This window comes from Roseococcus sp. GW821-FHT12F05 (genome assembly GCF_058806835.1).
The window spans coordinates 54,257-768,086 of sequence record NZ_JBXAQB010000002.1; the positions used below are offsets into that span (position 1 = coordinate 54,257).

At 70.2% G+C, this 713,830-nt stretch carries 692 protein-coding genes, 10 tRNA genes, 1 pseudogene, 1 CRISPR repeat array and 1 riboswitch; of the genes and pseudogenes, 278 read left to right on the forward strand and 425 right to left on the reverse strand.

Features of this window, described 5'->3' with window-relative positions; all coding sequences use genetic code 11:
* Positions 1 to 104 precede the first annotated feature (104 nt).
* Positions 105 to 3,551 carry a transcription-repair coupling factor gene (mfd, locus tag AC1ROY_RS05015; protein WP_493147498.1) on the reverse strand — a complete coding sequence of 1,149 codons (3,447 nt, stop codon included), beginning with the start codon at positions 3,549 to 3,551 and terminating at the stop codon, positions 105 to 107.
* The gene (locus AC1ROY_RS05020; protein WP_493147499.1) at positions 3,548 to 3,805 is read right to left on the reverse strand and encodes an FAD assembly factor SdhE; all 258 of its coding nucleotides are present in this window, start codon (positions 3,803 to 3,805) and stop codon (positions 3,548 to 3,550) included. Before AC1ROY_RS05020 ends, mfd begins: the two co-directional genes overlap by 4 nt.
* A 67-nt stretch (positions 3,806 to 3,872) precedes the next feature.
* Here AC1ROY_RS05020 and recG point away from each other — a divergent pair, with 67 nt between their 5' ends.
* The 8 genes from recG to AC1ROY_RS05060 all read left to right on the forward strand — a co-directional run bounded on the left by recG (position 3,873) and on the right by AC1ROY_RS05060 (position 13,279).
* A complete protein-coding gene (gene recG, locus AC1ROY_RS05025) occupies positions 3,873 to 5,951 on the forward strand; it encodes an ATP-dependent DNA helicase RecG (protein ID WP_493147500.1) in 2,079 nt (692 codons plus the stop codon).
* Between the two features lie 64 nt (positions 5,952 to 6,015).
* Positions 6,016 to 6,741, forward strand: a complete 726-nt coding sequence (locus AC1ROY_RS05030) for an ABC transporter ATP-binding protein (protein WP_493147501.1) — start codon at positions 6,016 to 6,018, stop codon at positions 6,739 to 6,741.
* Positions 6,742 to 6,793: 52 nt separating this feature from the next.
* Entirely contained in the window at positions 6,794 to 7,525 is a 732-nt protein-coding gene (locus AC1ROY_RS05035; protein WP_493147502.1) for an ABC transporter permease, read from the forward strand.
* Between the two features lie 4 nt (positions 7,526 to 7,529).
* Positions 7,530 to 9,449 carry a GldG family protein gene (locus tag AC1ROY_RS05040; protein ID WP_493147503.1) on the forward strand — a complete coding sequence of 640 codons (1,920 nt, stop codon included), beginning with the start codon at positions 7,530 to 7,532 and terminating at the stop codon, positions 9,447 to 9,449.
* Positions 9,446 to 10,507 carry a DUF4340 domain-containing protein gene (locus AC1ROY_RS05045; protein WP_493147504.1) on the forward strand — a complete coding sequence of 354 codons (1,062 nt, stop codon included), beginning with the start codon at positions 9,446 to 9,448 and terminating at the stop codon, positions 10,505 to 10,507. The genes AC1ROY_RS05040 and AC1ROY_RS05045 overlap by 4 nt, the downstream gene beginning before the upstream one ends.
* A complete protein-coding gene (locus tag AC1ROY_RS05050) occupies positions 10,504 to 10,953 on the forward strand; it encodes an NUDIX hydrolase (protein ID WP_493147505.1) in 450 nt (149 codons plus the stop codon). The genes AC1ROY_RS05045 and AC1ROY_RS05050 overlap by 4 nt, the downstream gene beginning before the upstream one ends.
* Before the next feature lie 37 nt (positions 10,954 to 10,990).
* Complete coding sequence (locus tag AC1ROY_RS05055) at positions 10,991 to 11,977, forward strand: Bug family tripartite tricarboxylate transporter substrate binding protein (RefSeq protein ID WP_493147506.1); 987 nt, start codon at positions 10,991 to 10,993, stop codon at positions 11,975 to 11,977.
* A gap of 30 nt (positions 11,978 to 12,007) precedes the next feature.
* Positions 12,008 to 13,279, forward strand: coding sequence for a GTP pyrophosphokinase (locus AC1ROY_RS05060; RefSeq protein ID WP_493147507.1), 1,272 nt, complete (start codon positions 12,008 to 12,010; stop codon positions 13,277 to 13,279).
* Between the two features lie 5 nt (positions 13,280 to 13,284).
* On the opposite strand, the gene panC is transcribed toward AC1ROY_RS05060, so the two are convergent.
* Genes panC through AC1ROY_RS05085 form a run of 5 tightly spaced genes read right to left on the reverse strand, consistent with a single transcriptional unit; the run spans position 13,285 to position 16,943 of the window.
* Entirely contained in the window at positions 13,285 to 14,121 is an 837-nt protein-coding gene (gene panC, locus AC1ROY_RS05065; protein WP_493147508.1) for a pantoate--beta-alanine ligase, read from the reverse strand.
* A 2-nt stretch (positions 14,122 to 14,123) separates the two neighbouring features.
* Positions 14,124 to 15,542: a M20 family metallopeptidase gene (locus tag AC1ROY_RS05070; protein ID WP_493147509.1), complete on the reverse strand. Its 1,419-nt coding sequence runs from the start codon at positions 15,540 to 15,542 to the stop codon at positions 14,124 to 14,126.
* A 2-nt stretch (positions 15,543 to 15,544) separates the two neighbouring features.
* Positions 15,545 to 16,105, reverse strand: a complete 561-nt coding sequence (locus AC1ROY_RS05075; RefSeq protein ID WP_493147510.1) for a glutathione S-transferase family protein — start codon at positions 16,103 to 16,105, stop codon at positions 15,545 to 15,547.
* Positions 16,106 to 16,142: 37 nt separating this feature from the next.
* A complete protein-coding gene (locus AC1ROY_RS05080) occupies positions 16,143 to 16,604 on the reverse strand; it encodes an MmcB family DNA repair protein (protein WP_493147511.1) in 462 nt (153 codons plus the stop codon).
* 57 nt (positions 16,605 to 16,661) lie between these two features.
* Entirely contained in the window at positions 16,662 to 16,943 is a 282-nt protein-coding gene (locus AC1ROY_RS05085) for a 4a-hydroxytetrahydrobiopterin dehydratase (protein ID WP_493147512.1), read from the reverse strand.
* 123 nt (positions 16,944 to 17,066) lie between these two features.
* Here AC1ROY_RS05085 and AC1ROY_RS05090 point away from each other — a divergent pair, with 123 nt between their 5' ends.
* Complete coding sequence (locus AC1ROY_RS05090; protein ID WP_493147513.1) at positions 17,067 to 17,369, forward strand: metallopeptidase family protein; 303 nt, start codon at positions 17,067 to 17,069, stop codon at positions 17,367 to 17,369.
* Positions 17,370 to 17,391: 22 nt separating this feature from the next.
* Here AC1ROY_RS05090 and AC1ROY_RS05095 read toward each other — a convergent pair whose 3' ends face one another.
* From AC1ROY_RS05095 to AC1ROY_RS05125, 7 genes are all read right to left on the reverse strand, one after another.
* Positions 17,392 to 18,345 (reverse strand): Bug family tripartite tricarboxylate transporter substrate binding protein, encoded by a 954-nt coding sequence (locus AC1ROY_RS05095; protein ID WP_493147514.1) that lies wholly within the window; start codon positions 18,343 to 18,345, stop codon positions 17,392 to 17,394.
* Between the two features lie 124 nt (positions 18,346 to 18,469).
* Entirely contained in the window at positions 18,470 to 19,216 is a 747-nt protein-coding gene (locus tag AC1ROY_RS05100; protein WP_493147515.1) for a hypothetical protein, read from the reverse strand.
* 66 nt (positions 19,217 to 19,282) lie between these two features.
* Positions 19,283 to 19,717 carry a YnfA family protein gene (locus tag AC1ROY_RS05105; RefSeq protein WP_493148353.1) on the reverse strand — a complete coding sequence of 145 codons (435 nt, stop codon included), beginning with the start codon at positions 19,715 to 19,717 and terminating at the stop codon, positions 19,283 to 19,285.
* The gene (locus AC1ROY_RS05110) at positions 19,609 to 20,757 is read right to left on the reverse strand and encodes a DegT/DnrJ/EryC1/StrS family aminotransferase (protein ID WP_493147516.1); all 1,149 of its coding nucleotides are present in this window, start codon (positions 20,755 to 20,757) and stop codon (positions 19,609 to 19,611) included. The genes AC1ROY_RS05105 and AC1ROY_RS05110 overlap by 109 nt, the downstream gene beginning before the upstream one ends.
* Before the next feature lie 20 nt (positions 20,758 to 20,777).
* A complete protein-coding gene (locus AC1ROY_RS05115) occupies positions 20,778 to 21,797 on the reverse strand; it encodes an NAD-dependent epimerase/dehydratase family protein (protein ID WP_493148354.1) in 1,020 nt (339 codons plus the stop codon).
* A gap of 94 nt (positions 21,798 to 21,891) precedes the next feature.
* Positions 21,892 to 22,869 carry a potassium channel family protein gene (locus tag AC1ROY_RS05120; RefSeq protein ID WP_493147517.1) on the reverse strand — a complete coding sequence of 326 codons (978 nt, stop codon included), beginning with the start codon at positions 22,867 to 22,869 and terminating at the stop codon, positions 21,892 to 21,894.
* Positions 22,866 to 23,213 (reverse strand): RidA family protein, encoded by a 348-nt coding sequence (locus AC1ROY_RS05125; RefSeq protein WP_493147518.1) that lies wholly within the window; start codon positions 23,211 to 23,213, stop codon positions 22,866 to 22,868. The genes AC1ROY_RS05120 and AC1ROY_RS05125 overlap by 4 nt, the downstream gene beginning before the upstream one ends.
* Before the next feature lie 179 nt (positions 23,214 to 23,392).
* On the opposite strand from AC1ROY_RS05125, the gene AC1ROY_RS05130 reads away from it, so the two are divergent.
* Complete coding sequence (locus tag AC1ROY_RS05130; protein ID WP_493147519.1) at positions 23,393 to 24,511, forward strand: glycosyltransferase family 61 protein; 1,119 nt, start codon at positions 23,393 to 23,395, stop codon at positions 24,509 to 24,511.
* 115 nt (positions 24,512 to 24,626) lie between these two features.
* Here the strand turns inward: AC1ROY_RS05130 and AC1ROY_RS05135 are convergent, their stop codons facing one another.
* Complete coding sequence (locus AC1ROY_RS05135) at positions 24,627 to 25,112, reverse strand: hypothetical protein (RefSeq protein WP_493147520.1); 486 nt, start codon at positions 25,110 to 25,112, stop codon at positions 24,627 to 24,629.
* A gap of 451 nt (positions 25,113 to 25,563) precedes the next feature.
* Here AC1ROY_RS05135 and AC1ROY_RS05140 point away from each other — a divergent pair, with 451 nt between their 5' ends.
* Positions 25,564 to 26,715, forward strand: coding sequence for a hypothetical protein (locus tag AC1ROY_RS05140; RefSeq protein WP_493147521.1), 1,152 nt, complete (start codon positions 25,564 to 25,566; stop codon positions 26,713 to 26,715).
* 1 nt (position 26,716) lies between these two features.
* Here the strand turns inward: AC1ROY_RS05140 and dnaE are convergent, their stop codons facing one another.
* Both dnaE and AC1ROY_RS05150 read right to left on the reverse strand, forming a co-directional pair.
* Positions 26,717 to 30,142 (reverse strand): DNA polymerase III subunit alpha, encoded by a 3,426-nt coding sequence (gene dnaE, locus AC1ROY_RS05145; protein ID WP_493147522.1) that lies wholly within the window; start codon positions 30,140 to 30,142, stop codon positions 26,717 to 26,719.
* Between the two features lie 77 nt (positions 30,143 to 30,219).
* Complete coding sequence (locus AC1ROY_RS05150) at positions 30,220 to 30,840, reverse strand: hypothetical protein (RefSeq protein ID WP_493147523.1); 621 nt, start codon at positions 30,838 to 30,840, stop codon at positions 30,220 to 30,222.
* 174 nt (positions 30,841 to 31,014) lie between these two features.
* Here AC1ROY_RS05150 and AC1ROY_RS05155 point away from each other — a divergent pair, with 174 nt between their 5' ends.
* Positions 31,015 to 32,010, forward strand: a complete 996-nt coding sequence (locus AC1ROY_RS05155; RefSeq protein ID WP_493147524.1) for a DUF4238 domain-containing protein — start codon at positions 31,015 to 31,017, stop codon at positions 32,008 to 32,010.
* Between the two features lie 192 nt (positions 32,011 to 32,202).
* Here AC1ROY_RS05155 and AC1ROY_RS05160 read toward each other — a convergent pair whose 3' ends face one another.
* Positions 32,203 to 33,642: an NAD-dependent succinate-semialdehyde dehydrogenase gene (locus AC1ROY_RS05160; protein ID WP_493147525.1), complete on the reverse strand. Its 1,440-nt coding sequence runs from the start codon at positions 33,640 to 33,642 to the stop codon at positions 32,203 to 32,205.
* Positions 33,643 to 33,708: 66 nt separating this feature from the next.
* Positions 33,709 to 34,101 (reverse strand): VOC family protein, encoded by a 393-nt coding sequence (locus tag AC1ROY_RS05165; RefSeq protein WP_493147526.1) that lies wholly within the window; start codon positions 34,099 to 34,101, stop codon positions 33,709 to 33,711.
* Between the two features lie 124 nt (positions 34,102 to 34,225).
* Here AC1ROY_RS05165 and AC1ROY_RS05170 point away from each other — a divergent pair, with 124 nt between their 5' ends.
* The 4 genes from AC1ROY_RS05170 (at position 34,226) to AC1ROY_RS05185 (ending at position 38,018) form a co-directional block, all read left to right on the forward strand.
* Positions 34,226 to 35,032, forward strand: a complete 807-nt coding sequence (locus AC1ROY_RS05170; protein ID WP_493147527.1) for an arylamine N-acetyltransferase family protein — start codon at positions 34,226 to 34,228, stop codon at positions 35,030 to 35,032.
* A 60-nt stretch (positions 35,033 to 35,092) separates the two neighbouring features.
* Positions 35,093 to 36,067 carry a Bug family tripartite tricarboxylate transporter substrate binding protein gene (locus tag AC1ROY_RS05175; RefSeq protein ID WP_493147528.1) on the forward strand — a complete coding sequence of 325 codons (975 nt, stop codon included), beginning with the start codon at positions 35,093 to 35,095 and terminating at the stop codon, positions 36,065 to 36,067.
* 62 nt (positions 36,068 to 36,129) lie between these two features.
* Positions 36,130 to 37,104, forward strand: coding sequence for a Bug family tripartite tricarboxylate transporter substrate binding protein (locus tag AC1ROY_RS05180; protein ID WP_493147529.1), 975 nt, complete (start codon positions 36,130 to 36,132; stop codon positions 37,102 to 37,104).
* Entirely contained in the window at positions 37,101 to 38,018 is a 918-nt protein-coding gene (locus AC1ROY_RS05185) for a DMT family transporter (RefSeq protein ID WP_493147530.1), read from the forward strand. Before AC1ROY_RS05180 ends, AC1ROY_RS05185 begins: the two co-directional genes overlap by 4 nt.
* Positions 38,019 to 38,024: 6 nt before the next feature.
* On the opposite strand, the gene AC1ROY_RS05190 is transcribed toward AC1ROY_RS05185, so the two are convergent.
* From AC1ROY_RS05190 to AC1ROY_RS05335, 30 genes are all read right to left on the reverse strand, one after another.
* Complete coding sequence (locus tag AC1ROY_RS05190) at positions 38,025 to 38,765, reverse strand: hypothetical protein (RefSeq protein WP_493147531.1); 741 nt, start codon at positions 38,763 to 38,765, stop codon at positions 38,025 to 38,027.
* Positions 38,766 to 38,792: 27 nt separating this feature from the next.
* Positions 38,793 to 39,482: an ABC transporter ATP-binding protein gene (locus AC1ROY_RS05195; protein WP_493147532.1), complete on the reverse strand. Its 690-nt coding sequence runs from the start codon at positions 39,480 to 39,482 to the stop codon at positions 38,793 to 38,795.
* Positions 39,475 to 40,728, reverse strand: coding sequence for a lipoprotein-releasing ABC transporter permease subunit (locus tag AC1ROY_RS05200; protein WP_493147533.1), 1,254 nt, complete (start codon positions 40,726 to 40,728; stop codon positions 39,475 to 39,477). The genes AC1ROY_RS05195 and AC1ROY_RS05200 overlap by 8 nt, the downstream gene beginning before the upstream one ends.
* A complete protein-coding gene (gene proS / locus AC1ROY_RS05205; RefSeq protein WP_493147534.1) occupies positions 40,728 to 42,041 on the reverse strand; it encodes a proline--tRNA ligase in 1,314 nt (437 codons plus the stop codon). Before proS ends, AC1ROY_RS05200 begins: the two co-directional genes overlap by 1 nt.
* A 388-nt stretch (positions 42,042 to 42,429) precedes the next feature.
* Positions 42,430 to 42,690, reverse strand: a complete 261-nt coding sequence (locus AC1ROY_RS05210) for a DUF1467 family protein (protein ID WP_493147535.1) — start codon at positions 42,688 to 42,690, stop codon at positions 42,430 to 42,432.
* Between the two features lie 134 nt (positions 42,691 to 42,824).
* A complete protein-coding gene (locus AC1ROY_RS05215) occupies positions 42,825 to 44,459 on the reverse strand; it encodes a ribonuclease J (RefSeq protein WP_493147536.1) in 1,635 nt (544 codons plus the stop codon).
* A 26-nt stretch (positions 44,460 to 44,485) separates the two neighbouring features.
* Positions 44,486 to 45,280, reverse strand: a complete 795-nt coding sequence (locus AC1ROY_RS05220) for a type III pantothenate kinase (RefSeq protein WP_493147537.1) — start codon at positions 45,278 to 45,280, stop codon at positions 44,486 to 44,488.
* Positions 45,264 to 46,004 (reverse strand): biotin--[acetyl-CoA-carboxylase] ligase, encoded by a 741-nt coding sequence (locus tag AC1ROY_RS05225; RefSeq protein ID WP_493147538.1) that lies wholly within the window; start codon positions 46,002 to 46,004, stop codon positions 45,264 to 45,266. Before AC1ROY_RS05225 ends, AC1ROY_RS05220 begins: the two co-directional genes overlap by 17 nt.
* Positions 46,005 to 46,014: 10 nt before the next feature.
* The gene (nuoN, locus tag AC1ROY_RS05230; RefSeq protein ID WP_493147539.1) at positions 46,015 to 47,436 is read right to left on the reverse strand and encodes an NADH-quinone oxidoreductase subunit NuoN; all 1,422 of its coding nucleotides are present in this window, start codon (positions 47,434 to 47,436) and stop codon (positions 46,015 to 46,017) included.
* Between the two features lies 1 nt (position 47,437).
* Positions 47,438 to 48,952 carry an NADH-quinone oxidoreductase subunit M gene (locus AC1ROY_RS05235; protein WP_493147540.1) on the reverse strand — a complete coding sequence of 505 codons (1,515 nt, stop codon included), beginning with the start codon at positions 48,950 to 48,952 and terminating at the stop codon, positions 47,438 to 47,440.
* A gap of 3 nt (positions 48,953 to 48,955) precedes the next feature.
* Complete coding sequence (gene nuoL / locus AC1ROY_RS05240; protein WP_493147541.1) at positions 48,956 to 50,866, reverse strand: NADH-quinone oxidoreductase subunit L; 1,911 nt, start codon at positions 50,864 to 50,866, stop codon at positions 48,956 to 48,958.
* Between the two features lie 4 nt (positions 50,867 to 50,870).
* The gene (gene nuoK, locus AC1ROY_RS05245) at positions 50,871 to 51,182 is read right to left on the reverse strand and encodes an NADH-quinone oxidoreductase subunit NuoK (RefSeq protein ID WP_493147542.1); all 312 of its coding nucleotides are present in this window, start codon (positions 51,180 to 51,182) and stop codon (positions 50,871 to 50,873) included.
* Positions 51,182 to 51,880, reverse strand: coding sequence for an NADH-quinone oxidoreductase subunit J (locus tag AC1ROY_RS05250; protein WP_493147543.1), 699 nt, complete (start codon positions 51,878 to 51,880; stop codon positions 51,182 to 51,184). Before AC1ROY_RS05250 ends, nuoK begins: the two co-directional genes overlap by 1 nt.
* A 42-nt stretch (positions 51,881 to 51,922) precedes the next feature.
* Positions 51,923 to 52,411: an NADH-quinone oxidoreductase subunit NuoI gene (gene nuoI / locus AC1ROY_RS05255; protein WP_213671469.1), complete on the reverse strand. Its 489-nt coding sequence runs from the start codon at positions 52,409 to 52,411 to the stop codon at positions 51,923 to 51,925.
* The gene (nuoH, locus tag AC1ROY_RS05260) at positions 52,408 to 53,418 is read right to left on the reverse strand and encodes an NADH-quinone oxidoreductase subunit NuoH (protein WP_493147544.1); all 1,011 of its coding nucleotides are present in this window, start codon (positions 53,416 to 53,418) and stop codon (positions 52,408 to 52,410) included. The genes nuoI and nuoH overlap by 4 nt, the downstream gene beginning before the upstream one ends.
* 4 nt (positions 53,419 to 53,422) lie before the next feature.
* Positions 53,423 to 55,456: an NADH-quinone oxidoreductase subunit NuoG gene (gene nuoG / locus AC1ROY_RS05265; RefSeq protein WP_493147545.1), complete on the reverse strand. Its 2,034-nt coding sequence runs from the start codon at positions 55,454 to 55,456 to the stop codon at positions 53,423 to 53,425.
* A 5-nt stretch (positions 55,457 to 55,461) separates the two neighbouring features.
* Positions 55,462 to 56,763 carry an NADH-quinone oxidoreductase subunit NuoF gene (gene nuoF, locus AC1ROY_RS05270; protein ID WP_493147546.1) on the reverse strand — a complete coding sequence of 434 codons (1,302 nt, stop codon included), beginning with the start codon at positions 56,761 to 56,763 and terminating at the stop codon, positions 55,462 to 55,464.
* A 2-nt stretch (positions 56,764 to 56,765) separates the two neighbouring features.
* Positions 56,766 to 57,395 (reverse strand): complex I 24 kDa subunit family protein, encoded by a 630-nt coding sequence (locus AC1ROY_RS05275; protein WP_493147547.1) that lies wholly within the window; start codon positions 57,393 to 57,395, stop codon positions 56,766 to 56,768.
* A complete protein-coding gene (locus AC1ROY_RS05280; RefSeq protein WP_493148355.1) occupies positions 57,392 to 58,567 on the reverse strand; it encodes an NADH-quinone oxidoreductase subunit D in 1,176 nt (391 codons plus the stop codon). Before AC1ROY_RS05280 ends, AC1ROY_RS05275 begins: the two co-directional genes overlap by 4 nt.
* 65 nt (positions 58,568 to 58,632) lie before the next feature.
* Positions 58,633 to 59,256, reverse strand: a complete 624-nt coding sequence (locus AC1ROY_RS05285) for an NADH-quinone oxidoreductase subunit C (protein WP_493148357.1) — start codon at positions 59,254 to 59,256, stop codon at positions 58,633 to 58,635.
* Positions 59,257 to 59,272: 16 nt separating this feature from the next.
* The gene (locus AC1ROY_RS05290; protein WP_493147548.1) at positions 59,273 to 59,818 is read right to left on the reverse strand and encodes a NuoB/complex I 20 kDa subunit family protein; all 546 of its coding nucleotides are present in this window, start codon (positions 59,816 to 59,818) and stop codon (positions 59,273 to 59,275) included.
* 4 nt (positions 59,819 to 59,822) lie between these two features.
* Positions 59,823 to 60,191 (reverse strand): NADH-quinone oxidoreductase subunit A, encoded by a 369-nt coding sequence (locus tag AC1ROY_RS05295; protein ID WP_493147549.1) that lies wholly within the window; start codon positions 60,189 to 60,191, stop codon positions 59,823 to 59,825.
* Positions 60,192 to 60,438: 247 nt separating this feature from the next.
* Positions 60,439 to 60,515: transfer RNA gene (locus AC1ROY_RS05300), tRNA-Asp, on the reverse strand.
* A 66-nt stretch (positions 60,516 to 60,581) separates the two neighbouring features.
* Positions 60,582 to 60,656: transfer RNA gene (locus AC1ROY_RS05305), tRNA-Val, on the reverse strand.
* Positions 60,657 to 61,036: 380 nt separating this feature from the next.
* Positions 61,037 to 61,309, reverse strand: a complete 273-nt coding sequence (locus tag AC1ROY_RS05310) for an HU family DNA-binding protein (protein ID WP_424813972.1) — start codon at positions 61,307 to 61,309, stop codon at positions 61,037 to 61,039.
* A 269-nt stretch (positions 61,310 to 61,578) separates the two neighbouring features.
* A complete protein-coding gene (gene lon, locus AC1ROY_RS05315; RefSeq protein WP_493147550.1) occupies positions 61,579 to 63,975 on the reverse strand; it encodes an endopeptidase La in 2,397 nt (798 codons plus the stop codon).
* 121 nt (positions 63,976 to 64,096) lie between these two features.
* Positions 64,097 to 65,353, reverse strand: coding sequence for an ATP-dependent Clp protease ATP-binding subunit ClpX (gene clpX / locus AC1ROY_RS05320; RefSeq protein WP_493147551.1), 1,257 nt, complete (start codon positions 65,351 to 65,353; stop codon positions 64,097 to 64,099).
* A gap of 161 nt (positions 65,354 to 65,514) precedes the next feature.
* A complete protein-coding gene (gene clpP / locus AC1ROY_RS05325; protein WP_493147552.1) occupies positions 65,515 to 66,159 on the reverse strand; it encodes an ATP-dependent Clp endopeptidase proteolytic subunit ClpP in 645 nt (214 codons plus the stop codon).
* Positions 66,160 to 66,309: 150 nt separating this feature from the next.
* Entirely contained in the window at positions 66,310 to 67,632 is a 1,323-nt protein-coding gene (tig, locus tag AC1ROY_RS05330; protein WP_493147553.1) for a trigger factor, read from the reverse strand.
* A gap of 40 nt (positions 67,633 to 67,672) precedes the next feature.
* Positions 67,673 to 67,757: transfer RNA gene (locus tag AC1ROY_RS05335), tRNA-Leu, on the reverse strand.
* Positions 67,758 to 67,825: 68 nt separating this feature from the next.
* On the opposite strand from AC1ROY_RS05335, the gene AC1ROY_RS05340 reads away from it, so the two are divergent.
* Genes AC1ROY_RS05340 through AC1ROY_RS05350 form a run of 3 tightly spaced genes read left to right on the forward strand, consistent with a single transcriptional unit; the run spans position 67,826 to position 69,076 of the window.
* Positions 67,826 to 68,389 (forward strand): DUF1643 domain-containing protein, encoded by a 564-nt coding sequence (locus AC1ROY_RS05340; RefSeq protein ID WP_493147554.1) that lies wholly within the window; start codon positions 67,826 to 67,828, stop codon positions 68,387 to 68,389.
* 18 nt (positions 68,390 to 68,407) lie between these two features.
* The gene (locus AC1ROY_RS05345; RefSeq protein ID WP_493147555.1) at positions 68,408 to 68,668 is read left to right on the forward strand and encodes a type II toxin-antitoxin system Phd/YefM family antitoxin; all 261 of its coding nucleotides are present in this window, start codon (positions 68,408 to 68,410) and stop codon (positions 68,666 to 68,668) included.
* A gap of 6 nt (positions 68,669 to 68,674) precedes the next feature.
* Positions 68,675 to 69,076 (forward strand): type II toxin-antitoxin system VapC family toxin, encoded by a 402-nt coding sequence (locus AC1ROY_RS05350; protein ID WP_493147556.1) that lies wholly within the window; start codon positions 68,675 to 68,677, stop codon positions 69,074 to 69,076.
* Here AC1ROY_RS05350 and AC1ROY_RS05355 read toward each other — a convergent pair.
* The gene (locus AC1ROY_RS05355) at positions 69,073 to 71,454 is read right to left on the reverse strand and encodes a thiamine pyrophosphate-binding protein (protein ID WP_493147557.1); all 2,382 of its coding nucleotides are present in this window, start codon (positions 71,452 to 71,454) and stop codon (positions 69,073 to 69,075) included. The two genes, AC1ROY_RS05350 and AC1ROY_RS05355, sit on opposite strands and share 4 nt — an antisense overlap.
* A gap of 143 nt (positions 71,455 to 71,597) precedes the next feature.
* On the opposite strand from AC1ROY_RS05355, the gene AC1ROY_RS05360 reads away from it, so the two are divergent.
* Positions 71,598 to 72,587 (forward strand): hydroxyacid dehydrogenase, encoded by a 990-nt coding sequence (locus AC1ROY_RS05360; RefSeq protein WP_493147558.1) that lies wholly within the window; start codon positions 71,598 to 71,600, stop codon positions 72,585 to 72,587.
* 4 nt (positions 72,588 to 72,591) lie between these two features.
* Here AC1ROY_RS05360 and AC1ROY_RS05365 read toward each other — a convergent pair whose 3' ends face one another.
* Both AC1ROY_RS05365 and AC1ROY_RS05370 read right to left on the reverse strand, forming a co-directional pair.
* Entirely contained in the window at positions 72,592 to 73,995 is a 1,404-nt protein-coding gene (locus AC1ROY_RS05365; protein WP_493147559.1) for a malonyl-CoA decarboxylase, read from the reverse strand.
* Positions 73,996 to 74,054: 59 nt separating this feature from the next.
* Entirely contained in the window at positions 74,055 to 75,443 is a 1,389-nt protein-coding gene (locus AC1ROY_RS05370; protein ID WP_493147560.1) for an NAD(P)H-hydrate dehydratase, read from the reverse strand.
* 66 nt (positions 75,444 to 75,509) lie between these two features.
* On the opposite strand from AC1ROY_RS05370, the gene AC1ROY_RS05375 reads away from it, so the two are divergent.
* The 7 genes from AC1ROY_RS05375 (at position 75,510) to AC1ROY_RS05405 (ending at position 79,748) form a co-directional block, all read left to right on the forward strand.
* A complete protein-coding gene (locus tag AC1ROY_RS05375; RefSeq protein WP_493147561.1) occupies positions 75,510 to 76,847 on the forward strand; it encodes a sulfite oxidase in 1,338 nt (445 codons plus the stop codon).
* Positions 76,848 to 76,855: 8 nt separating this feature from the next.
* The gene (locus AC1ROY_RS05380) at positions 76,856 to 77,182 is read left to right on the forward strand and encodes a hypothetical protein (protein ID WP_493147562.1); all 327 of its coding nucleotides are present in this window, start codon (positions 76,856 to 76,858) and stop codon (positions 77,180 to 77,182) included.
* Between the two features lie 7 nt (positions 77,183 to 77,189).
* The gene (locus tag AC1ROY_RS05385) at positions 77,190 to 77,819 is read left to right on the forward strand and encodes an aspartate/glutamate racemase family protein (protein ID WP_493147563.1); all 630 of its coding nucleotides are present in this window, start codon (positions 77,190 to 77,192) and stop codon (positions 77,817 to 77,819) included.
* A 32-nt stretch (positions 77,820 to 77,851) separates the two neighbouring features.
* On the forward strand, positions 77,852 to 78,478 hold the full coding sequence (parA, locus tag AC1ROY_RS05390) for a ParA family partition ATPase (protein WP_493147564.1): 627 nt from the start codon (positions 77,852 to 77,854) through the stop codon (positions 78,476 to 78,478).
* Positions 78,479 to 78,514: 36 nt separating this feature from the next.
* Positions 78,515 to 78,946: a GNAT family N-acetyltransferase gene (locus AC1ROY_RS05395; RefSeq protein ID WP_493147565.1), complete on the forward strand. Its 432-nt coding sequence runs from the start codon at positions 78,515 to 78,517 to the stop codon at positions 78,944 to 78,946.
* Between the two features lie 108 nt (positions 78,947 to 79,054).
* Positions 79,055 to 79,393 (forward strand): Lin0512 family protein, encoded by a 339-nt coding sequence (locus tag AC1ROY_RS05400; RefSeq protein WP_493147566.1) that lies wholly within the window; start codon positions 79,055 to 79,057, stop codon positions 79,391 to 79,393.
* A 13-nt stretch (positions 79,394 to 79,406) separates the two neighbouring features.
* Positions 79,407 to 79,748 carry a Lin0512 family protein gene (locus AC1ROY_RS05405; RefSeq protein ID WP_493147567.1) on the forward strand — a complete coding sequence of 114 codons (342 nt, stop codon included), beginning with the start codon at positions 79,407 to 79,409 and terminating at the stop codon, positions 79,746 to 79,748.
* A gap of 12 nt (positions 79,749 to 79,760) precedes the next feature.
* Here AC1ROY_RS05405 and AC1ROY_RS05410 read toward each other — a convergent pair whose 3' ends face one another.
* Entirely contained in the window at positions 79,761 to 80,192 is a 432-nt protein-coding gene (locus AC1ROY_RS05410) for a cupin domain-containing protein (protein WP_493147568.1), read from the reverse strand.
* Between the two features lie 27 nt (positions 80,193 to 80,219).
* On the opposite strand from AC1ROY_RS05410, the gene AC1ROY_RS05415 reads away from it, so the two are divergent.
* A complete protein-coding gene (locus AC1ROY_RS05415; protein ID WP_493147569.1) occupies positions 80,220 to 82,511 on the forward strand; it encodes a xanthine dehydrogenase family protein molybdopterin-binding subunit in 2,292 nt (763 codons plus the stop codon).
* Positions 82,512 to 82,599: 88 nt separating this feature from the next.
* Positions 82,600 to 83,553, forward strand: a complete 954-nt coding sequence (locus tag AC1ROY_RS05420; RefSeq protein ID WP_493147570.1) for a Bug family tripartite tricarboxylate transporter substrate binding protein — start codon at positions 82,600 to 82,602, stop codon at positions 83,551 to 83,553.
* A gap of 3 nt (positions 83,554 to 83,556) precedes the next feature.
* Here AC1ROY_RS05420 and AC1ROY_RS05425 read toward each other — a convergent pair whose 3' ends face one another.
* Together AC1ROY_RS05425 and AC1ROY_RS05430 are read right to left on the reverse strand one after the other, a co-directional pair.
* Positions 83,557 to 84,867, reverse strand: a complete 1,311-nt coding sequence (locus tag AC1ROY_RS05425; RefSeq protein ID WP_493147571.1) for an NtaA/DmoA family FMN-dependent monooxygenase — start codon at positions 84,865 to 84,867, stop codon at positions 83,557 to 83,559.
* Positions 84,868 to 85,021: 154 nt separating this feature from the next.
* Positions 85,022 to 85,894, reverse strand: a complete 873-nt coding sequence (locus AC1ROY_RS05430) for an amidohydrolase family protein (protein ID WP_493147572.1) — start codon at positions 85,892 to 85,894, stop codon at positions 85,022 to 85,024.
* A 121-nt stretch (positions 85,895 to 86,015) separates the two neighbouring features.
* Between AC1ROY_RS05430 and AC1ROY_RS05435 the strand changes: the two genes are divergently transcribed.
* On the forward strand, positions 86,016 to 86,765 hold the full coding sequence (locus AC1ROY_RS05435) for an SDR family oxidoreductase (RefSeq protein ID WP_493147573.1): 750 nt from the start codon (positions 86,016 to 86,018) through the stop codon (positions 86,763 to 86,765).
* 67 nt (positions 86,766 to 86,832) lie between these two features.
* Here AC1ROY_RS05435 and AC1ROY_RS05440 read toward each other — a convergent pair whose 3' ends face one another.
* The 14 genes from AC1ROY_RS05440 to AC1ROY_RS05505 all read right to left on the reverse strand — a co-directional run bounded on the left by AC1ROY_RS05440 (position 86,833) and on the right by AC1ROY_RS05505 (position 103,331).
* Positions 86,833 to 89,115 (reverse strand): xanthine dehydrogenase family protein molybdopterin-binding subunit, encoded by a 2,283-nt coding sequence (locus AC1ROY_RS05440; protein WP_493147574.1) that lies wholly within the window; start codon positions 89,113 to 89,115, stop codon positions 86,833 to 86,835.
* The gene (locus tag AC1ROY_RS05445; RefSeq protein ID WP_493147575.1) at positions 89,112 to 90,101 is read right to left on the reverse strand and encodes an FAD binding domain-containing protein; all 990 of its coding nucleotides are present in this window, start codon (positions 90,099 to 90,101) and stop codon (positions 89,112 to 89,114) included. Before AC1ROY_RS05445 ends, AC1ROY_RS05440 begins: the two co-directional genes overlap by 4 nt.
* Positions 90,098 to 90,610, reverse strand: a complete 513-nt coding sequence (locus AC1ROY_RS05450; RefSeq protein WP_493147576.1) for a 2Fe-2S iron-sulfur cluster-binding protein — start codon at positions 90,608 to 90,610, stop codon at positions 90,098 to 90,100. Before AC1ROY_RS05450 ends, AC1ROY_RS05445 begins: the two co-directional genes overlap by 4 nt.
* A gap of 106 nt (positions 90,611 to 90,716) precedes the next feature.
* Entirely contained in the window at positions 90,717 to 91,889 is a 1,173-nt protein-coding gene (locus AC1ROY_RS05455) for an NAD(P)/FAD-dependent oxidoreductase (RefSeq protein WP_493147577.1), read from the reverse strand.
* 40 nt (positions 91,890 to 91,929) lie between these two features.
* Positions 91,930 to 92,733 (reverse strand): crotonase/enoyl-CoA hydratase family protein, encoded by an 804-nt coding sequence (locus AC1ROY_RS05460; RefSeq protein WP_493147578.1) that lies wholly within the window; start codon positions 92,731 to 92,733, stop codon positions 91,930 to 91,932.
* The gene (locus AC1ROY_RS05465) at positions 92,734 to 93,735 is read right to left on the reverse strand and encodes an acyl-CoA dehydrogenase family protein (protein ID WP_493147579.1); all 1,002 of its coding nucleotides are present in this window, start codon (positions 93,733 to 93,735) and stop codon (positions 92,734 to 92,736) included.
* Positions 93,735 to 94,871, reverse strand: a complete 1,137-nt coding sequence (locus AC1ROY_RS05470) for an acyl-CoA dehydrogenase family protein (RefSeq protein ID WP_493147580.1) — start codon at positions 94,869 to 94,871, stop codon at positions 93,735 to 93,737. The genes AC1ROY_RS05465 and AC1ROY_RS05470 overlap by 1 nt, the downstream gene beginning before the upstream one ends.
* Before the next feature lie 104 nt (positions 94,872 to 94,975).
* Positions 94,976 to 95,947, reverse strand: a complete 972-nt coding sequence (locus AC1ROY_RS05475) for a Bug family tripartite tricarboxylate transporter substrate binding protein (protein ID WP_493147581.1) — start codon at positions 95,945 to 95,947, stop codon at positions 94,976 to 94,978.
* A 75-nt stretch (positions 95,948 to 96,022) separates the two neighbouring features.
* A complete protein-coding gene (locus AC1ROY_RS05480) occupies positions 96,023 to 96,544 on the reverse strand; it encodes a nucleoside deaminase (RefSeq protein ID WP_493147582.1) in 522 nt (173 codons plus the stop codon).
* Positions 96,545 to 96,546: 2 nt separating this feature from the next.
* On the reverse strand, positions 96,547 to 97,515 hold the full coding sequence (locus tag AC1ROY_RS05485; RefSeq protein WP_493147583.1) for a Bug family tripartite tricarboxylate transporter substrate binding protein: 969 nt from the start codon (positions 97,513 to 97,515) through the stop codon (positions 96,547 to 96,549).
* 100 nt (positions 97,516 to 97,615) lie between these two features.
* On the reverse strand, positions 97,616 to 98,743 hold the full coding sequence (locus AC1ROY_RS05490) for an APC family permease (RefSeq protein WP_493147584.1): 1,128 nt from the start codon (positions 98,741 to 98,743) through the stop codon (positions 97,616 to 97,618).
* Between the two features lie 252 nt (positions 98,744 to 98,995).
* On the reverse strand, positions 98,996 to 99,661 hold the full coding sequence (locus AC1ROY_RS05495) for a maleate cis-trans isomerase family protein (RefSeq protein ID WP_493147585.1): 666 nt from the start codon (positions 99,659 to 99,661) through the stop codon (positions 98,996 to 98,998).
* On the reverse strand, positions 99,658 to 101,046 hold the full coding sequence (locus AC1ROY_RS05500) for an alkaline phosphatase PhoX (protein WP_493147586.1): 1,389 nt from the start codon (positions 101,044 to 101,046) through the stop codon (positions 99,658 to 99,660). Before AC1ROY_RS05500 ends, AC1ROY_RS05495 begins: the two co-directional genes overlap by 4 nt.
* On the reverse strand, positions 101,043 to 103,331 hold the full coding sequence (locus AC1ROY_RS05505) for a molybdopterin-dependent oxidoreductase (protein ID WP_493147587.1): 2,289 nt from the start codon (positions 103,329 to 103,331) through the stop codon (positions 101,043 to 101,045). The genes AC1ROY_RS05500 and AC1ROY_RS05505 overlap by 4 nt, the downstream gene beginning before the upstream one ends.
* 112 nt (positions 103,332 to 103,443) lie before the next feature.
* On the opposite strand from AC1ROY_RS05505, the gene AC1ROY_RS05510 reads away from it, so the two are divergent.
* From AC1ROY_RS05510 to AC1ROY_RS05520, 3 genes are all read left to right on the forward strand, one after another.
* The gene (locus AC1ROY_RS05510) at positions 103,444 to 104,838 is read left to right on the forward strand and encodes an aspartate aminotransferase family protein (protein ID WP_493147588.1); all 1,395 of its coding nucleotides are present in this window, start codon (positions 103,444 to 103,446) and stop codon (positions 104,836 to 104,838) included.
* Positions 104,835 to 106,022, forward strand: a complete 1,188-nt coding sequence (locus AC1ROY_RS05515) for an O-antigen ligase family protein (RefSeq protein WP_493147589.1) — start codon at positions 104,835 to 104,837, stop codon at positions 106,020 to 106,022. The genes AC1ROY_RS05510 and AC1ROY_RS05515 overlap by 4 nt, the downstream gene beginning before the upstream one ends.
* Positions 106,023 to 106,094: 72 nt before the next feature.
* Positions 106,095 to 106,658 (forward strand): hypothetical protein, encoded by a 564-nt coding sequence (locus tag AC1ROY_RS05520; protein ID WP_493147590.1) that lies wholly within the window; start codon positions 106,095 to 106,097, stop codon positions 106,656 to 106,658.
* Between the two features lie 12 nt (positions 106,659 to 106,670).
* Here AC1ROY_RS05520 and AC1ROY_RS05525 read toward each other — a convergent pair whose 3' ends face one another.
* Both AC1ROY_RS05525 and AC1ROY_RS05530 read right to left on the reverse strand, forming a co-directional pair.
* Entirely contained in the window at positions 106,671 to 107,096 is a 426-nt protein-coding gene (locus AC1ROY_RS05525; protein ID WP_493147591.1) for a DUF6691 family protein, read from the reverse strand.
* Positions 107,097 to 107,099: 3 nt separating this feature from the next.
* Entirely contained in the window at positions 107,100 to 107,534 is a 435-nt protein-coding gene (locus AC1ROY_RS05530) for a YeeE/YedE family protein (protein ID WP_493147592.1), read from the reverse strand.
* Positions 107,535 to 107,590: 56 nt separating this feature from the next.
* Here AC1ROY_RS05530 and AC1ROY_RS05535 point away from each other — a divergent pair, with 56 nt between their 5' ends.
* Positions 107,591 to 107,911 carry an ArsR/SmtB family transcription factor gene (locus tag AC1ROY_RS05535; protein WP_493147593.1) on the forward strand — a complete coding sequence of 107 codons (321 nt, stop codon included), beginning with the start codon at positions 107,591 to 107,593 and terminating at the stop codon, positions 107,909 to 107,911.
* A gap of 4 nt (positions 107,912 to 107,915) precedes the next feature.
* On the opposite strand, the gene pyrG is transcribed toward AC1ROY_RS05535, so the two are convergent.
* Together pyrG and secG are read right to left on the reverse strand one after the other, a co-directional pair.
* Positions 107,916 to 109,550, reverse strand: a complete 1,635-nt coding sequence (pyrG, locus tag AC1ROY_RS05540; protein ID WP_493147594.1) for a CTP synthase — start codon at positions 109,548 to 109,550, stop codon at positions 107,916 to 107,918.
* 241 nt (positions 109,551 to 109,791) lie between these two features.
* Positions 109,792 to 110,112: a preprotein translocase subunit SecG gene (secG, locus tag AC1ROY_RS05545; RefSeq protein WP_493147595.1), complete on the reverse strand. Its 321-nt coding sequence runs from the start codon at positions 110,110 to 110,112 to the stop codon at positions 109,792 to 109,794.
* Between the two features lie 69 nt (positions 110,113 to 110,181).
* On the opposite strand from secG, the gene AC1ROY_RS05550 reads away from it, so the two are divergent.
* Complete coding sequence (locus tag AC1ROY_RS05550; RefSeq protein WP_493147596.1) at positions 110,182 to 111,336, forward strand: serine hydrolase domain-containing protein; 1,155 nt, start codon at positions 110,182 to 110,184, stop codon at positions 111,334 to 111,336.
* Between the two features lie 181 nt (positions 111,337 to 111,517).
* Here the strand turns inward: AC1ROY_RS05550 and AC1ROY_RS05555 are convergent, their stop codons facing one another.
* The gene (locus tag AC1ROY_RS05555; protein WP_493147597.1) at positions 111,518 to 112,894 is read right to left on the reverse strand and encodes a carotenoid oxygenase family protein; all 1,377 of its coding nucleotides are present in this window, start codon (positions 112,892 to 112,894) and stop codon (positions 111,518 to 111,520) included.
* Positions 112,895 to 112,973: 79 nt separating this feature from the next.
* Between AC1ROY_RS05555 and AC1ROY_RS05560 the strand changes: the two genes are divergently transcribed.
* Positions 112,974 to 113,546, forward strand: a complete 573-nt coding sequence (locus tag AC1ROY_RS05560; protein WP_493147598.1) for a TetR/AcrR family transcriptional regulator — start codon at positions 112,974 to 112,976, stop codon at positions 113,544 to 113,546.
* A gap of 16 nt (positions 113,547 to 113,562) precedes the next feature.
* Here the strand turns inward: AC1ROY_RS05560 and tpiA are convergent, their stop codons facing one another.
* Positions 113,563 to 114,300, reverse strand: coding sequence for a triose-phosphate isomerase (gene tpiA, locus AC1ROY_RS05565; protein ID WP_493148358.1), 738 nt, complete (start codon positions 114,298 to 114,300; stop codon positions 113,563 to 113,565).
* Positions 114,301 to 114,397: 97 nt separating this feature from the next.
* Between tpiA and AC1ROY_RS05570 the strand changes: the two genes are divergently transcribed.
* The 4 genes from AC1ROY_RS05570 (at position 114,398) to AC1ROY_RS05585 (ending at position 119,656) form a co-directional block, all read left to right on the forward strand.
* Positions 114,398 to 116,293: a peptidylprolyl isomerase gene (locus AC1ROY_RS05570; protein ID WP_493147599.1), complete on the forward strand. Its 1,896-nt coding sequence runs from the start codon at positions 114,398 to 114,400 to the stop codon at positions 116,291 to 116,293.
* Between the two features lies 1 nt (position 116,294).
* A complete protein-coding gene (trpE, locus tag AC1ROY_RS05575; protein ID WP_493147600.1) occupies positions 116,295 to 117,797 on the forward strand; it encodes an anthranilate synthase component I in 1,503 nt (500 codons plus the stop codon).
* Positions 117,797 to 118,603 (forward strand): hypothetical protein, encoded by an 807-nt coding sequence (locus tag AC1ROY_RS05580; RefSeq protein ID WP_493147601.1) that lies wholly within the window; start codon positions 117,797 to 117,799, stop codon positions 118,601 to 118,603. The genes trpE and AC1ROY_RS05580 overlap by 1 nt, the downstream gene beginning before the upstream one ends.
* Before the next feature lie 90 nt (positions 118,604 to 118,693).
* On the forward strand, positions 118,694 to 119,656 hold the full coding sequence (locus AC1ROY_RS05585) for a Bug family tripartite tricarboxylate transporter substrate binding protein (protein ID WP_493147602.1): 963 nt from the start codon (positions 118,694 to 118,696) through the stop codon (positions 119,654 to 119,656).
* Between the two features lie 5 nt (positions 119,657 to 119,661).
* Here AC1ROY_RS05585 and AC1ROY_RS05590 read toward each other — a convergent pair whose 3' ends face one another.
* Positions 119,662 to 120,150 (reverse strand): cupin domain-containing protein, encoded by a 489-nt coding sequence (locus AC1ROY_RS05590; protein ID WP_493147603.1) that lies wholly within the window; start codon positions 120,148 to 120,150, stop codon positions 119,662 to 119,664.
* Positions 120,151 to 120,323: 173 nt separating this feature from the next.
* On the opposite strand from AC1ROY_RS05590, the gene AC1ROY_RS05595 reads away from it, so the two are divergent.
* From AC1ROY_RS05595 to AC1ROY_RS05615, 5 genes are all read left to right on the forward strand, one after another.
* Positions 120,324 to 120,905, forward strand: coding sequence for an anthranilate synthase component II (locus AC1ROY_RS05595; protein ID WP_493147604.1), 582 nt, complete (start codon positions 120,324 to 120,326; stop codon positions 120,903 to 120,905).
* Positions 120,906 to 120,977: 72 nt separating this feature from the next.
* Positions 120,978 to 122,144, forward strand: coding sequence for a M20 aminoacylase family protein (locus tag AC1ROY_RS05600; protein ID WP_493147605.1), 1,167 nt, complete (start codon positions 120,978 to 120,980; stop codon positions 122,142 to 122,144).
* A gap of 67 nt (positions 122,145 to 122,211) precedes the next feature.
* A complete protein-coding gene (locus AC1ROY_RS05605; protein WP_493147606.1) occupies positions 122,212 to 123,768 on the forward strand; it encodes an ABC transporter substrate-binding protein in 1,557 nt (518 codons plus the stop codon).
* Complete coding sequence (locus AC1ROY_RS05610; RefSeq protein ID WP_493147607.1) at positions 123,768 to 125,348, forward strand: GMC family oxidoreductase; 1,581 nt, start codon at positions 123,768 to 123,770, stop codon at positions 125,346 to 125,348. The genes AC1ROY_RS05605 and AC1ROY_RS05610 overlap by 1 nt, the downstream gene beginning before the upstream one ends.
* Before the next feature lie 73 nt (positions 125,349 to 125,421).
* Positions 125,422 to 126,582, forward strand: coding sequence for a GGDEF domain-containing protein (locus AC1ROY_RS05615; RefSeq protein ID WP_493147608.1), 1,161 nt, complete (start codon positions 125,422 to 125,424; stop codon positions 126,580 to 126,582).
* A gap of 99 nt (positions 126,583 to 126,681) precedes the next feature.
* Here the strand turns inward: AC1ROY_RS05615 and AC1ROY_RS05620 are convergent, their stop codons facing one another.
* The 3 genes from AC1ROY_RS05620 to AC1ROY_RS05630 form a co-directional block, all read right to left on the reverse strand.
* Positions 126,682 to 127,368, reverse strand: a complete 687-nt coding sequence (locus tag AC1ROY_RS05620; RefSeq protein ID WP_493147609.1) for a DUF1194 domain-containing protein — start codon at positions 127,366 to 127,368, stop codon at positions 126,682 to 126,684.
* 44 nt (positions 127,369 to 127,412) lie between these two features.
* Entirely contained in the window at positions 127,413 to 128,591 is a 1,179-nt protein-coding gene (locus AC1ROY_RS05625) for a YbfB/YjiJ family MFS transporter (protein ID WP_493147610.1), read from the reverse strand.
* Between the two features lie 92 nt (positions 128,592 to 128,683).
* Entirely contained in the window at positions 128,684 to 129,565 is an 882-nt protein-coding gene (locus tag AC1ROY_RS05630) for a LysR family transcriptional regulator (RefSeq protein WP_493147611.1), read from the reverse strand.
* 105 nt (positions 129,566 to 129,670) lie between these two features.
* Between AC1ROY_RS05630 and AC1ROY_RS05635 the strand changes: the two genes are divergently transcribed.
* On the forward strand, positions 129,671 to 130,456 hold the full coding sequence (locus AC1ROY_RS05635) for an enoyl-CoA hydratase-related protein (protein WP_493147612.1): 786 nt from the start codon (positions 129,671 to 129,673) through the stop codon (positions 130,454 to 130,456).
* A gap of 1 nt (position 130,457) precedes the next feature.
* On the opposite strand, the gene AC1ROY_RS05640 is transcribed toward AC1ROY_RS05635, so the two are convergent.
* From AC1ROY_RS05640 to AC1ROY_RS05655, 4 genes are all read right to left on the reverse strand, one after another.
* Positions 130,458 to 131,573, reverse strand: coding sequence for an OpgC family protein (locus AC1ROY_RS05640; protein WP_493147613.1), 1,116 nt, complete (start codon positions 131,571 to 131,573; stop codon positions 130,458 to 130,460).
* Between the two features lie 2 nt (positions 131,574 to 131,575).
* Positions 131,576 to 132,037 carry a hypothetical protein gene (locus tag AC1ROY_RS05645; protein WP_493147614.1) on the reverse strand — a complete coding sequence of 154 codons (462 nt, stop codon included), beginning with the start codon at positions 132,035 to 132,037 and terminating at the stop codon, positions 131,576 to 131,578.
* A 90-nt stretch (positions 132,038 to 132,127) separates the two neighbouring features.
* A complete protein-coding gene (locus AC1ROY_RS05650) occupies positions 132,128 to 132,667 on the reverse strand; it encodes a nucleoside 2-deoxyribosyltransferase (RefSeq protein ID WP_493147615.1) in 540 nt (179 codons plus the stop codon).
* A 59-nt stretch (positions 132,668 to 132,726) separates the two neighbouring features.
* Complete coding sequence (locus tag AC1ROY_RS05655) at positions 132,727 to 134,304, reverse strand: PAS domain S-box protein (protein WP_493147616.1); 1,578 nt, start codon at positions 134,302 to 134,304, stop codon at positions 132,727 to 132,729.
* Positions 134,305 to 134,467: 163 nt separating this feature from the next.
* Between AC1ROY_RS05655 and AC1ROY_RS05660 the strand changes: the two genes are divergently transcribed.
* The 8 genes from AC1ROY_RS05660 to AC1ROY_RS05695 all read left to right on the forward strand — a co-directional run bounded on the left by AC1ROY_RS05660 (position 134,468) and on the right by AC1ROY_RS05695 (position 141,732).
* The gene (locus AC1ROY_RS05660; protein WP_493147617.1) at positions 134,468 to 135,262 is read left to right on the forward strand and encodes an alpha/beta hydrolase; all 795 of its coding nucleotides are present in this window, start codon (positions 134,468 to 134,470) and stop codon (positions 135,260 to 135,262) included.
* Positions 135,263 to 135,291: 29 nt separating this feature from the next.
* The gene (locus AC1ROY_RS05665; RefSeq protein ID WP_493147618.1) at positions 135,292 to 136,491 is read left to right on the forward strand and encodes an ABC transporter substrate-binding protein; all 1,200 of its coding nucleotides are present in this window, start codon (positions 135,292 to 135,294) and stop codon (positions 136,489 to 136,491) included.
* A 119-nt stretch (positions 136,492 to 136,610) separates the two neighbouring features.
* Positions 136,611 to 137,531 carry a branched-chain amino acid ABC transporter permease gene (locus tag AC1ROY_RS05670; protein WP_493147619.1) on the forward strand — a complete coding sequence of 307 codons (921 nt, stop codon included), beginning with the start codon at positions 136,611 to 136,613 and terminating at the stop codon, positions 137,529 to 137,531.
* Positions 137,528 to 138,451 (forward strand): branched-chain amino acid ABC transporter permease, encoded by a 924-nt coding sequence (locus AC1ROY_RS05675; RefSeq protein ID WP_493147620.1) that lies wholly within the window; start codon positions 137,528 to 137,530, stop codon positions 138,449 to 138,451. Before AC1ROY_RS05670 ends, AC1ROY_RS05675 begins: the two co-directional genes overlap by 4 nt.
* Positions 138,444 to 139,199: an ABC transporter ATP-binding protein gene (locus AC1ROY_RS05680; RefSeq protein WP_493147621.1), complete on the forward strand. Its 756-nt coding sequence runs from the start codon at positions 138,444 to 138,446 to the stop codon at positions 139,197 to 139,199. Before AC1ROY_RS05675 ends, AC1ROY_RS05680 begins: the two co-directional genes overlap by 8 nt.
* 58 nt (positions 139,200 to 139,257) lie before the next feature.
* Positions 139,258 to 139,959: an ABC transporter ATP-binding protein gene (locus AC1ROY_RS05685; protein ID WP_493147622.1), complete on the forward strand. Its 702-nt coding sequence runs from the start codon at positions 139,258 to 139,260 to the stop codon at positions 139,957 to 139,959.
* Positions 139,960 to 140,128: 169 nt separating this feature from the next.
* The gene (locus AC1ROY_RS05690; RefSeq protein WP_493147623.1) at positions 140,129 to 140,569 is read left to right on the forward strand and encodes a cupin domain-containing protein; all 441 of its coding nucleotides are present in this window, start codon (positions 140,129 to 140,131) and stop codon (positions 140,567 to 140,569) included.
* Positions 140,566 to 141,732 carry a Bcr/CflA family multidrug efflux MFS transporter gene (locus AC1ROY_RS05695; protein WP_493147624.1) on the forward strand — a complete coding sequence of 389 codons (1,167 nt, stop codon included), beginning with the start codon at positions 140,566 to 140,568 and terminating at the stop codon, positions 141,730 to 141,732. Before AC1ROY_RS05690 ends, AC1ROY_RS05695 begins: the two co-directional genes overlap by 4 nt.
* Before the next feature lie 78 nt (positions 141,733 to 141,810).
* Here the strand turns inward: AC1ROY_RS05695 and AC1ROY_RS05700 are convergent, their stop codons facing one another.
* The gene (locus AC1ROY_RS05700) at positions 141,811 to 144,150 is read right to left on the reverse strand and encodes a xanthine dehydrogenase family protein molybdopterin-binding subunit (RefSeq protein ID WP_493147625.1); all 2,340 of its coding nucleotides are present in this window, start codon (positions 144,148 to 144,150) and stop codon (positions 141,811 to 141,813) included.
* Positions 144,151 to 144,389: 239 nt separating this feature from the next.
* Between AC1ROY_RS05700 and AC1ROY_RS05705 the strand changes: the two genes are divergently transcribed.
* Both AC1ROY_RS05705 and AC1ROY_RS05710 read left to right on the forward strand, forming a co-directional pair.
* Positions 144,390 to 145,271: a DMT family transporter gene (locus AC1ROY_RS05705; protein ID WP_493147626.1), complete on the forward strand. Its 882-nt coding sequence runs from the start codon at positions 144,390 to 144,392 to the stop codon at positions 145,269 to 145,271.
* Positions 145,268 to 146,113, forward strand: coding sequence for an alpha/beta fold hydrolase (locus tag AC1ROY_RS05710; RefSeq protein WP_493147627.1), 846 nt, complete (start codon positions 145,268 to 145,270; stop codon positions 146,111 to 146,113). The genes AC1ROY_RS05705 and AC1ROY_RS05710 overlap by 4 nt, the downstream gene beginning before the upstream one ends.
* Here the strand turns inward: AC1ROY_RS05710 and AC1ROY_RS05715 are convergent.
* Genes AC1ROY_RS05715 through AC1ROY_RS05735 form a run of 5 tightly spaced genes read right to left on the reverse strand, consistent with a single transcriptional unit; the run spans position 146,058 to position 150,349 of the window.
* On the reverse strand, positions 146,058 to 147,224 hold the full coding sequence (locus AC1ROY_RS05715; protein ID WP_493147628.1) for an MFS transporter: 1,167 nt from the start codon (positions 147,222 to 147,224) through the stop codon (positions 146,058 to 146,060). The genes AC1ROY_RS05710 and AC1ROY_RS05715 overlap by 56 nt on opposite strands.
* Entirely contained in the window at positions 147,221 to 148,138 is a 918-nt protein-coding gene (locus tag AC1ROY_RS05720) for a 3-hydroxyacyl-CoA dehydrogenase family protein (protein ID WP_493147629.1), read from the reverse strand. The genes AC1ROY_RS05715 and AC1ROY_RS05720 overlap by 4 nt, the downstream gene beginning before the upstream one ends.
* Entirely contained in the window at positions 148,135 to 148,671 is a 537-nt protein-coding gene (gene greB, locus AC1ROY_RS05725) for a transcription elongation factor GreB (protein WP_493147630.1), read from the reverse strand. Before greB ends, AC1ROY_RS05720 begins: the two co-directional genes overlap by 4 nt.
* Complete coding sequence (locus AC1ROY_RS05730) at positions 148,668 to 149,420, reverse strand: SDR family NAD(P)-dependent oxidoreductase (RefSeq protein ID WP_493147631.1); 753 nt, start codon at positions 149,418 to 149,420, stop codon at positions 148,668 to 148,670. Before AC1ROY_RS05730 ends, greB begins: the two co-directional genes overlap by 4 nt.
* A complete protein-coding gene (locus AC1ROY_RS05735) occupies positions 149,417 to 150,349 on the reverse strand; it encodes a dihydrodipicolinate synthase family protein (RefSeq protein WP_493147632.1) in 933 nt (310 codons plus the stop codon). Before AC1ROY_RS05735 ends, AC1ROY_RS05730 begins: the two co-directional genes overlap by 4 nt.
* A 61-nt stretch (positions 150,350 to 150,410) precedes the next feature.
* On the opposite strand from AC1ROY_RS05735, the gene AC1ROY_RS05740 reads away from it, so the two are divergent.
* Positions 150,411 to 151,346: a polysaccharide deacetylase family protein gene (locus AC1ROY_RS05740; protein ID WP_493147633.1), complete on the forward strand. Its 936-nt coding sequence runs from the start codon at positions 150,411 to 150,413 to the stop codon at positions 151,344 to 151,346.
* A gap of 21 nt (positions 151,347 to 151,367) precedes the next feature.
* Positions 151,368 to 152,345, forward strand: coding sequence for a glycosyltransferase family 2 protein (locus AC1ROY_RS05745; protein WP_493147634.1), 978 nt, complete (start codon positions 151,368 to 151,370; stop codon positions 152,343 to 152,345).
* Here the strand turns inward: AC1ROY_RS05745 and AC1ROY_RS05750 are convergent.
* Positions 152,304 to 153,848, reverse strand: a complete 1,545-nt coding sequence (locus tag AC1ROY_RS05750) for a DUF6311 domain-containing protein (protein WP_493147635.1) — start codon at positions 153,846 to 153,848, stop codon at positions 152,304 to 152,306. The two genes, AC1ROY_RS05745 and AC1ROY_RS05750, sit on opposite strands and share 42 nt — an antisense overlap.
* Before the next feature lie 231 nt (positions 153,849 to 154,079).
* Between AC1ROY_RS05750 and AC1ROY_RS05755 the strand changes: the two genes are divergently transcribed.
* From AC1ROY_RS05755 to AC1ROY_RS05785, 7 genes are read left to right on the forward strand one after another with little or no spacing between them, the layout of a single operon-like run.
* Positions 154,080 to 154,808, forward strand: a complete 729-nt coding sequence (locus AC1ROY_RS05755; protein ID WP_493147636.1) for a sugar transferase — start codon at positions 154,080 to 154,082, stop codon at positions 154,806 to 154,808.
* Between the two features lie 38 nt (positions 154,809 to 154,846).
* On the forward strand, positions 154,847 to 156,370 hold the full coding sequence (locus AC1ROY_RS05760; RefSeq protein WP_493147637.1) for a flippase: 1,524 nt from the start codon (positions 154,847 to 154,849) through the stop codon (positions 156,368 to 156,370).
* A complete protein-coding gene (locus AC1ROY_RS05765) occupies positions 156,367 to 157,434 on the forward strand; it encodes a glycosyltransferase family 4 protein (RefSeq protein ID WP_493147638.1) in 1,068 nt (355 codons plus the stop codon). The genes AC1ROY_RS05760 and AC1ROY_RS05765 overlap by 4 nt, the downstream gene beginning before the upstream one ends.
* Positions 157,431 to 158,588 (forward strand): glycosyltransferase, encoded by a 1,158-nt coding sequence (locus AC1ROY_RS05770; protein ID WP_493147639.1) that lies wholly within the window; start codon positions 157,431 to 157,433, stop codon positions 158,586 to 158,588. Before AC1ROY_RS05765 ends, AC1ROY_RS05770 begins: the two co-directional genes overlap by 4 nt.
* Entirely contained in the window at positions 158,585 to 159,457 is an 873-nt protein-coding gene (locus tag AC1ROY_RS05775) for a glycosyltransferase family 2 protein (RefSeq protein ID WP_493147640.1), read from the forward strand. Before AC1ROY_RS05770 ends, AC1ROY_RS05775 begins: the two co-directional genes overlap by 4 nt.
* Positions 159,454 to 160,326 carry a glycosyltransferase family 2 protein gene (locus AC1ROY_RS05780; protein ID WP_493147641.1) on the forward strand — a complete coding sequence of 291 codons (873 nt, stop codon included), beginning with the start codon at positions 159,454 to 159,456 and terminating at the stop codon, positions 160,324 to 160,326. Before AC1ROY_RS05775 ends, AC1ROY_RS05780 begins: the two co-directional genes overlap by 4 nt.
* Positions 160,326 to 160,793 carry a GNAT family N-acetyltransferase gene (locus AC1ROY_RS05785; protein WP_493147642.1) on the forward strand — a complete coding sequence of 156 codons (468 nt, stop codon included), beginning with the start codon at positions 160,326 to 160,328 and terminating at the stop codon, positions 160,791 to 160,793. The genes AC1ROY_RS05780 and AC1ROY_RS05785 overlap by 1 nt, the downstream gene beginning before the upstream one ends.
* 351 nt (positions 160,794 to 161,144) lie before the next feature.
* On the opposite strand, the gene AC1ROY_RS05790 is transcribed toward AC1ROY_RS05785, so the two are convergent.
* The 6 genes from AC1ROY_RS05790 to AC1ROY_RS05815 form a co-directional block, all read right to left on the reverse strand.
* Complete coding sequence (locus AC1ROY_RS05790; RefSeq protein ID WP_493147643.1) at positions 161,145 to 161,519, reverse strand: hypothetical protein; 375 nt, start codon at positions 161,517 to 161,519, stop codon at positions 161,145 to 161,147.
* A gap of 72 nt (positions 161,520 to 161,591) precedes the next feature.
* Entirely contained in the window at positions 161,592 to 162,125 is a 534-nt protein-coding gene (locus tag AC1ROY_RS05795) for a flavin reductase family protein (RefSeq protein ID WP_493147644.1), read from the reverse strand.
* Between the two features lie 70 nt (positions 162,126 to 162,195).
* On the reverse strand, positions 162,196 to 162,990 hold the full coding sequence (locus tag AC1ROY_RS05800; protein WP_493147645.1) for a YdcF family protein: 795 nt from the start codon (positions 162,988 to 162,990) through the stop codon (positions 162,196 to 162,198).
* Positions 162,990 to 164,489 (reverse strand): glycosyltransferase family 39 protein, encoded by a 1,500-nt coding sequence (locus AC1ROY_RS05805; protein WP_493147646.1) that lies wholly within the window; start codon positions 164,487 to 164,489, stop codon positions 162,990 to 162,992. Before AC1ROY_RS05805 ends, AC1ROY_RS05800 begins: the two co-directional genes overlap by 1 nt.
* Positions 164,490 to 164,542: 53 nt before the next feature.
* Complete coding sequence (locus AC1ROY_RS05810) at positions 164,543 to 165,262, reverse strand: DUF459 domain-containing protein (RefSeq protein ID WP_493147647.1); 720 nt, start codon at positions 165,260 to 165,262, stop codon at positions 164,543 to 164,545.
* A 101-nt stretch (positions 165,263 to 165,363) separates the two neighbouring features.
* Positions 165,364 to 166,275: a DMT family transporter gene (locus AC1ROY_RS05815; protein ID WP_493147648.1), complete on the reverse strand. Its 912-nt coding sequence runs from the start codon at positions 166,273 to 166,275 to the stop codon at positions 165,364 to 165,366.
* A gap of 49 nt (positions 166,276 to 166,324) precedes the next feature.
* Here AC1ROY_RS05815 and AC1ROY_RS05820 point away from each other — a divergent pair, with 49 nt between their 5' ends.
* The 8 genes from AC1ROY_RS05820 to AC1ROY_RS05855 all read left to right on the forward strand — a co-directional run bounded on the left by AC1ROY_RS05820 (position 166,325) and on the right by AC1ROY_RS05855 (position 175,076).
* Positions 166,325 to 166,969, forward strand: a complete 645-nt coding sequence (locus AC1ROY_RS05820; RefSeq protein ID WP_493147649.1) for an NUDIX domain-containing protein — start codon at positions 166,325 to 166,327, stop codon at positions 166,967 to 166,969.
* Entirely contained in the window at positions 166,966 to 167,685 is a 720-nt protein-coding gene (locus AC1ROY_RS05825; RefSeq protein WP_493147650.1) for an alanyl-tRNA editing protein, read from the forward strand. The genes AC1ROY_RS05820 and AC1ROY_RS05825 overlap by 4 nt, the downstream gene beginning before the upstream one ends.
* Before the next feature lie 3 nt (positions 167,686 to 167,688).
* Positions 167,689 to 168,528, forward strand: a complete 840-nt coding sequence (locus AC1ROY_RS05830; protein ID WP_493147651.1) for a sulfurtransferase — start codon at positions 167,689 to 167,691, stop codon at positions 168,526 to 168,528.
* On the forward strand, positions 168,528 to 169,742 hold the full coding sequence (gene metC, locus AC1ROY_RS05835; RefSeq protein WP_493147652.1) for a cystathionine beta-lyase: 1,215 nt from the start codon (positions 168,528 to 168,530) through the stop codon (positions 169,740 to 169,742). The genes AC1ROY_RS05830 and metC overlap by 1 nt, the downstream gene beginning before the upstream one ends.
* Positions 169,743 to 169,813: 71 nt before the next feature.
* The gene (gene cysK, locus AC1ROY_RS05840) at positions 169,814 to 170,728 is read left to right on the forward strand and encodes a cysteine synthase A (protein WP_493147653.1); all 915 of its coding nucleotides are present in this window, start codon (positions 169,814 to 169,816) and stop codon (positions 170,726 to 170,728) included.
* Positions 170,729 to 170,731: 3 nt separating this feature from the next.
* On the forward strand, positions 170,732 to 173,044 hold the full coding sequence (locus AC1ROY_RS05845; protein WP_493147654.1) for a molybdopterin guanine dinucleotide-containing S/N-oxide reductase: 2,313 nt from the start codon (positions 170,732 to 170,734) through the stop codon (positions 173,042 to 173,044).
* A gap of 58 nt (positions 173,045 to 173,102) precedes the next feature.
* The gene (locus tag AC1ROY_RS05850) at positions 173,103 to 174,119 is read left to right on the forward strand and encodes an amino acid ABC transporter substrate-binding protein (protein WP_493147655.1); all 1,017 of its coding nucleotides are present in this window, start codon (positions 173,103 to 173,105) and stop codon (positions 174,117 to 174,119) included.
* A gap of 63 nt (positions 174,120 to 174,182) precedes the next feature.
* Positions 174,183 to 175,076 (forward strand): dienelactone hydrolase family protein, encoded by an 894-nt coding sequence (locus AC1ROY_RS05855; RefSeq protein ID WP_493147656.1) that lies wholly within the window; start codon positions 174,183 to 174,185, stop codon positions 175,074 to 175,076.
* 4 nt (positions 175,077 to 175,080) lie between these two features.
* Here AC1ROY_RS05855 and AC1ROY_RS05860 read toward each other — a convergent pair whose 3' ends face one another.
* From AC1ROY_RS05860 to AC1ROY_RS05875, 4 genes are all read right to left on the reverse strand, one after another.
* Complete coding sequence (locus tag AC1ROY_RS05860; RefSeq protein WP_493147657.1) at positions 175,081 to 175,461, reverse strand: YraN family protein; 381 nt, start codon at positions 175,459 to 175,461, stop codon at positions 175,081 to 175,083.
* Positions 175,451 to 176,473, reverse strand: coding sequence for a threonine aldolase family protein (locus AC1ROY_RS05865; protein WP_493147658.1), 1,023 nt, complete (start codon positions 176,471 to 176,473; stop codon positions 175,451 to 175,453). The genes AC1ROY_RS05860 and AC1ROY_RS05865 overlap by 11 nt, the downstream gene beginning before the upstream one ends.
* A 158-nt stretch (positions 176,474 to 176,631) precedes the next feature.
* Positions 176,632 to 177,639 carry an amino acid ABC transporter substrate-binding protein gene (locus AC1ROY_RS05870; RefSeq protein WP_493147659.1) on the reverse strand — a complete coding sequence of 336 codons (1,008 nt, stop codon included), beginning with the start codon at positions 177,637 to 177,639 and terminating at the stop codon, positions 176,632 to 176,634.
* A 55-nt stretch (positions 177,640 to 177,694) separates the two neighbouring features.
* Entirely contained in the window at positions 177,695 to 179,011 is a 1,317-nt protein-coding gene (locus AC1ROY_RS05875) for an aspartate aminotransferase family protein (protein ID WP_493147660.1), read from the reverse strand.
* A gap of 106 nt (positions 179,012 to 179,117) precedes the next feature.
* Between AC1ROY_RS05875 and AC1ROY_RS05880 the strand changes: the two genes are divergently transcribed.
* Both AC1ROY_RS05880 and AC1ROY_RS05885 read left to right on the forward strand, forming a co-directional pair.
* Positions 179,118 to 179,972 (forward strand): LysR substrate-binding domain-containing protein, encoded by an 855-nt coding sequence (locus AC1ROY_RS05880; RefSeq protein ID WP_493147661.1) that lies wholly within the window; start codon positions 179,118 to 179,120, stop codon positions 179,970 to 179,972.
* A gap of 64 nt (positions 179,973 to 180,036) precedes the next feature.
* The gene (locus AC1ROY_RS05885; protein ID WP_493147662.1) at positions 180,037 to 180,591 is read left to right on the forward strand and encodes a DUF4337 domain-containing protein; all 555 of its coding nucleotides are present in this window, start codon (positions 180,037 to 180,039) and stop codon (positions 180,589 to 180,591) included.
* Positions 180,592 to 180,666: 75 nt separating this feature from the next.
* On the opposite strand, the gene AC1ROY_RS05890 is transcribed toward AC1ROY_RS05885, so the two are convergent.
* From AC1ROY_RS05890 to eno, 10 genes are all read right to left on the reverse strand, one after another.
* Positions 180,667 to 181,296 carry a glutathione S-transferase family protein gene (locus AC1ROY_RS05890; RefSeq protein WP_493147663.1) on the reverse strand — a complete coding sequence of 210 codons (630 nt, stop codon included), beginning with the start codon at positions 181,294 to 181,296 and terminating at the stop codon, positions 180,667 to 180,669.
* Between the two features lie 57 nt (positions 181,297 to 181,353).
* Positions 181,354 to 181,830, reverse strand: coding sequence for a type II toxin-antitoxin system RatA family toxin (locus tag AC1ROY_RS05895; protein WP_493147664.1), 477 nt, complete (start codon positions 181,828 to 181,830; stop codon positions 181,354 to 181,356).
* A complete protein-coding gene (gene lipA, locus AC1ROY_RS05900) occupies positions 181,830 to 182,804 on the reverse strand; it encodes a lipoyl synthase (RefSeq protein WP_493147665.1) in 975 nt (324 codons plus the stop codon). The genes AC1ROY_RS05895 and lipA overlap by 1 nt, the downstream gene beginning before the upstream one ends.
* Positions 182,805 to 182,886: 82 nt before the next feature.
* On the reverse strand, positions 182,887 to 184,281 hold the full coding sequence (lpdA, locus tag AC1ROY_RS05905) for a dihydrolipoyl dehydrogenase (RefSeq protein WP_493147666.1): 1,395 nt from the start codon (positions 184,279 to 184,281) through the stop codon (positions 182,887 to 182,889).
* Between the two features lie 3 nt (positions 184,282 to 184,284).
* Positions 184,285 to 184,773, reverse strand: coding sequence for a GNAT family N-acetyltransferase (locus AC1ROY_RS05910; RefSeq protein ID WP_493147667.1), 489 nt, complete (start codon positions 184,771 to 184,773; stop codon positions 184,285 to 184,287).
* A gap of 3 nt (positions 184,774 to 184,776) precedes the next feature.
* Positions 184,777 to 186,081, reverse strand: coding sequence for a pyruvate dehydrogenase complex dihydrolipoamide acetyltransferase (locus tag AC1ROY_RS05915; RefSeq protein WP_493147668.1), 1,305 nt, complete (start codon positions 186,079 to 186,081; stop codon positions 184,777 to 184,779).
* A gap of 13 nt (positions 186,082 to 186,094) precedes the next feature.
* A complete protein-coding gene (locus tag AC1ROY_RS05920) occupies positions 186,095 to 187,453 on the reverse strand; it encodes a pyruvate dehydrogenase complex E1 component subunit beta (RefSeq protein ID WP_493147669.1) in 1,359 nt (452 codons plus the stop codon).
* 1 nt (position 187,454) lies between these two features.
* Positions 187,455 to 188,423: a pyruvate dehydrogenase (acetyl-transferring) E1 component subunit alpha gene (pdhA, locus tag AC1ROY_RS05925; RefSeq protein WP_493148360.1), complete on the reverse strand. Its 969-nt coding sequence runs from the start codon at positions 188,421 to 188,423 to the stop codon at positions 187,455 to 187,457.
* A 376-nt stretch (positions 188,424 to 188,799) separates the two neighbouring features.
* Positions 188,800 to 189,129, reverse strand: a complete 330-nt coding sequence (locus AC1ROY_RS05930; protein ID WP_493147670.1) for an FtsB family cell division protein — start codon at positions 189,127 to 189,129, stop codon at positions 188,800 to 188,802.
* 149 nt (positions 189,130 to 189,278) lie between these two features.
* Positions 189,279 to 190,556 (reverse strand): phosphopyruvate hydratase, encoded by a 1,278-nt coding sequence (gene eno, locus AC1ROY_RS05935; RefSeq protein WP_493147671.1) that lies wholly within the window; start codon positions 190,554 to 190,556, stop codon positions 189,279 to 189,281.
* Between the two features lie 108 nt (positions 190,557 to 190,664).
* On the opposite strand from eno, the gene AC1ROY_RS05940 reads away from it, so the two are divergent.
* From AC1ROY_RS05940 to AC1ROY_RS05965, 6 genes are all read left to right on the forward strand, one after another.
* Entirely contained in the window at positions 190,665 to 191,288 is a 624-nt protein-coding gene (locus AC1ROY_RS05940; protein ID WP_493147672.1) for a DUF1826 domain-containing protein, read from the forward strand.
* A complete protein-coding gene (locus AC1ROY_RS05945) occupies positions 191,285 to 192,472 on the forward strand; it encodes a GTP-binding protein (protein ID WP_493147673.1) in 1,188 nt (395 codons plus the stop codon). Before AC1ROY_RS05940 ends, AC1ROY_RS05945 begins: the two co-directional genes overlap by 4 nt.
* 105 nt (positions 192,473 to 192,577) lie before the next feature.
* On the forward strand, positions 192,578 to 192,844 hold the full coding sequence (locus AC1ROY_RS05950) for a DUF3253 domain-containing protein (protein WP_493147674.1): 267 nt from the start codon (positions 192,578 to 192,580) through the stop codon (positions 192,842 to 192,844).
* Positions 192,841 to 193,710 (forward strand): hypothetical protein, encoded by an 870-nt coding sequence (locus tag AC1ROY_RS05955; protein ID WP_493147675.1) that lies wholly within the window; start codon positions 192,841 to 192,843, stop codon positions 193,708 to 193,710. The genes AC1ROY_RS05950 and AC1ROY_RS05955 overlap by 4 nt, the downstream gene beginning before the upstream one ends.
* A complete protein-coding gene (locus AC1ROY_RS05960) occupies positions 193,710 to 195,905 on the forward strand; it encodes a glycosyltransferase (protein WP_493147676.1) in 2,196 nt (731 codons plus the stop codon). Before AC1ROY_RS05955 ends, AC1ROY_RS05960 begins: the two co-directional genes overlap by 1 nt.
* A complete protein-coding gene (locus AC1ROY_RS05965; RefSeq protein ID WP_493147677.1) occupies positions 195,902 to 197,635 on the forward strand; it encodes an ABC transporter ATP-binding protein/permease in 1,734 nt (577 codons plus the stop codon). Before AC1ROY_RS05960 ends, AC1ROY_RS05965 begins: the two co-directional genes overlap by 4 nt.
* A 10-nt stretch (positions 197,636 to 197,645) precedes the next feature.
* On the opposite strand, the gene recQ is transcribed toward AC1ROY_RS05965, so the two are convergent.
* The 4 genes from recQ to cydD form a co-directional block, all read right to left on the reverse strand.
* Complete coding sequence (gene recQ, locus AC1ROY_RS05970) at positions 197,646 to 199,439, reverse strand: DNA helicase RecQ (protein WP_493147678.1); 1,794 nt, start codon at positions 199,437 to 199,439, stop codon at positions 197,646 to 197,648.
* 93 nt (positions 199,440 to 199,532) lie between these two features.
* A complete protein-coding gene (locus AC1ROY_RS05975) occupies positions 199,533 to 199,961 on the reverse strand; it encodes an OmpA family protein (RefSeq protein WP_493147679.1) in 429 nt (142 codons plus the stop codon).
* Positions 199,962 to 200,083: 122 nt separating this feature from the next.
* Positions 200,084 to 201,748: a thiol reductant ABC exporter subunit CydC gene (cydC, locus tag AC1ROY_RS05980; RefSeq protein WP_493147680.1), complete on the reverse strand. Its 1,665-nt coding sequence runs from the start codon at positions 201,746 to 201,748 to the stop codon at positions 200,084 to 200,086.
* Positions 201,738 to 203,396: a thiol reductant ABC exporter subunit CydD gene (cydD, locus tag AC1ROY_RS05985; RefSeq protein ID WP_493147681.1), complete on the reverse strand. Its 1,659-nt coding sequence runs from the start codon at positions 203,394 to 203,396 to the stop codon at positions 201,738 to 201,740. The genes cydC and cydD overlap by 11 nt, the downstream gene beginning before the upstream one ends.
* 201 nt (positions 203,397 to 203,597) lie before the next feature.
* Between cydD and AC1ROY_RS05990 the strand changes: the two genes are divergently transcribed.
* Both AC1ROY_RS05990 and AC1ROY_RS05995 read left to right on the forward strand, forming a co-directional pair.
* The gene (locus AC1ROY_RS05990) at positions 203,598 to 204,485 is read left to right on the forward strand and encodes a polysaccharide deacetylase family protein (protein ID WP_493147682.1); all 888 of its coding nucleotides are present in this window, start codon (positions 203,598 to 203,600) and stop codon (positions 204,483 to 204,485) included.
* Positions 204,482 to 205,009, forward strand: coding sequence for a lipocalin family protein (locus AC1ROY_RS05995; protein ID WP_493147683.1), 528 nt, complete (start codon positions 204,482 to 204,484; stop codon positions 205,007 to 205,009). The genes AC1ROY_RS05990 and AC1ROY_RS05995 overlap by 4 nt, the downstream gene beginning before the upstream one ends.
* 146 nt (positions 205,010 to 205,155) lie before the next feature.
* Here the strand turns inward: AC1ROY_RS05995 and AC1ROY_RS06000 are convergent, their stop codons facing one another.
* The 7 genes from AC1ROY_RS06000 to AC1ROY_RS06030 form a co-directional block, all read right to left on the reverse strand.
* Positions 205,156 to 205,419: a DksA/TraR family C4-type zinc finger protein gene (locus AC1ROY_RS06000; protein ID WP_493147684.1), complete on the reverse strand. Its 264-nt coding sequence runs from the start codon at positions 205,417 to 205,419 to the stop codon at positions 205,156 to 205,158.
* A gap of 37 nt (positions 205,420 to 205,456) precedes the next feature.
* Positions 205,457 to 206,365, reverse strand: a complete 909-nt coding sequence (locus tag AC1ROY_RS06005) for an acetamidase/formamidase family protein (protein ID WP_493147685.1) — start codon at positions 206,363 to 206,365, stop codon at positions 205,457 to 205,459.
* A gap of 444 nt (positions 206,366 to 206,809) precedes the next feature.
* Positions 206,810 to 207,091, reverse strand: a complete 282-nt coding sequence (locus AC1ROY_RS06010) for a hypothetical protein (protein ID WP_493147686.1) — start codon at positions 207,089 to 207,091, stop codon at positions 206,810 to 206,812.
* 12 nt (positions 207,092 to 207,103) lie between these two features.
* Positions 207,104 to 207,442, reverse strand: coding sequence for a DUF6295 family protein (locus AC1ROY_RS06015; protein ID WP_493147687.1), 339 nt, complete (start codon positions 207,440 to 207,442; stop codon positions 207,104 to 207,106).
* Between the two features lie 13 nt (positions 207,443 to 207,455).
* Entirely contained in the window at positions 207,456 to 208,205 is a 750-nt protein-coding gene (locus tag AC1ROY_RS06020; RefSeq protein ID WP_493147688.1) for a dienelactone hydrolase family protein, read from the reverse strand.
* An 80-nt stretch (positions 208,206 to 208,285) separates the two neighbouring features.
* The gene (locus AC1ROY_RS06025; RefSeq protein ID WP_493147689.1) at positions 208,286 to 209,032 is read right to left on the reverse strand and encodes an SDR family NAD(P)-dependent oxidoreductase; all 747 of its coding nucleotides are present in this window, start codon (positions 209,030 to 209,032) and stop codon (positions 208,286 to 208,288) included.
* The gene (locus AC1ROY_RS06030; RefSeq protein WP_493147690.1) at positions 209,029 to 210,387 is read right to left on the reverse strand and encodes a formimidoylglutamate deiminase; all 1,359 of its coding nucleotides are present in this window, start codon (positions 210,385 to 210,387) and stop codon (positions 209,029 to 209,031) included. The genes AC1ROY_RS06025 and AC1ROY_RS06030 overlap by 4 nt, the downstream gene beginning before the upstream one ends.
* Before the next feature lie 106 nt (positions 210,388 to 210,493).
* On the opposite strand from AC1ROY_RS06030, the gene hutH reads away from it, so the two are divergent.
* The 3 genes from hutH to AC1ROY_RS06045 are packed head-to-tail and all read left to right on the forward strand — an operon-like array spanning position 210,494 to position 213,611.
* Positions 210,494 to 212,005: a histidine ammonia-lyase gene (gene hutH / locus AC1ROY_RS06035; protein ID WP_493147691.1), complete on the forward strand. Its 1,512-nt coding sequence runs from the start codon at positions 210,494 to 210,496 to the stop codon at positions 212,003 to 212,005.
* Complete coding sequence (gene hutI, locus AC1ROY_RS06040) at positions 212,002 to 213,201, forward strand: imidazolonepropionase (protein ID WP_493147692.1); 1,200 nt, start codon at positions 212,002 to 212,004, stop codon at positions 213,199 to 213,201. The genes hutH and hutI (AC1ROY_RS06040) overlap by 4 nt, the downstream gene beginning before the upstream one ends.
* Positions 213,198 to 213,611: a PaaI family thioesterase gene (locus AC1ROY_RS06045; protein ID WP_493147693.1), complete on the forward strand. Its 414-nt coding sequence runs from the start codon at positions 213,198 to 213,200 to the stop codon at positions 213,609 to 213,611. Before hutI (AC1ROY_RS06040) ends, AC1ROY_RS06045 begins: the two co-directional genes overlap by 4 nt.
* 71 nt (positions 213,612 to 213,682) lie before the next feature.
* On the opposite strand, the gene AC1ROY_RS06050 is transcribed toward AC1ROY_RS06045, so the two are convergent.
* The 4 genes from AC1ROY_RS06050 to AC1ROY_RS06065 form a co-directional block, all read right to left on the reverse strand.
* Positions 213,683 to 214,576: a DMT family transporter gene (locus tag AC1ROY_RS06050; protein ID WP_493147694.1), complete on the reverse strand. Its 894-nt coding sequence runs from the start codon at positions 214,574 to 214,576 to the stop codon at positions 213,683 to 213,685.
* 123 nt (positions 214,577 to 214,699) lie between these two features.
* Positions 214,700 to 215,197, reverse strand: coding sequence for a cysteine dioxygenase family protein (locus tag AC1ROY_RS06055; RefSeq protein WP_493147695.1), 498 nt, complete (start codon positions 215,195 to 215,197; stop codon positions 214,700 to 214,702).
* Positions 215,198 to 215,199: 2 nt separating this feature from the next.
* Entirely contained in the window at positions 215,200 to 215,883 is a 684-nt protein-coding gene (locus AC1ROY_RS06060; protein ID WP_493147696.1) for a GntR family transcriptional regulator, read from the reverse strand.
* Between the two features lie 110 nt (positions 215,884 to 215,993).
* Complete coding sequence (locus AC1ROY_RS06065; RefSeq protein ID WP_493147697.1) at positions 215,994 to 216,974, reverse strand: Bug family tripartite tricarboxylate transporter substrate binding protein; 981 nt, start codon at positions 216,972 to 216,974, stop codon at positions 215,994 to 215,996.
* 62 nt (positions 216,975 to 217,036) lie between these two features.
* On the opposite strand from AC1ROY_RS06065, the gene AC1ROY_RS06070 reads away from it, so the two are divergent.
* Positions 217,037 to 217,759 (forward strand): aspartate/glutamate racemase family protein, encoded by a 723-nt coding sequence (locus tag AC1ROY_RS06070; RefSeq protein WP_493147698.1) that lies wholly within the window; start codon positions 217,037 to 217,039, stop codon positions 217,757 to 217,759.
* 134 nt (positions 217,760 to 217,893) lie between these two features.
* Here AC1ROY_RS06070 and AC1ROY_RS06075 read toward each other — a convergent pair whose 3' ends face one another.
* The 4 genes from AC1ROY_RS06075 to AC1ROY_RS06090 form a co-directional block, all read right to left on the reverse strand.
* Positions 217,894 to 218,181 carry a hypothetical protein gene (locus tag AC1ROY_RS06075; RefSeq protein ID WP_493147699.1) on the reverse strand — a complete coding sequence of 96 codons (288 nt, stop codon included), beginning with the start codon at positions 218,179 to 218,181 and terminating at the stop codon, positions 217,894 to 217,896.
* A gap of 92 nt (positions 218,182 to 218,273) precedes the next feature.
* On the reverse strand, positions 218,274 to 219,041 hold the full coding sequence (locus tag AC1ROY_RS06080) for a cold-shock protein (RefSeq protein ID WP_493147700.1): 768 nt from the start codon (positions 219,039 to 219,041) through the stop codon (positions 218,274 to 218,276).
* Positions 219,042 to 219,137: 96 nt separating this feature from the next.
* Positions 219,138 to 220,448, reverse strand: coding sequence for an NAD(P)/FAD-dependent oxidoreductase (locus AC1ROY_RS06085; RefSeq protein WP_493147701.1), 1,311 nt, complete (start codon positions 220,446 to 220,448; stop codon positions 219,138 to 219,140).
* The gene (locus tag AC1ROY_RS06090; RefSeq protein WP_493147702.1) at positions 220,445 to 220,840 is read right to left on the reverse strand and encodes an AtzH-like domain-containing protein; all 396 of its coding nucleotides are present in this window, start codon (positions 220,838 to 220,840) and stop codon (positions 220,445 to 220,447) included. The genes AC1ROY_RS06085 and AC1ROY_RS06090 overlap by 4 nt, the downstream gene beginning before the upstream one ends.
* Before the next feature lie 46 nt (positions 220,841 to 220,886).
* Between AC1ROY_RS06090 and AC1ROY_RS06095 the strand changes: the two genes are divergently transcribed.
* Positions 220,887 to 221,297 (forward strand): hypothetical protein, encoded by a 411-nt coding sequence (locus AC1ROY_RS06095; RefSeq protein ID WP_493147703.1) that lies wholly within the window; start codon positions 220,887 to 220,889, stop codon positions 221,295 to 221,297.
* Positions 221,298 to 221,300: 3 nt separating this feature from the next.
* On the opposite strand, the gene AC1ROY_RS06100 is transcribed toward AC1ROY_RS06095, so the two are convergent.
* From AC1ROY_RS06100 to AC1ROY_RS06155, 12 genes are all read right to left on the reverse strand, one after another.
* Positions 221,301 to 222,095: an FAD binding domain-containing protein gene (locus AC1ROY_RS06100; protein WP_493147704.1), complete on the reverse strand. Its 795-nt coding sequence runs from the start codon at positions 222,093 to 222,095 to the stop codon at positions 221,301 to 221,303.
* A 13-nt stretch (positions 222,096 to 222,108) separates the two neighbouring features.
* A complete protein-coding gene (locus tag AC1ROY_RS06105) occupies positions 222,109 to 224,481 on the reverse strand; it encodes a xanthine dehydrogenase family protein molybdopterin-binding subunit (RefSeq protein WP_493147705.1) in 2,373 nt (790 codons plus the stop codon).
* Between the two features lie 137 nt (positions 224,482 to 224,618).
* Complete coding sequence (locus AC1ROY_RS06110) at positions 224,619 to 225,122, reverse strand: (2Fe-2S)-binding protein (RefSeq protein WP_493147706.1); 504 nt, start codon at positions 225,120 to 225,122, stop codon at positions 224,619 to 224,621.
* 132 nt (positions 225,123 to 225,254) lie between these two features.
* Positions 225,255 to 225,557 carry a hypothetical protein gene (locus tag AC1ROY_RS06115; RefSeq protein WP_493147707.1) on the reverse strand — a complete coding sequence of 101 codons (303 nt, stop codon included), beginning with the start codon at positions 225,555 to 225,557 and terminating at the stop codon, positions 225,255 to 225,257.
* A gap of 7 nt (positions 225,558 to 225,564) precedes the next feature.
* Positions 225,565 to 226,605 (reverse strand): ABC transporter ATP-binding protein, encoded by a 1,041-nt coding sequence (locus tag AC1ROY_RS06120; protein ID WP_493147708.1) that lies wholly within the window; start codon positions 226,603 to 226,605, stop codon positions 225,565 to 225,567.
* Between the two features lie 25 nt (positions 226,606 to 226,630).
* Complete coding sequence (locus AC1ROY_RS06125) at positions 226,631 to 227,668, reverse strand: ABC transporter ATP-binding protein (protein WP_493147709.1); 1,038 nt, start codon at positions 227,666 to 227,668, stop codon at positions 226,631 to 226,633.
* Complete coding sequence (locus tag AC1ROY_RS06130; RefSeq protein ID WP_493147710.1) at positions 227,668 to 228,594, reverse strand: ABC transporter permease; 927 nt, start codon at positions 228,592 to 228,594, stop codon at positions 227,668 to 227,670. Before AC1ROY_RS06130 ends, AC1ROY_RS06125 begins: the two co-directional genes overlap by 1 nt.
* Complete coding sequence (locus AC1ROY_RS06135; RefSeq protein WP_493147711.1) at positions 228,591 to 229,532, reverse strand: ABC transporter permease; 942 nt, start codon at positions 229,530 to 229,532, stop codon at positions 228,591 to 228,593. The genes AC1ROY_RS06130 and AC1ROY_RS06135 overlap by 4 nt, the downstream gene beginning before the upstream one ends.
* A gap of 21 nt (positions 229,533 to 229,553) precedes the next feature.
* Positions 229,554 to 231,149 (reverse strand): ABC transporter substrate-binding protein, encoded by a 1,596-nt coding sequence (locus AC1ROY_RS06140; RefSeq protein WP_493147712.1) that lies wholly within the window; start codon positions 231,147 to 231,149, stop codon positions 229,554 to 229,556.
* Positions 231,150 to 231,395: 246 nt separating this feature from the next.
* Positions 231,396 to 232,982, reverse strand: coding sequence for an ABC transporter substrate-binding protein (locus AC1ROY_RS06145; RefSeq protein WP_493147713.1), 1,587 nt, complete (start codon positions 232,980 to 232,982; stop codon positions 231,396 to 231,398).
* A 5-nt stretch (positions 232,983 to 232,987) separates the two neighbouring features.
* Positions 232,988 to 234,568: an ABC transporter substrate-binding protein gene (locus tag AC1ROY_RS06150; RefSeq protein ID WP_493147714.1), complete on the reverse strand. Its 1,581-nt coding sequence runs from the start codon at positions 234,566 to 234,568 to the stop codon at positions 232,988 to 232,990.
* A gap of 142 nt (positions 234,569 to 234,710) precedes the next feature.
* The gene (locus tag AC1ROY_RS06155) at positions 234,711 to 236,291 is read right to left on the reverse strand and encodes an ABC transporter substrate-binding protein (protein ID WP_493147715.1); all 1,581 of its coding nucleotides are present in this window, start codon (positions 236,289 to 236,291) and stop codon (positions 234,711 to 234,713) included.
* 258 nt (positions 236,292 to 236,549) lie between these two features.
* Between AC1ROY_RS06155 and AC1ROY_RS06160 the strand changes: the two genes are divergently transcribed.
* Positions 236,550 to 237,500: a Bug family tripartite tricarboxylate transporter substrate binding protein gene (locus AC1ROY_RS06160; RefSeq protein ID WP_493147716.1), complete on the forward strand. Its 951-nt coding sequence runs from the start codon at positions 236,550 to 236,552 to the stop codon at positions 237,498 to 237,500.
* Positions 237,501 to 237,561: 61 nt separating this feature from the next.
* Positions 237,562 to 237,636, forward strand: a tRNA-Val gene (locus AC1ROY_RS06165).
* Between the two features lie 19 nt (positions 237,637 to 237,655).
* On the opposite strand, the gene AC1ROY_RS06170 is transcribed toward AC1ROY_RS06165, so the two are convergent.
* From AC1ROY_RS06170 to AC1ROY_RS06235, 14 genes are all read right to left on the reverse strand, one after another.
* A complete protein-coding gene (locus AC1ROY_RS06170) occupies positions 237,656 to 237,841 on the reverse strand; it encodes a hypothetical protein (protein ID WP_493147717.1) in 186 nt (61 codons plus the stop codon).
* 241 nt (positions 237,842 to 238,082) lie between these two features.
* On the reverse strand, positions 238,083 to 239,219 hold the full coding sequence (locus AC1ROY_RS06175) for an MFS transporter (protein ID WP_493147718.1): 1,137 nt from the start codon (positions 239,217 to 239,219) through the stop codon (positions 238,083 to 238,085).
* The gene (locus AC1ROY_RS06180; protein ID WP_493147719.1) at positions 239,216 to 240,544 is read right to left on the reverse strand and encodes an HdeD family acid-resistance protein; all 1,329 of its coding nucleotides are present in this window, start codon (positions 240,542 to 240,544) and stop codon (positions 239,216 to 239,218) included. Before AC1ROY_RS06180 ends, AC1ROY_RS06175 begins: the two co-directional genes overlap by 4 nt.
* 35 nt (positions 240,545 to 240,579) lie before the next feature.
* Positions 240,580 to 243,231 (reverse strand): alanine--tRNA ligase, encoded by a 2,652-nt coding sequence (gene alaS / locus AC1ROY_RS06185; RefSeq protein WP_493147720.1) that lies wholly within the window; start codon positions 243,229 to 243,231, stop codon positions 240,580 to 240,582.
* 55 nt (positions 243,232 to 243,286) lie between these two features.
* Entirely contained in the window at positions 243,287 to 243,685 is a 399-nt protein-coding gene (locus tag AC1ROY_RS06190) for an AtzH-like domain-containing protein (protein ID WP_493147721.1), read from the reverse strand.
* Entirely contained in the window at positions 243,682 to 244,848 is a 1,167-nt protein-coding gene (locus AC1ROY_RS06195) for an amidase (RefSeq protein WP_493147722.1), read from the reverse strand. The genes AC1ROY_RS06190 and AC1ROY_RS06195 overlap by 4 nt, the downstream gene beginning before the upstream one ends.
* Before the next feature lie 65 nt (positions 244,849 to 244,913).
* Positions 244,914 to 245,948 carry a recombinase RecA gene (gene recA, locus AC1ROY_RS06200; protein WP_493147723.1) on the reverse strand — a complete coding sequence of 345 codons (1,035 nt, stop codon included), beginning with the start codon at positions 245,946 to 245,948 and terminating at the stop codon, positions 244,914 to 244,916.
* Positions 245,949 to 246,100: 152 nt separating this feature from the next.
* Positions 246,101 to 247,516 (reverse strand): ATP-binding protein, encoded by a 1,416-nt coding sequence (locus tag AC1ROY_RS06205; protein ID WP_493147724.1) that lies wholly within the window; start codon positions 247,514 to 247,516, stop codon positions 246,101 to 246,103.
* Complete coding sequence (locus AC1ROY_RS06210; protein WP_493147725.1) at positions 247,516 to 248,571, reverse strand: EscU/YscU/HrcU family type III secretion system export apparatus switch protein; 1,056 nt, start codon at positions 248,569 to 248,571, stop codon at positions 247,516 to 247,518. The genes AC1ROY_RS06205 and AC1ROY_RS06210 overlap by 1 nt, the downstream gene beginning before the upstream one ends.
* Positions 248,572 to 248,574: 3 nt before the next feature.
* The gene (locus AC1ROY_RS06215) at positions 248,575 to 249,360 is read right to left on the reverse strand and encodes a flagellar biosynthetic protein FliR (protein ID WP_493147726.1); all 786 of its coding nucleotides are present in this window, start codon (positions 249,358 to 249,360) and stop codon (positions 248,575 to 248,577) included.
* Positions 249,357 to 249,632, reverse strand: a complete 276-nt coding sequence (locus AC1ROY_RS06220; protein ID WP_493147727.1) for a flagellar biosynthetic protein FliQ — start codon at positions 249,630 to 249,632, stop codon at positions 249,357 to 249,359. The genes AC1ROY_RS06215 and AC1ROY_RS06220 overlap by 4 nt, the downstream gene beginning before the upstream one ends.
* A gap of 29 nt (positions 249,633 to 249,661) precedes the next feature.
* Positions 249,662 to 249,961, reverse strand: a complete 300-nt coding sequence (gene fliE, locus AC1ROY_RS06225; RefSeq protein ID WP_493147728.1) for a flagellar hook-basal body complex protein FliE — start codon at positions 249,959 to 249,961, stop codon at positions 249,662 to 249,664.
* Positions 249,961 to 250,368 (reverse strand): flagellar basal body rod protein FlgC, encoded by a 408-nt coding sequence (gene flgC / locus AC1ROY_RS06230; protein WP_493147729.1) that lies wholly within the window; start codon positions 250,366 to 250,368, stop codon positions 249,961 to 249,963. Before flgC ends, fliE begins: the two co-directional genes overlap by 1 nt.
* 11 nt (positions 250,369 to 250,379) lie before the next feature.
* A complete protein-coding gene (locus tag AC1ROY_RS06235) occupies positions 250,380 to 250,769 on the reverse strand; it encodes a flagellar basal body protein (protein ID WP_493147730.1) in 390 nt (129 codons plus the stop codon).
* Between the two features lie 97 nt (positions 250,770 to 250,866).
* On the opposite strand from AC1ROY_RS06235, the gene AC1ROY_RS06240 reads away from it, so the two are divergent.
* The 3 genes from AC1ROY_RS06240 to fliP are packed head-to-tail and all read left to right on the forward strand — an operon-like array spanning position 250,867 to position 252,159.
* Positions 250,867 to 251,142 (forward strand): hypothetical protein, encoded by a 276-nt coding sequence (locus AC1ROY_RS06240; protein WP_493147731.1) that lies wholly within the window; start codon positions 250,867 to 250,869, stop codon positions 251,140 to 251,142.
* A gap of 34 nt (positions 251,143 to 251,176) precedes the next feature.
* Positions 251,177 to 251,434: a hypothetical protein gene (locus AC1ROY_RS06245; protein WP_493147732.1), complete on the forward strand. Its 258-nt coding sequence runs from the start codon at positions 251,177 to 251,179 to the stop codon at positions 251,432 to 251,434.
* Positions 251,431 to 252,159 carry a flagellar type III secretion system pore protein FliP gene (fliP, locus tag AC1ROY_RS06250; RefSeq protein ID WP_493147733.1) on the forward strand — a complete coding sequence of 243 codons (729 nt, stop codon included), beginning with the start codon at positions 251,431 to 251,433 and terminating at the stop codon, positions 252,157 to 252,159. Before AC1ROY_RS06245 ends, fliP begins: the two co-directional genes overlap by 4 nt.
* Before the next feature lie 2 nt (positions 252,160 to 252,161).
* On the opposite strand, the gene AC1ROY_RS06255 is transcribed toward fliP, so the two are convergent.
* The gene (locus AC1ROY_RS06255) at positions 252,162 to 254,336 is read right to left on the reverse strand and encodes a ComEC/Rec2 family competence protein (RefSeq protein WP_493147734.1); all 2,175 of its coding nucleotides are present in this window, start codon (positions 254,334 to 254,336) and stop codon (positions 252,162 to 252,164) included.
* Positions 254,337 to 254,419: 83 nt separating this feature from the next.
* Between AC1ROY_RS06255 and gltX the strand changes: the two genes are divergently transcribed.
* From gltX to AC1ROY_RS06270, 3 genes are all read left to right on the forward strand, one after another.
* Complete coding sequence (gene gltX, locus AC1ROY_RS06260) at positions 254,420 to 255,835, forward strand: glutamate--tRNA ligase (protein ID WP_493147735.1); 1,416 nt, start codon at positions 254,420 to 254,422, stop codon at positions 255,833 to 255,835.
* Between the two features lie 67 nt (positions 255,836 to 255,902).
* Positions 255,903 to 257,267, forward strand: coding sequence for an NAD(P)H-dependent oxidoreductase (locus AC1ROY_RS06265; protein ID WP_493147736.1), 1,365 nt, complete (start codon positions 255,903 to 255,905; stop codon positions 257,265 to 257,267).
* A 63-nt stretch (positions 257,268 to 257,330) separates the two neighbouring features.
* Entirely contained in the window at positions 257,331 to 258,116 is a 786-nt protein-coding gene (locus tag AC1ROY_RS06270) for an SDR family NAD(P)-dependent oxidoreductase (protein WP_493147737.1), read from the forward strand.
* Between the two features lie 677 nt (positions 258,117 to 258,793).
* Here AC1ROY_RS06270 and speE read toward each other — a convergent pair.
* The 9 genes from speE to AC1ROY_RS06315 form a co-directional block, all read right to left on the reverse strand.
* On the reverse strand, positions 258,794 to 259,657 hold the full coding sequence (gene speE, locus AC1ROY_RS06275; protein ID WP_493147738.1) for a polyamine aminopropyltransferase: 864 nt from the start codon (positions 259,655 to 259,657) through the stop codon (positions 258,794 to 258,796).
* Positions 259,658 to 259,732: 75 nt separating this feature from the next.
* Entirely contained in the window at positions 259,733 to 260,200 is a 468-nt protein-coding gene (gene speD, locus AC1ROY_RS06280; protein WP_493147739.1) for an adenosylmethionine decarboxylase, read from the reverse strand.
* Positions 260,201 to 260,379: 179 nt separating this feature from the next.
* Complete coding sequence (locus AC1ROY_RS06285) at positions 260,380 to 263,451, reverse strand: ribosomal eL19 family protein (RefSeq protein ID WP_493147740.1); 3,072 nt, start codon at positions 263,449 to 263,451, stop codon at positions 260,380 to 260,382.
* Positions 263,451 to 264,056, reverse strand: a complete 606-nt coding sequence (locus tag AC1ROY_RS06290) for a protein phosphatase CheZ (protein WP_493147741.1) — start codon at positions 264,054 to 264,056, stop codon at positions 263,451 to 263,453. The genes AC1ROY_RS06285 and AC1ROY_RS06290 overlap by 1 nt, the downstream gene beginning before the upstream one ends.
* Entirely contained in the window at positions 264,049 to 264,417 is a 369-nt protein-coding gene (locus AC1ROY_RS06295; protein ID WP_493147742.1) for a chemotaxis response regulator CheY, read from the reverse strand. The genes AC1ROY_RS06290 and AC1ROY_RS06295 overlap by 8 nt, the downstream gene beginning before the upstream one ends.
* A gap of 57 nt (positions 264,418 to 264,474) precedes the next feature.
* Positions 264,475 to 265,086 carry a MotE family protein gene (locus tag AC1ROY_RS06300; RefSeq protein ID WP_493147743.1) on the reverse strand — a complete coding sequence of 204 codons (612 nt, stop codon included), beginning with the start codon at positions 265,084 to 265,086 and terminating at the stop codon, positions 264,475 to 264,477.
* Positions 265,086 to 265,496, reverse strand: coding sequence for a DUF6468 domain-containing protein (locus AC1ROY_RS06305; RefSeq protein WP_493147744.1), 411 nt, complete (start codon positions 265,494 to 265,496; stop codon positions 265,086 to 265,088). Before AC1ROY_RS06305 ends, AC1ROY_RS06300 begins: the two co-directional genes overlap by 1 nt.
* Positions 265,493 to 266,560, reverse strand: coding sequence for a flagellar motor switch protein FliM (fliM, locus tag AC1ROY_RS06310; protein ID WP_493147745.1), 1,068 nt, complete (start codon positions 266,558 to 266,560; stop codon positions 265,493 to 265,495). Before fliM ends, AC1ROY_RS06305 begins: the two co-directional genes overlap by 4 nt.
* Positions 266,557 to 267,066, reverse strand: a complete 510-nt coding sequence (locus tag AC1ROY_RS06315; RefSeq protein ID WP_493147746.1) for a flagellar basal body-associated FliL family protein — start codon at positions 267,064 to 267,066, stop codon at positions 266,557 to 266,559. The genes fliM and AC1ROY_RS06315 overlap by 4 nt, the downstream gene beginning before the upstream one ends.
* A gap of 202 nt (positions 267,067 to 267,268) precedes the next feature.
* On the opposite strand from AC1ROY_RS06315, the gene flgF reads away from it, so the two are divergent.
* Genes flgF through flgH form a run of 4 tightly spaced genes read left to right on the forward strand, consistent with a single transcriptional unit; the run spans position 267,269 to position 270,464 of the window.
* Positions 267,269 to 268,012: a flagellar basal-body rod protein FlgF gene (gene flgF, locus AC1ROY_RS06320; protein ID WP_493147747.1), complete on the forward strand. Its 744-nt coding sequence runs from the start codon at positions 267,269 to 267,271 to the stop codon at positions 268,010 to 268,012.
* A 3-nt stretch (positions 268,013 to 268,015) separates the two neighbouring features.
* The gene (flgG, locus tag AC1ROY_RS06325; RefSeq protein ID WP_493147748.1) at positions 268,016 to 268,801 is read left to right on the forward strand and encodes a flagellar basal-body rod protein FlgG; all 786 of its coding nucleotides are present in this window, start codon (positions 268,016 to 268,018) and stop codon (positions 268,799 to 268,801) included.
* On the forward strand, positions 268,801 to 269,733 hold the full coding sequence (gene flgA, locus AC1ROY_RS06330; protein WP_493147749.1) for a flagellar basal body P-ring formation chaperone FlgA: 933 nt from the start codon (positions 268,801 to 268,803) through the stop codon (positions 269,731 to 269,733). The genes flgG and flgA overlap by 1 nt, the downstream gene beginning before the upstream one ends.
* On the forward strand, positions 269,730 to 270,464 hold the full coding sequence (flgH, locus tag AC1ROY_RS06335; RefSeq protein ID WP_493147750.1) for a flagellar basal body L-ring protein FlgH: 735 nt from the start codon (positions 269,730 to 269,732) through the stop codon (positions 270,462 to 270,464). The genes flgA and flgH overlap by 4 nt, the downstream gene beginning before the upstream one ends.
* A gap of 70 nt (positions 270,465 to 270,534) precedes the next feature.
* On the opposite strand, the gene AC1ROY_RS06340 is transcribed toward flgH, so the two are convergent.
* The gene (locus tag AC1ROY_RS06340) at positions 270,535 to 271,488 is read right to left on the reverse strand and encodes a potassium channel family protein (protein WP_493147751.1); all 954 of its coding nucleotides are present in this window, start codon (positions 271,486 to 271,488) and stop codon (positions 270,535 to 270,537) included.
* Between the two features lie 116 nt (positions 271,489 to 271,604).
* On the opposite strand from AC1ROY_RS06340, the gene AC1ROY_RS06345 reads away from it, so the two are divergent.
* Positions 271,605 to 273,233, forward strand: a complete 1,629-nt coding sequence (locus AC1ROY_RS06345; RefSeq protein WP_493147752.1) for a GMC family oxidoreductase — start codon at positions 271,605 to 271,607, stop codon at positions 273,231 to 273,233.
* A 182-nt stretch (positions 273,234 to 273,415) separates the two neighbouring features.
* On the opposite strand, the gene AC1ROY_RS06350 is transcribed toward AC1ROY_RS06345, so the two are convergent.
* A complete protein-coding gene (locus AC1ROY_RS06350; RefSeq protein WP_493147753.1) occupies positions 273,416 to 274,999 on the reverse strand; it encodes a Na+/H+ antiporter in 1,584 nt (527 codons plus the stop codon).
* Between the two features lie 44 nt (positions 275,000 to 275,043).
* Entirely contained in the window at positions 275,044 to 276,225 is a 1,182-nt protein-coding gene (locus tag AC1ROY_RS06355) for a M20 aminoacylase family protein (protein WP_493147754.1), read from the reverse strand.
* A 98-nt stretch (positions 276,226 to 276,323) separates the two neighbouring features.
* Between AC1ROY_RS06355 and AC1ROY_RS06360 the strand changes: the two genes are divergently transcribed.
* The gene (locus tag AC1ROY_RS06360) at positions 276,324 to 277,076 is read left to right on the forward strand and encodes an IclR family transcriptional regulator (RefSeq protein ID WP_493147755.1); all 753 of its coding nucleotides are present in this window, start codon (positions 276,324 to 276,326) and stop codon (positions 277,074 to 277,076) included.
* Here AC1ROY_RS06360 and AC1ROY_RS06365 read toward each other — a convergent pair.
* Genes AC1ROY_RS06365 through AC1ROY_RS06380 form a run of 4 tightly spaced genes read right to left on the reverse strand, consistent with a single transcriptional unit; the run spans position 277,062 to position 282,427 of the window.
* A complete protein-coding gene (locus AC1ROY_RS06365; protein WP_493147756.1) occupies positions 277,062 to 278,627 on the reverse strand; it encodes a M81 family metallopeptidase in 1,566 nt (521 codons plus the stop codon). The genes AC1ROY_RS06360 and AC1ROY_RS06365 overlap by 15 nt on opposite strands.
* Positions 278,628 to 278,631: 4 nt before the next feature.
* On the reverse strand, positions 278,632 to 279,873 hold the full coding sequence (locus tag AC1ROY_RS06370; protein WP_493147757.1) for a Zn-dependent hydrolase: 1,242 nt from the start codon (positions 279,871 to 279,873) through the stop codon (positions 278,632 to 278,634).
* Positions 279,870 to 281,129: a Zn-dependent hydrolase gene (locus tag AC1ROY_RS06375; RefSeq protein WP_493147758.1), complete on the reverse strand. Its 1,260-nt coding sequence runs from the start codon at positions 281,127 to 281,129 to the stop codon at positions 279,870 to 279,872. The genes AC1ROY_RS06370 and AC1ROY_RS06375 overlap by 4 nt, the downstream gene beginning before the upstream one ends.
* Positions 281,126 to 282,427: an ArgE/DapE family deacylase gene (locus AC1ROY_RS06380; protein ID WP_493147759.1), complete on the reverse strand. Its 1,302-nt coding sequence runs from the start codon at positions 282,425 to 282,427 to the stop codon at positions 281,126 to 281,128. The genes AC1ROY_RS06375 and AC1ROY_RS06380 overlap by 4 nt, the downstream gene beginning before the upstream one ends.
* A gap of 107 nt (positions 282,428 to 282,534) precedes the next feature.
* On the opposite strand from AC1ROY_RS06380, the gene AC1ROY_RS06385 reads away from it, so the two are divergent.
* The 5 genes from AC1ROY_RS06385 (at position 282,535) to AC1ROY_RS06405 (ending at position 286,291) form a co-directional block, all read left to right on the forward strand.
* Entirely contained in the window at positions 282,535 to 283,503 is a 969-nt protein-coding gene (locus AC1ROY_RS06385) for a histone deacetylase family protein (protein WP_493147760.1), read from the forward strand.
* Positions 283,500 to 284,495: a dipeptidase gene (locus tag AC1ROY_RS06390; RefSeq protein ID WP_493147761.1), complete on the forward strand. Its 996-nt coding sequence runs from the start codon at positions 283,500 to 283,502 to the stop codon at positions 284,493 to 284,495. The genes AC1ROY_RS06385 and AC1ROY_RS06390 overlap by 4 nt, the downstream gene beginning before the upstream one ends.
* Before the next feature lie 95 nt (positions 284,496 to 284,590).
* On the forward strand, positions 284,591 to 284,884 hold the full coding sequence (locus AC1ROY_RS06395) for a hypothetical protein (RefSeq protein WP_493147762.1): 294 nt from the start codon (positions 284,591 to 284,593) through the stop codon (positions 284,882 to 284,884).
* A 3-nt stretch (positions 284,885 to 284,887) separates the two neighbouring features.
* Positions 284,888 to 285,235 (forward strand): hypothetical protein, encoded by a 348-nt coding sequence (locus AC1ROY_RS06400; protein ID WP_493147763.1) that lies wholly within the window; start codon positions 284,888 to 284,890, stop codon positions 285,233 to 285,235.
* Positions 285,236 to 285,319: 84 nt separating this feature from the next.
* Positions 285,320 to 286,291 (forward strand): Bug family tripartite tricarboxylate transporter substrate binding protein, encoded by a 972-nt coding sequence (locus tag AC1ROY_RS06405; protein WP_493147764.1) that lies wholly within the window; start codon positions 285,320 to 285,322, stop codon positions 286,289 to 286,291.
* Here the strand turns inward: AC1ROY_RS06405 and AC1ROY_RS06410 are convergent.
* The 7 genes from AC1ROY_RS06410 to minC form a co-directional block, all read right to left on the reverse strand.
* Positions 286,288 to 287,073: an FkbM family methyltransferase gene (locus AC1ROY_RS06410; protein ID WP_493147765.1), complete on the reverse strand. Its 786-nt coding sequence runs from the start codon at positions 287,071 to 287,073 to the stop codon at positions 286,288 to 286,290. The two genes, AC1ROY_RS06405 and AC1ROY_RS06410, sit on opposite strands and share 4 nt — an antisense overlap.
* A 7-nt stretch (positions 287,074 to 287,080) precedes the next feature.
* Positions 287,081 to 288,766 carry a gamma-glutamyltransferase gene (ggt, locus tag AC1ROY_RS06415; RefSeq protein ID WP_493147766.1) on the reverse strand — a complete coding sequence of 562 codons (1,686 nt, stop codon included), beginning with the start codon at positions 288,764 to 288,766 and terminating at the stop codon, positions 287,081 to 287,083.
* A gap of 31 nt (positions 288,767 to 288,797) precedes the next feature.
* On the reverse strand, positions 288,798 to 290,321 hold the full coding sequence (locus AC1ROY_RS06420) for a YifB family Mg chelatase-like AAA ATPase (protein WP_493147767.1): 1,524 nt from the start codon (positions 290,319 to 290,321) through the stop codon (positions 288,798 to 288,800).
* 92 nt (positions 290,322 to 290,413) lie between these two features.
* Positions 290,414 to 291,454, reverse strand: a complete 1,041-nt coding sequence (locus AC1ROY_RS06425) for a serine hydrolase domain-containing protein (protein ID WP_493147768.1) — start codon at positions 291,452 to 291,454, stop codon at positions 290,414 to 290,416.
* Positions 291,455 to 291,561: 107 nt separating this feature from the next.
* Positions 291,562 to 291,843, reverse strand: coding sequence for a cell division topological specificity factor MinE (minE, locus tag AC1ROY_RS06430; RefSeq protein WP_493147769.1), 282 nt, complete (start codon positions 291,841 to 291,843; stop codon positions 291,562 to 291,564).
* Positions 291,840 to 292,661 (reverse strand): septum site-determining protein MinD, encoded by an 822-nt coding sequence (minD, locus tag AC1ROY_RS06435; protein WP_493147770.1) that lies wholly within the window; start codon positions 292,659 to 292,661, stop codon positions 291,840 to 291,842. The genes minE and minD overlap by 4 nt, the downstream gene beginning before the upstream one ends.
* A 30-nt stretch (positions 292,662 to 292,691) precedes the next feature.
* Positions 292,692 to 293,447 (reverse strand): septum site-determining protein MinC, encoded by a 756-nt coding sequence (gene minC / locus AC1ROY_RS06440; RefSeq protein ID WP_493147771.1) that lies wholly within the window; start codon positions 293,445 to 293,447, stop codon positions 292,692 to 292,694.
* A 127-nt stretch (positions 293,448 to 293,574) separates the two neighbouring features.
* On the opposite strand from minC, the gene AC1ROY_RS06445 reads away from it, so the two are divergent.
* The 10 genes from AC1ROY_RS06445 to atzF all read left to right on the forward strand — a co-directional run bounded on the left by AC1ROY_RS06445 (position 293,575) and on the right by atzF (position 303,756).
* Positions 293,575 to 294,474, forward strand: coding sequence for an ABC transporter substrate-binding protein (locus AC1ROY_RS06445; RefSeq protein WP_493147772.1), 900 nt, complete (start codon positions 293,575 to 293,577; stop codon positions 294,472 to 294,474).
* Complete coding sequence (locus AC1ROY_RS06450) at positions 294,471 to 294,905, forward strand: acyl-CoA thioesterase (RefSeq protein WP_493147773.1); 435 nt, start codon at positions 294,471 to 294,473, stop codon at positions 294,903 to 294,905. Before AC1ROY_RS06445 ends, AC1ROY_RS06450 begins: the two co-directional genes overlap by 4 nt.
* On the forward strand, positions 294,902 to 296,704 hold the full coding sequence (locus tag AC1ROY_RS06455; RefSeq protein WP_493147774.1) for a heavy metal translocating P-type ATPase: 1,803 nt from the start codon (positions 294,902 to 294,904) through the stop codon (positions 296,702 to 296,704). The genes AC1ROY_RS06450 and AC1ROY_RS06455 overlap by 4 nt, the downstream gene beginning before the upstream one ends.
* Positions 296,705 to 296,721: 17 nt before the next feature.
* The gene (locus AC1ROY_RS06460; RefSeq protein ID WP_493147775.1) at positions 296,722 to 297,678 is read left to right on the forward strand and encodes a D-2-hydroxyacid dehydrogenase family protein; all 957 of its coding nucleotides are present in this window, start codon (positions 296,722 to 296,724) and stop codon (positions 297,676 to 297,678) included.
* Between the two features lie 147 nt (positions 297,679 to 297,825).
* Positions 297,826 to 298,779 (forward strand): ABC transporter substrate-binding protein, encoded by a 954-nt coding sequence (locus AC1ROY_RS06465; protein ID WP_493147776.1) that lies wholly within the window; start codon positions 297,826 to 297,828, stop codon positions 298,777 to 298,779.
* Positions 298,776 to 299,573, forward strand: coding sequence for an ABC transporter permease (locus AC1ROY_RS06470; protein WP_493147777.1), 798 nt, complete (start codon positions 298,776 to 298,778; stop codon positions 299,571 to 299,573). Before AC1ROY_RS06465 ends, AC1ROY_RS06470 begins: the two co-directional genes overlap by 4 nt.
* Entirely contained in the window at positions 299,566 to 300,324 is a 759-nt protein-coding gene (locus tag AC1ROY_RS06475; RefSeq protein ID WP_493147778.1) for an ABC transporter ATP-binding protein, read from the forward strand. Before AC1ROY_RS06470 ends, AC1ROY_RS06475 begins: the two co-directional genes overlap by 8 nt.
* Complete coding sequence (locus AC1ROY_RS06480) at positions 300,324 to 301,190, forward strand: polysaccharide deacetylase family protein (RefSeq protein ID WP_493147779.1); 867 nt, start codon at positions 300,324 to 300,326, stop codon at positions 301,188 to 301,190. The genes AC1ROY_RS06475 and AC1ROY_RS06480 overlap by 1 nt, the downstream gene beginning before the upstream one ends.
* Positions 301,187 to 302,008 carry an alpha/beta hydrolase gene (locus tag AC1ROY_RS06485; RefSeq protein WP_493147780.1) on the forward strand — a complete coding sequence of 274 codons (822 nt, stop codon included), beginning with the start codon at positions 301,187 to 301,189 and terminating at the stop codon, positions 302,006 to 302,008. The genes AC1ROY_RS06480 and AC1ROY_RS06485 overlap by 4 nt, the downstream gene beginning before the upstream one ends.
* The gene (gene atzF, locus AC1ROY_RS06490) at positions 302,005 to 303,756 is read left to right on the forward strand and encodes an allophanate hydrolase (RefSeq protein WP_493147781.1); all 1,752 of its coding nucleotides are present in this window, start codon (positions 302,005 to 302,007) and stop codon (positions 303,754 to 303,756) included. Before AC1ROY_RS06485 ends, atzF begins: the two co-directional genes overlap by 4 nt.
* On the opposite strand, the gene AC1ROY_RS06495 is transcribed toward atzF, so the two are convergent.
* Positions 303,746 to 304,945 (reverse strand): Zn-dependent hydrolase, encoded by a 1,200-nt coding sequence (locus AC1ROY_RS06495; protein WP_493147782.1) that lies wholly within the window; start codon positions 304,943 to 304,945, stop codon positions 303,746 to 303,748. The genes atzF and AC1ROY_RS06495 overlap by 11 nt on opposite strands.
* Positions 304,938 to 306,137: a Zn-dependent hydrolase gene (locus AC1ROY_RS06500; protein WP_493147783.1), complete on the reverse strand. Its 1,200-nt coding sequence runs from the start codon at positions 306,135 to 306,137 to the stop codon at positions 304,938 to 304,940. The genes AC1ROY_RS06495 and AC1ROY_RS06500 overlap by 8 nt, the downstream gene beginning before the upstream one ends.
* A gap of 62 nt (positions 306,138 to 306,199) precedes the next feature.
* Here AC1ROY_RS06500 and AC1ROY_RS06505 point away from each other — a divergent pair, with 62 nt between their 5' ends.
* Positions 306,200 to 306,589, forward strand: coding sequence for a RidA family protein (locus tag AC1ROY_RS06505; protein WP_493147784.1), 390 nt, complete (start codon positions 306,200 to 306,202; stop codon positions 306,587 to 306,589).
* 53 nt (positions 306,590 to 306,642) lie between these two features.
* On the opposite strand, the gene AC1ROY_RS06510 is transcribed toward AC1ROY_RS06505, so the two are convergent.
* From AC1ROY_RS06510 to htpX, 9 genes are all read right to left on the reverse strand, one after another.
* The gene (locus AC1ROY_RS06510) at positions 306,643 to 307,407 is read right to left on the reverse strand and encodes an SDR family NAD(P)-dependent oxidoreductase (RefSeq protein WP_493147785.1); all 765 of its coding nucleotides are present in this window, start codon (positions 307,405 to 307,407) and stop codon (positions 306,643 to 306,645) included.
* The gene (locus tag AC1ROY_RS06515) at positions 307,404 to 308,381 is read right to left on the reverse strand and encodes a 3-hydroxyacyl-CoA dehydrogenase family protein (protein ID WP_493147786.1); all 978 of its coding nucleotides are present in this window, start codon (positions 308,379 to 308,381) and stop codon (positions 307,404 to 307,406) included. The genes AC1ROY_RS06510 and AC1ROY_RS06515 overlap by 4 nt, the downstream gene beginning before the upstream one ends.
* 54 nt (positions 308,382 to 308,435) lie before the next feature.
* Complete coding sequence (locus AC1ROY_RS06520) at positions 308,436 to 308,912, reverse strand: MaoC family dehydratase (protein WP_493147787.1); 477 nt, start codon at positions 308,910 to 308,912, stop codon at positions 308,436 to 308,438.
* A complete protein-coding gene (locus tag AC1ROY_RS06525; protein ID WP_493147788.1) occupies positions 308,909 to 310,528 on the reverse strand; it encodes a hydantoinase B/oxoprolinase family protein in 1,620 nt (539 codons plus the stop codon). The genes AC1ROY_RS06520 and AC1ROY_RS06525 overlap by 4 nt, the downstream gene beginning before the upstream one ends.
* The gene (locus tag AC1ROY_RS06530; RefSeq protein ID WP_493147789.1) at positions 310,528 to 312,561 is read right to left on the reverse strand and encodes a hydantoinase/oxoprolinase family protein; all 2,034 of its coding nucleotides are present in this window, start codon (positions 312,559 to 312,561) and stop codon (positions 310,528 to 310,530) included. The genes AC1ROY_RS06525 and AC1ROY_RS06530 overlap by 1 nt, the downstream gene beginning before the upstream one ends.
* A gap of 18 nt (positions 312,562 to 312,579) precedes the next feature.
* On the reverse strand, positions 312,580 to 313,944 hold the full coding sequence (locus AC1ROY_RS06535; protein ID WP_493147790.1) for a TRAP transporter large permease: 1,365 nt from the start codon (positions 313,942 to 313,944) through the stop codon (positions 312,580 to 312,582).
* Entirely contained in the window at positions 313,941 to 314,546 is a 606-nt protein-coding gene (locus AC1ROY_RS06540) for a TRAP transporter small permease subunit (RefSeq protein ID WP_493147791.1), read from the reverse strand. Before AC1ROY_RS06540 ends, AC1ROY_RS06535 begins: the two co-directional genes overlap by 4 nt.
* Positions 314,547 to 314,548: 2 nt before the next feature.
* On the reverse strand, positions 314,549 to 315,613 hold the full coding sequence (locus AC1ROY_RS06545) for a TRAP transporter substrate-binding protein (protein WP_493147792.1): 1,065 nt from the start codon (positions 315,611 to 315,613) through the stop codon (positions 314,549 to 314,551).
* Between the two features lie 122 nt (positions 315,614 to 315,735).
* Positions 315,736 to 316,650, reverse strand: coding sequence for a zinc metalloprotease HtpX (htpX, locus tag AC1ROY_RS06550; RefSeq protein WP_493147793.1), 915 nt, complete (start codon positions 316,648 to 316,650; stop codon positions 315,736 to 315,738).
* 36 nt (positions 316,651 to 316,686) lie between these two features.
* On the opposite strand from htpX, the gene AC1ROY_RS06555 reads away from it, so the two are divergent.
* Positions 316,687 to 316,881 carry a DUF1674 domain-containing protein gene (locus tag AC1ROY_RS06555; RefSeq protein ID WP_493147794.1) on the forward strand — a complete coding sequence of 65 codons (195 nt, stop codon included), beginning with the start codon at positions 316,687 to 316,689 and terminating at the stop codon, positions 316,879 to 316,881.
* A gap of 56 nt (positions 316,882 to 316,937) precedes the next feature.
* Entirely contained in the window at positions 316,938 to 317,834 is an 897-nt protein-coding gene (locus tag AC1ROY_RS06560) for an MBL fold metallo-hydrolase (protein ID WP_493147795.1), read from the forward strand.
* A gap of 5 nt (positions 317,835 to 317,839) precedes the next feature.
* Here the strand turns inward: AC1ROY_RS06560 and AC1ROY_RS06565 are convergent, their stop codons facing one another.
* From AC1ROY_RS06565 to AC1ROY_RS06595, 7 genes are all read right to left on the reverse strand, one after another.
* The gene (locus AC1ROY_RS06565) at positions 317,840 to 318,310 is read right to left on the reverse strand and encodes an MgtC/SapB family protein (protein ID WP_493147796.1); all 471 of its coding nucleotides are present in this window, start codon (positions 318,308 to 318,310) and stop codon (positions 317,840 to 317,842) included.
* A 7-nt stretch (positions 318,311 to 318,317) separates the two neighbouring features.
* Positions 318,318 to 319,412, reverse strand: coding sequence for a redox-regulated ATPase YchF (gene ychF / locus AC1ROY_RS06570; RefSeq protein ID WP_493147797.1), 1,095 nt, complete (start codon positions 319,410 to 319,412; stop codon positions 318,318 to 318,320).
* A 12-nt stretch (positions 319,413 to 319,424) separates the two neighbouring features.
* Entirely contained in the window at positions 319,425 to 319,871 is a 447-nt protein-coding gene (locus tag AC1ROY_RS06575; protein ID WP_493147798.1) for a hypothetical protein, read from the reverse strand.
* Entirely contained in the window at positions 319,871 to 320,446 is a 576-nt protein-coding gene (gene pth / locus AC1ROY_RS06580; protein ID WP_493147799.1) for an aminoacyl-tRNA hydrolase, read from the reverse strand. Before pth ends, AC1ROY_RS06575 begins: the two co-directional genes overlap by 1 nt.
* 9 nt (positions 320,447 to 320,455) lie before the next feature.
* On the reverse strand, positions 320,456 to 321,136 hold the full coding sequence (locus AC1ROY_RS06585) for a 50S ribosomal protein L25/general stress protein Ctc (RefSeq protein WP_493147800.1): 681 nt from the start codon (positions 321,134 to 321,136) through the stop codon (positions 320,456 to 320,458).
* A 126-nt stretch (positions 321,137 to 321,262) separates the two neighbouring features.
* Positions 321,263 to 322,156 (reverse strand): hydroxymethylglutaryl-CoA lyase, encoded by an 894-nt coding sequence (locus AC1ROY_RS06590; protein WP_493147801.1) that lies wholly within the window; start codon positions 322,154 to 322,156, stop codon positions 321,263 to 321,265.
* The gene (locus AC1ROY_RS06595; RefSeq protein WP_493147802.1) at positions 322,153 to 323,319 is read right to left on the reverse strand and encodes a CaiB/BaiF CoA transferase family protein; all 1,167 of its coding nucleotides are present in this window, start codon (positions 323,317 to 323,319) and stop codon (positions 322,153 to 322,155) included. The genes AC1ROY_RS06590 and AC1ROY_RS06595 overlap by 4 nt, the downstream gene beginning before the upstream one ends.
* A gap of 282 nt (positions 323,320 to 323,601) precedes the next feature.
* Between AC1ROY_RS06595 and AC1ROY_RS06600 the strand changes: the two genes are divergently transcribed.
* The 4 genes from AC1ROY_RS06600 (at position 323,602) to AC1ROY_RS06615 (ending at position 326,808) form a co-directional block, all read left to right on the forward strand.
* Entirely contained in the window at positions 323,602 to 323,781 is a 180-nt protein-coding gene (locus AC1ROY_RS06600; RefSeq protein ID WP_493147803.1) for a hypothetical protein, read from the forward strand.
* On the forward strand, positions 323,778 to 325,142 hold the full coding sequence (locus AC1ROY_RS06605; RefSeq protein ID WP_493147804.1) for an amidase: 1,365 nt from the start codon (positions 323,778 to 323,780) through the stop codon (positions 325,140 to 325,142). The genes AC1ROY_RS06600 and AC1ROY_RS06605 overlap by 4 nt, the downstream gene beginning before the upstream one ends.
* Entirely contained in the window at positions 325,135 to 325,779 is a 645-nt protein-coding gene (locus AC1ROY_RS06610; protein WP_493147805.1) for a phosphorylase family protein, read from the forward strand. Before AC1ROY_RS06605 ends, AC1ROY_RS06610 begins: the two co-directional genes overlap by 8 nt.
* Positions 325,780 to 325,845: 66 nt before the next feature.
* On the forward strand, positions 325,846 to 326,808 hold the full coding sequence (locus AC1ROY_RS06615) for a Bug family tripartite tricarboxylate transporter substrate binding protein (protein WP_493147806.1): 963 nt from the start codon (positions 325,846 to 325,848) through the stop codon (positions 326,806 to 326,808).
* Between the two features lie 104 nt (positions 326,809 to 326,912).
* Here AC1ROY_RS06615 and AC1ROY_RS06620 read toward each other — a convergent pair.
* The 11 genes from AC1ROY_RS06620 to thrS form a co-directional block, all read right to left on the reverse strand.
* Positions 326,913 to 326,988, reverse strand: a tRNA-Arg gene (locus tag AC1ROY_RS06620).
* A 76-nt stretch (positions 326,989 to 327,064) separates the two neighbouring features.
* Positions 327,065 to 328,177, reverse strand: coding sequence for a 3-isopropylmalate dehydrogenase (gene leuB, locus AC1ROY_RS06625; RefSeq protein ID WP_493147807.1), 1,113 nt, complete (start codon positions 328,175 to 328,177; stop codon positions 327,065 to 327,067).
* 10 nt (positions 328,178 to 328,187) lie between these two features.
* Positions 328,188 to 328,799, reverse strand: coding sequence for a 3-isopropylmalate dehydratase small subunit (gene leuD / locus AC1ROY_RS06630; RefSeq protein WP_493147808.1), 612 nt, complete (start codon positions 328,797 to 328,799; stop codon positions 328,188 to 328,190).
* A 3-nt stretch (positions 328,800 to 328,802) separates the two neighbouring features.
* Positions 328,803 to 330,233: a 3-isopropylmalate dehydratase large subunit gene (leuC, locus tag AC1ROY_RS06635; protein ID WP_493147809.1), complete on the reverse strand. Its 1,431-nt coding sequence runs from the start codon at positions 330,231 to 330,233 to the stop codon at positions 328,803 to 328,805.
* 69 nt (positions 330,234 to 330,302) lie between these two features.
* Entirely contained in the window at positions 330,303 to 330,707 is a 405-nt protein-coding gene (rplS, locus tag AC1ROY_RS06640; protein WP_493147810.1) for a 50S ribosomal protein L19, read from the reverse strand.
* A 26-nt stretch (positions 330,708 to 330,733) separates the two neighbouring features.
* A complete protein-coding gene (gene trmD, locus AC1ROY_RS06645) occupies positions 330,734 to 331,447 on the reverse strand; it encodes a tRNA (guanosine(37)-N1)-methyltransferase TrmD (RefSeq protein ID WP_493147811.1) in 714 nt (237 codons plus the stop codon).
* Positions 331,444 to 331,956 (reverse strand): ribosome maturation factor RimM, encoded by a 513-nt coding sequence (gene rimM, locus AC1ROY_RS06650; RefSeq protein WP_493147812.1) that lies wholly within the window; start codon positions 331,954 to 331,956, stop codon positions 331,444 to 331,446. Before rimM ends, trmD begins: the two co-directional genes overlap by 4 nt.
* A gap of 25 nt (positions 331,957 to 331,981) precedes the next feature.
* The gene (gene rpsP, locus AC1ROY_RS06655) at positions 331,982 to 332,314 is read right to left on the reverse strand and encodes a 30S ribosomal protein S16 (RefSeq protein ID WP_493147813.1); all 333 of its coding nucleotides are present in this window, start codon (positions 332,312 to 332,314) and stop codon (positions 331,982 to 331,984) included.
* Positions 332,315 to 332,360: 46 nt separating this feature from the next.
* Positions 332,361 to 333,734, reverse strand: coding sequence for a signal recognition particle protein (gene ffh / locus AC1ROY_RS06660; protein ID WP_493147814.1), 1,374 nt, complete (start codon positions 333,732 to 333,734; stop codon positions 332,361 to 332,363).
* Positions 333,735 to 334,042: 308 nt separating this feature from the next.
* Complete coding sequence (gene infC, locus AC1ROY_RS06665) at positions 334,043 to 334,567, reverse strand: translation initiation factor IF-3 (protein ID WP_131550110.1); 525 nt, start codon at positions 334,565 to 334,567, stop codon at positions 334,043 to 334,045.
* Between the two features lie 71 nt (positions 334,568 to 334,638).
* Positions 334,639 to 336,597: a threonine--tRNA ligase gene (gene thrS / locus AC1ROY_RS06670; RefSeq protein WP_493147815.1), complete on the reverse strand. Its 1,959-nt coding sequence runs from the start codon at positions 336,595 to 336,597 to the stop codon at positions 334,639 to 334,641.
* Between the two features lie 11 nt (positions 336,598 to 336,608).
* On the opposite strand from thrS, the gene AC1ROY_RS06675 reads away from it, so the two are divergent.
* Positions 336,609 to 337,532, forward strand: a complete 924-nt coding sequence (locus tag AC1ROY_RS06675; protein ID WP_493147816.1) for an NYN domain-containing protein — start codon at positions 336,609 to 336,611, stop codon at positions 337,530 to 337,532.
* Here the strand turns inward: AC1ROY_RS06675 and AC1ROY_RS06680 are convergent.
* Positions 337,514 to 338,419: a glycosyltransferase family 9 protein gene (locus AC1ROY_RS06680; RefSeq protein ID WP_493147817.1), complete on the reverse strand. Its 906-nt coding sequence runs from the start codon at positions 338,417 to 338,419 to the stop codon at positions 337,514 to 337,516. The genes AC1ROY_RS06675 and AC1ROY_RS06680 overlap by 19 nt on opposite strands.
* Positions 338,416 to 339,528 carry a glycosyltransferase family 4 protein gene (locus AC1ROY_RS06685; protein WP_493147818.1) on the reverse strand — a complete coding sequence of 371 codons (1,113 nt, stop codon included), beginning with the start codon at positions 339,526 to 339,528 and terminating at the stop codon, positions 338,416 to 338,418. Before AC1ROY_RS06685 ends, AC1ROY_RS06680 begins: the two co-directional genes overlap by 4 nt.
* Before the next feature lie 23 nt (positions 339,529 to 339,551).
* Between AC1ROY_RS06685 and AC1ROY_RS06690 the strand changes: the two genes are divergently transcribed.
* A complete protein-coding gene (locus AC1ROY_RS06690) occupies positions 339,552 to 340,337 on the forward strand; it encodes an alpha/beta hydrolase (RefSeq protein WP_493147819.1) in 786 nt (261 codons plus the stop codon).
* Here the strand turns inward: AC1ROY_RS06690 and AC1ROY_RS06695 are convergent.
* Positions 340,290 to 341,162, reverse strand: coding sequence for a Rossmann-fold NAD(P)-binding domain-containing protein (locus AC1ROY_RS06695; protein ID WP_493147820.1), 873 nt, complete (start codon positions 341,160 to 341,162; stop codon positions 340,290 to 340,292). The genes AC1ROY_RS06690 and AC1ROY_RS06695 overlap by 48 nt on opposite strands.
* 206 nt (positions 341,163 to 341,368) lie before the next feature.
* Here AC1ROY_RS06695 and lexA point away from each other — a divergent pair, with 206 nt between their 5' ends.
* Positions 341,369 to 342,058 (forward strand): transcriptional repressor LexA, encoded by a 690-nt coding sequence (gene lexA, locus AC1ROY_RS06700; protein WP_493148362.1) that lies wholly within the window; start codon positions 341,369 to 341,371, stop codon positions 342,056 to 342,058.
* A 4-nt stretch (positions 342,059 to 342,062) separates the two neighbouring features.
* Here the strand turns inward: lexA and AC1ROY_RS06705 are convergent, their stop codons facing one another.
* Both AC1ROY_RS06705 and AC1ROY_RS06710 read right to left on the reverse strand, forming a co-directional pair.
* A complete protein-coding gene (locus AC1ROY_RS06705; RefSeq protein WP_493147821.1) occupies positions 342,063 to 342,926 on the reverse strand; it encodes an N-formylglutamate amidohydrolase in 864 nt (287 codons plus the stop codon).
* Positions 342,927 to 342,962: 36 nt separating this feature from the next.
* Positions 342,963 to 343,241: a hypothetical protein gene (locus tag AC1ROY_RS06710; protein WP_493147822.1), complete on the reverse strand. Its 279-nt coding sequence runs from the start codon at positions 343,239 to 343,241 to the stop codon at positions 342,963 to 342,965.
* 78 nt (positions 343,242 to 343,319) lie between these two features.
* Here AC1ROY_RS06710 and AC1ROY_RS06715 point away from each other — a divergent pair, with 78 nt between their 5' ends.
* A complete protein-coding gene (locus AC1ROY_RS06715; RefSeq protein WP_493147823.1) occupies positions 343,320 to 344,126 on the forward strand; it encodes a DUF169 domain-containing protein in 807 nt (268 codons plus the stop codon).
* Here AC1ROY_RS06715 and AC1ROY_RS06720 read toward each other — a convergent pair.
* From AC1ROY_RS06720 to AC1ROY_RS06735, 4 genes are all read right to left on the reverse strand, one after another.
* Positions 344,123 to 344,440: a hypothetical protein gene (locus AC1ROY_RS06720; RefSeq protein ID WP_493147824.1), complete on the reverse strand. Its 318-nt coding sequence runs from the start codon at positions 344,438 to 344,440 to the stop codon at positions 344,123 to 344,125. The two genes, AC1ROY_RS06715 and AC1ROY_RS06720, sit on opposite strands and share 4 nt — an antisense overlap.
* Positions 344,441 to 344,543: 103 nt before the next feature.
* Positions 344,544 to 344,620, reverse strand: a tRNA-Arg gene (locus AC1ROY_RS06725).
* 9 nt (positions 344,621 to 344,629) lie between these two features.
* The gene (locus AC1ROY_RS06730) at positions 344,630 to 344,953 is read right to left on the reverse strand and encodes an ETC complex I subunit (RefSeq protein WP_493147825.1); all 324 of its coding nucleotides are present in this window, start codon (positions 344,951 to 344,953) and stop codon (positions 344,630 to 344,632) included.
* A gap of 45 nt (positions 344,954 to 344,998) precedes the next feature.
* Positions 344,999 to 345,739 carry an SGNH/GDSL hydrolase family protein gene (locus AC1ROY_RS06735; protein ID WP_493147826.1) on the reverse strand — a complete coding sequence of 247 codons (741 nt, stop codon included), beginning with the start codon at positions 345,737 to 345,739 and terminating at the stop codon, positions 344,999 to 345,001.
* Between the two features lie 16 nt (positions 345,740 to 345,755).
* On the opposite strand from AC1ROY_RS06735, the gene AC1ROY_RS06740 reads away from it, so the two are divergent.
* Both AC1ROY_RS06740 and AC1ROY_RS06745 read left to right on the forward strand, forming a co-directional pair.
* A complete protein-coding gene (locus AC1ROY_RS06740; RefSeq protein WP_493147827.1) occupies positions 345,756 to 346,913 on the forward strand; it encodes an OpgC family protein in 1,158 nt (385 codons plus the stop codon).
* A 10-nt stretch (positions 346,914 to 346,923) separates the two neighbouring features.
* On the forward strand, positions 346,924 to 347,673 hold the full coding sequence (locus tag AC1ROY_RS06745) for an SGNH/GDSL hydrolase family protein (RefSeq protein WP_493147828.1): 750 nt from the start codon (positions 346,924 to 346,926) through the stop codon (positions 347,671 to 347,673).
* Positions 347,674 to 347,683: 10 nt separating this feature from the next.
* Here the strand turns inward: AC1ROY_RS06745 and AC1ROY_RS06750 are convergent, their stop codons facing one another.
* Positions 347,684 to 348,760, reverse strand: a complete 1,077-nt coding sequence (locus AC1ROY_RS06750; protein ID WP_493147829.1) for an isocitrate/isopropylmalate dehydrogenase family protein — start codon at positions 348,758 to 348,760, stop codon at positions 347,684 to 347,686.
* Positions 348,761 to 348,839: 79 nt separating this feature from the next.
* Here AC1ROY_RS06750 and AC1ROY_RS06755 point away from each other — a divergent pair, with 79 nt between their 5' ends.
* Complete coding sequence (locus tag AC1ROY_RS06755) at positions 348,840 to 349,811, forward strand: Bug family tripartite tricarboxylate transporter substrate binding protein (RefSeq protein ID WP_493147830.1); 972 nt, start codon at positions 348,840 to 348,842, stop codon at positions 349,809 to 349,811.
* Positions 349,812 to 349,873: 62 nt separating this feature from the next.
* Here the strand turns inward: AC1ROY_RS06755 and gloA are convergent, their stop codons facing one another.
* From gloA to phnN, 16 genes are all read right to left on the reverse strand, one after another.
* Positions 349,874 to 350,269: a lactoylglutathione lyase gene (gloA, locus tag AC1ROY_RS06760; protein ID WP_493147831.1), complete on the reverse strand. Its 396-nt coding sequence runs from the start codon at positions 350,267 to 350,269 to the stop codon at positions 349,874 to 349,876.
* 29 nt (positions 350,270 to 350,298) lie between these two features.
* Complete coding sequence (locus AC1ROY_RS06765) at positions 350,299 to 351,129, reverse strand: LpxI family protein (RefSeq protein WP_493147832.1); 831 nt, start codon at positions 351,127 to 351,129, stop codon at positions 350,299 to 350,301.
* A complete protein-coding gene (gene lpxA / locus AC1ROY_RS06770) occupies positions 351,126 to 351,971 on the reverse strand; it encodes an acyl-ACP--UDP-N-acetylglucosamine O-acyltransferase (RefSeq protein WP_493147833.1) in 846 nt (281 codons plus the stop codon). Before lpxA ends, AC1ROY_RS06765 begins: the two co-directional genes overlap by 4 nt.
* Positions 351,972 to 351,976: 5 nt before the next feature.
* On the reverse strand, positions 351,977 to 352,447 hold the full coding sequence (fabZ, locus tag AC1ROY_RS06775) for a 3-hydroxyacyl-ACP dehydratase FabZ (RefSeq protein ID WP_493147834.1): 471 nt from the start codon (positions 352,445 to 352,447) through the stop codon (positions 351,977 to 351,979).
* Positions 352,448 to 352,452: 5 nt separating this feature from the next.
* Positions 352,453 to 353,496 carry a UDP-3-O-(3-hydroxymyristoyl)glucosamine N-acyltransferase gene (gene lpxD, locus AC1ROY_RS06780; RefSeq protein ID WP_493147835.1) on the reverse strand — a complete coding sequence of 348 codons (1,044 nt, stop codon included), beginning with the start codon at positions 353,494 to 353,496 and terminating at the stop codon, positions 352,453 to 352,455.
* 23 nt (positions 353,497 to 353,519) lie between these two features.
* Complete coding sequence (locus AC1ROY_RS06785) at positions 353,520 to 354,329, reverse strand: OmpH/Skp family outer membrane protein (RefSeq protein ID WP_493147836.1); 810 nt, start codon at positions 354,327 to 354,329, stop codon at positions 353,520 to 353,522.
* A gap of 43 nt (positions 354,330 to 354,372) precedes the next feature.
* A complete protein-coding gene (gene bamA, locus AC1ROY_RS06790; RefSeq protein WP_493147837.1) occupies positions 354,373 to 356,700 on the reverse strand; it encodes an outer membrane protein assembly factor BamA in 2,328 nt (775 codons plus the stop codon).
* An 89-nt stretch (positions 356,701 to 356,789) separates the two neighbouring features.
* On the reverse strand, positions 356,790 to 357,905 hold the full coding sequence (gene rseP / locus AC1ROY_RS06795; RefSeq protein ID WP_493147838.1) for an RIP metalloprotease RseP: 1,116 nt from the start codon (positions 357,903 to 357,905) through the stop codon (positions 356,790 to 356,792).
* A 12-nt stretch (positions 357,906 to 357,917) separates the two neighbouring features.
* Positions 357,918 to 359,096, reverse strand: coding sequence for a 1-deoxy-D-xylulose-5-phosphate reductoisomerase (dxr, locus tag AC1ROY_RS06800; RefSeq protein ID WP_493147839.1), 1,179 nt, complete (start codon positions 359,094 to 359,096; stop codon positions 357,918 to 357,920).
* A gap of 2 nt (positions 359,097 to 359,098) precedes the next feature.
* Positions 359,099 to 359,914 (reverse strand): phosphatidate cytidylyltransferase, encoded by an 816-nt coding sequence (locus tag AC1ROY_RS06805; RefSeq protein WP_493147840.1) that lies wholly within the window; start codon positions 359,912 to 359,914, stop codon positions 359,099 to 359,101.
* A complete protein-coding gene (gene uppS / locus AC1ROY_RS06810) occupies positions 359,915 to 360,655 on the reverse strand; it encodes a polyprenyl diphosphate synthase (RefSeq protein ID WP_493147841.1) in 741 nt (246 codons plus the stop codon).
* Positions 360,655 to 361,227 (reverse strand): ribosome recycling factor, encoded by a 573-nt coding sequence (gene frr, locus AC1ROY_RS06815; RefSeq protein WP_493147842.1) that lies wholly within the window; start codon positions 361,225 to 361,227, stop codon positions 360,655 to 360,657. Before frr ends, uppS begins: the two co-directional genes overlap by 1 nt.
* A 16-nt stretch (positions 361,228 to 361,243) precedes the next feature.
* On the reverse strand, positions 361,244 to 361,969 hold the full coding sequence (gene pyrH, locus AC1ROY_RS06820) for a UMP kinase (RefSeq protein WP_493147843.1): 726 nt from the start codon (positions 361,967 to 361,969) through the stop codon (positions 361,244 to 361,246).
* Positions 361,970 to 362,055: 86 nt separating this feature from the next.
* On the reverse strand, positions 362,056 to 362,967 hold the full coding sequence (tsf, locus tag AC1ROY_RS06825) for a translation elongation factor Ts (RefSeq protein ID WP_493147844.1): 912 nt from the start codon (positions 362,965 to 362,967) through the stop codon (positions 362,056 to 362,058).
* A gap of 39 nt (positions 362,968 to 363,006) precedes the next feature.
* Positions 363,007 to 363,798 (reverse strand): 30S ribosomal protein S2, encoded by a 792-nt coding sequence (gene rpsB / locus AC1ROY_RS06830; protein ID WP_493147845.1) that lies wholly within the window; start codon positions 363,796 to 363,798, stop codon positions 363,007 to 363,009.
* A 138-nt stretch (positions 363,799 to 363,936) separates the two neighbouring features.
* Entirely contained in the window at positions 363,937 to 364,494 is a 558-nt protein-coding gene (gene phnN, locus AC1ROY_RS06835) for a phosphonate metabolism protein/1,5-bisphosphokinase (PRPP-forming) PhnN (protein WP_493147846.1), read from the reverse strand.
* A gap of 66 nt (positions 364,495 to 364,560) precedes the next feature.
* On the opposite strand from phnN, the gene AC1ROY_RS06840 reads away from it, so the two are divergent.
* On the forward strand, positions 364,561 to 366,348 hold the full coding sequence (locus AC1ROY_RS06840; protein ID WP_493147847.1) for a gamma-glutamyltransferase family protein: 1,788 nt from the start codon (positions 364,561 to 364,563) through the stop codon (positions 366,346 to 366,348).
* A 4-nt stretch (positions 366,349 to 366,352) separates the two neighbouring features.
* Here AC1ROY_RS06840 and AC1ROY_RS06845 read toward each other — a convergent pair whose 3' ends face one another.
* Both AC1ROY_RS06845 and AC1ROY_RS06850 read right to left on the reverse strand, forming a co-directional pair.
* Complete coding sequence (locus AC1ROY_RS06845; RefSeq protein ID WP_493147848.1) at positions 366,353 to 367,912, reverse strand: OprO/OprP family phosphate-selective porin; 1,560 nt, start codon at positions 367,910 to 367,912, stop codon at positions 366,353 to 366,355.
* Positions 367,913 to 368,156: 244 nt separating this feature from the next.
* A complete protein-coding gene (locus AC1ROY_RS06850; RefSeq protein WP_493147849.1) occupies positions 368,157 to 368,918 on the reverse strand; it encodes an SDR family oxidoreductase in 762 nt (253 codons plus the stop codon).
* Positions 368,919 to 369,052: 134 nt separating this feature from the next.
* Here AC1ROY_RS06850 and AC1ROY_RS06855 point away from each other — a divergent pair, with 134 nt between their 5' ends.
* Positions 369,053 to 370,096, forward strand: coding sequence for a C-terminal binding protein (locus AC1ROY_RS06855; RefSeq protein WP_493147850.1), 1,044 nt, complete (start codon positions 369,053 to 369,055; stop codon positions 370,094 to 370,096).
* A 169-nt stretch (positions 370,097 to 370,265) separates the two neighbouring features.
* On the opposite strand, the gene AC1ROY_RS06860 is transcribed toward AC1ROY_RS06855, so the two are convergent.
* Positions 370,266 to 371,828 carry an acyl-CoA synthetase gene (locus tag AC1ROY_RS06860; protein ID WP_493147851.1) on the reverse strand — a complete coding sequence of 521 codons (1,563 nt, stop codon included), beginning with the start codon at positions 371,826 to 371,828 and terminating at the stop codon, positions 370,266 to 370,268.
* Positions 371,825 to 372,523 (reverse strand): SDR family NAD(P)-dependent oxidoreductase, encoded by a 699-nt coding sequence (locus AC1ROY_RS06865; protein WP_493147852.1) that lies wholly within the window; start codon positions 372,521 to 372,523, stop codon positions 371,825 to 371,827. The genes AC1ROY_RS06860 and AC1ROY_RS06865 overlap by 4 nt, the downstream gene beginning before the upstream one ends.
* A 109-nt stretch (positions 372,524 to 372,632) precedes the next feature.
* Between AC1ROY_RS06865 and dctP the strand changes: the two genes are divergently transcribed.
* The 7 genes from dctP (at position 372,633) to AC1ROY_RS06900 (ending at position 380,534) form a co-directional block, all read left to right on the forward strand.
* Complete coding sequence (gene dctP / locus AC1ROY_RS06870) at positions 372,633 to 373,676, forward strand: TRAP transporter substrate-binding protein DctP (RefSeq protein ID WP_493147853.1); 1,044 nt, start codon at positions 372,633 to 372,635, stop codon at positions 373,674 to 373,676.
* Positions 373,677 to 373,689: 13 nt separating this feature from the next.
* Positions 373,690 to 374,199 (forward strand): TRAP transporter small permease, encoded by a 510-nt coding sequence (locus tag AC1ROY_RS06875; RefSeq protein ID WP_493147854.1) that lies wholly within the window; start codon positions 373,690 to 373,692, stop codon positions 374,197 to 374,199.
* On the forward strand, positions 374,196 to 375,482 hold the full coding sequence (locus AC1ROY_RS06880; RefSeq protein ID WP_493147855.1) for a TRAP transporter large permease: 1,287 nt from the start codon (positions 374,196 to 374,198) through the stop codon (positions 375,480 to 375,482). The genes AC1ROY_RS06875 and AC1ROY_RS06880 overlap by 4 nt, the downstream gene beginning before the upstream one ends.
* Positions 375,479 to 375,943, forward strand: a complete 465-nt coding sequence (locus AC1ROY_RS06885; RefSeq protein ID WP_493147856.1) for a GAF domain-containing protein — start codon at positions 375,479 to 375,481, stop codon at positions 375,941 to 375,943. Before AC1ROY_RS06880 ends, AC1ROY_RS06885 begins: the two co-directional genes overlap by 4 nt.
* Before the next feature lie 74 nt (positions 375,944 to 376,017).
* Entirely contained in the window at positions 376,018 to 378,153 is a 2,136-nt protein-coding gene (locus tag AC1ROY_RS06890) for an acetate--CoA ligase family protein (protein WP_493147857.1), read from the forward strand.
* Positions 378,154 to 378,242: 89 nt separating this feature from the next.
* Positions 378,243 to 379,064, forward strand: coding sequence for an EipB family protein (locus AC1ROY_RS06895; protein ID WP_493147858.1), 822 nt, complete (start codon positions 378,243 to 378,245; stop codon positions 379,062 to 379,064).
* Positions 379,065 to 379,181: 117 nt separating this feature from the next.
* A complete protein-coding gene (locus AC1ROY_RS06900; RefSeq protein WP_493147860.1) occupies positions 379,182 to 380,534 on the forward strand; it encodes an amidase in 1,353 nt (450 codons plus the stop codon).
* Positions 380,535 to 380,592: 58 nt separating this feature from the next.
* On the opposite strand, the gene AC1ROY_RS06905 is transcribed toward AC1ROY_RS06900, so the two are convergent.
* On the reverse strand, positions 380,593 to 382,266 hold the full coding sequence (locus AC1ROY_RS06905) for a formate--tetrahydrofolate ligase (protein WP_493147862.1): 1,674 nt from the start codon (positions 382,264 to 382,266) through the stop codon (positions 380,593 to 380,595).
* A 102-nt stretch (positions 382,267 to 382,368) separates the two neighbouring features.
* Between AC1ROY_RS06905 and AC1ROY_RS06910 the strand changes: the two genes are divergently transcribed.
* The gene (locus AC1ROY_RS06910; RefSeq protein ID WP_493147863.1) at positions 382,369 to 383,340 is read left to right on the forward strand and encodes a Bug family tripartite tricarboxylate transporter substrate binding protein; all 972 of its coding nucleotides are present in this window, start codon (positions 382,369 to 382,371) and stop codon (positions 383,338 to 383,340) included.
* A gap of 96 nt (positions 383,341 to 383,436) precedes the next feature.
* Positions 383,437 to 384,081 (forward strand): OmpW/AlkL family protein, encoded by a 645-nt coding sequence (locus tag AC1ROY_RS06915; protein WP_493147864.1) that lies wholly within the window; start codon positions 383,437 to 383,439, stop codon positions 384,079 to 384,081.
* 154 nt (positions 384,082 to 384,235) lie between these two features.
* Here AC1ROY_RS06915 and AC1ROY_RS06920 read toward each other — a convergent pair whose 3' ends face one another.
* Positions 384,236 to 385,927, reverse strand: a complete 1,692-nt coding sequence (locus AC1ROY_RS06920; protein ID WP_493147866.1) for an NADPH-dependent assimilatory sulfite reductase hemoprotein subunit — start codon at positions 385,925 to 385,927, stop codon at positions 384,236 to 384,238.
* 78 nt (positions 385,928 to 386,005) lie between these two features.
* On the opposite strand from AC1ROY_RS06920, the gene cobA reads away from it, so the two are divergent.
* Genes cobA through AC1ROY_RS06935 form a run of 3 tightly spaced genes read left to right on the forward strand, consistent with a single transcriptional unit; the run spans position 386,006 to position 387,642 of the window.
* Positions 386,006 to 386,815 (forward strand): uroporphyrinogen-III C-methyltransferase, encoded by an 810-nt coding sequence (cobA, locus tag AC1ROY_RS06925; protein WP_493147868.1) that lies wholly within the window; start codon positions 386,006 to 386,008, stop codon positions 386,813 to 386,815.
* Positions 386,802 to 386,975, forward strand: coding sequence for a hypothetical protein (locus AC1ROY_RS06930; RefSeq protein WP_493147870.1), 174 nt, complete (start codon positions 386,802 to 386,804; stop codon positions 386,973 to 386,975). The genes cobA and AC1ROY_RS06930 overlap by 14 nt, the downstream gene beginning before the upstream one ends.
* Before the next feature lie 34 nt (positions 386,976 to 387,009).
* Entirely contained in the window at positions 387,010 to 387,642 is a 633-nt protein-coding gene (locus AC1ROY_RS06935; RefSeq protein WP_493148363.1) for a peroxiredoxin, read from the forward strand.
* A gap of 74 nt (positions 387,643 to 387,716) precedes the next feature.
* Here AC1ROY_RS06935 and AC1ROY_RS06940 read toward each other — a convergent pair whose 3' ends face one another.
* On the reverse strand, positions 387,717 to 388,820 hold the full coding sequence (locus AC1ROY_RS06940; protein WP_493147872.1) for a 2-aminoethylphosphonate--pyruvate transaminase: 1,104 nt from the start codon (positions 388,818 to 388,820) through the stop codon (positions 387,717 to 387,719).
* Positions 388,821 to 388,919: 99 nt separating this feature from the next.
* On the opposite strand from AC1ROY_RS06940, the gene AC1ROY_RS06945 reads away from it, so the two are divergent.
* The gene (locus AC1ROY_RS06945) at positions 388,920 to 390,425 is read left to right on the forward strand and encodes an MDR family MFS transporter (RefSeq protein WP_493147874.1); all 1,506 of its coding nucleotides are present in this window, start codon (positions 388,920 to 388,922) and stop codon (positions 390,423 to 390,425) included.
* Positions 390,426 to 390,494: 69 nt separating this feature from the next.
* On the opposite strand, the gene AC1ROY_RS06950 is transcribed toward AC1ROY_RS06945, so the two are convergent.
* Positions 390,495 to 393,590, reverse strand: coding sequence for an efflux RND transporter permease subunit (locus tag AC1ROY_RS06950; protein WP_493147876.1), 3,096 nt, complete (start codon positions 393,588 to 393,590; stop codon positions 390,495 to 390,497).
* Positions 393,587 to 394,705 carry an efflux RND transporter periplasmic adaptor subunit gene (locus AC1ROY_RS06955; RefSeq protein ID WP_493147878.1) on the reverse strand — a complete coding sequence of 373 codons (1,119 nt, stop codon included), beginning with the start codon at positions 394,703 to 394,705 and terminating at the stop codon, positions 393,587 to 393,589. The genes AC1ROY_RS06950 and AC1ROY_RS06955 overlap by 4 nt, the downstream gene beginning before the upstream one ends.
* A gap of 182 nt (positions 394,706 to 394,887) precedes the next feature.
* Between AC1ROY_RS06955 and AC1ROY_RS06960 the strand changes: the two genes are divergently transcribed.
* A complete protein-coding gene (locus AC1ROY_RS06960) occupies positions 394,888 to 399,948 on the forward strand; it encodes an alpha-2-macroglobulin family protein (protein WP_493147880.1) in 5,061 nt (1,686 codons plus the stop codon).
* A 128-nt stretch (positions 399,949 to 400,076) separates the two neighbouring features.
* Here AC1ROY_RS06960 and AC1ROY_RS06965 read toward each other — a convergent pair whose 3' ends face one another.
* Entirely contained in the window at positions 400,077 to 402,926 is a 2,850-nt protein-coding gene (locus AC1ROY_RS06965) for a glycosyltransferase (RefSeq protein WP_493147882.1), read from the reverse strand.
* A gap of 2 nt (positions 402,927 to 402,928) precedes the next feature.
* Positions 402,929 to 405,829, reverse strand: a complete 2,901-nt coding sequence (locus tag AC1ROY_RS06970) for a glycosyltransferase (protein WP_493147884.1) — start codon at positions 405,827 to 405,829, stop codon at positions 402,929 to 402,931.
* Positions 405,830 to 406,134: 305 nt separating this feature from the next.
* On the opposite strand from AC1ROY_RS06970, the gene AC1ROY_RS06975 reads away from it, so the two are divergent.
* The 3 genes from AC1ROY_RS06975 to AC1ROY_RS06985 are packed head-to-tail and all read left to right on the forward strand — an operon-like array spanning position 406,135 to position 408,777.
* Positions 406,135 to 406,713, forward strand: a complete 579-nt coding sequence (locus AC1ROY_RS06975) for a MarR family winged helix-turn-helix transcriptional regulator (protein ID WP_493147886.1) — start codon at positions 406,135 to 406,137, stop codon at positions 406,711 to 406,713.
* A gap of 13 nt (positions 406,714 to 406,726) precedes the next feature.
* On the forward strand, positions 406,727 to 407,431 hold the full coding sequence (locus AC1ROY_RS06980) for a response regulator (RefSeq protein ID WP_493147889.1): 705 nt from the start codon (positions 406,727 to 406,729) through the stop codon (positions 407,429 to 407,431).
* Between the two features lie 38 nt (positions 407,432 to 407,469).
* A complete protein-coding gene (locus tag AC1ROY_RS06985; protein WP_493148364.1) occupies positions 407,470 to 408,777 on the forward strand; it encodes an ATP-binding protein in 1,308 nt (435 codons plus the stop codon).
* On the opposite strand, the gene AC1ROY_RS06990 is transcribed toward AC1ROY_RS06985, so the two are convergent.
* Positions 408,749 to 409,180, reverse strand: a complete 432-nt coding sequence (locus tag AC1ROY_RS06990; RefSeq protein ID WP_493147890.1) for a carboxymuconolactone decarboxylase family protein — start codon at positions 409,178 to 409,180, stop codon at positions 408,749 to 408,751. The two genes, AC1ROY_RS06985 and AC1ROY_RS06990, sit on opposite strands and share 29 nt — an antisense overlap.
* Before the next feature lie 14 nt (positions 409,181 to 409,194).
* Complete coding sequence (locus tag AC1ROY_RS06995) at positions 409,195 to 410,427, reverse strand: MFS transporter (RefSeq protein ID WP_493147893.1); 1,233 nt, start codon at positions 410,425 to 410,427, stop codon at positions 409,195 to 409,197.
* A gap of 156 nt (positions 410,428 to 410,583) precedes the next feature.
* On the opposite strand from AC1ROY_RS06995, the gene AC1ROY_RS07000 reads away from it, so the two are divergent.
* The 4 genes from AC1ROY_RS07000 to cydB all read left to right on the forward strand — a co-directional run bounded on the left by AC1ROY_RS07000 (position 410,584) and on the right by cydB (position 414,601).
* A complete protein-coding gene (locus AC1ROY_RS07000; protein WP_493147895.1) occupies positions 410,584 to 411,804 on the forward strand; it encodes a lipase family protein in 1,221 nt (406 codons plus the stop codon).
* A gap of 81 nt (positions 411,805 to 411,885) precedes the next feature.
* Positions 411,886 to 412,068 carry a hypothetical protein gene (locus AC1ROY_RS07005; RefSeq protein ID WP_493147897.1) on the forward strand — a complete coding sequence of 61 codons (183 nt, stop codon included), beginning with the start codon at positions 411,886 to 411,888 and terminating at the stop codon, positions 412,066 to 412,068.
* 131 nt (positions 412,069 to 412,199) lie between these two features.
* Positions 412,200 to 413,597 carry a cytochrome ubiquinol oxidase subunit I gene (locus AC1ROY_RS07010; RefSeq protein WP_493147899.1) on the forward strand — a complete coding sequence of 466 codons (1,398 nt, stop codon included), beginning with the start codon at positions 412,200 to 412,202 and terminating at the stop codon, positions 413,595 to 413,597.
* Positions 413,594 to 414,601 carry a cytochrome d ubiquinol oxidase subunit II gene (gene cydB / locus AC1ROY_RS07015; RefSeq protein WP_493147900.1) on the forward strand — a complete coding sequence of 336 codons (1,008 nt, stop codon included), beginning with the start codon at positions 413,594 to 413,596 and terminating at the stop codon, positions 414,599 to 414,601. Before AC1ROY_RS07010 ends, cydB begins: the two co-directional genes overlap by 4 nt.
* A 16-nt stretch (positions 414,602 to 414,617) precedes the next feature.
* Here cydB and serS read toward each other — a convergent pair whose 3' ends face one another.
* From serS to AC1ROY_RS07040, 5 genes are all read right to left on the reverse strand, one after another.
* Entirely contained in the window at positions 414,618 to 415,886 is a 1,269-nt protein-coding gene (serS, locus tag AC1ROY_RS07020; protein WP_493147901.1) for a serine--tRNA ligase, read from the reverse strand.
* A gap of 33 nt (positions 415,887 to 415,919) precedes the next feature.
* Positions 415,920 to 416,309, reverse strand: a complete 390-nt coding sequence (locus AC1ROY_RS07025) for a hypothetical protein (RefSeq protein ID WP_493147903.1) — start codon at positions 416,307 to 416,309, stop codon at positions 415,920 to 415,922.
* A complete protein-coding gene (tatC, locus tag AC1ROY_RS07030) occupies positions 416,306 to 417,055 on the reverse strand; it encodes a twin-arginine translocase subunit TatC (protein WP_493148365.1) in 750 nt (249 codons plus the stop codon). Before tatC ends, AC1ROY_RS07025 begins: the two co-directional genes overlap by 4 nt.
* A 53-nt stretch (positions 417,056 to 417,108) precedes the next feature.
* On the reverse strand, positions 417,109 to 417,732 hold the full coding sequence (gene tatB, locus AC1ROY_RS07035) for a Sec-independent protein translocase protein TatB (RefSeq protein ID WP_493147905.1): 624 nt from the start codon (positions 417,730 to 417,732) through the stop codon (positions 417,109 to 417,111).
* A gap of 212 nt (positions 417,733 to 417,944) precedes the next feature.
* Positions 417,945 to 419,012, reverse strand: coding sequence for an ABC transporter ATP-binding protein (locus AC1ROY_RS07040; protein WP_493147906.1), 1,068 nt, complete (start codon positions 419,010 to 419,012; stop codon positions 417,945 to 417,947).
* A 407-nt stretch (positions 419,013 to 419,419) separates the two neighbouring features.
* Between AC1ROY_RS07040 and AC1ROY_RS07045 the strand changes: the two genes are divergently transcribed.
* Positions 419,420 to 420,442, forward strand: a complete 1,023-nt coding sequence (locus AC1ROY_RS07045) for a hypothetical protein (protein WP_493147908.1) — start codon at positions 419,420 to 419,422, stop codon at positions 420,440 to 420,442.
* On the forward strand, positions 420,442 to 421,224 hold the full coding sequence (locus tag AC1ROY_RS07050) for a M15 family metallopeptidase (protein WP_493147910.1): 783 nt from the start codon (positions 420,442 to 420,444) through the stop codon (positions 421,222 to 421,224). The genes AC1ROY_RS07045 and AC1ROY_RS07050 overlap by 1 nt, the downstream gene beginning before the upstream one ends.
* 19 nt (positions 421,225 to 421,243) lie before the next feature.
* Here AC1ROY_RS07050 and scpB read toward each other — a convergent pair whose 3' ends face one another.
* The 6 genes from scpB to argS all read right to left on the reverse strand — a co-directional run bounded on the left by scpB (position 421,244) and on the right by argS (position 426,794).
* The gene (gene scpB, locus AC1ROY_RS07055) at positions 421,244 to 421,852 is read right to left on the reverse strand and encodes an SMC-Scp complex subunit ScpB (RefSeq protein WP_493147912.1); all 609 of its coding nucleotides are present in this window, start codon (positions 421,850 to 421,852) and stop codon (positions 421,244 to 421,246) included.
* Positions 421,842 to 422,606 (reverse strand): segregation and condensation protein A, encoded by a 765-nt coding sequence (locus AC1ROY_RS07060; RefSeq protein WP_493147914.1) that lies wholly within the window; start codon positions 422,604 to 422,606, stop codon positions 421,842 to 421,844. The genes scpB and AC1ROY_RS07060 overlap by 11 nt, the downstream gene beginning before the upstream one ends.
* Before the next feature lie 11 nt (positions 422,607 to 422,617).
* Positions 422,618 to 423,313: a site-2 protease family protein gene (locus tag AC1ROY_RS07065; protein WP_493147915.1), complete on the reverse strand. Its 696-nt coding sequence runs from the start codon at positions 423,311 to 423,313 to the stop codon at positions 422,618 to 422,620.
* Positions 423,314 to 423,326: 13 nt separating this feature from the next.
* Positions 423,327 to 424,250 carry a beta-N-acetylhexosaminidase gene (gene nagZ, locus AC1ROY_RS07070; protein WP_493147917.1) on the reverse strand — a complete coding sequence of 308 codons (924 nt, stop codon included), beginning with the start codon at positions 424,248 to 424,250 and terminating at the stop codon, positions 423,327 to 423,329.
* Positions 424,251 to 424,254: 4 nt separating this feature from the next.
* Positions 424,255 to 424,866, reverse strand: a complete 612-nt coding sequence (locus AC1ROY_RS07075) for an SPOR domain-containing protein (RefSeq protein WP_493147918.1) — start codon at positions 424,864 to 424,866, stop codon at positions 424,255 to 424,257.
* 143 nt (positions 424,867 to 425,009) lie between these two features.
* Positions 425,010 to 426,794, reverse strand: coding sequence for an arginine--tRNA ligase (argS, locus tag AC1ROY_RS07080; RefSeq protein ID WP_493147920.1), 1,785 nt, complete (start codon positions 426,792 to 426,794; stop codon positions 425,010 to 425,012).
* Between the two features lie 353 nt (positions 426,795 to 427,147).
* Between argS and AC1ROY_RS07085 the strand changes: the two genes are divergently transcribed.
* Entirely contained in the window at positions 427,148 to 427,861 is a 714-nt protein-coding gene (locus AC1ROY_RS07085) for a hypothetical protein (RefSeq protein WP_493147922.1), read from the forward strand.
* A gap of 248 nt (positions 427,862 to 428,109) precedes the next feature.
* On the opposite strand, the gene AC1ROY_RS07090 is transcribed toward AC1ROY_RS07085, so the two are convergent.
* From AC1ROY_RS07090 to AC1ROY_RS07110, 5 genes are read right to left on the reverse strand one after another with little or no spacing between them, the layout of a single operon-like run.
* A complete protein-coding gene (locus AC1ROY_RS07090; RefSeq protein WP_493147924.1) occupies positions 428,110 to 429,066 on the reverse strand; it encodes an NAD(P)H-dependent flavin oxidoreductase in 957 nt (318 codons plus the stop codon).
* 2 nt (positions 429,067 to 429,068) lie between these two features.
* Positions 429,069 to 430,028 (reverse strand): Bug family tripartite tricarboxylate transporter substrate binding protein, encoded by a 960-nt coding sequence (locus tag AC1ROY_RS07095; protein ID WP_493147926.1) that lies wholly within the window; start codon positions 430,026 to 430,028, stop codon positions 429,069 to 429,071.
* Entirely contained in the window at positions 430,025 to 431,215 is a 1,191-nt protein-coding gene (locus AC1ROY_RS07100) for an acyl-CoA dehydrogenase family protein (RefSeq protein WP_493147928.1), read from the reverse strand. The genes AC1ROY_RS07095 and AC1ROY_RS07100 overlap by 4 nt, the downstream gene beginning before the upstream one ends.
* Before the next feature lie 49 nt (positions 431,216 to 431,264).
* Positions 431,265 to 432,818 (reverse strand): Na/Pi symporter, encoded by a 1,554-nt coding sequence (locus tag AC1ROY_RS07105; RefSeq protein WP_493147929.1) that lies wholly within the window; start codon positions 432,816 to 432,818, stop codon positions 431,265 to 431,267.
* Positions 432,818 to 433,474, reverse strand: coding sequence for a hypothetical protein (locus tag AC1ROY_RS07110; protein WP_493147931.1), 657 nt, complete (start codon positions 433,472 to 433,474; stop codon positions 432,818 to 432,820). The genes AC1ROY_RS07105 and AC1ROY_RS07110 overlap by 1 nt, the downstream gene beginning before the upstream one ends.
* A gap of 141 nt (positions 433,475 to 433,615) precedes the next feature.
* Here AC1ROY_RS07110 and AC1ROY_RS07115 point away from each other — a divergent pair, with 141 nt between their 5' ends.
* The 8 genes from AC1ROY_RS07115 (at position 433,616) to AC1ROY_RS07150 (ending at position 441,190) form a co-directional block, all read left to right on the forward strand.
* The gene (locus AC1ROY_RS07115; RefSeq protein WP_493147933.1) at positions 433,616 to 434,041 is read left to right on the forward strand and encodes an ATP-binding protein; all 426 of its coding nucleotides are present in this window, start codon (positions 433,616 to 433,618) and stop codon (positions 434,039 to 434,041) included.
* Positions 434,042 to 434,279: 238 nt separating this feature from the next.
* Positions 434,280 to 434,603: an STAS domain-containing protein gene (locus AC1ROY_RS07120; protein WP_493147934.1), complete on the forward strand. Its 324-nt coding sequence runs from the start codon at positions 434,280 to 434,282 to the stop codon at positions 434,601 to 434,603.
* Positions 434,604 to 434,650: 47 nt separating this feature from the next.
* Positions 434,651 to 435,394 carry a CheR family methyltransferase gene (locus AC1ROY_RS07125; RefSeq protein ID WP_493147935.1) on the forward strand — a complete coding sequence of 248 codons (744 nt, stop codon included), beginning with the start codon at positions 434,651 to 434,653 and terminating at the stop codon, positions 435,392 to 435,394.
* Positions 435,387 to 436,328, forward strand: coding sequence for a chemotaxis protein CheW (locus AC1ROY_RS07130; protein WP_493147937.1), 942 nt, complete (start codon positions 435,387 to 435,389; stop codon positions 436,326 to 436,328). The genes AC1ROY_RS07125 and AC1ROY_RS07130 overlap by 8 nt, the downstream gene beginning before the upstream one ends.
* Entirely contained in the window at positions 436,328 to 437,344 is a 1,017-nt protein-coding gene (locus tag AC1ROY_RS07135; RefSeq protein ID WP_493147938.1) for a chemotaxis protein CheB, read from the forward strand. Before AC1ROY_RS07130 ends, AC1ROY_RS07135 begins: the two co-directional genes overlap by 1 nt.
* Positions 437,345 to 437,371: 27 nt before the next feature.
* The gene (locus AC1ROY_RS07140; protein WP_493147940.1) at positions 437,372 to 438,040 is read left to right on the forward strand and encodes a response regulator; all 669 of its coding nucleotides are present in this window, start codon (positions 437,372 to 437,374) and stop codon (positions 438,038 to 438,040) included.
* Between the two features lie 228 nt (positions 438,041 to 438,268).
* Complete coding sequence (locus AC1ROY_RS07145; protein ID WP_493147941.1) at positions 438,269 to 440,665, forward strand: ATP-binding protein; 2,397 nt, start codon at positions 438,269 to 438,271, stop codon at positions 440,663 to 440,665.
* 102 nt (positions 440,666 to 440,767) lie between these two features.
* Positions 440,768 to 441,190 carry a cupin domain-containing protein gene (locus AC1ROY_RS07150; protein ID WP_493147942.1) on the forward strand — a complete coding sequence of 141 codons (423 nt, stop codon included), beginning with the start codon at positions 440,768 to 440,770 and terminating at the stop codon, positions 441,188 to 441,190.
* Positions 441,191 to 441,194: 4 nt separating this feature from the next.
* On the opposite strand, the gene AC1ROY_RS07155 is transcribed toward AC1ROY_RS07150, so the two are convergent.
* Together AC1ROY_RS07155 and AC1ROY_RS07160 are read right to left on the reverse strand one after the other, a co-directional pair.
* Positions 441,195 to 442,343 (reverse strand): PP2C family protein-serine/threonine phosphatase, encoded by a 1,149-nt coding sequence (locus tag AC1ROY_RS07155; RefSeq protein ID WP_493147944.1) that lies wholly within the window; start codon positions 442,341 to 442,343, stop codon positions 441,195 to 441,197.
* 178 nt (positions 442,344 to 442,521) lie between these two features.
* The gene (locus tag AC1ROY_RS07160) at positions 442,522 to 444,153 is read right to left on the reverse strand and encodes a methyl-accepting chemotaxis protein (RefSeq protein ID WP_493147946.1); all 1,632 of its coding nucleotides are present in this window, start codon (positions 444,151 to 444,153) and stop codon (positions 442,522 to 442,524) included.
* Between the two features lie 72 nt (positions 444,154 to 444,225).
* Between AC1ROY_RS07160 and AC1ROY_RS07165 the strand changes: the two genes are divergently transcribed.
* The 3 genes from AC1ROY_RS07165 (at position 444,226) to AC1ROY_RS07175 (ending at position 446,193) form a co-directional block, all read left to right on the forward strand.
* Complete coding sequence (locus tag AC1ROY_RS07165; protein WP_493147947.1) at positions 444,226 to 444,897, forward strand: aspartate/glutamate racemase family protein; 672 nt, start codon at positions 444,226 to 444,228, stop codon at positions 444,895 to 444,897.
* 96 nt (positions 444,898 to 444,993) lie between these two features.
* Complete coding sequence (locus tag AC1ROY_RS07170) at positions 444,994 to 445,578, forward strand: TetR/AcrR family transcriptional regulator (RefSeq protein WP_493147950.1); 585 nt, start codon at positions 444,994 to 444,996, stop codon at positions 445,576 to 445,578.
* 126 nt (positions 445,579 to 445,704) lie between these two features.
* On the forward strand, positions 445,705 to 446,193 hold the full coding sequence (locus AC1ROY_RS07175; RefSeq protein WP_493147952.1) for a hypothetical protein: 489 nt from the start codon (positions 445,705 to 445,707) through the stop codon (positions 446,191 to 446,193).
* 40 nt (positions 446,194 to 446,233) lie between these two features.
* Here AC1ROY_RS07175 and AC1ROY_RS07180 read toward each other — a convergent pair whose 3' ends face one another.
* Both AC1ROY_RS07180 and AC1ROY_RS07185 read right to left on the reverse strand, forming a co-directional pair.
* Entirely contained in the window at positions 446,234 to 447,406 is a 1,173-nt protein-coding gene (locus tag AC1ROY_RS07180) for a M20 aminoacylase family protein (protein ID WP_493147953.1), read from the reverse strand.
* Positions 447,407 to 447,522: 116 nt separating this feature from the next.
* Positions 447,523 to 447,990, reverse strand: coding sequence for a hypothetical protein (locus tag AC1ROY_RS07185; RefSeq protein ID WP_493147955.1), 468 nt, complete (start codon positions 447,988 to 447,990; stop codon positions 447,523 to 447,525).
* A 102-nt stretch (positions 447,991 to 448,092) separates the two neighbouring features.
* Here AC1ROY_RS07185 and glpK point away from each other — a divergent pair, with 102 nt between their 5' ends.
* Together glpK and AC1ROY_RS07195 are read left to right on the forward strand one after the other, a co-directional pair.
* Positions 448,093 to 449,589, forward strand: a complete 1,497-nt coding sequence (gene glpK / locus AC1ROY_RS07190) for a glycerol kinase GlpK (protein WP_493147956.1) — start codon at positions 448,093 to 448,095, stop codon at positions 449,587 to 449,589.
* Between the two features lie 79 nt (positions 449,590 to 449,668).
* A complete protein-coding gene (locus tag AC1ROY_RS07195; RefSeq protein ID WP_493147957.1) occupies positions 449,669 to 450,283 on the forward strand; it encodes a hypothetical protein in 615 nt (204 codons plus the stop codon).
* 4 nt (positions 450,284 to 450,287) lie between these two features.
* On the opposite strand, the gene AC1ROY_RS07200 is transcribed toward AC1ROY_RS07195, so the two are convergent.
* Positions 450,288 to 451,046, reverse strand: a complete 759-nt coding sequence (locus tag AC1ROY_RS07200; protein ID WP_493147959.1) for a Crp/Fnr family transcriptional regulator — start codon at positions 451,044 to 451,046, stop codon at positions 450,288 to 450,290.
* Between the two features lie 117 nt (positions 451,047 to 451,163).
* Here AC1ROY_RS07200 and AC1ROY_RS07205 point away from each other — a divergent pair, with 117 nt between their 5' ends.
* The 4 genes from AC1ROY_RS07205 (at position 451,164) to lon (AC1ROY_RS07220) (ending at position 455,760) form a co-directional block, all read left to right on the forward strand.
* Positions 451,164 to 452,552 carry an acyclic terpene utilization AtuA family protein gene (locus tag AC1ROY_RS07205; protein WP_493147960.1) on the forward strand — a complete coding sequence of 463 codons (1,389 nt, stop codon included), beginning with the start codon at positions 451,164 to 451,166 and terminating at the stop codon, positions 452,550 to 452,552.
* A complete protein-coding gene (locus tag AC1ROY_RS07210; protein ID WP_493147962.1) occupies positions 452,549 to 452,872 on the forward strand; it encodes an AtuA-related protein in 324 nt (107 codons plus the stop codon). The genes AC1ROY_RS07205 and AC1ROY_RS07210 overlap by 4 nt, the downstream gene beginning before the upstream one ends.
* Positions 452,873 to 452,972: 100 nt before the next feature.
* A complete protein-coding gene (locus AC1ROY_RS07215; RefSeq protein WP_493147964.1) occupies positions 452,973 to 453,374 on the forward strand; it encodes an Hsp20/alpha crystallin family protein in 402 nt (133 codons plus the stop codon).
* Positions 453,375 to 453,402: 28 nt separating this feature from the next.
* On the forward strand, positions 453,403 to 455,760 hold the full coding sequence (lon, locus tag AC1ROY_RS07220; RefSeq protein ID WP_493147966.1) for an endopeptidase La: 2,358 nt from the start codon (positions 453,403 to 453,405) through the stop codon (positions 455,758 to 455,760).
* Between the two features lie 62 nt (positions 455,761 to 455,822).
* On the opposite strand, the gene AC1ROY_RS07225 is transcribed toward lon (AC1ROY_RS07220), so the two are convergent.
* The 5 genes from AC1ROY_RS07225 to AC1ROY_RS07245 are packed head-to-tail and all read right to left on the reverse strand — an operon-like array spanning position 455,823 to position 460,725.
* Entirely contained in the window at positions 455,823 to 456,515 is a 693-nt protein-coding gene (locus AC1ROY_RS07225) for an MBL fold metallo-hydrolase (RefSeq protein ID WP_493147968.1), read from the reverse strand.
* Positions 456,512 to 457,357, reverse strand: coding sequence for a class I SAM-dependent methyltransferase (locus AC1ROY_RS07230; protein WP_493147969.1), 846 nt, complete (start codon positions 457,355 to 457,357; stop codon positions 456,512 to 456,514). The genes AC1ROY_RS07225 and AC1ROY_RS07230 overlap by 4 nt, the downstream gene beginning before the upstream one ends.
* 7 nt (positions 457,358 to 457,364) lie before the next feature.
* Entirely contained in the window at positions 457,365 to 458,591 is a 1,227-nt protein-coding gene (locus AC1ROY_RS07235; RefSeq protein WP_493147971.1) for an LLM class flavin-dependent oxidoreductase, read from the reverse strand.
* Between the two features lie 55 nt (positions 458,592 to 458,646).
* Positions 458,647 to 459,534 carry a DMT family transporter gene (locus AC1ROY_RS07240; protein WP_493147973.1) on the reverse strand — a complete coding sequence of 296 codons (888 nt, stop codon included), beginning with the start codon at positions 459,532 to 459,534 and terminating at the stop codon, positions 458,647 to 458,649.
* A gap of 45 nt (positions 459,535 to 459,579) precedes the next feature.
* Entirely contained in the window at positions 459,580 to 460,725 is a 1,146-nt protein-coding gene (locus AC1ROY_RS07245) for a beta-propeller fold lactonase family protein (RefSeq protein WP_493147975.1), read from the reverse strand.
* Positions 460,726 to 460,859: 134 nt separating this feature from the next.
* Between AC1ROY_RS07245 and AC1ROY_RS07250 the strand changes: the two genes are divergently transcribed.
* The 4 genes from AC1ROY_RS07250 (at position 460,860) to AC1ROY_RS07265 (ending at position 464,836) form a co-directional block, all read left to right on the forward strand.
* Positions 460,860 to 461,858, forward strand: a complete 999-nt coding sequence (locus AC1ROY_RS07250; protein WP_493147977.1) for a DUF4424 family protein — start codon at positions 460,860 to 460,862, stop codon at positions 461,856 to 461,858.
* A gap of 122 nt (positions 461,859 to 461,980) precedes the next feature.
* On the forward strand, positions 461,981 to 463,024 hold the full coding sequence (locus AC1ROY_RS07255) for a TRAP transporter substrate-binding protein (protein WP_493147978.1): 1,044 nt from the start codon (positions 461,981 to 461,983) through the stop codon (positions 463,022 to 463,024).
* A gap of 1 nt (position 463,025) precedes the next feature.
* Complete coding sequence (locus AC1ROY_RS07260; protein WP_493147979.1) at positions 463,026 to 463,514, forward strand: TRAP transporter small permease; 489 nt, start codon at positions 463,026 to 463,028, stop codon at positions 463,512 to 463,514.
* Positions 463,514 to 464,836 (forward strand): TRAP transporter large permease, encoded by a 1,323-nt coding sequence (locus tag AC1ROY_RS07265; protein ID WP_493147981.1) that lies wholly within the window; start codon positions 463,514 to 463,516, stop codon positions 464,834 to 464,836. The genes AC1ROY_RS07260 and AC1ROY_RS07265 overlap by 1 nt, the downstream gene beginning before the upstream one ends.
* A gap of 38 nt (positions 464,837 to 464,874) precedes the next feature.
* Here AC1ROY_RS07265 and AC1ROY_RS07270 read toward each other — a convergent pair whose 3' ends face one another.
* Entirely contained in the window at positions 464,875 to 465,348 is a 474-nt protein-coding gene (locus AC1ROY_RS07270) for a 6,7-dimethyl-8-ribityllumazine synthase (RefSeq protein WP_493147983.1), read from the reverse strand.
* Between the two features lie 85 nt (positions 465,349 to 465,433).
* A riboswitch (FMN riboswitch) is annotated at positions 465,434 to 465,588 on the reverse strand.
* Between the two features lie 108 nt (positions 465,589 to 465,696).
* Here AC1ROY_RS07270 and pcaH point away from each other — a divergent pair.
* The 9 genes from pcaH to AC1ROY_RS07315 all read left to right on the forward strand — a co-directional run bounded on the left by pcaH (position 465,697) and on the right by AC1ROY_RS07315 (position 472,439).
* A complete protein-coding gene (gene pcaH, locus AC1ROY_RS07275; protein ID WP_493147985.1) occupies positions 465,697 to 466,407 on the forward strand; it encodes a protocatechuate 3,4-dioxygenase subunit beta in 711 nt (236 codons plus the stop codon).
* On the forward strand, positions 466,404 to 466,937 hold the full coding sequence (gene pcaG, locus AC1ROY_RS07280; protein ID WP_493147987.1) for a protocatechuate 3,4-dioxygenase subunit alpha: 534 nt from the start codon (positions 466,404 to 466,406) through the stop codon (positions 466,935 to 466,937). The genes pcaH and pcaG overlap by 4 nt, the downstream gene beginning before the upstream one ends.
* 3 nt (positions 466,938 to 466,940) lie before the next feature.
* Positions 466,941 to 468,287, forward strand: a complete 1,347-nt coding sequence (pcaB, locus tag AC1ROY_RS07285) for a 3-carboxy-cis,cis-muconate cycloisomerase (RefSeq protein ID WP_493147988.1) — start codon at positions 466,941 to 466,943, stop codon at positions 468,285 to 468,287.
* Between the two features lie 71 nt (positions 468,288 to 468,358).
* Positions 468,359 to 468,568 carry a TOBE domain-containing protein gene (locus tag AC1ROY_RS07290; RefSeq protein ID WP_493147990.1) on the forward strand — a complete coding sequence of 70 codons (210 nt, stop codon included), beginning with the start codon at positions 468,359 to 468,361 and terminating at the stop codon, positions 468,566 to 468,568.
* Positions 468,568 to 469,593: an ABC transporter substrate-binding protein gene (locus AC1ROY_RS07295; RefSeq protein WP_493147991.1), complete on the forward strand. Its 1,026-nt coding sequence runs from the start codon at positions 468,568 to 468,570 to the stop codon at positions 469,591 to 469,593. Before AC1ROY_RS07290 ends, AC1ROY_RS07295 begins: the two co-directional genes overlap by 1 nt.
* A 92-nt stretch (positions 469,594 to 469,685) precedes the next feature.
* Complete coding sequence (locus AC1ROY_RS07300; RefSeq protein ID WP_493147993.1) at positions 469,686 to 470,669, forward strand: FecCD family ABC transporter permease; 984 nt, start codon at positions 469,686 to 469,688, stop codon at positions 470,667 to 470,669.
* Positions 470,662 to 471,423: an ABC transporter ATP-binding protein gene (locus AC1ROY_RS07305; RefSeq protein WP_493147995.1), complete on the forward strand. Its 762-nt coding sequence runs from the start codon at positions 470,662 to 470,664 to the stop codon at positions 471,421 to 471,423. The genes AC1ROY_RS07300 and AC1ROY_RS07305 overlap by 8 nt, the downstream gene beginning before the upstream one ends.
* Before the next feature lie 141 nt (positions 471,424 to 471,564).
* A complete protein-coding gene (locus tag AC1ROY_RS07310; RefSeq protein WP_493147997.1) occupies positions 471,565 to 471,906 on the forward strand; it encodes a GCG_CRPN prefix-to-repeats domain-containing protein in 342 nt (113 codons plus the stop codon).
* Between the two features lie 47 nt (positions 471,907 to 471,953).
* On the forward strand, positions 471,954 to 472,439 hold the full coding sequence (locus AC1ROY_RS07315) for a hypothetical protein (RefSeq protein WP_493147998.1): 486 nt from the start codon (positions 471,954 to 471,956) through the stop codon (positions 472,437 to 472,439).
* Positions 472,440 to 472,496: 57 nt separating this feature from the next.
* On the opposite strand, the gene AC1ROY_RS07320 is transcribed toward AC1ROY_RS07315, so the two are convergent.
* The 6 genes from AC1ROY_RS07320 to AC1ROY_RS07345 form a co-directional block, all read right to left on the reverse strand.
* Positions 472,497 to 472,871: a hypothetical protein gene (locus tag AC1ROY_RS07320; protein WP_493148000.1), complete on the reverse strand. Its 375-nt coding sequence runs from the start codon at positions 472,869 to 472,871 to the stop codon at positions 472,497 to 472,499.
* Between the two features lie 11 nt (positions 472,872 to 472,882).
* On the reverse strand, positions 472,883 to 476,014 hold the full coding sequence (locus AC1ROY_RS07325; protein WP_493148001.1) for an efflux RND transporter permease subunit: 3,132 nt from the start codon (positions 476,012 to 476,014) through the stop codon (positions 472,883 to 472,885).
* Positions 476,014 to 477,660 (reverse strand): efflux RND transporter periplasmic adaptor subunit, encoded by a 1,647-nt coding sequence (locus AC1ROY_RS07330; RefSeq protein ID WP_493148002.1) that lies wholly within the window; start codon positions 477,658 to 477,660, stop codon positions 476,014 to 476,016. The genes AC1ROY_RS07325 and AC1ROY_RS07330 overlap by 1 nt, the downstream gene beginning before the upstream one ends.
* Positions 477,661 to 477,715: 55 nt before the next feature.
* Positions 477,716 to 478,003 carry a hypothetical protein gene (locus tag AC1ROY_RS07335; protein ID WP_493148004.1) on the reverse strand — a complete coding sequence of 96 codons (288 nt, stop codon included), beginning with the start codon at positions 478,001 to 478,003 and terminating at the stop codon, positions 477,716 to 477,718.
* Positions 478,004 to 478,110: 107 nt separating this feature from the next.
* A complete protein-coding gene (locus AC1ROY_RS07340) occupies positions 478,111 to 478,539 on the reverse strand; it encodes a hypothetical protein (protein ID WP_493148006.1) in 429 nt (142 codons plus the stop codon).
* A gap of 94 nt (positions 478,540 to 478,633) precedes the next feature.
* Positions 478,634 to 479,407 (reverse strand): LamB/YcsF family protein, encoded by a 774-nt coding sequence (locus tag AC1ROY_RS07345; protein ID WP_493148007.1) that lies wholly within the window; start codon positions 479,405 to 479,407, stop codon positions 478,634 to 478,636.
* On the opposite strand from AC1ROY_RS07345, the gene pxpB reads away from it, so the two are divergent.
* The 7 genes from pxpB to AC1ROY_RS07380 all read left to right on the forward strand — a co-directional run bounded on the left by pxpB (position 479,406) and on the right by AC1ROY_RS07380 (position 485,394).
* Positions 479,406 to 480,212 carry a 5-oxoprolinase subunit PxpB gene (pxpB, locus tag AC1ROY_RS07350; RefSeq protein WP_493148008.1) on the forward strand — a complete coding sequence of 269 codons (807 nt, stop codon included), beginning with the start codon at positions 479,406 to 479,408 and terminating at the stop codon, positions 480,210 to 480,212. The two genes, AC1ROY_RS07345 and pxpB, sit on opposite strands and share 2 nt — an antisense overlap.
* Positions 480,209 to 481,135, forward strand: a complete 927-nt coding sequence (locus AC1ROY_RS07355) for a 5-oxoprolinase subunit C family protein (protein ID WP_493148009.1) — start codon at positions 480,209 to 480,211, stop codon at positions 481,133 to 481,135. Before pxpB ends, AC1ROY_RS07355 begins: the two co-directional genes overlap by 4 nt.
* 83 nt (positions 481,136 to 481,218) lie before the next feature.
* The gene (locus AC1ROY_RS07360; protein WP_493148011.1) at positions 481,219 to 482,268 is read left to right on the forward strand and encodes an LLM class flavin-dependent oxidoreductase; all 1,050 of its coding nucleotides are present in this window, start codon (positions 481,219 to 481,221) and stop codon (positions 482,266 to 482,268) included.
* Positions 482,269 to 482,346: 78 nt separating this feature from the next.
* Entirely contained in the window at positions 482,347 to 483,726 is a 1,380-nt protein-coding gene (locus tag AC1ROY_RS07365) for a YncE family protein (RefSeq protein ID WP_493148012.1), read from the forward strand.
* Positions 483,723 to 484,073 (forward strand): DUF305 domain-containing protein, encoded by a 351-nt coding sequence (locus AC1ROY_RS07370; protein ID WP_493148014.1) that lies wholly within the window; start codon positions 483,723 to 483,725, stop codon positions 484,071 to 484,073. The genes AC1ROY_RS07365 and AC1ROY_RS07370 overlap by 4 nt, the downstream gene beginning before the upstream one ends.
* Positions 484,070 to 484,597, forward strand: coding sequence for an RNA polymerase sigma factor (locus AC1ROY_RS07375; RefSeq protein WP_493148015.1), 528 nt, complete (start codon positions 484,070 to 484,072; stop codon positions 484,595 to 484,597). Before AC1ROY_RS07370 ends, AC1ROY_RS07375 begins: the two co-directional genes overlap by 4 nt.
* The gene (locus tag AC1ROY_RS07380; protein WP_493148018.1) at positions 484,594 to 485,394 is read left to right on the forward strand and encodes an anti-sigma factor family protein; all 801 of its coding nucleotides are present in this window, start codon (positions 484,594 to 484,596) and stop codon (positions 485,392 to 485,394) included. The genes AC1ROY_RS07375 and AC1ROY_RS07380 overlap by 4 nt, the downstream gene beginning before the upstream one ends.
* Before the next feature lie 75 nt (positions 485,395 to 485,469).
* Here AC1ROY_RS07380 and AC1ROY_RS07385 read toward each other — a convergent pair whose 3' ends face one another.
* Both AC1ROY_RS07385 and AC1ROY_RS07390 read right to left on the reverse strand, forming a co-directional pair.
* Positions 485,470 to 486,402, reverse strand: coding sequence for a LysR family transcriptional regulator (locus tag AC1ROY_RS07385; RefSeq protein ID WP_493148019.1), 933 nt, complete (start codon positions 486,400 to 486,402; stop codon positions 485,470 to 485,472).
* A gap of 103 nt (positions 486,403 to 486,505) precedes the next feature.
* Positions 486,506 to 487,492 (reverse strand): Bug family tripartite tricarboxylate transporter substrate binding protein, encoded by a 987-nt coding sequence (locus AC1ROY_RS07390; RefSeq protein WP_493148021.1) that lies wholly within the window; start codon positions 487,490 to 487,492, stop codon positions 486,506 to 486,508.
* A gap of 380 nt (positions 487,493 to 487,872) precedes the next feature.
* Here AC1ROY_RS07390 and AC1ROY_RS07395 point away from each other — a divergent pair, with 380 nt between their 5' ends.
* The 5 genes from AC1ROY_RS07395 to AC1ROY_RS07415 all read left to right on the forward strand — a co-directional run bounded on the left by AC1ROY_RS07395 (position 487,873) and on the right by AC1ROY_RS07415 (position 493,265).
* On the forward strand, positions 487,873 to 488,103 hold the full coding sequence (locus tag AC1ROY_RS07395) for a DUF3311 domain-containing protein (RefSeq protein ID WP_493148023.1): 231 nt from the start codon (positions 487,873 to 487,875) through the stop codon (positions 488,101 to 488,103).
* Between the two features lie 43 nt (positions 488,104 to 488,146).
* Positions 488,147 to 489,673 (forward strand): monocarboxylate uptake permease MctP, encoded by a 1,527-nt coding sequence (gene mctP / locus AC1ROY_RS07400; protein ID WP_493148025.1) that lies wholly within the window; start codon positions 488,147 to 488,149, stop codon positions 489,671 to 489,673.
* Positions 489,674 to 489,683: 10 nt separating this feature from the next.
* The gene (locus tag AC1ROY_RS07405) at positions 489,684 to 490,430 is read left to right on the forward strand and encodes a 3-oxoacyl-ACP reductase family protein (RefSeq protein WP_493148027.1); all 747 of its coding nucleotides are present in this window, start codon (positions 489,684 to 489,686) and stop codon (positions 490,428 to 490,430) included.
* 215 nt (positions 490,431 to 490,645) lie between these two features.
* The gene (locus tag AC1ROY_RS07410; protein WP_493148028.1) at positions 490,646 to 492,079 is read left to right on the forward strand and encodes an amidase; all 1,434 of its coding nucleotides are present in this window, start codon (positions 490,646 to 490,648) and stop codon (positions 492,077 to 492,079) included.
* Between the two features lie 271 nt (positions 492,080 to 492,350).
* Positions 492,351 to 493,265, forward strand: coding sequence for a tripartite tricarboxylate transporter substrate-binding protein (locus AC1ROY_RS07415; RefSeq protein ID WP_493148030.1), 915 nt, complete (start codon positions 492,351 to 492,353; stop codon positions 493,263 to 493,265).
* Positions 493,266 to 493,277: 12 nt separating this feature from the next.
* Here the strand turns inward: AC1ROY_RS07415 and AC1ROY_RS07420 are convergent, their stop codons facing one another.
* The gene (locus tag AC1ROY_RS07420) at positions 493,278 to 494,246 is read right to left on the reverse strand and encodes an MBL fold metallo-hydrolase (protein WP_493148031.1); all 969 of its coding nucleotides are present in this window, start codon (positions 494,244 to 494,246) and stop codon (positions 493,278 to 493,280) included.
* Positions 494,247 to 494,390: 144 nt separating this feature from the next.
* Between AC1ROY_RS07420 and AC1ROY_RS07425 the strand changes: the two genes are divergently transcribed.
* Positions 494,391 to 495,305, forward strand: coding sequence for a LysR family transcriptional regulator (locus AC1ROY_RS07425; protein WP_493148034.1), 915 nt, complete (start codon positions 494,391 to 494,393; stop codon positions 495,303 to 495,305).
* 115 nt (positions 495,306 to 495,420) lie between these two features.
* Here AC1ROY_RS07425 and AC1ROY_RS07430 read toward each other — a convergent pair whose 3' ends face one another.
* A complete protein-coding gene (locus AC1ROY_RS07430) occupies positions 495,421 to 497,019 on the reverse strand; it encodes an FAD-dependent oxidoreductase (protein ID WP_493148036.1) in 1,599 nt (532 codons plus the stop codon).
* On the reverse strand, positions 497,016 to 497,990 hold the full coding sequence (locus tag AC1ROY_RS07435; protein WP_493148037.1) for a Bug family tripartite tricarboxylate transporter substrate binding protein: 975 nt from the start codon (positions 497,988 to 497,990) through the stop codon (positions 497,016 to 497,018). The genes AC1ROY_RS07430 and AC1ROY_RS07435 overlap by 4 nt, the downstream gene beginning before the upstream one ends.
* Positions 497,991 to 498,368: 378 nt before the next feature.
* On the opposite strand from AC1ROY_RS07435, the gene AC1ROY_RS07440 reads away from it, so the two are divergent.
* On the forward strand, positions 498,369 to 499,301 hold the full coding sequence (locus AC1ROY_RS07440; RefSeq protein ID WP_493148039.1) for a DUF3421 domain-containing protein: 933 nt from the start codon (positions 498,369 to 498,371) through the stop codon (positions 499,299 to 499,301).
* 3 nt (positions 499,302 to 499,304) lie between these two features.
* On the opposite strand, the gene AC1ROY_RS07445 is transcribed toward AC1ROY_RS07440, so the two are convergent.
* From AC1ROY_RS07445 to AC1ROY_RS07470, 6 genes are all read right to left on the reverse strand, one after another.
* Positions 499,305 to 499,784: a hypothetical protein gene (locus AC1ROY_RS07445; protein ID WP_493148040.1), complete on the reverse strand. Its 480-nt coding sequence runs from the start codon at positions 499,782 to 499,784 to the stop codon at positions 499,305 to 499,307.
* Positions 499,785 to 499,805: 21 nt separating this feature from the next.
* On the reverse strand, positions 499,806 to 500,594 hold the full coding sequence (locus tag AC1ROY_RS07450) for a hypothetical protein (RefSeq protein ID WP_493148042.1): 789 nt from the start codon (positions 500,592 to 500,594) through the stop codon (positions 499,806 to 499,808).
* A gap of 374 nt (positions 500,595 to 500,968) precedes the next feature.
* Complete coding sequence (locus AC1ROY_RS07455) at positions 500,969 to 502,372, reverse strand: carbohydrate porin (RefSeq protein ID WP_493148044.1); 1,404 nt, start codon at positions 502,370 to 502,372, stop codon at positions 500,969 to 500,971.
* A gap of 148 nt (positions 502,373 to 502,520) precedes the next feature.
* Positions 502,521 to 503,717: a mandelate racemase/muconate lactonizing enzyme family protein gene (locus tag AC1ROY_RS07460; protein WP_493148046.1), complete on the reverse strand. Its 1,197-nt coding sequence runs from the start codon at positions 503,715 to 503,717 to the stop codon at positions 502,521 to 502,523.
* Positions 503,718 to 503,792: 75 nt separating this feature from the next.
* On the reverse strand, positions 503,793 to 504,482 hold the full coding sequence (locus AC1ROY_RS07465; protein ID WP_493148047.1) for an HAD family hydrolase: 690 nt from the start codon (positions 504,480 to 504,482) through the stop codon (positions 503,793 to 503,795).
* A gap of 13 nt (positions 504,483 to 504,495) precedes the next feature.
* Positions 504,496 to 505,203, reverse strand: a complete 708-nt coding sequence (locus AC1ROY_RS07470) for a GntR family transcriptional regulator (RefSeq protein WP_493148049.1) — start codon at positions 505,201 to 505,203, stop codon at positions 504,496 to 504,498.
* 138 nt (positions 505,204 to 505,341) lie between these two features.
* Between AC1ROY_RS07470 and AC1ROY_RS07475 the strand changes: the two genes are divergently transcribed.
* Both AC1ROY_RS07475 and AC1ROY_RS07480 read left to right on the forward strand, forming a co-directional pair.
* On the forward strand, positions 505,342 to 506,310 hold the full coding sequence (locus tag AC1ROY_RS07475) for a Bug family tripartite tricarboxylate transporter substrate binding protein (protein ID WP_493148050.1): 969 nt from the start codon (positions 505,342 to 505,344) through the stop codon (positions 506,308 to 506,310).
* Between the two features lie 29 nt (positions 506,311 to 506,339).
* Positions 506,340 to 506,825, forward strand: a complete 486-nt coding sequence (locus AC1ROY_RS07480) for an SRPBCC family protein (RefSeq protein WP_493148052.1) — start codon at positions 506,340 to 506,342, stop codon at positions 506,823 to 506,825.
* On the opposite strand, the gene AC1ROY_RS07485 is transcribed toward AC1ROY_RS07480, so the two are convergent.
* A complete protein-coding gene (locus AC1ROY_RS07485) occupies positions 506,819 to 507,985 on the reverse strand; it encodes an acyl-CoA dehydrogenase family protein (RefSeq protein ID WP_493148053.1) in 1,167 nt (388 codons plus the stop codon). The two genes, AC1ROY_RS07480 and AC1ROY_RS07485, sit on opposite strands and share 7 nt — an antisense overlap.
* Entirely contained in the window at positions 507,985 to 508,698 is a 714-nt protein-coding gene (locus tag AC1ROY_RS07490; protein ID WP_493148054.1) for a PIG-L deacetylase family protein, read from the reverse strand. Before AC1ROY_RS07490 ends, AC1ROY_RS07485 begins: the two co-directional genes overlap by 1 nt.
* Before the next feature lie 123 nt (positions 508,699 to 508,821).
* On the opposite strand from AC1ROY_RS07490, the gene AC1ROY_RS07495 reads away from it, so the two are divergent.
* On the forward strand, positions 508,822 to 509,868 hold the full coding sequence (locus AC1ROY_RS07495; RefSeq protein ID WP_493148055.1) for a hydroxyacid dehydrogenase: 1,047 nt from the start codon (positions 508,822 to 508,824) through the stop codon (positions 509,866 to 509,868).
* Between the two features lie 56 nt (positions 509,869 to 509,924).
* On the opposite strand, the gene AC1ROY_RS07500 is transcribed toward AC1ROY_RS07495, so the two are convergent.
* Positions 509,925 to 510,269 carry a hypothetical protein gene (locus tag AC1ROY_RS07500; protein ID WP_493148056.1) on the reverse strand — a complete coding sequence of 115 codons (345 nt, stop codon included), beginning with the start codon at positions 510,267 to 510,269 and terminating at the stop codon, positions 509,925 to 509,927.
* A gap of 171 nt (positions 510,270 to 510,440) precedes the next feature.
* Between AC1ROY_RS07500 and AC1ROY_RS07505 the strand changes: the two genes are divergently transcribed.
* On the forward strand, positions 510,441 to 511,088 hold the full coding sequence (locus AC1ROY_RS07505; protein WP_493148057.1) for a hypothetical protein: 648 nt from the start codon (positions 510,441 to 510,443) through the stop codon (positions 511,086 to 511,088).
* A gap of 56 nt (positions 511,089 to 511,144) precedes the next feature.
* On the opposite strand, the gene AC1ROY_RS07510 is transcribed toward AC1ROY_RS07505, so the two are convergent.
* The gene (locus AC1ROY_RS07510; RefSeq protein WP_493148058.1) at positions 511,145 to 511,699 is read right to left on the reverse strand and encodes a gamma-glutamylcyclotransferase; all 555 of its coding nucleotides are present in this window, start codon (positions 511,697 to 511,699) and stop codon (positions 511,145 to 511,147) included.
* Positions 511,700 to 511,763: 64 nt separating this feature from the next.
* Here AC1ROY_RS07510 and AC1ROY_RS07515 point away from each other — a divergent pair, with 64 nt between their 5' ends.
* The 9 genes from AC1ROY_RS07515 to AC1ROY_RS07555 all read left to right on the forward strand — a co-directional run bounded on the left by AC1ROY_RS07515 (position 511,764) and on the right by AC1ROY_RS07555 (position 520,220).
* Positions 511,764 to 512,672 carry a DUF2125 domain-containing protein gene (locus AC1ROY_RS07515; RefSeq protein WP_493148059.1) on the forward strand — a complete coding sequence of 303 codons (909 nt, stop codon included), beginning with the start codon at positions 511,764 to 511,766 and terminating at the stop codon, positions 512,670 to 512,672.
* The gene (locus AC1ROY_RS07520; protein WP_493148060.1) at positions 512,672 to 513,067 is read left to right on the forward strand and encodes a nuclear transport factor 2 family protein; all 396 of its coding nucleotides are present in this window, start codon (positions 512,672 to 512,674) and stop codon (positions 513,065 to 513,067) included. The genes AC1ROY_RS07515 and AC1ROY_RS07520 overlap by 1 nt, the downstream gene beginning before the upstream one ends.
* A 52-nt stretch (positions 513,068 to 513,119) precedes the next feature.
* On the forward strand, positions 513,120 to 514,127 hold the full coding sequence (locus tag AC1ROY_RS07525; protein ID WP_493148061.1) for an NAD-dependent epimerase/dehydratase family protein: 1,008 nt from the start codon (positions 513,120 to 513,122) through the stop codon (positions 514,125 to 514,127).
* A gap of 25 nt (positions 514,128 to 514,152) precedes the next feature.
* Entirely contained in the window at positions 514,153 to 515,103 is a 951-nt protein-coding gene (locus AC1ROY_RS07530) for a tripartite tricarboxylate transporter substrate binding protein (protein ID WP_493148062.1), read from the forward strand.
* Positions 515,103 to 515,933, forward strand: coding sequence for an SDR family NAD(P)-dependent oxidoreductase (locus AC1ROY_RS07535; RefSeq protein WP_493148063.1), 831 nt, complete (start codon positions 515,103 to 515,105; stop codon positions 515,931 to 515,933). The genes AC1ROY_RS07530 and AC1ROY_RS07535 overlap by 1 nt, the downstream gene beginning before the upstream one ends.
* An 86-nt stretch (positions 515,934 to 516,019) precedes the next feature.
* Positions 516,020 to 517,027, forward strand: coding sequence for a hypothetical protein (locus AC1ROY_RS07540; RefSeq protein WP_493148064.1), 1,008 nt, complete (start codon positions 516,020 to 516,022; stop codon positions 517,025 to 517,027).
* A gap of 100 nt (positions 517,028 to 517,127) precedes the next feature.
* Positions 517,128 to 518,216 carry an NAD/NADP octopine/nopaline dehydrogenase family protein gene (locus AC1ROY_RS07545; RefSeq protein WP_493148065.1) on the forward strand — a complete coding sequence of 363 codons (1,089 nt, stop codon included), beginning with the start codon at positions 517,128 to 517,130 and terminating at the stop codon, positions 518,214 to 518,216.
* Positions 518,206 to 519,198 carry a 3-hydroxybutyryl-CoA dehydrogenase gene (locus tag AC1ROY_RS07550; protein WP_493148066.1) on the forward strand — a complete coding sequence of 331 codons (993 nt, stop codon included), beginning with the start codon at positions 518,206 to 518,208 and terminating at the stop codon, positions 519,196 to 519,198. The genes AC1ROY_RS07545 and AC1ROY_RS07550 overlap by 11 nt, the downstream gene beginning before the upstream one ends.
* Positions 519,199 to 519,251: 53 nt before the next feature.
* Positions 519,252 to 520,220: a Bug family tripartite tricarboxylate transporter substrate binding protein gene (locus AC1ROY_RS07555; RefSeq protein ID WP_493148067.1), complete on the forward strand. Its 969-nt coding sequence runs from the start codon at positions 519,252 to 519,254 to the stop codon at positions 520,218 to 520,220.
* 59 nt (positions 520,221 to 520,279) lie between these two features.
* Here AC1ROY_RS07555 and AC1ROY_RS07560 read toward each other — a convergent pair whose 3' ends face one another.
* The 3 genes from AC1ROY_RS07560 to AC1ROY_RS07570 all read right to left on the reverse strand — a co-directional run bounded on the left by AC1ROY_RS07560 (position 520,280) and on the right by AC1ROY_RS07570 (position 522,019).
* On the reverse strand, positions 520,280 to 520,846 hold the full coding sequence (locus AC1ROY_RS07560; RefSeq protein ID WP_493148068.1) for a hypothetical protein: 567 nt from the start codon (positions 520,844 to 520,846) through the stop codon (positions 520,280 to 520,282).
* 82 nt (positions 520,847 to 520,928) lie between these two features.
* Positions 520,929 to 521,441, reverse strand: coding sequence for a DinB family protein (locus AC1ROY_RS07565; protein WP_493148069.1), 513 nt, complete (start codon positions 521,439 to 521,441; stop codon positions 520,929 to 520,931).
* 62 nt (positions 521,442 to 521,503) lie between these two features.
* Entirely contained in the window at positions 521,504 to 522,019 is a 516-nt protein-coding gene (locus AC1ROY_RS07570; RefSeq protein WP_493148070.1) for a DinB family protein, read from the reverse strand.
* A 95-nt stretch (positions 522,020 to 522,114) separates the two neighbouring features.
* Here AC1ROY_RS07570 and AC1ROY_RS07575 point away from each other — a divergent pair, with 95 nt between their 5' ends.
* On the forward strand, positions 522,115 to 523,257 hold the full coding sequence (locus tag AC1ROY_RS07575) for a patatin-like phospholipase family protein (RefSeq protein WP_493148071.1): 1,143 nt from the start codon (positions 522,115 to 522,117) through the stop codon (positions 523,255 to 523,257).
* Here AC1ROY_RS07575 and AC1ROY_RS07580 read toward each other — a convergent pair.
* Positions 523,241 to 524,242: a GNAT family N-acetyltransferase gene (locus AC1ROY_RS07580; protein ID WP_493148073.1), complete on the reverse strand. Its 1,002-nt coding sequence runs from the start codon at positions 524,240 to 524,242 to the stop codon at positions 523,241 to 523,243. The two genes, AC1ROY_RS07575 and AC1ROY_RS07580, sit on opposite strands and share 17 nt — an antisense overlap.
* 182 nt (positions 524,243 to 524,424) lie before the next feature.
* On the reverse strand, positions 524,425 to 525,627 hold the full coding sequence (locus tag AC1ROY_RS07585; RefSeq protein WP_493148074.1) for a pyridoxal phosphate-dependent aminotransferase: 1,203 nt from the start codon (positions 525,625 to 525,627) through the stop codon (positions 524,425 to 524,427).
* A 111-nt stretch (positions 525,628 to 525,738) separates the two neighbouring features.
* On the opposite strand from AC1ROY_RS07585, the gene AC1ROY_RS07590 reads away from it, so the two are divergent.
* The 7 genes from AC1ROY_RS07590 (at position 525,739) to AC1ROY_RS07620 (ending at position 534,037) form a co-directional block, all read left to right on the forward strand.
* A complete protein-coding gene (locus tag AC1ROY_RS07590; RefSeq protein WP_493148076.1) occupies positions 525,739 to 526,695 on the forward strand; it encodes an acetyl-CoA carboxylase carboxyltransferase subunit alpha in 957 nt (318 codons plus the stop codon).
* Between the two features lie 41 nt (positions 526,696 to 526,736).
* The gene (locus AC1ROY_RS07595; RefSeq protein ID WP_493148078.1) at positions 526,737 to 528,203 is read left to right on the forward strand and encodes an MFS transporter; all 1,467 of its coding nucleotides are present in this window, start codon (positions 526,737 to 526,739) and stop codon (positions 528,201 to 528,203) included.
* A 221-nt stretch (positions 528,204 to 528,424) separates the two neighbouring features.
* Entirely contained in the window at positions 528,425 to 530,194 is a 1,770-nt protein-coding gene (locus tag AC1ROY_RS07600) for a putative bifunctional diguanylate cyclase/phosphodiesterase (RefSeq protein WP_493148366.1), read from the forward strand.
* A 309-nt stretch (positions 530,195 to 530,503) separates the two neighbouring features.
* On the forward strand, positions 530,504 to 530,725 hold the full coding sequence (locus AC1ROY_RS07605) for a hypothetical protein (protein WP_493148079.1): 222 nt from the start codon (positions 530,504 to 530,506) through the stop codon (positions 530,723 to 530,725).
* Positions 530,726 to 530,858: 133 nt separating this feature from the next.
* A complete protein-coding gene (locus tag AC1ROY_RS07610; protein ID WP_493148081.1) occupies positions 530,859 to 532,328 on the forward strand; it encodes an Eco57I restriction-modification methylase domain-containing protein in 1,470 nt (489 codons plus the stop codon).
* The gene (locus tag AC1ROY_RS07615; protein ID WP_493148082.1) at positions 532,321 to 533,292 is read left to right on the forward strand and encodes a hypothetical protein; all 972 of its coding nucleotides are present in this window, start codon (positions 532,321 to 532,323) and stop codon (positions 533,290 to 533,292) included. The genes AC1ROY_RS07610 and AC1ROY_RS07615 overlap by 8 nt, the downstream gene beginning before the upstream one ends.
* A gap of 91 nt (positions 533,293 to 533,383) precedes the next feature.
* Entirely contained in the window at positions 533,384 to 534,037 is a 654-nt protein-coding gene (locus AC1ROY_RS07620) for a transposase (RefSeq protein WP_493148084.1), read from the forward strand.
* Positions 534,038 to 534,045: 8 nt separating this feature from the next.
* Here the strand turns inward: AC1ROY_RS07620 and AC1ROY_RS07625 are convergent, their stop codons facing one another.
* A complete protein-coding gene (locus tag AC1ROY_RS07625; RefSeq protein ID WP_493148086.1) occupies positions 534,046 to 535,209 on the reverse strand; it encodes a class I SAM-dependent DNA methyltransferase in 1,164 nt (387 codons plus the stop codon).
* Between the two features lie 138 nt (positions 535,210 to 535,347).
* Between AC1ROY_RS07625 and AC1ROY_RS07630 the strand changes: the two genes are divergently transcribed.
* Positions 535,348 to 536,334 carry a tripartite tricarboxylate transporter substrate binding protein BugD gene (locus tag AC1ROY_RS07630; RefSeq protein WP_493148088.1) on the forward strand — a complete coding sequence of 329 codons (987 nt, stop codon included), beginning with the start codon at positions 535,348 to 535,350 and terminating at the stop codon, positions 536,332 to 536,334.
* Between the two features lie 34 nt (positions 536,335 to 536,368).
* Here the strand turns inward: AC1ROY_RS07630 and AC1ROY_RS07635 are convergent, their stop codons facing one another.
* The 4 genes from AC1ROY_RS07635 to AC1ROY_RS07650 all read right to left on the reverse strand — a co-directional run bounded on the left by AC1ROY_RS07635 (position 536,369) and on the right by AC1ROY_RS07650 (position 539,315).
* Entirely contained in the window at positions 536,369 to 537,004 is a 636-nt protein-coding gene (locus AC1ROY_RS07635; RefSeq protein WP_493148089.1) for a hypothetical protein, read from the reverse strand.
* On the reverse strand, positions 536,979 to 537,647 hold the full coding sequence (locus AC1ROY_RS07640; RefSeq protein WP_493148091.1) for a C39 family peptidase: 669 nt from the start codon (positions 537,645 to 537,647) through the stop codon (positions 536,979 to 536,981). The genes AC1ROY_RS07635 and AC1ROY_RS07640 overlap by 26 nt, the downstream gene beginning before the upstream one ends.
* 5 nt (positions 537,648 to 537,652) lie before the next feature.
* Entirely contained in the window at positions 537,653 to 538,894 is a 1,242-nt protein-coding gene (locus tag AC1ROY_RS07645) for a transporter (RefSeq protein ID WP_493148092.1), read from the reverse strand.
* Between the two features lie 169 nt (positions 538,895 to 539,063).
* A complete protein-coding gene (locus AC1ROY_RS07650) occupies positions 539,064 to 539,315 on the reverse strand; it encodes a hypothetical protein (RefSeq protein WP_493148094.1) in 252 nt (83 codons plus the stop codon).
* Between the two features lie 271 nt (positions 539,316 to 539,586).
* On the opposite strand from AC1ROY_RS07650, the gene AC1ROY_RS07655 reads away from it, so the two are divergent.
* Both AC1ROY_RS07655 and AC1ROY_RS07660 read left to right on the forward strand, forming a co-directional pair.
* Complete coding sequence (locus AC1ROY_RS07655; RefSeq protein WP_493148095.1) at positions 539,587 to 540,165, forward strand: invasion associated locus B family protein; 579 nt, start codon at positions 539,587 to 539,589, stop codon at positions 540,163 to 540,165.
* A 327-nt stretch (positions 540,166 to 540,492) separates the two neighbouring features.
* Positions 540,493 to 543,282: a hybrid sensor histidine kinase/response regulator gene (locus AC1ROY_RS07660; protein WP_493148096.1), complete on the forward strand. Its 2,790-nt coding sequence runs from the start codon at positions 540,493 to 540,495 to the stop codon at positions 543,280 to 543,282.
* A gap of 134 nt (positions 543,283 to 543,416) precedes the next feature.
* Here AC1ROY_RS07660 and hutI (AC1ROY_RS07665) read toward each other — a convergent pair whose 3' ends face one another.
* From hutI (AC1ROY_RS07665) to AC1ROY_RS07680, 4 genes are all read right to left on the reverse strand, one after another.
* Positions 543,417 to 544,607, reverse strand: coding sequence for an imidazolonepropionase (gene hutI / locus AC1ROY_RS07665; protein ID WP_493148098.1), 1,191 nt, complete (start codon positions 544,605 to 544,607; stop codon positions 543,417 to 543,419).
* The gene (locus AC1ROY_RS07670) at positions 544,600 to 545,349 is read right to left on the reverse strand and encodes a RidA family protein (protein ID WP_493148099.1); all 750 of its coding nucleotides are present in this window, start codon (positions 545,347 to 545,349) and stop codon (positions 544,600 to 544,602) included. Before AC1ROY_RS07670 ends, hutI (AC1ROY_RS07665) begins: the two co-directional genes overlap by 8 nt.
* A complete protein-coding gene (locus AC1ROY_RS07675) occupies positions 545,346 to 545,762 on the reverse strand; it encodes a RidA family protein (protein WP_493148101.1) in 417 nt (138 codons plus the stop codon). Before AC1ROY_RS07675 ends, AC1ROY_RS07670 begins: the two co-directional genes overlap by 4 nt.
* Before the next feature lie 71 nt (positions 545,763 to 545,833).
* On the reverse strand, positions 545,834 to 547,405 hold the full coding sequence (locus AC1ROY_RS07680) for an ABC transporter substrate-binding protein (RefSeq protein ID WP_493148103.1): 1,572 nt from the start codon (positions 547,403 to 547,405) through the stop codon (positions 545,834 to 545,836).
* 73 nt (positions 547,406 to 547,478) lie between these two features.
* On the opposite strand from AC1ROY_RS07680, the gene AC1ROY_RS07685 reads away from it, so the two are divergent.
* The gene (locus AC1ROY_RS07685) at positions 547,479 to 548,876 is read left to right on the forward strand and encodes an amidohydrolase family protein (protein ID WP_493148105.1); all 1,398 of its coding nucleotides are present in this window, start codon (positions 547,479 to 547,481) and stop codon (positions 548,874 to 548,876) included.
* 45 nt (positions 548,877 to 548,921) lie between these two features.
* A complete protein-coding gene (locus AC1ROY_RS07690) occupies positions 548,922 to 550,058 on the forward strand; it encodes a DUF2252 family protein (protein ID WP_493148106.1) in 1,137 nt (378 codons plus the stop codon).
* Position 550,059: 1 nt separating this feature from the next.
* Here AC1ROY_RS07690 and AC1ROY_RS07695 read toward each other — a convergent pair whose 3' ends face one another.
* The 5 genes from AC1ROY_RS07695 to AC1ROY_RS07715 form a co-directional block, all read right to left on the reverse strand.
* Entirely contained in the window at positions 550,060 to 552,096 is a 2,037-nt protein-coding gene (locus tag AC1ROY_RS07695) for a dipeptide ABC transporter ATP-binding protein (protein ID WP_493148108.1), read from the reverse strand.
* Positions 552,097 to 552,148: 52 nt separating this feature from the next.
* Positions 552,149 to 552,970, reverse strand: coding sequence for an ABC transporter permease (locus tag AC1ROY_RS07700; RefSeq protein ID WP_493148109.1), 822 nt, complete (start codon positions 552,968 to 552,970; stop codon positions 552,149 to 552,151).
* 145 nt (positions 552,971 to 553,115) lie between these two features.
* On the reverse strand, positions 553,116 to 554,075 hold the full coding sequence (locus AC1ROY_RS07705) for an ABC transporter permease (protein ID WP_493148111.1): 960 nt from the start codon (positions 554,073 to 554,075) through the stop codon (positions 553,116 to 553,118).
* The gene (locus tag AC1ROY_RS07710) at positions 554,075 to 555,589 is read right to left on the reverse strand and encodes an ABC transporter substrate-binding protein (RefSeq protein WP_493148112.1); all 1,515 of its coding nucleotides are present in this window, start codon (positions 555,587 to 555,589) and stop codon (positions 554,075 to 554,077) included. Before AC1ROY_RS07710 ends, AC1ROY_RS07705 begins: the two co-directional genes overlap by 1 nt.
* Positions 555,590 to 555,638: 49 nt before the next feature.
* Positions 555,639 to 556,298, reverse strand: coding sequence for a DUF1028 domain-containing protein (locus AC1ROY_RS07715; protein WP_493148113.1), 660 nt, complete (start codon positions 556,296 to 556,298; stop codon positions 555,639 to 555,641).
* 219 nt (positions 556,299 to 556,517) lie between these two features.
* Between AC1ROY_RS07715 and AC1ROY_RS07720 the strand changes: the two genes are divergently transcribed.
* The 9 genes from AC1ROY_RS07720 (at position 556,518) to AC1ROY_RS07760 (ending at position 566,345) form a co-directional block, all read left to right on the forward strand.
* The gene (locus tag AC1ROY_RS07720) at positions 556,518 to 557,693 is read left to right on the forward strand and encodes a M20/M25/M40 family metallo-hydrolase (RefSeq protein WP_493148115.1); all 1,176 of its coding nucleotides are present in this window, start codon (positions 556,518 to 556,520) and stop codon (positions 557,691 to 557,693) included.
* Between the two features lie 98 nt (positions 557,694 to 557,791).
* Positions 557,792 to 558,379 (forward strand): DUF4189 domain-containing protein, encoded by a 588-nt coding sequence (locus tag AC1ROY_RS07725; RefSeq protein WP_493148117.1) that lies wholly within the window; start codon positions 557,792 to 557,794, stop codon positions 558,377 to 558,379.
* 16 nt (positions 558,380 to 558,395) lie between these two features.
* Positions 558,396 to 558,647 (forward strand): hypothetical protein, encoded by a 252-nt coding sequence (locus tag AC1ROY_RS07730; RefSeq protein ID WP_493148118.1) that lies wholly within the window; start codon positions 558,396 to 558,398, stop codon positions 558,645 to 558,647.
* Between the two features lie 93 nt (positions 558,648 to 558,740).
* Complete coding sequence (locus AC1ROY_RS07735; protein WP_493148120.1) at positions 558,741 to 559,943, forward strand: pyridoxal-phosphate-dependent aminotransferase family protein; 1,203 nt, start codon at positions 558,741 to 558,743, stop codon at positions 559,941 to 559,943.
* 80 nt (positions 559,944 to 560,023) lie between these two features.
* Positions 560,024 to 560,986 (forward strand): Bug family tripartite tricarboxylate transporter substrate binding protein, encoded by a 963-nt coding sequence (locus AC1ROY_RS07740; RefSeq protein WP_493148122.1) that lies wholly within the window; start codon positions 560,024 to 560,026, stop codon positions 560,984 to 560,986.
* A gap of 9 nt (positions 560,987 to 560,995) precedes the next feature.
* Positions 560,996 to 563,083, forward strand: coding sequence for a hydantoinase/oxoprolinase family protein (locus AC1ROY_RS07745; protein ID WP_493148124.1), 2,088 nt, complete (start codon positions 560,996 to 560,998; stop codon positions 563,081 to 563,083).
* The gene (locus AC1ROY_RS07750; RefSeq protein WP_493148126.1) at positions 563,084 to 564,625 is read left to right on the forward strand and encodes a hydantoinase B/oxoprolinase family protein; all 1,542 of its coding nucleotides are present in this window, start codon (positions 563,084 to 563,086) and stop codon (positions 564,623 to 564,625) included.
* Positions 564,622 to 565,722, forward strand: coding sequence for a calcium:cation antiporter (locus AC1ROY_RS07755; protein WP_493148128.1), 1,101 nt, complete (start codon positions 564,622 to 564,624; stop codon positions 565,720 to 565,722). Before AC1ROY_RS07750 ends, AC1ROY_RS07755 begins: the two co-directional genes overlap by 4 nt.
* A gap of 191 nt (positions 565,723 to 565,913) precedes the next feature.
* Positions 565,914 to 566,345 carry a TNT domain-containing protein gene (locus AC1ROY_RS07760; protein WP_493148130.1) on the forward strand — a complete coding sequence of 144 codons (432 nt, stop codon included), beginning with the start codon at positions 565,914 to 565,916 and terminating at the stop codon, positions 566,343 to 566,345.
* A 17-nt stretch (positions 566,346 to 566,362) separates the two neighbouring features.
* Here the strand turns inward: AC1ROY_RS07760 and rnd are convergent, their stop codons facing one another.
* Entirely contained in the window at positions 566,363 to 567,538 is a 1,176-nt protein-coding gene (gene rnd / locus AC1ROY_RS07765) for a ribonuclease D (protein ID WP_493148132.1), read from the reverse strand.
* 106 nt (positions 567,539 to 567,644) lie between these two features.
* Here rnd and aspS point away from each other — a divergent pair, with 106 nt between their 5' ends.
* Positions 567,645 to 569,429: an aspartate--tRNA ligase gene (gene aspS / locus AC1ROY_RS07770; protein WP_493148135.1), complete on the forward strand. Its 1,785-nt coding sequence runs from the start codon at positions 567,645 to 567,647 to the stop codon at positions 569,427 to 569,429.
* Positions 569,430 to 569,434: 5 nt separating this feature from the next.
* Here aspS and AC1ROY_RS07775 read toward each other — a convergent pair whose 3' ends face one another.
* Both AC1ROY_RS07775 and AC1ROY_RS07780 read right to left on the reverse strand, forming a co-directional pair.
* A complete protein-coding gene (locus AC1ROY_RS07775; RefSeq protein WP_493148136.1) occupies positions 569,435 to 570,088 on the reverse strand; it encodes a transposase in 654 nt (217 codons plus the stop codon).
* A 185-nt stretch (positions 570,089 to 570,273) separates the two neighbouring features.
* Positions 570,274 to 571,494, reverse strand: coding sequence for a hypothetical protein (locus AC1ROY_RS07780; protein WP_493148138.1), 1,221 nt, complete (start codon positions 571,492 to 571,494; stop codon positions 570,274 to 570,276).
* A 261-nt stretch (positions 571,495 to 571,755) separates the two neighbouring features.
* Here AC1ROY_RS07780 and AC1ROY_RS07785 point away from each other — a divergent pair, with 261 nt between their 5' ends.
* Together AC1ROY_RS07785 and AC1ROY_RS07790 are read left to right on the forward strand one after the other, a co-directional pair.
* Positions 571,756 to 572,157 carry a MarR family winged helix-turn-helix transcriptional regulator gene (locus AC1ROY_RS07785; protein ID WP_493148141.1) on the forward strand — a complete coding sequence of 134 codons (402 nt, stop codon included), beginning with the start codon at positions 571,756 to 571,758 and terminating at the stop codon, positions 572,155 to 572,157.
* A 47-nt stretch (positions 572,158 to 572,204) separates the two neighbouring features.
* The gene (locus tag AC1ROY_RS07790) at positions 572,205 to 573,479 is read left to right on the forward strand and encodes an MFS transporter (RefSeq protein WP_493148142.1); all 1,275 of its coding nucleotides are present in this window, start codon (positions 572,205 to 572,207) and stop codon (positions 573,477 to 573,479) included.
* A gap of 63 nt (positions 573,480 to 573,542) precedes the next feature.
* Here the strand turns inward: AC1ROY_RS07790 and AC1ROY_RS07795 are convergent, their stop codons facing one another.
* A complete protein-coding gene (locus AC1ROY_RS07795; protein WP_493148144.1) occupies positions 573,543 to 574,511 on the reverse strand; it encodes an SDR family NAD(P)-dependent oxidoreductase in 969 nt (322 codons plus the stop codon).
* A 47-nt stretch (positions 574,512 to 574,558) separates the two neighbouring features.
* Complete coding sequence (locus AC1ROY_RS07800; RefSeq protein ID WP_493148146.1) at positions 574,559 to 575,308, reverse strand: SDR family NAD(P)-dependent oxidoreductase; 750 nt, start codon at positions 575,306 to 575,308, stop codon at positions 574,559 to 574,561.
* 133 nt (positions 575,309 to 575,441) lie between these two features.
* On the opposite strand from AC1ROY_RS07800, the gene AC1ROY_RS07805 reads away from it, so the two are divergent.
* Complete coding sequence (locus AC1ROY_RS07805; RefSeq protein WP_493148148.1) at positions 575,442 to 576,035, forward strand: TetR/AcrR family transcriptional regulator; 594 nt, start codon at positions 575,442 to 575,444, stop codon at positions 576,033 to 576,035.
* Here AC1ROY_RS07805 and AC1ROY_RS07810 read toward each other — a convergent pair.
* A complete protein-coding gene (locus tag AC1ROY_RS07810) occupies positions 576,032 to 577,012 on the reverse strand; it encodes a Bug family tripartite tricarboxylate transporter substrate binding protein (protein ID WP_493148150.1) in 981 nt (326 codons plus the stop codon). The genes AC1ROY_RS07805 and AC1ROY_RS07810 overlap by 4 nt on opposite strands.
* A gap of 102 nt (positions 577,013 to 577,114) precedes the next feature.
* Between AC1ROY_RS07810 and AC1ROY_RS07815 the strand changes: the two genes are divergently transcribed.
* Positions 577,115 to 577,912 (forward strand): hypothetical protein, encoded by a 798-nt coding sequence (locus AC1ROY_RS07815; RefSeq protein WP_493148152.1) that lies wholly within the window; start codon positions 577,115 to 577,117, stop codon positions 577,910 to 577,912.
* Positions 577,913 to 577,925: 13 nt separating this feature from the next.
* On the opposite strand, the gene AC1ROY_RS07820 is transcribed toward AC1ROY_RS07815, so the two are convergent.
* The 4 genes from AC1ROY_RS07820 to AC1ROY_RS07835 form a co-directional block, all read right to left on the reverse strand.
* Complete coding sequence (locus AC1ROY_RS07820) at positions 577,926 to 578,909, reverse strand: formylglycine-generating enzyme family protein (RefSeq protein WP_493148154.1); 984 nt, start codon at positions 578,907 to 578,909, stop codon at positions 577,926 to 577,928.
* A 103-nt stretch (positions 578,910 to 579,012) separates the two neighbouring features.
* On the reverse strand, positions 579,013 to 579,990 hold the full coding sequence (locus tag AC1ROY_RS07825; protein WP_493148156.1) for a Bug family tripartite tricarboxylate transporter substrate binding protein: 978 nt from the start codon (positions 579,988 to 579,990) through the stop codon (positions 579,013 to 579,015).
* Positions 579,991 to 580,146: 156 nt separating this feature from the next.
* Positions 580,147 to 581,511 carry an LLM class flavin-dependent oxidoreductase gene (locus AC1ROY_RS07830; protein WP_493148158.1) on the reverse strand — a complete coding sequence of 455 codons (1,365 nt, stop codon included), beginning with the start codon at positions 581,509 to 581,511 and terminating at the stop codon, positions 580,147 to 580,149.
* A 14-nt stretch (positions 581,512 to 581,525) separates the two neighbouring features.
* A complete protein-coding gene (locus tag AC1ROY_RS07835; protein ID WP_493148160.1) occupies positions 581,526 to 582,938 on the reverse strand; it encodes an MmgE/PrpD family protein in 1,413 nt (470 codons plus the stop codon).
* Between the two features lie 124 nt (positions 582,939 to 583,062).
* Here AC1ROY_RS07835 and AC1ROY_RS07840 point away from each other — a divergent pair, with 124 nt between their 5' ends.
* Positions 583,063 to 583,944 carry an HpcH/HpaI aldolase/citrate lyase family protein gene (locus AC1ROY_RS07840; RefSeq protein WP_493148161.1) on the forward strand — a complete coding sequence of 294 codons (882 nt, stop codon included), beginning with the start codon at positions 583,063 to 583,065 and terminating at the stop codon, positions 583,942 to 583,944.
* A 61-nt stretch (positions 583,945 to 584,005) separates the two neighbouring features.
* On the opposite strand, the gene AC1ROY_RS07845 is transcribed toward AC1ROY_RS07840, so the two are convergent.
* Genes AC1ROY_RS07845 through AC1ROY_RS07860 form a run of 4 tightly spaced genes read right to left on the reverse strand, consistent with a single transcriptional unit; the run spans position 584,006 to position 587,740 of the window.
* On the reverse strand, positions 584,006 to 584,935 hold the full coding sequence (locus AC1ROY_RS07845) for a glucokinase (protein WP_493148162.1): 930 nt from the start codon (positions 584,933 to 584,935) through the stop codon (positions 584,006 to 584,008).
* Between the two features lie 53 nt (positions 584,936 to 584,988).
* The gene (locus tag AC1ROY_RS07850; protein WP_493148164.1) at positions 584,989 to 585,846 is read right to left on the reverse strand and encodes an HpcH/HpaI aldolase/citrate lyase family protein; all 858 of its coding nucleotides are present in this window, start codon (positions 585,844 to 585,846) and stop codon (positions 584,989 to 584,991) included.
* Positions 585,843 to 586,532, reverse strand: coding sequence for a GntR family transcriptional regulator (locus AC1ROY_RS07855; protein WP_493148165.1), 690 nt, complete (start codon positions 586,530 to 586,532; stop codon positions 585,843 to 585,845). Before AC1ROY_RS07855 ends, AC1ROY_RS07850 begins: the two co-directional genes overlap by 4 nt.
* Positions 586,532 to 587,740, reverse strand: coding sequence for a CaiB/BaiF CoA transferase family protein (locus AC1ROY_RS07860; protein ID WP_493148166.1), 1,209 nt, complete (start codon positions 587,738 to 587,740; stop codon positions 586,532 to 586,534). The genes AC1ROY_RS07855 and AC1ROY_RS07860 overlap by 1 nt, the downstream gene beginning before the upstream one ends.
* A 94-nt stretch (positions 587,741 to 587,834) precedes the next feature.
* On the opposite strand from AC1ROY_RS07860, the gene AC1ROY_RS07865 reads away from it, so the two are divergent.
* Complete coding sequence (locus tag AC1ROY_RS07865; RefSeq protein WP_493148167.1) at positions 587,835 to 588,797, forward strand: Bug family tripartite tricarboxylate transporter substrate binding protein; 963 nt, start codon at positions 587,835 to 587,837, stop codon at positions 588,795 to 588,797.
* Here AC1ROY_RS07865 and AC1ROY_RS07870 read toward each other — a convergent pair.
* Positions 588,794 to 589,405: a hypothetical protein gene (locus AC1ROY_RS07870; protein ID WP_493148168.1), complete on the reverse strand. Its 612-nt coding sequence runs from the start codon at positions 589,403 to 589,405 to the stop codon at positions 588,794 to 588,796. The genes AC1ROY_RS07865 and AC1ROY_RS07870 overlap by 4 nt on opposite strands.
* 120 nt (positions 589,406 to 589,525) lie before the next feature.
* Here AC1ROY_RS07870 and AC1ROY_RS07875 point away from each other — a divergent pair, with 120 nt between their 5' ends.
* The 3 genes from AC1ROY_RS07875 (at position 589,526) to AC1ROY_RS07885 (ending at position 593,434) form a co-directional block, all read left to right on the forward strand.
* On the forward strand, positions 589,526 to 591,601 hold the full coding sequence (locus AC1ROY_RS07875) for a methyl-accepting chemotaxis protein (protein ID WP_493148169.1): 2,076 nt from the start codon (positions 589,526 to 589,528) through the stop codon (positions 591,599 to 591,601).
* An 88-nt stretch (positions 591,602 to 591,689) separates the two neighbouring features.
* On the forward strand, positions 591,690 to 592,436 hold the full coding sequence (locus tag AC1ROY_RS07880; protein ID WP_493148170.1) for a GntR family transcriptional regulator: 747 nt from the start codon (positions 591,690 to 591,692) through the stop codon (positions 592,434 to 592,436).
* A gap of 20 nt (positions 592,437 to 592,456) precedes the next feature.
* Entirely contained in the window at positions 592,457 to 593,434 is a 978-nt protein-coding gene (locus tag AC1ROY_RS07885) for an NAD-dependent epimerase/dehydratase family protein (RefSeq protein WP_493148171.1), read from the forward strand.
* On the opposite strand, the gene AC1ROY_RS07890 is transcribed toward AC1ROY_RS07885, so the two are convergent.
* Positions 593,409 to 595,271, reverse strand: coding sequence for an ABC-F family ATP-binding cassette domain-containing protein (locus AC1ROY_RS07890; protein WP_493148172.1), 1,863 nt, complete (start codon positions 595,269 to 595,271; stop codon positions 593,409 to 593,411). The two genes, AC1ROY_RS07885 and AC1ROY_RS07890, sit on opposite strands and share 26 nt — an antisense overlap.
* 137 nt (positions 595,272 to 595,408) lie before the next feature.
* Between AC1ROY_RS07890 and ndk the strand changes: the two genes are divergently transcribed.
* Positions 595,409 to 595,831 (forward strand): nucleoside-diphosphate kinase, encoded by a 423-nt coding sequence (gene ndk / locus AC1ROY_RS07895; RefSeq protein ID WP_493148173.1) that lies wholly within the window; start codon positions 595,409 to 595,411, stop codon positions 595,829 to 595,831.
* A 43-nt stretch (positions 595,832 to 595,874) separates the two neighbouring features.
* Here ndk and AC1ROY_RS07900 read toward each other — a convergent pair whose 3' ends face one another.
* From AC1ROY_RS07900 to purM, 4 genes are read right to left on the reverse strand one after another with little or no spacing between them, the layout of a single operon-like run.
* Positions 595,875 to 596,282: a GFA family protein gene (locus AC1ROY_RS07900; RefSeq protein ID WP_493148174.1), complete on the reverse strand. Its 408-nt coding sequence runs from the start codon at positions 596,280 to 596,282 to the stop codon at positions 595,875 to 595,877.
* Position 596,283: 1 nt separating this feature from the next.
* Positions 596,284 to 596,442, reverse strand: coding sequence for an aa3-type cytochrome c oxidase subunit IV (locus tag AC1ROY_RS07905; protein ID WP_493148175.1), 159 nt, complete (start codon positions 596,440 to 596,442; stop codon positions 596,284 to 596,286).
* 15 nt (positions 596,443 to 596,457) lie between these two features.
* Positions 596,458 to 597,090 carry a phosphoribosylglycinamide formyltransferase gene (gene purN / locus AC1ROY_RS07910; protein ID WP_493148367.1) on the reverse strand — a complete coding sequence of 211 codons (633 nt, stop codon included), beginning with the start codon at positions 597,088 to 597,090 and terminating at the stop codon, positions 596,458 to 596,460.
* Between the two features lie 44 nt (positions 597,091 to 597,134).
* Positions 597,135 to 598,154: a phosphoribosylformylglycinamidine cyclo-ligase gene (gene purM, locus AC1ROY_RS07915; RefSeq protein WP_493148177.1), complete on the reverse strand. Its 1,020-nt coding sequence runs from the start codon at positions 598,152 to 598,154 to the stop codon at positions 597,135 to 597,137.
* Between the two features lie 126 nt (positions 598,155 to 598,280).
* Between purM and AC1ROY_RS07920 the strand changes: the two genes are divergently transcribed.
* From AC1ROY_RS07920 to AC1ROY_RS07955, 8 genes are all read left to right on the forward strand, one after another.
* The gene (locus AC1ROY_RS07920) at positions 598,281 to 598,898 is read left to right on the forward strand and encodes a hypothetical protein (RefSeq protein WP_493148178.1); all 618 of its coding nucleotides are present in this window, start codon (positions 598,281 to 598,283) and stop codon (positions 598,896 to 598,898) included.
* 10 nt (positions 598,899 to 598,908) lie between these two features.
* Positions 598,909 to 599,481: a CDP-alcohol phosphatidyltransferase family protein gene (locus AC1ROY_RS07925; RefSeq protein ID WP_493148180.1), complete on the forward strand. Its 573-nt coding sequence runs from the start codon at positions 598,909 to 598,911 to the stop codon at positions 599,479 to 599,481.
* A 10-nt stretch (positions 599,482 to 599,491) separates the two neighbouring features.
* A complete protein-coding gene (locus AC1ROY_RS07930; protein WP_493148182.1) occupies positions 599,492 to 600,616 on the forward strand; it encodes an AI-2E family transporter in 1,125 nt (374 codons plus the stop codon).
* Between the two features lie 133 nt (positions 600,617 to 600,749).
* Entirely contained in the window at positions 600,750 to 601,472 is a 723-nt protein-coding gene (locus AC1ROY_RS07935) for a chromosomal replication initiator DnaA (RefSeq protein WP_493148184.1), read from the forward strand.
* Between the two features lie 10 nt (positions 601,473 to 601,482).
* Complete coding sequence (locus AC1ROY_RS07940; RefSeq protein ID WP_493148185.1) at positions 601,483 to 603,687, forward strand: RNA degradosome polyphosphate kinase; 2,205 nt, start codon at positions 601,483 to 601,485, stop codon at positions 603,685 to 603,687.
* A gap of 7 nt (positions 603,688 to 603,694) precedes the next feature.
* Positions 603,695 to 605,176 carry a Ppx/GppA phosphatase family protein gene (locus AC1ROY_RS07945; RefSeq protein ID WP_493148187.1) on the forward strand — a complete coding sequence of 494 codons (1,482 nt, stop codon included), beginning with the start codon at positions 603,695 to 603,697 and terminating at the stop codon, positions 605,174 to 605,176.
* Positions 605,177 to 605,390: 214 nt separating this feature from the next.
* A complete protein-coding gene (locus AC1ROY_RS07950) occupies positions 605,391 to 606,065 on the forward strand; it encodes a cysteine hydrolase family protein (RefSeq protein WP_493148189.1) in 675 nt (224 codons plus the stop codon).
* The gene (locus AC1ROY_RS07955) at positions 606,062 to 607,648 is read left to right on the forward strand and encodes a hypothetical protein (RefSeq protein ID WP_493148190.1); all 1,587 of its coding nucleotides are present in this window, start codon (positions 606,062 to 606,064) and stop codon (positions 607,646 to 607,648) included. The genes AC1ROY_RS07950 and AC1ROY_RS07955 overlap by 4 nt, the downstream gene beginning before the upstream one ends.
* On the opposite strand, the gene AC1ROY_RS07960 is transcribed toward AC1ROY_RS07955, so the two are convergent.
* From AC1ROY_RS07960 to AC1ROY_RS07975, 4 genes are all read right to left on the reverse strand, one after another.
* A complete protein-coding gene (locus AC1ROY_RS07960; protein WP_493148192.1) occupies positions 607,602 to 607,907 on the reverse strand; it encodes a hypothetical protein in 306 nt (101 codons plus the stop codon). The two genes, AC1ROY_RS07955 and AC1ROY_RS07960, sit on opposite strands and share 47 nt — an antisense overlap.
* Before the next feature lie 117 nt (positions 607,908 to 608,024).
* Positions 608,025 to 608,960 carry an AEC family transporter gene (locus AC1ROY_RS07965; RefSeq protein ID WP_493148194.1) on the reverse strand — a complete coding sequence of 312 codons (936 nt, stop codon included), beginning with the start codon at positions 608,958 to 608,960 and terminating at the stop codon, positions 608,025 to 608,027.
* A 139-nt stretch (positions 608,961 to 609,099) separates the two neighbouring features.
* The gene (gene gmk, locus AC1ROY_RS07970) at positions 609,100 to 609,738 is read right to left on the reverse strand and encodes a guanylate kinase (RefSeq protein WP_493148196.1); all 639 of its coding nucleotides are present in this window, start codon (positions 609,736 to 609,738) and stop codon (positions 609,100 to 609,102) included.
* Positions 609,728 to 610,630 carry a YicC/YloC family endoribonuclease gene (locus AC1ROY_RS07975; RefSeq protein ID WP_493148197.1) on the reverse strand — a complete coding sequence of 301 codons (903 nt, stop codon included), beginning with the start codon at positions 610,628 to 610,630 and terminating at the stop codon, positions 609,728 to 609,730. The genes gmk and AC1ROY_RS07975 overlap by 11 nt, the downstream gene beginning before the upstream one ends.
* A 38-nt stretch (positions 610,631 to 610,668) precedes the next feature.
* Here AC1ROY_RS07975 and AC1ROY_RS07980 point away from each other — a divergent pair, with 38 nt between their 5' ends.
* Positions 610,669 to 611,451 carry an SDR family NAD(P)-dependent oxidoreductase gene (locus AC1ROY_RS07980; RefSeq protein WP_493148200.1) on the forward strand — a complete coding sequence of 261 codons (783 nt, stop codon included), beginning with the start codon at positions 610,669 to 610,671 and terminating at the stop codon, positions 611,449 to 611,451.
* On the opposite strand, the gene AC1ROY_RS07985 is transcribed toward AC1ROY_RS07980, so the two are convergent.
* On the reverse strand, positions 611,439 to 613,691 hold the full coding sequence (locus AC1ROY_RS07985) for an autotransporter outer membrane beta-barrel domain-containing protein (RefSeq protein WP_493148202.1): 2,253 nt from the start codon (positions 613,689 to 613,691) through the stop codon (positions 611,439 to 611,441). The genes AC1ROY_RS07980 and AC1ROY_RS07985 overlap by 13 nt on opposite strands.
* Before the next feature lie 63 nt (positions 613,692 to 613,754).
* Entirely contained in the window at positions 613,755 to 614,831 is a 1,077-nt protein-coding gene (locus AC1ROY_RS07990) for an autotransporter-associated beta strand repeat-containing protein (protein ID WP_493148203.1), read from the reverse strand.
* A 174-nt stretch (positions 614,832 to 615,005) separates the two neighbouring features.
* Between AC1ROY_RS07990 and AC1ROY_RS07995 the strand changes: the two genes are divergently transcribed.
* Both AC1ROY_RS07995 and AC1ROY_RS08000 read left to right on the forward strand, forming a co-directional pair.
* Entirely contained in the window at positions 615,006 to 615,965 is a 960-nt protein-coding gene (locus AC1ROY_RS07995; protein ID WP_493148205.1) for a Bug family tripartite tricarboxylate transporter substrate binding protein, read from the forward strand.
* Positions 615,958 to 616,386 (forward strand): Ivy family c-type lysozyme inhibitor, encoded by a 429-nt coding sequence (locus tag AC1ROY_RS08000; RefSeq protein ID WP_493148207.1) that lies wholly within the window; start codon positions 615,958 to 615,960, stop codon positions 616,384 to 616,386. Before AC1ROY_RS07995 ends, AC1ROY_RS08000 begins: the two co-directional genes overlap by 8 nt.
* A 9-nt stretch (positions 616,387 to 616,395) precedes the next feature.
* Here the strand turns inward: AC1ROY_RS08000 and AC1ROY_RS08005 are convergent, their stop codons facing one another.
* From AC1ROY_RS08005 to AC1ROY_RS08205, 41 genes are all read right to left on the reverse strand, one after another.
* Positions 616,396 to 616,989 carry a hypothetical protein gene (locus tag AC1ROY_RS08005; RefSeq protein WP_493148208.1) on the reverse strand — a complete coding sequence of 198 codons (594 nt, stop codon included), beginning with the start codon at positions 616,987 to 616,989 and terminating at the stop codon, positions 616,396 to 616,398.
* 104 nt (positions 616,990 to 617,093) lie between these two features.
* Positions 617,094 to 618,371 (reverse strand): RNA polymerase sigma factor, encoded by a 1,278-nt coding sequence (locus AC1ROY_RS08010; protein WP_493148210.1) that lies wholly within the window; start codon positions 618,369 to 618,371, stop codon positions 617,094 to 617,096.
* Positions 618,296 to 618,655 carry a YciI family protein gene (locus tag AC1ROY_RS08015; protein ID WP_493148212.1) on the reverse strand — a complete coding sequence of 120 codons (360 nt, stop codon included), beginning with the start codon at positions 618,653 to 618,655 and terminating at the stop codon, positions 618,296 to 618,298. The genes AC1ROY_RS08010 and AC1ROY_RS08015 overlap by 76 nt, the downstream gene beginning before the upstream one ends.
* An 87-nt stretch (positions 618,656 to 618,742) precedes the next feature.
* On the reverse strand, positions 618,743 to 619,303 hold the full coding sequence (locus AC1ROY_RS08020) for a DUF6973 domain-containing protein (protein WP_493148213.1): 561 nt from the start codon (positions 619,301 to 619,303) through the stop codon (positions 618,743 to 618,745).
* A 141-nt stretch (positions 619,304 to 619,444) separates the two neighbouring features.
* The gene (gene rplQ / locus AC1ROY_RS08025) at positions 619,445 to 619,867 is read right to left on the reverse strand and encodes a 50S ribosomal protein L17 (RefSeq protein WP_493148215.1); all 423 of its coding nucleotides are present in this window, start codon (positions 619,865 to 619,867) and stop codon (positions 619,445 to 619,447) included.
* A 34-nt stretch (positions 619,868 to 619,901) separates the two neighbouring features.
* The gene (locus AC1ROY_RS08030) at positions 619,902 to 620,918 is read right to left on the reverse strand and encodes a DNA-directed RNA polymerase subunit alpha (RefSeq protein ID WP_493148216.1); all 1,017 of its coding nucleotides are present in this window, start codon (positions 620,916 to 620,918) and stop codon (positions 619,902 to 619,904) included.
* Between the two features lie 98 nt (positions 620,919 to 621,016).
* The gene (gene rpsK, locus AC1ROY_RS08035; protein ID WP_421989468.1) at positions 621,017 to 621,415 is read right to left on the reverse strand and encodes a 30S ribosomal protein S11; all 399 of its coding nucleotides are present in this window, start codon (positions 621,413 to 621,415) and stop codon (positions 621,017 to 621,019) included.
* A gap of 1 nt (position 621,416) precedes the next feature.
* Positions 621,417 to 621,794, reverse strand: a complete 378-nt coding sequence (gene rpsM / locus AC1ROY_RS08040; RefSeq protein ID WP_493148219.1) for a 30S ribosomal protein S13 — start codon at positions 621,792 to 621,794, stop codon at positions 621,417 to 621,419.
* A gap of 168 nt (positions 621,795 to 621,962) precedes the next feature.
* Positions 621,963 to 622,616: an adenylate kinase gene (locus AC1ROY_RS08045; RefSeq protein WP_493148220.1), complete on the reverse strand. Its 654-nt coding sequence runs from the start codon at positions 622,614 to 622,616 to the stop codon at positions 621,963 to 621,965.
* Positions 622,617 to 622,628: 12 nt separating this feature from the next.
* A complete protein-coding gene (gene secY, locus AC1ROY_RS08050) occupies positions 622,629 to 623,984 on the reverse strand; it encodes a preprotein translocase subunit SecY (protein WP_493148222.1) in 1,356 nt (451 codons plus the stop codon).
* 94 nt (positions 623,985 to 624,078) lie between these two features.
* Positions 624,079 to 624,561 (reverse strand): 50S ribosomal protein L15, encoded by a 483-nt coding sequence (gene rplO, locus AC1ROY_RS08055; protein WP_493148224.1) that lies wholly within the window; start codon positions 624,559 to 624,561, stop codon positions 624,079 to 624,081.
* A 34-nt stretch (positions 624,562 to 624,595) separates the two neighbouring features.
* Positions 624,596 to 624,784 (reverse strand): 50S ribosomal protein L30, encoded by a 189-nt coding sequence (rpmD, locus tag AC1ROY_RS08060; protein WP_493148225.1) that lies wholly within the window; start codon positions 624,782 to 624,784, stop codon positions 624,596 to 624,598.
* On the reverse strand, positions 624,777 to 625,409 hold the full coding sequence (gene rpsE / locus AC1ROY_RS08065; protein ID WP_493148227.1) for a 30S ribosomal protein S5: 633 nt from the start codon (positions 625,407 to 625,409) through the stop codon (positions 624,777 to 624,779). Before rpsE ends, rpmD begins: the two co-directional genes overlap by 8 nt.
* 18 nt (positions 625,410 to 625,427) lie before the next feature.
* Entirely contained in the window at positions 625,428 to 625,790 is a 363-nt protein-coding gene (gene rplR / locus AC1ROY_RS08070) for a 50S ribosomal protein L18 (RefSeq protein WP_421989481.1), read from the reverse strand.
* The gene (gene rplF / locus AC1ROY_RS08075; RefSeq protein WP_493148229.1) at positions 625,790 to 626,323 is read right to left on the reverse strand and encodes a 50S ribosomal protein L6; all 534 of its coding nucleotides are present in this window, start codon (positions 626,321 to 626,323) and stop codon (positions 625,790 to 625,792) included. Before rplF ends, rplR begins: the two co-directional genes overlap by 1 nt.
* A gap of 13 nt (positions 626,324 to 626,336) precedes the next feature.
* Positions 626,337 to 626,735 carry a 30S ribosomal protein S8 gene (gene rpsH, locus AC1ROY_RS08080; protein WP_493148230.1) on the reverse strand — a complete coding sequence of 133 codons (399 nt, stop codon included), beginning with the start codon at positions 626,733 to 626,735 and terminating at the stop codon, positions 626,337 to 626,339.
* A 12-nt stretch (positions 626,736 to 626,747) separates the two neighbouring features.
* A complete protein-coding gene (rpsN, locus tag AC1ROY_RS08085; RefSeq protein ID WP_493148231.1) occupies positions 626,748 to 627,053 on the reverse strand; it encodes a 30S ribosomal protein S14 in 306 nt (101 codons plus the stop codon).
* 70 nt (positions 627,054 to 627,123) lie between these two features.
* Positions 627,124 to 627,666, reverse strand: a complete 543-nt coding sequence (gene rplE, locus AC1ROY_RS08090; RefSeq protein WP_493148368.1) for a 50S ribosomal protein L5 — start codon at positions 627,664 to 627,666, stop codon at positions 627,124 to 627,126.
* 152 nt (positions 627,667 to 627,818) lie between these two features.
* The gene (gene rplX, locus AC1ROY_RS08095; protein ID WP_493148232.1) at positions 627,819 to 628,139 is read right to left on the reverse strand and encodes a 50S ribosomal protein L24; all 321 of its coding nucleotides are present in this window, start codon (positions 628,137 to 628,139) and stop codon (positions 627,819 to 627,821) included.
* Between the two features lie 2 nt (positions 628,140 to 628,141).
* Complete coding sequence (rplN, locus tag AC1ROY_RS08100) at positions 628,142 to 628,510, reverse strand: 50S ribosomal protein L14 (protein ID WP_493148233.1); 369 nt, start codon at positions 628,508 to 628,510, stop codon at positions 628,142 to 628,144.
* Positions 628,507 to 628,782: a 30S ribosomal protein S17 gene (rpsQ, locus tag AC1ROY_RS08105; RefSeq protein WP_493148234.1), complete on the reverse strand. Its 276-nt coding sequence runs from the start codon at positions 628,780 to 628,782 to the stop codon at positions 628,507 to 628,509. Before rpsQ ends, rplN begins: the two co-directional genes overlap by 4 nt.
* A gap of 14 nt (positions 628,783 to 628,796) precedes the next feature.
* Entirely contained in the window at positions 628,797 to 629,003 is a 207-nt protein-coding gene (gene rpmC / locus AC1ROY_RS08110; protein ID WP_493148235.1) for a 50S ribosomal protein L29, read from the reverse strand.
* 1 nt (position 629,004) lies between these two features.
* Positions 629,005 to 629,427 (reverse strand): 50S ribosomal protein L16, encoded by a 423-nt coding sequence (gene rplP / locus AC1ROY_RS08115; RefSeq protein ID WP_493148236.1) that lies wholly within the window; start codon positions 629,425 to 629,427, stop codon positions 629,005 to 629,007.
* 11 nt (positions 629,428 to 629,438) lie between these two features.
* Positions 629,439 to 630,116, reverse strand: a complete 678-nt coding sequence (gene rpsC, locus AC1ROY_RS08120) for a 30S ribosomal protein S3 (protein ID WP_493148238.1) — start codon at positions 630,114 to 630,116, stop codon at positions 629,439 to 629,441.
* Complete coding sequence (gene rplV, locus AC1ROY_RS08125) at positions 630,116 to 630,520, reverse strand: 50S ribosomal protein L22 (RefSeq protein ID WP_493148240.1); 405 nt, start codon at positions 630,518 to 630,520, stop codon at positions 630,116 to 630,118. The genes rpsC and rplV overlap by 1 nt, the downstream gene beginning before the upstream one ends.
* Before the next feature lie 3 nt (positions 630,521 to 630,523).
* On the reverse strand, positions 630,524 to 630,802 hold the full coding sequence (gene rpsS, locus AC1ROY_RS08130; RefSeq protein ID WP_493148242.1) for a 30S ribosomal protein S19: 279 nt from the start codon (positions 630,800 to 630,802) through the stop codon (positions 630,524 to 630,526).
* Positions 630,803 to 630,807: 5 nt separating this feature from the next.
* Complete coding sequence (rplB, locus tag AC1ROY_RS08135; protein ID WP_493148244.1) at positions 630,808 to 631,644, reverse strand: 50S ribosomal protein L2; 837 nt, start codon at positions 631,642 to 631,644, stop codon at positions 630,808 to 630,810.
* A 3-nt stretch (positions 631,645 to 631,647) separates the two neighbouring features.
* Positions 631,648 to 631,944 carry a 50S ribosomal protein L23 gene (locus tag AC1ROY_RS08140; protein WP_493148369.1) on the reverse strand — a complete coding sequence of 99 codons (297 nt, stop codon included), beginning with the start codon at positions 631,942 to 631,944 and terminating at the stop codon, positions 631,648 to 631,650.
* Positions 631,945 to 631,979: 35 nt separating this feature from the next.
* Entirely contained in the window at positions 631,980 to 632,600 is a 621-nt protein-coding gene (rplD, locus tag AC1ROY_RS08145; protein WP_493148246.1) for a 50S ribosomal protein L4, read from the reverse strand.
* Between the two features lie 10 nt (positions 632,601 to 632,610).
* Positions 632,611 to 633,306, reverse strand: a complete 696-nt coding sequence (gene rplC, locus AC1ROY_RS08150; protein WP_493148248.1) for a 50S ribosomal protein L3 — start codon at positions 633,304 to 633,306, stop codon at positions 632,611 to 632,613.
* Between the two features lie 10 nt (positions 633,307 to 633,316).
* Complete coding sequence (rpsJ, locus tag AC1ROY_RS08155; protein WP_131550998.1) at positions 633,317 to 633,625, reverse strand: 30S ribosomal protein S10; 309 nt, start codon at positions 633,623 to 633,625, stop codon at positions 633,317 to 633,319.
* A gap of 15 nt (positions 633,626 to 633,640) precedes the next feature.
* Positions 633,641 to 634,828 (reverse strand): elongation factor Tu, encoded by a 1,188-nt coding sequence (gene tuf, locus AC1ROY_RS08160; protein WP_493148250.1) that lies wholly within the window; start codon positions 634,826 to 634,828, stop codon positions 633,641 to 633,643.
* Between the two features lie 65 nt (positions 634,829 to 634,893).
* Positions 634,894 to 635,370 carry a 30S ribosomal protein S7 gene (gene rpsG / locus AC1ROY_RS08165; RefSeq protein ID WP_421989513.1) on the reverse strand — a complete coding sequence of 159 codons (477 nt, stop codon included), beginning with the start codon at positions 635,368 to 635,370 and terminating at the stop codon, positions 634,894 to 634,896.
* 11 nt (positions 635,371 to 635,381) lie between these two features.
* Positions 635,382 to 635,753 (reverse strand): 30S ribosomal protein S12, encoded by a 372-nt coding sequence (gene rpsL / locus AC1ROY_RS08170; protein ID WP_131546751.1) that lies wholly within the window; start codon positions 635,751 to 635,753, stop codon positions 635,382 to 635,384.
* Positions 635,754 to 636,041: 288 nt separating this feature from the next.
* Complete coding sequence (gene rpoC / locus AC1ROY_RS08175; protein WP_493148253.1) at positions 636,042 to 640,223, reverse strand: DNA-directed RNA polymerase subunit beta'; 4,182 nt, start codon at positions 640,221 to 640,223, stop codon at positions 636,042 to 636,044.
* 82 nt (positions 640,224 to 640,305) lie between these two features.
* Positions 640,306 to 644,493 carry a DNA-directed RNA polymerase subunit beta gene (gene rpoB, locus AC1ROY_RS08180; RefSeq protein WP_493148254.1) on the reverse strand — a complete coding sequence of 1,396 codons (4,188 nt, stop codon included), beginning with the start codon at positions 644,491 to 644,493 and terminating at the stop codon, positions 640,306 to 640,308.
* Between the two features lie 196 nt (positions 644,494 to 644,689).
* A complete protein-coding gene (gene rplL, locus AC1ROY_RS08185; RefSeq protein ID WP_493148255.1) occupies positions 644,690 to 645,067 on the reverse strand; it encodes a 50S ribosomal protein L7/L12 in 378 nt (125 codons plus the stop codon).
* 149 nt (positions 645,068 to 645,216) lie between these two features.
* Positions 645,217 to 645,732 carry a 50S ribosomal protein L10 gene (rplJ, locus tag AC1ROY_RS08190; protein WP_493148256.1) on the reverse strand — a complete coding sequence of 172 codons (516 nt, stop codon included), beginning with the start codon at positions 645,730 to 645,732 and terminating at the stop codon, positions 645,217 to 645,219.
* A 284-nt stretch (positions 645,733 to 646,016) separates the two neighbouring features.
* Positions 646,017 to 646,712: a 50S ribosomal protein L1 gene (rplA, locus tag AC1ROY_RS08195; RefSeq protein ID WP_493148257.1), complete on the reverse strand. Its 696-nt coding sequence runs from the start codon at positions 646,710 to 646,712 to the stop codon at positions 646,017 to 646,019.
* 4 nt (positions 646,713 to 646,716) lie between these two features.
* The gene (rplK, locus tag AC1ROY_RS08200; RefSeq protein ID WP_493148258.1) at positions 646,717 to 647,151 is read right to left on the reverse strand and encodes a 50S ribosomal protein L11; all 435 of its coding nucleotides are present in this window, start codon (positions 647,149 to 647,151) and stop codon (positions 646,717 to 646,719) included.
* Between the two features lie 214 nt (positions 647,152 to 647,365).
* Complete coding sequence (locus AC1ROY_RS08205; RefSeq protein WP_493148259.1) at positions 647,366 to 649,288, reverse strand: putative bifunctional diguanylate cyclase/phosphodiesterase; 1,923 nt, start codon at positions 649,286 to 649,288, stop codon at positions 647,366 to 647,368.
* 99 nt (positions 649,289 to 649,387) lie between these two features.
* On the opposite strand from AC1ROY_RS08205, the gene AC1ROY_RS08210 reads away from it, so the two are divergent.
* Complete coding sequence (locus AC1ROY_RS08210; RefSeq protein ID WP_493148260.1) at positions 649,388 to 650,278, forward strand: DMT family transporter; 891 nt, start codon at positions 649,388 to 649,390, stop codon at positions 650,276 to 650,278.
* 3 nt (positions 650,279 to 650,281) lie between these two features.
* Here the strand turns inward: AC1ROY_RS08210 and AC1ROY_RS08215 are convergent, their stop codons facing one another.
* The 9 genes from AC1ROY_RS08215 to AC1ROY_RS08255 form a co-directional block, all read right to left on the reverse strand.
* A complete protein-coding gene (locus AC1ROY_RS08215) occupies positions 650,282 to 650,674 on the reverse strand; it encodes a hypothetical protein (protein ID WP_493148262.1) in 393 nt (130 codons plus the stop codon).
* Positions 650,675 to 650,688: 14 nt separating this feature from the next.
* Positions 650,689 to 651,072: a hypothetical protein gene (locus AC1ROY_RS08220; RefSeq protein ID WP_493148264.1), complete on the reverse strand. Its 384-nt coding sequence runs from the start codon at positions 651,070 to 651,072 to the stop codon at positions 650,689 to 650,691.
* 176 nt (positions 651,073 to 651,248) lie between these two features.
* Positions 651,249 to 651,785: a transcription termination/antitermination protein NusG gene (nusG, locus tag AC1ROY_RS08225; RefSeq protein WP_213671930.1), complete on the reverse strand. Its 537-nt coding sequence runs from the start codon at positions 651,783 to 651,785 to the stop codon at positions 651,249 to 651,251.
* A 74-nt stretch (positions 651,786 to 651,859) separates the two neighbouring features.
* Entirely contained in the window at positions 651,860 to 652,051 is a 192-nt protein-coding gene (gene secE, locus AC1ROY_RS08230) for a preprotein translocase subunit SecE (protein ID WP_165585265.1), read from the reverse strand.
* A gap of 153 nt (positions 652,052 to 652,204) precedes the next feature.
* Positions 652,205 to 652,281 (reverse strand) — tRNA-Trp (locus AC1ROY_RS08235).
* Positions 652,282 to 652,406: 125 nt separating this feature from the next.
* Positions 652,407 to 653,594, reverse strand: a complete 1,188-nt coding sequence (tuf, locus tag AC1ROY_RS08240) for an elongation factor Tu (protein WP_493148250.1) — start codon at positions 653,592 to 653,594, stop codon at positions 652,407 to 652,409.
* 89 nt (positions 653,595 to 653,683) lie between these two features.
* Positions 653,684 to 653,754: transfer RNA gene (locus tag AC1ROY_RS08245), tRNA-Gly, on the reverse strand.
* A gap of 135 nt (positions 653,755 to 653,889) precedes the next feature.
* Positions 653,890 to 653,972: transfer RNA gene (locus AC1ROY_RS08250), tRNA-Tyr, on the reverse strand.
* 112 nt (positions 653,973 to 654,084) lie between these two features.
* Positions 654,085 to 655,215, reverse strand: a complete 1,131-nt coding sequence (locus tag AC1ROY_RS08255; protein ID WP_493148266.1) for a phenylacetate--CoA ligase family protein — start codon at positions 655,213 to 655,215, stop codon at positions 654,085 to 654,087.
* Between the two features lie 73 nt (positions 655,216 to 655,288).
* On the opposite strand from AC1ROY_RS08255, the gene AC1ROY_RS08260 reads away from it, so the two are divergent.
* The 5 genes from AC1ROY_RS08260 to AC1ROY_RS08280 all read left to right on the forward strand — a co-directional run bounded on the left by AC1ROY_RS08260 (position 655,289) and on the right by AC1ROY_RS08280 (position 660,519).
* On the forward strand, positions 655,289 to 656,500 hold the full coding sequence (locus AC1ROY_RS08260) for a capsule polysaccharide biogenesis protein (protein WP_493148268.1): 1,212 nt from the start codon (positions 655,289 to 655,291) through the stop codon (positions 656,498 to 656,500).
* Between the two features lie 56 nt (positions 656,501 to 656,556).
* Positions 656,557 to 657,726, forward strand: coding sequence for a glycosyltransferase family 4 protein (locus tag AC1ROY_RS08265; RefSeq protein WP_493148269.1), 1,170 nt, complete (start codon positions 656,557 to 656,559; stop codon positions 657,724 to 657,726).
* Between the two features lie 68 nt (positions 657,727 to 657,794).
* On the forward strand, positions 657,795 to 658,757 hold the full coding sequence (locus AC1ROY_RS08270) for an N-carbamoyl-D-amino-acid hydrolase (RefSeq protein WP_493148271.1): 963 nt from the start codon (positions 657,795 to 657,797) through the stop codon (positions 658,755 to 658,757).
* Entirely contained in the window at positions 658,757 to 659,554 is a 798-nt protein-coding gene (locus AC1ROY_RS08275) for an alpha/beta fold hydrolase (protein ID WP_493148273.1), read from the forward strand. The genes AC1ROY_RS08270 and AC1ROY_RS08275 overlap by 1 nt, the downstream gene beginning before the upstream one ends.
* Complete coding sequence (locus tag AC1ROY_RS08280; RefSeq protein WP_493148275.1) at positions 659,551 to 660,519, forward strand: Bug family tripartite tricarboxylate transporter substrate binding protein; 969 nt, start codon at positions 659,551 to 659,553, stop codon at positions 660,517 to 660,519. Before AC1ROY_RS08275 ends, AC1ROY_RS08280 begins: the two co-directional genes overlap by 4 nt.
* A gap of 95 nt (positions 660,520 to 660,614) precedes the next feature.
* On the opposite strand, the gene AC1ROY_RS08285 is transcribed toward AC1ROY_RS08280, so the two are convergent.
* From AC1ROY_RS08285 to epmA, 5 genes are all read right to left on the reverse strand, one after another.
* Positions 660,615 to 661,367: an aspartate dehydrogenase gene (locus AC1ROY_RS08285; RefSeq protein WP_493148276.1), complete on the reverse strand. Its 753-nt coding sequence runs from the start codon at positions 661,365 to 661,367 to the stop codon at positions 660,615 to 660,617.
* Position 661,368: 1 nt separating this feature from the next.
* The gene (locus AC1ROY_RS08290; RefSeq protein ID WP_493148278.1) at positions 661,369 to 662,334 is read right to left on the reverse strand and encodes a Bug family tripartite tricarboxylate transporter substrate binding protein; all 966 of its coding nucleotides are present in this window, start codon (positions 662,332 to 662,334) and stop codon (positions 661,369 to 661,371) included.
* A gap of 10 nt (positions 662,335 to 662,344) precedes the next feature.
* On the reverse strand, positions 662,345 to 663,355 hold the full coding sequence (locus AC1ROY_RS08295) for an amino acid ABC transporter substrate-binding protein (RefSeq protein ID WP_493148280.1): 1,011 nt from the start codon (positions 663,353 to 663,355) through the stop codon (positions 662,345 to 662,347).
* A 19-nt stretch (positions 663,356 to 663,374) separates the two neighbouring features.
* Complete coding sequence (locus AC1ROY_RS08300; RefSeq protein WP_493148282.1) at positions 663,375 to 664,739, reverse strand: NAD(P)/FAD-dependent oxidoreductase; 1,365 nt, start codon at positions 664,737 to 664,739, stop codon at positions 663,375 to 663,377.
* A 75-nt stretch (positions 664,740 to 664,814) separates the two neighbouring features.
* Positions 664,815 to 665,834 carry an EF-P lysine aminoacylase EpmA gene (gene epmA, locus AC1ROY_RS08305; protein ID WP_493148284.1) on the reverse strand — a complete coding sequence of 340 codons (1,020 nt, stop codon included), beginning with the start codon at positions 665,832 to 665,834 and terminating at the stop codon, positions 664,815 to 664,817.
* Between the two features lie 38 nt (positions 665,835 to 665,872).
* Here epmA and AC1ROY_RS08310 point away from each other — a divergent pair, with 38 nt between their 5' ends.
* Both AC1ROY_RS08310 and AC1ROY_RS08315 read left to right on the forward strand, forming a co-directional pair.
* The gene (locus tag AC1ROY_RS08310) at positions 665,873 to 666,868 is read left to right on the forward strand and encodes a lysine-2,3-aminomutase-like protein (protein ID WP_493148287.1); all 996 of its coding nucleotides are present in this window, start codon (positions 665,873 to 665,875) and stop codon (positions 666,866 to 666,868) included.
* Between the two features lie 15 nt (positions 666,869 to 666,883).
* Positions 666,884 to 666,959: transfer RNA gene (locus AC1ROY_RS08315), tRNA-Lys, on the forward strand.
* A gap of 425 nt (positions 666,960 to 667,384) precedes the next feature.
* Positions 667,385 to 667,779: direct repeats of the CRISPR family, unit length 29 nt; unit sequence CGGTTCATCCCCGCCTGCGCGGGGAACGC.
* 74 nt (positions 667,780 to 667,853) lie between these two features.
* Here AC1ROY_RS08315 and cas2e read toward each other — a convergent pair.
* Positions 667,854 to 668,139: pseudogene (gene cas2e, locus AC1ROY_RS08320) on the reverse strand (type I-E CRISPR-associated endoribonuclease Cas2e).
* 564 nt (positions 668,140 to 668,703) lie between these two features.
* Between cas2e and AC1ROY_RS08325 the strand changes: the two are divergent.
* The 3 genes from AC1ROY_RS08325 to AC1ROY_RS08335 all read left to right on the forward strand — a co-directional run bounded on the left by AC1ROY_RS08325 (position 668,704) and on the right by AC1ROY_RS08335 (position 674,616).
* The gene (locus AC1ROY_RS08325) at positions 668,704 to 672,252 is read left to right on the forward strand and encodes an nSTAND1 domain-containing NTPase (RefSeq protein WP_493148289.1); all 3,549 of its coding nucleotides are present in this window, start codon (positions 668,704 to 668,706) and stop codon (positions 672,250 to 672,252) included.
* Between the two features lie 84 nt (positions 672,253 to 672,336).
* Positions 672,337 to 673,221, forward strand: coding sequence for a deaminase (locus tag AC1ROY_RS08330; protein WP_493148291.1), 885 nt, complete (start codon positions 672,337 to 672,339; stop codon positions 673,219 to 673,221).
* 84 nt (positions 673,222 to 673,305) lie between these two features.
* A complete protein-coding gene (locus AC1ROY_RS08335) occupies positions 673,306 to 674,616 on the forward strand; it encodes an EAL domain-containing protein (RefSeq protein WP_493148292.1) in 1,311 nt (436 codons plus the stop codon).
* Positions 674,617 to 674,636: 20 nt separating this feature from the next.
* Here the strand turns inward: AC1ROY_RS08335 and AC1ROY_RS08340 are convergent, their stop codons facing one another.
* From AC1ROY_RS08340 to AC1ROY_RS08405, 14 genes are all read right to left on the reverse strand, one after another.
* Entirely contained in the window at positions 674,637 to 675,719 is a 1,083-nt protein-coding gene (locus AC1ROY_RS08340; RefSeq protein WP_493148293.1) for a hypothetical protein, read from the reverse strand.
* Between the two features lie 313 nt (positions 675,720 to 676,032).
* Positions 676,033 to 676,437: a hypothetical protein gene (locus AC1ROY_RS08345; RefSeq protein WP_493148294.1), complete on the reverse strand. Its 405-nt coding sequence runs from the start codon at positions 676,435 to 676,437 to the stop codon at positions 676,033 to 676,035.
* Positions 676,438 to 676,607: 170 nt separating this feature from the next.
* Positions 676,608 to 677,630: an aldo/keto reductase gene (locus AC1ROY_RS08350; protein WP_493148295.1), complete on the reverse strand. Its 1,023-nt coding sequence runs from the start codon at positions 677,628 to 677,630 to the stop codon at positions 676,608 to 676,610.
* A 96-nt stretch (positions 677,631 to 677,726) separates the two neighbouring features.
* Positions 677,727 to 679,703: a hypothetical protein gene (locus tag AC1ROY_RS08355; protein ID WP_493148296.1), complete on the reverse strand. Its 1,977-nt coding sequence runs from the start codon at positions 679,701 to 679,703 to the stop codon at positions 677,727 to 677,729.
* Positions 679,700 to 681,649 (reverse strand): hypothetical protein, encoded by a 1,950-nt coding sequence (locus tag AC1ROY_RS08360; protein ID WP_493148298.1) that lies wholly within the window; start codon positions 681,647 to 681,649, stop codon positions 679,700 to 679,702. The genes AC1ROY_RS08355 and AC1ROY_RS08360 overlap by 4 nt, the downstream gene beginning before the upstream one ends.
* 4 nt (positions 681,650 to 681,653) lie before the next feature.
* Entirely contained in the window at positions 681,654 to 682,628 is a 975-nt protein-coding gene (locus tag AC1ROY_RS08365) for a glycosyltransferase family 2 protein (RefSeq protein ID WP_493148300.1), read from the reverse strand.
* A 2-nt stretch (positions 682,629 to 682,630) separates the two neighbouring features.
* A complete protein-coding gene (locus AC1ROY_RS08370) occupies positions 682,631 to 683,344 on the reverse strand; it encodes a class I SAM-dependent methyltransferase (RefSeq protein WP_493148302.1) in 714 nt (237 codons plus the stop codon).
* 53 nt (positions 683,345 to 683,397) lie between these two features.
* Complete coding sequence (locus AC1ROY_RS08375; RefSeq protein WP_493148304.1) at positions 683,398 to 683,787, reverse strand: GtrA family protein; 390 nt, start codon at positions 683,785 to 683,787, stop codon at positions 683,398 to 683,400.
* Positions 683,784 to 684,701 carry an NAD-dependent epimerase/dehydratase family protein gene (locus tag AC1ROY_RS08380; RefSeq protein ID WP_493148306.1) on the reverse strand — a complete coding sequence of 306 codons (918 nt, stop codon included), beginning with the start codon at positions 684,699 to 684,701 and terminating at the stop codon, positions 683,784 to 683,786. The genes AC1ROY_RS08375 and AC1ROY_RS08380 overlap by 4 nt, the downstream gene beginning before the upstream one ends.
* On the reverse strand, positions 684,698 to 685,600 hold the full coding sequence (locus AC1ROY_RS08385; RefSeq protein ID WP_493148308.1) for a transketolase family protein: 903 nt from the start codon (positions 685,598 to 685,600) through the stop codon (positions 684,698 to 684,700). Before AC1ROY_RS08385 ends, AC1ROY_RS08380 begins: the two co-directional genes overlap by 4 nt.
* Positions 685,597 to 686,418, reverse strand: a complete 822-nt coding sequence (locus AC1ROY_RS08390) for a transketolase (protein ID WP_493148309.1) — start codon at positions 686,416 to 686,418, stop codon at positions 685,597 to 685,599. Before AC1ROY_RS08390 ends, AC1ROY_RS08385 begins: the two co-directional genes overlap by 4 nt.
* Positions 686,415 to 687,470, reverse strand: coding sequence for a CDP-glucose 4,6-dehydratase (gene rfbG / locus AC1ROY_RS08395; protein WP_493148311.1), 1,056 nt, complete (start codon positions 687,468 to 687,470; stop codon positions 686,415 to 686,417). Before rfbG ends, AC1ROY_RS08390 begins: the two co-directional genes overlap by 4 nt.
* The gene (rfbF, locus tag AC1ROY_RS08400) at positions 687,470 to 688,237 is read right to left on the reverse strand and encodes a glucose-1-phosphate cytidylyltransferase (protein ID WP_493148312.1); all 768 of its coding nucleotides are present in this window, start codon (positions 688,235 to 688,237) and stop codon (positions 687,470 to 687,472) included. The genes rfbG and rfbF overlap by 1 nt, the downstream gene beginning before the upstream one ends.
* Before the next feature lie 41 nt (positions 688,238 to 688,278).
* Positions 688,279 to 689,214, reverse strand: coding sequence for a LysR substrate-binding domain-containing protein (locus tag AC1ROY_RS08405; RefSeq protein WP_493148314.1), 936 nt, complete (start codon positions 689,212 to 689,214; stop codon positions 688,279 to 688,281).
* 105 nt (positions 689,215 to 689,319) lie between these two features.
* On the opposite strand from AC1ROY_RS08405, the gene AC1ROY_RS08410 reads away from it, so the two are divergent.
* Positions 689,320 to 691,023, forward strand: coding sequence for an acyl-CoA dehydrogenase family protein (locus tag AC1ROY_RS08410; RefSeq protein ID WP_493148316.1), 1,704 nt, complete (start codon positions 689,320 to 689,322; stop codon positions 691,021 to 691,023).
* Positions 691,020 to 691,967 (forward strand): Bug family tripartite tricarboxylate transporter substrate binding protein, encoded by a 948-nt coding sequence (locus AC1ROY_RS08415; RefSeq protein ID WP_493148318.1) that lies wholly within the window; start codon positions 691,020 to 691,022, stop codon positions 691,965 to 691,967. Before AC1ROY_RS08410 ends, AC1ROY_RS08415 begins: the two co-directional genes overlap by 4 nt.
* A 9-nt stretch (positions 691,968 to 691,976) precedes the next feature.
* Here AC1ROY_RS08415 and AC1ROY_RS08420 read toward each other — a convergent pair whose 3' ends face one another.
* From AC1ROY_RS08420 to AC1ROY_RS08440, 5 genes are all read right to left on the reverse strand, one after another.
* The gene (locus AC1ROY_RS08420) at positions 691,977 to 692,939 is read right to left on the reverse strand and encodes a 2-hydroxyacid dehydrogenase (protein WP_493148320.1); all 963 of its coding nucleotides are present in this window, start codon (positions 692,937 to 692,939) and stop codon (positions 691,977 to 691,979) included.
* A gap of 35 nt (positions 692,940 to 692,974) precedes the next feature.
* Positions 692,975 to 693,472: a hypothetical protein gene (locus tag AC1ROY_RS08425; protein WP_493148322.1), complete on the reverse strand. Its 498-nt coding sequence runs from the start codon at positions 693,470 to 693,472 to the stop codon at positions 692,975 to 692,977.
* Between the two features lie 134 nt (positions 693,473 to 693,606).
* Positions 693,607 to 694,584 (reverse strand): N-acetyl-gamma-glutamyl-phosphate reductase, encoded by a 978-nt coding sequence (gene argC / locus AC1ROY_RS08430; RefSeq protein WP_493148324.1) that lies wholly within the window; start codon positions 694,582 to 694,584, stop codon positions 693,607 to 693,609.
* 281 nt (positions 694,585 to 694,865) lie between these two features.
* A complete protein-coding gene (locus AC1ROY_RS08435) occupies positions 694,866 to 695,660 on the reverse strand; it encodes an enoyl-CoA hydratase/isomerase family protein (RefSeq protein WP_493148325.1) in 795 nt (264 codons plus the stop codon).
* Positions 695,661 to 695,680: 20 nt separating this feature from the next.
* Entirely contained in the window at positions 695,681 to 696,364 is a 684-nt protein-coding gene (locus tag AC1ROY_RS08440) for a GntR family transcriptional regulator (RefSeq protein WP_493148327.1), read from the reverse strand.
* Positions 696,365 to 696,518: 154 nt separating this feature from the next.
* Here AC1ROY_RS08440 and AC1ROY_RS08445 point away from each other — a divergent pair, with 154 nt between their 5' ends.
* From AC1ROY_RS08445 to AC1ROY_RS08470, 6 genes are all read left to right on the forward strand, one after another.
* The gene (locus AC1ROY_RS08445; RefSeq protein ID WP_493148328.1) at positions 696,519 to 697,457 is read left to right on the forward strand and encodes an amidohydrolase family protein; all 939 of its coding nucleotides are present in this window, start codon (positions 696,519 to 696,521) and stop codon (positions 697,455 to 697,457) included.
* 40 nt (positions 697,458 to 697,497) lie between these two features.
* On the forward strand, positions 697,498 to 698,667 hold the full coding sequence (locus AC1ROY_RS08450) for a CaiB/BaiF CoA transferase family protein (RefSeq protein WP_493148329.1): 1,170 nt from the start codon (positions 697,498 to 697,500) through the stop codon (positions 698,665 to 698,667).
* Entirely contained in the window at positions 698,667 to 699,632 is a 966-nt protein-coding gene (locus tag AC1ROY_RS08455) for a Bug family tripartite tricarboxylate transporter substrate binding protein (protein WP_493148331.1), read from the forward strand. The genes AC1ROY_RS08450 and AC1ROY_RS08455 overlap by 1 nt, the downstream gene beginning before the upstream one ends.
* A 28-nt stretch (positions 699,633 to 699,660) precedes the next feature.
* The gene (locus AC1ROY_RS08460; protein WP_493148333.1) at positions 699,661 to 700,638 is read left to right on the forward strand and encodes a Bug family tripartite tricarboxylate transporter substrate binding protein; all 978 of its coding nucleotides are present in this window, start codon (positions 699,661 to 699,663) and stop codon (positions 700,636 to 700,638) included.
* 100 nt (positions 700,639 to 700,738) lie between these two features.
* A complete protein-coding gene (locus AC1ROY_RS08465; RefSeq protein ID WP_493148335.1) occupies positions 700,739 to 701,602 on the forward strand; it encodes an isocitrate lyase/PEP mutase family protein in 864 nt (287 codons plus the stop codon).
* Between the two features lie 62 nt (positions 701,603 to 701,664).
* Positions 701,665 to 701,970 carry a hypothetical protein gene (locus tag AC1ROY_RS08470; protein ID WP_493148337.1) on the forward strand — a complete coding sequence of 102 codons (306 nt, stop codon included), beginning with the start codon at positions 701,665 to 701,667 and terminating at the stop codon, positions 701,968 to 701,970.
* A 1-nt stretch (position 701,971) separates the two neighbouring features.
* On the opposite strand, the gene AC1ROY_RS08475 is transcribed toward AC1ROY_RS08470, so the two are convergent.
* From AC1ROY_RS08475 to AC1ROY_RS08495, 5 genes are all read right to left on the reverse strand, one after another.
* Positions 701,972 to 702,892, reverse strand: coding sequence for an amidohydrolase family protein (locus tag AC1ROY_RS08475; RefSeq protein ID WP_493148338.1), 921 nt, complete (start codon positions 702,890 to 702,892; stop codon positions 701,972 to 701,974).
* Positions 702,893 to 702,894: 2 nt separating this feature from the next.
* The gene (locus AC1ROY_RS08480) at positions 702,895 to 703,872 is read right to left on the reverse strand and encodes a Bug family tripartite tricarboxylate transporter substrate binding protein (RefSeq protein WP_493148339.1); all 978 of its coding nucleotides are present in this window, start codon (positions 703,870 to 703,872) and stop codon (positions 702,895 to 702,897) included.
* The gene (locus AC1ROY_RS08485; protein WP_493148341.1) at positions 703,869 to 704,831 is read right to left on the reverse strand and encodes a tripartite tricarboxylate transporter substrate binding protein; all 963 of its coding nucleotides are present in this window, start codon (positions 704,829 to 704,831) and stop codon (positions 703,869 to 703,871) included. Before AC1ROY_RS08485 ends, AC1ROY_RS08480 begins: the two co-directional genes overlap by 4 nt.
* A gap of 4 nt (positions 704,832 to 704,835) precedes the next feature.
* Entirely contained in the window at positions 704,836 to 705,828 is a 993-nt protein-coding gene (locus AC1ROY_RS08490; RefSeq protein ID WP_493148343.1) for a tripartite tricarboxylate transporter substrate binding protein, read from the reverse strand.
* 154 nt (positions 705,829 to 705,982) lie between these two features.
* Positions 705,983 to 708,457: a hybrid sensor histidine kinase/response regulator gene (locus AC1ROY_RS08495; RefSeq protein ID WP_493148344.1), complete on the reverse strand. Its 2,475-nt coding sequence runs from the start codon at positions 708,455 to 708,457 to the stop codon at positions 705,983 to 705,985.
* Positions 708,458 to 708,919: 462 nt separating this feature from the next.
* Here AC1ROY_RS08495 and AC1ROY_RS08500 point away from each other — a divergent pair, with 462 nt between their 5' ends.
* Positions 708,920 to 709,462 (forward strand): MarR family winged helix-turn-helix transcriptional regulator, encoded by a 543-nt coding sequence (locus AC1ROY_RS08500; protein WP_493148345.1) that lies wholly within the window; start codon positions 708,920 to 708,922, stop codon positions 709,460 to 709,462.
* On the opposite strand, the gene AC1ROY_RS08505 is transcribed toward AC1ROY_RS08500, so the two are convergent.
* The 5 genes from AC1ROY_RS08505 to AC1ROY_RS08525 form a co-directional block, all read right to left on the reverse strand.
* Complete coding sequence (locus AC1ROY_RS08505; RefSeq protein WP_493148346.1) at positions 709,459 to 710,139, reverse strand: HpcH/HpaI aldolase/citrate lyase family protein; 681 nt, start codon at positions 710,137 to 710,139, stop codon at positions 709,459 to 709,461. The genes AC1ROY_RS08500 and AC1ROY_RS08505 overlap by 4 nt on opposite strands.
* 10 nt (positions 710,140 to 710,149) lie before the next feature.
* Entirely contained in the window at positions 710,150 to 711,115 is a 966-nt protein-coding gene (locus tag AC1ROY_RS08510; RefSeq protein WP_493148347.1) for a Bug family tripartite tricarboxylate transporter substrate binding protein, read from the reverse strand.
* Positions 711,116 to 711,245: 130 nt separating this feature from the next.
* A complete protein-coding gene (locus tag AC1ROY_RS08515) occupies positions 711,246 to 711,737 on the reverse strand; it encodes a flavin reductase family protein (RefSeq protein WP_493148348.1) in 492 nt (163 codons plus the stop codon).
* A 1-nt stretch (position 711,738) separates the two neighbouring features.
* Positions 711,739 to 712,935, reverse strand: a complete 1,197-nt coding sequence (locus AC1ROY_RS08520) for an amidohydrolase family protein (RefSeq protein WP_493148349.1) — start codon at positions 712,933 to 712,935, stop codon at positions 711,739 to 711,741.
* Between the two features lie 2 nt (positions 712,936 to 712,937).
* Entirely contained in the window at positions 712,938 to 713,519 is a 582-nt protein-coding gene (locus AC1ROY_RS08525; protein ID WP_493148350.1) for an amino acid synthesis family protein, read from the reverse strand.
* Between the last annotated feature and the right edge of the window lie 311 nt (positions 713,520 to 713,830).

Genomic DNA, 713,830 nt, shown 5'->3' on the forward strand with positions numbered 1-713,830 from the left:
AGAAGGGGGGGGGGGGGGGGGGGGGGGGGGGGGGGGGGGGGGCCCCCCCCCCCCCCCCCCCCCCCCCCCCCCCCCGCCAGGGCTTTTGGCCCTGGACCCGAAAACTAGGCCGCCTTCGCCTGGGTCGCGACTTCCAGCAACTTGGATACCAGGCCGCGTGCGGCCTTCACGCGCGCCTCGAAGGGCAGCTCGCGCAGCAAGGCCAGCTTGTGGTCGGGGCGCAGCGAGATGATGCCCTTCTGGCTCGACACCCAGGCCACCAGCCCCGCCGGATTGGCGAAGCGGTTCTTGTGGAAGGCCACCACCACGCCCTTCGGCCCGGCATCCACCTTCTCCACCCCCGCCGCGCGGCATTGCAGCTTCAGCGCCACCACCTGCAGCAGGTTCTCCACCTCCACCGGGATCGGCCCGAAGCGGTCCGCCAGCTCGGCCGCGATCGCCTCCACCTCGGCATCCGTCACCAGCGCGCCGATGCGGCGGTACAGCCCGAGCCGCACCGGCAGTTCCTGCACATAGGTCTCGGGGATCAGCACCGGCAGGCCGAGGTTGATCTGCGGAGTGAAGCTGCCCTCCGCCTCGCGATGCTTGCGCGAGCCGGCCCGCAGGTCGGCCACCGCCTCCTCCAGCATCTCCTGGTAGAGCTCGATGCCGACCTCGCGGATCTGGCCCGACTGCTCCTCGCCCAGCAGGTTGCCGGCGCCGCGGATGTCGAGGTCGTGGCTGGCCAGCGTGAAGCCGGCGCCGAGGTTGTCCAGCGTCTGCATCACCTCCAGCCGCTTCTGCGCCGTGGGCGAGAGGCGGTGGTGCGGCGGCCAGGTCAGGTAGGCATAGCCGCGCTGCTTGCCGCGCCCCACGCGCCCGCGCAGCTGGTAGAGCTGGCCCAGGCCGAACATGTCGGCCCGGTGGATGATGAGCGTGTTCACCGCGGGCATGTCGAGACCGCTCTCGACGATGTTGGTGGCGAGCAGGACGTCGTACTTGCCGTCGCCGAACTCGGTCATGACCTGCTCGAGCTCGGTCGGCGCGAGCCGGCCATGGGCCTGCACGACCCGCGCCTCGGGCGCGACCTCGGCCAGGCGCTCGTACATGCGAGACATGTCCTCGATCCGCGGCACGACGACGAAGATCTGGCCGCCGCGGAAGCGCTCGCGCTGAACGGCCTCGCGCAGGACGAGGCTGTCCCAGGGCATGATAAAGGTGCGGACGGCCAGGCGGTCCACCGGCGGCGTGGCGATCACGCTCATCTCGCGCACGCCGGAGAGCGCCAGCTGCAGGGTGCGCGGGATGGGCGTGGCGGTGAGCGTCAGCACATGGACGCCGGCCTGGAGCTCCTTCAGGCGCTCCTTGTGTTTCACGCCGAAATGCTGCTCCTCGTCCACGATGACGAGGCCGAGATCGGCGAACTGGATCGTCTTGCCCAGCAGCGCATGGGTGCCGACCACGATGTCGACGGAGCCGTCGGCGATGCCGGCCTTCACCGCCGCCGCCTCCTTGCCCGTCACCATGCGGGAAAGCTGCGCCACCTTCACGGGCATGCCGGCGAAGCGCGCGGTGAAGGTGCGATGATGCTGGCGGGCCAGCAGCGTGGTCGGCACGACCACGGCCACCTGCACCCCGGCCATGGCGACGGTGAAGGCGGCGCGCAGGGCCACCTCGGTCTTGCCGAAGCCGACGTCGCCGCAGATGAGGCGGTCCATCGGCTTGCCGGCGGCGAGGTCCTCCAGCACGTCGGCGATGGCGCGTGCCTGGTCCTCCGTCTCGGCATAGGGGAAACGGGCGCAGAACTCGTCCCATGTGCCTTCGGGCGGCGCCATGATGGGCGCCTCGCGGGTCTGGCGCTCGGCGGCGATGCGGATGAGCGCCGAGGCCATGTCGGCGATGCGCTGCTTGGCCTTGGATTTCCGCGCCTGCCAGGAGGCGCCGCCCAGCTTGTCCAGCGCCACGCCGGCAGTCTCGCTGCCGAAGCGGGACAGGATCTCGATGTTCTCGACGGGGACGAAGAGCTTGTCGCCGCCGTCGTAGATCATCCGCAGGCAGTCGTGCGGCGCACCGCTCACCTCGATGGTGGCGAGGCCGTCGTAGCGGCCGATGCCGTGGTCCTGGTGGACCAGCAGGTCGCCGACCTCGATCTGGGTGGCGTCGGCGATGAACTGGTCGGCGCGCTTCTTCCGCCGGGGCGGGCGGGCGATGCGCTCGCCCAGAAGGTCCTGCTCGGCGGTGATGGAGAGGTGCTCGGCGGTGAAGCCGCGCTCCAGGCCGAGGATGCCGACGCCGACCGTTCCGGGCTTGAGCTTCTGGAACGCGTAGAAGTCTTCCACGGGTTCCGCGGTGACGCGGTTTTCCCGCAGGAGCGTGACCAGCCGCTCGCGCGAGCCGCGCGTCCAGGCGGCGAGCATGGGCTGCCGGCCGCGGCCGCGCTCCGTCTCGGCATGCGCGCCATAGGCGGAGAAGAGGTTTTCCCCGGCCTGGCGGATCTCGGTGAAGAGCCGCCCTGCCCGCCCGCCGGCATCGTAGCCCTCGGCGCCCTCGGGCTTGTGGAACGGGGAGAAGTTGAGCCGCTTGCCGCCGGAGAGCATGCGGTCCCAGCCCGCCTGGTCCAGGTAGAGCAGCTTCGGCGGCGCCGGGCGGTAGGGCACCTCGCCCTCGCTGATCCGGGCCGGGATGCGGCGGGCCTCGTAATGGTCCTGGATCATCTCCAGCCGCGCGGCGAGCGCATCCTGCGCCTGGGCGTCGAGGCTGACCGAGGCGCCGGGCAGGTAGTCGAGCAGCGTCTCCATGTGGTCGTGGAAGAGCCCGGCCCAGTGCTCCATGCCCGGATGCCGCCGCCCCGCGCTGATGGAGACGTAGAGCGGGTCCTCGGCGGCCGCATTGCCGAAAAGCTCGCGGTACTGCGCCCGGAAGCGTTCGATCGAGGGCGGATCGAGGAAGACCTCGCCGACCGGACGCAGAGTCAGCCGGTCCAGCGCGGCGCCGCTGCGCTGGGTGCCGGTGTCGAGCCTTCGGATGCTCTCGATCTCGTCGCCGAAGAGGTCGAGCCGCATGGGCTCGCTCTCGCCGGACGGAAACAGGTCCAGGATGCCGCCGCGCACGGCGTATTCGCCCGGCTCCATCACGGTGCCGGTGCGGTTGTAGCCGTTGGAATCGAGGAAGCGCGTGATGTCCTCGATATCCGCCCGGCCGCCCTTGCGCAGCAGCAGGGCCGAGCCCTGGAAGGCGGTGCGGGGCGGCACCTTCTGCACCAGCGCGTTCACCGTGGTCAGCACGATGCGCGGGCCGGTCGCCTTGGTGGTCAGTTCGGCCAGCGTCGCCACGCGCTCGGCCACCAGCTCCGGATTGGGCGAGACGCGGTCATAGGGCAGGCAGTCCCAGGCCGGCAGGCGCAGGATCTCGGCCTCGGGCATGAAGAAGCCCAGCGCGTCGGTGAGCCGCGCCATGCGCGCATCGTCGCGGCAGACATGGATGACCGGCTCCTGGCTCTCGGCCCGGCGCTGGCGGATGAGGAGGGCGTCATAGCCTTCCGGGGCGCCGTAGACGTCGAGACCATTCGTCATCGGAGGTGGTCCGGCAGGCCGGAACCGGGGAGCGCGGCGGCGGTGATGATACGGTCCAGCAGCGGCCCGCGGGCCTCGTCGGGCACCGGCTGGCGGCCGGAAAGCCAATCGGTCAGGTCCACGTCGGGCAGTTCCAGGATGCGGTCCAGCTCGGCCAGTTCTGCCTCGGAGAAGCCCGCGATGTGCCGGCGCACGAAGCCACCGAGCATCAGGTCGCACTCCTTGGTGCCGCGGTGCAGAGCGCGGAACAGCATGCGTCGCTGGCGGGCGGGAAGCTCGGGGGTTTCGTCAGGACTCGTCACGAATGGCATATAGGCCCGCGTGAGCCAGACTGTCAGCCTCTCGGGTCTCCTCGAACCCCTTGATTCCCTTCCCGGCGTCGGTCCCAAGCGGGCCCTGCTGCTGGAAAAGGCCTGCGGCGGCCCGCGCGTGCTCGACCTCCTCTTCCACCTGCCCGACCGTGTGGCCGAGCGGCGGCGGATCGCGCATCCCTCCGAAGCCTTGCCCGACATCGATTCCGTGCTGCGCGTGACCCCGATCTCCTTCCGCTCGGCGATGAGCCGCGCCTCCCGCCGCTATATCGAGGTGCGCACGCAGGAGGAGGTCACGCTGCGCTTCATGCAGTCCAATCTCGGCTGGATCGAGCGCCTGCTGCCGCGCGGCGAGGCCCGCTTCATCTCCGGCCGCATCCGGCCCGAGGGTGAGGCCTGGTCCTGCATCAGCCCGGATGTGGCCGCGGACGAGGAAGCATTGCCTCTGCTGGAGGCGGTCTGGACGCTGACCGAGGGCCTGGCGCGTGGCCACATGGCGCCGGCGATGAAGGCCGCGCTGGCCCGCCTGCCCGACCTGCCGGAATGGCACGACGAGCCGCTGATGCGGCGCGAGGCCTGGCCGCCCTTCGCGGAGGCCTTGCGTGCCCTGCACGCCCCGGTCACCCGTGCGACGGAAAAGCCCTGGGAGCGACTGGCCTATGACGAGATCCTGGCGGGCCAGATCGCGCTCGGCCTGCTGCGCCGCCGGCGCCGCGATGCGCCGGGGCGCTCCTTGATCGGAGATGGAAGTTTGCGTCGCAAGGCGCTGGCATCCTTCGGCTTCGCCCCGACCCGCGACCAGACCCGCACCCTGGCCGAGATCGAGGCCGACCTGGCCGCGCCCCACCGCATGCTGCGCCTGCTGCAGGGCGATGTCGGCTCGGGCAAGACGCTGGTGGCGGTGCTGGCCATGCTGCAGGCGGTGGAGGCCGGAGCCCAGGCCGCGCTCATGGCGCCGACCGAGATCCTGGCCCGTCAGCACGCCCGTACGTTGGAAAAACTCTGCCCCGTCCCGGTCGCCCTGCTGGCCGGCAGCGTGAAGGGCGCCGAGCGCCGCCGCGTCCTGGCCGGCTTCGCCGACGGCTCCATCCCCATCGCCATCGGCACCCATGCCCTCTTCCAGGAGGCGGTGGAGTTTTCCGATCTCGGCCTCGCCGTGGTGGACGAGCAGCACCGCTTCGGCGTGGCCCAGCGGCTGGAGCTCTCGCGCAAGGGCGAGCAGGTGGACATGCTGGTCATGACCGCGACGCCCATCCCCCGGACCCTCCAGCTCACGCAATGGGGCGAGATGCAGGTCAGCCGCATCGCGGAAAAGCCGGCGGGACGGCAGCCCATCGCCACCCGCATCGCGAGCGGCGCCCGGCTGGAGGAGATCGTGGCCCGCATGGCCGCGGCGCTGGAGCGCGGCGAGCGCGCCTATTGGGTCGTCCGCGCCATCACCGGCGGCGAGCACGACGACAGCATCGCCGCCGAGACCCGCTTCGCCGAGCTCTCCGAGCGCTTCCCGGGAAAAGTTGGCCTCGCCCATGGCGAGCTGGATGTGGATGTCCGCGAGAAGGCCCTGGCCGATTTCGCGACCGGCCGGACGCAGATCCTGGTCGCCACCACCGTCATCGAGGTCGGCGTGGACGTGCCGGAAGCCACCATCATCCTCATCGAGCAGGCCGAGCGCTTCGGGCTGTCCGCCCTGCACCAGCTCCGCGGCCGGGTCGGACGAGGCAAAAAACCGTCCTCCTGCCTGCTGGTGCATTCCGAGCACCTGTCCGAGCGCGAAAAGGAACGCCTCCTCATCCTGCGCGACACGGAGGACGGCTTCGTCATCGCCGAGGAGGACCTGCGCCTGCGCGGCGGCGGCGAGGCGCTCGGCACCCGCCAGGCCGGCCAGGTCCAGTTCAAGCTGGGCCTCCGCGGCGAGGAGGACTCGGCCGCCGAGCGCCGCCAGCGCGACCTGATCGAGATGGGCGCCCAGGACGCAGAGGTGCTGCTCCAGCGCGATCCGGACCTCACCTCCCCCCGCGGAAAGGCCGCCCGCGACCTCCTCCGCCTCTTCGACAAGCTCGACGCCGTGGCCATCCTGGCCGCCGGATGAACGCCCCGCGACTTGAAAACCCCCGCACCCCCGCTAAACCGGCGGGCGGATTGGGAGATCTGGATTGACCGCACTCATCGAGATCGAGGGGCTGACGAAAAAATTCGGCAGCTTCACCGCCGTGGACGACGTCGGCTTCTCCGTGGCCAGGGGCGAGGTGGTGGGCTTCCTCGGCCCCAACGGCGCCGGGAAATCCACCACCATGCGCATGCTGGCCGGCTTCATGCTGCCGACCTCCGGCACCGCCCGCATCTGCGGCCACGACATCGTGGACAGCCCCGTGGCCGCCAAGCGTGAGCTGGGCTTCCTGCCCGAGGGCGCCCCCACCTACCCCGAGATGTCCGTCATCGACTTTCTGTCGTTCTGCGCCCGCATCCGCGGCTTCCGGGGCTCGGAGAAGGACGACCGGGTCGCCACCGCCATGGCCCAGACCCAGCTCGAGGGCGTCCGGCTCCAGCCGATCGAGACCCTCTCCAAGGGCTTCAAGCGCCGCGTCGGCCTGGCGCAGGCACTGCTGCACTCGCCGCCGGTGCTGGTCCTCGACGAGCCCACCGACGGGCTCGACCCCAATCAGAAGCACGAGGTGCGCGAGCTGATCCGCACCATGGCGCCGGACAAGGCCATCATCATCTCGACCCATATCCTCGAGGAGGTGGCCGCCGTCTGCACGCGCGCCATCATCATCGCCCGCGGCAAGGTGCTGGCCGATTCCCCGCCGGCCGACCTCGTGTCGGAAGGCCGCTCGATGGACGACGTCTTCCGGATCCTGACCCTCGGAGAAGCACGATAATGGCCGCCGATTCACGCCTTCGGGCCCGCGCCCTCCGGCGATCGGAGGCGACATGAGCGCCGCCATGATCGTCGCGCGGCGCGAATTCGCCGCCTATTTCGCGACGCCCGTCGCCACCGTCTTCATCGTGATCTTCCTGGTGCTGGCCGGGGCGCTGACCTTCACCCTCGGCGGCTTCTTCACCCGCGGACAGGCCGACCTGATCCCCTTCTTCAGCTTCGTCCCCTGGCTCTTCCTCTTCTTGGTGCCCGCGCTGACCATGCGGCTCTGGGCCGAGGAGCGGCGCCTCGGCACCATCGAGCTGCTGCTGACCCTGCCCATCACCGCCGCCCAGGCCGTGGTCGGAAAATTCCTGGCCGCCTGGGCCTTCTGCGCCGTGGCCCTGGCGCTGACCTTCCCGCTCTGGATCACGATCAACCTGCTGGGTCAGCCGGACAACGGCGTGGTGCTGACCGGCTATCTCGGCTGCCTGCTGGTGGCCGGCACCTATCTCGCTGTCGGAGCCGCCATCTCGGCCCTGACGCGCAACCAGGTGATCGCCTTCGTGCTGGCCGTCGCGGCCTGCTTCCTCTTCGCCGCCGCGGGCTCACCGGTCGTGACGGAGTTCCTCTCCGCCAACCTGCCCGTCCTGGCCGACGTGGCGCGGGGCGTCTCCGTCAACGAGCGCTTCGCCGGCTTCACCCGCGGGGTGATCTCGGCGCGCGACTTCATCTTCTTCGCCAGCTTCATCGCCTTCTGGCTCTTCCTGAACGCGGTGATCCTCGAACACAAGAAGGCGGATTGATCCCATGAGGAACCGTCGCCTCACCTATTCGGCCCTCGGCGTCCTGCTGGCGCTGGCGCTGGCCGTGGGCGTGAACCTGCTCGCCGACCGGACGCTCTACGCCGCCCGCGTCGACCTCACGCAGCAGCGCCTCTACACCCTATCCCCCGGCACGCGGCAGGTGCTGGCCGGCCTGCAGGACCCGATCACGCTGCGGCTCTTCTACTCCCGCAAGCTCGGTTCCGAGGTCCCGCAATACGGCACCTATGCCGAGCGCGTGCGCGAGATGCTGCGCGAATACGTCGCGGCCTCCGGCGGCAAGATCCGGCTGGAGTTCTTCGACCCCGAGCCCTTCTCCGACGTCGAGGACCGCGCCATGGCCCTCGGCCTGCAGGGCGTGCCCGTCGATCAGGGCGGCGAGCAGGTCTATTTCGGCCTCTCGGCGGCGAACCTCACCGACGAGGAGCGCAATATCCCCTTCTTCCAGACGGACCGCGAGCGCTTCCTGGAAGCCGACCTGACCCGCCTGATCTTCGAGCTTTCGCACCCCACGCGCCCGGTCCTCGGCGTCATGTCGCCGCTGCCGCTGAACGGCGATCCCCGCGCGATGATGATGCGCCAGCCGCAGCTCGCGCAGCCGCAGGTGGTGATCCGCCAGCTGCGCGAGAGCTTCACCGTCCAGGACGTGCCCATGGACGCGCAGGTGATCCCGCCCGAGGTGCAGATCCTGCTCCTCGCCCATCCGCAGGGCCTGTCGGACGCGGCGCAATACGCCGTGGACCAGTTCGTCATGCGCGGCGGCAAGCTGTTCCTGATGGTGGACCCGCACAGCGAGATGCAGGCCACCCGCCCGGGCCCGACCGGCCGTCCGCCGACGGACACGGCCTCCTCCCTGCCGCGGCTGCTGAACGCCTGGGGCGTCGACGCGCCCTCCGACCAGGTGGTGCTCGACCTGCGCGGCGCCTGGCGCGTCCGCGCCGGGCCCACCGACCGCGTCCAGGCCGTCGACTACATCGCCTGGTTCAACCTGCAGGGCGACAGCATCAACCGCACCGAGGTCGCCACCGCGCAGATCGAGCAGGTGACGGTGGCCTCCGCGGGCTTCCTCGCCCCGCGCGAGGGCGCCGGCATCGAGTTCATCCCCCTGCTGACCAGCTCCTCGCAATCCATGCTGGTGGACGCGGCCAAGGTGCGCACCGAGCCCTCGCCCACCCGCATCCTCGCGGACTTCCGCGCGGACGGGCAGCGCCGGGTGATCGCCGCCCGCATCCGCGGCAACCTGCGCAGCGCCTTCCCCGACGGGCCGCCCGCGCTCGCCGAGGGGCAGACCCGGCCGGAGAATTTTCCCGCCCATCGCGCGGCGACCGAGGGGCCGGCGAACATCGTCGTCGCCAACGACGCCGACATCCTGGAGGACCGCTTCTGGGTCCGCGTGCAGGACTTCTTCGGCCAGCAGGTGGCCCAGCCGTTCTCGGGCAATGGCAGCTTCGTGGCCAATGTCTCCGACACGCTGGCCGGCTCCGACGCCATGATCAGCCTGCGCTCGCGCGGCGAGGGCCAGCGGCCCTTCGAGCTGGTGGACAACATCCGCCGCCAGGCCGACGCGCAGTTCCGCCAGTCCGAGCAGCAGCTCACCGAGCGGCTGACCGCCACGGAGCGGCGCCTGCGCGAGCTGCGGCAGGGCACCGGCGGCGAAGGCGCGAGAAACACCAACCAGACCGTCATCACCCCCGAGCAGCGCGCCGAGATCGACCGCGCCCGCGAGGAGATCGCGGCCACGCGCCGCCAGCTCCGCGGCGTGCAGCTCGAATTGCGGCGCGACATCGAGACGCTGGAGTTCTGGCTCCGCGTCTTCAACATCGCCTTCGTCCCGATCCTGCTGACCATCTTCGCGGTCGCCCTCGCCGTAGTGAGGAGCCGCCGTCGCGCGGCGGCCCGGGCATGATCGGGCGCCGCGGGCTGCTGCTGCTGGGCGGGGCCGCCGTCGTCACCATCGGCGGCGCCTACCTGCTCAAGCCGCAGAACGAGTCCGAGGGCGTCTTCGTCCCGGGCACCCTCGCCTTCCCCGGCCTCGCGCCGCGTCTCGCGAACGCCCAGAAGATCGAGCTGACCCGCCACGGCCAGGCCACCACGCTGAACCGCGACGGCGACACCTGGCGCATCGAGCAGACCGGCGGCTACCCCGCCCGGGGCGAGCGCATCCGCGAGCTGCTGACCGGCCTCACCGAGCTCCGCCTCGTCGAGGAGCGCACCTCCGACCCCGCGCGGCACGCGGATATCGGCGTGGACGACCCCAGCCGCGACGGCAGCACCGCCGCGAAGCTGCGCGTGCTGGACGGCCAGGGCGGCGTGATCGCCGAGCTGATCCTCGGCCGCCGCCGCGTCCGCACCCAGGGCAACGTGCCGGAATCCATCTATGTCCGCCGTCCCTCCGAGCAGAAATCCTGGCTCGCCGAGGGGCGGATGATCGCCGATGCCGACCCGCAGCTCTGGATCAACCGCGACATCGCGGCCCTGGCCCCCGACCGCCTGCGCCGCGCCGAGATCAACCGCTCCGGCGAGAATCCGCTCGTCCTGGCCCGTGCCGGCGAGGTGGACGCGCCGCTGGAGATCGTGACGCCCGCGGACCACCCCGTCGCCGACCGCACCTCGCTCGACGAGGTCGCCCGCTCCTTCGACATGCTGACCTTCATCGAGGTCCGCCGCGCCGCCGAGGCGCCGGGCGAGGCGCTGGGCGAGACGAAGTTCACCTACACCGACGGCCTCACCATCACCGCCTGGCCGCAGCGCGACGGGCAGGTGCTCTGGGTGAAGCTGCGCGCCGAGGGCGACAGCGACGAGACCAAGGGCTTCCAGGCGCGGTGGGAGGGCTGGGCCTACCAGCTCGGCATCTGGAAGGAGAAGGCGATGATCCCGACGCTGGCCGACCTGCTGCCCCAGGCGCCCGCGGCCGCCGACCCCGACGTCGACCCGGCCGCGCGGGCCCCCGCAGCCCGTCCGTGACGACAGACGACCGCGAGTATCCCGACCGTCCCTGGGTCGGCATCGGCGTCGTGCTCTTCCGGGGCGACGAGGTGCTGCTGGTCCAGCGGGGCAAGCCGCCGCGGGTGGGCTCCTGGTCGCTGCCCGGCGGCGCGCAGCACATCGGCGAGACCACCCAGACCGCCGCCCGGCGCGAGCTGCTGGAGGAGACCGGGCTGCAGGCCGGCCCGCTGATCCTGGCCGACGTGATCGACGCCATCTCGCTCGATGCCCGGGGCAAGCCGCGCTACCACTACACCATCGTCGACTACTGCGCGCATTGGCACGCGGGCGAGGCCATCCCCGGCGACGACGTCGCGGCCGTCGCCTGGGCAGGACCGCAGCAACTCGCTGCCTACAAGCTGACCAGGGCCGCGCTGGACGTCATCGCATTGTCGCGCGTGAGGCTTGCCGACGCATCGCAATAACCGTCAACATGGCCGTATCATTAAGGAACACACGGCCATGACGTTGCGACGCAGCATGCTTCTTGGGGCGGCCGCCCTCACTCTTGCCGCCCCGGCGCTGCGCGCGCAGGGCCGCCCGGTGCGGCTCGTCGTCCCCTTCCCGCCCGGCGGCGCGGTGGACCTGCTGGGGCGCATCATGGCCGAGAGGCTGGCCGGCCCGCTCGGCACCTCCGTCGTCATCGAGAACCGCGGCGGCGCGGGCGGGATGATCGGCGCCGACTTTCTCGCCAAGGGCGACAAGGACGGCACGATGATCGGGCTGATCGGCGTCACCACCCTTTGCGCCTTCCCCTTCATGACGAGCCGGCTGCCCTTCAACCCGCGCACGGATTTCGCCCCGGTCTCACAGATCACCGACGGCGCGCTGATGTGCGTGGTGAATGCGGAGAATGCGCGGCGCAACGGCTGGACCGATTTTCGCAAATTGGTGGAGTGGAGCCGCAGCCATCCCGACCAGGTGAAGATGGGCAGCAGCGGCACCGGGACCTCGAGCCACATCAACATCGAGGCAATCAACGCGGCGGCGAATGCGAAGATCCTGCACGTGCCCTATCGCGGCGGCGGGCCGGCCATCACGGACACGCTGTCCGGCACGATCGACATGATGTTCGACGTGATGCCGGCGCTGATGCCGCATGTGACATCAGGGAAATTTCTGGCGTTTGCGGTGAGCTCGCGCGAGCGGCTCTCGATCCTGCCGGACGTGCCGGGGATGAAGGATTTTTCCGACCTCGGCCTGGGGCAGCACAATGTCGTGACCTGGAACGCGGTGATGGCGCCGGGCGGGACGCCAGCCGAGCACGTGAACCGGCTGCATGGGGCGATCAAGGCGATCGCGGCGCAGCAGGACTTCATCGATCGGCTGAAGCCGCTGGGCTACGGGACGGTGGTGAGCGAGACGCCGGCAGCGATGGGCGCGCTGGTGGAGGCGGAGACACCGGTTTGGCAGCGGCTGGTTCAGGTTTCGGGGGCTAGGCTGGAGTAATATTATAACTTTTGGCGCGGAAAAGTGAACATGAATGACAAGCACGCGTCCGACCCGAATCCGGACTTAATTGAGGAATTTATTGCCAATTACATGCGCGAAGTCGATTTTTACAGAGAAGCCGCACGCTTATCTGCTAATAAAATTCAATCTCTTCTTGAGGCCAATGCGATCGCAGCAATGGTGACGTATCGCGAAAAGAATGCTGCTAGTCTAAGAAAAAAAATACAACAAAGATACAAAGAAAAAAACTATAAGACAATGCAGGAAATTCGCGATGATATAGTTGATCTTGCTGGCGTAAGAATTGCTTTATATTTTCCAAATGATAGAGAAAAAGTAGAAAAAATTCTACGCGCTAATTTTGATATTAATGACAATGTTCGAATATTTCCTGCAGCTGACAAGAAAATGCCCAAGGGGAAAAAATTTACCGGCTATCACGCTACACATTTTCGCGCATCCCTTTTGGACGATGGTAAAGATCCTAATATTTCGCGATTTTGTTCGGCAAAATTAGAAATTCAAGTCGGCTCTGTTCTAATGCATGCCTGGGCGGAGGTAGAGCACGACCTGTCTTATAAGCCTTCCAAATCAGATCTATCAGAGGAAGAGCTTGATATTTTAGACGAGCTTAATGGCTTAGTTTTGGCGGGAGAGATAACACTAACTCGCCTTAAACGGGCTATTGAGCGGCGAATTGAACAACAAGATCGGCCTTTTGACAATGAGTTTGAATTAGGAGTCTTTTTACATCATCTGATTAAAGAAAAATTTCCAGAGCATGGCGCCAAGGCTACAATAGGAAGTCTTGAGCATCCATTTAGGATTTTGCGCGGTTATGGCCTTAACAAGCCGGAAGCTATTAGAGCATTGATTAAACATGTCACAGTTATCGGTACCAATATTTCAGTTGCCCCCATTTTAATTGATGCAATAGGGAAAGAATTTCCTGATCTCGAAGGAAAAAAACTTAGGAATGATTTGATTGATTCGTCGCTGAATCAAAAAATGAAAATTGCCATTAGAGAAAAAGCTACTTTTCTCATAACAAAAATATCCGAGCTCGAAAAATATCTTGACTCAATTCTTCCCAAGCGCATTGGCGACTTTTCCTCTTATTCTTTAGCCAACTTTGGATTTTCGAGAAATACTGCTTCAATGATTCGTGATTTATTCAGAGCACGGGCGCGCTTGGTTGATGATCCCCTTCAAATGGGCATCGATCGTTTAGAGAATTACGAACTTATGGCCGATTATGTTAGGATTGAAGCAGAGCAGGTTAAGCAAAAAGGAAGATAATATATCTATGTGCTAATATTGTCGATTAATCTTACTTGCTCAATCCAAGCTGCCCCTAACACCCGCCCAGGCTTATCTAATCTGTCCATATCTTCAAATTGCTGCTCACTCCGTAACGCCACGTAATCTACCTGCCGGAACCCGGCCTCCCGCAGCCGTTCCTCCGCCTCCTCACAGGCCTCCGCGGCCGTAGCCCCTGCCTTCAGCCGCTCCGCCGCATGGATGAGCACCGCATGCAGCGCCACCGCCTTCTCCCGCGCCTCCGGATCCAGGTAGGCGTTGCGCGAGGACAGCGCCAACCCATCCGCCGCCCGCACCGTCGGCACCGTCTCGATCGCGATCGGCAGGGCCAGGTCCTCCACCACGCGGCGGATCACCATCACCTGCTGCCAGTCCTTCTCGCCGAAGACGGCCACATCCGCCCGCGTCAGCCCGAAGATCCGCGTGCAGACCAGCGCCACCCCGCCGAACATCTGCGGCCGGTGCGTCCCCTCCAGCCCCTCGGCCGGCCCCGACATGACGATGCGCGTGGCGAAGCCCGGCGGGTACATCACCTCCACCGGAGGCGCGAAGAGCAGGTCGCACCCCGCCGCCTCCAGCTTCCGTACGTCGCCCGCCTCGTCGCGCGGGTAGCGGCCGAGATCCTCGTGCGGCGCAAATTGCGTCGGGTTGACGAAGATGGTCGCGATCACCCGCGGCGCCAGCTCCCGCGCCCGGGCGACGAGGGCCAGGTGGCCCTCGTGCAGGTAGCCCATGGTGGGCACGACGGCCACGCGCTCGCCGGCCGCGCGCCAGGCGGAGACGGCGGCCGCCAGCGCGGCCGCGTCACGAACGATCCGCATGCTCAGATGGCGAGCGACATGCCGATGGGCGGCTTGGCGTCCTCCGGCAGCGGGCACTGGTAAGGCCCGCCGGCGCGCGCCGCGTGGTCGGCCTTGGCCGCCGCGATGATCGCGGGGTTGGCCAGCGCGTCCACCGCCGTGCCGGCCATCACCTTGGCCACATGCACCATGCCCTTATGGGCATGCGGCAGCTTGCCCTGCGCCGTCGCCTGCCAGGAGTGCAGCGGCGTGCCGATGGCATGCGTGGCGCCACGCGCCTGCACGGTCGGCACCTTCCAGGAGACGTCGCCCACATCGGTGCTGCCCACCATCGGCGCGCGCTTGGAATCGAGCGGCACGATGGCGTCGGTCAGCGGCGATTCGATCACCGGCATGCCCATCTTGCGGAAGGCGGAGGAGATGTCCTCCGGCGAGAGCGTCTCCTGGAACTTCGCGGCGGCCTCGCGGTCCGCGGCGTCGAAGGGCGGCGGGCCGAGGCGGTCGAGATTGTCCTGCATCAGCTTCTCGAGCGGGTCGTTGCCGAGCAGGTTGGAGACGGCGGAGATCACCTGCGTCGTCACCGTCGTGCCCGTCATCAGCGCCGCGCCGTCGGCGATTTTCCGCACGCGCTCGACCAGCGGCTTCAGCGTGGCCACGTCGGCCGCGCGGATGAGGTAGCGCACCTTCGCCTTGGCCTGCACCACGTTGGGCGCCACGCCGCCGGCATCGAGATAGGCGTAGTGGATGCGGCTCTCGGAGGGGATGTGCTCGCGCAGGTAGTTCACGCCGACGGACATGAGCTCCACGGCATCGAGCGCGCTGCGGCCGAGATGGGGCGAGGCCGCGGCATGGCTGGCGCGGCCGTGGAAGGTGAAATCGATGCGCGTGTTGGCGAGGCTGATCGGCTCGTTCACGCCGGCGAAGGAGGCGGGGTGCCAGGAGATGGCGATGTCCACGTCGTCGAAGAGGCCGGCGCGGGCCATGAAGCCTTTCGCCGCGCCGCCCTCTTCCGCGGGGCAGCCGTAGTAGCGCACGCGGCCCTTGAGGCCGTTGGCGGCCAGGTAGTCCTTCACCGCGGTCGCCGCGAGCAGGGAGGCCGCGCCCAGCAGGTTGTGGCCGCAGGCATGGCCGTTGCCGTCGCCGGGGACGGGCTTGTGCTCGGCGACGCCCGCCTCGTTGGAGAGGCCGGGCAGCGCGTCAAACTCGCCGAGGATGGCGATGATGGGGCCGTCCTCGCCCGCCTCGCCCATCATGGCGGTGGGGATGCCGGCAAGGTTTTCGGTGACCCGGAAGCCCTCGGCATTGAGGTAGGCGGTGTGCTCCGCGGCCGAGCGGGTCTCGGCATAGGCGAGCTCGGGCATGCCCCAGACGCGGTCGGAGAGCTCGATGGCGGCGTCCTGCTTGGCCTCGACGTGGCGCCAGACGGGTTCGCTGTTCTGCATGGTCAGATTCCTGAGATGGGCGGAAGCGTGTCCGCGAAAGCCGGCCGCGCGGTGGCGGCGTCGTACCATTGGGCCAGTCTGTCCCGTCCCTCGCGCCAGCGGAAGACGGTGTGGCGGCGCTCGCAATAGCCCAGCGCGCAGGCGAGGGCCACGCCTTCGGGCGTGAAGGGGTCGTAATGCCGGGGGTCGGTGGCGTCGAGGATGCGGGAGGCGCGGGTGTGCTCCAGCGCGTGGAATTTTTGCGAGCGCTCCTCGGGTGGGCGGCGGAGGTCGCGATTCCAGACGGCGATGCCCTCGAGCAGGGAGAGCGCCTGGCCGAGGCGGCCGCGCGCGGGGGCGTCGGCCGGCAGCCAGCCGAGATGGGCGAGGATGAGGGGCACCTCCACCAGCACGTGGTCGCCGTCGCGCAGCGTGGGGACGCGGCCGGGCGGGCTGTGTTCCAGCAAGGGCGAGGCCGGGTCGCGCAGGGGGACCGTGATCTCCTCGACCGGGAAGGCGCGGTCGCGCATCAGGACGCGGATGATCCGGGCGAAGGGGCTGCCCGGCGAGATGTACAGGATCATGCTTCCTCCGGGCGACAGGTTCGCCCGGGGCGGCGCCTCAGTCCAGCCGCAGGGCCGCGCGGCGCTCGGTCAGCCCGACCGGGTCCGTCAGGCCCGCGAGTCGCGTGGCGGCGAGGGTGGCGAAGCGGTGCATCAGCGCCTTGCGCCGGGCCGGGGCGAGCGGATGCGCCGGCGCCTCGCGGATATGGGCGGCCTCCCAGCCGTCGCTGACGATCACGCCGACATCCTCGGGCAGCAGCGCCTGGGGAAAGTCGAGGTCGACGGCGAAGTGCAGCTCGTCCGAGAAGCCGCGGTAGTCCTGCCACTTGGCGTCGCAGAGGTAGTCACGCGCGCAGGACTTCACCTCGATGATGACGAAGCCGCCATCCGGCCGCAGCGCCAGGATGTCGGCGCGGCGCCCGTCGGGCAGCGGCACCTCCGGCAGCGGCGACCAGGCGCGGGCGAGGCAGTAGCGCATGGCGGCGCGGGTGGTGGAGAGCGTGCGTGCGGCGGCGTCCATGGCGCGATGTTCGCGCGGGCCGCCGCCGAGAACAAGAGGGGAACTAGCCCCGGCGGCTCACAGCAGCGAATCGATGGCGGTCGCCAGCTTGATATCCTTGTCCGAGATGCCGCCGACGTCGTGGGTGGTCAGCGTGATCCTGACCCTGTTGTAACTGTTCGACCATTCCGGATGGTGGCCATGCGCTTCCGCCAGGAGCGCAACGCGCGAGATGAAGCCCCAGGCCTGCACGAAATCACGGAAGCGGAACTTGCGTTCGATGACATTCTTGCCGTCGTCGAAGCGCCAATCCGGCAGTTCCTCGGCTACGGCTTGCGCCGCATTGTTCAGTTTTTCCATCCGTTCCTCCCGGCCCCATCTTCAGAGCATGCAATGACATATACAACACCACCCGATCTCGATGACATTCTCAAGATGGCGGAACACGCATTCCGTGCGATTCCGATGGAGCTTCGCAAGAAATTGGACGGAATCACCTTCGCCGTCGAGGAGACGCCGGATGACGCGCTGGTCGAGGAGATGGGCCTGGAAAGCCCATGGGACCTGACCGGCCTCTACCGGGGCACGCCGCTGACCCGAAAATCCGTGCTCGACGCGCCGACCGAGCCGGACACCATCCTCCTCTTCCGCGAGCCCATCCTGCTGGAGTGGATCGAGACGGGCGTGGACCTTTCCCGCCTGGTCCGGAACGTGCTGATCCATGAGATCGGCCATCATTTCGGCTTCTCGGACGAGGACATCGAAAGGCTGGAGAACGAGGGCTGAGGCCGGGAAGGCGGTGCGGCCCCTAGCCCGGCTGGATGCCGGAGAGCAGCGGCCGCCAGCGCGCCACCTCGGTATTGATCATCGCGGTGAACTCCGCGCCCACGCCGCCGAGCGGCACCGTGCCTTGCTGGCTCAGCCGCGCGCGCAGCTCGGGACTCGCCATCGCCGCCCGGAAGGATTCGGCGAGCTTCGCCAGCACCGGATCCGGCGTGCCCCTGGGGGCTACCAGCGCCGAGGTGGAGCCGTTCTCCAGCCCGGGGAGGCCGGCCTCGGCGGCGGTCGGCACCTCCGGCAGCAGCGCCAGCCGCTCCGGCGCCGCCACGGCCAGCGCCTTCAGCGTGCCGGCACGGACATGCTCGATGACGATCGGCGTCGCCTCGGCGGTCAGCGAGACCTGGCCCGCGATCACCGCCTGCACGCTGGCCGCGCCGCTGCGGAAATGCACCGGCAGGAGCTGCACGCGCCCGAGGTGCTGCAGCAGGATCTGCGTGAGATGCGGGCTGCTGCCCGCCCCCGCCGTGCCCCAGCTCAGCGCCTCCGGCCGCGCGCCGGCGGCCGCGAGCATGCCCTTCAGGTCGTTCCCCGGCGTGGAGGCGTGCGCCACGACCACATGCGGCGTGCTGGCCGCCAGCACCACCGGAGCGAAGTCGGTCAGCGGGTCGTAGGTCATCCGCGGATAGATCGCCGGGTTCACGGAAAACATGGCGAGCGAGGCCATCAGCAGCGTGTACCCGTCGGGCGCCGCGCGGGCCGTGTACTCGCCGGCGATGTTGCCGTTGGCGCCCGTGCGATTCTCGACCACGACCGCGGCGCCCAGCTCGGCCGAGGCCCGCTCAGCCAGGATTCGCCCCACGAGATCGGTGATGCCGCCCGCGCCGAACGGAATCACCAGCTTCACCGGCCGCGCGGGAAAGCCCTGCGCCCAGGCCGGAGACGCCGCGAGCGCCCCCAGCATCACCCTTCGTCCCAGTTTCATCGCCGAATTCCCTGATCTCGGCGACCGGATTTCCTCGGAGCAATCTCAACACAACAAACGCGGCAAGGCGAGGCTCCGCCTCGCGCTCCGCCGCGGGTCCGTGGCGGCCCCCCGGCCCCCGCCGTCAATGGGCGCGGTTGGGATACTGCATCGCCAGGACCTCGGCGCCGTCCGCGCCGGCCGACAGGGACAGGGGGGCGTCGTTGGGCGCGACGAAGATCAGGGAGAGCGGCGGCAGATCGCCCTCCGGCCCCGACAGCGCGCCGGCCACGACCATCCAGAACTGCCCGCGGCCGGCCGACGGGTCCGGCCCCGACAGCGCAGCGCCCGGCGGCAGGAAGTGGCGCCAGGCGCCCAGGCCGTCCGCGCGCGGCGCCAGCATCTCCTCCACCCGGGCCGGGGCGAAGCCCGCGCGCACCGCCGGCTCGGTCGTCGTCTGCCAGGGGCGCCGACCCCGCACGGCCTTCAGCTCCGGCGTGGATTCCGGCACGTAGCGCGCGCCGGGATCGTAGCTGTTGCGCAGCGTGAAGTAGTGCAGCCCCTCCTCGCCTGCCGCGATCGGCCCGTAGGCCGTGTGCGCGTTGGTGTAGTGCACCGTCACCGGCTCGACCGCGTGCCGCCCCAGCGTCCCGCCGCCGGCCACCACCACCTGGAACTGGTCCGCCTGATGGAAATGCGCCTGCACCACCGAGCCCGGCGGCTGCTCCACCAGGAAGGCCATGGGGTAGAGCGCGCCCGGCTCCGGCAGGGGCGTGTCCGGCCCGCGCACCATCCAGTTGCTGCCGATGAAGGTCGTCGTGTGGATCGGCACGCCATTGGCGTTCACCGGACGCCGCAAGGGCCGCACGGCCTCGCTCGATGCTGCGATCATGTCCATTCCTCCAGACCCGCAGGCTAGGGGCGCGGAGGACTCGCCGCAAGAATTGTTCCGGACAATTCAGCCGGCGCGCAGCGCGCCCAGCACGATCACACCGGCGCCCACCAGGCAGAGCGCCGCGCCGCCGAGGTCCCAGGCCGTCGGCCGAAACCCTTCAACCGCCATCAGCCAGACCAGCGAGGCCGCGACATAGACGCCGCCATAGGCCGCGAAGGCGCGGCCTGCCGCATCGCCCGGCGCCAGCGTCAGCAGCCAGGCGAAGAGGATCAGCGACACGACGCCCGCGGCCAGCCACCAGACGCTCGCCCCCTGCCGCAGCGCGGCCCAGAAGGCGAAGCACCCCGCGATCTCGGCGGCCGCAGCCAGCGGGAAGACGAGGACCGGAGTCAGAGCTGCCGGAGCGCGAGGCAGACCCGCGCGACCTGCTCGTCGGTCATCTCCGGGAACATCGGAAGGGAAAACACCTCCTGTGCCACCCGCGCCGTCTCCGCGCAGCCCGCCGGGCCGAGCGGCACGCGCCCCTCATAGGCCGGCTGGGTGTGCACCGGCATCGGATAGTGGATGCCCGTGCCGATCCCCAGCGCCTTCAGCTTCGACATGAAGGCGTCGCGCGCGGGATGCCGCAGCACGTAGAGATGGAAGACGTGGTGGCCGCCCTCGCGCCGCGCCGGCTGTGACAGCGAGGTGCCGGAGAGCGCCGCGTCATAGGCGTCGGCGATCTCGCGCCGGCGGTCGTTCTGCCGGTCGAGATGCTGCAGCTTCACGCGCAGGATGGCCGCCTGGACTTCATCCAATCTGGAATTGACGCCCTGCATGTCGCTGATATAGCGCCGCTTCCAGCCATACTGCCGGATCGCCGCGATGCGGGCCGCGAGCTCGGCATCCGGCGTGGCCAGGATGCCGCCATCGCCCAGCGCGCCCAGGTTCTTGGTCGGATAGAGGCTGAAGGCCGCCGCATGGCCGATCGTGCCCAGTTTCCAGCCATCCAGCTCCGCGCCATGGGCCTGTGCGCAATCCTCGATCAGCGCCACGCCGGCCGCATCGCAAGCCTCCTTGATCGGGACCAGATCCACCGGCTGGCCGTAGATATGCACGGGGATCACCGCGCGGATCGGCGGCAGGCCCGGCGGCGGATCGGCCAGCACCGAGGCCAGCTCGTCCGGGTCCATGGTGTAGGTGTCGGGGTCGATGTCGATCAGCAGCGGGGTCGCGCCCGTCATCTCGATGGCGGCGACGGTCGCGACGGCGGTGTGGCTCACCGTGACCACGGTGCTGCCCTCGCCGATGCCCATGCCGCGCAGGATGAGCATGATGGCGTCCGTGCCGTTGGCGCAGCCCACGGCGTGCATCTGCGGCGCGCCGGGCTTGTTGCCGAGCCAGGCAGCGAATTCCTTCTCGAAGGCCTCGCCCTCCTGTCCCAGGATGTACCAGCCCGAGGCCAGTGCGCGCGCCACGGCCGCGTCGATCTCCGGCTGGAGCGCGCGGTAGCCCGCGCCGGGGTCGGCGAAAGGCAGCATGGGGAGGGGTGCGTTCATCTCTCGTATCCTTCCCTGGGTCAGGCCTTCGCGGCCTGATCGAGGTCAACGTAGTCGCTCATGCGCTCGCGATACCAGTCGAGGCTGGCCCGCAGGCCCTCCTCCAGCGAGAAGAGCGGCGCCCAGCCGGTCGCGGCGCGGAAGGCGCCGTCGTCGGCGTGATAGCTGCCGATGTCGATCGGCGCGCGGTCGGCGGGGAATTCCCGGGTGGTGAAGCTGCCCTTCCCGCCATTGGCGAGGATCACCAGCCCGGCCAGGTCGCGCAGCGAGATGGGCGGCGAGCCGCCGAGGTTGAAGACCTGACCGGCCACCGCGGGCTGGCCGGCCTGCTCGGCCGCCACGAGGAAGGCGCGCGTCACGTCGTCCACATAGGTGAGGTCGCGCAGCTGGTCGCCGCCCCAGACCTCGAAGGGATCGCCCTCCAGCAGCCGGCGCATCCAGATGCCGAGGAAGGTCTGCCGCGCGTCGGCGATGCGCAGGCGCGGGCCGTAGCAGTTGGTCAGCCGCAGCGAGACCACGGGGCGGTGCAGCACCCGGTTCTCCAGCATCCAGTACTGCTCGCCCGCCCATTTGGAGACGCCGTTGGCATCGGGCGGGTTCACCGGGTGGAGCTCGTTCACCGGCAGCGCGATCGGCCTTCCGTAGAACTGGCGCGTCGAGGCATGGATCACCGCCGCCTGTGGCGCCGCGGCGCGCATCACCTGCACGAGCCGCACCTGCGCCACCGCATTGATGGCGATGTCGGCCACCGGGTCCTTCTGGCCGCCCATGTGGCTGGTCTGCGCCGCCATGTTGAACAGCACGTCCACCTTGTCGCAGAGGCTGTGCAGCTCGGTGTCCCTGATGTCGCCGCGCACCAGCAGGACGCCGGCGCCCTCGAGATTGGCCGGGTTCGCGCCGCCGTCCGGCAGCATGGCGTCGAGCGCCGTCACGCGCGCGCCGAGCGCGGCCAGCGCGTGGCACAGGTTGCTGCCGAGGAAACCCGCGCCTCCCGTCACCAGCACCCGCTTGCGCCGCCAGAACCCTGGATCACCCAACATCGCCGTCACCGGATATCCCGCCTTTTCGTCATGCTCTTGTCGCCGCGCAATGCGGCGGAATCACGCCAACCCCATGGCTGTCCTGCCTTGGCCGTCAATGCTCCGGCGCGCGGCTGCGCGGCGGATCCAAGCCCTCGCCGGCGCTCGGCCGATCCGGCGCGTGGCTTCGCATGATCTCCGCAAAGCCGAAGAGCAGCAGAAGTTGCCCCAGGATCATCTGGATCGCGGCCAGCAGCCGGATGCCGTCATCCACCGGCTGGATGTCGCCATAGCCCACCGTGGAGAGGGTGACGATGCTGAAATGCAGCGCATCCGAGAAGGAGATCTCGTCCGGCCGGCCCATCAGCAGGAAGATGTGCCGCGCGGAGAAGCCGTCGGCGATGCGGTAGACGCAGCCGAAGGCCACCGCCAGCAGGGCGAAGAGGCTGACATAGGTCGCGATCGGCACCGCGAGCACCTGAACCCGGCGGCTGACCTGGCGCATGATCGCCGAGACGTCCACCAGCAGCCGCACGATGGGCCCGACCGAGGTGGCGGTGAAGACCGCGAGGACCGCCATCGCCGCCAGCAGCACGACCGCCTGCCAGCCGGGCGACGCCCGGTTGACCGGCAGAGAGAGGCAGAGCGCGCCGACCACCGACATCCGCACCATCCAGCGCAGGATGCGCGGGAAATGCCGCAGGTCGGCGCCCTGGTTCGCGGAGGCCACCGCCTGCAGCGCGTGCCGGCGGACCACGCAGGCCAGCACGAAGGCGAGCACCGGCAGCAGGAAGCCCACGCTGCGCGACCAGTCGGGCGCGTCGGGAAAGGCCGCGCGGCCGATCACCACGAAGAGGCAGACATAGATCGCCAGCCCGTTCGCGAGGCCCAGCGCGAAGAGCAGCCCCTGCGGAAACATCACGTGCAGCAGGCCGAGCGCCAGGCTCGCGATCAGCAGGGCCGCCGCCGCGAAGGCCCAGCCCTGGTCCGAGACGCCGAGCGCCACCAGCAGCATGAAGGCGAGGGTCAGCCCCGTGGCCAGAAGCGCCTGCCGGCGGGCGGCGCGCCTCGCGGCTCCCCTGGGCGGGGTCACGGCAAGGCCGCGATGCCCGTGATCTCGACCTTCCAGCTCGGGTCCACCAGCGGCGCCTGGATGGTCATGCGCGCGGGCTTGTTGAAGGGGTCGAGCCACTTGTCCCAGGCACGGTTCATCGCCGGCGCGTCCCGGATATCGGCCAGGATGATCTGGACGCTCAGCAGGTACTCCTTGCTGGTGCCGGCGACGGCCAGCAGCGCGTCGATCTGCCGCAGCACATCCGCCGTCTGCCCCTGGGTGTCCAGGCTCGTGTCGTCCGCGACCTGCCCGGCGAGGTAGACCAGGTTGCCATGCACCACCACGCCGGAGAGACGCTCCTCCTCCGCCAGCCTCAGGATCATCGCCTCGTCTCCCTGTCCCGTCGGCGCGGGCTGCGCCGGAGCTTCCAAAGGGGGCGGAAGCTAACCGACGATTCCCCGCAGGTCAGCCGTCACCTGGCCCCGAAAGCCCGGAAACCGTCGCTTGACAGTCATTCCCCGCGAAACCGAGCATGCAGCATGCGTTTTCACGGCGATCCCCCATGACGGAGTCATCCGTCGCCCAGGTCTTCCAGGCTGCAGAATACGCCGAGATCTGCGAGCGCGTCGCGGCGGAGGAACTGCTGGAGCCCGGCGACCTCTACTACGTCGCCTGCGATCCCTATGCGCTGCCGCTGCGGGAACCCGCCATCTACACCCGGGGGGATAGGCCGGCGGCCGCGACCAAGGCGCGGATGCCCGAGATGCACATCGCCAAGCTGCACGGCACGCTGGTGTGCCCCGGCCAGGTCCTGATCCATTCCGACCGGGAAACCCTGCTGGTGGATTCCTTCCGCCGCGGGGCGCGCCAGAACAACAGCCTCGTCGACCTCGGGCCGAATCGCTACGGCTCGCCCACGGAGCTCAGGCCACGGGAGGTGCTGAGGGGCCGCTACTTCTACCTCGACGGTCGGCATGGCCGGCATTTCGGCCATTTCCTCACCGAGGTGCTGCCGCGGCTCTGGGCCGCCGAGTTCCTCGATCTCGGCGGCATGCAGCTGCTGATGAAGGAGCGGCACTTCCAGCTCTGGATGCTCGAGTACCTGCGCGCCTTCGGCTTCGGCCCGGACCGGCTGACGCTGTTCCGGGATCCCGTGCAATGCGAGGAGCTGGTGATCGCGCGGCAGGGCTGCGTGCTCGGCGGGTACTTCCATCCGCTCGCGCAGCCGCTCTCGCGCCGGCTGGCGGAGTTCCATGGCGGCCCTGCGGACGGACCGAGGCGGATCTACCTCTCGCGGCGGGGCATCACGCAGCGCCGCCTCGTGAACGAGGAGCAGATCGAGGCGATCGCGCAGCGGGCGGGCTTCACGCCGATCCGGCCGGAGACGCTTCCCGTCGGCGAGCAGATCCGCCTCTTCGCCGGCGCGACGCACCTCGTCTGGCCGGTCGGCAGCAACGGCTACAATGCGCTCTTCGCGCGGTGCGACCCGCGGAAGCTCGTGCTGCGGCCGGCCACCTTCCGCAACCGCGTGGACGTGAACCTGAATGCCGCCATCGGCGGGGAAGTCTCCTTCGTCGAGGGTGAGCAGACAGACCCGTCGGAGCTCCCGATGATGGGGAGCTGGCATCTCGATCCCGACTTCTTCGCGGAATCCTTGGCGGACTGGCTGAGCCGGGGCTGAGGTTCAAAGCCGTCCTGCAATAGCCGCAGCGATGAGGCAGCGATGGATTTTTCGTCCTGAAAGCGCGGCCTTGGCTCAGATGTGCCAAATGCCCGCCGAAGGTGGTTATGGGCAGCTACAATCGCGCCAATATCCGCTCGCATGCGGTCAATAGGTTTCCTTGAGAGCGTGCATCGATCAGTTCGATCGCCTGATCTCGTGAAATGCTCCTGCCATATGCCTTGCTAAACCAATCCTGCATGTCCTTGACCTGATCGTTGGCTGGGGTCGGGGCCGGGGATGCTGCCGTTTCCGATTTACCCATTGGAAATGTAGGTTCCGATGCTGAAGCGACCACGGTTGCGAATGCTCCACGGGTATTTTGTTTGATCGCAACCAATTGTTCTCGGATGTCGAGGAACAATGCGAGAATAGCTGCTGCGGGAAGTGCGATCAGGAAGCCCACAATGGCGCCTCCGAGCCCGGCAGCCACGTTGAAATTCCCATATGGCAGGCCCACCGCGCTTCCGGTCAAAATGAAGGCGACGAAAGGAATTCCCAAAACCATCAATCCCAACACGAGGTTGGCGATCGCGATCAAAACCCCCCGGATTCCCGACATGCTTTTCCTCCCGAAAATGGTAACTTTCGGTTAATGTATCAAGCAGAAAAATTTCAGGAAAGAAATTCGATTATCTGTCTTTTGCCCTGAACTTCTCTCCACGCGCCATGCCCGAAAGCAGCTTCATCGCCTGATGCAGGCGAGACGTTCCAGCCGCCCGGCCAGCCGGCTCCAGCACACAAAGATCATTCACCAATATCCAAGTATTTTCAGGCGGCATATTTTAATATATGATGTCGCATTGAAAACGAGAATTTCGGCAGGGCGACGCCTGATGCCGAACCTGGGGAGCGTCGTGAGCGCGATGTCCGAAGAGCGGATATCGCCAGCCTCATCTCCATCGGGCCGTTCGATGCCATGCGCCGGACCAGAGCCGCGCCTCGAAACATTTGCCTTACGCCCTCGCCTTGCCGATGGGGGCCGCCTCAACACCACAGAGAGGATCCTTCCGATGGCGCCTCTACCTCCCATGCCGCTCTTTCCGCCGCCGCCTTCGCTGAAGTTCGCGCAGGACACCAAGCTCCAGGCCGCCGTGAAGGCGGCCGTCGATGCGCTTGCCGCCGCGCGCGGCGGTGCCGCGCCGGCCTTCCGCGTCGCCATCATCGACCTGGGCGACGAGAAGCCCGGCAACACGCTGAACTTCGGCGCCTACAACGGCGACACCGTCGACTTCATCGCGAGCGAGGCCAAGATCATCGCGCTCTATGCCGCCTTCGCGCTGCGCGACATGGTGGAGCGCTTCGCCGCGGGCCTCGCCCTGCGAACGCTGGTCGCACAGGGGATCCAGGCCTTCGGCGGCCGGAAGGCGCCGCCCAGCCCGGACCTCTTCACCGCGCTGCGGACCGAGCTGGACGCGCACATCCTCGCCGCCGCCGATGGGGCCCTCCGCGCGCTCCCCCGCAGCGAGCTCCTGCCGGACTACAAGGCCATGTTCGAGGTGCCGCCCGGCGGCGTGCCGGCCTTCAAGACCTCGTTCCGCGGCGCCATGCGGCAGATGATCGTGCCGAGCAGCAACAGCGGCGCCAGCACCGTGATCATGAGCGTGGGCTACGCCTATATCAGCGGCGCCATGAAGGCGGCCCAGCTCTTCGTGGGCGGCAAGGGACCGTGGCTGTCGGCGGACTTCGCCGGCCACTACCACGCGCTGATCCAGAGCACGAACGACAACGCGGTGGGCCAGGCGGGCACCGCGCTCTCCATGGCGAAGCTCTTCGCGATCCTCATGACCGGAGGCGTCCCCATCCGCGCCGATGCCTTCACCGACATGCAGACGCTCCTGGCGGATGCGGTGGACGGTCCCGATACCCCGCTGCTGACGCGCAGCCCGGCGCAGGGCTTCACGGATCCGGCCGACAGCGATCGGACGAAGTCGCGGCTGCGCATCCTGCGCAAGACGGAGCTCACCCACATCAAGCTCGGGCAGGAATGGCTGAAGCCGAAGAATGGCGGCTTCACCGTGTGGTCGGAGGCCTTCCGGCTCAAGGATCTCTACAAGGCGGGCAAGACCTATGCCGTGTCCTATCAGAACCTGCTGACGGATTTCGTGTCGGTGCCGGACATGGCCTTCGTCATCCGGCGCGCGATCCAGGACTACGAGAAGTAGGTCAGACCTCCTCCACGCTCGCCACGCCGGAGAGCAGCTTCATCGCCTGCATGATGCGCGGCGAGACGTTCCAGCCGCCCGGCAGGGTGATCTCCACCTCCTGCCCCGGCGCCAGCTTCGGCACGAGGCTGACGCGGCCCTTGCCCTTCCCGTCGCGCTCCAGGAGCTTGCGGATATCGGGCACGGCGGTCGCGGCATCGAGGAAGATGCGCATCCCCTGCCCCACGCCGGCCGCCGCCTTCTCCAGGCTCTCGATGTCCTGGGCGGTGAGGCGCAGGGCCTCGCCCTCCAGCCGGGCATCGGCCGTGATGAGCACGGCCGTCCCCTCCTCCATCAGCTCGCGCGAGCGGTTCAGCACCTCGCTGAAGAAGGTCACCTCGAAGCTGCCGGTCTGGTCGGAGAGGCTGAGCCAGGCCATGCGGCTGCCGGTGCGCGTGTTGCGCTCCTTGCGGGCCGTCACCGTGCCGGCGAGCTTCAGGCGCGTGCCGCCGGCCCGGGCGCGCTCGGCGATCAGGGCGGAGGGCGTCGCGTCCAGCCGGCGCAGCGCGCCCTTGTACTCGTCCAGCGGATGGGCGGAGAGGTGGAAGCCCACCGCCTCGGCCTCGAAGGCGAGCTTGTCCAGCGTCGGCCATTCCGGCGCTTCGGGCAGGCGCAGGATGGGCGGGCCCTGCTCGACCGCGCCGAAGAGGCCGATCTGGTTGCTGGCGCGGTCTTCGGCCGTGGCCTGGGCGCGGCGCAGGACGGTCTCCGCACCCAGCGTCAGGCGCGCCCGGTTGCCCTCCAGACTGTCGAAGGCACCCGCCTTGGCAAGGTTCTCCAGCTGCATCTTGTTGAGCAGCCGCGGGTCCACGCGCTCGGCGAAATCGGCGAGGCTCTTGAAAGCGCCGGTCTCGCGTCTGTTGGCGACGAGCTCGCGCATCGCCTGCATGCCGACGCGCTTCACCGCGGCGAGCGCGAAGCGGATGGCCGCGCCGTTCTCCGTCTCCTCGATGGCGAATTCGGCGCCGCTCTTGTTGATGTCGGGCGGCAGCACCTTGATCTTGAGGCGGCTGGCCTCCTGCATGTGCGAGGCGAGCTTGTCGGTCTTGTCGAGGTCGAGCGACATCGACGCCGCGAGGAAGGCCACCGGATGGTTCGCCTTCAGCCAGGCCGTGTGATAGGCGACCAGCGCATAGGCCGCCGCGTGCGACTTGTTGAAGCCGTAGTTGGCGAATTTTTCCATCAGGTCGAAGACCTCGCCGGCCTTCTCGGCGGGCACGCCGTTCTTCGCCGCGCCCTCGCAGAAGATGGCGCGCTGCTGCGCCATCTCGGCCATGTTCTTCTTGCCCATGGCGCGGCGCAGGAGGTCGGCGCCGCCGAGCGAGTACCCCGCCATCACCTGCGAGATCTGCATCACCTGCTCCTGGTAGACCATGATGCCGTAGGTCTCGCCGAGGATGTCCTGGATGGAGGGGTGCGGCGCCTCCCACTTCTCGCCGTGCTTGCGCGCGCAATAGGCGGGGATGTTCTCCATCGGGCCCGGGCGGTAGAGCGAGACGGCGGCGATCAGGTCCTCGAAGCGGTCGGGGCGCATGGAACGCAGGCAGTCGCGCATGCCCTGACCTTCGAACTGGAACACGCCCGCCGCGTCGCCGCGCGCCAGCATCTCGTAGGTTCTCTGGTCGTCGAGCGGGAGCGCGGCGAGATCGATCTCGATGCCCTGCGCCCTGAGCAGCTCCACCGCGCGCTGCAGCACCGTGAGCGTCTTGAGGCCGAGGAAGTCGAACTTCACCAGGCTCGCCTGCTCGACATACTTCATGGAGTACTGGGTGATGAGCGAGGGCGAGCGCGGGTCGCGGTAGATCGAGGTGATGTCGATCAGCGGCCGCCGCCCGATCACCACGCCGGCGGCATGGGTCGAGGCGTTGCGGTACAGCCCCTCCACCTGCAGCGCGACCTCCAGGAGGCGGGCGATGTTCTCGTCGGTCTCCTGCATCTCCTGCAGGCGCGGCTCGCCCTTGATGGCGTCGCCGAGCGAGACGGGATTGGCGGGGTTGTTGGGGATCAGGCTCGCGATCTTGTCGACCTGGCCGTAGGGCATGCCGAGCACGCGGCCCACGTCGCGCACCGCGGCCTTGGCCTGGAGCTTGCCGAAGGTGATGATCTGCGCGACGCGCTCGGCGCCGTATTCGCGGCGGACGTAGTCGATCACCTCGTCGCGGCGGTCCTGGCAGAAGTCGATGTCGAAGTCGGGCATCGAGACGCGCTCGGGGTTGAGGAAGCGCTCGAAGAGCAGGCCGAAGCGCAGCGGGTCGAGGTCGGTGATGGCCAGCGCCCAGGCGGCCACCGAGCCCGCGCCCGAGCCGCGGCCGGGGCCCACCGGGATGCCCTGCTGCTTCGCCCATTGGATGAAGTCGGCGACGATGAGGAAGTAGCCGGAAAAGCCCATCTTATCGATGACGCCGAGCTCGTATTCCAGGCGCTCGGCATGGACCGGCGGCACGCCTTCGGGGAAGCGCTTGGCGAGGCCCTCGCGGGCCATCACGGCGACGGTTTCCGTCTCGGTGCTGCCCGGATGGACCTTGGGGCAGATGGGCAGCTCGGGCTTTTTCGACTCCGCCATGACGGAGCACATGCGCGCGATGGCGAGCGTGTTGTCGCAGGCTTCGGGCAGGTCGGCGAAGAGGGCGCGCATCTCGGCGGCCGGCTTGAACCAGTGATGCGCGGTGACGCGGCGGCGATCGGCCTCGGCGACGAGGCGGCCCTCGGCGATGCAGAGCAGCGCGTCGTGCGCGAGGTGCATTTCCGCCTTCGCGAAGTAGACGTCGTTGGTGGCGACGATGGGCAGCGCGGCCTCGTCGGCGAGGCGCAGCAGGCCGGGCTCGATGGCCTGCTGGCGCTCGGTCTGGTGGCGCATGAGTTCGACGGCGAGGCGGTCGGGGAAGGCCTCGCGGAGGGCGTGGAGGAAGGTTTTTGCGGCGTCGCGCCGGCCCTCGACGATGAGGCGGGAGAGCGGGCCGTGGTCGCCGCCGGTCATGAGGAAGATGCCGGGGGCGTTGTCCAGGAGCTGGCGCAGGGTCAGCGCGGGCTTGCCGGAGATGTCGTCGTTCAGCCAGCCTAGGGAGGAGAGGCGCTGGAGGTTGATCCAGCCCTCGGGGTCCATGGCGAGGGCGGTGACGCAGTCCGCGCCGTTGCGCAGGGCCTCGGGGCGCTCCTCGCCCGTCGCGGCGCGGGAGAGCCAGAGCTGGCAGCCCATGATGGGCTGGACGCCCTTGCCGGAGCAGTACTGCGCGAATTCGAGGGCGCCGAAGAGATTGGCGGTGTCGGTGAGGGCGACGGCGGGCATGCCGGCTTCGAGGGCCAGGGCCGGGAGCTTGTCGGCCTTGATGGCGCCTTCGGAGAGGGAATAGCTGGAGTGGGTGTGGAGGTGGATGAAGGACTCGGGCATCCGCTCATCCTAGCAAAAGGAAGATCGAGGGGCTCTGTCCCCCTGTCCTTCTTCCAACGCGCTTCCCCACATGTCGATCAATGCGCTTGTCCAGCACCAACCAACGATCGTGGATCGGAGGTGAACACCCTCGATGAAAGCAGCAAGGTGGCTGACGAAACGTCGCTCGAAGCAGCCGCCGGACGATGGGCGGGACGTGTCCTTTGCCCTGCGTATTGGAAGTGCAGCATGATCAGGCCAAATATGGCTGCCGCAGCGGCGGCCACGAACCAGGCCCAGGCTTGGCTTCCCGCGCCGGGATAAGGACGGCTTACCGCAGGATTGGCTCGATCGTAGAAAACCTGCGTGCGGGCGTACTGGATCTGCTCGGGCCGAAAAATCTGTGACGATTGCCTATGCGTATAGCGGTAGGTTTCTCCATCCACGGTGTATTCCCAAGTGGCGGAATAGGAGATCGTGGGTGGGCTTGGGATGTGCGTATGACGGTCATCCCCGCCTTGGGCGCTCGAGTGGATGCCTTGAAGCTCCGCCTGATATACAGCGTTTTCCGCGGCGTCGCGCTGACCTACATAGCCTGGGTCCAGAACCTTAGCCTGGATCGGTACAAGGCGGCGCGTGAGACCCCTTTCCCTAAACCAGAGAACAAGTGCTCTGACGAGCAGAGTGAGCGCCAAAAGGAACGAGATGGCGGCACCCATGGGTGATCTCTCCTCGTATGGTTCTGGTGCACGGGGCAAGTAAGAGCATAATTCTCGGGCATTTTTCCGATATATGATCTAGAATGCAACCTGTCATGAAGACCGGAGCGATTCACGGGATCACGGCAGGACCATCACTGCGAGGTTTTCGGCAGCCTGCTAAAGTGTCGGAAGATGACCCATCGGATCACCCTCGACGACCTTCCGGTCTCGCTGCCTTCGGCGCAAAGGAAGGTCCGGCACCACATCATCGGATGCGAGTACCTCTCCGGCTTTTGCACGGGATCGGAGGAAGCACGCGACGTCCGGCGAGATGGCGTCCTCTGGATCCATCACCTTCGTAGCGGAAAGTCGCGCCCCTCGAACCTGGAGGGCGCCCCTATGGAGCGGGACCTCTATACGTTCACTGATGCGGATAGAACTAAGCGAGACGACGTCGAGAACGCCTTCGCGCGCACAGAGGCTGATGCTGGAGAACTGACGCGGCGCCTCGCAGCCGGTGGCGACATTTCGATAGAGGAAAAGTTTCGATACGCGGCGTTCGTGGCAAATATGATCATTCGAACCAAGGCGTTCCACGCTCGGTTGACCGAGACGCTCCGGCACGACTTCGGCCTCACGGCGGTCCGCCCCGAGCACCTCCACTGCTACGCGCTGATGCACATGCTGAAGCTCGGCCAGATCATCTTCCACATGTCCTGGAGCATCATCAGGACGTCCGGCATCGCGAGATTCCTCACCTCCGATAACCCAGTCTCGATCGCCCTGCTCCAGTTGCCGGGCGTCCCGGACTTCAACTGTTCCATCCTCGATCAACGCACGACGCTTACATTGCCCCTCGCGAAAAATGCTTGCCTCGTGGCCGAGTGGCACGACCCGCCTGCTGCGTTTCTGACGTTGGACGCCGATCACCCGCTGATCAGCACGTTAAACCTGAAGCGCATCGCCTCAGCTCACGACAACATCTTCGCGCCGGAACAGTCTGTCTTCCCCAAGCCGGACGACGCAGGGGCCTTGAGGCTTCTTCACCCCCAGCCATCTTTTCTGATTCAGGGCGACATTGAACTCCTTCCGCCACAGGGATTGAGGCTACCAGAAGTCTTCGACCTAATGGTTCAGTTGATGTTTGTGATGCGTGACGCCGATCTCCCTACCGAACCAATCCGGTGATGACCGAAGCGGCAAGACTTGGCGACCTGAGGCGAATGAATAGAGTTCTTCGCTCGCTCGAGAGCGCCAGAAGGCCCCGTTCGCCGGCTCGACCGCATAACGGGCGGCAGGGTCGCCCCATAGTCCAAGGTCCAGGGCCAAAAGCCCTGGCGGGGAGAGTTTGAGAGGGGCAGAGCCCCTCTCAACACAACATCAAAGTCCGAACTGGCTCACGAACTTGGTGTTCAGATAGGCGTCGATCGCCTCGGACCCGCCCTCGGTCCCGTACCCGCTGTCGCGCACGCCGCCGAACGGCACTTCGGGCAGCGCCAGGCCGAGGTGGTTGATCGTCATCATGCCGACCTCCACGCCCGCCGCCAGCGTCTGCGCCGTCTTGCCCGATGTGGTGAAGGCGTAGCTGGCGAGGCCGAAGGGCAGCCGGTTCGCCTCGCCGATGACCTCGTCCATCGTCTTGAACGAGCGCATCAGCGCCACCGGGCCGAAAGGCTCCTCGTTCATCGCGCGCATGTCGGTGGTGGCGCCGGCCACGACCGTCGGCTCGAAGAAGTAGCCCTTGTTGCCGATGCGGTTGCCGCCCGTGGTGATCTCGGCGCCCTTGCTGCGGGCGTCGGCGATCAGCGTCTCCATCACGGGCACGCGGCGCTCATTGGCCATCGGGCCCATGGTCGTGCCCTCGACCAGGCCGTCGCCGACCTTGATGCCCTTGGCATGCGCGGTGAAGCTGGAGACGAACTGGTCGTAGACCTTCTCCTGCACCAGGAAGCGCGTGGGGCTCACGCAGACCTGGCCGGCATTGCGGAACTTCGCCATGGCCAGCGTCTTGGCCGCGAGCTCCACGTCGGCGTCGTCGAAGACCATCGCCGGCGCATGGCCGCCGAGCTCCATGGTGACGCGCTTCATGTGCTGGCCCGCCATCGCCGCCAGCATCTTCCCGACCGGGGTGGAGCCCGTGAAGGTCACCTTCCGGATGGTCGGATGGGCGATGAGGTAGGAGCTGATCTCGCTGGGAACGCCGTAGACGAGGCCGATCACGTCCCCGGGAACGCCCGCATCGAGGAAGCACTTGATGAGCTCGGCCGGCGAGGCCGGCGTCTCCTCGGGCGCCTTCACGATGATGGCGCAGCCGGCCGCGAGCGCCGCGGAGAGCTTGCGCACCACCTGGTTGATCGGGAAGTTCCAGGGCGTGAAGGCCGCGACGACGCCGATCGGCTCCTTGATGGCGAGCTGGTAGATGCCCTCGCCGCGGGCCGGGATCACCTGGCCGTAGGTGCGGCGGGATTCCTCGGCGAACCAGTCGATGACGTCGGCACCCGCGAGCACCTCGCCCTTGGACTGGTCGAGCGGCTTGCCCTGCTCCAGCGTCATCAGGCGGGCGATGGAATCGGCGCGGCTGCGCAGCAGGTCGGCCGCCTTGCGCATGAGCTTGGAGCGGTCATAGGCGCTGACCTTGCGCCACTTGGCGAAGCCGCGCTCCGCGGCCTCCAGCGCCGCGTCCAGGTCCTTGATGGAGGCGTGGGCGACGGTGCCCACCACATCCTCATTCGCGGGGTTGAGCACGTCGATGCGCCTGCCGCCCTCGGCATCGCGCCACTCGCCGGCGATGTGGAGCTGGACGTTGGGGTATTCGGCCATGTGGGGGTTTCTCCGTTCCTCGATGCGAGGGTGGCTCAGGCTGAGATGAGTTGCAATGCGTTCGCATCAAGCCTCGACCGGATCATGGCAGCAGATGCATAGCTTGTTGCCGTCGGGATCGCGGACATAGGCACCGTAATAGTGAGGGTGGTATTGCGGCCGCAGGCCGGGCGCGCCCTCGTCGGCACCGCCGTTCGCGAGCGCCAGGGCGTGGCAGCGGTCGACGGTCGGGCGATCCGGCGCCAGGAGCGCGATCATCGCGCCGTTGCCGGGCGCGGGCGCCTGCCCGTCGAAGGGCCGGCCGACGAGGAAGAGCGGGCGCGGCACGCCCTCGTGGATCCAGCCGGCCCAGTCCTCCTCCCAGAACTTCAGCACCAGGCCGAGCTCCGCCATCAGCGGCCCGTAGAAGGCGACCGCGCGATCCAGGTCGGCGGTGCCGAGATGCGTGTGGGAGATCATGCAGTGCAGCATAGACACATCGCGCCGGCGCCCGACAAACAACCATCGAAGCGCCCCATCTGGCGGGGCAGGCCGGCTTCGTGGTCATCTCCGCCACCCCGCCCACGATAGGAGCCCGACCGAGATGGCGCAGCCCCTGGACCTCGATGCCTACCTCGCCCGCATCGGATACACCGGCCCCCGCGCGCCGACCTACGACACCCTCGCCGGCCTCCTCCGCGCCCACCTGGCCAGCATCCCCTTCGAAGGGTTCGACGTCCTGCTCGGCCGCCCCATCCGCCTCGACCTGGAAGGCCTGCAAGCCAAGATCGTCACCGCCCGCCGCGGCGGATACTGCTTCGAGCATGCGAGCCTCCTGCACGCCGCCCTCGAGGCGATCGGCTTCGCGCCCGTCCGGCACGCCTCCCGCATCCTGCTCTTCGAGCCGCGCCACACGAGCGGGCGCCAGCACCTGTTCCTCACCGTCGCCGTCGGCGGCGCCACCTATGTGATCGATCCCGGCTTCGGCCCCTTCGCGAGCTCCCTCCCCATCCCCGTCGACGGCACGCCCGTCCCGGCGGGCGCGCCCACGCACCGCTTCGTCCGTGAAGGCAGCGACTGGTTCCTCCGGATCCCCCGCGACGGCGAAGAGGTCCCGGGCTGGGTCTCCAGCCTGGAGGAGGAATTTCCGATCGATGTCGAGATGATGAACCACTACGTCGCCACCCATCCGGGCTCCTACTTCGCGCACAATATCCTCGCCAGCGCCGTCACCCCCGAAGGCCGCGTCAGCATCCGGAACCAGGACGTCCACATCCACCGCAACGGCGTGGTCGAGACCCTGCAGCTGGCCGACCGCGCGGCCCTGCGCGCGCTCGTCGCGGAGCATTTCGGCTTCGACCTCCCCGAGCTCGAGACGATGCGCGTGGACGGCGTGCCCGGCTGGCACTAGCGCTGGCGGGCGGCGCCGCTCGGGACTAGCTTCCGGGGCAGAAACGAACGGGGGGATATCATGCTCACACGGAGAGCCGCGCTGCCTGCGCTCCTCGCGGCGCCCTGGCTGGGCCGCGCCGCTGCGCAAGGCGAGGCCGGCGATTTCCCCAACAGGCCCATCCGCGTGATCGTGCCCTATTCCGCCGGCGGCCAGGGGGACACCATCGCGCGCTCGATCCAGCCGCGGATGAGCGAGGCGCTCGGCCAGCCCGTGGTGATCGAGAACCGCACCGGCGCCGGCGGCACCATCGCCGCCGGAATCCTGGCCGCCGCGCCACCCGACGGCCACACGCTGATGCTGGACGCGACCTCCTTCCTGATCGTGCCGCTGGCCGTCCGCGGCCTCGCTTTCGACTACGAGACCGCCTTCGCGCCCGTCGGCATCGTGGCGGAGCAGGCCTATGTGCTGGGCGTGACGGCGGGGCTGGAGGCCGCGAACCTCCAGGGGCTCCTGGCCCTGGTGCGCCGGAGCGGACAGACCATGCCCTATGGCACGCCGGGGATCGGCAGCATCGGGCATCTCGCGGGCGCGCTGCTGGCGAGCCGGTCGGGCCTGCCCTTCGAGCACGCGCCCTATCGCGGCGGCGCCGACGTGTCGCGCGACCTGGCGGCGGGCACGCTGCCGATGGGCATCATCACCTTCAACTCGCTCACGCCGACGCTGCAGAGCGGGCGGGCCCGGGCGCTCGCGGTCACCAGCGGCATAAGGCGCGGTGACCCGAGCGTGCCCACCATCGCCGAGAGCGGCTTTCCCGGCTTCGATCTGACGAGCTGGAACGCCCTCTTCGCCCCGGCCGGGACGCCGCCCGCGGTGATCCGGAAGATCGCCGCGGCTGCGAACCTCGCGACCTCGGATGCCACGGTGCGGCAGCGGCTCGCCATGATCGGCAGCGAGGCCACGGAGCTGCAGGCGGACACCTTCGCCGCCCGGCTGGTGACGGAGCGCGCGGTGGTGAAGAACATCGTGCGCGAGGCGGGAATCGTCTTCTCGTAGCGCCCTGGCCGGTTCGCGCGCGCGGGCCTAGCCTCCCTCCGAAGAAGATGTCGGAGGACACCATGCTCACACGCAGAGCCGCGCTATCAGCGCTCCTCGCCGCCCCCTGGGTGGGCCGCGCCATCGCGCAGGGCGAGGCCGGGGATTTCCCCAACCGGCCCATCCGCGTGATCCTGCCCTATTCGGCCGGCGGCCAGGCGGACACGATCGGCCGCACGATCCAGCCGCGGATGAGCGAGGCGCTCGGCCAGACCGTGGTGATCGAGAACCGCACAGGCGCCGGCGGCTCGATCGGCGCGGGCATCGTCGCGGCCGCGGCGCCCGACGGCTACACGCTGCTGCTGGACTCCGCCGCCTTCCTCATCGTGCCGCTGGCCGTGCGCGGGCTCACTTTCGACTACGAGACGGCCTTCGCGCCGATCGGCTTTGTCGCCGAGCAGCCCTATGTGCTCGCGGTGACGCCGGAGATGGGCGTGTCGGACCTGGCGGGCTTCCTGGCCGCGGTGCGGGCGGGCGGGGAAACGCTGCCCTACGGCACGCCGGGCGTGGGCAGCATCGGGCACCTCGCGGGCGCGCTGCTGGCGAGCCGGGCGGGCGTGCCGCTGGAGCACGTCTCCTACCGCGGCGGTGCCGAGGTGGCGCGCGACCTCGCGGCGGGCACGCTGAAGATGGGGCTCCTCACCTTCAACTCGCTGACGCCGGTCATTCAGAGCGGGCGGGCGAGGGCGCTCGCGGTCACCAGCGGGATCCGGCGCGGCGACCTCAGCGTCCCGACCATCGCGGAGAGCGGCTTTCCCGGATTCGACGTGACGAGCTGGAACGCCCTCTTCGCGCCCACGGGCACGCCGGGGGCGGTGATCCGGAAGCTCGCGGCGGCCTGCAACCATGCGACCAGCGATGCCGGGGTGCGCCATCGGCTGGCCGGGATCAGCAGCGAGCCCAACGAGGCGCAGCCCGACGCCGCCGCGGCGCGGCTCGCGGCGGAGCGCGCGGTGGTGAAGTCGATCGTGCGCGAGGCCCGCATCGTCTTTCAGTGAAGCCGGCCTATCCTGGGACGGACATGTCCGACGCCTCGCCCCAGGCCCGCAGGCTCGGCCTCCTGCTTCTCGTCGTGACCACGACGGGCTGGGCGCTGAACTGGCCCGGCATGAAGATCCTGCTGCGGGAGTGGCCGCCGCTGGCCGCGCGCGGGCTGGCGGGGGTGGTGGCGGCGCTGATCCTGGCGGCGCTGGCGTGGCGCGCGGGGCAGACGATGCGGGTGCCGCGCGAGGCCTGGCCGCGGCTGCTCTTCGCGAGCTTCACCAATGTCGTGGCGTGGATGGGATTCGGGACGCTCTCGATGGTGTGGCTGCGTGTCTCGGAGGGGGCGCTGCTGATCTACACCATGGCGCTCTGGGCGACGCTGCTGGCCTGGCCGATCCTGGGGACGCGGCCGACACTGCGGCAGGTGGCGGCGCTGGTGCTGGGGTTCTCGGGGATCGCGGTGCTGTTCGGTGGGCAGGGGTTTGCGCTGGGGGTGGATAAGCTGCCGGGGGTGGGATTCGCGCTGGGGGCGGCGGTGCTCTTCGCGCTGGGCGCGGTGCTGAACCGGAGGCCGCTGCCGATCTCGCCGCTGGCCTCGGCGGCGTGGCAGGTTGGGCTGGGATGCTTGCCGATGCTGGTCTTCGGGTTCTGGGTGGAGCAGCCGCGGTGGGGGGCGCTCTCGGCGAACGGATGGGCTGTGCTGGTCTATATGACGCTGGTGCCGATGGGGCTCTGCTACGTGGCGTGGTTCGAGACGCTGCGAAGGCTGCCGGGGACGGTGGCGTCGATGGGGACGCTGCTGGTGCCGCTGATTGGGGTGATTTCCGCCAGTCTGATGCTGGGGGAGCCGCTGGGGTGGCGAGAGGGGGTGGCGATAACACTTGTCATTGGAGGGGTAATATTAGCGATAACTTCGCCTCCCGGCTGACACAAGTTAACGTAAAGGTTTGTAATGCTTGTTTATTGTTGTTGGTTTGAATTTCTTGTGATAAAGATCCGATACAAAGTATCCTGCGGCTTTATGAAATTTCCCGAAAAAACCATCTCTCCTCAAAATACGAGACACAAATCTTTCGAACTTTGTCCTCGTTTCCCGCAATCTAACAGAATATTCATCCTCTTCGTATTCATAAGAAAAGCCGAAATATAAATTAGACGATTTGACAAATTTCTTTTCGTCTATTTCTTTTGTTTCAATTTTTTTGATTTCATCAACTGATATATCAAACAAAAGAAGCGAATTCAATTGCATTATTATTTCTTCATATTCATAACCGATATCATAAGGTATTTTAAACCATCTAGTTTCCCCTGTGAATTTAACCTTGGGCAATTCTCCCACATATAGTTCAAAAATTAATAGTTCTTTTTTAAAAGCCTCCAAAGTTTGAAAGCATTTTTGCATTGCCGAAACCGCACTGCCGTGTCTTTTTATGTAATTTTCTTTATTTTCAAATACATACCCGATAGCCGGCATTATTTTTCGTGCATTTTTAATATTGGCATCCAAATCCCATAGCAACATCAGTGTTTTTTCAGCTAATTCAATAGCTCGATTTCCCAACGTTGATCGACGCCAGGCACTAAACGCAACATACGCCGCTATTAAGGCGACAAACGCTGAAATGATTTGGAATCCGCCGGAAATAAGGGCAGCTTTCATTTGCTCGCTCAAGATAGCATCTCCCAAATTATTCCATCGCTAATTTCCACTCGTTTCAACAATAGCACCATGATGGAGAGTCACCACCCGATCCATCCGCGCCGCCAGCGCGGGATTATGAGTCGCAATCAGCGCGGCCAGGCCGCGATCCCGGGCCTCCCGCAATAACTCCCCGAAGACCAGCTCCGCCGTCGCCACATCCAGGTTCCCCGTCGGCTCATCCGCCAGCAGCACCTTCGGCGCATTGGCCAGAGCCCGCGCGATCGCCACCCGCTGCTGCTCGCCGCCCGAGAGCTTGCCCGGCCGATGATCCAGCCGCGCGCCCAGCCCGAACTGGCTCAGCAACTCCCCAGCCCGCGCCTTCGCCTGCGACCGCGACACTCCCGCCGCGAGTTGCGGCAGCACCACATTCTCCAGCGCGGAAAACTCCGGCAGCAGGTGATGAAACTGGTACACGAAGCCGATCGTGTTCCGCCGGATCGCCGTCCTTGCGTCGTCCGAGAGCGTGCCCGCCGCCCGGCCCTCGACGAACACCTCGCCGCCATCCGGCCGCTCCAGCAGACCCGCCAGATGCAGCAGCGTCGACTTGCCCGTCCCCGAGGGCGCCACCAGCGCCACGATCTCGCCGGCCTGCAAGCTCAGATCCGCGCCCTTCAGCACCTCCAGCACCCCGGCCTCGGTCTTGTAGCGCCGCTCGACGCTGCGCAGCTCCAAAGGCGCACTACTCATTGCGCAGCATCTCCACCGGGTCCGTCTTCGCGGCCCGCCAGCTCGGATAGATCGTCGCCAGCAGCGCCAGGGTCAGCGCCAGCGTCACCACCTGCCCCACCTCGTTCCAGTTCAGCACCGCCGGCAGCTGCGTGAGGAAGTAGATCTCCGCGCTGAACAGCTCGGCGCCGATCACCCACTGCACGAATTGCCGGATGTTCTCGATGTTCTCGCAGAACAGCACCCCCACGATGAACCCCGCCAACGTGCCCGACACGCCGATCCACGCCCCGCACATCAGGAAGATCCGCATGATCGACCCGCTCGTGGCGCCCATCGTGCGCAGCACCGCGATGTCCTTGCCCTTGTCCTTCACCAGCATGATCAGCGTGGAGATGATGTTGAAGGCGGCCACGATGATGATCAGCGTCAGGATCAGGAACATCACGTTCCGCTCCACCTGCACCGCCGCGAAGAAGCTGCTGTTGGAATCCTGCCAGTCGATGATGCGCACCGGCTGGCTCAGCGCCCGGCGGATCTCGCCGTTGACCACGCGCACCCGCGTCGGGTCCTGCACGAAGACCTCGATCTGCGTGACCGCGTCGGCCCCCGTCTGGAAATAGACCTGCGCGGCCGGCAGCGGCAGGAAGACGTAGCTGCTGTCGTACTCGTTCATGCCCACTTCGAAGATCGCCACCACCGTATAGGCGCGCAGCCGCGGGATGGTCCCGATCACCGTCGCCCGACCCTGCGGGCTGATCAGCGTGATCTTGTCGCCGATGTTGAGCCCGAGCCGGTAGGCCAGCCGCGTGCCGATGGCCACCGCGTCGTCGCCCTGGAACTGCTCCAGCGAGCCCGCGCGGATATTGCCGGCGACGATGGCCTTGGCCCGCAGGTCCTCCGGCCGGATGCCGCGCGCGAGGCCGCCCGTGGCGGAGTTCCCGGCGCCCGAGAGCAGCACCTGGCCCTCGACCACCGGCGTCGCCGTGACCACGCCGGGCAGGCCGCGGATGGTGCGCGTGATGGCGTCGAAATCGCGCAGGTTACCCTGGCTGGCGGCGTAGATGCCCATATGGCCGTTGAGGCCGAGGATGCGTCCGAGCAGCTCCTGCCGGAACCCGCCCATGACAGACAGCACGATGATGAGCGTGGCCACGCCCAGCATGATGCCCACCAGCGAGAAGGTGCCGATGATGGAGGTGAACCGATCGCTTTTGCGCGACATCAGGTAGCGCATCGCGACGGTGCGCTCGAAGGCCCCGAACATCAGGCGGTGAGCTTGTTGAGGGCTTCCTCGAAGGACAGCTCCTCCCGCTCGCCCGTCATGCGCCGCTTGAGCTCCACCTTGCCAGCGGCCGCGCCGCGCGGGCCCACGATGGCCTGCCAGGGGAAGCCCATCAGGTCCGCATCGGCGAACTTCACGCCGGCGCGCTCGGAGCGGTCGTCATAGATGGCGTCGTCCGGCATGGCCGCGTGCAGCTTCTCGCAGAGCGCGTCGCAGGCGGCGTCGCCGACCTTGAGGTTCAGGATCGAGAGCTTCCAGGGCGCCACCGGATCGGGCCACTTGATGCCGTTCTCGTCGTGGTTCGCCTCGATCAGCGCCGCCACCAGCCGCGAGACGCCGATGCCGTAGCTGCCCATCTGCGGCGCCACCGGATTGCCGTCCGGCCCGGCGACGGAGAGCCCCATCGGCTCGGAATACTTCGTGCCGAAGTGGAAGATGTGGCCGACCTCGATGCCCTTGCCCTCGCGCCGGCTGGCGGCGTCCACGCCGGACCAGGCGGCCTCGTCGTGCATTTCCTCGGTGGCGGCATACATCGACGTCACCTCCTCGAAGAAGCCCTTGAGCGCGGGGACGTCGTCATTCCCGACCTCGGTGCCGGCCCAGTCCAGCCCCTCGAACTTCGAGTCGTAGAAGACGGTGCTCTCGCCGGTCTCGGCCAGGATGATGAACTCGTGCGACAGCTTGCCGCCGATCGGGCCGGTGTCCGCGCGCATCGGCACCGCCTTCAGCCCCATCCGCTGGAAGGTGCGGAGATAGGCCAGGAACATCTGGCGGTAGGAGTGCTCCGAGCCCTCCTTCGTCAGGTCGAAGGAATAGGCGTCCTTCATGAGGAACTCGCGCCCACGCATCACGCCGAAGCGGGGGCGGACCTCGTCCCGGAACTTCCACTGGATGTGGTAGAGGTTGCGCGGCAGGTCGCGGTAGCTGGTCGCATAGGCCCGGAAGATGTCGGTGATCATCTCCTCGTTGGTCGGGCCGAAGAGCATCTCGCGCTCGTGCCGGTCGGTGATGCGCAGCATCTCCTTGCCGTAATCGTCGTATCGTCCGGACTTCTGCCAGAGATCGGCCGGCTGGATGGTCGGCATCAGGATCTCCTGTGCGCCGGCGCGGTCCTGCTCCTCGCGGACGATCTGCTCGACCTTGCGCAGCACCCGAAGCCCCGCCGGCAGCCAGGCATAGATGCCGGCCGAGGTCTGGCGGATCAGGCCAGCCCGCAGCATCAGGCGATGCGAAACGATTTGCGCCTCGGCAGGCGTTTCCTTCAAAGTGGGCAGGAAGGCACGGGTCAGGCGCAAGGCGGTTTCCTCGTCAGGTCAAACGGCTGCGGACCCTAGCCGAGAAACCATCGCACCGAAACGGGCGCCACGGCGACGCAACAATGCTGCGTTGCAGCATCCAGAATTCTTCAAAAATGTCTTGAGTTGTCCGGGCGAAAGCCGTAACAAAAAGAAAGGGCCACCCCCCCATAGGGGAGCGGCCCAAGTTTAGGGAGGAAACGCCAGTCACACGGCAGAAAGAGGAAAGCCCTCTCTCTGAAACCAAGATTGCCGCAAAGCCCCTTCAAGGCTCAACGCCAAAGGGAGCTACAGACGGCGAAAAAAAGAGCGTTCATTCAATGGATGCTCAAAATCGAGGCGGCGATCCGGGGAAGCCCAGATAGCCGCCTTTTCTTTGTGCAGGTGGTCAGTCCGGGATGGCGAGCCAGGCGTCGCGGAAGCTGATCCAGTTGCTCTCGATGAGCAGATAGACGCCCAGCCAGAGAATCGTCGCCACGATGGTCGTTATGATGACCTTCTGCAGGATGCGCGGCTGCTCGGGCGCGCCGCGCCAGCCGCCGGCCTCCGGATCGCCCTTGGAATCAGGGCGGACGCCAATGGGGAGCACGGCGAAAAGGGCCGTCCACCAGATGATGGCGTAGACGACGAGGCTCAGGAACCAACCCATATGCGCGCTCCTTGAGGGGGCTTTGCCCCCTCAAACTCCCCCAGCAAGAACCTCAGGTTCTTGCATCTCCGATCAGTATAAGGGTCCAGGGCCCAAAGCCCTGGCGGGGGTTCCAGGGGGCAGAGCCCCCTGGGCTACACCCTCAGAAGATGCACCTCGACATTCGGGCGCTTCTTCAGCCTGCGTCCGACCGCCTTGCGCAGGACCGTGCGCGCCGCCTCGGTCAGCGCATCGTTCTCGCGGCGCAGCCCCTTCGGCAACTCGCCCACGCCGCGCGCCAGCTCGTCCTCGAGCTGCCCCGATTCGGGACCTTCCGCCTCGAACAGCCCCGGCGCCGAGACGCGCGGCCGGCCGACGATCCGGCCCGCCTCGTCCACCGCCAGGCTCGCCACCACCACGCCGTTGAACAGCATGCGCTTGCGCGCGCCCATCACGCCGCCCTCGAGCGGCAGCAGCCGGTTGCCGTCCACCACGAGCCGGCCGACGGGCACGCTGCCCACCACCTTCGGCTCGTTGCCGGAGAGGCGCAGGATGTCGCCATCCTCGATCACGATCGGATCCGCCCCGCTATCCTCGGCGAGATCGGCATGGGCCGACATGTGCCGCCATTCGCCATGCACGGGGACGGCGAACTTCGGCTTCACCAGGGAATAGAGCCGCTTGAGCTCGTCGCGCGCCGGATGGCCGGAGACATGGACGGCATGGTCGTCGGCCGTCATGACGTGGCAGCCGGCCCGGGTGAGCTCGTCCTGGACCAACAGGATGCCGCGCTCGTTGCCCGGGATCATGCGGCTGGAGAAGATGACCGTGTCGCCCTCGCCCAACGAGATGTTCGGATGGGTGTCGGCGGCGATCTTGGCCAGCGCCGAGCGCGGCTCGCCCTGGCTGCCGGTGCAGATGATCAGCAGATGATCGTCGGAGAGGGTGCCCGCCTCCTCCTCGGAGACGAAGTCCCTGACAGCTTCGAGATAGCCGCACTCCCGTGCGGAGGCGACGGCATTGCGCAGGGAGCGCCCGAAGAGCGCGACCTCGCGCCCCGCCGCCTGCCCGGCCAGCGCGATGGATTCGACGCGCGCGAGGTTGGTGGAGAAGCAGGTCACCGCCACGCGGCCCTTGAGGCCCTTGATGATGGCGTTGAGGTTGCGCCGCACCTCGGCCTCGGAGCCGGAATGCCCCTCGACCATGGCGTTGGTGCTGTCGCAGACCATGGCCAGAACGCCCTCCTCGCCGAGCTTGGCGAAGGCGGCCTCGTCCGTGGGCGGGCCGATGAGCGGGTGCGGGTCCAGCTTCCAGTCGCCGGTGTGCAGCACGGTGCCGTGACGGGTGCGCAGCACGAGCGCGCTGGCCTCGGGCACGGAGTGGGTGACGCGGAGGAATTCGAGGTCGAAGGGCCCGACCTTGCGGCGGCCCGGCAGCGGCACGGTGTCGATCTCGACGTCATGGCCGAGGCCGGCCTCGCCCAGCTTGCGCCGGAGCACCGAGGTCACGAAGGGGCCGCCGATCACCGGGCAGCGCAGGCTGGGCCACAGATGCGCGACGGCGCCGATGTGGTCCTCATGCGCGTGGGTGATGACCAGGGCCAGCAGGTCGTCCCGCCGTTCGGAGAGCCAGGCGGGATCGGGCACCATGACCTCGACGGCCGGGTTGTCCGGGCCGCCGAAGCCGATGCCGCAATCCACCGCCAGCAACTTTCCGTCGCAGCGATAGACATTGAGGTTCATGCCGATCTCGCCCGTGCCACCGAGCGGGATGAAGGCCAAATCGTCCATATGTTCGATGGGAGGTTCTTTGCGGTTCACAAAAGGTCTTTTGCTGAGATGGGGGCGGGGTTGCGCGATGCCAACAGGCGTAGCCCCTCCAGCGTGATATCGGGATCGATTCGTTCGATCAGCGTGGTCCCCTCGGCGAGAAGGGGGGCGAGGCCGCCCGTGGCGATGACCTTCATCTTCGGCAGTTCCGCCTCGTTGCGGATGCGGGAGACGATGCCCTCGATCATCCCGACATAGCCCCAGAAGATGCCGGACTGCATGGCCGAGACGGTGTTCCGCCCGATCGCCGCCTGCGGCCGGCCGATGCCGATGCGCGGCAGGCGGGCGGCGGCGCGATGCAGCGCCTCGATGGAGAGGTTGATGCCCGGGGCGATGACGCCGCCGAGATAGGAGCCCTCGCCGTCCACCACGTCGAAGGTCGTGGCCGTGCCGAAATCGACGACGATCAGCGGGCCCTTGTAGTGGTGGTGCGCGGCGAGCGAGTTCAGCAGGCGGTCGGCGCCCACCTCCTGCGGCTGGTCGACCTTGATCTCGAAGCCCCAGTCCAGGATGGAGCGCGCGATCAGGGGCTCGGCCCCGAACCAGTCGCGGCAGAGGCGGCGCAGGTTGTAGAGCGCCGCGGGCACCACGGTGCCGATGACGCAGCGATGGACATCGGCCGGCTTCAGCCCGGAATGCTGCATCAGAGTGAGCAGCCAGACGGCATATTCGTCGCTGGTGCGGTCGGCGCGGGTGGCGATCCGCCAGCGGCCGCGCCACTCCTCGCCGTCATGCACGGCGAAGACGACGTTGGTGTTGCCGGCGTCAACAGCGAGAAGCATGCCCGTCCCCGATCACCTCGCCCGCGTGGAAGATCCGCGGGCCTTCGGCCGTGGCAAGGCGCAGCCCGCCATCCTCGGCGAGCCCTTCGTAGCGGCCCGCGACAGGGTTGTCGCCCTGCCGGAGGGTCAGGACAGTCCCGCGCGGGGGGCCGCGCTCCTCCCAGGCAGCGCGGACGGTCGCGAAGCCGCTTTCAGCGCGGATCCCGTGCCAATGGGCGAGGCGGGCGATGAGGGTGGCGGCAAATTCCTCCGGCGGGATGGGGCCCAGGCAGGCGACGGCGCGGCCCTCGACTTCCGGCGCATGGGCGAGGTTCACGCCGAAACCCAGCACCAGATGGGCGATGCCGCCGGCGGGGTCCAGCGCGGCCTCGGCCAGGATGCCAGCGAGCTTGGCGCCTTCCTCCATCAGGTCATTGGGCCATTTCAGCCGGAGCGGACGGCCGGGGGCGTGGTGGGTGGCCGCCTCGTGCAACGCCACGGCGGCCAGCAGCGCGTGGCCGGCGATCTCGCGCGCGGGCCCGGCCGGGCGCAGCAGGACGGAAAGATGGAGGTTGCCGGGCTGGGACTGCCAGGCCCGCCCTGCCCTGCCCCGCCCCTGGCTCTGCCGGCGCGCGAGGATGGCGAGCCCGCCCGCCTCGCCCTGCTCCGCCAGCTCGATGGCCAGGGTCTGCGTGCTGGGCAGGCTGTTGTGGACGCGGAGCCGCCAGCCCGCGGGCCCACTCACCCAATATTCCTCAACCGATGATCGCCGCGACCGCGTGCTTCGCCGCATCGAGCAGCATGGCCGGGAAGAGGAAGAAGAAGAGGGTGAAGAGCCCCGTCCCCGCCAGCACGACGGAAACGCCGGCCGGCCGCACGTCGAAGCCCGTCGCCGACGCGTCGAAGTACATCACCTTCACGATGCGCAGGTAGTAGTAGGCCGAGACCACCGAGGAGAGCACGCCGATGACCGCCATGGCCCAGAAGCCCTGCTCGATGGCCGGCAGCAGCACGTAGAGCTTGGCGAAGAAGCCGGCCATCGGCGGGATGCCCGCCATGGAGAACATGAAGATCGCCATGGCCAGCGCCATCGCCGGATCGGACCGGCCGAGCCCGGCCAGGTCGTCCACGCCCTCGACGGCACGGCCGTTGCGCCGCATGGCGACCAGCACCGCGAAGGCGCCGATGTTCATCGCGATATAGATGGCCGTGTAGACCAGCACGCCGCGCAGGCCCGTCTCGCCGCCGACGGCGAGGCTCATCAGGATGAAGCCGACATGGCCGATGGAGGAATAGGCCATCAGCCGCTTCACGTTGCGCTGCCCGATGGCCGCGAAGGCGCCGAGGACCATGGAGAGGATCGCTGTCAGCACGATCACCTGCTGCCACTGGGCGATCACGTCGCCAAAGGGGCCGGAGAGCACGCGCACCAGCAGCGCCACGGTCGCGACCTTGGGCGCCGAGGCGAAGAAGGCGGTGACCGGGGTCGGCGCGCCCTCGTAGACGTCGGGCGTCCACATGTGGAAGGGCACGGCCGCGATCTTGAAGGCCAGCGCCGCGATCACGAAGACGATGCCCACGATCACACCGGCGGAGATGCCGGCCTCGGCCGAGAGCGCGTCGGCCAGCCGGTCGAAATTCGTGGTGCCCGCGAAGCCGTACACGAGCGAGGCGCCGTAGAGCAGCATGCCAGAGGCGAGCGCGCCCAGGACGAAGTACTTCAGGCCGGCCTCGGCCGAGCGCGGGTTGTCGCGGTCGAAGGCGGCGAGGACGTAGAGCGGCAGCGACATCAGCTCGAGCCCGAGATAGAGGCTCATCAGGTCGTTGGCCGAGATCATCCCCATCATGCCGACGGTGGCGAAGAGGACGAGGACCGGGAACTCGAAGCGCGACAGCCCCTCCTTCGCGTTCCAGTCCAGCGCAAGCAGCAGGCCCAGCGCGGCCGCCGCGAGGGCCAGCAGCTTCATGAAGGCCGAGAAGTCGTCGGCGACGTACTGCCCGCCGAAGGCCGTGCCCTCGGCCTGCATGATGACCAGCACGCCCGTCAGCAGGAAGGCGCCGATCACGGCCATGGTGCAAGGGAAGGTCGTGTCCCGCTTCGGGATCACCCCGAAGACGAGGATGGCGAGCCCGCAGACGGACAGCACCAGTTCCGGGAGGGCGAGGGTCCAGTTCATCTCAGAGGCCTGCCAGACGCGACGCGGCCCCGATCGCCGCCTGGTGCTGCTGCACCATCTGCGCGACCGTCACCGAGAAGAAGGAGAGGAAGGACTGCGGATAGATGCCCATCCACAGGGTCAGCGCGATCAGCGGCGCGAAGACCGCGTATTCCCGCGGCTCCATGTCGAGGAGACGGCGGACGTCGTCCTTGGTGATCTTCCCGAAGGCGACGCCGCGGTAGAGCGTGAGCATGTAGGCCGCACCCAGCACCATGCCGGTCGCTGCGCCGAAGGCCACCCAGGGATTCACCGCCCAGGCGCCGAGGATCACCAGGAACTCGCCCGGGAAGCCCGCCAGCCCGGGCAGCGCCACGCTCGCCATGGTGAAGAGCATGAAGACCAGCGCATAGGCCGGCATGACCTTGGCCACCCCGCCGTAGCGCGCGATCTCGCGAGTGTGCAGCCGGTCGTAGAGCACGCCGACGCAGAGGAAGAGCGCGCCGGCGACGATGCCGTGCGAGAGCATGGTGAGGAGCGCGCCCTCGATGCCCTGCTGGTTGAAGGTGAAGATGCCCAGCGTCACGATGCCCATATGGGCGACGGAGGAGTAGGCGATCAGCTTCTTCATGTCCTGCTGCGCCAGCGCCACGAGGCTGGTGTAGACCACCGCGACGATGCTCAGCACATAGACCCAGGGCGCGAAATAGGCGCTGGCCTCCGGCAGCAGCGGGATGGAGAAGCGCAGGAAGCCGTAGGCGCCCATCTTCAGCAGCACGCCGGCCAGGATCACCGAGCCCGCCGTCGGCGCCTCGACGTGGGCGTCGGGCAGCCAGGTGTGGACCGGCCACATCGGCACCTTCACCGAGAAGCTCGCGAAGAAGGCCAGGAAGAGCCAGATCTGCATGGCGAAGGGAATGTCGAACTCGCCGAGCTCGGGGATGCTGGTCGTGCCGGCCTGGTACCAGAGCGCGATGATGGCCAGCAGCATCAGCACCGAGCCGAAGAAGGTGTAGAGGAAGAACTTGTAGGAGGCGTAGACCCGCCGCGGCCCGCCCCAGATGCCGATGATCAGGAACATCGGGATCAGCACGCCCTCGAAGAAGATGTAGAAGAGGATGAGGTCGAGCGCGCAGAACATGCCGACCATCATCGTCTCGAGGACCAGGAAGGCGATCATGTACTCGCGCACCCGGCTCTGCACCGAGTTCCAGGAGGCGAGGATGCAGAGCGGCGTCAGCAGCGTCGAGAGCAGGACGAAGAGGACCGAGATCCCGTCCACGCCCATCGCGTAGCCGATGCCGAAGTCGGGCAGCCAGCTCACCTGCTCCAGGAACTGGTAGTCGGCCGAGGACTTGTCGAACTGCGCCCAGAGGACGAGCGAGAGCACGAAGACGATCAGGCTGGTCCAGAGCGCGGTCCAGCGCGCGTTGCTCGCGACCACGGCCTCGTCGCCGCGGACCATCATGATGATCCCGGCGCCGAGCAGCGGCAGGAAGGTGAGCAGCGAGAGGATCGGGAAACCCGCGGCGTTCATGGCTCAGCGCCCCATCAGGAAGAGAGACACGAAGACCACGAGGCCGATGATCATGGCGAAGGCGTAGTTGGCCACCCTCCCCGTCTGCAGGCGCACCACGCCGCGCGCCGTGCCGGCCGCGAGGCTGGCCGCGCCATTGGGCATGCCGTCGATGATGCGGACGTCGCCCACCTGCCAGAGCTGCTTCGCGAGGCGCTTCGCGGGCTGCACGAAGATCGCGTCGTAGAGCTCGTCGAAGTACCACTTGTTCAGCAGGAAGCGGTACAGGCCGGGCACCGCGGCGGCGATCCTGGCCGGCACCCGCGGGAAGAAGCCGTACAGGATCACGGCGAGCACGATGCCGCTCACCGCCACGGTCAGCACCAGGTTCGGCACCCATTCAGGCACGTGGTGCATGGCTTCCATCATGTGCTTGCCGGGCAGGTTGAAGATCGCGCCATTCCAGAAATGCTCGTACTCGTGGCCGATGAAGTAGGGCGCGAAGATCATGCCGGTCAGCACCGCGCCGGCCGCGAGGAGGATCAGCGGGATCAGCATCACCGCCGGGCTCTCGTGGACATGCTCCATGGTGTGATGGTCGGCCCGCGGCTTGCCGTGGAAGGTCAGGATCAGCAGGCGCCAGGAGTAGAAGGCCGTCAGGAAGGCCGCGATGACGCCGCAGACGAAGGCGTACATGCCGGTGGCGCTGTGCGCGCCGAAGGCGCCCTCGAGGATCGCGTCCTTCGAGTAGAAGCCGGCGAAGATCGGGATGCCGGCCAGGGCCAGCGAGCCGATCCACATGACCACGTAGGTCACGGGGATCTTCTTCCAGATGCCGCCCATCTTGCGGATGTCCTGCTCGTCGGACATCGCATGGATCACCGAGCCCGCGCTGAGGAAGAGCAGCGCCTTGAAGAAGGCGTGGGTGAAGAGATGGAACATGGCCGCCTGATACAGGCCCACGCCGGCGGCGAAGAACATGTAGCCGAGCTGCGAGCAGGTCGAGTAGGCGATGATGCGCTTGATGTCGTTCTGCACGCAGCCGATCGTCGCCGCGAAGAGCGCGGTCGAGGCGCCCACGACCGTCACAACGCCGAGCGCGAAGGGCGCGTATTCCATGATCGGCGACATCCGGCAGACCAGGAAGACGCCGGCCGTCACCATCGTCGCCGCATGGATGAGCGCGGAGACGGGCGTCGGGCCCTCCATGGCGTCCGGTAGCCAGGTGTGCAGGCCCAGCTGCGCCGACTTGCCACAGGCGCCGCCGAAGAGCAGCAGGCCGATCAGCTCCAGCGAGGGGATGCCCATGAAGGTCGCGTCCACCTTGCCCGCGGCGGCCGCGAAGATCGCGTCGAACTCCAGCGTGCCGAAGGTCAGGAAGGTCAGCGCCATGCCGAGCATGAAGAAGACGTCGCCCACGCGGTTCACGATGAAGGCCTTCATCGCCGCAGCGTTGGCGCTCTCCTTCTCGTACCAGTAGCCGATGAGCAGGTAGCTCGCGAGGCCGACGCCTTCCCAGCCGAAGAAGAGCTGCACGAGGTTGTCGGCCGTCACCAGCATCAGCATCATGAAGGTGAAGAGCGAGAGGTAGGCGAAGAAGCGCGGCGGCGTCGCGTCGTGCGACATGTAGCCGACGGAGTAGATGTGGATCAGCGTGGAGATGAAGGTCACCATGCCGACCATGATGGCGCTCAGCGTGTCGTAGCGGAGCGCCCAGGCGAATTCGAGCTCGCCCACATCCATCCAGGTGAAGATAGTGACAGTGGCGGGCTGGCCGCCCATGGCCACCTGCCAGAAGCTCAACGAGCCGCAGATGGCCGCCAGCACCATGCAGACCACCGTGGACCAGATGGAGGCCTTCACGCCGATCCAGCGGTTCAGGAAGCCGCTGATGCAGGAGCCCAGCAGCGGGAAGAAGACTGCGCCGACGAACATCGATCTAACCCTTCAGGGCCGAGATATCCTCGACCTCGATGCTGCCGTGGTTCCGGAAGTAGATGACGACGATGGCCAGCCCGATGGCGGCCTCGGCGGCCGCGACCGTCAGGATGAACATCGCGAAGACCTGTCCGGTCAGGTCGTCCAGCCGGGAGGAGAAGGCCACCAGGTTCAGGTTCACGCTGAGCAGGATGAGCTCGATCGACATCAGGATGACGATGACGTTCTTCCGGTTCAGGAAGATGCCGAAGACGCCGAGCACGAAGAGGATGGCGCCCACCGTCAGGAAATGCGCGAGGCCGATGGTCAGCATCAGTGGTGCCCTCCCCCATGCCCGTGGTCGTCATGCTCGATGGGCGCGGCCACCTCCTTCACCGGCGGCGGCAGCGGGCGGAGGATGTCCGCACGCGTAATGCCCTGGCCGATGACCGGCTGCGCCATCACCAGCTCCGCCGAGCGCGCGACCTGGACGGCGATGACCTGGCGCTTGCTGTCGGCCTGGCGCTCGCGCAGCGTCAGCACGATCGCGCCGATCATGGCGACCAGCAGGACCAGCCCCGAGGCCTGGAAGAGATAGAAGTAGTCCGTGTAGATCAGCCGCCCCAGCGCCTGGGTGTTGGACACGCCCGCCGGCGTCGGCGAGAGCCGCAGCTCCCCGGCATCGGCCGAGAACTGCCAGGCGCCCAGCACGAAGAGCAGCTCCAGGAAGAGGATGCCGCCGACGATGGCGCCGATCGGAGCGTAGCGCTGGAAGCCCTCGCGCAGCTGCACGAAGTCCACGTCGAGCATCATCACGACGAAGAGGAACAGCACCGCGACCGCGCCGACATAGACGATCACCAGGATCATCGCGAGGAACTCCGCCCCCGCGATCAGGAACAGCGCCGCCGCGTTGAAGAAGGCAAGGATCAGGTACAGCACGGAATAGACGGGGTTCCGCGCTGTGACGACCATGACCGCCGAGGCGATCAGGATGAAGGCGAAGAGGTAGAAGGCGAGCGCTGCGATCACGGCGTCGGCCTTTCCTGGAAGAAGGTCATGTCCGGCATCCGTTCAGCGGTAGGGCGCGTCGAGCTCGAGCCGCTTGGCCAGCTCGCTCTCCCACCGGTCGCCATTCGCGAGCAGGCGGTCCTTGTCGTACATCAGCTCCTCGCGCGTCTCCGTCGCGAATTCGGCGTTCGGCCCCTCGACGATGGCGTCGACCGGGCAGGCCTCCTCGCACATGCCGCAGTAGATGCACTTGGTCATGTCGATGTCGTAGCGCGTGGTCCGGCGGGACCCGTCCTCGCGCGGCTCGGCCTCGATGGTGATGGCGAGCGCGGGGCAGACGGCCTCGCAGAGCTTGCAGGCGATGCAGCGCTCTTCCCCGTTGGGGTAGCGGCGCAGCGCGTGCTCGCCCTTGAAGCGCGGCGAGAGCGGCGTCTTCTCGTAGGGGTAGTTGAGCGTCACCTTGCGCCGGAAGAAGTACTTGAGCGTCAGCCACATGCCGCCGGCCAGCTCGGCCAGCAGGAAGGATCGCGCGAAGCGGTCGAGGGTCGTCATGCGGGAAGCATCCCGGTCAGCTTGAGGAAGGCCGCGGTCAGCACCAGCCAGACCAGGCTGAAGGGGAGAAAGACCTTCCAGCCCAGCCGCATCAGCTGATCGTAGCGGTAGCGGGGGAAGGTCGCGCGCACCCAGATGAAGGTGAAGAGGCAGAAGCAGACCTTCAGCGCGAACCAGATCGGGCCGGGGATCCAGGTCAGCGGCTCGATATGGAAGGGCGGATACCAGCCCCCCAGGAAGAGGATGGTGGTCAGCGAGGACATGAGGATCATGTTCGCGTATTCGCCGAGGAAGAAGAGCGCGAAGCTCATCGAGCTGTATTCGACGAAGAAGCCCGCCACCAGCTCGGACTCGCCCTCGGGAAGGTCGAAGGGCGCGCGGTTGGTTTCCGCGAGCGTCGAGATGAAGAAGATGATGAACATCGGAAAGAGCGGCAGGATGAACCAGACGTTCTCCTGCGCCCGCACGATCGCCGTCAGGTTCAGCGAGCCCACGCAGAGCAGCACGGTCACGATGACGAAGCCCATCGAGACCTCGTAGCTGACCATCTGCGCCGCGGAGCGCAGCGCGCCGAGGAAGGCGTATTTCGAGTTGGACGCCCAGCCTGCGATGATCACGCCGTAGACACCGAGCGAGCTGATCGCGAAGAGGTAGAGCACGCCGACATTGATGTCGGCGACCGCCCAGCCGTCATTCACGGGGATCACCGCCCAGCCCAGCATGGCCAGGGTGAAGGTGAGCATGGGCGCGCCGAGGAAGAGGAGCCGCGACGACCCTGAAGGGATGATCGTCTCCTTCATCAGCATCTTCAGCGCGTCGGCGAAGGGCTGCAGCAGGCCGAAGGGGCCGACCACGTTCGGCCCCTTGCGCATCTGCATGGCGGCCAGGACCTTGCGCTCGGCCCAGGTGAGGTAGGCGACGAAGATCAGCACCGGCACCAGCAGCGCCAGGGTCTTCGCGACGGTGAGCGCCAGGATGCCGATGGGCGAGGCGAGGAACTCGTTCATCGCGTCACTCCGCCGCCAGCAGGGGCTGCGGCTTCAGATAGACCGAGGCGCATTCCGCCATGGTCGCGCTGGCGCGCGTGATCGGATCCACCTGCCAGTAGTTGGCGATCGGCAGGGCGAAGGGCTTGCCATTCCCCACGAAGTTAGTGCCGCGCTCCGGCCCGGCATCGTCCGTACAGCCCGGCAGCGGACCCTGGTCCATCCGGCCGAAGACGGGATGCGCCGCCTTCATCTCGGCGCGCAGGGCGTCGAGCGTGTCGAAGGGCAGCGTCACGCCGAGGAATTGCGAGGCGGCGCGGATGATGCGCCAGTCCTCGCGGGCCTCGCCCGGCGGGGTCACCGCGAGGCGGCCGTGCTGCACGCGGCCCTCGGTGTTGACCCAGGTGCCGTCCTTCTCGGTATAGGCCGCGCCCGGCAGGATCACGTCGGCCCGCGCGGCGGCGGCCTCGCCGTGATGGCCCTGGTAGATGACGAAGGTCGAGGCGGGGATGCGCGCGGCGTCGAAGCCGTCCGCGCCCAGCAGCCACAGCGCCTCGACGCCGCCCGCCAGCATCGCATCCACGTCGAGCCCGCCCGGACCCGGCACGAAGCCGAGATCCAGCGCGCCGACCTGGCCGCCGAAGAGATGCAGGAGGTTGAAGCCGTGCCAGTCCTCGCGCAGCGCGCCGGCGGCCTTGGCCAGATCCCAGGCCGCCGCCAGCACCGCCGCGCCGTCCTCGCGCGCCAGGGCGCCACGGCCGAGGATGACCATCGGGTTCTTTGCACCGGCAAGGAACTGAGCCGCAGCGGCAATGTCTTCCGGGCCGATGCCCAGCTGCGTCACCGGATAGGTCAGGTCCATCGCCGGCCCGATCACGCCCACGCGCATCCCGCCCAGCGACCAGCGCTTGCGGATGCGGGCATTGATCACCGGCGCCTCGACGCGCGGGTTGCTGCCGATGACGACGATCGCATCCGCCTGCTCGATGCCGGCGATGCCGCTGTTGAACAGGTAGTAGTCGGGCCGCGAGGTGTCGATCTTCGCCCCGTCCTGCCGGCAGTCCAGGTTCGTGCTGCCCATGGAGGCCAGCATCGCCTTCAACGCGAAGAGGCTTTCCGCCTCGACCGTGTCGCCCGCAATGGCGCCGATCGTCCTGCCGCGCGCGCCCTGCACGATGGCCCCGAAGGCCTCCGCCCAGCTCGCCGGCACCAGCTTGCCGTCGCGCCGCACCCAGGGACGGTCCAGCCGCTTGCGCTTCAGCCCGTCGAAGGCGAAGCGCGAGCGGTCGCCGATCCACTCCTCGTTCACGTCGTCATTCGTGCGCGGCAGGATACGCAGCACCTCGCCGCCGCGCACGTCCACGCGGATCGCGGCGCCCGTGGCGTCCAGCACGTCCACGCTGTCCGTCTTCCGCAGCTCCCAGGGGCGCGAGACGAAGGCGTAGGGCCGCGAGGTCAGCGCGCCCACCGGGCAGAGGTCGATCAGGTTGCCGGAGAGCTCCGAAGTCAGCGCCTTCTCGACGTAGGTGCCGACCTCCATGCTCTCGCCGCGGCCCGTGGCGCCCATCTCCGGCACGCCCGCCACCTCCGCCGCAAAGCGGATGCAGCGCGTGCAGTGGATGCAGCGGTTCATGATCGTCTTGATCAGCGGGCCGACATACTTGTCCTTCACCGACCGCTTCTCTTCGCGGTAGCGGCTGCCGTCCTTGCCGTAGGAGACGGCCTGGTCCTGCAGGTCGCACTCGCCGCCCTGGTCGCAGATCGGACAGTCCAGCGGGTGGTTGATCAGCAGGAATTCCATCACGCCGCGGCGTGCGTTGCGCACCACCGGCGTGTCGGTGAAGACCTTCATGCCGTCGGCGACGGGATAGGCGCAGGAGGCGACCGGCTTCGGCGCCTTCTCGACTTCCACGAGACACATGCGGCAATTGCCAGCGACGCTGAGCCGCTCATGGTAGCAGAAGCGCGGGATCTCCTTGCCCGCAGCCTCGCAGGCCTGGAGCACGGAGGCGCCGTTGGGGACCTCGACCTCGATGCCGTCGACGTTGACCTTGGCCATGCCGGTTACTCCGCCGCCATCGGGAAATGCGCCGCCTTATAGGCCGCGATGCGCTCTTCCATCATCGGCCGGAAGTGCCGGATGAGGCCCTGCACCGGCCAGACGCCGCCATCGGCCAGCGCGCAGATGGTGTGGCCCTCGATCTGGCGCGTCACCTGCTCCAGCACGTCGATCTCGTCGATCTCGGCGCGCCCCTCGACCATGCGCAGCATGACCCGGTTCACCCAGCCCATACCCTCGCGGCAGGGCGTGCACTGGCCGCAGCTCTCGTGCTTGTAGAAGGCGGACAGCCGCTGGATCGCCTTGATGAGGTCGGTGGACTTGTCCATCACGATCACGCCGGCGGTGCCGAGGCCCGTCTTGTGCTCGCGCAGCGCATCGAAATCCATCAGCACATCGTCGCAGATCGACTTGGGCAGCATGGGCGTGGAGGACCCGCCGGGGATCACCGCCAGCAGGTTGTCCCAGCCGCCGCGCACGCCGCCGGCATAGCGCTCGATGAGCTCCCGCATCGGGATGCTCATCTCGGCCTCGACGTTGCAGGGCTTGTTCACGTGGCCCTGGATGCAGAAGATCTTGGTGCCCGAGTTTTTGGGCCGGCCAAAGCCCGCGAACCAGGCCGCGCCGCGCCGCAGGATGGTCGGCACGACCGCGATGGTCTCGACGTTGTTCACCGTGGTCGGGCAGCCGTAGAGGCCGACGGCGGCGGGGAATGGCGGCTTCAGCCGCGGCATGCCCTTCTTGCCCTCGAGGCTCTCGATGAGCGCCGTCTCCTCGCCGCAGATGTAAGCGCCGGCGCCGCGGTGCGAGTAGAGGTCGAAGTCGTAGCCACTGCCCGCAGCGTTCTTGCCGAGCAGGCCTGCCTCATAGGCCTCGTCGATCGCGGCCTGGAGGATGTTGCCCTCGTTGAAGTACTCGCCTCGGTAGTAGATGTAGCCGGCGGTCGCGCCCATCGCCATGCCGGCGAGCAGGCAGCCCTCGATCAGCTTGTGCGGATCGTGCCGCAGGATGTCGCGGTCCTTGCAGGTGCCGGGCTCGGATTCGTCGCTGTTCACGACGAGGTAGACCGGCCGCCCGTCGGCCGGGCGCTCCTTCGGCATGAAGGACCACTTGAGCCCCGTCGGGAAGCCCGCGCCGCCGCGGCCGCGCAGGCCGGACTGCTTCATCTCCTCGACGATCCAGTCGCGGCCCTTGGCCATGATGGCGGCCGTGCCGTCCCAGTCGCCGCGCATGCGCGCCGCTTCCAGGTTCCACGACTGCGTGCCGTAGAGGTTGGTGAAGATGCGATCCTTGTCGGACAGCGCCATGACTATTCCTCCGACCCGGTCAGCACCATCGGTCCGCCCTCGGGCGCGCTGGTCTGCCGGCCGATCACGGAGCCGGGCTTCGGCCGCTCGCCGCGCTTCAGCGCCTCGAGCAGCTTCACCGTGCTCTCGTAGTCCATGTCCTCGTAGTAGTCGTCGTCCACCTGCAGGATCGGCGCGTTCACGCAGCCGCCCAGGCACTCCACCTCGGTCATGGTGAAGAGGCCGTCCTCGCTGGTGTCGCCATAGCCCTTGAGATGGCCCGCCTCCTGGCAGGCGCGCTTCACCTCGTCCGAGCCGCGGAGCCAGCAGGGCGTCGTGCCGCAGACCTGCAGGTGGTACTTCCCGATCGGCTTCGTGTTGAACATGAAGTAGAAGGTCGCGACCTCGTAGACGCGCATCGGCGGCATGGAGAGCCGCGCGGCCACCGCGTCCATCGCCACGCGCGGCACCCAGGCGCTGCCGGTCAGCCGGCCCATCTGCTTCTGGGCGACGTAGAGCGCGGGAATGACGGCACTGGCCTGCCGGCCCTCGGGATAGCGCGCCACGATCTTGGCGATCTGCGCCTCGCTGTCGGCATCGAAGGCGAAGGAGGTCGGCTCGACGTGCCCGTGGTGATCGTGGGGCGCGCTCACCGGTCGATCTCCCCGAAGACGATATCGAGGCTGCCGATGATGGAGACGGCGTCGGCCAGCATGTGGCCCTTGCTCAGCTCCTCCATCGCCTGGAGATGCGCATAGCCCGGCGCGCGGATCTTGCAGCGGTAGGGCTTGTTGGTGCCGTCGGAGACGAGATAGACGCCGAATTCGCCCTTGGGCGCCTCGGTCACGGTGTAGGTGCTGCCCGCCGGCACGTGATAGCCCTCGGTGTAAAGCTTGAAGTGGTGGATCAGCGCTTCCATCGAGCGCTTCATGGTGCCGCGATTCGGCGGCACGATCTTGTTGTCCAGGATCTTGATCGGTCCCGGCTTCATCTGGTCCAGGCACTGGCGGATGATGCGCAGCGACTGCCGCATCTCCTGCATGCGGACCAGGTAGCGGTCGTAGCAGTCGCCGTTGCGGCCGACAGGGATGTCGAACTCCATCCGGTCGTAAACGTCGTAGGGCTGCGACTTGCGGAGGTCCCAGGCCATGCCCGAGGCACGCAGGCAGGGGCCGGAGAAGCCCCACGCCATCGCCTGCTCGGCAGTCATGACGCCGATGTCGACGGTGCGCTGCTTGAAGATGCGGTTGCCCGTCAGCAGCGTCTCGAGCTCGTCGAGGAAGGCCGGGAACTGCGCCATCCAGGCTTCGATCTTCGCGGGCAGCGCGGCCGGGATGTCCTTGGCGACGCCGCCGGGCCGGAAGTAGTTCGCGTGGTAGTGGCTGCCCGAGGTCATCTCGTACATCTCGAGCAGGTGCTCGCGCTGCTCGAAGCCCCAGAGCGCCGGCGTGATGGCGCCGCAGTCCAGCGCGTAGGTCGTGACGTTCAGCAGATGGTTCAGGATGCGCGTGATCTCCGCGAACATCACGCGGATGTACTGCGCGCGCTCCGGGATATCCTGGGTGATGCCCAGCAGCCGCTCCGTCCCGAGCGCGAAGGCGTGCTCCATGCACATGGGCGACACATAGTCGAGCCGGTCGAAATAGGGCAGCGCCTGCAGATAGGTCTTGTACTCGATCAGCTTCTCGGTGCCGCGATGCAGCAGGCCGATATGCGGATCGGCACGCTCCACCACCTCGCCCTTCATCTCCAGGATGAGGCGCAGCACGCCATGCGCGGCCGGGTGCTGCGGGCCGAAGTTGATGGTGTGGCTGTCCACCTCGATGGTGCGGGTGGGCGCCGCCTCGGGGGATCCGACGGGGCTGAGATCTTCGGTCGGGCTGAGCTCGCTCACGGCTTGGCCTCCTCCGTCTTGGCAGGCTCCGGCGGAGGCAGCCGGTTGAGGTGCACCTTCTCGTCGCCCGGCAGCGTGGTCATCGCCTCCCAGGGGCTCATGAAGTCGAACGAACGAAAATCCTGGGTGAGCTTCACGGGCTCCTGCACGACGCGGCCGACCTCCGCGTCGTAGCGGACCTCGACGAAGCCGGTCAGCGGGAAATCCTTGCGCAGCGGATGGCCTTCGAAGCCGTAGTCGGTCAGCAGGCGCCGCAGGTCGGCGAGGCCGGCGAAGACGACGCCGTACATGTCCCAGGTCTCGCGCTCGAACCAGGTCGCGGTCGGCCAGATCGGCGCCACGCTCGGAACCGGCTGCGAGTCGTCCGTCGGCACGATCACGGTGACGCGGGCGTTCCGGGTCAGCGAGAGCAGGTTGTAGACGACGTCGAAGCGCTCGGGACGCTCGGGCCAGTCCACGCCGCAGACGTCCATGAGCTGGGCGAAGTCGAGCGCGGGCGTGTCGCGCAGCAGCAGCATCAGCGGCAGCAGCGATTCGCGCGTCGCATGCAGCACGAGCTCGGCGCCGTAGCGGGCGCGCGCGAACTCGACGGGCAGGCGATCGCCCAGGACCTCGCGGATGTCGTTCTCGAGCGCATCAACCACGGAGGATGGTCCCCGTCCGCCGGATCTTCCGCTGAAGCTGGAGGATGCCATAGACCAGCGCCTCGGCCGTGGGCGGGCAGCCCGGCACGTAGACGTCCACCGGCACGATGCGGTCGCAGCCGCGGACCACGCTGTAGCTGTAGTGGTAGTAGCCGCCGCCATTGGCGCAGCTGCCCATCGAGATGACCCAGCGCGGCTCGGACATCTGGTCGTAGACCTTGCGCAGCGCGGGGGCCATCTTGTTGGTCAGCGTGCCCGCCACGATCATCACGTCCGACTGCCGCGGCGAGCCGCGCGGGATGATGCCGAAGCGGTCGAGGTCGTAGCGCGCCATGTAGGCGTGGATCATCGGCACCGCGCAGCAGGCAAGCCCGAAGGTCATCGGCCAGAGGCTGCCGGTCCGCGCCCAGTTCACCACCTTGTCGAGGTTGGCGACGACGAAGCCCTTCTCCTCCATCTCGCCGGTGACGGCGCGCAGGACCGCATCCTGCTGAGGCCCGGGCGGGGCCGCTTCACGGTTCCAGGCGAGGTCGCTCATGGGCCTACTCCCAGTCCAGGGCGCCCTTGCGCCATTCGTAGATGAAACCCACCGTCAGCACGCCCAGGAAGCCCATCATCGAGCCGAAGCCGAGCCAGCCGATGTCGCCCAGCGTGACCGCCCAAGGGAAGAGGAAGGCGACCTCGAGGTCGAAGATGATGAAGAGGATGGCGACGAGGTAGAAGCGCACGTCGAAGCGGCGGCGCGTGTCGTCGAAGGGGGCGAAGCCGCACTCGTAGGCCGACAGCTTTTCCGCATTTGGCTTCTGGCGCGCAAGGAGCATGCTGCCGCCGACCATGGCGATGGCGATGCCGCCGGCGATGCCCAGGAAGACGAGGATCGGAAAGTACTCGGCGAGCAGGGGCTGCGTCATCGTCGTGCCTTGCGTTTCACAAATCCGCGCCCGGAACGAGCGCCAGCCAGACGGGTGCCCGGGAGCGCCCCTCTGACGCGGCGCACCATACAGCAAGGCCGTGTCAGGTTGCCATAGGGGGGCCCGGGTTAAACCCGCGTCAGGCCAAGGGATTCATTGGGCTTTCTTGCGAATCGTTCGCAACAAGAGGGCCGATGAAGAGGCCGCCCAGAGGGCGATCGAAGCGCTGCGATCTGGAGGAAATATCTGGCGCGAGTGACGGGGCTCGAACCCGCGACCTCCGGCGTGACAGGCCGGCGCTCTAACCGACTGAGCTACACCCGCGTAAGACGTGGGGGGCGTTTACGGCCCCTCCCCCCACCTGTCAACCAACCGACACGAAGGAAAATCTGGTGGGCGCTGACGGGGTCGAACCGCCGACATCCTGCGTGTAAAGCAGGCGCTCTACCTCTGAGCTAAGCGCCCTGATTCACTGCGCCGAAGGTGCGATGAATCAGAATGTTTTTGTGCCCTCAGACGCCGGGCGGCTTCGTGGCAAGCAGCCCCGACCCGCCGCCTTGGCTTCGCCGCGCGACTTTAGCACCAACTTCGCTGTCATGTGGGCGGCGCCGGCCATCGCGCGGCCGGATTCTCAGCAGGCCCGCCGATCCTGGCATGCCACGCTTCCGACAAGTGCGCCGCGCCCAGAGCGTCGGCCTCGATACCCTCGCGAGGCTTAGCCTCGCGAGGGGAACCTGTCCTTCAAGATGAGCACCCGTATGGGGCTCCCTGAGCCGCCGTCTCGCGGCGGCTTGGGCGCCCGACCGGGGCCTCCTCCGCAAAATCACGCAGTGATTTTGTGGGGATTAGTTCACGCTGTCCTTGAGGCCCTTGCCGGCCTTGAACCGGACGGTCGTCGACGCCGGAATCTTGATCTCCTCGCCCGTGCGCGGATTGCGGCCCTTGCCGGCCTTGCGCTTGCTGGTGCTGAACGTGCCGAAGCCCACCAGACGGACCTCCTGCTTCTTCTTCAGCGCCTTCGTGATCGCCTCGAAGACCGAGTCCAGAACGTCGCCGGCCTTGGCCTTCGACAGCTCCCCCGCTTCCGCGACGACCGCAACGAGATCCTGCTTGTTCATGGGATGTCCCCCCTTCTGAACTGACCCAATGGCGAGGACCGATTCCACCGCCGTGATCGATACCGGACACTAAGGGTCGGTTTTCCGGGGCGTCAATCGCCGCATCGCCCGATTCGCGGCGGAAACCCTCGGTTTTCTGGGGATGACACGCGCAAAGCCTTGATATGCAAAGGGGGCGCCGCGACCGCGACGCCCCCTTCCGACTCGATGCAAGCCCTCGGGCACGATCCGCCTAGGCCGAAGGCCGAAGCGATGAATCGTCCCCACCGCTAGTGCGGGCGGACGGCCGTCTCCGACTCGGCCGGCGGCACCGGAGTCTCCTCCGGCTCCACCCAGGTGATGGGCTCCGGCGCGCGCACCAGCGCCTGGCTGATCACCTGGTCGACATGGCTGACCGCCACGATCTTCAGCGCCTTGCGGACGCTGTCGGGGATGTCGGCGAGGTCCTTCTCGTTGTCCTTCGGGATGAAGACCGTGGTGATCCCCGCCCGGAGGGCCGCGAGCAGCTTCTCCTTCAGCCCGCCGATCGGCAGCACCCGGCCGCGCAGCGTGATCTCGCCCGTCATCGCCACGTCGCGCCGCACGGGGATGCCGGTCAGCACGCTGATGATGGAGGTCGCCATCGCCACGCCGGCCGACGGTCCGTCCTTCGGCGTCGCGCCTTCCGGCACGTGCACGTGGATGTCCCGCTTCTCGAACAGCGTCGGCTTGATGCCGAAGGTGATCGAGCGCGACCGCACGTAGGACAGCGCGGCGCTCACGCTCTCCTTCATCACGTCGCCGAGCTGGCCCGTCGGCTTGATGTTGCCCTTGCCGGGCACCACCACGCTCTCGATGGTCAGAATCTCGCCGCCCACCTCGGTCCAGGCCAGGCCGGTCACGACGCCGACCATGTCCTCGCTCTCGGCCTCGCCGTAGCGGTACTTCTTGATGCCCGCATACTTCTCGAGGTTCTTGACGTTGATCGAGACCTTCTTCGCCTTCTTCGAGACGATCTCCTTCACCGCCTTGCGTGCCAGGCCGCCGAGCTCCCGCTCGAGGTTCCGCACGCCGGCCTCGCGCGTGTAGTAGCGCACGAGATCCAGCAGCGCCTCATCGGAGAGCGTCCACTCGCCCGCCTTCAGGCCGTTGGCCTCGGAGACCTTCGAGAACAGGTGCCGCTTGGCGATCTGAACCTTCTCATCCTCGGTGTAGCCGGGGATGCGGATGATCTCCATGCGGTCCAGCAGCGGCTGGGGCATGCGCAGCGAGTTCGCGGTCGTGACGAACATCACGTCCGAGAGGTCGTAGTCGACCTCCAGGTAGTGGTCCGCGAAGGTCGAGTTCTGCTCGGGATCGAGCACCTCCAGTAGGGCCGAGGACGGGTCGCCGCGCCAGTCGGCGCCGAGCTTGTCGATCTCGTCCAGCAGGAAGAGCGGATTCGAGGTCTTCGCCTTCTTCATGCCCTGGATGACCTTGCCCGGCATGGAGCCGATATAGGTCCGCCGGTGACCGCGGATCTCCGCCTCGTCCCGCACGCCGCCCAGCGACATGCGCACGAAGTTGCGGCCCGTGGCCTTGGCGATGGACTTGCCGAGCGAGGTCTTGCCCACGCCGGGCGGACCCACGAGGCACAGGATCGGACCCTTGATCTTCTGGCTGCGCGACTGGACCGCCAGGTACTCGATGATCCGCTCCTTGACCTTCTCGAGGCCGTAGTGGTCGGCGTCGAGCACCTTCTCCGCCGCGATGATGTCCTTGCGGACCGTCGTGCGCTTCTTCCAGGGGATCGACAGGATCCAGTCGAGGTAGTTGCGCACCACCGTCGCCTCGGCCGACATCGGGCTCATGGTGCGCAGCTTCTTCAGCTCGCCCAGGGCCTTCTCGCGCGCCTCCTTCGAGAGCTTGGTCGCCTTGATGCGGGCCTCCAGCTCGGCGGCCTCGTCCTTGCCGTCCTCGCCCTCGCCCAGCTCCTTCTGGATCGCCTTCATCTGCTCGTTGAGGTAGTACTCGCGCTGGGTCTTCTCCATCTGCCGCTTGACGCGGCTGCGGATGCGCTTCTCCACCTGGAGCACGCTCATCTCGCCTTCCATATGGGCGAAGATGCGCTCCAGCCGGCCGCCGACGGAGGCGATCTCCAGCAGCTCCTGCTTCTCGGGAATCTTGATGGAGAGGTGGCTGGCGATGGTGTCGGCGAGCTTGCTGGGGTCGTCGATCTGGTTGATCGAGACCAGCACCTCGGGCGAGATCTTCTTGTTGAGCTTGATGTAGCTCTCGAACTGCGAGACGACGCTGCGCATCAGCGCCTCCACCTCGCGCTTCTCCGAGGGGGCCTCCTCGACGACCTCGGCATAGGCCTCGAAGTAGTTGTCCGTCTCCTTGAACTTCACGATCTTCGCGCGACGGCCGCCTTCGACCAGCACCTTCACGGTGCCGTCGGGCAGCTTCAGCAGCTGCAGCACCGTGGAGACGGTGCCGGTCTCGTAGAGATCGCCGGTGCCGGGATCGTTCTGCTCGGCGTTCTTCTGGGCGACGAGCAGGATCTGCTTGTCGTCGCGCATGACAGCCTCGAGAGCGCGCACGGATTTCTCGCGGCCGACGAAGAGCGGCACGATGAGGTGCGGGAAGACCACGATATCCCGCAGCGGCAATACGGGTAACAAGTCGCCGCGAATCACTTCCGTCATAGGGACCTCACTGGGACAGTCGGCCTGATGGGCGCCCGCATTCGGCACGCCCACCCGTGGCCACGGGTTAGGGTAGGCACTTGGTCATGGGCTGGCGGGGAAACAAGCGGCCCGCCGCCCCTCATGCCGAGCTCTGCTCGGCCGGCTTCTCGCCATAGATGAACAGCGGCTGGGCGCGGACCTCCGCGACCTCGCGGTTCACCACGACTTCCTCGACATCGGCGAGGCCGGGCAGCTCGAACATGGTCGTCAGGAGGATCTGCTCCATGATGGAGCGGAGCCCGCGGGCGCCGGTCTTGCGCTGGATGGCGCGGCTGGCGACCGACTTCAGCGCGTCCTCCGTGAAGGTGAGCTTGGCGCCCTCCATCTCGAAGAGGCGCTGGTACTGCTTGAGCAACGCGTTCTTCGGCCGGGTCAGGATCTCGATGAGCGCCTTCTCGTCCAGGTCCTCGAGGGTCGCGACCACGGGCAGGCGGCCGATGAACTCGGGGATCAGGCCGAACTTCAACAGGTCCTCGGGCTCCACCTCGCGGAGCACGGCGCCCATGCGCCGGTCCTCGGGGCTGCGGACCTCGGCGCCGAAGCCGATGCCCGAGCCCTTGCCGCGGGAGCCGATGATCTTCTCCAGCCCGGAGAAGGCGCCGCCGCAGATGAAGAGGATGTTGGTCGTGTCCACCTGCAGGAATTCCTGCTGCGGGTGCTTCCTGCCGCCCTGCGGCGGCACGGAGGCGACCGTGCCCTCCATGATCTTCAGCAGCGCCTGCTGGACGCCCTCGCCGCTCACGTCGCGCGTGATGGAGGGGTTGTCCGACTTGCGGCTGATCTTGTCGACCTCGTCGATGTAGACGATGCCGCGCTGCGCCCGCTCCACGTTGTAGTCGGCCGATTGCAGCAGCTTGAGGATGATGTTCTCCACATCCTCGCCGACATAGCCGGCCTCGGTCAGCGTGGTCGCGTCGGCCATGGTGAAGGGCACGTCGAGGATACGTGCCAGGGTCTGCGCGAGCAGCGTCTTGCCCGAGCCGGTGGGCCCGATGAGCATGATGTTGCTCTTGGCGATCTCGACGTCGTTGTTCTTCGCGCCCGCGGCCAGCCGCTTGTAGTGGTTGTGGACCGCGACCGAGAGCACCTTCTTCGCGTGGTCCTGCCCGATCACGTAGTCGTCGAGGACCTTGCAGATCTCCTTGGGCGTCGGCACGCCGTCGCGGGTCTTCACGAGGTGCGTCTTGTGCTCCTCGCGGATGATGTCCATGCACAGCTCGACGCACTCGTCGCAGATGAACACCGTCGGACCCGCGATGAGCTTGCGCACCTCGTGCTGCGACTTCCCACAGAAGGAGCAGTATAGGGTGTTCTTGCTGTCGCCAGACTTGCTCATGCCAACTCCTCGCGCCCTGGAAGGTGGAGCCGGTCGCCCATTCCTACAGGTGCGTTGCAAAACCATAGACCCCATGGGGCCCCCGGGGGAAGCATGGCCTCCTTACGGCTTGACCATGCCCCGGAAAACACTAAAGACTCATCAATTCGCCGTCCTGGCCATCAGCCCTTGGGGGTAGCCTCGGGGCCCGCCGGGCGCTTGTCCACCACCTGGTCGATCAGCCCCCAGTCGCGGGCCTCCTCGGCGGACATGTAGCTGTCGCGCTCCAGCTTGGCCTCGATCGCCGCCACGTCCTGGCCGGTATGGGTCACGTAGATCTGGTTGAGCCGCTTGCGCAGCTCCAGGATCTCCTTGGCCTGGATCTCGATGTCCGTCGCCTGGCCCTGGGCGCCGCCGGAGGGCTGGTGGACCATGACGCGGGCGTTCGGCAGGGCGAAGCGCTTGCCCTTGGCGCCGGCGGTCAGCAGCAGGGACCCCATGGAGGCCGCCATGCCGACGCAGACCGTGCTCACGGGGCTGCGGATGTACTGCATCGTGTCGTAGATCGCGAGTCCCGCGCTCACCACGCCGCCCGGGCTGTTGATGTAGAACGAGATGTCCTTGTTCGGGTTCTCGCTCTCAAGAAACAGCAGCTGGGCGCAGATCAGGGCGGACACCTGGTCGTAGACCTGGCCGGTCAGGAAGATGATCCGCTCCTTCAGCAGGCGCGAATAAATGTCATAGGCGCGCTCGCCCCGGCTGGATTGCTCCACCACCATGGGCACGAGGTTGTTGTTGTAGATTTCGACTGGATCGCGGTCCCGCACGTCTTGGTATCCCATCATCTGAGGTCCGCCCCAGGATGGGCACGGCCGGGTTAAGGCCCGGCGAATCGCGCCCGGGCCTCGGTGTCAGAATGCAGCATGTGGGCAGAGACGCGCCCAGGGAAAGGGGGGCCCTTTGCGAGCCCCTCCCCCTCAGGCCTGCTGGGCAGCCTCGGCCAGCTTCTCGGCGGAGACCGTCTCGTCCTCGACCTTGGCCAGCTCCAGCATGAAGTCCACGACCTTCTCCTCGAAGATCGGGCTGCGCAGGTTCTCGATGGCCTGCGGGTTCTTCTGGAAGAAGTCGTAGACCTGCTTCTCCTGGCCCGGATAGCGCTGCACCTCGGCCCGCATGGCCTGGCCCAGCTCCTCGCGGGAGACCTGGATGTTGTTGGTCCGGCCGATCTCGGAGAGCAACAGTCCCAGACGGATCCTGCGCTCGGCGATGGCGCGGTACTCGGCCTTCAGGGTCGCCTCGTCCTTGCCGGCATCCTCGCCGTCCAGCTTGCCGGCCTTGAGGTCGGCCTCCACGCGCTGCCAGATCTGGGCGAACTCGTTGTCCACCATGCCCTCGGGCACGGTGAAACTGGCGCGCTCGGCCAGCGCGTCGAGCAGCTTCCGCTTGATCGCCATGCGGCTGAGGCTGTCGTACTCGCGCTGCAGCGAATCGGTGATGGCCTCGCGCAGCTTCTCCATGCTCTCCAGCCCGAGCTTCTTCGCGAACTCGTCGTCCAGCGCGGGCTTGGCATAGATCTTCAGCGCCTTGGCCGTGACGGTGAACTCGGCATCCTTGCCGGCCAGCTCCGCCGAGCCGTACTCGGCCGGGAAGGTCACTTTCACGAGGCGCTCCTCGCCCGGGGCCATGCCCTCGAGCTGCTCGGTGAAGCCCGGGATGAAGCCGGGGCCGGCGACCTCGATGGGCATGTCGCTGGCCGTGCCGCCCTGGAACTCGACGCCGTCGATGCGGCCGACGAAGTCGCAGATCAGCACCTCGCCCTTGGCGGCGGGGCGGGCCTCGGTCTCCTCGAGGGAGGCCTGGCGGCGGGTGATGTTCTCCAGCGCCTTGGTGATGTCCTCCTCGCCGGGGGCGGCCTTGAGGCGGATCAGGCTGATGCCGGCGAAATCGGGCATCGGGATCTCGGGCAGGACCTCGACGTCCATGCGGAATTCGAGGTCGGCGCCGTCGGCGAAGTTCACCAGCTCGATCTTGGGCTGCAGGGCCGGGCGCAGGTTGTTGTCGGAGACGACCTTGTCCGAGGCCTCCTGCACCGAGGCCTCGAGAACCTCGCCCATCACGGCCTGGCCGTAGCGGGCCTGGACGACCTTCTGGGGCACCTTGCCGGGGCGGAAGCCGGGCAGCTTGATGTCCTTGGCGATCTCCGCCAGGCGCTTGTCCTTCTGGAGCGCGATGCTCGAAGCGGGGACCACGACCGTATAGGCCCGCTTCAGACCCTCATTCGCGACCTCAGTGACCTGCATTGCCCTTGAATCCATTTCAAAAAATCGCTGGATGCGGCGGTGGTGCGGACGGAGGGACTTGAACCCCCACGGCTTGCGCCACTGGAACCTAAATCCAGCGTGTCTGCCAATTCCACCACGCCCGCGTTCCAGCGTTGCCGGGTAGGAAGCGGGGCGTGTAGCGGAAAGGGACGGCCGCGCCAATACTGCCGTGATGCCCGATTCCCATGATCCCGGCGGGAAGGTCCGCCTCAAGCTGGCGTCCGACGTCGTCTCGGCGGCCGCCTTCTCCCCCGACCGGCGCTGGCGCTGGTGGCTGGAACGCCGCTGGGACGGCCGGCCGCTGGGCACGCCGGGCTTTGGCGCAGTCATCGGGATGAACCCCTCGACGGCCGATGTCGACGTGGACGACCCGACCGTGGCGGGCTGCATGTGGCGGGCGCGGTACCGCTGGGGGCTGCCCGGGCTCGTGATGCTGAACGCCTTCAGCTACCGGGCCACGGACAAGAAGCGGCTGCTGGAGGTGGAGGACCCGGTCGGCGAGGAGACCGATGCCACCATCCTGCACTACGCCCGCTCGGCGGCGCTGGTGGTGGTGGCCTGGGGGCAGCCGCCCAAGCCGCTGATGGCGCGGGGGGCGGCGATCGCACGGTTGCTGGCGGCCGCGGGCGTTCACGCGATGTGCTTCGGGGTGAACGGGGATGGGAGCCCGAAGCATCCGCTCTACCAGCGGCGGGATGCGGAGCTGGTGCCATATCCCTTGCCGCCGACTGGTTGACCAACTAGTTTATCGGCCATGGACGGCACCGTAGGGGCCTTCGAGGCCAAGACCCATCTCTCCGCCCTCCTCGACCGCGTGGAGCGCGGCGAGGAGGTCACGATCACGCGGCGCGGGCTGCCGGTGGCGAAGCTCGTGCCGGTGAAGAAGGCGGCCGAGGGCGTGCATCCCCTCAGCGAGAAGCTGCAGGCCCTTCGCCAGAAGATGCGCGAACGGGGCTTCAAGCCTCTGACCGTCGAGGAGATCCTGGAATTCAGGGACGAGGGGCGGAGGTACTGAGCCTCCGTGCCGGAGTTCGTGCTGGATGCCTCGGTCACCGTGGCGCTGCTCCTCGGTGAAAGCGCCGCAGCAGACTTCGCGGGGCTGACCGGTCTTCCCTCCATCTCGCCGGCGATCTGGCGAGTGGAAGTCGCCAACGTGATGCTCGTCTCCTATCGGCGGAAGCGCATCACCGCCGACGAATTAGCGGAGTTGCTGGGGGATATCGCCGAGATGGATGTGGAGCTGGACCTTGCCGGCCTCGACGCCGTCCTGACCCTGGGTGCCGAGCTCGCGGGCCGCCACGGGCTGACCCTCTACGACGCCACCTATCTGGAACTGGCGATCCGCAGCGGCCTTCCGCTCGCTTCCCTCGACAAGCGACTTCGTGCCGCCGCCGCCGCCGAGGGCGTCGCCCTCATCCCCTAACCAATCAGCAGCTGCGCGCAGGCGTCCAGGATCGCCGCCTCGTCCAGCCCGTACTCGGCGTAGAGCGCGGGGATGTCGCCCCCCTGCCCGAATCGGTCCACGCCCAGCGCCGAGATCCGCTGGCCGCGCACGCCGCCCATCCAGTCCAGCGCCGCCGGGTGCCCATCGAGCACCGTCACGATGCCCGCGCCCGGCGCCAGCGGCGCCAGCAGCGTCTCGATATGGGACGGCGCCGAACCCGGCCCGGACCGCGCGCGCTTGCGGCTGTCCAGCCAGCCCTGGTGCAGCCGGTCCGGCGAGGTGATCGCCAGCAGGCCCGCGCCGGGCTCCTCCTCGCGCAACGCCTCGAAGGCCGAGATCGCCTCCGGCGCCACCGGCCCCTGATAGGCGATGGCGATCCGCGCGCCCTGCGCCGGCGGCACCATCCAGTAGCCGCCCGCGATGACCTGCGCCGGATCCAGCTCCCGCTCCGGCTGGACCAGCCCGCGCGTGGACAGCCGCAGCCAGACGCTCGACCCGTTGGGCTCCTGCATATGGGAGAAGGCATGGCGCATCAGGATGGCCAGCTCGTCCGCGAAGGCCGGCTCGAAGGCGGCCAGCCGGTCCTGCGCCATGCCGATCAAGGGCGTGTTCACCGACTGGTGCTGCCCGCCCTCCGGCGCCAGGGTCAGGCCCGACGGCGTCGAGACCAGCAGGAAGCGCGCATCCATGTAGCAGCCGTAGATCAGCGCATCGAGGCCGCGGTTCACGAAGGGGTCGTAGACCGTGCCGATCGGCAGCAGCCGGGCGCCGTAGAGCTTATCTGCGAGCCCGAGCCCCGCCAGCATGAGGAACAGGTTCTGCTCGGCAATGCCCAGCTCCACATGCTGCCCCTGCGGCGACATCCCCCAGCGCTGGGCCGAGGCCAGCTTGGCGTCGCGGAAGACGTCGTTCTTGAGGTGCCGGTCGAAGATGCCGCGCCGGTTCACCCAGGGGCCGAGATTGGTGCTGACCGTCACGTCCGGGCTGGTGGTGACGATGCGGCCGGCCATGGGGCCGTACTCGCCTTCTCCGCGGCCGATGCCGGCGAGGATCTCGCCGAAGGCCATCTGCGTCGCGAGCTTCCGCCCCGCCGGCACCTTCGGCACCGGGAAGGCCGCGGGGATGGGGATCTTCGGCGAGACCAGGCTGCGCCCCTCGGGCGTCAGCTTCTGCGCGAAGGGCACGGAGTCGATGAAGGCCTGCAGTTCGGCCTCGGGCAGGCCCAGCCCTTCGAAGACATCCCATTCATGCCCGGGACGGATCGCCATGAGCTCGCGGAAGGTCTCCATCTGCTCCTTCGTCATGAGCCCGGAATGGTTGTCCTTATGGCCGGCGAAGGGCAGGCCCATGCCCTTGATGGTATAGGCGATGAAGCAGGTCGGCTGGTCACCGGCGGCGTCCTGGGCCCGGAAGGCCTCCATCAGCGTCTCGACGTCGTGCCCGCCGAGGTTGTTCATGAGATCCGCCAGCTCGTCGTCCGAGAGCGGGTCGATGATGGCGCGCACCCCGTCCTCGCGGCCCAGCTCGGCCAGCAGCGCCGAGCGCCAGGCCGCGCCGCCCTGGAAGGTCAGCGCCGAGTAGAGGCTGTTGGGGCAGTCGTCGATGAAGCGGCGCAGCGCCTCGCCGCCCGGCCGCGCGAAGGCCGCCTGCAGCTTTCGCCCGTATTTGATGGTGACCACGTTCCAGCCCATGTCGCGGAACAGGCCCTCGATGCGGCCGAAGAGGCGGTCCTGCACCACGCTGTCGAGGCTCTGGCGGTTGTAGTCCACCACCCACCAGACGTTGCGGATGTCGTGCTTCCAGCCCTCGAGCAGGGCCTCGTAGATATTGCCCTCGTCCAGCTCGGCGTCGCCCACGATGGCGACGTGACGGCCGGCGGGAATCTCGTCGGGCGTCAGCTTCTTCAGGCGCACATAGTCCTGCACGAGGCTGCCAAAGCTGGCGAGCGCCACGCCCAGCCCCACCGAGCCCGTGGAGAAGTCCACCTCCGCCCCGTCCTTGATCCGCGAGGGATAGGGCTGGATGCCCCCGAACTGCCGCAGCGTCGCCATCCGCTCCGGCGTCTGGCGGCCGAGCAGCCGGTTCATCGCGTGGAAGACCGGCCCGGCATGCGGCTTCACCGCCACGCGGTCGGCAGGCTTCAGGATGTCGAAATACAACGCCGTCATGATCGAGATGACCGAAGCGCAGGAGGCCTGGTGCCCGCCCACCTTCAGCCCGTCGCGGTTGGGGCGGATGTGGTTGGCGTTGTGGATCATCCAAGCCGAGAGCCAGAGCAGCTTGCGCTCGACGGCGTTCAGCAGCGCGAGGCGGCGGGCCTCTTCCGGAGCGCGGATCAGGGGCGATTGCTGGTTCATGGCGGCTTGTTCCTCGACTTGACCGGAGCTTAGCCGTCAAAAGCCCCGCCGCGCGAGGGCGCTGCGAATGCGGCCCGCGCATTGCACGCTCCCGCCCGCGCGGCTACGGCTTTCATATCCCTTCCGAACCGAGGAATGCGCCCTTGCCGCTCGTCGCGCTCACCAGCCCCATCGCGCCCGCCGCCGTCGCGCTCTTGGAAGGGGCAGGCCTGCGGGTGGAGCTGCCGCCGACGCGTGGCGCAGAGGGCTTCTACGCCGTCTGCGCCGAGGCCGACGCACTGGTCGTCCGCCTGCCTCTGCCCCGCGACCTGCTGGACCGCAGCCCGAAGCTGCGCCTCGTGGCCCGCGCGGGCGTGGGCTACGACTTCATCCCGGTGGACCGCGCGACGGCGCTCGGCATCCCCGTCACCAACGTGCCCGGCGGCAATGCCGTCTCGGTCGCCGAGCACGTGATCGCGCAGATGATGGTCGCCAGCCGGCGGCTGGAGACGGCCGACCGGGTCTTCCGCACCGAGGGCTGGAAGAAGTCCATCGCCGCTTGGGACCAGGCCGTCGAGCTCTCGGGCCGCACGCTCGGAATCGTGGGGCTGGGCGCCATCGGCCGGCACCTGGCGCGCATCGCTGGGCTGGGCTTCGGCATGCGCGTGCTGGGCATGCGGCGCAGCGGCGGCGCCCTGCCTGAGGGAGTCCAGGCGGCCGATCTCGGGCGCATCTTTTCCGAGTCCGACTTCATCGTCCTCGCCTGCCCGCTCACCGAGGAGACGCGGGGACTGGCCTCGGCCGAAATGATGGGGCGGATGAAGCCCGACGCCTGGCTGATCAACGTGGCCCGCGGCGGCGTGCTGGACGAGCCGGCCCTGCGGCGCCTGCTGCATGACGGCCGCATCGGCGGCGCCGCGCTCGACGTCATGAACGAGGAGCCGCCGCCCCGGGACAGCCCGCTCTTCGAGGCGCCCAATCTGCTGCTGACGCCGCACTGGGCCGGCATGACGCCGGCCTCGGTGGAGCGCACCAACCTCGCCGCCGCCGAGGAGGTGCTGCGCGTGATGCGCGGCGAACGGCCGGTGAATGTCGTGAATCCCGAGGTCTGGGAGCACGCCCGCCATGCTGCGGCCCCTTGGGCGGGCGCCTGAGCCCTCAGCTCTTGGCGAGCTTGCGCACGCTCGTCGCCATGGAACGCTTGCCCTCGCCCGCATAGGCCTCGTGGTTGTCCTCGATGAATTCGAGGTCATAGAGGTAGTTCACCATCATGCCGGCGCTCTCGCGCATACCCTTGGGCGAGGTGTCGGCGCGCCAGTTGATCCGCTCGATCCGCGCGCCGTTGGACAGGTGGAAATGCGCCACCGGATCGGCCGCCCGCTTCTTGTTGCGGCCGGATTCCGTTGCGAGGAAGCGCGCGCACAACCGGATGAGCACGGGCTCCATCACCTTGCGCAGCTCCGGCGTCCATTCCTTGCGCGCGACCAGGAGCTGCAGCGCGGCCAGCGGCGAGGCCTCGGGCGGCACGCCGGCGGCGGCGCGGATCGCGTTGATCTCGTCCGGCGTCAGCAGCGACATGTCGCCCGCCTCCTCGCGCGCCGTCAGCCAGCGGCAGAAGCCGGGAATGGGCGAGAGCGTCGCGAAATGCTTGAGGCCGCGGAACTCCAGCCCCAGCACCTCCACCACGCGCTTGATGAGGAAGTTGCCGAAGGCGATCCCGTCCAGCCCGCGCTGGCAGTTGTTGATCGAGTAGAAGATCGCGGTGTCGGCGCCCGCGGGGTCCATCGCCTCGGTGCGCGGATCGAGCAGCGCCTGCACGGAATCGGCAAGGCCCTTCACCAGCGCGATCTCGACGAAGATCAGCGGCTCGGCCGGCATGCGCGGATGGAAGAAGGCGTAGCAGCGGCGGTCGGAATCCAGGCGGTTCTTGAGATCCTCCCAGGATTCGATGCGGTGCACCGCCTCGTAGCGGATGAGCTTTTCAAGCAGCGCGGCGGGGCTGTTCCAGTCGATCCGGCGGAGTTCGAGAAAACCCACGTCGAACCAGGAGGTCAGCAGCGTCTTGAGGTCGGCCTCCAGCGCCTGCAGCAGCGGGTCGGTCTCGGCCACGCGCAGCAGGTCCTCGCGCAGGTCGACGAGCAGCTTCATCCCGTCGGGGATGCCGGTGAACTGGGAGAGCAGCCGGATGCGCGGGCTTTCCAGCGCGCGGCGCAGCTTGACCTTGGCGGCGGCCTTGCCGGCGCCCTCCGGCGCGTCGAGCCAGGCCTTGATGGCGCCCTCGACGGCCTTGGGATCGGCGTCGAAGCCGGCCAGGGTGCGGAGGAAATGGACGCGCTCGGCCTCGGTGAAGCCGCGATAGGCAGCGGCCAGCTTCGCCGCGCGCGCACGCGCCGAGACCTCGCCGCCGCGGCCGGTGAGGCAGGCCTGCATCTGGGCCGCGACATCCTCGGGCTCGCCGCGGCTGACGACCCGCTCCGCCATGTCGCGCCAGAGGCCGGTGACGCGGCGCAGCGCGCGATCGACCAGGGTTTCAGGCGCTTCGGCAACGAGCGTATCGGCCATTTCGGTCTCCGGATTCAGGTCAGGTTAGCCGGGAAATATTCGGAAACAAAGCGCGATCCCTACATGAGGTCGCGAAAGGCGCCCGCAAGGTCCTCGGCGAGCAGGCTGGGGCCGATTTTCGCCGCCGCGGCGCCCTGAATCCAGGCGGCGGCGCAGGCGGCCTCGAAGGCGGGCATGCCCTGGGCGAGGAGCGAGGCGGCGAGGCCGGCGAGGACGTCGCCGGTACCGCCGGTGGCCAGCCAGGGCGGCGCATTGTGGTTGATGGCGGCGCGGCCGTCGGGGGACGCGATCACCGTGTCGGAGCCCTTGAGCAGGACCACGCCGCCGATGCGCCTCGCCGCCGCGCGGGTGGCGGCGAGCCGGCCCTCGCCGGTAGGGCCAAAGAGGCGCGCGAATTCGGCGGCATGCGGCGTGAGGATGGCGACGCCTTCAAGGCCCTCGGGATCGCCGGCGAAGGCGGTGAGCGCGCCGGCATCGGCGACGACATGCCGCCCGGCGGCGAGGAAGCGCGCCACGGCCTCGCGGGTCGCGGCATCGGGCGGCAGGCCGGGGCCGGCCAGGATGGTGTCGCGCCTGGCATCGGCGAGAATTGTGTCCACCAGCGCGGAGGTGCCGTCCGCCTCGACGACCAGCGCGCCGGGCTCGGCCTGCCGGTGCAGGGCAGCGCTCGCGGCGTCGGAGCAGGCCAGCGTCACGAGGCCGGCCCCGGCCCGCCGCGCTGCACGAGCTGCCAGCAAAGCGGCGCCCGTCATCTCCCGGCCGGAGATGACCGTGACATGGCCACGGCTGTGCTTGTGGCTCGCCGCGCCCGGGCGCGGCAGCGTCCAGAGCGACGGGCCGTTGGCGAAGGTCTGCGGCCGAATCGCCTCCAGCACCGAGGCGGGCAGGCCAATATCGGCCACCACCAGCTCGCCGCAGAGGTCGCGCCCAGGCAGCAGGAGATGCCCAGGCTTGGCGCGGAAGAAGGTGACCGTCAGCGCGGCCTGCGGCGCAAAGCCGCGCACGGCACCCGTCGCGCCGTCCAGGCCGGAGGGCACGTCCACCGCCACGACCGGCGCGCCACAGGCCCGCAGCGCCTCGGCGGCCGGGCCTTCGAAGTCGCGAACCAGGCCAGCGCCAAACACGGCATCCACCACGAGCCCCGCGCGCCCGGTCGCGTCCAGTCCACGCATCGGCCCGCGCCACCGCCTGGCCGCCGGCGCCGCGTCGCTCCCCTCGCGCGGCGGGGCGAGCGCCGCCATCGCCACATCCCAGCCCGCCTGCTCCAGCAGCCGGGCAACCACGTAGCCGTCGCCGCCGTTGTTCCCAGGCCCCACAAGCACCAGCGTGCGGCACGGCCGGAAGCGCTGCCGGATCGCCATCGCCACGGCGCGGCCCGCCGCTTCCATCAAGGCCGGGCCGTTGCCGGCCAGCCGGTCCGCCTCGGCCATGTCGGCGGGCGTCAGCAATTCGGAAAGGATTGCGGAGCGGGGGCGGGTCTGGGCCATATTACCGGAGATTGGGAGGATCACACGATGTCCAACAAGAGGCCCGGCAAGCCGGAGCGCTCGTTGCTTGAGCTGTACCGCGACGATCCGGAGCGCGCCGACGCCCTGGCCTGGGGCCGGCGCGGCGCCCTGCGCGGCACCGCCCTCGCCTCCATGGGCGCGACACTCGGCGCCGCCATCCCCTTTTCCGCCCGCATGCCGGCGGGCACCCTGCCCGAGCTGCTGGCCCGTCCCGCCGCCGCCCAGGGCACGTCGGCCGCCGCGCCCCAGGTCTTCCGGATGGAGGGCAAGAACGAGCTGATCCTGCTGGGCGACCGCCCGCTCGTCGCCGAGACGCCGGAGCACCAGCTCGACGAGCCCGTGACGAGCTTCCGCAACTTCTTCGTCCGCAACAACGGCCAGATGCCGGAGCCCACATCGGATCCGGATTCCTGGATGCTCACCATCGACGGCGAGGTGAACACGCCGCTGACACTGAAGCTGGGCGAGCTGCGCACGCGCTTCCCCAACGTCACGCTGCAGCTCCAGATGGAGTGCGGCGGCAATGGCCGCGGCGCCTACGCGCCGCAGACGCGCGGCAACCAGTGGGGCAACGGCGCCATCGCCAATGCCGAATGGACCGGCGTGCGGCTGCGCGACGTGCTGAACGTGGCCGGCCTCAAGCCCAGCGCCATCTACACCGGCCATTTCGGCGCCGACCCGCATCTCTCCGGCGCCACCGACCGCCAGGCCATCAACCGCGGCATGCGCATCGCCAAGGCGATGGACGAGGACACCATCCTCGCCTTCCGCATGAACGGCGCGGCCATCCCGCACATCCACGGCGCACCGCTCAGGCTCATCACGCCGGGCTGGCCGGGCAGCTTCAGCCAGAAATGGCTCACCCGCATCTGGATCCGCGACAAGGTGCATGACGGCGCGGGCATGGGCGGCACCAGCTACCGTGTGCCGGTGAAGCCCATCATCCCCGGCAGCAACGACAACGGCGCCAGCTTCGCCGAGCTCGAGAGCATGCCGGTGCGCGCCATCCTTTCCTCGCATGCGCATGGCACGCGGCTTCCGGCCGGCACGCGCAGCCTCGACCTGCGCGGCGCCGCCTGGGCGGGCGACCTCACCGCCAAGGCCGTGCATGCCAGCGTCGATTTCGGCGCGACCTGGGTGGAGATGCAGGTCTCCGCCCCCGCGAACTGCCACGCCTGGCAGCGCTGGCAGGGCCGCGTGACCCTGCCCTCGGACGGCTATTTCGAGGTGTGGTACCGCGCCACCGACAGTGAGGGCCGCATGCAGCCGCACGCCGCCGCCAACTGGAACCCGCAGGGCTATTCGGCGAACCCGATCAGCCGCGCCGCGATCCTGGTGGGTTGATGCGGTCCATGCTGCTGGCGCTCGCCATGGCCCTCCCCCTGGCCGGCGGCGCGGCCCTCGCGCAGACCGCGCCCGAGCCGGAGGACCCTTCCATCCTGCCCGCCGGCGACGGGCAGGAGGAGACCTTCTACGCCTGCACCGCCTGCCACAGCACCGCGATCATCCGGCGCAGCGCCTTCAACCGCGAGCAGTGGGACGGGCTCATGGACTGGATGGTCGAGAAGCAGGGCATGAACCCGCTGGAAGCAGCCGAGCGCCGGCAGATCGTGGACTATCTCGCGCAGCATTTCGGCCCGCGCCATCAGCCGCGCGGCCGCAATCCCTTCCTGAACTGAAGCGCGCGTGCCCATCACCATCGCCTGCCTGCACACGGCGGAGAGCAACGCGATGCTCTTCGATTCGGCCGCCGCCGCCCTGCCCGGCGGCGCGCTGCGGCTGACCCACAAGGTCCGCGCCGACCTGCTGCGCGAGCCCACGCCCGAGGTGCTGAACGAGGCCGCCGTGCTGCTGCGCGACCTGGCCTGGCACGCCGATGCCGTGCTGCTCACCTGCTCCACCATCGGCGCCGCGGCCGAGCAGGCGCAGGACGCGCCGAAGCCCGTGATCCGCGCCGACGGCGCGCTGGCCGAGGCCGCGACGCGCGCCGGCGGCACCGTCCACGTCCTCTACGCCGCGCCGACCACGCGCGAGCCCACGCGCCGGCTCTTCGAGGCCTCGGCGAAGGCGCATGGCGCGAGGCTGGTCATGCACATGGTCCATGGCGCCTGGCCGCTCTTCCAGGCCGGCGAGCTCCGCGCCTATCTCGGCCGCATCGCCTCCGCGGCCGAGGGGCTGGAGGGCCGCGTGGTGCTGGCCCAGGCCTCGATGGCGCCGGCCGCGGCGCTGATGCCGGGCCATCCGCCGCTGACGGTGCCGGGCATCGGCGTGATGGCCGCCGCACGAGCGGCCGTACAGGCGCGAAAAGCAGGCTAAGCTCGGCTTTCCGAATCGCAGGAGACCCTGCCTTGGCCGTCATCATCGCCGTCGCGCAGCAAAAGGGCGGCGCGGGAAAGTCCACCCTCGCCGCCAACCTCGCCGTCGCCCTTGGGGCGGGGGGCAAGAAGGTCGTGCTGCTCGACACCGACCCGCAGCAGAGCCTGGTCCGCTGGTACGGGCTGCGAGCCGAGGGCACCGCGCCGATCGGCTTCGAGGCGCCCTCCGGCTGGCGGCTCAGCGGCGCCATCGACCGGCATCGCAAGGACGCCGACTACGTGGTGCTCGACACGCCGCCCCATGCCGACACGGATGCCCGCATCGCCGTGCGCGCGGCCGATCTCGTGCTGATCCCGCTGCAGCCCTCCCTGCCCGACCTCTGGGCCGCCGAGGCCACCATCAAGCTCGCCGAGGACGAGAAGCGGCCCTACCGCATCGTGCTGAACCGGATGCCGCCCACGGGACGGCTGCGCGACGTGGTGACGGCGGAGCTCGCCCGCCGCAAGGCACCGGTCATGAAGGAGACTCTGGGCAACCGCTCCGCCTTCGCGACCGCCTTCGCGCTGGGCCTCGGCGTCACCGAGAGCAGCCCGCGCAGCGCCGCCGCCGAGGAGGTGAAGGCGCTGGCCTCTTCCCTCCGGAAGCTGAAGACCCAATAACTCCTTCATGACTTGTCCCATCAGGAGGCGCGTCGCGTGACGGACGCCCCCAAGCTCACCATCAGCGACGACGACTATCCCGAGCTGGAGGCGGTTGCCGCCATCCAGCGCGGCCTGCACTCCTACAACCAGGAGCGCGGCGGCCCCTACGACCGCGAGCCGGTCACGGTGCTGGCGCGCGACGAGGAGGAGGTGGTGAAGGGCGGGCTGCTGGGGCTGACCTACTGGAACTGGCTCTTCATCGACTGGCTGTGGCTCTCGCCCGGCGTGCGCGGCAAGGGCCTCGGCACGGAGCTGCTGACGCGGGCGGAGGCGATCGCGCGGGGCCGCGGCTGCACGGACGCCTATACCGACACCTTCAGCTTCCACGCGCCGAACTTCTGGCAGCGCAACGGCTGGATCGAGGCGGGACGTCTGGACGGCATGCCGCCGGGGCATTCGCGGATCTGGTACCGGAAGAAGCTGTAGCGCCGATCCGTCCGCATCGGAGCCGGGCGTGACACGGCAGGTCGAGACTCATTACCCTCCGCTCCGGGCCATCTCTCCATGGCTGGCACAGCCTCCGAAGGAACGATCATGGCGCTCAAGCGCATGGTGCTCGAAATTGGCATGGGCACGGATATCCGCGGCACCGACTACACCAAGGCCGCCGTCCGCGCGCTGCGCGACGCGCTCTGGCACAACTCCCTGACGATCGGGGCCGCGGTGGACCAGCCCGTCGACGCGATGCAGGTCGAGGTCCTGATCGGGGTGCCGAAGCCGGACCAGGTCGACAAGGCCGAGATCCTGGCCGTCCTGCCGCACGGCACCGGCACCGTGACCGTCGTCGAAGGCGGGCTGGAGATCCCCAATGACGAAGGCACCAGCATCACCGTCATGGCCAATTGCTGCGCGATCGTGCGGCTCGACATCTGAGGAGCGCCGGATCATGGCCTTGAAGCGCATCATCCTGGAGATGGGCAGCGGCAACGACCTGCATGGCGGGGACTACACCAAGGCGGCGCTGCGCGCGGTGCAGGACGCGCTGCACCACTCGTCCCTGGCCTTCATCCGCACCCTCGGCCTGGATATCCGGACCATGCAGGTGGAAGTCACGATCGGCGTCCAGCGGCCCGACAGGGTCGATATCGAGGCCGTCCGGACATCGCTGCCCTATGGCGTCGTGACCGCCAGGGCGGTGAAGGGCGGCCTGGACGTGCCGCAGGAGGACAACCACGACATGGCCGTGATCGCATCCGCGGCCATCGCCGTCCGCTTCGATCTCCCCTGAACGTCTTCGGCTCTATCGGGGTTTGACGGCCTCGGATCGCTCGGGCGGCATATGGACGGCGAGCCAGACGGTCTCCCGCTCCGGCGTCGTCCAGGCGACCCGATGCCGGCATCCGGCCGGCAGGATCGCGTAGTCCCCCGCCTCCAGGCGGCGCTCGCCGCCATCCGCAAAAGCCAGCACAGCGGCGCCGGAGACCAGCAGCACGAACTCGTCCCAACCCTGCTCGTACCAGAAGTCCGGCGGGCTGCTGGCGCCCCGCGAGAGGATCCGCTCCACCCGCGCGCCTCCAGGCGCGGCCAGAAGGTCGAGGAGGCACTCCTCCCCATCGCCCGGGCGGGGGCCGCCTTCCGCCAGCCGGCCAAAGACAGGTGCTTCCTTCTCGGGGCCGTCGTCCCGGCAGGATTTTGCAGTGCACAACTTGCTCATTCCGTCATCGACCAACATCTTTCTCCTGGTAGCAGGATGACACGAATGGACATGGGTTTCGGGCGCTTCGGCAGCGGACGGGCGGTGCGGCGGGTCGAGGACCGGGCATTGCTTGCCGGCGAAGGCCAGTTCACCGGGGATTTCGCGCCCGAGGGCGAGGTCCATCTGATCTTCCTGCGCTCGCCGCACGCCCATGCCCGGATCGTCTCGATCGACACGGCACCGGCGCTGGAGGTGCCCGGCGTGCTGGCGGTCGTCACCGGCGCGGAGCTGGTGGCAGCCGGCGTGAAGCCGATGACCGCCTCCGTGCCCTTCAAGCGCCCCGACGGATCGCCGCTCCAGGCCGAGCCGCAGACCCTGCTCGCGACCGGCGCGGTCCGCTTCGTGGGCGAGCCCATCGCGGCCGTGATCGCCGAGACCATGGCCGCCGCGCGCGATGGCGCCGACGCCATCTGGGTCGAGTATGACGAGCTGCCTTCGGTCACCGTCATCGCGAAGGCCGCCGGGGACCCGGCCCGTATCGTGGCGCAGACCCGCTACGGCGATGCCGCTACGGCGCAGGCCGGCTTCGATAAGGCCGCGCATGTCGTCTCGGTGGAGATCGCCAACCAGCGCCTGGCGCCAGCGCCGATGGAGCCGCGCGTCGTGCTCGCGGAGAACGACGCCACCACCGGCCGGCTGACGGTGCGGCTGAGCAGCCAGATGCCCTCGACGGCGCGCGACCAGCTGACCGACCTGCTGGGTCTCGAGAAGGGCATCGTGCGCGTGGTCATCGGCGATGTCGGCGGCGGCTTCGGCATGAAGACCAACCTCTATCCCGAGGACGCCGTGGTCGCCTTCGCGGCCCGCAAGCTAGGCCGCCCCGTCAAATGGGCCGCCACCCGCATCGAGGACTTTTTGTCTGCGGTGCACGGCCGCGATGTCGAGAGCCGCGCCGAGATGGCGCTGGATGCCGAGGGCAAGGTGCTGGCGCTGCGCGTCCGGAGCCTCGCCAATGTCGGCGCCTATCCGCGCAATTCCGGGATCGCGATCCAGCTGCTGGTCGGCCCCTGGGTCTCCACCAGCATCTACGACATCCAGACCATCGACTTCAGCTTCACGGCGCTGATGACCAACACCGCCCCCACCGGCGCCTATCGCGGCGCGGGGCGGCCGGAGGCGATCTACATCATCGAGCGGCTGATGGACGTGGCCGCCCGCAGGATGGGGCTGGACCCGGCCGAGCTGCGCCGGCGCAACATGATCAGCCCGGACCAGATGCCCTACCGGAACGCCATGGGGCAGCTCTACGACAGCGGCGCCTTCGCGCAGATGCTGGAGCAGGGACTGAAGCTCGCCGACTGGGACGGCTACGAGGCGCGCGCCGCCGCCTCGGCTGTCAGGGGAAAGCTGCGCGGGCGCGGCATTGCGACCTTCCTGGAATGGACCGGCGGCAACGCGCTGGAGGAGCGGGTGACCGTCGCCGTGAAGGGCGACGGCGGCATCGAGATCTACGCCACCACCCAGCAGATGGGCCAGGGCATCGGCACCTCCTACGCCCAGCTCGCGGTCGATGCCTTCGACGTGCCGATCGAGAAGATCACCGTGATCTTCGGCGATTCCGACCGCGGCACCGGCTTCGGCAGCGCCGGCTCGCGCTCGCTCTTCACCGCGGGCTCGGCGGTCAGCGTGGCCTCGGGCAAGGCGGTGGACCAGGGCAAGGAGCTCGCGGCCGAGGCGATGGAGGTCGCCGCCGCGGACCTGGAGTACCAGGCGGGCGTCTTCCGCGTCGTGGGAACGGACAAGGAGATCGGCCTCTTCGAGGTCGCGGCGCAGCAGCCGGAGGGGCGGATCTTCATCGATTCCACCACCAAGGTGGACGGCCCCACCTGGCCCAACGGCTGCCATGTCTGCGAGGTCGAGATCGATCGCGAGACCGGCGAGATCGACGTCGCCTCCTACGTCTCGGTCAACGATGCCGGGCGCGTGGTGAACCCGATGATCGTCGAGGGCCAGATCCAGGGCGGCGCGCTGCAGGGGCTGGGACAGGCGATCTTCGAGCAGGTGGTCTACGACCCCGAGAGCGGCCAGCCCCTCAGCGCCAGCTTCCAGGACTACTGCATGCCGCGGGCCGACGTGCTGCCGGCCGGCTATGTGACGGCGCTGGACCAGTCGGTGCCGTGCCGGACCAACCCGCTGGGCGTGAAGGGCGTGGGCGAGCTGGGGACCATCGGCGCCACGCCGGCGCTGGTGAACGCCGTCGCCGACGCGCTGGCGCGGCAGGGACGCCTGGGCCAGGCCGACACGCTGCAGATGCCGCTGACGCCGCCGAAGGTCTGGGCGCTGCTGGAGGGGTAGATTCGGCCCCTGCCGCCGACGCCGCATTCGTATAATCTCTCCGCGCGACCGGCCGCAGATGCCGGCGGGAACTGCGGAGGAAACGGCGATGAAGGTCAACAGGCGATGCCTTCTGGCGGGCGTGGCGGCAACGCTGGCCGCGCCGGCGGTGCGGGCGGAAACCTGGCCCAACCGGCCGATCCGCCTCGTCATCCCCTTCCCTCCCGGTGGCGGGACGGACATCTGCGGCCGCATCCTCGGCGCTAAGCTGGGCGAGGTCGTCGGGCAGCCGGTGGTCGTCGACAACCGCGCCGGCGCGGGCAGCATGATCGGCACGCGCGCGGTCGGGCAATCGGCGGCCGACGGCTACACGCTGCTCTTCAACGGAACCTCCTCCATCGTGCGGGACGGCTTCGATCCGCGGTCCGTCGTCCATCACGTCGCGCGGGCCGCGATCACGCACAACATCCTCGTGGTGAACCGGACGATTCCCGTCTCGGATGTGCCGGCGTTCATCGCCTATCTCCGGGCGCGGCCGGGGCAGGTGAATCACGGCACGGCCGGCCCGCTGACATCGCAGCACCTCGCGGCGGTCATGTTCGACCTGCTGGCCGGCACGAGGATGGAGAACGTGCACTATCGCGGCACCGGCCCTTCGATCGCGGGCATCCTGGGGAACGAGGTGCAGGTGATGTTCGGCTCGCTCAGTGCCGTGCTCCCGCTGGTGCAGGAAGGGCAGCTCAAGGCCCTGGCGACGGCTTCCGCACGGAAATCGATCGTCCTGCCGGCCCTGCCGACGATGAGCGAGTTCCTCCCCGGCTACGCGGCCGAGCTGACCTATTCCTTCTGCACGCCGAACGGCACGCCGGCGCCGATCGAGCAGCGTCTGGAGGAGGCGGTGCGGCGTGTCCTGGAGGACGGGAACACGGTCCGCACCATGGCTTCGAATGGATTCGAGCCGTACTTCGAAAGCGGGGAAAGCCTGACCACGTCCATCGACAGCGACATGCGCCGGTGGTCGGAGATCCTGCAGCAGGCCGGGATCCGGCTGGATCAACTGTAGCCCTCAACCGGGGTTGAGGAGGTTCTCCCGGAGCGTCTTCCCCGCATATTCCCGCCGGAAGACGCCGCGGCGCTGCAGCTCCGGCACCACCATCCGGCCGACATCCTCATAGGTCATGGGGAAGGTCGTCGGCGGGATCACGAAGCCGTCGCAGGCGCCGGACTTGAACCAGTCCTCCATCACGTCGGCGATCATCGCAGGCGTGCCGGCGAGCTGGCCGCGCGCCTTGCGCGCCGCCTCGGCGTAGCTGATGCCCTCCGCCTTCGCCCGCTGCGTCATGCGGTCGCGCGAGCCCTGCGAGCCGCTGGCACCCGCCCGCCGATCGGCTTCCTCCGGGCTCGGCACGTCGCTGAGGTCCACGCCCAGCAGGCCGGAATTGGAGGCCATCACCAGCTCCGGATCGACCAGCGATTCCACGAATTCCGCCTTCTCCTTCGCGATGGATTCCGTCTCGCCCACCACGACCGACAGCGTGGGCAGGATGGCGACGTCCGCGCGCGAGCGGCCGTATTTCGCGAGCCGCCGCTCCATGTCGGCACAGAACGCGATGCCGTCCTCCTTGGTCGCGACTGTGCAGAAGATCATCTCCGCCCAGCGCGCCGCGACGTCGCGTCCGCGGGGCGAGGAGCCCGCCTGCAGGATCACCGGCCGCCCCTGCGGCGTGCGCGGGATGGAGAGCGGCCCGCGCGTCTTCACATGCGGCCCGACATAGTCGACGTAGCGGATCTTGTTCGCGTCGGCGAAGACGCCGCTCTCGCGGTCCAGCACCAGCGCGTCCTCGTCCCAGCCGTCCCAGAGGGCGCAGCAAGCGGCCAGCACGTCCTCCGCCCGGTCGTAGCGCAGATCCTTGTCCGGCAGCGCGTCCATGCCGAAGTTGCGCGCCTCGGCCTCGTAGGAGGAGGTGACCACGTTCCAGGCCACGCGCCCCTTGCTGATCAGGTCGAGCGAGCCGAGGCTGCGGGCGAGCTGGTAGGGCTCGTAGAAGGTCGTCGAGAGCGTGGCGCCGAGGCCGAGATGCGTCGTCGCGCGCGCCATCAGCGGCAGCACGATCATGGGGTCGAGCAGGCTCGCCTGGCCGCCGCGGCCGATATAGTCGGCGAAGGTCCGGCGATAGACGTCGGGGATGCCGAGGCCGTCGGCGAAGAAGCCGCAGTCGAAGCGGGCGTATTCCAGCAGCCGGGCCAGGTTCTCCCAGCGCGAAGGCTCCCAGATGTCGTCGAGCGGCGCGGCCGGGTGGCGCCAGCCGCTGGCGAAGCTCGCGGTGGGGCCCGTCTTCAGATAGGCCACGAGATGCATCTTGCCGGGACGGCTCACGCGCAAAGTCTCCTCAGATCCGACGAAGGGTCGCGGGCCCGTGCCTAGCACCGTGCCCGCCGGCGGTCAGGACGGGCGCGGCCCGCCGATCACGCCGCGCGGGACGTGGGTGACCGATCCTTGGGCATGGAGCTGCGCGCTTCCTGAGCGTCGCTCAGAAGCGGTAGAGCTCTGCCGGGTTCGTCACCAGGATCTTTTCCCGGATGGCGGCGTCCGGCACCCAGTCGAAGAGCCAGTCCAGCAGCATGCCGTCGTCGGTCATCTCGGCCTGGGTGGCGAACTGCGTGTGCGGCCAGTCGGTGCCCCAGACGCAGCGCTCGGGCGCGGCGGCCACGAAGCGGCGCGCGACCGGCAGGAGGTCGTCATAGGGGGGCTTGCTGGAGCGGTAGCCGCTGATCTTCACCCAGACCTTGCCCGTCTCCAGCAGGCGCAGCGCGGTCTCCAGCTCCTCGCTCTCCGGCCCGAGGGCCGCGTCGACGCCGGCCATATGGTCCAGCACCAGCGGCACGGGCAGCTTCGCGAGCTCGGGCGCCAGCTGCTTCAGCAGCGGCCCCTTCATGTAGAGCTGCAGGTGCCAGCCGAGGCTCTCCACGCGGCGCGCCATGCTCTCGATCTGCTCCAGCGGCGTACCGTTGCCGCTCACCACGTTGAAACGCATGCCGACGGCGCCCTCGTCGGAAAGGCGCTCCAGCTCGGCCGGCATCACGCCCTCGTCCACCACGACGACGGCGCGGGCCGTGTCGCGGCCGAAGCGCGCGACGGCGTCCATGGTGACGCGGTTGTCGGTGCCGTAGACGCTGGCCTGCACCACCACGCGGCGGTCGAGGCCCAGGGTCTCGGCCATGTCGAGGTAGTGCTCGATCGAGGCCGGCGGCGGCGTGTAGGGCCGCTCATGGCTCATCGGGAAGCGCCCGTAGGGGCCGAAGATGTGGAAGTGGCTGTCGCAGCTTCCGGGCGGCGCCTTGTGGCGGGGCTTGTGCGTCTTCGCGTTGGCGGGGACGCAGGTGTAGGTGAGGTGCGTTTCCATGGGGTGAGATTGCGAGGATCGCGCGCCCGACGCAATCTTGCGCCGCACACGCGCCCGGTCCGATCCGGGCGCCGAATTCGGCGTCCGGTGAATCGGCCCGGCAACAAGTGAGGGACGTTACATGAGCAAAGTAGCTGTCGTGACGGGGGCGAGCACGGGCATCGGGCGGGCTTCCGCGCTGGGCCTGCTGAAGGCGGGCTATCGCGTGGCGCTGGTCGCGCGGCGCCAGGAGGCGCTGGACGAGACGGCGCAGATGGCGGGCGCCAATTCCGGCAATGCCATGCCCGTCGCGACCGACGTGGCCTCGCCGGAGGGCGTGGCGAAGCTCTTCGCGGACGTGAAGTCCAAGTGGGGCCGCTGCGACCTGCTCTTCAACAATGCCGGCATGGGCGTGCAGGGCTTCCTGCTCGAGGACCTGCCGGTGGAGAAGTGGCTGCAGGTGGTGAACGTGAACCTCACGGGCTCCTTCCTCTGCGCGCAGCAGGCCTTCCGGATGATGAAGGAGCAGACGCCGCAGGGCGGGCGCATCATCAACAACGGCTCGATCTCGGCGCACACGCCGCGGCCGGACAGCGTGGCCTATACGGCGACGAAGCACGCGATCACCGGCCTCACCAAGTCGCTGATCCTGGATGGGCGGAAGTACAACATCGTCGCCGGCCAGATCGACATCGGCAATGCGGCGACGAACATGACGGCGCGCATGACCAAGGGCGTGAAGCAGCCCAATGGCGAGATGGTGGTCGAGGCCACGATGGACGTGCAGAACGTGGCGAACGCCATCGTCTTCATGGACAGCGTCACACCGGAGGCGAACGTGCCCTTCCTGACGATCAAGGCCTCGCTGATGCCGTGGGAAGGCCGCGGCTGAGTCTACGGTGGTGCAGGGAACATGAGGTTCCTGCCGGGTAACGCGAGGGGCAGCGCCCATCGCCGGGTCAGAGCAGCTTGTCCAAGGTGATCGGCAGCTCCCTCACCCGCTTCCCGGTCGCGTTGTAGACGGCGTTCGCGACCGCCGCGCCGACTCCCGTGATCCCGATCTCGCCGATCCCGTGCACGCCCATGGGGCTGTGCGGATCGGGGATGTCGTTCCAGATCACGTCGATGACGGGCACGTCGAGATGCACCGGCACGTGATACTCGGCCAGCGACGGGTTCATGATGCGCCCGCTCCGTTCGTCGAACAGCGTCTCCTCGGTCAGCGCCAGGCCGAGGCCCATGATGATGCCGCCGCGGAACTGGCTGGCCGCCGTCTTGGGATTGATGATGCGCCCCGTATCGAAGGAGCCGAGCCAGCGTGACACACGGGTCTCGCCGGTGACGTCATTGACCCGTACCTCGCAGAACTGCGCGGCATAGGAGTGCATGGAGAATTTCATCGACTCCGTGGGCTGGGATGCGGCCGCCTCGGCCGCGATCTCGTCCCGGGCCGCGCGCCGCAGGATGGAGACGTAGCTCTCGCAGCGCGAAGGGTCGTCGCGGCGGCAGAGGCCGCCGTCGCGGAACTCGACCTCCCTGGCCTTGAGGCCGGCCAGCGGGGAATCGTTGCCGGCCAGCTTCAGGAGATCCTTCAGCAGCACCTCGCTCGCCGCGACGACGGCGGCGATGATGGAGGCCGTCTGCGAGGAGCCGCCGGCCATGGTGCCCGGGGGCAGCGCCGTGTCGCCGTATTCGAAGGTGACCTTGTCGAAGGGCAGTCCGAGCCGCTCGGCGGCGTGCTGCGCCTGGGCGGTGGCGGTGCCCATCCCCATCTCGTGGCTCGCCATCTGAACGATGGCATGGCCGTCGGCGGTGATGCGGATCCGCGCCGAGCCGCCGGGCATGCGGTAATAGGGATAGGTGCCGGTGGCGACGCCCATGCCGATGAGCCACTCGCCCTCGCGCCGGGCGCGCGGGGTCGGGTCGCGCCGGTCCCAGCCGAAGGCCTCGGCGCCGCGGCGATAGGCCTCGACCATGTGGCGCGAGGAGAAGGCCAGGCCGGAGGTCGGGTCCTTCCCGGGCTCCAGCCGGCGGCGCAGCTCCACGGGATCCAGAGCGAGCTGCTCGGCGAGCTCGTCGACCGCGCATTCCAGGGCGAAGGTGCCGATGGACTCGCCCGGCGCGCGCATGAAGGTGTTCGCGACCATGTCCAGATCGACGACCTTCTGGGACAGCAGGAAGGACTTCGCCGCGTAGAGGTGGCGCGCGGGAAAGGTGAACTGCTCGGGGCAGTCGTTGTGCGCGGTCATGCCGGCGATGCCGGTGTGGATCAGGGCGGCGAGCGCGCCGTCCTTTGCGGCGCCGAGGGCCACGCGCTGCTCGGTGAGGGTGCGGCCGCCGGTGGCGCGGAAGACGCCCTCGCGCGAGAGGGCCAGGCGGACGGGCCGCCCCACCTCCCGCGCGGCCGCGACGGCCAGAATGTGGTGGCTCCAGACGGCCTTGTTGCCGAAGCCGCCGCCCACGAAGGGGGAGAGGATGCGGATCTTCTCCGCCGCGATGCCGAAGGTCGCGGCAAGCGTCGAGCGCGTCAGCGTCAGCATCTGCGTGGTGTCGTGGACCGTCAGCTCGTCGCCGCTCCAGATGACGGTGACGGCGTGCGGCTCGATGGCGCAGTGGTTGTGGCGGGGCGTGCGGAATTCGCGGTCCACGCGGAATTCCGAGCCGGCCAGCGCCGCCTCGGCGTCGCCAATGGCGATCTTCGCGGGCTCGCCGAGCACGGAGGCGGGTTCGCGGGCCCTGGAGCGGGCCTCGTCGAAGCAGACCTCGGCGCGCGCGGTCTCATAGGTCACCTCGATGAGCGAGGCGGCATGGTCCGCCTGCTCCTGCGTTCCGGCGATCACGATGGCGACGGGCTCGCCGTTCCAGTGGATGCTGTCGTCCTGCATCACCGGCAGCTTGCTGGCAGCAGCGCCCGTGGCATCCATCATCATGACCGGCGGCGGGGACATCCGCGGCGCATTGCGATGGGTCATGACCAGCAGCACGCCCGGCGCGGCCTCGGCCGCCGCGGTGCCGATCTCGGCGATCCGGCCGCGCGCGATGCCGCTGTAGGCCAGCGCCGCATAGGTCATGCCCTCGACGGCGACCTCCGCGGCGAAGCGCGCCCGGCCCATCACCTTCAGCGTGCCGTCGCGACGCGGCAGGGGCTGGCCGACCACGCGATGCGCGTCGATCAGCGCATCGGTCGCCTTGGCCGGCATGAGGCGGATGGCCGCCTTCACGGCGCTCTGGACGATGCTCATCGGGCGTCTCCCCGGGCGAGCTCGCCGAGTGTGGCGGTGATGGTCCGGCAGGCCAGCTCGACCTTGAAGCCGTTATGCGCGAGCGGCGCGGCATCCTCCATCTCGGCCTCGGCCGCCTGGCGGAAGCTGACTTCGGAGGCCGGCTTGCCGCGCAGCGCCGCCTCGGCTTTCCAGGCACGCCACGGCTTGTGCGCCACGCCGCCGAGCGCGAGCCGGACGTCACGAACGAGGCCGTCCCGCACGTCGATCGCCGCGGCGACCGAGACCAGCGCAAAGGCGTAGCTGGAGCGGTCGCGGACCTTGCGGTAGGTCGAGCTCGCGGCGAAGGGCTGCGACGGCAGCTCGATGGCGGTGACGAGCTCGCCAGGCTGCAGCTCCGTCTCGATGTCGGGGCGGCCGCCGGGCAGGCGGTGGAAGTCCACGAGCGGCAGGCTGCGCTTCCCGCCGGGACCTTCGATGTGCACGACGGCATCCAGCGCCGCCAGCGCCACGCACATGTCGGAGGGGTGGGTGGCCACGCAGGCCGGCGAGGCGCCGAGGACCGCATGGATGCGGTTGAGCCCGTCGACGGCGTCGCAGCCGGCGCCCGGCCTGCGCTTGTTGCAGCGCGCGGCGTCGTCGTAGAAATAGTAGCAGCGCGTGCGCTGGAGCAGGTTGCCGCCGACGCTCGCCATGTTGCGGATCTGCCCCGAGGCCCCGGACAGGATGGCCCGCGCCAGCACCGGGAATCGCGCGCGGACCGCGCGGTCATTCGCGACCGCCGTGTTCTTCACGCCGGCGCCGATGAGGATGCCGCCATCCTCCCGCGCCTCGATCCCACGCGACAGGCCTGCGACATCGATCAGCTTCACCGGCCGCTCGATCGTCTCGCGCATCAGGTCGACCAGATTGGTCCCGCCGCCGAGATACTTGGCCTGCGGCGCGGCGCCCGCGAGACGCACGGCTTCGGCGGCGTCGGCGGCGCGTGCATAGCCGAACTCCATCATGCCACGCGCTCCCTCTCCCCGAAGGTGGACAGGATCGCCTCGACGATGCCGTTATGCGCGCCGCAGCGGCAGAGATTGCCGCTCATGCGCTCGCGCAGCTCGTCATGGGTGAGGTCGACGGAGTCGGCGCTCAGGTCGCCGGTGACCGCGCTCGGCAATCCGCGCTCCAGCTCGCCGGCCATGCCGATCGCCGAACAGATCTGCCCGGGCGTACAGTAGCCGCACTGGAAGCCGTCACACGCGATGAAGGCCGTCTGCAGCGGGTGCAGCGCCTGCTCCGTGCCCAGTCCTTCGATGGTGGTGATCGACCGGTCCTCGTACTGCACGGCCAGGGCGAGGCAGGAATTGATCCGCTCGCCCTCCACCAGCACGGTGCAGGCTCCGCAGGCGCCCTGGTTGCAGCCCTTCTTGCTGCCGGTGAGCCCGAGCGTCTCGCGCAGCATGTCGAGCAGCGAGGTTCGCAGATCCAGGGCCAGGTCATGGTCCTGTCCATTGACGATGAAATGCATGGCCGGCGCTCCCCGGGTCGCGACCGGGGAGCGCCGATGCGCCATGCCTCGGTCCTGCGTGGACGGTACGCGGCTCTAACGGCGGAACGGGGGGAAGGTTACGCGGTCAGTAGACCAGCGCCTCATGGATCGGCCGGCCCGCGGGGATGCGCTCGTAGCCCAAGGGGCTGAGGTCGAGCGAGACGTAGCGGCCGTGCAGCAGCAGCTCGGCCACGCCGCGGCCCGTCGCGGGGGAATGCATCACGCCATGGCCGGAGAAGCCGTTGGCGAAGAGGAGGTTCGTGACCTCGGGGTGCGGGCCGATCACGCCGTTGTGGTCGAAGAGGTTCATCTCGTAATGGCCCGCCCAGGCGCTCATCAGGCGCAGGCTTTCCAGGGCGGGGATCCGGTGCGCGAGGGCCGGCCAGACCTTCTCCTCGAAGAGGTAGTGGTCGGGCTCGAAATCCTCGCCCGCATCGGGATCGCGATCCTCGTCGGGGAGCGCGCTGCAGATGAAACCGTCGCCCTCCGGCCGGATGGCGATGCCGGAGCTGTCGAAGACGAAGGGCAGCCCCTTGTTCGGCAGCGGCGCACGGATGACGAACATGGTGCGCTTGCGCGGCCAGACCGGAAGCTCGCAGCCGGCCATCGCGGCGATCCGGCCCGCGGAGGGGCCCGCGGCATTCACGACGCTGCCGCAGGCCCAGACCGCGCCGCTCGCCAGCCGCACGCCCTCGATCCGGCCATGCGTCACGTCGAAGCCGGTGACCTCCTCGTCGATGAATTCGGCACTCATGCGCTTGGCCTGCGCGCGCAGCATGCGGAGCAGCATATAGGCGTCGAACCAGCCCTCGCCGGCGAGGCCGAGCGTTGCGCCCGCCAGATCCTCCACGTTCAGCCAGGGGAAGCGGCGCGCGAGACCCTCCTGGTCCAGCCAGGCGATGTCCGAGCCGAGCTGCCGAAAGGTCGCGTGGCAGCCGCGCAGGTTCTCGACGCGCGCCGCGTCGGCCAGCAGCAGATAGGCGCTGTGCACCAGCGCGATCTCGCCGTCGTCGCCGAAGCGGTCCTTCAGCCCGTCGAGGAAGGCGAAGGAGAATTGCGACATCTGCGTGCTGACCGGCGTAGTGAACTGCTGCCGGATGGAGGCGGCCGAGCGCGCGGTGGAAGCGAACTGGTAGGAGGGGTCCTTCTCGAAGACCACGATGCGGCCGGTGAAACCGAGCTCCCGCAGGAAGAAGGCCGTGGCGCAGCCGATCACGCCGCCGCCCACGATGATGATGTCCGCCACCTGCCGCGCCATCGACGAGCCTTCTGCCTGAAGGCGACAGCCTAGCCAGGGCTCACCGGCCGGTGAAGGTCGCCTGCCGCTTTTCCAGCATCGCGTTGACGGCTTCCTTGTGGTCCGCGGTCTCCTGCGCGATGGCCTGGTAGGCGGCCGACAGCTCCAGCGTCGAGGCCAGCGACATGTGCTGGCCCTCGCGCAACAGGCGCTTGGTCATGCGCAGCACCTGCGGCGGGTTCTTCGTCACGCGCGCGGCCAGCTCCTTCGCGGCGGACATCAGCTCCGCATGCGGCATGACGCGCGAGACAAGGCGCGCGGCCAGCCCCTGCTCGGCATTGAGCGGATCGCCCGTGAAGGACATCTCGGCGGCCATGGCCAGGCCCACCGCGCGCGGCAGCAGCCAAGCGCCGCCGTCGCCTGGGACGATGCCGACGCGCACGAAGCTCTCCGCGAAGATGGCCTTCTCGCTGGCGATGCGCATGTCGCACATGCAGGCGAGGTCGAGGCCGGCGCCGATCGCAGGGCCGTTGATCGCGGCGATGGTCGGCAGGTCCAGCTCCCACAGCGCCAGCGGGATGCGCTGGATGCCGCGGCGATAGTTCTCGCGCATCACGGCGGCGCCGTCGGCCGCCATGATGCCGGTGCGGTCGCGCATGGCCTTGAGGTCGCCGCCGGCGCAGAAGGCGGGGTCCGCGCCGGTGACGATGACGCAGCGGACGGAGTCGTCGCGCGCGATGCGCCGGCAGGCGGCCTCGACCTCGTCGCAATCGGCGAAGCTGGAGATGGCGTTGCGGCGCTCGGGCGCGTTGAGGGTGAGCGTGACGACCGGGCCGTCCTGCTCGATCTTGAGGAAGTCAGCCATCTATTCGGTTCCTTGGGGATCTCGTGCGGTCAAATCGGGCCAGAGCTGCGCGCCGCCGCGGGCGAGCGCCGCCCGGCCGATCTCGGCGGCCCAAAAGCGTTCCGTGCCACCCTCCTCGCGCCAGGACCAGAGCCGGCGGGTGAAGTGGTGCAGCTCGTGCTCCTCGGTGATACCGATGGCGGCGAAGACCTGGTGCGCGGTGGCCGCGCCCAGCGTCGCGGCCTCGCCGGCGATGATCTTCGCGCAGCCGATCTCGAAGGCAGCGCCCGAGAGCCCATGCGCATCCACGGCCCGCGCGGCCTGGCTCACGGCGACGCTGGCGGCGGCGACCTCGCCGGCCATGGCGGCGAGCTGCTGCTGCACCGCCTGGAACTTGCCGATGGGCCGGCCGAACTGCTTTCTCGTGTTCGCCCAGTCCACGGTCAGCGCCAGCACGCGCTCCAGCGCGCCCGCGATCACCGAGGACCGGATCAGCGCCCGGCCGAGCAGCCCGGCGCGCGGCCCGAACTGGTTGGGCAGCAGCGCACGCGCGATGCGCGGGCCGGGGGCCGCCGCGTCACGCGGCTCGCGGCCGATATTCCCGGCAAGGCTGGCCTCGCCGGGCTCGTGCAGCGCGACGGTGCCGCCCTCCAGCAGCACGATCCGCGAGACGTGGCGGCCATAGGGCACCGCCGCGGTGCCGCAGGCGAGGCCGAGCGGCCCCTCCGGCACCTCGATCCCGGCGCTGGCCAGCAGCGCCGCGGCCAGCATGGTCTCGGCGACGGGGGCCGGCGCGCCGTGGCGGCCGAGCACCTGCCAGATCGCGACCGCATCGCCCCAGGTCAGGCCGACGCCGCCGGCCTCCTCGGGCACCAGCCCGAGGGCGAGCCCCTGCGCCTCCAGCCCGGCCCAGAGCTCCGCGGGCCACTCGCCGGCCTCGATCCGGCGCAGCAGCGCGACGCCGCCGGCATCGCCGATGAGGCGGTCCACCTGCTCCGTGAGGATCGAGCGCAGGTTCGTCATCAACGAAGCCCCAGATCGCGCGCGATGATGCCGCGCAGGATCTCGCGCGTGCCGCCGCGCAGGCTGAAGGTGGGCGCGAGCTGGGCCAGCACGCCCAGCATCTCCTGCAGCTCCGGTGGCCTGTCGCCGGGGTCGAGCAGGTTGCGCAGATGCTCGGGCAGCGCCTGCTCGAAGAGGTTGCCGGCATCCTTCACCAGCGCGGCCTCCACCTGCGGCGATTCGCCGCGCTCCAGCATCCCGCCGACCGAGAGCGACATACCGCGCAAGGTCGCGAGACGCGCGACCATGCGGCCGATCGTGACCTCCGCGCCCGGCTGCGGCGCCGCGTTCAGCGCGTCGATGCCGGCGGCGAGCGCCGGGAAGGAGGAGAGGTAGCGGTCCGGCCCGCTGCGCTCGAAGCCGAGCTCGGAGGTGGCCTGGGCCCAGCCGGCGCCCTCCTGTCCCAGCAGGTCGTCGGGCTTCAGGCGCACCTCGTCGAAGGTGACCTCGTTGAAGCTGTCCTCGCCGGCGAGGTCGCGGATCGGGCGGATGGTGATGCCGGGCAGCGTCAGGTCCACCAGGAACTGGGAAAGCCCCGCATGGCGCGAGCCGCCCTCGGGCGCGGGCGAGGTGCGGACGAGGGCGATCATGAAGTCGCTCTTGTGCGCGAAGGTCGTCCAGATCTTCCGGCCGTTCAGCACCCAGCCGTCGGAAGTGCGCTCCGCCCTGGTGCGCAGGCTCGCAAGATCGCTGCCGGAATCCGGCTCGGAGAGGCCGATGCAGAAGGCCAGATCGCCGGCGGCGATGCCGGGCAGGATGCGCATCCGCTGGTCCTCGGTGCCGAGGCGCAGAATCAAAGGCCCCGACTGCCGGTCGCCGATCCAGTGCGCGCCGACGGGGGCGCCGGCCGCCAGCATCTCCTCCAGCACGACGATGCGCTCGAGGCTGCTGCGCTCGTGGCCGCCGTACTGCTTCGGCCAGGTCATGCCGATCCAGCCGCGCTCGCCGACCTGCCGCGAGAATCCGCGGTCGAAGCCCATCCAGGAGCGCGCGCGCGTCGCCGGCGACCAGTCGCGGCCGGCATCGGCCAGGAATTCGCGCAGTTCCCCGCGCAGCGCCTCGGATTCCGGCGGTGTGTCCGGCAGGTCAAATCGCATCCGGCTTCCTCCTGCCGCGCAGGCTAGACGGGCCGCGTTGCCAGGGCGACCCCCCGCCCATGACCCCGCCGCGATGCGAGGAGACGAAGCATGGAGGCGGCGTGCTACTGCAGCGTGATCCTGAGCTGCCGGATCATCCCGCCGATCTCGTTCACGTCGCGCGCCACGAAATCCGTGAACTCCGCCGGCCCCAGGGGCCGCGGCACGATGGCATGCTCCTGCAGCCGCGCCAGCATCTCCGGCGCCCGCAGCGCCGCCATCACCTCGGCGTTCAGCCGCTCCACCACGGCGTCAGGCAGTCCCGCCGGGCCCGACACGCCGAACCAGTTCTCCGCCTGCAGATAGGGGAAGCCCTCCTCGCGCGTGGTCCGCATCCTGGGCGCGGCGTCGCTGCGCTGCCGGCTCGCCACCGCGAGGCCGCGCAGCCGCCCGGCGGCGAACTGCTCGATGTATTGCGGCAGGGTGTCGAAGGCGATCGGGACCTCGCCGCTCAGCAGGTCCGGCAGCAGCGGGATGCTGCCCCGATAGGGGATGTGGTTCAGCCGCAGCCCCGCCTGCCGCTGGAACAGCTCGCCCAGGATATGACCCACCGAGCCGTTGCCCGAGCTGCCGAAGCTCGGCGGCCGCGGCTGCGCATGGGCCCAGGCGATCAGGCCCGCAAGGTCGGTCGCGGGCACGATCCGGGGATTCACCAGGATCACCACCGGCGCGGCGCCGATATAGGTGACATGGGTGAAGCTGGTCAGCGGGTCGTAGCCCGCCTGCGGATAGAGCGGCGGCGAGGTGGTGATCGCCGCCGAATTGGAGAGCATCAGCGTATAGCCGTCGGCCGGCTGCTGCGCGACATGGAGCGCGGCCGGCGTGCCGCCCGCCCCCGCCCGGTTCTCCACGACGAAGCGCTGCCGCAGGGCGAGGGTCAGCTGCTCGGCCAGCACGCGGGCCACGATGTCGGAGGAGCCGCCCGGCGGAAAGGTGACGACGATCCGCACCGGCCGCGTCGGCCATGGCTGGGCGATGGCATGCCCGCCGATCAGGCAGGCCAATGCCACTAGCAGGGGCAAAAGGAACCGATTCACGTTCGAATCCCGGGAAGCCGCTGGGGACCAGCAGGAAACATGCCGAAGAAAGTATGCCGGCGCGGAAAGGTCCGGCTAGACCGGTTTCCGTTGCATGTCGGCGACAGTCGCCGCTCCGGCCGCCCAGCCGTCCAGCACCGCCACGGCCTCCGCCACCAGCGCCTGGCGCGTCGCGATCCGTCCGGCGCCGATCGGCGCGCCGGCCTCGCGACGCAGTTCGGCCACGTCACCGCCGCGGCGGATCGTCTTCGGCACGCCCGCCAGCGCCTCCTCGCTGTCCGCGAGCGAGGCCGCATAGACCACGCGCGAGATGCCGGTGACGTGCATCGCGGCGACGCAGAGCGCACAGGGCTCGCAGGAGCTGAAGACCGTGCAGCCCGTGAGGTCCAGCGTGCCGAGCTTCGCGCAGGCGTCTCGGATCGCCTCGGTCTCGCCATGCGAGGTCGGGTCGAAGCGCACGGCCGAGTGGTTGAACCCCTCGCCCAGGATCACGCCGTCGCGCACCACGACGGCGCCGAAGGGCTCGCAGCCGGGCGTGGCAGCGGCCTCGGCCGAGAGCGCGATGGCGCGGCGCAGAAAATCCTCGTCGGTGGCCATGGTCAGTCGTTGGTGATTCCCATGGAGCGCACCGTAGCACCAACCGTGTTCACCTGGTTCTGCACGAAGGTCACGAAATCCGGCTGGCTCATCTGGCCCGAGACGATGCCGACCGTGGCCAGCCGCTCCTGGAAGGCCGGGGTCTGCAGGACCGCCGTCGTCTCCGCATGCAGCCGCTCGACGATGGCCGGCGGCAGCCGTGCCGGGCCGGTCAGGCCCAGCCAGTTGAGCGCGATCAGGTTGGGCAGCCCGGCCTCCACCGTGGTCGGCACCTCCGGCACGCTGGGCTGGCGCTGGGGCGAGGTCACGGCATAGGGCCGCAGCCGGCCGGCGCGGATGTTCTCCACATTCTCCGGCAGCGTGTCGAAGGAGAGCAGGATGGAGCCGCCCAGGATGTCCGCCTGCATGGGCTGCGAGCCGCGGTAGGGCGCGTGGTTCAACGGTATGCCCGTCTGCTGCGTGAACATGGTGCCCACCACATGGCCGACCGAGCCGATGCCCGAGGTGCCGTAGGTCACCGGCGCGGGCTGGGCGCGCATCCAGGCCATCAGCCCGGCCATGTCGGTGGCGGGCACGGAGAGGTTGGTCACCACCACCATCGGCGTGGAGCCGAGATAGGCGATGTGGGTGAAGGAGGTGACGGGGTCGTAGCCCGGCGCGCGGTAGAGCGGCGGCGAAGTCACGATCGGCGCGGTGTTGGAGAGCATCAGCGTGTAGCCGTCGGCCGGCTGGGTCGCGACGTGCTGCGCGGCCAGCGTGCCGCCGGCGCCGGGCCGGTTGTCCACCACCACGCGCGCGTTGAGCTTCGGCCCGAGCGCATCGGCCAGCACGCGGGCGACGATGTCCGACGAGCCGCCGGGCGGGAAGGTCACGACGATCCGGATGGGCCTCGTGGGCCAGGACTGGGCAGAAGCCTGCCCGCCGATCAGGCAGGCGAATGACGCAACGAGCGGCAACAGGTAACGCAGCATGTCGGACCCTCCCGGAGAGGAGGGGAGCTGAGCAGGAAGCGTGCCGCCCGGACCCATGGACCATTGAGGCGCGTGCGATCGCGGGGAATGCCCGCGGGCCTCACAGCTCGGCCACCACATCGCGCGGCCGGACCACCGCGTAGAGCAGGAGGATGCCGGCCAGGACCGCACCGGCCAGGGCAGGCGCGCGCCAGTCGCCGGTGCCGACCCGGTTCACCAGGAGGGTCAGGCAGACCAGGGCGCCCGAAGCCGGGACCAGCTGCGGAATCTCGAACCCGCCGCGGGGCTCGCCCGGCCGCCGCTGCAGGACCAGCAAGGCGAGGTTGACGCAGGTGAAGACGGCCAGCAGCAGCAGCACCGTCGCCGAGGCCAACTGCGCGATATTCCCCGCCAGCATCAGCACGACCAGCACGACGAACAGCGCCGCGATCGCGATGTGGGGCGTGTGCGTCCTCGGATGGACCCGCCCCAGCGCCTCGGGCAGCAGGCCCTGCCGGGCCATCCCATAGGCGAGGCGCGAGGCGGTGACGTAGTTGAGCAGCGCCGTGTTGGCGACGGCGAAGATCGTGACCGCCACGTAGATCCAGTTGGGCAGCCAGGGTGCGGCCCTGTGCATCACCTCGGCCAGCGGGCCGGACGCCACGGCCAGCTCGCGCCAGGGCACGACCGAGACGGCAACGATCGCGACGGCCATGTACAGGACCGTCGCCACCAGCATCGCGGAGATGATCCCGATGGGGATGGTGCGGTGCGGATCCTGGCATTCCTCGGCGACGTTGAGCGTGTCCTCGAAGCCGATGAAGGCGAAGAAGGTGAGGATCGCGCCCTGGAGCAGCAGGCTGGCCCCGATGCCGTCCGGACCCGGCGTCTCCAGCAGGTCCGCCTGCCCCAGCCAGGGCAGCCCCACGGCGATCACCAGCAGCAGGCCCCCGGCCTCGATCACGGTGCAGAGCATGTTCATCCACATGCTTTCGCGCATGCCGCGCAACACCACCCCGGCGACCAGCAGCAGGAAGCCGAAGGACAGCAGCACCGGCGGGATGCCCGGCAGGTCGACCAGGCGCAGCAGGTTCTCGGCCACCACGCGCGACTGCGTGGCGACCGAGGTGAGCCCCGACGCCATGACGGCCAGGCCCACCATCCAGGTCAGCAGCGGCCGGTGAAAGCTGCGCTGCGTGACGAAGGCCGCACCCCCGGGCCCGCGGGTAGCGCGAGCCGAGCGAGGCATAGGAGAGGCCGGTGAGCAGGGCCGCCACCATGGCCACGGCGAAGCCGAGCCACACCGCCGCGCCCAGCTGCCCCGCCGCCTGGCCGATCAGGCCGTAGATGCCGGCGCCGAGCATGCCGCCGAGCGTATAGGCGAAGAGCTGCATCGGGCCGAGGCTGCGGCGCAGGCCCGGCGGCTCGGTGGCGGGTTGCGTATCGGGCAAGGCGTTTCCTCCGGCTGACGCTTTCCGGCCATCCGGCGATACCGGCGGAGCTACGCCGCCATCATCGCCAGCCCCGCCTGCACGCCCAGCACCGTCGCGTCCCAGACTGGCCTGCCGCCGAACTCCACGCCGATGACGGGCAGCGGATAATTGGTGCACCAGCCGAGCAGCACGTCGCAATGCGGCGCCACGCGCCCGGCCTGGGCCAGGATCTCGGCGCGCGGGACCCCGGCGTAGGAGAGGTTGTCGCTGAGACCGAGATGGTCCTCGGCGCTGATGAGCCAGCCGCGCGAGGCAAAGGCGTCCATCAGCCGGCGCTGGTAGGCGTCGTTGTAGGGCGTGACCAGGCCGAGGCGCACGGGCCTGCGCGCCATCGCCGCCTCCAGCGCGAGACCGGAGGTGGTGGACGGGATGCCCGTCGCCGCCGTGATGCGCGCGCAGAGGTCGCGGTCGTGCTGCAGGCCGATCACGCCGCCTTTGCTGCCGTTCCAAAGGATCAAGTCCGGCCGCGCATGGCTCAGCAGCTCAGCGGCGCGGAGCATGGCTTCCAGGTCGTAGCTGTCGGGAAACGGATCGCGCCCGCCATGGACGGGAATCCGGGAAAAGATGGGCAGCACGTCCAGCCGGTCGCGCAGCAGCGCCTGCGTGACCGCCTCCACCACCGTGTTGCCCGAGGGCGTGATGGTGGCGAGGATCTTTCCGCCGCTGAGGTTCATCCGCGCGCGAGCGAGAGCAGCGCCGAGCGCGGCGGCACGCCCGGCTCGAATTCCGGCCAGCGCGTGGAGGGCCGGTCGAAGGTGGCGCCCCGCTCGGCGCCCGGCCGGCGTGCGACGGTGAAGATGACGCGCCCGTCCGGCGAGGCCGCCGCGCCGCCGATCCCGGCCGCGCGCGGCGCGCCGTAGATCGGGCGCGTGCCGGCATCGTCCATCAGCCAGAGCGTCTGCGCGGTGGGGCCCACCACGCCATCCGTGTCCGTGCCGAGCATCAGCCCGCCGCGCGCATCCACGGACACGGTGCGGACGGCGCCGAGCCGGCTCGTGTCGTGCCGGCGCACGGACATGCTCGCGGCGCCGGGATCGCCGCCGTCCGGCAAGAGCGACATGGCGCCCAGCCCGCCGCAGAAAACCAGCCGGTTGCCGGTCGTGTCCCAGGCGAGGCCGGAGGGCGTGTCGAAGGGCGTGCCGCCGGCCGCGCGCGCGGATTCCGGCGGGTTGGAGGCGTCGGCCAGCGGGACCCAGGTGAGGCTGCCGCCCCGGATCTGCGCGACGGCAAGCGACCCGCCCTCCAGCGGCGCGCCGCCGGCCGCGGGGCCGGAGGAGAGGTAGCGGAAGAGGTAGCCGCCCGAGCCGCGCTCGGCGACGAAGACCACCGCCTGGCCGCTGCGCGCCAGCGCCGCCGCCGAATCGGCCTTGGGGAAGCGGCCGATCGCGGTGTGCTTCACCGGGATGGATTGCGGGTCGAGCGGGTCGAGCTCCACGAGCCAGCCATAGGCCTCGGGATGGCCGAGGCCGAGGCGTTGGATCCAGGGCCTCGGGTCGCCCTCGGTGAGCAGCAGCGAGCCCCAGGGCGTCGCGCAGCCGCCGGTCACGGCGATGAGCCCGCGCAGCGCGCCGCCCGTCTCGGTGGCGAGCGGGCCGCTGGCCCGGCAGAGGTTGGAGGCCGTCAGCCGGCGCGACTGGAAGCCGCCGTCGATCACGATCCAGCGGCCGGCCTGGAGCTCCACGTTGAGCAGCGAGGCGCCCTGCATGGCGCCCGCGACCTCGGGCCGGTCGATCCCGCCGGGGAAGGCCATGGCGGCCTCGACCGTCGGATGCGCAATGGCCAGCACGCCGCGCGGCACGCGGTCGGCGGCGAGCGGCGGGATGACGATGTCGGCGAGGCGCGCATCCCAGCCGAACTGCGCGGCGGCGCCCTCGACATCGACGGTGCGCGGGTCCCAGGGGGGCGCGTCGAAGGTGACGCGGTCGCCCCAGCGCATCAGCACGCCGCGGCGGAAGCCGGGGGCGACGCTGTCGTCCTGCAGGACGGGGAAGGCGGATTGAGCCGACGCCAAGGCCGGAAGCAGCGCGGGCGCGGCGAGGAGGCTGCGACGGGAAATCATGCCGGCATCTCCTCGATGGCGGGCGGGACATGGGCGCGGACGGGCGGCAGCAGCCCCTCCCAGGCCTCGATGCGGACGAGGCAGGATTGCGCGGAGGGGCCCTGGGTCAGCGTCGAGGTGCCGATATCGGCGGTCAGGACGTTGGGGTTGCCATGGACGCAAAGGCTACCAGGCACGCCGGGCTCCAGCGGGTCGAACCAGGCGCCCGTGGCCAGCAGGACCACGCCGCGCGCGAGGCGGTCGTCGCAGCGCACACCGGCGAGGCAGGCGCCGCGCGTGTTGAAGACGCGGACCACCTGGCCGGCTTCCAGCCCGCGCGCCTTCGCGTCCTCGGGGTGGATGATGAGCGGCTCGCGGCCCTGGATCTTGTCGCGGGCCGCGATCGGCCCTGGGTCGAGCTGCGAGTGCAGGCGGGTCGGCGGCTGATAGCTCAGCAGGTGCAGCTCGTCCGGCGCGGCATTGCCGAGGTATTCCCGCGGCGGAATCCAGGTGGGCAGGCCCGGGCAGTCGGCATGGCCGAAGCCGGCGATGGTTTCGGAATAGAGCTCCACCTTGCCCGAAGGCGTGTCGAGCGGATGTGTCTCCGGGTCTTTCTGGAAATCTGCGAATTGCGTGAAGGCCTCGCCCTTCCCGATGGGCGGCATCTCGACGTGGCCGTATTCCCAGAAGGCATCGAAATCCGGCGTCTCGAAGCCCATGCGGGCGCAGGCCTGCTGCCAGCGGCCGTAGAGGTGGCGCAGCCAGGCGCCCTCGTCGCGCTGCTCGGTGAAGCGGTCGCGGAAGCCGCCGGCATCGGCGAGGTCGGCCAGGATGTCGTGGTCGTTGCGGGCGAGGCCCAGGGGCCTGATCGCCTGGTGCATCGCGCGGATGAAGCGGTCGCGCGAGGAATGGCCGATGTCGTTGCGCTCGAGCGTGGTGGTGGCCGGCAGCACGATATCGGCATGGCGGGCCAGCGCGGTCCACCAGGGCTCCTGCACCACGATGGTCTCGGGGCGCGCCCAGGCGCGCAGCAGGCGGTTGAGGTCCTGGTGGTGGTGGAAGGGATTGCCCCCTGCCCACCAGACCATGCGGATGTCGGGCAGCGGCAGCTTGCGGCCGTTGTAGTCGAGCGTGCCGCCGGGCCGCTCCAGCAGCTCGGTGATGCGGCCGACGGGGATGAAGCTGCTAACCGGGTTGCGCGAGGCCGGCAGCGAGATGCCCGGCATCTCCTTCCGCGGATTGCCGATGCCGCCGGAGGAGCCATAGCCGAAGGCCACCCCCTGCCCCGGCTTGCCGATATTGCCGAGCGCGGCCGCCAGCGCGATCAGCGCCCAGTAGGGCTGCTCGCCGTAATCGGCGCGCTGCAGCGACCAGGAGGCGGTGAGCATGGTCGGCTGGGCCAGGCAGCGCTCGGCCAGCTCGCGGATCGTGGCGGCCGGGATGCCGGTGATATCAGCGGCCCATTCGGGCGTCTTGTCCGCCAGCGTCGGCTCCAGCCTGTCCCAGCCCACGCAATGGGTGGCCAGGAAGGCGCGGTCCTCGCGGCCGATTCTCACGATGTGGTTGATCATCGCCAGGATCAGCGCCGTGTCGGTGCTCGGGCGGATGGGCACGAACTCGGCCGCCAGCGCGTCCTCGGTGTCGGCGCGGTAGGGCGAGATGTTCACGATGACAACGCCCGCCGCGACGGCCGCGCGCATGTTCGGCCCGTAGGTGTTGGCCGCGCTGCCCGAGGTCACATAGCCGTTCTTCGCCGCCAGCCCGCCGAAGCAGAGCATCAGCTTCGCGTTCTCGGCGATGGCCGCCCAGTCCGTCATGCGGCCGAGAAAGACCTCGTTGGTGCCCATGAGGTGCGGCATCAGCGCCTGCGCCGTCGCATAGGAATAGGCGTTCACGGAGAAGCTGTAGCCGCCGCCCAGGCCCAGGAAGCGCTGGAGCTGGCTCTTGGCATGGTGGAAGCGCCCCGCGCTCGACCAGCCGTAGGAGCCGCCGTAGATCGCGGCGTCGCCGTGCTCGGCCCGGACGCGGGCGGTCTCCTCGGCGACGAGGCGGATCGCGTGGTCCCAGCTCACGGGAACGAAGGGATCGCCGCCGCGCAGATGGCCGCGGCGCCGGCCTTCGAGCCAGCCCTTGCGGACATAGGGCCGGTCGATCCGCGCCTCGCTATGGACCGTGGCGGGGACGGATTCGATCAGCGTCGCCGGCACCGGGTCCTGCGCGAAGGGGCGGACGCCGACCAGGCGGCCATTCTCGGTGATCGCGTCGAAGAAGCCCCAATGGGCGGCGTGCGGCTTGATCTCGGTCATGCCGGCCAGAATGCCCGGAAATGCGCAGCGCGCGAAGCGGGACACGGTCGGCTTCGGGTTCCAAGACAGGCCCCGGAGGCGTAGGGTGCAAGGATTCTGCAAGGATGGCCCGATGACTCCCCCGCGCAATTCCAATGCCGCCCGCGATATCGCGAATTTCCTGCATCCCATGACGGATGCCCGCGCCCATGAGCAAAACGGTCCGCTGGTGATCACCCGCGGCAAGGGCGTGCGGGTCTTCGACGACCAGGGCAATTCCTACATCGAGACGGTGGCGGGCCTCTGGTGCGCCTCGCTGGGCTTCGACAACGAGCGGCTGGTCGAGGCCGCTACGAAGCAGATGAAGCAGCTGCCCTTCTACCATGCCTTCACCGGCCGCAGCCACGAGCCGGCGATCGACCTCGCGGAGATGCTGATCGAGCGGGCCCCGGTCCCGATGAGCAAGGTGTTCTTCTGCAACTCGGGCTCCGAGGCGAACGACACCGCGATCAAGATGATCTGGTACTTCAACAACGCCGTCGGCCGGCCCGAGAAGAAGAAGATCATCGGCCGCCTCAAGGGCTACCACGGCATCACGGCCGCCGCCGCCTCGGTGACGGGCCTGCCGGCGAACCACAAGCTGTTCGACCTGCCCTTCCCGGGCTTCCTCCACACGATGACGCCGCATTTCTACCGCGAGGGCCTGCCGGGCGAGACCGAGGAGCAGTTCGCCACCCGTTGCGCCGAGGCGCTCGACGCTCTCATCGTGGAGCAGGGGCCGGAGACGGTCGCCGCCTTCTTCGCCGAGCCCGTGATGGGCGCCGGCGGCGTGCTCGTGCCGCCCGCCACCTACTACGAGAAGATCCAGGCCGTGCTGAAGAAGCACGACGTGCTCTTCGTGGCCGACGAGGTCATCTGCGGCTTCGGCCGCACCGGCGAGTACTGGGGCTGCCAGACCATGGGCATCCAGCCGGACATCCTGACCTGCGCCAAGGCGCTCAGCGCCTCGTTCCTGCCGATCTCGGCGGTCATGATCAACGACCGGGTCTACCAGGGCCTGGCCGACGGCTCGCACAGCATCGGCACTTTCGGCCACGGCTTCACCTATTCGGGCCATCCGGTGCCGGCCGCCGTCGCGGTCGAGACGCTGAAGATCTACGACGAGATGGACCTCGTCGGTCACGTGAAGAAGGTGGCGCCGGTCCTGCAGGACGGGCTGCGCAGCCGCTTCGCCGACCATCCGCTGGTGGGCGAGGTCCGCGGCGTTGGCCTGATCGGGGCGATCGAGCTGGTGGCGGACAAGGCCACGAAGAAGAGCTTCGATCCCGCGCAGAAGATCGGGCCGCGCTTCTCGAAGATCGCCGAAGGCCACGGGCTCATCATGCGGGCCCTGCCGGGCGACGGCATCGCCTTCTCGCCGCCGCTGATCATCACGGCGGAGGAGATCGTCGAGATGCTCGACCGGTTCGGCAAGGCGCTGGACGAGCTTTCGGTGCAGCTCCGCCGTGAGAGCCTCGTCGCGGTGTGATCTCGCCGAATTGGGCGCTGGCGGCGGCGCTCGCCGTCGCGCCCTTCGCGGTGGTGCTGCAGAACCGGGTGATGGCGCCGATCGCGCTGGCGGGCATGGCGGGTTGTGTCGTGCTGGGCTGGCTGCGGGGATGGCGGCCCTCCGGCGTGCCGGCGGTGGCCTGGCCGGCGATCGGCCTGCTGGGCTGGATGGCGGTCTCGGCGCTCTGGGCGCCGGATGCGGGGCGCGCGCTGGACGGGATGGCGCGACTGGGCCTTTCCGTCGCGCTCGCGATCCTGGCGGCGGATGCGCTGCGGCACGAGGCGCCCTCGCCGCTTCTGGCCCGCGCCGCGGCGATCGGCGTCGCGGTCGGGATCGCCGCTGCAGGCTTCGACCATTTGAGCGGGAACGCGCTGCGGGGCGCGGTGCGCGGGCTGCCGGCCTGGGACGTCACCCTTTCCTTCGGACTGAAGAACGCGGCGGCCATCCTGGCGCTGCTGCTGCCGCTCGGCGTCTTCGCGCCCCGGCTGCCGGTCTGGCCGCGCGTGGCGCTGGGCGTGATCGGCGGTGCCGTGGTGCTGATGCTGCCGGGCGACAGCGCCAAGATCGCGGTGCTGGCCGGGCTTGCGGCCGGCCTGGCAGGACAGTTTCTCCCGCGCCTGACGCGCCGGGGGCTGGCGATTCTGGCCGTGGCCGTGGTGATCGGGCTGCCCTGGATGGTGCAGGCGGTGCTGCCGCTCGATGCCGGCCGCCTGCCGGAATCGGCCGCGCACCGGCTGCTGATCTGGGACTTCGTCAGCGAGCACATCGCGCAACGCCCGCTGCTCGGCTGGGGCATGGACAGCAGCCGCGCCATCCCCGGCGGCACCGGCCATCCGGATACCGCCATGCTGGCGGCCTTCGGGCTGGCGGCGAAGAGCGACTGGTTCTCCTACGCGCAGCTCCTGCCGCTGCATCCGCACAACCTTGCGCTGCAGGTCTGGCTGGAGCTCGGCACGGTCGGCGCGGTGCTGATGGCCCTGCTGCTGGCGATGGCGGCGCTCCGGGCCGAAGGGGCCGCGGCCTGCGGCGCCTTCGCCGCCGGTCTCGTCATCGCCATGCTCAGCTACGGCGCCTGGCAATACTGGTGGGTCGCCGGCCTTCTACTGGCGGCCGTCGCCGCCCGCGCGATCGGGACTGTCGAGGCCAATACGCACGCGCAATAGTTGCATGCCTTGAAATGCATTTCGAGTATCGATAGCGTCCAGCTCCAGAACATCAGGGAGCCGGATCCTTTCATGACCTATGCCCAGTCCATGCCGCGATCCATTGCGGCCGCGATCGTCCAGGTCGTGGCCGACGACGCGGAATGCCGTCGCTTCATCCCCGAGGTCTCGCCCTTCTTCCTGGCGCAGCGCGGTGCCGGCGGCCTGCGCAACTTCGTGAACATGAGCGCCGAGGGCGCCGCCTGGGTCGGGGTCAAGGCCGTCGAGCTGGTCGGCGCGAAGCCCGATGCCACGAAATACGCCAAGGACTACTGGGAGAAGCAGGGCGTGGAGCAGGCCTGCACCAACATCGCCGCCGTGACCGATGCGGCGATATCAGCGGCCATCCAGCGCAAGCGCATCCCGCAATGGGTGAAGGCGGCGAGGCCCGTGAGCCGCGTCCCCTCGCGCGACAACCACGTGCTCGCCGACCACACCGCCACCGGCATCGATACGGCCGACGGCAAGACCTATGTCTTCGACTGGCACGCGACGCTGATGCTGCGGAACCCGCTCATCAGCCGCAGCCTGGCGGAGTGGGAGCGCGGCGACGACCACTACCGCTCCGCCTTCAGCACCTTCCAGGGCTGGGGCTGAGCGCGGCCCCCCTCAGGCGCGCCGTGCGAGCCAGCGGGCGACGGCCATGCCCGCCAGCATCGCCAGGACGAAGAGCGCGGCCTTCGTCCCGCCGCTGGCCAGGGCCGTGAGGGCCGGCCCGGGACAGAAGCCGGCCAGCCCCCAGCCGATCCCGAAGATCGCCGGCCCCAGGAGGATCCGCGCCTCGATGGCCGTGGCGGCCGGCCAGTGGAAGGCGTCGCCGAAGAGCGGCCGCCGCAGCCGACGGATCATCCGGAAGCCCAGGAAGGCCACGGCGACCGCCCCGGCCATGACGAAGGCCAGGCTCGGATCCCAGCCGCCGGCGGGGATGGCGCCCAGGTCCAGGAAGGCCAGGACCTTGGCCGGATCGGACATGCCGGAGACGATCAGCCCGAGGCCGAAGACGAGGCCCACCAGGAAGGCGGCGAGGGCGGCCATGGCTCAGCCCCCGTGCCGCAGGAGGAAGACGGTCGCCACCGCCGTCGCCATGAAGACGAGCGTCGCGATCAGCGAACGGGCGGACAGCCGCGCCAGCCCGCAGACGCCGTGGCCCGAGGTGCAGCCGTAGCCCCAGACGGAGCCGAAGCCGACTAGCAGCCCGGCGACGACCAGCAGCGCCGGCCCGGCCTCGATGGTCGGTGCCGGCAGGCTTCCGGTCGCGAGCCAGGCCAGGACCGGCGCCAGCACGAGGCCGAGCACGAAGGCGAGCCGGCCGTCGAAGCCGCGATCGCCATAGGGCGGCAGGAGCCGCGACAGGATGCCGCTGATCCCGGCGATGCGGCCGGTGGCGGCCATCAGCAGCACCGCCGCCGCGCCGATCAGCGCGCCGCCGACGAGCGAGGCCAGGGGCGTGAAGCCGGTCGCGACCGGGGTCATGGGGTTCCTCGGAGAATTCCTTCCTTCTTATATTCGCATATTCTAAAATATCAAAGATGAAGACATCCCCCGACGCCCCCGCCGCCGCGATGGCCGCCAAGGCCGAGCAGGTCGCGCGGCTGCTCGCTTCCATGGCCCATGGCAAGCGCCTGCTGGCGCTCTGCCACCTGCGGGAGGGCGAGACCTCGGTGGGCCGGCTGGCGGAACTGGTGGGCCTCGCCCCCTCCGCCCTGTCGCAGCATCTCGCGCGGATGCGCGACCTCGGCCTCGTGGCGACGCGGCGCGAGGGGCAGACCATCCACTACCGGCTTGCCAGCCCGGAGATCACCGCATTGCTGGAGCTGCTCTACCGCCTCTACTGCGCACCCGAGGCCTGACCGCTCAGACCAGCCGCGCCTGCCGCACCGCTGCCCCCACGAAGCCCGCGAAGAGCGGGTGCGGCGCGAAGGGCTTGGACTTCAGCTCCGGATGGAACTGCACGCCGACGAACCAGGGATGGTCCGGATACTCGATGATCTCGGGCAGGATCCCGTCGGGCGACATGCCGGAGAAGCGCAGCCCGGCCTTCTCCAGCCGCTCGCGATAGCCGACATTCACCTCGTAGCGGTGGCGGTGCCGCTCCTCGATGCGGGCGCTGCCGTAGATGCCGCGCACCAGCGAATCCTCGGCCAGTAGCGCGGGATAGGCGCCCAGCCGCATGGTGCCGCCGAGGTCGCCACCCTCGTTGCGCGTCTCGCGCTCGTTGCCGCGCACCCATTCGGTCAGCAGGCCGACCACGGGCTCGGCGCAGGGGCCGAACTCGGTGCTGGAGGCGCCGGGGATGTCGAGCAGGTTCCGCGACGCCTCGATGACCGCCATCTGCATGCCGAAGCAGATCCCGAAGAACGGGATTTTCCGTTCCCGCGCGAACTTCACGGCCTCGATCTTGCCCTGCGTGCCCCGCTCGCCGAAACCGCCGGGCACCAGGATTCCGTGCACGCCGTCGAGCCGGCGGACGACCTCGCCCTGCTCCTTCTCGAAGATCTCGCTGTCCACCCAGTCCAGCTTCACGCGCATGTTGTGCGCGATGCCGCCATGGGCCAGCGCCTCGTTCAGCGACTTGTAGGCATCGAGCAGCCCCGTGTACTTGCCGACCACCGCGATGGTCACCTCGCCCTCGGGCGAGGTGATGCGCTCCATGATGCTATCCCAGCGGGTCATGCCGGGCTCGCCGTAGATGCTGAGATTGAAGTGCCGCAGCACCTCGCGGTCCAGCCCCTCGCGGTGGTAGCTCGTGGGCACGGCGTAGATGCTCTTGGCGTCGTAGGCGGGGATCACGCTCTCGGGCCGCACGTTGCAGAAGAGCGCGATCTTGCGGCGCTCGTTCTCCGGGATCTGGCGGTCGCAGCGGCAGAGCAGGATCTGCGGCTGGATGCCCATGCCCAGCAGCTCCTTCACGGAATGCTGCGTGGGCTTGGTCTTCAGCTCGCCGGCCGAGGGGATGTAGGGCACCAGCGTCAGGTGGATGAAGAGGCTGCGCGTCGGGCCGAGCTCGTTGGCGAGCTGGCGGACGGCCTCGAGAAAGGGCAGCGACTCGATGTCGCCGACGGTGCCGCCGATCTCGACCAGCACGAAGTCGTAGCTGTCGGTGTCGGCGACCACCGCTTCCTTGATCGCGTCGGTGATGTGGGGAATGACCTGGACGGTGGCGCCGAGGTAGTCCCCGCGCCGCTCCTTCGCGATCACCTCGGAATAGAGGCGCCCGGTGGTCCAGTTGTCCGCCTTGTTGGCGTGGACGCCGGTGAAGCGCTCGTAGTGGCCGAGATCGAGGTCGGTTTCCGCCCCGTCATCGGTCACGAAGACCTCGCCATGCTGATACGGGGACATAGTTCCCGGATCGACGTTGAGATAGGGGTCCAGCTTGCGCAGGCGGACGCGGTAGCCGCGTGCCTGCAGAAGGGCCCCGAGGGAAGCCGCTGCGATGCCCTTGCCAAGCGAGGAGACCACGCCGCCGGTGATGAATACGAACCGCGCCATGGGAGTTCGTCATAGCGATACGGACGGCGCCGGAACAACCCCCCTTCGGCGCAACCCTGCCAAAGCGTTTCAGGCCGGACAGGATTCTCCGGCCGAGTCGCTGGAGCCCGTTCGGACAGCCTAGCGGCTGGGGGCCCGGACGGGGAAGCGCCGGCCGGATGCGGGGACACCGGACAAAGCTCCAACGCCGCCGGCGGAAAAGACCGCCGGGACCAACCCGCCAGGCCGCTCGGACGGGCTCCTAGTTGGTGGGAACGGCTGGGAGCGCGGGCACGGCCGGCGCCGTGGGGGCCGGCGGGGGAGCGGTGTCGAGGATCGAGCGGCTCTGCTGCGAGGTGCCGCGGTGCAGCAGCGCCAGCCCCAGGGCCATCACGAAGAAGATCGTGCCCAGGATGGCCGTGGTGCGCGTGAGCAGGTTCGCGGTGCCGCGGCCGCCCATGAAATTGCCCATCCCCTGGGACGAGCCGATGCCGAGGCCGCCGCCCTCGCTGCGCTGCACGAGGATGACCCCGATCAGCGCCAGGGTGACGATCAGGAAGACGATGAGGAGGATGGTGGACATGGTGGCGTCCCTCTACCCCCTCGGCGCGTCCAAGGCCAGAGTGGGAGTTGACAGGGGGATCAGCCAGCCATGACCGAGATCGAAGCCACGCTCCGCGCCGCGGTCGAATCGGGGCGCGTGCCGGGGGTGGTCGCCCTTGCCGCGACGCGGGACGGGCCGGTGTTCGAGGGGGCCTATGGCGTGCGGTCCCTGGGCGATCCGACGCCCATGACCGAGGATACGGTCTTCGCGCTGGCCTCCATGACCAAGGCCGTCACCTCCGTCGCGGCCATGCAGCTGGTGGAGGAGGGCCGCATCGGCCTCGACGACCCCATGGCCGCCATCCTGCCGGAGATGCGCGACCCGCTGGTGCTGGAGGGTTTCGATGCGGCCGGACAGCCGATGCTCCGCCCGGCGCGCGGCGCTGTCACGCTGCGGCACCTCCTGACCCACACCGCCGGCTACGGCTACGACCACTGGGACCCGCTGCTGGACCGCTACATGCGGTTGGCCGGGCTCTCGGGCGGCCCGCGCACGGCGAAGGGCATGCCGCTGATGTTCGATCCGGGGACGCGGTGGCAGTACGGGATCAACACGGATCTCGTCGGCCAGGTGGTGGAGGCGCTCTCCGGCCGCAGCCTCGGGGCGTATTTCCGCGAGCACATTCTGGGGCCGCTCGGGATGGAGGATACCGGATTCGCCGTCCCGGCGACGTGGCGGGGACGGATGGTCGGGCGGCACCAGCGCGGGCCGGATGGGGTGCTCGCGCTGGACCGGGAGTTTTCGCCGCCGGAGCGGGTCGAGGTCGAAGGCGGCGGCGGAGGGCTGTTCGGGACGGGACCGGACTACCTGCGCTTCCTGCGCATGCTGCTGAACGGCGGCTCGCTGGACGGGGTGCGCATCCTGGCGCCGGAGACCGTGGCGGAGATGGGGCGGAACCACATCGGGGCGGTGGAGGTGCAGCCGCTGCCGGCGAGCTCGGTGCCGGGGCGGGCCGATCTGGCGGATTTCTTCCCGGGAATGCGGAAGAAGTGGGGGCTGGGGTTTCTGATGAACACCGAGGCGGTTCCGGGGCGGCGCGCGGCGAACAGCCTGGCCTGGGGCGGGCTGTTCAACACCTATTACTGGATCGACCCGGAATCGGGGGTGACGGGGGCGATCTTCACGCAACTGCTGCCCTTCGCGGATGCGGCCGTGTTGGAGACGTTCCAGGCGTTCGAGGCGGCGGTCTATACAGGGCGGTAAGGCCCCCCCCTCGGAACACGCAGACCGCGGCCCCACCCGTCACGAGCCGGTCCGGTGGCCGGCCACCGGACGGGCCCGGCCTGCCGTCAGGCCAGGACGACGTTCTCACTGGAGGGAAGAGCGCCGCATGCCTCTCCCTGTGGCTCCAGGGGAAGCCCCGGCTTTGGGGCCGGGGTTGGATTCAGGCGACGAGCGGGGCGAGATTGGCATCGGGCGCCCATCCGCCGTGGAAGCCGAAGGGCACGCGCACCGGCAGGCGAATGGTGGCGACAGGGTCGCCGCCGAAATCCTGCGCATCGAGGATGACGACGTCGCTGAGGTTGCGGTTCCCGTCATAGACGTAGGACATGATCCAGCCGTCATCCTCGGCGACGGCGCCCGGCCGCCGCACAAAGACCGGCTCGAGCGTCATCCGGCCCGCACCGTAGTCGTGCACCTCGGTCGTCCCCCGCACCATGTCGTGCTTCATCGCCGGCCCCACACGCAGCTGTTCGCCCCAATGCGCGGTGTAGGCGAAGCGATAGGCCTGCCCGCCGTGGCGCCCGTTGATGCGCGGGAACTCGTTGCCGTGGTCGTCGAGGCCGGTCTCGCTCAGCCGGCCGGCGCGGCGGTCGAGCGTCCAGCGGACGAGCACGGGTGCGCCCTCGTTCGGGCCGTTCTGGTCGAGGTCGAACATGCGGGGGTGCCGCACGAGGTCGACGATCGTGAGGTCGCCCTCGTCATAGGCATTGACGAAATGAAAGACGAAGCAGCGCGGCGCCTCGAACCACTGGATCCGCGCGACGTCGCCGTCCCGCGGCAGCAGGCCGATCCGCGAATCCCGCCGCTCGTCCCAGAGCCAAGGGAAAGCCGTGTGGCCGCGCTCAGGCTGGAAAGAGACCGGCAGGTCCGGCACGACGATGAAGGAGGCGGTGAATGCCACATCATGGATCAGCGGCACATGGGGGAGGTCGATGCGCGCCTTGGTCGTGGCGCGGCCGTCGCGGCCGAGCGAGATATAGCGCACCGGCTGCCCCGGCTCGTAGGTGAGCGCGTGCTGCTCGCCCGTGACCGGATCGAGCTTGGGATGGGCGGTGAAACCGGCCTCCAGCGTCCCGCCGAAATCCGACCGGCCGACGCTTTCCAACTCGTAGTCGAGCTCGACCGGCAGACTGCCCGCCTCGACGATCGCGCAGAGCTTGCCGCCGACGCTGGTGAAGTTGGTGTTGACCGAGCCGTCGCGCGTCCCGAGCCCCGGGCCCGGGATCGCCCCCTGGCCGAGCGCGGCCACGGCGCCGGCGCTCTTCACGAAGCGGCTCCGATACCATTCAGCCTTGCCGTCGCGCAGCCGGAGGCCGTGCGCCATGCCGGTGCCGACGAACCAGTGGTAGTGCCGGGAGTCGGGCGCCTCGGCCGGGTTGGGGCCGATCCGCAGCAGGCGGCCGGTCAGCGCCTCGGGCACGTGGCCAATGACCTCCAGGTCGAAGGCCGTCGTCTCGACCTCGACCGGCGCGAAATTGCCGCTGAGATAGGGCGTTCCCGCCGCGGCGGATTCGCTGGGCTTGCTCGTGATGCTCATGATCGGCTCCTATGTGAATGACCATCACATAAGCCCGCCTTGACCCTCGGTCAACGAAAAAGTTATGCGTCATCACATCATGACAAAAGCCGCCGAGACACCGACGAAGCCGCGCCCGAACTACCACCACGGCGACCTCCGGCGGACGCTGCTCGACGCGGCGCGCGCGGAGATCGGCGCGAACGGCGCGGGGAACCTGTCGCTCGCCTCGCTCGCGCGCCGCGCCGGGGTGGCGCAGTCGGCCCCCTACCGTCACTTCGCGGACCGGGAGGACCTGCTGGCCGCGGTCGCGACGGCGGGCTTCGAGGAGTTCACGGCGGCGCTGCTGGAGGCGGCCGAAGCGGGAGACGGCGCCGGCGCGGTCCGCCGCATGGCCGCCGCCTATTTCGGCTTCGCGGAGAGGAACATCGAGCTCTATCGGCTGATGTTCGCGTCACGCCTCGTGCCGGCTTCGGACAGCGGCAGCGCCCTGCACCGGGCGGCGGAGGCCAGCTTCCAGCCGCTGCTCGAGCGCATCGCGTCGTCCGGCCATGCGCCGGCCAAGGTCCGGGCCCTCGTGGCCTGGGGCCAGCTCCACGGCCTCGTCATGCTCAAGGCCGACGGGTTCCTGCGGGACCCGCTCGAAGAGTTGCTCGAACATCTCGATCTGTGACGCGGCCGGCCGGCTCCTACTCCGGCACCGCCCGCGCGATCGCCAGGAAGTCCTCCGCCACCAGGCTCGCGCCGCCCACCAGCGCCCCGTCCACGTCTTCCAGCGCGAACAGCCCCGCCGCATTCCCCGGCTTCACCGACCCGCCATACAGCAGCCGCGTCGTCTGCGCCGCCGGCCCGAACCGCCCCACCAGCGCCAGCCGCATGGTCCCGTGGATCGCGGCCACCTCCTCCTCGGTCGGCGTCCGTCCCGTCCCGATGGCCCAGACCGGCTCGTAGGCCACGATCCCGCCCGAGGTCACGAAGCCGTAGGGGATGGAGCCCTCCAGCTGCGCCGTCACCACCGTCTCGGCCTGCCCGGCCAGCCGCTCAGCCTCCGTCTCGCCGACGCAGACCACGGGGATGAGCCCCGCGGCCAGCGCTGCCTCGGTCTTGGCCAGCACCACGGCATCCGTCTCGCCATGGTTCTGCCGGCGCTCGGAATGGCCGAGGATCACATGCGTCGCCCCCGTGTCGCGCACCATGGCCGCGCTCACGTCGCCGGTATGGGCGCCTTTGGCCGCCGCGTGGCAGTCCTGCGCGCCCACCGCCACCCGGCTGCCGAGCAGCACCACCGCCACCGGATGCAGGTGCAGGAAGGGCGGGCAGACCAGCAGGTCCACGCCCGCCACCCCCTCGCGCACACCCTCGGCGAGGCGCACGGCCTCGCGCAGGTTTCCATGCATCTTCCAGTTGCCCGCGATCAGCGGTCGGATTCCTGGCGTCATCGGCTCCCTGTCCTTCGGCTCCCGCCGATCAAGCATTCCGCCGCCCCGTTTGGCAACCGCCCGGCAAAGGGCTATGCGCGGAGCCATGCTCACCTGGATGCGCCGGCTGGCCGGCACCTGGTTCGCCAGGGCTCTCTTCATCGTGCTGATCCTCTCCTTCGCGGCCTGGGGGATCGAGGACACGCTGCGCAACATTGGGCGCGACACCGCCGTCGCGCGCGTGGGCAGCGACAGCATCGACGTGGAGGAGGCGCAGGACGCCGCCCGGCGCGAGCTGCAGCGCATCCAGCGGCAGCTCCAGGGCCGCATCGAGATCAACGCCGCCATCCGCCGCGCCGTGGCGGGACAGGCGATCGAGGCGCTGGTGCTCGACCGCGTGATCCGCCAGGAGGCCGAGCGCATGGGGATCGCCGTGCCCGACGACGCCGCGCGGGACTACATCTTCCAGATCCCCGCCTTCCAGGGCCCCGACAACCGCTTCTCGCGCGTCATGTTCGACGCCTTCCTGCGCAACAACGACCTGACCGAGGGGCGCTTCCTCACCCTGCTGCGCGCCGACCTCGCCCGCCAGCAGCTGACCGGCGCCGTCCGCGCCGGCGCCGTGACGCCGGAGGCCCTGGCCAACCGGCTGCTCGGCTGGAACCTGGAGCAGCGCACGGCGACGCTGGTGGAGCTGCCCTTCTCCGCGGCCCCCGAGCCGGAGGCGCCGACCCAGGCGCAGCTCGAGCGCTTCCACGAGAACAACGCCAGCCGCTTCTCCACCCCCGAATACCGCGACGTGGCGGTGGCGACGCTCAACGCCGCACGGATCATGGGCGAGGTTCAGGTCTCCGACCGCGACATCGAGGACGCCTATGCCGCCAACCGCGCCCGCTACGAGACGCCGGAGAAGCGCGAGATCTTCCAGGCCGTGATGCCCGACGAGGCGGCCGCGCTCGCGATCGCCGAGCGCTGGCGCGCCGATCCCGACTTCGCCGCCATCGAGGCTGCGGCCCAGGCGGCGGGCGGCATGGCCTCCACCCTCCCGCTCAGCGCGCGCGCCGACCTGCCGTTGCCCGAACTCGTCGACGCCGCCTTCGCGCTGGCGCCCGGCGTGGTCTCGGCGCCGGTGCGCACGGCCTTCGGCTGGCACGTGCTGAAGCTCGGCCAGGTCGAACCCGGCCACATCCGGACGCTGGACGAGGTGCGCGACGAGCTGCGCCAGGAGATCGCGGCCGAGCGCGCGGCCGACATGGCCTTCGACCGGGTAAGCCAGGTCGAGGACGCGCTGGCTGGGGGCGCCACGCTCTCCGAAGCGGCGCAGCGCTTCTCGCTCGGCTATTTCGAGGGGAAGATCGACGCCACGGGCCGCAATCCCGAGGGCGCCGAAGTGGACCTGCCGGTGGCGGCCGCCGCGAAGACGGCCGCGCTGCGGGCCATCTTCACCGCCGAGCGCGGCGCGGCGCCGCGCATGCAGGAGGGCGAGTGGGGCTTCATGGCCGTCGAGATCCGCGACATCCAGGCCCCGGCGCTGCGCCCGCTCGACACGATCCGCGAGCAGGTGACGCTGGCCTACCTCGCCGATGCGCGCCGGCACTCCCAGGAGGAGCGCGCGGCCGCGCTGCTTGCCGCCACACGCGGCGGGAAGACGCTGGCCGAGGCGGCGACCGAGGCCGGCGTGACCGCCGAGGAGCTCGGCCCCTTCGGCCGCGAGGCCGGCGGCGCCAACCCGATGCCGCGCGATCTGCTCGCCCCGGTCTTCGAGCTGCGCGGGCGTGACGCGACCATGGTCGAGCGGCCGCAATCCTTCGCGGTGATGCAGCTGCTCTCGGTGACGACGCCCGACCTCGCCGGCCAGGCCGAGGCGCTGACCACACTGCGCTCCGAGACGGCCCAGGCCATGGCCGAGGATCTCGAGGCCCAGTACCAGGCGGCGCTGCGCGCGCGCGCCAACGTGCGGATCAACCCGCGTCTGCTCGACCAGATCGCGGGCGGGGAATGACATGACCTCACCGGATTTCGCGAGCTTTCGCGCCACCCTCGAATCGGGTCAGTCGCAGCTGCTGTGGCGCGAGCGCGTGGCCGATCTGGAGACCCCGGTCGGCACCTTCCTGAAGCTTGCCGAGGGCAAGCCCTATGCCTTCCTGCTAGAGAGCGTCGAGGGTGGCGCGGCGCGCGGGCGCCACTCCGCGATCGGTCTCGCGCCCGACCTGATCTGGCGCTGCCGCGATGGGGTGGCGGAGTGCAACCCGCACGCGCTCAGCGCGCCGCACGCCTTCGTGCCGGAGGAAAAGCCGCCGCTGGAGGCGCTGGCCGACCGCATCGCCTCCATCCGCATGCCGCTGCCGGCGGGACTGCCGCCCATCGCGGCGGGGCTCTTCGGCTATCTCGGCTACGACATGGTGCGCCAGATGGAGCGGCTGCCGGCCGACAATCCGGACGTGCTGGGCATCCCCGAGGCGGTGATGATCCGCCCCACCATCGTCGCCGTCTTCGATCATGTGCGCGATGCGTTGACCCTTATCACCCCGGTCTGGGCCGAGAAGGGCCAGGATCCCGACACGGCCTGGGCACTGGCGCAGTCGCGGCTCGACGAGGCGGAGGCCGCGCTGTCGCGCCCCCTGCCCCGGCCCGCGCCGCCCGCGAAGCTGCCGCCGACTCAGGCGCCGCGCTCCAACTTCACGCCCGAGGAGTACATGGCGGCCGTGGAGCGCGCGCGGGAATACATCCGCGCCGGCGACGCCTTCCAGATCGTGCCGAGCCAGCGCTTCTCGACGCCCTTCGCGCTGCCGCCTTTCGCGCTCTACCGCGCGCTCCGGCGGATCAACCCGGCGCCCTACCTGTTCTTCTTCGACTTCGGGAATTTCGCGACCGTCGGCGCCTCGCCCGAGATCCTGGTGAGCGCCAAGGACGGCGAGGTCACCATCCGCCCCCTCGCCGGCACCCGCCGCCGCGGCGCGACGCCAGAGGAGGACGCCGCCCTGGAGGTCGAGCTGCTCGCCGATCCGAAGGAGCGCGCCGAGCACCTCATGCTGCTCGACCTCGGGCGCAACGATGTCGGCCGCGTGGCCGCCATCGGTACGGTGAAGGTGACGGCGCAGTTCCGCATCGAGCGCTACAGCCAGGTCATGCACATCGCCTCCGAGGTTCGGGGAAAACTGCGGCCGGGGCTGACGGCGCTGGACGCGCTGCAGGCGGGCTTCCCGGCCGGCACGCTCTCCGGCGCGCCCAAGGTCCGGGCGATGGAGATCATCGAGGAGCTGGAGCCCTCGCGGCGCGGGCTCTATGCCGGCGGCGTCGGCTATTTCGGCGTGGACGGCAACATGGACGTCTGCATCGCGCTGCGCACGGCGCTGGTGAAGGAGGGCACGCTGCACGTGCAGGCCGGTGCCGGCGTGGTCGCCGACAGCAACCCGCAGGCCGAGCACGAGGAGTGCATCCAGAAGGCCAAGGCGCTGTTCCGCGCGGCCGACGAGGCCGTCCGCTTCGCGGCGGGCGACCGCTGATGCCCTCGCGGCGCGCGCTTCTGGCCGCGCCGCTCCTGATCGCCGCCGCACCCGCCGCCGAGGGCGGCGAGCTCGTGCTGAGCGACACGCCCGCGCTGGCCTCCCACAAGATGGGCGTGCCGGCCGACAACCCCGACCTGATCCTGCGCTGGAACGCCCCGCGCGAAGGTCCGCTCGATCGCGTGCTGCATTTCCACGGCTTCTCCGACATGGATCCGCGGCTGCTCGACCTGCGCGACGTGATGGAGGGCTCAGGCCTCGACCTCGTGCCCATCCCGGAGGCGCGGAGCCGCCTGCCCGGCCGCCCCAGCGCGACGCTGGCGCTGCTGCCGCGCGGCCGCCCCCGGCCCCGCGACCGGCTGCCCGGCCCCTTCGACTGGCCGGCGCTCTCGGCGCCCGGCGGGCTGGCCGCGGCGCTCGAGACCGGCATGCAGGCGATGGCGGCACGCATCGGCCGCCCCGTTCCGCCCCCCGGCCAGCTGATCCTCACCGCGCATTCGGGCGGCGGCGGCGGGCTGATGGGGGCGCTCGACCAGGCGGCACGCGAGGGCATCCGCGTGGACGAGGTCTTCTGCTACGACGCGCTCTATCGCGATCCTGCACCTGTCATCCGCTGGGCCAGGGCGACTCCGGGCAGCGTGCTGGCGGTGATCCACACGCCCGGCGGCCGCAACGCCGAGAATGCGCGCCGCGTGAAGGCCGAGGTGCCCTGGGCCCGCATCCACCAGAGCGAGGCCGACCACGCCGAGATCCCCCGCGCCAATGGCTGGCGGCTGCTGATCACCCCGGACGCCGCGCTCATCTGAAACGGCCTCCACTGAAACGGCATGAGGTTTGCTAGCCCCGGCATGACGCCCGGCGGACCACCGCCGGGCGAAATGTCGATGGAGACTATGATGCTTCGCCGTTCCGTCCTGGCCCTGCCCGGCCTGCTCGCCACCCCCGCCTTGGCCCAGAGCTCCACCTGGAAGCCCTCGGCCCCGGTCCGCTACGTCGTGCCCTTCCCGCCCGGCTCCAGCTTCGACCTCGTGGGCCGCGTGGTGGCGGAGGGCGCGGCGCCGATCCTCGGCCAGACCGTGGTGGTGGAGAACCGGCCAGGCGCCGGCACGCTGGTCGCGGTGCAGGCGGTGAAGATCCTGCCGCCGGACGGTCAGGCCATCATCATGGTGGCCAACAGCTTCACGGTGAACCAGTCGCTGCACCAGCCGAAGCCCTATGACGCGCAGACCGACTTCGACCCGCTGGCGCTGCTGGTGGAGACGCCGCACGTCCTGGTCTGTCACCCCTCGGTCGCCGCGGATTTCGCGGGCTTCCTGGCCAAGGCGAAGCAGCCGGGCCGCGGCCTCTCCTTCGGAAGCAACGGCCAGGGCACGAGCCAGCACATGGGCATGGAGCAGCTCAAGCTCCTGGCCGGGCTGAACGCCGAGCACGTGCCCTATCGCGGCGTCCCGCCCATGCTGACGGACCTCATCGCCGGCCGCGTGGACTACACGCTCGGCAACCTCTCGGACGTGCTGCCGGGCATCCGCGACGGAAGGCTGGTCGCGCTCGGCATCGTGTCGCCCGCGCGCCACCGCCTGCTGCCCGACCTGCCCACCTTCAGCGAGCTCGGCTTCCCGCAGCTCGTCTCCGACACCTGGTACGGCGTGGTGATGCCGGCCGGCGCGCGGCCCGAGGTGAAGGCCGCGCTGACCGCCGCGCTGCTGGACTCCATTGGCCGGCCCGCGACGCGCGCGCGCATGGCCGACATGGGCCTGGACGTGCTGGCACAGGGGCCGGGCCCGCTGACCGAGCGAATCCGGCGCGACACGGCGGCCTATGCCGAGGTGATCCGCACCGCCCGCCTCACGCCCGAGTAGGCCGATTACGCCTTGTGGATCGGATCCACCCAGGCCACGCCCTCCGGCTTCTCCACCGGCTCGATGTCGAGGTTCACCACCACGGCCTCGTTGTCGCTGCGCACCAGCACGCAGGCGAGGGTCTCGGCCTCGCTGGCGTTGATCTCCTGGTGCGGCACGTAGGGCGGCACGAAGATGAAGTCGCCGGGGCCCGCCTCGGCGACGTATTCCAGCTTCTCGCCCCAGCGCATGCGCGCCTTGCCGCTCACCACATAGATCACGCTCTCGAGCGCGCCGTGATGATGCGCGCCGGTCTTGGCACCGGCGTGGATGTGGACGGTGCCCGCCCAGATCTTCTGGGCGCCGACGCGCGCGGCATTGATGGCGGCCGCACGGTTCATGCCCGGCGTCTGCGCCGTGTTGGTGTCGAGCTGGTCGCCGCGGATGACGCGGACGCCGCTGTGCTTCCAGCCGTCGGGCGGAATGTCGTGGCTGTGATGGCCATCATGAGGCATGGCAATTCCTCCAGAATACGATCCAGTCGCGTGGATTATACCCCTATCCCTGGCGATGACCATTCGCCGCCCCCGCATGCCACCTTCCCACATTGTACTTTACCGGAAGGGCAATTCTCCGCTCCAGGCGAAGCGGCTTGACCCTGGGCGCCTCCGGTGCCCATTTTTGCCGTATGCTCCTGCTCATCGACAACTACGACAGCTTCACCTTCAACCTCTACCACTTCCTGGGCGACCTGGGCGTGGAAGCGGTGGTGAAGCGCAACGACGCGCTCTCCGTGCAGGATGTCTTCGCCATGCGGCCGGATGCGGTGGTGCTCTCGCCCGGCCCTTGCACGCCGAACGAAGCCGGCATCTGCCTGCCGCTCATCGCCGCGGCCGCCGAGGCGAAGCTGCCGCTGCTCGGCGTCTGCCTCGGCCATCAGGCGATCGGGCAGCAGTTCGGCGGCCAGGTCATCCGCGCGCCCGTCCCCGTGCATGGCAAGGTCTGGGAGGTGACGCATGAGGGCAAGGGCGTCTTCGCCGGCCTGCCCTCGCCCTTCCACGCCACGCGCTACCATTCGCTCGTCGTCGAGCGGTCGAGCCTGCCGGCCGAGCTGGAGATCACGGCCGAGACGGCTGATGGACTCATCATGGGCCTGCAGCACCGCGAGCTGCCGATCCACGGCGTGCAGTTCCACCCGGAGAGCATCGCCTCCGAGCACGGCCACGCCCTGCTGAAGAATTTTCTGGACACGGCGCGCGTCGCCGCCTGAGCCGGGCGCGGTTGCCCGGCGCCATCGCGGCACCTAGCATCGCGGTTTGCCCCTTCAGGAGCCGCCGCCCGCATGCCCTCCCCGCTCGAGAAGATCAGCCAGTACCACCCCGAGCTGACGGAGCTCCGCCGCGACCTGCACGCCCATCCCGAGCTCGGCATGACCGAGCACCGCACGGCCGAGATTGTCGCGAAGCAGTTGGAATCCTTCGGCGTCGAGGTGCATCGCGGCGTGGGCACGACCGGCGTGGTTGGCGTTCTCAGGGGCCGCCCGGGCAACCGCGCCATCGGGCTGCGCGCCGACATGGACGCGCTGCCGATCGAGGAGGCGAACGACGTCCCCTTCAAGAGCACCAGGAGCGGCGTCATGCATGCCTGCGGCCATGACGGCCACACCACCATGCTGCTGGGTGCGGCGAAGTACCTCGCGGAGACGCGGAACTTCGAGGGCACGGTGAACTTCATCTTCCAGCCCGGCGAGGAAGGCTGCGGCGGCGCGCTCGCCATGCTGCAGGACGACCTGTTCAGCCGCTTCCCCTGCGACGCCATCTACGGGATGCACAACCGACCCGGCATGCCCGTCGGCGAGTACGCGATCAGCGAGGGGCCGGCCATGGCCGGCGGCGCCTTCTTCGACATCACCGTGACCGGCAAGGGCGCGCATGGCGCGCATCCGGATGCCGGGATGGATCCGGTCATCGCGGCCTGCCACATCGCGACGGCCGCGCAGACCATCGTCGCGCGCAACCTGAACCCGGCCGATCCCGCTGTCATCAGCATCACCAAGATCGGCGGCGGCGACGCCTACAACGTCATCCCCGAGACCGCGACCATGTCCGGCACCGCGCGCTTCTTCAGCCGCAAGGTGGGCGAGCAGATCGAGGAGGGGCTGAAGCGCGTGGTGGCGGGCGTGGCGGCGGGCCTGGGCTGCACGGCGGAGCTCGACTGGCGCCTCATCTTCGCGCCGACGGTGAACGCCGCCGAGCACACCGACGCCTATGTCGCGGCGGCCACTGAGCTGGTCGGCGAGGGCAAGGTGCTGCGTGGCAAGCCCCCCTCGATGGGGTCGGAGGACTTCTCCTTCATGATGGAGCAGGTGCCGGGTGCCTATATCCTGGTCGGCAATGGCGACGGCGCCATGCCGCACAACCCCCGCTACATGTTCAACGACGAGGCGATCCCCTTCGGCGCGGCGCTCTATGCGCGGATCGTGGAGCGCGGGCTGAAGTCGGCAGACTGATGGCCGCAGCATTGACATGAGATAATGCTGCATCGCAGCATCCCTGTCACAAAACGGGGTGCTGGCGATGAAGCGTTTGGGGTTCCTCTTGCTGGCTCTGGCCAGCCTCGCCGGGGCGCCGAGGCCCGCCCCGGCCGCGAACCTCACGGTGGTGCTCGAAGCCGAGATCGTCACGCTCGATCCGCACTTCATCGGCGCCTACATCACGCGCACCTTCGGTTATGCGGTCTTCGACACGCTCTACGCGCCGGACAGCAACTTCAACTACCGGCCGCAGATGGTGGCGAGCCACACGGTCTCGCCCGACGGGCTGACCTGGACCTTCACGCTGCGCGACGGGCTGCTCTTCCACGACGGCAGCCCCGTCACCTCGGCCGACGTCGTCGCCTCGCTGCGGCGCTGGGCCACCCGCGCGGCGCTCGGCGGGCGGCTCATGGCCGCCACGGCCAGCCTCGATGCGGTCGACGCGAAGACCTTCCGCCTGGTGCTGAAGGAGCCCTACGGCCTCGTCATCGAGACGCTGGGCACCATGGCCTCGCCCACGCCCTTCATCATGCCCGAGCGCCTCGCCCGCACGCCCGGCACCGAGCGCATCACCGAGATCGTCGGCTCCGGCCCCTTCGTCTATTCGCGCGCCGACCACCGCCCCGGCGACCGCATGCTGCTCCGCCGCAACGCGCGCTACGTCCCGCGCGCCGAGCCCGCGGATTTCCTGGCCGGCGGCAAGCGCGTGATGGTCGACGCGCTCGACATCCGCGTGGTCCCCGATGCCGGCACCGCCGCCGCCGCGCTGCAGTCGGGCGAGGTCGACTACATGCAGTACGCGCCCTTCGACCTGCTGCCGCAATTCGAGCGCAATCGCCGCCTGACCGTGCTGAACTTCACCGGACCGCAGATGTTCACCGGCCACTTCCGGCTGAACCATGCGGCGCCGCCCTTCAATGATCCCGCCATCCGCGCGGTGCTGCTGCGCCTCGTGGACCAGAACGAGGTGATGCAAGGCTTCGGCCTGGATGCGCGCTATGCCCGCTCCTGCCCGGCTTTCTTCACCTGCGGCGGCCCGAATGAATCCGATGTCGGCGTCTCCGCCCTGGCCGATCCCTCCATCGAGGCGGCGCGGACCGCGCTCCGCGCCACCCGCTACAACAACGAGCCCATCGTGCTGATGGTCGCCTCCGACCTCGAGGCCGCGCGGGTCTCGACGGAGATCCTGGCCGACCGCATGCGCCGCGCCGGCTTCAACGTGGACGCGCAGGTGACGGACTGGGCCACGCTGCTCGCCCGCCGCGTCCGGCGCGACGGCTGGCATGCCTATGGCGTGCACGCGCTGAACGTCGACCTCGGCTCGCCGCTGACCAATTCGGTGATCGCCTTCAACTGCCAGGACACCGGCACGGTCGGCTTCATGTGCGTGCCCCGCATGAACGAGCTCTTCGAGGCCTTCGCCCGCGCGCCCACGGCCGAGGCCCGCCGCGCCATCGCCGGCGAGATCCAGGGCATCGTCTACGAGAACGGCATGGCCGTGCCCTGGGGCCAGTTCGCGCAGCCCGCCGCCTATCGCGCGACGCTGCAAAACATGATCCCCTCGGCCATCCCGCTCTTCTGGAATGTCGAGAAGCCCTGATGACCGAATTTGACGTGATCGTGGTCGGCGCCGGTTCCTCCGGCGCCGCCCTGGCCGGCCGGCTCTCCGAGGACCCGAAGCGCAACGTGCTGGTGCTGGAGGCCGGGCGCGACTGGCGCGCTTCCGAGGCGCCGCCCGCGCTGCGCTCCAGCAACATCATCCCCTTCATGCACGACCGGCAGCACCAGCTCGCCTGGCAATGGCCGGAGCTGATGACCCGTCGGTCGCGGGCGCAGGCGGAAAAGTACTACTGGCGCGGCCGGGCGCTCGGCGGCTCCTCCACGGTGAACGCGCAGATCGCCATCTGGGGCGTTGCCGAGGCCTTCGACACCTGGGCCGAATCCGGCTGCGAGGGCTGGTCGGCGAAGGAGGTCATCCCGCTCTTCGCCAAGCTCGAGGACGATCCGGATATGACCGGCGTCCCGCATCACGGCCAGGGCGGACCGATCCCGGTCTACCGAGCGCCGCTCGAGACCTGGGGCCCCGTGGACAAGGCGCTGCGCGAGGCGGCGCTGGCCTGCGGCTATCCCTGGAATCCGGACCTGAACGATCCGGACAAGGAGGGCGTCTCCAACTACCCCATCAACAGCCGCAACTTCGAGCGCGTCACGACCAATGACGGCTATCTGGAGCCGGCCCGCAATCGTCCGAACCTGACCATCCGCGGCGGCGCGCTGGTGGAGAAGATCGTCGTCGAGGACGGCCGCGCGGTGGCCGTGCGCGTGATGCTGGACGGCGAGTGGCAGGAGATCCGCGCGCGGGAGATCGTGCTCTCCTCCGGCGCCATCCATTCGCCGGCGATCCTGCTGCGCTCCGGCCTCGGCCCGGCGGCGGAGCTGTCCGCGCTGGGCATTCCCGTGGTCGCGGACATGCCGCATGTGGGCAAGCACTTCCACGACCATGCGATCTGCCGCACCAACCTCGCGCTGAAGCCGGAATACGTCTCCAAGGACCCGAAGCAGCGGCACACCAATTCCTGCGTCACTTACACCTCCGGCCTCGGCGGCGGCGGCTTCCGGGACATGATCTTCATCGGCTTCAACCATCGCTATCTCGGCCAGGGCGACCTGCCGGGGCCGATGGGCGGCGTCGCGGCGGGCATCTACGACGTCTTCTCACGCGGCGAGCTGACGCTGGCCTCGGCCGATCCGCGCATCGACCCCATCGTCGAGGAGAACATGCTCTCCGACCATCGCGACGTGATCCGCATGCGCGATGCCGTCCGGCGCCTGGCGGAGCTCGCCGCGCAGCCGGCCCTGACACGGATCGCCGACGGGTTCAGCTTCGGGGAATCCGGCCTGCCGATCGCCCAGGTGGCCGCGCTGCCGACCGCCGAGCTGGACGCGCTGATGCTGGATCAGGTCAACGACATGCAGCACGCCGCCGGCACCTGCAAGATGACCGCCTATGAGGACCCGCGCGGCGTGGTCGACCCCGACCTGAAGGTGAAGGGGCTGGAGGGGCTGCGCGTCGCCGACGCCTCCATCATGCCCTACGACTGCCGGGCCAATACCCATTTCACCTGCGTGATGATCGGCGAGTGGCTGGCGCGGAAGATGAAGGAAGAGGCGGCGGCCTGAGCCCGGGCGACAGAATCGGGCGAACTTCCAGCGCCTCTTACACGTTCCGGTTGCATGGTCCATAAAGGGGCTCATGGATTCCCGGACCGCCTACGTCGTCCTGTCGCTCATGATGCTCGCCAATAGCGGCGCGCTGGGCCTGATCCTCCGGGATCTCCCGGCGATCCTCCGCCCGGCGGTCAGGAACTGGCAGGCCGGCACCCTGCTCATCGCCGCCGGCTACGGCTTCTACGCCTTTCCCTGGCTGCCGCTGGCCGCGATGGTTACGCCGGCCAACGGCGTGCTGCTGCTGGGCCTGACGCTCTGCTGGCGGGGCGTGCAGCAGTTCGACGGGCGCTCCCAGAAGGCCTGGCAGTTTCTTCCGGCCGGCCTCGCCACCTTCGCCATCTTCTGGTTCTCCGCCTTCCAGCCGGACACCATGGTCCGGATCTTCGCGGCCTCCCTGGCCTCGACCACGATCCTCGGCGGCTGCGTGGCCAGCCTGGCCATCGGGCATCGCCAGGACCGCTCGCGGAGCCGCCAGATGCTGATGGCGCTCTTCGCCACGACCATGGCGCTCAACGCCGTGAGGGTCGTCTATTTCCTCTGGGCCGGCATTCCCGCCAATTTCAGCATCGCGGACAACGGGAGCGTGGCGAACGTCATCTCGCCCCTCGTGGCCGCCATGCTGCCGGTGATCGGGACGACGGCCTTCATGCTGATGTGCTCCGAGCGCCTGCGCCGGCAATGGGAGCGCGCGGCCTCGACCGACTACCTCACCGGCCTGCCGAACCGCCGCACCCTCACCGAGATGGGCCGGCAGCAGTTCGATCGGCTGCGGAGCCGGAGCGGGCAGGTCGCGATCGCCCTGATCGACATCGACGGCTTCAAGTCGATCAACGACCGCTATGGGCACGAGGCCGGCGATCTCGCGCTGACGCATGTCGCCGCCAGCCTGGAGGCGGCGAAGACGGGATCCTCCGAGATCCTGGCCCGTACCGGCGGCGAGGAGTTCGTCGCGCTGCTTGGGCCGTCGGAACCGCAGCAGGCCCAGCTGGCGGCCGAGCGCCTGCGCCTGGCCGTGCAGCGCCGCCCCTTCACCCTGCGGGGGGCGCGGATCCCGCTCACCGTGTCGGTCGGGATCGCCGTGTCCCAGGAGGGCGACGCGGACTTCGACAGCCTGCTCCGGCGCGCCGATCAGGCGATGTACGCGGCGAAATCGGCCGGGCGGAACCGGGTGGCGCTCGCAGCCTAGATCATGATGAGTTCGCATCCGCTCACGCATCATGATCCAGCCGTTTTTCCATCGCGGGATTCAGACCTCCGGCGCCTTCGCGCCTTCGGTCATCCCGCTTTAGGCCATCTCCCGGACCAGCTTCGCCCGCAGCGCCCGCGCGATGTCCCGCCGGTTCTCCGCCGTGAGGACGAAGGCGCCGGGACCGCCGATCACCTCGCGGCGGTAGGTTTCCTCCAGGCTCTGGCCGAAGCGCGTGACCATGCCCGAGGCCGCGACGGCGAGCGCGTTGATCACCACGCCCCGGCCGACCAGCTCGTCCCGCACCTCGGGCGCGCGGCGCAGGCTGCGCAGGTCGGGCCCGTCGCCGGAAAGGTCGATCACCTGCTGATCGGCGGCGAAGGGCGCCTCGCGCAGCAGGCGGCCGGCATGGTCCAGCGCATCGCCGATGGCGTTGTAGCTCTGGCGCGAGCGGTCGGCCGCGAGCAGCGCATCGGCCAGCGCCTGCGCGGAGGGCGCGTCGGCCACGCGGTGCCAGTCCACGATCCTTTCCGAGGCATCCGGGCTGCCCCATTCCAGGATGGCGATGGCCGTGGCGCCGCGGCGCTTGCTGCGGATGGCCGCGACCACCTGGGGATGGGTCAGCGCCTCGGCATAGCCCTCGCGCTGGAGGCGGAACTCGTCCTCGTCGATGGAGCCCGAGGCGTCCATGGCCAGGACCAGCAGCAGGTCCACCGCCTCCTGCGCGGAGGCGCTGACGGCGAGGAGCGCGGGAGCGGCGAGCAGCGCGCGGCGGGGCGGGTGCATCGGCGATTCGTCGCCCGCCGGCGGCAGGGCTGGCAAGCGGAAAGCTAGCCCTCGCGCGCGGCGAGATCGACGAGGAAGGCCGCCGCGAGCGCCGCCGCGCCCAGCCCGAAGATCAGCAGGTGCGCGCCGCCGGTCAGCGCGAAGAGCCAGGACAGGCCATAAGCGCCCGCCGCCTGCCCCAGCGCGAAGCCGATGGTGGCGAGGCTCCAGGCGGCCTTCTGCCGGTCGGCATCGCCGGCGGTCAGCTCGCGCACGCGGCCCAGCACCAGCGGCACGATGCCCGGCACGAAGGCGCCCACGATGAGGCTGGAGACGGTCAGCGCAAGCGGGCCCTCGCTCCAGACCGGCAGGGCGACGGCCAGGGCCTGGAACAGCAGCGCCCCCCTGAGGGCGAGGCGGAAGCCGATCCTATCGGCGACATGGCCGGCCAGGATCGGCCCCGCCATCGCCGCCAGGCCGAAGAGCACCCAGTACTGCGCGCCCACCGCAATCCCCTGCCCCAGCCCGCGGGCCACGAAATCCACCAGCAGCGTCATGTGCGGCACCAGGCCGACCGCGTTCAGCCCATAGACCAGGCAGATGATCGCCAGCGCCCGCGACGGCCGGACGAAGCGGGGGCGCCTGATCGCCACGGGCTCGGCGGGCGGCCAGCCGCCCCAGGCCAACGCCGTCAGCGCCACGGCCAGCACGCCGAGGCCGAGCCAGGCGCGGACCAGCCCGCCCTGCAGCAGCAGCGGCACCAGCGTGCCGGAGAGCGCGATGCCCGCGCCCACGCCGGCGAAGATCATCCCGCCGGCCAGGCCACGGCGCGCCTCGGGGACATGCGGCAGAACCGTCGGCGCGACCAGCACCATCAGCACGCCGCCCGCGACGCCGGAGAGCACGCGCCAGCCGAAGAACCAGAGGAAGGAGATCGGAAAGGCGCAGGCGAAGAAGCTCGCGGCGGCCACTGCCATCATGGCGCGCATCGCGCCGGTGATGGTCAGCCGGCCCGCCAGTGGCCGCGCCCGCAGCGCGCCCGCGAGGTAGCCCGCAAGGTTGGCGGCACCGAGATAGGCCGCATCCGAGGAGGAGAACCAATGCGCCGCCACGAGCTCCGGCAGCAGTGGCGTATAGGCGAAGCGCGAGATGCCGATGCCGAGCAGGCTGGCGCACATCGCCGACAGGACCATCCGCGCCGGGGTCGCCGCACCATCGGGATGGGTCATGGAGAGCGTTCGCACCTTCATCCTCCTTCGGATGGGGGACAGGTAGGCGCGAATATCTCTCAGTAAAAACGATTAGATCTGATCAACACTATCTGGTCAGGAGATATCTATTCCGCGGCGATGGCCTGCACCGGGCAGGCGCAGTCGAGGAAGGCCGCCAGCGCGCTGGAGACGAAGGCGTCGCGGCGGCGGACAAACAGCGTGTCCACCCGCGCCTCCGCGCGCGGCAGGTCGTGGATCGCCACCCGCCCGTCGCGCTCGGCCATGCGGACGAGGCTGCGCGGCAGCAGCGTGACGCCGAGGCCGGCAGCCACGCAGCCGAGGATGGCCTCGATCGTGCCGAACTCCAGCATCCGCACCTCGCCCACGCCGCGCCGGACCAAAAGCTCCTCCAGCCGCTGGCGGTAGGAGCAGCCGGCCCGCAGCACGACGATCCTGAGGGAGCGCGCGGCGAAGAGCTCGTCGAGGCTGCGCATCAGCGGGCTGGTCAGCACGGCGAGATCCTCGCGGAAGGCAAGCCGCTCCTCCAGCTCCGGATGGTTCACCGGGCCGCAGACGAAGGCGCCCTCGAGCCGATGCTCCAGCACGTCCCGGATCAGCTCGCAGGTCGTGCCGGTCCGCAGCACGAAGTCCACCTCGGGATAGGCGGCGACATAGTCGGAGAGCCGCGCCGAGAGCCGCAGCGCGGCGGTGGTCTCCAGCGCGCCGATGGTCAGCGCACCCCGCGGCCTGCCGTCGTCGCGGAAGGCCCGGCGGGCCTCGTCCAGCAGCTGCCGCGCCCTGATAGCATAGGGCATCAGCCGATGGCCGGCGGCGGTGAGCGTGACGCCGCGCGCGTGCCGCTCGAAGAGCGCGGCGCCCAGCTCCTCCTCCAGCGCCTTCACCCGCGCCGTCACGTTGGACTGCACGGTGTTGAGCTCGGCGGCCGCGCGGTTCATGCCGCCCAGCCGGGCCACGGTCTCGAAGAGACGGAGGTCGGCGATGTCCATGGGCGGCATGCTATCACCCAAACCGATGGATGAGGGAATATCCGATCTCCGCGGCGTCTTGCGCCCGACGCCGCCAGCCCCGACCCTGGCGCCAAGGAGAACGCCATGACCGAATCCCCCGTCTTGATGTCCGTGGACAGCCGCGGCATCGCCACGGCCACGCTGAACCGCCCTGCCCTGGGCAATGCCTATAATGGCGAGATGCTGGATGCGCTGATCGAGGGCATCCCGAAGCTCGCCGCCGATCCCGCCATCCGCGGACTCGTCATCCGCGGCGCCGGAAAGCACTTCCAGGCCGGCGCCGACATCAACTGGCTCAACGCCGCCGCCGCCGCACCGCCGGAGCAGGCCTTCGCCTCGTCGCTGCAGACCACGCGGGCCATGCAGCTGCTGAACGAGTTCCCCAAGCCGAGCTTCGCGATCATCCATGGCGCCTGCTTCGGCGGCGGCACCGGCATCGCCTGCTGCGTAGACGTGGCGCTGGCCACGACGCAGGCCAGCTTCGGCATCACCGAGGTCCGCGTGGGCGTGGCACCGACGCCCATCTCCACACACATGGTCCACGCCATGGGCCTGCGCCACGCGCGCCGCTACGCCATCACCGGCGAGCGCTTCGGGCCGGAGGAGGCCATGCGCATCGGCCTCGTGCACGAGGTCCACACGCCGGAGGCCATCGAGGCCCGGCTGGAGGAGATCATCGCGGCCATGCTGCTCTCCTCGCCGGCCGCGATCGCGGTGACGAAGACCAGCCTGCTGGAATCCAACGGGCTGGTGCTCAGCGCGCATCAGGTGACGCAACTCACCAACGAGAGCTGGATGGTGCGCGCAGGCGCCGAGGGGAAGGAGGGCCTCGCCGCCTTCCGGGAGAAGCGGAAGCCGCGCTGGGCCTGAGCTACCGGGCCGCCCGGCCCGACGCGACCGGGCGCCTTATGCCGTCGCTGAGCACCGCGACGGTCCAGAGCGCCGCCATGCCCGTCAGCACGAGCACCACGCCCAGCATGGGCGCCTCCTCGGGACGGGTCTCCGTCACGCGGGAGACGCCCCAGGCCAGGAACAGCCCCGTGCAGAAGACCCGCAGGCTGTGCCGGCCGATCGCGGCCAGGGCACGGCCCGGCAGCGTCTCCATCCAGCCCGCCTGGCGCGGCACCAGAACTGCCACCAGATAGGCCAGCGAGAGCGCATGGATCAGCCGTGTCGGCGCCAGCACCTCCTTGTGCTGCAGCGCCCAGGCGGCGATGGCCGGCCCCTCGACGAAGCCGTGCTCCACCAGCCGCGCCGCGAAGCCGAGCAGCAGGATCGCGGCGGCCCCCGCCAGCATCCAGGGCGCGCGCGGCAGGGGCTGCTGGTAGAGCGCCCGCCGCCCCATCCAGGCGCCCAGCAGGTACAGGAACTGCCATGCCAGCGGATCGAACTCGATGGTCGAGCCGCCCAGCGCCGGCGTGGCGGTCCAGCCGGAATAGGTCGCGAGATAGACCAGAAGGCTCGGCACCAGCGCCCAGGCGCCGATGCGCGTCGCCGCCAGCAGGAAAGGTCCGAGCAGCAGCATGCCGAAGACAAAGATCGGCAGGATGCCCATGAAGTCCGGCTGGTAGAGCATGCTCGCCGCCGCCGGCAGCGCGGCCCAGGGCATGTCCACCAGGAAGCGCCAGCCGAAGCGGTCCACCGCGAAGGGCATCGGCACGAACATGTCGGCCGCGATCACCATGGCCGCGAACATGAAGAAGACGGTGAGGTGCGTGCGGTACAGACGAAAGGTCCGCGCCAGCATGTCGCGCTGTGCGGCCCTTGGCCCTGAGCGCGCGAGCTTCAGCGAGAAGACCGAGCCCAAAGTGAAGCCCGAGAGCAGGATGAACATCTCGGAGGAATCCGACAGCCCCCAGGCCGCGTGGATGCCCCAGGCCAGCGAAGTGCCGACCACGTGCGAGACGAAGATGGAAAGCTGCATCCAGCCGCGCAGCACGTCGAGCCGCTGGTCGCGCGGCGGTCGGGCGAGAGGAACTGCCTCCATGCTCACGCGGCCTTGAAGGGCAGCCGCGCGGCGAGGCCCGGCGGCAGCATCGCGAGGATTTGCCCACGCCGGATCCAGGCCACCAGCAGCCCCATCACGAAGGTGAAGCAGGCCTCCTTGAAGAGCACGCCGCCGTCGCCGTAGGGGTCGATGCCGAGCGGGCTGACCGTGTGGAAGAAGATCGCGCCCGCCATGATCCCGGCCGCGAAGAGCCCGCCGATCCCCTGGGTCCGCGGGATCAGCACCAGGATAGCGGCGCAGATTTCCATGGTGCCGACGAACAGCCGGAAGGGCTTCTCGCCGCCCGGCGTGCCGAGCCAGTTGGAGAGGATCGTGAAGAGATAGACCGAGCCCTCGTTGCCCGTGAGCTTGTACTGCTCGTACCAAAGCAATTCATAGGCGATCCACAGTGCGGCGGCCCAGGCGACGAGGCTCGGCGCGGTCTTTCTCCAACCGTCCTGCATGACGAAAACTCCTGCGAGGGCGGGATGACCCGCGTTGTCCTTGCTGGTGATTTCGCGCCACGGGAGGGCTCGGTTACCTGGTCGCCCAAATTACAAGTCGGTGAGCCGTCGCGCGGCCTCGGCGACGCAGGCCTCGAAGAGCGAGAGATCGGTCCAGGGCAGCGGCGCGGCCGCACGCAGCAGCACCCCGCCCGAGGCCGCGATGGCGCCCTCCAGCATGAGGTTCTCGGCCAGGCCGAAATCCTCGACCTCCAGGCCTTCCGCGTCGCGCCAGGCCGCGCCGTCCCAGGACGCCTCGACCCGGGCGCGATGATCGCCTGGCGCATGGGTGTAGCCGAAGACCGGCCGGCCCAGGGCGCTGAAGTAGCCGAGCTCGAAGGCCGTGCCGGGATCGGCCCCGACGCCGCGGAAGGGCGTGAGGTTGGCCACCAGCGCGTCGCAGTCGCGCATGTGCATCTCGCAGGCGGCGTGGATGCGCCGCCAGTCGGGCGGGCCCGCAGGCATGGGCGCCGGCGGATCGAGCGGAAAGATCCCGGTCAGCCCGTGCCTGCTGCAGATGGCCTTCTTCGCGGCGCCCAGGGCAGCCGGATCGGGCAGGAAGACCTCGGGGCCGGCCAGGTAGATTCGCATGCGCCATCCTGCCAGGAATGCATGCGACGGACCATGTTCGACCCTTCCGAGACAGGCTCCTAGCCGGTGAGATGCGCCAAGGGGATGCGCAGCCGGATGACGACGCCGCCCGGCAGCCAGTCCCGCTCGATCTCGCCGCCGAGCCCCTGCACCGTGGCGCGCTCAAGCAGGCTGCCGAAGCCCTCCGTCATCTCGCGCAGGGTGACCGCCGGGCCGCCGATCTCCGTCCAGCTCAGCGCCAGCATCTCGTCCTCGATGGCGGCCTGCACCGCGAGCCACCCCGATTCCGTCGAGAGGGCGCCGTACTTGGCGGCATTGGTCGCGAACTCGTGCAACAGCAGCGCCAGCGAGGTCAGCGTCGAGCCGCGCAGCGGCACGTCCGCGCCCGTGATCGCCATGCGCGGCGCATCCGCATCGTCATGCGGCGCGATGATCGCGGCCAGCAGCGCGAAGAGGGTGGTGCCCCGCTCGCCCGTCATGTCGCCGCCAGGATCGGTGCCGCCGAGATCGGGCAGCGTCAGGTCGTGCGCGCGGGAGAGCGCCAGCACGCGCTCGCGCAGCGAGACCGCCAGCTCCTCGGCGCTCCGCGCCGAGTAGGCGCTGACCGAGATGAGCCCGGTCGTGACCGAGAAGAGGTTCTTGACCCGGTGGTTCATCTCACGCAGCAGCAGGCTCTGGCGCTGCTGCGCGCGCCTCCGCTCCGAGATGTCGCGCGCGATCTTGGAGGCGCCGATGATGACTCCCTGCGCGTCGCGCACGGGCGAGACGGTCAGCGAGATGTCGAGCGGGCTGCCGTCCTTGCGGCGGCGCACGGTCTCGTAGTGGTCCACCCGCTCGCCGCGGCGGATGCGGCCGATGATCTCCTCCTCCTCGTGCAGGCGCTCGTCGGGGATGAGGATGGTGATGTGCCGGCCCACGGCCTCGGCCGCCGTGAAGCCAAAGAGCCGCTCGGCGCTGGCGTTCCAGCTGGAGATGATGCCCTCCAGCGACTTGCTGAGGATGGCGTCGTCCGAGCTCTCGACGATGGCGGCGAGCCAGGCATTGGCCTCCTGCACCTGGCGCGTCGCCTCCACCCCGCGGCGCGCGGCCTCGAGCAGCCGGGCGTTGTCGATAGCGATGGCCGCATGGGCCGCGATGGCCTCGACCGTCTGCTCGGCCTCCTCGTCGAAGACGCCCGGCTCGTCATGCGCGAGGAAGAGGCCGCCGAGCACCTCGCCCGTGCGCGACAGGACCGGCACGGCGAGGTAGCTCACCACCGGCAGATGGCCTTCCGGCATGCCGAAATGCGGGTCGTTCCTGCCGAAGCGGGAATCCTGGCGGATGTCGTCGGAACGGACGATGCCGGTGCCGTCGAAGGTCGGGGCGAAGACCTCCGTCTTGCGCGGCATCGGGAAATTCTCGAAGGCCGAGCGCGGGGCGCCGGACAGGGTGTAGAGGCTGTAGGCCTCGCCCGAGGCGTCCGTCACATTGTAGAAGAAGGCGCCGAACTTCCCGCCCGACCACTGGGTGGCGGCGTCGGTGACGATCTGCACCAGCTCGGCCAGCTCGACATCGCCAGCGACGGCCTGGGCGATGTCGGAGAACATGCGCAACCGCTGGAGCTCGCGGGCGGCGGAGGCGGGTCCCTCGCTTCTCATACTACGCGCACTGGCTGTTCCAGGACCTTTTCGCTGTCCCCTGCCCCCGCGAATCCGGGCAGGCGATCGAGAGCCGACGATGGGCCCGGCCCGAAGCGTTTCCTATCAGAATGCCGGAGATGGCGGTAGAGGAAAGGGCTGAGCGTCCAGACCGCGGTGCAGCATGAATTTCGAAGAGAAAGAGTACAACAACCGGGCCCGCGTGCCCGGCCATCCCGCCGTCATCGCGGGCTGGATGCGGGATGCCGAGGCCTTCCGGGCAGGACATCCGCCGGAGGTGCTGGCCTATGGCCCCGGCCCGCGCGAGGCGGTGGATCTCTTCCTGCCGGCGGAGATCCGCGGCGTCGCGATGTTCTTCCACGGCGGCTACTGGCAGGCGCTCGACCGCGCCTCGGCGAGCCATTGCGCGGCGGGGCTGCTGGCCCACGGGATCGCAGTGGGCGTGCCGTCCTACGACCTCTGCCCCTCGGTGCCGCTGGCCCGCATCGTCGGACAGGCGGAGGCCGCGGCGCTGGCGCTGCACGCCCGGCTCGGGCGGCCGATGCTGGTCTCGGGCCATTCGGCGGGCGGGCATCTCTCGGCGATGCTGATGGCGCGGCTGCCGGCGGAGGTGGTGGCCGCGGCGCTGCCCGTCTCGGGCCTCTTCTGGCTGGAGCCGCTGATCCCCACCAGCCTCAATGCGGCGCTCGGCCTCGATGCGGCGACGGCGCGCGATCTCTCGCCGGCGCTGCTCCCCTCGCCCGGGCGCCCGCTGCATTGCGCCGTCGGCGGGGCGGAGAGCGGCGAGTTCCTGCGCCAGAGCCGCGAATTTTCCGAGCTCTGGGGTGGCTCCTGGGAGGCGCTCGATGGTCTCGACCACTTCACCGTCCTCGCCCCCTTGTCCCAGGCCGGCCATCCGCTGACGATGAGGGCCGCGAGGCTTGCATGGCAGGCCTGCGGCACGGTATCGAATATTTGAGGCTTCAAACAATTCGCGGAGAGCACCCCATGGCGTTCCAGGACCAACCGGGCTTCGCCCGCCGCACGCTCCTCGCCGGCAGCGGCGCCGCGGTCCTCGCCGCACCGGCCATCGCGCAGAACGCGCCCATCAAGATCGGCCTCGTCGCCGTGCTGACCGGCCCCGCGGCCTCGCTGGGCACCCATCTGCGCGACGGCTGGATGCTCGGCATGCGGCACCTGGACACCAAGCTCGGCGGCCGCCGCGTCGAGACCCTCGTCATCGACGACGAGCTGCGGCCGGACGTGGCCGTCACCAAGGTCCGCGCCGCGCTGGAGCGCGACAAGGTGGACTTCATCGTGGGTGTGGTCTTCTCCAACATCCTCGGCGCCATCATCCGCCCGGTGACGGATGCGGGGACCTTCCTCATCTCCACCAATGCCGGCCCGTCCACCCTCGCCGGCCGCGGCTGCAGCCCCTACTTCTTCACGACCAGCTACAACAACGACCAGGTCCATTCGGTGATGGGCCAGGTGGCGCAGGACTCCAACTACCGCCGCGTCTTCGTGATGACGCCCAACTACCAGGCCGGCCGCGACGCGGTGGCGGGCTTCAAGTCGAAGTTCCAGGGCACCATCGTGGACGAGGTCTACGTGCCGCTGACGCAGCTCGACTTCTCCGCCGAGCTCGCGCGCATCGCCTCGCTGCGGCCGGATGCGATCTTCACCTTCATGCCGGGCGGGCTCGGCGTGAACCTGGTGAAGCAGTACCGGCAGGCCGGGCTGGCCACGATCCCCTTCCTCTCCACCTTCACGGTGGACGAGGCGACGCTGCCCGCGCAGGGCGAGGCCGCGCTCGGCTTCTACGCCGCAGCGAGCTGGGCGCCGAACATGGACAATCCCGCGAACCAAGCTTTCGTGCGCGACTTCGAGGGCGTCTACAACTACGTGCCCGCGAGCTACGCGGCGCAGAGCTACGACGCGGCCCGGCTGCTCGATTCCGCGGTGAAGAAGGTGGGCGGCAACCTCACCGACAAGAACGCGCTGCGTAACGCCATCGCCGCCGCCGATTTCCAGAGCGTGCGCGGGCCCTTCCGCTTCGGCATCAACCAGTATCCGGTGCAGGATTTCTGGCAGCTCCAGGTCGCGCGCCGGGCGGATGGCCGGTTCCAGACGGAGACGGTGCGCAAGGTGCTCTCCGCCAACATCGACCCCTGGGCGCCCGAGTGCCGCATGCCGGTCCGCATCTAGTTCCCCACGAAATCGCTTCGCGCTTTCGCGGGGGGCCCCGGATTGGCACTTGATCCTGCAATGATGGCTCATCCTGCCGCGGCAAAGCCGCGACAGGGCCCCTGGGGGCGTATTTTCCTGTGAACGCCACGCTCCTCTTCGTGCAGGCGCTGAACGGGCTGCAGTTCGGCATCCTGCTCTTCCTGATCGCCGCGGGCCTCACGCTGGTCTTCGGCGTGATGGACTTCATCAACCTCGCCCACGGCGTGCAGTACATGGTCGGCGCCTATCTGGGCGCCACGCTCGCGGCCTGGACGGGCAGCTTCTGGGTGGGATTGCTGCTGACCCTGCCCGCCACGCTGGGCTTCGGGCTGCTGCTGGAGTTCCTCGTCTTCCGCCACTTCTACGACCGCGACCACCTCTCGCAGGTGCTCGCCACCTTCGGCGTCATCCTCTTCCTGAACGAGGGCATGCGGGTGCTCTTCGGCACCGCGCCGCTGCAGATGCCCCTGCCCGAGGCGCTGAGCGGCGGCGTCACGGTCATGGACGGGCTGCTCTACCCGACCTACCGCATCGCCATCCTGATCGTCGGCCTCGCCGTTGCCGGCCTGCTCTGGTTCCTGGTCGAGCGCACGCGGGCCGGCATGCTGGTCCGCGCCGGTGCCAGCAACGCGCCCATGGTGAGCGCGCTCGGCGTCGACATCCGGCGGCTCTTCATGCTGGTCTTCGGCTTCGGCGCCATGCTCGCGGGCTTCGCCGGCGCGCTGGCGGCGCCCATCCTGTCGGTCGAGCCCGGGATGGGCGACACGCCGCTGATCCTGGCCTTCGTGGTGATCGTGATCGGCGGGATCGGCAGCATCCGCGGGGCCTTCCTCGCGGCGCTGCTGGTGGGCCTGGTGGAGACACTGGGGCGCGGCATGATGCCGGACCTCATGCGCCTCGTCATGGATCCCTCGGCCGCGCGGCAGACGGGCGCGGCGCTGGCCTCCATGCTGGTCTATATCGTGATGGCGGCGATCCTGACGTTTCGCCCCGCTGGCCTCTTCCCGGCCCGCCGATGAAAGGACGGGAATTCGCCGTCCCGCTCGCGATATTCGCGCTGCTGGCCCTCGCCCCCTTCATCGGCTTCGGCCAGGGCCATTCGCTGACCCTGCTGGCGCGCGCGATGATCTTCGGCATGGCGGCGATCTCGCTCTCGCTGATCGTCGGCGGCGCGGGGCTGGTCAGCCTGGGGCACGCGGCGATGCTGGGCGTCGGTGCCTATGCCGTGGTGGTGCTGGACCATGCGCGCATCACCGAGGCCTGGATGGTGGTGCCCATCGCCCTCGCGGCCTCGGCGGGTTTCGCGGCGGTGACGGGGGCGATCGCGATCCGCACCTCCGGCGTGCATTTCATCATGATCACGCTGGCCTTCGGGCAGATGGCTTTCTTCGCGACATCCTCGCTCGCCATCTACGGCGGGGACGACGGCTACACGCTCTACGGCCGCACGGAGCTGTTCGGAACGCGCGCGCTGGAAGGGCGCCTCTTCTTCCACTTCGCCTGCCTCGCGCTGCTGATCCTGTGCTGGGCGCTGGTGCAGGCTCTGCTGCTCAGTCGGTTCGGCCGTGTGCTGCGCGCGGCGCGGGAAAACGAGATCCGCGCGCAGGCGGTGGGCTTCGAGCCCTATCGCTACCGCCTGGTGGCCTATGCCATCGCCGGCGCCATCGGCGGGCTGGCGGGCGTGCTGCTGGCCAATGGGACGGAGTTCGTGGCGCCGGCCTATCTCACCTGGCAGCGCAGCGGCGACTTGCTCTTCATGGTGATCCTGGGCGGCGCGGCCGGGCCGCATGGCGCGCTGATGGGGGCGCTGGCCTTCATCCTCATCGAGGAATGGCTTGCCCATGTCACCGAGCACTGGCGGCTGATCTTCGGACCGCTGCTCATCCTCTGCGTCTACTATATGCGTGGCGGCATCGCCGGGCTGCTGCGCCGTGGCTGAAGCCCTTCTCGAACTGCGGAACCTGCGAAAGAGCTTCGGCGGGCTGGTCGTCACGGACGACGTCTCGCTCGACCTGCGCCAGGGCGAGATCCACGCACTGATCGGCCCGAACGGCGCGGGCAAGACCACGCTGATCCACCAGATCAGCGGCACGCTGGCGCCGGATTCGGGGCAGGTCGTCTTCGCGGGCGAGGACGTGACGCGGCTCTCGCTGGCCCGCCGGGCGCGGCGCGGGCTGGCGCGCAGCTTCCAGATCACCAGCATCGTTCCCGGCTTCTCCGCGATCGAGAACGTGGCGCTGGCCGTGCAGGCGCGCAGCGGCTCCTCCTTCCGCTTCTTCCGGCCAGCCGGCAGCGAAGCCGCGCTGAACGACCAGGCCATGGAGGCCCTGGCCGAGGTCGGGCTGGAGCGCCGCGCCGCCGCCTCCGCCGCCGTGCTCTCGCATGGCGAGAAGCGACAGCTGGAGCTCGCCATCGCGCTCGCCATGCGGCCACGCCTGCTGCTGCTGGACGAGCCCCTCGCCGGCACGGGCGCCGAGGAGGCCGAGCGGCTGATGCGCATCCTGGGCGGCCTGCGCGAGCGTTACGGCATCCTGCTCATCGAGCACGACATGCCCGCCATCTTCGCGCTGGCCGACCGGATCTCGGTCCTGGCGCAGGGTCGCGTGATCGCCACGGGCACCAAGGACGAGATCCGCGCGAATCCCGTCGTCCGCGACGCCTATCTCGGCGAGGAGGAGGAGGCATGATCCGCGCCGCCGATTCACGCCTCCGGGCCTTCGCCCTTCGGCGATTGGAGGCGAGCTGATGCTGTGGGTGGAAGGCCTCGCCGCCGCCTATGGCCAGAGCCAGGCGCTCTCCGACGTCACCCTCAGCGTGGAGGCCGGCGAGGTCGTGACGCTGCTCGGCCGCAACGGCATGGGCAAGACGACGACGATCCGCGCCGTCATGGGCCTGCTCCGCAGCGTCGGCGGGCGCGTCACCGGCGGCGGAATCCGCTTCGGCGATGCGGAGCTGATCGGACAGCCGCCGCATGTCATCGCGCGGCGCGGCATCGGGCTGGTGCCGGAAGGGCGGCAGATCTTCCCGACGCTCTCCGTGGAGGAGAACCTGATCGCCACCTCCCGCCCCGGCCGCTGGAGCCTGGATTCGGTCTACGCCCTCTTCCCGCGCCTGCGCGAGCGGCGCGGCAATTCCGGCCGCAACCTTTCGGGCGGCGAGCAGCAGATGCTGGCCATCGGCCGCGCGCTGATGACCGACCCGAAGCTGCTCATCCTCGACGAGGCCACGGAAGGCCTGGCGCCGCTGATCCGCGCCGAGATCTGGTCGGTGCTGGGACAGCTGAAGTCCGAGGGGCAGGCCATCCTGCTCATCGACAAGAACCTGTCCGCCGTGATGCGCCTCGCCGACCGGCACGTGATCATCGAGCGCGGCCGCACCGTCTGGACCGGCGACAGTGCCGCCCTCGCGGAAGCGCCGCAATTGCGCGAGCAGTACCTTCACGTCTAGCGATACGGGCGAGCGGATGCACGCCTCCGGGCTTTCACCCTTCGGCGATCCGCTGGATACCCATGCGGTGCCGGCAGCCCAGGGACCGCGATGGCGGCCTTGGCCCGGCCACCCAACCGTGCTGCGGTGCAACAAGCGAGTGCCGCCGCGTAACAGAGGAGAGGCATCCATGACTGAAACCGCAGGAATCACCCGCGCCGCCACCGGGCTCGACGGCGTCACCTGGAACATCCTGGGCCAGACCTATCACCCCAAGGCCGCCACCGAGGATTGCTTCGCCTTCGAGGCGCTGTCCCCGCCCGGCACCTTCGTGCCGCCACACATCCACCCGACGCAGGACGAGTACATCCTGATGCTCGAGGGCGAGTGGAAACTGATCCTCGACGGACAGACCCACCACGCCAAGGCCGGCGACCTCGTGCGCATGCCGCGCGGCATCATGCACGGCTATTTCAACGAGAGCGGCAATCCCGGCCGCGCCTTTTTCTGGGTCAGCCCGGCGCGCCGGCTGCACGACCTGTTCAAGGCCATCCACAACGTGCCCGATCCGGCCGAGGTCGTCCGCCTCTCCGCGCTGCACGAAGTGGAATTCCTGCCGCCCCCTGCATGAGTCGTCAGAACCGGCTGGCCCTGCTGCTGGGCCTGCTCACCGCCTTCGCACCCCTGTCGATCGACATGTACCTCTCGTCCCTACCCGATATCGGGACGAGCCTGGGGGTCGGTATCGAAAAGGCGCAGCTCACGCTGGCGGCCTATTTCCTCGGCCTGGGCACGGGGCAGCTCGTGCACGGGCCGCTCGCCGACCGGCTGGGGCGGCGGCCGCCGCTCTTCGTGGGGCTCGTGGTCTATACGATCGCCTCAGCGCTCTGCGCCATGGCCACCAGCATCGACGCGCTGATCCTGCTGAGGCTGTGCCAGGCGCTGGCGGGCTGCGCGGGGATGGTGATCGCCCGCGCGGTGGTGCGAGACGTCGCGCATGAGATCGACCCGATCAAGCTCATGGGCCGGCTGATGCTCATCATGGGCGTGGCGCCGATCCTGGCGCCGCTCATGGGTGGCTATCTGGCCGCGGCGCTGGGGTGGCGCGCGATCTTCTGGTTCCTGTCCGGCGTGGGCGCGGTCGCGCTGATCCTCTGCACTTTCTTCCTGCCGGAGACCCTGGCGCCGGAAAGGCGGCAGCGCGCCTCCTTCCCCACGGTGCTGGGGAGCTACCTGTCGCTGATCCTCGACCGGCGGTTCCTGGCGACCGCGATGGTCTCCGGCCTCACCATGGGCGGGATGTTCGCCTATATCGCCGGCTCGCCCTTCGTCTTCATCTCGATCTACGGCGTGCCGCCGGAGCATTACGGGCTGTTCTTCGGCTCGGGCGCGGCGGGCTTCATCCTGATGTCGCAGTTCGGCGGCCGCCTCGCCGCGCGCTACGGGCGCGACAGGGTGTTCACGATCGGCGTGGCCGGCGTGGCCTGCTGCGGCGTGGCGCTGACGAGCTTCGTGCTGCTGGGTGCGCCCTTCCTCGCGGTCTATGCGTCGATCGTGCTGTACATCGCGCTGCTGGGCGTGGTGGTGCCGATCGGCAGCGTGCTGGCGATCACGCCCTTCCCGCACATCGCAGGCACGGCCTCGGCGCTGCTGGGCACCTTGCAGTTCGGCTTCGGCGCGATCGCGGGCTCGCTGGTCTCGGCGCTGCACAACGGCACGGCGCTGCCGATGGCGATCACGCTCGGTCTCGCGGGCGTTTGCGCGATCGGCGCGCGGCTGCTGCTGCACAGATAGGATCCAGGGACTTGTAGTCCCTGGTGGGTGGGTTGGCCCCGAAGGGGAGACAATGAGGAGGGCGGTGCCCTCCTCAAGTCACCCGTGAATGGCCCGCCAGATCTTCTCGGGCGTCGCCGGCATGTTCATGTGCGTGACGCCCATCGGCCGCAGCGCGTCCACGATCGCGTTCATGACGGCCGGCAGCGACCCGGCGCAGCCCGCCTCGCCGCAGCCCTTGGCGCCGAGCGGGTTGGTCTTGCAGGGCACGGGATGGCTGGCGAACTGGAAGCTCGGCACGTCCTCGGCGCGGGGCAGGCCGTAGTCCTGGAAACTGCCGGAGAGAAGCTGCCCGTCCTCGGAGAAGGCGACGAACTCGTAGATCGCCTGGCCGATGCCCTGGACGATGCCGCCATGCGCCTGGCCCTGGACCAGCAGCGGATTCACGATCACGCCGAAGTCGTTGACCGTGACGTAGTTCACGAACTTCACCGTGCCGACATCGGGATCGATCTCCACCTCGGCGACGTGGCAGCCGTTGGGGAAGGCCATCGGCGCCTCCTGAAAGACATGGGTGACGTCCAGCGTGTCCGGGATATCGTCCTGCTTCGGCATCTCCTTCAGCTTAGCGGCCAGCTCCATGATGCCGATGCTGCGGTCCGTGCCGGCGACGGTGAAGACGCCGTCGTCGAACTCGATGTCGGCGACGGCGGTCTCCATCACATGCGCGGCGACCTGGCGGCCCTTCTCGACGACGATCGCCGAGGCCTCCACGATGGCCGCGCCCGAGGCCATGATCGACTTCGACCCGCCCGTGCCGCCGCCGGCGATGAGCTCGTCGCTGTCGCCCTGGAGCAGGCGCACGGCCTCGAAGGGCACGCCGAGATGCTGGTGCAGCACCTGCGCGAAGGGGCTCCAATGCCCCTGCCCGTAGTCGAGCGTGCCGGTGATGATGGTGACGGTGCCGTCATCGCCGAAGCGGATGCCGCCCTGCTCCTTCTGGGGCGGCGCGGTGCACTCGAGGAAATTGCCGATGCCGATGCCGCGGAGCATCCCGCGTTGCTTCGCCGCGGCGCGGCGCGCCTCGAAGCCCGCGAAATCCGCGGCCTCCAGCGCCTGGTCGAGGATCGCGGAGAAGTCGCCGCCGTCATAGATGCTGCCGCTCGCGGCGGAATAGGGCATTTGCTCGGGCTTGATGTGGTTGAGCTTGCGCAGCTCGATGGGCGATTTCCCCATCGCGCGCGCGGCCTCCTCGATGAGGCGCTCCATGTAGTAGTTGGCCTCCGGCCGGCCGGCGCCGCGATAGGCGGTGACAGGCACGGAGTTGGTGAGGATGCAGCGCGTGTGCACCTCCAGCAGCGGAGTCGCGTAGTTGGCCTGGATGTTCTTCGAGTAGTTGCCCGTGGCCATGTTGGGCCCGACATTGGTCATGTAGGCGCCCATGTTGGCGAAGCTGGTGAGGCGCACCGCCAGGAATTTTCCATCCGCGTCCAGCGCGAGCTCCGCCTCGACCTCGTGGTCGCGCCCATGTGCGTCGGACTGGAAGGAGCCGGAACGCTCGTCCGTCCATTTCACGGGGCGTCCGAGGATCTTCGCGGCGTGCAGCACCGGCAGGTACTCCGGATAGACCGAGGCCTTCATGCCGAAGCTGCCGCCGACATTGCCGGTCAGCACGCGGACCTTGTTCCTGGGCATCTTGAGCACGTCGTCGGCCAGCTGGTTGCGCAGGCCGAAGACGCCCTGGCAGCCGACGCGCAGCACGAAGCGGCCGGTCTCGGCTTCGTACTCGCCGATGGCGCTGCGCGGCTCCATGGCGGCCACCACGATCCGGTTGTTGCGGATGGACAGCTTCTGCACATGCGCCGCGCCGGCGAAGGCCTCGGCCACCTTCTCGGCATTGCCGAAGCGGAAGTCGAGCACCTGGTTGCCGGGGATGTCGTCGTAGAGCTGCGCCGCGTCCGGCGCGGCGGCGGCCGAGGCCTCGGTCGCCGCCGGCAGCGTCTCGACATCCAGGAAGATCATCTCCGCCGCATCCTTGGCCTGGGCCTTGGTATCCGCGACGACGACCGCGACCGGGTCGCCCACGAAGCGCAGCCGGTCCTTGGCCAGCGCCGCGCGCCGCGTCGTGCGCAGCGGCGTGCCGTCGATGCTCTTGAGCGGCATCGCGCAGACCAGCTCGCCGTAGTCGCCGAGGTCGTCGGCCGTGAGGACCATGTGCACACCCGGCGCGGCCTTGGCCTCGCTGATGTCGATGGAATTCAGGGTCGCATGCGCATAGGGGCTGCGCAGGACATGGGCGTAGAGCTGGTTGGGCAGCGACAGGTCGTCCGTGTAGCGCCCCTGCCCCTTGAGGAGCTTCGGGTCCTCCTGCCGGGGCACGGGCTGGCCGATGCCGAACTTCATGCGCGTGGGGTCGAAGGGCAGGCTGGCGTCGGGCATCGCTTCGGTCCTTGAGCAGCTTCCGGCAGGCGGAAGGCGCGGCACAACAAAGCCCGACGCATGAGCGGGATCTTGCGAGACGTTCATGCTTCGGGCTTTGCGAGGATGGTAGGCGCCAAGGACGTTTACGCAAAGACCGGGGGGCTTCCGCAAAGATGCGTGCCGCGTCACGCTGCGAGGCATCCAGGAAAGCCGATGAATTTTTCGCCCGACTGCGCCCCACGAAAGCATCCCATCGCGTGAGCCCGACCATCCTCGGCATGCTCTACGCGGTGGCCGCCGGCATCACCCTTTGCGGCCTCAACGTCGTCCTGCGGCTGCTCTCCGAGGACCTGCCGACCTTCCAGGTGCAGTTCATGCGCTACTTCATGGGGTTGGTGGCCGTGCTGCCCTGGGTGTTCCGCGACGGGCTCGCCGCCTACCGGACGCGCAGCCTCACAGGGCAGCTCGTGCGCGGGGCCGTGCATGCCTCCGGCCTGTTCCTCTGGTTCGCGGCGCTGCCGCTGATCCCCTTCTCCGAGCTCATCGCGATCGGCTTCACGAGCCCGATCTTCATCATGATCGGCGCGGTGATCTGGCTGAAGGAGGAGATGTTCTGGCAGCGCTGGGTCGCGGGCCTGCTGGGCTTTCTGGGCGTGCTGGTGGTGGTCTGGCCGGGGCTGCAGGGCAGCGCGGGCGGCGGCGCGAACTGGGGCTCCCTGATGATGCTGGCCTCCTCGCCGCTCTTCGCCGCCTCCTTCCTGATCACCAAGGCCCTGGCGCGCCGCGATTCGCCGACGGTGATCGTCGCCTGGCAGGCCCTGACCGTGACGCTCTTCACCCTGCCCGTGGCGCTCTACGTCTGGGTCTGGCCGACGCCCTGGCAATGGGCGGTGGCGCTGGTCTGCGGCGCGATGGGCAGCCTCGGGCACTGGTTCCTGACGCATGCCTACCGGCTCGCGGACATCTCCACCACGCAGCCCGTGCGGTTCCTGGACATGATCTGGGCCGCGAGCCTGGGTTACATCTTTCTCTCCGAGATCCCCTCCACCTCGACGCTGCTCGGCGCCGCGGTCATCTTCCTCTCAACCACCTGGATCGCCCGCGTCGAGGCGCGGCGCGGAAGGAGCCTGCCTGCATGACCGCCGAGATCGACGACCTCGAAGCCCGCGCCCAGCTCACCCACACGCCCTGCGGCGACGGGACCATCTCCTGGCGCAGCTGGGGCGACAGGCCCGAGATCCTGGTGCTGCTGCATGGCGGCTCGGGGAGCTGGCGGCACTGGCTGCGCAACATCGACGCGCTGTCCGCGCGTTACCGGGTGGTCGCGGCCGATATCCCCGGCCTCGGCGAGAGCGCCATGCCGCCGGACCCCAAGGACATCTACGACGTCGCGCGGCCGCTGGCCGCGGGGATCGCGACGCTGCTGGGGCCGGCGCGGCGCTACCACCTCGCCGGCTTCTCCTTCGGCGCCAATGTCGGCGGGCACCTGGCCGCGCTGGAGGGCGAGCACATCCGCACGGTGACGGTGGTGGGCGCGGCCTCGCTCGGCCTCCCGCGGCCGCCGCTGGACCTGCTGAAGGTGCGCGACAAGCAGGGGGCGGAGCGCCGCGCGGCGAACGCCGAAAACCTCGCGCGGCTGATGATCCGGGACCGCTCGAAGATCGACGACACCTCGCTCGACATCCAGGAGTACAACACCCAGCACGCGCGCTTCCGCAGCCGCGGCTTCGCCTCGGGCGACAGCCTGAAGGAGGCGCTGAAGCTGGCGAAGGCGCCGATCAACGGCATCTGGGGCGAGATGGACACGGTGGCCTGGCCCAACGTGCCGGCGCGACTCGACGTGCTCAGGGAGATCGACCCGACGCTGCTCTCCCATGTGGTCATGGGCGCCGGGCATTGGGTCGCCTACGAGGCGGCCGAGGAGTTCAACGCGGCGCTTCTTCGGATTCTGGCTGAACGCGAAGCCAGTACAGGCCGATGAAGGCCGCGACCGAGAGGCCGATGGTGAGCCAGAGCGCGGCGACGCCGTAGCCCTCGACAAAGAAGCCGAAGACGGCCGGCGCCAGCGCGGAGAGGAAGCGCCCCGGCGCCACGATCAGCCCCTGCCGCGCGCCATAGCCGGCCGCGCCGAAGACCGCGAGCGGCAGCGTGCCGCGCACGATGGTCAGGATGCCGTTGCCCGCCCCGTGGATCACGGCGAAGCCCATGGCCGCCGGCGCGCCGAAGGCCAGCAGCAGCGCGGCCGCGATCGGATGGCTGATCTGCGCGAGCTTCGCCGAGAGCAGCGGATGCGCCTTGCGCAGCAGCGTGAACTCCAGCACCCGCGCGCCGACCTGGGCCGGCCCGAGCAGCGCGCCGGCGGCGATGGCCGCGGCCGGGGTGGCGCCGGCGGCCAGCAGCAGCGCGGGCAGGTGCGCGCCCAGCGCCGCGGCGGTGAAGGAGCTGACCGAGAAGATCGCGGCCATCAGGATCGCGGAGCGACGCGTCGCCTGCGCCGCGGCCGTCGGGAGCGGCTTGGGTGGCGCCATATCCCTCACCCCGGCACGGGGCAGCAGCAGGTTCAGCGGCAGCGCCACCAGGAGCTGGATGGCGATCCAGCCGAGGCATGCGCCCCGCCAGCCCCATTCTGCCTCCATCGCCGCGGTGAGCGGCCAGCCGACCGTGCTCGCGAAGCCCGCGATGAGGGTGATGCCGGTGATCGCGCTGCGCGCCTCTTTGCCGTAGAGCCGCGCCAGGGTGGCGAAGCCGGCCTCGTAGAGGCCCATGCCCATGGCGATGCCCATCACGAGCCAGCCCGCGAAGAGCAGCACCGGGCCGTTGGCCAGCGAGAGGATCGCAAGCCCCGCCGCGAAGACCAGGTTGGCGGCGGCCAGCACCCCTCGCCCGCCCTGCCGGTCGATGACCGCGCCGACGCGCGGCCCCAGCACGGCCGAGATGAGCATGGCGCAGGAGAAGGCCACGAAGACCGTCGCGGTGGTCACGCCGGTGTCGCGCGCCATGGCCGCGGCGAGGATGGCCGGCAGGTAGTAGCTGCCGGCCCAGGCGAGGGTCTGCGTCGTACCGAGGACCAGGACGACGCGCGATTTCGTCATGCTTCGTCGCGCAGCAGCGGCTGGGCGGCGGCGAGCACCCGCTCGTAGCGGGCGCGCTCGGCGGCGGTCTTCTCCGGCGGCCAGTCGCGATAGCCGCGGCCGGTCTTGGGGCCGAGGCGGTTCTCCGCGACCAGCTTCGCGAGGCCCGGCGAGGGCTCCGGGCTGGTGTTCAGGCTCGGATAGATGGTGGCGGCCGCGGCCAGCTGGGTCTCCAGCCCGGCCAGCTCCTTCTGCAGGATCGGGCCGGCCGCGAGGTAGCGGAAGCCGAAGCAGTAGCGCACGGCGCGGTCCACGTCCTCGGCGGTGGCGAGGCCGGAATCGATGCAGGAGAAGGCCTCGCGCATCAGCGCGTGCTGGATGCGGTTGGCGAGAAAGCCCGGCTCGTCGCGCGAGACGCGGATGGGCATGCGGCCGAGGCTCTCCATGATGGCGAAGAAGCGGTCTACGACCCAGTCCTCGGTCGCCTCGCCCTTCACGACCTCGACGCCGGGGACGAGATGCGCCGGCAGGAAGAAGTGCAGGTTGCACATGCGGGACTTCGTCACGCAGTCCCTGGAGATCTCGGTGATGCGGTAACCCGAGGCGTTGGAGCCGATGGGGATGCCGGCCGGGACCATGCTGTCCAGCGCGCCGAAGACCTGGCGCTTCAGCTCCATCCGCTCCGGCGCGGCCTCGACGACGCAGGCGACTTCGGCGAAGGGCATCTCCCCGATGGCGGCGAAGAGCGTGAGGCACGCCTCCAGCGCCGGATCGGCGCCGAGCTGGGACAGCGAGAGGCGCACACGCTCGCGCTTCGCCGGCCAGGCGTCGGTCGCCGGCTCCTGCGCCACCACCTTCCATCCGCCGGCGAGGAAGATCGCGGAGATGTCGCAGCCCATCAGGCCCATGCCGATGACGGCGGCTGTCTCGCTCATGCTTCCCGCTCCGGATAGAAAATCCTCACCACTTCGATCTCCTCGACGCCCGAAGGCGTGCGCAGCTTGATCAGGTCGCCCTGCCGCTTGCCCAGCAGCGCCCGCGCCACCGGCGAGACCCAGGAGATGCGGCTCAGATTCGCATCCGCCTCCTCCATGCCCACGATGGTCACGGTCACCTCGGAATCATCCTCCCGCGCATAGGTGACGGTGGCGCCGAAGAAGACCTGGTCGCGCCGCTTCTGGTCGCGCGGATCCACCACCTCCGAGCGGGCCAGCCGACGGCGGATGAAGCGCACGCGGCTGTCGATCTGGCGCAGGCGGCGCTTGCCGTACTGGTAGTCGGCGTTCTCGCTGCGGTCGCCAAGCGCCGCAGCCCAGGAGACGATCTCCGTCACCTTGGGGCGCTCACCGTGCCAGAGCTCGTGGAGCTCGGCCTGGAGCGCGGCGTAGCCATCGGGCGTCATGTAGAAGGGCGTGCCGGGAGGGACGCCGGGCGGGCCCTCATCCTCGTCATCATCGTCCTGACTCATGGCATGTAGAGGCCGCCATTCACGTGATAGACCTGCCCGGTGATCCAGCTCGCCTGCTCGGAGGCGAGGAAGCAGGCCATCTCGGCCGTGTCCTCCGGCCGCCCGATGCGCGAGAGGGGGATGGCCTTCACCCGCTCGGCGATCTGCGCCTCGCTGTTGCCGTAGCGCGGCTGCGCCGTGTCCGAGAGGCCGGGCGCGATGGCGTTGATGCGGATGCCCTTCCCCGCCAGCGCGAGCGCGACCGAGCGCGTGACGCCGATCAGCCCGTTCTTGCTCGCGGAGTAGTGCACGCCGCGCGGATCGCCCCGCACCGCCGAGGAGGAGAGCAGAACCGCCGCGCCGGGCTTCCCGGCCGCGACCAGCGCCCGCGCGAAGAGCTGCGTCTGGAAGGCGGCCGCCTTGAGGTTCACGCCCTGGACGGCATCCCACATCTCCTCGGTGAGCTCGAGGAAGTCCGCGCGCGGGAAGATGCCCGCGTTGCAGACGAGGATGTCAGGGGTGCCGAGCAGGCGCTCGGTCTCGGATTGCAGATAGACCCGGCCCTCCGTGGTGCCGATGTCGGCCTGGATGGCCACGGCGCGCCCACCGCATTCGCGCGCCTTGGTGGCGACCGCCTCGCCGGCCTCCTGGTCGTCGAGCCAGTTCACCGCGACATCGGCGCCGTCGCGTGCCATGGCGGCGCAGATCGCCGCGCCGATGCCCTGCTGCGCGCCCGTGACGAGGGCGATGCGTCCCTTGAGCCGGCTCATTCGGCGGCGAGCTTCAGGGCGACGGGATCGCGGCGCGCGAGGCGGGCCAGCATCGCATCCACCTCCGCGCGCGTGGCATCGGAGAGTTTCGGCCCCGGCGCGCGCACCGTCGGATGCGCGATGATCCCGCGTCGCGTCAGCACATATTTGCGCACGGCCAATCCGAGGCCCGGCTGATGCTCGGTGCGAATCAGCGGGAGATGCGCCTCGAAGAGGTCCATCGCTGAATCCTGCTGGCCGGAGGCGAGCAGCGCGCGGATGCGCACCAGCATCTCCGGGAAGGCATAGCCGGTCATGACGCCGTCGCTGCCGCGCATGGTCTCCTCCGGCAGGAAGAGGCCGCCATTGCCACCGTAGATGGCGATGCGGCGCATCTCGCCGGACTTCATCATCCCGGCCAGCGTGGTGATCTTGTCGAGGCCGGGCCAGTCCTCGGCCTTCAGCATCACGCAGCGCGGGTCGGCGGCCAGCGCCGCGATCACACGGGGCGGCAGGACGATGCCGTTGGACTGCGGATAATCCTGCAGCACCCAGGGCGCCGGCGCGACAGCCTCGGCCGCGCCCTGCAGCCAGGCGAGCGCACCGTCGTCGCCGCGCAGGCCCGCAGGCGGCGCGATCATCACGCCCGCGGCCCCCGCCTCCATCGCGCGCTGCGCCAGCGCCCGCATCGGCGCATAGCCCGGCGCCGAGACGCCCACGATCACCGGCAGCCCGCTCGCATGCCTGAGCACGATGCGCACCAGCCGCATCGCCTCCTCCGCATCGAGCTTCGGCGCCTCGCCCATGATGCCGAGGATGGTGAGGCCCGTGGCGCCCGTCGCCGCATAGGCCTCGGTCATGCCGGCCGCGCTCCGCTCGTCCAGCGCGCCGTCGGGCGTGAAGGGCGTCGGGCAGATGACGCAGACGCCGGACGCATCGGATGTGAGCATGGGCTTCTCCTCCTGGATCGGGAAAACTAAACCCGATGTCAGCCGCTGCGAAGGATGGACGATGACGTTGCCTGGTGGAATGCCGCCGACAAGCCGCGATCTTGTCGGCTACGGGCGCAACCCTCCGAATCCCCGCTGGCCGGGCGGCGCGCGGCTGGCGCTCTCCTTCGTGGTGAATGTCGAGGAGGGGGCCGAGCTCTCGCTCGCCAGCGGCGATATCCGCAACGAGAGCGTGCACGAGATCCGCGAGGAGGTGACCGGCCAGCCCGACCCCTGCATGGAGACGCACTACGCCTACGGCGCGCGCGTCGGCATCTGGCGGATCCTGGACGCTTTCGATGCGACGGGCGTGAAGGCGACCTTCTCGGCCTGCGGCCGAGCCGTGGCGGCGAGCCCGCATCTCGCCGCAGCGCCGGCCGAGGCAGGGCACGAGGTCAGCGCCCATGGCTGGCGCTGGGAGAGCCTCGCCAACATGCCCGAGGCACAGGAGCGCGCTGTCATCGCCGGCACCGTCGACGCCATCGAGAAGGCCGCCGGAACGCGGCCGGTGGGGTGGCACACGCGCTCCGCCTCCTCGATGAACACGCGGCGCCTGCTGCTGGAGGAGGGCGGCTTCCTTTACGACAGCGACGTCTACGACGACGATCTGCCGAGACTATTCGCGCCCCACCCCGCGCGCCCCGACGCGCCCGGCCACGTGATCCTGCCCTATTCCTTCGACACCAACGACATGCGCTTCTCGCCCGGCGGCGGCTTCGTGCAACCCGAGGACTTCTCCCGGTATTGTATCGGCGCGATCGACTGGCTGATGCGCGAAGGGAAGACCACGCCGAAGATGCTCTCCATCGGGCTCCATCTTCGGATCATCGGCCGTCCCGGCCGCATGCCGGGACTGGCGGCGCTGCTGGAGCATGTGGCAAGGACGCCCGGCATCTGGGTCGCGCCCCGGCGCGAGATTGCGTCACATTGGCTCGAAATCGCCCAGGAAAGGCCTTGATCGGACGCCATTAGGAACCGCATGTCCCCCGCCCCCGCCATTTCCGTCGTCGTTCCCTGCTACAACGAGCAGGAGGTGCTGCCCGAGTTCCACAACCGCCTCGTGCCGGTGATGGATGCGATCGGCCGGTCCTGGGAGGTCGTCTATGTGAATGACGGCTCGCGCGACACGACGCTCTCGGTGATGACGGGCCTGGCCGCGGCGGATGCGCGGGTGGCGATCGTCAATCTCTCCCGCAACTTCGGCAAGGAGATCGCGCTGACGGCCGGCCTCGACCACGCGCGCGGCAGCGAGGGCGTCGTGGTCATCGACGCCGACCTGCAGGACCCTCCCGAGGTCATCCCGGAACTGGTCGCGGCCGCCCAGCAGGGCTTCGACGTCGCCTATGCCCAGCGGAGCGTCCGGCACGGCGAGAACTTCCTGAAGCGCGCCACGGCGGCCGCCTTCTACCGCGTGATGCAGCGGCTCGGCGGCAAGGTGCAGCTGCCCCGCGACACCGGCGACTTCCGCTACATGTCGCGCCGCTCGCTCGACGCCCTGCTGACGATGCGCGAGCAGCACCGCTTCATGAAGGGGCTCTTCGCCTGGGTGGGCTTTCCCTCCGTCGCCGTGCCCTACGAGCGCGCGCCGCGCGCCGCCGGCGAGACCAAGTGGAACTACTGGAAGCTGTGGAACCTCTCGCTCGAGGGCATCACCAGCTTCACCGTGGGGCCGCTCAAGATCGCGACCTATCTGGGGCTGGCCACCGCCTTCTTCGCCGGCCTCTACCTGCTGCAGCTGGTGGTGCGGACGATCTTCTTCGGCAATCCGACGGCCGGCTATCCGAGCCTGATGGCCGTGGTGCTCTTCCTCGGCGGTGTGCAGCTCATGACGCTCGGCATCATCGGCGAGTATCTCGGCCGCATCTTCAACGAGACCAAGGGGCGGCCGCTCTACCTGGTGGAGCGGCACCTGCCCTCATCGGCAGACCGTGAGGTCTCCCGCCGCCCGGCAGCCTGAGCCGGACAGCGCCGCCTGCGGCAAGCCCACGCGCAATTCGCCGGGCTGCAAGGGTGACGCCGACACCTCCGCATCCGTGCAGCGCGGCGGCGTGCGCCAGCGGGCGGCGTACATGGTGTTCACCGGGCGCGGCGTCTCGCTGGCCAGCAGCAGCAGCTCCAGCGTGCGGATCCGCGCGGCATCGTCGTCGGGGGCGATGCAGGGCCAGGACGGCAGGAAGGTGACGCGCTGCGCCGCGCGGAACAGCGGGCGCAGTTCGTCGGCCTCGACCGTCCAGGGCGCGTGCTCATGGGCCCAGGCGCGCAGCCCGTTGCGCATCGGTCCGGCATCGACGAATTGCAGCAGCCCGCAGGCGAGCAGGATCACGACGCCGCGCGGCCCCCGGCTTGCGAGCAGCACGGCCGCGCCGATCATCAGCGCGTAGCCCACCGGCCAGAAGAAGCGGCCGGAGGCGCGGAACTGCTCCAGGAATCCCGGCGCGGTGCCGAGGTCGAGGATGATCCGCTCGCCCAGCCCGATGCGGAAGGAGACGGCGATCGCCGTCAGGCCCAGCAGCGCCAGCACCAGGCCCAGATGCGCGCGCAGCCCCGGCGCGATGCGGCGCCCGGCCACCAGCGCCCCCGCGATCAGCGCCGCCCAGAGCCCGAGGCCGAGCCAGTTGTAGCCCTCCCAGCCGCCATGGCCGGTCGCGTCCACCTCGGCCTGGACCCAGCCGCCCAGGATCAGGGAGCGGAAGGGCCAGGCCGGCGAGAGCAGGTTCAGCGCATATTGCCCGTAGCCGCCGTCGCCCGAGGCGCCGAAATAGCCGAACGCCGCCATCACGCCGATCATGGCGGCCAGCGCGCAGGCCGCGCCGATCCCCGCGCGGAGGAAGCGCTCGCCCCGCAGCAGCAGCGTCAGCGGGACCGCGGCCAGCAAGGCCAGCGACATCAGCGCGAGATACGGATGGATCAGCAGCGCCACCGCCTGCCAGGGCACGGCGACCCACCACCAGCGCGACGATTCCAGCAGCCTGAAGTAAAGGCCCAGCGAGGCCAGGATCACGAAATGCCCGCAGAGCGCGGCATGGCCGTAGCGCAGGATGAAGGCGGGCATGGCGCTTGCCATGACAGCCACGGCGAGGCCTGGCCAGAAGCCGCGCACCCCTGCCCCGCGCAGCGCCCAGACCGCCGCCGCCGGCTGCAGAGTCCAGGCGATCGCATAGAACAGGCCGATCCCGTGAAAGCCCTCCGGCAGGATCGGGGCCAGGAGCTTCAGCGGCAGGGCCAGCGCCGGAATTCCGTCCAGAAACGCCAAATTCACATTTCCGAGGCTGCCCACATCCAGCGGCGGCCAGCGCCAGGCATCGGCCAGAAAATGCCGCTGGGCGATCGCATGCTGGGCCGCATCGCCCACCGGCCGCCAATCCAGCCCCGTGCGCGGCCAGATGAAATCCAGCCCGAACAGATGGATCGCCAGCAAAGCTCCCAGCAGGCATGAGGCGGGATAGGCGAGACGGGACAAGACGGGCTCCGGGCAATTGCATTCCTCGTGGCATTTCAGCCCCTTGCCGACAAGGTCGCGCTTTTTTGCGCTGCCACAATCCTGCCCCAACCGGGCCCGATTAACGCCAGCGATGGGGGTCAGAACCGCATCGTGGCCAGGGGGCGGATGATCTTCCCCCGCGCCGCAACCGGATCGGTGAGGGCGGCGTTTCGGCCCGGGATCACCGTGAATGAGGCCAGGATGCCTGGGTTGGACGCGTTTACGTCCCTGCAGCGTGAAGTGATCCTCCGCGAGACGCGGATGGGCGGCGAATACCGCGCCCCGAGCGTCATGCTGGCCCCGCCCCACGCCCAATGGCGCGAGGGGCTGCAGCCGGTCCTCAAGCGCGCGATGGACGTCGTCGGCGCCGGCGCCCTGTTGGCGATCCTGGCTCCCTTCATGCTGGCCATCGCCCTGATGATCCGCGCCGATGGCGGCCCGGCCATGTTCGGCCACCGCCGCGTGGGCCGGCACGGCCGCGAGTTCCTCTGCCTCAAGTTCCGCTCGATGGTGACCGACAGCCAGGCCCGCCTCGAGGCGCTGCTGGCCCGCGACCCCGAGGCCCGCGCCGAGTGGGAGGCCACGCACAAGCTCAAGAACGACCCCCGCGTGACGCGGATCGGCCGCTTCCTGCGCGCCACCTCGCTCGACGAGCTGCCGCAGCTCATCAACGTGCTGCTGGGACAGATGAGCCTCGTGGGCCCGCGCCCGGTCATCCAGAGTGAGCTCGACCGCTTCTACGGCGCCGCCGCGGCCCACTACATGAGCGTGCGCCCCGGCCTGACCGGGTTGTGGCAGGTCTCCGGCCGCTCGGACACCAGCTACGCCCAGCGCGTGGCGCTCGACGTGGCCTATGTGGCCCGCCCCTCGCTCTGGCAGGACATCGCCATCCTCCTGCGGACCCCCATGGCGGTGCTGTCGCGCCGCGGCGCCTGCTGAGCTAGGTTCGGCGCCTCCAAACAAGGCGCAGGCACCCAATGAGCCAGACCATCGAGGCGCGGGCCGGCGCGCGCCGCCTCCTCTCCGGCATGTTCTGGAACGCGATGGGGCGGGGCCTGCCCCTGCTCCTCGCTTTGGCCCTGACGCCCATCCTAGTCCAGGAGATGGGGTTGGAGCGCTGGGGCCTCTTCACCCTGGCGCTGGCGATGGTCGGCGTCTTCGGCATCTTCGACCTCGGCATCGGCCCGGCCCTGACCCGCGGGCTCTCGGAGCGCATGGCGGAGGGCGAGGACGCCGAGGCCGGCCGTCTTGTCGGCACCGCCATGCTGGCGCTGGGCGGCTTCGCGACGCTGGGCGCCGCCGTCTTCTGGGCGATCCTGCCCTGGCTCATGGGCCATGCGCTGAACGTACCGCCGGAATTGCAGGAGGAGGCGCTGGTCGCCTTCCGCGTCCTGGCCTGCGCGGCGCCGCTCATCGTGATCAACGCCGCGCTGTGGGGCGTGCTGGCGGCGCATCAGCGCTTCGCCGCCGCCAACCTCGTCACCATCCCCGTGGCGGCGATGTACTACGTCGGGCCGGTGCTGCTGCTGATGGTCTGGCCAAGCCTTGTCGCCGTGATGCTGGCGCTGGTGGCCTGCCGTCTCGCGAACACCCTCTCCTATCTCTGGCTGGCGCGGCCGCTGCTGCCGCGGCTCTCCGTCGGCAATCCGGCGATGGTGCTGCCGCTGCTGCGCATCGGCGGCTGGATGACCTTCGCCTCGCTGCTCAACCAGGCGCTGCTCTACGCAGACCGCTTCCTGATCGGCGCCATGCTGACGCTGGCCGCCGTGGCGCATTACGCGACGCCGCTCGACCTCGTGCTGCGCATGTGGATCCTGCCCATCGCCATTGCCCAGGCGCTGCTGCCGGCCATGGCCTCGGCCTTCCGCACGCTGCCCGAGGTCACCTCGGGCCTGCTGCGCCGCGGCGCCATGCTGATGATCCTGCTGACCTTGCCGCCCTGCCTCGTCCTGGCCGGTGCCGGCGACTGGGCGCTGCGCCTGTGGCTCGGTGCGGATTTCGCCGCGAATGGCGGGATGGTACTGCGCATCCTGGCCGCGGGCATCTTCTTCTCCTGCGCCTCCTTCGCGGCCAATGCGCTGCTCGACGCGATCGGCCGGCCGGATGCGACGGCGAAGCTGATCCTGGCCGAGGTGGTGGTGTTCCTGCCGGTCTCGGCGGTCATGCTCTGGTGGATCGGCATCGAGGGCGCGGCGATCGCCTGGGGCATCCGCGCGACGGCGGATTGCGTGGGAAAATTCTGGCTCGCGGGCTGGCTCTATCCGCCGGCGCGCGCGGCGGCGCAGCGGCTCGCGCTGCCGCTGATCCTCTCCTTCCTGGCCCTGGCGGCGACGGTGCTTGCGCCCGACTGGCGCTGGGCCACGGCCATCGCCCTGCCTGGCTTCCTCCTCGTCGCGCTCGCGACCCTGCGGGTGCTGACGCCGGTGGAGCGCACCACGCTGCGCCCCCTGCTGCGGCGCCCCTGGCAGGCGCGGCGGCTGCTGCAATCGGGCCTCGCATGATCGCGCTGAACGGGCGTTTCCTCACCCAGGGCCTCACCGGCGTGCAGCGCTACGCGCGCGAGATCACGCGGGCGCTGGATGCGCTGGTCGCCGCCGGCGAGGCGCCGCCGATCCGGCTGCTGGCGCCGCCGGGCGCGGAGGGGCTGGAGGCCTTTCCCTTCCTCGCGCCTGGTATCGTCGGCAGCCGCACGGGCCAGCTCTGGGAGCAGCTCGACCTGCCGCGCGCGCTGTCCGGCGATTTCCTGCTGAATCTCGGCAACACCGCGCCGATCCTGGCCGGCGCCAACCAGGCCGTGGTGATCCACGACGCCGGCGTCTTCGACACGCCGGAGAGCTATTCCTGGCAGTTCCGCAGCTGGTACCGGACGATGCAGCGGATCCTGGTGTTCCGGGGCGCGCGGGTCCTCACCGTCTCGGAATTCTCGGCGGAGCGGATCGAGGCGAATCTGGGCGTCGAGGATGTCGACCTCGGCGTCACGTTGGAGGGCGGCGAGCACATCCTGCGCGCGCCGGCCGACACCACGGTCCTGGAGCGTCATGGCCTCGCGCGGCACGGCTATGCGCTGGTGGTGGGCACGGGCGCTGCGCACAAGAACCTCGCCGCACTGCGCGACGCCATCGGCGCCCTGGGCGCGCGCGGGCTGGTGCTGGCCGTGGCCGGCGCGAAGGATGCGGGCGTCTTCCGGCAGGAGGGCGGTGCGGAGCTGGACCAGCACATCCGGCCGCTGGGCCGCGTGAGCGATGCGGAATTGCGCGCGCTCTACGAATCGGCGCTCTGCCTGGTCTTCCCCTCGCGCTACGAGGGTTTCGGCCTGCCGCCGGTCGAGGCCATGTGGTGCGGCTGCCCTGTCGTCGCGAGCCGCATCGGCGCCGTCGCGGAGGTCTGCGGCGACGCGGCGCTGTGGTTCGACGCGGCGCGACCGGAAAGCCTCGGCGAGGCCATCGGAAAGCTCGCCGACGATGCCGGATTCCGCGCCGCGATCGCCGAGGCCGGCCGCCATCGAACCGCCCGGTTTTCATGGGACGCAGCGGCCCGAAGACTGCTGGGATTTCTGCCGCGATGAAGATCGCCATCATCCATGAATGGCTGGACAGCTATGCCGGCTCGGAGCGCGTGGTGGAGCAGATGCTCGCCTGTTTTCCGGAGGCGGATCTCTATGCGCTCTGCGACTTTTTGCCCGACGGCCAGCGCGGATTCCTGGGCGGCAAGGTGCCGCGCACCAGCTTCATCCAGCGTCTGCCCTTCGCGAAAAGGATGTTCCGGAACTACCTGCAGCTCATGCCGCTCGCGATCGAGCAGTTCGACCTGCAGGGCTACGACCTCGTCGTGTCGTCGTCGCACGCCGTGGCCAAGGGCGTCATCACGGGGCCGGGCACGAAGCATGTCTCCTACGTGCACAGCCCGATGCGCTACGCCTGGGACCTGCAGCACCAGTATCTGCGCCAGGCCGGGCTGACTCGCGGCCTCAAGGGCCTCTACACGCGCTGGCTGCTGCACCGCCTGCGCGGCTGGGACCAGCTGAGCTCGGCGCGGCCCGACGTGATCCTCGGCAATTCCAGCTACATCGTGGAGCGCATCCGGAAAGTCTGGCGGCGCGAGGCGGAGGTGCTGCACCCGCCGGTGGATCTCGACGGCTTTCCGCTCAGCACGGCGCCGCGCACGCACTTCCTCGTGGCCTCGCGGCAGGTGCCCTATAAGCGGGTGGAGCTCGTCGCCGAAGCCTTTGCCCGCATGCCCGAGCTGAAGCTGGTCATCGCCGGCGACGGGCCTTCCGCGCCGCTGGTCGCCGAGGCCGCGAAGGGCGCCGATAACATCGAGGTCCGCGGCCGCGTGCCGCAGGCGGAGCTGGTCTCGCTGCTCCAGGGCGCGCGCGCCTTCGTCTTCGCCGCCGAGGAGGATTTCGGCATCGCCATGGTCGAGGCGCAGGCCTGCGGCACGCCGCTCATCGTCTATGGCCGCGGCGGCTCGCGCGACATCGTGGCGGATGGCAGGACGGGCCTCTTCTTCGAGGAGCAGAGCGCCGACGCGATCGTCGCCGCCGTGCGCGCCTTCGTCGCACGCGAGGCGGATTTCACGCCCGGGGCCTGCCACGCCCAGGCGCAGCAGTTCAGCATCGCGGAGTTCCGCCGGAAGCTGCTGGACGTCGTGTCGCGAGATCTGGCGCCGCCGATTCAGCCCTCCGCGCCTGCGGCGCTCCGGCCATCGGAGGCGACGTGATCTCGCTGGTCGTGTCCACGAAGGGCCGCGTCGCCGAGATCGGCGAGCTCTTCGACAGCCTGCTCGCCGATGCCAGCGCCGAATTCGAGGTGCTGCTGGTGGATCAGAACGAGGACGGCCGCCTCGATGCGCTGGTGGAGACCTACGCCCCGCGCCTGAAGCTGCGCCACCTGCGCAGCCCCCGCGCGCATGCCAATGCCGGACGCAACCTCGGCCTGCAGCACGCGCGCGGCGACCTCGTGGGCTTTCCCGACGACGACTGCGTGTTCCCGGCGGGCGTGCTCGGCCAGGTGCGCACGGCCTTCGACGCCGATCCGGCGATCGCCATCCTCACCGGCCCGGCCGCCGCGCCGCAGGGCGGGCTGGGCTCCGGCCGCTGGAACGAGGCGGCGGGCGCGATCACCCTGCAGAACGTCTGGACCAGCGTGATCGAGTTCAACCTCTGGCTCCGGCGCGACATGGCGCTCGCCCTCGGCGGCTTCGACGAGGCGATGGGCCCGGGCGCGCGCTTCGGCTCGGCCGAGGGCAACGACCTCGTCTGCCGTGCCATGGCGAAGGGGCTGGCAGCCCGCTACGCACCGGAGCTGCGCGTGGTCCATCCCGACAAGCGGCTCACGCCGGAGGCCGTCGCGCGCGCGGAGCGCTACGGGCTCGGCCTCGGCTTCGCGCTGCGGCGGCATGGCGTGCCGGCGGCGACCTGGGCGCCGTTCCTGTACCGCCCGCTCGCCGGTGCCGGCCTCTCACTGCTGCGCGGTCGCCTGCTGAACGCGCGCTACTACCTCGCGACCTTCCAGGGCCGGCTGTCCGGTTTCCTGTCCGCCGAATCCCGCGCCCTGCCCCATCCGGCGCCGCTGGAGAGCCTTGCATGAGGATCGCCATCGGCATCGCCACGCGCGGCCGCCCGGCCATCCTCGGCGAGGTGCTGCAGGAGCTCGACCGCCAGACCCGCGCGCCGGACCGCATCGTGGTCTGCCATGTCACCGACAGCGACATCACGGGCCTGAAGGAGCGCTTCCCCGGCGTCGAGTTCCTCACCTCGCCGGCCGGCCTGCCGCGCCAGCGCAACCGCATCCTCGACGCCATCGGCGATTGCGATGCGGTGCTCTTCCTCGACGACGATTTTCTGGCCGGCCCGCGCTGGCTGGAGGCGCTGGAGGGCGTGCTGTCCGCGCATCCCGAATGCGCGGTCGCCACCGGCACGGTCGTCGCCGACGGCGCCAAGGGCCCCGGCATCACGCCGGACGCCGCGCGCGAGGTCCTGGCCGCCGACACGCCGCCCGCCGACCTCCTCGGCTTCCACGATCACTTCAACGGCTATGGCTGCAACATGGCGCTGCGCCTCGCCCCCGTCCGCGCGCACGGGCTGCGCTTCGACGAGAAGCTGCCGCTCTACGGCTGGTACGAGGACCTGGACCTCACGCGCCGGCTGCTGCCCTACGGCAGGATCTACCGCCTGCACGGCGCGCGCGGCGTGCATCTCGGCACCAAGTCCGGCCGCGTGCCGGGCATCAAGCTCGGCTATTCGCAGGTGGTGAACCCCGTCTACCTCGCGCGCAAGGGCAGCTATCCCTGGAGCCATGCGCTGCGCTCGGTCGCGCGGCATTGCGCGATGAACCTGGCGCGCTCGCCGATGCCGGAGCCCGAGGTGGACCGCTGGGGCCGCTTCCGCGGGAACCTGCGCGGGCTGATCGACCTCGCGACCGGCCGCGCCGATCCGGAACGGATCCTCACCCTGTGATGCCAGGCGCCTGGCGAATCGTGCGGATCGCCGACCGGCCGGACCTCATTCCCGTGGTGGCGAACTGGCTCTGGGACGCCTTCTGGCAGCCCAACGGCCACCGGCTGGACGAGGTGCGCGAAATCCTCGCGGAGGCCACGGCCGAGACCGGCCCGCCGCAATCCTTCGTGCTCCTCGCCGGCGAGGTGCCCTGCGGCACCGCGAGCTTCATGTCCGCCGATCTCGAGATCCGCAACGACATCGGCCCCTGGCTCGCCGGCGTCTATGTCGTGCCGGAGGCGCGCGGCCAGGGCTGCGCGCAACGGCTTGTCGCGGCGGTGGTGGAGGCGGCGCGGATGGCGGGCGACACCTCGCTCTATCTCTACACGAACGATGCGCAGGGGCTTTACGAAGGGCTCGGCTGGCATCGGATCGAGGAGACGGTCGACAACAATCGTCCCGTCACCATCATGCGACTTGATCTATAGCGAAATCATCTACCGAAGAATCTGGAAAAGGCGAAGACCAGGACGTTTTTTCGATTAATACATGCCTCGAAGTTATCAACCCTCGGTTGATTATTTCATGAGGCATTCATGCGACGGCGTAATTTTCTCTGTGGATTTGGTCTGCTGACCCTGCTCGCGCCGAAGGACGCGTCGGCAAGGTCGTCCTTTCGTGTCTCGCGGATGCGAACCCCTCGCGCCTCGCGCCACCGGGCCCAGCGCAGCGTCATGCAGGATTTCCGCTTTCGCCAGCGCAGCAACCGATTCTGAGAAAAGGAGCAGGGCTCCGCCCTGCACCCGCTGGAGCCGAAAGGCCCCAGACCCCGATCCATGTCAGCACGGACGGCCCGGCGCGAGCTCCCCGCGGGCAAGCAGCAACGCGACATCGCATTGCGCCTCCGAGGCGCGGCGCCCGAGCGAGCAGGTCAGGTTCCCCACGCGCCTCGTGCGCCAGCCAGGCTGGCAGGCGTCGCTGCGGATGGGGCCGGACATGGCGTTGAACATCCGCCGGGCGGCCGCGCCGGTGATGGTCAGGTAGGCATGCGTGCCGGCGGGCTCGCCAGGCGGCGGATCGACCAGGGTGGCCCCGCCGAACAGGACCTCGCCGGCCAGCCGCTCCGTGGCCAGGTCCTGCGCTGCCGCGAGCTCCGCGCCGGCCAGCAGCGCCACCAGCACCAGCGCACCGCCTTTCCGTCTGTCGAAAGCCATGCCGCACCCTCCGTCTGGCCTCGGCATCCTAACCGGAACGCCCCGGACGGCCACGAGAATGGGCCGCCGCGCCTACGGCATCTTCGACGGCAGCCGGATGATGTCCCCATCCACCGCGAAGGTCCCGTAGCCCCGGTGATGAATGGTCTTCGGCTCCTTCCGCCCCGGCTCCCGCCAGGCCTTCACCACCTCGAGCACGAAGAGGTTGAGCTTGTTCACCAGCCGCGTCTCCACCACGCGGCATTCCAGGTTGGCGAAGCACTCGGCCACCAGCGGCGCCTTCACCTCCTGCGCCGGCAGGGCCGTCAGCCCGATCGTCGCGAACTTGTTCACGTCCCGGCCCGAGCAGTTGCCGACCGCCACCACCTTGGGCGCCAGCTCCACCGGGGGGATGGCGATCACGCATTCCCGCGTGGCGCGCAGCGCCTCGAAGCTGTGGTCGCCGCTGCTCACGATGCAGGCCACCAGCGGTGGCGTGAAATCGACCATCATGTGCCAGGACATGGTCATGACATTGGGCCGGCCGCGCCGGGCCGTCGTCAGCAGCACGACAGGCCCCGGCTCCAGCAGCTGGTAGACCTTCGCGAGGGGCAGGTCCTTCATCATGGGCGCGGCTCCGGCGGATGTGGGAAGCGGCGATCCTGCCGCTGCCTTCCGCCCGCCGCCCTGCGCGGGATCAGGGCGCGGGGAAGAGCGCGCTGGTCCGCCCGAGGAGCCGGTAGGCGATCAGCCCCACATATTCCCGCACCGCCCATTCCGCCTGCCCGAGCCGGAAGGAGAAGGGCGGGTCGAACCAGCCGGCTCCGCCTGGCGCGGTGGAGTAGTTCACCGGCCAGGGCGTGATCTCCCATCCCGCGCGGCGGAAGCAGCCGACCGAACGCGGCATGTGGCTCGCCGAGGTCACCAGCAGCCAGCGCTCGCCGGGCTGCGGATTCGCCACGCGGCGGGAGAAGTTCGCATTCTCCCAGGTGTTGCGGGACTCGCCCTCGAAGAGGACCCGCTCGCCCTCGAGCCCCATCGAGGCCCAGAGCTGCCGCGCGACATCGGCCTCCGTCTCCTGGCCGGTGACCACGGTGCCCTGGCCGCCGGTGAAGAGGATGCGCGCCTCCGGATGGCGCCGCGCGAGGGCGACGGCCTCGGTCATGCGCTCGGCGGCGCCGTTGAGGGCGGGGATGCCGCGGCGCTCGGTCAGGAGCTGCTCGACCGCGCCGCCCAGGACGATCACGCCGTCCACGCGCTCGAACCCGGCGGGGCGCGGGAAGCGGTCCTCCAACGGCAGGGTGATCCAGGCGGGCAGCGGCGTCAGCAGCACGGCCACGAACCAGCCGAGGCCAAGCACCAGCGGCACTCTCCCCCAGCGCCGGTGGGCGATCAGGGCGATTGCGCCGATCACCGCCAGCAGCAGCGCGAAGGTGTTCGGCCGCGCGAACATCCAGAAGACCTTCGAGACGAGGAAAAGGATATCCTCCATCACTCGGCCTCCACGCGGCGCCAGAGTTCCACGGTCCCGCGTTCCTCTACGAAGCTCGCGGCGAGCTCATAGCCCTCCTCCAGCGCCTCCGTGAGCATCGACATCGCCGAGGGCCGCATGGCGAACCACTCGCTGCGGTCGAGCACGATGAAGCGCGGCCGGGACTCGAGGATGCGCTTCACCTCGGCATCCGTGTCCACGCCGGCGAGGTTGGAGAAGCTGCCCGTCAGGTGCACCGGGAAGGGGAAGCGCGTCGGCAGGTTCGCGTGGGTCAGGAAATAGACCACGGGCTGGTAGTTCGGCACGAAGATCGTGTCGCCGGGCTGGAGCTCGTCATTCATCATCGCGGCCATGCGGCGGGGCGTATCGGGGCTGCCCATGGCGAAACCGCGGCTGAGGCGTGGCGAAAGATCGGTCGCCACGATGTCCGCGCAGATCGCGACGATCGCGACGCCCAGCAGCAGGCGGCCGCGATGCCCGGCGGCGAAGCGCGTGAAGGCATAGGCGCCGGTCGCGGCCAGCAGCGCCAGCGGCGGGATCGAGATCAGGAAGTAGTGCGGGAAGAAGAAGCCCGGCCCCGCCACCGCGAGCCCGGCGGCGCAGAGCCAGGCCGTGCCCAGAAGGGCCAGCCGCCGCAGCGTGGGCTCGCGCCAGGAGAAGAGCAGCGCCGCCAGCGCCAGGGCCAGCAGCCAGCGCAGCGCCAGCGCCGCGAGCGTGATGCGCCAGAGCATCTGCTCGGTCGGGATGCGGCCGGAGGCGTATTGCAGCGGCGCCAGGATGGTGCTGGCCCACCAGATCCCGAACTCGCCGCGCAGCGCGTAGATTCCCGCAACCAGCAGCGTCGGCGCCAGGCACAGCGCGGCATAGGCGGCGGCGAAGCGCAGCAGCGCCAGCCATTGCCGCGCCCGCAGCGCGGGCCAGGCGAAGAGCGCGAAGATCAGGCAGCCTTCCGGCGTCACCACCGGCTTGATGACCAGCGCCACGCCGATCAGCACGCCCATGCCGATGAGCCGCGGCCACGGCCGGCCCTCCATCAGCGCGATCGCCAGGGCGAAGACCACCAGCGGCGCGAAGATGATCTCGGTGTTGGAGGCGAGGCCGCCCAACAGCAGGCTGTGCGCCGCGTAGAGCAGCGCCGCGGCGTAGCCGAGGCTGCGCGGCCCCGACATCACGCGGGTCAGCAGGATCAGGGCATAGCCGGTCGCGGTGACGCAGAAGGCGCCGAGGAAGCGCACCGTCTGCAGGCTCTCGCCGCCCAGCAGGAAGGCGCCGGCGATGGCGGCGGGCGCGCCCACCGGATGCATGTCCCAGACGCCCGAGAGCGGCCAGTTGCCGCGCAGCCATTCGCGCGCCTGGAGGATGTAGAGGCTCTCGTCCCAGTCGATCACCGAGGGCAGGAAGGAGGCCCAGCGCAGCCCCGCCACCAGCAGAGGCAGCAGCAGCAGCGCCAGGACCCAGCGCAGGCTCAGGCGTTCGCGAACGACGGTCTCGGAGGACATCCGCGGAAATTGGCCCCTGTCAGGCCGGCGGGCAACCATGCCTCCCGGAGAGGCTACCGCCGCGGCAGTCGCCGGTTGCCGAGCTGCGCCTCGATCTGCGGCACCACGACCTCGGCGATGCGGAAGTAGCCGTTCTGCGTGAAGTGGAGGGCGTCCGGCTGGCGCAGCGAGGTGGGGTGGCTGCGGCCGTTGAACCATTTCTCATCGTAGCGGCCGTTGTGCAGCGTCAGCGGCCGCAGATGGAGGAAGGGGATGTTCGCGCGCCGCGTGGCCTGGGCCTGCAGCGCGTCGATCCAGGCATAGGCCTGGTCGATCTGCGGCGAGCCGGCGGAGGGCAGCCCCACCCAGAGCGGCGCGATCCGGGCCGCGCGCAACATGGCCACCAGTCGGGCCATGCGCTCCGCATAGGCCTCGGCATATTCCTGGCTGCCGAAGGCCAGGCTGTCCCGATTGTCGTCGAAGGTCAGGCGCTGGTTGTCCACGCTGCCGAGGCTGATCACCGCGGCCGCGTAGCGGTTCGGGGCGGCCCGGAGCAGCTCCTCCAGCCGGGCGAACCAGTTGCTGAAATTGGCCATGCGCGCATCGGCCTGGGCGAGGCCCGTGTTGACGATGCCGCGCGCATCCACGGTCACGTCCCAGGCCAGGACCCAGGTGAGGCCGATCGCAAGGCCGTTCGAATGCGAATCCCCGATGACGAGGATGTGTGGGCCTCGACGGCCCTCGCTCAGCAGCGTCTGGCGGCCCTGCGCGCCCGCCGACGGGGCGGCGAGCACAGATGAGCCGGCGAGCAATACCCCTCGGCGCGTTTCTCCCATGCGGGCATTTTATTTGTCCGGACACATCAAAAACAAGAATGTTCCGAATCGCGGGACACTCAGCGCTTGAGGCCGAGCTGCATTTCCCGGTGCCAGATATAGAGGCCGGAGGCGACGAGGATCAGGATTCCCGCACCGTCCCAGAGGTCCGGCGCCTCGGCCCAGACGACGGCACCGAGCAAGGTTGTCCACACAATTCCGGAATACTCGAAGGGCGCAACCAGGGTGGGCTCGCCGGACCGGTAGGCCTCGGTCATCAGCAGTTGCGCCAGCGCCGAGACCATCCCGATCCCGAGCAGCAGCCCCCATTGCGTGCCCGTGGGCCAGACCCAGCCCGGCAGGCTCGCGATCCCCGCGACCGCCGCGGAGCCGACGGCGAACCAGAACACGATCGAGACGCCGGATTCGCCGGCCTCGCCCATGCGGCGGATGGTGATCATGGCCAGCGCCCAGCTCAGCGCGGCCGCCAGCACGATGAGGCTCGGCAGCAGCGGCAGGTCGCCGGCGCCCCCGCTCCACGGCCGCACCATCAGGACCACGCCCGCGAAGCCGACAAGCACAGCCGAGCCCCGCCGCCAGCCCACATGCTCGCCCAGCAGCGGCACGGCCAGCACCGTCAGGAAGAGCGGCATGGTGAAGCCCAGCGCGGTGACGGCGGCGAGCGGCATGGTGGCATAGCCGTAGAAGGCACCGGCCATGCCGATCAGCCCGAAGACCATGCGCCAGACATGCCCCGCGGGGTTCGTCGTCCGGAGCTCGCCCCAGCCTCCCGCCTGGCGCAGCAATGGCAGGAGCACCGGGAAGGCGAAGATGCTGCGGAACAGCACGAGCTGGGCCAGGGGCACCTGTCCGCCCAGTGCCTTCACGCAGGCCGCCGCGCCCGCGAAGAGGATCGCCGCGCCGAGAATCGCGAGAATGGCGCGCCGGCGTGCGGAGCGCGCCGCCGGTCGGGCCGGAGAAAGACTTTGCAAGGCTCGGCTCATGGACTGGCGTTGGGGACAAGGTTACGGTCTGGCCCGCATGAGCGCCAGACCACCCAAGGCCCCCCCCATCGCGCCCTATCCCGGCCTCGAGATCCGCGAAGACGAGCTGGTCTGGAGCGGGCGCTTCCCGTTGCAGCGGGTGCGCTTCAGCTATGAGCGCTTCGACGGCGCGCGCTCGCCGGAGCTGACCTGGGAGCTGTGGCGCCGCGGGGCCGGCGTGGCCATGCTGCCCTTCGACCCCCGGGCGGATCGCGTGGCGCTGATCGAGCAGTTCCGCCTGCCGGTGCACGCCGCCGGCCTGCCGCCGATCCACACGGAATGCGTGGCGGGGCTGCTGGAGGCGGGCGAGGATCCCGAGGAAGCCGCCCGCCGCGAGACGCAGGAGGAGGCCGGCCTCGCGCCTGATATCGTCGAGAAGATCGGCCAGTTCATGCTCATGCAGGGCGGCTGTGACGAGCTGATGTTCCTGCATTGCGGCCGCGCGCGGCTGCCGGAGCCCGACGCCGTGAAGAACCACGGGCTGGCCCATGAGGGCGAGGACATCCGGCTCCTGATCATGTCGACGGAGCGCGCCTTCGCGCTGCTCGACGCCAACGAGATCCGCAACGCCACCTGCGCCCTCAGCCTCTTCTGGCTGCGCCAGAACCACGCGCGCCTGCGCGACGAATGGACCCGTGAATGACCGAAGTCCTCTACCGAGCCGATTCCTACCTGCGCGACCTGACGGCGCGGGTCGTCTCGGCCGATCCGGCGGGCGTCGTGCTCGACCGCACCATCTTCTACGCCCGCGCCGGCGGCCAGCCCGGCGATTCCGGCATCATGCACTGGGAGGGCGCCGATGCGGCCATCCTCGAGGCGGTGAAGGGCGAGGGCGACGCGATCCTGCACAGGCTCCCGGAAGGCGCCACGCTGCCCGCGCCGGGCACCGAGGTACGGGTCGCGCTCGACTGGCAGCGCCGGCACCGCCACATGCGCATGCACAGCGCCATGCACCTGCTCTGCAGCCTGATCCCCGGCGCCGGCGTCACCGGCGGGCAGGTCGGCGCGGACAAGTCGCGGCTGGACTTCGACCTCGCGGAGCCGCCGACCAAGGAATCCCTCACCGAAGGGCTGAACGCGCTGATCGCCGCCGACCATCCCATCTCCGACACCTGGATCACCGAGGCCGAGCTGGACGCCAATCCCGGGCTGGTGCGCACCCTCTCCGTGCAGCCGCCGCGCGGCTCCGGGCAGATCCGGCTCGTGCGCATCGGCAGCCTCGACGCGCCCGTGGACCTGCAGCCCTGCGGCGGGACGCATGTGAGGAGCACGGCCGAGATCGGCCGCGTGGAAGTGACGAAGATGGAAAACAAGGGGCGGCAGAACCGCCGCATCAGCATCGTGCTCGTGGAGGGCTAGTTCATGGAGAATCTCGTTTCGACCGAGTGGCTGGCGGCCGAACTCGGCAAGCCGGACCTCGTCGTCTTCGACACCACCAAGTACCTCCCCAACGAGCCCTTCGACGGCAAGGCGAAGTTCCGCGAGGCGCATATCCCCGGCGCGCGCTTCTACGACATCGACGAGGTCGCCGACCCCGACGCCGAGCTGCCCCACATGATCCCGAGCGCCGCGCGCTTCGAGAAGCTGATGGGCCTGATGGGCGTCGCCAACGGCAGCCGGATCGTCTTCTACGACCAGAAGGGGCTGCAATCCTCCGCCCGCGGCTGGTGGCTCATGCGGCTCTTCGGCCACGAGAAGGCCGCCGTGCTCGACGGCGGCCTGCCGAAATGGGCGCGGGAGGACCGTGCCGTGCAGTCCGGCGACGAGGAGCCCGTGACCTTCACCGACTATGTCGCGGATTTCGTCGCGAGCCGGGTGCTCGGCATCGGCGACGTGAAGCGGATTCTGACAAACGGCGACAGGCTCGTCCTCGACGCGCGCGCCGCCGGGCGCTTCAAGGGCACGTCCCCCGAGCCGCGCCCCGGCCTGCCTTCGGGGCACATGCCGGGAGCGCAGAACATCCCCTTCAACGAGCTCTTCGCGCCCGACGGCACCATGCTGCCGGAGGAGGCCCTGCGGGCCCGCTTCTCCCTCGCCGGCGCCGACGGATCGCGCCCGCTGGTGACGAGCTGCGGCACCGGCGTCACCGCCTGCATCCTCACCCTCGGCGCCCTGCGCGCCGGGCTGCCCGAGCCCGCCGTCTATGACGGCTCCTGGACCGAATGGGCGAGCCGGCCCGAAACCCCGAAGGTCACCGCCTGATGCCAAACGATCATGACTCCGGCGATCACAACGCCGCCGACAAGAAGCTCGGCTTCGCCACCCGCATGAGCCATGGCGGCCGCGCGGGCGTGAAGATCCACGGCTTCGTGAATCCGCCCGTGCATCGCGGCTCGACCGTGCTCTACCCCGATGCGGAGGCGCGACGCGACGGCGGAGCGAAGCGCTTCGAGCGCTACATGACCTACGGCACCGCCGGCGGCCCCACGCATTACGCGCTGGAGGACGTGATCGCCGACATCGAGGGCGGCACGCGCTGCACCATCGTCGGCACCGGCCTCGCCGCCGTGACCGTGCCGCTGACGGCCTATCTGAAGAACGGCGACCATTGCCTGATCCCGGACAGCTGCTACGGGCCTGCGCGGAACTTCGCCAGCACGCTCATGAAGGACTGGGGGATCGAGACCACCTTCTACGATCCCTGCGTGGACGAAGCCGGCATGGCCGCGCTCATCCGGCCCAACACCAAGGTGGTCTATCTGGAGAGCCCCGGCTCCCACACCTTCGAGGTCCAGGACGTGCCGGCCCTCGCCCGCGCCGCGCACGCCCGCGGCTGCAAGGTGCTGATGGACAACACCTGGGGCATCCACAACTTCCAGCCCTTCGAGCATGGCGTGGACGTTTCGATCCAGGCGCTGACCAAGTATGTCGGCGGCCACTCGGACATCCTGCTCGGCAGCATCACCACCAACTCCGAGGAGGATCACCGGGCCATCCGGACGGCCTCCTCCACCATGGGCCACTACGCCTCGCCCGATGATTGCTGGCTGGCGCTGCGCGGCGTGCGCACCATGGCGATGCGCCTCAAGGCGCAGGAGGCGGCCAGCATCGAGGTCGCGGCCTGGCTGGAGAAGCAGCCGCAGGTGAAGCACGTGCTGCATCCGGCTCTGCCGTCGCATCCGCAGCACGCCCTCTACAAGCGCGACTTCACGGGCGGATGCAGCCTGTTCGGCGTGGTGCTGGATCCGCAATACGACCAGGGCGGCATGTTCCGCTTCGTGAACGCGCTGCAGCTCTTCGGCATCGGCGCGAGCTGGGGCGGCTTCGAGAGCCTGGCCCTGCCGACCTCGGGCTTCATCACGCGGACCGCCGGCTCCGGGGACTTCGGCGGGCCGATGCTGCGGCTGCATATCGGGCTCGAAGACACGAAGGACCTGATCGCGGACCTTGCACAGGGGCTGCGCGTGCTGAACTAAGGCGAGGGGCTCCGCCCCTCGACCCCGCCAGGGAGCACGCTCCCTGGACCCTCATCACCCGGGAGCAAGCCATGAAGGCCACGGACGTCCTCGCCACGATCGGCAATACCCCCCACATCCGCCTCGGGCGCCTCTTCCCCGATGCCGAGGTCTGGGTGAAGTCCGAGCGCTCCAATCCCGGCGGCTCCATCAAGGACCGCATCGGCGTCGCCATGGTCGACGCCGCCGAGGCCGACGGCTCGCTGAAGCCGGGCGGGACCATCATCGAGCCCACCTCCGGCAACACCGGCATCGGGCTGGCCATGGCCGCGGCCATCAAGGGCTACAAGCTCATCCTCGTCATGCCCGAGAGCATGTCGGTCGAGCGCCGGCGCCTCATGCAGGCCTACGGCGCCAGCTTCGACCTCACCCCGCGCGAGAAGGGCATGAAGGGCGCCATCGCCCGCGCCGCGGAGCTAGTTGCGGCCACGCCCGGCGCCTGGATGCCCCAGCAGTTCGAGAACCCGGCCAATGTCGAGATCCACGTGAAGACCACGGCCCGGGAGATCCTGGCCGACTTCCCCGAGGGGCTGGACGCCATCATCACCGGCGTCGGCACCGGCGGCCACATCACCGGCTGCGCGAAGGTGCTGAAGAAGGCATGGCCGAACCTCAAGGTCTTCGCCGTGGAGCCCACCGCCTCGCCGGTGCTGTCCGGCGGCACGCCCTCGCCGCATCCGATCCAGGGCATCGGCGCCGGCTTCGTGCCGGGCATCCTGGACATGAGCCTGCTGGACGGCGTGATCCAGGTCACCGCGGACGACGCGAAGGACTACGCGCGCCGCTCGGCGACGAAGGAGGCGCTGCTGGTCGGCATCTCCTCCGGCGCCACCCTGGCCGCCATTGCGCAGAAGATACCCGAGCTTCCGGCCGGTTCGCGCATTCTCGGCTTCAATTATGACACCGGCGAGCGCTACTTTTCCGTTCCCGACTTCCTGCCGGAGTAGCGAATGCCCGAAGCGCCCCCGTTCCTGCCGCATTCCTCCCATTGGGGGAATTTCACCGCGCGCTGGCACGAGGGGCGTCTGGAGCTGCGGCCGCATCCGGGTGATCCGGATCCGAGCCCCATCCTCGGCAACATGGAGGCGGCGCTGCGCCACCCGGCCCGCATCGCGCGGCCCATGGTTCGGCGGGGCTGGCTGCAGCGCGGGCCGGGGCCGAGCGCCGATCGCGGCAGCGACGAGTTCGTGCCCATGGAATGGGACCGGGTGCTCGACCTGCTCGCCGCCGAGCTGAAGCGGGTGAAGGTGCAGCATGGGCCGCAATCCGTCTTCGGCGGCTCCTACGGCTGGTCCAGCGCCGGGCGCTTCCACCACGCGCAGAGCCAGGTGCATCGCTTCCTGAACATCGCGCTGGGCGGCTACGTCCGCTCGGTGAACTCCTATAGCGCGGGCGCCTCTGGCGTGATCCTGCCGCGGATCGTCGGCCCCATGGAGAGCATCTCCCGCCGCAACGTGACCTGGGAGGCGATCGCCGAGCACAGCGAGATCGTCCTCTCCTTCGGCGGCATGGCGCTGAAGAACAGCATGGTCGCGAGCGGCGGCATCAGCCGGCACGTGGAGCGCGGTTCCATGAAGGCGGCGCGCGAGCGGGGCGCGGAATTCGTCCTCGTCGGCCCGCTGCGCGACGACCTGCCGGAGGAGGCGGGCGCGGAATGGCTGCCGATCCGCCCAAACACCGACACGGCGCTGATGCTGGGGATCACCCACACGCTGGTCGCCGAGGGGCTGCACGATGCCGCCTTCCTCGCGCGCTACACCGACGGCTGGGACGTCTTCGAGGGCTACCTGATGGGCCGCACCGACGGTCAGCCGAAGGATGCCGCCTGGGCCGCCGCGATCGCCGATGTGCCTTCGGAAACCATCGTCTCGCTGGCCCGCCGCCTCGCCGGGCGCCGCAGCCTGGTCACCGTCGCGCATTCCCTCCAGCGCGCCGAGTTCGGCGAGCAGCCGGTCTGGATGGGCCTCGTCCTCGCCGCGGCGCTGGGGCAGATCGGCCTGCCGGGCGGAGGCTACCATTATTCGCTGGGCGCGCTCGGACATACGGGGCGGCGCAACGTGGCCACGCCCGTCGCCGCGCTGAACCAGGGGAAGAACTCCGTGCGCGAGTTCATCCCGGTCGCCCGCATCACCGACATGCTGCTCAATCCGGGTGGCCGCTTCGACTATGACGGCAAGCAGTACGCCTATGCCGACATCAAGCTGGTCTACTGGGCCGGCGGCAATCCCTTCCATCACCACCAGGACCTCAACCGCCTGCGCCGCGGCTTCGCCAAGGTCGACACGCTGATCGTCCATGACAGCGCCTGGACGGCCTCGGCCCGCCATGCCGACATCGTGCTCCCCGCCACCGTGACCATGGAGCGCGAGGACATCGGCGCCGCGCCGACCGATCCGCTGATCATCCCCATGCACCGCATCGCCGAGCCCTATGGCGAGGCGCGCGACGACTTCGCCATCTTCTCGGCCCTGTCCGAGCGGCTGGGCTGCGCGGAAGCCTTCACCGAGGGCCGCAGCGTGCGCGAATGGCTCGCCCACCTTTATGAGCCGGCCCGCGAGGCGCTGGCGAAGCTCGGCCGGCCCGCGCCCGATTTCGAGACGCTCTGGCGCGAAGGCCCGCTGGAGATCCCCTTCGCGCCCGACGATGGCGGCACGCTCCGCGCCTTCCGCGAGGATCCGGAGGGCAACGCGCTGCACACCGAATCCGGCCGCATCCAGGTCTTCTCGCCCGTGATCGCCGGCTTCAACTATCCGGACTGCCCGGGCCATCCGACCTGGCTCGAGCCCGTGGACGTGCCTCATGCCGAGGCCCCGCTCCGCCTCGTCGCCAACCAGCCGGCGACGAAGCTGCACAGCCAGCTCGACTTCGGCGCGACCAGCCAGGGCGCCAAGCGCCGCGGCCGCGAGGTGGCGCGCATGCACCCCGGCGATGCCGCCGCGCGCGGCATTGTGGAGGGCGACATCGTCAGGCTCTTCAACGCACGCGGTGCCTGCCTCGCCACCGCCCACATCACCGAGACGGTGGCGGAAGGCATCGTGAACCTGCCGACCGGCGCCTGGTACGACCCGGACGATGCCTCGGCCGAGGCGCCGCTCTGCGTGCACGGCAACCCGAACGTGCTGACGCGCGACGCCGGCACCTCGCGCCTCGCCCAGGGCTGCACGGGCCAGCTCACCTCGATCGAGGTTGAACGCTTCGAGGGCAACCTGCCTCCCATCCGGGCCTATGAGCCGCCAGGGGGCCTCGCCGCCGCCGCCGAATAGGCTGGCGCGGCGGCGCCGTTTTCCGCACCCTCCGGGCCAGCTGAACAAGGAGCTCGGAATGCGCCTCGCCGTCCTCGCCACCCTCCTCCTGCTGCCCGCGCTGGCCGCCGCCCAGGTCGCGGCCGGCCCCACCCTCGCCTCCGTGCGCAGCAAGGGGACCGTGGACTGCGCCGTCGGCACCGGCACGCCGGGCTTCGGCGCACCGGACAGCCAGGGCGTCTATCGCGGCCTCGACCCGGATTCCTGCCGCGCCATCGCCGCTTCCGTCTTCGGCGATGCGAGCCGCGTGCGCTTCACCCCCGTCGCCGGCGGCCAGCGCATGACCATCGTGCAGACCGGCGCCGTCGACGTGGTGACCAGCACGCTGACCTGGAGCCATTCGCGCGACACGGCCAATGCGCTGAACTTCGCCGCCATCAACTTCTACGACGGCCAGTCCTTCCTGGTGCGCATCTCCGCGAACATCCGCACCTCGCGCGACCTGGACGGCGCGGCGATCTGCGCCACCGCCGGCTCCACCAGCGAGCTCAACGTCGCGGACTGGGCGCGCTCCAACAACCTGCGCTACCGGCCCGTGGTCTTCGAGCGGGCCGACGAGGCCCGCGCCGCCTACGCCTCCGGCCGCTGCGACAGCTATTCGACGGATGCCAGCCAGCTCGCCGCCATCCGCAGCTCGCTGCCCAATCCGGCGGAGCACGTCGTCCTGACGGAGCGCATCAGCAAGGAGCCGCTGGCGCTGGCCGTGCGCCATGGCGACGACCAGTGGTTCGACATCGTGCGCTGGACCATCTTCGCGATGATCGAGGCCGAGGAGCTCGGCGTCACCCAGGCCAATGTGGACGAGATGCTGAACAGCCAGGTCCCGGCGATCCGCCGGCTGCTGGGACAGGCGGGCGACCACGGGCCGATGATGGGGCTGGACCGGCGCTGGGCGTACAACATCATCAAGGCCGTGGGGAATTACGGCGAGGTCTACGAGCGGCACCTCGGGCCGAACACGCCGATCGGGCTGACGCGCGGGGTGAACAACCTGTGGAACCATGGCGGACTGATGTACTCGCCGCCCATTCGCTGAGGATCGCTAACCGTCGGCCCTCGGCCAGCGAAGACGTGTCGCCATCGGAAGGATCTGCCGACCATGAACAAGCTCGCCGACCTGCCCTCCGCGGACGACATGATCTCGCCCTCCCCCTTCCAGCGCCCGGGGCGGCGCGGATTTCTCGGCGGGGCCGGCGCCGGCGTGGCCGCCGGCTATACCCTCGCCGCCGGGCCGGTGATCGCGCAGACCATCGTCACGACCGACACAAACGGGCTGGTGGCGGGCGACATCATGATCCCCGTCCCGGACCGGCCCATCCCTGGCTACCGCGCGCGGCCGGCGGGCGGTTCGAACTGGCCGGTCGTGCTGGTGTGCCAGGAGATCTTCGGGCTCCACGAATACATCAAGGACGTGTGCCGGCGACTGGCCAAGGCGGGCTACCTGGCCGTCGCGCCGGACTACTACGTGCGCCAGGGCGACCCGAAGAACGCCGAGAACGTGCAGGCCGCGGCCGCCATCGCGATGCGCAAGCCGGATGACGAGCTGAACCGCGACCTCGACGCGACCTGCGCCTGGGCCGTCACCGATGGCGGCAGCGCGGACAGACTCGCCATCATCGGCTTCTGCCGTGGCGGGCGGAACGTCTGGGAGTATTCGGCGCAGAACCCGCGGCTGAAGGCAGGCATCGCCTTCTACGGCCCGGTGGCGAACCCTGCGACGGCGATCACGCCGCGCACGATCCAGCAGCTCGTGCCCGAGATCAAATGCCCGATCCTGGGGCTCTACGGCGCGGCGGATACGGGCATTCCCGTGGACGGCCTGCGCCAGATGGAGGCCGCCATGCAGGCTGCGGGAAAATCCTTCACGCTGGTGATCTACCCGGACGCGCCGCACGGCTTCCACGCCGACTACCGCCCCAGCTATCGCCGCGAGGCGGCCGAGGACGCCTGGCGGCGGATGCTGGACTTCCTCAAAGCCCACGGCGTGGGCTGAGCCCTCAGCCCTGCCGAAGCGCGTCGGTGATGCGCTTCACCGTGCCGTCCGCGGCGACGAGCAGCACGTCGAAGCGCATACCGGCCGCGCCATGGCCGGGATTGGCCGCCAGCCAGATCTCCGCGGCGGCCATCAACCGGTGCTGCTGACGCTCGGTGAGCGCAAAGGCGGCCTCGCGCAGGCTGGGCCGGGCCTTCACCTCGACGAAGGCGAGCAGGCCTTCCTTCTCGGCGACGATGTCCAACTCGCCGGCCGGCGTGCGCAACCGCTCTGCCAGAATGGTCCAGCCGTCGCGGATCAGCGTGTCGCGGGCCAGCGCCTCGGCGTCGCGGCCCGTGCGGTCCGCGACGACGCCCCGGCGCTGGCGCCTGATGTCAGGCGGCAAGCGCGTCGCGAATGGCCGAGACTGCCTCGGGGATCATCGGGGCTGTCACATCCAGATGCAGGCAGGCCCGCACGCGGCCGCCGAGGCCGCTGACCATGATGCCCTGTTCCAGCAGCGTCTGCTGCAGCTGCGGCACCGACTTTCCCGTCGCCTTGATGTCGAAGAAGACGAGGTTGGTGTCGGGGTCCTCGACCACCACGCCCTCGATCTGCGCGAGGCCGCGGGCCAGCGCCTTGGCGTTCGCATGGTCGTCCGCCAGCCGGTCGATGTGGTGGTCCAACGCGTAGATGCAGGCCGCGGCGCAGATGCCGCCCTGCCGCATCGAGCCGCCCAGCCGCTGCTTCCAGCGCCAGGCCTGGCCGATGAACTCGTTGGAGCCGCAAAGCACGGCGCCGAGCGGCGCGCCGAGCCCCTTGGTGAAGTCCAGCCACACGCTGTCGAAGCCGGCCACCATGTCGGCGGCCGCGATGCCGGCGCCGACGCAGGCGTTCATCAGTCGCGCGCCGTCCATGTGGGTGGCCCAGCCCTGCTCATGGGCGATGTCGGTGAGCTCGGTCAGCGTCTCGAGCGACCAGATCGCGCCGCCGCCGATATTGGCAGTCTGCTCGATCTCCAGCAGGCGCTGCGGCGGGGTGTAGCGCGTCTTGGGGCGGATGGCGGCGCGGAGGTCGTCCGGCGTGAACATGCCGCGGGCGCCCTTCAGGCCCATGATCTGCGCGCCCGTCAGCGCGGCATGCGTGCCGCCCTCGCTACCCAGAATATGCGCGGTCTCGTGGGCGACGACCTCGTCGCCCTTCTGGCAATGGGTGAGGATGGCGATGACGTTGCACATGGTGCCGGAGGGCAGGAAGACCGCGGCCTCCTTGCCGGTGAGCGCGGCCATGCGGTCGCAGAGCTCCCAGACGGTGGGGTCGTCGCCATGCTGCTCGTCGCCCATCTCGGCCGACATCATGGCCTCCTTCATCGCGGGCGTCGGGCGCGTCTGCGTGTCGGAGTAGAGGTTGATGCGCACCGGCGGCGCATTCCGGGGCGGCCGGACGGGCGCCCAGGAGTGGGAGGACATCGTATGGGAGGGGGCTTGGACCATAGCCCAAGCTTGCCAGGATTTTTCGCGAGCGTCAGCCCGGGCAGGATCGCTGAGGCGGCGATTCCGCCCCGGACGATCGCAGTCTACCGGAATGGCGGCGCGATCAGCAGCCCGCCGTCGCGCCAGAGCCGGTTCGGCCCGCGCGCGATGCCGAGCGGGGTCACGTTCCGCTCGAAGCTTTCGGCATAGTTGCCCACCTGCCCTACGATCCGTGCGGCCCAGGCATTGTCGATGCCCATCCCAGCGCCGAGCCCGCCCGCGCGCCCGACGAAGCGCTGCACCGCCGGCTCCGTGCTGGCCTGCGCGGCGGCGATGTTCGCGCTGGTGAGGCCGAGCTCCTCGCCCTCCATCAACGCCCAGACGCTCCAGCGCACGATGTTCGCCCAGCCGTCGTCGCCGTAGCGCACGGCGACGGCCAGCGGCTCCTTCGAGACCAGCTCCGGCAGGATCGCGTGCTCGGCCGGGTTCGAGGCGCGCGTGCGGATGCCGGCGAGCTGCGTCTGGTCGCTGGCGATGGCGTCGCAGCGGCCGGCGAAATAGGTGTTCCCCAACGTCTCGACCTGCTCGATCATCAGCGGCGTGAAGGTGATGTTACGCCGGCGGAAGGCGTCCGACACGGCCAGCCCCGTCTCCGTCCCCGGCTGGATGCAGATGGTGCTGCCAGCGAGCTGCTCCAGCCGCGAGATGTTGGCCGCCGCCTTCACCATGAAACCCGTGCCGTCAAAGTAGTTCACGGCCACGAAGTTCACGCTTTGCGAGGTGTTGCGGCCCAGCGACCAGGTGGTGTTGCGCGCGAGCAGATCCACCTCGCCGCTGGTGAGTGCGGGCAGACGCTGCACGGCGGTGAGCGGCACGTACTGCACCTTCGCCGCGTCGCCCAGCGCGGCGGCGGCCACCGCGCGGCAGGCATCGACGTCGAGGCCGCGCCACTCGCCGCGGGCGTTGGGTGCGGCGAAGCCAGGGAAGCCGGTGCTGACGCCGCAGCGCACGGCGCCCCGCGATCGAGCGGCCTCCAGGGTGGATTGCGCCATGGCGGGCGCGATCGCGAAGGTACAGGCCAGCAGGCCCGCAAGCGCGGGGAAAAATCGCATCGTCACTCTCCTCAATCGTCGTCCGGTGCCGGGAGTGGCTGGCGTTCTTCTCGGTTCAGTTCGGGCGGCGCTTCACGCTCACCGCCTCGATCGCGTCGCGCAGGATCTCCATCGCCTGGTCGATCTGGTCCGGCGTGGTGGTCGCGGGCGGCACGAGGCGCAGCACGCTGCCCTGCCGGCGCAGGCTGAAGATCAGCCCCGTCTCGAAGCAGCGCTTGCCGACCTCGCGGCCTTCCTCGGTCGCCGGCTTCTTGCTCTGCCGGTCCTGCACCAGCTCGATGCCGGTGAGCTGCCCGCGGCCGCGGATGTCGCCGATGATCTCGTAGCGCTGCTGCATCGCGTCGAGATGCTCGCGGATCCGCGCGCCGATCTCGCGCGCCTTCCGCGGCACGTCCTCGTTGACGATGACCTCGAGGCTCGCCGTGCCGGCCGCGCAGATCAGCGGGTCGTTGCTGTGCGAATGCGTGGCGGCATAGCCCTCGGAGACGACCTTCTCCTCGATCGCCGCCGTGGTGACGACGGCGCTGATCCCCACGCCGCCCCCAAAGTGCTTGGCGACGGTGACGATGTCCGGGACGATCCCCTCGCCCTCGAAGGCGAACATGGAGCCCATCTTGCCGAGGCCGGTCTGCTCCTCGTCGAGGATGAGCAGCATGCCGCGCGCCTCGCACATCTTCTTCAGCTCGCGGAGCCAGCCCGGAGGGGGTTCGACCACGCCGCCCGCGCTGAAGACCGGCTCGGTGATGACGGCGGCCGGGCGGCCCGTGCTCTGCGCATCAATCAGCTCGAAGCTGGTCTTGAGGCAGGCGTACTCGCAGCCGGGAAAGGTCTGGTTCAGCGGGCAGCGGTAGCAATAGGGCGCCACCATCGCGATGCTGCCGCCGGGCAGTTGCCCATGGCCCGAATGCCAGCCGGAAAAGGTCACCGCGCGCGTCGCGTCCGAGAGGCCATGGAAGCTGATGTGGGGCGAGATCACCTCATGCCCGCCCGTATATTTGCGGGCGATCATCATCGCCATCTCGTTGGCGTCGGCGCCGCTCTCGCCGAAGAGGCTCTTCTGCAACGGGTCCGGCACGATCTCGCCCAGCTTCGCCGCCAGCTCGATCTCCTTCACGTTGAAGTGGCTGGAGTGCGAGTGGATCATCGTCTCGCAGGCGTCCTTGATCGCGGCGACGACATGCGGGTGGTTGTGCCCCAGCGCCGAGCACATCTGGCCCGAGTTGAAGTCGATCCAGGTCTTGCCGTTCACGTCGGTGACGATGCTGTCCTTGGCGCTGGCGAAGACCGGGCCCTCGGCCGTCTTCTTGTCCATGCGCGAGCGGAAGCTGTAGCGGTCGGCCTTCTGCAGCAGATCGGCTTCCGTTTGACTCATGGGCTCTCTCCTCGGGACTGGGAGAGCGTTGCGCATGGACATCCGGCGCAGCAAACGCGTAGATTTCAGGCCCAGATGAAGAAATCTCATCCCGGCCGCTGACCCCATGCGCAACCTTCCGCCGCTGCGCGCCGTCGTCGCCTTCGAGGCGACCTCGCGCCTCGGCAGCATGGCCCTGGCGGCGGAGGAGCTGCGCATCACGCCGTCGGCCGTCAGCCACCGCATCGCGACGCTGGAGGCACATCTGGGGCAGCCGCTCTTCCGCCGCACGCCCAACGGGCTGGAGCCTCTGGCCCTCGCGCAGAAGCTGGCCTTCCGGGTCTCCTGCGGCCTCGCCGAGATCGCCGAGGGCTGCCGCGACTTCCTGGACAACGGGGCGACCCTGCCGCTCGACATCCACGTCAACGCCAGCCTCGCTGCGAAATGGCTGCGGCCGCGCCTGCCGGGCTTCCTGCTCCATCATCCCAACGTCGCGCTGCACGTGCTCGACGCGACAAACGTGCGCCCGGGCCTCGACCTCGCGCTCCTGTACGGCAGCGACGCACCGAGCGTGGAGCCCCTGCTGAAGGAGATGGTCCGCCCCCTCTGCAGCCCCGCGCTGCGCGACCGGCTGCCGGCCGAGCCTGATGTCGCCGACATCCTCACCCTGCCCCTCCTCCACTCACGGAACGCCGTGCGCTGGCCCGAATGGTGCCGGGCCATGGGCCTGCGCCCGCCGCCGCCCGGCGGCCTCAGCTTCGACCGCTCGCACCTCGCCATCGACGCCGCCTGCGAGGGCCAGGGCGTGGTACTGGAGAGCGACGTCCTCACCGGCGCCGACCGCCGCTCCGGCCGCCTCGTGGCCCCCCTCCCCGACGCCGCCATCCCTTCGGTCGGCTTCGCGTTGCTGCTCCCCGAGGCCCCGCTCCGCCCGCCGATGGACGCCTTCGTCGCCTGGCTCCGCAGCGAAGCCGTCACCTGACGGTGCTGGCCTTGTCGTCGTCGCCATGGCATCTGGCCCAAGGTTACGCAGGAGACAGATTCGCATGGCGGGTGGACACGGGGCGCCGCACGGCACCGAGAACAAGGGCGTGGCGCTGCTCATCGCCATCCTGGCGTTGTTTCTGGCCCTGGCCGAGGTCGGCGCCAAATCCTCCCAGACCGAGGCGCTGAACAACAACGTCCAGGCGGCCAACCTCTGGTCCTTCTTCCAGGCCCGCACCATCCGGCAGACCCAGCTCCGCACCGCCGTCGAGCAGGCCGAGCTGGACAAGACGGCCGACAACCGGGCCGTCATCGAGGCCCAGCAGGCCCGCTGGAGTGCCACCATAGCCCGCTGGGAGAGCGAGCCCGACACCGGCGAAGGCCGTCGCGAGCTCACGGCCCGCGCCCGCGAGGCCGAAGCCAAGCGCGACCGGAACATGGAGCGCTATCACATGTTCGAGTACTCGAGCGCGGTCTACCAAGTGGCGATCGTGGTGGCCTCGGCGTCGATCATCACGGGGGTGGCGCTGCTGATCTGGCTGTCGGGAGCGCTCGGCGTGGTCGGGTTCGGGCTGATGATGCTGGGGTACTTCGCGCCGGGCCTCATCCACCTGTGACTTGAGGGCTTCCGCCCCACGTTGTCTTCGCTTCGCGGCCCCCCCCCCGCCAGGGGCCGCGGCCCTTGGATCCGGCTACACGGAAACGTGCTTGGCCCAGACGGGCGCGATGCGCGGCCGCAGGGAGACCGACTGCGCCAGCGCCTCCACGCGCGGACACTCCGCCGGCATCCACTGCGCGCCCTTGTTCCAGCGCGACAGCGCCGCCAGGTAGATGTCCGCCACCGAGAAGCGGTCGCCCAGCACGAAGGGCGACGGCGCGCATTCCCGCTCGATCAGCCGCCACACCTCGCGCCCCATCTCCTGCGCCCGCGTCGCGATCGCCGGCGCATGCGCGGGATCGGCGGAAAATCGCTCCGGATAATCGTAGCGCGTCACATGCGGGTAGAACTCGCCCGCCACCAGCGCCATCCAGCGCAGCGCCACCGCCCGTGCGCTGTCCGAACCCGACGGCAGCAGCCCTGCCCCCGGATGCCGGTCCGCCAGCGTGATCAGGATCGCCGCCGATTCCGTCATCACCGTGCCGTCCGGCAGGATCAGCGTCGGGATGCGGCCCATCGGGTTGAGCTTGCGGTACTCCGCCGCCAGCTGCGCGTTGGTCGCCAGCGGCACCTCGCGCAGCTCGACCTCCGCGCCGATCTCCGCCAGCGCCATCTCGACGGGTCCGGAGCCTGAGCCGACATCGCCATAGAGCACATAACGCATCGCGTCTCCTTCAGGCAGGGCACGACCGTTGAACCCGGAAGCCGGCGTGGAGGTTTCCTACCGCGGCGTGGCCGGCGCCGGCGTCGCGACCGGCGGCACCGGGTGGCGTCCGTAGAGCACCATCGCCCGCCGCTCGAAGGCGCGCACCATCACGCGCACCGCCTCGTTGAACACGGTCCCGATCACCGCCTGCAGCAGCTTCGAACGGAACTCGAAGTCCACGAAGAAATTCACCTCCGTGCCGCCGGGCACGGGCGTGAGGCGCCAGGTGTTGTTGAGGTAGCGGAAGGGGCCGTCGAGATACTTCACCTCGACCAGATGCGGGCGATCCAGCGTGACCTCGCTCCGGAAGGTCTCGCGGAACATCTTGAAGCCGATGGTGAGGTCCGCGGTCAGCTTCGTCTCGTCGCGCGTGAGGACGCGCGCGCCCACGCACCAGGGCAGGAACTCGGGATAGCGGTGCACGTCGGCGACGATCTGGAAGACCTGCTCCGGCGTGTGCCGAAGGATCTTCTTTTCGGCATGCGTCGGCATCAGGCCGCGAGGCTCTTTTCCCGCGCGGCCCGCAGCGCGGCGAAGTCGCGGTCGGCGTGATAGGAACTGCGCGTCAGCGGCGTGGCCGAGACCAGCAGAAAGCCCTTGGCGCGCGCCAGGCTGGCATAGTCCGCGAACTCCGAAGGGTCCACGAAGCGGGCCACGGCCGCGTGCTTCACGCTCGGCTGCAGGTACTGGCCGATGGTGAGGAAATCGATGTCGGCGCTGCGCATGTCCTCCATCACCTGCTGCACCTCGATGCGCTCCTCGCCGAGGCCGACCATGATGCCGGACTTGGTGAAGATGGAGGGATCGAGCTGCTTCACCCGGTCCAGCAGCCGCAGCGAGTGGTAGTAGCGCGCCCCCGGCCGGATGCCCGGATAGAGCCGCGGCACCGTCTCGAGGTTGTGGTTGAACACGTCCGGCTTGGCCGCGACCACCACCTCCAGAGCGCCGTCCTTCCGAAGGAAGTCGGGCGTGAGGATCTCGATGGTGGTGTCCGGCGCGGCCTTGCGGATGGCGGCGATGGTCTCGGCGAAATGCCGGGCCCCGCCGTCGCGCAGGTCGTCGCGGTCCACGCTGGTGATGACCACGTGGCGCAGGCCCAGAGCGGCGACCGCATCGCCCACGCGGCGCGGCTCGTCATGATCCAGCGGGTTGGGCATGCCCGTCGCGACGTTGCAGAAGGAGCAGGCGCGCGTGCAGGTGTCACCCATGATCATCATGGTGGCGTGGCGCTGGCTCCAGCACTCGCCGATGTTCGGGCAGGCCGCCTCCTCGCAGACGGTCACGAGCTTGTTGTCCCGCATGAGCTTGCGGGTCTCGTGGTAGATCGGGTGGGTCGGCGCCTTTACCCGGATCCAGTCTGGCTTGCGCTGGATCGCGTTGTCCGGACGATGCGCCTTCTCCGGGTGCCGCTCGGCACCCGTCCTGGCACTTCCCTGGGGACGATGGTCGATCTCGATGCGGGCCATGGTCCCTCACATATAGCGCGGCCGGGCCGTTTCACATCCCTGGTTTGGCGGCCCGAGCCATGACGCCCGGGCAATCCATGGTTCAGATGTGGAGCACGCGTCCGTAGGCGTCCAGGACCGACTCGTGCATCGTCTCGGACACCGTCGGGTGCGGGAAGACGGTGTGCATGAGCTCCAGCTCGGTCGTCTCCAGGGTCCGGGCGATGGTGTAGCCCTGGATCATCTCCGTGACCTCCGGCCCGACCATATGGGCGCCCAGCAGCTCGCCGGTCTTGGCGTCGAAGACGGTCTTGGTGAAGCCCTCGGTGTCGCCGAGCGCGATGGCCTTGCCGTTGCCGATGAAGGGGAAGCGGCCGACCTTCACCTCATGGCCCAGCTCCTTGGCGCGGGCCTCCGTCAGGCCCACGGAGGCGACCTGCGGGCGGCAATAGGTGCAGCCCGGGATGTTCGAGTTCTCGAAGGGATGCGGGTCGAGGCCGGCGATGAACTCCACACAGGTGATGGCCTCATGGCTTGCCTTGTGGGCCAGCCAGGGCGGGCCGGCGAGGTCGCCGATGGCATAGACATTCGGCTCGCCGGTGCGGCCATAGCCGTCCACCACGACATGCGTGCGGTCGACCTTGATCTTGGTGCCCTCGAGGCCGATGCCCTCGACATTGCCGACGATGCCGACCGCCAGGATCAGCTTGTCGGCCTCGATCTCCTGGGTCTTGCCGCCGATCTCGACCGTCGCCGTGACGGTGGAGGCGCCCTTCTTCACGGATTTCACCGAGGCGCTGAGCAGCACCTTCATGCCCTGCTTCTCGAAGGACTTCTTCACGAAGGCGGAAACCTCGGCATCCTCGACCGGCACCACGCGGTCCAGCGCCTCGATGATGGTGACCTCGCTGCCGAGGTCGCGGAAGAAGCTGGCGAATTCCACGCCGATCGCACCCGAGCCGATGACGATGAGCCGCTTCGGCACGCTGTCGGGCACCAGCGCCTCGCGATAGGTCCAGATCAGCTTGCCGTCCGGCTCCATGCCCGGCAGCACGCGGGCGCGGGCGCCGGTGGCCAGGATGATGTTCTTCGCCACCAGGTCGGCGACGGGCTTGCCGTCCTTCTCGACCGCGACCTTGCCGCCGCCGGCCAGCTTGCCGAAGCCGTCGATGACGGTGATGCCGTTCTTCTTCATCAGGAACTTCACGCCGCCCGAGAGCTGCGCCGCGACGCCGCGGCTGCGCCTCACGATCTTGGCGATGTCGAACTTCACGTTGTCCGCGCTCATCCCGTAATGGTCGAGCGTGTTGAGGATGTGGAAGATCTCGGAGGAGCGCAGCAGCGCCTTGGCCGGGATGCAGCCCCAGTTGAGGCAGATGCCGCCCAGCGCCTCGCGCTCGACGATGGCGACCTTCATCTTGAGCTGCGCCGCGCGGATCGCCGCGACATAGCCGCCGGGGCCGCTGCCCACCACCACGAGATCGTAATTGTCGGCCATGTCTCAGCCCCTTCCTGCGAGCGCGACGAGGGCGGACCCCGAGACGCGCTGATCCGTCCATTCCTCGCGCCCGACGGCGCCCATCGCGCGATAGGCGGCGATGGCGGGCGTATTCCAGTCCAGCACGTTCCACGAGACCGCCGTGCAGCCCTCGTCCAGCGCGCGCTGCGCGACCATCCGGAAGGCCGCCTTCGCGATGCCCTTCTTGCGATGCTCGGGCTCGACGAAGATGTCCTCGATCCAGATCTCCGGCTTGCCCATGAAGCTGGAGAAGGTGTGGTACCAGAGGCAGACCGCGACCGGTTTCCAGTCGACATCGGCCAGCATGGCCTGGGCCAGCGGTCGTTCGCCGAAGAGGGCCTTGGTCAGGTCCGCTTCCGTGACGTGGAACTCGTGCTCGATCTTCTCGTAGACCGCCAGCGCGCGCAGCAGCCGGTGGATGTCCGGGACATCCGCCGGCGTCGTTTTACGCCAGGTGAAGCCTTTCGCCACCTGCTACAGCATCAGGCTCAGCGGCTCTTCCACGATGGCCTTGAATTCCTGCAGCCATTCCGCGGCGAGCGCGCCGTCGATCACGCGATGATCCACGCTGAGCTGGCAGGTCATCACGGTCGCGACCGCGAGCTCGCCGTTCTTCACCACCGGCCGCTTCTGGCCCGCGCCGACGGCGAGGATGCCGGCCTGCGGCGGGTTGATGATCGCCGAGAAGAAGGAGACGCCGTACATCCCCATGTTCGAGATGCTGAAGCCGCCGCCCTGGAATTCCTCCGGCTTCAGCTTGCCGGACTTGGCGCGGGCGCCGAGGTCCTTCATCTCGTTGCTGATCGCGGCCAGGCCCTTGGTGTCAGCATTGCGCACGATCGGCGTGATGAGCCCGTCCGGGATCGAGACGGCGACGCTGATGTCCACGTCGTTGAAGCGCAGGATGGCGTCGTCGGTCCAGGCCGCGTTCACGGCCGGGATGCGCTTCAGCGTGACAGCGGCGGCCTTGATGACGAGGTCGTTCACCGAAAGCTTGAAGGCGCCGGGACCGTCCTTCGGGCTGCGGGCATTGAGCTTGGCGCGCAGTTCCAGCAGCGCGTCGATCTCGATATCCGCCGCCACGTAGAAGTGCGGGATGGTCTGCTTGCTCTCCGAGAGCCGGCGCGCGATCACCTTGCGCATCGAGCTGTTCGGGAAGGCCGTGGTGGCGCCCAGGATCGGGGCCGGAGCCGCGGTCGGGCGCAGCGCAGGAGCCGCCGCCGGAGCCGGAGCAGCGGCGGCGGGTGCCGGCGCGGGAGCGCCGCCCTTCATCGCGGCCTCGACGTCGGACTTCACGATGCGGCCCTGCGGGCCCGAGCCCGTGACCTTGGAGAGGTCGAGCCCGGCCTGCTGCGCCATGCGCTTGGCCAGCGGCGAGGCGGCGACGCGGTCGCCCGAAGCCGCATGCGCCGGGGCGGGCGCAGGAGCCGGAGCGGTGGCGGGCGCGGGTGCAGGAGCGGCGGCAGCCTTCGGTGCCTCCGACGGCTTTGGTGCAGGCGCCGGAGCCGCCTTCGCCTCGCCGCTCGGCGCGGCCTCGCCCGGCTCGACCAGCACGGCGATGACGGCGTTCACCTTCACGCCCTCGGTGCCGGCAGGCACGACGATCTTGCCGAGGATGCCCTCGTCCACGGCTTCCACTTCCATGGTCGCCTTGTCGGTCTCGATCTCGGCGATCACGTCGCCGGACTTCACCTTGTCGCCCTCGGCCTTGAGCCAGCGGGCCAGCGTGCCCTCCGTCATGGTCGGCGAGAGGGCGGGCATCAGGATGTCGGTGGCCATGTCGCGCGTCCTCTCAGCGATAGGTCACGGAGTGGGCGGCCTCGACCACCTGCTCCAGCCGCGGCAGGGCCAGCTTCTCGAGATTGGCCGCATAGGGCATGGGGATGTCGAGCCCATGCACGCGCACCGGCGGCGCGTCGAGGTCGTCGAAGCAGTTCTCGACGATCTGCATCGCGAGTTCCGAGCCGATGCCGGCGAAGGGCCAGCCTTCCTCCAGCGTCACCACGCGGTTGGTCTTCTTCACGCTGCGCACGATCGTCTCGATGTCGAGCGGGCGGATGGTGCGGAGGTTGATCACCTCGGCGCTGATCCCCTGCTCGGCCAGCTTGTCGGCCGCCTGCATGGCGAGCCCCACCATGATCGAGAAGGCGATGATGGTGACGTCCGTGCCCTCGCGCTCCACCTTCGCCTTGCCGATCGGCAGGATGAAGTCCTCGTCGGTCGGGCAGTCGAAGCTGTGCCCGTAGAGAATCTCGTTCTCGAGGAAGATGACCGGGTTCGGGTCGCGGATGGCGGCGCGCAGCAGGCCCTTGGCGTCGGCCGCGGACCAGGGCGCCACGACCTTCAGCCCCGGGCAATGCGCGTACCAGCTCGCATAGCACTGGCTGTGCTGGGCGGCGACGCGCGAGGCCGCGCCGTTCGGCCCGCGGAAGGTGATGGGGCAACCCAGCTGGCCGCCGGACATGTAGAGCGTCTTGGCGGCCGAATTGATGATCTGGTCGATCGCCTGCATCGAGAAGTTGAAGGTCATGAACTCGACGATGGGCTTCAGGCCGGTGAAGGCCGCGCCCACGGCCATGCCGGTGAAGCCGTGCTCGGTGATGGGCATGTCGATCACGCGCTTGGCGCCGAACTCGTCCAGCAGGCCCTGGCTGATCTTGTAGGCGCCCTGGTACTGCGCGACCTCCTCGCCCATGAGGAAGACGTCCTTGTCGGCGCGCATCTCGGCGGCCATGGCGTCGCGCAGCGCCTCGCGGACGGTGATGGGCTTGGTCGGCCCCCAGTCCTTCTCGGGCGCGACCGACACCGGCGTCGCGGCGATGGTCGGGTGCGGCTTGGCGGCCGGGGCTTCGGCGGCCGGCTCGGCTGGCGCTTCGGCCTTGGGAGCGGGCGCCGCCTTGCCGCCGCCGGCGCCGCCGTCGAGCTCCGCGATCGGCGAGTTCACCGCGACGTTCTCGGTCCCCTCGGGCACGACGATCTTCGTCAGCGTGCCTTCGTCGACGGCCTCGACTTCCATCGTGGCCTTGTCGGTCTCGATCTCGGCGATCACGTCGCCGGACTTCACCGCGTCGCCTTCCTTCTTCAGCCACTTGGCCAGCTTGCCCTCCGTCATGGTGGGGGACAGCGCCGGCATCAGGATCTCGACACCCATCTTACTTCGCCTCCACCAGGACGTCGGTCCAGAGTTCGCTTTCGTCCGGCTCGGGCGAGGTCTGCGCGAAATCGGCGGCGTCGGTGACGATGGCCTTCACCTCGTCGTCCAGCGCCTTGAGGTCCGCCTCGGTCACGCCCTGGCCCATGAGCTGCGCGCGCGCCGTCTCCAGGCAGTCGTGCTGCTCGCGCATCTTCTGCACCTCCTCGCGGGTGCGGTACTTCGCGGGGTCGGACATGGAGTGGCCGCGGTAGCGGTAGGTCTTCATCTCCAGCAGATACGGGCCGTTGCCGGCGCGGCAATGCGCGACCGCGCGCTGCGCTGCCTCGAAGACGGTCTGCACGTTCATGCCGTCCACCTGCTCGCCCGGGATGCCCCAGGGGCTGCCGTTCTTCGAGAGGTCGTGGCTGGCCGAAGCGCGCTCGACGCTCGTGCCCATGCCGTACTTGTTGTTCTCGATGACGAAGATGCAGGGCAGCTTGAACAGCGCCGCGAGGTTCAGGCTCTCATAGACCTGCCCCTGATTGGAGGCGCCCTCGCCGAAATAGGCGACCGAGACCTTGCCGTCCTCGCGGTACCAGTTGGCGAAGGCGAGGCCGACGCCGAGGCTCACCTGCGCGCCCACGATGCCGTGGCCGCCGAAGAAGCCCTTCTCGCGGCTGAACATGTGCATCGAGCCGCCCTTGCCCTTCGAGTAGCCGCCGATGCGGCCCGTCAGCTCGGCCATGACGCCGCGGGCCTCCATGCCGGTCGCCAGCATGTGCCCGTGGTCGCGGTAGGAGGTGATGACCTCGTCGCCCGGCTTGAGCGAGGCCTGCATGCCCACCACCACGGCCTCCTGGCCGATATAGAGGTGGCAGAAGCCGCCGATGAGCCCCATGCCGTAGAGCTGCCCGGCCTTCTCCTCGAAGCGTCGGATCAGGAGCATGTCCCGATAGGCGCGCAGCAGGGCGTTGTGCCCCATCTGCATTTCCTTTTCCTTCGCGGCGCCCTTGGCGCGGCGCTTGGACGGGGCGGCTTCGAGCATGGGCGTCTCCCTCGGGGGTACGCCACAGTTAGGCCGGCCCCGCGACCTTCGCAAGGCGGACCTCCTGTCGGAAAATCCAGTTATTGCAACGCAATATTCACTTTAACCAGATTTTGGTTCACGACATATTCTTATGCTGCGACGCAACAATGTTGCTAGATCGCTGATCTGGCTGGGGAAGCGCACCAGCAAAGCGAGAGGGCGCCGCCCTCTCGCGCTCTCCCGCCAGGGATTTTAGTCCCTGGACCCTATGATATTGAATTCAAACCTGAATCGGATCAGGGATCCGGCGGCAAGCAAGGAGCGAAGCCCCGAAGCCTCAGAACAGCCGCTGTCCCGGCGGATAGGGAATGACGATCTCGTCGCGGTTGGTGAGGTTCAGCATGGCCCGGGCGCGCTCCTCGAGCTGGTCCCGGTCCAGCCGGTCGCCACGCATGCCGTTGACCCGGCGCTCGGCCGCCTCGCGCTCGGTGGCGGCCCGCTGCAGCTCGCCCCGCGCGGCTGCGATCTCGGCGATGCGCTGCTCGCGCGCGATGAGCCCGCGGTCGCCATGCGAGGCGTGCCAGACGAAGAAGGCCGCGACACTCGCCAGGATCACCGGCGCCGCCAGGAACTTCACGCCGCGGATGAGTGCCCGCCCGAAACCCATTGATCCCCCGAAGCGCGCCCAATCAGTCCCCCTTGGGCCCGCACCTTCAAAGAATCACCAAGACCCGGCGCTGGCAAGGGGAAACGCCATGCCAGCGCAAGAATTTTCGTTCAGATTCCGAGGGATTCCAAGGCTCGGAAGGAAGCGCCTCAGCGCTTCACGATGGTCCGGCCGGCATAGCGCCCGGCCGGGCCCAGATCCTGCTCGATCCGGATGAGCTGGTTGTACTTGGCCAGCCGGTCCGAGCGGCTCAGCGAGCCCGTCTTGATCTGCCCGCAATTGGTCGCCACGGCGAGGTCGGCGATGGTGTTGTCCTCGGTCTCGCCCGAGCGGTGGCTCATGACGGCCGTGTAGCCGGCGCGATGCGCGATCTCGACCGCCTCCAGCGCCTCGGTCAGCGTGCCGATCTGGTTGACCTTCACCAGGATCGAATTGGCCGTGCCGGCCCCGATGCCGCGGCGGAGCAGCTCGGGATTGGTGCAGAACAGGTCGTCGCCGACCAGCTGGACCTTGCCGCCGAGCTTCTCGGTCAGCAGCTTCCAGCCGTCCCAATCCTCCTCGGCGCAGCCGTCCTCGATGGAGATGATGGGGAACTTGGCGACGAGGCCGGCCAGGTAGTCGACCATGCCGCCGGCATCGAGCGTCTTGCCCTCGCCTTCCATCACGTACTTGCCGCCCTTGTAGAACTCGCTGGCAGCGCAATCGAGGCCGAGCATCACGTCCTCGCCGGGGCGGTGGCCGGCGGCCTCGCAGGCCTTGGAGATGAAGGCCAGGGCCTCCTCGGCGCTGCCGATGTTCGGCGCGAAGCCGCCCTCGTCGCCGACATTGGTGTTGTGGCCGGCATCGTGCAGCGCCTTCTTCAGCGCGTGGAAGCACTCGGAGCCGACGCGCACCGCATCGGCCATGGTGCCGGCGGCCACCGGCAGGATCATGAACTCCTGGATGTCGATGGGATTGTCGGCATGGGCGCCGCCATTGATGATGTTCATCATCGGCACCGGCAGCGTCCGCGCCGAGGTGCCGCCGACGTAACGGTAGAGCGGCTGGCCATGCGCCTGGGCCGCGGCCTTGGCCACCGCGAGGCTGACCGACAGGATCGCGTTGGCGCCGAGCCGCGCCTTGTTGGGCGTGCCGTCCAGCTCGATCATGAGGCTGTCGATCTTCACCTGGTCGGTGGCCTCGAGCCCGCCGATCGCGTCGAAGATCTCGCCTTCCACATTCGCGACCGCCTTGGTCACGCCCTTGCCGCCATAGCGCGACTTGTCGCCGTCGCGCAGCTCCACGGCCTCGTGCACGCCGGTCGAGGCGCCCGAGGGGACGATGGCGCGGCCGCGCGAGCCGTCGTCGAGGATCACCTCCGCTTCCACCGTGGGGTTGCCGCGGCTGTCGAGCACTTCGCGGGCGATGATATCGGCGATGGCGGGCATGGCTGATCCTTCCGGAGGTTCCCTCGGCGGATACGGCGGCGGAGGCGAAAGGGCAAGGCGGTCGGAGGGTGGCTTGCGCTGGATAAGTAATGATATATTATAACATACATGCCGCTCTTCTGCGAAGCTTTCGCCCCCGAGGCCAACGCCATGGAATCCGCCGCCCGCGCGGTCATCGGCACCTCCGACAACACGCTGCTGGCAGGGCTGCACCCGCAGGTCGGCCTCGCGGTCTGGCTGCGCGACGAGCCGCCGGGCTTCGCCCGCTCGCTGCGGGCGATGCGCGAGGGCGGCCCCTTCCGGGCCACCGGCGAGGGCCCGCCCGAGGCAGCGCTGGATGAGCTCTGCGAGCAATTGCCCGAAGGCGCGCCGGCCGAGTTCCTGACCGACATTTTCCGCCTGTCCACCCTCTTCGGCGTCCTCACGCGCTCGGAGACGGTGCGGCTCCGGCTGGACGGCATCACCGGCGACGCCTGCAGAAAGTTCCATGTGGATGCGGTCGGCTTCCGGCTGCTGGTCACCTATGCTGGTCCTGGCACGCAATGGGTCATGGGCGATCCCGAGACCGCCGCCTGTCCCGAGCAGGTGCCCCGCTGCGCCGTGGCGCTCTTCCGCGGCCGCCGCCGGCCCGGCGGATATGCGCTGCACCGCTCGCCGCCGCTCTCCCACCTGCCCGAAGCGCTGCGCTGGCGCCTCGTCCTCTGCATCGACGAACCGGAGCCCAACCTATGACCCCCATTTCCTCCCCCTTGGCCGTCACCGTCCTCTCCGGCTTCCTCGGTGCGGGGAAGACGACGCTGCTCAACCACGTGCTCGCCAACCGCGAGGGCCGCCGCGTCGCCGTCATCGTGAACGACATGAGCGAGGTGAACATCGACGCCTCGCTGGTCGGCAACACCGGTGCCCTCTCCCGCACCGAGGAGCGGCTGGTGGAGATGTCCAACGGCTGCATCTGCTGCACCCTGCGCGAGGACCTGATGCGCGAGGTCCGCAAGCTCGCCCTGGAGGGCCGCTTCGACGCGCTGCTCATCGAGAGCACCGGCGTCAGCGAGCCCATGCCCGTCGCCTCCACCTTCGACTTCTCCGCCGAGGACGGCTTCCGGCTCGGCGACGTGGCGCGGCTGGACAGCATGGTCACCGTCGTGGATGCCCGGGCCTTCCTCGATGATTTCTCCAGCGCCGACACGCTGCGCCAGCGCGGCGAAGCCGCGGGCGAGGGCGACGACCGCCAGCTCGTGGACCTGCTGACCGACCAGGTGGAATTCGCCGACACCATCGTGGTGAACAAGGCCGATCTGGTCTCGCCGGAGGAGCTCGGCCGGCTGAGGGCCCTGCTCGCCACCTTCAACCCTGGGGCCGAGATCCTGATCGCAGAGCACGGGCAGGTGCCGCTCGGCCAGATCCTCGGCACCGGCCGCTTCGACATGGAGCGCGCGCAGGAGGCCGCCGGCTGGCAGCAGGCGCTGGCCGGCGGCCACCTGCCCGAGAGCGAGGAATATGGCGTCACGAGCTTCGTCTGGCGGGCGCGGCGCCCGGTGCATCCGGCGCGCTTCAAGGCGCTGATCGAGGGCGACCTGCCCGGCGTGGTGCGCGCCAAGGGCTTCTTCTGGCTCGCCACCCGCCACGCCTGGGTGGGCGAATGGCAGCTCGCCGGCCGCATCGGCCGGCACCAGGGCGCGGGGTTCTGGTGGGCCGCGGTCCCGCCCGACCGCTGGCCCGACGACCCCGACTGGCGGGAGACGATCCGCTCCCTCTGGCAGGAGCCGGCGGGCGACCGGCGGCAGGAGATCGTCTTCATCGGCATCGGCATGGACGAGGCGGCCCTGCGCGCGGGGCTGGACGCCACGCTGCTCACCGAGGCGGAGCTTCGCGCCGGCACGCCCCTGCCCGATCCGTTTCCGGCCTGGAGCGCATGAACATCTTGCGCCGCCCTGCCGAGGTGCCATTGATGGGGCGATGCATGCCTCCGCGCCCTTCGCCGCCCTGATCGCACCCTCCTGCCTCGGGGCCGCCGCATGGGCTTGAGCCCGAAGGTCGGACCCGAGGCGATCGAGGCCGAGATCCTGGCCCGCACCGAGGCGGCCGGGCCCGGCGCCTCCATCTCGCCCACCGAGGTGGCGGCGGGCCTGGCGCCGGAGGACTGGCGGCCGCTGCTCGGCCCCGTCCGGCAGGCGGCGGCGCGGCTGGCCGCGGCGGGGCGCCTGGAGATCCTGCGCAAGGGCAAGCCGGTGCCGCCCGAGGCCATGCGCGGCGTGATCCGCCTGCGACGGCCGGCCGGCACGCCATGAGCTCGGTGCTCGGCCGGCTGCGGCGCTGGTGGGATCCGCCGGCCCAGGAAGCGCCGGCGCCGGAACCCGAAGCCGCGCCGCCCGCGCCTGCCGAGGAGCCGCCGCCCGCGGGCCCGCCCGGCCTCGCGGAGCTTCTGGCCCATGCCGCGCCCGGCCGGCACGTGCTCCTGGCCTGGGGCGACGAGCGCGAGATCCCCGACCTCACCCTGACCGGCGTCGCGGCCGGCGCCGCCTCCATCCGCGCCTTCTCCGCCGATCGCCCAGGCCATGCGGACCGGCTGCTGGCGGATTCCGGCATTGCCTCGGGCCGGACGGGCCTGGCCGAGACGATCCTCGCCGGGAGCTCCGCCGCGCGCGATCTCCTGGCCCCCACCCTGCACGTCCGCAGCGATGCGCCGCCCGTCTGGTGGATGCGCGGCTCGCTCGACGCGCCCGACATCCGCGCCCGGCTGGGCCGGGTCGATCTGGTCGTGGACGGCGCGAGCCTCGCACGGCTGGACGGCGATCCGCCCCGGCGCCTCGCGGCACTGCACGGCACGGGCGCGGAGCGGCTGATCCTGCGCACGGAGATCGTCGGCGAAACGCCGGCGCTCGCCGACGCCGGCTTCACGCAGGATACGCTCTGGCATGCCGGCGAGCTGGACGGGCCCCGTGCCGCCGCGCTGAGCGGCGCGCTGGCCCTGCCGCAGTTCCGCGCCACCCCCGGCCGCCTGACGCGGGAATCCGCGCAGGCCTTCGGCCTCGCCGATCCCTGGTGGTGGTTCATGGGCCGCGATGCGCTGACCCGCCTGCTGCGCGAGGCCGGCTGGACTCCGCGCGGCTGGCGGGAGGACGGCCTCTTCGTCCTCGTCTCGGCCGAGGCCTGATGCGCCAGCGGATCTGCCTGCTGACGCTCGACTTCGTCGGCCCCATCCGCAACGGCGGCATGGGCACCGCCTTCCTCGCCGCCGCGGAGGTCTTCGCCGCCGCCGGCCATCACGTCACCGTCCTCTACCCCTCCGCCTATACGGAGAATGAGCCCGTCACGCGCTGGCGCGAGCATTATGCCGCGAGGGGCATCGAATTCGTCTCGCTCTTCCTGGAGGGCACCCAGAAGGTCTTCAGCTTCGGCGCCTATCAATGGCTGAAGACCCGCCGCTTCGACGCGATCCATTTCCACGAGATGGGCGGCGTCGGCTATTGGCTCACCGTCGCCAAGCGCTGCGGCCTGGCCTTCGCGGATACCGTGCTGGTCTGCCAGATCCACAGCCCCACGCTCTGGCACTTCGCGCATTCCGCGCAGTTCCTGCACAGCCATGCGGAGTTGGAGGTGGACTGGCTGGAGCGCCGCAGCTGCGAGGGCGCCGACGTGGTCATCGCCCCCTCGCGCTACATCCTCGACACCGTCGCGAAGATGGGCTGGCGGCTGCCCGCGCGCCACCGGGTCATGCCCAACCTCATGCCGGCGAGCTTCCCGACGGTCGCCGATCCGCCGCGCGCGCCGCGCCCGGTGCGGGAGCTCGTCTTCTTCGGCCGGCTGGAGGAGCGGAAGGGACTCAGCCTGTTCTGCGAGAGCGTGCGGCGCCTGCTGCGCGCCGGAATCCACCCCGAGCGGATCACCTTTCTCGGGAAGGTCGGGCACATGGACCGCATGAACGCCCTGGCCTGGCTCGCGGACATCGCCGGGCGCTGGCCGGTGCCCTGGCAGGTGGTGAACGACCTCGACCCCCACCGCGCGCGGGAATTCCTGGCGGAGCCGGGGCGCCTTGCGGTCATCGCCTCGCGCATGGAGAACGCGCCCTATGTGGTGCTGGAGTGCCTCGCCGCCGGCCTGCCCTTCCTCGCGCCCGATGTCGGCGGCATTGGCGAGCTGGTGGATGCGGCGGACCACGCGACGGTGCTGTATGAGCGCACGCCCGAGGCGCTGGCCGGGGCGATGCGGCGCGCGCTCGAGCACGGCGCGGCGCCCGCGCGCCCGCAGGTGACGCCGGCCGAGGTGCGCGAGGCCTGGCTGGAATGGCAGGGCGATCTCCGCCCCGATCCCGCACCCCCGGCGCGCCCCTGGCACGACGATCCGCCGCTCGTCTCCATCTGCATGGCCGCCTTCAACCGGCACGAGCCGCTGGCCCATGCCATCGCTGCGGTCGAGCGCCAGACCTATCCCAACATCGAGCTGATCCTGGTCGACGACGCCAGCACCGACCAGCCCACGCGCGAGTTCCTGGAAGCCCTGAAGCCCCGCTTCGCCGCCCGCGGCTGGACGCTGCTGCGCAACGAGCAGAACTCCTGGCAGGGCATCACGCGCCGCAAGGCCGCCGAGGCCTCCCGGGGCAAATACCTGCTCTTCATGGACGACGACAACGCCGCCTGGCCCGACCAGGTCGCGACCTTCGTCGCCGCGGCCGAGCATTCCGGCGCCGATATCCTCACCTGCCAGATGCAGCCCTTCCTCGGCGGCGGCCCGCCGCCGGCGCATCGCGCGACGCGCCCGGACAAGTGGATCCCGATCGGCCCCTGCCCCTCCGTCGGCCTGTTCTGGAACTGCTTCGGCGACGCCAACATGTTCCTGCGCCGCGACGCCTGGGACCGCATGGGCGGCTTCACCATCGACCGCGCCTATTTCGAGGACTGGGAGTTCCTCCTGCAGGCCACGCTGGCCGGCCTGCACCTGGAATGCCTGCCCGAGATCCTCTTCTGCTACCGCATCTGGGAGGGCGCGCAGACCGCCTCGCACGATCCGGAATTTCTGTACCGCAGCTACGCCCGCGCCGCGCGCCCGGCGCTTGCCGCCATGCCCGAGGCGCTGCGCCCCGCGCTGCGCCTGATGATCGAGCGCGACCACGCCCATGCGGCCGCGCGGCGCGAGGGCTACTTCTCCCGCGCGCCGGACCTCACGCCCGACCAGATGCGCATCAACCGCCACGAGCCGAACAGCGCGGAGGCGATGATCGCCGCCGCCGAGATCGTGCATGCCTCCGGCCAGATCCCCAGCGCGCGGCAGATCGTGGCACAGGCGCTCAAGCTGGCCCCCGGCCATCCGAGGGCACACATGCTCGCCGATTCCTGGAACCAGCCCCCATGACGCAGATCCTCCGCCCCATCCGCGAGGGACTTTCCCTCGCCCTCCCCTACTGGCGCAGCGACGAGCGCTGGAAGGCGCGCGGGCTGCTGGCGGCCGTGGTCGTGCTGAACCTCTCGCTGGTGGCGATGACGGTGCTGCTCTCCTACTGGAACCGCGAGTTCTTCAACACGCTGGAGGCGCGGGATTCCGCGGCCTTCTTCCACCTGCTCTTCACCTGGCAGGAGACGGGCAGCGGGATGATGCCGGGCTTCGCCTGGATCGCCGTGATCTACATCCTCATCGCCGTCTATGCGCTCTACCTGCGGCAGGCGCTGCAGATCCGCTGGCGGCGCTGGATCACCGAGACGATGCTCGCCTCCTGGCTGGAGAAGCGCGCCTATTACCGCATCGCGCTGACCGACCGCGGCACGGACAACCCCGACCAACGCATCGCCGAGGACGCCAAGCTCTTCGTGGACGCCACGCTGGTGCTCGGCCTCGGGCTGATGCGGACCGTGGTGACGCTCTTCTCCTTCCTCTTCGTGCTCTGGACGCTCTCCGGACCCGCGACCGTCTTCGGCATCGAGATTCCCGGCTACATGGTCTGGGTGGCGCTGATCTATGCCGCGCTCGGCACCTGGCTCGCGCATCTGGTGGGGCGGCCGCTGATCCGGCTGAACGTGCAGCAGCAGAAGGTCGAGGCCGACTTCCGCTACGCGTTGGTGCGCTTCCGCGAGAATGCCGAGGGCGTCGCCCTGCATCGCGGCGAGGCGGAGGAGAGCGCCACGCTCTCCGGCCGCTTCCACGGGGTGATCGGCAACTGGTGGGCGCTGATGGTGGCGACCAAGCGGCTCACCTTCTTCACCGCGGGCTATGCCCAGGTGGCGACGGTGTTTCCCTTCGTCGTCGCGGCGCCGCGCTTCTTCTCCGGCGGTATCCCGTTGGGCGGGCTCACCCAGACGGCGCAGGCCTTCGGCGAGGTGCAGGGCGCGCTGTCCTGGGTCGTGGACAACTATTCCTCCCTCACCGAATGGCGCGCGACGGTGGCACGCCTCACCGGCTTCCGCGACGCGATCGAGGCCGCGCATGCGGCGGTGGCGCGCGGCGAGGGCGTGCGCGCGGATTGGAGCGACGGCACCTCGGTCCGCGTCGAGGATCTGCACCTCGCTTTGCCCGATGGCCGCGTGCTGCTGGAGAAGGCGGAGCTCACGCTGAATCCCGGCGAGCGCGCGGTGCTGACCGGCGCCTCCGGCAGCGGCAAGTCCACCGTCTTCCGCGCCATCGCCGGCATCTGGCCCTTCGGCGGCGGGCACGTCGCCTTCCCGAAGGACGAGGTCCCCTTCTTCCTGCCGCAGCGGCCCTACCTGCCGCTCGGCACGCTGCGGCGCGCGCTGACCTACCCCTCGGCGACCGGGCGTTTTTCCGATGCCGAGACGCTGGCGGTTCTGGCGGATGTCGGGCTGGCCCATCTCGCGCCGCGGCTCGACGAGGAGGAAAGCTGGGCGCAGCTCCTCTCGGGCGGCGAGCAGCAGCGCGTGGCGCTGGCACGCGCCCTGCTGCACAAGCCGAAATGGCTGTTCCTCGACGAGGCGACGGCGAGCCTGGATCCCGCCGGCGAACAGCGGCTCTACGAGCTGCTGATCGAGCGGCTGCCGGAGACGGCGATCCTGTCGATCGCGCACCGGCCGGCCGTCGCGGCGCATCACGAGCGGCATCTGACCGTAGCGGACCGGGCGCTGAGCGAAGCCTGAGAGCCTTCGCTCAGGCGGCGCCGAGCGCCGCCAGCACGGCCTCGCCGTAGCGCGACAGCTTGCTCTCGCCCACGCCCGGCACCTCGCGCAGCTCCGCAAGGCTCGACGGGCGGCGCGCCGCGATCTCCGCCAGCGTCGCGTCGTGGAAGATGACGTAGGCCGGCACCTGTTGGGACCGCGCCTCCGCCTTCCGCCACTCGCGCAGCGCGCCGAAGAGCGGATCGTCCGACCCCGTCTGCGGATTGTCGCGCGAGGCGCGGCGCTCGCGCGGGCGCATCAGCTCCTCGCGCAGCATCACCTTGTTCTCGCCGCGCAGGATGGGGCGAGCGGCCTCGGTGGGCACCAGCTCGCCGTGGTTCTCGACGGCGATGTCGAGCGCGCCCTGCGCCACGAGCTGCCGTGCCACGCCGCGCCAGGCGCCCTCCGGCACGTCCTGGCCCACGCCAAAGGTCGGCAGCTTGTCGTGCCCGAACTGCGCGACCTTGTCGGTGAGCCGCCCGCGCAGCACGTCCACCAGATGGCCAAGGCCGAAGCGGCTGCCCGTGCGGAGCGCGGCCGAGAGCAACTTCTGGGCCGCCACGCTGCCGTCGTAGAGCCGCGGCGGGGCGGCGCAGACGTCGCAATACCCGCAATCGACGGAGAGGTCCTCGCCGAAGCAGCGCAGCAGCACGCGGCGGCGGCAGGTGCCGGCCTCGGCGATGCCGACCATGGCATCGAGTCGCGCGCGCTCAATCCGCTTCTGGTCGTCGGAGGCGGGGCTCTGCTGGATGCGATGCCGCGCCAGCGCGATGTCGCCGGCGCCGTAGAGCAGCAGGGCGCGGGCCGGCAGCCCGTCGCGGCCGGCGCGGCCGATCTCCTGGTACCAGCCCTCCGGGCCCTGCGGCAGCGAGAGATGCGCCACGAACCGCACATCCGGCCGGTCGATGCCCATGCCGAAGGCGATGGTCGCGCACATCACCACGGCGTCGCCGCGGGCGAAGCGGCGATGCGCGTCGCGCTTGTCCTCGGAGGGCATGCCGGCGTGGAAGGGCATGGCGTCGTGCCCGTCGGCGCGCAGCCAGTCGGCGGTCTGCTCGGCGCGGGCGCGCGTGCCGCAATAGACGATGCCGGCACCCCGCCCGTCCGAGGCCTCGCGGAGAAAAGCGCGGATCTGCGCGCGCTCCTGGTCGCGCGGCGCGGCGGCGAGGTGGATGTTCCGGCGGTCGAAGGAGGCGCGGAAGACCGGCGCATCCTCCAGCCCCAGCTGCGCACGGATGTCGTCCACGGTGCGGGCGTCGGCCGTGGCGGTCAGCGCGAGGCGCGGCACCTCGGGAAAGCCGCTGCGGAGGAAGCTGAGCGCGCGATACTCGGGGCGGAAGTGATGGCCCCACTGGCTGATGCAATGCGCCTCGTCCACCGCGAAGAGGGCGATGTCGCGCTGGGACAGCCGCTCCAGCATCCCGTCCATGCCGAGGCGCTCGGGGCTGATGTAGAGGAGCTTGAGCGTGCCTTCGTTGATGCCGCGCCAGACCTCGCGCCGCTCGGGCTCCTCCAGCTCGGAATGCAGCGCGGCAGCGGCGACGCCCTGCTGGCGGAGGGCCGCGACCTGGTCCTCCATCAGCGCGATCAGCGGCGAGACGACGATGGCCAGGCCCTCGCGGCACAGCGCGGGCACCTGGAAGCAGAGCGACTTTCCCCCGCCCGTCGGCATGAGCACGAGGCCGGAGCCGCCCCGCATCACATGGTCGACGATCTCCGCCTGCCGGCCGCGGAACTCCGCATGCCCGAAGACGTCATGAAGGACTTTCGCAGGATCCTGCGTCACGCTGTGCCTCTCGCTCGCCCGGCGCGGAAGGATGCGCGCGGGGCCTCGATCAGGGTAGCAGGCCAGCCGAGTCCGGACAGGACCCTGTGCGGGTTATTGCGGCGGGCGCGGCGTCGGGGCGGCGAAGCGGATCTCGACGCGGCGGCTCTCGATCGGCGCCATGTCGAAGGGCACGGGTCCGCGCGGCACGACGAAGATGCGCTCGGAGGCCACGCCGTTCCGCCGCAGCTCCGCCGCGACCACCTGCGCGCGCGCATCGGAGAGCTGTCGGTTGAAGGCCACGCCGCCCACGGGGCCGGCATAGCCGAAGACGTTCACGCGGGCGTCCGGGAACCGGTTGGCGGTGTCCGAGGCCTCGCGGATGGTGGCCTTCGCGGCATCGTCCAGCGTGGAGCTGTCCTCGGTGAAGAAGATCACGGGGCGCGGCAGGTTCGCGGGGTCGCGGACGAGGAAGGGATCGAGCTCCGCGCAGGCCGCGACGAGCGGCAGGACGGCGGCGGCGAGCAGCATGCGGCGGTGCATCGGGGTGATTCTCCAGGGTCCGGTGAAGCTGTCAGTCGTTTAAGCGCGGCTCCACGTCAACCGTTCTGAACGACGACAGGTTGCATGCCGAGGGAAGGTTAGATGGTTCCGAGGATTTAAGGTCAGGCCGTCGCGGGCAGCAGGCGCCCGCCGGCGAGGCGCAGCACGCGGTCCAGCGGCTCGACGCCGGTCAGCCGGTGGGTGACGAGCAGCAGGCTGCGCCCCTCGCAGGCCGTCGCGAGCGTGGCGAGGAAGGCGCGCTCGGCCGCGACGTCGAGGCCGGTGGTCGGCTCGTCCAGGATCAGGATGCCGGCGGGCGGCAGCAGGGCGCGGGCCAGCGCGATGCGGCGCGCCTCGCCGCCGCTGAAGCGGGTGCCGCCCTCGCCGCAGCGGGTCTCCAGCCCCTCCGGCAGGCTGCGGATGAGGTCGGCGATGCCGGCCTTGGCCAGGGCGCGCCAGAGCGCGGCATCGGGGGCGCCGGGGGCCGCGAGGCGTAGATTGGCCGCGATGGTGTCGTCGAAGAGCCGCGCCTGCTGCGAGAGGACCACGATGCGGGTGCGGATGTCCGCGGCGGACAGCTCGGCGATGTCGATGCCGCCGAGGCGGATGCTCCCGGCCTGCGGCGCCGCCAGCCTGGTCAGCAGCGCTGATAGCGTGGACTTCCCCGCGCCGGAGGGGCCGAGGATGGCCACGCGCTCGCCCTCGCGCAGCGAGAGGTCCAGCCCTTCCAGCACCGGCGCATCGGGGCGCCAGCCGAAGCGGATGTCCTTCAGGACCAGATCGTTGGAGGCCGGCAATGCGACGGGGCGCGAAGGCTCCGCCACCGGCGCGGGCGTGTCCGCCGCCTCGAAGAGCCGCCGGGCTCCTGCCCCCGCCGAGGCCAGCGCGGCGCCGGCGCGCGGCATGAGCCCCAGCGCCTCCGCCGCGGCGACCGAGAGGAAGAGGGCCAGCACCACCATGCCCGCGGCGGCTGTGCCGTCCGCCGCCGCGGCGTTGCCGACGGCCAGGCCCCAGCCCAGCGCGGCCAGCACGGCGAGCTGCGCCAGCAGCCCGCCCACCGCCCCCGCCCAGGCCGAGCGCTTCGCCAGCGAGCGCTGGCTGCCCATGAGCTCGCGGTCGGCGGCGTGCAGCCGATCCATGGCGCGGGTCTCGGCATTGGCAGCGAGCGTGTCCTCGAGCCCGGCCAGCGGATCGACCACGGCCGCGCGCAGCCCGCCCCGCTGATCCGCGGCTTGCTGGGCGGCCCGCGCGGCGGCGGGCGCCAGAAGCAGCGGCAAGGCGAGGGCCAGGGCCAGCGGCAGGCCGACGAGCAGCATCAGCCAGGGCTCGCCCGCCAGCAGCGCGACGATCGCCACCAGCACGGCCAGGCCGGCGCCGGCCGGCAGGATGCCGCCGAGATAGAGCCGGTCCAGCGCGTCCACGTCGCCGATGACGCGGCCCAGCAGGTCGCCCGAACCGCGCATCCCGATGCCGCCGGGCATGCGCTCGGCCAGCCGGCGGAAGAACCAGACGCGGGTGTCGGCCAGGGCACGAAAGGCGGCGGCGTGGCTCGTCATGCGCTCGCCCCAGCGCAGGGCGGGCCGCAGCAGCACGAGGGGGCGGATCCAGACGAGCGCGGCCAGGCCAAAGATGCCACCCGCCGCGAGACCGGCGGCGACCCCCTGCCCCGCCAGCGCCAGCAGCGCGACGCCCGAGAGCGCCGAGACCATGGCGACCAGCAGCGCCTGGACGAGCGCCGCGCGTCGCGGCGCCCAGAGGCGCAGGACCCGAGCGAGGTCAGCCCACATCGGCGAGCCTCCTCTCGCCCAACTCCAGCACGCGGCCGGAGAGGCCGAGCAGCGCGGCGGAATGGGTGGCGATGATGGCGGTGCGTCCCGTGCAGAGGCGGGCGATGGCTTCCATCACCTCGGCCTCGGTGCCGGGGTCGAGCGAGGCGGTCGGCTCGTCCAGCAGGACCAGCGGCGCGTCGCGGAGGAAGGCGCGGGCCAGCGCCACGCGCTGCGCCTGCCCGCCAGAGATACCGTGGCCACCCTCGCCGACCGGCGTGTCGAGGCCATAGGGCAGGCCGGCGGCGAAGGCCATGACGCGGGCAGCCTCGGCGGCGCGGATCACCTCGGCCTCGGTGGCCTCGGGCCGTGCGAGCAGGATGTTCTCGCGCAGCGTACCGCCGAAGATGTGGGCGCGCTGGCCGACATAGGAGGACAGCCGCCGCAGTTCGGCCGGGCGCAGCCGCGTCACGTCCTGACCGTTGATGGCGATGCGGCCGCCGGTCGGCCGGGCGAAGCCCATCAGCAGCCGCAGCACCGAGGTCTTCCCGGCGCCGGAGGGGCCGACCAGCATCAGCACCTCGCCCGGCGCCAGCGCGAAGGTCAGGCGCGAGAGGGCCGGCACCGGAGCGTCCGGATGGCGCAGCTCCACCTCGTTGAAGACCACGGCCACGCGGCGCGGCACCTCCTCCAGGAGAAGGCCGGATTCCGGCGGCGCCTCCAGCAGCGGCGCGAGGTCCGCGGCCGCGCCCCGGGCCGACATGGCCTCGTGGTAGGCGGCCGAGAAGGCGCGCAGCGGGGCGAAGAAGGCTGGGACCATCAGCATGCAGAAGAGCGACAGCGTCGGGTCGGTGGGGCCGCGGCCGGTCAGCAGCGCGCCGTGCCGCCAGGCCAGGTAGCCCAGGGTGAAGGCGGAGAGCAGCTCCAGCATAGCGCTGGAGAGGAAGGCCACGCGCAGCACCCGCAGCGTGCGCCAGCGGAACTCCTCGGCGGCCTCGCCGAGCGCACGGGCCTCGTCCTCGGCACGGTTGAACTGGACCAGGGTCGCGAGGCCGCGCAGCCGGTCCACGAAGCGGCCCGCGAGGCGGCCCAGCACGTCAAGCTGGCGCCGGCTCTCACGCGCGGCACCGATGCCGGTGACCGCCATGGCGACCGGGACCAGTAGGCCCAGGCAGATCAGCACCAGCGCGCTCACCCAGTCGGCCCGCCAGACGAGGACGACGATCAGGGCCGGCGAGAGGACGGCCAGGGTCATGGCCGGCAGCCAGCGGGCGAAGAATCCATCCAGCGCCTCGACGCGGTCCACCAGCAGGGTCGCCTTCTCGCCGACGCCGCGCGGGTCGGCGGGGCCGAGCTCCATCAGCCGGGCGAAGAGGGCGGCGCGGATGCGGGCGCGGGCGTGCTCGCCGGCGGATTGCTGGGCCAGCTCCTGGCCGGCGCTCAGGCCGGCGCTGGCCAGCATCAGCGCGCCGGCGGCCAGAAGGTCGCCCCAGCCGCCGCCGGACGGAAAGCCCAGCAGCGTCGTCAGGATGCGCGCGAAGAGGAAGGCGATGGTCACCTGGCAGGCCGTGACGGCCAGGCCCAGCCCGATGGGCAGCGCCACGCGCCACGCCTGGCCGCGGGCCTGCCGCATGAGCCAGGCCGAAGCTAGAGCCTGTTGCGTTCGCATTCGCTCACTTCTCAGGCCCCATGGGTTTCGCTGCGGGCATGATTCACGTCTCCGGCAAACCCGTCTGGGACGATCATGCTCCGGCGGCCATGGCATGGCGGTTCCATATCGCCGTCGTGTTTAGGACAGTCGGGCCCGCCGCGCCACTTGCCGCAACCTTGCCGGCCGCGTCACATCCGGAGGTTCCGGAGGGATTCCCGCATGCTGCGCCACCACGGCCGCTTCCCCTATTCGCCCTGGACCGCGCGACGGCCCGAATCCTGGCCCGGTGGGCGGAAGCTGGCCGTCTATCTCGGCGTGAACCTGGAGCATTTCGCCTTCGGCGAAGGGCTGGGCGCCGAGCTCGCCCCCGGCGGCCCGCCGCCAGACATCCTGAACTACGCTTGGCGCGACTATGGCAACCGTGTCGGCGGCTTTCGGCTGATCCAGCTCCTGGACGAGCTTTCGCTCCCCTGCACGGTGCTGCTCAACAGCGCCATGTATGGCCATGCGCCGGGACTCGTGGCCGCCCATCGGGCCCGCGGCGACGAGATCGCGGGGCACGGCCGCACCAACAGCGAACGGCAGAGTACCCTGCCGGAGGCCGAGGAGGCGCTTCTCATCGCGGAATCCACCGCCGCCATCGCGGAGAACGAAGGCAAGCCACCCCGCGGCTGGCTCTCCCCCTGGATCGCGGAAAGCGCCGTCACGCCCGATCTGCTGCAGGAGGCCGGCTACGCCTATTCCCTCAACTGGTGCATGGACGACCAGCCCGTCTGGAAGACAACGCGCTCGGGAAAAATTCTCAGCATCCCCTACCCGCAGGAGGCGAACGACATCCCCTCCATCGTCGCGCGCAAGGACGGGGCGGAGCAGTTCGCCGCCATCATCGCCGAGGATTTTTCGGAGCGCCTGCGCCAGACCGCCGACGGCATCCCGCAGGTCATGGGCATCGCGCTGCACCCCTACATCATCGGCCAGCCCTACCGCATCCGGGCGCTGCGCCGCGCGTTGAGCCTGATCGCCGCCGAACGCGACGCAGTCTGGATCACGACGGCCGGCGCGATCCACGACCACTGCCTGACCTGGCCTGAAGGAAGCATTTCGTGAATCGCTCGCTCGCCCTGCTGCTGTTGCTCGCCGCCTGCGCCACCGCGCCGGGACCGGAGACGCCGCGGACCGTGCCCTCGGTCGACCTCACCCGCTATTCCGGGCGCTGGCACGAGGTCGCGCGCTTCCCGATGCGCTTCCAGGACAACTCCAGCCTGCGCTGCGAGGAGGTGACGGCCACCTACTTCCCGGCGGCGGCCGGCGGGATTTCCGTGCTGAACGAATGCGTGAACGGGCTCGACCCGGCCCGCGAACGGCGTTCCGCGCGCGGCACCGCCTATCCGGTCGAGGGCAGCGGGAATGCGCGGCTGCGGGTGAGCTTCTTCTGGCCCTTCTACGGCGACTACTGGGTGCTCGGGCTGGACCCGGACTACCAATGGGCCGTGGTGGGCTCGCCGAAGCGGGACTACCTGTGGATCCTCTCGCGCACGCCGAGCCTGCCGGCGCTGCAGATGGAGCAGGCGCTCGCGATTGCGCGGGCGCAGGGCTTCGACCTGTCGCGGCTGATGCGCACGGCGCCCTGACGCCGCCTTACTATCTTACGATCCGACCCGTCCGGGCCCCTGGACTTTTCGGACAAAAGCCCGGCCCGGGCGCAATACGCCTCCTGGTCGGGCTCATGATAAGCCAAAATTCTCCAAAAAATCAATCGTTTCCGGATGGCCGGCCCCTATTTGAGCTGGCTGTCCTTGCTGCCCCGGCGGTTGAAGCCGAACTGCACCGGCCGACGGTCGCGCTCCGACTGGCAGGCGATGCAGGTGCGGACGCCGGGCATCGCGCGGCGGCGCGGGAAGGGAATTTCCTCGCCGCATTCCTGACAGTGGGTCTCGCCCTCGCCCTTGGGGATCGAGGCGCGCGCGCGCAGGACGCCGTCCGTGACGGTGTCGTCGATCTGATCCTGAACCGCCCCGTCCGGGGCCCATCCCGTTGCCATTTCCCTCAGATGGGTTTCGGCGCCGGCGCTTCCAAGCCTATCGCGGCGTCAGCCAGCGCTTGGAGATCCGGCAGGCGACGGTGTAGGCGGGGTTGAAGACATTGCCCACGTCGTAGCGGACGGTCTGGCCCATCAGATGGCTCGCGGCGCGGGCGTCCAGCCCGTAATCCTCGCCGAGCCAGCGGGACATCTCGGTCGTGGCGTGCTGCAGCGCCTGGTCGAGCGGGCGGGCATTGCCGACGGTGAAGATGTCCTCCGCCGTCTCGCCGCGCGGCCAGGTGATGGTCCGCTTCAGGACGCGGAAGGTGACCTCCATCTCGAAGGAGGTCTCGATGCCCGTGCCGGTGATCTCGCCGTCGCCCTGGCAGGCGTGGCCGTCGCCCAGGTAGAAGAGCGCGCCCGGCACGGCGACGGGGAACCAGGCCGTCGTGCCCGGGGCGAAGAGGCGGTAGTCCATGTTGCCGCCGTTCGGGCCTGACGTGGCGGTGGAGATGGCCTGCCCGCCCGCCGGCGCGACGCCGAAGCAGCCGATCATGGGCTGGATGTCCGGGGCGAAGTTTTCGAGGCCCGGCTCGGGCTCGCGGAGGCGGACGGTGCCGGCGTTGTTGTCGATCGTCCAGACGGCGCGCTGCTGCGGCGGGCGGTCGAGGATCGCGGCGGGGTCGAGCACGGTGAGGGCCAGGGGCGAGTAGGTCCAGCCGGTGGCGCGACTGGGCGTGAGGCGGTCGATGCGGACGGCGAGGGTGTCACCGGGCTCGGCGCCTTCGATGAAGAAGGGGCCGGTCATGGGGTTGGGGCGGCTGGCGACGGCGGCCTCGTGGGCGTCGAGGCCAGAGGCGTCAACCGTGTCGGCGATGACCGTGTCGCCGTCGGCGACGTGGAGGACCGGCTCGGCGGTGCCGATGACGTTGTGGTAGCGAGTGGGGTGGAAGCGGTGCGTGGCCATCGGATCTCCTCGGCGCAAGATCGGTCCACGCCACAGTTGCGCCAGGGACGCTAGGAAGCGGCCGGGAGAGGGTCAAGAAGCGGGATTCACGCCGCCCGCGGAAGCTTCGGCGCTGCGCCCGTGCTGCGCACCTCGCTTCCTCATGGGGGATGATGTTCCGGCCGGGTCCTGGGGCGCATCCAGAGGCGTTTCAGCCCCTCGCTCTCGCGCTGCGCGCGCCGGATGTGGCGGCGAAGCTGGATGTCGGGAAATGGGACGCAAGTTGGACCATCGACGCGCGGAGCATTCGGGAGATCCGGCGAGCGCGCATGATCAAGACCTGTTTCTGGTGCGGGCACGTGATGAGCATTTACTGCCGATGCTGTTTCGCCAGGAGGCGGTCGAGGGGCAGTGGAGAGGCGGATTAATTGGCGCCCGGGGTGATGGGGTATATCCGGGCCAGGTTCAGTGCTTGCCTTCCAAGGCCTCCAGGCGAGCTTCGAACTCCCTTCTCCAATGGAGGCCGGAACCGGCAATCTCGGCCTTCAGCATGGCCTCGATATCGTCCCTGTGCTCATCCATACGGCGTTCCAAACGGCGGAAACGCTCCAGCGTAGCGATGGACAAGTCCTGCATCTCAGCATGGAGTGTCTTCGACACGCCGTCGATCTTCCTGTTGGCCGCCGCGATTTCCGCGCGGATGGCACGCAGGTGCTCCAGGATCAGGTTTTCGGGCTCTCCGGACATGGCGTCCTTCTATCATCTGGGGCGGAATGAATCCACAACACGGCTGACACCGAGATGACTGGGCTCGGCGCCGCCCCCCTTCCCCCTCACCTCAGCCTCCTCGAACTCCGCCGCGACAATCGCGCGCTCCAGCGCCGCCCTCAGTTCCTTCGCGCTCTCCAGCGTCAGCTCCACCGCCGCCCGCGCCCCGGGCTCCATCGCGGCGTTGAAGAAATCGAGCGTGATCACATCCCCCAGCGGCGCGTGGCGCGCGTGATCGTAGGCGACCACCGCCTGGGTCAGCGAAAACCATTGGTCCCCGCGCTTCGCCATGCCCTCCGCGGCCACGATCTCGACGATCGACGTGCACATCGCCCGCTCCTCCCTACTTCGCCAGGTGCTTGCCGAAGAAGGCGAAGACCTTGTTCCACCCGTCCATGGCCTGCTCGGGCCGGTAGAGCGGCCGGTGCCAGTAGAAGAAGCCGTGGCCGGCGCCGTCGTAGCGGTGGAACTCGTAGTCCTTGCCGTGCTTCTTCAGCTCGGCCTCGTGCTGGTCGACCTGCTCGGGGCTCGGCGCGCGGTCGTCATTGCCGAAGAGGCCCAGCAGCGGCGCGGAGAGGTCCTTCGTCATGTCGATCGGCGCCACGGGCGTCTTGGGGTTCAGTTCCTCCGCGCCCATCACCACGCGGCCGCCCCAGAGGTCCACGACGGCGTCGATGTCGTTGCGCTTGCTGGCGTAGATGACCGCGTGCCGCCCGCCGGAGCAGGAGCCGAAGAGGCCGACATGGCCGTTGCTCTGGGGCTGCGCGCGCATCCAGGCCACGGCGGCGGCGGTGTCTCCGACCATCTGGGCGTCGGGGATGCCGCCCTCGGCGCGGACCTTGGCGGCGACGTCGTCCGGATTGCCGCCGCCCGTGCGCTCGTAGAGGTTGGCGCAGATCGCGTAATAGCCGTGATGCGCGAAGCGGCGCGTCGTCTCGATGTAGAGCTCGCTCCAGCCCGGGAGGTGGTGGATCAGCACCACGCCCGGGAAGGGGCCGGCGCCTTCGGGCTTGGCCACATAGGCGGTGATGGGGGTGCCGCCGTCGCCCGTGAGGGTGACGTTGCTGCAGGTCATGCCGCGGTAGAATGACATTTCTGATCCTCCTTCAGGCCGGGGGTCCGGGGGCTCAACGGCCCCCGGCGGGGGTCCAGGGGGCGGAGCCCCTCGCTCCGTCAGTGCATGATGTCTCCACCGTTCGGAGAAAGACAGGCCCCGCAGTAGTAGGTCCCGCCCGGACCTGCGAGGAGCACCGCCGTGGCCGCGATCTCCTCTGGGAAGCCGAGCCGCCCGAGCGGCAGGCTGGCCGAGATGCGCGCCTTCCATTCCGGGCCGCGCCGGGCCGTCAGGTCGGTCTCGATCGGGCCGGGCGCGATGGCGTTCACCAGCACGCCGTGCGGCCCGGCCTCGAAGGCCAGCGAGCGGGTGAAGCTCAGGATGCCGCCCTTGGCCGCGCAATAGGTCGTGATGCCGGCCGAGCCCTTGATGGCGAGTTGGGATGAAATATTGATGATCCGCCCGCCGCCGCGGGCGACCATGCCGGGATAGACGGCCTGGGCCATGAAGAACATGCCCTTCATGTGGACGTCGAACATCCGGTCGAACTCCGCCTCGGAGATCTCGCCGAAGGGCGTGCGGATGTTGATTCCGGCATTGTTGAGCAGGATGTCACAGGGGCCGAGCGCGGCCTCGGCGGCGGCGGCGAAGGCGTTGACCTCGGCGACCACGCCGACATCGGCCGCCATCTGGAAGGCGCGGCGGCCCATGGCCTCGATGGCGGCGGCGACGGCCTTTCCTTCCGCCTCGTCCTGGTAGTGGCAGAGGGCGACGTCGGCGCCGGCCTCGGCGAAGGCGAGCGCCGACGCCTTCCCGATGCCGCGGCTGCCGCCGGTGATGTAGGCGATCTTTCCGGACAGGCTCATGCGCCGAGGCTCCTCATGGTTTTCGCGAAGTTCTCGCGGATCGTGCCCTCATGGATGTGGCGGCCGCCTTCGACCACCACGCGGCCACCGACCGCCACGCTGCGCACCATCCGGTCGGAAGGGCCGAAGACCCAGGCGTCGAGCAGGCCGTCGCCCTCGCGGCCGACCAAAGTGGGGTGCTCGTCGTCCAGCTCCACGAGGTCGCAGCGCATCCCCATGGCGATGGCGCCGAGCGGGACGCCGCAGGCCTGGGCGCCGCCAGCCAGGGCGCGCTCCAGCAGGCCGCGGCCGGGATGCGGGCGGACCTCGTCGGTGGCGACGCTGCGGAGCTCCAGGGCGAGGCGCTGACTCGTCTCCAGCTGGCGGATCTCGGCGGCGGGGTCGATGCCGACATGGCTGTCGGTGCCGAGACCGAGCACGCCGTCTGAGGCGAGGTAGTCCAGCAAGGGAAAGATGCCGTCGCCGAGGGAGGCCTCGGTGCTCGGGCACAATCCGGCGACGGCGCCGGTCGCGGCGAGGGCGCGCGTCTCGGCCACGTCCATGTGGGTGGCGTGGATCAGCACCCAGCGGCGGTCCAGCGGGCAGTTCTCCAGCAGCCATTGCACCGGGCGCAGGCCGGTGGCGGCGAGGCATTCGCCGACCTCGCGCTCCTGCTCGGCGGCGTGGATGTGGATGGGCGCCTCCAGCTCGGCCATGGCCTGAAGCATGGCGGGCGTGACGGCGCGCAGGCTGTGCGGCGCCACGCCCCAGGCGGCGTTGCGCTGGCGAGCCGCGGTGACCTTCACGCGCTCCAGGATCTCGAAGAAGCCGTCGAGGTCGTTCAGGAAGCGGCGCTGCCCCTCATGCGGCATCCCGCCGAAGATGCTGCCGTGGCGGTAGAGGCTGGGTAGCATGGTGATGCCCATGCCGGCCGCTTCGGCCGCGGCGAAGAGGCGCTGCGCCATCTCGGAGCGGTCCGCATAGGGCGAGCCGTCCGGCGCGTGGTGCAGGTAGTGGAACTCGGCGACCTGGGTAAAGCCGCGCGTCAGGCACTCGGCGTAGAGCAGCGCGCCGATCGCCTCGGCGTCCTCCGGCGAGATGGTCAGCGCGAAGCGGTACATGGTCTCGCGCCAGGTCCAGAAGCTGTCCTGCCCGGCGGGGCTGCGGCGTTCGGCCCCCCCGGCCATGGCGCGCTGGAAGGCGTGGCTGTGGAGGTTCGGCACGCCCGGGATCACATGGCCGCGCAGTCGCCGCGCCGTGCCATCCGGCGAATCGGGGGTGACCGCCGTGATCAGCCCGGCCTCGTCGCCGGATATCAGCACGTCGCGCCGCCAGCCTTCGGGCAGCAGGGCGTGGGCGGCCAAGAAATCCGGCATGAAGGACCTTTCCTGTGCGACGGGTCGGTGAAACATCGACGCCGCCCCGGAGAGGCGCAACCCCGCCCTGCTGACAGCCCGCACGGCGCGCCCCTATCTTCCGACGATGAAGCAGACCATCCAGGCGGGACAGGCCCGCCTCGCCCAACTCCGCGCCATCCGCGACGGCGCCGTCCTCGAGCTCGCGGAGGGCTGGGGAATCGACGTCGCCGCCGGCCTCGAGACCCTGCACAACGCGCTGGCCAGCGGCGAGCCGCTCTATGGCGTGAACACCGGCTTCGGGAAGCTGGCCTCCACCCGCATCCACGAGGGCGAGTTGGCGAAGCTCCAGCTCAACCTGCTGCGCAGCCACGCCGCCGGCACGGGCGAGGACCTGCCGCGCCCCGTGATCCGGCTGGCGCTGGCGCTGAAGGCGATGTCGCTGGCGCGCGGCGCCTCGGGCGTGCGGGCGGAGATCATCGAGACGCTGATCGCCCTGCTGGAGCACGACATGCTGCCGGACGTGCCGTCGCAGGGCTCGGTCGGCGCCTCGGGCGACCTGGCGCCGCTCGCGCATCTCTCGCTGGTGCTGGTCGGCGAGGGCTCAGCCACGGACACGACCGGCGTGCGACGCGACGGCGAGGCCGCGCTGCTGGCCATCGGGCGGCTGCCGGCGGTGTTGGGCCCGAAGGAGGGGCTGGCGCTGCTGAACGGCACGCAGGTCTCGACGGCGCTGGCGATCGACGCGCTGTTCCGCGCCGAGGACCTGCTGCGCGCCTCGCTGCTGACGGGCGCGATGAGCGTGGATGCGGCGCGCGGCTCCGACACGCCCTTCGACCCGCGCATCCACGCGCTGCGGGGACAGCCGGGCCAGATCCGCACCGCCGCGGCGCTGCGCGGGCTGCTCGCCGGCAGCGCCATCCGCGAGAGCCACCGCTACGGCGATGTGCGCGTGCAGGACCCCTATTGCCTGCGCTGCCAGCCGCAGGTGGCGGGCGCCTGCCTCGACCTGATGGAGCAGGCCGCCCTGACGCTGGAGCGCGAGGCCAATGCCGTCACCGACAACCCGCTGCTGGTCGCGGGCGGCGAGCTTCTGTCGGGCGGTAACTTCCATGCGGAGCCGGTGGCCTTCGCGGCCGACACGCTGGCGCTGGCCGTCGCGGAGATCGGCGCCATCGCGGAGCGGCGCATCGCCCTGCTGACCGACCCGGTGCTCTCGGGCCTGCCGGCCTTCCTGGTGCAGGCGGGCGGGGTGAATTCCGGCTTCATGATCGCCCAGGTCACGGCCGCGGCGCTGGCCAGCGAGAACAAGGCACTGGCCCATCCCCGCAGCGTGGACAGCATGCCGACCTCCGCCAACCAGGAGGATCATGTCTCCATGGCGACAGGCGCCGCGCTGCGGCTGCGCCCCATGCTGGACAACCTGCAGGGCATCCTCGCCATCGAGCTGCTGGAGGCCGCGCAGGGCATCGAGTTCCATCGCCCGCTGACCAGCTCGGCACCGATCGAGACCGCGCATGCTGCGCTGCGCGAGCATGTGGCGCCCTGGGACGAGGACCGGCTGATGGCCCCCGACATCGCCGCCGCGCGCAAGCTGCTGGCCGGACATCGGCTGGCGGCGCTGGTGCCGCTCGCATGAGTTTTTCGCACGTCTGGGTGAACGCCCACCTCGCCACGATGCGGGATGACGCGCTCGGGATCATCCAGGACGGGGCCATCGCCGCGAAGGACGGGCGCATCGCCTATGTCGGGCCGCGCGCCGGCTTGGCCGCGCACTCGGCCCCCGTCACGGACTGCAAGGGTGCCTGGATCCTGCCCGGGCTGATCGACTGCCACACCCACATGGTCTTCGGCGGCAACCGCTCCGGCGAGTTCGAGGCGCGGCTGGCCGGCGCCTCCTATGAGGAAATCGCCCGCGCCGGCGGCGGCATCCTCTCCACCATGCGCGCCACCCGTGAGGCGAGCGAGGAAACGCTCGTCAAGGCCGCTCTGCCCCGGCTCGACGGGCTGCTGCGCGAGGGCGTCACCACCGTCGAGATCAAGTCGGGCTACGGGCTGGAACTCGGCGCGGAGCTGAAGCAGTTGCGTGCGGCCCGGGCGCTGGAGGGCGAGCGGGCGGTCGGCATCGTCACCAGCCTGCTCGCCGCGCATGCCGTGCCGCCGGAATATGCCGGGCGCAGCGCGGAATATGCGCGCCTCGTCGCGGAGGAGATCCTGCCGCGCGCCGCCTCCGAAGGCCTGGCCGACGCCGTGGACGCCTTCTGCGAAAGCATCGCCTTCACGCCGGAGGAGACCGCGATGGTCTTCGAAGCCGCGCAGCGCTGCGGCCTGCCCGTGAAGCTGCATGCCGACCAGCTCACGGATTGCGGCGGCGCCGCGCTGGCCGCGCGCTTCGGCGCGCTCTCCGCCGATCATATGGAGCGCTCGAATCCCGAAGGCATCGCGGCCATGGCGAAGGCCGGCACCGTCGCGGTGCTGCTGCCTGGCGCCACGCTCACGCTGCGGGAAAAGCACTTTCCCGATATCGCCACGATGCGCGCGACCGGCTGCCGCATGGCCATCTCCACCGACATGAACCCAGGCTCTTCGCCGGCGCTGTCGCTGCTGCTGATGCTCAACCTCGGCTGCACGCTGTTCCGGCTGACGGTGGCCGAGGCGCTGCTCGGCGTGACCCGCAACGCCGCCGCTGCGCTCGGGCTGAAGGACCGCGGCGTGCTGGCCGAGGGCATGCGCTGCGACCTCGCTTTCTACGCCGTCGAGCGACCGGCGGAACTCTGCTACTGGCTCGGCGGCAATCCCTGCACCGGCCGCGTGGTCGCGGGCGAGCCGGCATGACGCTCGCCGAGATCGAAGCCATCATGCATGCCGGCGTGCCGCTCGGCGCCGAATGGGGCGTGCGGCTGCTGGAGGCCTCGCCCGGCTATGCGAAGCTGGAGCTGCCCTCCAGCCCGCGCGTGCTGCGGCCGGGCAACACGGTCTCGGGCCCGGCCATCATGGGCCTCGCCGACATCGCCATGTGGGCCGCGCTGCTCGCCGACACCGAGGGGCGCGACGAGAGCCTGACCACCAACATGCACGTCAACTTCCTCCGCGCCTGCGGGCCGGGGCCGATCGTCGCGACGGCGCGCGTGCTGAAGGGCAGCGGGCGAACCATCTTCGGCGAGGTGCTGATCACGCGCGCGGACAGCGATGAGGTCGCGGTCCACATCACCACCAGCTGGGTGCGGACGAAGCCGAAACCCTGAGATCGAGGGGCTCCACCCCTCGAGCACCCCCGGCAGGGTGGACATGCATGTCCACCGTTTCCTGCACCCCGCTACACGCGCCGCCCGGTGAAGAGCACGGCGGCCAGCATCCCGCCCACGGAGAGCGCCGCGCCCAGCGCCTTCACCGCCCCGATCGGCTCGGCCAGCACCACCGCCGACAGGATCAGCCCCGTCACCGGCACGATCACCGCCAGCGTGCTGGCGCGCGTGGCCCCCAGCATCTCCACGCTGCGCGCGAAGAGCAGCATCGACAGGCCGCCCAGAAGCACGCCCTGGGCCACAATCATCCAGATGACGAGGCCCGTCGGCAGCGCAAAAAAGGCCTCGGCGCGCTGCCAGAGCCAGGGCGGCAGCACGAAGGGCAGGGAGACCAGTGTCACCGCCGCCGTCGCCGGGATGGCCGGCACCTGCCAGCGCCGGATCAGGATGGTGAAGACCGCCCAGGTGACGCCCGCGGCCATCAGCAGCAGGTCGCCGCGCCAGGCGCCGGGATGCTGGCCGAGCCCGTCCCAGCCGATGATCAGCACGCCCGAGAGCATGGCGGCGAGTGCCGCGGCGCGGCCCGGCGTCGGACGCTCGCGCAGCAGCCACCAGGCGAGCAGCGCGCCGGCCACCGGCATGGTCATCGGCGCGATGGTCGAGCCGTGCGTGGCCGGCGCGAAGCGCAGCGCCGTGGCGTAGAAGAGCAGGTTGCCCGCGCCGGCGAAGAGGAAGAGCACCAGGATCCGCCGCCAACCCAGATGGCGCATCGCCGCGCGCTCGCGCCAGACCAGCGGCGCCATCAGCAGTGAGGCCGGGACGTAGCGGCAGACGAGGATATCGAGGATCTCGAAGCCCTGCCCGACCAGCGCGAGGCGCGCGACCACCGCATGTCCGCCCCAGATCACCGAAGCGATGGAACCGAGCAGCAGGCCGAAGACGATCTTGGGATTGAGGTTCAGCACAGGGCAGGCATCACCGTGCCACCCTCGGCATGCTGCACTGCGGCGTCAACCCGCGTCGAACCTGATCGCTTCAGCTTCGTTCAACCTGAAGCGTGAATCAGCCTCGCAGCAATTTCGCTGATTTCAGGCCAGGACGAGGTTCACGCCCTCGGCGAATTCGGCGAAGGGCACGCCATAGACATGGATGGAGACCGCGACCTCGGCCGAGCAATTGGCGATGCGGTGGATGACGTCCGGGCTCGCCGGGCCATGGCTGGTGTCGCCGCGGACTCGCAGATGGGCGGCCGTAGGCTGCGGCGGCGCGCCGGGGGCGAAAAAATGCTCGGTCAGCACGCCGCTATGGACACCGAGCGAGCACCAGGTGTGGTGCGCATGAACGGGCGACATCTGGCCCGGGCGCCAGACCAGCGCCACCACGGCATAGCCGTCGCCCTCGCCCAGCAGGTGGCGGATGTAGCGGTCGGGATTGCAGGGACATTCCTTGCCGGCCAGCAGCTTCGGGTCGTCGAGATGCGGCGCGATGGCGGCGGCGACTGCGCCGGAGCGTGTCGCCAGAGGGGCACGAGCCGCCACGCGGATATCGGCCAGAAGACTGTCGAGCCTCGTGAGAGGCGCCATCATGTTCACAGCACGGTCCTCGCATCCGGGGCGGTGAGCGCGGCCAGCACCATCCTGCGGCTGGCCGAAACCTGTTCGTGCATGATGCCAGCGGCGTCCTCGGCGCGGCCGAGCGCCAGCGCCTCCACCAGCACGTGATGCTCATGCGCCATCTCGCCGGTGCGGTCGCGTGGGCGGAGGCCGAGCACCAGCATGCGCGTGCTCTCGTCCAGCAGGCGGTCGAGCTGGCGGGCCAGGCGCGCATTGCCGGCCAGCTCGGCGATGGCGACGTGGAAGGCCTTGTTGGCGTCGAGGAAGCGCATGGCGCTGTCCTCGTCGGCGCAGTCGTAGCCCTCGGCGCAGACGGCATCGAGGCGGGCGAGCATCTGCGCGTCGACCCGGCCCGCGGCGCGGCGGGCGGCCTCGGGCTCGAGCATCAGGCGGAGATCGAAGACCTCATGGATGTCGCGGATGGTGACGAGGCTGACCATCCAGCCGCGGCGCGGGACGGCGGTGACCAGCCCCTCCTCGGCGAGGCGCGCCAGGGCCGCGCGGACCGGCGCCTTGCCGAGCTCCAGGTGCTGGGCGACGGCGGCCTCGGAGACCGTCTCGCCGGGGGCGAGGCGCGCGGTGAGGATGTCGCGGCGAAGCTCGGCGACGGCGCGCTCGGTCAGGGAGGGCGGGGCCTCGATGGGAGTCAGCAGCGACATTCGCCTGATGCGATCCGTAACATGTCACTGCAGTTCTACGTCAGGCCCACGTGGTTCCGCAAGCCAGAATCGCAGAAATCCGGGCCGGACATGGCCGGCCCGCGAAAGCTTCAGTCCACCGAGGCACCGGAGCGGCGGACGATCGCGCCCCAGCTTTCGACGTCGCGGCGCTGGATCTCGGCGAAGCCCTCGGGCGTGTAGACCGGCGGCAGGGAGATCCCCTGGTTCTCCGTCAGCCACTTCGCGAATTCGGGGTCGCGCAGGACGGTCGTGAAGGCCGCCGACAGCTTCGCCAGGATGGGCGCCGGCAGGTTGGCCGGGCCAAACATGCCGTACCAGGTCGTGCTCACGAAGCCCGGCAGGTTGCAGGCCTCGGCCACGGTCGGGACATCCGGGAGGACCGCCATGCGCTGGGCGGTGGTCACGCCGAGGCCCCTCACCTGCCCCTGCCGCATCGCGCCCATGGCGGGGCCGGACTGGTTCAGGAAGAAATCCACGTCGCCGGCCAGCAGGGCCGTCTGCGCGCCGGGCTGGCCGCGATAGGGGATGTGCGTGACGTCGATGTTGGCGGCCATGGCGAACTGCGCGCCGGCGAGATGCGTCGAGGCGCCGTTGCCCGTCGAGGCGTAGTTCAGCTTGCCGGGATTGGCGCGGGCGAATCGCAGCAGCGCGGCGCAGTCGGTGAATTCGGGGCGGCGCTCCGGGCTCACGGTCAGGATGTTCGGCACGTCGCCGAGATGCGCGATGGGCGTGAAGTCACGGATCACGTGGAAGGGCAGCGTGCGGTAGAGCGTCTGGTTGATGGCATGCGTGCCGGCCGTGCCGAAGTAGAGCGTGTAGCCGTCAGGCCGCGACTTCGCGACGAAGTCCGAGCCGATATTGCCGCCGGCGCCGGTGCGGTTGTCGGCCAGGATGGTCACGCCCAGCGCGCGGCTCAGCGGCTCGATCATGCGGCGGACGTAGATGTCGATGCCGGAGCCGTTGGGGAAGCCGCTGTAGATGGTGATCGGGCGGCTGGGGAAGGCGGCGTCCTGGGCCATCGCGACAGCAGGGGCGGCGAATGGCAGGGCCAGCAGGGAGCGGCGGCGCATGGGTGGGTTCTCCAGAGTGTGAGTCGGGCGCAATCTAGGTGGGGACCAGATCGAGGGAAATCATGGCGGGTCACATCGCGCGCGGCGGAAAGTCCATCTATGGCGCGCCGCTTGGCATCCTGATGCTGGAGGCCCGCTTTCCGCGCATCCTCGGCGACATGGGCAATGGCGAGACCTGGCCCTTCCCCGTGCTGTTCCGCGTGGTGCGCGGCGCCTCACCGAGCCGGGTGGTGGAGCAGGGCGCGGCCGGGCTGCTGGACGCCTTCGTGGAGGCGGCGCGCGACCTCGTGGACCTCGGTGCCGAGGCGATCACGACCAATTGCGGCTTTCTCTCGCTCTTCCAGGCGGAGCTGGCGGCGGCGGTGAAGGTGCCTGTCGCGACCTCCTCGATGATGCAGGTGCCCTGGGTGCAGGCGACGCTGCCGCCGGGCAAACGCGTGGGCATCATCACGGTGAACAGCGCAAGCTTGACCACGCGGCACCTGGAGGCGGCGGGCGTGCCGCTGGACACGCCGGTCGAGGGCACGGAGGGCGGCCGGGAGTTCTTCCGCGTGCTGATCCGGTCGGAAAAGGTGGACATGGATGTCGACCTCGCCCGGCAGGATATCCTGGACGCTGGCACGAGGCTCGTGGAGCGGAACCCGGATATCGGCGCGATCGTGCTGGAATGCACGAACATGCCGCCCTATGCGGCGGACCTCGCCGCGGCAACGGGCCTGCCGGTCTATGACATCTACTCGATGATCTCCTGGTTCCAGGCGGGATTGCGCCCCCGCCGCTGGTGAGTTTTTTGCCCTCAAACGCCGGGCGCGCGCTCTGCGCGCTTGGCTTCGCCGCGCCATGGATGCGCGGGCCGGACGGTCGAGTGGGCGGCGCCGGCCGCCTTGCGGCTGTATGCCGGGAATGCGAATCCCGCGCGTTAGCGAGGCTTAGGGCTAGGCTGACCCCGCGTCCCGTCCAGATAGATCTGGGGCACGATGTTCGGCCAGGGCGTGATCGGCTCATTCGGCCGGCAATCCGGCCTGAGCGCGCCGCAATCCCAGCGATGCGCATCCGGCCGGCCGCTGAGCTGCCCTCCCGGCTCGAAGCGGCAGCGGCAGAGCCGCCCGTCGAAGCAGGCCGTCATGCCCTCGCGAAGCCCGTTGCAGACCGGCACCTGCGCCACGGCCGGCCCGGCCAGGATCAGCAGGAGGAGCAGCACGCGCATGCCCCGATTCTGCGCGCCCAACCCTTAATGAAAGAAAAAGGCCCCAGACGTTTCCGTCCGAGGCCCTCGAAAGCCAGCCTGGAAGGGCCGGCTTACTTCATGCCGACGGCCTGGCGGCCGCGCTGGCCGTCCCGCACGTCGAGCGAGACTTTCTCGCCCTGCTGCAGGTCCGTGCGGCCCGCGCGCGTCAGGACGGACGAGTGCAGGAACACGTCCTGGCCGCCATCCTCGGGGGTGACGAAGCCGAAGCCGCGCACCTGATCGAACCACTTCACGGTGCCGTTCAGCGGATAGACAGGGCCGGTGCCCTCATCGAAGTTGCGCCGGGGACCACGGTCGCCGCCACCACCGAAGCCGCCGGGGCCACGCGGGGCGCCGAAGCCACCGCCGCCGCCCGGGGGGCCACCGAAGTCACGCCGCGGGGGACGATCGCCGAAGCCGCCGGGGGCGCCGAAGTCACGCCGGGGAGGACGGTCGCCAAAGCCGCCCGGAGCGCCGAAGTCGCGCCGGGGGGGGCGATCGCCGAAGCCGCCACCACCGCCGGGGCCACCGAAGTCACGGCGCGGGGGACGGTCGCCGAAGCCGCCGCGAGCACCACCGCCGCCGCCAGGGCCGCGCTTCAGCTCGGTGATGCGCGTGACGAGCCGACGACCCTGACGGTCGGAGCCGATCTCGCACACGAGAATGTCGTCGGTATCGGGCTGGTCGATGCCAGCCTCGGTCAGAGCGGAAGCGTGGAAGAACACGTCCTGCCCATCGGGCCCGAGCACAAAGCCGAAACCCTTGCGGCCGTTGTACCACTTGACCTTGGCCTCGATCAGGCCGGTGTCACCGCCCTCAGGCGAATAATCGTCAGACACGTCTCTCTTCAATCCACGCTAGTGTTCTCGGCCGAACGGGATGCTGGGCGAGTAGCTCAGCATGGCACCCCTCACGGAATAATGCACGCGAAAACATCACGTGAACCGGCGGGGTGAATAAGGCTCGGGCGGAATGGGCGACGGCGCTCCCGTGAGCAGCGCGACGGCCAGTTCCGCGCTGCGCGGCGCGGCGACGAGGCCCACATGGCCATGGCCGAAGCAGTGCAGGATATCGGCGCTGGCCGAGGACGGACCGATACAGGGCAGCCCGTCCGGCATGGAGGGGCGATGGCCCATCCAGACCTTGATCCGCTCGGCCGGGATCTCGCGCGGCAGGCCGGGGAAGTTGCGCAGCAGGTGGTCGCGCAGGATCTCCGCGCGCTTCCAGTTGGGCGCGGCCTCCATGCCCGCGATCTCGACCTGGCCGGCCACGCGCAGGCCGGCCTCGGTCATGGTGATGCTCATCTTGCCGTCCGAGGGCATCATGGGCGTGCGCGGCCCGGCCTCGGGATCGGCGATGACGGCGTGGTAGCCGCGCTCGGTCTCCAGCGGCAGCGTGTCGCCGGCCTCGCGGGCCAGGGCCTTCGAGTAAGCGCCGGCGGAGATGACGGCGCGGTCGGCCCGGACCTCGCTTTGGTCGGTGGTGACAGCCTTGAGGCGACCGGCCTCGATGCGGAAGCCGGTGGCGCGGGCGTTCACGCGCCGCATGCCCTGCGCCTCGGCGAGGGCGACGAGCGCCGCGACATAGGCGCCGGGATTGCGGCAATGGCCGCCCTCCTCCACCAGCAGGGCGAACTTGTAGCGTCGATCGAGGTCGGGCTCGCGCTGGCGGAGCTCGTCCTCGCCGATCTCCAGCCAGGTCACGCCGGTCTGGGCACGGACCCGCCAGGCGAGCGCCTCGGCCTCGAAGGCGGCGCGGTCGGGGAAGACGTAGAGCAGGCCGCGGCGCTCCACGAGATGGCCGACGCCGGCCTCCTCGGCCAGCGCCGCATGCAGCTCCGGCGCGCCGGCGACGAGGGCGCGCAGGGCATGGCCGGTCCTGAGCACCCTGGCCTCGGTCCAGCCCGAGAGCAGGTAGCGGACCAGCCAGGGCGCGACCCTGGGGAAATAGGACCAGCGGATGGCCAGCGGTCCCAGCGGGTCGGCGAGGAACTTCGGGACCTTTTTCCAGAGGCCCGGGAGGGCCGGCGGCACCGTGCTGGAGGGGCTGAACCAGCAGCCGTTGCCGTAGCTGGCGGCCTGCTCGCCGCCGGGTGGGGCGGGCTCGATCAGCGTGACGTCGAAGCCGGCGCGCTGGGCCGCGAGCGCCGTGCAGGCGCCGACGATGCCGCCGCCGATGATGGCCAGTCGGCCCCGATCGCCGGAAGGCGAAGCCTGGAGGCGTGAATCGGTGGCGAAGCTGCTCATGTGCGGCCCGGGTCCTGGCCCGCGAGGAGGGACACATGGGCCGAGACCACCCGCCAGCCGATCTCCGGCAGGCGCACCATGATCTTGGTCTCGCGCCCGATCAGCCCGGTGCCGACGCGCTCGTATTCCAGATGCGTGCAGGCGAAGTCGCGCCCGAAGGCGGTGATGTGGACCTTCCTCTGCACCCGCTTCGCATAGGCCTTCACGCTGCCGCGGAAGGCGCGGATGGCGTCGATCCCGTAGAGGATCTCGGTGATGCCGAAGCGAACCGTCCGCGCATCGCCCCAGAAGATGCTGTCGAGCACCTCGGTGCGGTTGTTCATGAGCGCCTCCTCGTAACGGTCGAAGACGGCGCGGGCTTCGGCGATGGTGCCGGGATCATCGAGCTGCATGGCCGCGATGCTTGCCCCGGGCCCCATCGGCGCGCAAGCATCGCCCATGCGGATCCTTCCGGCGGCCCTTTCCGTCCTCCTGCTGGCCGGCTGCTCGACCGGCCAGTCACCGGCTCCACCCACGGCAGAGCCGGACACGCGGAGCATCCTCGCCACGCCGCTGGCGCAGACCCTCGGTGAGGAGGAGGCCCGCCGCATCCGCGCGATGGCCGAGGTCAACGGCATGCTGCGCCACTGCCAGCTGCGCTGGGAGGGGTATTTCGGCCGCATGACGACCCAGCAGCGCGACTACAACCGGTCCGATGCCGAGATGCAGCGCATCGCCGTCTGGCACGGCTACTGGCTGGGCGCCACGCAGCGCGCGGCGGACCGCGACCAGATCGCCTGCCCCCGCGAGTTCCAGACCGCCCTGCGCGATCGCGCGGAGGGGTTGCTGCGCCTCACCCCCACGCAGTAGCCTTCAGCCCGCGGCGGCCACTGCCCGCTTTGCCATCACGCTCACGAGATGGGCGCGGTACTCGGCGCTGCCGTGGATGTCGCCATTCATGCCGTCCGGGTCCTGCTTGACGCCCGCCACCGCGTCCGGCGACCAGGAGCCGGCGAGCGCCGCCTCCATCTCCGCCTGGCGGAAGACGCAGGGGCCCGCGCCGTTGATCGCGACCCGGATGCCCTGCGGCCCCTTGGAGACGAAGGCGCCGGCCATGACGTAGCGGCTCGCGGGATTGCGCATCTTGGCGTAGCCGGCCTTCTCGGGGATCGGGAACTTGATGGCGACCAGCAGCTCATCCGCCTCCAGGGCGGTGGTGAACATGCCCAGGAAGAACTCGTCGGCCGGAATCTCGCGCTTGCTGGTGACGACCGTGGCGCCCAGGCCCAGCACCGCCGCCGGATAATCCGCCGCCGGGTCGTTGTTCGAGACCGATCCGCCCAGCGTGCCGCGGTTGCGGACCTGCACGTCGCCGATGTTGGACGCCATGTCGGCGAGGGCCGGAATGGCGGCCTTCACCTCGGCGCTGGTCGCAACCTCGACGTGCTTCATCAGCGCGCCGATGACGACCATGTTCCCTTCGCGCCGGATGCCGCGCATCTCGGCGATGCCCGTGAGGTCCACGACCGTCGTCGGCTTGTTCAGCCGGTGCTTCAGCGCAGGCAGCAGCGTCTGCCCGCCGGAGATGAACTTCGCGTCGGGGTCCGCGGCCAGGAGCTTGGCGGCGTCGGCGACGGAGGAGGGCTTCGTATAAGTGAAATCGTACATGGCTGAGAGCTCCTCAGTGCGTGCTGCCGTGGATGATGGACCAGATCTTGGGCGCTGTCGCCGGCATCTCAATGTGATTCACGCCATAGTCGCGCAGCGCGTCGACCACCGCGTTGATGACGGCGGGCGGCGAGCCGATCGCCCCCACCTCGCCGCAGCCTTTCACGCCCAGCGGGTTGTGCGTGCAGAGCGTGGTGTGGGTGGCCACGCTGACCGGGGCGAGGTCGTCCGCGCGCGGCATGGTGTAGTCCATCATGGAGGCGCTGATGAGCTGACCGGCGCTGTCGTAGACGCAGTTCTCCAGCAGCGCCTGGCCGACGCCCTGCGCCACGCCGCCCTGCACCTGGCCCTCGACGATCATGGGATTCACCACGCGGCCGACATCGTCCACCGCGGTGAAGTTGAGGAGATGCACCTTCCCCGTTTCCTTCTCGATCTCCACCTCGGCGATGTGGCAGCCGCCGGGATAGGTGAAGTTCTTCGGATCGTAGAAGGCGGTCTCCTCCAGCCCGGGCTCCAGCTCCTCGATCGGGTAGTTGTGCGGCACATAGGCGGCAAGGCTGATCTCGGCCAGCGCCTTGGTCTTGTCCGTGCCGGCCACGCGGAAGGTGCCGCGGTCGAACTCGATGTCCTCGACGGAGGCTTCCATCAGGTGCGCCGCGATGCGCTTGCCCTTGGCGATGATCTTGTCCATCGCCTTATCCATGGCCGAGCCGCCGACCGCCAGAGAACGGCTGCCATAGGTGCCCATGCCGAAGGGCACCTTGGCCGTGTCGCCATGCACGATGTCCACATTCGCGACGGGAACGCCGAGCTTATCGCAGACCAGCTGCGCGAAGGTCGTCTCGTGCCCCTGCCCGTGGCTGTGCGCGCCGGTCAGCACAGTGATGCTGCCCGTCGGATGCACGCGGATGGTGCCGACCTCGTAGAGTCCCGCGCGGGCGCCGAGCGAGCCGACCACGGCCGAGGGCGCGATGCCGCAGGCCTCCAGATAGGTCGAGATGCCGATGCCGCGGAGCTTTCCGTGCGCGGCCGACTCGGCGCGCCGCGCCTCGAAGCCCGCCCAGCCCGCCGTCTCCAGCGCCTGGTTCAGCGTGGAGAAGTAGTCGCCGCTGTCGTACTGCAGCGCCACGGGCGTCTGGTACGGGAAGGCCGACGTGGCGATGAAGTTGCGGCGGCGCAGCTCGATCTTGTCGAAGCCGCATTGCTTGGCCGCGACATCCACGAGGCGCTCCAGCAGATAGGTCGCTTCCGGCCGCCCTGCCCCGCGATAGGCGTCCACCGGCACCGTGTGCGTGAAGACGGCCTTCACCTCCGCGTAGATCGCCGGCGTCGAATACACCCCGGCCAGCAGCGTCGCGTAGAGGTAGGTCGGCACGCAGGGCGCGAAGGTCGAGAGATAGGCGCCCATATTCGCCTGGGTGTGCACGCGCAGGCCGAGGAAGGTGCCGTCCTTGTCCAGCGCGAGCTCGGCGCGCGTCACGTGGTCGCGGCCATGGGCGTCGGACATGAAGGATTCGGTGCGGTCGGCGGTCCATTTCACCGCGCGGCCCAGCTTCGCCGCGGCCCAGGTGACGATGGCCTCCTCGGCATAATGGTAGATCTTGCTGCCGAAGCCGCCGCCGACATCCGGCGCCACCACGCGCAGCTTGCTCTCGGGGATCTGCAGCACGAAGGCGCCCATCAGCAGGCGGATCACGTGCGGATTCTGGCTGGTGGTGAAGAGCGTGTGCTCGCCCGTGGTCGTGTCGTAGTCGCCGACGGCGCTGCGCGGCTCCATGGCGTTGGGGACGAGGCGGTTGTTCGTCGTCTCGAAGACGACGTGGTGCGCGGCCTGGGCGAAGGCCGCGTCCGTCACGGCCTTGTCGCCGATGTGCCAGTCGTAGCAGAGGTTGCCGGCGACATCGTCGTGCACGCGCGGCGCGTCGGCGGCCATCGCGGCGGTGGTGCCGGTGACGGCGGCCAGCGGCTCGACATCCACGACGATCGCCTCGCCGGCGTCGCGCGCCTGGCTGCGGGTCTCGGCGATCACGACGGCGATGGGGTCGCCCACATGCCGCACCTTGCCCTCGGCGAGGACGGGGTGCTTCGGCTCCGCCATGGGCGTGCCGTCCTTGTTGTGGATCTGCCAGCCGCAGGGAATGCCGCCGATGCCGGTCATGTCGGTGCTGGTGTAGATCGCGACGACGCCGGGCATCGCCGCAGCCGCCGTGGTGTCGATCGATATGATCCGCGCATGCGCGTACTGGCTGCGCAGGATCCAGGCATGCGCCTGGCCGGGGCGGTTGATGTCGTCGACATACTGGCCGCGGCCGGAGAGGAAGCGCAGGTCCTCCTTGCGCTTGACGCTGGCGCCGATGCCTTCGAACGGCAGGACTGCGTTCATGGCCTTGTCTCCCTGTTCCGTGACTTTCCGCCACTTGTTTCGAGGGGCTTTGCCCCTCGAGCACCCCAGCAAGAACCTCAGGTTCTTGCATCTCCGATTTGTAAAAGGGTCCAGGGGGCAGAGCCCCCTGGTCGGCCTTACTGCGCCGCGGCCGCGATCGTCTCGCGCTTGCCGTGCATCACATCGGCCGCGGCGGCGATCGCCTTCACGATGTTGTGGTAGCCGGTGCAGCGGCAGAGGTTCCCCTCCAGCCCCTCGCGGATCTCCAGCTCGGTCAGCCCTTCCGGGTGCTTCTGCACCAGGTCCACCGCCGACATCACCATGCCCGGCGTGCAGAAGCCGCACTGCAGCGCGTGGTATTCACGGAAGGCCTCCTGCATCGGATGCAGCGTGCCGTCCGCCTTGGCCAGCCCCTCGATCGTCGTGATCGCAGCGCCTTCGCACATCACGGCCAGCGTGGTGCAGGACTTCACGCTCTCGCCGTCGATATGCACGACGCAGGCGCCGCACTGGCTGGTGTCGCAGCCGACATGGGTGCCGGTGAGGCGAAGCTTCTCGCGCAGCAGCTCCACCAGCAGCGTGCGGCCCTCGATGTCGACGGTGTGCGATTTCCCATTCACGCTCAGCGTCACTTGCGGCATCGCGCACTCTCCCCGTGGTTGTACCGTGCCGCCGGAAGGTCGCGCTCCGAAGGCGCGTCGTCAAGCGTCACGGGCCCTGCCGCGTCGCGAGATTCGGACCTTCGGCGCCCGCGCGCCTTCGATCATCCCGCTTCAGGGCGGCAGTTCCTGCTCCAAGGTGAGGCGCCGGCCCCGCGTGACAAGGGTGAGGATGCCGAGGATCAGCGCCCCCACCGGCCAGACCATCCAGATTCCCGCCGCCAGCATCACGCCGAACAGCCCCGCGCCCGCCGCCACGTCCGGATCGTCGGAGGCGATGTAGGGGATCACCACGGCGCAATTGGCCAGCAGCAGGCCGAGCATCAGCAGGTTGAAGCCGATGAAGAGCCATTTGCAGAAGCGCCCGAAGACGCTGCGCGGCGCCCGGGCGACAAAGGTGACGCGTCGCCCGGACATGGGGGCCTCAGGCGGCTTCCGTGCGGAAGGCGGTCGGCGGCGCCTTGTTCAGCAGCGGATTCTGCGCGGCCGGGAGGTCGTGCAGGTGGCAGGCCGAGAAATGCCCCTCGCCGTTGTCGCGGAGCACCGGCTCCTCCTTGCGGCAGCGGTCGAAGGCATAGGGGCAGCGGGTGTGAAAGCGGCAGCCCGGCGGCGGATTGATCGGGCTGGGCACGTCGCCCGTCAGCACGATCCGCTCGCGGATGGCACCCGGCATGGGCACCGGCACGGCGGAGAGCAGCGCCTCGGTGTAGGGATGCCGCGGCGCGCCGAAGAGCGCCTTGCGGGTCGCGACCTCGACGATCTTGCCCAGGTACATCACGGCCACGCGATGCGTCATGTGCTCGACGATCGCGAGGTCGTGGCTGATGAAGAGCATGGCCAGCCCGAGCTCCGACTGCAGGTCCTGCAGCAGGTTCACGATCTGCGCCTTCACCGAGACGTCGAGGGCGGAGACCGCCTCGTCGCAGACGATCACGTCCGGCTCGGCCGCCAGCGCGCGGGCAATGCAGATGCGCTGGCGCTGGCCGCCGGAGAACTCGTGCGGCCAGCGGTTCACCGCGTCGCGCGGCAGCCGCACCTTGTCCATGAGGAGGCCGATGCGCTCCTCGAGGTCGGCGCTGTCCTTGGCCAAGCCGAAGTTCTTGATCGGCTCGGCCAGGATCTGGCGCACGCGCATGCGCGGATTCAGCGAGGAGAAGGGATCCTGGAAGATCACCTGGATCTGCCGGCGGATCGGCCGGAGCGATCCCGTCGGCATGTCGTCGATGCGCTTGCCGTTCAGCACCACCTGCCCCGCCGTCAGCGGGAAGAGGCGCAGCACGGACTTGCCGACGGTGGACTTGCCGCAGCCGCTCTCGCCGACCAGCGACAGGGTCTCGCCCTTGTCGATGTGGAAGGACACGCCGTCCACCGCATAGACATGGCCCACCGTGCTGCCCATCAGGCCGCCGCGGATGGGGAAATGCTTCTTGAGGTCCGCGACCTCGAGGATACGCTCGCCGCTCATCGGCCGTTCCATTCAGCGAAAGAGGTCATGCGGCCACCGCGCCGCTGACCGAGGCCTCGACGGGCGCGTAGTGGCACGCGGCGATGTGGTTCGGTGCCTTCTCCTGCAGGGCCGGGGCGACGGCGCGGCAGAGGTCCGTGACCTTCGGGCAGCGGGTCGCGAAGACGCAGCCCGGAATCTTCTGCTTGAGGCTCGGCACCAGGCCGGGAATCTCCACGAGCCGGGTGGTCTCGCCGGTCAGCGAGGAGCCGAGCTTGGGCACGGAGCCCAGCAAGCCCTGGGTGTAGGGATGCCGCGGCGTGCGGAAGAGCTCGTTGACGGGTGCCTCCTCCACCTTGCGGCCGGCATACATGACGACCACGCGCTCCGCGACCTCGGCCACGACGCCGAGGTCATGGGTGATGAGCACGATGGCGGCGCCGACCGTGTTCTTGAGGTCGCGCATCAGGTCCAGGATCTGCGCCTGGATGGTCACGTCGAGCGCGGTGGTCGGCTCGTCGGCGATGAGCAGCTTCGGGTTGCAGGCCAGCGCGATGGCGATCATCACGCGCTGACGCATGCCGCCCGAGAGCTGGTGCGGATACTCGCGCACGCGCCGCCCAGGCTCGGGGATGCCGACGAGGCGCAGCATCTCGACCGCGCGCTCCTCGGCCTGCTGCTTGGAGAGGCCCTGGTGCAGCCGCAGCGTCTCGCCGATCTGGCGCCCGTTGGTGAGCACCGGGTTCAGCGAGGTCATCGGCTCCTGGAAGATCATGCTGATCTCGTTGCCGCGGATGGCGCGCATCTCGCGGTCCGAGAGCTTCAGCAGGTCCTTGCCCTGGAAGCGGATGGCGCCGGCCATCTTGCCCGGGGGCTCGGGGATGAGGCGCAGGATGGACATGGCGGTGACGGACTTGCCGCAGCCGCTCTCGCCCACGATGGCCAGCGTCTCGCCCGAGCGGACGTGGAAGCTGACGCCGTCCACGGCGCGGTTCACGCCGTCCATGGTGCGGAAGTGCGTCTGGAGGTTGTCGACCTCCAGGAGGATCTCTCGGTTGTCGCCTTCGGCGCGCATCATGCTCATCAGAGTTTCTTCGCCAGACGGGGATCGATGGCGTCGCGCAGGCCGTCACCCAGCAGGTTGACCGCGAGCACCGTGATCGAGAGGAAGATCGCCGGGAAGAAGACGATGTAGGGCTTCACCTGCCAGAGCGCCCGGCCCTCGGCCATGATGTTGCCCCAGGAGGGGATGATCGGCGGCGTGCCCGCGCCGATGAAGGAGAGGATGGCCTCGGTGATCATCGCCGCCGCGCAGATATAGGTCGCCTGCACGGTCAGCGGCGCCAGCGTGTTGGGCAGGATGTGCTTGAAGATGATGAAGATGGTCCGCGTGCCCGAGGCGACCGCGGCCTCGACATAGGGCTGCTCGCGCAGGCTCAGCACCACGCCGCGCACGAGGCGCGAGACGCGCGGGATCTCCGCGATGGTGATGGCCAGGATGACGTTCTGCACCGAGCCCCGCGTCAGCGCCATCAGCGCGATGGCGAGCAGGATGGAGGGGATGCTCATCATGCCGTCCATGATGCGCATGATGATGCTGTCGGCGAAGCGGTTGAAGCCCGACATCAGCCCGATGAAGAGCCCCACGGCCGAGGCGCAGAGCGCCACCGAGAAGCCCACCAGCAGCGAGACGCGCGAGCCGAAGAGGACGCGCGAATAGACGTCGCGCCCCAGCATGTCCGTACCGAACCACCAGCGCGCCGAGGGCTCGCGCGTGCGCAGCGCGGGCGCGAGCGAGGTCGGGTCCTTGGTCCAGAGGTAGGGCGCGAAGATCGCGATGCAGAGCATGAGGATCAGCAGCCCCCCGCCGATCGCGATCGTCGGATACCGCCGCAGGAAGCCGATGACCCCCCGCCGCGGCCTGACGTTGGACAGGATGTCGGGCTGCGTCGCGGCGACCGCGAGACCCGACGGGATGTCGATCCCCGGAGGGAGGGAGGCAGCGCTCAATACCGGATCCTCGGATCAAAGAAGGTGTAGCTGAGGTCGATCAGCAGGTTCACCAGCACGTAGACGAAGCTGAACAGCAGGATCACGCCCTGGATCACCGGATAGTCGCGCCGCAGGATCGCATCCACCGTCAGGCGTCCGAGGCCCGGGATGGCGAAGACGCTCTCCGTCACCACGGCGCCGCCGATCAGCAGCGCCACGCCGATGCCGACGACGGTGACGATCGGCACGGCCGCGTTCTTCAGCGCGTGGATGAAGAGGATGCTGCGCTGCCCGGCGCCCTTGGCGCGGGCGGTGCGGATGTAGTCCTGGCTCAGCACCTCCAGCATGGTCGCCCGGGTGATGCGGGCGATCAGCGCGATGTAGACGCCGCCCAGCGCGATGGCCGGCAGGATCAGGTTCTCGATCCAGGGGAAGAAGCCGTTCGAGAAGGGGGTGTAGCCCTGCACCGGCAGCCAATCGAGCTCCAGCGCGAAGATATAGGCCAGCACATAGCCCACCACGAAGACCGGCACCGAGAAGCCGAGCACCGCGAAGGCCATGACGAGGCGGTCGATGGTCGTGCCCTGCTTCCAGGCCGCGATGACGCCCATCGGCACAGCGATGGAGACGGCGAGGATCAGCGTCACGATCATCAGCGAGAGCGTCGGCTCGATGCGCTGCTGGATCATCGTGCTGACCGGCAGGTTGGTGAAGATCGAGGTGCCGAGGTCACCGCGGAGGATGTCCCAGGCCCAGGCGCCGAAGCGCACCAGGTAGGGGCGGTCGAGGCCGAGGGATTCGCGGATGCGCTCCACATCGGCTGGAGTCGCCTGGTCGCCCGCAATGACCGCGGCCGGATCACCCGGCGCGAGGTAGAGGAGCGAGAAGACGAAGAGCGCGACGATCGCCATGACCGGGATCGTCGCGAGGACACGTCGGATGATGTAGGCCCACATGGTGGCTTTAAACCAGCGCTATCACGATTTGGAAACACCCCAGAAGAAGGGCAGCGGTCCCTTGACGATCCCGCTGACGTTGCGACGCCAGGCCTGGTAGCCCAGGAAGAAGCCCGTGGGCGCGTAGACCACGTTCTCGATGCCCTGCGAGTTGATCTTGTCGAGCGCGGCCCTCTCGGCGGCCTCGTTCGGCGCAGCGAACCATTCGGTGACGCCCTGCTCCACCGCGGGAATGCTCGGCCAGCCGAACCACGCATCCTGGCCATTGGCGCGGACGGCGTTGTAGGCGGCGGGATTCACGCAGTCGGCGCCGGCGTGCCAGGTGTGGAACATGCTCCAGCCGCCCTGGTTCGGCGGATTCTTCATGGCGCGGCGCTGGCCGGTGGTGCCCCAATCGGTCGCGACGAAGTCGACGTTCATGCCCATGCGCTTCAGCAGGTCGGCCGTCACGTCGCCCATGGCCTTGGTGATCGGCTGGTCCTGCGCGACGACGCAGACGACGGGCTCGTTGCGGTAACCGCCTTCCTGCAGCAGCCGCTTCGCCAGGTCCATGTTGCGCGGACCCTTGAGGATGTCGCCGCCGGCCTCGGTGTAGCCGGGCGTGCCGGGCGTGAAGAAGCCGGGCAGCGCCTTCCAGAGGTTGTTGTCGTCGCCCACCAGGGCACGCATGTAGTCCTCCTGGCTCAGCGCCGCGAGGACGGCCTGCCGCACCTTCTGCGAGTTGAAGGGCGGATGCAGGTGGTTCATCCGGAAGGAGCCGATGTTGCCGAGCGGATCGGCGATGTCGACCGCGATGTTGCGGTTGCGGCGCAGGATCGGGATGAGGTCGGTGATGGGATTCTCCCACCAGTCGATCTCGCCGTTCTGCAGCGCGGCCGAGGCCGTCGCCGGATCGGGCATGACGACCCATTCGAGGCGGTCCACCAGCATGCGCTTGCCGCCCGCGAGCCAGCTCGAGGGCTCGCTGCGCGGCACGTATTGGTCGAACTTCTGGAAGACGGCCTTGGCGCCCGGGACCCATTCATTGCGCAGGAAGCGCATCGGGCCGGAGCCGACATATTCCGTGATCTGCGTGAAGGGATCGGTGCGCGCGATGCGCTCCGGCATGATGAAGAGGATGGGCGTGTTGGTCTTGCCGAGCGCGTAGATCAGCTTGGGATAGGGCGACTTCAGCACCCAGCGGAAGGTGCGGTCGTCCACCGCGACCAGCTCCTGCTGGATGGCGCGGATCATCTGGCCCATCGGGTCGCGCGGCATCCAGCGCGTGATGGAGGCGACGACGTCCTTGGAGAGCACGGGCTCACCGTCATGGAACCGGAGGCCCTCGCGGAGCTTGAAGGTCCAGGTCAGGCCGTCCGACGAGACGGTGTGGCCCTCGCACATCTGCGGCTGCGGCTCGAGCTTGTCGTTCACGCCGTAGAGCGTGTCCCACACCGCGGCCGAGGCGTTGCGCACGACGTACTGCGTGCCCCAGATCGGGTCGAAATTCGCAAGATTCGCCTGCGGCACGAAGCGCAGGGTGCGCGCGGCGGCGCCCTGGCTCAGCGCGGGGCCGGAAAGGCCCGCACTCGCAGCAGCGGCCGCGACGCCCGCCTGCAGAAAGCTTCTACGCTCCATCAGTCAATCTCCCGTTTCCCCCCGGCCTGCCGCCGTGTTGGGCTGAACCTGCACCACCGTTGGGCAACACGCCAGCGTTACCGCGCTGCAGCATGGTCCCGGCGTGCTGCATTGCACATGCCGTGCCAGAGGAGCCCCCCGGACGCAGAACGGCCAGCGACGCCCCCAACCTGTCCGCGCCCGCCGCAGCCGCACGGCGAAACCAGGTCCGCGAAGCGGGCCGCGGGGCGCGTCCAAGGGCGGGCATCAACTCCGCCGCACGCCCCAGAAGAGCGAGGAGCCGCCGCGCACCACGCCCGTGATGCTGCGCCGCCAGGCCTGCGGCGGCCGCACGAGGCCGAGCGGGATGAAGGGCACCTCGTCCCAGGCCACGCGCTGGATCTCCTCGGCGATCCCGCGGGCGGAGGCCTGGTCGGGCGCGTCGAACCATTGCTCCCTCAGCGCCTCCAGCCGCGGCATGGTCGGCCAGCCGGACCAGGCCTGCGGACCGTTGCCGCGCAAGGGCTGGTGGCTGCCGGGAACCGAGACGTCCAGGCCTTCCCAGGTGGTGCAGAAGACGCTCCAGCCGCCCTGCTCCACCGGGGCCCGGCTGGTGCGGCGCTGGATCTGCGTGCCCCAGTCCATCGCCGGGAAGTCGACGTTGAAGCCGACGCGGCGCAGCAGGTCGGCCGCCACCTCGGACAGGTTCTGCAGCACGGGAAGGTCGGTCGCGGACATCATGACGACCCGCTGACCGGCATAGGAGGAGGCGCGCAGGGCGGCCCGCGCGGCCTCGAGATTGCGGGGGCCGGAAAGAACCTCCAGCCCGGCCTCGTTCGCGAGCGGCGTGCCCGGCGTGAAGACGCCTGCCGGCACGACAGACAGCGCGGGATCGGTGCCGATCGCCGCATCCATGAAGGCGCGCTGGTCCACCGCCGGCAGGAGCGCGCGGCGCACCGCTATGTCGTTGAAGGGCGGATGCAGGAAGTTGAAGCGCAGCACGCCGAGATTGCCCGCCGGGTTCACCACGCCGATCTCGATGTCGCGGTTGCGGCGCAGCAGCGGCAGCAGGTCGGGCAGCGGGGTTTCCCACCAATCTGCCTCGTTGTTCTGCAGCGCGGCGCCGGAGGTGGCGGGATCGGGCATGATGCGCCACTCGACCCGGTCGAAATGCACCTGCTTGGCGCCGGCGAGGAAGTCCGTGGGCTCGGCGCGCGGCACGTAGCCGTCGAAGCGCTCGTAGACCGCGACGTCGCCGGGCCGGAAGAGATCGCGGCGGAAGCGGAAGGGCCCGCTGCCGGTGGAGTCGGTCACCTGCGTGAAGGGATCGGTGCGCGCCACGCGCTCGGGCATGATGGCGCAGATGTTGGCAGACGGCTTGCCCAGCGCCCAGGCGAGGCCAGGCCAGGGCTTCTTCAGCCGGATGCGGATGGTGCGGTCGTCGGGCGCGGAGACCTCCTCGCCCAGCGCGTCGAGCCGGCTGCCCAGCACGTCGCGCTTGGACCAGCGCAGGATCGAAGCCACGCAGTCCCGCGCGCGCACGGGCTCGTTGTCGTGAAACTTCAGGCCCTCGCGCAGGCGGATGGTCCAGGTGAGCCCGTCGGTGCTGACCTCATGGCCTTCCGCCATCTGCGGCCGCACCTGGTAGTCCGCGCCGAGGCCGTAGAGCAGGTCGTAGACCATCAGCCCGTGGTTGCGGACGACGACGGCCGTGCTCCAGACCGGGTCGATGCTGGCGAGGTTCGCCTGCGGGATGAAGCGCAACGTCCGCGCCTGCGTCTGAGCCGAGGCGAGATTCGGTGCCCCGAGCAGCGCCGCCGCGCCGCCCAGGCTCGCCCTGCGGGAGATCTCCATGGCGGTCAGGCCTTGCCGATGTTCCAGAACACCGTCGCCGGCGCGCGGAACACGCCGGTGAGGTTCCGCCGCCAGGCGCTCGGCTGCCAGTAGTAGCCGAGCGGCAGGTAGGACATGACCTCCATGGCCCGGCGGTTGAGCTGCTCGGCGATGGCGCGGCTCTCCTGGGGGCCGTCGGCGTTGATCCAGGCGCCGCGCAGGCGCTCGATCTCCGCGTCGTCCGGCCAGCCGAACCAGGCGTTCGCGCCGTTCGCGCGGAGAAAGAGGTGGAAGACCGGCATGGTCAGCGACTGGCCGGAGGAGGTGGTGTGGATGATGCTCCACCCGCCCCGCTCCACCGGCTCCTTGCTGGCGCGGCGCTGGATCAGCGTGCCCCAGTCGGCCGAGATGAGTTCCAGGTTCATGCCGAGGCGCTGCAGCAGGTCCGCCGTCACCAGCGAGAGCGCATTGATCTGCGGGTAGTCGCCGGGCGCGATGAGCACGACCTTCTCGTTGTTGTAGCCGGCCTCGCGCAGCGCGGCCTTGGCGCGCTCGATGTTGCGGATCTTCAGGATCTCGCTGCCCGCCTCGTTGGCCAGCGGCGTGTCGCAGGTGAAGACGCCTTCGCAGACTCCCCAGCCGCGCGTGTCGGTGCCCGCGACCGCGGTGAGGTAGTCGCGCTGGTCCAGCGCCATCGCGACCGCGCGGCGGATCGCGGGATTGTTGAAGGGCGGCTGGATGCAGTTGAAGCGCGCGACGCCGTAGGTGCCTTCCAGCAGGCGCTGCTCCACCACCAGGTCGCGCGAGCGGCGCATCACCGGCAGCAGGTCGTGCAGCGGGTATTCCCAATAGTCCTGCTCGCCCTGGGTCATGGCGCTGGCGCTGGTGGCGGGGTCGGTGATGACCGTCCACTCGACACGGTCGATGCGCGGGGCGCGGCCGCCGGCGAGGCCGTCCACCGGCTCCTGCCGCGGCACGTAGCCGTCATGCTTCGCCCAGACGGCCTTCTGGCCCGGATTCCACTCGTTCGCCACGAAGCGGAAGGGCCCGCTGCCGATCGCCTCGCGGATCTGCGTGAAGGCGTCGGTGGCAGCGATGCGCTCGGGCATGACGAAGCAGGGGAACTGCGTCTGGCCGAGCGCCGCGAGCAGCAGCGGCACCGGGCGGTGCAGGCGGAAGCGGAAGCGGCGGTCGTCCAGCGCCTCGACCTCGGCGACGCTCGACTGCAGCACCTGCATGAAGGGATCGCGCCGCGCCCAGCGCTTGATGGAGGCGACGGCATCCTTCGAGGTCACCTTCTCGCCGTCATGGAAGACGAGGCCGGGGCGCAGCGTGAAGGTCAGGGTCAGGCGGTCGTCGGAGAACGACCAGCCCTCGGCCATCTGCGGCTTGATCTCGCCCTTGGAATCCTGGGCGCAGATCTGGTCGAAGACCAGAAAGGCGTTGTTGCGGGTGACGACGGCCGTGGTCCATACCGGGTCGAGGCTGGTGAGGTTGGCCTGCGGAATGACACGCAGCACGCGCGCGGCGCCGCCCTGGGCGCCCACCACCGTGGGTGCGGCCACGCCGGCCGCGGTTGCTGCCATGACGCTGCGTCGGTTGATCATTGTCGTCTCCAAAAAAGAAGATCGAGGGGCTTTGCCCCTCGAGCACCCCAGCAAGAACCTCAGGTTCTTGCATCTCCGATCACTAAAAGGGTCCAGGGCCAGAAGCCCTGGCGGGGAGAGTTTGAGAGGGGCAGGGCCCCTCTCAAGTCCTCCGGATGCCCCAGAACAAGGCGAGTCCCGACACCCGATCCACCAGGTTGGTCCGCAGCGCCGTCAGCGACTTGTAGGCGCCCACGGGAATATAGGGCAGCTCGTCGAGCGCCACCGTCTGCATCTCGCGCGTGATGCGCTGCTCGGTGGCGAGGTCGGGTGCATCGAACCAACTGTCGCGCAGCTCCTCGAGCTTCGGGATGGTCGGCCAGCCGAACCAGGCGTCGTTGCCGTTGCCGCGCAGCGGGAAATGCGCCGCCGGATTCACGAAGTCGAAGGAGGAGAAGGCGGTGAAGAGCATGCTCCACCCGCCCCGCTCGACCGGCTCGCGCGAAGTGCGGCGCTGCACGGTGGTGCCCCAGTCGGTCAGCACGATATCGGCATTGAAGCCGAGGCGCCGCACGAGGTCCGCACCCACCTGCGTCATGGCCGACGGCGCCAGGATATCCGTCGGGCCGATCAGGCGCATGGGCTGGTTGGTGTAGCCTGCGGCGCGCATGAGCTCCTTCGCGCGGTCCACGCTGCGCGGCCCGTTCAGCACGGACATGCCGGCGTCCGAGGCGAGCGGCGTGCCCGGCGTGAACATGCCGCAGGTGGCGACGTAGTTCGCCGTCTCCCCGCCAACGATGGCCTGCATGAAGTCTTCCTGGCTCACCGCCGGCAGGATCGCCTGCCGCAGCTTCTTGTCGTTGAAGGGCGGGTGCAGGTGGTTGAAGCGCAGGATGCCCGTGAGCGGCAGCGGGTCGATCGCCTCGATCTTGATGGCCCGGTTGCGGCGCAGCAGCTGCTGGATCTCCGGCGGCGGCTGCTCGTACCAGTCGATCTCGCCGGTCTGCAGCGCGGCGGCCGAGGTCGCGGCGTCGGTGATGATGTTCCACTCGACCCGGTCGAAATGCGCGACCTTCGGCCCGGCCGTCAGGCTCGGCGTGCCGGTGGAGACGGGGACGTAGTCGGCGAAGCGCGTGTAGACCACGCGGCTGCCGGAATTGAACTCGTCCGCCTTGAAGACGAAGGGCCCGCTGCCGATGGCCTCGCGCACCTGGGTGAAGGGATCGGTCTTGGCCAGCCGCTCCGGCATCACGAAGGCCGGGCTGTTGGAGACCTGGGCCAACGCCATGAAAAGCAGCGGGAAGGGCCGCTTGAGCTTGAAGCGCAGGCGCTTGTCGTCCACCACCTCGACCGCGTCGGTGACGGTGGCGAGCTTCTGGCCCATCGGGTTGCGGCGCATCCAGCGCGTGATGCTCGGCACGACGTCGCTCGCGCGCACCGGCTCGCCGTCGTGGAACTTCAGCCCGTCGCGCAGCGTGATGACGACGATCTTCCCGCCATCCTCCAGCACATGGCCGGCCGCCATCTGGGCCGAGGTCTCGAAGTTCGCGTTCACGCCATAGAGCGTGTCGTAGATCATGTGCCCGTGGTTGCGGGTGATGTTCGCCGTGGTCCAGATCGGATCAAGGCTGGTGAGGTTCGCCTGCGGAACGAATTTCAGCACCCTGTTCTGCGCGGGCTGCGCCAGGGCGGGGCCCGCCAGCGTGGCGGCGGCGGCGCCGGCGAAGAGATCTCGGCGTTTCATCGGCAGGTCCCCTTGTGGTCGGTGCGGCGCAGGTTGGGAGCGGCGACCGCGACCGGTCAAGTCGTTATACCCCGCAAGGAAGGCGGCCCGGCGGCCGGGATCCGCGGGATCGCTGCGACCGGCACGCCGGACCGGATTCGGATCGATTCCCATGCGCATCAACATGGGACCGGGCACGCCGACGCCGGCGCCCGTTTTGACTGGACAGCGGCGACGCCGCGTTGCTCTCCTGTCCGGAACGAATTCCGGGGAAACGTCATGCATCGCCGAGCCCTGCTCGCTGTGCCCCTTTGGGCGCCAGCCATCGCCTCCGCCCAGAATCTTCAGGACCGTCCGGTCCGGCTCATCGTCCCCTACTCCGCCGGCGGCGTGGCCGACACCGTCGCGCGAATCCTGCAGCAGAAGGTCACGGAGAATCTCGGCCAGCCGCTGATCGTCGAGAACCGGACCGGCGCGGCCGGCGCCATCGGCGCCGCCTTCGTCGCGCAGTCGCCGCCCGACGGGCACACGCTGCTGGTGGAGGGTGCCACCTCCATCACCGGGCCCCTCGCCAACCGGGGCATGACCTTCGACTACGGCACCATGCCCATCTGCGCGCAGATCACGGCAGCGCCCTATATCCTCGGCATCAAGGCCGGCTTTCCGGGCGAGGATCTGCGCGCCTACCTGGCGGAGGCGAAGCGACGGCCGGGCGAGGTCACCTTCGGCACCCCTGGCGTCGCGCATATCGCGCATCTGATGGGCGAGATGCTGCAATCCCTGGCGGATGTGCGCCTGGAACATGTGCCCTTCCGCGGCGGCGCCGATGCGGCGCGCGAGGTGGCCGGCGGCCGCATCGATTCCTGCATCATCAGCGAAAGCAGCTTTTCGCCCGTCCTGCGCGGCGAGCGTGGCCGGGTGATCGCCACGACCGGCGCCGCGCGCCGGCGCAACCTGCCCGGCGTGCCCACGATCGGCGAGATCGTGCCCGGCTACGAGCTCGCCACCTGGATGATGATCTTCGCGCCGCCCGGCACGCCTATGCCCCTCCGGCAGCGGCTCTCCCAGGCCTTCGCGGCCGCGGTGAACGATCCTCGACTCCGCGACCGCATCGAGGACAGCGGCAACGACCCCGTCAGCGCCGGCCCGGACGAGGCCGAGGCCCTGTGGCTCCGCGAGCGCGAAAAGCTGACCGGGCTGATGCGCCGCGCGGGGCTGGCGCAGGGATAGATATCGATGGGCAGGGTGGGCTTGTGGCACCCGCGTGACTTCGCTAGATGAGCCGCGGACCGGGCGCTTAGCTCAGCGGGAGAGCACCACCTTGACACGGTGGGGGTCACAGGTTCAATCCCTGTAGCGCCCACCATCCGGCCCTTTCCGGCCCCTCAGGCCGAGATATCCACGATCATGCCGGGCTGCCTTTCACGAGCCTGAAGGGCCTGATCGCGAAGCCTTTTCGCGATCTCCTCGTTGACGTTGGCCCGCTCATCCGGACCCATCTTCGCCAACTCCTCCTCGGTGATCCCCATCTCCTTGAGGATGGCGGCGCGCATGCGCTCGGCGGGCGACATGCGGGCGAATTCGAGAAAATCCTCCTCAGGGGATTTCGGTCCGCCGACGCCGGAGGGCTTCGACGCTCCCGCCGGCGCGGCGCCGCTGGGCGGGCCGAGGGTGGACCCGATTCCGGAGATGGACATGGCTGGCGCTCCCTGGTGACCGGGCCGGGCGCATCAAGAAGCGTGCCGGAAAGTCGCAGGCCTCGTGGCCCCAACCGGCAGGACGTGCCGGGCAGGATCTGCCGGGACCTGGCGCTCAGTCGCCCTTCCGGATCGCCTGGAACACGCAGAAGGCCGCGCAGGCCAGCGCCGCGAAGATCGGCAGCCCGTGCGTCGTGATCCCCATCGAGAATCCGGCCAGCGTCGGCCCCAGCAGCGCGCCCATGCCCCAGGCCAGCCCCATCACGGCATAGATCCCGACCAGGTCGGTCCCCTTGAAGCGGCTGCCCACGACGGTCAGCATGATGGTGTAGATGCCCACGAAGGCCCCGCCCCAGACGAAGAGCGTCGCGTAGGACAGCACGGGATCGTGCAGCACGAAGGGCCAGACCAGCGCGCCCAGCGCCGAGACGACGGCCAGCGCCAGCACCAGCCGCCGCCGGTCCATGCGGTCGCCCAGCCAGCCGATCGGCAGCTGCAGCAGGATGGCGCCGACCATCAGCGCCGTGATGAGCCGCGGCGCCTCTGCCTCGGTCCAGCCCGCGCCCATGGCGTAGAGCGCGAGGAAGGACATGCCGGCCGTCTCGATCGCCGCATTCAGCACCGTGGCCGCGATGGCGACCGGCGCCAGCCGCAGGTAGTGGAGCGGCCCGGCCGTCGGCGCCTCGCCGAAATGCGGCGCGGCCACGCGCTTCGTCGCCACCAGCGGCACCGCGCAGAGCACCAGCACCGCGCCGACGATGTAGGAGATCGCGCCATCGCTCCCGGCCACCGAGAGGATCAGCGGTCCCGCCGCGAAGCCGACGGACAGTGCCGCGGTGTAGGTGGCCATCGCCCGCGCCCGGCTCTCCTCCGCCGAGAGGTGGTTGATCCAGGTCTCGGAGAGGACGAAGAGCGTCTCAGCCGCGCAGCCCAGCAGCAGGCGCAGCGGGAACCAGAGCCAGATCAGCGGCACGGCCGGAAAGAGCGCGACCACGACCGCGGAAAGCAGCAGCGCGCCCACCACCATCCGCCGCGCCCCGAACCGCGCCACCAGGCGCGGCAGCAGCGGCGCCGTCAGCAGCACGCCGACCGCATGCATGGCGGCGTTCAGGCCGATCGCCGTCTCGCCCAGCCCCCGCTCGGCGAGGTCGAGCGCGATGAGCGGCGCGGTGAGGCTGTAGGTGAGGCCGAAGATCGTCGCGGTCGCGATGACCGCCGCGCGGGCCAGGATCGAGGCGGATCCGTCGCTCATGCCGCGCGCTCCACCTGCCGGTTGGCCCGCCAGCGATGCCAGGCGCCGCGCAGCCGGCCGAGCCAGCCCATCTGGTGCGGCTCCACCACCCGGCGCAGCGCGCGGGCATAGTCGTAGACGAGCATGGGGGTCCAGGTCAGGGTCTCGGCCCGCCGGCGCAGCATGGCGGCGACCCAGAGGTCGGGGTTCAGCAGCAGCGCCGGCAGCCGCCGCCAGAGCGGCAGGCCGCTTCCGCCCATGCCCTCCAGCGCCGCGTCCAGCGCGACCGCCACGGCCACCGAGCAGTTGCGGCGGGTGAAGTTGTAGGTCCGGTCCTCGGAGTAGTGGGCCCAGTGGACAAGCAGACGGGCGGCGTTGAAGTGCCGGAAGGCGATATGCGCATCGGCCGGGAACCAAGTGTCGACCTCGTATCTGTAGCTGTCCAGGAAGCGGCCCGGGACGTCGTTCTCGGCGGTGGCGCGGAGCTGGGCGAGAAAGCCGCTCGCCGCGCGCTCCGTCTCCTCCGCGGGGTAGTGGCTGATGTACATGTGCGGCGCGAAGTCCAGCACCGCATGGCCGCTGGAGATCTTCCCGTTCTTGTCCACGGCCGCGATGTAGCGGTCGACCACCGGCCGCCGCGCCGCGATCTCGGCCGAGCCCGTGGGCGTCCAGATGCGGACCACCATGGGCGGCCGGCCCGGCATCTCCGGCAGGTCGATCGCGCGCAGCTCCTCCAGATGCTCGTACCAGCCGGGCGGGCCGAAGCCCGGGATGGAGAGGATCGACGCATCCCGCGGCAGGCGGCGCAGCGCCAGCGCCATCCGCGCCAGCGTCACGCCGTTCATGATCAGGAGCAGGCCGATCGTGAAGGGCACGATCAGGTGATAGGTGATCGGCCAGTTGCACATGGCGAGCACGGCGAGCACGGCCTCCACCAGCCCGCCGGCGATGGCGGCCCACCAGCGCCGGTAGCGCAGGATCCAGGCGCCGGCGATGCGCAGCACCGCGTCCAGCAGGAAGGCCAGCCCGAAGAGCAGGCTATTGGCGATCTCGTTGTTCCAGGGGAAGTCGATGATCAGCAGGCCCAGCACCAGCATGCCGCCCGCGCGGGCGAGGACCATCCGGTTGGCGCGAACCTCCGGGCTCAGCATGCCGAGCAGGCCGAGAGCGCCGGTCAGCACCAGGATATAGCCGAAGGTGTAGGTGGCGACGACGGTCGCGCCATCGCTGGTGTCGAGCAGGACGAGCAGGCCGACGCCGCAGGCCACGAGGCCCACGCCCATGAGAGCGGGCCAGCGCTCGCGCAGCGCCGCGGCGCCGGTCAGGAGGAGGGCCAGGCGGATCATCCCCGGCCGCTATACCACGGGTTTGCTGCGTCGCCTCAACCGGCGGTGGCGAGCGCCACCCGGATGGCCGCCAACGCGTCCTCGGCTTTGTCGCCCTCGGGGCCGCCGGCCTGGGCCATCTCGGGCCGTCCGCCGCCGCCCTTGCCGCCGACCGCCGCGGCCGCGGCACGCACGAGGGCCACGGCATCGGCGCGGCCCTTGGCCACCTCGCCCACGCCGACCACGATGCTGGCCTTGCCCTCGGTGGAGGAGACGAGCCCGACCACATCGGCCGAGCCGCCCTTCAGGATGGCCTCGGCGAGGCCCTTCAGCTCCTTGCCCGGCATGTCGCCGAGGTCGCGCAGCGCGAGGCGCAGGCCGGCGACGGTCTCCACCTCGGCCGCGGCGCCGCCGGTGGCGAGCTTCTTCCGCGTCTCGGAGAGGTCGCGCTCCAGCTTGCGGCGCTCCTCGAGAAGGGACGCGATGCGGGCCGGCAGGTCGGCCGGGGTGACCTTCATGGCGGCAGCGGCCTCGCGCAGCAGGCGGCTCTCGGCCTCCATGGCGGCATAGGCGGCCTCGCCCGTCACGGCCTCGATACGGCGGACGCCGGCGCTGACCGCACCTTCGCTCACCAGCCGGAACATGCCGATGTCGCCGGTCCGCTTCACATGCGTGCCGCCGCAGAGCTCGATGGAGTAGTTGCCCTTGCGATCCGTGGCCGCGGGATCATGGCCCATGGCGACCACGCGAACCTCGTCGCCGTACTTCTCGCCGAAGAGCGCCATGGCCCCCTCGCCCACCGCGGCCTCGGGCGTCATGAGGCGGGTGGTGACCTCGGCGTTCTCGCGGATACGTGAGTTCACCTCGGCCTCGACCCAGGCGAGATCCTCGGCGGGGATGGGGGTGGGCTGGCTGACGTCGAAGCGCAGCCGGTCCGGCGCCACCAGCGAGCCCTTCTGGGCGACATGCGTGCCGAGCCGGCGGCGCAGCGCCTCGTGCAGGAGGTGCGTCGCCGAGTGGTGGGCGCGGATGGCGCCGCGGCGGACATGGTCCACCTCGGCCACGACGGCCTGGCCGACCTCGATATCGCCGCTCTCGACCTTGCCGAGATGGACGAAGAGGTCGCCGAGCTTCTTCTGCGTGTCGCGGATGCGGATCACGGCATTGCCCGCGCGGATCACGCCGGCATCGCCCTGCTGGCCGCCGCTCTCGCCGTAGAAGGGCGTCTGGTTCAGCACGATCGCGACGTCGCGGCCGGCGGCCACGCTGTTCACCGAGGCGCCATCGGCCACGATGGCGGTGATGGTGCCTTCGGCGGTCTCGGTGGAATATCCCAGGAAATCCGTGGCTCCGAGCTTTTCCTTGAGGTCGAACCACAGGGTCTCGGTGGCCGCCTCCCCCGAGCCGGCCCAGGCGGCGCGGGCGCGCTTCTTCTGCTCGGCCATGGCGGCGTCGAAGCCGGCCACGTCCACCGCGCGCCCCTCGGCGCGCAGCGCGTCCTGCGTCAGGTCGAGCGGGAAGCCGAAGGTGTCGTAGAGGCGGAAGGCCACGTCGCCGGGCAGCGCTTCCTTCTCGCCGAGCTTGGCCTTCTCCGCCTCCAGCAGCCCGAGGCCGCGGTCCAGCAGCGTGCGGAAACGGTTCTCCTCGAGCTTGAAGGTTTCGGTGATGAGGTTCGCGGCGCGCGAGAGCTCCGGATAGGCGGCGGCCATCTGCCGCTCCAGCGCCGGGAAGAGGCGGTGCAGCAGGGGCTCCTGCGCGCCCATCATATGGGCGTGGCGCATGGCGCGGCGGAGGATGCGGCGCAGCACATAGCCGCGGCCCTCGTTGGAGGGCAGCACGCCGTCGGCCAGCAGGAAGGCGCCGGCGCGCAGGTGGTCGGCGACGACGCGGTGGCTCGCGCGGAAGGGGCCGTCGGGGTCCTGACCGGTCAGCTGCGCAGATTCGAGGATGATCGCCCGGAAGGTGTCGGTGTCGTAGTTGTCGTGCTTGCCCTGGAGGATCGCCGCGAAGCGCTCCAGCCCCATGCCCGTGTCGATCGAGGGGCGGGGCAGCGGGTTGCGCACCCCGGCCGGCTCCTCGAGGAACTGCATGAAGACGAGGTTCCAGATCTCGATGAAGCGGTCGCCGTCCTCATCGGGGCTGCCCGGCGGGCCGCCCGGGATCTTGTCCCCGTGGTCATAGAAAATCTCCGAGCAGGGGCCGCAGGGGCCGGTGTCGCCCATGCGCCAGAAATTGTCGGAGGTCGCGATGCGGATGATCTTGCTGTCCGGCAGGCCCGCGATCTTGCGCCAGAGGGCGGCGGCGTCCTCGTCCTCGGAATAGACGGTGACCAGCAGCTTCTCCTTCTCCAGACCGAAATCCTTGGTCAGCAGCTCCCAGGCATGGGTGATCGCCTGCTCCTTGAAGTAGTCGCCGAAGGAGAAGTTCCCCAGCATCTCGAAGAAGGTGTGATGCCGGGCAGTGTAGCCGACATTGTCCAGGTCATTGTGCTTGCCGCCGGCGCGCACGCATTTCTGGGCCGTGGTCGCCGTCGAGTAATCGCGCTTCTCGGCGCCGGTGAAGACGTTCTTGAACTGCACCATGCCCGAATTGGCGAACATCAGCGTCGGGTCGTTGCGCGGGACGAGCGGGCTGCTCTCCACGACGCGATGCCCGTTGCGCGCGAAATAGCCCAGGAAGGTGGCGCGGATGTCGTTGCTGCTGCTCATCGGGGGGTGCTCTGAAAAACCTGAGGGCGGGAATTACCCTGGCAAGACAAGCCCCTCAATAGGCAGGGCTGGTCTCGGTCACGGAGACATGGGCGGAGACGACCTTCCATCCAAGATCGGGGAAGCGGACCCAGGTCTGCGTCTGGCGGGCCGGGGCGTCGCCGCGGCCGCGCATCCGGAAGATCAGGTTCACGGTGGCGACGTCGCGGCCGAGGGTCAGGATCTCCAGCCGGATGCGCTCCAGCTTGATGCCGGGGCCGGGCGGGCGACGGACGCGGTGGGCGTGGATCTCGTCGAAGCCGAAGCCGTTTTCGTGGATGGCCAGACGGATGGTGTGGGGCGAGTTCCAGAAGGTGTCGTCCAGCACCTCGACGTTCTTGTCGATCAGCGCCTGCTCGTAGCGCTCGAACCTTTCCCGGATCTCCTCGACGACTTCGGGAATGTTTGGGGTCATGTCGGATTCTCCAGGGCGAGGGCGGTGCGGACGAGCAGCGTATCGGCGCCCCGGGCTGCGAGGATGGACAGGCCGACGGGCCGGCCCTCGACCGTGGCGCCGGGCAGATTCACCTGCGGATGGCCGGCCAGCCCGCCCTGCGCGCAGAGGCACAGGATCTGGTCGCGCAGCGGCGTCAGCACGTTCAGCGGCAGGCCGGCCTTGGGAGCCGGGAAGGGCGTGGTCGGCATGGCGAGGATGGTGCCCGGCGTCAGCAGATGGCGCAGCCGGCCGCGGACCTCGCGGCGCATGAGCTCGGCCCAGCCGCGATCCGCCTCGCTGGACATGGCGCCCAGGACAAGGGCCTTCGCCACGCTGAAGGCGAAACGGGGATTGTCGCGCTCGACCCACTCGCGAAAGGTGTTCCAGGCCTCGACGGGCTGGAGCGTGCGCTGGGCACGGCCCCAGGCGGAGAGGCCCTGCGACGCCATCACCACCTCCTCAGCCTCCGGGACGAGGCGCTTCAGGCGAGCGAGGACAGGCTGCAGCGCCTCGGCGACGGCGGGCTCGGCGAAGCCGAAGGCGTCGGTGGCGATGAGGAGCTTCGTCGGCGGCGCCTCGCCGATGGACTCGCTCAGCAGCACCTCCGAAACACGCGCGAAGGTGGCAGCATCCCGCGCGAACCAGCCCGTCGTGTCGGAGCTCGGCGCCTGAGGCAGCATGCCCGTGAGATTCAGGCGCCCATGCGTCGGCCGGATCCCGTAGAGCCCGCAGAAGCTCGACGGCACGCGCACCGAGCCGCCGGTGTCCGTGCCCAGCGCCGTGTCGCAGAGCCCCTGCGCCACCGCGCTCGCCGAACCGGAGGAGGAGCCGCCCGGGACATGGCCCGGCGCGGCAGGATTCAGCGGTGTGCCCTCGAAAGCGTTCTCGCCGAGGATGCCGAGGGAGACCTCGTCGGTGATGGTCTTGCCGATCAGCGCGGCGCCGGCGTCGAGCAGCGCCTGCACGGCCCAGGCATGCCGCGTCGGCACAGGATGCTGCCGCGCCCAATCCGGATTGCCGCCGCCCGTGGGCTGGCCCGAGACGTCGAAGAGATCCTTCGCGGCGAAGGTCAGCCCCTCAAGCGGGCCGCCGCTACGCCCTTCGACGCGGATGGAGGTTCCGGGGACGAAAGGCGACGACATCAAGGGCGGCTCCGAAGGGTCAGGCGCTCAGCTTGGCCGGCGCGGAGCGCCCTGGCGAGGGCCGCTCAGTCCTCGTCGGCCGTTTCGGTCTCCGGGGCGGCCAGCATGCCATTGGCCACCACCGTTCCCTGACCCCGGATGCGCTTCTCGATGCTGTCCGCCATGGCCGGATTGTCGCGCAGGTACTGCTTGGCGTTCTCGCGCCCCTGGCCGATGCGCTGCCCGTCGCAGCTGAACCAGGCGCCCGATTTCTCGATCACCGCCGCCTTCACGCCCAGGTCGATGAGCTCGCCGACCTTGCTGATGCCCTCGCCAAACATGATGTCGAACTCGACCTGCCGGAACGGCGGCGCCATCTTGTTCTTCACCACCTTCACGCGCGTCTGGTTGCCCGTGACCTCCTCGCGCTCCTTGATCGCGCCGATGCGGCGGATCTCCAGGCGCACGGAGGAGTAGAACTTCAGCGCGTTGCCGCCCGTCGTCGTCTCCGGATTGCCGAACATCACGCCGATCTTCAGGCGGATCTGGTTCAGGAAGATGAGCAGGCAGTTGGAGCGGCTGACCGTGCCGGTCAGCTTGCGCAGCGCCTGGGACATGAGGCGCGCATGCAAGCCGACATGGGTGTCGCCCATCTCGCCCTCCAGCTCGGCCTTGGGCACCAGCGCGGCCACGCTGTCCACCACCAGCACGTCGATGGCGCCCGAGCGCACCAGCGTGTCGGCGATCTCCAGGGCCTGCTCGCCGCCGTCGGGCTGGCTGATCAGCAGATTCTCCACGTCCACGCCGAGCTTGCGGGCATAGCCGGGGTCGAGCGCGTGCTCGGCGTCGATGAAGGCGCAGGTGCCGCCGCCCTTCTGCGCCTCGGCGATCGCATGCAGCGCCAGCGTCGTCTTGCCCGAGGATTCAGGTCCGTAGATCTCGATGATGCGGCCCTTGGGCAGGCCGCCGATGCCCAGCGCCAGGTCCAGGCCCAGCGAGCCGCTGGAGATGACGTCGATCCCCTCCATGGCGCTCTTCGAGCCCATGCGCATGATCGAGCCCTTGCCGAAGGCCCGCTCGATCTGGCTCAGCGCGGCGTCGAGCGCCTTTCCCTTTTCCATCCTGGAAATCCCCTCAGGCCACAACCAAAGGCAGCAAAACGCCGCCCCGCTACACGCTGATAAGCCAGGCCCGGAGTCCACCGGTAGCCGAAACCGAAGCAGCGCTTCTGTTCTAGTTATGTTCTTTTTCCTGGCATGCTGCAAGGGCCATTTCAGGCCTTCCCGAGCGCTTTTTTCACAGCCGCGACCAGCGACTCGGGCGTGTAGGGCTTGGCCAGGAAGTGCAGCCCCTGCCCCGTCAGATCCGAATCGACCGTCGAGGCGGAATAGCCCGAAAGCAGGAGAATCGGCAGGCCTGGACGGCGCGCGCGCAGGGCCCGCGACAGCTCCAACCCATCCATTCCGGGCATGGCGACATCCGTCGCGACGAGGCAGGGCGCGAGCCCCGCCTCGATGCGCTCGAGCGCTTCCTCCGCATCGCCCGCCACCTCGACGCCGAAGCCAGCCTGCTGCAGGCCGAACCGCGCCACGCGCAGCAGCGTCGGCTCGTCGTCGACCAGGAGCACCGGCCCCTCGACGGCCGGCCCGGCCGCAGCGGGTAGGGGCGCCTCGACCTCCGCCGGGCCGTCATGCCGTGGCAGCAGGATCCGGAAGGTCGTGCCGGTGCCGGGCCGGCTCTCCACCTCCATCTGCCCGCCGAACTGCCCGACGATCCCTTGGACCGTCGCGAGCCCCAGCCCCGTCCCGCCCTGCTCGAGCTTCGTGGTGAAGAAGGGCTCGAAAATTCGGGAAAGCACCTCCGGCGCGATGCCGGGCCCGTCATCCGCCACCTCCACAACCGCGTAGCGGCCGGGCTTCAGCGTCTCGCCCGCGAGTACCAGCCGCCGCCCCGTCGCGATGCGCAGGCGCCCCTTCCCCTGCATGGCGTCACGCGCATTCACCACGAGGTTCAGCAGCACCTGGTCCCATTGCGAGGGATCGACGCGGATGCGCCGCGACGGCTCCTCCAGGTCGAGCTCCAGCGCGATCCCCGATCCGAGGAGTCGCGGCAGGAGGATGGCGAGCTGCCGGATCGATTCGTTCAGCTCGACGATGCGCGGCGCCATCACCTGCTGCCGCGCGAAGGCCAGCAATTGCCGGACCAGCGCGGCGCCGCGCTGCGCTGCCTGCTCGATCGCGCCCAGTTCCTCGGCAGCCTCCGGCTGCGGGGCGATGCGCCGCAGGGCCGCGGAGCCGCCGAGCACCACGCCGAGCAGATTGTTGAAATCGTGCGCGATGCCGCCGGCCAGCCGGCCCAGGATCTCGAGCCGGGCCGAGCCGCCGCCAGCCGCCGGCTCCAGCAGGAGCATCGCGCCGGCGCCACCCAGCGGCAGGGCGCGCAACAGGCTGCCGCCCTCCGGAACGGCCATCGGCGTCTCGCCGCGCAAGGCGGCGGCAATGGCCGCGGCCGCGGCCGGGAAGACCCGCGCCGCGTCGTCGCCCGGCCGAATCAGCAGACCGCCCTCGAGGCTGCGGCGCAGCGCCGGATTCGCCACCACGATCCGCCCGGCGGAATCTAGCAGCAGGGCCGGCTGCGGAAGGACGGCGATCACGGCACCCGCGCCGGGCGAAAGATTACGTTCCGGCATCAGGCCCGCCCGCGCAGGCGCATCACATAGGCGATGATCTTCGCGACCGCCTCCCAATGCTCGTTCGGAACCTCCGCCTCCACCTCAAGGCGATGGAGCGCGCGCGCCAACGGCGGATCGGGCACGATCGGCACGCCCGCCTCCCGCGCCGCCTCGCGGATTCGCGCCGCCATCGCATCCACCCCCTTGGCCACCAGCTTCGGCGCAGCCGCTTGCCCGGCTTCGTAGGACAAGGCAACCGCGTAGTGCGTCGGGTTGGTGATGACCACCGTCGCCTTGGGCACCGCGGCGAGCATGCGCCGGCGGCCCATGGATTCGCGCAGCTGCCGCATCCGGCCCTTAATCTGCGGGTCGCCCTCGCTCTCCTTCATCTCCTCCTTCAGGTCCTGACGCGACATGCGCAGCCGTTCGTGATGGCGATGGCGCACCAGCAGCACGTCGAGCCCGGCGATCAGCGCGAAGGCGGCGAGCGTGGTCAGCACGAGGCGCAGCACGCCGCGCCCGGCCGCGGCGAAGACCTCCGAGGGCGGCATCTCCAGCACGGCGGAGAGGCCGGGCAGGTCCGCGGCCACGAGCCAGAGCGCGGCCGCGACGATGCCGAGCTTCAGCACGGTCCTCAGGAATTCGAGCAGAGCCTCCGCGCCGATGATGCGCTGGAGCCCCGTCGCGGGCGAGAGCTTGGACAGGTTCGGGACAAACTGATTCACCGAGATCGCGCCGCGCGTCTGCGCCAGCGTCGCGGCCGCAGCGCCGACGATCGCGGCGGCGGCGATGGGCCAGGCGAGGTCGATGAACATAACAAGCCATTCGCCGGCGGCGCGGATCGGCTCCATCTCATGGGCGCGCGAGAAGGTGCCACGCATGGCCGAGGCCACGCTCCGGACCTGGCCCGGCAGGAGCAGGGCCGCACCCAGCGCCGACGCCATCAGCGTCACGAAGCCCACCGCCTCGCGCGATAGCGCGACCTGGCCCTCCTCCCAAGCCTTCTGCAGCCGCTTATGGGAGGGATCTTCCGTGCGTTCCTCGCCCTCCTCGCCGTCGCCCTCCTCGGCCATGGCTCAGTCGGCTCCCGGCAGGCGCAGAAAGCCCTGGGCCATGCCCCGCGCCCAGAGGTCGAGCATGTTCGGCAGAAGCATCAGCATCAGCAGCAGCCCGCCCAGGATCTGCGCCGGCGAGGCCAGGACGAAGACCTGCGCATGCGGCGCGAGGCGCGCGATCAGCCCGAGCCCCGCATTGAAGAAGATGGCCGCCAGCACGAAGGGCGCCGCCAGCTGCATCGCCAGCAGCAGGCTGTCGCCGGCCTTTCGCGCCACCGCCTCGGCGGCCACACCGCCCGGCCAGACGCCGCCCGGCGGGAGCACGCTGTAGCTGTCCGCCAGCGCGCGCAGCGGGACCTCATAGAGCCCGGTCGCGAGCATGAGCGCCGCCGTAGCGAGCGAGAGCATCCGCGCCAGGGCCGTCGCGCTGCTGCCGAGCACGAGGTCGCCCTGAAGCGGCGAGGCGAGGCCGATCATCAGAGAGACCACCTGCCCCGCCTGGGCCAGAGCCATCGCGAGGAACCGCGCCAGCAGGCCGATCCAGATCCCCGTCAGAAGCTCACCGGCGACAAGGGCCAGCAGCCCCGACACCTCATCCGGAAGCGGCGGCAGCCCGGGCGACAGGACCGGCAGCAGCGCGAAGACCAGTCCCACGGCCAGCGCCATGCGCAGCATCGGAGGAATCTCCGCCTCGCCGATGCCCGGCAGCAGCATGACGGCGGCGCCCATGCGGCAGAGGATCAACGCCGCATGGAAGGCCAGGCCCGGCAGGGCAGCCAGCAGCGCGGCATCGGCCGGCGCGATCATGGCAAACCGCCGACCGCGATCACCTGGTCGAACAGGCGTCCCGCCCAGGCCTGGAGCACACCCGCCATGAAGGGGCCGGTCAGCAACAGCAAGCCGCCGATCGCGGCCACCTTCGGCAGGAAGGCGAGCGTCGCTTCCTGGATCTGCGTCAGCGCCTGCAGCAGCGAGACGACGAGGCCGATGGCGAGCACGACGAGCAGTGGCGGGCCCGCGAGTTGCAGGCTCACCCAGAGCGCCTCCCGCATCGCCATGACAACGGGCTGTTCCACCATGCCACCCGCCTCCTGCGGGAGCGCTATGCCTAGATCGGCATGCGCATCACATCCTGATAGGCCGTCACCACGCGGTCGCGCACCGCGGTCGCCGTCTGCAGGGCGATCTCCGCGCGCGAGACCGCGAGCACCACATCCGTCACGCTGCCCTGGCCGGTCAGGGCACTGGTCGAGGCGGCATCGGCGCTGCGGCCAATGTCGATCGCGCCCTGCACCGCCCGCTGCAGCGTCTCGCCGAAGCCCGCGCCCTGCGAGATCGCCTCGCCCGCGCCCTGGACCGCGCGATAGGCCGCGGCCGCGCCGGCGGCGCCGAGGACCGGAAGGGCCATCAGCGCAGGGTCTCGATGGCGCGCATCAGCATGCCGCGCGTGGTCTCGAGCACCGCAAGGTTGGCCGAGTAGCTGCGGTTCGCCTCGCGCATGTCCATGTTCTCGACCATGCTGTCCACATTGGGCGTCCGCACGTAGCCGCGGGCGTCGGCGGCGGGATGGCCGGGCTCGAAGCGTTCCGGAAACTCCCGCTGGTCGCGCCCGACACGCGCGACCCGCAACGTCTCGGCGCCGAGCTCGCGGTCCATCCGGCTCGCGAAGGTCACAGTCTTGCGGCGGTAAGGCTCGGCACCGGGCGACTGACCCGTGCTGTCGCGATTGGCGATGTTCTCCGCCACCACACGCAGCCGCGTGGACTGCGCGGCCATGCCGGCGGCCGAGATCGAAAGCGCGCGATCGAGATCCATGGTCGGTCTCCTCAGTTGCGGCCGAGCGCCGTGCGGAACAGGCCGAGATATTTTCGGTGCAGCCCCATCGCGAGCGCATGCGCCTGGTCCGTCTCGGCGATGCGGACGGCCTCGTCGTCGAGCGAGACGGCATTGCCGTTGCGGCTGCGCTCCACGACGTTGCGGTCCTGCGCCATCAGGGCTGAAGCGTTCGGCGCGATCATGTGATGTACATCCGTGGTGACCACCGCAGCAGCCGAATGGCGGCGCCCCAGCACCTCCTGGAACGGGACGGCGTCGCTCGGGCGGAAGCCGGGCGTATCGGCATTGGCCACGTTGCGGGCCAGGATGCGCTGGCGCGTGTCGAGCCAGGCGAGCCGGTTCTCGGCGAGGGCGATCGGGCCGTTGCGGGTCAGGTCCATGAGCGCCAGAGACACCGCGGCAGGTTAAGGAATCCTGAAGGCGCAGCCGGAATTTCCGGTGAGGATTCGTTAACCACCCGCCCCGCATCCTCCGCCCATGCCGGACCTCGCGGAGCATCGCCGATCCACCCAGACCTTCGAGGTCGCCGCCACGATGGCCGCGATCGAGAGCCTGCACGGCACGCTGACCATGGCGCGCGCGCTCGTCGTCTCGGGCCGCGCGATCGATCTCGCCGGGCTCGATCGCGAGGCCGCGCGGCTCTGCGCAGCGGTGGCCTGCCTGCCGGGCGATTCCGGACAGGCGCTGCTCACCTCGCTTCAGGCGCTGACGCGCGAGCTCGACCTGCTGGCGGGATGCATGCCCCGCCCCTGACCGACAACCTCCAGCGCCGGCAGGAGGCCGCGCCATGTCCTTCCTCAATACATCCTCGATGGCCCAGATGGTGGCCGCGCTCGGCGCCGTGCTGCTGCTGATCTGGGGCGCCTCGCGCCTGGCCGGCCGGCACAGGGCGACGCTCCGGCCTGGCGGACGCCTCGGCGTGCGCTCCGCCTGCGCGCTCGATTCCCGCCGGCGGCTCATCCTCGTCGCCTGCGACGGGCGGGAGGGCCTGCTGCTCACGGGGCCGGCGGGCGATCAGTTCCTCGGCTGGCTGCCCGGCGCATGAGGCTTCTCCCTGTTCTCGCAACCTTCCTGCTACTGGCGGATAGCGCCTTCGGCCAGTCGGTCTCGATCGATCTCGGCGCCAGCGGGCAGTCGGGCGCAACCTCACGGCTGGTGCAGCTCACGGCGCTGATCGGGCTGCTCTCTCTCGCGCCCTCGCTCCTCATCATGACCACTGCCTTCACGCGCATCGTGATCGTGCTGGCCCTGCTGCGCTCGGCGATCGGCGCGCAGGGCGTGCCACCCAACCCCGTCCTGATCGGACTCGCGCTGTTCCTCTCGCTCTTCGTGATGCAGCCGGTATTGGAAGAGGCTTGGCGGCTCGGCATCGTGCCGATGAACGAGGGCCGTATCGGCGACATGGAAGGCCTCGCCGCCATGGCCGAGCCGTTCCGGAAATTCATGGCCGCCAACGTGCGCGAGAGCGACCTGAACCTCTTCCTGGACCTCGCGCGATTGCCGGCCAGCGCGCCGGAGCAGGCGCCGTTCCGCGGACTGATGCCGGCCTTCCTCGTCACCGAGCTCAAGCGCGCCTTCGAGATCGGCTTCCTGTTGTTCCTGCCCTTCCTGGTGATCGACATGGTGGTGGCCTCGATCCTCATGTCGCTGGGCATGATGATGTTGCCGCCTTCGGTCGTCGCCCTGCCCTTCAAGCTGATCTTCTTCGTGCTGGTGGACGGCTGGGCGCTGCTGTCCTCGAGCCTCGTGCAGGGCTTCGCCATGCCATGAGGTCACTCGATCTCCGCAGGCGGCTCCTGCGTCCGGGACCGTGGCATGGGACGCGGCGGCACCCAGGGGCGGTCGCCGCGCCAGGCGCGGTCGGACACCACGCGCGGGCCGCCGGGCTCGAGCCAGACGGCATGCGCGCCGTCGCGCCAGACCGAAAAGCGGTCCACCACCTCGCTGCCGCGGCAGTCGCCGCGCACCGGCTCGGGGGAGACGATCACGGAGGCGCGGCCGCAGGCCGGGTTGGGGCCGCGCTCGAAAGGCGCGCGCTGGCCGCGTGGCGGCACGGGCGGGCGGAGCAGGATCAGGCCCGGAGTGCCGTCCGGGCCGGCCATCATGCAGGAATCGCGCACGCAACGGATGCGCGCGTCGGCCAGTTCACCCTCGGCCGGCAATGGCGCGGCCTCGGCATCGCCAAACCCGCGCAGCCAGGAATCGCCGATGAAGCGCGAGGCACCCGGACGGCGCTCCAGGAAGACACGGCCGCCGGCCTGCAGCGCGAAGAGCCGTCCATCGGCCGAGGCCATGGCGTCGGGCAGGCGCACGAACTGCCAGGTGATCAGGCCGGCGCCGATCGCCACGAGGCCGAAGAGCCGCCAGCACGTCCGCCAGAGACACAGCCAACACAGGCCGAGGCTCAGCAGCGCCAAGCCCCAGGCCGGCAGGGGCGCCGTCGCCAGCGCCGCGCCGGGCCAGCCGGCGACCTCGCGCGCTATGGCCAGGATGCCCTCGATGCCCCAGCCCATCAGGCGGAGCGGCCAGGCCTCGAGGCCGAGCGGCAGCAGGGCCAGTGCGGCCATTCCCGCGGGCATGACCAGCAGCGAGGTCAGCGGCACGGCCAGCGCATTGGCAGCGACGCCATAGAGCTGCAGCCGCCCGAAATGGTGCAGGCCGAAGGGGGTCGTCGCCGCGCCCGCGATCACCGAGGTCGCGATGCTGCCGATCACCACCAGCGCCGGGCGCCACCACCAGGGCGGCGGCGAGCCGGCCCGCGAGAACCAGGGACGCGCCGCCTCATAACCCGCGATCAGCGCCATGACGGCGGCGAAGCTCATCTGGAAGGAGGGGCCGAGCAGCGCCGCGGGCTGCAGCGCCATGACGCCAAGGGCGGCAAAGGCCAGCACGCGCGGGCTGAGCGCCCGGCGGCCGGCGAGCAGAGCCAGCGTCACCAGGACAGCCATGAGGAAGCTGCGCTGCATCGGCACCTGGCTGCCTGTCAGCAGCATGAAGAAGAAGCCCATGGCCAGGGCCGCGAGCGCCGCGAAGGGGCGCGTGCCCCAGCGCAGGGCGAAGCCCGGCCAGAGGGCGAGCGCGGCGCGCACGACGCCGAAGGCCAGCCCCATCACGATCGCGATGTGCAGGCCGGAGACGGAGAGCAGGTGCGCCAGGCCGGAATCGCGCATCGCCTGCATCTCGGCGGGCGGGATGGCGCTTTGCCCGCCGGTCAGCAGCGCCGCTGCGACGGCGCCGACGGGGCCGGGCAGGAGCTCCATCACCCGCGCCTCGATCCGCGACCGCATCGCGGAGAGCGGCGGCGCAGCGCCGTCGCGCCCGAGGATCTCCAGGGGTCCGAGCGCGAAGCCCGAGCCGCCGAGCCCCTCGAAATAGGCCGCGCGCTGGAAATCCCAGGCGCCGGGATAGGCAGGCGGCGAAGGGGGCCGGACCAGGGCGCGGATCGACACGCGGTCGCCGGGCTCGGGGCGCGCGCGATCGTCGACGCGGAGCCGCACACGGATCAGGCGACCGTCCGCCGCGGCATCGGGCTCCCAGCGCGCGCCGGCCAGGGCGATCCGGATGCCCCCGGGAAGCAGGTCGGTCTCAGCCACTGTGCCGGTCAGCACGACCGGCGTTCGCGGCAGATCGAGCGGCGGCGGGGCTTGCGCGGCATGCCAGGAAGCCAGTGCGAAACCCAGCCCCGCCGCGCCGAGCAGAGCCATGGCCCAGGCCGTCAGCGGAAAGCGCGGCCGCAGCCAGAGCGCAATCGGCCAGGGCGCCAGGGCCGCATAGCGCCACCACCCCGGCGGCTCGAAGCGCGGCAGGAAGTAAAGAAGCATCCCCGCCGCCAGCGCCACCGGCAGCCAGAGCGCCAGCCGCCCCTGCTCAGCGGCGAGGATCGCCGCGAGCCGCCCGGACGTGGGAAGGCCGGCCTCGCGCCCCGGCGCGACGGATCGGAACCACACCCAGGGTTGCGCGGCCGGCTGCATTCTCGCCAGACGTGCCCCACCCCTCAACCGCGGGCAAGCGCCGTGTTAGAGGGAAGCGCATGACCGTCCGCACCCGCTTCGCCCCCTCGCCCACCGGCTTCCTCCATATCGGGGGGGCGCGCACGGCGTTGTTCAACCAGCTCTTCGCCCGCCGGCACGGCGGCGCCTACCTGCTGCGCATCGAGGACACCGACAAGGCGCGCAGCACCCAGGCGGCCGTCGACCAGATCCTGGAAAGCTTGGCCTGGCTCGGCCTCAGCCCGGACGAGTCGCCGGTCTTCCAGTCCACCCGCGAGGCCCGCCACGCCGAGGTCGCGCGCGAGCTGCTGGCCCAGGGCAAAGCCTACCGCGCCTACGAGACGCCCGAGGAGCTCGTCGCGATGCGCGAGCGCGCGACGGCGGAAAAGCGCCCGCCCCGCTACGAGGGCGTCTGGCGCGACCGCGAGCCGGGCCCGGAGCAGGAGGGGCAGCCCTATGCCATCCGGCTGCGGGCCCCGCGGGATGGCGAGACGGTGGTCGAGGACCTGGTGCAGGGCACCGTCCGCGTCGGCAACACCGAGCTGGACGACATGATCATCCTGCGCTCGGACGGCACGCCGACCTATCTGCACGCCGTCGTCGTCGATGATCACGACATGGCGATCACCCACGTCATCCGCGGCGACGATCACCTGACCAACACCTTCCGGCAGTGCATGGTCTACGACGCGATGGGCTGGCACCGGCCGCGCTTCGCCCATATCCCGCTGATCCATGGCGCGGATGGGGCCAAGCTGTCCAAGCGTCACGGCGCCGTCTCGGTGCTCGACCTGCGCGAGCAGGGCCTGCTGCCGGAGGCGGTGTGCAACTACCTGCTGCGGCTGGGCTGGGGCCATGGCGATGAGGAGATCATTCCACGCGAGCGGGCGGAGGAGATCTTCGACATCGCCGATGTGGGCCGCGCCGCCTCGCGCATGGACTATGCGAAGCTCGCGCATGTGAACGGCGTCTATCTGCGCGCCGCCGACCCCGACACGCTGCTGCCGGAGGTGCTGCACCGCCTGACCGCCGCCGGCGAGGGCTTCGGGACGGAGAAGATCGCAAAGCTGAAGCTGCTGCTGCCGGCTCTGCAGGAGCGGGCGAAGAACCTCGCCGAGCTCGCCGACAGCGCCGCCTTCGTGGTGGCCGAGGGCGCGCCGGAGCTGGACGAGAAGGCCGCCGCGGTGCTGACGCCGGAGGCGAAGGGGCGGCTCGAGGATCTGGCGCAGTTCCTCTCCGACGCGCCCTGGGAGCGGGCCGACCTGGAGCAATGGCTGCGCGACTACGCCGAGGTGAAGGGCGTGAAGCTGAAGGACGTGGCGCAGCCGCTGCGCGTGGCACTGACTGGCAGCACGATGAGCCCGCCGATCGACCTCACCCTCTATGCGCTGGGGCGGGACGAGGCGCTGGCACGGATGCTGGCCGCCGCGGGGGACGACCTGCCGCCGCCGATCTAGGATTTGCCGTTGTACGGATGAGCGGCAGATGGCTTCCTGAGGACAACGTCCTCGGGGAAACGCCGCCATGAACCTCTCCCGCCTCCTTGCCGCGCGCGCCGCGGCGGGCAAGCCGATCACCGTCGGAGTTATCGGCGCCGGGAAGTTCGGCTCGATGTTCCTCGCCATGGCCGTTCGCTCGCCGGGTATCCATGTCGCCGTCATCGCCGACCTCGCGCCGCCGCGCGCCCGGGAGAACCTCACGCGCATCGGCTGGTCGCCCGAGCAATCCGCCGCCCCCTCCCTCGAAGCCGCCCTCGCCTCCCGCGCCACCTTCGTCACCGAGGATTCCGCCGCGGTGAACGATCCCCGAATCGAAGTGGTAGTGGAGAGCACCGGCAATCCCGCCGCCGGCATCCGCCACGCGCTGGCCGCCATCGCCGCGCAGCAGCACATCGTGATGGTGAACGTGGAGGCCGATGTCCTCGCCGGCCCGCTGCTGGCCGCGCGCGCGGCCGCCGCCGGCACCGTCTATTCCATGGCCTATGGCGACCAGCCGGCCCTGGTCTGTGAGATGGTGGACACGATCCGCGCCATGGGCCTGCCGGTCGTCGCCGCCGGCAAGGGCACGAAGTACCTGCCGGCCTTCCACGACTCCACGCCCGAGACCGTCTGGGGCCATTACGGCCTCACGCCCGAGCAGGCCAGGGACGGCGGCATGAACCCGCAGATGTTCAACTCCTTCCTCGACGGCACCAAAAGCAGCATCGAGATGGCGGCCATCGCCAATGCCACCGGCCTGCTGCCGCCGGAGGACGGGCTCGCCTTCCCGCCCTGCGGCGTGCAGGACCTGCCGCACATCTTTCGCCCGCGCTCGGAGGGCGGGATCCTGTCGCGCAAGGGGATCGTCGAGGTCATCTCCTCGCTGGAGCGCGACGCTCGCCAGGTGGTTGGCGACCTGCGCTGGGGCGTCTATGCCGTCTTCGAGGGCGAGACCGACTACATCCGCCGCTGCTTCTCCGAGTATGGCGTGCACACGGACAGTTCCGGCCGCTACGCCGCGCTGTGGCGGCCCTATCACCTCATCGGGCTGGAGCTCGGCGTCTCCATCGCCTCGGCGGCGCTGCGGCGCGAGCCGACCGGCTGCGGCGAGGCCTGGCGCGGCGACGTGGCCGCCACCGCCAAGCGCGACCTCGTTGCCGGCGAGATCCTCGACGGCGAGGGCGGCGCCATGGTCTGGGGCAAGTGCATCCCCGCGGCGCGCAGCCTCGCGGAAAACGCGTTGCCCATCGGCCTCGCGCATGGGGTGCGGCTGCTCACCGACGTGAAGAAGGGTGCTTCGCTGCGGCAATCGGACGTAGCGCTGGACGTCACGCTCGACGCCGTGAAGCTACGCCGCGAGATGGAGGGGTTGCGTCCGAACGTCGATCCGCGCGTCGCCGTGGAGGCCTGAGCTCCCCTTCATACCCCAGAGTAACGCGGCTAGGCTTCGCGAAATCGTCCCCGGAGGAATCCCATGCCAAACCTGTTCGACCTGACCGGCAAGGTCGCCATCGTCACTGGCGGCAGCCGCGGCATCGGCCGCGCGATCTGCGAGCGGCTGGCGCAGCATGGGGCGAAGGTCGTCGTCTCCTCGCGCAAGGTCGATGCCTGCCAGGAGGTGGTGGACGCGATCAAGGCCGCCGGCGGCACGGCCATGGCAATCGCCTGCAACATCGGCCGCAAGCCGGAGCTCCAGGCGCTCGTGGACCAGACGGTCGCGGCCTATGGGCAGGTGGACATCCTGGTCTGCAACGCAGCGGTGAACCCTTATTTCGGGCCGACCCAGGACATCCCGGACGATTCCTACGACCGGATCATGAACTCCAACGTGCGGTCGAACCTCTGGCTGTGCCAGATGGCGATCCCGGCCATGGCGGAGCGGGGCGCGGGCTCGGTGATCATCGTGAGCTCGATCGGCGGGTTCCGGGGCTCGGCGCGGCTCGGCATCTACGGCGTGTCGAAGGCGGCGGACATGCAACTCGCCCGGGCACTGGCGGTGGAGTGGGGGCCGAAGGGCGTGCGCGTGAACGCGATCGCGCCGGGCCTGGTGAAGACCGACTTCGCGCGCGCGCTGTGGGAGGATCCGGTGAACCTGAAGAAGCGCACGCGCGACACGCCGCTGCTGCGCATCGGCGAGCCGGACGAGATCGCAGGCGCGGCAGTGTTCCTGGCCAGCGCGGCCTCGGGCTTCATGACGGGGCAGAGCATGGTGATCGACGGCGGCGTGCTCGCCGGGCCGCCGGTGATCGAGGAGGAGTAGCGCAGACCAGCCGCCGCCGGCCCCGACGTGAGCGGGTGGGACAAAGGTCCCCCCAGGCGAGCTCCGTCCGCGACGCCCCTCCACCGAGGGGAGCGCCCGCCGGAAGCGGCCCTCGGGCCGCGACCGCCGGTGGCGGGATCGGCCCGCGCCAGGCGCGGACCGGACAGGGAACTCGCCGCAAACACGCGCAGGACGTGGCGGCGGCTGGAACCGAACACGATACCGACCGCCGCGGCCCTGACGTGAGCGGGCAGGACATGACGTCCTCCCAGGCGGGGTCCGTCCGCGACGCCCCTCGATCGAGGGGAGCACCCGGCGGAGGCGGCCCACAGGCCGCGACCGTCGGTGGCGGGACCGGCCTGCGGCAGGCGCGGGCCGGACAGGGAACCCGCCGCAAACACGCGCAGGGCGCAGCGGCGGCCGGAAACCGGTCTCGATGGTCGAAGGACCGGCCGCGAGACGGCCAGGAAGTCGTTACCGGCCGCCGCCGGCCATGACGTGAGCGGGCCGGAAGCCCAGGCGAGGCCTTTCCGCATCGCCCCTCGACCGAGGGAACGCCCGAAAGGTGCAGCCCGCAGGCCGCGCCATCCGGTGGCGGGAGCGGCGCGCGCGGGATGGTCGCGTGCCGGACAGGGACCTCGCCGCGAACACGCGCAGGGCGCGGCGGCGGGCGGAAACTACGCGGGAAGATTCTCCGCGATGTACGGCGGGAGCTGGAAGGCGCCCGCATGGATCTCCGGCGTCCAGTACCGGGTCTTGCCGAGGATGCCCGCGGCCTCGGCCCGCTGGCGGATCTCGGCGGCCGGCACGTCACGCAGGCCCTTGGCCTTCGCCGCCCAGCCGAGCGTCATGAAGCCGCCGACATAGGTGGGGACGGCGGCCACGTAAGCCGAGATGTCCGCGAAGAATTTTCCGCGGCGCTCGGAGGTCTCGCGCAGCTCGTCGGCCTGCATGAAGGGCACGCCGCACTGATTCACGATCAGCCCGTTCGCCGAGAGCAACCGCTCGGCATTCTGGTAGAACTCGTCGGTGAAGAGCACCTCGCCCACGCCGATGGGGTCCGTGCTGTCCACGATGACGACGTCGAAGGAGCCGGCCTCGGCCTTGCGGACGTAGTCGATGCCGTCGCCGACGATGACCTCGGCGCGCGGGTCGTTCCAGGCTTCACCGGCGATGCCGGGGAGAAACTCCTTGGCGAGCCGGATCACCTCGCCGTCGATCTCGACCATCACGGCCTTCTCAACATTGCGGTGCTCCAGCACGCGGCGCAGCACACCGCCGTCGCCGGCGCCGATGATGAGCACGCGCTTGGCCGCGCCATGCGCCAGCAGCGGCACGTGCGTCAGCATCTCCTGGTAGACGAACTCGTCGCGCTCGGTGATCTGCACGACGCCGTCCAGCAGCATCACCCGGCCATGCGTGAAGCTCTCGAAGATCATGATGTCCTGGAAGTCGCTCTTCACGCGGGCCAGCTCGCGCTTCACGGCGAAGCGTTGGCCCCATTCGGCGTAGAGGGTCTCGTTCACCCAGGAATCGGTCATGGTCTCACCTCGTCAGAAAGAAGAAGGGGCCGGACGTTGCCGCCCGGCCCCGTTCGCATCTAGCTCGGATTTATGTCAGCCGATGAGGCCGCGCTTGTGCTCGGAGAGCTGGACGTTGTCCGGCAGGAAGCCGCGCCGCAGCACCGGGATCGCCTTGTACGGGTCGCAATCGCCGCAGACGAAGATGTCCAGCGCCGCATAGTCCCGCTCCGGCCAGGTGTGGATCGACACATGGCTCTCGGCCAGCACCAGCACGCCCGACACCCCGCCATTCGGCGAGAAGTGGTGGAAATGCCCGTGCAGGATCGTCGCGCCGGAGGCCAGGGCCGCCTCGCGCAGCACCGCATCGATGTGCCCGGGGTCGTCCAGGTTGGTGGCGCCCCAGAGATCGATGATCAGGTGCGTGCCGGCGTAACGGACGCCGTTGCGCTCGACGAAGTAGTCCTTCTGCTCCATCAGACCGTTGGCAGCCGAAGCATGAGTCGTCTGGGCGTCGCTCGGAAGAAGATCCGAGTCCATCCCCAGTCGGACGAGAGAGTCCATTTCGGGTTCCCTTTCCCACCAGCAGATGACCAGGTGTATCGGCTGTGCGGCCACAGCGGCCGTCGGTTCGATCAGGTCAGCGGAGCGGCCATATGGGGCATGGGGGTCGGGGGGTCAAATGAAAATGCGCTTTTGCGGCCCGAAAAAATCGCGGACCTCCCCCCCACCCCACGCAAGACTCAACCTGCCGTCCGCTGGGCAGTCCGCAATGGCTCCAGACTTTGCGGGAAACTCCGGAAGAGATTCAGTTCCCGTGCGAGGCGCGGGAGGTCCGCGAGCCCCCTGACGGGATCGGCCGTCAGGGCCTCGAAGGCCGAGGAGAGCTCGGGCCGGGCCATCCGCGCCGCATAGCGCGCCCGATGGGCCGCCAGACCGCCCTCGTCGCCCGCCATCGCCAGGAGGGCGGCGTTGCGGAGCGCCAGGCGTTGCAGGGGCTCGGGGAGCGCCGCCGGAGCGGCGGGGGCGGAGGCGGCCAGGTGGCGGGACAGGGCCGTGGCGGCACCGGCGAAGTCCCGCGCCTCGGCCAGGATGTCCGAGAGCGTCTCATCCCCGGCCGGGCCAAGGGCCCTCAGAGCTTCGACGGCCAGCTCGCGGTTGCCCCGGCGGGCCTCGGCCTGGGCCGCGATCAGGCTTCGACGCTCCACCAGCGCCGGGGGTAGCCGCGGCGCGGAGCTGATGGCCAGGGCCTCCAGCGCGCCCTCCACATCCCGCTCGCCGAGGCGCTGGGCCGCAAGCCGCGCGCCCAGGGACGCGCGGCCCTCGCCGGCTGGAAGGCGCTCCATCGCGCGCCGCAACAGGCCAGCGGCGCGATCCGGGAGATCGAGCGCGGTCAGCCGGTCGGCCAGCAGGGCGACCATCGCCTCGCCGGCCTCTCCCCCTGGCAGCAGCTCGGGATGGGCGTCATAGAGGCCGACGGCCCCGAGCGGCGGCTCAACCTCCAGTGCCTGCAGGAAGGCCTGCTGGATGAGATCGCGCAGGGCGGGTGCCCGTTCGGGAAAAAGGGCCTCGGTCTCCCGCAGGAGGGCGAGTGCTGCACGTGGATCGCCGGCCTGACGGCGGAGCGCGGCCAGGCGCTCGCGGGTGTTGACCTCCTGCACATCGCCACGCCAGGCGAAGAGGGTCTGTTCCAGCTGCCGTGCCGCGCCGGCTGCGTCCAGGCGGCCGGTGCTGAGGCGAAGCTCGATCCCGCGGCGAACGGCACGGGCCCGCATCAGCCGGTCCCGGCTGGCGGCGGCCGCCTCATAGGCTTCCAGCGCGCGGTCGGTGTTGCCCTGCGATTCCTCCAACAGCGCCTGCGCTAGCAGGAATGAGGGATTCTCGCCCCCAGCCTCCAGGAGCCGACGGGACGCGGCCGGCTGGCCGCCCTCGGCCAGGGCCTCGGCCGCGATCGGCAGGAGGCGGCGCTGCAGGCCTTCGGGATAGGACAGCAGGAGGGGAACCGTCGCCGCCAGGCCCGGCGCGGCCGCGCCGGCCTCGCCCTGGACGGCGGCGCGCAGGGCTCGCCAGAGGATGATCTCGTCGGAGACCGGCAGCTCCGCGTCCAGGCCCCGCGCCTCCGCGGAACGGCCGGCCAGGAGGGCCGCCATGCCCGAGAGGAAAACCTGCCGGCCATCCTGCGCGGCTTGCGGGCTTTCCTGCACGGCGAGGCGCAGCATCGCCTGCGCCTCCTGCGGAAGGCCCAGGGCCAGGAGGGTCTGTGCCACCGCGATCCGCGGCTCGGCGCGAAGCAGGGGCGCGACCGCGCCGACGCTCGCCTGCTGCGACCGCAGCCGCTCCTGGAGCGCCGGCACCGGCTGCGGCGGGATGTCGAAGCTGCGCGTCATGCCCGTCTCCGCCAGCCCGCCGTCGAGCTTCTGGCTGGCCACGGCGACCGCGCCGCCCTCGATGGACAGCAGGAAGCGCCCGCTACCGGCGCGCAGCGCGACCCGGTCGGCACGAGCCAGCACGGCCACGCCGAGAAAGGTCTCGAGCAGGTCGAACTCGGCCAGGTTGCGCGTCGCCATCTGGCGCGGCGCCGCCTCCGCCACCGTTCCGACGAGAAGCGGCAGGCCGGTCAGCGGATCGTTCACCGTCACGACGCGGGAGGGCCGCTCAGCATGCAGGATGGCGCGATCGCCCTCGACCTCTGCCCGCAAGGGGGCACCGGCCACTACCTGCTCACGCGGGACCGGCATCACGAACCAGTCCGGCCCGTCCTGCCGAAGGATGAGCTGCCGGTCCGGCGGCAGGGTCCAGGTGATCAGCGTGGCGCCCGCCAGCCGCTGTGCCTGGATGCCCGCGAAGGCGGGCGTGCGGAGCAGCGTCCCGAACTCGACGGGACGTTCCGTGTCGAGAAGCAGCAGCGCGTGCTCGCCGCGACGCAGCGCCGCAGCGCCAATGCCGGTCCCGGCAGGGAGACGCATCGCCGGCCCCTGCCCCGCCTCCTCGACGATCCTGGCCCGGATGGGCGACGGGCCGGCGAGGCTGGCTAGGGGTGAGACGCCGGTGACAGGCGGCGGCGCGGAAACAGGCGACGCCACGTCCAAAAGCGATCGGGGTCCTGCCGCGATCGGGGCGACGTGCTCCGGCCCACGTGGCGGCACGGCGGCGGCCACCGGGTTCCGCGGTACCTCGACCGCGGGAGTGGAAGCAGCCTCGGCCGGAGGGCGCGCCAGACTCGGCTGGGGCTCGACCGCCGGTGCGGGCGCGAAGGCGAGACGCATCGGTGGCGGCAACGCGATGAGTGGCGGAGATGGCGGCGCAGCGGCGACAGGCCGAGGCGCGGCGCCCTCCCGTCCGGTCGCAGACGGAGCCGCTGTTTCGCGGACCGCAGGGCGCGCCTGGGCCTGAGCAGGGCCGTCCCGCCGGCGCGTGGGCGGGGCGGCCGTCTCACGGGCAGCCGGACGCCGTTCCGCAGCCGCCACATTCTCCGACGGGTCCATGATGTCGAGGGCGACCTTGGGACCGTTCCGGAAGTGCCGGATGCGCGCACCGGGCCGCAGCGTCAGCTCGATCGCGCCGTCGGCCCGGCTCACGGCCAACAGGTTGCGCGCCAGCCGGCGCGCGCCGGCGAGATCGATCGCGTCATTGTCGGGGAAGCGGAGCAGGACGCGATCGCCCTGCTGCTCCACCTGGTATCGGGGCGCAGCGGTCCAGTCGAAGACGATCCGCCCGAAGCCCGGGTGATCGCCGGTCCTGACGCCGATCCGATCCTGCGCCGCGGCCGAAGCCGCGAGCAAGCCGAACACAAGGCCGATCGCCGCGCGCCGCATCAGTCGAAGCTCGCCAGTAGCTTGTCGATCTCCTGCTGGCTGCTGGCGGAGGCCGGCAGTTGCGGGCCGTTCGCCAGGGCGCGCCCCTCGGTGACCGGCGTCACCGGGACAGTCTCCTCCGGCAGCGGCATGGCCTCGGAGCCGGACGAGAAGCGCGCCGTCACCGCAGCGACCCGGCTCTCGATGGCCTTGAGCGCCGAGACGACCTTGCTGATGCGCTGCCCGGTGATGTCCTGGAAGCTGCAGGCCTCGTAGATGCGGGTGACGGCCGCTGCGAGCTTCTCGCTCTCCGGCGCCGGCACGCGCGACTGCATCGCCTCCAGCCCCTCGCAGACATCGAGGATCTCGTTGGTCGCATTGGCCGTGTGCTCGACCACCGCGTCGAGCTCGTCGGTCGCGCGGGGGATGTGGCTGGCGTTGATATCGTCCACGCGCAGCGCCGCGATCTCGGTCTTGGCGCGCTGCACCTCGCGGCCCAGCGCCTCCAGCTCGGCGAGCAATGTGGCCTCGGTCGTGGTCATGTCGCCGGCGAGGCTGCCGAGCACCTGGCGCACGGCCTGCTCGATCGCGTCGGGATTCCCCTCGGGGGCGTGCATATCATGCATGGACCAGCACCTTCTCGATCTTCTCGCGCAGCGTCTCGGCGTTGAACGGCTTGACGATGTAGTTGGAGACACCGGCCTGCTTGGCCGCGACGACGTTCTCGGTCTTGCTTTCGGCAGTAATCATGATGAAGGGCAGGTGCTTGAGCCGGGCATCGGCGCGCACCTCCTTCAGCAGGTCGAGTCCAGTCATCGGCTCCATGTTCCAGTCGCTGATGACGAGGCCGAAACTGCCGGCGCGCAGCTTCGCCAGCGCCTCCGCGCCGTCGGTCGCCTCCTCGACATTGTCGAATTCGAGCTGCTTGAGCAGGTTGCGGATGATCCGCAGCATCGTCTTGTAGTCGTCCACGATGAGGACGTTCATGTTCTTGTCCATGGCCATAGTCGTGCGGTCCTTTTTCGCAGCGGGTTTTCGGGAAAGTCAGTCGTTCGGGCGCGCCCGGTGGCGTGCGAGCTCCGTCGTCACAAGCCGCGCGCGCTCGGGGCGCATGGCCGCGAGCACCGGGGCGGCCTTCATCTCGCGCATGCGGTCGACGACCTGGATGAGCACCGGCATGTCGAGCTCGTCGAAGATGCCGGCGGCGTCGCGCGGCCGCATGCGTTCGTAGAGGCCGACCATCTGGCGCCAGCCCTGCTCGGTGCGCTCGTCACGCGTGCGGGCCTCGGCCTCTAGCCGCTGCTGCAGGGCGGTGAGCTCCTCCAGCCGTCCCGCGAGACGGCGCTCGACGGCGGCGACCAGCATCTCCCGTTGGGCAAGCGCGGCCTCGCGCGCCTCGATTTCGGTGCGGCGGGCGCGCAGGGCTTCGAGAACGGCACGTTCGGCGACGGCATCGGGCGCGGGAGACGCGGGAACCTCGGGTGCCTGCCGCGGCGGCGGAGCGGCCACCTGCGGAGCGGGTGCCGGCGCGCTCGCCACGGCCGGGCTCACCAGCGCCACGGAGGGCGCGGAACCGTGTCGAAGCCCTTCCAGCTTCACCCCGAGCAAAGCGAGCATGGCCAGCAGCGCGAGCGGCAGGAGACGGGGACGCGGCATCACTTGAGCCCCAGCGCGCGGATCAGCTCGCGTTCGGCCTCGCTGCGGACGGCCTGCGGCGCGGGCGCCGCGGCACCGGCGATGGGCCGCGCAGCCTGCACCGCACTTTCCAGACGATCGGCCAGCGCCTCGGACCGCTCGACGAGATAACGAAGGTCCTCCCGGATCGCCTCGGCGCCTGCGACGCGCTCGGCCACCTGCCGTCCGGCCAGCTCCGCCGTCGCGCGCAGGCGCATCAGCGCGGCCTCGGCGTGGCGCGAGGCTTCGCCCAGGCCGGCGGCGCCCTGCTCCAGCGCCACGCGATCCGCGCGCAGGGCCCGCAGCATCCGGTCGAGCCGCCAGGCCATCGGGAGGGTCGCGCCCAGCAGTCCAATGACGGCGACCTGGACGGCCCATTCGATCGCGCTCATGCCAGGGCCTCCGCGACGGGCCGCAAGGTCTCGGAGATGCGCACCGCCTGCCGGTTCTCCCGGCGCCCGAACTCGCCCTGGAAGAGCTGCACAGGGCCGCATTGCAGCTTGACGGGAGAACCCGGCGCCGCGTTCAGGATGATCCGGTCGCCAGGCTGCAGCGCGATGACGCTGGAGAGCGGCATCACCTGCTGATCCAGCACCACATCCAGCGAGACGTCGGTGTGCCGGAGCTGCTCGGCCAGATGGGTTTCCCAGATGCTGTCGCGGCCGAATTTTTCCCCCATGAACTGCTGCAGCAGCAGCTCGCGCACGGGCTCCAGCGTCGCATAGGGCAGCAGCAGCTCGAGCCGACCGCCGCGATCCTCCATGTCGACGCGCAGGCGGGTCAGCACGCAGGCGTTGGACAGGCGCGAGATGGCCGCGAAGCGCGGATTCACCTCCAGCCGCTCGAACAGGAACTCGACGTCGGTGATGGGCGCGAAGGCGTCGCCGAGGTCCTTCAGCACCACGCTGATCAGGCGCTCGACCAGCGTGCGCTCGATGGTGGTGTAGGGCCGGCCTTCGATGCGCATGGCCGCCGTGCCGCGGCGGCCGCCGAGCAGCACGTCCACGACCGAATAGATCATCGAGGAATCGACCACGATCAGGCCGAAATTGTCCCATTCCTCGACCTTGAAGACGGCCAGCATCGCCGGCAGCGGCACGCTGTTCAGGTAGTCGCCGAAGCGCTGGCTCGCGATGCTGTCGATCGAGACCTCGACATTGTCGGAGGTGAAGTTGCGCAGCGAGGTCGAGAGGATGCGCACCAGCCGGTCGAAGATGATCTCCAGCATCGGCAGGCGCTCGTAGGAGACCAGGCCCGAATGGATCATCCGCTCGATGCCGGTCTTGGCGGCGTTGCCCCCCTCCCCGTCATCCTCGAAGCCCAAGAGGCTGTCGATCTCGGCCTGGTTCAGCACCCGCGCGGCGTCGGCCGAGAGCTCCGGCTCGGGCGCGTCGCTCTCCTGCTCCAGCGCGGCGCCCCAGGCGGCTGCCAGGTCGTCGTCGTCCTCGCTGCTCATTGCACCAGGATCTCGGTGAAGAGCACGTCCGTGACACGCGCCGGCGCGGCGGCGATGTTGGCGCGGGCGATCAGCTCCTCGCGCAGGCGGTGCGTGCCGGCGCTGCCGCGCAGTTCCTCGGGGCGAATCTCGCGCAGATAGGTGGTGAAGAGGTCCACCAGCCGCGGCATGGCGGCCTGGAGCGTCGCGGCGTCCTGCGCGCCCGCGACCTCCATCTGGCTCTTCAGGCGGATGAAGGAGCGCCGGCCTGGCGCGTTCAGGTTCGCGGTGATGTCGGGCATCGCCACGAAGACGGGTGCACGCGACACGGCCGCGGCGTCGGCCGGCTCCGCGGCGGCATGCTCCGGCTCGTGATGGCCGAGCATGCCGGGCAGAATGCCGCCGAACCAGAGGCCCGCGCCGATCCCGGCCAGGACCAGCGGCAGGGCCAGGAGGATCAGCTTCTTCTTCTTCGTGCTGCGCGGTGGAGCGCCTTCCGCCGCCTCTTCACTCTTCGTCGCCGCCATTGGCGCCCACACCCTTCTGGTTTCCAGAGGGCATCCTCGCGCGAAGAGGTTAACGAAGCGTTTTCGCAGGGAACGCATCGCGAAAGCTGCCGGCGCCGGGCAATCCTTGCCGGCCCGCGCCGGGCAAACCCTGCCGGAATCGGCCAGCCGCGCTGGCACGCGCCTTGCGATCACCGCTCCGAGCCTTCGACGGAGCGCCACGATGGACAGCCCGAGCTACATCATCCTCTCCCGCCTCTCGGCGCAGATGCGCGCGAGCGACCTCGCCGCGCACAACCTCGCCAATGCCGACACGCCCGGCTTCCGTGCGAGCCGCCCGGTCTTCGCCGAGGTCGTGACGCGGCAGGGCCGCATCGCCGGACCGCAGAACGCCAGCGAGGTCGGCTATGCCTGGGACCGCGCGAGCTGGCGCGACATCACCGCGGGGCCCATCACCACCACGGGCAATCCCTTCGACATCGCCATCTCCGGCGAGGGCTACTTCGTCGTGGAGACGCCGCGCGGCGAGCGCTACACGCGCGCCGGCCGCTTCGCGCTCGGCCAGGACGGGCGGCTGGTGGACCAGCAGGGCAACGCGGTGCTGAACGCCAATTCGCAGCCGATCGCCATCACGCCCAACGACACGCGCATCGAGATCCAGGGCGACGGCACGATCCGCAGCGAGAACGGCGTGCTCGGCCGCCTGCGCGTCGTTCGCTTCGACAACGAGCAGGCGCTGCGGGCCGAGGGCGACCGCAACTTCGACGCAGCCGGCGAGCAGCCCGAGGAGATCGCGCGTCCCGCCGTCGTGCAGGGCGCGGTCGAGGGCAGCAACGTCCAGTCCGTGATCGAGATGACGCGCATGATGGCCGAGCTGCGGGAATTCCAGATGGCGAGCCAGTTCCTCGACCGCGAGGGCGACCGCCAGCAGAGCGCGATCGACCGCCTGCTGCGGCGGAGGAACTAAGACATGCGATCCCTGCACATCGCCGCCACGGGCATGCTCGCGCAGCAGACCAATGTGGAGGTCATCTCGAACAACCTCGCGAACATGAGCACGACGGGCTACAAGCGCCGCCGCGCCGAGTTCCAGGACCTGATCTACCAGAACCTGCGCCGCGTCGGCTCGCAGAGCAGCGACACCGGCAGCGTGCTGCCCTCGGGCGCGCAGATCGGCCTGGGCGTTCGGACGGCGGCGATCTACCGCGTCTCCGAGCAGGGCAGCCTGCAGCAGACGGAGAACCGGTTCGACCTCGCGATCCGCGGCAACGGCTACTTCCAGATCCAGCTGCCCTCGGGCGAGATCGCCTACACGCGCGACGGCACCTTCGCGCTGAGCCCGGAGGGCGTGATCGTCACGGCCGAGGGCTATGTGGTGCAGCCGGGCATCACCATCCCGGCCGCGGCGCGCGACGTTACCATCAATGCGAGCGGCGAGGTGCTGGCAGCGCTCGATGGGCAGATCGCGCCGCAGAATGTCGGGCAGATCCAGACTGCCATCTTCGCCAACGAAGGCGGGCTGGAAGCGGTGGGCGACAACCTGTTCCTGGCCACGCCGGGATCCGGCCAGCCGCAGGCGGCGGCGCCCGGGCAGCCGGGGCATGGCGCCGTCTCGCAGGGCTTCATCGAGACCAGCAATGTGAACACGGTGCAGGAGATCACCTCGCTGATCACCGCGCAGCGCGCCTATGAGATGAACAGCCGCGTGATCACCGCGTCGGATTCGATGCTCGAGACGTTGACGAGGCTGCGCTGATGCGCCGGCGTTCCCTCCTCGTGCTGCTCGCCTTCGCAACACCCGCGCAGGCGGCCGAGCCGTCGCTGCTGCGCCCAGGCGCGCTGCTGGACGGCGATACGCTGCGCCTCTCCGACCTCTTCGATCCCGCGCCGGACACGGTGATCGCCGCCGCGCCGCCGCCTGGCCGGCGCATGGTGCTGGAGACGCAGAATCTCGTGAACATCGCGCGGCGCTACGGTGTCGCGTGGCGGCCGCTCACCGCCTCGGATCGCATCGTGGTGGAGCGGCCCGGGCGCCAGGTGCCACGCGCCGACATCGAGGCCGTTCTGCGCGAGGAGCTCGCACATCACGGCATCGACGCGGAGATGGAGATCGAGCTGCCGGGGCTGATCCCACCGATGGTCCCGGCGGCGGCGTGGTTCCAGATCGCGGTGGAAGGCGCCTCGGTGGAGCAGCCGGGCGCGCGCTTCCAGGCGACGCTGGTCGTGCTCGCCGACGGCGCCGGCACGCAGCGGCTGCGTGTCGCCGGGCGGGCGGTGCCGACGGTGCCGGTGGTGGTCGCCACGCGGCGCATGGCGCTGGGCGAGATCGTCGGGCGCAACGACGCGCGGCTCGTGCGGATGCGCGGCGAGCGCGTGCGGCCAGGCCACGCGCAGCAGCTGGAGCAGGTGGTGGGGCAGGAGCTGCGGCGGCCGATGGCCTCGGAGCAGGGCTATGCGCTCGTCGACCTCGGGCCGCCCTCGATCGTGCAGAAGAACGCGCTGGTGACGCTGCTGCTGGAATCGCCCGGCATCTCGCTCACCGCCCAGGGACGCGCGCTGGAAGCGGCGGCGCGCGGCGGCACCGTGCCCGTGATGAACCTCGCCAGCCGGAGCATCGTCGAGGGCGTGGCGGTGGCGCCGGGGCGCGTGCGCGTCGCGATGGGCACCATCCCGATGGCCGCCCGATGAGCCCGCGCCTCGCCCTTCTCGCGCTGCTCGCCTTGGCCGGATGCGGCCAGGCCGAGCGGCTCTCCCGCGTCGGCCGTGCGCCGGACATGTCGCCCGTAACGAATCCCACGGAGGATCCGCGCTGGCGGCCCGTCACCATGCCCATGCCGCAGCCCCGCGAGGCGCCGCCCATGGCGAACTCGCTCTGGCGGCCGGGCAGCAGCACCTTTCTCCGCGATCAGCGGGCGGCGCAGGTGGGAGACCTGATCACCGTCCTGGTCGAGATCCAGGACGAGGCGCAGCTGCAGAACCGCACCCAGAGCAGCCGCAACGGGACGGAGACCATGGGCGTGCCCAACATGCTCGGCCTCGAGACCCAGACGCGGCGGCTGCTGCCGCGCGGCGCCAATCCGGCGAGCCTGATCAACACCAACAGCACCGGCACGACCGACGGCAACGGCACGGTGCGGCGCAACGAGCAGATCACGCTGCGCCTTGCGGCGACCGTCACGCAGTCGCTGCCGAACGGCAACATGGTGGTGTCCGGGCGTCAGGAGGTGCGCGTGAACAACGAGCTGCGCGAGCTCTCGCTGCAGGGGATCGTGCGGACGCAGGATATCGGGAGCGACAACACCGTCCGGCACGATCGGCTCGCGGAGGCGCGGATCGCCTATGGGGGGAGAGGGTCGCTGTCGGATATCCAGCAGCCGAGACTGGGGCAACAGCTCATCGATATTCTTTCGCCGTTCTGACGAAGGGGCTCCGCCCCCGCTGTCTCCGCTTCGCGGCCAGCCCCCGCCAGGAAACTCGTTTCCTGGACCTTCATTCCTTCAGCTTTTCGCGCATGATCTCGGCGAAGCCGAAGAGCAGCAAGAGCTGGCCGATGATCATCTGGATCGTCGCCAGCAGACGCACGCCGTCATCCATCGGCAGGATGTCGCCGTAGCCGACCGTCGCCAGCGTCACGATCGAGAAGTGCAGCGTCTCGGAAAAGTCCAGCCGCGCGATCTGGCCGAACTTCTGGAAGAGCGGCCTCTGCGAAAGCCCATCCGCGATCCGGTAGAAGCAGCCGAAAGCCACCGCCAGCAGCGAGAAGAGCAGGGTATAGGTCACCATCGGCGCGGCCAGGAAGCGCATCCGCGCCGCCACCGAGGCCAGGATGCCCGCCACGTCGGCCAGCAGCCGCACGACGTCGCGCATCGAATGCAACGAGATGGCCGAGAGGATGGCCATCGATCCCAGCAGCGCGGCCGTCTGCCACTCGGGCGCGAACCGGTTCAGCGGGAGGCCGAGGCAGAGGATGGCCAGCACCGCGCACCAGGTCAGCCAGCGGCCGAAGCGCGAGAGATGCGCCATGTCCGCGATGCCGTCCCGCTCGGCCGGGCCGGGCGCGGGAAACTCTCGGCGCCGCAGCACGCAGAGCGCGGCGAAGGACAGGATCGGCATGGCGAAGGCCAGGGGATCCGCCCACCAGAGGATGCCGGGAAAGGCGCTCCGCCCGATGACGACGTAGAGGCAGATATAGACGGCGATCCCCGTCACCACCCCGAGCGCGAAGAGCGAGCCGTGCGGCAGCGCGATGCAGAGGGCCGCGACGGCCAGGCAGCTCACGCCGAAGGCCACGGCGGCGAAGAGCCAGCCGTGATCGGCGACGGCGAAGGCCACGGGCAGCATCAGCGCCAGCGTGATGGCGGCGCTGGTCAGCCCGCCGCGCAGGGCCGAGGGCGCAGGCTCCGCCGCTCCGTAGGGAAGGGCGTGTTTCGATGGATGGGTCATGGTCGTTCTCGGCCGGGTGGGCCGCAATCTGTCGCGCGCCATCGCCGCATGCGACGTCAGTTCCGTGAAATCCCGCGACGCGCTACCCTGGGTTGAATCTCGGGGAGACGGGCGGAATGGACGAGTTCGACTACGTGATCGTGGGCTGCGGCGCGGCCGGATCGCTACTGGCGGCGCGGCTCAGCGAGGACCCCGCCGTCTCCGTCTGCGTGCTGGAGGCCGGGCCGAAGGACCGCAACCCGTTCATCCACATCCCCGCCGGCTTCATCAAGACGCTGAAGGACCCCGGCGTCACCTGGCAGTTCAGCACGGAGCCCACGGAGCGCACGGGCGGGCGGCGCATCGCGACCGTGCAGGGGCGCACGCTGGGCGGCAGCTCCTCGGTGAACGGGATGATCTACAACCGCGGCCAGCCCGGCGACCTCGACCATTGGGCGCAGATGGGCAACCGCGGCTGGGGCTATGCGGACAGCCTGCCCTACTACCGCCGCACCGAGCGGCGCATCGGCTTCGGCGACGACACCCGCCGCGGCCGCACCCAGGGCATCCCGGTGACGGACATGGACTGGATCCACCCGCTCTCCGAGGCCTTCATCGCCGGCTGCGTCGGCATGGGGATTCCCCGCAACCCCGACTACAACAGCGGCGACCAGGCGGGCGTCGGCTACTTTCAACGCGCGATCCTCAATGGGAAACGCGTGAGTTCGTACCGGGCCTTCCTGCACGGCGCGCTGAGCCGGCCGAACCTCTCGCTGCGCACCAATGCGCGCGCCAATGCGATTGTTCTCGACGGCAAGAAGGCGGTGGGCGTGCGCTACATCAGCGAGCGCGGCGGCGCGCCGACCGAGGTGCGGGCGCGGCGCGAGGTGATCCTGTCGGGCGGCACCGCGAACACGGCCCGGCTGATGCAGGTCTCCGGCATCGGGCCGGCCTGGCTGCTGCAGAAGCTCGGCGTCGAGGTGAAGCACGAGCTCGCCGGCGTCGGCGAGAATTTCCGCGACCATTATGCCAGCCGCTTCGTGATGCGAGCCAAGCCCGGCGTCGAGACGCTGAACGAGCTCTCGCGCGGGCTGAAGCTCGGCAACCAGATCCTGCGGTGGGGCACGGGGCGCGACAGCATCCTCGCCACCGCGCCCTCGCACGTGCACGTCTTCTGGAAGAGCTTCGAAGGGCTCGACCAGCCGGACCTGCAATGCGTCTTCACGCCGGGCTCCTACAAGGAGGGCATGGTCTATGTGCTGGACGACTATCCCGGCATGACCGCGGGTGCCTGGCAGCACCGGCCGGAGAGCAAGGGCTGGGTGCGCGCGCGCAGCACCGACGTCTTCGAGGATCCGGAGATCCAGCCCAACTACCTCTCGGACGAGATGGACCGCCGCGTGCATATCGGCGGCATGCGGCTGCTGCGGCGGATGCTCTCCACGCCCGAGCTGGCACCTTTCGTGGACACGGAGACGCTGCCCGGCAAGGACGTGCAGACCGACGACGAGCTGCTCGACTTCGCCTTCAAGAATGGCAGCACGACCTACCACCTCATCGGCACGGCGCGGATGGGGCCGGACACCGACCCCATGGCCGTGGTGGACGACCGGCTGCGCGTGCGCGGGCTGGAAGGGCTGCGCGTGGTGGACGCCTCGATCATGCCGTCCATGACCAGCGCCAACACCTATGCGACGACGCTGATGATCGCGGAGAAGGCGAGCGACTTCATCCGCGGGCGGGAGCTGGAGACGGCGGCGGCCTGACGGCGCGTCGTCTCGCATGGCGGATGGGAGAAGGCTCCGCCCTCTCGCAGCTGTCTCGCCTTCGGCGCCAGCCCCGCCAGAGCTTTTGGCCCTGGACCTTAAAACGGATCGGAGATGCAAGAACCTGGGGTTCTTGCCTGGGTGTTTGAGGAGCGGAGCCCCTCAAGGCGCAACCATCCCCCTCAGGACGTCGCCGAGATCGCGCTGAGCTCCTCGAGGTCCAGGTCGCGCTCCAGATTGTGCAGCGTCTCGTCGTCGATCTCGGCGGCGCGGTGCAGGCGCACGAGCTCGGCCCGCCCGGCCGCGATGGCGGCAAAGATCACCGCATAGTGCGCCTGCAGCATCGGTGCGTGCTCAGCCTCCCGTCCGGGGTATTCCTTCATGATCGCGGCCTGGCGCTGGTACCTGTTGAGCAGTTGCGGATGCACCAGCTTCCCATCCCCGTCATAGGCCATCTTCTCGACAACCGTCAGCTGCACCCGGACCATCGCGGCTTCGGCCTGGGAAAGGCTGAGCCGGGGTTTGGCCTCCCGAGGCTCCCGAAGATCGAGGAGCTGGATGACCAGACCCAGGGTCGCACCCTGGACCAGCACCGTGACCAGGATGATGGCGAAGGCCGTCACTAGCATGAAGTCGCGGCCGGGCATGGTTTCGGGCAGGGTCAGCGCGACCGCCAGCGTCACGACACCGCGCATGCCGGCCCAGCTGATCACGGCCGAGGCCCGGGGGCCGAGCGGCGTCTTGTCGGTGAGGCGGAGCCGCTGCGCCGCGAGGATCACGAGATCCGATGCGAAGACCCAGGCGAATCGCGCCACCGTGGCGGCCAGAATGATGGCCAGGGCGGGCAAGGCCATCTGGTCGACGACCCGCTCGAGCCCGCCCACGCGGTCGAGCACGCCGCGCAGCGAGAAGCCGATCAGGATGAAGACCGAGGCCTCGAAGAGAAAGATCATCACGGTCCAGAAGGCGGTGCCGCGAATGCGCATCCGGGCGGACAGGACGACATGCTGGTACCACCCGCCCACGAGACCCGCCGTCACCGTCGCGATGACACCGGAGACGTGGAGCGTCTCGGCCGCCAGATAGGCCGCCCAGCAGAGCAGGACGGAGGCCGCGATCACCAGGTCGTCCTGGCCGAGCCGGCGGACCAGCAGCACCCAGAGGCCGCCGATCGCGCCGCCGACCAGCGCACCGCCGATGGCCAGGATCACGAAGCTCATCACGGCGTCGCCGGCGTCAAAGGCGCCCGTCAGCACCGCCGCCACCGCGAAGCGGAACAGCACCAGGCCCGTGGCGTCGTTGAGCAGGCTCTCGCCTTCCAGCAGCGTCATGATCCGCCGGGGCAGGCGGACGCGCTGGAGCACCGCGCGCGCGGAGACGGCGTCGGGCGGGGAGACGATGGCGCCCAGTGCCGCGCAGGCCGCCCAGGGCAGCCAAGGCATCAGCAGATGCGCGACGACGGCGACCACCAGGGTCGTGAAGATCACCGCGCCGACGGCGAGCGACAGGATGCCGATGAGATGCCGCCGGAAAGGGCTGATCGCGGTGAACCAGGCACCATCCATCAGCAGCGGCGGCAGGAAGATCACCAGCACCAGCTCGGGGTCGATCGAGACGACCGGCACGCCGGGCAGGAAGGCCAGCGCCGTGCCGCCGGCCAGGAGGGCGACGGCGGGCGGCAGAGAAAGGCGATGGGCGGCATAGTGCAGGATGATGATCGCGAGCAGCATCGCGATCACCAGCTCGAAGACCTCGACGGAGTGCATGCTGTCGCCCCTGATTCGACGTTCCGCCGAGATTGGTCCGGCTGCTAGGCTCGGGACAACTCCTTCTCGACGATGCCGACAAAGCAGCTCGCGCCGATCGGCAGGAGCTCGTCGTTGAAGTCGTAGCGGCCGTTGTGGACGGGGACGGCATGGTCGCCGGCCTCGCCCGCCTGGCCGAGCAGGAGAAAGGCACCGCCCGGGGAGGCCTGCAGCATGTAGGAGAAATCCTCGCCGGCGGTGAGCGAGGGGAAATCGTCTTTGATGCCCTCAGGACCGACCACGGCGGCGGCCGCGTCGGCGGCCAGGGCCGACTGCTCCGGCGTATTGATGGTGGGCGGGTAGGAGCGACGGTAGTCCAGCTCCAGCTCGAGACCATGGGCGGCGGCGGTGCCGGCGACCATCTGATGGAACAGCTCGTCCATCTGCCTGCGGTTCTCGGGCGTCAGGGTGCGGATGGTGCCGCGCATCTCCACCACCTCGGGGATCACGATGTCGGAGGTGCCGGCGTGGAACTGGCCGATGCTCAGCACCGCCGTGCTGTGCGGGCTCATGCGCCGGCTCACCAGGGATTGCAGGGCGCTGTAGAGCTGGGTCGCGCCCGGCAGCGGGTCGAGGCCGCGATGCGGCTCGGCGGCGTGGCTGCTGCGGCCCTTCAGCTTGATGGCAAAGTAGTCCACGGCGGCGAGCACGGTGCCGGGGCGGATCGCCACCACGCCGAGCGGCAGCTGCGGCAGGTTGTGGATGCCGTAGACGGCGTCGCAGGGGAAGCGGCGGAACAGCCCGTCCTCCACCATGGCCAGCGCGCCGGTCAGGCCTTCCTCGGCCGGCTGGAAGATGAAATGAACGGTGCCGGAGAAGTCGCGCGTGGCGGCGAGATGCTTCGCGGTGCCGAGCAGCATGGCGGTGTGCCCGTCATGGCCGCAGGCATGCATGGCGGCGGGGTAGGTGCTGCGATGGGCGAACTCGTTGAGCTCCGGCATGGGCAGCGCGTCCATGTCGGCGCGCAGCCCGATGCTGCGATTGCCCGGGTGCTTCCCGCGCAGCACGCCGACCACGCCGGTCCTCCCGATCCCGCGATGCACCTCGATGCCCCAGGATTCCAGCTTTTCCGCCACGATGCCTGACGTGCGGACCTCCTCGAAGCCGATCTCGGGATGGGCGTGGAAATCGCGGCGCCATTCCGTCATCTCGGGCTTCAGGGCGATGAGGGATTCGAGGATGGGCATGGCGACGGCTCCGGTCTGGCGGGGCCACGCTAGAAGCGCTGAACTTGCGGTGTCAATGGATGATGGATTAGTGTCATCCCATGATACATCCGGAGCTGATGCCCAGCGTCCCGGTCGTCCGCGCCCTGGATCGCGGCCTAGCCCTCCTCGCCGCCTTCTCGCCTGAGAGGCCACGCCAGGGCCTGACGGAGCTCGCCCAGGCCGCCCAGCTCGACAAGGGCACGGCGCGGCGGCTGCTGCAGACGCTGACGCTCGCGGGCGTGGTGCGTCACGACGCGGCGAGCGGCCGCTACGCCCTCACGCCGAAGGTCCTGAGCCTGGCGGCTGCGGTGGAGACGGGCGGGAGCCTGCGCGCCTCGGCCGCCGGCCTGCTGCGCGACCTCGCCCGGCAGACCGGCACGACCAGCTTCCTCTGGATCGCCGACGAGGGCATGGCCCTGTGCCTCGACCGCGCGATGGCCCCCCTGCCCGAGGTGGACGCGGTCTGGTTCGCCGTGGGCGCCCACGCACCCATGAACAGCGGCGCGGGGCCGCGCGTGCTGCTGGCGCATCTCTCCGAGTCCGATCGGGCGCGCGCCCTGGCCCTGCCCATGGCGACCCGGACGCCCGCGGCCGAGACGCGCCCGGACCGGCTGGAGCGCGCGGCGAAGGCCATCCGCGCCCGTGGCTGGGAGCTGGCGCGGGACGATTTCGTGATCGGCCTCGCGGGGTTGGGCGTGCCGATCCTGGCGCCGGACGGCGCACTGCTGGGCGCGCTCAGCCTCTCCGGCCTGGCGACGGCCTTCGGCGATCCCGCACAGCCGCGGCACCTCGCGCTGCTGCGCGAGGCTGCCGCCTCACTCGGCCGTTGAGGCTTCCGTCGGGTCGATGCTGCTCAGCGGCGGCCCCTTGGGCTGGCGGTACTTCTGCCAGCCGAAGCGGCGGTTGTCGCCGGGGCGCAGCCGCATCTCCTCGCGCAGCGCGGTGAAGGGCAGCGTCGCCGGGTCGGCCACCACGGGGCCGGGCGCGGCGGCGACGATCACGGTCTCCGCGATGGGCTGGAAATGCGCACGGAAATGCACGCTGGACTTCACGGCGAGGATTTTCTGGTCCGCCGGCTCCACGCCGATGTGCTGGAACATCGACTGGTCATGCGCCTGCATTTTCCGGCTGACGATGACGACGCGCACGCCGCCGATCCGCAGCAGGGCCGAGGGACCAAGATCCGCCGGGTTCCCCTTCCCCATCGGCCCGGTGAGCGTGAACTTCCCGTCGCCCAGCCGCTCCACCACGCCGGTGACCTGCAAGGGCGCGCCGTCGCTCTTGCCGCCCAGCGCAAGGCTGACCGTCGCGCCCTCGCCCGCGGCATGGCAGGCCAGGGCGGCCTCGGCGTCGTTCATCGGCGCGATGACGGCGCCCTGCGCATCCTGGCGGATCAGCTCGGCCAGCAGGCCGGTCGTGTCGCCATGGCCGCCGCCGCCGGGATTATCCTGCGTGTCGGCGATCACCACGGGCTTGCCGGCATTCGACGCGACGCGGATCGCCTCGGCCACAGCCTCGGGCGCCTCCTGCACGCCGCCGATGAAGGCGCTCTCCAGCCCGGCGATGTGCTTTTGCAGCGCATCCGCCGCCGCAGCAGCAGCCTCCTTCGTCTCAGCATAGGCGGCGATGGCCTGGCCGCAGCCGGGAAAGTCCGCATAGGGGAAGCCGAAGCAGTAGGCGAGCTCGACGATGTCCTGCTCCAGCTCGGCGCGCTTGCCCATCACGCCGGCCATGGGCTCGACCATGGTGCACTGGCTGGTGATGGGGATCAGGAAGTCGAGCTCGCGGAAGGCCATGGCCCAGGGCGCGCCGCGCGCGATGCGCTTGAGCAGCAGGCTCATGGAGCGCTTGCCGACCGCCAGCATGTCGATATGCGGATAGGTGCGGTAGGGCACGATGACATCGGAGAGCTCGGCCATCAGCCGCGTCATGTTGGCGTGCGGATCGAGCGTGATGGCGACCGGGATATCGCTGCCCGCGACGGCGCGGACGCGGCGCAGCACCTCGCCCTCGGCATCGGGATAGTCATCGCTGACCATGGCGCCATGCAGGTCGAGGAAGATGCCGTCGAGCGGGCCATCCATGAGCGCGCCGGAGAGCGCGTCGATGAGCATCGCGCTGATGCGCTCGAAGGCCTCGCGCGTCACCGGGCCGGCCGGCTGGGCGAAGGTCCAGCCGAGCGGAACCACGCTGGCGCCCTGCTCCACCGCCTCCGTGATCGCGGCGGCGGCGCAGGCCGAGGTGCCGCGCAGGCCGTCGAACATCCCGGCCGGGCGTTGCAGCGGCGGCAGCCCGCCCGGCTGGAGGAAGTTCTGCCAGTTCGTGGCGACGGGGGCGAAGGAGTGGCTCTCGTGCAGGAAGCCGCCGACGGCGATGCGCATCTTGTCAGTCCTTGGTGTCAGCGGTGGCGATGACGGCATCGGCGAGCACCCGCAAGCCCTTCTCCGACCATTCGCGGGAGATGGATTCGCTCGGATGGTGACTGACGCCGCCATGGCAAGGGATGAAGAGCATCACCGCCGGCATGCGCGCGGCGGCGTGATAGGCGTCGTGGCCCGCGCCGGAGAGGATGTCGCGATGGCGCGCGCTATGGCGGTCGGCGGCGTCGCGCAGGCGGGCGGCCAGGCCCTGATCGAAGACCACGGCGCGGAAGCTCCAGTAGGGCTCGCGCTTCACGGCCAGCTTTCGCCGCGCGGCGATGTCCGCGAAGGCGGCATCGGCTTCGGAGAGGAGCCGGTCCAGGGTCTCATTCGACGGGTGGCGGTAGTCGAAGGAGAAGCGCACCTCGCCGGGCACCACGCCATCGGCGCCGGGGTCCACCATGAAGCGGCAGACCGTCATGCGGCCCTCGGGCGCGATGCGGTGCAGGATGGCCTCGGCGGCGGACATCATCTCGGCGGTGCCGAGCAGCGCGTCGCGGCGCATCTCCATGGGCGTGGTGCCGGCATGGCTGGTCTCGCCGATGACGGTGACCTGCGCACGCTCGGTGGCGAAGCCGCCGGTGACGATGCCGACCTCGTAGCCCTCGCGCTCCAGCACGGGCCCCTGCTCGATATGCGCCTCGAAATAGGCGGCGGCGGCCTGGAGCGCGGCAGGATCGGCGGCGCCATCCCAGCCCGTGGCCTTCAGCGCGTCGCCGTAGCGCTCGCCGTCTTCGATCGCCGGCGCATTCAGCACCGCCGCCTCGGAGAGGATGCCCATGGCGCCGGCCGCGCCGATCATCGAGGGGCTGAACCGGCAGCCCTCCTCGCTGGTCCAGTTCACGAGGATGATGGGCGCCTCGGTGACCGTGCCGCTCTCGTGCAACGCGTGCAGGATCTCCAGGCCGGAGAGCACACCATAGGGGCCGTCGAATTTTCCGCCGCTGGGCTGCGTGTCGAGATGGCTGCCGACCAGCACGGGCTTGCGCGTGGGGTCGCGGCCCTCGCGCCGCAGCATCATGTTGCCGAGGCGATCCGCGGTGACCGTCAGCCCGATCTCCTCGCCCCATTTTGCCAGCAGCGCGCGCGCCTCGCCATCCAGCTTCGACAGCGCCGGGCGATTGTTGCCGCCGCCCGGGATGGGGCCGATCTGCGCCATTTCCATCAGGCGGTCCCAGAGCCGGTCGGGCGAGAGCGGCAGGTTCACGGCTTTACGAGCCCCGCGGTGACCAGCGCCGCATCGGCCAGCACCTGCAGGCCGGCGGTCGCCCATTCGGGCGTGATGCTCTCGGCCTCGTTGTGGCTGAGGCCGCCATGGCAGGGGCAGAAGACCATCACCGTCGGCACCTTGCGTGCCATGTAGACGGCGTCGTGGCCGATGCCGGTCGGGATGTCCCGCCACTTCAGCCCGCGCGCGGTGGCGCCGTCGCGGGCGCGCTGGATCAGCGCCGGATCGAAGGGCGTGTTCGGCGAATGCCAGAAGTTGGTGACGGTGATCTTCACGCCGCGCTCCAGCGCAAGCTCCTCCGCGCGCCCCTTCAGCTTGCTCTCCATCGCGGCCAGGCACTCCGGGTCGCCATGGCGCGTGTCGATGGTGAAGAAGACGCGGCTCGGCGCGATGTTCCGGCTGGCGGGGTAGATGTCGACGACGCCCACCGTGCCGCGGCCCGGCTCGCCGCTTGCGGAGACGGTGCTCAGCGCGATCTCCTCCACGGCTGCCATCAGCGGCGCCGCGGCCATGAGCGCGTCGTGCCGCCCGGCCATGGGTGAGCCGCCATGCGCCTCCTCGCCCTCCACGACAACCTCGAACCAGGTCTGGCCGAGGGCGTGGGTGACGATGCCGACGTCCTGGCCGCCATCCTCCAGCAGCTTGCCCTGCTCGATGTGCAGTTCCAGATAGTGGCCGACCTTCTGGAGATCGGCGGGATCGGCCGTGCCCTGCCAGCCGATGCGCTTCAGCTCCTCGCCGAAGACGGCGCCGTCGAAGGCGGTCTTCGCGAGGATCTCCGCCTCGGTGAAGATGCCCATGGCGCCGCCGCTGCCCATCATGGGCGGCGAGAAGCGCGAGCCCTCCTCATTGGTCCAGTTGATGAGGAGCAGCGGCGCCTCGGTCTCCGCACCGGCCTCGTGCAGGGCACGCATGATCTCCAGTCCCGCGAGGACGCCGAGCACGCCGTCGTACTTGCCGCCTGTGGGCTGCGTGTCGAGATGGCTGCCGATGGCCACCGGCGGCAGCGAGGGATTTTTGCCCTCGCGCCGGAAGATCATGTTGCCGAGACGGTCCACCGTCAGCGTCAGCCCGACCGCCTCGCCCCACTTTTGAAAAAGCGCGCGGCCCTGGGCATCCACGTCGGTCAGCGTCTGCCGATTGCAGCCGCCCTTGGGCGTGCCGCCGATCTCAGCCATCTCCATCAGGCTGTCCCAGAGGCGGGCGCCGGACAGGGGAAGGTTGGTCTGGCTCATAGGCTCTCCACTCCGCACCACTCCGCGATGCTCAGCGCGATGGTGCGCGTGACGTTGTGGACGCTCTCGATGGCGACGCTCTCGTCGATGCCGTGCACTTCCTGCGCGTCCGGGCCGAAGACGAAGGCCGGCGTATCCTGGTAGAGCTTGAAGTGGCGCGCATCGGTGAGGCCCAGGATCGACACGCCCGGCAGCTCGGCGCCCGTGGCCTCGGCATAGCTGCGGCGGACCGTCATCGCGATCGGGTCGTCGCTGGAGAGCATGCAGGCGTCCGCCATGAAGCCCCTGAACTCCAGCTTCACCTGGGTGCCGCGAAGCCGCTCGTCGCTCGCGGCCTTGGCGACAAGCGCCTCGATATCCGTGCGCACCTGGCTTGCTGGATAGCCGAGCATGACGCCCACGCGCATACCGATGCGGCACCGCGTGGCCACGGAACTGTTCCACTCGCCGCCCTCGATCGTGCCGAGGTTCACGTTGATCGGGTGGTTGTGGCCATGGAAGGCCGCGTGAACGTTCTCGGCCCGGTTGCGCTCGGCCTCGTAGTCCTTGAAGGCGCCGGCGATGACGTTGGCCGCCTCGATCGCGTTGATGCCGGACTGCATCCGGCTCACATGCGCGGGCCGCCCGCTCACCGTGACCCAGGCCCAGACCACGCCGACCTCGGCGGTGTAGTAGCCGTCCCGGCCGGGGCCGGATTCGGGGATGATCACGCCGTCCGCCTTGGGCATGGCGAGCATGGTGGCGAGCGCGCCGTTGCCCGTGCACTCCTCCTCGATCACCGCCTGGAGCTGCACCTCGGCGGCGGGCTGGAGGCCAGCGCGCTTCAGGGCGAGGAAGGCCATGTTGTAGGCGACGACGCCCGCCTTCATGTCGCCGGCACCGCGGCCATAGACGCGGCCGTCGCGGATGGTCGGCGCATAGGGCGGCGTCTCCCACATGTCGGCCGCGCCCTCGGGCACGACGTCGATATGGCCCTGCAGCACGAGGCTGCGGCCCTTTGCACTCTTCGGGCGGTGGATGGCCGCGACGTTGTCGCGCCCCTCGTAGGAGATCAGCGGCGGCGAGAAGCCGGGATGGCCCGCCAGCTTCTCCGGCACCGTCGGCACGCGGATCGGCGCAAGGCCGAGATAGCGGTACAGCCGCTCCATCTCGTTCAGCGCCGAGGCCTCGTTGCCCAGCGTCGACGGGCAGCGCACCAGCCGGAACAGCCAGTCCAGCGTCTCGTCACGAAGGGAATCGGCGGCGTCCAGGATGGCGCGTCGGGCGCCGGCATCGAGCGAATTCATGCGGCGCAGCATGGCCAACGGGCGCCGCGGTTGTCCAGGGCACCAAGGCGCGCTTCACTCATGGGATGAAGACTTTCCACCACCCTGACGAAGCGCGGCATGCGCCAGAGTTCTTCCTCATGCGCGGCACCGTGCGATCCAACTTCGAGATCCCCGCCCGGGCGGCCTCGCTGCGGGCCGGGCTGGACGCGCTGGGCCTTGTCCCGGAAGCGACGAAGCCCGCGACGCGGGACGAGTTGCTGAAGCTCAACACGCCCGACTACCTGGATTTCCTCGAGCACGCCGCCGCGCAATGGGCGGAGCTGCCCGAGGCCGGCCCCGAGGTCGTGGCCAATATCCACCCGACGCCGGAGATGCTGGCGCAAATGCAGCGCCCGCCCGGCCACGTCATCTCGCGCGCCGGGATGCACATGGCCGATGCGGCCTGCCCCATCGGCCCCGGCACCTGGGAGGCCGCGATATCAGCGGCGGGCTGCGCGCTGGCGGCGGCGGATGTCGCGGCGAAGGGTGGCGCGGCCTATGCGCTCTGCCGCCCGCCCGGCCACCACGCCTATGCGAGCCGCGCCGGCGGCCATTGCTACATCAACAACAGCGCGCTGGCGGCGCAGCGGCTGCGCGACGCGGGCGCCGCGCGCGTGGCGGTGCTCGACATCGACAGCCATCACGGCAACGGCACGCAGGGCATCTTCTGGGACCGCGAGGACGTGCTGACCATCTCCATCCACGGCGATCCGGCGCGCTACTACCCCTGGTATGTCGGCTTCGCCGAGGAGAAGGGCGCGGCAAACCTCAACCTCCCGCAGCCCTTCGGCACGGGCGACGAGGGCTGGCTTGCGGCGCTCGACACCGCCATCGCCGCGATCCAGGCCTTCAGGCCCGACGCCCTGATCGTGCCACTCGGCTTCGACGCCAGCGAGTTCGAGCCGCTCGCCGCGCTGAAGGTCACCGAGGAGGGCTTCTCCCGCGCCGGCGCGGCCATCGGCGGATTGAAGCTGCCCACCGCCATCTGTCAGGAGGGCGGCTACAACGTGGACATCCTCGGCCAGCTCCTGAAGCGCTTCCTCACGGGCTTCGGAGACGCGAAGTGAACGAACTGAACCCCCTCGTCCTCGACACGCATATCGACATCCGCTGGCCCGAGACGCCCGACTGGCTCTCCGACACCAAGCAATGCGTGGACCTGCCGAAGATGCTCGCCGGCGGCATGAGCGCCGCGGTCTTCATCGCCTATGTCGGCCAGGGGGCGCGCGACTATGCGGGCCACGCCGCGGCAGCCGCGCGGGCCGAGGCCATGCTGCACCACATCCGCGCCCGCGCCGACGGCGTCGCGAGCCGCTTCTGCGCGACACCCGACGAGGTGGAGGCCGCCTTCGCCGACGGCCTCCCCGCCGTGCTCTCCGCCGTCGAGAACGGCTATGCGATGGGCCAGGACCTCGGCCGCATCGCGCTGTGGCGCAGGCTCGGCGCCATCTACCTCACGCTGACCCACGACGGGCACAACGCGCTGTCCGACAGCGCCCGCCCGAGAAAGAACCTGGGCGACGGCGAAAGCGAGCATGGCGGGCTCTCCGCCCTCGGCCGCACCGCGATCCGCGAGATGAACCGCGTGGGGCTGATGCTCGACTGCTCGCATGTCTCGAAGACGGGGATGATGCAGGCGGCGGAGCTCTCGCGCGTGCCCATCGCCGTGACGCACACGGCCTGCGCCGCGCTCTGCGCGCATCCGCGCAACCTCGACGACGAGCAGCTCGACATGATCCGCCGGGTGGGCGGCGTGGCGCAGGTCACCGCCGTCGCCTCCTTCCTCAAGGCCCCGGGCGCGAACGGCGTGACCCAGGCGAGCGTCGCCGACCTCGTGGACCATGTGGAGCACGCGGTCCGGCGCATCGGCCTCGACCATGTCGGCATCTCCTCCGACTTCGACGGCGGCGGCAGCGTGGTCGGCTGGGCGAACGCCTCGGAGACGCGGAACATCACCGCGGAGCTGGAGCGCCGCGGCTATGGCGCGCGAGAGATCGGATTGCTCTGGTCGGGGAATTTCCTGCGCGTCTGGCGACAGGTGCTGCGCGCCGCCGGCTGAGACCGGCGCGACCGACGCGACACGATCCCACAGCCGGCGCGATCCGCCGGGCATGAGGCCCGCGCATGTTGGACGCCCCAGAAGGGACGTCCAACATGACCCGATTCCGCATCCTCTTCATCTTCGACGCGCTCATCGCGCTCTTCGTGCTGCAGCAATTCTTTTCCCTGCTCACGGAGCGCTATTTCTATGGCGCCCTGATGGCGACCGAGTTTCTCGTCCTGGCGATTTGCCTCGGCTCACTCTGGGGCGCCGCGACGCTGAACACCCGGGGGCGATCCGGCCTGGCCAGCCTGGTGCTGCTGATCCCCGCAATCCCGGCCGTGCTGGCGCTGCTGGGGCTGGGCCTCATCATCATCCTCTTCAGCATGGGCGGGGCGCATCACTAGGCCATGACGAAGTTCCGCATCCTCTTCGGCATCGACCTGCTCATCGCGGCTTTCGCACTGTGGCAATGCATCGAGCTCTCAACGTCACAGCTGGTCTCTACCAACCTGTTGGACGGCACCCGGACGGTGATTCCGCGAGCGCCGGGCGAAACCTGGCTCATGATCTCGCCCATGGTCACGATGCTGGTGGTGGCCGTCGCGGTGCTCGGCGGCGCGGCGATGCTGCATCGGCGCGGGCGGACCGGGCTGGCAACGCTCCTGCTTCTGGCCCTCGCCGTCCCGGTCGTGCTGGGCGTGTTGCTGATGGTCGGGCTGATGATCCTCTTCACCCTCGGCACGCCGAGCCACTAAGCACCTTCTGGACCGCCTCCCCGCTTCCGATTAGACCGTCGGGACAATCGGAAAGGCCGCCGTGGCGGCCAGGGAAACGCATCCATGATCCTCGCCTTTCGTCATCTGCTGGCTGGGCTGGCGGCCCTGCTGTCCTTGGCCGTTCCGGCATCCGCCCAGACGTCCTGGCCGGAGCGGCCCGTGCGGGTCGTCATCACCTGGGCCGCCGGCGGCACCACGGATTTCGTGGCACGCCTCTACGCGCAGCAGCTCACGGCGGTGCTCGGCCAGTCCTTCGTGGTGGAGAACCGCACCGGCGGCAGCGGTGCCGTCGGCTGGAATCAGGTCGTGCAGGCGCGGCCCGACGGATACACGCTGCTGATCACCGACAATTCCATCGTGACGGTGCCGCCGCTGCTGCCCGACCTCGGCTTCGACATGCGCACCGCCATGGAGCCGGTCGCCGAGCTGGTGGACTATCCCGTCGTCTTCACGGTGCCGTCAGCGCTGCCGGTCCATAACCTGCGCGAGCTGGTCACGATGGCGCGCGCCCAGCCGGAGGTGTTGAACTACGGCTCCATGGGCAATGGCTCGACGATGCATCTCTACATGGAGGTCTTCCAGGACCTCGCGGGGATGCGCATGACGCACGTGCCCTATCGCGGCGCGGGGCCGGCCTTCCTCGATACCGTCGCCGGGCGGATCCAGCTCGTCCTCACCGCGCCGGCGACCATGATATCCGGCATGCAGGCCGGGCAGGTGCGCGCCATCGCCGTCAGCACGCCGGGCGGCGAGGTCGCGGCCTTTCCCGGGGTGCAGACGGTGCGCGAGGCCGGCTACGACTTCGCCCTGACCTATTGGTACGGGCTGCTCGCGCCGCGCGGCCTCGATCCCGCCATCGCCACGCGCCTGCGCCAGGCCGTGACGCAGGTGAACGCCATGCCTGCGGTGCGCGAGCGCTTCGCCGCCCAGGGCGCGGCGCCGATGACCGGCGACGGTGCCGCGCTGGGGCGGCGGATCGAGACCGAGCTCGCCACCTGGACGCGCCTCGTGGCGGAAAAGAACATCCGCCCTTAGGGCTTCACGAATCTCCGGTTCCGCGCAGCGCCCTCCATCGGCGCCTCGCGGAAGCCGCAGGAGGCCAGGATCTCCGGAATCCCGTTGCCGCCGGCGGCCGCGTTGGCGCCGTCGATCTCCACCAGCACCTCGCGCACATGCGCGCGCAGCGTGGCCCGCGCGCCGCGCAGGATCATGGGCTCGATCCCGTCCACGTCGAGCTTGATCGCGCCCGGTGCCGGCGCGTCCATATGTTGGAAGAAATCGTCGATCGCGAAGCCCGGCACGGCCTGGCGGAAGCCTCCCTCGCGCGCCTCGATGCTGTGCATGGAATGGCCCGCCGCCGTGCTCGCCATGTGGAGCGAGACGAGGCCGGTGTTCTGCGCGAAAGCCAGGCAGTAGGCCGAGATGCGATCGTCGAATCCGTTGATCTCGATGTTGCGCACCATCGCCGCGAAGCTCGAGGCCGAGGGCTCGAAAGCCAGCACACGCAATCCACGCTTTGCCGCAAAGAGGCTGTAGAGTCCGATATTCGCGCCGATGTCCCAGAGCACCGTGTCGGTCGGAAGTCCCGCGATCCAGGCCACCGTCTCCGGCTCGTCCTTGCCGAAGCCCTGCGGGTCGTGCAGCGCGCGGGACGAGGGGCACTCGACCACGATCGGCCCGGCCGATGTCTTCACCGTCACGCGCTGCAGCAGCGCTTCGGCGACGAGCGCGCGCGTGGAGGCCGCGCGGCGCGGCTTCATGGGCGCGGTCGCCTGGAGCACGAGGCCCGTGAGGAAACGCGCGAGGCTGCGACTCATAGGCTGTTCAGTCTCCAGCCACGGCGCCTTCGCGCCGCGGGTCGGTGCCGCCGAGCAGGCGCCGCGAATCGCCGTCGCGCTGCACCCGGATGATGTTGGTGCCGGAATTCATCTCGCGCGCCTCGACGGGCACGCCACGGCCGATCAGCCCGGTCGCCAGGCTCGCCGCGGCCGTACCCTGCTCCAGCTCCGTCAGGGCGTTGAGCGCGCCGACATGCGGCAAGGCGGCGGCGGCCTGCGGATCGAGGTTCCAGTCGAGCGTACCGGCCACCGACTGCACCACATAGCCTATGATGCGCGAGCCGCCGGCGGAGCCCGTGACGAGATCGAGCTCACCATCCCGGAAGCCGATCAGCGGCGACATGGAGGAGCGCGGGCGCTTGCCGCCCTCGACGCGGTTGGCGACGGGCCGCCCTTCCAGATCGGCCAGGAAGGAGAAGTCGCTGAGCTGGTTGTTCAGCACGAAACCGCGCACCACGACGCGCGCGCCGAAGACGCTCTCGACCGTCGTGGTCATGGACAGCGCCCGGCCTTCCGCATCGACGATCGCCATATGCGCCGTGCCGTTCTCCGGCTGCGGCGGCTGGCTCGCCAGCGGCGGGCCGAAGCGGCGCGGATTGCCCGGGCGCGGCGCGGCGATGGCGCGATCGAGCGAGAGCATCTGCGCACGCAGCGTGACATAGGCCGGATCGAGCAGGCCCACCGTCGGCACCGGCGAGAAGCCCGGATCAGCCATGTAGCGGTTGCGGTCGGCGAAGGCGAGGCGGCCGGCCTCGCCGAGCAGCATCGCGGAATCGAGGCTCGCCGGATCGGCATCCATGTCGAAATGGCCGAGCAGGCCGAGGATCTGCAGCACGACGGCGCCGCCCGATGGCGGCGGCGGCGAACACACGGTGTAGACCCGATACGGCACGCAGATGGCGGCGGTCTGCCGCGGCGCGTAGCCCGCGAGATCGTCGCCCGTCATCAGCCCCGGATTGGCGTGGCGGCGCACGGCGTTGACGATGTCGGCCGCGATGGGGCCGCGATGCAGCGCATCCGCGCCCTGCTCCGCCAGCGCGCGCAGCGTCTCGGCCAATGCGGGGTTGCGCAGCAGGACGCCTTCGGCGAGCGGCGCGCCGGCCGCGTCGAAGAACAGCGCGCGCGCGGCGGGATCGCGGCGCAGTGTCTCCGCGCTGGTGGCGATGGCTTGCGCGAGCCGCGGCGAGACCGGAAATCCCTCCTCCGCGAGACGGATGGCCGGCGCGAAGAGATCGGGCCAGGGCAGCTTGCCATGGGCGTGATGCGCCTCCTGCAGCATGCGCATCACGCCCGGCACGCCGACCGCTCGGCCGCCGACGATGGCGTCGAGAAAGGGCATGGGCCGCCCGTCGCGGAGGAAAAGGTCACCCCGCGCCGCGGCCGGCGCCGTCTCGCGCCCGTCCCAGGCGGTGAGCTGGCGGTCGGCGGGGTTCCAGTGCAGCAGGAAGGCGCCGCCGCCGATACCGGAGGCCTGCGGCTCGACCAGGCTCAGCACGGCCTGCACGGCGATGGCGGCGTCGACCGCGGAGCCGCCCGCGCGGAGCATGGCGCGGCCCGCCTCGGCCGCCAGCGGATGCGAGGCCACCACCATCTGGCGCTCGGCCGTGACCGGCTGCGCCAGCGTGGTGATCGGAAGCAGCAGCAGCAGGGCGAGGAGCGGCGCGCGGATCACGCCGCCGACTTAGCGCGGTTTCGCCGACCGGTCACGCGGCGCGGCGCAGGCCCCGTCGTCCGCGGTAGGAGAGCGCTTCCGCAACATGCGCTCGCTGCACATTCGCGAGGCCCGCGAGGTCGGCAATGGTGCGCGCGAGTCGGATGGTGCGCACGAAGCCGCGCGCGGAGAGTCCGAGCCGTTCGGCGGCCTGCTCCAGCAGTTGCTTCGCATCGGCATCGAGCCGCGCGGTGTCCTGCAGGATGGTGCCGTCGGCCGCCGCGTTGTGGCGCGGGCCGCCCTCGCCGTAGCGCGCGCGCTGGATGTCGCGCGCGGCCTGGACGCGGGCGGCGATGACGCTGGTCTTCTCGCCGGTGGGCACGCGGGCGAGCTCGGCGGGCGGCACGGCCTGGACCTCCAGCGTGATGTCCATGCGGTCGAGCAGCGGGCCGCTGAGCTTGTCGGCATACTCTTCGCCGCAGCGCGGCGCGCGGGAGCATTCGCGCGCGGTCTCGCCGAGATGGCCGCAGCGGCACGGGTTCATCGCCGCGATGCACTGGAAGCGCGCGGGATAGTTCACATGCGCATTGGCGCGCGCGATGACGGCACGGCCCGTCTCCATCGGCTGGCGCAGCGCCTCCAGCGCGGGGCGCGGGAATTCCGGCCATTCGTCGAGGAAGAGCACGCCGTGATGCGCAAGGCTGATCTCGCCGGGACGCGCGCGGTTGCCGCCGCCGATGAGCGCGGCCTGGCTCGCGGAATGATGCGGCTCGCGGAAGGGCGGGCGGGTGAGGAGACGGCCGTCGCGCAACAGGCCCGCGACGGAGTGGATCATCGAAAGCTCCAGCGCCTCGGAGGGCGTGAGCTCCGGCAGCAGGCCCGGCAGCCGCGCGGCGAGCATGGACTTTCCCGCGCCGGGCGGGCCGATCATGAGCAGGTTGTGGCCGCCGGCCGCGGCGATCTCGAGCGCGCGCTTGGCCGTCTCCTGGCCCTTCACCTCGGAGAGGCAGGGGCCGCGCCATTCCTCGCGCTGCAGCGGCGGGGGCGAAGGCGGGCTCATCACCTGCACGCCCCGGAAGTGGTTGAGCAGCATGGGGAGGTCGGCCGGCGCCAGCACCTCGCCGCGGCCCGCCCAGGCCGCCTCGCCGCCCTGCGCCGCGGGGCAGATCAGGCCGAGGCTGCGCGCGGAGGCGCCGAGCGCCGCCGGCAGCACGCCCGCCACCGGCAGGATGGAGCCGTCCAGCGACAGCTCGCCGAGGGCCGCGAAGCCCGCCAGCTCGTCGCGGGGGATGACCTCCATGGCAGCGAGCAGGGCCAGCGCGATCGGAAGGTCATAATGACTTCCCTCCTTCGCAAGATCAGCCGGCGCGAGGTTCACCAGCACACGCTTGGCCGGCAGCGCCAGGCCGAGGCCGGTCAGCGCCGCGCGCACACGCTCGCGGCTTTCGGCGACGGCCTTGTCGGCGAGACCCACCACCAGGAAGGCAGGAAGGCCGGGTGCGAGCTGCACCTGCACCTCCACGGGCACAGCCTGGATTCCCGCAAAGGCGAAGGTGGCGATACGCGCGAGACTCATGCGTCTCTGGTTCTCATCCGCAACGCCCGGTTGCAACACTGGTACGGATGACATTATGGCTTACGCGCCACACCGCGCCTGCGGAAAAAGCACTATGCCGCGAGGGCTGCCCGAACCAGTCGCATGAACCCGTCGAGCTTCGTGCCGTCGAGCCAGCGGGACACGGCGACGATCTCCTCTGCGGGCTCCATCCAGGTTGTGGCGCCGCCGGCGCCGGAGAAGCAGACAGCCTTTTCGCTCGCGCTCGGCCATTTGGTGCGGCCGGTGTTGAGCCAGAAGAGGAAGCCATAATGCGGGTTCAGCGCGCAGGGCGTGCGGCAAAGGTCCAGCCATTCCTTGCGGATGAGCTCGCGCCCCTTCCACTGCCCATCGGCCGCGACGAGGAGGCCGACCTTGGCCTGGTCCTCGGCATTGATGATGAGGCCGCCGCCCCAGTGCCCGCCGCCGGAGACGCTCTCGATCATCCGGCCGCCGACCTCTACCTGCGAGGTGGTGTAGCCGCGCCAGGTCCAGCCCTTGCCGGCACCGATCGGATCCATGATCCGCTCGGCGAAAACCTCCGGCAGCGGGCGGCGGAAGAGATACAGCAGCGCCATCGACAGCGCGTTCACGCGGACGTCGTTGTATTCCCAGTAGCCGCCGGGCTCGGCCAGCGGACGGTTGCTGCGCTTCGCACCCTTCCCTTCCACACCGAGGCTGCGGCCGCGGTCGATCAGGTCGCTCTTGCCGAAGAGCGTGCCCTCCCATTCGGAGGTGTTGGTCAGCAGGTGGCGCCAGGTGATGGCGCCGTTGTGCGGGCCGGCGAAGGCCTCGTGCGGCACCTTCTCCGAGACCTTGGCGTCGAGGTCCGGCAGCAGCCCGTCGCGCCAGGCGAGGCCCGCAAGGATGGCGAGGTAGCTCTTGGCCACGCTGAAGGTCATGTCGGCGCGCGTGGGGTCGCCCCATTCGGCGACGCGCTTGCCGTGCCAGTAGATCACGCCGTTCGGGCCGCCGCGCGGGGCGGTCGGGCCGATCACCGCGTTGTCGGGGGCGGGCTCGAAGAAGCCGCTTTCCAAATGGGCCAGGATGTCGCGGGGCCAGGGCGTCTCGTTCGCAGCCGCGAAATCGACAGCGGCCTTCAATGCGGGAGTCATTCGGGAACCTTGAAGCTTTCTTGGAGGCGCATCTCACCCGCGCGGGCGCGCATCGGCAAGAGGCCGGCACCGATCGCGCAAGGGCGGAGCGATCCGCCCCGGCAGCGTCACGCCGCGCGGCCGCCGAGGCCGACGGGACCGGGCAGCTCGATGTCGATCGCGAGGGTCGAAAAATCGCCGCCGCGCTCGAGATTCACCTGCACCTTGTCCGGGTCGATCGAGACGTAGCGCGCAACCACCGCCACCAACTCCTGCTGGAGCTTGGGGAGAAAATCCTCCTTGGTGCGGCTCACCCGCTCATGGCTGATGATGACCTGCAGCCGGTCCTTGGCGGTCGCCGCATTGCCCTTGGTCTCGCGTTCCTTGCGGAAGAAGTTCAGCCAGCTCATGCGGCCCTCCCACCGAAGAGCCGTCCGAGGAGGCCCTTCTTCTTCTCGATCTCGATGAAGCGGTGCGGCTTCTCTTCCCCCAGGAATCGGGCGACCGCATCGGAATAAGCCTGTCCCGCTTGGCTCTCCGTGTCCATGATAACCGGATTGCCGGCATTCGAGGCCTTCAGGACGCTCTCGCTCTCCGGGATCACGCCGAGCAGCGGGATCGCCAGGATCTCCAGCACGTCCTCCAGCTTCAGCATCTCGCCGCGCTCGACGCGCACCGGGTCGTAACGGGTCAGCAGCAGGTGCTGCTTCACCGGCTCGCCCTTCTCCTCGGCGCGCTTGGACTTGGACTGCAGCACGCCCAGGATGCGGTCGCTGTCGCGGACCGAGCTGACCTCGGGGTTGGTGACCACGATCGCCTGGTCGGCGAAGTAGAGCGCCAGCAGCGCACCCTTCTCGATGCCGGCGGGGCTGTCGCAGAGGATGTAGTCGAAATCCTTCGACAGCTCCTCGATGATGGTCTGCACACCCTCCTTGGTCAGCGCGTCCTTGTCGCGCGTCTGCGACGCGGGAAGGATGCTGAGGCCAGGGACGCGCTTGTCCTTGATGAGGGCCTGCGACAGCTTCGCCTCGCCCTGCACGACGTTCACGATGTCGAAGACCACCCGCCGCTCGACGCCCATGATGAGGTCGAGGTTGCGCAGGCCGACGTCGAAGTCGATCACCACGGTCTTCTTGCCGCGCTGCGCGAGGCCGGTGGCGATGGCGGCGGAGCTCGTGGTCTTGCCCACGCCCCCCTTGCCCGACGTGACGACGATCACCTGCGCCATGGTTTCTTCCTTCTGGAGTTGGTCACCGGCTCACCCAAGGGGATCGAACCGCAATTGCTCGCCGTCGAGGCGCACCTGCACCCCGCGGCCGATGGGGGTCGCGGAAAGGCCCTCGCGCACCGCGTAGAAGCCGGAGATGGCGACCAGCTCCGGATCGAAGTTCTGGGCGAAGATGCGCGCCTCGCCATCCTCGGTCGCGCCGGCCACGGCCCGGCCGCGGAGCGAGCCGTAGATATGGATGTTGCCGTCGGCGATGACCTCGGAGCCGGCATTCACCGAGCCCACGATGATGAGGTCGCTGCCCTGGGCATAGATGCGCTGCCCGGCGCGGACGGCCTGGGTCACCATCATGGTGCGGGCCATGGCGGGGCGCACCGGCTCGGGAGCCGGGGCGGGCGTCATGTTCACGGGCGGCGCGCCCACGGGCGACGGCGCCTCGACCTCGGTCTCGCGCTGGCCGGCGGGGCGCAGCGTGGGCAGGCCGGCGCCCGCGGCCGCCGCGCGCAGCGGCTGGGCGCCGCCGACCACGCCGATCGGCAGGATCTCCAGCGCCCGAAGCCCCTGGATGAGCGCGGGAAAATCCACCTGCTCGCCGCCGAGATCGTCGAGGCCGATGGCGATGGGGGCAAAGCGCAGGAAGCCGGGCGCCTTGCGGAACTGGTCGCCGAGCGCCGGCAGCACCGCCTGGACGTCGCCGGTCAGCAGGCGCAGCGTGAGCAGGCTGTAGTTGCTCGCGCGGAGCCGGAAGGTCTCGGGGGGCGAGGCAGGCCTCGCTGTGGCTGACATGTGGTTCCTGGGGCTTCCCGGACGGAATGGTGAAGGAACCGTGATAGCCGGCCCGGGCCCGCCAGCGAAGCCCCAACTGTCGGGCGGGTGGGTGGAATCCGCGCCGAATCGGCCTCATGCTGCCCGCATGACGGACATCGTGACCCTCGCCGAACCCTTTCGTGCCCTTTTCTACGCGCCCTATTACCTGGCCCAGGCCCGCGGCGCCTTCGCCCGCCAGGGGTTGGAGGTCCGGATGGAGACCGCCGGCACCACCGTGCTGGCCGCCGAGGCCGTGTTCTCCGGCAAGGCCGACGTGGCCTGGAGCGGGCCCATGCGCGTGATGCAGCACCGCGCGGCCGATCCGGCCTCGCCCATCACGGCCTTCTGCGCGGTGATCATGCGCGATCCCTTCCTGGTGGTGGGCCGTGCGCCGCGTGAGGGGCTGCACCTGGCGGAACTGCCCCTCATGCGGCTTGGCCTGGTGACGGAGGTTCCCACGCCGGTCTGGTGCCTCGCCGATGCCGTGGCCAAGGCCGGCGGGCAGAAGCTCAAGGACCGATCCGGCGGAACCATGGCGCAGAACCTGGCGCGGCTGCTGGACGGAACGCTCGATGCCATCCAGGTCTTCGAGCCCTTCGCCGCAGAGGCCGAAGCGGCCGGCGCCAGCGTCTGGTACGCCCAGGCGGAAGCGGGGCTGATGGCCTATTCCTCGCTCTACGCCCGGCAGGAGACCCTGACCGACCGGCGCGGGGCGATGCGCGGCATGGTCCGCGCGGTCTCCGAGACCCTGGACTGGCTGGCCCTCGCCGGGGCGGCGGAGGTCGCGGCGCTGCTGGAGCCGTATTTCCCGGATGTCCTGCCCGATATCCGCACCCGCGCCATCGCGCGCTACCAGGAGGTCGGGCTCTGGGGCGACGGGCCGCGCTTCCCCCGCGCCGCCTTCGATGCGCTGGGCGAGGCCATGCTGCGGGCGAAGACCCTGCCGCATCTCCCGGCCTTCGAGATCTGCGTGGACGAGGCGGTGGTCGAGGAGGCGCTGGCGTGAGGGCGCCGCCCGGCCGGCGCACCGACTACCGCTGGTTCCTCGCCATGCCGCTGCGCTGGATGGACAACGACGTCTACGGCCACATGAACAACGTCCAGCACTACAGCCTCTTCGACACGCTGGTCGCGCGCTTCCTGCTCGCCAACGGCGTGCTGGACCTGAAGACGAGCCAGGAGGTCGGCCTCGTGGTGGAGACGGGCTGCCGCTACCACGCGCCCGCCGCCTTCCCGGACGAGATCACCGGCGGGCTGCGCGTGACGCGGCTCGGCGGCTCCTCCATCACCTATGCGCTGGCCCTGTTCCGCAACGACGAGGACCAGGCCATCGCGGAAGGCCACTTCACCCATGTCTACGTGAAGCGCGACGAGCAGTCCCGCACCGTGCCGCTGCCGGCGGCGCTGCGGAAGGCCGCGGAAGCGCTGGGGGGATGAGCGCGCTGGCCGATCGCCGCGCGCTGCTGCTCGTCCCGCTGCTCGGCCTGCTGGGCGGGCTGGTCGCCTGGCTGCTGGGCGGTGACGCGACCCCAGCCCTTGCGCTCGGCACCCTGCCCGTGCTTGCGGTGCTGGTGGCCGAGATGGCGCGCAGCCTGCGCGAGGGGGTGGTGGGGCTGGACACCATCGCCGCCCTCGCCATGGCCGCGGGGCTCGGCCTCGGCGAACCGCTGGCCGCCAATATCGTCGGGCTGATGTACGCGATCGGACAGTTCCTGGAGGACTATGCCCACCGCCGCGCCGGCGCGGAGATGACGGCGCTCATGGCGCGCCAGCCCCGCACCGTGGTCCGCCACGAGGCAGGCCGCCTCGCCGAGATCCCCATTGAGCGCATCGCGGCGGGCGACCTGCTGCTCATCCCGCGCGGGGCCGTGCTGCCGGTGGACGGCGAGCTCGCCTCGCCCGGCGCCGTGCTGGACACGGCGGCGCTGACCGGCGAGCCCATGCCGCGCCGCTGCACGGCAGGGGAGACGCTACTCTCCGGCTGCGCCAATGCGGGCGACGCCTTCGACCTGCGCGCCACGACCGACGCCGAGGCCAGCACCTACGCGCAGATCATGCGCCTGGTGCGCGAGGCCTCGGAAAGCCGCGCGCCCATGGCCCGGCTCGCCGACCAATGGTCGCTCGTCTTCCTTCTCGTCACGCTGCTGCTGGCGGGCGGCGCCTGGGCGCTGACCGGCGAGGCGCGCCGCGCCCTCGCCGTGCTGGTCATCGCCACCCCCTGCCCGCTGATCCTCGCCGTGCCGGTCGCGCTGCTCGCGGGCATCTCGCGCGCGGCGAAGCTGGGCATGCTCGTGAAGTCGGCCGCGGTGCTGGAAACGCTGGCGCGCATCCGCGTGCTGGTGACGGACAAGACGGGCACGCTCACCCACGGCTCGCCTGCCATCGCGGCGATGGCGGGCGAGGAGGAGGTGCTGCGCCTCGCCGCCTCGCTCGAGCAGGCGACGCAGCATCCTGTGGCGCGCGCCATCGTCGCTGCGGCCCAGGAAAGGGGATTGACGCTCGACACGCCGACGGCGGTGCGCGAGGTGCCCGGCGAGGGGCTGGAAGGCATCGTCGCCGGGCACCGCGTCGCGGTCGGCGGGATCGACTGGGTCAGGGAGCTGATCCGCGCAGAGGCCCTGCCCATCCCGGGCGCCGAATTCCCGCCGGGATCCATCCGCTGCGCCGTGGCGGTCGACGGCAAGCCGGCCGCCACGCTCCTGCTGCGCGACCCGCCGCGCGCCGAAGCGCGGGAAGTGCTCGCCGCCCTGCGCCGGGACGGCGTGCATCGCATCATCCTCGCCTCCGGCGACGCGATCGAGCCGGTCGAGGCCATGGCGCGCCATGTCGGCGCGGACGAGGCGCATGCGCGCCAGACGCCGGCCGACAAGGTCGCGCTCGTGCGTGCGGCCCGACGCCACGGGCTGGTGCTGATGCTGGGCGACGGGCTGAACGACGCGCCGGCGCTCGCAGCCGCCGACATGGGCCTCGCGGTGGGCACGCGCGGCGCGGCCGCGGCGCAGGCGGCGGACGCAGTGCTGCTCGCCGAGGGGCTGGCGCCGCTGGTGCCGGCGCACCGGGCGGCACGGCGGGCGCGCGGCATCGCGCTGCAGAGCGCGACGGCGGGCATCGGCCTTTCCGCGCTCGGCATGCTGGCCGCCGCCTTCGGCTATCTCGCGCCCGTCGAGGGCGCCCTCTTGCAGCAGGGCATTGACGCGGCTGTCGTTCTCAACGCCCTTCGCGCCCTGAACAGCTGACCCGGGAGAAGACCGACATGCCTGAACTCAAGCACCTCGCCATCCTCGACGACTACCAGGACGTCACGCTGAAGCTCGGTCCCTGGGATCGGCTGCGCGACCTGAAGAAGACCGTCTTCCGCGACACCATCGCCGACCAGGACCGGCTGGTGGAGCGGCTGCTGCCCTTCGACGGCATCCTCGCCATGCGCGAGCGCACACCCTTCCCGCGCAGCCTGATCGAGCGGCTGCCGAACCTGAAGCTCCTCATCACGACGGGCGGGCGCAATCGGGGCGTGGACGCGGCCGCCTGCGCCGAGCGCGGCATCACCTTCTGCGGCACGCCGAGCTTCGGCGCGCCGACGGTGGAGATCACCTGGGGGCTGATCCTCTCGCTGGCGAGAAAATTCCCCTCGCAGGAGGCGGCGCTGCGCGCGGGGCGCTGGCAGACGGAGATCGGCCCGACGCTGGAGGGCAAGACGCTCGGCGTGGTGGGGCTCGGCAATCTCGGCCGGGGCGCGGCCAAGGTGGGCCAGGCGCTCGGCATGAAGGTCATCGCTTGGAGCCAGAACCTGACCGAGGAGGCCGCCGCGGCGCATGGGGCCACGCGCGTCGACAAGGCGACGCTCTTCGCCGAGGCGGACGTGGTGACGCTGCACCTCATCCTCTCCGACCGCTCGCGCGGCATCGTCGGCGCCGAGGACCTGGCCCGGATGAAGCCCACCGCCTTCCTGGTAAACACCTCGCGCGGGCCGCTGGTCGACCAGGACGCGCTGATCGCCGCGCTCAAGGAGGGCCGGATCGCCGGCGCGGGCCTCGACGTCTTCGATATCGAGCCGCTGCCCACCGACCACCCGATCCTCTCGGCGCCGAACACGGTGCTGACGCCGCATCTCGGCTACTCCACCGAGGACAACTACCGGGCCTATTTCAAAGGCGCGGTGGAGAACATCGAAGCCTTCAATGCGGGCGCACCGATCCGCGTCATCAGCTGAGGCCGCCGCTGCCCGGCCCTTGGGCGGGCAGCCCAGAGGTGAGGCAGTCCGGCGCCTGAGGGGCGCCGGATGCGGCCGCTGACCCCTTGCTTGCCGAGAGGGCGCGCTCAAAAACGGAGTGCGCCATCAACAAGGGAGACGCGTGCCATGAGCCTCGATCGCCGGACGCTTCTTGTCGCATCCACCGCCGCCGCCTCGCTGGCCAACCCGGCCATCGTCGCGGCGCAGGGCACGCGGGTGAAGATGGGCGCGCTGCGCCTCATCCACTCCATCACCCCCTTCTTCTACGAGCGCTTCATGCCCGAGGGCATGACGGTCGAGGTCATTCCCTTCGAGAGCCCGACCGAGGGCAAGAACGCCGTGGTCACGCGCTCCGTGGAATTCGGCGCCTTCGGCGTGGCGGCCGGCATCCTCGGCGCGGCGGCGCGCGAGCCGGTGACGGTCATCGGCTCCTGCTGCGACAAGGGCATGGCCGTCGTGGCGCGCAAGGACGGGCCGATCAACACGCTCACCGACCTCCGCGGCAAGCGCGTCGGCATCTGGCCGGGCTCGACGCAGGAGGTCTTCATCCGCGAGCGGCTGCGGATGGAGGGGATGAGCATCCGCGACATCACGAACATCCGCGTGAGCTTCAGCGAGATGCACGCGGCGCTCGCCCGCGGCGACATCGACGCCTATGTGGGCGCCGAGCCGGGCCCGGGCATCAGCCAGGTGACCGGCATCGGCAAGGTGGTGGAGTTCCCGTACTCGACCGCCATGGGCACGCTGAACATGGTCTTCGCCACGCATTACGAGACGGCGCAGCGCAACCCGCAGCTCTGCGCGGCCATGATGGGCGTGCACAAGCGCGCCTCGGTCTTCGCCTCGTCCAACCGCTCGGCCGCGATCGAGATGGCGGTGCAGAAGCTCGGCATGCAGCGGCCTGCGCTGGAGATCAGCATCGAGAATGTCGACCTGAACTGGCAGATGACACCTGTCATGATCGAGCGCAGCCGCACCTATGCCCAGCACATGCTGGAGCTGCAGCAGATCCGCGCGGTGCCGGACTTCAACCTCTTCTTCAACACGCGCTACTCCGACGAGGCGGCGCGCGCCGCTTGAGCGCGCGGTTTTCGAGGGTCGGCACTCAGAACGTCATCCTGGCGCTCTGCGCGCCGGTCCTCTTCCTGATCTTCTGGCACGTCACGACCTCGGGACGAGCCTTCAGCCTGATCCCGCCGCCGCTGGAAGTGGGCAAGCAGCTCTGGGACCTCGCCTTCGGCGGCGTCTGGGACGACCTCTATTCCGGCACGTTGCTGGAGCACGCGGTGGCGAGCGTCAGCCGCGTCTATGGCGGCTTCCTGCTGGCGGCGGCCTGCGCGCTGCCGCTGGGCATGCTGATCGGGCGCGTGGCGCTGGTGCGCGCAGCCCTGGACCCGACGCTGCAGCTCATGCGGCCCATCCCGGTCACGGCCTGGCTGCCGCTGGCGATGATCGTCTTCGGCATTGGGCCGACCTCGGCCTTCTTCCTGGTCTTCCTGGGCGCCTTCTACCCGATCCTGGTGAACACGATCTTCGGCGTGCGAAACGTGGAGCCGCGGCTCTTCGAGGCAGCGGTCATGCTGGGGGTGAGCCCCTCGGCGCTGTTCTGGAAGGTGGTTCTGCCGGCCTCGCTGCCCTCAATCTTCACGGGGCTGCGGCTGGGCCTCGGCTTCGCCTGGGTGGTGATCGTGGTGGGCGAGATGACCGGCGTACAGACCGGGCTGGGGGCCATCATCATGGAGGCTCGGCAGCTCTCGCGGACGGAGATCGTCATCAGCGGCATGATCACCATCGGCCTGCTCGGCTACGTCTCGGACTACCTGGTGCAGCTCCTGGGCAAGCGCCTGCTGCGCTGGAGCCCGCAGCATGGCTGAGACGCTGAACATCCTCGACATCACCCATGTCACGAAGCGCTTCGACTTCCAGGGCACGCAGATCGTGGCGCTCTCGGACGCCTCGCTCACCATCCGCAAGGGCGAGTTCGTCTGCCTGATCGGGCCGTCCGGTTGCGGCAAGTCCACGCTGCTCCGCATGATCGGCGGCTTCGAGACGCCGAGCGAGGGACGGCTGGCCATGTGGGACTCGCCCATCGGCGCGCCGGGACCGGATCGCGGCATGGTGTTTCAGGACTATGGCCTCTTTCCCTGGCTGACGGTCTCGAAGAATGTCGGCTTCGGACCCGCGGCGCGCGGACGGCCCTCGGCGGAGGTCGCCGAAACCACCAAGCGCTTCGTGGACATGGTGGGCCTGACGCGCTTCGCCGACGCCTATCCGCACCAGCTCTCCGGCGGGATGAAGCAGCGCGTCGCCATCGCGCGTGTGCTGGCCAACGAGGCCGAGGTCGTGCTGATGGACGAGCCCTTCGGCGCGCTCGATGCCATGACGCGCGACAACCTCCAGCAGGAGCTGCTGGAGATCTGGGAGCGGACCAAGCTCACCGTGATCTTCGTCACCCACGCGATAGAGGAGGCGATCCTGCTCGCCGACCGCATCGTGGTGATGTCGCCGGGACCGGGCCGCATCGTGGCCGACGAGCGGGTGGAGCTGCCGCGCCCGCGCGACCCGACGGATCCGGACTTCAACGCGCTGCGGCGCCACTTTTCCGGGATGCTGGGACACCACTGATGAAGCCCGTGGATCGGATCGACTACGCGGCGCCGCGGGACCGCGCGCCGCGCCCTGGGCCGAATGGCGCCAAGGTGCTCGTCTTCTTCGTGATCAACATCGAGGAATGGGGCATCGAGCGGCCCATGCCGCGCCAGGTGCTGCCGGCGCCGACCAACCTGCCCGTCGTGCCGGACCTCGCCAACTGGGCCTGGCACGAATACGGCATGCGCGTGGGCTTCTGGCGCATGCTGAAGGCGTGTCAGGCGCGCAGGATCAAGCCGACGCTGTCGATCAACGGCAATGTCTGCAATGCCTATCCGGCAGTGGCCCAGGCCGCGCACGAGGCTGGCTGGGAGTTCATGGGGCACGGGTTCAAGCAGATCCCGACACACCAGATCGAAGACCAGCGCGCCATGATCCGCGAGACAGTGGAGACCATCGCGCACTTCACGGGCAAGCCGCCGGCCGGCTGGCTCGGGCCGGGGCTGACCCAGACGCTGGAGACGGCCGATCTCCTCGCCGAGCACGACATCCGCTACTGCGCCGACTATGTGGTGGACGACGTGCCGGTGCCGGTGCGGACGGCGCATGGGCCCATCTGGTCCATGCCCTATTCCGTCGAGCTCAACGACATCCCCATGATCATGGTGCAGCACCATCGCGCCTCGGAGCTGCAGGAGCGCTCCATGGCCCAGCTCAACCGGCTGCTGGACGAGGCGCAGACCGAGGGCTGCAAGGTCATGGGCCTTGCTGTGCACCCCTATATCTCGGGCGTGCCGCACCGGATCGGCGTGCTGGAAGCGACGCTCGACGCCATTGCCAGCCGGCCCGGGGCAGTGTTCGCTCAGGGCCGCGAGATTCTGGAATGGTGGGAAGCCGCATGAAGCCGGATTGGGGTGCCTATACGCAGCGCGAGCGCGACGACGCGTACAACAATTCCTCGGCCGTGCCGGACAGCCCGAAGCTGGTGGAAGAGCGCAATCTCGCCTCCGCGCCTTTCCGGGGAAAATTTTCCGGCACGCTGAACCTGGCCTACGGCGAATCCCAGCGCGAGCAGTGGGACCTCTATCCCGGCAAGGATCCGCAGGCGCCGACGCTGGCCTTTATCCATGGCGGCTACTGGCAACGCAACCGCCGTGAGGATTTCGCCATCCTCGCCGAGGGCGCGCTCGCCATGGGGTGGAACGTGGCCATCTGCGGCTACAGCCTCTGCCCCGAAGTCACGATGACGCGCATCGCCTACCAGATCCACGCGGCGCTGGACTGGCTTTCCGCCCACGGCGCCGAGCATGGGCTGGCCGGGCCGATCGTGCTGAGCGGCTGGAGCGCGGGCGGCCACCTGACGGCGCTGGGCGCCGAGCATCCGGCTGTCACGGCGGCCATCGCGATCTCGGGCATCTACGAGCTCGGCCCGGTGCGCGACACCTATCTCAACGCCGCGCTGAAGCTGACCGACGAGGAGATCGTCGAGCTCTCGCCGATGCGGCGGCCGGTGGTGCAGAAGCCGATCGCCATCGTCTATGGCGGCGCGGAGCTGCCGGAGCTGTGCCGCCAGTCGCGCGAGTTCTACGCGCTCCGCGCCGATGCCCAGGCGCCGGGACCGCTGCTGCATATCCCGGGGGCCGACCATTTCCGGGTGCTCGAGGCGCTGCGGCAGCCGGGCGGCATCATGCTGCGGGTGGCGGCGGAACTGCTGCTTTGACGCCACCGGCCGCGTTCACCCTGGACACGCTGGCCGCCTTCTTCACCGCCGGCGGATCGGCCGTGGCGGTGGCCGAGGAGGCGCTGGCCCGCATCGAGGCCTATGCCGACCCGGCGCTGTTCATCGCGCAGGTGCCGAGCGAGGAGCTTCTGGCGCGCGCCGCCGCCTTGCCGCAGGGGCCGCTGCATGGCGTGCCCTTCGTGGTGAAGGACAATATCGACGCGGCAGGCCTGCCGACGACATCGGCCTGCCCGGACTACCGCTACTTGCCGGAAGAGGACTCGCCGGCCGTCGCGCGGCTGCTGGCGGCGGGCGCGCTGCTGCTGGGCAAGGTGAATCTGGACCAGTTCGCGGCCGGGCTGAACGGCACACGCAGCCCCTACGGCACGCCGCGCAACGCGATCCGCGCCGACCTGATCCCCGGCGGCTCGTCGAGCGGCTCGGCGACGGCGGTGGCGGCGGGGATCGCCGCCTTCAGCCTGGGCACGGACACGGCCGGCTCCGGCCGCGTGCCGGCGGCGGCACAGAACCTGGTGGGGCTGAAACCGAGCCTGGGACTGATCCCGACGCGCGGCACGGTGCCGGCCTGCCGCTCGCTGGACTGCATCTCCATCTTCGCGCGCAGCGTCGCCGAAGCGAGCGCCGTTCTGGCCGTCGCAGCCGGGCCGGACGCGGCCGATCCCTATAGTCGCGCGGCGCCGCCGTCCTGGCGCGTGATGGAAGCCGCGCCGCCGGCGCTGCGCCTCGCCGTGCCGGAGGCCGGACAGCTCGTCTTCGACACACCGGACGATGCCGCGCTCTTCGCCGGCGCGGTGGCGCGCGCCGAGGCGATGGGCGCCACCGTCACGCGCGTGGACATCGCGCCCTTCCTGGGGGTCGCGAAGCGGCTCTACGACGGCGCCTGGGTGGCGGAACGGACCTCGGCCGTGCGCGAGATGGTGCTGCAAAGGCCCGCCTCGCTGCACCCCGTGACGCGCGGCATCCTGGAGAGCGGGCTGGACCGCAAGACGGTCGACGCCTTCGACGATTTTCATGCCGTCGCCGAGGCACGACTGCTGGCCCGAAAGCTTTTCGCGGGCTGCGATGCGCTGCTGCTGCCGACCTGCCCGGGCGTGCCGACCGTCGCCACGCTGCTGGCCGAGCCAGTCGCCGCGAACAGCCGGCTCGGCACCTACACGAATTTCGTGAACCTCTGCGATCTGGCGGCGCTGGCGATCCCTTCCGGTTTCCGCGCGGACGGCGTGCCGGCCGGGGTGACGCTGGTGGGCCCGGCCTTCAGCGAGGGCCGTCTCGCCGGCATCGGCGCCGCCATGCACGCGGCGGCCGGGCTCGGCGCGCCCCCTGCCTTGCCGCCGGCCACGCTGGCCGCCGACGAGCTGGCCCTGTTCTGCATCGGCGCGCACATGTCGGGCCTGCCGCTGAACGGGCAGGTGCGCGGCTATGGCGGGCGCTTCCTGCGGGCGGCCAGCACGGTATCTAGCTACCGGCTCTTCGACCTCGGCAACCGGCCGGGCATGATTCGCGCGGCCGAGGGCGGCGCCTCCATCCTCGGCGAGGTCTGGGCGCTGCCGACGGCGAAGATCGGCCCCTTCCTGGCCGAGATCCCCCCGCCGCTCGGCTTCGGCCGCGTGACCCTCTCGGATGGCACCACGGTGCTCGGCTTCGTCGCCGAGAGCGAGGGCGTGGCGGGCGCGCCGGAGATCACTGCGCGCGGCGGCTGGCGTGCCCATCTGGCCGCTAAGTCCTGAGATAGTCCTCCGCCGCATCCGCGAGGATGCGGATGGCCAGCACGAGATCCTCTTCCTTGGTGTCCTCGCTCCAATGGTGGCTGATGCCGCCGATGGACGGGGTGAAGAGCATCGCCATCGGCATCACCCGCGCCATGTGCTGCGCGTCGTGGATCGCCCCGCTCGGCATCGGCTGCCACTGGCCGTTGGCGTGCTTCGCCGCCGCGCTTTCCAGCGCGGACCGCATCGCCGGCGTGCTGAGCGCGGCCGCCGAGCGGCTCACCTGCTCGATGGTGACGCTGCAGCGGTCGCGGCGATCCACCTCGCGCACGATGGCGATCACCACCTCGGACATGCGGTCCATCAGCCCCTCGTCCACATCGCGGAACTGGAAGGTCAGCTCCGCCCGGCCGGGAATGACATGCGGCGAATTGGGCTCGATGGCGATGCGGGCGCAGGTCCAGACCGATCGCGGCCCCGCGACCATGGGGAAGCGCTCGTCGATCATGGCCAGCACGCGCATGGCGGCCACCACGGCATCCTTGCGCTCGGCCATGGTGGTGCCGCCGGTGTGGTCCTGATTGCCGATGCAGGTGATGCGCCAGATCGCGACGCCCGCGATGCCCGTCACCACGCCACTGCGCAGCCCGGCACTCTCCAACTGCGTCCCCTGCTCGATGTGGAGCTCGAAGAAGCCCTTGTAGCGAGCGGGATCGAGGCGGGCGCGCGGGATGCCTGTCAGGCCGGCATCCTTCAACGCCTCCCGCAGCGGCTGGCCCGTCTGGAAATGCTTCGCAGCGTCGAGCTCCGCCTCGTCGACCTTGCCGATCATGCTGCGGCTGCCGAGGAAGCTGCCGAAATGCGCTTCCTCGTCGGCGAAGGCCACGACATCCACCGGAAGCCCCGCCCGCGCCAGCGCGAGGCCGGCGAGGACACCGAGCGCGCCATCCAGCCAACCGGCCTCGTTCTGCGTCTCGATATGGCTGCCGACGAGCAGGCGTGGCCCCTCGCCCGGATGGCGGCCCAGCACGTTGCCGATTCCGTCGATGCTCGGTTCCAGCCCCACCTCCGCCATGCGATTCATGAGCCAGCGGCGGCTTTCCATGTCCTGCGGCGTGTAGGTCGGGCGGTGCACGCCCGTCTTGAACTCGCCGATCTTCCTGAGCTCATGGAGATCGGCGAGGAAGCGCGCGGTGTCGACCTCAACCACGAAGGAAGGCCTCCGCGGCATCGGCGAGGATGCGGATGTTCAGCGCCAGATCCTCCTCCTTCGTGTCCTCGGCCCAATGGTGGCTGATGCCGTTGATCGAGGGCGTGAAGAGCATCGCCGCCGGCATCACGCGCGCCATGTACTGCGCGTCGTGTCCTGCACCGCTAGGCATATGCTGCCACTGGCCGTTGGCATGCTTGGTCGCGGCGTCGGCGAGCGCGGCCTGCATCGCGGGGTCGCAGGGGGCGGGCTTGCTCCGGCTCATCACCTCGACGGTGGAAACGGTGCGCTCGGTGCGGTTCATTTCCTGCACGATGGAGCGCAGGCAGGCCTCCAGACGGCCCAGCACCTCCTCGCTGATGTCGCGGAACTGGAAGAGCACTTCCGCCTTGCCCGGAATGATCGACGGCGCGCCGGGATCGAGCGCGATGCGCCCGCAGGTCCAGACCGTGCGCGGGCCGCAGAGCATGGGGAATTCGCGGTCGATGCGCGCCAGCATGCGCACGGCGGTGAGGCCGGCATCCTTGCGCTCGGCCATGGTGGTGCCGCCGGCATGGTCCTGCATGCCCTCGATGTTGATGCGGAACTGCCAGATGGCGACGATGCCGGTCACGACGCCCGAGCGCAGGCCCTGGGATTCGAGCTGCGTCCCCTGCTCGATATGCATCTCGAAGAAGCCCTTGTAGCGGGCGGGATCGAGGCGCAGGCGCGGCTTGCCCTCGAGGCCGGCCTCCTTCAGCGCCTGGCGCAGCGGCTTGCCGTGGTAACGGTTGGTGAGCGTGTCGATCTCGGCCTCGTCCAGCAGGCCGATGAGCGAGCGGCTGCCGATGAAGCTGCCGTAGTGCCCCTCCTCATCGGCGAAGGCGACGACATCCACGGGCAGGCCGGAACGGGCCAGCGCCACGCCCGACATCACGCCGAGCGCACCATCCAGCCAGCCGGCCTCGTTCTGGCTCTCGATATGGCTGCCGACGAGCAGATGCGGGCCCGGGCCGGGATGCCGGCCGAAGACATTGCCGATGCCGTCGATGGTCGGCTCCAGCCCGCATTCCTTCATGCGATCCATGAGCCAGTAGCGGCTCTGCATGTCGACATCCGAGAAGGTCGGGCGGTGCACGCCGGTCTTGAACTCGCCGATCTTCCTGAGCTCGTTGAGATCCTTCACAAACCGATCGGTATCCACCTGCGCCATGCCGAGCTCCTTCGCGAAAGCGGCAGGATAGGCCAGGATTTCGGTGCGACAAGGAGGCACGCATGCCACAGATCACACGCTACGCGACGCCGAAGGGCGGGCGACCGTTCCCGCCCTTCTCGATGGCCGTGCGCCATGGCGGGACGCTCTATGTCTCCGGCCTCGGGCCGGTGGATATCAAGGGCCACATCGCGCGCGGCGATTTCGCCGCGCAGTTCACGCAGGTGATCGAGAATCTCAAGGCGGTTCTCGCCGATGCGGGCGCGGACATGACGTGTATCCTCAAGACCAGTGTGCTGCTCGTCCGCGCGACGGATGTTCCGGAGATGAACCGGCTCTACGCCACGGCCTTCCCGGCCGATCACCTGCCCGCCCGCACGACGAGCGTGGTGGCGGCACTGCCCGTGCCGGATTTCCTGCTGGAGATCGAGGCCTTCGTCGCGGTGGACTGATTGAGTCGCGGGATTCACACCTGCGGCGCCGGCGTGCCTTCGGTCATCCCGCTTCAGTTCAGCGTGAGGCCGCCATCCACGATGATGGTCTGGCCGGTGACCATGGCGGCGCCGGCGAGCAGGAAGACCATCACCTCGGCCAGGTCCTCCGGCTCGCAGCGGCGCTTCAGGAGGGCCTGGTCGATGGAGCTGGCGCGCTGCTCGTTGGTCCACTCGATCATCCAGGTGGAGTTCACGGCGCCGGGCGCGATGGCGTTCGCCCGGGCCTCCGGGCCAAGGGCGCGTGCGAGGTTCTTGGTCAGCGAGATCACTCCGGCCTTGGTCGCGCCATAGGCCATGGACGAACCGGGCGCATCGATGCCGGCGATGGACGCGACGGAGACGAGCGCGCCGCCCGTCTTCTTCAGATGCGGCGCGGCCGCCTTCGAGCAGCGGAAGACGCCAAGCAGATTCACCTGAACGACCGCTTCCCACAGCTCCTCGGTGAGGCGATCGAGCTCCGTCGGCTTGATGGAGGTGCGCGTGCCGGGCGTGCCGGCATTGTTCACGAGGAAGTCGAGCCGGCCGAGATCCTTCACCGCCTGCTCGATCATCCGCGGCCCATCTGCCGCATCGCCGACATTGCCCGAGGCGGAGATCACATCGAAGCCCTCGGCCTTCAGCACCTCCACCTGCTCCGGCCCGCGCGGGTCGTCGGCGAGATGGTTGATCGCTACCTTGCAGCCGTTCCGGGCCAGCATGCGCACGGTGGCGAGGCCAATGCCCGAGGCACCGCCCGTGACAATCGCGGTCTTGCCCTTGAGTTCGTAGCGGATCATGCGTCGTTTGCCTTCACGTCGAAGCCAGCCATGAAGCCGATGCCGCGCAGCGCCTGCTTGAGGTGGATAAGGCGGCGGTCGCGCTCCTCGAAGAGCTCGGCGGGCGGTTTGCCGCCCCAGTCGTAATAGCCCTTGCCGTCGAAGACGCCCGCCTCGCCCTTGGCGACCAGCGCATCCAGGCTGGGGCTCGTGCCGGGCGGTGGCGGCACGTAGGTGCCGTTGCGGAAGGCGTGCTGCAGCATGCGCAATCCCGTGAAATCAGCCTTGGCCATGACGCCGATGATCTGCAGGCGCAGGCCGATGCCATGGATGACGGCGGCGTCGATCTCCTGCGCGGTGGCGTAACCGTTGTCGATGAGGAACTGCACCTCGGCCTGCACCGCCGCCTGGATGCGGTTCGCGACATAGCCCGAGATGAATTTCCGCATCACGATCGGCACCTTGCCCATCGCCTCCACGACGGACTTCACCTCCTGCAGCACGGCTTCATCGGTCTCGGCGTTCGGCACCAGGTCCACGAGATCGACCAGGTAGGGCGGCGTGTACCAATGCGCGATCAGCGCGCGCTTCAGCCGCGTCGGCGGGATGAGCGGAAAGACGTCGAGGTAGCTGGTGTTGCTGGCCCAGATGGCGTCGGCTGGCGCACAGGTGTCGAGGCGCTTGTAGAGCTCCGTCTTAGCCTCGGGATTCTCCACGATGGCCTCGACGATCAGTTCCGCGCCATCGACGCATTCCTCCAGTGTGGCGTGGCGCGTGCAGGCCTGGGCGAGTTGGGCGCTGCCCCAGCCTTTGGGCGCCTCGCCGACCTCTTCCAGAGTGGCGAGCGCCTTCTCCATCAGGCCCTGCGCGCGGACGAGCGTGGCAGGGTCGGAATCGGTCAGACGGACGCGATGGCCCCCCATGGCGAAGACCAGCGCCAGCGCATGGCCCATGGTGCCCGCTCCCAGCACTGCGACACGCAACTGCTTGGCCATCCCTGCTCCCCTCCATGATTTATGATGGAAGGGTGTCGCGCAGGAACGCCGGGGTCAATCGCTGGGACGCTTCCGGAGAAGGTAGCGCTGTCGGCCCTCCATCACGAGGACGCCCTCCTGATTGTGCACCGTGGAGGTGAGGCCGAGCACGCCCGTCGTGCGGCCGGGCGTCAGTTCGTCGACGGTCAAAGTCGCGTAGAGCGTGTCGCCGACAAAGACCGGATGCAGGAATTTACTGGACTGCTCCAGGAATCCCTTGAGGCTGTCCTCCATGAGGAAGGGCAGCAGGCCCGCGCCGGCCGCCGTCTGGATCAGCACCTGAAAGCCATGTGCCAGCATGTGCGGCATGCCTCGGGCGCGGCAGAACTCGACGTCGTAGTGGACGGGATGGTTGTCGCCGGAAGCCGCCTGGAAGGCGAGGAAGATCGCCTCCGTCATGGTCCGGCTGGGGAGCCGAAAAGCCTCACCGAGCAAAAAATCCTCGAACCAGCGCTGCGGCGCGAGGCGGTGCTGCTTCGGGTCGAAGCTCACAGGTAGCCCATCACCTCGTCATGCGCCTTGGCAGCCGGCACGCGATCGGCCGCGGGCCCGAAGCCGCCGCCGCCCGAGGTTTCCAGCCGCACCACGTCGCCCTGGCGCAGCGGAAGGTTGTCGGTCTTGGGCGGGATGGGCGTCTCCACGCCGTCGCGCCGCAGCACCAGCGCGCCGACCTCGGCAGCACCACCGCCGGCGAGGCCGTAGGGCGGATGGTCGAAGCGGTCCATGTTGCTGGTGAAGAAGCAGCGCGGACTGTCGATGCGCCACTCGCGCGCGAGGCCGAGTCCACCGCGGTACCTGCCCTCGCCGCCGCTGCCCTCGCGCAGGCCGTAGCGGAGGATGGTCAGCGGCAGTTGCGCCTCGATCATCTCGATGGGGATGTTGCTGTTGTTGTGCATGCCGCTGGCATAGGCGTTCACGCCGTCCTTCTTCGGATGCGCGCCGGAGCCGCCGATTTCGATCTCCACCAGCACCTCCCGCGTCTCGGCGACGGTCTGGAAGGTGGTGACGTAGCTGTTGCCGTAATAGGCGGCGGGGATGAGGTCCGGCACCGCCTGGTGCAGCGCGCCGTTCATCGCATTGAGCAGCCGGTGCGTCACCGCGACTCGATGCGCAACGGGCGCGGGATGGCGCGCGTTCACCACCAGCCCCTCCGGCGCGATGACGGTGATGGGGCGGTAGCAGCCGGCGCTCATGTGCAGCGAGGAATCAGCGCAGCACATCAGCGCGAACATCACGGCAGCGTTGGTGCTGGCGAGCGTCGCATTGGTCGGGCCGGCCACCTGCGGGCCGCAGCCGGAGAGGTCCACCGAGGCCTCGTCGCCCTTGATGGTGACGGCGACGTGCAGGCGGATTGGCACGCCGATGTCGATGCCGTCATCGTCGAGAAAATCGGTGAACTCGTAGGTGCCATCGGGCATGCGGGCGATGGCGGCGCGCATGCCGGCCTCGCTCATGGCGAGGATGCGGTCGCCGGCTTCCAGCATGGCACCGGAGCCGAAGCGGCGGGCCAGACGCAGCAGCGCGGCGGCGCCGACATCGAGACTCGCGAGCTGCGAGGAGAGATCGCCCAGCAGCAGGTCCGGCTTGCGGATGTTCTGGCGGATCATCGCCCAGACACCGTCGTTGCGGACGCCCTTGTCGAGGATCTTCAGCGGCGGAATGCGTAGGCCTTCCTGGAAGATCTCGGTGGCCTTGGCCGCGTAGCTGCCGGCTGCGAGGCCGCCCACATCGATGTGGTGGCAGAGCGTGCCGACGAAGGCGATGCGCCGGCCCTCATGGAAGACAGGCTTGTAGGCAATGATGTCGGGCAGGTGCTGACCGCCGCAGTAGGGGTCGTTGGTGATGACGACGTCGCCCTCATGCCACTCGGCCGGCGATACGAAGTTGGCGAGTATCTCGCGCAGCGCGTGGCTCATCGAGTTGAGGTGGCCGGGAATGCGCGCGGATTGCGCGAGATTCCAGCCCTGCGCGTCGAAGACGGCGGTGGAGTAGTCCAGCAGCTCGCGCACGATGGTGCTGCGGCTGGTGCGCCAGACGGTGACGTCCATCTCGGCCGCCGCGGCGTTGAGCGCGTTGCGGATGACCTCGATCTCGATGGGTCCGAGCATCAGGCAGTCCTCCGTGCGATGAGCGCGCCTTCGGGATCGAGCTTCGCCTGCCATCCGGCAGAGATGACGTGGGTGGCGAAGGCTTCCTCCACGATCGCGGGGCCCTGGATGACGTCCTGCGCATGCAGCGCCTCGCGGCGCCAGACGGGCCAGGGCGCGGCGACGCCGCCCTGCGAGACCTTGCGCGAGCCTGGTATCGCGGGCTTGTCGGCGGAGGTTCCGGAGGTCTCCGCGGGCTTGGGCAGGCGGCCGATCGCCGACATGCGGAGCGTCACGATCTCCACCTTCTCGTCCTCGGCGGCGTAGGAGAAGCGGGCGCGATGCGTCTCGTGGAAGCGCGCGAGGAGCGCCGGCAGGTCGGGCGCCTCGGGCCAGGGGACCAGCAGCTCGAAGGCCTGGCCGTGATAGCGCAGGTCGGCGGAGATCTCGGTGGCGCGCTGATCCTCGGGCACGCCGTCGGCGACGAGGCGGGCGATGGCTTCGTCGCTCAGCGTCGCGATGGCGGCCTCGATCTCGGGCAGGGCGTCCGGATCGGCACGCAACAGGCGCGAGCGCGCGAGGTCCTGCACCAGCTCGGAGAAGAGGATGCCGTAGGCGGAGAGTGTGCCGGGCTCGCGCGGGAAGATGACCTCGCCGATGCCGAGCTCGTCCGCCACATCCGTCGCGTGCAGGCCGCCGGCGCCGCCGAAGGAGAGGAGGGAAAACTCGCGCGGATCGAGGCCCTTCTCGAAGAGCGAGAGGCGCACGGCCGAGGCCAGCTGCACGTTGGTCACGCGCAGCACGCCCTCGGCCGCGGCCTCGACGTTCAGGGCCAGCGGCGCGCCGACATGCTCGGCCATGGCGTTGCGCGCGGCACCGATGTCGAGCGCCATGGCGCCGCCGAGGAAGAAGTCCGGATCGAGGCGGCCCAGCACGGCGTTGGCATCGGTCACGGTCGGCAGCGTGCCGCCACGGCCGTAGCAGACCGGCCCGGGCCGCGCGCCCGCGCTGCGCGGGCCGGCGGTGAGGCGGCCCGAGGCATCGACGGCCGCGATGGAGCCGCCGCCGGCGCCGATGGTCCGCATCTCCACCATGGGCAGGCGCACCGGCAGGCGATCCACCTCGCCCTGGGTCACGAGACCGATACGATGATCCTGCACCACACTCACGTCGAAGCTGGTGCCGCCCATGTCGACGGCGACGAGGTTCGGACGGTTCAACCGGCGCGAGAGGCGTTCGGCGGCGAGCGCCCCGCCGGAAGGACCGGAGAGAAGCAGCCGCGCCGGCTGCGCCGCCGCACGCGCGAGGCTGCACATGCCGCCATTGGACTGCACGAGAAAAATGCGCGGCGAGAAGCCACCCTCGCCCAGCCGCGCCTCCAGCCGCGCGAGGTAGTTCTGCACCACCGGCATCAGCACCGCGTTCAGCACGGTCGTGGAGAGGCGCTCGTACTCGCGGATCTCGGGGCTGATCTCGGAGGAGAGGCTGACGGGGATGCCGGGCAGCGCGGCCGTCACCGCATCGCGCAGCGCCAGTTCATGATCCGGATTCGCATAGGCGTGCAGCAGGCCGACGGCGATGGCTTCGGGCTTCGCGGCCTTCAGCTTCTCCAGCACCGGCGCGAGATCGCCGAGGGGCTTCTCCACGCTGCCGTCGGCCCGCACACGTTCCGGCACGCCGAAGCGCAGGTCACGCTCGATCAGGCAGGGGAACGGGTCCGGCGCCAGGCCGTAGAGGTCGCGGCGGAAATGGCGCGTGATTTCCAGCACGTCCTCAAAGCCGGCCGTGGTCAGCAGCACGCCGCGCGCCAGCTTGCGCTCCAGCACCGCGTTGGTCGCGATGGTGGTGCCATGCAGGATCAGGCCCACATCGGCCAGCGCGAAGCCGAAGCGCTCCGCCGCCTCGCGCACGCCGATCAGCAGGCCCTCGGAGGGATCGGCCGGCGTGGTGGGAGTCTTCCAGGCGACGACGCGGCCCTGCCGGGCATCGAGGATCTGAAGATCGGTGAAGGTCCCGCCGATGTCGACGGCGATGCGGACCGGGCGCTGTTCCATGGAGTCAGTTCCAGTAAATCAGGACATCACGCGCGGCAGCCAGAGCGCGATCTCCGGGAAGATCAGCATCAGGATCACCGCGCCGAGATAGACGAGGAGGAAGGGCATGACGCCCACGAAGACGTCGGTGATCGGGCCCGCCTTGGGGCGCATGCCTTGCAGCACGTACATCACGGTCCCATCCGGCGGGCTGATCTGCGCGATCTCGACGAGCATGGTCACGATCACGCCGAACCAGATGGGATCGTAGCCCAGCGCCACCACGACCGGGAAGATCACCGGCACCGTGGTGATGATCATGGAGAAGCCCTCCATGAAGGTGCCGAGCGCGAAATAGAGCCCGATGATGCAGAGCATGATCGCCCAGGGCGGCAGCGGCAGGTCGGCGATGAGATGCGCCAGCGCCTGGGGCACGTTGATGGTGGTGAGGATGTAGTTCAGCAGATAGGCGCCGAAGATGATCAGGCCGAGCAGCGCCGTGTTACGCGCCGTCGCCTCGGCCGAGGCGTGCAGCATGCGGAAGGTCAGCTTGCGCTCGATGGCCGCGAAGAACATGGAGCCGGTGACGCCCAGCGCCGCGGCCTCGGTCGGCGTGGCCCAGCCGGCATAGATGGAGCCGAGCACGAGCACGATCAGAAGGATCGTCGGCACCAGGTCCACCAGCGCGCGCAGCTTCATGGCCAGCGGCAGCGGCGGCGGCTTGTCCATGGGGTTGCGGATGCCGTGCCAGGCGATCAACGCCAGGAAGAGGCCCGTCACCAGCACCGAGGGCAGCAGCGCCGCGATGTAGAGCGCGCCCACCGACGTTTCGGTGATCAGCCCGTAGATAATGAAGGTGATGCCCGGCGGGATCAGATTGCCCAGCGCGCCGCCGGCCGCCAGCGAGCCCAGCACCCAGCGCTGGTTGTACTTAGTGCCCTGGAAGAAGGGCAGCGCGACCGAGCCCATGGTGGCCGCCGTCGCCACGCTCGATCCGCTGATGGCGCTGAACACCGCGCAGCTCACGATGTTGGTGTGCAGCAGTCCGCCCGGCAGCCGGTTCAGCCAGACGTTGAGTGCGCGGTACAGGCGGTCGGAAAGTCCCGCGCGTAAAAGAATCTCGCCCATCAGCAGGAAGAGCGGCACCGCCACCAGCACGAAGTTCGACGACGGCCCCCAGAGCGTCTGGCCCGCAAAATTCCACCAGGGACGGTCGCTGAACAGGAAGCCGGTCAGGAAAGCCAGGATGCCCAGCACGGCCGCGATGTAGACGCCCGAGCCGAAGAACAGCACGAAGACGCCGATCAGCATCAGGATCTCGGCGATCGGCAGGGCCTGCGCCCCGGAGGCCGCGGCGAAGATGACAACGCCGAGCAACCCCAGCAGGAAAGCGATGGCGATCAAGTGGAGGCACCCTCCCGCGCCATGGCGACGGCCTCCAGTGCCTCCTCCGCCTCATCGTCGATGCTGCGCGAGCCGAGCAGCCGATCGAGATGCGCGGGCTGGCCCGCCAGCAGGGCGCACAGGCTCTCCAGCAGCAGCACGAGGGTCATGACCAGGAAGGCGACCAGCCCGGCGAGCCAGATGCCCTGCGGGATCACCATCGGGATGCGCAGCGCGGAATTGTCATGCGCATCGAAGAGCGCGCTCTCGTCGTAGAGCTGATAGGCGGCCCAGGCGGCGAAGGCCGCGAAGACCGCCAGCAGGATCAGCGAGAAGAGATGCAACGGCGCCCGCCACGCCACGGGCAGCCGCGTCACCAGCACGTCCACGCGGATATGCGCCCGGCAGGCCAGCGTGTGCGCCAGCGCCCAGGCGATGCCGCAGGCCAGCATATAGCCGGTGATCTCCACCGTCGCCGCCGAGGACACGCCGAAGACGTTGCGGCCGACGATGTCGCCCGTGATGAAGATGGCGCAGGCGACGTAGTTCCAGCCCGCGACCCAGGCCATGAACGCCGCCACCGCCGCGACGCCGCGGCGGAGCTGCGTGGCGGCGCGCAGCACGCTCAGCCGCCGTACCGGACGCCCGAGAGCGGTGCGATGGTCTGGTTGTAGATCTCGCCGCAGCGCGCGCCGCAGCGGCGCACGAAGCCGGGCAGCACCACCTGCTCGAAGATGCGGCGCGTCTCGGCCTTGTCGGCGTCGGTCGCCTTCACCTCGGTCATCGGGCGCGTGGCCAGGGTGTGGATGCGGCAGGCGTCGCGGTTGCCGATGGCGCAGTCGATGCCGTCGCGCGTGGCGGCGGCGCCGAGCTCCCACTGGGCGTCGCTCACCTGGCGGAAGGTCGCCTCGATCAGCTCGCGCACCGGCGGCTCCAGCCGGTTGAACCAGCTGAGGTTCACGATATAGGCGGCTACGGCCCAGCTCACCGGAAGGTCGCTGATATGGGTCGAGACCTCGGGCCAGCGGGCGGCGACACCCGAGCCGGAGCCGGTGATGGCGCAATCCACCACGCCGCGCTCCAGCGCCGAATAGACCTCGGGGAAGCCGATCGAGGTCGGCTGCGCGCCGAGCGCCGTGTAGAAGTCGACGAGGCTGTTGCCGAAGGTGCGGATGCGGCGGCCGCGCAGGTCGGCCATCGTGGTGAAGGGCGCACGGCAGAAGAGCACCTGCGCCGGGAAGGGATACATCGCCAGGATGCGGACGCCGAAGCGCTCGAGGTCGCGGTTGGCGACGGGCGTCATCGCATCGGCGATTCGGCGGGCCAGGGCGATGTCGGGCGCGAGGCCGGAGAGGTCCACGCCGTCCAGGATGGGCACATCGCCCGAGAGGGTGGAGAGCGTGCCGGCGCCGATCTCGGCCTGGCCGGCGCGGACGAGGCGGACGATCTCGTTGCCCGCGAGGTTGCGCTCTGCGTGGCTGGCCAGCGTCACTTCGATGCGGCCGCCGCTGCGCTCGCGCAACCCGTCACGCAGGATGCGCTGATCGACGAGGACGAATTGCGGCTGGGTCGGCAGCGGCTGGGTCACCGCCGTGATGGCGATACGCGGGCCAGGCGGGATGGTCTGCGCCAGTGCCGGGAATGCCAGGGTTGCGACGCCGAGAAGCGCGGCCAAGCCGGTACGGAACATGGGACCTCCTCCAATTCGAGGGAGGCAGCATGGCATGGTCGCGGGAATGCAACACCCCGCCCTCCCCGGCGGGGCTGGCGCCTAGGGGCGCCGCTGCCTCGCCGGGCGGCAATCGCCTGATGTCATGCCCAAGGGTTGCGCTTGCCGGGACCAGCCCAGGGCGAGGCGCCGCGGCCGGGCGAAGGGGCCATCGGGGAACCGGTCATCGCCAGGAGGCGGGCGATGCGCTCCTCCGTCGGCGGGTGGGTCGAAAAGAGGCTGTCCAGCCGGAAGCCAGAGAGCGGGTTGATGATGAACATATGCGCGCTGGCCGGGTTGGCCTCGGCCGTCTGGTTCACCCGGCCGATCTTGCCCTGCTCCAGCTTGGCGAGGCCGCTGGCGAGCCAGGTCGGGTCGCCGCAGATGCGGGCGCCCTCGGCATCGGCCTCGTATTCCCTGGTTCGGCTGATCGCCATCTGCACCAGCGCCGCGGCGAGCGGACCGAGGATCATGAGCATGATCAGGCCGATCACGCCGAATGGGCTGCCGTTGCGCTGATCGCCGCGCCCATGCGCCATCATCCCACCGAACTGGGTGAGGAAGCCGATGGCGCCGGCCAGGGTGGCCGTGACCGCCATGATCAGCGTATCGCGATGCTTGATATGGGCCAACTCATGCGCGATCACGCCCGCCACCTCGTGCTCATCCATCAGGTCGAGCAGGCCGGTGTTGACTGCGACGGCCCCATGCTCCGGGCTGCGGCCCGTGGCGAAGGCGTTGGGCTGGTCCTCGTGGATGACATAGAGGGCCGGCATCGGCAGGCCCGCGCGCGCGGCCAGCCCCTCCACCATCCGGTAGAGCTGCGGCGCCTCGGCCGGCGTCACGGGCTGGGCGTTGTGCATGCGCAGCACGACGCCGTCGCTGCCCCACCAAGCGAAGAGGTTCATGCCGCCGGCGATGAGCAGCGCGATCACGGCGCCGCCGCTGCCGCCCAGCATATAGCCGATGGCCATGAAGACCGCCGTCAGCCCCGCCAGCAGAATGAAGGTCCTGAACATCTTCCGAAATCGCTCCTTTCACCCCAGATCGGGGGCATGACCGAGGATGAAAAGCCCCCCGCCTTCCCGCCTGCCCCCGCAGCAACGCCGCGACCCTCGCCGCCGTTGACGAAGCTCGACCGGCCCAAGCGCCCTTATTCCTCGCCCGCCAGCGAGGATGGCGGCCCCACCGGCCCAGAGCCTACCCGCTACAACGACTGGGAGCGGAAGGGCCGCGTCAGCGATTTCTGATGGGGAAGCAGCCGGAAACCGCTAGGATCGCACCGGATTCCCGGGGAGAGCAGAGCATGGGTCCGCATATCCAGGCCTTCTTCGACCTGCCGACCAACACGGTGAGCTACCTGCTGGGCGATCCCGCCACGCGGGAGGCCGCCATCATCGACCCGGTGCTCGACTGGGACCACAGGGCCGGCACGGCCGACACGCGCTCGGCCGAGTCGATTCTGGTGGCGGCCAGGGCCGGCGGCTGGCGCGTCACCCATATCCTCGAGACGCATGCGCATGCGGACCACCTCTCCGCCGCGCCCTTCATCAAGGCGCGCACCGGCGCGCCCATCGGCATCGGCGCGCGCATCACGGAGGTGCAGCGCATCTTCCGGCCCGTCTTCAACCTGGAGGGGATCGCGCCCGACGGCGGCGATTTCGACCTGCTCTTCGAGGACGGCACGCAGTTCCGCATCGGCGGCCTCGAGGTCGAGGTGATGCACCTGCCCGGCCATACGCCCGCCTGCATCGGCTATCACGTGCGCGTCGGCAATGCGGCGACGGGCGATGTCTTCGTCGGCGACACGCTCTTCATGCACGACTACGGCACGGCCCGCTGCGACTTTCCAGGCGGCGACGCGCGCACGCTGTTCCGCTCCATCCATCGCCTGCTGGCCCTGCCGCCCGAGACCCGCCTCTGGATGTGCCACGACTACAAGGCGCCCGGCCGCGACGAGTTCGCCTGGCAGAGCACCGTCGCCGAGCAGCGCGCGCACAACCCGCATGTGAAGGACGGCAAGACGGAGGAGGAGTTCGTCGCCTTCCGCACGACGCGGGATGCGACGCTGGCCGCGCCGACGCTGCTGCTGCCCTCGATCCAGGTGAATGTCCGCGCCGGACGCTTCCCGCCGGCGGAGAGCAACGGCGTGCGCTACCTCAAGGTCCCGGTGACCGCGACGGCGGCGGCGATCCTGGAGTAGCGGCGCTACTCGACGTCGGATTCCGGCCCCTGTCGCTGGCGTTGCGCCCAGATGCTGATCGGCCGGAGCACGATGTTCACGCCCACCACGATCAGCGTCACGACCATGGCGGAGAGGATTTCACGCGCCCCTGCCGCCGCGCCTGCGGCCGCCACGCACCACAGGGTCGCGGCCGTGGAGACGCCGCGGACCGTGGATCCGTCCTTCATGATGAGCCCGGCGCCGAGGAAGCCCACACCCTGGGCGATCGAGCCGAAACCGTTGGCCCAGTTGGTGCTCTCGGCCCGGGTCACGACGAGGTCCGAAAAGGCCGCCGCCGCGATGCAGACCAGCACACAGACGCGAAGCTGCCCGTGATGGCCTCGCAGCTCGCGCTCGGTGCCGATCAGCAGGCCGCAGATGCAGGCGACGGGGAGGACAACCGCCGTCGGATCCCGTTCCAGCGCCGCATAGAGCCAATCCAGCAGCGCTTCCATCGGAGCCTCAGACGTTGAAGCGGAAGAGCATCACGTCGCCGTCGCGCACCAGATAGGTCTTTCCCTCGACGCGCATCTTGCCGGCTTCCTTGGCGCCCTGCTCGCCCTTGTAGGCGATGTAGTCGTCGTAGCCGATGGTCTCGGCCGCGATGAAGCCGCGCTCGAAATCGCCGTGGATGACGCCGGCCGCCTGGGGCGCCGTCATGCCCCGGGTGATCGTCCAGGCCCGCGTCTCCTTGGGGCCCACGGTGAAGTAGGTGATGAGGCCGAGCAGGTCGTATCCGGCGCGGATCACGCGATCGAGGCCGCTGTCCTCCAGGCCCAGCGTCTCCAGGAACTCGCCGCGGTCGGATTCGGCCATCTGGGCGATCTCGGACTCGATCGCCGCGCTGACGATCACGGCACGGGCGCCCTCGGCCTTGGCGAATTCCAGCACGCGCGCGCTGTGTGCATTGCCGGTCGCAGCCGAGCCCTCATCCACATTGCAGACATAGAGCACGGGCTTGGTGGTCATCAGGCCGAGCTTGCTCGCGGCGGCTTCCTCACCCTTCGGCACCGCCGTGCGCGCCGCGCGGCCGGCCTGGAGCGCGGCGAGGATCGGCTCGATCAGCGCAAGCTGGGCGGCGGATTCCTTGTCGCCGCCGCGCGCCTTCTTCTGCAGCGCGATGACGCGCTTCTCCAGGCTGTCGAGGTCGGCCAGCATGAGCTCGGTCTCGACGGTCTCGGCGTCGCGGATCGGGTCCACGGCGCCGTCCACATGGGTGACGTCGCCATCCTCGAAGCAGCGCAGGACATGCACGATGGCGTCTACCTCGCGGATATTGCCGAGGAACTGGTTGCCCAACCCCTCGCCCTTCGAGGCGCCGCGCACCAGGCCCGCGATATCCACGAATTCCAGGCTGGTGGGGACGATCTTCTGGCTCTTGCCGATGGTGGCGAGCTGCTGGAGCCGCGGGTCGGGCACCGCCACACGGCCCACATTGGGCTCGATGGTGCAGAAGGGATAGTTCGCCGCCTGCGCCGCGACCGTCTGGGTCAGAGCGTTGAAGAGCGTGGACTTGCCGACATTGGGCAGTCCGACGATGCCGCAGTTGAAACCCATTGTTCCGTCCGATCAGGCGTTGAGCGCGGCAGCCAGTTCCTGCACGCGGATGGCGGCGGCGATGCGCGCGGAGGCGTCGTCCGTCGGCAGGGAGAGGGCGGCGGCGCGGAGCTGCGGCACCAGGATCGTAGGCGGCAGGCCGGCGCGCTTGGTGGCGGTGGCCAGCGCCGCGGCGAGCTCGGCGACGGTGCCGCCGGGGGCCAGGATGTCGGCCGCCTCCAGCAGCAGGGCGCCGCGGCTCGCGGCCTCGGCGGCGGCCTGGGCCACCGACTTGGCGCGGCGGATGTCGCTGATCGGGCCGGGATCGGTCGCGCTGGGCAGGCAGGCGCGCAGGCCACCGGCGGCCTGGGCCTCGACGGCGGCGAATTGCCGCAGCGCCTGGGCGATGGCGGCCGCCGCGTTCAGCAGGTCCTCGGGGCCGGGGCCGCCGAAGAACTCCTCCACCACCATGGGCTCCATCAGATCTTCTCCTGGGTGAGCAGCGCCACCCGCGTCATGAAATCCTCGGACTTCCCCTGGGCCAGCAGGGGCGCGGCGTCGGCCAGCGCATCGAGCAGCGGCTCCACCCAGGTGTCCACCTTGGCGAAGTTGCCCAGCACATGGCCAGTCACGCGGTCCTTGTGGCCGGGATGGCCGATGCCAAGACGGATGCGTCCGAAATCCGCCGTGCCGAGCGCGCGCTGCATGTCGCGCAGCCCGTTATGGCCGGCGGTGCCGCCGCCCTTCTTCACCCGGACCTTTCCGGGCGCGAGGTCGAGCTCGTCGTGCCAGGCCCAGATGTCGGCGGCGGGAATCTTGTGGAAGCCGGCGGCGGCCCGCACGGAATCGCCGCTGGCGTTCATGTAGGTCATGGGCTTGAGGAGCAGGATCTTGTCCCCGCCGAGGGATCCCTCGGCGACATCGCCCTTGTACTTGGACCGCCACGGGGAGAACCCGTGGCGGCGTGCGATGGCGTCGAGCGCCATGAAGCCGATATTGTGCCGCTGCTTCGCGTGTTCCGGCCCGGGATTGCCGAGCCCCACCCAGAGCAGCATGGCCCAACCTTACTTCTTCTTCGCAGGGCCCTTGGCAGAAGTCGAGGCCGCTCCGGCCGGGTTCTTCTGCTTGGCGGCCTCGGGCGCGGCGGCGGGGGCGGCCACGGGGGCATCCTCCACCACGGTCGGCGCGGCCAGCGTGGCCACCACGAAGTCGCGGCCCGCGATCACGGGCTTCGTCCCGGCCGTGTCCTTGATCGCGGACCAGCGCAGGCTGTCGCCGATCTTGGCCTCGGCCAGATCGATCTCGAACTTCTCCGGCACCGCATCGGGATCGGCCAGCACCTCGACCTCGCGGCGGACGACGTTCAGCACGCCGCCAGCCTTGATGCCGGGGGAGGTCTCCTCGTTGAGGAAGGCCACCGCCACCTTCACGCGGATGCGCGCGCCGGCGGCCAGGCGCTGGAAATCGATGTGCAGCGGACGATCCGTCACGGGATCGAACTGGATGTCGCGCATCAGGGCACGCTCGGTCGGGCCGTCCTTGACCGCCACCTCATAGAGGTGCGACTGCCAGCCGCCCTTGTGCAATTCCTTCATGATGTCGCGGGGATCGAAGGCGACCAGAGTGGCCTCCTGCTTCGCCCCATAGACAACGCCGGGGACAAGCCCCTCTCGCCGGGTCGCGCGCGCCGCCCCCTTACCGGCACGCCCGCGCGCCGCAGCTTCGATCCGGATGGTTTGGACCATGCCACTCGCTCCTATTCGGGTGTGTTTGCTTCCGCACAAACGGAAACGGGCGGCCTCCAGGGGTGCCACCTTGCGGGGGTGTCTAGGGGATCGGGGCTGGGTCGCCAAGCCCCGAATTGCGCATCCCTATGCTGCGGAGCGCGCCGCCGGCACGCCGCGGACGCGGCCACCGGGCAACGCGCCCGGAATGGCCGCCGCCATATCGGCCGCCGCGATCAGCCGCTGCCAGTTCATGCCGGTCTCGACACCCATGCGGCCGAACATCCAGACCGCGTCCTCCATGGCCGTGTTGCCCGTGGCGCCCGGCGCGTAGGGGCAGCCGCCGATGCCGCCCGAGCCCGCGTCGAAGACCCGGCAGCCGGCCTCCCAGGCCGCCGCCATGTTGGCGAGGCCCATGCCGTAGGTGTCGTGCCCATGGAAAGCGAAGCGCGGGCCCCAATGCTCGATGGAGTGGCGCATCAACCGGCCCACCTGGTCCGGCGCCGCATTGCCCGTGGTGTCGCAGAGCGCGACCTCCATCTCCGAGTCCAGCGCCTGGACGCGCTCCACCCATTCCAGCGCCTCGGCCTCGGGGACCACGCCCTCGAAGGGGCAATGGAAGGTGCAGGAAAGGTTGAACCGGATCTTCGTGCCCTTCGGCGTGTCGCGCACGATGGCGGAAAGGTCGGTGAAGCTCTCCATCCGCGTGCGGTTGAGGTTGGCCTTGTTGTGCCCTTCGGTCAGCGACATGAAGAGCCCGAGCCGGTCGGCGCCCGCCGCCACCGCCGCCTCGAAGCCGCGGCGGTTGGGCACCAGCACGGTGCATTCCAGCCCCTCGAGCTGCTTTGCGACTTTCAGCACTTCACCGGTATCGGCGAGTTGCGGGATGGCACGGGGGCTGACGAAGCTGCCGACCTCCATGCGCGTGACACCCGCTTCGTGCAGGGCGCGGACCAGGGCGATCTTCGTCTCGGTGGGGACGAAGCCTGTGATCGGCTGCAGCCCGTCGCGCGGGCTGACCTCGGAGAGCGTGACCTTCATCGGGCTTCCCCCAACAATTCGTGAAACACATGGTCATTGTCGGCGCCGGCGGCGCGTCCCGTCCAGCGGACCATGTCCGCGGGTGCCACGCCATCCAGCCGGAAGGGCGGCGCGGGGTGCAGGACCGGGCCAAGCAGCGGGTCCTGCACCTCCATCACCATCTCGCGGGCGCGGAAATGCGGGTCATTGGTGCAGTCGGCGATGTCGTAGAGGCGCGAGCATGGCACTTCGGCCGCGTCGAGCGCGGCCTCGGCGGCGACCGCCGGCAGCGTCTTCGTCCACTCGCCAATGGCGGCGTCGAGTTCGCCGGCATGGGCGCAGCGGCCGCCATTGGTCGCCATGCGCGGATCGGCGGCAAGTTCCGGGCGGCCGATCATCTCCATAAGGCGGCGAAAGATCAGGTCGGAATTGCCGGCGATGCAGAGCCACTTCCCATCGGCGCAGAGATAGGTGTTGGTGGGCGCAGCCGTCGGGATGGCGGCGCCGGCGGGCTGGCGCACCCAGCCGAAGAGCCCGTGCTCCGGCAGCATGCCCTCAGTGAGGCTGAAGACGCTGCTCACCAGGTCGAGATCCAGGACCCGGCCCCGACCCGTCCCCCGATCGCGGCCCCAGCAGGAGGACACCAGCGCCAGCGCGGCATACATGCCGGCCAGGTCGTCGCTGATGGAGACGCCGCAGCGCGGCGGCGGATGATCGGTCACGCCGGGGTTCGCGGTGAGGTGGCGCAGCCCGCCCATGGCCTCGCCGATCGCGCCGAAGGCCGGCTTGTCGCGGTAGGGGCCGTCCTGGCCGTAGCCGCTGATGCGCGCGATCACGAGGCCGGGATTCTCCACCTGCAGCACGGCGGGGCCGAGGCCGATCCGCTCCAGGTAGCCGGGGCGAAAATTCTCCACCATGGCGTCGGCGCGGGCGCAGAGGGCCTTCACGCGGCGCTTTCCTTCCTCGCTCTTCAGGTCGAGCGTGACGGAGAGCTTGTTGCGTCCATGCACGCTGAACCAAACGGAATGCCCGTCCTTCTGCGCGCCCCAGCCGCGGAAGGGATCACCGCTGGGCGGCTCGACCTTGATGACCTCAGCGCCGAGATCGGCCAGCAGCCGCGTGCAGAAGGGAGCGGCGATGTAATGGCCGAGCTCCACGATCTTCATTCCCTGCAGCGGCAGCATGCATCATCCCCCAATGGTCCGAAGTGGATAGCGAAAAGCCGGGCCGGGCGGAACCTCGGGTGAATTCTCCGGCGGCGCTAACGCAGTGTTAAGCGGACGGCGGCGATCCTTCGCTCCGGGAGTTGTCCCCCTGACCCCTCCCAACTCTCTCAGGATCGCCGCCGAAGGTCTCCGGGCCAGGCGGCCTCCCAACTTCAGGGGGCGGATGCCCTCATCCGCCCCCTGCTTTTCGTGCGGGATGGCTTGGGCCAAGCTGCGGCCTCCAAGCACGAGAGAATCCCGATGGATGACGCGACCCTGGCGGCCCTGATCCGCGCCGCCGGCCTGGAAGAGACCGCGCGCGAGTTTCCAGACGACGTCCGCCAGGCCCTGGCCACTGTCGCCCGGCAGCGCGCCGCCCTCCCCCGCACCAGCGACCCCACGCTGGAGCCGACGCCCGGCCACCTGGCGCCCTGCCGATGAGCGCGCCGCACCAGCTCAGCCTCGCCGAGGCCAGCGCGCAGATCGCCAGCAAAAGGCTCTCGCCGGTGGAACTGCTGGAGGACTGCCTGACGCGCATCGCCGCGCTGGACCCGAAGCTCAACGCCTTCATCCGCCTCACCGAGGAGGAGGCCCGCGCCGGTGCCCAGGCGGCCGAGGCCGAGATCATCCGCAGCGGGCCACGCTCGGCGCTGCACGGCATCCCCGTCGGCATCAAGGACATCATCGACCTCGCCGGTCATCCGACGACCTGCCACTCCCGCCAGCGCCTGGACCACATGGCGGATCGCGACGCCGCGGTGGTGGCGCTGCTGCGCGCCGCCGGCGCGGTCTTCCCCGGAAAGCTCTCCACGCATGAATTCGCGATCGGCGGGCCGGCCTTCGACCTGCCCTTCCCGCCCGCGCGCAACCCCTGGAACCCGGCGCACCACCCGGGTGGCTCCTCCTCCGGATCGGGCGCGGCGGTGGCGGCGCGGATGATGCCGGCCGCCCTCGGCACCGACACGGGCGGCAGCGTGCGGCACCCGGCCTCGCATTGCGGTCTCGTGGGGCTGAAGCCGACCTACGGGTTGGTCTCCCGCGAGGGCGTCTTCCCCCTCGCCTTCTCGCTCGACCATGTCGGGCCGCTGACCCGGACGGTCGATGATTCGGCGCTGATGCTGAACGTCATGTCCGGTGGGCATGAGGACTACACGCGCGACCTTGGGAAGGGCCTGAAGGGGCTGCGCATCGGCTTCGTCCGCCACTTCCACGAGACCGACACGCCGGCCGACGCCGAAGTCGCGGCCGCGCTGGAGGCTGCCGCTGCCCTGATGGAGGCCGAGGGCGCCACGATCCGCATCATCACCTTGCCGCCGCTCGGCGAGTTCGCTGCGGTGAACCGCACCATCCTCCAGTCCGAGGCGGCGGTGGTGCATGAGGAATGGCTGAAGACCCGCCCCAACTATTATGCTGGCGTCACGCGGCGGCGCCTGCTCCCCGGCCTCTTCATCCCGGCCGTGGACCTGATGCATGCCGCACGCGACCGGACCAAGCTGATCGCGGCCGTCGAGGCCGCCTTCGACAAGGTGGACCTGCTGCTCACCGCCAGCAGCATGGATCCGGCCTGCCGCATCGACGACACGGAGGCGGTGGAGCGCACCTATCCCCGCCAGGCGCGTACGCCCTTCAACGTGACGGGCCATCCGGCGGTAACGGTCATGGCCGGACTGTCCTCTGGCGGTCTGCCCCTCTCGCTGCAACTGGCGAGCCCGTCCTTCACCGAGGCGCTGCTGTTGCGCGCGGCGCAAGGCTACGAGCGCGCTGCCCCCTGGAAGGACTTGGCGCCGCCGCTCGATGGCTGACGAGCTGGTCCCGGATGGTGCCGTCGTTGCCGTCGGGCTGAAAAGCGAGGCGGCGCTGCTGCCGAAAGGCACGCGCGTGGTGATCTCGGGCGGCGATCCGATCCGGCTGGCCGCGTTGCTGGAAGCGCTGCCGGGCGACGTGACCGGCGTGCTCTCCTTCGGCATCGCCGGCGGGCTGGCGCCAAATGCAGCCACGGGCGACATCTTCGTCGCGACGGCGCTGCGCTCGCTCTCCGAGAGCCTTCCCGTCGATCCCAACTGGCGGGCGGCACTGATCCGTCAGACCTCGGCCGCTTCGGCGATCCTGGCGGCGAGCGACACGTTGCTCGCCTCGGTGGAGGCCAAGCGCGCCCTGCATCGCGCGACCCGGGCGGTGGCCGTGGACATGGAGAGCGGCGTCGCCGCGCGCTTCGCCCTGGCGCGGGGCATCCCTTTCGCGGCGCTGCGGGGGGTCGCCGACGGTCCGGATGACGTCCTGCCCCGTGCCGCCGCGGTCGGCCTCAAGCCGGACGGCTCGCCGGCGCCGCTGCGGGTGCTCCTGTCGCTCGCGCGGCGGCCCTGGGAACTGCCGGCGCTGCTCCGCCTCGCCAGGGCCAGCACAGCTGCCCATGAGGCGCTGCGCCACGCGGTTGCCTGACCCCGTCCTGACCTTGCCGGCCGCTCCAGGCCCGCTTATTGCCGAAGGGAAATCGGAGGAAACCTCATGCATCGTCGCGCGCTCTTGGCCGCCGCCACCTCGGGCCTCGCATGGCCCGCCCTCGCGCAGGACTGGCCGAATGCGCCCGTGCGCGGCATCGTCCCCTTCGCCGCCGGCAGCGCCACCGACATCGTCGCCCGCCTCTTCGCCGAGCGCATGCGCGAGACCCTGGGCCAGCCCGTGGTGGTTGAGAACCGCGCGGGAGCCTCGGGCCTCATCGGCGCGGAATCCGTGGCGCGCGCGGCGCCGGACGGGCTGACCGTGCTCTTCGGCACCAATTCCACCAATGCGGCGGCCAACGCCCTGTTCCGCCGCGTCCCCTTCGACATGGAAAAGGACTTCGCCGCGGTCTCGCTGCTGGCCTCGGTGCCGCTGCTCGTCGCCGTGCCGCAGAACAGCCCGTACCGCACGCTGAACGACCTGCTGGCCGCCGCGCGCGTCCGGCCCGAGGCCATTTCCTATGCCTCCACCTCGGCCTCGCAGCGCGTCGCGACCGAGATGCTCGCCTCCATGGCCGGCGTAAAGATGCTGCACGTGCCCTACCGCTCCTCGCCGCTGGCGGTGCAGGACCTGGTCGCTGGGCGCGTGGACGTCTTCGTGGCCGACCAGGCGGTGATCCTGCCTTCGACGCAGAACGGCCAGCTCCGTGTCCTGGCAGCCACCACGAAGACACGCTCGCCGCAGCTCCCGAACGTGCCGACGGTGGCCGAGGCCGCGAACCTGCCGGACTACGAGCTCTTCGCCTGGTTCGTGATGGTGGTGCCGGCGGCGACGCCCGCGCCGGCCATCGCGCGCCTCAACGCCGCCGTCCGGCATGCCGCGGCGAATGCCGAGCTGCGTCAGCGGCTCGGCGACACGCTGGGCATGGCGGTGACGCCTTCCTCGCCCGAGGAAGCCGCGGCTTTCGTCCGGAGCGAGACGGTGAAGTGGACCAACGCAATCCGCGCGGCAGGGATCGAACCGGAATAGCGCGGGATACGGCGTCAAGCGGCCTGCGCCGGGTTCAAGACCGAAGACCGCCAAGCCGTCTTCGCTTGGTGCGTTCGGCCAGTGAAGGCAGCGATGTGAGAAAATGGCGCGCCCGGGAAGATTCGAACTCCCAACCCCCAGATCCGTAGTCTGGTGCTCTATCCATTGAGCTACGGGCGCCTGCCGTGGGCCGGGGAGATACCCCTCCAATTCGTGGGGCGCAACCCCCTGGCCCGGCTTTATTGCAGAACGAAATTCAGGCCCCGAGCTTGTCGAGTTCCCGCACGACACTTTCGCCCATCACCGCCGTGCTGATGCGCGCCATGCCGGGCTGCATGATGTCCGCCGTACGCATCCCGCCAGCCAGGACCTGCTCGACCGCACGCTCGATCAGCCGTGCATCCTCCTCCATACCGAAGGACCAGCGCAGCAGCATCGCGAAGGACAGGATTTGCGCACAGGGATTCGCGATGCCGCGGCCCGCGATGTCCGGAGCCGACCCATGAATCGGCTCATAGAGCGCATAGCGCTTCCCGTCGGCCCCGACGGCGCCCAGCGTGGCCGAGGGCAGCATGCCCAGGGAGCCCGTCAGCGCCGCCGCCAGATCGCTCAGCACGTCGCCGAAGAGGTTGGACGCCAGGATCACGTCGAACTGCTTCGGGCGCGAGCAGAGCTGCATGGCAGCGTTGTCGGCATACATATGCTCGAGCTCGACGTCGCTGAATTCAGCCTTGTGGATCTCGCTGACTACGGCACGCCAGAGGCGGCCGCTCTGCATGACGTTGGCCTTCTCGGTGCTCGTCACCTTGTTCCGGCGCTTGCGGGCGAGATCGAAGGCGACACGCGCCACCCGCGCGATCTCGTCCTCCGAATAGACCTCGGTATCGACGCCGACGCGCTTGCCGTTGGCGTCGGTGTGCACGCCGCGCGGCTCGCCGAAATAGATGCCGCCCGTGCTCTCGCGCACGATGATGATGTCGAGGCCGCGCACGACGTCGGCCTTCAGCGAGGAGGCATCCGCCAGCGGGTCGAACACGATCGCCGGCCGCAGATTCGCGAAGAGGCCGAGATCCTTGCGCAGGCGCAGGATACCGAGTTCAGGGCGGCGGTCGAAGGGCAGCGTATCCCACTTCGGCCCGCCCACGCTGCCGAACAGCACGGCATCGGCTTCCCGGGCCGCAGCGACCGTCTTGTCGGGGCACGGAGTGCCCTCCGCGTCGAGCGCGGCGCCGCCCACGAGACCTTCCACGATCTCGAAGCTCGCTCGCCGGCGACGCTCCATCCAATCGATCACACGCCGTACCTCGGCCATGACCTCGGGGCCGATGCCGTCACCCGGCAGGACGAGCAGCTTCTTGTTCGCAGACATCAGATATCTTTCAGGCGTAGAGCCAGGGCTGCGCGGCACGCTGGCGTGCCTCGAAGCTGTCGATGGCAGGCTTGTGCTGCAACGTCTGGCCGATATCGTCGAGGCCGTTCAGCAGGCAGTGTCGGCGGAAGGGATCGATCTCAAAAGGGATCTCCTCGCCGTTCGGCCGCACCACCACCAAGCGCTCCAGATCCACCGTGAGGCGCGCATTGCCGCCCAGCTTGGCGTCGTCCATCAGCTTCTCGCAGATCTCGCGCGGCAGCCGGATGGGCAGGATGCCGTTCTTGAAGCTGTTGTTGTGGAAGATGTCGGCGAAGTCCGGCGCGATAACACAACGGATGCCGAAATCCAGCAGCGCCCAGGGCGCGTGCTCGCGCGAGCTGCCGCAGCCGAAATTCTCATAGGCGATGAGGATCTCGGAGTTGCGATAGGCGGGCTGGTTCAGCACGAAGTCCGGCTTCTCCGAGCCATCCTCGTTGAAGCGCATATTGGCGAAGAGGTACTTGCCGAGACCCGTGCGCGCGATGGTCTTGAGGAAGCGCGCGGGAATGATCTTGTCGGTGTCGATATTCGCCGCCGGCAAGGGTGCGGCGACGCCGGTCAGGGTCGTGAAGGGCTTCATGGATCAGGCGCTCCCTACGGGTTGCCAGTCGCGGACATCGGCCAGGTGGCCCGCCAGCGCGGCCGCGGCGGCCATGGCGGGCGAGAGCAGGTGCGTGCGGCCGCCCGGCCCCTGGCGGCCCTCGAAGTTGCGGTTGGATGTGCTGGCGGAACGCTGGCCCGGCGTCAGCTTGTCGGGGTTCATGCCGAGACACATCGAGCAGCCCGCCTCGCGCCATTCGAATCCGGCATCGAGGAAGACGCGATCGAGTCCCTCCTCCTCCGCCTGCAGCTTCACGAGGCCCGAGCCGGGCACGACCATGGCCCGCACGCCCTCGGCCACGTGGCGGCCCTTGGCGATGGCCGCGGCCGCCCGCATGTCCTCGATGCGACTGTTGGTGCAGCTGCCGATGAAGACGACGTCCACCTTGAGCTCGGTCAGCTTCTGGCCCGGCACCAGGCCCATATACTCGACCATGCGCTGGAGCTGGGCGCGGCGAGTCTCGTCCGCGGCCTGCGCCGGATCGGGCACCGACGCCGTGATCGGCGCCACATCCTCCGGGCTCGTGCCCCAGGTCACCATGGGCACGATGTCCTCCGCGCGGAGGGAGACCTCCTTGTCGAAATGCGCGCCAGGATCGCTCGGCAGCGTGGACCACCAGGCCACGGCGCGATCGAAGGCCTCGCCCTTCGGCGCAAAGGGGCGGCCCTTCACGTAGTCGAAGGTCGTTTGGTCGGGCGCCACCATGCCGGCGCGCGCTCCGGCCTCGATGCTCATGTTGCAGACCGTCATGCGGCCGGCCATGTCGAGCGCGCGGATGGCCTCGCCGGCGAATTCGATCACGTGGCCGGTGCCGCCGGCCGTGCCGATCTTGCCGATGATGGCCAGCACGATGTCCTTGGCGGTGCAACCGAGCGGCAGCTTGCCATCAACCACGATGCGCATGTTCTTCGCGGGCTTCTGCAGCAGCGTCTGCGTGGCGAGCACATGCTCTACCTCGCTCGTGCCGATGCCGAAGGCCAGCGCGCCCATGGCGCCATGCGTGGAGGTGTGGCTGTCGCCGCAGACGAGCGTCATGCCCGGCAGCGAAAGCCCCTGCTCCGGCCCGATCACGTGGACGATGCCCTGACGCGCATCGAGCAGTGGGATGAAGGGCACGCCGAATTCGACGACGTTGTGCTCGAGCGTCTCGACCTGCAGCCGGCTCTCCGGATCGAGGATCCCGGTGTAGCGCGTCTCGTCGGTCGCGATGTTGTGATCGATGACGGCCATCGTCGCGTCGGGACGATGCACGGGGCGGCCGGCGACGCGGAGGCCCTCAAAGGCCTGCGGGCTCGTCACCTCATGGACGAGGTGGCGGTCGATGTAGAGAAGCGCGGTGCCATCCGGCAGCGTGTCGACGACGTGATGCGCCCAGATCTTATCGAACAGGGTGCGCGGCTTTTCGGCGCTCATTTGCATTTCCCCCAAACCGGGTATCGATCAAAAAAGGCCGCGCCTTGCGGCGCGGCCTGCGAGAGGGCCTCAGGCCTCCTCGGCTTCCTTGGCAGCGGCCGGTGCCTGCGTCCGCAGGCCCAGCTTCTCGGCGATGCGGGCCGACTTACCCGTGCGTCCCCGCAGGTAGTACAGCTTGGCGCGACGCACCTTGCCGCGACGGACCACGGAGATATCCGCGATCGCCGGGGAATGCAGCGGGAAGACGCGCTCCACGCCCTCGCCGTAGGAGAGCTTGCGCACCGTAAAGTTGCTGTGCAGGCCGCGGTTGGACCGCGCGATCACGACGCCTTCATAGGCCTGGGTGCGGACGCGCTCGCCCTCGACCACCTTGACCATGACACGGACGGTGTCGCCGGGCGCGAACTCAGGCACGGGGCGCGTGGCGATGAGGCGGGCCTTCTGGTCGGCGTCGAATTGCTGCAGCAGGTTCATGGGATTAGTCCTTTCGAGATAGGGATTTAGGCTGCGGCGCCGCCGCCTGCAACCTGCATTCGGGTCCAGAGATCAGGCCGGCGCTCGCGCGTCACGGCTTCGGATTCCTGCCGCCGCCAGCGGGCCACCTCGGCATGGTGGCCGGAGAGCAGCACCTGCGGCACGGCGCGGCCCTGCCATTCGGCGGGCCGGGTGTATTGCGCGTATTCCAGAAGACCAGCGCTGTGGCTTTCCTCAACGGCGCTCTCGGCCGCGCCCATCACACCCGGCAGGAGCCGGACGCAGGCATCGAGCAGCGTCAGGGCCGCCAACTCGCCACCGGAGAGCACGTAGTCGCCGATCGAGACCTCGATCATGCCGCGAGCCTCGATCACGCGCTGATCGACACCCTCGTAGCGCCCGCAGAGCAGCACCACGCCTGGTCCTGCAGCAAGTTCCTGCACCAGCTTCTGGTCCAGCAACCGGCCACGCGGCGTCAGATAGATCAGCGGACGAGCATCCCCGTCCGGCATGGCCGCCGAGATGGCCGTGTCCACCACGTCCGGACGCATCACCATCCCGGCCCCCCCGCCGAAGGGCGTGTCGTCCACCGTGCGATGCCGGTCCAGCGCATGCGCCCGGATGTCGCGCGCCTCGCAGCACCAGATGCCCTCGCGCAGCGCGCGTCCCGCCAGGGAGACCCCCAATGAACCGGGGAACATCTCCGGGAAGAGCGTCAGGATGGTGGCCGACCAGCTCATGCCGCCCCCTCCTGCTCATCCACGACGACCTCCGCCGGCGGCACCACGGTGATCCGCCCCGCCCCGAGATCCACCGCCGGAACGGCCGCGCGCGTGAAGGGAACCAGCCGCTCGGGCGGCCCCTCCAGGACGAGGAAGGCCCCTGCCCCGTGATCCTCGACCGCGCGGACGCGACCCAGCGGCGCACCCGCCTCGGTGAAGGCGGACAGCCCTTCGAGATCGGACAGGTAAAACTCGTCCGGATCCTCGGTCGGCGGCAGCGCATCGCGGGAGACGTAGAGCCGCGTGCCGGTCAGCCGCGCGGCGGCGTCCCGATCCGCGACGCCGTCGATCCGCGCGAGATCGGCCGAAAGCAGCTCCAGCGCGAAGCGCCGCGTGCCGCTCTCATCCGTCAGCGGGCCATAGGCGGTCAGGTCTTCCGGCTCGGCGGTGAAGCTGCGGACGCGCACCAGGCCCCGCACGCCGTGCGGCCTCCCGATCTCGCCCAACAGGACCTTCGCGTCCGCCATCTGCCTTCAGCCCGATGCCTTCAGATCAGCGCGCGGCAGCCGCGGCGCGTTCCTGCGCCTTCTTCTTCGGCGCGGACTGCTTCGGCTGCTCGGGGAACACGGGCATCTCGATGATGCCGGCCTTGCCCAGGAACTTGGCCACGCGGTCGGTCGCGAGCGCGCCCTTGCCGAGCCACTCCTTGATCTTCTCGTCCTGCAGGCGGATGCGATCCTCGTGCTCGGCCGGCAGCATCGGGTTGTAGCTGCCCAGCTTCTCGATGAAGCGGCCGTCGCGCGGCGAGCGGCTGTCGGCCACCACGATGTGGTAGTAGGGGCGCTTCTTGGCGCCGGCGCGGGCAAGGCGGATCTTAAGGCCCATCGGGCAACTCCTTAGTTGGAACTGAAAAAGGGGTTCGGCCGGTCCATCAGAACGGCCTGCGGCCTTGGGGGAGGAGCGCGGCGAGCCCGCCACGCATCAGCCCCTTCTGGCCCATCTTGTTCATGCGCTTCATCATGTCGCGCATGTCCTCGAACTGCTTGAGCAGCTTGTTCACCTCCTGCACGGAGGATCCGGAGCCGCTGGCGATGCGCTTCTTGCGCGACGCCTTGATGATCTCGGGCTTGCGGCGCTCGCCGAGGGTCATGCTGCCGATGATGGCCGCCTGACGCTTCAGGATCGACTGATCCAGATTGGCGTCACCGAGCTGCTGCTTGATCTTCTGGGCGCCGGGCAGCATGCCCATGATGCCAGACAGATTGCCCATCTTGCCGATCTGCTTCAGCTGGCTCGCATAATCCTCGAGGCTGAACTGCCCCTTCTGCATGCGCGCCGCGAGCTTTTCCGCCTCGGCCTGATCGATGGTCTCGGCCGCGCGCTCCACGAGGGAGACGATGTCGCCCATGCCCAGGATGCGGTTGGCGATGCGGTCGGGGTGGAAATCCTCGAGCGCGTCCAGCTTCTCGCCCGCGCCGAGCAGCTTGATCGGCGCGCCGGTCACCGCCCTCATGGAAAGCGCGGCACCGCCGCGGGCATCGCCGTCCACGCGCGTCATCACGATGCCGGTGACGCCGACGCGCTCGTTGAAGGCGCGCGCCGTGTTCACCGAGTCCTGGCCGGTCATGGCGTCGACGACCAGCAGCGTCTCGTGCGGCCTCACCGCCGCCTTGACCGCGGCGACCTCGTCCATCAACGCATCGTCGATCGCGAGGCGGCCGGCGGTGTCGAGGATGACGATGTCGTAGAGCTCGCGCCGGCCCAGATCCATGGCGCGCTCGGCGATCTGCAGCGGCGACTGCCCCGCGATGATCGAGAGGCTCACCACCTCGGCCCGCTCAGCCAGTTGCGCCAGCTGGAGCTGCGCGGCCGGGCGGTGCACGTCCAGGCTCGCCAGCAGCACCTTCTTCCGCTCGCGCGTGCGCAGGCGCAGGGCGATCTTGCCGGAGGTCGTGGTCTTGCCCGAGCCCTGCAGGCCGACCATCAGGATCGGCACCGGCGAGGGCGCGTTCAGGTCCAGCCCACGCGGCCCCTGGTCACCGCCGCCCAGCGCCTCGACCAGCGCGTCATGGACGATCTTGACGACCTGCTGTCCCGGCTGGATCGAGCGGATGACCTCCTGCCCGACGGCGCCCTCGCGGACCTTGGCGATGATGTCGCGGACGACGGGCAGCGCGACGTCGGCCTCGAGCAGGGCCACGCGCACCTCGCGCAGCGCATCGGAGACGTCGGCCTCGGACAGCGCGCCGCGGCCGCGCAGCCGATCGAACACCCCCTGAAGCCTGTTGCCCAACGCCTCGAACACGCGAAATCCGCTCCAAACAAAATCGCGCCGCTGCGCGAATCTCGCGGAGCGACGGGGATCCCGCCTGATGCGGGACCCATGCCGGACGATCCCGGCAGACAGCGCCTACGCGCCACGCCACAAAAAGTCAACAGAGGGGTGGCGTCGGGCAGGACCAAGCTGCGCCGCCAGGATCCCGCCGCAAAGCGGCCGGCGCCGTCCGCTCCGCTTTCCAGCCTGACACCCGAGTGACCCGGCGAAGCCAAGTCGCCGGAGGCGGCGCCCGGCGTTCGATGGAACACAAAGACTCCCAAGTAACGCCCTCGGCGTTATTTGGGCGCCAGCACCATGATCATCTGCCGGTTCTCGAGCCGCGGCATGGACTCGACCTTCACCAGCTCGACCAGCTCGGCCCTGATCCGCTCCAGAAGCTTCACGCCGAGCTCCTGGTGCGCCATCTCGCGACCGCGGAAGCGGAGGGTGACCTTCACCTTGTCGCCCTCGCCGATGAAGCTCTTGGCCTGCTTCATCTTCACGTCGTAGTCATGGTCATCAATGTTCGGGCGAACCTTGATTTCCTTGATTTCGACGACCTTCTGCTTCTTCCGGGCCTCGTTGGCCTTCTTCTGCTGCTCGTACTTGAACTTGCCGTAGTCGGTGATCTTGCAGACAGGCGGCACCGCGTTCGGGCTGATCTCAAGCAGGTCGAGACCCGACTGGTACGCCTTGTAGAGCGCATCACGAATACTCATCACGCCAAGCATCTCGCCCGCCTCGTCAATCAGGCGCACCTGCGGAACACGGATCTCCTCGTTCACGCGGGGCCCCTCACGTGAGGGGGGCGTCGGGGGCATAGGGCCTCGTGCTATGGTCGTCTCCTGTCTCAGTTACGGCAAATCAAGCGCGCGTTATGGAACGTGGCGCGTCACGCTGCAACAGCATCAACGGGCAGGTCACCCATATCGGGAGGGGTTGCCTCCTTTGCCAGATGGGCAACCGCGTCCGCGAGCGAAAACACTTCCTGCTCCCGCCCCGGCAGGCGGCGCAAAACGACCTGACCGAGTTCCGCCTCCCGCCGGCCAAGGACCGCCAGAACCGGAACACGCTGCTCGATATGGTCGACAACCTTGCGGTTGATCTTCTCGTTCCGCAGATCGAGCTCGACACGAAGCCCCGCCTTGTCCAGCGCGGCCTTCACCTTGCGGGCGTAGCCGTCGGCGTCGGAGACGATGGTCGCAACCACCACCTGCACCGGCGCCAGCCAGAGCGGGAAGCGGCCGGCATACTGCTCGATCAGCATGCCCAGGAAGCGCTCGAAGCTCCCGAGGATGGCGCGGTGCAACATGACGGGCCGCTTGCGGGTCCCATCTTCGGCCGCGTAAATCGCGTCCAGCCGCTCCGGCATCACGAAGTCGACCTGGAGCGTGCCACATTGCCAGTCGCGGCCGATCGCGTCACGCAGCACGAATTCCAGCTTGGGGCCATAGAAGGCCCCCTCGCCCGGGTTCAGCTCGTACTCGACGCCGGCGATGGCGCAGGCTTCCTTCAAGGCGCCTTCGGCACGGTCCCAGGTGGCGTCGTCGCCGGCACGCACCTCCGGGCGATCGCTGAACTTCACGCGGAACTCGCTGAAGCCAAGGTCCCGATAGATGCCGGAGAGGAGCGCCACGAAGCGCACGGTCTCCTGAGCGATCTGGTGCTCCTCGCAGAAGATATGCGCGTCATCCTGGGTGAAGGCCCGGACGCGCATGATGCCATGCAGCGAGCCTGAGGGCTCGAAGCGGTGGCAGGCGCCGAACTCGGCCATGCGCAGCGGCAGCTCGCGATAGCTGCGGATGCCCTGGTTGAAGATCTGCACATGGCAGGGGCAGTTCATCGGCTTGAGCGCGTAGATGCGATCCGCCTCGTCCTTGTCCTCGACCTTCGCCTGGAACATGGCATGGCGGAATTTTTCCCAATGACCCGAGGCCTCCCAGAGCCGCCGGTCGACGAGCTGCGGGGTCTTTACCTCCTGGTAGTCGGCCGCATCCAGGCGGCGGCGCATGTAGTCCTCGACGGTCCGATAGAGCTTCCAGCCCTTTGGATGCCAGAAGACGCTGCCCATCGCCTCTTCCTGGAAATGGAACAGGTTCATTTCCTTGCCGATACGGCGATGGTCGCGCTTCTCCATCTCCTCCAGCATGTGGAGATAGGCGTCGAGCTCCTTCTGGTCGCGCCAGGCGGTGCCGTAGATGCGCGACAGCACCGGGTTCTCCGGCTTGCCGCGCCAATAGGCGCCAGCGACCTTGGTCAGCTTGAAGGCGGTGCCGATGTCCGCCGTGCTGCGCATGTGCGGCCCGCGGCAGAGGTCGATCCAGTCGCCCTGGCTGTAGAGGCTGATGGTCTCGCTCTCGGGCAGATCGCGGATGAGCTCGACCTTGAAGCGCTCCCCCTTCTTCGTGAAGAGCTCGATCGCCGCCTCCCGGCTCACCACGCTGCGCTGGAAGCGCGCGCCACGGCCGATGATCTCGCGCATCTTCGCCTCGATGGCGGCGAAGTCCTCCGGCGAGAAGGGCTCATTCCGGGAAAAATCGTAGTAGAAGCCGTTTTCGATGGACGGCCCGATGGTGACCTGGGTTCCCGGAAACAGCTCCTGCACGGCTTCGGCCAGCACATGCGCTGCATCATGCCGGATGAGGTCCAGCGCCTCGGGATCGCGGCGCGTGATGAAGCGCAGCGAGGCATCCGACGCGATGGGTTCGGAGAGGTCGACGAGCTTACCATCCACCTCCATGGCGAGCGCCGCCTTGGCCAGACCGGGCCCGATCGCCGCGGCCACGTCCGTGCCGGTCACCGCGCCGTCGAACTGGCGGATGGAACCGTCGGGAAGGGTAATCGCGGGCATCTAAATTTCTCTTGCTGTGTCTGGCGTGGAAGCGAACGGCGGACCATGGGGAGAGCGCCATGCCCGGTCAAGGCCCGGCGCATTGCCCCGAAGGCCCCAAGGCTGCAAAATCAAGCATGTCCCCAATGCCCGAATTGCGTAGCGCCATCTTCCTCGACTTCGACAACCTGGTCTCGGGCCTGCGGGATGGCGCCGGCAGCGAGATCGCACTGCGCTTTGCCCAGCAGCCGGAAACCTGGCTGGAGCGGCTGCTGGGGGATCGCCCGCGCCGAGCCCTGCTTCGGCGATGCTACATGAACCCCGCCGGCACCCTGGACGACGAGGATGGCTCCCGCTTCCGGTATTCGGAATTCCGCTGGGCCTTCATGGCGGCCGGCTTCGAGGTGATCGACTGTCCCAAGCTCACGCGGCTGAAGAACGCGGCCGACGTCCGTATCGCGTTGGACGCCATGGAAGCCATGCTGTCGCCCGCGCATTTTGACGAGTTCATCCTCCTCTCCACCGATTCCGATTTCGTGCCGCTGCTGCTGCGGCTGCGCGCGGCCGACCGGCGCACGCGGCTGGTGGCGCATCCGGAGGTCGGGCGCATCGTCCGTTCGGCCGCCGATGAGGTGATCGGGCTGGATCTGCTCGCGGGCTGGCTCGGCTGGCAGGCCTCGCCGGAGCCGGGGGAGGCCTTCGGCCCGCAAGGCACCGCAGATCTGCTCGGCGTTGTCAGAGACATCATGATGGAAGCGCAGGATCCGGTGCACGTCCCGCATCTCGGACAGATGGTGCGGAACCGGACCGGACAGACCCTGCGCGGCAGCGACTTCGCGGGCTACGGCTCGCTCGACGCGCTGCTGGCCGCGGCCGGTGGCTTCATCCGGCGCGACGGCCCGGGCGGCGGCCATGTGCTGCGGCCGGAATGGGCCGATCAGCCACCGGCGGCCTGAAGCACCTCGTCCACGGACAGCCCGGAGATCGGCTGATGGCGCAGGATCGTCACCGTCTGCCCGCGCGGCGCGCAGAGGGCAGGGTCGCTGTCCGATCCGAACAGCACGACCGTCGGGCATCCCATCGCCGCCGCCAGATGGGTGGGGCCGCTGTCATTGCCGATCGCCAGGCTGGCCCGGCGGGCCACGGCCGCCAGCTGCCGCAGGTCGGTGCGGCCGGTGAGGTCGATGGCCTGAGGCGCCAGGAGCTCGATCTCCCTGGCCAACGGGGCCTCGGTCGCAATGCCGCAGATCACCGACGGCATGCCGAGCCGCGCCGCCAAGGCCCCGAATCGCGCGGCGGGCCAGCGCTTCCCCGGCCGCCCGGCCGATGCGCCGGGAAGCAGCAGCGCGAAACGCGGCGGCAGGCCGAGAGCGGACACATCCGCGTCCAGCCAGTCGAGGTCCGGCCTGGGAAATTCAGCGATCCCCGCGGCGGCGAGTTGCCCGCGTTGCCGGTCCACGGTGTGGAGGTGATCACGGCGCGGGTTCGCATCCGGGTGCGAGGCGCCCCGCGCGATGCCGGACCACTCGGCGCGGTGGCCGACGAACATCCGATATCGCGAGGATCTCCTGGAGGTCTGCAGGTCGTAGACCCGATCGAAATCCGCGGCCCTCAGCCGTTGAGCGAGGCGCGCCACGGCGCCTAGGTTCCACCAGCTGGGCCTTCCATCCGACCAGACCCGATCGAACCAGGGGCTTTCGCCGGCAAGCGCCGAGAAGAGCCGCGTGGTCAGAAGCGTGATCTCGGCATCCGGGTGATGCCTCCGGATCGCGGCGAAGGGGCCGAAGGCCTGCACGAAGTCCCCAAGCGCGGCGAGCTTGATGACGAGGATGCGCTTGGTCACAGCAATTCCCGATAGACGGCCAAGGTCGCGTCCTGCATGGCCTCGAGCGTGGGAACGTCCCGACGGGCGGCCTCGCCGATCGCCGCCAGGCTTTCGGCAGGCATGGCCAGGACGCGGGTGATGGTGGCCGCCAGCGCGTCCGCATCGCCCGGAGGGGTGAGCCAGCCGGTGACCCCATCCACGACGGTTTCGCGGGGCCCACCCAGATCGGACGCGATGACGGGCCGTGCGAGGGCCTGGGCCTCCGTGACAGTCCGCCCGAAGGCTTCCGGCTCCGTGCTGGCATGGACCACGAGGTCCGCCGCAAGCATGGCCGCCGGCATGTCCGAGACATGGCCCGCGAAGCGCAGGCGATCGGCGACGCCCAGACCTTCGGCGAGGGCGCGAAGCTCATCCACGTAGCGCTCCCGGCCCACCAGATCCCCCGCCAGCACGGCGATCACCCCAGGGAGGCGATCCAGCGCGCGGATGAGGACGCCATGCCCCTTCCAGCGGGTCATCCGCGCCGGCAGCAAGACGACCGCAGCGTCCTCGGACAGGGACCACGCAGCCCGCAGCGCGCTCACGCGTGACGGGTCCACCCGCCCCGGGTCGAAGCGGCGCAGATCCACGCCGCGGGGGATCACCCGGATCGATCCGCTGTCGGCATGCGTTCGCCGGATGTGGTCCGCGATATGCTGGCTGATGGCGATGACCCGCTCGCCCCGAGCCATCACCGAATTGTAGAGCCGCTTTCCGGGCCAGCCCTCGCCATAGGTGCCGTGATAGGTGGTGACGAAATGCGCCCCGCTCCGCCGCGCCGCCAGCAGGGCGGACCAGGCCGGAGCCCGGGAGCGCGCATGGATGATGCGGACCTGCTCCTCGGCGGCGAGCTCCGCCAGACGGGCCGCGTTGCGCCAAATGCCAAAGGGGGACTTGGTGGCGAGCGGGAGCGTCACGTGCCTGGCGCCCAGCGCCTCCAGTTCCGGCACCAGCCGGCCGCCGGCCGATGCGACGATCGCCCGATACCCGGCGCCCTGGATCGCTTCGGCGATTTCCAGCGTCCCGCGCTCGACTCCACCGGAGTCCAGCGCGGGCAGGACCTGCAGGATGGCAGCGGGGCGTGACATGTGACGCGTTGCTAATCCCGGGCATGGACGACGGCAACCATGCGTGCCATCCGACCGTCATGCAGGAACGCATGGGCACCCTCGGCGACACGCCTCTCGCTTATCGCGCGCTGGATGGGAAGGGGCCGGGCGTCGTCTTCCTCGGCGGCTTCCACAGCGACATGACGGGCAGCAAGGCGGCCTATCTCGCGGAATGGTGCGCCGCCCGGGGGCGAGCCTACCTGCGCTTCGACTACAGCGGGCACGGTGCCTCCGGCGGGCGCTTCGAGGAGGGGACGATCGGCCGCTGGACCGCCGATGCGGCATCCGCGCTCGAAGAATTGACCCAGGGTCCGCAGATCCTGGTCGGCTCCTCCATGGGCGGCTGGATCGCGCTGCTGCTGGCGCTGCGCCATGCCGAACGGGTGGCCGGGCTGATCGGCATCGCCGCCGCCCCAGACTTCACGGAGGAACTGATGTGGGAGGAGTTTCCGGCCTCCGTCCGCGACCAGATCCAGCGGGAGGGATCCTGGATGCGGCCCAGCGCCTACGGCGGCGACTATCCCATCACACGCGCGCTCATCGAGGACGGTCGTCGGCATCTGATCCTCGGCGGCCCGATCGCGTTGGAGATGCCGGTCCGGCTGCTGCACGGCCAGGAGGATCCGGACGTGCCCTGGCGGCACAGCCTGCGCATCGCGGAGCGCGTCACTGGACGGGATGTCGAGGTCACGCTCATCAAGGATGGCGATCACCGCCTCTCGACGCCGGAAAATCTCGCGCTACTCGGGCGTACCCTGGGCGCGCTGCTCGGCGAGGATGGCGCGTAGGCCTTCCCGATAGCTGGGATAAGCCCATTCCAACCCCAGGGCGACCTTCGTCCCGGCACTGGAGACTCGACGATTCTCCGCCCAGAAGCTCCGGCCCATCTCGCTCATGCCGGCCCAGGCCTCGGCGAAGGAGAGGCCGGGCGGGGGCTCCATGCCGAGGAGGCGTGCAGCCTCCGCCGTGACCTCGGCCGGTTCTGCGGGCGCATCATCGGCCAGGTGAAGGATTCGGAGGCCAGTCCGGGGCGCATTCGCCAGCGCCGCCAGCACAGCGCGCGCAATGTCATCCCGATGGATGCGGCCGAAGGCGTGGCCCGGGCGGATGACCCGGCGCGCTGTCCCGGCCCGCAGGTCGTCGATGGCGCTACGACCTGGACCATAGATGCCGGCGGTGCGGAGCAGGTCGACGGCCGTGCCGGCCTCGAGCGCTGCCCATTGGCGCTCCGCCGCCAGCCGCCGCTGGCTTCGGGCCTGAGTCGCTGCCGGAGGAGTGCCCTCATCCACCCAGCCGCCCCCGCGATCTCCATAGACCCCTGTGGTCGAAAGATAGCCGACCCAACGCAGCGGTGCCGTGCGGAGAGCCTGTTCGTGAACGGCCCAGACAGGGTCGCCCGCCGGGCCGGGAGGCGCGGTGACGACGAGGTGCGTCGCGAGCGCATAGGGTTCCGGATCCGCGAAGCCGATCAACTGAACGCCGGCGGGCGCCGACGCCGCGACAGGGTCGCGGGCCGTTCCCATCACGCGGATGCCGGCGCGGGCCGCGAGCGAAGCGATCGCGGTGCCGCTGAAACCCAGCCCGATCACCAGCAGGGTCGTGTTCGAGGTCATGACACCCAATCTGTGCGTTGCCGCCACCGCGCGCCAGCACCGGCCGCCCCCGGAAGGGCTGACGGCCGACAAAACATTGGCCTGGCGCCATTTTCCGATTGACCGATTCGGGAGAACCTTCCTAGAACGAATTTCTAGTTGCCGGTTTGTTCACGCCGGCCCAAGGGGAACCCGGGGTTCCCCCCTTTGGGAGAGGTTCAGATCCGATGCTTACGCGGAAGCAGCATGAATTGCTCATGTTCATCAATCGGCATCTCGAGGAGACGGGCTTCTCCCCTTCCTTCGACGAGATGAAGGCGGCCCTCGACCTGAAGTCGAAATCCGGCATCCATCGTCTTATCACGGCCTTGGAGGAACGCGGCTTCCTGCGGCGTCGCGCGCACCGCGCCCGCGCGCTGGAGGTCATGCGGCTGCCCGGCAGCGCGGTGCCTCCGCGCATGGACGCCGCCGAGGAGGTCGCGCCGAACGTCGTGCAGGGGAATTTCGGCCGACCGCCCAAGCAGGACAAACCCAACGCCATCACCCTGCCGCTCTTCGGGCGCATCGCCGCGGGCATCCCGATCGAGGCCCTGCGCGATCAGGGGCAGGGCGTCGACGTGCCCGTCAGCATGCTGGGAAGCGGCGAGCATTATGCCCTGGAAGTCGCCGGCGATTCCATGATCGAGGCGGGCATTCTGGATGGCGACACCGTGGTCATCCGGCGCGGCGACTCCGCCGAGAATGGCGACATCGTCGTGGCCCTGGTGGACGAGAATGAGGTCACCCTGAAGCGCCTACGGCGGCGCGGGAATTCCGTGGCGCTCGAGCCGGCCAACCGGAACCACGAGATTCGAATCTTCGGGCCGGACCGGGTTCAGGTCCAGGGTCGGCTGATCGGGCTGATCCGCAGCTACTGACGCGCTACCTCGCGGTCAGGAGCTTCCAGTCCTCCGCCGCGAGGCTTTCCACCAGGCCTGAAAGATCGGCCTGGAGCTTGGGGAAGTTCGCGCTCCGCCGGATATGCTGCTCGTCCATGTAGAGCGGCCGCGCAATCTCCATCTGGATGACGTGAATGCCCTCCCGGGGGCGCCCGTAGTGCCGGGTGATGTAGCCACCGGCATAGGGGTCGTTGCGCCGCACGCGGTAGCCGAGCCCCTGCAGTCCCGCCTCCAGCACCCGCGTGACCCTCGGCGCGCAGGTCGTGCCGTGGACATCGCCCAGGACGAAATCCGGCGGGTCCAGCGCCTGTGCCGGGTGCGCCGGCATGGAGTGGCAATCGATCAGCAGGCACAGGCCGAAGCGGTCCCGGGTCTCGGCGATTAGGGATGTGAGGGCTGCATGATAGGGTTCCCAGCAGGAACGGACCCGGCGCTCGGCCTCCCAGAAGGAGAGGCGGTGACGGTAGATCGTCTCGCCGGTCGCCACGACCCGCGCGATCGTCCCGAGGCCGGCGCCCACACGCGGGCTTGCGCTGTTCACCCAGCTCGGCAGCGGCGTGTCGAACATGCCCGGGTCCAGCTCCCAGGGCTCGCGGTTGGCGTCGCACCAGGCGCGCGGGAAGCGCGCGGCCAGAAGCGGAGCTCCCAGGGAGGGGGCCGCGGCGAAGAGTTCGTCCACGAAGGCATCCTCGCTCCGCCGGATGCCGACCGCGTCCAGCCGGGTCGAGGCCAGGAAGTCGTCGGGATAGTCGCGGCCCGAATGCGGCGAGGCGAAGACGAGTGGGCTCGTCTGTCGCTCTGGTCGCAACAGGTCATAGGGCGGGGAGTGAGTGGCCAGATCATCCATGCAGAGCAAGCATTAGGCCATGGCAACGGATTTTTGTCACTCGGCTGCCGTATTGGGCATATGGCCGAGAGCCGATTCGCACTTCTCCCGAGCCTGCGCCCGCAGATCGGCGGCCCCCGGCGGCCGGATCCGGTCAAAACCGGCGAAGCCGCCCAGGTTGCCCGGAGGGTGTGGCCTGAACCGGGCGTCCATCCCGGATTCCACGAGCCGTCCCTCCTGTCGAAGCCCGGCGAGATCGGCCAGTCCGAGCCCCAGCGACGAGTCGTGGCCCGGCCGTCCGCCCCGGGCGCCTGCCTCAGCCTCTCCCAGCCGCATGGCCTGCTTCCTCCCGATCGGCTTTATACCCCAGCATCCTTGTGCGACCCTCGACACAATCACAAGGAGGATAACGCCATGCCCGATGGTTCGAGCGAGGCCCCCACGCCCAATGCGGCCGCGATTGCGGAACTGGCCAACAACCTGTCCGACCTGCTTCGGCTGCGGACGCTGCCCTTCGGCATGAAGCTGTTCCGCGACCGCACCGAGATGGAGGCCGTCCCAGGCCTGCGCCGGCCGCAGGAGGGCCGGCGCTTCTCCACGTGCCAGCTCGTGACACAGGCCCGGATGGCCGGTTTCACACTCGCCATCACGCATGACAATGTTCCGGAATTCAGCAATTGCGGCGGCGTCATCGGCCTGAACGCTCCCTCAGAGCTCTATACCTCGGGTCGAAAGATGGACGGCGTCTGGTTCCAGAACATCGAGGCCTCGGCCGCGCACCAGGCACAGATGCCGCGGGTGCCGCCGGAATATCATGGTCTCGTCGTCTCGCCGCTGCGCTCGGCGAGGCTCGACCCGCCGGACGTCTGCCTCTTCTACGGCAATCCCGCCCAGATGATCCTCTTCATCAACGGCCTGCAGTGGCGGAACTACCGCCGCTACGACTTCTCGATCACCGGCGAAAGCGCCTGCGCCGACAGCTGGGGTCGCGCGCTGCGGGATCGGACGGTCTGCCTCTCCCTGCCCTGCTACGCCGAGCGTCGCTACGGCGGCGTGGCCGATGACGAAATGCTCATGGCCTGCCCGCCGGGCGATCTCGCCCGGGCCGTCGAGGGGCTGAAGGGACTGTCCAAGGCCGGGCTGCGCTATCCGATCATGCCCTACGGCCCGCAGGTCGATCCGGCCCAGGGCATGGGAAAGAGCTACGCGGGCAAGGCCTAATTCGCCCCGCCATATCGGGGCCGCGCCAGGCCTTCCTCGACCAGGAAGGCCAGCACGGCATCGGTCAGCGGCTCGCGGACCTCATCGGGCAGGATGATGGCTGTCTTCGGCCCGCCGTCGATGTCCCTGAAGGTTGGAAGATGGATCGAAGTGCCGGCCTGCGGCAGCCGCCGCGCCTGCACCCCCTGGATCAGGAAGACCACCCCGGCGAGCTGCACCTCCACATCGACCATCGCAAAAAGGGTCTTGCTGGCGATGCGCCGCGCATTGCTCACCACGAAGGTAAGGAGGGCAGTATCGGCGGTGTCCTGCATCGCGATGGCCAGCCCCCAAAAATGTCTGGTTGACCGTACTAAATCAGCGACAAGCTCCATTTCAATGCTTAATTTTACTGAAACCGCATGCATTTGGCGAGTGTGGCGCGCCCTGGTGGATTCGAACCACCGGCCTGAAGCTTAGAAGGCTCCTGCTCTATCCAACTGAGCTAAGGGCGCAATTTCGGGTCAATGGGTCCAGTTCTCGCCTCGGTTGGTGCGGAAGTTGTCCGCATAGACCTTGGGCTTGATGGGCTTCGCGCGCGGCGGCTCCTCCACCTCGAAGGAAATGCCGCGGGTCTCGGCATAGGCGACCGCCGCCTCGCGCGTCGGGAAGCGCAGATGGAGCTGATTGCGCGTGTCGCCCGAGCCGGGCCAGCCGGTCAGCGGATCCAGCCGCAGACGTTCCGCCGGTGCGTATTCGAGCACCCATTCATGTGTGTTCGCCCGACCCGACTGCATCGCCGAGCGCGGCGGGCAATGGATGCGTGCCAGGGGCTTCAAACCGCTCATGCAGGAATTCTCCGGTCCTCGACTTTGATATGTTGCGTCAGGCGTCTAGCGGCCGGCAACAACGGTTCTGACACCGGCGGCCTCGAGCAGCGCGCCCGCAAGTGCCTCGGCGAGGCAGGCATAGCCCCGGTCGTTGTGGTGCAGGCCGTCCGGCGACAGGACCTCGGCGGCCGGCAACCCGGCCTCCGCCCAGGCGGACATCAGCCGCCCCCGCGAAAAGAGCGCCACCCGCCGCTCGCGGGCGAGACTGCGCAGGACCTCCGGGAAACGCGCACTGCCCGGCGCCTGGAGGATGCGCGGCGCGCGCTGATTGTCCATCAGCACCACGGCGACGCCGGCCTCGCGCAGGCGGGCGAGCCCGTCCTGCATCTGAGCGGCGAAGACCGAGGGGGCCGCTCCCTTCAGCACCTCGTTGGCGCCGGCCTGCCAGATCACCAGGTCGGGGCGGCGGACGAGGACATCACGATCGAGCCGCGCCAGCATCTCGGCCGTGGTCTCGCCGGATCGCCCAGCATTGATCACGCTGATGTCATGCCCAGGCAGCGCCGCCCGCAGCAGCGCCTCGAGCCGGGCCGGATAGGCCGCGACCGGCGTCGACGCTCCGGCTCCCTCCGTGGAGGAGGAGCCCAGCGCCACGATGGTCACCGAGCTGCGGGACGCGATCTCGGCGCGCAACCCGGGCAGCGGCGGCAGGTTGACGGAGACGCGGGGGCAGCCGCCTGTCGAAGCGGAGCCAGGCGCCACGGACGCCAGCAACATCAGAAGGCCCAGCCAGACACGCATCATGTTAGCTTAGCCCCGAATGACAACGGACGCCACGCGCACCAGATCCGTATTCCGCGATCCACGGGCCGACATCTGCCGAGGCATCGCGCTGTGGATGATCGTGATCAACCACACGCCCGGGAACTGGCTCGGCGCGGTCACGCTGAAGAACTTCGCCCTCTGCGATGCGACCGAGGCCTTCGTGCTGCTGGCCGGCTATGCCGGGGCCTTCGCCTATGCCGGCCGTGCCGACCGCCTCGGATGGCCCAGCGCGGCCGCCAGCCTCATCCAGCGCATCGGCAAACTCTATGTTGCCCATATCTTCCTGATGGTGGTGTTCACCGCCCAGGTCGGCTACTCGGCCGCGACGCTGGACCGGGGAGCCTATCTGGACGAGCTCGCGCTCGATCCCTTTGCCGAGCAGCCCTACCGCACTCTCCTGGAGGCGCTGCTCCTCCGCTTTCAGCCCGCCTTTCTCGACATCCTGCCGCTCTACATCGTGCTGCTGGCGCTGCTGCTGCCGGGCCTGGCGCTGCGGAAGCATCCCTGGCTGCTGCTCGGACTGTCCATCGCGCTCTGGATCGGTGTGCGGCTGACGGATTTCAACCTTCCGCGCTGGCAGGGAGGCGGCTGGTTCTTCAATCCTCTCGCCTGGCAGTTGCTCTTCTTCATCGGCTTTCTTATGGGCCAGTCGGTGCGCGGCGCTCCGGCGCCGCCGATGCCGCAACGAAGCGGCTGGCTCACCGCAGCCGCACTCCTCGTGCTGGGGTCGGGACTTTTCGCCATGATCGCCGTCGAATGGGTCCCGTCGCTCGGGGAACGGCTGCCGGAAGCGATCCCCGCCTTCCTGGCAACGGTGGACAAGACCGCGCTGCACCCCTGGCGCCTCGCCTCCGTCCTGGCCATCACCTATCTCATCGCCCAATACATCCCCCGAGATGCATCCGCCCTGCGGGGGCGATGGACCCGGCCGTTGCTGGCCATGGGCCGGAACAGCCTGCCGGTCTTCTGCTTCGGCATCCTGCTCTCCTTCATGGCGCGGCTGATGCTGGAGGCCGACGACGGCTGGCTCATGCAGATCGCCGTCAATATCCTCTCCATCGGCATTCTCGCGCTCGTGGCCTTCCTTGCGGACTGGCAGAAGGAGGGGCCGCCGCCTCGAGCCGCCTTGCCCACCCATGCGGCGGCTCGCTAACGTGGCGGAGATGTCACACAAGGCCGCCCTGCGGGCCATTCTCTGGTTCCTGGCTGCGCTCCTTCTTCCGGTCTTTCCGGCCGGGGCGGTGCCGGCCTGCGACGTTCCAGCCGACTTCCTGACCTTGCCACGCCCGCTTTTCACCACGTCCCGCGCCCTGCAGAGGGGAACGCTGCGCATCCTGGTGCTCGGCTCGGGCTCGGTCACCGGCAGCGGCGCCTCGACGCCGGAGGCGGCCTGGCCGACACGGCTGCAGGCTCTGCTGGCGGCGCGCTATCCCGGCCGGGCGGTAGAGGTCGCGGTCCGGGGTGGACGCGGGATCAACGTCAACGACCATCTCGCCTTGCTGCGCGACGCTCCATCCGGCCAGGAGCCGGCGCTCGTCCTCTGGCAGGCCGGGACGGTCGAGGCCGTGCGCGGGATGGATCCCGACGAGATGACCGACGCGATGATCGCCGGGCTGGAGCGGATCCGGGGTTGGGGCGCCGATACGATCATCATCGATCAGCAATTCTCCCGTTTCCTCCGGGCCAACACCAATATCGAGCCCTATCGCGAAAAGCTCAGGCTGATCGCGGCGGCAGCGGGCGCGCCCGTGTTCCGGCGCTACGACCTGATGCAGCACTGGGTGGAGACGGGCGCGCTGGACCTGGAGCGCACGCCGCGCCGCGAGATCGCGGCGGCGATGGACCGGCTGAACGATTGCCTTGCCCGCGCCATCGCCGCGCTGATCGTCCAGGGCGTCACGGAAGCGCGTTGATCCCGAGGGATCAGGGAAGTGCTTCCAGCACTGCGCGCGTCGCCTCCGCCGTGCCCGCCACGCCGCCGACATCCGCCGTGCGCAGCCCGCCCTGGAACGCCGCGTCCACGGCCTGACGGATTTCCTCGGCCGCTTCCGTGAGGCGGGAGCCGGCGCCGCGCATCGCCAGCCAATCGAGCATCATGGCGGCGGAGAGGATCGTCGCGGTCGGATTGGCCTTGCCCTGCCCGGCAATGTCCGGTGCCGTACCATGGCTCGGCTGGAACACGGCATGAGCCTCGCCGAGATCGGCCGAAGGCGCGAAGCCCATGCCTCCGATCAGCCCGGCCGCGAGGTCCGAGAGGATGTCGCCGAACATGTTCTCCGTGGGCAGCAGGTCGAAATCCCAGGGGCGCCGGATCATGTCGAGCGCCATGGCGTCCACATAGGTGGCGTCGTGCCGCACATCCGGATACTCCGCGGCGACCTCTCCGAAGATCTGCCGCAGCCAGGCGAAGGCGCGGAAGACATTGGCCTTGTCCACCAGCGTCACGCGCCCGGGTCGGCCGAGCCGCGCAGCACGCTGGCCGGCCAGCTCGAAGGACATCCGCGCGAGGCGCAGGGAGGTGCCGCGCGTCATCCGCAGCGTCTCCTCGGCCATATCAGGCTTGACGAGGCCCTTGTCCTTGGAGAAGAACAGACCCTCGGTGCTCTCCCGCAGGATCACGAAATCGATCTTCGCCGCACGCGGATCGGCCAGCGGCGAGGGCACGCCCGGAATGGCACGGATGGGCCGCACCCCGCCGAAGAGGTCCAGTCGCTGACGCAGGGTGATCTGCGGCGCCAGCTCGGTCCCGTCGGCGTGGCGGATGCCGGGCCAGCCCATGGCACCGAGCAGGATCGCATCGGCTTTTCGCGCGCGCTCGAAGACCTCGTCAGAGAGGTCGGTGCCGGTGTCCCGATAGGCGAAGGCGCCGGCGCGGAGCTGCGTGAAGCCGAGGCCCAGCGCATGCCGCGCATCCACTTTCTGCAGGACCGCGATCGCGGCCTCCATCACCTCCGGCCCGATGCCATCGCCGGCCAGGACCGCGATATCGAGAGAGTTCATGGCCTTGCGCTTCCGGTTCCCATGGCGCCAAGCTAACCGCACGACACGAAGCGGCAAGAGCCGCCGGACGGAGGAAGCCATGACGATCACGCGCCGCGCCCTGCTGGCCGCCCCTGCCCTGTTGCCGCTTGCGGCGAAGGCGCAGTCCGGATGGCCGGAGCGCCCGGTCCGGATCATCGTCCCCTTCCCGCCCGGTCAGGCCGCCGACATCTTCACGCGGCTCGTGGCCGACCAGCTGTCGCAGCGCTGGCCGCAACGCGTCGTGGTGGACAACCGTGGCGGCGGCGCCGGGGCGCCGGGGCTGGAGGCGGGCGCGCGCGCCGCCCCTGACGGCTACACGCTGACCGCGGGCACGTCGGGCACGCTGAGCGTGAACCCCTCCGTGCTTCAGCGGCTGCCCTATGATGCCGAGCGCGACTTCGCCTTCATCAGCAACATCACCATGGTGCCGCTGCTGATGATCGCGCATCCGAGCTTCCCGGCTCAGACGATCCAGGACGTCGCGGCCCTGGCCCGCGCAAGGCCCGGGGAGATCAACATCGCGTCGGCGGGCCCGGCGACGAGCCAGCACCTTGCCATCGAGCTGCTGCAGCTCCGCACCGGCCTGCGATTCAACATCGTCCACTACCGCGGCTCAGGACCGGGCATCTCGGATCTCGTCGCCGGCAATGTCCCCCTGATGATGGACAGCGTGGCGAGCGCGCTGCCCCAGATCCAGGGTGGCCGTGCCCGGGCCATCGCGGTGGCGCAGCCGCGCCGCCTGCCCCAGCTGCCGGACCTGCCGACGATCGCGGAAACCGTGTCGCCCGGCTACGAAGCGGCCGGCTGGACAGGGCTCGTGGCTCCTGCCGCGACGCCGCCCGACATCATCCGGAAGATCTCGACGGATGTGCAGGCCATCCTGAACGATCGCGCCATGCAGGACCGGATCCTCAGCATGGGCGCCATCGCCGATCCCGGTACGCCGGAGGAATTCGGGGCCTTCGTGCGCAGCGAGATCGCGAAGTGGCGCGAGGTCGCCCAGGCGGCCAATGTCCGCCTGGACGGATAGAATCTGGGGTCGCGTGATTCAGACTTTTCGGCCGGATCGGCCTCAAATCATCGCGCTCGGCCCTACTTCCGCTGGATCAGCTCGATCTTGTAGCCGTCCGGATCCTCGATGAAGGCGATGAGCGTGGTGCCGAACTTCACCGGGCCGGGCTCGCGCGAGATCTTCACGCCCGCGGCGCGCATCTTCTCGCAGGTGCCGTAGATGTCCGGCACGCCGACCGCGAGATGGCCGAAGGCGCCGCCCATCTCGTATTTCTCGACGCCGTAGTTGTAGGTGAGCTCCAGCACCGTCTCCTTGCTCTCGTCGCCATAGCCGAGGAAGACCAGCGTGTACTTGCCGTCCGGCACGTCGTTCCGGCGCAGCTCGTTCATGCCGAGATGGGTCGTGTAGAAGGCGATGCTGCGGCCGAGGTCGCCGACGCGCAGCATGGTGTGCAGGTAGCGGAAGCTATCGCTCATTCTCGGGTCTCCTTGTGATGTGACGGCGTTCAGGCGGTGAAGCGTTCCGGATCGACGGCCAGGACGAAGAGCCCGGCCGCCTCGGCCGCCTCCAGCGTGGCCGCCCGCTCGGCGAGTATGGTACGGCCGGCCTCGATGGCAATGCCGCGCAGCCCCGCCGACCTCGCGCCGGCCACGGTCATGGGGCCGACCACGGGAGCGTCGATCCGCATCTCCTGGCCGGTCTTGGAAAGCTTGACCAGCACACCGCCGGGACCGTCGCGCCGCAGGTCGCCGGCGCGGGCGATCAGGGCATCCGTGCCCTCCACGGCCTCGATGCCGAGCACCATGCCCTGCTGCACCACCACGGCCTGCCCGACATCCACGGGGGCGAGGCAGCGCAGCGCCTGGATGCCGCGGGCGATGTCCCCGCGCGCCATCGCATCCGGCTCGGCCCCGGCCAGCAGGCCGGCTTCGGCCGCCGTGCTGTCCTCGATGAGGGATTGCGGCGAGACGACCTCGAAGCCCTCCTCGCCGAGCACCTGCACCACGGCCTTGAACAGCGCGTCGTCGCCCGAAAGGAGAGCGACGCCGACCCGCGCCATGGCCTTGGCCATCCAAACGTCGGGCAGCAACGACATCATCGACGGACGCTTCACCTTGCCGGCGAGGACGATATGGCTGGCGCCCTCGCCCTTCAGCCGCTGGATGATCGCGCCGCCGGCCCCGAGGCGCTCCACGGCATGCGGGAAGCGCTGATAATCCGCGGGATCGCAGAAGCCCTTCAGGCAGACGACGAAAATCTCATGGCCCGATCTGACGGCGGCGTCGGCGACGCGCGCCGGAAAGGGTCCTCCGCCGGCCAGGAGGCCGAGCTTCACGCGTCCTCGTCCTCGGCCCCCAACTCCACGGCCATGCGGCCCGGACGGATCAACTCGCGCTTGCGGTCGGCCGAGCGCAGGAAGCCCAGCACCTCGCCGACCAGCACGTCGCCCGCAAAGCGTTCCTCGGCGACGAGCATGCGCTCGGCGAAGGTGCCGGGATCCTTGAAGAGGAGCCGGAAGGCAGCGCGTAGCGCATGCAGGTTCTCGCGCGAGAAACCGCGCCGCCGCAGCCCCACCACATTCAGCCCGACCAGCCGTGCCGGCAGCCCGAAGACATTGCCGAAGGGCGGCACGTCGTTCGTGACGCCGGCCAGCCCGCCCACCATCGCGTGGCGGCCGACGCGGACCAGCTGATGGATGGCCGCGCCCCCCCCCAGGAAGCACTGCTCGCCGAGCTGGACGTGCCCACCCAGCATCACGTTGTTCGCGAGGATCACACGGTCGCCGACCCGGCAGTCATGGCCCACATGGCTGCAGGCCATCAGCAGGCAGTCCGCACCGACGCGCGTCATGCCGTCGCCGCCGACGCTGCCGCGATGCACCGTGACATGCTCGCGCAGATAGCTGCGCGGCCCGATCGTCACGCCGGTCGGCTCGCCGTGATATTTCAGGTCCTGCGGCGGCAGCCCCACGGAGGCATAGGCCGAAAGCCGGCTCTCGGCGCCGATCCGGGTCTGCCCCTCGATCACCACATGCGAGACGAGCTCGACGCCCTCCTCCAGCACGACTCCGGGGCCCACGATACAGAAGGGACCGACCCGGCAGCCGGAGCCGATCTGCGCGCCCGGCTCGACGACGGCCGAAGGATGGATGGAGGCGGTGCCCGCGATGCTGTCCACGTCTCTCACCGGTCCCTGATCATGGCGGCATAGGTCGCCTCGGCGACGATGACGCCGTCGACCTTGGCCTGGGCCGAGAACTTCCAAACATTCATCCGTCGCTGCACCTTCGTGACATGAACGCGGATCTGGTCGCCGGGCACGACCGGCCGGCGGAATTTCGCGGCCTCCACGGACATGAAGTAGACGAGCTTGCCCTGCGCGCCCTCGCCGAGAGTCGCGACCACCAGAACCGCGGCGGTCTGCGCCATGCTCTCGACGATCAGCACGCCGGGCATCACCGGCTCGGTCGGAAAATGGCCCTGGAAGAAGAACTCGTTGATCGTGACGTTCTTCACGCCGACCGCCGACTGGTCGAGCACGAGGTCCACGACCCGGTCGATCAGGAGGAACGGGTAGCGATGCGGGATCGCCGCCATGATCTGGGCGATACCGTAGGATTCTATCGTCGTATTCGGGGGTGCCGCCTGATCCATGGCTTTCACTCCGCTTCTCGTCTCTTTATGTGCCGCGATTCGGCGGTCAGGCGTCTCAGAACCTGCAAGGCCCGGAAGGCCTCGCGAATGGGTACGGCGGGGGTGCCGAAGACCTCCGCTCCGGCGGGAAGGTCCTGGATGACACCGGTCTGGGCGCCGATCCGGGCCCGGCTTCCGATCGAGAGATGCCCCGCAAACCCGGCCTGGCCGCCCGCGCTCACGTAATCGCCCATCACCGTGGATCCGGAAACCCCCACCTGCGACACCAGGATGCATCCCCGCCCTGTGCGGACGTTATGCCCTACCTGGACCAGGTTATCGAGCCGCGTCCCTTCGCCGAGGACGGTATTGGCCAGCGCGCCACGATCCACACAGCTGTTGGCGCCGATCTCGACCCCACGCCCGAGCTCGACAAGGCCAAGCTGGGGAGCCGTCTCGAAGCGCCCGTCCGGAGTGACCGTGAAGCCGAACCCCTCCTGTCCCACCCTGGCGCCCGGATGCAGCACCACCCCTTCCGCGCAGATCGCATGGGAAATGGAGGCATGGCTGTGGAGGACACAGCCCGCCCCCAGCACCACGCCCGGACCGACCGTGACCAGCGGCCCGATGAGGCATCCTTCGCCGATATGGGCTCCGGCCCCGATCACCGACATGGGCCCGATCTCGGTACCTTCGCCGATGACGGCGTCGGCCGCGACGACCGCCGTAGGATCGATGAGGGCCTGCGGCCGCCGCCGCGGATGAAACAGGGCTGCGACCTTGCCGAAGGCCGCGGCGGGCGAGGAGCAGATGATGGCAACGCAACCCTGCGGCACCTGGCTGGCGAGCGCATCCGGCACCAGGACCGCTCCGGCGCCCGTCGCCCTCAAGGCAGGGGCGTAGCGCGTCGCCTCGCAGAAGCTGACCTCGTCAGCCGTTGCCGCCTCGAGCGAGGCCACACCCGTGAAGCTCCGCGCCGGATCCCCGTCGAACACGCCGCCCGCGGCAGCGGCGATGGTCGTCAGTGAGAGAGGCCCCGCATACCCGAAAAAGCGGGCGTCAGCCGACATGCGAAGCGTCCCGCATTTCCCGATCAGCGGCGAGCGGGCTGCTGCGCCGGAGGAGCGGCAGGGGCAGTGGCAGGACGGGCCGGGGCAGCGGCACCTGACGGCGCCTGGGCACCGGGCGGCGGCGCCGGCGGCTGCGAGCCGTCGCTCTCCGGCGGGATCGTGACCTGCCGCAGGGTGCGATTGAACTGCTGCGCCACCTCTTCCGTCAGGTCGAAGGCCGGCTCGTTCATGATCACCAGCGGGCGCGGCAGGACGATATTGACATTGCGGCTGCCGGCCACCTGCCGGACCACAACGCCCAGCGCCTCCTCGATCTGCACGAGGGACTGCTGCGCCGCCTGCTCGATCGCCTGGCTGCGGTTGCGGAAGATGCGCTGACTGTCGGTGATCCGGTCCTGCAGCTCGCGCTCGCGGTTGCGGATCTGCTCCGGGTTCATCCCCGCGCGCTGCGTGGCGAGCGCCTGCTGCGCGTCGCGCCAGCCATTCTGCTCGCGCTGCAGGTCGTCGTTCAGCCGGGTCCGGCGACGCTCGATCTCCTCGCGCACCTGGTTGAAGGCGGTGGAAAGGCGCTGGATCTCGGGAATGTCCACAATGCCGATCACGGCCGCGGGCGGCGGCGTGCCGGGCGGCAGAGCCGGCGGGCGGGCCGCCGTCGGACCTGGGCGCGCCGGCGCCTGCGCCGGAGCCTGGGACGGCCGCTGCTGCGGCTGCGCCGGACGCTGGCCTGCCGCACCCTGATTCTGGCCCGGGACGAACCACTCCTGGCCCTGCCTCTGCTGCGCCCAGGCCAGCGTGGGGGCCACGCTCGGGGCCAGGCCCAGCAGAAGGGCCATCGAAAGTCGGAACGATGTCATTGGCGTCTACCTGTCCCAGCGCTCAGAAGCGCGTACCAAAGCCGAAACGGAAAACCTGAGTCTGATCGTAGCTCTGCTTCACGACTGCCTGGGCGACGTCGAGGTTGATCAGCCCGAAGGGGCTTCTCCACGAGATGCCGACGCCGGCGCCGACGCGAGGCGTGGCGGTGTCGCCGATGCCCGTGCCCGAGACCGTGTCCCACAGCGCGCCGACATCGACGAAGGCCCGGCCGATCAGGCCGATCTCGGAGGGCACCGGCAGCGGGAAGCGCATCTCCGTGGTCTGCGTCCACATCATGCGGCCGCCGAGGGCGTCGCTCGTCACGAGGTCGCGCGGCCCGGCGCCCGCGAGGGCGAAGCCGCGCAGGTTCTCGCCGCCGAGGAAGAAGCGGTCGACGATGCGGTCCTGGTTGCTCCCGCCGTAGGAACGCAGCACGCCCGCACTGCCGAAGAAGGTCAGCACGTAGTCGGGATCGCCGAAGACCCGCTCGAAGGGCAGGAAGAGCGCGCCGTCGAGGCGGGCGCGCACATAGGCCACGTCGCCGCCCAGGCCGGCGAAATCGGTGCCGAGGCGCAGCAGGTAGCCGCGCCGCGGCTCGATCAGGTTGTCGCGGGTGTCGTAGGCCAGCGTCTGGCTGATCTGGCTGAGGATGGTGCTGCCCTGCTGCTCCAGAACGAAGCGCGAGGCACCCGGCTGGATGTCGTAGATGTTACGATTGACCAGGCTGTAGGACCAGGACTGCCGCAGGCGCTCGTTGAACTCGTAGCCCGCGCGCAGCGCGAAGCCCGCGCGCCGCTCGCTGTACTGCGAGACCTGGAGCAGGTTCCGCTGGATGTAGAAGATGTCGGCGCCGACCGCGAGGTTCCGGTCCAGGAAGGCCGGCTCGGTCAGCGAGATGTCCACCTGGCTGCGCCGCTGGGCGATGGTGGTATTGAGGCGCGCGTCGAGGCCCGTGCCCGAGAGGTTGCGCTCGCGCAGGCCGAAATCGGCCAGGAAGCCGGCATCGGTCGAGTAGCCGCCGCCCACGCTGACCTCGCCGGTCGCGCGCTCCGTGATCTGCGTGGTCAGGATGGTGCGGTCGGGCGCAGTGCCCGGCGAGTTGGTGATCTGGACGTCGCTGAAATAGCCGAGGTTCCGGATGCGCTCGCGGGAGCGGCGCACCTGGGCCGCGTTGAAGGCATCGCCCTCGGCCAGACGGAACTCGCGGCGGATCACCCGGTCCTGCGTGCGGGTGTTGCCGTTGATGTCGATGCGCTCGACGAAGACGCGCGGCGCCTCGTTTACGGCGAAGGTGATGTTGACCTTCCGGGCGTCGGTGTCGCGGGTGATGCGCGGCTGGACGTCCACGAAGGGGAAGCCGCGCAGGTTGGCGGCATCCGCCAGCGCCTGCGCGCTGCGCTCCACGGCGTCGCCGTCGTACCACTCGCCCGGCGCGATCTCGAGGAAGCGGCGGATCTCGTCGGTGTTCAGGTTCGGGAAGGCGGAGGTGATCTCCACCGTGCCGAAGGTGTAGCGCTGCCCTTCGTCGATATTATAGGTCAGGAAGAAGCCGCTGCGGTCCGGCGCCAGCTCCGCGGTCGCGGTGCCGATCTGCACGTCGGGATAGCCGGTGCGGAGGTAGTAGCGGCGCAGCAGCTCGCGGTCGAAGTTGAGGCGGTCGGGATCGAAGGTATCGGAGTTGGAGAGGAAGCGGTAGAACGCCTCCTCCTTGGTGGACACGACCTCGCGCAGACGGGAATCGCTGTAGGCCCGGTTGCCGACAAAGTTGATGCGGGCGACCAGGGCAGCGTCGCCTTCCTGGATCTCGAAGACCACGTCGACCCGGTTCTGATCCAGCTCGATGATCTTCGGCTCGACACGCGCGGCGAAGCGGCCGCGGCGGGCATAGAGGTCGAGGATGCGCTGGCGGTCGGCCTGAACGAGCTGCGAGGTGTAGACGGCGCGCGAGCGCAGCTGGACCTCGTTGCGCAGGACATCGTCGGAAACGCGGCGATTGCCCTCGAAGGCGACACGGCTGACCAGCGGGTTCTCCGCCACATCGACGATCAGCCGCTGGCCGTCGCGGGAGATGCGGACATCGCGGAACAGGCCCGTCGCGAAAAGGCTGCGGATGGAGCGGTCGGCCCGGTCGGCGTCATAGAGATCGCCCGGCTGGAGCAGCATGTAGCTGCGCACGGTGTCGGTCTCGATCCGCTGGTTGCCCCGGACCTCGACCGCCGTGATGATGCCGCCCGGCGCCTCGACCGCCCGGGCGGGCGCGGGGCGCCGGCCCTGTGCATCGGCCTGGCCCGGCGACAGCATCACGAGGCCGGCGGTCGTGAGCAGGATAGCGCGCAGCGTTGTCGTCAAGGAAAGACCCATATGTTTGCGTCGAGCCGGAGCCGGCGGGAACATAGCCGCGCCACCCACATGCCGCCACCCCGCCATTTCCAACCCTCTCATCCGACCAACCCAGCCACCCAGCGACCGATCACGCCATGCGCGATATCGTTCCAGGTTGCAAATAAAAACAGGCAGATCAGCACGGCGAAGCCGGCGCGGAAGCCAACCTCCAGGGCCTTGGGCGGAAGCGGCCGCCCCCGGATCGCCTCGGCGGCGTAGAACATGAGATGGCCGCCGTCCAGCAGCGGGATGGGAAAGAGATTTAGCAGCGCCAGGCTCACCGACAGCAGCGCCATCAGGTTGATCAGCGGCACGATGCCGAGCGTCGCGGCCTCGCCGGAAACCTCGGCGATCCGGATAGGCCCTCCGAGCTCGCGCGCGCTGCGCGAACCAGTCAGCATCTCGCCGATGCCGACCAGGGTCGCCCAGCTGACGTCGGCCGTCTGCACGGTGCCGGCCCAGAGTGCCGAGATGGGATCCAGCCGCTCGAAAGTGGCCTGGCCGCCCTGGATTCCCAGGATGCCGACGGGCTGTGCCTCGCTGCCGGGCCGGACGGCCGGCACCACCTGAAGGTCCAACTCGCGCCCATCGCGCTCGAGCCGCACTGCGACCTGCTGGCCGGCGCGCGGCTGGATGTGGCGCTGGACCTGGTCGAATCGGGTCACGCGCTCGCCATCCAGGGCGAGGATGGTGTCGCCCGGCATGATGCCCGATACCTCGGCCGGCGAGCCCGGCGCCACGGCGGAGATGCTCGCCAGGCCGCGCGGGATGCCGTTGGTCGCGAAGAGGAGGGCGAAAAGGAGAGCCGCCAGCAGGAAATTGGCCACCGGCCCGGCCGCGACCACGATCGCCCGGTCCAGCACACCCTTGTTGTGGAAGGTGAGGCCGGGGCGTTCCGGCACGCGGTCCGCTTCCGGCGTCTCGTCATAGGGCGCCTGGCCGTGCAGCTTCACGTAGCCCCCCAGCGGGATCCAGGCGATGCGCCATTGGGTTCCGCGCCGGTCCTGCCAGGAGGCGATGGCCTTGCCGAAGCCGATGCTGAAAGCGTCGACATGCACCCGCCGCCAGCGGGCCGCCAGATAGTGGCCGAGCTCGTGGAAGAAGATCAGGACGCCCAGCACGACCAGGAAGGCCAACAATGTGCGGACAGCGGCAGGGAGGAATTCGAGCATGATGGAACTCCGTCAGGCGGCTGCGCGGTGCGCGGCGATACGAGAAGCTTCGTGGCGGGCGGCCTGGTCGAGCGCCAGGATGGAACCGAGGTCCGAGACAGGCTGACTTCCCAGCGCCGCGAGCGTCTCCTCCACCACGGCCGCGATGTCGAGGAAGCCGAGGCCGCGCGCCAGGAAGAGCCCGACGGCCACTTCATTGGCGGCGTTCAGCACGCAGGGGGCGCCGCCCTCGGCCTCCAGGGCCTCGCGGGCCAGGCGCAGCGCGGGGAAGCGCTGCGTGTCGGGCGCCTCGAAATCGAGCCGGCTCAGGGCCGCGAGGTCGAGCCGCGCCACCTGCACGGACATGCGGCTGGGCCAGGCCAGGCAGCTGGCGATGGGGGTCCGCATGTCGGGCGTGCCGAGCTGGGCCAGCAGCGAGCCGTCGGCATATTGGACCAGCCCATGCACGGCCGATTGCGGGTGGATGAGCACGCCGAGCTGATCGGGGCGGACCGGGAAGAGGCGCGCGGCCTCGATCAGCTCGAGTCCCTTGTTGAACATGGTGGCGCTGTCGACGCTGATCTTGGCGCCCATGGACCAGACCGGGTGCCGGACCGCCTGCTCGGGCGTCGCCTGGGCCATCTGGGCGGGCGTCCACTCCCGGAAAGGTCCCCCCGACGCCGTCAGGATGATCTGCTCGATCACGGAGGGGTCGCGGGCGTCCAACGCCTGGAAGATGGCGTTGTGCTCGGAATCCACCGGGAGCAGCGTGGCGCCGGTGCTCTTGGCCGCATCCAGCACGATATCGCCGGCGCAGACCAGGCTCTCCTTGTTGGCCAGGGCCAACGTTCCGCCGCGTCCGAGCGCCGCGAGGGTGCTGCGCAGCCCGACGGCGCCGACGATGGCGGCCATGGTCCAGTCGGCGTAGCGGGCGGCCGCGGCGATCACGGCATCGGCACCGGCCGCCACCTCGATACCGGAGCCCGCCAGCTCCTCCTTGAGATCCGAATAGGCGCGCTCATCGGCGACAACGGCGAGTCGCGCCTGATGCGCCCTGGCCTGTGCGGCCAAGGTCTTGGCGTCCTTCCCTGCGACCAGCGCTTCCACGGCGAACTCGCCGGGCCGCGCCGCCGCCAGCAGGGACAGCGTGCTGCGGCCGACCGAACCGGTGCTACCCAGGACCGTGACGCTGCGGGGGGACGAGACGGGCAAACCTACCTCCAAAGATGAACGCCGGGCCCCGCGACGACGCCGAGCAGCGCAGCGAGGGGGGCCGCCGCCAGCACGCCGTCGAGGCGGTCGAGCAGGCCGCCATGGCCGGGGATCAGTCCGGACGAGTCCTTTACGCCGAATCGGCGCTTAATCCAGCTTTCCAGCATATCACCCGATTGGGTGGCGATGCCGAGCATGGCCGAGACCAGGACCATCCGGACCAATGAGCCGCCGGGACCCAGCATCAGCGCCGCGCCCAGACCCACCGCCGAAGCCCCGAACAGGCCTCCGACCGCCCCGGACCAGGTCTTGTTGGGCGAAATCGCCGGCGCGAGCTTCGGGCCGCCCAGGCTCCGGCCGGCGATATAGGCCGCTATGTCCGAGGCCCAGACCACCAGGAACAGGAAGATCACATTGTCCCGCCCGACGAGGTCGTCGTGCCGCAGCGCAATCAGCGCGACGCCGGCGAGACCTATATAAAGGACTCCGAAGGCCAGCCAGACCGGCCGGGCCCCGGCAACCCGCGTCGCCGCGTACCATGTTGCCACGGTCCCCACCCCCAGGACCAGCAGCCCGAGCCCCGGCTGGCCCAGGACCGCCGCAGCGCCAGCGATCAGGATGAAAGGTCCGACGACGGCGCCCGGGAGGCTCCGGGTCGAACTGCCGCAGAGCTTCACCCATTCCCAGGCCAGTCCGGCCACGCAGAGCGCCATCAGCGCCGCCCACCAATGCGCGCCCAGCCAGACGCAAAGCAACGCCGCCGGTCCCAGCACGGCCGCGGTCAAGACACGCTTGCGCAGGTCGGTCCAGTTCCGCATTCAGCCGATGCGGGCGCCGAAACGCCGCTCCCGCGCGGCGTAGTCGGTCAGGGCGGCGTTGAAATCCGCCACGCCGAAGTCCGGCCAGAGGCCGGGCAGGAAGATCAGCTCGGCATAGGCGGCCTGCCAGAGCAGGAAGTTGGAGATGCGCTGCTCGCCGGACGTCCGGATGATCAGGTCCGGGTCGGGCATCCCCGCCGTGAAGAGGCGCGACGCGAAGCCGGCTTCGTCCAGCTTCTCCGGATCGAGCTCGCCTCGCGCGGCGGCGGCGGCGGCCGAGCGGGCCGCCGAGAGGATCTCGGCCCGGGCGCCATAGGAGAGCGCCACCGTCAGGTTGAGCCGCAGCCCCCCCTCGGTGCGCTGCTCGGCCGCGTCGATGGCCTTCAGCGTCTCCTCGCCGAAACGCCCCCGATCGCCGATGACGCGTAGCCGCACACCCTCGCGGGTAAGTTGGGCGACCTCCGCCCGCAGGTAGTGGCGCAGCAAGGCGGTCAGCTCCTGCACCTCGTCGGCCGGGCGGCCCCAATTCTCCGAGGAGAAGGCGAAGAGCGTCAGCCAGGACACACCGGCGCCGATCGCGGCCTCGATCGTCCGTCGCGCGGCGTCCGCGCCAGCCCGGTGGCCCAGCGCCACGGGAAGCCCCCTCGCCAAAGCCCAACGACGATTCCCGTCCATGATGACGGCGACGTGGCGGGGCGGCGGCGCGCCCGCCCCCGCCTGCAAGGCAGGGTGCGCGGACATCAGACGGTCTTGATGTCCTTTTCCTTCTCGGCGAGCGACACGTCGATCTTCTTCACGTAGTCGTCGGTCAGCTTCTGGACCTCGTCGGACCAGCGCTTGGCGTCGTCCTCGCCGATCTCGGACTTCTTCTTCCAGCCCTGGATCTGCTCCATGCCGTCGCGGCGGACGCCGCGGATGGCGACCTTGGCGCCTTCGGAGTACTTCGCCGCTGTCTTGGCCAGCTCGTTGCGGCGCTGCTCGGTCAGCGGCGGCAGCATGACGCGGATGGTCTGCCCCTCGGATTGCGGGTTCAGACCGAGGCCGGAGTCGCGGATCGCAATCTCGACGGCCTTGGTCACCGAGCGGTCCCAGACCTGCACCTGCAGCATCGATGGGCCGGCGACGGAGACATTGGCAACCTGGGCCAGCGGCTGGTTGCTGCCATAGGCCTCCACGCGGATCGGCTCCAGCAGCGAGGGGCTCGCGCGGCCCGTGCGCAGGCCGGCGAATTCCTTCTTCAGCGTCTCCAGCGCGCCATCCATGCGGCGCACCAGATCGGTCTTTAGCGTCTTGTTGTCGGGCGGGACAGCCATGGGAAAGGCCTCGGCGTCAGGGGGTGTCGGTTACGGTGGTGAAGCGGCCTTCGCCCTTCATGACGGCCGTAAAAGCCCCGGGTTCGTGGATGTTGAAGACAATAATGGGCAGATGGTTTTCCCGCGCAACCGAGATGGCCGCCGCGTCCATCACCGCCAGATCGCGCGACAGCATCTCCAGGTAGGTGAGCGTCTCGTAGCGCTCGGCCTCCGGGTCCTTGCGCGGATCCGCCGCATAGACCCCGTCCACCTGCGTGCCCTTCAGCAGCGCGTCACAGCCCATCTCAGCCGCACGCAGGGCCGCCGCCGTGTCGGTGGTGAAGAAGGGATTGCCCGTGCCGGCGCCGAAGATCACGACCCGGCCCTTCTCCATGTGGCGCATGGCGCGCCGCCGGATATAGGGCTCGCAGATGGAGCTCATCTCGATCGCGGACTGGACCCGGGTCTGGACGCCGGCCTTCTCGAGCGCGGACTGCATGGCCAGCGCGTTCATCACGGTCGCCAGCATGCCCATGTAGTCGGCCTGGGCGCGGTCCATGCCGGTGGCGGCGCCGGCGATCCCCCGGAAGATGTTGCCGCCGCCGATCACCATGGCGACCTCGACGCCCAGCGCCACCACTCCGGCGACGTCCTGAGCGATGGCCTTGAGGGTGGCGACGTCCAGCCCGTAGGAGCGGCTACCCATCAGGGCCTCGCCCGAGACCTTCAGCAGCACGCGCTTGTATTTCGGCGTTTCGCTCATCGCTGATCCGGTCTGCTGGAGAAGTGGTACTGACACGCAAATGTGGCGCCGGGGCGGCGAAAACCGCCCCGGCGGATACTATCGGCTCAGGAAACGCCGGAAGCGGCGGCGACCTCGGCCGCGAAGTCGGAGGCCTGCTTCTCGATGCCCTCGCCCAGCTGGAAGCGGGCGAAGCCCTTGAGCGCCAGGCCGGCCTTGGCCACCACGGCCTTCACGCGGCTCTCGCCGTCATGCACCCAGACCTGCTCCAGCAGGACCACTTCCTCGTAGAACTTCCGGATGCGGCCCTCGACCATCTTCTCGATGACCGCGGGCGGCTTGCCGGAGGCCATCGCCTGCTCGGTCAGCACGTTCTTCTCGCGCTCCAGGGCGGAGGGCTCGACGGCGCTGACATCCAGCGCCTCCGGGCGGGTGGCGGCGACGTGCATGCCGATCTGCCGGCCGAGCGTCTCCATGACAGCGTCCTCGCCCTCACCCTCGAGCGCCACGAGCACGCCGATCTTGCCGAGGCCCGGCTTGACCGAGTTGTGGATGTAGGTCGCGACCGTGCCCTTCTCGACCGAGAAGACCTTCGCGCGGCGAATGGTCATGTTCTCGCCGATCGTGGCGATCATCTTGGTCAGCTCTTCCTGGGTGCTGTGCGTCGTGCCCGGGAAGGTCGCGGCCTTGAGATGCTCCAGGTCGTCGCCGACCGAGAGGGCGAGGCCCGCCACCTCGGCCACGAAGTTCTGGAAGGCCTCGTTGCGCGCGACGAAGTCGGTCTCGGCATTCACCTCGACCATGGCCGCGACGCCGGGGCCGGAGGCGACGCCCACCAGGCCCTCGGCGGCCACGCGGCCGGACTTCTTGGCGGCGGCCGACAGCCCCTTCTTCCGGAGCCAGTCGATCGCGGCCTCCATGTCGCCGCCGGTCTCCACCAGCGCCTTCTTGCAGTCCATCATGCCGGCGCCGGTGGCGTCGCGCAGCTCCCGCACCATGCCGGCCGTGATTTCAGCCATTGCTCAAGCTCCTCGTTGTGGCGCTTTGGGTATCGACGCTCAGGCCTGGGCGGCCGGAGCTTCCTCAGGGGCAGCGACCTCGACCGGGGCCTCTTCGGCCATCGGCTCGGCCATGGCGCCGACGTCGCGGCCGGACGCCTGCATCTCGGCGGAGATGCCGTCGAACACGGCGGCGGCGACCAGGTCGCAGTACAGGTTGATGGCGCGGATCGCGTCGTCATTGCCCGGGATCGGGAAAGTCACGCCGGTGGGATCGCAGTTGCTGTCCACGACGGCCACGACGGGAATCCCCAGCGTGTTCGCCTCCTCGATAGCCAGCTTCTCCTTCACCACGTCGATGACGAAGATCATGTCGGGAAGGCCGCCCATCTCGCGGATGCCGCCCAGCGCGCGGTCGAGCTTGTCGCGCTCGCGCGTCAGCATCAGCACTTCCTTCTTGGTCAGGCCCTGGATGTCGCCCTGGAGGCGGCCGTCCATTTCCTTGAGGCGCTTGATGGAGCCGGTGATGGTCTTCCAGTTGGTCAGCATGCCACCGAGCCAGCGGTGGTTGACGTAGTACTGGCCGCAGCGGGTCGCCGCCTCGGCCACGTATTCCGCCGCCGCCTTCTTGGTGCCCACGAAGAGCACGCGGCCGCCGCCAGCCACCGTGTCGCGCACGGCGCGCAGGGCGCGCTCGAGCATCGGGACGGTCTGCTGCAGATCCAGGATATGGACCTGGTTGCGGATGCCGAAGATGTACGGCGCCATCCGCGGGTTCCAGCGCCGCGTGTGGTGGCCGAAATGCACGCCGGCCTCGAGCAGCTGGCGCAGGTTAACGTCGGGCATCGCCATGAGCGAAATTCCTTCCAAATCAGTCCGGTTGAGCCTCCGCGCCGCAAAACCTCGACCGAAGCCGAGACCGGACCCTTGCCATATGGAAGGGAGCGACGCGTGTGGATTTCCGGCGGAACATCCGCCGGATGCGCAGCCCTATGGCCGAAAAGCCCCTGACACGCAAGATGAGGCGGCCGCTTCCAGCACATGCCGGAGGCGCGCGGCGCCCTCCTCGATGGAGGAGTCGTTACGGATTGTGATCACATCCAGCCCGTCCGGAAGGCCCATCTCCCGATCGAGGCGCGCAGCGATCTGATCCGCCGTCTCACGGCCCCGACGCGCCAGCCGCTCGGCCAGCAGATTCCGCGGCGCGGTCACCTCGACGACCTGCAGACGCCGCAAGCGCGCCGCCTCGTGCAGCACCGTCCGGGATACGCTGATCACGACCAGACTATCCTCGGGGGCCTCACTGCGTCGGATGCCGTAGCAAAGCCCGTGCGCCTGCCAGGTCAGGATAAAGGCTCCTGCCGCGGCAAGTTCCTGGAATTCCCCGGGGGAGACCGCCTCATGCGCCTCGCCGCCGGCCTGGGCCGGACGGGTGATCGTGCGCCTTGCGAAGTGGAAACGCGCGTCATCCGCCAGATCGGCCCGGACGCGGTCCAGAAGGCTGTCCTTCCCCGCGCCCGAAGGGCCAGCCAGTGCCACCCAGATCATCGTCCCTCCGGATTGACCCCGCGCCCCTTCTTTGCGCAGATCAAGCCGCTTCCGAAAAGGCCCCACATGTTCACGACCCGCCCCGAAATCGCCGGAACCTTCGGCGTTGTGGCCTCCACGCACTGGCTCGCGAGCCAAGTCGGCATGGCGGTCCTGGAGCAAGGCGGCAATGCCTTCGACGCGGCGGCGGCGGCGGGCTTCACCCTGCAGATCGTGGAGCCACACCTGAACGGGCCCGGCGGCGACTGCCCGATCATCCTGCACGACGCGAAGCTCGGGAAGGAGCTGGTGATCTGCGGCCAGGGGCCTGCACCGGCCGGCCTGACCGTCGATCTGGTGAAGGGGAAGTACGGTCTCGACATCATGCCGGGCACGGGCTTCCTGGCCGCACCCATTCCCGGCGCCTTCGACGCCTGGGCCTCGATGCTGCTCAACCACGGCACCTGGCGCCTGCGCGACGTGCTGGCCTATGCCATCTCCTACGCCCGGAACGGCGCGCACATGGTGCCGCGGGTCTGCCAGACCGTCGCGACCGTGAAGCCCCTCTTCGAGACGGAGTGGAAGAGCTCGGCCGCCCTCTGGCTGCGCGACGGCGGCCCTCAGCCGGGCAAGCTCTACGCCAACCCCACCTTGGCCGACACCTATGAAAGGGTGATCCGTGAGGCCGAGGCGCCCGGCCGTGACCGCGACGCGGAGATCCAGGCCGCCCGGAATGCCTGGTACTCCGGCTTCGTCGCCGAAGCGGTCGATCGCTTCGGTCGCATCCCGGCCATGGACACTTCGGGCGAGCGTCACGCAGCAGCGTTGACGGGCCATGACATGGCCGGCTGGCGCGCCGGCGTCGAGACACCCGCGGCCTTCGAGTTCATGGGCACCACCGTCCTGAAATGCGGCCCCTGGAGCCAGGGGCCGGCCATGCTGCAGACCCTGGCGCTGCTCTCCGGCTTCGACCTCGCGGCGATGGACCCGGTGGGCCCCGACTTCGTCCACCATGTCACGGAAGCCATGAAGCTTGCCTTCGCCGACCGCGAGGCCTTCTACGGCGACCCGAACTTCACCGAAGTCCCGCTCGCGACGCTGCTCTCCAAGGCCTACACGGACGAGCGCCGCAGGCTGATCGGCCACGACGCCTCGCTGGAGTTCCGGCCCGGCAACCCGGATGGCCTGCCGATCCGCGGCGTCGACTACGCCGCCGCCGTCCACCGTTCCGAGGCGATGGCCATGGCGGCGGGCACCGGCGAGCCCACCGTCTCGCGCCTCGGCGCTTCCGGCGGCGACACCTGCCACATCGACGTGATCGACCGCTTCGGCAATTTCGTCAGCGCGACCCCTTCGGCCGGCTGGCTGCAATCCTCCCCCGCCATTCCGGAGTTGGGCTTCTGCCTCGGCTCGCGCTGCCAGATGTTCTGGCTCGACGAGTCGCTGCCCAACGGCCTCCAGCCGGGCAAGCGGCCGCGCACCACCCTCTCGCCTTCCATGGTGCTGCGCGAGGGGAAACCCTGGATGAGCTTCGGCACGCCGGGCGGCGAGCAGCAGGACCAGTGGCAGTCCATCATGCTCTCCCGGATGCTGGCGCACGGCTTCAACATCCAGGAGGCGATCGACCTGCCCTCCTTCCATTCCGAGCACTGGGTCAGCAGCTTCTGGCCGCGCGGCGCCAAGCCCGGAAAGCTCGTGCTGGAGGGGCGCTTCGCGCCGGAGGTGCTCTCGGCGCTCCACGCGCGCGGCCACAGGGCCGAGATGGGCGGCGAGTGGAGCGAGGGCCGCCTGACGGGCGCCCGCCGCGAGCCGGACGGGCAGATCTTCGCCGGCGCGAACCCCCGCGGCATGCAGGGCTACGCGGTCGGCCGCTGAGGCATCAGAACGCCGCCTGCATGCGCATGGCGACGGTGTTGAGGCGCTGGCCGATCTGCGTGGTCCCGGTGGCGTCCAGACGGTTCACCGCCACGTTGTTCCATTGCAGCATCAGCCGCAGGTTGGCGTTCGGGTACCAGTTGATGCCCGCGCCGATGATCTCCTGCCGGCCGCCGAAGACGCCGCCGGTGGCGCTGGCGGCCCGGCCGCGCGTCACGTTGTCGTTCAGGTCCGCGACGCTGTAGCGGCCAACCAGCTCGAAGGCGCCGATCCCGCCGTCCCGCAGGCTGAAGGGCCGGGCCGGCACCACGCCGCCGAAGGCCGCGCCCGCTGGCGCGTAGCGGCGGGGCTCGCCCGTCATCACCCAGCTCGCCTCCACATAGCCGCCCCGGAACTGCAGGTCGGGCCGCGGCGCCGTGCCGGACTTGGACTGGTCCACGCCGATCTGGATGTACTCGCCCTGGACGAGGAAATTGCGCCAGCGCAGGGCGAATTCCGGCCCCCACTGATAGGCGCTGTCGGCGGCGATGGCGCCCGTGTCGATCAGGCGGTTCTGGTCGATCCGCAGCTCGGGCCGGTCGCGCAGCTGGATGGTCTGCCCACTCGCGGTCCGGCCGATGTCGAAGGCCATCGAGCCCGAAAGGCCCAGATGGAGGTCCCAGTCCTCGGTCGCGATGGGCCGGCCCGCCACGCGGAAGGTGCCGCCCGTCTGCTGCGGCGTGGCGAGGGCCGCGCTCTGCGAGCCGTAGCTCGCGCCTGTCAGGTAGCCGGCGGCGAACCAACGCTGGTCCGCCCAGGCGGCGCCGGCGGAGGCGCGCGCATCGCCGGCCGAGATGTTGCGCGCGATCTCGACGATGCTCGGACGCTCCATGAAGAAGAAGGCGTTGGAGCTGGTCGCGTCGCCGAGCGTGAGCCAGGGCTTGAAGTAGCCCGCCGTGATGGTGAGCGGCCGCACCGGGTTCCAGTTGATGTTGGCCTCGTAGAGGGTCGGGCTCCCGTCCGGCGAGCCGCCGAAATCCGGCGTGACGTTCAACGTGAAGTCGTCGTAGCGGAAGACGAAGGGGAGGCGCGCGCGCCGCAGGTTCTCGCCGAAGCTGTCCAGCTTCGCGACGCCGCGCTGGTCAGGCGAGCCGCGGCCATCGCGGATGTAGCCGCCCACGTCGAAATGAACCTGCGCGCCGACTGAGGCCGAGAACCGGCCGTCCGCCGAGGTGATCGTCGGCCGGCCGCCAGGCATGGTGATGCGGACCTGCGGCTCCGCGGGCGCGGCCGGAGCGGGCGCGGGAGCCACGGCCGGCACAGGCGGAAGGGCGGCAACCTGGACGGCGGTCTGCCGGGCTGACCTCGCCTCCGCCCGCGCGGCGGCCGCCTCCTGGCGCGCCGAGCGGGCCTCCATCTCGCGACGCACAGCGTCCTGGCGCAGGCGGCCGAGCTCGGCCTGGAGGCTGCGGATCTGCGCTTCGATCGCCTCGAGCCTGGCAGCGTCCTGTGCCAGGGCCGGACCTGTGGGAGCCAGGGCCAGCAGGCCGCCCATCGCGAGAAGGGCGGGGCGTCCGATCTTCATGTCCATCAGGGATCCCTCGATCGTCGTGGATGATGCCGCACAGGTGTGCAGGCATCGCGAAGATCAAAGGCTCGGATCGCGTGACGTCTTGATGAATACGACCCTCAGAGCCGGAATTTTGCAGTAAATTTGCCTCCCGGCAATATTCCGGACAGATAAGGCCCTATGATTTCCGGCACGTTACTTAGCCGAAGCACATCGCTCGCCCGGCGCCGCCGCGATGCGGCGCCGGGGGCCTAACCATTCAGAGCTTGCGCTGCTGCGCCGCCAGATAGCCGCGGTTGCGCGTTGGCGTGATCAGCACCTCGTTGATGCAGACATGCGGCGGCATCGTCGCGAGGAATAGAACGAGTGCGCCGCAATCCTCCGGCTGCACCATCTCCGACAGCTCCTTCTCGCTGAGCTTGTTCGGGCGCTTGTCGAGGATCGGCGTACGCACCTCGCCCGGGCACATGGCCGTGGAGCGGATGCCGTTGCCGCATTCCTCCATGTTGAGGCTGTGGCTCATCGCCACCACCGCGTGCTTCGAGGCCGTGTAGCCCGCGCCCGAAAGCGGGCTCACGAAGCGTCCGGCCATCGAGGTCGTGTGGATCATCAGCCCGCCGCCCTGCGCGCGCATGAGCGGCAAGGCCGACATCGCGCAATAGAAGGCCGAGAAGAGATTGCCGTTCACCAGCTCCTGCACGCCCTCGGGCGTCAGGTCCTTCCAGCTGCGCTTCTGGATGTTCACGCCCGCGTTGTTCACGAGGATGTCGAGCCGGCCGAGCTTGCTGGCGATGAAGTCCGCGACCTTCTGCACCGCCGTGGGCTTGGCGAGATCCGCCGCCTTCACGTGCACGGTGCCGCCGGCGGCCTTGATCGTGGCCGCGACCTTGTCGAGCTTCTCCTTGGTCCGGCCTGTCAGGACGACCGTCGCACCCTCCGCCGCCAATGCGATCGCGGCGGCCTCGCCGATGCCGCTCCCCGCGCCCGTCACCCATGCGGTTTGCCCAGCTAACTTACCCATCGAACTCTCCCTCCGTTCCTTGTGCGCGAGCCTAGATGGGCTGCCTACGCGCGCAAGAGGGCCGCCAAAGGGGGAAGCTTGTCGGGCAGGCACGAGCATGCTTCGCTCGGTGAAATCCATTGGGAGAAACGCAGATGGCGAAATTCCGCATCGTCACGCCCGCGGGCGCAAGCTTCACCGTCGCCGGCGGCGGCTACGACCTCGAGATGGAGGCGCTCCAGGGCATGGATGCCGAGATCGTCGAGGCGCCCATGGACACCGCCGGCTTCATCGCCGCCGCCAAGGACGCGGACGCCATCTACGCCAAGGGCATCCCCATCACGGCCGAGATCATCGAGAGCCTGAAGAACGTGAAGTCCATCACGCTCGGCTCCGTCGGCGTGGACAGCGTGGACGTGAAGGCCGCGACGCGCGCCGGCATCCCCGTGACCAACGTGCCCGACACCTTCATCGAGGAGGTCGCCGACCACGCGATGACGCTGCTGCTCTCGACCTTCCGGCGGGTGATCGAGCAGGACAAGATGGTGCGCGAGCATCGCTGGAAGGAAGGCCGTCCGGCGCTCCTCAAGATCCCGCGGCTCATGGGGCAGACGCTCGGCTTCGTCAGCTTCGGCCGCGTGGCCCGCGCCGTCGCCAAGCGCGCCGCGCCCTTCGGCCTGCGCTTGATCGCCTACGACCCGTTCCTCGACGAGACGCAGATCAGCGAGCACGGCGTGATGCCGGTCTCGCTGAACGACGTGATGAGCCAGTCGGACTTCGTGTCGATGCACGCGCCGGCGCGGCCGGAATGCACGCACCTCCTGAAGGAGGAGCACTTCCGGAAGATGAAGAAGACCAGCATCTTCATCAACACGGGCCGCGGCCCGACGGTGGACGAGGCCGCGCTGATCAAGGCGCTCTCCGAGGGCTGGATCGCCTATGCAGGCCTCGACGTGCTGGAGGTCGAGCCGCCCTCGCACAACAACCCGCTGCTCAGCATGGACAACGTGATCCTCTCCGCGCACACGGCCTCGGCCTCGGCGCGCTTCGACGAGGCGCGCAAGCGCCGCGTGGGCAGCGAGCTGGCGCTGATCCTGTCCGGCAAGTGGCCCATGAGCTGCGTGAACCCGGCCGTGCTGCAGAACACGAAGCTGCAGCGCTGGCAGCCGATCGGCATCGGGCGCGGGCCGAACAGCTGAGACGACGATGTTGAGGGGGCGTCGCCCCCTCAAACTCCCCCAGCAGGGAACACGTTCCCTGCACCCTCATCTGTACGAGGAGTCGGGTGTACGAGGAGTCGGGGCCAAAAGCCCTGGCGGGGTGAGCCTCGAAGCGGAACAACCCCGAAAAGGCGAGGTTTTCCCGCAACTATAGGAAGCGAACCCCTTCCGCCTCCAGCCGTTCCCGCAGCAACGCCTTCGGGATCTTCCCATACGCCGATTTCGGAAGCTCCTTCCAGAAGGCAAAGTGCTGGGGATGCCGGTAGCGCGCGAGCCGGCCGTCCAGATGCTGCAGCAGTTCCGCCGCGCCCAAGGAAGCGCCTTCGCGCAGCACCACGCAGGCCACGCCCGCCTCGCCCCATTTGGGATGCGGCAACCCGACCACCGCGCATTCCGCGACGGCGGGATGCGTCAGCAGCGCCTCCTCCACCTCGCGCGGATAGACGTTCGATCCGCCCGAGATGAACATGTCCGAGGCGCGGCCGGTGATGTGCAGGAAGCCGCGCGCATCGAGAAATCCCAGATCGCCTGTGTGGAACCAGCCGTGGCGGAAGGCCTTCTCCGTCGCCTCCGGATTGTTCCAATAGCCGGCCAGGACGGCGTTGCCGCGCACGCAGATCTCGCCCTGCGCACCCGGCGGCATGCGCGTTCCGTCCTCGTCCAGGATGGCGAGGTCCATGGCCGTCCGCGGCATGCCGCAACTGCCGACGCTCGGATCGCTGTCGTCCATCGTGTGCTGGTCCGGGCGCAGCACGGTGATGTTGCCCGTCACCTCGCCAAGCCCGAAATACTGCACGAGGCACGGGCCCAGCCGCTCCATCGCGCGCTTCTGGTCGGCACGGTACATGGGCGCGCCCGCATAGATCACGTGGCGCAGCGCATGCGGCGCCGCGCGCTCGTCGGCCGCGAGCATGTTGAGGATGGTGGGCACGGTGAACATGTTGGTCACGCCGTGCCGCGCGATCAGCTCCCAGGCGATGCCGGTGTCCAACCGCTCCCCGGGCATCAGGATCGAACAAGCACCGCGCGCCACCTGGCTCATCGCATGGATGCCCGCGCCGTGGCTGAGCGGCGCGACCACCAGCGAGGCGTCACGCTCCGTCAGGCCGGGCATGAGGTCCGCGAGATGGTTGGTGACGACGAAGCCCATCTGCCCATGCGTCAGAACCGCCGCCTTGGGTCGCCCCGTTGTGCCGGAGGTGAAGAAGAACCAGCAGGGATGGTCGCGGTCGACATCGGCCTCGTGGTCGGGCGGCGGCGAGGGCGCGGCGGCGATCAGCGCTTCGAAATCCAGCTCGCCCCCGCGCGCGTCACCCACGGCAAGGATCAGCCGGCAGTCCGGCGCGGCCTCGCGCACCGCATCGGCATGGCCGGCGAAGCCGTGGTCGCGCAACATGGCGCGCGCGCCGCTCGCCGCGGCGAGGTAGGCGGCTTCCGGCGGCGTCAGCCGCACATTGGTCGGCACCCAGACCGCGCCGAGCTTCAGGCAGGTCCACAGGCTCTCGAACATCACGTTGGAGTTGCGGGAGTGAACCAGCACGCGATCGCCGGGCCCGATGCCGTGTCCCTGCAGCACCATGCAGAAGCGGTCCACCCGCGCATCCATCTCGGCCCAGCTCCAGACCTTCTCGCGCCAGATCAGCGCCGGCGCCTCAGGCAGCCGCCGCGCCGTCTGGGTCAGCAGCCGGCCGAGATTGGTGGTCGGGATCACCCCATCACCCCTGCGCCGGCATAGCCGCCATCCACCGGCAGCGCGTGGCCGGTGATGTAGGAGGATCGCGCATCGTCCAGCAGGAAGAGCGCCGCCTGCGCCACCTCCTCCACGCGGCCGTAACGGGCGGCGGGGATGCGCGAGATCCACTGCGCGCGCGTCTCCGCGTCGTGCAGTTGCGTCACCATCGGCGTCTCGATCGGCGCCGGGCAGATGGCGTTCACGCGGATGCGATGCGGCGCTAGGTCGATCGCCAGCACCTGGGCCATGTTGATCACCGCGGCCTTGGACGCGCCATAGGCCGCCCGCCCCTGCACCCCACGCAGCCCCGAGACCGAGGCCACGAAGACGATCGAGCCTCCCTTCCCGCTCGCGACCATGGCCTTTGCCGCCGCCTGCGCCACGAGGAAGCTCCCTGTCAGGTTCACGTCGAGGATGCGGCGGAAGACATCCGGATGCGTCTCCAGAATGGGCGTCGCTGCGGAGATGCCGGCGCTGCATACCACCCCGCGCAGCCCGTCCAACGCCCCGATCCAGTTCGCGACAGCCGCCGCATCCGTCACGTCGAGCGCCGTCACGCCCTCCGCAACCGCCTGATCCGCCGCAGAAACCTGCCAGCCCTCGTTCCGGGCCGCCTGCACGATGCCGAGCCCGATCCCGGAGGCCCCGCCCGTCACCGCCAGAACTGATGGCATATCCCCCTCCCTTTGCATCCCTTGGGGCCCGTCTTGCATGCCGGGCTTTCCGGGCCGCATTGTGACACCGCAAATGCGGCCCGCAAAAGCCGCCTGGGAGGAAGAGACCATGACCCCGAGCACGAGCCGCCGCGCCCTGCTGGCCGGCGGCAGCGCCACCCTGCTGGCTGCCCCGCATGTCGCGAAGGCACAGACGCAGTACCGCGCCGAATACAAGATGTCGGTCGTCGGCAACCGGCCCATCCCCTTCGCCGAGGGCGCCTTCCAATGGGCCGAGCTCATCACCGAGCGCTCGGGCGGCCGCATCAACGTGAAGGTCTATCCCGGCAGCCAGCTCGTCGGCGGCGACCAGACGCGCGAGCTGCTGGCCATGCGCCAGGGCATCATCGACTTCGCGGTGTTCAGCACCATCAACATCGCGCCCCAGGTGCGCGAGGCCGGCATCTTCCAGCTGCCCTTCCTGATGCCCGACCACCGCGCCTTCGACGCGCTGCTCAACGGCGAGGTCGGCCGCGACCTGATCGGCATCATGGACCGCCGCGACGTGACCGCCGTCTCCTTCGGCGAGAACGGCTTCCGGGAGATCAGCAATTCCCGCCGGGCCATCCGCACGCCGGCCGACCTGCGGGGCCTGAAGATCCGATTCGCCGCCGGCGCCATCTTCAACGACATCTTCAACGGCCTCGGCGCCAACCCGCTGCAGATGTCCTTCGCCGACCTGCAGCCGGCGCTGTCCACGGGCGCGGTCGACGGGCAGGAGAACCCGGTCAACCTCTTCCTGGCCTTCCGGATGGACACGCTGTCGCAGAAGCACATGACCATCTGGAACTACGTGAACGACGCGCTGATCTTCGGCCTCAACAAGCAGCTGATGGCCGGCTTCACCCCGGCCGACCAGCAGCTCATCCGCGAATGCGGCATCGAGGCGGCGCGGCGCAACATCGCCCTCGCCCGCCATGGCCTCGGCATCCCGGGCACGGACGACAGCGCGCTCGTCGAGGCGCGCAACCGCGGCGTCGAGGTGACGGTCCTCTCGACCGAAGAGAAGCGCGTCTTCGCGACGGCGCTGCGCCCGGTCTACGACAAGTGGTCCGCCACGGTCGGGCGGGAGATCGTGGGCAAGGCCGAGGCCGCCATCCGGGCCGTTTCGTGAGGCTCTCCGCCTGATGGCCGCGGATTTCGACCCGACCGCGGCACCTTCCGATCCCCGCACGCGCCTCCCCCTGACCTTGGAGCGCGTGCTGCTGGCCGTCGCGATGGGGGCGATGGCGCTCATCACGGCGGGCAACGTGGTGACGCGCTACCTGACCAACATCTCCTTCTCCTTCACGGAGGAGTATTCGGTGGCGCTGATGGTGGTCGTGGCGATGGTGGGCACCGCGCTCGCCACCGCGGCCGGCCGGCACATCCGCATCGGCTATTTCGTCGACAAGCTGTCCCCGCGCCGTCGCCGGATCGCGGAGATCATCGCTTCGGCCCTGCTCATCCTCTGCTTCGCGCTGATCGCCTGGTACGGCGCCCGCATGGTCCTGGACGAGTACGACTTCGAGGTTCTGTCCCCCGGCCTCGGCCATCCGCAATGGCTCTACAGCGTCTGGCTGCCGGTGCTGGCGCTGCTGGTGATCGGGCGCGCCGCAGGCCGCATCCTCCGCCTCGCGCGCGGAGAGGATTCGTGATCGGCGCCGTCCTCTTTCTGATGTTCTTGGCACTTCTGCTCGGTGGCGTGCCGATCGGTGTCGCGCTCGGTCTCGCCGGCGCGCTCGCGATCACCCTGGCCAACCAGACGCTCATGGCCATGCCGACCAACGTCTATGCGGGCATCGCCAAGTACCCGCTGATCGCCATCCCCATGTTCGTGCTGGTCGGCTGCGTCTTCGACCGGACGGGCGTGGCGCTGCGCCTCGTGCGCTTCGCCACCGCCCTGGTCGGCGCCGGGCGCGGCGCGCTGGCGACCGTTGCCGTGCTGGTGGCGATGGTGATCGGCGGCATCTCCGGCTCAGGTCCCGCGACCTCCGCCGCCGTCGGCCAGGTCGTGACGCGCAGCATGGTGAAGGACGGCTATCCGCGGCCCTTCATCGCCGGCACCGTCGCCGCCGCGGCCGCGACCGACATCCTGATCCCGCCCTCCATCGCCTTCATCGTCTATGCGGTGATGGTCCCCGGCGTCTCGGTGCCGGCGATCTTCATGGCGGGGATGCTGCCGGGGATCCTGGCCGGCTTCGCCATCATCGTGCCGATCGTCATCATCTCCTGGCTCAAGGATTTCGGCGGCAAGAATCCGGACCGCGATCAGCTCTCCGTCTGGCAGGCTTTTCGGGAGGCGATCTGGGGCTTGATGGCGCCCGTGGTCATTCTCGGCGGCATGCGCATCGGCGCCTTCACGCCGACCGAGGCCGCCGTCATGGCCGTCTTCTACGGCCTCTTCGTCGGCTTCTTCATCTATCGCAGCATGACGCTGCGCGACCTCTACGAGATGCTGGTCGAGGCGGGCGAGATCTCCGCCGTCATCCTCATCATCATCGCGCTGGCCAGCGTCTTCGCCTGGTCCACCTCCACGCTCGGCATCGTGCAGCCCATCGCCGGCTGGATCGTGGGCCTCGGCCTCGGCGAGTACGGCACCATCGGGCTGCTGATGATCGCGCTCATCTTCATCGGCATGTTCCTGGACGGCGTCTCGACCTTCCTGATCCTGCTGCCGGTGCTGATCCCCATCGCCATGGCCTTCCACTGGGACCTCACCTGGTTCGGCGTCATCCTCACCATGAAGATCGCCATCGGCCAGTTCACGCCGCCCATGGCGGTGAACCTGATGGTGAGCTGCCGCATCGCCGGCGTGACCATGGAGAGCACCATCCCCTGGGTAGTCTGGATGATCCTCGCGATGTTCGTGGCGCTGGCCCTGGTCGTGGTGTTTCCCGGCATCGCCCTCTGGCTGCCGGGCTTCGCGGGGATGATGTGATCGACGTGGTCGTCGCGGCGCTGGCCGAGCCGGACCAGCCGCTCGCGACCTTCCGGGCGCTGGAGGAGGCGACGCGACGCGCCATCGGTCACCGCCTCTTCACCATCATGCGGCACGATCGGGCAACCGATTTCAACACCCGGATCTACAGCAGCATGCCCGCCGAATACCCCGCCGGCGGAGGCAAGCCGGTGAAGGATACGCCCTGGACGCGCCAGCTCCTGCGCGAGGGCCGTCCCTTCATCGGCCGTGACGCCGCCGACATCCGCGCCACCTTCGCCGACCATGCGCTGATCCTCTCGCTCGGTTGCGAGAGCGTTCTGAACCTGCCGGTGCTGTGGCGCGGCGAGGTCATCGGCACCATCAACCTGCTCGATCGCGCCCATGCCTATGCGCCGCACCACGCCGGGCTCGGATTCCGCTTCGCGGCTCTCGCCATTCCGGCCGTGCTGATGAGCTGAGGCCCACGGGGCTTGCCGAAACGCTCCACCTGCTTCCGAATGACATGAACCAACCGCAAGGGAGAGACGCCTCGATGCCTGCCGTGGAACCACTGCGCGATCCCAACAGCCTGAAGCGCCTGCTGGCGCCGCGCAGCTTCGCCGTGGTGGGCGTCTCCGCCGAAGCGACCGGCTTCGGCGCCCGCACCGTCCAGAACATGCGCGACTTCGACGGGCCGGTCTGGTGCGTGAATCCCAAATATGCCGGTCAGGAGCTCCATGGCCGCCCCTGCTACGCCTCCGTCGCCGATCTTCCCGGCGTGCCCGATTCCGCCGTCATCGCCCTGCCCCGCCCCGGCGTCATGGCCGCGGTCGAGGCGCTGGCGGAGAAAGGCGGCGGCGGCGCGGCCATCTTCGCCTCGGGCTATGGCGAGACCGACCTTCCCGAGCGCGCCGTCGAGGAGCAGGTGCTGCGCGACCGCGCGCGTGCGCTCGGCTTTCCGCTGCTCGGCGTGAACTGCCTCGGCTATTGCGACCACCGTCAGCGCGTCGGCGCCACCTTCATGCCGGACTATGTGAAAATGACCGCTCCGGTGGGCGGCGTCGGCGTGGTCAGCCAGTCGGGCGCGCTGGGCTATGCGCTGATGCAGGCGGCCGAGCGCGGCTTCGCCATGTGCCACATGGCCACCGCCGGCAATGCCACGGATCTCGATGTCTGCGACCTCGCGGCCTTCCAGCTCACCATCCCCGAATGCCGCAGCGTGGCGCTCGTCGTGGAGGGTCTGCGCGATGCGCGGCGCCTCTTCGCGCTGGGCGACATCGCGCGCGACCTCGGCAAGACCATCGTGGTGCTGAAGCTCGGCCGCGGCGAGATCGGCGCCAAGGCCGCCATGTCGCACACGGGGTCGCTGGCCGGCAGCACCGCGGCCTGGTCGGCCGGCTTCAAGCGCGCCGGCATGCTGGAGGTGGAGGATTTCGACTCCATGCTCGAGACCGCCGGCTTCTTCGCCAAGTCCGGCCCGCCCAAGACTAAGGGGCGCGGCGTGGGCATCGTGACGCCCTCGGGCGGCGCCGGCATCATGTCCGCCGACCATGCGGAATTCGCCGGGCTGGAGCTGCCGCAACCGGCGCCGGCGACGGAGAAGGTGCTGCGATCGGCCATCCCGGATTTCGGCAGCCCGCGCAATCCCTGCGACCTCACGGCCCAGGTGGCGACCAACCCGAAATCCTTCGAGGAGTGCATGGTCGCGATGCTCGCCGACGAGCAATACGCGGCCATCGTCTTCCCGGTCGTCTACCACAATCCCGCCCCCACGGCGACGCCGCAGCGCATGCGGGTGCTGAATCCGATGTCCGCAGCGTCGGGAAAGCCCATCTGCGTCGGCTGGGTGCCGGAGAGCCTGGAAGGCCCTGGGCCGGAAGCGGCGGATGCGTCGAGCCACATCTCCCTCTTCCGCAGCACGCGGCGCATGATGAACACGCTCCGCCTGTGGTTCGACCATCATGGCGCCAGGCCCGCCCCGGGCGTGATCGATGCGAGCGCCCAGACGGCCGCCAGGGCCATCCCGGCCGGCGAGCGCACGCTGATGGAAGCGGCAGCGAAGTCTGCCTTCGCCTCAGCCGGCCTGCCGGTGGTGGATGAGCGCCGCGCCAAGACCGTCGAGGAGGCTGTGGCGGCCGCGACCTCGCTTGGCTTCCCCGTCGTGCTGAAGGTGGACAGCCCTGACATCGCCCATAAGACAGAGGTGGGCGGCGTGCAGCTCAACCTCGGGGAGGCGGCCGCCGTCACCGCCGCCTTCGCCCGAATCATGGATGGCGCCAGAACCCACGCACCCAAGGCCCGCATCGACGGCGTGCTCGTCCAGCGCATGGAGGCGCGGGGCGTCGAGCTCATCCTCGGCGCCAGCCGCGACCCGCAATTCGGCACCATGGTCCTGGTCGGCCTGGGCGGCGTGCAGGCGGAGCTCTGGAAGGATGTGGCGCTGGATGTGGCCCCCGTCTCGACCGAGGGCGCCATGGCGATGCTGACATCCCTCAAGGCCTTCCCGCTGCTGGATGGCTTCCGGGGCAGCGCCAAGGTGGATATCGAGGCCGTCGCGGCCGCCGTCGCGCGCTTCTCGGGCTTCGTCGCCGCGCTCGGAGAACGGCTGGAGGAGGCCGAGATCAACCCCCTCGTCTGCCGCGAGAACGGCTGCGTCGCGGTGGACGGGCTGATGAAGCTGTCCGGCTGAATCCCGGACAAAGCAGACAAATTCAGCGCTTACACGGAGTTACGACGAGAGCGATTACAGGGGCCGGCTTCTCGTCTATGCTCCGCCATATGATCATCCGAACCGTCCTGGCGGCGCTGCTTTCCGTCGCCCTCCTCACCCCCGCCATGGCGGAAAACGAGCCCGGCACCGAGCACATGCTCGCGCACCGGGCGGCCTATCGCCTGACCCTGGACAGCGTGCGCGACAACGCCTCCGTGGTGCGCGCCGAGGGCATCATGCTCTTCGAGGTGGTGGATGCCTGCGACGCCTGGGCGTCTCGCCAGCGCTTCACCCTCGTCATCTCCGACCGCGACGGCAACACCATCGAGACCAGCTCGGACTACTCCACCCTGGAAGCCAAGGACGGCAGCTCGATCCGCTTCTCCCTGACCCAGATGACCGAGGGGGCGGTGACGTCCCGCGTCGCCGGCGAGGCGACCCTGACGGCCCAGGGCGGCCGCGCCGTCTATTCCGAACCGGCCAACACGCAGGAGGACCTGCCGGCCGGCACCATCCTGCCGATGATCCACACCCTTCGCGCGCTTGCCGCGGCCCGCGCCGGCCAGCGGATCTTCACCGCGCCGCTCTTCGACGGCACCAGCGCCGACGGCGCGCAGGACACGACGACGGTGATGACCGGCGGCTGGACCGCACCGCAGCCCAATCCGAATTTTCCCCTGCTGGCCACGCTCGGCAGCGCACGCATGCGTATCGCCTTCTTCGACCGCAACACCAGCGGGCAGAATGGCGGCGCCGGCACGCCCGACTACGAGGTGAGCATGCGCTATTTCGAGAACGGGGTGGCCGACGAGCTCAAGATGGATTTCGGCGAGTTCGTCGTGGACGGCCGCCTCGGCGAGCTGCAGCCGATTCCCTCGCCCTGCGGCTAGGCCTCCGGCGCGGGGTGGGTTCCGCCTTTCGCGCCCCGCCCGCATAGTCGCGCCCCATCCTTTGTCGCGGGATTCAGGCCTTCGGTCATCCCGCTCCCAGCTTCCGCAGGACGACCGATGCCCCGCCACGCCTTCCCAACGATCGCTGATGCCGCCCAGGCTCTGGAGAACGGCAGCGTCACCGCCGCCGCCCTGGTCGAGGACGCCCTTGCCCGCATGAGCGAGGGTGAAGGGCCGACGGTCTTCACCGCGGTCCACGCCAAATCCGCGCGGGATTCGGCGCTGGCCATGGACCAGCTCCGCCTGGTCGGCCGCGCACCGAGCCGCTTCGCGGGCATCCCGATCACCATCAAGGACCTCTTCGACGAAGCCGGCCAGGTCAGCCGTGCGGGCTCTGTGGCGCGCGATGGGGCGGCGCCCGCCGCCGTGACGGCGCCGGTCGTGGCACGGCTGCAGCGCCAGGGCTTCGTGGTGCTGGGCCGCACCAACATGACCGAGTTCGCCTTCTCCGGCCTCGGCGTGAACCCGCATTATGGCACGCCGAAATCGCCCTGGGATCGTGAGACAGGGCGGTTGCCCGGCGGCTCCTCCTCCGGCGCCGGCGTCGCGACGGCGGATGGCATGGGCTTCGGCGGTCTTGGGACCGACACAGGTGGGTCCTGCCGCATCCCCGCGGCGCTGAACGGCGTGGTCGGCTTCAAGCCGACAGCGCGGCGCGTGCCGATCGACGGCGTGGTCCCACTCTCCTTCTCCCTGGACTCCGTGGGGCCGCTGGCTCGCTCGGTGGCCTGCTGCCATGCACTGGACGCCTTCATCTCCGGCGCAGAGGAGGCGCCGGCCCTGCCAGAGGTGAACCTTGCCGGCCTGCGCCTCGGCATCCTGCACAATATCGTCGAGGACGGGATGGAGGGGGAGGTCGCACGGCCCTATGCCCGGGCACTCGCGCTGCTGGAGCAGGCGGGGGCGAAGCTGGTCGACCTCACCATCCCCGAGCTCGAGCGCATGCCGCAGATCAATGCGAAGGGCGGGCTGACGGCCTCGGAGGCCTATGCCTGGCACCAGGAGCTGATCGCGAGCGACGGGCCGCGCTACGATCCGCTGATCCTCAAGCGGATCCTGCGCGGCGAGAAGATGACTGCGGCGGACTACCTGACCGCGGTGAGGGGCCGGGCCGAGGTGATCGCCGCGGCGGCCGCGCGAACGGCGCCCTTCGACGCGGTGATCTGCCCGACGGTGCCTCTGGCGCCGCCGCCGATCGCGGCCGTGGCGGAGGAGAGCGAGTACAACCGCATCAACCTGCTGCTGCTGCGCAACACGACGATCGCGAATTTCCTCGACCGCTGCGCGATCAGCCTGCCCTGCCACCTTCCCGGCGAGGCGCCCGCGGGCCTGATGCTGATGGGCGAGCCGATGGGCGATGCCAGGCTCTTCGCGATCGCGGCGGCAGTGGAGCGCATCCTGGAAGTGTAAGGGGTCCAGGGGACTGGTTCCCTGGCGGGGTGCGCGAGGGGCGGAGCCCCTCGCCTCGTCAGAACAGTCCTTCGATCCGCCCCTCATCATCCAGCCGGATCGTTTCTGCAGCCGGCACGCGCGGCAGCCCCGGCATGGTCATCACGTCCCCGCAGATCGCCACCACGAAGCCTGCTCCGGCCGAGAGCCGCACGTCGCGGATCGGCAGGACATGGCCTTCCGGCGCGCCGAGCGCCGTCGGATCGGCGCTGAAGCTGTACTGCGTCTTGGCGATGCAGACGGGCACATGACCGAAGCCCTGCGCCTCGAAGCGCGCGAGCTTGGTCGCGACGCTATCGGGAATGGTGATGTCCGAGGCGCGATAGATCTCCTGCGCGATGGTCAGGATCTTGCCGGCGAGCGGCATGGCGTCGGGGTAGAGCGGCTTGAACTTGGCCTCCCCTGCGTCGAGGCGCCGCATCACGGCGTGAGCCAGTGCGACCGTGCCCTGGGCGCCGTCGGCCCAATGGGTGCAGAGGATGGCCTCGGTGCCGAGGGCGGCCATGGCCTGCTGCACGGCGCCGATCTCGGCCTCGGTGTCGGCGGTGAAGCGGTTCAGCGCGACGACCGGCGGCAGGCCGAACTTCTTGATGTTCTCCACGTGCCGGGCAAGGTTCGCGATGCCGCGGCGCACAGCGCCGACATCCTCGCGGCCGAGATCGGCCTTGGCCACGCCGCCATGCATCTTGAGAGCGCGGATGGTCGCCACGATCACGCAGGCATCGGGCGCGAGGCCCGCCAGCCGGCACTTGATGTCCAGGAACTTTTCCGCGCCCAGATCGGCGCCGAAGCCGGCCTCGGTCACGACCACGTCGCTGAGGTGCAGGCCGAGCGTCGTCGCCATCACGCTGTTGCAGCCATGGGCGATGTTGGCGAAGGGCCCGCCATGGACCAGCGCCGGCGAGCCGGCCAGCGTCTGCACGAGGTTGGGCGCCAGCGCGTCCTTCAGCAGCACCGCCATGGCGCCGTCGGCCTTGAGGTCGGCGGCCGTCACCGGCTTCCCGTCGCGCGTGCTGGCCACGATGATCCGGCCGAGCCGGCCCTGCAGATCGGCGAGGTCGTAGGCGAGGCAGAAGGCCGCCATCACCTCCGAGGCGACCACGATGTCGAAGCCGTCCTCGCGGGGAAAGCCGTTCGCCGTCCCGCCCAGCGAGCCCACGATGCCGCGCAGCGCCCGGTCGTTCATGTCCAGCGCCCGGCGCCAGGTGATCCGGCGTGCGTCGATGCCGAGCGAATTGCCCCAGTAGATGTGGTTGTCGAGCATCGCGGCCAGCAGGTTGTTCGCCGCCGTGATCGCGTGGAAATCGCCGGTGAAATGGAGGTTGATGTCCTCCATCGGCACGACCTGCGCATGGCCGCCGCCCGCCGCCCCGCCTTTCACGCCGAAGCAGGGCCCGAGCGAGGGCTCGCGCAGGCAGATCATGGCCTTCTTGCCGATAAGGTTCAGCGCGTCGCCGAGGCCGACCGTGGTGGTCGTCTTGCCCTCCCCCGCCGGGGTCGGGTTGATGCCGGTGACCAGCACGAGCTTACCCAGCGGCCGGTCGTGCCGGGTGCGCGCCACGAAGTCGAGGCCGATCTTCGCCTTGTACTTGCCGTAGGGCTCCAGCGCCTCGGCCGGGATGCCCGCCTTCTCCGCGATCTGGGCGATGGGGGCGAGGGTGGCCGCGCGGGCGATCTCGAGGTCGATGGACATTGCGCTCGGCAGCTCCTGATTCGCGCGGGATTTGAGCCGCTGACGCGCGCCTGGACAAGCCGGGGGCTTTGGGCAATGTGGACGCCAGTTCAGGAGGAAATCATGAGAATGCACCGTCGCGCCCTGCTCGCCGCTCCGGCCTTGCTGCCTTTCGCGGCCCGCGCGCAGGCCGACTGGCCGCAGCGGCCGGTCACCATGTTCGTCCCCTTCGTCGCCGGCGGCCCCTCGGACATCACGGCGCGCGTCATGGCGGCGAAGATGGGCGGCATCCTCGGCCAGCCGGTCGTGGTGGAGAACCGCCCGGGCGCGACCGGCGCGGTGGCCTCCCAGGCCATGATCCGCGCGCCGGCCGACGGCTACACGGTGATGACCGGCGCGATCAGCGTCTTCGCCATCAACAAGGCGCTGCGCCCCAACCTCCCCTACGACCCCGAGCGCGATTTCGCCCCCATCACGCTGGCGGTGACCACCCCCAACGTGCTGGTGATCAACCCCCAGAAGATCCCGGCGACGGACTATACCGGCACCATGGCCTGGCTGCGTGCGAACGGAGCGAACGCCTCCTACTCCACCTCGGGCGTCGGCTCCTCCGAGCACATGACCATGGAGCTCTTCAAGCTCCGCACGAATGCCGACGTGACGCATATACCCTACCAGGGCGGCGCCGCGGCGGGGACGGCGCTGGTGGCGGGCGACGTGCAGCTCACATTCCAGAACCTGAGCTCGATCGCCGGCCATGTCGCCGCAGGGCGGCTGCGCGCGGTGATGGTGACGAGCGAGCGGCGCAACCCGACCATCCCCGACGTGCCCACGGCCGCCGAGGTCGGGCTGGACGACTTCGTCGTCACCTCCTGGCAGGCGACCATGACCTCGGCCGGCGTGCCGGCGCCGGTCCTGGCGAAGCTGGAGGCCGCGGCCATCGAGGCCCTGCGCCATCCGGAGAGCGTGCAGCGCCTCAACCAGGTGGGCTTCGACGTGGTGGCCAGCAGCGCTGCCGAGTTCCGCCGCTTCCAGGCCGCGGAGATCGCGCGCTGGAAGACCGTGGTGGACCGCGCCAACATCCGCCCGGAGTGATGCCAACCGACTGATTTAGCTCAGGGCGCCGCACCGCTCCCAGGCCCAGAGTCGATGCTGCAGCGATGGGCTGCGGCATCTGAAGGCTTTGGAACAATGCGGATCGCGGGATACGTGGCGGCGGCCATGCTGGCACTGGGCGCGGGAGCGGCCTCGGCGCAGGACGCGCCACGGGGCAAGCAGGCGGGCGACATCGTGGTGGGCCTGGGCGCCATCGGCGTACTGCCGACGAATGGCGGCCACGTGAACCGGATCGGCGGCACGCCGACCGCCAGCAACAGCGCCAGCCCGCAGCTGGACGTGAGCTATTTCTTCACGCCGAACATCTCGCTGAACCTGATCGCCGCCAGCACGCAGCACGATGTGAGCGTGCGGAACTCGGCGCTGGGCAATGTCCGGCTCGGCGACGTCTGGGCGCTGCCGCCCACGCTCACCCTGCAATACCACCCGCTGCCGCGCGCGCGGATCAGCCCCTATGTCGGCCTCGGCCTGAACGTGACCTTTTTCTACGGCGAGGGCGGGCGGCTCACGGCGCCCGTGAACCGCGTGCGCATCGACCCCTCGGTCGGCGTCGCGCCCAATATCGGCGTGGACTACGAGATCCGGCCGAATTGGCTGCTGAACCTCGACGCCAAGTGGATCCTGATGCAGCCGGATGTCAGCGTGAACAGCGGATTCATCCGTGCCCGCGCCGACATCAACCCCTTCGTCGTCGGCGCCTCGGTGCGGTACCGCTTCTGAAGGAAAGATTGAGGGGCTATGCCCCTCGTTGTCTCCGCTTCGCGGCCAACCCCCACCAAAGGCCGAAAGGCCTTTGGAAACCAATATTTTTAGGGTCCAGGGCCAAAAGCCCTGGCGGGGGAGCGGGAGGGGGCGGAGCCCCCTCGCACCCCTCTCATTCCGCGGCTACCGCCGGCACTAGGACCGCGCGGCAGGCCTCGGCCCCGAGCCGCGTGCAGAAGTCCCCGAAGCCCTCGCCCGGATCGCGCTGGGCCGCCCAGACGCCTAGCAGCGGCGCGAGGGTGGCGCCGACCCGGTTCAGCGGCACCTTGTCCGCGATCGGGAAGTTCAGCCGCGTGCCCGCGAAGTCCCCACCGACGAAGACCACGTACATCCCCGGCGACTTCCCGACGACGCCGATATCCCCCTGATAGGGCCGCGCGCAGCCATTGGGGCAGCCGGTCAGGCGCAGGCTGACGCGCTCGCCCCGCAGGCCGAGGCGCGAGAGCTCCGTCTCCACCTGATCGAGGATCGGCTGGCGCACGCGCTCGCCCTCGGCCAGTGCCTGGCCGCAGGTGGGGAGCGCCACGCAGGCGATCATGTTGCGGGCGACCTGGGTGAAGGCCTCGGGCAGCGGCACGTTGTGGAAGCGCAGCAGCGCCTCCAGGGCCGCGCGGTCCTCCGGCCGGATGTCGGTGAGCAGGACGTCCTGGATCGAGGTCGCGATCGGGTTCGCGCCGAGCACCGAGGCGGCCTCGCGCAGCGCCGTGCGCAGGCGGATCTCGCCATGGTCGGCGACGCGCCCGGCCGGGACGTGCAGACCGAACCACCAGAGGCCGTCCCCCTGCTCGTGCCAGCCGAGATGGTCGGGGATCTCGAAGCGAGGCAAGGGCGGTGGCGGCGCAAGCGGACGACCAAGATCGGCCGAAAGCCGCTCGCGAGCCCATTCCACGCCGCGCTCCGCCAGGACGTATTTCAGCCGGGCGTGCTTGCGGTCCGAGCGGTCGCCATGGTCGCGCGAGAGGCGGACGACGGCCTCGGCCACCTCCAGCACCTCGTCCGGGCCGATGAGGGCCACCGCGTCAGCGATGCGCGGATAGGTCGCGGGCTTGTTGTGCGTCATGCCCATGCCGCCGCCGATGGTGACGATCCAACCGGTGATGCCGCCGGCCGAATCGGTCTGCATGACGAAGCCGAGGTCGTTGGCCAGCACATCCGGCGTGTTGTCGTCCGGATGGGCCAGGCCGATCTTGAACTTCCGGGGCAGGTAGGTGGGGCCGTAGAGGGGCTCGTCCTGCGTCCCGACGGGCTCCTCGTCCAGGAAGATCTCGTGATGGGCCCGGCTCTTCGGCAGGAGGGCTGAGGAGAGGCGCCGGGCTTCGGCCTCCAGCCGGGCGTGGATCGCGTCCCGCCGCGGCGCCGGTGTGGTGACCACGTTGCGAACCACGTCGCCGCAGGCGGCGAGGGTCGTCAGCAGGGCGGCATCCACGGCCGCGATGCTGTTTTTGAGGTTTTCCCTCAGAATTCCGTGAAACTGAACGCCCTGGCGCGAGGTCAGCCGTAAAGTTCCATCAGCGAATTCACCGGCCAGATCGTCCAACGCGATCCATTGGGCCGCGGTCAGCCGCCCGCCCGGAGCCCGGACGCGGACCATGAAGGACCATTCCTTGTCCTCCCCGGCCTGCTTGCGCGCGGTCGCGGTGTCGCGGTCGAACTGCTCGTAGGTTCCATGGAATTTCAACAGCGTATAGGCTGCTTCTGAGAGGCCGCCACGTGCGGCCTCAGACGAGATCTCAGCCGCAATGGGCCCTCGCAGGCCCGCGCTCTCGGATTTGATGGTTTCGGCGCCGGTGGGCTTCATCGCCATTCCCTACGATGGTACTGGACACCGTGAAATCACGATTATACGGTCTCATCAAGCGCCATTCGCGGATATCAACAAAATATGACCGTTCAATTTGCATCCGCCCTAGCGGGCCGGAGCTTCCCTCCCGGAGAGGTCTGGCTGGTGGGCGCCGGCCCCGGTGATCCGGATCTCCTGACGCTCAAGGCCGTCCGGGCCCTGGAGCAGGCGGATCTCGTCCTGCACGACGCCCTCCCCGGCCGGGCGGTCCTGCGCCATGTCCGGAGCGGCACGGAGATCGTGGCCGTCGGCAAGCGGAAGGGCGCGGCGCCCGTCCCCCAGGCCAGGATCAACACCCGCCTGGTTGCGGGCGCCCTCGCCGGGCTGAGGGTGGTCCGCCTGAAGGGCGGCGACCCCTTCGTCTTCGGCCGCGGCGGCGAGGAAGTCCTGGCCTGCGAGGCCGCCGGCATCCCCTGGCGCGTGATCCCCGGCATCTCCGCGGGCCTCGCCGCGCCGGCCGCGGCGGCGATTCCGCTGACCCATCGCGGCACCGCCTCGGCCGTCACCTTCGTGACCGCCCATGACGAGACGGGCGCGCTGCCGGCGCTGGACTGGGAGGCTCTGGCCCGGACCGGCGGCACCATCGCCGCCTTCATGGCCCTCTCCCGTCTCGACGAATTGACGCTGCGCCTCCTTGCCGGGGGCCTGCCAGCCTCCACGCCGGTCGCGATCGTCGCGCAAGCCACGCTGCCCGGCGAGTCTGGCCTGCGCACCACGCTCGGCGCATGCACCCTGGACGCCCGCCGCGCCGCCCTGCCGACCCCGGCCCTGGTCGTCATCGGCGATGTCGTGGGCCTGCTGTCCCATCGCGTTACGCCTGTCATCGGAGCGGTTCATCATGCTTGCGCCTGAGATTCCCGCCCGCCACGATATTGCCTGGGTGAACGACGACTGGCCCTCCGTCTCGGAGGACCACGAACTCCCCGAAGAGCCCTGGCTGCCCGCGCGCGACGTCTCGCTCATGACGCTGGCGGCCTTTGCGCTGATCGCGCTGCTGCAACTGTTCCACTGAGACCAAGGAAAAAATCATGACGCTTCAGACCGGCATTCCCCTCACGCTCGGCCAGGTCGCGCCCGACTTCGAGGCCGAGACCACCGCCGGCCCGATCCGCTTCAGCGACTGGGCCAAGGATTCCTGGGTGGTCTTCTTCTCGCACCCGAAGGACTTCACCCCGGTCTGCACGACGGAACTCGGCGAGGCCGCCCGCCTCAAGCCGGAATTCGACAAGCGCGGCGTGAAGGTCATCGGACTCTCCGTCGACTCGCTCGACCGCCACGGCGCCTGGGCCGAGGACATCAAGGAGACCCAGGGCCACGCCCTGAACTTCCCCATGATCGCGGACCCCTCGAAGAACGTCTCCCAGCTCTACGGGATGATCCACCCGGAGGCCGATCCCTCCATCACGGTACGGACGGTCTATGTGATCGACCCCGCGCGGAAGGTCCGCCTGACGCTGACCTACCCGCCCAGCACCGGCCGCAACTTCCTCGAGGTGCTGCGGGTGATCGACAGCCTGCAGCTCACCGACAAGCACAAGGTCGCGACGCCCGTGAACTGGGAGAAGGGCGGCAAGGCCATCATCGTGCCCTCGCTCTCCGACGAAGACGCGGCGAAGCGCTTCCCGCAGGGCTGGAAGGCCGACCGGCCCTATCTGCGCTGGGTCGAGGTCGCGGAATAACAACGGCATTGAGGGGGCTTTGCCCCCTCAAACTCCCCCACCAAAGGCCGAAAGGCCTTTGGAAACCAAAAGTTTTAAGCCGCCCGCTGCAGGCCGAGCTCACCGAGCACGGCCTTCACCGCCGCCGCCGTTTTCTCCATGTCCGCCAGGCCAACATCGCCGATGGCGCCAATCCGGAAGCTCGGCTGTACGCTGGTGTAGTAGCTGCTGATCAGGACGCCATGGCGCTTCAGCGCCTCCACGAACTCCGCCAGCACGAAGCCGGCCGGCTGGTGGAAGGTCACCACGATCGGGCCCTGCTCGGCCTCCTCCACATAGGGCTTCAGCCCCAGCGCCTTCAGCCCGCGATACAGCGCATCCGCATTGGCGCGATAGCGTGCGAGGCGAGGCGCCTGGCCGCCCTCGGCATCGAAGCGGTCCAGCGCCACGTCCAGCGCGCGGAGCGTCTGCACCGGGCCGGTGAAGCGCAGGCTGCCCATGCCGCTGTTCTTGGTGTTCGCCCAGACATCGGCGAGATCCAGGCTCCAGGAGCCGGCATTCCCGACCGCCGCTTCGCAGCTGTCGATGCGCGACACCGCGAAGGCGAAGCCCGGCAGCCCCTCCAGGCACTTGTTGGAGGTGAAGAGCACCGTGTCGATCTCGGGCTGCCGCGACAGGTCGATCGGCAGCGCCCCGAAGGCCGAGACGGCATCCACGATCATCCGGCGCCCCGCCGCACGGACCACAGGCCCGATCACGGCCGGGTCGTTCACGATGCCGCTGCCCGTCTCGCTGTAGACCAGGGCGACATGGCTGCATTCGGGATGGGCGGCCAGCGCCGCCTCGATCTCCGCCGGCGTGACGCTCCGCGAATCCGGGACCTCCAGTTCCACCACCACACGCCCCGCGGACCGGCCGAGCTTCACCGCACGGCCCGCATACTGGCCGTTCACCGGCACCAGCACCGCGCCGCCGGGCGGCACGAAGGTGCGGATCGCCGCCTCCATGATCATGTGCCCGGCCACCTGCAGCGGCAGGGTGACGTGCACCCCCTCCACGCCGCCGGCGATCACGCGGATCCGCTCGCGCAGCCGCGTGTAGAACGGCCGGAACGCCGAGTCCCAGGGCGCGATGTCCTCGGCCATGGCGGCGCGCACCGAGGGGTGGGTCTGCACGGGTCCGGGCGTGAGCATCAGCATGGGTCGAAAAATCCTGTCCGAACCTGGGACATGCCGCGAATCGCGACATTACGGAACCCCCGGTTCGACTCGGTGACGTATTGGTCTAGTTTCGCAGACATGGCCGATGCCCGCGTTACTGCGATGATCGTCGCCTCCGCGCTGTTCATGCAGAACCTGGACAGCGCGGCGGTGGTCACCGCCCTCCCCTCCATGGCGCGCGATATGGGCGAGGAGCCCACGCGCCTCGGCGTCGCCATCACCTCCTACCTGGTGGCGCTGACGGTCTTCATCCCCGTCTCGGGCTATATCGCCGACCGCTTCGGGGCCAAGCGTGTCTTCCTCATCGCGATCGCCCTGTTCGGCGCCGCCTCGATGGCCTGCGGCTTCTCAAACAGCCTGACGGAGCTGGTGATCGCGCGCGTCGTCCAGGGCATGGCGGGGGCCATGATGGTCCCGGTCGGCCGGCTCCTCCTGCTGAGCGGCATCCGCAAGGACGAGATGCTGACGGCCATGACCTGGCTCACCATGCCCGCCATGATCGGCCCGATCAGCGGCCCGCCGCTGGGCGGCATCCTGACGGACCTCTTCGGCTGGCGCAGCGTCTTCTGGATCAACCTGCCGGTCGCGGCGATCGGGCTCATCATGGTCGCCTGGAAGATCGAGCCCCTGCCCCGCACGGATCCCGGCCCGCCCGATGTGAAGGGGCTGGTCCTGGTCGGCGGGGCGCTGGCCACCCTCATGGCCGGCCTCGAGACCATCGGCCGCGGCATCTTCCCGACGGGCTGGCCCGAGGGGCTGATGGTCGTGGGGGTCGTCCTGGCCGTCTGGGCCATCCGGCACTGCCGCGCCGCGCCCAAGCCCGCGCTCGACCTCAGCCTGCTGAAGATCCCGAGCTTCCGCTACTCCACCATGGCGGGCAGCCTGTTCCGCAGCGGCGCCGGCGGCATCCCCTTCCTCGTGCCCATGCTGCTGCAGGTGGGCTTCGGCTGGCGGGCCTCCGAGGCCGGCTTCGTGGCCTTCGCGACGGCGATCGGCGCCTTCTTCATGAAGCCGCTGACGCGGCCGATCCTGCGGCGCTTCGGCTTCCGGACGGTGATCATCGGCAATGGCCTGCTGGCGGTGTTCGGCGTTGCATCGGGCGCGATGTTCACCGCGGACTGGCCGATCGCGGCGATGTTCGTGGTGCTGGCTCTCGGCGGCCTGTTCCGCTCGCTGCAGTTCACCGCGCTCAACACCCTCGCCTTTGCCGATACGACGCGGGGCCAGCTCAGCGCGGCCACGAGCTTTTACGGCACGGCGCAGCAGCTCGCGCCCGCGCTGGGCGTGGTGCTGGCCACGGCCTCGCTGGAGCTCGCGCGCCATGTCAGCGGCGATGCCGTGCTGCAGCCGGCCGACTTCACGGCGGCCTTCCTCGTCGCGGCGCTGGTGGTCGCAACCTCGATCCCCTTCGCCCTGGGCCTCGCGAAGGATGTAGGCTCCGAGGTCAGCGGGCGGGGGCTCGTGGCGGCCAAGGCCGTCACGGGCCAGACGGTTTCCAGCCCGGTGGAGACGGACGAGGTGGCGGAGCCCGTGCCGGCGCCTCGGGTCGTCGAGCTGAGCGAAGCGGACCGCAAGCCCCGCTGAGTGAAGGGGTCCAGGGCATAAAGCCCTGGTGGGGGAGCGCGAGGGGGCAAAGCCCTCTCGCGCCCTTGCCTACTCTGCCGGCGCGTGGGCGTGGGTCGGAATGGCACCCCGCCCACGGCTGAACTTCCGCGCCAGCCCTTCGAAGGCGAGGAACAGCACCGGCGTCACGAAGAGCGTCAGCACCTGCGAGACGGCCAGGCCGCCGATGACCGCGAGGCCCAGCGGCTGACGCAGCTCAGCCGCCGCGCCCCAGCCGGCGGCGATCGGCACCGCGCCCGCGGCCGCGGCCAGCGTGGTCATCAGGATCGGGCGGAACCGCAGCACGCAGGCCTGCCGCACCGCATCGCGCGGGGCCTCGCCGCTGCGCAATCGATGCAGGGCGACGTCCACGATCATGATGGCGTTCTTCTTCACCAGCCCGATCAGCAGCAGCGTGCCGATGACGGCGATGACCGAGAGGTCGAGGTTGAACCACCACAGCGTCGCGAAGGCGCCGAGCGCCGCCGCCGGCAGGCCCGAGAGGATGGTCAGCGGATGGACCAGCGACTCGTAGAGCACGCCCAGCACCACATACATGATCAGCACCGCGGCGATGACGAGGAAGCCCTGGCCGGCGAGCGCCTGCTGGAAGACCTGGGCCGAGCCGGTGAAGCCCGTCACGATGGTCGGCGGCAGGCCGATCTCGCGCTCCACCGCCTTGATGGCGTTCACGGCGTCGCCGAGCGCCACACCGGGGGGCGTGTTGAAGCCGATGGTCACGGCCGGCAGCTGGCCCTGGTGGGCCACCGTCAGCGGGCCGGAGCGCCGGTCGATGCTGGCCACCGCCGAGAGCGGCACCAGCCGCCCGGTGTTGGAGCGGATGTAGAGCTTGGCGAGGCCCATCTCGTCCCGCTGGTCCTCCGGCAGCGCCTCCACGATCACCGGATAGGCGTTGGCCTGGCCGTAGATGGTGGAGATCTGCCGCGCGCCGAAGGCGGAGAAGAGCGCCTGGCGCACCTGGTCGATGGTGACGCCGAGGGCGGTCGCGCGGTCGCGGTCCACGTTCACCAGCACCACGGGGCTGTCGAGCTGGAGGTCGGTGTTCACGTCCTGCAGCTGCGGCACGCGGGAGAGCGCCTGCTCCATCCGCGGCGCCCAGTCGTAGAGCTCGTCCAGCCGCAGCCCCTGCAGGGTGTAGAGGTAGAGCGTCCGCGACTGGCGGGCGCCGAAATTGATGTTCTGGATGGGCTGCACGAAGATTCGCATGCCCGGCACGCGGCCCGCGTCGCGCCGGAGCTGCTGCATCACCGCCTGGATGTCGGGCCGGTGCTCGCGAGTCTTCAGCTGCACGAAGAGCCGGCCCTGGTTGATGGAGGCCGAGCCGCCCGTCGCGCCCAGGTTGGAAACGACGGCGTCCACATAGGGCGACCGGCCGAAGATGTTCGCGACCTCGCCCTGCATCTCCGCCATGCTGTTGATCGAGCTGCCGCGCGGCCCCTCGGTGTTCACGAGCAGGAGGCCGGTATCCTCGATCGGGAAGAAGCCCTTGGGGATATGCACCGCCAGCCAGCCGGCGGCGCCCACCGAGAGAAGGAAGACCATCCACACCACGAGCTTCGCCCGCAGCGCATAGCCCAGCGCCCAGTCATAGGTGCGCTCGACGGCGACGAAGCCCTTCTCCAGGGTACGGTCGAGCCAGCCCGGCTTGCTGTGGCCCGGCATGCGGCTGGCCATCAGCGGCGTCAGGGTCAGCGACACCACGCAGGAGGCGATCACCGCCAGCGAGACGGTGGCGGCGAAGGCGTTGAACACGCGGCCCACCACGCCGCCCATCAGCAGGATGGGCAGGAAGACGGCGATCAGCGAGAGGGTGATCGACAGGACGGTGAAGCCCACCTCCTTCGAGCCGCGGATGGCGGCCGCCATCGGATGCATGCCCTCCTCGACGTGCCGGACGATGGCCTCCAGCACCACGATCGCATCGTCGACGACGAGGCCGACGGCGATGGTGAGGCCGAGCAGCGTCACGTTGTCGATGCCGTAGCCCATCACATACATCAGCCCGAAGGTGATGGAGAGGCTGATCGGCACCGCGATCGAGGGGATGATGGTCGCCGTCACGCGGCGCAGGAAGAGGAAGCAGACCAGCACCACCAGCCCGATGGCGATCGCGAGGCTTTCCTGCACGTCGTGCACGGCGGCGCGGATGGAGACCGAGCGATCCAGGAAGACGCCGATCTCCGCACCCGGGGGCAAGGCCCCCTGCAGACCGGGAATGCTGGCCCGCACGCCGTCTACGACGTCGACGGTATTGGCGTCCGGCTGGCGCTGCACGGCCAGGACCAGCGCGCGCTCGCCGTTGCGCCAGGCCGCGACGCGCTCGTTCTGCACGCCGTCGGCGACCCGCGCGATCTCGCTGAGCCGCACCGGCGCCGAGGCGCGGCCCGCCACCACGAGGTCGCCGAAGGCCGCGGCATTCTGCGGCTGGTCGTTGGCGCGCAGCGTAAGCTGCTGCCGTGCGCCGGTCAGCAGGCCGACCGGCGTGTTCGAGTTGGCGGCGATGATCGATTGCCCGACCGTGTCGAAGGCCAGCCCCATGGCGGCGATGCGGTCGGGGTCGAGCCGGACCCGGACGGAATAAAGCTGCTCGCCATAGGTCACGACCTGCGCCACGCCCTGCACGCGGCTGAGCGCGGGGGCGATGATGGTGCTGGCGATGTCGTTCAGCCGGTAGAGCGGCGTGTCGCCGCCCGAGAGGGTCAGCAGCAGGACGGGCGCGTCCGCCGGGTTCACCTTCCGGTAGCTCGGCGGGATCGTCATCTCGATCGGCAGGCGGCGCTGGGCGCGCGTCATGGCCGCCTGGACGTCCTGCGCGGCGCTGTCGATGTTGCGGCCGAGCTGGAACTGCAGGGTGATGTTCAGCGTGTCCTGGCCGGAGGTGCTGCTCATCTGGTCGAGGCCGGCGATGGTGCTGAACTCGCGCTCCAGCGGCAGCGCGACCGAGGTCGCCATGGTCTCGGGGCTGGCGCCGGCGAAGGTCGCCGTCACGGAGATGACGGGGAAGTCCACGCGCGGCACGGCGGCCACCGGCAGGCGCGTATAGGCGACGATACCCGCCAGGACGGCCGCGGCCGTCAGCAGGCAGGTCATGACCGGTCGGCGGATGCAGAGCTCGGAGATATTCACTGGCGGGACTCCAGCAGGGAGACCCGGGCATTCCCCGCGCTCGTCACCGCCCGCTCCTCCACCCGCGCGCCGTCGCTCACGCGCTGGGCGCCCTCGACGATGACCTTCTCGTTGTTCGCGATCTGCCCGCGCACCACGGCCCGGTCGCCGACGATCCTCGACACCTGCACGGCGCGCCGCCGCGCGACATTGCCGTCCATCACGAAGACGAAGCGGCCCTGCTGGCCCATCTGCACCGCCGCCGACGCGATGGTGATCGCATTGTCCTCGACGGCCGGCGCCAGCGTGACCTGGACGTACTGGCCGGGCCAGAGGCGCCCCTCGTCATTGTTGAAGCGGGCCTTCAGCATGATCGTGCCGGTGTTCACGTCCACCGCGCTGTCCACGAAGATGAGCTGGCCCTCGACCGGGCGTTCGGTGTCGCCATCGGCCTGGGCGCGGACCTGCACCGGGTTCCCGGAGGCGGTGGCGCGGCGGATGGTCGGCAGCCAGCGCTCCGGCACGTTGAACTGGACGAGGATCGGATTGGTCTGGGTGATGGTGGCGAGCGGGATCGGGTTCGTGTCTGCCTGCCGGACAAAGTTGCCCACGCGAAGCGGCAGCGAGCCGAGCACCCCGTCCACCTCGGCGGTGATGCTGGCGAACTCGATGTTGAGGCGGGTCTGGGCGATGAGCGCCTGCGTGGCCTGGACGTTGGCGGCAGCGGCGGCGGCATCGGCCTGGGCCTGCTCGAAGCGCTGCTGCGAGGCGTAGCTCTCACCGCGCAGGCTCTGGTAGCGCGCAGCGTCGAGCTGGGTGCGGGTGGCGGCGGCGCGGGCGCTGAGCAACTGCGCCTCCTGCTGCGCCAGCAGCGCCTGGTTCAGCCGGGCATCCAGGGTGAAGAGCGGCTGTCCCCGGCGGACCGACTGGCCCTCGACCACATGGACCTGTGTGATCTGCCCATCCACCCGGGTGCGGATCGTGACGACGCTTTCCGACTGCACCGTGCCGTTCGCCATGATCTCGATCGGCACCGGGCCCACCACGGCAGGGTCGGTCGTGACGGCGACCGTCTGCTGGGCGGCGGCGGGAAGCGCGATAAGGATGGCGAGGATGGCCAGTCGAAAAATCGTCAATTCACAGGCTCCCGTCCGGTCCGGCATCGGCTAGGTTAGGGGCAGCGTGCCTAGGGGCAAAGACCGGCCTTCATTCACCAGCAATGGGTGTAAAAGCCAAATGACGAAAATGCAACAATAACGCCCATTTGCCGCTCAAAAATTGCGCATGCTGTCGCGAAATTGGGGAAGGAACATTTTCGATGCGCCGCTGGCTGATTCTCGCCCTGCTGCTCCTGGCCCCCGTGGCCCATGCCTTTGACCTCCCCGGCCTTTCGCGGGATTCCAACCAGTATCGCGAGCAGCTCGAGCGCCGTTTCCCCGCCGGCGGCACGGCCCAGCAGCGGCAGGCTGCCGAAACCCGCGCCACCACGGCCGAGCGTCAGAACAACTGGGCGGCAGCCGCCCAGGCCTGGGAGGACCGTGCGGCCCTCGGCGAGATGACCGCTTCGCAATGGCTGTCCCTCGCCCGCGCCCAGCTCCGCCGCAATCCGCCGGAAGCGGTGCGGGCCCTTTCGGCGGCCTGGCAGAACTTCCTCATGGTCCCGGCCGGCCCGCCCGAGATCCCCTCCCTCCTGGCCGTGGCCGAGGCACTGCAGCGGCTGGAGCGCCCGGCGCAGCAGATCGCGGCGCTGGAGCAGGTCGTGCAGCGCGCGCCCAACGAGGCCCGCTACGCCCAGGCGCTCACCGAGGCCCGCCGTGCGGCCGGCCTGCTGGTCGCGCGCATCAACACGGAGTCGGAGGCCGAGCCGGCCCGCGCCTGCCTCGCCTTCACCGCGCCCCCCGCCCGCCGCGACGACTGGCAGCCGCAGGACTGGATGCGGCCCGAGACGCCCGTCCCCGGCCTCGCCTTCCAGCGCGACGGCGACCAGCTCTGCGTCGTCGGCCTGCCCCATGGCCGCACCACCCGCATCCTGCTCCGCGCCGGCCTGCCCGGCGAGGACGGGCTGCGCCTGATGCGGGACACGCCGATCAACATCGCCATGCCGAACCGCCGGCCGCGGCTGGCCTTCGACAGCCGGTCCTTCCTGCTGGCCCGCGGCCAGGATGCGCGGGTGCCGCTGGCGCTGATGAACATCTCCGGCGTGCAGCTGCGCGTCGTGCGGCTGGCCGAGCGCAACCTCGTGCCCTTCACCCGCGACAACCGGCTGGGCGACCAGCTCAGCTCCTGGACCGCCGTGGACCTGCCGGACACCTGGGGCCGCGTCGTCTGGGAGGGCTCGGTCGAGTTGCCGCGCGGCGAGCCCAACCAGCTCCAGCGGGTCACGGTCCCGATTCCCCCGGCCGTGCGCGAGGCCGGGCCCGGCCTCTACATGATGGTGGTGCGGCCCAATGACGGCACGGCCGATGCCGGCTCGCTGGCCGCCGCCCAGCCGCTGATCCTCACCGATCTCGGCCTCACCGCCTGGCGCGGCGAGGGCGGCCTGGCCGTGCAGGCCCGTCGCCTCGGCGATTCCCGCCCGGCCGGGGGGACGCGCATCGCGCTGATGTCGCGCAACAACGAGATCCTGGCCGAGGTCGAAGCCGGCGCGGACGGCATCGCGCGGTTCGCCGCCGCCCTGCTGCGCGGCGAGGGGCCCATGGCGCCCGTCGCCCTCCATGCGAGCCTGGGCGACGACCTCGTGGCGCTCGATCTCGAGGCGGCCTCCTTCGACCTCTCCGACCGCGGCGTCTCCGGCCGCGAGCATCCGGGTCCGCTCGACGCCTTCCTCTGGCTCGACCGCGGCATCTACCGTCCCGGCGAGACCGTCCAGGTCATGGCGCTGCTGCGCAACGTGGCCGGCATCCCCTCGGACGTGCCGCTCCGCCTGCGCCTGCGCCGGCCCAACGGCCAGGTCGCGGCCGAGGCGGTGGTGCGCGACGGCGGCCACTGGCCGGTCACCCTGCCCACCGCGGCGCCGGTCGGCGTCTGGAAGATCGAGGCGCTCACCGACCCGCGCGCCCCGCCGGTCGGCGAGGCCAGCCTGCGTGTCGACGCCTTCGTGCCCGAGCGCCTCGCCGTCGAGGCCGGGCCCGCCCCGGGGCCGCTGGTGCCGGGCCGGCCGCTGGCCATCCCCGTGACCGCCCGCTTCCTCTACGGGGCGCCCGGCTCGGGGCTGGAGGGCAGCGCGGAGCTGCGCCTCGTCACCGAGCGCAGCCCCTTCCCGGCGCTGCAGGGCTACCTCTTCGGCCTGGAGGACGAGACCTTCGCACCCGACCTCATCACCGCCGACCTGCCGGAGACGGACGATCAGGGCCGCGCCACGCTGGAACTGAGCCTCGCCCGCGCGCCGGACACCACGCGCCCGCTGCGCGGCGAGCTCGACATCTCCGTCTCCGAGCCCGGCGGCCGCGCCACGCGGACCAGCCTGCCCCTGGCCGTCGCCGGCAGCCCGCGCCTCGTCGGCCTCCGCGGCCCGCAGGCGGTGAACGCCAATGCCGAGGCCGGTTTCGAGATGGTGGTCGCCGATCCGGAGGGGCGCACCCTTCCGGCGGAGCTGAGCGTCCGGCTCGTCCGTGAGAAGCCGGACTGGCGCATCGTGCTGCGCGGCGGCAGCACCCGCTACGAGACCGTCTGGACCGACGAGGTGGTGGACACGGCCACCGTCCGCACCACCGCCGACGCCCCGGCCCGCTTTGCCCGCTCCCTGCCCTTCGGCCGCTACCGGCTGGAGGCGCGGGAGGCCAACGGCATGGCCATCGGCTCCGTGCGCTTCCGCTCCGGCTGGGTCGCCAGCGAGTCCGCGGAAGTGCCGGACAAGGTCGACGTGGCGGCCGACCGCCAGGCCTACGCACCGGGCGATACCGTCACGCTCCGCGTCACCGCGCCCTTCGCCGGCCGTGCCAGCCTCGCCGTCCTCACCGACCGGCTGGTGACGCTGCGTGAGATCGAGGTCCCCGAAGGCGGCACCGAGGTCCCGCTGACCGCCGATCCCGCCTGGGGCCCCGGCGCCTATGTCGCGGTCACCGTCTTCAAACCGGGCGCGCCTTCCAGCGCCCCCGGCCGCGCCCTCGGCCTCGCCTGGGTGCAGATCGATCCAGCCGCGCGCCGCCTCGACGTGGCGATCGGCGGACCCGAGCGCGCGCGGCCCAACACCCGCGTCGAGCTGCCCATCACGGTGACGGGTGGCCAGGGCACGGTGAAGCTGACGCTGGCCGCGGTCGATGAGGGCATCCTGCGCCTCACCCGCTTCGCCTCGCCCGATCCGCTCGCGCACTACACCGGCCGCCGCACCCTCGGCGCCGATATCCGCGACGATTACGGCCGCCTGATCCGCCCCGACGACGCCACCCAGGCCGTGCTGCGCCAAGGCGGCGACGATGTCGGCGACCTCGGCGCCCTGCGCATCCCGCAGCGGAACGTCGTGCTATTCAGCGGCGTGGTGGAGACCGATGCCGACGGCCGCGCGACCGTTGCGCTCGACCTCCCGGACTTCGCGGGCGAGCTGCGGCTGATGGCCGTCGCCTGGCAGGGTCCGCGCGTGGGCTCCGCCAGCCGCGCCATGACCGTGCGCGACCCTGTGCTGGCGGAGGCGCTGCTGCCCCGCTTCCTCGCCCCGGGCGACGAGGCGACGCTGCCAGTCCTGCTGCACAACCTCGAGCTCCCGCAGGGCGAGGTGAGCGCCACGCTCACCGCCGAGGGCGCCATCGCGCTCGGCGGCCCCGCCCGGCTGGCCGCACGCCTCGCGACCGGCGCGCGCGCGCAGCCCACCACCACGCTCCGCGCCACCGGCGCCGGCGAGGGCATCCTGCGCCTCGCCGTCGCCGGCCCCGGCGGCTTCACCGCCACCCGGGAATCGCGGATCGAGGTGCGCTCCTCGCGCGCCATCGCCTCCGTGAGCACGCTCACCGAGCTGGCACCGGGACAGGAGATGCGGATCGCGCCCGACGCGGCCCGCTTCGTCTCCGGCGCCTGGCGTGCCACGGCGCGTCTCGGCACGCCCGTCCGCTACGATGCCGAGGGCATGCTGCGCAGCCTGGAGGTCTATCCCTTCTCCTGCCTGGAGCAGCTGTCGTCCCGCGCACTGGGCATCGGCGCCGCCATATCGGAGGGCAGCACGAACCAGCAGGCGGCGCTGCTGCAGCGGGCGGTGGACGGCATCCTCTCGCGCCAGCGCTACGACGGCAGCTTCGGGCTGTGGTCGGCCCAGGGCGAGCCGGAATTCTGGACCTCCGCCTATGCGGCCGAGGCGCTGATCCGCGCCCGCACGGCCGGCGCCGCCGTGGCCGATGCCGCGCTCGACGCCGCGCTGGACGACCTGGCCACACGGCTCGAGGACACCACCGCCGACACGCCGCCGGAGTTCGCGTCCCAGGCCGCGCGGCTGAACGCGCTCTCGCTGGCCGGGCGGCATCGGCTGGGCGCGGCACGGCGGCTCATGGAGAGCCTGGACCGGCTGCCGACCCCGCTGGCGCGCGCGCAGCTCGGCGCCGCCTTCGCCCGGGCCGGCGACAGCGAGCGGGCCACCCGCGCCTTCACGGCCGCGCTCGCGGCTCCCGGACGGCGCGACTGGCTCTACGACTACGGCAGCGCCGCGCGCGACGCGATGGCGCTGGTCGTCCTGCTGAAGGAGGCGCAGGCGCCGGCGGCGATGCTCCAGCAGGCGATGTCCCGCCTGCCGGGGCCGGAGCTGACGCCGGCCCTGGCCTCCACGCAGGAGGCGGCCTGGGCGATGATGGCCGCCGCCGCGCTCGGCCGCGACGGAAGGCCGGTGCGCGCCGCCTTCGACGGCAGCCCCGCGACGCGGGTCCTCAACGCCACCGCGGGCGGCGTGCTGCGCAACCTCGGCGACGCGCCCCTGCCGGTGGTGCTCACCGTCACGGGCATCCCGACCGAGGCGCTGCCGGCCGGGCGCAACGCGATGACGATCCGCCGGCGCTTCCTCGACCTCCAGGGCATGGCGCTGAACCTGGACCAGCTGCGCTCCGGCACCTCCTTCCTCATGGTGATCGAGGCGCGGGCGGAATCGGGGCAGGAGCACCTGGCCATGATCAGCCAGGGCCTGCCCGCGGGCTGGGAGATCCAGGCGCGGCTCGGACCGGGCGCGGTGCCGGGCCTGCCGGGCCTCGGCGAGCTGGCCGAGCCCGACGCCACGCCGGCGCTGGACGACCGCGTGGCGGCCGCCTTCACCTTCAATGCCGAGACCCGGGAGTTCCGCATGGCGGTGCGGCTCCGGGCGGTGACGGCCGGCCGCTTCGAGCTGCCGGGCGCGGAGGTCTCGGACATGTACCGGCCGGCCTTCTTCGCGCGGCAGGCGGCGGGGCGGATCAACATTTTGCCTTGACCTCAGACGCCGGGCGCGCGCTCCGCGCGCTTGGCTTCGCCGCACCGCTGTCGCGCCCGGCCGAAAGTCGGTTGGGCGGCGCCGGCCGCGTTGCGGCCGGATTCGTCATGGGCGGCACCGCACCCCCGTCACCCGGGCAGCAGGCGCTCCACCAGCGCCCTCTGCGCCAGCCCATCCCCCCGCAGCAGCCCCTGCTGCTGCCCGGTGATCGGCCGCGCCCCCGCGGCGATGACCGCGTCGGTCGCCTCGGGCGCCGTGATCGCGGCATCGCCCGGGGCCACCGCGGCAGGCCCTTCCTCCGGCGGCGCGCCGGGCAGGCCGAGGCGTCCCCAGGCCCAGCCATGGGCGGTGACCAGCGTGCCGCCCTCCATCCGGCAGGGCTCGGGGCGCCAGCCCTCCAGCCCCTTGCGCAGCAGCTCGACGATCCCCGGCTCGAAGGCAGAGAGCCCCGTGTCGAGCCAGAGGCGGGGCGTGCGCGGCGGCCGGAAACTCGCGGCCAGTGCGGCGCCGATCGCGCCCGCGTCGGCCCCGGTCAGCGGAAGGCCGGCGCTGGCCGCGAGCACCGCCGCCATCCCCGATTGCGGACCCTGCTCATAGGCCTGCTCGATCACGCCGGCATAGGCGCGGGCGATGCGGGCGGGGTCCAGCTCGCGCATCGCCCAGCCGCGCGCGGCGCGGCCCATGGCGGCCCGCTTCGCGGCATCGGCCCGGACCTCGCCGAGCGCCTCGGCGAGGTCGGGCAGTTCCGCCTCCTCGGGGATGAGACGGCAGCCGGATTCCTCCAGCTCCGACAGGGCGCCGTGGCGGTTCGCCACCAGCGGCAGGCCCGCCATCAGCACGTCCTTCACCGCACCAGAGGTCTCGCCCCGGCTGCCGCTGCGAAGCTGCACGGCCATGTCGCAGGCGGCGAGCCAGCGGCGGTACTCCTCCACCGCGACGCGCCCGGTCACCGTGACGCGCGAGGCCAGGCCGAGACGCCCGGCCTCCTCCAGCACGGCGGGGCCGGCCCCCTCCTCCGACCCGCCGACGAAGACCAGCCGCGCGGAGGCATCGCGCCGCGCCATCGCCGCGAAGCCGGAGAGCACGCGTTCCGGCAGTTTCTTGGGCGTCATCAGCCCGAAGGAGGCAAGGAGGAAGACGCCCTCGGGCAGGCCAAGCACGGCGCGCGCCACCGCGCGGTCGGGCAGGACGGGCGGCTGGCGCAGGTGCGGCAGCACGGCGACGTGGCGCAGGGCGGCCTCGCCATACTCGGCCTCCAGCAGCCAGCGGGCATGGCCGGAATGCAGCACCACGCCGAGCGCATCGGCCAGCAGCCCCGCACTGCCCGCGAGTTCGCGCGAGGTGACGAGGGCGGGATAGCCCTCCTCCCGGACCAGCCTGGGGATCCGCGGCTCCGGCGCCGCCGCGCCGCCGTCGATCCAGTTGCGCAGGTCGGTGATGGCGGAATCGTGCAGCGTCACGACGCCGGGGAAGCGCGGCAGCAGCCGCGTCAGCGCCGTGGCGTGCATCGGGTTGTTGCCGAGCTGGTAGAGCACGCGGTCGAAGCGGCCGCCCCCGCCGATGAAATCGCCCTCTGATATCCAGGGCATGCGGCCGGCCAGCGCGCCTTCGGCGGGTGCGGCGCTGACCAGGGTGACCGCGTAATGCTCGGCGAGTGCGGGCGCCAGCTCGGCCGTATAGTCGGCGATGCCGCTGGCCGCCGGCGGCAGCGGCGCGACGACGGCCAGCGTCTTTCTCCGCGGCGGGCGGCCGTGACGTCGGACAGGACGTGCGGCCTCCAGCGCGGCCCAGGCACGCAACGCCACCTTGTCCCAGCTGAACTCGCGCGCGCGGCGCGGGCCATAGGCGGCGAGGTCGGCGCGCAGCTCCGGCGCCGTCAGCAGCCGCTCCAGCAGCGCCGCCAGCGCCGCCGGGTCGCGCGGGTCGAAGAGCGCGTCGGCGCGGCCCACCACCTCGGGCATGGCCGAGGTGTCGCTGGCGATGCAGGGCGCGCCGCAGGCCATGGCCTCCAGGATGGGAAGCCCGAATCCCTCGGCGAGCGAGGGCATGACGAAGAGCGCGGTCGTCTCGTAGAGGCCGGGCAGGTCCGCCTCCTCCACGAAGGGCAGCGCGATCAGCTCGGCCTCGGTCAGCCTGGCCGCACTGGCCTGCGCCCGCAGATGCGGCGGGTTCACATGCCCGATCGCCAGCGGATGCGCGGCCCGCAGCGCCGCCGGCAGCCGCGCGAAGGCCTGGAGCAGCACGCCCTCGTTCTTCCGGAGATCGCCCGCGCCGAGATACAGCAGGAATCCCTCGCGCAGCCCGTAGCGCGCGAGGAGCGCCGCGCGCGCCGCCGCGTCCAGCCGCGGCGGCGCGAAGGCGGGCGAGACGCCGCCGCCGATGGTCACCACGCGCTCCGGCGGCAGGCGCAGATGGCGCAGCAGCTCGTCGCGCGTGGCCTCGGAATTGGCGAGCAGCGGCGCGCAGGCCGCCACCTCGTCCAGGCAGCGCGCGTACCAGGGCACCAGCCCGGCCTCGCGCCATGCCCCGTCGAGATACATGTCGCGCAGGGTCAGCGGGATGAGGTCGTGCACCGTGGCGGCGATGGCCGGGCGTTCCAGCCCGGCCGGCCAGGTGGTGACCACATCGTGCCGCCAGCCCTCGAAGACGCTGCCGAGATGCAGGATGTCGGGCGCCGCATCGGCGATGGCCTGGGCGCGGATCTGCTCGGCCAGCCGCCGCCGCGGCGCCTGGGGATGCGAACCGGCCGCCGAGCCTTCGGGCGCCTGCCAGCGCCGGATGGCGTGATGGCCGAGGACCGGCGCGAACTCCTCGGCCAGCCTTGCGGCAGGCTCGACGAGGCGCGTGTTCACGAGGATCTGCACCTCATGCGCGCCGCGCCCGCGGATCAGCGCCCGCGCCAGCTCCAGCGAATAGCGGCCGAGCCCGGCATGCCGCGCCGCGCCCTGCACGCCCTGGAGGTCGAGCAGCAGCCGCACGCTCAGCCTTGTCGGGCGGCGAGGCGCAGCGCGGCGCGGCCGGCCTCGCCGCCGGGCAGCGGCGCGGCCGAGGCCGTGCTGTCCGCGCGCAGCCGCGCCTCGATGGCCAGCAGGCGCTCGGCGCCGGGCACGGCGAGCCCGGCCTCGGGCAGGACCAGCGCCTCGATCATGGCGAGGCGGCCGGCCATGTCGTCGGCACCCGCCCAGCGCAGGGCGGAGAGGCGCAGCGGCGGCACCGTGCCGTCCTCCATCTCCAGCGCGATCTCGGCCTGTCCCTCGGCATCGGTGGCGATGGTCAGCGACAGGAGCAGCGGTCCGCCCTCCGCCGGCAGCTCCTGGAGGCCACCGGGGTGGCGCAGCTTCGGGTGATAGCCGGGGCTGACGGCGAGATGCAGCAGCACGCGCAGCTCCTGCTCGGGCGCCGGCGTGCGCAGCCGGATCACCGCGCGTGGCGCCAGGGCCTCCACGCCCTCGGGGCCGGCGGCCAGATCCCAGCCCTCGGCGAGCAGGCCGGTCCAGGTCAGGTCCGGCGCGCCCGGCCCGAAGACCACCGGCCGGCCCGGCGACAGCATGGCCTCGACGGGCGCGGCCACGGTGATCTCGCGCAGGCCCACGCGGATGGGGCGGGTCTCACCCTGGTTTCCCCCTGAGGGCGGCGCATGCAGCGGCCCGTCCACCACGAGGCGGATCGTCACGCGGCCGGCCGGGGCGTCGAGGGCGGCGAGCGCCTCCTCGCCGGGGACCAGCCTCGTCCAGCGGATCGGCCCGTCGCCCAGCGCGACGCCGGCGCGATTGTCCTCGGCCCAGGGGGCCGCGACCAGCCGCAGCCAGAGCCGCGCGGGCGCCGCGCTGTCCAGATGCAGCGTGCCGGAGGGGCCGATGAGCCAGGAGCCGATCTCCTCCGGCGGCTCGAAGCCGGCCCCGAGCGCCAGGCTCGATGCCGGCCAGCCCTCGCCCGCGGCGGCGAAGGAGACGGTCTGGCCTTCCGCCAGGCGCGGCGCCTCGGGCGCCGGGCGCTGGGGCGCAGGCTGCGCCATGCCATCGGTGACCTCGGCGAGAAAATGCCGCGTCACATCCGGCCAGCCGCGCGGCCGGAATTCGTCGCGCAATCTCTGCTCGGCCGCGGCGAGCGCCGGGCGGTCGTCGAGGAAATGGCGAATGCGGGCGGCGATGTCGCGCGGGCTGAAGGCGTCGATCGGCTCGGCGAAGCCCCCGCCGGCCTCGGGGGTCGCGCCCTCCGTCGCTGCGAGGCAGAGCTTGCCCAGCGCCAGCGATTCACCGACCGGCAGCCCCCAGCCCTCGGTGAAGGAGGGAAAGACGCTGAACAGGCAGCCGCGATACAGCCCTTCCAGCTCCGGGTCGGAGATGCCGTGCAGCAGCCGGATGCGGCCATCGAGGTAATGCGTCGATTCCAGCTGCGCCATCAGGTCGGCCACGCGCCAGCCCGGCCGCCCGACCAGCACCAGCGGCGGCGGCTCCACGCCCTCGCGGATCATGAGCTGCCAGGCCTGGAACAGCGCCGCGTGGTTCTTCCGCGATTCGATGGTGCCGACGCAGAGGATGTAGTCGCGCCCGCGCAGATCGGCCGCGGCTTCGGGAAAGGCGTCGCCCGGCTCGGATTCGTTGAAGCGGTGCGCCAGCGGCATGGGCCGGACCGGGATGGACGGCGCCTCCAGCTCCGCGAGCTGCCGGCGCAGCGTGCCCGCCGTGTATTCCGAGATGGTGAGCGCGAAGTCCCAGAACTCCGCGCCCTCGCGCAGACCCTGGCGGAAGCCGGCGACGGTGCCCTCGCTGGTGTGCTCGGGATGGGTGATGGGGATGAGGTCGTAGACCAGCACGCCGATGCGCAGCCCCGCCGCGCGCAGCCGCGCCAGCGCCGCCGGCGCGCCCGCCCAGAACCAGAAGGCGCCCATGATGAAGAAGAGCCGCGCGCCGCCGAGCCCGGTCGGGCGGGCGCGGTCCATGGCGCCGTTCACCAGCGCCTCGGCGCGGTCGAGGTCGTGCGGCTCGTCCAGGCAATAGGTGATGATCGCCTCGAGGTCCGCGCGAGCCAGGGTCCAGAGCGGCCCGAAGCGCTCGGCGAGGAAGACGAAGCGCGCCGCCGCCGCGGCCTCCGGATCCGCCAGAATCCCCTGCGCCAGGCCGAGCTGGACGCGCTGGATGCCCGTGGCCCGCCCCGTGTCGCGCACGAGGTTGAGCAGGTCGGTGACATCGTAGAGATGCGGCGCATCGGATCCATCCGCGCCACCCTCGGCCGGCAGCCCACCCGCCCGGCGGATCGCCTGCCAGTTGCGCCGGTCGGGCACGAGCGCGAAGGCGTCCTGGGCCGCGGCGATCGCCCCCTCGCGGTCGCCCGCCCGCAGCAGCGCCGCGGAGAGCGCGCGATGCGGCGCCGGATCCTGCGGCGCCCGCGCGAGGTCGATGCGCGCCTCGGCCACGCGCGCGGCGTTCTCGCGGTCGCGCGCCGTTTCCACGGGGGGACGCGGCACGCCGGCCGTGCGCTTCGGCGGCACGGCAGCGCCGGCCAGCGCAGCCAGCTCCTCCGCCGCATGGTTGATGGGCGCGAGCTCGTCCGAGCGCGCATAGGACGCGCGCGCCTCGGCGACCCGGCCCTGCATCTTCAGCGCATGGCCGAGCTGGAGATGGACGTCATGGTCGTGCGGCGCGATCTCCGCCGCCCGGCGATAGGCGGCCTCCGCGCCCGGCAGGTCGCCCGATTCCTTCAGCGCGTGGCCGAGCTGGACCCAGATGGCAGCCTCGCCCGGACGCAGGTCGAGGAAGCGCCGATAGCCCGCGGCGGCGGCCGGCCAGTCGCGCGCGTCACGCCCGCGATTGCCGGCGGACAGCGCCGCCATCGCCGCCCGGCGGGCCTTTCGGCGTCGGAAGAAACCCAGCAGTCGCATCCAGCTCCCGGCTCCGGCGGAAGTTGAGGAATCCCCCGCGAAGGCGCACCGCGTCAAGCGCTCCAGTCCACGTCATATGGCGAAGCGTTTCGTAACAGGCTTCGCCGCCGTGCTCGCGCTAGGAGACTGACAGGGCTAATTATGGCCCCGGGGGCAGGACGTGCCGTTTCGATTCGTGCGGCCGCCGGACGACACGACGCGAGCCATCGCTTGCTCTCAGGACTTCTGGAACGACCGGATAAAATATGTCAACAAAGCTGACCGAAACTGGGGGCGTCGCATCCATGGCCGAACGGGCGGAACCAATGAAGCCGGAGGCCCCGCGCGGCGCCGGCGCCGCGCGCAACCTGCTCTTCCTGCGCGAGGAGGAGCTGCGCCTCGCCCAGGACCTCCTCTACTTCGGCTATCGAGACTTCACCGCGGGTCCCGACCGCATCCTCGCCACCATGGAGATGGGCCGCGCGCATCACCGCGTGCTGCACTTCGTCGGCCGCGCGCCGGGCATCAAGGTGGGCGAGCTGCTGGCCATCCTGGACATCACCAAGCAGTCGCTCGGCCGCGTGCTGCAGCCGCTCATCGAGCAGGGCTATGTGAAGCAGGCGCCCGGCCTCAAGGACAAGCGCCAGCGGCTGCTCACCCTCACCGAGCAGGGCGAGGCGCTGGAGCGCCGCCTCTTCGCGGCCCAGCGCGAATGGGTGCTGCGCGCCTATCGCGAGGCCGGGCCGCAGGCCGTGGAAGGCTTCCGGCAGGTCATGCGCGGCCTGATGGGCCCCGAGGCGCGGGCCCAGTTCGAGGCGCTGGAGAAGTCCGCCGCGCCGGGCCGCACCACGCCCGCCTTCTCGCCCAACCCGGCGACCCGCCCGGCCAGCGCCGGCGGGGCCTGAACGGAGCGCCGCCATGGCCGACCCCACCGCGGACATCCTGGTCGTCGACGACGATGCCCGCCTGCGCGCCCTGCTCCAGCGCTTCCTGGCCGAGCAGGGCCACCGCGTGGCCGTCGCCGGCGACGCGGCCGAGGCGCGGGCGGCGATCGGCGCCATGGCCTTCGACCTGCTGGTGCTCGACGTCATGATGCCCGGCGAGACCGGCCTCCAGCTGGCCGAGGGCCTGCGACGCGAGGGGCACGACACGCCCATCCTCATGCTCACCGCCCGCGGCGACCCGGACGACCGCGTGGCCGGCTTCGAGCACGGCGCCGACGACTACCTCGCCAAGCCCTTCGATCCGCGCGAGCTGGCGCTGCGCATCAAGACCATCCTGCGGCGCGCGGCGCCCGCGCCCTCCGCCTCGCCCATGCCCTCCGGCCCGATCCAGCTCGGCGAGCGCTGGTTCGACGCCGAGCGCTGCGAGCTGCGCGGCCCCGAGGGCACGCAGCGCCTCACCGGCGGCGAGGCCGCGCTGCTCACCGCGCTCGCCCGCCGGGCCGGCGAGGTGCTCTCGCGCGAGGACATCGCGGTGGCCCTCGGCACGCCCGATGCCGGCGAGCGCAGCGTGGACGTGCAGGTCACCCGCCTGCGCCGCAAGATCGAGAGCGATCCGCGCGAGCCGCGCTTCCTGCACACCATCCGGCACAAGGGCTACGTGCTGAGGCCCGGACCGTGAAACGCCCCGACAAGTCCTTCCTCCGCCGGGTCAGCGCCATGCTGCCGCGCGGGCTGCTGGCGCGCACGCTGCTGATCATGCTGCTGCCGCTGGTGGTCGTGCAGGGGGTGGCGCTGCAGCTCTTCTACGGCGGGCATCTCGACGTCATCTCGCGCCGGCTGACCTCGGGCCTGGCCGGCGACGTCGCCTTCGTCGCCAGCCTCGTGGACGCCGTGCCCGAGGCCATGCGCCCGGAGATCCTGCGCGAGGGCAACTGGCGCCTCGGCCTCTCGCTCGGCTTCGAGCCGGGCGCCGTGCTCGGCGTCCCGCCCACGCGGCCGGCCTGGAATCCCTTCCTGCCGCTGGAGGAGGACCTCAACAGCGCGCTGCGCGAGCGCATGAGCTTCGCCTTCGACGCCGACTGGCAGAGCGACCCGCAATCCCTCGTCATCCGCGTGCAGACGGCCACCGGCATCCTCAGCGTGGAGGCGCCGCGGAAGCGGCTGTTCAGCACCACGCTCTACGTCTTCGTGCTCTGGCTGGTGGGCTCGGCGATGCTGCTGGCCGGCATCGCCGTGCTGTTCATGAAGAACCAGGTGCGCGCCATCCGCCGGCTGGGCGAGGCCGCGGAATCCTTCGGCCTCGGCCGCGAGACCGGGCCCATGAAGCCCGAGGGCGCGCGCGAGGTGCGGCAGGCCGCGCTCGCCTTCAACGCCATGCAGGAGCGCATCCTGCGCTTCGTGAACCAGCGCACCGAGATGCTCGCGGGCATCAGCCACGACCTGCGCACGCCGCTCACCCGCATGCGGCTGGCCATCGCCATGTTCCCCCGCACCCCCGAGACCGAGGAGGACGTCGCCGCCCTCAACCAGGACCTCGAGGAGATGGAGCGGATGGTGGAGAGCTACCTCGCCTTCGCCCGCGGCGAGCGCACCGAGGCGCCGCGGCCCTCCGACCTCGTGGACCTCGTGGAGGACATCGCCGCCAAGGCCCGCCGCAGCGGCGCCGCGGTGGACGTGGACGCGCCCGAGACGCTGGTGCTGCCGCTGCGCGCCGATGCGCTGAAGCGGGCGCTCGGCAACCTGCTCGACAATGCCCGTCGGCATGCGCGCCGCATCGCCATCGGCGTGGCGCCGATGCAGGAATCCGGCCGCAACTGGGCCGAGCTCACCGTGGACGACGACGGGCCGGGCATCCCCGCCGCCGAGCGCGCGGACGCCTTCCGGCCCTTCAGCAGCGGCTCCGCCACGGGGACGGGGCTCGGGCTCGCCATCGCGCGCGACATCGTGCGCGCGCATGGCGGCGACATCCTGCTGGAGCAGAGCCCGATGGGCGGGCTCAGGGCCCGGCTGCGGCTGCCGGTGTAGCGACGGCGAACTCGGAGTCGACGGGCACCTGCAGCGCGGTCGCGAGCGCGTTGGTCTGCGAGGCCATCGCGATCACGGAGAGAAGATCCGCATGCTGCGCGTCGCTCATCCCCTTGGCCCGGGCCGCCGCCGTGTGGGAATGGACGCAGTAGCTGCAGCCGTTCGCGACAGAGACCGCGATGTAGACCAGCTCCCGGGTCAGCGGATCGAGCGCGCCCGGCGCGACCATGACCTCCTTGAGCGAGGCCCAGGTCCGTTCCAGCACCGCCGGCTGGTTGGCCAGCGCGCGCCAGAAGTTGTTGACGAAGTCGGACTTCCTGACGGACCGGATGTCGTCGAACACGGCCTTGACCCGCGGATCGGCCTCGGCCTGCGCATCGCTCCACAGGGTGACGGTCGCCATGGAATCCTCCGCCCCTATCTCTCGGACAGCTTCGGCAGGAACACCGTGAGCAGCCCCAGCATCGGCAGGAAGGCGCAGACCATGTAGACCGTGCCGATGCTCGTCCGGTCCGCGAGCTCGCCCAGCGCCGCGGCGCCCAGCCCGCCCAGGCCGAAGGAGAAGCCGAAGAACACGCCGGCCACCAGCCCCACCCGGCCCGGCAGCAGCTCCTGCGCATAGACCAGGATCGCCGCGAAGGCCGACGACATGATGAGCCCGATCGTGACAGCCAGCACCACCGTCCAGAACAAATTCGCGAAGGGCAGCGCCAGGGTGAAGGGCAGCGCGCCGAGGATGGAGAACCAGATGATGGGCAGCCGGCCCACCCGGTCGCCCACGATGCCGCCGGCCATGAGGCCCACGGCCAGCGATCCCAGGAAGACGAAGAGGATGATCTGCGCCGTCTGCACCGGCACGGCGAAGCGCTCGATCAGGTAGAAGGTGAAGTAGGAGCTGAGGCTCGCGGTGTAGACGTTCTTCGAGAAGAGCAGCGCCACCAGCACGAGTATCGCGAGCGTCACCCGCCCGCGCGAGAGCCCGTGCCCGGAGGTCGCGCCCGCCTTGCGGGCGGGGGACCTGGCCACGCGGTTGCGCGCGTACCAGCCGCCCACCTGCACCAGGATCAGCATGCCCAGCAGCGCCGCCGCCGAGAACCAGACGAGGCTCGCCTGGCCGTGCGGCACCACCACGAAGGCGGCCAGCAGCGGCCCGATCGCCGAGCCCGTGTTGCCGCCCACCTGGAACAGCGACTGCGCGAGGCCGTAGCGCCCCCCCGAGGCCAGCCGCGCCACGCGCGACGCCTCCGGATGGAAGACCGAGGAGCCCACCCCGATCAGCGCCGCCGCCAGCAGGATCACCGGGTAGGAATGGGCATGCGCCATCAGCAGCAGCCCGATCAGCGTCGAGCTCATGCCGATCGGCAGCGAATAGGGCATCGGCCGGCGGTCGGTGTAGACGCCGACCAGCGGCTGCAGCAGCGAGGCGGTGAACTGGAAGGCCAGGGTGATGAGCCCGACCTGCGCGAAATCCAGCCCGTAGGATTCCTTCAGGATCGGATAGATCGCTGGCACCAGCGACTGCATCATGTCGTTGAGCAGGTGGCAGAAGCTGAGCGACAGGATGACCGCGAAGGTCGTGCCGCCGGCCTGGGCCAATGGGACGGCGGCAGCGGCGGTGGGGGCTTTCAGGGCCGACTGGTGGGTGCTCACGGGACGTTCCGCTTCATTTGCGAAACATCCTAGGCAGACCCGGCGGGGAAGTCAGCCCGCCCCCGGCGCGTGGCGTGCCGTTACCACATCTGGGGATTTGGCGCCGGCGCGATCCTGGCATTCCGCCGTCGAAGGACGGCCGCAAGGATCGGAATCATGCTCTGGATGCCCGGAAGATCGGGCCGGCGCGCGCCGCCGGCCGTGCGCGTGCTGGCGCGCGTGGCGATGCTGTGCGGCGGCCTCGCGGCCTGCGCGCCCTGGTTCAGCAGGCCCGGCCTCGAGGCTGAACGGGGCTTCTACACCGCGCCCGCGGATCAGGTCCCCGGCCCGCCCGGCAGCATCGTGCACAGCGAATCGGCCCAGGATGCGCCCGAAGGCACCGATGCCTGGCGCATCCTCTACCGCTCCACCGGCCTGCGGGGCGAGCCGATCCTGGTCTCCGGCCTCGCCGTCGTGCCGCAGGGCGCGCCGCCGCCGGACGGCCGGCCCGTCGTGGCCTGGGCACATCCGACGAGCGGCGTCGTGCCGCGCTGCGCGCCCTCCCTCGCCTTCTTCCGCTTCCAGCAAATCCAGGGCCTGCGCGAGATGGCGGATCGCGGCTGGATCGTGGTCGCGACCGACTATCCCGGCCTCGGCACCGCCGGACCGCACCCCTACCTCGTCGGCACCAGCGAGGCGCGCGCCGTGCTGGATTCCATGCGCGCGGTCCGGGCGCTGCCGGGCTCCGGCGCCGGAGGCCGCTTCGCCGTCTGGGGCCATTCCCAGGGCGGGCAGGCGGCGCTCTTCACGGGGCTGCAGGCGCGCGACTACGCGCCGGAGCTGAATCTCGTCGGCGTCGCCGCGGCCGCGCCGGCGACCGAGCTCGGCGTGCTGCTGAACCGCGAGCTCGGCACCGTCGCCGGCAACAACCTGACGGCCATGACGCTCTGGTCCTGGGCGCGCGTCTTCGGCGCACCCGTCGACCGCGTGATCACGCCGGCCGCCATCCCGGTCGTGGACCGGCTGGCGGAGGAATGCATCGAATCCCTCTACGACCTCTGGGCCCGCGCCCGGACGGAGCAGCCGCTGGCGCACAGCTTCCTCACGGAGCGGGGCTTCGCCGCCGCCGAGCCCTGGCGCTCGCTGCTGGCCGAGAACACGCCGGGCCCGCTGCCGGCGGGCATGCCGCTCTTCCTTGCCCAGGGGACGGCGGACACCATCGTCCTGCCGCCGGTGACGCGCGACTACCGTGCGCGCTCCTGCTCGGCCGGAATCCGCGTGCGGATGGTCGAGATGGCGGGCGTGGGCCACGGCTTCATCGCGCATGACGCGGCGCCTGCCGCCATCGACTGGATGGCCGGCCGCTTCGCCGGCGCGCCGCCCCCCAGCGACTGCTGAACGCCCTTCCGCGCGGCGTCGCGCGGCCACGCCTTCCAGGGGCGCGCGACGCCGCGCGCCGCCACACCGGAGTATCCCGACTTGCCCGAACCGATCCGCCGCCGCGCCCGGCTTCTCGCGCTGGCCTTTTCCCTGTCCAGCGCCGCGGTGCTGCTCGGCGCCTGCGTCGGCGTCGAGGGATGCCCGCCCGGCTTCTGGCGCGGCCCCTGGGGCCATTGCCGCGACACCCCCTACTTCTACCACGAGCACTACTGGCGGCGCTGAGCCCCGGCTTCCGAAAAGCACGATCCGACAAGCCACGGCAGGCCCGACGCGCTGCAATGACGTGCTATCGTCACTTGGGATGCCCAGGACACCGGACGTCGGACGGGGCCCGCTTCGCAGGATCATGCCTCATGGATCTGGACCCCGTCCTCCTCTCCCGCTTCCAGTTCGCATGGGTGATCGCCTGGCACATCCTGATGCCGGCCTTCACGGTGGGCATGGCCTCCTACATCACGATCCTGGAGGGCATGCACCTCGTCACGAGGAAGGAAATCTACTTCCGGATCTCGACCTTCTGGATCCGCATCTTCTCGGTCGCCTTCGGCGTGGGCGTGGTCTCGGGCGTCGTCATGCCCTTCCAGATCGGCACGAACTGGAGCCGCTACTCCGACGTCGCCGGCAATGTCCTCGGCCCCCTCTTCGCCTATGAGGGGCTGACAGCCTTCTTCCTCGAGGCCGCCTTCCTCGGCGTGCTGCTCTTCGGCCGCAAGCTCGTGCCGCCCTGGGCGCATTTCGTCGCGGCCTTCATGGTGGCCTTCGGCACGCTGCTCTCCTCCTTCTGGATCCTCTCCGCCAACAGCTGGATGCAGACGCCCGCGGGTTTCGAGGTCATCGACGGGCGCTTCTTCCCGACCGACTGGCTGCAGGTGATCTTCAACCCCTCCTTCCCCTACCGCCTCGCCCATACGGTGACCGGCTTCTACGTGACGACGGGCTTCGTGGTGATCGCCGTCGCCGCCTGGCTCATCCGCCAGGGGCGCCACGTGGCCGAGGGGCGCGTCATGCTCTCCATGACGCTCTGGCTGCTCACCTTCCTGGTGCCGCTGCAGATCCTGATCGGCGACCAGCACGGGCTGAACACGCTGGAGCACCAGCCCGCCAAGCTCGCCGCCATCGAGGCGCATTGGGAGACGGGCTCGCGCGTGCCGCTCATCCTCTTCGCGCTGCCGGACGAGGCCAATGCCACGAACCGCTTCCAGGTCGAGGTCCCGCTGCTCGGCAGCCTGATCCTGACCCACAGCCTGAACGGCACCATCCGCGGGCTCACGGAGTTCCCGCCCGAGGACCGGCCGCCCGTCGCCATCCCCTTCTTCGCCTTCCGCATCATGGTCGGCATCGGCATGCTGATGCTGGGGCTCGTCGCGGTCAGCTGGCTGCTGCGCTGGCGCCGGCGGCTCTTCGACAGCCCCTGGTTCCTGCGCTGCTGCCTCGCGATGGGTCCCATGGGCTTCGTCGCCGTGCTCGCCGGCTGGACCACGACCGAGGTGGGGCGGCAGCCCTGGACGGTCTACGGCCATCTCCGCACCGCCGATTCCGTCTCGCCGTCGCTGACGGGATCGGACGTGCTGATCTCGCTGCTGGGCTACATGGTCGTCTACCTCATCATCTTCCCGGCCGGCTTCTGGGTGATGGCGCGGATGATCCGCAAGGGCATCGACGCGCCGGCGGACGACGCCTCCCCCGTCGCGGCCGGGCGCGCGAGCCGGCCCACCACCGTGCAGCTCCGGCCCGAGGGAGAAACGCCATGACCGCGCTGAGCTTCGTGCCGGTCTGGACGGTGATCCTGGCCGCCGGAATCTTCTTCTACGTGCTGCTGGATGGCTTCGACCTCGGCGTCGGCATCCTCTACGGCTTCGAGCCGGACCTCGCCTCGCGCAACATGGTGATGAACGCGATCGCGCCCATCTGGGACGGCAACGAGACCTGGCTGGTGCTGGGCGGCCTCGCCCTGCTCGCGGCCTTCCCGCTGGCCTTCGCCATCATCATCCCCGCGCTGTACTTCCCCATCCTGGTGATGCTGCTCTCGCTGGCCTTCCGCGGCGTCGCCTTCGAGTTCCGCTTCCGCGACGCCGAGCACAAGAGCTTCTGGGACCACGGCTTCTGCATCGGCTCGGGCCTCGCGGCCTTCTGCCAGGGCGTGATGCTCGGCGCCTTCATCCAGGGCTTCCAGGTCGACGGGCGGCACTTCACCGGCTCCTCCTTCGACTTCCTCACGCCCTTCTCGATCCTGACCGGCGCGGCGCTGGTCTTCGGCTACGGGCTGCTCGGCGCGGGCTGGCTGATCCTCAAGACCGAGGGCGCGATCCAGGCCCGCGCGCGCCGCAGCGCCCGGATCTGCCTCGTGGCCGTGCTGATCGGGATCGGGATCGTGAGCGTCTGGACGCCGCTGGCCCATGCGAGCATCGCGGCACGCTGGTTCAGCTGGCCGGGCATCCTGGTCTTCTCGCCGGTGCCCGTCGCGACGGCGGCGATCACGATCGCCATGTGGCGCATGCTGGGCGGCACGTCGGATGGCGGTCCGTTCCTCGCCGCCATCGCGCTCTTCGTGCTGGCCTATACGGGCATCGCCATCAGCCTCTGGCCGATGATCGTGCCGCACCGCTACACCCTCTGGGACGCGGCCTCCTCGCCCTCGACGCAGGGCTTCCTGCTGGTCGGCACGCTGTTCCTGCTGCCCGTGATCCTGGTCTATTCGAGCTGGTCCTACTGGGTCTTCCGGGGGAAGGTCCGGGCGGACATCGGGTACCACTGAGCCTTTCGGCGGCGGGTCATCCCGCCGCCGGAATCCGCTCCATCCGCATCCAGGGCAGCAGCACCTCGGGGACGAGGATGCTGCCATCCGCCTGCTGATGCGTCTCCATCACGGCGATGAGCGCGCGGCCGACGGCCACGCCCGAGCCGTTCAGCGTGTGGACCAGGACATTGTCCTTGCCGCGCCGGTAGCGCGCCTTCATGCGGCGCGCCTGGAAGTCGCGGCAGTTGGAGCAGGAGGAAATCTCGCGCCAGGCCTGCTGGCCCGGCAGCCAGACCTCGAGGTCGTAGGTCCGCGCGGCCGAGAAGCCCGTGTCGCCGGCGCAAAGGAAGACGCGGCGCCAGGTGAGGCCGAGCGCGGTGAGAACGGCCTCCGCGCAGGTCGTCATGCGCTCGTGCTCGGCGTCGCTGTCCTCGGGCTTCGTGATGGAGACGAGCTCCACCTTGCTGAACTGGTGCTGGCGCAGCATGCCGCGCGTGTCGCGCCCCGCGCTGCCGGCCTCGCTGCGGAAGCTGGGAGAGAGCGCAGTGTAGCGCAGCGGCAGGACCGCCTCGGGCAGGATCTCGTCGCGCGCGAGGTTGGTCAGCGGCACCTCGGCGGTCGGGATCAGGTAGCGGCCGTCGGTGGTCTTGAAGAGATCCTCCTCGAACTTCGGGAGCTGGCCGGTGCCGAACATGGTGGCCGCGTTCACGAGGTTGGGGACGGAGGTCTCGCTGTAGCCGTGCTGCTCGGTGTGCAGCGTCAGCATCCATTGCGCGAGCGCCCGCTCCAGCCGCGCCAGCGCGCCCTTCAGCACGACGAAGCGGCTGCCGGAGATCTTCACCGCCGCGGCGAAGTCCATGAGGCCGAGCGCCTCGCCCAGCTCGAAATGCTGCTTCGCCTCGAAGTTCGGGTGCGCCGGCTCGCCGTGCTGGTGCATCACGACGTTGTCGCTCTCGTCGCGGCCCTCGGGCACCTCGGCGTCGAGGATGTTGGGCAGGACGGAGAGCGCCTCGGCCACGGCGGCCTCCTTCGCCTCGACGCCGGCCCCCTCGGCCGCGGCGATGGCGGCGGCGACCTCGGCCTTGAGGCGGTCGGCCTCGTCCTTGTCGCCGCGTTTCATGGCGGCGCCGATCTCGCGGGACAATGCGTTGCGCTTGGCCTGGGCGCCCTCGGTCAGCGCGATGGCGGCGCGGCGCGCCTCGTCCAGCGCCAGGATCCCAGCCGCCTGGGGCTCGATCCCCCGCCGCGCCATGGCCGCGTCGAAACCGGCCGCATCGGCCCGTACCGCTCGGATGTCATGCATGTTCAGGTCACCGATCTGGAAGGGCCAGCGCCGTTACGGCAGCTTGTGCAGCCCGTCAATGAAGTCGCTCACCTCGTCCCGTGTCCAGGAGAGGCCCTCGTTCCAGAAGCGCAGCAGCGCCTCCCTGTTGGCCGAGGCCCACGATCGGATACGAGGCGATGCGGCGGCGGCGACCTGATCGGGCAGGCCGTGGTTGATCACGCGCGGCTCCGGCTCCAGCGTCACAGTGAGGCAAGCCGCCTCCCGCGAGGGTCGTCCGGGAAACCACTTGATCCGCGGGCCGTGCTGCCCCTGCACGGTCGAGACATAGATCGTCCCGTCCACGCCGGTGTCCTTGCGGGGCAGGTTCACCATGTCGAAGAGCTCGTCCAGCGGGTCGGCAAAGGAGGGCGTCGGCGCCTGCGCGGTCAGGATCGGCGTCACTTCCCCTCCTCCGGCGGCTTCGGCACCACCCAGGCGGCGAAGAGGATCGAGAGTTCGTAGAGCAGGATCAGCGGCACCGCCAGGCCCACCTGGCTGATCACGTCCGGCGGCGTGATGATCGCGGCCAGCGCGAACATGCCCACGATCGCGTAGCGCCGGCCCTTGCGCAGGCTCGCCACGCTGAGGATGCCCACGCGGCACAGCAGCACCAGCGCCACCGGCATCTGGAAGGCGATGCCGAAGGCCAGGATCATGTGCATGACCAGCGAGAGGTACTCGCTGACCTTGGCCTCCAGCTGGATGGGCACGGTGCCCTCGCCGGCCGGCGTCTCGAAGCTGATGAAGAAGTGCCAGGCGAGCGGGAAGATGAAGTAGTAGGCCAGCGCCGCGCCCAGCAGGAACAGGATGGGCGAAGCGATGAGGAAGGGCGTCACCGCCCGCTTCTCGGAGCGGTAGAGGCCCGGCGCGATGAAGAGCCAGAGCTGCGTCGCCCAGATCGGGAAGGAGAAGAACACGGCGCCGAAGAAGGCCACCTTCAGATAGGTGAAGAAGGCCTCGTAGAGCGCGGTGAAGATCATCCGCCGGTCGCCGCCGCCCTGCTGCTGCAGGATGTTGGCGAGCGGCTGCGCCAGGAAGCCGTAGATCTGCGCGGAGAAGTAGTAGCAGACGGCGAAGGAGATGCCGAAGGCGATGACCGACCAGAGGAGCCGCCGGCGCAGCTCCATCAGATGGTCGATCAACGGCATCGGCTTGTCGTTGATGGGATCGTCGTCTTCGGCGGTGCTGGACACGGGAGGCCTCAGACGATCTTGGCCGCGTCGGCGGAAGCGGGCGCCGCAGCGGGGGTGGGATTGGCGGGCGCGTGCTCGATCGGCGCCGCGACCACGGATTCGGCAGGCGCCGGGGCGGGCTCAACGGTCGCCTCGGGCTCGGGCGCCGGCACCGACAGGTTCAGCGGCGCGGGCGTCGAGGGCGGCAGGAAGGAGGGCGCCTCGGGCTGCGGCGCGGGCTCGGGCGGCTTGTAGGGCGCCATGGTCTGCGGCGGGATCATCGCCGGCGCGTCGGGCGTGTCGGCGGCGGTCGGCGGCGGCTTCCAGGCGGGTGTGGAGCTGATCGGGCTGTCGTTGAAGGTCTTGCTCAGCGTGCCGTCGGAATCGACGGCCTTCTCGATATGGCCCTTGAGGTCGAAGCTGCGGATCTCGTTCAGCGCGCCCTTCACGTCGGCGATCTGGTTCCGCACGTCCTCCAGCTTGGCCTCGCGCACCAGCTCGTCGGCCTGCTGCTGGAACTGGGCAAGCTGCTTCTTCCCCTTCTTGATGAGGTCTGCCACGCCGCGGATGGCGCTGGGCAGGTCCTTCGGACCGATCACCACCAGCGCCACGACGGCGACCAACATGATCTCGGACCAGGCGAGGTCGAGCATTCCATCCCCAATGCGGATACAGACGTAATCCGCCCTGGATACCAGGGCTCCGGCGCGCCGCCAATGCGGCGCGGTTTCTACTTAGGCGCTCGGGCCGCCGGTTGCACCCTCGGCCCCCGAAATCGGGGACCGAGGGTTGTTCACCTGTCGCGGGATTCAGACCTCCGGCGCCTTCGCGCCTCCGGTCATCCCGCTTTGCCCCGTCGCGGGATTCAGACCTCCGGCGCCTTCGCGCCTCCGGTCATCCCGCTTTGGCCGACCGGAAAAGCGAAGGCGCGCTCGGGGTCCAGCGCCAGGCCGACACGCTGCCCGCGGATCAGCCGGAGGCCGGGCGGCAGACGGGCGTGGAGGTGGAGCGTGCCGTCCACGGTCAGCCAGGCGCGCGTGTGGGCGCCGAGCAGCCGGCAGGATTGCACCTCGGCGGCCGTGCCTTCGCCAGCCGGAAGGACGCGCAGCCCCTCCGGGCGCAGCAGCAGCTCGGCGGGGCCGTCGGGCAGGCCGCGGGCGGGGATGGCGCCGAGCGCGCTGGTGGCGGCGCCGTTCGCGACGCGTGCCGGCAGCCGGTTCACCTCGCCGAGGAAACCCGCGACGAAGGGATCGGCCGGGTGGAGGTAGAGATCCTCCGGCGTGCCCAGCTGGGCCACCCGCCCCTCGCGGATCAGGGCGATGCGGTCGGCCATGAACATGGCCTCCTCGGCGTCGTGGGTGACGATGAGGGCGGGGATGGCCGTCTGCTGAAGAACGCGCAACGTGTCGTCGCGCACCTGCTCGCGCAGGCGGGTATCGAGGCTGGCGAAGGCCTCGTCGAGGAGCAGGACCTGCGGCTTGGGCGCCAGGGCCCGGGCCAGGGCGACGCGCTGCTGCTGCCCGCCGGAAAGCTGGTGCGGCCAGGAATCGACATGGCTGGCGAGGCCGACGCGCTCCAGCGCCTCGGCGATGAGGGCGCCCCGCTCCCCGCGCGGGATGCGGCGCAGGCCGAAGGCCACGTTGTCGCCGACGGTGAGGTGGGGGAAGAGCGCGTAGTCCTGGAAGACGAAGCCGACATGGCGGGCCTCGGGCGGCGCCTCGCGGCCGGGCTCGGCGAGGAGCGCTCCGTCGAGCTCGATGCGGCCGTGCTGCAACGGCTCCAGCCCGGCGATGAGGCGCAGCAGCGTGGTCTTGCCGTCGCCGGAGGGGCCGAGGAGGCACAGGATCTCGCCGCGCGCGACATCCAGGCTGACGCCGCGCAGGATCTCGCGCGGGCCGAAGGCATGGCGGATGCCGGTGAGGCGAAGGCTCATGCTGCCTTGTGCGGGCAAGAGGAACGGATGTCGACAGAGCGGCTAAGGAGAGGAATGTCATATGCGACTCTACGATCACGAGTTCTCGCCCTTCGCCCAGAAGATGCAGGACCGCGGTTAGGCCGGCGCGGCGCGGCGACTGGTTCGGCGACGGGAGCATCGCGGCCAACAGCCGGGATGGTCGGCGAAGTCCCGCGGGGTCAAGTTGATGCTGACGGAACTGAGGGGTAGAAACATCTGTTTTCCCGAACCGAAGTATAAGCAGAAAATATCCAAACATTCCTAGGAAATTATAATCATAAAATAGACATATATCATTTTATATTTTAGGTGTATTTATCTTGATGAATAATTATTTGTGATATGAAATGCATCTCCTATGTTGAAAATATCAAGGGGAGATGGTGATGTTTGGTGTGGAGACCTTGGACATCGGAATTGGGTTGATTCTGGTTTTCCTTCTGGTGAGCCTTATGCTCACCGCGCTGACCGAAGTCATCGAATCCTATTTCAAGACACGGGCGGCCGATCTGGAAAATGCCATTAGGATGATGGTAAAGGATCCTGCCGATGAGACCGATGAAGCTCTCGAAAAATTCTATAATCATCCTCTCATATTTGCACTTTTCCAGGGAGGTTATAAAACGAGCCAGGTCACTTTCACAGGTCGCAGCAGAGGCGGCTCGCTTCCTTCCTATATCCCGCGCGATCTGTTCTCGGGCGCTGCTCTCGACCTGGTCAAGACCGGCGAAGCCGGCAAGGCCGTCACCGCCATCGTCAAAAGCTATCGCCGCCTCTATGGCGACGACATCGCTGGTCTGAAGGCCAATCTCGAAAGCTGGTACGATGGCGTCATGGATCGCGCCTCCGGCTGGTACAAGCGGCGCACCCAGAAGCTGCTGCTCTTGCTCGGGCTTCTCGTCGCCATTGTCCTCAACATCAATCCGATCCTGATCGGCCAGCATCTCGCGGCGACTCCGGCGGCACGTGAGCGACTGGTCCAAGTCGCGGCCAATACCGCCGGCAACCCGCCTCCCGCCCCGGCCGAGGCGCGGCAGTATCTGCGCGAGTTGGACCAGGACATCCGCGAGATCGGGCTGCCGATTGGCTGGAACGAATTCTCGCGCAACCGGATGATCCCCCAGGGCGAAGCCTCCAAAAGCGCCATGTCCTGGATCTCAGCCATTCTCGTCATCATCCTGGGCTGGTTCATCACCGCCCTTGCCGGAACGCTGGGCGCCCCCTTCTGGTTCGATGTGCTCAACAAGCTGATGGTCATTCGCGCAACCGTGAAGCCGAAGGAGAAGAGCCAGGATGAAGCCTCCGAGGACCGCTCCGGCGTGCCGCCAGCGCGAAACCTTCCAGGGGCGAGCCAAGGCGGTTCCCCGACCCGACCGTCTCAGCCCCTAGCTGATGGAGCCGTAGGCTGATGGCCGCCAATCCTCTTCCGCCTCGGCGCGCCACTGCCCGTCTGCGCGTCCGCCTGGGCGCGGCCCAGACTTCCGCGGGCATTGACGGCTATATCGAGGTCGGCACCGTGTTCCAGCCACAGGAATTGATCGAAGGCGAGAACGTTAGCGGCAATCCCGACTGGTTCGCCCTGGAAGGCAACCGCTTCGTCTGGTCCGGCGCCAGCACGGATGTCACCGATACAAAGCCTCTGGCGCAGCCCGGCGAGATGCAGGTGAACCGGCGGCCGGACGGGACCATCAAGGTACTGTCAGGAGCTGACATCAAAAAAATATTTAACCCCTTCGCCTATAAGGAAGCCTCCCCGAGCGGCGCCATCGAGATCACCGATGACTGGCCGGCCAGGAACCTGATTTCCTTGAAGACTCCCCTACTCAAGCATACGGGCAAATCGGACCTCGACGTCCACAGGAAGGCCGAAACGCCTTTCCAGCGCGTCTTCGAAAAGATCGCCCAAGCTGGCCTGGGCGACCGGATCAAGACTTGCGGCGGCACATGGGTCCCGCGGCATATGGGCTGGAGGCCGGAGCGCGAGCTGAGCAGCCACAGTTGGGGGATCGCCATCGACATCAACGTGTCATGGAACAGCTACGGCGCGGACCCGGCGCCGCTGGGCGCGACAGGCTCGGTGCGCGAGCTCGTGCCGATCTTCGAAAGCGAAGGTTTCGCCTGGGGCGGCTACTTCAAGCCGCAGGAATTCTCGGACGGCATGCATTTCGAGTTGGCGCGGCTGGACCTGTAGCAATCGGGTTGGGACGCCACTACGCCGCGTGATCCTCGATCAACGGCGGCGCCCCATCCGGCTCCCCCTGCAGCTCGACCACCGCGAGGTCGTTCGACACCAGTTCCTCCTTGCGCGGCAGCTCCGACAGCGCCTTCAGCCCGAACTGGTCCAAAAACTTCGGCGTGGTCCCCCAGAGCGTCGGCCGCCCCGGCGTCTCCTTCCGGCCCCGCGGCGTCACCAGCCCATGATCCAGCAGCGCGTCCAGCGTCGTCTGCGCCAGCGCCGCCCCGCGGATCTCCTCGATCTCCGCCCGCGTCACCGGCTGGTGGTAGGCCACGATGGACAGCGCCTCCATGGCCGCTCGCGGCAGGCGCCGCGGCACCTCGACCACGCGCGTGATGGCCGGCGCCAGGTCCAGCGCCGTCCGGAAGGCCCAGCCGCCGCCGACCTCCACCAGCTCCACCGCGCGGCCGGCCGTCTGCGCGGCCAGCGCCGTCAGGACCGGAATGGCCTCCACGCCCTCGGGCAGCGCCATCTGCACCCGCATGGCCGGGACCGGCCGGTCGGAGGCGAAGATCAACGCCTCGGCGATGCGCAGGCCGCGCTCGAAATCCCCCTGTTCGGGAGTGCTCTGTTCAGGCGACATGTCGAAGATCCCCCTCGGTTTTCCGCAGCAGGATCGGGGCGAAGACCCCCTCCTGCCGCAGCTCGATCCCGCCCCCCCGGGCGGCCTCGAGCGCCGCGATCAACGTGCTCGCCAGCGCGGCGCGCTGGTCGAGCGGTGACAGCATTCCCTCCGGCAGGAAGGCGGACAGCGTGCTCCAGCCGGGCGCGTCCCCGATCAACGCCTGAAGCCGGCTCAAGGCTTCGGCCACCGACCAGAGTTTTCTCGGCTTGGGCGTGAAGGGCCGGTCGGCCGCGCCGCGCCGGCGCGCCGTGGCATAGGCACGCAGCAGCGTGGTGAGATCGGCCACCAACCCCGACCGGTCCTCGACGCGCAGCGATTCCGGCGCCCCCCGGGCAAAGGTCTCGCGCCCGAGCTGCGCCCGCCCGCCCAGCCAGGCGGCAGCCGCGCGCATCCGGTCCAGCTCGGCCAGCCGCTCGGTGAGGCGGTGGGCGGCGAGGATGGGATCCTCGTCCTCGGGCTCGCGCTCCTCCTCGGGCAGCAGCAGGCGCGACTTCAGCCAGGCGAGCCAGGCGGCCATGACCAGCCATTCCGCCGCCAGCTCCAGCCGGACCCGCCGCGCGCCCTCGACAATGGCGAGAAACTGGTCGGCCAGGGCCAGGACGGAGATCTGCCGGATGTCCACCTTCTGGGCCCGGGCGAGCTCCAGCAGGACGTCCAGCGGACCCTGGAAGCCTTCCAGATCGAGGACCAGGCTTTCGGCCTGTGTGTTCACGGTGGGCGCATTCATACGCTGCCGTGTCCCGCCGCGCGCAGCACGAAGGCGAAGGCCGGCCGCACGATCCAGTTCAGGAAGGCCTCCATCGGCTGGAAGGCCGGCACCGCCAGCGGCAGCAGGAAGAGCACGCCGATCACCAGCAGCAGCCCGTAGCGCTCGAGCTGCGCATAGGCGATGGCCGCCCGGTAGGGCAGCAGCCCCACGACGATGCGGCCGCCATCCAGGGGCGGGATGGGAAAGAGGTTGAACAGGCCGAGCACCAGATTCGCGAGGATGGACAGACCCAGGAAGCGGTAGACCACGGCCATCGATTCGGCCGAGAGGAAGCTGTCCGCCAGCCCCACGGGGTGCACCAGCAGGGCCGAGATGAAGGCCAGGCAGAAGTTCATGATCGGCCCGGCGGCGGCCACGTACATCATGCCGCTGCGCGGGTTGTGCAGGTTCCGGACGTCCACCGGCACGGGCTTGGCCCAGCCGAACATCACATCCACCCGCCCCGTGGTCAGAAGCTGGGACACCAGGAGAAAGCCCGGGATCAGCAGGGTTCCGACCGGGTCCACATGGCGGATCGGGTTGAGCGAGAGCCGGCCCATCAGCTTGGCCGTGGGGTCGCCAAGCCAGAGGGCGGCATAGCCATGCGCCGCCTCGTGCAGGGTGATGGCGATGACGCTGGCCAGCACCGCGGCGACCAGCTCCGGCAGCATGTCTAGCATCCGCTCAGGCCAGCACCCGGGAGCGGGAGGCCGCGAGGCGGTCGAGCGCCTTTCCGGCGAGGTCCGGGCAGGCCTCCAGGACGGCCGCCGTCTCCGCGAGGGCGCCGGAGCAGTGCAGCGCCGCGTCGCAGCCGGCCTCCATCACGGCGCGGGCGAGATGGCCGAAATCGCCCTTCAGCGCCTTCATCCCGAGATCGTCGGAGATGAGGAAGCCGTCGAAGCCGATCTCGCCGCGGATGACACCGTCGATGATGGTGGGCGAGAGGGTGGCGCAGCGCTCCGGGTCCAGCGCCGGGTAGAGGATATGGGCCGTCATGGCCCAGAGGTCGTCCGCGGCGAGGTCGCGAAACGGGGAAAAGTCCAGCGCCAGCTCGTCCCGCGAGGCGTCCACGACCGGCAGCGCCTCGTGGCTGTCCATCGTGGCCCGGCCATGGCCGGGGATGTGCTTGATGACCGGCAGCGCCCCGCTTTCGCGCAGCCCCGCGATCCAGGCGGCGCCGAGCCGGACGACCTCGACGGGATCGGCCGAGAAGGCGCGGTCGCCGATCACCTGGTGCATGCCCGGCAGCCGCAGGTCGAGCAGCGGGGCGCAGACCACGTCCAGCCCCACCGCCGCGCATTCGGCGCCGATCGCCGCTGCCTCGGCCCGCGCGGCCTCCGCCGGGCCGTTCTCGAAGCTCGCCGCAGGCGGGTGCTTTTGCCAGTGCGGCGGCCTGAGCCGGGCGACACGCCCGCCCTCCTGGTCCACCAGGATCGGCGCCTCCGCGCCCAGCACCTCGCGCAGCTCCACGGTCAGGGCCCGGAGCTGGTCCGGATCCGCCACGTTCCGCGCGAAGAGGATCGCCCCCATCGGTCGGTGGCGGCGCAGCAGCGCCGCCTCCTCGGAGGTCAGCCGGAGCCCCGAGACGCCGATGATGGCCGCGCGCATGGCGCTAGCCGGCCACCGGGATGCAGGCGACGTTCTTCTCCCGAAGCTGGGTGCAGAAGGCGCGCGCCGCCGCGGAATCCGCGAAGCCGCCGGCCCGCAGGCGCCACAGCGTCGGCTGGCCGTCCCGCTCGAGCTTCGTGATGGTGTGGGCACGCCCGGCCAGATCCGGCGCGCGGCGCTGGAGCCGCGTCCATTCGGCACGGGCACCCTCCTCGCTGCTGGCGGCCGCGAGTTGCACCATCGCGCGTCCCCCGGCGGCAGGAGCCGCGGCGGCCGGACGCGCGGCCTGCTGGGCCGGCGGCGGCGCGGTGCGCGGAGCCGGGGCCGGAGTGGCGGGCGCCGGCGCGGAAGGCGTCAGCGTCGCGCTCGGTGCCGGCAAAGGCACCGGAGCGGGCGGAGCCGCCGGCGGCGTGGCCTGGGCGCGCAGCACGTCCGGCCGCGGCGCCTCGGGCCCTGGCCCCAGACGCGCCTCGCCCGTGCGCTCGTTGCGCCCCGCGCCGCGCTCGAAGATCAGCTCCTGCTGGTTGGGCACCACCGCGCCCCCCGGCGAGTCCGGCCGCACCCGGTAGGGGCGCCCATCCGTCTCGATCAGGGGCACGCCGCGCGACCCCGTCATAGAAATTCCCCAGATGATGGCGCCCGCAAGCACCACGGAGCCGGCAAGACCGCCTCCGATCATCCAGACCTTCGGCGGGATCCCCCATCCCGCCGACGCCCTCTCCGGCGGACGAATCCGCCAGGAGGGAAGCATCGTGTCGTTCATCTCATCTCCTCGACCGGCGTGACCCCCATCACCCCGAGTCCGGACCTGACAACAGCCGCCGTGGCGGCCACCAAGGCGAGCCGCGCCTGCGTGGCCGCGGGCGCATCCGCCTGGATGAAGCGCAAGGTGGTGTCGTCCTTGCCCTTGTTCCACAATAGATGAAAATCACTGGCGAGGTCATTCAAAAAAAACGCGATGCGGTGCGGCTCCCGCGCTGCAGCAGCGGCCTCCACCACCCGCGGCCAGGCGGCCAGCCGCCGGATCAGGCCCAGCTCGGCCGGGTCGGTCAGCGCGTCCAGCGGCGCCTCCGCCAGGCTCTCCAGCGAGGGATCGCCCGCGCTGCGCAGCACCGAGCGGCAGCGGGCATGCGCGTACTGCACGTAGAAGACGGGATTGTCGCGCGACTGCTGGACCACGAGGTCCAGGTCGAACTCCATCTGCGCATCGGCCTTGCGGGTGAGCATGGTGAAGCGCACGGCGTCGCGCCCGACCTCGTCGATGAGGTCGCGCAGCGTGACGTAGCTGCCGGCGCGCTTGCTCATGCGGACCGGCTGGCCGTCCTTCACGACATGGACGATCTGCGCCAGCACCACGTCCAGCGAAACCCGCCGGTTGGACAGCGCCGCCACCGCCGCCTGCATGCGCTTGACGTAGCCGCCGTGGTCCGCGCCCCAGACATGGACCAGCGCGTCGAAGCCGCGCTCGATCTTGTGCAGGTGGTTGGCGATGTCGTTGGCGAAGTAGGTGCCCGTGCCGTCGGATTTTCTCAGCGGCCGGTCGGTGTCGTCCCCGAAGTCCTTGGAGCGGAACAGCGTCTGCTCGCGCGGCTCCCAATCCTCGGGGAGCTTGCCCTTGGGCGGCTCCAGGATGCCGCGGTAGATCAGGCCCTGGCTGTCGAGGAGGGTTTCCGCCTCCTCCAGCTTGCCCTCGGCGATCAGCTCCGCCTCGCTGACGAAGATGTCGTGCTTCACGCCGAGCGCGGCGAGGTCCTCGCGAATCTCGACCATCATGGCCCGCACCGTGAAGCTCCGCACCAGTGCGAGCTTCTCCGGGTTGGGCGGGAACAGCTCCGCGCCATGCCGCGCGGCCAGTTCCACGCCGACCGAGACCAGGTACTCGCCGCCATATTGCAGCGTGGTGCCATAGGCGGCCTCGACGGCGGCCTTGCGTTCCTCGGGCGCCGTGCCCTCGGCCCAGAGCCCGTGCGCCGCGACCGGCAGCGCCTCCAGGTAGCGCCAGTAGGCCGCCCAGCCGAGCGCCTGCACCTGCGCGCCGGCGTCGTTGATATAGTATTCGCGCGTGACGTCGTGGCCCGCCTTGGCCAGCAGCGCCGCGAGCCCGTCGCCCACGACAGCGCCGCGGCAATGGCCGACATGCATCGGGCCGGTCGGGTTGGCGGAGACGTATTCCACATTCACCCGGCCCGGCTTGGCGTCGCCCTGCCCGAAGGCTTCGCGCTCCTTCAGGATGATCGGGAGTTGGGCACGCAGAAAATCCTCGCGCAGCCGCAGGTTCACGAAGCCGGGGCCGGCCGGCGCGGCCTCCTCCACCTCGGGCAGCGCGGCCAGGGCCTCGGCCAGCTGCGCGGCCAGCTTCGGCGGCGGCATCTTCGCGGCCTTGCCGATCACCAGCGCGGCATTGGTGGACATGTCGCCATGCGTCGCCTCGCGCGGGGGCTCCATGGTGACGCGCGCATAGGCCTCCGCCGGAAGCTCGGGGAGGAGGGCCTGCAAAGCCGCGATGGCGCGGTCGCGCAGCTGGGCGAAGATGTCGTGACTCATGGCGCGCTTGTGAGGCGGTAACGCCGTTTCGCCAAGGGTCTGCGAGAGGGCTTCGCCCCCTCGCGCTCCCCCACCAGGGAACACCTTCCCTGGACCCTCATCAATTCAAGGACTTATCGGAGATGCGGAAGCGCAGGTTCTTGTTGAGGCAGCCGAGCAGCGAAGCCCCCTCGACGGCCCAGGGAGCCGTCCGCACCGGAAGCGGATCTCTTCAGGAAACAAGACAGTCAACGGATGGGCGTCGGGCGGCGCCGGAGCCGTCTACCTATGTGGCCTGGTTACATAACAAAGTTCGACATCCAGGAATTTATACGCCAATCTCAATGGTCCAGACAATTTGAGGCCAGATTGCGATGAGCGGCGTTTACCCGTTGAACGAATGGCAGTCCAAGGTCCACGACATCAAGCGGGCCAACGCGTACAGGTACGCGGACAAGACCATGGAAGCGCTGCGCGAAACGGCCAATGCCGTGGCCGCGGCAAACAACTGCGTCGCCGCGACCTCCAAAACGGTGAAGGGCATGGCGCGAGCCACCGAAAAGGTGATGGAGTTCGGCGAAGGTACGTACAATGGCGACTGGTGGGCGATCAAAGACCTGGCCCGCTGCACCATCGCGGTGAACGACGATGCGCAGGGCGAAAAGGTCTTCCAGGATTGCATACATAAATTCTTTATCCCCAGTAACGGCTGGAGCGTGCGCGAGGAAAAACCGAAGAAAAGCAATCCGAAGGGCTATTCCGACTGGAAGGTCATCGTGAGCAAGAGCGGCTCCCTGGCCGAGGTTCAGATCAATACGAAGAACCTGCTTTATGCCAAGGACCTGCCGTTCTTTCGGGCAGTGTGTCCGGACGATGAAGTCGCGATGAAGGCAAAGTACATGCCGGTACCTGGAGGAATTGGCCATCTGCTCTACGAGTGGTCCCGGGTACCTGGCCCACGTGCACAGGCAGCCAATGATCTCGGCCTGAGATACTACGCTCACTTCCGCCAGCCGAAGATGGTGCAGGCCTGGAGCCTGTTGCAGGATATCCTGAAGATGGGGATCAATCCTTCGCACACTCACTGAGGTCCATGGGCGTCTGAACCAGTCGCAGATGGCGGCGAGGCAGAGGATGCCGAGGAAGGACTGAGCGGGGCGCGACCAGTTCTCGCGCCGCCAGACGATGGCCGCCGTCCCACACCGCAGCGGTGCCCCGGCGTGCGGCCGCTACGCCTCCGCTGGCGGCTCCAGCGCCGCACACCGCTCAAATCATCCCGCCTTCGCCAGACAGCAGGACCGCACGGCACCAACGCAGGTTCGGCCGCGAAAGGCCCTCAGAACGCCGAGGACAGCCGCTTCATCCCCGCCCGCGCCTCTTCCGCCATCCGGCGCACGACCTCCCCGGCCGGCAGGATCGCATCGATCAGCCCCACGCTCTGCCCGGCCCAGACGAAGCTCTCCTCCATCCGCCCCTCATCCGTGCCGAGCGCGTTCATCGTCCCCGCGATCATCGGCACGATCTCCTCGGCGGCGGCCCCCGCCATCTCCCGCGCCGCGACGTTCTTCGCGTAGGCGCTGTCCAGCACGCGCCCCGGCATCCCCAGCGAGCGCTTGATGATCATGGTCCGCCCCGGCTCGGCCGCCACCAGCGCCTCCTTGTAGTTCCGATGCGCATGCGCCTCGACCGTCGCGACGAAGCGCGTGCCCATCTCCACGCCCTCCGCCCCCAGGGCCAGCGCCGCCAGCAGCCCCGCCCCATCCGCGAAGCCGCCCGAGGCCAGCACCGGGATCGACACCGCCCGGACAACGCGCGGCACCATCACGAGCGAGGTCTCGTCGCTGCGGCCGATGTGACCACCGCCCTCGTAGCCCACGGTCGCGACCATGTCGGCGCCCGCCGCCTCGGCCTTTTTCGCGAGTTCCGGCCCCGCGATCAGCACCAGGATCTTCGCCGCGCCTGCGATCCGCTTGATCCACGGCGCGGGATTGCCGGCCGTCAGCGCGATGACCGGGACCTTCTCCTCCAGCGCCACCTCCAGCATGGCGGTGATGTCCATCCGCCCCAGCGGAAAATTCACGCCGAAGGGCCGGTCCGTCACCGCCTGCACCTTGTGGATCTCCGCCCGCAGCGCCCCGGCGCCGTCGAGCCCGGCCGTGGCGATCTGCCCCAGCCCGCCCGCCGCCGACACCGCCGCGCACAACTCGGCCTTGGCCACGCGCGCGAGCCCGCCCTGCACGATCGGGTAACGGATGCCCAAGAGCTCCGTCGCCCGCGTCCTGATTCCGTCCATGCCTACTCCACCACCGCGCCGCTGATCCGCACCGCCTCGGCGAGGGTCGCGACTTCGGCGGCCAGGAAAGCACGGAACTCCGCCGGCGGCATGCCCGAGGGCAGCGCGCCCATCCCCCGGATCCGCGCGGCATTCTCCTCCACGCGCAAAGTGGCGGCGACGATGCCCGCCACCCGCTCCACGATACCGGCGGGGGTGCCCGCCGGCGCCAGCAGCGCCTGCCAGGCGACCGGGGAAAAATCCGGCCAGCCCATGGCCTCGCCGAAGGGCGGCAGGCCCGGAAAATCCGGATGTTTTTCCCGCGACGAGATGGCCAGCCCGCGCAGCGTCCCCGCGCGCAGATAGGCCGATTGCGGTGGCAGGTTCTCGAACACCGCGTCCAGCCGTCCCGCGACCAGCTCCGTCACCGCCGGCGCCGATCCGCGGAAGGGGATATGCGTGCCCTCCACGCCCACGCGCCGGCAGAACAGCGACATCGCGAGGTGCGGATGCGTCCCGATCCCGGCCGAGCCGTAGCTGATCCCGCCCGGCTTCGCCTTGGACCAGGCGACGAACTCCGCCACCGTGCGCACCGGCGTCGAGGGATGCACCGACAGCACGTTGGGCACCATCGCGATGACCGTGACGGGCGCGAAATCCCGCAGCAGGTCGAAGCTCAGGTTGCGGTAGAGCGACTGGTTGATCGCCGCGGCCGCCGCCGAGACGACGAAGACCTGCCCGTCCGGCGCCGAGCGGGCCACGTACTCCATGCCGACATTGCCGCCCGCGCCGGGCCGGTTCTCGACGACCACATTGACGCCCAGCGCCTGCTGCAGCGCCGGCGCGATGAAGCGCGCCAGAACGTCCGAGGCGCCGCCGGGCGTGAAGGGCGAGACGATGCGGATCGTCCCGCTGGGCCAGGATTGCGCGAGGGCCGGCGCGGCCAGCAGCGCGGGCGCGGCGAGGAGGACACGGCGCCTCATCGCCTCGCGCCCCGGATCATGTCCTTGGCGATCAGCAATCGCTGAACGTCGGACGCACCCTCGAAGATGCGGAACAGCCGGACGTCCCGGAACAGCTGCTCCACCACGGTCCCCCGCATGTAGCCGGCGCCGCCATGGATCTGGACCGCCTTGTCCGCCACGCGCCCCACCATCTCCGAGGCGAAGAGCTTGCAGCAGGCGATATCCGCGATGATCGGGCCCTGCGCCTCGCCCGCCGCGTCGAAGGCACGCGCCGTCTCCAGGATCATGCTGCGCGCCGCCTGCACCTCGCAGCGCATGTCCGCGAGCATGCCCTGCACCATCTGGAACTCGGCCAGCGGCTGGCCGAACTGCTGGCGCTCCATCGCATAGGCCAGCGCCTCCTCGAGCAGCCGCTGCCCCTGCCCCACGCAGGTCACGGCCACATGCAGCCGCGCGTGGTTGATGCCGCGCATGGCCGTCTTGAAGCCGCCGCCCTCGCGCCCGCCGATCAGGTTCCCGGCGGGAACGCGCACCTCGTCGAAGAACACCTCGGAGGTCGCGCTGCCGTCCTGCCCCATCTTGCGGTCCGCCGGCCCGCAGCTCAGCCCCGCCGTCCCCGCCGGCACGATGAAGGCCGAGATTCCCGCCGCATCCTTCGACGCCGGATCGGTCCGCGCCATCACGATATAGACCTGCGCCTGCCGCGCATTGGTGATGTAGCGCTTGCTGCCGTCGATCACGTACTCCCCGCCCTCGCGCCGCGCCGAGGTCCGCAGGCCCCCGGCGTCGCTGCCGGCCTCGGGCTCCGTGAGGCAAAAGGCCGCCGTCACCTCGCCGCTCGCCATGCGCGGCAGCCATTCCGCGCGCTGCGCCTCGGTGCCGTTGTAGCGGATCGGCTGCGAGCCCAGCCCGATCGTGGTGGAGAAGCGCGCGCGGTAGACGCTGCTCGCGCGCGTCACCTCGAACATCACGCGCACCTGCTGCTCCATGGTGAGGCCGGAGCCGCCCATCTCCACCGGGATCGAGATGCCGAAGAGGCCGGCGTCGCGCAGCAGCTGCGTCAGGTCCTCCGGCAGCGTCTCCGTGCCTTCCAGGCGCGGCTCGGCGGGGATGAGTTTTTCCCGCACCAGCCGCTTCACGCCCTCCAGATAGGCGTCGAACTCGGCGGCGCTGGCGCGTTCCGTCATCGGCGGACCGTCGTTCATGAGGCTGTCTCCCCGTTTCGCGCAGCTTCCGTCGCTGCGCGCCGAAGAGTCAAACCCGCCCGGCCTCCAGCAGCGCGAGCCGCCGCACCAGCCAGACGGCGCGCTCGAAGAGCCCGGTGAGCGCGAAGAACCGCTCCTGCATGGCGCCCGCCACCTGGCGCCGCAGCCGCTGCATCATCTCGCCGCGGTCGGAGGCGAGCTCGGCCAGCCAGGAGGCCTCGGCCGGCTCGTCCATCTCGCGCAGCTCCTCCAGCAGCAGGTGCAGCGCCTCCGCCATGGCCGAGACCGGCCGCACCATGCCGTCGTCCAGCAGGCCCTGGGCCGTCACCACATATTCGCCCAGGGTCTCCCGCAGCGCCGTCAGCAGGTTGAGGCGCGCCTGCAGCCGCACGGCATCCTGCAGCGCCTCGGCCGGCATCTCGCGCGCCAGCAGGGCGGCGATGAAGCGGGCGATCTCCTGCTCCAGCGCCGCGCTGGCGGCCTCGCTCGCAGCCGGGCCGCCCTCGCCCTCCTCGCGCACGGGGTCGAGCACCGCAGGCAGCCGCTCGGTGAGCCGGCGCTGCTCCGCCGCCACGAGGTCGAGCGCCGAGGGCGCGTCCTCCAGCGCCTGCGGATAGAGATAGCGCGGCCGGGACTGCTCCTCGCCCGCGCTGGCCGGCGCCCAGCGTTCCAGCAGCCGCACCTGCAGCTTGTGGAACGGGGCCGCCAGCAGCGCGGTGACGAGCTGCAGCAGCAGGAAGACGAGGGCGAGCTGCGTGTCCAGCTGCCGGGCCAGGCGCTCCACGAGCCAGATCACCAGCGGCACGCCGAGGCCGCGCTCCAGCTCCAGCGCCAGCAGGAACACCGCGGCGCCCACGGCGCGCAGCAGGGCCTGGCCGATCACCGGCTGCCGCGCCGTGCCCTCCAGCCCGCCCGCCAGCAGCAGCACCGCGAGGCCCGAGCCCAGCGAGGCGCCGTAGATGGTCGCCACCGCCTGGTCGAAGCTCAGCAGCCCCGCGGCCTTCAGCGTGATCGCGAGGATGGTGACGGTGGAGGAGGATTGCGCCACCAGCGTGACCAGCACCCCCGCGACGAAGGGCGGCAGCCAGGCGCTGCCGCCGAAGGCGAGGATGGCGCGGACGATCTCCAGCTCGCGCAGCGGCGCCGCGCCGGCCTTGATCAGCCCGAGCCCGAGCAGCATGAAGCCGAGCCCCGCCAGGGCCGCCAGGATCGGCCGCCAGCGCCCGCCGCCGTCGGTCGCGAAATAGCTGGCGAAGCCCACCGCGCCGAGCAGCCAGAAGGCGGCGAGCCGCAGGTCCAGCGTCGCCACCAGCACGAGCCCGGCCGTCCCGACATTCGCCCAGGCGAGCAGCGGCATCACCCGGCCGGGCGGGAGCATCCCGGCCGTGCGCATCGAGGCCGCGATGAAGGTCACGGCATTGCTGCTCTGCGTGAGCGCGCCGAGCATCAGCCCCAGCATCGCCGCCTGCCAGGGCCGGTTGGTCCCCCGCGCCATGGCGGCCCGCATCCGCTGGCCGGCCATCGCGGCAAGCTGCCCCGAGAGGCCCTTCACGCCGAGAAAGAAGAGGCCGAGCCCCCCGAACAGGCCGGCCAGCTGCTCCATCAGCCCCGTCGCAGTGCCATGACGAGGAGCAGCATCGTCACCGCGAGGCCGAGCCCCGCGCAGAGGAAGAGCACGAGCCGCAGTTCCGCATAGAGTGCCTCGGCGGCGCTGCCGGCATGCGCTGCCTCCGCCCGGTGCGCCTCGGCCAGGGCGTCGGCCAGCTCGTCGAGCCGCATCTGCAGCGCTCGGTCGGCGCCGCGCACCGCGGTATCCGCGGCGGTCTGGCCGTCCAGCGTGGCGAGGTCCGCTCCCCGCAGCGCCGTGCCGTAGCGCTCCAGCAGCGCGGCGTGCATCCCCCGGATCGCCGGCACGCGCTCGGCGGCCAGCCCCGGATCCTGCATGGCGCGCGCGAGCCGCGTCTGCACCGCCTCCGCCGCGCCCTGGAAGGCCGCGCGATGCCGCGCGGAGAGCACGGGGTCGCGGTCGCGCAGCAGGATGTTCTTCCACTCCTGCACCTGCACGCCGAAGCTCGCCTGGGCGCCGCGCACGGCGTCCAGCGACGCCGCGATGGCACCCAGCTGCTCGCGGCTCCGCGCCTCGGCGGCGTGGCTGTACCAGAGGGCGAAGAGCCCTGCCGCCGCCTGGGCCAGCATGAGCAGCCCCACCAGCCCGCCGAGCTTCATCCGGCGATGGCGGTCCATGGTCCGCGCTGTCATGGAAATGTCATTTCCGGACAAGGGATTGTCCTCCGAACGGCGTTGGGATTGGACGCCCGGGCATGATCCGTCAAGCGGCGGATGCAAGGCGCCGTGAACCAGTCTAGCCTGGGCCCGCTTCAATGGAGGGACGCGAACCAATTGGCCCAGCCCGGTTTTCAAAGGCCCGGTTTCCACCGGCGGCTGCCCGCCACGCTCGACAGCGTGGAGCAGCTCATGGATGCGCTCGAGGCCTATGCCGAGGAGGCGGAGATCGACATGACCGTCGCCGCCCGCCTGAACCTCGTGGCCGAGGAGATCGCGGCCAATGTCGCGATGCATGCCACGGGCGCGACCTACTTCGCCTTCGACGTCACGCCGCGCGAGCACGCGCTCGACCTCGTGCTGGAGGATGACGGGCCGGAATACGACCCGCTGGCCCGCGAGGACGTGGACACGGAGGCCGAGCTCGAGGAGCGCGACGTGGGCGGCCTCGGCGTGCACCTGGTGCGCAAGCTGACCCAGGGCGCGCGCTACCAGCGGCTGGGCGCCACCAACCGGCTGAGCTGCTCCCTGAAGATGGATTGATGCCCTCAAACGGTGGGCGGCGGCTCCGCCGCCTTGCCTTCGCCGCGCCACCGACGCGCCAGGTCGCGCGCCAGGCCGCGCGGCGCCCGGCCGCGATACGGCGGAAGGGCAAGGAAAGATTCGGGCACGGCCGATCGCGGTCATCGAAGGGGCCGATTACAGAAGCGGCGGATGTGCGATACTCTGCATTTCAGAAAGCGCCCCGGCTGCGGGGCGAACCAGCACGGAGAGCGAGCGTATGGAAATCACCGAGACCACCGAGGGCAGCAAGACCGTGGCCGTGCTGGACGGCCGCCTCGACACGGCGACCGCCGCGCAGACCGAGACCGCGCTGCTCGCGCTGCTGGAGAAGGGCGGCGTCATCGCCGACCTCGCCAATGTCCGCTACGTCTCCTCGGCCGGGCTGCGCGTGCTGCTGAAGGCCGCCAAGCAGGCCAAGACGGCGGGCGCGAGCTTCTCCGTGGTCGGCCTGCAGCCGCCGGTGCGCGAGGTCTTCGAGATCAGCGGCTTCGACAAGATCATCCCGGCCTTCGCCACGCGGGCCGAGGCCGCCGCCGCCTGAGCGACGCGGCGCCCGTCACGTCCCCCAACCCGCCCGGCGCGGCGGCGATGACGGGCGCGCTCGAATCCCTGGTCGGCTTCGCCGCCTCGCCCGTGCTGGAGGCCCGCCTCCGCCGGGCCGGCGCGCTCGTGGACGCCTGCGACACCGGCGCCCCGGACGTGGACGATCCGCACTGGGCCGCGCTGCTCGACGCCGTGACGGTGCAGGAGACGCGGCTCTTCCGGCATCCCGCGCAATGCGCCGTCGCGGCGGCGCTGCTGCCCGCCGGCCTCGCCGCGGCCCGCGCCGAGGGGCGGCCCTTCCGGATGCTCTCCGCCGGCTGCGCCACGGGCGAGGAGGCCTTCACCCTCGCCGCCCTGGCCCAGGAGGCCACGCACGAGGCGCCCGGCACGGCCATCGAGGTGCTGGGCCTGGACCTCTGCCGTCCCGCGCTCGCGAGCGCCGAGGCCGGCGCCATCGCGCCCGGCCTCGGCGAGCCGCTGGCCCTGGTGCCGCCGGCGCTGCGGGGCTGGTTCGAGGACGCCTCGGGCCACACGCGGCTGCACCCCTCGCTGCGCCGCCTGCTGCGCTTCGAGCGGCGCAACCTGCTGGGCTGGGCGGATGAGGGCTTCGACGTGATCTTCTGCCGCAACGTCCTGATCTACCTGACCGAGCCGGCGCGAATCTCCGTCACCGCGTCCCTGCGCGCCGCGCTCCGGCCGGGCGGCCTCCTGGCGCTCGGCCCCTCCGACCGCGCGCCCGCGGGGATGGCCGCCTGCGGCGAATCCGTCTGGAAGGCGCCCGATGTCTGACGCCGTCCTGCACGCCCTGCCCGGCGGCGGCTGGTTCGCCTTCGCCCAGGGCGAGGCCGTCCCGGCCGAGGCGCCGCCGCGCGCCGCGCCGCCGGGGCCCGCCGCCTTCACCGATCCGCCCCCGCCCGCGCCGGCGCGCCGCGTCTCCGGCCTCGCGGCGCTGCATCTCTCGCTCGGCGGCATCGCCCTGGCCGTCCCGGCCGCGCTGGCCGAGCACATCCTGCCCATGCCGCCGCTCCGCCCTATGCCGGGCGCGCCCGCCGGCGTCGCGGGCCTGGCCGAGGCGGGCGGCGCGCCGGTGCTCGTCCTGGCCATCGGCTTCGCCGCCGGCATGGAGGAAGCGGCCGGCGAGGAGCCCACGCTGCTGCTCGTCCTGCATCACGGCGGCCGTCGCTTCGGCCTGCCCGCGGCGCGCATCGAGGCCGGGCCGGCGACCCCCGCCACGGCCGGCTTCTCCGGCTGGCTCGACACGGCGGAGGCGCGCGACGCCCTCGCCCACGCGCCGCCCGCGACCGAGGCCGCGCCGCTGGTCCCCGTGCCGCAGCGCCATCTGGTGGTCTGCCGCGTCGCCGGCATGGAGGTCGCGCTGCCGGCCGAATCCGTGGTCGCCATCCTGGCGCCGACCGAGCCGCTGCCCACGCCGCGGCCGGGCCTCGCCGGCGTCGCCGCCCATCGCGGCGCCGTGCTGCCGGTGCTGGACGGCGGCCTCGTCCTGGGCGGCGTCTCGGCCCTCGCGCAGGGATCCGCGCCGCTGATCCGCCTGGCCGTCCGGCCCGAGGTGCTGGTCGCCGTCGAGCAGGTGGCCGGCGTCCGCGCCCTGCCCGCCGCCGACATCACGCCGCTGGTCCTGCGCGACGGGCTGGTCCAGGGCATCGCGCGGCTCGGCGGCGCGCCGCTGCCCGTGCTCTCGCCGCACCGGCTGGGGGCGCTCTGATGTCGCGCATCCCCGTGGTCGTGGTGGACGACAGCGCCTTCATGCGCATCGCGCTCCGCCGGATCATCGAGGCCGAGGGCGACCTGCATGTCGTGGCCGAGGCCGCCGACGGCGAGGCCGCCATCGCCGCCGTGCGCGCGCACCATCCGCAGGTCGTCGCCATGGACGTGGAGATGCCCATCCTCGGCGGCATCGAGGCCACGCGGCGCATCATGGCGCTGCCCAATCCCCCCGCCGTGGTGATGGTCAGCCAGCACACGCAGGACCACAGCCCAGCCGCGCTCGCCGCCATGGAGGCCGGCGCCTCGGACTACGTCAGCAAGGAGACCGGCTTCGGCGGCGTCGACCTCGGCCATCTGGACCGCGCGCTGCGCGACCGTCTCAGGCACTGGGCGGCCGCGCAGGCGCAGCGCCAGCCCGTCGCCGTCGAGGAGCCGGCGCCGCCGGGCGACTATGCGCAGCCGCCGCTGGTCCTGATGGCCGCCTCGACCGGCGGGCCCGACGCGCTGGCCGCGCTGCTGGCGGCGAGCGGGCCCCTGCCGGTGCCGGTGGTCATCGCCCAGCACATGCCGCGGAGCCTCGCCGAGGAGCTGGCGGGCCAGCTCCAGCGGCGCGCCGGCTGGCCGGTCCGCGTCGCGGGGAACGGCACGCTGCTCGTCCCGGGCGAGGCCTCGCTGCTGCCGACCGACGCCGTGCTGGTCCGCGTGCGCGACGCCTTCGCGCTGCGCTTCACGCCGACATCGGCGCCGGTGCACCCCTCGGCCGACCTGCTCTTCCGGTCGGCCGCGCTGCTGGGACTGCCGGCCTGCGGCGTGGTGCTGACCGGCATGGGCGAGGACGGCGCGGCCGGGGCCGCGGCCCTCGCCCGCGCCGGCGGCCGGATCCTGGTGCAGAGCGGCGCCTCCGCGGTGGTCAGCGGCATGCCGCACGCCACCCGCGCCGGCGTCCCCGCCGCCGAGGCGCTGGCCCCCGAGGCGATCGGGCTGCGGCTGCGCCGCATCTGGGATCCCGCGTGATGGACCCCCTCTGATGGACCCCCTCTGATGGACGACGAGCTGCTCGCCGCCTTCCGCGAGGAATTTTCGGCCCTCTGCGCCGACCTGGCCCTCGCCGCCGACCTCGCGGCGGCGCAGCACGCGCTGAACCAACTCCGCGGCATGGCCGATGGCATGGAGATGGCGCCGCTCCAGGCCAGGCTGCGCGAGCTCGACGAGGTCACCGACCTCGACATCCTTCGCGCCGCCGCCGAGCCGCTGGCCGCCATCGCCTCCGGCGAGGCGCAGCCCGGGCCGGAACCGGTTGCGGCGGAGCGTCCCATCCGCACGCTGATCGTGGACGACAGTGCGATGATGCGCCGCATGCTGCGCGGCATCCTCGCCGGCGACCCGCGCTTCGCCGTGGTGGGCGAGGCCGCCGACGGCGCCGCGGGCCTCGCCGTCCAGGCCGAGCTGCGACCGGACCTCACCCTGCTCGACCTGGAGATGCCGGTGCTCGACGGCATGGGCTTCCTGGCGGAATGGGCGATCGCGGGCCACGGCGCGGTGGTGGTCGTCTCCTCCGCCGCGCATCCCGGCAGCGCGGCCGCGCTGGAGGCGCTGCGCCGCGGTGCCTTTGCGGCCGTGGCCAAGCCCTCCGGCGCCCTCTCGCCCGACATCGCCGAGCGCGCTGGCGCGGAAATCCTCGCCACGGCGCGGCAGGCCGTGGGAGGCTAGGCCATGACGAGCTCGCATTCGCTCACCGCATCATGGTCCGGCATTTTGCCGGGGCGCGGGATTCAGATCTCCGGCGCGTCAGCGCCTCCGATCATCCCGCTTTATTTGCCGGGGCGCGGGATTCAGACCTCCGGCGCCTTCGCGCCTCCGATCATCCCGCTTTATTTGCGGGGGTGCGGGATTCAGATCTCCGGCGCCTTCGCGCCTCCGATCATCCCGCTTTAGGCGATGGAGGCCGACGACCCGCTCTGGGAGGAGTTCGCCGCCGAGACGGCCGAGCACCTCGACACGCTGGAGCAGGGCCTCGCCGGCGACGCCCCCATCGACGTGCTGTTCCGCGCCATGCACAGCCTCAAGGGCATGTCGGCCGCGATCGGCGCCAACGGGATCGGCGGGCTGGCGCACAAGGCGGAGGACGTGCTGGGCCTGGCCCGCGCCGGCCGGCTCGCCCTCGACAAGCCAGCCCGCGACGCGCTGCTGGAGGCGGTGGACACGCTGCGGGGCCAGCGCTCGGCCCTGCTCGACCAGCGGCAGGACCGCGCGCCACCGGCCGAGCTGCTCGCGCGGCTCGGCGCGCTGGCCGACGGCCGCCCGGCTCCGGCGCCCGCCGCCGCGCCGGCCGCGGCCCCCGCGCTCGACCCGCTGCGCCTGACCCTCGCCTCGCTGCTCGCGGCCGAGTTCGCCGGGCTGGCCGAGGCGCCGTCCCATGCCCTGGCGATCGCCGGGGCGGCGCGCGAGGCACAGCTGCCGCGGCTCGCGGCCCTGCTGGAGAACGTCCCGGCCGCGCCCGATCGCCTCGCCGCGCTGGGGCGGCTGCGCCGCGCGCTCATGCTGCTGCAGGCCGGCGAGCCCGTTCCTGCGCTGACCGGCGATCTCCGCCCCGCCGCCGAGGCGCTGGCCGTGGCGCTCGACTATCCCGGCCCGGGCCTGCTGGCCGCCGCCGAGCGGCTGGCCGCCAGCGCCGATGCCGTCGGCGACGAATCCGCCGAGGCCCTGGCCCGCCAGATCCAAGACCTCGCCTGCCGGTCCGGCGAGGCCGCGCTCCAGCGGCTGGCCGAACTGCGCGAGGAGTTCCGGCAGGCCCTCGCCGCGCCGCGCCTCGCCCCGCTCGCGGACCGGGTGCGGCCCCCACCGCCGCCGCTCACCCCGGGGCTGGCCGCCGCGCTGCCCGCCTCCTCGCATGCCCGCGCCGCCGCCGCCCTCGCCGCCGGCCACCGCATCTGGCGCCTGCGCCTCGGCCCGCTGCCCACCGCCGAGGCCATCGCCGAGCCCTTCCTCGCCCGCATCGGCGAGGTCCTCGGCAGCGCCGGCCCGCCGGAGGCGCTCGACATCTTCGTCGCCAGCGACCTGCCGCCGGAGGAGCTCGCCGCCCTCCGCGCCGAGGCCGATCCCGAGGGCGGCGCCCTCACCGACCTCGCCGCGGCCGACGCCCCTCCCCCCGCCCCCACCATGCGCGTCCGGCAGGACCGCATCGACACCGTGATCGCGCTGGAGGCCGAGCTGCGCGCCGCCGCGCTCTCCCTCGGCGAGGCGCTGAGCGCCCCCCATGCCCGCACCGCCCTGGAGGACCTCGCCTCCCTGCAGTCCCGCCTGCCCGCCCGCGCCGCGCTGGTGCTGGGCAATGCGCTGGAGCGGCTGCGCGCCACCTCCGGCCTCGCCGAGCGCGCGAGCGGCCGCCTGTCCCTGGCCCTCGGCCAGCTCGACGAGGCGGTGCTGGAGCTGCGCGTGGTGCCCTTCGCCAGCCTCGCCATGCGCCTGCCGCGCGTGCTGCGCGCCACCGCCGAATCCCAGGGCCGCCAGGTCGCGCTCGAGGTCCAGGGCGAGGACGTGCAGATCGACCGCAGCCTGGCCGACCTGCTGGCCGACCCGCTGCTGCACCTCGTCCGCAACGCCGTCGATCACGGCATCGAGCCGCCCGCCGAGCGCCTCGCCGCGGGAAAGCCCGCGACCGGGCGGCTACACCTCGTCGCCGACCGCCAGCCGGGGCGCCTGCTGGTCAGCATCGCCGATGACGGCCGCGGCATCGACGACGCGGCCGTGCTGGCCCGCGCCGTCTCGCGCGGGCTGATCGCTGCCGAGGCCGGCGCGCGGCTCGGCCGGGCCGAGGTCCACGCGCTGCTCTTCCTGCCCGGCTTCTCCACGCGCGACGCCGTCAGCGAGACCTCCGGCCGCGGCGTCGGCCTCGACGTGGTGCAGGATGCGGCCCGCCGCGCCGGCGGCTCCGTCCGCGTGGAGAGCCAGCCCGGCGCCGGCACCCGCTTCGTCCTCGACCTGCCGCTGACGGCCGCCATCCAGCCCGTGCTGCTGGTGGAGGCGGCCGGACACCCCTATGCCCTGCCCGCCGGGCGCGTCGAAGCCGTCATCCGGCCGGAGCAGCTGGCCGCCGGGCAGGCCGTCACGACGCTGGAATCCGTGCTGCGCCTGCCGGCATCGCGCAGCAGCGCCATCGTGATGATCCGCCGCCCGGCGGGGGCTCTGGCGCTCGCCGTGGATCGCGTGGGGCGCCGGACGGACCTGCTGCTGAAGCCGCTGCACCCGGCGCTGGCCGGAACACCGGGAGTGGGCGGCGTCGGCGTGCTGGGGAATGGCGAGCCGGTGCTGCTGCTGGAGCCGGACGGGCTGTAGCCTCGCCGCCCGCCCCTTCCATTCATTTGATGGAATACAATTCCCTGGCCTTGCCCCTCGGGGCTTCCTAATCTCGGAGGCTCTCGCCAAGGAGGGACGTCCATGGCCAGCGTCATCGACTCCGCCGCCCTCGCGCGCAGCACCGTCTGGGGCGCCGCGGACCCGGCCGTGCGATGGTCGGGCGCCTTCGCCCTGACCGGCGGACGAGGCGCCACGCAATCCTCGACCATCGTCTACGAGATCGAGCCCGGACACCGCCTCGACTGGCACACCGATGCGACGGAGGAGACCCAGTACCTCATCGCCGGCACCGGCGAGCTGCGCATCGAGGACGGCACGGTGCACCAGGTCGGCCCCGGCAGCGTCTTCATCCTGCCCGTCGGCCAGAAGCACGATCTCGCGAACACCGGCGGCGAGACCCTGCGCGCCGTCGCCTTCTTCGCCGCCGCGATGTTCACCCAGAGCTTCGACGACGTCATGATGCCGCCCGCGACGCACACGCTCGGCACGCCCAACCGCGGCTGAAAATTCAGCCCGCGTACCGGATGGCCAGCACCGTCACGTCGTCCGCCGGCGGCGCCTCCTTCACGAAGCCGGCCACCGCCTTCAGCAGCACCTCGATCGCCGGCTTCGGGTCGATCTGCCCGGCCAGCGCCTCGATCACGGCGTCCTTGCCGAAGAGGTCGCCGGCATGGTCCTGCGCCTCGGTCACGCCGTCCGTCAGCAGCAGGATCGTCTCGCCGGGCGCCAGCGCGAAGGGGGCGCTGGAATAGGGAAACTCTTCCATCACGCCGAGCGCGGGCTGGATGGAATAGCCGTCCATCATCTGTACCCCCGACGCCGCAAGCCGCAGCGGCGCCTCGTGCCCCGCCACGCAGAGCCGTCCCTCGCCCGTCTCGGCATCGAGGATGCCGAGCGCCGCGGTCACGAAGGTCATCTCCGGATTGTCGAGAGCCAGGTCGTCATTCGCGAGCGCCAGCAGGTCGCCGGGATCGGGGATCTCGCCCTTCGCGTCGGCCAGCCGCACGCCCGCGCGGATCAGCCCCATGCTGCGCGCCATGGTGAGGCCCGCCGAAGCCCCCTTCCCCGCCACGTCGGCCACCACGAACATCAGGTGCCGCTTGCCGATCCAGCGCATGTCGTAGAGGTCGCCGCCCACCTCGCGCGCCGGCTCCATATGCGCGGCCACCGTCAGCCTCCCGCGCGACAACCCCGCGAAATCGCGCGGCACCAGCGAGAGCTGGGCGCGGCGCGCGCTCTCCAGCTCCGCCTCCAGCGCGTGCAGCCGCTCGGCGGCCAGGTCGCGCAGGCGCTTCTTCTCCAGCACCGCCTGGAGGCGCGCCTTGAGCAGCGGCGGATCGAAGGACTTCGGGAGGTAGTCCTCCGCGCCCAGCTCGATGCAGCGGATGACGCCCGACATCTCCGTCTGCGCGGAGATCACGATCACCGGCGGCGCGTTCGGCATGCCGTGCAGCCGCTCCAGCACGCCGATGCCGTCGAGCTCCGGCATCTCGAGGTCGAGCAGCACCACGTCGAAGGGCTTCTTCGCGATGGCCGCCAGCGCCTCGACGCCGTTCACCGCCATGGTGGGCTCGCCGTAGCCCAGTTCCGCAAGCCTTCGCTTCAGCAGCAGCCGGTTGAAGCTGCTGTCGTCGACGACGAGTATTTCGGCAGTCATTCTGACTGCCTTGCTTTTTTCGTGCCCTCAGACGCCGGGCGCGGCCCTCCGGGCCGCTTGGCTTCGCCGCGCCGCTGAACCGCGTGCCGGAAGGTAGAGTGGGCGGCGCCGGCCGCAGCCGCGGCCGGATTCGGCGCGCGCATCAACGTGCTGCGGCGACCATCGCTGGTTGTGGGCGTCATTCCGGGCGGGCCGCCATGCTCTCCACCGCGCTGCGCGATTCGCTCGCGAGCCGGGACAGGTCGATCATCGTCACCGTGATTTCCTCCGCGGCCGTCGCATTGGACTGGCCGATCCGCGTCAGCACCGCCACCCGCTCGTCCAGCGAGGCGATGGTGGTCTGCTGCTCCTCCATGGCGACGGCGATGGCCGCGGCCAGCCGCGCGCTCTCCCCCGTCAGCCGCTCGAAATCGTCCATCGCCTCGCCCACCGCGGCGGCGGTGCCCGCGCCCTCGCGCGTGCGGCGGCCGGCGGCGAGCACCACGTCGGCGATCTCCTGCGCCAGCGCCTCGGTGTTGGCGGCCAGCGCCCGCACCTCCTCGGCGACGACCGCCAGCCCGCGCCCGTGCTCGCCCGCGCGCGCCGCCTCGATGGCGGCGTTGATGGCGAGGATGTTCGTCTGCGTCGCGATCTTCGCGATGGTGCCGGCGATGCGCGTCACGCGCTCCGTGTCCTCGCCCACCGCATCCACGGTCTCGATGAGCTGGCGCACCTTCTCCAGGCTCTCGCCCAGCAGCGACTGCGCCTCCGTCGCCGTGTCGCGCGCGCGCTGGGTGCTGCGGCCGACATCGGCCACGGCCTCGGTCGTGTGGCCCAGCGCGTCCGAGACCTGACGGAGCTCGGCGAGCTGGGTCATCGCGCCCTCGCTCACCTGGCCGATTGCCTGGCTCGCCTGTGTCGTCACGACCGCCGTGCGGCGCGAGCCTTCCAGTGCCTGCTCGATCAGCCGGTTGGTGTTGCCGAGATTCGTCTTGAAGACCTCCACGGCGCGCGCCATCTCGCCCACCTGGTCGGCCCGGTCGGCGCCCGGCACCTCCACCTCGGCCTCGCCATGGGCGAGCTTCTGCATGGAGCCCGCGAGCCGCGAAAGCGGCCGCGCCGTCAGCAGCACCAGCACGAACCACACCAGCACGAGCCCGAGCAGCCCGACGCCCGCGGCCACCAGGGTCAGCAGCCGCCCTTCCACCTGGAGCTGGTGCGCGCGGGCCAGGTTGGCGTCGGCATCCGACTTCGCGATCGCCCGCGCGTCGCTGGAGAGGCGGTTGAAGGCCACGACCATGTCGAGCCATTCCTCCTGCAGCGGCGCGTACTGGTCGCGCTGGCGGCGGGCGAAGGCGTCGCGCGTGCGCTCGCCCAGGTCGGGCAGGCGGGCCCGCATGTCGCGGGCGCCGGCGGCGGCGATGGGGTCGATCCGGCTGCCGACGATGGACATCAGGAGGTCGAAGCTCTCCATGATGCCCTCGGCGTTGCGCTGCATGCGCACGGCGGTGACCGTCGGCGGCAGGACGCCGGCGAGCACTGCGGCGAAGCCCTGGGCGAAGTCGGCCACGTCGTTGGAGAAGTCGTCCACGGCCTCGATCGCGGCGCGGTCGCGCACGCCCATCTCCTCGATGATCGCGCCCTGGCGGGTCAGCAGGAAGAGCGAGTTGCCGGCCAGGAAGGCCAGGACGGAGAACATCAGGATCAGGATGACGGCGGCGCGCGTGCCGATCCGCCCCAGGAACTTGCCGCGGCCCGGCGCCGTCGCGCCGCGGATCGCGCCGGTGTAGCTGGGGCCGGGATCGGCCAGGGCCTGGGTGTCGGGAGCCATCGCGGGATAGGATACAGCACTTCCCGCTGGCCGGGCACCATCAGAAGCGTGAACACCCTCCAGGAGCCACCGATGCCCTGCCGCATCCTCGTCGTGAACAGCAACACCACCGATTCGGTGACGGCGCGGATCGCGCTGGCCGCCGAGGCCGCGGCGCCGGAGGGCTGCACGGTCGAGACCGTCACCGCCCCCTATGGCCTGCCGCTGATCGTGACCCGGGCGGACTGGATGGTCGCCGGCCCGCCGACGGTGGACGCGCTGAAGGCCCGGCGCGGCACCTTCGACGCGGCCGTCGTGGCCTGCTTCGGCGATCCCGGCGTGGACGCGGCCAAGCTGCTCTTCGATGTCCCGGTGATCGGCATCAGCGAGGCCGCCTTCCACGGCGCCTGCCTGCTGGGCCGACGCTTCGGCGTGGTGAGCTTCACGGCGGCGCTGAAGCCCATGTTCGTGGACTGCCTGGAACGGGCGGGGCTGGCGGGGCGCTGCACGGGGTTCCGGATGGGGCCGGCCTTCTCGGGCGACCCGGGCCGGGTGGCCGAGGAGCGCCGGGACGTGATCCTGGATCTTTGCCGGCAGAGCATCGAGCAGGACGGCGCGGAGGTGGTGATCCTGGCGGGCGGCCCGCTGGCCGGGCTGGCGCCCATGCTGGCGAAGGACGTTCCGGTGCCGCTGGTCGACGGCACGGCGGCCGGAGTGCGGCTGGCGGCGGCGCTGGCGGGGCTGGCGCCGGCAGGGAAGGCCTAGGCACCGAAGCGCGCGTCGGGCGACGGCCGCAGGCCGCCGTCCCGCGCCGCGCCGCGCCGGCTTGACATCCAACCTACTAGTAGGTAGACACAGGGCATGTCCAATCTCTCTAACACCTCGGACGCCATCCTGCGCTGTGCCCGAACCCTGATCCTGGAGGGCGGCTACAACGGCTTCAGCTATGCCGACATCTCGAAGGTGATCGGCATCCGCAACGCCAGCATCCACCACCATTTTCCGAGCAAGTCCGACCTGGTCCGCACACTCGTGGCCCGCTACCGCGAGGAGGCGGAGGCGGGCATCGCCGAGCTGGAGCGCCATGTCCCCGATCCCGCCAGCCAGCTCCGCGCCTATGCGGGCTACTGGGAGGCCTGCATCGCGGACGCGACCGCCCCGATCTGCATCTGTGCCCTGCTGGCAAGCCAGATCCCGGTTCTCCCCGAGGACATCGTGCTCGAGGTCCGCGCCCATTTCCGCGCGCTGTCGGCATGGCTGACCTCTCTGCTCGAGCGTGGGGCGAGACAGGGCAGCCTGCATCTGACGACGACCGCCAGGGCCGAGGCCGAGATCTTCATGGCCACCGTCCACGGCGCCATGCTCTCGGCGCGCGCCTATGGCGACGCCAGGATGTTCGGCGACATCGTCCATCCGCTGCTGGAGCGATTCATCCCCCGGAACTGACCGCCGGCGGCCAAGGGGCCTGAAACCCCGGCCTCCAATCTACCAACCAGTAGGTAGTTCATCCGATAAACTTCATTCCCTCGCGATCGGATGCGCATACGCAATTCGAAGATAAGGATACCCTGGATGTTCGGCATCTCTCCCCTCGGCTGGGTTCATACGCTCGGCAGCCTTCCGGCCATCCCCCTGGCCTTCTACATGTTCGCCCGCCACGGCCGGATCGTGCCCCGGTCCGGAACCGGCATCGCCTATTTCGTTTTCATGCTGATCGGCGCCGTGACCGTCTTTCTCGTCGCGCATGCACCGCCCAGCTACGGCATCGGTGCCGCGACGATCATCCTGCTGGTCGCGGGCTTTTCCGCCGGGCGGCTGCCGGGCCTCGGGCGCGCAGGCACCTACATCGAGACGATATGCCTGAGCCTGACGGCTTTTCTCCTGATGGTGCCCACCGTCAGCGAAGTGCTGCGCCGCGTGCCGGACGGGCACCCTCTCGTCACCGACCCGAAGTCACCGCTCTTCCTCGGATCCCAGGCCGTTCTCCTGGCCGCCCTTGTGATCGGGGTGACGGCGCAGATCATCCACCTCCGCCGGAAAGGCTGGACGGCCGAGGACTGACCCTTACGCGCCGGCCCTCGGCTGGAGCGGTGCGCGGGGATCACCCCCGCGCCAGCTCCTGCTCCACGATCGCGGCGAAGAAGCTCGCCCCGATCGGCAGCGCGTCGTCGTTGAAGTCGTACCTGGTGTTGTGCACGGGCACCCCGCCCTTATCCGCCGCGGCCTGCCCGAGCTTCAAAAAGCACCCGGGACGCTCGATCAGCATGTAGGAGAAATCCTCCGCCCCCATGGCAGGCGGGCGCTTGCGGATCACCTTGTCGGCCCCCATCACCTTCGCCGCCGCCAGCGCCGCGCGCTCGGTCTCGGCCTCGTGGTTCACCGTGGGCGGGTAGCCGCGCCGGTACTCCACGACCGCCTCGGCGTCGTACATCGCCGCCGTGCTCGTCGCGATCTGCGTGATCAGCCGCTGCATCTCGTCGCGCGTCTCGGGGCGCAGCGTGCGGACGGTGCCGCTGATAACAGCCGTGTTGGGGATCACGTTGTTCGCCGTGCCGGCATGGAACTGGCAGAGGCTGATCACCGCCGAATCCAGCGGGTCCACCCGTCGCGCCACGATGCCCTGGATCGCCACCACGATCTGCGCGCCCACCAGGATCGGGTCGAGCGACATATGCGGCCGCGCCGCATGCCCCCCGCGCCCCTGCACCGTGATGATCACCCCGTCCGACGCCGCGAGGATCGGCCCCGCCACGACCGAGGTCTCGCCGAGCTTCAGGCCGGGGTCGTTGTGGATGCCGTAGACGCTGTCGCAGGGGAAGCGCTCGAACAGGCCTTCCTCGATCATGATCCGCGCGCCGGCGCCGCCCTCCTCGCCGGGCTGGAAGAGGAAGTGGACCGTCCCGTCGAAGTTCTTCGTCTCCGCCAGGTACTTGGCTGCGCCCAGCAGCATGGTCGTGTGCCCGTCATGCCCGCAGGCGTGCATCTTGCCTGGGATGGTCGAGGCATGCGGCAGGCCGGTCTCCTCCGGCATGGGCAGCGCGTCCATGTCGGCGCGCAGCCCGATGCTGCGCCCCGAAGCGCCGTTGCGCAGCACGCCCACCACGCCCGTGCCGGCGATGCCGCGATGCACCTCGATGCCCCATTCCTCCAGCTTCCGCGCCACCGTGTCCGAGGTGCGGAACTCCTCGAAGCGCAGCTCGGGATGGGCGTGGATGTCCCGGCGCCACTCGGTCATCTCTTCGGCGAAGGCGGCGATGCTGTTGTTCACGGGCATGGGGCGGAGATCCTGGGCGCAAAAGAAAGGGCTGGCGGAACCTTCCGCCAGCCCTCCGGATTTCAGACCCGCGCCAACCGGACGTCAAATCCGGCGCGTCACATCGACGGCGTGCGTCAACGCCGTTGGGGCGGGATCTCCGAGATCGACAGCTTCGCCGGGATGCCCGTGCCGCCGCCGAAGACGCCGATCCAGATGTCGTACTGGCCCGAGGCCGGCCGATCCAGCACGATGCCCGGGTTGAGGTCGTTCAGGTCGTCGTTGCAGACCCAGGTCCCGTCCGGGAGGTTCACGACCAGCGTCGTATCCGCCTGCGACTGCACGGAGATGTAGAGCGGGAAGCGGCCGGCCTGGAACTGCAGCCGCACATCCGGCGCATTGGCGATCGAGCCCGTGCAGCCATTGCCCAGCCGCTCGGAATTGATGTTGCCGCCGGCGGTCACGTCGATCGAGCGCGGGTCCGGCTGGAAGTTGGTGGTGAGCTCCATGGTCCCGAAGGTCGGGCGCTGGTTGAAATCCTGCGCCAGGGCCGGGAGCGCAAATAGGCTGCCCGCCAGGGTGAGGGCGGCAAGCTTGTTGACCATGTGGGGGTTTCCGTCTTCTGCTCGTTTCCGGCCGAGGGTATGGGGCACCCCGTTGTTGCGTCAACGGAATTGGGAGGAAAATTTCTTGCCCAGGCATGTTTCGTGACGCTCCTGCTGGCCCTCGATCAGGGCACCACCTCAACCCGCGCCATCGCCTTCGACGCAGCGCTCGTGCCCCGCGCGACGGCCCAGGTGGAGCTGCCGCAGCACTTCCCGGCGCCCGGCTGGGTGGAGCACGAGCCGGAGGACATCGCCGCCCATTCGCTGCGCGTGCTGCGCGAGGCGCTGGAGAAGGCGGGCGGGATGCCGGCCGACGTCGCCGGCATCGGCATCACCAACCAGCGCGAGACCACCGTGCTCTGGGAGCGCGCCACCGGCCGCGCCGTCGGCCGCGCGCCGGTCTGGCAGGACCGGCGCACCGCCGCGCTCTGCGAATCCCTGCGCGCCGCCGGCCACGAGCCCCTGGTCACGGAACGCACCGGCCTGCTGCTCGACCCCTATTTCTCCGCGACCAAGCTCGCCTGGCTGCTCGACAACACGCCCGGCGCCCGCGCCGCCGCCGAGCGCGGCGAGCTCTGCTTCGGCACGGTGGACAGCTTTCTCCTGTTCCGCCTGACCGAGGGCCGCGTCCACGCCACGGACGCCACCAATGCCGCGCGCACCCTGCTCTTCGACATCCGCCGCGGCGAATGGGACGAGGAGATGCTGGCCCTCTTCCGCATCCCCCGCGCCCTCCTGCCGGAGGTGCGCGACTGCGCCGCGCGATTCGGCGAGACGCGGCTGCTGGGCGGCTCCATCCCCATCCTCGGCATGGCCGGCGACCAGCAGGCGGCGACCCTCGGCCAGGCCTGCTTCGCCCCGGGCATGATCAAGTCCACCTACGGCACCGGCTGCTTCGCGCTGCTGGTGACCGGCGAGGAGGCGGTGGCCTCGACGAACCGGCTGCTCACCACCATCGCCTGGCAGCTCGGCGGCCGCCGCGCCTATGCGCTGGAGGGCTCCATCTTCATGGCCGGCGCCACGGTGCAGTGGCTGCGCGACGGGCTGGGCATCATCGCCAAGGCCAGCGAGGCCGGCGAGCTCGCGGCCAAGGCCGACCCGGCGCAGCGCGTGCATCTCGTGCCCGCCTTCACCGGCCTCGGCGCGCCGTGGTGGGACGCGGAGGCGCGCGGCGCCATCCTCGGCCTCACCCGCGCCTCGGGCCGGGCCGAGATCTGCCGGGCCGCGCTGGAGAGCGTGGCGCTGCAGACCGCCGACCTCCTCGACGCCATGCGCCGCGACTGGCCCCAAATGGGAAAGCCGGGCATGGGCCACACGGTGCTGCGCGTGGACGGCGGCATGGTGGCCAGCGACTGGACCATGCAGTTCCTCGCGGACATCCTGGGCGCGCCGGTGGACCGGCCCGTGGTGCCGGAGACGACGGCGCTGGGCGCGGCCTATCTCGCGGGCCTGCAGGCGGGACTCCTGCCGCCGCCCGGCGATGCCTCCACGCATTGGCGGCGCGAGCGCCGCTTCCTGCCGGGCATGGCGCGGCCGGAAGCGGATCGCCGCAAGGCCGAATGGCGCGGGGCCGTGGCGCGCGTGCTCAGCGGGCGCTGAGGGCCGTCGCGAGGCCTTTCACCCCATTGCAACCTGTGGTTGCATATCCGCTCTCGCCCTCTGCCTGGAATGCCCCGACATGCTTCGCTTCAGCCCCCTCCTGGCCCTGCTGGGCGTCCTGGCCGCCTGCGCCCCGGTCCGCATGCAGGAGGCGGCCTCGCGCCCCGCCGGCGAGGCCCAGGCCGGCATCGGCGAGGTGATGCTGCGGGTCAGCCTGCGCGACAACCTGCCGGACGAGTTCGGCGGCGCCGACATCCTCGGCCGCACGCGCGACCGCGGCTTCGTCGAGCTGCGCTACCTGGGGCTCGACCCGGAGGGGCGGCCGACCTTCCGCCGCCGCGAGCTGGAGATCGACACCAACGAGACGGTCTTCCACCACATGCCCGCGCGGACGACCACGACCTACAACGGCCAGGTGAGCCGAAGCCCCGGCACCTCGTCCTCCTCCGCCTGGTCCTCGCCCTTCTGGCAGACGCCCGGCACGCCCCAGGGCTCGCAGTCCTTCACGGGCCGCGCCACCACGACCACCAGCGCGCCGTCCGCCCCGCAGGTCTCGAGCCACGGCGACGAGACCACCTTCTCGCTGGACCTCGCGCAGGCCCGCTCGCTGGCGCTGCGCGGCCGGTCGCTGCAGATCCTGGACGCGGATGCCACGAGCGTCCGCTTCGTCGTGGGGCCGGCGCCGGGCGGCTGACGGATCAGCGCGGCTCGCGCACGAGGTTCAGGTAGGTCGGGTCGAAATCGGCGAAGGCCGAGAGCCGGTCGAAATCCAGGATCGTCACCTCGCCCCTGACCCAGGTGATGAGCCCCGTGCGACGCAGCTCCTGCGCGACGCGGTTCACATGCACCGCCGAGAGGCCGAGGATGTCGGACATCTCCGACTGGGTGACGGGGAAGCTCATCCGGTTCTCGCTGGCGAGGCCGACGGCGTTCAGCCGCAGGTACATCTCGCAGATGAGATGGGCCAGGTGCATCACCGCCGAGCGGCGCCCCAGGCATCCGATCCAGGCGCGCTGGATGGCCGCGTCGATCGTCGTCGACATCCAGAAGAGGCGCCCGACATGCGGCGCCCGCTCCACCAGCTGGATGATCGCCGCATGCGGCACGAAGGCGACGCGGCAGTCGGAGACCGCGGTGACGCTGTGGTCCATCACCTTCAGCAGCAGCCCGTGCAGGTCCACGAAATCGCCGGGGATATGCACCGCGGTGATCTGGCGCTTGCCGTCGGCCATGTGCAGCAGCCGCGCCGCGAAGCCCTCGGTGATGAGGCAGCTTTCCGTCGGGCGCGAATGCTGGACGACGATCTCGTCGCCGCGCCGGAAGCGTTGCGGGCGCTGCGGCAGCGCCTCGATCAGCGCCTGCTCCTCGCGGCCGAGCCGGTCCCTGCGCTGCAGGAAGCGGAGCAGGGGGCTGACCTCCTCCTGCCGTGGACCGATCTGTACTGCATCGAAACTCATCGCACCTCGCTGTCGTCACCCCCTCGTGGTGCCAACGCTCCCGCGCGCGGAAAGGTTTCGTGCGCGCCGGATTGACGCACCGCCGTGCGAGACCAAGACTGCCGGCCGGAGGAGTTCATGACAGACAGCAGGTTCTTGGTCGGCAACGGCGCCGGTTTCTCGGGCGACCGCGTCGATGCGCCCCTCCCCGTGTTGAAGACCCTCATCGCCAGCGGCCTTCCCTCCGCGATGTTCTTCGAGACGCTCGGCGAGCGCACCGTGGCGCTGGCGCATCTGGAGAAGCGACGCGACCCCCATGCCGGCTACGAGCCGATGCTGGAGCGGCTGCTCGATCCCATCCTGGCGCTCGCCAAGCAGCACGGCATCCCGCTGCTCGGCAACTGGGGCGCGGCCAATCCGCCGGCCGCCGCTCGCGCCGTCGCGAAGCTGGCGATGGAGAAGGGCCTGCCCGACCTGCGCATCGCGCTGGTCGAGGGCGACGACGTCACCGGCCTCGTCGCCGGCGGGCAGCTCCCGGTGCACGAGGCCGATGCGGGCCTCGACATGGGCGCGTGGAAGCTCATCGCCGCCAATGCCTATATCGGCGCGGAGCCGCTGGTGGAGGCGCTGGCCCAGGACGCGGATGTCGTCGTCGCCGGCCGCACCAGCGATCCCGCGCTCGCCATCGCGCCGCTCGCGCATCACTTCGGCTGGCGCTTCGACGACTGGGACCGGCTGGCGCTGGGCGCCGCCACCGGCCACCTGCTGGAATGCGGCAGCCAGGTCACCGGCGGCGTCTTCTGGGATCCCGGCTTCAAGGACATCCCCGACCCCGCCAACATCGGCTTCCCCATCGCCGAGGTGACGGCGGATGGCGGCCTCGTCATCACCAAGGCCGAAAACACCGGCGGCCTCGTCGACCTGCGCACCATCAAGGAGCAGCTGCTCTACGAGCTGCACGACCCCTCGCACTACATCACGCCCGACGTCGTGCTCGACATCAGCCAGTGCCGCGCCGAGCAGGTCGGCAAGGACCGCGTCGCCCTGCACAACCTCCGCGGCCATGCGCGCCCCGACACGCTCAAGGTCACCGCGAGCTTCGAGGGCAGCTGGCTCGGCGAGGGCGAGGTCTCCGTCGCCGGCCCCAACGCGCTCGCCCGCGCCCGCGCCACCGCCGAGGTGCTGCTGCAGCGCATGAAGGTCCGCGGCCTCGACATCGTGCGCGCCCGCGCGGATCTGATCGGCGTCGCCAGCGTGCACGACAGCGATGCCGGCGCGCTCTGGCGCAGCTATGCCGGCCCCGAGCCCGAGGACATCCGCATCCGCCTCGCCGTCGAGGCCCACACGCGCGACGACGCCGACCAGGCCTCGCGCGAGGTGCTGGCCATGCTCTGCTGCGGCACCGCCGGCACGGGCGGCGCGCGGTGGCGCGTCACGCCGCGCATCCTCACCCGCAGCCACCTCGTGCTGCGCGAGCGCGTGCCGACGCGCGTGACCGTGCGCACCGCCAAGGAGATCGCCGGATGAGCACCGTCCTGCTCCACGAGATCGCCCACAGCCGGGCCGGCGACAAGGGCAACCGCCTCAACATGTCGCTGATGCCCTACAAGCCCGAGCACTACGCCCTCATCGGCGAGCAGGTCACCGCCGACCGCGTGCTGGCGCTCTTCACCCATCGCGGCGCCACCTCCTGCACGCGCTACGACCTGCCGGGCCTGCACGCCTACAACTTCGTGGTGGACGAGGTGCTGGAGGGCGGCGTGAACGGCAGCCTCAACCTGGACGGCCACGGCAAGACCAACTCCTTCCGCCTGCTGTCGCTGACGGTGGAGCTGCCCGAAGACTGAGTTGAACGGGCCTCGGATCGACACATTCCTACCAGCGGCCTAGCGTGATCCCGGCTTATATCCCGGGTTGACGGGGCCCGGATCCAGCGGAGTGGCGAGCATGCGGCGTGACGATCAGGGCTGGATGTGGTCCGAGGCCCTCGCGATGCTGACGCGGGCCGAGCACCTGCACCGGCAGTTCTTCCAGCCCCGCGGCGCGACGCGCGAGGCGGCCTGGGAGCCGCCGGTGGACGTGCTCGAGCTGGAGCACGAGGTGCTGATCCTGGTCGCCCTGCCCGGCGTGGACCCCGAGCAGGTCGAGGTCGCGATCGAGGGCGCGACGCTCGTCTTCTCGGGCCGCCGCACCCTGCCCGCCGCGCTCCGCACCGCCGTCATCCACCGGCTGGAGCTTCCGCAGGGCCGCTTCGAGCGGCGCGTGCCGCTGCCCGCCGGCAGCTACGTGGCGGTGGAGCGCAGCGCCGCGAACGGCTGCCTGCTGCTCAGCCTCCGCAAAGCCGGCTGACCGCGCCGCAGCACTGGAGAATAGATCGATGTCACAGGAAAACGGCGCGTCCGGCGAGGCGAAGCCCGACACGCTGCTCATCCTTCCCGTCCGCAACATGGTGCTGTTTCCCGGCACCGTCTTCCCGATCGCCCTCGGGCGCGAGCGCTCGATCAAGGCCGCGCAGCAGGCCCTGCGGGAGGAGCGGCCGGTCGGCGTGCTCATGCAGCGCGACGGCGAGCAGGCCGAGCCCGCCGCGCTCGACATGCACCGCATCGGCACGGTCGCGAACATCCTGCGCTACGTGAACGCGCCCGACGGCACCCACCACCTCGTGCTGCAGGGCGAGCAGCGCTTCCGCGTGCTGGAGTTCACGCAGGAGCAGCCGTACTTCATGGCCCGCATCGCGCGCATCGAGCAGGTGGAGATCCAGACGCCCGAGCTCGAGGCGCGCATGCTCCATCTGCGCCAGCAGGCGCTGGAGGCGCTGCAGCTCCTGCCGCAGGTCCCGCAGGAGCTGATCGGCGCCGTGCAGGCCTCGAATTCCCTGGGCGCCCTCACCGACCTCGTCGCCGCCTATCTCGACATGGCTCCGAACGAGCGGCAGGAGCTGCTGGAGACCAGCGACGTCTCGGTGCGGATGGACCGCGTCGCGCGCATCCTGGCCCAGCGCATCGAGGTGCTGCGGCTGACGCAGGAGATCGGCCGGCAGACCAAGGCCACCTTCGACGACCGCCAGCGCGAGGCGGTGCTGCGCGAGCAGATGGCCGCGATCCAGCGCCAGCTCGGCGAGGGCGACGGCCGCGGCCCCGAGGTCGCGGAGCTCACCCAGGCGATCACGGACGCGAAGATGCCGCCCGAGGTCGAGGAGACCGCCCGCAAGGAGCTGCGCCGCTACGAGCGCATGCCCGAGGCCGCGGCCGAGGCCGGCATGGTCCGCACCTATCTCGACTGGCTGATCGCCCTGCCCTGGTCCATCCCCGAGGAGAAGCCGATCGACATCGAGGAGGCTCGGCGCATCCTGGACGCCGACCATTTCGGGCTGGAGAAGATCAAGCAGCGCATCATCGAGTACCTCGCCGTCCGCAAGCTCGCGCCCCAGGGCAAGGCGCCGATCCTCTGCTTCGTCGGCCCGCCCGGCGTGGGCAAGACCTCGCTCGGCCAGTCCATCGCCCGCGCCATGGACCGCCCCTTCGTCCGCGTGAGCCTCGGCGGCGTGCATGACGAGGCCGAGATCCGCGGCCATCGCCGCACCTATATCGGCGCCCTGCCCGGCAACATCATCCAGGCCATCCGCAAGGCGAAGTCGCGCAGCTGCGTGATGATGCTCGACGAGATCGACAAGATGGGCAGCGGCGTCCAGGGCGATCCCTCCGCCGCCATGCTGGAGGTGCTCGATCCCGAGCAGAACGGCACCTTCCGCGACAACTATCTCGGCGTGCCCTTCGACCTCTCGCGCATCGCCTTCCTCACCACGGCCAACATGCTCGACACCATCCCCGGCCCGCTGCGCGACCGCATGGAGATCATCAGCCTCGCCGGCTACACGGAGAACGAGAAGCTGCAGATCGCCCGGCGCTACCTGCTGCGCCGCCAGCTCGAGGCGAACGGCCTCACCGCCGAGCAGGTCGAGATCGACGACGGCGCGCTGCGCCACGTCATCCACGACTACACGCGCGAGGCCGGCGTGCGCGGGCTGGAGCGCGAGATCGGCCGCGTGCTGCGCAACGCCGCCGTCCGCGTCGCCGAGGGCCGCACGGCCGCGGTGCGCATCACCGCGGAGGATCTCCCGCCCATCCTCGGCCAGCCGCGCTTCGAGAACGAGGTGGCGATGCGCACCAGCATCCCCGGCGTCGCGACCGGCCTGGCCTGGACGCCCGTGGGCGGCGACATCCTCTTCATCGAGGCCACGCGCATCCCCGGCAAGGGCGCGCTGATCCTGACGGGACAGCTCGGCGAGGTCATGCGCGAGAGCGCGCAGGCCGCGCTCAGCATCGTGAAGAACCGCGCGGCCTCGCTCGGCATCGACGCGACGCTCTTCGCCAGCAGCGACATCCACATCCACGTGCCCGCCGGCGCCACGCCGAAGGACGGGCCGAGCGCGGGTGTGGCGATGTTCATGGCGCTCACCTCGCTCCTCACCGGCCGCACCATCCGCAACAACACGGCCATGACCGGCGAGATCAGCCTGCGCGGCCTCGTCCTGCCCGTGGGCGGCATCAAGGAGAAGGTCGTCGCCGCGGCCGCCGCCGGCATCACCCGCGTGATGCTGCCGGCGCGCAACCGGCGCGACTACGACGACGTCCCGCAGGACGCGCGCGACCGGCTCGAATTCGTCTGGCTGGAGAAGGTGGACGACGCGGTGGCCGCCGGACTGGACGAGAGCGCGGAACTGGTGGCGGATTAGCGAGAGGGGCTCCGCCCCTCTCGCGCTCTCCCCGCCAGGGCTTTATGCCCTGGACCCCGATACTATCGCATCACCAGAGGAAACGCCTGGCCGTCATCCCAGGTGATGCTGTCGCCCTCCTTGTAGATCGTCGGGAAGTGGCCAGGGACGATCACGTCGGCCATGCGCATGATCGTGTCGATGCTGGCAGCCGCCACCTCCGGCGTGTCGAAGGAATGGTCCACGCGGCGCCGCAGCGCCTCCTTCGGGAACTTGATCGCGTCGCCCGCCAGCACCGTCGTCCTCCCGTCCGCTCCCGACAGCGCCAGCGCCTGGCAGCCCGGCGTATGGCCCGGCGCCTGGAAGTACCGGATCCCAGCCGAAAGCTCGCCCGAGCCCTCCAGCAGCGTCAGGTCGTATTTGGAAAACTGCTCCTTGATCATCCAGGGCACCCAGTCGTCGCCGGGATGCGGGTTATCGACGTAATCCCACTCCGCCCGGCTCACGAAGACCTTCGTGCTGGTCGGGAACATGTCGATGTTCAGCGCATGGTCGTGGTGCAGATGGGACATGTAGATCCGCGTGATGTCCGAGGGCGCGAGCCCGCGCTCCTTCAGCCCCACGCGGATCATCTCGCGCGCGACCGTGCCGCCCACGTCGAAGAGCATCGGCCCCTCCGCCGTATGGACCAGCGTGCAGTTGGAGATGGCGATGTAGCCGACCTCCAGCTTGGCGCTGCTGCCCGTCACGAGGACGTCGTAGGTGGGGTGGGTCATGCCTGTCCCTTCAGGGGTTTGCGCGCCGTGAGGCGGATGCCGCCGAGGCCGCCGCTTTCGTAGAGCCGCGCGATGACCGAGTAGAATCGCTCCTGCGCGGCATAGGCGCCCTCGCCGTGGATGCGCGCATAGGCTTCGTGGTTCGCGCGCCACAGCGCCAGCCGCTCCAGCGCAAAGGGGTGCCAGTCGGGCGTCAGATCCGTCGCGGCGACAGCGGCGAAGCCGGCTTTCCGCAGATCCGCGACGTAGCCGTCCAGGCTGCTCATCGAGATCCCGAACACGACCTCGCGGAGGTCGCGCCGCTCGTCAGGCGAGAACTCCCCGCGAAGGCAGAGGTCCTCGATGTAGCAGCCGCCTCCCGGATGCAGCGCGCCCGCGAGCCGTGCCAGCAGCCGCGGCCGGTCCGGGATGTGCAGCACGGCCAGCCAGCTCACCACCGCATCGAAACCGCCCTCCGGCAGGGAGACGGTCAGCGCGTCGCCGCAGATATGGGTGACGCGCCCGTCGAGCCCGGCGCGCCGCGTGAGATCGGCGGCGATGGCATGCAGCTCCGGCTGCAGCTCCACCGCGGTCACATGGCAGCCCGTCCGCTCCGCCAGCCGCCGCGCCGGCCCGCCGACGCCGGAGCCGATGTCCAGCACCCGGCTGTCCGGCCCCAGCCCGAGCGGCGCGATCGCCGCATCGACGGCCTCCACGCCGTGATAGTGCCACTGGTCGAGGTCGAGCAGCTGCTCCGGCGGGATCGGATCGTCGGGGCCGATGCCGCGCGCGGCCAGGCCCCGGGCGACCCGGTCCAGGTTCGTGTAGAGCGGCATGGCCGCGATGCCGGGCGCTCCGGGCACGGCGGCCTCAGTCGCCCGGCTGGCGCTCGCGCAGCTTCAGCCGCTCCATGTCCGGGACGTCCTGGCCGGCGTCCACGAAGGCCTGCTTCAGCGCCTGGAGATTCGGCGCGAAGATGCCCTCGCGGTTCGCCACGCACCATTCGCGGCTCTCGGTCTGCATGCGCAGGCTGCCCTGGAAGCGCGGCATGACCCAGCGCGCGAAGAGCTCGAAGCTGCGCAAGGTCTGCTCGCGGTCCGCCCATTCATGCGCGCGGAAGAGGATGCCGCCGGCGCCGTAGGCGCCTGTTTTTTCGTCCCTTGGGCCGCCGTCGGTGAAGGCGAGCAGGCGCTCGATCCCCTGGGCCACCGTCTCGGGGCTGCCGACCAGCGTGGTGCCGGCCTTGAGCCCGTCGCGCAGCGGCTCCTCGGAGCGCGTGGGCGGGCGCCCCAGCACCTCGCCGAAATAGTCCTCGGTCTCGATGCGCTCGCCGATCTTCACCTCGCGGATGGCGCGCTCGTCATCTTCCGCGCAGTGGAGGTTGACCACGAGGCGCCAGTCGGCACGGCTCATGGTCTTGCCGTGCTTGGCCGCCTCGGCCTCGCCCATGCGCCACTGCTCCGCGAGCTTCTGCGGCCCGCCGGGCAGGCCGGCGCCGAGCGAGATCAGGCCCAGCCCATGCTTGGCCGCCGCCAGCACGCCAGAGGGCGTGGTCGAGGAGGCCACCTTGATGTCCATGTGCGGATAGCTGTAGGGCGCCAGGTGCAGCCGCGCCTGCCGCAGCTCGAACCACTCGGTCTTCATGGTGACCGGCTCCTCGCAGGCGAGGAGCTTCATGATGGCCGCGAGCGACTCCTCCATGCGGGGGCGCTGGTTCTTCGCCTCCAGCCCCATCATGTAGGCGTCGGAGACCAGCGCGCCCGGCCCGCAGCCGAGCATGGCGCGGCCGCGCGTCATGTGGTCGAGCTGCACGAAGCGCTGCGCGACCAGGAAAGGGTGGTGGTAGGGCAGGCTCGTCACGCCCGAGCCCAGCTTGATGTGCTTCGTGCGCTCGGCCGCCGCGGCGATGATGAGCTCCGGGCTCGCGATGGTCTCCCATCCCGCGGAATGGTGCTCGCCGATCCAGGCCTCGTCGAAGCCCAGCGAGTCCAGCGCCACCAGCAGGTCGATGTCGCGATGGATGGCGAGTGTGGGATTGTCGCCGAGCCTGTGGAAGGGGGCGAGGAAGATGCCGAACTTCAAACCGGCATGGGCCATTGGAACGAGCTCCCGGATGCGTTGGCGACAAGGCTGACCGCTCGGTCGGCTCAGGTCAACGCTTCCACACCACCAATGCCACGCCGAAGGCAGCGACGGCCGTGCCCGCGATCGCCAGCGGCGCCATCACGTCGCCCAGCACGCCCCAGGCGATGAGCCCCGCCAAGGGCGGCACCAGGAAGAACACGGAGGAGGCCCGCGCCGCCTCGCCGTGCCTCAGCATCGCGAAGAGCAGCGACAGCGAGATCAGCGAGTTCACGAAGACCAGATAGGCCAGCCCCACGAAGAACTGCGGCGCCAGCTCCACGCGCATCGTCTCCAGCGTCGCGGCGAGCGGCAGCGTCGCGATCAGCGCGACGGCGCACATCACGAGGTTCGCCGTGACGAGGTCGGTGCCGCGGCCCGACCTGCGCTCCAGCAGCGCGCCGCAGGTCATCACGGTCAGCGACCCCAGCGCGAAGAACAGCCCGATCCAGCCGCTCGCCGCCAGCCCCGAGCCCGAGACGATCACCAGCGCCGCCCCCGCCATGCCCAGCAGCAGCCCGATCCATCCGCGCGTGCCGACGGGAGGATCGCCGATCACGCCCGGCGCCAGCAGCGCCACCAGCACCGGCTGCAGCCCGATCAGCAGCGCGATCGTCCCTGCCCCCATGCCATGGGACATGGCGAGGTTCATGCAGGCGAAATAGGCGAACTGCACCAGCAGCCCCATGCGGACGAGGTGCAGGATCGTCGCCCGGCTCGGCCGCGCCGGCCGCAGGATCAGCCAGAGCGGCCCCAGCAGCGCGACCACCACGGCATAGCGCAGCACCTGCAGGGTCAGCGGCTCGACATAGGGCAGGCAGAGCTTGATGGCCGTGAAGCCGCCCGACCAGAGCGAGACGAAAAGGATGGGCGCGGCCGTCAGCCAGGCGGGGCGCGGCGGCGTGCCCGGGGCGCTCATGCGGGCGCCCCGGGCTTCGTATCGGAAGCTATGATGCTGACATCCTCACCGGTCCGCGGTCCGCAGCGCCGAAGGGCCGCCCTCGATGCGGACGCGCTCGGGCCGCGTGGTCAGCGTGCGGCCGTCGAAGTCGAGCACCTGGATCTCCCGCTCCACCATGTTCTGCACGAAGATCCGGTTGCCCTCGTTGTTGAACACCACGCCCTGCGCCCAGGTGCCGACCTCGGCGCTGGCGACGCGGACGAGGCGCCCGTCCTCGATGCGCAGCATGACCACCTGTCCGCGACCGCGCAACGGGTGCCCCTGCGGCCGGTTGGAGCCGTTCATGACGGTCACCGCGATGTGGCGGTTGTCCGGGCTGACCTGCACCGCCTCGGGCGTCGGGCCCACGGTGATCGTGTCCACGACGCGGAAGGGCTCCGATGTCAGCGAGATGAGGCTTACCGTGTCGGCGTCGCCCGTGCCGCGCCCGACATTGCCGACCGCCGCCCAGCGCCCGTCGCGCGTGATGCCCATGGCATAGGGCCGGATGCCGACGCTGATGTCGCGGCCGGCCAGCGAGACGTTCTCGCCCTCGACGCGCAGCACCGTCACCATGAAATCGCCGTCGCGGGTGACCAGGGCGAAGCGGCCGTCCGGCGTGAACTGCGCGTGGCTGACGCCCGAGGCCGGCGGGCCGACGGTCAGCGTGGAGACGGGCGCGAGGCGGCCGTCGGCGATGCGGAAGACGCTCACCGTGCCGGCGTTGCGGTTGGCGACCAGCGCCAGCGTCCCGGCCCGGTTGACGGACACGCCCGAGGCCCCTGCCCCGGCCTCCAGCGTCTGCACGACCGCGGGAGGATTGGCGCGCAGGTCGATGACCGAGAGCCGGTTGTCCGGCGTGATGGCCGTCGGATTGGCCGGGTCGATCTTCTGGGCCGAGGCGGCGAGGCCGAGCCGCTCGTCCGGCGTGATCGCCACCGAGAGCGGCGGCCCCACCACCGATTGCGGCGCCGGCACCGTCGCCACGATCCGCGGCGGCGTGGCGCCGAGGTCGAGGATGGCGATGTTGTCCGGCGCCGGGTTCGGCAGGGTGCGGACGGTGCCGTTCTCCAGCACCTGCTTGTTGTCGTTGCCGGACAGCGCGAGCTGGGCGGAGGCCGAATCGGCCAGCAGCAGCGCGGTGCCGGCCGCGAGCACGGTCTTGATCATGGTGTTCTCCCTCGTCCGGGGTCTCTCGCCCCGCGCGCCCAGCCTAGAACGGGGCCGGAACGAGCGCCACCGCGGCTGCGCGCTTGATTCATGCCGGCCCACGGCGAAGATGGGCCGGGATCAGGGAGAGACACGTGCCGCCAGCCGCCCTCCGCCGCGCGACGCTCGGCCTCGCCACCGCGTTGGGGCTGCTGGCCGCCGCGCCCGCCCGCGCCAACGACAGCACGGCCGCCATCGGCATCGGCGGCCTGACGCTCACCCGTTCCGAGGCGATCCGCCTCGACCAGGAGGAGCTGTTCATCAGCCGCGAGCAGGTGCGGGTGAACTACGTCTTCACCAACACGACCGGCCGCGACATCGAGACGCTGGTCGCCTTCCCGCTGCCCGACATCGTCCACAGCCCCATCACCCGGGTGCCGGACTACGTGCGGGAGCTGAATTTTCGCACTGTCGTGGACGGCCAGCCGGCCCGGCTTGAGCTCGTGCAGCGGGCGAGCTTCAAGGGCCGGGACATCACTGACCGGCTTCGGAGCCTCAACCTGCCGCTGGTGGGCGCCGGCGACGGCCTCTCGGCCGCGGTGAACGCGATGCCCGCCGCGGCGCGCGCCGCGCTGGAGCGCGAGGAGCTGCTCATCGACGGCGGCACCAATGGAAGAATGCAGTTCTGGGACGCGCTCTGGACCACGCACACGACGGTCACGCGACGCCAGGTCTTCCCGGCCTCGCGCAGCATCCGCGTCGAGCACAGCTACGTGCCCTTCGTCGGCGGGCGGGTCGGCGGCTATCTCAACCCCGACCAGCGCCGCTCGCCCGAGTTCCGCGCGCAGCGCGGGCGGCAATGCATCGACGACGATTTTCTCGCGGGCCTCGACCGCCGCCGGGCCGCGATGCCCCGCGGCGACGACCCCGGCTATGGGGAGGTCTGGCTGCAATACGTGCTGCGCTCGGGCGCCAACTGGGCGGGCCCCATCCGCGACTTCCGGCTGGTGGTGGACAAGGGCAATCCCCGCTCGCTGATCAGCTTCTGCGGGACCGGCGTCCGGCGCCTCGACGACCGGCGCTTCGAGGTCCGCTACAGGGATTTCACGCCCGACCGGGACCTGGACATCCTGATCCTCGACTTCGCGCGCTGAAGCGGGATGACCGAAGGCGCAAGGCGCCGAAGGTCTGAATCCCGCGACAATATCTAGAGGCTTCCACCGCCTCGGCCATCCGGGCAAAAGAAGGGCCACAAGAAACCGGGAGGCCCGAATCCATGACGACACGCCGCACGGCGCTGCTGGGCGGGCTTGCCGCGCCTGCGATCCTCGGGATTCCGCGCGCCCGGGCGCAGGAGGTCACGCTCCGCCTGCACCACTTCCTTCCCGCCGTCGCCAACGTCCACCGCCACTTCCTGCAGCCCTGGGCCCAGAAGATCGGTACGGAGAGCGGGGGGCGGATCCGCATCCAGATCTTCCCGGCGATGCAGCTCGGCGGCGCCCCGCCGCAGCTCTACGACCAGGCGAAGGACGGCGTGGTCGACATCGTCTGGACCCTGCCCGGCAACACGCCCGGCCGCTTCCCCTCCATCGAGGTGATCGAGCTGCCCTTCGTCGCGCACAAGCGGGCCAGCGTGAACGCGCGCGTGGTGCAGCAGCTCTACGAGACGCGCTTCCGCCAGGAATTTTCCGACACGCACCTCCTCTGCGCCTGGGCGCATGACGCGGGCGTGATCCACTCCCGCCGCGAGGTGAAGCGGCAGGAGGACCTCAACGGCCTGAAGCTGCGCTTCCCCTCGCGCCAGGCCGGCGAGGCGCTGCGTGCGCTGGGCGCCGCGCCCATCGGCCTGCCCATCCCGCAGGTGCCCGAGGCGCTGGCGCAGGGCGCGATCGACGGCGCCGTGGTGCCCTGGGAGGTCGTGCCCTCCATCCGCCTGCACGAGACGCTGCGCAACCACACGGAGATCGCGGGCAGCCCCACCTTCTACACCGCGAGCTTCGTGCTCGCGATGAACAAGGCGAGGTACGAGGGCCTGCCGGCCGAGCTCCGCGCCGTGCTCGACGCCAACAGCGGCCAGGTGGCGGCAGCGATGGCGGCCCCCGTCTGGGACGTGCAGGGGCCGATCGTCGAGGCCATGGTCCGCCGCCGCGGCAACGCGATCTTCGAGCTGCCGGAGGAGGAGCGCGCGCGCTGGGCGCGCACCACCCAACCCGTCATCGACAACTGGGTGCGCGCCATGGCCGAGCGCAACATCCAGGGCGGCGCGCTGCTCGAGGAGGCGCGGGCGCTGATCGCTCAATACGGCCAAGGGGTCACATAGCTTGCGTGACCTGAGGGTGGAGCAGCGCGGCCCCGTCGCCCGCATCGCGGCCGCGCTGGCGCTCGCCGGCGGCACCGTGCTGCTGGCGACGGCGCTACTGACCACGCTCTCGGTGCTGCTGCGCTGGTTCACCAGCCAGCCGATCAACGGCGATTTCGAGCTGGTCTCGCTCGGCTCCGGCCTCGCCGTGCTCGGATTCCTGGCCTGGGGCACGGTCACCCGCTCCAACATCCTGGTGGACAGCTTCACCACCTGGCTCCCGGCCCGGGTGAACGGCGTGCTGGACGCGATCTGGAGCCTCGCCTGGGCCGCGACGACGCTGCTCATCGCCGAGCGCATGGCCCGCGGCGCGATCGACACCTGGGCCAACAACATGCGCACCATGGGGCTGCTGGCCCTGCCCTACTGGTGGGCCATCGCCTTCGGCGCGCTCTGCTTCGCGCTCGCCGGCATCGCGGCGCTGCTGGCCATTCCGAAGCTGTTGCGCTGATGGCGCCGGAATTCCAGCTCGCGGCGGCGGGCTTCGCCGGGCTGCTGCTGCTGATCGTGCTGCGGGCGCCCATCGCGCTCGCCATGCTGATCGCCGGCGCCGTCGGCTACGTCCACATCCTCGATGCGGCGGCGCTGTTCAACTACCTCAAGACCACGCCCTACCACCTCTTCGCCAGCTACACGCTGAGCGTCATCCCGCTCTTCATCCTGATGGGCTCGCTGGCCGAGCGCGGCGGCCTGGCGCGCGACCTCTTCGCCGCCGCCAATGCCCTGCTGGGCCGTCGCCCCGGCGGGCTCGCCATGTCCGTGATCGGCGCGAGCGCGGCCTTCGGCGCGGTCTGCGGCAGCTCGGTCGCGACCACCGCCACCTTCGGCCGCGCCGCCCTGCCGGAGCTGCTGCGCTACGGCTACGCGCCCGGCTTCGCCACCGGCACCATCGCGGTCGGCGGCACGCTCGGCATCCTCATCCCGCCCTCGGTGATCCTGGTGGTCTACGGCATCAGCACCGAGCAGAACGTCGCCAGGCTCTTCATGGCCGCGCTCATCCCCGGCCTGCTCGCGACCGCCTTTTATCTGTTCGCCATCGCGCTCTGGATGCGGCGAAGCCCCGAGCTCGGCCCGCCCGCGCCGCCGCTGGAGCCGGGCGAGCGCCGCCGCGCCTTCCGCAACGTCATCCCGGTGCTCGGCATCGCCGTGCTGGTCATCGGCGGGATCTACGGCGGCGTCTTCACGCCCACGGAATCCGCGGGGGTCGGCTGCATCGGCGTGCTCGCCATCGGCCTCGCCCGGCGCAGCCTGGACCTCCGCCAGATCCGCACCGCGCTGCTGGCCACCGCTGAGACCACGGCGATGATCTTCGCCATCCTCCTCGGCGCGGAGATCTTCAACGCCTTCCTCGCCCTCACCCAGGCGCCGGACCTGCTGGCGCAATGGGTCACCGGACAGGAGTTTTCGCCCTACGGCGTGCTGGTGGCGCTGCTGCTCACCTACCTCGTCCTCGGCGCGGTCATGGACGAGCTGGCGATGATTCTGCTCACCCTGCCCGTCTTCTTCCCCGTCGTGACAGCGCTCGACTTCGGCCTGACGGGCGAGGAGACCGCCATCTGGTTCGGCATCCTGGTGCTGATCACCGTCGGCATCGGACTCACGGCGCCCCCCATCGGCCTCAACGTCTTCGTCGTCTCCGCGATCGCGCGGAACGTGCCCATCGCGCAGACCTATCGCGGCGTGCTGCCCTTCCTGGCCACGGACCTGATCCGCCTCGCCCTCTGCGTGGCCTTCCCGGCGTTGAGCCTGTGGCTCGTGCGATTGCTGACATAGGGTCCGGGCCGACGACGGATACCGCCGGCCCGGCCGTTTCAGGCGGCCTTCCTCACGCCGGACAGCACGGCCAGCGCCGCCACCGTGTCGAGGCAGGCCGTCGCCGCCTCCTTCCCCTTCACGAGGAAGTGGTCGCTGAAGAAGCGCTGGTGCTCCTCGTGCTCGTGAAAATGCTGCGGCGTCAGCACCGCGGAGATCACCGGCACCTCCGTCTCCAGCTGCACGCGCATCAGCGCGTCGATCACGGCGCTCGCGACGAACTCATGCCGGTAGATTCCGCCATCCACGACCAGCCCGCAGGCCACGATGGCGGCGTAGCGGCCGGACCGCGCCAGCAGCTTGGCATGCAGCGGGATCTCGAAGGCGCCCGGCACCGTATGGACGTCGATGCGACCCGCCGGCACGCCGCGCCGGGCCATCTCCGCCAGGAAGGCTTCGCGCCCCTGGCCGACGATGTCCCGGTGCCAGCCGGACTGGATGAAGGCGAAACGGGTGTTGTCAGTCTGATTCATGCTTCCCTCTTCGGGTTGAGACCTGAATCAGGGCGCACGAGTCCTTACCAATCCAACCGCAAGCGCGATCGGGCCGGCAACGACATCGCGCTCTCTTCCATCCGGACTGTGACCGTCGGCTCCGGGATCGCACCGGATCTGCTGACCCCGTCCTCCCGAGGGGAAACGGGCGCTCGCGGGCTGAGGCGATCGCTCGCCATCACCGCCGGTGGGGAGTTTCGCCCCGCCCTGAGAACGCTTGCCCAGGAGACATCCCCTGAGCAGGTGCAACATTGTCCCGGAGGCGTGACTTGGCAACCGGATCACGCGGTTTGATGACACTCCCCTGAACCCCTTAGAGTGGCGCGCATGTCCGATCCGATCCCCTATGGTCGCGCCGCCCCCGGCACCCAGCCGCCGCTCGACAGCCCCTCCTACGGCAGCACCCACCGACGAGCGCCCAGACAGCAGCCCATCCGCGCCCCCTTCACCCTGACCGAGGCCACCTCCCCCCGCTTCGCCCTGCCCTCCCACACCGACATGTCCGTGGTCGAAGGCCACGCCGCGATGGGCGAACGCATCATCGTCGCCGGCCGCGTGCTCGACGAGCGCGGCACGCCGCTGCGGGGCAGCATGGTCGAGGTCTGGCAGGCCAATGCCGCCGGCCGCTATCACCACATCCGCGACCAGCACGACGCGCCGCTCGATCCGCACTTTTCCGGCCAGGCGCGCGTCTTCACCGACGACGAGGGCTGGTACCGCTTCACGACCATCCGCCCCGGCGCCTATCCCTGGCGCAACCACCACAATGCCTGGCGTCCCGTGCACATCCATTTCAGCCTCTTCGGCCAGGGCTTCGCGCAGCGGCTCATCACCCAGATGTATTTTCCCGGCGATCCCCTGCTGGCGCTGGACCCCATCTTCCTCGCCACCGCCGACGAGGAGGCGCGCAACCGCCTCGTCGCGAATTTCGACCTGGACGTCACCCAGCCCGAATTCGCGCTCGGCTACCGCTTCGACATCACGCTCCGCGGCCCCTCGGCAACCCCCTTCGAAGACGGCCATGGGGACCACGCATGAGCACCGCGCACCAGACCGCCGGCCCCTACTGGCATCTCATCGACTTTCCGGAGTGGGCCGACCTCCTCCGCGCGGACGGCCCCAATGCCGGCGCGCAGGGCGAGCGCATCACCCTCCAGGGCACCGTGACCGACGGCGACGGCGCACTGGTCACCGACGCCATGATCGAGATCTGGCACGCCGATCCCCAGGGCCGCTACGACGGCGCCTTCCAGGGCTTCGGCCGCTGCGCCACCGACGCCGAGGGCAGCTTCCGCTTCACCACCCTCAAGCCCGGTCCCGTTCCCGGCCGCGGGAACACCCTGCAGGCGCCGCACGTGCAGATCGCGATCTTCGCGCGCGGCCTGCTCCAGCACCTCACCACGCGCCTCTACTTCGCCGACGAGCCCCTGAACGAGAGCGACCCGCTCCTCTCGCTCGTGCCCCCCGAGCGGCGCTGCACCATGATCGCAACCCCGGTCATCCCCGGAACCTGGCAGCTCGACATAAGGCTGCAGGGCGGGGCGGAAACCGTCTTCCTGGATATCTGAGCCATGCCCGTGAATCCCGCCGACTCGCCCGTGATGGGCGCGCTCTACGGCACCGATGCCATGCGCGCCGCCATGGGCGAGCGCGCCTTCCTCCAGCGCATGCTCGACTTCGAGGCCGCGCTGGCCCGGGCGCAGTCCAAGCTCGGCATCGTGCCGCCGGCCGCCGCCGGCGCCATCACCGAGGCCGCCTCGGTCGACCGGCTCGACTTCGCGGCGCTGGCCGAGGCCACGCGCAACACCGGCTATCCCGTCGTGGGGCTGGTGAAGCAGCTCACCGCCGCCTCCGGCCCCGATGCCGGCCGCTGGACGCATTGGGGCGCCACCACGCAGGACGTGATGGACACCGCCGTGGTGCTGCAGATGCGGCAGGGCTTCGCGCTCATCCGCGGCGAGCTGCTGGAGCTGAACGGCGCGCTGGCCGCGCTCGCGAAGCGCCACCGCGGCACCATCATGGCCGGGCGCACGCATCTCCAGCACGCCCTGCCCGTGACCTTCGGCTACAAGGTCGCGGTCTGGCTCTCGCCGCTCATCACCATGGTCGAGCGGCTGGACCAGCTCCGCCCGCGCGTGGAGCGGCTGGAATTCGGCGGCGCGGCCGGCACGCTGGCCTCGCTGGGCAGCCAGGGCATCGCCGTGCAGCGCGAGCTCGCCCGGGAGCTCGGCCTCGCCTGCCCGGACATCCCCTGGCACGTCGCGCGCGACGGCATCGGCGAGGCGATCAACTTCCTCGGCCTCGTCTGCGGCTCGCTCTCGAAGGTCGCGACCGACGTGATGCTCCTCATGCAGACCGAGGTCGCCGAGGTGAACGAGCCCCATGTCTTCGGCCGCGGCGGCAGCTCCACCATGCCGCAGAAGCGCAACCCCATCTCCTGCGAGTACATCATCGCCCAGTCGCGCGGCGTGCACGCGCTGGTGCCGCAGGTGCTCGCCGCCATGGCGCAGGATCTGGAGCGCGGCACCGGCCCCTGGCAGGCGGAGCTGCTGGCCATCGGCCAGGCCTTCAACCTCACCCATGGCGCGCTGGTGCAGGCCCGCTTCCTGGCCGAGGGCCTGGTGGTGGACCCCGCCCGCATGCTGAAGAACCTGGCCGCCACGGGCGGGCTCATCGCCTCGGAGCAGGTGATGATGGAGCTGGCCCCCGTGCTGGGCCGCGGCGAGGCGCACCACATCGTGAACAACGCCTGCGACGTCGCGATCGCCCAGGGCATCCCCCTGGCCCAGGCACTGCAGCAGTTCCCGGAGATCGCCTCGCGGCTGGAGCCGGCGCAGGTCGCGGCCATGTGCAACCCGGAGAACTACCTGGGCAGCACCATGACCTTCGTGGACCAGGTGCTCGAACGCATGCGCTGACCTGCAATGCGTGGCGTCCGGGCCGGAGATTCGCTATCTTCGGCCGGCCATAACCCTTCAGGGACGCCACGATGAGGATCTCCGCCCGCAACCAGATCGCCGGCACCGTGCTCGCCGTCACCAAGGGCGCCACGACCTCGCATGTGAAGCTCAGGCTCGCCGGCGGCGAGGTCATCACCGCCTCCATCACCAACGAGGCGGTCGACGAGCTCGGCCTCAAGGAGGGCATGCCGGCCACCGCCATCGTGAAGGCCTCCGACGTGATGATCGGCGTCGGCTGATGTTCCGCCGGGCGTTGCTGGCCTCGCTGCTGGCGTCCCCCGCCGCCGCGCGCGAGGTGCGCGACGCGGCGGGCCGCACGGCGGAGCTGGGCGAGCGCATCGCCCGCGTCTTCCCCGCCGGCCCTCCCGCTTCCGTGCTGCTCTACACCCTCGCGCCCGACCTCATGGCCGGCTGGCCCGGCCGCGTGCCCACCCCCGCCGACGCCGCCTTCCTGCTCGACGAGGCCGCGCGCCTCCCCGAGATCGGCCGCCTCACCGGCCGCGACAACAGCGCCAACATCGAGGCCATGCTGCGCAACCGGCCGGACCTCGTGCTCGACTACGGCAGCGTCACCGGCACCTATGTCAGCCTCGCCAACCGCGTGCAGCAGCAGACCGGCGTGCCGACGCTGCTGCTCGACGGCGCGCTGACGAAGATCCCCGAGACCTACCGCCTGTTGGGCGACATCCTCGGCCGCCGCGGGGACGGCGAGGAGCGCGCCAGGGCCGCCGAGGCCATCCTCGCGGAGGCGCAGACGCATGCCGCCGCGCTCGCCTCCCGCGGCCGCCCGCGTGTCCTCCACGTCCGCGGGCCGCGTGGGCTGGAGACGGGCCTCGCCGGCTCCATCAACACCGAGATCATCGAATTCGCCGGCGCCGAGAACGTGGCCGGCCGGGCGCTCGGCTCCGGCGGCATCACCCAGATCAGCCTCGAGCAGGTGGCCGCCTGGAACCCCGACTGGATCATCGCGACCCAGGCGTCCTTCGTCGCCTCCGCCCGGCAGGATCCGGTGTGGAGCACGCTGGCTGCCGTACGCGAGGGCCGGATCGTGGTGGGCCCCGGACAGCCCTTCGGCTGGCTCGACATCCCGCCCTCGGTGAACCGGCTGATCGGGTTGATCTGGCTGCCCGTGCTCTTCGGCCTCGCAGCGGCCGAGGGACTGGCGCAGCGCGTGAGCGACTTCCACGCGCTTTTCTACCATCGCCGCCCCGAGCCCGCGCAGATCGAGGCGCTGCTGCGCCCCGCACTTCCCGCGCGTGGCTGAGCGCAGCCTTGAGGGGCTCCGCCCCTCGTTGTCTCCGCTTCGCGGCCAACCCCCGGCAAGAACCTCAGGTTCTTGCATCTCCGATCAGTAAGATGCGCGGAACCGTCGCCTGGACGCTCGCGCTCGGCGCGTTGCTCGTGGCGATCCTGCTGGCCCTCTCTTTCGGCCGCTTCCCCATCGCGCCGGCCCAGCTCTGGGCCGTGCTGACGGGGCGCGAGGAAGGCCCGGCCGCCATCGTCTTCTGGAACGTGCGCGCGCCGCGCGTGCTGGCCGCGATCCTGGTCGGCGCCGCCCTCTCCGGCGCCGGCGCGGCCTTCCAGGGGATGTTCCGCAATCCCCTGGCCTCGCCCGACCTGCTCGGCGTCTCCGCCGGCGCCTCGCTCGGCGCCGTGCTCGGCATCTTCTTCGGCCTGCCCGTCGCGGCGATCCAGGGCCTCGCCTTCGCCTGCGGCATCGCCGCCGTGGCCGGCGTCGCGGGCCTCGCGGCGCTGGTGCGCGGCCGCGGCGACCCGACCCTTCTGCTCGTCCTGGCCGGCATCGCGCTGGGCTCGCTGGTGGGCGCGGGCATCTCGCTGCTGAAGGTGTTGGCCGATCCCTACAACCAGCTGCCCGCCATCACCTTCTGGCTGCTCGGCTCGCTCTCCGGCGTCACGCGCGGCGATCTCGTCGCGGCAGCCATCCCGGCAGTGGCAGGCCTCGCGATCCTCACCCTGTTGCGCTGGCGCCTGAACCTGCTGACGCTCGGCGAGGACGAGGCCCGCGCCCTCGGCGCCAACACCACGGCCCTGCGCGGCGCAGCCGTCGCGGGCGCCACGCTGGCCACCGCCTCCGTCACCGCGCTGGCCGGCTCGGTCGGCTGGGTAGGGCTGGTCGTGCCGCACATCGCGCGTCTCGTCGGCGGGCCGGACCTGCGGCGGCTGATCCCGCTCTCGATGCTGCTCGGCGCCGCCTTCCTGCTGCTCGTGGACACGCTGGCGCGCAACCTCGGCCGGACGGAGCTGCCGCTCGGCATCCTGACGGCGCTGCTGGGCACGCCGCTCTTCCTCTGGCTGCTGGCGCGAGGGCGCCATGCTTGAGGCGCGCGGCCTCGCCATCGGCCATGGCAAGCCGCTGCTGTCCGGGCTGAGCCTCGCCCTGCGACCCGGCGAGATCCTCTGCCTCCTCGGCCCCAACGGCGGCGGCAAGACGACCCTGCTGCGCACCCTGCTCGGCCTGCTGCCGCCGCTGGGCGGCGAGGTGATCCTGGACGAACGGCCGCTCTCTTCCTGGCCGCGCCGCGAGGTCGCGCGCCGTCTCGCCTATGTCCCGCAGGCCAGCTTCGGCGGCTTCGCCTATCCGGCGCGCGAGGTCGTCGCCATGGGCCGCGCCGCGCGCCTGCCGCTCTTCGCCGCCCCCGGCCGGGCCGACCGCGAGGCCGCCGAGGCCGCGCTCGCCCGCCTCTCCATCGCCCACCTCGCCGACCGTCCCGTGACGGAGCTCTCGGGCGGCGAGCGGCAGCTCGTCCTGGTCGCCCGCGCGCTGGCGCAGGAGGCGCGCGCCCTCATCCTCGACGAGCCCACCGCCGCGCTCGACTTCGGCAACCAGGCGCTGGTGCTGCGCGAGATCCGCGCGCTGGCGAAGCGCGACGGGCTCGCCGTGCTGATGACCACCCACCAGCCCGACCACGCGCTGATGCTGGCCGATTCCGCGCTGCTGCTCGCCCATGGCGCCGCCGAAGGTCCGCTGCCGCCCGCCGCCCTCATCACGGAAGACAGCCTGCGCCGCGCCTATGGCGTCGAAGCCGTGATCGGCGCCATCGGCACACGCAGCGTGGTCGCACCGATCCTGTAGCCCGGCATGATTTCCGCGCGGCATGACCAGAACTGGTGACGCCGGCCTTCCCGCGGACGTCTAGACACCGCACCGTCCTGGAGACGCATTGGGCGCCTCCAGCCGCGCCGGGGGTGCCGGCTCGTCGAACTGGAGGTTCTCATGCGGAACCTGCTTTGTGTCCTGGCCGCCGGTGCGGCCCATCTCGCGCTGGCAGCGACGCCCGCCACCGCCCTGACCGCCAACGCGGCCCCGTCCGCGCTCGTGCCCGAATCCCCGGCGGTCCAGATCGCCGAGGGCTGCGGTCCCGGCCGCTGGCGCGGGCCCTGGGGCGGCTGCCGCGGCGGCTGGGGGGGCGGCTACTATGCGCCTCCGGCCTACTACCCGCCGCCGCCCGCCTATTACGGCGGCAACGGCTGCCCGCCCGGCTTCTGGCATGGCCCCTGGGGCCATTGCCGCGACACGCCCTATCACGGGCGCCTGCCCGGCGGCGGCTGGAAATGACCCGGCGCGCCTTCCCCCTCCCGATCCTCCAGAGCGGAACATCCCCGATGAAGCTCCTCGCCCCGATCCTGGTCGCGACGGCCCTGCTGGCCGCGCCCCTCACCTCCCAGGCCCAGCCGGCGCCCGCCACCGCGCCGGCGATCCCCGAATGGACCGAGGCCGACGGCCGCGCCGTGCTGAACGCCCGGCTGGCCGCGCTGCGCACCGTCGCCGAGCTGACGCCGGCACAGGAGGCCCTCTGGGCGCCGGTCGAGGCCGCGATCCGCGAGATCTCGCAGGGCGCCATCGCCCGCCGCAACCAGCGCCAGGCCGTGGTGCCGGCGAGCTTCCTCGACGTGCTCGGCGCGATCGCCGACGGCGAGGAGGCCCGCGGCCGCGAGCTGCGGAAGTTCGTGAACGCGGCGCGGCCCTTCGTCGCCTCGCTCACCGACGCGCAGAAGCGCCGCATCCCCGCCTTCCTGGGCATGACCGACCATGGCGGCCCCGGCCAGCCCAGCGGCTCGCTCTGGCTCTTCGAGGACGAGGAGGGCTGAGAGCCCGGCGGCCGTCCGCGCCAGGTTCCATCCCGCCCGGCGCGGACGGCCCCGCGGCTACTCGATCACGAAGCGGCCCTGCAGCCGGTGGCCGTCCGCCAGCTGCCCCGTGAAGACGATGCGCGTGCCGGAAGCCAGCGGCGCCGGCACGCTGCCGGTGAGGCGGTTCGGCGCCGCGGCCTGCAGCGGAACGTTCACCGTCTGCCCGCCCGACTGCACCACCAGACGCCCGCTGGCGCCCTGGCTGCGCATCGGCCGGTTCCCGTCCATCAGGAACACCTGCGCCGCCGCGCCCGAGATCACGAGCTCGTAGCTGTGGCCGTGCTCGGTGGCGACCAGGCCGCCATTCGGGCCGCGCGGCGCCTGGGCGAGCGCCAACTCCGGAACGGGCAGCAGGGAGGCAGCGAACAGCGAGCGCCGTGTGAGGTTCATGGTCTTCTCCATCAATAGGCGGCCGAGGCCGCTTCGTGCGCCGGCCGGTCCGCGTGGTCCGCTTCCAGCCGTGCCAGGGCCCGGCGCCCGAAGCGCCGGATGAGCAGCGGTGTGAGCACCGCATCCAGGATCGTCGCGCTGATCAGCCCGCCGAAGATCGTGACCGCCACGGGGTGCAGGATCTCGCGTCCCGGCTCGCCCGCGCCGAAGAGCAGCGGGGTCAGCGCGAGGCCGGCCGAGAGCGCCGTCATCAGCACCGGCGCCACGCGCTCCTCGCTGCCGCGCAGGATGAGGCGGCGGCCCCAGCGCTCACCTTCGAAGAGCGCGAGGTTCAGCGTGTGGCTCACCTTCAGGATGCCGTTGCGCGCGCTGATGCCGGCCAGCGTGATGAAGCCCACCATGGACGCCACCGAGAGCGGCAGGCCGAAGAGCCACAGCGCCGCCACGCTGCCCGTCAGCGCCAGCGGGATGTTGCCCATGACGATCAGCGCCAGCGCCGCCGAGCGGTAGCGCGAGAGCAGCACCACGAAGACCAGCGCCAGCGAGGCCAGCGACAGCAGCCCGATGGTCCGCGCCGCCTCCTGCTGCGCCTGGGCATTGCCTTCGATCACGACGGAATAGCCCTCGGGCAGCGGCGCGGCCGCCAGCGCCGCGCGCATGTCGCGCACGATGGAGGCGGCATCCCTGATACCGTCCGTGTTGCCGGAGACGACGATGCGGCGCTGGCCGCCCTCGCGCAGGACCTGGTTGGGGCCGTCCACCTCCTCGACCGCGGCGATGAGGCGCAGCGGGATGAAGCCGCCCGGCGTGGCCACAAGCAGATCGCCCAGCCCCTCGGTCGTGCGGTCGCGGTCGGCGAGGCGCACCACCACGTCGAAGCGCCTGACACCGTCCACGATCTGCGAGACGATGCGGCCATTGGACAGGCCCTCCAGCGCCGTGTTCAGCGCGGCCGGCGTGATGCCGTAGAGCGAGGCCTGCGCGTAGTCCGGCAGCACGCGCAGCTGCGGGATGCGCACCTGCCGCTCCACCTGGAGGTCGACCAGGCCGGGGATGCCGGCGAAGCGCGTCCGCAACCCCTCGGCCAGCGTGCCGAGCGTGTCGAAATCCGGGCCGAACAGCTTCAGCGCGATCTCGGCCCGCACGCCCGAGAGCATGTGGTCCAGCCGGTGCTGGATGGGCTGCCCCAGGTTCAGCTGCGCCGGCAGCGGCGCCAGCCGCGTGCGGATGTCCGCCAGCACCGCCTCGCGGCCGCGCGCGGAGCGCCGCAGCGCCACGTCGAGCTCGCTGACATGCACGCCCTCGGCATGCTCGTCGAGCTCCGCGCGGCCGGTGCGGCGGCCCACGGAGATCACCTCCGGCACCTCCGCCACCAGCCCTTCGGCGAGCGCGCCGAGCCGGCTCGATTCCGGCAGCGAGATGCCCGGACGGAAGGAGAGCGTGACCAGCGCCGTCCCCTCGTTGAAGGACGGCAGGAAGGCGCGGGGCAGGTTCCACGCACCCCAGGCCGCGACGCCGAACATCAGCAGCACGGCGCCATGGACGACCCGCGGCGCCGCCATGCCCCGCAGCACGACCGCGCGGTTCAGCCGCTTCATCGTCCGCAGCACGAAGCTGTCCCGGCGATGCGCGGATTTGCGATGGCCCAGCAGCCAGTAGGCCAGCACCGGCGTCAGCGTGACCGAGACGACGAGGCTCGCCAGGATTGCCACGATGTAGGCCACGCCCAGCGGCGCGAAGAGCCGCCCCTCGATCCCCGGCAGCGCGAAGAGCGGCACGAAGACCAGCACCACGATGACCGTCGCGTAGACGATGCCCGAGCGCACCTCCTGGCTCGCCATGGCGACGACGGAGAGGATAGGACGTGGCTCCGGCAGCGCCGCATTCTCCCGCAGCCGGCGCAGGATGTTCTCCACGTCCACGACGGCGTCGTCCACCAGCTCGCCGATGGCGATGGCGATGCCGCCCAGCGTCATGGTGTTGATGGTCAGCCCCGCGAGGTGGAAGACCACCACCGTCGCCAGCACCGAGACCGGGATGGCCACCAGCGAGATCACCGTCGCCCTGATGTCCAGCAGGAAGAGGATCAGCACCACCGTCACGACCAGCGCCGCCTCCAGCAGCACGCGCTCCACGTTGCGGATGGAGGTCGCGATGAAGTCCGCCTGGCGGAACTGCACGCGCGTCGCCTCCATGCCAGCCGGCAGCCCGCGCTGGATCTCGGCCAGCGCCTCCTCGACGGCTTGCGTCACCGTGATGGTGTCCGCCCCCGGCTGCTTCTGCACGCCGACGATGACCGCCGGCCCGCCCATAAAGCCGGCATCGCCGCGCCGGGGACGCGCGGCGAATTCCACCGCCGCCACCTGGTGCAGCAGGATCGGCGCAGCCTGCCCCACCCGCAGCGCCACCGGCGTGTCACGCAGATCCTCGAGCCGCCGCGTGACGCCGAGGTTGCGGATCAGGTACTCCCGCCCCTGCTGGTCCACGAAGCCGCCGCCGGTATTGGCGCCGAAGCGCGACACCGCCGCCTCGATCTGCGAGGAGCTCACGTCCAGCGCCTGCATCGCCGCGGGATCGGGCGTCACGCGGTACTGCCGCACCTCGCCGCCGATCGGGATGACCTGCGCCACGCCCGGAATCGCCAGCAGCCGCGGGCGGATGGCGAAGTCCGCGGCCTCGCGCACCTCCATCGGCGTGGCGCCGCGCGCGGTGATGGCGACGAGCATGATCTCGCCCATGATGGAGCTGACCGGCCCCATCACCGGGTTCAGCCCCGTGGGCAGGCCGGCGCGCACCAGGCCCAGCCGTTCGGCGACGAGCTGGCGGCTGCGGTAGAGCTCCGCCGACCACTCGAACTCCACATAGACGATGGAGAGCGCAACGGCGGACACGGAGCGCACGCGCGCCACGCCGGGCATGCCGTTCATCGCGGTCTCGATGGGGAAGGAGACGAGGCGCTCCACCTCCTCGGGGGCGAGACCTTCGGCTTCGGTCAGCAGCGTGACGGTCGGGCGGTTGAGGTCGGGGAAGACGTCCACCGGCACCTTGGGCAGCACGAAGCTGCCATAGGCCATCAGGACGATCGCGGCGGCGAGGACGAGCAGGCGGTTGCGCAGGCTCGCGGAGACGAGGATGGCGAACATCAGCGGATCTGGTTCACGAGGCCGGCGCCCTGCACCACCACGCGCTCGCCCGGCGACAGCCCGGCCGCGACCAGCACGCGCGCGGCGTCGATCGGCTCGATGCGCACGGCGGCGGCGGAAAAGGTCTCGGGCTCCACATGGCGCCAGACGACGCTCTCGCCATTGGCCGCGCGCACCACGGCGGCGCGCGGCAAAATCAGCCCGCGCAGGTTCTCCGCGAGCCGCGCCACCACGCGCACCGGCTGCCCGAGCGACAGGCCCGCCGGCGCGTCCTCGATGCGGAACTGCACCAGCGTCGCCTGCTGCTGCAGCACCTGGCCGAAGCCCTGCAGCGTCAGCCGCATGGGCGCCCCGTCGCCCACCGCGGCGGTGGCGTCCTGCACCTCCAGCCGCGCGGCATCCGGCCCATAGACCAGCGCCTCCACCCAGAGCCCGCCGGGATCGAGGATCTGGAACAGGATGTCCTGCGCCTGCACCACCTGCCCCGCCACGACGCGCGCCACGGCGATGATCCCGTCCGCCGGCGCGCGGATGGCCTCGGGCTCGATGCGGTTCGCGCCGATCAGCGCGCGGCGGCGGCGCAGGCCGTCGAGCTCGATCTCGGTGTCGATGACCTGCACGCGCGTGCCGGCGCCGCTCGCGACCAGCGAGCGCGCGCGGTTCAGCCGCGCCTCGGCACCCGCGATAAGCTGGTCGATCTCGCCCGAGCGCTCGGCGATGGTGGTGCGGTCGGCGATGGGCAGCGGCGCCTCCACCAGCGCCAGCACGTCGCCGCGCCGGACCTGCTGGCCCAGGCGCGGCAGCCCGCCCTCGGGCGGCGTCACGCGCCCGCCGGCGATGCTCTGCGCGAGGCCGCCGCGGTTGGGATCGGCGACGACGCGGCCGACGAGCGTGACGGCGCGGCGCGCCTCCTCCTCACGCAGGGTGACGGTGCGCAGCTCCAGCAGCCGCTGGCTGACCTTGGGCAAGAAGACGGTGCCGTCCGGCAGGCGCTGCGGCGTGTCGACGGCGCCGGAGGAGGCGGGCTCGGCGGCGTGGTCGTGGCCCTCATGGGCCTGGGCGGGCGCCGCGGCCAGGGCGAGCAGCAGCGCGACGGCGACGCGGCGGCGACGCGGGCGCAGCAGCATGGCCAGCACGAAGCCGCCCACCACGCCGCCGCCGATCGGGAACCAGGGCCGGTGCGCGGCCCATTCCACCGCGGCCTGCCAGGGGTCGTCATGCGGGCCGGCATGCGGATCCGGCGGCGGCAGGGCCGGCAGCGTGCCGATCAGCAGGTCGTCGCCGATGGCGCCGGTGATGGCGAAGATCAGCTCGAAGGGCGTGCCGGTCGCCGCGAGGCGGTCCGAATGCAGGAGGTAGGTGCCGTCCGGCTGCGGCTCGGCGGGGATGCTGGCGTCGCCCAGCGTCGCCTCGATGCGGGCGTCGGTGACGGGGGCGTTGCCGTCGAAGCGGTCGAGCCAGAGGCGGAGATGGTCGGCCGATTCCCTGACGGCGACGAGTTCGTAGAGCTCCGAATGCACGGCGATGCGCGGCCGGGCGGGCGCGGAGGCGGCGGGCGCCTCGTCATGCCCCTCATGGGCGAGAGCGGGCGCAGAGACGATGAGCGCGCAGGCCAGGACGGCACGGCGCAGGACGCGATGGAACATGGAACGGGCCTTCCGGCGAGACGCGATGCGGATGCACGCGGCCGGTTGGCCGCGTTCAGACGATCGCGATCAGCCTGGGAGGTCTTTGCGGCGTGTCGCCGGCACGGCCGAGGCGGAATGTGTCCGGACCGGCCAGGTCGATGCGGATGGCCGAGACCGGCGCCGCCGCCACGAAATCCATCGGCGGCAGCGAAGCGGGATGGCACATGGCGCAATGCACGCCACAGGGCGTGGCCTTGTCACCCTGGTCGTGGCCATCCTGGACCGATTGCATGGAGGCCTCGACGCCATGGCCCTCGAAGGCATGCGCGTGCGGCGCCGCCCCGAGGAGCAGGAGCGCCATCAGGACGGGAAGCATCCGCCGGGCGATTCCATGAAGGCGCATCAGGACCATGCCCCTCACGGGTATCGCGCGAGGGCGCCGACGGTCAATCCCTCACGAGAACGGGATCACGCCCCTGCGGGGAAGATCCGGGACACGCTGGCCACGATCACGAAGAACTGGACCGCATTGTAGGCCATGCCCGCGTAGTGAAGGCGGCGCAGGCGGCGCACCGCCGTGACGTCGCCGGCATCCCGGACATCGAGCTCCGCGTCCATCCTCGACAGGAACCAGCGCCGCGCGCCGATCGCGAGGATCGCGACGACGCCGATCCCGATGGCGACCAGCGGCCGGCTGGCCAGGAGGAAGGCCATCACCGCAATGCCGCAGGTCACGCTCACGGCCAGGAAATGGAAGTTGAAGAGTCCCCGCAGCAGCCAGGTGACGATCGGGTCGCTCAGCGGCCTCAGCAGGAAGGTCGGCGACGCCACGAGGAAGTACAGCATGGGGAACATCAGGATGATGGTGGTGAGGAGTGCAAATCCGTTGGTCGTCATGGCGCGGCCGCGTCCTTCTCCAATGGAGGGATGCTGGCATATCGGGCAGGCCTTGCACCATCGTTTCTGCAAGGGAGCCCCGGCGGCCGCGGCGCTAGCCGGAGATCATCTGCGGCAGCGGCTTCAACGCCGCGCCGCCCTCCAGCAGGCCGGCGCGCACCTGCCGCGCCGCCTCGACGGCGCTGGGCTCGTCGCCATGCAGGCAGAGGGTCTGCACGTCCAGCTTCAGCCGCACGCCGCCGCGGGCGATCACCTCGCGCTCCAGCACCATGCGCAGCGCCTGCTCGCGGATCACGGCGATGTCGTGGTGCACGGCATCCGGCAGGGCGCGGCTGGCGAGGCGCCCATCAGGCTCGTAGAGCCGGTCCGCATAGCCCTCCAGCGCGCAGGGCAGCCCCTCCGCGCGCCCGGCCTTCTCGAGCTCGGTGCCCGGCAGCACCACCAGGATCATCCCGCGGTCCACCGCCCGCGCCGCGCGCGCGATCGCCCGGGCGAGATCCGCATCGGCGCTGGCGAGGGTGTTCAGCATGCCATGCGGCTTCACATGCGTGACCTTGCCGCCATGCAGCGCCGCCGTGCCGGCCAGGGCGCCGACCTGGTAGGCGGTGATGGCCTCCACCTCGCGCGCCGACATCTTCAGCGCCCGCCGCCCGAAGCCCTGGAGGTCCGGGAATCCCGGATGCGCGCCGATGCTGCAGCCGGCAGCGAGCGCCAGCCGCACCGTCTCCGCCATGATCTCCGGATCGCCCGCGTGATAGCCGCAGGCCAGGCTCGCGGAGTTGATGAGCGGCAGCAGCGCCGCGTCGTCGCCCATCTTCCAGGGCCCGAAGCTTTCGCCGAGATCGGCGTTGAGGGAGATCGCCACCATGGCGGCGATGATGGCGCGCGAGTCCCGGCGCGTCTACGACGCGGGGGGCTTTTGCCCGTCCATGACGCCGGTGCAAGCTGACGCGATGTCCTTCTCCGAGCCCCGGCTCCTGCCCGTCGGCGACGCCGCCCTCACCGTCGAGTTCGGCGCCTCCTACTCGCCCGAGGCCGCCGCCCGCGCGCGCAGCCTGGACCGGCAGCTCGAAGGCACGGACGGCATCGTGGAGCGGGTGGCCACGCTGCGCTCCCTGACCATCCACTACGACCCCCGACGCCTCAGCCTGCGCCGGCTGACGGCGCTCCTGCGCGGGCTGCCGCCCACGACGGACACCGAGGCCGAGGGCGCGCGCTGGATCCTGCCCATCTGCTACGAGGGCGAATACGCGCCTGATATCGCGGACCTCGCCGCGCGCCTCGGCCTGACGCAGGCGGAGGTCGTCGCGGTCCACGCGGCCGGCCGCTACCGCGCGGCCATGGTCGGCGGCTACCCCGGCTATCCCTACCTCGCCGGCCTCGATCCGCGCCTCGCCGCGCCGCGACGGACCACGCCGCGAATCGCCGTACCGGCGGGCTCGCTCGGCGTCGCGAACGAGTTCACCGCGATCTATCCGCAGGCGGTGCCCGGCGGCTGGAACCTCATCGGCCGCACGCCCGTGCCGCTCTTCGATCCCACGCGGCTGGAACGCCCCTCGCTGATCGCGACGGGCGACGAGGTCGCCTTCCGCGCCGTGCCGCCGGCGGAGTTCGGCGCGCTCGCCGACCGCCTCCGCGCCGGCGCCGATCCCGTGGCGCTCTGCCGCGCATGAGCGCCGCGATCCGTATCGTGGAGGGCGGGCTCTTCACCACCGTCCAGGATCTCGGCCGCGCCGGATACCAGCGGCTCGGCGTGCCGCCCTCGGGCGCGCTGGACCCGATCTCGCTGCGCACGGCGAACCTCGTCCTCGGCAATCCGCCCGATACGGCCGCGCTGGAGATGTGCCGCGTCGGCTGCGCCATCGAGGCCGAGGCGGAATCCGTGCGCGTCGCCCTCGCCGGCGCCCAGGCCTCGCACCCGATGCTGGAAAGCTTCCTTCTGCATCGCGGCGAGGTCCTTCGCATCGGCCGCATCGCGGGCGGCGCCTGCTACCTCGCCGTCGAGGGCGGCTTCGCCATCGCGCCCGTGCTCGGCAGCCTCTCCACCTACACGCGCGCCGGCTTCGGCGGTCTGCACGGCGGCCGGCTCCAGCCCGACGACCGGCTGCCGCTCGTGCAGCCCGCCGCCACCTCCCGCCGCGAGCGGCGCCTGCCCCACCCCGTCCCCGCCGAGCGCGACCGCCCGCTGCGCGTCATCCTCGGCCCGCAGGACGACCACTTCACCGAGGAGGCGATCGACGCCCTTCTGACCGCGGACTTCACCGTCACATCGGATGCCGACCGCATGGGCCTGCGCCTCGCCGGCCCGAAGCTGACTCATATCGGCCGCCCGGAGATCGCCACGGACGGGCTGGCCACGGGCGTCCTCCAGGTCCCCGGAAGCGGCCAGCCCATCGCCCTGCTGCCCGATCGCCACACCTCCGGCGGCTACCCCAAGATCTGCACCGTCGTCACCGCCGACCTGCATCGCCTCGGCCAGTCCGTCCCGGGCACCGTCCTGCGCTTCGAGGCCGTCGCGCCCGAGCAGGCGCGCGTGGCCCTCCAAAGGCTCGAAGCCGCCATGGCCGGCATGGCCGACCTGCTGCGCGAGGCATAACCGCTAGGCCCAGTCCCGACGGACACGGGATGGAAACACCCTGCTATGCTGCGCCGCGAAACCGGCCTGGAGCTTTGACCGCGATGGAACTGGCGCTCTTCAACCTGATGTCGCTGAACCATGAGGGCGAGACGCCGGCCTCGGTCTTCGAGATGACGGCCGCCGCCGTCCAACTCGCGGAAAAGGTGGGCTTCGACGCCACCTGGTTCGCCGAGCACCACTTCACCAGCGCCTCGATCTGCCCCAACCCGCTGCTGATGGTCGCGCATTGCGCCGGCCTCACGAAGCGCATCCGCCTCGGCACCGGCGTGGTCGTGCTGCCGCTGCACAACCCGCTGCGCGCCGTGCAGGAGATCGGCTTCGCCCAGCTCGCCGCCGGCGGCCGCCTCAACCTCGGCATCGCCACGGGCCACCAGTTCCACGAGTTCAACAGCTACGGCATCGACCACGCCGCGCGCGCCGAGGCGATGCACGAGGAGTGGGACATCCTGGTCGAGGGCCTCACCACCGGCCGCGTGAACCACCAGGGCCAGCACTACAGCTACCCCGATTCGCCCATCTGCATCGCGCCCGGCCTGCCGCCGATCTACCTCGCCGGCGCCAGCGGCAGCCTGCTGGAGCGCGCGGGCCGCACCGGCGCCACGCTCCTGGTCAGCCAGGGCGTCCGCACCGCCGAGATGGCGCTTCCGCTGAAGGCCAAGGCCGAGGAGGGCTACCGCGCCGGCGGCTTCACCGGCCGCGACATGCCCCTCGGCCTGCAGCGCTACATCTTCGTCACCGACGACCCCGCCGAGCAGCGCCGCGCCGCCGAGGGCGTGCTGAAGCTCGCGCGCACCACCCTCTCGCTGCGCGTCCCCGTGCCGCCGCGCGACGGCGTGCGCATGCACTCCGTGCCCTTCGAGGGCGAGCCGACGATCGAGTGGCTGCTGGAGAACACGCCCATCGGCAGCGTGGAGAAGGTGACGCGCATCCTCTCGCACGATGTGAAGGTGCTGCGGCCCTCGCATATCAGCATGTATTGCGGCTTCTCCGGCCTGCCGGCGCCGAAGGTGCTGGCGGCGATCGAGCGCCTCGGCCGCGACGTGCTGCCGGCGCTGCGCCAGAGCGCCGAGGCGGAGGCCCTGGCGGCCTGATTCTTCGCGGCGCGCGGGAATAATCCGGAGTCCGGCTTCGTCCATGTCGTGAAATACCCACGACAGGATCCCCGCCGCATGGACATCGACATCACCCGCCGCGCCGCGCTGGCCGCGGCCGGCGCCCTCGCCGCCACGCCCGCCTTCGCGCAGAGCCTGCCCGCGCGCGCCGAGGGCGACGTGCCTGCGGCACGCGCCGGCGACGGCGTCTGGATCTGCTGCGAGGACAGCAACACCCTCGTCGTCGTCGATCCCGTCGGCCTCGCCGTCGAGACCACGGTGAACCTCACCTCCTTCGACGAGGATGCGCGCCCGCCCTTCCGCCTCGTCACCGGCGGCGTCATCCCGACGCATGGCGCGATGATCCAGAAGCCGCTCTACCATGGCGGCATCTCCATCCACGGCGCGGTGCCCAACCCGGATTCCACGCTGGTCGCCACCACCGGCCGGGGCTCCAGCAACCTCTATCTCATCGACACGCGCACGCGGCGGATCCTGGGCAATCGCGACAACCCCATGGCCTCGCCGCAGACCACGCGCGAGCGCATCACCAGCGGCATCTTCGTGGGCCGCGAGCCGCACGAGCCCACCTTCACGCGCAACGGCAAGGAGATCTGGGTGACGGTGCGCGGCGAGGACCGCATCGCCGTGCTCGACGTGCAGCGCGCGAAGGAGGAGAGCGCCGGCGGCAGGCCCGGCCACGCCCTCCTGGGCTTCGTGGACACGCTGCCCGGCCCCGCGCATGCCTGGTTCTCGGCCGACGGACGCCGTGCCGCGGTGATCAGCCAGAAGTCGCCGCTCATCGACCTGCTGGACGTGACCTACGACGCCGAGGGCCACAGCTCCGCGCGCCGCGTCGCCCGCCTCGACATCCGCGAGCGCGACCGCTTCGGCTTCAGCCCCTTCCTCAAGCTGAGCCCCGAGGGAGGCGAGTTCTGGATCAGCCACAAGCTGGCCGACGCGCTCTCGGTGCTGCCGGCCGACGGCCGGGCGATCGCCGAGACCATCCCGCTCGGCAATATGGCCCGCCCCAACCATGTGGAGTTCGTGGAGAACGCGAACGGCCGTGCCGTCTATGCCAGCCTCGCCCGCGTCGACGACGGCGCGGGGCCGGGCGGCAGCGCTTCCTCGAAGCTCGCGATCATCGACCGTTCCGCGCCATCAGGGCAGCGCCGCGTCGTCGCCGAGGTCGCGACCGGCGGGCGCGAGGCGCATGGCCTCTGGCTCGACCCTGCCGGCACGCGGCTCTTCGTCACCCACGAGCAGGACGAGCTGCCCGGCACGCCCGGCGAGGGCCAGACGCTCTGCACCGTGCTCGACGTCGCCGATCCCTTCCGGCCCCGCTTCCTGGAACGCATCGCGCTGGGCGACCTCGTGCTGCCCTCCGGACGGCTGCGCAACAAGAAGGGCATCAACCTCGTCTTCGTCCGCCCCGGCGCGAGGAGCGTGACGGGATGAGCCATTCGCATCACGCGCATGACGCGCAGCCGCAAGACGCCTTCGCGCGTGACATGGACGCCGCCATGGAGCGCATGATGGCCGGCATGCACGCCGCCCCGCCCAGCGGGAAGCCCGACCAGGATTTCCTCGCCATGATGGTCCCGCACCACGAGGGCGCGATCGAGATGGCGCGGCTCGTGCTGCTGCATGGGCGCGACCCGCTCACGCGGCAATTCGCCGAGGAAATCCTGGCCGGCCAGACCACGGAGGTCCTGGCCATGCGCGCCCGCCTCGCCGCGCTGCGCGCCGGCGGCCCGGAATACCCCACCCGGGAATATCCCACTCTGGGCGGGACCCGCGGATGAGCCGCGACGCCGAGATGGCCGCGCTCATCGAGCCGCACATCCCGGCGCTGCGCCGCTTCGCCCATGCGCTGCTGCACGATTCCGCCGCCGCCGACGACCTCGTGCAGGACGCGCTGGAGCGTGCCATCTCGCGCTGGCACCTGCGCCGGCGCGAGGTGAGCCCGCGCCCCTGGCTCTTCGCGATCCTGCACAACCTCTTCATCGACGGCCGCCGCCGCAGCCAGCGCCGCGGCGAGATCCACCTGGACGAGAACGACCTGCCCCTGCCCGATCCCAGCGCCGACCCCGAGGAGCGCGCCCTCTGGCGCGACGCGCTGTCCGCGCTCGCGCGGCTGCCGGAGGAGCAGCGCACCGTGCTCCTCCTCGTCGGCGTGGAGGATTTCTCCTATGCCGAGGCGGGCCGCCTCACCAACGCCCCGCTCGGCACGGTGATGTCGCGCCTCGCGCGCGGCCGCCAGCGCCTGCGCCGCCTGCTGGAGGGCGAAGAGGCGCCCGGCCGCCCGACCCTGAGGAGGGTGAAGTGAGCAACCCCCTGCCCATCGGTGACGACGACCTGCAGGCCTGGCTGGACGGCGCCCTGCCGCCCGACCGCCGCGCCGAGGTCGCCGCCTGGCTCGACGCCAACCCCGACACCGCCGCGCGGCTGCGCGCGATGGCCCTGGATCGCGAGGCGCTGCGGGCCGCGCTCCGCCCCATCCATGACGAGCCCATTCCCGCGCGGCTGCGCGTCGCCAACCTGCTGGCCGCGCAGCGCCGTTCCCGGCTGGACCGCTTTCGCCGCATCGCCGCCGTCTGCGCCTGGCTCGCGCTGGGCGGCGTGGCGGGCTGGGCCGGCCGCTCCGCGCTGATCGAGCCGCCCCCAGGGACGACCACCACGCGCCCCATGGTCGCCGAGGCGCTGGCCGCGCATCACGTCTTCGCGGCCGACCTGCGCCGCCCCGTCGAGGTCGCAGCCGAGCAGGACACGCAGCTCGTCCGTTGGCTCTCCAACCGGCTGGGCCGGTCGGTCTCCGTGCCGGACCTCGCCCCCGTCGGCTATCGTCTGATGGGCGGGCGCCTGCTTCCCGGCGCCGGCGGCGACCCCGCCGCGCAGCTGATGTACGAGGATGCGGAGCACCATCGCCTGACGGTCTACCTGCGCGCCGACCGCGGCGGCGGCGGGCCGGAGTTCCGCTATACCGACGACCCCGTGCGCGGGGCCTCCGCCTTCTGGTGGGTGGACCGGGGCTTCGGCTATGCGGTCTCCGCCGAAGGGCTCGACCGCGCGGCTCTGCTGCGGGTCGCGGAGTCGGTGCACCGGCAGGTGCTGCGGCCGTTATAGGCCTGGCCAAAAGCCTGGCGGGGTTGGCCGCGAAGCGGAAACGGCGCGGGAGGGGCCGTGTCCCTCCCGCTCCCGTCAGTTCAGGCTGCCGCGCAGCCTCCCATCCGCGATCCGCCGGCGCACCTCCTCGCGCAGGAACCGCACCACCGCGCGCGTCGCGGGCGAGACCTCGGCCGAGGTGCCCAGCACGAAGCCGTGCAGCAGCACCGGCGCGCAGACCCGCGCCGCCGCCAGCGCGCCCGCCTCGATCTCCAGCGACACCGCATCCCAGGCGAAGAGCGTGTAGCCGAGCCCCTCGGCCACCATGTGCTTCACGCCGGTCAGCGAATCCACGTCCTGGATATCCGCCGCGGCCAGGCCCGCGGCCGACAGCGCCACGCCCACCTCGCGCCGCACGCCGTGATGCCGACCGGGCAGCAGCAGCGGCAGCGAAGCCACGTCGGCAAGCGCGATCTCGCCCGACGGCGTCAGCAGCTGCGCGATCCTGAGATCGCCCGGCGGGTGCACGAGGAAGAGATGCGCGTCGTAGAGCGGCTCGGTCTTCACCGCGGCGCTGCGCCGCATCGGGTTGAGCACCGCGATGTCCACCTCGCCCCGCGTCAGCCATTCATGGATGGTGCCGGTGAAGCCGTCGCGCAGGTTCAGCTCCACCTCCGGCATCTCCGCGCGCAGGTGGCGCATCAGCGCCGGCCCCAGCGCCGCCGCGACCGAGGGCGGCATGGCCACGCGCAGCTTGCCGCGCGCCACGCCCTGCGCGGCCATCGCCTCCTCGCGGACGCGGTCGAGATCGTCCAGCACGGGCGAGACCGCCTCGGCGAAGCGCCGCCCCTCCTCGGTCGGGATCACGCCGCGGCCGTTGCGGTGGAGCAGGCGGATGCCGAGCTCCTCCTCCAGCGCGCGCACCTGCCGGCTCAGCGCCGGCTGCGCGATGCCGAGCGCGGCGGCAGCGCGAGAGAAGCTGCCCTCGGCCACGATCCGCCGGAAGAGCTGGAGCTGCCGGAGGTCCATGCTAGAGGCTTGTCCGTTCGCAACGGCTCACGGCAAAGCCTCCAGCCTGTCGTCTGAGAGCATGATTCACGCCTCCGGTGATTCCACCTGCAGCGATCATGCCCTACTCCGCGCGCGCGCCGGTGCGCGCCACGACCTCGCGCCAGGTGACGATGTCGCGCGCCAGCCGCTCGCGCGTCACCTCCGGCGGCTGCACGTTCGGCGTGAAGCCCATGGCGGAGATGCGCTCGCGCACCTCGGGTTCGTTGGCGACGCGGGTGAAGACCTCGGTGAGCCGGTTCAGGATGGGCTGCGGCGTGCGCGCCGGGGCCATCAGCGCGTACCAGGTGGTGCTGTCGAAGCCCGGCAGGTTGCAGGCCTCGGCGACGGTCGGCACCTCCGGCACCGCGGCCACGCGCTGCGCCGAGGTCACCGCCAGCAGCCGCACACGGCCCTGCCGGTAGAACTCGATCACCGGCCCGGTCTGGTAGAAGAAGACGTCCACGTCGCCCTGGTAGAGCGCCGTCATCGCGAAGGGCCCGCCGCGATAAGGCACGTGCACGAGGTTCAGCCCCAGCACCCAGGCGAACTGCGCACCGGCGAGATGCGTGGAGGCGCCGTTGCCCGTGCTCGCGTAGTTGAGCTGCCCCGGCCGCGCCCGCGCCGCGTCCACCACCGCTTGGCACGTCGTGAACTGCGGCCGCTTCTCGGTGCTGACCGTCATGAAGTTCGGCGCGTCGAAGACGCTCATGATCGGCACGAGGTCGGTCTGCGTGTCGATCGGCATGCGCGGGAAGACCGCGGGGTTGATCGCCATCATCGCCGAGGTGGCGAAGGTGATGGTGTGGCCGTCCGGCGCCGCGCGCGCCACGTATTCCATGCTGATATTGCCCGAGGCGCCGGCGCGGATGTCGATCACCATCGGCACGCCGAGCTCGCGCTGGACGCGCTCCAGGATGATGCGGCCGTAGATGTCGATGGTGGTGCCCGCCGGGAAGCCCGAGACGAACATCAGCGGCCGCCCGGGCTGCGGGAATTCCTGTGCCGTCGCGTGGACACCCATCAGCAGCATGGCCGCGCACGCGCTGCGCCTGATCCAGTCGAACATCATCCCTGCCTCGCCTCTCTTCGATCCGATTCCAGTCGTGCGCGCAGCGTCTCTCCGTGCTGGAAAGTCTGGCCAGTTCGTGGAGAAAGATACAGGGGGCGCGAGAACAAGCTTATAATCTTTCGGCGTGGCCGGCGGCGAACCGCACGGGGCGATGTCGGCCCCCGTACCCCGGCCGTGCGCCGACCTTTCGGCGCCATGCCGGCCGCCGAAGAACAACCGGCGACATCCTGCCCGGCACGACCGCGTCCCAAAGTCCCGCAGCCCGTCCCCATCTGACGCCGCGGGGATCGTGACTACAATCGTAGCGACAGGGCGGCCCCTTGAAACCGTCGGGCAGCACGCCCCCTCAATCTTCCCAGTCGAAACGGGGAAAGAATGAGATGAATAATCAGCAATATCTTCAGAAAGAGCAGCATCAAAGCCCGAATTGGATGGCTTGGCGCCTGTTGTTGCTGCTGCCTTTTGCAGCATCTCTCTGGGTTTCGTCCTACAGCGTCGCGGAACCTGCATGGGCGGGCATTCCGTTCTTCTACTGGTACCAGATGCTGCTGGTCCCCGTCTCGGGCGTCCTGACCGGGATCGTCTACCTCGCCGAGCACCGGCGCGCCTGAGACGCCCTCCGAAACACCAACTCCGTCCTGACGAGGTTCCCCCATGAACTGGACCACCCTGATCGTGTTCACCGCCCTGGTCCTGTTCGTGACGGGCCTCGGCTTCGCCGCCGCCCGATGGCGCCGCGGAGACCTCAGCCAGCTGAACGAATGGGGCCTGGGCGGCCGCCGTTTCGGGACCGTGGTCACCTGGTTCCTGCTGGGAGGCGATCTCTACACCGCCTACACCTTCATCGCCGTGCCCGCGCTGGTCTTCGGCGCGGGCGCGATCGGGTTCTACGCGATCCCCTACACGATCATGATCTATCCCATCCTCTACGTGGTCTTCGCCCGCCTGGTCGAGGTCTTCCACCGGGCCGGCCATGTCACCGCCGCCGACTTCGTGCGCACGCAATTCGCCAACCGGTGGCTGGCGCTCGCCATCGCCGTCACCGGCCTCGTTGCGACCATGCCCTATATCGCGCTGCAGCTGGTCGGGCTCGAGGTGGTGGTCGCCGCCATGGGCGTCCCGGTGACGGGGTGGCTGGGCGACCTGCCGCTCATCCTCGCCTTCGTGGTCCTGGCCGCCTTCACCTACACCAGCGGCCTGCGCGCGCCGGCCATGATCGCGATCGTGAAGGACGCGCTCATCTACGTGACGGCCTTCGCCGCCGTCGTGATCGTGCCGATGAAGCTCGGCGGCTTCGGCGGAATCTTCGCCGAAGTGCCCCCGTCCCGGCTGCTGCTCGCCACGCCCGGTCCGGGCAGCACGGGCTCCTTCAGCGCCTATGCCACCCTCGCCTTCGGCTCCGCGCTCGCCCTCTATCTCTACCCGCATGCGATGACCGGCCTGCTCGGCGCCAGCAGCGGCCGGACGATCCGGCGCAACGCGGCCATCCTCCCCGCCTATTCGCTGGTGCTGGGCGTGCTCTCGCTGATGGGCTTCATGGCCCTGGCCGCCGGCGTCGCCCGCATGCCCGAATTCGCCGAGGGCTTCGGGCGGTACGGCGCGAACTTCTCGGTTCCCGCGCTGGTGCTGGCGGTGTTCCCGCCCTGGTTCGCCGGGGTGGCCTTCGCCGCCATCGCGATCGGCGCGCTGGTCCCGGCCTCGATCATGTCGATCGCGGTCGCCAACATCTACACCCGCAACATCCATCGCGAGTTCGTGAACCCCGCCTGCACCGACGCAGAGGAGACCCAGGTGGCGAAGCTCGCCTCGCTGATCGTGAAGGTGGGCGCCCTGGCCTTCATCCTGTTCCTGCCGCTTCCCTACGCGGTCGAGCTCCAGCTGCTGGGTGGGGTCTGGATCATCCAGACCCTGCCGGCGGTGCTCTCGGCGCTCTACACGCGGTTCTTCCACGGCTGGGCCCTGCTGGCGGGATGGGGCGTGGGGATCGCCGCGGCGACCTGGATGGCCGCGCAGCTCGACTTCAAGGCCGCGATCTATCCCGTCGCGATCGGCGGCTTCACGATCCCCTGCTACATCGCCATCCCCTCGGTGCTGCTGAACGTCGCGGTCGCGGCGGCGCTGTCGCTGGCCCTGCGCGCCTCCGGCCTCGGCCGCCCGAGCGCCACCACCGCGGGCATCTGAGATGTCCCGCATGGCAGCCCTGAACGGCCGGGTCGCGCTGGTGACCGGCGGGGCGCGCGGCATCGGGGCGGCGATCGCCCGGCGCCTGAGCGACGAGGGCGCGGCCGTCGCCGTCACCTACGCGACGTCGCAGGAGACCGCGGAGGCGCTCGCCGCCTCGATCCGGGAGGCCGGCGGCCAGGCCCTCGCGCTGCGCGCCGACAGCGCCGTCGCCGGCGACATCCGGGCCGCCGTCGAGGAGACGGTCGGCGCCTTCGGCCGGCTCGACATCCTCGTCAACAATGCCGGGATCCTGCGCCGCGGCACCCTGCCGGCCTATTCCATGGCCGACCTGGACGCGATGATCGCCGTCAACATCAAGGGACTCTTCGTCGCGACGCAGGAGGCCGCCCGGCACATGGGCGAAGGCGGCGGCCGGATCATCAACATCGGCAGCGCCAGCAGCGACCACGTGCCGATCGCGGGCCTCGCCGTCTATGCGATGACCAAGGGCGCCGTCGCCAGCCTGACGCGCGGGCTCGCGCGCGAGCTGGGCCCGCGCGGGATCACCGTCAACAACGTCCAGCCCGGACGGATCGACACGCCGCTGCTGCGCGAGGGGCTGGGGGCCTCCTTCGAATACGTGCGGCAGACCATCGCGCTGCAGCGCTTCGGCGCCTGCGACGACGTCGCGGGACTCGTGGCCTATCTCGCGAGCGCCGAGGCGGGCTTCGTGACGGGCGGGAACTTCAAGATCGACGGAGGGGCGTCGCTGTGACGGCGTGCGGGTGGATTGAGAAGGGCTCCGCCCTCCTCAGGCTCCACCCGCCAGGGCTTTATGCCCTGGACCCCAGAAGTGGGGGGTTGGCGCCGAAGGCGAGACAACGACGGGAGGGCAAAGCCCCTCCCGGAAGACCTCTCGAAATCGGCAGCGCCGCCGCTTGTGCCTCGCGCAAGGCGCCAGCACTCTCGGCCTTCCAGCCGGAGAGCCAGATGCCCGACGCCGACCTCCTCTTCACGCCCGCCACATCGACGGCCGCGCTCATCCGCCGCGGGAAGCTTTCGCCGGTCGAGTATGTGGACGCCGTGCTCGCCGCGATCGAGGTCCAGCAGCCGCGGCTCAACGTCTTCGCCGAGGTCATGGCCGAGGAGGCCCGCGCCGAGGCCATGAAGGCCGAGGCCGCGGTGAAGTCCGGCGGCCCCCTCGGCCCGCTGCACGGCGTGCCCGTCCACATCAAGGACCTGCTGGACGTGAAGGGCGTGCCCACGCGCAAGGGCTCGGCCATCTTCAACGAAGCCCCGCCCGCCGCCACGGACGACGTGCTGGTCGCGCGGCTGCGCGCGGCCGGCGCGATCATCATCGGCAAGTCGACCACGCCGGAATTCGGCAACAAGGGCCTGACCGACAGCCCGCCCCACGGCATCACCCGCAACCCCTGGAACCTCGGCCGCACCTCCGGCGGCTCCAGCGGCGGGGCCGCGGCGGCCGTCGCGGCAGGCCTCGCGCCGCTCGGCCTCGGCACGGACGGCGCTGGCTCGGTGCGCGGGCCGGCGGCCTGCTGCGGCGTGGTCGGGCTGAAGCCCACGCTCGGCAGCGTGCCCTACGAGACCGCGGCCGACATGCACGGCAACAACATCTTCGCAGGTCCCCTCGCCCGCACCGTCACCGACGCCGCGGTGATGCATGCGGTGCTGACCGGCGCCGCCTCCAAGGACGGCTGGTCGCTGAAGGGCGAGGACCGCCGGCAGCTCTCGCCCCAGCTCGTCGGTGGCGATCTCTCCGCCATCCGCATCGGCTACATCCCCCGCTGCCACAACCCGCGCGTGGCGGCGGACGTGACGGCCAACACCCAGGCCTCGCTCGAGGCCTGGGCCGGCATGGGCGCCGAGATCGAAGAGGTCACGGACGCGATCGACTGGATCGAATACGAGGGCCGCATCCTCTACCAGGCCGGCTTCGCCGTGAGCTTCGCGCAATATCTCCCGCGCTGGCAGAACCAGATGGACCCGGTGACGCTCGCCTTCATGGAGCGCGGCAACGGCTTCGGCCTGCACGACTTCCGCAACGCGCAATTCGCGCGCACGCGGCTGTTCCGCGCGATCCAGGCGCTGTTCGACCGCTACGACTTCCTCGTCACGCCGACGATGACCCGCACCGCTTTGCCCGTGGAGTTCGACGCGGCGAACGACGAGGTCGAGGTGGACGGCGTGAAGTACGGCATCACCCGCCAGGGCTGGACCGCCTACCAGTACCCTTTCAACCTCACCGGCCACCCCGCCGTCTCGCTGCCCTCGGGCTTCGGCACGGACGGCCTGCCGACCGCCGTGCAGATCGTGGGGAAATGGGGCGCGGAGACCGACGTGCTGCGGCTCGGCGCGCTGCTGGAGCAGGCCCGCCCCTGGGCGCAGCACCGCCCGCCCGGCTAGATCGTGATGCGTTCGCTTTCGCTCACGCATCCCAATCCAGCCTTTGTTCTGGCGCGTTATTCAGATCTGCGGCGCCTTCGCGCCTTCGATCATCACGTTCCAGGCTCTCGCCCACCCGCCGGTTCCCCTTGCCATCCCGGTCCGCCTCACCTTACGGTTCGTTCATAAACAACGAGCCCGCGGCCTCGAAGCCGACGTGGCCGCCGGGAGACGAACAGCAATGTCGACATGGACCAGGCGCGGCGCGATCGCCGCCGGGTTGGCTGCACCTATGGTGGCTCGCGCCCAGGGCGGCCCCGTCCGCCTGCTGGTACCCTTCGCGCCGGGCGGCACCGCCGACCAGATCGCCCGCCTTGTCCAGCCTGGCCTGCAGCAGCGGCTCGGCGTGACGGTCGTCGTCGAGAACCGGCCCGGCGCCTATGGCAGCATCGGCGCGGCCGCGGCCGCGCGCGCGGCGCCCGACGGCAACACCTGGCTCTTCGTCTTCGACACCCACGCGGTCAACCCGTCGCTGCTGGCCTCGCAGCCCTTCGACCACGAGCGGGACCTCGCGCCGGTCATGCTCATCGGCACCGCGCCGAACGTCATCGCCGCGCATCCCGCGCGCCCCTACCGGACGCTGACCGACCTGCTCGCGGCGGCCGAGGCCCGGCCCGGCGAGATCAACTACACCTCGGCCGGCATGGGCAGCCTCGGCCATCTCACCATGGTGCTGATCGCGCAGCGCCGGGGGCTGCGGATGGTCCACGTGCCCTATGCGGGCGGGGCGGCGCCGGCCGTCACCTCGGCCGTCGCCAATCACGTGGACGCCATCATCGCCGCGACGACGGTGCTGTCGGCGCAGTTCTCCGCCGAGACGCTGCGGCCGCTGGCGCAGACCTCGCCCGCGCGCCACCCGACCCTGCTCTCGGTGCCGACGCTCTCCGAGAGCGGCCTGCCGGATATCGACGCCACGCCCTGGTGGGGCGTCTATGCGCCCGGCGCCACGCCCCGGCCGGTGATCGACCGCTTCAACGCGGATCTCGCCGCGGCGCTGCGCGCGGAGGAGGTCAACCGCCGGCTGACGCGGCTGATGGGCGTGACCGTCATCGCCAGCGGCCCCGAGGAGATGCGCGAGCACTTCGCCCGCCAGCTTCGCCTCTGGGGCGACGTCGTGCGGCAGAACAACATCCGGGCCGAGGGCTGATCCTCCCGGGCCTCAGCCCTGCAAGGCCCAGTCCGCCACCTGCCAGCGCAGCCGCCCCCCGTCCGAGACGATGCGGCCAAGGCCGGGAAAGGGCATATGCGTCGCGGCGATCAGCGCGCCTTCCGCCGCGGCGCGCGGGAAGAAGCGGTCCCGCATCGCCTGCGCCGCCGCGGGATCCTGCTCGAACAGGAAGCCCACATCCGTCGCCATCGGGTGCACCACCGGGAAGAGCATGTCGGACACCATGATCAGGCTCTGCCCGGCATCCTCGATCCGCACCCCGATATGGCCGGGCGTATGGCCGGTCAGGTCCACGATGGAGACCCCGCGCGCGATCTGGCGCTGGCCGTCGATCGCCTGCAGCCGCGGATAGAGGCGCACCAGGTCGGCCGACATGCGGAAGCTGTTCTGCAGATAGTCGGGCGCGGCGGCACGCTTGGCCGGATCGGTCCAGTGGGCGATGTCGCGCCGGTCGACATGCAGCTCCGCATTGGGGAAATTGTTCTGCCCGCCGGCGATCAGCCCGCCCATGTGGTCCTCGTGCATGTGGGTCACGATGACCGCGTCGATCTGGTCGCGGCGCAGGCCCAGGGCGGCGAGCGCCTGCGGCAGGGCGCCCGTCTGCCCGATCGAGCCGGCCGGCCCGGCATCGACCAGGATCCGGCGCTCGCCATCCTCGATCAGATACTGGTTGAACACGAAGCGGACGCCGCTGGGCCGGGCGGTGAACTGCGCCACCGCCGCCCCCTCGACCTGCGCGGCCGTGCGGCCCGGGAAGAAGGTGTAGGGCATGTCCGCATAGCCGTCCGTCAGCGCGGTCACGGTGAAGCGGCCGATCCGGATCTGCGCCAGCGGCGTCACGGCAACGGCCGGGGTGGCCGCGGCCGCGCTCCGGGCCGGGGTGACGAGGGGCAGGAGGCCGCCACCGAGCACGCCGAATGGAAGGCCGCGCGTGAAGGCGCGGCGGGGCAGGTCAGTCATGGCTTGCTCTTTCTGGTCAGTGGCGCGCCCCATGCCGGCCCCGATGGGCCGGCCGTGTTCGCCGGGCGGAAGGCTAGAACCTCCGCCGCGTGGCGCAGTATCGTGGAGCTTCGGGAAGTATCCTCCCGGATTGTGGAAGGCAGGATGGACCGGTTCGACGCCATGTCGGTGCTTCTGGCCGTCGCCGAGGCCGGCAGCCTCTCGGCCGGCGCGCGGCGCCTGGGCGCGCCCCTCGCCACGGTCAGCCGCAAGGTGGCCGAGCTGGAGCGGCACCTGGGCACCAAGCTGCTGCTGCGCACCAGCCGTCGGATCGGGCTGACCGATGCGGGCCGCGGCTATGTCGCCGCCTCCAGGCAGATCCTCCTGCAGCTGGAGGAGGCAGAGCGGGGAGCCGCCGGCGAGTACAGCGCCCCGCGCGGCGAGCTGCGCGTCACCGCGCCCGTCGTCTTCGGCGAGCGCCACCTGCTGCCCGTCGCTCTGGGCTTCCTCGCGGAGCAGCCCCGCATCACGTTGCGGCTGATGCTGGCCGATCAGCGGGTCAGCCTGGTGGACGAGCATATCGATGTCGCCCTGCGCATCGGGCATCTCGGGGACAGCGCGCTGATCGCCACGCGCGTCGGATCCGTGCAGCGGGTGATCTGCGCCAGCCCGGGCTATCTTGCCCGGCACGGCGTGCCCCTCCTGCCGGAGGATCTGGCGCGGCATGACGGCATCGTCTTCCAGGGCTTCCCCGTCTCGCCCGAGTGGCGCTACCGGCGCGACAGCGCGTCCTTCGCGGTCGAGCCGCGCATGAGGATGGCCGCGAACACGACGGAGGCGGCCATCCAGGCCGCCCTGGCCGATCTCGGCATCATCCGCGTGCTGTCCTACCAGGTGGCGGATGAGCTGCGGGATGGCCGGCTGCGGATCCTCCTGCCGGATTTCGCGCCGGAACCGCTGCCGGTCAGCCTGATGTATCCGAAGGCCGAGCTGCTGCCGTTGAAGGTCAGGAGCTTCCTGGACTGGTCCGTGCCGCGCCTGCGGGCCCGGATCGCGGGGCTGGATGGGGAGGGGCCGTAAAAGCACATGGGCTGCCTGGGCCCGGCTCCGGCCGCGTCTGCCTTGGGCAGGTCATGCATCCAAGGACGGGCGGTCCGATTGCGGGGAAATGGAAGCCCTCCCAGCCCGGCCCGCGTCAGGCCCCGGCGCTCTCCGCCATGTGCCGGGCGGCGATCCAGCCGAAGGTGAGGCCGGAGGCCAGGGAGAAGCCGGTCTGGTAGCCGGATCCCGTTTCCGTCCGCGCCGCCGCATTGCCCACGGCGTAGAGGCCGGGGATCGCGTGGCCCCGGACGTGCCGCACGCGCGCCAGGGTGTCGGCGAGCAGCCCGGCCGAGGAGAGGGCCGTCGGGTGCAGCCGGATGCCGTAGAAGGGCGGGCTCTCGATCGTGCCGAGCGTGGAGCTCGGATCGTACCGGTTGAGCCCCCAGGCGGACTGCCCGCGGCCGAACTCGCGGTCGATCCCGTCGCGGACATCCGCATTGAACCGATCCACCGTCCGGGTGAGGCTGTCCGGCGCGATGCCGAGCTGCGCGGCCAGCGCCTCCAGCGTGTCGGCGCGGCTCACCCAGGCGGGGATCTCCGCGCCCGGCGGCCGGCCCGCGAAGGAGTGCCGCCCGACATAGCTTTGATCGAAGACGAGGTAGGCCGGCAGATTGACCTGCTCCCGCGCCAGGATGTCGAAGCTCCGCAGCGCCGGCGCGACCGCCTGGAAGAAGGACTCGTCGGCGAAGCGGCGCCCGTGGCGGTTGACGACGATGGTGTGCGGCGAGGGCAGCTCCTGCGTACCGGACAACCGGCACACGGAGGTGCCGCCCGGCGCCTCGTCCGGGTTCCGGAAGCCGAGGAAGACGGAAAGGTTGTTGCCGATCACGTGGGTCGCGGCACCATGCTCGCCGGCCATGACCAGGCCGTCGCCGTCCACGCTCTCCGGGAACATGGACTGCCAGCCCGGCAGGGCCTCGAAGCGATGGACGAGGTCGGGGCTCGACTCGTAGCCGCCGCTGGCGATGACGACGCCCCGCCGCGCCTCGATCGCCTCCCCGTCGGCCGTGACGACGCCGGTGATCCGCCCGTCCTGCGAGACCAGCCTCGCCGCGGACGCGCCGGTGGCGATGGTGACGCCGCGCGCGGTCGCCAGCTTCACGAGCCAGCTGACGAGCCCGGCCCCTGCCCCGCGCTGCCCTGGCTTCTCGCGCTCAACCTCCCGCGCCGTCTGCCACAAGGCCGGCGAATTGGCGCCGCCGCCCGTCGCGGTCAGGCCGCCGAGCCGGTAGAGCGGCCCGGCCGGCAGCAGGACGCGGTCGCCATGCTCCCCCAGCTCGGCGGCCTCGATGGGCGGCGTGTCCAGGATGCGGCCGCCGGCGAGCGCGCCGGGCGCCATGCCGTAATGGTCGATCCGGGAGCTGATGCGGAACGGGATTCCGAGCCCCTCGAAGAAGCGGAGCGCGCGCGGCGCCTCGGCGACGAAGGTGGCCATGCGCGGCTCGTCGATGCCGCCGGCGCCGACATAGCGCAGGTAGGCTGTGGCGGCCTCGGCGCTGTCCGTGCCGCCGGCGGCGGCGTGCAGGTGGTTGTTGCCGACCCAGAGATAGCCGCTGGAGACGGAGGTGCCGCCGCCGATCCGCGCGGCCTTCTCGAGCACGAGGCAGTCCAGCCCGAGCTCCGCGGCCGCCGCCGCGGCGGACAGGCCCGCGCAGCCCGCGCCGATCACCACCACGTCATGGCTGCGCGTCACTGCGGCGTGATTCCGGCGGCCTCGACGACGCGGCGCCACCCCACCGTGTCCTGGGCCAGCAGCGCCTCCGCCTCGGCCGGCGGCAGCCCGCCGGGCAGGCAGGCGAGGCCGGCGAGGAAGGCCTGCATGTCCGGGGCGGCCAGGGCCTTCACCGCCTCGGCGTAGAGGCGCTCGATGATCTCCGGCGGCGTGCCGCGCGGCGCGCCCAGGCCCGACCAGTGCGTGACCGAGTAGCCCGGCAGCCCCGCCTCCGCGAAGGTCGGGACCTCCGGCAGGGCGGCCATGCGCGCGGTGCCGCTGATCGCCAGCGGCCGCAGCCCGCCCTGCGCGCCGCCGATGGCGGAGCCGGGCGAGGCGAAGACGACGTCGACCTGCTTCGCGAGCACGGCGGTCACGGCCTCGCCGCCGCCGCGATATGGCACGTGGAAGAGCTTCACCCCGGCCTCGAGCTCATAGGCGACGGTGGCGAAGTGGACGGAGCTTCCGACGCCGCCGCTGCCGTAGGTGATCTTCTCCGGGTTCGCCTTCGCCGCCGCCGTCAGCTCCTGCAGGGTGCGGTAGGGCGAATCCTGGTGCACCGCCGCCATGACCGGGGTGAAGGCGGTGATGGTGATGATCCGGAAGGCGCCCGCATGGTCGAAGGGCAGCCGCCTCTGCAGGAAGGGCATCATGCCGTAGGTGCTGTCGATGGCGAGCAGCGTGTAGCCGTCGGGCGCCGCGCGGGCGACCTCGGCCGCGCCGATGCTGCCGGAGGCGCCGGAGCGGTTGTCGACCACCACGCCCTGGCCCAGCTGCTCCGAGAGCTTCTGGGCCAGCTTGCGGGCGACCGTGTCGATCGAGCCGGTCGGAGCCCAGGCGACGACGAGGCGGACGGGGCGAGAGGGATAGGCCTGCTGCGCCAGGCCGGGGCGTGGCGATCCCGCGGCGGGCGCCATCACCAGTGCCAGCGCGGCACGGCGTGAGCGATTCATCGGCGCTGCCTTCCCATCATCTCCGGCCGCTTTCCGGGCCGAACGGAATATCGGCGAAAGACTGCGGACAAGGATTGTATCCTGTCAACGCCGGCAGGCGTCGCGCGCGGGCCGGGCGCCGTCCGGCCGTGGCGACGGCGGCGACGCGCATCGCAACGGCAAGTCGAGGCGCGGCGCCATCGACCATATCCATGAAATGGAATTATCATTCGATGGATAGGCCTGCTGGAATGCCATAAATTGGCAAAACCTGAAGATTACATTCGGACAGATATATAAAAATATCCGAATCGGCACCGATCATTGCCCATCGTTCACCACAATTTACTGGCGCATTTGCGGGATGCGAAGGTGAACCCGCATGCAAGGACATGCACCATGACATCACTCGCCCATGCGGCGCTGGTCGGCGGCGCGATGATGGCGGCTTCCGCGTTGTCGCAGGCGCAGCAGCATCACGTCGGCGAATCCGGCGCCTGGACGGTCGAGCGGTGGGGCGATCTCTGCACCGCCCGCCTCTTCAACCCGGAGAACCAGCTGGATTTCGGCCGGCTCCTGCGCCTCGATTTCGACGGCCGCCAATGGTCCATCCTGTCCGACTTCCGGATCGACGACGGCCGCCCCATCAACCTCACGGTCGATCGGCGCGACTTTCGCGCCGATGTGGCGCTGGCCGACAATCTGGTGGTCGGCCGCGTCGGCGCGAACGTGATCGCCGCGCTCCGGACGGGCAGCCGGCTGAACCTCAACCTCGACCCCACGGGCCCGCAATACCGGCTCCAGGGCTCCGCGGGCGCGATCCAGTTGCTGGAGGGCTGCGCCAGGGATCCGGCGTCATCGGGGCCCCCGCTGCAGCCCGTCCGCGGCGGGATCGACTGGGTCCGGCTTTCGGGCGGCACGCTCGCCCCCGGCGCCGTCCCCGCCGGCCGCGACACGAATGGCGAGCCGCTCTTCATCTGCGTCGCCCGCCACAATGGCGGGCTGCATCCGGGCAAGATCCGCCAGGGCTTCACCGGCTGCAACTTCGGCTATGGCGGGCGGGAACTGACGGCCCCGACCTACTCGATCATGCTGGGCAGCGCAAACTGGACCCGCGCCTCGGGCGGCCAGGTCCCCTTCGGCGGGGACGTCCCGCCGGAGAAGATGGCGCTCCCCTACGGCCGGGAGAACGGGGAACCGCTCTTCGTTTGCCGGACGGAGCATCGCGGCAGCCTCCAGCTCGGGAAGATCAGGCCCGGCTTCGCCGGCTGCAACTTCGCCTATGGCGGCGCCGAGGTGACCGGGCCCAGCTACGAGGTCCTGGTGCCGTAGCCCTCAACGCCCGCCATTCGCCCGGGTGCATTCCCGCAGGCGTCCGACCGCGGCGCCGACCGAATTGTTGAAGGAGACGTTGCCCGACAGGTATCGGCCGCGGGGACCGCCCCGCCACCGATACCCGCGCGCACGGATGATGCGGCCGATCTGGTCGTCATCCACATGCAGGACGAAGCGGCTGCCGTCCGAATCCGCATCGATCGGCTCGGCCTGGCCCCCGATGGTGATCGTCGATTCCGGGTAGCGGCCTCGCGCGATCCCCTGGGCGGGAACGGACACGTAGAAGCGGCCGTCCCCGCTGCGGCCGATGATGTTCTGGCCCCCCTCGGCAAAGGCGCGGCAGAGCGCCCGGGTCGGATGCGGGGCCTGGGTGAACCTCCAGCCCCCGAGATCCGGGCCGAAGGGCTCCTGCTGCGCCTGGGCGGCGCCCGGCACGCCCAGCAGGCCCGCGGCGAGGAGAAGAAGACGGCGGACGCGCATGGAGCTCTCTCTTTCCGGAAGCTAGCCGCGGCTCAGGAGGAACCGGACGGCCCTGTCGCCGGCCTGGGCGCAGGGCACGGCATTCACCGTGTAGGGAAAGCGCGCCTCCGGCGTGGCCATCTGCGGGATGGTGAGGCACAGCCCGGCGGAGGACTGCACCACCGCCGCCTCGGTGGAGGTCGCGCGCGTGGTCCAGCTCGGAGCGCCCGGCTGGCAGGGCTCCAGGACCGGCACGGGCGGCCGGCCCATCCCGGGCGCCTCGAGGCCGAGGCAGAGCTCGGGGTGCCGCGACAGGCCGAGGCTGCCATTCTCGCGGCGGACGAAGATCATGTCGGCGGGGACGCGGCAATTGTGCAGGACGAGGTTGCTGCCCGCCGCCAGCCCCGGCTCGGCGCGCAGGCAGCTCTGCGACGCCTCCTCGGGGAACAGGGCGTTGCCGTCGGGCTGTGCGGCGATCGCGGCGGCCTGCGCCGCCGGCGAGAGAGCGCGCGCGCAGATCCGCACCGTGGCGCCCACCCAGCAGGCGCCGTCGCGCCTGACCTGCCCGAGGGGCGCCTGGGCATGGGTGGAGGACGGGTCGGCGTTCCAGCTCGCCTCGGCGACGCCGGGGGAGGTCAGGTTCACATAGGCGAAATACGCCTCGCCGCTGATCTGGAAGCTGCCGCCCTGCATCGGCGAGAACTGGCAGGTGCCGCGGATGTAGGTCCGCCCGCGGACGGTGAGCTCGCAATCGGCCGGGCGGCTGTCGGCCTGGGCCGGCGCGGCGGCAGACGCCAGGACGATCGCTGCGGCCAGGGCCAGGCGGTTCAATTCATTCTCCCATCATCTTCTAGACATGCTAGGCGTCACGTCAGGAGCGAGGCAAGACCCCAATGATGGTCGATGCAAGTATAAATGATTGCATCATACCCGATCTCCGCAATCATGATTAAATTCCAAGGCAATATTTTTGCCATGGGTTCTTATCCTGTCAACCTTGTTTCGGGATATTGAGTGAGAAGGTGAGCACAACCGCCGGTTGTTCGCGCGAATATTCGGTTGCGCCCGCCAAATCCTTCTCGACGGCACCTTCCGCCGGTTCTGCCGATACGCTCCGCGCCCACATCTGCCGAAGGCCGGCGACCGCCGCGGCCCGCACCTTCCGACCCCGGGGAGAGGACCGGCCCGGCATCCCATCCCCTCCCTCAGTAGAGAAGGCGCGTGCGGAAGCCGACGACGAGGGCGTTGCGCCCGCCCGGCTCCTCGCTCGGGTTCCAGATGTGGGTGATGACCGGCTGCAGGTCGAAGCCGGGGCGAATCTCCGCGAGGTAGGTCAGTTCCAGATTCGCCTCGAAGCTGCGGCGCGGCACCGCGCCGTCCGACAGCCGCGCGAGGTCGCGGTCGAAGTCCCGCGCGGCCCGCGCGTACTGGGCGAAGATGAAGCTCGCGCCGAAGCGGTCGTGGGGCCTCCCCGGCACGAGGTTGGCGAAGACGATGCCGCCGTCGGCGTAGAAGCCGATGGTGCTGCGGTCCTGCGGCGCGATCGAGACGCGGCCGAAGACCGAGATGCCCGACAGCGCGTCGCCGCCGCTGGGCCGCCACAGCTGCTGGTCGAGGATGCCGTAGAGCCCCCAGGTGCCGCGCCGGCGCAGCGGCACGCCGACGCTCCCGGGGTCGGCGAGGAGCGAGCCGTCCACCGCGAAGCGCAGATCCTCGAACCGCCCGAGATGCCCCCAGCCGCCGAGCTTGAGCGTGCGGGCGAGGCCGGGCGCGTCCGGCTCCTGGTTCCAGCGCCGCCGCGCCTCGGCGAAGAAGAGCGGCGGGTCGTTCACGCGGAAGTTGGTGTTGTAGCGGTTGCGCACCTGGTCATCGACGCCCCGGCGCGGCGGGCCCGTGTTGCCGTCGAAGATCGCGGCGCTCAGCTCGAAGCCCGCGCCCGGCCGGAACCCGACCATCGCGCCGGGCGTCGCGAGCGGGAAGGCCGGCCCGCCGCCCGGCAGGTTGAGCGCCGCAATCGTCGGGAAGTCGCTCTGCAGGAACATCGCCGACAGGTCGGAGTAAAGGTACTCCACATCGGCCGCGAGCTGGCCCGCGCGCAGCCGCACCGCGCCGCCCCACAGGCTCTGCTCGAGCCAGGCCTCCGAAAGGCGGATGCGCGGCATCGCCTCGATGGCGGCGATGGTGTTCACGCCGCCGACATAGTCGCGCCGGATGCGGCCGGTGTTGTGGATGAAGAAGCCGTTCGCGTAGCCCCGCAGCCCCGTGAGGCCCGCCAGCCGCTCGAAATCCACCTGGAGGGAGGGCTCCAGGAGGCCCTGATTCACCCAGCCGCGCCGCTGCCCGCCCCTGATATTGCCGAGCACGTCGGTCATGTAGGAGAGGCGGAACTCGATGCCGCGGTCGGAGAGGCCCCGGACGGCGCCGAAGGGGTCGCCGCCGCCCGGCAGCGTGTTGCGCAGGGTGGACGTGGTGGGGCCGTCCGAGCGCGGGCCCCGCTCCTCCATCTGCGCCCGCGGGCCTTCCCCGAGAGGCAGGAGGAGCAGGAGCAGCCCCCACAGAAGGGTGCGCGGCAGGGCAGGCCCGGCGAACTGTGTAGGCCACTTGCCCAAGAAGCACTTCCCACCTTATGCGCGGCGCCTTCTAGTACCTCGGAATGACAGATGCACCCAGTTCCGATGGCTCATCGGTGAAGGCTTCGCCGGTGGCGTGAGCGCGCCTACAGGCCGCGGCCATGGCTATGGCCGGGATCTCCACCATTCAGCGGCTCTCCGACCAGAGGAAGGGCGCGATGGCCCTGCGGTCCAGCGTCACGCCCAGGCCTGCCGCATCCGGGACCGTGATGCGCCCGTTGCGGATCCCGCGCTCCGGCGGGTTCTCCAGGATCTCGACGTAGTCCGGCTCGTCCGGGAAGTAGGGATAGACCTCCTGGATGGAGAAATTGGTCGTGCAGGCGTCCAGCTGGATGCAGGCCGCCGTCATCAGCGGGCTGCCGCAATTGTGGGGCGCCACGCGCATGTTGTAGGCCTCGGCCATCGCCGCGATCTTCTTCGTCTCGAGGATGCCGCCGGTGTTGCCGATGTCGGGCTGCACGATGTGGATCGCCTGCGGCTCCAGCACCTTGCGGAAGCCGTGGCGCGTGTAGATCCGCTCGCCCAGCGCGATCGGGATGTTCACGTGCCGCGAGACCTGGCTCACCGCGCCGATGTCGAAGGGATCCGCCGGCTCCTCGATGAAGCCGATGCCGAGATCCTCGTAGCGGCGGCACAGCCGGATGGTCTCGTCCGTGGTCAGCGCGCCGCTGAGGTCGAGCAGGATGTCGATGTCAGGCCCCACCGCGCGGCGCAGCTCCGCGATCTTCCGGTAGGCCTGCTCGCAGAAGTCGCGGTCGACGGCGCGGCGCGTCACATGGACCAGCGTGCCGTTGGGGTCCTTCATCGCCAGCGGATAGCACTTGATGGCCCGGTAGCCGTCGCGCACCGGCCGCTCGCCGGCCTTGGCGAACTCCAGCGGCGTGGTGGCGCGGAAGCACCAGCCGTTCGCATAGAACTCGATCTCATCATGCACCTTGCCGCCGAGCAGGTCGTAGACTGGCACGCCCAGCGCCTGCCCCTTGATGTCCCACAGCGCCTGCTCGATGGCGCTGATGCCCGCGAAGACGATGGCGCCGCCGCCCTTGGCCCAGAAGGAGTGGTCGTACATGCGCGACCAGATCTGCTCGACGCGCCGGGCATCGGCGCCGATGAGGAAGCGGTCGGCGAGGTCCTTGATCATGCCGGCCGCCGCCGTGCCGCCGGAGCCGTAGGCGATGGCCGCCTCGCCGATGCCGGTGAGGCCGTCCGCGGTCTCGATCTCGACGATGACGGGATGCATGGCCATCCCGCTCTGCACGAGATAGCAGCGGACAACCGCGATCTTCAGCGCGGCCAGGGAACCTATCAGGGGGGCGTCGAGCACGTTCTTCTCTCCAATGGTTGATTGTCGACCATTCATTCGGTCAAAAAAGGGGACGGCCTCCCGGCCGCCCCATCCTCAGTCCAGGCCGAGCAGCGCGGGCACGCCGCGCAGGTCCGGCAGTTCCTCATAGGGATACCAGTCGGGATTGGCCGGGATGCCGAGCCGGTTGATCCAGACGCCGCGGATGCCGAGCTGGTGGCAGGCCTGCATGTCGAGATCCAGCGACATCGCGACATGCACCGTCTCGTCCTTCGTCACGCCCATCACGCGATGCGCGTGCTCGAAAATCCTCCGGCTCGGCTTGTAGGCCTGCGCCTGCTCGGCGGTGATGACGTGGTCGATCGGCACCTGCAGCAGCCGCACGTTGTGCAGGATCAGGTCGTCGTCGGAATTGGTGAAGATGGCCAGGCGGTAGCGCGCCTTCAGCCGGCGCAGCACCTCCACCGTTTCAGGATGCGGCCCCATCGTCCTGATGGACTGCACGATGCCCTCGATCTCCTCGGCGCTGGCGGGGATGCCGTGCTTCGCGAAGGCGGCGGCATAGCCCCGGCGCAGGATGGCCTTGTAGCCGAGATGCTCCGGCGCGTTCTGCAGCGGCCTCGCCTCGGCGCTGTAGCTGTCGAGCAGCACGAAGGGATCGAGCGTGCTGCCATGGCGCGCCAGCACCGCGCCGATGGCCTCGTGCAGCACCTCGCGCCAGCGCACCAGCGTGCCGTAGCAGTCGAAGGAGATGACCTTCGGCACGGGCTCCAGGGAAAAGCTCATCTTCTGCCCTCGGTCAGGCGGCGGCGGAGGTGGAGAGGCGGCGCAGCGCCTCCTCCCCGAAGGTCCGGGCGTGCTCGCGGAAGAGCGCCGCGGCGCGGGCGGGATCGCCGGTCAGCAGCACGTCGAGCAGCGCCTGGTGCTGCGGCTCCAGCCGGGCCAGGGAGGTCGGCTTGTTGTTCGCGAAGCCGATGAGCATGCGCATCTGGGCCTGCACGCGCTCGTAGTGGCCGAGCAGCCTTCCGTGCCCCGCCGCGGCGACGACCGCCTTGTGGAAGGCGAAATCCGCCTCGTCGGCGGCCGGCGCGTCGCCGGCGCGGCAGGCGGCGACCAGCGTGTCGAAGGCCGCCTGGATCGGCGCGATCGCGGTGCGCCTGTCCGCGCGGGCCGCGGTGATGTCCGCCAGGGCGGAGGCGACCAGCTCGGCGCCCATCCCCTCCAGCGCCTCGCGCAGGGTGAAGAGCTCCCAGGTGTCCTCGGCGGTGAGGCCCACGACCTCCCAGGCGGCATAGGGCCGCTGGGCCAGCAGCCCTTCGGCCAGCAGCGTGTGCAGGGCCGAGCGCACCGTGCCGCGCGAGACGCCGAGCTCGGCGGCCAGCTGCATCTCGGTGAGGCGGTGGCCCGGCGGGAGCCGGCGCGAGACGATGGCCGCGCGGAGCTCGTCCGTGGCGCGGGATTCCAGGCTGCGCTTCTCCAGCGAGGCGAGGGTTCGGGGCATCTTCATGATGGCGAGGATACACGTCAATTCTCTATTGTCAACAATCAATCACCGGGAATAGCCTATCCAGGCCAGCATCCCGCCATCCGCCGCAGAGCAGAGGCGGCCACAGGGATTTCCTCTTCACCCCCGATTGAGCCTCGCATGACCCTTCCCCTGAAACGCCGCGGCCTCCTGGCCCTTCCGGCCTCCGCCCTCGCCGCCCCGGCCCTGGCGCAGGGCTACCCCGACCGTCCGATCCGCCTGCTCATCCCCTTCCCCGCCGGCGGCGGCACCGACGCGCAGTCCCGCCTGCTCGCCCAGGGGATCGCGGAGGTGCTGGGGCAGCAAGTCGTCGCCGAGAACCGCGGCGGCGCCGGCGGCAGCATCGGCGCCGAGGCGCTCGCCCGCTCCACGCCCGACGGCTACACGCTGGGCATCGGCACCACGAGCACGCATGCCATCAACCCCGCGCTCTACCGCCGGCTCTCCTACGATGTCCGCCGCGACTTCACGCCGATCGGCGGCTACGGCATGCAGCCGCTGGTGATCGTGGTGCGCAACGAGCTGCCGGCCCGCGACATCGCCGGCTTCCTCGACCTCGCGCGTCGGAGCGAGATCACCGCGGCCTCGCCCGGCAACGGCACCTCGGGCCATCTCGCGGCGGCGATGCTGAACGTCGTGGCCGGCACGAAGCTCGTCCACGTGCCCTATCGCGGCGAATCCTACGCCAACACCGACCTGGTCGCCGGGCGGGTGGACTGCATGTTCGCCCAGCCCACCACCGCCCTCCCCAACGCCCAGGGCGGCATGATGCGCGTGCTCGCCGCCACCTGCGCGCAGCGCTCGCCCCTCCTCCCGGAGCTGCCGACCTTCCAGGAGGCCGGTATCAGCGGCTTCGAGGTCGTGGGCTGGAACGCGCTCTACGGTCCGGCAGGACTGCCGGCCCCGGTCGTGGCGCAGCTGAACCGCGCGATGAACCAGGCGATGCGCCCGGAGGGCATCAAGCCGCGCATGGACGCGCTGGGCGTGACGCCGCTGGGCGGACCGCCGGCCGAGCTCGCCGCGCTGATGGAGCGCGAGCTGCCGAAATGGGCGGCCGCCGTGCGCGCGGCGAACGTGGCGCTGGATTAGCGCCGCGCGGGCGGGCAACCTCGCGGGGCATGGCACGACGCATCGACCACGCATCGAGGATCATCGCCGCCTCCCCGGCCCGGATCTACCGGGCCATGCTGGCGCCGGACGAGCTCGTCGCCTGGCTGCCGCCGAAGGGCATGACGGGCCGTTTCGATGCCTTCGATCCGCACGAGGGCGGCGCGTACCGGATGACGCTCACCTACGACGCCCCAGGGCACGACGCCCCCGGGCACGACACCCCCGGCAAGAGCTCGGAGCACGCCGACACCGTCCAGGGCCGCTTCGTCGAGCTCGTCCCGGACCGGCGCGTGGTGCAGGCGGTCGATTTCGAGTCCGACGATCCCGCCTTCGCGGGCACGATGACCATCACCTGGTCGCTCGCCCCGGCGCCGCTGGGCACGCGGGTCACCGTCGCCTGCGAGAACGTCCCCGCGGGCATCCGCCCCGAGGACCATGACGCCGGCATGAAGGCCTCGCTCGAGAACCTGTCCGACTATCTCTGGAATCAGTAGCTCTTCGGCAGCCCCAGCACGCGCTCGGCGATGTGGCAGAGGATGAGGTTCGGGCTCACCGGCGCGATCCAGGGGATCATCACCTCGCGCAGGTAGCGCTCCACATGGTACTCGCGGGCATAGCCGAAGCCGCCATGCGTCATGATGGCGTTCTGGCAGGCCTTCAGCCCCGCCTCGGCCGCGAGGTACTTTCCCGCATTGGCCTGCGGCCCGCAGTCGAGGCCCCGGTCGTAGCGCCAGGCCGCGTTCTGCACCATGAGCCAGGCCGCCTCCAGCGCCATCCAGTCGGCGGCGAGCGGGTGCTGCACGCCCTGGTTCTGGCCGATGGGACGGCCGAAGACCACGCGCTCCTTCGCGTATTCCGTGGCCCGCCCCAGCGCCGCGCGGCCCAGCCCGATCGCCTCGGCGGCAATGAGCACGCGCTCCGGATTCATCCCGTGCAGGATCTGGCGGAACCCCTGGCCCTCCGGCCCGATCCGATCCTCCTCCGGCACCTCGTAGCCTTCGAAAAAGATCTCGTTCGAGTCCACGCCGGCGCGGCCCATCTTGTCGATCTCGGCCACGCGGCAGCGCGTGCGGTCGAGCTTCGTGTAGAACAGCGAAAGCCCGTCCGCCGGCTTCGCGACCTGGTCCAGCGGCGTGGTGCGCGCCAGCAGCAGGATGCGGTCCGCCACCTGCGCCGTGGATATCCACACCTTCTGGCCGTCCACGATGTAGCGGTCGCCCTGCTTCACCGCCCGCGTCTTCAGCCGCGTGGTGTCGAGGCCGGTCGTCGGCTCCGTCACGCCGAAGCAGGCCTTCTCCTCGCCGCGCACCAGCGGCGGCAGGAAGCGCGCCTTCTGCTCCTCCGTGCCGAAGACCACCACCGGGTTCAGCCCGAAGATGTTCATGTGGATGGCCGAAGCACCCGTCATCCCCGCGCCGGAGCCGCTGATCGCCTCCATCATGATCGCGGCCTCGTGGATGCCGAGGCCGGAGCCGCCATATTCCTCCGGGATGCAGATGCCGAGGAAGCCGGCCTCCGCGATCGCCCTGTGGAATGCGTGCGGGAATTCGTGCGCCTTGTCGCGCTCGTGCCAATAGGCCGCGTCGAAGCCCGCGCAGAGCGCGAGCACGCCCTCGCGGATGGCCTCCTGATCGGGCGTCAGTGCGAAGTCCATCAGCGCAGCACCTCCAGCACCTCGGGGAAGACGCGCTGATAGGCCTCGCCATGGCTCATCCTGATGCCCGCGTTGCGGCCGCCCTGGATGCCGCGGTTCAGCGCGACGCGCTCGTAATAGGCCCAGAGATGCGTCTGCGCCGGCAGGCATTCGAAGGCCTTGCGCTTGGTCTCCCAGACGCTGTCGATGTTCAGGATCACGTCCGGCTTGAAGCCGCACATCTCCGTCTGGTGCGGCTCGAACATGTAGACCTGCGGCGCGCGGTACACCGCGTCCGGCCCCGGCTTGTGCCCGGCCGCCTGCGCCACGATCCGCGCGTGCTGGGCGAACTGGCAGGCCGTCGGATGGTCCATGTTGTAGGGGTCGTTCGCCGCATGGGTCAGCACGAATTCCGGCCGCAGCGCGCGGAAGGTGTCCACGAGACGGTCGAGCATCGCCGGCGTGGGGATCAGCGGATAGTCGCCCGCATCGTAGAACTCGATCGACGCGCCCAGCACCGCCGCCGCCTTCTCGGCCTCGTCCTTGCGGCCCGCCTTCACGATCTCCAGCGTCGCGCCCGGCCTGGCCCAGGCGCCCTGGCTCTCGCCGCGCTCGCCGAAGGCCAGGCAGACGATGTGCACCTTGTGGCCGGCCTTCGCGTGCAGCGCGATCGCCCCGCCCGCGCGCCAGACGAAATCCCCGGGATGCGCGGTGACCACGAGCACGTTCGGCATGTTCCACTCCCAGGATTCGGCCGGCCGAACCTAGAAGCGCGCTCCAGGCCCCGCAACCGGCCCCCTTTGCAAGCGGGCCGCCTTGGGCGAGCCTGGACGGGACAAGGGAGTGATCGTTCGACTATGCCCAAATTCCGCCTGGCCTATTACGGCTTCGTGCCCCACCCGATGTTCCTGGAGACCTGCGCCAAGGATCCCGACCTCGAGGTCATCCACATCCCGCTCGAGGCCAGCACGGCCGAGGCCGTGCAGACCCTCTCCTCCTGCCACGGCTACTACGTCATGGCCTCGCGCGACGAGCTGCCCAAGCCGCTGCACGTCCATGCCGAGCTGCTGTCCAAGCTCCCGAACCTTCTGGTCGCCGCGAGCTACGGCGCCGGCTACGACCCGCTCGACCCCATCGCCTGCACCGAGGCCGGCGTGGCCCTCGTCAACCAGGCCGGCGGCAATGCCGAGGGCGTGGCCGAGCACGCCGTCGGCATGATGCTCGCCTGCCTCAAGCGCATGCCCGAGGCGCACGCCGCCATGAAAGCCGGCACCGCGCAGAACCGCGCGGCGCTCATGGGCCGCGACCTGCGCGGACGCACGGTCGGCCTCATCGGCAGCGGCCATGTCGGCAGCCGGGTCTCGGAGATCTGCCGCCTCGCCTTCGGCTGCAACATGATCGCCGCCGACCCCTATCTCGACGCGGAGACGATGAAGGCCCGCGGCGTCACCAAGGTCGATTTCGACACGCTCCTCGCCCAGGCCGACGTGATCAGCGTCCACTGCCCGCTGACGCCCGAGACGCGCGGCATGATCGACGCCAAGGCCTTCGCGAAGATGAAGAAGGGCGTGGTCTTCATCACCACGGCGCGCGGCTCGATCCACGACGAGGACGACCTGCTGGCCGCGCTGAACTCCGGCCAGGTCGCCAGCGCCGGCCTCGACGTCTGGGAGCTGGAGCCGCCGCCGACGGACCACCCGCTGCTGCACCACCCCGCCGTGATCGCCAGCCAGCACACCGCCGGCGTGACGCACGAAAGCCGCGGGAACATCACGAGGATCGCGGCGCTGGCCTTCTCGGACCTCGCCGCCGGGCGGATGCCGCCGCGCATCGTGAACCCCGAGGTGAAGCCGCGCTTCGCGGAACGCTACAAGGCGGCGTTCGGGATCGACCTGAAGGAGTAGCGAGGGGCTCCGCCCCCTCGACCCCCGCCAGGGGCCACGGGCCCCTGGACCCGCGATCACCGCGCCGCCCGGCGCAGCACCGCGCAGAGCCGCGAGAAGCTCAGCCAGAACCCGCCATGGCCGGGCGCGTCGTCCGGCTTGCCGTTCACCAGCGGCTCGCCCCGCCGCAGCAGCCCGAGCCGCGCCTCCATCCGCCCGCGCATGTTCTCGAGAAACGCGTCCGTGGCCGACAGATACTGCTCCATCAGCTCCGCCACGATCTCGATCTCCACCGAGGCGCGCCCCTCCACCGTGAAGCGCTTCAGCCAGCGCGTCTCGCCCAGCAGGGTCAGGTGCAGCCGGTGCAGCTCGGCCAGATGCCGCGTGCAGCGGATGCGCGCCTCGCGCACATCGTCCTCCATGGCGTGTCCTCCGCCACGGAGCTTCGTGGAAAAGGGTTAACCGGGGCTTACGGCGCGGCTGGACGGCCGGGGCGCCGGTCGGCGATCCCCGCATTTCTGCGAATGGCGGAGGAAACTTTCCGGCCGGCGGAGCCGAACACCTGGCCATGTCATGCCGAAGGAGGAACTGACATGGCGAACCAGCGCATCGCGATCGGGCAGTCGCTCTACTTCTTCCAGAACCGGGTCGCCCACGCGACGGACTGCATCATCCTAGCGCAATTCGCGCAGCACGTCGTCATCGGCGGGATGGCCGTCCCGGCCGGCCAGGAGGTCACCTTCTACGAGGGGGACGTGGCTCGCCTGAAGACCGGCCGCATGGACAGCGACGACCTGACCCTTCTGCGCCGGGGCGGGCTGAGCTCTTTCGTCGAGGCGGTGTACCGCTCCATCCAGCACACCATCACGGGCGCTGCTTCCTCGAACAAGATGGCGCGCGCGGCGAAGACCTACGCCCATGGCCACCACTGCGCGAACCCGCTGCTCCTGAAGGGGAGCCTCGGCAAGGCCGTCGCCTACGCGCCCTGGTCGGGCCAGGGCGATGACGAGAGCAAGTACGAGAAGGTCAGCTACTACGACAGCATCGGCCACATGGTGGGCACCCATGACGGGTGCCATGTCGTCGTCCCGCGGAACCGGGCCTTCCATCCGGCGGTGAGTCTTCTCGAGACGATGATCGCCGTGCGCCACCAGTTCCCGCGCGTGGTGCGCTTCCATGTGCCCTTCTCCGAGCCGATCCACGGGAAGGGGCATGGCGGCGGCCTGCTGGGCGCGGCCTGAAGGCTTCAGCCTGTTCTCCGCCCGCGGCCCGCGATCGTGGGGCCGGGAGGCCGGCATCAGCCGGGCCTTGCCATCACCAGCCGGACCAGCCGCTCGAGCTTCGGGTCGCGCAGGCCCAGCGAGGCGAGCTGCCGCGCCGTGTTCACGAGGTAGTCGCGGTTGAGCCCCGCCTGCCCGCGCCCGCGCGCGATCGCGGCCGCCGTGCTCTCCTCGCAGGGCCGGCAATAGGCCGGGTGCGCCCTGTCGGCGACATAGGCGATGCCCCGCACCACCCGTCCCGAAGCCAGCCGCAGGCTCATCACCCGGCAATGATACACTTTGTCGCCGTTGAGGTTCTCGCGCGCCTCCAGGTAGTCCAGCACCTCCGGCGCGTCGTCGGCCGCCACCCGGAAGGCCACGCCCCGGCAGCTCCCGCCCCGGTCCAGCCCGAGCACCAGCCCCGGCGCCTCCGGCGTCCCGCGATAATGCTGCGACCACAGGCAGAAGCGCCGGTGGAAGCCGCGCAGGGTCGCGGGCTCATGCCCCAGATTGGGAAAACCCGGCCGCCAGATCAGCGAGCCATAGGCGAAGACATAGAGATGCCCATCGGCATCCAGCGGCAGGGACGACACCCTCGAGGGCACCTTTGCGAAACGAGTTTCCCTCTATAATCCGTCTCGCATGGCGAAAAAATGGTTGGCCGTTCTCGTGGTGTTCATCGCCCTGGCGGGGGGCGGCGCCTATTACGTCTGGCAGGAGGCCACCGCCCGGCTCGAATCCGAGCTCGCGATCTGGGTCCGCGCCCGCACCGCCGAAGGCTGGCGCATCACCGCCGCGCCGCCGGTGCGCACCGGCTTCCCGCTCGCCGCCGCGCTCAAGCTCGACAACCTGCGCGTGGACTCGCCGATGGGCCTCGGCTGGCGCGCCGCAACAGCGACGCTCGCCATCTACCCGCAGGACCCCCGCCAGCTGCGCCTGACGCTCGACGGCGCGCAGACGCTGGTCCACCTCAACGGCAGCACGCCGGTCCAGCAGCGCGCGCTGGCCGTCCGTATCAGGCTGGACGGCCAGGGCGGCACGCTGGAGGGCGAGGGCCTGCGCATCGGCGACGCCACGGAGATCAACCGCATCTCGGCCGAGGTCTTCAACGCCGCCGTCAACATCCGCGCCGACCTCTTCGCGGTGCAGGGGCTGCCGCGCTTCGACATCGTCCATGTCACGGGACGGCTGACGCGCCCGCCCCAGGCGACCGTCGCCGCCTGGCGCAACTCCGGCGGCGCGATCAGCCTGGAGCGCGGCGAGTTCCGCACCGGCGAGGTCGTCGCCAACCTCACGGCCACGCTGACCCTGGACCAGGCGCTGCAGCCCGAGGGCCGCGGCAACCTCCAGCTCACCGGCGCGCAGGAGGCGGTGACGCTGCTGGCCCAGGCGGGCGTGATCGCGCAGAACCAGGTGGGCGTGCTGCGCACCGTGCTCGGCCTCGCGGCCCGCGTCCCGCCCGAGGGCGGGCCGCCGCGCATCGACGCGCCGCTGGAGCTGCGCAACCGCCGCCTCACCGCCGCGCGGCTGCCGATCACGACGCTCCCCGCGATCGACTGGCGCTGATGCTCTTCGGATCAGCGCCCGAGCCCTGGTTCGCGGACTGGCTGGGCCGCGTCGTCGGCGCCATCACGCAGCACGATATTTCTCTCCTCGACGGCGCCTTCGCACCGGAGGCGCGCTACTTCCTCAAGCCCCACGCGCCGCCGCTCGAAGGTCCCGAGGCCATCCTGCGCCACGTCGCCGCGCAGTTCGGCGGCCAGCGCGACCTGAGCTGCACGACCGAGATCCTCGGCTTCACGCCGGTCTCCGCGCTGGTGCGCTGGAAGGCGGACTACACGCTGACCGCGACCGGCACGCGCGAGGCCTATGACGGGCTCGTGATCTACCGCTTCGACGCCGATCGCCGCTGCATCCTGCGCCAGAGCTGGGCCGTGCAGCGGAGTCCCGCATTGCCCTGAGGGGCGCAGCGCTCCACACTCGCCTCCAGAAAAAGACTTCTGGAGGAAATGCATGGCTTCGGTGCCCATCGCCGGTGGCAGGTTCATCATCATCGGCGGCGGCAGCCTGGTGGGCTCCGCCACGGCCGCCGAGCTGCTCGACGCCGGCGCGGCGGAGGTCCGCCTCTTCGACAACTTCTCCATGGGCGCCGAATCCGCCGTCGCGCATCTCAAGGACAATCCGCGGCTGAAGATCATCCGCGGCGACGTGATGCGCATGGCCGACCTGCTGTCGGCCCTGGAGGGCTGCGACGGCGCGCTGCTGCTCGCCGCCTACATGACGCTGAACATGGACCGCGACCCCTGGGGCGGCCTCGACGTCAACATCCGCGGCGTGCAGAACGCGCTCGAGGCCGCGGCGACGCGGGGCGTGGAGAAGGTCGTCTTCGCCTCCTCCAACGCGGTCTACGGCTACGGCCCCGGCATCCACGGCGACCTGATCGAGACCACGCCCTTCTTCTCCGAGGGCGCGCCGCCGGCCGCCATCCTCTACGGCGCCACCAAGATCATCGGCGAGCAGCTCTGCCGCACCTACACGGCCAAGCGCGGCCTCCCGCATGTCGTGCTGCGCTACTCCACCGTCTACGGCGAGCGCCAGCACCACCGAGCCGCCAACGCGCTCTACATCATCGAGACGCTGGAGAAGCTGCGGAAGGGCGAGCCGCCCGAGATCTTCGGCGACGGCAGCGAGACCAAGCACTTCGTCTATGTGGGCGACCTCGCCCGCGCCAACCGGATGGCCTTCGAGAGCAAGGCCAGCAACGTCGCCGTGAACTGCTCGGGCCCCTCGCCCGTGACGACGAAGCAGCTCGTGGCCCTGGTGACGGAGCTCGCCGGCGGCGGGCCCGCGCCCGTCTTCGTCGGCGACACGCCGGGCAAGGTGCGGCTCACCTCCGGCGGCGCCTTCCGCATCGCGCATGAGAAGGCCTTCGAGACCATCGGCTGGAAGCCGCAGGTGGACATGAAGGAAGGGCTCGGCCGGCTCATCGCCTGGCTCAAGGGCAACGAAGCCAAGGCCTAGCGGCCACAGGGAGGAAAGAACCACGATGAAAAGACGCACACTGCTCGCCACCTCGCCCGCGCTGCTCGCGGCCCCGGCCCTCGCCCAGTCCTGGCGGCCCGACCGGCCCATCGAGATCGTCGTCGGCTTCACCGCCGGCGGCGCCACCGACGTGGACGCCCGCCTCTACGCCCGCTTCCTGGAGCCGCGCCTCGGCGGCACCGTGGTCGTCTCCAACCGCCCCGGCGCGGGCGGCGAGGTCGCGCTGGCGGCCGTCGCGCGCGGGCGCCCCGACGGCACCATCATCGGCACCACCAACATGCCGGGCCTGCTGACCATCCCCATCGAGCGTCCCGCGCAGTTCAAGCTCGAGGACTTCCACGGCATCGGCAACCTGATCGGCGATCCCTCCGCCATCTCGGTCGCCGCCTCCTCGCCCTACCAGACCATCGAGCAGCTCTTCGAGGCCGCCCGCCGCGCCCCCGAGACCATCACCTTCGGCTCGCCCGGCATCGGCACGGACGATCACCTGCTGATGGTGCTCCTCCAGGCCGCGACGGGGCTGCGCTTCAACCACGTGGCCTTCCAGGGCGATCCGCCGATCCGCACGGCGATCCTGGGCAACCAGATCGTCGCGACCGGCCTCAACCTCGGCTACGTGCTCACCAACAACGAGGGCATGCGCCTGCTGGCCCTCGCGGCGTCGCAGCGCAGCCGCTTCGCGCCCGACCTTCCGACGCTGCAGGAGAAGGGCGTGAACGTGAACATGGCCTCCGAGCGCGGCCTCGTGATGCCGTCCGCCACGCCCGCGCACATCATCTCGCGCTACCGCGAGGCGACCGAGGACATCGCGAAGGACCCCGAGTTCATCAAGGCCATCGAGGCGCGCTCGCTGCTGGTGCAGTTCGAGCCCGGCGACGCCTGGTTCACGCGGCTCCGCCGGGACGAGCAGCGCTACCGGCAGATCTGGGCCAGCACGCCCTGGGCGCAGCGGTAGTGTCCCCGCCCGAAGGTCTGAACCGGCCGGGCAGCGGCCGGCTCGCCGGCAAGAGGGTCCTCATCCTCGGCGCCGGCTCCGTCGGCGAGGGGATCGGCAACGGCCGCGCCATGGCCGTCCTCTTCGCGCGCGAGGGCGCGCAGGTCGCCTGCGTGGACCTGCACCTCGCCGCCGCCGAGGAGACCACCGCCCTCATCGCGAAGGAGGGCGGCCAGGCCTTCGCGCTCGCCGGCGACGTCACGCAGGAGAGCGAGATCGCCCGCATCGTCGCGGCCACGCTCGCCGCCTTCGGCCGCATCGACATTCTCGTGAACAATGTCGGCGGCAGCGTGCCCGGCGGCCCCGAGGAGCTGACGCCCGAGGCCTGGCACCGCCAGTTCCACCACAACCTGCACTACGTCCATCTCAGCACGCGCGCGATCCTGCCGCTGATGAGGAAGCAGGGCGGCGGGGCGATCGTGAACCTCTCCTCCATCGCGGCGCTGCGCAACATCGGCAACGACCTCATGGCCTATGCCGCCTCCAAGGCCGGCGTGACGGCGCTGTCGAAGATGATCGCGGTGCGCTACGCCCCGCACGGCATCCGCTGCAACGTCGTGGTGCCCGGCCTCATGCACACGCCGCTGGTCGAGGCGCGGCTCGCGGGACAGCGCAGCGGCGGCGACGTGGCCGCGATCGTGGCGCGCCGCAACGCCCAGCCGCCCATGGGCCGGATGGGCGACGCCTGGGACGTCGCCTATGCCGCGCTCTACCTCGCCTCCGACGAGGCGAAGTACGTGACGGGCGTGGAGATCGTCGTCGATGGCGGGCTGACGCTGAAGACTCCCTGATGACGGGGCGGCCATGACATGGCGCGGAAGGCGGCGGCCGGTTAAGATGCCGTCGAACGCAATCCGCTGGATGCATGACGGGACCGATGGAATCAGCCGAGCTTCGACAGCTGGGCACGGAGGCGGAGCTCGCGCCCCTGGCCCTTGACCGCGCCAATCGCCCCAAGGATTTCCGCGCGATGAAGGAGGTCGGGGACTACTATCTCGACTTCACGCCGGACGGCGAGGATCTCGTCCTCTCCTTCGACGCCGACGACAGCGTCCCCGCCCCCAATCGCCTGCCCTGGCTCCACAGGCCGTTCCGCGACCAGGGGCTGGCCGTGCTCGGCGTCAAGGTGAAGCGCGCCGACTGGTATCGCGGCGAGGCCCTCCACGATTTCTTCCAGTCGCCGGATTTCCGCTTCCTCACGGGGGCCTATGACAGGGTTCTCTTCACCGGCTCCTCGATGGGCGGCTTCGCCGCGCTGACCTTCTGCACGCCGGGCTCGCTCGTCGTGGCCCACAACCCGCCGACGAACCTCGACCCCCAGCTGACCCCCTGGGACACGCGCTTCCCCGAGAGCCGGTCGCTGGACTGGAGCGGCCGCTTCGCGCGGGCGGAGGAGGGCGCGCGGCAGGCGGCCCGGGTCTTCGTGACCTACGATCCCTTCGACGGGATCGACTCCCGCCACGTGGACCGCCTCGATCCCGCCAATCTCGTCCGGCTCAAGGCGCCGCTCCTGGGCCACCCGCTGGCCGGCTTCCTGCGGCGGATCGGCCTCCTCGCCGAGCTGGTGCCGCTGGCCCTCTCCGGCGAGCTCACCCCGGAATGGTGGCACGCCGCGATCCGGAAGCGGCGCGACCTGGCGCGCTACCACCTGCTCATGGCCGAGCATCTGCAGACGCCGGACCGGGTCGCGAGGCTGATGGCGCGGGCCTGGCATCTCAGCGCGGACGAACGCCGGACCCAGGAGCGCATCCGCCGCATGGCGTCCGGCCGGAAGCTGGACGAGCTGTTCGAGCGCTACCTCACCGAGGAGCCGGCGGTCAAAGTGGCCGGCCCCGCCGGCCCGGACGAGGAGTTGTTCCGCCGCTTCATGGCCAGCCGCGCCTGAGAGACCTGCCGCGGCTTCACCGGATGCAACCGGCCGCTCCGATCTCCGGTTGGGCGATCGGGGCATGGGCGGTAGCCTCGGGTTTTCAGGGACGCACGACATGCGGATCGCAGTCCTCGGCGGCGGAAACGGCTCCTTCGCGGCGGCGGCCGACCTGGCCCTGGCCGGCCACGAGGTCCGCCTCTGGCGCCGCGACCCCGCCGCCATCGCCGCCCACGTCGCCGCCGGTGGCCACATCACGGTGCTGGACGCTGCCGGCATCCACGAGGCCGTGCCGAAGCTGATCACCGACGACCTCGGCACCGCCGTCCACCATGCCGAGCTCATCCTCTGCCCCACGCCGGCGACCGCGCAGGCGGAGATCGCCCATCGCCTCGCGCCGCTGCTGCAGGACGGGCAGGTGGTCTATCTCCCGCCCGGCACGCTCGGCTCCGTGCTGATGGCCCACACGCTGCACGCGCACCGGCCCGGCGCGCGCGTCGCCTTCGCCGAGACGGGCACCCTCCCCTGGCTGGTCCGCAAGCGCGGCCCGCAGGAGATCGCCGTCACCATCCGCGCGAGGCGGCTGCCCACAGGCGTCTTCCCGCTGGCCCTCGCCCCGCAGGCGCTGGCCGTGATCCGCGCGGCCTTCCCGGACAGCATCGAGGATTGCGGCGACGCGCTCTCCGCCGCGCTGATGAACGCGGGGCCGATCATCCACCCGCCGCTCATCGTCATGAATGCCGGCCCGCTCGAGCATTTCCCCAAATGGGACATCCACAACGAGGGCACCCAGCCTTCCATCCGCCGCACGACGGACGCGCTGGACCTGGAGCGCATCGCCATCCGCGCCGCCTTCAGCTACGGGCCGCCGCACTTCCCGCTGGCGCACCACTACGCCGCCGAGGGCGAGGAGTGGATGTACGGCCGCCGCTCGCACGACCGCCTCACGGAATCCGGCGACTGGCGCGAGCGCATCCACCTCACCGAGCACCGCTACATGATGGAGGACACGCGGCTCGGCCTCTCGCTGCTGATCTCGGCCGCGCAGCTCGCCGGCGTGGAGGTGCCGCTCTGCCGCGCCTTCTCCGCCATCGGCGCGGCCATCCGCGGCGAGGCGCCGGACCATGCGGGACGCACGCTCGCCGATGTGGGCCTGGGCGGCCTCAACCGCACGGCGCTGAAGAAGGTGCTGCGCGATGGCTTCTGAACGCATCCTCTGTCTCGGCGCCGGCCGCATGGGCCGCGGCATCGCGGTGTGCTTCGCCTATGCGGGGCACGAGGTCGCCATCCTCGACTTCAAGCCGCGCGAGCGCGACGCCTTCGTGGAGCTCGCGAAATCCGCGCTGTCGGAGGTCCGCACCACGCTGACGGCGCTCGCCGATCTCGGCCTCTTCGACGCCGCCGATGTCACGGCGATCATGTCGCGCGTCGCCGTCGTGCCGGAAAGCGACGCCGCCCCCGCGCTGGCCGAGGCCGACATCGTCTTCGAGGGCGTGCCCGAGGTCGTCGAGACCAAGCGCGACGCGCTCGCCCGCGCCTCCGCGCTGATGCGGTCGGACGCCATCCTCGCCTCCACCACCTCCACCATCCTGGTGGACGACCTCTCCTTCATCGTCGCCGAGCCCGAGCGCTTCCTGAACGCGCACTGGCTGAACCCGGCCTATATCGTGCCGCTGGTGGAGGTCTCGCCGGGCCGCTCCACGCGGCCCGAGGTCACCGCGCGCCTCAACGCCGTGCTCGAGGCCATCGGCAAGGTCCCCGTGATCTGCGCGCCGAGCCCCGGCTTCATCGTGCCGCGCATCCAGGCGCTCGCGATGAACGAGGCCGCACGCATGGTGGAGGAGGGCGTGGCCAGCGCCGCCGACATCGACAAGGCCGTGAAATACGGCTTCGGCTTCCGCTTCGGCGTGCTCGGCATCCTCGAGTTCATCGACTGGGGCGGCGGCGACATCCTCTACCATGCGAGTCGCTACCTCAGCGGGGCGCTGCACAGCCCGCGCTACGCCGCGCCGGAGATCATCGAGCGCAACATGCGCGAGGGCCGCACCGGCCTCGCCGCCGGCCAGGGGTTTCTGGACTATCAGGGCATGGATGTGGCCGCCTACAGGCGCGCACGGCTCGGCGCGCTGGTGGAGCGCCTGCGCGCGGAAGGCCTCGCGCGGCCGCCGGTCCTGCCAGAAAAGGATTGAAGCCCGCCCGACGCTGCCCGAGGCTTCGCACCGCACCCTCGAAGGACTCCCGCATGCTCCGCCGCCGCGATCTCGGTCTTCTCGCCGGCACCGCCCTCGCCACGCGCCAGGCGCGCGCCCAGGCCTGGCAGCCCGACCGTCCCGTGCGATGGGTGGTGGGCTATCCGCCGGGCGGCGCCAGCGACATCTTCGCCCGCCTCCTCGGCCGCCTCATGACGCCGGCGCTCGGCCAGAACGTCGTGATCGAGAACCGGCCGAGCGGCGGCGCCATCGTCGCCACCGAGGCCGTCATCCGCGCCCCCGCCGACGGCCACACGCTGCTCCACGTCGACAACGGCGTGCTGGTCTACAACCCCGCGCTCTACAGCCGCCTGCCCTTCGATCCCGACAGGGACCTCATCAGCGTCGGCTTCATCGGCCGCTTCCCGCTGCTGCTGCTCGTGCGCAACGAGAGCCCCATCCAGGATTTCTCCCAGATTCTCGCCGCCTCGCGCACGCGCGCCGTCACCTATGCCACCCCCGCCGTCGCCTCGCCGCACCAGCTCGCCATGGAGGTGCTGAAGCGCCGCTCCGGCCTGAACGCGACGCATGTGCCCTATCGCGGCATGCCCGCCGTCATGCAGGACCTGCTGAGCGGCCAGGTGGATTGCGCCATCGCCGACGTGACCAACGCCACGCCCTTCCTCGCCGACCGCCGCGCGCGCGGCCTCGTGGTGATGGGCGAGGCGCGCACGCCGCGGGCCCTGGACGTGCCGACGGGCATCGAGCTCGGCATGCCCGACACGGTCGCCTATGGCTGGCAGGGGCTGTCGGTGGCCGCGGGCACGCCGGCGCCGATCGTGGCGCGGCTCTCCGCGCTGCTGAACGAGGCGATCCAGAGCCCCGACGCCGCGCGCCAGTTCCAGGACACCGGCGCCGAGCCGGTGCTGCGCGACCCCGCCCGGATGGCCGAGTTCGTGCAGCGCGAGAACGCCGTCTGGCGGCCGCTCATCCGCGAGCTCGGCATCCGGCTGGACGGGTAGCGATCGGATCGCCGAAGGGCGAAGGCCCGGAGGCGCGAATCCGATCGCCAGGGAACATCCTACCGCCGCATCGGCTCCACGCGGAGCGCGACGCTCCGGCCATAGACGATGTCCACCTGCTGGCCGGGCCGCAGCGAGCGCGCGAAGTCGATCATCTCGCGCTGCTGCGGCCGTGCCGTGCGCTGCACGCCCGACGGCCCGGTGAAGGTCACCGCGCCGGTGCGCCGGTTCACCGAATTGATGGTCACGCGCGCGCGCACCCCCTCCGCGGCGCCCACGCCGGGCAGCTGGCCGCGGGCCGTGCGCGCCTCGGCGGCGCCTGCCGCGGCCGGCGCCGCGCCGTCGGCCGGATTGGCGAGCGCCACGATCAGCGCCTCGCCGAATTCCAGCACCACGGTGTCGCCCGCGCGGACCTGCGCGAGGTTGCGCACCCGGGGCCCGGCCACGATGGTCTCGAGCGAGCCGTCCTCGCCGCGCAGCACCACCTGGCGCGTGGTGTGGTCGATCGATTCCACGACGGCGGTGGCGGTCGTGGTGCGGGTGACCGAGGCCCCCTCGGGCGCCTGCGCGAAAGCCGGCGTGGCGGCCAGCAGCCCCGTGACGAGGCCGAGTTGGAACAGGCGCATGTGATGTTCTCCCTGGGATTGGCCGCGTTCTGGGGCGGCGAGGCATGCTATATCCTGCGTCTCGCCGCTGGCGAGCCCCCGTTCATGCCGGCTCGCGCTCGACGATCCAGGGCAGGTCCGTCGCCTCCGGCCGCACGCCCGCGCGCGTGAGCAGCGCGTGAACCTGCCCGCGGTGATGCGTCTGATGGTTGAACATGTGCGCGATCAGCAGCCAGAGCGGGCGCGTGACCTCCGCCTGGCTGTTGCCGCTGAACCAGGTGAAGTCGCGCGCCATCTCGCCCGCCGTCAGCCGGCTCGCCCAGGCCTCGATGCCCGCATCCGCCGCCTCGCGCGCGCGGCGCATCGCCTCCCATCCGGGCGCGAAGTCGGGGCTGCCGGCGACGCCGCCGCCCGGCTTCTCCCAGCCGTCGAAGCGGCTCATCCAGTTGATGTCGGCCCAGAGCACGTGGCTGAGCGTGCGGTGGATGCTGCCGAAGAAGGCGCCGCCATGGGCACGCCGCTCATCCTCGTCGAGCATCGCCGCGGCCCCGAAGATGCGGCGATTCATCTCGCTGTTGTAGGCGGCCATCGTACGCGCCCAGACTGATTCCAGCATCTCGATACTCCCCCACGGCATTGAACCTAAGCCTTGCCGCGATGGGGAGGTCCGATTTGCCGTCAGGACCAGGAATCGCGGCGGACCACTGCCGTGAGATCCGTGTCCTGGGGCTTTGCGCCAGCCCGCGTCAGCAGGGCGTGAACCTGGCCGCGATGATGCGTCTGGTGATTGAAGAAATGCGTGATCGCCAGCCAGCGCGGATCGCGCCGCTCGCGCTGCATGCTGCGGCTGAACCAGACCAGTTCCTCGTCGAGCGCCTCCTGGGTGAGCCTGGCCGCCCAGGCCTCGATGTCGGCGTCCAGCCCGCGCCGCACCGACGAAAGCTCGTCCCAGTCCGCGTGGAGCGTGGTGCTGCCGGGGATGCTGGCCGAGGGCGCCTCCCAGCCGTCGAAGCGGCTCATCCAGATGCGGTCGCCCCAGACCAGGTGGTTCAGCGTGGCGTGGATGCCGCCGAAGAAGGCGCCGCGATCGGCGCGCCGCTCCGCGTCGGGGAGCGTGCCGGCCGCGGCATAGGTCCGCCGGTTCATCTCGCTGTTGTAGGCGGCCATGGCGCGGACCCAGGCGGGTTGGATCATGTCGGCCTCTTGTCATCGTTGCGCGGTGGACAGCCCGCGGCCATCGAGCCTAGCGCGGAAGGACACCCGTTGGAGCCTTCCGTGAGGAATCATTCGTGACTGGCAAGACGAAGATCGCCATCGCCTGCCAGGGCGGCGGCAGCCAGACCGCCTTCACCGCGGGCGTGCTCTCGCATCTGCTGCGCGCGGGCGTGCAGGAGGAGTTCGAGATCGTGAGCCTCTCCGGCGCCTCGGGCGGCGCCATCTGCGCCACGCTCGCCTGGTGCGGCCTGCAGTTGCGCGAGCCCGAGCCCTGGCGCCGGCTGGAGGCCTTCTGGACGGACAATACGGCGCAGCTGCCGAGCGAGCAGGCCTTCAACGACGGGCTGCTCGCCATGCTGCGGCTGGCCTCGCGCGGCAACATCCCCGTGATGAACACGACGCCCTACTCGCCGGGCCTGCGGGCCGCGATGGCGGCCTTCGGCCCGCTGCTGCGGGCCGAATACGCGGACTTCGCGACGCTGCTGCGCAAGCACCTGGACGTGGAGGCGATGGCCGCCATCCCCCGCGAGGCGAGCCCCGTGCTGCTCATCGGCGCGGTGGACATCCTGAGCGGGCGCATGCGCGAGTTCACCTCGCGCGACGGCGCCATCCGCGTCGAGCACCTGATGGCCTCGGCCGCCGTGCCGGAGCTGTTCCAGGCGGTGGATGTCGGCGACGGCGGCATGTACTGGGACGGGCTCTTCTCCGACAACCCGCCGGTCGGCGAGCTGGTGCGGCAGGAGATCGTGGGCGCGGGAAACATCCCGGACGAGATCTGGGTGGTGAAGATCAACCCCACGACATCAAACCGCGTCCCGACGCGCCCCGACGAGATCACCGACCGGCGCAACGAGCTCTACGGCAACATCTCGCTCTTCCACCAGCTCTCCGCGATCGCGAAGTTCAACGACCTCTTCCTGCAGGACGCCTTCCGGCCTGAATTCCTGGAACGAAGCCCGGTGCGGCACATGATCCGCATCCCCCGCCGCTTCGCCTATGAGCGCGAGATGCCCTACCACATGCCGCTCATCGAGATGTCGCCGGAGCTGCAGGCCTCGCTCGACTACGAGAGCAAGCTCGACCGCAGCGCGGGCCAGATGCGCCGGCTCATGGAGGACGGGGCGCGGCAGGCGGCGGCTTTTCTCGTCGCGCGCGTGCCTTCGGAAACGGCGACGGCCGCGCCGGTCTACGACCGCGAGGTCATTCCGGACGTTTGAAGAAGAAGCGCGTGGCGTAGCCCTGGCCGGTCGCATCCTGGGCGAAATCGGGGATGTAGCCCCCCTCGCTCCAGCCGAGACGGCGGTAGAGCTTCTCGCCATCGGCATCGGCCCGCGTGTCGAGGGTGATCAGCCGACGGCCGAGGCGCAGCGCGGTCTGCTCCGCCCGGCGCATCAGCGCCTCGCCGACGCCGCGCTTGCGATAGGCAGGATCGACCAGCAGCTTCACCAGCTCCGTGCGGTGCTGCTGATTCTCGGGCGTCGCGAGGTCGAGCTGCACGGTACCGACCAGCGCGCCCTCCACCCAGGCGCCGAGCAGCACGCGATGCCCCTGCGCCACCTCGGAGGAGGTGCGCTTCCAGAAGGCGCGCGATTTCTCCATCGCAAGCGGGGGCAGGAAGCTCACGAAGGCGCCGTCGGCCACGCAGGCCACCAGGATCTCCGAGAAGCGACGTTCCGCGCTGGCCGCGGCGGCCGCGTCCAGCGCCTCGACGACGAGGCCGCGCGCAGGCTTGGCGTAGCGGAACTCCAGGGATTTCGAGAGGTCGTCCAGGATGCGGATGGCGCCCTGCCGGACATAGCCGCGCTTCTCGTAGAAGGCATGCGCGGCGTTGAAGCGCGTGTCCGTCCAGAGGACCATGCGCTCGGCGCCGTGGTCGCGTGCATGCGCCTCGGCCGTGTCGAGCAGCCGGTGCGCGAGACCCGTGCCGCGCGCGGCCTTGGCCACGTACATGCGGCAGATCTCCCAGGCGCCGTCCTCGCGCATGGGGCGCGTGGCGACCATGCCGAGCGGAAGGCTTTCCCCCTTGGCCGCCCCCTCGGCCAGCCAGAGCGTGCCGCCCTTCTCGGAAAAATAGGTGGCGAGCGCACGCAGCTCCGGCAGCTCGGCATCCACGTCGAAGACGACGCCCGGAAACTCGGACCAGGCGTCGCCGATCAGGCGGATGTAGGCATCGGTGTCGGCATCGGTGCCGACGCGAAGCATCGTGTCTTCGGCCGGCCGATTCAGACCTCCGGGCGAAACCGCCCTCCGGTCATCGGACGGCATCGTGTCGGCCGGCCGATTCAGACCTCCGGGCGAAGGCGCTCTCCGGTCATCGGACGGCATCGTGCCGGCCGGCCGATTCAGACCTCCGGGCGAAGACGCCCTCCGGTCATCGGACGGCATCAGGAAAGACCTTTGCAGAACTCCTGGATACGCGTGCAGCCGTCGCGCAGGCTCTCCATGTCGGTCGCGTAGCTGATGCGCACATAGGGCGACATGCCATAGGCCGCGCCCTGCACCACGGCCACATGCGCCTCGTCCAGCAGGGCGAAGGCGAAGTCCGTGTCGTTCTCGATCTTCCTGCCGCCCTTCGTCGTCTTGCCGATGCAGCCGGCGACGTTCGGGAAGACGTAGAAGGCGCCCTCGGGCTTGTGGCAGGCGATGCCGGGCGCCTGGTTCAGCATCTCCACGACCATGTCGCGCCGCGCGCGGTATTCCGCGGCCCGCTCCTTCACCAGCTCCTGTGGCCCGTCGAGCGCCGCCGCCGCGGCCGCCTGGCCCACGGTGGAGACGCCCGCCGTGGTCTGGCCCTGCATGTTGAACATGCCCTTGATCAGCGCCGCCGGGCCCGCGCAGAAGCCGATGCGCCAGCCCGTCATCGCATAGGTCTTGGACGCGCCGTTGATGATGAGCGTGCGGTCCTTCAGCCGCGGCTCGACCTCGGCGATCGTGCAGAACTCGAAATCGTCGTAGACGAGGTGCTCGTACATGTCGTCCGTCATGACCCAGACGTCCGGATGCTTCAGCAGCACCTCGGCCAGCGCCTTCATCTCCGCGCGCGAGCAGGCCGCGCCCGTCGGATTGTTGGGAAAATTCAGCATCACCCACTTGGTCTTCGGCGTGATGGCGGCGTCGAGGTCCTCCGGCCGGATCTTGAAGCCGTTGTTCTGCGGGCAGCTCACCGTTACCGGCACGCCGCCGGCCACCTTGGCCATGTCGGCGTAGCTGACCCAGTAGGGCGAGGGGATCACCACCTCGTCGCCGGGATCGATCGTCGCCATGAAGGCGTTGAAGATGGACTGCTTGCCCCCGTTGGTGACGAGGATCTCGTCCATCGTGAAGTCGAGCTTGTTGTCGCGCTTGAACTTGCGCTGCACGGCCGCCTTCAGCGCCGGCGTCCCGCCCTGGGGCGGATACTTGGTCTGCCCGTCCAGCGCCGCCTTGTAGGCCGCCTCGATCGCATGGCGGGGCGTGGCGAAGTCCGGCTCGCCCGTGGTGAGCCCGATCACCTTCACGCCCTGGGCGGCCAGCTCGCGGGCCTTGATCGACATGGCGACCGAGGCGGAAACCTTCACATTGGCGAGACGGGCAGCAAGCGCGGGCATTTCTTGTTCCTGGCGGAGATCAAAGGGCGCGCACTCTATGTCCGGGCGCCCGGACCGCCAAGTGGACCGCCCGGTTTCCGCGGGGCGGGCTTTGGGCTAGACGGGCCGACCATGCGCCATTTCCTGGATTTCGAAAAACCCATCGCCGAGCTGGAAGGCAAGGTCGAGGAGCTCCGCCGGACCACCGATGCCGGCGGCATCGACGTGGCCGACGAGGTCGCGAAGCTGCGCGACAAGGCCGAGAAGCTGCTCGCCGCCACCTATGCCAAGCTCACCCCCTGGCAGAAGGCCCAGGTGGCCCGCCACCCCGACCGTCCCAAATGCCTGGACTACGTGCAGGCCCTCATCACCGAATGGACCCCACTGGCCGGCGACCGCGCCTTCGCCGACGACGCCGCGATCATCGGCGGCCTCGGGCGCTTCCGCGGCCGCGCCGTGGCCGTCCTCGGCACCGAGAAGGGCCACGACACCGAGACCCGCGTGCAGCACAATTTCGGCATGGCCAAGCCCGAGGGCTACCGCAAGGCGCGCCGGATCATGGAGCTGGCCGGCCGCTTCGGCATGCCCATCCTCTCCTTCGTCGACACCTCCGGCGCCTTCCCCGGCATCGAGGCCGAGGCGCGCGGCCAGGCCGAGGCCATCGCCCGCTCCATCGAGGCCGGGCTTTCCGCCCCTGTGCCCTTCGTGGCCACCATCATCGGCGAGGGCGGCTCCGGCGGCGCCATCGCGCTGGCGGCGGCCGACCGCATCCTGATGCTGGAGCACGCCATCTACTCCGTGATCTCACCCGAGGGCTGCGCCTCCATCCTCTGGCGCGACGCCGCCCAGGCGCCGACCGCCGCCGAGGCGCTGAAGCTCACCGCCGAGGACCTGAAGCGCCTCGCCCTCATCGACGCCGTGATCGCCGAGCCCCTGGGCGGCGCACATCGCGACCAGGGCGCGACCCTGGAGGCCGTGGGCGACGCCGTCTGGGCCGCGCTGGAGCCGCTGCTGCCGCTGGACGGCGCCACGCTCAAGGCCCGGCGCCGCGAGAAGTTCCTGGAAATGGGGCGCCACGCGGTGGTGTGAGGGGGAAGGCAAGCCAGCCGAAGGCTGGCAAGCTGACCCCGATGGATCATTCCGCTTCCCGCGCCGCCTTCTTCCGGGCCTTTCCCGCGGTCGGCGTCGCCATCTTCATCTCCTCCATCGACCAGACCATCACCGCCACCGCCCTGCCCGCCATGGCCGCGCATTTCGGCGTGGTGGAGCGCATGTCCTGGGTGGTGGTGGCCTATCTCATCGCCGCCACCATCGCCGCCCCCATCGTCGGCAAGCTCGGCGACGCCTATGGCCGCCGCCGCATCCTCCTCCTCGCCTTCGGCGTGCAGGCCGTGGGCTCGCTCGCCGCCGGCTTCGCCCCGAGCTTCGAGACCCTTCTCCTCGCGCGCATCCTGCACGGCTTCGGCGGCGGCGCCCTGCTCACCCTCGCCAACGCCCTGGTCGGCGAGAGCGTGGCGCCGCGCGAGCGCGGCCGCTACCAGGGCTATCTCGTCGCCTGCTTCATGAGCGCCTCCGCCATGGGCCCGCTGGCCGGCGGCTGGCTGACCCAGCACTGGGGCTGGCAATGGGTCTTCCTGGCCGGCCTGCCCTTCGTCGGCCTCGGCGTCCTCGGCGCGCTGCGCCTCCCCCGCCACGGCCCCCAGAGCGGCTCCTTCCGCTTCGACGCGCCGGGCACCCTGCTCTTCACGATCTTCGTGACGGCGCTGGTCCTGGTGCTGGACCGCGTGCAGCGCCTGAGCACCGAGGCCCTGCTGACCGCCCTGCCCATCGCCGCCGTGGCCCTGGCCGCGCTGCTCCTCCTGATGCGCGTCGAGACCCGCACGGACGACCCGCTGCTGCCCGCCTGGCTGGCGACCGACCCCGTGATCTGGCGCACCAACCTCTGCTCCGCCTGCGTGGCGGGCGTCATGGTCTCGATGATCTCCTTCATGCCGCTCTACTTCAGCGTGGTCCGCGGCGTGCCCCTCGCGACGGTGGGCGTCATGATGCTGCCGACGAGCCTTGCCGGCGGGCTCGGCGCGCTGATCTCCGGCCAGTTCGTGGCGCGGACGGGCCGGAACATGGCGCTGCCCTCGGTCATGCTCGGCGTCAGCACGCTCACGCTGAGCGCCTTCAGCTTCGCGCTGGACGCCATCCCGCTCAGCGCCCTGCCCTGGCTGCTGGCGATCGCGAGCTTCGGCTACGGCTGCTCCTTCCCCGCGGTGCAGACGACGATCCAGGCGGCGGCGGGGGTGAGCCGGATCGGCGTGGCCACGGCCTCGGTGCAGTTCACGCGCAACCTGGGCTCGGCCACGGGGACGGCGCTGCTGAGCACGGTGATCTTCGGGGCCTTCACGCTGGCGGATGCCCCGCTGGCGGCGGATTTCGCGGAGACGATGCGGGGCGGGCGCGAGGCGCTGGCGGCCCTGGCCGAGCAGGATCGGACGGCGATGGCGGCGGGGCTGTCCGGCGGGTTCCGGGCGATGTTCGCGGCGGCGGCGGTGCTGCTGGGCGTGGCGACGGTGCTGGCTTGGCGGGTGCCGTTGAGAAGGCTCTGATGCCGACAGTCCGCGAGGAAACGCCGCTCCGGAACAAGGATCGCCGCGCAGCTCCGCCCTCTGGCGCGCTGGCCCGCGTCTCGCCACGCTTCCGCGATGGTCCGGAGGGAGCGAAAGACGACGCGCGCCCTCATCGAGCATGCTAAAACAATGCCATGTGATAATTCTTATCGTGGGGCGGCGACCGGATGCTGACACACCTTCAACAATCCATCTTGAAGATGCTCTCCAACGATGAGCCCGTCGAAGCAACCGCCGACCGCATCTGCCGGGAGGCCGAAATTTTTTCCCCAGGCGTCCTGTGCTCGATGGTCACCATCGATCCGGCGGGGCGCCTGCATCCGCTCGCCGGGCCCAGCCTCCCCAATCAATATTCCGCCGCCCTCGACGGCATTCCGATCGGCCCGGAAGTCGGCTCCTGCGGGTCCGCCGCGTATTTGCGCAAGCCGGTCGCCGTCACCGACATCTCCGCCGACCACCGCTGGGCGCCCTACAAGTCCATGGCCGAGCCGCTCGGCCTGAGAGCCTGCTGGTCGAGCCCGATCGTCGGCGGCGACGAGCGCGTCATCGGCGCTTTCGGCTTCTACTATCGGGACAGCCGTGGCCCCACCGCGGACGAAGAGCGCGTCGTCCACGAATGCACCGATCTGTCGGCCATCCTGCTCGACCGGCGGGAGATCCGCGCCGAGAACTTCCGCCTGAACTACCTCGACACGCTCACCGGCCTCGGCAACCGGGCCGGCCTGGAGAGAGCCATCTCCCAGGCCGCCAGCGCCGGCCGGAAGGTCGGGCTTATCCTCCTCGATATCGACCGCCTGCGGGACGTCAACGACGAGCATGGCTATACGATAGGCGATGCCCTGATCCGGGGAGTGGCGCAGCGCATCGTGCGAGGGGTCTCGCCCGGGCGGGCCTTCCGGGTTCATGGCGGCGAGTTCGCCGTTCTCCTGGAGGACCTGGCCTCCGCCGGGATCATGTCGGGCATCGCCGAGCGGATCCTCGCCTCCATGCAATACGCCATCGCGTGCGACGGCTATCCCGTCAGGGCCACCCTCAGCTGCGGCGGCGCGACTTTCCATCCCCTGCAGTTCGCCGAGCCGGAGATCCTGCGCTGGCAGGCGGAACTGGCGCTGCGGCACGCGAAGGAGGCCGGCAGAGGCGGCTTCGTCCCCTTCGCCGAAAAGCTGGCGACGATCACCAGGCGGCGCTTCCAGGCGCTGCACACCACGAACCGCGCCCTCTCCGAGGATCGGGCGGAGGCGCATTACCAGCCGCTGGCCCAGCTGGACACCGGCGAGGTGATCGGCGTGGAGGCTCTGTTTCGTGTCCGCGCCCCGCATGGCAACATCATTTCCGCCGATGAACTGGCCCCGGCGATGCGGGCCCCTCAGGCGGCGCCCCATGTCACCGATCGCATGCTGGAGCTGGTGGCCCGCGACATGCGCCGATGGCTCGACCGGGGCATCCGGCTGCAGCATGTCGCCGTGAACCTGTCCCGGGCCGATTTCGAGCGGGATGGCCTGTGCGAGCGGATCCTGGGCGCGTTTTCGCAGCATGGGGTGCCGCTCGGCCAGATCGTCCTCAATGTGACCGAGACCGTCTATCTGGACGACGACGATCGGAGAATCATCGGGACGGTCGAGCGGTTGCGCGCGGAGGGCCTGCGCATCGCGCTCGATGATTTCGGCCTGGGCTCTGCCCCCCTGACGCACCTGCTGCATGTCCCCGCGGATCTCATCAAGGCCGACAAGAGCCTGGTGGATCGGCTTTCGCCCGGAAGCGGCGGGGAGGCCGTGTTGAGAGGCCTGGTGGAAATGGCGAACGGCCTGGGCATGACGCTGCTGGCCAAGGGGGTGGAGACCCGCGCCCAGGCCTCCGAGCTCGCCAGGCTCGGCTGCGGGCTTGGGCAGGGCTATCTGTTCGGCAAGCCCATGCCCTCGGCCGCCCTCGAACAGATGCTGCTGGACCCCGCGATGCCTCCATCGCCGTAGCTTGGTCTGACGCGATGTCCGGCCGGTTCGGGCCAAGGCAGAGGACGCCAGCCGGGCGCCGGACAGGCTCGATCCCTGCCTGATGCCGGATGCGCCGGGCGAAGAGGCGCATCGACGATCCGCTGCGGCCTTCTCCCGCGCCCGGCGTCAGCACGCTCACGCCGAGTGGCTTCGGCTACGGCTGCTCCTCCCCGCGGTGCAGACGACGATCCAGGCGGCGGCAGGAGTGAGCCGGATCGGCGTGGCCACGGCCTCGGTGCAGTTACGCGGAACCTGGGCTCGGCGACGGGGACGGCGCTGCTGAGCACGGTGATCTTCGGGGCCTTCACGCTGGCGGATGCCCCGCTGGCGGCGGATTTCGCGAAGGCCATGCGGGGCGGGCGGGAGGCGTTGGCGGCGCTAGCCGAGCAGGACCGGACGGCGATGGCGGCGGGGCTGTCGGGCGGGTTTAGGGCGATGTTCGCGGCGGCGGCGGTGCTGCTGGGGGTGGCGACGGTGCTGGCCTGGCGGGTGCCGTTGCGGAGGCTTTAAGGCCAAAGCAATCCGAGACATGCAAGGTGATGCTCGACGGCCGTGTCTTCGCTCCTTATGCAAGTCGCCTACGGACGATTCTGTCCCGATTCGCGCTGGATGATGCTCACCATTTCCATTCAAGGCGGAGTTTATGGTCCTGCTTAGTCAAAAGCATAGCGGCGCCTATTTCACACCAGACTCGGTTGTAGCCGCTCTCGTGAGTTGGGCGATCCAAAGTTCCTCCGATCGAATGCTGGATCCCTCCTGCGGAGATGGGCGCTTCCTCGCGGCGCACAGGCACAGCGTCGGCATCGAGCAAGATGTGGGAGCCGCCGCAGCGGCCATGGAACGAGCTCCCTGGGCGCTGGTTCACGAGGGGGAGTTCTTCACGTGGGCGAGCGAAACCTCCGAGCGGTTCGAGTGTGCGGCCGGCAACCCACCCTTCATACGTTACCAAACCTTCAAAGGGGTGGTGCGGAACCACGCGCTAGGACTTTGTCGCCAACTCGGCGCCGACTTCAGCGGCCTTACTTCGTCCTGGGCACCATTCCTGGTCACCACCGCCAGCCTGCTTAAGCCCGGTGGTCGAATGGCCTTCGTCGTACCGGCGGAGATTGGTCACGCGCCCTATGCTGCGCCTCTCATGGAATATTTGGTCGCAAACTTCCACGAGGTTCATCTCGTGGCCGTCCGCGCTAAATTGTTCCCCGACCTATCTGAAGATTGCTGGCTTCTGTCGGCCCGGGGCTATAGCGGGCGCACGGACCGCATCCGCTTCACCGCACTCGATCGTTTTGAACCAGATCAAATGGTGCAGCCCCCCGTCAGTGGCGAAGATGTCCCGGTTCGCGAATGGCGAGATATCTGGAGAAGGCGCCTGCGGCCCTTCGTGCTCCCTGCGTCCATCCGGTCGATCTATCGTCGCGTGGCTAAGCATCCCAAGTCGTTGCGTTTCGGTACTGCCGCAAAGATCGGCATTGGCTACGTCTCTGGTGCCAACGATTTCTTCCACCTGAAGCCCTCTTCCGCGGAAGAGCTCCGTATTCCGCCTGACCTGCTGCACCCCACCGTACGGAACGGACGGGCGTTGCCGGCGCAGCAACTCACGGAGCAAACTCTTGAGACGTGGCGAGTTGCAGATGAGCCCTTCATGCTCCTGCGGCTACCGAAGACCACGCTCTCCGCTCTGCCAAAGACAGTACAACGATATCTCGACACTGAAGCGGGACTTGAAGCAAGGGAAGCTTATAAATGCCGGATGCGTGATCCCTGGTTCTCAGTCCCCGACGTGCATCAACCCGACTACTTCCTGAGTTACATGTCAGGCATCTCCGCCAGTCTCGTGCGCAACGCCGGTGGTGCCACCTGCACGAATTCGATCCATTGCGTGCATGTCCGCGATGCCGCTGCAATGAAGCGGGTGGCTGCATCCTGGACAAGCGACTTCTCCGCGCTCAGCCGAGAAATTGAGGGGCATCCACTCGGTGGTGGCATGTTGAAACTGGAACCTCGTGAAGCAACACAGATACTGGTGCCAGCCGATGAAATGCTACCGGAGCTCTCGGGAAAGGCCCTGGCGGACGCCGTGATGACGATGCGGCAGTGGCGACACTATGTCTGAACCGATCCCCGATCCCGAATTGCCGGACGAAACCAACCCTTCCGTGCAGCCGACCGAGGATCCACTCTTCCCCAAGACTTGTCAGTTCACTAGCCAGCATGCCGCACTGGCGCATTTCGCTTCTTACGAGGGCGCGACGCAGAGCCAGCAGCACATCAAACCCCTACACTGGTACGTGGCTTGTCGGCTGGTTATCGAAGGCGGCTTCCGTCCTGACGAGATTACGCCTCGACCTCCGTTCACCTTCCGCAAACACAAGGGCAAATGGCAGCTCAGCTACGATCCTGCCGTCGCCGAAGGCGGCGAAGCGACGGTATTGGGCGGGCTCAAGACTAAGAATGTTGATGTGGTGGTTAATAAGCGCGGCCTGGGGCCGGTTCTCGCGATCTCATGCAAGGGCATGACCGGGGCGTTTCGTAATCTCACCAATCGAATGGAAGAGACGATCGGCGAGTGCACTAACCTGCACATCACTTATCCGGCTATGGTGTTCGGCTATCTTTTCGTGATCCGAGCAAATCGGCAGATTGAGGAAGCGGCGACCATTGCCGGTGAAGTGCCCAATTCCCCTGCTCGACAGCTCAAGGCCAATGATGTTGCGATGGCGCTCGGCGGAGAACCAGTAGAAAGTATTATTCGCTTTCATTCGGCGCTTCGGGAACTAACCGGACGGCGCGGCATCCGAAATGATGTGTCTCGATACGAGGCGGTCTCCCTTGCTTTGGTTGAGATGGCGGATGCCGACCTGGGCGCCCTATTGCCGGCTTATCCTGCTACGGACAGTCCACTCAGAATCGAGCGATTCTTCGAGACGCTTTACCTTCGCTATGATGAACGCTTTGTTTACGCTGCACCGGACCTGAAGGCCATTACCCAACGGCTCGAATGGGCCCGAGGTTCTCCAGCTTTCGATAAATCCTCGACCATTCTGGATATCGACTACCCCATGCGCATCCTCGATTAGAATATAGTCGTCCGCATCGAAGAGAAAGAGCGAAGGTGCCACGAATACGATAAGTTCTTGATTTGTTCGCGCATGTTTCCTATCGTGGCGGATGTCCCTCCGCCACCTCCTCCCCGCCTGCCTCCGCGAGCCCTACATCCGCCCCCGCGGCCCCAGGCCCCGCCCGCCCGCGCGTCTCATCATCCCCCACGCCCCGCTCACCGACGAGGAGTGGCACGCCCTCCTCCCCCACCTCCCCGACACCACCCGCGGCCGCCCCTGTGACCTGCGCGCCCATTTTGACGCCTTCTTCCGCGTAGCCGCCACCGAGGGCCCCTGTGGGGAGCTCCCCGAGGAATACGGCAAACCTGACACCATCTCGCGCCACTTCCGCCGCCTCACCCATGCCGGGCTCTGGGAGCGGCTGCTCCGAGCGCTCGCCGCCGCGCCGAAGGATCACCTCCTGCGCCGCCTTGAGGGCTACATCTGCCGCGCCGCCCGCCGCGCCATCCGCCTGCGCGGCCTGCGCCTCATCTGGCTCGCCCGACGCCTCAAGCTCCTGCGCGCCCTGCCGGGCCCGCCCTGGATGGTCGCCGATCCCGATTTGTCCGAAATCATCCTGAAGCTGCCCATCGAGCGACGACTTTCGGAATGGCGCCGCAACAAACAGGCCGCCCTCGACTTCCTGCGCGGCCTCAAGACCCTCCACACCCTCGCAGGAGGCCGCCGCTACATCCCGCGCCCTTTCCGGGAGAACTGGGTTTGAGCGCCCCCTCACCCGCCGACGCGGAACAGCACCCCCGCCACATCCGCCCCCTTCTCCCGGCGCAGCACGGCCTCCTGCCGCGCGGCCACCGCGAGTCCCGCCGCCTCCGCCAGCCCCGCCGCGTGGTCCGCGTTGTGCCGGAACCGCAGCCCCTCCCCCAGCGCGACCTCCGCCTCGCCCGCCTCCAGGCTGAAGACGGCCGTCCCACCGGGCTTCAGCGCCGTGCGGATCGCCGCGAAGGCCGGGCCGAGATCGCCCAGGTAGTTCAGCACGTCGGCCGCGGCGACGACGTCCCAGGCCGCCGGCCGGCGCGGCAGGAACTCCAGCAGATCCGCCTCGTGCAGCGCGTCGTAGATCCCGCGCGCCCGCGCCTCGGCCAGCATGCGCGGCGAGAGGTCCAGCCCCTCCAGCCGCGTGGCGAACGGCTTCAGCGCGACACCCGAGAGGCCGGTCCCGCACCCCAGGTCCAGCACGCGCCCCGGCGAGACACCCTCCAGCATCCCCGCCAGCAGCGCCGGCGTCCGGTAGCCGAGCGCGCCCTCCAGCTCCGCGTCGAAGCGGGGCGCGAAGGCATCGAAGAGCTCGCGCACATAGGCGGCCGGGGCCCGCGCGGGCATCGGCGCCGCGCCGAGCCCCGCCAGCAGGAACCCGGCCTGCTCGGCCAGCGGACCTTTCACCTGCGCGGCCGCCTCCCGCGCCGCCTCGGCCTCGCCCGCCTCGCGCGCCGCATGGGCCAGGGCCAGCCAGGCCTCGGGGGCATCGGACAGGCGCACCGCCTCGCGCAGCGGCTCCATCGCCTCGCGCGCCTGGCCGGCCGCCGTCATCGCCTGTCCCAGGTTGCGCAGGCTCATCGCGTCGGCGGGGTTCAGCGCCAGCGCCCGCCGCAGCGCGCCGATCGCCTCGCCGAGCCGTCCCGCCTCGGCCAGCGCGGCTCCATGATTGGCCTGGAACAGCGCGGAATCCGGCACCGCCGCCACCGCCCGCGCCGCATGGGAGAGGGCCGCCTTCAGGTCGCCCTTCTGCCGCGCGCAGATGCCCAGCAGGTTCTCCGCATCCGGATGGCCCGGCGCCAGCCGCAGCGCCCGGCGGTAGAGGCCCTCGGCCTCCTCCACCCGCCCGGCGCGGTGCCGGTCGATGCCGCGCTGCAGCAATTCCTCCGCGGTCACCCTCATGGCTCCGCCATGCCCCGCAGGCGAGACGGATTCACAATTGCTTCCTGCGCGGTCATGCGTTTAGCCATTGCAAAGGTTGCGTCCGATGATCAAAACCGACCCAAGTCCTGCCGAACGATCCCCTTGATGGAGGAAACCATGTCCCGCCTCAACCGGCGCATCCTGCCCGCGCTGGCCGCTGCCGCAATGGCTGCCTTTGCCCTCCCGGCCCAGGCCCAGAACTACCCCACCCGCACCATCACCGTGATCGTCCCCTTCGCGGCGGGCGGCCCGACCGACACCGTCGCCCGCCTCGTCTCCGAGCAGATGGGCCGCGACCTCGGCCAGACCGTCGTGGTCGAGAATGTCGGCGGCGCCGGCGGCACGCTCGGCGCCCAGCGCACGGCCGTGGCCCGGCCCGACGGCTACAACCTGCTCATCCACCACATCGGCATGAGCACCATCCCGACGCTGTACCGCCGTCTCGCCTACGACCCGATCAACGGCTTCGAGCCGGTCGGCCTCATCACCGAGGTGCCGATGACCATCATCGGCAAGCGGAACCTCCCGGCCAACAACCTGCAGGAGCTCGTGACGCTGGTCCGCCGCGAGGGCCAGGGCATCAACCTCGCCAATGCCGGCGTGGGCGCGGCCAGCCATCTCTGCGGCCTGCTCTTCCAGTCGGCGCTGAACGTGCAGCTCACCACCGTGCCCTATCGCGGCACGGGCCCGGCGATGAACGACCTCGTCGGCGGCACGGTCGACCTGATGTGCGACCAGACCACCAACACCACCGAGCAGATCCGCGCCAACACCGTCCGCGCCTATGCGGTGACGACGCCGACCCGCCTCTCCTCCCTGCCCGACCTGCCCACGGCCAACGAGGCCGGCATGCCCGGCTTCGAGGTCAGCATCTGGCACGGGCTCTACGCGCCCCGCGGCACGCCCGCGGAGATCGTGACGCGCCTCTCCCGCGCCCTGCAGGTCGCGCTGCGCGAGCCGGGCCTCGTCCGCCGCTTCCAGGACCTCGGCACCGAGCCCGTCGCGCAGGAGCGCGCGACGCCGGAAGCGCACCGCGCCTTCTGGACGGCCGACATCGCCCGCTGGCGCCCGGTCATCCAGGCCGCGGGGCAGTTCGCCGACTGAGGGAACGGGAAGCGAGGGGCTCCGGCCCCCTCGCTCAGCGCCGGGGACCGGCGGGCGGCGGCGGCGGATCGATCAGGCGAAAGCCCTCGGGCAGGCGGAACAGCGCCGGATCCTGCGGGCCCAGGCGGATCTCGCTCTGCCGCATCACCTGCATCTGCGGCGGCGGGAGGCGCGGGGCAGGCTGCCGCGCTTCCAGCAGGACGCCGTCGGGCCGGCAGATCACGGCCTCCACCTCCCGCCACTGGCCGTCATCGTCGCGGACCTCCGTCAGGAGCGAGATGCGGCCGCCCTCGCGCAGCTCGCGCTGACGGACCGCATCGGGGGCGAGCTCGGGCCGGCGCGGCGGCGGCGGGAGGCGCATGGCCACGCGCGGCTCGGCCGTGGAGGCGAACATGGCGCTGAGCCCGGTCGTGTTGAGCGTGACCATGGTGCCGCCATGGGGGCCCGGCCCTTCGGTGCGGACCCCGCCCTCCGCGATGAAGGCCCGCAGCCGGACCGGCGGCGCGCCAGGCAGCTCGATGACCCGGATCGCGCTGTAGGAGGGCCGGCCGAAGCGCGCGCAGCGCGGATCGGCATGGGCCGGCCCCGCAAGGCCCAGCACCGCGAGGCCCAGCACCGCGAGGCCCGTGAGCCGCGCGCGCGCGTCAGAAGGGCGGCTGGATGAAGACATGCGGCATGGTCAGCTCGATCGCGCGGGACAGCGTGCGCTCGACCGAGACGCCGTCGCGCACCGCCTGCAGCGGCGAGCGCGTGGCGAGGCCCGCGCCACGCCGCCAGACGGCCAGCACGGCGCCGGTGAACTCGCCGCGGAACTCCTCCTCCGACAGGGTGACCTGCCCGTTGATCGGATCGGCCAGGTAGAAGAAGCCGCCGCGCGCGGCGCGCAGCACGGAGAAATGCTGCCAGCTGCCCTTGTTCAGATGCACCATCACGGGCCCGGCGATGCGGGGCAGCTGCGACACCTCGATGCGCGCGGCCTGGGCGGCGAAGCCCAGCCGGTCCGCGGCGAAGATCAGGTCCTCGAAGGAAAAGCCCACCTCCTGCTTCTGCCGCCAGGCTTCCTCGGTCGGGTGGCGCTCGCGCAGGATGCGGATGACGTCGGCCTCGGTGGTCGGGGTGCCGACGAAATAGGTGATCAGCGTGGCGAGCGAGGCACTGCCGCAGGAGTATTCGAGCACCTGGCGCACCACCGTCGCGTAGCGGCGGGCCTGGTAGGATTGCGGCCGGCGCATCAGCGGCTCCTGCGCCGCGGCGGGGGCCGCGAGCAGAGCGGCGAAGGCGCCGAGGCCGAGGTTGCGGCGGGTCGCGCACATGGCCGTCAGAACCGGTATCGCAGGCCGAGACCGGCCTGGAAGTTGGGGCTCTCGGACACGAGGCCGATGGCGAGCGACGGCTCGATCCAGGTCGTATCCAGGACGCGCTGGACCAGGGAGAATCGCATGATGCCCGTCTCCGTCGCGGAGTTGCGGTAGCGGTACTGGTTGGCCTCCATCGCCGAGGTGTAGGTGCCGATGAAGGTGAGCCCGAGGGTGGAGCGCTCGCTCAGCGCGAAGCTGAGGCCGGCATTGTAGCCGATGCGCTGGCCCGGGCGGTAGGTGATGGCCCCGTCATGGATCGGGAAGACGTGCTCGAAGGCGATGCCGCCGAAGAGCACCAGCGGGTCCACCGTCTTGAAGAACTGCAGGCCGGCGCGCAGCGCCCAGGCGCCGCGCGAATTGAGCAGCTGCGTGATGTCGACCGGCACGATCGCCGAATTGAGGCCCTCCGGAGGAATCGCGAAGGGCGAGGGGCCGGTCGGCGCGATCATGGCGGCGGTGAAGATGGCGCCCGGCCGCATCGGCCTTTCGCCCCAGAGCCGCGTGTTCACCTGCACGGTCAGGTCCCCGATATTGCGCGCCTCGCGATCCTGGATATCGCCCCCGGTCTCGAAGCTCCGGACGGAGGAGAAGAAGGGTAAGGTGAGCGAGGCCTCCACGCCTTCCATGATGCCGATCCGCCCGGCCAAGGAGCCGAACAAGTTCCGATCCGCCACGATGGTGCGGCGGTCGCGCGCGTAGTTGAGGTCGAGCGAGACCTCCGCGCGCCCGGGGCGAAGCGTGACGGCCTGGTCCCGGAAGACGAAGGCCTCCTGGGGGATGTCCTCGTCGCGCGGATCGCGGGCGCGGCCGGACGCGGCATCGGGGGCGGCGGGGAGAGGGGCGGCGGCGGGCGGCGGGCGGGCGGCGCCGGCCTGCGGCTCGGCTGCGGCGGACGACGCGCGGGCGACGGCAGCGGTGGACTGAGGAGGATCGGAGGCCGGCGCCGCTCGCGCGACGGTGGGCTCGGCAGCCGGACGTGGCGGGGCGGCGGCGGCCCGACGTCGCGGCCCGGCGGGCGGCTGTGCGCCCGCGGCTTGTGACCGTTCCAGCTCCTGGAGACGCCGCTCGAGCTGTTCGATTCGCAGCAGGAGGGCCGAACGGTCTCCCTCGGTCTGTGCGATGGCCTCCGGACTGAACGCTGCGGCAAAAGCAGCCAGAGCGCCCGCGACGGGCCGTCCACACCCCAGCCTGAAAGCCAACATATTGCCACCCGAACGGGGGTGATGCGATCGCATCACTCGCTGATCTTGCGTCGATTCCGGCGTCAGGAGGCGATGCTACATCCTGTAGTAGGAATAGTAGTAGGCACTGTAGGCAAACTGATTGCCGTAGTAGCTATAGTAATAGGCGCTCCAATAGGCGTTCATTTCGCTATTGGAGTTCGCGGGGGTGGGCGTAGCGACCGTAATAGGCCCAGGCCCAGGCGCTGTAGAGGTAGGCCTCCGCGTAATAGCCCCAGTAATTGGCGTAGGCGCCGCGCGCCGTCACCGTGCGCGCATCTTCCTGGGACATTGCGGCGACGCTCGCCTCGCCGAAGACCGGGCTTTGTTCAGCCCGGACGGGAGCCGCGGCACCGAGCGCGAGAGCGAGCGCCGCGACGGGAAGGAGCTTGGAGACCGCCATCTTGGTGTTCCTTATTTCGAGGATCGGCTTACCTCGAGGATTATATTTCCTCGGAAAATTATAATAAAAAATTTATAATTTCACAGCGGGATCATTGTCAATGAGAAGATGTGGCGCTACGGCCTGAAGGAGCGCCAGCCTCAAAGAGCACCGGTTCTTCTCCCCCGTGCCCTTGCGGCGGCCTGCGGCATCCGCCGCGGAGGCGGCCGATTTCTGCCGTCTCCGATCTCCGCTATAGCGACGGCAGCCGCCAGCAAACCCGGAATTCCAGATGCGCCACGTCCACGTCCGTCTCCTGCTCTGCCTGGCCTGGGCGGCGGCGTCGCTGGACGCCCAGGCGCAACGGCCCGCCGCGCCCTCGCCGTCGGCCCCCGCCGCCCCGCCGGCTTCCACCTCCACCGCGCCTCAGCGCACCTCCGCCACCTATGGCGACTGGGTGCTCCGCTGCGAGACCCGCACCGCGCCCGCCGCCGGCCGCGGCTGTGAGCTGCTGCAGTCGCTGCAGGACCAGCGCGGCCAGCCGGTGGCGCAATTCGCCCTCGGCCGCATCCAGCGCGACGACCCGACCCGCCTCGTGGTGCTGATCCCTTCCAACATCACCGTCGCGGTGCCGATGCGGCTCAACCTCGCGGACGGCGCGCCGCCCATCCCGGTCACGCTCAAGGCCTGCGGCCCGCGCGGCTGCGTCGCCGACACCGAGCTGAGCGCCCCCCTGCTGACCCGGATGCGGGCCCGCGAGGCGCAGGGCCGGCTGGAGTATCGCGACGCGCTCAACGCCGAGGTGGCGCTGCCCTTCTCCACGCGCGGCTTCGGCCAGGCGCTGGACGCGCTCACGCGCGAGGGGTTCTGACGCCGCTTTCAGTCCTTGGAATACAGACCATCAACTTAGACGTGCATGCGATGGAATTCTGCAATTCAGGCGAGTATTTCCTGCGTCTATTCCGCAACTTCTGTCCTTAACCATCTGGGAATGCGGCACTTGCCGTTGGCGAATCGGAGCCCCGCAAGCTAGGCGGAATCCTGAAGGAATCGGCGAAGCGCCGTGGCCGCCTGTCCCCCGAGGCGGCCCGGCGCGCGCCAAAGGCTGTTCCGGAGTTCGGGATTCATGGTGTTCCGGCCGCCTTGCGAGGCCATCCACAGGGGGCTGGAATAGAACGCCCTCGCCCCGGGGGCTGAGATGCCCCTCACCCGCCCGCTCCAGCGCGCCGTCCTCGGGGCCGCCCTGGCGCTGCTGCTCGTCCAGGCCCTGGCGACCGGGCTGCTGATCGAGCGCGGGCGGCAGGAGGCCCTGGCGGAGGGCGAGCGCAACGTCGAACGCATCGCCCGGGCGGTCGAGACGAACATCAACCGCCACTTCACCCAGGTCGAATCGCTGCTCTTCGGCCTGCCCACCATCCTCGGCCCGCTGTCGCCGGGCAGCCGCTTCGACCCGAACCGGGCGAGCGAGGTGCTGCAGGAGCTGAACAACCAGAACCTCCTCTTCCGCGACCTGCTGCTGCTCGACAATCAGGGCCAGGCGGTGGCCACCGCGCTCAGCGTCTACCGCCGGCGCCGGCTGCCGCTGCCCAGCGGGCCAAGCTTCGCCGAATACGGGCTGCACGAGGGTGGCCTGCGCATCGGCGGGCCCATCCGCAACCCGGCCTCGCGCGAATGGGCGCTGCTCTTCGCCCAGCCCGCGGCCGTCGCCGGCCTGCCGGGGGCGACGGCCATGGCGGAGATCCCGCTGGCCGAGCTCGGCCAACTGCTGGCCTCGGGCGGCGACGCCCCGGGCCTGCGGGTCAGCCTGCTGCGCGCCGACCGCACCATCCTCGCCACCATGCCGCATGAGGAGGTGCTGGTCGGCACGAAGCCTGACGACGCCGCGGAACCACGGAGCCTCGTCCAGAGCCGTCCGACCCTCTACGGCAACCTCACGATACGGGCGAGCCTGCCGCGCGAGGCCGCCCTCGCCGGCTGGCGCGGCGAGCTCTGGCCCGCGGTCCTCTTCTCCGCCGCCTTCGCGGTGATGATCGTGACGCTGGCCGGGCTGCTGCTCCTCGTGCTCCGCCAGCGCGAGGATTCCGACGGCGAGCGCTGGCGCATCACGCTCGCCAGCGCGCTCGACAGCATGACCGACGGCTTCGTCGTCTTCGGGCCCGACGACCGCCTCGTCATCTGCAACCAGCGCTTCCGCGAGATGTACGCGCTGACCGCCCCCTTCCTGAAGGAGGGCGCGCTGTACCGCGACATCATGCGCGAGGGCGCGCTGCGCGGGCAGTTCCCGCAGGTCGACGGCGACATCGAGACCTTCATCGACGACATGGCGCGCTGGCGCCGCTCCAAGGGTGCCCCCATCGAGCGCTACCTGCCCGACGGCCGCTGGGTCCTGGTCACCGAGCGCATGACGCCGGATGGCGGCACGATCGGCATCCGCACCGACATCACCGCGCTCAAGCGCGCCAACGAGGAACTGGCCGCCGCCCGCGATGCCGCCCATGCGGAGGATGAGGCCAAGGGGCTCTTCCTCGCGCGCATGTCGCACGAGCTGCGCACGCCGCTGAACTCCATGCTCGGCTTCGCCCAGGCGCTGCTGCAGGATGCGGACATGGCCCCGGCGAAGCGCGAGCAGCTCCGCCTGCTGCACGATGCCGGCGGCCATCTGCGCGAGCTGGTGAACCGGCTGCTCGATCTCTCCAAGATCGAGGCCGGCCAGCTCGACCTCGACGCGCGGCCCGTCACGCTGCGTCCGCTGCTGGAGGCCTGCGCCGGGCTCATGGCGCCGGAGGTGGAGCGCAAGGGTCAGCGCCTGCTGCTCGAGATCGCGGCCGACACGCCCGAGGTGGTCGAGGCCGACGCCATGCGGCTGCGGCAGATGCTGCTCAACCTGCTCTCCAACGCGGTGAAGTTCACGCCGAATGGCGGGCGCGTGGCGCTGCGCGTGCGCCCGCTCGGCCGCGACCAGGACGGGCTGCGGCTGGAGATACAGGACAGCGGCCCCGGCGTGCCGGTCGAGAAGCGGCACCTGCTGTTCCGCGACTTCACGCAGCTCTCGCCGCATGCCGAGGGGCTCGGCACCGGCCTCGGCCTGGCCATCACCGCCCGCCTCGCGGCGGCCATGGGCGGCGCCATCGGCTGCGACAGCGCGCCGGGCCATGGCGCCATCTTCTGGCTGGAGCTGCCGCTGCCCGAGCTCGGCGCGGTGCCGGAGGCGCCCGCCGCCATGCCCGTCGCACCCTCCGAGGGGCTGCGGGTGCTCGTGGTGGACGACCTCGCGCCCAACCGGCTCGTGGTTCAGGCGCTGCTGGAGACGGCGGGCCATCGCATGGGCTTCGTCGCGGGCGGTGCGGAGGCCATCGCCTCGGTCGAGCGCGAGAGCTGGGACATCGTGCTGATGGACGTGCACATGCCCGGCATGACCGGGCTGGAGGCCACGCGGCGCATCCGGCGGCTGCCGCCGCCGCGGGGGACCGTGCCCATCCTCGGCGTCACGGCCTCGACGCAGCCGGAGGAGATCTCGGCCTGCTACGAGGCGGGGATGGATGCGCACCTGGCCAAGCCGATCGACCGCGACGCGCTGCTGGCCGCGATGGCGCAGCTCGCCGCGGGGCATTCCTGGCGGCGGCCGGCACCGTCGGTGCCGGGCGTGGATGCGGTTCCGCTGCTCAACGAGGTGACGCTGCGCCGGCTGGTCGCCGAGATGGGGCCGCTCGCCAATCACGCCATGCGCGACATGCTGGACGAGATCCGCCAGGGCTGCGCCGTCCTGGCCGAGCCCGGCATCGCGCGCGACGTGGCGCGGATGCGGCAGGCGGCGCACATGGTGCTGGAGCCGGCGCGCAGCCTGGGCGCGGAGCGGCTGAGCGCCGCAATCGACGGGCTGCAGCGGGCGATCCGCGCGACGCAGGACGTGATGCCGCATCTGCGCGGACTGCCGGGCGTGGCAGCGGATTCGCTGACGGTGCTGGAGACGGTTTCGGTGGGGGCGTAGCGAGGGGCTCTGCCCCTCGCGCTCCCCGCCAGGGCTTTTTGGCCCTGGACCCTATCTATTCATTATAATCAATAAATTTTTCGGAGATGCAAGAACATGAGGTTCTTGCCGGGGAGTTTGAGGGGCGGAGCCCCTCAATGGCGCACGATCTCCCGCGGCGGCGCCCCGCCCAGCCAGTAGCAGAGCTCCGCCGGCTGCCCGATCTCCCACAGCACGAAGTCGGCCGGCAGCCCCACGCGCAGCTCGCCGACCTTCCCCGCGAGGCCCGCCGCGCGCGCGGCGACGACCGTGTAGCCGCGCAGCGCCTCCACCGGCGTCATGCGGAAGAAGGAGCAGCCCAGCGCCAGCACCAGCAGCGGCGAGAGTGTGGGCGAACTGCCGGGATTGCAGTTGGTCGCCAGCGCCATGGACACGCCGTGCTTCCGGAAGAGGTCGATGGGCGGCCGGCGCGGCTCGTTGAGGAAGAGGGTGGAGCCCGGCAGCATCATGGCCACCGTGCCGGACCTCGCCATGGCGGCAATGGAGGCCTCGCTGGTGTATTCGAGATGGTCGGCCGAGAGGGCGCCGAGCGCTGCGAGCTGTCCGGCGCCGCCCACGTCGCCATACTGGTCCGTGTGGCCCTTGACCGGCAGCCCCGCCTTCTGCGCCGCGCGGTAGAGGATCATCATCTCCTCGGGCTGGATGGACAGGCCCTCGATGCCGCCGTCGCAGATGTCGACCAGCCCCTCGGCCATGGCGGCCGGCAGGATCACCTCGGCGAGATGGGTGAGGTAGTCGCGCGAGCGTCCCGCGAATTCCGGCGGCACGACATGCGCGCCGAGGAAGGAGGTGACGACGCGGATGCCGTTCTCGCGCCCCAGCCGGCGCGCGGCACGCAGCATGTTGAGCTCGCCGTCGAGGTCGAGCCCGTAGCCGGACTTGATCTCGATGGTGGTGACGCCCTCGGACATCAGGCGCTGCAGGCGCGGCGCGGCGGTCGCGACGAGCTCGTCCACGCTCGCCCCGCGCGTGGCCTTCATGGTGGCGAGGATGCCGCCGCCTTCGGCGGCCAGCTCCTGGCGCGTGGCGCCGCCGAGCTGACGCTCGAACTCGCCGATGCGGTCGCCGGCGAAGACGAGATGCGTGTGGGCGTCGACGAAGCCGGGGAGGAGGAAGCGGCCGCCGGCGTCGTGGCGATGCTTCGCCCCGGTCGCCGGCAGATCGGACATGGGGCCGAGCCACGCGATGACCCCGTCCTTCACCGCCAGCGCGCCGGGCTCGACGATGCCGAGGCCGTCGCCCTGCATCGTGACGAGGCGGGCGTCGGTCCAGAGGTCGTCAAACATCGGCGCGCACCGCGTGGACGTCGATCTCCATGAGGATCTCGGGCGCGGCGAGGCCCTTCACCACGAAGAGCGAGTGCGGGATGGGATGCGCCGACAGCGCCGGCATCAGCCCCTCCATCACGGGCGCGATCTGCGCGCGGTCGGTGACGTAGATGGTGGCCGCCACGGCATCGGCGAGGGTGGCGCCCGCCTCGGCCAGCAGCTTCTGCACGTTGCCGATCGCCATGCGCGCCTGGGCGCCGACATCGTGCAGGTTCGGGAACTCGCGATCCAGCGTGAGGCCGGTCTGCCCGCGCAGGAAGATGCGGCGGCCGGCGACCACCACCATGCAGAAATCCGCGACGAATTCCTGCTTGTGCAGGCCGTAGGGTGCGCTGGTGGATCGGTACTTCTTCAGCCGCTCGTGCGGTCCGCCGGGCACGGCGTAGGCGTCGAGCTGGAAGACCGCCGCGGGGTCGTGCAGCGCCTTCACGATGAGGCCGGTGCTGACGGGATACACCCCCGCCAGCCGACGCCCCATCACGCCATAGACGGCCTGCCGGAAGGCGCGGTCGGTGATCTGCATGGTGATCTTGCAGAGGTCCGTCAGCTTGCAGCCGACGGAGGCGAGCTGGCCTTCCAGCGCATCGAAGACGGCCTCGGCCTGCTTCTCCGCGGCCTCGATGGTGAAGCCGGGCCCGGCCGGGCCGGCGGTGATGCCGCTGATATGCAGCATACCGTCGCGGTGGAGGATGGGGATCATGCGGCCTCGTCGGGGATGACGGCGTCGATGTCGATCTCGACCAGCATCTCGGGCAGGGCGAGGCCGTTGACGATGAGGCCGGTGCCCACGGGCGCGATGTCGCCGAGGTGACGGCCGATCACCTGGTAGACCGGCTCGCGATAGGCGCGGTCGGTGATGTAGGTCGTGATCTTGCAGATATGGGCCATCTGCGATCCGGCCTCCTCCAGCAGGATTTTCACGTTCTGCATGGCCTGCTCAGCCTGGGCCGCGGCGTCGCCGAGGCCCACGAAGCCGCCGTCGAGCGTGAAGCCCGTCTGGCCCCGCAGGAAGATCAGCTGGCCCGCCTTCACCACCATGGACATCTCGTTCTTGATGTCCTGCCCCTTGTAGTAGAGGCCGGTGTTGAATCGACGGAGGCGTTCATGCGCCATGTTGTTTCCTCCTTCCGGCTGCGATCGGCCGAGGCGGAATCGCCGAGGGCGTGAATCGCTGCCGCAGCATATTAGGGCGAAGGCCGCAGCGACATCGCCAGGGTGCGCTCGTCGTTGCGCGGTTCATACACGAGGCCGCGGCGCGCCGCCCAGATGTTCACCTGGTGGTGCAGCGGGATGATGGCGACGTCGCGCATCGCGATCTCCTGCGCCGCGCGATAGGCGGCCTCGCGCTCGGCGAGGTCGAGGATGCCGAGGGCGCGGTCCACCGCCGCGTCGAATTCCGGGTTGCTGTAGTGCGAGCGGTTGGTCGAGCCGCGCCCGCGCGAGCGGTCGATGGTGGCGAGCAGGTTGCCGAGCGGGCTGTCCGGCTCGCCCGTGCCGGTGCCCCAGCCGGAAAGCCCGATGCTGAACTCGTCGCGCGCCGAGCGCGGGAAGAAGGCAGTGGAGGGCAGCGCCTCGACGCGCGTGCGCACGCCGATCCGCGCCCACATCTGCGCCACGGCCTGCAGGATCTGCGCGTCGTTCACGTAGCGGTCGTTCGGGCCGTGCAGGCTGACCGAGAAGCCCTGCGGGAAGCCGGCCTCGGCCAGCAGGCGGCGCGCGCTTTCAGGGTCGTAGGCCACGGGCGGCAGGGCCGGGTCGTGGCCCACGCTGCCGGCGGGCAGGAGCTGGCCGGAGGGCGCGGCCTGCCCGTCCATCACCTGCGCGACGATGCCGGCACGGTTGATCGCCATGGAGAGGGCGCGGCGCACGCGCACATCGCGCAGCGGATTGGCCGGCAGCGGGCGTCCCTGGCTGTCGGTGACGAAGGGCGTCTGCTCGCGCCAGAGATCGAGGTAGAGGTAGATGTTGCGCAGGCTCGGCGTGCTGAAGAGAGCGAGGCGGGAGCTGCGCTGGACCTCCGCCACGTCGCGCGTCGGCACCTGGTCGATCAGGTCCACGTCGCCGGCCTTGAGCGCCGCGAGCCGCGCGCTGTCATTGCCGATGAAGCGGTAGGTGACGCGGCTCCAGGCGACGTTCCCGCCGTACCAGTTCGTATTGCGCTCGAAGACCGCGCGGTCGCCTGGCGTGTAGGAGACGAGGCGGTAGGGCCCGGTGCCGACCGCCGCGCGGCCGCTGTTGTAGTCGGCCGTGGACATGTTCTCGCCCTGGCGGCGGCCGATCATCGGCAGGCCCTGCATCATCGCGGGGATGAGCGGCGCTGATGTCCCGGTCTCCAGCCGCACCGTCAGCGGATCGACCACCACGACCTCGCGCACGGGACGCGTGAAGAAGGCATAGGAGGACGGGCTGCCCGGCACGTTTGGCACGCGCGAGAAGGTGAAGGCCACGTCGTCGGCGGTGAATTGCGAGCCGTCGTGGAAGCGGATGTCCGGATGCAGCCGGAACTCCCACGCGGTGGGCGAGACGGCGCGCCACTCATAGGCCATCCCGGCCACGGGCCGCAGGTTCGCGTCCGGTTCCAGCAGCCGGTCGAAGAGGTGCTGCGTCAGCGCGCTGTTGGGCGTGAGGTTGTGGAAATGCGGGTCGAGCGAGGTGAAGGCGCCGCCGACGGCGATGGTCACGTCCTGCGCCCAGGCGGAAGATATTGCGGGCGATGCGGCCAGCGAGGCGGCGAGAGCCACGGCGAGACGGAACATGAAGCCCCTCTACCTTGCGTCGGAAGCTAATTGTGGAAGAGTGATCTCGCGCCAGCAAGAGGGGAACGCGCCCATGGACCTGCTCATCACCGACGCCGTCGTCGTCACCTGCGACGACGCGCGCAGCCTGCTGGAGCACGCCGCCGTCGCGATCAAGGGTGACCGCATCGCTGCGGTGGGCGACAGCAAGGCGCTGGAGCAGCAATTCCCGGATCTGCCGCACTTCTTCGGCAAGGGGCTGGCCGTCTTCCCGGGCTTCATCAACGCGCACACGCACACGGCGCTGACCGTGCTGCGCGGCAGCGTCGAGGATTGGGACGGCAATGCCGTCTACGGCTACATGTCGCCCGTCTCCTACGAGATGACGCCGGAGGAGCGCGCCATCATGGTCAGCATGGGCTGCCTGGAGGCGATCCACTCCGGCTGCACCACGCTGGTCGATCCCTTCCGGCACACGCCGCACTACATCGACGCGATGGCCGCCACCGGCCTGCGCCTCTGGCTCTCGGAGAACTGCGCGGACATCAACACGCTGAAGATCCGCCTCGGCGACTACAGCATCGACGAGGAATTCGGCCGCGCCTTCCTCGAGCGCACGGTGCAGTGCATCGAGGACTGGCAGGGCCGCGGCGCAGGCCGCGTGAACTTCCAGATCGCCGCCCATGCGCCGGACAACTGCTCGCCGCAGATGCTGCACAAGCTCATGGAGCTGGCCGCGAAGTACAAGCTGACCCGCACCGTCCATCTCGCGCAGAGCATGGAGGAGGTGCGCGCCGTCGCCGCCATGCGCGACGGGCTCACGCCGGCCGGCTACCTCGACCGCGAGGGTTTTCTCGGCCCCGACCTGGTCGGCGCGCACTGGACCTACTGCACGCCCGAGGATGTCGAGCTGCTGGCCGCGCGCGGCACGCAGATGGCGCATTGCCCAGCCAACTCCTCGCGCCGGGGGCCGCACACGGCGCTGCTCGGCCTGATCCGCGACGCCGGCGTGAACATCGCCTTTGGCACCGACAACATGACCGAGGACATGTTCCACGCGATGAAGATCGGCCTCATCACCCATCGCGGCGGCCGCGGCCGGGCGAAGGAGGGCGGCGTGAACCCGCAGCCGCAGGCGGTGCTCGACGGCATCACGCGCAACGGCGCGCGCTCGGTCGGCGCGAGCGATCTCATCGGGACCATCGAGGTGGGGAAGAAGGCGGACCTCACCATCCTCGACCTCAACACGCCGAGCCTGCGGCCGATCATCAACCTGGTCTCGGCCGTGGTGCATTACGGCCATCCGGGCGCGGTCCATTCCGTGATGGTCGATGGCGAGTTCCTGCTGCGCGACAGAAAGATCCTCACCATCGACGAGGCGGGGCTGATGGCCGAGGCGCAGAAAGTCACGCAACGCGTGTGGGAACGGATGATCGCCAACAACCCCGATATCCCTCCGCCTCCCGGCGGGCTGCGCTGGCTGGACGTCTGACCGCCGATCCTGTTCTCATCCGGCCCTGCTTCCCGCGAGGGCCTTGTGAACATCGTCCAGTCGACCGACGCCTACGAGGATTTCCTCCGCGCCGAGCTCGGCCGCGAGGTCATCGAGGAGGGGCTGCGCGAGAAGCGGCTGGAGATGGCCGCCGGCCCCTTCCCCTTCCTGCGCGCCACCTACTGGCGCTGGGCCGAGACCATCCGCGAGATCGCGCCGGAGCTGATGGAGGCGCCCTCCGTCCTTGCCGTCGGCGACATCCACCTGGAGAATTTCGGCACCTGGCGCGACGCCGAGGGCCGGCTGATCTGGGGCGTGAACGACCACGACGAGGCCGCGACCATGCCCTATGCGCTGGACCTGCTGCGCCTCGTCACCTCGGCGCTGCTGGCGGGGCGGCCGGACGCGGCGGCCGTCGCCAAGCCCGTGCTGGCCGGCTACCGCCGCGGCCTCGACGATCCGCGGCCCTGCGTGCTGGACCGCGACCTCGCCTGGCTGCGCAAGGCCGTCGTCGTTCCGGAGCGCGAACGGAAGTCCTTCTGGGACAAGCTGGAGCGCAAGCGCCTGCGCTTCGAGGAACGGTCGCGCTCGGAGCGCCCGCATCTCTGGCCGCGCTACCGCGAGGCGCTGGCCCGGTCCATGCCGGAGGGCGCGGAGCCGCCCCTGATCTGGTACCGCAGCGCGGGCCTCGGCAGCCTCGGCCGGCCGCGCTGGGTGGCGCAGTCGATGTGGCGCGGCGACTGGGTGATCCGCGAGGCCAAGGGGATGGTGCCCTCGGCATGGTCGCGCGTGGACCGGCGCGCGACGCGCAACATCCGCAGCCTGGAGATGGCGACCGGGCGCTTCCGCGCGCCGGATCCGCTGCTGCGCCTCGCCGACGGGATCGCGATCCGCCGGCTCTCGCCCAACAACCGCAAGATCAACGCGGAATCGCCGGCGCGCTCGGTCTCGGCCGACACGGAGAAGCGCGTGGGGCTCAACGTGCTGCTGGACCCGGAGATGCTGAAGGCCATGGGGGCGGAGCTGGCGGCGATCCATCTCGGCACGGCCGACATGGCCGAGGCGATCCGGCAGGACCTCGGCACCAGGAAGAAGAGCTGGCTCGCCGAGGCGGCCGCGCGGGCCGCGAAATCCATCCGGATCGAGCAGCTGGAGTTCCGGAAGGAAGCCCGGAAGCGCTGATTCAGCCGGCCAGCGCCGGGGGCATCGCCTCCAGCTCGTCCGGCGTCAGGTGGCAGGCGATGCGATGCCCCTCGCCGAATTTCCGCACCGGCGGCTCCACCGTGTCGCAGGTGGCACCGAGATGGCGCGGGCAGCGATGGGCAAAGCGGCAGCCGATGGTGCTCGGCGCGGAGGAGACGTCGCCCGTCAGACGGATGCGGCTCGCCGCGCGGCCATGCGCGCCGACCACCGGCACGGCGGAGAGCAGCGCCTCGGTGTAGGGGTGGTAGGGCGGCATCAGCATCTCGCGCGCCGGGCCCTCCTCCACGATGGCGCCGCGGTACATCACGGCGATGCGGTCGGCGATATGCGCGACCACGCCGATGTCGTGCGAGATGAAGAGATAGGCCACATCCAGCTCGTCACGCAGGTCGGTGAGCAGGTTCAGCACGGCCGCCTGCACGGAGACGTCGAGGGCGGAGACCGCCTCGTCGCAGACCAGGAAATCCGGCCGGCTGGCGAGCGCGCGGGCGATGCCGATGCGCTGCTTCTCGCCGCCGGACATCTGGTGCGGGTAGCGCTGCCGGTAGCTCGGCGGCAGGCGCACCAGGTCGAGCAGGCGCTCCACCTCCTTCGTGGCCTCGGCGCCGCTCGCGAGGCCGAAGCGGACGAGCGGGCGGCGCAGCGCCTCGTCCACGGTCTGGCGCGGATTCAGCGAGCTGTCGGGGTTCTGGAAGACGATCTGCGCGCGGCGGCGATAGGCGGTCGGCGGATCGTTGGCGATCTCCTTGCCCTCGAAGCGCAGCGTGCCGGAATCCGCGCGCAGCAGCCGCAGCACGAGGCGGCCCAGCGTGGATTTTCCGCAGCCGGATTCGCCCACGAGACCCAGCACCTCGCCGCGGCCGATGGTGAGCGAGACGCCGTCCACGGCCTTGAAGCCGGTCGCGGGCTTCAGGCCCTTGAGGCTCATGCGCGAGAAGAGGGAGCTGTGCCCGAAGCTGCGCGTCAGACCCTCGGCGCTCAGCAGCGTCAGCGGCTTCTCGGGGCGGACGACATGGGCCACAGCCTCGGGGATCGGCCAGGGCTGGCCCGCGATCTCCTCCGCGCGATGGCAGCGCACGGCGCGGCCGTCCAGCACGCGCAGGGCCTGCGGCAGCGCGCAGGCCACTGTCGCGAAGGGGCAGCGCGGCTCGAAATTGCAACCGGCAACGGGCTGGGTCAGGTCCGGCAGGCCGCCCGGAATCGGCGCGAGCCGTCCCATCCGCCCGCGATCCACGCGCGGCAGCGCCGCCAGCAGCCCGCGCGTGTAGGGATGGCGCGGATCGCCCAGCAGCTCCGTGCAAGGTCCCTGCTCCACCACGCGGCCGGCATAGAGCACGGTCAGCTCGTCGCAGAGCCGGTCGACGATGCCGAGATTGTGGCTGACCAGCAGCATGGAGACGCCGCGCTCGCGCCGCAGCTTCTCCAGGAGGTCGAGGATCTGCGCCTCCACCGTGACGTCGAGCGCGGTGGTCGGCTCGTCCAGCAGCAGCAGCTCCGGCTCGCAAGCCAGCGCCGTCGCGATCACCGCGCGCTGCTTCATGCCGCCGGAGAGCTGGTGCGGATAGGCGCGCGCGACCTGGGCCGGGCGCGAGATGCCCATCTCGCCCAGCAGCTCCACGGCGCGCGCGAAGGCCGCCTCGCGCGAGAGGCCGCGATGCTGCACCAGCGGCTCGGCCACCTGGAAGCCGATGGTCAGCGCGGGATTCAGCGCTGCGGCCGGGTCCTGGAAGACCATGCCGATGCGCCGGCCGCGCAGGGTCTCCGCGGCCGCGCGCAGGTCCACGCCGTCGAAGAGCGCGGAATCGCAGACCATCTCGGCGCCCTTGCCGAGCAGGCCCAGCATCGCCAGCACGACCGACGACTTGCCGGAGCCGCTCTCGCCCACCAGCCCCATGGCACCGCCGCGCGGGATGGCGAGCGACACGTCCTGCAGCGCATGCACGGGCCCGCGCTGCGTCGCATAGGTCAGCGACATGCGCTTGATGTTCAGCAACGGTGAATCGGCCGTTCGATTCACGCCTCCGCTGCTCGCCGCCTCCGGCGTCTGCGCACTCCGGCCATCGAACGGCTCAACCATGGCCACGCCCTCTCAACCGAGGGTCCAGAAGGTCACGCAGCCCTTCGCCGACCACATTCACGGAAATCAGCAGGAAGCAGAGGCACAGGCCCGGTGCCAGGCCGATCCAGGGCGCCTCGCTGATGAAGGGACGGCTCTCCGCGATCATCAGCCCCCACTCGCTGTCCGGCGGCTGCGGCCCGAGGCCGAGGAACGACAGCGCCGAGCCCAGCAGGATCGCGAAGGTGATGCGCAGCGAGGTCTCCACGATCAGCGGCGGCCAGGCGTTCGGCAGGATCTCGCGCGCCAGGATGTGATAGGCGCCCTCGCCCCGCGCCCGCGCGGCTTCCACGAAATCCTCCGCGAGCAGGCCCAGCGCCACGGCGCGCGAGACGCGCGTCATGATCGGCACATAGACCAGCCCGACCGCGATCATCGTCTTCAGCAGGCCGGGATCGGTGACGGCCAGGATCAGCAGGCCCAGCAGCACCGGCGGGATGGAGATCATGAGGTCCACGCCGCGCATGATGACCTCCTCTGTCCAGCCGCGGCGGAAGGCGGCGATGAGACCGAGCGGCACGCCGATCATGAGGCTCAGCGCCGTCGCGCCGAAGCCCATCAGCAGCGAGTGGTGCGCGCCGGCCAGCACGCGGGAAAACACGTCGCGGCCGAACTCGTCCGTGCCGAACCAATGGGCGGCCGAGGGCGGCAGCAGCCGCTCGCGCACGGCGAAGGCGTCGGGCTCGTAGGGCGTGATCCAGGGGCCGATGGCCGCGAGGATGCAGATGGCGCCGACGATGATGCCGCCGACGATGAGGGTGCGCGGAATCCTCATGTTGCGACCAGGAGGGGCTTTGCCCCTCCCGGACCCACCCCACCAAAGGCCGAAAGGCCCTTGGAACCCAATTGTTTAGGGGTCCAGGGCCAAAAGCCCTGGTGGGGGAGTTTGAGGGGGCAAAGCCCCCTCAAGACCACTTGCGTCATCCCGCCGACCCACTCACCCGGATGCGCGGATTGAGCACCGCGTAAAGGATATCGGCCACCAGGTTCGCCAGCGCGTAGATCGTGGTGATCACGATCATCCCGCCCATCATCAGCGGGATGTCCTGGTTGTCGATCGCGTAGATCAGCATCCGGCCCAGCCCCGGATAGGCGAAGACGCTCTCCACCACCACGATGCCGCCGATCAGGATGCCGATATCGACGGCCAGGATGGTGATGGCCGGCAGCAGCGCGTTGGGCAGCGCGTGCCGGCGCAGGACGATGCGCTCCGGCAGGCCCTTGGCGCGGGCGGCCAGCACATAGCGGCTCTCGATCGCCTCCAGCATGGAGGAGCGCACGAGGCGCGAGATATGCGCGATCAGCCCCAGCACCAGCGTCGCCACGGGCAGGATCAGGTGCCGCGCCCAGCCCAGGATTCCGGCCTCGGAGATGGGCGAGTAGCCCGTCGCCGGCAGCCAGCCGAGCCAGACGGCGAAGAAGAGGATCACGAGGATGCACCAGAAGAATTCGGGGACGGCGATGAAGAAGTACTGCATCAGCGTCAGTCCGCGATCCGACCAGGTGCCGACATGCGTCGCCGAATGAATGCCGAGCGCGATGCCGATGATCGCCACCAGTACGATGCTGATCCCGGCCAGGATCGCGGATTTCCCCAGCGATTCCAGGATCAGCGGCGCCGCCGGGCGGTCCATGGTCAGCGACATGCCGAAATCGCCGCGCAGCAGGCCGGTGAACCAGGTCCAGTACTGGACGTAGAGCGGCTGGTTCAGCCCGAGCCGCTCCTCCAGCGCCGCGATGGCGGCGTCGGTCGCGAACTCGCCGAGGATCATGTGCGCCACGCTGCCGGGCAGGATGTGCACGATGGCGAAGACAAGCACCGTCATCGCCCAGAGCACGAAGACGACGGACGCGAAACGCCGAAGAAGGAAGCCGGTCATCAGGACCCGATATAGCCGGTCCTGAGATCGAACCAGCGCATCGGATGCGTCTGCACGTCCTTCACCGCGCTGCGATAGGCGCAGGCGAACTTCTGGGCATAGGCGATGTAGCCCGGCGGGTTGTCCACCATGGCGCGCTGCATGGCGACGTAGTGCGTCTTCTGCACGGCAGGGTCGCCGGTGAGCCGCGCCGCCTCCAGCGCCGCATCGACCTTCGGCTCGCTGTAGACCCAGAGCCGCGAGTTCTGGCTGCCGCGCGAGTGCAGGAAGGGGAAGGTGGAGGTGTCGATGGTGGGCCGCGCGAAGTAGCCGTCGATGTAGATCGGCATCTTGCCCGCCACCTCGGCCGAGTAGCGGCCGAAGGGGACGCGCTGGATCTCGAACTCGAAGCCTGCCGGCCGCGCCATCTGCTGCAGCGTGACGCCGAGCCGCTCGCGCACCGGCCGGCCCACGGGGATCACCAGCGGCACGCGGATCGGGTTGGTGTGGCCGGCCTCGCGCAGCAGGCGCCGCGCTCCGGCGACGTCGGCCCGCGCCGGGAAGGGGATGTCGCTGGCGAAGAAGGGATGGTTCGGGGCGATGGGGCTGTGCGTCGGCTGGCCCTCGCCGAAGAGCACCACCTCGGCCACGTCGGCCTTCGGCACCGCGAGGTGCAGCGCGCGGCGCACGCGCACGTCGTTGAAGGGCGCCATGCTGTTGTTCATGATGGCGCCGTCCCAGGACGCCGTCGCGACGCTCTCCACGCGCACGTTGCGCACCTCGCGCAGCGCGCGGATGTTCTCCGGCCCCAGGTCCCACACCACGTCGAGGTCGCCGGCCTGCAGCGCCGCGAGCCGCACCGACATCTCGGGCAGGATGCGCATCTCCACGCCGTCGAACTTCGGGCCGGCCTCCCAGTAGTTCGGGTTGCGCGCGTAGATCGCGCGGTCGCCCGGCGTGTAGCTGCGGAAGACGAAGGGGCCGGTGCCGATCGGCGCGGTGGCGAGCTCGTCGAGCTTGTCGGCGGGAACGATCTTCACCTGGCGGTCGGAGAGGATGTCGGCGAAGCCGCCATAGGCATAGGAGAGCCGGAAGATCACCGTATGGGGATCCGGCGCCTCCATCTTCTCGATCATGTCGTAGTTGCTGCGGCTCGCCGCGCCCGTGGCAGGGTCGAGGATGCGCTGGTAGGTCTTGATGACGTCGTCCGCCACCATCTCGCGGCCGTGGTGGAACTTCACGCCGCGGCGCAGCTTGAAGGTCCAGGTCTTCAGATCGTCGGCGTAGGTCCAGGATTCCGCCAGCTCCGGCTCGACCGACTGGTCCTCCTTCATGCGCGTCAGCCCGTTGAAGACGAAGACGGAGTGCATGAACTCCTCGCCGATCGTCGTCTTGGCGGGATCCAGGTTCCGCAGGTTGGAGCTCATGGCGATGCGCAGCACGCCGCCGCCCGCCTGGGAGGCACCGGGTCGGGACAGCGCGACGGACCCGACGAAAGCGGGCAGGGCGAGGGCGGAGCGGCGGGACAGCGTCATGGCGGTTCTCCGTGGATTCAGATCACACAAGCTTCAGATCACCCAGGCTTCAGATCACACCGGGGGCGGCGTCGGGATCGACGGCACGGATGACGAAGGTTTCGACCTCGGGCGAATAGGCGTCCCACAGCGTGCGCATGGCCGAGATGGCCTCGGGCGCGAGGTCCACGCGCAGGTCGACCAGCGGGAAGACCTCGCGCTCCATCACGAGCAGGGCCGCGGAAATCACGGGGCGGCCCTCGCCGCCCGCGGCCTCGCCGGCCTCCATGGCGCGCACCAGGCGCTCGGCCAGGGGCTCGCTCTCGCTCTCGACGAAGGCGGCGGCCATGGCGGCCGGCACGCGGTCGTTGGCGAGGATGTTGCCGAGCGCCACGCAGTCCTTCACATGCACCGCGTTCAGCGCCGGCTTGACCGCGGCGCCGTGGAAATGCGCGGTGCGGCCCTCCGCGTCGATGCAGGCGAGCTGCCGCCACTTGTGGTGCGGCGTGCTCGCGACCAGCGCAGCCAGCGTCTCCTCGGCCGAGCAGCCGCTCGCCAGCAGTTCGAGGCCGCGTGGCCCGAGGCGCGGATCCGTGCGGTGCTGCGTCAGCACGCCGCCGACACGCGGCGCCACATGCGGCACGCGCGAGCCCACCGCGAGGCTGGAGGTGGTCACGGCCGCGCCGAACTGGCCCGTGCGGGCGCAACGGCCGAGAAGCGAATAGGTCATGGGCGCAAGTAACTCCGCGTCGGGTTCATGTCAGGGGGGCCGGGGCCGGGTTGTCCAGCGAAATCAGCCGCGATTGCCCGGCCGGGAGGCAGGCTGCCCATTCCGTCAGCCGCAGCCGAAGGGCGCGCATCGCCGGACTCAGCATGAGGACCCTCCCGGCCGGCAGGGTGACGCGCCTGACGGCCCGGGTCTAGGCTCCGCGCCCCCCGGAGGACAGCCATGACCGACATCACCCACTACGCCGCCCAGATGGAGAGGGAGCTTCCCTCCATCCTCGCCATGGCCGAGCGGAGCGTGAACATCGAGAGCGGGTCCTACATGGCCGACGGCGTGAACGGGGTCATCGACGTCTGGGCCGGCATGCTCGCGGGCCTCGGCTTCGCGGTGGAGCGCAGGCCCCTGCCCGGCTTCGGCGACCAGATGACCGCCCGGCTCCAGCTCGGCGGCAACGGGCCGCGCCTGCTCATCCTCGGCCATGCCGACACCGTCTGGCCCGCCGGCATCGTGGCGGAATGGCCCTTCGCCCGAATCGGCGACCGGATCACCGGCCCGGGCGTGGGGGACATGAAGACCAACGTCGTCATGGCGATGCATGCGCTGAAGTTCCTGCTCGCCGAGAAGGCGCTGGGCGGGCTGGCCTCGGTCACCTTCTGCGTGGTGCCCGACGAGGAGATCGGCAGCCCCGGCAGCCGGGAATGGCTCGAATCCGTCTCGCGGGAGGCCGATCTCTGCCTGACGCTGGAGCCTTGCCGTCCCGGCGGCGGCATCTGCATCGGCCGCGGCGCGATCGGCGCGGTCTACCTGACGGCCACCGGCGTCACCGCCCATGTCGGCGCCAACCGCGAGAACGGGGCCAGCGCCATCGCCGCCCTGGCGGCGATGGTCGGGCCGCTGGAGGCGCTGGGCGACCCGGCCAACGGCCTCGGCTGCTCCATCGGCATCTTCCGGGGCGGCGAGGCGCGGCAGGTGGTCTCCGGCCATGCCGAGATGCATGTGGATCTCCGCGCGCCGGACGACGAATCCGCGGACAGGCTGCTGGCGCAGGTGCGCGCCCTGGCCACGCAGCCGCCGGCCGATCCGCGCGTCTCCATCGCCTTCCGCGGCGGCTTCACCCGCCCGGCCATGCCGACGCTGCCGGGCACGCTGTCGCTCTACGGCCTCGCGGAGGGCTTCAGCGGGGAGCTGGGCATCCCGGTCTTCTCGGTCGTCTCGCGCGGCGGGTCGGACGGCAGCTTCGCGGCACGGCTGGGGGTGCCGACGCTGGACGGGCTCGGGCCGGTGACGCACGACACCTGCAGCCGGCGCGAGCAGGTGGAGGTGCCCTCCATCGTCACGCGCGGCGCGGTGCTGGCGGGGCTGATGGCCGCGGCGGCCGAGGGGCGCGTGCAGGCCTGAGGGCAGCCGCGCGACAGACACGACACGAATCGCGCCTCGGCGCGAACCGGCCGCGACCCTGACGCGACACTCTCCGGCCAACGCCGGAGACGACCGCTATGCGCCGCCTTGCCCTGACCGCCATCCTGCTGCTCTCGGCCCTGCCCGCCCTGGCCTCGGCGCGGAGCCCCGAGCGGGGCCAGGCCCAGGCGGCCGCCGCCTGCGGCGAGGCCTGCCGCGCGCCGGCCGGCCGCGTCGCCGCCCCCGCCGCCCCTCCGGCCCGTCCCCAGCCGGCGGCGGCCGGCCTGAGCACCCCCGTCTCCGCCCTGCGCCCCGCCCCGGCGGGCTTCATCGTGCCCCAGGCCGGCTACGGCGTGATCTTCGCCGCCCGCAGGCCGGGCTCCGGCTACGGCATGGTCGTCGCCGAGACCGATCGCCTCGCCGCCTTCCGCATCGCCGAGCTCCGCTGCTCCCGGGGCGGCCCCGGCTGCCGCCTGATCGCGGAGTTCTCCGCCACCTGCGGCGCCGTGGCCCATGGGGTGCGTCGCGCTCCGGCCGATCCCGGCCTGGCGGTCACCTCGATCCACGGCGGCGCCGGGGACGATCGCGCGGATGCGGAGGCCGACGCCCTGGCCGAATGCCGGTCCAGGGACCCTGGCGCGAGCTGCCGGATCGTCGCCGCCCAATGCGGCAATCGCAACGGCTAGGACGGGGAAAGACGCCATGCGGATCCTCGAGCGCCGCGACCCCGATGTCCTGCTGGACAACGGCCTGCCCGACACTTCGGAGGCCGCGGCCAATCTCCAGTGCACCGCGATCCTCGGCCTGCTGGTGGCGCTTCCCTCGGCGGCCTGGATGCAGCACGTCTATTCCTGCATCCTCAGCGGCAGCTGGGGCTTCCTGGTCGGCGGCACGCTGTTCCTCCCCGCGGGGCTCGTCCACGGTGTCGGCTGCTGGCTGGGATTCTGGGGCTGAGATTCTGGGGCTGAGGCGCCCGCCGCCGAATTGACGCCACCCCCTCGGGCTCCCACTGTGCCGGCTCGCATTCGACCAGCAGGGGTTGGCATCTTGTCCGCAGCATCCCACGATCCGTTCAGCCCTCCGCCCGGCTATCGCCTGCGCCTGCCCGGCCCGACGGAGGTGCCGGAGGCGGTCCGCGCCGCGCTCGCGCGCCCGATGATCAACCATCGCGGGCCGGAGTTCCGGGCCATGCTGGCCGACACGGAGGCGCTGATCCGGCCCGTGCTGGGCACGCAGAATCCCGTGATCTTCCTCGCCGGCTCGGGCACCGCGGCCATGGAGGCGGCGCTCGCCAATATCCTCGCCCCCGGCGAGCGGGTGCTGGTCGCCTCGCACGGCCAGTTCGGCGAGCGCTTCGCGGACATCGCCCGCAGCCTCGGCGCCGCGGTCGACATGGTGGAATTCCCCTGGGGCGAGGCGCCGGACCCGGCCGTGGTCGGCGCGAAGCTGGCCGAGGCGGATTACGGCGCCCTGCTGGTCACGCACAACGAGAGCTCGACCGGCGCCGTCGCCGATCTCGCCGGCCTCGGGAAGCTGACCCAGGGCACGCGCACGCTGCTCGTCACCGATTCCGTGAGCGGCCTCGCCGGGCTCGAGATGCGGCAGGACGAATGGGGCGTGGACGTGGTCGTCTCCGCCTCGCAGAAGGCGCTGATGTGCCCGCCGGGCCTCGGCCTCGTGAGCCTCAGCGAGCGCGCCCGCGCGCGCGTCATGCGCAACGAGGCGATGCCGCGCTTCTTCTTCGACCTGCGCAAGGCGCTGGCCAATGCCGAGAAGCACGAGACGCCCTTCACGCCGAACGTCTCGCACGTGGCCGGCCTGCACGTGGCGCTGAAGATGATCGAGGCGGAGACGCTGCCGAAGGTCCTCGCGCGCCACCGCCGCCTCGCCGACGCGCTGCGCGCCGGCGGCGCGGCCATGGGCCTCGCCGAGTTCACCCGCGCGCCGCACCGCTCGTCGACCGTCGTGGTCTTCGAGGTGCCGGCGGGGCTGCAGGGCGGCGACATCGTGCGGCTGATGTACCAGCGCCACGCCTGCGTCATCGCCGGCGCGCGCAACCGGCTGCAGGGCCGGGTGATCCGCATCGGCGTGATGGGCGGGCACAACGAAGGCACCATCTTCACCGACCTGCTGCAGCTCGAATCCGTGCTGCGCGAGCTGGGCCATCCGGTCGCGCCCGGCGCGGGCGTGGCAGCCGCTGCCGCCTTCCTGGGCAAGGTGCTGCCGGAGATGGCGCGGGCGGCGGAATAGCGCCGCAGGAAGGTGGATATAAGGAGTTCACGCCGGGCCGGGCGTCGCCGATCCTGCGGCGTCACCACCATCGGGATTCCATGATGCGGCGCCGCAACCTCCCTGCCCTCGGCCTTGCGCTCGCCGCGGGCTCCGCCTCCGCCCAGGAGGTGGTCGGCCGTCCGATCCGCCTGGTCGTGCCCTTCGCGCAGGGCGGCACGACCGACCTGCTCGGCCGCCTCATCGCCGAGCGCTCGCAGGCCGAGTTCGGCCAGCCCATGGTGGTGGACATCCGTCCGGGCGCCTCGGGCACGATCGGCTCGGCGCAGGTGGCGCGCGCCACGCCGGACGGCACCACGCTGCTGATGGGCGCGCCGCCGACCCATGCGACGGCCAAGGCACTCTACCCCAACCTGCCCTACGATCCCGTGCGCGACTTCGCGCCCGTGGCGCTGATCGCGACGGTGCCCAACCTCGTCGCCGTGAACAACGCGGTACCGGTGCGCAGCATCCCGGAGCTGATCGCCTGGTCGAGGGCCCATCCCGGCACGATCAACTACGGCTCCGCCGGCAATGGCGCGACCACGCATCTCTCCGGCGAGCTGCTGAAGCTCATGACCGGGGCCGAGATCACCCACATCCCCTATCGCGGCAGCGGCGCGGCGCTGATCGACCTGCTGGGCGGGCAGATCCAGCTGATGTTCGAGAACCTGCCGACGATCATCGACCATGTGCGCGAGGGGCGGCTGCGCGGCCTGGCCGTGACCTCGCCGCAGCGCAGCCCCTCCGCGCCGGACCTGCCCACCGTGGCCGAGACCGTGCCCGGCTACGAGGCGCGCTCCTGGTTCGGCATCTTCGCGCCCGCCGGCACGCCGGCGCCGTTGGTGCTGCGGCTGCACCAGGGCATCCGCCGCATCATGGAGCAGCCCGCCGTGCGCGCCCGCTTCACCGAGCTCGGCGCCGAGCGCGCCGAAGGCCCGCCGGAGGAGCTTGCGGAGCTGGTCCGCGCCGAATCCGAGCGCTGGGGCCGCGTCATCCGCGACGCCCATGTCACCATCCAGTAGGATATCCCCTTGCCCTTGCCCTCGCTCTCCCTCGGCCCCCTTTCGCTTGGCATCGACATCGGCGGCACCTTCACCGACCTCGTCCTCCACGATCCCGCGCATATCCGCTCCGGCAGCCTGAAGGTGCTGACGACCCATGCCGACCCGGTGCTCGGCATCCTGGAGGGGACCAGGCGGCTGCTTGCCGAAACCGGGGCGGAGGCGGACGAGATCGGCCGCGTGGTGCATGCGACGACGCTCTTCACCAATGCGCTGATCGAGCGGAAGGGGGCGCGCACGGCGCTGCTCACCACCGAGGGCTTTTCCGATATTCTGCAGATCGGCCGCGAGCGGCGCTACGAGCTCTACGACCTGCAGCTGACGCCGCCCGCGCCGCTCGTGCCGGCCGAGCTGCGGCTGGAGGTGCCGGAACGCGTGAAGGCCGATGGCACGGTGCTGCGCGCCCTCGACATGGACGCTCTGGACGCCGCCGCGCAGCGGGCGATCGACGGCGGCGCGGAATCCGTCGCCATCCTCTTCCTGCACAGCGACCTGCATCCGGCGCATGAGCGCGCGGCCGCGCAGCGCCTCGCCGAAAAATTCCCGCAGCTGAATGTCACGGCCTCGCACGCCATCGTGCGCGAGGTGCGCGAGTACGAGCGCGGCTCCACCGCCACCGCGAACGCCTATGTGGCGCCGCTGGCCGGCCGCTACCTCGCGCGGCTCTCCGGCGAGCTGGCCGGCCTCGGCATCGCCGCGCCGCTCCTGCTGATGCTCTCCAACGGCGGGCTGACCCATGTGGAGGAGGCGCAGCGCGCGCCCGTGCAACTGCTGGAATCCGGTCCGGCCGCGGGCGCGCTGGCCGCGGCGCACCTCGCCGGTCCCTCCGAACCGCGAATCCTCGCCTTCGACATGGGCGGCACCACGGCCAAGCTCTCCGTCGTGGAGCATGGCGAGCCCGAGATCGTCTTCGGCTTCGAGGCTGCGCGCCAGGCGCGCTTCATCGAGGGCAGCGGGCTGCCCATCCGCATCTCCGCCGTGGACCTCATGGAGATCGGCGCCGGCGGCGGCTCCATCGCCCGGCGGGATGCGATCGGCCTGCTGAAGGTCGGCCCGGATTCCGCGGGCTCCGAGCCCGGCCCGGCCTGCTACGGCCGCGGCGGCGCGGCCCCCACGGTGACGGATGCGAACCTGCTGCTCGGCTATCTCGACCCGACGCGCTTCGCCGGCGGCAGCCTGCCGCTCGACCGCGCCGCCGCCGAGGCCGCCATGGACGCGCTGGCGGCCGGACTCGGCATCACGCGCGAGGCCGCCGCCTGGGGCATCCACGACGTGGTGACCGAGGCCATGGCCGGCGCCGCCCGCACGCATCTGGCCGAGCGCGGCCGCGACGCCTCGGGCTTCACGCTGGTCTGCACCGGCGGCGGCGGGCCGGTGCATGGCTACCACCTCGCGCGCAAGCTCGGCATCCGGCGCATGGTGATCCCGCCCGAGGCCGGCGTGGCCTCGGCCTTCGGCCTGCTCACCGCGCCGCCCCGCGTGGATCGCGTGGCGACGCTCGGCCGGCGCCTGCTGGCCTGGAGCGCGGTCGAACTGGAAGCGGCCTTCGCCGCGCTGGAGGCCGACGCGCAGGCGGTGCTGGAGCGCGGCGGCTTCGCCGAGGGCGCGTCCTCGGAGCGCATCGTGGACGCCCGCTGCGTCGGCCAGGGCGCGCATATGCCCGTGGTCCTGCCGCCCGGCCCCTTCCCCGCCGATGATGCCGCGCTGCATCACCTGATCGCGGCGGCTTTCGAGGCCGCCTATCTGGAGCGATTCCGGCGCCCGCCGCCGAAGGTGCCGGTCGACCTCGTGCACGCCCGCGTGGTGCTGCGCGGGGCCAAGGCCGCGACGGAGCTCGCCGCGGCGCGCTTCGGCGAAACGGCCGGCACGGGGGAGCGCGAAATCCTCGCCGACGGCGTGACCGGCATGGCCAGGATCTATGCGCGCGACGGGCTGCGGCCCGGCTTCTCCGCCTCCGGCCCCGCTTTGGTGGAGGAGGCGGGCTCCACGCTGGTCGTCGGGCCGAAAGGGCGCTTCAGCGTGCTGGACTCGGGAAACATCCTGGTGGAGATCGCCTGAATGCCCCTCGACCCCGTCAAGCTGGAGCTGGTCTGGACGCGGCTCATCTCCGCCGTGGACGAGGCGGCCAAGGCCATCGTCCGCACCTCCTTCTCCACCCTCTCCAACGAGGCGAACGACTTCGCCTGCGTGCTGACCGACGCCGAGGGCCGCTCGCTCGCGCAGAACACCGGCTCCATCCCGAGCTTCATCGGCACGCTGCCCGCCACGGTCCGCGCCGTCTGCGCCCGCGTGCCGATGGACGAGATGAAGGCCGGCGACATCTACATCACCAACAATCCCTGGATCGGCACCGGCCACCTCAACGACGTCTGCCTCGTGCGCCCGGTCTTCCACGGCGGGCGGATCGTGGCCTTCGGCGCCACCACCAGCCACGTCCCCGACATCGGCGGCCGCATCCGCAGCACCGAGGCGCGCGAGCTCTTCGAGGAGGGCTTCCATATCCCGCCCATGCGCCTGCTGCGCGACGGCGCGGCGGATGCGACGCTCATCACCCTGCTGCGCACCAACATCCGCACGCCCGACCAGACCGAGGGCGACATCTGGGCCCAGGCGGCGGCCGTCACCCTCATCGGCGACCGCGTGGTGGCGACGCTGGAGGATCACGGCCTCGCCGACCTCGCGGAGGTCGCCGACGAAATCTTCACCCGCTCCGAGATCGCCATGCGGGAGCGCCTGCGCAGCATTCCCGACGGCACCTATCGCTATGGCTTCGAGACGGATGGGCTGGAAAAGCCCTTCCGCCTCCAGGTGGAGATCACCGCGAAGGACGGCGACATCCTGGTGGATTTCGCCGGCAGCAGCCCGCAGCAGCCGCGCTCGGTGAACTGCCCCTTCACCTATACGCGCGCCATGAGCTGGTTCGTGCTCAAGGCCATGCTGCTGCCCGAGCTCCCCGCCAATGACGGCATCTTCCGGCCGATCCGCATCGCGGCGCCCGAGGGCTCCATCGTGAACCCGAAGGAGCCGGCCTCCGTCGGCGGCCGCGCCGCGACCGGCCATTATGTTCCGGTGCTGATCTTCGGCGCGCTGGCCGAGGCGCTGCCGGAAAAGGTCCGCGCCGCGCCCGGCAGCCCGCTCTGGATGATGAGCATCGCCGGCCGCGACGCCGCCGACCAGCCCTTCGCCAGCACGCTCTTCTTCAACGGCGGCACCGGCGCCGGCGCGGCGCAGGACGGCGTGGACAGCATCTCCTGGCCCTCCAACATCTCGGCCACGCCGGTCGAGGTCGCCGAGCGCACCGCCCCCGTGCTCATCCACCGCAAGGTCTCGCGGCCGGGCTCGGGCGGCGCGGGCCGGCATGCCGGCGGGCGCGGCCACGAGACGGAGGTGGAGAGCGAGGTGGACAACATGGCCGCCGTCTTCGTCACCGAGCGCATGAAGTTTCCGGCCCCCGGCCTCTTCGGCGGCGGGGCGGGCGCCCTGGGCGAGGTGCTGATCGACGGCCAGCCTGCCGATACCCGTCAGCAGCAGGTGCTGAACCGCGGCACGCGCGTCATCCTGCGCACGCCGGGCGGCGGGGGCTACGGCAGGCCCGGATGAGCCCATCGCCCTTCCCGCGCCGGGAAGCGGCGGCTCTCCTTGGCCTCCTCACGGTGGTCCTGCTGAACACCGCCGGCGCGGGCTTCCTCGCCGACCTCTCGAGCGCGTGGAAGCTGGCGGTGCTCTTCCTCTGGCTCTTCCCGCTGATGCTGTGGTGCGCCGTCGGCGTGGTGCGCCATGCCGACTGCCTCGCGCATCTGCTCGGCGAGCCCTACGGCACGCTCATCCTGACGCTGTCGGCCGTGACCATGGAGGTGGCGCTGATCGCCTCGGCCATGCTGACCGGCGATGCCGATCCGCTGCTGGCGCGCGACACCATGCTCGCGGTGCTCATGATCGTGCTGAACGGGCTGATCGGCCTGTCGCTGGTCATCGGCGCGGTCCGGCACGGCGAGCAGGAGTTCAACATCTCCGGCGCCTCGGCCTATCTGTCCGTCATCGCCACGCTCTCCGTGCTGACGCTGATGCTGCCGGCCTTCACCACCTCCACCGAAGAGGGCACCTACACGCCGCACCAGGCGCTGTTCTTCTCGATCTCCGCGCTGGCGCTCTACGGCGTCTTCCTCATGGTGCAGACGCACCGGCACCGCGGCTTCTTCCAGGAGCCGGCGCATCGGGGCAGCTCGGGGCACACGCCGCAGACGCGCTCCGTCGCGCATCACGCGATGATGCTGCTGATGACCCTGCTGCCCGTGGTGCTGCTGGCCGAGACGCTCTCGATCGTGATCGAGGACGGCGCGCGGCGGCTGCACCTGCCCGTGGCCTTCGGCGGCGTGCTGATCGCGATGCTGGTGCTGACGGCGGAGGGCATCAGCGCCATCGCCGCGGCCCGCTCGGACCGCCTTCAGCGGTCGGTGAACATCTCGCTGGGCTCGGCGCTCTCCACCATCGGGCTGACGGTGCCGGCGGTGATGCTGATCAGCGTGGTGACGGGCCAGCAGGTGGTCCTCGGCCTCGCGCCGGAATTCATGGCGCTGCTGATCCTGACGCTCTTCGTGAACCTGCTGACCTTCGGCACCGGGCGGACCAACGTCCTGCTGGGGGCGGTGCACCTGATCCTGTTCGGGGCCTATGTGACGCTGTTGTTCGAGCCGTAGGCCACCCTCATAATCTTTATGCCACAACATATTTGCAAAATTGTGCAATATTATTGTATTTAATCCGACCATTACTCTGCGAGAGAATGGAGGTCGGCATGAAGTGCGCAACTCTCCCGTTTTTCCTGGTTCTAGCCGCATGCGCAGGGCAAGTTCCTCTGCCCCAGAGTTCCGTCGCGTCGACCTCTGCGGTGCAGATCGCAGCAACACAAGTCTCATCGGTGCGTCCGCCAGACGCTCGGCCTAATCTTTCGCGCGAATGGTTTGTTTCCGATTCCGAATATCGCTGGCCAGAGGATTTTGGCTTCAGCCCGAACGTTGGGACTTATATCGTCTTGCCGCCGGGCGTTCTTCTTGATCGCTTCGGGCGCGAGAGCGGGAATTTCTTCAGCCCCAGGGGCGCGGGCTATCGGAACCGCGCCTTGCCTTATGTCTGCGCAAGCCAGCCCTACCGCGTCTATCGCGTGGCCCTTCCCCTGCCGGCACGCATCGGACCCGCGGCACCCTGGTTCGACGAGCCGGGCGGCGCGACCCAGTTCAGAACGGACGCGCCCGCCGAACAGCTCGTGCAGGACGGCATCCTGGTCCAGATTCATGCTCCGCGGCTGCGCTGTCCCAGCTGACTGCGGATTGCCGGCCGTCACTCCGTCCGGATCAGCCGCACCCGCCGGCCCGCCACGCCGAGCGCGAGCTGCCCCGTCTTCAGCGCCAGCGCGTCGGCGCCGAACACCTCGCGCCGCCAGCCGGAGAGCGCGCGGATGTCCGGCTCGCTCTCGCTCGCCAGCCGCTCCAGGTCCTCGGTGTCCGCCAGGAGCTTGGGCGCGACGTTGTGCGCCTCCGCGCTCGCCGCCAGCAGCACCTTCAGCAGCGCCACCAGCGCCGGCGAGGCGCCCGCGCCCTTGCGTGCCTCCAGCGGCAGGGGGAGCGCCTCCTCGGGCAGCTTCTTCGCCTCGGCGATCGCCGCCAGCAGGGAGGCGCCGGACTTGCCCCTCGCGAAGCCCTCGGAGACGCCGCGGACGCGCGCGAGCTGCTCCGCCGTCTCCGGCGCCATCGCGGCCACCTCGGCGAGGGATTCGTCCTTCACCAGCCGGCCGCGGGGAATGTTGATCCGCTGCGCCTCGGCCTCGCGCCAGGCGGCCGCGGCGCGCAGCACGGCCAGGAAGCGCCGGTTGGCCGACTTGGGCTTCAGCCGCTCCCAGGCCTCCTCGGGCTCGGTGATGTAGGTCGACGGCTCGAGCAGCGCGTCCATCTCCTGCGCCACCCAGTCGAGCCGGCCTTCCTTCATCAGCTTCTCGCGCAGGCTGACATAGACGCGGCGCAGGTGGGTCACGTCGCCGGCGGCATAGGCGATCTGCGAGGCCGAGAGCGGCCGCACCGACCAGTCGCTGAAGCGGTGCGCCTTGTCGATCGAGGTGCCGGCGAGCGCACGGACCAGGCTGTCGTAGCTCGCCTGGTCGCCGAAGCCGGCCACCATGGCCGCCACCTGGGTGTCGAAGAGCGGAGTCGGAACGGCGCCGAACTTCAGGAGGAAGATCTCCACGTCCTGACGGGCGGCATGAAACACCTTCACGACCGCCGGATCGGCCAGCAGGTCGCCAAGCGGGGCGAGATCCAGCCCCTCGGCCTGGGCGTCCACCACCGCCACGTCCTGGGAGCCGGCGAGCTGCACGACGCAGAGCTCCGGCCAGTAGGTGCGCTCGCGCATGAACTCGGTGTCGACGGTGACGAAGGGCTCGGTGCGCAGGCGCTCGCAAAGCTCCGCCAGCTCGGCGGATTGCGTGATCAGGCGTGGGGTCGGGTCTTGCATGCGGGCCATGGCTTTGCTTTGCGGCCGGAACGGCCGGCATGCAAGGGCACGGGTTGACAGGTGGGCTTTGGGGAGGCCCTTTCCGCCGTCGATCTCCCAGACCCGCAAGGTTCCCATGCACGCCTACCGCACCCACACCTGCGGCGCCCTCCGCGCCGAGAACGCCGGGCAGACCGCCCGCCTCTCCGGCTGGGTGCACCGCAAGCGCGACCATGGCGGCCTGCTCTTCATCGACCTGCGCGACCACTACGGCCTGACGCAATGCGTGATCCCCTCGGGCTCGGCGGTCTTCGCGGCGGCCGATGCCGTGCGCGTCGAGAGCGTCATCACCGTGACCGGCGAGGTCGTGACCCGCGAGCCCGGCACGATCAACGAGAAGCTGCCCACCGGCGCGATCGAGCTGCGGGTGAAGGAGCTGGTGCTGCAGTCGGCGGCCGACGTGCTGCCCTTCCAGGTCGCGCAGGAGCAGGAGGCGCCGGAGGAGATGCGGCTGCGCTACCGCTTCCTCGACCTCCGCCGCGAGCGGCTGCAGCGCAACATGATCCTGCGCGCGCAGATCATCGACAGCATCCGCCGCCGCATGATCGCGACCGGCTTCAACGAGTTCCAGACGCCGATCCTGACGGTGTCCTCGCCCGAGGGCGCGCGCGACTTCCTCGTGCCGGCCCGCCTGCACCCCGGGAAGTTCTACGCGCTGCCGCAGGCGCCGCAGCAGTACAAGCAGCTGACCATGGTCGCGGGCTTCGACCGCTACTTCCAGATCGCCCCCTGCTTCCGCGACGAGGCCGGCCGCGCCGACCGCACGCTGATGTTCTACCAGCTCGACGTGGAGATGAGCTTCGTCACGCAGGAGGACGTCTTCACGGCGATGGAGCCGGTGATCCGCGGCACCTTCGAGGAGTTCGCCGAGGGCCGCCACGTGGATGCCGGGCCGTGGGTCCGCATCCCCTACAAGCAGGCCATGCTGGACTACGGCTCCGACAAGCCGGACCTGCGCAATCCGCTGGTGATCCGCGACGTCACCGCTGACTTCGCCGGCTCGGGCTTCGGGCTGTTTGCGAAGATCGCCGCGAGTGGTGGCGTGATCCGCGCCATCCCGGCGCCGGGCGCCGGCGGCAATCCGCGCAGCTTCTTCGACAAGCTGAACGAGTGGGCGCGCGCCGAGGGCGCCGGCGGCCTCGGCTACATCACCTTCGACGCGGAAGGCCCGAAGGGTCCGATCGCGCGGAACCTGGAGGCCGACCGCGCCGAGGCCATCCGGGTGGCCTGCGGCCTGCAGCCGGGCGATGCCGTGTTCTTCGCCGCCGGCAAGGAAGCGGATGCGGCCAAGTTCGCGGGGCAGACGCGCCTGCGCCTCGGCAACGAGCTGGGCCTGACGGAGAAGACGGGCTTCCGCTTCTGCTGGATCACCGACTTCCCCTTCTACGAGCTGAACGAGGAGACCAGCCAGGTCGACTTCAGCCACAACCCCTTCTCGATGCCGCAGGGCGAGATGGCGGCGCTTGAAAGCCAGGACCCGCTGACCATCGGCGCCTACCAGTACGACATCGTCTGCAACGGCTACGAGATGGCCTCGGGCGCGATCCGCAACCACAAGGCTGACATCATGGTGAAGGCCTTCGGCATCGCGGGCTATCCCCCTGAAACCGTCGAGGAGCGGTTCGGCGGCATGCTGAACGCCTTCCGCTACGGCGCCCCGCCGCACGGCGGCATGGCGGCCGGCATCGACCGCATCGTCATGCTGCTGGCCGAGGAGCCGAACCTGCGCGAGGTGAACCTCTTCCCGATGAACCAGCAGGGCGAGGAGCTGATGATGGGCTCGCCCTCCGCGGTGGAGGAAATCCGGCTCAAGGAGCTGTCCATCCGCGTGCAGATGCCGGCGCCGAAGAAGGTGGGCTGAGGCGCTCACGGCCAGTTCTCCCGGAAGGGGCGCGGGATGTAGCGGCGGCCTCCGGCGAGGGTGTGGAGTGTCTTGAGGCCCTTCAGGAAGTCGAGGGCGGCCTGTTTGTTGCGGCGCCAATCTGAAATGCGCTGCACGATCGGCAGGGTCGGGATGATTTCGGACAAATCCGGATCGGCGACCATCCAGGGCGGGCCCGGGAGGGCGCGCTTGAGGTTGAGCCGGCGCGCCAGGACGATCAGGCGCAGGCCGCGGAGGCGGATGGCGCGTCGGGCGGCGCGGCAGATATAGGCTTCGAGGCGGCGGAGGACGTGATCCTTCGGCGCGGCGGAGAGCGCCAGGAGCAGCTTCTCCCAAAGGCCGGTGTGGGTGAGGCGGCGGAAGTGGCGGGAGACGGTGTCGGGCTTGCCGAATTGCTCGGGGAGCTCGCGCCAGGCGCCTTCGGTGCAGGCGACGCGGAAGAAGGCGTCGAAATGGCCGCGGAGGTCGCAGGGGCGTCCTCGTCCGGAATCCGGGAGATGAGGCAGCAGCGCCTCCCACTCCTCGTCGGTGAGGGGGGCGTGGGGGATGATGAGGCGGGCGGGCGGGCGAGGCCTGGGGCCGCGGGGGCGGATGTAGGGCTCGCGGAGGATTGGGGGGAGGAGGGAGCGGAGGGGCATCGGTTCTTATGGGAGGACAAAAAGAACAAATCAAGAACAATGTATCGCTGCACAGGCAACGGTCTTCCCGGAGACCTCCTTATGAAGTCTGCCTTGCCCAAGCCGGTCATGCTAGTGGTGCGGCAAATTCTCCAAAGCCGGCGTAAGTTCCGTTCGCCGATCGCTCCGAAAGGTAAGGCGAGCAGTCATTTTAGTATGAGCTTATCGTCTATCCCGAGAGCGAGCAGGACCATGCTCCCCTCAACGCGCACCACCGTGGATCGCAGATTTCCGATGAAGCGCGTGTGTGCCACCGGATTGCGTTCGCGGAGCAGCCGCCGGAACGTGATCTTTGCCTCTTCCTTGTCGGGAAACTCCGTCGCGAATAGAGGCCAGTGATTGCGTGGCTCCATTATGAGCCAGAGATCTCCAAAGTCCGCTAGATCGAGCGGCAGTGCAGCAGCAGCCTCTTTCGGACCTACCTTAGCAGCCCGGTCGGCAATGTTGGCTTTAACTACCTGAGGCACCTCTTGCTTGAACCACCGTGGGCCAAACTGGTCTGCCATCTTCTTCTCGACATGCCGCCTGACGTAATGCTCAACGCGCTGGATAACGTCATGCGCCATGTTGTTCCGCTGAAACGCCAGCTCTTGTTCGGAGACCTCCTCTTTGTAAGGGGCAAAGGGCTGGAAGCCCGCGCTATCCATCGTCTCTTCGTAGGCTGAAATGGTGAAGTCGGCGATTTCGACATTGAAGCCGTGCTCAACATAAAACTCGGCGGCAAACACCGGATCGGCAAACCTCTCCGGCCCAGGCAGTTCAACGCCTCGCCAGTCGCCGAGCATGTCACGCATGAGACCACTGACGCTCGCGGCGTAAGGATCTTCGTACCTCAGCGCTGCACCAATACCGTGTATCTCGGCATACGCGAGCACCGAGCTTGTTGGGTCGGTCACGCTGAGCCACGGCTGCGACATCGCACCCATACGTGAAGCAAGATCCTGTGCATTCGGACCAAAGACAGACGCTGCCGCCGCCCTCGCAGAATAATTGTCGGCGTTGATAAACTTGAAGATTTCTTCCGCAGGCGCGAACCGATAAAGAGACGGGTCAGGGTAGGCCGTTGACGGCAGCACACCGGCTTGGCGGAAGTATGCTGTGTGTTGATCGAAGAGCGATCCTCCACCCACAGCAGTTGCCAACGTCTGCTCATAGACGCGGCGCTCTTGGCTTGCTTCTTCCGCCATCCGATCGGCTAGCGACCGCTCTAGGGCTAGCGTGGGGTTGGTAGCGGGATGGTAGCCAGTGATCTTGTCAGCTTCTCGCATCGCGGCTCGCGCTGCCTCACCATAGATGTCGAGGTCGGGTTCGAGCGCCCGCCGCAAGCGCTCCTGTTCTTCAACCATGCGCTTCCAGTGGTCCGACATCTTGGTTGCCCTTTGCCTCTAGCCTGTATGCCTCAGCCTGGCTGAGCTTCTGCTACCCGATGTCGAGTAGATTCACGAGAAGCTGTCGACAGGCGGGGCTCCCACCACCACGAAGAAGGTTGGCATCTCGACGAGATCTGTCCCACGTTGGCGTAGAGGCACAGGTGCGCCACAATGGTCCGTTTCCGGCCAATGCGGCGGCAGCTTCCCCTTAACGGCCGGGCTTGTATCGGTCATGGTTGCGGGCATATACCCGCAACCATGTCCTCCAGCCCTTGCTACTGCACCGTCCTGAAGGCCGCCTCCCGGCGGCTCGCGGCCATGTATGACGAGGCGCTGGAGCCCGTCGGCGTGAACATCGCCCAGTTCAGCCTGCTCCGCCGCATCCGCCGCGCGGAGACCGTCACCCTCACCGAGCTCGGCCGCCTCGCCGAGCTGGACCGCTCCACCATCGGCCGCAACGTCCGCGTGCTGGAGCGCATGGGCCTCGTCGCCCTCGGCCGCGGCGAGGACCATCGCGAGGCCGTGGTCAGCCTCACCGCCCAGGGCCGCAAGGCGCTCGACGACGGCGAGCCGCTCTGGGACGGCGTGCAGGACGCGATCCATGCCCGCCTCGGCCCGACCGGCGCCATGGAGCTCGTCACCGCCCTGCGCGACCTCTGAATTTTCGTCCATTTTCGGGTATATACCCGCTTTCAGGAGCGACCAGCATGCCACCCAATCCCGCGCGCCCCGGCTTCCACTACGGCTGGGTCGTCGTCGCCGTCACCTTCCTGACCATGCTGGTCACCGCCGCCGCGGTCAGCGCGCCGGGCGTGCTCATCGGGCCGCTGGAGCGCGAGTTCGGCTGGACGACCTCCGAGATCTCCACCGCGCTGGCCATCCGGCTGATCCTCTTCGGCCTGACCGGCCCCTTCGCCGGCGCCTTCATGAACCGCTTCGGCCTGCGCGCCGTCGCCACCACGGCGCTGGGGCTGATCGCGGCCGGCATCCTCGGCTCGCTGGTGATGACCGAGCTCTGGCAGCTGATCCTGCTCTGGGGCGTGGTGGTCGGCTTCGGCACGGGGCTGACAGCGATGGTGCTCGGCGCCACGGTCGCGCAGCGCTGGTTCGTGCAGCGGCGCGGCCTGGCGCTGGGACTGCTGACGGCGAGCAGCGCGACCGGGCAGCTGCTCTTCCTGCCGCTGGTGGCGAGCCTCACCGAGGCCTATGGCTGGCGCACGGCGCAGGTGCTGATCCTCGGCATGCTGCTGGTCGGCGCCGTCGCCGTGCTGGCGCTGATGCGCGACCGGCCGTCGGACCTCGGCATCGCGCCCTATGGCGCGACGGAGATCGTGCCCGCCCCGCCGCTCCTGGGCTTCGGCGCGATGCTGGCCTCGCCGCTGGTGGCGCTGCGCGAGGCGTCCTCCTCGCCGACCTTCTGGGTGCTCTTCGCGACCTTCTTCATCTGCGGCGCCAGCACCAACGGGCTGGTGCAGACCCATTTCGTCTCGCTCTGCGGCGATTTCGGCATGGTGCCGGTCGCGGCCGCGAGCGTGCTGGCGATGATGGGCATCTTCGACTTCTTCGGCACGATCGGCTCGGGCTGGCTGTCGGACCGCTACGACAGCCGCTGGCTGCTCTTCTGGTATTACGGGCTGCGCGGGCTCTCGCTGCTGTACCTGCCCTTCACGGATTTCTCGATCTACGGGCTGTCGCTCTTCGCGATGTTCTACGGGCTGGACTGGATCGCGACGGTGCCGCCCACGGTGAAGCTGGCCGCCGAGCGCTTCGGCGAGAAGACCAACCTGGTCTTCGGCTGGATCTTCGCCGGCCACCAGCTGGGCGCGGCCTTCGCGGCCTATTCCGCGGGCTACACGCGCACGGCCTACGAGACCTACCTGCCGGCCTTCTTCGGCGCGGGCGTGCTCTGCATCATCGCGGCAGTGCTGGTGGTGGCGGTGCGCGAGAACCGCGCGCCGGCGCTCCGCGCCCAGACGGCGTAGTTGAAGGGTCCAGGGCCAAAAGCCCTGGCGGGGGAGTGTGAGGGGGCGGAGCCCCCTCGCGAGTTACGAAGCGGCGCCGACCCATTCCTCGCTCTTCGCCCAAAGCTGCTTCGCCTTGCCGGCGTCGAGCGCATAGGACCTGACGCCGTCGGCGAACGGGTTGGGCGTGTCGTTGACGGGCGCGACCGCGCAATCCTCGAGGTAATGTCCGCCGATCGCGTCCTGGTCGGCCACCACCGCGGCCCAGACCGAGGTGGCCGCCGCCTGCGGGATGTCCTTCAGCTCCGGGGGCGGAAGTCCCGCCTCGGCGCGGGCCTTGCCGACGGTCTCGAAGAGGCCCTGCAGGGCCTCCGGCGCGAGGTGGCGGGGGAGATCCGTGAGGCTGTTCCCCGGCATCACCGAGGCGGCGCGGATGCCGCGATCGCGATGCCGCCGGTCGAATTCCACGGCGAGGAGCGCGGCGGCCGTCTTCGAGCGGCCATAGGCGACCCAGGGGTCGTAGGGCTGGTGCGCGAAGTTCGGATCGTCCAGGTCGATGTCGGCGACGCGATGCGCCTGGGACGACAGCACCACCAGGCGGCCGCGGTCGGCGAGCAGCGGCGCGATCCGATGGATCAGGGCGAAGTGACCGAGATGGTTGGTGCCCAACTGGGTTTCGAAGCCGTCGGCAGTCCGGCCGAAGGGGGTCGCCATGACGCCGGCATTGGCGATGATGGAATCGAAGGGGCGGCCGTCGGACAGGAGTTGATCCGCGCAGGCGCGGACGCTCCGCAGGGAGGCCAGATCGAGCTCGATCAGCTCCAGGCTGCCGCCACCCCGCGAGGCGGCGTCCCGGACCGGCGCGGTGGCCGGCCCGGCCTTGGCGAGGTCCCGCACGGCGCCGACGACGCCGGCGCCGTGAGCGGCCAGGGAGCGGGCGGTCTCGAGCCCGATGCCCGACGAGGCGCCCGTGACGAGGAAGCGCCTTCCTCTGAGATCGACGCCGGACAGCACCTCATCGGCGGTCGACTTTGCACCGAATGTCTCGGTCATCTTTCTTCCTTGAATGGCTGGCGTGAAGGGGCGCGCGAGGCTCAGACCTACAGGCCGCCGGCCACGTCGATGACGCTGCCGGTGACGTAGCCGCCGTTCGGCCCCGCCAGGAAACAGACGAGGGCCGATACCTCCTCGAGCGTCGCGATCCGGCGGATGGGGTGCAGGTCCATGAGCGCGGGCGGGAGCTTGTCGCGCACCTCGGCGGCCATGTCGGTCGGCATGATGCCGGGCTGGACGGTGTTGACGGTGATGCCGCGTCCGCCGAGGTCGCGGGCGACGCCCCGCGCATAGCCGGCGATGGCCGCCTTGGTTCCAGAATAGTCGGCGACGCCGGTGAAGGGGACGCGGGTGCCCAGGAGGGAGCCGATGAAGATGATCCGGCCGCCGTCCGGCAGCACCGGCGCTGCCGCGCGCGTGGTCGCCACCGCGCCCATGACGTTGGTCCGCCACTGGCGATCGAGGTTGACCGTGTCGAGATCGGGATCGTCGACCGTGCGGCCCTGCACGGCGATCGCGGCGTTGTTGACGAGGATGTCGAGCCGGCCGAGCTGCGCCACCACCTGGTCGACCAGCGGCCTGGCCGCTTCCGTGTCGGCCTGGTCGCTGCGGATCGCGACCGCCCGGACGCCCTTGGCCTTCAGCGTCTCGACCACCGCTTCGGCCTTCCCGGCGGAGGCGACGTAGCTGATCGCGACGTCCGCCCCCTGGTCGGCGAGCGCCTCCGCGATGGCGGCGCCGAGCCCGCGCGATCCGCCGGTCACGAGCGCGACCTTGCCCTGCAAAATCTTCGACATGGAGAACCCCTTCCGGCGCCGCGAGCGGTCCGCCGTTTCATAATGAATGGTACTATAACGATTGGTATGAAACTGGACAGTGGCTGTCAAGCGGTTTATTAACGGTAGTTATGAAAAAGGCAGAGCTGGGCTGATGGGCCGCCCTCGCGAATTCGACGTGGAGAAGGTGCTCGACACCGCGCTGGGCGTGTTCTGGCGCAAGGGCTACGAGGGGGCCTCCTACGCGGACCTGACGGCGGCGGCCGGCGTCGAGCGGCCCGCCCTCTATTCGGCCTTCGGCAACAAGGAGGCGCTCTTCCGCCGGGCCCTGGATCGCTACACCGAGCGATACCTCGGCTACATTCCCGAGGCGCTTCAGCTCCCCACGTCGCGCCAGGTGGCCGCGCACATCCTGTACAACGCCGCCGACCTCAACACGCGCTACCCCGACCATCCCGGGTGTTTCGGCATCAACGGGGCCCTGGCGGCATCGGACGATGCGGAGCCCGTGCGACAGGCGCTGATCGATTTCCGCGCGGCGGGTCAGGCGCAGCTTCGGGAACGCTTCGAACGGGCGAAGGCCGAGGGCGACCTGCCGGAGACCGCCAGACCGGATGCCCTGGCGGCCTTCGTGATGGCCGTCACTCACGGCATGGCGGTGCAGGCCAAGGCCGGCTTCAGCCGCGCCATGCTGGAGGCCGTTGCCGAGCAGGCGCTGTCCGGTTGGCCTACCAGACCAGAGCGCTAATCCAGCCGGACGTTGTTCTCCCGCACGGCATTGCCCCACTTCACCAGCTCCGTCCGGATGAAGCTGGCAAAATCTTCCGGCGAGCTGGTCAGCACCTGTGCCCCGAGCCCCGCGAGCCGATCGCGCGTGGCGGGCTCGGCGACGATGCGGTGGATCTCGCGCGCGATGCGCTCGACGATCGGCGCCGGCGTTCCGGCCGGCGCCACGAGGCCGAGCCAGGCCGCGGCATCGAAGCCCGGCAGCCCCTGCTCCGCCACGGTCGGCAAGTCCGGCTGGCGCGTGGAGCGCGTAGCGGTCGAGAGGGCGATGGCCCTGACACGCCCGGCCTGGATGTGCGGGAGGGAAAACACCTCCGTCTCGAACATGAAGTCGAGCCGGCCCGCCAGCAGGTCCGTCATGGACTGCGCGGCGCCGCGATAGGGCACGTGTGTCATCTCGAGTCCGCCGGCCGCACGGGCGAACATCATGGTGATGAGATGCGCCGTGGTCCCGTTGCCCGGCGTGCCGTAGGTCACGCGGCCTGGGTTCGCGCGGATATAGGCGATGAGCTCCTGCAGGTTCCGCGCAGGCACGTTCGGGTTCACGAAGAGCACGAAGGGCAGGTTCGCCACCAGGGTGATGGGCGCGAAGTCGCGCGCGCTGTCGTAGCCGACCGAGGCGTAGAGGTTCGGATTGGTGGCCAGCGGCGCCGTCGCCGTCAGCAGCAGGGTGTGCCCGTCCGGCGCGCTCTGCGCGGCCGCCGCGGCGGCGAGGCTGCCACCCTGCCCCGGCCGGTTCTCGATCAGCATGGGCCAGCCCGGATTCTCGCCGAGCCGCTCGGCCAGGAGCCGCGCGATCACGTCCGTCGCCTGGCCCGGCGGGAAGCCCACGAGGATGCGGATGGGCCGCGCCGGCCATTCCTGCGCGGAAGCGCGGCTGCATAGGGCCAGGGCGGGGCTCGCGAGCAGGGCTCGGCGGATTTGTCCGTTCTTATGCACCCAAAAATCCTCCCAATGGCCCTTGTTCCGGGCTTCGACCTGCGATCAGATCACGCAGAGCCTAAATTTGTCCTATCAAATGGACAAACCCTGGAGGAGTCCATGATCTACGCGACCGCGAGCTCTGCCGCCGCGCCGACCCGGTTCTCCCGCGTGGCGCCCGAGGGCGGGCTGCTCTGGCGCACCGACTATTTCGGGCCGCCGCCCTCGCCGAAGGGCTCCGCCTCGGTCGATCCCACGGCGATGAACGCGAATGTCTATGTGCCCCCCGGGCCCGGCGAGCGCCACGAGCCGCAGGCCTTCCTGGTGGAGCAGGAGGCCCATGCGGTCGTGCATCCGCATTTCCACTTCGTGGACCAGTTCCAGGTCGTGGTGGAGGGCGGCGGGAAGATCGGCCGGCACGCGGTCGAGCCGATCATGGCGCATTTCGCCGGCGCCAGCACCGGCTACGGCCCGATCACGCCCGGCGAGGGTGGGCTGAAATACTTCACGCTGCGCGCCAGCGCCGACGGCACGGGCGCCCATTTCCTGCCGGCCGCGAAGGCGCGGATGGGGCGGGACCGCAAGCGCTACGTGCTGGCCGATCCCGTGCATCCGAGCACGCCGGAGGCCCTGGCGGCGCGCCGCGAGGCGGTCGTCGACACGGTGCTGCAGGAGGAGGACGGCCTGGCCATCCTGATGCTGCGCATCCCGCCGAACGGGAGCCTGGCCGCGCCCGATCCGTCCCGGGGCGGCGGCCAGTCGATGCTGGTCGCCGCCGGCACGATCCGCCATGGCGGGGCGCTGCTGGAGCGGCTGAGCGCGCTCTTCGTCCCGCCCGACGAGGCAGGCTTCGTCGCCGAGGCTGGTCCCGAAGGCGGCGAGCTGCTCATCCTCCAGTACCCGCGCCGGCCCGACTGAAACCCCGGCCCCGTCAGCCCTGGCGGATGACGCAGCGAAAGCCGACATGGCAGGCGGAGGTGTCCACCGCCTCGGCGTGGCGCGCCGCGGGCCGGTAGCGCCGGCAGTGGTTCGGCGCGCAGAGGAAGCTGCCGCCCTTCAGCACGCGGCGGGGGATGCGGATCTGCGGCTGCGCCGGGTCGAAGCTCGCTGCATCGCTCGTGACGCGCGGGTTCTCCGGGATGCAGCAGGACTTCACCGCATCCGCGGGATGGCGCGGCACCCAGAAGTCCTGCGTCCACTCCCAGGTGTTGCCGATCATGTCGACGAGGCCGTAGCCGTTGGCCGGGAAGGTGCCGACGGGGCTCGTTGCCTCCCAGCCGTCCTCGCGCGTGTTCTTGTACGGAAACATCCCCTGCCAGTTGTTGGCCATGATGCGGCCCTTGAGCCGCATCGAGTTCCCCCAGGCGAAGGGCGCGCCGTCGAGGCCGCCGCGGGCGGCGTATTCCCACTCCGCCTCGGTCGGCAGGTCCTTGCCGGCCCAGCGCGCATAGGCGAGCGCGTCGGCATAGGCGACATGGACGACGGGGTGCTCGTCGAGGCCCTGGAGCGAGGAGCCGGGACCATAGGGCTCGCGCCACCAGGCGCCGCGGCGGAACTCCCACCACTCGCCCCAGTTCTTGAGGTCCACCGGCCCCTTCGTCTTCCGGAAGACCAGGCTGCCGGCATAAAGCATGTGCGGCAGCGCCCCGGGGTAATCCCTTGGGTCGGGCACGATCTCGGCCTGGGTCACATGGCCCGTGGCGGCGACGAAGGCAGCGAACTGCCGGTTGGTGACGGGCGCGGGGTCGATCCAGAAGCCGTCCACGCTGACACGATGGACCGGCGCCTCCTCGGGATAATGGTCGTTCGAGCCCATGCGGAAGGTGCCGCCGGGGATCCGGACCATGCCGGCCAGTGCCGGCTGCGGATCGCCGGGCGCGGGGGAAGGCGGCACGGATTGCGGCAGCCCGTTCATGCGTCGGCTCGGATCCCAGGTCGGCGGCGGATGCTATCGCGCGCGCCCGCGGGGGCGCATCGGGCATGGGCGGTAGCCCGCTCCGGGAAATCCGGTAGCCGCGTCAGATCACGATATGCGCGTCGCGCGCGAGCTGCCGCCAGCGCGCGAGGTCCGTGGTGACGAGATCGGCGAGCTTCTCCGGCCCGCTGGGCGGCGCGGCCTCGACGTTCTGCTGCGCCAGCCGGCGCCGGAAGCTTTCCTCCGTCAGCAGCTCGTTGATCACGCGGTTCCAGTAGAGGGTCACGCCCTGCGGCGTGCCGGCGGGGCCCATGATGCCGGCCCAGGCCAGGCTCTCGAAATCCGCGACCTCGGGCACGCCGGCCTCGCGCATGCTGGGCACGTCCGGCAGCAGCGGCGAGCGGTTGCGCGCGACCACCGCGAGCGCCTTCACGCGGCCGCCCTGCACCTGCGGCAGCGAGCTGGTCATCGCGTCGATCATGAACTGCACGCGTCCGGTGGAAAGGTCCAGCAGCGCCTGGGTGCTGCCGCGATAGGGCACCTGCTCCAGCCGCGCGCCGGTCAGCCGGGAGAACATCTCGGTGTTGAGGTGCCCCGCCGTCCCCATGCCGGGATTGGCGGCGATGTAGCGGCCGGGCGTCGCGCGCATCAGTGCGACGGCCTCGGCCAGCGTATTCGCCGGCAAGTCCGGCGGCACGACGATGAGGAAGCCCGTCCAGCCGATCAGCGCCATCGAGACGAGGTCGCGCGTGACGTCGAAGGGCAGGTTGGGCGTGACGGCAGGGTTCACGACGATCGGCGAGTTGCTGGTCAGCAGCAGCGTGTGGCCGTCCGGCGCGGCCGAGGTGACGGCCTGCACGCCGATGGCGCCCGTCGCGCCGGCGCGGTTGTCCACCACGACCTGCACGTTGTGGCGGGTCTGCATCTCGTCGATCAGCAGCCGCGCGATGAGGTCGCTCATGTTCCCCGGCGGGAAGGGCACGACGAAGCGCACGGGGCGGGAGGGATAGGCCTGCGCGCGCGCCAGCATCGGCGTCGCAAGGCCTGCGGCGAGCGTCGCGCGGCGTGTGATGCGAACCATCGTCTTCCCCCGTGTTTTCGCCGCGGCTCTCCGGCCGTTCGGCGTTGAGCTGAGAGGGCGATTCACGGCTTCGGCGATTCCGCCTCCGCCGATCGCACTCTGGTTGCTGAGAGGGCGATTCACGGCTTCGGCGATTCCGCCTCCGCCGATCGCACTCTAGGCTGGTCGTCTCCAGTCGAAGGGCTCCGCGCGCGGCAGGCCGAGATTCTCGCGCAGCGTCGTGCCGGAGAATTCCTTGCGGAAGACGCCGCGGCGCTGCAGCTCCGGCACCACCAGCCGCACGAAATCCTCGTAGGCGCCGGGCATGTGCGTGGCGGCGAGGACGAAGCCGTCGCAGGCCCCGGTCTCGAACCACTCGGTCATCTCGTCGGCGATGGTCTTGGGCGTGCCGTGGAATCCCGTGAAGTCGCGGATCGTGCCGCGGCCGCTCACCTCCACGAAATCCGCGACGGTCGGGTTCTTCTTGCCCGAGCCCTGCACCACGCGGTCGCGGATGCCCTGGAGGCCCTTGATCCCGGCCAGCTCCTCGTCGGTGAAGGCCTCGTCCATGCGCTTGGTGGCGAAGTCGTAGTTCAGCACCTCGGAGAGCAAAGCGAGCCCGTCCACCGGCTTGGCCAGCGCCTCGATCTGCGCCTTCTTCTCGGCCGCCTCGTCGGCGGAGGAGCCGATGATGGAGTAGATGGCGGGGCAGACCTTCACCTCGTCGGGGTCGCGGCCGAGGGCGGCGATGCTGTCCTTGAACTCGCGCGTGTTCTGGCGCGCGCTCTCGATGTTGCGCTGGGTGATGAAGATGAGCTCGCCCCAGTTCGCGGCGAAGGTTTTTCCACGCCCGCTCTGGCCGGCCTGGAGCAGGACCGGGCGGCCCTGCGGCGTGCGCGGGACGGTGAAGGTGCCCTCGACATCGTACCAGCGGCCCTTGTGCTTGAGCCGGCGCACCTTTTCGGGATCGGCGAAGATGCCGGTCTCCCGGTCGTTGCGGATGGCGTCGTCGTCCCAGGCGTCCCAGAGCGAGAGGACGATCTCCATGAACTCGTCCGCGCGGTCGTAGCGCAGGTCGTGCTCGGGGTGCTCGCTGCGGCCCATGTTGCGCGCCTCGCTGTCGTTCAGCGAGGTCACGACGTTCCAGGCCGCGCGGCCGCCCAGCATGTGGTCGAGCGTCGCGAAGACGCGGGCGATGTGGAAGGGCTCGTAATAGGTGGTCGAATAGGTCGCGCCGAGGCCGAGCTTCTCCGTCGCGTAGCCCATGGCGCTGAGGATCGACACGGGGTCCATCTTCACCACGCGCACGCCGTTGCGCACGGCCGCGGCGTGGTCGCGGCCGAGGATGTCGGGCATCGCCAGGCGGTCGTCGAAGAAGGCCATGTGGAAGCGGCCATCCTCGAGGATACGCGCGATGCGCTGGTAGTATTGCGGCTTGAGGTAGTCCTGCATCGTCTCGGGGTGCCGCCAGGAGCCGGCATAGTTCGAGCAGTTCTGCGCCTGGAGGAAGGCGACCAGGGCCATTTCGCCGCGTCGTGACATTCTTTGGTGTTTCCTCAGCCGTTCAGCGCTTCGGTGAGCGCGACGGCATCCGGCGCGGAATCGAGCGTCATGACAAGGTCGAGAACCCGCTGCGCGCGGTCGGCGGAGAAGACGCGGCGGGCGTTGTCGGTGAACTTCTTCTCGACGTCCGCCGCACTCAGCGGATTGCCGTCGGAGCCGCGGTTCATCGGCTCGCGGTGCGTCAGCGTGCGGCCGTCCTGCGTCTCGATGACGAGCTCGCCGCCGTAGTAGCGCGGAAAATTCAGCGTCTCGTCGAGCTCGTATCCCGTGCGGTCGCAGAGGGCCAGGGCGCGCGGATCGCGGATCATGTCCTCCTCCAGCTCGTCCAGCGTGAAGCGGCCGTGCAGCAGGCAGGAGGCGATGGCGTAGTGCACGCTGAACTGCGCGTCGTAGGAATTGGCCGGCACCTTCTTCGAGGCCTCGGGCTCGCAGACCACCTTCACCTGGCGCGGATGGATGCGGGCGGTGACGCGCTTCACATCCTCGGGCCGCAGCCCGTGCTGGGCACGCAGTGCCAGCGCGGCATCGGCGAAGGCGTGGTTGAAGTGGCAGGCGGGATAGGGCTTCAGCGCGTTGTTGCGCATCTCCCAGAGCTCGCCCAGCGCCTCCGTGCAGCGCGAGAGGTCGTTCGGCGACTTGTCCTGCAGGTGCATGCGGAACAGGCCGAAGCGCCCCTCATAGGCGGCCGGCGGCGCCTTGAAGCCGCCGCGGCCCAGTGCCACCGCGGTGATGGCGTTCGCTCCCGCGAAGCCCGGATGCAGCCGCTTGGTCCAGGAGCCGTCCTCCAGGAATTCCAGCGAGCCCGCGGCCGTCGAGAGCAGGATCCCCTGCGCCGCCGCGATCTGCGCCGGCGTGGCGCCCGCGAGACGTCCGGCGGTCAGCGCGCAGCCGAAGGTGCCGACCATGCCCGTCGGGTGGAAGCCGACCTGGTGGAAGAGGCTCTGCGCCGCCGCGCCGATCCGCGCCGAGGCCTCGATGCCGAGGATATAGGCCAGCACCGCCTCGGCGCCATCAGCACCATGCTCGCGCGCCATGTGCAGCGCCGTCGGCACCGCGCTGGCCGAGGCATGCACCACCGAATCCGAATGCGTGTCGTCGTAGTCGAGACCATGGATGAAGCTGCCGTTCACCAGCACGGCGTCGCGCAGCGGCAGGCGCATGGGGAGCCCCACCACCGGATGGTTCCCCCGGCCCGCCAGCCCCGCGATCGCCAGCGCCGTCCGCTGCGCGAAGTCGAAGCCCGAGGCGGCCAGCGCGATGCCCAGCGCGTCCAGCATGTGCCGCTTGGCCTGCGCCACCACGTCGGCCGGGATCTCCTCCCAGCGCAGCGACGTCGCGAATTCGCCGAGCTGCGTGGAGATCGGCGTTCCCAACTTGGCGTCGAGGCTTTGCGGCAGGCTGTCCATGGGCGTTCTCCCTCGTGGCGCGTCCCGCGCGCCTTCGGGGCCATGATGTGCAGTCCGGACATTTCTGTAAAGGTCCGGACAAGACTGTCTTGCTGCCGACCGGACCGCCGCCTACACCTGCAGCATGACCGCTCCGAACCGCACCTTCCTCTTCGCCCCGGGCGACCATGAGCGCCGGGCCGGCAAGGCCCTCACCCTCGACGCCGACGCCGCCATCCTCGACCTCGAGGACGCCGTCGCGACAGCAAAGAAGGTCGCCGCCCGCGACGACGTCCGCGCCCTGCTGGAGCGGCCCCGCAGCTGCCGCGCCTTCATCCGCGTGAACAGCTTCGAGACCGAGTTCTGTTTCGGCGACATCCACGCCGTCATCGGCCCCGGCCTCGACGGCATCGTCCTGCCGAAGCTGGAATCCCCCGCCCAGCTCGTCGCCGTGGACTGGATGATCTCGGCTCTGGAGCGCACGCAGTCGCTGCCCGACCGTGGCATCGAGGTCATGCCCATCATCGAGACCGCGCGCGGCATGGCCGGCCTGCGCGAGCTCGCCGCCTGCGCCGCCACCCTCGGCCCGCGCTGCCGCCGCCTCGCCTTCGGCGCCGGCGACTACACGCTCGACCTCGGCCTGAGCTGGGGCCTCGCCGAGACCGAGCTGGAAGCCGCCCGCGCCCAGGTGGTCCTGCAGAGCCGCGCCGCGGGGCTGGAAGCGCCCATCGACACCGTCTGGACCGAGCTGCGCGAGGCCGAGGCCTTCGCCGCCTCCTGCCGGCGCGGCGTGGCCCTGGGCTTCCAGGGGAAGCTCTGCATCCACCCGGACCAGATCGCCGTGGCCAACGCCGCCTTCTCGCCGAGCGAGGCGGAGGTCGCGCGCGCGAAGGTCATCGCCGCGGCCTTCGAGGAGGCGGAAGCCCAGGGGCTGGCCTCCATCCAGGTGGACGGGCACTTCGTGGACTACCCGATCGTGGAACGGGCGCTGCGGGTGCTGAAGCTGGCAGAAAGAATACGAAAGTAGGATGGGGCTCCGCCCCATGCCCCGCTGGGGATCGTGTCGATCCCCAGACCCCTGACGCAACTCAGCCCTCCGCCGCCATCCGCGCCAGCCCCAGCAGCCCCGGCTGCTTGTGGGTGATCATCCGGATCGGAATCCGCGTCAGGTAGTCCCGCATCCGCGGGCGGTCGCGGAAGCGCTCCAGAAACTCCTCGCGCGGCAGCATCTCGGCGAAGGACTGCGCCACCCCGCCCGCCAGGTACACGCCGCCGCGGGCGCCCAGCGTCAGCGCCACGTCGCCGGCGAAGCCGCCCAGCGCCCGCCAGAACACCGCCACCGCCTCCAGCGCGATGGGATCGCCGGCATCGGCCGCCTCGTCGATCCCGGCGCCGTCCAGGACCGGCGCCTTCACCCCACGCAGCCGCGCGATTCCCTCATGCAGCGTGGAGAGCCCCACGCCCCCCAGCAGGTCCTCCGTCGAGACCGCGCCCTGCCGCTCGCGCAGCCAGGCCAGCAGCGCCTCCTCGGTCGCGTCGCGCGGGGCGAAGCTGGCATGGCCCGCCTCCGTCGCCAGCACGCCGAGCCCCGGTAGGAACCCCGCCACGCCGAGGCCCGTCCCCGGCGCCACCACGGCCATGGGCGCGCCCGCGATGGGATCGCCCTCGGCCCAGGTCTCGACCTCGTCCGCCTCCAGCGCCGGCAGCGACCAGGCCGTGGCCTCCAGATCGTTCACCAGCCGCACCCGCGCGAGACCCAGCTGCTGGGCCAACATGGCCGAATCCAGCACCCAGGGCGCGTTGGTGAGCTGCGCCCGCCCCTCGGAGATCGGCGCCGCCACGGCCAGGATGGCCTCGCCGGGCTCGCCCCCCAGCGCCGCCAGCGCCGCGCGGATCGCGGGAACGGGGGTCGCGTGATCCGCCACGCGCTGCGCCGCCACCTGGCCGAACCGCCCCTCGCGGGCCAGGGCGAAGCGCGCGCGCGTGCCGCCGAGATCGGCGATCAGAACATCATGCATGCCGTCGGAAGCCTCCTATCCCCGGAGGTAACGCCCTTGGAGGCGATTTGGCATCACCCGATCGCGGCGGCTTCCTCGGCGAGCGCGATCAGGCTCTCCATCCGTGGCACCAGGTCCATCGCGACGAACTCGCCATCCACCAGAGCCGTGGCCTCGCCGCGGGCCGCCGCCTCGCGATAGGCGGCCACGAAGCGCCTGGCCTTCGCCACGGCGGCCGCATCGGGCGTGAAGGCGGCGTTGACCGGGGCGATCTGGTCCGGGTGGAAGACGACTTTTCCCGAGAATCCCAGCTCGCGCGCCGCTTCGGCATCGGCGCGCGTGCCCTCCACGTCGCGCAGTCCCAGCAGATAGGGCGCGTCGATCGCCTGCGCCCCCACGGCGCCCGCGGCCGCGGCGATGGTCGCTCGGGGGAATTCCAGCCCGCGCCGGGTCAGCTCCCCGCCCGTCTGCAGCGTGTAGTCGCCCGGCCCGAAGAAGATCCCGGCGAGGTTCGGCGAGGCATCGGCGATGGCCAGCGCGTTCAGCACCCCGCGCGGCGTCTCGATGGTGGCGATGACCGCGATATCAGGCGCCAGCCCCGCCAGCCGCGCGTCCAGCTCCCGCAGCGCCTCGGGCCCCTCGACCTTGGGGACCAGCACCGCGTCCAGCCGGTCCCAGGGCAGGCCCGCGAGGTCGAGCGCGAATTCCGCGGTGCCGACGGCATTGATCCGAACGCCCCGCTCGCGCCGGCCGAAATCGACCTCGCGCAGCACCGCGGCGATGTGGGCGCGCGCCTCCGCCTTGCGCGCCGGCGGCACGCCGTCCTCGAGGTCGAAGGCCAGGCTGTCGGCGGCCAGCGTCGCGGCCTTCTCCAGCCGCTCCCGCCGATGGCCGGGCGTGATCATCATCGAGCGGCGCAGGCGCGGCCTCATGGCTTGATCCCCGGAGGCGGCTTCATGCCGAGCCGGGCGAATCCGCTCTCCAGGATCACGTGGCGGAAGGCGGCCTCGGCGCGGTCCGGGTCGCCGGAGGCCAGCACCTCCAGCAGCCGGTCGTGGTTGAGCAGGACGCCCTGGCTTCCCCTGGGGCCATCGCGCTCGAAGGCCGGGTGGCGGTGCAGGAAGAGCCGCACCAGGTTGCTCATGGAGAGCCAGGCGCGGAGCAGGAAGTCGTTGCCGGAGTGCCGGCAGACCATCTCGTGGAAGCGCCAGTCCTCGTCGCGCCATTCGGCCGTGCGGCCGCCGAGCGCGGCCACGCGGATGCGCTGGTGCTGCGCCTCCAGCTCGGCCAGGAGCAGCGGGGTGCAGCGCGCCGAGACCAGCCGCGCGGCCAGCCCCTCCAGCGTCGCGCGCATCACGACCATCTGCGCCGCCTCGTCCGGCGAGATGCTGCGGACACGCGGCGAACGTCCCGGCTGGCGCTCCACCAGCTGCTCGGCCTCCAGCGCCTTCAGCGCCTCGCGCAGCGGGCCGCGGCTGACGCCGAAGCGCGCGGCCAGCGTGGCCTCGATGATCCGCTCGCCCGGCGCGAGCTCGCCGGCGCGCATCGCCTCGACCATGCGTGCGGCCAGCGTCTCCGCGAGGGAGGCCCGGGGCGGCAGGGTCCAGCGCGCCTCCATCAGATGACCTGGAGGCCCTTGAGCCGGTCGATCTCGGCCTGGTCCAGCTTCATCCAGTCGCGATAGATCTCGTCATTGTGCTCGCCCATCGAGGGGCCGAGCCATTTCACGCCGCCGGGCGTGTCGGTCAGCCGCGGCACGACGTTGGGGATGGCCAGCTCGCCGACGCGCGCGTCCTTCACCGTGAGGATGTTTTCGCGCGCGGCGTATTGCGGGTCCTGGAAGATCTCGTCGATGGAATAGACGGGGCCGAAGGGCACCTCGTTGGCCTCGCACACCGCCTGGAGCTCGTCGCGCGTGTGCTGGGCCGTCCAGTTGCCGACATATTCGTCGACGAGGGCGCGCTCGGCCTCGCGCTGCCTGATCTTCCCCCATTTCCCCTCGCCACCCCATTCGGGAACGCCCATGGCGCCGGCCAGCCGGGCGAAGATTTTGTCGCTGGTGCAGGCGATGGCGATCCAGCGGCCGTCCTTCGTGGGATAGTGGCTGTGCGGGACGACGTTGACCGTGCCGGGTCCCATCCGCTGGCGGATATAGCCGTTGAGCTGGAAGGAGGGTGCGAGCTCGTCGAGGATGCGGAAGATGGGCTCGTAGAGGCCGATATCGACCACCTGGCCCTTCCCCGTCTTCTCGCGCGCCTGCATCGCGAGCAGCGCGCCGAAGGCGCCGTAGAGGCCGGCCAGGTAGTCGGGGATGGTGGCCGAGCCCGGCGTCACCGGGGGACGGTCGGGATAGCCGGCGAGGAAGGACAGCCCGCCGAAGGCATTGCCGATGCGGCCGAAGCCCGGGCGCCCCTTGTACGGGCCGGTCTGCCCGAAGCCGGAGATGCGCACCATGATGAGGCGCGGGTTCACCTTCTCCATCACGTCCCAGCCCAGGCCCCATTTCTCCAGCGTGCCGGGCTGGAAGTTCTCCACGAGGATGTCGGCATCGGCGACCATGCGCTTCAGCAGCGCGGCGCCGTCCGGCTTGCGGAGGTCGAGCGTCGCCGACTTCTTGTTCCGGCATTCCGAGAGCCAGGGCAGCGTCTCGCCGCATTCCGTGACGCTGCCGAACTTGCGCAGCGGATCGCCCACGATGGGCAGCTCCAGCTTGATGACCTCGGCGCCGAATTCCGCGAGCTGCGTGGAGCAGAAGGGCCCCGCCAGGAAGCTGGAGACGTCGACGACACGGACGCCGTCGAGCGGCTGGGGGCGGGGTTCGGACATGGGTCTCCTCGGGTCTCGATTGCCGACAGTTTGCACTGGTCAAATTTGTCCGGTCAAGACAAGCTGCGTGAAAATGACTTGGAGGGATACGTCCATGTTGCCCATCGCCCGGCGCGCAGCCCTGTTCGGCGTGCTGTCCGCGCCTGCCCTCGCGCAGGCGCCCTCGGCCTGGCCGCAGCGACCTGTCCGGATCATTGTGCCCTATGCGGCCGGCGGCGGGACCGATCTCACCACGCGCTCGGTGATGGAGGCCGTCGGGCAGCGCCTGAACCGGCCCGTCATCGTCGAGAACCGGCCGGGGGCGGACGGCGCCATCGGCAGCGAGGTCGTGGCGCGCGGCGCGCCGGACGGGCACACGCTCGTCGGCCTCAACCCGACGCATCTGCTGCTGCGCCACACGGCCGCCGCGCTGCCCTACGACCCCATGGCGGACTTCACGCCCATCGCCGTCTTCGCGAGCTACGCCTTCGTGCTGCTGGCGAGCGTGGACGCGCCCTTCCGCGACGTGGCAGGCCTCATCGCGGCGGCCAAGGCCAATCCGGGCCGCATCGCGCATGGCACGGCCGACGTGGCCTCCGGCGTCACCGCGGCGCAGTTCGTGAAGTCCGCCGGCATCGAGCTGAACGAGATCCGCTATGCCGGCGGCGGCGCCTCCACGCGCGACCTCATGGGCGGGCACCTGCCGCTCGCCTGGGTCAGCACCGCCACGGCGACGCCGCTCGTCAGCAGCGACCGCGTGCGCATCATCGCCGTCACCTCGCGCCGCGCCTCGCCCTTCCTGCCGGAGGTGCCGAGCTTCACGAGCCTCGGCCTGCCCGATGCCAGCTACGAGGGCTGGTTCGGCCTCTGGGGCCCGGGGCAGATGCCCGCCGAGCTGGTGGCCCGGATCAACGCCGAGGCCAATGCCGCCGCGGCCACCGAGACGGTGCTGGCGCGCTTCCGCACCCTCGCCGTCGAGCCCGCGCCGCTGGAGCCGGCGGCCGTGGCGAACCTCATGCGGGAGGATTCCGAGCGCTGGGCGAAGGCCGCGCGCGAGGGCCTGCTGCGCCCGGCCTAGCCGTTCAGCAGCGCATCGATCTCCGCCTGCGCCAGGTCCGCGGCGCTGGCCGGCGCCGCCACCGTGTGGAGCTGCGTCCGCACCTCCACCCGCGGCCCGCGCGGCCGCTCAGAATCCGGCGGCAGGAAGCGCTCCAGCACCGATTCCACCTGCTGGAGATGCTGGATCGCGCGCCGGATGCGCTGTCCCGTGACGTCCTGGAAGCTGCAGGCCTCGAAGATGGAGTTCACCTTGCCGGCCAGCGTCTCGATCGCATCCGGATCGCGCTCGCCGCGCTGAATCCAGTCCTGGATGGCCTCGGCGGCCTCCATGATGGTGTTCGCCGCCGCCTCGGTCGCCAGCACCACCGCCTCCAGCTCCACGCCGCTGTTGCGCGTGGAGGCCGTGGGCACCGCGACCAGGCTCGCGATCTTGTCCTGCACCTGCGCGAGCTCGCGCGAGATCCGCTCCTCCGTCATGTCGGCGAGCTGCACGCTCGCATGCAGCTCCGCGCTCAGCTCGGCGATGCGGCGGTCGACGAAGCGCTGGAGCTCCGCGAAGAGCGGCCGGAACTCAGCCTGCACGGCGCCGCGCAGCCCGGTCTGAAGATCGGTCTCTGGAGGTGTCATCCCTTCGTCCTAGCCCGGGACCGATGAAGCGCCGGTTAACGCGAAAAGCCCCGATACGTTAGGGTTTCGGCAAGGCGCAGCCCCTACACGGGATCCATCGAGACGGGATGGGACAAGCGCATGCGTATCCGAGCACTCTTCAACTGGGCCATGCTGGGCCTCGCCGCCGCCGGCATCGCGGTCGCGGGCACCATCGCCTGGGATCACTGGCAACGCGGCGTCGCCGCATCGGAGGCCACGCGCCAGACCGAGGCCGCTTCCGGCCTGCTGCGCCTCACCGAGAAGCTCGTGATCGAGCGCGGCAACTACATGATCCGCGTGGCCAGCAATTCGCCCGTCGACGCGGCGCTGGTCGCCCGCCTTGCCGGGATCACGCGCGACACGGATGCCGCGCTGGCCGAGGCGCTGACCGGCCTCCGCGCCACGCACGGCATGGAGGAGCACATCCGCCGCGTCGAGGCGATCGGCCCGCAGCTCCTGGCGCTCCGCCCCGCGATGAACGCGCTCATCCAGCTTCCGCTGGACCGGCGCGACGCCGCGCAGCGCGCGCGTCCGGAGCAGGTCTACAACGCCGCGCTGGAGACGATCGGCAACGCGCTCGACACGAGCCATCGCGACATCGCGCGCGGTGGCCGCGGGCTCGACATGCTGGTCCTCGTGGCCCGGCTGAGCTGGGACCTGCGCGATGCGGCGGGGCGGCGGATCATCCCCATCTCCACGGCCGTGAACAGCGGCCGCGCGCTCACCGCGCCGGAGCTCGAGATCATCGCCGGCGCCGGCCGCTCGCTCGATGTCGTGTGGGGGCAGGTGAAGATGCTGACGGGGCTGATGGGCAACCCGCCGCGCCTCACTGCCGCGATCGCGGAGGTGCAGAACCGCTATTTCGGGGATGCGACGCGCCAGACGGAGGCGCTGATCGCCGCCGGCCGGGCGGGCAGCACCTACCCGCTGACGCCAGCGCAATTCACCAGCTTCGCGACGCCGGAGATGCAGCGCCTGCTGCTGGTGCGCAACGCCGCGCTGGCCGAGGCGACGGCGCAGGCCGAAGCCGTGCAATCCCAGGAGAACATGACCTTCGCCCTGGTGCTGGGGGCCGCGATCCTGCTCGGCCTGGCGCTCGGCCTCTTCGCCTGGCTGCTGATCCGCCGCGTGGTCACGCCCGTCCTCGCCATCACCGCGACGGTCGGGCGGCTCGCGGAGGGCGACAATGCCGTCGAGGTGCCGTTCCGCGATCGCGCCGACGAGATCGGCAGCATGGCGACGGCCGTCGAGGTGCTGCGGGAGAAGGCGCTGGAAGCGCAGAAGCTGGCGGCGGCCTCGGCCGCGGAGCAGGCGGCCAAGGCCGCCCATGCGGATCGCACCGAGGGGCTGATCCGCCGCTTCGAGGCGGAGGTGGGCGAGGTGCTCGGTGCCGTCGCTGGCGCCGCGGCGCCGCTGAACGCCACCGCCGATCGCATGGGCCAGGCCGCGGAATCGGCCAAGACGCAGGCGGGGGCCATGGCCATCGCGGCCGGCGCCGCCTCGTCGAACGTGCACACGGTCGCGGCCTCCACCGAGGAGCTGGCGGCCAGCATCTCCGAGGTCGCGCGCCAGGTGGCCGAGAGCGCCCGCATCGCCCAGCGCGCCGCAGAGGATGCCCGCGCCACGGATGCGGCCGTGGCCGGCCTCGTCGAGGTCGCGCAGCGGATCGGCGACGTGATCGGGCTGATCAACTCCATCGCCTCGCAGACCAACCTGCTGGCGCTGAATGCCACCATCGAGGCCGCCCGCGCCGGCGATGCGGGCAAGGGCTTCGCGGTGGTGGCCGGCGAGGTGAAGGCGCTGGCGGCGCAGACCGCCAAGGCCACGGAGCAGATCGGGCTGCAGATCGGCGCCATGCAGACGGAGACCGGCCGCGCGGCCGAGGCCATCCGCGGCATCGGCCAGACCATCGACGAGCTCAGCGCCATCGCGACCCAGGTCGCGGCGGCCGCCGAGCAGCAGGCCGCCGCCACGCAGGAGATCGGCCGCGCCGTCGCCGAGGCCGCCACGGGCACCGAGGAGGTCTCGCGCCAGACGGCCGAGGTGATCCAGGGCGCCGAGACGACCGCGGCCGCGACCGCCGGATTGCGCGAGGCCTCCTCCAGCCTCTCGCGCCATGCCGACACCTTGCGGGGCAAGGTGGACGGCTTCCTGGACACGATCCGGGCAGCCTGAGGCCAGCGGGCGAAAAAGTGGGCATTTCTGACCCTGGTGAAATGCCCGCCCCGCCTTTACAGAGTGCCGGATGCAATCAGGGACCACTGTGGCAATCAGGCGAGACACCGGCGATCCGAGGCCGCGCTACCGGCAGATCGCGGACGAGCTGCTCACGCAGCTCCGCAGCGGGATGCATCCCATCGGCGCCATGCTGCCGACGGAGACGGAGCTCTGCGCGCTCTACGGTGCGTCGCGCCACACCATCCGCGAGGCGCTGCGGCTCGTGGAGGAGGCGGGGCTGGTCTCGCGCCGGCAGGGCAGCGGCACCAGCGTCATCGCGCATGAGACGCGCGGCCGCTTCGTGCAGGACATCACCAGCATGGGCGGGCTGCTGCAGTATCCCGAGGAGACGCGCCTCACCGTGCTGCGCGCCCGCGAGACGCAGCTCGATTCCGAGACCGCGGCGGTCCTCGGCGTGGCGGAGGGCGACACCTGGCTGCGCATCGAGAGCCTGCGCCGGGTTCGCATCACCACGGCGCCCATCTGCTTCACCACCGTGCTGATCCCGACGGAATACGCGGCGGTGGTCGAGGAGATCGGGGTGGACCACGGTCCCGTCTATTCGCTGGTCGAGAAGCGCTTCGGCGTGCAGCTCGCCGCGGTCGAGGTGGATCTGACCGCGGGCGGCGTGCCGGAGAGCCAGGCCGCGCTGCTGGACTGCGAGCCGGGCGCGCCCGCGCTGATCATCCGCCGCCGCTACATGGACCAGAACCAGCGTGTCTTCGAGATGTCGGAAAGCTTCCACCCGGCGCCGCGCTTCACCTATCGGGCGATGGTGAAGAAGGAGAGCTGAGGGGCTTCGCCTTCCGGACGATGCGCATCCTTCTCACGGGTTCGTCGGGCTGGCTCGGGCGCCATCTCGCGCCGATGCTCCGGAGCCGGGGCCATGAGGTCATCGGGCTGGACGTCGCGCCCGGGGGCTGCACGCAGGTCGTCGGCAGCGTCGCCGACCGGGGCCTGATCGACCGGGCCTTCGCGGCGCATGGGATCGAGGCGGTCGTCCATGCGGGCGCGCTGCACAAGCCGGACATCGCCCGCCACCCCGCCCGGGCCTTCGTGGACGTGAACGTCACCGGCACGCTCCACCTGCTCGAAGCAGCCGCGGAGGCGGGGCACGACCGCTTCGTCTTCACCTCGACCACCTCGCTCATGATCACGGCCGCGATCCGCGCGGAGACGCAGGACGAGGCCGTCTGGCTCGACGAGGCCTCCGGCCCGCTGGAGCCGCGCAACATCTACGGCGCCACCAAGCTGTCCGCCGAGCATCTCTGCCGCCTGCAGGCCGCCGGGCACGGCCTGAGCTGCGTCGTCCTGCGCACGGCCCGCTTCTTCCCGGAGGAGGACGACACGCATCGCGACCTCTCCGGGCCGAACATGAAGGCCAACGAGTTCCTGCACCGCCGCCTGACGGTGGAGGACGCCGCGCGGGCCCATGTCGCCGCGCTGGAGAAGGCGCCGGGAATCGGCTTCCGCACCTACCTCGTCTCCACGCCGCCGCCCTTCACGCGCGGGGACGCCGCCGAGCTGAAGCGCGACGCGCCCTCGGTCGTCGCCCGCCGCTTCCCCGAGGCGCCGGAGCTCTACGCCCGGATGGGGTGGCAGCTGCCGCGCTCGATCGGCCGCGTCTACGACCCGTCCCTGGCCGAACGGGAGCTGGGCTTTCGGTGCGAGACCGATTTTGCGGCCATCCTGAAGGCGATCCGCGACGGCGCGCCCATGCCCTTCGCGCACGACGCGGACTACGTCTCCCCGAAGGAGGCGGCGGCTATGCCGCCTCCAGCTTCTCCGTGATGCCGAGCCACTCCGTCTCCAGCCGCTCCACATCCTTGGCGATCGCCGCCCGCCGGGCCGTCGCCCGCGCGATCAGGTCGTTCTTGCCGCTCTCGTAGAGCTTCGGGTTGGCCAGCGCGCCCTCGATGACCTTGGCCTCCTCGGCGAGCTTCGCCAGCGTGACCTCGATGCCCTTCAGCCGCGCGCGCAGCGGCGCGTGCTGCGGCCGGATATCGGCCTGCGCGGCCGGCGCCTTGCCCTTCTTCTCCTCGCGCTTGGCGGCGGAAGCGGCGCCCCGCCCGCCGAGCTGCGCGCGGTAGTCGTCGAGGTCGCCCTCGAAGGGCGTGACCTTCCCCTCCGCCACCAGCCAGAGACGGTCCGCCACCAGCTCCACCAGATGCGGATCGTGGCTGATGAGGATCACCGCGCCCTCGTAGTCGGCCAGCGCCTTCACCAGCGCGTCGCGCGCATCGATGTCGAGGTGGTTGGTCGGCTCGTCCAGGATCAGCATGTGCGGCGCGTCGCGCGTGGTCAGCGCCATGAGCAGCCGCGCCTTCTCGCCGCCGGAGAGGCCGCGCACCTGCGTCTCCGCGCGAGCCGCGTCCAGGCCGAAGCGCGCCAGCTGCGAGCGAGCCTGGGTGGGCGTGGCCTTCGGCATGGCGTCCAGCATGTGGCTGAGCGGCGTGCCGTCGAGGTCGAGGTCGTCCTCCTGGTGCTGGGCGAAATAGCCCACGCGCATCCGCCGGTCGCGATGCACGTCGCCGGAGAGCGGCGCGAGGCGCCCGGCCAGGATCTTCGCCAGCGTCGACTTGCCGTTGCCGTTGGCGCCGAGCAGCGCGATCCGGTCCTCCTGGTCGATGCGGATGTCGAGGTTCCGCAGCACCACGTGGTTGCCGTAGCCGGCCTGTCCCCGGTTCACCGTGAGGATGGGCGGCGGCAGCTGCTCCGGCTGCGGGAAGGAGAAGGTCGTCGCGTGGTCCTCGATGACGGATTCGATGGCCGGCATCCGCTCCAGCGCCTTGAGCCGCGACTGCGCCTGGCGGGCCTTGGTGGCCTTGGCGCGGAAGCGATCCACGAAGGACTGCATATGCGCGCGCTGGGCGGCCAGCTTCACGTTCATCGCCGCCTGCTGGGCCGCGCGCTCGGTCCGCACGCGCACGAAATTCTCGAAATTGCCGGGGTAGAGCGTGATCTTCTGGCGATCGAGATGCGCGATCGAATCCACGCAGCGCTCCAGCAGCCCGCGGTCGTGGCTGATGATGATCGCCGCCCCGCCGAAGCGCTGGATCCAGCCCTCCAGCCACATGGCCGCCTCGAGGTCGAGGTGGTTGGTGGGCTCGTCCAGCAGCAGCAGGTCGGGCTCCAGGAAGAGCGCCCGGGCCAGCGAGACGCGCATGCGCCAGCCGCCGGAATACTCGCGCGAGGGCCGGGCCTGGGCCGCGGCATCGAAGCCGAGGCCGGCCAGGATGGTCGCAGCCCGCGCAGGGGCTGAATCGGCCTGGATGGCGATCAGCCGCTCGTGGATCTCGCCCGCGCGCCCGCCCTCGGGATGGCCTTCCAGCTCGGCCAGCAGGCTGGCGCGCTCCGTGTCCGCCTCCAGCACGATGTCGAGCAGCGAGGTCTCGCCCGCCGGCGTCTCCTGCGCGACATGGCCGATGCGCGCGCGCTGGGCGATGCGGATCTCGCCGCCGTCGGGCTGGATGTCGCCCAGGATGGCCTTGATCAGCGTGGACTTGCCCGCGCCGTTGCGGCCGACGAGCCCGACCTTGCGGCCGTCATCCACCTGCAACGAGGCGCCCTCCATCAGCGGGCGCCCGGCCATGCGGATCGTCAGGTCCTGGATGGTGAGAACGGTCATGCCGGCCGTTTAGACCAGCATGACGCAGTGCGAAATCGCTGAAAGCGGGGATCGGGGTCCTGATTTCACGGGGAAGGGCTTGCGCGCGGCGGCATGCTTGGGCATCTGCGCGGCAATCGCTCGCAAAAGGACGCCCCATGGCCATCGAACGCACCTTCAGCATCATCAAGCCGGACGCGACCCGCCGGAACCTGACCGGCAAGATCAACACGATCTTCGAGGAGAACGGCCTCCGCATCATCGCGCAGAAGCGCATCTGGATGAGCGAGCAGCAGGCCAAGACCTTCTACGGCGTCCACGCCGAGCGCCCCTTCTTCAAGGACCTGGTCGCCTTCATGACCTCGGGCCCCGTGGTCGTGCAGGTGCTGGAAGGCGAGAACGCCGTGGCGAAGAACCGCGAGCTGATGGGCGCGACGAACCCGGCCAATGCCGCCGAGGGCACGATCCGCAAGCTCTTCGCGGAGAGCATCGAGGCGAACAGCGCGCATGGGTCGGACAGCCTGGAGAACGCGGCGATCGAGATCGCGTACTTCTTCGCCGGGCTTGAGCTGCTGCCGTAGGATCACTCCAGGGGGCTCTGCCCCCTGGACCCCCGCCAGGGCTTTAGGCCCTGGACCCCAGGACTCTCGGCCCCGGCCATTCCTCGCGCGGATCGGGATCCGTCACCGTCATCCCCATCCCCTCCGTCGCCCGCACCGGGATCGCCGAGTGGTCGAACCCGTCCAGGCAGAAGACGTTCACGCCGTAATGGTCCGGCGCGGCACGCTTGCGGTGGAAGGTGTAGATGCCGCACTCGCCGCAGAAGAAATGCTGCGCGCGCCGGGTGTTCCAGCGGTAGAGCCGCAGCACCTCCTGCCCCGAGAGGATTTCCAGCTCGCTCTCATGGACCTTGGTCATGAGGGCGTTCTTCTTCACGCAGAGCGAGCAGTCGCAGGTCGTGAGCTCCACGACATCAGCCGTGATGCGGAAGCGCACGGCCCCGCAATGGCAGGAGCCGGCCCGCGCCGGCATCTCAGCCGAAGAACAGGTAGAGCAGGATCAGCAGGACCGCCGTCGCGCCGATGGCCCAGACGGCCGACTTGATGAAGCTGTCATACATCGCCCGACGGTCGGCGATGATGTCCTCGGGCTTCACCTCGACCATATCGATGTGCATCTGGTGCTCGGCCATGGCCTCGTGGTCCCTCTAAACCGTCTGATCGTCTCTACGAAGCGGCGCGATCTCGGGCAAGGGGTTCGCGAGGGCGCCGGCGGCCAAATTCGCCGCCACGATCGCCCGCCCCTCCTCCAGCCGGATCTTTCCGCCGGCGAGCCAGGCCAGGGCGGCCGGGTAGAGCCGGTGCTCCTGCTCCAGCACCCGGGCGGCGAGTGACGCTTCCGTGTCGCCGGCCAGCACCGGCACGGCGGCCTGGGCGACGATCGGGCCTTCGTCCACGCCGGGCGTCACGAGATGGACGGTGCAGCCATGCAGCCGGACCCCGGCCTCCAGCGCGCGGGCATGGGTGTCGAGGCCCGGAAAGGACGGCAGCAGCGAGGGGTGGATGTTGAGCATCCGGCCTGTCCATAACCCCACGAATTCCTCGGTCAGCACGCGCAGGAAGCCGGCCAGTGCGACGATCTCGATGCGGGCCTGCGCCAGGACGGCGGTCAGCTCGGCCTCGAATTCAGGGCGGGAGCGGCCTCGGCTGGCGACCACCGCGGTCGGGATACCGGCGGCGGCGGCGCGCTCCAGCCCGGCGGCGTCCGGCTTGTTGGACAGGACGAGCGCGATGGTCGCGGGGTATCCGGGCCGCGCGGCGGCCTCCAGCAGCGCGGCCATGTTGGAGCCGCGGCCGGAGATGAGGATCGCAACGCGCGGCTTGCTCAAAGCGCGAGACTACCCTGCATGACCACCTCGGCCTCGCCGGTCGCGGCGACCAGCCGGCCGACCCGGAAGGCGGCCTCGCCGGCTTCGGTCAGCATCGCGATGGCCGCATCGGCATCGGCTTCGGCGACCACCACGACCATGCCGAGGCCGCAGTTGAAGACCTTCAGCATCTCGGCCTCGGCGACGCCGCCGGCGCGGGCCAGCCAGGGGAAAACCGCCGGCAGCGGCCAGGAGCCGGCTGTCACCTCGGCCGCGACGCCATCCGGCAGCACGCGCGGCAGGTTGCCCGGCAGGCCCCCGCCGGTGATGTGGGCGGCCGCCTTGAGCAGGCCGGCCTTGTGCAGGGCCAGGACCGACTTCACGTAGATCCGCGTCGGCACCAGCAGCGCCTCGGCCAGCGTTGCGCCGGCCGCGAAGGGCGCCGGCGCCGTCAGCGCCAGGCCCGAAGCCTCGATGATCCGGCGCACCAGCGAAAACCCGTTGGAATGCACGCCCGAGCTGGCGAGGCCGATCAGCACGTCGCCCGCCGCCACGTCGCGCGGCAGCAGCGCGCCGCGCTCGGCCGCGCCCACGGAGAAGCCGGCGAGGTCGTAGTCGCCGCCATGATACATGCCCGGCATCTCCGCCGTCTCGCCGCCGACCAGCGCGCAGCCAGCCTGCCGGCAGCCCTCGGCGATGCCGGAGACGACCTCGGCCGCCTGCTCCACCTCGAGCTTCCCGGTCGCGAAATAGTCGAGGAAGAACAAAGGCTCGCCGCCCTGCACCACCAGGTCGTTCACGCACATGGCCACGAGGTCCACGCCCACATGCCCGTGGATCCCGGCCTCGATGGCCAGCCGCAGCTTCGTGCCCACCCCGTCCGTCGAGCTGATCAGCACGGGATCCGTGAACCCCGCCGCCTTCAGGTCGAAGAGCGCGCCGAAGCCGCCGAGTCCGCCCATGCTGCCCGCGCGATTCGTGCTCTTCGCGAGCGGCTTGATCCGCTCGACCAGCGCGTCGCCGGCCTCGATGTCCACGCCCGCCTGAGCATAGGTGAGACCGTTCTTCTCGGAACTGTTCAGGGCTGCCTCCGATGGGTTAAACCCGGGCCAGTGGAACGAGGATGGGCCATGACGGCGAGACGTTTGTTGACGGCCCTAGCCTTGGCGCTGCTCTTTTGCCCGCCCCTGAAGGCGCAGGACAACCCCCTCGTGCAGCGGGGCATCCCTGCGGAGGCCACGGCCGACAATGCCGTGACCGCCCGCGACCAGGCCCATGCCAATGCCCGGCGCATCGCCTTCCAGCGCATGGCCGAGGCGCTGGGCGGCAACATCGCCACGCCCTCGGACGCCCAGCTCGAGCGCATGGTGGCGGCCCTGATCGTGGAGGACGAGCGCACCAGCTCCACCCGCTACACCGGCCACCTCACCGTGCAGTTCGCGCCGGGCCAGGTGGCCGCGCTGACCGGGCGGAGCTTCTCCGGCTCGGGCGCCGCCGGCGCGCCGGGCGGCATGGCGCTGAACATCCCCATGGCCGCGCAGGCCTATGTCGAGGCCTCCACGCGGTTCAATTCCTTCCAGGAATGGCTGGAGCTGCGGCGGCGCCTGCGCGCCTCCAACAGCGTGGCGAGCCTGGACATCGTGGCCATCAGCCCGGATGCGGCCCGCATGCGCCTCGGCCTGCGCCAGCAGCCCGGCGAGGCCGCGGCCGCGCTGAACGCCGCCGGCGTCGCCGTCTCCCAGGACGGGAGCCGCTGGCAGGTCGGGCTCGGTGGGAGCTGATCCCGCGCCGATGCCCCCGGATGGGACCCCCACCCACCTCCTGCTGACGCTGCCCAACCTGATCACGCTGGCGCGGCTCGCTTCCGTGCCCGCGACGATCTGGCTGATCCTGAATCAACGGCTCGATCTCGCCTTCCTGCTCTTCGTCGCGGCCGGCGTGTCGGATGCGCTGGACGGCTGGCTCGCGCGCTACACCAATTCGCGCACGGCGATCGGCGCGCTGCTCGACCCCGTGGCGGACAAGGCGCTGCTCGTCTCGGTCTACGTCACCCTGGCGGCGATGGGCGTGCTGCCCGACTGGCTGGCGATCCTGGTGGTCTTCCGCGACCTGGTGATCGTGGGCGGGCTGCTGATCCTCTGGATGCTGGGGGCGCGGACGGCGATCAAGCCGCTCTACGTCTCCAAGCTCAACACGGCGATGCAGCTCGTCCTCGCCGCCTTCGCGCTGTTCCATGCGGGCTTCGGGGCGGAGCTGCACACCGCGCTCCTCGTGCTGGTCTGGCTGACGGCGGCCACCACGCTGTGGTCCGGCCTCGCCTATGTGCTCGCGGCCGGGCGCTGGCTGAAGGCGCCTGCCCCATGAGCATGGCCCCATGAGCGAGCAGATCCCCGCCCCCGGCCGCGGCCGCCCCGCGCCCATGGTGGCCACGCGCCGCCAGCGGATGATGCTCACCCTGGGCGCCCTGGCGGCCCTGATCTTCGGGCTCTGGCTCTTCGCCGACATCCTGACGCCCTTCGTCCTGGCCGGCTGCATCGCCTATTTCCTCGACCCGCTGGCGACGCGCATGACGCGCCTCGGCATGCCGCGCTCGCTGGCCGCCATGCTGCTGATCGTGCTGATCGTGCTGCTGGCGCTGCTGTCGCTGCTGCTGCTCTATCCGCTGATCGTCTCGCAGATGTCCGTGCTGCTCTATGCACTGCCCAGCTACGTCAGCAGCATCACCGCGACCCTGCGCGAGCTGCTGGATTCCTTCGAGGAGGCGGCCGGACCTGATGTCGTGGGCTCCCGCCTGCGCGAGCTGATCCTCGGCCAGGCCAGCGCCATGCTGAGCTGGCTCGGCACGGCGGTGACGCGGCTGATCGGCGGCGGCATCGCGCTGTTCAACGTCTTCACCCTGGCCATCGTGACGCCGGTGATGAGCTTCTACCTGCTGCGCGACTGGCCCGACATGATGGCCCGGCTGGAGAGCTGGATGCCGCGGCGCTCCGCCTCCACCCTGCGGCAGATCGCCCGCGACATCGACCGGGTGCTCTCCGCCTGGCTGCGCGGCCAGCTGCTCTGCTGCCTGATCCTGGGCATCTACTACGCCGCGGCCCTCTCGGCGATCGGGCTCGACCTCGGTCTGACGGTGGGGCTGGTCTCGGGCTTCCTTTCGTTCATCCCCTATGTCGGCTCCATGACGGGGCTCGTGCTGTCGGTCCTGCTCGCCGTCGGGCAATGGGGCGACTGGAACGGCGTGATCTGGGTGCTGGCGATCTTCTTCGCGGGCCAGGCCATCGAGGGCTACGTGATCTACCCCCGCCTGCTGGGCGACCGGGTGCATCTGCACGCCGTCTGGGTCATCTTCGCGCTCTTCGCCGGCGGCGTGGCCTTCGGCTTCCTGGGCGTGCTGCTGGCCGTGCCGATCGCCGCCGCGCTCGGGGTGCTGGCGCGCTACTGGCTGCGGCGCTACCTGGAGAGTCCGCTCTACCTGGACCCCCCAAGGACGGGCATGTGATGTCGAATCCTCCCCCTGCCCACCGGCTGCAAAGCGGCCGGCGCCGCCTCCTCGACCTGCCGGCCCGGCGCTCCAATGGCGCGGCGAAGCCAAGCCCGCGGAGCGGGCGCCCGGCGTCTGAGGGCAAAAACACATGACACAGCAACTGACGCTCCCTATCGAGCGGCCCCCCTCCTATGCCGCCGCCGATTTCGTGCCGGATGCGAGCAACGAGGAGGCGCTGCGCTGGCTTTCCGCCCCCGGCCGCTGGCCCGACCGGCGCCTTCTCCTCGCCGGCCCCTCCGGCACGGGCAAGACGCACCTGCTCCACGCCACCGCCGAGGCCCAGGGCTGGGACCTGCTGCGCGGGCCCGACCTGCGCGGCCTGCCCCCCCTGCCGAAGCGCGGCGCCGCGCTGGACGAGGCCGATCTCCCCGTCGAGGAGGAGGCGCTCCTCCATCTCATGAACGCCTGCGCCGAGGCCGGCCTGCCCCTTCTGATGGCGGCCTCCCGCCCGCCCTCGCGCTGGCAGGTGGCGCTGCCCGACCTGCGCTCGCGCCTTGCCGCCACCGCCGTGGCCATGCTGGACGAGCCCTCCGACGCGCTGCTGGACGCGCTGCTCGCCAAGCACCTGTCCGACCTGCAGTTCGAGATCCCGGACCCCTTCATCGTCGGCGTCATCCGCCGCCGCCTGCCGCGCAGCGCCGCCGCCATGGCCGAGGCCGTGGCGCGGCTGGGCCGGGCCTCGCTGGTCGCCGGCCGGAGGTTGCGGCGCGAGGACGCGCTGGAGGCAATCAAGCCTCTTTTTGATGACGATTCAGGGACATCGGCCCAGGACGCTGCCAATCCGGTGCCACACAGCCCGGCGCTGCTGTAGAAGCGGAACCATGTCGAGCACCGAGACCCTCCCCGCCCCGACCCCGGCCCCCAGCGCGGCCCAGCCGCCCGCCGCCATCGATCCCCTGACGGATCCGGGCCGGTTCTTCAATCGGGAGCTCTCCTGGCTCGACTTCAACACCCGCGTCCTGGAGGAGGCCGCCAACCCGCAGCACCCGCTGCTGGAACGGCTGCGCTTCGTCGCCATCTCCGGCTCCAACCTCGACGAGTTCTACTCCGTCCGCGTCTCCGGCCTCGTCGGCCAGGAGCGCGAGGGCGTCCAGAGCCATTCGCCCGACGGCATGACGCCAACCCAGCAGCTTGCCGCCATCTCGGCCCGCGCGCTGACCCTGATCGAGGGCCAGCAGGAGGCTTGGCGCACGCTGCGGCACCTGCTGCGGCCGGCGGGCCTCGCCGTGCTCGACGCCGCGGAGCTGCAGCCGGCCGAGATCGCCTGGCTGGAATCCTATTTCCAGGAGCGCATCTTCCCCGTCCTCACGCCGCTGGCGGTGGACCCGGCGCATCCGTTCCCCTTCATCTCCAACCTCGCCTTCTGCATGGTGCTGAAGCTGGTGCGCGAGGAGGACGGCGGCACCATGCGCGCGCTGCTGACCCTGCCGCCGCAGGTGGACCGCTTCATCCGCCTGCCCGCCGGCCCCGAGGGAGGCATCCGCTTCGCCTCGCTGGAGGACGTGGTGGCGCTGAACCTGCACCACCTCTTCCCCGGCTTCATCCCGGCCGAGCGCGGCCTCTTCCGCCTGATCCGCGACACCGACGTGGAGTTCGAGGAGGAGGCGGAGGATCTCGTCCGCTCCTACGAGACCGCGCTGAAGCGCCGCCGCCGCGGCCGCGCCATCCGCCTCGCCGTCGAGGCCGGCATGCCGCAGGACGTGGTCGATTTCGTCGCCGAGGAGCTCGGCGCCGACCGCAGCGCCATCTTCGTGGTGGAGGGGCTGCTCGGCGTCTCCGACCTCAGCCAGCTCATCGTGGACGACCGGCCGGACCTGCTCTTCACGCCCTACACGCCGCGCTTCCCCGAGCGCATCCTCGACTTCGGCGGCGACTGCTTCGCGGCGATCCGCGCGAAGGACATCGTGGTCCACCACCCCTACGAATCCTTCGACGTGGTGGTGCAGTTCCTGCGCCAGGCGGCGCGCGACCCGGCGGTGGTGGGCATCAAGCAGACCCTCTACCGCACGAGCCGCGACAGCCCGATCGCCCGCGCGCTGATCGAGGCGGCCGAGGCGGGAAAATCCGTCACGGCGATGGTGGAGCTGAAGGCGCGCTTCGACGAGGAGCGCAACATCTCCATCGCGCGCGAGCTAGAGGCGGCGGGCGTGCAGGTCGTCTTCGGCTTCGTCGAGCTGAAGACCCACGCCAAGGTGAGCCTCGTCATCCGGCGCGAGGGCGGCGGTCTCCGCAGCTACGTGCATTTCGGCACGGGCAACTACCACCCGATCACCGCGCGCATCTACACCGACCTCTCCTTCTTCACGACGGACCCCTCGCTGACGCGCGACGCCTCCAAGCTGTTCAACTACATGACGGGCTATGCGCGGCCGGAGGCGATGGAGCGCCTCGCCTTCTCGCCGCTCACCATCCGCCCCTCGCTGAACGGGCTGATCGAGCAGGAGATCGGCTTCGCAAAGGAGGGCAAGCCGGGCGGCATCTGGCTGAAGATGAACAGCCTCGTCGACAAGGACCTGATCGACGCGCTGTACCGGGCGAGTCAGGCGGGGGTGAAGATCGAGTGCGTGGTGCGCGGCATCTGCTGCCTGCGCCCCGGCGTCCCCGGCCTGTCGGACAACATCAGGGTGAAGAGCATCGTCGGCCGCTTCCTGGAGCACAGCCGCATCTACGTCTTCGGCAACGGCCACCGGCTGCCGAGCCGGCGCGCGCGCGTCTTCATCTCCAGCGCCGACTGGATGGCGCGCAACATGGACTGGCGCGTGGAGACCATGGTGCCGGTGGAGAACCCCACCGTGCACGCCCAGGTGCTCGACCAGATCATGGTGACCAATCTCAAGGACGCCGCGCAGAGCTGGACCCTGGAGCCCGACGGCACCTGGCGCCGCCAGACGCCGGACCCGCGCGCCTTCTCGGCGCACGAGTACTTCATGACCAACCCGTCGCTCTCGGGCCGCGGCTCGGCGCTGAACCCGCCGGCCCAGCGCGCCCCGCGGCGGCAGAAGACCGACCGCCTGCAGCAGGACTGATTTTCGCATGGCATCTCCGGGCCCCGACAAGCCGCGCTTCGGCGTGGTGGACCTCGGCTCCAACTCCGTCCGCCTCGTGGTCTACGAGGGGCTGCTGCGCAACCCGCATGCGATCTTCAACGAGAAGGCCGTGCTCGGCCTCGGCCGCGGGCTGCACACGACGGGAAGGCTGAACGAGGAGGCCTCGGCGCAGACGCTCACCGTGCTCGGCCGCTATCACGCGCTGGCGCGCGGCATGGGCGCCGATCCGGTGGAGGTGCTGGCCACCGCCGCGGTGCGCGACGCGACCAACGGCGCGGATTTCATGGAGGGGCTGGAATCCGTGATGCCGGGCTCGCGCATCTCGGTGCTCTCGGGCGACGAGGAGGCGCGGCTCTCGGCCGAGGGGCTGCTCATGGGCGTGCCGCTCGCCGACGGCGTGCTGGGCGACCTCGGCGGCGGCTCGCTGGAGCTGGTGAAGCTGTCGCGCGGCGAGATCGTCGAGACGGTGTCGCTGCCCATCGGCACCATCCGGCTGGCCGACCGCGCGGAGGGCGACATCGCCCGCGCGCGCGCCATCGCCGAGGCCGAGCTGAAGCGCGTGCCCTGGCTGGGCGCGGCGCCGCTGAAGGACCTCTTCCTGGTGGGCGGCACCTTCCGCGCGCTGGCGCGGATGCACATCGCGCAGACGGGCTATCCGCTGGCCATCGTCCACCACTACGCGATCCGCCGCGAGGAAGCGCGCGACCTCGCCGGCGTGGTGATGACGGCGCCTAGAAAATCGCTGGAGCGCATGCCCTCGGCGCCGACCAAGCGCGTCTCCGACCTGCCCTTCGCCGCCGTGGTGATGCGCCGGCTGCTGCGCGCCTCGGGCGCGGCGCGCGTGGTCTTCTCGGCCAACGGGCTGCGTGAGGGCTGGTACGGCCGCCGCCTGGACACGGCCGAGCGCGGCCGCGACCCGCTGCTCTCGGCCGCCATGGAGCTGGGCGAGCGGCTGGGCCGCGATCCCGGCCTGCCCTCGGCGCTGCTGCGCTGGACCGAGCCGCTGGCCGAGGAGGATGCCGACCCCTCGCTGCGCGCCGCCGCCTGCTGGATCAGCGACTCCGGATCGCGCGACCACCCGGAATACCGCGCGGAGCAGTCCTTTCTCCGGATCCTGCGGCTGCACGGGGTGGGGCTCGACCATCACGCCCGCGCCTTCCTCGCGCTGGTGGCGGCGCTGCGCTACGAGGCGGAGCCGGATTCGCCCTGGCTCATGCCGGCGCGGACTCTGCTCTCGGCGGCGACCATCCGCCGGGCGGAGGTGCTGGGGGCGGCGCTGCGGCTGGCCTACACGCTCTGCGGCGGCGTGCCGGCGCTGTTGGACGCGACCCTGCTGGAGCGGCGCGGGCGGCGGCTGGTGCTGAAGCTGCACCAGGGGGCGGGCGTCTTCGCCGGCGAGAGCGTGCTGCGGCGGCTGGAGTCGTTGGCGCTGGCGCTGGGGCTGGACCCGCTGCTTGAGGTGGATTGAGGAGGGCTCTGCCCTCCTCAAACTCCTCCCGCCAAAGGCCGAAAGGCCCTTGGAACCCATAACTTAAAACGTGTGACCTGATTTTGGGCAGCTTGCCGCGCCAAGCATCGGCGGGCTCTGCCAAAACCAGAATCCCTCCGCGACTTCATGCAAAATCGGCCACGAGCCGCCGCGAAAAGCTGGTCTGCTTCCCCTCGGGTCCGGAGGGAAAAGCATGGCGCTCGCGATGGAGGCTCTGCCGGGGGAATTCGCCTTCGACCCCGATAGCACCGCGCTCGTCGTCATCGACATGCAGCGCGATTTCCTGGAGCCAGGCGGCTTCGGCGCCGCGCTCGGCAATGACGTCTCGCTGCTCGGCCGCGCGATCGGCCCTTGCGGCGCGCTGCTCGAAGCCTGCCGTGCAGCCGGACTGCTCGTCATCCACACCCGCGAGGGCCATCGGCCCGATCTCACCGACTGCCCGCCCGCCAAGCTGAATCGCGCCCCTGAAGGCCTGCGCATCGGCGATCCCGGGCCGATGGGCCGCATCCTCATCCGCGGCGAGGCCGGCCACGACATCATCCCGGAGCTGGCGCCGCTGCCCGGCGAGGTCGTGCTGGACAAGCCCGGCAAGGGCGCCTTCTGCCAGACCGACCTGGAGCTGATCCTCCACAACCGCGGCATCGCGGCGCTGCTCGTCGCCGGCGTCACCACCGAGGTCTGCGTCAGCACCACCGTGCGCGAGGCCAACGACCGCGGCTTCCGCTGCGCCGTCATCTCCGACGCCTGCGCCTCCTACTTCCCGGATTTTCATGAATCCGCGCTCGCCATGATCCACGCCCAGGGCGGGATCTTCGGCTGGGTCGCGCCGTCCTCCGCCGCCATCGCCGCCCTCAGGAGCGTCCCATGAGCATCACCACCCGCCCCAAGCTCTGGACGCCGGGCGACTGGAACGCGCTCTTCGGCTTCGGCACCAACATCCTGGTGAACCTGCTGGTGCTGACGGGCCTGCTGCGCTTCGTCGTCGGCATGCCCGATGCCATCGTCTTCGGCCGCATCCTGCCCGCCGCGGGCCTGATGATGTTCCTCAGCACGGCCTACTACGCCTGGCTCGGCTGGCGACTCATGAAGAAGACCGGGCGCGACGACGTCTGCGCCCTGCCCTCCGGCATCTCCGTGCCGCACATGTTCATCGTCAGCCTCGTCATCATGCTGCCCATCGCGCAGACCACGGGCGACCCGATCAAGGGCTGGGAGGCCGGGCTCACCTGGGTCTTCGTGCAGTCCTTCGTGCTGATGCTCGGCGGCTTCGTGGCGCCCTGGATCCGCAGGGTGACGCCGCGGGCCGCGCTGCTCGGCACGCTGGCGGGCGTCTCCGTCACCTTCATCTCCATGCGCCCGGCGCTGGAGATGTTCATGACGCCCATCCTCGGGCTGACCTGCTTCGCGGTGATCCTGGTCGCCTGGTTCGGCGGCTTCCGCTACCCGCGCGACATCCCCGCGGGCCTCGTCGCCATCGCCTTCGGCCTCGTCATCGGCTGGATCGGCACGGCCTTCGGCTTCGGGCTGGGCGGCCTGGGGGTGGACCGGCTGGCCGGCTCCTTCTCGCAGATCGGGCTGTGGCTGCCGGTGCCGGCCATCGACCACGTCTTCGGCGGCTTCCAGTTCATCGCCATCATCCTGGTGACCGCGATCCCCTTCGGCATCTACGACCTCGTGGAAGCGATGGACAACGTGGAGAGCGCCGAGGCCGCGGGCGACCACTTTCCCACGACCCAGGTGCTGACGGCCGACGGCGTGGTCAGCCTGATCGGTTGCCTCATGGGCAACCCCTTCATCAACGCCGTCTACATCGGCCATCCCGGCTGGAAGGCGATGGGCGGGCGGATCGGCTATTCCTTCGCGACCGGTATCGCCGTGCTGGTCTTCACCTTCCTCGGCATCGCCTCGGTGCTGCTGGCGCTGATCCCCGTCGTCGCGATCGCGCCCATCCTGCTCTACATCGGCATGCTGATCGGCGCGCAGGCCTTCCAGGAGGTGCCGAAGAGCCACGCGCCGGCCGTGGTCCTGGCGCTGACGCCGCACCTCGCCGCCTGGGCCAAGACGCTGATCGACGGCGCGCTGGGCGCCGCCGGCACCAGCGCGCAGGCCGTCGGCATGGACAAGCTGATCGGCATGGGCGTGCTCTATCCGGGGCTGGAGGTGATGGGCGAGGGCGCGATCCTTTCGGGCCTGGTGCTGGCGGCCATCGCCGTCTTCGTGGTGGAGCAGGACTTCATCAAGGCAGCCTATTTCGCCGGGTCCGGCGCGGTCATGACCTTCTTCGGGCTGATGCACGGGCCGGCCGTGGGCTTCGCCGTCACGCCCGGCCTGGCGCTCGCCTATGCTGTCGTGGCCGGCTTCCTCGTGGCCTGCGCGCGGCGCGACGAGCTGAAGGCCCGGGCGCTCAGCGCCTTAGCGCGAGCGCGCCCGCCACAAGCCCCGCCACCATGACGGCGCAGAGCATCTCGTCGGCCTGCAGGTCGAGCAGGACGCCCACGCACCAGCTTGCCAGCGGCAGGAGCGCGAGGCGCAGCAGCCGGCCGTCCTCCTGCTCCTCGCGGGGCCGGGCGGGCTTGGGCGGCGGCAGCCGGATCGGCTCGGCGTCGTAGGGCCCGAGGGCATCCAGCGCCATGTGCTCCGCCGCGATGAGGTTCGGGCGCCGCTCGGGCGCGGGGCGCATGGTCTCCGGGGATGTGGTGCGGTTTTCCATGCGGAGGTTATCCGCCCGCGGGCCGGCCGGCGGCCAATCCGTGCTTCCTCTGCCGGAGAGAGGTCCCGCCTATCGGGCACCCCCTGGCTCCCGGGAGAATGATTCACGGCGCCGGCTTCAGCGTACGGCGAAATGCGCCAGCAGCGCCGAGAGCGTGACGACGGACAGCACCGTCGAGACCAGCACCGCGGCGCCCGAGGTGTCCGTCCCCGTCGCGTAGCGCCGCGCCAGCAGGAAGGCATTGGCCCCCGTCGGCATCGCGGCCGCGACCACCGCCACGGCCAGCTCCATGGGCGAGAGCTCCATCGTCCGCCCGATCGCCCAGACGAGGAGCGGCAGCACCGCCAGCTTCAGCAGGACGGTGGCGCCCGTCTGCTTCCAGCCCGCCGCCATGTTGAAGCCCCTGAGGCTGCCGCCCAGGCAGAAGAGCGCGACCGGCGCCAGGGCCGAGCCGAACATCTGCAGCGTGGCGCGCACCGGCCCCGGCACCGGCAGCTGCAGCGTGCTCCAGATCAGCGCGGCGGTGACCGCCATGAAGACCGGGTTCCGCGCCATGCCGCCGAGCGTGGCCAGGAACAGGCGAAGCGGTGCCGCCTTCTCGTTGTGCGCGACCTCCGCCACCACCGTGGCGACGCCCAGCACCAGCATCGAGTGCAGCGCGAGGATGGCGATCAGGACCGACAGCCCCTCCTGCCCGAAGCTCGCGAGGATGAGCGGGATGCCCATCATGACCGTGTTGCCGTAGCTGGCATCGAGCGCGAGCATGCCGTTCGCGCCCAGCGGCAGCCCAGCGAGCCGCCCCCCGATCAGCGTCCCCGCATAGAGCACGCCGATGCCGAGGAAGAAGGCCAGCGCAGCCGCGCCGCCGCCCTGGTGGCCGGCCGTGCCGCTGGCGAAGAGCAGGGACGGCGCGGCCAGGGTGAAGGCGAAGCTGTTGAGGCCGCGGAAGCCGGCCGCGTCGATCCAGTTCCGGAAGGCGGCGAGATAGCCCGCGAGGATGATGGCGAAGATCGGCGCCACCACCTGCAGGACGACGAGGGCGGCGTCCTTCATGCCCTCAGACGCCGGGCGCGCGCTCCGCGCGCTTGGCTTCGCCGCGCCGCTGGTGCGCCAGGCCGGAAGGTGGAATGGGCGGCGCCGGCCGCGGTCGCGGCCGGATATTCGCTGTGGGCATCGATCCTGCCTGGCCTTCTCACTCGCGGAGCAGGCGGGCGACGAAGTCCCCGAGCCAGGGCTGCCGCGCCCGCTCGCCGCGCGCGGCGTGCAGGATGGTCCGCACGGCCTGGGCCGTCTCCTGGAAATCCTCGTTCACCAGGACGTGGTCGAACTCGTCCCAATGACGGATCTCGTCGCGGGCGGCCTCCATGCGGCGGGCGATCTCCTCCTCGCTGTCCTGCCCGCGGCCGTGCAGGCGCCGCTCCAGCTCCCGGACCGACGGGGGAAGGAGGAAGACGCCGACGACGTCCTGCGGCATCGCCTTCCGCAGCAGGCGGTGGCCCTGCCACTCGATGTCGAAGAGCACGTCCCGGCCGGCGGCCAGTGCCTCCTCCACCGGCGCGCGCGGCGTGCCGTAGGAGCGGCCGAGGAAGGTCGCGTGCTCGAGGAAGCCGCCGGCGGCGGCCATCGCGGCGAAGGCGTCCTGCGTCTTGAAGAAGTAGTGCACGCCCTCCTGCTCGCCGGGGCGCGGCGCGCGGGTGGTGGCGCTGATGGAGAGCGAGAGGTCGGGCTCGGTCCTCAGCAGCTCGCGCGAGATGCTGGTCTTGCCCACGCCGGGCGCCGCGGACAGCACGAGGCAGACGCCGCGCCTTGCGTGCGTCGGGTCACTCGACATTCGCGGCCTGCTCCCGGAGCCGCTCGATGGCGGCCTTCAGATCGAGACCGATGCGCGTCAGCGCCACGCTGGCCGATTTGGAGCAGAGCGTGTTCGCCTCGCGCACGAATTCCTGCACGAGGAAGTCGAGCTTGCGGCCGGCCCCCTCGCCCTCGGCGACCAGCATGCGGGCGGCATCGAGATGCGCCGACAGCCGGTCCAGCTCCTCGCGCACGTCGGATCTGGCGGCGAGCAGCGCCACCTCCTGCGCCAGCCGCTCCTCCGGGAAGCGGGCGCGGCCGGCCTCGCCGAGCAGGCCGGCGAGCGTCTCGGAGAGGCGGGCCTGCTGCGCGGCCGGCTGGTTCGCCGCCTCCGCGCCGGCGGCCGCGCAGAGCGCCTCGATCTCGTCCAGCAGCGCGGACAGGATGGCGGCGAGGCGATCGCCCTCGGCCGCGCGCGAATCCCACAAGGTGGCCAGCCCGCGCTGGAAGGCGGCGAGCAGCACGCCGCGCCGCGCCTCCTCCTCGGTCTCGTTGAGCTCCGCCTGCTCGGCGCGCATCACGCCGGGCAGCGCCAGCAAGGCCTCGGCCCGCGGCGGCGCGGCGCCGGGGATGCGGGCGGCGAGGCCGGTGGCCAGTTCCAGGGCGCGCTCCAGCGCGGCCGGATCGGGCAGCATCGGCGCGCGCCCCTCGCTGCGCAGCGCAAGCCCGATCTGCACGTTGCCGCGCTTGAGCCGCTTCGCCGCCGCATCGCGCGCGGGCGCCTCCAGCGCGTCGAGCCCCGGGGGCAGGCGGAAGCGCAGCTCGAGGCCGCGGCCGTTCACGCTCTTCATCTCCCAGGCATAGGCGGCGCCGTCGGCGAGGGTTCCGGCTTCCCGCGCGAAGCCCGTCATGCTGCATAGGCGCTTGCTCATGCGGGGTTTCTCCCGCGCCCTCGCGAAGGAGTCCAGGGATGCGCTGGCCGAATGTGTTGATCACCGGCGCCTCCTCCGGCATCGGCACGGCGCTGGCCGAGGCCTGTGCGGCGCCGGGCGTCACGCTGCATCTCTCCGCGCGGACCACGGCGCGGCTGGAGGCCGTGGCCGAGGCCTGCCGCGCGAAGGGCGCCGAGGTGCGCGCAGTCGCCGCAGATGTGCGCGACGCGGCGGCCATGGCCGAGTGGATCGGCGGCGCCGGGCGGCTCGACCTCGTCATCGCCAATGCCGGCGTCGGCGCGGGGACGGGCGATTCCTGGGAATCGGCGGAGGATTGCCGCGCGGTCTTCGAGACCAACCTGACGGGCGTGCTCAACACGGCGCTGCCGGCCATCGCGGCCATGGCGGCGCAGGAACCGGGCGCCGACGGGCTGCGCGGCCGCATCGCCGTGATCGCCTCCATCGCGGCCTTCGTCGCCGCGCCCAGCACGCCCGCCTACAGCGCCAGCAAGTCGGCGGCCCAGCGCTGGACGGAGGCTCGCGACGGCACGGAACGCAAGCGCGGCATCCGGATGCATTCGGTCAATCCTGGCTTCGTGCGCACGCCGATGACGGCGGTGAACGAGTTTCCGATGCCCTTCCTGATGGAGCCCGAAGAGGCGGCACGGCGCACGCTGGACGGGATCGCGGCGGGGCGGCTGCGCATCGTCTATCCACGGCGGCTCTACGCGCTCGCGCGCATCGTCGGCGCACTGCCGCCTGGCTGGCGCAACCGGCTGCTGATGATGGCGCCGCCCAAGCCGCAGTCTCAGAAGAGGTAGCGGAGCCTCACCGTCCCCGCGACCTCTTGGACGCGGCCGGAAAGCTCGCTGTCCACCCGCGCCCCCAGGGTCCAGCGCGGCGCGATCTCCGTCTCCAGCCCCGCCGCGAGGATCGCGCTGTCCGCATCCGGGCGCGCGCCCTGCACCACGAAGCCCTGCCCCGGGAAGGCCTGCAGCGCCGTCACCGAGCTCTGCTCGCGCATCAGGTAGTGGCCCCAGGCCACCCGCCCGAAGCCCCGCACGACGCGCGTCCCCACCGGCACCGTGCCCTCGGCCTGGAAGCCCAGCTCGGTCCGCACCGTGCTGTTGGTCGACCCGGCCACCGTCACGCCCATCGGCGTGCCCGGGGCGGAGCTGCGCTCGGAGTAGCCGTCGCTGTCCACCACCTGCGCCTGGACCGCCAGGAGCGGCTGGAAGGAGATGCCCGCGCGCCGGACGCCGTCATGCCGTCCCTCCAGCCGGAAGGAGTAGACGCGGGCATCGTGGCTCGCCCGCTGCTCGGCATTGTTCAGGAAGTACTGGGTGCGCTTCGTGTCCGTCTCCAGGAAGGAGACCGCCGCGGCACCCTCCAGCGTCAGGCCGCCCATCCGCGTATCCAGCCGCGTCCGCCCGAAGACGCCGACCTGGCCCGTCCAGGAATTGGCGCGGCCGAGGCCGCCCGAGAGCGACGCGCTGGTCTCGCCGGCGCCGGCCGCGACGCCCACCATCGACTGCGCGCCGAGCGCGATGTCGAGACCGAGCGCGAAGCCCGCGCCGCGCGCCGAGCGCGTGGCCGAGCCCGCGCCATCCTCGCCGGCGACCCGCGAATAGCCGCCCGTCGCCTGGCCCCACATGGAATAGCGCGGCCGCGGGGCCGCGTCGTCGCCGTCGGCCGAGCCGTTGGCCGCGATGCGGCTGCCCATCAGCGCGTCCCGGCCATAGCTGAAGGGGTTCAGCATCGAGGACAGGAACTGCTGGCCCGCGATCAGGCCCATGCCCGTCGTGGTGGTGCCCACCTCGCCCGAGAGCTGGTTCACGGCATGACCGATCTGCTGCGCCGGCGCGTTGTACACGTTGAAGAAGGAGGAGAGGTCCCCACCCGCCGCACGGGCCGTGTCCAGCGCGCCGGCCACGCCGCGCAGGTTCGCCGGCAGGAAGCCCACGAGGCCAGGGGGAGAGGGCGAGGGTGAAGTCGGGCCCGGCGTCGGCACGAGCTGCGCCGGCGCCAGGGTCAGGTTCACCGCATCAGCGGTGTAGCCGACCTCGCTCATGACGCCCGCGCCGAAGCTGCCCTGCGTGCTCACCGCGGCAAAGCTGCCGCTGCGGCCCCCCTGGGCCGAGATCAGCGTATAGGGCGTGTTGAAGGCGTAGCTGCCGCCGAGCGGGATGAGCCTGAGCGTGCCGCCGAGGTTCGCCGCGCCGGAGACGTTGATCCGGTCCGCCGTGCCGCCCTGCACCTCGATCGCCACCGTCGAGCCGGGCGCCAGGGTCAGGTTGCCGGCGACGGCCGCGGTGCCCACGGAATTGCCGGGCGCGAAGGTGCCGCCGGGCTGGATCGCGACATTCGGCAGCGTGCCGGTGCCGGCGAGCGTCGCGCCGGACATCACCGTGACGCCGGAGGATCTCGCGATCGAACCCGTCACCGACAGAGTGCCGGCTGCCACCGTCGTGGCGCCCGTGTAGGTGTTCAGACCGGATAGGGTCAGTGTGCCCGTGCCGATCTGGCTCACCTGACCGGGGCCACTGATCACGCCGCCATAGGTCATATCGTCGGAACGGTAGAACGCCACGGTTCCGTTGACGCCGATATCACCCGCGATGCTGCCGGACGTGCCGCCATCCCCTATCCTCAGAATGCTCTCATCCTGGAAGGCTGAGGGGGGCCGCGGAAAAGTATTGAGCCAGGCCGCGTTGGTGCCGACATAGGTCCCGCCGCTGTGGGTCGCCGTCCCCGTGAAAGTCAGCTCCCCGCCGCCGAAGACATAGACGCTTCCCTGGCCACTGATGTTGCCGGCGTAGGATCCCACGGTCCCCCATTGATAGAACGAGACCCGGCTGTTGGCGCCGAGCGTCAGGTTCCCCGCCAGCCGGCCGGCGGCACCCTGGGTGCTCCCGACATTCAGAGTGGCCCGATTGCCCAGGACGACGCCGCCCCCGAAGGCATGGTCACCGACGAGCGAGGTGTCGCTCATCTGCCCCAGCGTCAGGCTTCCGCCGATCGACGTCGTGCCCTGGAAAGAGAAAATCAGGCGGTCGTTCACGGCGATTGAGCCGGACCCGGTGATCGTCCCGTTGAAAGTGCCCGAAGCGGGAGACGTCCCGGTCTAGGGTGAAAAGATCGTGAGGGTACCCTCGTTGATCACGTTTCCCGCCAGGGGCATTGCCGCCAAGGATGCCCCCGGCGCGATATAGATGCTGCCCTGCCTGATACTCCCGGTCCGCAAGTCGCCGCTCTCGACGCGCAGCGCGCCGGAGCCCGTGATGTTGCCGAGGAAGCCGTCGTAGGTATCCAGGGTTGTCGACCCTGTGCCCCAGCCCTCGTAGGTGAAGCCGGGGCCGCTGTAGGAATCGCTGCGGTTGAACACCAGTGTGCCGTTGTTGACGGCCGATCCCGTATAGGCCGTTTCCACTCCATTCGCGATGCTGAGCGTCCTGACGATCCCACCGGGCAGCGTGCCGCTCGTCCCGCCATCGCCCACGCGCAGCGTGGCGCCGGCGGCAATGGTCGTCGTCCCCGTGTAGGTGTTCGATCCGGTCAGCGTCAGCGTACCCGGACCGGACACCTGCACATCGCCGTTGCCGCTGATCGCGCCGGCATAGGTCACCGCATCGGCGCGGTTGAAGATCACGGTGCCGAAACTGGCGATGTCGCCGGTCACGCTCCCGGTGGTTCCGCCGTTACCGATCCGGAGGACCGATCCGCTGGGAGAAGCGAAAGGCACGTCCACATTGCCGTGCGACAGGTCGAAGGGGCTGAAGCCGACCGAGATGCCGTTGGAGACATTCCCGGTCAGGGTGACATCGGCCCCGTTCCCGGCCATGAAATCGATGTTGCCGAGCACGAACAGCCGTCCGGTGCCGCTCATCTCGCCGCCGAAGACGCCTCCCCCAAGGCCCACGGCCAGCCAGTTGGAGCCGAGCGTCACTTGCGACCCCGCCGCGCCGTTCAGCCCTCCGATCGAGACGTTGCCGGAATCGATGGTGACCGCTGCGCCGCTGTCGAGGATCGCGGTCGTCGCCGCATCGGGCACCTGTCCGGTGGACCAGTTGCCCGGCGTGTTGAAATTCCCGTCCACCGCCCCCGTCCAGGTCGCGTCCTGCGCCAGGGCCGGCGCGGAGATGCCGAGTGCCGTTCCGATCAGCGAAGCAAGGCGAAGTCGAGAAAAAGTCCTGGACGTCATTGGCGGCCGCACCTCTTTGAAACGATGTTAACAAGCCGCCTTCCGCCATTCCAGACGTGCGCATGAAATGGCCGCGCCGTTCGACGGTGGTTGCTGTTCGGCCATCCCCCGCCCGTGCTTGACGCCGCGCCCGCGCGGGCCGATTCACCCGGAAGTCAATTCCGGGAGAACGCCATGAACCTGCCCCGCCGCCTCGCGCTGTCCCTGCCTCTCCTGGCCGCGCCGGCCCTCGCCCGGGCGCAGGCCTACCCCACCCGCCCGATCCGCGTGATCGTGCCCTTCGCCGCCGGCGGCGCGGCCGACAGCGCCACGCGCGCCATCACCCCCCGCATGGGCGAGCGGCTGGGCCAGCCGCTGGTGGTCGAGAACCGCACCGGCGCGGGCGGCTCGGTCGGCGGCGGCGAGGTCGCGCGCTCGGCGCCCGACGGGCAGACGCTGCTGATGGACGCCTCCAGCCATCTCGTGAACCCGTCCCTGCTGCGCGGCCTGACCTTCGACTACGCGACCGCCTTCGCCCCCATCACCCAGGCCGTGACCTTCCCGCAGGTCCTGGCCGTGAAGGCCGACCTGCCGGCACGGACGCTGCCGGAGTTCATCGCGCTGGCGCGCCGGCAGCCGCTCAACATCGGCACCCAGGGCAATGCGACGGCGGGGCATCTCGGCCTCGTGCAGTTCGGCCTGGCGGCAGGGATCGAGCTGACCCACGTGCCCTATCGCGGCGGCGCCGATGCGGCGCGCGACCTCGCGGCCGGCACGCTGGACGGCTGCTTCATCACCATGCTCTCGGCCGGGCCGATCGTGGACAGCGGGCGGGCGCGCTTCATCGCGGTCTCCGCGCCGCAGCGCGTGCCGCTGCGCCCGGAGATTCCGACCTTCGCCGAGTTGGGCACGCCGGGCATCGAGATCAGCGAATGGGCCTCGCTCTTCGCTCCGGCCGGGACCCCGGCGCCAATCCTGGAGAAGCTGCACAAGGCGGTCAGCGAGACGCTGGCCGAGGAGCCGGTGAAGGCGCGCCTCGCGCAGCTCGCGGCCGTACCGGTCGGCAATACGCCCGTGGAATTTGCCCGCTATGTCCGCGAGGGCCGCGCCGCCATGGCCGAGCTGGTCCGCACCGCGAACATCCGCGTTGATTAGACGCGCGCTGCTCGCAGTGCTGACGGCGCTGCCGGCCGCGGCGCAGGAGCCGGACATCCAGGCCGTCATCGGCCAGCCCGTCCTCGCTCTGGCGCAGCGACCCGAGATGACGGGCATGCTGCGCTTCGCCACGGGAGGATACCGCACCGCCCTCGCTGCCCGGCTGCGCGACCCCGGGCCGCCCGTGGCGCTCGCCGAGGGCCGCTATCTCCATGGCCATGGCTGCCTGCCGACGGGCTGCCGGGAGGGCGGCGCCTTCCTCGCCTATGATCTCCGCGAGGAGCGGGTCTTCCTGCTGCTGCTGGAGGAGGGCCGCGTCCGCCTCTCCGTGCCGCCGAACCCGCGCGACTGGCCGGCGGCGCTGCGGCCGGCCCTGGTGCCGTTCAGCCCCGCCCTGAGCGAGGCCATCGGCCCGCGCTGAGGGCCGCGCTCACCTCCAGGCATTCTCCAGGGCGTCCGGCGCTTCCGCCGGACTTGGATCGCCGGAGGCCGGCTCGACAATGATCATGTCGCCGAGCCCCCGCACCGGATGAAACGAGAAGCGCGTGCCTCTCAGCGTGGCGGAGCGGATGCCTCTGGAAGGGCCTTCCATCAGCCTCTGCCATAAGGCCGTCAGCTCTCGCGGCTCGCTGTTCGGCTCGAACAGGACCGCCAGCAGCTGTGCCGCCATGGCGAACTCGAAGGTCTGGCTCCTGGCCTGGTCGGGGCGGGCTCCCTCCGCGTCGAGGATGCTGACGTCGCGGAGCGTCGCGCGATCGGGGCTGGACACCAGCCCGCCCACCAAGAACCGGCCGAAGCGAAGCTCGCAGTCGGATTTGCGCTCGCTCACCCAACAGATCTCTTCGGTCACGCGCATGCTGATGCGATGCCGGGCCGCAACATTGTTGAAATGCCCGACAAATTCTCTCGAATGCATATTCCATCCGGGATTGGGATATCGTGACCAATTCATGGTGGCTGGTTGCTGAGCCATTGCCGGCATCATCAGAAGCATGACGAATACGGAAATGATCGACCGTCTCATTGCCCGCTCCTCTTCCGGCCACACCCTGACAGTATAGTATACTTTTGGCCAGACGGAGTGCAGCCGCGCCGGCCACGGAAGCCCTGATCGGCCTGGAATGGGGATCAGCCTCGTGGGCGCAACAGGAATTCCCGGATGGCGGGGTCTTCCGAGAGCCCCGCGGCACGATGCCGGGCCGCCCGTGCCGCCGCCGCCTCGCCCAGGCGGTCCAGCGCGTGCGCCCGCACCGCCCACCAGGGCTGGTAGTCCCCCAGCCGCGGCGCCAGCGCGTCGAGCTCGGCCAGCGCGGCCGCCGTATGGCCGGCCTCGACCATCGCGGCCGCCCGCGCCACCAGCACGCCGGCGGCGGGCGAGAGCTGCGCCAGCAGGTCGTAGAGCACCAGCAGCTCGGCCGGGCGCGGACGGCCCTCCAGCCGCGCGCCGCAATGCAGCGACTGGATCGCCGCCTCCAGCTGGTAGCGGCCCAGCACCGCCTCCCGGGAGGCGGCGCGCAGCAGCGCCTCCGCCTCCTCTTGCATCGGGCGCGACCAGCGGGACGGATCCTGCTCCGAGAGCGGCACGAAGCGCCCGGCCGCGTCGCGCCGGGCCGGCCGCCGCGCCTCGGCATGGAGCATGAGCGCCAGCAGGCCCTTGGGCTGAGGCGCCTCGGGCAGCAGCGCCACCACCAGCCGGGCGAGCCAGATCGCCTCGCCCACCAGCCCCGGTGCGCCCTGCCCGTCCGCGAGCAGGTCCGACCAGCCGGTGCCATAGGCCGCGTAGATCGCGTCCAGCACCGCCTCCAACCGCGGCGGCAGGGCGGCGGCGTCCGGAAGCTCGAAGCGGATGCCGGCGTCGCGGATGCGCGCCTTAGCGCGGACCAGCCGCTGCGCCATCGCCGCGGGAGAGGCCAGGAAGCAGGCCGCGATCCGTGCGGAATCCAGCCCCAGCACGGTCTGCAGCATCAGCGGCGCCTGGGCCGCGCGGTCGATCGGGGGATGGGCACAGACCAGCAGGAGCTGGAGGCGGCGGTCGGGAATCTCCTCCGGCGCCGTCTGGATGCCCGCGAGCAGGGTCAGGGCCGGCTCGGCCGCGCGTCGGACCTTCTGGTGGCGTGCGGCATGGCCGAGGTGCCGGCGGGCCGCGACCAGCAGCCAGGCTTCGGGACGATCCGGAACGCCCGTCCTCGGCCAATGCTCCAGCGCGGCGCGAAAGGCCTCGGCCAGCGCGTCCTCCGCGCCGGCCACATCGCGCGAGCGGGCGGCGAGGATCGCCACGAGGCGGCCATAGGCCCCCCGCGCCGCATGCCCGGCCGCGCGCGCGGCCTCCGTCACCGCGGCGGCGGCGGCATCACCGGGCGGATCTCCACCGCGCCGGTCGAGATGACCGGGCAGCGCGCGGCCCATTCCAGTGCCGCGTCGAGATCCGGCAGCTCGAGGATCACGAAGCCGCCGAGCTGCTCCTTGCTGTCGGCGAAGGGGCCGTCCTGCACCTCGCGCGCGCCGTCGCGCACGCGCAGCGTGGTGGCCAGGGAGGTGGGCTCGAGGCCCGCGCCGGCCTGCACGATGCCGGCCTGGTACATGGCGCCGATATAGGCGGTCCAGGCGCCCATGTAGGAGGCGGCGGTCGCAGGATCCTTGCGTTGGGCGAAGTCGTCCGGCGATTCGGCGAAGAGGAGGGCGTATTGCATCGGCTGGGTCTCCGTGGGCGAGGGATCATTCCCTCGCAGACATGAGCCGCGCCAGCCCTCGTCTTCGACAGCGCCCGCGAAAAACAGTCAGCGGCCCTGCAGCAGCGACCGGCTCGGCTCCAGCCGCGACTTGTCCTTTGACAGGACATAGAGCTGGCCATGCAGGAAGGCGTTCATGACCGCCTCCTTGATGTCGCCGTCGTTCTTCGCGAGGCCGGTGGGCGAGGCACCCTGCGGCCGCTTGTTCGCCACGCCGATCCTGAGCCCCACGCTGTTGTTGTGGATGTCCATCCGCGAGGCCAGCGAGCCCTCGCTAGGTCCGAACTCGTGCGACATCACCACGCGCATCGCGTCATTGTAGGCGAGCTGGCTGGCCAGCAGCGCCGACCAGCAGCAATGGCGCAGCGCATCGGCCGGGCCGTCGTTGCGGCTGGCCTTGGCGGTGGCGTCGGCCTGCTCGGGGGTCAGCTCGGCGGTGAAGGCATAGGAGACCGACCAGGACCAGCGCTCCGCCTCTTCCTTGGCCTCTTTCAGGACGAAGGCCTGGCCCGGATTGGCGGAGACGATGTCGCGCACCGTGTCCTTCTCGAAGTCGTTCATCCGGTTCCAGATGTCGAACTTGCTCTTGAGGTCGTCGTAGAAACCCATGGCTCTTTCCCGTTTGTGGCGGGGGCGTCTCTGCCAGGGCGGCGGCAATGTTAGCAACGTAAATATTGTCGCGTCTGTAACCAAAAAGGGCGGGAAGCCATGCTCCCCGCCCTTCCTGAATCTCCCGGAATGGAAGCTGGCTTACGCCGCCTCCTGCTCCTCGGTGGCCTCGGCCTTCGGCCCGCTGTCGAGGCCCTTGGCGGCCACGTCGCGCTCCACCAGCTCGATCACGGCCATTGCCGCGGCATCGCCGTAGCGGAAGCCGGCCTTGAGCACACGGGTGTAGCCGCCCTGCCGCGCCTTGTAGCGATCGGCGATGGTGGTGAAGAGCTTGTCCACCACCTTCTCGTCCATGATCACCGAATAGGCCTGCCGGCGCGCATGCAGCCCGCCGCGCTTGGCGAGGGTGATGATGCGCTCGACATAGGGGCGCAGCTCCTTCGCCTTGGGCAGCGTGGTCGTGATCTGCTCGTGCTTGAGCAGGCTCGTCGCCATGTTGCGGAACATCGCCGCGCGATGGGTGGACGTGACGTTGAGCTTCCGCCCAGAAACACCGTGACGCATAGTCTTATCTCCTGGCCGAACTTACAGCGGCTGATCAGAACGGCTCTTCGATCTTCTTCGCCAGGTCCTCGATGTTCTCGGGCGGCCAGCCGGTGATCGGCATACCCAGCGAGAGGCCCATCGAGGCCAGCACTTCCTTGATTTCGTTCAGCGACTTGCGGCCGAAATTCGGCGTCCGCAGCATCTCCTGCTCACTCTTCTGAACGAGGTCGCCGATATAGACGATGTTGTCGTTCTTCAGGCAGTTCGCGGAGCGGACGGACAGCTCCAGCTCGTCCACCTTGCGCAGCAGGTTGCGGTTGAAGGGCAGGTCGTCCTGCACCTCGTCGCGCACCTTCTCGCGCGGCTCCTCGAAGGTCACGAAGAGCGACAGCTGATCCTGCAGGATGCGGGCGGCGAGCGCCACGGCATCCTCGGGCGCCACCGTGCCGTTGGTCTCCAGCGAGAGCACCAGGCGGTCGTAGTCGGTCACCTGGCCCACGCGGGTCGGCTCGACGCGGTAGGAGACCTTGCGGACCGGCGAGTAGATCGCATCGACCGGGATCTGGCCGATCGGCGCGTCCTCGGCGCGGTTCATCGAGGCCGGCACATAGCCGCGGCCGACCTGCACCGTGAGCTCCATGGAGAGCTTGGCGCCGTCGTCCAGCGTGCAGATGACCAATTCAGGGTTGGCGATCTCGATGTCGCCCGTCGTCTGGATCTGGGCCGCCGTCACCTCGCCCGGGCCGGTCGCCGTGAGCAGCAGGCGCTTGGTGCCCTCGCCCTGGTAGCGGATGGCCAGCTGCTTGAGGTTGAGGATGATGTCGGTCACATCCTCGCGCGCGCCGGTGAGGCTGCTGAACTCATGCAGCACGCCGTCGATCTTCACGCCCGTGACGGCCGCGCCCTGGAGCGAGGACAGCAGAATGCGGCGCAGCGCATTGCCGAGCGTCTGGCCGAAGCCGCGCTCGAGCGGCTCGGCCACCAGCGTCGCCTGACGCAGATCCGTGCTGCCCGACTCGACCTGCAGCTTCTCGGGCTTGATCAGTGATTGCCAGTTGCGTTCGAGCAAGTGCGTCTCTCCTGGAGCGGACCCGCCCGGTGCTTGGAACCGGGACGGGGAGATGCTCGCGATACAGAAATCCGGCGGCCGGCGGGCCGCCTTGGGAATCAGACCCGCCGGCGCTTGCGCGGGCGGCAGCCATTGTGGGGGATCGGGGTCACGTCGCGGATGGCGGTCACGTGGAAGCCCACGGTCTGCAGCGCGCGCAGCGCCGACTCGCGGCCCGAGCCGGGGCCCGAGACCATCACCTCGACGGTCTCCATGCCATGCTCGCGCGCCTTCATGCCCGCATCCTCGGCGGCCATCTGCGCGGCATAGGGCGTGCTCTTGCGGCTGCCCTTGAAGCCCTTGGATCCCGAGGACGACCAGGCGATGGAATTGCCCTGAGCGTCCGTGATGGTCACGATCGTGTTGTTGAAGGTCGCGAGAACATGCGCCACGCCGGAGCTGATGTTCTTGCGCTCCTTCTTGCGGGGGCGGTTCGAGGCGTTGGGGGGACGGGCCATCTTACTTCGTCACCTTCTTCTTGCCGGCAATGGCCACGGCCTTGCCCTTGCGCGTGCGCGCATTGGTGTGCGTGCGCTGACCGCGGACCGGCAGGCCACGGCGATGACGGAGGCCGCGGTAGCAGGCCATGTCCATCAGGCGCTTGATGTTCATCGCAACTTCACGGCGGAGGTCACCCTCGACGCGGTAGTCACGATCGATCAGCTCGCGGAGCTTCATCACCTCGTCGTCGGTGAGCTGGTTCACGCGCCGCTCGGCCGGGATGCCGACCTGCTCGCAGATCTGCTCGGCGTTCTTCGGGCCGATGCCATAGATATAGCGCAGCGAGATCACCACGCGCTTGTTGGTGGGGATGTTCACGCCAGCGATGCGCGCCACTGTCCAGCTCCTGCGGGCCTGAGGGCCCCGTCCAAATGGTTACCGCTCCGCCGAAATCCGGCGCCGCGGCGATACTTCCTGATCGAGCAAAGCAGAACACGGCCGAAGCATGCCCTGGCACGCCGCGTCCGTGAGAGGCGGGGACATAGGCCCAACCCCTCCCTTCCGTCAAGCACCCGAGGTCAGAATCCTCTCCAAATCCGCCGTCACGGCGGACATTTCCGCCATGCCGTCGACGCTGCGCAGCTTGCCCTGCGCCTCGTAGTAGGGCAGCAGCGGCGCCGTCTGCCGGTGATAGGCAGCCAGCCGGGCCCCCACCGTCTCGGCCTTGTCGTCGGCGCGCCGCGTGAATTCCGTGCTGCCGCAGACGTCGCAGACGCCCGGCACCTTCGGCTGCTTGAAGACGTCGTGGTAGCCCTCGCCGCACTTTGCGCAGGTGTAACGGCCCGAGATGCGCTCCACCATCTTCGCGTCGTCGACCTTGAGCTCGATCACGTGGTCGAGCACCAGGCCCTTCTCGCGCAGCATGGCGTCGAGCGCCTCGGCCTGCGGAGTCGTCCGGGGAAAGCCGTCCAGGATGAAGCCCTTCGCGGCGTCCGGCTGCTGCACGCGGGCGGCCAGCATGGCGGTGATCACCGAGTCGGGGATCAGCTCGCCGCGCTCCATGATCGCCTTCGCCTCCTGGCCGATGGCCGAGCCCGACTTCACCTCGGCGCGCAGCATGTCGCCGGTGGAGATCTGCACCAGGCCGAAGCGCTCCTCGAGCCGCTTGGCCTGGGTTCCCTTGCCCGCGCCCGGAGGGCCCAGGAGAATGAGGTTCATCGTCATCCCCCGTTACCGCGTCCGCGGGCCACGGCCGCCGAGGCGGGCCTTCTTGATCAGCCCCTCGTACTGGTGGGCGAAGAGATGGGACTGGACCTGGGCCACCGTATCCATGGTCACGGTCACGATGATCAGCAGCGAGGTGCCGCCGAAGTAGAAGGGCACGCCGTAGTTCGAGATCAGGATCTCGGGGATGATGCAGACGACGACGAGGTAGGCCGCGCCCAGCACCGTCAGCCGGGTCAGCACGCGGTCCAGATAGTCGGCCGTCTGCTGGCCGGGGCGGATGCCGGGCACGAAGCCGCCGTACTTCTTCAGGTTGTCCGCCGTCTCGGCCGGGTTGAACACCACCGCCGTGTAGAAGAAGGAGAAGAAGACGATGAGCGCGATGTAGAGCGCCATGTAGAGCGGCTGCCCGTGCGCCAGCATGTTCGCGATGGTCTGCAGCCAGGTGTCGGCCGTGCGGTCGGTCGAGAAGCCCGCGACCGTCGCCGGAAGCAGCAGCAGCGAGGAGGCGAAGATCGGCGGGATCACGCCCGAGGTGTTCAGCTTCAGCGGCAGGTGAGTGTTCTCGCCGCCGAACATGCGGTTGCCCACCTGGCGCTTGGGGTACTGCACCGGGATTCGCCGCTGCGCCCGTTCCATGAAGACCACGAAGACGATGGTGCCCACCGCGGCCGTCAGGAAGAAGATGATGAAGAAGGTGGAGAGCGCGCCCGTCCGCCCCAGCTCCAGCGTGGAAATCAGTGCCGAGGGCAGGTTCGCCACGATGCCCGCGAAAATGATCAGCGAGATGCCGTTGCCCACGCCGCGCGCGGTGATCTGCTCGCCCAGCCACATCAGGAACATCGTCCCGCCGACCAGGGTGATGGTGGTGGAGATGCGGAAGAGCATGCCGGGATCGACCACCGCCGGACCCGAATTGCCGCGGATCGCCTCCAGCCCCACGCCGATGCTGTAGGCCTGCACGATGGCGATGAGCAGCGTCAGGTAGCGCGTGTACTGGTTGAGCTTCTTGCGCCCGCTGTCGCCCTCCTTCTTGAGGGCCTCCCAGCTCGGGATCGCCGCCGTCATCAGCTGCACGATGATGCTGGCCGAGATGTAGGGCATGATGTTGAGCGCAAGCACCGTCATGCGCCCCAGCGCGCCGCCGGTGAACATGTCGAACATGCCGAGGATGCCGCCGCCGTGCTGGCGCAGCATCTCGCCCATCACGGCGGCATCGACGCCCGGCACCGGCACATAGGTGCCGATCCGGTAGACGATGAGCGCGCCGAGCGTGAACCAGATGCGGTTCTTGAGCTCCGTCGCCTTGGCGAGGACGCCGAAGTTGAGGCTGTTGCCAAGCTGATCGGTGGCCGAGGCCATGCGTCTATCCTTCTCCGGGCGTCACGCGCCCGGGCCTATGGATAATGCCCGGGGGCGCCACGTTCCAGAGCGGACAGACGCCCGGCGCACGGAATTACTCCGCGGCAGCTTCCGCCGCCGGGAGCGTCACCTTGCCGCCGGCCGCCTCGATGGCCGCGATCGCCGTCGCCGAGGCGCCGGAGACCGTGATGTCGACCGCGCGCTTGATCTCGCCGTTGCCCAGCAGCCGGACGCCGACGAACTTCTTGCTCGTGCGCACCACGCCGGCGTCCCGCAGGACCGCCTCGGTGACGGGTTCGCCGGCCTTCAGCTTGCCCTCCTCGAACGCCTTCTCCAGCGTGCCGAGGTTGATCGTGGCGTACTGGATCCGGAAGATGTTCTTGAACCCGCGCTTCGGCAGGCGCCGATAGATCGGGAGCTGACCACCTTCGAAGCCGTTCAGCGACACGCCGGTCCGGGCCTTCTGGCCCTTCACGCCGCGGCCGGACGTCTTGCCCTTGCCCGAGCCGATGCCGCGACCGATGCGCTTGAACTTCGGCCGCGCGCCCTCGTTGTCACGCAATTCGTTGAGCTTCATGACCATGTCCTTCGGAGGTCCGACCGCAGCGCGGTCAGCCCTCCACCTTCACGAGATGCGCGACCTTGCGGATCATCCCGCGCACCGCGGGCGTATCCTCCAGCTCGCGGGAGCGGTTGATCTTGTTCAGGCCGAGACCGACCAGCGTCGCCTGCTGGCCCGGCTTCTTGCCGTTGCCCGAGGCGACCTGCGTCACGCGGACCGTCTGCTTGCTGTCAGCCATTGGTGGCCACCTCCGCGGTCTCGACGGCGCCGTCCTTGCGCGGGCCGAGCAGGTCGGAGACCTTCTTGCCGCGCCGGTTCGCCACCGCGCGCGGGCTGCTGGCCCGCGTCAGGGCGGCGAAGGTCGCCTTCACCATGTTGTGCGGGTTGGTCGAGCCGGTGCACTTCGCCACGACGTCGCCCATGCCCAGCGTCTCGAAGACGGCGCGCATCGGGCCGCCGGCGATGATGCCCGTGCCGGCCGGAGCCGAGCGCAGCACCACCTTGCCGGCGCCGAACTCGCCGATCACGTCGTGATGCAGCGTGCGGCTCTCACGCATCGGCACGCGGATCATGCCCTTCTTGGCACGCTCCGTCGCCTTGCGGATCGCCTCGGGCACCTCGCGGGCCTTGCCGCTGCCCCAGCCCACGCGGCCCTTCTGGTCACCCACGACCACGAGGGCGGCGAAGCTGAAGCGGCGACCGCCCTTCACCACCTTGGCCACGCGGTTGATCGTGACCAGCTTGTCCTGCAGCTCGTCGCCGCCGTCCCTCTCGGGCTGCGGGCCACGGTTCTGGTCGCGGTCGCGGCCGCGGCCCCGACCCCGGTTCTCGCCTTCGCCGCCACTGCGCGGTTCACGTGCCATAATCGATCTCCCCGCGGCTCAGAAGGAGAGGCCGCCCTCGCGGGCAGCCTCCGCCAGAGCCTTGACGCGGCCATGATAGAGGAAGGGCCCGCGGTCGAAGACGACCGCGCTGACGCCGGCGGCAATCGCGCGCTCGGCCACCAGCTTGCCCACGGTGGTCGCCGCGTCCTTGTCGGCGCCCGTCTTGAGCTCGCCGCGCAGGTCCTTCTCGAGCGTCGAGGCGGCCGCGACCGTGCGGCCCGCCACGTCGTCGATGACCTGGGCGTAGATGTGGCGCCCGGAGCGGAACACCGAAAGCCGCGGGCGACCGGCGCCCTTGACCTTCAGCTGGTAGCGCAGACGAGCCCGGCGGCGCTGCCGCAATGCGATCTTGTCGGCCATTACTTCTTCTTCCCCTCCTTCCGGAGGATGGTCTCGTTGTCGTACTTCACGCCCTTGCCCTTATAGGGCTCGGGGCCGCGATAGGCACGGATCTCGGCGGCGACCTGGCCGACCTTCTGCTTGTCCGTCCCCTCGACCTTGATCGAGGTGGGCTTCTCGCAGGTGATCTTGATGCCGGCCGGCTGGGGATAGCGGATCTCGTGGCTGTAACCGAGGTTCAGCACGAGGTCGTTGCCCTGCATCGCGGCGCGGTAGCCGGTGCCGGTGATCTCCATCGACTTCACGAAGCCGGTCGAGACGCCCGTCACCATGCCGTTCACCAGGCTGCGGGTCGTGCCCCAGAGGGTGCGGCTGCGCGTGTCGGAGCCGCGCGGCGAGACCGCGACCTCCTTCTCGCGCACGTCGACATCGACGGCATCCGTCAGGTCGAGCCGAAGCTCGCCGAGCTTGCCCTTGGCCACCAGCGTGCGGCCGGCCAGGGAGACCTGGACGCCCGCGGGAATGGGGACCGGATATTTACCAACGCGTGACATATCGGACCCCCTATCAGAACACGCGGCAGAGGACTTCGCCGCCAACATTGGCAGCGCGGGCCTCGGTGTCGCTCATCACGCCGCGGGGCGTGGACAGGATCTGGATGCCGAGGCCGTTGTAGAACTTCGGCAGCTCCTTGATCTTGGAGTAGACGCGGCGCCCAGGCTTGGACACGCGCGCGATCTCCTTGATGGCGGGCTCGCCCTCGGAATACTTCAGCTCGATCTCGATCTGGCTGATGCCGGCGCGCAGCTCCTCCACGCGCCAGGCGCGGATATAGCCCTCGCGCTTCAGGACGTCGAGCACGTCGGTCTTCAGGCGGCTGGCGGGCGCGACGCAGCGCGTCTGCCGGGCGCCATGCGCGTTGCGGATGCGGGTGAGCAGGTCGCCCAACGGGTCGGACATGGACATGTGCCGGGCTCCTTACCAGCTCGCCTTGACCACACCGGGGAGCTGGCCCTTGTTGGCCAGGTCCCGCAGCATGTTGCGGCAGAGCTTGAACTTCCGGTAGTTGCCGCGCGGGCGACCGGTGATCTCGCAACGCAGGCGGACGCGGATCTTCGCGCCGTTGCGCGGCATCTGCGCGAGCTTGAGGCTCGCCTCGAAGCGGTCCTCGATGGGCGCCTCGCGGTCCATCACGGTCGACTTCAGGGCAGCGCGCTTCTTCGCATGCTGCGCCGAGAGCTTCTCGCGGTGCTTGTTCTTCTCGACGGAAGAGGTCTTGGCCATTTGGTCTATGGTCCTCCGGAACCTGCCGGCCTACCCAGGAAGTCAGGGCAGCCGGCGGTTTTCCAATGATTCAGTTGACGAAGGGGAGATCGAAAGCCTTCAGCAGAGCCTTGGCTTCCTTGTCCGTCTTCGCCGTCGTGACGAACACGATGTCCATGCCGCGCACCTGATCAACCTTGTCGTAGTTGATCTCGGGGAACACGATCTGCTCCTTCATGCCAAGGGCATAGTTGCCCCGGCCGTCGAAGCCACGGTTGCCCGGGATACCGCGGAAGTCGCGGACGCGCGGGAGCGCGATCGTGACCAGGCGGTCCAGGAACTCGTACATGCGCGCCTTGCGGAGCGTGACCTTGCAGCCGATCGCCTGGCCCTCGCGGATCTTGAAGCCGGCGATCGCCTTCTTCGCCCGCGTGCGGACCGGCTTCTGGCCGGAGATCAGCGTGAGGTCGGCGACGGCGGCGTCCAGCTTCTTCTGGTCGCCCGCGGCCTCACCCACGCCCATGTTGATCACGATCTTCTCGAGCTTCGGCACTTCCATCACGTTCGCGTAGCCGAACTCCTCCTGGAGCTTCGCCTTCACGGTCGTGTTGTAAAGCGCCTGCAGGCGCGTCAGCCCCTCGGGTGCGGCCTTCGCAGCGCCGGCGGCGGCCGGAATGGCCTCCACGCGGCGGCTCGTCGTGTCGACTTCCGGCTTCTTCGCGCCAGAGGTCGGCTTGCTGGCCGGCTTGTTCTTGTTGCCGGGCGCGTTGCCCTTCTTCGTCCCGCTCATGCGTCGAGCACCTCACCAGAGCCCTTGGCCACGCGGACCTTCTTCCCGTCGTCCAGGACGCGGAAGCCGACGCGGGTGGGCTTGTCCGTCTTCGGATCGATCAGCGCGAGGTTCGAGAGGTCGATCTTGGCCTCCACGGAGACGATGCCCCCGGTCTCGCCCACGCGCGTCTGCTTCGTGTGCTTCTTGACCAGGTGAACGCCCTGAACCACCGCGCGGTTCTCGGTCGGGATCACGCGGAGGACTTCCCCACGCTTGCCCTTGTCGCGACCGGAGAGCACGTGCACCCGGTCGCCCTTCTTGATCTTGGCGGCCATGATTACAGGACCTCCGGCGCCAGCGAGATGATCTTCATGAACTTGCGCGCGCGCAGCTCGCGGACCACCGGTCCGAAGATGCGCGTGCCGATCGGCTCGCCGGCCTTGTTGATGAGGACGGCGGCGTTCCGGTCGAAGCGGATCGCCGAGCCGTCGGCGCGGCGGACGGGATAGGCCGTGCGCACGATGACCGCGCGCTCGACCGAGCCCTTCTTCACCTTGCCCCGGGGAATGGCCTCCTGCACGGCCACGACGATGATGTCGCCGACCGAGGCGGTCTTCCGCTTGGAGCCGCCCAGCACCTTGATGCACTGGACACGACGCGCGCCGGAGTTGTCGGCGACGTCCAGATTGGCCTCGACGCCGATCATGCCGGAACTCCCTGGCTGGCTTCAGCCGCGAGGGCCTCGCCGTTGCGCGCGATCACGAGCCAGGCCTTCCGCTTGCTCAGCGGCGGGCACTCCTCGATGGAGACGAGATCGCCCTCCTTGCAGAGGTTGAGCTCGTCATGCGCGGCGTACTTCTTCGAGCGCCGGATGAACTTCTTGTAGAGCGGGTGCATCACGCGACGTTCGATCAAGACGGTGACCGTCTTGTCCATCTTGTCGCTGACGACCCGTCCGGTGAGGACGCGCTTCGGCATGGCCGGGGTCTCCTCTATGCCTTGGCGGCCGTGCGCGAACGCTCGGCCAGGACGGTTTTCACACGGGCGATATCACGACGGACCAGCTGAATGCGGCCCGTCGCCTCCAGCTGCCCGGTGGCACGCTGGAAGCGAAGATTGAACTGCTCCTTGCGGAGGTCGATCAGCAGGCCGCTGAGCTCGTCCTCCGACTTGGTGCGGATATCCACGATCTTGGTCATGTCAGGCCTCCGCGCCGCCGAGGCGCGCAACGATCTTGGTGCGGATCGGCAGCTTGGCGGCGCCGAGGGTCAGCGCCTCCTTGGCCGTCTCGAGCGGCACGCCGTCGATCTCGAACATGATGCGGCCGGGCTTCACCCGGGCCACCCAGAACTCGGGCGCACCCTTGCCGGAGCCCATGCGGACCTCGGCGGGCTTGGTCGAGACCGGCACGTCCGGGAAGACGCGGATCCATACACGGCCCGCGCGCTTCATGGCGCGCGTGATGGCACGGCGCGCGGCCTCGATCTGGCGCGCAGTGACGCGCTCCGGCTCGAGGGCCTTCAGGCCGTAGCCGCCGAAGGACAGCGTGAAGCCGCCCTTGGCAACGCCCTTGATCCGGCCCTTGTGGGCCTTCCGGTAATTGGTTCGCTTCGGCTGCAACATCTCAGTTCACCTTAACGCTGCGGCGCTTGTTCTTGAGCGCGCTTGTCCTGCGCACTCGGATCGTGGGCCATGATCTCGCCCTTGAAGATCCACACCTTCACGCCACAGGTGCCATAGGTCGTCTTCGCCGTCGCGACGCCGTAGTCGATGTCGGCGCGCAGCGTGTGCAGCGGCACGCGGCCCTCGCGGTACCACTCCATGCGCGCGATCTCGGCGCCGCCGAGGCGGCCGGAGCAGTTGATCCGGATGCCGAGCGCACCCAGGCGCATCGCGGACTGCACGGCGCGCTTCATCGCGCGGCGGAAGGCCACGCGGCGCTCCAGCTGCTGGGCGATGCTCTCGGCCACGAGAACCGCGTCGAGCTCCGGCTTGCGGATCTCGAGGATGTTCAGCGAGACCTCGGCGCCGGCCTTGGCCGACAGCTCCTTGCGGAGGCTGTCGATGTCGGCGCCCTTCTTGCCGATCACGACGCCCGGGCGGGCGGCATGGATGGTCACGCGCGGCTTCTTGGCCGGACGCTCCACCACCACCTTCGACACGCCGGCCGACTTCAGGCGATCCTTCAGCGTCTCGCGGAGCTGCAGGTCGTCATGCAGCTGCTTGGCGTAGCCGCGATCGGCGTACCAGCGGCTGTCCCAGGTCCGGTTGATGCCGAGCCGCAGGCCGATCGGATTGACTTTGTGACCCATTACGCGGCCCCCACTTCGTTCGACGCCGCCGGCGCCTGCTGCTCGGCCACCACGATCTTGAGGTGGCTGAACCACTTCTCGATGCGCGAGGACTTGCCACGACCACGCGCGGCAAAGCGCTTCATCACGATGGAACGACCAACTTCGGCCTTGGACACGACGAGGCGGTCCACATCCAGCTGGTGGTTGTTCTCGGCATTGGCGATGGCGCTCTCGAGCGTCTTCTTCACCGTCTGCGCGATGCGGCGCTTGCTGAAGGTCAGCGTCGCGACCGCTTCCTGAGCCTTCGCGCCGCGGATCATCCCGGCGATCAGGTTCAGCTTGCGCGGGCTCACGCGGATGTTGTGCGTGATGGCCTGCGCCTCGGAGTCCGCGAGACCGCGGGGATGCTTCGGCTTGCTCATGGCTTAGCCCCGCTTCGCCTTCTTGTCGGCCGAGTGACCACCGAAGGTCCGCGTCGGCGAGAATTCGCCGAGCTTGTGGCCGACCATGTTCTCGGAGATCTGGACGGGCAGGAACTTCTTGCCGTTGTAGACGCCGAAGGTGAGTCCGACGAACTGCGGCAGGATCGTGCTGCGGCGCGACCAGGTCTTGATGAGCTCGTTGCGGGTGGAGGACCGGGCGGCCTCCGCCTTCGCGAGCAGATAGCCGTCCACGAACGGCCCTTTCCATACACTGCGCGGCATCGCGATCAGCCCTTCGTCGCGTTGCGGCGGCGCACGATATTGCGATCCGTCCGCTTGTTGTTGCGCGTCTTCGCACCCTTGGTCGGCTTGCCCCACGGCGTCACGGGGTGACGGCCGCCGGAGGTCCGGCCCTCGCCGCCACCATGCGGGTGGTCGACGGGGTTCATCACCACGCCGCGCTGATGCGGCTTGCGGCCGAGCCAGCGGCTGCGACCCGCCTTGCCCAGCTCCTGGTTGCTGTTGTCCGGGTTGGACACGGCGCCGATCGAGGCGATGCACTCGCCGCGCACGGTGCGCAGCTCGCCGGACATCAGCTTGATCTGCGCCAGGCCGGCATCCTTGCCCACCAGCTGCGCGAAGGTGCCCGCGGAGCGCGCGACCTTGCCGCCGGCGCCCGGCTTCAGCTCGATGTTGTGGATCACCGTGCCGACCGGGATCGCACCCAGCGGCATGGCGTTGCCCGGCTTGATGTCGACCTTGTCGCCGGCGATCACGACGTCGCCCACCTTCAGGCGCTGCGGCGCCAGGATGTAGGCGATCTCGTTGTCCTGGTACTTCACCATCGCGATGAAGGCCGTGCGGTTCGGATCGTACTCGATGCGCTCGACGGTCGCGGGGATGCCCCACTTCGCGCGGCGCTTGAAGTCGACGATGCGGTAGGACTGCTTGTGCCCGCCCCCACGGAACCGCACGGTGATGCGGCCGTGATTGTTGCGGCCGCCGGAGTGGCTCTTGCCCTCCGTCAGCTGCTTCACGGGCTTGCCCTTCCACAGGCCGGTCCGGTCGATCAGCACCGTGCCGCGCGAGCTCGGCGTGATCGGATTGAAATGCTTGAGCGCCATGGCTTAGCTGAGCCCCGTGGTCAGATCGATGCTCTGGCCTTCGACCAGGCGCACCATCGCCTTCTTCCAGTCAGAGCGCTTGCCGGGACGGCCCTTGAAGCGCTTCGTCTTGCCCTTGACGAGCAGCGTGTTCACCGCGAGCACGTTCACGCCGAACAGTCCTTCGACCGCCTGCTTGATCTCGGGCTTGGACGCGTCGATCGCCACGCGGAACGCGTACTGGCCGACCTCGCTCATGAGGGTGGCCTTCTCGGTCACCAGCGGCGAGAGGATGCACTGGTACATCCGCTCCTTGCTGATGGCGGGCGCCGCCTTCGGCTTGCTCACCGTCGCGCTCATGCCAGGCGCTCCTTGAGGGCTTCCACGCCGGCGCGGGTGACCACCAGCACGTCGTGGTTGAGGATGTCGTAGACGTTGGCGCCCACCGTCGGCAGCGCGTCCATCCCGGGGATGTTGCGCAGCACGCGGAGGAAGTTGGCGTCCACCGTCGCGTCGATGACCAGCGCCTTCGTCCAGCCCAGCGCCTTCACGCGCTTGGCCATGGCGGAGGTCTTCGCGCCCTCGTCCGCGGTCGCGGCGTCGAGCACGATGAGCTTGCCGTCGGCGGCCTTCTGGCTCAGGGCCGAGATGAGGCCCAGGCGGCGCACCTTCTTGTTCAGCGAATAGCCGTGGTCGCGCACGACCGGGCCATGGACCACGCCGCCCTTACGGAACTGCGGGGCGCGCAGCGAGCCCTGGCGAGCGGAGCCCGTGCCCTTCTGGCGGTACGGCTTCTTGGTCGTGCCGGAAACCTCGCCCATGCCCTTGGCCTTGTGCGTGCCCGCCCGGCGCTTCGCGAGCTGCCAGTGGACGACGCGGGCCATGATGTCGGCGCGGGGCGCGGTGCCGAACAGGTCGTCCGGCAGCTCGGCCTCGCCGGCCGGCGCATTGTCCAGCGTGATGACGGAAACTTGCATTGTCCTACCCTCAGACCGTCGCCGCGGGGAACGGCGCTTCGGCCGGACGCGCGTGCTTCACCGCGTCGCGCACCAGCACGTAGCCCCCTGCGGAACCGGGAATGCAGCCCTTGATGAGCAGCAGACCGCGCTCGGCATCATGGCCCGCCACCACCAGGTTCTGGGTGGTGATGCGCTCGACGCCGAGATGACCCGCCATCTTCTTGTTCTTGAAGGTCTTGCCGGGATCCTGACGGTTGCCGGTCGAGCCATGCGAACGGTGGCTGATCGACACACCGTGCGAGGCCTCGAGGCCGGAGAAGTTCCAGCGCTTCATGGCGCCGGCAAAACCCTTGCCCTTCGAGGTGCCGGTCACATCGACCTTCTGTCCCGTCACGAAATGCGCGCCGCTCAGCACGGTGCCGGGGGCGACGAGCGCCTCGGCATCCACGCGGAACTCGGTGAGCTTCATCGGAGCCTCGACGCCGGCCTTCGCGAAGTGGCCGCGATTGGCCTTCGTCACGTTCTTCGCCTTCGCCTTGCCGATGCCCACCTGCAGCGCGGTGTAGCCATCCTTGTCGGCCGTGCGCTGCGCGATGACCCGGACCGCATCGAGATGCAGCACCGTCACCGGCGTCGTGGAGCCGTCGTCGTTGAAAAGCCGAGTCATGCCGAGCTTGCGCGCGATGAGCCCGGTGCGGGACTTGGTCGCCTCTGGGGTCGCCATGGTTCCGTCCTCAGATCTTGATCTCGACGTCCACGCCCGAGGCGAGGTCGAGCTTCATCAGCGCGTCCACGGTCTGCGGGGTGGGGTCGACGATGTCGAGGAGCCGGCGGTGCGTCCGAATCTCGAACTGCTCGCGGCTCTTCTTGTCCACATGCGGCGAGCGGTTCACGGTGAAGCGCTCGATCTGCGTCGGCAACGGGATGGGCCCGCGCACGCGCGCACCCGTCCGCTTCGCGGTCTGCACGATCTCCCGCGTGCTGCCATCCAGCACGCGGTGATCGAACGCCTTGAGGCGGATGCGGATATTCTGGCTGTCCATGGCGAAGTGGTCCGATTACTTCGAGATGGCGGCGACGACGCCGGCGCCGACGGTGCGGCCGCCCTCGCGGATCGCGAAGCGCAGCCCCTCGTCCATCGCGATCGGCGCGATCAGCTCCACGTCCATCGACACGTTGTCGCCCGGCATCACCATCTCGACGCCCTCGGGAAGCTGCACCACACCCGTCACGTCCGTCGTCCGGAAGTAGAACTGCGGACGGTAGTTCGTGAAGAACGGCGTGTGCCGGCCGCCCTCCTCCTTCGTCAGGATGTACGCCTCCGCCTTGAACTTCGTGTGCGGCGTGATCGAGCCCGGAGCCGCCAGCACCTGACCGCGCTCCACGTCCTCGCGCTTCGTGCCGCGCAGCAGCGCCCCGATGTTGTCGCCCGCCTGCCCCTGGTCCAGCAGCTTGCGGAACATCTCCACGCCCGTCACCACCGTCTTCACCGTCGCCTTCAGGCCGATGATCTCCACCTCCTCGCCGACCTTGATCACGCCACGCTCCACGCGGCCCGTCACCACCGTCCCGCGGCCCGAGATCGAGAACACGTCCTCAACCGGCATCAGGAACGGACGGTCCACCGCCCGCTCCGGCTGCGGGATGTAGCTGTCCACCGCCGCCATCAGCTCCAGGATCGCGTTCTCGCCGATCTCAGGCGTCTTGTCCTCCAGCGCCGCGACCGCAGAACCCTTCACGATCGGGATGTCGTCGCCCGGGAACTGGTAGGAGGACAGCAGCTCGCGCACCTCCATCTCCACCAGCTCCACCAGGTCCGGGTCCGCCAGGTCCATCTTGTTCAGGAACACCACCAGCGCCGGAACGCCCACCTGCCGCGCCAGAAGGATGTGCTCGCGCGTCTGCGGCATCGGGCCGTCCGCCGCCGACACCACCAGGATCGCGCCGTCCATCTGCGCCGCGCCCGTGATCATGTTCTTCACGTAGTCCGCATGGCCCGGGCAATCCACGTGCGCGTAGTGGCGGTTCGCCGTCTCGTACTCCACATGCGCCGTCGAGATCGTGATCCCGCGCGCACGCTCCTCAGGAGCCTTGTCGATCTGGTCGTACGCCGTGAACGACGCCCCGCCCGACTTCGCCAGCACCTTCGTGATCGCCGCCGTCAACGACGTCTTGCCATGGTCCACATGGCCGATCGTCCCAATGTTGCAGTGCGGCTTGTTCCGCTCAAACTTCGCCTTGGCCATCGTCGTGCATCCAATTCAAAAGGGGTTTACCAACGCCCGCGCGCGTCAGCGCGCCCTGTCATCTCTTACCAACGGTAGTGGCTGAAGGCCTTGTTCGCCTCCGCCATCCGGTGCGTGTCTTCGCGCTTCTTGACGGCCGTGCCGCGGTTGTTCACCGCGTCCATCAGCTCCGCCGAAAGGCGCTCCTCCATCGTGCTCTCGCCGCGCTTGCGGGCGGCATCGATCAGCCAGCGGATGGCCAGCGCCTGGCGCCGCTCCGGGCGGACCTCGACGGGCACCTGGTAGGTGGCACCGCCGACGCGGCGCGAGCGCACCTCGACGGCCGGCTTCACATTGTCCAGCGCCTCGTGGAACAGGCGAAGCGGGTCGGCATTGACGCCCCCCTTGCGCTTCAGCGTGTCCATGGCGGCATAGACGATGCCTTCCGCGGCGCTCTTCTTGCCGTCGTACATCAGCACGTTCATGAAACGGCTCAGGACGACGTCGCCGAACTTCGGATCCGGCAGGACTTCGCGCTTCTCTGCGCGGTGACGACGAGACATCTCTCAGTTCCTCACTTCGGCCGCTTCGCGCCGTAGAGCGAGCGCCGCTTGCGCCGCTTCGGCAGACCCTGCGTATCGAGCACGCCGCGCAGGATGTGGTAGCGCACGCCCGGAAGATCCTTCACGCGGCCGCCGCGGATGAGCACCACCGAGTGCTCCTGCAGGTTGTGGCCCTCGCCAGGGATGTAGCTCACGACCTCGAAGCCGTTGGTCAGGCGCACCTTGGCGACCTTACGCAGCGCCGAGTTCGGCTTCTTCGGCGTGGTCGTGTAGACGCGCGTGCAGACGCCGCGCTTCTGCGGGCAGCCTTCGAGGGCCGGAACCTTGTTCTGGCTACGGCGCGGCTCGCGCCCCTGCGCGATGAGCTGGTTGATCGTCGGCATGACGCCCCTTCGTAAACCCGTTCTGTGCGATCCGTCCGCCAAACGACACAGAGCCCGACGGGCGCTTTCGCGCTCCGAACGGGCCACCGCGTCAACCCCGGGCCTGAACCGCCTCCGAAGGAGGCCGTGGCGACCGAAGCAAGGCGTTTGAACCAACATGCCCGGTGGTCATCGCTGACCGTCCAGGCGAGTTGCGCGTCTTACTCACCCCCCTGCCCTGAGTCAAGCGACCAGGGGGGTGATTCGCCGGACGGAGGCAGACGCGGCCCCCGTCCTTTCCGCATGCCGCTACTCGGCGGCCGCGGGGCTCGTCTCCGGCTCCGGCAGCGCCGGCGTCGCGGGCAGGCGCCCGCTGTCGCGCTTCGCCGCCAGGATCTTCAGCCGGTTCATCACGGAGCCCGTGCCCGCCGGGATCAGGCGGCCCACGATGACGTTCTCCTTGAGGCCGCCCAGGGTGTCCACCTTGCCGGCCGTGGCCGCCTCTGTGAGCACGCGGGTGGTCTCCTGGAAGGACGCCGCCGAGATGAAGCTCTGCGTCTGCAGGGAGGCCTTGGTGATGCCCTGCAGCACCGGCTCGGCGCGCGCAGGACGCTCGCCCAGCTTCAGGCGCTTCTCGTTCTCCGCATCGAACTCGAAGCGGTCCACCTGCTCGCCGATGAGGTAGGTCGTCTCGCCGCCGTCGAGAATCTCAACCTTCTGCAGCATCTGGCGAACGATCACCTCGATGTGCTTGTCGTTGATCTTCACGCCCTGCAGGCGATAGACGTCCTGGATCTCGTTGACGAGGTAGTTCGCCAGCGCCTCGACGCCCAGCACGCGCAGGATGTCGTGCGGCACGCGCGGCCCGTCGACCAGGGGGTCGCCCGCCTTCACGTAGTCGCCCTCCTGCACCGAGACGTGCTTGCCCTTCGGCACCAGGTACTCGCGCTCGATCGGCGGCTCGTCGCCCATCGGCTCGCTCTTCACGATCACGCGGCGCTTGGCCTTGTAGTCCTTGCCGAACTCCACCCGCCCGTCGATGTCGCTGATGATCGCGGCATCCTTGGGCCGGCGGGCCTCGAAGAGCTCCGCCACGCGCGGCAGACCGCCGGTGATGTCACGGGTCTTCGACGATTCGCGCGGCATGCGGGCCACCACGTCGCCCGCCTCCACGGTCGCGCCGTTGTCCACGCTCAGCACCGTGTCCGGGCTGAGGAAGTAGCGCGCCTCGGCCCCGTTCGGCAGCTTCATGATCTCGCCGCGGGCGTCCTTCATGACGATGCGCGGGCGCAGATCCACCGACTTGGTCGAGGACTTGTAGTCCACCACCACCTTGGAGGTCAGGCCCGTGACGTCGTCGGTGCGCTCGACGAGGGTGATGCCCTCGATGAGGTCCGCATACTCCACCTTGCCCTCACGCTCGGTGATGATCGGCAGGGTGAAGGGATCCCAGTCGGCCAGCTTCTGGCCGCGCGTGACCGCCGCGCCGTCGGTGATCAGCATCCGCGCGCCGTAGGGCACACGGAAGCGCGCGCGCTCGCGGCCGTTGGCGTCCATGAGCGCCACTTCGCAGTTGCGGCTCATGACGATCGGCGCGCCGGAGCTGTTGGTCACCAGCTGGAGGTTGAACAGCTTGGCCGTCGCGTCGACCGTCGCCTCCACCGCCGACTGCTCGGCGCCACGCTGAGCCGCGCCGCCGATGTGGAAGGTGCGCATGGTCAGCTGCGTGCCCGGCTCGCCGATGGACTGCGCGGCGATGACGCCCACCGCCTCGCCCATGTTCACCGGCGTGCCGCGCGCGAGGTCACGGCCGTAGCAATGGCCGCAGACGCCCTGGAGCGACTCGCAGGTCAGCACCGAGCGGATCTTCACCCCCTCGACGCCGGCCTTCTCGATGCGCTCGGCATCGGCTTCCTCGACCAGCATGTTGTTGGCGATGATGATCTCGCCCGTCGCGGGGTCGATCACATCCTCCTGCGTGGTCCGGCCCAGGATGCGCTCGGAGAGTGAGGACACCACGTCGCCGCCATCCATGATGGCGCGCACGTTCAGCCCGCGCTCGGTGCCGCAGTCATCCTCCATGATGATGCAGTCCTGCGCCACGTCGACCAGGCGGCGCGTCAGATAGCCGGAGTTGGCCGTCTTCAGCGCGGTGTCGGCGAGGCCCTTGCGGGCGCCGTGCGTGGAGTTGAAGTACTCCAGGACGGTGAGGCCTTCCTTGAAGTTCGAGATGATCGGCTGCTCGATGATCTCGCCCGAGGGCTTGGCCATCAGGCCGCGCATGCCGGCCAGCTGGCGCATCTGCGCCGGCGACCCACGCGCACCGGAGTGGGACATCATCCACACGGAGTTGGTCGGCTTGCCGATCTCCTGCTTCTGAATCTCCTTCATCATCGCGGAGGCCACGGCATCCGTGCAGCGCGACCAGGCGTCGACCACCTTGTTGTAGCGCTCGCCCGAGGTGATGAGGCCGTCGAGATACTGCTGCTCGAACTCCTTCACCTCGGCCTTGGTCGTCGCGATGAGCCCCACCTTCTCGGGCGGGATCATCATGTCGTTCTTGCCGAAGGAGATGCCCGCCTTGGCAGCGTGACGGAAGCCGAGGCCCATCAGGCGGTCGGCGAAGATCACCGATTCCTTCTGGCCGCAATGGCGGTACACGGCGTCGATCACGTCCGAGATGGACTTCTTGGTCAGCAGGCGGTTGATCAGCGAGAAGGGCAGCGCCGGGTGCTTGGGCAGCAGCGCGCCCATGAGCATGCGGCCCGGCGTGGTGATCACCCGCTCGACGATCGGCTTGTTGTCGGCATCCACCGTGGCGCGGCGGGTGAGGATCTTGCTGTGGATGGTCAGCGCGCCGACCGACAGGGCGTGCTCGATCTCGCCGATATCGGTGATGCGCGGTGCCTTGTCGTCCTCGGCCGCGCGGAACTCCGGCGTGTCGAGGCTGAGGTAGTAGAGGCCGAGCACGATGTCCTGCGACGGCACGATGATCGGCTTGCCGTTCGCGGGCGAGAGGATGTTGTTGGTCGACATCATCAGCACGCGCGCCTCCAGCTGAGCCTCGAGGCTCAGGGGGACGTGCACGGCCATCTGGTCGCCGTCGAAGTCCGCGTTGAAGGCGGTGCAGACCAGCGGGTGCAGCTGGATCGCCTTGCCCTCGACGAGCACGGGCTCGAAGGCCTGGATGCCGAGGCGGTGCAGCGTGGGCGCCCGGTTCAGCATGACCGGGTGCTCGCGGATGACCTCCTCCAGGATGTCCCACACCTCGGGACGCTCCTTCTCCACCATGCGCTTGGCCTGCTTGATGGTGCTGGCGTGGCCGTACTTCTCGAGCTTCGAGTAGATGAAGGGCTTGAACAGCTCGAGCGCCATCTTCTTCGGCAGGCCGCACTGGTGCAGCTTCATCTCGGGACCGACGACGATCACCGAGCGGCCGGAGTAGTCGACGCGCTTGCCGAGCAGGTTCTGCCGGAAGCGGCCCTGCTTGCCCTTCAGCATGTCGGACAGCGACTTCAGCGGGCGCTTGTTGGCGCCCGTGATCGCGCGGCCGCGGCGGCCGTTGTCGAACAGCGCGTCCACCGACTCCTGCAGCATGCGCTTCTCGTTGCGCACGATGATGTCAGGGGCGCGCAGCTCGATCAGCCGCTTCAGGCGGTTGTTGCGGTTGATGACGCGGCGGTACAGGTCGTTCAGGTCCGAGGTCGCGAAGCGGCCGCCGTCCAGCGGCACCAGCGGGCGCAGCTCGGGCGGAATGACCGGCACGACGTCGAGGATCATCCACTCCGGACGGGCGCCGGATTCGGAAAATGCCTCGATCAACTTGAGGCGCTTCACCAGCTTCTTGCGCTTGGCCTCGGAGGTGGTCTCCTTCAGCTCGGCGCGCAGGCGCACGCCGTCCTTGGCCATCTCCATGCCATGCAGGATCTCCTTCACGGCCTCGGCACCGATGCCGACGCGGAAGGCGTCCTCGCCGAACTCGTCCTGCTTGGCGACGAACTGGTCCTCGTTCAGCAGCGAGTGCAGCTTGAGGTCGGTCAGGCCGGGCTCGAGCACCACGTAGGACTCGAAGTACAGGACCTTCTCCAGCTCCTTCAGGGTCATGTCGACCATCAGGCCGACACGGCTCGGAAGGCTCTTCAGGAACCAGATGTGCGCGACGGGCGCCGCGAGCTCGATATGGCCCATGCGCTCGCGCCGGACCTTGGCGAGCGTCACTTCCACGCCGCACTTCTCGCAGACGATGCCGCGGAACTTCATCCGCTTGTACTTGCCGCACAGGCACTCGTAGTCCTTGATCGGACCAAAGATGCGGGCGCAGAACAGCCCGTCCCGCTCCGGCTTGAAGGTGCGGTAGTTGATCGTCTCCGGCTTCTTGATCTCGCCATAGGACCAGGAGCGGATCTGCTCCGGCGACGCCATGGAGATCTTGATCTGGTCGAAAGTCATCGCCTGGCCGGTCTGGCCCAGGATCTTCATCAGCTCGTTCATGCCGCCTCGCTCTCTGCCCGGCGCGCGCGCCGGGCCATGCATGGGGGAGGACGGGGCGCGTCAGGCGCCCCGCCCGTCATACTCAGGACCCGCGGTTTTCCAGGTCCACGTTCAGGCCGAGCGACTTCAGCTCCTTGACCAGAACGTTGAAGCTCTCGGGGATGCCGGCCTCGAAGCTGTCCTGATCGCGGACGATCGCCTCGTAGACCTTGGTGCGGCCGGACACGTCGTCCGACTTCACCGTCAGCATCTCCTGCAGCGTGTAGGCCGCGCCATAGGCCTCGAGCGCCCAGACCTCCATCTCGCCGAAGCGCTGTCCGCCGAACTGGGCCTTGCCGCCCAGCGGCTGCTGCGTGACCAGCGAGTAGGGGCCGATCGAGCGCGCGTGGATCTTGTCGTCGACCAGGTGGTGCAGCTTCAGCATGTAGATGTAGCCGACCGTCACCTTGCGCTCGAAGAGCTCGCCCGTGCGGCCGTCCACCAGCTGCATCTGGCCGGAGGTGTCGAGGCCGGCCTTGCTCAGCATGTCCTCGATGTCCGAGATGCGGGCACCGTCGAAGACCGGCGTCGCGATGGGGATGCCCTTCTTCAGGTTGTCCGCCAGCTCGATCAGCTGGTCCTCGCTCATCGGCAGGATGTCGCGCTCGAAGACCTCGTCGCCGTAGATGTCCTTCAGCTTGGCCAGCAGCTCGTCGCGCACCGCGGACGAGCGCCGGAAATCCTCCACCAGCTCACCGACCTCGCGGCCGATATTGGCGCAGGCCCAGCCCAGGTGCGTCTCCAGGATCTGGCCGATGTTCATGCGCGAAGGCACGCCCAGCGGGTTCAGCACGAGATCGACCGAGGTGCCGTCCTCGAGGAACGGCATGTCCTCCACCGGCACCACGCGCGAGACCACGCCCTTGTTGCCGTGGCGGCCGGCCATCTTGTCGCCGGGCTGCAGCTTGCGCTTCACCGCCACGAAGACCTTGACCATCTTCATCACGCCGGGCGGCAGCTCGTCGCCGCGCTGCAGCTTCTCGACCTTCGATTCGAAGCGCTTCTGCAGCCGCTCGACGGCCGCGTCGAACTCACGCTTCAGCGCCTCGATCTCGACCATCGCCGCGTCGTCGGTCACCGCGATCTGCCGCCAGGTCGCCTTGGCGAACTGCTCCAGCACCTCGTCGGTGATCGGCGTGCCGGCCTTGACGCCCTTGAAGCCGCCGCTGGCCTTGCGGTTCAGCAGCCGCTCGCGGAGCCGGCCGTAGAAGCTGCGCTCCTGGATGGCGCGCTCGTCGTCGCGGTCCTTCGCCAGCCGCTCGATCTCCGAGCGCTCGATCGCCATGGCGCGCTCGTCCTTGTCCACGCCGCGGCGGGAGAAGACGCGCACGTCCACGATCGTGCCGGAGACGCCGGGCGGCAGGCGCAGCGAGGTGTCGCGCACGTCCGACGCCTTCTCGCCGAAGATGGCGCGGAGGAGCTTCTCCTCCGGCGTCATCGGGCTCTCGCCCTTCGGCGTGACCTTGCCGACCAGGATGTCGCCCGGATGCACCTCGGCGCCGACATAGACGATGCCGGCCTCGTCGAGGTTGCGGAGCGCCTCTTCACCCACATTCGGGATGTCGCGGCTGATCTCCTCCTGGCCAAGCTTCGTGTCGCGCGCCATCACCTCGAATTCCTCGATGTGGATGGAGGTGAACACGTCGTCGCGCGCGATGCGCTCCGAGATCAGGATCGAGTCCTCGAAGTTGTAGCCGTTCCAGGGCATGAAGGCGCAGAGCACGTTGCGGCCGAGCGCGAGCTCGCCGAGCTCCGTCGACGGACCGTCGGCGATGATCTCGCCCACCGTCACCCGGTCGCCCACCTTCACCAGCGGGCGCTGGTTGATGCAGGTGCTCTGGTTGGAGCGCTGGAACTTGCGCAGGCGGTAGATGTCGACGCCGACCGTCTGGCCGTCCTCGCCCGTCGCGCGCACCACGATGCGCGCGCCGTCGATCTGGTCGACGACGCCCTCGCGCCGTGCGGAGATCGCCGCGCCGGAGTCGCGGGCCACGGCGGCCTCCATGCCGGTGCCCACGAGGGGCGCGTCGGCGCGGATCAGCGGCACCGCCTGGCGCTGCATGTTCGAGCCCATCAGCGCGCGGTTCGCGTCATCGTTCTCGAGGAACGGGATCAGCGCCGCGGCGACGGACACCAGCTGTTTCGGCGAGACGTCGATGGCCGTCACCTCGCCCGGCTTCACCAGGCGGAAGTCGCCGCTCTGGCGGACCGAGACGAGGTCGCTCAGGAACTCGCCCGTGGAGGCGTCCACCTCGGCATCGGCCTGGGCGACGACCAGCTTCTCCTCCTCCATGGCGGAGAGGTAGCGCGGCTCGCCGACGATCTTGCCGTCCTTCACGAGGCGGTAGGGCGTCTCGATGAAGCCGTACTTGTTCACCCGCGCGAAGGTGGCGAGCGAGTTGATCAGGCCGATGTTCGGGCCTTCCGGCGTCTCGATCGGGCAGATGCGGCCGTAATGCGTCGGGTGCACGTCGCGCACCTCGAAGCCGGCGCGCTCGCGCGTCAGACCGCCCGGGCCAAGCGCCGAGAGGCGGCGCTTGTGCGTCACTTCCGACAGCGGGTTGGTCTGGTCCATGAACTGGCTGAGCTGCGAGGAGCCGAAGAACTCCCGCACCGCCGCCGCCGCCGGCTTCGCGTTGATCAGGTCGTGCGGCATGACGGTGTCGATATCGACCGCGCCCATGCGCTCCTTGATCGCGCGGTCCATGCGCAGCAGGCCGACGCGGTACTGGTTCTCCATCAGCTCGCCGACCGAGCGCACGCGCCGGTTGCCGAGGTTGTCGATGTCGTCGATGGAGCCGCGGCCGTCCTTGAGGTCCATCAGCACGCGCATCGTGGAGACGATGTCCTGCTTGCGCAGCGTGCGCAGATGGTCCGGCGCCTCCTCGAGCGAGAAGCCCAGGCGCATGTTCATCTTCACGCGGCCCACGGCCGAGAGGTCGTAGCGGTCGCCGTCGAAGAAGAGGCCCTTGAACAGCGCCTCGGCCGTCTCCGGCGTCGGCGGCTCGCCCGGGCGCATGACCCGGTAGATGTCCATCAGCGCCTCTTCGCGGTTGGTGTTCTTGTCCACCGCGAGCGTGTTGCGCATCCAGGCGCCGACCGACTGGTCGATGGCCAGCGTGGGCAGCACGTCGATGCCGGCATCCTCGATGGCCGCGAGCTTCGGCTCGGTCAGCTCCTCGCCGGCCTCGGCCCAGATCTCGCCGGTCTCGTAGTTCACGAGGTCGACGGCCACGAAGCGGCCGAGCAGGTCGGTGCGGCCGACCAGCACCTCGGTGGTGCCGGCCTCGACGATCTTGCGGGCGGCGCGGGGCGTCATCTTGACGTCCTTGTCGGCCACGATGGCGCCGGTCTTGGCGTCGATCAGCGGCTCCAGCAGCTTGATGCCGCGGAAGCTGTCGGGATCGAAGGCGCGCGACCAGCCCTTCGGGCCGCGGCGGAACTCCACCTGGCCGTAGAAGGCGCCGAGGATCTCCTCGGCATCCATGCCGCGGATCTCGGAATGCTCCATCTCCAGGCCCTGGGCGGCGCGCTCGACGCGCTTCGCCTCGGTCGCCTCGCTGTCGAGGGCGAGCAGCAGGGTGGAGGCCGGCAGCTTCCGCTTCCGGTCGATGCGGACATAGCAGATGTCCTTGGCGTCGAACTCGAAGTCGAGCCAGGAGCCGCGGTAGGGGATCACACGCGCGGCGAAGAGGTACTTGCCGCTGCTGTGCGTCTTGCCCTTGTCATGGTCGAAGAACACGCCGGGGCTGCGGTGCATCTGCGAGACGATGACGCGCTCGGTGCCGTTGATAATGAAGGTGCCGTTGTCCGTCATGAGCGGCATGTCGCCCATGTAGACGTCCTGCTCCTTGATGTCGCGGACGGAGCGGCTGCCGGTGTCCTCGTCCAGGTCCCAGACGATCAGGCGCAGCTTGACCTTCAGCGGCGCGGCGAAGGTCAGCCCGCGCGCGATGCACTCCTCGACGTCGTATTTCGGCTCCTCGAGCTCGTACTGGACGAACTCCAGACGGCCGCGGCCGGCGAAGTCGTTGATCGGGAAGACCGACTTGAAGACCTCCTGCAGACCCGTGTTCGTCCGGCTGTCCGGATGCGTCTCCATCTGCAGGAAGGTGGCGTAGGAGGCGCGCTGCACGTCGATCAGGTTGGGCATGGGCGCGACCTCGGGCAGCCGCCCGAAGCTCTTGCGAATGCGCTTGCGTGCCGTGAACGACTTGCTGATGGCGTTCATGCGTGTCCCGCTTCCTTAATGCTGGCCTGCGGAGAGATCCCCGCCGCCAAAAATCCATGTCCCCGCAAGCACTTCAGAGGCACCGCGCCCCTGAAACGGCGAGAGGGGCGGCAACCGGACCCGATTGCCACCCACCCCGACTTCAAAACAACTTCCACAGGCGCCGGCGCGGAGCCCCGGCACCTTGTGGACGGCGTTACTTGACCTCGACGGTCGCGCCGTTTTCTTCCAGCACCTTCTTGATCTTGTCCGCTTCGTCCTTGGAGATGTTCTCCTTGACGACCTTCGGAGCGCCCTCGACCAGGTCCTTGGCTTCCTTGAGGCCCAGGCCCGTGATCGTGCGGATCTCCTTGATCACGTTGATCTTCTTGTCGCCGGCGGCGGCAAGGGTCACCGTGAACTCGGTCTGCACCTCGGCAGGAGCAGCGGCGGCAGCCGGACCGGCGGCGGCGGCAACGGCCACCGGCGCGGCGGCGGAGACGCCCCACTTCTCCTCGAGCAGCTTGGAGAGCTCGGCGGCCTCCAAGACGGTCAGAGCGGACAGCTCGTCAACGAGCTTTGCGAGATCGGCCATGTTTGTGTTCCTATGATCTAATGGCTTGACTGTGGCTTGACAACCCCACCGCACCACGCGGCAGGGCGTTCACTGATTCGGCAGTCCCAAAGCGCCCTTACGCGGACGCTGCGATTCACGCCTTCGGGCAAGCCCTCCGGCGATCGCAGCTAGGCGGCTTCCTTGTCCGCGTAGGCCTTCAGCACCCGTGCCAGCTGGCCGGCGGGGGCCTGAACCACCCCGGCAATGCGAGTCGCAGGGGTCTGGATCAGACCCACGAGCGACGCGCGCAGCGTATCGAGCGAGGGAAGTTCGGCCAGAGCCTTCACGCCATCGACGTTCAGCGTCTGGGTCCCGAGCGCGCCGCCCAGGATCTCGAACTTCTCATTGCCCTTGGCGAACTCCACGGCCGTCTTCGCCACCGCCACCGGATCCACCGACCACGCAAGCGCGGTGGGGCCCTTCAGCAGGGAGGAGATGCCCTGGAAACGGGTGCCGTCGAGGGCGCGCGTGGCCAGCCGGTTCTTCGCGACCTTATACGTCGCCCCGGCGGCCTTCATCTTGCGGCGCAGATCGTCCACCGCCGCGACCGTCAGCCCCTTGTTGCGGGCGACGAGCACGAAGGAGGTCTGCGCGAAGACAGAGCCCAGCGAGTCGACGAAAGCGCGCTTTTCCGTACGGTCCAACGTCACGTCTCCGTCGGTGGCCGGAACCTTGTGGAAGGGCCCCGACCGGTTCACACGGGGGCGAGAGGACCATCCCCTCACCCCGTCCGCTGTCGTTGCCGGAAAGCCAAGCCATGCCCGCCGGGAAAATCCCGGAGCGGGCGGATCTCGGTTCCCCGTCTCATGCTGGCGGGCGGATGCCCATTAAGCCCCGAGGGGTGCCTGCAATCTCCGACAGGTCGGCAGGGCCCCGAAGGACCCCGCCTAAGCCGCCCGGGCCTGAGCCCGGGAGGAATCTGGTTTCGTCAGCCGCTCAGGCTGCTCACGTCCACGCTGACGCCGGCGCCCATCGTCGAGGACACGGCCACCTTCTTCACGTAGGTGCCCTTGGCGCCCGTCGGGCGGGACTTCTGGATCGCCTCGACGAAGGCCTTGGCGTTCTCCAGCAGCTTGTCGGCGCCGAAGCTGGCCTTGCCGATGCCGGCATGCACGATGCCGGCCTTCTCGGCGCGGTATTCGACCTGGCCGCCCTTGGCGGCCGTCACGGCGCCCTTCACGTCCATAGTCACGGTGCCGAGCTTCGGGTTCGGCATCAGGCCGCGCGGGCCCAGCACCTTACCGAGGCGGCCGACCAGGGCCATCATGTCCGGCGTGGCGATGCAGCGGTCGAAGTCGATCTTGCCTTCCTGCACCAGGGCGGCGAGGTCGTCCGCGCCCACCACATCGGCGCCGGCGGCCTTGGCCTCCTCGGCCTTCGGGCCGCGGGCGAAGACGCCCACGCGGACCGTCTTGCCGGTGCCGTTGGGCAGGCCGACCATGCCGCGGACCATCTGGTCGGCGTGGCGCGGGTCGATGCCGAGGTTCATCGAGATCTCGATGGTCTCGTCGAACTTGGCCTTGGCATTGGCCTTGGCCAGCGAGATCGCCTCGGCGAGGGGATAGGCCTTGTTCGGCGCGACGGTCGCGGCCAGGGCCTTCATGCGCTTCGTGAGCTTGGCCATCGGATCAGCCCTCCACCACGGTCATGCCCATCGAACGGGCGGATCCGGCCAGCATGCGCACCGCACTCTCGATATCCGTGCAGTTCATGTCCTTCATCTTGACCGCGGCGATCTCGGCCAGCTGGGACTTGGTCACGCGCCCGGAGGTCGCGCCCTTGCCCGGCGTCAGGCTGCCCTTCTCGATCTTCGCGGCCTTCATGAGGAAATAGGTGTTGGGCGGCGTCTTGGTGATGAAGGAGAAGCTGCGGTCGCTGTAGGCGGTGATGACGACCGGCGTCGGGGTGCCGGGCTCCATCTGCTGCGTGGCCGCGTTGAATTCCTTCACGAACTGCATGATGTTCAGGCCGCGCTGACCGAGCGCGGGGCCGACGGGCGGCGAGGGGTTCGCCTTGCCGGCCGGGATCTGCAGCTTGATGTAGCCGGCGATCTTCTTTGCCATACCAATAAAGTCCTCTCATAGTTCCGACGGGCCTTCGGCCCGCGGAGTTCCGACGAGCCATTCGGCCAGCGGAGGTGGAGAGACCCGCGGTGCTGACGGCCCGGCGGCGTAGTCGTGCCGCAGGACCTCCCGCGTTTCTCTACGGCCGAGGAGCGAAGCCCCTCACCGGAAGGCGCGCGTCTACAGGCAAGCGCAGCCGCTGTCGAGTCCTCATCTAGGCTGCGTCACGCTCGATCACCAGGGGATGGCCATGCGTCAGCAGCATGGCCTGCTCCGCCGGGAGCGCGCGCCCCAGCAGCCAGCCCTGCCCCATGTCGCAGCCGAGCCGGCCCAGGAACTCCACATCCACCTCCTCCTCGATGCCCTCGGCCACAACGGGCAGGCCCAGGCTCTCCCCCAGCCCGATGATCGCCGCCACGATTTTTCTCGCCCCCGTGTCGGAGGCCATGGCCCGCACGAAGCCCGCATCGATCTTGATCACGTCGAAGGGCAGCGCCTGGAGCTCCCGCAGGCCGGAATGGCCGGTCCCGAAGTCGTCCAGCGCCAGCCGCACCCCCAGCGCCTTCAGCTCCGCCAGCATGGCCCGGCCGGCGCTGAGGTCGCCGAGCAGGGCGCTCTCCGTCAGCTCGAGCTGGAGCCGGCCGGGGGGAAAGCCCGTCTCCGCCAGGATGCGCGCCACCTGCCGGGGCAGCTCCGGCTCGGCCAGATGCAGCGGCGAGAGGTTGAAGGAGAGCGTCGGCCGCCCCGGCCAGGCCGCCGCGTCCCGGCAGGCGGTGCGCAGCAGGATCTCGGTCAGCGGGACGATGAGCCCGTTGGCCTCGGCGATCGGGATGAATTCGGAAGGCGCCACGAAGCCCCGGGTCGGATGGGGCCAGCGCGCCAGCGCCTCGAAGCCCACAAGGCCGCGGCCGGCAAGCTCACGGATGGGCTGGTAGTGGCAGGTGAGCGCCTCGGCGGCGAGCGCCTCGCGCAGCTCGGCCTCCAGCTTCATGGCGCCGCGCCGCTTGCCGAGCCGGGGGTCCATCTCCGGGCTGAAGCGCCGGAAGCGCCCCCTCCCCTCCGCCTTGGCGCGGTAGAGCGCGGCATCGGCCCGGCGCATCAGCTCCATGGAATCCTGCGCGTCCTCGGGCGCGATCGCGACGCCCAGGCTCAGCCCCACCCGGACGGTGATGGCGCTGCCCGACCCGTCCGGATGCAGGGCGAAGGGCACGCGCACCACGCCCAGCAGGCGCCGGGCCGCGTCCTCGGCCGCCGCGATGGGGTCCTCGGGATCCAGCAGCAGCATGAGCGCGAACTCGTCGCCCCCCAGCCGGGCCGCGATGCCCTGGCGCTCCACCTCGCGGTCGAGCCGGGCGGCGATCTGCCGCAGGAGGTCGTCGCCGGCGGCATGGCCATAGGTGTCGTTCACCGGCTTGAAGCCGTCGAGATCGGCAAGCGCCAGCATGATCGGCCGGCCGCTGGCCCAGGCCGTGGCGAAGTCGCCGGTCTCCAGCGCCTCGGCAAGGCCGCGGCGGTTGCGGATGCCGGTCAGCGGATCCTTCATCGCGAGGTCGCGCGTGGCCTCCTCGGCGAGGTGGAAGCGCCGCATCCGCCGGCGCCAGAGCTGATGGCCCAGCCCGGCGAGCCCCAGGCTCACCAGCAGCGAGAGCCCTGCCATGGCGAGGAAGCGCGAATCGGCCTCGGCCAGCAGGGGCCGCTGGTCCCAGGCCAGGACGACCCGGCCGACCGGCATGCCGTCCACCCCGGTCGCCTGCCGCGAGAGGACCAGCGTGGGCACCCGGCCCATCCCGCGCGCCTGCCACCATCCGGGCCCCGCCACGGAGCCCGGCCGCATCCAGCGATAGGCCGCCTCGCCGCCCATCCCCTCGACCCGCGCCGCTGACAGCGACGGGTTGCGCAGCCCGATCGACACCAGCGCCGCCTCCACCCGCGGCACGCGGCCGGCGCGCAGCGAGGGGCCGGCCAGCGCCGCCAGCAGCTCGGTCTGCGCGGCCGCGGCGTCGTGGTGGCGGAGCAGCTCGCGCTCCAGCCCCCACCGGCTCAGCCACCAGGCGCCGGCGAGCTGCGCCAGGACCAGCCCCAAGGCCATCGCCACGGCCAGGCGCGCGTCCAGGGTGAGGGGCACGCGGCGGCGCATGGGGGGACTCCTGCCAGGTCGAGGCGGCAGGAGACGATGTCCTGGTTAACAAATCCTTACCGGCTGGACGGAAAGGTTTCCCGACCGCATCCTCGCGACGTGTCCAGCGCCGCGCCGCCGAGGCTGCTCATCGGCATCCTCTTCATGCTGATGGCCGGCTCGCTCTTCCCCGTGATGGGCGGCTTCGCGAAGCTGCTGGGGCAGGAATACAGCTCGCTGCAGATCAGCTGGGCCCGCGCCTTCGGGCACATCGTCTTCCTCTCGGCGCTGTTCTTCCCGCGCTACGGGCTGAACTTGCTGAAAACCAAGCGTTTCGGCCTGCAGCTCTTCCGCTCCTCGATGCTCTTCACCTCCAATGCCTGCTATTTCTTCGGGATCGGCTTCATCCCGCTGGGCAAGGCGGCGGCGATCAGCCTGGCGGCGCCCCTGGCGGTGGCGCTGCTGGCCTGGCCCATGCTGGGCGAGCGCACCACGCCGGGGCGCGTCGCGGCGCTGGTCTGCGGCTTCCTCGGCGTGCTGATCGTGATCCGGCCGGGGACGGCGCTGTTCCACTGGGCCTCGCTCTTCATCGTGGCGAGCGGCACGGCCTACGGCATCTACCAGATCCTGACGCGCAAGCTCGCCGGCATCGACCCGCCCGAGACCTCGGCACTGCTCTCGGCCATGGTGGGCGGCTTCGGAATGTTCTTCGTCCTGCCCTTCGTCTGGCAGACGCCCGATTCCTGGCTGGATGTCGGCCTCTTCCTCGGCGTGGGCATCCTCGGCGCGCTCGGCCATTACTGCGTGGCGCATGCCTTCGGCTATGCGCCGGCGAACGTCCTCTCGCCCTTCCAGTACTTTCAGCTGCTGGGCTCGGTCTTCGTCGGCTGGCTGATGTTCTCCGAGTTCCCGGACGCCATGACCTGGGTGGGCGCCGCCGTCATCGTCGGCTCCGGGATCTATATCGGCTGGTCGCAGGCTGTGAAGCGGGCGCCGCCGCACGGCCGCTGACCGTCAGGGCTGCGTCGCCAGCGTCGTGACCTGCGAGGCGAAGGCGTCGAGCTGCGCGCGCATGCCGCCTTCGTCCAGGTCCACGCGGGCGGCGACGACGGGACAATAGGCTGTCAGCAGGTAGTTCACGATCTCGGAGGTCCGTGCTGCCGGATGGCGCCGCCGCAGCCCGTCCACGATGAGGGGGACGCGGTTGCCGAGATCGCCGCTCGCCAGCATCGCGGAGAGCGCGGCGATGTCCTCCGCGCTTTCCCGGATGACGTCCTGGCCGCCGGCCTGGGGGGCCGGACATTCCAGCGCGAGCGCCGGCGTGTGGGCGCCCAGGGCCAGGATCAGCGCGGCGGCGGCAAGCGGGCGCCGCGCGGGCCGTGGCGATGGGCTGCGCATGCGGGACACGGCGCCCTCCCCCCTCAGCTCTTCACCTGCAGCAGGGTGACGTCGAAGGGGAAGCTGCGCGTCTCGTTGTTGGCGCCCTCGACCACCACGACGCCCTTGACGAAGTCGACGGCGACCACCCGCCGGGCGGCGAAGAGCTGGGAGACGGTGTTCAGCAGCATCGTCTCCATCACGCCGCGGACCGTGTTGCCGCCCGTCGCGCGCTGCTCCACCTGGGCGCGGACCGCCGGGCTCAGATAGGCGAGCTCCGCCTGCGCCTGGGCCGCCGTCGGCGAGGCGATGCCGGAGAGCACCTGCCGCTCCTGCTGCGGGGTCGGCTGGGCCTGTCCGGCCGCGGGGATCACGGTGGCGGCGCCTGCGGTCAGGAGGGCCGTCGCAAGGAGCATTCGGGGGGTCATGGCACGTCCTTTCTTCCTGGGGACGGACCCGGCGGGGCGCCGATGCGCCACGCCAGGTTCCGGCCCGGGGACGTACGACGCTCCCTGCCGCCCGGTCTTTCGAACTCGCAGGATTATTGCGAGTGACACTGATCGCGATGAGGGCCGGCCTGTCGAAGCCGGCCGCGCCGCGGGTGCTAGAGCTTCTCGACCTGGCTGTATTCCAGCTCGACCGGCGTGGAGCGGCCGAAGATCGAGACGCTGACCTTGAGGCGGCCCTTCTCCTCGTCGACCTCCTCCACCGTGCCGTTGAAGCTGGTGAAGGGACCGTCGGAGACGCGGACCTGCTCGCCCACCTCGAAGAGCACGGCCGGGCGGCGGGGCTTCTCGGCGCCCTCGACCATGGCGTTGACGATGCGCATCGCCTCGGCTTCGGTGATGGGTTGCGGCTTGTTGCGCGCGCCGAGGAAGCCCGTGACCTTCGGCGTGTCGCGCACGAGGTGCCAGGTGTCGTCGGTCATCTCCATCTTCACCAGCACGTAGCCGGGGAAGAACTTTCGTTCCGTATCGACCTTCTGGCCACGGCGGACTTCGACGACCTGCTCGGTGGGGACCAGGATGTCCTCGATGCGGTCGGCGAGGCCGGACTGGGCGGCCTGCGCGCGGATCTGCTCGGCGATCTTCTTCTCGAAGCCCGAATAGACATGCACGACATACCAACGCTTATCGGCCATCGGCCCAAACCTCGCTTCGCCCTCCGCGGGCCGCAAGGCCCGTCGGAATCAACGACTGAATTGTTGCGCCTTTGCTAAAGCCCGAAGACCCAGCGCATGGCAAGCTGGATCAGCTGATCCGTCACCAGGAAGAAGATGGCCGCCAGCGAGGACAGGGCCAGGACGAGGCCGGTCGTGATCAGCGTCTCCCGGCGCGAGGGCCAGGTGACCTTCGCAACCTCCTGCCGGACTTCCCGGGAGAACTGGACGGGATTGAGCTTGGCCAAAACTTCGTGTTCCTGACTGTGCCCCCCAAGAAACCCCCTGGGCGGCGGCCCCCTGAAAGCATGTCGGCGGCCGCCTTGCAATGCGTGCCGCCGGATCAGGGCCTTTGGCGGGGCCGATTCACGCCGCCGGCGGCGACCGGACCCGGGGAGATCTGGCAGGGGTGGAGGGTCTCGAACCCCCAACCTCCGGTTTTGGAGACCGGCGCTCTAGCCAATTGAGCTACACCCCTAGTTCCGTCCGGCGTGCCCTCCGGCCGATTCACGCTTCAGGTCGAAGGAACCCGAAGCGATCGGACGGCGGGGCCGAACGGATAAACGAACGCCGCGCGAAGTCCAGCGCGGCGCCCGGAAAAACTTACTTCGAGATGGCGGCGACGACGCCGGCGCCGACGGTGCGGCCGCCCTCGCGGATCGCGAAGCGCAGCCCCTCGTCCATCGCGATCGGCGCGATCAGCTCCACGTCCATCGACACGTTGTCGCCCGGCATCACCATCTCGACGCCCTCGGGAAGCTGCACCACACCCGTCACGTCCGTCGTCCGGAAGTAGAACTGCGGACGGTAGTTCGTGAAGAACGGCGTGTGCCGGCCGCCCTCCTCCTTCGTCAGGATGTACGCCTCCGCCTTGAACTTCGTGTGCGGCGTGATCGAGCCCGGAGCCGCCAGCACCTGACCGCGCTCCACGTCCTCGCGCTTCGTGCCGCGCAGCAGCGCCCCGATGTTGTCGCCCGCCTGCCCCTGGTCCAGCAGCTTGCGGAACATCTCCACGCCCGTCACCACCGTCTTCACCGTCGCCTTCAGGCCGATGATCTCCACCTCCTCGCCGACCTTGATCACGCCACGCTCCACGCGGCCCGTCACCACCGTCCCGCGGCCCGAGATCGAGAACACGTCCTCAACCGGCATCAGGAACGGACGGTCCACCGCCCGCTCCGGCTGCGGGATGTAGCTGTCCACCGCCGCCATCAGCTCCAGGATCGCGTTCTCGCCGATCTCAGGCGTCTTGTCCTCCAGCGCCGCGACCGCAGAACCCTTCACGATCGGGATGTCGTCGCCCGGGAACTGGTAGGAGGACAGCAGCTCGCGCACCTCCATCTCCACCAGCTCCACCAGGTCCGGGTCCGCCAGGTCCATCTTGTTCAGGAACACCACCAGCGCCGGAACGCCCACCTGCCGCGCCAGAAGGATGTGCTCGCGCGTCTGCGGCATCGGGCCGTCCGCCGCCGACACCACCAGGATCGCGCCGTCCATCTGCGCCGCGCCCGTGATCATGTTCTTCACGTAGTCCGCATGGCCCGGGCAATCCACGTGCGCGTAGTGGCGGTTCGCCGTCTCGTACTCCACATGCGCCGTCGAGATCGTGATCCCGCGCGCACGCTCCTCAGGAGCCTTGTCGATCTGGTCGTACGCCGTGAACGACGCCCCGCCCGACTTCGCCAGCACCTTCGTGATCGCCGCCGTCAACGACGTCTTGCCATGGTCCACATGGCCGATCGTCCCAATGTTGCAGTGCGGCTTGTTCCGCTCAAACTTCGCCTTGGCCATCGCTAGGGTCCCGCTCCGAGAGAAAGATCATGAGCCGCGAGGGCACAGGTCAGCGCGATGGGAGCACCACCGCCCATCTCCGCGGAGATAGCGGGTGAGGGGAATCGAACCCCCGTAGCCAGCTTGGAAGGCTGGTGCTCTACCATTGAGCTACACCCGCGCCGAGGCGGTTGCTTGTTGGCCTGGCCTGCTGATCCCTGAATTCCGCCGCGAAGAGCGGCGAACTTCAGGGGCAGGACAGGTTAGGCCAGGAGCCCCGTCGCAAGCGACGGAAACCCGCTGCCATCGGGGAATATGGAGGGGGCTGGATTCGAACCAGCGTAGGCGCAAGCCAGCGGATTTACAGTCCGCCCCCTTTAGCCACTCGGGCACCCCTCCTCAGTTCGGGCGCGCTCGCGCTCACCCGTCCGATGGAAGCCGGCGGTTTCAAGCGTTTTCGCGTGGCGCTGTCAATCAGCCGCGGGATCGGCCGTGCCGCGCGCCGCGCGCGTCACAGCGGGCGCTCGTCGGCGATGACGCGCCCGTCGGCGGGCAGGCTGCCGCGCGGGCGGAGCTCGACCCGGCCGCGGAGGCCCATCACGGATTGCAGCGTGGCGGCCAGCGGCGCCTCCATCGCGGCGTCCTCGCACTCCGCCAGAAGGCACATGGCGTCGATCTCGCTTTCGCGGGTGATCACCAGCCGCAGCCGGCCGAGCGCCGGATGCGCGCGGGACAGGGCCGCGACCTGCTCGGGGCGCACGAACATGCCCTTCACCTTGGCGGTCTGGTCGGCCCGCCCCATCCAGCCCTTGATGCGGGCACCGCCCGGCAGGAAGGCCGACATGTCGCCCGGCGAGAAGCGGATCATGGGGTGCGCCGGATCGGGAATGGTGACGACCACCTCGCCCACCTCGCCCTCCGGCAGCGGCTCGCCGGTGCCGGGGCGGACGATTTCCAGGACGATGCCGGGCGCCACCGCCATGCCCGCCGCGCCGTCGGCGGTGGTGTGGGCGATCAGGCCGAGCTCGGCCGTGCCATAGGCCTCGATGGCGGCGATGCCGCGCCCGGCCACCCATTCGCGCAGCGAGGGCGGGAAGGCGGCGCCGGAGACGACGGCGCGCTTGAGGCAGGTCGCGTCCAGCCCGGCCTTGTCGGCGGCCTCCAGCAGGATCTTCAGGAAATCGGGCGTGCCGGCATAGGCGGAGGGGCGATAGGCCTCGAGCACGTGCAGCAGCGCCTCGGTGTTGCCGGGCCCGCCCGGGATCACCGCGGCGCCGAGGCTGCGGGCGGCCGAGTCGAAGATGAATCCGCCGGGGGTCAGGTGATAGGCGAAGCAGTTCAGCAGGATCGTGCCGGGGCCGATCCCCGCCTCGCGCAGCGCCGGGGCGAAGCGCCAGGGGTCCGGCCGGTCCGCCATGCCCTCGAAGATCGGCCCCGGCGAGGCGAAGAGCCGCGCGAAGCCGGCGGGCCCGGACGCGAGGCCCGCAAAGGGCGGCGCCGCCTTCTGCATGGCCGGCAGGCCGGACTTCCGGATCACCGGCAGGTCGGCGAGATCAGCCGTCGCCGGGTCCACATGGCCCAGATGCGCCGCCCAGCCCGGCAGGGCCAGGGCCGCGCGCAAGGTCTCCGCCAAGCCTTCCATGTCGTTCTCTCCCCTTCGGGCGGAGTCGGACATGCATTCCGCGCCGCCGCAAGCCGGTCTATCCAAAGGCGAGATGCCGCGCCGCTTCCTCTTCCTGCAGGGCCCGACCTCGCCCTATGCGGCGGAGGTCGGCCGCGGGCTGCGGGCGCTCGGCCACGAGGTCCACCGCATCAACCTCTGCCTGGGCGACAGGATCTTCTGGCGGGAACCGGGCGCCATCGACTACCGCGGCCGCTTCGAGGACTGGCCCGGCTTCATCGCCGGCCACCTGGCCGAGCACGGGATCACCGACCTGATCCTGCTCGGCGAGCAGCGCCCCTATCACCGTCCCGCCGTCGCCGCCGCCCGTCCGCTCGGCGTCGCCGTGACGGTCACGGATTTCGGCTATCTCCGGCCCGACTGGCTGGTGGTCGAGCGCGACGGCATGAACGGCGAAAGCCGCTTCCCCCGGGATCCCGCGGAAATCCTGCGCCTGGCCGCCGGCCTGCCGCCGCTCGACATCAGGGTCCTGTACCGGGACAGCTTCCGGCAGCGCGCCCTCTGGGACATGGCCTACCACCTGTCCAACCTGCTGCCCTGGCCCTTCCCGCACTACCGCCGGGCCACGCTGCACCATCCGCTGCTGGTCTATCCCGGCACCGGCTGGCGCCTGCTCCGCCAGGGCGGCGAGGCCCGCCGGTCCGAGGCCGGCTTCGCGCAGGCCGCCGCTCGCGGGCCGGTCTTCCTCTTCGCGATGCAGATGGAGAACGACTACTCCATCCGGGCCTACTCGCCCTATCCGGACCTGGACACGCCCATCGCCGAGGTCCTGCAGTCCTTCGCCGCCCATGCGCCGCCGGAGGCGCAGCTGGCCATCAAGCTCCACCCGCTCGATCCCGGGCTGAAGAACTGGCCCCGCCGCATCCGCCGCATGGCCGAGGCGGCCGGGATCGCCGGGCGGGTCGCCTTCCTCGGCGCCGGCGCGCTGGAGCCGATGCTGCGGGCCTCGCGGGGGATGGTCACGGTGAACAGCACCGCCGCCCTGCAGGCCCTGACGCTGGGCAAGCCCGTGCTGGCGCTCGGCCAGGCCATCTACCGGATCCCCGGCCTCGCCTTCGAGGGCCCGGCCGGGGCGTTCTGGCAGGACGCCCCTCCCCCCGACCCGGCCCTGGCCGAGGCCTTCCTCCGCCTCCTGGGCGCGGCCCTGCACATCCGCGGCACCTATTACGCCAGGCCCGGCCTCGACGCCGCGGTCGCCGCCACCATCCACCGGCTGCACGACAGCCTCGTGAACGCGCCCCTGTGATTGACAGACCGGAACGGCGCACGGAAAACCATGCCAAGGTTACCAAAGGCCTGCATTTGCACGTCATCCTCGATCTGTCCCGGCTGCTGGCCGCAGGCTGGCGCGGCATCGCCGCCGGGATCGACCGGGTGGAGCTGGCCTATGCGCGCCATTTCGCCGACCGCGGCTGCAGCTTCTCCGGCCAGAGCCCCTGGGGCTTCCACGCCGAGCTCCCGCGCGACATCGCCCTCGGCCTCATCGCGGCCCTGCTGAAGGACGGGTGGGTCGAGGCCAAGGTCTTCGCCGGCGCCGGCTACACCGCGCTCGCCAGCTCCATGGGCCGCACGAAGCTCCGGCGCCGCATCGCCTCCACGCCGGGCTGCGTCTTCCTCATCGTCTCGCATGCCGGGCTGCACGAGGCGGCGCCCATCGCCGCGCTGAAGGCGGAGGGCGCGCGCTTCCTGCCCATGCTGCACGACCTCATCCCCATCACCCATCCGGAATTCACCAGCCAGAAGCAGATCGAGCGGCATCCGAAGCGCGTCGAGACCATCCTGGAGCTGGCCGATGCGCTGCTGATCAGCTCGCGCGCCACCGGCGACGTGCTGGCCGCGCTGCACCCCGGCCGCCCGCTGCCGCCGATGCACGTCGCCCGCTTCGGCGCGGACATCGCCGCCTGCGTGCCGGCCGAGATCGCGACGCCGCCCGCGCCCTATTTCGTGACGCTGGGCACGATCGAGCCGCGCAAGAACCACCTGCTCCTGCTCAACCTCTGGCGCGAGATGCCCCAGGGCGAACATCAGAGTCCACGGCTGGTCATCATCGGCCGGCGCGGCTGGGAATCCGAGGCGGCCTGCCGGCTGCTCGACCGCCACACCGCCTTCCGCGGCCATGTCGACGAGCAGGGGCGCCTGGACGACGCGCGCACGGCCACCCTACTGCGCGGCGCCTGCGCCCTGCTCTTCCCGACCTTCGTGGAGGGCTACGGCATCCCCCTGGCCGAGGCGCTGACCATGGGCGTGCCGGCCCTCTGCTCCGACATCCCCTCGCTGCGCGAGCTCGGCGAGGGCGTGCCGGATTTCGTGGACCCGCTGGACGGGCCGGGGTGGCGCGACGCGATCCTGGACTATGCGCAGCCGGACAGCGCCGCCCGGGCGGCGCAGCTCGCCCGGATGCCCCGATGGCACGTGCCCAGCTGGGAGGAGCATTTTGCCATCGTCGAGCGGGTGCTGACCACGCTCGGATAGTCCGGGCCGCCTTGCGTCGCGGCATCTCCCCCGCGATCCTGCTCCCCGCAACTTCCGGAGCCAGGACCATGCCCCGCCTCGTCACCCTCGCCGCCGCGCAGCTCGGCCCCATCCAGAAGGCGGAGGGCCGCGACGTCGCCGTCGGCCGCATGCTGCGGCTCATGGAGCGCGCGCATCAGCGCGGCGTGGAGGTCGTCGTCTTCCCCGAGCTGGCGCTCACCACCTTCTTCCCGCGCTGGTACGAGGAGGACATCTCCAAGGCGGACCACTGGTACGAGCACGCCATGCCGTCGAACGAGACGGCGCCGCTCTTCGAGGCCGCGAAGAAGTACGGGATCGGCTTCCACCTCGGCTATGCCGAGAAGACGCCGGACGGGCACCGCTACAACACCGCGATCTACGTGCATCCCTCGGGCGAGACCGTGCTGAAGTACCGCAAGGTCCACCTGCCCGGGCACAAGGAGTTCGACCCGATCCGCAAGGTGCAGCACCTGGAGAAGCGCTACTTCGAGGTCGGCAACCTGGGCTTCCCCGTGATCCGCGCGCCGCTCGGCCAGCAGGAGGCCAATATCGGCATGATGATCTGCAACGACCGGCGCTGGCCCGAGGCCTGGCGCGTCATGGGGCTGCAGCAGGTCGAGGTCGTGATGCTCGGCTACAACACGCCGAGCCTCAACATGGACAATCGCGGCTTCGAGGCGCACCACCTGCGCGTCGAGCATTCGCATCTCTCGGTGCGGTCGGGCTGCTACCAGAACGCCTGCTTCGGGGTTGCCACCGCCAAGGGCGGCACGGAGGACGGGCACGAGCTCTTCGGCCATTCCATCATCGTGAACCCGCAGGGCGAGATCATGGCCCAGGCCACGAGCTGGGGCGACGAGCTGATCACCGCCGACTGCAACCTCGACGACTGCAACCTCGGGCGTACCACCATCTTCAACTTCGCGGCTCACCGCCGGCCCGAGGCCTATGGGCGCATCCTGGAGCAGGTGGGCAGCGAGGCGCCGCCGGTCTGGACTCCCGCGGCCTGATGCCTGTCGTTCACCGCGACGGCGCGGACCTCTGGTGGGATGTCCGCGGGGCCGCCGGCGCGCCGCCGCTGATCCTCGCTGCCGGGCTCGGCGGCACGCATGGCTGGTGGGCGCCGCAGATCGAGCGCTATGCGCGCGAGTTTCGCGTCCTCATCTTCGACCAGCGCGGCACCGGCCGTTCCTCCCGCGTGCCCGTCGCCTCCATCGCGCAGATGGCCGACGACCTCGCGGCCGTGATGGACGCGGCCGGCATGCCGGCGGCGCGCTACCTCGGCCATTCCACGGGCGGGGCCATCGGGGTGGCGCTGTCGCTGGCCCAGCCGGGCCGCTTCAGCCGGATGATCGTCTATGCCAGCACGACGAACGGCGATCCCTACCGCCACCGCGTGCTCGGCCTGCGCAAGGTGCTGATGGAGAAGGCCGGGCCCGAGGCCTATGCGCGCTACACCACCCTCCTGCTGCATCCGCCCTACTGGATCAACGCGAACGCCGCACGGCTCGAAGCCGACGAGGCCGCGGCCGCCGCGGCCCTGGGCGACCCGAAGGTGCAGGGCAGCCGGCTCGATGCCATCCTCGCCTTCGACCCGCGTCCCGAGCTGCCGCGCCTGACGCCGGCGCCCCTCATCCTCTGCGCGGACGACGACATCCTCACGCCGCGCTACTTCTCCGAGGAGATGGCCTCCCTCATCCCCGGCGCCCGCGCGGTCTTCGTGCCGCGCGGCGGCCATGCCCTCTCCCGCACCGAGCCGGAGCTCTTCGACGGCATCGTCCTGCCCTTCCTGCGCGAGGCCCCATGAAGCGACGCACCCTGCTGCTCTCCGCCCTCGCCACGCCGGCCCTGGCGCAATCCGCCTGGTCGCCCGACCGGCCGCTGCGCCTCATCGTCCCTTTCCCCGGCGGCGGCAGCGCCGACGTGCAGGCGCGCCTCATCGCCGAGCCGCTCTCCCAGGCGCTCGGCCAGCCCGTGGTGGTGGAGAACCGGCCCGGCGCCGGCGGCACCATCGGCGCCACCGAGGCCGCCCGCGCCGCGCCGGACGGGCTGACGCTCTTCATGGCCACCACGGGGACGCATTCGGCCAACCAGTGGCTCTATTCCCGCCTCGCCTACGATCCCGTGCGCGACTTCGCCCCCGTCACCCTCGTCTCCGACTACGCGCAGTGCATCGCCCTCGGCCCCGAATGGCCGGCGGCGGCGCAGCGCAGCTTCGAGGGGCTGATCGCCGCGCTGCGCGCCGATCCCGCGCGCGGCGCCTACGGCTCCTCCGGCATCGGCTCGCCGACCCACCTGGCCGGCGAGATGCTGGCGCATGCCCTCGGGATCCAGCTCACCCACGTGCCCTATCGCGGCCAGGGGCCGGCGCTGAACGACCTGATCGCCGGCCGCGTCGGGCTCATGTTTCCTTCCATTGCCGACGTGCTCGGCCAGATCCGCGGCGGCCGGGTGACGCCCGTCGCGACCATGGCGCGCGAGCGCAGCACCGCCGTCCCGGATGTTCCGACCACGGCCGAGCTCGGCCATCCCGACCTCGTCAGCTCCATCTGGAGCGGGATCTACGCCCGCGCGGGATCGCCGCCGGCCGCCGTCGCGCGGCTCAACGCGGAGATCGTGAAGATCCTGAACTCGCCGTCCCTGCGGCAGCGGCTGGGGGATTCGGGATTCGGCGTGGTCACGGGAACGCCCGAGGAGCTGGCAGCGTTCCAGGCCGCCGAGACGGCACGGTGGGGCGAGATCATCCGCGTGTCCGGCGCGAAGGCGGACTGAAAAAGAACAGGGGCTTTAAAAGAACGGGGGCTTTGCCCCGTTGCCTCCGCTTCGCGGCCAATCCCCACCAAAGGCCGAAAGGCCTCTGGAAACCGTCACAAAGCCAGCCCGCCCGCGAGCGCCGTGTGCAGCAGGCTCCCCGCCACCAGGCGCGAGGAGCGCACGCCCGGCGCGATGGGCTCGGCGTCGATGTCCACGGACAGGCGGCCGAAGGCACCCTCCGCGAAGATCTGGTGCCGGTTCCGCGTGAGCGAGCCGTCCGAATACAGCTCCACCATCGTCCGCTCGAAGCCGATGCCGGCCAGCGCGATCGCCGCCGTCACATTCGCGTTCTTGGGGAAGCGCGAGGCCGAATCCCGCGCCGGGCCGCGGAAGACGAGATGCGCGCCCGGCCGCTCCAGCCCCTCCGGCGCGTCCGGATGCCCGATCCAGGAGGTCGTCGGCGCCGACTGGCGGTAGGTCACGGAGGACAGGCCGACATGCCGCGCGGCCCCCAGCCCATCGAGGCCAGCCACCGCGCCCGAGGGCACCACCAGCCGCGCGCCACCCCTGCGCGCCGCGAGCAAGGCCTCCATCAGGGCCGCATCCGCCAGCGCGCCCACCGAGGCGGCGATCACGTCGATGCCGGCGCCCAGCAACACGGGACCGTAGGCGCGCAGGGCCGCCTGCCCCGCGCATTCCACGACCACCTCCGGCTTCGAGGCCAGCATCGCCTCCAGCGAGGTGACGCCCGCCGCCAGCCCCGCGCGCGGCTGACGCGTGAGCACCGCGACCACCTCCGCCTGGCCCTCCGCGCATTCGCAGAAGGCACGCCCGATGGCGCCGTGGCCGATCAGCCCGATGCGCACCCTAGCTCGGCCGGATGTTGCCGGCCCGCACCACGCGGGCCCAGCGCTCGGCATCCGAGGCGATCAGCGCGCCGAAGGCTTCCGGCGTGCTCGGCGCGGGATCGGCGCCGAGCCCCTGCATGCGGGCCACCACCGCCGGCTCCGCGAGGATCTCCACCACCGTGCTGTTCAGCACCGCGATGGCCGGAAACGGCGTGCGGCGCGGCGCCGCCATGCCGACCCAGAAGGTCCCCGTCAGCGCGGGCATGTCGAGCTCCGCGAAGGTCGCGACGTCGGGCAGCAGCGACACGCGCTCGGGCGTCGTCACCGCGATGGGCCGCACGCGGCCGGCATTGGCCTGCACCGAGCCGGAGGGCACCTGGTCGAAGAGCATGTCCACATTGCCCGCGACCACGTCGTTCAGCGCCGGCCCGTTGCTGCGATAGGGCACGTGCTGCAGCTGCAGCCCGGCCGCCTGCATGAAGAGCTCGGCGAACATGTGGCTCGAGCTGCCGGAGCCGCCGGAGGCGAAGGTCAGCCTTCCCGGCTCGGCCCGCGCCAGCGCCACCACCTCGGAGAGGTTGTTCGCGGGCAGCGTGTTGCGCACGACCAGCAGGTTGCCGGTGTCGTAGATCTTCGAGACGGGTGCGAGGTCGTTCACCGTGCTGAAGGGCAGGTTCGGGTAGAGGGCCGGGTTGACCGAGAAGACGCCCGCCGTCGCGAAGAGCAGCGTGTGTCCGTCCGGCTCCGCCCGCACCACCGCCTCGGCGCCGATATTGCCGTTGGCGCCGGCCCGGTTCTCCACGACGACGCTGGTGTTGAGCTTGCGCGCCATGCGCTCGGCGACGACGCGGCCGAGCACGTCGGTGGCGCCCCCGGCCACGAAGGGGATGATCAGCCGGATGGGCCGGCCGGAAAATTCCTGCGCGGCGGCGGCCAGCGGCGCGAGGCCGGTGGCCGCCAGCAAGGTGCGGCGGGACAGGCTCATCGGGGCCTCCTCAGCGGTTCGGCGGGGCGTAGAGGATGCCGCCTTGGGTGTAGAGCCGGTTCATCCCGCGATCGATGCCGAGCTGCGAGCCCGGGCCGAGGTTGCGGTCGAAGATCTCGCCGTAATTGCCGAGCGCCGCGATCATCTTCGCGCCGAAGTCGTTGGCGACGCCGAGGGTGGCGCCGAGCGCGCCCTCCAGGCCGAGCAGGCGGCGGATCTGCGGATCGGTGCTGGTCAGCCGCTCGCGGAGGTTGGCCTGGGTGACGCCGAGCTCCTCGGCGTTGATGAGGGTGAAGACGGCCCAGCCCGCGATGTCGTGGAACTCGTCGTCGCCGTGGCGGACGGTGATGCCGAGCGGCTCCTTCGAGAGGCGGTCGGGCAGGACCACATGCTCGGACGGGTTCTGCAGCGTGGTGCGCTGCGCGTAGAGGATGGTCGCGTCGTAGGTGATGGCGTCGCAGCGGCCGGCGCCGTAGGCGCGCGTCAGGTCCACGCGGGATTCCATCACCAGCGGCGTGAAGGCCAGGTTCCGGGCGCGGAAATAGTCGGTGAGGTTGAGCTCGGTGGTGGTGCCGGGCGGCACGCAGATGGTGGCGCCGGCCAGTTGCGCGGCGCTGCTGATGTTGGCCGAGCGCCGCACCATGATGCCCTGGAAGTCGTAGAAGACGATCGCGGGAAAATTGAAGCCGAGCTGCGCGTCGCGTTGCATCGTCCAGGTCGTGCTGTTGGTCATGATGTCGATCTCGCCCGCCTGCATCGCGGGGAAGCGCGCCTGGGTGGAAAGCGGGACGATGGTGATCTTGTCGGGGTCACCGAGGATCATGGTCGCGACGGCGCGGCACATGTCGACATTGAAGCCGCGCCAGACGCCTTGCGAGTCCGGCGCGCCGAAGCCGGGATTGGAGGGGCCCTGGACGCCGCAGCGGAGCGTGCCGCGCGAGCGGATGGCCTCCACCGTCGGGCCGGCCGAGGCCGTGCCGCAGGCCAGCGCCAGGATGAACGCTGCGATCCAGGCTTTCATCGTCCGATCCCTCCGGTTGCTACAGAATGCCCTTGGCGTTGAGCTCGGTGAGCTCCGCCATCAGCGCCTTGTCCTCGTAGCGGCCCAGGCCCAGCGTCCAGGCGTAGTCGGGCAGCCGCGCCTCCATTACATGCGCCGCGCAGAGCGAGCCCGTCGCGCAGGAGCCCATCGTGCCGAAGCCCGAGAGCGCGCCGGCCATGAAGGCGCTCGGCGTCCGCATGGGGCCGATGAGCGGCATGTTCTCCGGCGTCATCGTGTAGTAGCCGCCGTAATGATGCGCGCCGCGCGGCAGGCGGCCCACATATTTCGCCATCGCCGGGTTGAGACGGCTGGTGCCGCGCAGCACCGTGTCGGGGAATTGCGGGTCGAGCGGCGGCTCGCTGCGCGGGTCGCTGGGATTGCGGTTGTAGGCCCAGCCGATCTTGATGTGCTTCCCGCCGTCGCCGCCCTCGGGCCGGCAATGCGCGCCGCCGGGCAATGGGGCGAGGAGGCGCTGCGTGGCGGGATCGCTCTCCAGGATCTCGCGCTCCTCCTCGGACCAGGGGATCTGCTGGCCGTCGAGGTCGATGGAGAAGGGCGAGGCGCGCGGCACGGCGCCCTCGCGGTCCTCGAAGGAGATCTTCTGCTGGAAGACGCATTGCAGCGGCAGGGCCTCGCCGAGCATCGCCGCGATCTCGCCCATATAGGGGCCGGCCGCGTTGACGATGCGGTCCGCCGTCAGGGTCGAGCCGTCCGCCAGCCTCAGCACGAAGGGCTGAGTGCCCTCGATCGCCGTCACCGTCCCGCGCAGCACGCGGCCGCCGGCGGCGCGGATCGCCTCCAGCATGAGCATGCCCATCTGCTGCCCGCTGATGTCGCCGGCGCGGCGGATGTGCAGCACCGCCGCGATGTCCTGCGTGTAGTGCGGGAAGGCGGCGCGGATCAGCCCCTGGTCCAGCAGGACGTCCACGCCGTCCGGCGCCGTCTCCCAATCGGCCGAGACGGGCGGCTGGTAGCTGGTGCTGCCCGCCTCATGGAGGCGGATGCGGTGCGCGCCTTCGGCGGAGTAGCCGCGAAAGAGGTCCTCGATGAGGTCGTCCGGCTTCGCGCGGCGGGTGCAGAGCGCGTAGCCGCGGCGCGTCATGCGGATGCGGTTGCCGCTGTCGCGCGCGAGCTTTTCCATCAGCGTGGTGCTGTCGTCGGTGAAGGCCCGCATGATCCAGTGCGGCCACCAGTTGCGGTAGTTCTCGCCGGACTGCGCAGAGGTCAGCCCCATCGGGTCGCCGGATTCGACGAGCACGACCTCCTTCACGCCGTGATCCACCACGAGGTGATAGGCCACCGAGATGCCCACGATCCCCGCGCCGATGACGGCGATGTCGGTGCTTTCGGCGGCGAGGCTCATGGGCTGTTCCGGCAGGGGAGACCGTCAGCCTAAGCGCCGCGTCATCTTCTGGCTAGATCGGATCCAATCCTGAACCTACGGATACGGAAAGCCGCCGAGCCAGAGCACGTCCTCGATCCGCCGGGCGCCGCTCGCCAGCATGGCCAGCCGGTCGAAGCCCAGCGCGATGCCGGAGCCCGCGGGCATGCCCTGGGCCAGGGCCGCCAGGAAATCCGCGTCCACCGGCCAGGAATTCTCCGCGCCGTACAGCCGCTCGCGCTCGGCCACGTCATGGGCGAAGCGGGCGGCCTGCTCCTCCGCATCGGTCAGCTCGTCGAAGGCATTGGCCAGCTCGATGCCGCCGGCGAAGAGCTCGAAGCGCAGCGCCACGCGCGGGTCGGCCGGGTCGCGCCGGGCCAGCGCCGCCTGGGGCGCCGGCCAATGCGTGAGGAAGCTGGCACGCTCACGGCCGAGGCGGGGCTCCACATGCTCCAGCAGGAGGCGGAAGAAGGCCTCCTCCCAGCTCTCGTCGTCGCGGGCGCCGAGGGCGGCGGCATCCCCTGTGCCGTCCTCGCGGATGGAGGCCAGCACGTCGATGCCGGCCCATCGCCGAAAGGCTTCCGCGACGGTGATGCGCTCGAAGGCCAAGGCGAGGTCGGTCGTCACCTCCTCATGCGCCACCAGCCGCGGGCAGAGCTGGCGGACCAACGCTTCCGCCTCGTCCATCAGCCCGTCCAGCGTCAGGCCGGGGCGGTACCATTCCAGCATGGTGAATTCCGGGGCGTGGCGCGAGCCGATCTCGCCGTTGCGCCAGACCCGCGCCAGCTCGAAGACCGGGCCGGCGCCGCCCACCAGCAGCCGCTTCAGCGCCAGCTCGGGCGAGGTGCGGAGCCAGAGCTTTTTCCGCTCGCCCTGCCCCAGATGGGGCTCGAACTCGGCTGAGAAGCCGCGCAGATGCACCTCCATGCCCGGCGCCGGGACGAGGCAGGGCGTCTCCACCTCACGGTAGCCGCGGGCGGAAAACCATTGCCGGGTCTCGGCGGTCAGGCGGGCGCGGGCCTCCAGGAAAGGCAGGCGCGCGGCGAGGCTCTCGGGGTGCCAGGTGGGGTTCGGCATTGCATCCCGGGGCTTATCAGGGCAGAGCCTGCCCCGCCATGCAACGCACCCTCCGATCCGCCGAGGACCTGGCCGAGGCCGGCCTGATCGCGCGGACATCCGTGCCTGACATCGCGGAGGTCGCGCAGCGCTACTCCATCTCGGTGACACCGCTGCTCGCCCGGCTGATCCGCGAGCACGGCGCCCCCCTCGCCCGCCAGTACCTCCCCGAGGCCGAGGAGCTGGTCACCGCGCCGCACGAGCTCGACGACCCCACCGCCGACGCGCCCTTCACCCCCCTCAAGGGCGTGGTCCACCGCTACCCCGACCGCGCGCTGCTGAAGCCGCTGCTGGCCTGCCCGGTCTATTGCCGCTTCTGCTTCCGGCGCGAGGCGGTCGGCCCCGATGGCGGGCTGCTCTCCGAGGCCGAGCTGGACGCCGCCCTCGACTGGTTCGCGCGCACCCCGCAGGTGCGCGAGGCCATCCTGACCGGCGGCGACCCGCTGATGCTCTCGCCGCGCCGTCTGGAGCGCATCCTGGCGCGGCTGGCCGCCATCCCGCATCTGGAGATCCTGCGCATCCATTCCCGCGTGCCGGTCGCCGATCCGGACCGGATCGACTCGGCGATGCTGAAGGCGCTGACCCTGGACCGCCCGCTCTACCTCTGCGTCCACGCCAACCATGCGGCCGAGTTCTCCACCGAATCCGCGACAGCCCTGCGCGCGCTGCATGGCACGGGGGCGGTGCTGCTCGGCCAGTCGGTGCTGCTGCGGGGGGTGAACGACAGCGGGGCGGCGCTGGAGGACCTCTTCCGGACCATGCTGCGCCATCGGGTGAAGCCCTACTACCTCCATCAGCTCGACCCCGCGCCCGGCACCGCGCGATTCCACGTGCCGGTCGAGGACGGGCTGGCGCTTCTCCGTGGATTGCGCGGCCGCGTGACCGGTCTCGCCTGGCCGACCTACGTCCAGGAACGCCCCGCCGGCGGAGGAAAATTTCCGCTCGGCATGGAAGCCATGCAGCCGAGGGCTGGACAAGCGCCGCAGGACCGCTAGAAGGCGCCCCTCGGCGGGCGTTTAGCTCAGTTGGTAGAGCAGCTGACTCTTAATCAGCGGGTCGTAGGTTCGAGCCCTACAACGCCCACCATTTCCTTTCAAAGACTTACACGGCGATAAGGCCTGCTCATCTCGCGGACTCGAGTCCTGCGGACCCAGCGGTGGCCATTCCGCAGTCCTGCAACATTTTCCTGCCGCGTAGCCGCCGTAGCCTGCGACAGGAGGCGACGTGGAGCCGCGGATGATCCTACCGCCGGAGCCAGGGACCGAAATTCTTCATCCTTTCCATGGCGATAGACGGAATCGCGCATCTCGGCCCCACCAGATAGGAGCCGCTAGGAGTGATTTTTGGTGGATGGTGGGGAATGCTGACCGGCAACGTCAGAATGGGTCTGCTGTCACATGGATGGCGGGATGGCCGGCGCTCGCCGCTGAACCTCAGGAGGGCCTGCCGCACTGTCAGTTCTTTCTGCGTGTGCGGGGACTGCGCCGCCAGTGCGGCCGGGTCAATTGGATCGGTTCATCCCCGCCTGCGCGGGGAACGCCAGCCCGTCTGGCACTTCACCGCGGTCAGCTCCGGCTCATCCCCGCCTGCGCGGGGAACGCCAGCTCCCGCGGAATCTCGGTCCCGTGTCGAGCGGTTCATCCCCGCCTGCGCGGGGAACGCCTTGTAATAACGCGGGACGGGCCTCTTCTGGCCGGTTCATCCCCGCCTGCGCGGGGAACGCGCCCTGGGCGGGTGGATCACTCGGGCATTCTCCGGTTCATCCCCGCCTGCGCGGGGAACGCCCGTGCGGCCATTCGCGCAGGAGCGCATCCTGCGGTTCATCCCCGCCTGCGCGGGGAACGCGCAGAGCGGACATGGTTGATAATACCCGTCCGCGGTTCATCCCCGCCTGCGCGGGGAACGCTCTTCCCAGAAGCATTTGATCCGAAATCCTGATTCGACTGTCAATCAACCCACCGGCCGGAACACCTGTTCTCGCTACCGGCCGAGCCGCCGCTGCGGCAGCGAGGCCGGCCCTGGCTCCGCCGGAAGCGCCGCCTCAGCCCCGAAGGAAACCAGACGAAAGCCCCCCAGGTCCACCGGCTCCCGCTGGTTCGCGCCGCAAGTGTCGAAGGCGAAGCCGGCATCCTCCGGCGCCGGCCAGGCGATCACCGCATTGCCGTCCTCGATATGGGCGCAGACCTCGCCCCAGATCATCTCGCGCACCCGTCGGCCATAGGCGCCGATAGACGCCCGCCCGCACCTCCAGCAGCCACACCGCCAGCCGCCCCCACCCCCCGCCGGCGGGAGCGCCACCGGCATGGCCTCCGGCGCCGCCTCGGGCACCGGCAGACCGCCCGTGGCAGCACCTCCTCGATGAGCGGGATCAGCCGCGACAGCACATCCGCCCGGCGGAAGGCGTCGCGGCAGCGGCGCCGGGCGGCTCTCCCGGCGCGTTCCGGAGCTCGGCCGCAATTCCCCTGTACCTCAGGAGGGGCATTCAAAGGAGCGCAGGCCGGCCCTGCGCCTCGACGGCCGCCTTCGCAGGTCATTGACGAGTCGAAGCCTGTCGCAACTAATACCCCAATATTTCATGGAAATGAATTCCACACGTGTCCACCAAAGTCGTCTTTCAAATTCATTTCGGTGCATAAAATTCCAGTCAAGGCATAGAAACCTGCCTATAGAGATTGCACACTCCGAATTCGGAAAGAAATTCTGATAAAGGGCGCGGCATGGCCGAAGCATCGGTATCGTGAACCTGGACAGTGGCCGGCCTGATGAACCCAATGGTAGCGATCGATCGAAGAGCAACGGCCCAGTAGCCGCGAAGACCGTCCGGATCTTCGTGTCCTCGCCCGACGACAGGCGGGCCGAACGGGATGCCCTGGAGCACGTTGTCGGAAGCCTCAACACCGCCCTCGCCGGTGAGTTCCGCTTCGAAACCGTGCGATGGGAGTATGGGCACTATCTCGCCCACCGCCCCGGCCAAAGCCAGATTCCCGAAGCCGCCGACTGTGACCTGGTGATCGGCATCCTGGGCAACAGGCTCGGCACGCCGCCGCCGGAGAGTTTCGAGCCACGTCTGGACGGCGCCCCCTATCCCAGTGGCACCGCCTATGAATTGATCACGGCCCTGAGGGCCGCCCAGGGCAGCGACCATCTGCCCCCCGGCGAGCGCCGCCCACATGTCTACGTCTTCCGCATCCAGAACACGCCGGTCTTCGGCCTGGGCGAGCTGGAGGCCATGACCAAGGCCATGGCGGAGAAGGCCGAGGTCGACAGCTTCCTGGCACGCCATTGCGAGTATCACAGCGTCTATCCGGATGTGGCGTCCTTCGCCGCGAGCGCCGAGCGGCTCCTGCGGGAATGGGTGGAGAAACAGCGGCTCGGCATGCGCCTGGAGGCGCGGCAGCGGCGCCGGGAAGGTTCTCCGTTCCGCGGCCTGACCGCCTTCGACCTCGGCGACCGCGACATCTATTTCGGGCGCGGCCGCAAGGTGCAGCGCGCCCTTCGAGAGTTGCGGCATGCGGCCGACCAGGCCGATCGCCTGCCCCTGCTGCTGATCGTCGGCCCGAGCGGCGCCGGCAAGTCGTCCCTGATGCGGGCCGGCCTGGCGCCGCTGCTCACCGACCCCGGCGCAGTGGAGGGCGTCGATCTCTGGCGCAAGGCGGTGATGCGACCGGGCGCCGACGCCGTCGCGGCACTGGCGGCGACGCTCTATGCCGGCATGGCCGAGGGCGGCTCTGGCCCCGCCTTGCCGGAGCTGGCCACGGGCCCCTTCACGACGCCCGAGCTGCTGGCGGATTTCCTGCGCTCGGCGACCGATCCGGATGTGATCGCCGCGCCGATCCTCGCCGCGCTGCGGGCAGCCGGCGCGGCCTCCCCCCTGTCGAAGTCATTGGGCCGCCCGGTCGAGGCTCGCCTGCTGCTCCTGGTCGACCAGCTCGACGAGGTCTTCGCCGATGGCGTGACGGCCGACCAGCAGGCCGTCTTCGCCCGCATCATCGCGGCGCTGACGGCCAGCCGGAAGGTCTGGGTCGTCGCCACGCTGCGCGCGGACCTCTACGGGCGTCTGCTCTCGACGTCGCCCCTGCTGGCGCTGAAGGACCGCGGCGGCCACTACGACCTGGGCCCGCCCGGAGAGGCCGAGCTCACCGAGATCCTGCAGCGTTCGGCGCAGGCGGCCGGCGTGATCTATGGCGAGGACAGCGAGACCGGCGAGCGTCTGGACGAGCGCCTGCTCAAGGAGGCCAGCGGCGATCACGCGCTGCCTTTGCTGCAGATGGCGCTGCAGCTGCTGTTCGAACGGCGGCGTCCCGCTCCTCCCAATTCCGCGGCCGATCACGTCTTCACCTTCGAGGCGTACCAGTCCTTCAACGGCCTCGCCGGCGCCATCGAGAAGGAGGCGGAAGCCCGACTCGAGGAAGCCTCCGATCGCCTGCCCGCCGCGACGGTCGCGACGCGCCTGCCGCCGCTGATCCGCCGGCTGGCGGCGCCCGTCACCCTCAGCGCCAGCGGCAACCTGGAGACCGGCTTCACCACCCGCAGCGTGCCGATTGCCAAGGCCGCGCCGGATCCCGAGACGCGCCTGCTGGTGGACGTGCTGCTCGAGGCCCGCATCCTGGTCGCCTCGGACGAGGGGAAGGCCCGAGCGGTCCCGACGGCGGACGGCAAGGCCGGCCAGGCGACGCTGCGGCTCGCCCACGACCTGGTGCTGACCGGCTGGTCCCGCGCCGCCGCGGTGATGAAGCTCCACGCCCGCTTCATCCGCCTCATCGACGACCTCGAGGTGCAGCGCCGGCGCTGGGTGGCCGCCGATCATGCGCGCGAGCGGCTGATTCCCGAGGGGCGAGCGCTGAACGAGGCCGAATCCCTCGTGGATCAATATGGCACCGAGATCGATCCCCCGATCCGGGACTATGTGGCGATCTCCGGGCGGGGCGCGCGCTGGAAGCGGCGCCTGCGGCAGGGCGTCATCACCGGCGTCACCATCCTGGCCGTGGTGGCGACGGGATTCGGCTTCATCGCCCGCAGCGGCTACCTCCAGTCGGAAAGCCATCTGGCGGCAGCGCGGAACCTCGCGGACAACCTGATTCAGCTGATCGCGAGCGATCTGGGCCGCAGGGCTCAGCTGCGCATCGAGACGGTCGAAGCGACATTGAGGGAAGTCGAGCGGATGCTGACCACCCTGACGGGTGGAGACATCCGCGAGGACGTCGCGACCCGCCTCATCAGCCGGTCCGTCGTGCCGCCGCTCGAGATGATCGGCATGCTGCCGCGCACCGAGGATGGAGCCGCGCGCATGAAGCGTACCAGGGCCTCCATGCTGCACCAGTTCGCCGACGCCTATCACAAGGCATCGACCAATTCCGCCCACTCGCTCGAGGCCGCGCAGGAGGCGCTGGTCATTCGTCTCGATCTCTGGGGCAGCACGCGGGATCCGCAATTCGCCGCGGAGGCGGCCGCGACGCACGAGCTTCTGTCGGACATCTACCGCGCCCAGGGCGACGAGCGGGCCGCGCGGGACCGCGCCGCCGCCGAGGAGGCCTTCCGCCTGGCCAGAGCGCAGGCCGACGCCGCGCTGGCCCTGCGCCGCCAGCTGCACGCCCTCAATGCCGAGACGGCCGCGGCGCTGGATATCGTGCGGCTGCTGACACGGATCGGCGACCTGGCCCAAAGGCAGGCCGAAGACCCCGCGCGCATCAAGAGCCTGAACGACGAGATCCGGACCATCCTCACCAGCGAGCGGCCGAGGGCGCCGGACAACATCCTCCTGCTCAGGGAGCTCGCCTGGAGCTTCCGCAAGGCCGGCGAGTTCGAGAACCGCCAGGGGCCCGGTCACGGGGCGGCCGCGGCCGGCGCCTTCGTGCAGGAAGTCTGCATCCGCCGGCAGGTCGTGGCCCTGCGCCCCGATGATCCGCTCTTTCGGGCGGACCTCGGCTTTGCCCTGCATTTCAGCGCGCGCGCCAATCGGGTGCTCGGCCATACCGGAATTGCGGAGGTCCTGACCCGGGAGGCGCTGCATGAGCGCTTCACGCTGGCCGACCATGATCACGGCAATGGCAACTACGGCGCGGCCATGCTCGACAGCGTGCTCCTCCTCGGCGAGCTCGCCCTGGACGGCAGGCAGGGCAGCCTGGCCGAGCAGGCCGCGGACTTCGCCCTGGGCTGGACCCTGCCGCCGACCACCTCGGCGGCCCGCGTCGCGGCCCTGACCAATGCCGCCCGGGTTCTGAAGCAGCGCGCCGCGGTCCTCATCCTGGAATTGCGCGACATGCCGCCGGCGCCGCCCTTTTCCCCGACTGTTCCATCCTACAATGCCTTGCTGCCGACGGCGCGCCCCGCCGCTGCCGGATGTCCCGAGCCGGCTTCCCCTGCCGCGGTTCAGCGCTAGATCACTGGCAGCGCCGCCGGGTATGACCCCTTATCCGATCATCGCGCCTCGGCGTTGCCACGATCCTTCGAAGAGGATGGCCCAGTGACTCTCTTCCTACACCGCCGCGGGCTGATCGGCGTGTTCTGCGCCTTCGGAGCAGCGCATGCCGCGGCGGACGAGTTCCGATGCGAGGGCCTCGCGGCGCCGCCGGCGGTCTCGCTGACCGCGGCCGAAGCGGAGCGGCACCAGGTGCTTCTCCTGCTCAGCATGGCGCTGGTCTTCGCCGCCTGGAGCGTCGGTCCGGACGCGGCGCTTCGCGACGACTATGCACGGGCCGTGCCGGACTACGTCCCCCGCGATCACGGCGGCCACAATGTCGGCGCGCTGCTGGTCGACCGCGAGGCCATTCTCGGCTTCGCGCTGAACCGCAACATAGCCCTGCGCAGCACGCTCGAGCATGCCGAGGCGCGGGCGGTGCGCCTGGCTTTCCGGCGCGCCGAGCCGGCCCTGCAGGCGAGCGGCAACCGCTTCGCCTATTCGTCCCTGCTGCGCGGCGCGACGCTCTACGCCACGCTCGAGCCCTGCTCGCAATGCGCCGGCATCCTCGACCTGGCCAACGTGCCTCTGCTCGTCTACGGGCAGCGCGATCCGGGGCAGCGCTGCATCGCCAATATCGTGCACAACCTGCACAGCGGACGCGGCTCGGGGCCCGGCCCCCTGCCCGTCCGCGCCGATTTCCTGCCCTTCGCCGCGGAGCTCGATGCGGCCTATGCCGATTTCCTGCAGCGCCGGTCCGGTGGCGGCCCCATGGGCGTCACTGCCTTTCTCGAGACGGTCGCGGCGTTCCGGATCTTCGCGCGCGCGGCGGCAGCCTTCGCGGATTTCGAGCCGGCTCACGCCCAGAACCGGCCGTTGCTGAGCTCGGCCAGATCCTTCTTCACGGACTGGCATGGGCATCTCGGCGCCGGCCTCGCGCCCGCCTCGTGAGGGCGCGAGGCCGATCGAGCGGCGCCCGGGAATTCGCGGCGCCCAGACTCGGATGATATCAATCCCCTATGCCGGCGGAGTTGGATGATGGAGAGCACCGAGGGCCGCGAGCAGGCGCCCGACGGATCGCGCGGGCAGCCGCCCGCGGAGATCATCGACGCGATCGCGCAACTCTCCGAACGCGCCGATGACGGCCCGGCCTTCTGCGTGGCCTTCGATCTGGGCGCCTCCGCCCGCGCCGACGGTCTGGTCCGCGCGCTGCGGCTCGCCCATGCGGAGGCCGTGCACGAGGCGATCGAGGAGCGCCTGCAGCAGTCCCTCGACGGGCTCGTGAGCGGCCTTCACGTCAACGGCGAGTGCTACCTGGTCCTGCTTCCCGATGCGTCGGAGGAGCAGGCGATCGGCCTGGCTCGCCGCGTGCTCTCCGCTTTCGAGGCGCCGCTCGCCTGCGCCGGCATCCGGCTGCCGGTGCGCGCGGCAGCCGGGGTCATGCGGTTCCGGCCGCGCGGCTTTCCGCCGCTCGAGGTGCTTCGCCTGGCCCTTGCCGCTGCACTCGAAGGCCATGCGGAGGAGGGCCGGCTGGCGCTGCGGGAAGCGACCGGCCTGGCCAATCTGCGCCGCAGCCTCGCCATCGTCGACGCCCTGCCCGAGGCCTTCACCAGCCAGGACCAGCTGAGCCTGGTGTACCAGCCGCGGCTTCGGCTGGCGGACGGGCGGTGCGTTCGCGTCGAGGCCCTGCTGCGCTGGCGGCAGCCGGCGCTTGGCCCGATCGGGCCGGCCGAATTCGTGCCCCTGGTCGAGGAGCTCGGGCTTTCCGCGGTGATGAGCCGGTGGGTGGTCACCCGTGCCCTCGATCAGCTCGCCGCCTGGCGGCGGGACGGCCTCGATCTCGGCGTCTCGATCAACATCGCCGCCCCGAACCTCCAGGAGGAGGACTTCGTCGATCATCTCGCGGCGCAGCTGGAGCGTCACGGCATGGAGCCGGAGGCTGTCGAGCTGGAGCTGACCGAGTCCATCCAGCGCGAAGGCAACGCCAGGGTGACCCGCAACCTGCAGGCGCTGAAGCAGCTGGGCGTGGCGCTCGCCATCGACGATTTCGGCACCGCCTTCAGCAACCTGTCGGACCTTCTGACCATGCGAGCCCAGGTGCTGAAGATCGACCGCAGCTTCATCCGCGACCTCGCCACCCACGAGCGCGAGCGCGCCGTGGTGGAAGCGATCGTCAGCCTGGGCCACCGGCTGGGCTACAGGATCGTGGCCGAAGGGATCGAGACCGAGGCCGTGCTGGAGATGCTGACGGCGCTCGGCTGCGACGAGGGGCAGGGATACCACATCGCCCGGCCGATGGTGCCGGAGGATCTGGCCGGCTGGCTCGCCGCGCGCGCCGCCGGCTGAACGGCCGGCGGCGCTTCCGCTCACAGCACGAAGCGCGCTTCCTCGTAGGAGCGCAGGAAGATGACCATCTCGTCGAACGCGACGTGTTCGAGGGCCTGCGCCGCCTGCAGCTTGCCGGACACGTCGGCGTGGTCAAACCCGTCGAGGATGCGCCGGGTCTCGGCCTGATAGTGGCGGTATCGCTCGACCTCCGCCCGGGGGCGCAGGCCTTCCTCGATGGCCCGCAGCGCCAGCGCCAGCAGCGCGAGCCAGACGACCGCCACATGAAGCAGCAGGGACAGCCCTTCCTGGTGGTTCGTATGGAGCGGGACCATGAGGAAGGCGGATCCCACATGCATCACGAAGAGCAGCGCCACGATCAGCAGCGACGCATTGCTGAGAAGGGTCACCTGCGCCCGCGGGAAGGACGAGAACAGCCCGCCATGCGCCGTCAGCTTGTGGTCGGCGTATTGGCGCTGCCGCAGGATGCGAAGCTGGCGATAGGCGGAGAGCAGCAGCCGGCCGTCCGGTGTCTCGAAGATCTGCGGATCGGGCATATTGCCGATCCTGCCGCCGTGGGACGGCACGGGATCATCGACGAGGGCGCCGAGCGCGCCGGGCTTGCGCCTGATGAGGTCCTGCCTGAACGAGGCCAGCGCGCCCGACCGCTTCCGGTCGAACTCGGTCCAGTCGCCCAGCCGGGCGGCGGCGAGGATGTCCGGCGCAAGCTCGATGATGAGCCGGAAGTGGAACTGCCGCAGGCTTTCCGTCACCAGCCGATGCTCGAGCCAGTCGTCATGTCGATTGGCCAGTCCGAGAAGCGCGCCCAGGACGCCGAGCACCGCCGCGCCGATGGGAATGGCGATCGAATCCATCCCGTAATGGCTCAGGAGCGGCATTGCCGAGGCGACGAGCAGCGAAAGCGTCACCATGCCGATGGACAGGAACCCGTTTCGCCGGACCCGGCGCTTGGACGCATTGGCGAGCAGATCGGCTTCCTGCACCAGGCCCATCAATTCAGGGAAGATGAACGCATGCGAGACGGGACCGTATGATTCCGAAGCTCGCTTCTGCTCCTGCTCGGTGATCAAGAGATCGTCATTATAGGGGTAATCTTCATCCATAACGCGTCATTATGCTGCAATCCCATCGTCTCCGGCGAGTATGCGCAAGATTAGGTAGCCTGTTCTTATATGTCGATTAAATTGTGGTGACGGCAGCAGGAGCCGTATCGCAGCAGTGCCTGCCGAGTTCACATGCTGTCCGGAAGCAGCGACGCCCGGACTCCTCGATGGGCCTCGGCCGGACACTGGCCGGGCCTCCTTCGCCCAATAGGTTGAGGCCGGGTGTGCCCGGAGAGCAGCCACCGGGCTTCCGCAACCTTCCATGCCTCGCGATAGGACGCAGGACTTCAGCGCGGTGCGCCTCGCCTGGTCGCTATTCTTTTTCCCTCTTCTGCGCCTCCGGCCCCGCCACGGCGACGGGCGCCGGATCGCTGTCCTTGTCGGGAGTCCTGCCCTCGCCTTCCGGCGGGCCGCTTCGCTGCTCCCGCCTCTGCGCCTCCGGGCCCGCCACCGCGACGGGGGCCGGATCGCTGTCCTCGTCGGGCGTCCTGCCCTCGCCTTCCGGCGGGCCGCTTCGCTGCTCCCGCCTCTGCGCCTCAGGGCCCGCCACCGCGACGGGGGCCGGATCGCTGTCCTCGTCGGGCGTCCTGCCCTCGCGCTCCGGCGCGCCGCTGGGCTGCTCTCGCTTCTGCGCCTCCGGGCCCGCCACCGCGACGGGAGCCTTGTCGCCCTCGGGCGGATCGTGGGGTGTCGTGCTGGGCTCGCGTTGATGGGCCATGGTTCTGGTTTCCTCCTGGAGAACACGGATCGGGCGCGTACCGCTCCTTGTGAAACGCCAGCCGCGAGGCCCGAGTTGCCGCGCCCTGCCAAGTGCCAACTCTTCCCCCGGGCCCGGTGCCCGCCCGTCGCGGCGGCGACGGACGAGGCCGGAGATCCGGAAACCCGGCCTCACACCGGCGGCGGATTGCGCTCGCCGAAGGACGCCTGGTGCCAATAGGGATAGGCCCGCGTCGTCGCGCTGGCGGCATCGAGCTTCGCCACCTGCTCCGGCGTCAGGTTCCAGCCCACCGCGCCGAGATTCTGCCGCAGCTGGTCCTCGTTGCGCGCGCCGATCACCACGGTGGCGACGGTCGGCCGCTGCAGCAGCCAGTTCAACGCGATCTGCGGGATGGTCTTCCCCGTCTCGGCGGCCACCTCGTCCAGCGCGTCCACGACCTGGTAGAGGTATTCCTCCGGCACCGGCGGGCCGAAATCCGCCGCCTCGTGCAGGCGGCTCTGCGCCGGCAGGGGCTGGCCGCGCCGCAGCCTGCCGGTGAGGCGGCCCCAGCCGAGCGGGCTCCACACCACCGTCCCCACGCCCTGGTCGAGGCCGAGCGGCATGAGCTCCCATTCGAAGTCGCGGCCCACCAGCGAGTAGTAGGCCTGGTGCGCGACATAGCGCGGATAGCCGTGGCGGTCGGCGACGCCCAGCGCCTTCATGAGGTGCCAGCCCGAGTAGTTGGAGACGCCCACGTAGCGGATCTTGCCGTCGCGGATCAGCTGGTCGAGCGTCGCCAGCACCTCCTCCGGCGGCGTCAGGGCGTCGTAGCCGTGGAGCTGGAACAGGTCGATGTGGTCGGTGCCCAGCCTCTTCAGACCGGCCTCCACGGCGCGGATCAGCGCGAAGCGGCTGCTGCCCACGTCGTTCGGGCCCTCGCCGTTGCGGAAGGTGGCCTTGGTGGAGATCAGCACCCGGTCGCGCCGGCCCTTGATGGCCTCGCCGAGAACGCTTTCCGCGGCGCCGCCCGAATAGACGTCGGCGCTGTCGAACATGTTCAGCCCGGCCTCGAGGCAGATGTCGATCAGCCGGCGCGCCTCCTCCACCTGGGTGGAGCCCCAGGCGGCGAGGCGGCCGACGCCGCCGAAGGTGCCGGTGCCGAAGCTGAGCGCAGGCACCTTGAATCCCGAGGCGCCGAGGCGGCGGTATTCCATCCTGGGCGCTCTCCACCTTGTCCAGGAATCGGATATTGGCGCAAATCCGCGGGCGTCGAGCCCCGTCGCACGGAGTTTACGGGACCGCCCGAAACCTCATGGCGCAGGCCCGGCCGGGACCGCATAGAGCGCATCATCCCCGGACCGGGCGATCGCGTGGCGCCGCGCCGCATCGAAGGGCAGGTCCGCCGGCGAGGTGGTGACGTAGTGCGTGATCCCCTCGGCCCGCATCAGCGCCCAGAGCGCGTCCAGGTCCGGCGCCGCGCCCAGCTGCGCGATCACCGCCAGCCGCCGCCTGGCCTCCTCGCCGTAGGGCCCGCCCGTCGCGACGAGGAAGCCCGGGCAGGACAGATAGGCCGGCACGCCGGTGAGCGCGATCAGCCACGCGGCATCGTCGATGTTCCGGGAATCCGCCGGCTGGTTCGCGACCGCGAAGCGCGGGCGTGGCCCCGCGCTCCGGAGGAGGGCCGGCGCCAGCTCCATCAGGCCGGGCGTGACGCGCCTGCCGTGGTATTCCGCCCCCCAGGCCATGGCGGGCCGGCGGGCCTCCCCGATCGTCGCGGTCAGGACGGCGAGGCACAGCAGCGCCGACACGGGCCAGGCGATGGGGCCGCGCCCCCGCGCCAGGCGCCCGGCCCAGGGCCCGGCCAGCAGGACGGCCCAGCGCAGGCTCCATGCCGCGACCACCACCACGATCAGCGGCCCCGCGCGGTGGCGGAACTCCGTGATGTCGCCGTTCCGCGACACCGGCGCCAGGAGCATCTCCAGCGCCGCCACCATCAGCAGCAGCCAGGGCAGCGCATCCCCGGCGGCGCGCCGGCGCCGGGCCAGGTAGCCCAGGACCAGGAAGGCCGGCAGCCAGGGGCCCAGCGTGCCCAGCAGGGTCAGCAGGAGGGCCACGAGGCCGGCGCCGATGCGGCCGATCACCGGGACCATCGCCGCCTGGAGCCCGTCGATCCGCGTCGGCGGGTTGTGCCGGTGCACGAAATCGACATAGCCGAACAGGAAGTGCCGCGGATCCGCCAGCAGCGCCGGCCAGGACAGCGCGGCCATGGCAGCGACGAAGGCCAGCGTGCCCGCGCCGACAAGCGCGAGCCGCCGCCGTGGCGCGAGCCCCCGCCAGCCGGCCAGCACCCCCAGCCCGACCGCCGGCGCGAGGAGCACGAAGGTATTGACCCGGGTGAGGAAGCAGGCCGCGGTCAGGGCCAGGGCGAGCGCCAGGCTGCCCCATCGCCGCTCCTCCCCGCGCTCCATCCAGCGCGCGAGCGAGGCCAGGGCCGCGCAGGCGATGCCGATGCTGTAGGGCGTCCCGGGCGCGGTCTCCAGCAGCCAGGCGAAGCCCAGGAAGCCGTTGCCGAGGCTGAGCTGCTCCGGCGCGGGGATCAGCGCCAGCCCCATCAGCGCCAGGGCCGCGACCGCCGGCCCGCCCAGGGCGAGGCCGAGCGCCGCCACGCCGCAGGCCATGACCAGGATGCCGAGGGGCAGCCAGGCCAGCATCGTGGCGTCGAGCGGCGGCGTGCCGAGGACGGCCGTGAGCAGGGCCGCGGGCATGTAGGAGGCGGAGTGGTAGAGAAAGCGCGGCATGTCCGCCATGGAGATCATGCCCCGGCCGATCGCCTCCGGCGTGCCGAATTGCGCGAGGGTGCCGGCATGGACGATGCCGTCGACCCAGAAGGCGAACTCGCCGGTCGCGCGGAACCGCGCGAGCCGCGCCGCGACGTCATGGTTCCAGGCGAAGGCGAAGGCGCCGGCCAGCAGGGCCAGGCCGATCATCCGGGGATCGGGCCGGGCCCGGCCTCCGCGCCATCCCGCCAGGCTCACGATGCCGGTGGCCGCGGCCAGTTGCCAGTGTGCCCCGGGCACGAGGAGGTCCCCCAGCAGGAGCAGGTGGGACAGCGTCGCGAAGCCGATCACCAGGCCGAGGAAGGGATCCTCCGGCACGCGCAGCGCGCGGCAGGCCAGCCGCCCGAGCCCGAGGCTGGTCAGGAGCAGGGCCAGCAGCAGCAGATGCGCCGCCGCCCCGAGCCCGGGCGCGACGGCGCCCAGCGCGGCAGCACCGAAGAGGGCCGTCACCTGGGCACGAGACGGTAGGCGGCGTATCCGCCGAAGGTCCGTTCCTCCGCGACGTCATAGGCCGTGCGGAAACGGTCCAGCCAGCTGGTCGTCTGCTGCCGGTCCACCACGAGCCATCCCGGACGGCGGTAGGCTTCGGCCCCGCGCCGGATGAAATGCTCGACGACCTCCGCGGGCAGTTCCTGGAAATTGCCGAGGTTGTTGACGCCGGTCCAGGCGGCGCCGGCGGCGGTCCGGGGGAGCAGCAGCAGCGCGTTGACCAGCACGGGAGCGCCACCCTCCTGCCTGGCGGCGCGGAGCGCCGCCCCGGCATCGGCCGCAGGCGCCGAGGCCGCGTTCACCACGGCCATCCAGCGGTCCAGCAGCCTCTGCGCGCCCGGCTCCTGCAGGTCCATCTGCGCCAGCAGGGGTGAAGGCCCCAGCCTGGCCCACAGGCCCTCCCGCCAGGCTTCGCCCCAGGCCTCGAAGCCGAAGCCCGCGATCCAGGCGACCAGCCCGACCATGACCATGCGGGAGAAGCCCATCGGGGCGCCCGCGGCCCCGGCCGCCGTGGCCGAGGTCAGCGCCAGAACGAGGAAGGGGAACAGGTTCAGGACGTTGTTGTCGTGGCTGCGGCCGAGATAGTACGACGCCACGCCGACGAGGCCGGCGAGGCAGACGAAGATCGTCCGGACGCCGCGCGCATCGGCCCGGGACATCGCCACCAGGGCAACGGCAGCCGTGGCCGGAATGAGCCAGACGGGGCCGAGCGGATTGGGCGGCAGGACTCCCGGCGGATTGCGGACATAGGCCAGGAAGCCGAACAGCGACGGCCAGTCGCCGAAGGCGAGGCGGAAGAGGACCACGAGGCCGATCGCGGCGACGGCACAGGCGGCGACGCCCCGCAAGCCGCCCATGACGAGCGCCACGGCGATCGGCCATGCCCCGGTCTGGAGCTGCGCCCGCCTCAAAGCGAGATAGGGCCACCACACCAACGATGCGAAGAAGCCGGATTCCGGCGACCAGGCGAGGCCCAGAAGCCACAGCGCGTGCCCCGGCATGTCGCCCGGCCTTCCCGCGGCCTCGGCCCGGAGGATGCACAGGATCAGGAGGGCCAGCGGCATGAACCGCATGCCGCTGGTGGACGGCGCGACGATCCAGCCCATGAGGTCCGGCGGATAGCCCGACCAGAGCAGCGCCGAAGCCGTCAGGGCCGTCAGCGACAGCAGGGCCACCCCGCGCGGCGCCCCGCGCGCCAGCAGCAGGACGCAGGCCCCCAGCGACAGCAGGTAGGCCATGTTCGTCGCGACGACGGCCCAATAGGTTCCCGGCCAGCAGTCGGATCCGCACAGGGCCGCGATGAGCAGGGTGGGCCCCATCCCGTACTGGACCGGGAAGTCGCGGAACGGCACGCCGCCGCCCAGCATCGCCTCGGCCGGCGCGACGAAGGCTCCCCAATGATGCCAGAGCGCCCAGGACGCCATCGGCGTCGCGAAAGGCGCCGTCCACAGGGACAGCAGCAGGCCGGCCGCCGCGGGGATCGCGAGGCTCGGCCAGGCCGGCAGCCCCTCCTTCGCCGTCAGGAAGCGCGCGGCGAGCGAGGCGGCCAGGCCCGCGGCGACGAAGGGCACGGCCCGCGCCGGCTCCAGCTGCAACGCCGGCTGCCACCACGTCGTGCCCGCCATCAGGACGAGCGCGGCCAGCCCGGACAGGAGGGCCGGCGTGCCTGCGCCCAGCCAGGGGAGGAGGAAGGGAAGCGCGAGCACGACCGGCGCCAGCGGGCCCGCCACGCCGCGCGCCGCCAGCAGCGCCGCGGCGCCCGCGACCAGGGCGGCGCACAGCAGATTGGCAAGGCTGGTCCCCGCCCCGCGCGCGGGCCGCATCTGCAGGAGGAAGGGCCAGATGCAGACCGTCGCGACGAGGCCCAGATACAGGAGGATCAGGCCTCCCTTGCCTCCGGCGATCATGACCTCAGGCCGACCTCTCGGGGCGCGGCGCCGGGTCGCCGAGATTGATCCGCTCGCGCTCGACCACCATCGGTCCACGCCGCACCTGGGCGTGGATGGCCGTGATGTACTCGCCGAGCATGCCGATGAACATAAGCTGCACCCCCGAGAAGAAGAACAGCGCCACGATGATGGTCTGCGTGCCGGCCGGCGCGCCGCCGTCCAGCAGGAAGGTCGTCAGGACCGTGAAGACCGCATAGAGCAGCGCCAGCGCCGCGACGCCGAAGCCCAGGAAGCTGCAGATGCGCATGGGCGCGTCGGTGAAGGAGAAGATGCCGTTCATCGCCTGGTCGATGAGGCGCAGCGCGTTGTTCTTGGAGATGCCGCGCTTCCGCGCCTTCCAGGTGTAGGGGAGGATCAGCCGCCGGAAGCCCGCCGAGGCGATGATGCCGCGGATATAGGGATACTGGTCGCGATGGCTGACCACGACCTCCCACACCTTGCGGTCGATGAGCTGGAACTCGCCGACATTCTCGGGGATCTCGAAGTCGGAGAGCGTGTTCACGATGCGGTAGAAGATCCGGCGGCAGCTGCGCAGCGCCCAGGTCTCCTCCCGGTTCGCGCGCGCGCCGGCGACGACCTCGATGCCGTTCTCCCAGTGGCTGATCATCTCGGGGATCAGCTCGGGCGGGTCCTGCAGGTCCACCGGCAGGAAGACCAGGATCGCATCGCCCGTCGCGTAGCGCAGCGCGTTGAAGTTGGAGCGGAAGGGGCCGAAGTTGCGGGCGTTGAGGATGACCTTGACCGCGGGGTCCTCCGCGGCCAGCCGGCGCAGGATCGCCACCGTCCCGTCCGCGGAGCAGTTGTCGGAGAAGATGTGCTCGCGCTCGTGATGCGCGAGCGGGCCGCCGGGTGCGAAGAGCTCCAGGACCGCGGCGTGGCAGGCCTCGACGTTCTCCTCCTCGTTGTAGCAGGGGGAGATGATGGAGATGCGCGCCAAGCTCAGGCCCTCGCCGTGACGAAGTGCGACTGGGCGAGCCAGCGCGTCAGCACCGTGGCCTCGAGGGCGGGCTCGACGGCCTGGATGGGCCTCACCAGCGCTGTCGGCAGGCCGGGCACCAGGAAGTCCCGCGTCGCGACCTCGACCTCGCGCCAGCCGGCGGCCGGCAGGACCTGGCGGAGCTCGCGCTGCGTGAAGGCCATCTCGTCCGGCTCCAGCTTCGCGAAGCGGCGGCCGATCCGCGTACCGAAGATGAAGGCGCAGTAGGGGTTGAGGAAGTTCGGCTCGATGAAGGCGAGCCCGCCGCCGGGATTGGTCACGCCGTGCATCGCCCGCAGCACCTCGGGCAGGCGCAGGACGAGATGGTGCAGGATGCCGTTGCCGAAGACGAGGTCGAAGCGGCCCAGGCGCAGCGGGTCCTCGCCCAGCAGGTCGAGCTTTTCGAAGCGCAGGTTGGGCGCCTGATGGTTGGCGCGGGCGCGCTCCAGGAAGGCGTCGCTGATGTCGACGGCGACCACCTCGGCGTCGGTGCCGGCCGCCACCTGGGCGGCGGCCTCGCCCGTGCCGCAGCCGAGCTCCAGGATGCGCCGCGCCCCGACGCGAGCGGCCTGGGCGATGAACCAGTCGTTGCGCCGGCGCATGCGCAGCGGCGTGGAGCCGACCGGCGCGAAGATCTGGTTGAAGCCGCGCTCGTCCTGCAGGACCATTCTCGACATGGCTCAGGCCCTTTGCATGGCAAGCGGATTCCCGATGGCTGGCGCGGCGGCCCTCATGGCGCAGCCCGCGAGTCATGTCCCCGGAAGACGAAGGATCGCATGCCCAGGTATCCGCAGGCCGCCAGCAACGGCAGCAGCAGCGCCTGCGCGAGCAACGGCCCGGCGCCCATCCAGCCCAGCGCGCGCAGCAGCACGAAGTTCAGGCTGCCCAGCGCGAGGTAGAAGAGCAGGAAGCGCGGCAGCAGCCGGTGCGAGGTGCTGCCGAAGACGAGGCCGCCATAGCTGAAGAAGTTGAACAGGAAGCCCAGCCCGGTCGAGCCCGCGACGGCGAGCGCCAGCGGGGCGCCCAGCAGCACGAAGGCGGCGTAGCAGGCGTAGCCGAAGCCCGTGTTGAGCAGCCCCGTCGCCAGGAAGCGCAGCACGCGCCACCATTCGCCCGTCATGCCCGGTGCCGCCGGTACCAGGCGACCGTGCCCTCCAGCCCTTCCTCGATGGGAATGCGGGGCGCCCAGCCCGTCGCCGCCGTCAGGCGCGAGATATCCGCCTGCATGTGCATCACCTGGTCGGGCCGGAAGGGAATCTCGCCGAAGACCAGCTCCATCCCCGGCGCCGCGAGGTCGCGGATGCGCTCGATCACGTCGCGCACGCGCAGGGCGCGGCCCGAGCCGAGATTGAAGACGCCCTCGGCCGTCGGCGAGGTCGCGACGGCCAGGATGCCGTGCGCGACATCCTCGACATGCAGCCAGTCCCAGCTCTGGGTGCCGAGCGTGGTGCGCGGGCGGCGGCCGGCCAGCATCTCCGTGATCAGCATGGGGATCAGCCAGCCGTCATTGTCGGCTGGACCATAGGTGGAGAAGAGCCGCAGCCAGGCGTGCCGCATCCCGGCCTGGGCCGCGAGCTGCCGCGTGAGGAAAAGCGCCGCCACCTTGGACGCGCCGTAGAGGCTGGTCGGCTGCGGCAGATCCTCCTCCCGCATGGAGGAGCCGGCGCCGTACTCGCCCTGGCTGCCGAGGCCGAGGAAGGCGCCGGCACCCGCGGCGGCGGCCGCTTCCACCAGCGCGCAGGCGATCTCCACATTGTCGGTGATCTGCGCCCGGTCGAAGCGCGCGGCATTGGCGACGCCGGCCCAGGCCAGGTGCAGGACGGCTTCGGGCTGGTGATGCCTCACGGCGGCCTTCAGCGCGGCCGTGTCGCGCAGGTCCAGATCGATCCGGGAAAAGCGGCCGGCGAAGGGCGCGAGCCGCGGCGCGCCGCTGCCCGGGCGGACCGGCGCGGCCACCTCGTGCCCCGCCTCGATCGCGAGGCGCAGCACCTCGGCGCCGACGAAGCCCGAGGCGCCCGTGACGAAGAGCCTCACAGCAGGGCCGCCGCGTGGTCTTCGACGGGGCCCAGCCGGTCGAGCAGCCAGGACTGGCTGCCGATCTGGCCGCGCAGCGCGTCGGTCACGCCGTACTTGCCGAAGCGCGGGCAGAGGCCGGCCGCGAGCAGCACCTCCGCGACGCGCGTGCCGAGGCCGCCGGAGACGCTGTGCTCCTCGATGGTAAGCACGGCGCGGTGCCCCCTGCCCGCCTCGCGCACCGCTTCCTCGTCGAGCGGCCGGATGCCGGGAAAGCTCGCCACGCTGGCCGAGATGCCGCTGATGGCCAAGGCCTCGGCCGCCGCCAGCGCGCGGCCGAGGATGGGACCGGTCGCCAGTAGGGCCACATCCGTCCCGCGCCGCAGCCAGATGGCGCGGTCCAGCGCCACGGGTGTCGCGGGAGCGTGCAGCACCGGCTCGCCCGAGCGGCCCAGCCGCAGATAGGCCGGCAGCCGCCGCTCCAGCAGCTGCGGCAGCAGCGCCACCGCCTCGTGCGGGTCGGCGGGGCAGGCCACGGCCATGTGCGGCAGCGCCGCCATGATGCCGAGATCCTCCACGCCGTGATGCGTGTAGCCCTGCGCGCCATAGGCCAGCCCGCCGCCGACCGCGATCACCGTCACCGGCAGGGCGTGGTAGCAGACGTCGTTGCGCAGCTGCTCCAGGCAGCGCAGCGTCGGGAAGTTCGCGATGGAATAGAGCACGACCCGGCGCCCGGTGAGCGCGAGCCCGGCCGCGATGCCCACCATGGCCTGCTCGCAGACGCCGACATTGGCGTATTGCGCGGGCAGCGCCTCGGCGAAGCGCTCCAGCACGGAATAGCCGAGATCGGCGGTGACCAGCATGACGTCGGGATGGGCCTGCGCGTAGACGGTCAGCGCCTCGATGCTCTCGGTCCTCATGGGCCGGCCTCCACCTCGGCCAGCGCCACGGCGAGCTGCGCCGCATCCGCGCTGCGGTAGTGCCAGGCGAGCTGGTCCTCCATGAAGGCGACGCCCTTGCCCTTCACCGTGTGCGCGACGAGGACGGTGGGCCGTCCCGGCCGCGGCGGCGGGGCGGTCAGCGCGGCAAAGAGCGCGTCGTGGTCATGCCCGTCCAGCTCGTGGACGCCCCAGTTGAAGGCGCGGAATTTTTCCGCGAGCGGATGCAGGTCGCTCACCTCGGAGACGCGGCCGAAGCTCTGGATCTTGTTGTAGTCCACGACCAGGACGAGGTTCTCGAGGCGGAAGTGCTGGGCGAACTGGATGGCCTCCCAGTTCGAGCCCTCGTCCAGCTCGCCGTCGCTGACGATGCAGACGCTGCGCCAGGCCGCGCCGTCGCGCTGCGCCGCGAGCGCCATGCCGGCCGCGACCGGCAGGCCATGGCCGAGCGAGCCGGTGGAGAGCTCCACGCCCGGCACGGTGCGGGTGACATGGCCCGAAAGCCGTCCGCCATCGGCCGAATAGGTGTCGAGCTCGGCGATGGGCAGGAAGCCCGTCTCCGCCAGCGCCGCATAGACGATCGCGGCGGCATGGCCCTTGCTGACCACGAGCCGGTCGCGCTCCGCCCAGTCGGGACGTGCCGGATCCACCCGCAGCACGCCGCCGTAGAGCACCGCCATGATGTCCGCCATCGAGAGGCAGGAGCCGACATGCGAGGCGCGGGCCAGATGCGTCATCCGGATGGAATGCGCGCGGAGCCGGCGGGCCAGCGCGCGCGTGTCGACGCGGTTCGGGGTCATGCGGCCATCCGGGCGATCTGCGCACGGGTGACGTCCCGCATGTCCTCGCCGCGCGCCCAGGCGGCATACCAGCCGGCGGTCATCTCCACGCAGGCGTCGAAACCGAGCTTCGGGCGCCAGCCGAGCACGGCGCGGGCCTTGGCGCAGTCGAGGGTGAGGAGGCGCGCCTCGTGCGGCGCGCCGGCATCGGGCGCCAGCTCGATGCGGCCGCGGCCGAGGGCCGCGACGACCGCCTCGGCCACCTCGCGCACGGGGCGGTTCTCCGCCGCGTCGGGGCCGATGTTCCAGGCCTCGTCGATGCCGTCCGGCTCCGTGCACAGCCGCTCGGCCAGCAGCAGATAGGCGGAGAGCGGCTCCAGCACGTGCTGCCAGGGCCGGACGGCGCGCGGGTTGCGCAGCCGCACCACGCCCTCGCCGCCGAGGCAGCCGCGCACGATGTCCGGCACCAGCCGGTCCACCGACCAGTCGCCGCCGCCGACGACGTTGCCGGCACGCACCGTCGCGATCCGCGCGGGATGCCGGCCCGCGCCGAAGAAGCTGCGCCGCATGGAGGCGGCGGCGATCTCCGCGCAGCCCTTGCTGGCGCTGTAGGGGTCATGGCCGCCGAGCGCGTCACCCTCGCGATAGCCCCAGGGCCATTCGCGGTTCTCGTAGGCCTTGTCGCTGGTGACGGCGAGCACGGCGCGGACCTCGGGGCAGCGGCGCACCGCGTCGAGCAGCGAGACGGTGCCGAGCAGGTTGGTCGAAAACGTCTCGACCGGCGCCTCGTAGGAAGGCCGCACGAGCGACTGCGCGGCCATGTGGATCACCACCTCCGGCCGGGCCTCGGCCAGCAGCGCGTCCAGCACGGCGCGGTCGTTGATGTCGGCCTGGACGAAGCGGCCGCGCGCGGCGATGCCGAGGATGTCGTGCAGGTTGGGATCGCCCGAAGGCGGCAGCGCGAGGCCCGAGACCTCGGCGCCCATCTCCGCCAGCCAGAAGGCCAGCCAGGCGCCCTTGAAGCCGGTATGCCCCGTGACGAGGACGCGCCGGCCGGCCCAGAAGCCGCCCATCACCAGCACTTCCAGGGCGGGTTTCCCGAGGCCCAGAGCTGCTCCAGGTAGGTGCGGTCGCGCAGCGTGTCCATCGGCTGGAAGAAGCCTTCGTGGCGGAAGGCGTGCAACTCGCCGGCGGAAGCGAGCTGCTGCAGCGGCTCCTGCTCCCAGATGGTGGCGTCGCCCTTCAGGTAGCGGCCGACCTGCGGCGACAGCACAAAGAAGCCGCCATTGATGAAGCCGCCCTCGCCCTGGGGCTTCTCGCGGAAGCTGTGCACCATGTCGCCCTCCATTTCCAACGCGCCGAAGCGGCGCGGCGGATAGACGGCGGTGACCGTGGCCAGCCGGCCATGCGCGCGGTGGAAGGCGATGGCCGCGCCGATGTCGAGATCGGCGACGCCGTCGCCATAGGTGAGGCAGAAGGCGTCGCCCTCGATGCGGTCGAGCACGCGCGCGAGGCGTCCGCCCGTCATGGTCGCCTCGCCCGTGTCGATCAGCGTGACACGCCAGTCCTCGGCCTCGTTGCGGTGGTTGATCGCCCTGTGCGCCGCCAGGTCGAACGTCACGTCCGACATGAGAAGCGTGTAGTTGGCGAAGAATTCCTTGATCAGGTGCCCTTTATAGCCGAGGCAAATAATGAAATCGCATATCCCGTGCGCGGCATATATTTTCATAATATGCCAAAGAATAGGACGCCCGCCTATTTCGACCAGCGGCTTAGGTTTTACCACGGTCTCCTCACTGAGACGGGTGCCGAGGCCCCCCGCCAGTATCACGGCCTGCATCGTTAATGAGCCCAGAAAGTATTGCGTGCGCCGCGTCTAACTCAGCGAATCGCTTTCGGCAAATGGCCAGCAGGCATGGATTCTGCCGGCTCGCCCCACCCCTCGCCCGCCTCCTCCAGCAGCCAGTCGCGGAAGCGCCGCAGGGCCGGCTCGCCGAGCCGCGCGCCCTCCACCATCAGCACGAAGCTGCGGCTCGATCGGCGGATTCCCGGCACCGGCACGACCACACGGCCCGCCGCGAGGTCCGGCCCGATCAGCCCGCGGATCGCCAGCGCGACACCCAACCCTTCGCGCGCGGCGTCGATGGCCAGGCTGATGCTCTCGAAGGAGGGGCCGGCCTCGGCGTCGACGCCGGCGATGCCCTGCGACTCCAGCCAGCGCGCCCAATCGCGCGGGCGCTGGCGCGAATGCAGCAGGGTTTTTCCCGCCCAGCGGAAGCCGCCGGGATCGACGAGCCCGGGCGCGCAGACCGGCATGGTCTCGATGGGCAGCAGCGGGTCCACCCGGAAGCCGGGGCGCGGGCGGTCCTCCGCCACGGCGATCACCGCGTCGAATTTTCCGGGCCGCAGCTCCAGCGGATCGGCGCTGGTGGTCAGCGCGATCTCCAGCTCGGGGTGCCGCCCGCGCAGCCGGCCCCAGCGCGGGATGAGCCAGCGGCTGGCGAAGAGGGCATAGGCGCCGACCGAGACCGGCATGGGCCGCGCCGCCCGCCGGGCCTCGGCCACGCCTTCCTCCAGACGGTCCAGCGCGGCGCCGCTGGCCTCCATCAGCGCCGTGCCCGGGCCGGTCAGGGTCAGGCCGACGGGGCCGCGGAGGAACAGGGTGAGGCCCAGCCCTTCCTCCAGCGCCCGGATCTGCCGGCTGACGGCGCCCGGCGTGACGGAGAGCTCGTCGGCCGCGCGGGTGACGCTGCGATGCCGCGCCGCCGCCTCGAAGGCGCGCAGGGCATTGAGCGAGGGCAGCCGCCGGTAGGTCATGAGGGGTTGAGTTTAGCTCAAGACCCCATCCCTTCAAATCGATTGGCGCGGCGGCCGGCCGCCGCATACTGGACGCTTCGAGGAAACGTCCGGGAACGAACCGCCATGCATCTGCGCCCCATCGCGCCGCCCGTGGTTCACCCCACTGGCGCCGCCGCGGTCCCGGACAGCCGCGGGATCAACCTCTGGCGCGCCGATCCCACGCTTGCACGGCTGCTGGGCCTCTACCTGCCGGCGGAGCTTTCCGCGCATCTCGCGCCGCATCTCGACCGTCTCGGCGCGCTGGCCGGCGGCGAGCTGGAGACGCTGGCGCTGACGGCCGACCGGAACCCGCCCGAGCTGCACAGCCGCTCGCGCCGCGGCGAGGACGAGCAGCGCATCGAATATCACCCCGCCTATCGCGAGATGGAGCGGCTGGCCTTCGGGGAGTACGGGCTGGCCGCGCTCTCGCATCGCGGCGGCGTGCTGGGCTGGGATTCGCCCATGCCGCCGGCGGCGAAATACGCCATCACCTACCTCTTCGTGCAGGCGGAGTTCGGGCTGTGCTGCCCCGTCAGCATGACGGACAGCCTCACCCGCACGCTGAAGAAGTTCGGCGACCCTGAAATCGTCGCGCGCTACCTGCCGGCGCTGACCAGCCAGGACCTCGACGCGCTCTCGCAGGGCGCGATGTTCATGACGGAGCAGGGCGCCGGCTCCGACATCAGCGCCACCGTCGTGTCGGCCGCGCCGAACGCGGACGGCAGCTGGGCGCTGACCGGCGACAAGTGGTTCTGCTCCAATGCCGATGCCGAACTCGCCATGGTGCTGGCGCGGCGCGAGGGCGGGCCGCCGGGGCTGAAGGGCGTTTCCCTTTTTCTGCTGCCGCGACAGCTGCCCGATGGCACGATGAACCGCTACCGGATCGTGCGTCTCAAGGAAAAGCTCGGCACGCGCTCCATGGCGAGCGGCGAGATCCGGCTGGAGGGCGCGACGGCTTGGCTCGTCGGCGATCCCGGCGCCGGCTTCAAGCAGATGGCCGACATGGTGAACAACTCGCGCCTGTCGAACGGCGTGCGCGCGGCCGGGCTGATGCGGCGCGCGACGACCGAGGCGCTGTTCATCGCGCATCGCCGCGTCGCCTTCGGCAAGCGCATCGCCGAGATGCCGCTGATGCGCCGGCAACTCGCGAAGATGCTGGTGCCGACGGAGCAGGCGCGCAGCATGGTCTTCCTCGCGGCCGAGGCGCTGCGCCGCTCGGATGCCGGCGAGGACGGGGCCTATGCGCTGCTGCGCATCCTCACGCCGCTGCTGAAGTTCCGCGCCTGCCGCGACGCGCGCCGCGTCACCGGCGACGCGATGGAGGTGCGCGGCGGCTGCGGCTATATCGAGGAATTCTCGGACGCCCGCCTGCTGCGCGACGCGCATCTCGGCAGCATCTGGGAAGGCACTTCCAACATCGTGGCGCTCGACGTGATGCGGGCGGCGCAGCGCGAGGGCTCGCTGCCTGTGCTCGCCGCGAAGATCCGCTCCCTGCTCGGCAATGGCGAGGCCCTGCCGGAAGCAATGCCGGCGCTGGAGCGCGTGCTCTTGCTGGCCAGTGCAGCGCTGGAGGATGCGGCACTGGCGCGCCAGGCGGCCTCGGCCCTCTACCACCTGACCTCGGCCGCCGCGCTGGCCTGGGAGGCGGAGCGGCTCGGAATGCCCGAGCGGCTGGCGCTGGCACGGATGGTGCTGCGCCACCGGCTGCTGCCGCGCGACCCGCTCGATCCCGGCCAGGCCGAGGAGATTCCCACCGCATTGCTCGCCGATCCCGGAGAAGCCGCATGATCCCCCGCCGCACCCTGCTCGGCGCCGTCCTAGCGACGCCGGCTTTCGCGCAGACCAAGCCCGTCACGCTCATCGTCCCCTTCGCGCCCGGCGGCCCGACCGACCTGATCGCCCGCCGCCTCGCGCTCGCGCTGCATGACGGGCTCGGCCAGACCGTATTGGTCGAGAACCGGGCCGGTGCCGGCGGCAATGTCGGCGCGGAGTTCGTGATGCGCGGGCCGGCGGATGGCAGCGCGATCCTCTTCGGCACCTCGGGGCCGCTCGCCATCAACAGGATGCTGTATCCGAACCAGGCCTACGATCCCGTGCGCGACTTCGCGCCGATCGCGCCCATCGGCCGCATCCCCAACGTGCTGACGGTGAACGCCTCGGTGCCGGCCCAGAACGTCCAGGAGCTGATCGCGCTCGGCAAGCGCGGCGAGCGGCTCTCCTTCGGCTCCTCGGGCAACGGCGCCTCGTCGCATCTGGCGGGCGCGCTGTTCAACCAGATGGCGGGCACCAGCTTCGAGCACATCCCCTATCGCGGCACCGGCCCGGCGCTGAACGACCTGCTGGCCGGCCATATCGCCATGGTCTTCACCGACGTGCTGACGGCGCTGCCGCATGTGCGCGAAGGGCGGCTGCGCGCCCTCGGCGTGACGACCGAGGCGCGCTCGGCCGTGCTGCCGGACGTGCCGACCGTCGCCGAGCAGGGGCTGCCCGGCTACGACGCCTCGGTCTTCTTCGGCCTCGTGGTCGCGGCCGCGACGCCCGCGCCGGCGCGCGAGGCGATCCGCGCGGCGACCGTATCAGCGCTGGCCCAGCCGGAGCTGCGGCGCTGGCTGGAGATGCAGGGCATGCAGATCGCGCCCGCGATCACGCCCGCGGCGCTCACCGCCCTCATGGCGGAGGAGACGGCACGGTGGGGCGTGGTCATTCGCGAGACCGGGGCGCGGGCGGATTGAGCATCCCGCTCAGTACCCCATCGACTTGTCGATCTCCTGCAGGAGGCCGCCGCCGGCCTCCAGGCTTGCGATATTCGCCGCGATCTCGGTGGCCAGCTGGCGGACGGTCGGCCGCCGCGCGACATGCGGCATGACCGTCACCTTCGGATGCGACCACAGCGGATTGTCCGGCGGCAGGGGCTCCGGATACAGGGCGTCGAGCGCGGCGTAGGAGAGCTGGCCGGAATCGAGCGCCGCCAGCAGGTCGGCCTGCACGAGATGCCGGCCGCGCCCGATGTTGATGACCATCGCGCCCCGCGGCATCAGCGCGAAGGTGCGGGCGCAGAGGATGCCCTCGGTCTCCGATGTCAGCGGGAGCAGGCAGACCGCGATGTCGGTCTGCCGCAGGAAGGCATCGAACTGATCCGGGCCGTGAAAGACGGGAAGCTCCGCCTCCGGCCTCGGGCTGCGCACCCAGGCCGAGACGGGGAAGCCGAGCGATTGCAGCACCAGCGCCGGCGCCTTCGCCATCAGTCCGAATCCGAGGAAGCCGATGCGGCGCGCCTCCGGCCGGACGATGGTCCGGCGCAGCCACTCGCCCCGGGCCTGGGCCGCCTGATAGAGCGGCATCTCCCGGTGCAGCCGCAGCACATGCATGAGGACGTATTCCGTCATCATGGGATCGCCGTCCGCCGGCTCGATCTTGCCCAGCGGCGCCTGCGGCAGCTTCGGATGGCCGATGAAGGACTCGACGCCGGCGGAGCGGCTGAACATCGCCTTGAGATTCGGCAAAGGCGGGATCACGTCGAAGTCGGGGTGCATGAAGGCCAGGTAGGTGATCTCGGAGGTATCCCCGACATCGGGGAAGATGCGGATCTCCAGCTTCGGCAGCAGCTCGGCGAGCGTGTCCAGCCAGCTCTGCTTGCTGCCGACTTCCTCGTTGTCCAGGCCGTAGACCAGCAGCGCCATGGCGATCTCCCCCTCATCGGCCAAGGATCGTGCGCGCGCCGTCCCCGATGGACAAGCTGCTACGCCGACCAGGCCGTGCAGGCCGACCGCGGCTTCATCTTGCCCTGCACGCGCAGAAGGATGGTGACGCTGCCGCTCTTGGCGCCCTTCGCCCCGCCGGCCTGCTCCCAGATGACGGACAGCGCCGCCTTGCTCAGGCTGAGCTTGCCGCCGGTCTCGAGCGCGCCCACCCCGACGCAGCCCTCCAGATGGGAGGGCACGCTCGCGGGATGGAACAGGATGTTCTTCTTCTTGGTCTTCTCCACCTCCTTCCCGAGCCAGGGATTGATGACGTAGGAGTCGTATTTGGAGTGCCAGTACATGGTGGAATTGGCGTAGTCCTGGTCGCCTTCCATGTTCACGTAGCCGTCCATCCGCTCGATCGCATCGTAGCACAGCCCGCCGATCCAGAGCTCGCCGACGAGGGCATGCGCCGCGGGCGATGCCACGCCGCCCTTGGACGGGATGTTCGTCACGTAGCGGTCGCCTCGGATATAGGTCACCACGGTATCGGCCATGTCGTCCTCTCCTTGCTGGTCGGAGCATCCGGCCCCGTGCATCGAGAATGGCGGATGGTGGCGCAGGAGCCTGTTTCGTCGGTAACAGATCGCTTTCATCGGCAACATGCCGTTCGAGCGCCGCCCCGCCTTCATCATGGCCAGACAGGTACGCCGTCCAGCCCCGCTGTTTCCGGCAGGCCGCAGATCAGGTTCGCATTCTGGACCGCCTGTCCGGCCGCTCCCTTGCCGAGATTGTCGACCACGCCCATCGCGATCACCAGGTTGCGCTCGGGATCGGCCGCATAGCTGACGAAGGCGAGGTTCGAGCCGGTGGCCCATTTGGTCTGCGGCGGCTTGTCGGTCACGCGGACGAAGGCCCGCCCGGCGTAGAAGCGCCGGGCCGCGTCCAGGCACTGCTCCGTGGTGGCGCGGCCGCGGCAGTAGATGGTGGCGAGCACGCCGCGGGTCATCGGCACCAGATGTGGCGTGAACACCAGCCCGGCCACGCTGCCGCCGCTCAGCCGCTCGATCGTCCTGGCCATCTCCGGCATGTGGACGTGCTGGAGCAGACCGTAGGGCACCAGGTTCTCGTTGCTCTCGGCGTAGCCGAACCGGCTGTCGCCGCCGCCCCGGCCAGCCCCGGAGATGCCGGTCTTGGCGTCGATCACGATGTTGCCGGGCTCGACCAGCCCGCCGGCCAGCAGCGGCGCCAGCGCGGTCAGCGCCGCCGCGGGGAAGCAGCCGGGATTGGCGACGCGGCTCTGGCCCTCGATCTGGGCCGGCCAGACGTCGGCCAGGCCGTAGGCCCAGCCCTCGGCGTAGCGATGGTCGCCGCCGATATCGACGATCTTCACCTCCCTGGGGATGCGCGCCAGTGCCTCGGCCGAGGCGCCCGTGGGCAGCGACGCGAACAGCACGTCGAGCTTCGGCAGGGCCGCGGGGTCCCACTTCTCGATCACCAGCCCGGCCAGCCTGGCCGGCACGCCAGGGAAGCGGTCCGCCAGGCGGCTGCCGGCGCTGCCCTCGCCCGCAGCGTAGACGAGCTCGAAAGACGGGTGGCCCGCGACCAGGCGCAGCGCCTCGCCGCCGCCGAAACCGCTGATGCCGACAATGCCGACGCGTAGGCTCATGGTGGTGTCCTCTGGGGTTCGGGCAAAAGAAAACCCCCGGAGCCGGGGGCTGCGGGGGTTCAGGAACGCGGGCCGGGGTCGCTCCGGCGGGTGGGACCTACGGTGAGGCCGTCACCACGCGGAACGACGCTGATCGACGCGCAGCCCGAAGAGCCGCCGCTGGGGTGCAGCGGCTTCGGCGTCGATCACAAAGGGTCTGGTTCCCGGGCATGTCCTGCGACACTGTCGCTCCCCACATCCATCGTCAAGCGGGATGTCTGCCGACCACCCAAAGCTGCTGCCTAGTCCTCCAGCTGCGGCAGCCGGTAACGGTCCTGCGGGTCGTCCCAGCCCTTGAAGTTGGGCGCGCGCTTCTCGGCGAAGGCGGCGCGGCTCTCCAGCAGGTCGCTCTTCGCGCCGTGCTCGTGCAGCGCCTCCGCAAGTTTCTGCTGCGCGGCGTTCGGCATCGGCCGCATGCGCCGCATCATATGCACCGTGTTCACGCGCGCGGCCGGCGGCAGGGTCAGCAGGTGGCGCGCCATGCCCATCGCCTCCTCCATCACCTTCTCCGGCTCCACGACGCGGTTGATGAAGCCGATCTGGTGGAAGCGCTCGGCGGTGAAGCGGAAGCCCAGCGCCATCTCCATGGCCAGCGGGAAGGCCAGGTTCGCCAGATGCCCGTGGTTGTAGCCGCCGAGCAGCCAGCGCTTGGCCTCCGACACCTCGAAGATCGCCGTGCTGGCGGCCACGCGCAGGTCGGTGCGCTCGACCATCATGAAGCCGCCGCCCATGGCGAAGCCATTCACGGCCGCGATGATGGGCTTCTCCAGCGTTCCCGCGTTGAAGGGATCCTCCTGCTCGGCGCGGCGGCCGCCCGGATTCTTCTCGGCCAGCGATTCCTTCATGTCCTCGCCGGCGCAGAAGCCGCGGCCGGTGCCGGTGAGGATGGCGACCTCCAGCTCGGGATCATGACGGAACTCGGTCCAGATGCGGGCGAGCTCCACGCGCATCTCGTGGTTGAGCGCGTTGAGGCGCTCGGGGCGGTTCATCCGCACCACCAGGATCTGCCCGTGGCGCTCGGTTTCGACGACTGACATCTGACGTTCCTTTGGGTCTTCTAGGCTTCGCGATAGGCGATGGCGCGCAGGAAGCGCGCGCGCCCCGAGCGAGCGTGACGTTCGGCGACCTGCCGCGCCAGCTCCGCATCGCCGGACAGGATGGCGTCCATCATGTCCCGATGCTCGGCATTGGCCTGCAGCATATGCGGCGATTCGTCGAAGGAGCGGCGGCGCAGCAGCAGCAGCTTGCGCGTGTGCGCGAGGTAGACGGCCTCGACCGGCGCATTGCCGGCGAAGGCGAACTGACGCGTGTGGAAGCGCACGTTGAGGTCGAAGAAGGCGTCGTGCCGGCCTTCCTGCGCCGCCGCCTCCATGTCGGTGACGAAGGTCTGCAGCTCCAGCGCCTGGGCCGCGGTGATGGAGGTCGCGAGCCGCCCGGCGGCATAGCCGATCAGCAGCGAGGTCAGGTCGTAGATCGCCAGCGCCTCGTCGATCTCCAGCTCACGCACGAAGGCGCCGCGGTTGAGGATGACGGTGACCAGCCCCATGCGCTCCAGCGCACGCGCGGCCTCGCGCACGGGGCCGCGGCTGACGCCCAGGCGGCGCGCCAGCGCGAGCTCGTTGATGTGCTGGCCGGGGCCGAGCTCGCCCCGGGCGATCATCGCCTCCAGCTCCGATTCGACCGAGGCAGCCAGGGCGGTCCCGTCGCTCTCCGGCTTCTTTGCCAACAATCTGCGCTGCATCTCGCCCGTCTGGTTCCTCGCGAACTTCTATATTCGAGATGTTGCCCCGCTGTCACCGAATAAAGTGTTGGCAATCCGGCGGCGGCCTGCCACTCTCGGCGCAACGGAGGAAACACATGATCGCACCTGCCCGGAGTCCCGCGGGGATTCGCCGATGAACATCCTTTCCACGCTCAAGGACCGCTCCCGCTTCGACATGCCGATCGTCGATGCGCATCATCACCTCTGGGACCTGAACGCAGGCCGCTATCCGAGCAAGCAGGACAGGTACGACCCCAATTTTTTCCTCGGCGACTACCGGAAGATCTGCCGGGACTACCTGCCGAAGGACCTCGCGGCCGACTTCGAGGGCTTCCATGTCATCGGCACCGTCCATATCCAGGCCGGCCGCGCCGAATCCGACCAGGTCCAGGAGACGGAGTGGCTGGAGAAGGTCCATGCCGAGCAGGGCCTGCCCAATGCCATCGTGGGCCATGTGATCTTCATCCAGCCCGACTGCGCCGAGGTGCTGGAAGGCCACGCGAAGTTCCCGCTGATGCGCGGCATCCGCTCGCGCCCCAACACCTCGAAGGGCCCGGGCCATTCCATCGCGGGACAGCCGGGCACGATGCAGGACGACCATTGGCGCCGCAATTTCGCGCTGCTGGAGAAGCACGGCATGTCCTGGGACATGCGCATCCCCTACTGGCACCTCGAAGAGGGCGCCGAGGTCGCGCGCAGCTTCCCGGGCATCCCGATGGTGGTGAACCACACGGGCCTGCCGCTCGACCGCTCCGAGGACGGGCTGAAGATCTGGCGCAAGGGGCTGGAGGCGCTGGCCGATTGCCCGAACACGGTGATCAAGATCTCCGAGCTCGGCCTGCCGCACGCCACATGGGACATCCCCAGCAACATCCGCGTGGTGAAGGAGGCCGCCGCCATCTTCGGCCCGGACCGCATCATCTTCGCGAGCAACCTGCCGGTGGCGAGCCTCAGCACGGACTTCGCAGGGATCGTCGACGTCATGCGCACCGCGCTGGCCGACCGTAACAGGGAAGACCTGGAAAAGTTCTTCCACCGCAACGCGATCCGCTTCTACCGCATCAACCTCTGAGGATCTCCGCATGAGCAATGGTCCCGAACGAAAAGGCCCCTTGGCCCGCTTCAAGGTCGTCGACCTCACGCGTGTGCGCTCCGGCCCCACCTGCGTGCGCCAGCTTGCCGACTGGGGCGCGGACGTCATCCAGATCGAGGCTCCCGAGGGCGTGGAGGGCGCCGATGGCGGCTTCGGCGGCCAGCGCCACGGGCCGGACTTCCAGAACCTGCACCGCAACAAGCGCAGCCTGACGCTGGACCTGAAGTCGCCCGAGGGCATCGAGATCCTGAAGAAGCTCGTCGCCGAGGCGGACGTCGTCGTCGAGAATTTCCGGCCCGACGTGAAGAAGCGCCTCGGCATCGACTACGAGGCGCTCTCCGCCATCAACCCGCGGCTGGTCTACGGCTCCATCTCCGGCTTCGGGCAGGACGGGCCCTATGCCAGGCGCCCGGGCTTCGACCAGATCGCCCAGGGCATGGGCGGGCTGATGTCCATCACGGGCCTGCCGGGCCAGGGGCCGGTGCGCGTGGGCATTCCCGTCGCCGACCTCACCGCCGGCATCTTCTGCGCCATGGGCATCCTGATCGCCCTGCTGGAGCGCGAGGAGAGCGGCAAGGGGCAATGGGTGCAGTCCTCGCTGCTGGAGGCGCAGATCGCCATGCTCGACTTCCAGGCCGCGCGCTGGCTGGTCTCCCAGGAGGTGCCGAAGCAGGCCGGCAACGACCACCCGACCGGCATCCCCACCGGCGTCTTCAAGACCTCGGACGGGCTGATGAACCTCGCCGCCACGGGCAAGGCCATCTTCACCCGCTTCTGCGAGGCCACGGGCGCGCTGCACATCCTGAACAACCCCGACTACGCCACGGCGCCCAAGCGCTCGGCCAACCGCGCCGCGCTGAACGCCGAGATCGGCGAGGTGCTGAAGACGAAGACCACCGCGGAGTGGATCAGGCTGCTCAACGAGGCCGGCGTCCCCTCCGGTCCGATCAACAGCATCGACGAGGTCTTCGCCGACGAGCAGGTGCAGCATCTCGGCATCGCGAGGCCCGTGACGCATCCGACGGTCGGCGACATCCGCCTCGTCGGCCAGGCCGTGCGCCTCTCGCGCACGCCGAGCCAGATCCGCACGGCCGCGCGCGACAAGGGCGAGGACAGCGCCTCCATCCTGCAGGAGCTCGGCTATGACGAGGCGCGCATCGCCGCGCTGCGCGAGCGGCACGTGATCTGATGGCACGCCTTGCACGCCGCGCGCTGCTCGGCGGAGCCGCGGCCGCGCTCGCCTCCCCGGCGCTGGCGGCCTGGCCGGAGCGCTCCATCCGGCTCATCCTGCCCTTCGGCGCGGGCGGGCCGCTGGACGCGCTGGCGCGCCTCATGGCGCCGCTGATGTCGGAGGATCTCGGCCAGTCCGTGGTGGCGGACAACCGCACCGGCGCCGGCGGCGTCATCGGCAGCGCCGAGGCCGCCCGCGCCGCGCCCGACGGCTACACCGCGCTGGTCTCCGGCGTGAACCTGCCGGTGATCACGCTCGTGCAGCGCGACCCGCCCTACCGCATGTCCGACTTCGCGCCGCTCTCGCGGCTCGCGGTCATCCCGCATGTCTTCGCTGTGACGGCCGCGCTGCCGGTCACGGACATGCAGGGCTTCGTCGCCCATGCCAGGGCGAATCGCGGCCGGCTGACCTTCGCCTCCTTCGGCGTCACGACCTCCAACCACTTCGCGGGCGAGCTGCTGAACCTCCAGGCCGGGCTCGACCTCACGCACGTCCCGTACCGCGGCGGCGCGGCGGCGATCACCGACCTGATCGCGGGACGGGTGACCTGCATGTTCAGCACCCTGCCGGACGCCCTGCCCTTCCTCCGCGAAGGCCGGCTGAAGGCGCTCGGCGCCGTCTACACCGAGCGGCTGCGCTGGCTGCCCGACCTGCCGACGCTCGCCGAGCAGGGCCTGCCGGACATCGTCAGCGAGTCGGCCTTCGGCCTGCTGGTCCCCGCCGCGACGCCGGCCGCCATCCAGCAGCGGCTGGGCGATTCCGCGCGCCGGGCGCTGGCCGACCCGCAGATGCGCGCGCGGCTGGAGCAGCTCGGCCTCATCCCCATCGGCAGCACGGGGCCGGAATTCGCGGCGCTGACCCAGCGCGACATCCGGCTCTATTCCGACATCATCCGCAGAACGGGCATCACAAGCCTGGATTAGGCGGCCAGGCGCCGCCGGGAGGAACCCCATGAACATCCGCATCCGGCGCCGGCAGGCCCTGCTGGCCGCCACGGCCGCGGCGGCGCCGAAGGCCCTGCGCGCCCAGCCCGCCTGGCCCGCCGCGCGCCCCATCCGCCTGCTCGTGCCCTTTGCCGCCGGCGGGCCGATGGACGCGGTGGCGCGGCTGCTCGCGCCGCCGGTGGCCGAGCAGCTGGGCCAGCAGGTCATCGTCGAGAACCGCACGGGCGGCACGGGCATCGTCTGCCTCACCGAGGTCGCGCGCGCCGCGCCCGACGGCTACACGCTGATGATCACCGGCGCGAGCTGGCCCGTGACCATGCTGCTCAACCGCGACCTGCCCTTCCGCATGGAGGATTTTTCCCCGCTCTCGCGGCTGACGGTGGCGCCCTTCGCGCTGGTGGTCCCGGCCTCGCTGCCGGTGCGCAGCCTCGCCGAGTTCATCGCCGAGGCGAAGAAGCGGCCGGGCCAATGGTCCTACGGCACCAGCGGCATCGGCACCACGCTGCAGATGGCCATGGAGATGCTGAAGCTGCGCGCGGGAATCGACCTCGTGCACGTGCCCTATCGCGGCGACGCGCCCGCCATGACGGACGTGCTGGCGGGCCGGCTGCAGGCCATGTTCCCGACGCTCTCGATGGCCCGCCCCTACATCCAGGACGGCCGCCTGCGCGCGCTGGCGGTGGGCTACACCCGGCGCGTGGAGGGGCTCCCGGAGGTGCCGACCCTGGCCGAGCTCGGCTATGGCGACGTGCCCGCCAGCGCCGATTTCGGCGTGGCCTGCGCGTCCGGCGTGCCGGCGCCGATCCGCGAGAAGGTCAGCGAGGCCTTCCGCGCCGCGGTCCGCCAGCCCGAGGCGGGCCGGCGTCTGCGCGACATGGGCATCCTGGTCGTGGGCAGCACGGCCGAGGAGTTCGCGACCATGCTGGCCCAGGAGAGCGCCCGCTATGCCGAAGTCATCCGCGCCGCCAACATCACGCTGAACTGACCGAGGAAACCGACATGTCCCATGCCCAGGCCAAAGGCGCCCGTTTCCGCTGCGAGGAGACCGACAATCCGGTGGAGCGCGGCCGCCGGAGCCTCGACGCATGAGCACGCTGCGCCAGATGATCGAGCAGGGGCCGCCGGTCTTCGCGCCCCTCGTGCTCAACCCGATGATGGCCCGCATGGCCGAGCGCGCCGGCGCGCGGGCGATCTACCTGGGCGGCGGCGCCTCGGGCTACCAGGGCGTCTTCACCGAGGCGAATCTCTCGCTGACCGAGATGGCCCACACCGGCCTGGAGATCGGCGCGGCCTGCCGGCTGCCGCTGATCCTGGACGGCGCCTGCGGCTGGGGCGACCCGATGCACCTGCACCGCACCATCGCGCTCTCCGAGACCGCGGGCTTCCAGGCCATCGAGATCGAGGACCAGATCCTGCCCAAGCGGGCGCACCACCACGTCGGCATCGAGCACATCATCCCGGCCGGGGAGATGGCGGCCAAGGTGAGGGAGGCCGTCGCCGTCCGCCGCAGCCGCGACTTCCTCGTCATCGCGCGCACCAACGCGATCCGCATGTACGACCTGGACGACGCGCTGCGCCGGGCGGAGCTCTATGCCGAGGCGGGGGCGGACATCCTGTTCATCCTCGCCCGCAAGCCCGAGGAGCTGCGCGTCATCGCCGAGCGGTTCCGCATGCCGCTGATGTTCATGCCGCCGGCGGGCGGGATGGCGGCCTCGGGCCTCGCCATGTCGGACATGGACGCGCTGGGCATCCGGCTGATCGTGGACGCGACGACGCCCATGCTCGCGATGCACCGCGCGCTGCGCGATTCCTACGCGGCGATCCTGAAGGGCGAGCCGGATCCGCTGGTCGGCGGCTCCACCCAGGCCGAGGACAAGGCGCTGAAGCAGAGCATCGGGCTGGAGGTCCTGCTGGAGGTAGAGCGGAGGACGGTCGAGCGCGGGCATTGAGCCGGCGGCGCGGTTGATCTTCGTGACATCAGGGATAGCCTGCGCCCATGAAACTGGCATCCATGTCCCTGCTCCTCGCGGCCGCCCTGCCGCTGCTGGGCGCCTGCAGCAACCCCACCTCGCGGGAGGCGGCCGCCGCGAACGACGCCCAGTGCCGCAGCTACGGCTTCGAGCGCGGCAGCATCCGCTACACGCAATGCCGCAGGCTGCTGGACCGGCGCAGCGCCATTGTCGCCTCGCGCCCGCCCGGCTCGGGCAATCCGGCGGGGCTGCCGATCTACCTGCCGCCGCCCCAGCTCGCCGCCCCGGAGGAGCAGGGCTGCATGGAGGTGCCGATCAACGGGCAGCTCTACACGAACTGCCCGTGAGTCACGGAATCCGGTAGAGCGCCCTCGCGTTGTCGTGGAACAGCGCGCGGATCCGCTCGCGCGGCAGGTCGGCGACGGCGCGCTTGAAGCCCGTGTAGATCGTGTCGAAGCTCGCCACGAGGCTGTCCACCGGGAAGTTGCTGGCGAACATGCAGCGCTCCCAGCCGAGGATGGCGATGGCCTCCCGCACGATCATGCCGTTCTCCGCCTCGGGCCAGATGCCCGGGGGCAGGCCGATGCCGGAGAGCTTCAGCCGCACGTCCGGATAGGGCGCCAGCAGGGCCAGTGCCTTGCGCCAGCCGGCCAACCCCTCGGGCGAGCGGTCGGCCGGCAGGCCCGTGTGGTTCAGCACGAAGGGGATGCCGGGATGGTCGCGCGCCGCATCGGCCATGGCGGGCAGGTCCCACCAGGGCACCTGCACCTCGCAGATGAAGCCGTGCGTCCCGAGCGCCGCGAAGCCGCGGCGCCAGGCGGGATCATCCATCGAGCCGGGGCGGCCGCGCGTGTCGTCGAAGCTGTTCTCCTCCTGCGCCGGCTTGGTGCGGATGCCGCGCAGGAAGTCGAAGCCTGCGAGCTCCGCGATGGTCTCCGCCACGTCCTCGCGGTGCAGGATCGCGCCGCCCAGCGCCACCGTCGGCAGGCCTTCCCGCTCGCGCAGCCCGGCGAGCCAGCGCACCTCGCCGATCGGATCGCCGGCCCAGCCCGCCTGCACATGCACGGTCGCGACGACGTTGTGCGCCGCCGTGTCGCTGATGTAGTCGGCCGGCAGGTAGCTCTTGCCGAAGAGCTTCCGGGTGCTGCCGTAGCGGAAGGGCGCGGGCTTGCTCGCCCAGTGCGGATACTGCGCCGCATTGGCCTTCAGGTCCCAGAAATGCTGGTGCGGATCGACGATCGGCAGGTCGCGGAGGAAGGTGTCGGACATGCTCAATCCTGCCGGATGTTGGCCTGGCGGATGAAGCCGCCCCAGAGCGCTGTGTCGGCCTCCATCACGCGGCGGAACCCGGCGCGGCCGCGGGGGCGCAGCTCGTATCCCGCCCCGGTCAGCCGCGCGGCGGCGTCGGTGTCGCGGATCGCGGCGAGGATGTCCCGCTCGAGCTGGACGAGGATGGGCTCGGGCGTGTCCTTCGGCGCCAGCATGCCCATCCAGGAGGTCGCCTCGAAGCCGGGATAGCCCTGCTCCGCCACGGTCGGGACGTCGGGCAGGTCGCGCCAGCGCGTGGGGCCCGTGACGGCGAGCGCACGGAGCTGCCCGGCCCGGATCGACGGCACGGAGTTGCCGGGATTGTTGAAGCTGCTCTTCACCTGTCCCGCGAGGATGGCGGTCTGCGACGGCCCCGCCCCCGCGAAGGGCACATGCGTCATCTCGACGCCGGCGATATGCGCGAAGAGCGCCGGCGCCAGGTGGCTCGTGTTGCCGACGCCGGCCGAGCTGTAGGTGATCTCGCCGGGGTTGGCGCGCGCCAGGGCCACGAGCTCGGCCAGGGTCCGCGCCGGCACGGAAGGGTGCACCAGCACGACCATCGGGTAGTCCACCACCTCCGCCACCGGGGCGAGGTCGCGCATCGGGTCGTAGCTGAGGTTCCGCACCAGGAAGGGCGCGGCGATGATGCTGGAGGCCGCCATCAGCAGGGTCAGCCCGTCCGGCGCCGCCTTGGCGACGAGGTCGGCGCCGATATTGCCGCCGGCGCCGGCCCGGTTCTCCACGACGACCGTCTGGCCCCAGATGCTGCCGAGCCGGTCGGCCAGCACCCGGGCGCAGACGTCGGAAGGCCCGCCGGGCGCCGAGGCGGCGATGATGCGCACGGGGCGCGACGGGAAGCGCGGCTGCGCGAGGGCGGGCGTCGCGGCCAGCGCGGCGCCGCCGGCGAGAAGGTGCCGGCGCGGCAGGTTCAGCATGCTCATTCCATTCGGATCCCGGCGTCGCGGATGAAGCCGCCCCAGAGGGCGCTGTCCGCCTCCATGTCGCGGCGGAAATCGGCACGGCCGCGGTTGCGGATCTCGAAGCCGGCGGCCAGCAGCCGCGCCGTCACCTCGGGCTCGGCGATCACGGCGCGGCTGTCGCGCTCGATCTGCGCGGTGATCGCGTCCGGCGTCGCCGCGGGCGCGAGAAAGCCCATCCAGGAGCTGGCGCGGTATCCCGGAAATCCCTGCTCGGCGACGGTCGGCACCTCCGGCAGGTCGCGCCAGCGCGTCTCGCCGGTCACGCCGATCGCGCGGTACTGGCCGGCCCGGAGGCCCGGGATGGTCTGCAGCGGGTTGTTGAAGGCCATCGTCACCTGGCCCGCGATGAGAGCCGTCTGCGCCTGCGCCGCGCCCGGGAAGGGCACATGCGTCATCTCCACGCCGGCGAGGCGCGCGAGCAGCGCGGGGGCGAGATGGCCCGTGTTGCCGACGCCGGAGGAGCTGTAGGTGACCTCGCCCGGATGGCGGCGCGCGTGGTCGATCAGCTCCGCCACGCTGCGCACGGGCACGGAGGGGTGGACGGCGATCACCATCGGATAGTCGAAGACCTCGACCACCGGCGCGAAGTCGCGCAGCGGGTCGAAGCTGAGGCTCGGCACCAGGAACGGCGCGGTGACGAGCGAGAGCGCCGCCACCAGCAGGGTGTGGCCGTCCGGCGCCGCCTTGGCGACGAGGTCGGCGCCGATGTTGCCGCCGGCGCCGGGGCGGTTCTCCGTCACGACCGGCTGGCCCCAGACCTGCGTCAGCCGCTCGCCGAGGACGCGGGCGCAGATGTCGGCAGGCCCTCCCCCGGAGAAGGGCACGACGAGCCGCACCGGCCGCGTGGGCCAGCGCGGCTGCGCGAAAGCGGGCGATGCCGCGAGCGCGGCGGCTCCGGCCAGAAGGTGGCGGCGATCCATGGCCTCAATCCGCCTTGGCGCCGGAGACGCGCGCGACCTGCGCCCATTTCTCCGTCTCGCTGGCCACGAAGCGGCCGAATTCCTGCGGCGTGTCGCTGCCCGGCTCCACGCCGAGCGCCGCCAGCCGCGACTTCATGGCATCCGTGCGCATGGCCGCATTGGCGCGGCGGTTGAGGTCGCTGGTCAGCGCATCCGGCAGGCCCGCGGGCCCGAACATGCCGTACCAGGTGATGGCCTCGAAGCCCGGCAGCGTCTCGGCGAAGGTCGGCACGTCCGGCAGCGCCGGGGAGCGGTGCGCGCTCGTCACCGCGATGGCGCGCAGGCGGCCGGCCTCGATATGCGGCACGGCGGAGATCATGTTGTTGAGCATGAGCTGCACGTTGCCGGCGACCGTGTCCGTCGTGGCCGGCGCCGCGCCCGGATAGGGCACGTGCACGATGTCGATGCCCGCCATGGCCTTGAAGAGCTCGGTGCCGAAGTGGTTGCCCGTCCCGCTGCCCGGCGAGGCGTAGTTCAGCGTGCCGGGCCGGGCCTTCGCCAGCGCGATGACGTCGGTCAGCGTGCGCACCGGCACGGAAGGGTGCGCGACCAGCACATAGGGCCCGCTCGCCAGCAGCGCGACGGCCGTGAAGTCCGTGCCCACATTGTAGGGCAGGTTCGGCATGATGCTCGGGATGATCGCGTGCATGCTCGCATTGACGAGCAGCGTGTGCCCGTCCGGCGCCGATCGCGCGACGAGCTGGCAGCCCACCGCGCCGGTGCCGCCCACGCGGTTGTCGACGATCGCGGGCTGCGTCCATCCCTCGGCCAGCCCCGGCGCGACGAGGCGGGCGATGGCGTCGGTCGGCCCGCCCGCCGGCGACGGGACGATGAGGCGCACCGGGCGGTTCGGGAAGTCCTGGCCCTGCGCGCGGGCGCCTCGCGCGGCCAGCCCAGCCCATAGGCCGGAGGCGACGGCCGCGGCGCAGGCGCGCCGGCTCACGACGGGGGATGGCATGCTCGACGTCCTCCTGTGGCGGCGGCCTTGCGTGAGGCCGCCGTCCATCACGGGGAGAGGCTGTCAGGCGCTCTCGGAATTGTCAACAATCCCAACAGGAAAAACGGCGCTGCATCCGCAGCTCGGAACAGGAGGCCGTTAATTTGCCAACACTTCACATGGCGACAGGATCGCTCCCGGACGCGCGCAGGCGCTCCAGCGCCTGGGCGAAGTCCCTGAGACGGTAGGGCTTCGGCAGGATCTCGATCCCCTCGGCATCCGCCTGGGCCTGCACGCCGGCGGCATAGCCGGAGGTCAGCAGGATCGGCAGGTCGGGCCGCCGCCGCCGCAGCTCGCGCGCCAGCTCGATGCCGTTCATGCCCCCGGGCATCATGACGTCGGAGAAGACGATGTCGATCCGCCGGGCATTGGCCAGCGCACCCAGCGCCGCCTCGCCGCTCGCCGCCCGAGTGACGCCGTAGCCCAGGCCCCGCGCCATCTCGGCGACCAGCGCGGCCACCTCGTCGTCGTCCTCGACCAGCAGCATCTCGCCGGAGCTCGCCGGCGCGGCGCGGCGGAAGTCCAGCAGGTGGCGCGGACAGGCCTCCGGGACGGTCTCGGCGCGGGGCAGCAGCAGCGACACCGTCGTGCCGCGGCCCGGGATGCTCTCGATGGAAACCGTGCCGCCTGACTGCCGCGCGAAGCCGTAGACCTGCGCGAGGCCGAGCCCCGAGCCCTCGCCCACGCCCTTGGTGGTGAAGAAGGGCTCGAAGGCGCGGGCCTGGACCTCCTCCGGCATGCCGGTGCCCGTGTCCGTCACCGCCAGCCGCACGAAGTCGCCCCGCAGCCGCTCCTGGTCCAGGCTGCCCTCGTTGTCGGCGCTGATGATGATGGTGCCGCCAGCCGGCATCGCGTCCCGCGCATTGGCGCAGAGGTTCAGCACCGCCAGCTCCAGCTCGACGGGGTCGACCATGGCCGACCAGAGGTCCGGCGCGAAGCGCGAGCGGACGCGGCCGCCGCCGCGCAGCGTGCGCTCCAGCAGCTCGCTCATGCCCTCGATCTGCCGCCGGAGGTCCACCGGCTCGGAGCGCAGCGCCTGCCGCCGCGAGAAGGACAGCAGCTGCCGCGTCAGCGAGGCGCCGCGGTCCGCCGCCTGGCGCATCCCGTCCAGGATCATCCGCAGGCGCTCGCCCTCGTGGCCGCCGAGCTCCAGCAGGCTGACGCCGCCCGAGATGACCTGCAGCAGGTTGTTGAAGTCGTGCGCCACGCCGCCGGTGAGCTGGCCGATCGCCTCGATCTTCTGCGCCTGCCGCAGATGCTCCTCCGCCTCGGTGAGCCGCGCCTGGTCGCGCAGCCGGTCCGTGACGTCGGTGACGAACTGGTAGGCGCCCACGACATGGCCGTCCCGGTCGCGCAGCGGGCTGAAGCGCATCTCGTAGTCGCGCTGGTCGTAGGCCGGGTGGCCGAAGCGCCCCACCATGGTGAAGGTGTCGCCGGTCAGCGCGCGGTTCCAGACGGCGCGCACCGCCTCGCGATGCTCCGGCAGCGCGCGCAGCACCTCCAGCATGTTGTCGCCGACCTTGGGCGTGATGCCGAAGATGCGCCGGAACTCCCGCGCGCTCGCGCGGTTGATGGCGAGCCAGTTGTAGTCGCGGTCGGAGACCTGGATGAACACGTCGGTGGATTCGACCACGTCGGCGAGGAGCTTCCGGCCCGCCAGCGCCTCCTCCACGCGCCGTTCCAGCGTCTCGTTCAGCTCCTGCAGCCGCCGCTCGTTCTCGCGCAGCGCGGTGACGTCGAAGCCCTCGGAGAAGATGCCGGTGACGCGTCCTTCGCCATCCGTGATGGGGGCGTAGAGGAGATCGAAGATCACCTCCCGCTCCGGCTCCTCCGGCGTCCGGCGGAAACGGATCGCCGCGGAGCGGGCGACGTAGCGCTCTCCGGTGGCGTAGACGTGGTCGAGCAGGTCGAAGAAGCTGCGGCTCTCGATGTCGTGGAAGGCCTCGCGCGCCGGCCTGCCGATCCAGTCGCCGCTGTTGAAGATCTCGCGGTGGGCGTTGTTGACGTATTCGTAGACGTGGTCCGGCCCGGCCATGATGGAGACGAAGCCCGGCGCCTGGTCGAAGATGCGCCGCTGCCGTTCGGCCTCGGCCTGCCGGTGGCGCTCGGCCAGCACGGTCGTCGTCGTCTCGGTGCAGACGACGAGGACCCCGCCCACGCCGCCGGGCGCTTCGGCATCGTCGATCGGGCCGTAGCTGTAGGTCCAGTAGCTGTCCGCGAGCCGGCCGTCGCGGTGCATGGGGATGAGGGCGTTCTCCCGCCACACCGGGCCGCCGCCCGACATCACCTGCCCGATCTGCGGGCCGATGATGTCCCAGATCTCGGCCCAGGTCTCAGGGGCCGGCCGGCCCAGGGAGGCCGGATGCCGCTCGGACCCGATGAGGTCGCGGAAGGCATCATTGTAGAGGCCGATGAGACCGAGGCCCCAGTAGATGGCCATGGGGTGGCCGGTGTTGAGCATGATCCGCACGCTCGCGCGCAGCGACGGCGGCCAGGCCTCCGGCGGCCCCAGCGGCGTCGCGGACCAGTCGTGCGCGCGCATGAGCGCGCCCAACTCGCCGCCTTCGGCGAGGAAGGCCGGCACGGTCATGGCCGGCCGATCCGCGATGCCGCGGGCCGGTCGTCGGGCGGATTCGTGCCGGCCGGCATGTTCCTTGGCGGACCTCTCATCTGGTCGGTTGAATATAGGACGATATGTCCACCGACCAGGATGCCGCAAACCCGATTCCCGTGCATTTTTTGCTGGAGGCCCAAGGTGATAGAGCCGTCGAATATTATGAAATGGAATGATATTCGGCCAGGCCGCACCCGGCAGGCGGCCGGGAATGCGGCTGGTGCATTAGCTCTCCGACCAAGCTATCATCCTCGATGAAATGCCCGGACGACCAGACATTTCAGGGCTTTCGGCCTTGTTGACGACGCGGACCCGGCCCGCGTAATCCGGGCCCGACAGCTAAGGCAGGAACCTATTGTGAAGAAGCCGAATGCCGTGAGGGCGCCGAAGACCGAAGCGAAGGCCAGGCCGGGCCTCGGCGAAGGCTACGAATTGACCGTGTCCTCCCCCGTCCTGCTGGCGCAGGGCTCGGATCGCGACTTCCGGCGACTCGTGCACAACCTCTTCGGCTTCCTGGCGCGGCACGAGGCGATCCGCGAGGGGCACGGCGCCTTCATCGGCCTCGCCGGCATCGAGTACACGGTGCTGATCTCCATCGCGCATCTCTCGGCCGAGGCCGATGTCAGCGTGCGCGACGTGGCCGAGCACCTGCATCTCAGCGGCGCCTTCGTGACCACGGTGACGAACCGGCTGCTGGGCAAGGGGCTGGTGGCCAAGCGCACGGACCCGACCGACCGCCGCCGCCTCTGCCTCACCGTCACGCGCCAGGGCCGCGACCTGCTGGCCACGCTGGCGCCGACGCAGCGCCAGGTGAACGACGTGCAGTTCGAGGGGATCAGCGCGGAGGAGTTCCGGACCTTGTCCAATCTCATCGAGCGGCTGATCGATTCGAGCGGGCGCGCGCTTTCGCTGCAGCGCTACCTCACCGAGAACGCGCGGGCGACGACGCCGACGAAGCTCCCGGCGCGGCGCGCGGGCTAATCGGCGAAAGCCGCATTGATCACCGGCACGTGGCGGGGATCGGTCGCCGACTTGCCGGTGAAGCCCATGGCCTTCACGCGCAGGCAGTGCAGGCGCAGCCCCTCCAGGTCGTCGCGCGGGTGGTAGGGCTCGTCGTAGATGCCGATACCCGCCATCGCCGCCGCATGCGCGGCGCGCGACCGCGCATAGAAGAGCGGCTCCCACTCCCGCTTCATGCGCATCTGCTTGGAGAAGTCCTTGCCGCCGAAGGAGAGCGCCTTCAGCCGCGGCGAGGCCGTGGCGATGGCCTCCACCGCGTTCAACCCTTCGGCCGATTCGATGATCGCGGTGATCTCGATGCCCGCGCAGCGCCCCTGCAGCAGCTCCTCGTAGAGCCGCAGCTCGGCGACCGAGCCGAGCTTGGTCAGCACCACGGAATCCGGCAGGTCGGGCAGCTCCTGCAGCAGCAGCACGTCGCGCAGCCCGTCCAGCGTGCCGAGCGGGCTGAGCCGCAATGCGGGGCTGCATCCGGTCGCGCGGGCGCGGGCGATGAAGCCGGGGATCAGGGCGCGCGTGGCGGGCTTCAGCTCGTCCGGGACGGTGTCCTCGAGGTCGAGGCAGACGGAGGCAGGGCGGGAGGCGAAGGCCGGCTCGAAGACCGCTTCCTGGCCGCCGGTGATGAGCAGCTTGCAGCTCACATCTGGATTCCTAGCATCGGAGGTTGAGCAGACCGGACCATTTGGCGCGCTCGCGCACCATATGCTCGGCCAGCTGCGCCGCATCGCCCGCGACGACAGTGGCGCCGGCCGCGATCAGGCGGGAGCGCACCTCCGGGTCCTGCAGCGCGGCGACGATCTCGGAGGAGAGCTTCGCGGCGACGGCGTCGGGCGTCGCGACGGGCGCGTAGATGCCGAACCAGGAGGTGATCTCGAAATCGGGAATGCCCTGCTCGCTGAGCGTCAGCAGATCCGGGAAGTCCACGTGGCGCTCGCGCGCGGCCAGGCCGATCGGGCGCATCCGCCCCTCGCGCATGTAGGGCGAGGCCACGGAGAGCTCGATGAAGGCGCCGTCGAGATGGCCGGCCACGAGGTCCGTGTGGACGGCGCCGCCGCCGCGATAGGGCACGTGAGTGACCTCCACGCCGGCCGAGCAGCGCAGCCGCTCGCCCGCCATGTAGTGCGGGCCGCCGGGGCCGGAGCTCCCGAAGCTCAGCGGCGTCGCGCTGGACTTCATGTAGGCGATCAGCTCCTGCAGGCTGTGCACGGGCAGGCCCGTCCGCACGCAGAGCACCAGCGGCACGTAGCCCACGAAGCAGATCGGCCGGAAGTCGCGCTCGGGGCTGTAGGAGAGCTGCTGGTTCACCAGCGGGTTGATGCTGATGGTGGTCGTGGACCCCGTCAGCATGGTGTAGCCGTCCGCCGGGGCGCGCGCGACGAAGACCGAGCCGATCTCGCCCGAGGCGCCGCCGCGGTTGTCCACCACCATGGGCTGGCCGATGGTCTGGCTGACGCGGGTCGCGATGAGACGGCCCACGAGGTCGTTGGTGCCGCCGGGCGTGAAGGGCACCACCAGGCGCAGCGTGCGGTCCGGGAAGGTCTGGGCACGCGCGGGCGCCGCGAGCAGCGCCAGGCCCGCGCCGCCCAGGAACCCACGCCGATCCAGTGATGACGTCATGCGAATTCTCCGCTCATCCGAGGTCGCAAGCGAAGCAAGATGCGTGCCGTGCCGCCGTCCCTTTTGCGCTTTGAAATAGCGATCCTGCGAAGCTATTTTTACGGCGTCCGGCCAGGCATCTGCGCATCGGCTAGGCAGTCCGGCGCTCGGCCAGGGCGGCATAGCCGCCGCGGTAGTAGAGCAGCGGCGCCGCCTGCTCCGTCGTGCCGTGGCCCAGGATCCGGCCAAGCAGGATGGTGTGGTCGCCGGCGGGCATGGAGGCATGCGCCTCGCAGTCGAACCAGGCGAGGTGCGGGTTGAGGATCAGGCCGCCGGCCGCGCCCCCGGTCGCGGCCATGTCGAGCCACTTGTCCGTGCCGGAGGTGGCGAAGCGGGTGGAGACCGGCGCCTGCTCGCCATGCAGCACGGTGATGGCGAAGCCGCCGGCGGCGATCAGCGCGTCGTGGCTGCGCAGCTTGCGGGCGAGGCAGACCAGCAGCAGCGGCGGGTCGAGCGAGACCGAGGTGAAGGAATTGACCGTGACGCCGATGCGCTCGCCGTTCGGCAGCTGCGCCGCGACGACGCAGACGCCGGTGGGGAAATGGCCGAAGGCGTGGCGCAGGGCCTTGGGGTCGATCGCCACCTCAATGCCCTCCGCCGGAGAAATCCATGGGCAGCCGGCACTGCGCGACGCGCACCTGGCGGATCGAGGCCGGCGTGTTGCGGCTGCGGCCGACGAAGCGCGGCACGGCATCGGTGAAGACGGCCGCGACGGCGGGGATGTCGCCATTGTCGAGCGCGGAGAGCGCGTCGCCGCAGGCGCCGCCGGCGCAGGCGTCGATCAGCACGACGTCGGCGTCGCGGCCCGGCGCGAGAAGGCCGCTGTTCAGCCGGTAGGCGCGGGCATTGTTGCCCGTCGCCGCCGCGATCGCCTGCTCCGGCGCCATGCCGCCGAGGCTCGTCAGATGGCTGATGGTGTAGAGGATGCCGAGCGGCATGATGCCGCTGCCGGTCGGCGTGTCCGTCGCGATGAGCAGGCGCTCGGGCTGGCCGGCCTCGTCGAGCAGCCGCGCGGTCTTCAGCGCCGTGCGGAGGTTGCCGGCGGTGCAGATCTGCATCGCCACCTCGCTCTCGTTCACGAGCCGGGCAAAGCCCTCCTCCGGCATGGCGACGGGGCCGCCGTTCACGTGGAAGGAGACGTGCGCGTTGGCCGCCAGCACGTGCTCGGCCCAGATGCCCGAGGAGCCGGGGATGGAGGAGCCGCCCGTGTGCATGGTGGTGACCATGCCGTGGTTGCGCGCCCATTCCATGGGCTCGGCATAGCCGAAGGGCGTGTCGAAGGCACCGAAGCCGGCCTTGGCGAGCCAGATGCCGGCGGCGGCGAGCTCGGCGATGTCGGCCTCGGTCAGGCCGGGCTCGAGGATGATGGAGCCGGCATGCACGCGCATCCCGCCGGGCCGGTAGTTCAGGAAGCAGGCGCGCGCGGCCAGCGCCAGGGCCTTCACGCCCGCGGGGTCCTTGGGCCGGCCGGGGACGTGGACCTCGGAGGCGGTGATGGCGGTGGTCACGCCGCCATGCAGGTAGCTCTCCAGAAAGCCCACGGTGCGCTGGCGCGGCGTGTAGTCGCCGAAGGTGATGTGGACGTGGCTGTCGATCAGGCCCGGGATGGCGATGGTGCCGCCGGCATCCACCACCACCTCGGCGGATTCGATCGCGGCGGAATCGACGCTGCCGACCGAGGTGATCCGGCCGTTCTCCAGCAGGATGGCGTCGCCGGAGGCGGTGGGCGCCGCGAGGTCGCCCGTGATGATGCCGCCCAGGTTGACGATGGCCGTGCGCATGGTCAGCGCAGCCCGTCCTGGCCGCCGATCTCGCTGGCCTTCAGCCCGCCGACGCGCGCGTTGATGCGGCCGCGGTTGGCCAGCACGATGATCAGCGCGACCTCGTCCGGCGCGGGCGCGTCGGGCGGCATGGTGAGCGTCAGGCCGTCGTAATGCGAGCGGACGTAGAGCGCGTCCTTGTGCGCCAGCGGCACGTCGATCGTGGCACCCGGCGCGGCCAGCTTGGTGTAGGAGGGGATCCAGGCCATCGCGCCGCCGACGGCCAGGCGCAGCGGCTCGGCGAAGGTGGTGGTGAGCATGGCGTTGGCGTGCTCCTGCTCGCCGTCCAGCCCGACGACGCCGCCCTTGCCGTAGCTCTCCACATCAAGGCCGCCCATGGCGTCGAGGGCGAGCTTGGACATCACCTCGCCCACCGCGGCGCTGGCCTGGATGGCGGGGGAGAGGTCCTCCTCGTAGCGGCCGGCATAGGGGTTCTTCACGACCGCGATGACGCCGACCTTGCGCAGGGGGGGATCGCCAGGACGGCCGGATTCGACCAGCTTGTTCTCGACGACGGTCATCCAGCGGCGGATCTCGATCTGCATGGGCGCTTCTTCCTGGGAACTCGGTGGGTGGCAGCCTGTCAGAACTTCCGATGCCTCGCAAGCGAAGCAATGTCGCGAAGCTGTTCGAGGCCGCCGCGAGACCGTCTCTTGCAATAGCTTCTTGAATTAGGCAACAAGGCCAGGCACACCGGCCACGGAAGGACGTCCCCATGAGCAGCGCGAACCCGCCGATCGTCCCTGACGCGTCCGTCAAGGACGGCGCCGCGCATCTGAGCGCGGTCCGCGACGGCCGCGCCGTCTACCTCAACGGCCAGCTCGTCCCCGACGTCACCACCCACCCCGCCTACCGC

Coding starts and splice junctions, on each gene's coding strand:
- AC1ROY_RS06755 (WP_493147830.1), top strand. CDS start 348,840: ATGACGATCACGCGCCGCGCCCTGCTGGCCGCCCCTGCCCTGTTGCCG.
- AC1ROY_RS06740 (WP_493147827.1), top strand. CDS start 345,756: ATGACAACGGACGCCACGCGCACCAGATCCGTATTCCGCGATCCACGG.
- hutI (WP_493147692.1), top strand. CDS start 212,002: ATGAGTTTTTCGCACGTCTGGGTGAACGCCCACCTCGCCACGATGCGG.
- AC1ROY_RS06545 (WP_493147792.1), bottom strand. CDS start 315,613: ATGTTCCGTACCGGCTTGGCCGCGCTTCTCGGCGTCGCAACCCTGGCA.
- AC1ROY_RS07315 (WP_493147998.1), top strand. CDS start 471,954: ATGAAGCTCCTCGCCCCGATCCTGGTCGCGACGGCCCTGCTGGCCGCG.
- AC1ROY_RS05895 (WP_493147664.1), bottom strand. CDS start 181,830: ATGCCGACGCATGCCGAAAAGAAGATCCTTCGGCACACGCCGGAGCAG.
- AC1ROY_RS07480 (WP_493148052.1), top strand. CDS start 506,340: ATGGCACGACGCATCGACCACGCATCGAGGATCATCGCCGCCTCCCCG.
- AC1ROY_RS06720 (WP_493147824.1), bottom strand. CDS start 344,440: ATGCAGGACACCGCCGATACTGCCCTCCTTACCTTCGTGGTGAGCAAT.
- fliM (WP_493147745.1), bottom strand. CDS start 266,560: ATGAGCAGCGAGGACGACGACGACCTGGCAGCCGCCTGGGGCGCCGCG.
- AC1ROY_RS06595 (WP_493147802.1), bottom strand. CDS start 323,319: ATGCTGCCGCTGCAGGGAATGAAGATCGTGGAGCTCGGCCATTACATC.
- AC1ROY_RS05520 (WP_493147590.1), top strand. CDS start 106,095: ATGACCTATGCCCAGTCCATGCCGCGATCCATTGCGGCCGCGATCGTC.
- AC1ROY_RS07125 (WP_493147935.1), top strand. CDS start 434,651: ATGACGGGCGCGCTCGAATCCCTGGTCGGCTTCGCCGCCTCGCCCGTG.
- AC1ROY_RS06615 (WP_493147806.1), top strand. CDS start 325,846: ATGCATCGTCGCGCGCTCTTGGCCGCCGCCACCTCGGGCCTCGCATGG.
- AC1ROY_RS07995 (WP_493148205.1), top strand. CDS start 615,006: ATGAACCTGCCCCGCCGCCTCGCGCTGTCCCTGCCTCTCCTGGCCGCG.
- rfbF (WP_493148312.1), bottom strand. CDS start 688,237: ATGCAGGCCGTGATACTGGCGGGGGGCCTCGGCACCCGTCTCAGTGAG.
- AC1ROY_RS06060 (WP_493147696.1), bottom strand. CDS start 215,883: ATGTCGCTGCTGACTCCCATCGAGGCCCCGCCCTCCCTGACCGAGCGC.
- AC1ROY_RS05685 (WP_493147622.1), top strand. CDS start 139,258: ATGCTGTGGGTGGAAGGCCTCGCCGCCGCCTATGGCCAGAGCCAGGCG.
- AC1ROY_RS07680 (WP_493148103.1), bottom strand. CDS start 547,405: ATGTTCCGTCTCGCCGTGGCTCTCGCCGCCTCGCTGGCCGCATCGCCC.
- rpsK (WP_421989468.1), bottom strand. CDS start 621,415: ATGGCCCGTCCCCCCAACGCCTCGAACCGCCCCCGCAAGAAGGAGCGC.
- AC1ROY_RS05080 (WP_493147511.1), bottom strand. CDS start 16,604: ATGGACGCCGCCGCACGCACGCTCTCCACCACCCGCGCCGCCATGCGC.
- AC1ROY_RS08375 (WP_493148304.1), bottom strand. CDS start 683,787: ATGACGGGCGAATGGTGGCGCGTGCTGCGCTTCCTGGCGACGGGGCTG.
- rpsL (WP_131546751.1), bottom strand. CDS start 635,753: ATGCCGACGATCAACCAGCTCATCGCGCAGGGGCGCGAGCCGCGCCGT.
- hutI (WP_493148098.1), bottom strand. CDS start 544,607: ATGTTTGACGACCTCTGGACCGACGCCCGCCTCGTCACGATGCAGGGC.
- AC1ROY_RS06980 (WP_493147889.1), top strand. CDS start 406,727: ATGGCCGACCCCACCGCGGACATCCTGGTCGTCGACGACGATGCCCGC.
- AC1ROY_RS06745 (WP_493147828.1), top strand. CDS start 346,924: ATGTCACACAAGGCCGCCCTGCGGGCCATTCTCTGGTTCCTGGCTGCG.
- AC1ROY_RS07710 (WP_493148112.1), bottom strand. CDS start 555,589: ATGACGCTGTCCCGCCGCTCCGCCCTCGCCCTGCCCGCTTTCGTCGGG.
- AC1ROY_RS07705 (WP_493148111.1), bottom strand. CDS start 554,075: ATGACCGGCTTCCTTCTTCGGCGTTTCGCGTCCGTCGTCTTCGTGCTC.
- AC1ROY_RS05400 (WP_493147566.1), top strand. CDS start 79,055: ATGGCGCTCAAGCGCATGGTGCTCGAAATTGGCATGGGCACGGATATC.
- AC1ROY_RS05405 (WP_493147567.1), top strand. CDS start 79,407: ATGGCCTTGAAGCGCATCATCCTGGAGATGGGCAGCGGCAACGACCTG.
- trmD (WP_493147811.1), bottom strand. CDS start 331,447: ATGAGCTGGTCGGCCACCATCCTGACGCTCTTCCCGGAGATGTTCCCC.
- AC1ROY_RS08350 (WP_493148295.1), bottom strand. CDS start 677,630: ATGGAATACCGCCGCCTCGGCGCCTCGGGATTCAAGGTGCCTGCGCTC.
- AC1ROY_RS07840 (WP_493148161.1), top strand. CDS start 583,063: ATGACCGCTCCGAACCGCACCTTCCTCTTCGCCCCGGGCGACCATGAG.
- AC1ROY_RS07570 (WP_493148070.1), bottom strand. CDS start 522,019: ATGATCCAACCCGCCTGGGTCCGCGCCATGGCCGCCTACAACAGCGAG.
- AC1ROY_RS07095 (WP_493147926.1), bottom strand. CDS start 430,028: ATGAGGCGCCGTGTCCTCCTCGCCGCGCCCGCGCTGCTGGCCGCGCCG.
- epmA (WP_493148284.1), bottom strand. CDS start 665,834: ATGCCGAACCCCACCTGGCACCCCGAGAGCCTCGCCGCGCGCCTGCCT.
- mfd (WP_493147498.1), bottom strand. CDS start 3,551: ATGACGAATGGTCTCGACGTCTACGGCGCCCCGGAAGGCTATGACGCC.
- cobA (WP_493147868.1), top strand. CDS start 386,006: ATGACCGTTCAATTTGCATCCGCCCTAGCGGGCCGGAGCTTCCCTCCC.
- AC1ROY_RS06695 (WP_493147820.1), bottom strand. CDS start 341,162: ATGACCTCGAACACGACCCTGCTGGTGATCGGGCTGGGTTTCAGCGGC.
- AC1ROY_RS07935 (WP_493148184.1), top strand. CDS start 600,750: ATGACACAGCAACTGACGCTCCCTATCGAGCGGCCCCCCTCCTATGCC.
- AC1ROY_RS07305 (WP_493147995.1), top strand. CDS start 470,662: ATGCTTGAGGCGCGCGGCCTCGCCATCGGCCATGGCAAGCCGCTGCTG.
- AC1ROY_RS05850 (WP_493147655.1), top strand. CDS start 173,103: ATGCGCCTCGCCGTCCTCGCCACCCTCCTCCTGCTGCCCGCGCTGGCC.
- AC1ROY_RS06110 (WP_493147706.1), bottom strand. CDS start 225,122: ATGCCGCAAGTGACGCTGAGCGTGAATGGGAAATCGCACACCGTCGAC.
- AC1ROY_RS07590 (WP_493148076.1), top strand. CDS start 525,739: ATGCGCCATTTCCTGGATTTCGAAAAACCCATCGCCGAGCTGGAAGGC.
- AC1ROY_RS05945 (WP_493147673.1), top strand. CDS start 191,285: ATGACCCCCATTTCCTCCCCCTTGGCCGTCACCGTCCTCTCCGGCTTC.
- AC1ROY_RS05480 (WP_493147582.1), bottom strand. CDS start 96,544: ATGGCCACCGACGAGGATTTTCTGCGCCGCGCCATCGCGCTCTCGGCC.
- gltX (WP_493147735.1), top strand. CDS start 254,420: ATGACCGTCCGCACCCGCTTCGCCCCCTCGCCCACCGGCTTCCTCCAT.
- rplK (WP_493148258.1), bottom strand. CDS start 647,151: ATGGCAAAGAAGATCGCCGGCTACATCAAGCTGCAGATCCCGGCCGGC.
- uppS (WP_493147841.1), bottom strand. CDS start 360,655: ATGTCCGCGCACCCTGCCTTGCAGGCGGGGGCGGGCGCGCCGCCGCCC.
- AC1ROY_RS07300 (WP_493147993.1), top strand. CDS start 469,686: ATGCGCGGAACCGTCGCCTGGACGCTCGCGCTCGGCGCGTTGCTCGTG.
- AC1ROY_RS07850 (WP_493148164.1), bottom strand. CDS start 585,846: ATGAGGCCGCGCCTGCGCCGCTCGATGATGATCACGCCCGGCCATCGG.
- rplD (WP_493148246.1), bottom strand. CDS start 632,600: ATGCAAGTTTCCGTCATCACGCTGGACAATGCGCCGGCCGGCGAGGCC.
- rplA (WP_493148257.1), bottom strand. CDS start 646,712: ATGGCCAAGCTCACGAAGCGCATGAAGGCCCTGGCCGCGACCGTCGCG.
- AC1ROY_RS07210 (WP_493147962.1), top strand. CDS start 452,549: ATGAGCACCGTCCTGCTCCACGAGATCGCCCACAGCCGGGCCGGCGAC.
- rpmD (WP_493148225.1), bottom strand. CDS start 624,784: ATGGCTGACAGCAAGCAGACGGTCCGCGTGACGCAGGTCGCCTCGGGC.
- AC1ROY_RS05600 (WP_493147605.1), top strand. CDS start 120,978: ATGCCCTCCCCGCTCGAGAAGATCAGCCAGTACCACCCCGAGCTGACG.
- AC1ROY_RS07395 (WP_493148023.1), top strand. CDS start 487,873: ATGAATAATCAGCAATATCTTCAGAAAGAGCAGCATCAAAGCCCGAAT.
- AC1ROY_RS07205 (WP_493147960.1), top strand. CDS start 451,164: ATGACAGACAGCAGGTTCTTGGTCGGCAACGGCGCCGGTTTCTCGGGC.
- AC1ROY_RS06285 (WP_493147740.1), bottom strand. CDS start 263,451: ATGCGGCGCGCGGCGATCGGCCTTGTGTTCGGCTTGCTCGCGGCTTCG.
- ndk (WP_493148173.1), top strand. CDS start 595,409: ATGGCCATCGAACGCACCTTCAGCATCATCAAGCCGGACGCGACCCGC.
- AC1ROY_RS07620 (WP_493148084.1), top strand. CDS start 533,384: ATGTCCCTCCGCCACCTCCTCCCCGCCTGCCTCCGCGAGCCCTACATC.
- AC1ROY_RS05605 (WP_493147606.1), top strand. CDS start 122,212: ATGAAGCGTTTGGGGTTCCTCTTGCTGGCTCTGGCCAGCCTCGCCGGG.
- minE (WP_493147769.1), bottom strand. CDS start 291,843: ATGAGCTGGCTGAACTTCTTCCGCAAGGAACGCGAGACCAAGGGCAAT.
- AC1ROY_RS06905 (WP_493147862.1), bottom strand. CDS start 382,266: ATGTCCATCGACCTCGAGATCGCCCGCGCGGCCACCCTCGCCCCCATC.
- AC1ROY_RS07310 (WP_493147997.1), top strand. CDS start 471,565: ATGCGGAACCTGCTTTGTGTCCTGGCCGCCGGTGCGGCCCATCTCGCG.
- pdhA (WP_493148360.1), bottom strand. CDS start 188,423: ATGCAGATGGGGCACAACGCCCTGCTGCGCGCCTATCGGGACATGCTC.
- rpsH (WP_493148230.1), bottom strand. CDS start 626,735: ATGTCCATGTCCGACCCGTTGGGCGACCTGCTCACCCGCATCCGCAAC.
- AC1ROY_RS06380 (WP_493147759.1), bottom strand. CDS start 282,427: ATGCTGCGCCGCATGAATTCGCTCGATGCCGGCGCCCGACGCGCCATC.
- nuoK (WP_493147542.1), bottom strand. CDS start 51,182: ATGCTGACCATCGGCCTCGCGCATTTCCTGACGGTGGGCGCCATCCTC.
- AC1ROY_RS07335 (WP_493148004.1), bottom strand. CDS start 478,003: ATGGCGCTCCTGCTCCTCGGGGCGGCGCCGCACGCGCATGCCTTCGAG.
- AC1ROY_RS07505 (WP_493148057.1), top strand. CDS start 510,441: ATGGCGAACCAGCGCATCGCGATCGGGCAGTCGCTCTACTTCTTCCAG.
- AC1ROY_RS05445 (WP_493147575.1), bottom strand. CDS start 90,101: ATGATGGAGTTCGGCTATGCACGCGCCGCCGACGCCGCCGAAGCCGTG.
- AC1ROY_RS07955 (WP_493148190.1), top strand. CDS start 606,062: ATGAGCATCACCACCCGCCCCAAGCTCTGGACGCCGGGCGACTGGAAC.
- rplS (WP_493147810.1), bottom strand. CDS start 330,707: ATGAACCTGCTGCAGCAATTCGACGCCGACCAGAAGGCCCGCCTCATC.
- AC1ROY_RS07090 (WP_493147924.1), bottom strand. CDS start 429,066: ATGGACGGAATCAGGACGCGGGCGACGGAGCTCTTGGGCATCCGTTAC.
- AC1ROY_RS07580 (WP_493148073.1), bottom strand. CDS start 524,242: ATGCTTCGCGTCGGCACCGATGCCGACACCGATGCCTACATCCGCCTG.
- AC1ROY_RS06145 (WP_493147713.1), bottom strand. CDS start 232,982: ATGGAGATCTCCCGCAGGGCGAGCCTGGGCGGCGCGGCGGCGCTGCTC.
- AC1ROY_RS07835 (WP_493148160.1), bottom strand. CDS start 582,938: ATGGACAGCCTGCCGCAAAGCCTCGACGCCAAGTTGGGAACGCCGATC.
- AC1ROY_RS07625 (WP_493148086.1), bottom strand. CDS start 535,209: ATGAGGGTGACCGCGGAGGAATTGCTGCAGCGCGGCATCGACCGGCAC.
- AC1ROY_RS07465 (WP_493148047.1), bottom strand. CDS start 504,482: ATGAGCTTTTCCCTGGAGCCCGTGCCGAAGGTCATCTCCTTCGACTGC.
- AC1ROY_RS07520 (WP_493148060.1), top strand. CDS start 512,672: ATGCTCTTCGGATCAGCGCCCGAGCCCTGGTTCGCGGACTGGCTGGGC.
- AC1ROY_RS06195 (WP_493147722.1), bottom strand. CDS start 244,848: ATGTCGTCGCCTTTCGTCCCCGGAACCTCCATCCGCGTCGAAGGGCGT.
- AC1ROY_RS08425 (WP_493148322.1), bottom strand. CDS start 693,472: ATGGCCGATACCGTGGTGACCTATATCCGAGGCGACCGCTACGTGACG.
- rpsG (WP_421989513.1), bottom strand. CDS start 635,370: ATGTCTCGTCGTCACCGCGCAGAGAAGCGCGAAGTCCTGCCGGATCCG.
- alaS (WP_493147720.1), bottom strand. CDS start 243,231: ATGAGCAGCAGCAACGACATCCGCGCCACCTTCCTGGGCTATTTCGCG.
- AC1ROY_RS05355 (WP_493147557.1), bottom strand. CDS start 71,454: ATGAACCAGCAATCGCCCCTGATCCGCGCTCCGGAAGAGGCCCGCCGC.
- AC1ROY_RS07435 (WP_493148037.1), bottom strand. CDS start 497,990: ATGAATCGCTCACGCCGTGCCGCGCTGGCACTGGTGATGGCGCCCGCC.
- tuf (WP_493148250.1), bottom strand. CDS start 634,828: ATGGCCAAGGCGAAGTTTGAGCGGAACAAGCCGCACTGCAACATTGGG.
- AC1ROY_RS07750 (WP_493148126.1), top strand. CDS start 563,084: ATGCCCCTCGACCCCGTCAAGCTGGAGCTGGTCTGGACGCGGCTCATC.
- AC1ROY_RS06085 (WP_493147701.1), bottom strand. CDS start 220,448: ATGAGCAGCTTCGCCACCGATTCACGCCTCCAGGCTTCGCCTTCCGGC.
- AC1ROY_RS08415 (WP_493148318.1), top strand. CDS start 691,020: ATGATCCCCCGCCGCACCCTGCTCGGCGCCGTCCTAGCGACGCCGGCT.
- AC1ROY_RS05615 (WP_493147608.1), top strand. CDS start 125,422: ATGGATTCCCGGACCGCCTACGTCGTCCTGTCGCTCATGATGCTCGCC.
- AC1ROY_RS08460 (WP_493148333.1), top strand. CDS start 699,661: ATGAACATCCGCATCCGGCGCCGGCAGGCCCTGCTGGCCGCCACGGCC.
- AC1ROY_RS06115 (WP_493147707.1), bottom strand. CDS start 225,557: ATGTCCGGGCGACGCGTCACCTTTGTCGCCCGGGCGCCGCGCAGCGTC.
- AC1ROY_RS06395 (WP_493147762.1), top strand. CDS start 284,591: ATGACCCGATTCCGCATCCTCTTCATCTTCGACGCGCTCATCGCGCTC.
- rplO (WP_493148224.1), bottom strand. CDS start 624,561: ATGAAGCTCAACGAATTGCGTGACAACGAGGGCGCGCGGCCGAAGTTC.
- AC1ROY_RS06510 (WP_493147785.1), bottom strand. CDS start 307,407: ATGATCCGCTACGAACTCAAGGGCAAGACCGCGATTGTCACGGGCGGT.
- nuoI (WP_213671469.1), bottom strand. CDS start 52,411: ATGACGACCCTCGACCGCTTCGCGCGATCCTTCCTGCTGGCCGAGCTG.
- AC1ROY_RS07345 (WP_493148007.1), bottom strand. CDS start 479,407: ATGGTGGCGATCTCCCTCAACGCCGATCTCGGCGAAAGCTTCGGGCCC.
- AC1ROY_RS07785 (WP_493148141.1), top strand. CDS start 571,756: ATGTCCTCCAGCCCTTGCTACTGCACCGTCCTGAAGGCCGCCTCCCGG.
- rplX (WP_493148232.1), bottom strand. CDS start 628,139: ATGGCCGCCAAGATCAAGAAGGGCGACCGGGTGCACGTGCTCTCCGGT.
- AC1ROY_RS06205 (WP_493147724.1), bottom strand. CDS start 247,516: ATGCCGGAACGTAATCTTTCGCCCGGCGCGGGTGCCGTGATCGCCGTC.
- AC1ROY_RS06120 (WP_493147708.1), bottom strand. CDS start 226,605: ATGAGCGGCGAGCGTATCCTCGAGGTCGCGGACCTCAAGAAGCATTTC.
- AC1ROY_RS05930 (WP_493147670.1), bottom strand. CDS start 189,129: ATGGGTTTCGGGCGGGCACTCATCCGCGGCGTGAAGTTCCTGGCGGCG.
- AC1ROY_RS08275 (WP_493148273.1), top strand. CDS start 658,757: ATGCCTGTCGTTCACCGCGACGGCGCGGACCTCTGGTGGGATGTCCGC.
- AC1ROY_RS06215 (WP_493147726.1), bottom strand. CDS start 249,360: ATGATCGCGCCGGCCGATGCCGCGCTGCTGGCTGCCCTGCCGGGCCTG.
- AC1ROY_RS06895 (WP_493147858.1), top strand. CDS start 378,243: ATGATCATCCGAACCGTCCTGGCGGCGCTGCTTTCCGTCGCCCTCCTC.
- AC1ROY_RS07370 (WP_493148014.1), top strand. CDS start 483,723: ATGAGCCATTCGCATCACGCGCATGACGCGCAGCCGCAAGACGCCTTC.
- AC1ROY_RS05500 (WP_493147586.1), bottom strand. CDS start 101,046: ATGATTTCCCGTCGCAGCCTCCTCGCCGCGCCCGCGCTGCTTCCGGCC.
- AC1ROY_RS07670 (WP_493148099.1), bottom strand. CDS start 545,349: ATGATCCCCATCCTCCACCGCGACGGTATGCTGCATATCAGCGGCATC.
- AC1ROY_RS06555 (WP_493147794.1), top strand. CDS start 316,687: ATGACCGAGGATGAAAAGCCCCCCGCCTTCCCGCCTGCCCCCGCAGCA.
- AC1ROY_RS07490 (WP_493148054.1), bottom strand. CDS start 508,698: ATGCCGAACGTGCTCGTGGTCACCGCGCATCCCGGGGATTTCGTCTGG.
- AC1ROY_RS07155 (WP_493147944.1), bottom strand. CDS start 442,343: ATGACTGCCGAAATACTCGTCGTCGACGACAGCAGCTTCAACCGGCTG.
- AC1ROY_RS05590 (WP_493147603.1), bottom strand. CDS start 120,150: ATGCCTCATGATGGCCATCACAGCCACGACATTCCGCCCGACGGCTGG.
- gmk (WP_493148196.1), bottom strand. CDS start 609,738: ATGTCGAGTGACCCGACGCACGCAAGGCGCGGCGTCTGCCTCGTGCTG.
- AC1ROY_RS07900 (WP_493148174.1), bottom strand. CDS start 596,282: ATGCCGGCGCGGGCCGGCTCCTGCCATTGCGGGGCCGTGCGCTTCCGC.
- AC1ROY_RS06445 (WP_493147772.1), top strand. CDS start 293,575: ATGACGGACATCGTGACCCTCGCCGAACCCTTTCGTGCCCTTTTCTAC.
- leuC (WP_493147809.1), bottom strand. CDS start 330,233: ATGAGCGCCGAAAAGCCGCGCACCCTGTTCGATAAGATCTGGGCGCAT.
- AC1ROY_RS07010 (WP_493147899.1), top strand. CDS start 412,200: ATGGATCTGGACCCCGTCCTCCTCTCCCGCTTCCAGTTCGCATGGGTG.
- AC1ROY_RS07185 (WP_493147955.1), bottom strand. CDS start 447,990: ATGGTCAACAAGCTTGCCGCCCTCACCCTGGCGGGCAGCCTATTTGCG.
- AC1ROY_RS06945 (WP_493147874.1), top strand. CDS start 388,920: ATGGCCGATGCCCGCGTTACTGCGATGATCGTCGCCTCCGCGCTGTTC.
- AC1ROY_RS07175 (WP_493147952.1), top strand. CDS start 445,705: ATGTTCGGCATCTCTCCCCTCGGCTGGGTTCATACGCTCGGCAGCCTT.
- AC1ROY_RS06610 (WP_493147805.1), top strand. CDS start 325,135: ATGGCTGACGAGCTGGTCCCGGATGGTGCCGTCGTTGCCGTCGGGCTG.
- AC1ROY_RS08220 (WP_493148264.1), bottom strand. CDS start 651,072: ATGACCCCCCGAATGCTCCTTGCGACGGCCCTCCTGACCGCAGGCGCC.
- secG (WP_493147595.1), bottom strand. CDS start 110,112: ATGTCCACCATCCTCCTCATCGTCTTCCTGATCGTCACCCTGGCGCTG.
- AC1ROY_RS08280 (WP_493148275.1), top strand. CDS start 659,551: ATGAAGCGACGCACCCTGCTGCTCTCCGCCCTCGCCACGCCGGCCCTG.
- AC1ROY_RS06005 (WP_493147685.1), bottom strand. CDS start 206,365: ATGGCCACGCACCGCTTCCACCCCACTCGCTACCACAACGTCATCGGC.
- AC1ROY_RS06785 (WP_493147836.1), bottom strand. CDS start 354,329: ATGGCCCTTCTGCTGGGCCTGGCCCCGAGCGTGGCCCCCACGCTGGCC.
- AC1ROY_RS06735 (WP_493147826.1), bottom strand. CDS start 345,739: ATGATGCGTGTCTGGCTGGGCCTTCTGATGTTGCTGGCGTCCGTGGCG.
- AC1ROY_RS07500 (WP_493148056.1), bottom strand. CDS start 510,269: ATGGAGGACGATGTGCGCGAGGCGCGCATCCGCTGCACGCGGCATCTG.
- AC1ROY_RS06960 (WP_493147880.1), top strand. CDS start 394,888: ATGCGCCGCTGGCTGATTCTCGCCCTGCTGCTCCTGGCCCCCGTGGCC.
- AC1ROY_RS05610 (WP_493147607.1), top strand. CDS start 123,768: ATGACCGAATTTGACGTGATCGTGGTCGGCGCCGGTTCCTCCGGCGCC.
- AC1ROY_RS05130 (WP_493147519.1), top strand. CDS start 23,393: ATGACGGAGTCATCCGTCGCCCAGGTCTTCCAGGCTGCAGAATACGCC.
- flgC (WP_493147729.1), bottom strand. CDS start 250,368: ATGGATCTCGATCGCGCGCTTTCGATCTCGGCCGCCGGCATGGCCGCG.
- AC1ROY_RS07845 (WP_493148162.1), bottom strand. CDS start 584,935: ATGCATGATGTTCTGATCGCCGATCTCGGCGGCACGCGCGCGCGCTTC.
- AC1ROY_RS07365 (WP_493148012.1), top strand. CDS start 482,347: ATGGACATCGACATCACCCGCCGCGCCGCGCTGGCCGCGGCCGGCGCC.
- AC1ROY_RS05155 (WP_493147524.1), top strand. CDS start 31,015: ATGACCCATCGGATCACCCTCGACGACCTTCCGGTCTCGCTGCCTTCG.
- AC1ROY_RS06030 (WP_493147690.1), bottom strand. CDS start 210,387: ATGCCGGATTTCTTGGCCGCCCACGCCCTGCTGCCCGAAGGCTGGCGG.
- AC1ROY_RS05780 (WP_493147641.1), top strand. CDS start 159,454: ATGAGGATCGCCATCGGCATCGCCACGCGCGGCCGCCCGGCCATCCTC.
- flgG (WP_493147748.1), top strand. CDS start 268,016: ATGCGATCCCTGCACATCGCCGCCACGGGCATGCTCGCGCAGCAGACC.
- panC (WP_493147508.1), bottom strand. CDS start 14,121: ATGCGGATCGTTCGTGACGCGGCCGCGCTGGCGGCCGCCGTCTCCGCC.
- AC1ROY_RS05470 (WP_493147580.1), bottom strand. CDS start 94,871: ATGCGATTTGACCTGCCGGACACACCGCCGGAATCCGAGGCGCTGCGC.
- AC1ROY_RS07550 (WP_493148066.1), top strand. CDS start 518,206: ATGGCTTCTGAACGCATCCTCTGTCTCGGCGCCGGCCGCATGGGCCGC.
- AC1ROY_RS07320 (WP_493148000.1), bottom strand. CDS start 472,871: ATGAACCTCACACGGCGCTCGCTGTTCGCTGCCTCCCTGCTGCCCGTT.
- AC1ROY_RS05700 (WP_493147625.1), bottom strand. CDS start 144,150: ATGCCCGACGCCAGCCTGCCCTTCGACCCCACGCGCATGAAGTTCGGC.
- AC1ROY_RS05415 (WP_493147569.1), top strand. CDS start 80,220: ATGGACATGGGTTTCGGGCGCTTCGGCAGCGGACGGGCGGTGCGGCGG.
- rplR (WP_421989481.1), bottom strand. CDS start 625,790: ATGGCCGACAAGATCGCATTGCGGCAGCGCCGCCGGGCTCGTCTGCGC.
- AC1ROY_RS08255 (WP_493148266.1), bottom strand. CDS start 655,215: ATGGAAGGCTTGGCGGAGACCTTGCGCGCGGCCCTGGCCCTGCCGGGC.
- AC1ROY_RS07890 (WP_493148172.1), bottom strand. CDS start 595,271: ATGACCGTTCTCACCATCCAGGACCTGACGATCCGCATGGCCGGGCGC.
- AC1ROY_RS06585 (WP_493147800.1), bottom strand. CDS start 321,136: ATGGTCCAAACCATCCGGATCGAAGCTGCGGCGCGCGGGCGTGCCGGT.
- AC1ROY_RS07790 (WP_493148142.1), top strand. CDS start 572,205: ATGCCACCCAATCCCGCGCGCCCCGGCTTCCACTACGGCTGGGTCGTC.
- AC1ROY_RS06420 (WP_493147767.1), bottom strand. CDS start 290,321: ATGAGTCTCGCGCGTATCGCCACCTTCGCCTTTGCGGGAATCCAGGCT.
- tig (WP_493147553.1), bottom strand. CDS start 67,632: ATGCAGGTCACTGAGGTCGCGAATGAGGGTCTGAAGCGGGCCTATACG.
- AC1ROY_RS06305 (WP_493147744.1), bottom strand. CDS start 265,496: ATGAGCGCGATCGAATGGGCCGTCCAGGTCGCCGTCATTGGACTGCTG.
- AC1ROY_RS07160 (WP_493147946.1), bottom strand. CDS start 444,153: ATGGCTCCCGACACCCAGGCCCTGGCCGATCCCGGCCCCAGCTACACC.
- secY (WP_493148222.1), bottom strand. CDS start 623,984: ATGGCCTCGGCCACCGATCAGCTTGGCAACAGCCTCAACTTCGGCGTC.
- AC1ROY_RS05340 (WP_493147554.1), top strand. CDS start 67,826: ATGCCCGATTCCCATGATCCCGGCGGGAAGGTCCGCCTCAAGCTGGCG.
- AC1ROY_RS06140 (WP_493147712.1), bottom strand. CDS start 231,149: ATGGAGCGTAGAAGCTTTCTGCAGGCGGGCGTCGCGGCCGCTGCTGCG.
- AC1ROY_RS07145 (WP_493147941.1), top strand. CDS start 438,269: ATGGAGGCCGACGACCCGCTCTGGGAGGAGTTCGCCGCCGAGACGGCC.
- flgA (WP_493147749.1), top strand. CDS start 268,801: ATGCGCCGGCGTTCCCTCCTCGTGCTGCTCGCCTTCGCAACACCCGCG.
- thrS (WP_493147815.1), bottom strand. CDS start 336,597: ATGCCCGCGATTACCCTTCCCGACGGTTCCATCCGCCAGTTCGACGGC.
- AC1ROY_RS05420 (WP_493147570.1), top strand. CDS start 82,600: ATGAAGGTCAACAGGCGATGCCTTCTGGCGGGCGTGGCGGCAACGCTG.
- AC1ROY_RS08300 (WP_493148282.1), bottom strand. CDS start 664,739: ATGAGCCTCGCCGCCGAAAGCACCGACATCGCCGTCATCGGCGCGGGG.
- AC1ROY_RS05440 (WP_493147574.1), bottom strand. CDS start 89,115: ATGAGCATCGTCCAGAGCGCCGTGAAGGCGGCCATCCGCCTCATGCCG.
- AC1ROY_RS08015 (WP_493148212.1), bottom strand. CDS start 618,655: ATGCAATACGCCCTCCTCTTCGCCGAATCGCCGGACGACTTCGCCCAA.
- AC1ROY_RS06065 (WP_493147697.1), bottom strand. CDS start 216,974: ATGCGCCGCCGCTCCCTGCTGGCCCTGCCATTCGCCGCCCCTGCTGTC.
- AC1ROY_RS05880 (WP_493147661.1), top strand. CDS start 179,118: ATGCGCAACCTTCCGCCGCTGCGCGCCGTCGTCGCCTTCGAGGCGACC.
- AC1ROY_RS06345 (WP_493147752.1), top strand. CDS start 271,605: ATGGACGAGTTCGACTACGTGATCGTGGGCTGCGGCGCGGCCGGATCG.
- rseP (WP_493147838.1), bottom strand. CDS start 357,905: ATGCTCGAATTCCTCCCTGCCGCTGTCCGCACATTGTTGGCCTTCCTG.
- nuoG (WP_493147545.1), bottom strand. CDS start 55,456: ATGGCCAAGGTCAACGTCGACGGCATCGAGGTCGAGGTCCCCAACGGC.
- AC1ROY_RS06365 (WP_493147756.1), bottom strand. CDS start 278,627: ATGCGCATCGCCGTCGGCGGCTTCCTGCACGAGAGCCACTCCTTCGCC.
- purN (WP_493148367.1), bottom strand. CDS start 597,090: ATGGCCGCGCTGCTGGAGGCCGCCGCGCGGCCCGGATACCCCGCGACC.
- AC1ROY_RS08260 (WP_493148268.1), top strand. CDS start 655,289: ATGCCGCGCCGCTTCCTCTTCCTGCAGGGCCCGACCTCGCCCTATGCG.
- AC1ROY_RS05825 (WP_493147650.1), top strand. CDS start 166,966: ATGACCGAAGTCCTCTACCGAGCCGATTCCTACCTGCGCGACCTGACG.
- AC1ROY_RS07885 (WP_493148171.1), top strand. CDS start 592,457: ATGCGCATCCTTCTCACGGGTTCGTCGGGCTGGCTCGGGCGCCATCTC.
- AC1ROY_RS08495 (WP_493148344.1), bottom strand. CDS start 708,457: ATGACCGTGCCGGCCTTCCTCGCCGAAGGCGGCGAGTTGGGCGCGCTC.
- AC1ROY_RS07140 (WP_493147940.1), top strand. CDS start 437,372: ATGGACGACGAGCTGCTCGCCGCCTTCCGCGAGGAATTTTCGGCCCTC.
- AC1ROY_RS06180 (WP_493147719.1), bottom strand. CDS start 240,544: ATGATCCGCCTGGCCCTCCTCCTGACCGGCGCCGCGGCGCTGCGCGAG.
- AC1ROY_RS05795 (WP_493147644.1), bottom strand. CDS start 162,125: ATGATGAAGGACCTGCCCCTCGCGAAGGTCTACCAGCTGCTGGAGCCG.
- AC1ROY_RS05650 (WP_493147615.1), bottom strand. CDS start 132,667: ATGCGAATCTACCTGGCCGGCCCCGAGGTCTTCCTGCCCGATCCGGCT.
- AC1ROY_RS07215 (WP_493147964.1), top strand. CDS start 452,973: ATGCGGCGTGACGATCAGGGCTGGATGTGGTCCGAGGCCCTCGCGATG.
- AC1ROY_RS06865 (WP_493147852.1), bottom strand. CDS start 372,523: ATGCCATCAGTTCTGGCGGTGACGGGCGGGGCCTCCGGGATCGGGCTC.
- AC1ROY_RS05765 (WP_493147638.1), top strand. CDS start 156,367: ATGATCGCGCTGAACGGGCGTTTCCTCACCCAGGGCCTCACCGGCGTG.
- AC1ROY_RS05855 (WP_493147656.1), top strand. CDS start 174,183: ATGAACAAGCTCGCCGACCTGCCCTCCGCGGACGACATGATCTCGCCC.
- nuoL (WP_493147541.1), bottom strand. CDS start 50,866: ATGTTCGTCGGCGCAGTCTTCTTCCCGCTGCTGGGCTCCTGCATCAGC.
- AC1ROY_RS07410 (WP_493148028.1), top strand. CDS start 490,646: ATGCCCGACGCCGACCTCCTCTTCACGCCCGCCACATCGACGGCCGCG.
- AC1ROY_RS05890 (WP_493147663.1), bottom strand. CDS start 181,296: ATGCGTTATGTGCTCTATGGCGATGTCGGCTCAGGCTCCGGACCCGTC.
- AC1ROY_RS06015 (WP_493147687.1), bottom strand. CDS start 207,442: ATGTGCACGTCGATCGTCGAGATCGTGGCCGCGGAGGGCATGGCGAAG.
- AC1ROY_RS07560 (WP_493148068.1), bottom strand. CDS start 520,846: ATGCGCCTGTTCCAACTCGGCCTCGTCACGGGGCTGCTGGCCGCCACG.
- pth (WP_493147799.1), bottom strand. CDS start 320,446: ATGCTGCTCTGGGTGGGGCTCGGCAATCCCGGGCCGGAACACGCGAAG.
- lpxD (WP_493147835.1), bottom strand. CDS start 353,496: ATGTCGGCTGACGCCCGCTTTTTCGGGTATGCGGGGCCTCTCTCACTG.
- AC1ROY_RS05215 (WP_493147536.1), bottom strand. CDS start 44,459: ATGGACGATTTGGCCTTCATCCCGCTCGGTGGCACGGGCGAGATCGGC.
- AC1ROY_RS05160 (WP_493147525.1), bottom strand. CDS start 33,642: ATGGCCGAATACCCCAACGTCCAGCTCCACATCGCCGGCGAGTGGCGC.
- AC1ROY_RS06465 (WP_493147776.1), top strand. CDS start 297,826: ATGAGCCTCGATCGCCGGACGCTTCTTGTCGCATCCACCGCCGCCGCC.
- AC1ROY_RS06920 (WP_493147866.1), bottom strand. CDS start 385,927: ATGGCGATGAAGCCCACCGGCGCCGAAACCATCAAATCCGAGAGCGCG.
- AC1ROY_RS07405 (WP_493148027.1), top strand. CDS start 489,684: ATGGCAGCCCTGAACGGCCGGGTCGCGCTGGTGACCGGCGGGGCGCGC.
- AC1ROY_RS06805 (WP_493147840.1), bottom strand. CDS start 359,914: ATGCGGAACTGGACCGACCTGCGCAAGCGTGTCTTGACCGCGGCCGTG.
- AC1ROY_RS07615 (WP_493148082.1), top strand. CDS start 532,321: ATGTCTGAACCGATCCCCGATCCCGAATTGCCGGACGAAACCAACCCT.
- AC1ROY_RS07470 (WP_493148049.1), bottom strand. CDS start 505,203: ATGAAGATGCCCCGAACCCTCGCCTCGCTGGAGAAGCGCAGCCTGGAA.
- AC1ROY_RS07120 (WP_493147934.1), top strand. CDS start 434,280: ATGGAAATCACCGAGACCACCGAGGGCAGCAAGACCGTGGCCGTGCTG.
- AC1ROY_RS07390 (WP_493148021.1), bottom strand. CDS start 487,492: ATGATGTTCGACTGGATCAGGCGCAGCGCGTGCGCGGCCATGCTGCTG.
- AC1ROY_RS07795 (WP_493148144.1), bottom strand. CDS start 574,511: ATGACCGAGACATTCGGTGCAAAGTCGACCGCCGATGAGGTGCTGTCC.
- rfbG (WP_493148311.1), bottom strand. CDS start 687,470: ATGGGCGGCTTCTGGGCCGGCCGGCGCGTCCTCGTCACGGGGCATACC.
- AC1ROY_RS06605 (WP_493147804.1), top strand. CDS start 323,778: ATGAGCGCGCCGCACCAGCTCAGCCTCGCCGAGGCCAGCGCGCAGATC.
- gloA (WP_493147831.1), bottom strand. CDS start 350,269: ATGAGCGATAGCTTCCGCTACCTGCACACCATGCTGCGCGTCGGCGAC.
- AC1ROY_RS07325 (WP_493148001.1), bottom strand. CDS start 476,014: ATGTTCGCCATCCTCGTCTCCGCGAGCCTGCGCAACCGCCTGCTCGTC.
- AC1ROY_RS06475 (WP_493147778.1), top strand. CDS start 299,566: ATGGCTGAGACGCTGAACATCCTCGACATCACCCATGTCACGAAGCGC.
- phnN (WP_493147846.1), bottom strand. CDS start 364,494: ATGATCTGGGTGGCACTGGCTGGCCCTTCGGGCGCGGGGAAGGACAGC.
- AC1ROY_RS07715 (WP_493148113.1), bottom strand. CDS start 556,298: ATGACCTATTCGCTTCTCGGCCGTTGCGCCCGCACGGGCCAGTTCGGC.
- AC1ROY_RS05135 (WP_493147520.1), bottom strand. CDS start 25,112: ATGTCGGGAATCCGGGGGGTTTTGATCGCGATCGCCAACCTCGTGTTG.
- AC1ROY_RS07655 (WP_493148095.1), top strand. CDS start 539,587: ATGCGCCACGTCCACGTCCGTCTCCTGCTCTGCCTGGCCTGGGCGGCG.
- AC1ROY_RS05555 (WP_493147597.1), bottom strand. CDS start 112,894: ATGAGCATCACGAGCAAGCCCAGCGAATCCGCCGCGGCGGGAACGCCC.
- rpsJ (WP_131550998.1), bottom strand. CDS start 633,625: ATGGACAGCCAGAATATCCGCATCCGCCTCAAGGCGTTCGATCACCGC.
- AC1ROY_RS05380 (WP_493147562.1), top strand. CDS start 76,856: ATGCTGCTGGCGCTCGCCATGGCCCTCCCCCTGGCCGGCGGCGCGGCC.
- AC1ROY_RS05195 (WP_493147532.1), bottom strand. CDS start 39,482: ATGAGTAGTGCGCCTTTGGAGCTGCGCAGCGTCGAGCGGCGCTACAAG.
- lon (WP_493147550.1), bottom strand. CDS start 63,975: ATGACGGAAGTGATTCGCGGCGACTTGTTACCCGTATTGCCGCTGCGG.
- AC1ROY_RS08485 (WP_493148341.1), bottom strand. CDS start 704,831: ATGGATCGCCGCCACCTTCTGGCCGGAGCCGCCGCGCTCGCGGCATCG.
- greB (WP_493147630.1), bottom strand. CDS start 148,671: ATGAGTCAGGACGATGATGACGAGGATGAGGGCCCGCCCGGCGTCCCT.
- AC1ROY_RS07045 (WP_493147908.1), top strand. CDS start 419,420: ATGTTTGGTGTGGAGACCTTGGACATCGGAATTGGGTTGATTCTGGTT.
- minC (WP_493147771.1), bottom strand. CDS start 293,447: ATGTCAGCCACAGCGAGGCCTGCCTCGCCCCCCGAGACCTTCCGGCTC.
- AC1ROY_RS06560 (WP_493147795.1), top strand. CDS start 316,938: ATGGGTCCGCATATCCAGGCCTTCTTCGACCTGCCGACCAACACGGTG.
- AC1ROY_RS07930 (WP_493148182.1), top strand. CDS start 599,492: ATGAGCGAGCAGATCCCCGCCCCCGGCCGCGGCCGCCCCGCGCCCATG.
- AC1ROY_RS08390 (WP_493148309.1), bottom strand. CDS start 686,418: ATGACCCCGAACCGCGTCGACACGCGCGCGCTGGCCCGCCGGCTCCGC.
- AC1ROY_RS05845 (WP_493147654.1), top strand. CDS start 170,732: ATGCCCGAAGCGCCCCCGTTCCTGCCGCATTCCTCCCATTGGGGGAAT.
- AC1ROY_RS07235 (WP_493147971.1), bottom strand. CDS start 458,591: ATGGCCCATGCCGGTTTGAAGTTCGGCATCTTCCTCGCCCCCTTCCAC.
- AC1ROY_RS05410 (WP_493147568.1), bottom strand. CDS start 80,192: ATGTTGGTCGATGACGGAATGAGCAAGTTGTGCACTGCAAAATCCTGC.
- AC1ROY_RS07245 (WP_493147975.1), bottom strand. CDS start 460,725: ATGATCAAGACCGTGCTCGCGGCCGGCACCGCGCTGCTGCTGGCCGAT.
- AC1ROY_RS05485 (WP_493147583.1), bottom strand. CDS start 97,515: ATGCTGCGTTACCTGTTGCCGCTCGTTGCGTCATTCGCCTGCCTGATC.
- AC1ROY_RS07150 (WP_493147942.1), top strand. CDS start 440,768: ATGGCCAGCGTCATCGACTCCGCCGCCCTCGCGCGCAGCACCGTCTGG.
- AC1ROY_RS06220 (WP_493147727.1), bottom strand. CDS start 249,632: ATGGTGGAACAGCCCGTTGTCATGGCGATGCGGGAGGCGCTCTGGGTG.
- AC1ROY_RS08470 (WP_493148337.1), top strand. CDS start 701,665: ATGTCCCTGCTCCTCGCGGCCGCCCTGCCGCTGCTGGGCGCCTGCAGC.
- AC1ROY_RS05940 (WP_493147672.1), top strand. CDS start 190,665: ATGCCGCTCTTCTGCGAAGCTTTCGCCCCCGAGGCCAACGCCATGGAA.
- AC1ROY_RS06485 (WP_493147780.1), top strand. CDS start 301,187: ATGAAGCCGGATTGGGGTGCCTATACGCAGCGCGAGCGCGACGACGCG.
- rpmC (WP_493148235.1), bottom strand. CDS start 629,003: ATGACCAAGATCGTGGATATCCGCACCAAGTCGGAGGACGAGCTCAGC.
- leuB (WP_493147807.1), bottom strand. CDS start 328,177: ATGTCTGCGAACAAGAAGCTGCTCGTCCTGCCGGGTGACGGCATCGGC.
- AC1ROY_RS06600 (WP_493147803.1), top strand. CDS start 323,602: ATGGATGACGCGACCCTGGCGGCCCTGATCCGCGCCGCCGGCCTGGAA.
- AC1ROY_RS05510 (WP_493147588.1), top strand. CDS start 103,444: ATGACTCCCCCGCGCAATTCCAATGCCGCCCGCGATATCGCGAATTTC.
- AC1ROY_RS05770 (WP_493147639.1), top strand. CDS start 157,431: ATGAAGATCGCCATCATCCATGAATGGCTGGACAGCTATGCCGGCTCG.
- AC1ROY_RS06235 (WP_493147730.1), bottom strand. CDS start 250,769: ATGGACCTGACCCGCAACGGCCCGATCGCCCTCGCCGAGAACCGGCTC.
- AC1ROY_RS07530 (WP_493148062.1), top strand. CDS start 514,153: ATGAAAAGACGCACACTGCTCGCCACCTCGCCCGCGCTGCTCGCGGCC.
- pyrG (WP_493147594.1), bottom strand. CDS start 109,550: ATGGCGCGGTTCGTATTCATCACCGGCGGCGTGGTCTCCTCGCTTGGC.
- AC1ROY_RS06425 (WP_493147768.1), bottom strand. CDS start 291,454: ATGACTCCCGCATTGAAGGCCGCTGTCGATTTCGCGGCTGCGAACGAG.
- rpoC (WP_493148253.1), bottom strand. CDS start 640,223: ATGAACGAGCTGATGAAGATCCTGGGCCAGACCGGCCAGGCGATGACT.
- AC1ROY_RS05715 (WP_493147628.1), bottom strand. CDS start 147,224: ATGACGAAATCGCGCGTCGTCCTGGTCCTCGGTACGACGCAGACCCTC.
- dctP (WP_493147853.1), top strand. CDS start 372,633: ATGACCCCGAGCACGAGCCGCCGCGCCCTGCTGGCCGGCGGCAGCGCC.
- AC1ROY_RS06875 (WP_493147854.1), top strand. CDS start 373,690: ATGGCCGCGGATTTCGACCCGACCGCGGCACCTTCCGATCCCCGCACG.
- AC1ROY_RS07050 (WP_493147910.1), top strand. CDS start 420,442: ATGGCCGCCAATCCTCTTCCGCCTCGGCGCGCCACTGCCCGTCTGCGC.
- AC1ROY_RS05465 (WP_493147579.1), bottom strand. CDS start 93,735: ATGACGAACCTGCGCTCGATCCTCACGGAGCAGGTGGACCGCCTCATC.
- AC1ROY_RS06315 (WP_493147746.1), bottom strand. CDS start 267,066: ATGGCGGCGACGAAGAGTGAAGAGGCGGCGGAAGGCGCTCCACCGCGC.
- AC1ROY_RS06350 (WP_493147753.1), bottom strand. CDS start 274,999: ATGCACTCCGTCGAGGTCTTCGAGCTGGTGATCGCGATGCTGCTCGCG.
- AC1ROY_RS05570 (WP_493147599.1), top strand. CDS start 114,398: ATGCTCACCTGGATGCGCCGGCTGGCCGGCACCTGGTTCGCCAGGGCT.
- serS (WP_493147901.1), bottom strand. CDS start 415,886: ATGCATGACATCCGAGCGGTACGGGCCGATGCGGCCGGTTTCGACGCG.
- AC1ROY_RS08510 (WP_493148347.1), bottom strand. CDS start 711,115: ATGACGTCATCACTGGATCGGCGTGGGTTCCTGGGCGGCGCGGGCCTG.
- AC1ROY_RS06245 (WP_493147732.1), top strand. CDS start 251,177: ATGTCCTTCCTCAATACATCCTCGATGGCCCAGATGGTGGCCGCGCTC.
- AC1ROY_RS07565 (WP_493148069.1), bottom strand. CDS start 521,441: ATGCTGGAATCAGTCTGGGCGCGTACGATGGCCGCCTACAACAGCGAG.
- AC1ROY_RS07585 (WP_493148074.1), bottom strand. CDS start 525,627: ATGCCCGCGCTTGCTGCCCGTCTCGCCAATGTGAAGGTTTCCGCCTCG.
- AC1ROY_RS06455 (WP_493147774.1), top strand. CDS start 294,902: ATGAGCGCGCTGGCCGATCGCCGCGCGCTGCTGCTCGTCCCGCTGCTC.
- AC1ROY_RS05580 (WP_493147601.1), top strand. CDS start 117,797: ATGCCCTCGCGGCGCGCGCTTCTGGCCGCGCCGCTCCTGATCGCCGCC.
- AC1ROY_RS07340 (WP_493148006.1), bottom strand. CDS start 478,539: ATGACGACCAACGGATTTGCACTCCTCACCACCATCATCCTGATGTTC.
- AC1ROY_RS08440 (WP_493148327.1), bottom strand. CDS start 696,364: ATGCAGCGCAGATTGTTGGCAAAGAAGCCGGAGAGCGACGGGACCGCC.
- AC1ROY_RS07865 (WP_493148167.1), top strand. CDS start 587,835: ATGTTGCCCATCGCCCGGCGCGCAGCCCTGTTCGGCGTGCTGTCCGCG.
- AC1ROY_RS07775 (WP_493148136.1), bottom strand. CDS start 570,088: ATGCCCCTCCGCTCCCTCCTCCCCCCAATCCTCCGCGAGCCCTACATC.
- AC1ROY_RS05655 (WP_493147616.1), bottom strand. CDS start 134,304: ATGAGAAGCGAGGGACCCGCCTCCGCCGCCCGCGAGCTCCAGCGGTTG.
- AC1ROY_RS06855 (WP_493147850.1), top strand. CDS start 369,053: ATGGCGAAATTCCGCATCGTCACGCCCGCGGGCGCAAGCTTCACCGTC.
- fabZ (WP_493147834.1), bottom strand. CDS start 352,447: ATGGATCAGGCGGCACCCCCGAATACGACGATAGAATCCTACGGTATC.
- AC1ROY_RS05740 (WP_493147633.1), top strand. CDS start 150,411: ATGACGTTGCCTGGTGGAATGCCGCCGACAAGCCGCGATCTTGTCGGC.
- AC1ROY_RS05060 (WP_493147507.1), top strand. CDS start 12,008: ATGAATGACAAGCACGCGTCCGACCCGAATCCGGACTTAATTGAGGAA.
- AC1ROY_RS07485 (WP_493148053.1), bottom strand. CDS start 507,985: ATGGACTTCGCACTGACGCCCGATCAGGAGGCCATCCGCGAGGGCGTG.
- AC1ROY_RS07355 (WP_493148009.1), top strand. CDS start 480,209: ATGAGCGCCGCGATCCGTATCGTGGAGGGCGGGCTCTTCACCACCGTC.
- AC1ROY_RS05180 (WP_493147529.1), top strand. CDS start 36,130: ATGCTCACACGCAGAGCCGCGCTATCAGCGCTCCTCGCCGCCCCCTGG.
- AC1ROY_RS06850 (WP_493147849.1), bottom strand. CDS start 368,918: ATGGGTAAGTTAGCTGGGCAAACCGCATGGGTGACGGGCGCGGGGAGC.
- AC1ROY_RS07905 (WP_493148175.1), bottom strand. CDS start 596,442: ATGGCCGAGCACCAGATGCACATCGATATGGTCGAGGTGAAGCCCGAG.
- AC1ROY_RS06915 (WP_493147864.1), top strand. CDS start 383,437: ATGCGGATCGCGGGATACGTGGCGGCGGCCATGCTGGCACTGGGCGCG.
- AC1ROY_RS07330 (WP_493148002.1), bottom strand. CDS start 477,660: ATGTTCCATCGCGTCCTGCGCCGTGCCGTCCTGGCCTGCGCGCTCATC.
- pxpB (WP_493148008.1), top strand. CDS start 479,406: ATGGCGGCGATGATGGCGCGCGAGTCCCGGCGCGTCTACGACGCGGGG.
- fliP (WP_493147733.1), top strand. CDS start 251,431: ATGAGGCTTCTCCCTGTTCTCGCAACCTTCCTGCTACTGGCGGATAGC.
- AC1ROY_RS05525 (WP_493147591.1), bottom strand. CDS start 107,096: ATGGCCGCCCTCGCCGCCTTCCTGGTGGGCCTCGTCTTCGGCCTCGGG.
- AC1ROY_RS05295 (WP_493147549.1), bottom strand. CDS start 60,191: ATGACGCAGCCCCTGCTCGCCGAGTACTTTCCGATCCTCGTCTTCCTG.
- rnd (WP_493148132.1), bottom strand. CDS start 567,538: ATGGCCCGCATGCAAGACCCGACCCCACGCCTGATCACGCAATCCGCC.
- AC1ROY_RS05310 (WP_424813972.1), bottom strand. CDS start 61,309: ATGAACAAGCAGGATCTCGTTGCGGTCGTCGCGGAAGCGGGGGAGCTG.
- AC1ROY_RS06295 (WP_493147742.1), bottom strand. CDS start 264,417: ATGAACGTCCTCATCGTGGACGACTACAAGACGATGCTGCGGATCATC.
- AC1ROY_RS06910 (WP_493147863.1), top strand. CDS start 382,369: ATGAGAATGCACCGTCGCGCCCTGCTCGCCGCTCCGGCCTTGCTGCCT.
- AC1ROY_RS05960 (WP_493147676.1), top strand. CDS start 193,710: ATGCGCCAGCGGATCTGCCTGCTGACGCTCGACTTCGTCGGCCCCATC.
- AC1ROY_RS05635 (WP_493147612.1), top strand. CDS start 129,671: ATGACCGAATCCCCCGTCTTGATGTCCGTGGACAGCCGCGGCATCGCC.
- AC1ROY_RS07960 (WP_493148192.1), bottom strand. CDS start 607,907: ATGGAAAACCGCACCACATCCCCGGAGACCATGCGCCCCGCGCCCGAG.
- AC1ROY_RS05200 (WP_493147533.1), bottom strand. CDS start 40,728: ATGTTCGGGGCCTTCGAGCGCACCGTCGCGATGCGCTACCTGATGTCG.
- AC1ROY_RS05460 (WP_493147578.1), bottom strand. CDS start 92,733: ATGGCTGACTTCCTCAAGATCGAGCAGGACGGCCCGGTCGTCACGCTC.
- AC1ROY_RS08010 (WP_493148210.1), bottom strand. CDS start 618,371: ATGGGCCGCGCGCTGCCCGGTCATCTCGACCGGCGCGGTGGAGATCCG.
- tatC (WP_493148365.1), bottom strand. CDS start 417,055: ATGCCGTTGATCGACCATCTGATGGAGCTGCGCCGGCGGCTCCTCTGG.
- AC1ROY_RS05345 (WP_493147555.1), top strand. CDS start 68,408: ATGGACGGCACCGTAGGGGCCTTCGAGGCCAAGACCCATCTCTCCGCC.
- AC1ROY_RS05125 (WP_493147518.1), bottom strand. CDS start 23,213: ATGATCCTGAGGCTGGCGGAGGAGGAGCGTCTCTCCGGCGTGGTGGTG.
- fliE (WP_493147728.1), bottom strand. CDS start 249,961: ATGGCCCTTCCGGTCCTCGGCGCCGCCGGCGCGGCCGCGGCCTATCGC.
- AC1ROY_RS07375 (WP_493148015.1), top strand. CDS start 484,070: ATGAGCCGCGACGCCGAGATGGCCGCGCTCATCGAGCCGCACATCCCG.
- AC1ROY_RS06410 (WP_493147765.1), bottom strand. CDS start 287,073: ATGAGTCGCAGCCTCGCGCGTTTCCTCACGGGCCTCGTGCTCCAGGCG.
- AC1ROY_RS06900 (WP_493147860.1), top strand. CDS start 379,182: ATGCCCCGCCACGCCTTCCCAACGATCGCTGATGCCGCCCAGGCTCTG.
- AC1ROY_RS05430 (WP_493147572.1), bottom strand. CDS start 85,894: ATGGAAACGCACCTCACCTACACCTGCGTCCCCGCCAACGCGAAGACG.
- AC1ROY_RS05730 (WP_493147631.1), bottom strand. CDS start 149,420: ATGAGCCGGCTCAAGGGACGCATCGCCCTCGTCACGGGCGCGCAGCAG.
- AC1ROY_RS07475 (WP_493148050.1), top strand. CDS start 505,342: ATGACCCTTCCCCTGAAACGCCGCGGCCTCCTGGCCCTTCCGGCCTCC.
- AC1ROY_RS05720 (WP_493147629.1), bottom strand. CDS start 148,138: ATGAGCGAGACAGCCGCCGTCATCGGCATGGGCCTGATGGGCTGCGAC.
- AC1ROY_RS07000 (WP_493147895.1), top strand. CDS start 410,584: ATGCTCTGGATGCCCGGAAGATCGGGCCGGCGCGCGCCGCCGGCCGTG.
- AC1ROY_RS06355 (WP_493147754.1), bottom strand. CDS start 276,225: ATGCCCATCCTCGAATCCCTCATCGCCCTGAAGCCCGAGATGACGGAA.
- AC1ROY_RS06730 (WP_493147825.1), bottom strand. CDS start 344,953: ATGAGCGGTTTGAAGCCCCTGGCACGCATCCATTGCCCGCCGCGCTCG.
- AC1ROY_RS05535 (WP_493147593.1), top strand. CDS start 107,591: ATGAAGACATCCCCCGACGCCCCCGCCGCCGCGATGGCCGCCAAGGCC.
- AC1ROY_RS06930 (WP_493147870.1), top strand. CDS start 386,802: ATGCTTGCGCCTGAGATTCCCGCCCGCCACGATATTGCCTGGGTGAAC.
- AC1ROY_RS07085 (WP_493147922.1), top strand. CDS start 427,148: ATGAGCGGCGTTTACCCGTTGAACGAATGGCAGTCCAAGGTCCACGAC.
- AC1ROY_RS06125 (WP_493147709.1), bottom strand. CDS start 227,668: ATGAGCATGATGCGCGCCGAAGGCGACAACCGAGAGATCCTCCTGGAG.
- rplC (WP_493148248.1), bottom strand. CDS start 633,306: ATGGCGACCCCAGAGGCGACCAAGTCCCGCACCGGGCTCATCGCGCGC.
- AC1ROY_RS06340 (WP_493147751.1), bottom strand. CDS start 271,488: ATGACCCATCCATCGAAACACGCCCTTCCCTACGGAGCGGCGGAGCCT.
- AC1ROY_RS05020 (WP_493147499.1), bottom strand. CDS start 3,805: ATGCTGTTCCGCGCTCTGCACCGCGGCACCAAGGAGTGCGACCTGATG.
- AC1ROY_RS06890 (WP_493147857.1), top strand. CDS start 376,018: ATGCCTGCCGTGGAACCACTGCGCGATCCCAACAGCCTGAAGCGCCTG.
- AC1ROY_RS06505 (WP_493147784.1), top strand. CDS start 306,200: ATGCCACAGATCACACGCTACGCGACGCCGAAGGGCGGGCGACCGTTC.
- AC1ROY_RS06095 (WP_493147703.1), top strand. CDS start 220,887: ATGCGGATCCTTCCGGCGGCCCTTTCCGTCCTCCTGCTGGCCGGCTGC.
- AC1ROY_RS05675 (WP_493147620.1), top strand. CDS start 137,528: ATGAAAGGACGGGAATTCGCCGTCCCGCTCGCGATATTCGCGCTGCTG.
- AC1ROY_RS05170 (WP_493147527.1), top strand. CDS start 34,226: ATGGCGCAGCCCCTGGACCTCGATGCCTACCTCGCCCGCATCGGATAC.
- AC1ROY_RS07975 (WP_493148197.1), bottom strand. CDS start 610,630: ATGAGCAAGCGCCTATGCAGCATGACGGGCTTCGCGCGGGAAGCCGGA.
- AC1ROY_RS07440 (WP_493148039.1), top strand. CDS start 498,369: ATGACATCACTCGCCCATGCGGCGCTGGTCGGCGGCGCGATGATGGCG.
- AC1ROY_RS07640 (WP_493148091.1), bottom strand. CDS start 537,647: ATGTGCGCGACCCGCCGCAACCTCGGCCTCGGCGCCTTCGCCGCTCTG.
- AC1ROY_RS08475 (WP_493148338.1), bottom strand. CDS start 702,892: ATGTCCGACACCTTCCTCCGCGACCTGCCGATCGTCGATCCGCACCAG.
- AC1ROY_RS05220 (WP_493147537.1), bottom strand. CDS start 45,280: ATGCTTCTCGCTGTTGACGCCGGCAACACCAACGTCGTCTTCGCCGTG.
- AC1ROY_RS05165 (WP_493147526.1), bottom strand. CDS start 34,101: ATGATCTCCCACACGCATCTCGGCACCGCCGACCTGGATCGCGCGGTC.
- AC1ROY_RS05870 (WP_493147659.1), bottom strand. CDS start 177,639: ATGCGATTTTTCCCCGCGCTTGCGGGCCTGCTGGCCTGTACCTTCGCG.
- frr (WP_493147842.1), bottom strand. CDS start 361,227: ATGGCTGTCCCGCCCGACAACAAGACGCTAAAGACCGATCTGGTGCGC.
- hutH (WP_493147691.1), top strand. CDS start 210,494: ATGAAGCAGACCATCCAGGCGGGACAGGCCCGCCTCGCCCAACTCCGC.
- AC1ROY_RS06155 (WP_493147715.1), bottom strand. CDS start 236,291: ATGAAACGCCGAGATCTCTTCGCCGGCGCCGCCGCCGCCACGCTGGCG.
- infC (WP_131550110.1), bottom strand. CDS start 334,567: ATGCCCCCGACGCCCCCCTCACGTGAGGGGCCCCGCGTGAACGAGGAG.
- pyrH (WP_493147843.1), bottom strand. CDS start 361,969: ATGAGCGAAACGCCGAAATACAAGCGCGTGCTGCTGAAGGTCTCGGGC.
- AC1ROY_RS07425 (WP_493148034.1), top strand. CDS start 494,391: ATGGACCGGTTCGACGCCATGTCGGTGCTTCTGGCCGTCGCCGAGGCC.
- argC (WP_493148324.1), bottom strand. CDS start 694,584: ATGAGCCTACGCGTCGGCATTGTCGGCATCAGCGGTTTCGGCGGCGGC.
- rplF (WP_493148229.1), bottom strand. CDS start 626,323: ATGTCACGCGTTGGTAAATATCCGGTCCCCATTCCCGCGGGCGTCCAG.
- AC1ROY_RS07980 (WP_493148200.1), top strand. CDS start 610,669: ATGCGCTGGCCGAATGTGTTGATCACCGGCGCCTCCTCCGGCATCGGC.
- AC1ROY_RS08295 (WP_493148280.1), bottom strand. CDS start 663,355: ATGAAAGCCTGGATCGCAGCGTTCATCCTGGCGCTGGCCTGCGGCACG.
- AC1ROY_RS07170 (WP_493147950.1), top strand. CDS start 444,994: ATGTCCAATCTCTCTAACACCTCGGACGCCATCCTGCGCTGTGCCCGA.
- AC1ROY_RS06750 (WP_493147829.1), bottom strand. CDS start 348,760: ATGAACTCTCTCGATATCGCGGTCCTGGCCGGCGATGGCATCGGGCCG.
- AC1ROY_RS07660 (WP_493148096.1), top strand. CDS start 540,493: ATGCCCCTCACCCGCCCGCTCCAGCGCGCCGTCCTCGGGGCCGCCCTG.
- AC1ROY_RS06385 (WP_493147760.1), top strand. CDS start 282,535: ATGCGCGGCACCGTGCGATCCAACTTCGAGATCCCCGCCCGGGCGGCC.
- AC1ROY_RS06715 (WP_493147823.1), top strand. CDS start 343,320: ATGCCCGATGGTTCGAGCGAGGCCCCCACGCCCAATGCGGCCGCGATT.
- speE (WP_493147738.1), bottom strand. CDS start 259,657: ATGACCGATTCCTGGGTGAACGAGACCCTCTACGCCGAATGGGGCCAA.
- AC1ROY_RS07650 (WP_493148094.1), bottom strand. CDS start 539,315: ATGGCGGTCTCCAAGCTCCTTCCCGTCGCGGCGCTCGCTCTCGCGCTC.
- ychF (WP_493147797.1), bottom strand. CDS start 319,412: ATGGGTTTCAACTGCGGCATCGTCGGACTGCCCAATGTCGGCAAGTCC.
- AC1ROY_RS07540 (WP_493148064.1), top strand. CDS start 516,020: ATGGAATCAGCCGAGCTTCGACAGCTGGGCACGGAGGCGGAGCTCGCG.
- AC1ROY_RS05645 (WP_493147614.1), bottom strand. CDS start 132,037: ATGCAGGACGGTTGGAGAAAGACCGCGCCGAGCCTCGTCGCCTGGGCC.
- AC1ROY_RS06175 (WP_493147718.1), bottom strand. CDS start 239,219: ATGAGCGACGGATCCGCCTCGATCCTGGCCCGCGCGGCGGTCATCGCG.
- AC1ROY_RS06150 (WP_493147714.1), bottom strand. CDS start 234,568: ATGATCAACCGACGCAGCGTCATGGCAGCAACCGCGGCCGGCGTGGCC.
- AC1ROY_RS07870 (WP_493148168.1), bottom strand. CDS start 589,405: ATGACACCTCCAGAGACCGATCTTCAGACCGGGCTGCGCGGCGCCGTG.
- AC1ROY_RS06685 (WP_493147818.1), bottom strand. CDS start 339,528: ATGTCACGCCCCGCTGCCATCCTGCAGGTCCTGCCCGCGCTGGACTCC.
- AC1ROY_RS07815 (WP_493148152.1), top strand. CDS start 577,115: ATGATCTACGCGACCGCGAGCTCTGCCGCCGCGCCGACCCGGTTCTCC.
- AC1ROY_RS07805 (WP_493148148.1), top strand. CDS start 575,442: ATGGGCCGCCCTCGCGAATTCGACGTGGAGAAGGTGCTCGACACCGCG.
- AC1ROY_RS05760 (WP_493147637.1), top strand. CDS start 154,847: ATGAGCCAGACCATCGAGGCGCGGGCCGGCGCGCGCCGCCTCCTCTCC.
- AC1ROY_RS06190 (WP_493147721.1), bottom strand. CDS start 243,685: ATGACCCCAAACATTCCCGAAGTCGTCGAGGAGATCCGGGAAAGGTTC.
- AC1ROY_RS05790 (WP_493147643.1), bottom strand. CDS start 161,519: ATGGCTTTCGACAGACGGAAAGGCGGTGCGCTGGTGCTGGTGGCGCTG.
- AC1ROY_RS07165 (WP_493147947.1), top strand. CDS start 444,226: ATGCCCTGCCGCATCCTCGTCGTGAACAGCAACACCACCGATTCGGTG.
- AC1ROY_RS07700 (WP_493148109.1), bottom strand. CDS start 552,970: ATGAGGATTCCGCGCACCCTCATCGTCGGCGGCATCATCGTCGGCGCC.
- AC1ROY_RS08385 (WP_493148308.1), bottom strand. CDS start 685,600: ATGAGGACCGAGAGCATCGAGGCGCTGACCGTCTACGCGCAGGCCCAT.
- AC1ROY_RS05800 (WP_493147645.1), bottom strand. CDS start 162,990: ATGGAGGATATCCTTTTCCTCGTCTCGAAGGTCTTCTGGATGTTCGCG.
- AC1ROY_RS05785 (WP_493147642.1), top strand. CDS start 160,326: ATGCCAGGCGCCTGGCGAATCGTGCGGATCGCCGACCGGCCGGACCTC.
- AC1ROY_RS07130 (WP_493147937.1), top strand. CDS start 435,387: ATGTCTGACGCCGTCCTGCACGCCCTGCCCGGCGGCGGCTGGTTCGCC.
- AC1ROY_RS05695 (WP_493147624.1), top strand. CDS start 140,566: ATGAGTCGTCAGAACCGGCTGGCCCTGCTGCTGGGCCTGCTCACCGCC.
- AC1ROY_RS07265 (WP_493147981.1), top strand. CDS start 463,514: ATGGCGCCGGAATTCCAGCTCGCGGCGGCGGGCTTCGCCGGGCTGCTG.
- rpsC (WP_493148238.1), bottom strand. CDS start 630,116: ATGGGTCACAAAGTCAATCCGATCGGCCTGCGGCTCGGCATCAACCGG.
- rpsS (WP_493148242.1), bottom strand. CDS start 630,802: ATGCCGCGCAGTGTATGGAAAGGGCCGTTCGTGGACGGCTATCTGCTC.
- eno (WP_493147671.1), bottom strand. CDS start 190,556: ATGCCCGCCATCGCCGATATCATCGCCCGCGAAGTGCTCGACAGCCGC.
- AC1ROY_RS05690 (WP_493147623.1), top strand. CDS start 140,129: ATGACTGAAACCGCAGGAATCACCCGCGCCGCCACCGGGCTCGACGGC.
- clpX (WP_493147551.1), bottom strand. CDS start 65,353: ATGAGCAAGTCTGGCGACAGCAAGAACACCCTATACTGCTCCTTCTGT.
- AC1ROY_RS05045 (WP_493147504.1), top strand. CDS start 9,446: ATGATCGGGCGCCGCGGGCTGCTGCTGCTGGGCGGGGCCGCCGTCGTC.
- rplL (WP_493148255.1), bottom strand. CDS start 645,067: ATGGCCGATCTCGCAAAGCTCGTTGACGAGCTGTCCGCTCTGACCGTC.
- AC1ROY_RS06090 (WP_493147702.1), bottom strand. CDS start 220,840: ATGCAGCTCGATGATCCCGGCACCATCGCCGAAGCCCGCGCCGTCTTC.
- AC1ROY_RS08310 (WP_493148287.1), top strand. CDS start 665,873: ATGCAACGCACCCTCCGATCCGCCGAGGACCTGGCCGAGGCCGGCCTG.
- rplQ (WP_493148215.1), bottom strand. CDS start 619,867: ATGCGTCACGGTGTTTCTGGGCGGAAGCTCAACGTCACGTCCACCCAT.
- AC1ROY_RS06970 (WP_493147884.1), bottom strand. CDS start 405,829: ATGCGACTGCTGGGTTTCTTCCGACGCCGAAAGGCCCGCCGGGCGGCG.
- AC1ROY_RS06525 (WP_493147788.1), bottom strand. CDS start 310,528: ATGCTCGGACCCATCGAGATCGAGGTCATCCGCAACGCGCTCAACGCC.
- AC1ROY_RS06985 (WP_493148364.1), top strand. CDS start 407,470: ATGCTGCCGCGCGGGCTGCTGGCGCGCACGCTGCTGATCATGCTGCTG.
- AC1ROY_RS06105 (WP_493147705.1), bottom strand. CDS start 224,481: ATGAACGCAGTCCTGCCGTTCGAAGGCATCGGCGCCAGCGTCAAGCGC.
- rpoB (WP_493148254.1), bottom strand. CDS start 644,493: ATGAACGCCATCAGCAAGTCGTTCACGGCACGCAAGCGCATTCGCAAG.
- AC1ROY_RS06265 (WP_493147736.1), top strand. CDS start 255,903: ATGAACCTCTCCCGCCTCCTTGCCGCGCGCGCCGCGGCGGGCAAGCCG.
- leuD (WP_493147808.1), bottom strand. CDS start 328,799: ATGAAGCCCTTCACGACCCTGACCGGCGTCGCCGCACCCTTGCCGGCG.
- AC1ROY_RS08455 (WP_493148331.1), top strand. CDS start 698,667: ATGGCACGCCTTGCACGCCGCGCGCTGCTCGGCGGAGCCGCGGCCGCG.
- AC1ROY_RS06025 (WP_493147689.1), bottom strand. CDS start 209,032: ATGAGCCTGTCCGGAAAGATCGCCTACATCACCGGCGGCAGCCGCGGC.
- rplV (WP_493148240.1), bottom strand. CDS start 630,520: ATGAGCAAGCCGAAGCATCCCCGCGGTCTCGCGGACTCCGAGGCGCAG.
- AC1ROY_RS05805 (WP_493147646.1), bottom strand. CDS start 164,489: ATGTCCTCCGAGACCGTCGTTCGCGAACGCCTGAGCCTGCGCTGGGTC.
- AC1ROY_RS07445 (WP_493148040.1), bottom strand. CDS start 499,784: ATGCGCGTCCGCCGTCTTCTTCTCCTCGCCGCGGGCCTGCTGGGCGTG.
- AC1ROY_RS05075 (WP_493147510.1), bottom strand. CDS start 16,105: ATGATCCTGTACATCTCGCCGGGCAGCCCCTTCGCCCGGATCATCCGC.
- AC1ROY_RS07290 (WP_493147990.1), top strand. CDS start 468,359: ATGAGGATCTCCGCCCGCAACCAGATCGCCGGCACCGTGCTCGCCGTC.
- AC1ROY_RS07940 (WP_493148185.1), top strand. CDS start 601,483: ATGTCGAGCACCGAGACCCTCCCCGCCCCGACCCCGGCCCCCAGCGCG.
- AC1ROY_RS06010 (WP_493147686.1), bottom strand. CDS start 207,091: ATGTCCGGAGAGCCCGAAAACCTGATCCTGGAGCACCTGCGTGCCATC.
- AC1ROY_RS06160 (WP_493147716.1), top strand. CDS start 236,550: ATGCATCGCCGAGCCCTGCTCGCTGTGCCCCTTTGGGCGCCAGCCATC.
- AC1ROY_RS08410 (WP_493148316.1), top strand. CDS start 689,320: ATGCATCTGCGCCCCATCGCGCCGCCCGTGGTTCACCCCACTGGCGCC.
- AC1ROY_RS07385 (WP_493148019.1), bottom strand. CDS start 486,402: ATGGACCTCCGGCAGCTCCAGCTCTTCCGGCGGATCGTGGCCGAGGGC.
- AC1ROY_RS07495 (WP_493148055.1), top strand. CDS start 508,822: ATGCCCAAATTCCGCCTGGCCTATTACGGCTTCGTGCCCCACCCGATG.
- AC1ROY_RS05210 (WP_493147535.1), bottom strand. CDS start 42,690: ATGGGTTGGTTCCTGAGCCTCGTCGTCTACGCCATCATCTGGTGGACG.
- AC1ROY_RS08020 (WP_493148213.1), bottom strand. CDS start 619,303: ATGGGTTTCTACGACGACCTCAAGAGCAAGTTCGACATCTGGAACCGG.
- pcaB (WP_493147988.1), top strand. CDS start 466,941: ATGCCCGTGAATCCCGCCGACTCGCCCGTGATGGGCGCGCTCTACGGC.
- AC1ROY_RS07800 (WP_493148146.1), bottom strand. CDS start 575,308: ATGTCGAAGATTTTGCAGGGCAAGGTCGCGCTCGTGACCGGCGGATCG.
- pcaH (WP_493147985.1), top strand. CDS start 465,697: ATGTCCGATCCGATCCCCTATGGTCGCGCCGCCCCCGGCACCCAGCCG.
- rplB (WP_493148244.1), bottom strand. CDS start 631,644: ATGGCGCTCAAGCATTTCAATCCGATCACGCCGAGCTCGCGCGGCACG.
- mctP (WP_493148025.1), top strand. CDS start 488,147: ATGAACTGGACCACCCTGATCGTGTTCACCGCCCTGGTCCTGTTCGTG.
- nuoF (WP_493147546.1), bottom strand. CDS start 56,763: ATGGCGCTGTCCGACAAGGATCGCATCTTCACCAACCTCTACGGCACG.
- AC1ROY_RS05560 (WP_493147598.1), top strand. CDS start 112,974: ATGACAAAAGCCGCCGAGACACCGACGAAGCCGCGCCCGAACTACCAC.
- AC1ROY_RS06070 (WP_493147698.1), top strand. CDS start 217,037: ATGGCGGGTCACATCGCGCGCGGCGGAAAGTCCATCTATGGCGCGCCG.
- AC1ROY_RS05955 (WP_493147675.1), top strand. CDS start 192,841: ATGAGCTCGGTGCTCGGCCGGCTGCGGCGCTGGTGGGATCCGCCGGCC.
- AC1ROY_RS08205 (WP_493148259.1), bottom strand. CDS start 649,288: ATGCGCCGCCGCGTGCCCCTCACCCTGGACGCGCGCCTGGCCGTGGCG.
- AC1ROY_RS05490 (WP_493147584.1), bottom strand. CDS start 98,743: ATGCCTCGCTCGGCTCGCGCTACCCGCGGGCCCGGGGGTGCGGCCTTC.
- AC1ROY_RS07105 (WP_493147929.1), bottom strand. CDS start 432,818: ATGGAGCAGCTGGCCGGCCTGTTCGGGGGGCTCGGCCTCTTCTTTCTC.
- AC1ROY_RS07945 (WP_493148187.1), top strand. CDS start 603,695: ATGGCATCTCCGGGCCCCGACAAGCCGCGCTTCGGCGTGGTGGACCTC.
- AC1ROY_RS07415 (WP_493148030.1), top strand. CDS start 492,351: ATGGTGGCTCGCGCCCAGGGCGGCCCCGTCCGCCTGCTGGTACCCTTC.
- AC1ROY_RS07180 (WP_493147953.1), bottom strand. CDS start 447,406: ATGCCCGTGAACAACAGCATCGCCGCCTTCGCCGAAGAGATGACCGAG.
- AC1ROY_RS08490 (WP_493148343.1), bottom strand. CDS start 705,828: ATGCCATCCCCCGTCGTGAGCCGGCGCGCCTGCGCCGCGGCCGTCGCC.
- AC1ROY_RS07630 (WP_493148088.1), top strand. CDS start 535,348: ATGTCCCGCCTCAACCGGCGCATCCTGCCCGCGCTGGCCGCTGCCGCA.
- AC1ROY_RS06270 (WP_493147737.1), top strand. CDS start 257,331: ATGCCAAACCTGTTCGACCTGACCGGCAAGGTCGCCATCGTCACTGGC.
- AC1ROY_RS05040 (WP_493147503.1), top strand. CDS start 7,530: ATGAGGAACCGTCGCCTCACCTATTCGGCCCTCGGCGTCCTGCTGGCG.
- AC1ROY_RS05745 (WP_493147634.1), top strand. CDS start 151,368: ATGTCCCCCGCCCCCGCCATTTCCGTCGTCGTTCCCTGCTACAACGAG.
- AC1ROY_RS06565 (WP_493147796.1), bottom strand. CDS start 318,310: ATGGAAGCGCTGCTGGATTGGCTCTATGCGGCGCTGGAACGGGATCCG.
- lpdA (WP_493147666.1), bottom strand. CDS start 184,281: ATGGCCGACAATTACGATCTCGTGGTGGTGGGCAGCGGCCCCGGCGGC.
- rplN (WP_493148233.1), bottom strand. CDS start 628,510: ATGATCGGCGTCGAGGCCAATCTGGACGTCGCCGACAACTCCGGCGCG.
- rpsN (WP_493148231.1), bottom strand. CDS start 627,053: ATGGCCAAGACCTCTTCCGTCGAGAAGAACAAGCACCGCGAGAAGCTC.
- AC1ROY_RS07545 (WP_493148065.1), top strand. CDS start 517,128: ATGCGGATCGCAGTCCTCGGCGGCGGAAACGGCTCCTTCGCGGCGGCG.
- AC1ROY_RS06045 (WP_493147693.1), top strand. CDS start 213,198: ATGACGCTCGCCGAGATCGAAGCCATCATGCATGCCGGCGTGCCGCTC.
- pcaG (WP_493147987.1), top strand. CDS start 466,404: ATGAGCACCGCGCACCAGACCGCCGGCCCCTACTGGCATCTCATCGAC.
- rpsB (WP_493147845.1), bottom strand. CDS start 363,798: ATGGCGATGCCCGACGTTAACCTGCGCCAGCTGCTCGAGGCCGGCGTG.
- AC1ROY_RS06400 (WP_493147763.1), top strand. CDS start 284,888: ATGACGAAGTTCCGCATCCTCTTCGGCATCGACCTGCTCATCGCGGCT.
- AC1ROY_RS06020 (WP_493147688.1), bottom strand. CDS start 208,205: ATGTCATTCTACCGCGGCATGACCTGCAGCAACGTCACCCTCACGGGC.
- AC1ROY_RS06210 (WP_493147725.1), bottom strand. CDS start 248,571: ATGGCCGAGGAGGGCGACGGCGAGGAGGGCGAGGAACGCACGGAAGAT.
- AC1ROY_RS07635 (WP_493148089.1), bottom strand. CDS start 537,004: ATGTCTTCATCCAGCCGCCCTTCTGACGCGCGCGCGCGGCTCACGGGC.
- dnaE (WP_493147522.1), bottom strand. CDS start 30,142: ATGCCCGAGTCCTTCATCCACCTCCACACCCACTCCAGCTATTCCCTC.
- AC1ROY_RS07825 (WP_493148156.1), bottom strand. CDS start 579,990: ATGGTTCGCATCACACGCCGCGCGACGCTCGCCGCAGGCCTTGCGACG.
- AC1ROY_RS07135 (WP_493147938.1), top strand. CDS start 436,328: ATGTCGCGCATCCCCGTGGTCGTGGTGGACGACAGCGCCTTCATGCGC.
- AC1ROY_RS06000 (WP_493147684.1), bottom strand. CDS start 205,419: ATGGCAACGGGATGGGCCCCGGACGGGGCGGTTCAGGATCAGATCGAC.
- AC1ROY_RS05965 (WP_493147677.1), top strand. CDS start 195,902: ATGACGCAGATCCTCCGCCCCATCCGCGAGGGACTTTCCCTCGCCCTC.
- AC1ROY_RS06840 (WP_493147847.1), top strand. CDS start 364,561: ATGTTCACGACCCGCCCCGAAATCGCCGGAACCTTCGGCGTTGTGGCC.
- rplP (WP_493148236.1), bottom strand. CDS start 629,427: ATGTTGCAGCCGAAGCGAACCAATTACCGGAAGGCCCACAAGGGCCGG.
- AC1ROY_RS05550 (WP_493147596.1), top strand. CDS start 110,182: ATGACCGAGATCGAAGCCACGCTCCGCGCCGCGGTCGAATCGGGGCGC.
- AC1ROY_RS05375 (WP_493147561.1), top strand. CDS start 75,510: ATGTCCAACAAGAGGCCCGGCAAGCCGGAGCGCTCGTTGCTTGAGCTG.
- AC1ROY_RS07065 (WP_493147915.1), bottom strand. CDS start 423,313: ATGCTGCCGGAGCTGGTCGCCGCGGTGCTGGCCAGCGTCATCGCCATC.
- AC1ROY_RS05450 (WP_493147576.1), bottom strand. CDS start 90,610: ATGCATTTCATCGTCAATGGACAGGACCATGACCTGGCCCTGGATCTG.
- AC1ROY_RS07360 (WP_493148011.1), top strand. CDS start 481,219: ATGGAACTGGCGCTCTTCAACCTGATGTCGCTGAACCATGAGGGCGAG.
- cydB (WP_493147900.1), top strand. CDS start 413,594: ATGACCGCGCTGAGCTTCGTGCCGGTCTGGACGGTGATCCTGGCCGCC.
- AC1ROY_RS07225 (WP_493147968.1), bottom strand. CDS start 456,515: ATGACCCACCCCACCTACGACGTCCTCGTGACGGGCAGCAGCGCCAAG.
- tsf (WP_493147844.1), bottom strand. CDS start 362,967: ATGGCTGAAATCACGGCCGGCATGGTGCGGGAGCTGCGCGACGCCACC.
- flgF (WP_493147747.1), top strand. CDS start 267,269: ATGGACAGCCCGAGCTACATCATCCTCTCCCGCCTCTCGGCGCAGATG.
- AC1ROY_RS05630 (WP_493147611.1), bottom strand. CDS start 129,565: ATGGACATCGCCGACCTCCGTCTCTTCGAGACCGTGGCCCGGCTGGGC.
- AC1ROY_RS05915 (WP_493147668.1), bottom strand. CDS start 186,081: ATGGCCACCGACATCCTGATGCCCGCCCTCTCGCCGACCATGACGGAG.
- AC1ROY_RS07040 (WP_493147906.1), bottom strand. CDS start 419,012: ATGAGCCTTCGCCTCACCGGCATCCGCCATGCCTTCGGCCCGCGCGAG.
- AC1ROY_RS07725 (WP_493148117.1), top strand. CDS start 557,792: ATGCGCCGCCTTGCCCTGACCGCCATCCTGCTGCTCTCGGCCCTGCCC.
- argS (WP_493147920.1), bottom strand. CDS start 426,794: ATGAGTCACGACATCTTCGCCCAGCTGCGCGACCGCGCCATCGCGGCT.
- AC1ROY_RS07240 (WP_493147973.1), bottom strand. CDS start 459,534: ATGAGCGCCCCGGGCACGCCGCCGCGCCCCGCCTGGCTGACGGCCGCG.
- AC1ROY_RS07270 (WP_493147983.1), bottom strand. CDS start 465,348: ATGAATCAGACTGACAACACCCGTTTCGCCTTCATCCAGTCCGGCTGG.
- AC1ROY_RS07950 (WP_493148189.1), top strand. CDS start 605,391: ATGGCGCTCGCGATGGAGGCTCTGCCGGGGGAATTCGCCTTCGACCCC.
- AC1ROY_RS05140 (WP_493147521.1), top strand. CDS start 25,564: ATGGCGCCTCTACCTCCCATGCCGCTCTTTCCGCCGCCGCCTTCGCTG.
- AC1ROY_RS07990 (WP_493148203.1), bottom strand. CDS start 614,831: ATGACGTCCAGGACTTTTTCTCGACTTCGCCTTGCTTCGCTGATCGGA.
- AC1ROY_RS07740 (WP_493148122.1), top strand. CDS start 560,024: ATGATGCGGCGCCGCAACCTCCCTGCCCTCGGCCTTGCGCTCGCCGCG.
- lipA (WP_493147665.1), bottom strand. CDS start 182,804: ATGGCCCGCATCGAGATCGACCATCGTCCCCAGGGAAGTGCCAGGACG.
- AC1ROY_RS07925 (WP_493148180.1), top strand. CDS start 598,909: ATGCCCCCGGATGGGACCCCCACCCACCTCCTGCTGACGCTGCCCAAC.
- AC1ROY_RS07195 (WP_493147957.1), top strand. CDS start 449,669: ATGCTTCGCTTCAGCCCCCTCCTGGCCCTGCTGGGCGTCCTGGCCGCC.
- AC1ROY_RS07595 (WP_493148078.1), top strand. CDS start 526,737: ATGGATCATTCCGCTTCCCGCGCCGCCTTCTTCCGGGCCTTTCCCGCG.
- AC1ROY_RS06515 (WP_493147786.1), bottom strand. CDS start 308,381: ATGGCCAAGCAGTTGCGTGTCGCAGTGCTGGGAGCGGGCACCATGGGC.
- AC1ROY_RS07720 (WP_493148115.1), top strand. CDS start 556,518: ATGACCGACATCACCCACTACGCCGCCCAGATGGAGAGGGAGCTTCCC.
- AC1ROY_RS05365 (WP_493147559.1), bottom strand. CDS start 73,995: ATGGCCGATACGCTCGTTGCCGAAGCGCCTGAAACCCTGGTCGATCGC.
- rpsQ (WP_493148234.1), bottom strand. CDS start 628,782: ATGCCGAAGCGCGTCCTCACCGGACGGGTCGTCAGCGACAAGATGGAC.
- lon (WP_493147966.1), top strand. CDS start 453,403: ATGTCACAGGAAAACGGCGCGTCCGGCGAGGCGAAGCCCGACACGCTG.
- AC1ROY_RS08340 (WP_493148293.1), bottom strand. CDS start 675,719: ATGGATGAAGATTACCCCTATAATGACGATCTCTTGATCACCGAGCAG.
- AC1ROY_RS08270 (WP_493148271.1), top strand. CDS start 657,795: ATGCCCCGCCTCGTCACCCTCGCCGCCGCGCAGCTCGGCCCCATCCAG.
- AC1ROY_RS05290 (WP_493147548.1), bottom strand. CDS start 59,818: ATGAGCGACCTCGCCTGGAACCGTGAAGCGGCCCCGCCCGGGCCTCAG.
- AC1ROY_RS05115 (WP_493148354.1), bottom strand. CDS start 21,797: ATGTTGGGTGATCCAGGGTTCTGGCGGCGCAAGCGGGTGCTGGTGACG.
- AC1ROY_RS05055 (WP_493147506.1), top strand. CDS start 10,991: ATGACGTTGCGACGCAGCATGCTTCTTGGGGCGGCCGCCCTCACTCTT.
- AC1ROY_RS05660 (WP_493147617.1), top strand. CDS start 134,468: ATGAATTTCGAAGAGAAAGAGTACAACAACCGGGCCCGCGTGCCCGGC.
- AC1ROY_RS07075 (WP_493147918.1), bottom strand. CDS start 424,866: ATGACGGGGTCGCGCGGCGTGCCCCTGATCGAGACGGATGGGCGCCCC.
- AC1ROY_RS08525 (WP_493148350.1), bottom strand. CDS start 713,519: ATGCAGATCGAGATCCGCCGCTGGATGACCGTCGTCGAGAACAAGCTG.
- AC1ROY_RS07730 (WP_493148118.1), top strand. CDS start 558,396: ATGCGGATCCTCGAGCGCCGCGACCCCGATGTCCTGCTGGACAACGGC.
- AC1ROY_RS05175 (WP_493147528.1), top strand. CDS start 35,093: ATGCTCACACGGAGAGCCGCGCTGCCTGCGCTCCTCGCGGCGCCCTGG.
- AC1ROY_RS06575 (WP_493147798.1), bottom strand. CDS start 319,871: ATGGAGCCCATGGTGGTGGAGGAGTTCTTCGGCGGCCCCGGCCCCGAG.
- rpsE (WP_493148227.1), bottom strand. CDS start 625,409: ATGGCACGTGAACCGCGCAGTGGCGGCGAAGGCGAGAACCGGGGTCGG.
- AC1ROY_RS07855 (WP_493148165.1), bottom strand. CDS start 586,532: ATGGAGGCGCGCTGGACCCTGCCGCCCCGGGCCTCCCTCGCGGAGACG.
- AC1ROY_RS05640 (WP_493147613.1), bottom strand. CDS start 131,573: ATGGAGGCAGTTCCTCTCGCCCGACCGCCGCGCGACCAGCGGCTCGAC.
- nuoN (WP_493147539.1), bottom strand. CDS start 47,436: ATGAACTGGACCCTCGCCCTCCCGGAACTGGTGCTGTCCGTCTGCGGG.
- AC1ROY_RS08345 (WP_493148294.1), bottom strand. CDS start 676,437: ATGGCCCATCAACGCGAGCCCAGCACGACACCCCACGATCCGCCCGAG.
- AC1ROY_RS05885 (WP_493147662.1), top strand. CDS start 180,037: ATGGCGGGTGGACACGGGGCGCCGCACGGCACCGAGAACAAGGGCGTG.
- metC (WP_493147652.1), top strand. CDS start 168,528: ATGCCAAACGATCATGACTCCGGCGATCACAACGCCGCCGACAAGAAG.
- AC1ROY_RS05495 (WP_493147585.1), bottom strand. CDS start 99,661: ATGAACCTCAGCGGCGGAAAGATCCTCGCCACCATCACGCCCTCGGGC.
- AC1ROY_RS06710 (WP_493147822.1), bottom strand. CDS start 343,241: ATGCGGCTGGGAGAGGCTGAGGCAGGCGCCCGGGGCGGACGGCCGGGC.
- AC1ROY_RS06240 (WP_493147731.1), top strand. CDS start 250,867: ATGCCGGACCTCGCGGAGCATCGCCGATCCACCCAGACCTTCGAGGTC.
- AC1ROY_RS07110 (WP_493147931.1), bottom strand. CDS start 433,474: ATGACAGCGCGGACCATGGACCGCCATCGCCGGATGAAGCTCGGCGGG.
- AC1ROY_RS05620 (WP_493147609.1), bottom strand. CDS start 127,368: ATGCACCCGCCCCGCCGCGCGCTGCTCGCCGCTCCCGCGCTCCTCGCC.
- AC1ROY_RS08005 (WP_493148208.1), bottom strand. CDS start 616,989: ATGAGACGGTCGATCATTTCCGTATTCGTCATGCTTCTGATGATGCCG.
- scpB (WP_493147912.1), bottom strand. CDS start 421,852: ATGTCGCCTGAACAGAGCACTCCCGAACAGGGGGATTTCGAGCGCGGC.
- AC1ROY_RS07555 (WP_493148067.1), top strand. CDS start 519,252: ATGCTCCGCCGCCGCGATCTCGGTCTTCTCGCCGGCACCGCCCTCGCC.
- AC1ROY_RS08045 (WP_493148220.1), bottom strand. CDS start 622,616: ATGAACCTCATTCTCCTGGGCCCTCCGGGCGCGGGCAAGGGAACCCAG.
- trpE (WP_493147600.1), top strand. CDS start 116,295: ATGACCTCACCGGATTTCGCGAGCTTTCGCGCCACCCTCGAATCGGGT.
- nuoH (WP_493147544.1), bottom strand. CDS start 53,418: ATGAACGAGTTCCTCGCCTCGCCCATCGGCATCCTGGCGCTCACCGTC.
- AC1ROY_RS05975 (WP_493147679.1), bottom strand. CDS start 199,961: ATGCACCGCCGCATGCTGCTCGCCGCCGCCGTCCTGCCGCTCGTCGCG.
- AC1ROY_RS05100 (WP_493147515.1), bottom strand. CDS start 19,216: ATGATCGCAGCATCGAGCGAGGCCGTGCGGCCCTTGCGGCGTCCGGTG.
- AC1ROY_RS07965 (WP_493148194.1), bottom strand. CDS start 608,960: ATGAAGGACGCCGCCCTCGTCGTCCTGCAGGTGGTGGCGCCGATCTTC.
- AC1ROY_RS07830 (WP_493148158.1), bottom strand. CDS start 581,511: ATGTCACGACGCGGCGAAATGGCCCTGGTCGCCTTCCTCCAGGCGCAG.
- htpX (WP_493147793.1), bottom strand. CDS start 316,650: ATGTTCAGGACCTTCATTCTGCTGGCGGGGCTGACGGCGGTCTTCATG.
- rimM (WP_493147812.1), bottom strand. CDS start 331,956: ATGGCGGACGCGAAGGTCCTGTTGGGCGAGATCGGGAGGCCGCACGGC.
- AC1ROY_RS07600 (WP_493148366.1), top strand. CDS start 528,425: ATGCTCTCCAACGATGAGCCCGTCGAAGCAACCGCCGACCGCATCTGC.
- AC1ROY_RS05095 (WP_493147514.1), bottom strand. CDS start 18,345: ATGAAACTGGGACGAAGGGTGATGCTGGGGGCGCTCGCGGCGTCTCCG.
- AC1ROY_RS05505 (WP_493147587.1), bottom strand. CDS start 103,331: ATGACCGAGATCAAGCCGCACGCCGCCCATTGGGGCTTCTTCGACGCG.
- AC1ROY_RS06170 (WP_493147717.1), bottom strand. CDS start 237,841: ATGTCGCCCGCCGAGCGCATGCGCGCCGCCATCCTCAAGGAGATGGGG.
- recA (WP_493147723.1), bottom strand. CDS start 245,948: ATGGAAAAGGGAAAGGCGCTCGACGCCGCGCTGAGCCAGATCGAGCGG.
- AC1ROY_RS06300 (WP_493147743.1), bottom strand. CDS start 265,086: ATGCCGCGTCCCCGTCTCCTGCCGCTCGCGCTGCTGGCCATGCTCGCT.
- AC1ROY_RS06075 (WP_493147699.1), bottom strand. CDS start 218,181: ATGCGCGTGCTGCTCCTCCTGCTGATCCTGGCCGGGCCGGCCGTGGCG.
- AC1ROY_RS07645 (WP_493148092.1), bottom strand. CDS start 538,894: ATGTTGGCTTTCAGGCTGGGGTGTGGACGGCCCGTCGCGGGCGCTCTG.
- AC1ROY_RS08435 (WP_493148325.1), bottom strand. CDS start 695,660: ATGTCAGTCGTCGAAACCGAGCGCCACGGGCAGATCCTGGTGGTGCGG.
- AC1ROY_RS05455 (WP_493147577.1), bottom strand. CDS start 91,889: ATGGCGCGGCAGGTGGCGGACATCATCATCGTGGGCGGCGGCGTGATC.
- AC1ROY_RS07780 (WP_493148138.1), bottom strand. CDS start 571,494: ATGTCGGACCACTGGAAGCGCATGGTTGAAGAACAGGAGCGCTTGCGG.
- AC1ROY_RS08465 (WP_493148335.1), top strand. CDS start 700,739: ATGAGCACGCTGCGCCAGATGATCGAGCAGGGGCCGCCGGTCTTCGCG.
- AC1ROY_RS05070 (WP_493147509.1), bottom strand. CDS start 15,542: ATGCAGAACAGCGAACCCGTCTGGCGCCACGTCGAGGCCAAGCAGGAC.
- AC1ROY_RS05665 (WP_493147618.1), top strand. CDS start 135,292: ATGGCGTTCCAGGACCAACCGGGCTTCGCCCGCCGCACGCTCCTCGCC.
- nagZ (WP_493147917.1), bottom strand. CDS start 424,250: ATGCGCGCGGCCATCATCGGCGTCTCGGGGCTCCGGCTGACCTCCGAG.
- aspS (WP_493148135.1), top strand. CDS start 567,645: ATGCACGCCTACCGCACCCACACCTGCGGCGCCCTCCGCGCCGAGAAC.
- AC1ROY_RS06135 (WP_493147711.1), bottom strand. CDS start 229,532: ATGTGGGCCTACATCATCCGACGTGTCCTCGCGACGATCCCGGTCATG.
- AC1ROY_RS08480 (WP_493148339.1), bottom strand. CDS start 703,872: ATGAGCATGCTGAACCTGCCGCGCCGGCACCTTCTCGCCGGCGGCGCC.
- AC1ROY_RS06405 (WP_493147764.1), top strand. CDS start 285,320: ATGATCCTCGCCTTTCGTCATCTGCTGGCTGGGCTGGCGGCCCTGCTG.
- AC1ROY_RS06480 (WP_493147779.1), top strand. CDS start 300,324: ATGAAGCCCGTGGATCGGATCGACTACGCGGCGCCGCGGGACCGCGCG.
- AC1ROY_RS05830 (WP_493147651.1), top strand. CDS start 167,689: ATGGAGAATCTCGTTTCGACCGAGTGGCTGGCGGCCGAACTCGGCAAG.
- AC1ROY_RS06290 (WP_493147741.1), bottom strand. CDS start 264,056: ATGCATGATATGCACGCCCCCGAGGGGAATCCCGACGCGATCGAGCAG.
- AC1ROY_RS07295 (WP_493147991.1), top strand. CDS start 468,568: ATGTTCCGCCGGGCGTTGCTGGCCTCGCTGCTGGCGTCCCCCGCCGCC.
- AC1ROY_RS08360 (WP_493148298.1), bottom strand. CDS start 681,649: ATGATCGCCGGAGGCAAGGGAGGCCTGATCCTCCTGTATCTGGGCCTC.
- AC1ROY_RS08370 (WP_493148302.1), bottom strand. CDS start 683,344: ATGTCGAGAATGGTCCTGCAGGACGAGCGCGGCTTCAACCAGATCTTC.
- AC1ROY_RS06360 (WP_493147755.1), top strand. CDS start 276,324: ATGCCCAGCGTCCCGGTCGTCCGCGCCCTGGATCGCGGCCTAGCCCTC.
- AC1ROY_RS06530 (WP_493147789.1), bottom strand. CDS start 312,561: ATGGAACAGCGCCCGGTCCGCATCGCCGTCGACATCGGCGGGACCTTC.
- cydD (WP_493147681.1), bottom strand. CDS start 203,396: ATGCGAACGCAACAGGCTCTAGCTTCGGCCTGGCTCATGCGGCAGGCC.
- AC1ROY_RS08335 (WP_493148292.1), top strand. CDS start 673,306: ATGATGGAGAGCACCGAGGGCCGCGAGCAGGCGCCCGACGGATCGCGC.
- AC1ROY_RS06705 (WP_493147821.1), bottom strand. CDS start 342,926: ATGGATGATCTGGCCACTCACTCCCCGCCCTATGACCTGTTGCGACCA.
- AC1ROY_RS05035 (WP_493147502.1), top strand. CDS start 6,794: ATGAGCGCCGCCATGATCGTCGCGCGGCGCGAATTCGCCGCCTATTTC.
- AC1ROY_RS08290 (WP_493148278.1), bottom strand. CDS start 662,334: ATGAGCCTGTCCCGCCGCACCTTGCTGGCGGCCACCGGCCTCGCGCCG.
- AC1ROY_RS05735 (WP_493147632.1), bottom strand. CDS start 150,349: ATGCTCACATCCGATGCGTCCGGCGTCTGCGTCATCTGCCCGACGCCC.
- AC1ROY_RS05150 (WP_493147523.1), bottom strand. CDS start 30,840: ATGGGTGCCGCCATCTCGTTCCTTTTGGCGCTCACTCTGCTCGTCAGA.
- AC1ROY_RS05990 (WP_493147682.1), top strand. CDS start 203,598: ATGCTGCGCCACCACGGCCGCTTCCCCTATTCGCCCTGGACCGCGCGA.
- AC1ROY_RS06990 (WP_493147890.1), bottom strand. CDS start 409,180: ATGGCGACCGTCACCCTGTGGAGCGATGCGCAGGCCGAGGCCGATCCG.
- AC1ROY_RS05875 (WP_493147660.1), bottom strand. CDS start 179,011: ATGAGTCAAACGGAAGCCGATCTGCTGCAGAAGGCCGACCGCTACAGC.
- AC1ROY_RS07420 (WP_493148031.1), bottom strand. CDS start 494,246: ATGACTGACCTGCCCCGCCGCGCCTTCACGCGCGGCCTTCCATTCGGC.
- AC1ROY_RS06690 (WP_493147819.1), top strand. CDS start 339,552: ATGGACGACGGCAACCATGCGTGCCATCCGACCGTCATGCAGGAACGC.
- AC1ROY_RS07675 (WP_493148101.1), bottom strand. CDS start 545,762: ATGGCGCATGAACGCCTCCGTCGATTCAACACCGGCCTCTACTACAAG.
- AC1ROY_RS05235 (WP_493147540.1), bottom strand. CDS start 48,952: ATGAACGCCGCGGGTTTCCCGATCCTCTCGCTGCTCACCTTCCTGCCG.
- AC1ROY_RS06845 (WP_493147848.1), bottom strand. CDS start 367,912: ATGAAGATCGGACGCCCCGCCCTTCTCGCGATGGGCGGCCTGCTGGCC.
- AC1ROY_RS06460 (WP_493147775.1), top strand. CDS start 296,722: ATGCCTGAACTCAAGCACCTCGCCATCCTCGACGACTACCAGGACGTC.
- AC1ROY_RS07255 (WP_493147978.1), top strand. CDS start 461,981: ATGACGACACGCCGCACGGCGCTGCTGGGCGGGCTTGCCGCGCCTGCG.
- AC1ROY_RS06500 (WP_493147783.1), bottom strand. CDS start 306,137: ATGGCGCAGGTGGATACCGATCGGTTTGTGAAGGATCTCAACGAGCTC.
- AC1ROY_RS07610 (WP_493148081.1), top strand. CDS start 530,859: ATGGTCCTGCTTAGTCAAAAGCATAGCGGCGCCTATTTCACACCAGAC.
- minD (WP_493147770.1), bottom strand. CDS start 292,661: ATGGCGCAGGTGATCGTCGTCACGTCGGGCAAGGGGGGCGTGGGCAAG.
- AC1ROY_RS05110 (WP_493147516.1), bottom strand. CDS start 20,757: ATGAACGCACCCCTCCCCATGCTGCCTTTCGCCGACCCCGGCGCGGGC.
- AC1ROY_RS05585 (WP_493147602.1), top strand. CDS start 118,694: ATGCTTCGCCGTTCCGTCCTGGCCCTGCCCGGCCTGCTCGCCACCCCC.
- AC1ROY_RS07200 (WP_493147959.1), bottom strand. CDS start 451,046: ATGAGTTTCGATGCAGTACAGATCGGTCCACGGCAGGAGGAGGTCAGC.
- AC1ROY_RS05920 (WP_493147669.1), bottom strand. CDS start 187,453: ATGGGTGTCGAGATCCTGATGCCGGCGCTGTCCCCCACCATGACGGAG.
- AC1ROY_RS05820 (WP_493147649.1), top strand. CDS start 166,325: ATGAGCGCCAGACCACCCAAGGCCCCCCCCATCGCGCCCTATCCCGGC.
- AC1ROY_RS08520 (WP_493148349.1), bottom strand. CDS start 712,935: ATGCGCACGGCCATCGTCAACCTGGGCGGCATCATCACGGGCGACCTC.
- AC1ROY_RS07875 (WP_493148169.1), top strand. CDS start 589,526: ATGCGTATCCGAGCACTCTTCAACTGGGCCATGCTGGGCCTCGCCGCC.
- AC1ROY_RS06055 (WP_493147695.1), bottom strand. CDS start 215,197: ATGATGGCGCCTCTCACGAGGCTCGACAGTCTTCTGGCCGATATCCGC.
- AC1ROY_RS06375 (WP_493147758.1), bottom strand. CDS start 281,129: ATGAGCCAGACCAACCTTCCCCTGTCCGGCGCCCGCCTCTGGGACAGC.
- tuf (WP_493148250.1), bottom strand. CDS start 653,594: ATGGCCAAGGCGAAGTTTGAGCGGAACAAGCCGCACTGCAACATTGGG.
- AC1ROY_RS07685 (WP_493148105.1), top strand. CDS start 547,479: ATGGACCTGCTCATCACCGACGCCGTCGTCGTCACCTGCGACGACGCG.
- cydC (WP_493147680.1), bottom strand. CDS start 201,748: ATGTGGGCTGACCTCGCTCGGGTCCTGCGCCTCTGGGCGCCGCGACGC.
- AC1ROY_RS07755 (WP_493148128.1), top strand. CDS start 564,622: ATGAGCCCATCGCCCTTCCCGCGCCGGGAAGCGGCGGCTCTCCTTGGC.
- AC1ROY_RS07525 (WP_493148061.1), top strand. CDS start 513,120: ATGGCTTCGGTGCCCATCGCCGGTGGCAGGTTCATCATCATCGGCGGC.
- AC1ROY_RS08445 (WP_493148328.1), top strand. CDS start 696,519: ATGAACATCCTTTCCACGCTCAAGGACCGCTCCCGCTTCGACATGCCG.
- AC1ROY_RS06940 (WP_493147872.1), bottom strand. CDS start 388,820: ATGCTGATGCTCACGCCCGGACCCGTGCAGACCCACCCCTCGGTGCGC.
- AC1ROY_RS06975 (WP_493147886.1), top strand. CDS start 406,135: ATGAAGCCGGAGGCCCCGCGCGGCGCCGGCGCCGCGCGCAACCTGCTC.
- AC1ROY_RS05710 (WP_493147627.1), top strand. CDS start 145,268: ATGACCGCCGAGATCGACGACCTCGAAGCCCGCGCCCAGCTCACCCAC.
- AC1ROY_RS06100 (WP_493147704.1), bottom strand. CDS start 222,095: ATGTACGATTTCACTTATACGAAGCCCTCCTCCGTCGCCGACGCCGCC.
- AC1ROY_RS06590 (WP_493147801.1), bottom strand. CDS start 322,156: ATGAAGGTCACGCTCTCCGAGGTCAGCCCGCGCGACGGGCTGCAGCCG.
- AC1ROY_RS05595 (WP_493147604.1), top strand. CDS start 120,324: ATGCTCCTGCTCATCGACAACTACGACAGCTTCACCTTCAACCTCTAC.
- flgH (WP_493147750.1), top strand. CDS start 269,730: ATGAGCCCGCGCCTCGCCCTTCTCGCGCTGCTCGCCTTGGCCGGATGC.
- lexA (WP_493148362.1), top strand. CDS start 341,369: ATGCTTACGCGGAAGCAGCATGAATTGCTCATGTTCATCAATCGGCAT.
- tatB (WP_493147905.1), bottom strand. CDS start 417,732: ATGCTCGACCTCGCCTGGTCCGAGATCATGTTGGTCGCCGTCGTGGCG.
- speD (WP_493147739.1), bottom strand. CDS start 260,200: ATGGACTCTCTCGTCCGACTGGGGATGGACTCGGATCTTCTTCCGAGC.
- AC1ROY_RS07820 (WP_493148154.1), bottom strand. CDS start 578,909: ATGAACGGGCTGCCGCAATCCGTGCCGCCTTCCCCCGCGCCCGGCGAT.
- rpsP (WP_493147813.1), bottom strand. CDS start 332,314: ATGGGCCTTAAGATCCGCCTTGCCCGCGCCGGCGCCAAGAAGCGCCCC.
- cysK (WP_493147653.1), top strand. CDS start 169,814: ATGAAGGCCACGGACGTCCTCGCCACGATCGGCAATACCCCCCACATC.
- AC1ROY_RS08405 (WP_493148314.1), bottom strand. CDS start 689,214: ATGACCTACCGGCGGCTGCCCTCGCTCAATGCCCTGCGCGCCTTCGAG.
- AC1ROY_RS07100 (WP_493147928.1), bottom strand. CDS start 431,215: ATGAACGACGGTCCGCCGATGACGGAACGCGCCAGCGCCGCCGAGTTC.
- AC1ROY_RS05435 (WP_493147573.1), top strand. CDS start 86,016: ATGAGCAAAGTAGCTGTCGTGACGGGGGCGAGCACGGGCATCGGGCGG.
- AC1ROY_RS05530 (WP_493147592.1), bottom strand. CDS start 107,534: ATGACCCCGGTCGCGACCGGCTTCACGCCCCTGGCCTCGCTCGTCGGC.
- AC1ROY_RS07860 (WP_493148166.1), bottom strand. CDS start 587,740: ATGTCCGAACCCCGCCCCCAGCCGCTCGACGGCGTCCGTGTCGTCGAC.
- nusG (WP_213671930.1), bottom strand. CDS start 651,785: ATGGCCGATAAGCGTTGGTATGTCGTGCATGTCTATTCGGGCTTCGAG.
- AC1ROY_RS05085 (WP_493147512.1), bottom strand. CDS start 16,943: ATGGAAAAACTGAACAATGCGGCGCAAGCCGTAGCCGAGGAACTGCCG.